A 922,746-nucleotide genomic window follows, 5' to 3' on the forward strand; every position below is an offset into this window, starting at 1 on the left:
GGAAGGTGTACCTGAGGCAGATTGCCGCATCCACATCCGGATTATCCTGCAGGCTTTGTATTCCGGATGGATCCGAGAGTTGGATCGTCGTGGAAGGAATGTGGGAGAAGCTTGGGACGGATGTCGCTTTGAAACTGGCGCAGGATTGTTGGCGTGCCCTCGAACCCGGGGGAAGACTCACCATCGTGACGTTCGATCTGGGCTTGGTAGGACGGCTGATGGATGAATCGGACGAGGAGATGCAAGTGTGGATCCGGGAGTACATCGATAGGCATTTGCCCATGGCGTCGATTTACGCACCCGCGCCTGTCATCAACCACTGGCTGCGTAGTGCGGCGTTCTTCTACGATCAGCGTCTTCTGGAGAGCATGATGGAGTCAGCGGGTTTCTCGAAGCTCGAACGGCATCAGGAGTCCTCCGGCCTGCTGGCTGTATCCGGCTGGAAATAGCCGGGATGTTCAGCCACGGGAACAGGCGGCGCAGAGAGGGGAAATACCGATCCCGGGCAACTTGCGGTGGTGTCACTACGGCGGAGACGGGCCGGATCATCTGAAGCGGTATTGAGCGCCGTTGGCCTGAAAGCCGGACCTGTCCGGGCGGAAACTCCATCGCCCACCACCATTGATTGATCCGGGAGCACGAACTGGCTTGGTTTTCAGGCGGATTTTTACAGTTCGAATCTTGGGTTTTGATGGCGATAATTGAACATTTATCGGTCTATTGGTGTTCGTGTGATTCACCAGAGGGGTTTACGATCAAACCGACCTATTTTTAAAAGTAATTTCTCATTTTTATTACTGGTTTACATCTTTAATGTCTTTGGGATCAAAGTGGTTTGTTGGCTATATTTGATCATTTTTGAGTAGGCGGATCAAGAGGTTCGCCGAGCAATCATGCGCAGAGTTTCCATTCGCAACCTGATGCACACATGAAAACAGAATGTCATTCATCCTCTCATGCTTTGCGTGGTGCATTTCAAGAGGAGAGCGGCTTCTCGCTCATCATCACGCTGATGATGTTGTTGTTGTTGGCGACTCTGGCCCTCGGCCTTCTTTCTCTCTCCACGATCACGCTGCGCCAGTGCGCGTCGGGCACGGCCATGGCCGCCGCCCGCAACAACGCCCGTCTGGCGTTGATGCTGGCCTTGGGCGAGCTTCAGAAGCAGGCCGGATCGGACCAACGGGTGACCGCGACCGCGGACATGGGCGGCACCCTCGAGGGCGAGACCCTCGCCAATGGAACCCCGCCGCAGAACAACTCCTCGCTCATCGGTCTTCCGAAAGGCCTTAGCCTGATCCAGTCCGGCACCCGCTATTGGACCGGGGTCTGGAAGAACAGCACCACTATCAATCCCGAACTCGAGGCCTATACCAAAACCCCGTCGCCCTCCCTGCTGCGCTGGCTGATCAGCGGCAATGAGGGCGTGGTCAATCCGGACTTGCTCATCACCCCGGCCTCGCCGGTGGCTGCCGTGGGAAGCAACGGCCAGGTCTCCGATCCGAAGAACCACAACATCGTCTACGAGCTGGCCTACCAGAACGAGGGCGAGTGGAAGATGCGGGAGAACAGCATCGTGCGCGTGCCGGAGGAGGAGCAGGTGCAGATGATTGTCCTGAAGAGCGATGCGGAATTCTTCCGCCCCAGCAACGGAACCCGTTCAGGTTTCCTCCAAACCGTGGTGCTCGGAAGGCGATCCGTTGAATGAAGATGCGTTCGTCAGGAGCTGGATCAGGGAAGGGATGCCAGCGACCTTTCGGATACAGCGGGGCATGCCGTTTCTTCGATCAAATCACAGCGGACTGCCATCTCATGAGATCCGGAGCGTTCACTTTGGGGCGGTTCGCGGATTGCATGATCCATGCCGGATGTTCCTTGGCTGGGAGGAAAAATGATGAGGTGGATGGCCTGTGATTGCTCAATGGCTAAATGCTTGTGGGTTGTCCGGATTCGGCTGCATAGTCGAAGGGTGAGCCGCGGATCACGTTTTTCTTCACGCAAATGAGTGAGCCTCAAAAATACGTCACCTTGAAAGATCTCGCGGATTTCTGTGGTGTTACCCCCACGACCGTATCCCTTGCTTTGCGGAACCATCCCCGGATTTCCGAGTCGACCAAGGAGAAGGTTCATGAAGCCGCGCTCCGTCTGGGTTATCGGCGCCATCCGATGGTGTCCGCCCTCATGACCACGCTGCACCGGTCGCGCATGACGGCGGAGGCGGTGCCCTTGGCTGCTGTGTATGCGCACGAGGAGAAGCATGTTGGTTCGCATCCTTTTCACCGCGTCATTCTGGAAGGCATGACCAGCAGGGCTGATGAGCTCGGCTTCCGGCTGGACAGCTTTTTCCTAGGAGAGAAAGGAATGACCGCCAAAAGAGTTTCGGAGATTCTCTCCGCCCGCGGCATCCGCGGGATCATTGTTCCGCCTCTTCCGATAGCGGCCGGTCATCTGAGCATCGATTGGAATTTGTTTTCTGCGATCGCAATCGGTTACTCGATGCATCGTCCGCAACTGCACCGGGTGTGTCCGGATCAATATGCCGCCATCCTGCTGGCTCTCAAACAGGTCATTCGATCGGGCTACAGCCGGCCAGGTCTGTTGCTCAACGCCCGCAGCGATGTGAGGACGCGGCGGCTCTGGAGTTCCGGGTTTTATGGCCACGAGTTCCGGAGAGGTGTTCACGAAATGATCCCCGCTCTGGAGTGTGATGAAATCAGGGAGTCGAACCTGATGCTGTGGTTCAACCGTCACCGGCCTGATGTCATCATCAGCTCGGATCTGAAAGTGCTCAGGGCATTGCACCAGGCTGGACTCAATGTGCCGGGAGACGTCGGTCTGGTTTCACTGGCCGGGCCGGACAAGGAGATGAAGATTGCTGGAACCAATCAAAATCCCCATATGCTTGGAGCTGTCGCGGTCGAAAGGCTCTCACAACTCATCTACTACAATGAGATTGGAAGTCCGGAGACGCCGCAGGTCATCTTGATTCCTCCAATCTGGTGCCCGGGGACGTCGATTGAAGCGCGGCGCGGAACAGGACTGGCAGAGGAAGAGCCCGGTTGATCGGGCCTTTCGATCTATCGCACGTTACCGGAACCGTGCATCCATTGGCAGGCAATGTGCGCTCATATCGATCTCTGTGTCATCGGCATCTACCTCGCTTTTCTCGTGGTGGTCGGCCTGACCTTCAGCAGGTTGGTCAGGAACTCCAGCGACTACTTCCGCGCCGGAGCCCAAGGCTCATGGTGGATGATGGGAACCAGCATGTTCGTGAGCGGTATCAGCGCCTATACCTTCGTGGGGAATGCTGCGGGGATCTTCAAAAGTGGCTGGACTCCGATGGTGATTTATCTCGCCAATGTCGGCGGATTTCTGGGCGCGGCACTGCTACTAGGGCCTTGGTACCGGCAGATGCGGGCGATTACCTATGCGGAGGTTATCCGGGAACGGTTCGGGAAATCCGCCGAACAGCTTGTGTCGCATCTCCTTGTCATCAACAATCTTGTGTGGGCGGGGGCCGGCCTTTACACGCTGGCCACGTTTTTAAGGCCATTGACGCCCGGTTGGTCCGAGGCTGCCATCATTGTGGCTGTTGGGAGCGCTGTGGTTATCTACTCCTCCATTGGAGGCAGTTGGGCTTCTGCCGCCAACGATTTCGCTCAAAGCCTGGTGCTGATCTCCGTCACCATCACTATCACGGTACTTTGTTTCCAACGAACCGGTGGAATTGGTGGATTCTTTGCCGCTGTTCATCAGTCGCCCGCGGCAGGTGACTTGTCGTTCATCAAGACGGCCCCGGCCAATCAATCAGATTGGACTTCCGGCTACGGTTTGACCTGGATGGCGGTGACGTTTGTTTTCCAGATTTTCAATCAGTCCAGTTTGTTCCAAGGGGTACGTTACTTCTCGGCGAAGGACGGCAGGGAGGCGAGGAAAGCGGCATGGCTCGCGTGCGTCCTGATGAGCATCGGCCTCGTGGTTTTTTTCGTTCCGCCGATTTTCGCCCGCGTATTTCTGGAACCGCAGGTGTTGGCCATGCATCCGTTGCCGGAGAAGGCGGCAGAGTATGCCTACGCCGTAGCAAGCCGGGAGGTTCTGCCGAAGGGGGCTTCGGCATTGCTCTCCGTGGTTATTTTTGCGGCTGCGATCGGCACATTGGACACCAGTTTGAATCGCACGGCGGGACTTGTCGTCCGCAATTTGTTGCCCGCCCATCGCAAGCTGCTTGGGATGTCACCGGCCCAGGCGGGCAATGAGATGGTCGTGGGAAGGATCGCAACCATCGGCATCGGGATGATGGTGATGGGATTCGCGATGATCTATACCCGGATCGAGGGTTCCTCCATCTTTGATGTGATGCAGCGGATCATCGCACAGTTGATCGGCCCGCAGATAATCCCCCTTATGCTGTTCCTGTTCGTACGCAAGGTCCCCCGATGGGCCATATTTTCCTCGCTGGCGGGTGGTTATCTACCCTCGCTGGTCGTCTGGGTGCTGATGATCACCCGCGGTACGCATGTTTCCTACCCACAGGTTGGTACCATGGTCTTTACCGGTGGTGTGGCGGGCTTTTTGGTTTCCCGTTTGTTCTGGAAGCGGGTGCCCGAAGAGGAGCGGCGACAGACCGCTGCCTTCTATGAGCGGATGAAACGTCCGGTGGATTTCGGGGCGGAAGTGGGAGAAGGAAGCGACCTGATCCAATTCCGGATGGTGGGGCGATCCTCCCTGGTCCTGGCGGCGCTGTTCCTTTTGTTGCTTATCCCGATGGGTGACGGGACGGCTCGTGCGATCGTGCTGGCCATCAGCGGCAGCATCGGAGGTATAGGAGGGGTATTGCTTTGGTGCGGGCGTGTGGCCTCAAAGCGGAAAATTTCCAGGTAGAAATTCCACTGGTGCTTCATGCTTTTCCGTTGAAGGAAGGACACCCCGGACTCCTGCCAATCCAACAACGATGTTGTCGATGCCACCGCCGGTGCCCCGGCGGTGGCATCGTTCGTTACATCATTGCATATTACCCAGGAAAATTCCAATCCGTGCCAACCGGCAGGCATTCAACAGAGAGCCTGCATACCTCCATTCTCATGGAGTGGTCGATTGGAACCGAGGTTGAACCGTTGACGAGAGCGGCCGCGTGTCCACGGGGAACGGATGGCACACAAGACTGTGGAAAACCGGCAACTTGATTCCCGGAGGTTTGTTTAACGGTTTAACCTCCGAATCCAAATGGTGGGTTTTCTGGAAATTGGCAGCAACTACGGTCGAAGACCATGCAGCACACCCTCGCATTTGTAGCCGGTTTTCTGGTCCTCTCAGGAAACATGGCCCCTATATGGGCGGCACCACGGCTTCCTTCCGCGCTCTATGAAGAGTGGCGTGTTTCGCCGTTTCCTTCCGGTGGAAGTGTCTCCATCAACCCTCCCGCGCTGCAGTGGGCTTCCGTGAAACATTGGGAAAAGAAGGATGCTTCCTATACGGTGGAGATCTCCAAAGAATCCTCATTCCCAGCCAATGCGACGATGAAATCGTCCGAGCAGATCTGGTGCTTTTTCAACCCGCACCGGAAGCTGGCTCCCGGCACCTGGTTCTGGCGCTACACCATCAAATCGGGAGGGGCTTCCACCGTAAAAGGACCCTTTACTTTTCAGGTCGGGGAACGGACTCCTGTCTTCGACTCGGCGGACTTCCAGGATTTCGCGGCGAATATTCCGAGGAGGCATCCCTTCGCCGTTACAGAGGGAGTCAGTCTTGCTGCGGTGAGGAAAAACGCCGCTTCCCATCCGCTTGCGGCGACCATCATCGAGCGTGGTAAAAAGATCGCTGCCGCGGCAATCTACTCCGGGCCGGTGAGTGACAGGGATCCGGCGAAAGACCGTGAGGTCTCGGGATTGGCTTCAAAGGAGGCGGGGGCGCTGACTTCGCTTGTGGATGCCTATCTGCTCTGTGGGGATCCCGCCATGAAGGAGGGGATTCTGAAAAGGATTGATGTGGTGAGCGGATGGCCCACGGACGACCTGCTGGGATCGGGAGTGCTGACCTCATTGTCCCGGGCCTACGACGGCATGCATGCGGAGCTTCCGGAGGGAGTCCGGACGAAAATTCTCGCGGTGATCGACCGGCAGTTGAAGTCGAAGCTTTCCGCGTGGCCCGGAAATATCGAAGGGCGGCAGGTGGAGAATCACTTCTGGCAGGCCGAACTCGCCGCCAATTTTTGTGCCGGGGTGGCGACTTTTCATGAACTGGAATCCAGCCGGAAGATGGTGGAATACACTTATGAATTGTTTCTCGCCAGATTTCCCAATCTCGCCACACAGGACGGAGGATGGTCGGAAGGGTTGGGCTATTTCGGGGTTAACAAGACCGCAGTGGTGGACATGGCCCGTCTGATGAAAGCGGTCGGCGGCGTCAACCCTTTCGAGATGCCCTGGTATCAGAATCTCGCTGACTATTTCATCTACTTCGCACCGATTGGAGGGCGCATCGATGGATTCGGTGACATGCATGACCGCGTGGGAAATGGTGGCATCGGCACCTCGATGATCTTTACCGTCGCGAAGGAATCGGGCGAACCCAAGGCGGTTTTCTGGTCGTCCAAGCTCATGAAAGGCAAGCAGGACGTGGAACCCTGGTATCAGATCATCCACGGCATCCGCCCGGATTCGTCAGTGGTGCCCGCTCCTGCGAATCTTCCCGGAATGAAGGTGTTCGAGGGAGTCGGGCTCGCCGCGATGCACACGAACGTGCTCGATGCGCCGCACGATACCGCCGTCTATTTCCGTTCGTCGCCGTTCGGTGCGAAGGGTCACATGCACGCGAACCAGAACGCCTTCAATCTATCGAGGAAGGGCGAGCCCTTGTTCTACTCGACGGGGTACTACACCACGTTCGCCGATCCGCACTCGATGTCGTCCTACCGCCACACCCGCGCGCACAACACGATCCTCATCAATGGTCACGGGCAGGCCTTCGGTCACGAAGGATACGGGTGGATCAAGCGTCAGTTGCAGGGTAGGAAGATCTCCTATGTCTGTGGCGATGCCACCATGGCCTACCGGAAAACCACGGACAGCCAGTTCATCGGAATGATGAAATCCTCGGACATGGATCCGGAAAAGGAAGAGGGCGACGCGAAGCTCAAGCTTTTTGAACGCCACATGGTCTTTGTCCGTCCGGACACGCTGGTGGTGTACGATGTCCTCGATTCAGAGAAGGAGAATGAATGGGCCCTTCTGTTGCATGCTCCCATGGCTCCGACTCTCGATCAAGGCGGGCAGGTGACATTGGATACCGGGAGCAGCCTGGTGCGAGCCGCGGTGGCGGGCTCCGGTCCCTTGAAATACGGTCTAACAGACCAATTCCACTCTCCCCCGGTGGACATCAAGAAGAAGTATGGCAAGATGCCCAATCAGTATCACCTGAACTACACCTCCGCAGGGAAATCGTCCAAGATGCGATTTCTCACGGTGGTGCGGATGGCCGATAGCGGGAAGTCACTGTCTCCGGTCGCCATTCCAGCGAACGGGAATGTCGAAGTGTCCGGTGTCCGGATTGATGCGGAGTTGGACACTTCAAAGGCTCCCTCGCTTTCCATCTCAGGAGAAGGAGCGACTCTCAAGGTCAACGCCTGGCCCGCCGAACTAGACGGTCGAGCTGTCGCTACTCCGACCGGTCATGGGACGCTTCTCTTGGAGAACGGCACCACTACGGTGAGTGAGGATTCACTTCCTCCCGGTCTCTCCACCGCTCCCTGATTGTCATCAGCCCCGCTCATGACGGCTGTGCTGGAGAGAGGGACCTGCCCGCATGGCCCATGAGTGGGGCTGGTTGACGAATAAACCGGCATGATCGCCGGTTTCCCGATCCTCCGGCTTGAAGCGGGGTTTGATCTGAGAATCCAAGCTACTTGTTCAGACCGAATTGTTCCCCAATCCATCCATTTTCCAAACCCATGAAAGATCCGACTCGTTTCCCTTTGAGCCTGAAGTGCTGCGCGTGCGCGGTGTGGGTTTTGTTGTGCGCATCCGTCGCCATCGGACAGGATCACTCTGCGCCAGCGGTTGAGAAGCTGCCCGAGGGGGTGATGCGGGTGGGTCCGGTGGAGCTGAAGATCGATCGGGAAGCCATCACTCCCCTTTGGATTCCGAGACCATTGCCACAGGGAACCATCGATGTAAATCCACCTTGGCTTCACGTTGCCGTCCCCATTCTGGATGGGAATGAGAGCACCAATCCCGAGCGTAGGAGCAAGAGGGAGGCGCAGAAGTGGAACCGGCGCTTTTACTTCAAGCTTTCCCAGGACTCGTCCTTCCAAAGCGGAGTGATGGAGAGTGGTCCGAAGCGATGGTCATTCTACAATCCATACCGTCGCCTGGAGCCGGGGACGTGGTACTGGACGTATGGACTGGCGCGGGCGGAAACACCTGACAAACCGGTATGGAACAAGGAAATTTATTCGTTCCGGATCTCGGGCCGGGAATACACTTACGAGATTCCACCAACGCCGGAAGCGTTTCTGGCTGCGGTCAAAAAGCGGAACGCAGGCCCGATCGTTACGTGTTTCCCGGAGGAGGTCGGGCATCTGCTGCCCACGGAAACGGCACCCTCGCTTGCGGAACAAATCCGGAAGGACTGCGAGCGGGCCTTTGAGACAATGAATGCCAAAGGCTCCGAGGTCGCGAAAGTGTCGGACAAACAACCTCCGGGCGGAGCTAAGGAAAAGCCTTCGCTTCTGGAGAGGAAGCAGGCGAGCGCCCGGGCTTTGGTGGAATCAAGGCGGATCAATTCCCTGCTGCGCGGCTATCTCCTGACTGGTGAGGAGAAATACAAAAACCTCGCCATCCATCTCCTGACAGGCGGGGCCAAGCTGGAGAAACCCGTGCCCGGAGAACTCGTTTTGCACAGGCCCGGTGGTGGGAAGACCTTGGTCAATGAGACCGATATCATCTTATTGGACACCCTTTACAACGAACTGTCCAAAGCCGACCGGATCAAGCACTTCCAGGCCATCTACAACGCGATCTGCGATGATGGAAGCGACAGCCCGGACACGCACGAAAACATCGAGCACATGCTGTATGATAATCATGCCTGGCAGGGCCATCTTCCCGGCTTGTTCAGAAGCGCGATTCTCCTGTGCCGTTACAAGCCGGAACTCGACGATTGGGTGAAGTATGCCTACGAGGTCTATCTATACCGGGCTCCGGCATTCAGCCGTACGGATGGCGGCAGCAGCGAAGGAAACGGCTATCTGGGGGTGCATGATGAGCCGCTCACGGATATTCCCTGGCTGATCTACAAACTGACCGGATACAATGTTCTCAATAACAAGCGCTGGTTCCAGAACTTCGGGAACTACATGACCTTCTCGAATCCGAGCGGCAATCCGGGCATCTCCTTCGAGGACTCGGGCGTGGATGGCGGTTCGGACATGCAGTATTTCAGCGAGTTTCTTGCCCGTGCGTGTCCCGCGAACCTGTCCAACCTGTGGCAATGCAAATCGGTGGGCCGCCGTGAGGAAAAGTACTTCAGCGCCGATTTGAACAAGGGGGCGAAGGCCTGGGACATGCTTTCGATATGGAAGCGCCTTCCCATGCCCGATCTGGGCAAGGCGGTTCCGCCTTCGGAAAAGGCGGCACAGTTTGGCGACATCGGTCTCGTATGCATGCATACCGACCTGGCCAAGGCCGGGGATAATCTGATGCTGAATTTCAGGGCTGGACCGTATGGTTCCGAGGGACACACCCATCCTGCACAAAACGCTTTCACGGTGGCGTATGGCGGCCAGGAGCTATTCTGGCGGACAGGCTACTACAATGGCGGAGGTCTGCACAATATCTACAGCTACAAGTCCTCGCGGTCGCACAACACGATTATGGCGGATGGGCTCGTGCAAGGATTCGACCAGGGGGCCTACGCGTGGATCGCCCGGTTCGCCACGGGAAACCGGATCAGCTACGCATTGGGGGACGCCTCCCACGCTTACAATGGGAAGCATCACAATTTCGACATTCCCTACCAGCCCGATCTCAAAGGAAACAAGGTGGAGGAACGAAGGAACTGGGAGGAGGCTACCGCGGCAAACGGATTCGGCAATCCCGGCGTGACCCGCTTCCGCAGGCATATGGTGATGCTCCGGCCCAGCCATGTCCTGATCTACGACGAGCTGGAGGCAGCAAAACCGGTGACCTGGACCTTCCAACTCCATTCCCGGATGGAGATGAAACAACTGGGCGATTCGTGGTTCAAGACAGCGAACGATCACGCGCTGGGGAGCGCTCAGTTGTTCTGCGCGTCACCGATGAAAGGAGAGCTCACGGACAAGTTCAGAGCCGACGCCGTGGACGAGGAGAACAAGCGCAACGGGCAGAACCCTCCGAACTGGCACGCGACGATGACGACGCGTGACCGGCTGCCTGCGACCAGATTCCTCACGGTGATCGATGTCATCCCCGGCAAGGACCTGGCTGCCTCTCCGGCCCGGTTGGTACCGGAAGGTGCTGGCAGGACACGATGGCAGATCGGCGAGTACTCCGTCACGGCGGAGCTTGATCCAAGCAAGCCTTCTTATCTGGAAGTGCATGACTCCACAGCCACCTGTGCCCTCGTCACCGGCCAAGCCACGCGCGGGATTGAACTCGGCGGCCAACAGCGGAACGCAAAGCTGCCCGGCAGCACGTTGCTGTGGGAGAAGTCGGAAACGGGTGGAGAAGTATTTCAGGAGAAGGTCGACGAACTCCCCGACTGCCTCAAATTTGGGAATCCATTTTGAAAAAATTTTATCAGACATCAATTCACGGACTTATCATCCCAATGAAAAATCATCTTTCCAAGATCGTTTGTGCGATCCTGTCCGCCACAGCCGTTGTGCCGGCGTCCGCCGGGACCACGAAGCCGAACATCCTCGTCATCATGAGCGACGAGCACAATGCCTCGGTGATGGGGTGTGCGGGTGACAAGATCGCACGAACGCCCCATCTGGACGCGCTCGCCGCGAAGGGCGTCCTGTTCAGCGCGCAGTATTGTTCCTCGCCCATCTGCACGCCCTCCCGACAGACCTTCACCACCGGCAAATATACGTCCGGACACAATGTATGGGGGAATACTGCCGGAGTGCCGGAAGGGACTCCTTCGCTTCCGCGAATCCTGAACGCCGGCGGCTATGAAAGCTATTTGGACGGGAAGATGCACTACAAGGGCGGCATGACCCACGGCTTCAGCATCATTCATGAGGAGTCCGGAAAGATCACGCCTCCCGCCGACCCCAAGGACATCAAGGAGTCGGGCGAGGAGAAGGAGAAGCCGCGGCACCGGCTGTCGGCGGGAACATTCCCCGACAATGGGAATGAACTGGGAGGCGAGTTCAAACCGATGGGTGTCGATGACACGATGGACTCGTTCATTGACGTGGCGAGAAGCGACAACGCGGTGAAGTTCCTGAAGGAGCGCAAGGCTGACGCGAAGCCGTTCTTTCTGACCATTGGCTTCATCGCGCCCCACTATCCTTTGGTGGCACCCACCACCTACCTCGATCATTTCAAGGGCAAGGTGCCGCTGCCGGTGATACCGCCGGGCTATCTGGACAGCCTGCCCTTGAACTACAAGCATCTGAGGAACGACCGGAAATTCGAGCGGGTCCCCGACGATGTGGCCAGACTGGGGCTTGAGGCCTACTACGCCCGTGTCGAGTGGCTGGACGGCCAGGTGGGCAAGGTTCTCGATGCGCTCAAGGCATCCCCTTTCGCGGAGAATACGATCGTGATCTATACGTCAGACCACGGCGAAAACATGGGAGAGCACGGACTCTGGTGGAAGAACTGTCTCTACGATTGCGGAGCCCGCGTGCCTCTGATTGTGAGCTGGCCGAAGCGCTGGCAGGGTGGGCAGCAACGCACGGGTGCATGCGGCATGGTGGATCTTGTGCAAACAATCGCCGCACTCGGAGGTGTCAAGACTCCTGATGATTGGAAGGGATCTTCGATGGTGCCATGGCTGGACGATTCCCGGTTCGCCTGGAAGGACCTTGCCGTGAGTGAGTACTACGCGGGCTATATTTCCTCCGGGATTGCCATGATCCGGCAGGGGAAATGGAAGTATGTCTACCACACCCGGGCTGACCAGACCCACGGTCCCGAGCGCGAACTCTACGATATGGAATCCGATCCGAAGGAGATGCACGACCTTGCATCGGATCCGGAGCAGGGATCGAGGATGGAGGCCATGCACAAGGCGTTGGTCAAGGAGATCGGTGAAGATCCGGAGAAAACCGAGGCACGCTGGCGCGCGGGGGATGGGCCACAGGCTGTGGCTCAATCACAGAAGATCAAATAGGCTGACATCGCCGAACCGCCCACCTTCAGACCGAGTGCGACTTCTCCATTCATGAATGCCCCTCCAACGCGTGGATCGGATCACGATCCCGGTGCAGCCGCTCCCCTCGAACGCGGTCTCGGGTTGCTGCAGGCGACATCACTCAATATTGCCAATATGGTAGGCATCGGGCCGTTCATCACCATCCCGCTTTTCCTCGCGACGATGAACGGGCCGCAGGCGATGATCGGGTGGGTGTTGGGTGCCGTGCTGGTGCTGTGCGACGGCTTGGTATGGAGCGAGCTTGGCGCCGCTTTGCCTGGCAGCGGCGGCACCTACCATTTCCTAAAGGAGATTTTCCGACCGTATCGCTGGGGTAGACTGCTGCCATTTCTATTCGTCTGGCAGTTTCTGATCAGTGGCACGCTGGAAATGGCAAGCGGTTACGTCGGGGCGGTGGATTACCTGAAATACGCTTTCCCGGATTGGCAGCACATGTTCGACCGATGGGGGATTCCATGGGGGTGGAGCGGAATCGCCGCGCTGGGGTGCGTGCTTGTTGTCTGGATGCTCAGCCGCCGCACGCGGGTGGTCGGCTGGCTGGCGGTTGGCCTCACGGCGGGAACCCTTCTCACCGTCTTGATCGTGATTGTCGCGGGCCTCACTCATTTCAATCCCAGCCTGCTGAAGTTGCCGCCGGATGCCTTCAATCTGAACCTGGCGTTCCTGCTCGGCCTCGGCGGTGCGATGCGGATCGCCGTTTATGATTTCCTCGGATACTTCAATGTCTGCCATCTGGGTGACGAGGTGCGCACGCCTGGGAAAACCATCCCCCGTGCGGTCATTCTTTCCGTGCTCGTGGTCGCCACGATTTATCTGACGATGAACCTTTCGATCATCGGAGTGGTGCCGTGGCAGGAGGCGATGAAATCACAGAACGTTGCCGCATTGTTCATGGAGCGGCTTTTCGGCCGGCCGGTGGCGGTTGCATTCACAGGTTTGATCGTCTGGACGGCGATCGCCTGCATGTTTGCCATCACGCTGGGCTATTCCCGCATCCCGTATGCCGCCGCGCGTGAGGGGGATTTTTTCCGTGTGTTCGGGAAGGTGCATCCGCGTGACCACTATCCGTGGCTGGCATTGATGGCGATGGGCGCGCTCACCGCGGTCTTCTGCTTCTTCCCTCTCCAGCAGATCATCGATGCCGCGGTGACGGTCCGGATTGTGGTGCAGTTCATGGGGCAGATCATCGCGCTCCACGTGTTGCGGACCACGCGTCCGGATATCCGGTTGCCGTTCCGCATGTGGCTTTATCCGCTGCCGTCCTTCATTGCATTTATCGGCTGGATTTTTCTTTGGGTCAGCTCGGGATGGACGCTGGTTCTCTCAGGCGGCGGGGTAATCGTGTCAGGCTGTGTCGCCTATGTGGCCTGGCGGAAGGCAAGCAATCGAACGACCATGGAACCATGTTGAGACTTACTTTTGTCAGAATATTCCTCGCCATTTCACTCCTGAGTACAGTGGGGGCGGCATGGGGTGTTGGCGCGGAGGAGGCTCCCGCCGGGATCAAGGCGCGGCCGAACATGCTCTTCTTCATCGCCGACAATTGGGCGTTCCCACACGCTGGTATCCTGGGAGACAAGACGGCGGAGACTCCGGCCTTCGACCGGCTGGCACGGGAAGGTGTTCTCTTCACGCATGTTTTCAATGCCTCTCCGATTTGCTCTCCGACACGCGCTTCCATCCTCACCGGGCGTCCGCCCCATCAGTTGGGCGAGGCGGGCAATCTATGGGGAGGGTTTCCCGGGTCGTTGAAAGTCTTTACCCGCATGTTGGAAGACGCGGGCTACGAAGTGGGGTTCTGCGGGAAACCGTGGGCTCCCGGTCGCTACAAGCCATATGGCTGGTCCATGAATCCGGTGGGCAGGGAATACAAGAGCTTCACCGATTTCCTGGCGGTGCGCGATCCGGCAAAGCCGTTCTTCTTCTGGATTGGCAACGTCGATACGGCGCTCCGCGATGCTTTCCAAGGATGGAACTACGATGAGGAATCCGTGAAAGGTATTGATGCGTCGGGCATCGTGGTGCCGCCCCAACTGCCCGACACGCCTGAGATCCGGCGCGACATCCAGGCCTACTACGGCGGAGTGCGTAAAATGGATCGGGCGCTTGCCGGCAGCGTGGGGGCGCTCGATCAGGCGCGGTTGCTCGATGAAACGGTGGTGGTATGCACCAGTGACAACGGCTGGCAGATGCCACGTGGTCTTGCCAATTGTTACGACGCGGGGTCACGTGTGCCACTGGCAGTCCGGTGGGGATCGCATTTGAAGGCCGGTCGGCGTGTGGATGACTTCATCAGCGGGACCGATTTCACCGCCACTTTCCTTGAGCTCGCCGGATTGTCTCCAACCGCGGAGATGACTTCCAGGAGTTTCGTGGATCTCTTGTTGGGGAGACAGGGTGGAAAGGCTCGCGACGCCGCTTTCATCGAGCGTGAACGCCACGCCAACGTGCGGCGTGGCAATCTCAGCTATCCGATGCGGGCCATCCGGACGGAAAGGTTCCTATATATTCGGAATCTCCGCCCCGACCGCTGGCCGGCGGGTGATCCCCAGGTGTATTTCGATGTGGGGGACTATGGTGACGTCGATGCATCCGCGGCCAAGAATTTCCTACAGGCCAACATCGGGAAGCCCGGCTTCCAGCGCTATGACCGCATGATTTTCGAGAAGCGCCCCGAGGAGGAGCTATACGACCTCGTCACCGACCCTGCCCAGGTTGTCAACGTGGCGGGGCAGGAACGGTATGCCGCTGCCCAGCAGGATCTGCGTAACAGGCTCGACCGATGGATGCGCGAGACGTCCGATCCACGGATTGATCCATCCTGTGATCCCTGGGATCACTACCCATATTACGCGCCAGGTGTGCTCAATGGGAAAAAGGCGGCGGAGCCTTATGCACCGCGTTAGAAGCCGTCTTGAATAGCTCAAAGGCATGTGCAGACGGAGATGAAAAGATGGGCCAAGTGGCCTTGATCCCATGAAATCTCAGCCGTTTGCCATCCGCGGTTTCACCCCGTCCGCTCGAATAGACGAAGGATGGGGTGAAACCGGGATTGCGCCATGAGAGGTATCCGAGGTGTAATGGTCAGTCGTATTTGTTGCCGAGGCGGAATACGTCGGGGAGTTTGTCCGAGTCTTCCACGAAGATATCGCCACGGTAGGTGCCTCGCTCCATGAGCAGGGTGCTCCCGCGCAGCGACGCGCTCCGGGTGACACCGTTGAGAGTGATGTTCTGGACATTGGAGCCCGTTACCAGTACCGCCGTTTGGGCAGCATCCCGGGCCTCGAGGTACGGAGCCTTGTTGCCATCAAGCTGGGCTTTCACCGTGTAGCTTCCAAGTGTGACGGTGAACAGGCCATCGGATCCGGTGGCGCCGGTGATTTGGGCAGGGACCGTGGTGGCGCTGCCGGATTTGGAAACCGCGATCACGGACAGGAAACGCATCTTTTCATATTTGCCCGTGGTTTCGATATAGGCGTGATGGTGGCGTTGGTAGCCATTGGGATACTTGTCGTTGAACTCGCTGGGGTGGGCGAAGCGGAAGTGGTTGGTCACGGTGGTGTTGACCGGCGTATTGCAGAACAACTGGAAGTTGCCGATACCGTAGGTTCCGCTACCGATGGTATTGTAGGCGGTGATCCAGCCATCGCCACGCTTGGTCATGTTCTGGTTGGTTCTGGACTGGAGGAGATACATCCACGGGATGGGCTGCCTGGCTTCCAGTTCATCGTAGATGACGAGGTGCGAGGGCCGGAGCATCATGATGTGGCGGCGGACCCGCTCGACTTCCGGATAGCCGTATCCGAGCTCGTTCAGCATGGGGGCTCCGGCGGCGAAGATGTAGGGCCGGTCCCGGGTCGGGTAGGCCATGGTGGCATCCCCCAGGGAGTAAGTGATCTTGTCCCCGTGGACGAAACGTGGCAACCAGCCGTAGCCGCAGGTGCTGTCGAACAACTGGGTGACCTTGTTTGGAAGGATCGCGTTGTGTCCCCAGGTGGACTTGTAGTCGAGCCTGTCGTGGAAGGGATACGGACCGGTATTGTAGTATCCGGTGTGCCAGAATAGATCCTTGCCACCGAAGCCGACATTGAATGCGTTCTGGGCCGGATGGGCATGGTATTGGGCTCCATACGGGGTGGAGCGGAAATTGGCATAGAAGTTGTTGGCGGTCGTCCGGTGGTCGGTGTGCATGGTCACCAGCCCGGTATCGGGGAAGGAGCGTGCGAGTTCTCCCGGAGGCGTTTCAGTGCCGGTGGGCACATAGCGGCCATAGTGTTCGAAGGCGGACAGCAGCGCCATGGCTTGATAGGATCCGGTGCTGCGCTCGAAGACCCAGTCAATGCGGCCGAGATCCCTGCCTCCAACGCCGAAGCGGCGCAGCAGGTCCCACTTCGCGACCGGCGTGTTGGGATTGTGCGCGTGGATGATCTGAACCAGCGTATCCGCGCTGGTACCGCTCGGATCGAAACCGACCCCGTCGGAGAAGGTGCCTCCATGGTTCGAACCGGGCGGATTCGAGAAGTAGATGTAGCCGGGGAAATTCCGGTGCCAGTCGCTGAAGTCGAAAAAGTTGAACGAGTAGTTTGTCAGCTTCGTGTAAAGGGCGAGAATATCCACGAGTGTCCACTCACTTGCGCCGAGGTAGGCATTGCCGTCCATCCACGAGCCGTCGTTCCGGCCGCCCATCGTGCCGCGGTACAGGTAGACATTGTAGCTCCACTTGAATGATTCCACGAGATCCGGGTGATAGCGCATGAGGATCGGCAGGTACACGCATGGATAGTAGATGTAGATCTGATCCCAGTGTTGATCCCAGTAAACGTGCTCGAACTGGTTGAAAAGCTTGGTCGCGATCGGCATGCCGCCGGTAAGGAAGTCCGCCGCGTCCACAACCGGGTTCTTGCAGTAGTCCCTTTTTGCAATTCCAGCAAAGAGGGTGACGGCGGCCGGCGTAAGATCGCTTTCGAACATCTCGAGCGCGTCGCACAGATTGGCGACCACTTCGATGTTGCCTCCGAAATCCGCTGCTGCGGTGGCCACCGTCACTGTCTGAGGCCCGGAGCCCCAGTCGTAGGTCCATTGGCGGGTATCGTACTCCTGTTTGATCGCGTTGAGGATTTCGAGCGCCTTCGTTTTCGGATGGTAGATGGTATTGTTCGCGGACAAGTCGTTTCCGAAGACCGCGTATCCGCGGATCAGCCTTTTGACGAAATAGAACTTGTTGGCGAGATTGCTCCGGACAGCGGATTCGAACGCCGATCTGCTTGTATAGGACGCGGGAGAGAGCGTGACGGCCAGCGGAGGGAGCTTCTCATAGGTGTTGCGCCATACCTCGCGGGAGAACTCGTCCAGCTCCGAGCTGGACATCGTGTTCTTGAGCCTGCCGATTTGATCCGGATTGCAATTTAGAACAGGCATCTGGCGGGTCCGGAGCAGGTTCGCCATCTGGTCGGCATTTGGCGGCATGTTGACGGTTCGTGCCGTGGCAATGATGGTGAAGGTGTGGATGCCCGGATTCCATTGGACCGATCCTGCGGGCCCGGTTCCCCATTGCCAATGCCAGGTGCCCGCGGAGAGGTTCTGCCAGGGATTCCAGAATTGCCAGGCCTGGGGTTGGCTTTGCAACACGCCGGTTTGGAAAGAGGGATCTTGTGACAGGCGGAATGAGAACGGACCGGTGGCACCGGACTGGATATGGAGCCAGGGAGAACGAAGGTCCACATCGCCCTGCGGCATGGCCTCTCCATTGTTAAATTCATAGATCCGTGGAACGGCGATCGACCTTTCCGCCGGGACGGCTTCCTTGCCTCCCGGATTCAGCTCAAGGATGATCCGGAAGAACGCCTGGGGAAGATCAACAGTGATACCGACCGTTTCAAAAATGGAATCGATATTGGTCACCATTGTGGGTTCGATGTCGGACCATGTATTGAGATTCGTGGACATCTGGACCCGGTATTTCAGACCGGCGTTTTCTGCATCATGGCGGCGGAAGAACCGGAACATCTGCTTTGGTCCATTGGGACCCTGGAGGGTGGTGAGTTTCGGGGCACGCAGGATGCGGTCGTCGATGGTCGGGTTTCCTCCAAAGGCGAACTCCGCCAGATTGTCCATCAGATCGGTATCAAGATCGGCCCCCTGGGCGGTGTTGGTGGCTCCGATGATGCCGTAGGAAGCCAAATACGGATAGTAGAGCGGGGAATCCTGGGAGCCCGCGCTTTCCGCCCAAAGAGAGTTGTCCGAAAGGAACAGTTTCACTCCGTTCGAATTCACCCAGGAATATAGAACCGATCCGGAGCCAACGGGGCTTCCACGCTCGCCGAGAGTCCAGGTCACGCGTCCGGAATCGACCAGCCACTTCATATAGGGAACGCCGCCGGAAAGTGAATTGAAGCGTAGGACCCATCCGGAAAGATGAATCGGCCGGGTTCCATCGGTGGTGAAGGGCTGGTCCTGCTGGAGAGTGATGCCAGCGCCTTGGGAATACTGGAACACCTGCTCGAAGGGGGCTCCCCATTGTCCGGCGACCGAGATGGCTCCGGAACCCCACATCGACATCAGATAGTACTTGGAATAGTCATAGCTGTTCGCACCAAATGGATAGAGATCATCGTCCCAGGTATTGCCGTTCGGATCAACCGTCAGACCATCCACCGCAGGCATGTTCAGGAGGCCGGAGCTGCCGGGCCAGAAGTTCACATAGACACTGGTGGTGCGCGCCTGGCAATTGCCGCCCATCAGATGGAGCACGCCGTTGTCTCCCCCGAAATTGCGGATGCTAACCTTGCCGGAACGCTGGAAAATGGACGTCCAGTGATAGGAGGCGGCGCTGATGAGGATCTCTCCGTCGATCGTGAGCTCGGCGTTCGGCCCGTTGACCTGGATGGATGTTGGAGCCGTGGCATTGCGACCGAAATCCAGAGTGGAGGCCTTCCATGAACTCGAATCATTGAGAGTGACGGAAGCGCCTCCCGGACCTCCGAAGCGATCGGCACCGGTGAGTTTGGCATTACCGCTGAGAACGAGATCCTTCGAGTAGAGGTCATCCCGGCCGACGACTTTCGCGATGTCGCCGTTGTTGATCAGGCCAGGCTTCCTGGGCGATCGTGTTGGGAGACCGGAGTTCCAGTTGGTGGCCGTCACGATGCTGCCGTTGCTGGGGCCGGTGGCCCATTGGGTGGTGATTGCCAGCGGCAGTTGCACGTTGATGGTGATCGTCCCGGTGGTGGCGTTTCCTGTTTGGTCTGTTGCCTGAACCAGCAGCCTGTAGGTGGGGATGCCGCTGTAGCTCAGGGTTCCGGCGACCTTGAGACGACCGGTGAGGGGCTCCAGTGAGAAGTCATTGTCAAAGTTGCCGGAGATGATCGAGTAGGAGAAGGATGCTCCTGCCTGTGGAGATGTCGCGGTGATCGTTCCGACGAGTGTGCCGGCAGCGGCAGACTCCGGAAGTGAGAAGGATTGATTCTCCAGATGGAGCGCTACCGGAGGTGGTTGGACGAAGGTAAGCCGGGTTTCCGAACCAGTGGACAGGATCTCGAAATTGTTGGTCTGGGCGGGAGCGCCATCCACGACAATCTTCCCGGTCGTGATCATGGATTCGAAGGTGGCGCGGTAGCCCGGATCCCTGGCGACCAATACTCCGGTCTTTGCCCCGGTGAAATCGATGCGGCTGTTTGTTCCAATGGAGTAGGTGGCTGAATTGATGCGACCGCCAGTCAGCTTGAAATCCAAGGCACCGGTTGATTCATCGGTGAAGCCTCCGACAAGGGCTTCACCCGAGTTCCAATAGACCTTGCAGCCTTCCCGCATCCTCCAGTCGCCGGGCACGGTAAGGGACAACCCGTTTACCCGGATGACACCACGCCACCATGTGTGGCGTTCGGTGGAAAACGACCCGCCGTTGAAAGTGAGATCGGAGCCTGCGACGATGTCGGTATCCCGTGCGGCACCCGTGGTTCCCTCTTTCGCCCAGGTCGTTCCATCGAGGACGATCTGCATGGCGGTTGGCAGGTCACCCCGGATCGTCGCATTGCCAATTTCGCCGCTATTGCCATCGGCAATGCGCGGAATGGTTCCTCCCCAGTTGGTGGCATTGGAAATCAAATTGGTGGAGCCGCCTCCGATCCACTGGATGGTGGCGGCGGACGCTCCCGATAGAGGAAGCGAAAGCAGCAGGAGCGCTGGATGAAGAATGGCGGATAGGGTTTTCATGAGATACGGTTTCAATCATCATTTCACCAGGTCGGACACAAGCGGACGGGGGTGCTGGAACCACTGGATCAGGTTGAGGCGTTAACCATATCCGAAGATCCGGCGGCCTGTCCGGACAGGTGGGACGACAAGCCCGGATGGCGGTGGGCATATTTGGAATTTGCGCCGGACGCGGCAGGATTCCTGATTTGGAACCCGCCACTTGTTTCCGGCCACCGGCCTCCACCTCATCACCCAAGGAGGTGCTTGGTCTGGAAGAGGGCCCGTGGTTCCTGGAGTTCTGAAGGCGCTGCCCGGGCGATGGGGCTGGAGCGCGGAAACAAAACGGATGGCGGCATCCCTGACTGGGACGCCGCCGCAACCATGCGGGAGGATCCGTATCAGGCCATGCGGTCCGTGCGGCGTCGACGCAGGAACAGAAGAAGTGCGCCCACTCCCCCCATGACCGGGAATGAAGGCTCCGGAACGGCTATAATGCCGAAACTCATGTTGAGCCCCCCCACATAACCGGTGCCAGTGGTGCCAGTCATCAGTCCAACGATTCCGGGGGTGAAGGTTGCGGTGCCCGACCCATCGACGATATAGGTGCCGTTCGAGAAGCCGTTGAAAGCAATATCGTAAGATTGGGTTCCTCCCGTAAGCGTCATATTGGAAACGGAGAAACTGATGGATTCCCCGGCGCTGAGAAAGCGGGCCTCGACCGCGCCGTTTTTGCCTTGATCCACAGCCCAGCCTCTTCCAGCGCCTCTGCGGATGAGAATCCCATCCCCGCTGGAAGCGGTGACAGTGAGATCGAATTGGAGGATCAGGTGGACATCGGCTCCGACGGTGATTCCTGAAACCCGGACGCCGTAGGTGCCGGCGTCGAGTGTCGACAACAGACCGCTGTCAGACATTACTGCGATGCTGGACGGGGAAATCGTGCTGAGAGTGCCGTTGTCCGAAACTCCGCTTACGGTTGAAGTTGGAGAGGCGGTCGCCGTGGACGGGGTGACGTTGGTCAACTGGATCGTGGCGCAGTGGGCGGAGCCTTGGGCGATCAGGGTGAGAGCAAGCGGAAGGAGACATGATTTCATGCGGATCACGTGTTGGTTCTTTTGTGGGTTGGGGAACGCTCCACACGAATAGGGGAGCATCCGGATTCAAATCCCCCCGCACACCTGAATGACAGGATATCAGCGGCTCCGCCGGTTTACTCGTTGACCGTTCCAGAGGGCAGAGGATGGGTCTTTGCCTTATTCATCGCGCAGGCTGGTGATTGGATTGTTCAAGCGTCGATCCAATTCTCAGTTGAATCGTAAACCTATCCAAGATCGTCATGCCCGGATGCGGCTGATACTGTTCATCGATGACTGTAACCGGCCATGCCGGGTATCCGGTTTACGATCGCACCGATGTTCCCGATCCGGTTGTTGAGAATCGAGAGGGATTGCGACTTTCTGTTCGTATCGGATGCGATGTTGATTTCAGTCCGAGGTTTCCCCGTTGTATGATTTCACGAATTGTTCCGATGACATCGCTTCTCATGGCACTTTGCCGCATGGGGGCTGAGCCGGTGACCGTTCACTACACCAGCGACTGGGTATCCCTCCACCTTTTTTAGAATGATGATTTTTTCTATCACCGAATGAAACCACATTTGCTCATACGCGGTTTTGGAGCTGCCGCGGTCCTATTGTTTCCAGCCCTGTCATTGGCCGACGAGCCGCAGCAGCAACAGCGCGGAGCAGAACTGCATATCGACCGCACCGCCATCGTAACAGGGTCCCTTGAACGCCCGAATCCGCAAGGTATCGTGGATGACAATCCTCCGTGGTTTCATGTCGTGGTTCCGCTGGTCGATGACTCCAAAAAGACCAATGAGGAAATCCGGAAGGAACGGAAAGAGGAGAAGTGGCACCGGCGCTACTATTTCAAACTTTCCCAGGACAAGGATTTCAAAACGGGTGTGATCGAGAGCGGACCGAAGGGCTGGTCATTCTGGAATCCGATGAGGCAGTTGCCGAAGGGAACCTGGTATTGGACCTACGGTGTTGCGCCATCGTCCTCTCCGGATCAGCCGGTGTGGAATGAAACGATCTTTTCGTTTGTGATCACCGGTGCGGAGCAGACGGTGGAGAAGATGCCTCCGACCGCGGACGAGGTGCTTGCAAAGATCCATGCGTGGAAGGGGCCGATCATTTCGGTCGCTCCCGGAAGCGTCGGAAAACTTCTGCCGAAGGAGCGCTATCCGGAACTGGCAAAGCTGATGGTGAAATCCTGCAACGAGGCTCTCGAGAAGGATCGCAAGATGGATCACCTCGATTTCGGGATGTCCGAGAAAGACGTGCCGGAGCGTTTGAAGGAAAGTGTCACGCGGGCTTTCTTCGCGGTGAGGGCCAGGAAATACTGGGTCACTGCCGAACGGCACACGTCCGCGCTTCTCAGAGGTTATCTGATCACCGGGAACGAAGAGTTCCGGGCACGTGGCGTACGCCGCGCCATCGAGCTGGAGAAGGCCCGCAAGGAAGTGGTGTACCGGATTTCCGGATCCGAGGTGAAGTTGCGGGACATCGCCATCTACGATTCGGTGGCGAGTTTCTTCGTAGATGGCTTTTATGACTCCATTCCGGAGGATGAACGCGAGGGTTTCCTGGACGTGCTCAAGGAGACGATGGTGCTCAAGTCGGGCGAGCGGGACCGCGCGGATGGACCGGGCCTCCATGAGGCGCTGGAACATGCCCACTACGACCAGCACGACTGGCAGTACAAAGTGATGGATCTGCTCAACAGCTCGATCACACTGGCACGCCGCGACTCCGCCTATGACGATTGGTTCCGCTACGGATACGAACTCTGGCTTTACCGCAGCCCTGCCGTCAGCCGTGATGACGGTGCCTGTCGTGAGGGGAACGGCTATTTCGGTGTCCATGAGAACAACCTCGTCCACTGTCCGTGGATACTCTATCAGCTGACCGGGTACAATTTCTTCGACTACAAGCCCTGGTATCGGAACGTGGCGAAGTACATGTCGTTCGCCATGGCTGCGGGTAATCCGGGGCAGGCGTTTTCGGACGGCGGAAACGGTGGCAGCGCGATGTACTATTTTGGCGAGGTGCTGGCACTGATGGAACCGGGCAACCCCTGGAACCTGTGGCGTTACAAGTCGATGGGACGCACGGATCCCGACCAGTTCAACGCCGATCTCTACAAGGGAAACAAAGCATGGGATCTGCTTCAGATCTGGAACCGTTTCCCGGAGCCGGATCTTTCCGCGGTAAAGCCGCCAACTGTGATGGCCGCGGAGTTCCGCGACATGGGGATCGGCGTGATGCACACGGACCTGGGGAATGCCAGGGACAACATGATGGTGAATTTCATCTCCTGTCCCTTTGGTTCCTCGATGCATCTTCATCCATGTCAAAATGCCTTCAACGTGGCCTACGGTGGCGAGCCCTTGTTCTGGCGGACCGGCTACTACAACGGTGGCGGTGACCACAATATCATGAGCTACAAGGCATCCCGGGCTCACAACACGATCATGGCGGACGGTTTCATGCAGGGCTTCGATGTCAGCGAGTACGGCTGGCTGGCCCGCTTCGTGCAAGGCAAGCGGATCAGCTACTGCCTGGGCGATGCTTCCGCCGCTTACGATGGGGTACACCGGTATGTCCAGGACGTGCCGAACCGGAAGTATGGTGTGGGGGATGCAGGTGTGACCCGCTTTCGCCGCCACATTGCGGTTCTGAGACCTCATGCGGTGGTGGTTTACGACGAACTGGAGGCAAAGACGCCGATTCCATGGACATTCATGCTTCATTCGCTGAAGGAAATGAAGGAGGCCGGGGACGCCACTTTGACTGCCGCAAATTCGCATGCTTCTGCGACCGCGAAATTGTTCTGCGCGTCCGATGTGGAAACCAATCTCACGGACCAGTTTGCCGCGGCAGCGACGGATGAGGAGGACAAGCGTGGTGGAATCAATCCGCCGAACTGGCACTGGTCTGTTACGACCAGGAACAAACTGGCCGCGACGCGTTTCCTCACCGTGATCGAACTGGCACCGGGAGCCGGTGCGAAGCCCCCCGGGATCACCCGGAGCGGTCCCCGGGACAAACCGGTCGTAAAAGTAGGCGGTTATGAGATCGTGGCGGATCTGAATCCTGAACGCGAATCGAGCCTGCTGATCCGCAGCTCGGACGGTGAAGCCGTGCTTTCTAGCGGCCAGGCATCGGAACGGGTCATCGTCGCTGGCGATGAACGCAAGGCCAATCTCCGTGGTAGCACCCTGCTCCTGGAGCATGGCAAGGATGGCAAAGTCACCTTCGAGGAGAAGATCGATGAGCTGCCCGATGTGCTGAAATACGGAAACGTCTACTGAACGATCCCTTTCCACATGAATCCATTTTCAATATCCGGGATCAAGCGGCTGTTCGTGGTTCTTCTGCTGATCGGGGGCGTGGCGCGGGGAGGCACCGCCGTCGATGAAGGCCGGAAGTTGATCGGAAGGGTGACTCCGACGATCGCCGGACGGTTCGAACTTGAGGAGATTCCTCCCGATGCCGGATGCGATGTCTTCGAGATCGAGGCTAGGAACGACAAGGTCGTGCTCCGGGGCAACAACGGCATCAGTCTGGCCAGCGCCTACCACCGTTATCTGCAGGACTACTGCAAGTGCCTCTACTCCTTGTGGGGTGACCAGATGCGCTTGCCGGATCCTTTGCCCACGGTTGAAGGGAAAGTCCGGGTGGTGACACAACGGCGGATCCGCCACTTCTTCAACTACTGCACATTCAACTACAGCGGCAGTTGGTGGGACTGGGCCGATTGGGGGAAGATCATCGATTGGATGGCGATGAATGGCATCAACATGCCTCTCCAGATCGTTGGCACCGAGGCGGTCTGGTATCACTCGTTGCGGGAGCTCGGCCTTGATGACACGGAGGCGAGAGCCTGCCTGCCCGCGCCGGTTTATTTCAACTGGCAATGGATGGGGAACCTGGAGGGAACCGGAGGCCCTTTGCCACTTTCGTGGATCGAGAGCCATGAAAAACTCGGCCGCCGCATCATGGAACGCGAGCAGTCCCTGGGGATGACACCGATACTGCATGGCTTCTCCGGAGTGGTTCCCCGTGTTTTCCGCACCAGGTTTCCTGACGCGCGCATCGACATGAAGCCGTCGTGGGGCAGGGGGGCATTCGTTGGAACCGCGACCTTGGATCCCATGGACCCGTTGTTCGGGAAGGTTGCAAGGACGTATTTGAGCGAACTGGTGAAGCGGCTTGGAACCAGCCATCTTTACATCACCGATCCCTTTCATGAGAGTTCTCCTCCGGTCAAGGGAGGGGAGTACCTCCGGAATGTAGCGGGATCGATAGACAAGTGCTTGCTCGATGTTGACCCGAAGGCCATCTGGGTATGCCAGGACTGGAGCTTTTATCCGGACATCATCCGGTCGATTCCGAAGGACCGGCTGATCATCATGTCACTGACCGGAAAGAAGGTTCCGGAGTTCAAGGACTGGGGCTATCGCTACACGTTGGGCCAGCTCAACAGCTTCGGGGGGGAGACCCACTTGCATGGCAGCCTGTTCCAAGAACAGCAGAACGGAGTGGCACAGGTCATGAAAGAGTCCCCGAATTGTGTGGGAAGCGGCAACTGGATGGAAGGTCTGGAGAACTCGCCCTCTTACTATCATTTCATGCTCGATCTCAACTGGGAAGCGGGCCCGGTGGAGCTGGAGCAGAAGCTGGATGCGTATTGTGAACGGCGCTATGGAGGCATCACCGACAATATCCGTGCGATGAACCGGCTGCTGATTGATTCGGTTTACAAATTAGGCGGTCATGGATTCAGCAGCGTGGTAGCGGCGCGGCCCGCGGTCTTTCCCCTCAAATCAACCCCGTGCAAGGAGATCCAGGTTCCGAAGGCTTCCTTTGACAAACATGTCCTCGCGTGGAAGGCGTTGCTGGCGGACCGCTCTGCGGAGGTGAAAGCCGGGGGCATTACTTCCTATGCCATCACGGTGGCCGGGCCGGTGTGGTGGCTGGCCAATACCCAGTTGAGCGGGCTGCGCGCGGACTCCACGGGCAATTCAAAGACGCGAATCCAATACGTGCTGCCCATGGCCAGCATCGGCTCCATGGTGGCCAGCATCATCGGGCGGGCGCGGGCGCTCGGACTACCCATTCAGATGGGCACCGTGGACCCAACCTTCACCATCAGCCAAAAATCATTCTCAGGCGTCACCTTCCTGGCCGCCATTCAAAAGGTGCTGGAGGCGGTGCCGGATGCCGTGTGCTGGATCGACTACGCGGCCCAGCCCTACCCGTCCTTCAATGTTTCCCGCCGCAGCGCCAGCGTGGAGACGGTGGACCTGGTGCTTGGAGAGGATCAAGCCGTAGGCGTGAAGTTGAAGCCACGGCGCAATCTCCGGCCTTCTGGAATCCGGGTGACCACCACCACGCGGAACGTCACCACCGGGAAAATCGAATTCGGGGAGCAGATCGCGGGCACTGGCGCAAGGATCGTGGCGGACTCCGGTCCCGAGCTTTTGCCATTCGAGGTGCCGGACAACCTCCCCAGCGTGACCATTCAGACGAGCGCGATCGTGGGGGGATGGGCGGAGGCCAAAGTTTTGGATTCCGTGATTGCCCAGGCCATCGCCTCCAGCGGCGACATCACCGCCAACCCGATTTCCGGGACTGATTTTCTCTATACCTCCAACTCCTCCGGATCCGGGACCAATGCCGCGACGTTCGCGCCCGCAGCGATCAAGGACACGACATCCGGGGCCGCGGTGGCCTCCGGGGCCTGGCACCGCATCACCAACAATGCCTCGCTTCCGGATTTCATGCTTACGGACTACAATGTGAAATCCACCGGAATTCGTGTGACAGGCACCTATCGGGTGCAGATTGGCGGGACTCCTTGGTCAACCAGTACTCCGGCGGTGCTAAACGCGCTGCGCTACACCGGTCGTATATCCACCATCACCGGATACATTTCCACCACACCCGGCATCGGCCAGACCACCAACTATTACATTTCCGTGGACTACTCGATCGAAGGGGCGATCAACACCGGATATCCCTCCAGCCAGACAGTTTACGAGAAAGCCGCCTACCAGTATCTCACCGCACCGCCTTTGCTGGCGTCCAACATGTTCGATGCCGCCAACTTCATCCCCTACGAGGGAACGGTGGAGATTTCCCGGATGGTCCCGCCACGGCAGTGGCTCGTCACGAAGATCAATGTCCACGGAGCGGAAACGGATTGGAAGACGGCTGGCGCGCTGGTCCAGAGGGCAAAGCTGACACTTCTCACCAATGAGGTGGAATTGACGTGCGGGTCCAATGTGCCGGTGGGCGTCAACGCCGTCACCGGATCCTATACGAAGCCAGGCAGCCAAGACGTGATTTACACGCTATGAACCAGTTTGAAGTCATCATGACCCGCGATGGAGACCTGACCGTGACGGGAGGGTGGATCATCGAGCAACGCACCGGAGGCCGCTACCTGGTGGCTGATCTATCCGTGCAGATCAGCCCCACGGAGCGGTCCTCCTTCATCGGAGGCAGCGGTCGCAATGTGAAGGTGACGAATGCACCCGGCACCAACGTGCCAGCGGGGCATTTCCGCGCCGTGGCCGCCGGTACCTTTGCCGGTCATCTCTTTCCGGATTCCTCGCTCATCTTCAATGGGGATGGCTCCGTGGATCTGCGGGACGATACGGACGTGATCGCGTCCGCCCCCGTCGGCACCACTTCCACCACCACCGTGCCCGTGGGCAGCTTTTCCATGCCATCCACCAGCTACGGAGCGGACACCTACAACGGCAGCGTTGGGTTCACTCTTGATGCACAACCCGAGGCCAATGTGATTCCGGATTTCCGGCCAGCGGATCTCTACGTGATGGCAGGCACTGCTCCGGCGCAATCTTTCTTCCCCACGGATCGCGACCACTACACGGGAATCACGGATGCCACATGGGAAATCGAGGTGCTCGCAGATGGCTCGGCTGAAATCCGTGATGGCATGGATGTGGTGGCGTCGCGCGCGGCGGATGCCGCGATGAAGCATGAAGCATCCGGCCTCTATCCATCCACCAGCTACGGAGCGGACACCTACAATGATGGCGCGGCCTACGAGGTGGTGGTGGAGATCCGGCCCACGCTCCCGCTGGATGGCTACGTGTTCGTGGAAATCACCGAGACAAGCGCAGGCTCAGGAGAGGTGGCAAGCCATCGCGGCCCGCTGTGGGGAACCGCGATTCCAGCATCGGCCGGCGCCACGAACTACGTGCCACTGGCCTACGTGGACACGGACCGCAATGTATTCCCTCTGCACCAAGGACCGATATTCTGGGGATGATCCTGCCCGCCTGCATCTTCACCTACGCCGGAGGCGCGCTCGTGCTGCCATGGACCGTACGTGGCGCGCTCCGTGCGGGATTGGTACCGGTGGTGTGCGAGGACGCCGCCAGCCCGCTCCCCGGCCATGTGCGCGGCTGGTTGATGCATGAGGGCATCGACCTCATCACCACCACCTTCCCGCGCCGTGGCAATCTCAATGGTACCGACTGCGCCGCCGGGATCTGCCGCACGCTGGCGGAGACGGCGCTACGGTACGGGGCCACTCATGTGTTGAAGCTGGATGACGATACCGTGGTGATGGATCGCCGCGTGTTCACCCGGCACCGCCACGCACGCGCCGTGGGGCTGACGTGGCCGGACGGCAGGCCCGGGGCCTACGGCATGGCCTATATGCTCCGGGCCGATGTCGCCGAGGATGCGGCTGCGTGCCTCGATCGTTCACCGCTACGACCTGGCGCGCCGGAGGACATCACGATCTGGGAAGCCGTTTCGCGCAAAGGGCGGGTAGTGGAGCGGCGTTTCCGGCCCCACAAAGGGCCATTCTCCGCGCTTCCGTTTGGAGCCGATGCGGTGGACGGCGCGGCTCGATTCGACGTTCTCAACGTGGGCACCCCACCGCGGCAAGGATGGACGAACCGGGCGGTTCAAATAGCTAGCGAGCTGCAGAGGGTGGCAAACTCTGGATACGCTTCGGTCCGTAGTCGCTGGCCGCCGCTTTAGAGATCACGGAATAATACCTTTCGCGAGCACGGTTCATTCTCTCAAACTGTATTGCATTGGCATCATCGTGAGCCGCTTTGACCTGTTTCAAGTATTCTTCATGGGCCGCCTGCAGCTCCGACGCAAAATTTTGAACGTTACTGACATCGGTCTCGCTGGGAGACGATTTTAGAAACGCCTCTCGGCATTTTTCCACCCTCAGCGCGGATTCCTTTATGCCGCTTTCCGCTTCTGCCAAAAATCTCTCCCTGTCCTCAAGGGCATTGATGTCGCTGGGTCTCTGCTTGCCCTCCTTAAGGTCGGCCAAGTCACGACGGCAGCTTTCCATATATCCGATCGCATCACGCTGCGCTACCAGCGCCACCTTATATTCCGAGCGAGGCGTCTCAATCGAAGCTTCTTCGGTGCTCTTCGGCTTTAGGGATGCGACCTCGGTCTTGTCGCACGAGGCCAGGGCGAGGCAGGCAATCAGGGCGAGCGGCCATTTCATGGGCGACAGGGTTCCACGGGCCGGGATTGGAATCAAGAGCGCGGTTTCCATGGACTAGTCCATCACCAGAGAGCGGCAAGCGCGGGATCGTCCAGCAAGGCAAGGCGGCGGGCGGGGGCCGCTTCGGACGCCTTTTTCACCGCCGCTTTTGCTTCGCCCATCTTTCCCAATGCCAGCAGATGGACGGCGAACTTGTGAAAGAACGTAAAGGCTACCATGCGGTCATTGTCGCTCCCATGGCGCAGCAATTCGGCCAAGACTTCGCCTTCATCCCACGCACCGAGGTGGGGAGCGCACCCGGCCCGGACGCGCCAAACATCAGCCACCATCCGGTCATCCGGATCGAGATCCAGGGCAGCGTCCCACGCTTCCTGATACATTCCCAACAGGGCGTAGCCTTGGACCTCTTCAATCGTCATCGGCATGACTGTAGCAGCTGTGTCCAGCACCGTTCGGAAAATATGGCGACTATACGGCGACACGGGGTATTCTCGCTAAAACAAAAAGGCCTCCGATTTCCCGGAAGCCTTTGATTTTGAGAGTGGTGCTCGAGGGGGGACTCGAACCCCCACAGGTTACCCTACTAGATCCTTAGTCTAGCGCGTCTACCAATTCCGCCACCCGAGCAGAGTGTCGTGCGGCTTGCTTGCCGCGCCGCGGATTTAGGGTGCGGGGCAGGGGTTTGCAAGAGAATCTTTGAAAATAATCCGAGCCTCGCTTGGCGGCCTTCCTGCTTGCTACTGTCCGCCATCACCGGAGCATCATCCCGCCACCCATGGAATCCATTCGCGCTGAATCGGTCGTCAAACAGTTCGGAAACGTGACCGCTCTGGACGGTGTCAGCGTGACCATCGAACCGGGCGAATTGTTCTTCCTGCTGGGGGCCTCGGGTTGCGGAAAAACCACGCTGCTGCGCTGTATCGCGGGCCTGGAAACGCCGACTTCCGGCACGATCCGCTTCGGCGACCGCGATGTGAGCCAGCTTCCGGCGCACAAGCGTGAGGCGGCGATGGTGTTCCAGAGCTACGCCCTGTGGCCACACCTGACGGTGGAGCGGAACATCGCCTTCGGACTGGAGGAACGGCACCTCCCGAAGCCGGAGATCCGCCGCCGGGTGGGGGAGGCTTTGGAAATGGTGAGGCTGGCGGGATATGGGGAGCGGTCGATCGACCAGCTTTCCGGCGGGCAGCAGCAGCGGGTGTCGCTGGCGCGGGCACTGGTGGTGAAGCCGAAGTGCCTGCTGCTGGATGAACCGCTCTCGAATCTGGATGCCCAGCTCCGCGTGGAAATGCGGCGGGAGATCCGCCGGATCGTGAAGGAGAACGGTCTGACGGCGGTTTATGTGACCCATGACCAGGAGGAGGCGCTGGCGCTGGCGGACCGGATGGCGGTGATGGACAAGGGGAGGATCGAGCAGCTCGGGACCCCGGATGAGATCTATCGACACCCCCGCACGGCTCATGTCGCGGCGTTCATCGGAGAGACGAATTTGATCGAGGGCAAGGTGCGGGAGTTTGCCGCCGGAAAGGCCCAGGTGGATACGCCTGCCGGACCATTGGTGGGGCGGGTCAGTGATCCAGGCTGGACGCCGGTGCAGGGGGAGTCAGTGCGGCTTTCGGTGAGGCCGGAGGCGTGGCGGATTGGCGCGGACGATTGGAACCAGATCGAGGGCACTATCGCCGAGCGGACGTATCTGGGGCAGCGGGTCCAATATTGGATCACCACTCCGGCGGGACGGGTGCAGGTGGTGGAGCTGAATCCGCATGAGGTGCGCGAGCCGGGCGGCGGGTCCGTGTGGATCCAGGCTCGTCCCGAGGATGTGGTGGTGCTGAAATCCTGAGCCGCTCCGCATGAAACGCATCGGGATCATCCTCGGGCTGCTGGTGTTCATCGTGGCGCTGCCGATTGTGCTGCGTCGGGACACCCAGCCGGTCTCGCCGGAGCGCGCGGACGACCGGATCTCGATCCTCACGCCGCACAATGAAACGATCCGCCGCGAGTTCGGGCAGGCCTTCACCACCTGGTGGAAGGCGCGGACGGGGCGGACGATCTACGTCGATTGGCGGAATCCGGGCGGCACCTCCGAGATCGCGTTGGTGCTGGACGCGGGCTACAAGGCGGCGAAGGAGACCGGCCGCGAAGGGATCGGCGTGGATGTGTTTTTCGGCGGTGGGCAGCCGGATTTCGCGCGGCAGGCGAAGGAGGGAAGGTTGGTGCCATTGGATGTCTTCAAGCGTCACCCGGAGTGGTTCGGCGAGGGAAAGGCCGTGCCGCCGACGTGGACGGGGGAGAGTTATTTCCCGCCGGATCTTGTATGGGTGGGCGCGTGTCTCTCGCAGTTCGGCATTGCTTGGAATCCGGATGTGATCGCACGGCTGAAGGTGTCTGCGCCAACGCGCTGGGATGATCTGGGCGATCCGCGTCTGGCGGGCGCGGTGGCTCTGGCGGATCCGAGCAAGAGCGGATCGGTGGCGCGTTCGTTCGAACTGCTCGTGCAGGAGCAAATGCAACGGGCGATCAAGGATGCGTCTCTCCCGAAGGATCGCGCGGCGGCCATCGGCTGGGACAACGGGCTGAAGCTGATCCTGCGGATGTCGGCGAACGCACGCTACTTCACCGACAGCGCCTCGAAGATCCCGCGCGATGTGGGACAGGGGGATGCCGCGCTGGGGACGTGCATCGATTTCTACGGTTGGTCTTATCACGATGAGATGCTGCGCCCGGACGGCACCTCGCGGGTGGAATGGAGGGCACCGGAGGGCGGAGCGACCTACAGTGCCGATCCGGTTGGCGTGCTGAAGGGCGCACCGCATCCGGAGATCGCGCAGGCGTTCGTGGAGTTCTGCCTGTCCGTGGAGGGGCAGCGGCTGTGGTTTGGAAAGCCGGGCACGCCGGGAGGACCGGTGGAGCGGGCGCTGAACCGCATTCCGATCCGTGGCGATGTTTACACGCCGGAGTTTCTCGGGAAGGCCACGGTGCGGCTGAATCCGTATCGGGACACCGGAGCCTTTACCTACGATCGCGAATTGACCGGCAAGGCGTTCAACACGCTGCGGCAGTTCGTGAGGATCGCGTGCATCGACTCGCACGATGAAATGCAGCGGGCTTGGAAGGACATGGCGGCGGCGGGATTTCCGGAGGAGGCGATGAAGGTCTTCTTGGATGTCTCCGCGTTTCCATACGCGGAGTTTGGCAAGGGGCATCCGGTGCTCGATGGCGGTGATCCGCTGGCCGCTGCGGACTTCGCGGCGAACCTCGGCGCGCGCTTCCGCGCGAACTACAAACAGGCGGGTGCCATCGCCCGGCAGGCAACCCGAATCACCGCCCGCTGAGATGAAACGCGGACCTGCCATCGCCATCACCTTGGTCACCGTGCTGTTGTTCGTGGTGTTCTTCCTGTATCCCGCCGGCACGGTGGTGTGGCAGGCCTTCGCGCATCCGAAGGATGGTTCGTTCACGCTCGCTTACTTCGGCGCGGTGTTCCGGAATGACATCTACCGCGAGGGACTTTGGAACGCGCTGCTGCTGGGCCTGGCCAGCACCTTCACGACGTTGCTGGTGGCCTTCCCGATGGCCTTGGTCGGGCATCGTTATGATTTCATGGGCAAGCGTGCGCTTGGTGCGCTGGTGCTGGTGCCGATGATCCTGCCGCCGTTCGTCGGCGCGGTGGGTATCAAGCAAATGCTGGGTGTGGATGGTGCGCTCAACGCGCTGCTGATGCACTGCGGGTTGATGGATGTTTCCAAACCGCACGATTGGCTCGCTCACGGACGCTTCGCGGGGATCGTGCTGCTGAACGCGCTGCACCTTTATCCGGTGCTCTACATGAACATCGCCGCCGCGCTGTCGAATCTCGATCCGGCGATGGAGCAGGCGGCGGAAAACCTCGGTTGCCCGCCGTGGCGGCGGTTTTTCCGGATCACGCTGCCGCTGGCGATGCCGGGTGTTTTCGCCGGGGCCTCGGTGGTGTTCATCTGGGCCTTCACGGAGCTGGGGGTGCCGCTGGTGTTCGACTTCGGCCGGGTCGCGCCGGTGCAGATCTTCGATGGCATCAAGGGACTGGACAAGAATCCGATCCCGTATGCCCTGACCGCCATTTTGCTGGTGGTGGCTGCGGGGATCTTCGCGGCTTCGAAGGGCGTGCTCGGGCGTTCACCGCTGGGCACAGCGCCGCGGCCGAAGGGGCGCTCAACTGTCGCGCGGGCCACGGGATGGAAAGCGGTGGCGTGCCCGGCGTTCTTCGTGATCGTGTTCCTCGCCGCGTCGCTGCCGCACTGCGGGGTAGTGCTGTTGTCGCTTTCGGAATCGTGGTATGGCTCGGTGTTGCCGGAGCATCTCACGCTGCGGCATTACATCGAGGCGCTGGGGAATGGCCTGGTGGTGCCCTCGATCCGCAACAGCCTGGCCTATGCCTCCACGGCGACTTTGGTAGCGGCGGTGATCGGACTGGCGGCGGCGTGGGTGGTGGTGCGCTCGAAGCTGAAAGGGCGGAATGTTCTGGATGCGATGCTGATGCTGCCGCTGGCGGTGCCGGGACTGGTGATGGCTTTCGGCTATCTGGCGCTGTCGCAGGAAGGGAAGCCGTTTCATTTCCTCGTCGGCGCGGGAGGGACGCCGTTCTTCCTGCTGGTCGCGGCGTATTCGATACGGCGTATGCCGTACATCCTGCGCGCCGCGGTGGCCGGTCTGCAGCAGAGCAACCCGGCGTTGGAGGAAGCGGCGGCTTCGCTGGGGGCGACGCCCTTGCGGATGCTGCGGAAGGTGGCGATTCCGTTGATTGGCGCGAACCTCGCGGCGGGAGGCATTCTGGCGTTTGCATTCGCGATGCTGGAGGTCAGCGACAGTCTGATCCTGGCGCAGCAATCGCAGCATTATCCGATCACCAAGGCGATCTACACGCTCCTGAGCACGCTCGGAAACGGCACCGAACTGGCGGCCGCGCTCGGCGTGTGGTCGATGGCGTTCCTGTCCGTGGCGGTGATCGGGGCGGCTGTCCTTGGCGGGAAACGGGGAGGGATTTTCAAGCTGTAAGGCGCATCCCTTTTCAAGAGCGACACGGGTTTCCCGGAGTGTCGGAAAAGTCACCCGGCTACGTGCTTTCCGTAGCTCTTGGCGCATGGGGGTATCCAAAAACACCGCGTCTCTCCACTTGCTTTCGCGGGCATTCGGGAGGAGTGTTAGACGCGGTTGAATCCTTACAATCTACCCGCATTGATCCATGCCCAAAGTCCGCTTGTCGGGCACCGTTCTCGGTGAGAACGACCCCACCCGCTCCACCCGCGCCCGTCTCCTCCATCTGCTCTTCAGCCACGGCTGGGACATTTACAATGGCAATGGCGACCAGCGCATCACCCTGTCCAACATCGAGCGCAAGATCATCGAGTCCGATGCCTTCGTCTTCACGCCCGGCGCGACGCTGGAGGACATGTTCAAGGCGATCTCGATCTTCGTCGGCTACCAGACGCTGGACCGCCACCTCGCCGGAAAGCCGACGGTCGTGCTGAACTCCGATTTCTCGTGGGATCCGTTTTTCTCCGTGCTCGACCACCTTCACAAGATGGGCACGATCCAGCAGGACTACCGGGACTACCTGCTCGCCGTGGAAACCAGCGACGACGTCATCAAGACGCTCGATGTGGTCCGCCATCATGGCATCCCGGATGCGGGGCGGGTGAAGATCGGCGAGAGCAATGTGAGCTCGTTCGAGACGCCGCTGCCCTTGAACCACGCCGGAAACATCTGCGTATTCTGTTCCGCCAGCCTCACCGATCCCGCATTCCTCGCGGATGGTGAAGAGCTGGGTCGCCGTCTCGCGGAAGCGCGACTCGGCTGCGTCTCCGGTGCCGGGAAATCCGGTATCATGGGCGCGGTGGTGAAGGGGTCCGTGGACGCCGGTGGCTGGACCGCAGGCTCGAACGTGCCGCACATCATCGAGCTGGAAGGTCTGCCGGAAGGGCTTTCGAGCTTCTGGCTGAAGCCGGACATCTACACGCGCATGGAGGTCATGATCCAGAACTCGGACGGCTTCGTGATCTTCCCGGGTGGTGCGGGCACCGTGCAGGAGCTGTTCGCCTTGATGATCTTCAAGCACCAGAAGAACCCGCTGATGGTGAACAAACCGGTGGTGATCTTCAATCGGCCGAACGCGGCGGGGCTGGGCTTCTTCGATCCGCTGATCGACCTGCTCGACGGCATGTGCCAGCCGGGAGACTTCTCCGTGGCGCATACGTTGGATGATATTGTGCCGGTGTTCGAACGGAAGCTGAAGAAGTCGGCGTGAGCCGGTGGGGACAGAACAGGCCGGGGAGCGCCCCGGCCTGTCGTGTTGATGTTCGCTGTTCGGCGGGTCAATACACCAGCGTGGCAGTGAACGTGTATTCGATTTCGTTGAGTCCGTCCTTCACGTCGGAGGTCTTGGTGACGGACGAACCGTTGAAGTCGGAGAGATTGAAGCGGAAGGTTCCCAGTTCATCCCCGTCATCCAGAAGCTGGATGTCGACATACTGGTTGAATTTCACGCTCCGTCCCGTGTTCCAGGAGTGTTCCGGATCATCGGAATCGGCGGACATCGAGTAGTATTTCGAGGAGGGATAGCGGTAGGTGACATCACCACCATCCGGAGTGAAGAGGAAATACACCTCATCGTGGCCACTCTCGCGGGTGTTCAGGCAGGTGAGGGTGGTGAGGATCAGCATATGGTCCGCGGGCTGCTGCGCCACCGGATAGGTGCCATCCGAATCCAAGGCCCAGACGAGAGTGTAAAACTCCGCTTCATCGCCACCATCTTCCGCGCCCAAGGCGAGATCCACCGCGACGCCCGCGACTTCTTCATCCTGTTCGAAGCTCCAGCCACCGAGGCCAATGGTGTCATCGATCATGATTTCCTGGCCGTTGTAGTAGCCTCCCAGATCCATCGGCTCGTTCGCCCATGCACCGATCTGGATGGCCACGTCGAAACCGATTTCGAGACCTTCCGTGAAGGCTCCCGAAAGATAGAAGGCTCCGCTCTTGAAGGGATTCGGGAACTGCACGGCGTAACCGAATGAGGCGTAGATGCCGATTCCGATGTCGATCTGTCCGGCGAGGCCGAGAGTGATCGCCTTGATGGGGAAATCGATCCCATCGAAATCCGCGGCGGCCTTGGCTGCGAGTTCATCGGTGAAGGGCTTCACCACCTCGCTGGAGTAGAGTGTGCGCAGGCGATTGGTCAGATCGGCTGCGCTGTCGGAATTCTTCAGCGCAGCCAGTTCAGCCTGACCTTCCGGAGTGGCCTGCCACTCCTTGAGACGGACGGCGGCCCGCGAGAGGATGCCGCGGAGTTCGGCCGGGATGGCGGGAGCGGACGCGTCCGCGGACTTGGTGGCGCGGCTTTCCGAAAGATGGTGGCGGATTTTTTCCAGGGACGGCTGGATCTCCGAGCGGAATTTGGGATTCATGGTGTCGAAGTTGGGTGTTCCGGATTAGGAGAGCAGGGTGGCGTTGATGGTGTAGTTGGCGCCGTTGTTGTTGACCATGTTGTAGGACATCGTGGATTTCCCGTTGAAGGCGGCCACAGTGAAGTCACAGTTGATGAGGAAATCGCTGTAGCGGCTGAGATAACTCACGTCCTGGTCCCACAGGGTGACGAGTACTTCGTGGTCGAAGGGTAGTTCGATATCGATGTCCCAGGTATCCCCCTTGGCCATGGAATTGTAACCGGGAACGAGTGGATAGCGGACGGGGATCCCGGCATCCGCCTGCCAGACGATGTAGACCTCATCGTGGCCGGATTCCGAGGTGGAGTTGCATTGGATGCTGTTGATCTGAACGCGATGTGAGGATGAACTGCTCATGTTTGTTCTGATATTCCGTTGGTGGAATCCGGGGTGTCGCCATCAGGTGGTGACATGAAAAGGGATCCCGGATATAGTCCAATCGGGGTTATTGATGGGGTCGTGTGGAGCCGCAAGATCATATGTGTAACAATGTGTTTCCGGTTTTGGCGGATAAGGCGTTTGGGCTCCACTTGTGCCCCTGGGTTCAGTGTGGTGGTTTTGTAACGCGTTGACTGTTAGATTGCGTTCGGGTGATGGGATGATCCGGCCCAAACGGCGGGATGCTCACAGGGCGTCCTGCCGATAATGACAAAGTCCAAATGCCCGGGTCCTTCGGGCCGGGTGGTCTGATCTTTCAACGAAAGACCTGCCTTCCCGGGGTTCCGATCGCGCCTATCGGGGCAAGATCATCGCCAGACCACACGAAGGACAGAGGAACCCGGCCTGAGTGGGGGTGGACAGCGTGAGGGTGAAGGTGCGAGGACCGACGATCTTCTTGCCGTGGGACACCAGGGCTTCAAGTAACGAGCGTCCTTCCCGTTGCCAATAGAGTTGTCCTTTGACCCGACCGGCCTCCATCGGAGTCCCGCAGCCGGGACAGGGCGGCGCGTTATCCGCTGCGGGTGCCGTCGTTTCCGGGGGCTTGTAGGGATCGGGTGTCATCGCCCGGCCATGACCTCCACGGTCACACCCTTCAGATACTCCGTTTCCGGAATGGAAAGCACGACCGGATGATCGGGGCGCTGGCCGTGGTTGGCGAGCAGGCGCAGGGCCTTCTTCGCGTCCACGGAGGCATCGACGATGTTCTCCACGAACAGCTCGCGGCTGGCGTGGTGGGAGCAGCAGAACGAGGCCATGATCCCGCCCTTGTCGAGCAGCTTCAGAGAGCGCAGATGGATCTCCTTATAGCCGCGCATGGCATCCATGAGCGTCTTCTTGTTCCGGGTGAAGCTGGGTGGGTCGAGAATGATCAGGTCGTAGTCCGGCGTGGCGTGCTTGAGGAAATCGAAGACGTTGTGCTCGATCACCTCGATCTCCAGGCCGTTGAGCTCGGCATTGCGGCGGGTGGCATCGCAGGCGCTGGCGGAGATGTCCACGGCGGTGACCTTGGCGGCACCGGCTTTGGCGCAGGCGAGGGCGAAGCCACCCTGATTGGTGAAGCAGTCGAGCACGCGCTTGCCCTTGGCGAACTTTGCGACCTCGGCGTGGGACTGGAGCTGGTCGAGGTAGAGCCCGGTCTTCTGCCCGTCGAAGAGATCGACCTCGAAATCGAGATCGTTCGCCCGGACCGTGAAAGGGCCTGGGTTTTCGCCGTGGATGATCTCGATCAGCGGTTCCATGCCCTCGGCCTTGCGGACGGGGGAGTCGTTGCGGAGCAGGATCGACTTCGGCTCGATCACTGCCACCAGCGCGTCGCGGATCAGGTCCTTCCGCATGTCCATCGCCAGCGTGAGGGTCTGGAGCACGAGGTGGTCGCCATAGCGGTCCACTATCACGCCGGGGAGGCCGTCCGACTCGCTCCAGACCAAGCGGCACAGGCGTTCATCGACCCCGGCGGTCTGGCGGAGCAGGAGGGCCTGGCTGATGCGGCGGGTGAAGAAATCGAGATCGAGATCCTGGCGGCGGCGGGAAAACCGGCGCGCCACGATCTGGGAGGCGGGATTGTAGATCGCGGTGCCCATCGGCCGGTCGCGGAAATCCTTGAGCGTGATCACGTCGCCAGGCTGGGGATCGCCGAAGGTCTTTTTCACCTCGGTGGCGTAGACCCACTCGTGTCCGTGGAAAATGCGGGCGCGGGGTGCGATGATGAGGCCGGGCATGGGGGAGAAAGAGAACAGCCCCGGGCAACGGGAGGCAAGGCTTCTGTGGATTCCAAGGGGGCTCTCCAGAGGGGGAACCACGAATGGGCACGAATAAGCACGAATTTTGGAAAGAGAGGGTCCGGCTCGGAGACCCCATTCGTGAGGATTCGTGAGCATTCGTGGTTTTACTTAGGCGGAGCCATTTTGCGGAAGGAGAACACAAACTTTTCGAATGCATGAAATACCTTTGCATGCGGATTCGTTTGGGTGGTTAGCGATGGGGATCATGTCGTTGTTTGTCCTGCCCCTGAGATCTTCCGTCGGTGAACCAACCCCTGTCTTCCGCCATGAAACCTTGCTGCCCTGGTAATCCGCTTGATCGCTACGCGTCCCGCCGGGAATTCCTCTATGTCGGCCTGCTCGGCGGGCTGGGCATGACGCTTCCGGGCTTTCTGCAACAGGCCCTTGGTGCTCAGAAGGACTACCCGCTCCGCGAGGGGGTGGCCAAGGGCATCATCCACATTTTCCTCCCCGGCGGGATCGCCCATCAGGAGTCGTTCGACCCGAAACCGTTCGCTCCGGCGGAGTATCGCGGGCCGTTCGGCGCGATCGATACCAAGCTGAAGGGCGTCCAGTTCGGCCAGCACATGAAAGACCTGGCCCAGATCGCGGACAAGTTCACCGTGATCCGTTCGATGTCGCACGGTGAGGCCGCCCACGAACGCGGGACGCACAACATGTTCACCGGCTATCGGCCGTCCCCTGCGGTCGAGTATCCGTCGATCGGCTCGATCATTTCCCACGAGATGGGGCCGCAGAACAACCTGCCGCCGTACGTCTGCGTGCCTTCGGTGCCGAACGAGTTCGCGAATTCCGGTTTCCTTTCCTCCGCCTACGGTCCGTTCGCGCTGGGGTCCGATCCCGCGCAGGGCAATTTCCAGGTCCGCGACCTGTCTCTGCCGAAGGGCGTGACCGACGAGCGTTTCGCTCGCCGTCGTTCGCTGCTGGAGACGGTGGACCATCACTTCCGCACGCTGGAGAAATCCGACGCGCTGGACTCGATGGACGCCTTCTACCAGCACGCCTACAAATTGATCTCGTCCCAGCAGGCGCGTGAGGCCTTCAACCTCGCCGCCGAACCGGATGCGCTGAAGGACGAATACGGTCGCACCCAGGCGGGCCAGCGCATGTTGCTCGCGCGTCGCCTGATCGAGGGAGGAGTCCGGTTTGTCTCGCTGACGGCGGGCGGCTGGGACCACCACGACAATCTCAAGGCGGGGATCGAAAAGGAGCTGCCACCGGTGGACAAGGCGCTGGCGACCCTGATCCGCGATCTCGAACGCCGCGGCATGCTGGATTCCACACTGGTGGTGGTGACCTCCGAGTTCGGCCGCACGCCGAAGGTCAATCCGACCGGCGGTCGCGATCACTGGCCGCGCGTCTTCTCCGTGATGATGGCCGGTGGCGGCGTGAACCAAGGCTACGTCCACGGTGCGTCCGATGCATTGGGCGGCGAGCCGGAGCAGGACATGGTGACCGTCTCCGATCTTGCGACCACGATGTACAACCAGATCGGCATCACTGCGGATAAGGAACTGATGTCACCCGGCAACCGGCCCATCGAAATCTGCGATGGCGGCAAGGTCCTCGATTCCATTCTCGCGAAGAAAGCATGACCCGCACGGCTGTCATCGCCCTGGCGCTTGGGCTGATGCCCGCGGCGCTGCACGCCTTTTCTCCGGAGCTCTCCCTGATCGTCCCGCGTGGCGGACAGCAGGGCACGGAGGTGGCGGTGGAGTTCCGTGGCGACCGACTGGAGGAGGTGCAGGAGGCGCTTTTCAACGATGTCGGGATCACGCTGAAGGATCTCCAGGTGAAGGATGCCAAGAGCGTCGTGGCGAAGTTCGTCGTCGCGCCGGATGCACCGCTGGGCGAGCACTCGCTGCGGCTGCGCTCACCAAGCGGGCTTACCGAGCTGCGGACCTTCTGGGTCGGGCAGTTTCCCACCGTGGCCGAGGTCGAGCCGAACAACAGCTTCGACCAGCCGCAGAAGGTGGATCTCAATGTCACCGTCGCGGGGGTGGCGGGCAATGAGGACGAGGACTACTATGTGTGTAGTTTGAAGAAGGGCCAGCGGCTCTCCGTGGAAGTGGAGGGCATGCGGCTGGGGCGGACGATGTTCGATCCCTACGTGGCCATCCTTGATCCGCGGAAATTCGAGGTCGCGTCCTGCGACGATGCGCCGCTGCTGCGCAACGACGCCTTCGCCACGATCATCGCCCCGGAGGATGGAGACTACCGCGTGGTGGTCCGCGAGGCTGCCTATGAAGGCACGGACCAGTGCGACTACCGTTTGCACATCGGTTCGTTCCCGCGGCCCTCGGGCATTTTCCCGCCGGGTGGCAAGCCCGGTGAGACGATCGATTTCCGCCTCATTGGCGATCCGGCCGGGCCGATCGTGAAGAAGGCGACGCTGCCGCAGCAGGGGGAGCGCTTTCCGGTCTTCGCCGGTGTGGATGGCCTGCTGGCCCCATCGGCGAACTGGGTGGTGGTTTCACCACTGGAGCATGTCGAGGAAACCGAGCCGAACGATTCCAACAACGAGGCCACCGTGATGCCCGCGATCCCGTGTGCGGGGCAGGGAATTCTGGAAAAGAAGGACGACACCGATTGCTACAAGTTCCACGCCACGAAGGGGAACAACCTCATCCTGAAAGTCATGGGCCGTGCGCTGCGCTCTCCCATCGATGCCGTCCTGCGCCTGCGTTCCGCAAAGGATGGCAAGCAGCTTGGCGAAAACGACGACCAGGGCGGACCCGATCCGTTGCTGGCGTGGACCTGCCCGGAGGATGGCGACTACATCATCGAGGTTCGCGACAAGCTCGGCCGTGGCGGGCCGGACTACACGTATCGGCTGGAAGTCATCTGGAAGGAAGCCGCCATCGCCGCGGCCATGCCGGTGGTCGAGCGGAACAATTCCCAGAAGTGGAAGACCTTCGTGGTGTCGCGTGGCAACCGCTATGCGGCCTTGATCAATGTCACCCGCGAGAACATCGGCTGCGACATGGTGCTGGAAGCCGCTTCGCTGCCCGCAGGCGTGACGATGAACGCGCCCGGTGTGGCGAAGTCCACCAGCAGCTTTCCGGTGGTGTTCGAAGCAAAGGCCGATGCGCCGGTGGCGGGCGGACTTTATCATCTCGGCGTCCATTCGACCGGTGACGGCCCTGCGCTCAAGGGTGAACTGGCGGATACGATCCACCTCGTGGACATCAACAACCAGGGTGCCTATCACTCGGTGCCGCTCGACCGCATCGCGATGGCGGTGATCAACGAGGCCCCGGTAAAGATCGAGCTCGATCCACCCGCGGTGCCGATCGTCCGCAATGGCATTCTCCAGCTCAAGGTGCGGGCGATCCGCTCCGAAGGTTACAACGACGCGATCACCGTGCGCTTCCTGTGGAACCCGCCGGGCATCGGTTCGCCCACCACAATCACGATTCCCTCGGGCCAGTCCGAGGCGATGTACGAGATCAATGCCAACGGCGATGCTCCGGCGGCGGAGTGGAAGGTCTGCGTGTTGGCGGAGGCTCCCACGCCGAAGGGCACGGTGCTCGTTTCCTCCGCGCTGGTGCCGCTGAAAGTGGTCGAGCCGTATCTGACGATGACGATGGACATGGCGGCGACGGAGCAGGGCAAGCCCGCGCCGATGACCTGCAAGATCGAGGTACAGCATCCCTTCAATGGTGATGCCACCGCCGAGTTGATCGGCCTGCCCGGCGGCGTCACCACCACGGCGGTCACCTTCAACAAGGACAAGACCGAGATCGTCTTCCCGCTCACTGTCGCCGGGGATGCGCCGGTGAACAAACACGGCAACATCTTCTGCCGCGTCAACGTGCCGGAGAATGGAGCAACTATCCTACATCAGGTGGGGCAGGGTGGCACGCTGCGCATCGACAAGCCGAGCCAGCCGGTGGCGCAAGCCGCGCAACCGGAGAAACCGCCCGCAGCAGGTGCGCCTGCCGCTCCGGCAGCCAAACCGCTTTCCCGTCTCGAACAACTCCGCCAGCGCACGCCATGATCCGACCGACTCCCATCGTATGGGCCGCGGGTGCCCTGATCGCTTCCACACTCGTCTCGCAGGCCGCGAACTTCGAGCAGGTGCAGGACATTCTCGAAACCCGCTGCGTGGAATGCCACCAGACCGGCAAGACCAAGGGCAACCTGCTGATGGAAACCCGCGAGGGCTTTCTCAAGGGCGGCGATTCCGGTGCGGCGATCCAGCCGGGCGATGTCTCGAAGTCGGAGCTGCTCAAGCGCATCCATCTTCCCAAGGATGATGAGGACGCGATGCCGCCGGCGAAGTCTGGACCACCACTGACCGAGGAAGAGCAGAAGCTGATCGGACAGTGGGTGACCGACGGTGCTCCATGGCCGGATGGCTTGACGCTGGCCTCGCGCTCGAAGAACGCCTTGCCGCGCTGGGATGCTCCGGCGGACCCGCAGCTTGCTTTCATCGAGGCCTATCCGAAATCGGTGAGCTTGGAGACGGCGGCGGATTTTCATCGGGTGATCGTCATCGCGCGTTTCAAGGATTCCGCCACGCACGACATCACCCGCCAGTCGAAACTGACGCTCGGCGATCCCTCGCTGGCCACGCTGACCGGCACCACGCTGCTGCCGAAGAAGGATGGCACGACGACGTTGAAGATCGAATACCGCGGTCTCTCCACCGAAGTGGCGGTGGCAGTAAAGGATGCGACCAAGCCGCGCCCGGTTTCCTTCCAGCTCGATGTGATGCCCGTGCTCACGGCGGCGGGTTGCAACACCGGCTCGTGCCACGGTTCCGCGCGTGGCCAGGATGGCTTCCACCTTTCGCTGTATGGCTTCGATCCGAAGGGCGACTTCTATCGTCTCACCACCGAGATGGCCGGACGCCGCGTGAATCTGGCGGTGCCGGAGGAATCTCTGATGATCACCAAGGCCATCGGCGCGGTGCCGCACACCGGTGGCAAGTTGTTAGCGAAGGACAGCGCGTCCTACAACACGCTGGTCGAATGGATCCGCAATGGCGCTGAGTATGATGCGGATGGGATTCCGCAGCCGACCGGCATCACGGTGGAGCCCTCGGAAATGGTGCTCAAGGGCGGCGACGTGCGGATTCCGATCACCGTTCGCGCGACTTATTCCGATGGCACCGACCGCGATGTCTCGACGCTGTCCGGCTTCTCGACCTCGAACGACAACTCGGTGACCATCGACAAACACCAGGGCATCGCCGCTTCGAAGAACCGCGGTGAGGCGTTCCTGCTCGCCCGCTTCCACACCTTCAACGAAGGCGCGCAGGCGATCGTGGTGCCTGCGGATCTGCCTTACACGCGGCCGGAGGTCGCGGAGAACAACTACATCGACAAACTGGTCCACGACAAACTGGACAAGCTGCGCATCATTCCCTCCGGCCTGTGCTCGGATGAGGAATTCATCCGCCGCGCCTTCATCGACATCATCGGTGAACTGCCGAGCGTGCCGGAGCGCGAGGCTTTCCTTGCCAGCAATGATGCGAAGAAGCGCGAGGCGCTGGTGGACCAGTTGCTCTCGCGCAAGGAATTCACCGAGATGTGGGTGATGAAGTGGGCGGAGCTGCTGCAGATCCGTACCTTCCAGAAGGGCGGCAGCCAGGTGAGCTACAAGGCGGCGCTCGGCTACTACAACTGGTTGCGCGAGCGCATCGCCTCAAACATGCCGTTCAACGAACTGGTGCGGCAGTTGCTCTCGGCGGAAGGCGGCACCTTTACCAATCCGGCGACGAATTACTACCAGCTCGAGGAAGAGCCGTTGAAGACCAGCGAGAATGTCGCGCAGGTCTTCATGGGCACGCGCATCCAGTGCGCGCAGTGCCACAACCATCCCTTCGACCGCTGGACGATGGAGGACTACTATGGCTTCGCGGCGTTCTTCGCGCAGGTGAAGCGCAAGCCCGCCGAGGACCCGCGCGAGCGCATCATCTTCGATGGCGGCGGCGAGGTGCAGCATCTGGTGACGAAGCAGAACGTTCCGCCGAAGTTCCTCGGTGGCGCGCGTCCGGAGATCAAGAACGAGACCCGTCGCGAAGAGGTGGCGAAGTGGCTGACCTCCACCGACAACCCATGGTTCGCCCGCAACGTATCGAACATCGTGTGGTCGCACTTTCTCGGTGCGGGCATCGTCGAACCGGTGGATGACGTGCGCGTTTCGAACCCGCCATCGAACCCGGCGCTGCTCGATGAACTGACGAAGCACTTCGTCTCCTACAACTACGACTTCCGCAAGCTGGTGCGGGACATCTGCACCTCGCGGACCTACCAGCTCGCGAGCGCGACGAACGAGACGAACGTCACCGACGACCGCAATTTCTCGCACGCCGCGATCCGCCGGGTGCGTGCGGAGGTGCTGCTCGATTGCATCTCACAGGTCACCAACACGCCGAACAAGTTCAAGGGGCTGCCGCTTGGCGCGCGGGCGGTGCAGATCGCGGACGGGAATACGACGAACTACTTCCTCACCACCTTCGGCCGCGCGTCACGCGCCACCGCCTGCTCGTGCGAGGTGAAGATGGAGCCGAACCTGTCGCAGGCGCTGCATCTGCTCAATGGCGACACCACCCAGCAGCGCGTCCGCAATGGCAAGGTGGTGGAGAATTACCTCAAGGACAAGAAGTCGCCCAGCGAGGTCATTACCAATCTCTATCTCTCCACGCTCGGCCGCGCGCCCACCGATCCGGAGTTGAACAACCTGCTCACCGCCACCAAGGAAGCGACCAAGCCGGAGGAAACGCGCGAGGTGTTGGAAGACATCTTCTGGGCGCTGCTGAACTCGAAGGAATTCATTTTCAACCACTGACTTTTCCAACCACGAATGGTCACGAATTTCCACGAATTGAAGAAGAGGATCAGTCACTGGCTGTCGGCTGGAAGCCGGCGCGACAGCGCTACCCATTCGTGCTCATTCGTGTCCATTCGTGGTTTTAAGTTCCTCCTCTTGTTCACGCCGGTGGTGGCCTCTGCGGAAGATAAGATCACCTACGATGACCAGATCTTTCCGTTGTTCCAGCAATCCTGTTTGAACTGTCACAACCCGGACAAGACCAAGGGCGGCCTCGACCTCTCCACCTACTCCGGCGCGATGAAGGGCGGCTCCGGTGGCAAGATCGCGGAACCGGGCGACAAGGGCTCGAAGATCATCGCGGTGTGCCTCCAGATCACCGATCCGAAGATGCCACCGGAGGGCGAGAAGCTCGGACCCAGCCAGATTGATTTGCTGAAAGGCTGGATCGAAGGCGGCCTGTTGGAAAACAAGAACTCGACCGCGAAGAAGGCCACGAAGCCGAAATTCGAGACCGCGCTCAAGTCCGATCCCGCCGCGAAGCCGGAAGGCCCGCCACCGATGCCGGAGCATCTGCGTCTGGAACCAGTGATCACGACCGCGCGTGCCTCCGCGGTGCATGCGATGGCGGTTTCGCCGTGGGCTCCGCTGCTGGCGGTGACGGGGCAGCATCAGGTGCTGCTTCACCACACCGAGACGCGGGAACTGGTGGCGGTGCTGCCGTTTCCGGAAGGCGATCCGGTGTCGCTGGCGTTCACCCCGGATGCGCGCTACCTGATCGTTGGCGGCGGCACACCGGGAAAATCGGGGATGACCGTGACCTTCGATGTGAAGACCGGCGAGCGCGCGCTGACGGTGGCCAAGGAGTTCGACTCGATCCTCGCTGCGGACATCCGTCCCGGGTTCGACGTAGTCGCGACCGGAGGACCCTCGCGCTTGCTGAAGCTTTGGAACACCCAGACCGGGGCGCCGATCGCCTCGATCAAGAAGCACACCGACTGGATCACGGCGCTCGATATTTCTCCGGACGGCATTCTTGTGGCCTCGGGTGACCGCAATGGCGGGGTGTGGGTGTGGGAAGCCGAGAGTGGCAATGAGTTCCACACGCTGCGCGCGCATCAGGCGGCGATCACCGCGGCGGTGTTCCGTGCGGACTCCAACATCCTCGCGACGTCTTCCGAAGATGGCACGGTGCGGTTCTGGGAGATGAACGGCGGCTCCGAGGTGAAGAAGCTCGACGCGCATCCGGGTGGTGTGACCGCGTTTTCCTTCGCGCGTGATGGCTCGTTCGTGACCTCTGGCCGCGACAAGAAGGTGCGGCTGTGGAAGCCGGACTTCAACGCAGCCAAGGAGCTGGCAAAAGATCTGCCCGCGCTGCCGACGGCGGTGGCGCTGACGGCGGATGGCGCGAAGGCCTTCGTGTCCGACTACCAGGGGACGATCCGCGTTTACGCGACCGCCGAGGGCAAGCAGGTGGGTGAGTTCAACGCGGCGCCGCCATCGATCGCGAACCGGCTCGTCGCTCTGAAGACGGAGATCGAGAGCGCATCCTCCGCCATCGGAACGACCGGGGCGAAGGTGGAGGAGGCGAACAAGGCTTTCGAAGGTTCCAAGAAAGCCGTGGCGGATGCCGAGGAAGCAGCCAAACAGGCGAGGATGATCCATGAGGCCGCCAAGAAGGGCGAGGCCGAGACCCGGGCGAAGCTCGATCAGGTCCGTCAGGGACTGGCTTCGCGCCGTGGCGAGATCGAGAAGCTTTCCGCCGATGACAGCGCCACGGTCAAGGAGCTGGAAGCGAAGCGTCAGGCGCTCGCCGTCCTGCCCGAGGACCAGCGGAATCCCCCGGAACTGGCCTCCATGGAGGAAAAGCATCGCGATTTGGAAGCGAAGTTGGCGGATCTGCGCCAGCAAGTGGGCGGACTTGAGGGTGAGGAGAAGACGTTGCCGGGAGCTTTGGAAGGCAGTGTTCGCGCCGCGGCAGCAGCCGGGGAGCGGATCAAGCCTGCGGACGAGACCATTGCCACCCGGAAGAAAGAGATGCCCGCCTTTGAGAAAGGCCTCAACGACGCCCGTGCCGAAGCGGAGGCTGCCAAAGCGCGGGTGCCCGCGCTTCAAGCCGCCGAAAAGCACTGGCAGGCCGCGGCGATCAATACCCGTGCCCTTGATGCCCGCGATACCACCCGCCAGCTCACCCAGAGTGCGACCGATCAGCAGGCGGATTGCCGGGAATTGGTGGAATCCATCGCCAAGCAGGGCGAGGTCCTTGCGGCGAAAAAGGCGGAGCGCGAAGCTTTTTCCGCGAAGCTGAACGAGAAGGCCCTCGCCTCCTATCGCGGGGAAATGCGGGCGACGCTGTCCGCACTGGATGCGACCATAGCCAGTCGCGCCGAGATTTTGGCTGCGGACGAACGAAAACTCCAAGAGCTGCGCGATTCCATGGAGAGGCTGACGGTCAAGCTGTTGGGGGTGTCCTTGGAGGCGGATGACCTGAAAGCCGCATATCTGACGGCGCTGAGGCGATAGGCACTCCCAGTGAGGAATCCCGGACGATCTCCGCCCGGGTGTCGATTTCGCCTTGCCCCCGCGCTGCCAGCAGGTTAGACCGCCCGCCACCAACCATGGGACAGCAATCCAACAAGGTCATCAAGCGCAAGCGCCGTTCGGACTATCTGAAGCGGAAGAAGGAACAGGCGAAGCTCGGAGGCATCGTGAAGAAGAAGTCTTCCACGAAGAAGGCTGCTTCCACGGAAGACAAGCCCGCCGCCAAGAAGGCCGCTCCCGCCAAGAAGGTGGCCGCCAAGAAGGCCCCGGCCAAGAAGGTCGCCAAGAAGGAAGCCGAAGGCGAGGCTCCTGAGACCGGTGAAGCCGGCGAGGAGTAATCCTTTCCGCTCCGGAACCAATTATTTCCGAAACAGGCCGGTTGCCACGTGCATCCGGCCTGTTTCTTTTCCCGGCGTGGAACAGCTGCTGATTGTCGATGGCCACAGCGCGATCTTTGCGATTCCGCGCTTCGCCGGACTGCACCGTGGCCCCACGCGCTACCTTGCCCGGCTGGAGCTGGTGAAATGGCTCCAGCGCTTCGGCGATGCCTCGGAGTGGAAGGTCGTCGTGGTATTTGATGGGAAGCAGGCGGAGCGGGGAATCGAGGGCGGGACGGAGGAGGGTATCCTCATTCTTTATTCCAGGAACGGCGAAACCGCGGACTCGGTGATCGAGCGGCTGGCGGCTCGTTTTGGCGCCCGTGATCAGGTCAAGGTGGCCAGTGACGACCGGATGGTGCTGCTCACGGCCTCCGCCTTCGGTGCGGAGACGATGCGGATCGCCGCGTTGGAAATCCTGGTGGAGGGGTAGGGGGCAAATCGGCGAATTCGCGGGTTGCCGAGGCGGCTCCGGAACGTGAATGTCTCGTCACCATGTCGGAACGCAAGGTCGGTTGGGTCGTCGTCATTCTCGGGCTTGCCCGGGCGATCCTGCATGACCGCACGATGCGGCGGCGTTTTCTCGGCCAACTGGTGATGGTGGCTCTGGGGATGATGGCGGTCGGGCTTTGGCTGATCGGCGGCTGGCTTTCGAAGCACATCCTGTGGTTCACGTTGTGGTGGGGCGGCTGCGCGCTGCTGACCTGCTTTGTGATGCTGTTCGCCCTTTATGACGCTCTCGCCGTGATCCGGGAGGAACGGGAGAAGATCGACCGCGAATGATTTGCTAAAAAAGCAGCCTTTGCGCAGTATCGCCCGGAGATGGATGCGCGTGAGTTTGTTCCCTATGGCCCGTCGCACTGGGTCGCCTTGGCTGCCACGGCGGTGGCTGCGATCGGCATGATCCGGCTGAATCGTTCCGTGAAGGTGGCGGAGCCGGTGAAGCAACGCGCGAACACGATTCTGGCGATCCTGCTGGTGGTCGCCGTATCCCTCGATCCGCTGCTGACCTGGTTGCGCTACCGCCACGATCCGGACGTGGCTTTGGCGGGGACGTTGGTTCGGGAAACGGCTCTGCCGCTTTACCTTTGCGATGTGGTGTCGCTGGTGCTGGCCGTGGCATTGGTCACGCGCCGCCAGCGGTGGACGGAAATGGGATATTTCTGGGGTCTTGCGGGAACCGTGCAGGGGCTGCTGACACCCACGTTGTATTTCAACTGGGACACACCGGAGTATTACGCGTTTTTTGTCCAGCATGGCGGGGTGCCGGTCGCGGCGCTGGCCCTGGTATTCGGTGCCGGGATCAAGCCGCAGCGGGGGGCGTTCAGGCGGGCGGTGCTTTGGAGCTGGGTTTACATGGCGGTGGTGTTCTGCCTGAACGTGCTGCTGGACTCGAACTACGGCTTTCTCAACCACAAGCCCGCCGTCGGCACGCTGTTCGATTACATGGGGCCGGAGCCATGGTATCTGCTGACGCTCCAAGCGGTCGCATTTTCGCTCTACGGGCTGCTGTTGTTGCCATTTGCACGCCGTTCCGAGTCACCGATTGTGGCGGATCCGGCATTGTAAATACAGACATTCGCCTTGCCGGTGCGTCGCTCTGTTAGTCACGATGATCACTGTGACCCCTGAGTTAAAAGACCTGTTCGATTTCCTGCGTTTTCCCAGTGTTTCCACCGATTCGCGGCATGCGGATGATGTCCGTGCCTGCGCCGGATGGCTGATCGAAAAACTCAATGGGATGGGGCTGCAAGCGACGCTCCATGAGACGGCGAAGCACCCGATCGTCGTTGCAAAAAGCAATCATCTGCCTGGTCGCCGGACGGTGTTGATCTACGGTCACTACGATGTCCAGCCGGTCGATCCGCTGCACCTGTGGACCACGCCTCCGTTCGAACCGGACATCCGTGATGGCAAGATCTGGGCACGCGGTTCCGCCGACAACAAGGGCCAGATGCTGGCCCACGTGCTGGGCGTGGAAAAGACGCTGCGCGAGAAGGGAGAGCTGCCGGTGAATCTCACCTTCCTGTTCGAAGGCGAGGAGGAAATTGGAAGCCCGAATCTGTTACCGTTCCTACGTGAGAACGCGGAACTGCTGAAATGCGATGTGATCGCCATTTCGGACACCGGCATGGTCGGTCCGGGAGTGCCCACTTTCACCTACGGCCTGCGCGGTATTTCCTGCTGCGAGGTGACTCTGCATGGCCCGAAGGGCGACCTGCACTCCGGACTTTTCGGAGGAGCGGTGGCGAATCCGGCGGCGGGCATCGCGCGCCTGATTTCCAGCCTCCATGAGCCGAACGGCCGGGTGGCGATCGATGGATTCTATGAAGACGTGCGCCCGCTGGAAGCGTGGGAGCACGAGATGTGGGCGAAGATCCCGGGCGTGACGGACGCGCAGTTCCTGCACTTCACCGGTTCTCCGGCACTCTACGGCGAGCCGGGCTACAGCTCCGCCGAGCGGACCTGGGCGCGCCCGACCGCAGAGGTCAATGGCATCGGCGGCGGCTACCAGGGTGAGGGCTCGAAGACCGTGCTGCCTGCCGAGGCGTTTGCGAAACTGTCCTTCCGGCTTGTGCCGGACCAGGAGCCTGCGGACATCATGGAAAAAGTCCGCCAGCACTTGGAGTGGAACTGCCCACCGGGTCTGACGATGGAGATTTCCGTGGGGCACGATGGCAAACCGTATGCCACGGACCCGAATTCCAGCTTCGGCCAGGCCGCCCAGAACGCGCTGCGCAAGGCCTTTGGTTCCGATCCGGTGCTCATCCGCGAGGGCGGCAGCATCCCGATCGTCCAGTCCTTCCGCAGCGTGCTCGGCGTGGACACCCTCCTGCTCGGCCTCGCGCTGGCGGATTCACAGGTGCACGCGCCGGACGAAAATTTCCCGATCGAAAACTTCGAAGCCGGTATCCGCCTGAGCCAGTTGCTGTTGGAGGAACTCGCTGGTTGATCCCACCCCACAAGCAGTAGCGTAAGACTCCTGCCGGGCTGTCGGGGAGAAAGCTTTTCTCTCGCGTCGGCCCGGTTCTGTGAACATCCGCCAGAAGCACGCAAAGCGGGAGCTTCGCGCTACTTTCGTTCCGATTCGTGAAAATTCGTGGCCATTCGTGGTTTTCCTGATTTTTTCAGGCCGTCCGCCTTTTCCCAAATGTCCGATTCTCCCAAGCTCGACTTCATCCGCGAGATCATCGCCGGCGACCTCGCGTCCGGCAAACATGAGACCACGATCACCCGCTTCCCGCCGGAGCCGAATGGTTACCTCCACATCGGCCACGCGAAGTCGATCTGCCTGAACTTCGGGATCGCCCAGGAGCATCCGGGTGCCCGCTGCCACCTGCGCTTCGATGACACGAATCCGGAGAAGGAAGAAACCGAGTACGTCGAGAGCATCAAGACGGACGTGAAGTGGCTCGGCTTTGAGTGGGGGGACAATCTCTACTACGCGAGCAACTACTTCGATTTCTACTACGAGTCCGCCATTCATCTCATCAAGAACGGCAAGGCCTACGTGGACCACCAGACGTCCGAGGAGATGCGCGCGAACCGTGGCAATCTCACGGTGCCGGGCACGCCCTCGCCGTATCGCGACCGCAGTGTGGAGGAGAACCTCGACCTCTTCGCCCGCATGAAGGCCGGCGAGTTCCAGGAAGGCGAGTGCATCCTGCGCGCGAAGATCGACATGGCTTCGCCGAACCTGAACCTCCGCGACCCGGCCCTCTACCGCATCCTGCACGCGGAGCACCACAACACCGGCGATGCGTGGCACATTTACCCGATGTATGACTTCGCGCATCCGCTGGAGGACGCGCTGGAGCACATCACGCACTCGCTGTGCACGCTGGAGTTCGAGAACCACCGGCCGCTTTACGATTGGTTCATCGACAACTGCCCGGTGCCCTCGAAGCCGCGCCAGATCGAATTCGCGCGCCTCAACCTGACCTACACCGTGATGAGCAAGCGCAAGCTGCTGCAACTGGTGAAGGAGAACCACGTGAGTGGTTGGGACGATCCGCGCATGCCGACGATCTCCGGTATCCGCCGCCGCGGCTACACGCCGGAGGCGGTTCGCAATTTCTGCAAGCGCGTGGGCATCACCAAGTACAACGGCACCACCGATGTGGCGCTGTTGGAGTACGAGGTCCGCGATCATCTCAACAAGGTCGCGCCGCGCCGCATGGCGGTGCTCGAGCCGCTGAAGCTGGTGCTCACCAACTGGCCCGATGGTCACGAGGAGGACGTGGAGGTGGTGAACAATCCGGAGAACCCGGAAGAAGGCACCCGCAGGATCGCTCTCACCCGCGAGGTGTGGATCGAGCGCGAGGACTTCATGGAAGATCCGCCGAAGAAGTTCTTCCGCCTCGGTCCGGAGCGTCATGTCCGCCTGCGCGGCGGTTACATCGTCAAGTGCACCGGTTACGAGAAGGCCGATGACGGCACGATCACCGAGGTGCGTGCGGAGTTCCTGCCCGGCACGATGGGTGCGGACACGCCGGAAGGCGTGGTCTGCAAGGCGGCGATCCACTGGGTCAGCGCCACCCATGGTGTGGATGCGGAGGTTCGCCTCTATGACCGACTCTTCACCGTGGAAGACCCGGATGGCGAGGAAGGCGGCTTCCTTTCCGTGATCAATCCGGATGCGCTGAAGACCGTGGCCGCGAAGGTGGAACCGGCGGCTGCGGATGTGGAGGCGGGCTTCCGCTGCCAGTTCGAACGCACCGGCTACTTTATCGCGGACGCCAAGGATCACGTCCCGGGCACGAAGGTGGTGTACAACCGCACGGTGCCGTTGCGCGATTCGTGGGCGAAGAAGAAGTAGACCAAGTGGCGGGATGAGATCGGCCGTGGATGATGATATTCGCCCGGTTTGAGGATCGCCCTTTCCGGGTTTGTCGGAGTTGTCTGCCGGGCTTGGGTCGGAATGGGGAATCCTCCCTGTTCCGATTGGGGAACAGTCGCGCGAGGCTCCTGCCTTGCGTGCCGGGGAGGAAGCGATGGGGGACATAAAAAACGCTCGGCGGGAAGCACGCGAAGCGGAGTTTCGCGCTACTACGCTGCGCGGTTGGGAAAAAATCGCACCCCGCGTGTCACGTTTCCGCGGGTTGGCTCGTCTGTATTCGTGAAGGCCGCTGAATGCGGAATCTGAATCCTGAAACCAACCGACTACGATCATGCAACCCCGATTGGATTACTCGAAGGCCGATGCGGCCGGATACCAGGCCGTTCTGAAGCTGGAGATGCACGTGCGCAACTCCGGCATCGATCCCACACTGTGGGAACTGGTGAAGCTCCGCGCCTCCCAGATCAACGGCTGCGCCTATTGCATCGACATGCACTCGAAGGAAGCCCGCGCGAAGGGCGAGACTGAGCAGCGCATCTATCTGCTCAACGCCTGGCGCGAATCACCACTCTATACGGATGCAGAGCGCGCCGCACTGGCGTGGACCGAGGCGGTGACGCTGATCTCCGAAACGCATGCGCCGGATGACGTGTATGAGGAACTGGCCCGCCATTTCTCCGGGACGCAGATCACGCAGATCACGATCGCGATCGGCATGATCAATCTCTGGAATCGGCTGGCGATCTCCTTCCGCGCGATCCATCCTGTGGCGCACGCCTGAGATGGCCCGCCCGAGTAATGAGCGATCCCACCGCCACCGCTGTTTGCGTTTTCGAAGAACACCGGCCGTTCCTGCGGTCGCTCGCTTACCGCATGCTCGGCACGCTCAGCGATGCAGAGGATGTGGTGCAGGATGCATGGCTGCGGTGGGCGGACGCCGGGAATGAAACGGTGGAATCGCCGAAGTCCTATCTGGCGAAGATCGTGACGCGGCTATGCCTGGATCACATGAAGTCCGCGCGGGTACGACGTGAGACGTACATCGGTGAGTGGCTGCCGGAACCGCTGCCGGATGACGCGTGGTCCGCGGTGCCCGCCGGGGAGACCGGTGCCGATGTGGGCTACGCGGTGCTGCATGCGATGGAGCGCCTTTCACCGCTGGAGCGCGCGGCGTTCTTGTTGCACGATGTGTTCGGCGAGAGCTTCGCGCAGGTGGCGGATTTTCTGGAGAAGCCGGAGGCGGCGTGTAGACAGCTCGCCTCGCGGGCGCGGACGCACCTGAAGGAAGAGACGCCGCGTTTCCAGGTGGCGGAGGAGGAAGGGCGGCGGCTTTCGATGGCGTTTCTGAACGCGGCGCGCGGCGGGGATCTGGCGGCCTTGAAGAAGCTGCTGAGGCCGGATGCGGTGCTCTACTCGGACGGAGGTCCGGTGCGTGCGGCGCGCAGGCGGATCAACGGACATGACAAGATCGCACGGATGTATGAGAGCCTCACGCGGCGGAAGGCTCTGCCGGACGAGGTGCGGGAGGTGGTGATGAACGGCTTGCCGGGCTACGCGTATTTCTCGGGCGGCAGGGCGACGGACGTGCTGCTTCTCGGCATCGAGGACGGAGTGGTCCGGGCGTTGTACATCGTGCGGAATCCGGAGAAGCTGGAGCGGGTTTCGCTGTCGTAGCCGGAGTCGTGAGACTTCGGACGGGGTGGATATGACCCGACCCAGCGATCCCGGTCTCCTTCCGATGGCGTTTGGAAAATGAACGCCGCCCCTCATGCGGGAATCCACCCAACCTGAAGTCTCACGACTCCAGCCACGTTGCGGAAGCAATCAGCGGCGTGATTCTACGATGTCTGACGTAGATGGTGTTTCGCGGCATTCGGGATGAGGAAGAGGGCGGTGATTTCCATTGCCAGTGCGTCGAGAGTCATCCAGTAGCCGGAGCCGATGTTTTTGAGGGAGGCATCCGGATAGCCGGTGGTAACGAGGACAAGATTGCGCACCAGCCAGATGAGCAAACAGCAGGCGAAGAACCGGGTGAGCCAAAGGAGGGGGCGGGCGCGGGCAAAGAGGCCGGCGAAAAACGGAAGAGCGAGCAGCGAGGGAAGGGCGATGGTCCAGACGGCGAGATCAAGAAGAGGCCAACCGAGATTCCAGCGGCGCAGGATATCGGAATTGAGGGCACGGCCGTAAGCCCAGAGATCTGGAAGATGATGGATGGAAATCCGGTTCGGATAGCCCTCGGGACAGATGTCCGCGGTGACAAGGCGGGGTGGTCTGTGGGGCTCAAGGGTGCGGGGAGAGTCGATGATGTCGTTGGTAGGAAAGGAAAGCCACACATGATGGACATGCGGCATCTGACTGAAGCGGGTGGTAGCTTGGGGGATGAAATAATCGTGGTTCACCACGATATGCTCCCACGGCAGGAATTGCGCGGTGACCAGCAGCAGCGCGCCGAGGATGAGGAGGATTCTCGCGAGACGGAGCTGGCGGGGGAAGGGGGCCATGGCGGAACCGGGGAATTTGAGATCTGAAATCTGAAATCTGAAATCTCAAAGTGGGGTGAGGAATCCGTGGTTCAGGCGTTCGGATCGCCCGGGCGAAGAGGTATGAACAAAAGTTGTGACTGAGATAAGAAATTGATCGTCATTTATGCTGGATCGGTGGAGCCAGATAAGGGATGACCTGCCGCATGCACCCCCCCTATGCATCTCCGATGGAGGATGACAATCGCGAGAAGGAAACGGCGGAGTTGATCAAGACTCTGGCTTTCAAGGGGCTGTCGCTGCCGATGATCCAGGCACGGTTGAAAAAGGAAGGGCTGGACAACCAACTGCCGAATTCGGAGGTGGATCGCATTTTTCATCAGGCACAGACGGGGCGTGGTCTGGTCCGGAGGCCGGGCCGGCTGCTGCCGCGGATCGTGGGCACCGTGGCGGTGCTGGGTGGAATCACCGCGGGATGCATCATCGGGTTCCTGGATATCAAGGTGGTGTGTTCGATCCTGTTCGGGCTGATCCTGATTTTCCGGCCGGAGAATGCGCAGGACGCGATGTGAAGGGGGAGTGTGGGGGATGAGATCCACCTTGGCACAGGGAAAGCGGAGCTTTCCCTGCGATGTAGTCGAAAGCTCTGCTTTCGATCAGGGAGAGGTGAGGTGGAGGGGGAAGCCGGCAAGATGGATATAATCCATCTTGCGCAGAGGGAAAGCGGAGCTTTCCCCTACATTTCAAGCGCGGCTTTCGGATGCCTTCACCACAGGCCGTATTTGCCATACGCCATGATGTAGAGGCACATCAGGAGATTGGCGGTGGCGTGCATCGCCACGCAGGTTCCGAGGCTCTTTGAGCGCACGCAGAGCAGATAGGTGATCGTCCCATAGACAAAGGCCATGATGCGGTCCGGCCCGGAGTGGACGGCGGTGAAAAGCCCGGTGACGACGAGATACGAAATCCAAGCGTGCTTGCCGAAGGGCTGCTTCCACCAATCGCCATCGCGATCCAGCAGCCAGCGCATCATGAATCCGCGCCAGAAAATCTCCTCCGCCAGCGCGACGACGACGACCGCCCGGAAAAACCGCAGCACCACCGCGGGCCACCACGCCACCGGCGAGTGGAAGATACCGGGATCGAAGCCTTCCTTGCGCGCGGCGATGCCGAACCACGACATCCAGCCTTCCGGATCGGACGTCAGACCCATGCGGTCGTAGAGCGTGGTGGGCAGCAGCCAGAAGCCGATCCCCACCGCACCACAGACGATACCCGCCAGCACGCCCTTCGCGGACCAACGGAAGTCATAGTACTTCCACCCGCGCAGCAGCAGGCCGAAGACGACGAGCGCCTGCAGCGGATACATCCACTGCTCTGGCGCGCGCCGCCACCACGGCGCGTCCGGATGCTTCCACCCGATCATGGACGTGACCGCCTGCAACAACAGCAGGAAGCCGAGAAACACGGCCAGCGGCATCACGTGCGCGGTCGTCAGCGCCCGCGCTTCCTGTTCGTTGCGTGGGGCCGTGTTCATGAGCGGGGCGGATCAGAGGGTGCCGACGAAGCGCTCCATCTTGTCCATGGCCTTGCGCAGGTCCTCGATGCCGGTGGCGTAGCAGCAGCGGAGGAAGCCCTCGCCGCTGGTGCCGAAGGCGCTGCCGGGGACGGCGGCCACGTTTTCCGCCTCTAGGAGGCGGGTGGCGAAATCCTTGCTGGAAAGACCGGTCGAGCGGATGTCCGGGAAAACGTAGAAGGCACCGCCCGGCGTGTGGCAGGACAGGCCGATCTCATTGAGCCGCTTCACCAGGAAATCGCGGCGCTGGTGATAGCTGTCCCGCATCATCTGCATGGCTGGCGTGCCGTTTTCCAGCGCTTCCAGTGCGGCGTTCTGGCTCATGATCGGAGCGCAGAGCATCGAGTACTGGTGGATCTTCATCATCGCCTCGATGATCGGCTGCGGCGCGCAGGCATAGCCGAGGCGGAAGCCGGTCATCGCGAAGGCCTTCGAGAAACCGTGCAGGAGAATCGTGCGCTCCTTCATGCCGGGCAGCGAGGCGATGGAGACGTGCTTCACGCCATCGTAGCGCAGCTCGCTGTAGATCTCATCGGTCAGCACGATCAGGTCATGCTCGATGCAGAGCTTGGCGATGCCTTCGAGGTCCTCGTTGGTGGCGACCGAACCGGTGGGGTTGGTCGGGAAATTCAGCATCAGCACGCGGGTACGCGGCGTGATCGCAGCGGCGAGCGCCTCGGGCTTCAGCGAGAAGCCGTTCTCCTTCTGCGTCTCCACGGACACCGCCTTGCCATAGGCCATGACGATGCTGGGGCTGTAGGAAACGTAACACGGCTCGTGAAAGATCACTTCATCGCCCGGATTGAGCAGCGCGCGCAGGGCGAGGTCGATGGCCTCGGACACGCCGACGGTGACGAGTACTTCCTTCGAGGCTTCATACTGCACGTCGAAGAACTCGCCGACGTAACGGGCGATGGCCTTGCGGAGCGATAGCAGGCCGAGGTTCGACGTGTAGGTCGTCTGGCCCTTTTCCAGCGAGTAGATGGCGGCCTCGCGGATGTGCCAGGGGGTGACGAAGTCCGGCTCGCCGACGCCGAGGGAGATGACGCCCTCGCGGCCTTGGACGAGCTCGAAGAAGTCGCGGATGCCCGATCGCGGGATGCCCGCGACGTTGTGCGCGATTTTGGTGGAATAGTCCATGGTGGTGGTGGGATGGATGCAGTGCGGTGGGTTTGGAGATCTGTTATCGCCGGGCAATCGCCGGCTTGAGATCACCCATCGCGACTACCCATTCCTCTCTCACGGAGAGACGGCGAGGCGCTCGGCTCGGGCTTCCTGGTCGAAGAGGAATCCGTTTTCCTTGTACGTCTTCAGTCGGAAGTGTGTGGCCGTGGACAGCACGCCATCCAAGGTGCTGAGCTTTTCGGAAACGAAGCGGGCGACCTCGCGGAGATCGCTGCCCTCGACGACGACCATGAGGTCGTAGCCGCCGCTGGCGAGGTAGCAACTCGTCACCTGGTCGAAGCGCGCGATGCGCATAGCGAGGCGGTCGAAGCCACCGCCGCGTTCCGGCGTGACTTTCACCTCGATGAAGGCGGACACGGCATCACCGTCCGCGCGCTCCGGATCGACCACGGCCTGGTAGCCGAGGATGGTGCCGTCCTTTTCCCAGGCGGCAATGCGGACATTGACCTGTTCCGGGGAAATGGAGAGCAGTTCGGCGAGCTGCTCGTGGGAGTAGCGGGCCTTGTTGCGGAGGAGCTGGAGTAGCGGATCGGTGGACATGCGGAAGACTTCCAATGAGCGGCCGTGCGGATGGCCGCCGCCGTTTTAGCGGAAGCGAGGCATCCGTCACGCCCGATTTTGGGGTCAGGGGGCTGTGTGGGAAAGGTTTGTGACGATCTGTGCAGGGTGGCGGCTCCAGGAGGATCGAGCTTCACCGATTACTCTGAATCTGAGTCCCAGAGGGACGATGCTGCCTGCGCTCTCACGCGGGACCAACCAATCAAAGGTCCATCGGTCTGCCTGCCCGACCATCCATTCGTCATCCATCGGACTCCGCTTGCGTCGCCCCTAACGGGGCTCAATCCCTCCTATCTGTCTGACCGGTGGCTTCCGCCACCGGCTACCTTACGTCGCCCCTCCGGGGCTTGGAGACGATGGCATGGGAGACGCGTGAGAATCAGGTCGGGTTTTTCCCCGCCCACGTTCTCACGAGCGCGGCACGAAAAAGAAAAAGGCCGCCTCGGGTGAGGCGGCCTTGTCTTTGAAAAGATGTGGTCCTCTATCGGATCACTCGCCGAGGCAGATGCCCACGGCGCGGGCGGCCTGGACGAGCTCGCTGTCCGGCTCGACGAGGCGGAGCTTGTTGACCGCTTCCTGGATCGGCACGGAGCCGACGTGGTAGGATTGATAGCTCACCATGCGGCCGAAGTCGCCTTCGGAGGCGAGCTTCACGGCCATGACGCCGAAGCGCATGCCGAGAATGCGGTCGAGCGAGGTCGGGGCACCGCCGCGCTGGAGGTGGCCCAGCGTGCAGGAGCGGGTTTCCTTGCCGGTGAGTTCTTCGAGTCGTTTGGCAACGACCTGGCCGACTCCGCCGAGGCGGACTTCTCCACCGCAGTTCGCGTCGACGCTGACGATGTCACCTTGTGGCAGGCACGCGCCTTCCGCGACGACGACGAGCGTGCTGTGGTAGCCCTGCGCATCGCGGGCCTTGATGTGCTCCGCGACCTTTTCGTAGCTGAAAGGGATCTCCGGCAGGAGGACGACGCTGGCACCACCGGCAATGCCGCCCCATAGGGCGATCCAGCCGGCGTGGCGGCCCATCACTTCCAGCACCATCACGCGCTTGTGGCTGTCCGCGGTGGTCTGGAGGCGGTCGAGGCCATCGACCACGGAATTCACCGCGCTGTCGAAGCCGAAGGTCATCGCCGTGGCGTGGAGGTCGTTGTCGATCGTCTTCGGCACGCCGATGATCGGCCAGCCTTCACGATAGAGCTGGAGGCCGGTGGTCAGCGAGCCATCGCCACCCACGATGACGAGCGCGCTGATCTCGAGCTGTTCCATGGTGCGCTTCGCCTTGGCGACGATCTCGGGAGGCACTTCGGCGATATCGCCCTTGCCGACCTTGGCGGCGAAGTGGCCCTTGTTGGTGGTGCCGAGGATGGTGCCGCCCATCTTGAGGATGCCGACGGTGTCTTTGGGCTTCAGAATCGTGTAATCGCCGGGAGGAAGCAGGCCTTCGAAGCCGTCCCGGAATCCAATCACTTCCCAGCCAAGTTGATCGGCCGCGCCGACCACGCCGTGAATAACCGCGTTCAAGCCGGGACAATCCCCGCCGCTGTTCAGGATACCGATGCGCATGAGTGTGTTAGATTTCGGGTATGGAGCAATGTGTTCCCGGGCGACCCCGGATTTTTTCGTCAGAGCGGATCGTCCGCCTTGAGAAGTTCACGGCGGGGATCCTGGACCGGGGCGCCATTGGCGAGCCACTGGTCATAGATGCCCCAGCCCTGCTGGATGAGGGCGCGGGCGCGGTTGAACCGGTCCGGGTTGTTGAGCACCACGGCAATGACGCGGCGCGGGGTGACGCCCTTGCTGCCGTCCGGCTTCTTGCGGACAAGAGGATCGCGTTCCTGGCAGGCGGAGAGGCAGGGGCCGGCGGCATTGGTGGTGCCGGTCTTCACGCCCAGCATGCCGGGCTCGGTGATGAGTTCGTTGGTGTTCTTGACCGTGAAGGAGCGGTTGCCACCCTGACCGCTGACGGTGACACGGCGTTCCTTCTGGCGGACGATGTAGTTGAAGGCCGCGCGGCGCATCGCGTAGATCGAGAGGCGGGTGATGTCCGCGGCGGTGGAGGTGCCGACGGCCTGCCCCTGAAGTTCAAGACCGTGGGGATTGGTGAAGCGGGTATTGGCGGCCCCGATGGCACGGGAGAGGCGGTTCATTTCACCCACGAAGGCACCCACGGGATCGCCACCGCTGCCACGGCGGGAGAGGATGTCCCGGCCGATGTGGTCCGCCACCGTCTGGGCGGCGAGATTGTCCGAGCCGAGCAGGGCGGAGGTGAGGGCATCGCGCAGGCTGATACGGTCGCCGGGGACGAGGCGCATGGGGTTCGGACCGCCGATCATGGCCACGGAATCCGGTACGGTGACCATGATGGTGGCGATGTCGGATTGATTGGCATTCGCCCAGTCGATGGCGACGGCACCGGTGGCGATCTTGGTGAGGCTAGCGACCGGGCGCTTGGTGGAGGCGTTCGCGGCGACGAGTACCTTGCCGGACCATGCTTCCACAACCATCACGCTCTCAGGCGCTTGAGCGGAGGAGAGGGCTGGGGCCGAGGCCATCAGAACGGGGATCAGGCGGAAAAGGATACGCGTGAGCATGGCTGTCCGGCGCGAAATCTATCGACCGCCGCCCGCGACTCAACCCCAAACGCCGGGGATTGCAGGAGGGACGACAGGTGGGGGCAGGTTTTCCGAAAGGTGCCGCATTTTGTGTGCCAAAGGGGGGAGGCGGAACGGGGAGGGAGCGGGGAAGTGGTCGTTGGAGCGCGGACTCCAGCCAAGGGGCTGTTTCGATTCAGGGACGCATGGCGGTTAATGCCTTGCCAATTGTGCTTGAAGCCTTAGTTTCCTGCGGCAGCAGGACTTTTCCCACGATTCCGGATGCCCGAACCCGGCCCTATGACCCTAGCCATGGCCGCCCCGAGTGGAGCGCCCGCCGGTCGCCGCATCGCTGGATCCGGGAACGTTCTGCCTCACGGGCGGCGGCGCAAGCCGGCCGACACGGATTCCCCAGGCACCGCCACGCTCTCCGGACGCGGTCCCTTCCCGGCACCAAAAAGCCGGTCGATCCCTGTCATGCCGGTCCGCACGCTGGACCCTCCATCACCGCCGGGCTTCACCCGCCCGCCGCGCCGGTCCGCCCGCAACCAAGACCCCGCGACAACACCATGTCCAACGTAACACAAGACTCCCCGAATCCGGGACGCAAGCGTCGCCGCCGCAACCGCGGTGGGCAGAACCGCAACAACAACGAAAATCGTGACAACCGTGAGAACCGCCAGGGCGGACACGGTCACGGCCAAGGAGGCGGCCAGCGCCGCGAAGGTGGACGCCGTGAAGGCGGCCCGCGCCGCGAAGGCGGTGGCAACCGTGAGGGAGGCGGCGGTGGCAACCGCGGCTTCCGCGAGCGCCGCCCCATGCCGCAACCGGCGAAACTGACCTGGTGGCAGAAGTTCCTCAAGATCTTCGGCCTCTACAAGGAACCCGTCCGCCCGACCCGCCAGGACCGTATCCAGGAACGCGAGAAGGACGCTCCCGCAAAGAGCGACCGCCCCGCGCAGCCGGTGAAGTCCAACATCCGCATCGCCCGCCCGCAGGAGCGCAAGGAACAAGGCCCGGTGGAATCCCCGCGCCTCTACCTCGGCAACCTGTCCTACGAGGTGACCGAGAGCGACCTGACCGACCTTTTCAAGGGCATCGGCGGCGTCCGCAACGTCGAGGTCGTCTACAACCGCAACACCCACCGCTCGAAGGGCTACGGCTTCGTGGAAATGCTCCACGTGGACGACGCCAAGCGCGCGATCGAGGTGCTCAACGACCAGTTCTTCATGGGCCGCAAGCTCAGCGTCTCCAGCGCCAAGTCGAAGGGTCAGGATGAGCGCGAGGACAAGGAAGAGCGTGAGGAACGCCAGGAGCGCCGCCCGCGTAACAATCCAGCTCCCGCCCAGTCCGCCGCTGCCGTCGCCGTTCCGGTGGCTGCTGCTGCTGTCGCCGCCGTGGCCGTGGAAGCCGCTGCGGAAGCTCCGGCTCCTGTCGCCGCAGTGGAAGAAGCTGCTGCTCCGGTGGTGGCTGAGGCCGCTTCGGCTCCTGTGGTGGAAGAAGCCGCCCCGGTGATCGCCGCTGTGGTTGAAGAAGCTCCGGCTGCTGTGGAAGTGGCGGAAGCCGCTCCGGTGGAAGCCGCCGCCGAAGGCGAGCAGAAGTCCGAGCAGGCCTGATCCAACGATCCATCAGGATTTTCCCAAGCCCCCGCCCGGTTCGTCTGCGGCGGGGGTTTTGTTTTATTTAAGAAGTGATCAGTCATCAGTGAGCATTGATCAGAGAAGAAAAGGGGTGGGGAAATGGTTCTTCAGCCCCGGAGGGGCGGCGTACGGTAGCCGGTGGCGCAAGGCACCGGTAAGGCGTGATGGAAGGATTGAGTCCCGGAGGGACGACGCAAGCGGAGGCCGATGGATGGCGAATGAATGGTCGGCGGTCAGACCGACGGATCTTTGGATCGTCTGGTCCGGCGTGAGAGCGCAGGCAGCGTCGTCCCTCCGGGACTTCGATATAGGTGCGGCTGTTCCGTTCCGGTGGCTTGCGCCACCGGCTACCCTTCATCGTCCCTCCGGGACTCAGAGGTAATCGTCTGGGACGGTGTCGTTGGGAGCGGACGGTTCCATCCGACCCTGACATCCCGCGGGATATCCCTACTTCCATCCTTTTTCTTTGAATCCGATCCAGTTCGCAGGGCACGGTTCGTGCGCCTTTGAATCCCGAAACCCCAACTCCGATCTACGTCTGCGGTCCCACTGCTTCCGGGAAGACCGCGCTCGCGCTGGAGCTGGCGGCACGGCATGACGGCGAGATCGTGAATGCGGATGCCTTCCAGCTCTATCGAGGGCTGGAGATCCTGTCGGCCGCGCCCTCGGCGGAGGAGCGGGCGATCGTGCCGCACCATCTTTTCAGCGTGCTCGATCCGGCCACACCGAATGATGCGCAGTCGTACGTGGAGCTGGCCGCGCCGGTGATCGCGGAGATTGCAGCGCGCGGCCGGACACCGATCGTGACGGGCGGGTCCGGGCTTTATCTGAAATTCCTCACGCATGGAGCCTCGCCCCTGCCGGCGGGGGATGCGGCGCTGCGGGCGGAACTGGATGCGCTGCCGCTGGAGGAGCTGGCGGCGCGGTTGCAGGCGCTGGACCCGGTGGAGGCGGCGCGGACGAACCTGCTGAACCGCCGCTATGTGGGCCGGGCTTTGGAGATCTGTTTGCTGACAGGGAGGAGGGCATCCGGGTTGCGTGACCAGTGGGAGGGCGCGACGGCGGAGCGCACGGCGGGTTTGCGCGGCTACGTGATCCATCGTAGCAGGCCGGACCTTCACGCGCGGATCGCGGGGCGGACGCGGGCGATGCTTGATGGCGGAGCGCTGGAGGAGGTGGCGGCGCTGGAAGATGTTTCGGCGACGTTTGAAAAGGCGATCGGCTTCCGCGAGGTGCGGGCACTGTTGCGCGGGGAGATCGACCGCGCGACATGCGAGGAACTGGTGAATGCGGCGACGCGGCAGTATGCGAAACGGCAGGAGACGTGGTTCAGGCGTGAGACGTGGCTGGAGCCGTGGGCGGTGCCTCCATCGTAGCCGCGTTCGTGCGAACGCGGCTGCGATGCGTTTGTTACGATGAATGCCGCAGGTGGACGTTCAGCGCAGGGTGCTCTTGCCGCTGACGGGGGCGGCTTCCGCCTGAAGGAGGTCGAGGATGATGATCTCGTTTTTTCCGGCCTTCAGCCACGGGGCGGGGCAGTAGAGGCGTTTCTGCGGTCCGATCTCCCAGAAGCGGCCGAGGTTGTGGCCGTTGACCCAGACGACGCCCTTCTTGTAGGCGGAGAGGTCGATGAAGGTGTCCGCGGCTTTTTCCAAGGTGAAGCCGCCTTTGAAGAACACGCCCTTGTCATCGGCGCCGGGTTTGCCGGGCTTGAGCTTGGCGATGTCGGCATCGGCGAGCGGGATGGCGCGGGCGTGCCAGCCCGTGAGAGCGGCAGCGCCGAGCTTCACGGGGCCGAGGAGGCCCTTGCGGTCGTCCGACATGCGGCGGCCGAAGTTGATGTGGCCCATGGCTTCGGCGAGGATGGTGAGCATCGGTTTTTCCGTGCCGGTGGTGGCGGGGAGGTCGATGGTGGTCTCGGCGAGATTGCGGTCGAGCTTGCCGATGAATTTTCCATCGAGGTAGACGAGGCCGTAGTCGCGGACGCCGGTGGTGCCGAAGTCGAGCTTGCCGCCCCGGTTGTCCGGCAGGGTGGTGGTGTAGAGCATGAGGCCCTGGTGATACTGGCCGAGCTCCTCGAAAGACTTTGGCTGATCGAGCGGGACGGGCTTGCCGGGCATGTTGTCCCGCAGCAGGGCGAAGGGCTCGGTCTTGAACTCCGGAACCTCGATGGCGGGGATGGGCTCGGGGACGGGCGGGAGCTTCAGATCCGGAAGGGCGGCGGCGATGGTGCTACGGATTCCATCGTACTTCGCGGTGGGGCGCCCTTGCTCGGTGAGGATGGCATCGTAGTCGTAGCTGGTGATGTCCGCCTGATACTTGCCCTTGCCGCCGTCATTGGCGCCGGCGGTGAAGCCGAAGTTGGTGCCGCCGTGGAAGACGTAGAAGTTGAAGGACTTCTTGTTATCCATGTACCACTTCATGTCCTTGATCACGCCGTCCACGCCGACGTTCTGCCACTTCTCGCCCCAGTGGGTGAGCCAGCCGGGGTAGGTCTCGCTGCTGAAAACAGGGACGCCGGGGTTGTGTTTTTTCGCGATGTCCCAGTGCTTGTCCTCGGTGCCGGAGTCGAGGCCGACGGCGCAGCCGGGGAGCGTGCCGTTTTTCATCATCTTGTCCGTGGGGCCGTCCGCGGTGTAGAAGGGGACGTCGATGCCGTTTTTCTTCCACTGGTCGTGGAGGAACTCGAGGTATTTACGGTCCTCGCCGTAGCTGCCGAATTCGTTCTCCACTTGCACCATGACGATGGGGCCGCCGTTGGTGACGAGGTAGGGCTTCACCACGGGCACGAGGTGCTCGATGTAGCGCTGGACGGCCTTGAGGTAGTTCTCATCCGCGGAGGAGCGGAGCTGCACCTTCGGATCGCGCATGAGATAGGCGGGGATGCCGCCCAGGTCCCACTCGCCGCAGACGTACGGGCCGGGACGCAGCAGCACCCAGAGGCCTTCCTCCTGGGCGAGCTTGATGAAGGCGGCGATGTCGCGCTCGCCGGTTTTGAAATCGAACTTGCCTTCTTCTTCCTCGAACTGGTTCCAGAAGAGGTAGATGGCCACGGTGTTCATGCCGGAGGCCTTCACCATCCGGAGGCGGTGACGCCAGTATTCCCGGGGGATGCGGCCGGGGTGGAGCTCGCCGCTGCGGATCTGGACCGGCTGGCCATCGAGCAGGAAATCCTCCGTGCCGAGGGCGAAGGTGTGTTTCCCTGGGACGGGGGACGGCTCCGCGGCATGGAGCGCGCCGGAGAGGAGGAGGCCGGTCATCAGGCTGGAAGTGAGAAGACGGGATGAGACAAACATACGCCACCAGTCGAAATGCCCGGAGTGGCGGCGGCAAGCGGGAAAGCGGAGGGAGAAGAACCGACCGGTTTTGGGGGATGTTTCCGGGAGTGGCCGGAGTCGTGAGACTTGCCTCTGGCCATGCCAGTGAGCGGCTTCGCCGGGGCTGGATTCAGTCGCTTCCGCTCCTGCCGCATTCAGGCTGGGTGGATCCACTCCTATTCGGGACGTCGCTTTGGATTGGTCGGGGACGGACTGGATGTGAGGGAGACTCCGCGGCCCTACCCAGCCTGAAGTCCCACGACTTCAGCTACGTGGCAGAGAACTACTAAAAAGATAGTAGATTCCGCAGCTCCGGAAAATGCGCGGCGGTGAAGGCGGTGGTGCCAATGAGTGCGACCACCCCCAGCGACCGGCGCGGGGCGGGGAAATAGAAGGCGATGGCGGCGAGGCGCGCGGCGAATCGTGCCCACGCCAGCCAGAGCGGCGTGTCCGCCTCATGCGGCGGGCGGATGGTGACCCGGCTCCAGCCCTGGCGGACGACGGTTTCCCTGACCGTTTCCGCGAGATGGACGAGATCGAAGGTGCCCACCAGCGCCAGCACGATGAGCGCCGGGGCCAGCAACCGCAGCGCGGCAGCGGTTTCGATGCGGCGGCAGAGGCGCAGCAGGCAGACGAGAACGATCAGCCAGAGGACGCCATCGGTGAGGAAATGCAGCAGGACGGAGAGGTGGGAAAGCATGGGTACGGGCGGAATCTAGCGGGTGCAAGGGGGAGAAGGGACTGTGGATTTCGCAGATGACGCTGATTTTTTGAGATGTTCCCGGTCACGGAGATCCCGCGTCCGGCGGTGTAAAGGCCTCCCGGGATCAAAATCGGCCACGAAGTCGATGTGTAAAATATTTCTAACCGACTTGCTATACGGTATGTATGATGATTTGGTTTCCCGTGGCACTGGTCCCCACCGGACACCCATCCGATTCCAGTGCCGCGATTGTGTCTTGTTGGATTTCTGCTGTCCCATCCCATGAAACCTTCCAGTCATTTGCGTGCCTGGCTGTGCGGCTTGGTCGTCCTTTCGGGCGCGGGCCTGGCGGTCTGGCATTTCACCGGTGAGGCGGACGTTTCCGCTCCGGCGGCGTCCGATGCGGCTCCGGCCTCCCGAATCGTCCGGTCCGCCGGGGAATCCGCGATGCCACCTCCGGGCGAAGCTCCGGCCCGGCCGGCGCACGAACGGGGTCGTGATCATGATCATGGCGGGGATGAAGTGGCGGTTGTGGATGTGGATTGGCGCAAGGGGCCGTTATGGGACGCGCAGGGACCGCGCATGGCTCTGGTCACCGAGCGTACGGTTTCCGCCGCGGCGGTGACGGGCATCAACGGCGTGGCGAAGTGGCAGCCGGGACAGCGGGTGATGCTGGATCTCGGCAACGGCGTGGCTCCGGTTTCCGGCGAGGTGACGATGAACTTGCTCCGCGAGGACGGTATCCGCGCGGTGCGCCTCGATCTGGGCACGGACGCGGAGAGCGGCGAATCAACCGGTGAATTTTTCGGCAGTGTGGACCGCGATGGCGCGTTCACGGGGCACATCCGCTATCGCGGGGACGCGGGCGTTTACCGCCTGAGCGCCGCGGCGGGCGCGGCGGATCTGTTGGTGCGGCGCATGCCGCTGGCGGATCTGCTGTGCAGCTACGATGTGCATCGTAGCGATGGCATGCTCACGCCGGAGGAAGCGCTGGTTCCTGCGGCCGCGGTGCCTCCCACGCAGATCACCACGCCGATCGTGACCGCAGGACAGGCGGTGATTTCCGTGGGTGATGTGGCGATGGCGGAAGGCCAGACGAAGGGGAACGTGATGCAGTTCCCGGTGGTGTGCGGTGTGGCCTCCGGATCCGGCAAGACCGCCGTCACGGTGCAGTGGACGCTGGTGGGCCAGACGGCCACGGCTGGATCGGACTACAAGGCGGCGAGCGGCAAGCTGACGCTGGCGCGCGGCAAGACCACGGGGGTCATTTCCGTGACCACCGTGCCGGATCGGGTGAACGAGGCCGACGAGACTTTCAAGGTGGTGCTGTCCAATCCGGTAAATGCCACGCTCGGCAAGACCGAGGGCACCGGCACGATCCTCAATGACGAGTGGAACTCTACTGTCGCGCCTGCCTCATCTCCCGTCGTGCAGGAGCCGGTGGGGGATGTGGCGAAAGCGAAGCTGGTGTCCAGCGTGGCCTTCACGGTGTCCCCTCCGGTGCAGGAGGCGGTGACGTTTTCATGGAAGGTGGCGGGCGGCACTGCGGAGAACGGCAAGGACTTCGTGAACACCTCCGGTACGATCAAGCTGGCTGCGGGCCAGGGCACCTTCACCGTGCCGGTGACGATCCTCGGCGATGGGTTCAGCGAACCGGACGAGACCTTTTCCATCCAGTTCACGAAGCTGCCCGCGATGATCACCGCGCCGGACGCGCAGGTGAAGATCGGCGGCGCGGCCCCGGTGGTGACCACTCCCACGCCTGTGCCCGCCCTTCAAAGCAAGCCCGGCGCGGCGAAGGTAATCTATCTGGAATTCAATGGCACGACGTTGAGTGGCACGGCCTGGAACAAGACCAGCGCGCCGATCACGACGGCGTCCGTGTACCCGAAGTTCGGCGACAAGGGCTGCCACGACATCTGGATCACGGTGGCGGAGGCCTATCGCGCGTGGGACGTGAACGTGACCACGGACAAGTCGGTTTTCGACAACACGCCGACGGCGAACCGCACATGGTGCCTGTTCACCTCGGAGCCTTCGAAGTTCAATTCGAGCGCGGCGGGGCTCGCCTATATTGCGGTCTTCGGCGAGCCGACCTATCAGCCCGCGCTGGCGTTCACGGCGGGGGATTACACCATCGACTCCTTCGGCACGATCGCGATCCACGAGCTGGGTCACAATCTGGGCCTGAGCCACGATGGCAAGGGTAGCGCGGAATACTATGCAGGCCACTCCGGCGCGCTCCATTCGTGGGGCCCGTGGATGGGCACGCCGTATTACAAGTTCTACCGCCAGTTCACGATCGGCGACTACACCGGCGCGACGAACTCCGAGGACGATCTGGCGATCATCGGCCGCTATCTGCCGGTGACGGCGGACCCGGCGGGCAACACGCTGGCCACGGCGGTGGATCTGCCGGTGCAATCGGCCGGAGACACGCCCGCGGTGTCCGGAACGATCACCTCGCGCGCGGATGTGGACAGCTACAAGCTGGTGGTGGCCGCAGCGGGCACGGTGACGGTCACGCTGGACGCGGACCAGGAAGGCTCCTACTCGCTGGTGCCGGGGATGAAGATTTACGATGCTTCTGGTAATCCCGCGGTGCCCGCGAGCACCGGCTGGACGGACAACGGTGGCGTGGTGACCTGGAAGGGCACCCTGCAACCGGGGACGTACCGCGTGGATGTGGAAGGTGTGGGTGATCCGTCCGATCCCGGCTACAGCGACTACGGCGCGATCGGGGCCTATACGGTGCAGGCGACCGCTCCGTGAATGGTGGCGCGAGGCTGCCGCCTTGCGTGCGAAGAAGGACCTTCGCATGCGTTGGAATCCTGTGCCTTGATCTCCATCCACCGCCCGGACGCTCCGGCGGTGCGCCCTTGCTCTTCTACCTTTCGCGCGCGAGTTTCCGGCTGATGGCGGTGAGGAGGAGGCCGGTGGTGAGGAAGGCGGCGGTCATGCCGAGACCGTTGGCGAGCACCCAACCGGAACCGAGGCGGTCCAGGTCGATGAAGGGATACGGGTAGTGGCCACTATGGCTGCCGTAGATCATCGCCCACAGGAGGTAGAGCGCGGGGTAGCAGAGCCATTTGACCGGGGCGGTCCAGGGCAGGCGGATCTTCGGGACGAAGGCGATCCAGTGCAAGGTGCAGAGGACAGGGGTGGCGTAGTGGAGCAGGACGTCCGCCCACCATTGCAGGCCCTGCGGTTTCCACAGTCCGGCGAGCACGAGGACATAGACGATGCCGACAATGGCAATGTAGACGAGAAGAGCGGTGGCGGTGGACGGGCGGTTGGCGAAGGCCCCGGCACGGCTGCGCGGAGCCAGCGAACCGGCAAGGAAGCCGAGGGCGAGCAGTATGTTCGTGGTGATGGTGAAGTAGCTGAGATACTTCACGATCGCGCCGCCGATGGTCCAGCCACGCGAAGAGGCGAGGTGGGAGGTGACGTGCGCCTGGAGCAGCAGGCCTGTCAAACCGGTGAGCCCGGAGACGAGCATGAAAGCACGGCGGGCGGGAGTGGGCGGGATGATATCGGAGGACATCGCGGCAGAGGATGAGCGGAAAAGCAGGCGGCGCTCAAGGCAGCTTTACCTTGTAGGCGCGGAAGGGCAGGGAGTAGGCGGGCTTGCCACCATTGTAGTTGCTGCCGCGGTTGATCTGGGAGGCGGTCAGATACAGGTAGCCGTCCGAGCCGATGCCGAGGGAATCCGGCCAGATGAGGCGCTCGTCCTGCACCAGTGTCCCGACCTTTCCTTCGGGGGTGACGTAGCGGATTGCCTTTGCCTGCGAGTCGGTGAGGTAGATGTTGCCCTTCTTGTCCGCTACCATGCCGTGGCAGACTCCGGTTTCCGCGACCTTTTCAATCTTCGTGGAAAGTTCCGCATCGCCCAGCGAGGCATCCGCAAGCCAGCGGGTTTCGATGCGGCGGAGCCAGGTCTGGTTGATCGCTCGGAAGTAGAACCAGCGGTCGTCATGGGTGAGGGCGATGCCGTTGACGTTCGAGATGAAGGGGCGGCCGGAGGCGTCCTCCACATATTTGTCCTCGATCTTCAGCTTGAAGCCGGGCGCGGCGAGCATGGCGGGATCATTGCGCAGGACCACGCGGGATTTCTTCGTGGCGAGATCGAGCACGACGATGGCCTTGAGGCCGGGATCGGAGAGGTAGGCGAGGTGGTGGGTGTGATCGATGCAGAGATCATTGAGCGCGCTTTGTTCCTTCGGCAGATCATTGAAGGGATAGATGTCCGCGACCTCGTTGCGGTTGAGATCGATCTTCACGACCTTGAAGCGTCCGGCGGCGCGGGCGGTGGTGCCGTCCTTGCCGAGGATGGAGGCACCGCCGGAGGGCGAGGAATCAAGCAGCCAGAGGTTGTGCCGGTCATCTGCGAAGAGATCCTGTGCGTTGATGAACTGTTTGGTTTCGTCGGTAGGATTGAGGGCGTTCCATTCCGCGTTCGGGAACGGGACCTGCCTGCCGTCCGTGATTTCCAACAGGGCGTTGGCGAAGGGCTGGCGGTGGGGGAAGGAGACGAAGACGCGGTTCGGATCACCGGAGACAGCCATGCCGATGGGCTGGTGATCACCGAAGGCGGCGACTTCGATGAGCTTTTCCTCGTCCGCGCGGAGAAGTGCCGGCACGCAGGCGGCGAGACCTGCGAGGGCGAGGCACCGGGAGAGGAAACGCGGCGATGTCATCATCGCGGAGTGTCGGCGTGATCGCCGCGGGAGGCGATGAGTTTTTCGGGTATGACCGCTCGCGAAATGGTACGTAGTTCCTCCTTCAGGAGGGCGGGGTGTAGCAGCGATGCGTGAGACGCCCTCCTGAAGGAGGAACTACGTACGAAGATGGAAGACCTCACGCCCGCTTGCGGCGGAGGAGTAGGGTGCCGCCCAGCAGCAGGAACGCGGAGGAGGCGGGCTCGGGGATGATGGTGAGATTGACCTGGCCGGTGGTGGCGGTGTCGATGAGCCAGCTTTGTCCGGCATCGAGGGTGGGCATCGTGCCGATGTTGAGACCGTTGTCGGTGAGCGCGCCGGAGTAGTTGAAGAGTCGCCAGGTGGTGCCCTCGGCGAGACCGGTGAAGGTGCCGCCGCTGAGATTGAGGACGCCATCCAGGGTGAGCGAGCCGCCGATGGTGGCGAGGTCGTTGACGCCGCCGCCGATGGCGGTGTTGGCGGGATTGAGATCCCAGTTGAGCTGGGCGGTGGAGAGCAGCGCGAGGGAGTTGGTGAAGGCAAGTGTACCTGTGGCCACGCCGGGAGCGAGGGTGCCGGAGACGGAGGTGTCTCCGCCGATGGTGCCGGTGCCGGCGAGGGTGCCGGAGGAGCCGACGCTGACGGCGGAGCCGGTGGCGAGCGAGCCGGTCACTTCCATCTTGCCACCGCTGATCGTGGTGGTGCCGGTGTAGCTGTTCACGCCGCTGACGGTCCACGTGCCGCTTCCGGTCTTGGTGACATTGGTGGCGCCGCTGATGATGCCGGAGTAGGTGGTGCTGGCATTGAGCGCGCCGACGGTGATGCTGCTGGTGCCGCTGGAGGAGGTGACTCCACCCGCACCGGAGAGGCTGCCGAGATTCACGGCGACGCCGTTGATCTGGAGGCTGTTGTTTGCGGAGACGGACCAGGCGGCTCCGGCGCTGCCGGAATTGGCGGCGGTGAGGCGGACGATGCGGCTGCCGGTGGTGCCATTGATGTTGAAGGTGCCGGTGAAGCCGCTGTTGTTTCCGGAGAGGACGATGGCGTGCGTGGTGCTGCTCGTCATTTCATTCCGGAGATTGTAGGTGCCACTGCCGGTGAAGCTGCCGGAGAAGGTTTTGAGAACGGTGCCGGTGGAGCTGAGGGAGGCGGTGATGGTGCCGCCGGTGCCGGAGGCGGCTCCGGAGAAGCTGTGGCTGGCACCGCCGCTGATGGCGACGTTTCCACCATTGATCTCGATGGGGCTGGCGAAGGTGAGGGTGCCGGTGTTGTTCGTGAGCGTGAGGGTGGCGGAGGAGCCGACCTTGTAGGACACGCTGGCGGCGGAGGTGGTGTTGGTGCTGCTGCCGGCCTGGACGGTGGTGTTTCCGGCCTGGAGGTCGAAGACGCCATTGGTGAGGTTGACCCCCTGGCCGAGGACGAGATTGCCGGTGCCGGACTTGGTGATGGTGCGGGAGCCGAGGTCGAAGTTCCGGATGGTGGTATTGCTGCTGACGAAGGTGAGCGAGCGTCCGGAGGCGACGTTCCAAGTCTGGTTGGCACCGAGCGCGACGAGGCTGTTGGCGGTGAAACTGAAGGTGAGGTTCTGGGTGGCTGCGCTCATGTCGATGCCGCCGGAGCCGATGGTCAGCGAGCCGCTGGTGCCATTGGCGATGGTGACGGCGCCGGTGGGGCTGGCGAGGGTGAGGCCGGTGATGCTGAAGGCGGCATCGAGGGTGGTGGAGAGATTCGCGGTGGAGCTGGAGTTGAAGATGACTCCGTCTCCCGAGGTGGGTTTGGTACCGTCCTGCCAGTTCGCATCGGTGTTCCAACTGGCTGTGCCGCCGATCCAGACATCCGCGTGGGCGGAGAGGCTCAGGAGGATGAGGGAGGTGAAGAGGGAGAAGGGTTTCATGGGGAAGTGATCAGTCAGCAAGGATCCGTGAAGAGGGGGGAATGCCGGAGGCGGATTTCGGGCTTCTCGAAAGGAGCCGCTCCCATTGAGGGGCTTTCCGCCATGGCGGCCGGAGAAAGGAGGCCTTTCTCCGGCTGCCCGGTCTTATTGCATGTACCCGGAAAAAGGGGATCAGGGGGTGTCCGTGATCTTGACGCGGAGGAAGGCCTTTGGATTGCCGGGGGCGATCTGGAAGGTGCGGTATTCCCATCCGGCCGCATCGGAGAGAGCGGGCAGGCCGGTGGTGTCCGGAGCGGTCTCAAAGACGAGGGTGTTCCAGTTCATGAGATCGGTGCTGGCCTGGACGCGGTAGCGGACGCCATCGACAAGCGGGGAAAGGAGGCCATCGGAGTCGCCGACAAAGGCCCCGGCGTTCTTGCGGACGGGAAAGGTGATGGTGGGACCGTCGGGAGTGTTGCGGAGGGCGATCCTGCCATCGGTGGCGCCGGAGAGCGGGTTGCCGTCGAAGGCGAATTCCCCGAGATTGTTGAAGCCGTCGTTGTCCGGGTTGTCGGACTTGGCGGCATTGGTGCCGGTGGTGAGGCCCTTGGTGATGGTCCAACCCTCGTAGGGGACGGGGGCGGTGGTGACGCTGAGGAAGCCGGTGCCGCTGAAAACGGCGGAAGTGTGCGCGGCTCCGGAGCCGGGCGCTCCCCAGGTGCCGGAGAGCTGTTGGACGCCATCGATGAAGAGCTGGTCTACGGTGTCTGTCGTACCATGATCAAGCGCGAGGGTGGCGCCGGTGGTGATTTTCACCTTCGAGGCATCCGCGAGGGTGGCGGTGCCGAGTGAAAGGGTGCCGCCGGTCACGGTGGTGTCCCCGGTGTAGGTGTTCGTGCCGGTGAGGGCGAGGGTGCCATTGCCGGCCTTGGTGAGGCCGCCCGCGCCGGTGATGGCCTGGCCGAGGATGGCGGTGTGGGAGTTGGTATCGATGATGCCGCCGCCGGTGCCGAGCTGGACGAGGTTCTTCACGGCGGTGCCGGTGGGCGCGGCGATGATGTCGGCGAGGTCCGCGGAGAGCTTCAGCGTGCCGCCACCCTGGAGGATGAGGATGCCGTTGTTCGTGCCCGGGGTGGTGGAGGAGGTGGTGGTCTGGAAGGGGGCTCCGGTGGTGAAGGTGCCGCCCGCGAGAGTGAGGGTGGCATTGCTGCTGGCACCGGGATTGAGCAGGATGGGGCTCGCACCGGTGTAGGAGAAGGTGGCTCCCGTATTGAGAGTGACGGTTGCTCCGTAGCCGCCATTGCCCACGAGGGAGAAGGCCCCGGATTGGGTCCAGGCGGTGCCGGTATTGAGGTTCACCACGGAGGCCCGCCCGGCGGTGAAGGTGCCGGAGTGATTGACGGTGGCGGCGGAGTTGAGCGTGGTGGTGGCGGTGGATGGGGCCACCGCATCCACGACCACGGATTTGCCCGAGGGAACGGTGATGGTGCCGCCGGTGAGGTACTCCAGCTTGCCGCCGAGGGTGACATTCACGTTGCCGAGGGTGGTGGCGACATTCGAGACCTGGAGGGTATTGGCCGCGCCGATGGTCCAGGTGGCGGCGGCACCACCGGCATTGGCCGCGGCGATACGGACGCTGCGGTTTCCGGAGGTGCCATCAATGGCGAAGGTGCCGGTGAAGGCGGTGTTGTTCCCGGTGAGGTCGTAGCGGTTGTTGGCGTGGCTGGTGGCGTGGTTCTGGAGGTGGAAGATGCCGCTGCCGGTGACCGCGCCGGAGAGGATCTGGGTGATGCCGCCGGTGGAGGTGGTGAGGTAGCGGACGGTGCCGCCATTTGCGGAGACATCGATGGGACCGCTGAAGCTGCCGACCGCACCGCCATCCATGGTCCAGGTGCCGCCATTGAACTTCACATTGCCGGCCACGGTGATGTTGCCGCTGTTGCGGGAGGTGGCGAAGGTGGCTCCGGTATCGAGCTGGAGGGTGGCGGTGGCCTGGATGCCGGCGGCGACGCTGGAGTTGCCATTCAGGGTGAAACTGCCCGCGGCGATCTCCAGCGTGCCGTTCGAGAGGTTTGCTCCGGCGGAGGCGAGCGTGCCGGTGCCGGACTTGAGGATGTTTTTCCCGCCGAGATTGAAGGTGGTGTTGGTAGGCAGGGTGAAGGTGAGCGCGCGGCCGGTGGCCACGTTCCACGTCTGGTCCGCCCCGGGGGTGGGCGTGCTGGTGAAGGTGAGATTCTGCGTGGCGGCGCTCAGATCGATGCCGCCCGCACCGAGGGTGAGCGAGCCGCCGGTACCGTTGGCGATGCTGACCGTGGCGGTGGGACTGACGACGCTGATGCCGGAGACGCTGAAGGCCGCGCCGAGCGTGGTGGCGAGGTTCGCCGTCGAGCTCGAGTCGAACACGATGGCCTCGCCGGAGGCGGGCTGGGTGCCGTCCTGCCAGTTGGTGTCGACGTTCCAAGCAGTGGAGGTGGTGCCGGTCCACGTGTCCGCGGAGGCGGGGAGGGCGGCGAAGAAGAGCGCGCCGCTGACGATGAGGGGATAGGTTTGGGTATGCATGATGCGCCCTTTTCTATTGCATGAAAATTTCGGGCGGAATATGGAGGGCTGTCTTTATTTCATGCGTTTTTGACTCATGGCTAGAAACCGGCCGACGATTCTCTATGGCACGTACACGTATGATGAGCGGGTCCACCGCGGCATCCTGCGGTTCGGGCGGCAGCACGGATGGAAGGTGCGGCTGCTGCTGCCGCACTCGTGGCAGCATGCGGAAATGCTGGTGGCGGACGGCATCATCTCCATGGTGGAGCCGGAGGACGACGCGGGCAGCGGCATGACCGAGCACCTGATGGCACGGGGGCTGCCGATGGTGGATCTGAGTCTGAACCACCCGGAGGTGCGGGCGCTGCGGCTGCTGCCGGATGCGCGCGGCGGCGGGCGGATGGCAGCAGAGTATCTGGCGGGTTTCCGGTTCGAGCGATGGCTGCACGTGTGCTGGGGCCGGACATGGCACGATGAACTGCGGATCGCGGGCTTTCGCGAGGGTGCGGAATCCGCGGGGATGCCATGGGAACTGTTGGAAATCCGGGACCACAAGGACGACCGGATGGCCGTGATCCGGCGGCGGCTGTTGGAACTGCCGAAGCCGCTGGGGGTGTTCTGCTCCTTCGACCACTACTCGGAGCAGGTGCTGGAAGTGTGCCTGGAGGCAGGACTGGCGGTGCCGCAGGACGTGGCGATCCTGGGTTGCTACAACCACGAGGTACACTCGGTGTTTTCCGAGATCCCGCTATCGAGCATCGATATGGGGCTGGAGGACCGCGGCTATCAGGCGGCGTCGTTGTTGCAGGGGCTGCTGGATGGCGGGCCGGTGCCGGATGAGCCACTGTATTCCCCGGCGAAGGGGGTGATCGAGCGTGCGAGCACGAATTTGGAATCCTCCCGCGATCCGGTGGTGGCGCAGGCGCTGTATTTCATCGAGAGCCGGATGCATCAGCCGCTGGGGGTGGAGGAAGTGGCCGCGGCGGTGGGGGTCTCACGGGCTTCGCTGCAGCGTCGGTTTGAGAAGGCGTGCGGCCGTGGCGTGGGGAAGGAGATCCTGCGGATCAAGATGGACCGCGCGGCGAAGCTGCTGCGGGAGGAGGACGACAGCGCCGCGATGGTGGCCGGTCGGGTGGGATTCCCGGACGCGCTGCATTTCTACCGGGTGTTCAAGAAATACACCGGGCTGACGACGAAGGAATACCGGGCAAGGCATAGGGTGATCGGCCAGTGAGCACCAGCCGGGTGGCGGGAGGTGGTGATATTACTAGGAGTGTAGTAATTTCCCGCCGGGATTCCGGGAGGGAGGGGATTCTGGTGCCCGGAAGTGGAGCGCCGAAATCAGGTCGAACTCCTTTGGACGGATGGCGGATCGGCAAACGGGGCCGATTACAAAAAAAAATCGTTCCGGATGTTTTGTGAGGTGCCGCCACAAAAGGGCGCTCATTCGTGCGAAAAGGGACGGCAGAAGAGAAGCCGGGGAGGATTTCAGGGCGGATCTAACGCGGTGAGAGTCACTTTTTTGGTTTCATGGAACAAATCTATATTTATGTAAATCGTTGATGATTAGAGATTTATTGATGAGTTATTAGGAGGGTGATAGAACATACCCAGCAACTCCCACTGACGGGAGGCACGGCTGGGACTCCCGGCTGAAATCCAAAAAAAACCAAAGAAATGAAAACGAAAGAGATAGCAACAACCCCGCGGATTCACATTTTCGAGTTCGTCGGAGGAATGGTGGAACGACTCACAGACAGGGACCTGGCCGCTCTCGGCTATGACGGTCCCCGTGACCTCCACGTGGTGTTGGTTGAGGAGGCTGGCTTCAAGGTCATCATCATCATCCCCGACACGCCGACGACCAGCTGGTATGGCAAGTACGCCTGAAGGCCGGCTGGCGCGTGGCTCCGCCGGCTTAGGATGAAAGATTCCCTCACAAGAGGGGATCGATCATCCGCAGCGGAACGGTAAGGGCCGCGCAGGCGACCTCGGCCGTCAAGATTGTCCTTGCACACTCGATCACTCCTTTTCCACTGTTTGCTACAACTGCGGAAAGATTGGCTTCTTGAAACTTACCCCATGGATCGAATTTAACTCTGAGTTTGATGGAAGGATTGGTGTCCAGAGCATGCAATGTCACCGGGCGGCTGCACAGGCAGACGACGGGATGCGGCTCTTCCTCCCAATCCTTGATAGTCCGGGCGTTTTCCGTTGCCCCCAGCTTGTGGAGAAACTGGCGCGCGAAGGCCGGATCGGCTCGCACGCTCTGCTCCAAGGTGACCCAGACACGATTGGTGCGGGCGGGAAGGGATGCTGGCAGGACATCCAGCCGGAGATATTCCAAGAGTGGGAATCTCGCATCAATCTCTCCATGCCATTTTCCCGTATCCAGATGTGCCACCCGTCTGACAGATGCGCAAATTCCGGCCTCATCCAGCAGCGATCCTGAAAGGCTGGCGATTCTCATGACAAACCCCCGTCCCCCATCCACAGACCCGGCCCCCCCCTCTTTTTCAACCGGTTCTCCGTAACCGGTGTCCTCGTTTTCCTGGAACCGGAAACGTGCGGGTGGATCCCAGCCGCTTTCTGGAAGTTCCTCACTCATAACGAGCAGCGTCCTCTTCTGCCGCCCGAAGTCAAGATCTCCTCATCGGAAAGGAGAGGCGGACTTTTGATCAAATCCCCCTGAAACCCAACATGTCGAAACATCAAAAAACCGTGAAACGTGTGGAGATCCTGGCCGGTCTCTTGAAAAAAACCCTGGAAGCCGGCGAGGATCTGTTCGTCGATGATCTGTTGAAAGCGTTTGAGACGGTGGAGCGTGAGCCTCCCGACTCCTGGCTCAGGATGATCGCGAATGTCATCAGCTCCTATAATAAAAATTCCAAAGTCCGGAGCATTGCGATCTCGCCGGACAACCGGAGGATCCAATACGTCGAGCCTCCGGTGCCTCAGTTCGAGGAGCGTCTGCACAAGCAGGCGAATGAAAAGCACATGGTCTGCATGGGGCTGCTGCATTGGTTGTTCGACGCCACCGATGTTCGTGCCGGATATGGAGCGACGGAGAAGTCCGTTCCCAAGGCTTTCGAAAAGGGGATGGGAAACTATCCCTTGGAAAAGCCCCTTCAGGCCCGGTTCAACTGGGCGAGGACTGATCCGGCGAAGAGCTTCATCGAGCGCCGCCTGCAGCGGAAACGGAACGCGGCGAGAAACCGCACGGTGCTGTCCTTGATGGTGGACTCGGGGTCCACGACCTATACGTGCATGGAGCGCTTTCTGGCTGCCAGGGAATTCCCCCTGAAGGTGCCGATAAATGCTCTGGACGGTGTGGATACCAGTGACGGCGAGGATTTCGAGGCCGCAGAGGAGGAACCGAAGAAGCTGCGGCATCGGAAGGTGGAGCCCTCGATTCTCACGAACTCGCTGGCGATTTCCGAGCTGATCGGGAAGGATTCGAACCTGCACCGGCGGAGAATGATCCTGCGGGTGATCGGGGGCACGGAGCGCCCGGAACGCAGGAGTCTCTCCGGAGATGTTTCACTGCTGTGGACACGGATGCTGAAGAGTATGGGTGGTGTGGACCTTTCGATCGTTGGAACGACGGGGATTTTGGAAAACCGTCACGGCGATTGGTCGCTCTACATGGATGACCCGATCGAGTGCGAGTTGAAGCGCGAGTTCCTGCACATGGCGGGATTCAAGATCGTGATTTGTGACTCCTTGAAGGTGCTGGAGGGTTCCTGCCTGCACGAGTTCGCTCCGATCCATGAGAACAGCGTGGACCTCATCGTGATTGATGATCCATTCCCCAACGGGTATCGGGGGGCGGACCGGGAGAGGCATGATCGATTCCAATCATTCCTGGAAAGTGCCCGCGAACAGAACGTGGGTGTGATGGCTATCAGCTTGGCCAAGACGCGCAAGCAGGATACCTGAGGGCAGGACCGTGTGGAAAGGGGCGGGTGTTCCCTGCCAGAATCGTGACCAGTCCGGCTACGTGGATGAATCCGTGGCCGGACCGTTTCCGTGCGGACGGGGAATGAGGAAGAGGCCTGCGATCTCGACGGACAGAGCGGCAAGCGTGAGCCAGCAGCCGGAGCCGATGCGGCCGTATTCACCCGGCGCGTAGGTTCCTGTGAAGGCGAGGTGGAGATTCCGGACAAGCCAGATGAGCATGATGCATGCGAGGGCGCGGACGAGCCACAGAGTGGCGCGGGAGTGTCCGAGCGGACCGGTGAGAAATGGCATCGCCAGCAGAGCGAGGAAGGCGACGGGCCAGATGAGTAGAAGCATGGCGGGCCAGGGTGATGATATCAACAGGGCCAAAGGAGGCGGTCTGGCAAGCAGGCTGCGGGCGTATGCATGAAGATCCTCCATTTGATAGATGGGAATCTCCTCGGGCGGCGGCAGGGGGGAGACGGTTCCGGAACGGATGGTCCCGGACCCGATGGAATGTTTCGTGGAAGGCGGGAGTTCGATGGACTGGAGGAACATCCAATGGTGATCAACCTGTTTTGTTATCGTTCTTCCTTGGACGGCGTAAGGGTTGATCCAGAAGTTCAGTGGTACACGCTCCCATGGCAGGCACTGGGCGGCTGCCATGAGGAGGACGGCCAGCCAGAGAAGGAATTTGGCGGTCATGGAGCGGGAGTATACCATCCGGGGGGAGAATGGAGGGTGTGAGGAGGAAGCGCCAGTTTGTAGCGCGGAGCTTCTGCTTTGCGTGCGGCGTGGAGTGGTTTGGGATGGGGGCGGGTTTCGAGAGGGAAAGTTCCGTGAGAAGCATGCGAAGCCGGGGCATCGCGCTGCTACGCTTCGCGATGCCGTATTGAGAATGCCGCAGGCTTTGATTCGCCGGCGGGTTGGTTAGGAAAGGCCGGTCCCACCGGGAGGTAGGGAAATATTTATCCTCCAACTCATGATGAAGATGACGACGAAATGGATGGCGGTGATCGTGGCGGCGTTGGGTGCGGTGGCGTGCTCGAACCAGAACGCGCCGTCGCAACAGCCGGGAGCGGCCGCACCCGCGCGGAATCCGAACAGCCGCAGTGTTTCCGTAACCGGCAGCTTCGTGAAGGATGGCTGGGTGCTGGTGGACATCGCCAACCAGGGCAAGCAGCCGGTGAAGGTGCAGACCGCGCCGCCCGCCGTGATTTACACGGCTTTCAATGGTCGCAAGGAGCGTTGGGTGAATGCCGCCGAGTATCGTCAGGGTCATGCGGCGTCGCCAAGCGCGGGCACGGAGGAGATCGCGCCGGGGCAGGGGAAACGCATCCTGCTCAATCCGCAGACCTACGTTTCCGCCGAAGGCGGAGCTCCGGTGAAGTCCTACAACCCGAAGAGCGGTACGTATGCCGTCGAGATCGAGGTGAACGGCCGGAAATCCGTGCGTCCGGTCCAGGCGAAGCCGTAGGACAAAAAGAACCGAGGGGGTATTACTGGAAGAGCAGTAGTAAAATACCCCGGAATGATGGTGGGATGATATGCCGGGTCCCGGCGGGATATCCCTGCTCTTCAGATGTCCACGCGGGTCTTGTTGGTGATCTTCCAGATCGGACCGTTCTTGTCGTAGGGCGGGCCTTCGCCGGCGGCGGCGGGGGTGCCGTCGAGACGGAAGAGCGGGAGGATCGGCGCGCCGCTGGGGTCCTTCTCATAGGTGGCACCGATTTCCTCGATGAGCAGATAGGCGAAGAAGAAGCCGCCGGGAACCTCGCTGACGAGGATCTCAATGGGGTAGTCGGTACCCTCGCGGGCTTCGAATTCCTGGCCGACTCCGAGACCGCGGAGGTCGGACTTGGCGCGCTGGGACATGGAGCCGTAGCTGTAGATGGGCATGGGCTTCGGCATGGCGAGCTCGCGGCGGGCTCGGTCGAACTCGCGGTCTTCCTTCTCGCCGGTCAACTCGGCTGCCTTGGCGGCCAGCTTGATATTGGCGGTGGGGGATTCGTAGCCGTAGTCGAAGACGTTGCGGTTGTTGAAGCGCACGGTGACCACGTCGTCCCCGGCACCGACGAAGCGGAATCTGCCGGTCTTCGGCGGGCGGACGACACCGCGGTAGATGACCACCCAGCGGGAGCCGGGAACATTGCAGTTGAAGGCCTTGGGTGCGGTGTCCGCAGGCAGGACCGGCATGTAGATCTGGGTTTGGTAGAGCTTTTGCGGAGCCTGGTAGTAGGAGCCTGCGAGGGTGCGTTCGTTCCAGCCGCGGTTGACGAAGTTGTGGAGGATGTCACGGGTCTTGTCCATGATCTGGCCCCAGTCGGTCAGCTCGCCGAGCGGGGTGGTGCGGCCCTTGGCGTCCTGCTTGAGATCGTAGAAGGTGCCGACGAGGGCGTTGGTCTTCGGGTCGATCATGCCGAAGGGGTTCATGCCACCGGCACCGCCGCCCAGGCCGGGGCCATTGCCGCTGCCGAAGCCCTTGCCATGACCGTCACCCTTGCCGCCGCCGGAGCCGCTGCCGCCGAGACCACCGGAGAGGCCGCCGCTGCTCAGGGAGCCTACGGAGGACATGGCGGAGGAAGCGTCCGCTTCGGGAAGGACGAAGTTGCTGCTGGCCCCCTTCGCCGCCATGCGCGGCGCGTTCGGGGTGGACATGGTCGCGCGCTGCTTCTTGTTGTTGATTTCCTTCACCCCTGGCGAACCACCGCCGCCGCCCTTTGGCATGAAATCGGGATCCGGCGTCTTGTCCGGGATGACCTGGAAGATCCAGAACACACCGATGGCGAGCAGGATCGCGTGGACGATGATGGAGACGGAAAGGGAGCCACCGCCGAGCTTCCGCCAGACGGAGTTCTTTTTTTCCTGCTCTACCTTGGAGGGCAGGGGGCCGCCAACTGGCATGTGGGTTGTTGGCACGGAGGCGGGGTGGACGTTCGAGTGCATGTCCTGGGTGGTTGAGTACGGATGGCAATGAGCCGGAATGCCGCGTGACACTGCGCGGGCCTTCCGGCGGCGTTTCATGGGACGCCGACCGGACCGCTGTGGCGTGGGATTCCGTTACATCCCAAGCGAACCACAGTTAGAACAAATCCGCTTGTAGAGTGACGGCGGATTTGTGTGTGATTCCGCCATCAGGTGTCGGAAAAAAGCAGATGAATCTATCTGAAAGGCTATGGAGCGTAGCGACTTGCGAGGTTAATTCCCCCGCTTTTTCCACTCCTTCTTCGCCACCGGCTTCTTCGGCGCGGGCGGCAGGATGTCCTCGGTGATGAAGCGCCCCTTGACTCCATCGAGCAGGCGCTTGATCTCCTTTCCTTCCTCCAGCAGGGCGGTCATGCGCTCCATGGGCAGACGTGGATCGGCGAGCAGGGCCTTGTTCCGGGCATCGCGCTGGAGCAGGACCTTGGCGGCGAGCATGGACATGGTCTCGTAGCTGGCGGTGACAGGGTCCGGATGGGGACGTTCGACGTGGAGGATGGTATTGAGTGCGAGGCGGTCCTCCTCACCGAGATGGGCGAGGAAGGAATTCACGGCGGCGGGGGAGGTGGTGTCCGGGCGGGCGGCGAGGACGCGCTCCAGCAGCGGGATGCCGGCGATGAATTCACCGGCCTCATGGAGCGTTTCGTACTGCTCGCATAGTAGATGCTGGACCTCCGGGGAGGTGAGGGCGAGATGGCAGAGCGCGGCCACGGTGCGGTCCACGGACGTGGGGATGGCCGCGGGATTCAATGCGGCGTGGTCGGTGGGGTGTTCCTGCCGCCTGGGTTTTTTCAGCTCGGCCACGGTGACTTCCTTGATGGAGGAGATGCCCATCTGGAGCCGCGAGGCGAGGTGGTTCATCTGGATCTCGCGCGCGGCGGTATCACTCATCACGGCGAGGAGCTCGGCGCATTCGCGGGCGATGATGGCACGTTGCTCGGCATTCGCCATCGCGCCGCTGGCGGTGGCGCGGTCGATCTTGAAATCGAAGAACGGGCGGGCGTTCGCGATGAGTTCGCGGAAGGCATCCGCGCCATGAGCTTTCAGGAAACTGTCCGGGTCATCGCCCTTCGGCAGTTCCACGACGCGCACGTTGATCCCCTCGATGATAAGCTCCCGGAAAGATTTCGCGGCGGCGTTGAAGCCCGCGTTGTCCGCATCGAAGCAAAGGACGACGGCCTTGGTATAGCGCTTGAGCAGGCGTGCGTGCTGGGAGGTGACGGCGGTGCCCTGTGCGGCGATGGCCTGTTCGATGCCGTGTTCGTGGCAGGAGATGACATCGATCTGGCCCTCGCAGAGCAGCGCGGCCTTTTCGTTGAGAATGGGCTTCTTCGCGCGATCGAGGGCGAAGAGGACGTTGCTTTTCTTGAAGAGCTGCGTCTCCGGGGAGTTGACGTACTTGCCGGAGTTCTTGTCCTCGATGAGCTGGCGTCCGCTGAAGCCGATGACGTCCCCGACTTCATTGCGGATGGGAAACATGAGGCGGTTCCGGAAGCGGACACGGATGCCGGAGCGCGGATCGTTCTCCTCCTTGAGATAGGCCATGCCGGAGCCGACGAGTTCGCGACCGGTGAATTTCCGGTCCCGAGCCCAATCGAGGAACCAGCGGAGGTTGTCCGGCATCCAGCCGATCGCCCAGCGCTCCGCCATGTCCCGGCCGAAGCCACGGGACTTCAGGTAATCGCGGGCATGCTGGGCATCCGGCGAGGTGAGGAGGAGCTCATGGAGGTAGGCGGTGGTTTCCCGCATCACATCGAGCAGCCGTCCGCGCATGCGGCGTGCCTGGTCCGCATGTGGATCGGACTCGACCTCGATCACGGGGATGCCGGCACGGGTGGCAAGCGTCCGAACGGCATCGGTAAAGGGCAGGTTTTGGAACTCGCGGATGAAGGCGATGGCGTCGCCGCCCTTCTGGCAGCCGAAGCAGTAGAAGGACTGGGTGGAGGGCCGGACGTTGAACGAAGGGCTCTTCTCGTTGTGGAAGGGGCAGAGGCCCACGAAATTCGTGCCAGCCCGCCGCAACGGGACGTAGGAATTGATCAGGTCCACGATGTCGGTCGAGTTGAGGACCTGTTGGATGGTTTCCTGTGGGATCTGCGACACGGCGGGCGGGGAGGCGAGTATGACCGGCGGCGGGCGGACGTCCAATCCGGAAGGGGGAATTTTGGTCATGCACCCAACCCGTCGTTAGGGGGAAAACTACGCAGGTGGGACTAACACGATTTGCAGACGAGGGCGGTTCATGGCATCGCTCTTATGTTGGAACAGGAAAAACGCTGTTCCCTCATCCCATGAAAGTCGTACGCAAGAATTCCGCCGGTGAGAGCCGGGAAGTGCTGCTGAAGGAATATTTCGTTACCGCCTCCCTGATCGCGCTGCTGAAGCGCGTCGGAGCCGAAGCCGCCCGTTGTGCAAAGCCGCTTCCGAAGCAGGAGCCCGCCTTGGTGCGCGTGCGACCGTGATCCTTTCCCGGTTGCTGGTTGGTCTCGTCCCGTCCGGTCCCCGATGGCCGGGCGGGACATTTTTTTTGGAGCGGATGGAGGGGGAAGCTCCAGCTTGCCCTCCGTGGAGCCGGACGTCGTTTGATCTCCGAGCCCACCGCCAGCTGGAGCCGGCGGAGACGATTCGAAAGCGGAGCTTTCGACTACATGGCGCCGGGTCGGCCAACGAGCTTGCCGGATGGCGCGGGATTTGCTTTGCTGGAGGCGGATGGAGTATCGAGCGAGGATCCGCGCCGCAGTGGGCTGGCTGGAACTCGGCCTGCCCGACGAGGCGCTCGTCGAGCTCGCGCCGCTGCCGTGGCGCATCCAGATCCGGCGTCCGGTGCTGGAGTTGAGGCTGGCGGCGGAAATGGCGGCACGGGCGTGGAACAAGGCTTCCGAGACGGCGCGGCTGCTGTGCCTGCGTTTCCCAACGGATCCGCGGTTTTTCCTGAATGCGGCGTTCTGCCTGCATGAGACGGGGGACACGCTGGAGGCCTGCCGGTGGCTGCTGCGGGGGCCGAAGGCGCTCTTCGGCGAGGCGGTTTTCCACTACAATCTGGCGTGCTACTTGAACGTGATGGGCCAGCACACCCGGGCCCGCGGCCATCTGGCTACGGCCATCCACCTGGATCCCGGCCTGCGCGAGGAAGCGGAGCAGGATGAGGATTTGGAAGGCTTGGAAGTGGAGTGCTAGATGAGTGCCAAGTGAGCAGAGGAACCGGCGATCAGGAAAGAAGGTTGAGGGGGGATTCGCTTGCGTGGCGGGGCTGGATGTTCCGAAGCTCCGCGCGTGTCCGTTTCTCCCGCCCAACTCGGTCAGGTGCTGTCCGCCTTTGAACGTAATTTCCGCGAACGCAACGAGCTGGGGGCCTCCGTCTCGGTGTGGTGGCAGGGGGAGGAGATTTTCTCGGCGGCGCAGGGCCACATGGACCGGACGAAATCGCGCGAGTGGGCGGAATCGACACTGGTACCGGTGTATTCCGCCACGAAGGGACCGGCGTCCGCGACGCTGCTGATGGCACTGGAGGCAAAGGGAATGGGGCCGGAAACCCTGGTGCGCGAGGTGTGGCCGGCGTTTCCGGTGGCGGAAGCGACCTTCGCCCACCTGCTGTCCCACCAGTGCGGACTGGCGGCGCTGGACCGGCGCGCGAGCGTGTGGGACCACACGGAGGTGGTGGCGGCGGTCGAGGTACAGGAACCGGCGTGGCGGCCGGGCGGCGGGCAGGGCTATCATCCGCGGACCTTCGGTGCGCTGGTGGAGGAACCGGTGCGGCGGTTGACCGGGCGGACGCTGGGGGTGCATTTCCGCGAGGTGCTTGGAGAGCCGCTGGGGCTGGAATTCTGGATCGGCCTGCCGGAAAGCGAGCATCATCGGGTGGCCACGCTGTATCCGGGGAAGGCGGACAAGTCGGATCTGGAGGAGGGTTTTTACAGCGAATTCCACAAGGAGGGATCGCTGGTGCGGCGGGCGTTTTCCTCGCCGCGCGGGCTGCATTCCGTGCAGGAGATGAACGATCCGAAGGCGTGGTCGGCGGGATTTCCGGCGATGGGCGGGATCGGCACTGCGCAGGCGCTGGCGAAGTTTTACCAAGCGGCGATTGGAGCGATTGAAAGCCCGCTTTCACCGTCCGTGCGCGCGGCGTTGGCGGAGACGCGGATTCAGGGAGACGATCGCATCCTGATGCGCGAAACGGTGTTCACCTGCGGCTGCCAGAAAGATCCGCTGGATGAGGCGGGGAACAAGAAGCGGCGGCTCTATGGGACGTCCGCAGGGGCGTTTGGGCACCCGGGAGCGGGTGGCAGCCATGCCTTCGGCGATCCGGAGACGGGGCTGTCGTTCGCGTATGTGATGAACCAGATGGAGCTGAGCGTCTTCCCGGGACCGAAGAGCACGGAGATGATCGAGGGGTTGTTCGGGGAGTGAATATACGATGGTTCCAGTAGGTGCAGGTGGTCGCGGCGCCGCCGATGGGTAAAATCGGCGTAAATTTCCGGATGGAATTTGATGGAGACCGGGAACGGTGCTTGGAATGCGACCGTTATGATGACGTTTTCTCGGATGTTGGCATCACCCATCGCCGCCGTGGCGGTGTGCATCGCACGATGGTTGTCCTTACTTGCGCTGGGGGGAATGGCGTGCGGGGATCCGGTGCTCGTCCAGCCGAAGGCGCTGGTGTGTGTGGACAAACTGGTGGCAAAGGTGGCGCGTGATCCGGTTCTGGATTCGGGCTTCTTCCGGTCGAAGGAATACTCGTATCCATGGTATGTGGTGCAGGGAGAGGACGGCAGGTTGCATAGCGCCCTTGATGAGCCGTTGACGAACGAGGACCGGGCCAGGAAGGAGCACTCGTCCAACTGCACATCCTCCCACATGGGTGCGCATCGGATGGATTTCTGTGATGCCGTGGTGAAAGGAGGAAAGCTGGTGCTGACGATTGATGGCGGCCTGCCCGCATACGCCAGCGATCTGGTGATCACGGTGGACGGAGAGAATTTCAATTGCCGGTTCTCCGCGAGCTATCCCGGTCCGGTGACGGTGCTGGGATGGACGATCACGAAAAAGGAGATGCGGGTGAGAAGTTTGAAAGCCACTCCGGGGAAGCGCTGGTATGCGTGGATATCCGTCGAGCTGGATGAAGAGTGTTTGGAAAACGGCAAGGTGAGCGTGTTGCACCACAAGATCGAAGGCTACCTCAAGCCGGTGGTCAGCAAGGGGAAGTGATGGCCGTGGCTGGTGGAATCCCTTTGCACGATCCATCTCGGATTGGGAAACCCGGAGGGGTGCCCGGGAAAAAACGGGCCGGAAGATTATGAACCAAGAGACACATTTTCTGAGCAGTGCGATCGAACTGGCGTATGCGAATGCCGCGAAAGGTGGTCGTCCGTTCGGGGCGCTTGTGGTGAAGGAGGGGGAAGTCATCGCCACCGGCGTGAACGAGATCCTCACCACCTGCGATCCGACCACCCACGCGGAGATGCAGGCGATCCGCCATGCGAGCCAGAAACTCGGATCGCCCGATCTCCGGGGATGCGCCGTGTATGCCAGCGGCCATCCGTGCCCGATGTGCATGGCGGCGATGCGACTCTGTGGTGTGGGCGAGGTGGCATTTGCCTACTCGAATGAGGATGGAGAGCCGTTCGGATTGTCCACCGCCGCGGTGTATGCGGAATTGGCCAGGCCCTTTTCCCAGCAGTCGATGAAGATCCGCTACGTTCCGGTGCGCCTGGAATCGCGGCTGGATCTTTATGCGGAATGGAAGCGTTTGCAGAGTCCGCGGCTTTAGCGTCGCAGTATGGCAAGGTGACGATCCACGGATTTGTTGGGGGCGTCATCCAATGTGCGTGACTCCGTGTGGCGGAGATTCGCGAGAAGTTCCGCGCCGCGGAGTTTGAGCGAGGTGAGGGCCAGTTCGTGCTCGCGGTCGAAGTAGGAAGTGATCGCCAGCACGCCGCCGGGCTTGAGGGCGGCGAGGGCGTTCTGGAGCAGACGGTCCCACACGGGAGCGTCGTGCCAGTAGTTCTGGTGGCGGATGAAGACCAGGTCGAAGGGTGGCAGCTCGCGCATGCGGTCGGTGCGGGAGGCATCTCCGGCGCGGAACTCGATGCGGGTGTCCGGAGTTTCCGGCTGCCAGCGTTTGGCTGCCTCCGCGATGTCTCCGGGCAGGAGGTCGATGCCGAGATAGTAACCGATGCGGGCGGGTGCGAGCGCGGCGAAGAGGGTGCCGGTTTCGTCGGCACGGCCGCAGGCGAGATTCAGCACGGCGGCGGGAGAGCTGGCGACAGAGCCGGAGAGGGAAAGAGCCTCCCGGAGCTTGACCCGCAGGCGCTCCACATCGGCGGCGATGCCGGGGAAGCGGAAGGGGATGCGGGGCTGCATGCCGTCCGGCTAACCGTTGGCGGGCGGGGGATCAAGCGTGGGTGGTGCCGGAGCATGTCGCAAGCCTGCTGGCAAATTGATGCATGGAATAAAAAACCCGCTGTTTCCTACTGGTCGGTGGTCCGCGGGTTGCTAGACTGGTTGAACATGGTTCCTTTCACCTCTCCGGTCCGCGAAATCGATCCCATCGTCCAGGAAGCCGTCAGTGCGATCGGCAGCCAGTTCGCGATCGGCGGGGAATTCGTCTTTGGCGAGGAAATCCAGAGCGGCCACATCAACTCCACCTATCGGGCGACCTACGAATTGCCGGACGGTTCACGCCAGCGCTATATCCTGCAGCGGATCAATGACAGCGTCTTCAAGGACCCGCATGCGGTGATGCGGAACATTGAATGCGTGACGCGGCACATCAACTGGAAGGTGCTGCGGGTGAAGAAGGACCTGGGCGGCCAGACGCTGAACCTGTATCCGGCGCGCGGCGGCCATTTCTGGGCGGAGGCACAATGTGGCGGGCTGTGGCGCTGTTACAATTTCATCGAGGGCTGCCTGACCTACGATGTGGTGGAAAACACCCGCCAAGCCTATCAGGCGGCGCGGGCCTTCGCGTCCTTCCAGGATCTGGTGTGCGACCTCGCGCCTGCGGAGATTGTGGAGACGATCCCGAATTTCCACGACACGCGGAAACGCTACCAGCGGCTGCTGGAAGTGGCGGTGGCGGATCCCTTGGGGCGGTTGGAGTCCGTTCGTGCGGAGTTCGATTTCATCCGCGCCCGCGGTGACATCACCGGTCGCCTGCTGGATCTGCGCGACTCGGATGCGATTCCAGTGCGCATCACCCACAATGACACCAAGATCAACAATGTGATGATCGACTCGGAAAGCGACGAGGCGGTGTGCGTGATCGACCTGGACACGGTGATGCCGGGGCTTTCGCTGTATGACTTCGGCGACTTGGTGCGTTCCGCAACGAGTCCTGCGGCGGAGGATGAGACGGATTTGTCGAAAGTGCAGATGCAGATGCCGATGTTCGAGGCGCTGACGGAAGGATTCCTGGATGCGGCGGGCGGTTTTCTCAATGAGACCGAGGTGGCCCACATGGTTTTCGCCGGGAAGCTGATGACGCTGGAGGTGGGCATCCGTTTCCTGACGGATCATCTGGAAGGCGACGTGTATTTCAAAACCCACCGCCCGAACCACAACCTCGACCGCTGCCGCACCCAGCTCAAACTGGTGGAGCTCATCGAGGAGCAGGAGGAGGCGATGGAGAAATTCGTCCGCAAGGTGTGGAAGGGGAAGCGGTGAGGGTAGCGCGTGGCTTTTCCTTTGGTGCCAGCCTGCCATGAATTACGGATACGCGGCATGAGCGCGGACGAGCAAAATCCCTACGCCCCACCTTCAAGCGAGCCCTTGCCTCCCCCGGTTGCAGGGAGCGGGCGGTTCCTCCTGGCGTCTCCGTGGATCCGCCTGGGAAGTGCCATCATCGACGGGATCATCAACTTGGCGATTTTCCACGTAATCCGCGTGGCGTTCTCCATGTTCGGAGTATCCCCATCATGGGATCGCACGGGCGAGGGCTCCCGTGAAATCAGCTATGGCATGGCGCTGCTGGGAGTCCTCATCTTCTATGCCGTTCACTGGCATTGGCTCAGTGCCAATGGCCAGACGATCGGCAAGAAGCTCGTTCGCATCCGGATCGCGACGATGACTGGCGAAAAGCCTTCCATGACCGACCTGGTCATCAAGCGGTATGGCTTCATCAGTGTGTTGAACTTCATCCCCTTCGTGGGCGCATGGATCGGCTTGGTGGATAGTCTCTGCATTTTCCGGAAGAATCACCGCTGTCTTCACGATGAGATCGCAGGCACCCAGGTGGTTCGAATCGTGGAGTAACGATTCTGGCCGGGAAGCCGCTGCGGATGATTGCGTTCTCACCCGTTCACCAGACAATCCGCGAGCAGCACCCGTGCCTTCGCATTGTCGCTGGTGGAGAGGATGACCGTGGCCCAGCCCTGGTCGCGGCGGACGAAGCGGATGGCGCTGATGTTGATCTGCGGCTCGCGGAAACGGGCGGCGATGCGGGCGATGGCACCCGGTTGGTCTTCGATGCGGATGACGAGGACTTCCTCGCTCATGGCGTGGTACCCGGCGGCGGTGAGGACGCGCAGAGCTTCGTCATACGGCTCGGCTTCGAGACGGATGACGGCGTGCTCATGATCGTCCGTGCCATCGATCTGGAGGATGTTCACACCGCGTTCTGCGAGCAGGCCGGTGATGTCCGCGAGGATGCCGGGACGGGTGGCGGGAACGAGGATGAGGATCTCTTTCATGGAAGAAGTGATCAGAGAAGAGAGATGGGAAGGGAATCGGGAGAAGACCGAGGATGGAAAGGATTGGGTGGGTCGGCACTGCCCGAACTGTTACCAGTCCGGCTACGAAGAGAGGCGGCGACGTCGGCGACAACCTGGTCGACGGTTTCGCGGGTGACGTGGGGCATGGTGATGAGGTGGGCGATGTGTTCGTGCGGAGCGATCTGCCAACGGCGGATGACTTCATCGCCCGGGCGGGGAAAGACGACGGTGATGGAGTTTTCATGCCGCCAGGCGGGAAGTCCGGCGGCGTGGAAGCGGGCGATGGCATGGTCCGCGACTTCCAGACATCCGGCGACGCGCTTGCGCATTCCGTCCTCGCCCCAGCGCTGGAAGGCACTCCACAAGACTAGCGGGCCGAGCGCGCTGCGGCTGCCGAGGATGGTGGTGTCCATGACGCCGACGTATTCCACGCTGCGGGCGACACGCTCGGTGTGGGAACGGCGGGCGAGGACGACACCACAGGGGACGGGACTGCCGGTGAACTTGTGGCCGGAGACGGCGATGGAGTCGATGCCTGCATCGAAGCCGAAGGGCTGCGGCCGCGCGACCCATGGCAGGATCATGCCGGAGAGGGCCGCATCCGCGTGGATGTAGTGGCGGGTGATGGCGAGTTCCTTGAGGATGGAGCGGATCTTGACGAGGTCATCCACCGCGCCGTGCATGGTGGTGCCGATGTTGGCGAAGAGGATGGGCGGGACATCGCGGTGGAGGCGGAGGGTTTCGCGGAGATCGTCGTAGTCGATCTCGCCGTTGTCCTGGCCGCGGATCATGATGCTGCGCGCACCGAGCACGCGGACGATCTTCGCGGCGGAGTAGTGGGTGTGCTCGGAGAAATAGACGACTCCCTCCGGGAAGAGTTCACGGGCGAGGTAGAGGCCGTAGAGATTGCCCTCGGTGCCGCCGGAGGTGACATAGCCCCAGGTTTGATCGACGGGGGCGCGGAGGTGTTTCTGGAAGACACCGATGACCTCGCGCTCGAAGGGGAAGGAGTTTTCCCGGTAGATGGAATCCGCGAAGGGATCTCCGCAATTATTCAGCGGATAGCGGAGAAAAGGGGCGAGCTCCGGGTAGTCGAAATCCTGACTGCAGGGGTAACCGACGAGCGAAGGTGAGATCTCCGTGATGTGCTGGTAAAAGGCCTCCAGTCGTGTCCGCGCCTCAGGTGGCAGAGGCGGCATGGGCAGAGGGCCGGAAAGGTCATCCATCGACCATGACTATGCACCCGGATGCAGGGAAAGGGAATGCGGAATGATGCGAGACGAAGGCTCGATCTCACAATCCCGCTTCCGCGAGGCGCTCGGCCATTTCGGTTTTCTGGAGTTCGTGGGTGAACTCGAAGAAATCGCCGTCGAGGATGCCGGTGAGGTTGTGCGAGGTGTGGCCGATGCGGTGGTCGGTGACGCGCGATTGCGGGAAATTGTAGGTGCGGATTTTCTCCGAACGGTCGCCGGAGCCGATGAGCGAGCGGCGGTGGGCGGAGTGGGCGTCCTGTTGCTCGCGCAGCTTCATCTCATAGAGCTTGGTGCGGAGGATCTGGAGGCCCTTTTCCTTGTTCTGGATCTGGGAGCGGCCGTCCTCGCAGCGAACCATGATGCCGGTGGGGAGGTGGAAGATCTGCACGGCGGACTCGGTGCGGTTCACGTGCTGGCCACCGGCACCGCCGGCCCGGCAGACCTCGATGCGGAGGTCGTCCGCCTTGATCTCGACATCGACTTCCTCGGCTTCCGGCATGACGGCGACGGTGACGGTGGAGGTGTGGATGCGGCCTTGTGCCTCGGTGGCGGGGACGCGCTGGACGCGGTGGACGCCGGATTCGTACTTGAGGAAGCGGAAGACCTCATCGCCGGTGATCTTGAGGATGACTTCCTTGAAGCCGCCGACTTCGGAGGGACTGCTTTCGAGGTGCTCGGCTTTCCAGCCCCGGAGTTCGGCGTGGCGCTGGTACATGCGCATGAGTTCCGCGGCAAAGAGAGAGGCCTCGTCACCACCGGCACCGGCGCGGATTTCCAGCATGGCATCCCGGTCCTCGTTGGGATCGGCGGGGAGGAGGGCGTATTGGAGGTCCTCGGCGAGCCGGGCGCTTTCCTTTTGGAGGGCGGGGATTTCCTCTGCGGCCATGGCGGAGAGGTCGGGGTCCTCGCTCTTTGCCAGCTCCTCGTTGTCGGCGAGCTGGCGCTGGATGTCCTCGTGGCGCTCCCAGAGGTCGAGGGTCTGGCGGAGCTTGCGGTGCTCGCGGAGGAGTTCGGTGGCGAGCTTCGGATTCGAGAAGAGATCGGGATTGCCTACGGCGGCATCGAGTTCGTCGAAGCGCAGGCGGCGTTTGGCGATGAGAGCGGAGTAATCCATGAAACGGGAAAGGCGGAGCCCGGTGGCGGGGGAAGGATGAACAGCGAATGGACGCGAATCCACGCGAATGTAGCCGAAAGCTCTGCTTTCGATCCCGGGGACGGGGCTGAACGGCAGGGTGGGGTCCATCCACGCGGAGGGAAAGCTGGAGCTTCCCCCTGCATCGACAATTTCCGTGGACGCGCGCGAGGTGCTCCGCATCTATTGTGGGATGGTGGAACGCGATTGGACACGACGCGGTTTTGTATCGGCGACCACGCGGGGCGCGTTGCTCGGGGCGGGGAGTCTCGGGTTTCTATCGCGGCTGCCGCTGGTGTCCGCAGAGGAGGCGAAGGTGGATCCGCGGATGGTGCGGTTCCTGCCGGAGATCGAGCCGCTTGTCCGCCTGCTGGAGGACACGCCGCGCGAGCGCCTGCTGGAAGAGGTGGGCATGAAGATCAAGGGCGGCACGACGCATCGCGAGATCCTCACGGCGTTGTTGCTGGCAGGCATCCGCAATATCCAGCCGCGGCCGGTGGGCTTCAAATTCCATGCGGTGCTGGTGGTGAACTCGGCGCATCTCGCCAGTTTGAATTCGCCGCCGGGCGACCGTTGGCTGCCGCTGTTCTGGGCGTTGGATCAATTCAAGTTCTCGCAGGAAAGAGACAAGCAGGAGGGCGATTGGACGATGGAAGCGGTGAAGGAAGCGGATGTGGCTCCCGCGGATCAGGCGGTGGAGCGTTTCCGCAAGGGGATGGACGCGTGGGATTGGTCGGTCGCGGATGGTGCGGCAGCCGGGGTGGCGCGGAGCGTGAGCACGCAGGCGGCGTTTGATCTGTTCTGCCGCTACGGCGCGCGCGACTACCGGGACATCGGCCACAAGGCGATCTATGTTTCGAACAGCTGGCGGCTGTTGGAGACGATCGGCTGGCAGCACGCGGAGCCGGTGTTGCGTTCGCTGGCGTATGCGATGCTGGAATTCTCCGGCGCGAATCCATCGACGAAGGATGTGCTGGCGGATCGGCCGGGGCGGAAGAATGAAGAGCGGCTCAAAGAGCTGCGTACGACCTGGAACAGCGGCGAGAACCGTGCCGATGCGGTGGGGGAGATGATGAAGGTGCTGCGTGCCGGGACGTGGGATGATGCTTCGGCGAAGGTCGTGGCGCTGATCAATGGTAGCTGTAGCCCGCAGCCGGTGTGGGACGGGATGTTCCAATTCGCGGGCGAGCTGCTGATGCGCTCGCCGGGGATCATCACGCTGCACGCGTCCACGACCACGAACGCCCTGCACTATGCCTTCCAGCATGCTAGGGATGATGCGACGCGGCGCTTCCTGATGCTCCAGAACGCATCGTTCCTCACACTGTTCCGCGATGATGCGGAGGTGAAGGGCGGGGTGGAGATCGATACGTTCGAGGCGTTGCCAGCGGAGCTGAAAGGCGAGGAAGCGGTGGCGGAGATTTTCGTGGGGCTGGCGGAGGACCGCATGACGGCGGCGCGGAGGACGCTGGGGTATCTGGATGCGGGAGGGAATCCGAAGTTGTTCACGGACGCGGCGCAGCGGTTGATCTATCTGAAGGGGACGGACTCGCACGACTATAAGTATAGTAGCGCGGTGATCGAGGACTTCGGCGGGCTGTCGCCGGCGTGCCGGAACCGGTTCCTGGCGGCGAGCACGCATTGGCTGAAGGGATCGTCCATCGCGGACAGTCCGCTGGTGGCGCGGAGCCGGGCGGCGTTGTGAGGGAGGCGGAAGCTGGGCTTTCGGCCGTCAATCCGGTTGCGACTCCACACTGCCTTTCGCCGCCCCTACGGGGCTCAGAGGTTCACTTCTTCGCGCGCTGCTGACGGACCGTTGCCCCTTCCCGTAAAGCGCTCATCACGCACGCGAAGCCAAGCTTCGCGCTACCTATCCTCCGGATGCGTCGTCTTGAAGGCATAGGCCGCGACCACGGCTCCCAGCACCTGCGGCAGGAAGTGCAGCCAGCAGTCGCCGATGCGGAGCTTTCCGATCACGAGCAGCATGGTGCTGACGGCGGGATTGAACGCCCCGCCGGAAATGCTGCCGACCGTGATCGCGCCAACGAGTACCGTGAAGCCGATGGCGAGGCCGTAGTTGGAGTTTCCGGAGGTGGCTTTGGCAGTGGCGGTGCTCAGCACCACCCAGGCGAGGGCGAAGGTGAACAGCAGTTCCGAGATCAGGGTGGGCGTGCTCTTCAGCGCCAGAGGATCGACTCCCTGCCCGGGGACGAGCGCCTTCGCGACGAAGACGGCGGCCACTCCGGCAAGAAGCTGGACGACAATGTAGGAGATGAGGTCCTGCAATGAACTGCGGCCGCGCAGATAGACCGCGAGCGACACCGCCGGATTGTAGTGGGCGCCGGAGACATGGCCGCCTGCGTAGATCATCACCATCAGTACCGAGCCGATGGCAAAGGGGGCGTACGGCGTGCCGGTGCCGAGCACTGCCGCCGTGGCGACGGTGAGTGTCAGAAAAAACGTGCCGATGAATTCAACCAGAAGCTTTTTCATGCATCCCGATGTTAGATCGGCGGGATGATCCGATGCAAGCTCCGGAAATAAAACGACCGCGATCCCAAGGGGAACGCGGTCGTTTTGGAAAGATATGTGCCCTGCGGCTTGCTTACTTGGAAGCGGCGGTGCGGGACTTGCGGATGATGCTGGCCACGGTTTCGGAGGCCTGGGCACCCACGGCGAGCCACTTGTCGGCCTTCTCGAGGTCGAGGTCGTAGTTGGCACCTTCCTTGAGCGGGTCGTAGGTGCCGATCTGCTCGATGTAACGACCGTCACGGCGCTTGCGGCTGTCCACAGCGACGATTTTGTAGTACGGGCGGTCCTTGGTGCCTTGGCGATTGAGTCGGAGAGCTACGGCCATGTCAGTGGGTCGTTCGGAAGATGCCCGGAGACGGGCGGGCGCGGAAATTGCACCGACGCCCCCGGCTTGCCAAGCAGAAACTGCCGGGAAGTGACGTTTTTGTGAATAACTTGCTTCCGCAGGTCCGGATCGTGGGCTGGAATCCGGCCCCATGGAAGTCCGATCCCACGCCGCGCAGGTTCCTTTCACCACCAAGGATGGCTCGACCATCCGCAGCCTGCTGGATCGGGCGAATGCGCCGGTGGAGAACCAGAGTCTGGCGGAGGCAACCATTCCGGCGGGTGGTGCGACCGAGCGGCACTACCACCGCGCCAGCGAGGAATTTTACTACCTGCTGGAAGGGCGGGGGATCATGGAGATCGATGGCGAATCCCGGGAGGTGGCCCCCGGCGATGCGATCCTGATCCCGGCCGGGGCCTGGCACCAGATCACGGCGGTGGAGCCGCTGCGGTTCCTGTGCTGCTGCGCGCCTCCGTACGCGCATGAGGACACGTTTTTCGAGTGAGAGAATGTAGGGGGAAGCTCCAGCTTTCCCGATGGGGGTGGAGGTCGGTTGGCCTGACAGCCGCCGCCAACGGAGCTGACGGATACCATTCGAAAGCGGAGCTTTCGACCACATTACTGGAAAAACGACAGCCCCCGGTCCTTTCGGAACGGGGGCTGTGGGGAGAAAGCCGCTGGAGGCGGGAGCGTTTACTTCAGTTCCTTGATCCGCAGGTTGCGGAAGGAGACGGCATCGCCGTGTTCCTGGAGGCAGAGGTGGCCCTTCGGCTCCTTGTTGAAGGAGGGCCAGTTGGCGAATTTGGACTTGGCGAGCAGTGCCTTGCCCTCGTCCGAGGCCATGTCGATGTCCGCGCTGGTGTTGCCGTTGATGGTGAGGGTGACCTTGGTGCCGACGACCTTGATCGAGCCATCGCTCCACTCGGTGACGGGCTTGGCCCATTCCTTCTTGCCGGGGATGATGTCGTAGAAGTTGCCGGCGATGTTGCCCTTCTTCAGCTCGTGCTCGTAGCCGGTGCCGAGGGAATCGAGGATCTGGTATTCCGGACCGGTTTCGTAGGGCTGGCCCTTGGCCTCGGAAACATGCCACATGATGCCGGAGTTGCCGTTCGCGGCGATCTTGAACTGGAAGCGGAATTCGAAATCCTTGAACTCCTCCTTGCTGATCAGGTTGCCGCTGCCCTTGACGATCGAGATCGCGCCATCGGTGACGGTGGTCTTGTCGGAGGGTTTTTCCTCCTTGTAGTTGCGCCAGCCATCGAGGGTCTTGCCGTCGAAGAGGAGCTTGAAGCCATCTGCCTTCTCCTGGGGTGTGAGCTGGTTCGGCTCAGCAGCCAAGGCGGGCAGGGCGAGGGCGAGGAAAAGAAACGGGATCTTCATGCAATGCGTGTGCGTGGGTTGGGTTGTGTTTGTTAATAGCAAGAACAAGCGCGCGTGACCAAACGGTCCCGCGCGCCTGCGATCTTTCAAAGTTGCACGTGATTTCAACCGAGGACGTCGTCCATGGCATCGATCAGCTCCTGCATGGTCTCGCGGGTCTCGTTGCCCATGTTGGAGATGCGGAAGGTGAGGCCCTTGATCTTGCCGTAGCCGCCGTTGATGACGAAGCCGTGCTTCGACTTCAGGTTCTTGATGAAGCCGGACTGGTCGAAGCCTTCCGGGGTATGGAAGCAGGTGAGCGTGAGCGAGCGGTTGCCCTCGGGAGCGAAGTTCTTGAAGCCGTGCTTCCCGCCCCACTCGGCGATCATTTTGTTGTTCGCCTTGTGACGGGCCACGCGGTTGGCAAAGCCTTCCGACTTGATGTTGGCGAGGATCTGCTGGAGGCCGAAGAGCAGCGAGATGGCCGGGGTGGAGGGCGTGTTGTTCGCCTCGGCGTTCTTCGCGAACTCGAGGAAGTCGAAGTAGTAGCCGCGGTTCGGCTGGGCCTTGGCGCGGGCCATGGCGGCCTCGGAAACGGCGAACACGGCGAGGCCTGGTGGCAGCGCCAGCGCCTTCTGGACACCGGCGAGGGTGACATCGAGGCCCAGTTCATCCGCGTTGATCGGGGTGCCCGAGAGCGAGGACACGGTGTCCACGATCAGCAGCACGTCCTCGAAGGACTTCACGACCTTCGCGATGGCGGGGAGGTCGTTCATCACGCCCGTGGAGGTCTCGTTGTGGATGAGGGTGACGGTGTCGAAGCCGCCTTCCGCGAGCTTGGCGCGGACGGCTTCCGGATCGATGGCCTCGCCCCATTCGACCTGGATCTTGTCCGCCTCGAAGCCGCACTTCTTCGCCACGTCGAACCACTTGTCCGAGAACGCGCCGCAGCAGAGGGTGAGCACCTTCTTGCGGACCAGGTTGCGCAGCGAGGCCTCCATCACGCCCCAGGCGGAGGAGGTGGAGAGGAAGACCGGGCGGGTGGTGCCGATGATCTCCTGCAGGCCGGGCTGGAGCGAGGCATAGAGGGCTTCGAACTCGGAGCCACGGTGGCCGATCATCGGCTGGCTCATGGCGGCGTAGGTTTCCTGCGAAACGTCGATCGGTCCGGGGATGAAGAGTTTGGGCATGGATGAGACGTGGTTGGTAGGTGTGGTTGGTGGCGTAGGAGGAAAAGGGTCAGTCTTCGTAGATCATCTGTTCCATGCGGATGGTCTGGGCGCGTTCGGCGGCCTCGGCGGCGCGGGGGCCTTTGAAGGAAGCGATCTTGCTGGCGATCTTCATGGCGGAGCGCCACTTGCCGGCGTCCTCAAGGAGTTTCAGGGCGCGGAAACCGCAACTCTCGAACCATTTCCATTCGGCAGGCGGACGGTCGTTGGTGCCTTGCAGTACGGCCACGTAACACTCCAGGGCGCTGCCGGCGCGAGTGCCGCCATCCGGGCCGGGGAGGTGTTCGAGGGTCATGCCGCGCTGGTATTGCAGGCGGTTGACGAGAGCGGGCTGGTTTTTTGCTTCGGCAAGAAGTTGATCGTAGATGGCCAGTGCGGAGGCGAGCGAGGCGGGCTTTTCCACGCCCTGTGCGTAGAGGGCGTCTCCCAGCAGCAGTCCGGCCGGGATCCTCAGCGGATCGCCGGGTTTCAGCGAGGCGAACCACGGCTGGAGCTCCGTGATGGCCTCGTCCAGACGGGAGAGGTCGATGAGCAGGCTGGCGTGTTCCAGCCGGGCCAGGGGGCCGAGCGAGTCATTGCGGTCGATGATCTTCGAATACAGCTTGAGGCTTTCCCCGCGGGATTGGTCGGTGGCTCCCAGAGCGGCCGCACGGGCGGCCAGCATCAGTGCGGCTGGTGCGGCGGGGGAGTTGGGAGACGTATTGGCCAGCCGTTCCAGAGTCAGACGGGAGTTGTGATAGTCCTCGTTGCGGAACTGATTGCGGCCGAGGATCAAGGTGGCCTCAGCGACCGCAGGGCTGTCCGGGAAACTACCGAGATAGCCCCGCGCCGCCTGAATGGCCGCCTCCGGGGATTCCGCCTGGTCCGCGATCTCCAGCCGCAGCCAAGCCAGACGCTCCGCCGGGATGCTCTTCAACAACGCGGCGTCCGATTCCAGAATGCCCAACTGCGCTTTGGCAAAGGTAGAGTCCGGCGGGTGCATGCGCAGGGCTGCGGAAGCGGCGGTCAGCCGTGCCTCACCCGCGCGGGGGTGAGCCGGGTGGGTGGAAAGGAACTGCTGAAGTGCCTCGCAGCTCTTGTCCGGTGAAGGTTCTACCAGTGCGCGCTCCAGATCCAACTCGCCGCGGATGCGGGCATCCCGCTCCGGATGCCCGGTCGATGGAATGGCAGGGAGATCGCCGTCCTGCAGGCGGACCAGCGCGGTATTGAGCGCCGCGACATCGCCGGAGCGATCCGGCAGCAACTCGCTGGCCTGGTTGAACAGGGCGGCGGCGGCATCGGGATTTCCCCGATCGTATTCCGCGCGTGCTTCGGCGAATGCGGCTTCGCCCTTCAACTGCGGGGAATTCGCCGTCTTCAACACCGCATCAAAGGCGACGAAAGCTGCCTCCAGGTCTTTCTCCAGCAGACGCCAGCGTCCGACCTGCAGCAGCGCCCTCGGCACCAGGAAATGGCCCGGGTATTCCCAGCGCAGGCGGGTCATGAGGTGGTCCGCCTCATGGGTGGAATCCGGCGTGCCGGTGCGGTAGAGACCAATGGCGCGGGTATAGAGAGAAAAGGCGGCGAGGTCATTGGCGGTGGTCTGCGCGGGCTTCGCGGCCGGGACCGGCCAAGGATCATTGGCACCGGACAGGTCCTTGGCTGGATCACCTTCGATGGGGGTGGGGATCACGCCGCGGAAGGACGGCGCGTTTGGCGGAATCCAGTCCTTCAACCGCTCCATGATCGTGTCGTCCGGTGCGGGCTGGTCTGGCAGCCACTGGAGCAGGCGCTTGAAGATCGGCTCCAGCATGGGCAGGTCCTTTTGTTTCTGGATCTCATCCAGCAGCAGGGTGGCTGCGGCCTCCTTGCCCTCCGAAACAGCGGTGGCATCCGCCAAGCCGATCACAGCGGCGTAGTAGCGCGGGCGGGATTGTTTCTCCGCCTGCTGCTTGAGCGCGGTGAAGGCGGTGACCGCCTCGTCCGCCTTGCCCTCGGCAAGCAACAGGGTGGCATCGAGGAACGAACGCTCGGCCAGATCGGAACCCTCCAGTCCTTTGGCCGGGGGCAGCAGCTTGCGCGCCTCGGTGGTTTTGCCTTGGTCGATCAGCAGCGAGGTCTGGCGCAGCTTCGCCTGCCGCACCATGGAGGGATCGCTGGAACGGGCCAACACCTCCAGCGTGCCGCGTGCGCCATCCTGATCCCCCAGCGACAGCTGGAGGCTCGCGCGGGTGAGCAGCGCCTGGTTGCGGAAGGCGGCCTTGGGATTGTCCATTGCCGGGACCAGACCTTCGACCGCCTCATGGTATCGACCCAGACCGGCGAGGGCCTGCGATTTCCAGAAATAGGTCTCCGGATCATTGGCGAAGGCGGGGTCCGCCAGTTTCTTCAACGCTTGGTCGGAGCGGTCCCCGCGGATCCATGCTTCCAGCCGCTTCGTCTCGATTTGATGGCGGTCGGCGGGAGCAAGATCGGGTGTTTTGAGCGCTTGTTCGAACCGCTGGTCGGCCACGTCCCACAGCTCGGCATCGAGCGCCTCCATGCCCTGCCGCCAGAGAGGTTGGTCACGCAAGGCCGTGGCTCCCAAGGCCGGGAGAGCGGCGAGAATCAGGAAAAGTGACGGGCGGACGGGCATCGGACGGGGCGACCCTAGGCCGAACCCGCGCGGCTGGCCAGCCGAGATGCGGGTCGGCGGGACGCGGGGCATTTCAGGATTCCCGGGCGAGCAACTGGCGCAATTCCGAGGCGGTTACCCCCAACTCGATCGAGGCTTCCTTCAGGTCGCCATTGGCTCGCTCCAGCACGCGGCCCGCCATCTCACGGCTGACCCAATCGATGAGATTCGTCCCGGTGGGGGCGGCATTGAGCAGGCGGTCCATGGACTCCGCCACCGTATTCCGCATGGCGGAGGGGGCGGCGGCCAGCGGGATGTCCGCGGGCAGCAGGATGCTGGAGGAGGAGAGGGCGCAGGCGCGGGCGATGGTGTTCTCCAGTTCGCGGACATTGCCCGGCCAGTTGTGGAGCTGGAGCGCGGCCACGGCCTCCGCGGTAAGGCGGATGCGGGCCATGCCGTTTTTCCGCGTGATCTTCTGGAGGAAGAACTCCGCCAGCAGCGGGATGTCCTCGCGGCGCTCGCGCAGCGGCGGGATGCGCAGCTCCACCACGTTCAAGCGGTAGTAAAGGTCCTCGCGGAAACGTCCGGCGGCGACCTCGGCGACGAGGTCCTTGTGGGTGGCGGCAACCACGCGCACGTCCGTCTTCAGCGTTTCATTCGAGCCGACGCGGGAGAAGGAGCCGTCCTGCAGCACGCGCAGCAGCTTCACCTGGATGGAAAGCGGCATGTCGCCGATCTCATCCAGGAACAGTGTGCCGCCATCGGCCTGCTCGAAGCGGCCCTCGCGCTTCGCGATCGCGCCGGTGAAGGAGCCCTTCTCATGGCCGAAGAGCTCGCTTTCCAGCAGGTTCTCCGGGATCGCGCCGCAATTGATGGTGATGAGCTCCTTGGTGCGGCGCGGGCTGTATTCGTGAATCGCCTTCGCGACCAGCTCCTTGCCGGTGCCGCTTTCGCCGGAAATCAATACAGGCGCGTCCGAGCGGGCGACGCGGCCGACCATCTTGAAAACATCCTGCAGGGCGCGGGAAACGCCGATGATCTTCACGCGGCCATCCACGGTCGGCAGTTCCGCCACCGGCTCCTCCGCGCTGCGGCGGTCTTCCAACGTCTGGAGCGCGGACTCGACCACCGGGCGCAGCTCGAAGGGCAGCGCCTCCTTGCGCAGCACGTCGTGCGCGCCGCGCTGGGTGGCCTCGATCACCTGGCCGGTGGTCGGGAAGCCGGCGGTGAGCACCACCAGCGTGTGGGGGCTGATCTGGCGGATCTGCGTGAGCAGCTCCAGGCCGTCGAAGGGCTCCAGTGCGATCGCCGCGATCACCACGTCCACGGCGGTCTTCTCGACCACCTTGGCGGCGTTCTGGGCGTTGTCACAACGCAGGATGCGCAGGTTGCGTGCGGACAAATGCTTCGTCGCCCAATCCAGGAAATCGTGGTCGGGATCGACGAGCAGAAGGGTTTCCTCCGTGGGGCTATCGGCCATCGTTCGCCGGGGAGTGAAGCAGGCGTGTCGAAGATGACACGCAAAAACGAGGGGATCGTTTGTTGGAGGCAGGGGTGGGGGAATGGAGTGGAAGGCTGGAAACTTATTGGGATCCAAGGAAATCAGGAGAATTTCGGGTAGAATGGGGAGGGTTGAGGGCGCGAATAGTGGATGGCGGGGCGGCTGTTAGAGAGAGAGGCGTCGCGGGCTGGATCGCCGGGTAGGCGAGGCGGAATCACGGCATCCTTTCTACTTCCCCGGCGCGGGGTGTTTGTTAGCGTGCATCCCGCCCCATGCCCGCCCGGAGGAAGACTGTGATCAAAGACTCTTCCACTTGGCTGAACATACAGGCCTAAGTAGAAAGCCATTTGCATGAACCACACTGTCTCAGAGGTTGGCCAAAATTTCAGGCGTGGATGCCCGGCTCTCCAAGCGTTGGTCGTCGGTTTTCAAAGACCACTTTCCGTGGCAACCAATCCGCTGGCTGGAGGGGTGAGATGGTTCAGGTTGGCGATGAAGCGACTTTTTGAAATGATCGATATGGCCTTTCTTTGCTCAGGATTGTCGAGTGGGGTTATTCGGTTGAATTCAAATGCTCCATGAACCTCACTGAATTCCAGAACATCACTCCGCTTGCGAACATTTCTTCGGTTCTAAAGCACGGGATATTGTCGTACACGCAGGCGGCGCGACTTCAGCATGATTCCATTGCCTTACAGGAGGTCCAAGACAAACGGGATGCGAAACAGGTTCCTGGCGGCTTGCGTTTGCATGAGTATGCTAACGTGTATTTCCATGCTCGAAATCCGATGATGTCACGCAGGAGGAATGAAGCGAGTTCGCTTTGTGTGCTGCGAATTTCGACCGACATCCTCAAGATCAGTGGAGCCGTGATCACGGATCAGAACGCAGCGAGCAAATATGTGAGATTTTCGTCACCCGACCGACTACGATTTATGGATCTTGAATACGTGTTTGCCGCGAACTGGAAGCACCCGGAGAACCAGATCGAGGAATGGCGTCATAGCAGCGCGAAGTGTGCTGAAGCATTGATTCCGCATCGAATTCCGCCAGAATACCTCATTGGCGCCTATGTTGTGGATGCCGCTGCCCAGACGCGCTTGGAAGAGATTGGCTTCGGCCTTCCCATCGTCATCGACGCAGATATTTTTTTTCACTGAGCCATGAAGCCGAATTTTCCAAACATCCGAGTTTTGATTGGTGATATGTTTGCTAGCGATATGCGCACGCTCGTGAATACGGTGAACTGTGTGGGCGTGATGGGCAAAGGGATCGCCCAAATTTTCAAGAAGGAGTATCCGACTATGTTCGAGGACTACGCGGAACGCTGCGCCCGCGATGAGGTGCGGCTGGGTGAACCCTACCACTATAAGGATTTGGGTGGGATTTCGATTGTGAATTTTCCCACCAAGGGGCATTGGCGAGCCGCTACGCGCCTCGAAGATGTGGAAGCCGGATTGAACTACTTCCTGAAGCACTTCCGGATATGGGGCGTTGAGTCCATTGCCTTTCCTCCGCTTGGTTGTGGCAATGGTGGACTGGAGTGGGCGACTGTTGGTCCTTTGATGTATTCTAAGCTGAAAGGGATCGGTATTCCTGTTGAAATTTACGCACCTTATGGCACTCCGGCGAGCCAACTGAAGGAGGATTTCCTAGGGGCAGACCAGCAATTGGAGTTTGCGGTCAAAGGTCGGCGCAGGGAGAAATTGCGCCCAGAATGGGCAGCCTTGATGGAGGTGCTTTACGATTTGGAGCACCAGCCTTATGCGAATCCCGTCGGTCGGACGATTTTCCAAAAAATATGCTATATCCTCACCAAGCAAGGGCTTGATACCGGATTTCAATTCGAGCGGAATAGCTACGGCCCGTTCGCCGACGAAGTGAAGGAGGCCATCAACGTGCTAGCCAACAACAATTGGGTGATCGAGCAACAGCTTGGCAAGATGACGGCATTGAAAGTGGGACCGGAATATGCCAAGGCGCGTTTGAAACTTGCCGAAGATCTGAAGCCATTCCGGCGCAAGATCGATAAAACAGTGGACCTGTTCAGCCGGATCAAGAACACGGATCAGGCTGAAGAGGTGGCGACAGTGATTTTCGCGGTGCAAGTGCTCAAGCACGACAGGAAGCCAGACGAAGTTAGTGAAGCCGATCTTTTCGATTACATTCTCGAATGGAAGAAGCTCTGGAGAAAGGATTTAGCCAAACAGCAGAGCTTGGCGGATGCGATCAGAAATCTTGAAATGCTAGGTTGGGTCAAATTGCAATACAGCGATTCTCTCCCTATCTCTGGATAAATCGGGCCGAAAAAATGGCGGCCGGGTGGCCGCCATTTTTGGGTTGTTGGGAATGGAATGTTGAAGCGGGAGCCGTGGCTTACTTCGGAATCTCGTTGAGGGTGTACCACGCCTCGGGGTGCCAGAGGGGTTTGCCTTCGGCGGATTTGAGGGGCTTGGCGGTGAGGTGGTGGACATGGCCCTGGGTGAGGCCTTCCACTTTGATCCGCACCTTGAGCTTGTCCGGGGAGACGGTGGCGGCGGTGATTTTCGGGGTGGTTTGATCGACCTCGGGGCTGCCGTATTTGGATTGGTAGATGTAGGTCCACGCGTCCATGGCATAAGTGGCGGGGTCGCCGGCGGTGACGGGATCGACGGGGCCGGTGAAGGTGAGTTCGAAGCCGTCCGGGCGGGCGCTCATGTCGTGGACTTCGAAGGGCGTTTTGCCGGTCCAGCGGACGCGCTCGAAGGTAAACGGCTTGCTGCCGCGCGAGGCCCAGCCGCGGTTGGTGCCGCCGACGAAGAGCGTGCCGTCCTCGGCCTGGCGCATGGGGACGATGCCGGCCTCGAAGCCTTCCAGGAAATGGAACACCGCGCCCTGGTAAAGGCCGTTGACCTTTTCGAGATTGATGCGCTGGACCTGCGAGTGGGTTTGCTCGCCGATGAGCATCTGCTTCTGCCACGGGCCGAACTTGCCGCTGCTGAGATCGCAGGCGATGCCGCTGGGCGATTGGCCGACCTTGGCGTGCGGGAGGATGACGGCGGGCGGGACGAACTCGGGGAACTTCCTGCGCTCGGTGAGGATGCGCGAGGGGTCGGCGGGTTGCGGCGGGGCGGGGAACTTGTCGCCGTGCCAGTTGTTGCCGCTCGGGTTGCCCTGGAAGGATCCGGGCTTGAGCCACTTCAGGCCGGAGGAGCCGTTCCACGGTCCCTGGTTGTCGGTGTAGAAAGCATCGCCCTCGGCATTGAAGCCGATGCCGCCGGGAGAGCGGATGCCGGAGCAGGTGGGGATCATCTCGCCCTTCGGCGTGACGCGCAGGGCCCAGCCGCGCCAGGGCGACTCCGAGGTGAAGGAGCCGGTGAGGCAGAGCAGGACCCAGATGTTGCCATCCTTGTCCGGGGTGCTGCCGAAGGCGAACTCGTGGTAGTCGCCATTGATGCCCCATTGGTCGCAGATGGTCTCGAAGGTGTCGGCGGTGCCGTCGCCATCGCTGTCCTTGATGCGGGTGACTTCCGGGCGCTGGGTGAGGTAGAGCCAGCCGTCCTTCCAGAACATGCCGAAAGGTTCGTGAAGACCGCTGGCGAACTTGCGCCAGGTGACCTTCGAGAGATCGGCATCGTAGGCTCCGTTGCAGATCCAGATGTCACCGCGGCGGTCGGCGACGGCGACCTGCTTGTCCGGCAGGAGCGCGATGGAGCCGAGCTCCATCACCTCGTTGGTGGGCGTGGGGATTTGTTCGCGGATGTAGTATTCCTCTTGTCCGGCGTGAACCCCGCTGATGAGGAGGGCGAGTGTGAGGAGGGCGGCTTTCATTTCCAGCGGTAGAGGAGGGTGGCGGTTTGGCCGGTGGCCAGGGTGAGGACCAGCTTGCCGTTCTTCGGCTTCGGTGCGGGTGGGCCGGAGGCCACGGAGGCGAGGTTGCCGAGCGCGAATTCCGTGGAAGAAATAGCCTGTACGGGCAGCGTGTCGGTGATGACCACGTCCACGGCACTGCCCTCGCCAGTGAGCGAGAGCGTGCGCACCAGAGTGCGTTCGGTATCAGAGCCACCGGCCTTGTAGGAATCGAGCAGGCGGGATTTGCCGATGCTCATGGAGAAGGTCGGGTTGCCCTTGGGATCGAGCTTGTAGCCGAGGAACTTCGCGCCTTCGGGGAGGGCTTCTCCTTTGGAAAGATTGACGACATGATCGCCTGCGGGAGGCTCGTAGCCTTGGCCGCGTTCGGTCCAGTGGTGGCCGCCGTTCATGAACTCGCCCTGCCAGATCAGTTCCGGTGCGAAGTGATCGGCGCTCCAAGCGAAATTGACGCCGCCGGGCAGGCCGATGCCGATGCCGCGGGCGGTGGTGCCCTTGATGAAGTTGCGGTAGATCGCGGCCTTTTCGGCGACGGGCTCGATCATGATGTCCGGCCACTTCGGCTTGTTCGCAGCCTTGCGGTCGGTGAGCCAGACCCAGTTCTTGTCGCCCTTCTTGCGCCAGCCGATCTGGATTTCCTCCTGGCCTTCGAACTCGAAGAACTCGACGCGCAGCTTGTGCGGGCCCTTGGCGAATTTTCCGGCGGCCTGTTTCTCGCGTCCCTGGATCGGGCCGATGCCATCGACCTCGCCGAGCGGAGTGCCATCGAGCATGAGGCGCATGCCATCATCGGCGGCGAGGTAGAACTCGTAGTCGCCATCCACGGGCAGATCGAGCACGCCTTCCCAGACCATGCCGAAGTGATCCTTTCGACCGGCTTTGGCGATCGAGATGATGCCATTGTGTTCCTCCTCGGTGGCGGCGGCCTTGATGGTATTGAAGTCCGGAAGCTTCTTCCATGTGCCGTCATAGACGTAGGAGATGAGATCCGCGACGGGCGGCTTCACATCCAGCGGATGCTGCTTGAGCAGTTCCGCGGCGGTCCATGGCGTGGTGCGGTTGGCGGTGGCGGCACGCACGGTTTTCACGCGCGAGGTTTCCACGCCGGGCGCCTTGTTGCCCCATGAGGAGCGGACGTAGGTGAGGATGGCGGCGATCTGATCGTCCGGCAGCATCGCGCCCTGCGGCGGCATTTCGAGATTCCAGGTCTTGCCGTTCACCTCGACCTCGCCGTGGAGACCGGCGATGAGGATCTTGATGGAGCGGTCCGGATTTCCGAGCGGCCAGGGCGATCCCGCGAGCGGCGGGAACTGGCCGTTCTGCGCGCCTTCGCCATTCACGCCATGGCAAGCCGCGCAGTAGGTGGTGTAGAGCTGGCCGCCATCCTGCGCCCCTGCAAGGGCGGCGAGACCGGCGGTCGCGGTGAGGATGCCCAGTGCCGGTGGCACGGAGCGGATGGATGGTTTCATGGGATGTGCGCTGAGTAGTAGCCGGTCCTCAGGCCGTGGCCTTCAGGGATGCCAGCCAGGCTCCGTAACGTGGTGCCGTGCCGCGCTCTTTCGGTTGGATGGAAGAATCCGGGTGGGAGAGCGATTCCACTAGATCCGTAGTAGATGTGCCAGAAGCGATGGCTGCACGCATGGCGGCGCCGAGGGCGGCGGAGTTGCTCACGGAAAGCCGGCTGACCGGCACGCCGAAAACATCCGCGAAGATCCGGGCGATGCCTTCATTCCGCGAGGCTCCGCCGGTGAGGCAGAGTTCCGTCGGCTTGAGGTGCATCCATTCGAGCTGGCGCAGCAGGTTGAACGCCTGGCCTTCCAGAAACGCGCGGACGCGCTGCGGGGTGGTCAGGGCGGGTTCGGATTCGATGAGGCCGCCGTGTCGCTTCGGCGTGATCTCATCGGCCACGAAAGGGATGGTGAAGGCGGTGTCCGGGAGTTCGGCGTCACCGGCTGCTTCAAATGCGGACCAATCCGCGCCAAGCTGGTCGCGGAAGGCTTCGCGCGCGAGCGATCCATTGCGGATGCACGCGAGCGTCATGTAGCCGCCGAGAGGATTTCCAAAGACATGGCCGCAGCCCTCGGGATCGGTACGCGGCTCGGTCATGGCGGCGAAGAGTGTGTCGCTGGTGCCGAGGCTCACGACCACGCGGCCCGGCGTGGCGGCACCCATGCCGACCAGCGAGCTGGGATTGTCACCGGAGAAGGGAAGTACGATGCACGTAGGAGCAAACCCGAAGCGCTTCACGAACCACGGCGAGACGGTGCCGCAGGGCTTCGAGGCCGGGCTGACGGGCGGGAGCTTCGAGGCGAGATCGGGCGCGGTGGCGTTGAGAAGATCCGTGTCCCATTCCTCGGCAGCGAGGTTCATGAGATTCATGCCCGCGCCATCGCCGGTATCGATGGGTGCGTCCGCGCCGATGAGCAGGCTGCACAAAAACGAGCTGACGAGATGGATGCGCGCGGTGTCCGCGTAGCCCTGCGGATCACGCTTGGAGAAGGCGCGGATCTGCGGGCCGGTGAAGCGCTCCACGGCCACGGATCCACTGCGCGCGCAGACGATGTCCGCACCGCCGAGCGCGGCGGCGATCTCCGCGCACTCCGCGGAGGTGGAGCCGTCCATCCAGATCGGCGAAGTCGCGCGCGAGTAGATGCCTTCGAGCTGCGGTGTCAGCGGTTGCGCGGGATCGAGTGCGGCGAGGCGATCAGCGAAGCCCGCCTTGAGATAAACACTGCCGTGCTGCTGGCCGGAGCCGGAGATGGCGACCACCTGATGCAGCGGCCAGCCTTCATCCTTCATGCGCTGCACCAGCATATCGAGCGCGGCCACCCACAGGCGCGGGTCGGCATGCACTTGTCCCTCCGGCAGGTTTCCCAGAAAGCCGCGCGGCGAGGCGTACTCCGTGAGTTCTCCGAAGGGGAGACCCAGTTCGTGGGAGACGTGGTTCGTTTCGAGATCCAGCAGGACCGCGGAGAGGCTTTGGGTGGAACTGTCGAAGCCGAGGGCGTAGGGCATGGCAGGGAGCTTTTGTTTAAAAGGAGGCCTCCCCGGCACCGCTCCGACGAGGGAGGCAGGAGGTGGAGCGGACGGGGAGGCACGTGTTGGGAGAAACCGCGAGGCGATCAGCGGACGCCCATCAGCAGTTCCATGGTGAGCTGGTCGAGCTGCTCGTAGGGCAGGCGCTTGTTGGCGAGTTCGTGGCGGTCGAAGCTCGCTTCCGCGATGGACTTCACGCTGGCCTTCGAGCTGCTCTTGAGGAGCTTCGCGATCTTCTCGTCACCGGCGGTGATCTTCTTCACCAGTGCCTGGATGTCCTTGTCGGTGTTCCAGCGCTGGGCCTTGTCGGCGAGGATTTCGTAGGTGCGCATGTTGCCGGAGGCGAACCACTTCAGGTCCTCGAAATCGCTGGCGCGGTAGGCGTGGCAGTCGAAGGAACGCGGCGCGTTGTATTTGTAATCCTCGAGGATCTTCACGAGGTGGAAGCAGTGCTTCAGGTTCGCGGAGCCGAAGCGGAAGTCCTGGTCGTAGCGGCCGAATTCCTGGTCGTTCAGGTCGATGTGGAAGAGCTTCTTCGCATCGAGCGCAGCGGCGATCTGGTGGACGAAGTTGAGGCCGGCCATGTGTTCGTGGGCCACTTCCGGGTTCACGCCGAACATTTCCGGATGCTCCAGCGTCTGGATGAAGGCGAGGTAGGAACCGGTGACGGCGTTGTAGATGTGGCCGCGGGGTTCGTTCGGCTTGGCCTCAAGGGCGAACTTGTAGCCGTAGCCCTTCTCGATGTTATAGGCGGCGAGGAGGTTGAAGGCCTGGCGGGTGTGCTGGATGGCGATGTAGGGATCCTTGTGGGCGTCCGACTCGGCGCCTTCGCGGCCACCCCAGAGCACGAAGATCTTCGCGCCGAACTCCGCACCGAGGTCCATCGCGCGGAAAGTCTTCTGCACGGCGTAGGCGCGCACGGCGGGATCGTGGCTGGTGAAGGCGCCGTCCTTGAACACGGCTTCCGTGAAGAGGTTCACGGTGGCCATCGGCACCTTGAGCTTGTTGCGCTTCAGGGCGGCGGTGAAGTCACGCTTGATCTCGGCGGTCTCGGCGGCGGTGGCGTCGATCGGGATCAGGTCGTTGTCGTGGAAGTTCACGCCGTAGGCACCGGCTTCACCCACGAGATCGCAGATCTGGGCGGGGGAGAGGTCCGGACGGGTCGGAAGACCGAAGGGGTCGCGGCCGACATTGCCGACGGTCCAGAGGCCGAAGGTGAACTTGTACTTGGGATTCGGTTTCCAGGTCATGATGGCGTTTCGGGTATTGGATTGGTGACTGTGAGCAATCTTCATGGCGCGGCCGCGGTTCGGCTCACTACCATTCATTGTTTGGTCATTGAACACTGGAATGGTTCTTGCGCGCAACGTCCCGCTCGTGCCATAAATTTATCCACAGCGAACATCCGATGTCCGACCGTCTGATCAACCTGACCCGCGTGAACCACGGCCGCCACGGCGTGGACACGGTCTTCGGCGAGGCTTTCTATACGCCCGGCGGCATCTGCGGACCACGCATCCAGCAGGACTGGCAGATCGTGATCCTGCTCAGTGGTTCCGGGGTTTCCCATGTGAATGGGGAGGTGCGGGAGTTCGCGCCGGGGCAGGCGACACTGCAGGTGCCGGGCCAGCATGAAACGGTGGTTTACGCGGCAGAGAGCCCGACGCACCACACCTGGGTGGCGGTGAAGCCGGAGGCGGTGCCGGAGGATTTATCCGCCGCGCTCCACGCCGCGCCGAAGGTGATCCAGGTGTCCGATTCGCTCTCGAAGATCATGGATATGGTGATGGCGCAGCCGCGTTACGAGGGGCCGCTCAACACGCGCTGGGTGGATCACATGGGGTTGGCGGCGCTTTTATCCTACTTGTGCGTCACGGAATCCTCGTCCGACCTGCGCCAGCAATCGGTGGTGGAGCTGGCGATCCGGCACATGGAGCAGCATCTGGCGGATGCGGAATGCCTGGCCACCGCGGCGATGGCGGCCTCGGTGACGCCGCAGCATCTGGCGCGGCGTTTTCAATCGGAGATCGGTCTGCCGCCTTCGGAATGGCTGTGGCGGCTGAGGTTGGAGAGGGCGTCGGATTTCCTGCTGCACAGCGGTCTGTCCGTGGGGGAGATCGCGCAGCGGTGCGGGTTCAAAACGATCCAGCATTTCTCGCGGCGGTTCCACGAGCAGTTCGGGAGATCGCCCGCACGGCATCGCAGGGAGGCGTGGAATGCGCCGGTGAAGGGGTGATCTTCGTACGTAGTTCCTCCTTCAGGAGGGCGTCTTGAAGTCCACTGCTCCCAAATGTGGCAAGACCGGAACGCCTCCGGCTGTAAAGGTCTGGTAGCTTGGAATGGAAGGCGATGTTTTCCCCGCCCTCCTGAAGGAGGAACTACGTACGCAGAGAATCACTCCGGGGCCACGTTCCCGTCCTTCAGCCTGAGGATGTCGGACTGGGACAAGGCGGCATCGAAGATATAGACTTCATCGATGTCGCCGCGGAAGAAGCGGCGCTTGTCCTGGGCGAGCGATTTGGCGTTGTTGGTGATGTCCCGGCCGAGCCAGACGCCGTGGGTGGCGGTGTCGATGTCGGTGCTGATCTCGCGCAGGGCCCGGCGGGAGATCGGCTCCAGCTTGCCATCCAGATAGACCAGCACGTGGGTGCCCACGTTCGGCTGCGAGCCGCCGTAGAGGACCGCAGCGACGTGATGCCAGTTGTCATCGCGCAGGTCGCGGGTGCCAACGATCTGGCCCTGATGGGTGCCCACGCGGATGCGGCCGATGGGGCCGTCTTCCACCAGCGGATTGACGGCGATCTGCCAGACGCCGCCGGGATGATCGGGAACGAAATTCCCCCATGAGACGATGGCGAAGCCTTCCTTGGGATTGAAGTCCTTTGGCACCTTCACCCAGAAGGACACGGTGCGGGGAGCGGCGCCGCCGATGCCACGGAAATCGCTTTCCGCATAGGCTTGGTTGCCATCGAAACGCAGCGCCCGTCCGAAGACACCTTCGCTGCCATAGGGTGGGGGGAAGCTGCCGCGCGACAGCAGGCGGAAGTCTTTCGGCCCCGGCGGCATGCCATCGCTGACCGCAGGAGTAGTGGCGTCGGTAATGGTATCCAGCGGCCAGTGGACCTGATTCACGGTCTTGCTGTGGGTGGGCGGCATGGCGGTGTAGAACTCGCCGAGATCCGCGGGGATGCTCTCGCCGCCATGGGCGAAACGCAGTGCCTTGTCACGTGTGAGCAGCACCTTGCCTCCGCCATTGGGGAAGGCTTCCACCTCGCCCTCCAACACGTGGGTTTCGGTGTCACCCTTGTCGCCCACGGAAACGGCGAACTCGGTGCCGAGATCGACCACCGCTCCGCCCGGTGTTTCCATGCGATAGCCGTGTCCCGCGGGTGTGACACGCATGACCACACGTCCCCGGTGGAGGATCGATTTGTCGGCAGCAGCGAATTCGAGATCGGCCGGACCTTCCACGATCATCTTGCCGCGCTTGCCGATCTGGAGCTCGACGAGGCCGGAGTCGAAGGACAGATGCTGGCCGGATTTGAGGTGGCTGCCGGCGTCGAATTCCACGCTTTTGCCCCAGGTGACGGTTTCCACGCGGGCCACGGTGGCGACGGCACGGTGTTTGCCCGCGAGGAACATCCAGCCGGTGAGGCAGAGGGCGACCGCCGCGGCGATCGCGATGCCACGGCGGATACGCCGGAACCGATTGCCCTCGCGGACCTTGTCCTGCACCGCTTCCACGAAATGGTCCTGCTCCGTGGCCTTCACGGCCTTGAGGATGTTTTGCAGGCGGCGCTCCCGCGAGAACTCGTCCTCCATCACGATGCCTAGCATGCCGTGAAGGGCTGTCGCTTCCGCCATCCGTGCGCGCAGAGCGGGATCGATGCGCGCGGCGTCGGTGAGGCGGGCGATTTCCTCCGGGCTGGCGTCGCCCTCGATCATGCGGGCGATGATGTCCTCGTGCTCATTCATATGCCTGAAAGCTCCAGTTTCTTTTTCACGCAGTCCGCCAGCGCCTCGCGCATGCGGTGGAGCTGCATGGTGAGCGCGGAATAGCCGCGCCCTGCCTCATCCGCCAGTTCACGGACGCTCTTGCCCTGCACGTAGCGACCGTCCAGCAGCTCGCGGGCCGGACCATCGATGCGGTGAAGGCATTCGCGCAGGGCATCGAGAGCGGGGCCGCTGCTTTCCACTGCGTGTGAGTCGGCGTCCATGAGCGCCTGGAGTTCCTCGCTACCGCCGATGCAGTCCTCGCGGCGCTTGCGGATGAAGTTCCGCATGTGGTTCATCGCGATGCCACGCAACCAAGCCTCGAAGGGGGCCTCGCCGCGATAATCGCGGATCCGGCGGAAGGCGGTAACGAACACATCCTGAGCGAGATCATCCGCCGCCGCCCAGTCGCGGATGCGCGTCCGCAGGTAGCCGCGCACCCAGCCCTCATGCTGGCGCACCAGTTCGCCGAAGGCATCAAGATCACCTTCGCGGCTGCGATCCAAGGCGGTGGGGTGGGGTTCCTGCGACATGGTTCCTATCGGGAAGTGTCGGGTGGGGCCGAGAGTAACACGGAAAAAATCACCCGCGCGAGAAGGGAAGCGAACGGATGGCCGGTGTTGGTTGGAGAGAGTGACGCCGGAGTGCCGAAAATGCCAATAATCGCGGCGCTTTTGGCATACCCGATTCGGGATATTTCGCTCATGTTTCCTCCGAAGCAACACCCCGGTGCGGGTGTCCGGCTTCGAAGATTTCTTCTGGGTACATGCAATGCAATGAGTGTGGCCGGGCGGTAACGCCCGGCCATATTGCGTACCGGGTGAGTGTCGTGAGAGGAAATATTTTCCCTGAATCGACGCTTTTTGGTGTCATGATGATGGACCCGCCACACCTCCCAGTGCCGGACCGTCGGCATTTCCATCATGTTCTTACGCAATTTACGTCATCCTGCCCTTGGACTCATGCTCGCGGGAGTGCTCCAGGCGGAGCCGGTGAATGTCTCCGGGATTTATCCGGGACTGGCTTGTTTCAACAACGAGGGCGAGTGCGGCACCGGAGCCGTGGTGCCCTGGGCGGACCGCCTGTGGGTGATCACCTACGCGCCGCACGCGCCGAAGGGCTCGTCCGACAAGCTCTATGAAATCACGCCGGATCTCGAACAGATCGTGCATCCGGAAAGCATCGGCGGCACTCCGGCGAACCGGATGATCCACAAGGAGAGCAATCAGCTTTTCATCGGGTCGTACGCCATCGATGCGCAGCGCAACGTGCGGGTGATTCCGTTCAAGGACATGTACGGCCGCATGACCGGGAATGCCCGCCACCTCACCGATCCGGCGAACAAGATCTACTACGCCACCATGGAGGAGGGCATCTATGAGGTGGATGTCCGCAGCCTCGTGGTGACGGAACTGTGGCGCGATGAGCAACAGAAGGGCGGGCGCCATGCCAACCTTCCCGGCTATCACGGCAAGGGCCTCTACTCCGGCCAGGGGCGCCTCATTTACGCGAACAACGGCGACCACGCCGCCGAGGCCACGGTGAATCCGGCGGCTCCCTCCGGTGCGCTGGCCGAGTGGGATGGCAAGGCGGACAAGTGGACGGTGATCCGCCGCAACCAGTTCACGGATGTCACCGGTCCCGGCGGAATCACGGGCAATCCCGATCCGGCGAAGGATCCGGTGTGGACGATCGGCTGGGACTATCGCTCGCTGATCTTCATGTGCCTCGATCACGGCAAGTGGACGTCCTACCGCCTGCCGAAGGGTTCGCATTCCTACGATGGCGCGCACGGTTGGAATACCGAGTGGCCGCGTATCCGCGAGATCGGCGGGAAGGATTTCCTGATGACGATGCACGGGACGTTCTGGAATTTCCCGGCGACGTTCGATTCCACGCACTCCGCGGGCATCAAGCCACTGTCGAACTACCTCAAGGTGATCGGCGACTTCGCACGCTGGAAGGACAAGGTGGTCTTCGGTTGCGATGACACGGCCAAGGCGGAGTTCCTGAACAAGAACAAGGCGAAGGGCGTGATCGCCGCGCCGCAATCGCAGTCGAACCTATGGTTTGTCGATCCGGAGAAGCTCGCGGACATCGGCCCCGTGATCGGTCGTGGCGCGGTGTGGATGAACGAACCGGTGAAGCGCAACGCTCCGTCCGATCCGTATCTGCTCTCCGGTTATGACAAGCGCGGTCTGCACCTGTCCATCGATGCGGGCAAGCCGGGCTTGATTCCCATCATCAACGTGGAAGTGGATGCCGCGGGCAACGGCCAATGGAAGTCCGTGATGAAGATCAAGGCGGACAAGCCCTACCAGTGGCTCGATCTCTCGAAGCTGGAAGGCACCTGGCTGCGCCTGACCTCCGACAGCGATCTGGCGAAGGTGACCGCATTCTTCCAATACGCGAATGAGGACACCCGCAAGGACCTGGGCGATGAGATTTTCGGCGGACTGGCGAAGCCTTCCGAAGTGAACGTGACCGGTGGCGTGGTGCGTGCTCGTGCCGACAATGCCCGCACGCTTTCCCTGGCCGCCGTTTCACCGCAAGGGGATGTGGGTTACTATGAGCTGGACGGGGAATTGAAGCTCAAGCGCGTGGACGATGCGGCGCGCTGGGACCATGCGAAGAAGCAGACTGCGATTCCGACCGGCGCGGTCGAAGTCGATGCCGCCTCGGTTTTGTATGTGGATGAGAAGGGCGCGCGCTGGCGTTTGCCAAAGGGTGATCCGTCCTTCGATCAGGTCGGGCCGTTGGGCGATGCCCGCGTGTGCCGCGAGGTCTCCACGGAGCGCAATCTTTTCAATGCCGGCGGTATCTTCTATGAACAGCCCGCGAACAATGCCGGTGGCTTCGCCAAGGCGCGCGCGGTCGCCACGCACAACCTTCGCATCCACGATTACTGCTCCTATCGTGGCATGTTCATCATGTCCGGTGTGGCTGGTGGACAGGGCATGGACAATCCGCACATCATCCGCTCCGATGATGGCAAGGCCGCGCTGTGGACCGGTGCGATCGACGACGTGTGGAAGCTCGGCAAGCCCCGCGGCAAGGGTGGTCCGTGGAAGGATACCAATGTGAAGGCGGGCGTGCCATCCGATCCGTATCTCATGACGGGCTTCGACAAGAAGACGTTCGTGGTTTCCACGAAGACTCCGGCGACGGTGCGTGCGCAAGTGGATCTCACTGGCACGGGGAACTGGGTGGATTACCTGACATTCAAGGTGGACGGCAGGTTCCAGCACGATTTCCCGGAGGCATTCCAAGCCTATTGGATCCGTTTTGTCAGCGAAAGCGACAACGTCGCGACGGCGCAGTTGGATTACCGTTGAGAGGTGGTTTTTTTGCCAGCCCGGGAGAAGGTGGTGGACCGTGGTTGAGGGGGTGCCCGATCGTTCATAGGCGCACCCTCTCCACCCTTCCACGGAGCAGGACGGAATTCCGGCACATGCTCTAAGGCTCCGAGAGATTTTGTAGCGCAACCGCTTTGAGCTGGGGATCACTGATCCCCTCCGCGTATGAGAGCGCGCTCGAAGGGTTCGTGGCGGCCATGATGGATGCCATTGAGGATGCGACCTCGTTGCGGAAGGTTCCCTCCGGCTGCCGCGACCACCAGTTCCGGAGTTCAGCCGGCGCCGCCTGGGCCCAAACCCGCAGCATGGGCTGAAGACTTGCCGTCCGCAGGTTGGCGTCGGAAACACCCCGCACCCAGTCGGCTGCCGCTTCCGGCTCGATTTGAACCCAGCGCTGGATGATCCCCGGCATGCTCTCCAGGCGCGCTTCGGGGGCCTGCATCTCCATCACGTAGTTCGCCGCATCCGAAGGATGATCCGATGCCACGGCCATCATCATGCGATGCTCGACAGTTGCCCTCAACTCCGGATCGGTCAGGTCGCGCAGCCATTGCAATCCTTCCTTGGGATATGCTCCGGCCCACTGTGCCGAGACGAATGACAAAACATCGCGGCGTGTTTGTCCTCCATCCAGCATCAAGGCCACCTCCATGGCCGGGCCGGGAGCACGGGCCGCCAGTTCCATCGCCATCGTCGGGAGAATCGCTTCCTTGGTTTCTCCTTCGAGGGCGGAAGCCCAGGACATGGCGGCGGCGGGGTCGAGATGCGCCCATTTGGCGGCAAGCATCGCCATTTCCTCGCCTCTTGATCGGAGGAGTTCCGGCGATGCGTCCATCTGCTTCTGCAGGTCCAATACTTGCAGGGCTGCCAGTACAGCTTCCTTCTTCCGGCGATCCAAACGGCTCTCCGGGCGGGGTTTCCCGACAGCCTTGGAGGGGTGGGGCGCACCCGTTCCGGGTGGATCAGCAGATGATGTGGCTGGAATGGTCCGCCGGGCCTTGAGAACGGCTATTGAAGCGGTGGCCAAGCTGAGAAGACCCAGGGCGGAGAAGAGATGTCTCCGGTTCCTCATGGCACGACGGGTCCGCAGCGGAAGGGGTGAAGCTTTAGTGGAGCACACGATCAAGCAGGGTTTTTGTATCGTCTCCAACCGGATACCGCACCGTGTCGCAGTCAGGCGAGTTGGGCATATGTGTTTGTGGTTTAGCCGTTGACTTTTCGCGAGGCCGATTGTCAAGGCGGCGGTCCTGATCGGAATCGCGATTTCAAGTCAAGGCGCCATTGGTCCCGGGGTTTGGTTGAAGGGAAGGCACAAGAAGTTAACGATTCAACCGATGTGCTCAGGTTGAATGTGGGATCGTTTTGAATGTTCGTGCTAGCGAACATGTGATGATTGCTAAAACCAAATCCATGGAAATCGGGGTGATGGATGGAGGTCGTACCGTGCCGGGTCTGTGGGCATCGGTGTCGATGCCTGCGGGAATCCCGCTTTCCACCATCATGCGGTCACTCCTTGTCCTGGGCCTGTCAATGTCCGGCGTGATGGCGCAGACCGAGTCCTTCGTCGGATATGAATCCGGCCACCAAACGGATAACAACCCGTACGTCGGAGTGAAGGAGCCGAGGCCCGAAAGCACGACGGCGAGCCAGAACTACGCCCGTTCGGGCTCCTGGTCCCTGAGGAGCGAATTGAACTATGGGGAAACCACGACCGATGTGGGCATCCGCTCCGAGTGCAACCAGCATGGGATGCCGAGCAGCACCGGGAGCTGGACCTCCATCATCCAGCGAGGGGTGCGGCGCTTCTATGGCTTCTCCGTTCTGTTGGACCCCCAGCCCGGCAACTACGAGTTCGACAATACCAGCGAGGTGATCATGCAGCAGAAGCATCCCGGGGGAGATGCCCTGTTCCAACTCCTGACCGATGACGGCATGTTCAAGTGCTGGACGGAGAATCACGATGGCATCCGCCGCCGGACGAATATCGCGCCCTACCAGCGGGGGATCTGGTACGACTTCGTGTTCGAACACCTCCCGTCCTACATGGGTAGCGGGGAAATGCGGCTTTATTACAAGAAGGCGACCGACACCACCTATATCAAGTGCATGGAGTGGGTTGGGCCCACCCTGTCCATGGACAGGGACTGCTATTGGAAGTGGGGCATGTACAAGGCCAACTGGTCTTCGCCAACCGCGAGCACCAAGCGGGTGATCTATCATGACAATCTCAAGGTCGGTAAGACCTTTGTGGAAGCGGATCCCTCCCTCGTGCTGCCTCCGGGTTGGAGTGGCAAGGACATTGGCTCTCCGACGTTGGGGGGATTCGGGAGGGAGAGCAGCGGCACCTACATCCTCAGCGGATCGGGCAGCGGATTGGATTCGACCAGCGATGGTTTCTTTTTCGCCTCCCAGACACTCAGCGGGGATGGCGAGATCAAAGCCCGGCTGGTGAACATGGGCACCAATGGCAACCCGCTGGCGGGGGTGATGGTGAGGGAAACCTCCGCTACGGGATCGAAGTACTATTTCTGCGGTCGCAACACGGCAGGAACCATGCATTCCAAGTGGCGCGGCAGCACCGGAGGCTCCGTGTCCACGACCGTTGTGGGAACGGATGCGACGCCGGTATGGGTCCGGATCACGCGCGTCGGGGACACGCTGACGGCCTATAAGAGCACGAATGGCACGACATGGTCCACGATCTCCACACACACGGTTGCGATGGCGGGTGAAATCTCCATCGGCCTGGTTTCCACCAGCCGCAATGCGAATGTGACGGCTGAGGCGACCTTCGACAACGTCTCCGTGGTGCCGTGAGGGCCAGGGCACACATGCCCGGATCAAATACGAGGAGACAAACAAGCCCGCCGTTTCCGGCGGGCTTTGAAAGGGGAGCCTGGCTTACGCTCCCGGCAGCTCGATGAATCCTTCGAGCTTCCGGATACGGGTGGGGTGGCGCATTTTGCGGAGGGCCTTGGCCTCGATCTGGCGGATACGCTCGCGGGTGACCTGGAACTGGCGGCCCACTTCCTCAAGCGTGCGGCTGTAGCCGTCCTTGAGGCCGAAGCGCTGCTCGAGCACTTCGCGCTCGCGCTCGGTGAGGGTGTCGAGGACGTCCTTGATCTTCTCCTTGAGCATCGAGAAGCCGGCTTCCTCCATCGGGTTGTCGGCGGTCTTGTCCTCGATGAAGTCACCGAAGGAGGTGTCGTCCGAGTCACCGACGGGGGCCTGCAGCGAGATCGGCTGCTGGGCCATCTTGAGCACGGCGCGGACACGCTCGACGGGAAGGTGGATTTCCTCGGCGATTTCCTCCGGGGAAGGCTCGCGGCCGTATTCCTGGACCAACTGCTTTTGCACGCGCATCAGCTTGTTGATCGTCTCGATCATGTGGACCGGGATGCGGATCGTGCGGGCCTGGTCCGCGATGGAGCGGGTGATGGCTTGGCGGATCCACCAGGTGGCGTAGGTCGAGAACTTGTAGCCGCGGCGGTATTCGAATTTCTCCACCGCTTTCATGAGGCCCATGTTGCCTTCCTGGATCAGGTCGAGGAAGGAGAGGCCGCGGTTGGTGTATTTCTTCGCGATGGAAATGACGAGTCGCAGGTTGGCCTCGACCATCTCGGTCTTCGCCTTGAGCGCTTCCTTCAGCCAGTGGCGGAGGCGCTTGTTGGTCTCATCGAAGTCCTCGGCGGTGTGCCACACCTTCTGCTGGAGCTCGCGGAGCTTGGTCTGGAATTCCTTGTCCTCCGGATCGACCTGGAGCTTGCGGTTGTACTTCCAGAAGAGCTGCTGGTATTCCTCCACAAGCTCGCAGAAGTCCTCGGTGACCTTCTGCTTGAAGTAGAAGCGGGTGTAGAGGCGGTGGAGCGTTTGGAGGTTCTTGGCGAAATCATCGTCCAGCTTCTTCTTGCCGCGCGGGTTCTTGGCGGAGAGCTGGCGGAAGATCTCGTCGTTCTCCTCATGGAGCTGCTTGAGCTGGTCGCACTGCTTCGGCAGGATCTTCATGTAGCGCTCGCGGGACTCGATCTTCTTGTCGAGGATCACGCGGTCGAAGCGTTCCTTGCCCTTGTTGAGTTTGTCGGCGAGTTCCAGGTAGCACTCGGCGGTGAAGCCGAAGAGGTGGAGCTGCTTGGCGACTTCAATTTCGGCGTCTTCGATGCGCTTGGAGATTTCAACTTCCTGCTCGCGGGTCAGCAGCGGGACCTGGCCCATCTGCTTGAGATACATGCGGACCGGGTCATCGAGGATGTCCAGCTTCTGGTCGGCCTTTACATCCTCCTCGTCGTTGTCGCTGTCATCGCGCTTCTTGTCCTTGTAGCGGTCGACCTCGGAGGCGTCGATGATATCGAACTCCATGTTGCGGAGACGCTCCATGATCGCCTCCACATCCTCCGGATCGACGAGGTCGTTCGGGAGGATTTCGTTGATGTCATCGTAGGTGAGGTATTCCTGCTCCTTGGCCAGCTTGATGAGCTCGCGGATCTTTTCCTGGATCTCGGGAGTGTCGATGCGGCGCTTGGAGCTCTCGGACTGCGTGGAGACCGGCTTCTCGGCGGCGGGTGCGTCGGCGGCGCCCTTGGTGGCCTTCGATTCCGGCTTGGCGGAGGACTTGGAAACGGGTTTGGCGGCGGCTTTCGGCTCCGGTTTGGCCGGGGCTTTGGCAGCGGCCTTCGGCTCGGGCTTGGAGGGAGCCTTCGCCGGAGCGGGCTTCTTCACTTCCTTGGTGGGGGCCTTCGCGGGAGCAGCCTTGGCTTTCGGAGCCGCCTTGGGTGCCGGTTTGGCCGGAGCCTTGGGAGCGGCTTTCGGGGCGGGCTTCGCGGGAGCCTTTGGCGCGGCTTTCGGAGCCGCCTTGGGTGCCGGTTTGGCCGGGGCCTTCGGGGCCGCCTTCGGAGCGGGCTTGGCGGGGGCTTTCGGGGCAGGCTTCTTGGCCGCGGGTTTCGACTTCGCGGGCGCCGGCGCTTTGGCTTTCGCTGCGGGCTTCTTGGACGGGGCTGTCTTTTTCGCCATGGTGGAAGGCTGGAAGGCTGGGAAAATGGACCGTTAGGACGGGAAATCAGGGCACAATCCGACTATTATAGCACAACAGGGGGTACCCGCTGCGGGCGCGAATGATGCGTCGCAACCTCAACCCGTCAAGGTTTTGTTTCATAGAACCTTTCGGGCATCTGGTGGAAGCTCTTTCGGTGCCGGAACCATGTGGATTTTTGAATAAACACCGGAACTGGAAACCGGTTGCTTACTCAACCCGGGAAAGCTGCGGAATACCCCGCTGCACGAGTTGCTCGTCCACGGCGGTGGAGGCCGCCTCATCCAGGTAAACGGTGAAGTTTTCCTCGTCGAATTCGATCGAGTGGAGGCCGCCCTTGTTGCCCTTGAAGGCTTCCACCAGCGACTTCATGTCCCGGATGTCCTTCCCGTTCACCTTGCGGACGATGAGATTGCGGAGCGGCTCGTAGCCAATGGTGGCCGGGGTGGCGATGACGCCGCTGAGAAAGACGATGTGATCGGCCTTGTTTTCGTATTTCTCCGGGTTTTCGTAGGCGTCCAGCAGGTTGAGTGGCGCGCGGGAGTGCCAATCCTCGCCGAAGGACTCCAGCAGGGGCTTGGTGAGCTCCTGGAAAATGAGGCCGCCCTTGACGAGATACTGCGGAGCCTTGCCGAAGGTGTAGGCTGGTACGAGGCGCTTCGTATCATCGGACAGGTTCAGGGTGACATCGAGGTGGAGCGGCTTGCCCTCGCGCAGCAGCGAGAGCTTCACCACGTCCCCGGTATTCTTTTCACCACGAACGAGATGGCTCCAGAAGAGGCTGCCGTACACCGGGTGTTCGTAGTAGCCGCGGCGGTCGATCTTGTGATCCTCCACGGCCAGCAGCACGTCGCCTTTCTTGATCCCTGCGGTGGCCGCCGAGCTGTCCTTGCGGACAGAGGTGATGTAGAGGCCGCCCTGGTCGTCCGGGATCTGGAGCCACTTGCGGAACGATGGATCTTCCGTGCGGGCGGTGTTGATGCCGAGGCTGGGGAAGCCGGCGTATTTGCCACTGCCGGCGGACTTGAGGAAACGGGTGAGGATGCTCGTGGAGATCACATCACTGAGCTGGTCCTTCGAATTGTAACTGGCGAGCAGGCCCGTCAGTTCGCCGTGGCGGAGGACCGGCAGGGAAAAGCTGCTGGCCGCGCTCTGCATCGAGGCCTTCACCTGGAACGTCAGAAAGAACTGTCCCTCCAGGAAATTCGAGATGATGTCCACTCCCTGGAGCATGCCGGGTGTGATCAGCGGCATGCCGCTTTCCTCAACCTGGAGAATGTCCAGAGAATCGCCGATCCGCGGCGCATCCCCGATGTGGAGCGGGCGTGTGCCTTTGAAAAACTCCTCGGACTTCGATTCATCCTCCGGCGCGAGCAGGGCGAGATTGGCCTCGTAGTCGACCGCCACCACCTTGGCGGGAACCAACCGGGTGCCATCGGTGGACTCGAACTCCAGATAGGTCGCGTCCGCCACCAGTTCGCTGGTGGTGAGGACCTGGCCCTTGGCAACGATGGGTCCGAGAGCGCGGCGGCGGCCGGGTGGGTTCTTGTCCCATGGCTGGCCGGCGCTCCAGCCCTGCTGGGTGGAGTTGATGCGGACCACGGACTGCTTCAGCTCGGGTGCGGGTTCGACCGGAGCTGTCGGCACGGCCACCGCTGCGGGCGGCTTGGATTCCGCGGCGGCGACGGCGGTCACCTGTTTCGAATCGCAGGCGGTGAGAGCCAGCGAAAGCAGGAGAAGGGCGGAGCGTTTCATGGAAAACGGAAGCGAAAGCGGGTGAAGGATGGAAAGGGGATGCTGCCTCGAGCTCATCTTATTCTTCATCGAGGCGGGACAGGCGCTTGATGCCGTAGCCGAGCTGGATGCGTTTGTTGGCGGCCTCGATTTCCGCGGAGGGAATCACCACGGGGCGATCCGAGCCGAAGAGATCGATGACGAAGAACTCCGGCTTTTGTTCGGGGTTCAGCAATTCGTTGGCGTGCTTGAGGCTCTTCACCTCCACGCCGTTGATTTTGTCCACGGCGAAGCCCGTGAACTCGTCCATCTGGCTGGTGAGAGGATCGCTCTCGATGCGGGTGAGCACGACGATGTCATCGCGCTTCTGGAAGCCGCCCTTCGGCACGTAGTCGGCGAATAGGCGTCGGACGTTGATGTCATCCAGCTTGGTCGAGCGCAGCAGGTTGGTGTCCAGCGGTTGGAAGACGAGACCGGCGAAGACGATGTAGCGAGGCTTCTTCTCATACTGCACGGCATACATGCGGGCCTGTGGCAGCGGCTTGAGGGTGATCTCCACGTCGTTCGGTTTGCCATCGCGGAGGTAGCGCAGGGCGACCTTATCTCCGGAGAACTTGCGCTCGACGACTTCGTTCATGTTCACCTCTTCGCCATCGATGGTGACCATGCCGGCGCTGTCGACTTCCTTGCCATCGATGGCCAGCAGGATGTCGCCGGACTTCAGCACGCCATCACAGGAGCCGGTGGGCGTGACGGTGGAGACGAGCACGCCATTGCCATCGTCCGGCAGATTGAAGGCTTTGCGCATGGCGGGGTTGAACAGCGGGAAATCCGCCACGCCGAGATCGGCATAGGAGTCGTAGCGGCCGTCCTCGATGTCCTTGAGGAAGCGTTTGATGACGGGAGTGGGGATGATGTAGCCGGTGTTGTCCGCCTGGCGGAGACCTTGGAAAGCCACGCCGACGACCTTGCCATCCTGCACCACCGGACCACCGGAGTTGCCGGGATTGATGGCCGCATCGATTTGGACGATCAGGTGCGAGTCCGCCTGTGAGTGGGAGTAGGTGCTGAAGTCGATGCGCGAAACCACGCCGCGGGTGACGGAGAGACGCTCGCCGCCGATGGGGTAGCCGATCACGCGGACCTGCGACTCCAGCGCGGGCACGTCACCGATGGAGAACACCGGCAGTTTTTCGAAATCCGAGAAATCCTCCACGGACAGCAGTGCGAGGTCGCAATCGTGGGCCACGAACTCGACCTTGGCCGCGTATTTCTTCGGGCTGCCGTAGATGTTCAGCAGGATCCGGCGCGAGTTCGAGATGACGTGGGCGTTGGTGAGGATCTTGTTTTTCCCGATGATGAAGCCGGAACCGATGCCGCCGCTGAAGCGACCGGAATTCCAAGGCGTGGAGTAGTCGGGGATTTGTGAGGCCACCTCGATCCGCACGACCGACTTGTATATGCCGGATGGGGCGGATGGGGATTCCTGGGCGGAAGCGAGGGGCAGGGTGAGGGCGAGCGCGAGTAACCAAGACCGCATGACCGGCAAGGCTAGGGGGAAAACCGGTTCCCGCAAGGGAGGAAACGGCGGGACGGTGCTTTCTCAGGAAGCCCGGGGCGCGGGTTTAGCCTTCCCATGCCGCGGATACGGGCTCACGCTGGCGCCGGAACGGCAACAGTCATGAGCAGCAAGAAGAAGGTCAACGAGAGTCCAGACGCGGTTTTGGTAGGAGCGGGAATCATGAGCGCCACGCTGGGTGTTCTGCTCAAAGAACTCCGGCCGGACATGACCCTCGTGATCCTCGAAGGCCTCAGTGAGGTGGCCCAGGAAAGCTCCAGCGCCTGGAACAACGCCGGCACCGGCCACGCCGCGCTCTGCGAGCTGAACTACACGCCGGAGAAAAAGGACGGCTCGATCGACGTCTCGAAGGCGATCCAGATCAACGAGTCCTTCGAGCTTTCCAAGCAACTCTGGGCCTCGCTGGTCCAGCGCGGCACCCTCGGCCGGGCGGGCGGATTCCTGACCCGCGTGCCGCACCTGAGCTTCGTCCACGGCAGGAAGAACGTGGAGTACCTGCGCAAGCGCCATGAGGCGCTGAAGGACCATCCGTTCTTCCGTGAGATGGAGTTCACCGAGGACCCGGCGACGATGGCGGAATGGATGCCGCTGATCATGCAGGACCGCGATCCCAAGGAGCCGGTGGCGGCGACCCGCGTGGAGTCCGGCACCGACGTCGACTTCGGCGCGTTGACCAAGGCGATGATCGAGCACCTCAAGAAGCTGCCCGGTGTGACGGTTCATACCGGTCATCAGGTGGCGAACGTCTATCGCAGCGGGGACGACTGGACCGTGGAGGCGGAGCCGGATTTCGCGCCGCGCTACTCGTTGCGCACCAAATTTGTCTTCCTCGGTGCGGGTGGTGGCGCGCTGCCGCTCCTGCAGATGTCCGGCATTCCGGAAGGGAAGGGCTTCGGCGGCTTCCCGGTCAGCGGCCAGTGGCTGCGCTGCGACAATCCGGAGCTGGTGGACCGCCACTTTGCCAAGGTCTATGGCAAGGCCTCCGTCGGCGCACCGCCGATGTCCGTGCCGCACCTCGATACCCGCATCATCAACGGCAAACGCTCGCTGCTGTTCGGGCCGTATGCCGGATTCACGACGAAGTATCTCAAGAGCGGTTCGTTGCTCGACCTGCCGATGTCGTTCCGCCCGGACAATTTCATCCCGATGGTGGCCGCCGGTCTCGCGAACTTCGATCTCACCAAGTATCTCATCGGCCAGGTGATCCAGTCGCCCGAAGAGCGTCTTGAGGCGCTCAAGGAATTCGTGCCGGATGCGAAGATGGAGGACTGGCATCTCGCGTATGCCGGCCAGCGCGTGCAGATCATCAAGAAGGACAAGAAGAAGGGCGGCATCCTCCAGTTCGGCACCGAGGTGGTGTCCGCAGAGGACGGTTCCATCGCCGCGCTGCTGGGTGCTTCACCCGGAGCCTCCACCGCGGTGGGCATCATGCTCCAGCTCATCGGCAAGTGCTTCCCGGAGGAGATGAAGTCGCAGGAGTGGACGGACAAGCTGAAGGCGCTGATCCCGGCCTACGGTGAATCCATGGCCGGGAATCCGGAGCTCTACCGCCAGACCCGCGCGTGGACCGCGGAGGTGCTGGGGTTGAAGGTGTGATTTCTCCGGTAGCTGGAGTCGTAAGACTTCAGGCTGGGGAGATTTGCGCTTTTGCAGAGGATTTCAGTCTATGGGTAGCTTCCGCATTGGCAAAGGCAGGAGGCGGGTGAACAATGGATATCGTGGGGTGGATGGAAGTCCGCCCCGTCTGAAGTCTTACTACTCCAGCTACTACGAAGAAGGGTTGCGCGACCTTATTTGCTAGTGATGGCCCGCCTTTGTAGAGAAACTGCGAATATGTCCTTGAGGGAAGATCGTCCGGATTATCTCAAGCGTCTGTCGCGTGGTTGGTACAAGGGCAAGTCATGGGTTCACTGGACCATGGCGATGGAAGATCGGGCTATCGGTTGGCTCGATTCACGCATGCACCTGCAGGTGCGCGAACTGCTCGTTCACACCTCAGCCCGGCATCATGTGGTCTGTCCGCTTTACTGCCTGATGCCGGATCACGCGCATTTCCTGTGGGTGGGTTTGGGAGAGGAATGTGATCAGCTCAATGCTGCGAAGTTCTTCCGACAGCGGTGGAATGCTTTGTTGAAAGAGCGAGGCGTTCGCCTTCAAGAGCAGGCCTACGATCACGTGCTCGATGAGAGCGAAAGAAATCCGGATGCCTTCGAGGATATCTGTCTGTATATCGCCCATAATCCGCAACGCGATAGCTTGGTGGGGAGTTGGCAGGACTGGGAGTTTCTCGGATCCGTCGTTGCAGGATTTCCGGATCTCAACCCGAGGGAGATCACCGCGTTCTGGCCGACGTTTTGGAAGATCCACAATCTCGAGACCAGCCGCCGGGCAAGGGATTCTTCGTAGCTGGAGTCGTGAGACTTCAGGCGGGGAAGATTTGCTTATAGGCAAAGGCGTCCGTTTTTCACCTGCTTCCGGAGAGGTTTATCAGACGGGGATCGAGAGCAGACCAAACCCGCGGGATCTAGATGAACCCACCCAGCCCGAAGTCTCACGACTCCGGCTACGTGGAGGAAGAGCTCACCTTAACCCATCCACCCACTTCTCGATATCCCGGATGACTTCATCCTTGTGTGTATCGTACATGAGAAGGTGATACGCATCCGGATAGATCTTTGTCGTTACCGGCACGCTCTTCGGAATGCTGCCGGTGAAGCTCTCGATGGCTTCTTCATCCGTGAAGAAATCCTTCTTCCCGTGCAGTACCAGCACCGGCACGCGGAAGGTGGTGGCACAGGAATCCATGTTCTCGATGTGATGACCGAGCGTGGAAAGCAGGCGCAGCGTGTTCGTCTCCACATGCCACGCATTCGTTTCCGCCTGCTCGGTGTGGCTGGAGGTGTGCGTCATCTGCACGTCCTGGCCGCCGGAGAGCTGCTCCAGTGAGAAGCGGGCCATCGGCGCGATTTCCGCAGCGGTGTTGAGCAGGCCGACCTTCCACCGCGGCACGTCCTTGCGGATCTTCACCACGGGGGATGAGAAAATGAGAGCATCGCACGGCTTGTGATCGGGCGGTGCCTGCTGCCAGGAGTGGGCGGTGATGAGCGCGCCCATGCTCTCGCCCATCCACACGATCTTCGCGCCGGGGTGGAGCTTGCGGATAATGCCGGTGAAGGTGTCCAGATCGTGGTACCAGTTGCCGGGATCATCGATGTCGCCGCGGCGGTCGCGCTTCGGGTCGCTGCCCTGACCGCGGACCTCGTAGGCGTAGAGGGCGGTATTGGGCTGCTTCTTGAGCAGATCCTTGCCGAGATTCTCGTAGTCGATGGAAGCACCGTCGAAGCCGTGGAGGGCGATGATCACCACATCCGGCTGCGCGCCCTTCGCCAGCCACTTGCGGTAGCCGAAGGTTTCGTTCTTCCGCTCGACCAGTGTCGCGTCCTTGTAAGCCACGAGCGTTTCACGATGAGCACATTGCGTCAAAAGCGCGGCTCCGGCCAAGCACAGGACAGGCCGCAGACACGTCTGGGTGCGACGCAGCAGGCCCATATCGATCATGCAAAAAGTATCACCGGTCCCGGCCCGGAGGGCAATAGCGGAACCGCGCGATCGCTCATGAAATGAAGGATTCGCCACAACGGGGACAATGCCGTCCGTCGCCGTATTTGTCGGCAGCCGCCGGTCGGAGAGCGGTCATCCGCGGTTGACTTCCAAGGCTCCGGCCTGTTCCACGGTGATCACATCGCCCGGTTCGATCGCGGTGTTCTTGTCCTCCTGCTTCCGGAAATCGAGGCGGGTGGCCTTGCCTTTGCGCGTGAGCACGATGTTGCGGCCGCCGAACTCATTGCGGTCGCCTGCGGTTTTGAGGGCTTGGAGCAGAGTCATACCTTTGGCGAACGGAACGGGGCCGGGCTTCCGGACCTGCCCACCGATATACACGACGGACTGATCAGGCGTGGCCTCCACGCCGGTTTTCACTTCCGTTTCGATGGCGGGCTTTTCATAGACTCCGGCATCGCGGTAGGCCTTCTCCGCAGCGCGGGCCAGTTGGTCACCGGTCAACCCCCGGGCGGTCACCGGAGTGTCGATCATCGGCAGGCGGATGGTGCCGCTGTCGCCGATCCGGTAGTCGCCATTGACCTTCTGCTGCTCGTCCGCAGGCACGCCGCGGAGGGTGATTTTCACTGTGTCGCCGACCGCCAGTTCCGCGTGGCAGAGTGTGATGGAAAAGGGGAGCGCCAGACCGACGATGAGGGGAAGCATTCGCGTTTTCATGGTGCTGTGGTCTCTAGCAGTCCATTAACTTTGTGTCAAAAAGTTAATGCCGGGCGATGCCTTTGACCGAAATCCGTGCCCGGAACACCGGGTTCGGACAAAACGGCGGAATGCCATTGCGGAGGCCGCGGGATGAGGTGCAGTTTGGACCCGTGCGCTACGAACCGATCGATCCCCAGCTTTTTGTCCGCAATCGTGACCGCCTCCGCTCGCTGTTGAAGCCGAACAGCATTGTGATCGTCCACTCGAACGACATCTACCCGACCAATGCGGACGGTTCGATGTCCTTCAAGCAGAACGCCGATTTGATGTATCTCACCGGCGTGGACCAGGAGGAGACGATTCTGGTGCTGATGCCGGACGCGAAGGACCCGAAGCAGCGCGAGATTCTTCTCGTGAAGGAAACCAGCGAGTTGATCGCGATCTGGGACGGCGACAAGCTCACCAAGGAGCAGGCAAAGGCCGCCACCGGCATCGAGCGCATCGAGTGGACGCATTCCTTTGACTCGCTGCTGCACACGCTGGTGCCTCAGGCGGATCATATCTACCTGCCGACCAATGAGCATCTGCGTGCCTCCGTGATCGTGGAGACCCGCAACGACCGCTTCATCAAGCAGTGCCAGGCCCGTTATCCGCTGCACAGCTACCAGCGCCTCGCGCCGCTGATGCACCGCCTGCGCATCACCAAGGACCCGGTGGAAATCGACATCATCCAGAAGGCCTGCAACATCACCGGGAAGGGCTTCCGCCGCCTGCTCGGCTTCGTGAAGCCGGGTGTGGGCGAATGGGAAGTGGAAGCCGAGCTGCTCCATGAATTCGTCCGCAACAAGTCGCGCGGCTTCGCCTACGGCCCGATCATCGGCAGTGGTAAGAATGCCTGCGTGCTGCACTACATCGAGAACTCCGCCGTCTGTAACGATGGCGAGATGCTCCTCCTCGACGTGGCTGCGGAATACGCCGGCTGGGCGTCCGACCTCACCCGCACGATCCCTGTCAACGGCCGCTTCACCCAGCGCCAGCGCCAGGTTTATGATGCGGTGCTGCGCGTGCTGCGCGGTGCGAATGAGATCCTGCGCCCGGGCAACAACCCGATGGATTACCAGAAGCAGGTCATCGAGATCATGGAAGGCGAGCTCATCGGCCTCGGTCTGATTGATGCGAAGGCCGCGAAGGAGCAGGGCCCGGACAAACCGCTGGTGAAAAAGTATTTCATGCACGGCACCTCCCATCACATGGGATTGGACGTGCATGACGTGGCACCGCCGAACGAGCCGTTCGCCGAAGGCATGGTTTTCACCATCGAGCCGGGTATCTACATCCGCGAGGAAGGCCTCGGCATCCGCCTGGAGAACGACGTGCTCATTGGCAAGGATTCGAACTTCGACCTGATGGGTAACATCCCGATCGAGGCAGAGGAAATCGAAGCGCTGATGAACGTGCGATGAACCGCATCGCGCTGGTCCTCGGTTCCGGACTCGGCCCGCTCGCGGATGCGGTGGCGGTCGAGGAGGCCGTCGGCTTCGCGGACGTGGAGCTGCCGGGTTCATCCGTGCCGGGGCACGCCGGGCGTTTCCTGATCGGGACGCTCGGCTCCGCGCCGGTGATCGTCATGCAGGGCCGCGTCCACCTCTACGAGGGACACGATGCGGCCGCAGTGACGGCGGGTGTCCGCTGGATGGCGGCGCAGGGTGCGGACCGGTTGATCCTGACCAATGCGGCGGGCACCTTGAATCCGGCGTTCGAGCCGGGTTCGTGGATGGTGCTTTCCGATCATCTCAATCTCACCGGCACCTCGCCGCTCCATGGACCGGAATTCATCGACATGAGCACGGCCTACGATCCGGAGTGGCGGGCGGTATTCCGGGCCGCTGCATCGGAAACCGGCACCGTGCTCCATGAGGGCGTCTATGCCGGACTACGGGGACCACAGTATGAAACGCCCGCGGAGATCCGCATGCTGCGGACGATTGGTGCCGATGCGGTCGGCATGAGTACGGTTCTGGAGACGATCCAGGGACGTGCGCTGGGCATGAAGGTGGCGGCGTTTTCGTGTCTCACCAACTGGGCTGCGGGGATCACGCCTGCCGCGCTGGATCACCAGGAGGTGCTCGCCACCGGAAAGTCCGCTGCGGATACGATGGTGCGGCTGCTGCGGAGGGTGATTTCTTTGTAGCCGATGTCGCAAGACTTCGGGCAGGGAAGGCGATCCCGTTCCTTCCGACATCATCGCTCGTCCGGTTTCATGGATGGGGGTATGAATGTGGTGGCATCGTGGCGAATGCGTGGATTCGCCCCGCCCGAAGTCTCACAACTCCGTCTACGATGCGGAGAGGCTGCCTCCTGCTACTCCAACTGATGCATCAGCGCCTTCTGATCCGCAGCGTGGCGCATGGCGGTATCGAGATCGATCGTGCCTTTTCGGACGAAAGCGGAGAGCGAGCGTTCCAAGGTGATCATGCCTTCATCGCTGCCTGTGAGCATGGCGTTGCGCAGGTAGTGTTCATGGCCTTCGCGTATGCCATTGGCGACAGCCGGAGTGACCAGCATCTTTTCCAGAACGGGGATCATCGCACCGCTGCGGGTGGGCACCAGACGCTGCGAGACCACGGCACGCAGCGAGGCGGCAAGCTGTGCGCGTACGTGCGATTGCTGGTGTCCCGGGAAGACATCGATGATCCGGTTCACCGCCGAACTCGCGCTGCCGGAATGAAGTGTACCGAGCACGAGATGGCCCGTCTCCGCAGCCGTCAGCGCGGCGGAAATGGTGTCGAGGTCGCGCAGTTCTCCCAGCAGGATCACATCCGGATTCTCGCGCAATGCGGCGCGCAGACCGCTGCTGAAGCTCTCCACATCCGCGCCCACCTCGCGCTGGTGGATGAGGCACTGGACCTCGCGGTGTTCGAACTCGATGGGGTCCTCGATGGTGATCACATGACGCGGGCGCGAGCGGTTGAGGTGATCGATCAGCGCGGCAAGTGTCGTTGATTTGCCCGAACCGGAGGTGCCGGTGACCAATACCAGTCCGCCATGGAATGAAACCAGATCGAGCAGCGAATCGGGAAGATTCAGCTCCGCGAGCGTGGGAATGCGCTGGCGGATCGGACGCACGGCGGCGGCCACGCCATCGAGGTGGCGGAAGACATTGATGCGGAAACGACGGCTGCCTCCCGGCAATTCCCAGCGTACTGCGAAGTCCGTACTTCCGGCCTTTTCGAAATCGCGTCGTATTTCTTCATCCGGAAGCAGTCGCAGGATTTCCGCGGACTGCGGCGGATAGGCATCGATGCGGGTGATGAGTCCTTTCACCCGGGCTCGCGGAGGCTTTCCCGAGGATAGGAAAATGTCCGATGCTTCCATCGCCACCGCCTTGTCGATGGTGAGGAGCAGATCGGGATCCGGCTGCGTGCCGGAGGTGGTCGTCAACGGCGCGGACTCTTCTGAGGAGGGTGCGGGTTTCGCCATGGCCCGGGCCACGGCTTCCTCGATCACCGGATTTTCCACGGGAGGTGGCGCGTCCAAGGTCTGGACCTCGATCCGGTGCGGATCGGACGAATCAATGAAGTAGCCGAACTCCGAGCCGTCTGTGGCGCGGAAAGTGCCTTCGCGGCGCGGCTTGCCGCCATCGGGAGGGGAGTCACCGCTGATCTCCGAGGACAGCCGTTTGAGGATCTCCTCGCCGAGCGGCGGCATGGATAGCGGGAGCGTTTCGCCGGCTTTCAGCAGGTAAGGTACGGTATCCGAAACGAGCACCAGCCGCTCGGCGCGTTTCTCCACCATGAGCTTGAGGAATGTGTCGATGAGGGCCATGTCGTGCGTCCGTTCCGAACGTTCCTGTTCCCAATGCCCCCGGTGCCGGGATTTGTCTAGGGAATCGAAACCGTTGCAAACTTGGGACTTCCGATTTACAGCGGCCTGCTGTAATGTTCCAACGTGCAAAAGCATCCGGGTCGTTCCGTCCGTCCGATGATCCATCGGAGTATCCGGTTGGCCCTTGGTGCCGTTGCTCTGCTTGCCGCCTCTCCGGTGGGCGCGGCTGTGGTCGATGCGATCACCTTTGATCGGAATCCGGTGATCTACCTGCCGCTCAATGAGACCGCGCGGCGTCTCGGTTGGAAGGTGGAGCGGGACAAGAAAAAGGGAACCGTGAAGCTCAACGGCATATCGATTCCCCCGAAGTCCGGCTCACGCGCGTTCTACGGGGCCGATCTCATTCCGGTGCCGCTGCTGGTGGATGCCGGAGCCGTGATTCTGCCCGGCGAACTGCCCGGTGAACTCCAGGTTTGGTCGTGGACCCGGCACTTCACCGTGACGGTGGCGCCGAAGCGGGTGGAGGTGAGCCTGAAACGCCAGCGGCTGCGCGCGTGGCAGGGCAACCGGCTCGTCCTGCAAACCCACATCAGCTCCGGCCGCAGCGGGCGCTCCACGCCCGCCGGGGAATTCAAGGCCGGACCGGACAAGGAGCGGATGCACTACTCCCGGCTCTTCAACAATGCGCCGATGCCGTGGGCCGTACAGATCAACGGTCATGTGTTCATCCACGGCTTCAGTTCGGTGCCCTCTTATCCAGCATCCCACGGTTGCATCCGCATGCCGCTCAGTGGCAAGAACGCCGCACGCTGCTTTTATGAATGGGTGGACCGCGGCACACCTGTTTCAGTGAGTCGCAGCTAGGCGGAATCAGGCGTTTGGCGCGCCCTTCTCCGAGGTCGCAGGATTCCGCGGGTGCTTACTTCACCGGCGAATAGTCGGTCGGTACCAGCAGGACGGACTTCACCCCATCCGGCAGGACGGTCAGCGAACCTCCACCCGCTTTCTCCGAATCCGCTTTCACCTTTACCCATTCCGGATCGGCGCGGAAGTCCGCCCATGATTTCACCTGGGTGTCGGCGGAGGCGTGCTGGATCAGATAGACCAGCGTGTTGTCCGCACCCGGATCACCGCTGGCCGGGGTGGTGTAGAGGAAGTTGGTGATGCCGTGGCGTTCGAAGAGTTTCACGGTGTGCTCGCGGAAGCGCTTCAACAGCAGAGGCAGATTGTTGGGGGTGGCGGTGTAGGTGCGCAGTTCGAAAAGGTGCGCGGACTCCTTGCCGGTCGGCTTCGGGATACCTTTTGGTTCCGACGAGAAATCGGTGGGAGTGAGCAGGCGGCTTTCGATTTTGCCGACCAGCTTGCCATTCGCCTCGGAGGCGGTCTGGGCGGCCTTCCAGTCCGGGTCCGCGCCGAATTCCTTCCACGCCTTGTCGCGGGATTCCTTGTCAGGGAATGAGAGGAGGTAGATCAGCAGGTTGTCCGGATTGTCCTTCGGTGTCCAGTAGCCGACGTTGGTCATCCCGTGCTTGGTGAAAAGCGCGAGGGTGTGGTCGCGGAAGCGGGCATTGAGCGCGTCCAGTTTGCCGGGTTCGGCGTGGTAGGTGCGCAGTTCGTAAAGGCGGGATGCCGGTTTGGCAGGTTCTTCCGCGGCAGCGATGGAGGCGCCGGTCAGGAGAGCCATGGCGTGGAGGCAGAGGGAACGGAGCATGAGACCATGAATACGCAGTGGTCCGGCGGTGTCTCGCAAAAGATGAATGCCCGCGACATCTTGACTTCCGGAACGACCACCGCGAGGGTGCCGTGATGAAGTTCTTGTGGGTCATCGTGACACCATTGCTGCTGCTGGCCTCCTGCCAGCGGGATTCGAACAAGGCCGCACCGGAAACCTCCCAGCCCGCGAAGCCGTTGCCGGACGCAGCCGTGCCCGCAACCCTGATCGGCCTGCCGCTCAAGGAAGCGGAGGACTTGGCCGATCATGCGAAGATTCCCCACCGGGTGATTTCGATCGATGGCCAGACGCGGCCGGTGACGATGGATTACCGCACCGACCGCCTGAATTTCACGGTCGTAAAGGGCGTGGTGACGGCGGTGAAAAAGGGCTGATCGGTCAGCCATTGCCTGGTCCGGCCTCCTCCTGTGCGAGCGCCGTGCGTGAACCCGGAGGGGGTGGCGTCGGTTCGTCCGGTGGCAGCCGGTCCACGATTTCCTCGCTGAGACCGATGGTTTCCAGCAGCAGATGGCGGCGGGTTTCCGGAGTGGCGGGCTCCCGGGTCACGGTGCCATCCGCACGGAAGGTGATGAGATTGCCGAAAGCCATGCCCACGACTTCCTCGCCCCGGTTGATGCGGATGGTGAGCTCGTGATTGAAGGGACTCCATGGGCGGGTGCGTTCGTGCATGTCCTGGAACTCGGCATCGGTGGCCTCGAAGGTTTCGAGACGGCACTCGAAGCCATCCGTCTTGTGAAGTGGCCGCCATCCAACGTGGAAGCGTCCCTCCTTCATGGCCACCTTCAGGCCCCACGCGGGATGGGGGATGACGGTTTCGATTTCCGGATCGATCAGCAGCGGCTCCCCGCAGAGCATGGCGGAATCAACCAGGTAGCGCCTGCCATCGAAAGTCACGGTCACCGTCCCGTGGTTGGGTGGCAGGACCGGTGCGGCCATCATCGTGCCGATGCCCCGGATTGCCGTGTAGCCGAGGGAGGAAAGGAACGCGTGCAGCGGACCCGCACCCGCCCAGCAGGTGCCGCCGGTACCGTGCGTGAGCCAGGTCTCGAAGTAGTCCACCGGATCGCTGCCGGGCAGAGGCCCGGGATTGCGCTCGCGGATGTGGATCATCTTCCGCACATTGTCGAAAGGGATGTGACGGCCCCATGCGGCGTAAAGCGGAGTCAATCCCGCGAGGCTGATTTCCGGATACTGGTGGAAGCCAAGCTTTTCCAGGACGCGTTCGACGAGAGAGGCGGGAAGGGCTTCGGACATGAGTTCATTCATGCGGATATCCGCAGGCTGGGCGCAATCCTGATCTGAGGATCATCGTAGCCGGAGTCGTGAGACTTCGGGCGGGGTGGGTTCACCCGTATCCCATGAGATCAGTTTTCTTCCGATGACCTTCCACATCGCTGCCGGTAGTTAAGAAGAAACCAGCCCCGTCACTCCTGTGGGAATCCTCCCAGCCTGAAGTCTTACGACTCCAGCTACAAGAAATCACACCACCGTGTGCGCCCAGAAGGTCACGGCATCGCCCAGGCTGGCAATCATCCGCACGTGGCTGTCCTGGGAGATGACGAAACCGATCACCGATGGCTCCACGGAGCACAGCCGGTACACCGCGCGGTGCCGCGTGCCGTCGTTCTGCACGTTCCAACTGCTGACGTGGGTGCCATCGAGATCGTGCGCTTGTCCGACCTGAAAGACGTTCCGGTCCACGCGGATCTCGCCACCGAAGCCGATGACGCACAGCCGCTGGTCAATGACGAGGGCACCATCCACCTGCATCATGTCCGAGAAGAATCGTGCCAGTTCGAAGAAGGCTTCTTCCAGCCGGTCCAGTTCCGGATCGCGGCTGTTGCGGAAGACATGCCACGCGTCCTCTACGGTGGAGTTCTCCGTGCAGAGTTGCCCCACACGGCGGATGATCGCCTGGAGCAGTTTGCGGAAGCGCATGCCCGCCACATCCGGCATGGCGGAGTATTTGCAATCGATCCAGCGGGTGGCGGTCTCGATGCCTTCCTCGCCCGCAGGCAGGAAGACGAGGCTTCCGCCGTGGCCGCTGGTGCGGACAAGATTGATGATCCGCTTCACGAACTGGAGCGAGATCAGGTGCGCGAGTTCGGCATAGGACTCGTCATCCAAGGTGGGCACGAGGCAGCCGGGATCGAACTCGGAGACGAGGCCGCGGCGCAGGTGGGCGAAGCGGTCGCTGAGCAGGCGGGACTGGAAAACATCCATGCGCGGTCCGTGGAATTCGCGTCCGCGCCACTCCGCGATCAGGCCATAGCCCTCGTAGAATAGCAGCCAGCCGGGATCGCGGACGTGGATGATCGGGTAGGGGACATCGTTGCCCAGTGGCTTGCGACCGCCGGCGACGAGGTTCATCCAGCGCGGACCGGTATTGAGGATGCCCCAGATGCGCAGGCCTTTGTCACGGTCCGGCCACACCGCGACCACCGAGTGGAAGAAACTGGCGGCGGGGCTGAGGCGCTTGATTTCATTCGCCGTCAGTTTCGCGGGAACGGTGAAGCGCACGGCGTGGATGCCATCGGGAGGGCCATCGGCATCGGCGAATGCATCGGGTGGTGCGAGCATCACGCGGGTGCGGACGGAGCGGCCTTCCTCCTTCAACAGGCTAGCGGCATAGAGGGTGTCGCAGACATCCTGGATCTCCTTTTCCGAAGGACAGTCGGGATGGCTCTCCAACAGGCCGTGGAACTGGAGGATCAGCCCTTGCAAGGTCGGTTCGGAAAGCGGCGCGGCGGGCATGACACCAGGCTGCTGCGTCTTGCCCGGAAATCAAGGCGGCTTCGTGCATTTCATGGGTTTGCGGTGGACAGGAAACGGCCCCCGGAGAAAGGATGCCGGGCAGTGAGCAGCGGCTTGGAAGAGCAAGGGAATGAACCATCCGGCAAACCGCGGCGCGGATGCTTGGCGCGGCTCGGACGGTTGGCGTTGTATGGGGTGGCGGTCGTCGCCCTGCTGGTGGTGGTCAGCGTGAAGCCAGTGGACCGCGAGCCGTATTTCACGACTCATTATCATGAGGAGACCCGGCGGCATTTCGAAGAAAGCGTGAAGACCTATCGACCGGGAACCGGTGCGCTCAAGGCGGGCTTTGGTAAGGCGCGGCTCTCGCCCGAACTCAGGGCGGCGGAGGATGATCCGGAACAGGGGAAATTCAAATGGCTGCCGATGGCGGGCTACAATTCCCGCGGCGACAAGCCGACCGAGGGCATCCACGATGACCTGTGGGCGAAGGCGGTGGCCATGGAGGTGAGCGGCCGCAGGCTGGTGATGTTGCGGTTGGATGCCCTGATCATCCCGCATGATGTCTCGGACGCGGTGGTGAAGGAGCTTTCCGCCAGGCATGGCCTGAAGCGCGAGGAGATCTACTTCTCCGCCACGCATACCCACAGCGGGATAGGCGGCTGGGGACCGGACCCGATTTCGGAGGCCTTCAGCGGAGGATACAACGCGGGCATCCCGAAGTGGTTCGTGCGGCAGTTGGTCACGGCGGCGGACGATGCGCTCGGGCACATGGAACCGGCCTCGCTGGGCGGCGGGCGCTTTCACGAGCCGGACTACGTGCGGAACCGTCTGGCGAAGACCTGGGGCCGCGTCGATGACGAGTTCAGCTATCTGCTTCTCAAGCAGCAGGGTGGTACCACGGGGGTGATCGGCGTCTACAATGCCCATGCGACCTGCCTGTCCGGCGAGAATATGAAGCTCAGCGCGGATTATCCCGGCTACTGGGAACGTCGTATCGAGGAAAAGACCGGCGGTTTCGCGATGTACATGGCAGGTGCGGTGGGCAGCCATGGGCCGGAATACGGCTACCGGGATTTCGAGGGGGCGCGGAAGATGGGGGAAGCCTTGGCGGATGATCTCCTGAAACGGCTGCCGGAAACAAAGCTGGAATCGGAAACGACGCTGGGTGCCTTCGGGCTCGATCTGGGTCTTCCGGAATCGCAGGTGCGGGTGACGGATACATGGTGTTTGCGGCCGACGGTGACCAGCAGATTGATCCCGGTGGAGCAGCAGACGTATCTGCAGGTGGTGCGCCTCGGCGACGGGCTGTGGTTCTCGACGCCGTGCGATTTCAGTGGCGAACTGGCGCTCGACCTGAAGGCCCCGCTGGAACTGCGCGGCTATCATGCCACCGTGACAAGCTTCAATGGTGACTACATCGGCTATGTGGTCCCGCAGCACTACTTCGACTATACGAAATACGAATCCCGGGCCATGTCGTTCTACGGCCCGTATGTCTCGCCCCACTTCATGGATTGGATGCGGCGGATGGCGGACATGGTGGCGAAGTGAGGAGTTGGAGCTTCATCTGAGGAGAGTCTCCAGAGGAGGCTTTGGCTTGGTTTCCAGTGTTCTCGTTCCAGGGAGACGAACGGATCGACGCCAATACCTCTTCCTTTTTGCGTCTTTTGCGTCTTTTGCGCTTCTTTGCGGCTAAAAAATCCAGTGCCTTCTTCCCCTCCGAATCGTGGCGGGTATCGTCCGCGCATGGCCCGCCCGAAGCCCGCGATCATTTTCATCTTCATCACGCTGTTCCTCGATATTTTCGGGATCGGGGTGATCGTGCCGGTGCTGCCGAAACTGGTGGAGCAGCTCCAGGGCGGAGACGTGCAGGCGGCGGCGCATTCGGTCGGCTGGCTTGGCGCGCTGTATGCGCTGATGCAGTTCCTGTTCTCGCCGGTGCTGGGGAGCCTTTCGGATCGTTTCGGGCGGCGCCCGGTCATTCTGTTTTCACTGCTCGGTTCCGGGATCGACTATCTGGTGCTGGCATGGGCGCCGACCATCGGCTGGCTGTATCTGGCCCGCGCGGTCTCCGGGATCACGGCGGCGAATTTCTCCGCAGCCAGCGCCTACATCGCGGATGTGACGCCACCGGAAAAGCGCGCGGCGGGCTTCGGGATGATCGGTGCGGCTTTCGGGCTGGGATTCATTGCCGGTCCGGCAATCGGAGGTGTCCTCGGGCACTACGGCCTGCGGGTGCCATTCCTGGTGGCGGCGGGGATCACCTTGCTGAACTGGCTGTATGGTGCCTTCGTCCTCCCCGAATCCCTGGCGCCGGAAAACCGCCGGCCGTTTCACTGGGAAAGCGCGCATCCCTTGAAGGCGCTGCACGCCCTGACACGCTGGCCGCTGGTGTCCGCGCTGGCGGGCACACATTTCCTCACGATGCTCGCGGGGAATATCTACCCATGCCTGTGGGTGCTCTACACCGGCCATCGCTATGGCTGGGAAAGCCGCCAGGTGGGGATCTCGCTGGCCTTGGTCGGCGTGCTCGCGGCGATCGTGCAGGGCGGATTGGCATCGCGGATTCTCAAGGTGATCGGCGAGAGGCGTGGAGTCTTCGTGGGCTTGATTGCGATGGCGGTGGCGATGACCTGCTACGGCGCGGCTCCGCTCGGCTGGATGGTTTACGGAATCATTGTCATCGGATCGCTGGCGGGCATCGGGTCTCCGGCCACGCAGTCGATCATTTCCCGGGCCGTGCCTGCGGACGAGCAGGGGGCGGTGCAAGGCGCGCTCAACAGCATCACCAGCGTGTCCGGCATCCTCGCGCCTTTGGTGTGGACCTCCTTGTTCTCCGTGGCGATCGACCCGAAGCATTCCTTCGGCATTCCCGGACTGCCGTTTTTCATGGCCGGGCTGGTATCGCTGGCAGCGGCATTGCTGGCGTGGAGGGCCTTCAGGCGTTCACCGGTGGTGGAAGGGCAAGTATCGTAATGCGAGTGAAAGCGGTGGGAAATACAGGCCGTATCCATGGCGGTTTTGCTGGCGCACTGGATAAAGCGGTTCCGAGGATGGGGCAGGGAAGGAGCGGGTGTCTGGCTCGGCTTGGGGCTTGTCACGGCTGTGTCGTCCGCATTGGACGTGTGGGAGCAGCCACCGATTGATTACTCGAAGGCGGCGGCGAAGGACCCGGCGGGAACGCTTGGTCAGGCGCTGGCGGACGGGTCGCTGAAACTCACCGCCACCACGCCGCTGGAACGGATGAAGGAGGTGCTCGTGCTGCTGAAGATCCCGGTGGAATCGCAGGTGCTGGTATTCTCGAAGACCAGCAAGCAGAACCCGCTGATCGATCCGGGGAATCCGCGGGCGCTGTATTTCTCCGAGAATGCCTACGCCGGATACGTGCCGGGCGGGCAGATGGAGATCATCGCCCATGATTCCGTGCTGGGCCCCGTTTACCGGACCATCGATCTCGGCGGTGAGGTGAAAGTGCCGGTGATGCATCGCCAGACTTCGGATTGCTTGTCGTGTCATGGCACGGCGCGCACGCTGGACGTCCCGGGCGTGATGGTGCGCTCGGTCTTCGCCGATGCGGACGGGCGGCCCTTGTTGGAATTCGGCAGCACGGATGTGAACGCCACGACGCCGCTGGAGCAACGCTGGGGTGGCTACTACGTGACCGGCCGTAGTTCGCTGCCGCATCTGGGGAACCGCTTTTTCCGTCGCGGTGAGACGCCACAGCCGCCCACGGAGGCCGTGCAACTCGATCGGGTGGACCAGTCCCTCGATCCCGTGAAATATCCGCGGGCCACCAGCGACATCGTGGCGCTGCTGGTGCTGGAGCACCAATGCCAGCTCTATAACCTCATGACCTCCGCGTCCTACCGCCATCGGCGGATGAGCTGGATGGCACGGGCTTTCGATCCGAAGGCGGACCCGGACACGGGCACGGCGGGCAAACTGGCGGATGATGACGCTGTAAAAATCGTGGATGCCCTTTTGTTCAAGGATGCCGCACCGATGGGCGATGGCGTGGAAGGAGACGAGGCATTCCAGTCGGTGTTTATGAAACGCTTCCCGGTCACCCGCGAAGGCGATTCGCTGGCGGACTTCCATCTCGGCGCGAAGCTTTTCAAGAACCGCTGCTCTTACATGATCTATTCGGAGGTTTTCGCCTCGTTGCCGGTCCGGGTGAAAACGGCGGTGGTGAAGAGGCTGCGGGGAATACTGGAGGCGGACGGGGAAACGCCTGGCTACGAATACCTGAAAAAGCCCGAGCGCGAGCGCATTGTGGCGATTTTGCGGGAAACGCTTCCCATTTACGGTCAATAGAATACGTGGCTGCCAGGATGCCGGGACGGTTCGGCTTGTTCAAAGCTTGCACAGTGTCCACCGTTGCGGTTCACGATTTGTCCAGCCGGACGGCAGCGGGGTTCCCGCGTCCGGCGTCCGATCCGAACACACGATCCACCACCATGATTATTTCTCCCAAGGTCCGCGGTTTCATCTGCACCACCGCCCATCCGGAAGGTTGCGCCAAGCACGTGGCAGACCAGATCGCCGTGGTCAAATCCCGCGGCCCGATCGCCAACGGCCCGAAGAAGGTGCTCGTGATCGGCTCCTCCACCGGCTACGGCCTGTCCTCCCGCATCGCCGCCGCCTTCGGTTCGGATGCCGCCACCATCGGCGTGTTCTTCGAGCGACCGGGTGAGGAGAGCCGCCCCGCCACCGCCGGCTGGTACAATTCCGCCGCTTTCGAGAAGGAAGCCGCCGCCGCCGGCCTCTACGCCCGCTCCTTCAATGGTGACGCTTTTTCCGATGCGATGAAGGCCGAGGTGATCGCCGCCATCAAGGCCGACCTCGGCCAGGTCGATTGCGTGGTCTACAGCCTCGCCTCGCCGCGCCGCACCGATCCGAAGACTGGTGAAGTGTACTCGTCCGTGCTCAAGCCGATCGGTCAGAGCTACTCGGCGAAGAACCTCAATACCAACACCGGCGTGGTGAACGAGGTGTCCATCGAGCCCGCACAGGGCGATGACATCCCGCAGACCGTGGCAGTGATGGGCGGTGAGGACTGGATGTTCTGGATGGACGCACTGCTTGAGGCCGGTGTGCTGGCCGAAGGCGTGCAGACCGTAGCCTACTCCTACATCGGGCCGGAAGTGACCTGGCCGATCTACAAGCAGGGCACCATTGGCAAGGCCAAGGAAGATCTCGAGCGCGTGCAGCGCGAGCTCGATGCCAAGCTCGCACCGCTCAAGGGCAAGGCCTGGGTGTCCGTGAACAAGGCGTTGGTGACGCAGGCCAGCTCCGCCATCCCGGTGGTGCCGCTCTACATTTCCCTCCTCTACAAGGTGATGAAGGACGAGGGTACGCACGAGGACACCATCGAGCAGATGGATCGCCTGTTCCGCGACCGGATGTACAACGGCAACCCGCAGCCGGACGAAGCCGGTCGCATTCGCGTGGATGACTGGGAAATGGCCCCGGCCGTGCAGTCCCTCGTCGGCGAGCGTTGGAAGGAAGTGAACACCGAGAATCTCGGTGAGCTGGGTGACTTTGCAGGCTACCAGTCGAGCTTCCTTCGTCTCTTCGGCTTCGGCTTGGAAGGCGTGGACTACGCCGCGGATACCAATCCGGCGATTGGCGTGCCGTCGATCAAGTAAGCCGCCTGACAGTTTGATTTCCAAAAGCGCTCCGGTTCATGCCGGGGCGCTTTTTTTGAGATGCTCCGCCGGGATGTGGGGGGAAGCTCCAGCTTTCCCTCTTCGGGAAAGGATGACGTTCGGCCTGTCCGCCACCGCCAACCGGAGCTGGCAGAGACGATTCGAAAGCGGAGCTTTCGACTACATTGGAGCCTCGACCCTGCCTTGCGCGTTCTATCGAGAGGGAGAGCCAGGAGTTTCGATACGCCCTCCTGGTTGGAGGTTCCTATTTCAGAGAAGCGTGCTAGAATGCTTCCGTGAAGGCCGCGCGGGATTACTCACCTCCAATCGATTTCCTGCGTGATCAATGCCCTGTGAGGGCGGCATTGGATGTGTTGAGAGGACGCTGGAAACCGTCGATCCTGTGGGAACTGAAGGATCGGCCGCGGCGTTTTTCGGACATCCAGTGCGCGTTGGAAGGCGCGAGCGCCCAGTCGCTGACGTTGCAGCTGCGGCAACTGGAGGCCGATGAGGTGATCATCCGCACGATCTATCCGGAAATTCCGGTGCGGGTGGAATACCATCTCAGCGAGCACGGACGGACGCTGGCCGGATTGATGGATCAACTGGAGCTGTGGGGACAGGCGCATCTGGCGCGAAAGACCCGGAGCGGTGGAGGGTGACGGGGACGTTTTGCCGTCCACTCACATTTTGTTGAGCAGCTCAACATTTTGGGACGAAGCGCCCGATCCGTGTGGATGGCAAGCTCGAGGCGTATGAAGAAGACACTCCTTGTTCTCGATTCCAGCGCCCGCACCAACCGTTCCATCACCCGAAGCCTGACCGCCCGTCTCACCGAACGCTGGCGCGGCCGATGGCAGTCGGCTGAAGTCATTCATCGCGATCTCGGCCGCAATCCGCCGCAAGCCATCAGTGAAGCCTGGATCGGCGCCGCATTCGGGAAACCGGTGGAGGGACCATCGCCGCTCGCCGAAAGCGACGAATTGATCGATGAGTTGTTCCGAGCGGATGCGATTGCGATCGGGGTGCCGATGTACAACTTCGGCATGCCTGCGGCCTTGAAGGCGTATCTCGACCAGATCGTGCGGGTCGGTCGCACCTTCGACTTCCGGGCTGAAGCAGAGAATCCCTACCTGCCGCTGATCCCCAGCAAGCCGGTGGTGGCGGTGGCCTCGATGGGTGCAGGTGGTTTCGAGCCCGGTGGGGAAATGGCGAACCTGAATTTCCTGGAGCCCCATCTTGCCACGGTCCTGGGCTTCGTCGGGTTGGATCGTTTCAGCGTGGTGCGGGCGCAGTATGAGGAATTCAAGGACGAGCGATGGCGGCTCAGTGTGGCCGCCGCGGAAATGGCCGTGGATGCCTGGGTGGATGGCCTGGAAGTCTGAGGGCTGGAGTCATTTGACGAGGCAGGCCCGCAGGCGATCCGTTAGAAAAAGCTGCTCCGCCTTCACGGCGGTGAGTTGGAGCGCCCGGGTGAAGGACGCGGCGGCGGCTTCTTGGTCGCCGAGGCGTTCCTGGAAATCGCCCAGCACGGCGTGCAGGAGGTAATAGCGCTCCAGTTGTCCGCTTTTCCAGATCGGTTCCAGCGCGGCGATGCCCGCCTCCGCACCATGCACTTCCGCGCTGGCGACGGCGCGGTTGAGCGCGACCACCGGGGAATCGCTGATGGTCAGCCAGCGGTCGTAGTGGGCGAGGATGCCCGGCCAGTGGGTGGAGGCGGCATCGGGCGCGGTGCTGTGGATGGCGGCGATGCCGGCCTGGAGATGGTATTCGGTCACCTCATCGCCGCGGGCGGCGAGAGCGAGGTGGCGCAGGCCGCGGCCGATCATGCCACGATCCCACAGCGAGCGGTCCTGATCCCTCAGAAGCAGGATATTTCCCTGCAAGTCCTCGCGCGCTGGCAGCCGTGCGGCGCTGAGCAACATGAGCGCCAGCAGGGCGTGCATGCGCGGATGCGCGGCGGCGGGATGCTGGATGAGGGCATCGGCGAGGCGGATCGCCTCATGGCAAAGCTCCGCGCGGATCACGCTGTCACCGTTGGACGCACTGTAGCCTTCATTGAAGAGCAGATAGAGGATGCGCAGCACGCCATCGAGCCGCGGAGAGAGCTCCTCACCGGCGGGGATTTCAAACGGAATGCCCGCCTCGGCAATACGCTGGCGGGCGCGGGTGAGGCGCTTGGCGATGGCTGCCTCGGTAGTGAGAAAGGCGCTGGCGATCTCGGCGGGGCTGAAGGCGCAGAGTGTTTTCAACGCGAGCGCTGTTTGCGCATCCTGCGGGATGTCCGGATGACAGCACGCGAACATCAGCCGCAGGCGGCCGTCCTTGATCTCATCCTCGAAGCGCGGCGTCTCCTCACCGGAGTCCGGCCATTGTTCGAGAGAGGCGGTGATTTCGGGGAGCTTGTCGTGGAAGAATTTTTCGCGGCGGATCAAATCGAGTGCGCGGCGTTTCGCCGTCTGCATCAGCCAGGCGGCGGGATTATCCGGGATGCCGTGATACGGCCAGGTTTGCAGCGCACGGACCATCGCCTCCTGCACCACGTCCTCGGCGAGTTGCAGCCGGTGGATGCCGAAGATGCCCGTTAGTGCGGAGACAAGCTTACCCGCCTCATGACGGAAGAGGTGGTCGGTGAGGCGGGGGATTTCTGAGGCGGGCTGGCTCACGGAGGCGGTGGATCAAGGACGCAGCGTGTTTGTGCGGTAGAACGATCTCCCATAGATCTTCCCATCCGTCGTGGTGGACAACCGGACGTAATAGCGGGCTTCGGAACTTCCGGATTGGGCGAATTGGAGATTGTCCGAGAAGGCGAAGTAAAAAGTTCGCCCGACCAATACCCGGGGCGTGTTGGACTTGCTATAGTCAGGCTCGACATGAGCCGTCTCCACGGCATGGACGTAGATGTCCAGTATCCGCTTCGCGTGCAGGATCGTACGGATCTGTGACGAGGACTTTTCCAACCGCGTCTTCAGCGACGGATCTTGCGAGAGTCGCAGCTGCCATAAGTTTGGTTGTGGGGCTGGTTTGGTGGCGCAAGCGGACAATAGGACCGCAACAAGAACGACGGGAACGAACTTCATTTCCGTTTCAGTCAAACGAACCGGAAGCGGCTGGTCAATCCAGCCGCTTCCTTGGAAATATCGACCTACGCCTGTACAGACGCGGCGGCTTCCTCAAGGGCCATGCGCTCGATGGGGCAGGACGGGGCGACCGGGCGGACCTCCACGATGATTCCATGGGGCAGGCCGGGGCATTGTTTCGCGATCTCCACGGCTTCCTCGATGCTCCCGGTACTGACGTAGAAATAGCCGCCGACGGCTTCCTTCGACTCGGCGAAAGGGCCGTCCGCGACGTTCGCGTTTTTACCGGTGATGACGCGGCCCTCGTTTTCCAGCGGGCTGGCGGCGATGAGACGGCCGTCGTTCTTGAGTCCTTCGACCCAGTCGTTCCAGCGGCTCATGACGTTCTGGATCTCATCCATCGAGAGCTCGTTGCACCAGTCGGTGCCACGGAAGAGGATGAGATGGCCGGTGCTATGGGTGGGGATGATCATGGGATGTGGTGGTTGGAGTTTGGAAAAGAAAATCAAGAGACGAGAGTGGTGAAGCCGCCGAAGACCATGCGGTTGCAATCGAAAGGCATGCTCGGGGAATCCATCATGGGCTTCATGCGTGGATCTTCCATCACTGCGGCATTGATGGCATCGCGTCGTTCGCGGGATTCATAGACGATCCATGCGAACACCACGGTCTCATCCGGTTGCGCCCCGGCGGCGGCAGTGAAGGTCGCGGTCTTGTCCTGATCGAGATCGTCGCCGACACATTCACGGTAATCGAGCGCGCCGTGATCGAGCCAGACCTGGCGTGCGAGTTCAGCGAGTTTGCGGTAATCCTCGATGTTCGCTTTCGGAACCGGGATGACGAATCCATCAACGTATTGACTCATGGTGGCAGCGGGTTGGGAATTCAGTAGATTTCGAGATGACGTTGCAGCCGGTCCATCGACTGCGCCCATCCGGTTTGCATGCCGGACAGGTAGGGAAGGGTTTCCGGCGTTGGCGCGCCATTGAGGCGGGCGTGGATCTTGATCCGCACGCCATCACCTTCGCGGGTGAAGGTGATGGTATTGTGGAGTTCGAAGAGCGGCTTGGTTTCCGCATCAAGGGCGGCGCTGAGAAAGGTGAGACGATCCGGTGGAGCGACCTCCTGCACCACGCCGGACATCGGATGGACGGTGCCATCCGGGGCCCGCATGTGGATGAGGATGATGCCTCCGGGTTTCGCTTCGAATTGGCACAGCGGATTCGTGAAGCCTTGCGGGCCCCACCATGCCTTGAGGCGGCCGGGATCCGCCCACGCATCGAAGGCGTCCTCCGCGCTGGCATCAAGGAAACGGGAGATCGCCACCTCGCGCAGCTTCATGTCCGTGAGGCGGCCGTCCAGACGCTCGAAGCATTCGTTCCATCCGCCCTGATGGCCTTCCTGCGATTGCACCGTGGCGAAGACACCCTGCGAGAACTGCATCCGCGTGCGGCCGTCCTCTTCATCCGAGAGCAGCACGGTGACGATGGTTTCCGGGCCGGGGCCGTAGTCTTCCTCCCAGATGTGGGTGAAGACGATCTTCCTGTCTTCGATGAGTTCCTGATAGACGCCGCCGAGCCGATGCTGGGTGCCATCCGGAGCGAGCATGCACGAACGCCACGCACCACCGACACGGAGCTCGCCTTCCGAGAATGGAATGGTGAATCCGTGCGGCGCGCTCCAGTGATCGAGATGTTCCTTCTCCGTCCACGCGCGATAGACCAGCGGGCGCGGGGCATCGAAGACGCGGTCGATGGACAGCACGCGATCGGCTGGAGCGGTGGTGGCGGACGTGCTCATGGCGATGGTCCTTTATTTTTGAATGGCAGCGGGATCCATCCACATGAATTCCCAGATGTGGCCGTCCGGATCCTGGAAACCGTGGCCATACATGAAGCCATGATCCTGCGGCTCCTTGTAGGTGGTGCCGCCCGCGGCGAGCGCCTTCGCGATGGTGGCATCCACCTCCCCGCGGCTGTCACAGGAAAGGCAGATCAGCACCTCGGTGGAGGTTTTGGCATCGCTGATCGGCTTCGGTGTAAACATCGAGAAGTGAGGATGGGTGAGCAGCATCACGTGGATGATGTCGCTCACGATCATGCAGGCCGCGTTGTCATCGGTGAACTGTGGATTGAAGGTGTAGCCGAGCGCGGAGAAGAACTCCTTCGAGCGCGGCAGGTCCTGCACGGGCAGGTTGATGAAGACGAGTTTGCTCATGGTAATGGAATGGGTGGAGATGATCAGTCTTTGCAGGGGCCGGTGACGGTAGGCCGGACTTCGATGACGGCACCGGCATCAAGGGCTGGGAAACGACCGGCGATGGCGATGGCTTCCTCCTTGCTGGCGCAGTCGATGATTTCAAAACCGCCGATGACTTCCTTCGATTCGGAGAAGGGTCCGTCGGTCACGATGACCGAACCGCTTTTCTGCCGGACCACGGTGGTGGTGTCCGGCGCTTGCAGGCCGACGGCATGGACAGCGACGCCCTTGTCGACAAGTTCCTGGTGCCAGACTCCGCAAGCCTCATGGACCTCATTGCGTTGGTCGGTGGTGAGGCTGTTCCAGCGTGCGGGATCGGCGTGGATGATGAGAAGGACGAATTGCATGGGATGGAATGAGATTCAGCGCAGGAGTCCGCAGAAAGCCTTGCGGCCGTCCCAAAGCAGGTAGGCGGCGAAAACGCAGACGGTGATGAGAACGGGGTCGAAGATCATCGCGCCCTTCAGGATGAAAATGTGGAAGGCGAGGATGTTCACGATGATCGGACCGAGCACCAGCAGGCCGAAATTCCGGGTCTTCGGAATGGCGACGAGAAGACCACCGGCCACTTCCAACACCTTCACGAAGGTCATATAACCGGTGGGCATCAGGGCGCCCATGAAGAGTGCGGGTGGCGAACCTTCGGGCGGGGCGGGAGGAGTCGGGCCGAGATGCAGGAGCACCATCAGGCCGAAAGCGACGAACATCAGGCCAAGAAGGCCGCCGACGATGTTAGGGATGTGTTTCATGGATGGAATGGGAGTCGATGATTCTGGTGGATTACTTCTTCTCAACGATCTCCTTGAGATTGCTGAGGCCTTTTTCGAAATCGGCGCCGACGAGCTTGTCCATGTTCATGAGCAGGCCCATCGCTTTCATCGCGAAGTTCTTTTTCCCGATCATGGTCCAGGTCACCCGCGTGCCGTTGGCTTCGGGAGCGAGGGTGAACTCGGCGGTATTGGTGGCGGCGAAGGGCTTGAGGAATTCCAGGCGCATCGACACACGCTTGGCCGGGTCGCTTTCGGTGATGGTCATGCGGCCTTCACCGACCTTGCTGTTGCCCGCCCAAGAGTAGATCGCGCCGGTGCCCGCGGGCGGACCCTCGAAGGTCTGCTTCATCGCCGGGTCCATCTTCGCCCAGGGCGACCAGTCCACCCACTTGTGGTAGTCATTGATCTGTTCGAAAACAGTGGCAGGTGGTGCGGCGACCACCGCGCTGCGGCTGATCCTGCAATCCGGGGACTGGAACGCGGCGACGGCGAGAAACACGATCACGACGGCGGCGAGGGCGATGAGAATCTTTTTGAACATGGGAGTGGTTCTTTAGGGATGGGCTAACAGCAAAGTGGGTGGCGGAAGGGGAATCAAGCTCACACCGCCTTCCCCGACTGCAAGCGACGGAACCGTTGCACGGCGAGGAAGGCCAATGAGAGCAGGCACAGGGCGATCAGCGCGTGGCGGATGATGGACGCCGCTGGAATCGAGAGGCCGATGCCACTGGCCAGCGCGACATAGGCCGCGAAACAGGCCGGGCATTTCGGCATCAGCACCAGCACCGAGCCGGGGAGAGCCCACCGGATGAATCCGAGGACGCTCCGGCCGTGGCACGCGCAGCCCGCTTTCACGCCACGGCCTCCTTTTCCTTTTTGGAACCGGAGCCGCAGCAGCACGAGGTGTCCTCCGCGGACTCGTATTTGTCGTGATGGCGCAGCCAGTTCTGGGCGGGTGGTGGCGAGGTTTCGCAGCGGCCCTTCGGCGTGAGATCCAGGAAGTGGTGGGTTTCGATCAGCACATCCAGACCACGGGCATAGGCGGAGTAGGTATGGAAGACGTTGCCGTCCTCATCCTTGTAAAAGACGCTCACGCCCGGCAGCTCGTCGAAGGGATAGGGCGAGGTGCCATAGTTGTATTCCTTGCAGCCTGCGGCCACCTGCTCGGGCGTGAAGGAGACCTTGTAGTCGTAGTTGAAGTCCGAGCCATGGGACGACACCCACGCGAATTTCCAGCCCATGCGGGCGCGGAATTTCCCGATCTCCCCCAGCGGCGCACGGGAGACGCACATGAAGGTCACGTCCGCTTGCTCGAAGTGCTGCTGAGGTCCCTCCACCTGGTCGGCGAAGTGCGAGCAGCCCACACAGCCTTCCTCCCAGCCGGGAGCGAGCATGAAGTGGTAGATGATGAGCTGACGCTTCGACCCGAAGAGGTCCGCGAGCTTCCGTTTTCCGTCCAGCGTCTCGAAGGTATAATCCTTCTCCACCTTCTCCCATGGCAGGGCACGGCGGGCGGCATTCACTTCATCGCTGAGAGCGGTGAGTTCCTTTTCCCTTTTCAGGAGTTCCTTGCGGGCCTCGATCCATTGGTCGTGCGGCAGTACGGCATGACCGGTGATGGCGTCTTCCACGCCGTGGATTCCCTGGTGTTTCATGGTCGTCGTGGTGGATTGAGGTTTGAAGATTACTTCGCGCGGTGGGCGTGGACGGTGACGCAGGTGCGCCACTCGCCGTCATCGCCCTGGATCGCGCTGGTGAAGAGCTTGTGATCCGGCGTGAGCAGTTCGATGCGCTCGCGGAAGCGCATGGTCTTGCCGGGCTCCATCGGGCAGGAGCCTTCGGTGTGGAAGGTGAGGACCTTGCCATCGTCCGAGACCTCGCCTTCGTAGTTCCAGAGGCGGCTGGTCATGGTGTCCACCCAGGTGGCGATGTACTTCTGCTTCTCCGGCGAGTAGCCGATGGTGAAGATCGCGCCGAAGGGCATCTCGGGAGATTCGCTCTTGGTCTCGCTGATGAGCCAGAAGCCGCCGAGCATGCGGGAGCTGTCGTGGCCGACGGTTTTCATCGGCGGCTGGTCCGGCATGCACTGGAGCTCGGCGGCGGTCTTCCATTCGCCGGCGAGGCGCTCAAGCCAGGCGTGTTCGGCCACGGGCGGCGGCATCTGAGGCATGCCGGTGGCGGGAGCTTCGGGAGTTTGGGTCGTGCTCATGGTGGTGGTGATGTTTGGTGTTTCGGGGTTCGAAGTGAGATCGCGTTTCCGATCTTCACCCTATTGACGAACGGCGGACGCGTCTCAGGACACGCCGGGACATTTTTTCGGAAAATATTTCCGATGTCCTGAAACGATCGTTCGAATTTGTGGCCACGCGCCCATTCGGACACCCTTTTCACAGGAAGGGCATCCGCGCCACTGGAGTTTGACCTCCAGTTTCGCTTTTGGCAGCCGACGAGGGAGATACTCGATCATTGCTTGCTTTTTCTTGCGTTGTGGCTTCGATGATTGCGTAGACATGACCTCGACCGAGCGCAAAAAGGCAACCGTCATAACAAAATATATTTTGGAGTCGTTTGCTGCAAATGACTGGTATGAACTCGGGCAAATTACAGGAAAGCTAGATTTAATTACGGAGCATCCTCGGCTTCTTCGAGCGTTAGGTTTTGGGGATGATGATTATGGACATTGTGTTGCAGAAGTATTGAATAATATTTTATCATCAGATTCTTCGCTGATTGATGAAATAGTTAATCATTTCGATATGGATCTATGGTATCAGCAAAAGGATCCCGCCAAATTTCAAAGAGTATTTTCAGATACCCGATCGATTTCAGCGGATTTTTGGAGGGAGGGTTTTTTGAAATTATTTATAAGTCATCTAACCTCCAATAAAGATAAGATGTCTGTATTGAAATCCGCCTTGGGAAACTGGGGGGTTTCGGCATTTGTTGCTCACGAGGATATCGAGGCTTCCCGAGAGTGGTTGAATGAGGTGGAAATAGGACTTCAAACAATGGAGATATTAGTAGCAGTTGTGGAACCAGGATTCAGAGAATCAGACTGGTGCGCTCAAGAAGTCGGATATGCATTGGGAAGGAATGTAGACATTATTCCGTTGAAAGCTGGGATGGATCCGTTTGGTTTCTTTGGGAAATTTCAAGGAGTTCAGATTAAAGGTAAATTTCCAGAAGAGGTGGCATATGAGATTGTGCGGTTGTTGCTAAAAAAGCCGAAGTATAGAAATAGACTTCTTGAGTGTATGAGTCGTGCTTTTTCTACATTGTCGTCAACACTGAAAATAAAATTAATAGGTGTGCTTGATTCTTGGAGTGTAGTGACCGATGATCAGACTAAATCCCTTTTGGAAACCAGCTCAATGTCTGATTATGAGCGTATTAAGTTGAAGGATCTTGTTGGGAGAGTGGGGGCGTTTAAAGTTCATCAAAACGCAGAGATTTGGGATGATGATGAAATTCCCTTTTAGTGCTGAAATTCAGGTTTGTCTGTGGAATTCCAACGCATGTCCAGCATCGTTGATGTCATGATCGCCATAAAGAAACTCTCCACCGGTGCCTCATAGGAGAAGGGGGGCAGCATCATGCCATGTAGGCGATTTCCGTATTGGGACGTTTTATCGAGGTGTATCCAGCGAGCCGAATACCATCAATACGACGGGGCGCATCAGCTAGATCGGCAAATGCTCAAACCTGATATTTTTCTTTTTCAGAACCCTAACAAACTTCCGTTTTGCACTCTTGCTTTATCGACAGCGACGCATCCGCGCCAAGGTTCCTCACGACGTCCTCCCGCAGCCCGGCGATGAACTTGCCCATGTCCCGCCAGATGGTGCTGTAGAACTCGCGGTCGGTGGCACCCAGCGCCACCAGCGCGCCACGGTGATTGATCCACAGCACTGTTCCGGCGGTCAAGCCACGCAGGCGGAAAAGGGCCTCCCAAAGGCGGCCGTAACGTTTGCCCTTGTGGCGGCCATCACTGGCGAGGCGGGCGCGATGAAAGGCGATGTGCCCGGCTTCGTCGCGGATGATCAGGCGGCACATGCCGCGCAGCGCTTCATCCCCGCCGTGGCGGTGCAGCATCTTGTAGTACACATGGCTTACGATCTCGGTGAGCAGCAAAGCGTAGAGCTCGAAGCCGACCCCGAGCCATTTCCGCAGTCCGCAGAAGAGCCCGAAGCTCCAGTGGTTGTCGATCGGCCTTCCACCGAGCCGTGCGAGCATCACGCCGAGCAACCGGGAATGCTCGACTTCTTCCGCGAACCACAGGTCCACCAGCGTGTGGATGCCGGGATCCGAGGTCAGCAGACTTTCGCGGTTCCATGCGATCAGATAGGCCGGACCGCCGCCATCACCGAGCTGGAATTGTTGGATCGAGCGGGTCAGTTTTGCCAGCCGCTTGCCTTGGAGATCGAGTGGTGCATCCCAATCCGGTTCCGGGCGTTCGATGCCATTGCGGCGGAAGTGGGCGATCCAATAGTCGATGTTCATGATGCCCGGAAGCTTCCATGCGAATGGGAAGCTCCGGCGCGGGCGCGATGAAAAGCGGGTGAAGATTGGCCGAACGTGCGGCGCGATTACTTCCCGTGCCTTGCGCGGATGCGGGCGAGGGCTTCCTGGCCCTCCGGAGTATCGCTCCAAGAGGGAAGCTCCAGGTAGTCGGCGGCCTCGCGGCAGGCGGTGGCCTCGGCCGCATCGCTCATGCGGGTGGCGGCTTGGCGCAGGATGGGAATGGCATCCTGTTCGCCAAGCTGGATCAGGCCGTCACGGGCCGCGAGGCGGATGTCCGGATCGGGATCCTGAAGAAAGGCGGCGATGGTTTTTACCGCTGCCTGTTCATAGGTGGTTACGGCCTCCTCAATGCTCTGCCGTGCCGCGGCGCGTTGTTCCGGAGAGGCGGGCGGTGCCGACTTCGTTCCGATCAGCGGGCCGGCAGCTGGTGCCGTTTCCTTGGCGCGCTCCGTCCTGGATGGCGGAGCAAGGCCTGCCACCGGTAAGGACGGGGCAGGCTCATGACGCAAGGCGAAGATCCCGAGGCCGATACCCAGAACCGCCACTGCGGCGATGGCGGCGCCCCCGCGTTTCATGGAGTCGAGGGAGCAGGGGAGGCGTCCGCGTTTTTGGCTCCCGGCGCGGCAGGTGTGGCATTCGTGTCCGGGAAATAGGTTTCCAAACGCAGGCCGACGCCGTTGGCGGTCTTGTAGGTACCGGTGTAGGTGGTTTTGCCCAGAACCTCCACCACGGCTGGCACCGCTGCTACATCGTCATTTTCAGCGTTGGTGGGACCCGCGTTGGCTGGTTTGGCAGCGACAGGGGCGACGTAGCCGATGGTGCCGATGAGACTGTAGGTTTCCGAGCGGACGATGATCGGATAGGGGGTGTTGGCAATCTTCACGCCGGTGGTCTTCTTCGACTCGGTGCCGGAGAAAGTGCCGCCGCCATTGTTCACGGAAATCGCGCCGTAGGTGAAGCTGTTCACCACATTGCTGGTAGTGGAGCCAGAGCCACCGGAGCCGCCGCTGCCACCTCCGGTGGTGGCGACGGCCTTGTTGGCGCGGCCTTTGACCGCAGGTTGCGTCAACAGATCATCCGGGATGGAGATGGCGGGCTTGCCCGGTTTGAAGGCATAGATGTCACCGGCATCCGCATCATCGGTGAAGCGGGAGAGCGACCAGCCTTTGATGGAACCATCGAGGAGACCGTCCGCGTTCATCGCCGTCAGGATCTCCTGGTTGGTGAAGCGGGCTGCGGCCTTGGCGTCTTCATTGATCGTGGCCTGCAGGGCGACAGGCGCGCGCACGCCGACCTTCACTTCAGGTTCATCCGCGCCAAAGGAAAAAGAGGCAGCGCCGAGCAGTCCGGCGGTCACAAGGGTGATGGATTTCATGAGATGGGAAAATATTTGGAATGGATGGGAGCGAGACCCGTCCTTGCACGTAGGAAACGCCACATCACCGGACATTTATCGGCGGATTTCCATGGAAAAAAACCGGGTGGCCCGAGGACGGCCCGAGAATGGTCATGCAATTTGCGCGGAATGCTCTTTGGGTCCCCGGTCGGTGTTCTGTGGGGCACGCATGAGGCCCTCTCATCGGAAATGAGGGTTGTCCTGCCGTGCGCTCATTTTGAGGTATTGGAACGCCGTTTTGCAATGAGTCCGCAGCATCGCGAAGGCGACGACGATTCACCTTCGGAAAGCCGCCGCAGGGACGGGTTGGCAAACGCCGCGCTCTATCAGCAGGCGACCACATGAAAGCAACCACCACCTCCCTGCTGATGCTGACCGCCGCTCCGGTTTTCGCCGGAACGCCCGCCCCCCAAGTCGATGCACCCGCTTCTTCCGGAAGCTGGCTCGACGATTTCAAGCTCGATGCCGAACTGCGAGCCCGTGCCGAATGGACGGACAACGTCCGCGATTTCAACGACGACCTGAACGCCAGCGATGACGATGGCTGGCTGGCCACCCGCGCCCGTCTCGGCCTCGGCTGGACGCCGGAGAAGTGGCTGAAGATTTATGCCCAGGGGCAGGATGTCCGCGAATTCTTCTCCGGCCGTCCGCATGATACGCTGGGTGGAGCGAATGGTGATGACAGCTTCGACCTCCGCCAGGCTTACATCCAGCTCGGCGATCTCAAGCAGTGGCCGCTCCAGCTCACACTGGGCCGCCAGCCGCTGGACTATGGCTCGAAGCGTATTCTCGCCGACTCCGTGTGGGGCAACTATGGCCGCACCTTCGATGCGGCGAAGCTCACCTGGCAGATCAACAAGGACTGGAGCGTGGATGCCTTCGCCGGAAACGTGGTCACGATCGAGGAAGACCAGTTCAACGACTCCGACCACAATGCCGACCTCATCGGCATTTACGCCACTGGCAAGATCCCGCTCGGACAGACGCTCGATTTTTACGCCATTCACCTCGACAGCGAGCATTCCACGATGGCTCCGGTGAAGGGCGACTTCTGGACGCTCGGTTCGCGTCTCTTCAAGAAGCCCGGCAAGGATTCGCCGTGGGACTGGGAACTGGAGGCCGTGCTCCAGACTGGCAACGTGATGTTCGGGAAGAAGGATCTCGATCTGCTGGCCTTCGGGGGACAGGCCACGCTCGGCTACACTTTCGCCGACTGCACCTGGTCGCCTCGCCTGAGCGCGAACTACAGCTATGCCAGCGGTGACGATGACCGCACGGATGGCGATCAGCACCGCCTCCAGCCGGTGTATCCCTCCACCCACACCATGAACGGCCTGCTGGATTCCATCGGCTGGGCGAACGTTCATGACCCATACTTGGAATTCACCGTGGTGCCAGCGAAGGATTGGAAGATCGGCCTCCAAGGCCATGCTTTCTTCCGTGCGGAAACCGGGGACTTCGTTTACCGCGCGAATGGTTCGACGCCGGTCCGCATGCCTGCCGGTTACAATGGCGAGAGCTTCGTGGGCACGGAACTGGACCTCTACGTGCAGGGTGCTCTCACGAAGAACCTGGAGTTGCTCGCAGGCGTGGGTGCGCTGTTCGCCGGAGACTATCTGGACAGCACTGGCACCGATGATACCGCGAAGACCGCCTACCTCCAACTCACCTACAAGTATTGATGATGCGGGCCGGTTTTAGAACCGGTCCTGTAGCAGACGTAGCTCATCGCGCCGCGGATCCGGCTCCAGGGTGCCTCCATCATCGGAGACATCGGGCGCCCGTTCCGCGGCGCAGACCGTACCGAGCATGCTTGTTTCTAGCCATTCGCCGGTCTCAAGCATGTCTGGGGGTGGCGTGTCCGGCATGGGAGTGTCGATCACCCCATGGTAAGGGATTTCGCTCATGCCTTCTCATACACCGGAGCGGGGAGGCTGTCGCGTGACAGTTTCTTCAGAAATGGTAGCCGGAGTCGTGAGACTTCGGGCTGGGTGGACTTACCCTTGTCGCATCGCTTCCTTTCGGTGAATCGAGAGCAGACTGGATGTGCGGGAAACGACGGGACCCAACCCAGCCTGAAGTCTTACGACTCCAGCTACGTCAGAAGGGCGCTAGGTTCACGCGCGTTGCTGGAACGGGTAATCGACGGTAGGATCGCGATCGGTGGGGCGGGCGGGCATGTTGCCCGGAGTGGAGGCGGACAATTCGCCGATGAGAATGTAGTCCTCCGGCGTTTCCAGCTCTCCGGTTGCCGTGAGGCTTCCCGGTTCGACGGATTCCGTCCAGACACCGCCAGCCACGGCACGGCCCGATCTCACCAGCAGGTCGCGCAATTCCGGCTGGGTCATCTCGGTGCGGGAAATGACGATCAGGCGCGCTTCCTCCATCGCGGGCGGCTGCCAGAGATGAGTGAAAACCTTGTAGTGATACCACGGGTCGTTTCCTCTTTGGTGGGCCATACTGTCATATTCGCCGTACATCGACCGAACGTCAAGGAGCCGCTGGAACCAAGCGTTGGCGGGGCTTGGGTGGAATGCGGTGGCTTCCTGTTGGAGTGTTTCGGCCCGTCCTTGCAATTCGCCCGCGCGCGGTGAAAATCCGGGTCCCGTGACCGCCGCTCCGAAGCCACTTTCCGCCTCCCTCCTGCTCGTCCTGACCGCCACTGGCATGGCTGCGGAGGAGTTCTCCTATGACTCGCTCCGCGCCGAGGCCCGCACGCTGGCCGCCGCGCCCTACGAAGCGCCGAAGGACAATCTGGCCGACTATTGGAAGAATTTGACCTACGACCAGCATCGTGACATCCGCTTCAAGATGGAGTCCGGCCTGTGGTGGGACCAGAAGGTGAATTTCTCCGTGGATTTCTTCCATCCCGGCTGGACCACGAAGCGCACCATCTCCGTGTCCGAGGTGGTGGGGGGCAAATCGAGCCACCTCGATTTCAACCAGAGCCTCTTCAATTACGGCAAGAACGTCATCCCGAAGGGCACGCCCGCGCCGCAGGGCTACGCCGGCTGGCGCGCTCGCACGCACCTGAACTCGGAGGACTACATGGATGAGTTCCTGGTGTTCCAGGGTGCGAGCTACTTCCGCGCGATCCCCCAGAAAACCGTGTATGGTCTTTCCGCCCGTGGCCTCTCGCTGAACAGCGGTCTGCCCGGGGTGCCGGAGGAGTTTCCGGATTTCACCGAATTCCACCTCCAGCGTCCGGGCAAGGAGGACAAGTCGCTCAAAGCTTGGGCGTTGCTCAATGGCCCGAGTGTCGCGGGGGCGTATCAATTCACCGTCACCCCCGGCGTGGAAACCGTGATGGATGTGGAGGCCGAGCTGACGTTCCGCAGACCGGTCCAACAGGTCGGCCTCGCGCCATTCTCCAGCATGTTCTGGTTCGGCGAGGGTACCCAGCCGCGCCCCTATGATCATCGCCCGGAGGTTCACGACAGCGATGGTGTCCTGATGGAACTGGGCAGCGGCAATCTCCACTTCCGCCCCTTGGAACATGCCAATGACCGCTTCCGCCATTGTGTCTTCCGCCTGGAGAAACCGCGCTCGTGGTCGCTGCTGCAGCGTGATCGTTCGTTCTCGTCCTATCAGGATCTGGAGGCCGGTTATCACAACCGCCCGAGCGTGAAGGTGGAGCCGGTGGAGGGCTTCGACCTCGGCAAGCTGCACCTCATCGAGATGCCCACGCATGACGAGACGGATGACAACGTGATCCTGCTGTGGGAACCGGAGCCGGGCTTGGAAGTGGGCAAGGCCTATCGCTTCCATTACCGCCTGCGCTGGATGCGCGATCCCGCGCCGTCCGGGCTTTTCCAAGTGAAGGCCACGCGCCCCGGTGTGCCGGTGAAGCAGCCGGGCCAGATGCTGGTTTCGGTCGATTTCGCCAAGCCGCTTTACCCTGAGAAGAAAGTCGGTGATCCGAAGTGGGACGATGCCACCAAGATCAAGCCGGTGGTCACGCTGAACAAGGAAGGCGTGAAGCTCGTCCACGTCGGCCTCACCGATCTGAGCATGGCGAACGTGGATGATATCGCCGTCGCCGATGGCCGCAATCCGGCGATGCATATGCCGCAGGTGCTGCGCGCGTTCTTCGTGTTCGAGCCCGGACAGGAGAAGGACATCGACATGACCTGCGAGCTCCAGGATGCATCCGGCAAAGTCCTTTCCGAGCGCTGGGTGTATTTGTGGAGCAAGTGAGCGGAACGTATCTTGCGTGGCTGAAGTGGTGACCCTTCAGGCTGGGTGGATTTGGGCTCATCCTGAGATTTCGGACGTCTTGTGACTACCGCATAATCTCCCTTCGGAGGCAGGGGAGCGAAGAGAGTCGCAAGGCGGGGGGATATGCCCCGCCCGAAGTCTGACGACTCCGGCTACGAAGAGATCTCAGAGCACCCGGATGCAGCACGGATAGCGGTACCACTCTCCGCGGTTCGCGGCGATGGCGGCCATGATTTCCGCCACCAGCATGAGAATGGCCACGATGAAAAGCACCGGGAACAGGACGATGCCGATGCCACCAAGAAACATCAGCAGGATCATCAGCGCGCCGCCGCTGAAGAGATAGATCAGCTTTGTGATCTGGAAGTTCAACGCCTCGCGGCCATGGTGGTCGATATAGCGGGACTGGTCTTTTCGCACCAGCCACAGGATCAGCGGGCCGAGGAAACCGGTGAAGATTGGCAGGAGATGGCACAATAATCCCATCGTCCGTTCCTCTTCCGTGGACAATGGATAGGTGGGTGATGGAATCATCATGCCGGGCGGCAATGCCGGAGGCGGCTGCGGCAGCATCGGCGGTGCGGCAGGTGGCTGCACCATCGGCGGCGGCACCGGTGGCATGGAGGTATCGGATTCCATGGGCAAGGACGATAGCCTGCGGAGAAGGGGAGTCGAGAATGCTCTTTATGCGGATGCCTCTGCGTACGTAGTTCCTCCTTCAGGAGGGCTGGGTGGATTCGGTTACGGAAATACGGCGGCCCGGTCCATGGACCTCCGTTTCAGAGATTTCTGAAAGCGGGCGTGGAGGAACCAGACTGCTGCACTGGCGGAGGTAATTTTTCCCCGCCCGCCTGAAGGCGGAACTCCGTACGAAGACTACTTCGCCGCGCCGATGAACTTCACCAGATCCTCGCGGGCCTTTACGCGGTCGGGCGGGTTGAGGTAGAACATGTGGCCGGCATCGTAGTAGGTGAAACTCACGTTCCCGCGCTGCGGTTCCGGCAGCTCGAACATGTGGCGGAAGGTGTGCGCGATGCCATCGGGCGGGCAGGCGAGGTCGGAGTGACCACACATGACCATCACCTTCAGGTGTGGGTTGTCGCGCATGGCCTTGGCGATGCGGCTTCCGAGGTTCGTCGCGCCGCGGCTGGAGTTCCAGTTCCACGGGTTGACCTTGCCGGTGAGGATCTCGTAAGGCTGGTCTTCCTTCCAACCGAGATCGCGGCCGAGGTAGGTCAGCATCGCGGTGGAGAAGGCTCCCTGGGCGAGCGAATAGGAAGGATCGTAGTCCGGTTCCAGCTCCGCCTCGCTGGTGGCACCCCAGGCGACACGCGCGTCGAAACGGCCGATCACCTTGTGCTCCTTGCGCAGCAGCTCGGCTTCGAATTGCGATGGCGAAAGCCGCAGGTCATTGGCGAGCCAGATCGAAGCATCGACACCGCTGTAGGATGTGAGCTTGTCCGCCAGTTTGGCGCGCTCGTCAGAGGAGAGCTCGGTGCCGCGCAGCAGGGCGGTGGCGTATTCACCGAAGGCGAACTTCCGCGCCTCTTCGAACAACGCATTGCGATCGCCCTTGAGCTTGCCGTGGAAATGACCGACCGAGGCATACACCGGCAGGAACACGGGATAGACGATGTCATCGCCCGGGCCGCCGCCGAGCGTGCGCAGATCGAGGACGGAGGAAAGCATCACCACCCCGTTCAGGCTCATTCCATAGCGGGATTGCAGATGGTTCGCGAGACCGGCCGCGCGGATGCCACCGTAGGACTCGCCCAGCAGGAATTTCGGAGAGCTCCAGCGGTCGTGCTCGGTGATCCAGCGGCGGATGAAATCGCCCACGGAATTGACGTCCTCTTCCACGCCGTGGAATTCGTTCGGCTTCACATCCTTTTCGACGCGGCTGTAGCCGGTGGAGACTGGATCAATGAAAACGAGATCGCAGACATCCAGGATGCTCTCCGGATTGTCGATCACCTGGGCGGGCGGCGGCGGAGCCTGGGTGCCATCTCCGGGAATATCGACCCGCTTTGGTCCGAGCATGCCGAGGTGCAGCCAGACCGCGGAGGAGCCGGGGCCGCCATTGAAAGCGAACATCACCGGTCGCTTGGCACGCTCGGCATCGCTCAGACCGGTGCGGGTGTAGGTGACGTGGAAGACCGAGGCGCGGGGTTTGCCCTCGTCTTCCTTCAGCATGATCTTGGCGGTGGTAACCTCGTAGGGGATCGGTTTGCCACCGATGGTCACCGTGGCCGAGCGGGTGACGGGTGGGGAATCCTTGGCGTCCTTGCCCTCTTTCCCTTCCTTGGTTTCCTTCGGAGCCTCCTTGTCTGTCTTCTCTGCCTTTTCCACCTTGTCGGGTTTCTCGGCTTTGGCGGGTTCCTTCTGACCTTCCGCGTTGATGGCGGTCAAGGTCAGGGCGGCGAGAGCGGTCAGAGCGAGGCGGGTGGGTTTCATGGCGGAATCAGGGAATAAGTGGAGACGGAGCGATGCGGGAACGTCTTACAGCGATGCCGGGTGGTGGGACATTCTGAAAAAGTGCGGGTAGCGCGGAGGTCCTCCTTCGCGCCCAAGGAGGACGGCTTTTCGGGTGAAGGCCGTCCCTGTCCAACAGCAGGCCGTTCACAGCCCGCTTGGAGGCCCTTTCTCAATGCATCGGCGCGCCCTTGGCCACGCGCGAGGCTTCGGACTGGAATGCCAGACGATGTCCGGCCAGTCCATCGAGCCCCGGCGGCAAAGCCTGCGGTCCCTTGAACAGACCCTCGAGCGCGTCCACGATCCCGTAGTCGCCGCCACCGTGACCGGCATAGCCTTCATCCGCGGGCTTCACGATCTCCACCGGCTCGATCAGGCCGTGCTCGTGATGGCGCAGCCACAGCTCCGGCGCACCGGCCTCGTGATAGGGATGCCCACCCTTGAGCGCGGCCTTGGTGCCGTAGATCTCGATCGCGCGGGCGTAGTCGAAGGCCGTCATCGTGTGGGTGACGGTGATGCCGTTCTCCAATTCGCAGGCGAGCACCTGATGATCCACCACGTCATTGTCGCAGTGATAGACACAGCGGCCCCATGGCGAGGTGCGCAGGAAATCGAGCACGGTGTCATCGTCCGCCTGTTCCCAGCCATCCATCACCATGCCCAGCCAGCGGCGCTTGTCGGTGAGGTATCGGTGCGAATCGTAGATGCACTCCTTCGCCGCCGGACAACCGTCCGTGCAGCGTGCGGGCGCACCGGCCGGAGCATTCTCCGCACGGAACCAACTACGATCCCCGTAGCTGGAAACGGAGGATACGGCGGAATCGCCGAGCCAGCAGATCAGGTCGGCATCGTGCGAGCACTTCGCCACGATCATCGGCGTGGAGCGGTCGGTGCGGCTCCAGTGGCCGCGTACGAAGGAATGCGCCTGATGATAGGGCTCCACGCCCTCGTGGGTGCGGATGGACATGATGCGGCCGAGGCGACCGCTCTCGATCACCTTCTTCACCGTGGAGTAGAACGGCGTGTAGCGCAGCACGAAGCACAGCGCCACGCGGCGGCCGAGCTCTCTCGCGCGCCGGTCGATGGCTTCGCAGCGCTCCAGCGACTCGGCGGCGGGCTTTTCCAGCAGCACGTCATAGCCCGCCTCCAGCGCCTCCATCACGTGGCCGAAGTGCTGCGAATCCTGCGTGGCGATGACCAGCACATCCGCCAGCTTGCCTGCGGCGAAGAGCGCCTCCGCGGATTGGAATTCCTGCACCTGCCCTGCGGGGGCGAGTGAGGACACGGCCTCGCGGCGGACCGCCACCGGATCGGCGGCGGCGGTGAGACGGTAGCGATCGCCGAACGACGCCGCGATTTTCGCATAGGTGCGGCCGCGCGAACCGCAGCCCAGGACGGCAAGAGACAAAGAATCAGACACGTCCGAGGCCTACCTGCCGGGACAGCCGAAGTCCAGAATCCAGACGCGGAACGGCTTCATGGGCCCTACGGAGGATCAAGGCGGTTAGCGGCTCAGGCGCTGCTGGACGTAGCCTTGGAGATTCTGCGGGAGCTGGTGGGTTTGGAGGTAGTTCTTGGCCGCGGTGGCATCGGTGCGCATCCATGCATCGATGGTGCGGCGGTACATGCCTTCCTGCGCGCCCGGATCGCCGAGCTTGGAAATCTGGCTGATGGCCAGCTCCGGAGCTTTTTCCATCGAGTTCCACACGAACTGTTGGATGTTGCGGTCGGTCACGTCCGCCGGGTGGCTGTTCATGAAGGACAGCGCGGCCTGTGGATCATCTTCGGCCATTGTGTTCACGATGCCGCGCAGCGCGTTGCTGCGGGCCTCTCCGGCGGGAAGGGCCTGGTAGTAGGCGGTGGCGGCCTTGGAATCCTTCTCCATCCAGGTGCTGATCACGTCATCCATGTTGCGCGAGGAAGCTTCGCCGGGATTGGCCAGCAGCCAATCGGCGGTGCCCTTCGGATCGGTCTTCGCGAGTTGGTCGGCCACGCGCTCCATCGCGCCATTGCGCAGTCGCTCGTCCTGGATCGAGGCCACCCATTCACGGGTCGCATCGGTACCTTGGGAAAGGATGTGGGGTAGCACGCCGACCAAGGCTTCACCGCGCTCGGCGCCGTAGGGCATCTCGGCCATGAGGCCGGTTGCACGGGTGGGATCGGTGGAGGCGATGCCGCGGATGATGCCCGCCATGTAGGGATTGGCATCGTCACCGGTGTGATTGGCCTTGGCCCAGGCGATCGCCGCGTCCGGATCATTGGTGGCCCAGGCGGAGAGAATGGCATTGGTGGCATAGCCGCCGCGGGTGTTTTCCTTGGCGTAAGCCAGCGCACCGGTCGGGTCGGCCTTGGCCCAGGCGGTGAGCATCATCGAATATTCGCCGAAACGGCTTTCGGTGATGCCGAGCGAGCGGAAGCGGTCCACGGCATCCTTGAGTTCGGACGGGTCGAGTTGGTCGAGGTAATCGATCAGGGCACGGTTGCGGGCCAGCGGATCCTCGCCGCGCATGATGCTTTCCAGTTTCGCGAGGCGGGCTTCCTTCGTCGCGGGGCGGTTGGCATCGGCGGAGGTGCGGCCACCGTTTTTACCCGTGGTGCGATCCGTCGAGCGAATGCCACCACTGTCCACACCACCGGAAGAGCCGGAGCGCGGGCCGGTCAGGGATTTCACCTCCTCGGAGGCAGCGGTGCTGTCTTTGGAGGTGGAGACACTGGAACGGCCGGCTAGAAAGGCTCCGGCGCCAATGACGACGACGGCGGCGGTGGTGACGAACTTGGGTTTCATGGCGTGGATGGGTGGATAGCGGCGGAGAAGCTCCGGTTTGTCTGCCGGAAATGTGGAGATCCAACAGGCAACGTCGCCCGGAACGGACTTCTTGCAACCATCTGTCAGTCAAACGAGACGAACAGCAAAGAATGGGGGGCGAGCCGCAGATGGACACAGATGAACACGGATGTAAGAGGGGATGATTCGGAAAGAAATTCCTGGGCTCCTCTCTGGCTCGATCTCGTCCCTGTTCATCCTGTTTATCTGTGGTTGGGAAACGAAAAAGCGGACGCCGCCTCCGGGACGTCCGCTTTCCAAAATGCAGTGCGCTGAGATTACGCCTCCTTGGCGACCGTGCCCGGGCGGTTGACGATCACCCGCGCCTCCGGATTGTCCCGGATGTAGGAGAACGCCCAGCCGAGCAGGACCGAGAGCTTGTTGCGGAAGCCGACGAGGAACAGAATGTGGATGAACAGCCACATCAGCCAGGCGATGAAGCCTTTTACCCGCATCTGGCCGGCCTTCACCACGGCGTGGTTTTTGCCGATGATGGCCATGAGGCCCTTGTCCCAGTAACGGAACTTCGCGCGCAGCGAGGCCTTGTCGCCTGCGAAGCTGGTAGTATCGAGACGAGCGTCCTCCTTGAGAACCTTCGCCACGTGGCGGCCCATCTGGGAGGCGGCGGGGGCCACGCCGGGCACCGGCTTGCCGTTCTCGTCGAGTATGGCGACCAAGTCACCAGCCACGAAGATGTCCGGCTTGCCGGGAAGGGAGAGGTCCGGATTCGGAGTCACCCGGCCGCCGCGGTCGGTCGGCACGCCGAGGAGGGCGGCCAGCGGGTTGGCAGCCACACCGGCGGCCCAGATGATGGCCTCGGATTCGAGAACGGTGCCGTCCTCCAGTTCCGCCCGGCCTTTGGTGATGTTCACCACCTTGGTGGAGGTCATGACTTCCACGCCCTCCTTGATCAGTCGCTTTTTGGTATAATCGCTCTGGTCCTTGTCGTAAACGGCGAGGATGCGGTCGGCTCCCTCCAGCAGCAGCACGCGCAGCTTGGAGGTATCGATGCGGCGGAAGTCCTCCTTCAGCGAGCGGTGGATCAGGTCGGCGAAGGCACCGGCCAGCTCGACGCCGGTCGGACCGCCACCGATGATGACCACGGTCATGAGGCGCTTCTTTTCGGCTGGATCGCTGGTCAGCTCGGCTTTCTCCAGATTGGAAAGCACCGTGCGGCGCACCGTTTGTGCTTCCGCGAGGGTCTTGAGGCCCAGCGTGTGCTCCGCCCACTCGTCGCGACCGAAGTAGCCGGTGCGGGCTCCGGCAGCGAGCAGAAGGGTATCGTAGTGGTAAACGGTGCCGGACTTCCCGTTGGCGGTCTTCGCATCGCTGTCGATGGCGGTGATCTCGTCCATCAGCACGGTTACGTTCTTCGCCTTGGTCAGCACCTGACGGATGGAACGGGCGATGTCGGACGCGGCGAGGGAGGCCGTGGCGACTTGATAAAGAAGAGGTTGGAACAAGTGGTGATTGTTCCGGTCCACGAGGGTCACGTCGAACCGGGAGTCATTCGCCAACTTCTGTGCACATTCCAATCCTGCAAATCCGCCCCCGATGATGAGTACCTTCCGGGGGCCCTTGGCGCTGGCGTTTCGCTCGCTCATTTCGCTGTGGAAGGTCGCACAGCATGATCTGAGGAACAAATGCAAGCTTGTGAATTATTTCACAAGCGATGAAATGAGCTCATGAGGGGCGGTTTTTATTTGAATGCAATGACTTGAATTCAGAGTTCGCCGATTTTTCGAAGTTTTTTCGTCATATGGGAGGCTGCAAAGACCGGGTTTGCAAGTTTTTGGGTGAAATGTCCCCGTTTTGAAGGTCCGATTTGTAAAAAGTCGCCGGTCATTGTTCAGGCGAAATCCCCGGGATGTAGCTGAAGTCGTAGGACTTCAGGTTATGGAGAGATGCGAAGCCCCACCAGAGGTTCAGTCCGTCCCCGACCATCTAGGGCAGCGCAGGGGGGGAGGTGAGTTTCGCCACCATTTGAGGTCCTGCGATTCCGGTTGGACTCACGTGGGCAGGCTAATGGAAAGGAACTCGCCCTAGTATGCGGCAGCAAGCCATCGGACTCGGCCTAGCGCAGGTCTTTTCCTGGTATCATCACTGTATCGGGACCGGACTTCAGCACAGCCTGCTGTTGTTGCTCGGGCGTAAAATCCTCGATTGATGCATCGGAAAACAGTGCCTTGTATCTCTTGTCGCCGATGGCGGGGCTGATCAGCACCAAGCGGCGAGGGCCGGTGGATTTCGCGCCGGGGAAGTAGTGCCAATCGCCTTTCATATTGCGCGAGACGCGCAGCAAAGACTTCAGATCGGAAGTGATTCCGGCGGCCTCGAGCTGGTACAGGGTGTTCTTCGCGGTCAGACCTGTGTCCTCCTTGATCTGTCCGGCAAGAGCGTCCGAGGGAAAGCTGCCATAGTCGGATTCAAATTCTTCGAATAGCACCACCATCTGGATCATGTGGGAGGTGATCATGACGGACGTTGCTTTTTCCTGCTGCTTCAGCAGCACCGGCATGGCAAGGGCGACCAGCAGCGCGATGGTGCCGACAATGACGCTGGTGGCGTAGCCCATGACCAGACCGATCATGGACACGGTGCCTCCGCCGAGGGTGCCGCCGGAGCGTTTGATATTTTTCTGGGCGATGTGGCCGGTGATGATGGCGGGGATGCCCGTGAGCGGCCCGGTGAAAAGGCCGCCGATCCCGCAAATGAGGCTGGCGATGGCGGCTTTGCTTGTCCTGGCGGGTAGGGCGGCTGGGATCGGAGTGTTCACGGTGGCGGTGATAGGGCAAAGGAGCTTGGTGGCAAGATTTGTCGGAGACTGGGGACCGGTTGCACCTTTCTTAAAATTCCATTGGCTTTCCGGGCCGTCCTCTGTTCGCTGTCCGACAAACGATGCGCTGCTTCTACTCCCAGGATTTCGAGCTCGCCCTGCCTGCCGGGCACCCGTTTCCGATGGACAAGTTCCGCGTGTCGAAGGACATGCTGCTGGAAGGCGGCATCCTGCGCCCGGAGGAGATCATCGACGTGCGGGTGGCGGATTCCCATCTGCTGAAGCTGGCGCACCAGCCTGACTACATCTCGAAGATCCAGTCCGGTTTGCTCGACCGGAAGGAGCAGCTCCTGCTCGGACTGCCCGCCAGCCCGCAGCTTTATTCGCGCAGCGCCACCGAAGTAGAGGCCACGCGTTTGGCCTGTCATGCCGCGCTCGCGGAGGGCATCGGCGTCTGCCTTGCCGGCGGAACCCATCATGCCTTCAGCGAACACGGCGAGGGCTATTGCGTTTTCAACGATATCGCCATCGCCATCCGCGACATCCAGGACAAGCAGCCGGGCATCCGCATCATGGTGGTGGACACGGATGCGCACCAAGGAAACGGCACCAATGCCATCCTCGGCCATGACCCGCGCGTGTTCACGTATTCGATCCACGTCGGCCGCAATTATCCGACGAAAAAAGTGGATGGATCGATGGACGTGGAAACCGTCCGCTACGTGGAAGGGGAGATGTATCTCAAGCAGCTTTTCACTTCGCTGGCGAACGCGCTCGATGCCTTCTCGCCAGATCTGGTGATCTGGGTGGCGGGTGCGGACAACCATCGCAACGACCGTTTCGGGCAGATGCATCTTTCGGTGAAGGATCTCCAGCGCCGCGATGAAGTGCTGCTGCGTGCGTTTCTGAGGAACCGCATCCCGGTGACCGTGCTCTATGGCGGCGGATACAACCGTCAGCCGGAGTTCACGGCGAAGCTCCATCGCAACACCGTGGCGACCGCGAAGAAGCTGGCGGCGGAGTATCGGGGGCTGTGAGAATGCTTTGAGGGTGGAGTGCCTCTGTTGTAGCTGAAGTCGTGAGACTTCAGGCGGGGTGGATTTCCGTGAGAGTGGTGACGATTATTTTCCAGAGATCGTCGGAAAGAAACTGATATCGCGGAGAGCGGGTGACTCTCCCCAGCCCGAAGTCTCACGACTCCGGCTACAGCAGAGTGCTGCTTCTTGGAAGGCGACTGTTAGGTGAGTCAAAAACGCATGCGATAAGCATTTGATCATCCGCATATCCCGCCGTTCATCACGGCTTAATGATTGCGGTGTTAGGGTGCGTGCAGGATGAAAGCACAACCCCTTGCCCATGTTGCCAGTCTCCTCCGTGCCGCCGCGTGCGGATCCTTGCTCACCACCATCGCCGCTGCCAACGAGGTGCCGGTGGTGGCACTGACCGGTCCCACCGATGGAGTCGCACTCCAAGCCGGGACGTATTGCAAGATCACCGCCAATGCCAGCGACCGGGATGGCTCGATCGTCAAGGTCGAGTTCTCCGTGGATGGCGTGGTGATCGGTGAAGCCACGCGCGCGCCCTATGAAGTCACCTGGAACAATCCGCGCGCCGGTTCACGGGTGGTGTCCGTGCAGGCCACCGACAACGAGGGCGCGGTCAGCCGCTGGGACTATGCCATCGTCAGCAGCCAGGCCCGTGCCACCGATCCGCAATGGACCGAGGGACCGCGCAAGGGCTATCAGATGACACTCTATGGGCAGCCGGGCACCAGCTACCAAGTCCAGTATTCGGAAGACATGCGCACGTGGAAGACCATCCGCACCGTGGATGTGAAGCACGACGCCGGCATCGTGATCACCGATACCAGCGCCGCCAGCAATGACACGCGCCGCTACTACCGATTCCTCGCGATGAAGTGAACGCGATTCAGAGGTTCATCCGTGGTTTGATCCTTTCATTCCGCACTCCGGGATTGATTCAAACCGGAGCCGCCCAAGAGTGGTATTCGATGACGAGGGTGTGGGTAGACGTTTCGGGCGGATACGACTGTCCGGCTTTGATCAAACAACGAGGGGAGACATTGCAGGGCGTCAAACGATAATTCGATGATGATCGAACTTTCTGGCACCGGGTGTGACTCGCTCCTTGCCTCCGTGCGCCGATGGGCTTTGCTGCCGCGGTGAGCTGGACCTTTGAATCGGTGGCGGTGGTGGGATCGGGAGCGATCGGGTTGTACTACGGCGGTCGCCTGGCGCAGTCCGGTGCGGATGTGCGTTTCCTGCTGCGCTCGGATTTCGATGCCGTGTCGCGCGATGGCATCCGCTGTGAAAGCGTGCATGGAGATTTCCACCTGCCGCAGGTCCGGGGTTTCCGCATGCCGGAGGAGATCGGGCCGGTGGACCTGGTGATCGTGTCATGGAAGGCCACGTCAAACGCGCAACTCACCGAAGTGCTGCCTCCGCTGCTGCATGAGAATACACAGGTGCTTACGCTTCAGAACGGCCTGGGGAACTGTGAGACGATCGCGGAGATCGCCGGAGCGGACCATGTGTTGGGCGCATTGTGTTTTGTGTGCCTCAACCGGCTCTCGCCGGGCTTTGTGAGCCACACGGCGGGCGGGAGGATCAGTGTGGGGGAATTCATGCCGGATGACCGTGGGCGCTCGGCGGAGATTGTCCGCCGTTTCAAAGCGGCCAGCATCCCTGCCGAACTAGGGGAGCCGCTGGAAGAAGCTCAATGGAAAAAGCTCGTTTGGAACGTTCCTTTCAATGGTCTCGCGGTTGCTGAAGGAGGAGTGACCACGGATGTATTGCTTCAAACTCCCGGCATCGAAGATGAGATCCGCGTCTTGATGGGGGAGGTCACGGGCACCGCCCGGGCGCTGGGGCTGGATCTTTCCGATGATCTGATCGATTTCAATATCGAGCGCACCCGTCCCATGGGCCCCTATCGTCCCTCCAGCATGATCGATTTCGTGGAGGGCCGGGAGGTGGAGGTCGGCCCGATCTGGGAGGAACCGCTGCGCCGTGGACAGGCTGCGGGAATCGCGATGCCGCATTTGGAACGCCTGCTCACCCGCATCCGGAAAAAGATCGTAGAGCGCGACTCGGCGGTCAGCGCGCGATGATCTTATCTTCGCTGGAAGCTTTCGTTTGAAACTATAAAACCCGCCCGGGGAGCGACCCCAGGCGGGTTTTCTTAGTCCTTTCCAAAGACTCGGGTGCTAAGGCTGGGCGGGAATATAAAGTTCCGAACCCTTGGCGAGGACCGTGCTGGTACTAAGAGTGAGACCGTTGAGATCGTTGAGGCGTTCCGCCGTGGTGCCATGCTGGGAGGCGAAGCTGCCGTAGCTGGTTTCATCCTGGATGATGATCGAGCGGATCGTGGGTGGCTTCGCACCGCCGCCGGTGGTTGGAGCCGGGGTTTTGGAGGCTTCCGCGGTGGCTTCGGGCTTCGGCTGCGGAGCGGCAGGCTTCGGAGCCGGATTGGAGATTGTCTTGGATTCGTTGGAAGCGAGCGTTGGGGCCTCCTTGGCGGGTTTTGATTCCTGCTTGGCGACTTCCGTCTTCGGCTCCTTGTCCTTGGTATCCTTCTTCGCCACGGCCTTGGATTCCTTCTCCTTGGCATCGGCCTTGGAATTGTCCGGGCGGTTGGAAGCCGTAGCACTGGAACCAGGAAGCTTCAGGATCTGGCCGGGATGAATGATTGTCTCGCTCTTGATACCGTTGGCCTTGCCGAGGGCGAGGGTGGAGCAGTTGGTCTTGCGGGCGATCTTCTCAAGGGTGTCACCGGCGCGGACCGTGTAGGTGCCGGATTTGGCGGCAGGTTTTTCGGTCTTCTCGGCGGCGACCGGCTTGGCGGTTTCCTTGGAGTCTTTCAAACGGCTGTTCTCCTGCTCAAGCTGGCGGATCCGCTGATCCAACTCCAAGCGACGTTCGCGCAGGGTTTCCAGTTCCGATTTCGAAAATGCAGCCGGTGCTCCGAGCACCAGTGCGAGAGTGGCATACAGCGTGGTCGCCTTCATGATTCGAAGTTTTTCAAAAAATCGGTAAAGCTCAAGAAGAATTTAAGATTTATTAAAGATCGTAGGTTTCAAGCGATCTGTGTAAAGATGGGAAAGGGAGTGTGGCGGACATAAGGAGGCTTGATTTGTAAAAGCTGGGGCGTGTGAGCGGGTACGGATCGTACGTTTCAATCTGAGTGGTCGCGTTCGTGAGAACGTGGGCGGGGAAGACTCTCTCCTGCCTGAGGCTCCCAGTCTCACATCAAGCCTTCCTCCTCACGCACTCATCCCATTCGGTCCATTCGGGAATGATCGTGAATCTTCCCCGCCCACGTTCTCACGAACGCGGCTACGAAGATGTGGTCCGGGAAAGGTGCCGGACTTGACCGTTCCGTCACCACGCGTCCATCTTCCGCGCCATGCGAATCCTGACCGGGCTCCAACCCAGCGGAAAACTCCATGTCGGCAACTACTTCGGTGCGATGCAGCCGGCGGTGCAGTTGCAGGACAAGGGCGAGGCGTTCTACTTCATCGCCGACTACCATGCGATGACCTCGTCGCAGGATCCGGCGGCGCTGCGTGAAAACGTCCGCGAACTGGCGATCGATTTCCTCGCCTGCGGCCTCGATCCGGAGCGCGCGGTGTTCTTCCGCCAGAGCGCGGTGCCGGAGGTGAACGAGCTGGCGTGGATCCTCTCGACGGTCTGCCCGTTCAGTCTGCTGGAAAAGGGCCACTCGTATAAGGACAAGGTGGCGAACGGCATTGCGCCGAACCATGCGCTGTTCGCCTACCCGGTGCTGATGGCGGCGGACATCCTGCTTTACGATTCCAACCAGGTGCCGGTCGGCAAGGACCAGAAGCAGCACCTGGAGATGACCCGCGATCTGGCGGGGAAGCTCAATGAAACCTATGGGGAGGGGACGGTGGTCGTGCCGGAGCCGATCATCCGCGAGGACACCGCGGTAGTCGTCGGCACGGATGGCCGGAAGATGAGCAAGAGCTACCACAACACGCTCCCGATATTCGGCGAGGAGAAGCCTTCCAAGAAGATCATCATGAAGGACCTCGTCACCGACTCGACTCCGCTGGAGGAGCCGAAGCCGGTGGAGGACTCGACGATTCTCGCGCTTTACAAACTTTTCGCCAGCGAGGCGGACTACAACCAGATGGTGGCGGACCACCTCAGCGGTGGCTTCGGCTACGGCCATTTCAAGACGCGCCTGGCCGATGCCTACTGGGACTTCTTCGCGCCGATGCGTGCGCGCCGTGAGGAAATCATCGCCGATCCGGGCTATGTCGATGCCGTGCTGAAGCGCGGTGCCGAGCGCGCCCGCGAGGAGTCAGCGAAGGTGCTGGCTCGCGTCCGCAAGGCGGTCGGCCTCGTTTGAGAGATCCTTATTGCGGGAGCTTGGCGCTTGGCATGCGCCGGGCGGTCCGCATGATCCGCCCCCGAGACGATGGCCGAAGAAACTCCGGTGCCCCCTGCTGAAGAACCACACGAGCCGCTGCTGCCGGTCCCCGGACTGCGGCAGGATCTGGCCGTGCTGATGAAGGTGCGGCTGAACGTGTTCGTGCTGATCACGGCATTCTTCGGCTACCTGCTGGCTTCGCGGGGGCACGCTTTCGACTGGATGCGCATGTTGAATACGCTGCTGGGCACGGCGGCGGCGGCCTTCGGCTCCGCGGCGTTCAACCAGCTCATGGAGATCGACCTGGATAAGCGGATGCGCCGCACGGCGAATCGTCCGCTGCCTGCGGATCGCATGGACCCGATGGTGGCGTTCGGCGTCGGCTGGGTGCTTTCCGCCTTTGGTATCCTCCACCTCGCCACACTGGTGAATGGTCTTGCGGCCACGCTTACGGCAGCGACCATCGCCATCTACGTTTTCGTTTACACCCCGCTGAAGCGTCTCAGCTCCACCAATACGCTGGTGGGGGCGATTCCCGGAGCCATCCCTCCCGTGATCGGCTGGGTGGGGGCGGGAGGTGCGCTGGATTGGCGGGCGGCCTTCCTGTTCGCGCTGCTGTTCCTATGGCAGCTTCCGCATTTCGTGGCGATCAACTGGATCTGCCGCGAGGAATACGAGCAGGCGGGTTACAAAATGTGGTCGAATGGGGATGTCAGCGGGAAAAAGAGCGCGCTGCTGTCCACCATCTTCGCGTTGATGCTGGCGGCGATCTCTTTGATGCCGTGGGTGATGGGTTTCGCGGGCTGGCTGTGGGGCGTCTTCGGCCCGCTGCTGGCGCTGCTGATGGCGGGGCTGGCGTGGCGCTTCCGGGCGGCCGGGGACCGGGCTTCCGCACGGAAACTGTTCTTTTTCACGTTGATCTACCTGCCTGCGGCACTTGGTTTGCTTGCCATCGCTTGGCGCTAGGTTACGGTCCGCCGCCCGATGCCTGTGGACAACAAGCCTCTCCAGCCCGCCGTTCGTGATCCGAAGGCGCTCCGCCGCACCGCGATCACGCTGGTCGTCATCATGCTGCTAGGCGGGGTGATGGTTCATATCGCCTACCGCAAGTGGTCGAAGAACCACCAGCAGGACAATGAACCGGCGCGTATCTCGCGCATCGTGCCGGGCCGCGAGCTCGACGTGCTGCGGCAGGATGGCACCCGCGGCCGCGTGCCGGATGGCAATGGCAAGGTCTGGGTGGTGGTGGCGGTTTCCTCTGCCGCCCCGGAAACTTCCGCGATCTCCACCGGCGTGATGAAGCGGCTGGCTGAACATTATGCGGCCAATGACGATGTGGTGTTCGTTTCATTGGTGATCGATCCCGGCGCACCGGAGCAGCTCGAGAACCTGTTGAAGGCGGAAAGCGACAAGCTCGGCGCGAAGCTGCCGAAGTGGACGGTGGCTTCCACGGAACCGCAGACACTGCACAAGTTCATCAAGAACGAGTTCAAGCCCTCGCTCTATCCGCATGAGGAAAACGGCAAGTGGGTGTACGATACCTCGATCATCCTGATCGATCGCAACCGCCACATCCGTAATGCGGTCATTCCGCAGAAGCGCGGTGGCGAGCCATATGTGGCCCGTTTCGATTTCGACCAGGCCGCGGAGTGGGACTCCAAAGGCGTGAAAACCGGCACCGACCGGACCAATGTGCAGGAGCTGGAGAGCGTCCTGCAAAACACCATCGAACAGCTCCGGGCGGAGCCGCTGAAAGACTGATGAACTCGAAAGGAAAACTGTTTGCGATCTACGGCACCGTCGCCGTGATCTGCGTGGCGATCATCAGCATCGCCATGTGGCTGCGCCCGGGAGTACAGGGCTCGCCGAATACGCTCGTCGTGAATGCGGGCAAGGCGACCGAGGAGAAGTGGCTGCCGATCGAGAAGGACATCGAAGGCGTCAACCAGCTCGGTGAGAAGGTGAAGCTGTCCGATCTCAAAGGGAAGGTCGTGTTGCTCGCCGAGTTTTTCGCCGTGTGCCCGCACTGCGCCCAGCGCAATGGCGTGGAGATGAAGGCGATCTACGATGCCTTTGGTTCCAATCCGGATTTCCGCATCGTGTGCATCTCGGTGGATCCGGCCAATGACACGCCGGAGAAGCTCGAAGGCTATGCCGCGGCCTACGGTGCCGATGCGAAGAACTGGTGGTTCTTCAATGCCGGGGACGAGAAGAAGGTCCATGAGTATCTGGAGCATGAGCTGAAGTTCATGGGGATCCGCGAGCGCCGCGATCCGGCGGATATCGAATCGAACGGCCGCTTCGCGCATGACCTCGCATTCCAGCTCGTGGACCGCGATTGGCAGATCGTTGGCAAGTGGCCGCTGGCCGATGCGCGCTCCGAGGAATCGATGAAGCGTCAGCCGGAACTCTACGAGGAATTGAAGACTCATCTCTATGGTCGCATCCGCACGGAACTGGCGAAGAAACCGCAGACGGTGGAACGATGAACGACGAGCGCAGGCAGTGGCTGTCCCGCACGCCGAATGAGGCGTTGTCGAAGAAGCTGGGAATCGTGACCTGGGTGCTCACCGCGGTGGTGCTCATCCTGGTGGGGCTGATGCGGCGTCCGGAGTTGCGCATTCCGCTGCCGGACGGGTTTTCGTTTTCCTTCCTGCCGCCGGTGCATGCATTGCTGAATACGCTGGTGGCGTTCAGTTTGATCGGGGCCTTGGTGGCGGTGAAGAAGGGGAGGATCGGGCTGCACCGGTCCTTCATCTTCGCGGCGATGGGGCTCTCGGTTGTGTTCCTGCTGTGTTATGTGGCGTATCATTTCACCACGGAGGAAACGCGCTACGGCGGCACCGGCTGGATGCGCGGGGCGTATTTCTTCCTGCTCATCACCCATATCACGCTGGCGGGCATCAGCCTGCCGTTCATCCTGTTTACTTTCACGGCGGGGTGGACGAACCGTTTCGCCGCGCACCGTCGACTGGCGAAGTGGGTGTTTCCGTTGTGGCTCTACGTCGCCGTCACCGGCCCGATCTGCTGGCTGATGCTCCGGCCGTATTATTGACCGGGAGCGGCTGATCGAAAGCAGCCACTCCCAGTGGGAGCCGGTTAGGAATCAGGCTTGGCGTCTGGGGATTTTCTCCTGATAGTGCCGCCGTCTCCCGAATGAAGATCCTCCGTCACAGCGATCCCGGTTACGCCTCGTTCATCAAGCGCCTCAACCGCCGGGCGATTCCCGATCCGGGAGTGCGGGAACTCGTCGGTGAAATCATCTCCGAGGTCGCCGCGAACGGCGACGGGGCGTTGCTGGCCTACACCAAGCGTTTCGACGGTGCGACGCTGACGGCGAAGGAGCTTTTCGTGAGCGAGGAGGAATTCGCCGCCGCGGAAAAGGCGGTCACTCCGGCCACCCGCCGCGCCATCGCCCGCTCGCTGAAAAACATCAAGGCCTTCGCCAAGCACAGCCTGCGCAAAGACTGGTCCTACAAGAATGCCGAGGGCGCGACCGTCGGTGAACGCTTCACTCCCTTCGACCGCGTGGGCGTTTATGTCCCGGGCGGCAAGGCGCCGCTGGTTTCCACAGCGCTGATGACCGCCGGTTTCGCATTGGCGGCGGGCGTGCCGGAAATCATCGGCGCGACTCCTTGCGGTCCGGATGGCAAGGTGAACCCCGCCGTGCTCTACGCGCTGCGCAAATCCGGTGCCACCGAGGTGATCAAGGTGGGCGGCGCGCAGGCCGTGGCCGCGCTCGCACTGGGCACGAAGAGCATCCGTCCGGTGGATATGATCGTCGGCCCGGGCAACCGTTTCGTGGTCGAGGCGAAACGCCAGCTCGTGGGCGCGGTGGCGATCGACCTGCTGCCGGGACCGAGCGAGGTACTGATCCTTTCCGACAAGACCGGCAATCCGGAATTCATCGCCGCCGACCTGCTGGCCCAGGCGGAGCACGCCGGTGACAGCGTGGTGGGTTTCCTCACCGACTCGAAGGCGCTGCTCGACAAGGTGCTGAAAGCGGTGGACCGCCAGATCCTGACCCTGTCCCGCAACAAGTACATCCGCGATGTGCTGAAGGGCGGCACCTTCGTGCTGCACGTGAAGTCGATGGACGAAGGCATCGCGATCGTGAATGACTTCGCACCGGAGCACCTTTCGCTGATTTGCGCGGATGAGAAGAAACGGCTCGCCCAGGTCCGCACCGCGGGTGCGATCTATGTGGGCAACGATTCGCCGGTGGCGGTCGGCGATTTCCTCGCCGGACCCAGCCACACGCTGCCGACCGGTGGCGCGGGCCGCTCGTTCTCCGGGCTGCGTGCGGACCACTTCCAGCGCCGCACCAGCATCGTGAAGCTCGACAAGGCGGCGGTGCGGAAGTCGCTGGATGTCGTGGAAGAGTTCGCGCGGATCGAGGGGCTCGACGCGCACGGTCGCTCGACCGCCATCCGTCTGGAACACCGCTGAGCCTTCCCTATGTGCGCCCGGCCGGACGAGACCCCGCGCTATTCCGCCCAACGGTTTGCGGCGGGAAAGACGGTCTGTCCGTCCTGTCTGGTGCATCTGCCGCAGGCCGCGGCGGCATGTCCGTCCTGCCGCTTCAGCGGTGAGGACACGATGAAGATGTTCCCGCATCCACTGCCGCCGCTGCAGCCGGTGCTGGATGCCGCGAACCTGTGGTCGGAATCGGAACGTTCGACGATTGTCCGCCGGGTGAAGAAAACCCGCCACCGGTTTCCCCAGATCCACTGGAGCCTGTGTACGCTGGATGCGGCGGCCATCGACAATCCGCGCTTGTTCGGCTTCTGGATGCTCAATGCCAGCCCGCTCGCGGAAGGCGAGACGGCTGACCAGCGCGCGTGGACCGTGCTGATGGTGATCAATGGCGCGACCGGCAAAGCGGCGATCGTTCCCGGCTATGGTGTGGAGCCATGGTTGAGTGATGACCAGTGGCACAAGCTGCTGCTGGAGATGACGGTCGCGTGGGGCAGGGGACGTCGGGGGCTGGCCGTGGTGAAATTTTTCGATGCTGCCGAGCGCTTGCTGCGCCGTGCGTGCAGGCAGGCCCGCAAGAAACTCCGGCATCAGGAAAGATGATGAAACGGGTGGTCATGTTCCTGCTTCTGTTCGTCCTCGGGTGGCATCCCGCGCGGGCGGAAAGTCCGTCTTTCGAATACGGACCACGGCCGGACAATTCGATCTATGATCCCGAGCAATCGCTTTCTCCGGAGATGGCGAAACGTCTCGGCGATGAGTTGATCCACCTGCAGAGCCGCGAGCGCGCGGATGTGATCATCGTCCTGCTGCCAAGCATCGGCGAGCTGCCGCCGGAGCATGTGGCGCGCCGGTTCGATGAAGCGTGGGGCAAGGACGTGCTGCACGCGGTGGTGCTGGATGTGGCCGGTCGCAATGACGGGCCGTGGATTCATGTCGGTGGCGAGGTCACCAACAGCGATCGCAAGGAGGTGATTCCGCGGATGACCAAGGACGCGCTGCGGTTGGCCCGCCAGGAGCCGGACCGGGAATCATGCCTGCGCTCGGCATCCATCCAGACTTCGGACATCCTGCGCTACCTCAAGGGCAAGGTGAAGACCCAGGTGGAGGTCTATCAGAGCGAGCGTTTCCGCGAGCGGCAGCAGAAGGAGCGGGATGCGGAGCAGAGACGCATTCTTCTGGTGTCCGCTGCCGCCGGAGTGGTGCCTTTGGCTGGCGTCTTGTTTGTGATCGGTTCTGTGATCTGGCGTTGCCGGAGCCGGCGTTTTCCGGAGATCATCTGGACCCGGCGTCTGGGAGCTCCGCATGCGGGAGGAAACAACGCCGTCATCGATCTCGGTCCCTCACGCTAATCGTCATGAACCCGCGTTCCATCTTTATCCTCGTTCCCGTCCTGGGCTTGCTGCTGGCTTCCTGCAAGGAGGAGCAGGCGGCACCACCCGCTGTGGTCGCACCGTCCGGGATGGATTTGCCGGTCTTGAAGATCGAACCGGGCGACTACTGGAGCTACCGCGTGCGCATCGAGATTCCGGCTGGAGTCACGGGCGATCAGGCGGCGGCGGTGGATAGCACGCACCAGCGCACGCGTACCTTTCTCGGCAAGACGCCTTTCATCCCCGGTTCACCGGATGTCGATTGCTTCGAGGTGATCGCGCCGAATTCGCCGCCGATGAGGGAGTTCGTGAATATCTTCGAAGATCGTGTGGAACTGCGTGGCGATTGGGCGATGAAGAATGCGGAGAGCCGTCCGATCGTGCTGCCCACACCGGTGGTGTTTTTCAAAGCCGGATTGCAGGCGGGTGACACCCTGCCGATGCCCACAGGCGTGGGAGTGCCCGGCAGTGAGGCGGTACGGCAACGTGTCTGCGCCGTCATCGGCCGCGAGGAATGTGTCGTGCCCGCCGGAAGTTTTCCCTCGGTGCGGATGCTGATGAACGGGCTGGATGGCAAGATCGAGACACGCCGCACGATCTGGTTCTCTCCCGGCACGGGCATCGTGAAGGAAGAGCGCATCCGCTATGCGGAAGGCAAAGTCATCGTGAAGGAAACCCACGAGCTGGCGGAGAAAGGGCACAAGGCGCTCACGGAACGCCCGAAGGCTCCGGGACCGGAGTAGAGCGAACGGTTGTCGGACTGCGGCGGCGGATTCCATCCGCCGCCACTCCTTGGGGGGCTTTCTACGGTCTCGTCACTTTCAGCCGCAGGAATTTCTGCGGCGCACCGGCGGTGGCGATGGTGGCCTTGATCACCCGCGTGGTGCCGTCATCGGAGAGTGTCTGTTCGCTCACCGAGGCGGGAGTCCAACCGGTCACGTCGTTGCTTTGGAGCACCGTGTATGTGAGGTCCGTGGCCGCGAGGTTTTTCCGATAGGTGAGGCTCAAGGTGCCGCCCGTTTTTGAGACGGTGGGAAACAACGCACTGTCCGCGGACTGCGGATTGGAGTTCAACGCGTACTCCATCAGGTTCGTCATGCCATCGCGGTCCGGGTCCGCGTTGTCACCGGCGGTCGCCGGAGTGTTGGCGGCGGCGCCGAACTTTGCGAAGCGCCAGTTGTCCGCAGGCAGGTCCTGGATCGTCACCGTTCCATTCGAAGGACTGGAAACATAGTAGCCGGTGCCATTGCCCGTAGTGAGAATCACCGTTTCCGGTCCTTCCGCGAGGGCGTCCGTCACCGGAACTACGGCAACCGTTGTGGATGAGGCTCCGGCAGGAATGGTCACGGTGGTGGGGATGGCGGTGTAGTCGCTGCCGGGAGTCGCGGTGCCGGAGACGGTCACGTTCACGGTCAGCGCGGCGGTGGTGGCGGCATCGGCACGGGTGACGGTGAAGACACCGTTGACCGGCCCCTGTTCCTTCGCCGTAGGAGTGGTGGCGGTGATGGTGACGGCGGCGGGCGGATCGGACATCTTCGCGATCTCGGCGGCGGAAAGCGAGCGATTGAACAACGACACCTCATCCATCGTGCCCTTGAAGGTGCGGGTGCTGGAACTGGTGTCCTGGCCGATGCAGAGCTTGCCATCGAATTCCTCGATGGAATGGGAGATTCCATTCGTGGCGGAGACGAGACCGGTGCCCGGATTCATGTAGATGGTGGCCTTGGATGGCTCCACGACCAGCGCGACGAAGGTCCAGACGCCATCCGGCGGCGTGAGCCCGGAGTTCCAGTTGTAGGTGCTGCCGGAGTCGTTCCAGGTGTAGCGCAGCTCGTTGCTGTTGCCGAAGGTGAGGCCCGCCACGGTGTTCCCCGCGCGGCTGAAGACAATGCCCGCAAAGGAGCCCTGGGTGCCATTGCGCTTGATCCACGCGCTCATGGTCACCGTGTTCGAGTTCAGGTTGAGCGCGGGCACCTCGACACGGGAGCCGTTGCCATTGAACACGAAGGCATTGTTCGTCGCGGCGAAAGCGGGATAGGCGGTTGGGCGAGGTCCGGCTTGTCCCAGGGTCAGGCTGCCGACCGTGGTGCCGTTGCGGGCACCCACGTAGTCGGTGACGGTGGTGCCGGAGGTTTCATTGAGACGCCAGTAGGCGAGAGGTCCCTGGATCTCCACCGCCCGCTGGTAGCCGGTGCCGGAGGCCTGCACCGTGAGCGTCGCTGCATTGCTGGGTGTGGTGGTGGTGCCATTGGAGACGACCACGCGGTAGTCCGCCGCGTCGCCAGTTTGCGCGGGATCGATGGTGTAGGTGGAGGAGGTCGCACCGGGGATGTCGGTGCCATTGCGCTGCCACTGGTAGCTGAGCGGGCTGCTGCTGGTGATGGTGGCGGAGAAGGTCACGGTCGCACCGGCATAGACGTTGCGTGACTGCGGATGACCGCTGATCTGGAAGCCGCTGCCGACACTGGCGAAGCTGGTGTTGTCGAACTTGAACCAGTGCGGGTTCGGATTGGTGCTCGGGCGGGCCAGCGTGAACAGGCCCACATACATCTTCTGGCTGAAGGCGGTGGCCATGGTGCGCGTGCCGAGCTGGGTCCACGTGGTGCCATCCGTGGAGCCGGAGGCGGTGAAGGTGGTGCCCGCGCGCTGGAGCTTGAGCCAGGTGTAGGTGCTGCCGAGATTGCTGCCGGTGTCATAGCCACCGGGGGTCACATTGTCGCTCGATTGCAGGTAAACGCCGTTGTTTACCTGTTTGTAGAAGGAGACATAGCGGTCGCCCCACTCGATGCCCGGATTGGCGGAGAGATTCTCGCGGAACATCACGCCGCCGCACCATGAACCATCGAAGGCGACGGCGTCGAATTGCGAGCTGTTGCCGGTTCCCGTCGAGGGCTTGCCCGCCACGCGGGTGATGATGGTTTCATCTCCGGTGATCTCCTGCCACGCGAAGTTGAATTGATCGCCGATCATCGACCACGTGCCGTTGTTGTAGGAGCCGGCGGATCGGAAGGAATGGAGGCCGATGGCGGAGAATGTCCACGGCGATTCATCCGGTTGCATGACGGTCACGTCCACCGGAGCGGAATCGAAGCTATAGTTCACGCTGCTGCGCGTGCACATCACGCGCGCCTTCAAATGGTTCGCACCGGTGCCCAGCAGGGCGGTGGTGCTGATTGGCGAGCTGGTTCCATTCTGGCTGGCGTAGATGGTACCGCCACTGAAGTAGCGGGCTGAGGAAAGGGTGTTGCCATTCGGGGTGACGGTGGCCGTCATGGCGGCGGCATCCGCGTTCACGGTGACACCGGGAGCGGGAGAGGTGAGGGTGATGGTGGGTTCCGTGCCTGCGGGGACCCGCGACCAACTGCTCTCGGTCATGGAGGTTCTCGCCACGCCGGGGCCTTCCCAATAGAGCCTGAGTTGGTCGTCGTCGCCGGAGGAGGAAGAGCCCTTGAAGTACTGCACCTCCACGGTGTGCCTGCCCGCCTTCAGCGGTAGCGTGCCGGTGAGTTCGGAGCCGCCGGAGTGCACCCCGTCGTTGCTGATGGTGGTGGCACCGTCGATGATCAGCTTGCTGCCGTCGCAGGAACCGAGGGAAAACATCCACAGGCCGTCGGTGGGGATGTTGACGTAGCCGGTGAACTGGCAGACGTAGGACGTGTGCTTTTTCCGGACGGTGAGGTCGGGGTAATTCACCGATCCCTGGAGAACCGGGGTGCCGAGCGTCGTGAAATCGGGGAGCGTGGTACGGGTGGTCTCGTAGTATTTGTAATTCAGACCCGGGGCGGTGGTGCCTGGGGATGACGCGTTGGCCAGGGTGGGGGTGGTTGCGGTGATTGCGGCCGTAGTATTGGTCTGGTCGAAGATGTCCGTGATGGTGAGCCGCACGGTGGGGGCGGGCAGGCCGGTGGTGGAGATCACGCACTCGCTCACGTCCGGATCGATCTTCGAGACGGTCATCGCCGGGGTGCCGGAGGTGTCCGCGGTGGCGAAGATCTCCACCTTCCAGGCGAACTGCGGCGAACTGGTGTCTGGCACGGTCCATTTCACATGCACTTGGTTCGCGATGGCCTGTGCGGTCACATTGTTCACCACCAGAGCGTCGAAGGTTGGCACCGGCGGCGTGGCCAGCGTGTAGGTCAGTTCTTGTGCGCCCGGCCCCATGTTGCCCGTGTAGGAGGCACCGCTGCACGTTTCGAAGAACCCGACGGTGTCATTCTCCATCAGGCCGGAGGTGCCTTTCTCCGTGGATTGGCGGGTGGAGGGTTTGAAGGTGGTGGCGGCCTGCCAGGTATTCTTCCGATAGTAGATGTTGCGGAACTCGGCGCGGCGCGGATTGGCGTTGCCATGGGAAAAGTCCTCCAGGAAGCCCGACATGGTGCCGTCGAACTTCGTCGCGGCGAAGGGGATGTTCATCGTGGCGATGTGGCTCCACTTGCCGGTCACGCCATCCTTCAGCCATTGGCCGACGCGACCGACGTTAGCGGGATTCCCGGTGGGCCGCCAGACGCGCAGCGCGGAGGGATACCATACGTTGGTGGTCATGCTGCGCACGTTTCCCGCCTCGACCTTGCCGGAGGCGCCTTCCCCTACGGAGGGTACGTCATAGAACGGCGGGTTCCACCACAGCGGTGTGACCGAGTCCCCGGAATTGATGGGGTTGCCGACCGGCCAGAAGCTCCAGATGTAGCCGTTGTTCCGGGTGCCGGTGGTGCCGCTGGGGCTGGAATCGAGCGTGGTGCCGGAGTAGAAGAAGACGCTGTGGCCGGCGTCATCCTGCACGTTGTTGTAGTAACGTGCGTTGTAGGTGCTCTCCGGCCAGTAGGGGTAGCGGACCTCCTGGTAAAGGATGTCCGATCCGGACTGGGTATTGAAATTGTAGTATTCCGCGGTGGATGGCAGGGTGAGGGCGGACCATGCGAGGGCGCCGAGCAAGCCTGCGGCAGTCCGGCTTCCCGACTTCAAGGGGCTGGTAATCATGGGCTTTTGCAAAGAGACGAAACGAGGGGAATCTCGCAGCGTTTTTGCAAATGGGAAGTACGCAATAAGCGAAGGGTGCCTTGGTTCCTGGGAAATCGGACAAGTGACCAGCTAAGGATACGTAACTGCCTCTAAAATCGAACTCAAATGTTTGAATAAAAGAAAGGGCGCGACCCGCTTGCGCAGGCCACGCCCCGTTTGGGGGGAGAAAGTATTTTGCGCCGGATCAGCGGCGGCGGCGGAGCACGATCAGTGCGGAGCCGAGCACACCAAGCATGGCGGAGGCTGGCTCGGGGACCTGGGTCCAACTGATGGCGTAGAGACCCGCACCATCACCGGAACCCTGCAGGTTGATGAGGAACGACTGGCTCTTGAAGAGGTCCGGCTGGACGGTGAAACTCTCACCAGCAGATACGCCAACGAAATCGAAATCCACATTGAGCGGCTGAGCGCCGAGGAAGGTCACCTGGATGGCCTCGCCTTGGTCGAAGCTCAGCGACGGAGCGGCAGAACCGTTGTCGTTCTGATAGGCGTTGTCGACTTGGAGCGTGGAACCATTGGCGGCGTCGAAACGGACATCGCCGTAACCCGGAACGTTGATGATCAGCGGGTTGGGAGGGAGCGTCGTGCCTTCATACCCGACAAAGTCGAGCGTGAAACCCATGGATGAAGCCATGGTGGCACACAGGGACGCGATCGCTAACGCAATCGTGGTTTTCATTGGGTGGGGGGATGGGGGAACTGGTCCGGGGGGCTGGACCGCCGTTAGAACAACCGATTTCAGAAAAGAAATCAACTAAAATGTGTTATCTTTCTGTTGGATGGAAAGATATGCTAATTGGAAAGAAATCCAATTAATCAACAAAGCCGTGGTAAGTAGCACGGAGTCGTGAGACTTCGGGTGGTGGAGATCCGCCATGCTCCGTGCGAGTCCGGTTCGCCCTCAAGTGGCTGGCGGGCAGTGAAGAGAGGAGAGAACCGGGGCGGTAATCTTCGCCCTCTTCTTCCTCACCGACCATTGGGGATTCCTCACCGCTCCACCACGGCGGTGCCGGTCAGCAACTCATGCCACGTCCGCCGTGTCTTGCTGATGGTGGCCCAGACGAGACCGAGAGAGAAGGGGGCCACGGAGACGATCTTGGCGAGGTTCCTGGCGAGAGCCTGGAACAAGCCGGGCCGTTTTCCTTCGAGATTGCGGACCTTCAGGCCCATCAGCTTTTTGCCAAACGTGCCCGCCCATGGCGAAACCTCGGCAAGGGTGCAGTAGAGCAGCCAGACGCCGAAGGTGCACAGCGAGATGATCATCTTCGCCTTGCGTGCGGCAATGAAGGCGGCAGCACCGGACAGGGGATCGTTCGCGGCCAGCGGATTGACCCGGAAAATCTGGATCGAGACAATGATTCCGATCAGCCAGATGGGAATGATGTCGATGATATAAGCGACGAGTCGCTTGATCGGGTGGGCGGTGTTCCAGACGTGATTGCGCATCAAGGGGGATTGCAAAATGCCACCGGAAGCATTCGGGGGGCAAGTTGCAAATCCGCTTGGCTACGGAACCGGATGTCAGTGAACGGCTTTCAATTCATCAACCGTCCACGGAACCATTTTACGAGCGTCAATCTTCGGACGCTGGGACTGGATATCGGACGCTTTCACCGGCTCCTCGCGGAGTCCTCCGAATTGGTAGCGCACGTAGTTGATGACTGAGGCCAGTTCGTCATTGGTATGGGGGAAGTGGCCCGGCATCACGCTGTCGTAGGTGGTGCCCGCCACGCTGACCTTGCCGGTGAGTCCGCCGAGCACGATCCGGGTCATGGTGGCCCGATCACCCTTCACCCACTCGGAACCGGCAAGCGGCGGGAATGTGGCGGTGACTCCCTGGCCTTCCGGCTGGTGGCATTCCACGCAGATCTTCATGTAGAGATCGCGTCCGGCAACGAGATGGTCCGGCAGCTTCGCGGCTTCCTTGGGAGCGGTGGTCGGCTGGTTCATGGCCACGGTGAGCAGGTGCCGTGCGGCCGGGGTGTTCGAGTTTTCGAGCAAGGTCTTGAGACGATCGCGGTCCGGGCCGTTGGCTGCGACGGTGGCGATTTCGATGGCTTCCTGCGGCAGGTCGTAGACGGACTTGGTCAGGCGGTCGATGCGCAGCTCATCAAACCAGGCGCTGCCACTGGCTTTGCCGAAGGCTCCGATGGTGCAGTTGATCTGGCAGTCTCCATCTTTCGGCGAGGTGAACTCGAACGATACCGGCGTCCAGTCACACGTGCCCTCGATAGGCTTGGTGCTCGATTGGCTGCCGTGGAGATTGATGATGGCCCCACGGCCGCCTTCGGTCTTGAGGTCGGTCTTGATGAAGGCGGTGAGCCGGTAGCGGCGTTCCGGCTCCAGTTTCACCGTGATGCCGACCGATGAATCCGTGGGCTCTTTGGAGGTGAGCTTGAGGGCCTTGCCGGTCCTGCCTTCCGGGACGATGGCACTGGTGAAGCGCGGCGTGCCGGAGGGAACCCATTGGAAGGCTCTCCAGCCACCGGAGGGAAGATCTCCCGCGGCTTCTTCAAAGGACCCGTTCGGCAGCAGTGAAGCGGCCACCGGATCGTTCTCGAATTGGAGCTGGGGCAGCAACCCGGCGAGAAAGGGAACGGCATGGCGCCGGGCGGCGAAGCGCCAGGCATCGAGCAACGCGGAATCGGTCTTCGGAGCGTCCATCGGCATGGCCTTCGCGATCGCCGCGCCGATGGCATCGTCGGACGGTGAATCCGCGGCGGCAAGCAGGGTGAAGAGCTGTTCGCGGGGAGACTGCTGCGAGGCGATCAGGCGCGGCAGTTCCTTTGCTACGATGGCATCCGTACCTCCCAGTGCGAGCAGGGCGTGACGGACGACGAGCGGATCGGAATCCGTGAGGCACTTGCGTACGGCCTCCAGGGCGGGACCATCCTTCTTCAGCAGGCCGAGACCTTCCAAGGTGTGGATGATGGCGGTCTGGCAAACGCCCTTCTTCATGGAGAGCCCCCGGAGCAGCTCCGACTCCACGTCCGTCTTGCCGCGCTCCACCAGCAGGCGCTGCGCCATCAGTCGTTCGTCGCGGGATGCTCCGACAAGCGTGTACAGAAGATCCTTCGGGTTGGTCTGGTCCAAGGTCGCCAGCTTCCGTGCTCCTCCATCCGGCACCACGCGCCAGATGCGGCCATGCTGGCGATCGCGTAGCGGAGTCACGTAGGCATTGCCCTTGCCCGGACCGGGGGCGCCCGTTTGGTAGGGGCTGTGCGGCTGGTCGTATTTGCGGGCTGGGTTGTAGAAACGGAAGACGACGTTGTGCTGGATGATGGGATTGTACCAATCGGCGATCCACACCGCGCCATCCGGACCGGGACGGGCCTCGACCGGAGCGGACCATGCATCCGCGCTGGCGTAGAGATTGTTGCCGCGGAAGTCGGTGGCGAAGAGCGAACCGCTGGGCCTGATGCGGCCGAGGCCGACGATGTGGGCGGTGGGTTCGCAGACCAGCGCGTCGTGGTCGTCGAGGTTCATACCCGCCAGCGTGTCGGTATAGAAATCATGGCCCGCGCCCGCGGTGTAGCGGTCGATCTGATCGACCTGGGTGAAGTCCGTGGTGATGGGGAAGATGGTGGTGGAGGTATCCGCACGCGGCGTCTGCGGCGGTTTCATGCCCCAGGCTTCGTAGTAGCGGTTGGGGATCGAGAGGTTCCAGCTCGGATTGTTGTTCGCGGTGGAGCCCATCACATCGCCCGCATTGGTGAAGCCGAGGCCCCAGGTGTTGTTGGTGGTGCTTTGCAGGACTTCCAGATCGGAGAGATCTGACTTGAAGCGGAAGACACCGGAGCCGTTCTTGTGAACCTTGCCATCGGTGGTTTTCACGGCGATGCCGCTGTAGCCCACGGTGGCGTAGATCCAGTTGTCATCGCCGTAGCGGAAATGCGAGGTGCAGGCGTGGGTGTCGGAAATGCCGAGACCGGTGGCCAGCACCCTGCGGGTGTCCGCCTTGTCGTCGCCATTGTCATCCTTGAGAAAGACGATCTCCTCGCCATCGGTGGTGACCACGCCGCCATTGGCGAAGGTGAAGGCGGTGCCGAGCTTCAGTCCTTCCGCGAAGACGGTACGCTTGTCCGCTTTGCCATCGCCATTGGTGTCCTCGAGGATCACGAGGCGGTCCTGGCCCTTGCCTTGGCCGGGCGCGTCATTGGGATAGTCCATGGCCTCCATCACCCAGCAGCGGTTTTTCCAATCCCAGTCGATGGCGATCGGATTGATGACCAGCGGCTCGGCGGCGAAGAGTTCGAGATGGGTGCCAGCGGGGACCTGGGCATGCTTCGCGCTGTCGGTGGGCGAGAGCGGCTTTTGGAGCTGCATCATCGGGACGTCCGGATGAGAACGGTTCGGAATCTCCGGCGTGTAGAGGGTGAGGGCGGGGAGGTTCAGAGCGCGCCAGCCATTGGCGCGGTTGTTGGCCGCCCACAGGATGCCGCGATAGACCAGCTCCTGCCACGCGGGCTGGCTCCAGCAGCGCATGTCGTGGCCGCTGGCGGTGTAGAACACGCGGCCTTTGCCCTGGGTGCGGGTCCACGTCCATGGCTCCGGCTGGGTCTCGCCCTTGTTCATCGGCTCGCGCACCTGGAGGATGCGGCGGTCGTTGGTGGTGTTCTTGTGGACGTAGGTTTCGTCCCAGCAGTTGAGCGCGGGCAGCCCTTTCATGAGCGGGTCGTTCGGCTCGATGGTCTTCGGCGAGAACACCCCGGTCTCGTGGCTGGCGAATTGTCCGCCGACGAGGGAGAACCAGTCCTGCGAGGGATGGAAGCAACCGACCGCGGAATGCAGCGCCACCAGTGCGCCACCATTCTCGACCCACGGACGGATCGCGGGTGGCACCGGTACTTCCTCATGGTTCGCATAGACGATGAGGACGTCGTATTGGTTGAGCTTCGCGGTGGTGATCTGTTTCAGATCCTCCACGAAGGTGAGGTTGAAGCCCCTCGGTCCATAAACCTGCTTCAACACGCGGTAGCAGCCGATCGGCTTGTGATGACCATCATCCCCGAGGAAGAGAATCTCCAGCCGCCTGCCATCCTGTGGAGCGGCGTGGGCCACGGGAATGAGCCCGGCCATCGCGGGCAGGAGCAGTGCCAGAAGGAACCGGAACAAAGGGCGGAGATTCATGAAGATCGTTGGGCGATACGAATTGGAAAAGCCTCTATAAACGATCCAGCGTGCTTCTCATACATCAGGCAGGACTCCCGATAGTCCTATGTGGGTTTTACGAGCCCGAAAGGCTTTCATACATGCCTCTTTGGGGGCAAGGAGGCTTCACCTCCGGTGCTCGGACGGTCGCCAGCCCACCCACTTCTTGAAGGTGTTCGAGAACGTATTCGGGTTCTGGTAGCCGACCTCCCGGGTGATGGACTCCACTTTCATGTCGGTGGTGGAGAGCAGGTCACGGGCGCGCTGCATGCGCAGGAAGGTGACATGCTGCATCGGGCTGCGGCCGAGTTCCTCCTGGCACAGGCGGCGCAGGTGTTCGCGGCAGACACAGGCGCGCGCGGCGAGTTCGTCCACCGTCCAGTTGTGCGCCAGAGATTCCTCGACCTGCCGCCACAGTTTCCACAGCCGCGGGTCGGCCTGGTGCGGCTGGGCGAAGTGGAGGACATGGGAATGGATCAGTTCCACCCACAGATGCACATGCGCGGGCGACTGGCCGCCCTGGCATTCCGCGTGCAGGCCTTGGATAGCCCGGTAGAGAGGCCATGGATCGTAGGCGCCGAGCACAGGGGAAGTGGAGGAAACGATGGGGTTCGATTCACGGGACTCGTGATAGCGCACCCAGCAGATCTTCCATGGTTCGCGGCCGGTGTATTTCATCTGGTTGGTGACGAAAGGCGGCAGCAGGCAGGCCTGTCCGGCCTCGATCCGCCGCCACTGGCCGTCCGCCTTCACCTCGCCCTCGCCGCCGATGCAGGCCATGAGGAAGGTGCCGGACTGGTCGGGACGGGCCAATTCAAAGGGGCCGCTGGCCTCCCACACGCCGACGTGGGCGATGTGGTGCTTGTCCAAGGCCGGGCAAACCGGCGCGTCGTTCAGCCAGGTGCGGTGATCCGATTCATCCGCACGGACCACGTGCATGCGGGTGGGGACGCTGCCGGTCAATGGGTATGGGTTTGCGGCGGACATGGGTTGATCGAATAGACGAACGTGCCAGACCTATTCTTGCACGTGATTCCATCCCGAGTCAAAGGTGCTTTCCAGATAGAACTACTTCACGCCATGCCAAACCCCTGGACCGGAATCGGAAACCCTTACACGCGCGAGGAAGTGCGCGAGCGCCTCACCAAGACTCTTGATGCCGGCAAGGCGATCATCGCCGCCGGTGCGGGGACGGGTATCAGTGCGAAATTTATCGAAAAGGGCGGCGCGGACCTCATCATCGTCTATAACAGCGGTCGTTTCCGCATGATGGGCCACGGCTCCACCGCGGGCATGATGGCCTACGGTGATGCCAATGCGATCGCCATGGAGATCGGTGAATACGAGGTGCTGCCGGTGGTCGAGGAGATCCCGGTGATCTGCGGCGTGCATGCCACCGATCCCCGCCGCCGCATGTGGCACTGGCTTGGCAAGGTGAAGGACATGGGCTTCAGTGGAGTGAACAATTTCCCCACCCACTGCATCGTGGACGGACACTTCCGCCGCGTGTTGGAGGAGACGGGCATGAGCTCGAAGAAGGAGGTGGAAATGGTCGCTCTCGCGCGGCGCATGGATCTCTTCAGCATCGTGTATGTGGACTCTCCGGAAGAAGCCGCGGCGATGGCCCGGGCCGGTGCGGACTCCATCATCGCGCACGTCGGCACCACGGTCGGTGGTTCCATCGGTGTGACCGGTGCGGTGATGTCGTGGGACAACACGCTCAAGCGCACGCAGGCGATCATCGAGGCGGCGCGTGCGGAGCGGGATGACATTTTCTTCCTCTGCCACGGCGGCCCGATCAACACGCCCGACGATGCCGCGCGCGTGCTGGAAGCCACCGATTGCGTGGGTTTCGTCGGTGCCAGTTCGCTGGAGCGCATGGGGGTGGAGGAATCGCTCACCAACCTGACGCGGGATTTCAAGAAGATCGCGGTGCCCGCCGCCGCGAGATTCAACGGCTGAGTCGCGTAACGATCCGAATCATGGAACCCAGCCAACGCCGGTTCGTCCAGAACCACGAAGCCCTTTGCGAAACCAATGCGTGGACGCACAACGAATGGTTGTGCCGTCCGGACGTGGTGGCGGCGGAGAAGCTGCTGATGGTGCGCGCGACGATGCCGCCGCACCATTGCCATCCCTTCCACGTCCATCCGCACCGCGAGGAGATCATCCATGTGGTTTCCGGTCGCGCGGAACAATGGGTGGGGGAGGAGTCCCGCATCCTCGGACCGGGCGAGATCGCGCACATTCCGCCGGGGATTCCGCATGGGACCTTCAATCCGTTCGATGAGACGCTGGTCTTCAACGCGATCCTGTCACCGGCCGTTCTGCCGGACGATCTGGCTGCGGATGAAGACCCACGCGAAGTCGCGGCGGAAGCGCCATGGAATACGATGCGCGATGGACGTCCGGAATGCCGGGTGCTTTGAAGATCCAATGATGAGGTGGCGCGAGGCTCCTTCCTCGCTGATCCGGTGGATGATTCGCGACGATCATCCACCCCGTTTTAGAGCAACGGCATGAGTCGTGAGGCGGGAGTCTCGCGCCACCTCGGGAAGTCTTGTAGCCGGAGTCGTGAGACTTGCCTCCGGCCATGCCAGTGAGCGGCTTCGCCGGGATTGGATTCAGTCGCTACCGCTCCTGCCGCATTCGGGCTGGGTGAACTTGCCCTCATTCCGATGCTCCGCTTTGGGTGGGTCGGGAGCGGACTGGACGTGCAAGCGACTCCGCATGTTCGCACAACCTGAAGTCTTACGACTCCAGCTACGCAGAAATCATCCTGCGATCTTCAGCCACAGCCACATCACCCCGTAGGCGACGCCACCGGCGGCAGGAAGCGTGAGCACCCATGCGCCGAGGATCTTCTTCACGATGCCGCCGTCGATGGCGCTGAAGCGCTTCGTTGCTCCCACGCCCATGATGGCGGTGGTGATGGCATGGGTGGTGGAAACGGTCATGCCCATCTGGCCGGTTACGGCGAGCAGGGTGGCCGCGGTGGTTTCCGCGGCGAAGCCGTGGACTGGTTGCAGCTTCACCATCTTGTGACCCATGGTCTTGATGATGCGCCAGCCACCGGAGGCGGTGCCCGCGGCCATGATGAGCGCGCAGATGATTTTGATCCATGCGGGCACGTCCGGGGAAAGATCACGGACCTTGCCAGCGGCGGCGGCGAGCGGGTCCTTGCCGTCTTTGGAGGCCTTCGTCATTTCTCCTTCGAGAGTCTTGAGCCAATCGGTCGGCTTGCCTGCGACCATCGGGCCGAGGATCGGCACCTTCGGCATGAAGCGGGCGGCCTCCTTTTCAAGAGCCTGTTGGTGCGCCTGCTTCGCGCTCGTCCGCTCGCGTTCAGCGGCGGCGGCATCGCCATCCGCCTGATAGGCGATCGCGGCCAGCGCGTGGAAGGACTCCTTGAATTCGCCGGTCTGGAGCTTGTCCGCCTCGGTTGCGAGGATGGCGGCGACCTGGGGATCTTTCGAGCCCTTGAGGATCGCCTGGATCTGATGCTCGGCCACGGGGGACTTGTCCATTTTGAGGAAACCCATCCACGACGGCAGGTGCTCGAACGAACCCGCCGTGGTGGCGGTGACGAGCGCCAGCGTGATGATGCCCATCGTCTTCTGCGCATCGGCGAGGCCGTGGGCGAAACCCATGTAGCTGGCGCTGAAAATCTGGGCGCGTCCGAAGAAACGGTTCACCCACATCGGTTTCGCGTTTCGGAGGAGCGCGTAGAGGATCGTCATCACGATGAAGCCGCCGACCAGGCCGACCACCGGCGAGGTGAGCATCGGCCAGATCACCTTGTGAAGCACGCCCTCGGAGACGACCTTGCCGTCCTTGATCTTTTCGGCGGACCAGATGATTGCCTTCCAGTTGCCCTGTGAATTGGCGAGCGTGGCACCGCAGAGGCCTCCGACTAGCGCGTGGGTGGAACTGGAGGGCAGACCCAGCCACCAGGTGAGGAGATTCCATGAAATGCCGCCCACCAGCGCGCAAATGATGGTGCCGGTGGTGACGAACTTGGCATCCACCAGACCGGACGACACGGTCTTCGCCACCGCATGGCCGATCAGCGCGCCGAAGAGGTTGGTGAACGCCGCGAGCATGATCGCCTGCCGCGGGGTGAGGACCTTGGTCGAGACGACCGTCGCGATGGAGTTCGCGGTATCGTGGAAACCATTGATGAACTCGAAGGCCAAAGCCACGAGGATCACGACGATGATCAGCGTCATGGCGGGCGCGTCAGGAGTTTTTGTAAGCGATCTGCTTGGCGATGTTGCCGACATCGCGGCAGCGGTCGAAGACCTTCTCCAGCAGGTCGTAGAGATTGGAGACGATCACCACGAGGAGGGTGTCGTGCTTGCCGCTGTAGAGGTCCTTCAGGCACTCCAGCATGAGCTTGTCGGCATCCCCTTCGATCGTCTGCATGCGGTCGTTGAGCTCCTTCATGCGGACGATGTCCATGCCCCTGCGCAGCGCGTGGATCATCTCGATCACCAGGCCGGTGGCTTCATCCAGCATTTCCGCGTGGCGGTGGAAATCGACGGAAGCAGCCTTGTCCGGACAGATCAGATAGCGCTCCACGAATTTCTCGACGGTCTTCGGGATCTTGTAGAGGGCGGTGGAGAGGGCCTCGATGTCCTCGCGCTCCAGGGCCGTCACGAAGGTTTTCACCAGCAGATCGCTGATTTCCTGGGTGATGGCCTTGTCCTTTTTGCGCATGCCGCCGAATTCATCGAGCGAGGGGGCGGGCTGGAGGCGCAGGATGCGGGTCAGACCGCCGATGCTCTGCTGGGCCTGCTCGGCGCTGGCGGTGAGCAGGTCGAAGAAACGGTCTTCTTTGCCGAAAAGGCGTTGGATGGAAATCATGGGACGGGCGGCGATTGTGACGAAATGGTCACACGTGGCAAGCCGCACAAAGAGGAAAGTCTGGCAGATTACCGCCGCCAGCCACCGAGTTATGCCATTCGGGCCTCCCTTTACAACAGGAGGTCCGGCTGCTAACCGGGAGGTCCGGTCCGGATGCGTTCACCATTCATCCCTGATCGATCATGATTCTCACCATGCCAGAAGCCCAGAAAACGACGCCGGTTTCGCCCACCGCGCCGGCCCAGACCCCGGCAGCCGCCGTGCCGGTCGCCCAGCCGTCCGCCGTCACTCCGGCTGCGAAGCCGGACGCCGGACCCACCGTCCCTGCCATTCAGGTCAAGGGGGTGGATTTCTCCTACGGCTCCAACAAGGTGCTGAAGGATGTCACGATCGACATCCCCACCAACGAGGTCGTGGCCTTCATCGGCCCTTCCGGCTGCGGCAAGACGACCCTCCTGCGCTGCTTCAACCGCATGAACGACCTCGTCCCCGGTGCCCGGGTGACCCGGGGCTCGATCATCATCGAGGGCGCGAACATCGCCGATCCCTGCATCGACCCGGTGCAACTCCGCCGCCACGTCGGCATGGTGTTCCAGAAGTCGAACCCCTTTCCGCAGAGCATCTACGACAACGTGGCCTACGGTCCCCGGACCCTGGGCGAGAAGAACAAGAAGAAGCTCGATGAGATCGTGGAGAAATCCCTCCACCGCGCCGCGCTCTGGGACGAGGTGAAGGACCGCCTCGATGACATCGCCACCGGTTTGTCCGGCGGCCAGCAGCAGCGCCTGTGCATCGCCCGTACGATGGCGGTGGACCCGGAAATCATTCTCATGGACGAGCCTTGCTCCGCGCTCGACCCCATCGCCACCGCGCACGTCGAGGATCTGATCCTTGAACTCAAGGAGCACTACACGATCGTGATCGTGACCCACAACATGCAGCAGGCGACCCGCGTCTCGGACCGCACCGCCTTTTTCTACCTCGGCGAGCTCATTGAATACGGTGATACGCGCCAAATGTTCGAGAACCCTTCCATAAAGCGCACCGAGGACTATATTTCCGGCCGGTTCGGTTGATACCTTCCCCACATGCAACAGCACATTCTCAAGGACTTTGATCACGCCATGACCACCCTCCGCGGGGAGGTGCTGACCATGGCCGGACTCGCCCGGTTGAACCTCGAACGCGCCATCCAGGCGTTGCTTGACCGAAATGTCGAGCTCGCGAACGCCGTCATCGCCGATGACAACGAGGTGGACGAACTGGAGCGCCGCGTGGACCAGCTCGGCATGGACGTGCTCGTGCGCTTCCATCCGGTTGCCAGCGACCTGCGGCTGGTAGTGACCGCGATGAAGATCTCGATGAACCTGGAGCGCATCTCCGATCACGCGGTGAGCATTTCCAAGCGCGCCCGCAAGCTGGCCGTGGGTCCGGAACTGCCGGACATCAACCTGATCGAGCCGCTCTACACGCTGGCCGACCACCTGCTGCGTGACGCGATCTCCTCCTTCAGCGATCGCAATGCGAAGCTCGGCGAGTCCCTGCATGCCCGCGACAAGGAGCTGGACCGCCTGCACCGCGATGCCACGGCGACCTTCGGCTCCCGGATCGAGGAAACCGGCCGCAGCGAGGAATATCTGCACCTGATCCTGATCGTCCGCTCGCTGGAGCGGGTGGGGGACATGGCCGCGAACATCGGCGAGAACGCCGTGTTTCTGGATGTCGCCAAGGACATCCGCCACGAAGCCGGCCGCAAGGTCGCGGACGTGGGGTGAGGTTTCCTTGTAGCTGGAGTCGTGAGACTTCAGACGGGGAAGATGCCATTTGATGCCGGAGGTTGCAGCTTGTCTGTGACCTCCGCATTGAATCGCCGCGGGGGGATGGGAAGAGAGAAGGGGGCCGCAGGGTGGAGGGTGGATTCACCCAGCCCGAAGTCTCACGACTCCGGCTACTTGACTGCGACGCACCGCCGCATCGCGAGGCTGTTCCAGACGGAGCCGCCGACGATCAGCAGGATGCCGCCGTTCAGCGCCCAACTCGTGGCGGGAGCGTAGCGGCGGACGAGAAACACCGTGGCGGCACCGGCCACGCTGATGAGCAGCGGGCCGTAGCCGACCTTGTTCGCCTGCTTTCCCAAGGAGATCAGGTGGAAACCAAGCATCGCCACCAACACCGGAAGCAGGGCCTCCATATACGGTGAGCCCGCAAGGCCCGCCAATCCCAGCGCGCTGCAATAGGCAGCCCAGCACATCGGGCACTTCGGAAAGAAAGCCACGAGAATACTCAACACCAGCGTCCCAGCAGTGCGTGCGGACGATCGTGCGGCTGCCGGTACGGCGGTTTTTTCCACCGCCGTGGTGGATTCGCAGGGACAAACCGGCATGGAGCGGGATCCTCTCAGGCTTGGTTCCTGCCTCCGGACAGATAGGCGGCGACGACCTGTTCCAACGTCGCCGCACCTTCGCCGAACTGTTGGAAAAACGAGGCGAGGATATCCGGCGGAGCCGTCAGCGGTGAACCGGCGTTGTATGGCGGATCGGGCGCATACTGGTTCAGCAACTGTGCGTGCATCGCATCCGTGCTGCTGGAGATCGCGGCGATCACCGCGAGCGAGGCATCGAGGCCGGAACTGATGCCGCCACCGGTGATGCGGTTGCGGTCGATCCAATAGCGCGGGTATCCCGAGGCCAGCCGGACTCCGGAAAACAGCGTGAGAGATTGCTGGAACTGCCAGTGCGTGGTGGCGGTGTAGCCGTCCAGCAGGCCGGCGGCCGCGAGCAGGATGGCACCGGTGCATACGGAGCAGATGTAGCCCGCCTTCGGGCCTTCACGTTTCAGCCAGGCGAGTGTTTCCGATGATGCGGAAATCTGTTCGTTGAAACCGGAACCGAAGCCACCGGGCACCCAGGTGGCATCGGTGCCGGACAAGGTGGGAAGCGCGAGGTCGGCCTGGAGTTCGACCCCTTGCAGGCTCTTCATGAGGCCGGGTTCGGCTGCGGCAAGCACCGGGGTGATGCTGGTGGCACCGGCCACGCTGCTGAACATCGCGAGCGGTCCGCAGACATCGAGGATGTCGAAGTCCGGATACAGCGGGATGACAATGCGGTTGATCTTCGCCATGAGGTTGTTTCGGTGGGGAAGGAAGGGCACTCCGCGCAAAGGAGGCGGAGTGCCCCGGCTGGTTCATTCGTTGCTCAACAAAAGCCGCACTTCGACGGATGGATTGCCCATCAGCTTGTTCGGGAAACGATCGCCGACGAAACTCTTGTCCACCGGCTCGACCCAGACGCCGAGCTTGCCACCGGTGACTTCCTCCAGCGGCAGCTCGAAGTCGAAGTGAACCACCGCGTTCTCCACGCAGTTCTCGCACTTCTCGGCTTCGTTCGGCTGGAAGAACGCCTTCGAGGCGATGGTCTTGCCGTCCTTCTGAAGATGCACCGAGAAACTGCCCGGGATCTTCAATCGGTTCAGGCCGAGCACGCGCACGTCGACGAGGTTCGGCTTCACTTCGAATTTCTGCGAGGCGAGGGCGCTGCGCAGGGTCTTGGTTTGGAAAACGGATTCCACGAGCGGCTGGGTCTTGGGTTCTTCGTAGTCCACGTCAAGGCTCGTCACCGAGTTGATGATCGAGAGCGTGGTGAGGTTGAGCGGATCGGTGGAGAAGGGAGCCAGTTTTTCCAGAATCGGCACGGTAAAGATCTGGTAGCTGAGCGGGTCCTTGGCCTTGTCGATGGTGCTGAGCAGGCCGTTGAGATCGGTGGCCTGCATGCTCTTCTGCCATTTCCAGAACAGACGGTCCCAGTTGCAGTGGAAGAAGAAGAAAATCGGATCGAACGCGGCGACGTTCTGGTCGGCCATGGTATTTCCGATGGAAACGTGGCCGCCATCGTGTGCGGCGATGATGGTGTTGTAAGGAGCGCCGGCGAAATAGCCGTGGAAGTCCTCCCAGTCGGTCTTGGTCAGCGCGCGGTTGATGTCATCGGTCACCTCGTACTGGATGAGATTCGCGGCGATGGTCGCGTCATCGAAGCGCTCGGTGACGTAACCTTTTTTGTAACTTCCACCGATGTCCTGTGGCAGCGTGTATTTGTCGAATGGCGGTTGGTTGAGCACATCCGGCAGCGGGGTGGTGATGTCCCAGTAGGGCAGCGTGACATTCTCGCAGCCGGGGATCGAGCGCATGGCATTCTCGAAGCCGAGCAGGTAGGCGCGGTGCCACGGGTTGTAGCCGGGCGCGTGGTGCTGGCAGAAGAAGCGCGGCGGCGAGCCGGTGCCGGGCAGCCAGTGGATGCCCGCCTGCAGGAAGAAGCCGTTCGGATCGGTGGGGTCCTTTGCGATCATGCCCGCGAAGGCTTTCTTCACCAGCGCGAGTTCGTCCGTGGAGAGCGTGGTGATGTCCTTGCGGATGCGCGAGGCTTTCGTCTCGACGCCTTCGGTGAGCAGGCGGAAGCCGCCGACGGTAGGGGCGTTGGTTCCCTTCGGACAATCGTTGGTCATCCAGTTCAGGAAGGTCTCCACCCAGGCGGACGGCCATGGGTTGTTCGGCGGCATGCTGCCGCTGGCGACTTGGCCGTAGATGATACTCGAGTTGTCCTTGACCACATCGTAGATGGAAAGGTCGAGGCCTTGGCTGCGCATGTGGTCGATATCTTCCTGGGTGAAGAGGTGGCGGATATCGGAATACCAGGTGGGATTGGCGATGGGAGCGGATGGATTGGTTGGCATGACGGGCTGTTGGAATAAGAGGAGGTGTGGTGTCTCTGATATGGAGTGCGGCGAGCTATCGCCGCTTTGGGTGCTGGAGAGAATCGACGGGAGTTGAGCGGAACGATGGAATGGATGTCTGAACCAGCGGTGAGGCCGGTTCGCGAGCGCAGCTATTCCTCCCGGCGATGGCCCGCCTCCGCTCAAAGCGGCGATGGCTCGCCGCACTCCATATTCAAATAGTCTTACTCCGGTTCTTCCACCGAGGCGGTGGCCTTGGTGTCGGTGTCGGCCTTGGCGGGCATCTGCTCGAGCAGTCCGGCGATGTTCATGTAGGGGCTGGCCCCGGTGGTGCCCCACGCGACCTTGCCCTTTTCATCGATCACGAAGGTGCCGTGCGCGATCTCCGAGCCACGGGTGCAACCGTAGGCGGCGAATGCCTTGCCATCCGGATCGGCGAGGATCGGGAAGGGCGCGGGCGAACCTTCCAACGCGGTCTTCAACGAGGTGGCATCGTCGGAGGTGATTCCGACCACGCCCACGCCCTTCGCTTTGAACTGCTCGTAGAGCGCGGTGAACTCCGCCACCTGGCGCGAGCAATGTGAGCAGCCGTGGCCTTTGAAGAGGAACACCACGTGGCGCTGCCCGGCGAAGTCGCTCTCGTTGTAAACCTTGCCCGCACCATCCGGCCGGCTGAACGCCGGGGCGCTCACACCGGTCTTCAATCCCGGCGCGTTGTTGGAGGCGACGGGTGCCTTCGGGTCCTTGATGTCCACGAGCTGCATCATGCCTTGGTCCTCGTGATCGAGGATGTGGCAGTGCTGCACGAAGGTGCCGATGAAGTCGGTGTACTTGGTGCGGAACTTCACGGTCCCGTTGTTAGGCACCCAGATGGTGTCACGCCACACCGGGCCGCCGGTGAGCTGTTCCACCTGCTTGCTCTTCGGATCGTTCGGATTCTCCGGTCCCATGATCGACGTGACCTCGAAGGGATTCACGTGGATGTGGAACGGATGGCCGGTGTTGATGCCACCGCCGTTGCGGACTTCCACGGTCCATTCGTCGGTATTGCCCAGCGAGAGTTCCTTGGCCTCGTCCATGTTGAACGACTTGCCATCGATGGTGAAGACCACGCCGCCGGTCGCGGGTAGGATGCCGTAGGTGGCGGTCTGGGGTGCATCGATCTTCGCATTCACCAGCGTGGGCAGGCGGAACTTCGCCATCTCGCCATCGGTCGGCAGTTTCATGCTGACCGGCGTGCCCTCGACCACGATGCGGGCGATGTACTTGAGAGGCTCGCCCTGGCCATCGATGCCGCTGGCGGTGGCCTGGTCCACGAGCACGTATTCGCCGGGTTTGTCCGGAGCCTTCACCAGCACGTCGGAACGGTAGCCGGGCAGGAGCTGGATGACGTCCTTCTGCACCGACTTGCCGAGCGCGAGTCCATCCACGGCGATCTCGTTGAAGGGGATGCCCTTGCTGCCATCGATATTCGTGATCTGGAGGTCGATCTGTTCACGTTGGCCGCTGTCCACCACACGCCAGCGCTCCACCTGGCCGGGGGCCATTCGGATCACGGGAAGCTGCACGCCGTTCACGGTGGTGTAGCGGCCGAGGGTTTCCCAATCGCCGGGGCCGAAGATGTAGCCGGCGAGCTTTTCCTCGATGATGCCTTCCGGGAAATTGAAGGTCACGGTGCCACCATTGCCATCATCCAGCGTGTTCTTGTAGATGTAGGGGATCTGGTTGAGCACCATCACGCGTTCCTTCGCGGCCTTCACCGCCGGGACTTCGTCGAGATCGCCCTCGATGATGAGCGCGCCGGACATACCGCTGGCGACATTGCCCGCCGTGGAGCCGTGGCGATGGGCGTGATACCAGTAGGTGCCGCAGGTGTGATCCTTCGGGATCACGATCTCATAGTCCTGCGTGGCACCGGGTCCGATCTCGATCAGGACGTTGTCGCTGATGCCGTTCGGCGAGACATGGAGGCCGTGGGTGTGGAGGTTGGTGGTGTTGAAATCGTGAAGCGTGTTCATCGAGTCCTTCTGCCACGGCTGCGTGGGAAGGTTGTTCTTCACCGTGATGCGCAGCGTGTCGCCGGGCTTGGCGCGCAGGGTGGGGCCGACGAGATGGCCGTTGTAGGAGCGGAGATAGACCGGATCGCTGCCGATGAAGTTCTTCGCATAGGTGGCCACCAGTTCGGCGGTGAGCACGCCGTTGTGGGAGCGCAGTTCCTCGGGATCGGTATAGCCATTGAGCGTCTGGCGGGCGACGGAGGCGCGCTGCGGGGAGGGCAGGTTCGCTTCCAGCTCGAGCTTCTCCAGTTGCGGGAGGCTCAGATCGTTGGAAAACTTCGGCGTGGCCTTGAGGGGGCCGGGCGTTTCGGTGGCCTGCGTCCGGGCGAGGCGCTGCCATTTGTTGGCGAGCTGCTTCCACGCCTTGTCCACGTCGGCGCGCTCCTTCACGAAGTTACGTCCGGCATCGGCGTCGTCCTTGGGCGGGTTGTTGTCCTGGGCGCTGGCGGACCACACCGGCAGCAGGACGGCGGCGAGGATGAGGTGGTCCCGGAGACGGGGAAGGGGTGTGCGATACATGGATTCAGTGGTTGGGGATGGATGAGGAGATCAACGGAAGACGAACCGGATGGCCGGTCGGGAAAAATGGGATCCGATATGGCCGATTTTGATGTGTCGTTGAGAATGTGGCCGATTTTGATGATATGTTTTAAGTCGTCTATCGGAGGTGATTGGATCTTGTGGTGCGAATAGTTTGGGATGCTTGTTTTGTCGATATAAAATGAGGTATTGGCTTTGGATTGATGTGTTATGGGTGATGCAAGTGATTGATGGTGACGATTTGTTAGATTGTCTGTAAAGTTATGTCCGATTTTGGGTCCTTTCTCCGGAGGCAGGGCGTATGGAGCCGCTCGCCGCATCCGCACCTGTTTCCGCCCGTTCCAGGCCGACAAGCACCGGTGCCTCTCTTGAAGACCGGTTCGCCAACCTGATGAAAGCCGGGGGATCAGCCGCCGCTCTTGCCGCCGCGAAGGCCCTGACCGGCAAGGAATGCGAGAATGCGATCTCCTTCCTTTTCAGCTACGGCACGAACAAGGATCCGGAATTCGTCGCCCGGGAACTGGCTGATTCCGGGTTCCCGACGGTTTGCTGAACCTGTCGGGGGCATCCGGGCGAATGAATGGCAAAATCAGGATTCCAAGAGCTCGTTGGAGGAGACCGGATTTGGGTTCGGAAACCAACAAATCGGAGGGTGTTACCCAAAATAAATCCAATATTTCTCCTAACAAGGGTTGATGTGGCCGATTTTATGCCTATGGTGTAGGTCAAGTCACCGGGATCCCCGACCGATGACCATCCTCCCCGAAAAAGGAAGGCCTGTCTGTTCCAGACCTTTCATTTGATCGGCGGGGTCCGGCTTCCCCCCGGACCCCGCCGATTTTTTCTTTGGGAGCCGGGCCGATGCCGGAGTGGCGGCTGGCTGCGCCGTTAGGCGAAAGGCCGCCTTACGGGAGGACCGGACTCCAAGCTACAGTGTGTGCGGTAGTTTGTGCCTCACGCGGAAAGGCGGATCGCGCCGGATTCCGGATCGAGAAAGTGCGCCCAGCTGGCATCGCCGAAGCCGTTTTCCCGCAGGCCGAAGAGCGGCTTCCAGCGCGGAGCCACCGGCTTGTTCAGCGGATGCATGTCCGCCTCATGGGGGAGCTTGTTCGCCTTCCGCGTGTTGCAGCGGATGCAGGAGGTCACGATGTTCTCCCAAGTGGTGCGTCCGCCTTTCTGACGCGGGATGACGTGGTCGAGGTTGAGCTGGACCTCCGGCAGCGAGCGGGCGCAGTACTGACAGGTGAACTGGTCCCTCAGGAACACGTTCCGGCGGGTGAATTTCACCTCCAGCCGCGGTATTTTCTCATACAATCCCAGCACGAGGATCGCCGGGACCTGCATGGCCAGTCTCACGGTATGGATCAATTCGGTGCTGGTGGAGCGGGCGGAATATTCGATCCAAGAGTCCAGATCGTGGGTCTGGAACTTCTCATCCCCGTCCGTCTGGACGACGCGGGCATGCCCCACGCAGAGCAAGTGGAGGGCCCTGCGGACGCTACAAGTCTGGACCGGCTGCCAGAACCGGTTCAGCACCAACACGGGATGGTCGAGGAGCGAATTCATGCATCCTTTCCGAACAATCGCCCGGAAGCTAACAAAGTCATCCGGCTCGGCAACTGAAAAGGGCGCGGGATGGGCACGGATCAAAATAGCGCATTTCGCAACACTCCGCCTGCGGTTTGTTGGTTGAAATAGGGTCCCGAAATGCCCGTAATCACGCCCCATATGCATTGCTGCTTGACGCGTTCGCTGGTTTGCCTGGCCCTTCTGACTCCCATCGCGATGGCGGAGGAAGCGGATTCCCTGGGTCCCGTGCAGGGGGATTCCACCCTGACCGCCCCGCCCGGGGTGACCTACCACCTCGCGGGGGACGCGAAGACGAACCGCATCCTGTCCCCGACCGCGATCGCCTTCGATGAGGCGGGCGCGCTCTATGTGGCGGAGACCCACCGCTTCCGTTTCGGCGTGGAGGACAACCGCGAGCACCTCTACTGGTATCTGGACGACATCGCTTCCCAGACCAATGCCGACCGCTTGGCAATGCACGAGAAGTGGAAGGGCAAGAAGTCGATCAAGGAGATGACGGAGAAGTCCGAGGAGATCCGCAAACTGGAGGATCTGGATCACGACGGCGTTTATGAAAAGGCGGGCACTTACGCGGACAAGTTCAATGACGTGCTCGATGGCACCGCCGCGGGCGTGATGGCCTATGAGGGCACGGTTTACTTCGCCTGCATCCCGAAGGTGTGGGCGCTGCGCGATACCAAGGGCACCGGCACGGCGGATGTGCGGGATGTGATCCAGGACGGCTTCGGCGTGCGCGTTTCCTTCTCCGGCCATGACATGAACGGCTTCGCGCTGGGGCCGGACGGCCGCATCTACGGTACCGTGGGCGACCGTGGTTTCCACGTCGAAACGAAGGAGGGCCGCAAGTATCCCTCGCCGGACCGTGGCGCGATTTTCCGCTTCGATCCGGACGGCTCGAATTTCGAGGTGATCCATACCGGCCTGCGCAATCCGAAGGAGATCGCCTTCGACGAGCGCGGCAATCCGATCTCCGTGGACAACAATTCCGACCAGGGCGACAAGGCACGCGTCGTCTATATCGTGGAAGGTGCGGATTCCGGTTGGACGATGGAGCACCAGGCGCTGCATTCGTTCCACCGCCAGATCGGGCTGGAGAATCATCCGGACAACCGCTGGATGGTGGAGAAGATGTGGGAGCCGCAGAACGACGCGCAACCGGCCTATATCATCCCGCCGGTGGCGAATCTCACCAATGGTCCCAGCGGTCTCGCCTACTATCCCGGTACCGGCTATCTCCAGAGCGAGGAGGGACGTTTCCTGATCTGCGATTACAAGGCCTCGGCTCCGACCTCCGGCATCTGGTCGTTCAAGGTGGAGCCGTCCGGCGCGGGCATGAAGATGACCAACGCACGCAAGGCGGTGTGGGGCGTGACGGCGACGGATGTGGAATACTCGTGGGATGGCAAGCTCTACGTGGCGGACTTCAAGGGCGGCTGGACCGCGCATGACGATGGCCGGGTGTTGTATCTCGATGCGGGCAAGGACACCGCCAAGGCCAAGGAGGCGGGGGAAACCGCGAAGCTGATCAAGGAAGGCTTCGACCAGCGTTCGTCCGCGGACCTCGCCGCGCTGCTGCATCACCCGGACATGCGGGTGCGGTTGCGCGCACAGTACGCGCTTTCCCGGAAGCCGGACGCGCTCGCGCAATTCAAGAAGGCGACCGCTTCCAGCGATCAGATCGAACGTCTGCACGGTGTGTGGGGGCTCGGTATTCTCGCCCGCCTCGGTGGTGGTGCTCTGCATCCCACCGGCAAGGCTCCCGCTCCGAACGCTGAGCTGCGCAAGGCCGCCTCGACCGAACTTGCGGCGCTGCTCAAGCACGCCGATCCGGAAGTAAAGGCGCAGGCGGTGAAGGCGCTGGAGGAAGGTTCTCTGGATGGGACGAAGCTGCCGCTCGGCGATCTGGTGGTGGATGCCTCGCCGCGTGTGCGGATGTTCGCCGCCATTGCCGCGGGCAAGCTCCATGCCACGCAGGTGATTCAGCAGGTGTTGAAGCTGCTGGAGGAAAACGCGGACAAGGACCCGTATCTCCGCCACGCCGGTGCGTATGCCCTTCAACTGCTGGCGAAGAATCCGGCGGAGCTGGCCGCGCTCAAGTCGAATGCCAGCCCGCACGTGCGCCTCGCAGCGGTAGTCGCGCTGCGCCGGATGAAGGACCCCGCGGTGGCGGCCTTCCTGAAGGATGCCGACCAGGCGGTTGTGGAAGAAGCGATCCGCGCGATTCACGATGAAGGCATTGAGCCGGCACGTCCGGCGGTGGCCGCCTTGCTCGATGATGCCACGCTTGCCGAGCGCAAGCCCTTCATGCAGCGCCGCCTCATTCACAGCGCTTTCCGCGTGGGTGGCGTGGAGAATGCGAAGCGGCTTCTGACCGTGGCCTCCACGCCTGCCCTGCCGGAAGCGGTCCGCCGCGAGGCTCTGCGCCTGATTTCCGTGTGGCCGGAGCCGCCGCTTGTCGATCAATCGCTCGGTCGCATCGCGCCGTTGCCGAAGCGGAACCTTGATGAGATCCGCCCGCTGCTGTCCAGCTCCATGCCCGCGCTGATGAAGGTGGAGGACACGCTGGATGACGCGTTCGATCTGGTGCTGAAGTTCAAGTTCTCCGTCGAGGGGCTCGATGATGCCGCCCTGCGTGCGATCACGCTGAAGGATGGCATCCCCGGCACCGCTCGTGCCGGAGCGCTCGCACTCTATGCCGCCCGCAAGCCCGCCGATCTTTCCGAACACCTGGCGAAGTTGATGGGGCAGGGGAATGACAGCCTCGCGCTGGAGGCGATGAAGTTGCTGGTGGCACAGTTTCCGAAGGAAGCGGTGAAGCCGTTGCTCGCCGCCACCATTGCCAAGAGCGGTCCGCGCGCGCAGGCGGCGTGGAAAAATCTCGCGGGCGTGCAGGACCCGGAAGTGGCGAAGGCGATCATTGATCAGATCGGCACGCTGCGTCAGAACGGCGGTGTTTCACCATCGGCTCTGGAACTGCTGGCCGCCGCACGGGGTCGTTCCGAGCCGGAGGTGAAGAAGACGCTCGCGGACTACGAGGCGGAGTTGAAGGCGAAGGAAGCCACCGATCCGCTGGCTCCATGGATGGCCTCGCTGGAAGGCGGAAATGCCGGGCGCGGCGCGTCCTTGTTCCAGTCCCATCCGGTTGCGGAGTGCCTGCGCTGCCACCGCGCGGAGGTGAATGGCGACCACGGCGGTGAAGCCGGTCCGAACCTCGCGGGCGTGGCCTCGCGCGGAGACCGTATGTATCTGCTCCAGTCGCTCATCGTGCCGTCCGCGAAGGTGGTGGCGGGATACGGCATTGTCAGCATGACCTTTGCGAATGGCGAAAGCTTCGGCGGGACCTTGCTCGCGGAGACTCCGGATTACGTAGACATCGATGCGAATGGCAAGCGCTGGCGCGTGAACCGCAAGGACATCAGGGAGCTCACGCCCGCCGTATCCGCGATGCCGCCGATGAACCTGCTGATGAAGCCGGACGAGATCCGTGACATCGTGGCATGGCTGGCCACCTTGCAGAAGGGCGAGAAGCCGGCGAAGCCGCTGCCCGCGCCGCCGGTGCTCGATCCGGCGACGCTGAAGCATTGATCCGCGGGTAGCGGGCGGCGTTTGCGATTTCTTGATTCTTCCGCTTGCGCCGGGCGGGATGTCCCACCAACATCCCGCCCGCAACGTAACGGCGGCTTGGCGGAATTGGTAGACGCGCTCGACTCAAAATCGAGTTCTTCGGAGTGTGGGTTCGAGTCCCACAGCCGCTACGTTCTTCACTGGATGGTGAAGTGATGCCGGAGGATTTGGAGTTGAGATCCGGCTTTGGTTTTCAGGGCCAAAGGCCCGTCCCATAGCAGCCCAGGCCGCAAGGCCAGGGTATGTGCATGCAGGGGGAATCGAGGGCTGAAAGCCCGATCCATGTTGGGAGGACTGCGATGTTCTCACCTGCGTCCGAAGAATGGATCAGGCCTTCAGCCCTCCAATGAAGAACAAACCATTCCCTGGGCCTTGCAGCCCAGGCTGGTATGAGACGGGCCGTTGGCCCTCAAGATTCGTTCGACAAGCGCGTCTATCGAGATCGAGTGATGCTTTCCTTCAACGCGCGAAACGGGCGAGCTGCTTGCGGATGGGCATGTCCACAAAGCGCATGACGAGATAACCGGCCGCGATCGAGGAGAGATAGACTCCGATCCCCGCAAGGGTCTTCATGCCCGGGGTTGGCTGGGTGTTGTTGAGCCAGGCGTAGAAAACGTAGTGGATCGGATAGTGGGCGAGGTAGAGTGGATAGGAGAGTTCGCCGAGGAAATCGCAGGCTTTTTCGCCGGAGCGGGTGACGGGCTGGCTGCCCGCGCCGATGAGCACGATGACCGGCATCAGGAGGATGATGACGAAGCATTCGTAGAGGCCGTTCACCCATGGCATGGCATCCGGACCGATGCGTGGCATCGGCAGGGCGATGAGGAGGGCGAGCGAGGTGAGGATCATCGCGTGCTTCACGTGGATCGTCCTGCCGAGGCGGAAGAGGAAGAGTCCGGTGATGAAGGGGAACAGCACGCGGACCATGCCCTTCCACACATGCTCTCCGGTGAACATCCATCCGAATCCGATGGTGCCGATCTTGCTGGTGACGATGACGTACGTCAGCAGGCCGGCGAACACGAAGGACAGCACGCCGAGCACGCGGCGGCTGAACCTGCGGAGAAAAAGCGCGTAGGCGATGTTCGCGACGTATTCATAAAACAACGACCATGCCGGACCATTGAGAGGATACGCTTCGCCCACTCCACGCACATCCATGGACTTGACCGATGGAATCAGGAGAGCGCCCAGGAGGGTGGAGAGGAGGAGCATTCCGAAGGAGGTGCGGTCGACCAGCGGGAACAAGCCGCACGCGCCGAAGTAGAAGAAGATCGCGCCGAGGATCGATCCGACGATGACCATCGGATGCAGGCGGATGAGGCGGCGCTTGAAAAACGAACCGGGTGACATGGTGCTCCAGCGGTCATCGTACGCGTAGCCCATCACATAGCCGGAGAGCATGAAGAAGAAGTCCACCGCGAGATAGCCGTGGTTCACGCTGTTCACCGCATCCGAATCGAAGATATGGTAGGCGATCACGATCAAGGCGGCCACACCGCGCAGGCCATCAAGGATCGGCAATCGGGTTTTGGAGGTTTTACCGGTGGCGGGCAGGCTTGGAGCGGCGTGTGAGGTCATGAAGGAACAGGCGGTAAAACGCGAGGAAGGCGGGAAGTTTTGCGGACTCTGCGTGAAAATAGTGGCCGGGCAAGGTCGCGGATGGATAGGGCCCTGCGGAAATCTGCGTACGTAGTTCCTCCTTCAGGAGGGCGGGGGATGGATCGGTTTCATATGAGGGCGGCCAGCCGTGTGCAGAAATACTCTTCGGGATTGACCAGGTTTTACCTCCGCGTGATGGAGGCGATGTTCCAGACGCCCTCCTGAAGGAGGAGCTACGTAAGAAGAGGTGGAAAAGTCCCTTGCAGGAGCGGGCATTCATGGGGGACTCTCGTGCGGACTGCGGCGTGGTTTTGAAAAGCGAGGCCCCGGCAGCCATTCATTTCCCACAGGCATGTCCTCCACCCGCACCATTGGCATCATCGCTGGCAACGGCGTGTATCCCGCCACCTTTGTCGAAGCCGCCCGCCGCAAGTCTCCGGGCGTGCGCCTGGTGGTCGCGGCCTTTGAGAACGAAACCAATCCCGAGCTCCAGAAGTCCGTGGATGCGTGGGAGTGGCTGCGCGTGGGCCAGCTCGGCAAGCTGATCAAGCATTTCAAGCGCGAGGGTGCCACGGAGGCGATCATGGTTGGCCAGATCGCGCCGAAGAATCTCTTCGACCTGCGTCCGGATTTACGGACGCTGCTGGTACTGGCGCGTGTGAAGGAGCGGAATGCGGAGACGTTGTTCGGAGCCATTGCGGATGAATTGGCGAAGGATTGTATCACCCTGCTTCCGGCCACTACTTTCCTGGAGGATCTCCTGCCCGGACCGGGGCATGTCTGCGGACCCGCGCTGAAGAAGCGCCAGCTTGAGGATGCCGCGTTCGGTTTCCGCATGGCGAAGGAAAGCAGCCGTCTCGACATCGGACAGACCGTGGTGGTGCGCCATGGTACGGTGCTTGCCGTGGAAGCCTTCGAGGGGACCAATGCCTGCATCCGCCGCGGTGGCGAACTGGGGCGGGGGAAGGACGTGCTGCTCGCGAAGGTCTCGAAGCCGGATCAGGATTTCCGTTTTGATGTGCCGGTCGTGGGGCCGCAGACGATCGAGACCTGTGTCGCCGCGGGCGTGAAGGCGATCGTGATCGAGGCGGATAAGACGCTGTTGCTGGAACGGGCGACCGTCGAGCGCCTGTGCAAGGAGCACGAGGTGTCGGTACACGCGATGGCGTGAACGGGCCAAATCCTTGAGGTTCCTTGACATTTCAAGGAAATTGGGGACTAGTGGGGGCCAACCCCGATGGCACGGAAACGCAAGACAATCGCACCGAAGGTCACGCGCCTTGAAGCGCGTACCCGGGCGATTGGCGTCGTGAACAAATTCCTCTTCTTCGGAATGTGTCTGGCGGTGGGCTTTGTGGTCGTGGCCGCTGCCATGCCACAGAAGCGCAAGCTGGAGGAGATCGAGGGGCGTGTGGAGGAGGCCCGCCGCCGTCAGGCCGCCGTTACGGCGGAGCGGGATGACGCGCTCGCGCTGTACCGCTCGTTGAAGGAGGATCGCGCGTGCCTGGAGCAGTATGCCCGGGACCGCCTCGACTACTATCGCGAAGGTGAGAAGGTCCTCCGGATCAAGCGCGCGCAGTAAAAGCGAGGTTTAAGGGTTAAACGCGGATCGTGAGACGTCATTTCGTCTTTCGGCCATGCTTCGCGTGTGCTATGAATCCGCATATGGGCAGGATTGCCGACTTGCCATGGCGTTATCCGGTATGCAGCTTGGAAATCCCTTCGGGGGTCAAATGATTCCGGATTTCTCTTCCGCTTGACAATACGGACCGTCATGGAAGAACCCTCCCTGCCGTTTCTCATATGGCTACAAAAAAACCCAGCCACCTTCAGATCTCCGCTTTGTGTGCAGCCCTTGCCGTGATGGCTCCGGGCAGCATGCTTTTTGCCCAGACCCCCGCACCGAATCCCGCTCCAGGCACCGCACTGGACGTGAATCAGCTCAACACGCTCTACGACAAGGCGGCCAAGGCCCTGTCCGGCGAAAAGCCGAACTACGAGGAAGCGATTGCTGCGCTGGAAACCATCGTCAATTCCCAGATCGGCAAGAATCCGGGACCTGCGGCGGGGTTGATCGAGCAGCTTCGCTTCAACCTCGGCATCGCTTACATGTCCCTCGGCAAATACACCGAGGCGGAGAAGGCTTTCGCGGAGTGCTACAAGCAGTTTCCGAAGGGAGAATTCGCCAGCCGCTGCCAGCTCGGAATCGGTCGCGCCCGTATCGCGACCGGCACCGAGGTCAGCAGGGCTGCCGCTGTGGATCCTCTCAAGATCGCTGCTGCCGATCCGAAGTATCGCTCACAGGCCGGTCTCGCGCTTGCGCAGCTCTACACCGATCTCAACAAGAAGGATGAGGCGTTGAAGGTTTTCAGCAGCCTGATGGGTTCCGACATCCGCACGCCGGACCAGACCATTGCAGCGGTGGAGGTGATCGGCCTTCTCGCGGATGCGGACAAGCTCGACGATCTCATCGCCTACCTGGACCGCCTGATCCGCCAGCCGGGTGTCCGCGATACTCTGGCTTGGTACACCAACCAGGTGCTGGTCACCGCGGATGAACTGGCGGCCAAGGGCAAGTATGACGCCGCCCTCGTGATCTATCGCTCCGTGCTTCCGCGTGCGCAGATCCTCCAGATCCAACGTGACGCACTCGAGGTGATGCGCAAGGAGTCCACCCGCCTGCAGGCGCTGGCGACCGCCCAGGAAAAGCTGCCTCCCACCCAGCGCGGCAATACCGCCGAGGTGCTGGGCACGCTCAAGACCGCGATTGATACGACCGACAAGGCGCTCGCCGAAGTCGAGAAGTACACGGACCTGGATGCCATGCTGCTGATGAAGCGCGGCCGCTGCCTCTTCTATCTCAAGCGCAGCGAGGAAGCGCTCGTTTGCTTCCGCACCATCCGCCTGAAATACAAAACGGCCAAGGATATGAAGGCCGCCGCGTACGCGGAGATCGCCCAGCTTGCTGATCTGAAGCGCACCAGTGAGATCATCAAGCTGGTGAAGGAATACCTCGCCAAGTTCCCGGACGCCGACAACGTCGAGGCCATGTTCGGCATCGCCGGACAGCAGATGATGGACGAGAGCGACTGGAAAGGAGCCTATGAGTGGTTCAAGGAAGCCGAGGAGAAGTTTCCGAATTCCAAGGAGCTCGAGCGCTACATTTTCTTCCAGGGTGCCTCGCTCATGAGCGATGGCCAGTTCTCTGAATCGGCGATGACGCACGCTCGCCAGCTTCAGAAGTTCCCGACCGGCACGCTGGCGGAAGACGCACAGTACCGCATCGCGATGTGCTACTTCCTCACAAACGATTACAAGAACACCCTCAAGGCCTGCCAGGCCTACCTGGACAAGTTCCCGGGTGGCAAATACACCGGGGACATCCTCTATCGCCTCTGCTTCATTGATTTCCAGGGCAAGGAGGACAAGGCGGACGAGATCCTCCAGACCCTCGGCACCTATGTGGAGAATCACAAGGACGACGCGGCCGCTCCGTTCATGTACAATCTGATCGGCGACGTCTGGACGCAGAAGAAGATCGGCGTGAAGGAAGCGCCGGACATGGCCCTCCAGTATTACCTGAAGGCTGTCGCCGCCGCTTCCGGCAAGGACTACGCCCAGGACGCCCTGCGCTATGCGATGGGCCAGGCCAGCCAGCTTCTCCGGGACAAGAAGGACTTCAAGCAGCTCGGCGAACTCCACGGCGAGTTCATCAAGAAATACCCGAACAGCCCGCTGGCCATGGAGTCGGTGGTGGAGCTGGTCGGCATCATGATGCGCAACAAGGAGCCGGAAAAGGCCGCCGAATACCTGGGTGAGGTGCTGAAATCCCGCATCGGTGATCCGGCCTCCGAGCAGGCGGAGATGCTCATTGATACCTTGCTGAAGGCCTTGATCCCGCGCATCCGCCAGCCGAAGCCGGAGGAGATCGATGCGATCGAGCAGAAGGTCGTTGATGAACTGAAGAAGATCATCGGCACGAACGAGAATCCGACCACCAACGCCCGCGTCTATTACGCCCGCGCCAATGTCCGCTACAAGTTCAAGGACATCGCGAAGGGGGACCTTTACATCAATGGTATCGCCACCGGCAGCAAGCCGGAGGACCTGAGTCCGCAGCTTCTCTACGTCTGCGGCGGCGTGCTGCTCAAAATGGGTGAACTGGACAAGGCCGAGGAGATGTTCAAGCGCCTCCGTGACCGCTACCAGGCCTCCTTCTTTTCGGACGCCGGCCCAGTCGGTCTTGGCCAGGTCGCGCTCGCCCGCAAGCAGTATGAGGAGGCCCTGAAGCTCTTTGATGACGCGCTTTCGAATCCCAACAGCAGCCGTCTTCTTGAGGCGATGGCTGGCAAGACCCAGGCTCTGATCGAACTCAAGAAACTGGATGATGCGGAGAAGCTCGGCCTTGATGTGATCAAGGACAAGGCTGCACCCAAACCTCTGGTCGCCTATCTCTACCTCGATCTCGCGCGTCTCGCTCGTATCCGGGCCGCCAATGCGGTCGGGCAGCCCAAGGAAGACGCCCTCAATACGGCGAACTTCCGCTACCAGCGCGTGATCACCGGCTACAAGATCGTGCCGGACGCCGTGGGGCAGGCTTACATCGGTTCCTACGAGGTCACCAAGGAACGCGGCAACATCGAGGACGCGAACAAGCTGCTGGAAATGCTGCTTGCGGATCCGAAGCTGGAAAAAACCGAAAGCGCCAAGAAGGCCCGCCAGCTTCTCGGCAAGTAAACCACCCACCTTCCAGCCATTTCATTCCAATGAAACGTTTTACTGCCGCTCTCGCGACCGTTGCTCTGGCCACCGTTGTGACCGCCCGCGCCGCGGAACCCGTCCGCATCATCTTCCAAGGCGGCCGCGCCATTCCGATCGAAGCCCTTGAACTCAAGGGGGCCAATTTTGTGGTGACCGCCGCTCAGGATGGCCTGACCGTGGGCCAGTCGGTCCCATCGAACACCGCCGACCATGTCTTCGGTGACAAGCCGGAGGGGATCAACAAGGGCATCGGTTTCCTTTTGACCGGTGAACCGGTCAAGGCGCTGGGTGCTCTCGAACCGATCGTCACGGCCCACAAGGTGACGGGCCCGGTCCCCGGAAATTTCTGGGTGGAGACCGCGCGGGCCGCCATCCTGGCCTATGCCGACATGGGCAATGCCGCCAAGGCCGAGGATCTCGCCAAGGCTCTTGCCGATGCGACTCCGGAATCCGGACCGGATCCGGTGCTCGGTCTGGCCCGGGCGTTGCTGATGTCCGCCTCCACCAAGCTGGATGCCCGCGTTGCCGCCTTTGACGAGTTCATCAACGACAACTCGCCCACCGACATCGCGGCCTATGCTTCCTACTTCAAGGGGCAGTATCTCCAAAAGGGGAAGCAGGACGCGCGCGCGCTCGAGGCATGGAGCGTTGTCACCTGCCTCTATCCGACCGGTGGCAATATCCTCAATGGTGCGGCCGAGCTTGCGTCCTCGCAATACCTCTTCAACCACAAGCGCCGTGACGAGGCGGTCGTGCTCCTTGAAGCCGCCGCCCGCGACGCCCGCAATTCTCCCGTTGCCGATGAAGCGAAGAAGCGGCTGGAAAGCATGAAGTAAATTGATTTGACTCCTTCCAAGATCCTACCCTCACACGAACCCAAGTAATGAAAAAGACCATCAAGGTTGTGGCGCTTGCCACTCTTCTCCTCAGCCCGTTCACGGCTTTCGCAGCCGAAGGTGGAGCCCCGGCCGCCCACGGTGGTGGCACCAACAAGAGCTTCATCGAGGTGCTCAAGGAGGGCGGCTGGTGCATGTATCCGATCGGCCTTTGCTCCGTGGCGACGGTCTGGCTCATCATCGACGTCTGGCTCCGCACGAACAAGCCGAAGCTTGTCCCCGAGGATGATCTCGCAGTGGCCCAGCAGAGCTTCCGCTCCGGTGACTACGTGGGTGCCTATCAGGCCATGAAGGCCAGCAACAGCCCCTTTGCCTCCGTCGTGCGTGCCGGTCTTTCCTCCGTGGGTTACGGCAAGGACGCCACGGAAGAGGCGATCGTCGCCGCCGTGGACAAGATCAACTCCACTCTCCAGACCCGCATCAACTATCTCTCCGTCATCGGTGTCTGCACCCCGATGATCGGTCTGCTCGGCACGGTGTCCGGTATGCGCGGTGCCTTCGCCACCCTCGGTTCCTCCGGTATCGGTGACCCGAGCACCCTTTCCGCCCACATCGGTGAGGTGCTTATCGCCACGGCGTCCGGCCTCTTCATCGCCATTCCGGCGTTCATGGGCTTCTACTTCCTCAAGAACAAGCTCCAGTCCGGCATCCACGGTCTGGAAGAGGAAGCCGAGCGCCTGTTCCGCAATGCTCCCTATGAGTATCTCCAGAGCGCGGATGTGGGTCAGGAAGAAACCTTCGCCGCCCTGCCGAACTGGATCGAAGCGCCCGCCGGTTGATCCGGATGGGAATCCTTTAAAACCCTTTTTAACGACACGATACCATGGGCGGCGGCGGTGGAGGTGGAGACGGCGAACCGGAGTTCCAGATCGCTCCGATGATCGATGTGTTGCTGGTGCTGCTCATTTTCTTCATGAGCATCACCTCGGCGCAGGTGTTGAAGGTGGACAAGAAGCTCACGCTTCCGGTCTCCCCGCATGCCAAGGCGCTGGATCCGGAGATGTCCAAGCATGACCTGCCGGTCAACGTGCGCTGGATCAACAACAAGGCCACTGTCGTCGTGGACGAGAAGGAATACGACGATCCCTCCGAACTGGTGACGTACATCCAGGCGAAGAAGACCGCGGACCCGAAACTGCGGGTTCTCGTCCGTGGTGACCGCTTCCTTCCGGCCGGTGAACTCCAGAAGGCCATGAACACCCTCGGTGAGGCGGGTATTGTCGATATCGCCTTTGCGGCGTCCAACAAGTAACGGCGATGAAGAAACGCAAACACAAGGCAAGCAGCGACTCGAACCTGGGCTTCCAGATCGCGCCGATGATCGACGTGGTCTTCGTCATCATGCTTTACTTCATGGTGATGGCCGGTGCGGTGCAGAAGGAGAACTCCCATAACACCAAGCTGCCAGGTACCGAAGTGAGCACCGAGGGCGAGGACATTCCGGATGAGGTCTCGATCAACATCGAGGAGGACGGCCAGGTGTCGCTCAATGACGAGCCGGTTGATTCCCCGGGCGAAGCACCGCTGCCGGATCTCCTGGGCAATCTCAACCAGCTCAAGCTGAGCAGCGATGCCGCCAAGGCGAAGATCCTCGTGACGATCTACGCGGCCGACCAAGCCCCTTACCAGCGCATCATCGACGTGCTGGACGTGCTCGGCCAGCTCAAGATCGAGAACGTGACCTTCCAGGCCGGCGCCGCTGAATAAGCACTGGAACGTTTGAAATTTGGAAAGGGCTTCTCCGGATGCGGAGAAGCCCTTTTTTCATCGCCGGACGGATGCCGGACGATTAGGATGGAACGAATGGGGGAGATGTCCTCCGCCATTCATCTCCCATCATGAAACACCATTCCAAACGCCGTTCGGCGAACGAAGCTTCTCCCGGTTTCCAGATTGCGCCGATGATCGATGTGGTCTTCGTGATCATGTTGTTCTTCATGGTCATGGCCGGTGCGCTTCAGAAGGAAGTGCGCCAGTTCACGCGGCTGCCGATGGTAATCCCTGATCCGAAGGATGCTCCTCCGATCGAGCTCTCCATCCGCATAGACGGGGACGGGCAGGTGCTTCTCAATGACGATCCGGTGGATGGACCGGGCGAGGGGAGCCTTCCGCTCCTGGCGGATCAACTGCACCTGATCAAGACCGGCACGGAGGATGTCTCGGTCGCCATCCAGGCGGAGGATGATGTCCGCTATCAGCGGATCATGGATGTGCTGGATGCCGTCGGGCTCGCCAATATCCGGAACGTCACCTTTGTTGCGGGAGCGGAATGAGACGGCGCGTGCGAGGAACGAAGCAACTCCATGGGCCGGGCGCGGGATTGATGCTCGGTTTGTGTGGCATGGCCGCATGGCTCGGCGCGATGCAGTTTGTTGCCGGAACAGCTCCGGTCAATCCGCCTGTTTATGGCCATCTCATCAAGCTGCCCTGTTGCTGCTGTTCAGGGAGAACCGTGCCGGACCGCGTGGCTGAAATCGTGATCCATGCGGACGGGCGCGTGTTTTTGGACAAGATGGAGGCAGGTTCTCTGGACGATCCGTCCTTGCTGTTGCTTTCCGAAGGCCTGCGTGAGATCAGGACCCATGCTCGGAAACCACAAGCCTGGGTCATGATGGAAAACGGGGTGTACTATCAGCAGTTGATGGATGTCCTCGATATTCTGGCGGTCGCGGAGATTCCGGACTACCAATTCTCGATGGAGTAGCATGCGGGCGCCGATCCTGTTTGCTTGGCATCGGACACGCTCCGGCATTCCATGGCCCTCATGCGCGCCGACATCGAACGAATCCTGATCGACGAGGAGATCATCGAGAAACGCCTGGATCGGATGGCGGAGGAAATCGGGCGGGATTTCCCGCAGGGGAACCTGCTGGCCATCATCCTGCTCAAAGGTGCCTTGGTATTCGCCGCGGATCTGCTGCGCCGTGTACCACGCCAGCTCGAGTTGGAATGCCTGAATGTCTCCAGTTACCACGGCGGCCTGGAGAGTTCCGGCACCGTGAAGTTCCTCGACCGCTCCTTCCCGGAGGTGAGAGGACGGCACGTGCTGCTGCTTGATGACATCCTGGATACCGGCCGCACCCTCCATGCCGTCGCCGAGCGTCTCCGCGCGGAGGGCGCGCAGGCCGTGCATACCTGCGTGCTGTTGGCAAAGGATCGTCCACGCGATCAGGAGGTGGCCGCGGATTACACCGGCTTTGTGATCGGGGATGAATTCGTGGTCGGCTATGGCCTCGACTACCGCGGCCGCTATCGGAATCTGCCTTACGTCGGGGTCCTCACCCGTGAGGCCATCGAGCGGGAACCAGGGGCGTGATCCGGTGATCCCACCGGGGAAATGGTGGATGACGGGAGAGGTGACGTGTTTGCAAATTTCCGAAAAAAACAGGAGAATTCGCGAATCCGCCGGGCGCTGGAGTTTGGAATTCCTTGTAGTTGCAAGGAATTCCGGTGGAGGCCGAAAAAGTGCATCCAACTTTTTGATTGCATGACTCTTTTCAACTCTGTTAGGCGACGTGTTGATCGTTGGTTTCCTCTTTTTTGCAAAATCCGGATTGCCGTTTTTCCGCGGCGGACCACCCAGCGGGCTCCAAAACCCAAACCCATTGAGCCCGGGTCCGGCCTGAAAAATTGCATCCACCGATGTTGCGGGCAACTGGGGCGAACGGTCAGGTCCGCGATCAAGCCGTCGGTTTGGGGCGCGGGCCGCTATGCTCCAAAACCCATCAGAACCCATGAAAGCCAGTCGAACCCTTGCGGTTTGCTTGTGTCTTGCGTCCGCCGTCGTCACGACGGCCGTGTGGTGGCCGTCCGGTCGCCAGGATGCATCCTCATCCCGTTCCGCCGCGACGCGGAGCGACAAACGGGAAGCCGCGAAAGCGGATCTTCCATCCGGCACCATCGCCCCGCCTTCGCCCGACAGTGGCAAGGTCACCCCGGAGATGGCGGAGGAATTCGGTGCCTGGGCCCTGGCGAAACCAAGGCAGCCGGACATGCAGCCGATCGAGGCCTTCGCCGGCTGGATCGACCGCTGGAAAGCCGCTTCGCCCGAGGAACGGAAGGCCCTGGTTGCGGAAGGAGCCCGGCTCGCAGCGGCCCGCCGTGAGGAGTTCAAGGCACTGATCGCCACCGATCCACGCCGCGCCTTGGAGGAGGCCGTGCCGCGCGTGGTGCGGCAGGAGCTGCCGAAGTCGATCGTGGACTCGCTGGAGACACCGGTTTCGACCAAGGGCGATTACAACGTTTACATGGGCCGCCCGGCTCCCGGGCTGGACGCTCCGCCGGACGCGCTCACGCTGCGCTATTTCGAGGCGGACGGTGTCAGCTACAAGGCGCGCGTGTTCGGCCAGATGAACACCGTGATGTCGAAGCCAGCCATTCCCCTTGGCGGGGTGTCGGTGGACCGCGAGTTTGCGGTGGCGGAGAGTCCGCTGCGCCAGCTCGAGGTCGGCGAGATCGTTCCCGCCGGCACCACGGTGCAGTCCACCTGCCCGGTGTCCGGAAATACGACGACCGCCGTATCCAGCGGCGAGGCCGTCGCTTCGGACACGCCCACGGTCGAGGTTGGCGGGGAATACATCACGCTGTGCAACGGCTCGCACGTCACGGTGCTGGATGATTCCTACCGCACGGCGATCCAGGCCAGCGGCCCGGGCGGTGCGACGTCGTTCGTGGCGGCGTATCCGGGTGCCTCGGCGAAATCCATCGGGGATTTCCATTGCCTCTACATCCGCGTCACCTATCCGGACCAGATGGTCGCTCCGAACACGGAGAGCACGGCATATGCGGACATGGCGAACAACGCCCGCTACTATCTGGAAAGTTCCTACGGGAAGATGACCCAGACCAGCGTGTTCACCCCGGTGATCGTGATGCCGCACACCATGCGCTGGTATCTCGACAAGGACGGCGAGGTGGACGGCCTGGGCCTGGTACACAGCGACGCGCGCGCCGAGGCGAAGAAACTCGGCTACGATTCCGCGCAGTTCACCTGCACCATCGTCCGCGTGAATGGCGGTCCGCGGCTCGGCGGGACCTCCTGGGGCGGCGGCAACAGCGTGTGGATCACCTGGAACGGCATGGACGTGCTCAATCACGAGTGCGGCCACTCGCTCGGCCGCAACCATGCGAACTACTGGAGCACCACCGATGGCACCGCCTACGGTGATGGTAGTAATTCCGAATACGGAAACAGCTTCGACGTGATGGGCGGCGCCTACGGTTTCAGCGCCCACTACAACGCCTACAGCAAGCGCGCCCTCTCCTGGCTGCCGGACAGCTACGTGAACCTGCCGAAAGGCAATGGCGTCTATCGTATCTACGCCTACGACCAGCCGCGGCTGGAGGAGGGGAAACGCTATGCCCTCGCCGTGGCGAAGGACAGCATCCGCAGCTACAACCTCGAGTTCCATCCCGCGCGCGGAGGTCTGCTCGCGGACACCGCTTTGGTGCTCTACACCGGGATGGGCAGCAATGCCGGGCACCTGCTCGATACCACGCCCGGTTCTCCCGGAGGCAAGGGCGACGGCGGCATTGCCGTGGGCCGCACCTACTCGGACTTCGAGTCCGACCAGCACTTCACCGTGCTGTCGAAAAACGCCACCACGCCGCCTTCGCTGGATATCGCCTACAACCGGGGACCATTTCCCGGCAATCTTCCGCCGACCGTCACCCTCGCCACTTCCGGCACGACCATTTCCGTGGGTGGCAGCGTGACCTTCACCGCCACGGCATCCGATCCGAATGGCGATGCGCTCGCCTACCAGTGGGACTTCAGTGATGGAGTGGGCGGCACCAACAGCGCCAGCATCAGCCGCACTTTCAGCGCGGCGGCCCAGATCACCGCGTTGCTCACCGTATCCGACATGAAAGGCGGCACCGCCCGCCGTTCGGTGGTGGTGAATGTGGGCTCGCATGGCAAGCAGTCCGTCACCGGCACCGTCACCGATGGAGTCAATCCGCTGGCGGGAGTGCTCATCACCGGCAATGGCAAGTACTGCTACACCGATGCGGACGGCACCTACACCCTGGCCGGAGTGGCCACCGGTGCACAGACGCTGGCCGCGAGCCTGCCGGGCTACACCTTCACGCCCTCCACCGCGAATCCTTATACGGTGGTCGCGGGAACGAACACCGTGGACTGGACCGCGACGGCTTCCACCTTTGTCACGCTCACGAAAGTGGCGGATGCGACCGAGGGCGGATCGAGCGGCACCTTCCGCTTCACCCGCACCGGCAGCACCGCCGCGGATCTGGTGGTGCGCGTTTCGCCGGCCGGTGGCACGGCGGTGAAAACCACCGACTACACCTTCTCGCCGGATTACGTGGCGGACGGTTCCTACAAGTCCTTCACCATCCCCGCGGGCTCGGCCACGCTGGATGTCACGGTGGCCGCGGTCAATGACACCTCCGCCGAGGGACCGGAAACCATCACGCTGCAGCTCGCCTCGAACGGCAACTACATCTCGGGCACCGGCAATTCCGTGGTGATGACCGTGGTGGACAATGACACCACGCTGCCGCAGGTCGCCGTGACAGCGCCTGATCCGTATGCAACGGAGGACTCCAGCGGCACGGATACCGGCACGTTCACTTTCACCCGCACCGGTGCCACCACCTCCGCGCTGAACCTCACCGTGGCGTGGAGCGGGGGAGCCACCAATGGCACCGACTACACCACGCTGTCCACGACCGTCACGATTCCCTCCGGGCAGAGCTCGGTGAATGTCACGGTGTCTCCGACCAATGACAGCGCGATCGAAGGACCGGAGACCGTGGTTGCCACCATCAGTGCCAATGCGGCGTACGTGCTGGATACCTCGGCCACCACGTCCACGGTGACGATCACCGATGATGACGTGCCGGTGGTCACCGTGACCGTCCCCGATGCGGATGCTTCGGAAAACGGACCGGACTCCGGGATGTTCCTTATCACCCGCACCGGCAGCACTGCTGCGGATCTGAAGGTTTACTACGGCCTTTCCGGCAGCGCCCTGCAGGGTGTGGACTACGCCCCGCTTTCGGGCGAGGTGGTGATTCCGGCGGGCTCGTCCACTGCGGCGGTGATCGTCAATCCCTACAACGATGCGCACGGGGAGCAGGCGGAGACCGTCACGCTCGCTGTGACCACCTTCGATAATGACTACAGCGTTGGTACCGATTTCCAGGGCACCGTCACCATCACGGATAACAACGATCCGACGCTCATCACCGTACGTTCCAATGGAGCGGGAACCGAAGGTGGCTCGAACACCTCGGTGATTTTCCGTGCGATTGGCAGCGGCACCGGCAATGTCACGGTGAACTACACCGTCTCGGGCACCGCCACCGCGGGCAGCGATTACACCGCGCTTTCAGGTTCGGTATCCGTTCCCGCCAATGGCGCGAACGAAGTCAGCGTGCCCATCAGCATCATTGACGATGGCAGTGCCGAGCCGACCGAGACCGTGGTTGTCACGATCACTCCGAACGCCGCCTACACGGTTTACAACGAAAGCTCCGCCACGGCGCTGATCCGCGACAATGACAGCGGCGGCGAGCGGGTGATGGTTTCGAACTACAATACCTCCGCCGCCGAGGGTGGGAGCACGGGGACGTTCTACTTCTCCCGCGCCGGCACCACCGGTGATCTCACGGTGAACTACACGCTCTCCGGCACCGCCACCAATGGCACCGACTACTCCAGCCTCTCCGGTAGTGTGGTCATCCCGGATGGCGAGCAGGGTGTGAACGTGGTGGTGACCCCCACCGACGACGCCACCGCGGAAGGCACGGAAACGGTGATCGCCACCGTGGCCTCCGGCACCGGTTACAGCGTGGATGTTCCGGCCTCGGCCACCATCGAGATCGCGGACAACGATACCTCATCCGTCACGGTTGGCTTCCAAACGGCGACGATGCAGACCAGCGAACAACCCGGCGGACTGGGGGAATACCGGGACATTCCGGTGGTGCTCTCCGCTTCCTCCGCCAGCGCCATCACGGTGAGCTACATCGCCAGTGGTGGCACCGCTTCCGGGGATGACGTCGATTGGTCTTTCGCCGATGCGGCGAATGGCAATGCGTTCCTGCCGACCGGCACCCTGACCTTCGCGCCGGGCGTTACCACACAGAACATTCGCATCCGCGTGAAGAACGATGGTGTGACGGAAATTCCGGAAACCGCGGTCATCGAGCTGCGCGCTCCCAATGCCGCCTCTCTGGCTGCGAACCTCAACAAGATGACCGTGCTCATCTACGATGACACGGCTCCACCAGTCGTCCTTGAGCAACGTTGGTCCGGTAGCACCGCCTATAACACGAATACCTGGACCGCGGTGCCTTCCTACAGCGGCTTCCTCTACAGCTTCACGCCCGCGCAGAACGTGGCGGACAGCTATTCGCGCCGTCTCACCGGGCAGATTGTCGCTCCGGCCACCGGCACCTACAACTTCTGGATCGCCTCCGATGATGGCAGCCGCCTCTACCTGAGCACGGATTCCACCGCGGCGAACAAGGTCCAGATCGCCTCGCTGTCCAGCTACACCTCCTACCAGAACTGGGATGCGAATGCCTCGCAGAAGTCGGCGAACATCACGCTGACGGCGGGCCAGAGCTATTACATGGAGGTGCAGCACTTGGAAGGCAGCGGCAGCGACCATGTCTCGGTGGCATGGCAGGGGCCGTCCTTCAGCCGCACGCCGATCACGTTCACGCTGCCGGATACCGCGCCGCGGACCGTGCGTCTCGCGCTTGCGTCCAGCACCTGCTTGGAAACCGATGGCTCGGAGCCGATGCTCTTTGCATCGCTCGACCGACCCGCGGGATCCACCGCTGTGACGGTGAACTATGCGTCCTCCGGAACCGCCACCAATGGCAGCGATTACTCGCTCACCGCGGGCACGCTGACGTTCAATGCAGGCGAGCAGACCAAGGCGATTCCGCTGACCTTGCTCACCGATGCGGTGAACGAAGCGCCTGAAACCATCGTGGTCACCTTGTCGAGTCCTTCGGGCGCGACCTTGGCCACACCGTCCTCGCACACGATCACCTTGATCGATGCGAATGCTCCGGTCGTGACCGCGGCTTCATTCAATGCGAACGCCGCGCAACCCGCTTCAACGGTGATTGGCACCGTTACCGCGACTCCGGCGTCCGGCCGCAGCATCGCGAGCTGGTCGATCCAGTCCGGCAATACCGGCAGCGTGTTCGCAATCAATTCCAGCGGTCAGGTGAGCCTCGCGGCTCCGGGATCGTTGACGGTTCCGGGCACGGCCTACACGCTGGTGGTCCGCGCCACCGACAACCTCGGCGCGGCGTCCGATGGCATGGTGACCGTCACCGTGCAACCGGGCAATGGCACGTGGACGAACCTGTCCGGTGGCTCCTGGACGACCTCGGGCAACTGGAGCGGCGGCCTCATTGCCAATGGCACGGGTGGCACGGCGGACTTCAGTACGCTGAACCTCACTGCGGATGCGACGGTCACTCTGGATGGCGCACGGACCCTCGGCAATCTGACGTTCAACGACACGACGGCCAGCAACAACTGGGCGCTCAATGCCGGGTCTGGTGGAGTCCTGACGCTGGATGTCACCAGCGGCACGCCAACCATCACGGTGAGCAACCAGACCGCCACGCTTGGTGTGGTGCTGGCAGGTTCCGAAGGCTGGGCCAAAGCGGGAGCAGGCAAGCTCACGCTCACCGGCACCAATACGGTGACCGGCGGCGTGAATCTGAACGGCTCCGGTCTCGTCACCATCGGCGGCAGCAATGCGGCCAATACGTGGACCGTTCCCAACGGCCAGTACACGGCGGGCGTGCTGCTCAACAGCAATACCGCGATTGCTTCCGGCTCGACATTGAATACCTCGTCCAATACCAGCTTCCCGTCGGGCCTCGGTGTGGCGAACGGCGTGACGGTTGGCGGCGGCTCGACCATCAACTTCAATGGTGCGAGCGGTCGTGCGACCTACAACCTCGGCACCAATTCGGTGTTGGCGGCGAATACGGTGAACGATGGCACCAATCCGCTGCAGATCGTGGTGGGCAGTGGTTCGCTGATCACCGGCAATATCGATCTGGATGGCGGCCAGTTGAACATCCGCAACGACTTCACGGCCATGACCGGCGTGACGAAGAACAACACCGGAGTGTTCACCATCTCCGGAAACATCAGCGGTACCAACGCGTCCGGCATCAACACACCGAACACGTTCACCGGTACCTATGTGCTCACCGGTGCGAACGGCTTCACCGGCACCACGACGGTGTCGGGCTACACGCTGTCGTTCAACTCGGTGAAGAACGTCGGCGGAGGGGCGAGCGCGCTCGGAGCTCCCGCCACCGTGGCGGCGGGCACGATCGGCATTGGCAACTCCACCACCGGCGGCACGATCGTCTATACCGGCAGCGGCAACACCTCGGACCGTGTGATCAATCTGGCGGGTACGACCGGCGGTGCGATCATCGATCAATCCGGCTCCGGTCTGCTGAAGTTCACCGGCGGCGTGACCGCCACCGGTGCGGGTGTGAAGACGCTCACGCTGCGCGGTTCCACCGCCGGGGCGGGCGAGATCGGTGGTGTGATCGCGAACAGCACCAGCACCACCGCGGTGACGAAGACCGGCACGGGTGCATGGACGCTCTCCGGTGCGAACACCTACACCGGTAATACGACCGTTTCAGCGGGTACATTGTTTGTTACCGGCAGTGTGAGCGGGACGACGAGTGTCGCCAGCACCGCGACCCTCGGTGGTACGGGCACCCACAATGGCGCGGTTTCGGTGGCGTCCGGCGGGACGCTTGCTCCGGGTGTCGGCGGCACCGGCACCTTGACGGTGAACAGCACGCTGTCCCTCGCGGGTAGCGCGGCGATGGAGGTGTCCAAATCCGGTGCCACACTGGCCAATGACAAGGTGACGGGCGTGAGCACGCTGACCTGTGGCGGCACGCTGACTGTCACGAGCGTGGGGCCTGACGCGTTGGCGGCGGGCAATACGTTCCAACTCTTCAGCGCCACCGCGTATTCGGGAACGTTCACCACCGTGACCCTGCCGGCACTGACCGGCGGTCTGGTGTGGAACACCTCGAAACTGTATGTGACCGGCACCATCTCGGTGAACACGCCGCCGGTCTTCACCAGTGATCCGATCAACGGTGGCAGTGTCGCTCAATCGGATGCTTACACGGGGACGCTCGCCAGCGTGGCAAGTGATCCGGATGCGGGGGATGTGCTCACCTTCACCAAGGTCAGCGGCCCGGCCTGGCTCAGTGTGGCCTCAAACGGCGCGCTCAGCGGAACGCCCGCGGGAGGTGACGTGGGAACCAACGCCTTCTCGGTGAAGGTGACGGATGCTCTCGGCACCTATGGAACGGCGACGCTGAACATCACCGTGACCTCGTTGCTTCCGGGATACACGGCGGCAGACATCGGAACGACGGGCATCACCGGCAGCAGCAGCTACTCCGGCGGCGTCCACACGATCTCGGGTGGCGGCGCGGATATATGGGGTACGGCGGATGCTTTCCAGTTCGCCTACCGTTCCTACACCGGGGACTTCGACATCCGCGCGCGGGTGACCTCGCAGACCGCCACCCACACGTCATGCAAGGCGGGGGTGATGATCCGCGACAGCCTCGCGGCGAATGCGGTCAACGCGATGATGGAGATCACACCGTCCAATGACGTGGTGTTCCAGTATCGCGCGACCGCCGGTGGCAGCAGCTCGTCCATCCACGGTCCGGCTACGAACACCGCGCCGAACAACTGGGTGCGTCTGGTCCGCATAGGCACGTCCTTCACGGCCTTCTACTCGGTGGATGGCACGGCATGGACTCCGATCGGCACAACCACACTCACCATGGGCAGCACGGTCTATACCGGTCTGGCGGTGAGCAGTCACGTCAGCGGCACGCTCAGCACGGCGACCTTCGACAACTACGCGACCACGGCGGTGGATCTGCCGAGTCCGTGGGTGACGGCGGACATCGGTACCACCGGCCTCACGGGTAGCGCGTTCCGCTTGAATGGTGTGTTCCAGAATACCGGTGCGGGAGTGATCGGCAGCACGGCCGACGGCCTTCGCTTCACCTATCAGGCTCTCACCGCGGATGGTGACATCACGGTGCGCGTGCCCGCGTTTGCGAACAGCGGCTCGTCCTCGCGCCTCGGCGTGATGATCCGTGATACGTTGTCCGCGGACTCCCGCCATGTGTTCCTGGGCACGGATGCTTCTGGGGCCTTCACCTGGTCACGTCGCACGGCGACGGGAGGCAGCATCTCGACCTCGAACAGCGGCACGGCCACCGCGCCGAACGTATGGGTGCGTCTGGTCCGCGGCGGCGATGACATCACCGCATATTCGAGCACCGATGGAAGCACCTGGACCAACATCGGCACGGTGACGATGACCTTGTCCACCAACTGCTACATCGGCCTCGCCAGTGGCAGTGGCACGACCACCACGCTGACGACTGCATCGTTCGACAACATCACGGTCAATCCGTAAGAGTACGACCGCATTCACAAGCGCCCCTTCCGTCAACGGGAGGGGCGCTTTTTCATGAGAGGGAAGATCCTTACGTCCATGGTTTCCGCTCCCAGAATGGACGCGGGTGGAGTTTCCGGCAGGTCGAGTCCATCCAGCCGTGCCGGCTCGACGGACCACTCGTCGCAATCGACCGGGGCAAGCCGGTAGGGAGGATGATGGACACGGCCGGTGAAGAGGGAACCATCCGCCGTGACGGAGTAGAGCAGATAGCGCTCGGCGAGGAAGAACTCCAGCGTGTCCGGGTCCGCCGGGCTGCCAGTATGGCAAATCTCGTAGTTGAATACGGCGTCTTGAGCGCCGTCGGTTTCACGCTGGCAATGGTAGCGGACGCGTCCGTTGCTTTCCTCCGCCGACATGAGCGCGTGTTGATAGGGGAGGTGGAAGAAGCGGCGCGCGACCTCGACCGCAAGCGGCTGGTTGCAATCGAGCGAGAAGAACCAGATGCCTGGCGTGCCATCGTCGTCATGGACGTAGGTGCGTATGTTCAGTTCCAGAAACCATGAGACGCCGGGCACAGGAGGCAGGGCCACGGGGCGGATGCGCTCCATGTAGAAGGGCACGATGCCGAGCCAAGCCACGCCATCATGTGTGTCCACATGCAATCCCGGCGGGAGCTTGGATTGGAGCGTTTCGGCCGGCACCGGCCAGTGGAGGAAGAGCAGCCGGGACCAGCGCTGCCGCATCACCGCGCGTCCTGGCGGCGGCTCACGGACGGCGAGACGATCGGATAGCAGCGGCGTACGCACGGAAGCCACGGTAGCGATGACCGTGGCTCCTTGGGAAGATTGAAGAACGGGCCTAACCTCAGACCGCGGCACCGTAGCCGACGGACTCGAGCAGGGCTTCGAACTTGCGGCCATATTCCACGTAGGAATCGTAGCACTGCTGCCAATCGACCTGCGACTGGTCCTTCACGTGGAAGACGGTGGCGACGTGGGGTTCGATGGCGATGTAGCCGTCATAACCGCGCGCCTTGGCGTCGATGAGGATCTCACGGATCTTCGCCTCGCCTTCGCCGGGCATGGTATAGACCGGCTCCACGCCATCGGCCACCGGGTTGCGGCAGTCCTTGATGTGGATGTGGACGACGTGGTCGCGCACGGCTTTCCAAAAGGCGAGGGGATCCTGCCACGGATAAGGCTGGGCTTTCGATCGGTCGCGCTGGAACACCGGATTACCGGTGTCGAACACGAGCTTGAGGCCCGGAACTTCCTCGATCATGCGCAGGGTGTGCTTCGCGGAGAAGCCGCCCCAGTTCATGCAGTTCTCATGCGCGGCGATGAGGCCGACATCCGAGAAACGGGCGACCACTTCGCGCAGGCGGTGGAAGCGTTCGGTCTCGTGCTGGTCTTCCCCCCACGGCTCCTGGGCGTAGGACATCACGCGCACGATTTCGGTGCCGAGGCGCTTCATGCGCGGAATCGCGCGCTCGATCTCGGCCAGCGTGATGTCGAAATTCCCGCCGATCTTTTTCGACCAGTTTCCAATCAGCGAGCCGAACTCCGGAACGCGGACGCCCGCTTCATCGAGGCGGTCGGCCACACGGGCGAATTCGTCATCGGACAACTCGTGGATGTTGGCCGCTCCGATCATGCGCGCGGAGATGCAGGACCAGCCAAGCTCCTTGGTGGCCTTGATCTGTTTCTCCAGGTCGCGCGAGGCTTCGTCGGCAAATCCGGTCAGTTGCATGGGCGTTTTCTACAGGGAAGGAAAAGGGATCAGAGGGTGATGCGCTTGCCGCCTTCGCGGGCGGATTGGTAGATGGCGCAGATCACGGCCACCGCCTTGCGGGCTTCTCCGGCATTCACGGTTGGCACGCGGCCTTCCTGGATGGCATTGACGGTTTCCTCGAAGTTGCGGATGTGTCCGGTGACATTGATCGCATTTGGATCATTGGCGCCCAGACCGGCCGCGGAAGTGGTCATGAGATTTTCGCGGACGAAATCGTCTCCAGCACCAGTTTCGGCGAAATCCCAGATTTTGAAAGCCTCATCGGCGAGGAACACGGAACCCTTGGTGCCGCAGACCTGCACTTCCGCCGGATGGCCGGTGGAGGACCAGCACGCGGTGGAACCTTCGATCACGCCGAGTGCGCCGCTTTCGAATTCCACCAGGGCGACGGCGGAATCCTCCACCTCGATGCGCTCGTGGGCGAGCAGTTCGGCGCGCGCGGTCACGGCCTTGATCGGACCGGCAATATAAATCAGGGCGTCGATGGTATGGATCGACTGGTTCATCAGCGCGCCGCCGCCATCAAGGGCCCAGGTGCCGCGCCAGCCGGCGGAGTCATAGTACTCCTGGGTGCGCCACCATTTCACATAGCAGGAGGCGGAGGTGATCTTGCCAAAGCGGCCGTTTTCGGCGGCGGCCTTGAAGTGCTCCATCGCGGGATGGAAGCGGCGGTTCAGGACGGCGGCGAGGGTCACGCCTTTCTCCTTCGCCAGATCCATCATCTGGTCGATGCGCTCGGGGGTGATTTCGAGCGGCTTCTCGCAGATCACGTGCTTGCCCGCCTTGAGAGAGGCAAGCGCGGGATCGAGGTGCGCGCCGGACGGGGTGCCGATGGTGACGATCTCCAATTCCGGATCCGCCAGGAATGCATCAATGTCACTGTAGGCTTTCGCGCCGAACTCGGAGGCCAGTTTTTCAGCGCCTTCCGCGCGCAGATCGAATACCGAGTGGAGCTCCCCACCCGTCATTTCCTGGATGGCTTTGGCGTGAAAGCGGCCGATCATGCCGGCACCGATGATTCCAAATTTCATGTAAGATTACTGCAGTGGGGAGGTAGGGATGCTAAGGAATTGCGTGCCAGTCGCAACCCTGTATCGAGGAATCGAACAAAGGTTTTGGAGATTGGCGGCAGGCAACCGTTAAGGTTTGCTTGACGCAATTCTACCCCAGTTTCTTGCTTGCAACAAATGAAATCGTCCGGTGAAGTCCGAACGTTAAGAAAATCATTCATGACCACCTCTCATACGCATTCCCAGGACTCATCCCGCCCGTGGTGGTCTCAATTATCTGGTTATCATTGGTTTGTGTTCGTGGTGGCGTCGCTGGCCTGGTTCTTCGACTGCCTCGACCAACGCCTGTTCTCCCTGGCCCGCATCCCGGCTTTGAAGGAACTGATGCCCGGTACCTCGCAGAGTGGCATTCAGGCGATGGGGAAGGATGTGACGGCGCTCTTCCTCGTGGGATGGGGAATCGGAGGGATGGTCTTCGGTGCGTTGGGTGACCGTTATGGTCGTTCGCGGATGCTGACGGTCACGGTTCTCATCTACTCCCTGTTCACGGGCCTGAGCTTCTTCAGTCACTATTACTGGGACTTTGCCTTGTTCCGTTTCCTCACGGGCGTGGGCGTGGGCGGAGTGTTCGGCCTGGCCGTTGCCCTGATTGCGGAAACCGTGCCGGCGGGTGCGCGTGCGGGTGCGCTGGGTACCTTGCAGGTGCTTTCCACGGTGGGGAATATTTCCGCGAGCTTCATCAAGATGGGAATCGATTCGCTCGAAAAGGGAGGCTCCATCCCGCCGAATCACGGTTGGCGTTACCTGTTCCTTGTGGGTGCGGTGCCCGCGCTGCTGGTGATCTTCATCCAGAAGTATCTCAGGGAGCCGGAGCCATGGCTGAAGCTGAAGGCTGAAGGCCGCCTGCCCGCGGGCAGCATTTTCAGTCCCTATGTGGCTCTGCTGGGTGACAAGAAGTGGCGGAGCAATCTGATCATCGGCGCGGTGATCGCTTCGACCGGTGTGATCGGTCTGTGGGCGATCGGTGAATATGCCGTGGATCTGCAGGACGTGGTGTTCAAGCAGCACTTCCTGTCCCTCGGCGTGGATCCCGCGCAGGTTGCGGGGAAGGTGAGCGACGCGAAGAATCTGGCCTTTCTTCTGAACATGCTGGGTGGCGCGGTCGGCATGTCCGTCTTCACCTGGATGTGCGGCGTGCTTGGCCGCCGCAAATCATTTGTGATTGGCTTTTCCGCCGCGCTGGTAGTGACGGCGCTGGTGTACAAGAACGTGACCACTCCGACCCAGGCGATGTGGATGATGCCGCTGATGGGCGCGGTGCAGCTCGGGCCGCTCGCCGGATTTTCGATCTATCTGCCGGAACTGTTCCCGAGTCGTCTCCGCAGCACGGGGATTTCCTTCTGCTACAATCTGGGCCGCTTTGCCGCTGCGGCGGGCAGCCTGTTCTCGGCACGGTTGGCGACCGATGTGTTCGCCAAGTCGGGAGTTCCGGACAACCTGCGCTACTCGGCGATCACCATGTGCGCGATCTTCATTGTCGGCATCGTGGCGGTGATCTGGGCCCCGGAAACCAAAGGCCAGCCGCTGCCGGAAGACTGACTCCGGTATTCTCCCCAAATTTTCTTCCACAGGATGGCGGCCTTCGGGCCGCCATTCGTTTTGATGATGGAGCGGATGAACCGGGGTGGTCTTCGATAGGATTCACTACAAATGTAGTTGACTCCTCACTACGTTTGTGGTGGAGTTCATGCACTTTCATGAATCCTCCAAAAATAAGCGAATCGGAGTGGAGTGTGATGGAGCTGCTGTGGGAGCGCTCGCCGCTCACGGCCTCCGAGGTGGCGAGGGCTCTGCTGGAAACCACCGGCTGGGCGGAGAACACCGTCCGCACCCTGCTCACGCGCCTGTTGGAAAAAGGCGTGCTCAAGGTCAGCGCGGGCTCCCCGCGCCTTTTTTCTCCCGCCGTGTCCCGCACCGACTGTGTGCAGGCGGAAAGCTCTTCTTTCATGGCGCGCTTCTTCCAAGGCGCGACCCAACCGCTTCTGGTGCATTTCGCCCGCAATGCCCGCCTCTCTCCGGAAGAGATCGCGGAACTGAAGCGGGTGCTCGACGAATCCATTGAATCCCAAAACCCCAACTGATCTCTCATCATGAATACGCTCGATGCCTTGTTCCAATGGCTGCTCGCAGCCAGCCTCCGCGCCTCGGTGGTGGCGGTGGTGGTGCTCAGCCTGCGCGGTCTGCTCCGTCCCTGGTTGTCCGCTTGGTGGCGGCATGCCTTATGGTTGCCGGTGGTGATGGTGCTGATACTGCCGGCGTTCCCGGTGCTGCCATGGAGTCCCTTCCCGGCGGAGAAGACGGCAGCTCCCGTTCCAACGGTGGTGGAGCCTGATTTCGCACCTGCTCCCGCCGTGCCTGAGACGCTTCCTGTCGCCGCATCGCCGGAGCAACCCCGGTTCACCACCATGAACCTGCTTGCGGTGGTGTGGCTCTGTGGTGCGGGCGCGTTCCTCATCGTGGGTGCCACCGGCTATCGGAAAAGCTTGAAGCGCGCGGAGTGGAATGGCGCCGAGCCGGAGCCGAAGCTGATCGTGACCATTCAGATGGCGGCGGCGAAAGTCGGCCTGAAGGGGTTGCCGCGCGTGCTGGTTTCACCGGAGGTGGAGAGCCCCGCGGTGACGGGCCTGCTGCGTCCGCTGCTGCTCCTGCCCGCAGGGTTTCCGCAGGGGCTCTCGGATAATGAAGCCCGCCTGATCCTGCTTCATGAGTTGACTCATTTGAAACGCCGGGACCTTTCCGTCAATTGGCTGCTGTGCCTGCTCCAAGCAGTGCATTGGTTCAATCCGGTCATGTGGTTCTCGTTCTCGCGGCTGCGTGCCGATCGCGAGGCGGCCTGTGATGCGCAGGTGCTGGCCTTGGAGAAGGAGGACCTTCGTGCCGATTACGGCCACGCCTTGCTGAAGCTCCAGACCGCCACGCCACCGTTCGGCCATGGGCTTGCCTTCGTCGGATTCTTCAAACGCGGAATGGATCTGCACACCCGCATTCGTGAGATCTCGCGGTATCGCCGGGTGCATCCTGCATGGAATGCAGCCGCTGCGGTGGTAGTGGGAGTATGCACCTTGTTCGGGATCACGAAAGCAGAGCCGCCCGCTCCTGCGCCGGCCGAAGGCAAAAGTGAAACAACCGCCAAAAAGGATGCGGGTGCATTGCCGGTTCAGCAGGTGGTTGCCAACAGGCTGAGGGAGATCGTGATTCCGGAGGTGGATTTTGCAGACACCACGCTGGAGGAGGCGGTGGCGTATCTGCGGCTGGTGAGCACGGCGGATGACCCGGGAACTGGTACGCCGAAGGGCATCAATTTCGTGATACAGGTGAAGAACGGTGTCCAACTGCCCAGGATGAAATCCTTGCGGTTGAAAAACGTTCCGTTGGCGATCGCGCTCAAATACGTGTGCGATCAAACCCGCATGAGTTATCGGGTGGATGAGGCTGGCAGCGTGATCCTTGCGCCTCAGACCCTTGGCGATGGTGCGGCACCGCCAACGGCCGCCAGCTCTGGTCAAGCCTACCTCAACAACAAGCTGAAAGCCATCGTGATCCCCTCCATCCAATTCGAGGACACCACGCTGGAAGAGGCGATCAACCTTCTCCGCAAGCGCAGCGTTGAGCTCGATGTCAAGGAAACGGACCCTGCCAAAAAGGGCGTCAACTTTGTCATCCGCCAGCGCAAGGGTGAAGAGGCTCCGGGAGCAAACCCCGAGGAAGGTTCTCCGAAAATCAAGGGGCTCCGGCTTCAGAATGTTCCTCTGGGCACGGCGCTCAAATACATCGCCGATCAAACACGCATGACCTGCACGGTGGACGATTATGCCGTGACTCTGGTGCCGAGTGAGATGGCGAAATAGGAATGGCCTGGGTTGTAGCTTGTTCCATCGCCCGTTGCCGCTCACTCCGGCAGCGGGCGTTTTCGCAAGGCCCGCATCTGAAGGAACGCGCCGATGAGAAACAGCAGGAACCAGACGCCGATGGCGGCCTGGAGTTCCGAGCCCTCGCGATCCGCGACCAAGGGATGATCAATGGGCAGGCGGGTGGTGGTTTCAACGGTGCCGGGGATGAGATGGAAGAGGAATGTCAGCGTGTAGGTGACGGTCTCCACATAGGGTGACACCTTGCCGAAGCTCCGCCGCTTCCCGGCTGCCGCTGCGATCGCCAGTGCGATCAAGGTCAGAACGCCCAGCACGTGCGGTTTTCCAAATCCGCCGTGCTGATAGATGCCGAAGCCGGTTGCCGCGGTGACGAAAGTCGTCCAGATATAGACCTTTCCGAGCAGCGTGCTTGGAACGATCCGGCCGGATCGGATGAAGGCGGCGATGCCCGCGATCAGCGCGACGACGCCGATGGCGGTATGAGCGATGCCGAGTGGTGTGAGTGCGAGCATGGCGGCGGGAGTCAGGCTTGGATGAAAGCGAGCGGGTCGGCGTTGAGCTGATCCTTGTGGGTATCGGTGATGCCGTGCGGCGCACCGGGATAGACGATAGGCTGGCCTGAACCCCAGTCCTTGTAGTAGATCGATGTCTCGTCCTTGGTGGTGATGGTGCTCATGAGGGTGGGGCGGAATCATCCGCCGGTCTCATGAAGCAGCAACCGTCGTGCCGGAGACAGGTATTTCTGTTAGAGCATGTCTTCGGGTTTTTACCCAGATGTGCTGGCGGCAGGTGAAGGTTCCATCACAGCAGGCGGATGCTTTGGAATTGCTTTTGCGCGGTGCGGCGGACGGTTTCGATAAACTCGCGCATGAAGGCCTGTGAAGCACCCTCGCGGGTGGTAGCGGCGTGAAGGCTGGCGCGGAGACCGTGTGTGCCGATGGGGCGCTCCGCGACATAGTCGCGGTCGAGGTAGGCCTGCACGGCCCAGCGTGGCAGAGCGGCGATGCCGCGGCGGCTCTTTACAAGCTGGAGGATGGCGACGGTGAGCTCGGTGGTGCGGCGCTCCTTCGGCCCGATGCCCGCGGGTTCCAGCACCTGGCGGAAGAGATCCATGCGGTTGTCCGGGATCGGGTAGGTGATGAGCGTTTCGCGCTCGAAGTCGCGGGCGGTGAGGTGGCTCTTGCGCAGCAGGGGATGATCGTGCGCCAGGAGCGCGGGCATATCATACTCGAACAGCGGATGATGCTCGATGCCCCTGCGGCGCTTCGCGCTGGAAACGATGACGAGGTCGGCGCGGTTTTCATCGAGCAGGCCCACGGGATCGGCATGGAAGCCGGAGACGATGTCCATCTCCACGCCCGGCCAACCCTCGCGCAGCGCATCCATGGCGGGCATCAGCCAGTCGAAGCACGAATGACACTCCACCGCGATGCGCAGGGTGCCGGCCACGCCTTGCTCGAAGCGCGAGAGATCGCGCTCCGCATCGGCGATCTGGCGCTGGACATCGTAGGCGAGGACCAGCAGGCGCTCGCCCGCACGGGTCCATTTCAACGGGCTGGTCTTCCGCTCGAACAGTTCAAGACCATAGTGTTCCTCCAGTGTGCGCACTTGGTGGGAAAGCGCGCTCTGGCTGAGTGAGACGCGTTGCCCGGCACGGGTGAGATTGCCGGTTTCCGCGAGGGCGATGAGGGACTGGAGATGGCGGATTTCGAGCATGGGAGAAGGGAAATGGTGGCCGGTGGCGGGGAGATGGGATCATGAAATGAATGGTGGATCAACATTCAGAACATGCGTTTTGTTCATGATGGGGTGCGGACCATGATCCGCGGCGATGAATGTGAATCTGACCACCCATGTCGGCGGCTATCCGCGGATCGGCCGCAAGCGGGAACTGAAGCAGGCGCTTGAAGCTTTTTGGGCTGGGCGGCTCGATGCGGCCTCGCTGGATGAAGCGGCGCGCTCGCTGCGCCTGCGCCACTGGCAGGAACAGAAGGGCGCAGGCCTCGATTTCGTGGCGGTGAATGATTTCAGCCTCTATGACAACATGCTCGATCTGGCGTGCGTGCTCGGCGTGGTGCCGGAGCGCTTTGGCAAGGCCAATGAGCCGGTGACGCTGGACCGCTACTTCCGCCTCGCCCGTGGCCGCGCGCGCAAGGATGGCCGCCCGGATGTCGCGCCACTGGAACTGACGAAGTGGTTCGATACCAACTACCATTACCTCGTGCCGGAGCTGGCGCAGGATCAGGCGTTCCGCTTTGCGTGGGACAAGCCGGTGCGCGAACTGCGCGAGGCCATCGAAGCCGGGCATCGTGCGAAGGTGGTGCTCATCGGGCCGGTGACGTTCCTCGCATTGTCGAAGACACCGGAAGGCGATCCGTTGGATTTCCTCCGCAAGCTGCTGCCCGCGTATCGCACGTTGTTGGAGGCGCTCGCCCGTGCCGGTGCGGAGTGGATCGAGATTGCCGAGCCGATCCTCGCTTCGCGCAAGGATGGAAAGATTCTCACCGCTCTCCAACAGGCGTGGAATGAGACGGATGGCATTGCGTCCGTGAAGGGGCTGAAGTTCCTGCTGTCCGTGGCCTATGGGCCGATCGGCTCGGCATTGGAGACCGTGGCCGCATTGCCGGTGGATGGCTTGCATGTGGATGCGACGCGCGGTCAGGGGGATCTGCCATGGTTGCTGAAGAACTGGCCGGTGGATCGCGTGCTGTCGCTCGGTGTGGTCGATGGCCGCTCGATCTGGCGTACGAATCCGGAAACGTGGCGCGCGGTGGTGACGACCTTCCGCGAGCAGCGTCCGCAGGAGAACTTGTGGCTCGGTGGCTCGTGCTCGCTGTTGCATCTCCCGCATGATCTGGGCGAGGAAACCACGCTGGATACCGCGCTGCGTTCTTGGCTATCTTTTGCGAAGGAGAAGCTGGCGGAGCTGGTGATCGTCGCCGCGGGCGAGGCACCCGTGGATGCGCTGGCGGCGGCGCGCGCTGCGATCACTTCGCGAAAGCAGCATCCCGGAGTTCACAACACCGTGCTGCGCAATACCGTGGCGGCGCTGGATGACAAGGCGATACGTCGTGACACGCCGGTGGCGGAGCGCGTGACACTGCAACGCGAACGTCTCGGCCTGCCATTGTTCCCGACGACCACCATCGGCTCTTTCCCACAGACGGCGGAGATCCGCGCATTGCGTGCGCGCCTCCGCAAGGGTATCGACGATGAGACCGCCTATCAATCCGGCCTCGATGCCGCATTGCGCGAGGTGATCCGCAATCAGGAGAAGCTCGGTTTGGACGTGCTGGTACACGGCGAGTTCGAGCGTACGGACATGGTGGAGTTTTTCGGGGAGAAATTGGAAGGCGTGGCCGTGACCGCGAATGGCTGGGTGCAGAGCTACGGCTCGCGCTGCGTGAAGCCGCCGGTGATCTGGGGCGAAGTGACCCGCCCGGAGCCGATGACCGTTGAGGCTTCAAGGCACGCGCAATCGCTCACCGGCAAGCCGATGAAGGGCATGCTCACCGGACCGATCACGATCCTTCAGTGGAGTTTCGTGCGCGATGATCTTTCCCGTTCCGCGGTGGCGGCGCAGCTAGCACTGGCGGTGAGGGCGGAGGTAGCCGATCTGGAAGCCGCGGGCATCCGCGTGATCCAGGTGGACGAGCCGGGTTTGCGCGAAGGCTTCCCACTGGATGAGTCCGAGCGCGCGGCCTATCTCGATTGGGCGGTACGGGCCTTCCGCATTGCGACCAGCGGTGTGCGGGACGAAACGCAGATCCACACGCACATGTGCTATGCGGAGTTCACGGACGTGGCCGGTGCCATCGCGGCGCTCGATGCGGACGTGATCACGCTGGAGGCCTCACGCAGCAGGATGAAGGCGCTGGGCGCGGTGATCGAAGGCGGCATACTGTCCGAGGTCGGCCCGGGTGTGTGGGACATCCACTCGCCGCGCGTGCCGGAGGTGGCGGAGATTTCCGATCTGCTGGTCCGCGCGCTGCGGGTGATCCCGGCGGACCGCCTGTGGGTGAATCCGGATTGCGGGCTCAAGACCCGTGGCTGGGAGGAAACCCGGGCTTCGCTGAAAAACCTCGTCGCGGCGGCGAAGGCGCTGCGTGAGGAATACGCGGCGGTGGAGATTTAAGCAGCATACTGAAACCACGGATTGCACGGACTCAATTCGTTCAATCCGTGGTTCATCTCTTCATGCGAAAGGTGGGGATTTTATTTTTTGGCTTGGCAGTTGGAAACCTCCGTTGCGGCGGATAAGACCTCCGCGTGGACGCTTGGTCGATTTCGGTAGAAACAGTGCGCGCCGCCCTTGCTGCGGGCGTGCGTGAGTTCGTGGTGTGCGCCGGGGCGCGGAATGCGGCCCTGCTGGAGGTGCTGGCCCGTGCTGAATCCCAAGGCCGGGTGAAGGTCTGGCGGCACTTCGAGGAGCGCAGTGCGGGATTCTTCGCGCTGGGGCGTACGCTGGACATTGATGCGCCTTGCGCGGTGGTGACGACCAGTGGCACGGCCGCGGCGGAGCTGCTGCCCGCGATGATCGAGGCGCACTATCAATCGCGTCCGCTGGTGGCGGTCACGGCGGATCGTCCGGCGAGATTCCGTGGCACCGGCGCTCCACAGGCGATCGAGCAGCCGGGTATCTTCGGACCGCACGCGGTTTCGTCCTACGAGGAATGGACCGGCCTCGGGCCGCTGCACCTCAATGTGGAACTGGAGGAAGAGTTCAAGCCGGGGGAGGTGAAGTTCCCGGAACCGGCGGAATTCGTGGCCAAGGAGAAGAGTCCATTGGTGGGGGAACTGGCACGGTGGCTGCGCGAGGATGCCTATCGCGGGCTGGTGGTGATGATCGGAGGTCTGGAGCCGTCCGATCACGAGGAGGTGTTCCATTTTTGCAGCGACCTCGGCGTGCCGGTGGTGGTGGAGGGCACGAGCGGTTTGCGTGAGGCTTTGCAGGCACTGGCGCTGCCAAATGCGGACCGGACCCTCAAGGCTCGTCCGCCGGGCAAGGTTCTGCGACTGGGCGATGTGCCGAGCGGACGCTTCTGGCGGGATCTCGAGGATCTGCCGAAAACGGAAGTTTGGTCGGTATGCCGCGGTGGATTCACCGGTCTGGCGCGGGAATCGAAGGTGGTCCGTGGTGGCGTGGCCCGGGTGTTGCGTGCGATCGGCCAGGTCGATGAAATCGGGGATGCTCTCGATTACCTGGTGGACCGCTCGCGGCAGAAGGCGCGGATCGACGAACTGCTGGAGGCGCATCCCGACAGCGAACCCGCGATGGTGCGGACGCTTTCATTGTACGCCTCTTATGGTAGTTCCGTGTATCTCGGGAACAGCCTGCCGGTGCGGGAGTGGAATCTTTTCGCGCAATGGGACAGGCCGGTTTCGGACGTAAGGGCGAACCGCGGGGCGAATGGCATCGATGGCCAGGCGAGCACGTGGCTCGGTTGGACGGCGGGCCGGACCGGCGCGTGGGCGATGCTCGGGGATCTCACCGCCCTCTACGATCTGGCGGCACCGTTCGTGCTCGAGCAATTGGAAACCAAGGGCCGAGTGCTCGCGGTGATCAACAACCACGGCGGCCGGATTTTCGAACGCCTGCCGCGTCTTGCAGACATGAGTCCGCGGGCGGCGGAGTGTTTCACCAATCCGCAGGCGGCGGATCTTTCCGGTTGGGCGAAGCTGTGGGGGATGCGCCACGTCCGGATCACCACCGCGGACGACTTCGATGATCTGGAGCAGGGAGATGAAACCGTGTTGCTGGAAGTGCTGCCGGACGCGGGCCAGACCCGGGCGTTCTGGGCGGCGTGGGACCGGATGTAGGAGCGCCCGATATCCGGTCCCTTTCTCAGCGGCGGACGCAGACGCGGCGGGATGGCACTGCCGGAAGCGACAGGGCGATCAACGCGCAGATTGCGGCGACAAGCATGGGCACCAGCGAGAGCGGACTGTTGGCCAGATCACGGCCGAAATAGAAGTACGCCTGATGCTGCGGAGTGCAGAACAGGAAATTCGGGACCGTCAAAAACAGCGCGACCAGAATGGCCGGGATCGCCCCGGCGATCATGAATGCGGCGGTGCGCTTGGACACCTGGCCGGTGACGAGCATCAGCGGACCGGTCCAAAGGGTGGACTTCAAGAAGTTGAGCACTTTCCGCCACTGATGCCGGCTGGAGCGGCGGCGGAGGTTGGGATGATCAAGGGACATATCGGGTGATCGGGAACGGTCCATCCGTTACACGTGATCGCGTAGTATGCCAAGAAAGTTAGAAGGTTTGGGCCTCCAAACGTTCAAAAAAGATCAAAAAGTTTTTGGTAGGTTCCAAATCGTGCGAAATGCACCTGTTGGAGACAGGTTTCCATTGGTGTTCCAAGGTTCCCGGAAGGTGATCATTCCCAAAAGGAACGGTTCGGAGTTGGCGACGGGGCAGGTCTGGATTACAAAAAAACTCCATGCAAGCACCGCGGATCGATGGGCTTAGAGTTACGGACCTGACTGGTGCCGGCCCATGCGGAAATGTGTACGCCGCTCATGATGAGTCGGATGTCAAGCTGGCGGTGAAGGTGTTTCACGGCATGGCAATCAACCGTGCGCTGCTTCAAAAAACGACGGCACGTCTGGAAGCGGCAGGCTGGCCGTCCGGGGTGATGCAGGTGGTTTCGGCGGATCTCGAATCACGTCCGGCGCTGATCGTGATGCCGTGGATGGCGGATCCGGCGGAGGACGGGCATGGCGTACCCCGTACCCTGCAGAACCGTCTGGCGGATTTCCCCGGCGAGCGATCCTGGCCGATGGTGCTGGATCTGGCGCGGGCGCTGGCGGTCTTCCACAACGTCCAGGTGGCGCACGGCAACCTGAAGCCGAGCAATGTGTTTTTCGATGACGAGGAGAAGCTGTCGATCGCGGATTGGTCGCTGGGAAACATGCCCGGTGTGACCCACGCGGACTATTCGGATGCCTATCTCTATCAATCTCCCGAGCAACTCCGCGATCCGGATGGGTATCTGGATGAGAAGGGCTACCGCTGGGATGTGTTTGCCTTCGGAGTGCTGGCGTACCGCCTCATCACCGGCGCGTTTCCGCGTTGCAACGAAACCTTCCTGCAGGTGGCTCCGCCGCCGGGCGATATCCGCCGTGATTCCGCGATCCATGCCGACCTTCACAAGATCGCACGCAAGCTGGAGGCGGATGCAAATGTGACGTGGCCGGACGAGGCTGCGAATCCGGTGGAAGCGGGCTACCGCGAGTGGATCGTGCGCTGTCTGGCGCTGGATGCGGCACAGCGTCCGGCGACGCTGGCGGAGGTGGTGCGAGGATTCGAGCGGGTGGAGGAGCAGGTGGCCACGGAGACGCATCGCGATCAGTTGCTCGATCAACGCCGCCGCGCGGATCATCGCGCCTGGCGCGCGTTGTTCGCGATGGGCACGGCTGCGGCGCTGGCATTGGTGCTCGGAGGATTGTGGCAGATCTCGCTGGCGCTGCTGCGCAAGGAGAAGGCCGCCCATACCGAGGACGTGCGGGAATTGAAGGCCAAGACGGACAGCGCGGTGACCGCGCGTGACCAGGCGGTGAAAGGAGAGTCGGAAGCCAAGCAGACGCTCGAACATGAACGCGATGTGGCATTGGCGAGGCTGGAGGCTTCGCGTGCGATTGGGGATCATTTGTTCGAGTGGGCGATGGAGAAGGGGCACCGCAGCCTGCCGCCGCTGGATGGCCGGGAGCTGCGGCTGCTGCGCCTGGAGCGTTATTTTGATGATTTCCTCAAGCGGACGGCTGATGTGACCTCGCTGGATGACGAGCGTGCGCGTGTGAAGCTGGAGCTGGCGGAGGTTTCGCTGGCCGCCGGGGATGCGAATGCGGCGCAGACGCGCTTGGGCGATGCCTTGGAGGCGTGGAAGAACCGGCCCACGGATGCGGCGTGGAAGCTGCGGATCGGCACGGACCGGCTGTTGCTTGCGCTGCTGCGGCAGGCGAAGGATGATCCGGGCACTGCGGCGGCGTTTGTGGAGGCACGGCAGATCCTTGGGTCCGTCCCCCAGGGCGAGGTGGATGCGGACCGCTTGCAACAGTTGATGGCGGTGCTGGACTTCCATGAGGCACAGTTGCTCGCGCAGGGCGGGAAGGGGGACGCGAAGGCGCTGGAGCAGCTCATGCGCGCGACGCAGACCTTGAACCGCTTGGTCGATCAGCGGCCGGATGTGGCGGTGCTGCGCTCGGAGCTGGCGAGCTGCTATCTTTCTTCCGCGACCATTCTCGATGGCATGGGCAGCCTGGGGGATGCGCGCGAGGTGAGGAATCTTGCGGCGGCGGAACTGATCAAACTGCTCAAGGAGAAGCCCGGCGATCCGAAGCTGCGGCTGGAACTGGCGGGTTGTTATGGCGCGATGGCGGAGGCGGCGGTGCTTTCCGGAGACGTGGCTTCCGCCGACAGCCTCTCGAAGCAGGCGACGGGATTGCTGGAGGCATTGCTGCGTGAGCAGCCGGACAATACAGAAGCTTTGTCCCGTCTCGGCGCGCAGCGGTGGATTCGTGCGGGACTGTTGCGGGACAGCGGCAAGACCGATGAGGCGATGAACATGGTGGACGATGGCATCCGCATGCTGGAAGGCGCGCGTGCGTCCGATGCGGCCAATGGCACGGTGGCCTACCGGCTGGCGCTGCTGTGGTGGCAGAAGGGCCGCATGGTGGGGGCTGCGGGCAAGACCGATGACGAACTCTTCCTCATCACCAAGGCCCGTGATGCGCTCAATGGGCTGATGGAGCGTACGGAATACGGTCTCATCCGCGGCGACCAGCTCAAGAAATCGGTGGCGTATCTGTTAGGTGATCTTGGTCATGCACAGCAGCTTGCGGGCAAGAACGACGAGGCGAAAAAGACATTCGCGCAGGCGGTGATCGCGTGGGAAACGCTGGTCAAGGCCCAGCCCCGCAGTGAGGAAGCGGAGGAGGCGTTGTCGTGGTGCAGGCAGCGGTTGAAAGAGATGCCGTGAGGATCAATGCGTGGCTCCGCCGGTGATGCGGATATCGCGCTTGTGGCGGATGGCGGCGGCAACGGCGAGGGTGATGCCTTCCAGCAAGGCATCCTGTGACAACGGCGAATTCCAAGGCGCGGGTACGTGGATGAAGCCACCACGCACGTCCGGAGTGGCGGCAAGTTCGTGCATGAGACTGTAGAAGACGTGATTGCAGACGAAGGTGCCGGCGGTGTGGGACACTTCGGCGGGAATGCCGTGTTCCGTTAGGACGGCGGTGATGGCTTTGACCGGCAGCGTGGACCAATAGGAAGAGGGGCCGCCGCGGACGACGGGCTTGTCCACCGGCTGGCGTCCGGCGTTGTCCGGGATGCGGGCGTCATCGAGGTTGATGGCGATGCGTTCCGGTGTGATGGCTTGCCGCCCGCTGGCGAGGCCGAGGCAGACGACCAGCGAGGGCATGTGGCGTTCGATCAGCTTGTGGAGTTGGCGGCGGGATTTCCCGAACTCGCAGGCGAGGATGGCGCTGGTGATTTGATGGCCTTCGATGATGGCTCCATCGAGCTGTGCCGCGATGGCCTGCGAGGGATTCCGGGCATCGCCGCCGAAGGGCTCGAAGCCGGTGAGGAGCACGGTTTTCATCAGTCGGTCAGAAACGATATACGCAGAAATCGAGGATGAGAATATTTACGGCGAGGAGCGTGAGTCCGATGGGGGCCTGCGCCTTGATCACGGCGTGGGGATCGCGGAGTTCCAGCAGCATCGCCGGGACGAGATTGAAATTCGCGGCCATCGGGGTGAGCAGTGTGCCACAGTATCCACTGAGCATGCCGATGGCGGCCATGATCGCCGGATTGCCATGATGCTGCTGCACGATGATCGGCAGGCCGACACCGAGCGTGATCACGGGAAAGGCGGCGAAGGCATTGCCGAGGCAGATCGTGAACAAGGCCATGCCCACGCAATAGACCACGACCGCGACAAACGGGTTGCCGGTGGGGAAGGTGTCCGTCACGAGCCGGGCGATCACCTCGCCCACGCCCGCCTTGGTGAAGATGCCGCCGAGCGCGGCGAGCAGTTGCGGCAGCAGCATCGCCCAGCCGATGGCGTGAAGCAAACGCCCACCCTCATGCAGCGACTCGCGGGGCTTCGCGCGGGTCATGCGCAGGGCGACGATGAGTGCGAGCAGGGAACCCAGACCGAGCGCCGCGAGCGTGGGTTGCTTGGGATCGAAGAGACGCACGCCGCCCAGCGGGATCTTGGAAAGAACCAGCGTGCTGACGACGGCGGTGGCTGGGATGACCAATGCCGGGATGAAGATGCGGTTGCCGAGGCGGAGGGCTTCACTGGCGCGTTGTTCCGCGGGTACCGGAGTTTCCTTGGGAGCTGTGATTTGTCTGGTGGCGGCGAGGGCGACGAGACCGAGCATGATCCAACCGATCGCGAGGGGCGGGAGATGGCCGCCGAAGAGATAGATGGCCGCAAGCGCACCCCAGAACAACGCGGTTCCCACGCGCCGGAGATGCGCGCGATTTTTCACGGTGTTGATGGCGATGCAGGTCAGCAGGATGCCGGCGATGACATAGAGGGTTTGCAGCGAGACGAGGGTCATGCCTCCTCCTTCCCTTGAGTGGCGTTGGTTTCCCGCCGGATGCGGCGGTCGAGCACACGGGTGCGCCACGCCATGATGAAGGATGCGGCGATGGCAGTGGGAATGCCCCATAGTGCCAGCGGCCACACGCCGACCTCGATGTGCTGGGCATCGAAGACGCCCTTCATGAGCAGCACCGCACCAACGGCGATGAAGACATCCTCCCCGAAAAAGTTGCCGATGTTTTCCGCCGCCGCGGCGTGGGCGCGGATGGTATCGCGGGTTTCATCCGGGAGAGGTCCGTGTTGCGCGTGAGCCGCGCCTTCCGCCATGGGTGCGATGATCGGGCGCACGGCTCCCGCATGGCCACCGATGTTCACCCCGAGGGCGATGCTGATCTGGCGAACCAGACTGTAGAGGAAGATCACTCGCCCGGCGGTGGCTCCACGGGCGCGGCGGATCAAGGTCTCCGCACGTTCGCGCAGGCCATGGCGCTCGAGCAGGCCGATGACCGGCGCGATCAGGATCACCGGCAGGGTCATGTAGCGGTTCTCGATGAAAAGCCTGCCGAAGAGTTCGAGCACTTCGTTGAATGTCATGCCGGCTGCCAGTCCGGTGGCGATGCCCGCGGCCATCACCACCAGCAGCGTGTTCAGCCGCAGGGCGAAGCCAATGGCCACCACGGGGATGCCGATGAGCTTGAGCCACATCATGGCGTGAAGCGCTTGATGGGGATGCCCGCTTCCTGGAGCGCATGCCGCAGCGCGTGGGCGAACGCGACGGCGTGGGCTCCATCGCCATGCAGGCAGACGGTGTCGGCGATGCCTTGGCGGATGAGGCGGAGCGTTTGGGCGCAGGCTTCCGCAGTGTCCGTAATCAGGGCGTGGGGATGGGAACGCGGAACGAGATTACCGTCCGGCTGATAGCGGCGGTCGGCGAAGATTTCGCGTGCGGTGGAGAGTCCGCGTGCTTTTCCGGCGCGGATCAATTCGCTGCCAGCGAGGCCGTAGATTACCAATGTGGGATCGGCTTCATAAATGGCGTCCGCAATGGCCGATGCGATCATCGGATCGCGGGCGGCCTGATTGTAGAGGGCGCCGTGGGGTTTGACGTGAGTGAGTCTGGTTGTGGCTTGGACCGCGATGTTCTGAAGCATCCGGATTTGCCCGAGAACGAGCACGCGGAGATCGCTGGAAGAAAGCGTGAGTTCGGTTCTGCCGAAGTTTTCCCGATCCTCATAGCCGGGATGCGCGCCGATGGCGGTTCCATGCGCGAGAGCGAGATCGATGCATCGCTTCATCGTCGCTTCATCCCCCGCATGCGCTCCGCACGCGATGTTCGCGGACGTGACCAGTGGCATCAGCTCCGCATCGTGGGGCGCGCCTTCGCCCAGATCGCAGTTGAGATCGATGTGCATGGAGGATCAGAGCCGGGGCGTGGATAGGTGGCCGATGGCAATGGCGAGATCACGCTCGCGTTCGATCAGCAGGGCATGGGCCACCGCCTGCGGGATTTCGCGGAAGCGGACGGGTTCGCCGGGGCGGAGCTGGGCCAGCTTGCCGATATCGGCGGTGGCCACGGCACCGATCCGCGGATAGCCGCCGAGGGTCTGGCGGTCCGCACCGAGCACGATCGGCTGGCCGGATGAAGGCACCTGGACCACGCCGTGCTGGACGGCGGACGAGATCATGTCGCGCGGTGCTTCAAGATCGAGGGGTGGACCTTCCAGCCGGACTCCCATGCGGTTGCTGTCCTTGCTGACGCCGTAGATGGCGCTGGTGAAACGCTCCTGTGCGGCGGGCGCGAACCATTCCCACTCCGGTCCGCGCACCACCCGAAGCATGCCCTGGCCATTGGGCTTGCCGAGGGATTCCGGAACGAGGCTCCATGCGGCATCCCGGCCTGAGGTGCGGAGCTGGGTCATCATCGCCTGCGCCCATGCGGAAGGTTCACCGGTGGGGAGCTCGTCTCCGGCGGCGAGGGCGCGGCCTTCGTGGCCGCCGATGCGCGCGCCGGTATCGGTGGAACGGCTGCCCATCACCTCCGGGACCGTGATGCCACCGGATGCCGCGAGCCAGGCCATGGCTCCGCGCCGCGCGCCGGTGAAATCGATCACGCTTTCCGTCCGCACCAGCACCGGGCGGTTTTTGGACAGAGGGCGACCGTCCAGGGTGACGGCGAAATCCGCTCCGCACCACGCGACCAACGTTTCACGGTCGAAGTGCAATCGCGGGCCGGCGAGCGCCATTTCGATCACGGCGGCACCGGGTTCATTGCCGGTGAGATGATTCGCCACGCGGACGGCGAACGGGTCCGCCGCACCACCGGCCACCACGCCGAATTTCTGGAATCCCGTGCGGCCGAGATCCTGCACGGTGGAGAGCATGCCGGGGCGAAGTACGTGAATCATGGTAGTTCCTCCCGTGCTTCGAACTCCTTCGCCGGGATGGCGCGGAACTTCACGCGGTCGCCGGGTTGCAGCAGCACCGGCGGTTCATGGTCCGGGCGGAAGAGTTTCAAGGGCGTGCGGCCGATCACATGCCATCCGCCCGGAATGGCCTGCGGGTAGATGCACGACTGGCCGTTGGCGATGGCGATCGATCCGGCGGCGACGGAGAGCCGCGGCGCGGCGCGCCGTGGCAGCGAGAGCGAATCGGGCAGACCATGCAGATACGGAAAGCCGGGTGCGAAGCCGAGCTGGAGCACCAGATATTCCGCGGCGCTGTGGCGGGTGACCACATCGATCACCGAGAGTCCGGTGCGTCGTGCGACCTCCTCCAGGTCCGGGCCATGCTCGCCACCATAGCACACGGGGATCTCCACCACCCGGGAGGATGGAGCGGAGCTTTCCTTGGGCAGACCGGCGAGACGTTCCAGCGCCTCTCCACCAAGCCAGCCGGTGAGGTCATCCGCCGGAGCGCCGTGTTTCAAGAGTGCCAGCGGATCGTAGAAGAGCGTGATCGTGGTGGCGGCCGGCACCACCTCCATGACTCCGGGCAGGGCGGGGGATTGCAACCAGGCCACCACTTCATGAACACGATGCGGCGGCAGCGCGCCGACGGTTTCCGCCAGCTCGAGGATCAGGGCGCTGTCGCCCAGCGGAATGACGCGTGTCTCCATGGAAGAGTGACCGGAAATTACGTAGCGCAAAATCGAAATCGAACAAGCAGCGAGAACGAAATGCGGAGGTGGGGGAGTGGATTGGGGATAAACGAAGGTGGGAATGGACCCATTGGCAGCCAAGGGGTTCCATCTTAGCTTCGTAAATGGGCTTCTCCCTCCGTCGTCTCGTCCAAGTGGCTTTTGGTTCCTGTGTCCTTACTGGTGGCGTGTCCGCCACGCCTCTGACCGCGGGCATGAAGATCGGGATCGATTTCGGTCCCACGCTCACGGCGAACTGGAACAACATCGTGACGCTCAACCAGGGCGTGGCCGCAGGGTCGGTGACCAACCTCGGCGGAACGGTGGTGGATGGTGTTTCCATCGCCACTGCCAACGCCCAGTTCATCAACAACGATGGTACGGACAACTGGGTGGGGCTGGCGGTGAAGGGGGGCAATGTGCCGCCGGAATTCGTGGACAGCGTGGTCACGGACATCGCGGGAAATTCCAGCCTTGGAGACGGCAGTCCGTACAAGATCACCCTCGGCGGCCTGGATCCGGCCTTGGTTTATACGGTGGTTGCCGTAGCCACGGCCACCGGGTCGCCGACGGATACCTTCACGGTCAAAGGGGCGGCCACCTATGGTCCGTCCGCCATCGCGCGGGCGAGCGCCCGGACGGGTCTGTTTCATACGTTCACCAATGTCAGCCCGACCACAGCGGGTGGTCTTGTGATTGAGGTGATGGACAGCAGTGCCGGCTCGAATCCGATCGTGAATGGCATCCTGATCACGGCCTCGGCTACCGGGAATCCGGACTCGGACGGCGACGGGCTTCCGGATGCGTGGGAACAGGAGCATTTCGGAATGCTTTCACAGGGCGCGGCAGGCGACTATGATCAGGATGGCGACAGCAATCTCGCGGAGTATCAGAATGGAACGCTGCCGGAGGACATCGGCTCCCACTCGGCGGTGCTCCAGGCCTGGCAGATCGATTTCCAAGGCGGCACCGGTGGTGCGCTGGGCTCGGCGAACCCGGTGACGTCCACCTTCGACATCGGCTATGGCGCGAAGTGGAATGCCTTCGAGATCGCCGCCACCGATGGGAACGTGTTTGCCAATCCGCCCGCACACAACGCGGCGATCGATCCGCAGTTGCTGAAGCTCCATGATGCGAAGGACGCCACCACCAAGGTGGACATGAAGATCAGTGGAGGCGTGTCCGGGTTCAATGTTGGGCGTGTGCTCGATCTTGGCGGCATCAATGCGGCCTTCGGCGACCACTGGTTTTGGGGGGCGCAGGGACGCACGACCATGAACGTGGGATTCACATTCTCCCATCTGTTACCCGGAACGTATTCGCTCACCGCCTATGCGAATCCGGACCAGCACAATCCACCGCGCGATTTCAGTCTCACGGTGGGTGGAACGACGGTGCCGATCAGTCCGACCTTCGGGACGACGTTCTATGCCAATGCCGGGACGTTTGCCGGAACGGTGCGCAACATCACCGTGGGGGCGGATGGCACGTTGACCGGTAATCTGGGGACGATCGGAGGTGATCCCAGCATCGCCGCGATGGTGCTGCGCCGCGTTTCCGCGCCTGCCACGGCGGTGGCTGGCAACGATGAGGCGGCGGTGGGTGCGGGGGGCAAGGTGAGGATCGCGGTGATAGAGAACGATGCCATCCATGAGCCGTTCGTCTCGATGGAGATCGTTGCGCCACCCGTCTCCGGCACCGCGTTGGTGAAGGCGGACCATTCGATCCTCTATGCGGCGGGTGCTGCCGCGGGAGCGGATTCGTTCACTTATCGTTTCACGGATGCGACGGGTGTTTCGAACACCGCGACGGTTTCGATTCAGGTGTCCGCAGGACGTGTGTCACCGGATTCGGTGACGCTGCCATTGGAGCCGCCGCAGGGGACTTATTCGCTGGAGGATGCGTTTGCGAACCGGGGTGCGTTCAATTTTGGCACGCCGACGTGGATGGCATCCATCCAGGGCAACACGAAGCGTTTCTTCGTCTCCGAGCGGACCGGTGTGATATGGGAAATTCAAGACATGAGCGCGGCCACCGCCACGCGGCGCGTCTTCGTGGATCTCTCGGCGAAACTCGATCTTTATACCGAGATGGGTGTGAAGTCCTTTGCCTTCCATCCGCAGTTCGAATCCGGGAGCCCGTATGTGTACGTGACCTACAACTACGAATCGCCATCTAGCGGCTCCACGGTGGGCTCGGTGCGCCTTTCACGATTCACTGTCATGAGCAATGGTACCGGTGTGGTGGATCCGGCGAGCGAACTGATCCTCTTCGAAGTGGACAGCCGCAGCCAGGATCACAACCTGGACAGCTGCAAGTTCGGGCCGGATGGCTATCTGTATGTGGGATCGGGGGATGAACGGCGTCCGGCGGAAAACTCGCAGACGATCACCAACATGTTCTGGAGTTCGGTGATCCGCATCGACGTGGATCGTCGTGCGGGGAATCTCGAGCCGAACGCCAGTACGAATCCTTCGCTGGTGATTCCCGCGGATGCAGGTGTGGCGCGCTACAAGATTCCCGCGGACAATCCGTATGCGGCTGCCTCAGGGACTGTGAACTACCGGGGGACCTCGTATGCCGCGAATGCGGTGCGTTCGGAAATCTACATCACCGGAGTGCGGAATCCGTGGACCTTCAGCTTCGACACGGTCGATGGCGATCCGGTGCTGTGGTTGGGCGATGTGGGCAGCGATGGAAGCGACAGCCGCGAGGAGGTGAATATCTTCCGCAAGGGCGACAACGGCGGATGGAATTATCTGGAGGGCGACCGCTACAACAGCACTCCACCGGCGGGTGTGGTACTGCGCGCGCCGGAGTATTTCTATGCCCGCGGTTCGGGAGCCTATCAGGGCGCGTCGGTCATCGGGGGCATGATGGTGCATGGCGGCAACTACCCGACGCTCGATGGCAAGTATCTGTTCGGCGATTGGCTGAACGGCCACATTTGGACCTTGGAACGCGGTGCGGCACCGGGCACGCCGACGGTCACGCGCATCGCGGGACTTTCCGGAGTGGTGGGTTTCACCACCGATCCCTCGAATGGCGACATTCTCGTCCTGAGCTGGAACAACCAGGGTGGCGCGTTGTTCGATCAAAGCGGACAGGTGGGGAAGGTGTTCCGCCTGAAATCGCAGATCGTTTCCGGCAGCACTTTTCCGGGCACGCTTTCCGGAACCGGACTGTTCGCGGATCTCGCGGACATGACGCCGAATCCGGGGCTGCATTTCTACGAGCCGAACGTCACCTTCTGGTCCGACAACGCGAGGAAAAGCCGCTGGTTCGCGCTGCCGGGAACCACGGACAAGATGACGTGGTCCGCCGATGGCGCGTTCACATTCCCCACCGGGGCGCTGTGGGTGAAGCATTTCGAATTGGAAACCACCCGCGGCAATCCGGCGACGCGCAAGCGGCTTGAAACCCGCGTGATCGTCAAGAACGCCGGCGGTGTCTATGGTATTTCCTACCGTTGGAATGAAGCCGGGACTGAAGCAACGTTGGTGGGCGATGGTGGGGATACCTTCGATGTGCAGGTCACCGATCCGGCCTTGCCTGCAGGGCAGCAGGCATCCACGCAGCGGTGGCAGATTCCCTCGCGGACCCAGTGCCTGACCTGCCACAATGCGGAATCGGGGCGCGTGCTCGGCTTCGACAGCCGCCAGCTCAATCGCGATGATGTGCCTTTTGATGGAATCTCTGGCAACTATCTCCAGCGATTGTCCGATGCGGGCTATCTCCAGGGACTGGCCGTGCCTCCTGCCTCACTGCCCCGTCATCATGCCGCGAATGACACTTCGGTGGACATCGAGTCCCGCGTGCGATCCTACCTCGCGGTGAATTGTTCCTATTGCCACGCCGACTCCGCCGGACTCGATCTGCGGGCTTCGGCGTCATTGGATGCCACCCATTTGTTGAACCGTCCGGACCAAGGGCAGATCACCATCACCGATCCCGCGGTGAAGCGGATCGTGCCGGGATCGACCGCGCATTCCAGCGTGTTGCAACGCATGATGGGCGCTCCGGGATTCAACCGGATGCCTCCGCTTGCTTCGTCGGTGGTGGACGCGGAGGGCGTGGCGCTGGTGTCCGATTGGATACTGAACACGGCGAACTCGGCGCCGGTGTTTTCGATCGCGGATGGCCAGGTGCTTGTTATCGCGGCGGATGCGTTGCCTGGCACGGTGGTTGCGGATCTTCATGCGGTGGACGCGGATGGGCGGGACAGCGTGACTCACGAAATCACGGGAGGAAATCCGGGCGGCGTGTTCGCGATTGATCCGGTGACGGGTATCCTGTCGGTGGTCGGAGATGTTTCGTCGCTGGGGAGCGGCCTGGTGCAACTCACGATCACGGCCTCGGATCATTTCGCGGGCAATCCGAAGACGGCCACACTAACGGTATTGATCGATTCTTCCGGAGTGAACGATGCACCGCGGTTCACCAGTCCGCTCCACTACTATCTTCCGACGACCTTGGCTGCGGGAGAACGAATCGGCCAGGTCACTGCCAGCGATCCGGAGCGTTCGCCGGTGACACTGGCTGTGACCGGAGGCACGGCCGCCGGGCGCTTCCTGTTGGATCCGGCCATCGGAAAACTTACGCGCGGTACCGGTGCGCTTGCGGTGGGTGACGTGTGGACGCTGGAGGTAACGGCGACCGATGGCAACAATCCGCCTGCGGGCACGGCGGCAACGATCACCTTCCACATCACCGCTCCGGAAACCGTGTCGGATGTTCCGCCTGCAGGAGCGACATTCTGGAACATCGATTTCCAAGGCGACGGATCGAGCACGGCGGCAGGGCAAACCACCACCCCGGCCACCACCACGCGCGGTGGCATGACGTGGAATGCCTTTCAGGTGAAAGCCTATTCCGGTGATCCGAGCGCGATGTCGGTGAATCCATCGATGATGTTGCGCACGCATGATGGCACGCAGACACAGGTGGGCTTTCACATCTTCACGGACAACGATCCGAACACGCCGATCGGCAGCGGTGTGTATGGTTACAGCGGTCGCACCGGAGCAGACAATCTGACCGGGGACTATCTTCTGCTGTTGAACTCAAGCAGCGCGAATGGACCGATCCTCCACCAGTGGGAGATCACCGGACTGACGCCGGGCTGGCAATACGACCTGTTGATTCAAGGCGGTTACGACAACTCGACCGCCCGTGGCATTGCCTTCACCGTGGACAAGGATGGCGATGGAGACCTCGCGGATGAAACGCCGGTGTATGTGCAGGCGAATGCGAATGCCGTGACAAATTCCTGTGTCATCCGTTCCGTGGTGGCGGATGCGAATGGGCGCATTCTCGGACAGTCGTCGCGCACGCCGCCTGCAGGCCAGACGTGGGGTGAGAGCAACTGGGCGGGATTGCAGGTCCGTGCGGCAGGGGGCAGTCCGCCGGTCTTCACCGCCAGCGGGCCATTCAGCATCGTGGAGAATGCCGCGGCCGCATCCGTGGTCGGTGATTTGGCCGCCCGCGATCCGGAAGGGACCGCGGTATCGTTCACGATCAACAGCGGCAACGGCCAGGGTTTGTTCGCTCTCAATGCCACCACCGGTCGTATCACCACCACCGGACCACTCGACTACGAAAACGGGCCGGTGCATGTGTTGGAAGTAGCGGCCACGGATGGTTCCGGCGCGTCGTCCTTTGACACGGTGGTGATTTATACGCTCAATCTTCCCGATACCAATGCGGACTTCGTGACCTCTTGGCTGACCGGAGTCGGCGGAGTTTTCGCGGGTCAGAGTTCCGAGGCGGTGATCGGCTTCAATGCGGACCCGGACCACGATGGAATTCCAAATGCATTCGAGCGTTTGTTCGGTACCAATCCTTCGGCGGCGGATGTCAGGAGCGGCTTGGAAGTTCATTCGCAGTTGTCCGGCGGTTCGCGTTCGTTGTGGCTTGATGCAACAGTGGACGCGGCTGCGTCTGATGAACTGGCATTCCATGCGGAGGTTTCGGACGACTGTGCGCACTGGACCACTCTTGCGGGAGATCCGCTGGTCCTCTCCGATGTGAACGGGAAACGCGTGCTTCGCTTCACCGATGTCACGCCGTGGCCGCGTGAACCGGCGACCCGTTTCATCCGCTTGCGGATGAACGGTGACGATCATCGCTGATGTCCGATTTCGATAAGTCGAAGTGGGCGGGCACCATGGAGTTACACGGTAAGATGGGGCAGGGTTGATGGACATCATGAAACCCTGCTCTCCCCGTTTTCTTTCCACGCGCATCATGCTGGCTGCCAGCGTGCTTTCCTGGCCGCTGGCTGCCACTCATGTCTCGGCCGCCAATGTATGGGATGGGGGCGGAGATGGCAACTGGGGTACCGGAGCAAACTGGGATGATGACAATGTCCCATCTTTCCCGGTGGGGATCACCTTTGGAGGAACCGGCGGGCTCGCCTCCACAAACAACCTGACCGGCATCACCGTCAACGGCATCACCTTTGCATCCGGTGCGGGTGCATTTGTGATCGGTGGCAACTCCTTTTCCCTTGGTGGCAACATCGTCAACAACTCGGCCAGCCTCCAGACAATCAACAATGCGATCGCTCTCACCGCGAACCGCACGGTCAACACCGCGACTGGTGACATCACGCTCGGCGGGGCCATCACCGGTTCCTTCGGACTCATCAAAACCGGGGCGGGGAAGCTGACGCTCTCCGGCACGGGGGGAACCTCGCAACTGGCGGTTGGCGATGGTGCGGCAGGCGGCACCGCGGAGTTGAGCGGTGGCGCATGGACCCAGGCAGGGACCATCACCAACATGGGATTGGTGGTGGGTAACGGAGCCGGAAGCTCCGGCGCGCTCACGATCTCCGGCGGCACGCATACCTTCGGAGGAGACAACTACAGCAATGCCGTCCGCATTGGTACGACCACCGCTGCGGGACAGACTGCCAATGGCAGTCTCACCATCACGGGTGGGTTGGTGAAGGTCGGGACGACCGGTACGCTTGATGCGGCGGTCAACCTCGGCACCCAGATTTCGGGTGGCGGCACCTCCACGGGCACGCTGAATATCTCCGGTGGTGAGATGCAGATCGCCGGCCGCCTCTTGATGGGCGCGAACAATGCGGCGAACACCGCGACTGTCACGCTGTCCGGCACGGGGGTTCTCAACATGACCCGCACCGGTTCCACCTCCGATCGCGGCCAGATCCGCATGGGGGCGGGCGCGAGCACGGTCAACTTCAACGGCGGCACCTACATCGCGTCCGGTCTTTATTCGTCGGATTCGTCCACCACCTCGAACGTCTATTTCAACGGCAGCGAAATCCGTGCGAATGCCAGCGGAGGGAGCTTTGGAAATGGCGGTACGGCCAACTTCCGGATCGAGACAGGAGGCCTGGTTTTCAATACGAACGGCTTCGATACGACGATCGGTACGGCGTTGAAGAACAGCCTCACCACCACCGGGGCGTTCACGAAGAACGGCAACGGCCAACTTTCGCTCACCGCGGCGAACACCTACACCGGCACCACCACCGTCAATGGTGGCACGTTGCGTTTCGCGAATTCCGGCTCACTCGGAGCGAATGCCGCGGTGGTGATGCAAGCTGGAACGACCCTGCGCTTCGATCGCAACGACACCTTTGGCGACGCGACTTCCGTTCCGACCGTGACTGTCACCGCGAACAACGGGGCGACGATCACGAACGGAAACTTTTTCAACAATCTCTCCTCTGTCACCCTCAACGGCTCGTCGCTGGTATCCAACGGTGGAGCGAATGCGAATTACCAGGCATTCAAGCTTTCCGGAACGGTCACCGCCACCGGTTCATCCGGCATCAGTGTTTCGGGATCGCCGGGCAATGCGAACACGCAGATTCATCTGGGAGGAAACGCTGCGAATTCGCAGACCACCTTCAGTGTCACCGGCGTTGCTGACTCTCTCTCGGTTTCCGCAGTGCTGAGAAACGGAGTGACCGGTGGTTCGGGAGCAGTGGTTACCGCGGGCCTGATCAAGACCGGTGCGGGTACGATGACGCTTTCCGGGGTCAATACCTATGGAGGTGCGACTTCCATCAACCAAGGCAAGCTGGCACTCGGTGGCAGCGGTTCCATCGCCGCCTCGACGACCATCAACATCGCTTCGGGTGCGTTCCTGGATGTCTCCGGCACCAGCTCGACCTGGTCGCTGGGTTCCGGACAGACGCTGACGGGCAATGGAACGGTCACCGGCAATGCGACGATCAGCGGCACGGTGGCAGCGGGCAACAGCATCGGAGCCCTGGCCTTCTCCAATACCCTCACATTGCTGGGCACCGTGAACGCGGAGCTGGATGCCAGCCTCGTCACCGCCGACCTCGTGACCGCGGGCAACATCGCCTTCGGCGGAACGCTGAACGCAGCCAATCTGGGCGGCACTCTCGATCAAGGGCAGACCTACAACTTGTTCGACTTTACTTCGGCCAGCGGGGCCTTCGATACGGTCAATCTCCCCACGCTCACCAACGGTCTGAGCTGGGACACCTCGAGCCTCTATACCCAGGGGACCATTTCGATCGTGCCGGAGCCCACCGCCGCATTCGCCCTTCCCATGGGGCTGACCCTGCTCCTCGGCGTCCGCCGCCGTCATTGCATTCTTTGATCGTTCGCATCTCCATCACTATGAAACCCAAGTTCAACCATTCGTTTTGTTTGCGCCTCGCGGCGATTTCCCTGTCCTTCTCCTGCATCACCCATGGCGCCAACCTGTGGGATGGCGGTGGCGCTGATGGAAACTGGAACACCCCTGCCAACTGGGACAATGATACTGTTCCAACTTCTCCTGCGGCATTGACCTTCGATGGCGGTGTCCAACTCACGAACAACAACAACCTCACCGGATTCACAGCGAACGGCCTGACCTTCAACGTGGGTGCGGGATCCTTTGTGATCGGAGGCAATGCGATTTCACTCGGTGGAGACATCGTGAACAATTCGGCGGCACTGCAGACGATCAATGCAGGCCTCACCCTCACCACCGCACGGACAGTGAATGCGGCTTCCGGCAATGTCACGCTGGGTGGTCCGGTGACGGGCACGTTCAGCCTGGCCAAGACGGGCACTGGAAAACTTACGCTTTCGGGCACGGGTGGAACTTCGCAACTGGCGGTCGGCAATAGTGCCGCCGGCGGCACGGCGGAGATCAGCGGTGGCGCATGGACGCAGGTCGGAACGATCACCAGTGTCGGGCTGATTGTGGGCACTGGCAACGGAGCTTCCGGAGCTCTGACCATCTCTGGTGGCACGCACACCTTCGGAGGAGATGCCTACGCCAACGCGGTTCGTATCGGCGTGGCCCAAGGAGCCGCTCAGACACCGACTGGCAGCATCACCGTGAGTGGTGGAACAGTAAAGATCGGCACGACCGGCGCTCTCGATGCCTCCGTGAATCTCGGCACCGCGATGAACACGGGCACCTCGAACGGGGCTCTCGTCATTTCGGGGGGAAGCGTGGAGGTGGGAAGGCGTGTTCTCGTTGCAGCGAATTCCACGACCAACACGGCTGTATTGACTCTTTCCGGATCCGGCACGTTGAACATGGTTCGCACCGGATCGAATGCGGAAGGGGATCTCGGTATGGTGCGCCTCGGAGCCGGAGGCAGCACCATCAATTTCGATGGAGGAACCTACATCGCCACCGGCTTGCACACCTCCACGGCGACCAATACCTCCACGATCAACTTCAACGGCACCGAGATCCGGGCCAATGCCTCGGGTGGCAATTTCGGCAATGGAGGCACCGCCAATTTCCGGGTGCAGGCGGGCGGCCTCATCTTCAACAGCAATGGCTTTGATTCGACGATCGCCAATCCACTGATCAACAGCCTCACCACCACCGGCAATCTCACCAAGAACGGTGCCGGAACCCTGACACTGACCGGTGCGAGCACCTTCACTGGTGCGCTCAACGTGAATGCGGGCACCTTGGCGCTGACCACCGGTACCGTGCCCGCGACAACGGCGGTCAATGTAGCTGCCGCCGCGAAATTCACGACGAACAACTCGACCACACGGACCTTCGGCGCCGTGACCCTTGGCAACGGTACGACTTGGGCCGGGTTGAATGCAGTACCGGTCGGATCGCCACAGGCCACCGTCACCGGCGCACTTGCGTTCGGGACCAGCGCGACCATCGGCATTTCGTCCTGGGGAGGGGTCTCCACGATTGGAACGGTGCAGGATGTGATCCAGGCGGGCTCGATCACAGGCAGCCCGGTGCTGACCGCGGATTTCGGCATCTCCCGTGTCACCGGCACGGCGGCCATCAATGGCAACAAGGTGCAGGTCACACTCACCGGCAGCGGAGCCAATCTGATCTGGAACAACGCGGCCGCGAACAACACGTGGGACCTCAATACCTCGGCGAATTTCCTCAACGGTGCCGCGAATGACGTGTTCAAGACTTTGGACAGCGTGACATTCGACGACTCTTCGGGAGCTGGTGCCAAGACGATCACCTTGAGCGGCACCTTGCAGCCGGCCGCCCTGACGGTGAACAATTCCAACGGCGACTACACCTTCAGTGGCGGTGCGATCAGTGGCGGCGCATCCTTGCTCAAATCGGGCTCTTCGATCCTGACCCTCACCAGCGGGAACAGCTACGCCGGTGGCACCACGATCAACGGTGGCATGCTGGTGAACAACGTGAGTGCCGCTCTCGGAACCGGAAACGTGACGCTGAACAACGCGGGATCGACGTTGAAGTTCAATGCGCACGATACCTTCGGACAGGCGGCCTCCAATCCAACCGTTGTGGTGACGGCCAACAGTGGTTCGATCGTCACCAACGGCAATACCTTCACCACCTTCGGCACGTTGAATTTGAATAGCTCGACTCTGACGTCAAACGGCGGGGCGAACGGCAACTACCAGGCTTTCAAGCTGCGGAACACGGTCAACGTGACCGGCAGTTCGGTCATCGATGTTTCCGCCAGCCCGGGCAATGCGAATACGGCCGTACATCTGGGAGCGGATACGAATGGAAGCCAGACCACCTTCAATGTCATCGGTGCATCCGACACGCTCACGGTTTCGGCGGTGCTGCGCAACGGTGTCACCGGCGGCAGCGGAACGGTGGTAACGGCTGGATTGATCAAGGCGGGCGCGGGCAAGCTCACGCTTTCCGCCACGAATACCTATGGGGGCGATACCACCGTGAATGCGGGAACGCTTTCGCTCGGCACCGCATCGTTGGCGGACACCGCGGATGTGCGCATCGCCTCCGGGGCCACCTTGGATCTCACCCATGCCGCCACGGATACCATCGATGAACTTTACATCGATGGCGTCCAGCAGGTGACAGGCACCTGGGGAGGACTGGCTTCCTCGGCGGTCCACAGGACCGCACGCATCACCGGCACTGGAATCCTCCAGATCACGACCGGACCGGCACCGCTGACCTATGCAACCTGGGCTTCAACACGAGGCCTCACGGCTGGAGTGAATGACGGCATCGCGAATGATCCGGATGGCGACGGGAAGAACAACCTCATCGAGTTCGCCTTCGATGGTCAGCCGTTGTCCGGAGTGGCCGCTACCAATATCATCGCCAAGGTCGGCGTGGTGGGTGGTGAGCACCTGCTTACGATCAGCCTGCCGGTGCGCGACGGCACGCTGTTTGGCAATCTCGGGGGAGGAGAGCTGGTTTCGAACGCGGTGGATGGCGTGATCTATCACATCCAGGGAACGATCGATCTGGTGGATTGGACCATGATCGGCGTCCAGGAGGTTACGGGGCCGGATGCCGGAGCCCTTCAAGCCGCCCTGCCAACTCCGGCTCCCGGCTGGACGAACCGCAGCTTCTGCGTTCCCGGATCGGATCCGACGCAGGGCAACCCGAAGGCCTTCATACGAGCCAAGGTGGAGAGCCCTTGAACTTTTGATTGGGTAGTAATGCAATGAGCAGAGCCGGAGGGGATACCCTCCGGTTCTCGCTTTTCATAGAGTCCGTTATTCCAAGGAATAGACCTTGTGCAATTCGCTCAGGGCAGTCGCGAGCTCCGCATTGGAGAGAGGCCGGTCGAAGATCATGAGGCGGGCGATCTCTCCATCGAAGGACTCGTGTCCCGGGTGCTGGATGGCGTCGCGTTCCTGGCCCACCGCCATCCGCGAGGGATTGGCCGCCGGCTCCACCGGGAAGTCGGCGGATGCCACCACGCCAAGGCGGTCCACAAAGAGTTCCAGCTTCACCGTTCCGGTGCCGCTACCCAGGCGTCCGGCGATGACATGGAACTTGCCCGGTTCGAGTTTCGGGCCGAGGACCTGCGGGTTGTTGGCATCGAAGCGTCCGAAGGTGCGACTGTTGCGGGTGCCGATCCAGAGGGTGTTGTTATCGTTGAAGCAGCCCCAGAGACCCTCGTATTTCTCACCATTGCGGAGATTGCCGAAGAAGGAGTTCACATCCTTGAGGCCGGTGCGCTGCGGATAGGTGGCGATCACTGCCAGCCAGGTGTGCCCGCTGCCGGTGGTGAGTTTGTCGAAGGCGTCCTCATCGAGACAGACGAGTTCCTGCTGCCTGAAGGAGAGGGCGGGTTTGCCACCGAGTGCGGGAAGCGCCGGGAGAAGCGTCGGCCGTCCCGAGCCCGGCTCCTTGCGGCCTTCGTCGCGCTGGACGAACACCTTGGCGGCAGGAGTGCCAGCCAGACTCGCCCATTGCGTCACGCGTTGCTGTGCATCGGCGGTGATACCCTTGGCGGCATCGAGATCGAGATCGAGGATCGGAGCGGCGGGCATTTCAGCCGCTGCCGACAGACACGGGCAGAGCGAGGCGAAAGAGGAGAGAAGGGAGAGGAGTTTCATCCCCGCAGACTACGTGGCGTCGTGGGACGAGTCGTCACAAAGCCCGTCTCCGATATCCGGATGTGGGCGGGAAGACGACGAATCCACGCATCTTCTCAGGCCTTCCGGGTGAAGGCGGCTTCGTATTGAAGCCTGGCGATGGTATTGCCGACGGGGGCCAGGAAGAGGTCCATCTCACCGAGTTGCGGATGGCGGATGTGGTAGATGCCTTCCGCGGCGGGCGAGCCTTTCGGCGCATCGAAGAGGATGGTGAAGGCGGTGTAGGCATTCGCATCGTTGTGGATGCGGGTTTCCGCGCTGACTTCGGAGAGGGTCATGTCCACCGTGCTGCTGCCGGTGAGGGACATGGAAAAACGGCTGTTCAGATGGGGGAGGAACCAGTCGCGTGAGAGGCGGTCCGGGACATTCGGAGCGGAAGCGAACGGGCTTTCCTCAACCGGTGTTTCCGCGGCATTGGACACTCGGGGTGCGGTGGTTTTGTTGCCGCCAGCAGCCGGAGCCGGAACGAACGCCATTTCGGGAGAGGTGAAAATACGCTTGAGGCCCACCGCGGTGGCGCAGGTCCCTGCAGCCAGAACCATCAGCACGTGACGCCGTTTGAAAGCCGGGGTGGGGGAATCGGTGCTTTTCGGAGCGTTCATTTGGCGTTCTGGCTGGAAAAAGACGTTCTTTTATGAAGCATGTGGCGGATTCCGGTCCGATGGACTCGAATCCGCACCGCCGGGTAGCGTGGAAGCCACCGAACGGCAACCGATTTCATACCCAATCCAAGTTTCAAATCCAGATCAAAATCGGACATAACTGTCACAAAACTGTTTTAGATTCCCATTCTGCCGAGATAATAAGTAAATGGTCATCGACAATGATTGACTCTTTTGGTCGATCCGATCTAACAGAACACATCCTGCTTCTACAGGTCCCCTCCAATCATCCACCCCACCATGGCTGAACCCTTCCTTTCAGAGATCCGGCTCATGAGCTTTTCTTACGCGCCCAAAGGTTGGGCGATGTGTAACGGACAGCTCCTGCCGATCAACCAGAACCAGGCGCTTTTCTCGCTGCTCGGCACCACCTATGGCGGCGACGGACGCGTCAATTTCGCGCTGCCGGATCTCCGCGGTCGTGTGCCGATCCACATGGGCCAGGGCTTCACGCTGGGCGAGCGCGGCGGCGAGCAGGCTCACACGATCTCAATCAGCGAGATGCCACAGCATCTTCACTTCCTGCAGGCTTCGAGCGTGGATGGCAACCAGCTGATCCCCGCGGGCAACCTGCTCGCCTCGACCCCGAGCAAGTTCTACTTCAATCCTCCGGATTCGAGCATCGCCACGATGTCGCCCGGAACGGTGTCGAGCATCGGTGGATCCCAGGCTCATATCAACATGCAGCCCTTCCTCACGCTGACCTTCTGTATCGCCCTCCAAGGTATCTTCCCATCCCAAAACTAATCACTCCCCATGGCTCAACCTTATGTAGGTGAAATCCGGATTTTCGCGGGAAATTTCGCCCCGGCAGGATGGGCGTTCTGCGAAGGACAGCTCCTCCCGATTTCCGAAAACGAGACGCTCTTCAACTTGATCGGCACCACCTATGGTGGCGATGGGGAGAGTACTTTCGCCCTTCCTGATCTGCGTGGCCGTGTGCCGCTTCATCAGGGAAGCGGGTTCATCCTTGCCGAGACCGGGGGCGTGGAGGAAGTCACTCTCACCGTCCAGCAGATCCCGGCCCACACCCATCCCGCGCTGTGCGACAATACCGTGGCGAACAGCACCGGAGCGGTGAACGCGATTCCCGCGCCTTCCAGCCTGTTCGACGGATTCCAGACCGAGGCCCCCACCACGCCGATGGCTCCGCAGTCGATCACGCCGGTTGGCGGCAGCCAGCCGCATACGAATTTCCAGCCATATCTCTGCCTGGATTTCATTATTTCGCTGTTCGGCATCTACCCGTCCCCGTCGTGATCTTCCGCACCCATCTTCAATCCTGATCCCTCACTACCATGGCTGATCCTTTTGTGGCGGAAATCCGCATTTTTCCTTTCAACTTCGCTCCGAAAGGGTGGGCGTTCTGTAACGGCCAATTGATGCCGATTTCCCAGAACACCGCCCTTTTCTCGTTGCTCGGCACCACCTATGGCGGTGACGGCAAAAGCACCTTCGCGCTGCCGGATGTGCAGGGCAACGTGCCGATGCATCCCGGCCAGGGCCCGGGCCTCTCCCTTCATGATCTGGGTGAGATGAGTGGCTCCCAATATGTCACGCTGCTCACCTCGGAGATCCCTCTCCACACCCATACGCTGATGTGCCTGGCGGCCCCGGCCGACACCGCATCTCCGGCTTCCGGTTCCTTTGCCCGCGTGGTAGGAGCCAGCCCGTATATCCAGCCGGCGGCGATGGGTAATCTCTCGACGATGGCTCCGCAGGCGCTCGCGCCGGCAGGCGGCAGTCTCCCTCACAACAACATGATGCCGTATTTGACCCTCAATTTCTGCATCGCGCTCCAAGGAGTCTTCCCGCCGCGAGGCTGAGGCTGCTTTATGGAGCAAACGGATATTCAGGTCCCCGTCGAGCTGCGCGAAGTCACCGCGGCCGACGGGGCTTTTCTTTTGGAGGTGTATGCCTCCACCCGGGCGGAGGAGCTGGCGCAGACCGGTTGGCCGGACGAGTTGAAGGCGGAATTCTGCCGGATGCAGTTCGAAGCTCAGGATGCCCACTATCGCACCTACTATCCCAACGCCCGTTTCACGGTGATCGTGCGGGGAGGGGAGCAGATGGGGCGGCTCTACGTGGATCGCTGGGAAAAGGAGATCCGCGTGATGGACATCGCCCTGCTGCCGTCATGCCGCGGAAGAGGGGCGGGAACTTTCCTGTTGAAGGAGTTGCAGACCGAGGCGCGGGATGCGGGGAAGGTCCTGAGCATCCACGTCGAGCGGTTCAATCCGGCGCTGCTGTGGTACCAGCGGCTGGGTTTTCAAGTGGTTGAAGAGAAGAATGTATATCTCCTCCTTAACTGGAATCCTAGTTGAAAACCGCTTCCAATTCCGTGCCTTCGGAGGTGGCGGAGTTTTGAGTGAGAAAGATTTCGAATGTGCCCAGTTCCGGATGCGTGAGTTGGTAGATCCGCTGTGGCACGCGCAAGCCCGGAGAGCCGCGGAAGGAGAGTGAGAAGGGATTGCGTTTTGCATCCGGACGCCGGTGGCCGAGATCGCGAACCGACTCGAGCACCAGCGGATAAACGCGGCCTTCCTCTAGGATTTCAAAGGTTTCTCCCACGTGCGGAAGGAAGAGATTCTGATCGAGTTCGTTCAGCGGGATCACGGTTTTGGTAGTGGCAGGAATGGAGGGAACGCGCAAAGGAATTGCGTGCTTGGGGAATGTTTTTGCGACCGGCGGAGAGGGTGGAATCACGCGATCGTGCGGGGTCCTGTGACGAAATGGTCAGGGGGGGAGGACTGGAGTCGTTATGGCGGAGGTATAAACATTTTTTCCCCAAAGAGATTGCTCCTTGTGTCCGGCTTAGTTAAACATCGCCGCGAACGTGGGCTCCGTCCCACGGTTCTAACATCCCTTCTCCCCAAGAATTCCCTCGTCGCCCGCCATGACCCCGATGCTTCGCCTTCCCCGTGCTGCAGTCCTATCCGCGATCGCAGCCCTTACCGTCCCGGGCTTGGTTGGCACGCTTCACGCGGCTCCCGTGGTTTCCGCCACCAAGGACGATGGCGTGCCCCAGACGACACGGAAGAAGCCCGGTGAAACGATCACCTACACCAACACGATCACCAACAGCGGCGACGCGACGGCAAACGGCGTTTCTTTTTCCGATCCGGATGTCCCCGGTACCACATTGAGCGTTTCTCCGAAGGTGACTCCGATTGCCTTTGATGATGCCTACACGCTCGAAGGCAACACGCCGCTGGCGGTGAACGCCGCGGCGGGTGTGCTGGCGAACGATTCCGACCCGGATGGCACGCAGGCGGGACTTACCGCGGTGGGTCTTGATGTGACGGGCACCCAGGGGGCGGTCGTTCTGAATGCCGATGGTTCGTTCACTTTCACTCCGAATGTCGGCTACTCGGGTACGACCTCTTTCAAGTATCTGGCGCACGATCCGCAGGGACTCGACAGTTTGGTCACCGGCACGGTGACGTTGACGGTGACGGCTCCGATCTGGTGGGTGAACAGCGCGGCTGCGGGAGGTGGTAACGGCACCTACGATCTTCCGTTCCAGACGGTGGCCGCCGCAAGCACCGCGCACCAGGCCAACCAGAAGGTTTTCGTTTATGAAAGCGGAACTGCCTACACTTCCGGAATCACGCTGAAGAACGGTGCGATCCTGATCGGTGAAGGGGACGGGATCACTGTCAATGGCATCACCATTGCCGCGGGCACCGCTCCGACCATCAACAATTCCGGTGGCACGGTAGTCACTCTCGGCACCGGGAACACCATCAAGGGTGTCATTCTCGGAACTTCGAATCTGGCACTCTCCGGAGCTTCTTACGGAACGCTGACCGTTTCCAACACCACGATCAACAACTCCGCCGGTGCGGCGATCTCGCTGAACGGTGGCGGTGGTACGCTGGTCTTCATGAGTGTGACCTCTGGTGGCGGCACCAATGGCGTGTCGCTGACGAGTCTCACCGGTGGCAGCGTGACGATCAACGGCGGTGCGATCTCCGGTGCGTCCGGCGCCGCATTTTCGATTTCCGGTGGTCTTGAAACGACCACCTACAACGGCACGATCACTCAGAACAACGCCGCCGCCGCGGTTTCGGTGATCAACCGCAACAGCGGTTCTCCAGGAGCGGTCAGCTTCGGTGGTGCCATCACCGCGAGTTCCTCAACCGCCACGGCGATCAACCTCACCGGCAACTCCAACGGCACGGTGGCGTTCACCGGCGGTCTGGATCTGACCACCACCAGCGGCGTCGGCTTCAATGCCACCGGTGGCGGCACGGTGTCCGCGACCCAGAACAACTCGACGATCGTCAACAAGATCACAACCCAGACCGGCACCGCTCTGAATGTGGCGAACACCAACATCGGAGCGTCGAATCTCACTTTCCGCAGCATCAATGCCGGCACGGCGGGGAGTGGTCCTGCGAACGGCATCGTGCTGAACGCCACCGGCACCAACGGTGGTCTCACCGTCACGGGGTTGAGCAATGCCCTCGCCAGCGGCGGCACGATCCAGAAGACCACCGGTACCGCGGTCGCATTGACCAGCACCAAGAATCTGAGCCTGGCCTGCATGGACATCAAGACCAGCAGCACCTTCGGCATCCAGGCCGGCACCATCGGTGGCAGTTCCACCACAGGCGGGGTGAACGGCCTCACGCTCGACCGCTGCCGCATCACCGCCAATGGCACGACCAATACCCACGACGGTGTCCAGCTCTACGACCTTTCCGGCGCGGTTACCTTCAACCTCACCAATGTCACCGGTTCACAGGTCAACAACGTGCGGATCACGAACCGCAGCACCGAGACGATCTCGAACCTGACGGTGACGAATTGCGATTTCTCGACCAACAACGCGACCAACGGCAATACGCTTTTCCTATTGGAAATCCACGGCGGCACGCTGACCACCGGCAACATCTCGAATAGCACGTTCTCCGGCAGCAAAGGCACCGGTCTGAATATCACCACCGCCAATGCGGGGACGAGCAGCGGCACCATCAGCAACCTCGTGGTCGGTGGTGCTGTCGGAAGCGGCAACACCTTCTCGAACAGCAACAATCACATCGACATCGACACCAGCCAGGATTCGAACCTGACGGTGAAGGTGCAGAACAACGGTTCGGCCGGTACGCCAATGACCGGAAGCGCCTCGCACGCCATCAACTTCTTCACCGCCCCTGCGACCACCTCCGGCTCGCTCAATGCCCGCGTGGAAGGAAACTACGTCGGCAACGTCGGTTCGGCGGGATCCGGTTCGACGACCGGCAACGGCATCCGCGTCAACATGAACGGCGCCACCAATTCGAAGGTGCTGCTCAACGGCAACATGGTGCGCCAGTGCCCGAACGGCCGCGGTATCGAAGTGATCGGCCGCAATGGCAGCGGCAACCTCGACGTCACCCTGACCAACAACGACTGCAATCCGAACGATACCAGCGGCTTCCCGCTGGCCGGTATTTTCGTCCAGTCCCATGAAACGGCGGTCGGATCTTCGACCCACTTCAAGGTCCGCTCGGATATCCGCGGCAACACGGTGCCCGCGGGAGTTCCCTCCGGAGAACTGGTGGGCGGATACATCGCTCTATTGGAAAGCCAGGCTTCCGGCAATAGCTCGCAGCATGAACTTGTGGGCAGCGGAGCCACCACGAGTGCTTATCTGGCTGCAAACAACACTGGAAGCGCCGCTGCGAACGCGGGTGTTTCCTTCATTGCCGGTCCGATCAATACGCCGCCGCTGTTGTTCGCCCAGGGTGGCGTGGAGCACTCGGTGGAAGCGGATGTTTCCCCGGTCGTCGCCGCTGCGGACACCGCAGCGCCTGTGATCGTGAATACGGTTCGGGCTCCGGTTTCCGCCGCCGCTGCCACGCAGCGGACGAGGACAGTGCTTGAGCAGTCCCAGCTCGACTCGCTGGTTGCCGCCGCGACCAAGCGTTGGGAAGCTTCGGGATTGACCCTCGAGCAGAAGGTGATCCTGAAGGGACTTGCTTTCGAGGCCTCGGATCTGCCGGGCGCCCGTCTTGGTGAAGCCGGTGGCAATCTCATCCGCGTCGGACGCGATCCGGGTGGCGATGGCTGGTTCATCGACCCGTCCCCGATGAGTGACGAAGCCTTCTCTTCCGAAGTGATCGGCACCCGCCGTTACACCGCTCCGGATCATGCCGCAGCGGGCCGCATCGACCTGCTCACCACGCTGATGCATGAAATGGGGCACGCCCTTGGCTTGGAAGACTCCTATGCCGCGGCGGATCGTGACAATCTGATGTATGGCTTCCTCACCAAAGGTGAGCGCCGTCTGCCGGCCGTGGGTCAGGCGATCGGTGCCAAGCCGCACGAGGACGGTGTCTCGCACTTCCTCACTTCTTCGGTTTCCATCGGTGCTCTGCCCGCAGGCAAGAAGGTGGCGGTCATCTACAGCGTCACCGTGGATGCAGGGATTTCGACTTCCTCGATCAGCAGCCAGGGTTCGGTGTCGGGTAGCAATTTCGCGACGGCCAGCACGCAGGACACGGGAGTCGGTTCTCCCGGTTCGGGACCAACGGTTACTTTGATCGGTGTTCCACCGGTGATCACCAGCGCGAATGCCACGACCTTCAAGGTTGGCACGGCCGGCTCGTTCTCCTTCACAGCTACGGGCATCCCGGGTCCGATCACGTTTTCGACTCTCAGCACGCTTCCATCCGGTGTGACCCTTGCCTCGAATGGCACGCTGTCCGGCACCCCGGCGGCGGGTTCAGGCGGCGTTTACACGCTCTCGGTGACTGCTACCAATGCGGTTTCTCCGGACGCGACCCAGACCTTCACCCTCACGGTGAACGAGGCTCCGGTGATCACCAGCGCGAACAGCACGACTTTCACGGCAGGGTCCGCAGGCACCTTCACCGTTACGACCGGCCATATCTATCCGACTGCGGTGACCCTGTCTTCCACCGGCACTCTGCCGAGCGGAGTGACCTTCACCGATAATGGCAATGGCACCGCCACGCTGGCGGGCACTCCCTCTGCGTCCGCAGGTGGCAGCTATCCGCTGAGCATTACGGCGAACAACGGGATCACTCCGAATGGAACACAGTCCTTCACGCTCACGGTCAACCAGGCTCCGGCGATCACTTCCGCGAATGCCACCACCTTCACGGTCGGTTCGGCGGGCAGCTTCACGGTGACTACCACCGGCTTCCCGAATGCCGCCATCAGCAAAACCGGCACCCTGCCGGGCGGCGTGACCCTGACCGACAATGGCAATGGCACCGCGACACTCTCGGGCACTCCGAACGCGGGGACTGGCGGCACCTATTCTCTGACCATTTCCGCCAGCAACGGCGTGGGTTCCACCGCCAACCAGAGCTTCACGCTGACGGTCAACCAAGCTCCGGCCATCACCTCGGCGAATGCTACTGCGTTCTCCGTAGGTAGTGCGGGTTCCTTCACGGTGACCACCACCGGCTTCCCGAGCGGTGCGACGATGGTGATTGGTGGAACCGGGACGCTGCCGTCCGGCGTGACCTTCGTGGACAATGGCAATGGCACCGCGACCTTGTCCGGCACTCCCGCCGCTGCCACGGGCGGCACCTATCCCCTGACCATCACCGCGAACAATGGTGTCGGCACGCAGGCCAGCCAGTCCTTCACGCTCACGGTCAACCAGGCTCCCGCGATCACCTCCGCGGACAACACGGCATTCACCGCCACGATCGCGGGTTCCTTCACGGTGACCACCACCGGTTTCCCGAGCGGCGCGACGATGGTGATCGGTGAAACCGGTTCGCTGCCGTCCGGCGTGACCTTCGTGGACAACCACGACGGCACGGCGACCCTGTCCGGCACGCCGGGCAGCCTCACCGCGGGCACTTATCCGCTGACCATCACGGCGAACAACGGCGTGAGCCCGGCTGCCAGCCAGAGCTTCACATTGCTGGTCAAGCCGCCGGTCGATCACTTCACGGTGTCCGCTCCGGCCAATGCCACCGCAGGCACCGCCGTGAATGTCACGGTGACCGCATTGGATGCTTCCAATGCGCCCGTCCCGAACTACCAGGGCACGGTCCACTTCACCAGCACGGACGTCCAGGCGGGTCTGCCTGCCAACTACACCTTCACCGCCGGTGACAATGGCTCTCACACCTTCAGCGTCACGCTGAAGACCGCTGGCACGCAGACGGTTTCGGTGAATGACACCGTCACCACCTCCGCTGCCGGCACCAGCGGCAACATCACGGTGGGCGCCGGTGCGGATGCGAAGCTGGTCTTCGTCGTGCAGCCGTCCACCACGGTGGCCGGTGTCGCTATCAGCCCGGCGGTGACCGTTCAGGTTCAGGACGCCTATGGTAACAACACTACCGGCACCCCGAATGTGACCGTCGCCCTCGGCAATGCCGGAGTGGCCACGCTTGGCGGCACGTTGACCAATGCGGCTGTCGGTGGCGTTGCGACCTTCAACAACCTGACCGTCGACAAGGTCGGCACCACTTACAATCTCGGTGCGACCTCGGGTGCCCTGACCGGTGCGACCAGCAACAACTTCACGATCACCCCGGCGGCAGCGACCCACTACGCGGTCTCCGCTCCGGGCAGCGCCACGGCCGGCACGGCCTTCAACGTCACGGTGACGGCGCTCGATGCCTTCAACAACACCGCCACCGGCTATGCGGGCACGGTTCACTTCACCAGCAGCGACGCAGCGGCCACGCTTCCGGCGGACGGCACGCTGACCAGCGGTGTGGGCACCTTCAGCGCCACGCTGAAGACCGCGGGCAGCCGCACGATCACGGCGACCGACACGGTCACCGGTTCCATCACCGGCACCAGCAACTCGATCACGGTCGGCGCGGGTGCGGATGCGAAGCTCGTCTTCGTCCAGCAGCCGTCCACCACGGTAGCGGGTGTTTCGATCACTCCGGCAGTGACGGTGCAGATCCAGGATACCTTCGGCAACCCGACCGCCAGCACCTCGAACGTGACGGTGGCTCTTGGCAACGCGGGCAGCGCCACGCTCTCCGGCACGCTGACCAAGGCCGCGGTGGCAGGTGTGGCCACGTTCAACAACCTGAGCGTCGACAAGGTCGGCACCACCTACAATCTGGGTGCCACCTCGGGTGCCCTGACCGGTGCGACCAGCAACAACTTCACGATCACTCCGGCGGCTGCCACCCACTACACGGTGTCCGCTCCGGGCAGCGCGACCGCTGGCACGGCCTTCAACGTGACGGTGACGGCGCTCGATGCCTTCAACAACACCGCCACCGGCTATGCGGGCACGGTTCACTTCACCAGCAGCGACGCAGCGGCCACGCTTCCGGCGGACGGCACGCTGACTAGCGGTGTGGGCACCTTCAGCGCCACGCTGAGAACCGCGGGCAGCCGCACGATCACGGCGACCGACACGGTCACCGGTTCGATCACTGGCACTTCCTCAGGTATCACCGTGACGGCGGGAGCGGATGCGAAGCTCGCCTTCGTCCAGCAGCCCTCCACCACGGTAGCGGGTGTTTCGATCACCCCGGTGGTGACGGTGCAGATCCAGGACACCTTCGGCAACCCGACCGCCAGCACGGCGAACGTCACGGTGGCCCTCGGCAACGCGGGCGGTGCCACGCTTTCCGGCACGCTGACCAAGGCGGCGGTGGCGGGTGTGGCCACGTTCAACAACCTGAGCGTCGACAAGGTCGGGACCACCTACAATTTGGGTGCCACCTCGGGTGCCCTGACCGGTGCGACCAGCAACAACTTCACGATCACTCCGGCGGCTGCCACCCACTACACGGTCTCCGCTCCGGGCAGCGCCACGGCAGGCACGGCCTTCAACGTCACGGTGACGGCTCTCGACCAGTTCAACAATACCGCCACCGGCTATGCGGGCACGGTTCACTTCACCAGCAGCGATGCAGCAGCCACGCTTCCGGCGGATACCACGTTGACCAGCGGTGTGGGCACCTTCAGCGCCACGCTGAGAACCGCGGGCAGCCGCACAATCACGGCGACCGACACGGTCACCGGTTCCATCACCGGCACCTCCGCTTCGATCACAGTCAACCCGGCGGCAGCGACCCACTATGCGGTGTCCGCTCCGGGCAGCGCGACGGCAGGCACGGCCTTCAACGTGACGGTGACGGCTCTTGACCAGTTCAACAACACGGCCACCGGCTACGCGGGCACGGTTCACTTCACCAGCAGCGATGCCCAGGCGGTTCTCCCCGCGAACAGCACACTGACCAGCGGTGTGGGCACCTTCAGCGCCACGCTGAAGACCGCGGGTAGCCGCACGATCACGGCGACCGACACGGTCACCGGCTCCATCACCGGCACGTCCGCTGGCATCACTGTAACGGCGGGCGCGGATGCGAAGCTGGTCTTCGTCCAGCAGCCATCGACCACGGTGGCGGGTGTCTCGATCGCTCCGGCGGTGACGGTGCAGATCCAGGATACCTTCGGCAACCCGACCTCCAGCACCTCGAACGTGACGGTGGCTCTCGGCAACGCGGGTGGTGCCACGCTTTCCGGCACGCTGACCAAGGCGGCGGTCGCGGGCGTGGCCACGTTCAACAACCTGAGCGTGGACAAGGTCGGCACCACCTACAATCTCGGTGCCACCTCGGGTGCCCTGACTGGTGCGACGAGCAACAACTTCACGATCACTCCGGCGGCGGCGACCCACTACACGGTGTCCGCTCCGGCGAATGCCACGGCTGGCACGGCCTTCAACGTGACGGTGACGGCGCTCGACCAATTCAACAACACGGCCACCGGCTACGCGGGCACGGTTCACTTCACCAGTAGCGATGCTCCGGCCACGCTTCCGGCCAACAGCACGTTGACCAATGGTGTTGGCACCTTCAGCGCCACCCTGAAGACCGGCGGTAATCAGACCATCACGGCGACCGATACGGTCACCAGTTCGATCACCGGCACCAGTGGCAACATCAACGTTGATCCTCGTTCCGATCTGGCCGTGACCGTCACGGACTCCCCCGATCCGGTGTTTGCGGGCAACAACATCACCTACACGATCAACGTCGTGAACAACGGTCCAAGCGCGGCGGCGTCCGTCTCGCTGTCAGACACCTTGCCTGCCGGAACGACCTTCGTGTCCTTCACCGCTCCGGGCGGATGGACGCCTTCGACTCCGGCTATCAATGGTACCGGTACGGTGACCGTGACCAAGTCCAGCGTAGCCCCGGCGGAAACCGCGAGCTTCACGCTTGTCGTCAAGGTGGCGGCCTCCGTGTTGAGTGGCACCGTGATCAGCGACACCGCGAGCATCACGACCAGCACCACCGAGCTCAATACCGGCAACAATTCCGCGACCACCACCACCACGGTGACGGCCAACGCCGACCTCGCGGTGACGGTGACGGATGCTCCGGATCCGGTGACCGCAGGACAGAACCTCACCTACACGATCAGCTATGCGAACGCCGGTCCGAGCGACGCCGCCACCGTAACGGTGAGCGATACGCTTCCGGCTGGAACGACCTTCGTGTCCTCCACTTCTCCGGGCGGATGGTCGGCCACGACTCCGGTGGTGGGCAGCGCGGGCACCGTGACCTTCACTTCGGCGAGCATCGCCAGTGGTGGTTCCGGTTTGTTCACCATCGTCGTGAAGGTGGCACCCAGTGTCGCCTCCGGCACGGTGATCTCCAACACCGCGACCATCACTTCGGCCTCCACCGATCCGAATTCCGGCAACAACAGCGCCACCGCGACCACCACCGTTACCCGTTCCGCGGATCTGGCCCTCACCGCCACGGCCACGCCGGACCCGGTGAATGCCACCCAGAACGCGACCTACACGATTGATGTGATCAACAACGGTCCAAGCGATGCGGCCAATGCCCTCGTCACCTTCCCGTTCCCGGCGAATGTGACCTTCGTGTCCGCCTCGACTCCGGCGGGCTGGACGAAGACCTCCACGAACAATGTGGGGGATGCCACCGGCACGGTGACCTACACCGCTACCTCGGTCGCAGCCTCCGCCACCGCGCAATTCGTGGTCGTGCTGAAGGTGAACGCCACCGCGCCGAACAACTCGCACTTGGACAACACCATCACGGTGAGCGCTGTGACGACCGATCCGACTCCCGGCAACAACAGCGCCTCCCCGAGTCCGCTGGTGAAGAGCGGTGCCGATCTGGCCATCAGCGGTAGCGCTTCCACCCCGGCGGTTGCGGGTTCTGACATTACCTACACCTTCACCGCGACCAACAACGGCCCGCTTGATGCGGACAGCGCCGTGGTGACCAGCGTGCTGCCGGTGGGAACGACCTTCGTGTCCGCGGTCACGCCTTCCGGCTGGACCCTTGCTGGTTCCTCCCCGGCGGTGGGATCGAATGGCACGGTAACCTTCACCCGTCCGCTGCTCGCGAACGGTGCCACGGCGGACTTCACGGTCGTCGCCCACATCAATGCGAATGTCGCTTCCGGCACCGCGCTCCATAATGGCATCGCGGCGGCGTCCTCCACGTTGGACATCTTCCCGCTGAACAGCAGCGCGAGCCTCGATTCCACGGTCGTCACCCGCGCTGACCTGGCAGTGACGCTCGTTGGGGCTCCGGATCCGGTGCTGGCCAATGACAATCTCACTTACACCATCACCGTGGCCAACAACGGTCCGAGCGATGCCACGGGTGTGAGTGTCAGCCTGCCACTGGCTTCCTCGACCACGTTCACGTCCGCCACCGGTGCCGGTTGGTCGATTTCTTCTCCTGCGGTTGACAGCACCGGCACGGTGACCTTCTCCGGCGGTGCGATCACCCACGGCTCGTCCGCCATCCTCACGGTGGTGACGACGGTGGCGAGCGGCACTTCGAATGGCAGCACCATCTCTGCCACGGCGACCGCCAGCGGAGGCAGCGATCTCGATCCGAACCTGGGCAACAACAGTGCCACCGAAACGGTGGAGGTGGGCACGGTCGACCCGACCGTCCTCCAGCTTGCCACCACGGGCACGCTCAACCGCCAGACCGGTTTGTTCGAACTGAATGTGAAGGTGACGAATACCACGCCGCATGCGATCAATGGCTTCCGCCTGCATGTGGACTACAGCGCCTATCTGGCGGCCTTCCCGAGCCTGCGCTTGTGGAATGCGACCAGCCTCACGCCGTCCCCCTATGTGGACTATCCGTATCCGGTGGCGATCGATGGCGTGGTGAATGTGAAGCTCGTCTTCTACACCAGCACCCGCACCTTCCCGGTCCAGTTCAGCCCGATCCTCACGGTCGAGAAGCTGCCGACCTCCCAGACCTCCGACACGAATGGTGCGGGCGTCCAGGCTACTGCGAAGAAGCTGCTGGATGGCACGGTGCTGATCGAATTCCCGTCCGTGGTGGGTCACTGGTACCGCGTCCGCTACAGTTCGGACATGGTTCACTGGAACGACTGCCCGGTGCCGCTCCAGGCCGGTGGCAGCAAGACCCAGTGGATCGACAGCGGTGCGCCGTTCACGAACATCTCGCCGGCCGATCCGTCCGTCACCAGCCGCTTCTACATCGTGAACGAAATCCCCGCTCCGTAAGCGGAGACGGTCCTTGTCCTTCCTGATCGTCGAAAACCGACCTCCCGCCCCATCATGAATTCCCGTTTCTCCCTGATGTTCCTCGCCGCCCTTGGGACTGCCTCCGTGGCCCAAGGCGGGGATCTCCGTGATCCCGCCCCGGACGATTCCAAGGCTGCATCGAACATCGTCCAGGCTTCCGAACCGTCGCCATGGCGCTTCGGAGCCAGCTACGCTCCATTCATCGGACTGAAAACGACGTTCTCCGGACTCGGCCGGTTCAACAGCCCTTTCACCCCGCAGCCTCTCGGTGGCGGTCAGAACCGGGACTATGACGACGGCTTCGTCCACGTCGACTCCTCCGGACCGAACAGCGGCGGCACCTGGAACTGGGGTTACGACAATAACAGCCAGTACAACCCGGCGGGCAATGGCTCGATCAATCTCTCGATCAGCAACAGCCAATCCAACGCCAGCGCGGAGGAAAAGGGCGGGGGACAGGGATTCGAGCTTATGGGCTACCGTGATCTCGGTGCCGTGGAGTGGGCCAGTCTCGGCGGCCGCAAGACCACCTGGGGTCTGCGCGGCGGCCTGCAGTACGCCCGCGTGAACATGAGCAATCATGATCTGCTGACGTCCGGCCTCACCACCGTGACGGATTCCTTCGGCCTCGGTGGTCAGATTCCTCCCGGTGCTCCGTATTCGGGTTCGTTCAATGGCCCGGGCACGGTGCTGGATGACAACCCCGTCCGCACCATCACCAATGGCGGCACGGCCCTCGTTTCCGGCACCCGCGATCTGGACACCGATCTGTTCATCGCGAACTTCGGACCTTATTTCGAAATTCCGGTGACGGATCGCTTCAATGTCCTGCTGGAGGCCGGTGTGAGCCTCGCGGTTGCTTCCGGCTCCTACGACTTCTTCTCATCCACTTCCGCCGGTGCCCTTGGCACCCAGCAGAGCGCTGGCAGTGCCTCTGAGACGGACGTTTTGCCGGGCATCTACGTCGGTCTCAGCGGTGTTTACCAGCTCAGCGAACGCTGGGCGCTGCAGGGCTCCGGACGTTACCAGTATATGAAGTCCTTCGAACTGAATGCCGGTGGTTCGAATGCGGAATTGTCGTTCGACTCCGCCTTCGTGCTTTCTCTTGGCGTGCTTTACTCGTTCTGACCGGAGTCGTTCCGACACCCATAGCTTTCACGCAAAACGGGGTTGGCATCCGCCAACCCCGTTTTCGTTTGCGGAGGCAGAGCCGATCCGCTGTTCATGAAAAAGAAAAATAACCGCTGTGCCGTCCAGGCGAGGTGAGCCACGTTCCAGGAGCCCACTAGGTGGGGACGTCCGGATGATGTTGGTCGTCCTGTAAAGGCATGACCGGATTTACCGGAGGAATGTCCCCGTGTTTATAGCATCGGTTCGGGCACGCTTGCCTGAGCGGACGCACACAGCAGTTGCAGGGATGCTACCGCCGACCGGACCGCTGGCAACCGAATTCCTGCGTTTGGACCCCGAAATCGGGGCGGCATTTCCGTGACGGATTGCAACGTGAAAAGTTTGATGAATACGCCTACCCGTGTCATTCGTCAAAGAAGGCACATCGCCAGAAACCCCATGAAACCGAAACGTTTTCTTTCCCTTGCCACGCTCGCCGTCCTGACCGTGACCGGTTGCGACAAGTCTTCCAAAGGCGGCGACCAAGGTCGTGCCGATACGGACCGCCAGCTCCAGGAAGCCCGGGACCGCGAGGCAGACCTTCGCAACCAGCTCGAGATGCAGAAGCTGGATTCCGAACGGGCGGCGCTCGATGCCGAGCGACAGCGCATCGAGGATGCCAAGGCTGATTTGGAGCGCCGCAATCTCGACGCGCAATCCGCCGAAGCCCAGCGCCTGAAACAGCGCGAGGACGATCTGGCCAAGAAGCAATCCGATTTGGATTCCCGCGAGGCGGATCTCGGCAGCCGCGAGCAATTGTTGAGCGATCGTGAGATGGACCTCGCAGGCCGCGAGCCGATTCCGGAACTCGATCCGACGCCGGATCTTCCGAACGAAGCGCCGGTTTCGGACTACAATGTTTTCTACGACCAGCTCGGCTCGAATGGCGATGGCTCGTGGTTCGAAACACCGGACTACGGCTACGTTTATCAGCCCACCGTGGTGGTACAGGACAGCTCATGGCGTCCCTATACCCGTGGCCGCTGGGCATGCAGCAACCGCGGTTGGACGTGGATGTCGGACGAGCCCTTCGGCTGGGCAACCTACCACTATGGTCGCTGGGCGCTGTGCCGTGGCCGCGGCTGGGTGTGGGTTCCCGGTGACGAATGGGCTCCGTCGTGGGTCTGCTGGCGCTCCGGTGATGACTGCATGGGTTGGGCTCCGCTTCCTCCGGAGAGCATGGGTTACCGCCGCCGTGGCTGGGGCACCTCCGTGGAGGTGGACCTGAGCATCGGCGTGGGTTGGTTCACCTTCTGCGCGATGCGGGACTTCGGTGGTCCGTTGCGCTCGCGCTGCTATCCCTACAGCCAGAACCAGCAGTGGTGGAGCCGCAGCCGCAACTGCACCAACATCACTTTCGTCAACAACCAGTTCAACATCGGTGGTCCGAGCTATCGTGACATCAACCGCCGTCTCGGTCGTCCGATGCCGTTTTACGAACTGAACCTCGACCGCTACGATCCCTCCCGCCGCGGCAATTTCAATTCCCAGGTGAACGGCAACCGCCTCAATATTTTCGCCCCTACGGTCAATGCGAATTGGAACGACGGCCTGCGTCCGAACCGCGTGAAGGACAAGTGGAATGATTTGCAGGTGGATCGTCCGGTGGCTCTCAAGCAGGACGTCGCCGAGAAATTCCGCGAGGCGCGTGAAGAACGCCAGCGCAAGGCCCAGGAAGCGATCGAGAAACTCGGTGGCCAGCAGGCGTTGCAGAAAGAGCGTCTCGCCATCCTCGAACAGAACCGCAAGGAAGCCCAGGAAAAGACCAAGGTCGTTTTCCAAGAGCGCCAGAAGGAAATCCAGGAGCGCCAGCAACAGGCGAAGGAGGATTTGCAGAAGCGCCAGCAGGATCTGCGCGACAAGCAGGGCCAGGCCAAGGAGGACATGGACAAGCGCCGTCAGGAAGCCGCCGACCGCCTCAAGGATCAGCAGCAACAGCGGCAGGATGACATGGCGAAACGCCAGCAGGATCTGCGCGACAAGCAGGAGCAGGCCAAGGACGATGCCGAGAAGCGCCGTCAGGAAATGGCGGACCGCTTGAAAGATCAACAGCAGCAGCGCCAGCAGGGCAAGGATGACGGTAAGGATCAGGCCGGCAACATGCAGGAGCGCCTCAAGCAGCAGCAGGAGCAACGTCAGGCGGATCTTGCCAAACGTCAGGAAGAACTGCGCCAGAAGCAGGAGCAGGCCAAGGACGACGCTGAGAAGCGCCGCCAGGAAGCCGCCGACCGTCTGAAGAACCAGCAGCAGGGCCGCAATGATGGTGGCAACGATCAGGCTGGCAACATGCAGGAGCGCCTCAAGCAGCAGCAGGAGCAGCGCCAGGCCGATCTTGCCAAGCGCCAGGAGGAACTCCGCCAGCAACAGGAGCAGGCGAAGGCGGAGGCTGAAAAGCGCCGTCAGGATGCCGCCGACCGAATGAAGGAGCAGCAACAGCAGCGCCAACAGCAGCAGGAGCAGAACGACCGCCAGCAGCAGATGCAGCAACAGCAGGAGCGCCTGAAGCAGCAGCAGGAAGACCGCCAGCGCCAGATGGAGGAACAGCGCCAGCAGCAGCAGGAGAAGCTGAAACAGGCCCAGCAGGAGCGCGCGCAGCAGCAACAGGAACAGGCCCGCCAACAGCAGCAGGAGCAGATGCGTCAGCAGCAACAGGAGCGCGCCCAGCAACAGCAGGAACAAGCCCGCCAGGCCGCCCAGGAGCGCGCGCAGCAGCAACAGGAGCAGATGCGCCAACAGCAGCAGGAACGCCAGCGCCAGATGGAAGAGCAGCGCCAGGCTGCCCAGGAACGCGCCCGCCAGCAGCAGGAGCAAATGCGCCAGCAGCAGGAGCAGGCCCGCCAGGCCGCCCAGGAACGCGCCCAGCAAATGCAGGAGCAGCTCCGCAAGCAGCAGGAAGAACGCCAGAAGCAGCGCAACGGCCAATGATACTCCAGCCGTAGTAGATCAAAAAAGCCCCCGTTCGCGAGAACGGGGGCTTTTTTATTGGAAGGGGATGGATGGCAGGCTGTTCAACCCAGCTTCGCTTTCAGCAGGTCGGTGACCTGCTTCGGGTTCGGCTTGGTGGAAGAGGCTTTCATCACCTGGCCGGTGAGCCAGTTGAGCAGCTTGTCATTGCCTCCCTTGATTTCGGCGACCTTCTCCGGGTTCGCGGCGATGACTTGATCGCAGAGCGTGTCGAGCTCACCCGCGTCGGTGGGCTCGAAGCCGAGTTCCCGGGCGATGGCGGCGGGTTCTTTGTCCGGGCCGTCGAAGAGCACGGTGAAGACTTCCTTGGCTTGGCTGGAAGCCAGCGTGCCGTCCTCCACCAGCGCGAGCAGGTCGTGGATCTTCGCGGAAGGCACCGGGCAATCGGCGATGGCGATGCCGCGCTCGTTGAGCAGGCCGAGCAGGTTGTTGATGATGAAGTTCGCGACCTTTTTGCCCGCGATGGCACCGGCACCATGACCGCTGACGGTCTCGAAGAACACCGAGAGATCCTTGTCCGAGGAAAGCACGGAGGCATCGTAGGCGGTCACGCCATACTCGCTTTCGAATCGCGCGGCCTTTTGATGTGGCAGTTCCGGCACCAGTGGACGGACTTTTTCCAACAGCGGCGCGGTGCGCACCGGCAGCAGATCGGGGCAGGGGAAGTAGCGGTAATCATCCGCGTTCTCCTTGGTACGGAGGACGGTGGTTTCGCCGCGATCATCATCCCAGCGGCGGGTCGACTGGATCTGCGGGATGCCCATGTCGAGTTCCTCGCTCTGGCGCTCGACCTCGAACTGGATGGCGCGGCGGATGGCGGAAACGGAATTGAGGTTCTTCAGCTCGATCTTGGTGCCGAGCGGATCGCTTTCTTTCTCACGCAGTGAGATGTTCACGTCGCAGCGCATCTGCCCCTTCTCCATGTCGGCATCGGAGACGCCGCCCTGGACGAGGATCATTTGTAGCGAGCGGAGGTAGGAGCAGACTTCCTCGCCGGATTCGAGATCAGCCTCGCTGACGATCTCCATCAGCGGCGTGCCAGCGCGGTTGAAGTCGATCACGGAGGTGGTGCCGAGGTGGGTGGACTTCGCCACGTCCTCCTCGAGGTGGATGCGGTTGAGGCGCACCACCTTGCCGGGGTTCTTGATGTTCTTCCGCGCGTCGGTGGGATAGCAGTGATCGTAGAGGGGTACGCCGCCACCAATGCAGAGGGGCTGTTCCATCTGCGTCGTCTGGTAGTTCTTGGGCATGTCCGGATAGAAGTAGTTCTTCCGGTCCCACTTCGAGATTTCCGGGGAACCGCAGCCGAGCAACAGGCCCGTGAGCAGGGTTTTCTCGATCGCCTCGCGGTTCAGCACCGGCAGCGCGCCCGGCAGGCCGAGGCAGACCGGGCAGGTGTTGGTGTTCGGGTCTTCCGCGAACGAGGTGCGGCAGGCGCAGAACATCTTGGTCTGCGTCTTGATCTGGCAGTGGACTTCAAGGCCGATGGTGACGAGGTAGGGCATCTGGGAAAAGGAGTCGGAAATCGTGAATGGGGATCGTGCCGTGAGGAATCAAAGATCGACCTCCTTGAGCGCCTGGCGGACCTTGGGATCGTTCAGTGCCCTGTTCACGGCAGGGTGGTTGAGGAGCGCGCCGTAGTGTTTGTCCTTCGCGAGTGTTTCGAGGCGCTTTTCGTCCACAGCGATCGCCTTCAACACCGGACCTTCCACCACCGGGATGGCCTTGGGCGGCACTTCGTTCCCGGCCTTGGCGGTGATCAGCTTCGCGAGCGTGAGGCGCGGACGGTCCTGGGTGAGCTCGTCGAGCTTCGCCATCCAGTCGGCGGGAATGTTCGCGGTGATCGTCTTCTTGAGGTCTTCGGAGATTTTCGCCCACTCCGGGCGCTTGGTGGCATTGCCACGGTCGGCGAAGGAGCGAAGTTCGCCGAGATTGCCCACGTGGTTCACCAGCATGATGCCAGCGGCGCAGATCAGCGAGGCGGGAACCAGTGACAGCGGGATCGCGAGCAGACGACCGAGGAAGGAGGGCTTCGAGCCCTCGCCTCCACTGAAGGGCTTGGCGATGAAGTTGGTGATCAGCCGCAGGACGATGAAGGTGATGAGTCCGGCGGCGACCGGCCACGCAATGTCCAGCCAGGGAATCGGCTTGCCGGTGTAGCGGATGGCGATTGTAGGCGATTCGCGCCACGCCCACAGGCCGACGTAAACAGCCGCCGCCAACGTGAGCGAGCCGAGCAGGATGCGGAAGATGCCACGGGCCGCCGCCATCACCGCGCAGATGATGAAGATCACCAGCGCCGCTGTTCCCAGGCTGAGCTGGGGCACGCCGCTGTTGCGGATGGAGTCGATGAAGTTCTGGAAATCCATGGCGGGCGGGTGGTCGGAAGACCAGTTCGTTCAGCCGAGATCGGCCGGAGCGGAGGTTTCGTTTGGATCGAAGTCGTCCTCGTGGCTCTTTTCTTCCACGGGAGGGAAGCCATTCTGGGCGCGCTGGCGGAGCAGATGATCCATGAGCACCAGCGTCGCCATGGCCTCCACCATCGGCACGGCGCGCGGCAGCACGCAGGCATCGTGGCGGCCGCGACCCTTCAGTTCGGTATTCTCACCGGACGAGGTCACGGTGTCCTGGGAGGTCATGATCGTGGCGGTGGGCTTGAAGGCCACGCGGAAGACGATGTTCTCGCCATTGGAAATGCCGCCTTGAATGCCACCGGAGCGGTTGCTGGTGGTGCGGATCTTGCCATCGATCATGCGGAAGGGGTCGTTGTGCTCGCGACCGGTGAGCAGGGTGCCCGCAAAGCCGGAGCCGATCTCGAAGCCCTTGGTGGCGGGCAGGGAAAGCATGGCCTTCGCGAGCTCGGCCTCCAGCTTGTCGAAGACCGGCTCGCCGAGACCCGGCGGGCAGCCACGGATCACACATTCCACCACGCCGCCGACGGAATTGCCATCGGCGCGCACTTCCTTGATCCGCTCGATCATCGGCTCGACCATGGCCGGATCGCCCGTGCGCACGATGTTTCCTTCGATCGTTTCAAACGAAACGGTTTCCGGATCAACAGTGGCGTTCAGATCGTGGATCGACTTGACCCAGGCCAGCACCTCGATGCCGGGATGGAGGGCCTTCAGCACTTGGGTGGCCACGGCGGCGGCAGCTACGCGGCCGATGGTTTCGCGGGCCGAGGCCCGGCCACCACCGGAGGGGGCCCGGATGCCGTATTTGGCGTCGTAGGTGTAGTCGGCGTGGGACGGGCGGTATTTCACCGCCATTTCGTCGTAGGAAGAAGGGCGTTGGTCGGTATTGCGGACGACGATGGCGATGGGGGTGCCGAGGGTGACGCCATCATGGGTACCGGAGAGGATTTCCGCGGTGTCTGCTTCCTTTCGGGGGGTGACGATCTCGCTTTGGCCGGGGCGGCGGCGGTCGAGTTCGCGCTGGATATCGGCTTCGGAGAGGGGAATGCGCGGCGGGCAGCCGTCGATGATAACCCCGACGCCGCCGCCGTGCGACTCGCCGAAGGTGTGAAGGCGGAAAAGTTGGCCGAAGCTGGACGACATGCGGGGAGGTTAGGAGCCGGAATCCGGCCCGCCAAGAGCGAATGGTGGTTCCCAGGTAGCCGGAGTCGTAAGACTCCGGGCTGGGGAGATTCGCGAAGTCGGGTGCAGGTGTAGTCGCCTTTGAAGGGCATGGGGGACAGCAGACGCGGTTGATAAGGGAAGAGGGCCTGCGATCCTTTCTTTCTCTTCCCGACTTCCGGCCCTTGGCTCATCGGAGGCCAGTTGGACGTGCGAGGATTAGTGGCAAATCTTTTCCGGCCGGAGTCTCACGATTCCGGCTCCGATCATCATGTGACGGAAACGACACTGGAAAGGTGCTGAGAATGTGACGGCAGGTCTGGTTTCCTGTCACCCGACGGAACGAGTTCTGTCCGTCGTCTCCGCATGAGAATCGACTTTGTCACGGATACCTTCCCACCGGACGTGAATGGCGTTTCGATGACGCTGGGAAGGCTCACCGATGGACTCCGGCGGCGTGGCCACCGGGTGCATGTGATCCGCACGGGGGATGGGAGGCCCGGCGAAACCATCGCCGCCTCTGTCGCCCTGCCGGGCTACAAGGAGGTCCGGGTTGGCCTGCCAGGGCCGTTCAAGCTGCGGAAGCGGTGGATCAAGAAGCGTCCGGACGCGATCTACGTGGCTACGGAGAGCCCGCTGGGTGATTCCGCGGTGAAAGCGGCGAAGACGCTCGGGATTCCGGTGATCACCGGTTTCCACACCAATTTCCACGAATACATGGAGCAATACCGCCTCGGCGGACTCCAACCGGCGGCAAAGTTCTATCTGAAGCGCTTCCACAGCCGCGCCGATTGCACGCTGGCTCCCTCGCCGGAGGTGGTGGAGGCGCTGCGTGCCGAAGGATTCCCGGAGGTGCATTTGCTCGGACGCGGGGTGGATACCGCCCTGTTTCACCCGGAAAAGCGTTCCTTCGACCTCCGCAGGGAGTGGGGTGCGGAGAACGATGCTCCGGTCGTGCTGATCGTCGGCCGGGTGGCTCCGGAGAAAAATCTGGATCTGGCGATGGATGTTTTCCGCCGCATGGAGGCACACCTTCCGGGCACCCGTTGTGTGGTGGTGGGGGATGGCCCGATCCGAGCCCGGCTTCAGGAGGCGCATCCGCAGGTGCATTTCGCCGGCGTGAAGACCGGGGAGGATCTGGCGGTCCATTATGCCTCGGCGGATGTGTTGCTGTTTCCCAGTGAGACGGAGACGTTTGGCAATGTGGTGCTCGAGGGGCTCGCCAGCGGTCTGGTGACGGTGAGCTACGACTATGCCGCGCCGGCTCGTCACGTCCGGCATGGTGAAAATGGTCTGAAGGCAACGAAGGGGGATGCGGATGAGTTCGCGCGGGTGGCTCTGGATGCGCTCGATGTGGTCCGCCACCAGTCGCTCCGTTGCTCCGCGCGGCAGACCGCCGAGGCGCTTGGCTGGGATCAGGTGATCGTGTCCTTTGAGGAGCGGCTTTCGTCACTGGCTGGCCAATCGAAGGACATCCTGCGTCCTCATCTGACCCCGAAGAAGCGGCCGAAGCTGGGCTGCCGCACGGTGTTCCTCTCCGATATCCACCTCGGCACGCCGGACAGCAAGGCGGCGGAAGTGACCCATTTCCTGAAGCATCTGCGTTGCGAGAAACTGGTGCTCAACGGTGACATCATCGATGGCTGGGCGCTCCGCCGCGGCGGCCGCTGGCGCGGGCGGCACAGCCGCTTCATCCGCAAGGTGCTCAAGATGATGGAGAAGGACAAGACCGAGGTGATCTACCTGCGGGGCAACCACGATGACATCCTCGAGCGTTTCCTGCCGCTGGCTTTCGGTCGCCTCAAGGTGATGAAGGAGCACATCCACACCGCGCTCAATGGCAAGCGCTACCTCGTGGTGCATGGTGATGGCTTCGACAGCGTTTCCACCAATCACAAGTGGCTCGCCGTGCTGGGGTCGGTCGGCTATGATGTCTTGCTCAACCTCAACCGCCTCTACAACCGTTGGCGTGCCTGGCGCGGGAAGGAGTACTTCTCCCTCAGCAAGAAGATCAAAGCGAAGGTGAAGAGCGCCGTCAGCTTCGTGGATCGCTACGAACACCAGCTTCAGGAACTCGCGCGTCACAAGAAGTGCGATGGCATCATCTGCGGCCACATCCATACTCCCGAGGACAAGGAAGTCGGGGAGATCCACTATTTGAATTCGGGCGATTGGGTCGAAAGTCTCACCGCGATCATCGAGCATCTCGACGGTCGCATGGAACTGGTGGAATACAGCTCGTTCCTGGCGGGTCTCGGCAGCACGCTGGAGATCGAGGAAGAGAATGTCAGCGAGACCGAGGCGGCGTGAGGCGATGTGGATGGGCCGGAGGTCGGAAGATGCCGTCCCAGACTGAATTGACATTCAAAGCGTGAGGCCGGGTGTCTCTGATGTGGAGTGCGGCGATGCCCCGTCGCACTCCAAATCCAGAGCGCCCTTTGGATGGTTCCCATCCAAGGCAAAATGAATGCTGGTTCAGCCTAGAGCCTCAATTTCCGCAATTCCTCACGCAAACGTTCCACCTCGGTCACGAGATGGAAAACCATCGGCAGCACCTCCAACGGCACGCCTTGCTGATGCCGCAGGTGTTCGATACGGCGGATGTCGTACAACGCGTCGTCATCGAAAACCGGGTCCGCGGTTCCCTCGGTGCGTGCGGCACCCAGCAGCCCGTCCCGGCAATAGCGGCGCAACACATCAGGCTCGACCGATGTGCGCTCGGCGGCTTCTTCCAGCGAATAGTGCGGTGTTTCAGACGGACGTACTTCGATGGAGACGGCGGTGTGGACGAGGACGAAGCGGGTCATGACGGGTTCCTCGGGTTGAAGTTGGATGCGGCGGCGAGTTTTTTCCAGAGTTCCTCTTCCTCCGCCGTGCTGTGGTCGGGCACCTGGATGTGAACGATGGCATAAAGATCGCCACGCTGCTTGTCCTTTCCGGTCATGCCACGGCCTTTCAGGCGCAGGCGGGTGCCGGATTCGGTGCCGGGTGGGACACGCAGCTTGGCGGGGCCGTCCAGCGTGGAAATTTTTACCTCCACGCCGAGCACCGCTTCCCAAGGCGCGAGGTCGAGATCGTAGTCGAGATCCGCGCCATCGACCTGGAACTCCGGATGCCGGGCAAAACGGATGCTGAGATACACATCTCCGGCCGGAGCGCCTCCGGCTCCGGGACCACCTTTGCCAGCCAGGCGGATGCGCTGGCCTTCGCGCAGTCCGGCGGGGATGCGGATGTCGAAGGTGTCCGCCGTGCCATCCGGTCGCCGCAGGGTGATGGAGCGTTGCGATCCATGGAGGGCGTCTTCCAGGGAGACGAGGATGTCCGCCTCAACATCATGGCCGCGTTGTTGGAAGGAGCCTTGCGGACGGGACGAGCGCGGAGATCCGCCGAAGCCGCCCTGCGCGCCGCTGAAGTAGCGCTCGAAGAAGTCGCTGAAACCGGTACCGCCGAATTCAAACGATGCTCCTCCTTCGTTCGGCTCCCACGACCATCCGCCGAAGCCGCCTTCCGAGGGCGGTGGTCCGCCGGTCTGGTTCCAGTTCGCGCCGAGTTCATCGTAGCGTTTGCGCTTTTCCGGATCTCCGAGCACCTCGTAGGCCTCGTTGATCTGTTTGAATTTTTCCTCGGATCCGGCCTTGTCCTTGGCCACGTCCGGGTGATGGGTGCGCGCCAGCTTCCGGAACGCCTTTTTGATTTCCTCCTGGGTCGCGCCGCGGGAGACGCCGAGGGTTTCGTAGTAGTCCTGGAACTTCACTGACATGCAGGGTTGCGGGATGATCTCTTTCCGATCCCGAGCCTAACATGAGCACGTTCCGGCCCGGGGGCAAACGGATTCCTGACGATCCGGGGGCACGGAGAGCTACTCATCCATGTAGCTGTGGGCCTGCCGCTCATCGGCACAAGATCGGGGTCCATCCATGACCCCGCGTTCCCTCCTTTCCACTGCTGTGGTGCTCGCGCTCGGCTTCGCCGCCTCTCCGTTGCTAGCGTCCGCCCAGGAACCCGCTGCGGCACCGATCCTCACGCCACCGCCGCCCGCCGAACCGCGGGTGAACGGCCCGAAGATCTTCGGCGTTCGTCCGGGCGCGCCGTTCCTTTACTCGATCCCGGCGACCGGTGATCGCCCGATGACTTTCGCCGCCACCGGCCTGCCTGCGGGGCTTGCGCTTGATCCTGCCACCGGCCGCATCTCCGGCAGCGTGAAGGCGCGCGGCACTTACGAGGCGAAGCTGCTGGCCCGCAATGCCAAGGGTACTGCGGAGAAGGCCTTCCGCATCGTGGTGGGGGACACCATCGCCCTTACACCACCCATGGGCTGGAACAGTTGGAATTGCTGGGGTTCGAAGATCGACCAACAGAAAACCCTCGCCGCTGCGAAGGCCATCGTGCGCCACGGCCTCGATCGCCACGGCTGGACCTATGTGAACATCGACGATGCATGGCAGGGCAAGCGCGGCGGTCCTTTCAATGGCATCCAGCCGGATCCGAAGAACTTCCCGGACATGAAGAAGCTCTGCGACGAGGTTCACGGCATGGGATTGAAGATCGGCATCTATTCCACGCCATGGGTCACCACGTATGCCCGCCACATCGGCGGCTCCGCGGAGAATCCGGAAGGCGATTGGACGTCGCCGGGCAATGGACCGAAGACCGTGAACAAGAAGATCCTGCCATGGGCCATCGGCAAACACTCCTTCGCCACCCATGATGCGAAGCAATGGGCCGCGTGGGGCATGGACTATCTCAAGTATGATTGGAACCCCATCGAGGTGCCGGAGACTGCTGAGATGGAAAAGGCCCTGCGCGACAGCGGCCGGGATGTGATTCTCAGCCTTTCCAACAGCACGCCCTTCAAGAGCATCCCGGAACTCAGTCGCATCGCCAACTGCTGGCGCACCACCGGCGACATCAAGGATACCTGGGACAGCATGAGCAAGAAGGGCTTCACCCAGGACAAGTGGGCGCCTTTTGCCGCGCCTGGGCATTTCAATGACCCGGACATGCTGGTGGTTGGTCATGTCGGCTGGGGCAAGCCGCACCCGACCAACCTCACGCCGGACGAGCAATACACCCATATCAGCATCTGGTGTCTGCTGTCCGCGCCACTGCTGCTGGGCTGTGACTTGGAAAAGCTCGATGACTTCACTCTGGGGCTGCTCACCAATGACGAAGTGCTCGCCATCAATCAGGATGTGCTATGCAAGCAGGCCGTGAAGGTGGCGGGCACCGATGTGCTGCCGGTTTTCGCCAAGCCGCTCGAAGATGGCTCGAAAGCGGTCGGTCTTTTCAATCTTGGCACCGATGAAGCCGAGGTGGCCGTGACATGGAAGGATCTCGGTCTGAATGGCGGTCAGACCGTTCGTGACCTCTGGCGTCAGAAGGATGTGGGCGCTTTCCCGGACGGCTATCGCGTGAAGATCGCTCCGCACGGAGTCACCCTAGTGCGGGTGATTCCGGCGAAATGAAATTCCAATGCATGCACGGGTTCTTGCTGACGGGCCTCTCCGGAACACCTAGCGTGACTTGATGGTGGTGATCCGGCGGATGGCTGTGGCGGTGTGGTTGGCAGGCGGGATCGCCTGTCCGGCGGCCCGCGCCATTCCACCGGAGGTGCCTTTCTCCTCGCGCGCGTGGGAGACCGATGACGGACTCCCGCATGGAGGGGTGAATGCCGTCCTGCGCCGCGAGGATGGCTTTCTGTGGATTGCGACCCAGGGCGGTCTTGTGCGTTTCGATGGCATGGAGTTCGTGCAGAAGCGGTCGCCGTTGCTTTCCGACGCGCGTTCTTCCCGCGTGATCGACATCATTGAGGAAAACCCGCGCACGATGTTGGCCGCGTGCGATACCTCCGGATTGGTCCGTCTGGAGGAAGGAGGGCTTTCGGTTCATCCGCTCAGCGCCTCGCTTGGTTCCGGGCGGCGGATTCTTTCACTCTTTCATGAGAGCGCGGATGTCTTCTGGGTGCTGTGCTCGGACCGCGAGTTGTGGCGCTGGGACCATGGCTCGGCGGTGCGGTTTCCTCCGACGGAGCATGTCTATACCTCCGCACCTTCTTCTTTCGTAAGGATGACAGATGGCTCGGTCCTGCTGACCCGTGGTGATGGCCTGGAGCGTTTTCAGAAGGGCTTGCTGGCTCCTGTCACGGGTATTCCCGAACGATCGATCATTGTGTCCATCTGCCATGGTGGTGGGGCCTGGGTGGCATCCCCCGACCGTTTGTTGAAACTGGATGGGGATGCGATCTCCGTTTCCGACGCCGCCGTACCCTGGCTGGGTACACCACCGGCAGTCATGCTGGAGGATCACGAACACGCGCTTTGGATCGGGACGAAGTTTCGCGGCCTTTTCCGCCGCGAGGGGGATGTCATCCGGCCGATGGACACCTCGCATGCGCGCATCACCTCGTTGTCCGAGGACGCGGATGGAAACATCTGGGCCGGTACCGCAGGTGGAGGCTTGAACCGCTTCCAGCATGCGCGCTTCCAACTGCTGGGGGAGAAAGAGGGATGGATGTCGGACATCGTCGGCAGCGTGTGCGAGGACGGGAAAGGACGGCTTTGGTTCGGCAACACCAATCTCGGACTGCGTCAGGTTGGCGAGGGCCGGTTTCTCGCGGCACCTCCGGTGGCGGGCTGGCCGCACAAGGCGATGCCCATCCGGACGGATGCGGCGGGCTCGGTTTGGGTTGGCATCAACAACCGTCTTGGTCGTCTGGATCCGGACAGCGGCACGATGGAATCCATCGCCATTCCTTCACTCGGTTCGCTCCATGTCATTTTCACCGACCGCAGGAACCGGGTGTGGGTGGGTGGGGATTTCGGCGGGTTGCTGCGCGTGGAGGACGGATCGAAACAACGCCTGTTCGGAGCGGACGATGGCTTCACCGGCTTGCAGATCCGCTCGATGGAGGAGGATGCCAGAGGGACCTTGTGGATTGGAACCGAACAAGGCGAGATCTTCGAGCATCGCGGTGATGGCTTCATCCGTCATGCCGAGGCGGAGGGATTGCGCGGGAGCGCGGTGCGCAGCATTGTGGCGGATGCGGATGGCACGTTGTGGGTGGGAACCGGCGGAGGGGGGCTGTTCGTGAGGCGGAACGAACGCTTCACTTCCATCGGCGAGGAACAAGGCCTGCCGGATGATGTGATCTCCCAGCTTCTCGATGATGGCGCGGGAGCGCTGTGGTTTGGTGCGAGCCGTGCTCTCTACCGCGTGAAAAAGTCCGAGCTTCTCGATTGCGCGGCGGGTCGCGTGGCAGGCGTTCACCCGGTGCGTTTCGGGGAAGGGGATGATCTTCCCAACTTTTCCGCCGCAGCGAACTATCAGCCTTCATGCTGGCGCACCCGGGCCGGGACGCTGTGCTTCGTTTCGCGGAAAGGCCTCGTCATCGCCGATCCATCCGTGGCTCCGCACGAGGCGCGCGCATTGCAGGTGCATCTCGACAAACTGGTGGCGGATGGCCGGGCGTTGCCACCGGGAGTGGCGAAGGTTCCGTCGTCCGCTCGGAAGATCGAGTTCCAGTTCACCGCGCCGACCTTCACGTCACCTGAAAAAGTCCGCTACCGTTACCGGTTGACTGGACTGGATGCGGAATGGAGCGAACCCACGGCGACCCGGTCGGCAACCTATTCGCCACTCAAGCCGGGGCGCTACCGGTTCGAAGTCGCGGCTTGCGATAGCAATCTCGTGTGGAGTCCGCTGGTCACCTCGCTGCCGATCGAGATCGTGCCCGCGTGGTGGGAGACGTGGTGGGCGCGTGTGCTCGCCGTGGTCGTTTCCGGCGCGCTGCTGGTTGTAGCCGTGCGCTATTGGTCCCACCAGCGTTTGAAAGCACGGCTGCTCCAGCTTGAGTCCGGACGCCGCTTGCAAAACGAGCGGGCGCGCATCGCCCGTGATCTCCACGATGGTCTTGGAGCCGGGTTGACGCAGGTCGGCATGATGGCGGAAGAACTGGCGGAGGAAGGTGGCGGCGTGGAGGAGATGAAATCCTACTCCGCCGGCATCGCCGGGCGCGTCCGTGATCTCGCGCGTGACCTGGATGCGGCGGTGTGGAGCGTGAGCCCGAAGAACGACACTCTTGCCGCGCTCTGCGGTTATATCTGCCAGTATGCCATCGAGTATTTCCGTGAGACGCCGGTGCGTTGCCTCGTCCACGTCGCGCCGGACATTCCGGCGGTCGCACTTTCTCCGGAGGATCGGCACCATCTTTTCCTCATCGCGAAGGAGATCCTGAACAATGTGCTCAAGCACGCGGGAGCCTCGCAGGTGATCCTTTCCATGGGTCCGGAGGAAGCCGATTTCGTCATCGCCTTCGAGGACAATGGTCGCGGCTTTCCCTCCACCACCGCTCCCGACCGCCATGGCTTGGAGAACATCCGCGAGCGGGTGGCGGCTGTTGGCGGCGTGATGGATCTGCGGAGTTCCGGGGAAGGGACCGCCATTCGTATCCGGCTCTCTTCTTTCCCTCTTGCGGAAAAGCCGCTATCTTCCCACTGATTCCATTCCGCCATGCCCATCAGCGTCGCCATCATCGAGGATGATCCCGGCATCCGTGAGATGCTCACCCGCACCATCGAGCGTGCGTCCAGCCTGCGTTTCATCCAGAGCTTCTCCTCCGCGGAGGAAGCCTTGGAGGTGCTTCCTGAGCTCAAGCCGGATGTGGTGATCATGGACATCCAACTCCCCGGGATCAATGGCGTCGAGTGTACGCTGCAACTGAAGAAGATCGTTCCTGCGATCCAGATCCTCGTCTTCACCGTCTTCGGGGATGACGATCTGGTCTTCAAGGCGCTCGAGGCGGGAGCCAGCGGCTATCTGCTCAAACGCACGCCACGCCAGGCCGTCATCGATGCGGTGCGGGATGTCTGGCACGGCGGGGCCCCCATGAGCGGAGAGGTGGCCCGCAAGGTGGTGGAATCCTTCCGGAAGCCTCCGAAGGCCAAGCTCGAGGATGCGGAGCAACTGACACCACGCGAGGAGGAGGTGCTGGCCTTGCTGGCGAAGGGCTACATCACCAAGGAGATCGCCGATCAGATCGGCATCAGCTTCGACACCGTGCGATTCCACCTGAAGCATATCTACCGCAAGCTCCATGTCCGCTCCCGCAGCGAGGCCTTGATCAAGTATCTGAAGTGAGCGAGGGAGGGAGACATGGGAGGGACCGCGCTACTACTCATCCGTGTAGCTGTCGCTTCCGCGCCGGTGGGAGGACGATGCGGCGTCATGCGTCCGTTGATTCTTCTGGCTGTCTCCCTCGTATCCTCCGCCGCAGCGCGTGAGATCCCGGTGTCCTCCGCGACCGATCTGGCCCGGGCCATGCCCAACCTGAAGCCGGGCGATACCGTGGTCCTGGCGGACGGCGAGTGGCGGAACCAGGATCTCGTGCTCCAGGGAAAGGGGACGGAGGCAAGGCCGGTCACCTTCCGTGCGGCACATCCCGGAAAGGCTGTTCTCGTCGGAAACTCCTCGTTGGTGGTGGATGGAAGTTTCCTTGTGGTGGACGGGCTGTGGCTGAAGGAATCCACCACCAGCGGACGGGCCATTTTCCTGCGCGGGGATCACTGCCGTCTGACTTCCTGCGCGGTCACGGGTGGCAATGCCCGCAATTTCCTCGATATGACCGGGACCGATCACCGCATTGATCACTGTTACTTCGCGGACAAAACCACGGAGGCTCCCACGATCCAAGTTCAGGTGGAAGAAAGTCCGAACCGCCATCGCTTCGACCACAATCATTTCGGGCCGCGTCCACCCCTGGGCCGCAATGGCGGCGAGACGATGCGTATCGGCTACAGCGGCCAGTCGATGCGATCCTCCGCCACGCTTGTGGAGGACAATCTGTTCGAGCGTTGCGATGGCGAGATCGAGATCATCTCCAGCAAATCGTGTGACAACATCTATCGCTCGAACACATTCCGCGATTGCGCGGGCATGCTCACCCTGCGTCATGGCAATGGCTGCCGGGTGGAGGGGAACTTTTTTTTCGGCGGAGGCAAGAAGGGATCCGGAGGCATCCGGATCATCGGGGAGAACCATGTGGTGGTGAACAACTACATCGACAATGTGGCGGAGGGTTCTTTTTGGATCACGGCCGGTATTCCGGAGTCGCCGTTGGTGGGATACTTCCAGGCCAGGCATTGCACCATCGCCTTCAATACCGTCGTCGCCAGCCGCGGAGTCTGCATCCAGACCGATGCCGGCATGGGGTCCTCCGGGCGCACATTGCTGCCGGAGGACATCACCATCGCCTACAATCTGCTGAACCTTCCACCCGGAGCAGTGCCCGCGCGCGGCCGCCAGGGCGGCGGTGTCGTATGGACCGGCAATGTTTCGAATATTCCTGCAACGGATTTCACTACGGTGGAGCCCCGTCTGATCCGTAGTCCGGATGGCATGTGGCGTCCGTCCACCGGCAGCCCGGTGGGTGGTGTCGCGAAGGCTCTGCCGGGAATCACCACCGATATCGATGGGCAGCCACGTCCGGAACGCTGTGACGTGGGATGCGATCAGGCATCCGCCGCCAAAACAATCCATCGGCCGCTCTCTGCCGCAGATGTCGGACCCGCTTGGATGGATCGTGGTGCGGCGAGCAGGCCCACGCCGTGAGATGGATCCATTGCGAGTGAGTGGAATGCCGTGGCCGGAGCGCGGGCTTCAGCGTTGCTGGCTTCGGACGCGGTTGATTTGGAGTCCGGCTCATGACGAACCGCGCGGATCATGAGTGCTACTCATTCGTGTAGCTGACGTGCTCTCCACGCCACGTGCAGAGTGGCAGGTATCCGGAGAGAACCCATCGCCCCCTTGCGGGACCGTGCTCCGGCCACTCCCAAACCGAAAGCCCATCATGAGCCCCCGCATCCCGGACCGCCCGATCATCACACGCGCTTCCCTTCTTGCGACAGCCGCCACGCTTTTTCTTGGAAACCTGCCAGCCCGCGCCGCCACCAAAACTTGGGATGGCGGCGGCACCAATGATGCCTGGCTGACAGGCCCCAACTGGAATGCCGACACCGCACCCGCCGCGAACGACATCCTCATCTTCGGCGGCAACATCCGCATTGCCCCGGTCAATGATTTTGCGGTGGGAACCGTTTTCACCGGCCTCTCATTCGCCGCCGGTGCGGGAGCTTTCAATGTGACGGGCAATGGTATCGTTCTCAACCGCTCCACCGTCACGAACAACGCGACGAACGCGGTGACCCTGGGGCTTCCGGTCACTCTTGGTCCCGGCAATACCACGCTGAGCACTCCGGCCACCGGAGGAATGATGACACTCTCGGGTGCCTTCGCGCGTTCCACCGGTTCGACGGTGGTGGTGAACCGCGTGGGCGGAAACATCAACTTCACCGGCTCGGGTCTCGTGAACGATACCACCGGCATCCTCGGTGGCTGGGCCGTGATCGGCAATGACTGGGCGTGTCTCGATGGCGCGGGCAATACGGTGCCCTACAACGGCTATACGAACATCTCCAACGGCGCGATCACTTCCAATGCCAGCTTGAACTACCGTTACACCGCGGACACGGCGAACATCACTGCAGCGGCCGGCACTGCGGTCAATACGATCAGCGCCACCATCGGCACGAACCGCAATCTCACGCTCGCCGGGGTCATGCGGCTCGGTCCGCGCGGTGGCATCTACCGCACCGGTGTTTCCACCGCGAACAGTATCCTGACGGTGACGGGTGGCACGCTCACGGCGAATGGCGGTGGTGAGATCACACTGCTGGACGCCACCACCACGGCCGGCAATTTCACCGCCACCAACAACAACCTGCGCGTGGACTCCGTGATTGCGGATGACGCTGGCAATCCGGTGTCGGTCAATATCATGGGCTACGCGGACATCCGCGGCACGAATACCTATACGGGAGGCACCTTCATCAACCTCGGCCGAGTCCAGGCGGCGGGTAACTCGGTCTTCGGAACCGGTACGGTGAGCGTCTATCAGGGAGGACAGGCTTTCCTGAACAGCGGAGCTGCCTTCGCCAACAACTTCGTCATCACCGGTACCGGCACCACCGAGACCAGTGGTGGACAGACGATGGGCGCGATCCGCATGGGCGGTGGATCTTCGCTCTCCGGCATCATCACGCTGGCGGAAAACGCGCGGATCTCCGGTGCGTCCGGATCGAACAACACGATCACCGGCAAGCTCACCGGTCCGGGACGACTCGAGCTCACCGCCTCCACGGGAAACAACGGCGGCATCACCCTGAACAACGCCGCCAATGATTGGAGCGGCGGTTTGCTCCTCACGGTGGGTGGCGCCACCCGGCAGGTCTATCTGAAGCTCGGCGCGGACGAGCAGATCCCGGACGGACCCGGGAAGGGAAGCGTGACCATCGCGGGCGCTTCGGACATCGCCCGTCTCGATCTCTCCGGCCGCAATGAAACCATCAATGGTCTCAGCAGCGCGGTGAACACGTTCAACCAGTTGAAGAACACTTTGGCCACTCCCTGCACGTTGACGGTGGGTGGAGGCAATGCGAATGGCGATTTCGGCGGCACGCTGGATGATGCCGGTGCCGGAGCGATCAGCCTGGTGAAGATCGGCAGCGGCACGCAGATCCTGCGGGGCACCACCAATCATCAGGGCACGACGACCGTGAACGGAGGACGCCTGGAGTTCGTGGGGGATTTCAATGGTCCCGGGACGATCACGGTGAACAGCGGGGGAGTGCTTGCGACCAATGCGCAGTTGAATCCGGAGGTCACCATCTCGACGGGCGGCTTGCTGGTCAGCAATGCGGCCGCCGGCACCGGGATCACCGTGAAGGGAAACCTCAACCTCGGGGAAGGCTCCGCGATCCAGATCAATACCGCCTCCTTTCCCACCAATCCGGTCAGAGTGCAGCAGTATCTGAACCCCACGGGTGGGGTGGGCAGCGTTTCGATCAACCTGACCGGCGTCACTCCGGCGGTCGGCCAATATCCGCTCATCAGCTACAGTGGGATCGGCGGGATCGCCGGGGTAGGCCTGTCGGCATTCAAACTGGGGACCGTGCCTCCGCGTTTTCACGCGGATTTGTACGATGACACGCTCAACCAGGTGATCGTCATGGATGTCACCTACAGCGGCGATTTCCCGGTGTGGTCCGGCGCGACCAGCAGCGAATGGAGCACCGCTGTTCTGGCTTCTCCGAAGAACTGGGTGCTGAATTCGAACGCAGCGACCATCACCGACTATTTCGACGGAGAGATCGATCTTTTCGACGATACGGCGGTCTCGACCACCCTGAACATCAGCGCGGGTCCGGTGAGCCCCCTGGAGGCACGCTTCAACAATGGTGTGCTCGATTACCTCGTGACGGGCAGCAATGGCATCGCGGGAACCGGGATGCTCACGAAGAATGGCGGCGCCTTGGTGACCCTCGCCACCGACAACAGCTATACAGGACAAACGAAGATCGACGCGGGAACCTTGCGCGTGGGGAATGGAGGTACGACGGGAACCGTAGGAACGGGGGCGGTCGTGAACAACGCCCTGTTGGATTTCCGGCGCAGCGACACCCTCACCGTGGCCAATGTGATCTCCGGCACGGGTCTTCTTACCCAGTCCGGTTCGGGCACGCTCGTTCTCTCCGGAACCAACACCTATACCGGCGGCACGAACATCGACGTGGGTACCTTGCGGGCGACGAACAGCAACTCCGTGGGTGCGCTTCCCGGCGGTGTCGTCACGATTGCGAATGGCGGGGCTTTCGATCTCAGCGGCAACCCCACCGCCAACAATCTCAACTTCGGCCAGAAGTCCTTCGTCATCTCCGGGGCCGGCCCTGCCGGACACGGTGCGCTCGTCAACAGCGGCACGGTGAACCAGCAGAACGCCTTCCAGCGTGTCACACTCGCCGCGGATGCAAGCATCGGGGGAACCGCCCGGTTCGATGTCCGTGCGACCCAGGCCGCCGGAGTAAACCAGGCATCGGTGGATCTCGCGGGCCATACTCTCACGAAGGTGGATGACAACACCGTCTGTCTGGTGGCGACGGATGTCAGCGACGGCAATATTGTCGTCAATGGCGGGATCTTCAGCATGGAGACCACGACCAGCATCCCCGACTACGGCACGGGAAAAACCGTGACCTTCAACACCGGAGCCAGCGCCCAGTTCTATTCGAACACTGCTGCGGTTTCGACCATCACCCGCCCGTTCGTCTTCAACGGCAGCGGCTGCAAGATCGCGAACGCGAGCGCCGTGGCATCGCTCATCGGCAGCCCGATAGAGTTGCGCGGCGACGTGGCCCTCACCACGTTGCCAGGGAATCTTGTTCCAGGAAATCTGACGCTTGGCGGCAATATCACGGAATCGGGCGGAACCTACGGGCTGACGAAGAGCGGAACCTGCACAATCATCCTTTCCGGAGCCAGTTCCTACACCGGCCCCACCACCGTATCGACCGGCACCTTGTTGGTAAATGGATCGCTGGGTAGCACCGCGGTGACCACCGCTGCCGGGACGACCTTCGGTGGTACGGGTCTGGTGACCGGGCCTCTCACGGTGGGAGGCACGCTTGCCCCCGGCAATGCCGCCATTGGCGCGTTGACGGCAGGTGCCGTGACCCTGCAGCCCGGCGCCACACTGGCGATCCAGATCAACTCGGGCACGGTTGCTTCGGACGCTTTGTTCGCCGGGAACATCAATCTCGGCGGTGCCACGCTGGCCGTCACCGATGCGGGTGCCGCAACTCTCGGAGATGGCACGAAGATCGTGATCGCCCAGTACACCGGCACCGTCACGGGCTCTTTCGCCAATCTCGCGGACGGCGGTTCGCTGGTGATCGGGGCGAATACCTTCCGCCTCAACACCCACGATCTGGTGGCCGGCCAAAATTCAATCACCCTGACGGTTTCGGCTCTCGTGTTCAGTCCGGCTTACGATGCGTGGGCCAGTCTCATGGGGCTCACCTCCCTGAACAATGCTCCGGATCTCGATCCGGATCACGATGGGCAATCGAATCTTCTGGAGTTCGCCCTTGCCGGGAATCCTCTCTCCTCCTCCGCAAATGCGGGCATCGCCAGCCGCGTGGTCGAGATCGATCCGGGCAGCGGAGTGGAGCGGGTGCTTACGCTCACCATTCCGGTCCGCGGCGCGGCGGGATTCTCAGGCCCGGGGGATCTGGTTTCCGCGACCGTTGACCGGGTGATCTACACGGTGCAGGGCACCAACGATTTCTCCGATTTCACATCGATGGCGGTGGCGGAGGTCATCCCCGCGGTGACATCGAATCTTCCGAATCTCCCGGCAGGATGGAGCTATCGCACATTCCGGACTCCGGGCAGCGTCACTTCTTCTCCCAAGGTGTTCCTGCGGGCGACGGTGACGGCCGCGCCCTGAAGCGCATATCGTTTTCCATGGGCAGATGCATAGCGAAGCCCGCCGGTCTGCAAGGACCGGCGGGCTTTTTGCTGCTTGGCGAGACATCATGCAGGATGCCCGATGATCCAAGCATCCTGCACGATTTTTGGAAATTCGTTGACCACCGTGCAATTTGACGGATCAGATCGGGCGGAAATACCGATGACTCGTTTCGCGGAAAAATCCCCCCTGCTTCTGATTTGGGCCGTTTGGTTGGGCTTCGCAGCAGTGTTTGCCGCGGATCATTTCACCCCTTTTGGGGTTTCCATCTACATGCTGCACATGGTGCCGCTGGTGCTGTCGTTCTTCCTATGGAAGCCGAACATGCCATTCGGATTGGCGGCACTCGGAACGATGCTGATCGTGGTGGCCTACTTCACCACGCCCGATGGTCCGGGCAGGGAGTTGTCGGAAATCCGCCGGGGTTTTGCCATTGCCACCCTGTGGATGCTCGCCGTGATCGGCCACCAGTTCATCAGGGTCCGGATCGCCTCGCGGCGTGAAATGTGGCTCCAGCGTGGCCAGGCGGAACTGGGCCGGCATCTGGTGGGCGATTTGAGCACCGCGCAACTCGGGGAAAATATTCTGGGCTTTCTCAGTAGTTATTTGGGGGCGGAAGCGGGGGCCATGTTCATTGAGGACCGGGGAAGCTTTCGGAAAAGCGCGGTCCACGCCGCGGCGGTGGAGAGCGTGCCGGAACGGTTTGCGATCGGGGAAGGCTTGCTCGGAAATGTGGTGAAGGAGGGACGGCTGGCCGTGGTTCAGGATATTCCGGAGGGATACATCACCATCGGATCGAGTCTCGGGCATGCATTGCCACGGCGCTTGCTGATGGCTCCGTTTTCATTGGACGGAAAGGTCGATGCGGTGGTTGAACTGGGCTTCTTCGGCCCGATCCATGAGTCGGATCCGGAGTTGTTGCAACGGGTGGAGAGCCAGGTGGCGACAGCCGTGCGTGCCGTGAAATACCGCACGAAGCTCCAGGAACTGCTGGAGGAGACACAGAGGCAGACGGAGGAACTCCAGGCACAGAGCGAGGAGCTGCGGGTTTCCAATGAGGAGATGGAGGAGCAGAGCCGCACGCTTCGCGAATCCCAATCGCGTCTGGAACTCCAGCAGGTGGAGATGGAGCAGACCAATACGCAGCTCGAAGAGCAGACGCGTATCCTGGAGCGCCAGAAGAACGACCTGCTGGCCGCCAAGGTGAATCTGGAGAGCCAGGCGCGCGAGATCGAGCAAGCCAGCCGCTACAAGTCGGACTTCCTGGCCAACATGTCCCATGAACTCCGGACGCCGCTCAATTCCTCGCTGATTCTGGCGAAGCTGCTGGCGGAGAATCCTACGGGCAATCTCACGGCGGAGCAGGTGAAATATGCCCTCACCATCGAATCCTCCGGCAAGGATCTCCTCTCGCTCATCAACGACGTGCTCGATCTCTCAAAAATCGAGGCGGGGCATATGGAGGTCCATGCCGAACCCGTGCGGATCCAGAAACTGATGGCCGGACTGCGCAATACCTTCGCGCCGCTGGCGGACCAGAAGGGATTGGAATTGTCATTCGAGGCCGATCCATCCGCTGGAGAAGGCATTGAGACGGATTCGCAGCGGCTGGAGCAGGTGTTGAAAAACCTCCTGTCGAACGCGATCAAGTTCACCGCGGCCGGCTCGGTCGGGTTGCATGTTTCCGCTGCCGATGGCGATCACGTGGCCATTGCGGTAAGGGATACCGGCATCGGCATCGCGGCCGAAAAGCAACGCATCATCTTCGATCCGTTTTTTCAGGCGGATGGCACCACGTCCCGCAAGTATGGCGGCACGGGACTCGGTCTTTCGATTTCGCGGCACCTCGTCCGCTTGTTGGGCGGAGAGATCCGGCTGCAAAGCGAGCCGGGCAAGGGAAGCCTCTTCACGGTCGTCCTGCCGCGGGTTTTCAATGGTCCGGCCGTCGTGGAGGACTCCATTCCTTCTTTGCCATCGGTCCCGGAGCCGGTGCGCCAGCCGGTGAAAGAGAACGGCAAGGTGGTGCCCCGCATGCCGGATGACCGCGAACAACTTACCGGAGCGGGCCGTGTCATTCTCGCTGTGGAAGACGACGAACGCTTCGCCTCCATCCTTTACGATCTGGCGCACGAGCTTCGTTTCGAATGCATCATCGCCACGACCGCGGAGGAGGCACTGGTGGTGGCGCAGCAGTATGTCCCCAGCGCGATCGTTCTGGACGTGGGTTTGCCGGACAACTCGGGATTGATCGTGCTCGAACGTCTGAAGGCGGATTCGAGAACCCGCCACATTCCCGTGCATGTCGTCTCCGCCGGTGACTACACAAAGGCAGCCATGGCGCTGGGTGCGGTCGGCTACATGCTCAAGCCGGTAAGGCGCGACCAACTCGTAGAGGCGCTCCGTAATCTCGAAATCCGTCTGACCCAGAAAATGCGGCGGGTGCTGGTGGTGGAGGATGACCCGGTGCAGGTGGAGGCCATGCGAGATCTGCTGGGGTCGCGTGACGTGGAAGCCGTATGCGCACGCAGTGCCACGGAGTGTCTGGACTATCTGAGCAATCTGACCTTCGACTGCATGGTGCTCGACCTGAGCCTCCCGGATGCTTCCGGCTTTTCGTTGCTGGAGAAACTCAGCGCGGAGGATGCCTATTCCTTTCCTCCGGTGATCGTTTACACGGGACGCGAACTGGATCCGGATGAAGAGCAGCGTCTGCGGCGGTATTCGAAATCGATCATCATCAAGGGGGCGAAGTCCCCGGAGCGCCTGCTCGATGAGGTCACCTTGTTCCTGCATCAGGTGGTGTCGGACCTGCCTCCCGAAAAGCAGCGCATGATCGAGAGGGCGGGCAACCGCGACGCCGCCTTGGAAGGCCGCTGCATCCTCGTGGCGGAGGACGATGTCCGGAACGTGTTCGCGCTCACCAGCGTGTTGGAAGCGAAGGGTGTCAAACTGCTCGTCGCCCGCAATGGACGTGAGGCAGTCTCCATGCTGGAGAGCAGCCGCGTGAATGGCGGGGCATCCGTCGATCTGGTGCTGATGGATATCATGATGCCGGAGATGGACGGACTCACGGCGATGCGGGAGATCCGCGCGCGGCGGGAATGGTCACGCCTGCCCATCATCGCGCTGACGGCGAAGGCGATGAAGAGCGACCAGGAGCAGTGCCTCCAGGCCGGAGCCAACGACTATCTTTCAAAGCCGCTTGATGTGGAGAAGCTGCTGTCTCTGATCCGTGTCTGGATGCCGCGATGAAAACGCCCGATGCCGAGACCGAGGAAATCGAGATCCAGCTGCTGCTTGAGGCGCTGTATCGGAAATATCACCACGATTTCCGGGATTATTCGCCGGCCTCGATCAAGAGGCGTCTGGTGCAGGCACGGGAGCTCTTCGAGTGTGGGACGTTCTCGCAATTGCAGAACCGCCTGCTGCATGAGCCGGAGGTGGTGGGGCGTCTGCTGCCCACCCTGACCGTCCAGGTCAGCGACATGTTCCGGGATCCCTCGTACTTCCGGGCTCTTCGCGAGAATGTCATTCCCCACCTGAAAACGTATCCCTCGCTGAAGGTATGGATCGCCGGATGCAGCGCCGGGGAGGAACTCTATTCGATGGCCATCCTGTTCCGCGAGGAAGGCCTGGAAAGCAGGACGATCTTCTATGCCACGGACATCAACGGCGAGGCGTTGGAAAAGGCCCGTGCGGGCGTCTATGAATTGGACCGCGTGGCCCAGTTCACCGAGAACCACCGCAGGTCAGGCGGGAAATCCTCGCTGTCCGACTACTACACCACCGGATATGGCTTCGCGAAATTCGATCCATCGCTGAGGCAGCGGGCGGTGTTTTCCGATCACAGTCTGGTTTCGGATGAAGTCTTCGCGGAAACCCAGTTGGTTTCGTGCCGCAATGTTCTGATCTATTTCAACCGCGATCTCCAAGACCGGGCCATCGGCTTGTTCAAGGATGCCCTGGTCCGCAAAGGCTTCCTCGGGATTGGATCGAAAGAGAGCCTGCGGTTTTCCGCCCATGCCGCCGCGTTCATGGAATTCGACCGCGAGCAGCGCATCTATCAGAAAGGAGGTCTGGCGTGAGCGATCCGGTCATTCCGCAAGCAGCGGCCATCGTCATCGGTGCCTCCGCCGGAGCTCTGGATGCATTGTCCGTGATTCTTCCGAGTCTTCCATCAGGTTATCCGTATGCGGTGCTGGTGGTGGTGCATGTTCCTTCGGATCGGAAGAGTCTCATGGCTTCCTTGTTTGAAAGCCGCTGTTCCTTGCGCGTGAAGGAAGCGGAGGACAAGGAACCGGTGGAGCCGGCGACGATCTATTTCGCCCCTCCCGATTACCATCTGTTGGTCGATCCGGATTTCCACCTGTCGCTCTCCAGCGACGAGCCGGTGTTGTATTCCAGACCTTCGATCGATGTGCTGTTCGAATCCGCGGCGGATGCCTATGGCGATGCGCTCACGGGCGTGATCCTGACCGGCGCCAACCACGATGGCGCCAAAGGTCTGCGGGCGGTTTGCGATGCCGGTGGCAGGGCCTTGGTGCAGACGCCTGCAACCGCCGAAGAACAGGCGATGCCCACGGCTGCTTTCAAAGCGTGCCCGGAGGCCCGGGCCATGGACCTGGATGAAATCGCCGCTTTCCTGAATTCCCTCTCCCGCTGAACATGCCCTACCACAAACCCATCAAGTTTCTTTTGGTCGATGACCTCGAAGCCAACCTTGTTGCGCTCGAGGCGCTCTTCATGCGCGAGGGATTGGAGTTGCTCAAAGCCCGATCCGGCAGGGAGGCATTGGAGCTTTTGCTGGTCCATGAGGTCGCCCTGGCCTTCATCGACGTGCAGATGCCGGAGATGAGCGGTTTCGAGCTGGCGGAGATCATGCGAAGCACGGAGCGCACGCGTGGAACTCCGATCATCTTTCTCACCGCGGGCACGGTGAGCCGGCAGTGGCGCATCCGGGGAACCGAGGCGGGCGCCATCGATTTCCTGCCCAAGCCGGTTGATCCCGCCATGCTGCTCAACAAGGCACGCGTTTTCTTCGACTTGGCCTTGCAGCGGCAGGAACTGCAGGAGAGCGAACGGAAGCTGAAGGTCGCCAACGAGAAGCTGGCGCTGGCGGACCGCAGCAAGGATGAGTTCCTGGCGATGCTGGCTCATGAGCTCCGCAATCCGCTCGCCCCGCTGCTGGCGGGGGCGGACCTGCTGCTCGCATCGCCGGGCAACGTTCAGACCGGTGAAAACATCGGCCGGATGATGAAACGGCAGGTTGGCCAGATGGCGCGCCTGATTGATGACCTGCTGGATGTCTCCCGCATCACCAACGGCAAGATCGAGCTGCAGAAGCAAGCGGTGCTGCTATCCGGGATTTTCGAGCAGGCGGTCGAATCGGTCCAGCCGCAGATCAACCGGATGGGGCATCATTTGGAGGTTCATCATTCCGAAACCTCTCTCGGTGTATCGGCCGATCCCTACCGTCTCACCCAGGTGGTTTCCAACCTGCTGTCAAACGCGGCGAAATACACGCCGCCGGGCGGGCGCATCCGTCTGACGGCGGTGAAGTCCGCCGATGGCAAGGTGGCCATCTCCATCAAGGACAACGGGCGCGGCATCCGGCCGGAAGACCAGCGGAGCATTTTCAATTTGTTCGACCAAGGCTCATGCGCGACCGAAGGGGGATTGGGGATCGGGTTGACCTTGGTCAAATGGCTGGTGGAGATGCATGGTGGTGTGGTCTCCGTGAGAAGCGAAGGAGAGGGACGTGGCAGTGAGTTCACGATCGAACTGCCTGCCATCGAGATCGAACCTCCCGCCGTGCCGGAACTGGTGGTGGAGACCGGATCCCAGGAGAAGCTGAGGATTCTCATTGCCGACGATGGTGAGTCCACGGCCGACATTCTTGGGATGTTTTTCCAGATGGAAGGCATGGAGACCCTAGTGGTCTATGATGGGGAGAAGGCAGTGAAAGAGGCTGAGTCCTTTTGTCCCGACATCGCGTGCCTGGATCTCGGCATGCCGTTCGTGGATGGCTTTGCCGCCGCCCGCGAGGTTCGCAAGATCTGCCCGGATGCCTACATCGTCGCTCTCAGCGGATGGGGCAGCGAGGCGGACCGCTTGAAGACCGCTGCGGCGGGGTTTGACGAGCATCTGGTCAAACCGGTCAGCCCGGAGGACCTGCGCAGCCTGCTCACCCGGGTCACGGAGGCGAAGTAAGGGCCGGAAGTCATCGTTCTTTGCCGGCGGATGATGATCTGCTAGAGAGGAATCGATGAAGAAGGGGGAGCCCACGTCCGACCAACTGGCACTGTTCGCGAGGATGAAGTTCATCTTCCTCGGTCTGGTGACGCTGGCGTTCATCGCGTGGGAGGTTCAGGACTTCGCGGCGTCGTTGGCGGCCACGGAGGTGGCAACCCGCGCCCGGTTGCGGACGACCCAGGAACGGGACGATGCCCGGGTGATGCGCGCGTTTGAGGAAACCCGGCGGAGCATGCAAGCGAACGTGGTGATCGAGACAGAGGCTGACCCGCGGCAGGAAACTCGGGATACGTGGCTGACAGTGACGGCTTCCTCGAAGCGGGAGGCGCTTGATGCGCGTGCCGCGCTGGTCACGACGATGCAGGCAGCCTTCGCGCGCGAGGGTCCAGGAGAGCTGTTTGATATCAGCAATGCGCCGTATGCCGATCCGGTGAAGAACGAGGGCTATCGGAACGTGCAAAACATCGTGCGTGGAATCGCCGTGGCAATCCTGTTGGCAGGTGTGGTGATGCTGGCGAGGCAGTGGAAACACTCCGGCCTGCCGAAGTTGGCTCTGGTTGGTATCGCTGCCTCGGCGGGGGGTTGGTGCTGGTGGGCCTGGGCGATGATGCCGCGGGGATCTGGATGGCATTGTTGTTTCTCGGGCCACCGCTTGGGTTGCTCGGGCTGGTATTTTATCTCACCCGTCGTGTCCGGCAGGCGGTGGGGTGGACGGAGGGACGCGCGCGCATCACGCGCTCCGAGGTGAAGGCGGAGCGGCACCGGCACGAGGGCGATACCACCCAAGTAAGGAATGTCCCGTGGATCACATACCAGTTCCAGGCCGGAGATCGAACGATACACGGAGAACGGATCAGCATCGGCATGGGCACCGCGGACAACGTGGATGTGGTGGTGAAGCGCTATGCCGTGGATGCGGAGGTGCCGGTGTTTTATGATCCGGATGACCCGGAGGACTGCGTGTTGGAGCGCACGCCGCCGGTTTCGCCAGGCTGCCTGTGGGGAGGGGCGGTGTTGATCGCGGTGCTCTACATCGGCGGGCTGGTCGCGTTTGGAAAAGGACAGGAGATCGCGCGGTTCTTCAGCCGGGGCATTCCCGGCATGCGGCATCCGCTGGTGGTGTTCCTCTGCGGCGGTGCGGGTCTTTTCTGCCTTGCCGCCGGGCTGTGGATGTGGAGGCACCCGCGCAAGGCCCGGCCATGGACGCGCGTGAAGGGTATCATCATTTCCAGCGTGACCGAGTCTTTCGAGGAAGAGGATAGCACGGACTCCGGGCACCGTGTCCGCACCTACTACCGTGCCGTGATCGAGTACCGGTATCACGCCGATGGACAGGACTACCATGGCAACACCAGTGCGAGCGGTCCGCTCAATATCAAGATCGCTGGCGCCCGTGCGAGCGCCGATGCCGAGGTGGCCCGCCATCCGGTGGGAGCGGAGGTGGACGTGTTTTACAACCCCGCGAACCCATCCCAATCCGGCCTCAACGTGGACACGGACATGATGCTGGATGGCCGCCGCTCGTTGATCGTGGCGGCGGTGTTGCTGGCGATCGCGGTGTATGCGTGGATCGCATGAAGTGGAAACCGGGCAAGGACTCCTCCACCCGCAGGAGGCACCGCCTTGAAATCAAAAAGGCCGGAGCATCCAGCGGATGCTCCGGCCCGGTCATTGGAATGGATCAGCCGGTCAGGGTGTTTCGCTGACCTTCGCGCGGAGGAATGCCTTCGGTGCATCATTGACCGTGCCGGAAGTACGGAAGGTCCGGTAGGTCCAGCCGGTGGACAAGATCGGCAGCGTGTTCTGGATCGCCGTCGCATTCGCATCGGTGAGTTCGATCACGGTGACCGGGGTGCTTCCGAGATCGGTGCTGCCGGAGACTTCGTAGTGGAAACCATCCACCGCATTCGAAACCAGGGTAGGCGAACCGCTGAAGGTGGTGGTCAAGGCATCATCGCGGACGGGAATGGTCAGCGTGAGAACCTTGGCGCCACCGATGGTCACGACCCGCGAAGCGATCTTGCCGGATGAGACTCCGGAGAGCGGAGTGTCATCGAATGCGAATTCCGCCAGATTGTTGAGTCCGTCGTTGTCGGGGTTGGCGTCCTTGGCGTTGTTGGAGGGTCCGAGGCCTTGGAGGGTCGCCCAGGTGCTGTAGCCGGAGGCGCTGGTGGTGACGGTCAGCGTGCCGGTGCCGGCGAGCGCCGCGTCTGTGTTCGGAGCACCGGAGCCGGGGGCGCCCCAGACACCGGCGTTCTTCTGGACGCCGCCGATGAACAGCTTCGCCACGGTATCCGTGCCTCCGAAGCCGAGGGTGACCGTGGCACCCGTGGCGATGCTGAGATTGGCTGTATCCGCCAGCCCCGCTTGGGAGAGCGAGAGCGTGCCCGCGTTCACGGTGGTGTCACCGGTGTAGGTGTTGGCGGCGGTCAGCGTGAGAGTGCCCGCGCCATCCTTCTGCAGGGAGCCGCCGGTGGTGGCGTCTCCAATGACGGCATTCACCGTAGCACTGCGGCCGGTGGGGATGTCGAACGAATGGGTGCCGGTGGCGGCGAGTTTCACGTCCACTGCTCCGAGCGTGAGGTCGGTGATGGCATCATAGGTCGTGATGGTGCCACTGTTCCAATTCAGCGTGCGGCTGGCGGAGCCGGTGCCGGGCTGGACGGTCTGTGCGGCGAGGGTGCCTCCGTTCAGATTGAGGATGGCGGTATTGGTGCCGGTGCCGCTGCCGATGGCGGGCACGAAGGTGATGGTGGAGACCTTGGCGGTGCCGCCGGTGATCTGGAAGGTGCCGCTGGCCACGCCCGTTCCCGAGCCGGTGCGGGCGCCGAGGAGGATGCTGGTGGCGTCCAAGGTGCCGCCGCTCATGCGGAAGGTACCGGTGCTGTTTCTGGTATTACCCGTGACCTGTCCGATGTTCATGGTGCCGATCAGCGCATCCAGGGTGCCGCCGGTGAAATCCGCGAGACCCGTCGCATTCTGATAGGACGAGTTGCCGGCGGTGGCGATATTGACCGTGGCCCGCGAGGTGCCGCCGGTGGTGCCGCGGATTTGCACGGTGGGGCTGGTGAGGCCGCTGGTGAACTTCAGCGTGCCGTTGAGTTTCGAGCTGCCTGCCACCGCCAGCGTGCCGACGTAGAAGGTGGTGGCTTGGTTCATGTTGACCGTGCCGGTGTGGGTGCTGTTGCTGCCGTGGGCCAGCGAGACATCCCGGCCGATGAAGAAGGTGCCGGTGATGAGCTGGGAGTTCGGAGCGAGGTTCACCGTGCCGGATGCGCCGCCCGCGTCCGTATTGCCACCCACCGAGAAACTGCCGGAGGCATTGTCGTAGATGAACATGCCCAGGCCGGTGGTGGTCAGTGTCGCACTATCGCCGGAGGCCGTGCCACCGATGGAGACATTGCTGCCGCTGACGGTCACATTGCCGCTGCCATTGAGTGTGCCGGTGAAGGTGCTGCCGACGCTGAGACCGGAGAAACTCTGTGAAAAGCCGCCGGTATTGAGCGTGGAGGTACCGGTGAACGCCAGCGGAGTGATCGGCAGGAGATTGCCCGCGCCCAGGGCGAGCGTGCCGCCTGCGATGCGGGTGGCACCCGTGTAGCTGCTGGTGCCGGTGAGGGTGAGCGTATTGGTGCCCACCTTGGCGAAGCCGCGGTCACCGGCGATGCCGGTGGCGTAGGTGAATGCGCCGCCGGTGGTATCAATGCCGAAGAAGGTGCCGGTGGCGAAGGGCGCGGTGGTCTGGAAGGTATCGATGTCCGCGGAGGTCCACTGGTTGGTGCCACCGGCACCGACGGCCAGCGTGCCTGCCGAAACGGTGGTGCCACCGGTGTAGGTAACGGGGCGGGAAATGCTCAGCACGCCAGCGCCGGTCTTCGTCAGCGAGCCGGTGGTCCCGGAGGTCTGGGTCATCAACGGACCGAGGGTGGTGATGCCGCTGCTGACGTTGAAGGTGTGGTCGTGCGTACCGGTGCCCGCGAGGACGAGGCGTGCATTGGTGTCGCCGGGAACCGAGTTGGTGTTCGCTCCGGTGAGGCCGCCGTTCAGATTGACGGTAGAGGTGAAGGTGGCATTGCCCTGGCCGACACCGAAGTAGGCATCGCTGAGGGCGAGGGAGCCGAGGGTGAGGCTGGAGTTCGCGCTGTTGGAGGCCAGCGAGAAGAAGTTGGTGTTGGTGACGCCGTTGCTGCCGGTGATGGAGAGCGTGCCGGTGACGGTGACATTGCTGCCGGAGCCCGGGTTGAACTTGGTCGTATTGCCAGTGGTGGTGATGTTGGCCACCGTGTCGGTGAAGGCGGTGGCGATCGCACCGGTGCCGCTGACGGCGATGTTCGAGGTGTCCTTGATCTGATTGGCACGGGACCAGGTGATGGTGGCACCGGTGAGGTCGAGACTTCCGGCAATGGCGTCCGTACCCGCAGCCTTGCTCAGAGTCAGGGAACCGGCCGAGGCGGTGATCTTTCCGCTTTCGGTATTGGCATTGGTGTCGCCCGAGCCGCCGCCGAGGGTGAGGGTACCCGCGCCCGCCTTGGTGAAGCCGGTGGTGCCTGCGATGGATGAGCTGATGGTGGCGGCACCGGCATTGGTCACCGTGTTCGTCGCCGCGCCGAAGGTCAGCGTGTTGCCGGTGACGATGTAGCTGGCGGTGCTGAAGGTGATGCCACCGGTGGTGATCGGCTCCGTGAGGGTAACAGTACCCGCGGTGCCTTGGAAGGTGGCCGTGTCGTTGTTGGCGTTGTTCCAAGCGATATTCGTCACCCCGGCGTCAGCCGTCCAGGTGGTGGTGGAGGTGGTCCAATTGCCCGCGCCGCCGGTGATGGCGGAATCCGAGGCAACGGTATCCCATGTCAGAGAAGTCGCTGCAGAGGCGGTGGACGAAACGAGAACAACAAGGAGCAATGACGGTGCGAGACTGAAGAAGTTTTTGAATTTCATGGATTTCAGATGCAAATAAAGCGCCTGCAACTGTGGTGCATGCAATTATTCTGTCAAGGCATCGCGTGTGATTTTTAGCCCAATCACTGGTGCGGGACAGGGGATGAAACGTCGCGATTTGAGGGGAGGAGCCTGGACCAAGCACGGAAAAAGCCGCACCCCGGTGAGGAGGCGCGGCTTTGGAGGAAGACCGGAGTTACTGGTTGAATACCGTGGTGACCTCGGCGGGAGCCAATGCGCGGCGCCAGATCTTCACTTCGTCGATTTTGCCACTGAACCAATTCGGCCAGATGGTACCGAGTGTGCCATCGGTGGCGACGGCGGTGGGCTTGGTGGCGTTGAGCGAACCGATGGCGGCAAGCGAGCGGATGGCCGTGAGGGTGCCATCGTAGTAGAGTCGTGCTTCGTTGGTGGAGCGGTCATGGACCACACAAAGGTGATGCCATTGGCCGTTGCTGAGCAGCGACGAGGCGCTGTCGAAATCGGCGCGGTCGGTGCCATCGCCCACGTTCCATTGCCAGCGGCCATCCGCACCCGCTCCGATGAACCAGCCGGTGTTCGCGCCGCTGTTCCAATCCTTGTTGGAGAGGATGGCCGGGTCGTCCGCACTGCCTCCGATGGACCGGTTGTCCGCGAAATTGCCGGTGTGATTCACCCACACGGACACCGTGAAGCTGTCCGTGGCGGAGAATTGGAAATCGGTCGGCTGGCCGAGATTCACATATTGATGCGGGCTGGTGGTGTCCGTGAACTGGAGGCATTGCCCCGTCCTGCCGGTGGTGTAGGCGGGCGTGCCGCTCACGGTGCCGTTGTTGCCGTGGCCGGACATGTCCAGTGTGCTTCCTTCGAATGGAAGGTGGAGCACAAGTTGGTCATTGAGGTTCCCCAGCACGGTGGCGCTTCCGGTGCGGGTCTCCGTGGTGCCGAGGAAGCGGATCTCGTAGGCATGAGTGCCCACAGCCGGCGCATCCGTGTAAGTGGTGGTGGCAGCGGACAGCGAGGCGATCAGCGCACCATCGCGGCGGATCTCATAACCGGTCAAACCGGACAACCCGCCCGTGGGCAGCACCCAACTGAGGTTCACGTTTTGGCCGCTCACCGGACTGAAGAAATACGGTGGCAGGCCGAAGTCCGTACTGGCCCAGTTCCACGCGGCATTCACCGGGACTCCCAGATATTTCATCGCAGTGGGTGGGACAGCGGTCTGGCCCGGAGTGGCGGGACTCACGTGAGGCGCATTCACCACGGCACCACTGACAAGCAGCGTGATGTTCCTCTCCTCGCTGGTCTGTCCGCCATGGCTGGTACCGGTGCCGCCGTGATCGGTGGTGAGAATGACGAGCCATTTTTCCTGGGCGATCTGCGGGCGCGCATTGATCGCCGCGAGCACGCTGCCGATGTGCGTGTCCACGGTGTGGATGGCATTCATGTAGTCCGGATTCGTCGGACTAAAGCCTGTGGAGTGGCCCGCACCATCCACCTGGTCGAAGTGCAGGAACAGGACGTCCGGATTCGCGGAACCCAGATGGGCCACCGCCTTGTTCTTCACATCGAGATCGCGGTCCGCATAGGTCGCGCCCGTGGCCTTCACGTGGTAGTTCACCGAACTGGCAACCTTGGAGACGATCGAGTCCTCGATGGAACTCCAGCTCGTGATACTAGAGAGATAGGAGTTCGGTTTGGCGTCCTTGAGCCGCTTGAAGAAGTGCGGATAGTTCGTGGCGACGCTGTTCTTGTAGGCGGTGAACGAATTGTCCACGACCTTGTGCTTGTCCGTCCACACGCCGATGGTGATGGAACACCAGCCTGGTCCGCTGATGGTCGGCTGCTGGGTGGCGGTGCCGAGCACGCCGCCGGCATAGGCGGTGTGGGTGATCACGCCCTGCGCGGTGAGCGAGGCGATGTTGGGCGCGTCCGCGGCCTGCAGGGCATCGTCCCTCATGCCATCGATGCCGATGATGAGGACGCGTTTGCCGCCGAAGTCGTTGGATGCGCCGGGACCGGCGGCGAACAAGGGCAGGATGGTGGCGGCCAGCGCGAGAACGAACGCGCGGCCTGTTTTCTTGGATTGCATGGGTGTTTGTTTTTTGTGGGTTTTCCCGCCTACATGGCGGGTGGTTTCTCCGATCCTCCTCCGCGTGGGTTTGGGTGCGGACTCGGACGGAAATCGGGTGAACGCGGTATGTCAGCGGCGGGAGAGCGGTGCGCGGTCCTCGTGATTTTCCCCGGGCTGGAACGCGGGCGGCGGCGGCGTGAGGTCGTGGCCGCGCTTCCACTCCGCCTCCAGGGTATCGCGCAAAGGACCGGGCGGGACCTCATCGATCCATGTGCGCAGAGTGTCCCGGTCATCGATGCGACCCAGAGCGATCACGGCGACGAGGGCCTGCTGGAGAGCGTCCGGATCTTCCAATGCATCGATGGCCTGCCCCGCGGCGGTGGCGGGATCGGTACGGGCCAGGACGGTGGTTTCAGAAACAGCGGAAGGGCTGATGGAACCAGGGAACTCCTCAAAAGGGTCCGGCGTTTCCGATACGTCATGGTCCGATCCGGCGAGGAGAGGGCTCTTGTGGGTTGACTGAACCGGAGTGCCGCGGTGCGGTCTCGCAATCGCTGGAGGGGAGGAAGTCTGCGTTTTTCCAAGAGCCGGCAACGCATGTCTGCCAAGCCATGCGATCGTCATCACCGCCAGTATCGCGGTCGTGACATACGCCCTTCGGAAAACGCGTCTCCTTTCCATGGTCTGGCATGCTTAGGGCATGCCTGTCATGTCATCACTGGCATTGATGCCATGTTTTCATGCGAAATGACCAAACGGTGGATCGTATGGACACACGCGATCCACATCCACCTAACAGAACGTGGCTCCTTTGTTTTTCGATCCAACGGGATCTCCCTTGCGAAACCAAAAGAGCCGGAGCACCCCGAGGATGTTCCGGCTCTGTTAGTGGGGTCGAGGATCCGATCAGGCGCGCCGCTGCTCGCTCTCGCGGATCATTTCGGAGAGATCGGCGGCGGGGCGGATCTCGAAGGGACCGGCTTTCACGCCGGGGTGCTTTGACATGATCTGGATGGCGTGGTTCAGATCGCGGGCCTCGAGGATGAGGATGCCGCCGATTTGTTCCTTGGTCTCGGCGTAGGGGCCGTCTGAGATGGCGACTTTGCCATCCTGCCAGCGCAGAGTGGCGGCGGTTTGAGGGGGCTGGAGCGCCTCGCCACCGGCGAAGTGGCCGTTTCTCCGCAATTCATCATCGTAGGAGAAGCACTCGTCCACCATCGCATTGCGTTCGGTTTCGGAGAGGTTCTCGAACTTGTTCGGTTCGATGTAGCCAAGGCAGATGTATTTCATGTGGGTCTGGAGGTGATGGTTTGTTGGGTCGGCGGAAGATCTGCCGTTCTGCAAGCTGGTCGACCGGAGTGGCCGTAAATCGACAGCGCTTCTCATTTTTTCTCCGCCAAATCCTGAAGCCGCTTTTCGAGGAAGCGCCGCTCCGGTTCCTGTCGGGCGAGTGACAGGGCGCGCTCGTAGGAATCTCGGGCGTCGGTGTCGCGGCCGAGCCGGCGGCAGAGGTCCGCGCGCGCGGCGTGGGCGAGGTGGTAGTCGGCCAAGGCACCGCGCTCGAACAGGGAATCGATCAAGGTCAGCCCGGCTTCCGGGCCATCACGCATCGCCACGGCGACGGCGCGGTTCAACTCGACCACCGGTGAGGGCTCGGCCTGCGCGAGCAGGTTGTAGAGCGCGACGATCTGGGGCCAATCGGTCGAAGCGGCATCGGCTGCTTCCGAATGCACGGCGGCGATGGCGGCCTGGAGCGTGTAGGGGCCGAAACGCCGTGAACGCAGCGCGCGCTCCACCAGGGCGACGCCTTCCACGATTTGTCCGCGGTTCCACAACGAGCGGTCCTGGTGTTCCAGTAGGATCAGTTCGCCGGTGGCGGTGGTTCTGGCCGCGCGGCGGGATTCCTGCAGCAGCATCAGCGCGAGCAGGCCCGTGACCTCCGGCTCCGGAAGTAGTTCCAACAATAGGCGTCCGAGCCGAATGGCTTCGCCGGAAAGATCGGAGCGGGTCAGCGAGGCACCGGAGGAGGCGTAGTAGCCTTCGTTGAACACCAGATAGATCACCTGCAGCACGCCATTCAGGCGCTCTGGCAGTTCCTCCTGTGAGGGCACCTGATAGGGGAGGTGAGCCTCGCGGATCCGGGCCTTGGCGCGCACGATCCGCTGCGCCAGCGCGGCCGCGGAAATCAGGAAGGCACGGGCGATCTCCTCCGTGGTGAGTCCGCAAACTTCGCGCAGCGTGAGGGCGGTCCGAGCTTCCGGTGGCAGCGCGGGATGGCAACAGGTGAAGATCAGCCGCAGCCGGTCGTCTTCCAGATGCCCGTCGTCGGAATCGGTGGCCGGTCGGGAAGACTCGAGTTCATCGGCGATCTTGTCCTGGGAAGCATCGAAGCGCGCGCGGCGACGCAGCGCATCGATGGCCTTGAAGCGCCCCGTGGACACCAGCCACGCGCGCGGATTGGACGGCACCCCATCCACCGCCCAACGCTCCAATGCCACCGCAAAGGCGTCGTGCATCGCATCCTCCGCCAGATCGAAATCCCCCAGCAACCGGATCAACGTCGCCAGAATCCGCCCGGATTCTTCGCGGTAGAGGGTGTCCAGGGTGGATTGCATGATGGCTAATGGATGCCCCTTGTTCTGGAGGACAGCCTTGGATACGTCACGCACATCCCTCATCATCCGCGCATGTTCTCCCTCCGCTTCAGGCTTCGATTGGCGTGGCAGATTTTTGGATTCTGTCTGCTGCCAGTCCTTCCACTGAGGGGAGAAGATGCCGGTGCGATGTTGGATGACCCCACGGTTTACTTCAAAATCGTGAAGGCCATACAGGATTCAAGGATCGAAGTGCTCAAACCGAAAGTGACGGAGAACACGTCCTATCACCTCAAGTCGGTGGAATATCTCGGCTACGTGACCCGCTTCGGAAAACGCTACTACATCGCGCAGGCTTTTTTCCTGAGGTCCTCTCCACAAGGACGGGAAACTCCACCGCCTCGCGGCCATTCGACTCTTCTCATCCTGGATTCCAAGTGCCGGATCGTCAGCCATGGCTGGGATGGGGAGACGGATCTCCATTTGAGCGGCACGGTTCTGGAATCGGGCGGCAAGCCGGTGCTGGATTTCGAAGACATGGACATCCGCGTAAGGCACTCCGGATGGATCTGGGGTGGGTCACATCTCCCTTATCCGTTTGAAGACAGGATCAGCGACGAGGATTGGGAATCGGGTGCTTTTCGTGAGAAGGACAGGCAGAGAGCGGAGCAGGAGAAGGCCAAGAAACATTGAAGGGGAATGCATTGTGGTTCGTCAGGAACCCATTGACGTCGCTGCTCTCAAAGAGACATGATGGGCGAATGAGCGCGGAATACATCATCCGTTACCATGACGGCTCCGAGGTCGGCCCCTTTGACGAGGCCACCATTCAGAGCATGAAGAACAGCGGGGAGATTTCCAGCTCCTCCGAGGTGATCCAAACGGTCGACCAAGAAGGAGAGGCATGGTTTGATTACCTCACGCAACTCACAGCCTCCGACACCACTTACGACCAACTGAGCACGAAGGATCGGCAGCGGCTGGAACGTTATTTTGCTGCTCTCAACCGGAAGGGGCCAAGCATGTGGGACGGAAGCGATCTAGCCAGCTATCGGATGATTCTCCAAATCGAAGGGCGGAAGCAGATCATGGACGAGCACCACAAGTATGAGATTGCCAGTCTCACACGCTCCATTGCAGGCCACCTTGAGAGGATCGAAGCTCGCCTGAGGAGTGTCCAGTCAACCGTGAATCTTCTCCCCAATCTCCTCATTCAGGCGGGCTCTCGGGACCTGAATATTTCGTCTGTTTCCGTCGGGATCGCTGTGGATCTCGACTGACAGTAACCGGCTCTCGTCGGTCATTTCGCGCTCCGCTGCAAGGCCTGGATGCGGCCCTGATCGACCACCTCGAGCACACGGACAGGCTGCCCGGCCATCGTTTCGCTTGGCAAGGAACGCTCCCTTGTTCTAAGCCCGCCCGCGATGTTTTCCCATGAACCAATCGAGTGGCCGGATAAAGTGGAGGCGCTGGTCGACCGCCTTGAGAACGAATCCGCCGGGCGGTCCCTCACCCGCGAGGAGCGGGCGGTCATGGACGTCTATGAAACCGTCGCCGTCCTGGAAGAGGAAGATGGCCTGCACGGCTTCTGGCAGAGCGACGTGAACCACCAGCGGGTGATCAACTCCTTCGAGCTCATCGGCGCCGCCACCTTGGTCGATCTTCTCAACGCCAGCCGCTGGTGCCAGACCCGCCCGGAAGACCGCCACGATTACAGCGAAACCGAAGAGGAATACCTTTCCACCATTGAGGAAGAACTCTTCGAAGGGATGGACGAACTCGTCGATCTCGTGCTCGATTTCATGGAAGAGGAATTGGGATAGGTTGAGAGGGTTAAGGTGTCCTGGATGGCGCTGAATAGGGCGTATTTCCGGTGTTTTAGCGGTATGGGAAGCGCCCTACGTCTGCGTGAATTGTTAAAATGCGAGGACCGATCCGAATGGCGCTTAGTTAGCGGGCTTCTTCGGTGATTCAAAGCCCTGAGGGCTAACATTTTTGAATGCGCGTTAAGTGCTTGAATGCCTTTTAGTTTAAACAGTTTCTCCGCTTGTTGGCACCATGCGTATCCTGAGTCTAACCGACTCATTTTCAAAGAAATAGATCTTAACTAGGCGCCCTTTAGGAATGGCCCCTTTCATAGACCCCCTTTTCATAAGTCGAGGCGCAAAGGAAGCTCCCAAAGGCGTAGCTTGAAGCCTCGGGCGATGCTGCCGTTTCCTCTGGCATCTCTGGAGTCGCGTCAGCGTGAGAAGGTGTTGGACGTCGCTACGTGGTTGATGCCTAAATCAATGCATGTTGCCGACTCCCTACAGCATCTGGAATCCAGAATGGCCGCCGACGCTGCATGAAGTGTTCCGCGATTTTGGACACGCTGCTTTTACGGCTCAGATGTTGGAGGGCTCGTTGGTTGCGATTCTGCTGGCTTTGGAGATCGCGGGGAAAATTGAAATTAAGAAGCCAAACCCAAAAGCTGAACTCGAGTCTGAAATCTATCTTTCGTCAAAGACCATGGGGAGCCTCTTCGCCGAACTAAAAAAATGTGGAGTGGCAGTAGAAATTACCGAATTGATTCAGGATTCTTTAGAAGCTCGAAACTACCTAATGCACGGGTTTTTCAGCTGGAACGCAGAGAATTTGCAAACAGACGCTGGAAGGAGGTTGGTGCGCGAGGAGCTTCAGCAACTCCGCTTCCGAATTGGCCGAGTCGAAATGGCCTTCAGCCAAATTCGCGAGCAGGTGTTTGAGAAATTTCTCGGGCTGCCCCCCGAAATCCTTAGAGAAATTTATGATCGGCGAAAATCAAAGCAAAATCCTGACTTGGGGCAGTAGTGAACGCATGGCCCATTTAGGTTCACACTACTGTCGTAACTGTCCCGGCCTCGCGCTAGCATTTTTGCTTTCAAAAAATCGGCCTGCGGATTTTGCACGAAAAATCACCAATTACTTTTCTTTGGAAAATGGACAAATCGACTAAAATACTTCTCCCTCGCTCGTCGGAGTCTACAAATTTTGATCCCGGACCTTGGAAAGAAGTTTCGCGATCAAATGGTATTCGAACTGTTGAGGCTGGAGACTTCAGCGCTTTTTTCGAGTTCGTTAATAGGGGCTTCGGAGACACAGATACTGAACATCTCTGGAGAGGGCAAAAAGACTCGTCATGGGAGATACTGTCATCCTTAGGTCGAGCCGGAAAGGACGCCAACCTAATTCTTCACAGATATCGTGATGCAGTAGCCCGATGCAACCACGTCGAATATAAAATCGATGGTGCTGACGAGGCTGCTGAAATGGCTAAGCTTCGGCTTTGGTCGCTGGGGCAACATCATGGATTGACGACGCCATTAATTGATTGGACAACTTATCCATACGTCGCTCTTTTCTTTGCATTTGTTGAACCCGACGATTCAGTAGAGAGCCGATCAGTATTTGCAATAAACTGGGGATCCGTGGGAATTTCAAACTTCTCGATTCAAAGCAAGAAGCCCGACCTATTTAAAGAGCGGCTGAACTCACCTCCATATACAAAAGATTTCCAAGAGGAACTTTTTCGAAAATACGGTAATAATTTTAGAGATGAAGATAGATGGATGATTGAAAAATCCGAAATTTCCCAAACAGCCCGTGAAAAAATCATAAATTGGGAGAGAACGCGCCAAAAAAAGCAGACGCTTGGGCTATACACGCCGAGAACTAATGAGAATCCGAGAATACACAGTCAAGGGGGGCGGCATATTTACACCCCAGACAATATTTCAATTGAGTCTTGGATTAATCAATGCGCATCAGATGATGAGGTGACGATATTTGGTAATATTCTAACTAAAGTCAACATGCCTAATTCTCAACGCCCCGAGGTTTTAAAATGCCTCAACCGAATGAATATCAACTATTTGAATTTGTTTCCCGATCTTGACGGAGCGGCGAGACATTGTAATTTAGATTTAATTGGTAGCCGCATGTTCGGAATTAGAGACTATTGAGGATTTTATTTATTCAACTCACGGCTACTGGAACTGACGTAATAAAATTTGACATCCCATTCCGCAGGTGACGCGTTAAATCAAATTTTGGAGCTAGCAGCTTGGACCATCTGGGCTATGATGCGGTCACCACGCTTGAGGAAGCGCTCGCGGAACCGGAAGGTGAAGTCGTAGATGACTTCTGCCTTTCGGTAGGAGAGGAGCTTGGCGGTAGTTCCCGGCTTTCGGAAAGCTGGGGGAGTTGAGTCTGGGGGCTCATGAAAAATAGGTCCTATAGGACGTATATGCCCTATAGGATCTATGTGGGAAGGGCTCTTTTCGGAGCGGACAGGAATGTCCTTGTTCCCTGGTGGTGGTGGGTCAGGCGGGGACGTAGACCTCGGCACCGGCTTCGGTGAACTCCTTGCTCTTTTCGTCCATGCCGGCCTGGAGGGCTTGTTCTTCGGAGAGACCTTGTTCAGCGGCGTATTTGCGGACGTCCTCGGTGATCTTCATGCTGCAGAAGTGCGGGCCGCACATGGAGCAGAAGTGGGCGGTCTTGGCGCCGTCCTGTGGAAGCGTTTCATCGTGGAACTCGCGGGCGGTGACGGGATCGAGGCCGAGGTTGAACTGGTCTTCCCAACGGAACTCGAAGCGGGCCTTGCTCAGGGCGTTGTCGCGGTATTGGGCACCGGGGTGGCCCTTGGCGAGGTCGGCGGCGTGGGCGGCGAGCTTGTAGGTGATGACGCCGTGTTTGACGTCCTGCTTGTTGGGCAGGCCGAGGTGTTCCTTCGGCGTGACGTAGCAGAGCATGGCGCAGCCGTACCAGCCGATCATGGCGGCACCGATGCCGCTGGTGATGTGGTCGTAGCCGGGGGCGATGTCGGTGGTGAGCGGCCCGAGGGTGTAGAAGGGGGCTTCGTGGCACCATTCGAGCTGCTTGGCCATGTTCTCCTCGATCATGTGCATGGGCACGTGGCCGGGGCCTTCGTTCATGACCTGGCAACCCTTCGCCCAAGCGCGGGTCGTGAGCTCGCCCTGGACCTCGAGTTCGCCGAACTGGGCCTTGTCATTGGCGTCCGCGATGGAGCCGGGACGCAGGCCATCGCCGATGGAGAAGGAGACATCGTAGGCGGCGCAGATGTCGCAGATCTCGTCCCAGTGGGTGTAGAGGAAGTTTTCCTTGTGATGGGCGAGGCACCACTTCGCCATGATCGATCCGCCGCGGGAGACGATGCCGGTCATGCGGCTGGCGGTCATCGGCACGAAGCGCAGCAGCACGCCGGCGTGGATGGTGAAGTAATCGACGCCCTGCTCGGCCTGCTCGATGAGGGTGTCGCGGTAGAGTTCCCAGGTGAGGTCCTCGGCCTTGCCGTTCACCTTTTCCAGCGCCTGGTAGATCGGCACGGTGCCGATGGGTACGGGGGAATTGCGCAGGATCCACTCGCGGGTGGCGTGGATGTTCTTGCCGGTGGAAAGATCCATTACGGTGTCCGCGCCCCACTTGGTGGCCCAGCGCATCTTTTCCACTTCCTCCTCGATGGAGGATGCGACGGCGGAGTTGCCGATGTTGGCGTTGATCTTCACCAGGAAGTTGCGGCCGATGATCATCGGCTCGCACTCGGGGTGGTTGACGTTGAGCGGGATGATGGCGCGACCGGCGGCGACCTCGCTGCGGACGAATTCCGGCGTGATCTCCGCGGGGATGCGCTGCGGGAAGCGACCGAAGATGGACGGCGTGTAGGGGCTGGACGGAAGCTGGGTGGAACCGGCGTGCTGCTTGTCCAGGTGATTGCGGACAATGTCCTCCTTCAGGTCCGCGATCTGGGCGCGGCGCATGTTCTCGCGGATGGCGATGAACTCCATCTCAGGAGTGATGATGCCATTGTCGGCATACCACTTCTGGGTGACGGGCTTGCCGGTGGCACGGAGCGGCTTGCGGCGGTCGGCGGTGAGGCCGGGGAACTCGACGTAGCGGTTGGCGCGCTCGGACTTGGAGGCGTACTCGGCGTGCTTCTCGGTGAGGTAGCCGTTGTCCTGCGGCTGGACCTCGCGGCCGTCGTATTCCTCGACGTCGTTGCGGGCGAGAATCCACTCGCGGCGGAGCGCGGGCAGGCCTTCCTCGGAGGTGCCGGTGAAAGCCGGGTCGCCCCACGGGCCGGAACAGTCATAAACGCGGACCGGGGCGTTCTTCTCGATGCGGCCGTTGAAGGCCTTGGTATCGGAAAGGGCGATCTCGCGCATCGGCACGCGGACGCTAGGGTGGATCGAGCCCTCGAGATAGACGCGGGTGGAGGCGGGGAGCGGGGCGCGGGATTCGTCGTGGTTGGATTCGACGGGGGCCGCTCCGGTGGTTTCTTCGGGGCTGATCATGGTGGGAAGAAGTTGAGAGGTGATGGTTGAGAGCTGAGAGTCAGAAAATAGAAAGGCCGCGCTGTAGGAACAGGCGCGGCCGTGGAGGAGAGGGTCGGATTGGGACGAGCTTCCTACGCGGCGGGCGGACCCGCTTCCAGGTTCGGAGGATTTTCGCCGCGAGCGCCGGCCGTTCTCAGTTCCCCGAGCGTGGGAACTCTCCTGTCGTGAGGCGGCAGTGTGGCGCGGGAGCCGGGGAAGTCAAGATGCTGGTGGCCGGGGCTCTTCCGTGGAGTGCGGCGAGGCATCCTGCCCTTTACCCATATTTCGATGTGGTCACCCTCGACCTCTTTGACCTCGGAGAGGTCGCGGATCGTAGCCGGAGTGTCGCGTAGCGACCTCCGGATTGGCGCATCACTGGAATTTTCCGACCCCGATAGTGGGTCGCAGAGGGGCGGGCAGGCCCGTCACGCCTTCTACCCAGGAGAACGCTCCATGGACTTCCCGCCTCTGCGCACCCCGCTGACGCATGGGTGCGGATTCTTAAAACACCGTTCACCCCGGGTGGCGCTCGCCAAGGCTCGCTGACCCGGGGCTATGTTCCGGGATCCCTGCGGGATCCAATCATACAGGGACCGGAGCTCCAGAAGATGTCGGTAAAGGGCAGGAGGCATCGCCGCTTTTGGTGCCGGAGAGTCATCGACGGGAGAAGAGGGGGATACAGGTAGGGAGCCTGAGCCGGAGAGGAGGTTGGTCTGGAACGGGGGAGTGGGTGGGGTAAATGCAGGTTTTTTCTCCGGCGATGGCTCGCCTCCACTCAAAGCGGCGATGGCTCGCCGCACTCCGAAATTCAGAGCATCCAGTTTGTTCGTGAGCGGCGGGTGGAAACGGGGCTTCAGCGGCAACTTGCAAACGGCGGGGAACGGGTGCATGCTGCCACCCTATGCGCTGGATTTTTCCGGTGGTGGTGATGGTGGCGGGAGCGTTTGCCGCGGAGGAAAAGCCCGCGGCTCCCGAACCGAAGCAGCCGGTGTCGGACAACAAGCAGTTGCCCCGGCATCTGGTGAAGCCGTGGATCGCGGAAGGTTTCGTGGAATACGGCGGCGTTTTCACGGCGCTCAAGGGGGATGAACCCGGGAGCTCGCGACTGGTGTTCACGCCGTTTGTGAGCATTGGCGGGGATGAAATGTTGTCGGTGCTGCGGGTTTCGATCCCGGATCTGATGGCGGAGCCGATCTACACGATGCTGGGGTCTGTGGCGTGTGACCCGAAGACGGGTGCGGTGAAGGGCTTCGGCACCAGCAACAAGTGGCGGATGATTTCTTACATCGATCCGAACACCACCAATCCGGTCTATGGCGTGGAGGTGGACGGGTTGATTTATGCGGACTGGAATCATGCGATTCCTGGCGCGAAGCCGGTGGCTCCGGTGAAGACACCGCAGCAGGCCGGGGCACCACCTCCTTCCGCGACGCCGATCCCGGCTACGCCCACCGAGCCGAAGAAGGCGGTGGCGACGGAGAAGACGCCGAAGGCGGAGTAGTACTTTGCGCTTCCGCCTGCCGTCGCGTTGCCGCAAAACGTCTTCCCGATGCCGAAGATCCGCGTGCTTCCCGATATCCTCGCCAGCCAGGTGGCGGCGGGGGAGGTCGTGGAAAGGCCGGCGTCGGTGGTGAAGGAACTGGTTGAAAACAGCATCGACGCCGGGGCAGGGGAGATCCGCGTGGAAATCGAGCGTGGTGGCTCGGCCCGCATCCGGGTGATCGATGACGGTTGCGGGATGTCGAAGGAGGATGCGTTGCTATCACTCGAACGCCACGCCACCAGCAAGCTGCGCACGTCTGCGGACCTCGCTGCGATTTCCACGCTGGGCTTCCGCGGTGAGGCGGTGCCGAGCATCGCCAGCGTTTCGCGGTTCCGATTGGTCACGCGCGAGCGCGATTCCGTGGCCGGGACCGAGGTGTTGGTGGACGGCGGGCGTCTTCGTGAGGTGAAGGAGGCCGGCTGCGCGCCAGGCACGTCGATCGAGGCCGGTTCTCTGTTTTTCAACATGCCCGCGCGGCGGAAGTTCATGCGCGCGGAATCCACGGAATCCGCCCATGTGGAGCACCAGCTCCGCCTTCATGCTCTGGCTGCACCGAACGTGCGCTTCCGGTTTGAAAAGGATGGCCGCGAGGTTTTCGACCTGCCTCCGGTGGCCCGTGCCTTGGATCGGGTCCGCCATTTGCTGGGCCCGGAATCGGCGTCCGAACTGATCGAACTACCCGTCACCCGCGGCAATGGCGTGTCGATCGATGGCTTCGTGCTGCCCGCGATCCATGCCCGGAAGGGACGAAGGCACCAGTGCGTCTTTCTCAATGGCAGGCCGGTGGAGGACTCGGTGATTTCCCGGGCCTTGGCGGAGGGTTTCCGCGGCGCGGTGGCGGAGGGCATGCACCCGGCGGCGTGGCTGTGGATCGACTTGGAGCCTCATCTGGTCGACGTGAACGTTCATCCGGCGAAGCGCGAGGTGCGCTTCCATCGGCCGCTCGACATCCGCGATGCGATTCTGGAAGCGGTGACCACGGCGCTGCGACCGAAGCCTTCGGCAGCGATTTTCGATGCACCGGCTGTGGCAGTCTCCGGTGCGCCAACCAGCCGTCCCACCTACACCCCGCCGCCCCGGCAGACGGTTTCGCCGCGCGTGTGGACACCGCCTGCCGCCGTGCAGGTCCCGCTACCGGAAGCCGCGCTGATCCCGCCGCGAGTCCCGGAGGAAACCACTCCTCCGGTGCCAGTCTCGAAGGCTCCGCCGTTCCGTCAGCTCGGCCTGCTGCACCAACGATTTGTGCTGATGGAGAGCGAGGATGGGCTGGTGCTGTTCGACCCAAGGGCGGGACGGGAACGCATTTTTTACGAGAAGCTTTTGTCCGGCCGTGAAGAGGGCGTCGAGAGCCAGGGTCTGTTGGTTCCGGAATTGATCGAGCTGGAGCCACGCGATCATGAATTGCTGGTCCGCGAGCGTGAGGCGCTGGCGGCCGCCGGAGTCGAGCTGGAATCCTTCGGCGGGAATACGGTGCAGGTGAGGGGACTGCCCGCTTGTCTCGGCATTACCGATTCACGGGCGTTCGTGGATCTGCTGATCGACGAATTGCTCCACGAATCCACTCCCGGGTCGCGCTTTGCCTTCGAGCGGGTCGCGCGTCTGTTGGCCCGCCGCCAAGCAGCTGGAGTACCGGTGCGGATGATCGAGACGACGGCCTTGCTCGATTCGCTCTTTGATTGCGAATTGCCCTACTGCGCTCCGGACGGCCGGCCGACGCTTACCGAGTTCTCCATCCGCGAGTTGGAACGGCGGTTTGGCTTGGAAAAGGGTCCGTGATGGTTACCTTTCGATCTAACCGGCTATTTCACGATTCTAAAATTTTATTGTAATCGGCTGAAATTTTTGGCTTATGGGGTGCCGTGATTCCGTGGTGCCGGGGCCAAGACACTTGAACGTCTAATCCGTTCAAAAATAATCTGAATAATCTTGTAAGAAGATGCAGATTATTTAGGGTCGCCCTAACACCCGTGATCGCGTAGGTCCGAACTGATGGGTAACCAAGAGCTTACAAAGCGGTTTTTTGCCCTTTCCGCGGCGCTTTTTGCACCGTGGCTTGCAAAAGGCGCGGCCTTGCAAGACCGCTTGGACGCGGCGCACGAGGGGCTTTTGGAGAACCGGCGCGAGGCGATTCCATCGTTGAGCGATCCCTACGGGGTGCCGCCCGCCGCGACCATCGTGGTGGAGGATCCGCGTGAGCATTTCCGCGGTCCGGATGCGTGGCACCGCAATGTGGTGGCCACGGTCTTCTGGGTGGGCGAGCAGCCGTCTCAGAACAATCCCACGCCGAATGTGGCCAGCGCCTGGGACCAGAACTGGCAGGAGAATTTCGGAGGCTACGATCATCCGGACAAGCGCCGTGGGTATCTCCCGGCGGATTTTCACCCGTCCCTCAATCCTTTTTATGTCGCGCTGCCTTACAATGACATTGGCCGCGACGGCCGCCACCGCCCCGAAGCCCAGAGCGTGATTCCATGGTTCTGGGAGGATTATCGCGGCGATGGCATCTCGGTGTGCAAGGACCGCTGGGTCTTCATCCATCATGAGGGCAAGGTGTGCTTTGCCCAATGGGAGGATGTCGGCCCCTTCACCACCGACCATTGGCAATACGTTTTCGGAAAGGAAAGTCCCCGTCCCAACCGGAACTCCAACGCTGGCATCGACCTGAGTCCTGCCGTCCGGGATTACCTCGGACTGCGCAGTGGACAGCAGGTCGAATGGCGTTTCATCCAGGATCGCGATGTGCCTCGCGGGCCCTGGCGCTCCTGGGCGGACGCCCCCCTGAATCCTGTCCGCTGACCAGACCTGACCAGACTCACCCACAACTGCTGTTCAACACCCAACCCTGATCCCCGACGACCGAAACGTTGTTACCTCCTTGAGTTTTCCGAATCCGACCAATGATGGCCTCCCTTGCCGGCCATCGTTGGTGGCCGCGAACCGGGCATCTGTCCCGAGCGGACACGGCTCATCCTTTTCCGGGATTCTCCGTGTTCGTGCCCGGCGCGCGCGCTTCCGCTCCACGACGGTGTGCCCGTTCTGTCTGCGGCGGATTCTGTTTCCCACCCCACCCTTACAGCCATGAAAACCTCCTTCCTCACAGCCCTCGCCGCCGCCCTCCTTGCAGGTGGTCATGCGTTGGCGCAGACCAATGACCCGGCCATCCCGGTCGGCTCGCTGACTGCCTTTCCAACCATCGTCCAGACCGGCACGCATCCGACGCTGACTTGGAACATCACGTATCCGAGCATCGTGCAGGACGTGGTGACCATCACTCCGCCCGGTATCCTCACCCCGAAGCAGGATCTTTACATGGATGTGCGCATTCTCGGCGCATCCGTGGCGACCTCCACCGCCTACTTCCCGGTGGAAGCGCAGGTGAAATATGACACCGGCTCCTGGACCCGCGTCTTCTACGACAAGCAGACGAAGGTGAATCCGAGCACCATCGTTTACACGCGCCAGGTGTTGAAGAACAAGCAGATCAACTTCGCGGGCCGCTACTACTACAACAACGCTTGGTCCACCCTCTACACCACGCTTCAAGGGAATACGGGGCAGATCGTCGCACTGGTGAACGGTGCCACACCGCCCAGTACCTTTCCGGACTACAACCAGCCCACCATCGAGAGCTTCCTGCGCCCCTATCTGGATTCCGCGGGCAAGATCAAGATCGGGCCGATGGACGTCATCTACCTGTTCGAGCTGACCCACACGAATACCAACGACTCCGGCTTCGACCTTCAGGACTTGTGCGTCCTGGTCACCTTCCGCAAGTCATGAAAACCCTCTTTCCCCTTACGATCCTGGCGATCACCCTGTCGGCCCATGGTGAAATGGCCGTGAAGGCGCCCATGGCGGATGCTGTCACCCACGAGCAACTCACCGCGATCTCCAAGAAGGCGAACAGTACGCCGCCTACGGCGCAGATGAAGCCGGTACAGCTCGCGGAAGATCCCTCGGTGGTGAACCGTCCCGGCGATCTGTTTTCACGCTCGGATATCTTTTGCTTCAATGGCTACGCGAGTCTCGTCCCGAAGCAGGCGATCCTCCACATCCCGGACAACTACGCTTCCCGGGTCGGTCTGCAGGATGGGGTGAAGTTCCAGATATGGGCGGATTTCTACGCCGCCAACCGCGGTTGGATCACGACCCAGGAGGTCACCCGGGCCCAAGCCGAGGGACGTGAGCCTCTGTCAGACGATGTGAAGAAGGCGCTCTCGAAATGCACGAGCGTCGTAGTCGCCACCTATCATACCGGACCGATTTCGGTGCTTGCTCCCAAGCCTGTCCAGCCCGCTACGGCCACCGCAACCACCAAACCCCAATGAACACCTTCCGATTTGCTTTTGGCTGCCTGTTGCTGGGCTCCGCGGGTGCGATGGCCCAGACCGGCAGCAGCTTCACCAATTTCATCCGCCAGGTTCAGCTTCCTTCCGGAGTGCAGTGGGATGCATCGGTTGCCGCGAGCGGCAGTCAGCAGTCCTCGCTTGCGATCGATCCCGGTGGCGCGCGCTTCGAGCTTTGGACCGTGCAATCCTTGTCGGGAGCTACTCCCCTCCTGCTCGATAGCAAGTACGTTGGCACCTATGTGCCGATCGCGCAGGTGGCGATCCGTTCCGCCGACCCTTACGTGACTATTCCCCGCACCCGCGTGGACAAGCCGTTTTACGTGGACTACTCGGTTTCCGGCCTGCTTTCGGATCCCTCGGCTCCGGCGGCGGCGAAGAGCGTGAACTTCCTCCGGCACATCCAGAGTTATGGCGCAGGCGGTACGGGCATCGGGATTGATAAAACGCAGGCGACCTTGTTCAACACCTCGTCCATCTCCTCGAATGTCACGGCCACGCTCACCTTTCCGGTGACAGCGCTGGTGGCCACGCCGCAGACGAAGGTGCGCGGTGAGGAGCGTTTCTCGTTCTTCTCGCTGGACGACTACCAGTCTCCGGCTTCCCAGCTCGCCGCCCAGTTCATCCAGATCTGGCCGGTGGCGGATGGCTCGATCTCCGGAGTCACGATGAACCAGAAGATCCGGTTCGCGATGCCGCAGGTGTCGCTGACGATGAACGACGTGTATCCCAGCTCCACCACCTATGCCCAGATCTACCAGGGTCCGGCGGTGTTGGGTACGGTGGGCACCGTAGTTCCCGGGTCCTCGCTGGTGGTCAATGAAACCATTCCGCAGAGCCGGGTGCTCACACTCACCAACTGGGACCGCATCTTCGATGCGGACGGCCAGTGGACCATGGAGCTGGTGACCTCCACTCCCTTCGGCGTCGAGCGTCTCGCCTATGTGACCTTCAACCTTGACCGGACGATCCAGGTCAACGGCAACGTCACCACCATCGACTGATCATCCGGCTTTACCGGCCGTCCGGTGGGACGGCCGGTGACAGCAGCAGTTTCTCGATTTCCTGCCGCAGATTGTCGTTCCGATAAATCACCGAATAGCGGGCGTCCTTCGACTTCCGCAGTTGGTCCTCCACCTCGGTGTAAGCGAGCATCAGGAACAAACCCTTCACCGGCTCCCGATGAAACGATTGCGTCCGCGTGGTGAACTGGTCGGCGGTGGCCCGCTGCTGCTGATCCGCCACCAGCGGCCCGCTGTCGCGGGTGAGCTTCTGCTTGAGTTGCTGGAAGCGGGCCTCCATCGAGTCCGCGGAAGCGGTCGGATCGGAGTAATGGACGGTGATTTCGAACATCCGTCCGCTGAGGAAGCGGCCTTCCACGGCGGAGTCCATGGAGCCGGGAAGGAAACCCTTGCGGGCCTGGATTTTGACCACCCGCAATGCCGGTTGATCTCCTGGAAGCGAAATGGTAACGTCCAGAGAGTGTCGGGAAGCCCAAGAAATCAACTTCTCCGGAGAATCCCCCCATTTCAATCCGTAGGGGGGGGTAAGGAGGGCCTGTGCATGCGTCGTGCCGAAGGTCATGAACCACAGGGCGGCGATGAGCATGAAGGCGCGTTGAAACACGGGCGCATTCTTCCCGTTTCCCGCGCTCCGCGCAAGAGGGGAAGGCGTGGAATGGCTCTTGTGGACGCCACTCTGGCCATCACGGTGCTCGGCATGCTCGGGCTCATTCTCCTGAAGCTTTCGCTCAACGTGCTCATTCCCCGGCAGTGGACGATGCAGCAGACGCTTTCCGATGCCTACCTGACCTACGAGAAGGCGTACGCCCAGCGCGTGCCTTTCGAGACGCTTACCGGCGTCAGTTCGCCGTGGCCGGCCCAGCCCCAGTATTCGACCACCAGCATTGAAATCGGCAGAACCCCGGGTGGCACGCCGGTGACCGGCACGGTGTATCGGACCCGTTCTGCGGATGGATCCAACTATCCCATCGACGGAGGCACCGGAACGACCACCAACAACCCCGCCGCCATGAAGATCTGGAAGGTCCAGAGCGTCCTGACCTACAATATCGGCGGGAATACCTATGTGAAATCCCGAACCGTGGTGCGCGCGCAATGAAAGCCCGGCGTCATCAGCGTGGATTCACGCTCATCGAACTCTCGGTCGCCATCATGATCGGCATGGCCATCGGGGCGATCGTGCTCGCGCTGGCCAACCAGCAGTTCACCTTCCTGCGCATTTACAGCGCGCAGAGCTTCCTGGTGGAGGAGGCGCCGGTCGTCAGCGCCTACATGAACCGGCTGATCGGACAGGCGGACCGCTACCGCCTGCACAATTCCCTTACGGATGCCAAAGCCGGCACCAATGCCGTTCTGAGCAACGCCACCGTGTTGGTCTTGAATTTCCAGCAACCGGATGGCACCGCCCGGGCGGGAATCCTCGCGTTCCAAAACCTCGGCACGGGTGCGGGCAACGCCCTCTACTACTATGTCGTTTCCGCCACGGGTACCACCACCACCCCGGAGTGGATACTGACCAAGCGTCCCTCCGACGTCCGGTTTTCCATTGAGAATGGCATCCTGCGTACACGGATGACCGGACCCAACGGTGAGATCATCACTTATTCCGGAACCATGCAGCAATGAAAACGCGTGTCATCAGACGCCGCACTTCCGGCTACGTTTCCTATGTCATCGTGCTGTCCTTCGGTCTGCTGCTGAGTCTTCTCATGGTGGCGGCCTACCGGAATTCCCAGCGTGCGCAGGACATCCAGAAGGACATCCAGATCCGTACGGACTTCGTCAGCAAGGAGGATGCGATCATCCGCTCGGTGGTGGCGATCGTGCCGAACCGCGCGATGCGCTGCATGATGACCACCTCCGAGTCGAACGCGACCACCAACGCCCAGTTGCTATGGGGAACCATCTTCAATGATGCCCTGGATCAGGCGAACGCGCGCAATGCGATCCCCTCCCTGGTGGCCGGCAACCTGAGCCTGAACACCACCTACAAGGGCAACACCGGTGACTCGACGCTCACGAGCGTGAGCACGATCTTCGACCCGATCGAAGGGGATGACACCTACACGATCAGCGGCTTTTCCGGCACGCGTTATGCCGCGTCCGGACTGAACCACAGTCTGGGCACGGGCTTCCCGGCACCCTTGAACACGACCGACACGGGAGCCGGAACGACCGGCGATATCAGTACCCAGGCCGGAGACATCCTCTATCCCATCATCTCATCAAGGAAGTATTATGGCACTCTCTCCAACGGATACTCGGACGTGGTGGTGACGTCCGCCAGCACGCAGTTCGCGAAGCTCAAGTACCCGCGCATCAACTTCGGCTATGCCAAGCCGGGGGACTGGTTCGTGGCCAAGCGGAACTGGTGGGCCTTTTCGCTGAACATCTATCAGAACGATTACGGCACCCGCATCGACCAGGAGAAGGACTACGTCGTCTCGATCTACGAGATCCCGTCCCAGCTTTCGATTTCCTCGAACGCATTCACCGCCCTCGGCCGCTTCGCTTCGGGGGACGCCTGGCAGAACGTGACCATCCAGGGGCGTGTCTTCGCCGGCAAGGCGCAGGTGGAAGGAGGAGCCAGTCTCGACGCGCTGACCAGCCGCCGCTCCATGACCCTGTCGTCGGACTCGGTGATCGGTGGACAGAGTTTCGGCGGGAACAGTCCGTTCACGCCTGGCCTGCGCGAGCAGTTCGAAATCGATAACAGCACCACCGGCGAGTTCTATCCGGTATCGCTGCCATCCGAGAGCGGTCGTGCCGTGTTCGTGCCCATCAACCGCGGCATCGAGTTCTTCGACCGCTTCGGCCTGAGCGCGGAGTCGAACACCATTTCCAAAACGACATGGAACAACTATTCCGTGGGCGCCCTCCAGTGCTCGATGAAACTGGATGTCATCTCCGTGCAATCAACCACCGGTCCCACCGGCAGCCAGAACCCGACGCAGCTTCGCTTCACTTATAAGAAGAACGGCCTCGATGTGGTGAAAACCCTCAATCCGAGCGACATGCTGTCGGCCGGGGGCACTGCGCCCTTCGATATGACACCGCTGTCCGGCAGCAGGCCTTGCATCCGCGTCTATCCGCAGCTCATTCCGGCCTATGTGCAGACCACGCTGAGCGGTGATTCCGTGACGACTCCCAATGCGACCTACGGCACCATCAATAATTCGCTGGTGGTCAATGTGGACTACACGGTGAGCACCAACATCCGCAAGCCGGCCTATCCGTGCCTGGACAACGACATTGCGGTGGCAATGACCAACTGCACCGACATGACGGCCTTCACCAAGGGCTTCTCGCTGGTGACCAACATGCGTCTCTACATCGGGGATGATTTCAATATCGTCCCTTCCTCCGGCACGACGTATCCGCCCGCGTCCCTCTACGCGCCCGAGCGCCGCTACGGCACGGATGTGGACCCGTGGAAGGTGGAGCTTGGCGGACAGGTGGGCAGTCTTGCCGCGGATGACAAGACCACTCCGATCCGTCCGCTCGACATGAAGACCAGCAGTGGCGCGATGATGGCTGCGGACAAGATCACGGTGAATCTGAAGCCGATCACCGACCCGGCGAACCTGCCACCCATCTACATGATGAATTGGCTGGTGATGATCGAGGAGCGCCGCAAGGAGTTCTTCTGAAGCGGGGTTTCAGTCCGGATAGAGAATGCGTCCGCAGTCCTCGCATTGGGCGATCTCCTTCTCCGACTGCACCTTGATCACCGTGCCGGCGACCAGCTTCATGTGGCAGCCGCCGCAGCGGCCCTCATGCATCGGGGCGATGGCCACACCGCCCTTGGTTTTCAGCAGGCGTTCGTAAAGGGGCAGGATGTTTGCCGGAGCGGCGGCGGCGAGACGGTCGCGTTCGGCTTTCACCTCGGTCTGGGTGGCCAGGAGGTTCTGTTTGCGTTCGGCCACTGAGGCGAGATCCTCATCGACCAAAGCGCGGGTTTTTGCCAGAGCGGCGTTGGCTTCAGCGAGCTTGGCGCGCAGGCCGTCGGCTTCTTCCATCAATTCCAGCTCGCGGGTTTCCAAGCCGTCCAGTTCCTTTTCATAGCGGGCGACTTCGTGTCCGAGGGCCTGGAACTCGTCGTTCTTGCGGGTTTCAAACTGCTGCAGTTTCAACCGCTTGATGGTGGTGCGGCGGGTTTCCGCATCCAGCTCCACCTTTTTCACTTCCAGTTCGCATGCGCGCAGGGCGTCGGTGGCCTTGTCCACGGCGGCCTGGTCCCCGGACAGCTTGCCCTTCGCGCGGGATTCCTCCTGCGGCAGTTTCTCCAGATCCTTGAGGATGCCCTGGAGGCGTTTGTCGCGATCCTGAAGCACCAGCAAGTCACGGATTTCATCAAGCATGTCCGATGCCTAACGACCCACCGCCCCACCGGCAAGCAATGATGCTTGGTATTGCGCTTGGTGTTGCCAACCGGACCTCTTGCGGGAATGTTGGAGTCAAGCATGCTTCCTCCGCACGAACACCCGGACAATTTGCAGATCCGATGCCCCGCCTGCGGCCAGCGGTTCAATGTGGGCGTCGATCTCCGGGACCGCACGGTCGAGTGCGGTTCGTGCGAGCACCGTTTCCGGATCGACGATGATGTCATCATCCGCAGCCGCAAATTCTACCCCGGCGAAAGGCGTGACCCGAGACTGGATATGTTCGCGCGCGTGCCGCACGCGCCCCCCGTCTCCCCGAATATCCAAACGGTGGCTTATGCTCCGGAACCGTCCCATGCATCTTTCGAGCCGCCATCCCCGCTGCGGACGATGGTCGGGATCGCCGCAGTGGTCGGTATGATTTTCATCGGCGTGCTGCTGATGGGCGGCGCGCGTTACGGTGGAATGTTGGACGGAGTGTCCACTTTGAAGCGTCTCGGGTTGGCCGGCTTCGCCGGTGTGGCTGGCGGTGCCCTGCTGGTCTATGCGAATCCTCGTGGCCGCAGGAAAGCGGTGGCGGTGGCGCTGCTTCTCCTCGCGGGGTTGCTGGCGGTTCCTCTCACCTTCACGACCGCCTCGGAGCCCATTGCTTCGAATCGTCCGGTCGTCCCGGCCCAACCGGTGCCGGTGAAGACGGCGCAGGCTCCGGATCGTTCTTCCGAGCTGGCGGATCGGATGGTTCTGGAGCCCTTGATCAAGGAAACCAGCCGTCTCGCCGCGGATGGGGCTCCGGGGCGCGCGGTAGGAGTGTGGCTGCGCAATCTGCGGGACAGCAACAGGTTCCTCGTGCGGGACTACCTGATCAATGCCACCGGCGCGGATGTGCTGCACTCGAATCTCTACACGCGGCCGGACGACGAATGGCTGCTGGTGTTGTCGGGGCCCTCGGTGTCTTTGGAGAGTGCGACCCAGGCGGCCTCAAGGCTGGCCGGGGATGTCGATGCCACCCGCATTCATGAGAAGCTCAACGTGGTGGAGGTCACGGTGAACAACGCCATCTTCGTGGCGGGTCCGTTGGAAAAGCTTCAGGACAAGGGCGATCCGGCTTTCTACGATCTGAACCGCCGCGAACTGGAGAGCATCGATCCGGACCGCATCACCAAGGCGGTGAAGCGCCTCGCCGAGGCGGAGCCGAAAATCTACCGGGAGGACATCACCCGGCTGCTGATCCAGCATGTCCGGGGTGCGGATGCCGCGCTTTTGGGGAATCTGGCGAAGGCGCTCGGGATCTGGGCCACGCCGGAGGATACCAAGTCCGCGGTTGCCTTGGAGGCCGGTCTGCGGCGTCTCCGTGAAACAGGGGTGGTCCCGCCGCATGATCTCGTGGCCTTCCTCGTTTCACGCAAGGCGGTGGCCATCGCCCCGATCGTTGATGAACTCTGGGCGTCTGATCCCACGACGTGGGAGCCGCTATACGGCGATCTCGGTCCTGTCATCGAACCGCTGGTCCTCAAGCACCTTTCCGATGTGAAAATATCGGTGCGCCAATCGGGGCTGCGGCTGCTGGGCAAAACCGGCACCAGCAAGTCCGTGGCGCCGATCTCCGCTCTGGCCAGCGGTGCCGACCCGGAAACCAAGGTCATCATCGATCGCGCGCTCAAAGCGATCCAGGAGCGCCATTGAACCGCTTTTCCGCGGGTAGGCGGCTTTTTCTGAACAAATCCGGCGGGCGGAGGAGTTTCTTTTTTGAAGACTCCCAAACCGGCCTTCAGAAAAATCTGAAAAAAGTTTCGGGAAAGTCTTGACCGGAGTCGAGGGTTTTGCTTATGACGCGCGCGTCGCGACAAAAGCAGGCGGCCCGACTGAGTTATCCCTTGGGTTTTTGGGTTTTTCCCGGGGAGGATCGGTCGGGCCGCTTCATTTTTCAGAGGGCGGCCCGCAGGGGCGAGGGGGGGATCACGCCAGGCGCATGATCCGGGCGGTGTCGAAGTCGTAGGGCGTCAGTTCCACATGCACCTGCTGTCCGGCCTCGAAGGTGGTTTGTTCTTCCAGCAGGGGCTTGGAAAGATGGGCGATCACGATTTTGCCATTGGGCAGGGCCGCATGGTAGAGATTCGGGCCGACTGGCTTTTCGATCGTGGCGATGGTGCGGACTGGCGGGTCGTCGAACATGGGAGTGGAAATGGAAAGATGTGGGCAGGTCAGGAGCGGTCACGCCACATGACCAGATCGGCCAGCGGCATCCGGCCATCGTGGTGCCAGAAAAGGGGCGGCTGCTGGGATTGTCCCAGCGCGCAGGTGCGCGGCGCGGCCAGCGGTTCCATGCGGTCAGCCAAGGCATCCTCGCAGGGATGGATCGCCATGGTGGAAAGATAAGCGGTTTCCGGCCCCAGAGCTTCACGAAGGCGGCCGCCGGAGGGCAGGGGGTGGACGGTGGCGTAACCATTCAGCGGGCCGGGAGCCAGGGTTGGATCGGTCTGATAGACCACCGTCCAACTGGTATCGCCCGGGCTTTCCCACAGGGTGGTGTCCTCGCCATTCGCGGCTTGGAAACGGACCAGTTCACGGGCGTTCGCGATTGCACCGCTTTCCGAGAGCGTGAGGGGAAGGCGTGGCTCTTCCTTCCGGTGGCGTGCCATCGCGCGGGCCAGCCGCTCGGAGAAGGCGCGGGCGGAGATCGGGCCGCCAGCCACATACACCGCCTGCAGCGAGAGGCAGCCGCGTTGCTCGAAGGCGAGGATGTCCCGCGCCGCGAGTTCCGCTGCCCGGTCATCCGGGTCGAACACCACGCCGATGCTCAATTTTGGGCCATGCTCGATGATCGGAATCCCGGGCGGCAGCATGTGGCGGAAGGTCTCCATCGTGGACGCTTGTCCGAACAACACCGCGGCCGTACTGTCCCGCCATGCATCCGGGAAGTCGTGCCGGATCTCGACCAGTGCCGATAGTTCCGGCGGCAGCATCGCCACCCAGGCCTCGAATTCCGGCATGCCCGCGGAGGGTAGCTTTACCCGATTGTGGGCACCCACCAGCAGACCCCGGACGACCGATTGAAACGCCGAGTGCGGGGTATTTCCGCTGATGACATGGAGCAACGGGGAAAGAGGTGCCGCTCTGGCCCGGGTGTCACCGCGTGGAATCCAAGCATCGAGCGCGTCCACGGCCCCGAGCTGGGTTTCCAGCAGGGCGTGGAGGGACGTGGCATCGAAATCCCCGAGCCACGGCACCAGGTGGTCGCGGCTGGCCAACAGGGCCTCGATGCGCTGGCGGGTGGTGGTCATGAAGGATTGAGGAGATCATCGGCGCGGCGCGAGCAGCCGCGGGGCAGGGCGGCGGGGTCGCGGCCGAGCAGGGTGAAGGAGTTTTCCCCCGTGGCGATGGCCAGATCCTGGGTGCGGATGGCCGCGACCGAACCGAGATTGGCCAGATCCACGACCTCCAGATAACCGGGCTCGCCGGGGGAGGCGATCCGGCCTGTTTCCGGATCAATGACGCGGATGCGCGTCCACGGGCTGCCACGGTGGGCGGTCTCGCCATTCCACGCGTAGAAGGGCGAACTGAGTTCGGTCATGCCGTATTCGTTGAGCAGTTTGGATGGCTTGATGGCGAAGCGTTCGGCCACCAGAGCGCGGAAAGCGGCGGGTTCCAGTTCCACCTTCACGCCCTTGTAGCCGCCGGTTTCGAAGATCCATGAGCCCGGCGGGAGTGGCACGGCTTGGCGGGATTCGATCATCCGCAGCAGCCCCAAGGCGGTGGAAAACAGGGTGATGGGCTCACCCTTGGCCACCGCTTCGGCCAGCGGTGCGGGATCGATCCTGCCTGTTGAGTCGATCAACCAGCGATCCCTTGCCAGCGGTGCATGAGCCTGCTGGAGGGTGCCGAACATATGAACCAGCGAGGAATCGGGAGCGTCGGCGGGAGATTGGGATAGGAACCAAGGATTGACAGGAACCGGCAGTCCGATCCGCTCCCAGCCCCGGATGATCGAGGTTTCATACAGCGTGAGATCCTCGAATGCGTGCTCGCCGCGGATGTCCCGGGTGGTGCCGGAAGTGCGGAAGACGGCCTGGACCGCCCCGGCTGGAAAGCACCGGAGCGGGTGGCGGGTGAGCTTGAAGGCATCCGTTGGAACGGCGGGGATTTCCTGCCAGCCGGTTAGGGTTTCCGGAGTGCGGCCGAGGGCGCTGGAGTAGCGGCGGTAGGGCGCGTTCAACTCGAATTGATGGCGGAAAACCTTCAGAGCCATCTCATCGAACGACGGCTCCGCACCGGTTCCATGCATCCAATCCAACAGTTTCTCGCGGAGTTCCATCAGGCCTGCCCATGGGCTTAGGGCCTCCCGTGCCGGATGGAAAGCGATCTGTGAGGATGGCCTGCCACGCGCTGGCTTGACGGGTGCCCCTGCGGATTTCAATGATCGCGGTGTTGCAAGCTGCTGCGGCTTGGCGCACTATCCGCCGCATAACCCCACTTTAATCCCAGCCATGTCTTCCCGCCTTCTCCTCGGTATCGCCGCCCTCAGCGGATCGTTGCTCGTTTCCTGCACGGTTTATCCCGAAGGCCGCACGCCCGGCAAGAAGGGTCCTCATCCGCAGGACAACGTCATGACGCCCGAGCAGCAGGCGCTGCAGAAGCAGCGCGACGAGCTGAAAAAGAAAAAGGAAGAGGAAGAGGCGAAGAAGAAGCAGGAGGAGCTCGCCAACAAGCCCCCGGAAAATCTCAACAAGACGGAGGGTACTGGTGAGACCACCCAGCCGAAGCCGCCGAAGCAGGAGAACAAGAAGGACTACCCCTTCGCCAATCCGGTGCCGGGCAAGGAAGGCTTTGTCTTCAGCCCCTATAACAACAAGATGGTGGACGTCCGCGACATCGCCAGCGGCACCCTTGTTGAGGACCCGACCTACAAGGCCGGCGACAAGAAGTACTTCCGCGTTCCTTGATCGGGCATTAGCGTTTTCGAGCCGGCCGGGTTCGTTCCGCGGACCCGGCCGTTTCATTTTCCAATGAGCATGGATTTCAAGAAGGTCGCGATTCTCGGCGGAGGGTTGCTCGGCGGTTCGCTGGCACTCGCGCTGGCTCAAAAGCATTCCGGGACGGAGGTGACCCTGTGGTCCCGCCGCGAGGAAACCACCATGCGCGCCCGGGAACTGGGGATTTCAGGAGCCACATCGGACCTGCGCACGGCTGTCGCCGGAGCGGATCTGGTGGTGCTGGCCGTGCCCGTGGGGGGGATGCCCGCGCTGGTGCAGGCCGCGCTGGAAGCGGGTCTGAACACCGGAGCGCTTGTGACGGATGTCGGCAGTGTGAAGGGCATCGTTCACTCGACCCTGCCCGCCGTGCTGGCCACTCACGGTGTGGTGTTCATCGGCAGCCATCCGATGGCGGGCTCCGAGCATGGCGGCATCGGTGCCGCCAAGGCGTCTCTTTTCGAATCCGCGGCTTGCATCCTCACCGATGACCAGCACGCGCCCGCCGCTCTTCGCACGAGTTTGGAAGGATTCTGGCAGGCGGTGGGTTGTCGTACCGCGTGGATGATCTCCGCGATTCACGATGAATTGGTTGCGAGGATTTCCCACCTTCCCCACGTGATCGCCGCCGCCGGGGCCACCGTGGCCTTGCGCGATACCGGAGACGGTCGTTTCGCCGGAGGTGGCCTCCGCGATACCACCCGTGTGGCCGGGGGCGATCCGGAGATGTGGACGGAGATCCTGCTGGAGAACCGCGAGGCACTGGCCGCCCCGCTGCGTGAGACCATCGCCAACCTGCGCGAAATGCTTGCCTCGCTGGAAGCGGGCGACCATGAAAGCGTCCACCGTCTGCTGGCCACCGCCAAGGTCCGCCGCGACGCGCTACCCACCCACCGCTAGCTTTTCATCATGTCGGAATTCCGAGTCAAATCGATCGAAACCCTTCACGCCGAGTTCCGGGTGCCGGGGGACAAGAGCATGTCCCACCGCGCTGCAATCCTGGCGGGCCTCTCCAACGGCTCCTGTACGATCACGAACTTCCTTCCCAGCGAGGATTGTCTAAACACGCTCAATGCGATGCAGGCGCTCGGCGCGGAGGTGGAGGTGCTGGAGGAACTGGAAGGCTACGGCCCGGTGGCGATGACCATCGGCGGCCGCTCGATGCAGCTCCAGGCACCGGTCGAGCCGATCGACTGCGGTAACTCCGGCACCGGCATGCGCCTGCTCGCGGGCCTGTTGGCCGCGCAACCGTTCACGTCCGAACTCTTCGGCGACGCCTCGCTTTCGTCCCGTCCCATGGGCCGTATCACCAAGCCGCTCGAGGAAATGGGCGCGAAGATCGAGACGCTGGGTGAGAAGCCCGGCTGCGCTCCGCTCCGCATCCACGGCGGCAAGCTGAATCCGATCCGCTATGAGATGCCGATGGCCAGCGCCCAGGTGAAGAGCGCCGTGCTGCTCGCCGGTCTGTTCACGGAAGGCCGCACCACCGTGACCCAACCCGCGGAAACCCGGGATCATACCGAGCGCATGCTCGAGTCCTTCCGCGTCCGCACGATCCGTGATGGCAATGCGATCACGATCTACGGCGACCAGATGCCGCAGGCCTGCGACTTCGTGGTGCCGGGTGACATTTCCAGCGCGGCCTTCTGGCTTGTCGCGGCTGCGGCGTTGCCAGGCTCGCGCCTCATGATCAAGGACGTGGGCCTGAATCCGACCCGCACGGCCATCATCAACGTGCTTGTCCGCATGGGTGCCCACATCATCGTGGCCGAGCACCAGACCGAAGGCGAAGCCATCGGCAACATCGAGGTCCACGGTGCTGCGCTCAAGGGCACCTCGTTGCTGCCGGAAGAAATTCCGAATCTTATCGACGAGATCCCCGTCATCGCCGTGGCCGCCGCGCTTGCCGAAGGCACCACCATCATCCGCAACGCCCGCGAACTGCGCGTGAAGGAAACCGACCGCATCGCCACCGTGGTGGAGAACCTGCGCCTGATGGGCGGGGATGTGACCGAGTTCGAGGACGGCATGGAAGTCCACGGCGGCAAGCCGTTGATCGGTGCGGATCTCGATTCCTACGGTGACCATCGTATTGCCATGGCCTTCGCCATCGCCGGTTTGTTCGCCTCCGGCGAGACCGTGGTGAAGAACACCGAGTGTGTGAACACGTCCTATCCGGGCTTCCGCAAGCACCTCGATGCGATCCGCCACGAGCGCACGAATCCCGGGGATTTCGAAATGAAAACCCTCGTCCGGGCATGACCTCCATCGCACCGGACTCCGGTAACGTCGCCATCGCCATTGATGGTCCCGCGGCTTCGGGCAAGAGCACGCTCGCCCGCATCCTCGCGGACCAGCTTGGCCTGGTGATGGTCAATTCCGGCGCGATGTACCGGGCGGTGACCTGGAAGGTGCTGCGCGAGGGCGTGGATTCCCATGATGCAGGCGCCGTGATCCGCGTGTTGCGGGAAACGATTCTCGAATGTGGCGATGACGGCCGCTATTCCACCATCAAGGTGGATGGCATCGATCCCGGCGATGAGCTCCGCAGCGAGGCGGTGAATGCGAATGTCTCCGCCGTCTCCGCCGTGCCGGAAGTGCGCGAGGCGCTGGTAGCCTTGCAGCGTGACTATCTGAAGCGTGCCAGTGTGGTCATGGAAGGCCGCGACATCGGCTCGGTGGTGTTTCCGGACACGCCATACAAGATCTACGTCGATGCGGACGAGGAAGTCCGCGCCGCGCGCCGCCGCGATGCGGGCGAACTGGATGCGGTTTCCAAACGGGATGCCGCCGACAGCCGCAGGGCCACCGCGCCGTTGATGGTGGCGGACGGGGCGACGGTGCTCGATACCTCCGATCACACGATTGAATCGGGAGTCGCCGCGGCAATCGAGATTCTCAAGGCCCAGGGCCTACATCTGATTTGAATCGCATGATGCGTTGGATTTACTGGTTCGGCTGGATGACGCTGGGTTCGGCGTTCCGTTCATTGTTCGGCATGCGGGTGATCGGTGCGGAAAAGCTCGTCACCGAAGGTGCCGTGCTGGTGGCATCGAATCATGAGAGCTTTCTTGATCCGCCACTCATCGGGAATCTCTACACCACCGAGATGTGGTATCTCGCCCGCAAGACCTTGTTCCGGGATTTCGGCGCGTGGTTGTATCCACGATGGAACGCGATTCCGGTTGATCAGGATCGTCCGGACATGGGCAGTCTGAAAACGGTGATCAAGTTGCTCAAGGAAGGGAAGCGAGTCCTTGTGTTCCCGGAAGGCGAGCGCACGCTCGATGGCAATCTGGGCGAGGTCCAACCCGGCATCGGATTGATTGCGGTGAAGTCCGGTGCGGTCATCCAGCCGGTGCGCATTCGTGGTGCGCGTGAAGCTCTGCCGCGCGGCTCCGGGAAGATCCGCTTTGCGCGCATCTCGGTGACCGTGGGTGATCCGATCCGGTTGACCGAGGAGGAGATCAAGGCCTCACACGGCAAGGAAGGCTACCAAGTGATTTCGAAGCGGATCATGGACGCCATCGCGGCTCTCTGATCGTAGCCGGGAGTCGTGAGACTTCGGGCTGGACGGACAAACCTTTGCCTTCCGGAATTCCTTGTTCATCGTCTTTCGAAGTGATTCAACGCGGAAGTCTCCAGGCGACTGCGATCTTGGCATTAGTCGGACTCCACCCCACCTGAAGCCTTACGACTCCAGCTACCTTCTCAGTCGATGCCAGGTGGAAGTGTCCGGTGAAACCAGTCCCTCCACCGGTAGATCCTGCAAGCCGCAGGAAACGATCAGATCCTCCAACAGCACCAGCGAAGCCACAGCATCATACAGCGCGTCATGCCATCGCTTCTCCGGCACCAAGGCATCAACGGCAGCAGTAATGCCACGGTTTTCCGCCAGGGCTCCCAGTGAGTGATCCGGCAGCTCGGGCCAGGCGGCGCGGGCAAGCAGCAGCGTATCGATCCACGGTCCGAAGCCATGCCCGGGGAAGGCCCGGAGGAAACGTTTCTCCGTGCCCTTGCCATGAGCGACCACCACCGCTCCCGCGAGATGGTTTTTGAGATCCGGCCATAGCGAAAGCAGGGAAGGGGCATCCATCAGATGCTCGGACCCGATGCCGTGGACCTTCCGCGCCGACCATGTCACCGGTTGATCCGTTTTCAGGTAGGACATGAAGCGTCCGCCGTGTCCCTTTGCTGGCGACCATGCCGCCAGCCCGATTTGTACCGGCGCATCCGTGCGACCGCGTGCGGCTCCGGCGGATTCGAAGTCGATGGAGGTAAAGCGGCAGTCGCGGACAAGCGTCACCCGTGCAGGATGGCGGGATGCGGGATGCGGCTCAAGCCCGGCTGTTGCAGTGCTCGGTTTCCCGGCAGAGGGAGTTGCTGGCGGATGCGGCCTCGGTCCAGTTTACGCGCAATCCGGAGGCCATGGCCCGCGCGTTGAAAGAGGTCGGCGGTACTTGGCGCCGCGGCACGTTGTTTCATCATCGGGCCATGGAGGCGCGGCATGTGTTCTTCGTGCCCAGTGACAGCATCGGGATGAAAACCCATCCGGATCTCGAGCAGCGTATCCGTGCCTTGGAACCAAAGTGGGATGGCAAATTCATCAAGGTCTCAATCCCTTCAGCCGAACTGCTGCACGGGCAGCCCAAGGCGGAGGCTTGGAATGCGAGTGCGGCTCCGGATCCGGACGCATTGATCGACCGTTGGCGCAAATCCTCGATGCTGCTGGTGCCGCAGGAAGCAAGGCTGGTGGTGCTGGCGATGGCGGGTGCACGCGAAAGCGACCCGCAGGCAGCGGTGGTCGGATCGGCTTTGGACAAACTGACTCCGGCCCTCGCCTTCACGGTGACGGATTCGGCGCTGGCTCCTCTGAAGATGGTTCCCAAACCGGAACTGGTGCGGATGATCACGGCGGTCCGGGAGGCTTTGGCGGCGGAGCCGCTGACATGGCGAGGTGTCTGGATCCAGCAGATTGTGGAACGGCGGATCGCGCCAATGGTCGGTTTGATGGGATCCCCCACCTGTTCCTACCGCAGTCTGGAAAGCCTGCATCGTGAGACAGCGGTGATTCTCGCTGCCTTGGATGCTGAATCCGGTGATGGCACGGCGCTGGGAGCGGTGATTCCGGAATATGTCCAACACACCGGGACTCCGTTCGTGGTGCCCGGACCGGAGGACCGGACCCCGGATCGGGTGGCGGAGGCCCTTCGGAGCTTCTGGGGTGCGACCCCGATGGTGAAGTCCCAGTTGATGCGCCTCTGTCGTCTGGCGATGGAGAATGACGGGACGATCAATGAGTGCGAGGAGCTGCTGCTGCGGGCGGTTTCCGTGGTCACGGGCCTGCCTCTGCCTCCCTCGGTTTCGGCCGGAAAAGCTTGATTGCAAAAGGGCCTTGCATGGAATCAAACCCTCGGGGAAGGTCCGGCGCCCGTGGTCTCCGATCGCCGCACACCCCTCTGGCTGTTTCCGAACCTGCTGAGCCTGGATGCTCCGCTCGTCGCGGTTGCTTGGCTGTGGGTGTTCGCCCGCACGTGGCGGGCCGATTACCTGCCGACTTCGGCTTACGTGGTTCTTGGGCTGGTGGTGTGGGCGATCTACGTGTTCGACCGTTTGTTCGATGCCGCGCTCCGTTCCGGTTCGCCGGAGTTGCTGGAGGACCGCCACCGGTTCCACCTGCACCATCGCCGGTGGTTCGCGGTCGCCGGGGTGATGGCGGGGGTTGGGGCTTTGATCACCACGTTGGCTTCGCTGCCGGTGCAGATTCTGAGTTATGCCCTTTTCGGCGGAGTAATGGTGCTGGGCTTCTTTGCCCTGAATATTTTCACGAATCACCGGCTGGGGGATATTCCTTATACCAAGAACATTCTCGCAGGTCTGGCATTCGCCTATGGCACGGCGGTCGCCGCACACGTGTATCTGCCGGCGATGGACGGCAAGACAGGCTTCCGCTGTCTCGATCTGCTGATCACTCCGGAAGTGATCTGTTTCGGCGTGCTGTGCATCGTGAACATCAGCGCCATCGACCTGTGGGAGAAGGCGGACCATTCCGGTGATGAGGAAAAAGTGGCTGCGGCGGATTTCACCATCACCGTCCTGTTGGCGGCCCTCGCGGCGGCCTCGGTGGTCTTCGCCGTCATGGAAAGCAACAGCCACCCGGAGGTGGAGGGCTTCCCGGTCCAGGAGCACCATGTGCGGCCGTTCTACTATTCCATTTTGATCGCGTCCGGCCTGCTGTACATCCTGAACCGCACCCGGCACCGTCTGCCGGACCGGCTGTTGCGGGTGCTGGTGGATGGCGCATTCCTGGTGCCGGTGGTGATTTTCCTCGTTCTGCAGCGGAATCTAACCGCTTGATCCGGGCTTGCGGGAGGCTCCTTGGGCCGGTACGGTCCGCGGCTTTCCGTATGTCGAAGCATCTCGATTTCAAACTTCCGGCGTTTCTCATTCTCGGCGCTCCGGGTTCCGGCAAGGGCACCCAGGGCAAGATCCTCGGCAGCGTGCCGCGTTTCTTCCACTGCGCTTGTGGCGACGTCTTCCGCTCCCTGGACACCCGCACCGCCCTCGGCCAGAAGTTTGTCTATTACTCCAGCCGCGGCGAGCTGGTGCCGGACGAGTTGACCATCGAGTTGTGGCATGCACAGATCCTCAACTGGAGCGAAACCCACATTTACAAGCCGGACATTGACTTCCTCGTGCTCGATGGCATCCCGCGCAACGTCCGCCAGGCCGAGTTCCTCGCCGAGCATGTCGAAGTGCATCAGGTGTTCCATCTTTCCTGCCCGGACCGTGAGGAACTCGCCCGCCGCATGCGCAAGCGGGCGCTCAAGGAAAACCGCCTTGATGACGCCAGCGACCGCGTGATCCAGCAGCGCATCGCGACGTACGAAGCCGAGACCAAGCCGATCCTCGAGTACTATTCCAAGGAGCGGGTGCTCGACATCGATGCCACCCAGCCGCCGGTGAAGGTTCTGCGTGACATCGTGGATCACATCACCAAGCTGCCGGTCTATCAGGCCTCGCTGAAGCGATAGGCTTGATCCCGTGACCATGCGCATCGCCTTTTTCGGAACAGGAGAAATCGCCATCCCGGCCTTCCGTCGCTTGATCGAGGCCGGGCCAGCGCCCGTGCTGTTGGTGACCCAGCCGGACAAACCGGTGGGCCGCCATCACACGCTCACGCCACCAGCGATCAAGACGGTGGCGCTGGAGGCGGGCATTCCCGTGCTCCAGCCGGAAAAGGTGCGCAATGCGATCGAGGAGCTGGCTGCGTATGACATCGACCTGATGGTGGTGATGGCCTACGGACAGATCCTGCCGCTGAAGCTCATCAAGCTGCCGCGGATCGCCTGTATCAACCTCCATGCCTCACTGCTGCCGCGCTATCGCGGTGCCGCGTGCATCCAGGCGGCGATTGACTCAGGGGATGAGGAAACCGGTATTACGGTGATGCATGTGGTGAAGCAGCTCGATGCGGGCGACATCATCCTCGCCAAATCCATTCCGATCCTGCCGGGCGAAACCGGCGGGCATCTCCATGACCGACTCGCCGGTGTGGCGGCGGACGCGATGGCGGATGCGTTGCAACCGCTCGCGGCTGGAACCGCGTCACGGACTCCGCAAGATGAGAATCTTGTTTCCTACATCCCGAAGCTGGAGCGCGAGGATGGACGTTTGGATTTTACGAAGACGGCGAACGAACTGGAGCGTCGCATCCGTGCCTACGATCCGTGGCCGGGCACCTATGTGGTGATCCGTGAGGATGGCAAGGAGCGGCGTTTGAAAATCTTTCCGCCGGTGGAAGTGGTGGAGGGAACGCCGGGTACCGGAGAGATCGATACTTCCAGCGGCTCGCTGCTCATCGGATGCGGAGAGGATGTGTTGAAGCTCCTTGAAGTGCAGCCGGAGGGCGCGCGGCGAATGAATGTGTCGGATTACCTGCGCGGCAGGAAGCCGGAGAGGATCATCCCGGATTGAGATCAGGGAATTTCGAGTATCCGGTATTCTTTCGCAATGGTCGAAGCCACGCTTGAACGCAATGAGTTCGAAGCAGCTTGGATGCGCCGTAGGTCATTTGTGGTCAATTCCAGGATGGCGATGGTTCGTTCCGCCAGATTCTGTTGATAACGGAGATTCCGATCCGCTGTGATGAATAGATCGAATTCCTTTTCCGCCAAGGAAATCAGCTCGCCGTTTTTTGTGCCAGCCCAGCCTTGATCCAAGCTGTATTGCATTCGTGATCCGGCAGAAGGTTTCGCACGGGCCACGGAACACATTCGTCCAACAGTATTCTCATGATGCGAGGGACACGAGAGCGGACTCGGATTGATCAAGAATTCGGCAGGCCATTTCGCGCGTGACGGACGGGAAGCATTCGATGAATTCCGCGAGCGTGTAGTCTTTTTCGGTGTAATCGAAGAGGGTCTTCACGGGAACGCGGGTGCCTGCGAATACGGGAGTTCCGCCGAGGATTTCCGGATCGATGGTGATGGACTCCAGTGATTCCATGCGCCCACTCTAGCGTGAAAACCGCATTTGGTACCCCCCCCGCTGGAAAATGAAAAAGAGGTGCCCCGGTTGGAGCACCTCCTTGGATCAAAAGGGCGGCTCTTCAGAGCGAGAACGTGTCCCCGGCAGGATCCTTGCCGAGAGCGATCTGGACCTCGCCGTTGGCAGCCAGATGGGTCAGGCAGTGATAGACGTCCTCCGGATCGGCGTCGAGCTCGGTGGCGACCTCCGGGGCGGTGCGGGCATCCGCGATGATCTTGCCGCGGACGGCATTGAGCAGTTCCAGGAAGGTGGTGGCGGCTTTCTTGCCGGCTTCCACACCCGGTTGGTGGTAGGCGTTGATGTTCACCAGCGAGGCGTAGAAGGACACCGTGCGCTCGAAGAGACCGATGAGTACGCCGAGCTGGAACGGAGTGACCTCCGGGATGGAGATGGTCACGGACTTGCGGCCGGACTCATACAGCGCCTTGCGGGTGCCGCGCAGGAAGCCCTGCAGGTAATCTGCGGAACTGGTGGACGGCTCGACCTCGATGCCCTCGCCATTGCGACCCTTGCGGACCTCGATGAAGGTGGTGAAGAAATTATGTACGCCGTCGCGGAGCTGCTGCACGTAGGCGTGCTGGTCGGTGGAACCCTTGTTGCCATAGACGGCGATGCCCTGGTTGACCTTCTTGCCGTCGAGGTCGAGTTCCTTGCCCAGCGACTCCATCACGAGCTGCTGGAGATACTTGGAGAATAGTACCAGAGAGTCCTTGTAGGGCAGGACGACCATGTCCTTTTCGCCCTTGCCATTGCCGGCGTGATACCAGGCGAGAGCGAGCTGCATGGCGGCGTTCGTCTTCGCATCGGTCTTGCGGGTTTCCACATCCATCGCGGCGGCACCGGCGAGGAAGGAATCGATGTCGATGCCCTGCAGGGCGGCTGGCACGAGACCCACGGTGGACATCACCGAGGTGCGGCCGCCGACCCAGTCTTCCATCGGGAAGCGGGTGATGAACTTCTGGTCGATGGCATACTTGTCGAGCTTCGAGCCTTCGCCGGTGACGGCGACGGCGTGCGGGCCGAACTGGAGACCGGCGGCCTCGTAGGCGGCCTTGGCTTCGAGCATGCCGTTGCGGGTTTCGGCGGTGCCGCCGGACTTGGAGATTACCAGCACCAGCGTGCGGCCGAGACCCACTTCCTTGAGGTCGGAGATCACGCGGTCCATGCCGGCCGGATCGGTGTTGTCGAAGAAGAAGATCGGCAGCTTGGAGTTGTGGCCGATGGCATCGTTGACGAGCTGCGGACCGAGCGCGGAACCGCCGATGCCGATGAGCAGGATCTGCTTGAAGGTGCCACCGCCGGGAGAGGTGATCTGGCCGGTGTGGACCTTTTCCGCGAAATCCTTGAGCGCGGCAAGCGGCTCGGTGACGGCCTTGCGAAGCTCTTCGGTCGGGGCGAGGCTGGCATTGCGGAGCCAGTAGTGGCCGACCATGCGTTGCTCGTCCGGGTTCACGATCTTCCCGGCTTCGAGAGCGGCGATGTCGGTGAAGGCCTTCGCGATCTTCGGCTGCATTTCAGCTAGGAAGGCGTCGTCGACATCCATGCGGGAGAGGTCGATCGAGAAGCCGAATTGCGGATAGCGGATGACGGATTGGCAGTAGCGGGTCCAGGACATGGTAGGAATGAGGGAAAGGTGTGGTTAGTAGGAGAGGATCGAACGAATCGGATGGGAACCGAGCTTGTCGCGGCCGTGAAGGAACGAGAGCTCGATGAGAAAGGAAACGGACACGATCTCCGCACCCAGTTCCGTGAGGAGCTGGAGGGCGGCGGCAGCGGTGCCACCGGTGGCGAGCAGATCATCCACCAGCATCACGCGTTCACCGGGAATGACGGCGTCCTCGTGGAGTTCCACCACGGACTCGCCGTACTCCAGCGAGTAGGAAGTCTGGCGGGTCTTCCATGGCAGCTTGCCCTTCTTGCGGATCGGGACGAAGCCCACCCCGAGACGGTCCGCCACCGCGGCGGCGAAGATGAAGCCACGGGCATCGATGCCAACGATCTTGTCGATCCGCTGGTCCGCCGCAGGGTTGCACAACAGCGTGATGGCGTCCCGGAACAGCGGGCCGTTGGCGAGGATCGGGGTGATGTCCTTGAACACGATGCCGGGCTTCGGGAAGTCCACGACATCCCGCACGGCGGCGCGGAGGGCATCCGGAGATGGCATGGCCGGAGTGTGGGCGGCACCCGCACGGTGGCCAAGGTTAGAATGCATCCAACGAAAGGGGGAGGGATGAATGGTTTTGGTGACGGCTATGAACGGAGAGAGCTTTTGCTTGCCACGCGAGGCATTGGATGCTTGGTTCCCGCCGATGTTCCAATGGCTCCGCGCCCTGTTGCTGATCGGCCTGTTCGCAGGTCTCGGCCTGCGTGCGTCCGGAGCACAGTTCGGTTGCTGTGAATCCGCCGGGCATGGAACGGAATGTTGTGAGGCAGCCGGCTCGGATAAAGCCGCCTTGACCGAGCACACCAAGGACTGCCCGCCTTATCAGCACGATCATGAACACCACCACCACGGTGCGTGCTGCCATGTGCCTGCCTGGGTGTCGATCGATGTGGGGGAAGCCACGCTTTTCCCGCCGACCGCTTTTTCCTCCAGCCTGCGTGGTGGCAATGAGAGTCCGCCGGATGGCCCGGTGATGCCGCTCGACAAGCCGCCCTTGGTTTGACCCGGAAAACGCTCCGCCTGCCGGAGCGGTGGCCCGTCCGTACCGTGATCGGTGACCGGCCGCTTGTTTTCCCCGTGACGAGTCTTTGAGGACCGTCGCGTCCCATCGCCGGATTTCCGGTATCCTTCCGTCCCGGTTGGGCGGATTTCGTGGATTTATTTCATCAAATCATGAGTTTCAAATATTTGTTGGTGATCGCATTGGCCATGTCGTGGCCGCTGCGATTGGTGGCCGCCGAATCCGGCGGACTCGTAGTCACGCTGGCCTCGGTTGCGGACCGGGTGCGCACGCAGAACCCGGATCTGAATGCTGCGAGGCAGCGGATCGGTGAGGCTCTCGGGCGCATGAAGCAGGCCGGCAGGCGGGAGAATCCGCGTCTTCAAGGCGAGTTGGAACACAACACCCGCAGCAGCGAGGGTAGCGTGAAGATCGGGATCACCCAGAGTTTTCCGGTCACGGACCGGCTGCGCTTTGAGAAGGAAATCTCGGTGAAGGAACTGAAGGCCGCCGAAGCCGAGGTCCGCGATGTCGAGCGCAAGCTGGTCGCCGAGGGCCGCGAAGAACTGGTGAAGATTCTCGCAATCCGCCGCCAGCGCGAATTGTTGCGCGAGCAAGCTGCGGTTTCCGGCAAACTGGCCGATTTCATCGACCAAGCCGCCGAGAAGGGGGAAGGCTCACGTCTTGATGCCGGTCAGGCGAAACTGGAGGCGGCCAAGCTGGCGACCGAGATCCGCCAGCTCGATGCGGCGGAGGCCGCCGCCATCGGCGCGTTGAAGCCACTGCTCGGCATGAGTCCGTCTGCGAAGCTGCTGCCGAGCGGAGACTTGCCGCCGATCCGGATTCCGGAGTCGGGTGCGGGCTCGTCCCGGCGTCCGGACATGCAGGCGGCCAAGGTCGAGGCGGATGCCGCTTCGCTGGAGGTCGATCTGGAACGGTCGAAGAAATACGAGGATGTCGAGGTGGGCGTGTTCGGCAGTGCCGGACGCCGCATCGATGAACCCGGTGGTGCGGAAAGCGAGGGAATGGTCGGCGTCCAGTTCAGCATTCCGCTGCCATTCTGGAACGACAACTCCGGCAATATCGAGGCGGCTCAGGCGAAGCTGAAGCGCAAGCAGCTCGAAGTGACCGCGCTCGACCGCAATATCCGCAACGAAGCCGAGGCCGCGCGCGCCGAGATGGCCGAGTGGGCGAAGCTGGAGCGTGAGGTGCGCACCGAGCTGCTACCGCTCGCCGACCGTCAGGCTGACCTGGCCGAACAAACGTGGCGCAACGGCCAGGGCGAACTCCAGGTCGTCCTCAAGGCTCGCGAACAACGCCTGCAACTCGCGTCGTCCCGTCTCGACGCGCTCCGTGACTTCCACCTCGCGCGCGTGCGCTACGAAGCCGCGATCAACCAACGCTGATCCATGAAACCTTTTCTCATTACCCTTTTATCCGCCTGCACCGTCCTCGCCGCTGATACGCCGCCCGTCATTCTCGATGAGGCCGGTGTGAAGAACCTCGGCATCGAAACGGTGGAGACTTCCGAAACCACCTTCGAGGAAACCGCGTTCGCGCTCGGTCGCATCGAGGAGATCCCAAGCAATCATGCCGTGCTCAGCAGCCGCATCGCCGGTCGCATTCTGGAGATGAAAGTCTTCGAAGGCGATGTGGTCACCGCGGGCCAGCCGCTGGTGAAGGTTGAAAGCCGTCAGCCGGGCGATCCGCCGCCATCGGTCGAACTGAAGTCGCCCATCGCGGGACTCGTCAGTTCCGCGCATGTGCGCCTCGGTGAACCGGTGGAGCCGGAAAAGGAGTTGCTCGACATCTCCGATCTAACAGAAGTGCTCGCCGTAGCGCGCGTGCCCGAACACATCGCGGGCAAGCTCAAGCCCGGCGCCACCCAGGCGCACATCCGGGTGGCCGCGCTCGGTAGTGATCCACTGGATGGCACGCTGCTGCGCTTCGGTACTTCCGCCGACCGTGAAAGCGGCACCATCGACGCGATCTTCCGCGTGCCGAATCCCGGCCTGCGGATGCGTCCCGGGATGCGCACCGAGTTCTCCGTGGTGCTCTCTAAGCGCGAGAATGTCATCAGCGTTCCCCGCGAGGCCCTTCAAGGCGATCCCGCCAGCCGCGTGGTGTATGTGAAGGACTTCGATCTTCCCAACGCCTTCCGCAAGGTGCCGGTGCGCATCGGCCAGATGAACGACCGCTTCGTGGAAATCCTCGGCGGCCTGTTCCCGGGCGATGAGGTGGTGACGACCGGCTCGTATGCGCTTGGTTTCGCCGGTGGTTCCGGGCCTTCGCTGAAGGAGGCGCTCGATGCCGCGCACGGCCACGAACACAACGCGGATGGATCGGAAAAGACCGCCGACCAGAAGAAGACGGAGGCAGGCGGCGGGCATGGTGACGACCATGCTGCGCCCTCGCCGATAATGACGCGCTTCTTCATGGCCACTACCGCGATCCTGTTCGTGCTGCTGGTGATCGTGTCGATGGCGAAGCGTCGTCCGCTGAACCCTGAAACTCCGGAAGCCACCTGAGCCATGCTCGACAAACTCATCCGATTTTCCCTGGCGAACCGGGCGATCATCCTCGGGGTGGCCTTGCTGGTGATGGTGCTCGGTGTTCGCACCGCGACCCAGTTGCCGGTGGAGGTGCTGCCAGACCTGACCAAACCGACCGTGGTCGTGCTGACGGAAGCTCCAGGACTCGCGCCGGAGGAGGTGGAATCCCGCGTCACCCAGCCGATCGAATCCGCGCTTTCCGGTGTGGGCGGCATCACCCGCCTGCGCTCGAATTCCGATGTCTCGCTGTCACTGGTATATGCGGAGTTCTCCTGGGGCACCGATGTCTATCGCGCCCGCACGCTGGTGCAGGAGCGCTTGCAAGGTGTCCGCTCCAGTTTGCCGAAGGATAGCGAACCGTTTCTCACTCCGGTGGCCTCGCTGATGGGAGAGATCCTGTTGGTGGGCGTGCGCTCGACGATTGACGAAGGCCAGGACGGCTATCTCGCGCCGCGTGACGTGCGCACGGTGGCGGACTGGACCATCAAGAAGCGTCTCCAGGGCATCCCCGGTGTGGCCGAGGTGCTGAACATGGGTGGCGGCATCCAGCAGCTCCAGGTCCAGCCGGACCCGGCGAAGATGCAGGCTCATGGCGTGACGCTGGAGGAATTGAAGGCGGCTGCTGAAAAGGCTGCGGGCAATACCACCGGCGGCTTCGTGAACTCCGGCTCGCGGGAAATCCTGATCCGCAATCTCGCGATGACCATCGATCCGAATGCCATCGGTGCGACGGTGATCAAGCGCGTGAGCGACCGCCCGGTGAGCATCCGCGATGTGGCGGATGTCGCGTGGGACATCGAGCCGATGCGTGGCGATGCCAGTATCAACAACACCCGCGGCGTAATCATGAGCATCACGAAGTCACCCGGCTTCGATACGATCACGTTGACCAAGGAGATCGAGAAGGCGCTGGCGGAACTCAAGCCCGCGCTGCCGAAAGGCGTGGAAGCGGAGCCGTTGTTCCGTCAGGCTGACTTCATCGACCACGCGGTGGGCAACCTCAAGGACGCGATCGTCGAGGGTGCGATCATGGTGGCTATCGTGCTGTTCCTGTTCCTGCTGAATTTCCGGACGACCTTCATCACCTTGATGGCGATGCCGATGTCGTTCGCGATCACCCTGCTGATCTTCAAACTGGCGGACATCAGCGTGAACAGCATGACGCTCGGCGGACTCGCCGTGGCGATCGGGATGGTGGTGGATGATGCCATCGTGGATGTGGAGAACGTGTTCCGACGTCTCAAGGAAAACGCGGCTCGAAGCGAACCTCTGCCGCGACTCAGCGTGATCGCAAAAGCTTCGGGAGAGGTGCGGAACAGCATCTTTTACGCGACCGTGCTGATCGTGATGGTGTTCCTGCCGCTGCTTGGATTGAGCGGTGTGGAAGGCCGTTTGTTCTCGCCCATCGCCATCGCCACGATCGTCAGCATGGCTGCGTCCTTCGTGGTCTCGCTGACCACCATTCCGGTGCTGTGCTCGCTGCTGCTGAGGCCGAAGGAAGGCAAGGCGCATGAGGATGGTCATCTCACCCGTGCGATGAAATGGGTGTTACGGAAGACGTTGCTGAAATTCGCACTCGACCAACCGTATATCCTGCTCGCCATCACCGGCGCGCTGATGGCGGGGGCGTTCCTGCTTTACCCGACGATGGGCAAGGACTTCCTGCCTGCGTTCAAGGAAGAGACCGCCCTCGTTTCCACCACCACCGCTCCGGGTACTTCGCTGGAGCAGATGAACCAGGTGGCGGATGTGATCGAGCGGAAGCTCACCGCGATTCCGGAGGTTTCCAAAGTGGGCCGCCGGGTGGGGCGTGCCGAGCGTGGCGACCACGTGGTTCCGGTCTCGACCGCGGAGTTCGACATCGATTTCCGCTCGTCGGAAAGCGGTCGCAGTCGTGGCGAGATCCTGGAGGAAATCCGCAAGACCATCCGCACCGTGCCGGGTACCTTCAGCGTGCTCACAGGACCGCTGGCAGACCGCATCGGGCACATGCTCAGCGGTGTCTCCGCGCCTGTGGCGGTGAAAATCTACGGGCCGGACCTGGATGAACTCCGCCGCATCGGTACGCAGGTGCAGACGATCGCGAAGACGATCCCGGGCTTCGAGGATGCGAAGCTGGATGCGCAGTCCACGATTCCACAGATCCGCATCGAGCCGGATCGCGATCGTGCCTTCGCCTACTCGATCACCCCGGGCGATCTCAACGACCAGCTTGCCACCTATCTCGGTGGCGAACAGGTCGCGGAGCTGCGCGACGGCCAGCGGGCGATCGATCTCGTCGTGCGCCTGCCGGAGAAACTCCGCGACAAGCCGGAGAAACTGGCAACCTTGGCGGTGGAAACCGAAGGTGGCATGCGCGTGCCGCTCGGCCTGGTCGCCCACGTGCAGGAAGCGAAGGGGCCGAACGTGATCCAGCGCGAGAAGAACCAGCGCCGCTTTGTGGTCGCGATCAAGCCGACCGTCCGTGACGTCGGCACTGTGGTGGGGACGCTCCAGCAGAAGGTCGCGGAGCAGGTGAAGTTGCCGGAAGGCTACTTCATGAGCATAGAGGGCGAGTTCGAGGCGCAGCGCGAGGCTTCCCAACGCATCGCCATCCTCTCGGCGGTGGTGCTGGTGGTCATCGTGTTCCTGCTTTTCGGCTACTTCCGCAGCTTCCCGCTGGCGCTCCAGGTGATGCTGAACATCCCGCTCGCGCTGATGGGAGGGCTGGCCTTCACGTGGTACATGATCGACAACATCAGCATCGCCACGCTGGTCGGCTTCATCGCGGTGGGCGGCGTGGCCGCGCGCAACGGGATCATGATGATCTCGCACTACCTCCATCTCATGCGCCATGAGGGCGAGGAGTTCACGCGGCAGATGATCGAGCGCGGTACGCTGGAACGGATGGTGCCGGTCTTCATGACCGCGCTTTCAGCCGGCATCGGCCTGATCCCGCTGGTCATGGCCGCGGATCAACCCGGCAAGGAAATGCTGCATCCAGTGGCGGTCGTCATCACCGGCGGTCTTGTCTCCTCCACCTTGCTCGATATGGCCGTCACACCGGCGGTCTTCTGGCTCTTTGGCCGCAAGGCCGCACGCCGTGCGCTCGCTCTCGATGCGGCCGCGGCCCGTTGAACAAACCTCTCATCGTATAACCCGAATCAAACCAATATCATTATGAAACACATCCTGATCCTCACCGGCCTGATGGCCGGACTCTTCGCCGCACCGCTCCATGCCCACGGCTCTGCCGGCAAGGCTGGTCCGAATGGAGGACGCGTCCTCAAGAACGTGGAACCCCACGCCGAGTTCCTGGTCACGCCGGACAAGAAGGTGCGCATCACCTTCCTCGATGCGGAAGGCAAGGCCACTGTGCAGGAGGGCGCCCAGATCACCGTCACCTCCGGGGATCGTTCCAGCCCGACCAAGCTGACTTTCACCAAGGACGGCAACTCCTACATCTCCGACAAGCCGCTGCCGGAGGGCAAGAACGTGCCGGTGGTGATCCAGATCAAGGCGACCGCCGATGGCAAGTCCGTAACCGAGAAGTTCGGCGCGAATCTTGCCGAGTGCTCCGAGTGCAAGCATCCGGAGTATGCCTGCACCTGCGATCACGCCGAGTAAGGCGGTCCGACGCTGGCCGGCAGCCGTGGGGAAATCCGGCTGCCGGCACTGTCGTCACGAACGGTCGGCCTCGGCCGTCCGGGTTCGTGTTTCTCCTCCCTCTGGGGGCGAACCAGTGACGTGTTGGACAGCGGAGTCATTGTGCCGCAATGGAATTTTCACCACGAGAGGTGGCGGACACCATCCGGTTATAGGGCTATTAGGACACATCAACGAGCCAGCAACCCGCGCCTCGCAAGGTGGCTGGAGATGGCGGCAGCGGTGGCCAGCACATCCTTCGAGGCTTCCTCCGCACGGCAGTAGATGCCGTAGGTGAAGGCCTGGGGAAGAAGGAACTCGAAGGTGCGGACGCTTTCGTAGTGCCGCGCCTCATCGCCGAGACGGGGAATCAGGTCCCCGGGGGCCAGCATCACGCCCAGGCCGGCCTTGCAGGCGGAGGCAGCGGCCTCCTCGGTATCGAAGGCCATGGTGTGGGCGGGCTGGGTGCCGTAGGCCTCATGGCACCAGCGCAGGAAGAATTCGTAGAAGCCCGCCACCACCTTCACGCTCGGCAGCAGCACCGTGGACTTGAGGATCTCCGGGAAGCTGAATTGGTGGGTGTCGAAGGAATGGAAAGTGGGATTCCACGCCACGGTGATGCCGCGTTCCCGCAGCAGCACGGCTTCCTGGATATTGGAATCCAGACCCGCGCGCAGGAACCGGCCGGAGAGCGCGAGATCGAAGCGGTTGGTTTCCAGCGCGGCACCCCAGCGGTCCTGCAGATCGCAGGTCACAACTTTGGTGGACAGGTTCGGCACCCTGCCGGCCGCGAGGTCGGCGATCAGGGTGCGGCCGATGGAGGTGCCATCGCAGGCGAGCAGGACTTCCTTTGTTTCGCGGCGGTTCCAGGTGCGCAGGCCGTCGATGAGTCCGGCATAGCACTGGCAGACCTCATCGGCGCGCGGCATGAAGGCATGGCCGTCGGCGGTGAGTTTCGCTCCGGTGGGTGAACGTTCGAAGAGGACCAGCCCGATCGCGCTTTCCAGCTTGGAGATGGTGAGGCTCACCGCCGGCTGGGAGATGCCCCAGTGCTTCGCGGTTTCGCTGAAGCTGCCGCATCCGGCGAGGTGGCGGAAGACCAGCAGGCTGCGGAGTTCAAATTCCATGGGCGGCGGATTCGAGAAGGGTTTTCAATTCGGAATACGGATGATTCCGGCGGAGGAAGGCACCGTAGCGATGCGAGGGCCAGACGTGGGAGCCCTGGTGGTCGGTGTGGGTATCCGGAGTGAGAAGCAGGGTGCCTGCCGGAATGGTGGCGGGTTTTTCCAGCCAGCTTCTGGCGACGGATGGTGTCAGCAAGGTGCCTCGTCCGGCTCCGGCTTCCTGGAACGCGTCCAACAGGAGTGTCATGGCTTCCGGATCTCCGTTGTCCTCCACCTTCCAGGCGTGTTCGCCGAGCTGGGAGGGCATCGCAAGCTGGACCTCGCCGTCGTGCCCGAGGACTTTCCACGGCACCGCACCGAGATCAACGATGTCGAGCTTGTCGGATGGCGTCATGCCGCAGCCGAGGAAAACGTCACACTCGGCATTGAGCAGGGCCGTACGAAAGCGCCGGTCGTCCAGCATCAGGCAGCAGACACGGAACGAGCAGTGGGTGCGGAAGCGCCGCAGGAAGCCGGTGAACCAGCCGCTTTCGAAAAGCTCCGGCGTTGCGGCCAGGCGCAACACGCGGCCGGTCTGGTGCATGATCGCCACGGCATCCTCCAGTTTCCGCACGCTGCGGGCCAGCGGCCCCATCTGGGCCTGCATCGCATGGGCGAAGGGCGTGGGATTCAGCGTTCCGGCTTCATCGTTTTCAAAGAGAACGCCGCCCAGGACCTGCTCCAACTCCACGCACATCCGCTTGATGTTTCCGCGTGTGCTGTGGAGGTCCAGGGCCGCATTCGCAAAGGAGCGCTCCCGGTAAACGATCCGCAGAACCTCCAACTGGCGGAAGGTGAGGCGGGGGAGAAGTTGATACTGGTCCATGACGGGGGTGCCGCCGGATCAGCGGGCGTTGGTTGGCTATTAGGAAACGTTTCGGAACCAAGTCAACCTGACGTCATTCTCAGGTATGACTTTCTATTTCTAACCCCTTCACGCTGGCCGCGCCACAGGTTCTCGCCCAATCTCCGTGCATGTCCGCTCCATTGCCCGGCCGCACGCCGCACACACCCATCGCCGTGAACATCGAAATGTGGTTCGAGGGCGACTTCGTCTCCCGCATCGAACAGTCCGTCGCACTCGGATTCCCGGCCATCGAACTGTGGACGTGGAAGGACAAGGATTTGCACGCCGGGGCTGCCGTATTGGCGAAGCATGGCATGACCGCCACCCAGTTCACCGCCTGGGGCTTCGGCAAGGAGATCAACGATCCGTCGTTTCCGGTGGAGAAGTTCGTCGCCGAAATCGAAGCATCCTGCGAAGCGGCGAAGATCCTGCCGGGCTGCGACCTGATGACCGTGGTCTGCGGCGACAATGTTCCGGGCCTGACGAAGGAGCAGATGCACGCCGCGGTGGTGGAGAAGCTCAAGGCCGCGGTGCCGGTGCTGGAGAAGTCCGGCAAGACCGTGATCCTGGAACCGATGAACCCCTACAACCATCCTGACCACTGCCTCTACGGCAGCGCGGACGGCATCGCGCTCTGCGAGGCGATCGGCTCGGAGCATGTGAAGCTCAACTGGGATCTCTTCCACATGCAGCGGACCGAGGGCAATCTGATCGACAACCTCCGCAAGGGAGCGAAGTGGATCGGCTACGTCCAGTTCGCCGATAGCCCGGACCGCCATGAGCCCTCGACCGGCGAGGTGAACTACGGTGAGGTCTTCCGGGTGGTGCGGGAGCTCGGCTTGCCGCTGCCGTTGGGTGCCGAGTGCATCCCACAGGACATGGACGCCCGCCGCGCGGCGGAGCGACTCCATGCGGTGGATGCCGCATCCGCCTGAAAGGCGGAAGGGGTGCAACTTTGTCGTGGCAACGAGGTTGCATCTCCATGATCCGAGGGCTCCTATCCGCCGCCGTGGCCGGTTGTTGCGTCTGTCAATCCGTGTTGGCCGACCTGGCTCCGTTGCCTTTGAAGGTGGAGGGCCGCATTGTCGGTACCGGTCTTGATACGGATGGCAAGAAGGGCAAGCAGGTTCAGGAAAAGAAGCTGCGGATCGAACTGACATCACTGAGTCCGAAAGATCCCGGGCCCTTGCAGGTGACTTGCATCTTCTACGCCCGGGACCTGAAGACCGACAAGATGGTGGTGGAGAAGGAGCTGAATCTCGCCACCGCGTTGTCGAAAGGCAGTGTGACGCTTGAAACTCCCATCGAGGATTTCAAATCCAACCAGCAGCACTACGAAGGCGGCGGCACCAAGCCCAATGGCAAGCCGAAGAAGAACGTCAAGAAGGTGGAAGCCAGCGGCCGTGAATACGCGGGGTGGGGGATCCGGGTCTATGGACCGAGCCACGTACTGATCGGCAAGGCCTACAGCGCCGCCTATCTTGATCCGGAGGAAAGCAAGTGACGGAGATTCCTCGCGTTCAAACCGGCTCGCTCACCTCGATCAGGTTTCCGTCCGGATCGCGGAAATAAACCGAGAGGATGGGGCCTCCCGCTCCTGTGCGTGGCACCGGACCTTCGAGGATCGGTACGTTGTGATCCATCAGATCACACACCACGTCCGCGATCGGGCGGTCTGTTAGGAAGCAAAGATCCGCGGAGCCGGGTGTGGGTGCGGCGGCGTGCGGTTCGATGGGTGACGCCGCATCGTGAAGATTGATCTTCTGCCGGCCGAAGTGAAGCGCGGTCCGGCCTGTGCCGAACGTCCGCGCCTCCATGCCCATGACCTGCTCGTAAAAGGCCACCGTGCGCGGGATGTCGCGCACGGTGAGCACGAGGTGATCGAGCGCTTCGATCCGCATCAGCTCTCGAAGTAGGTATAACCGCCGAGCCCCGTGCGGTAGATGTCGAGGATCTCACGGCGTTCCTTCGGCGAGATGCGGCCTTCAACGACCGCTTTCTCCGCGAAGTTGCGGAACTTCGTCACCAGTTCCTTCGGGTCGTATTCCACGTAGGTCAGCACGTCCGCCACGGTATCGCCCTCCACCTCGTGGGTGTAGACCGGCTTGCCGTTCTCCAGATGCACGCCGACGACATTGGTGTCGCCGAGCAGGTTGTGGAGGTCACCAAGGGTTTCCTGATACGCGCCGACGAGGAAGACGGCGACGTAGTAGGGCTCGTCCGGCTTGAAGTCGTGGAGCGGCAGGATCTTGGCGACGTCCTCCTTGTCGATGAAGCGGTCGATCTTGCCATCGCAGTCGCAGGTGATGTCCGCGAGCACCGCGCGGTTCAGCGGACGCTCGTCGAGGCGGTGGATCGGCATCACCGGGAAGATCTGCTCGATCGCCCAGGAGTCGGGCAGCGACTGGAACAAACTGAAGTTGCCGTAGTAGTAGTCGACCAGTGTGGAGGAAAGCTCGCGGAGGTCCTCCGGCACTTCGTCGAGATCGTTGAGGAGCTTCGAGATCTTGGTGAGGATGTGCCAGAACCAGGCTTCGGCCAGGCCTCGCTCGCGCAGGGTGGCGGCACCGTAGAAGAACTGGGCGCGCATCTGGTCGCGGTAGTAGACGGCGTCATTGAAGCACTCCTGGAGGTTCTTCTTGGCGAGCACCTTGTTGACCTCGATCAGGTTGAGGAGGTTCTGCGGCGCGTTTTCCGGAACAGCGGGAGCCTTGTCGGTGGTCTGGGCGCTGGTGACATCGAGGATATTGAAGACGAGCACCGAGTAGTAGGACACCACCGCGCGGCCGGACTCCGAGATCAGGTTCGGGTGGGCCACGCCGGCCTTGTCGCAGATTTGGGCGATGGTTTCCACAACGTCGGCGCAGTATTCCTGCACCGAGTAGTTGCAGGAGGAGTGGAAATTGGTGTGGGAACCGTCGTAGTCGACCGCCATGCCGCCGCCGATGTCGAGTACGCCCATCGGCGCGCCTTCCTTGATCAGGTCGCAGTACATGCGGGTGGCCTCGGTCGCGCCTTCACGGATGGCGGCGATGTTCGGGATCTGGCTGCCCTGATGGTAGTGCAGCATCTTCAGGCAGCCGAGGTAGCCGGAGTCCTTCAGGCGGTCCACGGCCTCGATGACCTGGGCGGCGCTGAGACCGAACACGGACTTGTCGCCGGCGCTTTCACTCCAGTGGCCGGAGCCGCGGGTGGAGAGGCGCACGCGCACGCCGAGGTTCGGCAGAATGCCGAGCTTGCGGGAACGCTCGAGGATCAGGTCCAGCTCGGAGGGCATTTCGAGTACGAGCATCACACGCAGACCCATCTTCTGGGCATTGAGCGCGAGGTCGATGAATTCCTCGTCCTTGTAGCCGTTACAGACCAGATAGGCTTCCGGGTCGTGCATGTGGGCGAGCGCGGCGATCAGTTCGGGCTTCGAGCCGGCTTCGAGACCGTAGTGGAACTGCTTTCCGAATTCGGCGATTTCCTCGATGACCTGGCGCTGCTGGTTGACCTTGATCGGATAGACACCGCGGTAGCTGCCCTTGAAGCCCACGTCCTTGATCGCCTTGCGGAAGGAGCTGTTGATTTCCGCGATGCGGTTGTGCAGCAGGTCGCGGAAGCGGAGGAGGACGGGCAGGTGGGTGCCGCGGTCGCGCAGGCCTTCGATCACCTCATGAAGCGAGATGTCCGCCGTGCCGTTGTCGTCGGTGAGGTTCACCGTCACGTCGCCATGTTTGTTGACGCCGAAGAATCCGTGTCCCCAGTTTTCGATGCCATAGAGTTCGGCGGACTTGGCGGGAGACCAATCCTTGGCAGCCTTGCGCTTGGCGGTTTTCTCGGCGGTGTCGGTCGGAGGAACCATGGCGGGAGGAAAACGCCATTTTCCGGGAAAATAAAGGGGAACTCGCGATGAGGCGGGAATTTCACCGAAGGCTTGTCCCAGCAGGGATTTTCACGGAGAAGGATGCCATGACCGAACGAAAGGCCATCTGTGTCCAAGGGCTGCTGCCATTCCTCCTGCTGATCGCCGCCATCGGGGCCACCGTGGCGACCGGCAAGCATCTGGTGATCCTGCGGGAAGCCCCGTTCCTGATGGTCCTGATCGTCCCCGTGGTGATCCTCTGGCTGAAGGGGCTTTTCATCGTTTCCCCGAACGAGGGCAAGGTGCTGACGTTTTTCGGCAAATACACCGGCACTGTCCGTGAGCCGGGCTTCTGGTTCGCCAATCCCTTCGCCAGCAAGAGCTCCATTTCGCTCAAGGTGAGCAATTTCCAGAGCCCTCAGCTCAAGGTGAACGACGCCCATGGCAATCCGATCGAGATCGCCTGCGTGATCGTCTGGCGGGTGGTGGACACGGCGAAGGCGTTCTTCGACGTGGAGAACTACCAGGCCTTCATCAACATCCAGTGCGAGACCGCGCTGCGCCATCTGGCGAGCCATTTTCCGTATGAGCCGCATCAGGCAGGGGAGCTATCCCTGCGTGGATCCCCGGAGCAGGTGGGGACCACGATGCAGAAGGAACTCCAGGATCGCGTGGGTGCCGCTGGCATCGAAATCATGGAGGCCCAGCTTTCCCATCTCGCCTACAGCCCGGAGATCGCCCAGGCGATGCTGCGCCGCCAGCAGGCCGCCGCCGTGATCGCCGCCCGCCAGCTCATCGTGGATGGCGCGGTCGGGATGGTGGAAGTCGCCCTGCGGAAGCTGGAAAGCGACGGCATCGTCAATCTCGACCAGGCCCAGAAGGCGGTCATGGTGAACAACCTCATGATCTCGCTCGTTTCCGAGTCCCACATGCAGCCGGTGCTGGCGACGGGGAGTGTGAGTTGAAGGAGCGTAAGTTCCCAACTTGCGCCTGGGTGGAGATGATTTCCTCCCGGTGCTTGAACATGCTCCGGGAGGCTGATGACCGAGCATCAGGCATGCGGGTGAGTCCACCCGGCCCGGAGTCTAGCGACTCCGGCTACGATTCTTTCAGGTGTTCAGCACGGATCGGCCGAACGAGCGCCAGCTTGCTGCTGGGTATGCGCGCGGAGGATCGCTTCCAGTTCTTCGATCCGGTTTGCCATGGCGCGCCGCTTGAGAGAGTACCAGAGTAATCCCAAGGTGAAGGACATCCACCCCATCCACGAAACCGCTCGGACGAGCAAGTCGATGTTTTCGGATGAAGGCAGCAGTCGGGAGCCGAAGAGAATGTAGAGAGCGAGCAAGCCTCCGACGATCGCTCCAACGAACATCATCCAAACAGCACCCATGCGCTCCTTCATCAGGAGGATGGTGGCTGTTACTTGGATGGTCGCTGAAACAAGGCCCAAGGCACCCACAAGATAGTTCAGAAGATTCGAGCTCATGATCGTATGCGTTCAGGCCAACCGATCCCGGAAATCCGCGTAGCCGAACTCCCGGATCGTCTCCAAGGTTCCATCGGCCTTTTGCAGCACGATTGCGGGATGCTTCACGCCGTTGAAGGTCGTCGTCTTCACCATCGTGTAGTGCGCCATGTCATCAAAGACGATGACATCGCCGATCGCCAGCGGACGGTGGAATGCGAAATCGCCGGTGACATCCCCCGCCAGACAGGTGGGGCCGCCGATGCGATAGACGAATGCCGCCTGAGGATCGCGCACGCCGGGATCGGCGGACGGTTCATCGGCGGGGTGATAGAACTCGCCTTCAAAGGTGACGGCCGGTTGTGACTCCACCTCCACCGGTGGTTCGTGGCGGTCCACCAGATAGACATCCGGACGATAGGGCATTTCCAACACATCCGGCATGTGCGCGGTGGCGGAGATGTCGAGAATGGCGAGTTTGTGACCGGCGGATTCGAAGACATCCAGCACGGTCGAGCGCAGCACCCCGGTGTGGATCGCAGCAGCCTCACCAGGTTCCAGCCAGACCTCGACGCCGTATCTGGCCTTGGTTTCCTGCACCAGACGGACGAGCAGGGCGCGGTCGTAGAAGGGCTTGGTGATCCAATGGCCTCCGCCCATGTTGAGATACGTGAACTGTTTTGAGCGCAGCAGGTGGCCGAACTTTTCTTCCACCGCGACGAGGGTCTTTTCCAGATCGTCCGAGTTCTGTTCGCAGAGCGTGTGGAAATGCAGGCCGGAGAGTCCGGTCAGGTCCACGCCCTCTAATTGGTCCGCCGTGATGCCGAGGCGCGAGCCCGCCACGCAAGGATCGTAGAGCGGGGTGCTGCCGGTGGAGCACTGTGGATTCACCCGCAGGCCGCAGAGCAGATCACCGCTCTTGAAGCGCGGGTGCGCCATCACGATTTCGCGGAAGCGGAACCACTGCGACAGCGAATTGAAATCGAGGTGATCCGTGAACTCGCACAACTCACGGATGTCATCCTCCGTGTAGCCGGGTGAGTAGGTTACCACATGCTTCCCGAAGTAGTCGCGAGCCAGCAATCCCTCCCACAGGCCGGAGGCGCAGCAGCCATCGAGGTAGGGGCGGATTGCGTCGAAGGCCTTCCAGCAGGAAAAGCCCTTCAATGCGAGCACCAGCTTGCAGCCCGCGGCATCGGCGGTTTCGCGGAGAATGCGCGCATTGCGCTCGAGCGCGGGCAGGGAGATGACGTAGGCGGCGGACACGCGCGCACGTTAGACCCGCTTTAAACCCCGTAAAAGGAAAAGCGCGACTCCCGCGATGAGAGCCGCGCCTTCCAGAAAGAGTGACGATTACGCCACCTGGAACGCCGCCGCCTGCTCTTGTGTCAGCTCGATGAACTGCCACGGCAGGCCGTGTTGATTCAGATCCGCCATGAAGGCATCCGGATCGTACTGCTCCATGTTCCAGACACCCGGCTTGCGCCAGTTGCCTTCCAGCATCTGCTTCGCGCCGATCATCGCCGGGACGCCGGTGGTGTAGGAGATGGCCTGGGAGCCGACTTCGGCGAAGCAGGCCTCGTGGTCGCAGATGTTGTAGATGTAGATCGCCTTCGGCTGGCCGTCCTTCACGCCGGTGATGACGTTGCCGATGCAGGTCTTGCCCTTGGTGGTCTGGCCGAGCTCGCCGGGGTCCGGAAGGACCGCCTTGAGGAACTGAAGCGGGATGATTTCCACGCCCTGGTAAACGACCGGGTCGATGCGGGTCATGCCGACGTTCTGGAGCACTTCGAGGTGCTTGAGGTAGTTCGGCGAGAAGGACATCCAGAACTGGGCGCGCTTGATGGTGGGGATGTGCTTCACGAGGGACTCCAGCTCCTCGTGGTACATGCGGTAGATCTCATAGGTGCCGACACCCTGCGGGCAGGTGAAGGCCTGGTGCTTCGACATCGGGGCGGTTTCGACGAATTCGCCGTCCTCCCAGTGACGGCACTCGGCGGTCACCTCGCGGATGTTGATCTCCGGGTTGAAATTGGTGGCGAAGGCCTTGCCATGGTTGCCGCCGTTCACGTCGATGATGTCCAGGGTGTGGATCTCGTCGAAGTGATGCTTCAGCGCCCAGGCGGTGAAAACGTTGGTCACGCCGGGGTCGAAGCCGGAGCCGAGCAGGGCGGAGCGGCCCGCGGCCAGCCACTTGTCCTGGAGCGCCCACTGCCAGGAGTATTCGAACTTGGCGACGTCCTTCGGCTCGTAGTTGGCAGTGTCCAGGTAGTCCACCCCGGCATCGAGGCAGGCTTCCATGATGGTCAGGTCCTGGTAGGGCAGGGCGACGTTGACGACCAAGGTGGCGCCGGTCTTCCGGATCAGCTCGGCGGTCTGCTTCGGATCATCCGCGTCCACCTGGGCGGTGGCGATGTCCCGGCCGGTGCGCTTTTTCACCTCTGCGGCGATGGCGTCGCACTTCGATTTGGTGCGGGAGGCGAGGGTGATTTCCCCGAAAACCGAGGGAACCATGGCGCATTTGTGGGCGACGACGCTGCCGACGCCCCCGGCGCCGATGAGGAGAACCTTGTTCATGGGATGAGATTTGCGGGCCACAGGGGTGGGAAAATCCGGGCGGCCTTGCAAGGATTTCCCGGGAACTTTCCTGACGCGCATGTAACTTTTACCGGCAACTTTTCCATCGCACGGCGTTTTCATCACTGTAAGGCTGACGCCGCACGGCCCACAGCCCGTCTATTTCAAAGAATGAAAACCACCCGCACACTCCGTTCCGCGGCCCGCCGCGGCTTCACCCTGCTCGAAATGGTCATCGTGCTCGGAATCATCGCCATGATCCTCGGCGGCGCGATCTTCGCGATGAAGGGTATCGGTACCCAGGCCAAGATCACCCAGGTGGACGCCGACATGAAGTCGCTCCAGTCCTCCTTGGAAATGTACAAGATCAACGCTGGCAGTTATCCATCGACGGGTGAGGGTTTCCAAGCCTTGGTGACCCGCCCCGCGAGCGCGAAGCGCTGGGCGAAGAGCCTCGATCAGGTGCCGCTCGATCCCTGGAGAAACCAGTATGGTTACAAGTTCCCGGGCCGCAAGAAGCCGGCGGAATTTGAGATCATCAGCAAGGGGCCGGACGGCGTTGAAGGCACGGAAGATGATATCAGCAACCAAGACTGATCGTTTCGGACGGCCCGTTCGTTCGCCGCGCGATGGCTTCACCTTGCTCGAAATCGTCATGGTGCTGGCCATCGTCGCCATGGTCATCGGCGGTGCGGTGGCCATGATGGTGTACAGCTCTTCGGAGCGCCAACTCCGGCGGGCCTCCGTGGATATCGAAGTGATGGCGAAGCGCGCCCGCACCATCGCCCTGCTCCAGCAGAAGCCGTATGCGATCGTGTTCATGCCGGGGAAAATCCGCCTGATGCCTCTGGCGGAGACCACCGGAGTGGAGGACTCGCTTTCCTCCAGCCGCGGATCAACCCGCTCGTCGCACTCCGCGGAGAAACCATCTGAAGACGACCAGCCGTCCCCATCCGCCGCGGCCCAACAGCCCGTTTACGATGAGATCCCGGTCAATTCCGACATGACCCTGAACGTCCGCCGCTGGGCCAGCGACAAATGGCTGCCCATGGACGAACGGCGTCCCCAGATCTGGCGATTCGATCCGGAAGGCCTTTGCGAGCCCATCAGCGTCCGTCTGGTTTATGAGGAAAGCTGGATCGAAGACACCTTCAATCCCCTGACGGCGTCCATCGCGGACTCCGCTACTGAATTCAAATGAACCCGCGTTCCGGAAAAAACCGTCTTCGCAAGGGATTCCTCATGCTTGAGGTGATCCTGGCGCTGGCTGTTTTTTCGATCGCCGCCACGGGATTCATCGTGGCCATCCGCAAGATGGGAATGGTGGCCCAGCTCGCCCAGAGTGAGATGCGGATCACCCGCATCATGGAGAGCGCCCTGAGCGAGGCGGTTTCGCGGCCGACCATGGAGGAAGGCACCACGTCGCTGAATCTTGTGGAATCCGACACCGAAGTGATCACCAAGATCGAGTCCATGCAGGACCAGCTTCAGAATCAGGACGGTCAGGTCCTGCAGGAAATGTACCTGATCACCGTGACCGCCCATTGGATCGAGAACAACGAACAGCAGGAGCGAACCGCCCGCACCTGGCGGTACTCCCGCATGTATCAACCGTGAATCATCCCGCTCCATACCGCCGTGCCAAGGGCTTCACCATGCTGGAAATGGTGCTGGCACTCATGCTGATGGCCATGGTCATCGGCATGGTTTTCCGTGCTTCCCAAGCGTCGCTGATGCTGGCGAACACGGTGACGGAGTCCCAGAACGAGGAAATGCTGCATCAGGCATTTTTCGATCTCCTGGGCCGGCGTTTTTCCGCCCTGCCGGGTAATACCCGCTTCGACCTCAAGTATGAGGAAGGGAGCCAGATTCTTTCCGACCTTACCCTCCAGAATGTTCCGCTTGGGTTCACCTGGGGAGGACAGGAGCGCATCGCCAAGGCGGTGCAGCTTTCCACCGTGCGCCGCCGGGATGGTTACCTGAATATCGTCCTGCGCTACTATGAGAACGAGATTCTCGAGGGCTCCACCCAGGAGGTGAATGCTTCCACCAGTTCCAACATCGATAACAAGCCGTTCGCGGAAATCGTGCTGCTGGAGGACGTGAACTACTTCGAATGGCAGGTCATGGACGGCCGGACCATGGAGTGGCAGTACGATTGGGACATCCAGGGACGGATGCCGCTGCTGCTTGAGTTGAAGGTGGCCTTCGGGGCCAATGGCCAGGAAATCCGCCACGTGTTCTGGCTCACGCCGAAACAGAATCCGGAAACGCTGATGCGTCAGCTCGGGCAAACTCCAAGACCGACTCCTCCTCAGTAAGTTGAGATGATTTCCCAAATTCCAAAGAGACGCCGCCCGCGCGGTATGGCTCTTCTCGCCGTGATCTGGCTGATCGCGGTGCTTGGGCTGGCGTGCATGGCGGCGCTCCGGGTGGTGAGCTTTGATATGGATGTCGCCGCCGCGAAGATCCATGGCTTCGAGGCGAAACAACTTGCCGAGATGGGCGTCGCGGTTGCTTCCAATCCGGCGGTGAAGCCCAGCGATCCCATCCTCCACCACACGGAGGAGGGGGGGGAGGGCTACGATGTCAAAATCACCTCGGAGGGAGCGCGTTTCAACATCAACGCCATCATCCTGCGGGACGACAAGGCGCTGCTGCGCAAGATGTTCACCGACTGGGGTTTGGAAATGGAAGAAGCCCAGGATGTGAGCGATGCCCTGTCCGACTGGATCGACGGTGATGACGAAGTCGCCCTCAACGGTGCCGAGAAGGACTGGTATCTGGAGCAAGGGCGTATCAATCAGCCTTTCAATCATCCGTTTTACAGTCTTGATGAGGTCCGCTTGGTGCGTGGCATGGACCGGGTGGAAGCGGTGAAGCCGGATTGGCGGAATTGGTTCACGATCTGGAGCGGTGGCGCTCTGGACCTGAACGAAGCATCCGCCGAGCTCATCGCCGCAGCGGCCGAGGTGCCGGTGGAAACCGCTGACCAAGTGGTGGAGCGGGTTCGTGGCTCGGATGGCATCCGCTACACGGATGACGATGTTCCTTTCCAAAACGCCTCCGAGGCGCTTGCCTTGCTGGGCGTTGATAGCAATGGCCGTCCGGACATCGTCCAGCGTTTCACCGTCAATGACTCCACCGTCCGGATCGAGAGCATCGGTCATGGCGAAGGCTCCACCCGCAAGATTTCCTTGATTCTCCGCAACCGCACCGGCCGCCCGGCCATTCTAGAACGATCTGAAGAAGTGATTCCGTGAGCAAACAGTCCGACAACGTGATGCTGGTCCCCGGTGAGTCCGGGTGGGAAATTTGGTCGGGCTCGTCCGCCACAGGGTTCACCTTGCTGTCCGCCACGGGAACCTCCCGGGCGTCGGATATCACCGGGCTGCCGTCGGGTGATCTGACCATGCTTTTCCCGGTGCGCGCGATCACCGCGCTGCCCCTGAAGGTGACTTCCGAGGATCCGTCCCTCATCGGTGACATGGCCGTCATGTATGCCGAGCGGCAGGGCTTGCGTCCCGATCCCATGGCCGGACAATTGACCGACCAGTTCATCGTCAGTCAGGAAGGGGATCAGACCACTTTGCTTTCCGCGGTCCTGCGGCCTCCCGGTGAGGGTGAAATGCCACCGCGTGGGCCCAAGGAATTCGATCTCTCCGCGCGTGCCCTGCCTTACCAAGGGGATTCCCTGGTGGTTTGGAAGGAATTCGACCGCTGGGTGTTTGCGGTCTCGAAGGGCGGGAAGCTGCTTTACTGCCAGGCCACGGCTGTGGACGCGCCGAATCCGGATGAATCGTTCGTCCGGGAGGTGCGTCTCTCGTTGATCCAGTTGTCCCTCCAAGGCTTGGATTGTAATCCGGCACGGGTCGTGGTCTACGCGAATGCCGGTGCGGATGGCGCCGCGCTTTCCAGCCTGTTCGGCCCCGGAGTGATCGTGCAGCCGAAGCCGGCACCGGTGCTTCCGGAGCCCCACAGCAAGTTGCTGCCCGCGGATGTGCGTGCGGCGCGCCGGCAGGCGGTCCGCCGCCAGCAAACCATCGCCGCCGTGGCTTTGATCGCCCTGCTCTATCTCGGCGGTCTCGGCTGGGTCGGCTACAGCTACTGGAAGGACAGCCGCACCATCAAGCGCCTGCGGGCTGCGGCCAGCGAGGTGGGGCCGGAGCGCGAGGCCTACCAGCAGCACATCGCAAAGTGGGACGAACTCGCCCCCGTGGTGGACATCAACAAGTCGCCCGTCGAGCTCATGTACCGGGTGGCGACGGCGATTCCCGGAAACGGCGGCGTTCGTTTGAAGGATGCCGACATCGATGGCACGGAAATCAAGCTGCGGGGCCAGGGACAGCAGCCGGCCCCGATCAAGCAGTTCGATCTGGCTCTCCGGAAAAGCGATCAATTGGCGGGGTTCACCTGGGTGAACCAGGAGCCCACCCAGGACAACAAAGTGGGGTGGACCTTCAATTTCACCGGCAGTGCGCCCGGCGCGACAGGCACAAAACCCTGATTTGTCACCCGATAAACCGACAAATCGTTTCGCGGGCGGGTTTCTTTTTTCGTTCCGACCGGATTGGAACCGCCCGATTTTCCTGATCCACGCTATTTTTCCTCATGTCCTCCAACGAAAAGCGCCTGCTCGCCATTCTCGGCATCGGCGGATTCATTCTGATCAACATTCTGGGCTTTGTGAAAATCAAGCAGTTCCGCGCCCAGCTGGTGGCGGACGAAGCCAAGGCCCGGAGTGAATACAACATGGCCAAGCTGGCCTTGGAGATGCGCGATCAGGTCGCCGGGGAGATGGACTGGCTCTCCCAGTATGAGCCGAAGCCCCAGGAGGAGCAGGATGTGCAATCCGCCCTCCAGCAACTGGTGGAGCGTGAGGCGACTTCCCGCGGGCTGACGATCAAGTCCCAGAAGTTGTTGCCCACGGACACCAATCAGAAACATTACCACCGTGCGAAGGTTGAATTCAAAGTCTCCGGCACGGAAGAGAATCTCTACAAGTGGATCGGCCGGCTCCAGATTCCCAGTGAGTTCCGGGCCGTGACGAAGATCAGGCTGGTGCCTGAAACCTCCGACGATACCCGGATCGAAGCCGTTCTCACCATCGAGCAATGGTTCGTTGCTCCAACCTCGAACATTTGAGGCCATGAAAACATCACGACTTTCCATTTTCCTGATGTCCCTCCTGTGCGTCCCCACCGTCTTCGCGGCAGGACCGGTGGAGAAAAGGTCGGACACCTATTACAGCCGTCTTTGGACCAATTCGCCGTTCACGACGAAGCCGCCTCCACCGGACCAAGGACCTATCCATGATCCTTTCGAGGACTACGCGTTGAGCGCCGTGATGCCGCTTCCCCGGGGAGGTTACATGGTGGTGATCCAGAACAAAAAGAAGCCGGACGACCGCGTTACGATCCTGCCGGACCAACCCTCCGACTTCAAGGTCATGGAGGTGAAAACCGGCGACGGCAAACCGCGCTCCACGACGGTCAAGTTGTCCAGCGGATCGAAGACCGGCACGGTTTCTTTCGATGAGAAGCTTTTGGTCATCAGGCAGGTGGCTCCGAAAAATCCCGGAGCCCCGGGTGGCCCCGGCAACCCGAACAATCCGGGTGGCGTGGCGGTGCCCGGCGCACCCGGTGCTCCAAACGTAGTCAACAATCCTATCCCCAGCGGTAATCCCGGAGCTCCAGTGGCCCCGGGCGTGACCCATTCGGGTGGTGGGCTCCCCGGCGGGCCATCCGCCACGGGTACCGGTACTGCCAATACCGCCAACAGCGGCGGTGTCCGCCCGCCTCGTCCCCGTGTCATCCCCAGCCAAGGCGGGGGTGGTGCGGGCCGCCGCTGAATTTTTCCCACCACTTTCCATCCCCACGTTTTTTGCCTCACATGCACGCCATACGTCGTCTCGTCCCTCTCGGCCTGATCGCGCTTTCCAGCGCGTTTGCCCAGGAAAATCCCGAGCAAGTGCCACCCATCCCGCCGAATGTTCCGGTCCCGGGTAATGCGGCAGGTCCCACTCAGAATCCGGCCGCCCCGGCTCCGGGCGGAAACCGTGCTCCGGGTGCCAACCGGCTTCCTGCTCCGGGAGCCCAGGCGAATCAGGACAACATCCCGCTGGAAGATCGGAAACTGGTCGAGACCATCAACGGTGCGAAGGTTACCGGTGCCGAACTGGCGGACTATTATCACGAATACACGGGACGCCGGGTGGTGGTGTCCGTAGCCGCTTCCCAGGCGGAGTTTTCCTTCATCCTTCAGGCCAGCCCCAAGGATCCGCTGACCTTCAAGAAGGCTGCGGATCTGCTCAAGATGGCTGCGCTGACCGAGGGTTTCGTTTTCGTGCCGGCAGGTGAAGGCGTGGACCGCCTCTTGTTCTCTGGGAATCCCTCGAACAACCCGAAGGGGTTGGTGGGGGTGTTCAACGAGCACGACGTGCTGCCGGAGGAGGATCTGGTCGTCGCCTATGTGATGAATTTCCAGTATCTCAAACCGGAGCAGGCGAAGACGATCTTCGATGGCGTGGTCGGGCAGTCTACGGGAAATTACAGCTCGGTGGTTCCCGTCGCCAACGCCTCCGCCTTGGTCATCACCGACAATATTTCCGTCATTCGCAAGCTGATCCAGCTCAAGGAGGAGATCGACAAACCGTCCGGCGATCTCAAATCCAAGTTCATCAAGGTACAGTATGCGGATGTGACCGAACTGGCCCAGACCCTGAACGAAATCTTCAGTGCCCAGGCTCAGACGCAACGCACCGCAGGCATCCAACAGGCAGTTCCACAGCCGGCTCCCGGCGGTGCTCCAGGGCAGGTTGGCAACCGCACATCTTCCGCTGGTGAGGAGATTCCGCCACAGATCGTGCCGGACGCCCGTACCAATCGTATTTTCATCCGGGCCAGTGCGGTGGATCTGGCGATGGTCGAGCAACTTGTGAAGGACTTCGACACCAAGACGGATGACCGCAATTTCCTTCGTCGCAAGCTTCGCTTCCTGACTGCGGGGGATTTCCTTGGCATCGCCGGAGACGCTCTGACCCGCGCCTTCACCGGCACTGGCTCGGGCGGCAGCGGCGGTGCAGGCGCCGGTTCCACTGGTGCCAATTTCGGCGGCGGCGGTGGTGGCAACCGCTCTTCGGGCGGTGGCACACGCACCAACAACTCGGGTGCAAGCGGTCGCAATTCCATGGGCACCTCGGCTTCCAGTGGCGGTTCCTTTGGTTCCGGCGGCAGCTCGTTTGGCTCGGGCGGCGGCAGTGGTTCGGGTTCCGGCAGTGGCGGTGGTCTTGGTAGCAGTTCGGTGTCCGAGCCGAATGTTTCGACCGCTCCGCAGTCGCTCCTCGTCGGCCGCACCCTGCTGGTCGCGGACAATATCACCAACTCCATCATCGTGCAGGGCCCGCCGGCCAGTGTGGAGGTGATCGAGAAGCTCCTCGACCAGGTGGACGTGAAGGCGGATCAGGTCATGATCTCCACCGTCTTCGGCCAGCTTACGGTCAACGACGACCTCAACTACGGTGTCGATTTCCTGAAGACCTTCGGTAACAAGAAGACGGGTGTCGCGGGTGGCAGCACTCCAGTTGCGGGTGATGATAGTCCTTCCGTGCCGATCAATCCGGCCACACTGCTCACCCCCGCGAACTTCCCGGCGAGCAACGGCCTGAACATCTATGGTACCATCGGCCGATCCTACAGTATCTATCTGAGCGCTCTCCAGGCGACGGGCAACTTTACGGTCCTCTCCCGTCCGAGCATCTACACGGCCAACAACAAGAAGGGCCTGATCTCGTCCGGCCAGCAGATCGCCGTGCCGACCAACACCTACAACAACACCGGCAGCGGTGGCACCACCGGCGGTCTCCAGACCAACATCGAATACAAGGACGTGGTGCTGAAGCTGGAAGTCGTCCCGCTCATCAATTCCGCGGATGAGATCACCCTCCAGATCGCTCTCATCAGCGATGAAGTCGGTGCGAACCAGACCGTGGGCGAGTTGACCGTGCCGACCATCATCACCCGTGAGATGACCACCACGGTGACGGTGCCGAACAACCAGACGGTGGTGCTGGGCGGCCTCATCATCTCCCGCGATCGTGACAGCGTGAGCGGTATTCCGATCCTTAGCAGAATTCCCGGCCTCGGAAAACTCTTCTCCAGCACCTCCAAGGAAAAGGAGAAGTCCGAACTGCTCATCTTCATGCAGCCGTCCATCGTCCGTGCCGACAAGCAGCTCGATGCCGTGCAGACCGACATGGACCGCCGTTACAGCCTCTCTCCGGACCTCCGCAACTTCGGCGATGGCCCGGGCTCGATTCCGCCGCCCGATGGCATCGTGCCGGTGACCGAGAAATATTCGAAGGGCACCAAGAAGGCCGCCACCTCCGACTACGACGCCCCTGCCAAGCGGACCTCCACCAGCGGCACCAAGGCCTTCCGCCGTCCGCGCTGAACCGGAACCGACCTTATCTTTCCACGGCCACCTGGCATCCCGCCGGGTGGCCGTTTTGTATTTCAGGAGGCACGGATTTGATTCGCATTCCGGAGCATCCGGGGCTATGTCTAACAAACCGATGAAACTGCGATTCTGCGGCGCGGCCGGCACGACGACAGGTTCCCAGCATCTGCTGGAAGTGAATGGAAAGCGCATCCTGCTCGATTGCGGATTGTATCAAGGCAGCCGCAAGCATGCCTATGACGTGAACTGTTGCTTCCCCTACTTCGAACCATCATCGATCGATGCGGTCATTCTCTCCCACGCGCACATCGACCATTCAGGCAACCTGCCGAATCTCAGCCGCAAGGGCTTCACCGGAAACATCTACTCCACCGATGGCACCCGCGACCTGTGCCAGATCATGCTCGCGGACTCCGCCCACATCCAGCAGGGGGACATCGAGTGGCTGAACAAGCACCGCCTTCGCGAAGGCCTGCCGCCGGTTGAGCCGCTGTACTCCCAGCAGGATGCCGAGCACTGTCTCCGCCAGTTCGTGACGGTCAGCTACGATCGCCCGATGTATGTTTGCGATGGCGTCAAGGTCACCTTCATCGATGCGGGCCACATTCTCGGCAGCGCCCAGGTGTTGCTGGAGATCGAGGACAAGGCGGACGGACGCCGGAAGCGCTTCCTGTTTTCCGGGGACGTGGGCAGGGGAGGGAATGAAGTGCTGCGTGATCCGGTGCCGGTGCCGGATGTGGACTTCGTGCTCATGGAGAGCACGTATGGTGGTCGTGAGCACGAGGCTCCGCCGGGAGAGAGCGAATACTTCGCGAGGCTCATTCACGAAGCCTTGGAACGCGGCGGGAAGATCCTCATCCCGGCCTTCGCGGTCGAGCGAACCCAGCAGATCCTCTTCATGCTCCACGAGTTGTTCACGGACGGAAGGATCCCGGACATGCCGGTTTACGTGGACAGTCCGCTGGCGGTCAGCGCCACCGAGATCTACCGCCTGCACCCGGAGTGTTTCAACGAGACGGTGTATGAAACCCTCTTCGAGAAGCAGAATCCTTTCGGGTTCGAGAACCTCACTCTGGTCCGCAGTGTGAAGGGTTCGATGGAGCTGAACGAAATCGACGGCCGTGCGATCATCATCGCCGCGTCCGGAATGTGCGAGGCGGGGCGCATTCTCCATCACCTCAAGAACAACATTGGCGATCCCCGCACCACCGTCCTGTTTGTCGGCTACTGCGCGGACCACACGCTGGGCCGCCGCATCCGGGATGGCGAGAAGGAGGTGCCTATTTTGGGAAGCCGCTATCGGGTCCGCGCGAAGATCGAAGCGGTGGATTCCTTTTCCGGTCACGCGGATCATTCGGAGTTGCTCGATTGGTTTGCCCGGACGGGCGGACCAAAGGAAAAAGTCTGGCTGGTGCATGGGGAGCCGGATCATGCCGAGGCCTTGCGCGAAGCCTTGGCCGCCAGGCACTCGGGCACGGTGGAGGTCGCCAGACTGGGGGAGACGGTGGATTTCTGACGCAAAAATGCAGCGAAATGCTTGCCAAGCCGGATTGCGGGCGTTAACCATCCCGCCCGGCCCGAAAGCGCGGTTAGCTCAGTGGTAGAGCACATCGTTCACACCGATGGGGTCGCAGGTTCGAACCCTGCACCGCGCACCATTTCCTGTCCTTGAGGACGGTTGAACGTGGAAGAAGCAGGCTGCTTTGTAATGGTTCGCCTACCGCCACTCTGATAGATGAATGGCCATGGATGATCTTGGGGTCATTCTTATTCTATTGGCTCATCTGGTGGTGCTCGTGTGGATGCAAATCCGTATCGAGCGCGATCTCGGAGAAGCGCTCGGACATCGCCGCGGATGGGGATGGCCGGGATTCGGACGCGGTGCCGTCGGCGCTTTGGCGGCCATCAATCGCGGACGTGCCATTCGTGTGGAAGTGTGTCCGCTTTGCCATCGGAGGAAGGTGGCAGGAGTGGCCCGTTGCTTCTGCGGCGCTCCTTATGTCGATGCCGCGGATCCTGCCATTGTGGTGGAACTCCGCAAGAGATGTGCGGCGGCGCAACAGGCGAGAAGGGAACGCTCGGTAACGAAACGGATGGCGCATGTGATTCCCCGGTCACCGGATGCTCCTTTGGCGACCGCATCGCCGCAGTTGTCATCACGCACTCAATCAAAATGACGATGCGTGTGGAATCTGACACCCAACGATATGCCAGTTCCCGAAGGATTCCCTTTCGGTCAGGTCGGCATGGGATTGGGACTTGCGTCCGGATGGGGGCGTGTCAGAGTCCGCGCGTCGGCCACCCTCCGCGGGAGGGATTCACCGGAGGAGGCCGACCGGGGATCATTCCCGGTGCTCCACCCTTGATGATTCCGCCATCCATTACTGCCGTTTCGGCAAACCCATCAGGTCGGGATATCCAGTGGATCCGGACCGATGACATCGGCCGGGAAACTTGCCCCGGTTCTGTATCAAACGCGACCAGCCGACCTTTTCCGAAGAAGGATTCCCGACCGACCAAGGCCCTGCATGAGCGACGCCGATTCTGATCTATCCACTACCGTCTCGTCCGCGACCGAGCGCGTCCGTCTGGCGCATCGCGCCGGCACCAGCCACGACAATCGTGAACCGCGTGACCTGATGGCGGACCCGGCGTGGACCGAGGAGGATCTCGGCGTGCCGCTGCCGGATTCCGCGCATGCCTGTTCCGTTTGTCTGCCCACGTGGGACGCCGTGGTGGGATACGAGGAAGGCCGTGAAAAGGTGACCCGCCGCATGCGCGCGGGCTATCCACGCTTTTTCAAGCACCCGCAGGTCGAACGCCTTTTCGCATCGGCCAAGTCCGAGATCGCTCTGGAGGACGAGCATGTCGTGGTGCTGCCCACGCGTGGTGCGGTCCAGCGCGCGCAGCGTTGGGTGGAACGCCGTGCGGAAACTGCTGTCCGCATCGCCAGCCTCAGCGGCCTGCAGGCTCTGGTGGTGCCCGCGAAGGCGAAGCAGGATGCGGATCTCTACTGGCGTTTCTCCGGCGAGGTCGTGAGCAGCCGTCAGGCCCAGGATTTCCTGGAGAACAATCTGCGTGAGGGATCGAAATCCCATCTCATCGCCCGCCGCATCGCGAAACTGGCCGGGGCGGAGCCGGAGGATTCATTTATCTTCTCCAGCGGCATGGCGGCCGTGACCGCCGTGCTGCGTGCCCTGCCCGGAGTGAAGGAGGGCAAGAAGACCCTGCAACTAGAGTTCCCGTACGTCGATTGCCTGAAGATCCAGGAACTTTTCGGCAACGGCGTGGTGTATCTCAACGACGCCACCGGCGAATCCTTCGATGAAGCCCTCCAGCGCATCCGCCAGGGTGAGTTCGCGGGCGTCTTCACCGAGGCGCCAAGCAATCCTCTCCTGCACACCGCGGACCTCGCGCGCCTTGCCGCCGCTTGTGCGGAAGGTTCCACTCCATTCATCATCGATGATTCCGCGGGAGGTCCTGCGAACGTCAATGCGCTGCGTTTCGCCGATGTGGTCACCGGCAGCCTGACGAAGTGGCTCTCCGGCATGGGCGATGTGATGGCGGGTGCCGCCACCGTGCGAACGGATTCACCGCACGCGAACGCGTTCCGCGAGTTCCTTGCCATCGAGTCCACCGAGACCGCTCCGCTTTACATCGGTGATGCGGAAGTGCTGCTTTCCAACCTCAAGGGCTACGAGGATCGCATGAAGACGGTCAACGCCAATGGCAGCGAGCTCGCCGCGTGGTTGGCTGCTCATCCCGCCGTGGAAACCGTGTGGCATCCATCGCTGGGGGATACCACGAACTATGACGCCGTGAAGGCAAAAGGCGGTGGTTACGGCGGCCTTCTGTCCTTCGTGCTCAAGAACCAGAAGCGGACGCCGAAGGTTTTCGACAGCCTCAGGGTTTGCAAGGGCCCCAGCTTCGGCACCCTCTTCACGCTGGCCTGCCCCTACACGTTGCTCGCACACTACCATGAGCTGGAGTGGACCGAGGACTGTGGCGTCCCGGCGAACCTGCTGCGTGTCTCCGCCGGCCTCGAGTCGTTCGAGACCATACGCACAGCCTTCGAGGAAGCGCTTGAGCACGCCTGAACTACCAGTGCATGCCGCGCTTTCTTCGCTCTTGATTCCCACCACTGGAATCATGAGTCTTTTCCCAACGGGCCTGTAGCTCAGCGGTTAGAGCAGGGGACTCATAATTGTAAATTGCTGATTTTCAGTAATTTGCGATTCTTTGCAAAGCGTTGTAGTCGCGGGTTTTGCAAAAGACTGGGCTTTGCGAAAATTTGCGAGTGCCTGCCCCGATTGGTGCGATTTTTGGGCCGGATCGTATAATCGTTCGTATAATCGCAGACTCCGTTGGATCAAGGGATACTAGGTCCCCTCGCTCCGGCGCGAATGTCGCAGGGACTTCAGTCGCCTCGTTACGGGAGGAGTCGGGATGGCATGTCTATAGGAAGCAGGCAGCTTCCGCCAAAGTTCGGTTGCCTGACGTGGGGAGGTTGACCGCGGACTGCCCAATAGGAGACACTGCGTGGACCCTGATTAAATGGAAAGCCCTCTGCAAAAGCACAATCCCCTTAAGTTCTGGGAACTGAACGAGACGCATTTCGAGGAGCTATGCCGTGACATTTGGGAGAAGGAGCCTGAGATCCGGCGGGCGGAGCGGCACGGTAAGCCGCGCGGCCAGAAGCAGCGAGGCGTTGACATCCTCGCTCGGAGGACCGACGGGAAGTGGAGTCTCGGCTCATGCAAAAACTACGTTGAATTCGGAGTCGATGACTTTGACGACGCTGTTGAGGAGTTCTGGAAGTATCGACACGCTTGGAAGCGCCGTGGTGCAATAGCGTTTGTCGTATTCATTGGCTGCTCCAAGGGCGACGTGAAGCTTCAAGCCCAGTATCTTAGCCACGTTCAGGATTTCGCGAGTGAAGGCTTGGACCTTGAACTGTGGGACAATCGGGATTTGACTGACGCCTTACGAAGGCATCCGGATGTCGGCCGGAAGCATTTCAATTCAAGAATCCAAGCCGACCTCTATGGCTCGAATGCCGAGCCGGTGGTTTTCAACTCTGCAAAGGGTAGCGGCGACTTAGCTATCTCTGGAGGGTTACAGGAGAAGCTCATTCTCGAATTCACCGCCGCGGTGGAAGACGAGATTCCTGATTTGAGGGCAAAGGCGCGGCGCGGGGAATGGCGGAAGGCGTTGGAGCTCGTCGAGAAGCGTATCCAATCGGCAACGTGGCAAATGCTCAGCGATGAGACCCGCAGCAAGGTGCTAAAGCTATCTGCCGGCTTGCATCTCGACGCCAAGAACGATTTGGCAGGAGCGAAGATCCGTCTGAAACTGGCAAAAGAAGCAGACCCGAAAGGCGACTTCCAAGTATTGGAAGGAGTCATTGCCTTGAGAGAAGACGATACCGAGGCGGCTCTGAGGATCTTGGCCGTTCCTCAGACAACCGATGCCTGGAGCATCAGATTGTCGATCCTCATCAACCTCGGCCGTTCTCAGGAGGTTCTTGACCTCATGAAAGCGCCGACCTTCAGGCCGTCTGGGGGAACCTACCGGGTCGCTGGATTGGCATCTGTAGTGATGGGGGACTTTGAGCAAGCTCGTGAGTTCTCGGCGCTTGCGCTCCAAGCTGATCCCGAGGGGTTTTACATCCGGCTACTGGCAGCAAGCCTCAAGTATCTGGAGGCTGTGCTGCCGAGCTTCAAAGAAGCTCGCTTTCTTGGCTGGCCGATTCCGCCTAAGTGGGAGTTTGTCCTCTCCGACGAGAAATCGATGCGGGCTTTGGAAGAAGCCGAAACTGAATTTACTGCCTTGTTGGGGATCGTTGAGGATGGCCATGACGATCGGAGAGATCTGGAAGCTTGGAGACTTGGCTGTCTGGCCAACCATCCAGCTCGTCAGGAGGATGCGTCTATTTATGCGCGGGCACTGCTAGCGTCCAATCCCTGTCATTTGCCTGCGCTTGCTTGGTGTTTGGACCGTGGGCTGCCTTTCGATCGGGCTCAGTCAGGAAGTGCTCTCGAAGCAATGGTCAGAACCCAGCCAAGCGCAGAGCTAGTTCAAACTCTGGTAAACCTACGGGTGCTGGAAGGTGACTTTAAGGAGGGTGCCGAGCTTCTGGACTTGCATCGGATACTCTTTGAGCAGGACTCCTTCAAATCGGTTTGGCGTCATTTGAGGATTCAAGTGGCGGCGATACTCGGTGAATCGACTGAGGAAGCGGCTCTCATTGAGGATGAGCCCGATCCCATCGCGCGGGCCCAGCTCAAATACCTGGTTGAGCGTGTCAATGGAGCAAAGTCCGGCGTGTGGGCCAATTTTCCAGGGGCTGCATTTTCGCTCTTTGAGGCGACAAACGATCCCAAGTATCTTTTCGAGGCCTGCGAAACCGCGCTAGTTGCGGGAGATGCTGGTTTCGCTGCAGCTCATGCGGAAAGGCTTGTAGAAGAGCTTCGCTCACCCGGAAGCCTGCTCGTTGCTTCACATTCCTTGTTCAGTGCAGGGCAATTCAAGGCGGCCTTGGAGCTGCTTTCCCGCTATAATCACCTGATCGGAGAGGGAGAAATTGGCGATCGCCTTCAGCGGGTAAAGACGATGAGCCTCCTTAATAGGGGCGATCTCCAAAGTGCCATTGGCACAGCGAAGGAGCTTCTTCACAAAAGCGGTACATTCGACTCCAAGTGGATGCTATTCGCAACACAGGTAGAGGCCGCCGATTTTCATGGTGGCGCCGAGACGGCTCGCTCGTTGGTAGGAGATCCCGAGGTCACGAGTGGGCATCTAATCAACATCGCCCACGCCATGTGGATGACCGATCCACCTTTGGCTTCGCAGGCGTATGACAAGGCGATCGAGAAGGGCATTCCTGACCGCTTCTTGGCGATTGCAGCCTCGCTAGGCTACCGGCTGGGGAAGGACAAAGTTGCAAGCCCTCTTCTGCAAAAGATGCTTTCTGAGGCGGGAAAGCCGGGCTCGTCTCTAACTGTCTTGCGGGCGGATGAGGTGCAGAAGATGGACAGAGAGAAGTTCGACACCGCTGACCGCTTTCTGACCGCGTACAAGAATGGTGAAATTCCACTTCATGTGGCGTATTCGGAAGTGGGCTCGGCTGTGATTCAGCGTTGGCTGGGCAACGATAGGGATGTTCGAGATCTGGATGCGCCGTGCGGGCTGATACGAAGTGGTGTTCACTCGGTGCGCAAATACGAGATCGGCGCTGGCGAACTTTTCATGGATGTCAGCGCCCTTATGGTCGCGGATCAAATCGGGGTCCTCGGCCTCGTCGAGTCGACGATGGGCCCGATTCTTGTATCCCAAACTTCAGTCACCACCCTTCGCGAACTCGCTACCGCGCTCGCTTCAAGTCATCCTCGGTTGGATGAAGGCAGTCGGCAAGTTGCTGCTCTTGTTCAGGAACAGCGCGTAGCCATCTTCGAAGCCAGCCAATTTGACGTTCCAAGGTCCGAGAAAGAAAAGATAGATGACGATCGACCTGCTGAGCGTGTTTGGATCTGTATGCGGAATGGCCAGAATGGAACCTTTGCCACTTCACGCCCAGCCAGCGGACTGACTCTTTTCGTGGATAGCTTTGTTCTCTTGGTCCGAGACAAGTCTCCGCGGATTGGCGATTCAGTTGCGACGGGTGTGGAACCGACTGTTCTAGAGGAAGGGCATGCTAGGGCTCCGGCTGATGGAGAACTGATCTACTTGGAAAAGGGGGTAGTAGAATTGCTAGCGACCGAAGGTGTCTTGGCCGAGGCCTCTGTTAGATTTCGACTACGGATCGAGAAGCAAGAGCATCAGAGAATTGTCTCAAAGAATGTGGAGAATGGCCTGAGAGCGAGAAACGCTCAGAAAGCTATTCACCTCTTCGAACACGTTAGCCGGGGTATCGAACAAGGAGTGCTTCGCGTTGTGCAGCGGGATGAAGCAATTTCCGGGACGGCGGCTGAATTCAATGATTCGTGCGGATTGGGACTATACGACATGGGCATTGCTGCGTCCCAGGGATGCAAGTTCGTCTGGTGCGACGACCGTTTCGTTACGTCGTTTGCAAATTACGAGACGGCTTCGGTGGCCGGCGTCTCCGAAATCCTCGATCTATTGCGTAGGAGGCTGGTGCTATCGAAGGAGGAGTATTTTCGGGCGATTCTTCGGCTTCGCGAGCTGGACTTCAGGTATATTCCCACCTCGGAGGAGGAGATTATCTGGGCCTTGAGAACAGCTAAGGTTGAAAAGGGAAGGGTTCGCGAAGGTCCTGAACTGAAAGCGCTGCGGCGAAGCCTTGCAGCATGTACTTTGGACGCTCCTTCACTGAAGCCCCCAGAAGGTGTTTCCGTCGGCGGACCAACGATGGAGTTCCAATGGATTGCCGATAGCTATCAAGCCACGACCGGCGCGATTGCGGAGCTATGGGAGGATGAAAGTATCCCGGATGAGGAACTGCTAGCAAAGAGTGACTACCTGCTCGGGGAATTCGTTTGGCCTCTCCTCGCGCCAATCGAGTTGGCGGACAGGGTTCCGAATAGCCAATTCAGGAAAGATGCGATTGCTTCGGCGGCGGCAAGTCTCTTTGCACGAGGCTTGGGCTTGGATTCTCAGAGAGAGAAACTTGGCTCGCGAGATCACAGAAGAGCGCGGTTCAACGACTGGGTGGCGTCCCGATTGCTTGATCCCATAACCGCTGTGGAGCCTGAGGTGATCCAAGCTGTTGCAAAAATCGAGGCGGGAGCGTTAGAGGGCCAGCAGGTGTCCATGGGAGGTGAGGAAGAGGAGGCTATGAAGAGATTTCTGCTTCGAACGATTCTGGATCTTCCTGATGTAGTGAAGCAGGAGATCCAATTTGGTCAGGAATTCAAAGCATGGCTCAAGTTGCTGCCCGGAACGGTGCACATGACCGTATGGGGAGCGGAGTTTGATGCTGGAGAGTTTTGGAACGCAGTAGCTGAGGCGGCCCGGTCGGGGCAGGGAAGCGTTCAGGAGCAAAATGGCGATCGGATAGCTGTGTTGTCGCGTATCGAAGGTCGCAAGCCCTGGAAGCGATTGAGGTTTGCGCTCGATGGTCGTCCGCCGAGGGGCTCATTTCGTAATGAGGGAATGCCGGTGGCGTTGTTGCCGAGGGATCAGGCCAGGAAGTATTTGGAACGCCGGCCTGATTGGTTCGATGTAGATGCAAAGGAGCGCACGCGAAGGATTCGACGGATCACAGCTGAACGAAATGTTGGCGACCGCGTGGCCAAATTCCTCGATCATCGGGAAAGTTCGCTGGAGGTGCTCTATTCGGAGCTTCGCAAAGCCCTTAAGGGGAGGTCCGCGGTTACTACCGAGGATTGTATTCCCCGGTCGCTGGAAGCCCTCGGCAATCACCTGCGCATTTCACGACGTGAACTTGAGACTGGTCAGGTGGATCTCGATCAATGTGCTGCACGATTGGTCGACGACGTCGGTCTACCAAGGGCTATTCAGAGCTTTATCCAGCTACCGGTTCCGTTGCCCAGAATTCTGATCGAGAGATTCAAGAGCTGTGTCGCAATGAATCGGAAGGCGGTGCTGGTTAGGATCCTACGGACCACGAGAAGTCCTCTGGGGCTTATCCAGGCTGTGAAGCTTTTTGCCATGGCCGGGGAGAAGGAGGAAGAATTGATGGCGAAGGCAGAGGCCTTAGTAGCCCGAGCACTGAAGGAAGAAGCGAGCCTTGCGAGTTGGAAGTTCTTTCACTCCGTCCTCACCTGGGCATTTGCCATGCTGGGTGCGGTCGATCGCTTCCAGGGAGTGGATGATCGACTGAGACTCATTTTCGCATGGTTGCATGCGGGCCGCGTGTCCGATGCGTTCCTCTCGGTTGGGTCTTTGGATCTCAAGAGATGTGAGGGAGCGTTTCTGAACGACGCGCGGTTGTTTGGGCTCGAAATCGGAGGTTGGAACGAACTGGTCTGGGAGGATTGCATGCATCCACGCTTTGCAGGGAGGTGCTCGATTCTGGTGCCTGCCTTGGCGTCGGCTTTGGATGGCTTGAGTCATGCAGCCCAAGAGAGACTCCGGGTTGACGAGATTTTCGGGATCGGGAAGGAGAGGGGTGATGACACGTCGATTACCGACCTCTTCAAGATCACCTCTAACCAGAGGAACCGTTGGAACTCATTTCTTGGCGGCGATGGGTGTCTCGACTTTCGAATTGCGTTGGGGCAACAGTTCTCGCCTGCATTTGGGATTACCGACCCAGCGCAGACTGTTTTCGATGTGCTCGAAAGTTTGGAGACTGATCCGAAGCAGCCGGATGCATGGGCGATTTTCTATATGCTGTTGGGCGACATGCCAATGGGCCCGGAGGTTGAACAGAGACTAAGCGACCTCGTTTTGTCCCAGGACTTCGATGAGATCGTGGAACAGATTCCCGGCCCTGGACTGGGTGCCATAATGTTCGCAGCGAATCGCACACGGCTATGGTCTGATCCGCTGCTTGTTGCAAGGGTAGAGGGAATAGTGGCGAAGTATCAGCGGCGACTCATGGAGGAATCGATCTCCAAACCGCCTCCAGTGGATGCTGTCAACGTGGTATCCTATTTTTTGGGGATGGCGGTTGTTCCTGGAGACGAGTCGGCGACGTATAGCCGGTTCTTCGACTACCTCGCCGCCATGGTCCGTGCGTGGCCCCAGAGCGCGGCAATCTTTGACAATGTCTTTTGGGGCTGGCCGAATAAATGGCCGATCCGCCGTCAGAACGGCTATTGGAATTTCGCCCTGACCAAGCGAGCGGCAAAGTAAGAGCGGCCCGCGGTGAGCTAGGGACGACGGTTCCGGAAGGCAGCAGAGGCAAGAACGAAGAAATCAGCAAGCAGCTCATCGCCGGCCTCTTGCTCGACCGTCTTCCTTAACCGCCTGCGAAAGGTAGTCTTTGCTCACACGTTGGAGGATTCTCCGGGTGCGGGGCCATTTCTTGCAGAGATCAGCGAACCCACGAAATCGCTCTGCAAGTTTTCGTTCTTGGTTTCCCCCCTCGTAAAGATCTTTGCTGTAAGAACGGCGAAGGTTATGAATGCCTATTTCCAAACCGCGATCGACGCGATCTGCCCGAATTTCTTCGAGCACTGTTCTCACTGCTTCGTGGGGAATCGCGGAGTCTTCACCAAGTGGAGATTTGGCGAACAGCTGGCCGATATGCGAGTCACAGACGCGTAGCAACTTTGCTTCGGTAGCAATGCGTCGGGATTCGATCACCCATGCTGAAAGTGCCTTCTCATCGATTTGATTCCCCGAAAGACTTCCGGGGATAAGGGACCAATTATCTAACAGCTGATAGACGTTTCGCGCTGTTAGCCTTTGAATTTCGGACGGTTCTGGGCGCGGCTCTGGAGTTTCGCCACTTGCCAGAAAGGGTGCCTCCCCTTCCTCATCGTCCGCCATTTCGTGCTCGGGAACGTCATCGAGCGGAAAATACAGCTTAGCAAGGGTTTCAACAAAATACGCGGGCTCCGTAGAGAGGCGGCGTTCGAGCGCAACAGGAGAGAACGAGCGCCGGTCCAAAAGCGAGAGAAAGGCGAATTCCCAATTGGCAACTTCCTCTAGACCGAGTTGGTCAACATTGCCCTCAAGTAACTTGATGCTCTCTTGAAGTCTATAGGCATCCATGGTGCCTCGAGCTTCCGATCCTGAAGCAAGAATACCCGATAGCGCGGCCAAGATCGGAGCGGAGATCTTGTTCTTCGTGACAGCATCGCAACTCATAACGAAATGAAGCGCGTCCCACTCTCGGCCGGACTTCACAAGCTTCTCACACCCGTAAGTGGCTTCTTCTTCAGTGAGGTCGCTACTTCCCCAAGCGTACACTTGGGCCCAATACTCTGCTCCCACTGCTTCGCCTCTATTCTCGACCCACGTCCAGCTGGATTGATCTATGGGCGTCGCTAGTGCAAGAAGAGCTTGCTGCTGAGGAGTCCAGCTTTCCGTCGGCAATTGGCGCGCCCACTCTGATCCATTCTGAGAAACCCTTTGTGCTAAATAATTGCGGGCGCCTTTAACCACCTTCGGGTCTTCGTCCGTTAACCATTTGGGAATTACCTCCGTCAAACAAACATCGCCTAGCTCACATGCCATCGCCCAACCCAGTCCAAAAGGGTCCTCCACCGATTTCAACACTTCGACTATGCCCTCAGTCCCCGACTGGTCGAAAAGGTTTCTTAGTGCTGCCATCCGTTGGACGAGAAGCTGCTGCCTCTGCTCCTCGTAGGGCAGAGAATCGTCAGAGTAGTCTAGTGCATCTTCCCCAAAAAGGGGCCCAAGAAGAACAATAGGATCCTTCACCGACAACTCCGTCAAAGTCTGTTTCCACTTCGCAATCTCCTCAGGCGAAAATTGCCATTCGCCTTCCTCAAAGCGGGTTTGATCGGAGATGAACGAATTTAGTTTCTTCCACCACACCTTCCTCTCGTTCGTGGAGGTCCCCTTGTGCAAATGGTCTTGCAGTCTACCGAGAATCTTTTGGTAAAGGGGCCTCGAGATAAAATAAATTGAACCAATAATCTCAAAGAGCGAAAGCCACTTCTCGTCGCTTCCTTCGGCTCCCTCGATGAGCAGATCAACTACCCCAGATGCAAATTCCAGGAGATCGTCTTTCGTTAGATCCTCCTCGATCACAGCAGCCCAATTTCGATAGATGGGTTTTGTGCTCGGCCACATCACCACCCGCCCCGAGCGAGGAACGAGTTTCTTAAGGAGCGTCCACGTTGACGCGGGGAAGCGCTGTTGAAGTGTTCTCAACACGCCAAGCCGAGTTCCTACGTCAGTGATGCTCTGGCTCCTTCGGCAAAAAAAAAGACCTGTCACACTTTCTATCGGTCTGTTTGCCCAGGTGCCTCCGGGATCAAGTTCCGATAGTCTCGTTATAATCGCAGCAACGCGTTCAAAGTTGTCAGGCGCCCAAGCCGCTGCCTCTAAGGCCCAAAGAAGCCCGGAATGATGGGCCCTTCCGTAAATCCCGCTAGTCTCTTGGCGAATCAGCTCGGCAAGCTGAGGGTCAGCGGAATCCAAATCCGACTCTATTGCCGTCAAGAACTCGTCAGGCGCTGCTTCCATCAACAGTCGCAGCTCATTCGAAAGCGAGGCCCAACGCATCCAGCTCGCGCCAGCGGGCAATACCGAGGCTACGACATCCGAGGCCAGTCTCTGATAATCGTAACCTAGGTCTTCACCGAGCTCATTCTGCCTCGAGGCACAAACGGCTAGGATCTGCGCCACACCTTTGCGTAGATGCCCGGAATATTTCCGGGCTTTGCCCTTCAAGGACGCCATCGGACGATCTTCAGGGGCTAACGTGAGGGCTGGGTCATCGTCGGTTAGAATAGCTATTGTTTCAGTTTGGAATCGGCTAAGCAACTTAGGGCTCCACAGCCGGTGGAGAAACTGCCAAGCGTCCAAGGACGATTGGAAACGCCAATATCGAGGATTTTGGCCCCGGCCAGAAATGATGAGTGAGATTGGTGGATCGTCAGACTCTATGCTCCACCTATTCGCTTCTTCGCGAAGGCTGGAGTAGCTTCGGCCCGAGATTGTGACCAAAGCCTCCAAATCATTTTCTCGCTCATCTTCCCATGCTCCAGCCAACAGGAGTGAAGCCAGAATCTCGCTCTTTGCCCACGCTGGCTCTGCAGTAACTTGGTGCTTTGAGCGAATCCTGCGAAGAATGGTGAACATTCCACCTGAGTCGCGGGCAATTCTCTGCGCCTCGATGCGATGAACACCACCGGCTTCAAGCGATTGAACAAGATCTGCCTCTCGGATTCGTTCCAGAATCGGATCCGAACTTCCGGGTGAAGAAGCCCTTACGCCTGCTTGGCGCAATACGGAGTGGCCAGCTAGGATCGCCGCGGAGACGTCTTCTGCCTCAACGCGCAAGAGTGGTGAGACGATCAGAAGCATCGGATTCGGGCTGCCGACCAAGGTTTTCCAAGTCTCCCTATCGTCGACAACTACGGACCTAGCATGAATCGCCGTCTTCTCCAGTATCGGCAGATTCTCACACCATGCGCAGAAAAACGCGACCAATTCATGCGGGGAGTGACACCTGACTGTGAGATCGCTCGCGGATCCCTCGGCCCATTCACGAATACGATCAGCCACACCATTGCGGCTCGCGAGAAGTGTTGCGGGAGACAATTGGATTGTTAGCCCGGCCTGAATTCGATTCCAATACGTTGAAACATCGTTTGCTCCAGAGACAGGGCGTCCCATCTCATTTGCCAGCCAAAAGGCGACAGAAGGCGCCTCACGCAACCACTCCTCCAAGTTGCTCGAATCAAGCGCCACGACCTGTCCAAAGACCCCCTCTTGTAATTTAGCTTTCTCCCAGCCTGTCTTTCCGAGTAACGGCCTCGCAGTTTTTGCTGACTTAGCGGCCTTTTTCGCCCGAGTCTTTTTCGCGGCCTTCTTTGTCGCCTTTTTCTTTGGCTTGGGGTCGTGCCAGTCTACGGCTGAAAGAGCCACGAATGTGGCTTTGCTTAGGTCCTCAGTTTCTCCTTTGGCGATCCGCTCGCGATGTTCCGCAACCCTCTTGTCGTAGTCATCATTGGCCTTCGACTCAGCTTTTGAGGTTCCCAGTTCCCAAAATGCAACTCCCTGCGGGACAAAGGGTGTTGTGGATTGACTGACACTGGTTCCATCGTAACCAGGCCGATGCACTTCCCCCTCAGAAGGGAAATGACATTTCGAGAGATTCCCCCGAGGCACGGTTGCAATGATTAGGCGAGATATCAGCTCTGGGAGGAGCGACTTGGCGCCAGGACTTCCTGACCACTCAGCAATGTGTCGCGCTCGGATCAGAGGTGGATTCATCGATGGGGAGAGTGATGAAAGTTGATGATTGTGGGTCTAGGCTGCCAGAAGTTGCCACTTCCTGAAGGCCAATCCACCGGTTCTGTCAACTACGGAGCCAGGGGACATGGGGGGAGCCTCTCAGCAAACGAGTTTGGGCATTCTCAGGTCAGTCCACGTCCTGGTTCCGGCAACATTAAATCTGATGCCAGCCATTTGAGTCCCGGTGGTCGCGCGTCCTTGACCCTTGGAAGACAGTGTGGTTCTCATCATTGTAAGCCTCACGTTTGCTCACCATGCCTCACCTAAGAATCTTTCTCTCGTCACCGGGCGACGTGGCTAACGAACGTATCGTGGCCAAGGAGGTGATCGACAATCTTCCTTACAATCCGCTTCTTCACCGCTCGATGTCCTTTGAGTTGGTTGCATGGGATATTCCAAGCGCGCCGGGCCTAGATGCCAAGATGGTGCCTCAAGCTTCGCTCGATCGAGACCTGCCTAAGCCTTCCGAATGCGACATCACCATTGGGATCCTCTGGTCTAGAATTGGAACCCCTTTCGAGCTGGACGGAGTAAGCTACGGATCTGGCACCTTGTATGAATTGGAGGATGCCATGCAGGGAGGCGGAGACGTCCTCATCTATCGGCGCACGGAACGAGTGCTCTTAGATCTCGATGATCCAATCCTTCCCGAGAAGCAGGCGCAGTACCGCAAGGTCAAAGAGTTCTTTCAGTCATTCCATGATGCCAGCGGTCACGCGAAATTTTCCTACAATACCTACGACAAGCCATCTGACTTTGCCGACAAGTTGCGGGATCACCTTCTTGCAATCGTAGCACGCCGAATGTCTAAGACGTGGGGCGAAAACGAAAAACTTGCACCGGCTTGGGAAGGTTCTCCCTTCCCCGGACTGCGAGCCTTCACAACCAACGATGCGCCCATTTTCTTCGGGCGAGGACGCGAAACCGACGATCTCTTAAGGTTGGTTGCGGTTTGGCCAGTTCTCATTATCATGGGCGCGAGTGGATCAGGCAAGTCGTCGCTGGTTGGCGCCGGCCTGCTGCCACGGCTCGCGGCGGGCGCGGTGGAAGATAGCTCCCGTTGGCATGTCCCGGCCTTTGACTCGACTATAAGGCAATGGCGGGGCCTGCGGTTCTCGCCGGCAGAAGTAGGAAATGATCCCTTCCTAGGACTCGCTGCCAAGCTCGCGCCTCTGATCGATGACGACCCTGCGACCTTGGCTGACATACTCCGGCACGATGCGAATGCTTTCGGAGAGCGAGTCGCCTCCCTAGCCACAGACGGAAGGAAAGTGGTCGTTTTCGTCGACCAGTTCGAAGAGATCTTCACAAGCGTCAGTGCGGCTAGCCGGCTAGCCTTTGTCGATCTATTGGCCGTCCCAAATCCTTCCATCCGATGGGTCGTCACAGTTCGATCTGATTTCTACCACAAATGTGTCGATATCCCCGAGCTTTCGCGCCTACTTGAGAATGGCCAGTTTCCGCTGTCGACTCCAACGGACACCCTGCTGGATATGATCGCCCGTCCTGCACTACGCGCCTGCATAGATTTTGAGGAGGGTTTGACGTCTAGGGTTCTTGACGACACTGGCCGAGAACCAGGGTCGCTCGCCCTAATGGCCTATGCATTGGACGAACTCTATCTCATAAGCCTGCGCCGTACTGATCGGACCTTGGCGATCACCGACTATGAAAGTCTGGGTGGCGTTCAAGGTGCTATCGGCAAGCGAGCTGAGCAGGCATTTGCGGAACTGACGCTCACCACAATGCAGAAGGAGAAATGCCTGCAGAGGGTCTTCCGCGAGCTCATTGAGATCGATGAGCGCGGCGTGGCTACCAGGCGCCGGGCGCTCATCAGCGAGGTTGGGCGATCCGACAATGAGCGCGCCTTCATCGACTCGTTCGTTGGTGCCCGGCTCCTGACAACTAGCGAGGGCGACCAAGACGGACAAATTGAGGTTGCCCACGAGGCGCTGCTCAAGAGTTGGGCGCGTTTGGCGAAATGGATTGAGTTGATGCAGGGCGATTTCCTTTTGCTCCGGCAGTTGCGCGCTGCCGCGAGCCAATGGGAGGCGAGCGGGAGGAGCCACGACTATTTGTGGAGGGGAGAGAAACCGGAAGTCCAAGCCATGCTGGCGCGGCTCGACCCTCGACTAAGCCAGATTGAAATTGACTTTTCCCAACCCGAATCGACCCATCTAATAACCGAGCTCCAGTTGGACAAGATCGACCACTATCGTCGAGAATTCATCGGCCAACAGTTAGCGATGCTTGGTGATCCGCGGACCGGCGTGGGCTGTAGACTTGGCATTCCCGACCTTGAATGGTGTTGGGTCGATATCGGAGCGGTGCAGCGTGCAGAGTTTCGGGACCACCAAGGGGCCGTCTTTGGCGAGTTCAATCTTCATGGCTTCTTCATGTCGAAGTATCCTATCACCTTCTCGCAGTTCCATGCTTTCGAAGAAGCAGAGAACGGAGCATCGAACGATCAATGGTGGCACGACTTTGAGAACGTAGACCGCGAAGTGTTGGCAACGGGTTCCCAAACAGCATCAAATTTCCCGGCTTCAGGCGTCTCTTGGCACGCAGCCGTAGCCTTTTCCAGATGGCTGACGACTAGCGTGCCTAGGGATACGCTTCCGGAGCGAGCAGACGGATGGTCCATCCGATTACCCCACGAGTGGGAATGGCAATGGGCAGCGATGGGTGAAGCCAACGGTAAGGCATTCCCTTGGGGTGAGTGGGATCCGTCCCGGAGCAACTTGAAAGAAGCTGGCATTGGACGGTTTACCGCAGTCGGGCTGTATCCCGCCGGAGCCGCTAAATGTGGAGCTTTGGATATGGTCGGAAATGTGCGCCAGTGGTGCTTGAACAGTTTCAAATCTACCAACGATATCTCGTGCTCAGGGATTCATCCGCGTGCCCAGAGAGGAGGCTCAATTAATCAGGAGCACCCTTGGGGAACCGCAAATTATCGCTCCAGCAATGGGCCTGTCAAATCCAAGCCCGAAGTTGGTTTTAGAGTGGTGTATGCCCCTCCGCTGGCGCTCTGAAGAGCGGACGTCAGCAGACCGTCGGAGTTCGAGCGGATCCCCCTTGCGCAACTTGAATTCGGACGGAGACCCGTGCCCCGCGATTGAAGGCCCGATTTTCAACCTATGAGCCGTCGAATCATTCTCGATAAGAGCTTCCTCCAAGCAGAGGCTAGGAACTGTAACCGTCTGCGTTTACTCAGGGAGGCTGGTTACACTTTCGTCGTAATCGACACCTTGGCGTATGAATTTAGCACTGGTCGAGGTGCCCAAGAATGGGGCGTGGCACAGCGAAAACTCTTTGAGTTTTCTGACCACGTCGAGATTTGGACGCACATCGGCGAGCTACTCAGAAAGGAAGTGCGCATGGGTGTCCCCACAGCCTCACCAATCGATGATGATCTAACATATCGAATGCGAGAACTTTGGAAGAATGGCAATGTGGCGGTGGCTAGTGAGGGGGATCCTGCAATCCAGAGAAGCAGAGCGGAGCGCGAAGTCGATTCTACCGACGCTATGGCTGATGAGTGCAGGAATTTCTCGGTGTCCTATCCGGAGTATGCTCGCGAGGTGAAGCGTCGCGTCGGCGCTGGAATCGACGTAGGACCACTCTTTGTCGACCTTCTACACAACGAGAAGCTCATCCAAGCTTTCGTAAGAAGGGACCACGGCGACCCAGCAGATCGGGAAGTCTACATTGTAGGGGCCGAATCAGGACTGAATCATGAATGGCTCGCGTATCGGCTTCAACGAAGTCACTTGGCTGCCAAGTTACTATTCATGATGAAATACGAAGTCGGCACTAGGTTGGGGAAAGAGTTCATCAACACAAAGTTGGACTTCGACTACATTGAGGCACTCCATTTTGCAGATGCGATTGCAACAAATGAGACATCGGGAAGCCTCGGACTGGTTTGTGATTGGCTCTATGGTCCTTCGAAGCCCAGAATCTCGACTAATTTTATTGATGGGGTGATGCCTTCTGAGCAGTCGATTCGAGAGCGAGCTTTCTTTCTCTGGGAATGCAGCGGACGTCGGGCGGGGGATGATCTCGCTCATTGGCTGGAGGCCGAACTGCTAGCCAAGCGCTTGGCATGGCCCCAATTGCTTCCGATGTAGCTCCTCGCCCACTATGAGATCGTCGAGGCTCAAATGGTAAGATCTCTGCAGCGTCGGCAATCTGAGGGCCGTCACTCGGCGGCGTGCTCTGCAATCGAAAACTCCCCCGGTCCGTCCTACGGCTGCCAACAGATCAAAGGTCCGCGCAGTGATTCCTTGCTTCGCTGCTGGGTCCGCATTTCGAAAGGTGAGGCCAACCGATTGCGCGGAGCGGAGGCAGACTCAGATCGACAGTGCCCGCCGCCGCTCTGCTAAGATCACGGACATGAAGTCGCCCGATTCCACCGCGAGCCTGATGGCTGTTGCATCTAAGAGAACTACCACGAGGCTTTCGGTGGAACCCCGCAGTAGTTCCTTGGTGACGGTGTCGGCGAATCCGTTCCAAGAGAGCAAGAAGCCGAGGGTGCAGCGGCCTCCGCGGTTCCTCATTTTGTCACGGAAAACCACGAGCTCGTTCTTGCCGACCTTTCCGCTCCAGTTCTTGCACTCGACGAGGATCTCGGTGCCTTCGCGGGCTAATGGCGGTTTTTCGACATTGTTCTCGATCCACAGATCTATCTCCTCCGTTTGAGTGCGGACGTTGGAGGAAATCCCGAATCCGTCCACGGATGCGAACAGCGCTGCAGCAAGTTCTTCCAAGGCTACACCCTTGTCGGCAGCAGACGTGGAGGCATCGACCCGATCGACAAGTTGCCTCCACCCGATGCGGTGTTCTTCGGCCATTGCCGCCGCGCGGATCGAGATGCTGATGTTTGCGTTCGCGTCTAGGGTCTGGGCATCCTCGGTGAATTTGGAGATGATCTCAGCAATTCGTTCCTTCGGGACATGAATCGAGATCGCGGCCTCTAACGATACCATGACCATTTCGGTCTCCTGGTGGCCCATTCCTACCGAAGCGAGTTCGTCGGCCAGCTTCGATTGCAGGCGATCCCAAATGCCTTGCCTATAGTCCTCAGGCCATCGTGCAAGATCCGCCCAAGGATCTTCGAAGAATTCCAAGGAGACAGCTTCCTGTCCTAGGGCTTGGGCCGCGAGACCGACCACAATTGGAAAATAGCCAGCCGATTTCTCAGGGATGAAGACGAAAGGGTGGATCTCGAAAATTGTGATTAGTCTCAGCCGCTCCGCAACCGGTTCGATTGGAAGGACGACCAAGGGTGCTTGAATGGATTCGAGCTGTTGCAGGACGTCCTCACTGACTGCAACAGGCTCATCATCCTCCGGCTTCAAGTCGTCATATTCGATTGTTCCGGCGCCGAATGAGAGAGGTCGAAGGGCCTTGATGATCGCCCTGTCGCGAGCGACCCCATCCTCGATGGCCCGGATTTCGTCGATGTGCTCCGCCGGGAAGAAGGGGATAAAGCCTTCGTCCGATTGGATCATCGCCATCCCTTGGGTAAGATCGGCGAGGGTGATAATTTCGAGGTGGCGCACCATCAGCTCGGAGAGGGCCTTTGATGCCGTTTCGTCATCGCGGACATCGGAGATCGTTAGCTTTCCAGTATTCAATGAAAAGGTTCCCTCCTTGAGGGGATCGCCAACTGTTTCACAATCGACATGGAACTGGAGCTCTACAAACGGATGCTCCCAAGAAATTTCGGGATCGGTCTTGTCTTCGATGCAATCGCGAAGCCTCAGCAAACCCCATTCGAGTAGCATCAGAAGCATCCCCTCGGGCCAGTTCGGGTGTTTGGTCTCGAAAGCCTCAAGAATATCGGGCAAGGTGTCGATGTAGCGCCCGAGACGCTCCACGGGATCTTCTGCTTCGTTCTCTGCCTCATCGGCACCGCTGGCTTCAGGGGTCATGCGATTGTGGGTGCGTTCGATTTGCGGTGGGCTGCCTTGGTACCGGAAGGTCTACCGACTGTCGGTGCCCGATCTTTGTCGAAGTGAAGCGGCCTGCAACTCCAACCGATTTGATCGAGGTTTTTGGGGGGCGAACGCCGGGATCCGGAGGCAGCGATGGTGCACCGAGAAAATGACGCATATTTCCGGTGATTCACCAAGGTTGTCATGAATTGATGGTGTTGTTATGGCAGATGAAGCGATTCCGATGGAGATCGTGGAATGGATGCGGGCCCGCGAATGGGGCGCTCACCACGACGAATGGCATTTCGTCCGGCGCTGGGATTTCTGGCGCGTCTTGGCCGCTCAGGGAAATACCGCTGCCGCCGAGATGGTAGAGTATGCCGAGCAGCAGGGATGGCAGCGTGCCGAGATCCAGGAAGGAGAGGCTGGGAACGGGTTGGAATTCCTCTCGATGCATCGAGCGATGCTCATTTTATTGCTGCGGAACTTCCCACAACACATGCATTTTTTCCGAGGGTGGGCGCGTCCTCCTCTTGACCCCCGAGATGTCGAGGATCCCGTCACGGATGGCAGCGAATTCGATTCGAACCGAGCGGCAGCTCTCCTTCGGATTGAAGCTCCCGGAGAACCCTTTGCTAGCGAGGATGACTTCGGAATGTTCGTTGAGACCAACCTTGATCCGGTTGCGGATGATCCGCTTCACCGTCATGAGGATCCCCGGCGCGGCATCCATAACTATCTCCACAACCGATGGACCGACGAGAATAGCCCGATCAACCTCGGGGATCCCAAGGTCAATCTTGAGAACGCGAGGTTCTGGAAGCTCCACGGTTGGATCGACCACATGTGGTGGCGTTTTCGGCGCGCCAACGGTCTCTCCGACACCGACGCGACCTACAAGGCTATGATCGACCACTACGTCGCGATGATGAATGAGCCCGGGCATCATCATTTGCACGGCGGACATCATGCTGCCCCGCGCCCCGCGGGCTTTGCGCATTCGTTCGTCGAATGATGCGCAGGGCGCCGCAACCGAACAGCGAGGCTGCGAACTCAGCCAGTCGGCATTGGGCTGCCTTTCTCGGGGGATGCGGCACCCCGGAGAGAATGGATTGCGGCACACGCGGTAGACGCGCGAAAGTTCTTCTCTGGGAGGTTAGGGAGGAGCTTCTTCAGTTGAGTCCAACACCTCGTCTACGAAGATTGAACGACCCTTGGTAATGGTCTTTCCTTTTCGGATGAACCAGCCCGACCACAGGAGATGGACCTCGTGCTTTGCACGGGTCATTGCGACGTAGAATAGACGTCTCGATTCCCTGAGGTCAGGCCCGTCATCCGTGGAGTAGGGGATCCGTCCGTTCTCCAATCCAAGCATGATCACGACATCGTATTCCAGGCCTTTTGCGCTGTGGATCGTCGTGAGATTGAGGTGATTCGGTGAGCCGCGCTGGCCGCCAAAGTAGCCAACGGTGTATTTGACGAGCTTGCCTTTAGCTACGGTGAGCTGATAGAGTGCATCGAAGGCCTCGATTTCATCGCTCATGGTCGGTTCCTTGGCGATTCTTTCATACAGGCCCTTTCCTTTGAACAAGGTCAGCCACTCATTCAGCGATCTGCCAGTCTGCCTAGTCTGATGAAGGAATTGGACTAGCTCTCGACGGCACGCAGCGATCTCCGAGTCCCGCACGATGCTTGGAAGGAATCTGAGCCAAGAGCGCAGCAGCGTGGATAGCCTAGGATCTCCTTCCTTCCATCCGCCTGCGCACCAGCTTGCGCACTCCTCCAACCAACTGATCAATGGAGTTCGGGAATAGGGGTTGCCTTGATCGAATCGCACATACTCGATTCCAGCCTCGGCAACGGCATCAGCCACCTCTTGGCCATCATACTGGCTTTGATAGAGTATGCCGATGTCACCGAGCATGCGGCCTTCTTTTCGGGCGAGGGCCTCGGGTATCAAGGTATGGACCGCGAGGGCCACCTGTTCGTCGAAGCCCCCGGGGCATTCATAGCCTTGAACGATCCCCGCGTGATCATCCGCCGAGACAAACTCGCGCTTCTCACCGAGTGCCAGCGTCGATGCTTTAATGATGGTCTTTCCGCATCGATAGTTCAGGCGAAGGCGAACCTCCTGAACCTCTTTTCTGGCCGCGAGTTGCCTCATCAATGAGGGCCTGGCACCGGTAAATCCATAGATTGATTGGTCGGGATCCCCGACCGCAAACAGCCGGATTCCCTCCTTGATGCATAATTCCATCACGATCTCGTGAAGAGGGATTCCCAGATCCTGGTACTCGTCCACGACCAGAATTGGAAACCGTGCTTTGAGTGCCTTGCAGATCCACGGATGGGTCTTGATCAGCTCCAATCCTGCCAAGGTCATTGCGTCGAAGTCGATCACACCCGCCTCCCTTAGAAGCCGTTCGTAATCTAAGGTGATCGCTGCAAACCGAAAGGCCTCGGCCTCCCACTCCGGGCTTTCTCGATCAAGGACGGTGCGTCGAAACTCATCAAACCGAGTCTTGAGAAATGCCGGGTTCTCATTGGCACCGAGAATGTTGGCAACCGCTTGGTCAAACAATCTTCGCTGCTCGCCAGGAGTGGCGACTTTCAGTGGATCCGGCAGGTTGAGGCCCGCGATCCGACCGTAGGGAATGATAATCTCACGTAGGCAGAAGGAGTGAACTGTGCCGACGAAGAGACGCGCCCCTGCTTCAATTCCCAAGCGTTGCAGCCGTGATTTGAGTTCCTTCACGCACTGCGTGCTGTAGGTGAGGCAGGCCAAGCCTCTCGGTTGGCGAACATCCTCAGCGAGCATCCGTGCGACCTTTGCGGTCAGGACTTTTGTCTTGCCGCTGCCGGGGCCGGCGAGAACCACGCAATGGTGCTCCGATTCATAGGCTTCAAACTGCGGTGCATTCGCCCGCATCTCATCGGCAGCTGCCTGGTAGCCCTTATTTTGCGTTTCCTGTGACATGGGCGATACCTTTCAAAATGTAGGGAGGACAACCGAAATGGGGCGACCATTCAATGTGGCTGGCGAGTCTTTGTGCAAACCTGCCTTTTCCAACGTATCCGATGTCGGCGAGAAAGACATCGACGTCCTCCAGCTTCTTGGCAGCTGCCCGATTTTTCGCACGTGTTTTGGCAACCTCGACGGGGCAAAGCTCGCGCATGGTCTTGCTAATGCTCGTCCAGAAGCCGGCACGGAACAGGTCAACCTCGAGGGTGTGATTGTTTAGAAATACGCCTGACTTCTCGGCAAAGAGGAGTGCTTCTGCTTGTTTCTCGGGCAGCTCGAACTCAGCAAGTAGAGCTGGCAGGATTTGGTCGAAGACCCGGGGTATCCCGAGTGTCTTCGATCCGTCAGCTGAAGGATCAAGATCCGTGAGGATCGCCAATGGAATGTTCAGGCCTTGGGGGCCGAAATACTTCGAGTAGGGAACAAAGTTGGTCCCGGCGACAGAGCACACAGTGATTCCCAGTGCATCTAGATCGTAGCCGGCTTTGCTGGCGAGCGCGGGGACGATGAACCTTTCGGCGTCGCCCTCGACGAAGAGGATTCCGCGTGCGAAGAGCGCCTCGGCTCGTGAGACATCGAGATAGCGTTCGATGTCGTCGCGTTCCGACTCAGACAGCGGGATTGAAGAACCCGACACTCCAACGGTGGACTTTCCGTCTCCGCTCTTTCGGAGGAGGATAATGGACGATGCAGGAGCGACGCTGGCAATGTGAGGCGAGTGCGTCGTCAGCAGGTAAGTGACGGGATCAGATTCTTCGACTTCTTCCTCCGAATCATCGTTGGCCTCATCGTCGTCGAGTACCTCGCCCTCCTCCTGGTCCTCCGTATCCTCACCTTCGGAGTCCACTTGCTCATCCTCGTCCTCTTCCTGATCGTCGTCGATCCAAGGCCGGAGGTAGCTCCGATAGACCAGGCGCTGTAGGTGTGGGTGGAGGTGGGCCTCTGGTTCCTCAATGCAGAAGTAGGTGTGATCACGATCGCCCTCGGCAACCAAGGATTCGAGATCCAACGACCGGAGGGCAAGGTAGAGAATATTTGAGGTGCCAAGACTCGCTTCGGAGATATCCCTCGTGCCAGAGTCGAAAAGGAGCCGGAGACTTCGGAGGAGCTTGTCGGGATCGGCAGGCGAGAATCCAAACGCGGTTTCGATCGCCTGTTGCTTGCCGGCCATTTTCTCCAATTTGGCGTTTATCGTCTCGGCAAGAGCCTCGATGGGGTCGAGCTTTGCGATTTTGGTGGTCTCGTCGGAGACTCCTTTGGCGAGTTGCTCGAGTTCTTTGCGATCGATCTTGTCCTTTGCCACCTCGAGTAGAGGTCTGAGAGGGGAACGGCTCCACCGTGCCAGGTCTCCTTCGGCGTCTCGCAGTGCATGGAGAACCTCCATCGGAAGTCGCTTGCGTACTTCGTAGCCGATGCGGTTTTCTGGGCGGTCTCCGCCATAGACCAGGAACTCGAAGTCGCTTTGCTTGCCGGGCGGATGGTCGAGGCCGGGAATCGGACCAAATTCGTAAGTGATGCGCGACACCATAGGGCTTGGCTCGACGAGGTGTTCCGCCAGCACGGCGAGTTGATTCTCGTCGTGCTCGAAATCAGCAATGTCCACCGAGATTCGGATTTTCGCATCCGCGGCGAGTGGGCGAGGAAGACCGTCCCAGAAGTCCTCCTGTTTCAACTGACGAGCATTGTCGGAGAGGGAAGGGTCTAGCAGGAGCCGCAGTGCGAAAACGAAATTGGTTTTTCCGATTTGGTTCTCCCCCAACACGACGATCGAATCTCCAACCGTAACATTGAGGTTCTGGAAGTTTCGGAAATTCTCGATTTGGATCCTGCTGATTCTCATGTGGGAGCGGAAGGTGTATGAATCTGATGCTGGGCAACGCAGGTTCCCGGTCAAGTCGGCAAGACTCATTGACCGATATGGGTGGTAAGTGATCCGGCCGTCATGCCGGGCCGTGCTCGCGAAGGAGGCAATTCGCGTTTGCGCGGGCCGCTAAACCGAATGGCAGGTCACAGCACGCGGTCAGGCTTGTCCGGATAGGCGAGCGTTGGTCCCTGAGTGGCACGCGGAGCGTCTTTCGCCTCGCGGATCACCGACAACCAACTGCGCTCGACGTTGGGATTGGCGAAGGAGGGAGGTTGTCGTTGCTAGGCTGCGGCAGGGACGCGTCAGCAAAGACGAAGGTCCACGATACCTCGAAGCCTCTACTTATTCATTGGCAACAACGGCGGCATCCAGAGCGAGATAGCGCACGGCCGCGGGCATTGATATTGAGCGATGCTCTGGAAGAGAATCTGTTTGAGTGAACCGATCAAAGTGAGTGCAGCAGTTTCATTTGCTGCTGAGTTTTTGGACAAGTTGTGAGGCAATGCGAACGCGATTGTAACCAAGCTCTTCGCAATCCGCTGCCCGACGGAGGAATTCCTTGGCTTGCTTAAAGCGGGAGTCTCCCGCTTGCGTCTCGGCGTAGCGTCGGCCCAAGGAGTAGCAAGCTGCTGCTCGGTCCATCCCCATCCCTTTCTTCGCCGGCTGCTCCGCGAGGGTGATGAGTGCCGATGAAGCTGTGACTGGCACTACTCCCGAACGATAGAAGAGGGCGGGACCTGCTTGTTTAACGAGGTTCCAGTGGCTGCGATCGGAGTCCTTCAAGCGGTCCAAACTAGCAATATTCACCTCAAGGATGTTCGAGATGATCTGTGTCTTCACTCCAGTCCGCATCGCGGCCCGAATCCGATGGATGCCAGGCTTACGGAAGGTGTAACCACCCGATTGTCCGAAAATGCTTACGTCTCGAGCAAATGGCTTGCCTTGCTGAATAGAGATTCCACCGCCCTCAAGTGAGCAGTAGTGGTTGATCGGCCGGTACCGGCGCGTCTCGCCGTCTGGCTCTTCTATCCAGATATTGAAGTCGGGATAGCCGCAATCGACCCGATTCGGGATCTTCACAGGTTGCCTCCGTCCCTTTGCCAAGCTGATTTCAATGTCCAGCTCGACCGGGCGATGTGGAGTGAATTCGGCTGTGGCAATGTCGATTTTGAGTTGCAACCGCGGGTCCGGGCCGGAACCTAAATTTTGCGGGATGTCGTATTCGCCACCGATGCTCCGATCAAATTCCGCCCCAAGGTCTCCATAGCGGGATCCACCGGGACGAATGAAGGGATAGTCGGCGCGGGAGCACTGGCTAAGGAGCAAGCTCTGGTTTGGAGTGAACCTGAACGCTGATGCAGCCTGCCGTCCAAGTGGTCGGTCGGAGCTGGGCATCATGAAATTTGCAGGAGCCCCCTGCGGGTGGCCCATATGTCCCAGATTGAAGACATGACCGAGCTCGTGGATGGTGGTGAATGCGATCTCTTCGCGGATTTGTTGGGCGCTTTGTGGCGGATTCCCGTTTACCGTTCGTGCCTTGATGATGGCGTCCACGAAGACGGCACAGCCTTCGCGAGCGATGCTGGTAAAGCTTGAAGCGGGATCGTCCTCGGTCACGAATCCGCGATCGAACATGATGCCCAGCACTTCGTCGGGAAAGAAGTGATAGGCACGTGCAAAAATGAGCCCAATGCGACTAATTGGGCGGGACGAATTCGGAGCAACGAGCCGCAGAGCGGTATGAAGCCTGGCCGCCGTTACCGTCGCGGGATCAGCGGGAGCTGGGGGGAATTGAAGACGGGGAATCGGCTGTCCAGAGAAGAGCAGCTCAATGGCACCGTTGGAGGCAGCATGGAAGTACTGGCTTGCCCTGGTAAAGAGGTCCCGAAGGAACTCTTCCGGGATTGGATGGGCTGCTTCAAGATACGCGGGGTGACAGGTGATGCGTGCGGGAGGGATTTGCGGTGGCATGGCCTATTCGACGGTCACTTTGAACAAGTAGGGGAGTTCGGCATTGGGCTTTTCGCCCCCGCTGAAGAGGAGGTTCACTTCATAGCTTCCTGCTGCGAAATCAGGCGGGAACCGCAAGCTGTAGTGCCTGTTGTCGGGATTGGTCTTAGTAATGGTGGGTTTCTTTTCGATGCTTTGAAGTTGGTCGTCGGGCTGCTTTACTTGGAACACGCTGCTCACGGCCACGTCAGGGAAAGGAGTATCGAGAACGAGATCCAAGGGCTTTTGGCTCAACCGCCCTTCGACACGCTTGATCAAATCTCCAGAAATACCCACCGAAGGCGGAGCTGAGGGAGGCATTTCCGGCTTGTCCTTCCGTGACTTGGAGGACGAAACGACGAGCTGGTTGCCCAATTTGACGAATTTCGATTCGGTGCCCTTGGCCCCTGTCTTAGCCACGAAGGTCCTATAGGGCACGTTTACCAATCGGATTCTACCCTTTCCATCGTCTTCCAAACGGTAGACGACTGGTGTCATGGCGGTCGGTTTTGGAGCTGCACCTCCGGACTTGGTATTGGCACCCACTAGCTGCCGCAGTTGGGTTCGAGCGAAGTCCCGTTCCGCGATTGCTTGGTCGTAAGCGATCTGCTTTGTCGCGTCCGGTGCGGCATCTAGGGCGATCTTAGCCTTGTCCACAGCCAACTGCTTCTCTGCTAGAGCTTTAGATGCAGCTGCAATTTTGTCGTCCTGTGCCTTCTCTGCGGCTTTCCGCGCCTCGAGTTCTGCTTTGACGATCTCTCCGGCGGCCCCGATGAACTTTTCGGGAACTGTGTCGGTGTATTGTTTGGTCTCGAATTTCTTCAGGACACCAGGTGCGTCCTTTTCGTAGTCGAGCGACATGGTATGCTTGCCAAAGAGCGTCCACGTGTTGACGGCGTATTCGGCGGTCTCGTCCCGTGAGACGAACTTCGTGTATTCAATCGAGCCGTCCTTGCCCGGCTTGCCGATTAGGTAAACCTGAGGAAGGTAGTAGCGCTGGCCCTTGGCATCGGGGTGATCGGCCACCTTTTTGACGGTGGTCACCGAAATGCAGGAAACAGCCGGGGCGAAGGCTGCAATAGCGAGTGTCCTGACTAGGAAGTTTTTCACGGCTCGAACTGGACTAGTGGATAGGTGACCTTTGCGTCGACCAACGCGATTCCCTTGGGAGTGTTCATGATCTTGAACAACCGCGGGCCGGGGACAGACTTGCTTGCTTCTGGAGTTCCATCCTTGGTGTTGGCTCCAACCAGCAGAGGACCGAATGTCTTCACGGCATCGGCGATGGCGGCTGGCACTTTGGATGTGTCTAGAGTGGACGAGGTTCCTGCCAACGCGCCCTCCGAGAGGGTCAAGGTGGTTTCATTGCTCGACATCAATGCCCACGGCCGTGCGCTATGAAGGCGGCTGCGATCTGGAAGAGTCAGGATCTCACTCTTAACACCGCCGTTGTTGTCAGTCGTTACTAATAAATAGGTAGAGGTTTCGACGTATCGCAGACCTTCGTCTTTGCTGTCATCCGTCACTCGGTGGAATGTTGTCCCGGCACATCCTGAGAGCGCCAAGATCAACACGAAATGGAAGGGGAGGTGAAGCTTTTTCAAGTTGTTACATTATCTGTTTTTGGGTATGCCTATTGCAAGTTAAAAGTGAAGTGCTACTCACCTGTGGGGTGGCATTTGGAAGCCCAACGAGAGGTATGGATCTTAGGCGGAGTGAACAATAGAAGGTGGACGCCGGCCGCCTTGATTCTGACTGTTAGGGGCGGCCGATTAGCCGTGATCCGGGATCTCCGGCTCGGTCAACTTTGCTAACAGTTGTAGGGATTCCTGCCAGCCCAAGTAGCAGGCCTCGAGGGGGATCACCGCCGGGATGCCTTCTTGGACAATATTGATTTCCACACCGCAGAAGACCTCGCGCAATTCCACGGTGGTGATCATGGTACCCGGGAGATTCGGATCCTCGAACTGGTCGTCGTAGCGGATTCTCTTGTAAGGGTCGAGTTCCAAGTAGCGGCCCCCGAAGGCGTGGCTGCTGCCCGTATTGAAGTTGGTAAAGGACATCCGGTAGGTGCCGCCGACCTTCGCGTCCATGTGGTGGACTTTGCCAGTGAAGCCGTGCGGCGGCAGCCACTTGGCCATCGCATCGGGATCAAGGAAGGCGCGGTAGACTCGCTCCGGCTTGGCGCGCAGCACCCGGTGAAAGCGGACAGTTCCAGTGGTTGTTTTAGGGTCTTCGGACATGATGGTTTATCAGGATGGTGCTTCACTATTGCGACGAGCGGCTGCAGCGCATTGTGGGCAATCCTGTAAAGGTTGGTGCGGATATTTCAGTGGAGGCGCTCCTTGGCGCAATGGCTCAAGTAGGTAAAAATCAACTTCATCACCTGACCTGAAGAGTTGTTTGAGTGGTCAAACTCTCGCAAGATTTGGGCTTGCACTGTAACCGGGGGAGGATTGTTCGCGGAGCCAACTGAAGGCAGTCACCGATTGAGCTGGAATTGGGGTGCTGAGGCTGTTAGGTAGGTGTAATCAGTCGTAGTTGAATGGAGAAGGCACTTCGGATCTACAGCTGGAAAGGGCTTCTGAGCGAGGAGGTCCAAGCTGGAACGATAAAGAGCAGGCAGGATGCAAGACGTTTGGGGCCTTTCTGCGCTCCCGATAAGTCCGGGATTGTCACCTGGGTCAGAGCTGCGTGGGAGGGAAACCGTAGGACCAAGGTTTCGCACTTCAGGCACTTGCCGGACGGTAGGCAAGACATCGATCTGAAACGACAAGTGACCTCGGATTTTGAGGAGATTGAACGTCAGAAGTCTCGCTCACCGATTCATAACCCGGCTCGGGACGCATTGGCACTGGAACTGAAGAAAATGATTGGCGCCAAGATCTCGTGGGCAATTCCGGGCGGTGAGTTTTCCGATTTCCCCTTGGTTGGTAACCTGATGGAGAGCGTGGAAGAGGTCGAAACCGAGTATGAGGTTCAAACCCCTTTTGGAAGAAGCTATCGCTTCGACATCGCGCTGTTAGGCCCAGCACTGCCGAATTCCAGGATCATTCTAGGCGCAATTGAGCTTGAGAACCAACACGAGTTTGAGAGCTCGAAATGCCTTTTGTGTAAGTGTCTCGGTTTTCCCCTGGTTTCCTTGGACTTGGAGAGTTTGTCCGCCGACGAGCTCACCGGAGAGGTCCTTCTTCGGCGCGTAACGGAAACCACGGTGACATCCGATGATGGTCGTCGCCGGAATTACTTCTATCTCCATACATTTCTCTATCCCGCGTATCTCCAGTATCCACATACGTTGGGGCTCGATCAACGTCATCAGTTCGTGATCTTCGCCTCGGACAAGCGCATCGGTCCGATCATCCGTTATTTGAACAAGCTTCAGGAATTTCTCGGCATAGGAGAGAACGCGATCGTTCTGCAACCGTGTTCTTGGTCGGATGATCCGCGAATCAAGGAGCAGTTTGAGAATGAGGGCTCGATTGCAGGTCACGATTGGCGTTCCTATAGCGAGCAGAGCTATCTTCGCATCACAATGGATCGGCCGCCGGCTTCGGAGCCAAGGATTCGAGTTTTCCATCTGGCCATGGCGAAGCTCTTGAACTCGGATCGTCCAGCCTTGGTCGGCTATAAGGTCGAGCGGGGTAAGCACAATCGATTCCGCGAGGACCCATTTTGGGAAAAGGAGCATTTTCCGGATGGTGAGTTAGCGCGCCGCTGCCGGATTGCCCCCAAACATCTTTCGGAGCCGATAGATTCGATCCTTCGTGCAGTGGAATCCATCGGGCAAAGGCGTTTCCCTGCCTGAGCGTGTGCAGAGGCGAATTGCTCGGATGTTTTCCTTCTCAAGAGGGATGCATTGAGAGTGCGGCAAGGATCTCGTCCAGCTGCTGCTCTTCGTGCATTGCAATTCCCGATGCCTCCATTGCGGGGCGAAGCGCTGGGTCCCATTCCGCGTCGGCTGGCAGGCCGCGAAGCTGCAGTTCACCGGCAGCGGAGCGGAGATAATCATCGGCAGTCATTCTCCAGATGTCCACACCGTGGCGTGACCGCATCGCGTTCGCAATGCGGATACCGGGCCAGTCGAAATCGCCGTGGTAGCGGACTAGAAACCCCGCGGATTTCAGCTGCCGGAGGAGAACGTGGAGGGCGGTCTTTGGTTGGCCATCGGTCGCTATCAAGGGTGGAGTTTTTTCTCCGAGTCGATCGGCTGCTGCTGCGAGGACGTTCTTGTTCTCGAAGACGTAGGCGTAGGGTGTGGACGATTCGAATGTAGGTGGGGTCCTGACGAGTTGGCGAATCGTTAGGAATTGGGGTTCACCGGCATCGGCATGGATGTTTAGCGCTCGACTGGTAGTGTCTGCCCCGCGAGCCCTCAGATTGAGAACGGCCACAGGCGCGCTGAGTTCATCTAGCAATACTCCGACCGATGCCCAGGCATCGCGTCGCCCCTCGCTGTCGTCCCATGCTTCGACATTTCCCATGGAAGCAACGGCGCGGAGCAGCAGGTTTGATACCGTCTTTCCTTGATCTAGTGCGTGGGCGTCGCCAAAGACAGAAGCTGCGAGTTCCGCCAATGTGGTGCCGTGGGCAGGCAACCGCGAAATCACTTTGAAGGACTGTTCAAGGAGCTGGCGGGCGACTGCGGGATCATGCCGGCGAAGCAGGCCAAGCGTCTTCAACTCTGCCAGCCACGTCATTAGCTCGGGCCTTTCACCCGCTGAGCCAATTGCATCCGAAAAGAGATTCTCCCACGCTTCCTCCTCTTTGATACGCTCCGTCCTTTTGTCTTTTACAGGTCCTCCCAAAGCCTCGACTGCATTGGCGAGTGATGCGCAGACACCGGCGTTCCTCAGGTTCAATTCAAGGGACTCAAGCTGAATGGTGATGGAAGTGGCCGTACTTGGTGCCCGCCTTAAAAGTCGATTAAGTGCGTCACGCTCCGAGGGACTGCAGGAGGTAAGCGTAAGCGGTCCGGAGAGCGATCGGCCCGACTCGAGTCTGCGTCGGAGACGCAGTATAAGCCGGTTCAGTTCCGGTCGTCCCAAGGTTTCCTGAATGCGAAGAGGATCGCTACTCATGCTGAGGCACCGGGTGGGAGAGGGGACGGATCTGGAGTTTCGTCGCGAAGCCTTTTGCGACCGTTCCAGACCCAGCGTGAGGCATACACAGCGTCAATTCCAGGCCGCGCGGAAAGTTGGTAAATGGCGATCGAGGGCACGGTCGGATAGCAGGCCCATTCGTTTTCGCTTGTGATTACTACGTCCAGATCGAATGCCGCGATCATGCCAAAGCATTTTTCTCGCATGTCGGCGTCGACCCCGACAAAAGCCTCATCGAGGAGGATGAGGCGCGGAGCGAGGGGGTGGGCGCTACGGTAATGAGCGGCGGCCGCTGCGAGTTGGGGAACCGTGAGTGCCACTGCCTTCTCTCCACCCGACCCGGTGCCATGGGTTCGCTTTGTCAGTCGCTTCCACGCGCCGTCTTGTTTGCGCTCGACGCCGAAGTGGTGCCACTTCCGATAGTCAAATGCGAGGGTGAGGTGATCCTGCCACGTCCCCGTATCGTTGGCGGCACGAACAGCCCGGATCTGTTGCTGGAGGAAGTCTCCCACCGCCTTTCGCTCTGCTGGCGACCACGTCCCGCGTGCTCCAAGCAACAGTTTCCGGGCCTCGGTCAAGGCAGGTGGGCTGTCAGCTGATGGCTCCCACGAAAAGCGCAGGGTCATGCCGGTGTCCATGGGACGCGACTCCAACTCCCTGTTGGCTTCTTCTTTCCAGCGAAGAGCACTGTGCAGAAGATCGTGGAGAGACTCAGCGACTTCATCGATCAGGTAGTTTTCAAGAACCTCCCGCTCCCGCGCATCAAGAAGTTCCTGGCGGTCGCGAATGATGTCGATGAGGGCGTCTCGAAGTTCGTCAATCGTGCAGACTTTGCCCTGGAACGGAATCGATACCACGTAAACATCGTTCAAGAGCGTGCCTTCCGGCATGTAGCCGTGGGACCGAAGGCTGGATTGAAGCGTATCGAAGTGTTGGTGGATATTGGACTGGTTCCTCCTCCAAGCGACGTCGTCGTAGTCCACGTTCGAAAGAAGGGAGTCGATCTGGCGGGCGATCTCAACACCGCGGGAAGAGGACCAAGGGCCAGACGTCAGGCCACCCAGATCGTGGTGAGCGACGCGGAGCTGGCCGGTTTCGGCAAATCCAATGAGAGCCGTGATAGCGACATCACGAGCTTGAGACTTCTCAGTCAGATTTGAATTGGTCTCGACGATTCTTGATTCGGCGATGGCGATTGCGGTGGCTATGCCGTTCTTCTTCTTTTCATGCTCTTCTAGGGCATCTGCAATCTTCCTCTGGTTGAGCTTGGCATCCTCCAACTTGGCCATGATTGCTTCAGCTGACGCTCCGGCGGATTCCTCGAGAGTCTCCAGGTTCGACTGGGCGGCCAGCAGCTCTTGGTGAGCATCGCGCTGCCGGATCTCACTTTGCTCGCTCAGTTGGCGCGCCTTGGCCAAAGAATCCTCGGCCCAGGCCACTTGATCGCTGGTCGATTGCTGCTTGTCGATCGCCGCCCTTCTTTCGGTCAGTGACTGGCGATATTCGCCAAGCATCTCCCGTAATTCGGTCAACCGTTCGACCCAAGCACCGATCGAGAGGTCGGCTGCCTCTTGATTGCGGAGCGCCACGGAATCGAGGTGCAGTTGCCGGTCTTTCTGGAGGCGAGATTCCGTCTCCGCCAGGCGAGACCGCTTGGCCGCGACGGCCCTGTGAGCTGATGCGATGTCCGCAACCCGACCACGGACGGTCCCATCAGTTGGTGCCGCGTCCGCTTCTCCTCGCGCCGCATTTTGACGAGAGACGATTGAGGAGATGTTTTCATCATGCGCGGTGATCCGCGTCTGAGTCTCCAGCATCTGCTCCTCGACCTCTCGAAGTCGTCGCTGGCGTTCTGCTTCGCGCGAGGCATGCCCGATATACTGAGCCGAGGGCTTGCTCCAAGATCCATGCAGGGGGCCAAGTTGCCAACGGCCCTCAGTGGTGACCCATGCCTGGCCAGCGTCTTGATCACAGCCTATCTGCTGGAGCACACCCACAATCACCGCATCAACAACGGGAGTCTTGCGCAACGGATCCGGCTTCAGGAATCGATCCAGAGAGCGACCGACGGGTGCAGGAGAATTCGTTCGGGAAGAGAGGAAACTGTCGTGCTGATGGGGATGAATCACTTCCCCGTCCAGCGTAACCCAGGCATCGAGCAGGCCGGCAGCTTCCATGGCCGCCTCCAGCCCGGCTTTTTGATCATCAGTGATCTCAGGCCGGAAGTCACACAGCGCCCAAAATGGCGCACCGGGACGGTCCTCGCGGGCGTCCGGATTCCGAGTGTGTGGGATCGGCGGCGGCTGCTCCCTCCCATCCCGGAGACGTTGGCATTCGCTTTCCTGTTCAGTCAGATTCCTACGTTCCTCGTCCAATGCTCGCTGGGCATCCCCGTGAAGCCTGCTAAGGCGAGATACGGCCGTTTGTTCGGCCAGTTTTACGGCGCTGGCCAAGGGACTCTCTGCTTCGGCGGTCTCGCTCCATTGGATGAACTCATCCTCAAAGGTGTCGAGGGAAGTTGGTTCGAGTTCTCGGAGGCCAGCCGCCCAGTCGCGGTATGCTTGGAACAATGTAGTTATCGCCACATCACGGGCGTCGATGGCGGCTCTTTCGTGCTCCAGATGCTCTTCCAGTTCGGTGCTCGCCTGGTTGTGGTTGGACTGGGCGATGGTTACCTTTTGCCAAGCCTCAGAAATTGCCTGGTTGCGCCTTTCAATATGGAGGGCTGACTTCAAATGCTGGGCGATATGTTCCTTAAGCCGTGCGTCTCCGGCATCGGGGGCCGAACGGCTCTCGCGGTGATGTCCTGCCAAACCGCATGTTTGCGCGAGTGCTTCGCTGTTGGTTTCGCTGAGAGACAGTTCCTGCTTTGCCCGGCGATCCTGCTCTATTGTCGAGGCGTGACGTTCTCCTTCCTTCGCAAGGGTTGCGGCTCGCGAATCAAGCTCGCGCTCGGCATCTTCGGCCCGGCTTTGTGCCCGGCTTGCGGTTTCGCGCGCTGTCGCCAGCTCCCTTGCGCTTTTCATTTCGGGGCTCTCCTGCAGGGTTTGAAGCCTTGCATCTGCGGAGGCTTTCTCACCTTTGAGCCAATCGATGTGATCACCCGCTGTTTTCAGATGCTCTTCGTTCTCGTGCTTCTCGCCTTGAAGTTCCCGAAGGCGGCGCATGGTGGCTTCATAGGCGGAGTTCGCCTTTCTCACTTCCTCGGCACGCCGCCGGGCAGCAATGCGGATGTAGCGCTGGTATTCGACCAAAAATACTTCCGAACCATCCCTGGCGGCGATCAGATCGCTGAGCTCCTGACGATCGTTTTCGAGTGAGCGGAAGGCGTCTGCAACATCGCCAAGCACTGATTCCGGCAATGGCGGCAGCGATTGGTTGAGTGCATCCGACAAAGTCTTCTCTTCGAGCTTTCTGGTCAATTGGGGTTGGCGAAGCTGGATCAGCAAGCTGAGCAAGGACCCGTAACGACTACCCAGTTGGAAGAAGGCCATGTCCACGGCTTTGCGGTAATCCCGCCTATCTTCCTCGATCTTTCCGCTGCCAAACACCTTGCCTTGATCCGCGATCGAGTCCTCCAGCTTCGTCTTGCTCAGGGGCTGCGAACTCTCATTGAGAAGGAATAGATCCCGTCCAATGCGCTGCCGGGTGATGAACATCCATTGCTGGGCGATTCCCTTCCCCTGTACGGCCCTAAGCCCGCAGCCTATGGTTTGAAAGTGCTCCTGTCCGTTTTCGTCGATCCTACCGAACTCAAGCCAAGTGTATCCTTGCCTATCATCGTATCTACCGCCCATGAGAAGGTTCCACTCCATCCGCTTTGCGGGATCCCCATCGGGCTCGAAGCGCTGTGGAATGATCTCTCCGTCGAGCAGGAAGGGCAATTGGAGGGCGAGCACTCGCGATTTTCCAGTGCCGTTGTTGCCCCTTAGTACCAATCGTCCGTTCTCATATCGGAACTCTTGGTAGTCGTAACGATAGAGGTTGATGAGGCCGCCTCGAACAGGCTGCCAGCGAAGACTGGTCGCATTCGGCAACACGATGGAGGTGTTTGGAGCGGGTGGATTCATTGGGGTGATGATTCTTCCTCGGCGGTCTCTGGCTTCGACAGATTTCCCAAGGCGAAGCGGGCTATTGCCGGCAAAGGCTTGATGGCTTCGGACGTCCGTCTCACGAGCCGGAGGGCGACGAGGCGATCAATGGTGGATTCCATGAGAAGCCTGTCCGCGCCGGGCTCAGTAACGTCCTTGCGCCAGTGTTTGCGGTGTACTTCAATCAGTTGGGCCACGTGCTCCCTCAAGACGGCGACTCCGCATAGTGCGCTCTCATCCCGGCGAAGCATGTTAGCCAGAAACTCGGCGACAAGCAAAGCGAGGTGACCGTCGGTTCCTTCTTCTGGAAGTCCGAGATCGGTCATGTCTCCTCGTTGGTCGAGAAGGGCAATGCCCTCCTTGCGGACTTCGGAGGCCATGCCGGTAGCAGCGTGGATGTGGCGGAGGATGAATACGCGTTGGCTGTCCAGGTAGACGCGCTCGTCCGGCTCCAAGTCCTCGTAGTAAAGGATCGGGTCGTCGAGGAGACGACGCATGAGGCGAACCCGCAAACGACGGTTTCGTCCATCGTCCGTTTCCGGGAGAGGTTCCTCCACAATCGCAGCCAACCTCTCCCGAAAGGCGATGTTCTGAATCATCGAGGGCCCGCGGCGGACTGCTAACATTCCGGATAGCACCGATCGATTGATGTTGTAGAGGGCGTCGCTCCGCTCGTTCTTAAGGAACGCGTCTTCTTCCCCCTGGATCCGGCGGAGGGCGCCGTGTTCGAGGAGAAAGCGAATAATCTGCACCAGGTTTCTCCGCTGATCCACAGACTGGAGGTCGAAGATCATTCCAGCTTGTTCCAGCTCGGGATCCGCTTTGAAGAAGCCTTGGATCTCTTCAGCCAGCCTGCCCAAAGTGATCTGCCTTTCGCTCCGTTCCAAGGTCGCCAATGCAAGACAGAGAAGAACGTAGCGAGAACGGGTGAATGGCGCATCGGTGCGCGAGTCCCGGGCGGGCCGGGTGCCGTCCGAGGAATCCGGCGGAGTTTTCCTCAAGCGGGCGAGGTCGCTTGTTACCTGGAGTTCCCAATTGGCATGGTGTGCGAACCATTCGCGTAATGATTCTGCATGCTTGCGGACCAAGCCAAATTGCTCGGCAAACGCGCCGCCCGCGGAGAGCATCGGATGCTGGAGCAAACAACGAGTCGCGTGTTGACGCTCGGCAAGAGCAAGTTCGCCAAGCTTGTCGTCCAAGGGAATGGCAGGGGAGGGAAGGTCGGCCATAGATCAAGTCGAGTCTTGGGTTATGGTGACGTGATGGTCCAAGCCGGTGAAGTTTCCCCCGGAAGTCACTAGCGTGACGAATTGCCCGTCGTTTGCCGGCTCCAAATGAATTTGGAGGGCTCCGTCGCTAGATGAGGCAGAGACGGAATCCCCGTCGCGCCGCTTTGCGGCTAAAGCCTTGCCTAGCAGGTCAAGCAAGAGCCGGAATTCCTCAGGTTGATCAAGAGCGCCCAATTCGGATAGCCGCATCCTGCGCCCCTGCGCCAAGCGCTTCTGTGCTTTAGCAATTTGTTCGGCTTCCTCCTTCACCAAGCGCGCTAGCAACTCCTTTTCCGCTGACCGATCAACAACGCGCCGTGCCGGCCCCTTCGCCTCATGACGTCCGTATTGGCGGATTCGGGGTGTGATCTCGACGGGGGGCGCTTCCAACCAACTGGTTTGTGAAGATACGGGCTCCTGTTCCCGCAGGTCCAAGGTCTCTGCATCAACCTTCAGGTGGCGTGCTGGAGCTAGGGAGAAGGCAGAGCGCCAAAGGCGGTGCGCGTCTTCCTCCGAGGGTGCTTGCGCAAACCACCGGGCTAGCGTCTGCAAATCCGCAACCCGGTCGCTCCTGGAAAGTCGTCTGTCATTGATCCGAGCCACGGTACCAAGCAATGCTGGAATCGCTGAGCGAGCCCGTGTTCGCAGCATTTCGGCTTGGGATTGGCTATGAGGTCCTCCTAGGAACCAGCCGCGGAATCCCGACCACCTAGCCTGCCAGAGTCGCCGGCACTCCTCCAAGCGTTGTATTCTCTGATGCTCCAATGCGTCAGCGGCGTCGCGAAGCGCGGCGATCTCTATCAGCCGGTCGGACCCTGAATCTTCGATACTGCGGAGGTCCTCTGCAATCTCGTGGGTGGCTATCACCAGTTCGCCGATGAAACGCTCCAAGTGGTCGATGAGGTGCTGCTTGTATTCGAGGAACCTTTCGATCGTCGTACCTTGAAGATCGATGGTTCGCTGTAGTGCTCGCAGGAAAATCTGGGCACGATGCGTCAGCTGTTCGAAGCGGTCGGTCAGATTCCGCAAGGTGAGGATAATTCGCCCTTCATCGAGCTCGGACGCCGAAGTAAGCACGGCAAGTTCGGTCAGTTGCTCGCGGATCTCCTTGAGTGTAGTGGTCTGGAGCTCGCCCGGTTGGACGAGCATCTCGTGGAAAACCCGGAGTGACTCTTCGGCTGCTTCACCTGCGGACGTCAATTGATAGAGAAAGCGAGGCCGATAGAAGTCTTCTGCGGTGGTCACATCGGCGTGGTCGCGGTTCGCTTCCAAATTTCCCCATTCGCACAGTTTCGCCAGCTCTGGCTCGAAATCCTCCTCCGAGTCTGCCGAGGTCTCACCGAGCGCGGATCTAACGTCTCCCGGGCGGAGGTGCAGTACAAACGACGCCTTGGCATTGACGAAGGCCTCCAAGATCCGTCGGTACAGGGCCGACTTCTCTGCCGTGAGATGACAGAATACCTGGAAGTCGTGGGATTGCCCGTCCGAGGATGGCATATACCAAGCTCACCGAAATCCGCCTGGAAGGTCAAAATTTTCCTGATGAGATTGTTAGCCTTGGCCTGGCAGGTGAGGGAGTCTGTCTTTTTCGCGTTTCTCGGGGCGATTGCATGACAGCTCGGAGAGCTGAGCCGAGTTCAATTCCGGTGAGGAGACGGCTTGTTTGGCGCCGACTGCCTTTTGAGTAGTCCGTGTTCTTTCGCTTTCACGCGACGCGATCATGAGCGTTCAATTCGTGTTGCGGAGCGCCTTCAGCGGTTGGCTGGAGATCCGCCGAACTAAACCCGATGAACCCGGAACTTCTCGACTTTCTCAAGAACGTGGGCGCCATCAGCGTTACCACGGTTGCCTTCAATACGGTCCGCCACATGAGCGGGTGGGGGCCGCGATGGTTTGGAGGCCTTCTTGCCGGCGGCACGTCGCTCGGTGCACTCTTTCTCGCGGAGAAGAGCATTGCTCTTCCGCTTGATCGCATCGCCACCGCAGCGACCCTTGGAGGGCTGCTGGTTTACGCTGCAGCGTTTGGAGTGAACACCTACATGGCTGGGAAGCCAGACGGTGAAAACTCGTTCCAAGGGGGAAAGCCGCCTTTCTGGGATCACTGGTAGGTGCTACCGCCGCTGGAAACCCGTGGAACGCATGGAAGTGAATTCGACAAGCACGTCGGACGCGGCATCGCGAATATCACCCTTCTCTTGCTCTGTTGCTCCGCTCCTTAAACCAACCGTGAGATAGTAGTTCTCGTTGTCCTTACTGACCACTCCGATGGTTTCGAGGTGCGGCAGGCGCCTTCTCATTTCGAGAATGCGCTCCTTCGCATTGATGACCTCGTACTTCCCCATGGGAAATTACCTCCTAAGGTAGTTATGGATAATTTTTAGCGGAATGTCAAGAGGGCCGAAATTACTCGACCCAAGTCCTATTGATGAGACTAAGAGACCGTCGCAGGCTACAAGCGAAAGTAATTGGAGTCGAGCGGCGAGTTTGGCCGATCCGGTTGACGCCACCCGCCGAGATCAGGCCCAAGCCCCACAAGATGTTGGGTACCGGCGACTCGCAGAAGATCAGGGCTCCCGAATCCCCATCGTAAGAGAATCTGGAGCTTCCCTCGGGAACCACAGAGAATCCTCCATCGAACCAGAACTTCTTGGTCCGTCGCCGCGAAGGCTTGAAGGTTACCGGGAACGAAAAGTCGGGAGCGAAAACGGAGCCTCGGGTGAAGCCAGTGGTCTTTCCGATCTTGAAGACCGGGGTTCCTTGGTGGAGTTCGAAATCTTCGGGAGGAAGGATGATCTTGGAGCCCTCGAAGGGGTATCCTTGCCCCCTCGGAATCTCGTTCCGACCTGCAAATTCAGCTTGGGTGAAGCGAGCGCTAGCCGCTTCACCGAAGTTCAGATCGACTTCGGAGAGTTCGATTGAGGGGTTGGTGATCGCAACCCGGTTCTGCGTCGAATAGCGGGTCTTGGGTTGCGACACATGCTTCCCTCCGAGGCAGCCCATCAAAGCGCCGAAGACATGCTGGCAACTGAGCAACTCGATGCGCCCGGCGGGGCATCTGACAAAGCCGCCGAGAGATCCCAGCTCTCCTTCGGCGTCGATCTCGCAACCCAGAATCAACGGCCGGCGGTTTGCCAAAAGTGGTTTCGATGAAAACGGGCCACGCCGGAAAGAGTCCGGAATATAGAGATGAAAATTGCGAAGGACCTGGATGATCGTCAATTCGGAGAAGATCCTCGAGATGGCCTCTGCCGCTTTTAGGCTCCGGGGAGTTCCGTTGGGCACCAAGAGGAGCTTATAGTCTTCAGGCGCGGTGGTAGTGATGCCTACCCCAAGAAGGCTGGAATTCCTGGAACTCTGGAGGAACCTGAAGTGCGGATTGAGGACCGAGCAGAGGGATGGGGCGGCTTCTGAAGGCTCGACTAGAAATTCGGAGCCATTGGCGGGAAGCAGGAAAGCATCTGCCGGATTGTCGCTGCTGGTCGTAAGGGCATCGAGGATTTGGTCTCGAAGGTTCGAGATCTCACGCAAATTCATGAGGGGGGAGGAAAGTGAAGGTGGGTAATCTTCAATGGCGGGGCTTTTCCGGGCAATGGCGCAGATGGGTAAAAATCGAGGTCTCGGGGAGATCTGAAGCTCTGTTTGAGTGATCAAACTTGGACGGCATTTTACCCGAAGAGTTATTAGCATTTTCTTGCACGCCGAAGCGGCAACTGTTAGGAGGCGAGTGCTTCGGGAATCTGTCGGCAACGCCTCGCAAGAGGATGATGCAGGCAAGCCGAGCTTTTCCTCCCATGCACAAGAAAGCCCCCCCTCCCGGTCTTGTCGCAAGCCGCATCTGCGGGGCGATTGCGCCAATAAATACTATGAAGATAGTAGATTGGGCCGGATGTGTGCGTTTGGTCGGGAAGAGTGGCGCCAAGCGACGGTTCCGTTCACAGGTCTTTGAATGATTTTCATCCCATGAGAGTTCCCAGTCATTTGCCACTTCCTGTCGGCGGTGGATTCCACCGACCCTACAAGGCGGACCGTCCCGAGACGGGTGAGGATCCGCGTTTGCTTTGCACCTTACCCTATTGCGATCTTATCGAGCTCCTGGCGGAGACAATGTTTCCAGAGAACGTGATGCTCGATTCGGCAGGGGTGGAGGTTCCGATCATGGCCCGCGACATCCGGATTGACCGATACGCGGTATTCCGGGCCGCTTGGGATCAAGAGTTCGGGATCAACCTCCAGCTCGCCCTGCTAGACTTCAGCGAGGGGTGCGGGGAGAACCATCCAGGCCAACATTTCGCGACGCTGGATGCAGCCGCCCGGACAGCCTTTGTGGGCAGCCTCTCCAAAGGCGCGCTGGCGACATGGTCGATTGGCAGGCGGAATTCAAATCCTGTGGATGACCAGAAGCTCCTGTTCGGAGTGCTGCACAAGTTCGTGATCGGCGGTATGTTCGGCGACCCGTGCTACGGCGGGAATTACCGCGGCCTCGGTTGGTTCTACTCAAACTTTACTCCCATTCCCTGACCCCATGAGTTCCGTCCCGTATGATGCAATTGTGATCGGCTCCGGTGCTGCAGGCGCATGCACGGCCTATTCGATGGTGATGAAGGGCATGAAGGTTCTGTGCCTTGAGAAGGGACCTTGGCTGGAGCTGCCGGATTTCTTTGAGGGCGGCCTCTACGGAAAGAGGTTCGCGAGTTTCGGCCGGGGGGATGAACTTCTCTTCAAGGAGAAGGAGATCCTGATGCCCCCGTTGAAGAAGGAGCGGCGCTACATGAGCTACGAGGGCAGCCCGCTGGAGAGGACCGAGTTTGGATGGCAGTCGCAGATGGTTGGCGGAGGAACCGTGCACTACGGCGGTGCTTCCTTCCGGGCTAAACCGGTCGATATGCTGATGAAGAGCACATTCGGTTCGCGAGGGGATCTGAATACCGGGCTTGGAACTGAAGCGTGCGCCGACCTGCGGGACTGGCCGATTTCCTTCGAGGAGTTGGAGCCATGGTATTCGTTTGCCGAGAAGCTGATCGGCATTGCGGGAGCCCCCAACTCGGGACTGCCGCCGTTGCGGTTCAACAAGGCCGCGGCCCTAATTTCGGATGCGTTGAAGAAGAATCCGGCGCTCGGTGCCGAGGTCATACCGACGCCGATGGCGATCAACAGCAGCCGCCATGATGGCCGCAGTCCTTGCCATCATAGCGGCTTGTGTCAGGACTTCGCCTGCCGGTTTGAGGCGAAGTCGGACATGCGCGTCACGACCCTCAGGCACGCACTGAAGACAGGAAACCTCCAGATCCAGCCCGGAACCTTCGTGCGGAAGATCAACCATAGCAATGGACGGGTTGTTTCCGTGGATTGCATTTCCGGAACGTTGGATCCCGTCGAGAAGACGCTTCCGTGTCCACTTCTTGTAGTGGCCTGTGAGTGCATCGAATCGGTGCGCCTGCTCCTCGCCTCAAACGCAGGGAACCAAGACGTGCTGGGAAATTACTTCATGGTCCACACCACCGGGGGCGGCAGGAGCAAGGCTCCCATTCCGACTACGACCTGGGACACCGCGCCCCACACTGCCTACATCGATAGCTTCTACGATGCGAGCGAAGAGGGGCCATCGGGATTCCTCAAGGCGGGAATCCTTCTGGTTTCGAGCGCGTCGGGGCCGGTCTTCGAGGTCGGTTCGAAGAAGCTGTTCGGCGATCAGGCCAAGGTCTTTCTGAATGATGTTTTCCCGTTCAAGATGGATCTCAGCTTCATCGGGGACGGTCTGGCTACACGGCAGAACAGGATTGGAATCCGCCCTGATGAACTTGACCGGTTTGGGATGCCGGCGACAACGATCCACTATGCGCCGCACCCGATGGACATGAACGCGGCGCGCTGGATACGGGACAAGGCCATGGACATCATGGAGGCCGCCGGCGGGATCACCGAGCGAAAAGGCGCGTCGGAAGCCATCAAGCCCTTCCTCAAAAAGGACCCGACCATGAAGCAGCTCTATCACGCCTCGGGCGGGGCTCGTGCGGGCGACGACCCGAACGAGAATGTGCTCGACCGCGACGGGAAAGTTCACGGGCTCGAGAACCTCTACGTAACGGACTCCTCCTATTTCCCTTCAGGACTAGGAGTGAATCCGACACTTACGATTCAAGCCAATGCTTTCCGGATTGGAGATCTGCTAGGGAACTAGCGACGGCGGCGGCTCAAGTGGAGGAGCCTTCCCAAGGGAAGTCAGGCCCCCGACTTTTTCGTTGAGACGAAAAAGTTGCTGGCCGCGTCCCAGCGGCCAGCTCGCAGGGGTCAAGGGAGGGGTTCCCGGCGTTCCCGCAGGAACGAATGCGACGAGGACAACGACGGGATGCCCTTGACGCTGAGAACCGGCCGCTATCGATCCGGGCGGTTGCACACGGCTGCGAAGGCTTTGCGAAGCAGTGGTGTGCAATCCCCGGGACTGTGGAGGCTGCCCGCTGGCGGGGGAGGCAAGACGACGAAGCGAGGGACGAGCGGAGGCGGCTGGCCTTCATCGCGAGCATGGGGCAGGTGGCGCGGAGCAACAGACCAGTCCGCCACCTTGATGAAAGGGCGGGAAAGAGCGGCCTGCCGAAGAGACGGAGATCCGCGCATCAGGGTTTGGGGCGGAGCCCCAGGAGAATGGGGCGCGGCGCACGAAGTAGACGCCGGGGAAAGTCCTTTCCCCGGGATCCGTCTTTGGACCCCTAACACCGCACTCGGAATCCGGAATAGGGTGGGCGGAAACGACAGGCAAAGGGATTGAAAGAACCAGACCGATCGTCCACGCTCCCTACATGTTTCTCCGCCGCCTTGTTCTGGAAAACATCCGCTCCATTGAGTTCCTGGATATCGACTTCACTGCCCCTGATGGGACGGGGAAAACCCGGCAGTGGACTTGCATCCTTGGGGAGAACGGAATCGGCAAGAGCACCATCTTGCGCTCTGCCGCGCTGCTTCTCGCCGGCAGTGAGGCCTTGCCCAAGTTGCTGGACGACCCGAAGCGCTGGCTCCGAATCGGGACGACGCTCGGCCGCATCAGCGCCCAGATCGTGACCCAAGATGGGAAAGTTCGCGAGATCAGCCTGGAGCTGGGCAGGCGGGACAACCTCACTTCGATACTGAAGCGAAACGAGAAGAACCTGAAGGATCTTGATGCAGCGCTCTCGCATTCCTCCCGCAATTATTTCACCGCGGGCTACGGAGTGTCGCGTCGCTTCCCAAGCCCGGATAGCGAGAAGTTCCAGGGGGATTCATCCATGCTCCCGCGTGCGCAAAGCGTGGCAACCCTCTTCCGGGGCGACAGCTCGTTGCGCTCGGTCGAGTCGTGGGCGATGGACTTGCATTACCGGCGAGGCTCGGTGGGCTTGAAAATGATCCGCGAAGCGTTCGATGCTTTGCTGCCCGAGGTTAAATTCTACAAGATCGACAAGGAGCGACGTCAGCTCTTGTTCAGCACGGCTGACGGACGAATTCCCTTAGGTCAGCTTAGTGATGGCTATCAAAGCGTTATTTCGTGGTATGGCGACCTGCTGTTCCGCATCACTGAAGTATTCCGGAACTACAAGAAGCCTCAAGAAGCCCGCGGGCTTCTGCTGCTCGACGAAGTGGATCTTCATCTGCACCCCAAGTGGCAGCGCCGGGTGATCGACCACCTTCGAACCACGCTCCCCAATCTCCAATTCGTCGCGACCACCCACTCGCCACTCACGGCACAGCAGTGCGGCGAGGCAGAGCTCTACGTCGTGAAGCGGGAGGGTAAGGGACCTGTCACTCTCCATCATTACGAAGACGCGCCCAATTTGCTGCGTGTCGACCAAATCCTCGTAAGTCCAGTCTTCGGCCTCGATAGCGGGATGTCGGTTGCGGTGGAGAAACTGCGCGCGAAGAAGTCTTCCGATCTCACTGCCGACGAGAAGGAAGTTCTTCTCAGTGTTCCGCGGCCGCGGGTGGATGCGGAGAGCGAAAAGGAGAAGATCGCATTGCTGAAGGAGGTCCGACAGGAGTTACTGAAGAGCGGGGGAAAACCCCGTGCAACGAAGAAGGCCACGAAAGGTGCCAAGAAAGCCACAAAGGGCTCCAAGGGGGTGGTGATGGTGACCAAGGCCGTCGGTCCAGCTGCCTATCAGGCGCCGAGTGTTCGAGGGGCTGATCGTCCCATGATCAAAGCCGCCTTGAAGGCCAAATGACCGTCTGTTTCCGGCACCCTCCACCCGAGCCCTCCCCATGATACAGATCACTCGCGACCGTAACGCCATCCCCGCTGCTTTCCGTCCGCCGGGTAGCTCGAAGAACGAAACCTCGCTGCTTGGTGCTCGGCTGGATCACCTGATTCGGCTTCAGAGCGATTCCAATGCCGGGCACGGCTACAGTTCCAGTTGGTGGAAGGCAGCAAAGAAGCAACTCATCAAGGAATCTCATGGCAAATGTGCCTACTGCGAATCCGGGGCCACCGCCATCAGTTACGGCGATGTCGAACATTTCCGTCCCAAAGCCTCCTGGTGGTGGCTTACCTGCTCTTGGGAGAACTACCTGTTTTCCTGCCAGCTCTGCAACCAGCAGTACAAGGGGGAGAACTTCCCGATTGCCGGCACCATCACCAAGGCGCCGGTGAAGATCACCACGACCACGACGACCAAGGCGCTCACGGCCCTCGTTGGCAAGCTCGTTCCCGATCCGACGAAGAAGGCGCTTTGTGATGCCGCTTGGAAGAAGCTTTTCACCGCGGAGAAGCCCGGCCTCATCGATCCGAACCACGAGGATCCTGAGACTTATTTTGCCTATGAGGCGGACGACGTTAAGGGCTTGGTCTCAGTGATCCCCCGGAGCAACGGAGCTCAGGTCAAACGTCGCGTTGCCGACTGCATCCAGTATTACGGCCTCAACCGTGAGGAACTTTGCGTATTGCGGTACGACCTCTACGAGACTCTGGCGACCGTCCGTGACTCGCTGGAGGGAATGAAGGCCGCGTCGAAGGCGAAGGTACTGAAAAGACTCGAACGCCATGTGGCATCGAAGAAACAATTTGCCGGCATGTGCCGTTACTTCCTCATCGACGACTGGGGACTGCTTTCCCCGAACTTGCGCGTCTGAACGCTGACACGAGGTGGCAAGAGGCGGGTTTTCTCGTTGTGAATAACTGATGTTCGATTGAACAAAAAAGCTGTTGGACAGTGCTGTGGTCCGGTGCTATGGGGCAGCATGCAAAAGAAGAAAACGAAGTTGGTCGGCCGTGATGCCGAAAGAGGGATCTTTATTTCGGTAGATGAAGCCCGTCGCCGCAAGAAGACCGCAATCGTGCAACGGGTTCCGGTTGGCAAACCTCCGGGCAAGAAGAAGTGACGTTGCGAGTGCAGTCAGCCGTTAGGAGCGGCGGATATCGTCCAGCGGGCGGCGGTCATGAATCCGATACGCCTTGTCGGTGGAGTCTTTGGTTCCCAGGATAGCGGGACATCATGAGCAAGATCCCCGCCGATACCTTGAAGGTTGTCCTCGAACTACGCTCCGAGAACGGATTGCCCGCTACCGAGGAAGCTGTCTACGCCGATTTGGCCAAGTCCAAAGCCAAGTGGGTATTGGAGGAAACCCCGCGCTATCGACAGGCTGGGCGTTCGCCTCTCTACGTTTCCGGAAAGTATCTGTCGGCGTATGGGACAGACCCCGCGACCGGTGAAGCCGATACCAAGACGAAGGAGAAGCCTGCAGCAAAGCGGGAAGCTCGTGCGTCTTCAACCTTTGTAGGGAACGGCAAGGCGGTCGATGAGACTGCCTTCTACAAGGTGCTTCATGGCAAGGGCTTCGCGGTGAAGATCAGCCAGAACCTGCTGAACGGAGAGTTGGAAACCCAGATCCCGCCGGCGATCTCAAAGCTTGAGCTGCAGTTCGGAGTAATCCCGGCGAACGCCTCGGCGATTCATGTGACGCAGACTTCACCCCAAATCCAGGTGGCGATGCCGTTGGACAAGTTCCTGGAGATCGCGGGAATCAAACCTGTCTGAGCAGGGCTGGAGTTGAATTTCCATTAGGGCGGCGAGCAGCGCATCGTGGATGCCAACGCGAGACACCGACGCTCCTTGCTTGTGATGCACGCCAGCCTAGGCGATCACGTCATTTGATCCGATGGTGGAGGTCGCCATGCTACCACCGGATCTCCGGAGGGCCCATAGCGCCCACAATGATGGACGAGCCATATGACTCCACCCACTCCCCATCGATCTTCAGCAATTCGGCCTCGATACCTTTTCTCAGGTTCTCACGAATCTTGAAAAGCCGGGCCTTGAGCGTTCCGGGTTTGCGATTGAGATCCTTTGCATAGTCGCCGAGGGTTTTATCCGTGCCGTAGCGCATCATGACCAGTTCCTGGTCCCGGGCGGGTAGTCGCTTGAGGCAATCTTTCAAAGCAGACAGAGCCGCAGCGTCGGGATCAGGGTAATCCGGGTAAATGGGCAGAGGACATTCAATATCCTCGATGTCCTCATCCAGATCCGCGAAGACGCGTTTGTCGCGGCGCAATTGGCGCAATTGGCTGAGGGCCTCAAATCGGGCAATGGCGAATGACCAAGCATGGAAGTTCGAACCGGCTTCAAAGTTTGTTCGCTTCCTCCACAAGATCAGATTGGTTCGCTGCAAGAGGTCTTCCGCTTGGTGGTAGTTCGTCACCAACGATTTTATGTAGAGGAAGAGGCGCCGCTGGTGCGAGATTAGCAATTCCTCGAACTCCGCTGTCGAGACAGCACGTTCTACGCGGGTGGCGCTCTCAGTCATGGGCCGACAGACAGAGTCCAATTCATCCGTGCTGGCCGCTCGGCCGGCGAGCGGATCCTGCAGACTTGTTGCTCTCTCGGTTGCAAGCGAGAGAGCCAAGTAGGAAACCCATTGGCGTTGGTCCCAACGAACTCACTTCTTCAAAGACCACAGGGTTCTGTTAGGTTCCTCGCTGTCCGGGAAGATCCGGTTCTGGAGACGGCATGTGATCTCGCGGCCATCCTCCGACGCCGAGACTCGAATGAGGTTCGGGGAAACTGGAGCACCGAGGCCGTCGGGGCGCTTCGAATCATGCCGGATGAACGCTGCATCGACCTTGGTCAAATCGGCGGGCATGCCATTGAAGCGGAGATTGGAGAGCTTTATTTCCAATGGCGGCAAGGTGGAGATGTCAGGTGGGGAATAGATTCTTTCGGTGGAGTAGAACTCCAGGAACGCGGCGTTCTTGCCGTTATGAACCAGCTTCTCTCCGGGAAAGCGCAACGCGTTCACAAACACATCCCTGGATGTGGCATGTTCGCGAACGAATGCACCCACCCAGGTATAGGGTTTGCCGTCCACGATCTGAGTGTCCATCCGGCGTAGCGAGAACGTGTATTTCCCGGAGGTCCACGGGTAGGGATGGCGTCCAGAAACGAAGTTTCCCTCGTAGTCCGCAGCTTCAACAAATCCTCCCGAGGTGGCACGGACGTCAGCGAGCGTGAGGCCCTGGCTGTCACCGTTGAACAAGCACAGGAATTCAGCTGCGTGTGCACCTGCGACACTGCAGAACAGGCATTGGAGCGTCTTCCCAAGCACAAGCCGGACGTGGTGCTCATGGACATCCAGCTTCCGAAGATGTCAGGTGTCGAGTGCGTCGCGCAGCTCAAGAAGATTCTTCCGGAGGTTCAGGTAATCATGGTGACAGTCTACGAGGATCCGGACCGCATTTTTGCCGCTCTTCGCAACGGGGCCTCAGGTTACCTCCTCAAGCGATCGACTCCCGAGCAGGTGCTGGCTGCAATTCGGGAAGTCCAAGCGGGCGGAGCGCCGATGAGCACTGAGATTGCCCGCAAGGTCATTCTCCATTTCCGGGAACAATCGACTGTTGCTGACGATGTAGAGCATCTCACCTCCCGGGAGCGTGAGGTTTTGGAACTACTCGCCAATGGATTCGTCAACAAAGAGATCGCGGAACGAACCGGTGTGTCCGTTGATACCGTCAGGTACTATTTGAAGCGTATCTACGTGAAGCTCCACGTTCGGACCAGAACGGAGGCGGCGCTGAAGTATCACAGGCCGAAGTGATTTTGTTCGAGTGTTGCACTTGCGATTCTCCGTTCGTGCGTGGGTTGCTGCCGCAAACATGAATTCCGCGAAGCGGGGGGAGAGAGAAGGCAGCCTTCCTCCGGACCTGAAATCTGATGTTCAGTCGTGCTCTTCCATTTACTGAACACGTCTGCGGAGGCCTTGCGCAGCAGTGGTGTTCAGTAAATGGCTGTCTGTGGCGCAAATTCCTGGCGGGAAGGCAAGACGGCGGAGCGAGGTATGAGCGGAGACGGCTTGCATTCCTGCGAGGGTAAGGTTGCGCGGTGCGGCGCAGTGGGACGGTTTGGCTGGGTAATAGAGCTTACGTTTTAGTACGATACCTCGCAGTGAGAGACCTTACGGATCTGTCCGTGGTCCTGGTAATGGCCGCCGGGGAAAGCTCTTCGCCGGCGGCTATCATAGGGTCTACCTCGCTCGTCGCGGAGCACGTTGCTGCGTGACTTTTTCAGTGAATCCACCTGGTGATTGCTCAGGTGCGAACGGATCCAAGTCATTCGCGCCGACAGATTGCTCCTGCGGTGCAGATTCGTCACGAGAAGGCGATCGTTCCTCATTCGAATGTTCGCGATCCTGGCTTCGAGTGCCGAGGTGGATGAACTCAAAGGCCTTCTGGCTTGCGAGAATCAGTTCGGGAAGCTGGTTTGGAAGGAAGGTATTGGTCTCCTTCCATTCGCCACCCTCCGTCATGTAGGAGCGGACGATGCTAGTCGTGTGAAGGGTGCGTCCATCCCCGCGATCGTTTGCCCAGATCGTGGCCTTGGTTCCGCCCACGCGGATAGTTTGGATTGGTTGTTGGCTCATGCATAGTTCTCCATTGGTTGGTTGATTGAATTGTCGTTGCTAGCAACGCTGCCCATCGCCGCATTGGGGAAGAGGATTCGGCTGCGCGCTTCGTGACGTAGGCGGGCGTTGCGCTCGGCGCGGCGGAAGTAGCGCTTCCGGCTTTCCTGGCTGCGGTTCCTAAGGTGTGCTTTCTTGGTGCAGCGGAAGTCGATGGACTCGGTTTCGCCCTTCAGTACCTTCGTGAAGCGCCGACGAGTCTTCGCGAAATCGATTCCGGCGAGATCGCAAACCGCGGCGAAGTCGCTGGTGATGCCTCCTTTCCCCAACAGCCATTCGCGGGCTTGTGTCTGGTAGGCAGAGTTACCTCCTTTGCCTGATGCGTCGATTAACGCTTGGATGGCGACCGCTAGCCAAAGTGCTCGGCAAAGGTCCTCTTCAGTTTCTTGAATCGGGGCGACTTTGCGCTCCGGCAGTTCTTCGTTGTCGTTCATCTAACCCTCTCATTAGTTAATTTAACTTAATCAATCGAGGGGCGGACTATAGGCGTCCTTGGACGACATACGGAAGGGGTTCAATTCGTGGTTGAGTCACTTTCTCCCGCGAGTGTGACGTCGCCGACACGGAAATTCCGACAAATCCGGCGCAGAGTTCCGAGGGTTCCGAAACTTCATTTGGAAGTAGGATCGATCGGGAAAGTATCAGGCATCAACATCGCTCTGCTCGCTGCAATTCCTGGGAAAACGTTCCCGTTGCGTGCGGCCGGTTGCGGAGATTGGTTTCAACGCCGCCGGTTGAGTAGCGTCCATGGTTTCACTGGCGTCGTTGAGATTGTCTCTGAAGCGCTTCTTCAGACGAAGGGACTGCCAGGATCGGACGAGTTCTTTGAGTGCGAGCGCGATGCTAAAGATGAAGAGGCCAGTTCCGAGGAGGGTGGGGGAGAGAAGCCAAGCGCCGATTGCGGTTAGAAGAGGTTCGACGATGGTATGAACCATGGATTCATACTCATGCCTGCGACCTGCTGGAATCAGGGAGAGCAAGTGCGAATGTCCGGAGAATTGGTCATGCTCCCCGCGACCAGCCACGTTGGCGGTGATGCTTGCACCAAGGTGAACCAGGTAAAGCATGGAGAAGAGAACAAGAAAGCCGGCGAGCGGAAGGTATCGCGGTTGCCATGCCGGTTCATGCCACGCCATCCAGGCGAACAGAGTGGAGGCGAAGATGCTCGCCAAGAACACGCTCTTGGGTCGGAGGTAGGCATATCCAAAGCGGCGGCGCCAAAGGACCAAGATTGGCATCGAGAAGAAATGCAGCACGGGGCTGATCACGGGGATGCCGCCCTTCGGTGCGGGTGCCGATGCTTGCTTGTCTTTCACTAAGTGGACAATTGGTTGAAGCTGTGGCGAAGGAAGTTTCGCGGAACGTCGCCTTTGCCTTCCTCGGCAAGCCAGCGTCGGCCACCTTGGAAAATGATCGAATCCACGATTCCGCGATTCTCGAGGCCACCAGTTCGCAGCTCTGTGAATTCCTGGGGTTGGACGATGAATTCGATGGCGAACGCGCCACCGGCGTTCTGACTGGATCCTTGCCGATCGCCCTGAGCCACCCCGCTGGAAGCCTGGATCTGTTTGGCTCGGCCGATAGAGTCCGCTGCCCAATTGTTGGTTTGAGGGTCGCCGTTAGCGTGGAATATTTTGGTCTGAAGGTTGCCGAGGAACGCTTCGGCGGCCGGTTTTCCTCCTTCGGAGGTGAACGCTGCCTGATAGCCAGGAAGATTCTGGGTAAGGTAGACGGTGCAGGCACGAGAGGAACGCGCGGTGCTCTGGAACAGTGCGTCGTACTGGTTCACGAAGAACTGGCTCTCATCTGCCCAGAGGAAGACCGGCCTGATTGTTTCCTGGGCTATGCCTCGCTTTACCGACGGGGGAATGCGGCGTTCGACGGCACGCTGCCAGACGTATTTGAAGAGGATCTGAGCAAAGATTCCGAGTTCGTGGTATTCCTTCACCGGGAAATCCAGCAGGATGACCCTGCCTTCGAAGCTGTCCTCCGGTGAGAAGTTCTGAGCACCGCAAAACATCTCCCGAAGCATTCCTCGAAGGAAGCAGTCCGCCATGCTGGTGAACATGCTGACGATGCCAGTGCGGGTTTCGATGGCGAGCTGGGCGAACTCTCTCAGCCAGTATTGCCGGGTCATCTCGAAGTCATGCCGCCGGCCGGTCTTGTCGGCCTTTTGTTCTGCAGCGTTCAGGAGCGCGAAGCAGACCGAGTCACGCTGCCATGCCGAGTCGGAGGTTTCGGCCAATGAATTGGGGGCCGATGTGACGATCCTGTAGAGACTGGAGAGATCCACGTCCCCGGTAGCAATGACGGCGAGATCGATCGCGTTACGGAGGAGTTGTTTGAGGGCCCTGTTCCAGTAAGCCTCACCACCGCGGGCGTTTCTGCGGTCAGCAACTTCCATGACGCTCCAGAACAGATTGATCAGGTTCTCGGTGTTGCCGGCTCCCTTGCCTGGTCGCTGGCGCTCGTAGCGTAGAAAGTTGAAGCGATGGGGATTGGATTCCGAGAAAACCAGAAGGTCGGACGATCGGCGGGTGTCTCTGGCAAGTTCTTCCCATGCATGTCGTTCGTCCGTCTTTGCGACTAGAACCAAGCCGCCAAAGTTGGATTCCATAAATGCCCGGGCTATTGCCTTGCCCGACCCGCTGCTTTTCCCGCTGCCGGTAGCCCCGAAAATCTGGGTTCCTTGGAAGGCGTCGTTGACCGTCCAGAAATTCTCGATGCGAGAACCGCGCCCCAGCTCAAGAAGAACCGCAGTGTCGGACGGCCAATCACGGGCTTTTGTGGCTTGCGAAGTCGATGGATTCGTCACGTCCGGAACGAGTATCTGAATTGCTTTCTCGGTATGGGACTCCGATTAAGTTGAGGTATTTTGGGTGACGGGCAGTGCAACGTTTTACATGGCGTGTGAGACGTACTGCCCGCCACCCTGACCTCGGCAGGAAATCCATTCGGCGATTGTCAAAGCATCCCATAGGCATCTAGCCGCAAGAGGCATCGATGTCGCAAGCATCGTGCCGGAAGGCTAAGGAATCCCAATCGAGGAGGTCCACTACCCATGGTGGTAAATCTCGAGGGGATATTCGACCGGAGCCGCGATTGGAAAGTTCGAGCCTCAGTCTCAGCCATTAGGCTTGCCGTCCGAGCGCGTTCGAATATTAGAGGATCCAACGCTAAATTTCCAGAGTTAGAGACGCTTCCTTCCATTTCCTCCCTTGAAGAAGCCGACCAGAAAGCCCACGAGCGTCGTGAAGCGCGAGGTTCTGCGACGCTTCGGAGGGCGATGCGCATTGTGTCTGGCCGAGGCGCTGAGTGGTAATATTTCGGCAGGTCCGCCTCGCACGATGCGTCCTGAAATGGCGCATTTCCAGGCTTGGTCGCGCAACAAATCGAGTGGGGTGGAGAACCTGATTCCGCTTTGCCTCGATCACCACGAGAGGTTCGACAAGCAGAATCAAGGAGAGCGTGTTGCGGCACTTTTGACTGGCATCCTTGAAGGTCGGCTTGAGGTATCCGACTCCACGGTAGAAAGGATGCGCGAGGAGTTCCTGAAGCTTCCTAATGGCAGGAGCTTCGGAGAGCTGCGTCAGGAAATTTGGACGGTGAAGGCCGCGGAACGTCTTGGGCGCTCATTGCTAGTCGAGGAGGCTCAGATTCTTTGCAAAGTGGGGCAGCCGTCTGAAGCGTGGGAATCGCTGAGGATCTTCTTTGGGGTCTTTGCGTCACCGAACAATTACCGGGAGGTTAGTGACGCGCTGGCTGTCGCGGGTGAGGTGGCACTTGCGTATGGAGACGCCAGTTTGGGGATTGCGTTGTTCCGAGAAAGTGAGTCGCACCTTATCACTGCCAGGCAATCCGAGAAAATTGCGCTTACTTCAAGAATTCGGCTTACCAGGGGAATTGCCAATTGTCTCCTGATGAGCACCGCCACGGGAAATAGACTCCTGACGCATTCCGCACTGGAACTCGCAGCAAGGGATGCAAGACAGGCCGCCAAGCGCGATGCCGATTTCGTCGCGAGCGCAGCTAACCTTGAGGCTCTCTGTATCGTGCGCAACGCCTTGGGCGATCGCAAGAGCGGTGCAAAACCACGACCGAAGTCCTACGTGAATCGGTTGGCGTCCTTGGATGCAACGCTTCAGGGGATTGATCCGCTCGGAGCGGCATACCGCGCGGTGAACGTTGGGCAGGTGCTTTTGATCCTCGGGTGCTACCCTGATGCCAGTGATGCCCTAGAAGCGGGAAAGTCGCGCCTTGAGGCGCTTGGGGAAATCGAGAATGCTACCGTTGCAGCTCATCAACAAGTCGAGGCCTTGGTGAAGGGGATGACGGGCAGCCGAGCGAGCCCGGACTTTGGACGGGTACATGCCCTTCTGAAGCGTTGTGTCCGCCTTGCAGGGAACGTCTCAAATGATGATCGCTATTGGAGGAATATGATCGGTAACTTGGAATGGCTAGAGAGATCGCAAAAAGACAGCCGGGGAGAGATCACGCCATGGTCTTTCGACGCGCGAGAGGCTCATTCTCCCTTTCAGCTTGGGGCTTTGCTTCCCAAGCGTTGGCCGGTCCGGACGACCAGGCTTAGAAGTTTGATAGCAAGCCGGGGCGGGGGAGTCCGGATGAGTCCTCTGCCAAACATGCAGGAGCTCGTTGATCTTCGTGGGTTCATGAAGTCACTGGTGGTCGGATCGCGACCCCGAAGCAATGGACATCGATAAAAGGGTTGGGATGAGTCTGTGAATCTGGTAGTATTGAGAATTGGACGGAATATCATGAACGGAGATGGGGTGAAGAGTGGTGTTGAGGGGCAGCGGTTCATCGTCGTTAGAGGCGGTCCGCTGCGAGGCGACGAAGCCTTGAGTGCCGCCAAGTTTCCGATCGCTTCTCTATTTAAAGTGGTCATTGCTTATGCCGCGCTCGAATCGGACAAAATCACTCTGGACGAGGCGGTGAGTTGCCCGGATGCCCTTCCCAAGGCAGGCAAGACTGAATTCACCCTTAGTGAAGCAATGCTCCATTCGAGCAACGACTTCTTCAAATTGTTGTTGAACCGGCTGACCCCAGATGAATTGCGATTGGCGATCGACGAGCTTCGGTTTCCGTCTTTGCCTTCTATCGACCAGAGTATCGAAGAGGAGTGGGCGGATCTCTGGAGAGGTGGCAATATTCAGGCAAGTCCTCAGGAAGTCTTTCTATTCACCCGTGGACTGGGCGAACTTGCGAGGCTGAGCTCCAAGGAGGCCTTCATCAGCTGTTTGCGAAGGTCTGAGGCTGATCTCGCTGGAGGCGTCTATGGAAAAACTGGAACCTGGGGTGGCGCTGCATGGTGCACGGGGTTTTCGCTCGATCCCGTTAGCAACGCGTTGCCAGATGTCGTGACGGTTCTCGTAACCTACACCGTTCCGCATTGGCAGGATGCTCATGCCAGGGCCATGCAGTTGTTCCACGAAGAGTTGAAGAGCAGCCTCGGCTAGCCTCGCGTGCGGTAGCATCTATTTCGGATCAATTGCGACAACGGTTCTTCCACGGAGCGAATGCCTCTACATCCCGAGATTCCAACCTTCACCAGAGCCTTGAACGAAGGCCTGGCAAATTGGCTGACCCAACAGAACGACCTAAGGGAGTCCTTTTCGGAAGGCGATGGAACTCTCGTCAGTGCCGATTTTGGCCAGGACGACCCCAAGACTCGCTTTCAAGTCTACACTTTCCTGGTAGTTCCCTCTCACCAGCTTCGGAGCTGGGCGGCTAGCATTGAGGATTTCAGGTCCAACGTTTACAAGGGTTCCGGTTCGTTCGAATTCAAGAAGGTGGACGATCCGCATCGACTTAAGGTGTTGCCCGATTTTTTGGGCCGATGCGCGATGATAAGGGGTTACACGCTCACCTTGCTCGTGCCACGTGAAATACGTTGGGCCTTTCCTCGGCACGGTAGCAAAAAAGGTGTCCCGGATTCGCTGCTTAGGGATACTGTTGGCCTTGTCGCGAAGCCTCACATCGCAGAGAAAGTTCTCAGGATACTTCACGGCGTCATAGGTGTACTTAGTTCTCTCCCGAAAGTTGGCCGTGCCTTAGTCCTCCACATTGATCGAGACGCCGCGGTCAACGATGTCACCAGATTCATTGAGTTGATGCGGGGGCTTGTGAAGGTGAACTTGGACTCGGACTCGGAAGTGGAGGAGATCGTCCTCGCTCGGGACGAAGGCTCAAAGGGCAGGGATGGCGATCTCTTGTGCATTCCGGACCTCGTTTGCGGCGCTGTCTCCGAGATCCACAATCGAGCAAATGGAGTGCCCCACATTCCGTCTGCAAAGGCGGCGCGAGTGATATCCTGGATGAACGAGGACAATGCCTCACTAAAGCACCTGGTGCTTCAATACCGGCTTGAGATGATCAGCGGAAGTGAGCATGCGCGCTGGCTCCGAATTTGTTACGCCGACACACCTCCAAGCGAAGCTTGAATTCCCGCTGCGGCCGAAATGAGAGTGTTGCTGGAATGCCGCAGCCTCTGCAATTGTGCATAGCTGGGTGCGAATACGGGTACGGTTGTTGAGGTGGACTGGAAAGATCTTGGAAGAACCGAGGCTTAGCCCGGCGGTTCGAGTCCGTCAGGCAGCACCAACAGGTTGTACTCGCAAGACCCATGAGGTCCCGCAAAGTCCCGGCCACGGCCAGGTTCAGTGTTTCACGGGACTTCATGAAGTCTCACTCCATTGCACGCCGTACGCGAAAAATGTGGGTATTAATCTGGGTGCGATTCTGGCATCGTATGTTCCTCAACCAATGTAGGAATGATGAATGCTATTATCGGATGTGAAGATCAAAGCGCTTCGACCAAGGAAGAAGCCTTTTAGGGTTTGCGACGGCGACGGGCTTTATCTGCACGTTACTCCAACAGGAAGGAAGAGCTGGCAGGTGCGCTATCGGTTCGCCGGCAAGGAGCGGATGATCTCGGGAGGTGGCTATCCACGCGTTTCGCTCAAAGAAGCCAGGGATCTTCGGCATCGAACCAAGCAGTTGCTGGATCTCAACATCGATCCATGTAGCGAAAAACAGCGCCAAAAGCTGGAGGCCAAGTTTCGCGACCAGAACAGCTTTCAGCGGGTGGCGGCGGAATGGTTCAATTCCCGCAAGGCAGAATGGACGCCTCGGCACGCTCGCAAGATCTGGCATCGTCTCGAACGATACGTCTTTCCTGATCTCGGAAGGAGAGCGATTGCCGAGATCAAGCCTCTTGAGGTGCTGCGAGTGATCCAGAAAATCGAGACCCGGGACGCGACCGAGCTGAGTCATTGCCAGCTTTCCGTCTGCAACAGGATCTTCCGATATGGGATAGTAACCGGGCGCTTGCACTACAATCCAGCCAGCGATCTGGGACCAGCCCTGCGGCGTCACCGCGTCCGTCATCATCCGTCTCTACGCCCGAACGAACTGGGGGAGTTCTTGCGACAGTTCCAAACCTTGGAATGCAAGGAGGTGCACAAGATCGCGTTTGAGCTGCTTCTCCTCACCGGGCTCAGGACCGGCGAACTGAGGCACAGCAAGTGGGGCGACATCGATTTTGCAAGATGGGAATGGGTACTGCCATCCGAGATCACCAAAATGAAGGAGGAGCATGTAGTGCCGCTTTCCGATCAGGCCGCGGCACTTCTACGTCGCTTGAAGGATCTTACCGGCGATCAGAAGTGGTTGTTCCCGAATCAAGATCCGCGCAAGCATCCGGTGATCAGCGAAAACTTCGCGAACAATATCATTCGGAAGATGGGCTATGAAGGTAAAGTCGTTGGCCACGGATTCCGCTCAATGTTCTCCACGGTCCTCAACGAAGCAGGTTTCAATCGGGATGCAGTCGAGAGGCAGCTTGCTCACAAGGAGCGCAATCGTGTCCGCGCCGCCTATAACCGGGCAGAGTATTGGGAGATCCGAGGGCCGATGATGCAGTGGTGGGCTGACTTCCTCGACAAGGCGATGCGATCAGATCCACGCGCGGGTCGTGGCAGATCGTTGGAAGGCTTCATTATGCCCGCGGTGGTGCCCGGTCGGATTGAGCTAGGGAGCTGTCAGCCGCCATTTGAGTCCGGCAGGGCAGAGCGGCAGCGACTGTCACGCGTCTAGCTTCCTTGTTGCTTTGAAAGGTTGGCGATGCACTCTCGGATCTCGTCGACTCGTCAAGCGGACGAGCGACTTCCGATTTTGACTGGCTTCGGGTATTTGCCGGCGGCAATCCCTCGAAACCAGGTGCTCTTGCTCACAGGGATCACTTTCAAAACTTGAGCGAGCTTTGCGAAGCCTTCCTCCGGAAGGATCTGTTCCTGAACCATCGATTCTCCATTCCTTTTTTGGGAGTCGAAGAATGCAGGAACGAGGTAACATTCGGAAGCAAGGTAGCAGATACCGTCAGCTGCCCACTCTAAATGTGTGCCGCTTTTCCAGCAGTGTTGCAGAATAGCCTCTAGGTGGCCGTGGGGGTCAGCGCGGACATCTCCTCCGCCAGATCCTATTGATTTTGTTGGAAAATCACCCCCATCGTTTAGACGCCCCATCCTCGTGGCCGCCAATCCGAGCGTTGCAGCACCGACACGATTCTCGTTGAATCAGCCTAGGGGCTGCACCCGAGAGAGCGAACGGCTCCAACCGTCTAATCGTTCGAGCCGACCTCGATGTGCACCAGCACCGGGATGCCCCACTCGTCGGGTTTATCGGGCTCATCGTCGCCTCCATCACCCTCATTTCGCGCATGGCCGACAAGCTGGAGAAACGCTCCAATCACACGCGGCTGGTTTGAAGTTCCTCCGACAGTTGTGACCACTCTCTTCATGCTGCTGATCAAATCCCAAATTAGCTCATCCCAATCGTCCTTCGAGGTTGATTGACTCCAGGAAAGGCCCCGGCCACTCGATGCATTGAGGAAATCGTAAATGAACTCGTCTAGACTGGCTGAGGATGGTTTCGGCTTGAGCGCAAGCGTCGAAAGAATCGAAGCCTTGCCAGTGTCGATGGTCAAATATTGCGCTCCCGGGTCTTGCCTCCCAGAAAATGGAAGGAGCCGGGTGACCTTCGTCGAAGCCCCATGAGGCGTGTAATCAAAGCTGGGCCATGTCGTTAGTAGCTCCCATTGCATTTTGTTGGCAGGGGGCCAGCTTCCGCCCGCAATTTTGGCTTGGAAAAGCACGGCGCGCCGTGTTTTCGACGAATTGTCGGTGAGAACGATCAATACGTCTGCCAGCTCGCAGGTAGAACTCGCCCCTGACGACGCGGTGTAGGTCACCAAAGGTTTCTGATGCGTGAACACGACCCCATACGAAGCGCTGGGATTCCATTGCCCTAGGGCAGCCTGCCAATCTGGCTCACCTTTCAAGAAGAGGTTGTAAACCAACTTTGGTTCCGGCCCTGAACCAAGCTTCGCCACGATAATACTATCGCATTCGTTCTTCCAGCAAATGGGGCAGTGACGCCCGCCGTGAGTACCGCCGCAAGGAAACGTAGCCATACGATTATTGCTGCTGTTCTTTTTGAGCCGGTGGATTCTCGGCCGGTCCCACGCGACAAAAAAGAGCTCCGATTGCCACAAGGATAAACACAATCGTAAGAATCCTTACTGCCCACAGGAGCTTCCAGACGAGTTTCTGGTGGGAGTCCATAGCCGAGAGGAGTGCCCCGGCTTTGGTTACACCGCCGCCGCATTTGTCGATTTCACCTCGAAGCTGACCATGCTGGAGTTTGACCGCTTCGAGCGCTTTCTCTTGGCTCAGACTTAGTGCCAGCAAGAGGCAACCCACTACGACAACTGCGACAACAATCATCACATTCTCATAGGTGATCTCAGGCGAGCGTTTCATCTCCTTCAGTGCAAGCACGCCCGCCAATGGCACCCCGACCAATGAGGTCTGAATATTTCCCAAGATTCCGTTGAGCGCAGCGATCATGCCAGCTCGCTTATCCTCGTAACGTTCAATCGCCTTGTTTGCCTCATCAGCAAACACCCGAAACGAGAGCCTGAATTTAAAAAGACACTCGTCAAAATGAGAGATAAGATGAGGCAGTCTTTTTTCTCTCTCTACACCAGACACGATGTCGTATATCGCCTGAGTAAACAATGACACATAAACATCGCGAACCCGTTTGGCCTCTGAAGACAAATCTTCGCCCTTCTCTAGCTTCGAGGCCATTTCTTCTAGATTTGGCATCTCGCGCAAATCGGACGCCTTGTAGAGAAGAGGAATCTCCAAACTCTCTTTTGAAACAAGAATGATCTTTTTTCGGTCAACTACGGCGCTGATTTCCTTCAGCATGGAGCAAAGGGTAGCGATCTGACGATAAAGTGGAACAATTGTATCATCATCGCGAATGTCGAAAACCCGAACGTTTGCAGGCGCCGAGATCGGATGGCGCCTTATCAACTCGTCGACTGTCTCGAAATAGTCCAGAGGTGCCCTACAAACGAAAGTCGCCTCTTTGGTCAAAACAAGATCTGACGGACTGACTATTCGCCCTTCGGTCCTCAGTTCTGGAACGTCCGCACTGAGGACTTTGAAGGCGGCTTTCACCTCCGGGGTAACTAATACCATCCCTTTAAGCAAACGATCGTCCAGGACATAGCCTGATTGATCATCGTGCTTTATGCTGCTCCTTAGCAGCCAGAATGCGTCGAGCGGCGTCATTGTTCCGCTTCCCTAAGTTTTTCGCCAAGATTGGAGAACTTCGAAACGTCGATTACTAGCTCATCTTCTTCCTCATCCCAGTGAATCGAATCATGAAGGAGATTCTTGTCGAAATCCAAGATCAGTTTCTTGTTTTTATAGCGCACTCGAAGCCAGCCCTTCACCGTTTCAGGATCTCCAGTGAACTCAGCACTTATTTCGTGCTCATTGGCATAGTCATGAAAGCCCTCTGGATCCTCAGGATTCACAACACCTGCGATCGTAAGTAGTGGGACTTGTCCTCCCTTGCTATCCTTGATTAGTTGAGCGACATCACGCCGAACTTCATTGATCCGGTCAGCGTCATAGTTTTCATGATTTTCTCTGAAATAGGCATCCATGACGTTAGCCAGATCGAGCGTCTCATCTTTAGGGCTTTTGAAATTTTCAACCCCCAGAAATCGGCGAAAGTATTTAGCGACGTCCTTTAAGCCTCGAACTAGTGAGAGATGCCGCTCGACGCTATTCCCGTAATCTTCCAGATTGATCCTGGCTCCAACGTTGATTGTGGACAAGTCCAAGTGAACTGCCTGCCGCAACTCCAAAGTATCGGGGTCAACGGCGTAACCCTCCTCTTGGCGGATCATGATAATGAGCAATTGCCGAGGGCTAGCTGAATATTCGGCGATAGCCATGTAGCCCCCGGTCGCTAGCGTTGTGCCTTTCATCGTCTTAGCAAGCTCTGTTGCCAGACGTTTCGAAAATTTGATAAAGGGGGTTTTGCCCGCCAAATATCGATCGAGGACGTCTGCAAAGGTGTTGTCCTCCCGACCCACGTCAGCGTAAACACGCCCGCTGCGCTGCTTATCGAACATTGTGGCAGCGCTTTCCACAAACTTCTTAATCAGCTTGCCTTGATTAGTCAACTTTAGAGAAGGGAGGAGGAGCTTTGCCTCTTCATCCTTGGTGTGCACCTCCGGGTCGCGAAATTGATCCTTCTGGATGTAATGAATAACAAAGTGGTGAATCGTCATGCGGGGAGGAAGATACGATGCCGGAGGCTGTTCGCGCGAACGTTAGCACAACTTCCCACCGTGAGAAGCGGAATCTCCACTCTCCTTAGACAGCGGAGCTGTGTAAGGGCAGATGCCTGCATTCTGGAGAGCGGGGGTGGAGAGGTGGCTTTTTTGTCGCCGACCGAGCTTTTGATCTGGGCAAGGGCAGGGCGGTTGTGATGGTCGTGGCCCATGGGAAGGCACACGATCGATCTCTTCATGTGGGGGTACCAAGCGCATTTCAGGGCCAGTCTTCAAATACGTGCTGAGTGGACGTTTGGGAAATTGGATCCAGGCTTTGAGGTGGAAGTTTTTCTTTTGGGGCTGTTGCGTGGGGAAGATAAAACTCTTCACCCAGTCTGTCTCGAACCGGAAGAGTGTGGATTTTCCCCCAGCGACTTTCTGTCAGTGCGTGCTGACGTGGCGTCATATTTAGCTTTGGATGGTGAGCGCAATCTCATTTCGACAACTGAAGCCGGGGATGATGCTATTCGCGGGCGACGGAACTTTCGCGCGGTCAGAGCTGCGGTATTAAAAGCCCTACAGGGCGGATTCGAACGACGGGATCGGAGCTACTTCTTTTCTGGTTTCGCTCCGGTTGATCAATACGATGTGGGAGTGGTTTTATCTCTGAAGCACAAGGATGGGCTTGAGGGCTATCGTCTTCCCAAGTCTCATGCAGATGATCGATTCCGTGTTCCTTTGTCGATAGTTGAGGCAGTCGCTGAGGAGTTCTTGCAAGGATGTTTGGAGTCTCTTCACGTCCCTCAACCAACGTTGGTGACCGACTGGCGTGGGCACAGAGAAGAGGAAATTCTGCGCCAAGCAGCGAATCGGCTCATGGAGCTTCCGAACTTTGCGGCGGGCAGCTTTGAGGGACTCTATGGTCTCTTCTCGGCGTGCAATTTTATTTCCTCACTTACATATGAGGGCGGAGAGTCGGTTGGGTCGATGATCGTTGCACCGGCCGAGCATCCCAATGTCAGATCAACGCTCCAACTTGTTAATCCTGTGAGGCTCCAAAAATACCGTGCGACGCGGAAGTTGTTGGAGATCGCGACACGAGGGGATTCGATCATATCCGATGGCGCACACGTTACCGGTTTTGGCAAGATGGTGGGAAATTATGATCAGGCTCGTAGCGACTTGTTTTTGATTCGGTTCTCCGGGCACCATCAATGGGAATTGCTACATGGAGATCATCTGATGATGCGGGTCAGGCAGGAGTTGCCGCGCCTAGCTGTGCCGCCTATTAATCGAGCGGATTTTTTCTCGCGTTTCAAAGTGCTCATTCCCGATCTATCAAGGGTGAAAGTAGGCTCACTTTTTGATCTTGCTCTATCGGCTTGTAGTCAGCGGAGCGGTACTATCTTGGTTATCACTCCGTCGGCCAAAGATGAAGCTCGTCGGCTGGCCGCTCAAGGTACGATGATTGTTCCTACGGTCGCTAGTTCATCTATGCTGGATAGCGTCACGTCGATTGATGGAGCTGTGCTGCTGGATGTGGACGGTGTTTGCCATGCGATAGGGGTAATCCTTGATGGTCTGGCTGTGGAGAACGGCGATTCCGGACGAGGAGCGCGTTACAATTCCACGCTTCGTTATATTGCTGCCATGCGAGAGAAGGGGATTGCGTGCATAGGAATTGTGGTTTCGGAAGACGGGACGGCTGAGATTATGCCCAGATTGCCTCGGCAGATCAGCCGTGATTTGGTTGTCCAAAAAGAATCCGAAATGGATCAAATGCTAGGCACAAGCTTTGATCTGGAGAAGGGCTTTGGGCTCATTAAGTGGCTTGATGAGAACCGGTTTTACTTGTCAGAGATCGCCTGCGACAAGGCTAATAGGTTTTGCGTTAAACACAACGAAGAGCTGTGGAAGGATCGAGGAATGCAGATTCACCGAGTCGAGTTTAAGCGCGATCCAGAGATGTCGGACGCTTTCTTTGCTGAAACACCTTAAAAGCTGTGGATTGAATCCCGCTCAAGCTGGGGCGGGATTCAATGTCTCTTCAGGACAATTTCTTAAAGACAATGCAGCAATCGTGACGAACCTGGATCCCGTCCAGCGGAAGGCGGCGCTGACGCATCGGGATGATGTCACTCCAGCAGTTCTTCTGCTCGTTCATGATCACAGTTCTGATCTGTCCGAGTCGGCCTTCCATGTTCATGACATCGCGGCAGATCGGAATGTAGCGACCATCGCGATGAAGGTCACCGATCAAGATAGCAAGCCTGCCACCGGGATTGAGCGCTTTGTAGCAGCGAGCGAGGCAGGTCTCGAGGCGTTCGAGGAATTCCTCGTAGGTTGCCGCGCTGCTGAGATCGCCGGGGCGATGGCTATAGCGGATTAGGTTCCAGTAGGGTGGATGAATCCACACGAGGTCGAACTTTCCTGGCAAGTCCTGCTCGGCGAGGTTGAACCCTTGGTTGAGGTCGCCACCCCAGTAAGCGATACCCGCTCCTCCGGTGTTGAAGTCTGCGATGCAATCGCGGGTTGTGCCGGAGCCCATCATTGGATCGGCCACGGATTTGGCGCCGTATCGTAGGACAAGGTCAGCAAAGATGCGGCCATCGCAATTGCCACCGTAGCGGTTGCTACCCCACTGGTTGGCACGTTTCGGGTTGGATACCACCGATGTGGTAATTGGTGAGAGAGGAAGTTTCAGTGTCATTCATGACTCCATTTGTTAGAGGTTGGATTGCCCCGCCTTGCGGCGGGGCAAGGGCGGCCTAGTACTGGCCGGCCGGAGGATTGATTGTCGATCCGGCTGGTTCGCTTTCAGGGGCGGATCCTGAGTTTGCAAAGATCCATACGTAAGCGAGGTCCGCGCATTTGATGACGCGGGGAAGATCGTTTCGACCGAAGGATTGAGTGTCCTTCCAAGTGTTGCCGTCGCGGTATCCGCGGCTGAGGCTCACGCTGTAGCGTATGCCATTCTCGGACTGGTTCTGCCAGATGGTGGCCTTGATTGATCCGAAGCGGACTTCATGGGCTGGTCTATTCTTCGAAGAGTTCTCGTTTGTTTGTGACATGGTGTTTTCCTTTAAAGTTGGTTTCTCCCTCATGGGATTGCAGACTTCGAAGCAGGCCTTCAGGCGGGCCTGTCACCGTTCGCGGTCGCAACGGAGTGAAGATATGCGCCAGCAATTGACTGGCCTGACGGGTCTGCTCTCCTGCACATCCCTCAATCATCAGGGAGAAGCCCTTGGAAAAGCCGTCACGGTAGGGGGCTCTGAGGAGTGCTTCTCCAGCCTTTTGCGAGATGGCAGGTCAAGGTATCTCGGCTTCCGGCTGGCAGAGTGGTTACTGCCGGGGGACGGTGCTGCTGGATCCTCGGGCTTGCGGAAGTCGAGAGTCTAATGCTGTCAGAGTGGTGGCGCCGAGCGCTGATTCTGCCTTCAGGCTTGAACTGGACTCGGAATGTTCTGAGCTAGCGCGATGGGAGCGGCTTCAGACGATGAAAGGTATCTCTGCTACGAGTGCGTGGGCGATCAGTATCTCCGGAACGAGATCCAAGGGCAGGGGAAGATTAGGAAGTGCTTCCACTGCAAGACCCGGCGGAACGCCTGCAATATCAAGCTCGTGGCCACGAAGGTGGAGCGGGTGTTCGAAAGCCATTTTGTCCGGACTGACACGGAACCATCGGCATGGGAGTACACGCTCATTAAGGAGATGGACTACGACTGGGACCGGGAAGGTGAGCCTGTGAGTGCAGTGGTCGCCGAGATTGCCGGCGTGGACGATGAGGTTGCGGATGCAATCGTTGAGGAACTGGAAGACCGCCACAGCGATTTTGATTCGGCCGCGATGGGGGAAGAGTGTGAGTTTGATTCCCAGTCGCACTACGCTCCACGCCTGTTAGACGGCTACAACCGGTACCATCAGAGCTGGAATTCGCTTGAGGAGCGGCTGCGGCACGAATGCAGATTCATCGGACGATCATCACAGGCAATTCTGGATGAAGTTTTTGCCGAGGTTGAGTCGCTGGTGACTCGGGAGGGAGGGCCTGTGGTGAGACTTATTGGTCCTGGAACCACGTTCGGAGAACTGTTTCGCGCTCGGGTTTTCCAGTCCATCATTGGCCTGGAAAAGGGGTTGGCCCGCCCGGATCTTGAAGTCGGTCCACCCCCTTTGGGGCAGGCCTCAGCGGGGCGAATGAACGCCCAAGGTATCTCCGTCTTCTATGGAGCCCTTGATGCGGGGACGGCTTTAGCAGAGGTTCGTCCGCCTGTAGGGGCCAACGTCATAGTCACCAAGTTTCGAGTAACAAGAGATCTACGAGTGTTGGATGTCGCCGCGTTGAAAGAAATCATCACTCGGGAGAGCTACTTCGATCCGCGGCATCAGCAATTGCTGGAGCGCGCGGCATTTCTGGGAATCTTGGCCGGGAAGATGACGGCACCCGTACTGCCGGGAAATGAGGGCTCTCAGTATCTCGTGACGCAGGTTGTTGCCGACTACCTTGCCTCCGAACACGATCTGGACGGGATGATTTACCCCTCGGTTCAGGTGACCAACGGAGTGAATGTGGTTCTCTTTCATCGGGCGTCTAGGGTGGCGGCAATTGACCTTCCGGAGGGAACTGAGATCGAAATTGAACCCGACGGATGGGACGAAGACGGTCCTAGCGACGATTTCCTTGTTGTTGAGAGGGTGCCTGGTGTCGTTCCGCCGCCTGCGAGGCCTGCTCATGAAGGAGCCGACAATTCGTTTCTACTTGGTATGCTGCTCTCGATGGAGTCAGGCGACCTGAGACAAATTAGTCTGGAGATTCTTTTGGACCAAACTGAAGTTCGGAGAGTCAGGTCCGTTGTGTTCCACACTGCCGAGTCCGGGGTTCGTCGAGTAAGGCGAGAAGGAGAAGAGTGACTGTAAGCGTAACCGAACACCGGGCACGGCAGACAAGCTCTTCAAATTGATGATCGGCGGTGTCCTGGTTCGGACACCGCCCTATTTCAAGAGTGCTTGTCGAACTCTGTGCTTATCGGGTGGGAGCTTCTGCTCTCCTTGGCCAGAGCAAGTCCACGCCCACTCCGGCACCCCAAGGGGCAACGCGGCTTCCTTTCCTGATTACCCGAACGGCACGTTGCGCCGCTTGCTTGGTAAAAACCCTTGGGGCGGCTTGCCGCGCCCAGTTCCGAGCCTGCTGCATCTTCGGATGAGGGCGGGAGTAAGGTGGCGTGCTGTGGGCGAACTGCGGTGGCGGCGGGGTAGGGCGGTAGTAGCGCCCCTGTTGTGCGTTGCTGCTACCAGTCAGAACTATTGTGGCGATGAATGCTGATGTGAGGTATCTCATTCTCAATTGGGGGTTAGGACGATGGCAGCTACTCCAGTTAATGCTGAGCGCAAGGGAACCGGCGTGAGAAACCGAATAATTACCTCTTCCGGTAGTACCGCACGCTGGCTTTTGACCGTTAGAAGAGATTTAGCTGCTGGGTCGCCGGCAACTTGCTACAGATCTCGGACCTTACGAATTCCTTCGGGGTCATCGTCGCAAAGGTCTTCAACGGCACAAACATCGAACGATAGCCCGTCTCGGTGACGCCGGGAAGCGGACCGTCGTGCCTGACCTCGAGATGGGCAGACCAATGGCTGATGTGGAATGGGCGGAAGCGGACGCGAAATGTCCAGGGCGGCGCGTTGAATTCGGCGCTGCTCCAGCCTGCGAGGGTAAGCTCTCCATCGGTCTTTGGCGCGACTTCGTCGAAACATGCTGCCATGCAATCAAACCCCAGCTCCCGGAAATGTGTCCAACAGAGCGATTTGAGTTTGGATAGGGGTAGATTCTCTTCTTCAGGCTTTTCGGTGGCGATCGTCACGGCCTCGGGGAAGAGTTCCGCTGCTAGCGCTCGTAGTTCATCTAGGGTCAAGTGAGGCCTCCGTCGGGTTAAAGGTTTAAGAGGAACTGGCCGCGGCCATCGTCCGGGTCGAAGTGTCGCTGTGGGATCTCCATATCGGGCGTGGTTTGGGCAACAGAGCCGGCGAGGTCCTTCAGCCTGCCCAAAGCTTGGCGCTGATCTTCGCCTACTCGGTGCCAGTGCACATTTTTCCATGCACGCGTGACGGTCATGCGGATGGTATCGCCGAGTACTACATGCGCGGGAACGCCCCAGAGGGTGAGGTTGATGTAGCACATGTCGGTGGCAACAGGGTTGATGTCCTGAGCTGTAATCCGCAGTAGATCGACCGAGTCGGGGGCGAAGAGCTGAGCGAGGGCGAGTGCCATTCCGCCGCTTCCGCAAGCTGGCTCATTGACGGAGATTGGGACTCCCTTGCGCTTCACCTCCTCCACATCAACGGTCATCCGTGCGATCAACTGCGAGATCTCAGGTGGTGTGTAGAATTCGCCGCGAGCCTGTTTTGAGGAATGAGCCGCGCATTCGAGATAGAAAGGCCCGAGCAGATCGGTGAATGGGTGCTGCTCCATCTCCTGCACCAGCTTGGCAAATGCGAGTGAGAGATCGCTGAGTTCATCTCGGCTGTACGCCTTCGCGGTATCGAGATATTCCTCCTCGCGACGACCGATGGCTAGCGAGCATGCGGCGATTCGGCAGAAATCGGAAAATACAGTAACGGTTGCACCCTTTGTCCGCGCAATGCTTAGTAATACGGATCGGAAACCTTCATTCGACAAGTAATTGCTCCATTGATTGTCCGACCGTTCTAGTGCCCAGCGAGCACATAGGTTGGAAAATTGTGTGGCGGCACCGTGAAGGTGCCGCCACATTCATGCCCTACCATGAAGCTTGGTAGTATACGTGGCGCCGCCAGTCGTTGGCCTGCAGCCACGCGATGGCCTTGGTCAGGATCTCGATGTCTTCAGCCCTCTGCTCGGCGTCGTTGGTGCTTTCGCCAAAGAAGAAGCCGGTTGTTTTCGGCAGTCTTCCCTCGCGGACGGCTAAGACGAGCTGTGCGAGATCGTCCTCATCCAAGTAGATTGGCCTGCAGTCGTCTTCGCCGTCTGAGAAGTTCTCGACGATGAATCCATGCAGGTCTGGATGCTTCCGCCAATAGCCTAGCTCAAAGTTCTTCGATTTCAGACGATAGCCCCCTTCGCATTGGTTGTTCTCTGGGTTTGTCCAATCGGTGGAGAGGTGTTCCTCCCCGGTTAGATACATATCAAGGCCCATTTGGCCCTCCTTTTAGGTTGGTTTCTCCCTGATGGGATTGCCCTCGCGAAAGCTGACCCCTAGACGCGGAGGTCACCGGAACGGCTGAAACAAAGTGGAGGAACCGCAGGCAGGTTTGACGCCCGCGGCGGGTCAGCTAAGAGCAATGCCGACCATAGGAAGGGAACCAACCGTGGTGGGGTCAAAGGCGGTCGATGCGAGGCATCTCCATCCGGAGAGCGGGGCCGCCCGATTGGGCTTGGCCGGGAATCGCTTGATCGATCCCGGGCAGCCTATCTGGGGCGTCAACGGGATCTTCCAAGGATATAGTCGGTCGCTTTCTGTCCTTCGGAGGCTGCGCGGACAACCCAGCTCTTGGCCTCCTTGGTTCGTAGGGCGTCCGACCAGCCCTTGATGTAGGCGGCCGAGTTTTCAATTTCCTCTTCGATGATGCCGGCATGGGCATTCAGAAATGAAGCGGTCATCTCGGCAACGAGTTCTTCCTCGGCGTAGGTCTTTTGAGCAGTGTCGCCAGCGGCATTAATGCCTCGGTTTTCCAGCAGTGATTTGCGGGCTAGGCGCGATGCGTGGCCGGTCGAGTGCGCCAGTTCGTGGAAGAGGGTGGTATACAGGGCGACTTCGTTTACGAAGTAACGGTTTGCCGGCATGTGAACAGAATCGGTTGATGGCCTGTAGCAGGGGACAGCGCTCCCCTCACTGATTGACGGAGGGTTCGGCATGCCTTCGATGATTGCGCGGGCGCGATTGGTCCTCTCGCTAACAGAGAGCTCTGGAAGTTCCTCCGGTTCAGGAAACGCGATTCCATCGATCTGTGACGCATGGAAGACAGTGTAGGCTTTCAGGTAACCGCGCTTAAGGGATTTGCCTTCCTCGGGCTCGATTTGTTCATTGGCTTTCTCATAGGTGCCGTACTTCACGACAAGGAAGCCGCGCTCACCCTTGCGGACGTGTCCCCCAAGTTCCTTCGCCTGAAGGAAGGTCAGGAAGTATGGCGACGTGAATCTCTGCGATCCTAGGAGCAGGACGTTGATGCCGTTGTATTCCTTCTGGGTGGAGAAGTTCTTTGGGAACCCGGTTTTTGAGAAGTATGGCGACTTCCAGGGGACTACGCCGTTCTCCAGGTGGTCGAGGATTCGGTTGGTGATCTGCTCATATACATTCTGCAATTGCTACTCCATGGTTGTTGGCCATGGAGTTCTAGCGCCCCCTAGGAACATAGGTAGAGTGGCAGCTCTCATCGTGCGGCGGTGGGCCTTCTTTTGCCCGCGAGCGAATGGCTGCTCTGCGTCCGTCGCTTGACTACTCAAACCGGTAAAAACTGGCTGTTTCTGCCCTGTCAATCGTTCAGAGGCTGTGGGACATTTGACTCACTGTTAGGCAATGTGGCACGATTGAACCCATTCGAGCCACAAAGAGGAACATGCAGCCCTACACCATTCACCCTCCATTTTTTCTACTGCGCTCTCTGGAGCGATGCTGGCGGTGCAACGAGGTTGCCCGGGTCTTTGCGTTCGCAGCATCTCGCTGCACGACCTCGGATGAGGAACTGGAGGACTACATTCCTCTCGGCGGTCCGTTCATGCTGTACAACGCGCTCGACCTGCCGGCTGACTTGGTTGAATTCGCCCGCGAGCTTGGAGCGTCGATTCAGAGACGGTATTCCAAGACGGCAGAAACGGAATACTACATGAACCTCTGCCATTGCGGGGCACCCTTTGGGGACTACTTCATGTTTAATGAGCCTGGACACGCGTTTTTCCCGACCAGCGAGGAGGAGGCCGCGATGATCGAGATTTTTCAGCTTCCGCTCCCTCATCCGGTGGGCGTGGACTCCGGATTCACCGAAAGCGATCTCAGTTTGATCTTCGAGTGCGGGATCCGGCGATAGGCGCCTGTCCGCCGCATTGGAGGGATGTGTCACTTCAAGAGTTCTCGGACTCATCGAAGTTCGAGCAGATCGTTTCGTCGCGGCTTCGCTTCAGGTTCGCGGCCTCAGCCAGATCTGTCGGGAAAGCGCAATCGAGGTAGTGAAAGGACTTTGACCGTGGGACGTTCTCAGCGCTGCCAAGAAAGCGGCAGTAGCTAAAGGTCGTGCGATTCGATAGCTTCGCGGAAGTCCAGCGCGTTCCCGAGAAGTGGCAGCTGCTGAAGCTACATCCTCGAAGAACGGACTTTTTGAACGAGGTGTCGTCGAAGGAGCAGCCTTTGAACATCATGCCGTCAAGGGTCGCGCCCTCGAAGTCAAAGCCTGAGAAATCCAGATGGCTCACATCGACCTCCGCGCTAAATTCGAGTCCCGTCACTGCCTTTTTCAGGACGCTAAGCAGCGGTTCAAGATCCGGGGCTGACGAAAGAAAGTTCATCAGATAGCAAAGGCCTTCCACGCGATTGGGCTCGCCCACATTCGCGGCATGGCAGTAGTAAGCTTGGCCAAGGAACTGCAGAAGCGCGATGTTGGCGATTGCGATTTCGATGCGGAGGGGACGGCTTTCCCGTATTGGCTGTCGTCCTGGACCTAGAACGGAGTAGGAGACCCGCGACAATATTGGCTGAGTCGTTTCGTCAGAGGATTTAGCCAAACGCCAGGAATCTTCAGCCAAATCGCGGAGTAAGCTTGGCCACCAGTGCAGCTCTGCAAATTGCTCTACCAAATCCGGTCCTGTATTCTCCGCAAATTCTTCAACTAGGTCCCGGAAGAACCGGACTTCGGCAAGAGTGAGGGGGCGGTCGATCAGCAATTGCTGGTAGTCGGGCGCGAAGGCCCATTCGCCATCGTCCTCCTCTTGGAACATGGCGTGAAGTAGATGGTCGGCGACCAAATACTCCCTCAGGGACTGATGGAGGAATTCCACATAGTTTGGCCTCCCCTCGTGGAACGCATGTCGGACGAAGAGGCGTGGATCCAGGTGGCGTTCTGAAGCTTTCGAATCGTGCTTCAGCTCGTCCAGTAGCAAGGGGACCTCCATCATTCCAGCCTGCGACTTTGGGTGGCTTGAAAGCAGTACGGCGATCCTTCGCAGGATCTCCATTGGAATCTCGAAGTGCTTCCTCATCCGCTCGTTGGCATTCAGCGCCCCGCCAGTGTTGCTTACCCACTGGAAGAACTCCGAATAGATGGATGCTCGGCGAGTGTAGCTTTCGTTGGAAAGACGCTTCGCGCGGTGGAGCTGGGCAATCAATAGGAGAATGACTGGTGTCGTTGCCACTTCGGACAGCCCCAGACGCTCGAGGTCATCGTAGGTTAGGGGGCAGCCCCAGTTCTCGAGCCAAGTCCGGATACGCTGCTTGTCGAAAGGCTTGAGGTTGACCTTGAGGTATGGGCGAAGGTAATCCGCTCTCTCGGATGAATCCATGAAGAGGATGGGCCGAGAGCTGATCACCAGTTTGATGTTAGGCTTGAGAGATGCCGCGTAGAGTTTGTGGAAGCGGCTACGGACCCAATCTGGCCGATCTTGATGGAGGACATTGAGCTCATCAAAGCCATCGCAGAGCACCAGCCACTCCGAGGAACGCCAAGTTTCGTCGTCGAGCGCTGCTGCTTCGGAGACTGCATCGGTGACCAACTCCAGGATGTTGTTGCCCTCCTGAAACGAGTGGCGAAGCGATACGAAAACTGGTATTGGATCTCCTTCCTTCCAAGCAGCGGCAAGCCGTGCTGCCATAATCTTGAGGAGGGTCGATTTTCCGTGGCCAAAGTCCCCCAACAACAGAGTCAGGGCTGAGTCCTTGTCCTGCTTGAGTAGGTGCCTGCGGAGCCAAGTTTCAGTTGAATAGCTGGTTTTTGAATCTTCTGGAGCAGAGTTTCCCCCTTGGATTTCCGCGCATGGTTCAACGAATAGCTTTTCCAATGATGGTTCTTGGGGGCGCTCCGCTGTTCTGACGCGGTCGATCTGGAGTTTGAGGATGTCCTTTACGACCTTTCGTTTTGAAGTCGTCGGCCTGTGGTTTTCACGGATCGAAGCGACGATATCGTCAAACAGCAGAGGCCTCCCGTAGTTGGTGCGGATTAGTGAAAGGGCTCGCCCGCAAAGATCATCAAAGTCCTTCGTTGCACTAAGATTTACCTCCAGTTGCCGGCCGCACAGGTTCTCGATTCGATCTCTCAGGGAGGACGAGGTCCAACCTTCAACAATGAAGCGGCGAAACCAATAGACGCTGCCGTTGTTCCGGCTTTCAAAGTCGAAGAGCATCAGGCCGGGGATTTCTTCCCCAGCGATCAGTTTGACAAACTGGTCGAGATCAACCCCGTCGAAGTCCTCTTTCCAGACTTGCTCCATGTCGGCTCGCCCGGGCATTTCGTCATAATCCCTGAGGATCTCCAGGAACTGGCGGAATCTCTCCAGGGCGGAGTTTAGTTGGCTGCTGGTGATTACACCGAGCAAGGCGTCTTGGTGAACTTCAGCTTGGGCCGCGATGAGGATTTCCCCGCGATGAAGGTGCCGGTGAAGATTCTTCCAATATTCGCAGCACTGATTCTTTGACACGGTTGTGTCCTTGGCTTGCCACAATTCCGTGGTGAAGGTCTCGGAGGCGGGATTCCGAATTTTAATGTCCCACGGCTCTGGCTTTCCTTTGTTGGCTCTCCGACCGTCCTCCACCTGCAGCGTTTGGCCGGTACCCTCGGTGTATAAGGTCAGCGCCCGATAAAGGGCACAGAGGTCCTGGTATACAAATCCCTTGGCAGCGTCTTTTCCTCCCATGGTGGCTTACGAGCGGATCAATTCGAAGGCGGCTGGTTAGCTGCCATTCTTTCCAGTTTCTAACCGGGCTCTCTTTGGCTGGCGAGCATCACCTGCAACCTTTCGCGGTGGCTGCGATGGACGAGGGCTGCGACGAAGGAATTGCGACTGTTGGGGGAGTTCTCTCTCTAGGATCAAGTGCCCGGAGTCAGCAGGGGCACGGAACGATGGAAGGCGCAGGGCTCGCATGTTGCCGGTTGGCAACACTGCTTCAGAATCGGAAGATGATGGATAAGAGAGGTTGCTATTCCTCATAATTTGGGGTATTGTGAGGAATAAAAGCGAAGGTTATTCCTCATGGATTGGAACTGGCAGTTGGCTGAATGGCCGAATTTTAGGTGGGAGGATGGCCACAATAGGGAACAGGAATCTGCGTTTCTGGTGGGATCCGGTGTGCTCATTGGAGCCTTCCAATCCTTGGCCGTTGGAGAGGCGAATTCCTTGCGCGCGGAATTGCTGAGCGACGAGGCCCTCGAAACCTCGCGCATTGAGGGGGAGCTATTGAACAGGGATAGCCTTCAGTCGTCCATCCGCCGGCAGTTTGGTTTGGCGGTGGACTCAAGAAAGGTTGCCCCGGCGGAGCAGGGGGTCTCGGAGGTTATGGTGGACGCGTTTCGTAGCTATGCTGACGACCTTTCAGATGCGAAGCTATTCAAGTGGCATTCGCTCCTCATGAGGGGGCGTGTCGGGCTAAAGGACGTGGGCCGTTACCGGCGCTCAAAAGAGCCGATGCAGATTGTCTCCGGGCCGCTGCATGCTCCCAAGGTCCACTTCGAGGCCCCGGCCGCCTCGGCGATCCCAAAGGAGATGAAGGGCTTTTTAAAGTGGTTCAACGGTTCCCGCGGTGAGTTGCCGGCACTTTGCCGGGCCGCTCTCGCTCACGTCTATTTTGAGTCCATCCATCCGTTCGAGGATGGCAATGGCAGGATTGGAAGAGTGATCTCAGAGATTGCGCTCTCACAGGCGGTTGGTGCGCCTATGGTAATCGCGCTGTCGCAGGTCATCAGCGCGGGGAAGAAGGAGTATTACTCTCAGTTGGAGAAGGCGAACCGGCGCTTGGACGTGGCTGAGTGGGTTGCCTATTTTTCGGCGACGGTTTTGGAGGCGCAACGGCGGGCTCAAAGGAGGATCGAATTCTTGATCGAGAAAGCGAAGCTCTTCGATCGTCTGAGGGGCAAGCTGAACGTGCGCCAGGAGAAGGTCCTAATACGGGTCTTCGCGGAGGGCCCCGACGGTTTCAACGGCGGGTTGAGCGCCAAGAATTACGCGGCGATTGCTAAGGCCTCCACGGCTACGGTCACGCGTGATCTGAACGAATTGTTGGAATTCGGAGCGTTGCGCAAAACCGGCGAGCGCAAGTCTACTCGCTACTGGCTTCTTGTGGAGGGGCAATAGGCTGGTCCGCCTTGGTGGCGGCTGGGGCCTATTCATTTGCCTCAAGGAGGCTAGGTGTTTCGAATTTGCTGACGGGAGACGGGGAAGGATCTAGAGCGTGGGTAGTGCTCCATGAGTAAGGAGGCACTACCTGCAGCGGTAAAATCTGGCTCCTTGCTTCAGCCGCGCCTCAATTGACTTGAGACCTCACAGGGACCCGTTAGGAAGGAATGAGTCGCCCGGGAGATCTAAAGTTCTTAAAATGAGTGAGTATCGCGACAAGGTTATCGAGAAGGCCAGAAATGTAGCGGAGCTTTTCTTGTTCGAGATCGCAAAGGGGACGAGTCAGTACCTCAGTCTCCACAATCTGACCCGGCATGTTCAGCATCAGTATCACGGGCGCTTCCTGATCGAGCTCCTTCAGAATTCTCACGACGCGCTCTACGGTGATTCCCAAGAGGAACAGCGAATCGAGATTGCGATTCGCGAGGTCGGGCCCTTTGGCGCTTTGTATATTGCCAACGACGGCCGGCCGTTTAGCGAGTCAAATTTCGATCGGCTTTCCAATCTGGGGCAGAGTGACAAGAACCCTCAAAGTTCGATCGGTAACAAAGGCATCGGTTTCCGCAGCGTCCTTGAGATCACTGAAGACCCACAGGTGTTTTCGCGGTCCGCAAGAGACGCAAAAGGATTCGATGGCTTCTGCTTTGGATTTTCGCCGACATTCGTCGAGGAGATCTCCAGCCCCTTGTGCGGTCTCCTTGAAGGTGATGATCTGGTCAAGTTTCCTAGGATTGAGAGCTTGTTGGTCGAAGGGGTAGAAGAGGGGATTCTCCGCAAGTTTCGCGAGAGCGTGCATGGAAAGGCGTCGTCCGCAGCAATGACAGCTGACGATTGGCTTCGCCGAGAACTATCGAAGCTTTCTCCCTACCTCCTGCCATTCCCGGTGGATGGCAATATGGGAGATCCATTTGTCAGTGAACTGGAGCAGCGGGGATTCTCAACCGTCGTAAGGCTTCCGTTTAAGAGCAGAGCAGCCTTGGAACTTGCGAAAGAGGGGCTCCAATTTTTCCAGCGGGAGACGATTCTCTTCCTGGAGAAGGTCAACGCGTTGATCCTCGATGACGGGAAAACGAGAAGGGAACTGAAGAGAACCGGGGAACCCATCGAAAATCAGGCCGCGGAGGCGCGCGACATCGCCCTCAGCCAAGAGGATGGAATGGGCGAAACCTTCCGAATGTGGAGCACGACATTGGATCTAAGCGCGGCGCCATCCGCTGTACGCACTGCGCTGGATGACCTACCTGGTGAATGGTCGGCGATGACTTCGGCTAGAATTTCGCTGGCGGTGAATCTTGCCGATGCAAAGCCCGGACGTTTCTCAATTTTCCTTCCGACCAAGCTACCTACCGGTTCGAGCGTTCATATCAACGCGCCGTTCTTTGGCGACATGAGCCGGACTTCGATTGCCTTTGGTGAGGATGAAGAGGAGGCAACTACGGCCGAAGAAGAGTACAATGGATACCTTTTGCGGGAATGTGCACGCCTCGCCATCAAGGTGGCGGCAAGCTCGGCCTCCGAAGGCGAGTCGCTCGGCGCCAAGTGCATCTTCGGGCTGCTTCTGCCCTGCGGAGATGACTTGGAGCGGTTTGATTCGTGGCTCGCCTTGCTCAAGAAAGCCGCTATAGACGAGTTCGGGCTAGCACTTCAGGATCTGGCCGTGTTTCCGGCGGATACGGGATGGGTTTCCCTCAGAGACCTTGCGGTATTGCCGCCAATGCTGGGGAAGACGGTAGTCACCGAGGAAAAGATCCGGCGGTTCGCTACTTTCCCTGCGCTTCACAACGGAGCACTCCCCAGCATGGAGCCTTTGCGGAAGTTCGCTAGCCGACTTCGCGTTGTCTTGGGGCCGTCTAGCGAGCAGATGGCAGAGACTGTAGAAGCATTGGCAGCTGATCTGGCGTCCGATGTTGGATTGGATTGGTGGGGATTCTGGCGCGATCTGACCGAAATGCTGGATGGCAAACTGGGGATGCTGGCCGGCAGGGAAGTTCTAATAGGGACCGATGGTCGGCTCCATTCTGGAGGTGGCGAATCCTCTGCGGTCTTTTTGTCGCCTGACGGCGAGGATGCCGGAAGCGGGCGAAGCCGAATGGAAGCTGTTCCTCGAAATTTGAGGGGGCGATTGGCGTTCCTAGCTGAGTCGATCTCGAATGATAGCCTTTCAAGGCGTCGAGCCGGGAGCAAGGCTACCGCAATCGTAGACAGCCTGATTGAGGCTGGTTTGGTAAGGTCATTTGATCCGGCGGATATACTTGAAACCGTCGTGATCCCGGCGATTCCGGTATTGCCGGCAAAGCTCGACTCAAAGTCCGGTACGCTCTGTCGTGATCTTTTGCGCTGGGGGCTGAGTCTTGTGGAACCAGGTTCCGCTAGGACGCCGATCAAGGGCATCAAAAGGTTACTCGCGAAGCTGCCCGTTCCATGCTCAGCGGGTTGGTTCCCGGCCGGTGAGGCTTCTTTCGGGGCGGGGTGGGGAGGAACGAGTGGAGCAAAAGTAGAGCGCTATCTGGATTTGCTGCCCGGAAATGCCGGGGCTCCTTCGAAGCAGAAGCTCTTGGTACCTCCAGATCATCCCGAATGGAACGGAGCCCCAGTTGCGGCGGAGAGGTTGAAAGCACTTGGGGTTTTCGATGGTTTGCGAGCGGTCACCGTTGCCGAAGTGCGTCCGGGGTGGTCAGGTCCAGGCTGGCCCAGCGGCAGCAAGAGGCTGGCCTTGCATGAGAGTCCTCCGCCGGGGATCTCGAAGCAGTTCTGGGGAGAGTATCGGGACTATGTTTGGCAAAATCACCGGACGTCTTATCAGTCCAAGGCCTACTACCTTGGCCAGTTCTCGTTTGTTCCCGGAGCAGATCTCATTGGGCAGTTCAACGATGAGTGCAGGGCTGCCTTTATGGAGGCCATGGTGGCCAGTATGGCCAATCTCCCGGACAAGTGGTGGGTGCTGGTTGCGGTGAGGTACGGTGGATTGAGTGACATTGTTGAGCTCTGGTCGCCACTTCGCTTTGCTCTCTCAGAATCGCGGTGGCTGCGGACCGATCGCAAAGGTGATGGCAAGTGGTGGAAACCATCCGAGCTTTGGCACGTGTCGTCTTCGGAAATGCGACTGTCGCGAGGTACGCTTCGCTCACACCTGCGCTGCATGCCTCAGTCGACGTTGTATGGTTTCGAACGGGCTAGGAGACCACTCCAGGCGTTAGCCTTTGTTGGTCTCAGGTCTTATGGTGAGAATGAGGCTAGCAAGGATGCCCGATTGTTGGACGATTTGATGGAGTCTTGGACGCAGCATTGCGTTTCTGACCGGAACGCTTTTATAAGCCAGCTGCATTTCGCTTGGGAGTGCTTTGCACCGACCTCGTTTTCCCGCATGCCGAGCAAGCTTCCGGTAGTCCAGGGAGAGATGCTGGCGATGGTCGCCCCATCGCAGGAAGAGCCCTGCTACCTTCCGGATGATTCTCCTGCTGTGGTCGATCTCGTCGCCAGTTTCGGACTTAGGCTTGTCGAGATTCCGGTTAAACGTGCTAAGGCGCTGCGTGATTCCCTGGTGAATCGCTATCCGCAGGCAGTAAAGTGCGTATCGAAGCTCGCGATTACCGCCTGGGTTGACGACGAGAAGTGGCGTAGCAAGGGGAGCTGGGGAAGTGCGGCCAACGACGATGACTTGTCATGGCTACTTCCGGTGGTTTTGACATTGGTTGCTCATCACGGAGAGCAGGGCGCTGGGACGCGGGTCGATTCATTTGAGAAGCTGATGGCTCGCTTGCGGGAGATGCGAGTCGCGCGCTTTTCCACCGTTGAGGTGAGCGTGGACGAGAAGTCGGGAGAGCATATTCGCCGGAACGAGGTGTCCGCTTATTGGCATCAGGGCGAAAATGTCCTCATCGTTTCGGAGCGATGCATTGGCGAGCCAGTTTTGCTTGCCGCAACTATAGCCGGGGTGGTGGGCGACGAAGACATTGAGCATCGGCTCAGGTCTTTCCTTTCAGACCTCTCGGGGAGGCCCGACCACGATTTGATTTGCTTCTCCCTGAGGAAGAACCTCCGCATTCCTGAGGCGGCCTATCTCGAAGTTCGCGATCGATGGTTCGACGATGTGGCGCTATCAATTCAACGAATCTGGCCCCTGATAGAGGCGCTTTCTCCGAATACGGGCTTTGCCTATCTGACGGACGCGGCCTCGCACGAAGAACTTGTCGAATTGATCGACGCCCTTAAGTTCGAGAATTTTGACACGGAGGCAGCACTCAAACAGGCCAAGGATGCGCCCACGGTATTTGAGTTCGCAGCAGGGATAGCGGGACAGCTTGGCGTCACCCTCAGCAGGTGGAATGAGGCACTGGCAACGAGGAAAGAGCCGCCGCTTGTGAACCGAGACGCGAGTACACAGTTCAAGGACCACCTAGCTTCGGCGAAGGCCACGTTGAAGGCGTGGGCCGCCCGCAGAATGATGGCCAGCCGATCAATTGGGAACTTCAAGGATCTAGCGGCTAGGATCGATGGCTTGTCGGCACCTTCTGATGCATCTTACCGCTTTTGGGAGGTGTCATTCAGGGACACAATGGACATTGTCCGGCCAGTCTTTGTAGCGTGGGGCGCAGCCGACGCAGAGCTGGCAGCATTGGATTTGGCACCGGACCATCGCGATCTCATTTCGCGAATGGGCGGCTGTGGCATTGATTCTTCGGTGGATCCAGTAGAGAGCGAGCGAAAGAACAATGTGCTCCTTGATCGTGCATTGGCGGATTTGCAGCGAATCGGTAGCGCTTTTGCTTGGAAGGACGGGGATCGTGACCTGTCGAAGTGGCGAGATTTCTCAAGGCAGGCGCGGGCAGGAATGGGCGATGTTTTCGAGTCTGACGCCTATGGTGAATCATGGACGCCTGAACGTGTCTGGACGCTAGCCAGAACAGGTGCCCAGACACTTGGCGGGGAGTCATGGCGGGGGCTGCTACAGCGAGTGTCGTCGCTGGAGGAACTTCGGGTTTCCTCTGGCCTGACGGCAGCCGATCTCGAAAGGGCCCGTGAGCAGATCGAGCATGCGCGCGTCGCGGAGAAGATCAAACGTGCGAAGGTTTCGATCTGTGGAGAAGAGTTCGACATGTCCGATGACAATGCGAAAGCGCTCATGGACCATATCGAAAGCCGTGTGCCCGCAGCAGCATTGGCAGAAGCAACCCTTGCTGATCTAGCGAAGCCGCATCGGTTGTCGAACCTGCCCGCGCGGTGGAAGAGAGGTGGATCCGGCGGTGGGGGAGGCGGAGGCCGACGTTCACGGCGCCAGGCTCAGGAAGCCAGTGACGACCTGACGGGCTTCTGTGGAGAGATTCACGTCTACCGCTGGTTGGGGGAGGTGTATTCTCGAGCAGTTGTCTCTTCCGACTCGTGGATTTCTTCGTACGCGGGCCGAGTGTTTCCTGAGAACGAAGTCGATGACGGAGCTGGATGCGATTTCCGGTTCACTGCGGACGGGGTAAAGTACCATCTGGAGGTGAAGTCGAGCACGGGTTCCGACGAATCATTCCTCCTAGGAGCGTCGGAGATTGAATTGGCGAAGTATCTGGCCGGTTCGAAGAGGCATGGGATTTTCCGGATCGTCCGCGTTATCGATGCTCTCAGCGAAAGCCCCCGAATTGTGGTTCTCCCCAATCCTTACGAGAAGCGGTTCAGCCAAGCGTCCCGAATTGATGGGGGAAATGTATGGGTGCGCTTCAAGCTTGCCTGATGCCGGCCATGCTCACGGCCTGCCAAGGCTTGGAAGGCCTTGGGGCGGGAGACCCTCATCGCTATCTGCTCAACATGATCGATGAGCGGCGCTGAGGCTTTTGAGCCACACTGGGGGGGGGAATGCGGAGGCTCTTGTTGATCTTTCCGGCCATTGTCACAAATCTTTAATAATCTCGCGCTATAGTTGAGGGATGTGGAGGCATAGTGACAAACAATAGCGAAGTAGAAGCATCGCGATTTGCGCGAAGTGTGGAAGAAATCGAGAAGCTGATTCGGTCTGGTGGACAGCCTGGTTCAGGCTACTCGCTTGCAGCGTTACTCGACCAAGCGCAGACGCGTCTTGATTCGATTCGTGCGGAAGATGACCACGTCACCGCGGATAAGAAGGACAAGGATCAGAAGGAACGCAGTGCCATCGCTCAGATGGTAGAGCGCGAGGCCAAGCTCAATGAAGAGGAGAAGAGGAAGTATGCGGAGTTCCTCGCGAAGGACTACTTCACGAAATCAGACTTCGCCGATTTGTCGCGCTTCTACACCGATGGTGGTGCTTACGATCGACTCTCCGAAGGAGGTAAGGCCGAAATGAACGAGCGCGTTAAGGAAGGTGTGCGGCGTGGGAAATACAATGAGTCCGATTTGCCGGATAACGTGGAGCGAGAGGTGTTCGATGGTGAGAAAGGCCGGAATGGTAGGGCGGCTTCAGATTTGAGAACCTCTTCTATTGAGAGAAGACGCGAGTCCGCGACCCTTGCTTCATCGCCCACGGGCGGCGGTCCAGACGAAATGCCGGGAGACACCAAGCCGCTGGAGTCCAAAATGGAACTGCCTTCTGAACTTGCCGGGCTTTCGAAGCTATCATCTGTCCAAGAGACCAATGCTGTCGTGGTCCCTCAGACAGAACGCGGAAGCGATGGCCGGGAAATCGGCGGCTAGCGCTGGAGCACCTCATCCCAGAGACCCGCCTCAAACTCCAATTGGGATGCTACGATCAGATTCTCGAACATTAGCGTTGTCGCGGTTTTCATGGCCTTCATCTGTTCTGGTGTTGCCTGCTTGGAGATTTCCTTCAACCGCTGATCCAGCAATCCTTTAATTGCATGGGAGAAGGTCAAGGCGTCGCGCTCCGTTGACGGAAGCCTGTCTACCTCGACTCTGTCCTCGGCAAGCTTCAGCCCCTTTACGAGCGCTGTCTGTAGGTCATCTGCATTGGCGGCTGCCGATGTGCCGTTGATGCCGCCTACGGTTCTGCGCTGGTGCGCACTTAGAATCGAAAGGATGGTCGTGCCTTCTTTCGATGCTTCAATATCCTTGTCCAACTCTCGTTGGTCCATCGTTCCACGCCGGACACGGCGGTTGACCGCTTCTTTGCCGATAGCAGTCAGCTTATGGTGACCTTTGCCGTCGGCATAGAATCGTTCCAGCGATACGAAGTCATCCTTCGTAAAGTAGGGCTTGGCGACGAGCCTGCGAAACTCGGCTGATTCCTCGGCTGTGAGATTCGGCTCCAATGATGCGAGTTCGGCTGGTGTCATGCTACCGCTGCCAATGATCGCATAGCGCATCTGCCGGCCCGAGGTCCGAGTGAAGCTCTCCAGTGCGAGCACACGCTCCATCTGATTCCAGCCGGTGATGAGTTTCTCGATGTACTCTTCGGTGAAGTATTCGGGCCTGAATTTCGCGGGCTTTCCTTTGGCCTTTAGCCAGGCTGCCTCGACCCGCTTCGCCTCGGCGTTCGCGTGGCGGAGGTAGTTGGCCGGCGTGCCGTAGTGCTCGAAGCTTCCGGCCATCTGGAGAAAGATCGCTGTCAAGTTGCGTTGCGCGGGTTTGAAGCCGTTCGCCGGATTGAAATGCTCGGCGTAGGGCAGGGCCTCGTCGCCGATCACCGTCGTGGGCATCAACGCCAGGAATGCCGAAGCGAGCGCGAGTCTGATAGGGCGGAAGTAACAGAATTTTAACGAGTTGAGTTCAGAATGCATCAGAACGGGGGAATTCTGATGCAGGGGGAGCCATGAAAAGGGACGCGATGAGCGCCTACGACGCCGAAGGTCGGCGCAAGTATCTAAGCCGCGACGAAGGGAAGAAGTTCCTGAGCCAGGCGGTGTTGCTGCCGCGAGCACGCGCGCTGTTCTGTCTGACGATTTACTACACGGGGTGCCGCATTTCCGAGGCCGTCAATTTGAAGGCAGCTGACATCGATACCGAGCTGAACGTGATCCGGATTCTGTGCCTAAAGAAGCGAGGCAAACGAGAAGTCCGCCGCATCCCCGTGCCGGAGTTTCTTGCTATGGGGCTTGTGGAAATCGGGGGGAGCTCAAAGCAGCAGCGAATCTGGCGGTTTCACCGGACGACTGGCTGGCGAACGATCAAGAAGGTGATGGCCGCAGCGGGCATTTCGGGAATTCACGCCACCACAAAAGGCCTCCGGCATGGATTCGGGGTGCGGGGCGCATTGGAGCAGATTCCGGTGAGTGTGATTCGGGATTGGATGGGCCACGCGGACTCTGAAACGACCGCGATTTACCTCGCGGTGCGTGACGAGGAAGAGCGTGAACTCATGGGTAGGACATGGAAGTAAGCGCCCGGAATCCTTGATTCCACAGGCATTCCTGCTAGTCTGAGTGCAACGAAATTCCCCCGAAGTGTTGCAAGCGGGGAATTTTGGGAGGGCTGTCAAGGGGCGCATTTGGAGATGCCCTAAGAGCGGTTTCTGGCGGTCGCGTAGGGGGCGCGAACGGCGCGAACGGCGCGAATGAGGCGATGCGCCCGTTACAGAAAGTGCCGCGACATGGTCATCATAGCGGAAATCAGGCGGCTGGCACTAGTCGGAGCGCGCCGCGAATTGACACCATTCCCCACCTCGTAATGACCACGCTTGAAGTTCTAGAACCAGTCGCCGAATTCGTTCAACAGGTGGCTGAGGTCCTCGCGCCTTGGTTCGCCGCTTACTTGGTGAAGCTGCTCAGGGCGGCTCGGTCATCTGTTGCTGAAGTTCGGAAGGGCAAGGAAGGCAGCAAATGGCGTGTTCAGTTTAGTTGCCAACTGAAGTTTGACTCGCGTCCGCCATCAAGGGGCGCAAAGCGAGACCCTGAGAAAACTGGCCGCAGAAAACGATCGAGATCCCCCTGAGGGGCGAATTCGTGGCAACCGGTTCAGGTTCCCAAGTATGAAACCTTCCCGTCAGCAGTAATTGCGAAGAACTTTCGCTTCTGAAGAGAGGCCACGAGTTTTTCGATCTCCGCCGCGGTGATTCCCCCGTTAAACTGAAACATGGCTTCAATCGAACGGATAACGCCGTCGCGCCTCTTCGGAGCTAGCTTTCGGAGACGATCAGCGGCGTAGGTCACAAGCTCGGAATGGCTCATGCCCTTGGCTTTCGCTTGTGAGGCATCAGGTTGATCGTTGGTTTGCAGCAGCGCATCGTATTCCTCCTTTGTGACTTCGATGATGAAGTTGCCAGTGGTTGTGGTGCCGATTTTCTTCATTCTGATTTTCTGAGTTAGCAGGAATTGCGGCGCTTTGTGGAGGTTCGAATTGGTCGCCAAGGCCGAATCCATCGCCGAAAGCGCAGGAGGAGAAGCTATCCGCGCGTTGGCCTGTGGCCACTCACGCGCTGTGACTTACCTAGCCGATCAGGTTGTGAAGTTCCCGGAATACGCCGGCCTCGGCCCAGAGTTCACGATTACCCACAACGTACAGCGCAGATTTAGCGCGGGTGATTGCGACATTGAGGAGATTCGGGGTTCCTCCAGCCCAGGATCTCGCCCCTTTTTGCGAAGCCGAAGGAGCTCCCAGCACGAATATCACGGTCGCCGCCTCGCGGCCCTGGACCGTGTGCACCGTGCCGACGTTTTGATAGGGCCAGGCATTCGCGTCATTCGCCCAACCATTGAGGACGCCACTTTGGGCGATCAAACTTCGCAATCGATCTTGGACGATGACGAACGGCGTCACGACGTAGAGGTCAGGTGGTACTCTCATCGAACGAAGTCGGCGCAGGAGCGAGATCACCTCATTTCCTTCCTCTTCTGACCATTTGTCGAAGGCGCTGGCTTCTCGAACATTGATCCAGCAGGAAATTCCCAAGGGCGGAGTGACCGACGGCGGCGGCTTCGCAGTCACCATTAGATTGGCGTAGGCGATCGAGTTCGAAATCTCGAACATTGGGCTGTCGCATCTGCGGTGAACCAGAAGCGGAGATCCGACCTCCCTCCAACCGCTTCCTGCCGGGAATCGCCCGCATTGCGGACTGGCAGCGTCGGCCAAGGTCTGCGCTGAGGCCTCGGGCGCATTGAACTTCAGAGCAGAGATTCCGAACTGACCGCAAATCTCTTCGGTCAATGTATTGGGGAGCGTCACCACGGGTTCGATCTGCAGTGGATCGCCCACGATGACGGAGCGGCGCGCGCGAAGGAGTCCTCCCACTGCAGCCTGTGGAGTCGCTTGACCTCCTTCATCCACCAAGAGCCAGCCGATGGCTCCCGGTTTGACCTGAGCGAACATGCGCTCCATGGAGGCGAAAGTCGTGGAAACCACCGGCACAACGAGGAAGAAGGTGGCCCACAAATCTTCGATGAGCGCGTCCTTCTCGGAGGTGCCGAACGATCTGGTGCCAAAGCTATCCATGAATACCCCTAGGTTCTGGCGAATGGGATCGGCCGCGGCGTCGATGAAGGCGCGGTGGAGATTGACCGCCGCCGCAAACAATTTGTCCCGGAGAACCTGCTCATCCCGACTAAACCAGATCGATGCCGTTTCCCGCGCGTCCCGGGGCCAGGCGAAATACTCGTCGTCTGGCACAACCGCCCCGCCTTCTTTGGCGAGATTCACGCGTCCGAGAAGCTGTTCAAGCTGCGATTGCAACTTCGCGAGCTGCGTCTTGAGGGTCTTCTCCCGTTCGACGGCTTCAGCGGCACTGCGGGAATCCAGTTGGGAACGTTTCTCCGCTTCAAGTAGTTTTCCTTGAGTCAAATCACGGGTTGCCGAGAGCGACCTCTGCGTGGCCTTCCAATCCTTCGCGCTGCCCAGATTGAAGATCAAGGCAAGCCATCCAGGCCGTCTCCCTCGATGCTCAGACAATTGCCGATCAGAAACCTGATGCTCTTCAACCGAATGTAGATGTTCCGCGGCGGATTGCTGCCTTCGGCTTTCAGCTGACCGTGATTCTGCCTCCGCCGAACGACATTGCCGTTGGAGCGCGTCGAGCCGCGCGACGTTGAGGGGAATCTCCGTCAGTGCTTGATGAATCTCTTCCTTCCTCGAGAGGAGAGCCTTCACCGCTTCGCTCGCAGAAAGGAATTCCTTCCGTGCTGCCGCCCATCTTTGGCGTGCTTCCTGTCTTCCTTGGGGAGGGGACTCTGAAAGGACGACTTCCCGAGTTCTGGTCCTGAGAACTCCGGACGCATCCTTCTCGTGAACAACCTGCGGAGTGCCTGCTGCGTGATTGAGGTAGGTAGAAAGTCCTTTCTCTTCGTCCCGCCAAAATCGCTCGCTGAAGTTGAAACGGTTGCTGCTGTTTCCAAGGACGGCCGCGATGACACCCCAGTTCTCGCCTCCCAAGACATGGTTCGCCACTGAGGGAAAGTAGCGTGCTTCAGGAACATGCTGTCCCATCGCGGCCATGGTCGGCAGCTCAGCGCTTACATTTTCGACCGCTCTGTTGTTTGATGATGCGACCACCATCTCCAGGCCTCGAAGAGAGGGATCAAGGCGATGGAAGGTCAGGTTCGCGCCTTTCCGCTGAACAGATTGCGAGGTGGCTTTGAACGCTTGAGCGGGGTCGTCATAGCCAACCATGGCTTCAGCGCGCTCAACGATTCGAGCTGCGACGATGTCGCGCAGAAGCGTGGTCTTTCCGGTGCCGGGAGGTCCATTTACCGCCAGAATACTCCCGCTTTCCGACCTGCCAAACGTGCCGTTGACTGCAGCTTGTTGAAGGACGGCCAATGCGTGCCCTCCGGCGGATGGCCAGCGGCCCGGGGGGGTATTTTGCGGCGCGAGAATTCCCCGTAGAGCTTTCTGGTCGTCCAAGAGGTTCTTCCTGATGGGAGGAACGCTCTGTCCCAGATAGAGCTTCAAAGTTTCCGGAGCCTTGCCCGCAGCAGAGAGGCCGCGAGCTAGTTCAAGATCCCTGAGGAAAAATGAATTCAGAATGCAGGACGGTTCCGATGGGAGTTTGCTCGCAAAGAACTCATAGCGACGGATCGCGAAGTGTGGTTCCCGCGTTTCCTGTCCATCCAGGTTCAACCTGGCCACGAGGAAACGGAACGCGTTGAGGATTGTGGGCAGATCCAGAGGAGGAATCTCACCGGATGGAAGCCTGTGAAACAGCTGGCGGTGAAGGTCACGCCTAATCAGGCGTTCTTGTGCAGGCCAAGCGGCCAATGCAGTCAGGTCTCCCCGCAGTGCCACAGGCACTCCCCATGCAAAGCTTGAAATAACGAGCGAGGACTCCTCTTCAAAAGGTCGTCCTTCCTTGTCGACCATGATGCTTGCGAGTATCGCCGTGTCTGATCTGGAAGGCAGGTCGGGACGCCGATCCGAATAGACTTTCAACAAAGAGGCGACGGCAGGCCCTAAACTGAGAGTTCCCAGAACAACCTCGAAAAGGAGCTTCTTGCCAGGCTTGGATCGGGTGTCGAGGTCCCACGGCATAGGGAGACCGGGAAGCAAGGGGGCGATGTCGGTTTGCTTTCCAGCAGCGAGGTCACTTTCTCGGCGGTATCCCTGAGGTGAAAGCACCTCTAGTGCAGTCCAAGCTTCCAAGATATGGACTGGCTCGTTGGTCACGGGTGGCTTTGGTCTCGATGCGACGGTGACTTTGGCTTGCCCCGGGTCATCTCCTTCGGGCCCCGAACGAGGCCCGCTCGAATCGTGGGCCGAATTCATTTCGCGATCTTGTGCAGGTGCTGTCGTCTGTTGTGCGACAGGTGGGTTCGTAGCGGCTAGCTGGCGTTCCAACGACTTTCGCAACCGGTCGGCTGCCGATGTAGTGCGGAAACCCAATTCGGCCAGAATCTCCCTGAGCAATGGCAAATTGGTCTCGGCCTCTTGAGCGAGTGCTTCCAATTCCCGTGCAGATTTCTTGAGGAGGGGACGGCTTGTCATTTCAGGGCGATTTCCTGGGAGGGTATTGAGGGATGGATGGCTCGCTCATTCAAAGTGTTTCGGTATGATCTGCCTAGCCGTTCTTTCCGGGGGCATGTGCTCCGCCCTGATTATCAGTCACAGATGACCAAGGCGGTAACGAATTATTAATGGGTTTGGTCGCATGATACACTTTGCAAGAGAAGTGTAACACGGGGGAGGAATGGGCGATTCAAGCCACAAAGCATACGACTCCGCGGGAAAGCGGAAGTACCTAACAGAAGCGGAAGGCAGGAGATTCTTGAAAGCGGCCGCCGCGTTGTCCACGCGTGAGCGGCTGCTATGTGAGTCTCTCTATTTTCTTGGCTGCCGTGTCAGCGAAGCGCTTCAGCTCACCCCAACCTGTGTGGATGTGGGGGAATCTGTGATCCTGATCCGATGCTTAAAGAAACGTGGGAAGGAGGTCACCCGACGAGTCTTGGTGCCCAAGCGTCTTGCAAAGGAACTGGTGGATCTCGGTGCCCAGGCCGAAGAGCGCCTTTGGCCGATCTCGCGCATGACAGCTTGGCGGATCGTAAAGAGGGTAATGGCGGTTGCCGGAATCAGTGGCATCCACGCGATGCCCAAGGGGCTTCGGCATGGATTTGGCGTGCGAGCGGCACTCGCCAAACTGCCACTTCATCTTATCCAGCGGTATATGGGACATTCCTACTCTACAACCACAGCCATCTACCTCGACGTAGTGGGAGACGAGGAACGAACCCTCGTTTGTAGGACATGGCGCTGATCGTTTCTGCTGAGCTGCTTACAGTGTGGATTGCGTGTTACACTTCTCTTGCAAAGTGTAACAAGATGGAACCTCAGGTTGATTGACCGTTGAAGTGTACAAGCTTGGCGTGTAGTATGAGGTCCTGTTTGTTCAATTGAGGTTGGGGGTTCTTTGGCGGAAGAGATTTATAGGAGAATTGGAAGGAACATCCGAGAGCGGCGGCTTGCGATGGGGTGGTCCCTGGAAAAGCTGGCCGGGACGCTTGGGGTCTCATACCAGCAGTTGCAAAAGTACGAGACTGGCACAAATCGTTTGCCGTCTCACATGCTGGTGATACTCGCTGCAAGGTTCGGATGCTCTACCGATGAATTGTGCGGGCTGAGTCGAGAGCCGTTGCCCTTGGAGGCTCTGGGGCTAGTTCGGTGCATCGGGCGCACTGCTTCGGCCGAGCTGAAGTGCAAGATACTCGGGCTTATCGATGCCGCAGCGATGCTGGCATCGGAGGCTGAGAGAGTAGCCGCCTCCGATGCAGGACAGATCACCTCGGTGGAGCTGAAAGAACTCCAAGAGATCGGGTGAGAATTATCCCCCGATCCAGAAGTTTATCTCGCGCAAGGCGGTGCTGCCCTCTTTCAGGTAGCCCTTCTGCCACTGATCGTTGTCCTTCAAACCATCCCAGCGTTTGCCTGGGGGCTGGATCGAACTCCGAAAGCGCCAGCGGTATTGATTGTAGATCGCCATGATGTTGGCCGCGTAGGCAGCCGCCAGGCCGGGAGCGCCGCGGATGACGAGGAGGTTCTCGTCATTGGTGCCACTGGCCTTTGGGCCGAGGTTGTGCGAGCCGGTGAAGATGTATGGGTTCTTCCCGAAAGGATCCACGATGACTACCTTGCTGTGGACCATTGCGAAGGCCTGAGGAAGCTTCTTCAGCTCACGACGGAACCAGTTGGTTGCCTTGTCCACTGCTGCCGGTAGGACGACCTCGAAATCGGACTTCTGTTGGTTCTCCGAATCGAAGAGCGTCACCGGATTTGTGGTTGTGCTCGGGTCCTGATTGATCGCGCCGCGGATGTAGAGGCGGTTGCCGACGGCGCCTTTGCGGGCGGTCTCGATGATCTTGTTGAGAAGGGTATCTTTCGGACCCGGATTGAACATTAGAAAGAGAATCGCCTGCTTGGCATTGACGATGATGTCGCGGGCCTCTTCCAAGTCGACCTGGCCAATTGTCGGGGTGAACCACAAATTGAGCGGGGTCTTGCCGATCTTCTTCGAGCGGACGGTACTGTTGCTTTCTTTGAGCTCTTCTGGAGTTTCTCCGCCTGCATCCCGCAATCTCTCCCACTGCTGGAAATATTCCTTGGCCAGCGCGGGGTTATCAATGAGCAGTGAGTTATTCGCCTGCGTGCAGAGGCCCGTCTTGGTCCAGTTCTGGCTTCCGGTCCAAACCCAGCGCGGCTTTCCAGAGTTATCGGTGATGACGAGGAATTTGTTGTGCCCCAAGACTCCGGGTTTCAGAATTCGATCATAGAGGTCGATCTTGCCGGTGAGACGCTCGCGGGCAGGGGCGTTCTGATCGCCGCCCTTTTGTTTGACGCTGCCGTTGGCAAGGACGACGTGCGCGCGCTCACCGAGATTCTCAAGAGCTGCCTCCAACTGCTCGTCGTCGAGTTCGTAGAGCGCCGCGTAGACGTCGCGCCCGTCATTGGCGGCTTCGTCTAGAACTTGGAACAGGCGGGCTCCAAGGGGACCGAAAAGATATTCGCGGAACTTGTCGTTAGGAGTGGAGATTATCTTGGATAGCTTCGTAGCCTTGAGATCTGTATCGGTGATTCCCAGGCGCCGGGAAACCCATTGGGCTGCTACAATTCCGCGGTTGAAATATGCTTCAATGCCAGGGGCAAACTCGCGGGTCAGCTCGATTTCCTCTGTCCACTCACTCGCGTTGGATGAATCGATGCGAAGGGATTCCTTGTTGGGTCCGATCATCGGAAGGACCCGGTAGGCAAGCTTGTCGCCGGGACTGGCCATATAGTCGGTCCACTGGTACTTCTGAATCGGCCAGTTGGTGGATGACCTCCGCTCACCGTCTTTGTGAGCCTGGCCCTCAAAGCCAACCCAAGTGCTGACGACCTCCTCGATGCCGTTCCTTCGCCGCATCAATGCAAATCCGCGGCAATCCTCGATGAAGCCGTCCGGCTTCCAAGCAATGAATACATCGTCGCCATTGTGGTAGACCCTTACTTTCATTTTCGCGTGCGGTTAGGGAGGAAACAAGATGGGGCAGCTCGATTCTCAAAGATCGGCTAACAACGTCAGGAGTCGTACTAAGGCACCGAGTTGCGGAACTCCAGCTTCTTCTTGCAGAGAAGTAAAAGTTACAGATGCGACACGGTGGGAAGTCTATGGTGAGTGGGCTGAATTTTACCGCTACCGGTAGCCATGGGAGCTCCAGGGATTGGGGTGGGGGGATCCGGTGAAGCCTCAAGCGGGAACAACGGATACGGTCGGATCTTGCGTCGGGGCGGGCCGGCGGGGAGAACTCGTATAGGATGCATGCCGACGAGATCCGGAAACCGTGGCTGCTGAACTACACAGCGGTTCAGCGAACCATCGACGACCTTCCTGTGGAGGAGCGTGCAGCGTTCCTTTTGAAGGAGCTGCCACCATTCTGGGTCGAGGTCTATGAGGAGAATACTGGCAGGGAGGTGGAGCTCTACCGGCTTTCCTCCGGAGAGTTCCAATACATCTACGAGGATCACGGTGCACTGGTGGCAAGCGGACGAATCGAAGACGACTCGGTTTCCGAATCTAGGCTTGTTGCAGCGTTTGGGCGCTCCGAGCCTGCGTCGAGTTCAAGGGCAGGGGACGATTCACGCCTTAAAGGGTGGGTTGGTCCTACTGAGAAGTGTTTTGGGAAGGGATTCGACAAGGGACACTTCATGGCACATTCGATTGGAGGTGCAGTCGATAGGGCGGAGTTCAACGTCTTCGTTCAATGCAGGAGGCTCAACCGCGGATGGACCGACGATGGGCGGCGGTACCGAAGCATCGAGAATTACTGCCAGAGCAACCCAGGCGTTTTCTGTTTCAGCCGACCATTCTACACCGATGTGAGTTCGCGTCCCTCTTGGCTCGAGTTTGGTGTCCTGAGAATAGATGGCAGCCTATGGGTAGAGAATTTCGACAATCGTGGTGCAGTAGAGTGAAGGAGAGGCCTCGCTTCGAATCCAACGCCGGCATTAGGTGGGGTCAAGGACGCGGGATGTAAACGCGAGAACGCCGCCCGGCTTTCGCCGGACGGCGTAACCCAATATGCGCTCCAGTCGGGGCAAAACCCAAAGCCCCGATCTGGAAGACCCGCAAGTTTGGACCACTGGCAGCTTAGTTCTAACGCGACCCCTTGGATCGATGAGTCCCCCGGTTGCCTGTCATTGGGCCAAACTTGCTTTTAAGAAATATCGCATCGCTACGACCTTCGCCACTACTCACAACGGTAAAAGGTAGGCAGTCGCTAGGAACGTGAATATCGGCATTTGGCTTGTCCGGCCCGGAAGTTCGGCTAGGAGCAAAAGCGTGGGCCAGAAGGAAAACAATCACTACTCTCCGATCGTTGCCAACAAGGCGTGGTGCGACGAAACAAACCACTTCCTTGCCTACGAAAGGAACATCCATGTGGGTGGGGTGAGTAGTGCGCGCAAGGGCAAGGCACAGTGGGGAAGGGTGAAGAACCTCTACCCGAAGGCGGTTGAGGAAGCTCTAGACCGGGAGCTGGAAACCAAGATTGGAGAGATCTTCGGACGTCTTCTAACACTCGGTAGCCTAGATGCCGGGCAGAGGAGGCTATGGGCGCAATTTCTGCGGTCTCAGTTTGTAAGGACGCCGTCCTTCATCCGCTACGAGGAATTTGCTAGAGAAGCATTGTCGCTTTCGGATCGTCCCGCCTGCGACCGAGTTGGTTGTGAGCATTGCCTGGATCTTCACATGGTTACGGGGAGAGATTGGATGCTGCTGGTCGCTCACGAGGATGACTACTTCGTGCGCACGGATAATCCGGTCTACACCACGGGGTTCCTGGAGGATCCTGACTCAGTCCTCTACTATCCGCTTGGTCCGAAGGTCTGCTTTGTAGCCTGTTCGATGCCCCAGAACTGGGAGCCGCTGGCAGGAGCCGCGGTAGAACGAGCAGTTCCTGCCTATGCGCTGGATAAGGGTGGTGCTTTGGTTCTCAATTTCCACTTTTGCCGTTCGTCCGATCGAACGTTGATCATCCACCCTGCACATCAGGGCCAGATCAGCGAGGCGATGTTTACCGAGATCCTTGGCCTCTACCCGCAGCCTCCTTTTGATTTGCACCACCTTGGAATGGGCGACAAGGAGGCGTTGATGGAGAGCCTCCGCCGGCTGATGTGCGAGGCTGATGGCCGGAACTACTCTAGTTTCGACGCTTCAGAGATGGGGCCACGATATTTCCCGCGTAGGGATGATCAATAGAGTGCATTGAGGTAGAGCTTCAGGAAGAGCCTTGGACGGCTTGCATTTCCGGCCAGTTGCTGAGCGGTGGCCTTCCTCGCGATGGATTTCGTGATGGAGAGGTTCTCGGCAGGACTGTCACAGAACCTCGATCGGATGGGGGCTGGTGGGCGGTGATCCCAGAGTTTTACCGCTGTGAGTAGTGGCGACGCAATTGGACCTGGGCCTAGCGTCATGCTCTTGGGCTATTCCTCCAGTCTCGTTTAGGAGCGAGTGGTCCTTTCCAAAACCACCTAGGTGAAGATAAATGAAAAAACCATATGAAGTGAGTAGGCGCGGACGCTTCCGTTCTAGGAGGCTGGTCATTGCGACGGCATTGCTGGGGCTGGCTGGCACCGCTTTGTTCCTGAATACGTTGTCCAATACGTCCGTTGTGACGGAGAGGGGCAACACGTCCGCTCCCGCCAAACGGGAGCGATCTTCACCTTCCGACACATCGGAAGCACGCGAACTTGAAAGGCTGGTGCGACTTGGAAGCACCGCTGTGAGCGTTTCTGGCGGGGATCCTCAAGGACCTCCAGTCCCGGCCATGGCTCCTGAGCGCGAACTTATCGCCTCCGGTTGGAAGGCCGATCCCGAGCCCGCGGTGGCCCACTTCGCGCAATGGGCGAATAAGTATCTATCGGCACCCGCTTCCAGCCGCTCAGAGCTGGAGGATGAGGGGGTGAAACTTGCTTCAGCAAGACGTGAATTCCTGGCGAGTGTGATCTCGACCGACCCACGTCGCGTTTTGGCGGATGCTGTGCCATTGGCGACTCGCGAGCAGCTTCCTGAAGCGGTGGAGTCTCTGTTGGAGGAGCGGGTGAGCGGCTATGGAGACCTCTATTCAATCTATACCACGCCCGCAATGGACGGAAGCGGCGGAGCGCCCGTTTTCGATCTCGCGGATATCGGCGGGCAGAGCTATGACGCCTTCCGCTACGGAAAGCGCACCTCGACGCAGTACATAAACGGCGCCTCCCTTCATGGCGTGGCGATCGACAAAAAACTCGCGGTGCTTGATAGCCCGCTGCGGACCTTGGAGCCAGGCGAGAAGCTCGAGGCCCGGATTGTAAACGAGTTTTGCCCGGTTTCTGAGGAAACAGTGGCAAAACCTGGCGTGGGAACTGTGGCCGGAGACGAGAAGACGATATTCCAGGTAGGCACAGACCTCTTTGGTACTTGCGAGCCCGCGCACGTGACGAACGTGGAGAGTGTGATTGAAGCCAAGGAAAGGAACTCTGGCAACACGAAGGAGGCTTTGGCAAACCACGACCTGAAGACGGTCTACAGGAAGGGCGTAACGGACGGATCTGGGATCCTCGCATTGGGTGACAGTAATGCCTCTGGATCTACAGGCTATATGGGCAAGGCACCCACGAGCCTGACCTTGGGCGGAAGGAACATCCTGATCATGCGCGTGCAGCCGACTGACAAGCCGTTCCCCGCGGCCCAGACGCCGGCATTTTTCGATGACGTCATGAACCGTGCGGGCGACGGCTTGAATGCACGAATCCGACGTATATCGTATAACAAGAGCTGGATCAATCGCGCCGATGTCACTCCAGTATTGGACCTCCCGCAGAACTCTGCGTACTACACAACGGGTGGATACCAATTCAGCCGATGGAAGGAGGACTCGAAAGCTGCGGCCGCTGCTGCGGGCTTCAACCTAGCAGACTACTCCTTCTTTATAGTCGCCCATGATGGCTATAGCCTCCCCGGATTTGCTCCCGGTTGGGGCGGAAACGGTGCCATCTATTGCAATGGTAATTTCAGCGTCCAGCTCTTCATTCACGAGTATGGGCACCTGTTCAGCCTTAAGCACGCGAATGCGTGGACTAGCACCGATGGCAACCCCATTTCACCTAGCCGCGTACACAGGGAATACGGCGACGCGAACGACCCAATGGGAAATGCTTGGGGAACCAGCGAATTCAACAGCTACAATGCCTACTATAAGAACCTATGCGGCTGGCTTCCAGATTCGTCGGTGCAGACGATTACCCGTAGTGGGACGTATCGTGTCTATCAGGATGATGGTGCCACGTCTGAGAATAGGACTCTAGCGCTGAAGCTTGGACGTGATTACGAGTATAATTACTGGATCTCGATCCGCGGTGAAACGATCCCACAAGTGAATTTCAACAACGGCGTGGCGGTGATGGCGGTGTCTTCATGGACCTCTTCCGACTCTCACCTGCTAGATATGAACGATCCTAGCGATAATCGTGACAATGCGCCGCTGGCCGTCAACCAGTCATGGTATGATTCGGCGGCCGATCTGACGATCAGGACCGTGGCGGTTGGGGGATCGAACCCGAATCGTTACGCCGATGTGCAGATCACGTTTGGACCTCGCCACCAAGGAGGCTATCGTCCCTTGGTCAGCGGTGGAGTGTATCGCCTTAAGAACCGGTTCAACGGAAAATACTTGGACGTCCCTGGTAACAGCTCTGCCAACAACCTTCCGGTCCAAGTGGCGACAGCTTCCGGCACTGCCTCCCAAAACTGGGTGGCGTGGCGCAATGCGGACGGCTCCTACAGTTTCAACCACCAAGGAACGGACAAGTGGTTGGACGTAGCGGGCAACGGAAATGCCGATGGTACGGAGATCACCCAATACACGGGCAATTCCAGCGATGGCCAGAAATGGTGGGTGGGACAGAACGCGGCTGCTCATGTGATCCTGGTCCACAAGGGGGCTGACAAAGTACTGGATATGGATCCCAACGGGGTGAATGACGTTCACCAATGGGGCTATAACGATGGCAACCAGCAGCAGTGGTATCCAGAGCTCGTCGCAATCGTTCCGGGCACCTATCGCGTGATGCCAAGGCATGCACAGTATCAGGCTCTGGACATTGCGGGAGTCTCGACCGCGGATGGGGCGCAAGCACACATCTGGGAATTTGTTGGGGGCGCAAACCAGAAATGGGAGGTAAGCAATCCGGTCGGTGCTTGGTTGCGACTGAGCCCAACGCATGCAGTGTCCAAGGCCCTCGATGTGGATGGCGGCAGCTCCGCAAACGGCACTAAGATCCAGCAATGGGCGTGGTACAACAATACTGCCCAGCATTGGGGAATCAGCCGGATTGATAGCAATTGGCTCCGATTCACCCCGGAGAGTTCTGCGGGAAGCTGCTTGGAAGTGAACGGGAACGATAACCAGTTTGCAAACGGCAGCATCGTTCAGCAGTGGCAATTCAACGGTGGGCTGGATCAGCAGTGGCGGTTCGCTGATGCGAACTGACGGCTACAGTTAAGGAACGCGCTCATCAAGCGGCCCGATGGTTGATTCCGTCGGGCCGCACGTGTGTCCGCTCAGTCGCTTTCGTTGGCGATCCATTGCTTCTGTCCGTGATAGACTCGATTTTCAGAGCACTTGCCGCGCTGGAATTGGAATGAACTTTTCCATGATCGCGACCCGGCATTTGAGCAAGCGTAGAGGGTGTCGTTCACGGCACCTTCAACTAAAGAATCCGATACAACCGCTCCCACAATGGAAATGAACCCCGTTTCGACCAAGCCTTGGCTTCTTGCCGCATGCGCTTCTCTCGCTCTTGCCTTGACCGCTTGTAGCGGTGCCGGAGGCGATAGCATGCTCTATTCGCCCGTTCCGAGCTTCGCCGCCGCCGCTGGAGGCTGGATTGCGGGCTCTCAGGTCAAGGGCCGTCATAAAGACACGGCCGCAGCAGCATCGGCGGTTGCTGCCTATCAGGCCGCGCAGACTGCCCAGCAGAAGAGCATTGAGGCGAAACAGCGAGAAGAGAAGAGGCGAGAAGAGGAATTAAAGAAGGAGGCAGGAGTCCGTTGAGCTGCTTCCCATTGCCCGAATCCACATACAAGATGGACAAGCGCTATTTCATTCGCACGCTCGGCGGAAGTGCCATCGGCTGTATCGCGGGTTGTGTGCCGGTTGCTCCGGCACCGCGCGATTCTTCGCAGAGAGCATGGCAGCAGTATATTCACTACAGCCCTTTCTCGAACCGCACCGGCAATTCGCCTGAAGTCGTCGCGCTGATCTCTCGGAGAACGGGTGCCATACCTTTGGATGGCGTCAGTCCTCCGGTTTCTGGGCACATCCGGGAAGCTGCGGAGTGGACTCGGGATTTTCCAATCTGTCTTGCGCGAGCGAACGCTGCGGCCAAAGCAGCTTATGAAAGCGGCATGGAGTTAGAGGAGCCGGCAGCTTGGGTAGGTGGCGAACTGGGGACTGCGGTGGCTAACGACGGAGAGAACACTGTCAGTTCGAAGCTTAAGCGCGCTTTCGGCAGCACGGTGGGTGAAGCCTTGGCACGATGGAGCGTCAAGGCTTGGTCCCAACACTCGGCCAATGCTGCATTCTACCAGGTGATGAATCCCTTGTTTGTGCGAGGCAGGCAACTTTCCCTCCAGGAACACGCGATCAATCGAAGCTTGAACCTGCCTACAACTGACTACCTCCGTCGGCTGATCGGAGCAGTCTAAAATACTTCGTCGCTGTCATAAATCTGTAACAATCTTGGATTATGATGGCAGTATGGACAATTCGCAGCACACGGGTTTGCTGACCCTTTTCAGCAGCTTCTTCGATTGGCTTTGCCAAGGCACGACCATTGGAGAGCAGGAGTTTGGACGGGCCACTTCGTCTCGGGGGACGGATGTGGCCACGTTCAGATCCGGATTTCTGAACAGGATCGGGAAGGCATTCGGAATTGGCGACAGCTACGGGTTTAGTGACCAGGTGGTCGAGGGGGAGGTCATTGCTAAAGAGGCGGCCAAGAAGATTGGATGCGAAGATGGGATCGTTCCTGAAAAGGATATGGGCAGGTTCCTCGATGCTGAGAAGGAGCTCAAAGCGGAAATGTGGAAGCTCACCCGTCAACTCAGACAGAGGATGGGGGAGGTGACTGGTGCCGGTATCGACGCCAACTATTCGTCAATGCTCCAGTCGGACGCCCGGATGACCGCAATCATCTCCGAAGCGGTAGCGGACGGCGTTCCCGCAACCCTGATTGACAACGTGAAGCAGACGCTTACGAACGACCAGAATCGCGTTATGCAAAGCAACGCGGAGATCCTCAAGAACATGAGCTTTCGTCGGTAGCACCCGGCGCGGCCGGATGGTTGTAGAGCAGCTTCCGAATTAACGGCCGTGATGCCCACCTAGTGCCCTCGATGGCTACCCTATTTGGCCAACAATCTAACCTGGGGTTGCAAGGTGCCGGTCTGGGTGAGCTGCATCACTGACTTCGATTCGATGTTGAAGCTCCAAAGATTCCCCCCGGAAACGAATAGGGCCCCATCGCGTGTACGGGCTACAGGGGAAGAGCGGGGGCCGCCGGCTCTGCCGGAGTCCATCGGGAGATTGGAGACGCGATTCATCTCCCCAGCTTTTGTTACCAGCCAGACGCCGCGGTGATCGGTGTCCACCTCATTGCATGAACAAAGCAGCTCTTGATCGGAGATCCATTGCACTTCGTTGAATTGGAGCTTCAGTCCAAAGTCTTTCTTCTCGTTGAGATCTAGGACCGCAATTCCCTGGCCGCCAATTACGAGGAAGCAATTTCCATCGGGTGACGGTGCTGCAATGTCGCGAATGCCATCATCGGATTGTTGGGGTCCAACGAGACTCTTGGTGGAGTGGTCGTATTGCGCGATCTGGTTGTTGCCAATGTGGAGCACCACCTTGGTGGGCGTCAGCCACAGGAACTTGCGGATGCGCTGGCCGACGTTGAACTTCGTGGTCTCTCCGTTTAGGAGATCGACTACCCCAAGTTCGCGGCCACCCACCGGAACCACGGCAAAGGTACCGAGCGGGCTCATCCCTTGTTCTAGTTGGCCGAGGTTCACTGGAACCTCCTTTACTGAGCCGGACGACAGGCCGACTTGGAGCGTTTTGCCGAGAACAGGAACGAGGAGATCGCCTTCGTGCCAGAGCCAGCGGCCCCGGAATGTCTCCGGTCGAAAGTAGCCCACGTCAGTTACTTTGCGGGGAGTGTCCACGTTGCCCTCGCTCCAGTTGACGCTGCCATGCCAAAGGTCGCCGTCTCGGACATACACCACCTCCGAATAGGTCTGGTTAAACCCCGCTGACCCTGTCGGCTTTTTGTCTGCCTTGAGGATGGGCTTGGCCTTGCCGTCAAACCCGAATGCCCCGACCATTCCGTTGTAGCCGGAAACGATCACAAGTCGCTGTTCAGGCAAGACCTTTGTGATGTTAGGCGGATTGTCGCCGGCACCCTCCAGCCATTCCTTTGCGATGAGTTCTCCAGTCCGATAGTTCACGAGGGCGTTTCCGCAAAGGACTGCATCTTCAATTTCGAATGCGGATGGGGTGTTGGCTTCTGCAACTGGCTTGGTGGCTGCGTTACCACTGCCCCGGTTTAGCCACCAAAGGGCGAACACCAGACTGCTGATGACGACAATACCTCCTGCAATGGCCCACTTGGGCCACCTGGTGATGATCGGCCACCACTTCATTGGACTTCCTCCTCTCCGCCTGAGTCATCCGGTGGCGTAATCCAGATCTCCTTGATGAAACAGGAATTCGCATCGTTGTCCTGAAGCTCGGTGTCAGCCTCTTTGACCCAGGAAACCCGCTTGCCTTTGAGAGCTTGGAAAAGGTCATCCAGGCCACGGCCTTCGACGCTCACGGTAGTTCCCATGAAATTCAGATCAAGGGCGCTGGTCTCCGGGCTATAGTTGAACCATGAGAGTTTGTCGTAGGCAAATGCCGTCTTGATGCCGTCACGGAAGCGGATTTCTAGGAAATGTTCCGAGCCGTCTACGCGGATCAACTGATAGAATCCGGCAGGCGGCTCATCCGGATTCTTCCGGTGTGCGTCGAGTATTGAATCAATCGTGTCGCTCATACGGGAGGTGTGTCTCATCATCTACCCCTGCGGATGGGCGGAGTAGGGGTAGGGGGCTTGGGAGATGGCGGCTTCTGAGTGATCTGCTGCTTGATCTGCTCTTCACGGGTCTTCTTGTTTCCGGACAGCTTGCCCACGGAGGCCTTTGTTTTGCTGAAATCGATCTCTCGCTGGCTGCCGCGCTTCGCCGCATCGCGACCGCGCTGTGTGCGTTCGACGACCTCCTTGAGGTGCTTGTCGCTGGCCTTCATTTCTTTCGCCGTGTCTTGGAGCTCGCTATTCTTGATTCCACGGTTGGCCCTTTTTCCCTCTGGCTTTTTGGGCTTGTCCTCGCGTGGTGAAGTTCGCTTCTTCTCGGGTTCTTTTGGGTCCGGTTTCTTCGAGAGTTCCGCAGGTTGCTCAGGCTGCTTCTCGGCTTTCTCGTTTCGGCGCGGGTCGGGTATGCCTTTTTTGCCGCGCCCCTTGGACTTCCGTGAGTCGGGATGGCCCTTAGCCCGGTTCTTGCCGTCAGGCGAAACGTTCGCCCGACGCATTTCAATGTAGTCGACGAAGGACGAAATTGCCTGCTTCGGATCGATGTTCCGATCGGCCATCACCTTTTGGGCGTGGCTGGCGAACTTCTGTTTCCGATGCTCCCGATTGGCGGCGATCCGTTTGGTCCACTCCACTCCCTTGAGGCTGCCTTTCATAAATATTTCCTCTCCAAGTCCGGTGAATTCCAAAGCGGAAAGTCGACGCGCGGAGTTGCCGACTGCCAATTGCAGGCCCGTTCGATCGTCGGTGTAGATGCGCAAGCGCTCTTTGCCGCGGCTGATGGATACATAGAACTGCTCGCTACTGCCGGCGCGGAAAGACATGGCCGATTGTGCTACGAAAACCTCACGCGAGGTTTTGCCCTGCGAACTGTGGGACGTGTCGTAGCCGTGAGCGACGTGGCCGAAATCCGGACTCAGGACGAGCCCGTTGGCCAGCGTGATACGCCCATCCTTTCCAATGCCTTTGACTGTAGAGAGTTTTCCGTTCTCCAGCCGCCGTCCGTTCAGATCTCTTCCACCATTGGTAATTTTCAGGGGATCGCCTGGGGCGAATTGAACCTCGCCAATCTCATAGACGCGAAATCGGTCCGCCTTCGCTAGATCAAGTGCCACACGTTTCCCATTCGGGGCCTGTGCCCAGACGGTCTTTGCCGGATCGACTCCAAGTACCGGAAGAATGGCACCACGCTTGATCCCTGCCACATTCTGGTGGAACTGAACCATCTGACCGGGTTCGTAATTTTCGGCACGGCCTTTCTCGGCGTCCTCCCATTTCAATTCACGGTACTGGCGGAACCGCTGTTCAGGACCAAGCTTCCCGATTTCCGACAGATGAACGCGGATGGCTTTCACCGCAGCGCGCGCCTCTGCATGGGTTGGTGAGACCAGCAGGGGGGCTATCCCTGTTTCAAGGATGCATTGAGCGTAGTCTCGGGCAAGCCGTTGATAGCGGATTTCTGCATCTGGAACCTCCGTTATTGCGCCAATCTCGTCTAAGCGGGCAAAGGCGGTCTTCAGATCCTTGTCTGCCATGGCCTCCACAGCCTTGCGGTAGCCTTCGGATTCCTGTCGGCGGATCTGGCGTACCGTAGCGACTGGCAAGCCGGCATAGGTTTCCAATAGCCGCATCGAGTCACCGCGGGCGACCGGCGCGTGCTGCCCTGTATCGCCAGAGAGGATCACCCGTGTGGATTGACCAGCGATCTCCATGATCCTTGCCAGGTCGGGAATTCCGATTGTACCCGCCTCGTCGATTAGGATCACGTGACCCCGGGTAGCGAGCTGGAGCTGCTTGTCCACAAGCAATCGGGCCACGGTTTCCGCTCCCTTGAAGCCTTCGTCGCGGAGCACTCCTCGTGAGGCCTGTGCCGATGGCGCAAATGCGAAGAGGCGCCGACCGGATTTCTCAACTTGTTCACGAACCTCGGATAGAAGGGTCGTCTTTCCACTCCCCGCCTTCCCGCGTAGCGCTATGACCTGGTCATGGGATTTCAAAATGTGGCGAACCGCCTCGCGCTGTTCCTTGGAAAGGAAATCCCGGGAGAAACTTAGACGTCCTTTGTGAATCGGTGCGAGCTTGCCGCGTCCATCCCGAACGCGCTGGATCATCAGGGCCTCCTCAACAACCCGGGGAATGGTGGTCACCTTTGGTTCGCCGCCAATTTCGCGTTCGATGAATCCCCTCCGCTTCATCTCGGCTTCGATATCCGCGAGCGTGACGCTGCCGACACCGAATTTCAGAGCTGAGGCGAGGATACGATTCCGGTCGACGACGCTTTCCCGCTGGAACAACTTGGCCTCAGCGAAATCGAGTGCTTCACCGACTGTTGTTCGTGGTGCCGATGGTGGTCGGAGTTGGCGACGATATGCCTGATCGAGCGCAGCCTGTTCAGCTCCGTTCATGCGGGACTTCCACGCCTCTACGAGATCGGACTCACTCAGGCCGTTCTTCTTCCGGTTCCGGGTTTTGGCGCCAAGCTTGTCCTTCTCCTTCGGATCAGTGATCCCAAGCTGCTTCGCTAGCTTCTCGATTTCGTCGGTTCTTCGGGAGAACTTCTTCAGTAGTGATGGGTCATTTAACCAGGCCAATTCCCAGCCTTTCGCCGTCCTTTCAACAGGATAGCCGATCTTCTCCAGCTTTTGGGTTAGGATTGAGTCGTAGAGAGCCTCGTAGAAGAAGCCGTTGTCCTTGATTTCCCGAATCTTTGCCGCCTTGAAGCGGTCCTCCACCAAATCGTGGGTGAGATTGAAGACGTAGGCATGGATGTGGAAATGTGGATCCGGCAGGCCGTCTTCAAGCGGCCTTGTGGTCGTGTGGAGGAATTCGCACCATGCGAAGTTGCCTGTTGCGCGGTCCTCCTGCCTGCGGCCAATACGAACACGCGTTGCTACCTGCTTCTCAATTTCGGCCATGGTTTCGGCCACACTTTCCCGGAATGCTCTTTTGAGTTCTTCGTCGCCGGTGACGGCGAGGAGCAAAGAACAACTCTTCGGCAGGCTGAACACGAAATCCCAGCCAGGCGTCCGGTTCTCCCCGGCGTTCATCCGTGGCGTGAGTTTCTTGTCAGTCAGTGGATGGCGGTTGTGAAGTAGCGCCGTAAATTGTTTCGCGGTTTCTGTGTTGCCCGACGCAAGCCCCAGTTTTTCCAAGGCAAGGCCATGCCATCTGCCTTCGACCTCGTGGCCCAGGCTGTAGTAATCCTCGCGCTTCAGTCCTTCCGTATAGTAGTGGGCGGCGCTGGCGGCGTTGGTACTCTGGATAATTCTAAGCATTTCCTCAGCCTAAACGTAGGGCGGTCACATTGTCATGGTGCCGACGCGAGCAATCTTGTGAGTGCTGCTCGAAGAGGAGGGTGGCTTGTGGCAGCACTTCGTTCATGGAAAGGTCTATTCCAAGTCGATCGCCGCGAGGTCCTTCAGGTGTTTCGGTCCCAGTCGCCCGAAATGAGCTTTCGCCCAAGGGTGATGAAATCCGCACAAGTAGGAGCGGCGGCGTGCAGACCGACGAAGTTGTTCTGCTAGAGCGGAGTCTCCCGTTCGGAGATGGAGACGCGCCATCAGAAGTTCCGCCCTTATCTGATGGGGAAGCCATCCCAACACTGCTGCTCGTGATTGCACCGAGCGAATGTCTTCGAGTGCCTGCCCCTCGTCTCCCGAGCCGATCGCCCATTCTGCTCGAACTAGGCGCGCTGGTGCCTCGAAGTGAAACTGAGCCCTGTCGCTGGCAATTGTAACGGCCTCGTCCAGTTTATGTTTCGCCACCCTCGCAAGTCGTGAGCGTTGCTTTGCGTGAGTCGTTTGGAATGCTGACGTCAACAAGGCGAGGCCGTGGAGGTAGGATTCTGTGTTTCCAAACTCATGCCTCCTTGCGTCGTAAGCCGCCTCGCCTCGCTCCACGGCCTCCAGCAGGATCGACGACGGTTTGGTTGCGGCAAGGTACTCTCCGTGTGCACGTGCGGCCAGTCCGGGCAAGAGCGTGACCTCGCGAGAGGTGCGTTCTCGTGCCTTGGCCACGGTAGCTTCAAGTTCTTGTGTGGCGATGTGCTGAAGACCTTTTCCCAACAGGAACTCGCAAATATGTGCGACCGAGTAGTCTTGCGCTTCCCCTAGACGGAGATCGGAGTCCGTCTCTGCTTGTTTGTCCAAAATGCCATTCTTCGCCTTCGCCAGCAGCCTCAGCCGTCTCAACGTGCCCAATCCATTGCTTCGGAGATTCCCAATCCAGCCGAAGACGCGAAGCTTGTGAACAAGCGCAAAGAGCACCACTCCAACAAACTCGGCATCATTGGACTTTTGGGCCGCCGTGTAGCCAAGATTGATGCAGCGGTCGAGCTGGGCCAGTGCTCCTGAATAGTTGCCTGCAGCGATCTGGCTGATGGCGTTTACATTTGCGAATCCACAGAACCACTTGGGGTCAGATGTGGCCTTTATCTGTCGTGTGGCCGCTTCGATGGCGTTCATTCCTGCTACCATTTCGTGAACGGCTCCGAGGTGGCAGAGCGGATAGATCTCGTAGCGGTGCGCAAATCGTTCGTAGGCGACTTCATTGTAAGCCAGCAACGGGTCGCCCATTTGGCAGCCGTGGACCACTGCGTCGAGCAATCTAAGCAGGGACGGCATGTCGCGAGGCTGAAATTCGAGAACGGAGTCCTTGTAGTGATCGTAGAGAATCCGGTTTATGTCGGACCAGAGCTTGGGCTTCTGTTCTCGAAGCGAGTTCGAGAAGTAGTTTTGGACTAACGGATGTAAGGTCAAATTGAGACCTTCGCCCTGTGCCAGTTTCAGTTGGTTGAGTTTGTCTGCTGCCAACAGCCAGCGTTCACGGGACACTGGAGGGAGGCCCATGCGTAGCTCTGGCAAGCTATCTAGAAGTATTTTGAGTGCCTCCGGATCGGGATCACGTTGGAAAGCGCTACAGAAGCTTAGGAGGGCAAGTTCCGGGGTTCCTGCCAGCATGGTTTCGTGGCGGGAGAACGCGCGAGCCAGGATGCCAGAATGTGCTCCTGCATCACTCGAATGAAGGCGAACCGCGTTTCGACGGTCATTGGTCAGAATATTCAGAACCGACAACATTCCGAGCACAGGGTCCGCCTCCCTGCCCGCGAGCGTAGATAGCAAGTGGGCAAGTAACGGGGACCCTTCTGCCATCTCGATGGCTTTCCTCCTCAAGCTGCCTGAGAGGTGAATCCCGTAGGCATCAAAGATTCCGGCAATCCACTCCGGCTTCATTGGCTGGAGATGGATTGTCGGGATGGCGCGAGTTGGGACTTCAATCGGAACTCGAGTAGTGAGAACGATTCCGGCTCCTGCGATATCGGGAAAGTCCCGAATAAGTGCTTCGAGTTCCGGATAGGCTAGTCTTCCTCCACTGACGTTGGTCGTCCGGGCTGTCATCACCTCGCAGCCATCCAAGACGATCCGGCAGGGACGATTCGTGATCGCCTCTATCCATCGCGCTACGATCTCCCCTCGAGACGCTCCGTCGTTGGTTTCCAATCCTAGGAACTCGTCCAAGGCCCGACGGAAGGGCCACAAGGGGAGATGGTGATGGCCATTCACACCTTGCCTGTAGAAGGGCCAAAAGAAGATTGGGCGCGTTCCGTTCCAGCGTCGTATAAGACTTGTCTTACCTTGGCCGCCCGGGGCCACTACCTGGAATAGGCCGTTGCCGCTGGTTTCCTGTTCTTCCAGCAAGGTTAGTTCATCCTCGCGGCCGACAAAAACTGTTTCGCGGCATTGCCAAGGCGAAATCTGCAATTCCTCGGCCAAGGTTCTTTCGATGCCCGATAGTTCGATGAAGCCTGCCTCATACTGTCCAATCCAGACCGAGACCTCGGCAGGGGTCACCCGATAGGTTTCGGATGAAGCGTGGATTCCTGCAAATCGATTCTCGGACTGGGGATTGTCGAATCGAATCAGTCTCGCAATCGAAGTGCTACAGTTGCTGCCATCGCCGAAGAACGCGACCACCCAAGGCACAGCGTCTCGTTTGTATAGCTGTGACGCCGTGCTTCTCGCAAGAGTCATGGCGTGTGGTTCGTGGCCTAGCAGCAAATCGCCGGCCGAGGCTCCGAGCTTCAAGCGCAAGGTGCAAAGCAGCACTACCTTCCAGGCTTTTCCTTCGCGGATTCTTGCCCCTCCCGCGAGGGTGGAATTAGGTCCTATTGCCGATGCAACGGTCGCCCCGTTGGCATGTAGATGCCAGCGTTCGAAGCGGAAGCCGTCGGGAGATTGGGAGAATCGGATGTCGAGCATGTTGGCGGATAGAGGCGTCAGATCGGCGGCTTGGATTGAGATGGGACTGGGGATGGGGAATGTGAAAGGGAGGGGAGGCGGCAACTCCGGCTATCGGGGCATCGATCTTCGGTCACTACGCAGCCAATTAGGTCTCCGCTGGCGCTTCACGGATGCCGCCTGCGAGGGCCTAGACCTTTGTCCGTGGCAGGCGCCGTGGACCACTACTCAGGGCGGTAAAAAGCCTGATGAGCGGTTGAGTTCGCTTCTCGTGGGAGCCGTTGGCCGTTAGATGCATCCCGGTGACAGAGAAACGGGCGTTCACACCGGCTGAATTTGCTGCCTTATTTGGGCGGGAGAAGACTTGGACCTACCGCTTATTGTATGCGGGGAAGATCAATGGTATCAGCGACTATGGCCGAATGATGATCCCAGCGTCGGAAGCGGCGAGGATCGAGTCGGAAGGGAAGCGCTACCTGGGCAAGAGGAGCGCGGCTAAGAAGGCCGTGCCCGAAAAATTGGCGCGGAAGCAAGGGAGGCCTCTGGCTAAAGGTGCAGTCGATTGGTCTGCATGGGTGGAGAGCCGTCGGAACAAGATGGGACGGGCCAAGGGTATTGGCGGCAATGCAAAGACGACTCAGCCGACTGCAAAGAAGAAGGGTTCTCGGTCCGCCTAGGCGGCGAACGACACCTTCTTGGCGGCAGCTCGACTATGTTCGTTGCGGAGGTGGCCGTAAGTTTTCATTGCGAGCGCCCCGCCATCCAAATGCCCAAGCCACTTCGACACGGTTGGAACATCCACACCTGACTCAATGCAGATTGTGGCGAAGTAATGGCGAAGGTCGTGATGGGTAATACGCTTCATTCCGACCTTCTTCGCTGCGTGGTCCATCGACTTCTGGGCTTCGTTCACCCGGAAGAGAGGAGCTTTGAGCTCCTCGGCTCCGCGGCGTGCCTTGATCTTGGCAATGAGTTCTTTCATTGCCGCGTTGATGGGGACACGCCGGATCTGGCTGTTCTTGGTGCCTTCATCCGGATCGCCGCGGACAATGATCTCCTCGCGGACTTCGTCAATATCGGCAAGGCTGATGCAGGCCGCCTCGCCTTTACGGACGCCCGTATAGGCTAGGCCTTCGACAAAGTCTCCGGCATCTTGGGAGAAGCGACCTCCAGCACCGCGAATTGCTCCGATCCACTTCGCAAAGAGCTCTTTGGTCGGGAGCTTTGAAGCCAGATCCTTGGATCTCGGCTTCAACCGCTTCACCTGCAGGGCGGGATTGGTGGCTCGAGCCCCGTGCTTCATGCTTACTTCGAAAAACTGGCGAAGTAAGGAGACGGCGTTGTTGTAGCGGGTGGCTGACGTGGACTTCGCAAATCTGCCAGCCCAATCCTGACACATCGCGGGAGTGATCTTGCGTGCCTCCATGTCGTCCATGCCGGGCCACGACCGCGATAGGGAGGTGGCAACCTGCCTCCAGTAGTGTCGGGTGCCTGACTTGAGGCTCGCGTCGTTCTCTATCTCTTTCAGCCGAATGGTCTTAGCTTCGCCAATGGTCATGCGAGGAGAGACCAATTCGTTGCCGTGCATCTCCTCGCGGGCGGTTTCGCTGTTGAGGGCCTTTTCCAACTCCGCCTTGGCCACGGAGAGGAGATCGGTTTTGAGGCTGCGCCATGTGGGCTTGCCACCGACTTTCATACGCGCATAGAACGTGCCCGACGAATGACGGTAGAGCTGCTGCACTTTGGTGGGCGTCCAAGTCTTGGGCTTCGGCTTCATGGCGGTGGAAGGGCTTTGCCAAGCCTTCGTATAAAAGCAGTGTATAATGGCTCGTCTTTGGGTCAAGTTTCGCCGCTCATTGTTACTGATTTTCAGCAAGTTTTGGGCCTGTAGCTCAGCGGTTAGAGCAGGGGACTCATAATCCTTTGGTCGTGGGTTCGAACCCCACCGGGCCCACTTGACCGCCAATTAGTTGAGGCGTTTCAGGATTTTTTGGACGTGTCGGTAGGGCAATGACAGGTCATTTCGGCAATCGCATTTTTTGAGTCGCGATCGCTGGTCCTGCACCCAAAGTCCCTGATTGGAGCCGAGGTTGGGAAGGGATAGGTCGTAGGTTCGAGCCCTACCGGGTGTGATAGATGTTTCGTGAGAGGATTGGCAGCGGATGGAGAGGTATTGGACGTCTTGGCCGGTTTCGTCTCCTTTTTGGAAACCGCGCTCGATTACCGTGGGGAGAGGCTCGGAATTCTACAGGCGTGAGTTGGACCACTGAATCAAGATGTGCAGGCGGAAATCACTTGCTATTAAAGGATTGCGACGAGATTTATCTCTGCGGGAGCCTCGGTCGCATGTCATCTGGGGAGTTCGCCAGAGCAGAGGGCCAACGAAGCGAGATCGGGAGATCCTGAGTCCTGCTGCCCCCATTCTTTGGAGGATTTGGAGGGCCGTCATAACAGGAAATCCCCAGGTTTCCAGCCGTCCCATTTTCGGGGAGGACGTCACTATCCCCGTCTCGAAAAAGCGAGCTCAGGTGAGATTTATCTTGTCATTCATCATGGTTCCAACATGAGATGTTATTGAGTTTGATATGAATTAAAAAGACTGATTTTTCTCGAACCTATGAAATCGATGCAATTTGATTACGCTTCATCAGCTCTGTTGGCCTTGGCGATCATGACAGGATCTATGGGGACGGTTCTGGCAGCTCCGACCGTGGAACGTTATGAACGCGATGGTTCGGGAAATCTTGTCTCCATTTCGAACGGACGATCGGAGGCCAGACTGGAATACGATCGCTCCAACAAAATCGTCTCACGGACGGAGGACTCCGGTGTCACCACCTTTGAATACAATGCCGCAGGCCTTGTTGTCAGGGAATTGAGAAATGGCAGCCTTTTCCGCGAGTACACATACGGCATGTTGGACAAAGTCGTGAAAATCTCGGAAGGGGATGAATCGACTGAATTCTATTACAACGCTGCGGGAATGCTGATCGGGAAGCAGAAGCGCGGAGGAGCGGAGAGCTGGGCGTGGGATGGCTATGGCCTGCTGATGCGAGGTTCGGTCGTGTTTTCCAATGAAGATCATATATCCGGAGGGATTCCGGCTCTGGCATCGGATGCCCAGCAGCCTCTTCTCAGTGATTACCTCGGAACGTCTTTCGAAGCGGAATCCTCATTTGGAAAAGGAATCACCGGCGTTGGGCAGCGTTTTACCGGAAAACCCTTTGATGCCGATTTGGGTGCGGTTGTGTTTCCGTTCCGGAATTTCAGATCGGATCTTTGCCGTTGGAGTGGCCCTGATCCCTTGGGATATCCGGATGGCGGCAACACCTACGCCTACGCCTCCTGCCCGACTTCTTCCATGGACCCGACGGGACTTCTGGATATGGCGACCAAGGTCGACACCGGCACGACGCAGGTCGTCAGCCATGCCAGCGGCCTCTCTTGGAATACCAAGATCTGGACGGTCAAAACCGATGACCACTCGTACACCGCGACATTGTATCAGAATCTCGAAAGCGCCACGAAGCCCCAGGCGAACTACAACTGCCACGGGTATGTGTTCGGAGGTTCGGGCTACTGGATCGACAATCCGGATGTGGCCGGAATCCTGACTGGAGACAAATGGGTTCTTGTCGCCGAGGCGGATATTAAGGCGAGCAAAAGCCCTTACATCGGTGTATATAATGGCAATGAACACAGCGTCAAGGTCACCAAATGGGTCGATGCGTCGGTTCAGGAAGTGACAGGCAAAGGGGGGGTGACTCCCGCTCCCGTCACGACCACACCAGCTGCCGGATGGACGACCGGAGCTTCACTCAAGTATTACGAAAAATGATCAGAATGAAGCCATCCGTAGCATCCACCTTGATTTTCTCGATTCTGGCGATTGGGGTGGTCGGAGGTTTGATTTGGAACTTGAGGAAGGGCGGGAATAAGCCAAATGGGAATGAGGTTCTCTCACCTCGTTCAGACGCGGCTTCATCCGTCGTCAGATCGGTGGATACTTTGGCATCCTCTTCTGTCAATAGTTCCAAAACGGATGGCTCTTCCTCGTCAACTTCCCAAGCCTTGCAGACCCCTGTAGGAAACCCGGGAGTGGGCGGACGTTCTTCGGGTGCTGTTTTTGAAGGGAAAAATGGAGGAATGACTCTTGGCATTTCCCAAGCTGGAACTTTCAGAGTCTCGATCCCGGCACAATCCTCCTCTTTTTTCAAGCGGACGGCTGATTCGCCTCTAAGCCCTATCGAAGGCTTTGGGGTGCCCACCGGGGCTTACATCAAGATCCGCAACAAGGCGGGAGAAATCCTTACGAACAACCCCATGATCGATGGAGGATGGTATACCCCGTTGATTCATTCTTCGAAAATCACCGTGATAGATCCCCGGCAGAAGCCCGATCTCATTGCGGTTTCTGCCGATTCGGGTGAAATTCCCGTTTCGAGGCTCTTGGAATTCCTGGAGAGAACCCAACCTGATTTACCGCCATTGTCGGAACTTGAATTCAAGATTCTGGTGAAGAGTGAAGCCTTGCGGCTCTACAAAGCCGATGGATCTTCAGTGACCGCAGCGGACCTCAAGGATATCGAATCCGGATGGCTCAATGGACGGTATCTGGAGAAGAAACCATGAAACCTTCGTTCGTGTCACTGGCGCTCGTTGCAGGAGGCTTTGTAGCCGGTTGCCTGATGACCTACCACCTTGTTGGTCCAAAGAGCGGATATGCGGTGAATGGAGCGCCTTTGGTTCCGCAATTTCAGCAGTCCTCTTCCTTCCCTTCAGCCGCATCGGAAAGTGCTCCCGGATCTTCAAGGCCTCGGAGTGGTGGAACTGTATCGAGGCCGGGTGCTTCCGCCACAAAGCCCGCACCTGCCACGGACGAGTTGTTGGACGCTCTGTTCAAGAATCGTCCGATTCAGCCCTTGTCCGGGGGTTATGCGTTGAATGATTCGATCTGCGATTTTCTTTCAATCACCGCCCCCGACCGGATAACGTTGGATGAGGCTCTTCATGCTGCTTTGCAGGATCTACAGGCCTTGCAGTTGGAAAACATTCATTTGGTTGAGTCGGGGGATAAGGAAACGCGATTTGTCATCAACTCGTTTCCCGAAGAAGGGAAGCGACGAAAAGAGCAACTCCTGAAGCAGATTCAGGAGACGTTGGGATCGGAGCGCTCCGCCTTGTTCATGAGAATCGCTGACCGGGAACTGGGAAATTCCTTTTTGAATTTCGGGGCATCAGACGCGAAAATTTCGATCTCCACCCTCGGATCATTGGAAAGGCCAAGCTACCAAACCCACTTGGTTGTGGGGGGGGAGGCTCGTCTGTTTGAAACGGACGCGGTCCCCGACCTTCTGAAGGGCATCATCACTACGGACTGAACGAGAGGTGGGGCCCTTCTACGGTTTGACTCGATTCACATCGAGCGGCCTGCATCGTCTCCTCACTGTGAAGCGCCTCACTTTGGCGTATCTCTCTTGAGCAGATTATAAGCTTGCCCTGAGCTGGGATAAGGAAAAGGAGAGGTTCCAAGCTGATGGAAGGAACGGACCTAATGAGAAATCGCGATCTGGCAAGACGCAGATCGTTGTGATCCTCATGATCGGGATGAAGGCGGTGAGGGTGTGTCGACCACGGGGCGGAAGATTTCATCGTTGTCCGGCAGCATGGAGGAGGCCAGGCCCTGGAACCATTCCTTGAGCGAGGGGTCATTGACATTTCCTCCCAGAATCCGCGCGGTGAGGATGCTGGATGCCGCGGCCTCGCCGAGGGAGCGATAGGCTTCGAACTGGGCTTCATCGTAGATCTGGTCACCGGTGGTTTCGTGAGGGAAGGACGGGTGATCCCGCTTGTAGTCCATCACATACCCTTTGGCGTATCCCACCATGGCGAGCTTGATGTACAGAAGCCATCCCCATTCGGCATCATGCGACTTGCGTTTCGTCCGTTCCGCTTCCGTGCGGGGAGGGCTGTAGTCGATCTTTACCATGACGGCATAGGACCGGCTGTAGCCGTTGGCCTGGAGTTCGAGATCAGCGATGTCGTAGTGCATGGTAATGCCGAGATCGACCGCGGCATAGCGTTCGAGACGCATCAGATCCCGGCAACCCATGTCGGGCTCACAGCCGCCATCGACACAGACGATGAACTTGCAACGACGGCGGAGGAGTTCGTAGGCGGCAAGGTTCTCGATGTGTCCCCCGTCGGAAAGATTGAGGTAGGATTGTTTTTCATCCATCCGCACGGAGAACATTTCACGCAGCAGCCAGAAAGGACCGGGCCTGGGAGATTTCCCGGCCTTTTCAGATCCCCCAATGGGATTCCTGAGCCAGTAGCCGAGGCGGACGTTTGCAAGGGTCATCGCCATCCGGTAGGTGGGCTTGGTTTGCCAACACATGTTGGAGGAGGCGGCGGCTCCGGAGATGGCCATGGCGGTTCCAAGATCCAACAGCGGATCGGCCTGCTCGAGGGCCTTGGTGGGGTAGTAACCGGAAACGGGACTGCCACAATGGTGCTGGCTGAAAACGAAGAAATCTCCGAGGCGGCCACGCAGTTCGCGTTCCTTGCTGGTGGGCAGGTTCAATGTCGCGTTGATGAGATGATAGGGAGTCGCGCAGGTGGAGGATAATTCCGAGAGCAGGACGAGCTCGCTGGCCGAGATTTCAGGCGGGGAACCGGGCGCGATTTGATTCCGGAGCAGGAAGCACTCGCAGAGTTTCTTGCGATAGTAGTGATGGGGGGAGTAGGTGTTCACATCGACGCCCCACCCTGCCCATGCAATCAGCACCGTGGTGGCGCTGGTGAAGCCCCATATCCAGCCGGTGGCGTGCGGACCGGATATCATGAGGGAAGTGATCATCCAATAGAGCCACAGATAGAGCAGGGGAAAGGCGACGATGGCGGAGAGTCTGAGGGCAAGGCCTTTCCAGCCGGAGAGCTTGAGCTTGGAGGCGAGGGTGCTGAGTCCGGCGAATCCGGTGATGCCGAAGACCAGGAGAACCGGTTCGAGCCGACTCTTGAATGATTTTGCATCGTTCAGCCAGTGATCGGAATTGATCCATTCATAGAAATGGAATCCGAGAGGGATGCTCCAGAGGATGAGGGCGACTGCCGTACAGCTGAAGAAGGCAACGACCCATCCCTCCCAATTCGGCAGACGTCCTGATTTCACCAACCGCGTTTTGATGACCGGGAAGATCAGCAGGGCAATCAGTAGGAGAGAGGCCGGAACCAGTAGAAGCCAGGTAGAACCCGTGCCCAAGTCGGGCATCCAACTGGTTCCGATCGGCTGTTGTCCTCCGCCCCAGAATCCGAGGTGATAGAGCACCAGTGTCAGAAGGGCGGCGAGCAGGGGAATGGGCAGTAGGATTAGCAGATTGAAGAGAGCTCCTGCGAGAACGATGCCGATGCCTACTCCTCGTTCCGCAGGACTGCCATCCAGGAGGTAGGTGCTGTGGTTTCTCAGATGTCGTATGGCACGTGTCTCCGGTGGGTTGGCGGTGGTTGCATCCGTGGATGGAGGCGTGGTTGATGGCAGTGACGTTGCGGGATGCGGTGGGTGGACGGTGGTTTCATCCTTGGATGAAGGCCGGTCGAAAAGAGCTTCCACCCGTTTGGCATAGTTGTCATCGGCGGGCTGGTTGTTGGCTGGGGCACTGGTTCCCAGATAGCTGCCCAGGAAAGCCCCGAAGTAGCCTCCCCCCGAAACGGTGGAGAGGTAGTCGAACTGGCCCAGCAGGCCGCGTTTGGCCAATACTTGGACGATGCCGAGAGCGAAGGTGGCGGACCTGATGCCTCCTCCGGAGAGAGCGAGCCCGCAGGCATCCATGATGGACGGTGTCTCTTCGTGGATGGGATGGCCGGGAGATTGCCTCGCCATGCGGAGCTTATGGATGGCTTTGGCTTCCGCGTCGTTGATAGCTTCTCTTGGCAGGCTTTTTTGGCTGGGATCTCCGGGAGACTCCCGCAGGAGAAACGGAATGCGGATGCCGGCTTTGATCGGCTTGCCCAAGGGCACCGGCTTGGGAATCATCCGTTGGCGCAGGGCCTCGAGATCTTGTGGCCAGGTCGCGCCCTCAGCCGGGGGCTGTCCTGTAGCCAGGCACTTCAATTCCTGAGCGTATAGAGTCAATTTTCCGCGAAGATCCTCCAGTTCCGTCCGGAAGTTCTTGCGTGTCCATTCGTCCGCGAACTCAAGGCGAGGTTCCCCCTTTTCATCGCGGACCGCATCTGAAGCGATCATCCAGCGATGCCACCGTGACGTGTAGCGGCGGACGGTTTCATTGATGATCTCCAGCGCCAGTTTCTCAAACCCGGTGGCGAGTGGATAGTGAGTCAATAGATCCCGGGTCGTGGCAAAGAGACTGACGATGCTCTTGACCGCGGTTTCCTCATCTCCGGAACATTGGTGGAGGGATTGAACGGCAATACGGGTTTCAAGCTGTACCCACAGGGCATGGGCGGCTTCTTTTTCCTGGGAAGCCTTGTCCAGAGTGGAGGTGGGAGAGGGGGGCATGAGGTCTTGCGTGAAGGAATGTCAGGAAGGAAACCGGGGGGGGATCAGAGCTTCCGACGGAGGTAGCGCTCCGCATTCAGGTGGAAGTAATCAGCGTAGTGGATTCTGAGGCTGTCATGGAGGAACGCTTCCTGGGTGGCTTTCAGAACGGCGGCGGGCGCGCCCGGATCAGGCAGTGGCCAATCCGATCCATAGAGAAGTTTCTTCCCGAACGGGTGGGGCGTCTTTTCCGATTGGGTAAACAGGGTGGCCAGTTGATTCACGAAATACGCCCGGCGGTTGGCATCGAGGAGCTCTTCACCACTCGTGACTTCACAGTAAACATTCGGATATTGGCAGCACAGTTCATAGACCATGCGACCCCAATCGGAATGCTTGCCGCAACCGAACCAATAATCACCTCCACCGGCATGGGCGAGACAGAGCCGCAGACGGCATGGAGAACCATCCGGTTCCGGGTGGCTTTCGAGAAATTGCTTCCAGTAGAGAGGATTGGCATTGGCGACGCCATAGCCCTTGCGGGCTTCGAACTCGCCGTATCCGGAATGCGTGAACACGGGGACATCCCGTGAGATGCACCAGAGCAGCAACTCCTCGAGTTCCTTGTCCAAGGCCGCGCCACCGGTGGTGCCGCCAATGTGACCGTACCGGGCGGTCCACTGGTTGGCCGGATGGCGGGTGAAAAGCGGGGTCGGTTTCTTTTCGATCTGGTTTCCGGAAGCACGGTAGCCGGAAGGAGGATAGACTTTCACTCCGGCGGCTCCGTGTTTGGTGATGGCGTCCTTGACCAGTTTCAATGCATCCCCCGGGCGACCGCCCTGCCAGTAATCCCGGTAGGGATTGTAGGCGACGAAATACGTGGCACCACTGGTCCGCAACTGGGTGAATGTCCGGGTGCGTTGGATCTGCTGGTTGCGGAAATCGAGCAATTCCTTGGAATCCGGAGTCTGGTCATACACCGGTGCCAGATCCATCATGTGCGAGACGATGCGGATCTTGCCCGCGGAGGGTGCGCCCGCGTGGAGCTGGCGATAGAGGTCCACAAGCCGGGCATCGTCCTGCGTGAGGACCCAGAGGAAATGCAGGGTTGCCTTGATGCCCGAGTCGACGTCCGGATTTTCTCCACGCCTTTGCAGATGATCCTCCATGCCCATCATCCTGGCGGTGGCTTTGACAGCCTGTTTCTCGGCGAAGGTAAGAGTGGGCACCATGGCATCGACCCGTTGCAACTGCTCTCCGGGATTCAGTTGGGGATTCCACGCTCCATGGGCGACGGCTTTGTCCAGAATGCTGGTGAAAACCCCGCACGCGAGGCTCTTGCGAATTCCCGCGGCTTGTTGTGGATGAAGATTGGTGCGCTTGATGCCTGGGGAGCCGGGAATCGGAGAGAGTGCCGCACGCGATGCGATATCCTCTGCGATGATCTTGGCGCAATAGTCTGAAATCAACCATGTCCAGGGGGCGGCGGCGTCACGCTTGCCCAGGATGATGCCGCGTAGCGGAAGATAGCGCGCATTGAAGGTATGAACGTGAACGTCCACCACCGGCGTGCTCCGGGCCAGGGAGGAGTTGGTGGCGGAGATGCCCCGCAATTCCCCGGCGATTTTCAGTGTTTGCGGAGTAGGGGCTATGCAGGAGTCCTGTCTGCATGAAGAGAGGGTGGACATCAGGACCGTGCCGGTAAGTGCGCTGGTGAGCGATCGGGCGGAAGAGATGAGGCGGTTGTTTTTGGGGGAAGGTTTCATGCTTTTGGAGATGTTGGTGGAACAGGATGAAGGAATTGGGAGGGGCTGTCCCCGCATCACGCCAGCCATGATGTCATGGGTTTTGCCTATTCAGGAATCCGCCGGGCCAGCGTGGGGAAGGGGAGGATGTGCGCACGGTTGGCTCGCGAATTGCCTTAAATAACAGATCAATGAGTCGTCTTATCATCAAGACAAAATCATTATTTGCTGGGAGAGGTCGTGAGTTTTGCGTGTTGGATCGGATGCATGTTGGAATATGTTTGCCAAGCGCGGTCATGTTGATCATGTTCGGGTTAAAATTGTCGGTGTGGATGCCACGTAAGGTTGTGTTCAATATATCTAACAAAACCTGACAATATTATGAGAGTTGCCGTCATCGAAAATGCGTTTGCCATGAAGCGCTTGCGGCTCCGGATTGCTTCGGTTTGGGGGCTTTCGGCTTTGGTTTTGAGCACTTTGCTGGTTCTCCCGATCAGCTCCCCGGCGGCGACACCACCTGGCGGCGCAGCCGGGGAAGCGCCCGAGCAAGCCATGCCTCCGGTGGATCCCCGGAACTATCCGGCAGGGACGGATCCCACCGCGCAACTTGACGAGCTGACTGCCGGCCGGACATTGCGGGGGACACCAATCACGAAGAGGACGGCGGAGGATTTCAAGGCGGAGTCCAGGGATGTTTTCTGGCAGATGGATCAGGTGGCGTCCGGACCCCGGGGGACATTGCAGCCGTTGGACTTCGATGCCGATGGCAACGGGCGTGTCTCCTCGGACGGCATCCCCGGAAAGGCTGAGATCGATGCGATCCGCGGCCGCAACACATGGATACTATGGGGGGCGGGAAATGAGACCTTCTGGGGATGGTTGCAGGAGCAGGGATACGGTTTGAACGATTTCCTGATCCTGATGGACGGGCGCCGGAGGGATACCCGCTTTCACGATGCGGGTTTGATCAATCAACCGGGGTTCAGGAAGAACGACGGGCACAGGGAGAAGCGGGTGCTGGGATTGTATCTGGATGTTCCGGATCCCGGTGGCACGAAGCTGACGGTGCCGGTACTCGATCCCCATACGCGCCAGGTCGTGGGAAGCAAGGCCATCGGCGCATACTCCACCGACTATCCCGGAGTGGAGACACGTCTGCCCTTTGAACCGGGTCAGGACAAACAGGCACAGGCGATGCTGAAGGAGGTGGAGGAGTGGTTGGCGAGCGCGGATGACGGCGTGAACCCGCTGGTTTATGGTTATCCCAGCGGCATCGTGGGACTGCGGCTGATGCTCAATCCCGATTTTTTTGGCAACACGGTGGAGGCGAAGGAGGCCCGGGAGTATTGGGATCGCCGCGTCATCACCCAGCAGCCTTCGGATTACTACGAGGATTCGACCGTGCATGCGGATCCCCGTTTGGTCCGTCCGTTCCGCCCGAGCATGTCGTGCGGGTTTTGCCATGTTGGACCGCATCCATTGAATCCGCCCGCGGATCCGGAGAATCCGGGTTGGGAGAATCTATCCTCCATCGTGGGAAACCAATATTGGAGGCCGCAAGAGGCCTTCGGCAACCTGTTGGACAAGGGGGCGTTCAAGGACAAAAGCCACTTTCTCTATCACTTCCTCAAAAGCCAGCCTCCGGGGACGATCGATACCTCGTTGGTCAGCACGGATCACATCAACAATCCGAATACCATCAATGCCATCTTCGACGTTCCGGCACGTTTCGCGAGAGCGGCGGCGAACACGACGGAGCGCCAGAGTGCGGCGAATCTCCTGATACCGAGCATCGAGGATGTGCCGGGGGCCGACCGGCGCCATTTCCCGCGGGTGCTGTTGGATGGATCCGACAGTTGTGGTGGATTCGCGGCCTTCATCCGCGTGCCTCTCAACATCGGCACCTACTCCGAGGAATGGGCGAAGTGTCACAATCCGATCGTGGGCTACCGTCCGCAAATGCCGTTCCGCGTTTCTTCATCCCAAAGGAATTCGGTGTTCTGGCAGGTGAACGAACGATACCGCGTTCCGTATCTGGCTGCGTTTTTCACCTTCAAGACGTCTGCCCGCTCCTTGAAAGGGGGAGGCATGCTGCCGGCGCAAAACGCCACCGCGGCCATGAAGTTGTACGATGCGAAGGCGACGGTGGGTGCCGGGGCAGCGGCTTCTCCGGATGACGGCAAGGCGGGAGCGCAGGACGTGGGGCGGCGTGAGCTTGAAAAGAACAGCGATCTCGACCGGTTGAGGGGACGGCGGGTTTTCCTGAAGAACTGCGCGATCTGCCATTCCAGCAAGCAGCCCGGGGATTTCAGGTTGTCCTTCGAAACCACGGAACCGGAGGGCGGATGGAAAGGATATACGGTCGGCGCGCAGGCTCCGGCCCACTACAAGCTGCCGATGTCGTTCCAGTCCTGGAGCGACTTCAAGGCGAGTCCGGCGTATGCGGACTACGTAAGGCGGATCACCGAGATAGCTTCACGGGGGATGACGGCCGATCAAGTCCGTGCGGGTTTCAAGCTAGGGGTCGAGGATGATCCGTTTCTGGTGGATAATTTCATGTCCTCCGAGATCCGGATTCCGATCACCCTGGTAGGCACGAATTCCGCGCGGGCGGTTGCCACCAATGCGATGGCAGGCCATGTGTGGGACAATTTTTCATCGGAGGATTACAAGCATCTTCCGGCTGTTGGGAAAGTGACCGTCTTCGATCCTTGCAATGAAGCGCACGGCTTTCGTTCCTACGCGCCTCCCTCCGGAGGTCCCGGCTACTACCGGCCGCCCACGTTGCTGAGCTTGTGGAGCACCGCTCCCTATCTGCACAACAATACCGTGGGAGGTTTCTATCCAACTCGGGACCCGGCCAAGGTCTCCAATCCCACAACGGTGGAAGCCCGCTTGGACGCCTTCGGAGATGGCATCCGGAAGATTCTCTGGAAGGACAAGCGGCCGCTGGAATCAGTGGTGGAGGGTGTGACGTTCGAACCACGGCCGGGAGACCTCCGGGGCAGGGCGAAATCCGCGGCGGCTGATCCGGGATATATCTATCGGTTGCCAACGGAGTCCTATATCGTTTTCCAAGCCCCCTTTATCCGACCATTGGTCGAGGGAGTTACGGGACCCGTCTGGTTTGGTGTTGTGAGCATATGGCTGTGGGTTCTGCTGCTTGCGGTATGGGTGGTGGCGTTCTTTTATGGCAAGTCGAGGCATGTGGGAGTGCTGTTGATCGTGATGGCGCTCATGTCGGCGGCGTTCTTGTTGCTGACAGGGATCGGCCAGATGACGGGCACCGCGGTGGGGGCCTTGGTGGTGGCTGCGACTGGTTTGCTCGAAATGCCGGCCTGGGTGTTGTGGTGTGCGGTGGGGGTGCTGGCCTTGTTGGGTGTTGTATTCCTCTATTTCCGCCCGAACGCGCGGGTGCTGGCCATTTTCTTCATCGTGGTAATGGTGGCGGCACTGGTCGGAGTGGTGGTGCTCCAGATCCGGAAAGGTGGAGCAGGCGCTTCCCATGGCTGGTTGGTGGGCGCGGCCATGCTGCTTCTGGTGGTCTTCGCCACCAGTCTCTTCCTGATCCGGAAACGGGATGATCGTGCGGTGAAGGCGGTCTTCGCGGCGCTCGCCTGCCTGACCGCGCTGATCGCGGTGGTGCTGAACGGCTACATTGCCGGGCGCTTCGGACCCATCCGGGTGGGCCCGATTCCCGAGGGCACTCCGGTGAACTTGTTGATGAACCTGGACCCGGAAAAAGGGCCTGCCACGGCCAGAGGAGTCGTGGCGATGGTGCGGGCGAGCCAGGAGATTCGGAAAAGAAATCTGAAAGGTGACGAGGCTTGTATGCTCTTCGAGAGACTGGCGGGAGAACCCCTGATGGAGGCAAGCAGGTGCCCGGACTTCGTCCTCGATCGTGGTCACTTGTTCGGGGAGGTGCTCGATCCCGATCCCTTGAAGAACAATCAGGCCAAGGAGGATCTCATTTCATTTCTCAAGACTCTCTGAATCCCCCCAGCAATCTCACAGCCATGAATCAGGAGACCGATCAGGAGATGGATGTCGCCAAGGCGGGAGAGCCCGGTGAGTCGCCGTTCGACTACATCATCGTCGGATCGGGTGCGGGAGGCGGTCCGCTTGCTGCCCGGCTGGCATTGGGCGGAAAGCAGGTGCTGGTATTGGAGTCGGGAGGCGATCCGCACACCGCAAGCGGATCTCCGATCTTTCCCCGGAGCTGGCCGGGTGAAGTTCATTCCGTGCCCGGCTATCATGGGGCCGCCACGGAAGATCCGGACATGGCGTGGATGTTCTCGGTGCGCCACTACGAGGATGACGCGACCCAGCAAAAGGATCATAAGTATAACAAAGCCACCGATCCCAATGGCAAACCCGGAACTCCGGTTCCGGATCGATTTCTAGATCCGGAAGAGGGGCGTGCGCGAGAAGCGGATCCGGTCAAACGCGGCATTTTCTATCCGCGGAGTGCGGGCATCGGAGGGTGTACGGGGCATCACGCGATGATCATGATCGCTCCGAACGACCGGGACTGGAATGCGATCGCCGACCTGACCGGGGATGATTCGTGGCGTGCCGGCCAGATGCAGGGCTACTTTGCGAAGCTGGAGCATTGTCTGTATGTCTCCACTTATCACAAGGCGCTCCGGAAACTCCTCGGGCTGATATACGTGGCGTGGCAGAAGGTGGCGTTTGTCATCGATCCGCGTACGGCGCTCGATGAAGGCGGCCACGGAAAGAGCGGATGGTTGCCAACCAGTTTCATTGACCCGGATTTGGTCGAAGGCATCGCCAAGAAGGACAAGGAGTTCTTCAACATCCTGGCTCGCACGGCGATCAGTGTGCTGCACGGCAGCAATCCGCTGTTGATGATGTTGAAGAAGGCGTTGTTCCAGGCCCGGGTGATCCAGTACCTGGACCCCAATGACCGGAATACCCGCCGGACGAAACCGGAGGGCGTGTTCCTGATCCCGGTGGGCATCGCTCCGCCGCCGGAAGAGGCTTGGCCGACGAGCATGGGCAAGGGGTCTCCGCAGCGGATAGGCGTCCGTGAGTTTTTGATGCGGACACAGGACGAACTCAACAGGAGAGCGGCGCAAGGGGAGGCATGTGGCAGATTGGTGATCGTCCCGGAAGTTCACGTCAAGCGGGTGATCTTTGATAGCTCGTTTGCGGGCGGGCCTCCGCGGGCGATCGGGGTGGAGGCGGTGAAGGGCAAATATTTGTACAAGGCGAGTCCGCTTTTCTCCAATCCTCCCGCTGGAAGTGAGGTGAGCTATTTTACAAAAGCGGGAGGAGAGGTGGTGCTGTCAGGAGGGGCTTTCAACACTCCGCAGCTGCTGATGTTGAGCGGCGTGGGTTGTGTGGAGGATCTCCAGAAATTCGGAATCGAAGGACCCCGCGATCGGGACGGGAAGGCGGTGGCTGAAATCGTGGACCTTCAGGGGGTGGGACGCAACCTGCAGGACCGGTATGAGGTGAGCATCGTCAGCGAGATGGCGCGTGATTTCGAAACGCTCCGCACCGTTAGCTTTTGTCCAGGCGATGACAACGATCATGCGGCGAAGCTCTGGCGTGAGGGCAAGGGCGGACTGTACGGCACCAATGGCGGAGCTTTGGCGGTCATGCGCAGATCTTCCGTGCTCGGAGAGGATCAGCCGGAACCGGACACATTCACCTTCGGTGCTCCGGCGGCGTTCCGCGGCTACTATTGGAACTGGTCCCGCGAGCTATTGCGGCGGGACATCGGCGGTTCAGGGGACGAGCGCAAGTTGTGGACCTGGGTGATCCTGAAGGCCTACACGGACAACAACGGTGGCACGGTGAGGCTGTGCTCCAACAGCTCCTTCGATGCGCCGGAGATTTGTTTCCATTCCTTTCTGGAAGGTCCTTCGGAACAGGGGGCAATGAACGACACGAAGGCGCTGGTGGATACGGTCAGATTCTTCCGCCAGATCAATGCGCGCAATCCGGAACAATTCATCAACGAGATCCAGCCTGGCAGTCGGATTCAGGATGACAGTCCAGAGATGGATGAGTGGGTGAGGACCCAGGCATGGGGACATCATGCCTGCGGAACATGCCGGATAGGTTCGGACCCCTGGCGCCGCGATACCGGAGCCCTGATTGACAAGGGCGCCGTACTCGACAGCAAGTTCCGCGTCCATGGTGTGGAGAACTTGAGAGTGGTGGATGCTTCGGTGTTTCCGAGCATTCCCGGCTACTTCATTCTGGCACCCCTGCTGATGGTCAGTGAAAAGGCGGCTGATACGCTGCTGCGCGACGATCTTGAGACGATCTACCCGCAAGCCCTGCGGGAAGCGGAGTGGAAGGCCATTCGGAAAAGGAGGACGAAAGCCCGGGCCGGAGACCGGGCTGCAGCGGCGAAGTCCGGCGGGGCGTGGGAAGATCGGCCGAAAGACATCGTGGGCATGGCGTTGTCCGGAGGAGGTATCCGGAGCGCCACGTTTTCCCTGGGAATCCTGCAGGCCATGGCGAAGCGGGACGGCCTGCGCCATGTGGACATGATCTCAACGGTGTCCGGTGGAGGTTATGTCGGAGGATTCATCGGCCGCCTCTTCACCCGACCGATGGTGACCGCTGCCGCTGATCCCGCGGGCAGGGTGCAGGATATCCTCAAGACGCCGTCAGGTCCGATGGCATGGCTGAGAAATCATGCCAACTATATCGCGGGGTCCGGCATGGAGGATCTGAAGATGAACCTCGGAGTCTATTTCAGGAATGTGCTGACGGTTCATCTGGTGATCGGCTCGCTGATCTTCGCCTTGTTCAGTGTGCTGCGGATTGTGGCGGATGAATTGCCGTTTCCCACCGCCGGGCTTTCACTGGCGGGCCTGCCGGTTTCGGGTTGGTGGTGGCTGGCAGCGGGCATATTGGAGCTTGCGGTGTTGCCGCTTCTGCTGGGTTACTGGCTTGCTCCGAAAAGCGGCGCGTCGCGGCCTTATCCCTTTTTCGCACTGCTGTGCTGGCTGACTCTTTTGATAGGAGTGGTGGTGGTGGCCTTGTTGCCTGGAAAGCTGCTGGCGGCCACCCATCTGGCGGTGATTCTGGTGCTCGCCTGGGTTTGGCAGGAAGCCGTGCGGCGTGAAGCCGGAAGCGATCCCTGCAAGCAAGGGGTGATTGTGAGGAACCGCCTTTCACGCGCGCTCGGTGAAGCGCTGTTGATGCTGGTAGTTGTGGCCGGATGGGTGGTGGTGGATACTTTCGCCCGATCCGCCGCGGGAACCCAGGGAATACCCGGCACCTTGGCCATTGTCAGTGCTTCCCTCGTTCCGTTCCTGCCGGTGTTGCGAGCCGTGTTTTCCAAAGTGTTCAAACAACTCGATGGACGGAACAAAAAGGAAGGAACCGGCATGCTCGCCTTCATCGGGGGCTTCATTGGTTATCCCATTGCCATCGGGTTGCTTTTCATCATCGACGTGGCGTGCCACTGGATGTTCGACCACCACTATTCATGGGGACTGAGCGTGACCGCGATCGCAGCGGTCTTTTCGTTCCTGGTTGGCCGGGCGTTTGATTTCCTGAACCTGTCCACCCTGCAGGCGCCTTACGCGGCACGGTTGACACGGACATTTCTAGGCGCGTCCAATCAGAAGCGCGTCTTTGGATCGGAGAATGACGGCGGGGGCGATGTGCAGCTGGCTCATCCGGGGGACGACCTGCCATTCCACCAGTATCATCCGGAGCTTCAAGGCGGACCACTGCATCTGGTGAATGTATGCGTGAATGAAACCGTGGATGCGGTGTCGGAGCGGGAGGTCCGCGAGCGCCAGGGCATATCCATGTGCGTGGGCCCCCACGGGGTATCGACGGGCCGCCGCTTCCACAGCCTGTGGACGAAGCCTGGGAATATATCCAGATGGCAGAAGCTGCGCCTGCGTTTGGAGGGACTGGACGGAAGAGGAGATGACCTGACCGCCCTAAAGCCTGTCATTCCTCCGGAGAACCCGAATGCATTCCATGTGTTGGGCAATCGCAATGGCACGGTCGCTCCGGTGGAATCCCTCACGCTCGGTAACTGGCTGGGTATTTCCGGGGCGGCTTTCAGCACGGGGATCGGACGCGGCACGCGCCGTGGGATGTCCCTCCTCATGGGCATCGTGAACGCCCGGCTGGGCTACTGGTGGGACAGCGGCATCGGTGCTGGAGAGCGACCTGGTCGCTACCCGCGGTCGCTGTGGCGAAGGCTGAAGGACCTGCCGGGATTTTTGTTCCGGGTTCAGTCGTTGCTGCTTGCCGAATGGCAGGGAATCTTCGGGGGGCCCTCCAAGCGTCTGTGGCAGTTGAGCGATGGCGGCCATTTCGACAATACCGGCCTCTATGAACTGATCAGGCGTCGTGTCCCATTCATGATGTTTACCGATGGCGCTTGTGATCCGGACTATCGCCATGAGGATCTGGCCCGGCTCGCCCGTCAGGCCAGACAGGACTTCAATGCCTCCATCGAATGGATGGAACCCGGCGGCACGGCAGGGAACCGGAATTGGAACGACTTTTTCGGGACGTTGCCTCCTCCCAGCCTGGTTGAGCGATGGGCGGATCCTGCACGTCTTGGATCCTTGAAGGAAATCGGGGCGGCTGGAGCATGCCACGGCGCATTGGCACGGGTGACTTTCGGTCCGGATCCCTCGCCTTATGCCCACGCCCATGGCAACCTGGAGATCCCCTTTGATGAAGAGGTCCGGCCGGGGAAAGAGGAACGATATGGAGAAGCCGAGTGCTGGATACTTCTCCTCAAGTCAAGTTTGACGGGGAAGGAATCCCAGGACGTGACGAGTTATGCCGCGTTCCATCCCGCGTTTCCTCAAGACACGACGGTCGATCAGTTCTTCGATGACGAGCAATGGGAAAGCTACCGCGCCCTGGGCGAGTCGATCGGAGAATCACTGCTCCGTTAGAACGGTGCTGAATTGAAAGCGATGATGCGGATTGAGTGGAATTTCCGACGTGACAGTTAGGTGTGGGATGAATTGCGTGAATAACTTGAAACCTGAAAACATGCTTTTCTCCTCTGAATATCATTTTACGATTTCCGAATGAAGCCGCCCCCCCAAGGCCTGTCTCCGGTCCGGATCTATGTGTTGTGGCATCCTGAATTCGATGCCCAGGCGGATGCTGCGGGATCGAACCAGTCATCCGAGTCCGGAAAAAGCGCTCCCCGGGGGCTGACCATTGCGAGGAGGTTGTATCACTGGTTCCGGCTGGAAAACATGGAGGGCATCCCGGTCTATTTCCGAAGTGCGGCGGGTGAGCAACCGGATGGCAGCCCTCTGAAAAGCCCGCCTCCGATTTCGGAGGATTGCCGGATCAACTACATCATTCCGCTGATTGACGCGAACATGGTCGCTTCGCCGGAATGGCGGCGGTATGTGGCCGAACTGGCCGCGAAGCATGGAGCATCAGGGGGATGCACCACCAGGGTGTTCCCGGTGGCGGTCGATCCGGTGGCCTACAACATGCCGGAGTCGATGAGAAAACTGAACTTCATCCGGCATGACATGCGCCAGCCTTCGGAAGTGGCGGACATGAAATTGATTGCGAAGCTCACTGAGGTTCTTTGCCGCGATATGAGATTTTATCTCCAGCAGCAGAGCGCCGGTGGCCGGATGCAGCAGGTGCCGGGCAAGCTCAAGATCTTCCTCAGCCACGCCAAGGCGGACGATACGAGGGAAGCGGTGAAGCTGAAAGAATTCATCCAAGGAGAAACCCAGTGTGAGGCCTTCTTCGACGAGACGGACATCGCCTCCGGCTACGACTACGAAGAAGTTCTGAAGAAGGCGATCACGGAGGATTCGGCGGGGCTGATCGTCGTCCAGGGAGATCACTACGCGGATCGTCCGTGGTGCCGGAAAGAGATCCGGGACTTCCTCCAGCCGGTACCCGATCCCCTTGTGAAGAGGCGGAGAAACCGCATGTTCATCATTCCACCGGTGGTGGTCGTGCAGACGATGCAGGGGAAGCAGATCGCGCGGACCATTCCCGAACTCGGCCACGCTCCATGTGTGCGTTGGCAGGACGATTCGCCCCGCTTCGTGGTGACGACGCTGTTGCGCGAGATCCTGTTGGGCATGTTCTATCGTCTGATCGGCATTGGATTGGCGAACCGGGGAGGAGGTGCGGAGTGCGTCGTCATCAACCGCACTCCCGATCCTGTCATGGTCAACCGCCTCATCTCGTTTCCCCAAAAGAAATCTCCGGCCGATCATGGTGGTGCCACAATTGAGAAGATCATCCATCCCGGTTACGGTCTCAGTCTGATGGAGCGCCAGGGGCTGGAGATGGCGTTTCCCAAGGTCAAGTTTTACTCCTATTCGGAACTTTCCATAGTCTCACCCGCGGGCGGTGGTTGTCTGGAAGACGTGGGCAGTCTCGATGGCAAGGTGTTTTCCGTTTCCGTGGGGGATGCGTCCGACGCCCTCGTCAATGGCATGGGGGACGAGCACAATCAGGAGCTGCTGCTGCGCCTTTTGCGCCCGCTTCTGCGAAAACGCTCGTCCGTTCTCTATGGTGGTGCCGTGCCCTGTGCGCACGTTTCTTCCGAGCCTTGGAAGGAACGGGTCAACTTCACGGGGGTGATTCTTCATCTTCTTCTTTCGGAACGCTCTGCAGACAAGAGCGGCAAGGGGCCGGGCACCCGCCTCTTCAATCTCAGCGCCGGGCTATCCAGCCGGGCGATTACCCGGCAGGTGATCGCCCAGTGGACGGATGTATGTTCATTCATACCTGTCGATGAGAAGACGGCCGGGCTCGAACCGATCCCACCGGTGCCCAAACCCGACAGTCGTATGGGATCCGAAGAACTGACATTGGGTGAAAAGAGGAAGATCAAAAAGGAGGACCTCGCCAGGATGGAAAAATACCAGCGTATCAAGCTGGCAACGAACGCGGCCTGCCTGACCGTGATGAGGCGGACAGCCTGCATGTCCATGCCATGCGTGCTGCCGGACAAGCCCGTTGGCAGGTCGCAGAATCTGAAGGTCAAAACCTTCGCACACCTGTTTCTGGGAGGAAAAATCCTGGGATACTCCGGAATCATTCCCGGCGTTTTCGAGGAGATGCTCCATGCCTTCGAAGCCGGGAAGCCGGTTTTCGTGATCGGTGAAAGCCGCGGTGCCAGCGGCCTGGTGGCTCGTTGGCTGGCATATCCTCCGAAAAGCCGTCCTCCTGAACTGACCGTGGATTACTATCTGAAGGAGACTTCCCCCGGGGATGAAAGCTGCAATGAGCGTTTCAAGATCATCCGCGAAGGGCTGCAAGCCATGACCTATCCGGGAAAATTGACGCCCGATGAAGCTTTGGACCGCCTCTGGAGTTTCATCCGGAACGCCAACTCACAGAAGAAGGTGGCCGAACTCCTGCGCAACGGACTCAACGGATCGCAGAATCACCGGTTGCTCACCAGCGGATCCTCGAAGGAAATCTGTCCGCTGGTGTGGACGGGTATCAACGAACTCACCAAATCTTCCGGCAATTCCAATGCGGTTGCGAGAAAGACCGTACCTCGCAAGCGGAGTCCGGGTGGAAGATGATCAACCATCCGATGTGCTGAATCCCTTGGAAAGAGCCGCTTTCAATCATTCCCACCATGGCATCCCCATACGCAATTTTCACCAGCTACTCCACGGTCGATGGCCAGGCTTTGAAGGGAGCCCCATTCCAGAAATTCTGCCGGACTTTGAAGGATCTGGTGACCGTGAAGACGGACGCGGCAAGGACCAATTGGTCCTTCGTGGATCAATACGGCATCAAGAATGGTGATGACTGGAAGGACGTGCTTGTGGAAGCCGTTCGTACTTCCGAGGTGCTCGTCTGTCTGATCTCGCCCCGCTATCTGGGAAGTGTCTGGTGCGGAAGAGAACTCGAGGTTTTCGTCAGGCGCATGGGAAAACGGGCAGAAGAATTGCCGCCGCCCGCCGCCAATAATTTCATATTTCCCATCTGGTGGGAGAAGCCTCGCGACCGCGAGACGCTTCCGAAGAAACTCGGGCGCTTCAATCCATACGATCAAGGCTATCCGCGCAGCTATTCCGAAAAGGGTCTCCGTCAACTGATCGCGCTGAACCAGAGAAAGGACGTGCAGACCATTCTGGAAACACTGTCCGAACTCATTGCCGACAGCCTGAACAAGAACAGCCCGCTCTGCCATTGCGATGAGATCGCGGACTTCCTGAATTTTCCCAGTGCTTTCGCGGACCAGATAACATCCCCCCTGCCTTTTCAGATCGCTTTTCTGGAAACCGCGGGGGGCGGCATCGCGGGACTGGATGGCACCCTGGAAACCATTGCGGCAAGGCTCAAGACGGTCAGCAGATCCATCCAGCCTGCAGCGGACATAGCCGCAAGCCTGGCCCTCGCCGGACAGCAGAAGCAACTCATCGTGTTGGTGGCCGATGCCGCTGCGGACGCCACCGATCCGCTGTTGTCGGAAATCAACTCCCATCCGGTTGGCCACCTGGCGGTGGCGGTGGTTTACTCCGGTGCCGAGACCGCCGGATGCTCCACGGCGGAAGCCTGGGTCCGGCGTTTCGGGGAAGGCAGCTTCAAGGAGGCGGCCCGTACGGGGCATGTCATTTTCGCCGGTCCACGCGATTTCGAGAGCGCGCTCGAGGGATTGGTCACGCGCGTGCGCCAGCAGATGATCCAAAGCGACCAAGCCATCACGAGGGCCGCTGATCCTCTGCTCTCCGCCGAGGCTTCGGCCGCTGGCATCCCAACTGAAATCAAACCGATCCTCGATGGCCCCAAAGCCGACAACCAGCCATGAACACCGATTCCGTCATCCAGCGGACCGGAGTGTCCGCTTCCCCGTCAACATGCCAGATTCTCACCTTCTATTCCTATAAAGGCGGTACCGGGCGCTCCATGGCGGTGGCAAATGTCTCATGGATTCTGGCCAGCCAGGGAAAGCGTGTATTGGTCATCGATTGGGATCTGGAAGCTCCAGGACTGCATCGCTATTTTGCTCCGTTTCTGGATGATCCGGAACTTGCCGAGACATCCGGGCTGATTGACTTCTTCGCTGCGTTTGTGGAGGGCAGCCGCCACCAGGCCTTCAAGACAGCTTCTGCACCGCCTGTTGTTTCCGAAGAGGAGAAGGGCGGGGAAGCCGGGCCGGAGGCTGATGGAGGCCCCCGGTGGTTCGACGAGTACGCGGATCTCCTCGATTATGCGGTTTCGCTCGACTACGAGTTTCCGGGTGAAGGAACATTGGACTTTGTGCCAGCTGGCCGGCAGGGGCCGTCCTACGGAGCCTTGGTGGCGACTTTCCAATGGAATGACTTCTACGAGAAATTGGGCGGAGGCGTTTTCCTGGAATCGGTGAAACGCAGGTTGCGCGAGTCATATGACTACATCATCATAGACAGTCGCACGGGCCTGAGTGACACGTCGGGCATTTGTACGGTCCAGATGCCGGATGACCTGGTGGTCTTCTTCACCCTGAATCTGCAGAGCATGCGTGGTGCCGCGGCCACCGCCGAGTCCGCCTTGAGGTCCCGGCAGCGGCCGTCGGGTGAGCCGGGGTTGCGGGTGTGGCCGGTGCCGAGCCGGATCGACCTGACCGAGAAGGACCGTCTCGAAACGGTCCGGCAAATGGCCAGGGAATCCTTCTCACGCTGCCTTTGGCATCTCACCCGGGAGGAACGGAACGAATACTGGGTCCGCAGTGAAATCCTCTACATTCCCTACTACGCCTATTTGGAAACCCTGGCCGTGGCTGCGGATCGTTCGGGGCAGACCGCCTCGTTGCTCGGCTGCATGGAGCAACTCACGGCATGGATCAGTCGTGGAGTGGTGAAGTGCCTGGCCCCGCTTGATTCCCTGCAGCGCATGCGGTTGTTGGAAAGGTTCACCGGCACGCTGGACGGATGGTCTTTGAAACCCAAGACGACGGGGGCGTGCATCTTTCTGAGTTACGCCAAGGGTGATTTCCAAGATCCGGCGCTCGCTCCGGTATTCAAGCGGCTCCGGACATCCCTTCCCGAGTGCCGGTTGTTTTGGGACGAGGATACTCTGCTTGGCTCGGACATCACGTCCCTCCTCGCATCGGAACTGGCGCAGGCTGACATCCTCGTGGTGTTTTTTGGACAAGGGGCCATTTCTTCGAGGGGGGTGGCGCACGAGGTGAAATCCGCCATTGCCGATGGAAAAATCATCGTGCCGGTATTGCTGGCCGATCAGATCGCCTGGTGGGATCTTCCCACGGAACTTTCTTCCTTCCGCGGAGTGGACCTCAAGGCGGCGGATCTCGACGAAGGAATTGCCAAATTGGCCACGGGACTCAAGCAGGTGGCGATGCGGGTGCGACCGAAGGTAGTCGATCCCGAAGATCCCCAGAAGGGACGCTGGGGGACGCAATCCCGCCGCGATGGGTACGAGATCCAGGCTCATGTGAAGGAGATCACTCCCGAATGGTTTGGTGTGGAGTTGTTCGTAAGATCCTCCGGTGATCGCCCGCTGAATGGAACCGTGGAGTTCCACCTCCACGATTCCTTCAATCCGAACATCGAACGGGTTCCGGTCCGGTTCGGAGAAGCCAGGTTGTCGCTTCGGGCTTATGGGGCGTTTACCGTGGGCGCCATGGTCAATGACGAGACCATCCTGGAACTGGATCTTTCCGAACTGCCGCAGGCTCCGGAAGTCTTCCGCAATCGTTGAATGCCCGGTGGCGGCGAGGTCTCCCGGGTGGAGGAAATTCAGTGAACCACTTCCTCCGATGCGATGGTTTTCACGATTTCATAGGACCTCAGACGATCGGCGTGATGGTAAAACTGCGAGTTCAGGATGAACTCGTCCGCACCGGTGGCGGCGAGGACTTCTTCCAGTTTCCGCTTCACGGTTTGCGGCCCTCCGATGATGGCCGCTCCGAAGAACGAGGCAACAGCGGCTTTCTCGGACTCGTCCCACAAACCATCCATCGTGTCCACCGGCGGTGGCACGCGGATCGGCTCATGGCGGATCAGACCGAGCACGCTTTGTTGTGCGGAGGTGGCGAGACGGTGGGCCTCTTCATCGGTGTCCGCGGCGATGACCGGTAGGCCGACCATGACATGGGGCTTCGGCCAGTCTGCCGAGGGATGGTAGTAGGTGCGATAGAGATGCAGAGCCTCCTGCATCTGGCGCGGTGCGAAATGGGCGGCGAAGGCGAAGGGCAAGCCCATCGCGGCGGCGAGCTGCGCGCTGAAGGTGCTGGAGCCGAGCAACCACACCGGCACATGCGTGCCTGCGCCGGGGATGGCTTTCACCTTTTGTCCGGGCTGCGCATCACCAAGCAGCGCGCGCAGTTGCTGGACATGCTCGGGAAAAGAGTCCGCCGTGGTGGGATCCCGTCCAAGCGCATGCGCGGTTGCGCGATCCGAACCGGGTGCGCGGCCAAGGCCAAGATCAATACGATCGGGATAAAGGGTGGCGAGGGTGCCGAATTGCTCCGCGATCACCAGCGGTGGGTGGTTCGGCAGCATGATGCCGCCGGAACCGACGCGGATGGTGTGCGTGCCCTGCGCTACGTGACCGATAAGCACGGAGGTGGCGGCGCTGGCCACGCCCGGGATGCCATGATGCTCCGCCAGCCAGAACCGCTTGTAGCCCCATTGCTCGGCATGCTGCGCGAGGTCGAGCGAGTTCCGGAAACTGTCCGCGATCGTTCCGCCCTCGCAGATGGGCGAGAGGTCGAGCACGGAGAGGGGCGTTTCAGCGAGCGTGGCCATGACAGGGATCAGGACAGGGCGGGGTAGTCGATGTAACCTTCCGGACCCGGTGCGTAGAAGGTCTCCGGGTGCTGGGCATTCAGAGGCGCATGGAGCTCGAAGCGGCGCGGCAGATCGGGATTGGCGATGAACTCTCGTCCGAAGGAAACGGCATCCGCGAGGCCGCTGGAGATCGCGTCTTCGGCGGTTTCGCGGGTGAGTTGCTGGTTGGCGATGTAGGCGCCGTCGAAGGCCTCGCGGATGGCGGGACCGACGGGGCGTTCGACATTCAGACCTTCACGGATGAAGAGGAATGCGAGGCCACGGGCTGCGGCTTCACGGGCGACATAGCTGAAGGTGGCGACGGGATCTTCATCGTGCATGTCATGGGAATCACCCTGCGGTGCAAGGTGCAGGCCCACGCGGTCGGCACCCCAAACGGCAACCGCCGCATCGACAGCCTCCAGCATGAAGCGGGCGCGGTTTTCCACCGAACCGCCGTATTCGTCCGTGCGGTGGTTGGTGCCGCTCTGGAGGAACTGGTCGGGCAGGTAACCGTTGGCCCCGTGGATCTCGACACCATCGAAGCCTGCGGCCTTCGCGTTCTCCGCGGCGCAGTGGTAGTCCGCTATGGTGGCTTGAATTTCCTCCAACGTCAGCGCGCGCGGCGTGACGAAGGGCTTCATCGGACGGATCAGGCTGACATGGCCGGAAGGAGCGATGGCGCTGGGGGCGACCGGCAGTTCGCCATCAAGATAAACCGGATCGGAAATGCGGCCGACGTGCCAGAGCTGGAGGACGATCTTGCCGCCCGCTTCATGGACGGCATCGGTGACGAGCTTCCAGCCTTCGACCTGCTCCTGGGACCAGATGCCCGGCGTGTCAGGATAGCCGACACCGAGCGGATTGATGGAGGTGGCTTCCGAAATGATGAGTCCGGCGCTGGCGCGCTGGCGATAATACTCGGCCATCATCGCGTTCGGCACCCGGCCCTCGCTGGCGCGGCAGCGGGTGAGGGGCGCCATGATCAGGCGGTTCGCGAGATCCCAGGCTCCGATGCGGACGGGACGGAGAAGTTCGGCGGCGGATTCGATGGGAGCGGTCATGATTGTTCGGTTTCCGTCGAACTATTCGCGCCAGTTTTTTCCCGCGTCAAACGATAATTCGATCATTGTCGAACTTTGTTTCGGTGCTACGTTCCCGCGTCCGCATGAAGGAATACAGCCATCCGCCACTCGAGGAAGTGACGCTGCCGGCGGTGATGCAAGCGCTCTCCGACCCTTGCCGCATCGCCATCGTGCGGACGTTGCTGGAAGGGGGAGAGCTCGCGTGCAATGGCGTGCCGCTCGACATTTCCAAAGCGACGCGCTCGCACCACTTCGCGATCCTGCGGGACGCGGGGCTGGTGGCGACCCGGGTGGAGGGCACCCGCTGCATGAGCTCCGTGCGGAAGGAAGAGTTCGAGGAGAGGTTTCCCGGATTGCTGGAGTTGGTGTTGCAGCACGAGAAGTAGCGCAAGTTTTCAACTTGCGGAGGAGGGGGACGCTTGAAGTTCCTGGAGGGATTGGGTGATTCCCCATCGTGGCGCGTTCCAAGCCTCACAAGTTGGGAGCTTGTGCTACTACTACTGTTTATCTCGTAGTTGCCGCCAGTGGTCGAGGCGTTCCTTGATGCGCTTTTCCAGACCTTCTTCCCCCGGTGTGTAGTAGGTGCGGCCTTCCGGCAAATATGCCTGGGGAATGTAGGCTCCCTGGTAGTCGTGGGAGTAGAGATACTTTAGTGCTTCCTCGCTCTCGCCTGAAGCGGCGGCGAGTTTCTTGCGCGTCTTCGTGCGCAGGTGCGGCGGTACGGCGAGAGTGCGGCCTTGTTCAATATCCGCCATGGCCTTGCCGAGGGCTTCGTAGGAGCGGTTCGATTTCGGCGCGGTGGCGAGATAGACGGTGGCGTGGGCGAGGGGGATACGGCCCTCCGGCATTCCGACGAATTCAAAAGCCTGCAGGGCATCCACGGCCACGCGCAGCGCGCCGGAGTCGGCGAGGCCGATGTCCTCACTGGCGGAGATTACCAGACGGCGGGCGATGAAACGCGGGTCTTCCCCGGCGTGCAGCATCTTGGCCAGCCAGTAGAGCGCGGCGTCGGGATCGGAGCCGCGGATGGATTTGATAAAGGCGGAGATGGTGTCGTAGTGGGCGTCCCCATCCGCATCATAGACGATGGCCTTCTTCTGGATCGACTCTTCCGCCACCGCGAGATTGAGACGAATCACGCCATCCTCATCCGGCGGAGTGGTGAGCGCGGCGAGTTCGAGGGCAGTGAGTGCCTTGCGGACATCGCCATCGGATTTCTCGGAGAGATGGCGCAGGGCCTCGGGATCGGCGAGGATGTTCTGCCCGCCGAAGCCGTATTCTTCATCGCTCATCGCGCGTTCCAGCACCGTGACGACTTCCTCGGTGGAAACGACTTCGAGTTGGAAGACCTGCGAGCGGGAGACCAGCGGCGAGTTGACGTAGAAGTACGGATTGTGCGTGGTCGCGCCGATGAACCGCACCGTGCCGCGCTCGATGTGCGGAAGCAGCACATCCTGCTGGGCTTTGTTGAAACGGTGGATTTCGTCGATGAAGAGGATCGTGGTTTCACCGCGGAGGTCCCGCCAGGTGCGGGCCTGCTCGATCTTCGCACGGATCTCGGCGACGTTTGATTCGACGCCATTGAGTGCCTCGAAGCGCGAGCCGGTGCTGCGTGCAATGACGTGGGCGAGCGTGGTCTTCCCGGTACCGGGCGGTCCGTAGAAAATCAGCGAGGTGAAGCGGTCCGACTCGATGGCACGTCGCAGCAGCTTGCCCGGCGCGAGAATGTGCTGTTGCCCGGCGATTTCCGCGAGCGTGCGCGGACGCATGCGCGAAGCGAGTGGTTCGCCGGGATTCGGTTTGTCGGCGGCGGCAGCGGGAGTGGTGAAGAGGTCGGACACGGATCAGGGAAGGACGGCGAACACGCCCGTGGCGGCTTTGACGGAGATCTTCTGGTTGCGGGCGTAGGCGGCTCCAGCGGCGGCCCGCAGATCGGCGGCGGGTTTGCCCTTCGCCCACAGCGGCAGGGTGTCCCGCAGCAGAAACCCTCCAGGATACATCAACTGGGTGGTGAGCAACACCGGTTTTGCGCCGAGCCCGGTGAGCCGTTTCTTGAAGTAAGGTTCGCTCTGGCAGCACAGGACCATCGCGTCCACCGGCTTGGCCGCCTTTTGGGTGGGTGGATCGATGGGGCGATCCATGAGGACATTGTGGCCGACGAAGGCGCAGAGATCGAAATTCCCGGCCACCAGCGCGCTTTCGAACGCCATCAAGCAGAAGCCGATGTCCGACCCGCGCCAGCCTTCCACAGTGACTTCAAGCGTGCCCGCGGTGTCCGTGAATACCCGGCGATCCAGGATGCGGGAATCGGCCGGGGTTTCCTTTCTCACCTGCTTCCACGCGGCGCTGGCCTTGAGGCAGGCCGGGACACTCTCGCTGCATCCCCAGTAGAGGTTGTCGTCGGGTTTGTTGCCGTCGCCGATTTTCGCGGACACCGGGATGATGCCCTGGGTGGCATTGTCGCATAGCGCCACGAACACGGCGACCCGCTTCGGTGCGCCGAAAACGGTCGCGGCAGAGAGCGCGAGGACGAGCAATGTGCGGAACATGCCCCAACTTGCACCTTGCAAGCGCGCCGTGGAATCCCGAAATGGGGGCGCGCCACCTCTTCCCAGCATGCCTGATCTCAAGTCCCTCCTCGAAAACAACCGCGCCTGGGCCGAGGCCCAGGTGGCCGCCGATCCGGAATTCTTCAAGCGCCTCGCTGCCCAGCAGAGCCCGGAATACCTGTGGATCGGCTGCTCCGACAGCCGCGTGCCCGCCAACCAGATCACCGGTCTCGCGCCCGGCGAGGTGTTCGTGCATCGCAATGTCGCCAACGTGGTGGCGGAGACCGATTTCAACGTCCTCGCGGTGATGCAGTATGCCGTGGATGTCCTGAAGGTGAAGCACATCATCGTTTGCGGCCACTATGGCTGCGGCGGCGTGCGTGCCGCGCTGGAAAATTTCCGCCATGGCATGATCGACAACTGGCTCGCGGGCATCCGCTTGATCGCCCGCCTGAATCGTGAGGAGCTGGATGCCATGCCGCATGAGGAAGCCGTGGACCGCCTTTGCGAACTGAACGTTCTCATCCAGGCCAAGCACGTCGCGCGAACGACGATTTTGGAAGACGCGTGGGATCGCGGTCAGGAGATCAAGATCCACAGTTGGATCTATCGCCTTGATACGGGTCTGATCAGCCGCCTCGCCGATCCGATCAGCGCGAAGATCGACGTTTGAACCCGCTTCACTCGAAGCGCGTGGCCAGATAGTCCGCGATCGCCTTGGCGATCGCGGGGAAGGCTTCCCTGCGCTTCGCCAGCAGATTGGTGTCCACATCCTTGCGGTCGATGAACTCGATCTCCAGGAAGCACTTCGGGACGTTGTTGAGTTCCGGGTGCCTGGCGAGCTGGTAAAAGAAATTCGATCCCGCACCACCGTGGAGGTGGCTGTCCGGGATCACCGCCAGCGGAGTGGAGCGGGGGACGAATTTCACCACCGCGCCGTGGGCTGCTTGGATCAGTTCCTTGGCGAATGCCTCGTCAGCCGCGTAATTCGGATTTGTGGCCTTGGCGGCGACCACGGCGGTGGTACCCAGCGCGGCGTGATTGTCCGAGGCGTTGAAGTGGATGCTGAAGATCGCCACGGGTTTGGCAGCCGCACAGAACGCGGCGCGCCTGGCGAAGTCCGGATTCTCGTCTTTGGTGCGTGTAAGCACCGGCTTCAAAGCCGTATGCGGACGTGCTGAAAGTTGCTTCGCCACTTCCAGCGAAAGCTCCAGAGTGAGATCTTTTTCTAACAGTTTTGAAGGTGAAGTCGCGTTGTTCGAAGACGACAAGGTCCGCTCCTTCTGGGAACCGGCATCGGTGCTCCCACCATGGCCCGGATCAATGACGATGACCTTTTCGGCCGCACTGACGGTAAGTGTGGCAAGGATGGCCAGCAAGGCGGCCAGTCTCATTTCTTGCCTTCGCTGAAGAAGTTCTTCATGGCCCGTTGTTCGGAGGGATCGAGCGATTCCTTCCATACGCGATCACCACCGGCACCGGTGGAATCGGTCGCGCCACCGCCGGTCACCTTGCTGCCGGATTTGTCCACGTCGTGCTCGCCATCCTGAAGCTGGAGGAGATCGCCGGGAGTGGCGCGGGAAAGGTCCTTGTTCTCAAGGCCGGTGAGATCGCCGGTCTGGCGCTTTTCATGCTCCTTGCCGAAGAGGTTGTTCGAATGGCCGGGACCGCGGGAAACCCCGCCTTTGCCGACTCCTTCACCCTCTCCGTTTTCGCCTTCACCTTCGCCACCGCCGTTTCCCTGGCCCTGTCCGTTTCCTTGTCCGTCACCTTCTCCGGACAAAAGCTGGTCGGCCCAATCGTCGCCTTGGCCTTGGCCACCCTGGCCCTGCATGTCCTTCATGCCATTGGCCGCCTTTTGGAGATTTTCCTTCAACTGCTGCATCTGCTCCTTGGTCAATCCGCCGAGGTTCTTCGGATCGAAGTTCTGGAGTTGCTTGAGCAATTCCGGGTTCGGCTTCATCGCACCGTTTTTCAAACCTTGCAGCGCCTGATCGAATTCATTGGCGAGGCGGGCCTGCTCCGCCTGGCCTCCAGCGGCCGCGGTTTTTTGGAGGTCATTCATCGCCTTTTCGGCACGACCCAGCTCGCGCTCGACACGGGAGATCTCCGACTGATGGGCCTTCTTCAGCGAGTCGGTGGCTTCAAGCGAGGAGTGGCTGAACCAGTCCTCCTCCTTCTGGGCGCGCAGTTCATCGAGACGTTTGCGCATGTCCTCCAGATAGGTCTCATCGACCATCTTTTCATCGGCGAGTTTGTTGAGATCGGACTCGATCTTGCTCCATGCCTGCGGAGCCTCGGTCGGATGCTTGGCGGCTTCCGGTTTGGAAACCGGGATGAGCAGGCCGGCGGCGAGCAACAGCAGGGTTCCGAGGATGGGAACCAGCAGGCGCGGCCAATTCCACTCGATGCCCGCATCCACGGCTGCCGGTGGGTTCGGCCAAGGGGCAACACCGGCACGGGCGGCGGAGAGGGCATTGCGCAGACGCATGGCGGCCTCCAGGCGCACGAGGGATTGATCGGACGTTTCAAAGCTGGTGCGGCTCATCAGCCACGCGACCAGACCGATGATGGCCAAGCCGCCCACGATGCCACCCGCCAGCCAGCCGAGCGGCGTTTCCGGATGCTCCCGCCGCACCAGCAGCAGGCCGCAGGCCCCGGCGATGGCGGCGATCACCAGCGGCGCGGCGAGTCGGTCCAGCCACCAGCCGAAGTTGACCCGGCGCGAGGTTTTGTCGGCCAGATTCAGCCAATGAGTCTGGTTCGCATCGGAGGAGGTCGCCATGACAGGGATCAGTCTAAATGCCCCTGCGTGCGAGGCGACTCCGAAAACGTGAATTTCCGATGAAGAAAAAAGCCCGCCGGTTGCCAGGCAACCGACGGGCTGGAAGAGGAAACCGGTGTGTCAGGCGAGCAGGGAAGCCGCGCCGCGGTCGAGGAAATAGGTCGTATTGCCGTGCTCCTGGAGGAAGGAGGCGCTGATTTGATCGGTGATCGGGCCTTCGATGGCGGCCTTCACGATCGAGGCCTTCTTGTCGCCCCAGGCCAGCAGGGCGATGCGCTTGGCACTCAGGATGGTGGCGCAGCCCATGGTGATGGCGTAGGTGGGGACGTTGTCGAGGCCACCGAAGGCCGGAGCGGCGTCCGCGCGGGTCACCGGATCGAGGTGGACGCGGCGGGTGATGGAGTTCTTCTCCGAGCCGGGCTCGTTGAAACCGATATGACCGGTTCGACCGATGCCGAGAAGCTGGAAATCGAGGCCGCCGGCTTCGCGGATGGCATCCTCATAGGCAGCGCAGTGGGCCGCCACTTCGGAGTCGGCGACGGTGCCGGAGGGCAGGTTGACGTTGTCCGGAGCGATGTCGAGGTGGTCGAACAGGTTCCGGTGCATGAAGGTCCAGTAGCTTTCCGGGTGATCGCGCTCGAGGCCGAGATATTCGTCGAGGTTGAACGTGATGACGTTGCCGAAAGAGAGGCCTTCCTCCTGATGCAGGCGGATCAGCTCGCGGTAGAAGGGAAGCGGCGTGTTGCCGGTGGCGAGACCCAGCACGGCATTGCGGCCTTCGGCGGCACGGGAACGGATCAATTCCGCCACTTCGGCGGCCAGCTCGCGGGCGGCATCGTCAGAAGAATCAAATACCCTAAAAGAAACAGAATTCACAGAAGTCACGACGCCAAAATGCCAACTTATTCGCGCATTGTCAACGCGTTGGGCGGCTGTCGCCGGGAGTCCTCCGGAAAAGCAGAAACACCCCGACTAGGAAGGAAATCGCGAAAAAGCCGCTGATTCCCCATGAGGCGACGGGGCTCCCGCCGGGGATGATCGAGGTGCCGTACTGAATGAGGCGCACGGTAGAATAAAGACCGAAGGCGGAAGTGAGAGCCCCGAGTCCACCGATCAGACGCAGGACGGAGGTGCGGTTCATGACGGCGGGCTGATGGCTCAATAGCTCGGGATGCTCGGCAGGGTGTTGCTGTAGCCCGATTTGTAGTTCTGCATCTGGTTCTTGTAGGCCTGCTCCTGGACCGCGCGCTGGTTGGCCTCGCGGGCGGCGTTCTGCTGGGCATACCACGCCGAGTCATCACTGCGCCGCACCGGCTGGTAGGTGCCATCGCGGGGACCGTTGAAGAAATAGTCCACGTCCTCTTGAGCGCAACTGGAGAGGAATACAGCGCAGGCGAAAGCAGCGGAAAGTTTGATCAAAGCCATGAGGGTCGGGAGGAAATTGACTGACGACGACTACTAGGATGTCAGCCATCCTGTTTCAAGCTGGTGTGTGCGGTTGGGAAGACGCTTGGAAAAAGCGTTTCGCATTTGCATTTCAGCGAAGCGAACTTCACACCAAATCGGCAGATTTGTCGTGCCAACCTACTGGAAACCCAGGCTCAGCATCTTCGAGATAAGCTCGAAACAGCGCCACAACCTGATCACACGTGAATAACTCGGCATCAGACCGCGCCATACGAGCCGAAAACTGATACCACTTGGGTTTCGGGCTTGGGGAGGGTTGTTTGTCGATCAAATAGGCGGCAAAATGCCGAACTGGATTGGAAACGCGTTTTTCAACAAAGAAGCCGCCCTTGTCTGCTGCGGCCTGGATGTAGTCATCATCACCGGAGGCCATGATGACGAACGACGAATCTCCGCCAAGATGCACCTTGATCATCTCCAGATCATAAGTTTCTTGCACCTCGATGACGGCGCCACTCTCAAATTCCAGTTTCATCCGCGGCTTTCACGATTCCCGGCGTTTCGTTCCCTGCCGTTTTTCCCCGTTGCCGGACAAACGCCATGGCACCGGTTTGGCCAGCTCCTCATGACGACGATGGGTGTGCCGCTAGGTTCGGACAAGCCTGTAAAGCCTGAAGGGTTCAGGCTGTTCTGCTATACGGCGCATTGGCCATGAGTGTTGTGAGATGAGAATGTCCCTGCTCCTTGATTATTCCGCTGGCACGTGCGGCTCGAAGGTCATCGAGCGTTCGTGCTCGCGGGCTTTCGCGGCCTTGCGGGCTTGATTGAAGAAATGGGCCTGGGCGCGGAAGGCGCGTTGTCCCTGGGCTTTGGCGATGCGTTGGGAGGTGCCATCCGGCATCAGCTTCGAGGCCTGGACGTTGTCCTGGAAGAAGGTTTCCAGGATGCGGACCAGACGGCGTTGCAGCGCGGGCTCCTCGATGGGAATCATCAATTCCACGCGGCGTTCGAGATTGCGGCCCATCCAGTCGGCGGAGGCGATGAAGACTTCCGGCGTGCCGCCCTGGTGGAAGTAGAACAGGCGGGCGTGCTCGAGGAAGCGGTCGATCACGGAGACGACTTCGATGTTCTTCGACCAGCGGGCGTCGCCGGGCTTCAGGCAGCAGATGCCGCGGATGTTCAACTTCACTTCCACGCCGGCCTGGGAGGCACGGTAGAGGGCGAGGATGATGTCCGGGTCCTGGAGCGAGTTGACCTTGGCAAGGATGCGCGCGGGCAGACCCTGCTTGGCGCGCTCGGTCTCACCGGCGATGAGTTCCAGCAGCTTCGGCTTCATCGCGGTGGGCGCGGGCACGAGGCGCTGGAAGCGCAGGAGCTTCGAACGGCCGGTGACCGCGTTGAAGAACAGCGAGGCATCGTGACCGAACTCCGGCTTGCAGGTCAGGTAGGAGATGTCGGTGTAGAGCTTGGCCGTGGACTCGTTGTAGTTGCCGGTGCCGAGATGGGCGTAGCGGCGGAGATGACCACCCTCGCGGCGCACGATCAGGCAGATCTTCGCGTGGGTCTTGAGACCCTTCACGCCATAGACGATCTGAGCGCCGGCGCGCTGGAGTTCATCGGCGCGGTGGAGGTTGCGGGCTTCATCGAAGCGGGCCTTGAGTTCCACCAGCGCGGTGACGTGCTTGCCGTTTTCCGCGGCGAGGATCAGCGCGTCGATGATGCGGGACTGGCGGGCGGTGCGGTAGAGCACCTGCTTGATCGCGATTACATCCGGATCGACGGCGGCTTCCTCGATGAGGCGCAGCACGGGCTCGAACGATTCGTACGGGTGATGTAGTAGCACGTCGCCCGCGGCGATGGTTTCGAACATCGAGTCTCCCGGCACGATGGCCGCGGAGGTTTGCGGCGGCCACTCCTCGTCCCGCAGTTGGTCGAAGCCCGGCAGGAACGCGAGATCCATCAGCGAGGACAGGCCGATCGGGCCATTCGCGCGCACAAGTTCGGGAGTTCCGGAGCGGGTGATCTCCCTCACCACACGACCGAGATCGCGCGGGGCGTTCTTCGGCATTTCCAGACGCACCGTATCGGAAAAACGGCGGGCGGTGAGGACTTCCTCCATCTCGCCGGCGAGGTCGATGGCATCCTCTTCCTGCACGGCGATGTCGCCATTGCGAGTCACGCGGAAACAGGTGGTGGCGGAGACTTTCTCGCCGGGGAAAAGGTCGTCCGCGTGCCATGCCACCACGTCCTCGATCCAGACGAAGGCGTGGGTGTCCTCGGATGACTTCACCGGCACGCGGCGGGTGATGGTTTCCGGAATCGGGATGACGGCATAACGCGTCGCGCCCGTATCGGGCTCGACCAGACGGCAGGCGACGATCAGTTGCAGCGCGGGCACCAGCAGTGGTTCCGCAGCACCGTCCGCATTCAACGCGACCGCCAGCGGCGTGAGCAGGGGAAACACGCTGTCCTCGAAGACGGCGGCCACCTGGTCCATCTGGGTGCCGGTGAGGTGGTCCATCTTCAGCGGACGGATGCCGCTCTTCGCCATCTCAGGCAGCAGGCTCTCGTTCAGCAGTTCATATTGGTCATCGACCATGCGGCCGACGCGGCGGTGGATCGCCTGGAGTTGTTGCTGCGGCGTCATGCCGCTGGGATCGGGAGCCTTGCGGCCGCTGCGCTGCATGAGGATCAGCCCGCCCACGCGGACCTGGAAGAACTCGTCCATGTTCGAGGCGGTGATCGCCAGGAACTTCACGCGCTCCAGCAGAGGGAGGTCGGAGCGCAGCGCCTCATTGAGCACGCGCTGGTTGAACTCGAGCCAGGACAGTTCGCGGTTGAGATAGGGTGCAGGCATGGAGAGAGGTGTTAGAGGTCGTCGTCGATCACGATTTCGAGGCCGAAGACCTGTTGGAAAAGATCGCCTTTGGATTGCATGGCCAGCCGCTCCACGGCGGCGTCCTCCAGGCTGGGGAGGCGCAGGTGCAACTTGTCGCCCTCGCGGCGGAACAGGATCTCGCTCACGCGCTGGTCGTGGGTGCGCTCCAGCGCGTCCGCCGCGCGCAGCAGGGCGGCGAGTTTGGCCACGCGGATGCGGTCGTCCGTCGAGAGCGCGTGATAGTGTGGATGGGTCGGGCTGGGGCCGGAGTGGCGGTGGTAGCGCGATACCAGTGCGACGATGGTGACGTCCAGACGGTCGAGTCCGAAGATCTCGGAATTGAGGATGATGTATTCCGAGTGCTTGTGATGCGCGCGCGGGCTCACGTAGGTGCCCACTTCATGAAGGATGGCCGCCACTTGCAGTAGCAGGGCATCGTGGCTGGTGAGCTGGTGAAGGTCCGCCATTTCCGCGAAGAAGCGGCTGCAGAGACGCCCGACGTGCTCTCCATGGCGCGGATCGGATTGGTAGCGCTCGGCGAGGATGCGGGCGGAGCGGAGCACTTCATCGGCGAAGGAGCCGGTGAGGTCGCGGGAAATGAGGATGTCGTGGAGCAGTCCCTGCTCGTATTCGCTGGCAGGGATGTGCAGCTCGGAGAGGCCGAGCTGCTCGGCGATGGCGAGGTTGATTTCCAGCGAGGGCACCAGCGCGTCGGCGGTCTGGTAGTCGACCTGGAAGCGTTTCACCAATTCCACATCGCTGAGGATGGCGGCACCGGCCACAAACTGGCGCAACGTTTTCACCGGGCACGCCTGGCCGGGCTTGCCGAGGTGGCGGGTGATGGACTGGATTTCGTAGCCGATGACCACCAGCGCCTGGATCTGGACGTCCGAGTAATCGAAGCGGATCTGGGTGAGATTGCCGGAGGCGTGCTCGCGGATCACGCGCAGCAGGGCGGGGCCTTCCGCGTGGGAACCCTCCACTGCCTCACGGGTGCGGTGGGTGCCGAGGCGGTAGCTGGTGTAGCGGACGATGGCTCCCCCTTGGAAAAGCAGGGCGCGGGTATTGCCCGGACCGACGTGGACCACCAGCGTGGTCTGATCCTTCATCGCCGGGATGTCCTTCAGGCGGCGGCGGGTCTTCAGATAGATCAGGCGGGTCATTTCCCCGTCGTCGATCGTGGAGACATCCAGTCCGCAGGCGATGCGGATGCGGTTGAGCACCGCTTCCTGGTTGGTGGCCTCGCTGAGGATGTTGGTGGCCAGGGTGCGGGTGATGCCGTGGGGATCGAGGCCGAGCTCGGCCAACGATTTCTGATAGCCCTTGATGATTGAGACGATCCGCTCGATGGTGCTCTGACTCAACGAGCCGCGACGGAAGATGTCGCGCGCGATGGGGGCCGGCTGTTCGAGAAAATCCACCGGCAGGATCGTCTGGCCGTCCTGTTCGCAGACCATCACGGAAACCGAACTCGCCCCGATGTGCAGGGCCGTGGAAATCACGGCGGGTTCATGGGCGGGGCGTTGCGGCTTCCGTGCTTTCGGCATCGATCCAGCAGAGCGCCGAGGCGGGGTTCTTTCAACCCGGAATATGTGACAAGGCCGTGTTTACAGTCCGGACTTGTCAGAAAGCGGACCTAACCGGATAAAGGCTCCATGCCATCCAAAGGGATTGATCGCTATCTGGTGAAGCCGGGCTCGAAATTCGAGATGGCTTCCGTGGATACGTCCGAAAAGACATTGTGGGAAGATCTCACCAAGGACGACCACGAGGCCACCTACGACATGCTGCGCGATGAATTGCAGCACCTCCAGAAGGTCCTCTACGCCCAGCAGAAGCACCGCGTGCTGGTGGTGATCCAGGCGATGGACACGGGCGGCAAGGATGGCTGCATCAAGCACGTCTTTTCACGGATCGACCCGCAGGGCATCAATGTCCACTCGTTCAAGAAGCCGAGCGAGGAGGAACTGGCGCATGATTTCCTGTGGCGCGTGCATCCGCATGTGCCCCGCAACGGCCAGCTCGTCATTTTCAACCGCAGCCACTACGAGGACATCCTCGCCGTGCGGGTGAAAAAGCTGTTTCCGGATGAAGTCTGGAAGCGCCGCTACCGCCACGTCGTCGAGTTCGAGCGGATGCTGGCGGAGGAAGGGACCACGATCATCAAGATCTTCCTCCACATCAGCAAGGACGAGCAGAAGAAGCGCCTCGAAGCCCGCCTCGAAAATCCTGCGAAGCATTGGAAATTCAATCCCGATGACCTCCAGGATCGCGCCCGCTGGGGTGACTTCATGCACGCGTATGAGGACCTGATCGGCAAAACCTCCACCGAGTGCGCGCCGTGGTATGTGATTCCGGCCGACCGCAAGTGGTATCGCAACCTCTGTGTGGCGAACCTGATGGTGGAAAAACTGCGCTCGCTGAAGATGGAGTTCCCGCATCCCACCTGGGATCCGGCGACCGTGCGGGTGGAGGATTGAGAGGCTTCCCTGAGGAAAATCACCCGCGGTATTCCTCGTCGCTGACGTGCTCCAGCCAGTCAACCGCCTTGCCGTCCAATAATTCCTGGATGGCGATGTGGGTCATCGCGGTGGTGGGGGAGGCTCCATGCCAGTGTCTTTCACCGGGTGGAAACCAAACCACATCGCCGGGCCGGATTTCTTCGATGGAGCCTCCTTCGCGTTGTACCCGGCCACAGCCGGAAACGACGATCAGGGTTTGGCCCAATGGATGGGTGTGCCAGGCGGTGCGCGCGCCGGGTTCGAAGGTGACACAGGCTCCGGCCGTGCGCGCGGTGTCCTGCGGTTGGAACAGCGGATCGATCCGGACCGTGCCGGTGAACCAATCGGCCGGGCCTTGGACGGATGGCTGTGAGCCGTTTCGTTGGATGTTCATGAGGGTTGTTCAGTCCTGGGAGGTGGAAACCATCACATCCATGCGGCCGAAGGTCCGCATGGCCGCGTTTACGAGATCCTGGACCTGATCGCGGCGGGTCACGTCCATGGCCATGGTGATGACCTGTCCTCCGCTGCTTTCCAGTTCTCCGGCCAGTGATTCCAGCCGGGTGATGGATTCCGCTCCAAGCACGAGGTGCGCCCCCTGCGCGGCCAGGAGGCGGGCGGTGGCTTCGCCGAGGCTGCTGCCGGCTCCGGGGATCACGACGACTTTTCCTTTGATGGGATTGCTCATGAAAGTGGGCGATGTGGGGTTTGGAGGGAATGTCCGGAGAATTCCCGCTTGTGTGGCCGTTGTCGCGATTCAGCGGAAAACCATGCCGGTCCGGTGGCGCGCGCGCCATTCGCCCGGCGTGGTGCCTTCCCATTCCTGGAAGGCACGGAAGAACGAGTTCGAATCCTCGTAGCCGAGAAGAAACGCGGTTTCGTTCAACTCAATGGTACTACGGGTCAAGTAGTGGTGCGCGAGCTCGCGGCGGGTGTCCTCCACGAGCCGTTGGAAGGTGGCCTCGGCATCGGTGAGACGCCGCTGCAGGGTGCGCGGGCTCATGCCGAGTTCCTGCGCCACGTCTTGCAAGGTGGGGCGCTTGCCGGCGAGCGAGCGCTTGAGCGTCCGTTTCACCTGCTCGCTCACGTCGCTTCCGGCATCGCGCTGTTGCAACTCGTTTTCCAACTGCGCGCCGATGGCTTCCAACAGGTCCGCATTGTGGGTGAGGAACGGCCGTGACAGATCGCTGGTGCGGAACACGATGGCATTGCGGGGCGCCTTGAAACGCACCCGGCATCCGAAGTGACTTTCCAACAGTTCGCGCTGGTGGAGCGGGCGGGTGAGTTCGAGACGCACCGGTGCGATCTGCCCATCCGTGCCACGATGGCCGATGGACAGGATCCACGCCAGGACCAGATCCACCAGCACGTCCGGCTCCGATTCCTCGGCCTGGAGGTAGGTGAAGTCCACGGAAGCCTCCGGGCCATCGATCACGACCCGGATTTCCTCCGGGCAGGTGAGCTGCTTGTAGCGGGCGACGCGTTGCAAGGAGTCGCCGAAATTGCGGCTGCACACCGCCGCGATCGCCGTGGGCTGGTAGCGTTCGAAACGAGGCTCCGAGCCGAGCTTGAGACCGATCGCGGGATCGGTGCTCAGTTCGCCGATGGAACGCCACAGCGCGAACAACTCGGACGTCGTGGCATGGATCTTCTCCTGCTGGAAGAAGCCCGGAGGCAGTCCGGCCAAACGCAACAGAGAGGGCAGCGACAGGCCGTGCTCCACCAGACGTTCGGCCAGCAGGCCGGGGATGCGGAAGCGGTTGTTCATGACTTGAGGGACGCCATGTCGATGACGAACCGGTAGCGCACGTCCTGCTTGAGCAGGCGGTCCCAAGCTTCATTCACCTGCTGGATCCGGATCAATTCGATATCCGAGACGATCTGGTGCTCGGCGCAGAAATCGAGCATCTCCTGGGTTTCAGCGATGCCACCGATGGCGGAGCCGGAGAAGCTGCGGCGTGGCAGCAGCAGGTTGAAGGCGGCCACCGGCAGCGGTTCCTCCGGAGCGCCCACCAGCGTGAGATTTCCATCGAGCTTCAGCAAGGTGAGATACTCGTTGATATCGTGCTGGGCGGAGACCGCATCGAGGATGAAGTCGAAGCTGCCGCGGTGCTTGGCCAACGCTCCGGGTTCGCGGGTAACCACCACTTCGTGGGCACCGAGGCGCAGGCCGTCCTCCACCTTGCCGGGCGAGGTGGTGAAGAGCACCACATGGGCACCAAAGGCGCGGGCGAATTTCACCCCCATGTGGCCCAGGCCGCCGAGACCGACGATGCCGACTTTCTGACCAGGGCCGACCTTCCAATGGCGCAGCGGCGAGTAGGTGGTGATGCCCGCGCACAACAGCGGTGCGGTGGCGGCGAGATCGAGGCTGGCGGGCACCTTCAGCACAAAGCCCTCCGTCACCACGATGCTGGTGGAGTAGCCGCCGAAGGTAGGTCCCCCGAGTTGCTTGTCCTCGCCATTGTAGGTGAAGGTGGGGAAGGCGAGGCAGTATTGCTCGAAGCCCGCCTGGCAGTTCTCACAGCTTCCGCAGGAATCGATCATGCATCCCACTGCGGCGAGATCGCCGGGCTGGAACTTGGTGACCTCCGGGCCGGTGCGGGTGACGCGGCCGACGATCTCGTGGCCGGGCACGCACGGATAGATGGTGTTGTGCCATTCATCACGGGCCTGATGGAGGTCCGAGTGGCAGACACCGCAATAAAGGATCTCGATCTCGACATCGAGGGCACCGGGTTCGCGGCGGGAGATGTCGAAGGGGGCGAGGGCCGAGGCCGCGTCCTGGGCGGCATACGCGTGGACTTTCGTGGTAGCCATGGTCACCACCATAGCGCGAAGTTTGGATTCGTCATTGGTGGAACGCGCCAATCCACATGCGAAACGCGCCACGATTGGCGCGGAGTTTCTTTCCTGTCTTGCGGGGAGCGGGGATGGTCCGCATTTTCGGCGGGTGTCCGCTGACGACGATTTTCTCGACCAACTCGCCTCGCCGCGTTTCTGCGAGCGGTTGTTCGCCCACCTGCCGGACGTGGTTTTCTGTTTGAAGGACCGCCAGCGCCGCTATCGGGCGGCGAACATGGCCTTCGCCCAACGGCTGGGGATTGATCACCCGCGGAAGCTGCTGGGCCGGGTGGCGGACGAATTTTTCGCCCCCCACCTCGCCGCCGCCTACCGCGAGCAGGACATGCAGGTGCTGGAGTCCGGGCGCGAGCTCAGCGACCGGCTGGAGTTGGTGACCAATCGCGATGGATCGCTCGGCTGGTATCTGGCCACCAAGGTGCCGCTTCACGACGCGAAAGGAGAAGTCATCGGCCTGGCTTCGATTTCCCGGGATCTCGGCGCGCCCAGCGAGGCCGATACCGAGTATGCCGGGGTCGCGCGCACTGTGGCCTTCATTCAGGCCAACCTGGACGAGAGCCTGCGCCCGGACGATCTGGCGGCGAAGGCGAAGCTTTCCCCGGACCAGTTGGATCGGCGGATGCGGAAGGTTTTCCAGCTCACCACCGCCCAGTTCATCCGCAAGGCCCGGATCGGTGCGGCGGCCGAGTTGCTCACCACGACCTCCACACCGGTGGCGGAGATCGCGCTGGCCTGCGGCTATGGCGACCAGACGGCGTTCACCCGCCAGTTTCGCGCCACCGTGGGGATGCCGCCAGCCACTTACCGGGAACATGCCCGCCGCCATGTCTGAGCCACGGCGCATCGCTCTTTTCGGAGGGACTTTCGATCCGGTTCATCTCGGGCATATCCATCTGGCGGAAAGGGCCAGGGAGGCAGCCGGGCTGGATGAAGTGCGGTTTCTGCCCTGCCGGATCTCGCCTCACAAGACGGGCTCCGAGGCCGCTCCGGGTCGTGATCGGCTGGAGATGCTGCGGCTCGCAACCCGGGAACTGCCATGGGCGGCCGTGGACGAATACGAACTCAACGGGCCGGAACCTTCGTTTTCCTATCTTACGGCGGAAGCAATGGCCGCACGGGAGCCGGAGGCGTGCTGGTTCTGGTTGATGGGCGGAGATCAATGGGAGGCCCTGCCACGCTGGCGTCATCCGGAACGTCTGGCCGCGGTCGTTACCTTTCTGGTCCTGGCGCGTGGAACTGATATTCCACGGGGGCGGCCCGGTTTCCGGATGAAGGTGGTCACCGGTGATCACCCGGCGTCTTCCACTCTGATCCGGCATTCGGCGGAAGGGGGAAAGCTCCGGGAGGAATGGCTGCAGCCGGCTGTGGCTGACTATATTTCCAAGCATGACCTCTATCGTCACTGAACCTCGGCTTGCGCCGACGAAAACCACCACCTAGCATTCCGCCGGTTTTCCCCAAATGAAAAAACATTTTCTGCCACTGACCCTGTTGCTTGGCGCTGCGGTCACCGCCATCGCCGAAGAAAAGCCCGCGGCGGACAAGCCGGTGACGGAGAAGGCCACCGAGAAAAAGGACACGCCCCAGTATACTCCGAATCAGCAGGCGTTCCTCAATCTCCCGGAGGAAAAGCGCACCGAGTATGCGAAGCACCTGCAGGAAGCCTATCGTGTTTTCCAGGAAAAGCGCGTGTTCGAGACCCTCGATGAACTGGCGAAAGCCCGAGCCATCTTCAAGGATGATCCCGATGCGTTGAATCTCTTCGGGTCCTGCCAAGTCGAGTTCCGGGCGTTCGACAAAGCGATGGAAGCCTACATTGCGGCCGACAAGCTTTCTCCGGATAATCCAAATATTCGCTTCAACATCGGCGAAGTGTATTTCGTGACCAAGAAGTGGAAGGAGTGCCTCGACACCTTTGAGAAGGTTCTCAAGCTGGTCGCGGAGAAGAATATCAAATTGGACCCCGGCCTCCTCCGGCTCATGGAGTTCAAAGTCCTTCTGTGCAAGATCAAGCTGGGCAAAAAGGAGGAAGCCGAAATTCTTGCCGAGAAGTACGACTATCTGGACGATTCTCCTTACTACTATTTCGCCCACGCGGCGATGGCCTACGAGAAGAAGGATGAAATCAATGCGGAGGAATGGCTTGCGAGAGCCAACCGCATCTTCAACAACCCCGCCACCTTGTCTCCCTGGCAGGACACCATGGTGGAATTCGGGTATATCAAGAGCTTCTACGGCGAGGATTCAGCCGCGCCTGCTGCCGCCAAGTAAAAGCTTGGCAGAACCGGGTTTCCCAAAGGGGTGGTTGCCAATGGCGGCCGCCCCTTTTTTGATCCGCCGTTCCTCCATCGGCTGGAAAAAGCAAGGGCGCGAACCCGGGACCAGCCTCCGGTTTCACGCCCTTGCAGAGTACATTCCCCCCAAAGTGTGGACGGCCCGCTTTCCCGGTTGCTCCCCCCGGATCACTCGGGACGGGCCAGTCCGCTCTTGGAATGACGATCCCGGAAGGAGCCGAAGCAATCTCCGTTGACCGTGATCCCACCATGTACCGTCTGGTATCCGGACAAAAGAATGGATGGGTTGCCTTTTCGGACAAATAGGCCCTTTTCCGGCCTTCAGGCTTCAAGCTTGCGAACTGCACCCTGCCGGAGTGGAATCCACCCCTGATGAGCCCCCGCTTTCCTTTGATTTTCATCGCCCTTCTTGTTGGACGATTGGCCGATGCTCATGAGGCGGATGTCTTCAATGCGGTGAACCTGGAAACCGGCTCGGGTGGATTGTCCTCCGGTGGCACCTCCGCCCCGGCCTCGCTCGGCACTTTCAATATCGTCATCCAACCGGGCTCGACGCTGGCTTCGAACGGCAGCGCCCTTGCCGCCTTCCAACGCGCTGCGACCTCATGGGCTGCCTATATTTCGGATCCGGTTACGATCGTGATCGATGCCGATGTCCACTCCTTTGGCGCAGGACAGGAAAACATCATCGGAGGAGCTTCGTCCCAACTGCTGATCGGCGGATATTCGGGAATCCGCGATACCCTGGTGGCGGATGATACCGCCGGAGGTGGTGGTTCGATCTCCTCCGCGCTGCCGACCACTTCCTGGGGGATGAACATGCAATCGCTGGCAGGCATTTCCTTCAGTGGCAATGTCCTTCTGACCAAGGCCAATGCAAAAGCCTTGGGATTTTCCGCTTCGATGCTCGATGCCATCGTGGGCACCACCACCGACGCCACGATCAATTTCAACAGCGACTTCGCATTCGACTACGATCGGTCGGACGGCATTTCGTTTGGAACGATCGATTTCGAAAGCGTGGCACTGCATGAGATCGGACACGCGCTGGGCTTCATCTCGCAGGTGGATGTGGCGGACATGGTTTCGGGATACGCGGATGGAGTGCCTTACATCACCACGGAGCAGGGCAATGTCCCGCTGACCCAGCTCGATCTCAGCACCTTGGATCTTTTCAGGCTCGCCGCAGGGAGCGCGTTGGCCTCGGAAACGGATTTCACGGACGCGGTGCGCCAGCTCACTCCCGGTGAAGAGGCTGTGTTTTTCGATGGCGTCTCGCTGTGGTCGTTTTCCACCGGAGTCGCATTGGGTGATGGTCGTCAGGGCAGCCATTGGAAGGATGACGGTCTGACGGGTACCCTCATCGGTGCCATGGACCCTACGATCGGTTACGGACAGTCCTTCGCCCTTACGGATGCCGATCTGAGAGCACTGGATCTCATCGGCTACGATGTGGCGTCTTTGGCGAGTGTGCCGGAACCGGGTATCTGGATCATGGGGGCGCTGGGTGCGTTCGTGAGCATGCGCCGCCGCCGTGGATGAGGAATTGCCAGACGCCGGACCTGCTCGTTCCCACCGATGGGAGCGGTGGCTGGGGGTAGGCATGCTGACGCTGGCTGTGGCAGGGGCGGGTGCCTGGGCCTGGGGGGCATTCAAGGTGAAGCGGTCTCCGCAGCCCGCGCCGGTAGCTGCCAATCCGGTTGCTGTTCCGGATCTGGCTTCCGCGCGCCAGATACTTACCGGCTATTTTGAGGCGACGGAGGACGAGGGAAGAATCCGCTGTCTCCATGATTCCCGCCGTGTTGGTGCGCTGTGGCTGGACTACCATCACCGCCGGAACAAGCCGGTGCCCTTGTTAGTGCGCTTGGACCAAGGGCGTCTCGCCAGGCTGGGGGACAAGACCGTGGCCATGTTCCAAACGGAACTCGACCCCGGCGGGAGCCGCCCGATCGCCCTGATTTGGGACGACGGGCGCTTCGGCATCGATTGGGAAAGCTCGGTGGTCTATGGTTCCATGGACTGGATCGAGTGGGTGGAGACGAAACCCGCTTCGACCCAACTGCTGCGAGTCTATCTGAGCAGGAGCCGGGTGGACGGTCTGTCCGTTGCGGAACGAGAGGCCGGTTGGAGCGAAGTCGTGGCCGAACATCCCGACGGCTTGCAGCCTCTGCCGGTGCGGATTCCGCCGGGAGTCCTGTTTCCCGTCGATTTTCACGGGCGCCAGCGCGTGCCCGCCGCTGCGGAATTGCGCTTCTCCCGGAGCAACGCGGAACTGGTGAAATTCCTACACGAAGGCTGGAGTCGCTGAGGCTGGCTCATTTCGGGTCCTTCCACCAGTCCGGTGGTCGTTCCCATGGCGGCGGACTCGGGGGAGGCTCCGGGTTTTCCTTGTCGGCTTGAGTCTTCTTTTCCGCCGCTTCCAGTTCCTGCAGGAGCTCGTCCACCTGGGAATCGCGTCGTCGCGCTTGCCGCCGCATCGATAGAAAGAGTGCCAGCAGCACCCCGAAGCTGGCCGCGATCACCGCCAGCATGGCGAATGCGAAACCATCCGCGGCGGTGAGGTGGTCCCAGCCCATCGGAGGACGCTCAGTCGATGATCCGGCGCATCGGGATCATGTTCGAGTACTCGAAGCCGTGCTTCTGGAAGAAATGCTGGGACTCCGCACTGATCCGGTCGGTGAGGAGGGTGATGCGCTTGAAATCCTTCTGCCGGGCAAACTCGATCACGTATTCCACCAGCAGCGCGCCGTAGCCCAGGCCGCGGTGGTCCGGATGGACGATCACGTCCTCCATGAGAATGACGAAGCCACCGCGCGCGGTGGAGATGGTGAACAGCAGGTTCACCATGCCGATGATCCGGTGGTCCGTCCGCAGCACGAAGATGCGCCCGCGGTTCGGTTGCTCCAGGATCAGTTGCAAGCCGCGTTCCTGGGTCCCGCGGTCCGGAGAAAAGTCTCCGGAATGCGCGAAGAGCTCCATCACCAGTTCGGTGAGAGCGGGCAGGTCGTCGATCGTCGCAGGCTCGACACGCGGCTGGTTGGTATCCGGCGTCCGGGTCTCAGGTTCCTGCATCACGGGGTCCATGGCCGGACGCTGCCACACCCGGGGGCCCGGGACACGCGCAAATTTCCGGGGGGAGGACGGAAAAAATTCACATTTCCGTGATAATTGGTGGATTGACATCCGTTTCCCGGGACATAGAGTGCGCGCCCGCCCTGCCAGCAGGGAGGATTTTCCTTTCACCGCGACCTGCCATGAGCTTCCGCACCTATCAGCCCTCCAAGCGTACCCGCCGCCGCCAATTCGGATTCCGTGCCCGCATGGCCACCAAGGCCGGTCGCGACATCCTTCGCCGCCGCCGCCAGAAGGGCCGCAAGCGCCTCCTGCCGAAGGGCGTTGAGATTCCGTACAAGCGCCACACGGTGCAGCACGGTTCCTGAGTGCCCCGCGCCGCGGGCCGGGATCGGGGAAACCCCGTGAACCCGCCATGCGACTTCCGCGCAAGCACAGCATGACCCGCCGCGACGAGTTCGCGCGGGTCCGGACCACCGGTCAGGCGAAAGCCGGCCGGTTTGTCGTTTTAAGCACCTTGGAGGATTCCACGCTCGATGGAATCCGCACCGGCTTCATCACGACCCGCAAGTCCGGCAAGGCTCACGACCGTAATCTGCTGCGGCGTCGTTTCCGCGCGATGGTGCGTTTGTTCGCGCCATCCTTCGTGGAACCGAAGCGCTTTCTCGTCACCATCGCCCGGCCCGGAGCCGCCGCCGCGACCTATGCGGAACTGGAGGCGGACTGGGTGCGCCAGGCGAAACGTCTCGGGCTTTTCGGTCCCAACCCGCCCCGTCCGTGATCAATCGTGCCGCCAGCTGGGTGATGCGGAAAGGGGTGCGCTTCTATCAGAAGTTCCTCAATCCCGTGCTCAAGGCCGTGGCCGGTCCGATGTCCGGCTGCCGCTACACACCGACCTGCTCGAACTATTTCTTGCAAGCTGTCGAAGCCCACGGACCGTGGCGCGGCGCGTGGCTCGGTATTTGCCGGATTTTCCGCTGTCATCCCTGGGGGGGCTGCGGTTATGACCCCGTCCCGCCGCCAAGGAATTCCAATCCCTCCGACCCGGCTCCCTGAGGCATCACGCCCGCACTTTTCCTTCCCATGTACGATCGCAAGACCTGGATCATCCTTACCGCCTGCTGTGTGCTGTTGGCGGCCAATCTCTACTTCCAACCGAAGCCGCCTCCGGCGGAAACGCAGAACCAGGCTGCGGGCCAGAACTCCGCGGCGCCAGGCACGCCCGGCCTCGCCGTGCAGCCCGCGCCTTCTCCGGAGGCTGAGGAACAGACCCTCACCATCGAGACCGACAAGGCGGTCTTCACCTTCAGCACCTATGGTGGTGGCCTGAAGTTCGTGGATCTGAAGGAGCAGTTCGCGGTCGGCAGCAAGACCGAGCGCATCCGCCTCAACCGCAATGCCCCGGCTCCGATGGCCGCGCTAGCGGGCTCCGATCAGGTTTCCGGCAATGTGGTCTATCACTTCGTCGAGCAGGAATCGCTGCCGGGCAAGAAGGTCGTCTTCAGCACGAACTATCCGAATGGCCTGGTGGCGAAGAAGGTTTTCTCGATCATCGAGAACGGCCAGCCGGGCTCACCTTATCTGATCGACTTCAACCTCCAGCTCCAGAACACCTCGGGACAGCCGGTATCGCTCGCCGACTACAGCCTGTTCCTCGGTGAAGCGGCTCCCGTACACGCGCACGAACCGTTCCCGGCTTCGTATTTCTGGCTCAACGATGGCGACATCAAGACGGATGACACCGGCAAGTTCAAGGGTGGCTGGTTCAGCGGAGCTCCGAAATCCGTGGTGATGGAAGACGCTCCCAAGCTGGAATACGCCGGAGTGGCCGACCAGTTCTTCACCACTCTGATCCGGCCGAAGGACGTGCAGGCCTCCAAGCTGTGGCTCCGCTCCAAAGACGTGAAGATCGGAGACAAGGAGCTCAAGTCCATCTATGGCGGCTTCAGTCTGCCCGCCGTCTCCATGGCTTCCAATGAAACCAAGGCTTTCGGCTACACCATCTTCGCCGGGCCGCGCCACAACGCCATGTTGCGCCAGATGGGCGGAAACTGGAGCGACATCATGCCCTACAGCGTCTTCGGCTGGGTGGCGAACCCGCTCAACCGCCTGCTCAACTGGTTCCACTACGCCTTTCGTAATACCGGTCCGCAGTGGGCATGGGGTCTGGCGATCATCGCGCTGACCCTCACCGTGCGCACCGCGATCTGGCCGCTCTATGCGAAATCGACCCGCTCGATGAAGCGCATGAGCAAGCTCCAGCCGGAGATGGCGAAGCTGAAGGAGAAGTATGCGGACGATCCGAACCGCATGAACCAGGAGATGATGAAGCTGTACCGCACGTACGGCGTCAATCCGCTGGGCGGCTGTCTGCCGATGCTGATCCAGATTCCGATTTTCTATGGCTTCTTCCGCGTCCTCCAGTATGCGGTGGAACTTCGCGGCCAGGGCTTCCTGTGGGTGCATGACCTTTCCCAGCCGGACACCCAGTGGATGATCCCGATCTTCGGAGGCATTCCTCTCAATCCGCTGCCGATCGTGATGGGTCTTACCAGCTTCATCCAGATCGCGATGACGCCGAAGACGGGTGACAAGACCCAGCAGCGGATGATGATGATGATGCCGTTCATCTTCTTTTTCTTCTGCTACAACTTCGCTTCCGCACTCGCGCTCTACTGGACGACGACGAACCTGTTCTCGATCATGCAGACGTGGATCACCAACAAGATGCCCGAACCCGAGCTGAAGGAAAAGAAGGCCGTTCCCGGCAAGAAGACCTTCATGGAGCGCATGGTGGAGAAGCAGCAGGAGATGGAACGCATCCAGCGCGCGCGCCAGCAGGGGATCGACCCGGGCAGCGAGCCACCCAAGAAGAAGCGTCCGCCGCGCACCGGTGGTTGAGATTTCCAATGAAAACGGCGGAGGTGATTCTCCGCCGTTTCTGTTTGTCCGGGTCGTTTGCTGACGCTCCAGTTCGACCCCTTTTCATCCGTGTATGAGGGAGTAGTGACTCCTTCCACAAGTCTCGGATGGATCACCACTGATTTACTGATGAAGAACGAGAATTTCTCTGCAATCTGTGTAATCAGAGTAACCCTTCCAATCTGCGGTTCTCCGCGCCGCTGTCCGGAGAAATCGCTTTCATTCCGGGGTGGGTGACTACTTCGGCAGATGCTCGGAGCAGTATTCCTGGCCATCGCTGCCGATGCGGAATTCAAGCTCGGGCTTGTGATGCTCGGTCCGCTGGCACACGGAGCATTGGTGGAATGCATCCTCTTCCGGCAACTGCCGCCGTTTGAAATCACGGGCGCGCTGCGCGGACCTCGCCACGCGGGCCTGTCCTTTCAGGGCGGGGATGCCAGCCCACAGCAGGTAGTTCGACACCGCGAACAGATAGAGAGGAAATGCGACGAAATTCTGGAGAGCGGTTAGAAACAAGGCGACCCCCAACACGATGGCGATGATCCGCACCTCCACCGGGAATATGAACATGAGGCGGAATTCGAATTTCGGGAACAAGGTGGCGAAGGCGAAAAAGGCGGTGAGATACAAGGTGATGGTGCTGCCGACCAGCGGTGTGCCGTGGATGAAATTGGCCGCGATCAGGGAGAGGATTCCGGTGTAGTAGAAGATCGAGGTGCTGAAACTGCCCCATGCTTCCTCCAGGCTGTCGCTGATCAGGAAGGTGATCACTAGCAGGAAGAACGCGAACACCGCCGCCATGGGAGTGAATCCGGTCTGGGCGGATGAGGCGAAAAGAAAGGTGACGGCTCTCCAAGCCTCTCCCGCGAAGATTTTCGACCGGTCGAACTCCAACAATGCACCGAGATCCGGCCGCACGAATTGCAGCGCGAATGCAAGCGCGTGGAGAATCGCGTAGAAGCGGAGGAAATGCGGGAATGCCATCCACCCGCACTTGCGTTCAATTTTCGAAAGCCATCCCATACGGCGGGAAGGATTGCCGGTTCCGGCCGGTTGACAAGAGCGGGGTGGGGGAGCAGTCTCCCGCGCGTGTCCGATTTGTTGAAACGTAGTCCCTTGGAAGCCGCCCACATTGAGCTGGGTGGGAAGCTCGTGCCCTTTGCCGGCTGGAACATGCCGGTGCAGTACACCGCGATCCTTGATGAGCACTCCGCCGTCCGCACCAAGGCCGGGGTGTTCGATATCTCCCACATGGGCCAGTTCCTGGTTTCGGGAGAAGGTTCGCTGGAGTGGCTGAACAAGATGCTCGCCAACAACGTGGCCAAGCTCGGCATCGGCGAAGGCCAGTATACCTTTCTTCTGAACGGCCACGGCGGCGTGATCGATGACCTCATCATCTACCGCACCGGTGAAAACGATTTCTTCCTGGTGGTGAATGCCTCGATGATCGAAGAGGATTTCGCGTGGTTTGCGAAGCATCAGCCGGAGTCCATCGAACTGCGCAACGAGAGCGAACTGTGGGCTGGCATGGCCGTGCAGGGACCGGAATCTTCCGCTGTCTTTGCCGTGGTCTGCCCTGGCGAAACCCTGCCGCCACGCAACGGCATTTCCAAGACCTCCACCGGCTCGATCGTCTGCCGTACCGGCTACACCGGTGAGGACGGCTTCGAGTTCTTCAGCCCGGCGGAAGAAGGTGGCGAGTGGCTCAAGAAGTTCGTCGCCGCCGGAGCGAAGCCCTGCGGCCTCGGCTGCCGCGACAGCCTGCGCCTGGAGATGTGCTATCCGCTCAATGGAAACGACCTCGCTCCGGACCGCACGCCGATCGAGGCGGGCCTTGGATTCTTCGTGGACCTGGACAAGGGCGACTTCATCGGTCGAGAGACCCTCGCGAAGCAGAAGGCGGAAGGCCCGGCCGTGAAGCTGGTGGCCCTCCAATACACCGACAAGGGCGCGCCGCCGCGTGCACACTACGCCGTGTTCTCACCGGAAGGTGAAGCCCTCGGCGAACTCTCCAGCGGGGTGCATTCTCCCAGCCTCGGAACCGGCATCGGACTTGCTTATTTGCCCTCCGCGTGGACTAAGATCGGGACGGAAGTCCGCATCGACGTCCGGGGGCGCCAGTTCCCCGCGAAAGTCGTGAAGAAACCGTTTTACAAGCCCGCCGCGAAAGCCTGACATCACCCCGTTCCTGCTTTGTTTATGAACGTTCCATCAGACCTCCGTTTCAATACCTCCCACGAATGGGTCCGCCTTGAGGGCGACATCGCCACCGTGGGTATCTCCGACCACGCCCAGGAAGAGCTGACCGACGTCGTGTTCGTCGAGCTTCCCGCCGTGGGCCGCGCTGTCGATGCCGGCGACCCGACCGCCGTGGTCGAGTCCGTGAAGGCAGCCAGCGACATCTACGCCCCGATCGGCGGCGAGGTGGTTGAGGTGAATCCGGAAGTCGAGGCCAACCCGGCCCTCGTGAACACCGATCCCTATGGCGCGGGCTGGATCTTCAAGCTCCGCGTGAAGAACACCGCCGACGTCGAGTCCCTCCTGACTCCGGAAGGTTACATCGCCCAGATCAGCTGATCCCAAGGTCCTCCGAACATTCCCTGCTTTTGCGAAGGCGCTCCGCTTCTCCGGCGCGCCTTCGCCCTTTCCATTTTACCCTTTTGCACCATGTCCGCTCGTCTTGACTTCCTCAGCCGCCACCTCGGTCCCGTCGGCACCGAACGCGATGAAATGCTCGCCACCGTTGGCTTTGCTTCTCTCGAAGCCCTCACCGACGCCGCTGTTCCGGCAGGCATCCGCCTGACCGCTCCGCTGGATCTTCCGCCCGCGCGTTCCGAGCAGGAGGCGCTTGCCTGGCTGAAGTCCATCTTCTCGAAGAACAAGGTCCTCAAGTCCTTCATCGGCCAGGGCTACTACGGCACCCACGTGCCGAACGTGATCGGCCGCAACATCCTGGAGAATCCGGGCTGGTACACCGCCTACACGCCGTATCAGGCGGAGATCGCACAGGGGCGCCTGGAGGCGCTGCTGAACTTCCAGACGATGATCACCGATCTCACCGCGCTGGACGTTTCCAATGCCTCGCTGCTGGATGAAGGCACCGCTGCCGCCGAGGCGATGAGCCTGGCACTGTCCGCCAAGCCGAAGGGACGCGCGATGTTCGTGTCGGACCGCTGCCATCCGCAGACGATCGACGTGGTGCAGACCCGCGCCGAGCCGCTGGGCATCGAGATCATCGTCGGCGATTGGGAGAAGTTCGATCCGGCCTCCGTGCCGAACCTTTTCGCCGTGCTGGTCCAGTATCCGGACACTCGTGGCCGGATCGATGACTTCACCGGTTTCTTCGAAACCGCGAAGGCTGCTGGAGCGGTGACCATCGTGGCTGCGGACATTCTCGCTCTTACCGTGCTCAAGGCGCCGGGTGAATTCGGCGCGGACATCTGCGTCGGTTGCAGCCAGCGCTTCGGCGTGCCGATGGGTTTCGGTGGTCCGCACGCGGGCTTCATGGCCTGCAAGGACGAGCTGAAGCGCAAGATGCCGGGCCGCTTGATCGGCGTGTCCATCGATTCCCGTGGCAAGCCCGGCTACCGCCTCTCGCTCCAGACCCGGGAGCAGCACATCCGCCGCGACAAGGCGACCTCCAACATCTGCACCGCCCAGGTGCTCCTCGCGGTGATGGCTTCCATGTATGCCGTGTATCACGGTCCGGAAGGCCTCAAGCACATCGCCCGCACCGTCCACAGCCGCACCGTCCAACTCAAGAAGTTGCTGGAAAACGTCGGCATCGAGACCGAGTCCGGCGCGTTCTTTGACACGCTGGTGGTGAAGGTCCCGGGCAAGGCCTCCGAGGTCCACGAAGGTGCCCGCCGCGCCGGTGTCAACTTGCGTGAGATCGATGCCGACCACGTCGGCGTGTCATTCGATGAAACCACCACGGAAGGAGACGTGCTCGTCGTCCTCTCCGCTTTCGGTGGAGCAGGGGAGCTGCCGATTGTCAGCGGTCCTGCCTGGCCGTCCGGTCTTTCCCGCACGTCCGATTTTCTCACGCAGGCCGCCTTCAACCGCTTCCACTCGGAGACAGAGATGCTGCGCTACATGAAGCGTCTCGAGTCCCGCGACCTCGCTCTGAACGAGTCGATGATCGCGCTGGGCTCCTGCACGATGAAGCTGAACGCCACCGCGGAGATGATGCCGCTGAGCTGGCCGGAGGTTTCCTCGATCCACCCCTTCGTCCCGGCCGATCAGAGCCAAGGCTATCGCGAGATGCTCGTGACGCTCGAGGGTTGGCTCGCGAACATCACCGGCTTTGCCGCCGTGTCGCTCCAGCCGAACGCTGGCTCGCAGGGTGAATACGCCGGTCTGCTGGCGATCCGCCGCTACCACCTCGCCAATGGCGATGCCCACCGCAACGTCTGCCTCATTCCCGTTTCCGCGCACGGTACCAACCCGGCGTCCGCCGTGATGGTCGGCATGAAGGTCGTGGGCGTGAAGTGCGATGAGAAGGGTAACATCGACATGCCCGACCTCGCCGCCCGCATTGAGGAGCACAAGGACAACCTTGCCGCGCTGATGGTGACCTACCCGTCCACCCACGGCGTGTTCGAGGAAACGATCGTTTCCATCTGCGAGCAGATCCACGCCGCCGGTGGCCAGGTTTACATGGACGGCGCGAACATGAACGCCCAGGTCGGTCTGACCAGCCCGGGCCGGATCGGTGCGGACGTCTGCCATCTGAACCTCCACAAGACCTTCTGCATCCCGCACGGCGGTGGTGGTCCGGGTGTCGGCCCGATTGGCGTGGCTCCGCAGCTCGTCCCGTATCTACCGGGACACGGCGAGCTGCCGGGTACCAGCGGCACCGTCTGCTCCGCTCCATGGGGCAGCGCTTCGATCAACACCATCTCATGGATGTACATCGCCATGATGGGCGCGGCAGGCCTCACCCAGGCCACCGGCACCGCCATCCTGAATGCGAACTACACCGCCAAGCGCCTCGCGCCGTTCTTCCCGATTCTCTACACCGCGCCGAACGGCCTGGTGGCCCACGAGTGCATCATCGACGTCCGTCCGCTCAGCGACAAGAGCGGTATCACCGTCGAGGATGTGGCGAAGCGCCTCATGGACTACGGTTTCCACGCTCCGACCATGAGTTGGCCGGTGGGTGGCACGCTCATGATCGAGCCGACCGAGTCCGAGGCCCGGGTGGAGATCGACCGCTTCTGCGACTCCATGATCGCCATCCACGGCGAGATCATGGCGGTGATCAATGGTGAGTCCGATGCCTCCGACAACCCGCTCAAGAACGCTCCGCATACCGCGGACATGGTCTGCGGCGACAAGTGGGAGCACTCCTACACCCGCGAGCAGGCGGCTTATCCGCTGCCGGTGCTCCGCAATCACAAGTTCTGGCCGTTCGTGGGCCGCGTGGACAACGTCCATGGCGATCGCAACCTGGTCTGCACCTGTGACACGGTGGAGGCCTACGCCGCCGCGAGCGCCTGACCGCCACACCCGCTCCTGATTCAACGACCACGGATCAAGCCGGTACAGCCGGTCGGATCCGTGGTCTTTTTTGTTCCCTCGGTCCGGCAAAGTGTCTTCCCTCGGTCCGCCTTCCCGCAAGCCCCCATGAGCTTTATTTCCTCACCCGTCGATTGGACCACCTGGACCCCCGTCATTCCGGCGACCCTGATGTTCATCGTGAAGGATGGCCGGATTCTCCTCATTGAGAAGAAACGCGGACTGGGGGCGGGGAAGATCAATGGTCCCGGCGGCAAGATCGATGCCGGCGAAACCCCGCTGGAATCGGTGATGCGGGAGACCCAGGAGGAACTGTGTGTTTTACCCATCAATCCACGTAAACTCGGCGAGCTGTGGTTCTCGATGGGCGACATACCCGACATTCTATGTCATGTTTACCGGGCTGACGATTTTACCGGGACGCCCACCGAAACGGAGGAGGCGGTTCCGCTCTGGTATTCTCTGCAATCCATTCCGTATCAACGGATGTGGGAAGATGATATTCACTGGTTGCCTTTACTCCTCGAAGACAAGACATTCCTAGGGAAGTTTGTCTTTGAGGGAGATTCCATGCAATGGAGCCACGTTGAAACCGGCGTGGCATGGTGATGGCCTCACATCCCGGAACGACAAAGCCGCCTGCCCCGGAAAGGGCGGCGGCCGTGCCTGCTGGAAAGAGTAGGGATCTACCCGGTTAGAGAGACTTCTTGAGGGCCTCGAACTGGGCCTGAAGCTTGCCGAGTTCCTTCTCGGTCTTCTCGATTTGCGAGGCCAGGTTGGCCAGCTTTGCAAGCTTGGAACTGATGCCGCCCTTCGCACCGCCGTTGCCCTTGGCAACAGGGCCGGAACCGATTCCCGACTTCAGCCAGCTCGAGATGGTGAGCTGGGAAATCTTGTATTTCTTGGCGGCGGCACTCTGGCCGCCACGGCCCTTTTCGGCGTTCACCTTGTCGACGAACGCGAGGATCTCGCTCTTCTCCTTGTCAGTGTAACGCTTGCCCTTGGCTGCGTTGACGTTGGTGTTGGTGCTCATGACCCTTCAACCAGACACCCCCGGGGCCTGCATGACAAGTCAAATCTCGATTTTTAGGCCGAAATGTTATCAGTGAAATTACGAGCGAAAAAGAAACCGTTAGATCAGATTCTATCAGTCGCAAAATCGGACATTTTTTCGATCCAGAGATCAGACCCATTCATTACCAGTGGTCTGCGAACTACGCCGCCGAACCCGATGAACAGATCGACGTCCGGTTTGGTCTCCAAATCGGACACGCCATCGCCCATCATGACGACCTTGTTAGGGCGGAGCGCGGCCTTCCATTCCCGGATGATCTCATTTTTACCACCATTGCGGGTCGTTGGATAATCACTGCCGTATCCTGCATAGCGACCTTCAGGATCGAGGTGGAGGGGGACCGCCTCAACGTGATCGATGCCCAATTCCCGTGCCAGCGGCTCGATCAGGGGGGCGAAGCCACCCGAGAGGATGATCAGAGTCCAGCCATCCGCCTTGAGGCGCTCCACCAGTTCGCGCACCCCGGGAGTGATGGTTTCGATATAGAGGCTGGCCACGGCTTCACAGGTTTCGAGGTCCGGCTGGATGATCTCCATGCGGCGCGGGAAGACATCGGTAAGAGGAATCTCACCATTCATGGCGGCATGGGTCAGGGCCACGACGTCCTGATACACTTTCTCGCCACGGACGCGGGCGAGTTCGTCGATGCCCTCGATGGTGGAGAGGGTGGAGTCGCAGTCGAAGAAGAACAATTTGCCGCGATGGTTGGAGGGCGGCGTGATTGTCATCGGAACACCGGGTTCTACGAGGTCGAAAAGCTCGATGACATCGGCGTTTCCCATGCGGATGCAACCGTGGCTGTTCGGCTGGCCCAGCAGATCCTCGCGGTTGGTGCCGTGGATGTAGATGTAACGGTCGTAGGAATTCGCGTTCTCCGGATCGAGGCCGGAGATCCGCAGGATGCGGGTGAGGATCAGATCGTCACAGGTGGGCGGGCTGTCTGTGGTCCACACGCCTTGCGGTTCGCGTGCCTTGAAGATGGTGCCGGTCGGCGCATCGGCTCCAATCTTATCGGTAATCTTGAAGTTACCGGTCGGGGTGCGGAAGCTGCCGGGTTGGAATCCCACGCCTTTGGTGGCGGTGGAAATGATATAGGTGCGGACAATATCCGTGCCCCGAAAGACACGCATTTGCTGGTCATCGACGGAAACCTCAAGTCGCAGATCAGTGCTCATGGTGGAGATAGGACAAGGAGGGCGTTGTGGCCGCCCATGCTGTGGGAGAGTTTGAAGACCGTACCGTCGGCGTCCAGTGCCGTATCTGGAGCGATGAAGTCAGGCGGGGTGGCCAGGCCGCGGGGATTGGGCGGAAGTTTTTTCTGCTGGAGAAAAGCGGCGAGGATGGCGGTTTCCAACAGCCCGCTGGCCCCGATGGTGTGGCCGGTGAAGGGCTTCAGGAAATGAAGGGTGGGAAGATGAGTGCTTTCAAAGGCACGTATCAGTGCGGCGGGCTCGGCGACTGCATGGACTGCCGTGCCGGTGGCGTGGGGACAGAGCGCGGCGGGGTCTCCGTGGCGCCCGCGGGCGGCGATGAGTAGATCGCCGCTGCCGCCGCCGTCCTTCGGGATGCCGATGGGATCGCAGGCATCCGAGTTGGCCGTGTAGTCCAGGATCCATGGCGTCCCGGAGCGGGTGGCGTCGATGGCAATCGCGGCGGCTCCTTCTCCCGGAATGAAACCGGCGGAGGAGGGATGGTAAGGGTCCACCTGTGGAGCCGAGGCCAGCAGCCCGGAGGCGGCATAGCTGTCCAACAGCAGGGGGACCAGAGGCAGATCCACGGCCACAGCCAGCGCACGCGGGACCACTCCGCTGCGGACCAGCAAGGTGGCGATGCCGAGGGCGTCAAGGCCTGCCGAGCAACCGCTGGCCAGCACATGATAAGGGCCGTGAATGCCGAGCTCGATGGTGATGGCGGCGGCGGGTTCGCTGTGGATGGTGTTGCTCGCCGCCATGAGTTTGAAGGGGCGGCGACCGGGCCACGGAGAGAGCCATCCGGCGGCATTGCCCCGGCTGGTGCCAACGACCACGGCGGCGGGGCGGCAATCTTCCGGAGTCCATCCGGCGGCGGCGATGGCTTGGCGGGCGACATGGAGTGCAGCCATCGAGGCGGGACTCCACTTGCGGTGGGTCAGGAGTTCCCGTTGCTCGATCCAACCGGCGGGAGTGGCGGCATGGGGACTGCCCGCTCCGAGAAGACCGGACAGCGGACGGAATGCCGGTGAATTCCGCGAGATCGCATCGAGATGAGCCGCCGGGCCGTCGCCCAGCGTGGAAAGCATCCCGAGTCCGGTGATGGAAAGCGGTCGTTCGATGCGCCCGGCGTAAACGCTGGGCGGCATCGTGTCAATTGGACCATGGTAGCGCGAGGCTCCTGCCTTGCGTGCGGGGAAGAGCCCTTTCTTCCAACGACCATCCCTTTTCCGCAAATGCCCTCTCAGCAGCAACCGCAATGGCTGCCGGTTTCGCAGGCCGGGGACAGAGGCTGCTCGGGATCGGCTTCCGGAGCGGTCAGCGCCGGATTCGGAGCGAGGGTGCCGAGGCCCAGCTTGGAAAGCAGCGCACGGTCCTTTTCCACCGCCGGGTTCTTCGCAGTGAGGAGCTTGTCTCCGTAGAAGATCGAGTTGGCACCGGCAAAGAAGCACAAGGCCTGGGCTTCGTCGGAGAGACGGGTGCGACCCGCGGACAGGCGGACCTTTGCCTTCGGAATGGCGATGCGGGTGACGGCGATCATGCGGGCCAGGTCGAGCGGATCGACCTGCGGATTCTCCGCGAGCGGAGTGCCGGGCATTGGCATCAGCGAATTGATCGGCACGCTCTCGGGCTGCGGATTGAAGCTGGAAATGACCTCCAGCATTTTCAGACGGTCGTCGATGGTTTCACCGAGGCCGAGGATGCCTCCGCAACACACCGACATGCCGGCCTTCTGCACGTTCGAGATCGTGCGCAGGCGGTCCTCGTAGGTATGGGTGGTGACGATGTTCGGGTAATGCTCCGGCGAGGTGTCGAGATTGTGGTTGTAGGCGGTGACGCCGGCTTCCTTCAGGGCCACGGCTTCGTCGGGACCGAGTTCGCCGAGGGTCACGCAGACCTCCATGCCGAGCGAGGAGACATCGCGGACGATGTCGAGCACCTGTTCGAAACGCTGCGTGCCACCGCGGACACCGCGCCAGGCGGCACCCATGCAGAAGCGGGTGGAGCCGGTTTCACGGGCGGCGCGGGCGCGCTCCATGATGGTGTCCTTGCTCATCAGGCGCTCGATTTCGATGCCCGAGTTGTAACGGGCGGACTGGGCGCAGTAGGAACAGTCCTCCGAGCAGCCGCCGGTCTTGATGGAAAGCAGGGTGCAAAGCTGGACCTCCGATTCCGGCCAGTTCGCCTCATGAACGGCGCGGCTCTGCTTGAGCAGTTCGAAAAACGGGAGGGAGTGGAGACGCTTGAGCTCGGAGAATGTCATGACGGGAAATCAATCGAAGGTCGGAAAACAGGAGCGAGCAGGGGATCAACGGATCCAGCCGCCGGAGGCGACAGGCAACGTGCCTTGGCCGACCTGATCGTAATTGGTGGCACCGCGTGCGCCTTCCAGCGCCGTGCCGGTGGCGGCCTTCCACTTGTCGCTCATGCTTTCCGCGGTGTGGCAGCCCCAGCTCTTGCAATAGGCGTTCTTGGCGAAGACCGAGGAGCGCAGCCGACCCAGGTCGTTCTGGTGCAGCCACGAGGTGCTGGCGGCCATGACCTCATTGCCGTAGTCGAACATGAAGCAATAGCGGTTCGAGTGGCCGAAGTAGTCGAAGGTCTGGATCGAGCCGCTGGGGCGGTTGTTGATCGCGCGGATCACATCACCGCCGCTGTTGACCCAGATCAGCGTGGCACGCCGGGCGGCGGCGAGTTCGGTGAGCCAGGTGGTGTAGGGCTTGCCGTCTTCCCGGCCACGCGCGGCGTAGGCGGGTTGATAGACGATCCAGACGAGAGGGGCATCCTTGCCGTAGGCGGTGCGGATCTCCGCCATGCGCAGGGTGGAGGCTCGCACGAAATTCGCCCACCAGCGGTCGTGCTGGTCTTCCGGTGTGCGCAGGTTCTCCCAGCGCCGAAGCGTTGGTCCGCCGGTGAGAATGACGTGATCCGCCGAGGTGACGGCGGTGAGGGTCAGAAACGCGGCGGCGAGAAAGCGCGGAAGACGTGCCATGGCGGGAGGATGCGGTGGTATTTCGGAAAATCGAAGCAAGAAATCGGCCGTTAGAGCACGGCGGCGATCTTTTCGAGGCCCTCCAGCATGCGGGCGCGGGGGCAGCCGAAATTGAAGCGGATCCAACCCGGCCACTGGAAGAACGCGCCATCCGAGAGGAACAGCCCGGCATTCTTTTCGAAAAACAGCGCCGGGTTGTCGTGGCCGAGCGCGCGGGCATCGATCCACGCCAGATAGGTGGCCTCGCCGGGGTGGATGATCAGGCCGGGGCAGCGGTCGCGGATGAAATCGACCAGCGTGTCGCGGTTCTGGCGCAGGTAGGCGATGAGTTGTTGGCGCCACGGCTCGCCATGGCGGTAGGCGGCCTCGGCGGCGTGGTACGAAAGGGCGCTGATCTCCGTGAGGGTGTGGCCCTTGGCGGCGTTGAAGCGGCGGCGCACGGAATCGTCCGGGATCACGGCGAAGGCGTAGCCGAGGCCCGCGATGTTCCAGGTTTTGCTCGGGGCGAGCAGGGTGATCGTGCGCTTCTGGAATTCCTCCGGAAACGTCAGGGCGGAAATATGCGGTGTGGCGGCCTCATCCAGCACGAGGTCGCAGTGGATCTCGTCCGAGACCAGGATCAGGTCGTTTTCCTCGCAGAAGATCGCGAGTTTCTCCAACTCGTAACGGCTGAAGACGCGGCCCAGCGGGTTCTGCGGATTGCAGAGCAGGAAGACCTTGGTCTGCGGCGTGACGGCGCGCTCCATCGCCGCCCAGTCGAAGGTCCAGCGGCCATCCTCGAAGGTGTGATCCACGGTGATCAGTTCCGCGCCCGCGTCCTTGTGGACATTGAGGAAGGGCGGATAGACCGGCGTGCAGGTCATCACGGCCTCGCCGCGCTGGCAGAAGGCGCGTGTGGCGAGGGAAAGCGCGGGCACCAGACCGCCGAGGTGGACGACATGGGCCAGCGGAGTCTTCACCCCGATCCGGCGCTCCAGGTATTCGAGCACGGCTTCATTCAGGCCTTCATGTGCCTGCGCGTAGCCGAAGATGCCGTGGTCGACGCGGCGATGGATGCCTTCCAGAATTTCCGGGGCGGAGGCGAAATCCATGTCCGCGACCCAGAACGGGTCGAGCTCCGGACGGCGGTCGAACTTGATGCAGCCCGTTCCCTTGCGGTTGATCGGCGTGTCGAAATCGAATGTCACGCCGGGGGATGTAGCCCGCCGGGGGCCGCGGGCAAATGATTTTGCGAAAGGTTTTTTCAGGAGAGGTCCCGATACATGCGTGCGGTGCCAAGGGTGATTGGGTTTGACGGAGTCCAACAATTCGGCTTTCGTGGCGCTGTTCCGTCTGGTGATCCACGTGTTGAACGTGGCACTGGGATGGAAAACGACCGACTGACCGGAATACCGGAGGGAGGCCGCGGTTCAAGAACTCGCGCAACCCCATCCCTCATTTGCCCATTTATTCCGTGAAGTCCATTTCCGCCCGGTCCCTCGCAGCGAGGTCATGGGGCTGTTGTTGCCGCTTCTGACGGCTGCCCGGACGGCTTTCGTCCGCCGGGTTTTCGCGTCCGTCCGTTTCTCCTCCGCGCGGCCGTGTGCCCGCATGTCTCCATCCCATTGATTGCATCTCTCCATGAGTCCACAGCCCCAATCCTCCGCTCCCTTGAGCCTGAGCGCCCAATCCGCCCGCAACCTCGCCACCGCGACCGTCACCCCGCCGCAGTGGGATGAGATCACGCCGCGGTGGCTGCTGAAGCTGCTGCCGTACGTCGATGTCGACGGCGGCGTCTATCGTGTGAACCGAGTGAAGCAGAAGGAGGGCGCGCCGACGCTCGACCTGCTCACCGTCGATGACGGCGAACCGAAACTCCCCGCGACCTTTGTCGACTACGAGGAAGATCCGCGCGAGCACCATCTTAGTACGATCCAGACCGTACTTCACACCCACACCCGGATCACCGATCTCTACAGCAATGCCATCGACCAGCTCCGCGAGCAGGTGCGCCTGACGGTGGAAGCCGTAAAGGAGCGCGAGGAATGGGAGCTGCTGAACCATCCGCAGTTCGGCCTGCTCCATGAAGTGGCTCCGGAACAGGTGATCAAGACCCGCAGCGGTCCGCCGACGCCGGATGACCTGGATGAACTGCTGGCGAAGGTATGGAAGAAGCCCGCTTTCTTCCTCGCCAATCCGAAGGCCATCGCGGCATTCGGCCGGGAGGCCACCCGCCGTGGCGTGCCGCCGCCAACCGTGACCCTCTTCGGCTCGCCGTTCATCACCTGGCGCGGCATCCCGCTCATCCCGACCAGCAAGATTGCGGTCGATGATTCCGGAAAGACCAGCTTCCTGCTGGTACGCGTCGGTGAGAACCAGCGCGGTGTCGTTGGTCTCCAGAAGGCTGGTGTCACCGGTGAGATCGAACCCGGACTCTCCGTGCGCTACATGGGAACCGACGAGCGGTCGCTGGCCTCACATCTGGTGACGCGCTACTTCTCCGTGGCCGTGCTGGGCGAGGATGCCATCGCGCGTCTGGACGATGTCTTCATCGGGAACTACCATGAGTATGTCTATCCCAAGGCTTGAGCTGCCCGGCTCCGGCAGTCCCGTGCCGGGAGATCCTTTCGGTACGGAACTGATCGGTCGTCTGGCCAATGAGTTTTTCCGCGAAGACTTCCAATCTCCGGTACAGGCTCCGGACTTGCCGTTGGTTTCCCGTGAGACCGTGGCGGAGAAACCGGAAGCCGGTTTGTCCGGTGGGTTTCCAACAGCAGCGTCGTCAGCCACGCCGCCTGTGCATCCCACCGTGGTGGGGGCGGCACCCGGGGATGTGGATGACTACGCGGACTCCGGCGGCCACGAGAGCGGCTCGGCGGATTCGTATGAGTTTGGCGAGCCGCGTTCGTATGCGGACGGCCTGCATGGTCACGTGGCGGAGTCGCGTGGCCGGGATCTGCCCGCGGACCGGAATTGGCGGCCGGAGCCGGAACCGCCCGCGTCTGTTCCCGGTGCGAATGAAACGCAGTACTATTTCCTTCAGGGAGTACGGGATCTATCCGCGCCAATGACGGAAGAGGCCGTTGCATCAGGAGTCGCCGGGTTGAGTCCTTTCGATGTCAGCGCGATCCGGAAGGATTTCCCGGCGCTGCATCAGCGGGTCAATGGTCGACCTTTGGTGTGGCTGGACAATGCCGCCACCACGCACAAGCCGCATGCGGTGATCGATGCGACCTCGTCATTCTATTCGCGGGACAACTCGAACATCCACCGTGCGGCGCACCAGCTCGCGGAACGTTCGACGGCGCTTTTCGAGGCGGGGCGTGAGAAAGTACAGCGTTTTCTGGGAGCCGCGGACAAGCACGAGATCGTGTTCCTGCGAGGCACCACGGAAGCGATCAACCTGATCGCGAACAGCTACGGTCGCCAGAACATCGGAGAGGGTGACGAGATCATCCTCACGACACTCGAGCACCACGCGAACATCGTGCCGTGGCAACTGCTCGCGCAGCAAACGGGCGCGGTGATCCGGGTGGTGCCGATCAATGATCGCGGGGAATTGATTCTCGAAGAGTTCGTCCGCTTGCTGAATCCGCGGACGAAGATCGTCTCCATCACCCACGTTTCGAACGCGTTGGGAACGGTGAATCCGGTGGAGCAGATCATTCAGCTCGCGCACGCTCATGGCGTGCCGGTGGTGGTGGATGGCGCGCAATCGACGCCGCACATCCCGATCAACGTCACGGCGTTGGATGCGGATTTCTTCGTCTTCTCCGCGCACAAGATCTTCGGTCCCACCGGCATCGGCGCGCTGTATGCGAAGCGGCACCTGCTGGAAGCCATGCCTCCATGGCAGGGCGGGGGACACATGATCAAGGATGTGACCTTCGAGCGAACGATCTACCAGAGCGTGCCGGAGAAATTCGAAGCAGGCACTCCGGATATTGCGGGTGTGGTGGGTCTTGGTGCGGCCGTCGATTACCTGATGGCCTTGGGGATTCCCGCGCTGGCGGCGTATGAGCACTCGTTGCTCGAATATGCCATGGAGGCGCTCGCCACCGTAACTGGATTGAAGCCGATCGGCACCGCAGCCAACAAAGCCAGCGTGCTGTCGTTCGTGATCCCGGGAATTCCAAACGACAAGATCGCCCAACATCTGGACCAACATGGCATCGCGGTGCGGGCGGGCCATCATTGCGCGCTGCCCGCGCAACGTCACTTCGGTCTGGAGACTACGGTCCGGCCGTCGCTGGCATTCTATAACACGCACGATGAGGTCGATCTCCTTGTCGAGGTCCTGAAGAAACTCCCCAAGCGCTGACTCTCATGTCCTCCATTTCCCCCACCGGCCTCAAGCGTCTGCTGGACGATCAACCGGATGCACTCGTGCTCGATGTGCGGACGCCTGTGGAGTACGCGCAGATCCACGTGCGTGAAGCTCGCTTGGAACCTCTGGAAAAATTCGAATCCGTGGATTCCATCGAGCGTCTTGAATTGCCGAAGGACAAGCCGGTTTACCTTCTGTGCCGGTCCGGCACCCGTGCGGCGAAAGCGGCGGAAGCCCTTCGCAAAGCAGGCTACGATCAGCCGGTGGTCGTGGAAGGCGGCACTCTCGGCTGGATCCAGGCCGGACTTCCGGTCGAACGGAGCGAGAAGAACATCATCAGCCTGGAGCGGCAGGTCCGCATCGGTGCCGGTGCATTGGTCTTGTTGGGAGTGATCCTGTCCTTCGCCATCCACCCGGCGTTTATTGCCCTGTCCGCATTCGTTGGCGGCGGATTGGTATTCGCTGGCATCACCGACTGGTGTGGCATGGGACTGCTGCTCGCCAAGGCCCCGTGGAATCAACACCACGAACCATGAAGAGGGACAGCCACAGCCAAACTGAAGCACGGGTGGAACCGGACGAACAGACCCTGGCAATCCTCGATCACTCGTTCGATCCCTACGTGGTGAGTCTGCTTGCTTCCTACGAGAAGATGGGCGGACTGAACATCACGGACTCGCTCAACACGCCCTCGAAGCGGGCGGTGGGCGAGATCTGCCGTGATCTGCTGCAGATCCTGTTTCCCGGCTTTCACGACAATGACTCGGTCGCGGTCGGTTCGCTGGAAATGGTGACGCGCGCGCGGCTCACCAGTGTGATCGAACGGCTCGCGGATCAGGTGCGGAAGAGCGTGCGCATCGGCAATCCGAACGTGCCGACCGGTCGCACGCCGCCGATCATGCAGCGGTTTTGCAAGGCCCTCTCGGTGGTGCGCGAACTGTTGCGGACGGACATCGAGGCCGCGTATGCCGCCGATCCTGCGGCATCCGGTTACGATGAGATCATCCTCGCATATCCGTATATCGAGGCCATCGCGATCCAGCGTTTGGCCCATCGGCTCTACCGGCTCGGTGCGCCGATCATCCCAAGGATGATGACGGAGTGGGCGCACTCGCGCACCGGCATCGACATTCATCCGGGCGCGCGCATTGGTCTGGGCTTTTTCATCGACCACGGCACCGGTGTGGTGATCGGGGAGACCTGCGTGATCGGAAACCACGTGAAGCTCTATCACGGCGTGACGCTGGGCGCGCGCAGCTTTGCGAAGGATGATGCCGGGAATGTCGTGCGCGGCACGCGCCGACATCCGCATGTGGAGGATAACGTGACCATTTTCCCGAATTCCACGATCCTCGGTGGCGACACCCGCATTGGCGCGAACTCGACGATCGGAGCGAACGTCTTCCTCATGAAAAGCGTGCCGCCGAACACGCTGGTGATCTACGAAGAGAAGCAGTTGAGCTTTTACGACAAACTTGCGAAAAAGGTCCGTAGCAACGGCCTCGATTTTTCCATCTGATCATGAGTTCCTTTCCCTATCACGGCGTGGATGGCCACGTCGGCAATACTCCGCTCATCCGGCTGCGGAGGCTCTCGGAGCTGACCGGCTGCGAGATTCTCGGCAAGGCGGAGTTCATGAATCCGGGAGGCTCGGTGAAGGATCGTGCGGCGCTCGGCATCATCCTGGATGCCGAGGAAAAGAGCCTGCTCAAACCGGGCATGACGATTGTGGAAGGAACGGCGGGCAATACCGGCATTGGGCTCACCGTGATCGGTGCGGCGCGCGGTTGTCGCACGGTCATCATCATCCCCGAGACACAAGCGCCCGAGAAGATCACACTGCTGCGCACGCTGGGTGCGGATGTGCGGACGGTCCCGGCGAAGCCCTACAGTGATCCGGACAACTACAATCACATTGCCCGCCGCTTGGCCGAGGAGAACGGCTGGTTCTGGGCGAACCAGTTCGACAACACTGCGAATCGTCTCGGCCACTATCAAACGACCGGCCCGGAGATATGGAACCAGACGGACGGGCAGGTGACGGCGTTTTGTGCGTCGATCGGAACGGGCGGCACGCTGGGTGGAACGGCCCTGTATTTGAAGGAACGGAATCCTGCCATCACCACCATTTGTGCCGATCCCTATGGCGCGGCGATGTGGTCATGGTTCACGAACGGACACACTGATGAGGACGATGGCGACTCGGTGGCGGAAGGCATCGGCCAAAGCCGTGTTACTGCCAATGTCGCGGACATCCCGGTGGACAAGGCCTTCCGCGTGGATGACCAGACCGCGCTTGCGATTCTGATGCAGTTGCTGAGGGAAGAGGGGGTGTTCCTCGGTCTCTCCAGCGGGATCAATATCGGTGGGGCGGTCAGGCAGGCGCTGGAAGGCGGGCCGGGCCAGACCATTGTCACGATCCTCTGCGACAGCGGCCACAAGTACCAGTCCAAGCTCTACAATCGATTATGGCTGGCGGAGCAGGGACTGAACCCGGAGAAGCCGCTCGAATCGCTATTCTAACAGGGAAGCTCTCAGGCTCCTTCTCCGGCAGAAGGCTCGAGGGCCTTCAAGCGGCGGTCGATCAGGAAGGGGCCGAAGGGCAGCAGCGCGGCGATGAAGGTCATGGCCGCCTGGCGTGCGGTCAGAAGCTTGTCCCCCCAGGCTTGGAAGATCGCCAGCAAGAGGAGAATGAACAGCAGACCGTGGCACCAGCCGCCGTATTTCACGAATTGCGGCATGTGTGCGGCGTATTTCAGCGGCATCGCCACGCCGAGAAGGAACAGGAATGAAACGCCCTCGGCCATGCCGATGAGGCGCAGACGACCGATGGGACCGCTGAAACCGGAAGAATTCATGTCCGAAGAACGAAGCGAGGGCCGTGCGTTTGTCGAAGAAAATTCGGAAAAAGGATCGATACCCGGGTTCAATCCTTTTTGAGCTCCGCCAGTTTTTGCTCCAAGTCCGCGATGCGTTTTCCTTGGAGGCTCAAGGCCCGAGCCGCATTGAATCCGATGGTAAACAAAATGACAAACGCCATCCCGACCGGAACGCCATAGTCCGGATAGGGACGCGGGTTGACGTCATTCAAGTGGAAGAGCACGACCATTGCAAATGCGATGGCGGTTAGCGTCCCACCATAGATCGAGAAGATGAGAACTTTTCCGGAAAGGTCGCTCGAAGTCATGATCGCCTCCTAACGAAAACGGCAACCCCGCACAAGGGCTGCCGCTTTGACAAATCAGGGATTGCCGGAGCCTCAGCGCGTCTTCGAATCGTCCTCGATCCACTTCCACAGTGAATCGAGACCGGATGCGACCTTGGCCTTGGCTTCTGCGAGATCGCCGCCCGGGGCGGCCTTGCCGAAGAGGTAGAACTTGATCTTCGGCTCGGTGCCGGAGGGGCGCACGGCGAAGCTTCGGCCGTCTTCCAGATCGACGAAGATCATCTTTTCCTTCGGCAGCGCGTCGCCTTCCTGATCGAATAGATCGTGGGTGGCGAAGTCGCGGACCTTGGCGACCTTCACACCGTCCGCGGTCTGCGGAGGATTGGTGGAGTAGGAAGTGGCGAGAGCCTGGATCTTTGCCGCGCCATCGGCACCTTCCATGACGAGCGACTTGCCGCGCTCGAGGTGGTAACCGTACTGGGTGTAGATTTCATCGAGCAGTGCGACGATCGATTTGCCCACGGACTTCGCATAAGCGGCGACTTCGGCGAACATCACAGCCGCGCCGTTCGCGTCCTTGTCGCGCACGGAATCGGAGCCGAGGTAGCCGTAGCTTTCCTCGCCGCCGAAGATGAAAAAGCGCGAGTATTCCAAACGCAGCGCGCGCGTTTCCGCTTCCGAGAGGGAACGGTAGTCGCCGCCCTTTTTGTCCGCCGGGATGGCTTCCTCATACTTGCGGAGTTTTTCGGCGATGTATTTGAAACCGGTGAGGGTATCGACCAAGCCGATGCCGAAGCCGGTGGCGATCTCCGCCTGGAGTTCGGTGGTGACGTAGGTTTTGATGAGCACCGCGCGGTTGCGGGTGGTGTCGTTCAGCCAGCCGAGGTCGAAGGCGGTCTTCACGCGATACCACGCCATCAGTGAGCCGATCTGGTTGCCGGTCAGAAGCTGCATCTTGCCCGCATCATCGCGCACGGCCACGCCCATGCGGTCGCAGTCCGGGTCGGTGGCGATCACGATGGAGGCGTGCTCTTTCTCCGCGAGATCGATGGCCATTTTCAACGCCGAGGCGTTTTCCGGATTCGGCGAATCGACGGTCGGGAAACGCCCGTCCTGAATGTCCTGCTCCGGCACGGTGACGAGATCGAAGCCGAGGTCCTTCAGCATCGGCTCGATGATATGGCCACCAGTGCCGTGGAGGTTCGAGTAGACGACCTTGGTGGCTGTACCCTGCAGAAGTTGGGGCTGCATCAGCAGCGTCTTGAGGCGGGCGTGATAGAGCGCGTCGAACTCCGCGCCGAGGATGGTGAGCTTGCCGCGCTCGGATTCCGGCAGGGCGTCGTAACGCTCGCTGGCGATGGCGTTCACCTCGGTGATGATCGCGGTGGCGTGCGGTTCCACGATCTGGGCGCCGTCGTTGAAGTAGGCTTTGAAGCCGTTGTCGGTGGAAGGGTTGTGGCTGGCGGTCAGCACCACGCCGGCATCGGCGCGCAGCTCGCGGATGGCGAAGGACAGCTCCGGGGTGGAGCGGGGGCCCTCGAAGAGATAAGCGTCACAGCCGAAGTCGTTCGACACCTTCGCGCAGAACTCGGCGAAATCGCGGGAGAAGTGGCGGGTGTCGTGGGCGAAGACCAGCACCGGCTTGCGGTCCGCACCGGCGAAGCGCTTGGCGTAGGTGATCAGTCCGCGGACGGCGCGGCCGACGTTGAAGAAGTTCATCGTGGCGGTGCCGGTGCAGGGATATTCCGGGCGGTCGTTCGGGCCGCCCTTGCCCTGCTCGGCGGTGGTCACCACCTTGCCGATGGTCCGGCCGCGCAGGCCGCCGGTACCGAAGGCGAGGGTTTTGAAAAAGCGGTCGTTGAGTTCCGTCCACTCGCCCTTTTCCACCAGTTCCGTCACGGAGCGCAGGGCCACGTTCCCGGTAGCCCCGGCAAGGAGGGCTTCGATGTTGGTTTTGGCGGAGGCGAGAAGGTCGCCAGCAGCCACGGCCGATTCCAATTGTGCGGTGAGAGCGCTCATTCGCGCCCAGCATAGGACCGGCTCCGCTCAAATGGCAATGCCCGTGACAGAGGTAGGTCACCCGCTCCGGGAGTGAAATCCAACGGCGGAAGAAGACCCGCGATCGCGTGGCCGGAAACCGGGTGTCATGATTGACAAGATATCGGTTCCCGGATTGCTTAAGACATCCGAATGAAGGCTCTCCGCAAACTCACATATCCTGTGCTCGCCGCCGCTGGTTTTGTCTTGGCCGGGCAGACCGAGGCTGCGCTTGTTCTGGTGATCGACGTCAGCAACCCCGCCGCAGTGACCATCACGTCGACCTCGGCCAATTCCCAAACGAACTCGTCCCTGAACATCGGCTCGGACGGCATCACCATCCAGAATTTCTTCACCAGTGCGGCGAACTACGCCAGTTCCACGGCAGTGGTCGGCAACCTCGCTCCGACGGGGAGTGGATTCACCTACGCCCAATTGGGTACGTTCAACTTCGAGGCGAACAACGGCAATTTCACGGCTGGCAACGACCTGAGCATTTATGCCACAGGAGCTACGACGGCTGGATCGCAGGTGTTTTCCACCAGCACGCGGGCGTTCAATGGTGTTGCGATAGTCGATTTTTCCTCCACGCCAGGCGCGCTCCCGACAGCCGGGACCACCGGCAACGTCTACAGCGGCTATTTCCAGAGCGGAACCACCGGGCATGGACTGCTCATCGGGACTTTCCAAGTGGTTCCCGAGCCATCCCCGTTGCTGATTTGCGCTCTTGGATTGACCGTCGCCTGCGGAAAGCGCCGCCGCTGATTCGGGCGCGCTATTTCAGGCTGGATTGGGCGGGCGGTGGCATGCATGCAGGGCCGCCCATGCGAGACCTCCTCCACGCCGCCCTGAAGCGCCGCGCGCCGCTGCTCACTCCGGACACCGATGCGGTCCGGCTGGTGGATGCGGAGGGGGATGGGTTCCCGGATGTCTATCTGGAGACCTTCGCGGACCGCTGGCTGGTGTCCACGGCCCATGGCGGATTCCCGCGCGGGTTCGAGCGTCCGGACAAGGCGGTGTATTGGAAGCGCCTCGACCAGCATCAGAAGGAGGCGCCGGTTCACATGTCCGGTCCGTCCGTGGATGAGCCGTTCCTGATCCGGGAAAACGGGGCGGCCTTCGAGATCTCGTTCCAGTCCGGCTATTCGCAGGGGATCTTCCTCGACCAGCGCGACAATCGTGCCGAGGTCCGCCGCCGGATGCAGCCAGGCTTGCGCCTGCTGAATACCTTCGCCTACACCGGTGCCTTCTCGGTGGCTGCGGCGCTCGGTGGTGCGGAGACGACCACGCTGGATCTGTCCCAGCCGTACCTCGATTGGGCGAAGCGGAACTTCACTCACAACGGCCTTGATCCCGCAGGGCATCATTTCTGCAAGGGCGATACCTTCCACTGGTTGAAGCGCTTCGCGAAACAGGGCCGTCAGTTCGATGCCATCGTGCTCGATCCGCCGACATTCTCGCGTGACGAGAAAGGCAAGGTCTTCCGGGTGGAAACGGATTACGGCGAGCTGGCGAGCCTCGCCATGGCCTGCCTCGCGCCGGGTGGTTGGCTGCTGTGCTGTACCAACTGCCGCAAGCTGGATGACTTCGGCTTCGACCGGCAGATCCTCGCCGCTTCACCAAAGCGCCTGAAACTCCGCCACTCTCCGATGCCCGCGGACTTCATCGGTGATCCGTACTTGAAGTCGGTGTGGGTGGAGGGGTGAGGGCCCAAGATTGAAAAGTGGGATTGCTGATGAACGATCTGATCGCTGCCGCTGACTCCGTCTATTCCTTCATCAATCGCACGGCTGAGGAGGTGGCGGAGGGGTATCGTTGGAAGACGGTCGATTACACCGACCAATTCCAGTATCACTTCAATGTCTTCAACGGGGTGGGAGGAATCCCTCTTTTTTTACGGGACTATTACCTGCTCACAGGCAACACGCGGGCGCTGGAACTAGCCGAGGGGGCGGTGGCATGGGGCATTTCGGATAGCCCCGAAGTTTGCAACCATCAGCGTGGAGTCCAGTTGGGTAAAACAGGAATCGCCTCCGTGTGCCTTCACCTGGATGGCCTGTCGGGATCAGGGATACTGCATCCGTTCTGCGAATCCAATGCGGCTCATCTCCTCAGCGAGCCGGTGGGGCCCATCACGGACCTGCTCAGCGGTGAATCGTCCAATGGGTGGTTTCTTCTCAAATTGTGGAGAAGAACCGGCGCGGCCGTGTATCTCGAAGGAGCCAGCCGCTGCGCGCGCTGGATTTCGGAACAATTGATTCGCGATGAGCTTGGGACGTATTGCCTCGTGAATCCGGACGGCTCCTGGGGGCGTATTCCCTATGCAGGCCTGAGTCACGGCATCGCGGGTGTGGCTCATTTCTTCGCGTTGCTTTTCCAAGCGACCGGCGACGGGACGTGGAAGATGCTCGCTCACGAGTTGTTGGAAACTCTGGTTCGTCACGCGATCCCCGATCACGGTGGATTGAACTGGAGTATCAAGCTGGGGGAAAAGGAATTGGTCCGGTGTCAGCACAGCCACGGGGCATCCGGGATCGGTGTGGTGTTCGCAAAGGCTTCGGCGGCTATCGGGGACTTCGACTTGTTGGAAATCGCGGCCAAGGCGGGAGAGGCGGCATACCAATACGGGGATTTCCGCAACAATCCAACGCTATGCACGGGATTGGCCGGCAGTGGCGAATTGTTCGTGGAACTCTTCAAGTTTACCGGGGATGAAATGTGGTGGGATCGTGCCAAGGAGTTCTCGCGGTTGGCCATAGGTTACAAGGCCTCGTTGCCGGAGGGGGACTGCTGGCCCACCGATACCGCGGGTCTTTATTCCGCGGACTACGCTTATGGCGCTTCCGGCACCGGGCATTTTTTCCTGCGAACCCTGCGTCCGCTGGAGTTTGAGATGCCGCTGCTTTGACGTCGGCGTGGGTGGAGGCGTGATGCGAAGGAGTTGAGCCTTTAGGCGAGGAAGGTCTTGAGGGGGAGGCGGAAGCTCTGGAGATTTTAACCGTAAGAAGGCGCAGAGTTCGCAAAAAGGAAGAGTTCCGTTCGCAAGGTTCGTAGTTCCTCCTTCAGGAGGGCGTCTTGAGGTTCGCTGCTCCTTCCGGTGACAAGATCGAACGGCTTCGATCGCGACATCACACGGGCTGCGCGGGTTTTGCCGCAGTGAAGGGAACCGACGTTCTCCCCGCCCTCCTGAAGGAGGAACTACGTGCAAAGAAAACGGCCGGGCGTCCGTGAGGAGTCCCGGCCGTTGGCGAGAAGCGCATGTTACGCGAAGTAAGCCACGCCCGCCTTGAACAGCGGCTGGTGCTTGTCGCCCGGGATGTTGCGGGCGACTTCGATGCCGCGGCGCTCGGTGTGGCCCATCTTGCCGAAGACCCGGCCGCAGGGGCTGGTGATGCCTTCGATGGCATACATGGAACCGTTCGGAGTGACGGTGATGTCCATCGACGGATTGCCGTGCTCGTCGCAGTACTGCGTGGCGATCTGGCCGTTCTTCGCTAGTGCGGCGATCACTTCAGGGGTGGCGAGGAACTTGCCCTCGCCGTGCGAGACCGGAATGGTGTGGAGATCGCCGACCTGCGTGTTCGCCAGCCACGGCGACAGCGTGCTGCTGATGCGGGTGTGGACGTAGCAGGAGATGTGGCGGCCGATGTCGTTGAAGGTGAGCGTCGGCGCATCCGCCTCCAGATCGCGGATCTCGCCGTAGGGGACGAGGCCGGTCTTGATGATCGCTTGGAAGCCGTTGCAGACGCCGAGGATCAGGCCGTCGCGGTTCTTGATGAGATCCATCACCGCATCCGCCACGCGCGGATTGCGCAGCACGGTGGCGATGAACTTGCCGGAACCATCGGGCTCGTCACCGGCGCTGAAGCCGCCCGGGAACATGAGGATGTTCGACTCGCGGATCTTGTCGGCGAAGGCCTTCAACGACTCCTCGACGTGTCGTGAGGTGAGGTTGCGGAAGACGAGGATCTCCGAATCACCGCCGGCCTGGTTGAAGGCGCGGGCGGAGTCGTATTCGCTGTTGGTGCCGGGGAAGGCAGGGATGAACACCTTCGGCTTCGCGGCGGAGTGCACCGAGTGGACGGCGGCCGGACGCGCGGCGGAGAAGAAGGTTTCCACCTCCGGATGGGCCGGTTCACGGGCGGTGGTGTAGATCGGCTCCAGCGTGCCGGTCCAGGCGGACAGCAGTTCATCGAGCGGATAGGACTCACCCGGCAGGGCGAGTGCGGCGGCCTCGGTGGTGCGGCCGATTTCCTGGGCTTCCAGTTCGGCAGGCAGCGGCTCGCGGTGCTCGATGAGGAAGGAAATGAAGCGCTCGCGCAACACGTCCTCCACGGTGCCTGCGAAACCGATGCGGTTGCCGAAAGCCATCTTCGCCAGCGCGACCGCCAGACCGGCGTGGCCCGGGGCGTGGAGCGAGAGGATCTTGCCATCCGCGTTCAGCGTGTGGAGCAACTCGGCGACCGCCTTGAGCTTCTCGAAGTCCGGCAGGTTGTCGGCATCGCGCGGGATTTCTACGAGGGATACCGTAGATCCGATCTCCTTGAACTCAGGCGACAGCGCGCGGCTGGCCTTGCCCGGCGCGAGCGCGAAGGACACCAGCGTCGGTGGAACGTCGAGCTCGTTGAAGGAACCGGACATCGAGTCCTTTCCGCCGATCGCGGCCAGACGCAGCTTGTTCTGCGCGTGGAAGGCACCGAGCAGCGCGGCGAAAGGCAGGCCCCAGCGGGTGGCGTCGTTGCCGAGCTTCGGGAAGTACTCCTGAAGCGTCAGGCGGATATCGGACAGGCGCGCACCCGCGGCCACCGCCTTGCAGACGGATTCGGTCACGGCATAGACCGCGCCATGGAAGGGCGACCACGAGGAGAGGTGGGGATTGAAGCCCCAGCTCATGAAGGTGGCGGTATCGCTCTCGCCATGGATCAGCGGCAGCTTCGCGGCCATAGCGTCCGGCGGGGTGAGCTGGTGCTTGCCGCCGAACGGCCATAGCACGGTGGCCGCGCCGACGGACGAGTCGAAGCGCTCGCCGAGGCCCTTCTGCGAGCAGGCATTGAGGTCGGCCAGTGCGTCCTGGATTGTGGTGAAACGCGGCACGGCGTCATCGAACACACCCTGCGGCGCGTTCACATGTACCTTCGCGCTTTGCTGGACGCCGTTGGTATCGAGGAAAGCGCGGGACAGATCGACGATGGTCTTGCCGCGCCAGGTCATGCGCAGGCGACCGTGATCGCCGACGATGGCGACCTGCACGCACTCGAGGTTCTCCTTGTCCGCCTCGGCGATGAAGTAGGCGACTTCGGACGGATCGACGCAGACGGCCATGCGCTCCTGCGATTCGGAAATCGCGAGTTCGGTGCCATCGAGGCCGTCATACTTCTTCGGCACGGCATCGAGATTGATGTCGAGCGACGGCGCGATTTCACCGATCGCCACGGAGACACCACCGGCACCGAAGTCGTTGCAGATCTTGATCTTCTTCGTAAGCTCGGCGTTGCGGAACAGGCGCTGGATCTTCCGCTCGGTTGGGGCATCGCCCTTCTGGACCTCGGCGGAATTTTCCAGCGCCGTGTCGGTGTGCTCCTTCGAGGAACCGGTGGCACCGCCCACACCATCGCGTCCGGTGCGGCCGCCGATGAGGAGGATGGCATCGCCCGGAGCAGGGGAACCGCGGAAGACCTGCGAGCGTGGAGCGGCGGAAACGACGGCGCCGATTTCCATGCGCTTCGCCACGTAGCCGGGATGGTAAACCTCCGCCACCTGGCCGGTTGCGAGGCCGATCTGGTTGCCGTAGGATGAGTAGCCGTGCGCGGCCACTTGGCAGATCTTCTTCTGCGGCAGTTTGCCCGGCAGCGTGTCGGCGAAAGGGGTGAGCGGATCGGCAGCGCCGGTCACGCGCATGGCCTGGTAGACGAACGAGCGGCCGGAGAGAGGATCGCGGATCGCGCCGCCGAGGCAGGTCGCGGCACCGCCGAAGGGCTCGATCTCGGTCGGGTGGTTGTGGGTCTCGTTCTTGAACATCACCAGCCACTCCTCTTCCACGCCGTCGATCTCGACGGGCACGACGATGGAGGCGGCATTGACTTCCTCGGAGACTTCCAGGTTGTCCAGTTCACCGGACTTCCGCAGTTCCTTCATCCCCATCAGCGCGATGTCCATCAGCGTGACGGCACGGGTGGAGGCGGGTCCGTAGACTTTTTCGCGGCTGGCGAAGTAGCTCTGCCACGCACGCTCGACCACGGACGCGCCTTCATCGAAGGTCGCTTCATCGATGCGGGTGAGGAAGGTGGTGTGGCGGCAGTGGTCGGACCAGTAGGTGTCCAACATCTTGATCTCCGTCAGGCTCGGGTCGCGCTTCTCTTCGTCGCGGAAATAGGTCTGGCAGAAGGCGATGTCCGCCTCGGACATGGCGAGGCCGAGCTCCTTGCGGAAGGCGGCGAGCTCTTCGGCGGTTTTCGAGGTGAAGCTGGTGAGCACCGCCACATCGGCCGGGACGTTGATCTTCGGCTGGAGCGTTTCCGGAGTTTCCAGCGAGGCCTCGTGGGAGTCGACGGCATTGATGACGAAGCTCTTGATCTTGGCCAGATCGTCATCGGCGATGTCGCCCTGCAGCACGATCACCTTGGCGGAGGCCACCAGCGGGCGTTCGCCGCCGGTCAGGATCTGCACGCACTGGGCGGCGGAGTCGGCGCGCTGGTCGAACTGGCCGGGAAGGAACTCCACGGCGAAAGCGGTCTCGTCGTCCGCCAGAGCGAGGGCGGGGGAGACCACGTCCACCTGTGGTTCGGACAGGATTTGGCGGGCGGCGGTGGCAAATTCTGAGTCCGTGAGCCCATCGATGTCGTAGCGCTGGATGACGCGGATGCTTTCAAGCTCATCCAGGGAGAGCGATTCACGCAGGTCGTGCAACAGGGTGCGGGCCTCGGCGTTGAATTCGGTCTTCTTTTCGACAAAAATGCGGTTCATGGGGCAGGAAAAGGCCGCACGGCCTTTGAAGGCGTCGTATGCTAGAAACCTGAACCCGGAGGGCAAGGGGAATGAGAAGTAGCGTAAGTTTTCAACTTGCGCCTGGGTGCAGTGGACCTGCGGCAAAACTCCCAACCCTCCCCGGAAATCCACCGCAAGCACTGACAAGTTGAAAACTTGTCCTACCTCTCCTTCGGATCCGCGTAGTGGTGATCGCCTGGGATGTCCTGCCCGGCCCAGATTCGCTTTTGCGTCCATGGCTCCGCAGGCGCGGTCCAGAAGGGATCGTTCGCGGGCAGACCGAGGTGGAGCAGCCCGGCGGTGCACATGTAGAGACTGCCGGTGGAGACGTAGCCGTCCCGGATGCCGGGCTGATAGCCGACCGCCCCGGCACGCAGCCAACCCTTGGCATCGAAGGTGCCGGGAGCTTCCAAGGTCCGGCGGATTACGGCGGTGAGGGCACCACGGGCGGCGGCGGGAGAGACTTCCTTGGGAAGCTCGTGGCGCAGCGCCATCAGGGACAGGACCTGGAAGGCCCCGAAACGATAGGAGCTGGAGCGGCCGATCACCGGATAGGTACCCTCCGGGGAAACCATCCGCTCCTGCACCTCCGCGTAGCGTTGGGCACGACCGATGGTGGCGGGCAGCAGCTTGGCGTTCGGATCGCTCTTCTCCTTGCAGACCTCCAGCACGGCGATCAGCGCAGGCTGAATGACGTAGCTGTTGTAATAGTCCCAGTGGAACTGCGGTCCATCGCCGTAGGTGCCGTCGCCCAGATACCACTGCTGGTGTTTCTCCAGCGCATAGGTGATCGGGCGCATCTCGCATTCGCCGGTGAAGTGCCAGATCGCCGCCTCGACCGATGCCGAGAACAGCAGCCAGTTGCTCTCGCCGGGTTTGATCTTCCGCGTCTCCTTGAGCGCGGCGATCACATTGGCCTGTTGGGCGGGGGTGAGCGGCTTCCAGAGCTGGTCCGGCGCGCGCAGCAGCGCGAGGGCCAGGAAGGCGGTGTCCACCAGCGGTTGGCTGGGTGTGGTGAAATCGAGGTGATCGGGCGAGGCGGAATCAGTGGCATTGATCAGCGCCTTCCGGGACATGGCGATGTAATCCGCGCGAAGTTTACCCTCCGGCGTGTTGTCCGGCCCCAGGGCCAGCCACGGCGCGATGCCGACCATCGTCCGCCCGAAAGCCTCCAGATGAGTGAACTTCCGCCGGTCCTCCTCGCCGGGGCCGAGCGGCAGGGCTTTTTTCAACTCACCGGCCGCCAGCGCGGACAGGACCGGCCTGGCGATACGGTCCAGAGCCTTCACCGTGTAAATCCGGTCCTGCGGGCCGGTTTGCTGGGCGCGGAGAGGGGTGATCAGGGGGAAAAACAGGAGGAAGAGGAGCGGACGACGCATCTTGAGGATTCATACCATCGGAGAGGGACTTCTTACGCGGAAAAAGCGGTTTTGGGGCTCATTTGGTTAAGAAAATCTAAGGATCTATGTATTTCCTGTGCATTCTCCTTGACCCGAGGCTCTGCGCTGGCTACTTCCGCGCCCCCACGAACGACCCACGTCCTTCATTATGGCCAACGCTCAAGTCATTCTCCGCGAAAAAATCGAAGGCCTCGGCAGCGAAGCCGATGTCGTCAAGGTGCGTGCCGGTTACGCCCGCAACTTCCTCGTTCCCCAAGGCAAGGCCTACGAAGCGAACAAGTCGAATCTCCGCCACGTGGAGAACCTGAAGGCCGCCCGCGCCCAGCGCGAAGCCGCCGAGCTGGGCGAAGCGCAGGAGCTCGCCAACAAGATCTCCAAGGTGAAGCCGAAGTTCACCCTTTCCACCGGTCAAGGCGGCAAGGCGTTCGGTTCCGTCACCAACATCGACATCCACAAGGAACTCGAAGCCGCAGGCATCAAGATCGACCGCCACGCGATCGAGCTCGAGAAGCCGGTCAAGAAGTCCGGCAAGACCGAGGTGACCGTCCGCGTGCACCCGCAGGTCACCGCCACCCTCACCATCACGGTCGAGGCCGGCGAAGAGGAAGAAGCTGCCGAAGCTTGATTCCCTGCCGATCCTGAATTTCGAAAGACCCCGTCTGCGCGAGCAGCCGGGGTTTTTCATTGGCCCCGAATATCCGGTTTGCCTCGCCAAAAAGCGCGTTCTCGGCCAGTTTGGAGGCATGAAACGGGCTCTATCCCTGCTCGCGGTGCTCGTGGTGGCAGCTCCGGCTTTCGCCACCACCATCAACATGGTGCCGGTTTACCAACCGTTGAGTCTCCATGGAACGGACAGCGACGGGGTGATTTCCGACATCGGCGAAGCGCTGCAGGCCACCGTCATGTCTACGCCAATGGTGCTGACCGGCTCGTTCCCGGAGACGTTGGTGGAGTTCATCAGCCAGCCCCATAAGGTCCCCACCAACAATCCCAACTACAAGACGCCGGAGGCGAACCTGATGGTGCTGTGCCACCTCGGCATCGCCGCGGAAATGTCCGAGGGTGGAGGGACGCTGCGGGTGCGGCTGGACGTTTCAAAACTGAGCATTCCCTCCGACATCGACCTGACCAGCCGCCAGGTCCTGAAACTGACCTTGGTGGCAATCCGGAAGACGCTGGAGGAGTATCAGAAGCTCCAGACTTCGGTGCTGGACGTCGCTATCCAGATCGAGGGCGCGGAGGGCGGGAAGGAGCCGCTGCGCGATCTCTCGGCGAAGATCCAGCTCGCGGCGGGGGTGGACAACTGAGCCGGACGGATTTCCCCCTCATTTCACTTTTCAAAGGGTGGGGCGATTGGCTTTGATCGGCGAGACCTAACCGCATGAGCGCAACCAGCCAATCTCCCGTCCAATTCAAGCGTGCCATTCTGAAATTGAGCGGTGAGGCCCTGCGCGAACCGGGCTCCACGGACAACATCTCGCCGGAGATCGTCGCCCGCATCGCCGCGGAGATCCGTGATGCGGTGAAGGGTGGCCTCCAGCTCGGCGTGGTGGTCGGTGGCGGCAACTTCTGGCGCGGTGCCTCCGCGTCCGCCCGTGGCATGGACCGCGCGACCGCGGACTACGTGGGCATGCTCGCCACCGTGATGAACGCGCTGGCCGTGCAGAGCGCGCTGGAGCACGAGGGCGTCCGCTGCATCGTCCAGTCCGCCATTGAGATGCAGAACGTGGCCGAGCCCTTCATCCGCCGCAAGGCCGAGCGCCATCTGGAGGAGGGCTTCGTGGTCATCTTCGCCGCCGGCACGGGCAATCCCTTCTTCTCCACCGATACCACCGCCGCCCTGCGCGCCAGCGAGATGCGCGCCGATGTGATTTTCAAGGCGACCATGGTGGACGGCGTCTACGATTCCGATCCGAAGAAGAATCCGGACGCGAAGCGCTACGAAACCGTCTCGTTCCAGGAGTGCCTGTCCAAGCAGCTCAAGGTGATGGATGCCACCGCCTTCAGCCTGTGCATGGACAACCACATCCCGATCATCGTCTTCGACATGGCACCGAATGGCAACGTGACCCGCGCTTTGAATGGCGAGCGCATCGGCACCGTGGTCAACGGCGGCTGAACTTTTTCCGATTCTCTTTTTCACAACACCGTTTCCCCATTCCCATGAGCGCTGAAGACACCTTGCTTGAAACCGACGATGCCATGCAGAAGGCCGTCGAGTATCTCCTCCACGAATTCTCCGCCGTCCGCACCGGCAAGGCCACCCCTGCCCTGATCGAGAACATCGACGTGTTCGTACGCGCCTACAACAGCGTGATGAAGCTCAAGGGCCTCGCCATCATCACCACGCCGGATGCCCGCATGCTGGAAGTGAAGGCTTTCGATCCCTCCACCACGCAGGACATCGAGCGCGCGATCCGCGAGTCCAAGCTGGGCCTCAATCCCGCCGCCGCCGGTTCCTCGCTGCGCATCCCGATCCCGGAACTGTCCGAGGAACGCCGCCGCGACATGGTGAAGCTGGTGAAGCAGCTCGCCGAGGAAGCCAAGGTCCGCATCCGTGCCGCGCGCAAGGAAGGCATCGACTCCGGCAAGAAACTCAAGGCGAGCAACCTCCTCACCGAGGATGGCCAGAAGGATCTCGAAGAGGAGATCCAGGAATACACCAACAAGTACGTGAAGGAGATCGACTCCCACACCGCCCACAAGGAAGCGGAGCTGATGAAAGTCTGATCTGAATTTTCCCAAGGCGGCGTTCCTGCGGGAGCGCCGCCTTTTTGTTTTCGATGGAGATCACTTCACGGATAGCTCCCACGTTCCAGGAGGCAATCCGATCACCGAGCGGTTCTTGTCCTGGCGCAGCACTCGGGACGGCGTTTTGTTCGCGGAGCCGGTGGCGACGGGTTGACCCGCGAAGGGACACGTAAACTCGGCGACCGTGCCTGCGGGCACTACCAGCTTCGCTTTCCAATCCGCCGCCGTGGTGCCGGAGACTTCGAGCAGGATCGGGCCCTTGGGCGTGGGCAGCTTCACCTTCGCATTTTTCAATCTGGAGGTTTGCGGTTTCACGCTGAACCGTTTGAATCCCGGCTCGATGGGTTCGATGCCCATCAGCTTTCGCGGAATGATGTTGGCCGGAGCCGTGGCCCACGCGTGGTTCCAATCGAGGTTCGGCTTCAGGCTCGGATCCCAGGCTTCCATGGTGATGGTGGCACCGACCTTTTCGCTCATGTTCCGCCAGGACCGCATCTTATCCGAGGTCATCATCGAGAGCGCGGTTTCCGATTCGCCTGCATCGAAGAGTGCCTCCAGCAGGAACTGCGCGCCATAGACGCTGCACACCATGCCGCGTGACTTGAGAAACGCGGCCACCTTCGGAACGCGGTCCGCGGGCACAAGGCCGAGAGCGAGGGGAAAGAAATTCGCGTGGGAAGAAGCATGTCCGCTGCGGTCCTGCGTCGCGGGATCGAGCCCATCCATATAGCAGCCCTTCGCCTCATCCCAGAGCGATTCGTTCACAGCCTTATAGGTCACCTCCGCCATGCCTTTGAAACGGGCGGCATCCTCTCGCTTGCCGAGATGCTCGGCAATGATCGCCAGCAGCACGACCGCGCGGTAATGGAAGGCGGTGACCACGGTCTTCACCTCCGGGTTCATGTCGTAGCCATCGCGTTCGACCGTGGGCCAATCGACGATGTCACGGATGTCGCCCTTATTCCATCCACGGAACAAGCCTTCGGGTGTTCTTTGCCGTGTCATCGCCCGGCCGACCAGTTCGTTGTAATGCTTCTTCAGCGAGGTGTCGTCACCGGACCAAAGGTAGTCGTGCCAGGCGAGGATCACGGATTGCAGCCGCCACTCGGTGGGCCAGGTGGGTTTTTCCAGGAGATACTCATGCGTGAGCCGGCCGGTATCGTAGCGCGCATCCAGGCAATAGTGGGAGAGCTGGTTGATCAGCGCATCCGCCTCGTAGGGCTTGCGCTCGCGATCGCCATCCACATACAGACCCAGGAAGCTGGTGGCCTTCACGCTGTGCTTGCAGAGATTCCAGACGGCATTGAGATGGGTGTCCGAGGATGAGAATGCGGCGGCATTCTCATCGAAGGGGATCTGCACCGAGACGCGCTGGATCTGCTCCGCCTTGAACGATGGAGGCATGCCTTCCAACTCGACGTAACGGAATGGCATGATTTGCTGTGCGCCTTTCGGAAGCTCCAGCCAGCCTTCCTTCATCCAGTCCGGTGGAGCCCATTTCAATGAGGGCGATGCGGCGGTATTGGATGAAAGCGCCAGCTCCTGTGTCTGATAGCGGATGGATGGTCCCGGCTTGCGCTGGATCGATCGGGGGGCGGCGAGTTGCTCACCCAGGTGAACGCGCGCCTTCGTTCCGGTGGGGACATTGCCCGGTGTGATGCGGATGTTGCCGAAGGTTTCCTTGCCGAAGTCCACGAAGAACCGTCCACCGCCAAGGTCCTCCACCTTCAGCGGCTTGTCTGTTACCTCGATCACCGGACTGCGCTCCAGGGCGAAGATGGATGATGAAAGCACGAAGGAAATGAGCAGGGAGCGGTGCATGGAACGGGGTTTTCCTACTCTAAAAGGACTATGCCCTGACATGCATCCAAAACCGGAGCGATGGCGCAAAATTTGGGATGTGAAATCGCGCTGAGCATCGTTCGGCAGGTGACGGGCGATCCGCGGTATGTCAGGCTGCACGAATGCACCGCTCTCCATCGGTCTCCGCCAGCAGTCATCATTACCTCCCGATTCCGGACGAGCTGCTCCACAGCGGCATGTACGTGACCAGCGTGGGATGCTCGACCGTGGCTCCCGGAGAGGCGTATCCCGTGAGCAGGCATCCTTCCCTGTATCATTTCTCCTGGGACGAGGGCCGTACGCTGCCGGAATTCTCGTTGCTTTTCGTTGCCAAAGGCGCGGGAGTGCTGGAGACACACGAGGCCGGGCGCATGCCCTTGCGGGCTGGAAACGTGCTGCTGGTGTTCCCTGGTGTCTGGCACCGCTACCGGCCGGATGCCTCCACGGGATGGTTCGAGAAGTGGGTGCATTTCAATGGAGCCTTCGCCCACACGCTGGTGGAGCAGAAGCTCATCACACCCGAGAATCCCGTGCTTGAACCCGCGGATCCCGATGCTGTCGGAAGAAGCTTGGATCGCTTGCTGGGAGCGGTGGACAAGGAACCTGCCGTGAATTCGTTAAGGCTTTCATTGCTCGCGATGGGGGCGCTCGGTCTGGCATTGGGAACGGACTCCGCACCGCTGCCGACCACCTCACGGCGGAGAAAAAGCAAGGGTGGCGATCCGATGGTCGAGGCGGCCATCGACTATGTGTGGACACGCAGTCACAAGGTGCTCTCGGTGCCGGATGTGGCGGCGGAACTGGGAGTCACCCGCCGCACGCTTGAACGCCGGATGATGGCGGCCACGGGACACAGTGTGCTGGATGAGATCATCCGTTGCCGGTTTTCCCGGGCGGAACGATTGCTCCGCGAGACGGAACTGCCGGTGCGCACCGTGGTGGATCTGGCTGGATTCGGCAGCACGGAAAACATCCGCCAGGTATTCGTGAAGCGGGTTGGCATGTCTCCCGCAGCTTATCGCGCAAGATACCGGCAGAGACCGGAAGAAGATGGCGAGGAAGGATGAGCCGGGGTTGCGGATGTCGCAATCCGGGCGATGGGTGGAATCGACTTCATGTTCCTGCGTGTGATTTAGTTGCGGAACCGTGGTTCATCTCCGGCCGCGGTGGCCCTCCGCACAAACCCATTCCATGAATCCTCTGATCGGTGTCGTTTACCACTGGCTCGGCGGCCTTGCGTCCGCGAGTTTCTACATCCCTTACCGGGGCGTGAAGAGCTGGTCGTGGGAGACCTACTGGCTGGTGGGGGGCTTCTTCAGCTGGATCATCGCGCCGATGGGGCTGGCCTCGCTCCTGGTTCCGGACTTGTGGTCTGTGATCGCCGCGGCTCCTTCCAAGGTCCTGTGGCTGGCGTATTTCTTCGGACTGATGTGGGGCATCGGCGGCCTGACCTTCGGCCTGACCATGCGCTATCTCGGCATCGCACTGGGCATGGCGGTGGCACTCGGATTCTGCGCGGCCTTCGGCACGCTGGTGCCGCCGATGTTCGAGGATGGCAAGTTCGCGGAACTGCTGGCCCACGCCTCCGGACGCACTATTCTCGCCGGGGTGGCGGCCTGTCTCGCGGGCATCGGAGTCAGCGGCATGGCAGGTATGTCGAAGGAGAGAGAACTGTCTCCCGAACAAAAGGCGGCCACGGTGAAGGAGTTCAATTTCGGCAAGGGCATGCTCGTCGCCACCTTCTCCGGCATCATGAGCTCCTGCTTCGCCTTCGGCCTGGCCGCAGGCAAACCGATCGGCGAACTGGCCAAGGCCTCGCTGCTCACGCATGGTGGGAGTGATCTCTGGCAGAATCTCCCGGTGCTGGTGGTGGTTCTATGGGGCGGCTTCACCACCAACTTCATCTGGTGCGTGATCCTGAACCTGAAGAACCGCTCCGGTGCGGAATACTTGAACCTGCGCCGAACCGCAGTGGCCGAGGTGAGCGCCGCCGAAGGCGTGATGCTCTCGAATGCGGCGGAGGAAACGTCCGTTCGTGATTCCTCGGCGGCCTCCCACGGTGGCCAGGCCGGTCCATCAACCCACACCGGTCCCGCACCGCTGCTGCGGAACTACTTCTTCTCCGCCATTGCCGGGGTGACATGGTACTTGCAGTTCTTCTTCTACAGCATGGGTGAGACGAAGATGGGCAAGTACGGCTTCTCCAGTTGGACGCTGCACATGGCCAGCATCATCATCTTCAGTACGCTGTGGGGCATCATGCTCAAGGAGTGGAAGGGGACGAGCAAGCGGACCCATCTGCTCATCGGCCTGGGTCTCGCAGTGCTGGTCGGCTCCACCATGATCGTCGGCTGGGGCAATTACCTCGGTGCCCAATCGGCGGGCCACTGACCTTCTTCCTCTTCTCCATCATGTCCTCCTCGCTCTATTCCATCGCCCGGGAAGCATACGCCGCGTTTGGCGTCGATACCGAAGCTTCACTCGCCGCTCTTGCCCGCATCCCGATTTCGCTGCATTGCTGGCAGGGAGATGATGTGGGTGGCTTCGAAGGCGATGGGCTTACCGGTGGCGGCATCCAGGCCACGGGCAACTATCCAGGCAAGGCACGCACGATTGACGAGCTCCGCCAGGATCTCGCCAAGGCGCTCTCGCTGATCCCCGGTTCACATCGTCTCAATCTCCACGCGTCTTATGCGGACTTCAGCGGTGGCAAGGTGGACCGCGATGCCTTGGAGGTGGCTCATTTTCAGAGCTGGATCGATTGGTGCAAGACTCACGGCCTGGGATTGGATTTCAATCCGACCTGCTTCGCCCATCCGTTGGCAAACGATGGCGCCACGCTCAGCCATCAAGACCCGGCGATCCGCGCTTTCTGGATCGAGCACGCCCGCCGCTGCCGCGTGATCGGTGCCGAGATGGGTCGCCAGCTCGAGACCTCCAGTGTGGTCAATGTCTGGATTCCGGATGGCACGAAGGATCTGCCTGCGGATCGGAAGGCTCCGCGGGAGCGCCTGCACGCGGCGCTCGATGAAGTGTTCTCCACCCGTCATGATCATCTCCTTGATGCGGTGGAACCGAAGCTTTTCGGCATTGGCTCCGAAAGCTACGTGGTGGGTTCGCACGAATTCTACCTCGGCTATGCCGTGAAAAACCAGATCCTGATGTGTCTCGATGCCGGCCATTTCCATCCCACCGAGAGCGTGGCGGACAAGATCTCATCGGTGCTGGAGTATGTGCCGGAAATCCTGCTGCACGTGAGCCGTGGCGTGCGCTGGGACAGCGACCATGTGGTGATCCTGGATGATCCGACCAAGGCGATCATGGAAGAAGTGGTGCGCGGTGGCTTCACGGCTCGCACGCACATCGGCCTCGACTTCTTCGATGCCAGCATCAATCGGGTAGCCGCATGGGTGATCGGAACGCGCAGCACCTTGAAGGCGCTGCTGATGGCCCTGCTCGAGCCTTCCGCGCAGCTCCGCGAACTGGAAGCGGCGGGCGACAATACCTCACGGCTGGCGTTGCTTGAGGAAATCAGGACGCTGCCGTTCGGAGCGGTGTGGGAGGAATTCTGCACCCGCCAGAGCACGCCGACTGGTTTCTCATGGATGGGTGAGGTGAAGCAGTATGAGTCGGATGTGACTTCCGCCAGACGCTAGCGGAAGAGTGCCGGGCGGAGGATCGGCTTGCCAGCATCGGCATCCCAATAGCCGAACCCTGCCTTCCAGTCCCACATCGTCCACGGCAGGTGCCGGTGCTCTGCAGCGATGCGGAAGTCGCGGATGTAGCGTTCGCGGCTGGCCGGATCGGCCTCTTTGAAACAACCGAATTCACCGATGTGGATGGGTCTGCCGAAATAGGTGGACCAAGCCACGGCATCATCCAGTAACAGTTCGAAGGCGGCCGCGGTGCAGGGATTGTCGCTGCCTTTCCGGGTATTGTAGGCCTCGATCCATGCCGCGAGCCCGGCATTGTCCCGGAGCGTCTCCGGAAGGCTGACCGGCACCGGCGGCGGGCCGGGGTACGATATTCCCCGTAGATCCTGGAAACCCACCCATGAAGCCCGCTGGTGGGTGAACTGGAATGGCTCGTAACTGTGGATGCTGGCGATGATGTTGTTGTCGCCATCCGGCAGAACGAGCCGGTCGAGCCCTCTCACACCGGCCCACTGCGGCGGGTCGACGAGGAGAGTGCGGGAAGGGTTGCTCTTGCGGATCGCGGTGATGGCCTGGGCGTGCGCTCTGGTGAGCATCTCGTCATCAAGCGCGCCGTTCGGTTCGTTGAGCAACTCCAGATAAAGCCGGGGCGGCCAGTCCTTGAAGTGTCTTGCGACGATCTCCCAACCGGTGGCGAACGCGGCCAGATTTTTGTCCGGTTCCTTGCAAAGGCTTTCGAAATGATGCCAGTTCAGGATGACGGTCAACTTGCGTTCGAGCGCATGCTTGAGGATTGGTTCCAGTTCGGCGAGAAAGGCGGGATCGATGCGGTCATTGCCAAAGTGATAGTGCCACGCTACGGGAACCCGGATATGATCGAAACCTTCGTCCGCGATATGGTCGATGTCCTCGATGGTGTATTTGACTCCCCAGGAGCCTGGCGGGGCTTCCCACCCGTTGCCGAGATTCACTCCGCGTTTGAGGAGAGCGCAGGCCCGGTGGGCCGGGGTGTCCCGCGGCAGGCGGGCGGGTGGCTTGAAACCGGGAACGGTGGCGGCCCGGGCATGGAGCTTCAAAGTCACGGTGACACCGGATTTGACCGGCAACTGGCAAACGAGGGGACGGCCATGCCAGGAGGCAGCGAGGCTTTTGCCACTGAGGGGTTCACCTGAAGAGAGCGGCCACTTGCCGGTGGCGGGGTAGGGACGCCAGGGAGAATCCCAGCCCGCTGGTTTGCCTCCAGTCGTGACCTCAAAGTCACCATTGGGAATGGTGGTGCCGGTGGCGGAGAGGTCATCCCAGAGGACTTCCTGCTGGCGCAGGATACCGGGCCGGGCTTCCGCCCAAGGACCGTTCAGGTCCAATTCGACGACCCCATCGTGGGCAGGGATGAAGCTGATGGAGCATTCACTCCAGCCCCACCAGCGGATGGGAAAACGGATATCGCTGAGGCGTTCGCGTTTCTCCGGGCTGTTTTCGTAGATGCCCGGACTGGCTTCGCCAATGGATACCCGAACATCCTTCAATGGCTTGCCTTCCGCAGGGGCACGTAGGAAGAGGCGCGCTTCGGCTGGCGTGTGGGGAACGAATTCCTCATCGGCCGCTGCGGTTAGGACCAGGGCAAGAGGGAGCAGCCGGCGAATCATCCGGAATCTACGCGACCGGGCGGAGGATCGATCATGAATGTCGGAGATTCGAGGTGCAACGGAGATGGAGTTTACGCCCGCAGATCCCTTGCGTTCACCTTGAATGAATGGAGCTTGTCACCGCGCATGTTGATCCACGTCGCCTCCAATGTCTTGGAATCCGCGGCGAAGGTCATGAATACATTCGGCTCCGGCTTGCTCCACACGCGGGCGGAGTGGGGGACATCCAGCGAGGGGATGATGGAGTCGTGCATTGGTGATACCACGCATTCGTGCAAGGCATAGCCCAGGCGCTCCTTGCCATAGTTGTGATGGCGGCTGACGTGGATGTCGCCCGACACCAGCACCACGCCGGAGATTTTCTCGTCCTTGATGAATGAATAGATGGCCTCGCGCTCGGAGGAATAGGTTTCCCAGTGATCCTTCTCCTTGCCGCCCTTCGGGTACCACACCATGCCGGTGCAAAGGATCTTGAAGGGGGCTGTGGAGGCCTTGAGCGTCCGCTTCAGCCATTCCCACTGCGTCTTGCCGATGCAGGTGCGTTGCGCGGGATCGGCCCATGAGGCCTCGGTCTGCGAGAACCAGCGGTCATCGATCAGCCATACCTCCACCGGGCCACGGCGGAAGCTGGTATAGATGCCCTTGCCCTCCTCACCATAGGAGGCGAGGGAATTGTACTCAAGGAACACCTGCCGGATGTTCTCCTTGCGCGGCATCAGGCCATCGGAGTCGTTCTTGCCGAAGTCGTGGTCGTCCCATGTGTTCCAGAACGGAATCCGTTTTGCCAGGAGACCCAGCGAAGGCAGATGTCCCCAGAGCATGCGGCGTGCGGCGCGGTTTTTCTGGAGATCATTCGAGTCGATATAGGGCGTGTCCCCGAGCAGGCAGAAGCCGTCCGGGCGCTGGTCGCCGACTTGTTTCCACAGATTGTCGAACGAGGTGTTCGAGACGCAGGAGCCCATCGCGAGGACCACCTTTTGTTCAGCGGTGGAAGGCTTGGCGGTGCGGGCGCGGAAATCCGCATCGGCGAAAAGCGGCTGGCCGTTTTCTCCTAGAAACTCGCCGATGAAGGAGGTGTCCGGTTTGAGATTCTCCAGGCGGAAGTGGGTGCAGAGATCATTGGCGGGATCGGCGGTAGCCTCCTGGCGCGTGACAAGTTTTCCGGTGCCATCCTTCAGTACCAGCGTCACCTTGCCCGGCTGTTTCGGCCGGACGAAGCAGCAGATCCGGCTTTCGTCGATATGGCCCAGCACCGGACCTACGGTTTCGGGCAGGGGCGCTCCCGGCTCATTGATGGCGGCTTCGGCCTGCTGTGGCAGCAAGGCGGGGAGCGAAAGCATGCCGAGCGACGTTTTGAGGAACCGGCGGCGGTTGGTGGATGCGGAGTCGTCGTTCATGGACGGGATGAAATGTTTCCGGAAAGAAACTTTATTGTTTCTTTTGAGCCCGTCAACGCCATCCATCGCGCCGCCCTTTCACGGGATTCCACGGGAGAGAGGGATGCACTCCCGGGTGAAGATCATCATGAAAATACGTAAAAATGGTCGCAATGGGCTTACATCGAGCGACCAAGAAAAACGCAGAGGATGCGGGCGTCTTTTTTTGATGAATTGAAAACCCGGTGAGGAATATCCGCGTCGAAATAGGCACTGTCACCGGTGCTCATCGCGTGAACCTCGCCATTGAATTCGAATTCCACCGAGCCCTCCAAGACGGTGAGGAATTCCTCGCCTTCATGGGGCATCGCTTCCTGGCGGCCCCCACCGGCGGGAATGGTCAGTTCGAACGGATCCATGCTGCGGTCCGGCCGGCCGTGGGCGAGCGACTGATACAGGATGTCCGACTGATCGTTGTTGCGCTCGACGACCTTGCGCTCGTGCTTGTGGATGATGCTGAGATTCGGTTTTTCATCGAGACCGTCCACGAGTTCCGAGAGCCGGATGCCCAGGGCATCGCAAAGCCGCGCCAAGGTGGGCAGGGATGGTGTGACACGGAAATTCTCGACTTTCGAGAGGAGGCCCTTGCCCAGTCCGGAAAGCTCGGAAAGGCGTTCCAATGTGAATCCGCGGCTTAGCCGGGCTGCCCGGATGCGCGATGCCAGTTCAACCAGGTTCATGCACGAGTGGCCGCTATCTCTCAATGATCCCGGAAGAACTGTCAAGGCATGGCGGGAAGCCTGCCGCATCCGTCCATGCCAGGCCGAAAGACCTGCTACCCAATGATGGGCGCCTTGGGTTTCTTTTGGGAAAATAAAATCCTTGTTAAATGGGTGTCAATTTCGACAAATTCAGCATTGTTGTTGCCGTTTGGGAAACATGAAAGCACGGTCCGCGGCAATTCATTCCATGTCCGACCCCAATCCAGCCAAAAGCGTGCCGCCGTATCCCTATGCCGTTGGGGCAACAGCGGCCGATGGAATCGTCACTCTGGATGAAGGCCTGTTCCGACGTGCCCGTTTCCGCACCTTGGTGGCGGTGATGTTCTGCTATCTGTTCTATTACACCGGTCGTCAGACTTTCGGTTTCGCCATTCCGGGGATGATGAAGGAGCTGGGGCTGGACAAGATCCAACTCGGCTGGTGCGGAGCGGCGATGCTGTGGTGCTACGCCATCGGCCAAGCCATCAACGGGCAGCTTGCGGACCGTTTCGGCGGCAAGCGGATGATGGCTCTCGGGGCGTGCTTTTCATTCCTGATGAACGTGGTCCTGAGCTTCGCCCACAGTCTACCGACCATCCTGATTCCGTGGGCGATCAATGGCCTGGCGCAGTCGATGGGCTGGGCACCCGGCAGCCGGATTCTATCGAACTGGTTTGATCGTGAGCAGCGCGGCCGTGCATTCGGCTGGTATCTTTTCGCGGCGGGTTGCTCATCGGTGCTGACCTTCGGGTTGGCCGCCGCGGTGCTGCCACTGGGATGGCGCTGGATTTTCCGCATTCCGGTGTGCCTGCTGTTGCTGGGCTCGATCGTCTTCTGGCTGGTGGCCAAGGAGCGCCCGTCCGACATCGGACACGCCGATCTGCCTGCGGAAACCGAAGGAGACGGAGAGGCCCTTTCCAATGAAGCGGAACTGACGGTTTGGGAACGCTATCGCAAGGGGCTGACCTCGCTGCCGTTCCTTTTCGGCTGTTTCTCCATCGGGTTTCAGAATCTCGCGCGTTACGGACTGCTGGTGTGGGTGCCGGTACATCTGCTTGGCGAGAACTGGGACAAGTCCTCCACCAAGTGGGTGGCGATGGCTTTGCCATTTGGCATGGCGCTCGGCGCGATGACTGCCGGCTGGATGTCGGATCGCGTGTTCAAGGGGCGGCGTTCCACCGCCATCATCCTTTTCCTCATGATCGCGGCGGTGCTGGCGGGGGTGACCAGCCAGGTGCCACGGGAATCGGTGCTCTCGATGCCGCTGTTGTTCCTGCTCGGTTTTTTCGTCTATGGTCCCCAGTCCGGTTATTGGGCGCTTTGCCCGGATCTGCTTGGCAGGCGCTTTGCCGGTACGGGCATCGGGATCATGAACTTCTTCGCCTACCTTTTCGCCGGGTTGGGGGAACCGCTGATCGGCGGGCTGATCCAGCATGCCGGATCGACTTCGATCGCGTTCACCGTGGTGGCGACAGCCTGCGCCGCGGGTTCACTTCTGATGCTTCTTGTCCGCCGTTAATCGTATGAATACCGAAAGATCGAACGGAAAGGCACTGGCCGCCGTTTTCAAAGGTCATGGGCTCCCGCTGGAGCTCCTGGAGTTTCCTGTTCCCAAGCCCGGCCCGGGGGAAATCCTGGTGGATATCAGTTGCGGCACCATCTGCGGCAGCGACGTGCATACCTGGCACGGCCGCCGCAACGAACCGACTCCCTGCGTGCTCGGACATGAGATCGTGGGCCGCATCGTTTCATTCGGGAAAGGCGCTCCGCGCACCGATCTGCGTGGTGAGGCATTGCGTGAAGGAGACCGGGTGACTTGGACGCTCGCTGCATCCTGTGGCGAGTGCTTTTTCTGTCGCAAGGGTCTGCCGCAGAAATGCGAGCATCTCTTCAAGTACGGTCACACGGCGATCGCGCCGGGTCGCGAATTCAGCGGTGGTTTTGCCGAATGCTGCATCCTCACCGCTGGCACCGGCGTGCTGCGTTTGCCGGATGAACTGGCCGACACGCTGGCCGCGCCTGCAAATTGTGCGGTTGCCACCGTGGCCGCGGCTTTCCGTCTGGCGGGATTGGTCGAGGACTCCGTGGTGGTGGTGATTGGCTGTGGCGTGCTGGGCCTCAACGCGTGCTCGATGGCGGCTGCCGCGGGTGCTTCGCAGGTGATCGGGTGTGATTTGTTTCCCGCACGTGAAGTGGCGGCGAAGGGATTTGGCGCGACCTTGTTCGCCACGCCTTCCGGGGTCCGTGATCTTGCGCGCGAGGTCACCAACGGCCGCGGTGCCGACTTCGTTTTCGAGTTCTCCGGTGCGAATCAAGCCGTGGCGACCGCGATCTCCACGCTGCGCACAGGCGGCACCGCTGTCATCGCGGGTACGACCATGCCGGATACACCGGTGGCACTCGATCCGAATGATCTGGTGCGCCGCATGCTCACTTTGAAAGGTCTGCACAACTACGCGCCATCCGATCTGGTGACGGCGGTGGACTTCCTCGCCGCGCAGGGCAAGCGCTTCGCCTACGAATCCTTCGCAGGAGGCAACTTCAGGCTGGAGGACATCAACGAGGCCTTCGCGAAGGCTTCGGACAGTGCCGGGCTGCGGGTGGCTGTTTGTCCGTAGCCCGATGATCGGGCCGGTTACTTCCCGGCCTTGAAATCGCGCACCCATCCGGCGAGCAGCGCGTCATCCTCATGTGCGGCCCACACGTGGCGGAGGAAATCGGCGGGTGGGATGTTGCCGTGGTCGCGGAGGAACTTCCGGTCGCCGCCGCAGCCGAACATGATGTCCGGATCGAGTTCGCCACGCAGTTTGGCACGGGCCTTGGCGAGAATGCGCGGGAGGTAAGGCATGCCCTCGAGCACGTCGCCGAAGGTGGGAAGCTCGTCGCGGGTGAGCACTTCATTGCTGGTGACGTGCTCCTGCATCACGATGAAGTAATCGCGGCGCACGGCTGCGACGAGCAGGGCGGTTGAGGCGCTGGGTTCGCCTTCATCACAGAAGTCTTCCACGAAATCGAAGAACTCGCGCGTCTTGTAGCCGATGCTGGCCAGAAAGGCGACATCTCCGCCATCGAAGTAGGTCGTGAAATCGGTATTGCCGCCCTTGTAAAGGGCGGTGCAGCGGTCGAAAAGCTCCAGGAAACGGTCGTTCCAAGTCATGCGCGGAAGGATGGTGGCGGGGCTGCAAAGTGCAAGCCTTGGTCCGGGCATTTCTGGAAACGAATCCGCCCTGCGGAAGGGCGGATTCGTTGAAAGGAGGCATCAACCTTCCGCTTCCTTCTTCGTTTCGCCGGGGGCGACGGCGTCGATGGCGGCGAGGATCTCGCTGTCGAGTGGCGGAGCCTCCAGGCAGGCCAGCGTGTCATCGAGCTGCTGCACCGTGCGTGCGCCGATGATGGCGGAGGTGACCGCCGGATCACGCAGCACCCACTGCATCGCGAGGTGGTGCAGCGGCATGCCGGCGGCCGCGGCCAGATCTCCGAGCGCGCGGATCTTGTCCTGCTGTGCCTCGACCTGTTCCGGACGGAGGAAACCTTCCTGACGCGCGGCCCGCGAACCTTCCGGAATGCCATCGAGATACTTTGGTGTGAGCATGCCCTGCGCGAGCGGGCTGAAGACCACGCAACCGATGCCTTCATCGAGCAACCAGTCGAGGATACCCTCGGTATCCGGCCAGCGGTTGAGGATCGAATACGGCGGCTGGTACACGAGGCAGCGGATACCCATGTCCTTGAGGATCTTCACCGCCTTCTTGAGGCGCTTCAGCGGATACTTGGAGAGGCCCGCATAGAGCGCCTTGCCGGAGTTCACGGCGGTGGCGAGCGCGGACATGGTCTCTTCCAAACGCGTCTCCGGATCGGGGCGATGCGAATAGAAGATATCCACGTAGTCGACGCGCAGGCGCTTGAGCGATTGATCGAGCGAGGAGAGCAGGTGCTTGCGAGAGCCAAAGTCTCCATACGGACCATCCCACATCAGGTGGCCTGCTTTCGTGGAGATCACGAGTTCATCGCGATGGCAGACGAAGTCCTCGATCAGGATGCGTCCGACGTTTTCTTCCGCGGAGCCCGCGGGTGGTCCGTAGTTGTTCGCGAGATCGAAGTGGGTGATGCCGCGGTCGAACGCGCGGTGCATGATCCGCCGTGCTTCCTGAAGGTCGTCCACGTGCCCGAAATTGTGCCAGAAGCCGAGCGAGACCGCCGGGAACATCAGGCCGGAATCCCCGCAGCGCCGGTAGGGCATGCGGCCATCATATCGATTCGGGTCGAACATGGCCGGAGGGTGGGGGAATAGGCCCGTGCTGCCAAGTTCCAAGCACCTGCCCGTGGCGCATTGTCACACGTCAGTCGATGAACCTGGCGCATATCGTGAGGTCTTGCGACGGCGGTTGGCGCATCCATGCAGGATACCATGCGGGACCGCCCATCCCTTGCAACTGTTAGTGCCACAAGGCATAGCGCGATCGGGGTAAACGCAGGTTCATTTCGGATAATGAATGACGCTCATTGAAAACAAAATTCACCCCGTGTCGCATTCATACACGGCTCGGGCCGTTCGATACAAGCGGGTTGTGGAGACTGACCCTATTCTCGGAACAGCATCAAAACCCCGTCGACCCCCTCCACATGAAACAAACCTTCGCCTTTCTGGTGTTCCTCACCGGTGCCTGCTCTTCCAACCTGATGGCGGCCACCGCCACTTGGACCGGTGCCTACACCGGAGTGAATTGGAATGCCGACAACGGCACTTCCTCGAACTGGACCGGCGGTGCCGGACTCTTCGGCAAACCGGCTGCCAATGACGCGCTGATTTTCTCCGGGACGACCGGCCTTGCGAACAACAACGACCTCGCCGCCGGTACGATCTTCACCTCCACGACCTTCGATGCCACGGCGGGCGCGTTCGTCATCGGTGGCAACTCCATTGTCCTCGGCGGTGATGTCACCAACAACTCGACGAATGCCCAGACCATCAATCTCCCGCTGACCTACACGGCGGTCCGCACCTTCAATGCCGCCAGCGGAGACATCACCTTGGGCGGGGTTCTCTCCGGTGGCGCGGCTTCCGGCATCACAAAGACCGGAGCCAACAAGCTGACCCTCGCCGGATCGGGCACGATCGGCAACGCAGGCGCGCCTTTCCCTCTCAACCTCCGTAACGGCACCCTGCGCCTGAATGGCGGTGCCTACACGATCACCGGTGAGGCCGCGATCGGTGACGCATCCGCCGGCAACGGAGCCGCCGGCAACAACGTGAACCTCACCATCGACCAGGGTTCGCTGGCGGTGAGCTCCTGGTTTTCCATCGCGCGCGGCAATGGCGTGGGTGCCGTCTCCTCCGACGTGGTCCTGAACAACGCCGCATCGATCACCACCGCCAACCTGGGTGGTGGCTACAATGCCGCCAGCGCCTTGAACCTGCCCAAAGGCAGCCTGACCCTGAACAATACCTCCACGTTCACGGTTTCCAACAACGGTGTGAACTTCAACTTCGGTGAGTCGGCCGGATCGAATCTGAGTGTGACTCTCAACGGCAGCTCGACCTTCACTCACAACGCCGGCACCGCCACCCGCTCCCGCTTCGGTATGACAGGCAAGGCGTCCTTCAAGGTCGCCAGCCCGACAGCCACCGCCAATTTCCATGCCGTCCAGCTCGGAACAGCGGGTGGCTCGGGCGCTCTGATCAACAAGGGGAATCTCAACCTCGCCGCTGCGGCCAACATCGGCACGGACATCCTCGCCGTCGGCCAGAGCGCGAACGGCTACGGCTACTTCTGCAATGACAACGGTGCCGCGACCAACCCGACCGTGACGGCTCAGGAAGTCGGCTTCGGCGGTGTTGCGAGCAGTGGCACCGGCACCGGGGTGGTGGACATCAAGAGCGGCACGTTCATCACGAACAGCTGGTTCGCCATGAACCGCAACCAAACGGCGAATTCTTCCAGTGATGCCCAGCTCAATATCACCGGCGGCACCCTCAAGCTCGCGAACAGCGCGACCAACAACTTCGTGAACTGGGCGGGCGGCACCGGCACGCAGACCGGCGTCATCAATGTCACCGGTTCCGGTGTGCTCGGTTCGAACGGCACAAGCACCGACCTTAGCCTCCAGAGCGCGGATTCCGCCAACAGCATCGGTATCGTGAGCATCGCATCCGGCGGCACGGTTCAGGTGAACTCGCTGAACGCGGAGAAGTACTTCGTGGCTGATGGCGTGAATGTCACGGCCGGCAGTTCCTACGTGAACTTCAACAATGGCACGCTGAGATCGAACGCTGCCTCCACCAAGCTCCTCGCAGCCACTCTCACTGGCGTTTACATCCATTCCGGCGGCGCGACCTTCGATACCAACGGCGTGAACTCCACCACCGCGAAGGGTTTGCAGGCACCGACCGGAAACGGCATCACTTCGATTGCCGTTGCCACCGCGGGTTCCGGCTACATCGGACGTCCGAATGTCAAGATCACCGGCGGCGGTGGTGTGGGTGCGACCGCCATGGCCACCTACGATGAGGCCACCGGCACGATCACCGGCATCACCATCACCAGCCCCGGAAGCGGTTACACCAGCACGCCCACCGTTACTCTGGTGGGTGGCGGTGCCGCCACTGCGGCCACCGTGGGCACGGTCAGCACGGGTGCTGTGACCAGCGGCGGTATTTCCAAGATCGGCACCGGCATCTTGTCGCTTGGTGGCACCAGCACCTACACGGGGGCCACCTCGGTGACGGGCGGCACGCTTGATATTGCCGGGACGATCGGCTCCGGCGGCGGCACGGCCATCACCAGCTCCACCGGACTCACCGAGGCGGCTACCGGCGTGATCGCTGGTGCTTCCAGTGTTTCGATCACTGGCGGGACATCCACACTCGGCGGCGTCAATACCTACACCGGCAGTACCAGCGTCGCGGCCGCAAGCAGCCTCGCACTGACCGGCACGCTTGGTTCGGGCACCGGCACGGCTGTCAGCACGGCTGGCACCTTCACCGAGTCCGCGGCGGGCGTGATCGCGGGGTCCTCCTCGCTTTCCGTGTCCGGTGGCTCCGCCTCCCTGGCGGGTGCCAACACCTACACCGGATCCACCAGCGTCACCGGGGGTACGCTGACTCTCACCGGCACCGGCAATATCAACAGCACCTCCGGGCTCACCGTCAACGGAAGCGGTGCGAAGCTGGTGCAGACCAGCAGCACGACCCTCTCCTCTCCGGTCAATCTGGGCACCGGAACGGTCGACGGAACCGGTCTGGTTGACACCATCAATGTGGGCCATGCCACCGGTGGTGTGGTTGCCAACGGCAATGGCAGCTTCTCCCCCCTTTCGGTCAACAATCTGACCTTCAATGGCACGGGTGCGATGAATGTGGCGATCAACTCCGCATCGCCGGGACTTGTCGTGGGAGCCCTCACGACGAACGCCGCCGGTCCGGTGACCCTCAATGTCAGCAATCCGATCTGGAGCAACGGCCAGACCTATGACGTGGTGTCCTACACCTCCCTTGGTGGAGCGGGTTATTCCGCATTCACCCTTGGCACGGTTTCCGGTCTTGGCGCGCGTCAGACCGCGAATATCCAGAACAGCGGCGCAAGCCTGCAGGTGGTGATCACCGGTGACAACCCCACCTGGACAGGTGCCTTGAGCAATGAATGGAGCACCGCGGTCCTCGCATCGCCGAAGAACTGGAAATCCGTCAATCTCGGAACCTCCACCGACTTCCTCGCCAATGATGCGGTCATTTTCGGGGACGCCGCGACCGGCTCCACCTCGGTGAATATTGCCGGTGGAAATGTCGTTCCCAGCAGCACGACCTTCAACAATACCAACTTCGCCTACACCATTGGCAGCACCGGCGGCTTCGGCATCGCCGGAACCGGCATCCTCATCAAAAGCGGGATCAACCAGCTCACGCTGAACTCCGCCAACACCTACTCCGGTGGCACCCAGTTCAATGACGGCCAGCTCAACATCAACAATGCCTCCGCCATCGGCACCGGCCCGTTGACCTTGACCGGCAGCTATCTGGACAACACCAGCGGCAGCCCGGTCACGCTTTCCACCAACAACGCCCAGGCGTGGAACAGCAACGCCCTCAACTTCATCGGATCGAATTCGCTGAACCTGGGCACCGGCAATGTGACCATGAGCGTTTCCCCGGTGATCACGACGGACGGCTCCGCCACTCTGACCGTCGGCGGCTCGATCAGCGGTGCCTTCGGGATCAGCAAGACCGGCGCGGGCACTCTGGCGCTGGGTGGTGCGGCCAGCACCTTTACCGGTGGTGTCACCTTCAGCTCGGGCACGCTCGCCATCAATGGTGCGGCGGCCCTCGGCACGGGTGCTTTCAATATCGATGGTGGTGCCGTGCTGGACAACACCAGCGCCGGAGCGGTGACGCTCACCACGACCAATAACGGCACTTGGAACAACGACATCACCTTCACCGGCACGCAGAGCCTGAATCTCGGCGCGGGTGCCATCACGCTCGGTGGCACCGGTGACCGCACGTTCAACGTGGTGGCGAACGCTTTCACGGTGGGCTCCTTCACCAGCACCCAGGGCCTCGTCAAGACCGGCGCGGGCACGCTCGGCCTGGGTGCAGCCGGCATCACCAATCTCGGCGGCACGCTGACCGTACAAGCTGGCAAGATTCAGACCGGTATCAACGATCTGAAAGCCACCGGTCTTGCCGGCAGTGGCACCATCGAGAACGGCAGTGGCGTGGTGCGCTGGCTGTATATTACAAATCCCGTGGACAATACCTTCACGGGTGTTCTTCAGGATGGTGCTGGTGTCGGCAAGCTGGGACTCCTGAAAGCGGGAGCCGGCAAACTGACGCTCACCGGCAATAGCTCAATGGGAGATCAGGTTACCGTCAACGGTGGTTTGTTGAACGTCACGGGAAGCCTTTCACTTTCCAAAACGGTTGTTCCCACCGCTCTTGCCGCAGGCGGTGGCATCCGGGTGGGAACAGGGGCCACCCTGGGGTCCGCAGGAGAGGTTTGGCTTTCCAACGTCGAGAATACTTACGGCTCTCTCAATATCGATGGAGGCACGGTCAATGTCGGCAGCTGGCTTGCCTTCGGACGCGGTGGTGGCAATGGGTTGCTTACCCACAATGGTGGCACGCTCAACATCTCCACCAACAACCTCACGCTGGGCTCGTTCGGCGGTGCTGCCACTGGAACGATCGATACTCTCCACGGGGTTGCGACTTTCCGGGGAAGCAGCGTGACCGATCTCTCCGCGACCGCGGCCAATCAAGGCAACATTTACGTCGGTGAGAACACCACGGGCGTGATGACGATGATGGAGTCCGCATCGGTGACCGCTCATGGTCCGAATGGCGTGATCATCGCCAAGCAGAATACCACGAATTCCGCAGGCGTGTTCAATCTGCTCGGAGGAGTTCTCACCACCACTTCGATCACTGGCGGCACCGGCACCAGCACCGCGAACTTCAATGGTGGCACGGTGAAAGCATTCGCTGATTCGGCGACCTTCATTGCCACCTTGGGCAATGCATTCGTCCGCTCCGGTGGCCTCACGGTTGATCTCAATGGCAAGACCTTGACCGCTCCCCAAGCCCTGTTGGCACCTCCGGGATCGGGTATCTCCGCGTCCGGTCTGGTGGTCAGCGGTTCGGGTTATTTCGAAGCCCCGATTGTCCAAATCACTGGCGGAGACGGCATCGGCGCGACGGCCATCGCCTCGATCGATTCGAGCGGCAATCTGACCGGCATCACCGTCACCAATCCGGGCCGCAACTACACCGTGCCACCGACCTTCACCCTCATCGGTGGTGGTGGCACCGGCTCGGTGACCGGCACTCCGGCCCTGGTGGCGAACACCAGTGGTGCGGTGACGGTGAAGGGGGCGGGCTCGCTTACCCTGGGTGGCGCAAACAGCTATACCGGTCTGACCAGCGTGGGTGACAGCGCCACCACCAATATCAGCACACTGGGCATCACCAACGATTCCGGCCTGGGCTCCACCGATGCGGGAACCATCGTGCATGGCGTGGCTCCGGGAGCTGGCACCATCGGCACCAGCCTCCTGCTCGGTACGGTCACCATCCCGGCTGGAGAAGGCATCACGCTGGATACAGGTGCGGCGGGCCAGCGCTCATCGATCCGCGTGGCCGGCACCGCCGATTCCGCGGTGATCAACGGCAACATCACCCTTGCCGGCAGCGGCCGCGCCCAGCTCTATTCCGAAGGCACCGGTGCCAGCAGCCTGGTGATCAACGGCAACATCAGCGGCACCGTCGGGGATTCCTTCGCCGTGCGCGGTGGCGCGGCCGCCACCGCCACCGGCACCATCAACGGCACGGTCAGCATTGGCACCGTGCCATTCCAGAAGACGGACGCCAGTGTCTGGACGATCAACTCCACCGGCAACAGCTGGGGTGCGACCACGATCTCCGTGGGTACGCTGAAGCTGGGTGTGAACGATGCCCTGCCGACCACCACCGGCATCACCATCGGTCAGAACGGCCAGAGCGCGATCTTCGATCTGAACGGAAAGAACCAGACCATCACCGGTCTGGCGGGTGTCGCCGGCTCCACCGCGATCTCCGTGACCAGCGCCACCGCAGCCACGCTGACGATGAACAACACTCTGGCACAGACCTTCGGCACCAATGGCGGCATCATCAGCGGTGCCATCAAGCTGGTGAAGACCGGTGCGGGCACCTTCAACCTCAGCGGCATCCATACCTACACTGGTGACACCACGGTGTCCGCGGGCAAGCTCAGCCTGACCAATGCCTACCTCGCGGATACGGCCGATGTGCGTCTCGCGACCGGAGCCACGCTTGATCTGACCTTTGCGGGTACGGATACGATCGACGAGCTCTACATCGACGGCGTGGCGCAGGCTGGTGGCACCTGGGGTGCGATCGGTTCAGGTGCGACCCATGAAACCGGGCTCATCACCGGCACCGGCAAGCTCCAGGTCACTACCGCTGGAGGCAGTGCGTTCGATACCTGGGCTTCCTCCAAGGGGTTGACTACCGGCAACAATGGCAAGGCGGATAATCCGGATGGCGATGGTCTCAACAACCTCGGTGAGTTCGCCCTCGATGGCAATCCGCTCTCAGGCGTGCGCGCTGGTAAGGTGGTGGTGAAGGTCGCTCCGGTCAGCAGCGTGAACTACCTCACCCTGACTCTTCCGGTCCGTGGCAGCGGCACGACCTTCTCCGGTTCCACCGAGAAGGTATCGGCCCTTGTCGATGGCATCATCTACCACGTGCAGGGTTCCGATGACTTGACCAACTTCACCGCCACCGTGGTGGAGGTGACAGGCACGGATGCCACCAACATCCAGAGCGACCTGCCGGTTCTGTCCAGTGGTTGGTTCTATCGCACCTTCCGCTCGCAGAATCCGGTGAGCTCGACTTCCAAGACCTTCCTCCGCGCGAAGATCACGGAATAATCCTTCGTCCTGCAGAAACCTCGGCGAACCAACGCCCCGGCTGGACCTTCCGGCCGGGGCGTTTGGTTTGAGTAGCTGGAGTCGTAAGACTTCAGGCGGTGTGGACATGCGCGGTTCCCCGCACTTCCAGTTCATTCTCGATTTCCGGAGTGGATCCACCCACTCCAAAGTCCACGACTTCGGCTACAAATTCACACCTTTTCCAGTGCCTGGAGCCGCTGGAGCAGCGGCGGATGTGAATAGTCGAGCCACACCCGAAGCGGGTGAGGGGACGGGTGTGAAAGCTGGTCGGCGGAGAGCTTCTTCAGGGCTTCTGAAAGTGGCTTTGCATCACCGGTGGAGTTTGCGGCGAAGGCATCGGCCTCGAATTCGTGGCGGCGGGACCATGCATTCGCGAGGACTCCGAGCACACGGCTCACCGGTTCGAACAACAGGGTGAACAGGAGGATGCCCACGTGCGGCGAAATTTGCGCGACACCGAAGGCATCGAACAACTGCCGGGAGAAAGCGCCGTGTGGATCGGTGGCCAGACCGAGGAGGAAGAACAACGCCGCCGATTGAAGCACGCCCACGAACAACCGCTGGCGGATGTGTCCGAGACGGAAGTGCCCGATCTCATGCGCCAGCACGCCGAGCAATTCATCCTCGCCGTGCTTCTCCATCAGTGTGTCGAACAGCGCGATTTTCTTGCGCTTGCCAAAGCCGGTGAAGAACGCGTTTGCCTTGGTGGATCGTTTCGATCCATCCATGACGAAGACGCCGGACAAGGGGAATCCGCAACGCTCGCCCAGTTCTTCGATGCGGCGCTTCAAACCGCCTTCCGGCATCGGGCTGAATTTGTTGAACAGAGGGAGAATCAACGATGGTGCCAGCCACGTGAGCAAAAGCTGGAATACCGTGAAAACCGCCCATGCCCACAGCCACGCGTGGGGCACCTGGAGGAAGATCCACAGAAGCGCCGCCGCGATCGGCACGCCCAGCACGGCGAGCATCAGCAGTCCTTTGATCTGATCTCCCCAGAAGGTTGCCTGCGTCGAGCGGTTGAAACCGAATTTTTCCTCGATGACGAAGGTATCGTACCAGGAGAATGGCAGCCCGAGCAACTGGATGCCCAGGGCGCAGCAGGCAAAGAATACGAGACCGCTTGCGACCGGGCCATCATGTGCCAGCGCGCGGCTGGTTTCATCCAGCCACTGGAATCCACCGAGCATCCAGAACGCGATCGGCAGGGCCAGCATGACGCTGGAACGGATGATTTGGAAAACCGCGTTCGTCCGCAGATAGGCCCGCGAGCGATCCAGGCTTTCCGCCGTCAGAATATCCGCAAGGGCAGGTGGAACGGTTTCCGGAAATGCCTTCAGGTTCAGCAGCGCCGCCGCGAAGTCGAGATTCCACAGGGCGAACATCGAGATCAGGATCACGACCGCCAGAATGTTCCATTCCATCATCTGGGCGCAGCATGCACCCGCTTGGCAGCCGGGCAAGTGCTGGAATTCCATCCCATGAAAGCGGGAATACGCGGGTGCGTGGTGATTTGTGTGATTCGTGGGTTAATTGTTTTATTTTGAGTGGTTTGCGTGGTTTTGAATTGGCGTTGCGGCGGATGCGGGGCGTCGCTACATTGCGGCGATGCCTTTCAGCTCCCTGTCGTCTCAACTTCGCGGACTTGCCGCCCTGTGCGTGGTCGCGACGTCATTTGCCGCGCAGGAGCCTCCGCCGGTGGCATCCAATGCACTTCCTTCGGCGGCGAAGGGCGCGAACGATGGCTCGATCAGCACCCGCAAGGATGCCCGCACGATCACCCTGCGGATTCCCGCGCCGCGCGGCCAGATCGTGGACCGTGAGGGCGAGCCGCTGGCACAGAATGTGATGGCGTATCAGGTGGCGCTTCAATTCAAGCAACTGGAAGCCGCCGACCGCGATTTCGTGGTCAACTGGGGCCGCACGCGCATCGCGCATGCGGCGGCGGTCGTGAAGAACCTCGCCATTCCCACGGATGACGAACTCTACGATCATTACCGCCACCGCCGCTGGCTGCCGCTGATCCTTTCCGAGCAGATCTCCGCCAAGGACGCGAAGGGGCTCGAATCGAAGCTCGGCTCGGACATGATCCTGCATCCGGTCTATCGCCGGTTTTATCCGGAGGAAGGGCTGGCAGCGCACGTCATCGGCTTCACCGGCAGCGTGGGCAAGCTGCCCACCGGTCCGATCAATTTCAACGAACCGCTGTGGGAGGAAGTGGAAGGCCGCTCGGGCCTTGAGAAGATCTACGACAAACAACTCGTCGGCGAGCCGGGCACGAAAAAGCTGCTGTTCGATGAAAGCGGCGAGAAGCTTTTCGATGAGCAGCCGACCCGCCCGCGCACCGGCGGCACGGTGGTGACGACGATCAATGCCCGCTGGCAGAAGCTGGCGGAGAAGGTGCTGAAATCCGGCTGCAAACGCGGTGCCTTCGTGGTGATCGATGCAGTGACCGGAGAGGTATTGGTGATGGCTTCAAAGCCCACCTTCAATCTCAACACCATCGATACCGACTACAAGGCACTGGAAGCCGATCCCTCCCGGCCGATGGTGGCGTTGTCCTACCAGGGCACCTATCCGCCCGCCTCGACCTTCAAGCCCATCGTGGCGCTGGCCGCGCTCAACAATGGCACCGTTTCGGAAGACACGGAGATCTATTGTCCCGCCGCCATCGAAATCGGCAACCATGTCTTCAACAACTGGAGCAAGGCTCCCGAAGGCTCGATCGACGTGAAGCGTGCGATCGCCCGCTCGTGCAACCCGTGGTTCTATCAGGTGGGCATCAAGGTCGGTCCCGGGAATTTCCTGAGCCTCGCCCGCCGTCTCGGTTATGGTGAAAAGACCGGCTTGCCCTTGCTCGGTGAGAACAGTGGTCTGGTGCCGAACAACGAGTGGTTCCTGCAGCATGAAAAGCGCCGCATCCTTGATGGCGACACCGCGAACCTTTCCATCGGCCAAGGCGTTCTGCTCGCCTCTCCGCTGCAAGTAGCCCAGGCCATGGCCGGAATCGCCAATGGCGGTGCGGTGCCGAAGCTCCAACTCGTCCGCCAGGTGCAGGACAGCCGCGGCCGTGTGACCGAGGCGAACCGTCCCGAACGCCGCGCCTGGCTGGGAGTCGATCCGGTGGCGGTGGAAGTGGTTCGGAAAGGCATGCGCGATGTGGTGAATGCGGGTTATGGCACCGGCAAGGCGGCACAACTCAGCTTCACCGAGATGTGTGGCAAGACCGGCACGGCCCAGTGGGGTCCGGCCTCGAAGGAGCAGCGCCTCGCGTGGTTCGCCGGGTTCTTTCCTTTCGACAACCCGCGCTACTCGTTCGCCGTCCTGTATGAGGGCCGCCCGGGTGAAACCGTGTCCGGTGGCCGCATGGCCGCGCCGATGGTGAAGGCTTTCTTCGAGCCCTTGAAGGAAGAGATCAAGGAGACCATCGCGCCGCCGCCGAAGGCCGTGCTGATCGTGGAAGATGGAGATTCACCCAAGGGGGATGGCAAGCATCAGGAAACGATACTCAAGGCGATACCCGTGGAGTCGGGGGATGGGACGGTCGTCAATCCACCCGAACCGGAAGATATGCCCGCTCCCAAGGCCGTGCCGGTGGATCCGAAGGATCTGCCCGTGGAAACGGAAGACGGCCCGTGAGGTGCCGTGGTGTTATTCCACCGGCAGGCCGTCCTCGGTTTTGACGGCCTGCCCTTTGAAGAGCTTCCCGGCCTGCCCGGCGAGCCGGAGATAGCGGTCACCCGGCACGTCCGGCTCGCTGACGAAGAGGCTCGTTCCCGTTGGTGGATCGTTGCGGACCTTGAAGATCGCCGTGCCTTCGTCCAGTTCATCGAACATGGCCACGTAGAGCGCCTTCGCTCCGGCGTCACGATATTGCATGGCTTGGAACCAGAAGAACCGGCCTCCATTTCGCGGGATCTGGTTGACCGGCACGTCCTTGCCGCGGCCTGCCATGAGATTGTGCCAGCTGAAGCCGGGAAAGGCGACGGGCAGGTAGTCGAGCTGGTGATCGCGGCACCAGACGAGATCATCCTTCGCGGTGGTGGTGATGTAGCGCGCGGCATCCTCCGGCTTGCCATAGCGGCCCACCGTCCACGGACTGACCACGTCCGCCATGGCGATGATCTCGTGCAGCGCGGGGTCGGTGATGGCATCCCGCTGGAGCGTGCGCCAGTAGGTGGGCACGCCGAGCATGACGGTGCATCCGGCGTCCTTCTTGAAGAAAGTCACCAGCGCGCGCCATTCATCGAGCATCGCCGGACGGTCGTTGAAGCCCAGGCCCCACAGGGCGACCAAGGGCTTGCTACGATGTTTCAAGTAGCCGGTATCCGAAGCATCCGCGATCTGGAATTGCTTGCGCAGGTATTGCCAATCGTCGCTCACGAGACGGGCCTCGCCGGGTTTGATGCCGCTCAGGTCGTACATCAGCACCCAGTTCCGGGATGTATCCGCGGCGGCCTTGCGGCAATGCACCAGCACGTCATCGAGTGCGCGGCGGTATTTCGGGTCCTTCGTCGTGACGGCGAAACGTTGGAGAAAAACTCCGTCGATGCCATAAGCGCGCATCCATTCGAAGTGCTTCGCGATCACGGCCGGGTTGGTGGAGGAAAACACTTCGGCCACGCTGCCGTCCGGATGGCGGAAATCGGTTTTCACGCGGGCTGTCTCCGGCAGTTCACGGACGTCCGGCCACAACTCGATGCCACAGGAACCGGGCGCGAAGGCTTTGCCGCCGTAGTGGCTCCACCCCGTGCCATAACCATCCTCCGGAGTGCGGAACCAGCCTTGGTAGCCGCACATCACTTTGCCCGTGAGATCGTCCGCTGCGGCGGAAAGCAGCAGGCAGGCGGTGGAGAGGAATATTCGCAGGATCATGGCAGGAGCGGGAAACCCCACGTCTAGTAAGGGGCAAAATATCCCGGTCTTTCCATCATCCGCGAGGGATTTGAGGCCGCTTTGATGGTGATGCTCGCTGTTTCGAAGACTTTTTTGTAACCTCCGGCCGCTTTTCCGCGGATGGCGTGTAGAACGATGAAACGGATCAAGAACATGACTTGCGTGCTGGTGGCGGCGATGGCCCCGCTGGCCATGGCGGCGGACGAACCCGCGCCGAAGCCCGTATGGGAGGTGCAAGCCCGCCTCAGCGGCGGGAAGAATCCGAAGATCGCCGGATGGTTCAAGGAGGTTTTCGGCCAGGCCAAGCTGACGGCGATCAAGACCGGCGGTGCCACGGTTCAGATCCGGGGCTTCCGAGGTGCCGAAGAGTCGAAACCAGAGTGGTCCGCTGAAATCCGGGGTCTGGAAGGAGAGCAGGAGCTCTTTGGCGAATTGGAGAAGGAAGGGGCGAAACGCGATGGGGATCGGATGATCTACAAGGCGGAGGGAGAAGAGGTGGTGTTCTGGCAGGCAGGCCCGGGAGTGGTGAAGCTGGTTTCGCCTGCGGGGATTCCATTCCGCGAGAGCGCGATGACACCTCTGCCGGAAGACACCTGGCTGGCTGGCTCGGTGGATTTCACCTTGTTGCCCAAGGAGCTTGTGGATTCATCCCTGCTGAAGATGACAAAGGGGCTCAGCTTCAGTGCTTCCAGTCCGGGTGTGGGTGCGTCTTTGAACCTCACGGTGAAACTGGCGGATGCGGACCTGGCGGATCAGTTGGCCACGTTGGCCAAGGAGCTCTATGCCGAGGTGGTCAAAAAAGAGGAGGACGAGCCGGAGGTGTCTCATCCGGCGCTGGAAATGGAAAGCCGCGATGGCGAGATCAGTTTCACGGTCAAGCTGGATGACACCCAGCTCCAGCAACTGGTCGATGAAGTGAAAGTCGGCCTGAAGGATGCCACCTCCGACGAAGGGGATGAAGAGAAAGGTGGAATTCACGTCGAGAAATCCTTCAGCTTCTGAGCAACCTCACCAAGCGACGATTCCAATCCCTCCGTGGCAGCCGATTTGGACAACGCCCTGGCCCTGCGATGGAAAGGCGGTGACGTGACCGCCTACAATGAACTGGTGCAGCGCCACATCGGCAGCCTCCGTGGATATCTCTATTCCCGCTGTGGCAGGGACGCGGATGCCAGCGATCTTTGCCAGGAAGTCTTTATCGAAGTCTGCCTGAAGATCGCCAATTTCGATCCCGCCTACTCGTTCACCGCCTGGCTCTACACCATCGCGAGGAACAAGGTGGCCGATCTGTTCCGGAAGCAAAAGCCGCTGGAATTGTTCGTGCCGGAGCAACACAGCGCCGAGGACGATTCCCATCCCGCGAGAATCCACGAGGAACGGGATGCAGCCATCCACGCATGGGAGAAGATTTTCGAAATCCTGCCCGAAGCCCAGGCCACCGCGTTGTGGCTGAGAGCCCAGGGGCAGATGAGCGTCGAACAAATTGCTTCGACGATGGATCAAACCACCGCGAATGTAAAAGTCCTGCTGTTCCGCGCCCGCCAGCGCCTCGCCCGTGACTGGGAAAACCTCATCGCCAAATCCTGATTTTATGAGCACCCCGAATTCCCATTGCGAAGAAATCCAGATGATGATCTCCGAGGCTCTCGATGAGCAGCGGAATCTGCCGGAGATCGTGGCCTCTCACCTCTGCGGATGCACGGAATGCTCGGCATTCCTCGATTTTTGGACGAAAGGTGCCGGTGCTGGTCTGGCGGCTCCCATGCCGCCCACGGATCTGCGGCTGCGGGAAAAGATCCTTTCATTGCCGCGCACCGCCCGCAATGTCCCTGCGGAAGACAAGGGCCGGTTCCACCACTATCGCGGTATCTTCTCCGCAGTGGCCGCTGCGGTTGTGTTCATGGGCACGGCGTACCTTTTGCTGGATGTCATTCCGATCAAGGAGCGGACGCGGGCAGTGGACAAGCCGGGCAATTCGCTGGCGAGCCGGGTGGCCCAACACCAGATCAGGGCATTGCGGACCGACCTCCGGAAAGGGGCGAGCGCGCTGCGTGGGCCGGTTTCCGGCATCAACCGCCTGCTGGATTGAATGACTCCTCCCGATTCCCGATTGACGGGGCGGGAAACCGCCTGAAACGGCAATTTTTCCTCTTCCCTCTAGGCCGATTTCCCGCCAGAGAAGGGACGGCTGCGGCGTACGTCGCAGTTCCCTCAGAACATCCCACTATTCGACCATGGATATCCAGATCGCCACTCTCGCCGACTTCGCCGCCGACTACAACGGCAAGCTCGTGATTTCCGGCACCTTCGACACCCTTGTGGCGCGCGCCGTACCGGTGGTTCACCCGCAGTGCTCGCTGGCCTTGCGCTTTTGCTTCACTCCGGAGGACATCGGCCGTCACAAGCTTTCGATCAACATCATCAACGAGGACGGTGAGTCCCTCGACCCGAACAACATGCCGATCGAGCCGGAATTCGAAGTCCAGCTCCCGAAGGGCACCCCGTTCCTGACCCGCAACATCATCATGAACCTGCAGGGGCTGAAGTTCGACGCCGCCGGCATCTACTCCATCGATCTCGGCATCGATGGCGAGATCCTGATGCGCGTGCCGCTCCGCATCCTCCAGGTGGACCAGGCCGGCCAGCCGGTGGTTGCCTGACAACCTGCGGTGGTATTTCGCGGGCATGGCGCTAACATGTGCGCCATGCCGCAATCCCGCCGCTTTTCTTGTGCCCTCGTCACCGGTGCTTCCGCCGGTCTTGGCGAGGAATTCGTCCTTCAGCTTGCGCCGCGTGTCGATTCGTTCGTGCTCGTGGCGCGGCGGGAGGATCGCCTGAACGACCTTTCCGCCACCCTCCGCGCCCGCCATCCGGGCAAACTGATGGAAGTGATTGCGGCGGATCTTTCCCGGCCCGAGGATGTGGCCCGGATTCTGGAGCATCTGCCGGAGCGTGGTCTGGTGCCGGACCTGCTGGTGAACAATGCCGGCCTCGGCGACTACGGTGAGTTCGCGGATTCCGATTGGGCCCGTGTGGAGGCGATGCTGCGGGTCAATATCGAGGCCCTTACCCGCCTGACCCACGGTCTGTTGCCGGGCATGATCCGTCGTGGCGGTGGAGCGGTGGTGAACATCAGCTCGCTGGCCAGCACGCTGCCAATTCCGGACATCGCCGTGTACTCCGCCACCAAAGCCTATGTGACGAGCTTTTCCGAGGCGCTGAGAGTCGAACTGCGGGACTACAACATCCCCGTGCTGGCCGTATGCCCGGGACCGGTGAAGACCGAGTTCGGCGAAGTGGCCCGGCGTTCCGAGGAGGACTCCATCCCGATGAACGCGGCGTTCTACGTGAGCAAGGAACAGGTGGTCGCTGAATCGCTGGCCGCCTTGGATGCGGATCGTCCGCGGCTCTATCCCGGCCTCAAGGTCGCGATCGCCGCAGCGGTCATCACCGCGCTGCCGATGTTCGCCATCCGCCTGATCATCAGCCGCCGCCCGCGGCGCTGAATTTCCGGTGGAAATCTCCCGGAGCCGTGGGACTGTGGTCAGGTATCATCAACTTTCCCGGTTCCGGCCAACCGCCGCCCGGAGCCATCCGAAGGACTGCGGCGGAATTCCAACCACCCACGAGCCATGGGCGACAAGAATCCAAAAGCCAAACGCAAGATGATGGCCCAGAAGCAGCACAAGGTTGAAGAAACCAAACGTGAACACGAACGGACCGCCGAGGAACGGCGTCATGCCTGGGAACACCGGCATGAACACGAACTCGGTCCCGACTTCGGTCACGCCTGATCCCTTCTGAGTTCATCAATGCGTTGTCGCCGCCCGCTCCGGCCGCTTTTACCAGCACGGAACGGGCGGCTTTTTTCTGGGTCAATGCAATGGCAAACCCTTCGATACATCCGCTCCACAGCAGCGGCCACGGTTCCAAGTGCGGAAGGCCCATGGGAAAAACAACAGCGCGGCCACCACGAAACACGGCACCTGCCAGGCCAGCAGCCATGGGAGTGGCTCGCCGGGATGCGAGACGCGGGCATGGGCGAGAGCGGTGGAAAAGGCCAGACTGCACACTCCGTAACCGAGATTGAAGACCAGTCCCTTGACCGATAGCACCGTGGCGCGTTGTGAGGAATCCGCCACGGCATGAAGGGCGCGGCTGATGGTGAAACCGAGATAGCCCATGCAAGGCACCAGCAGCATGGCGGGAACTAGTCCTCCCAGTCCTGGCCAGGCAGGGGCCAAGGCTGCCAATGTGAGAGCGACGAAAATAGTCACCAGCATGAGATTTCCGGGTGTATCAAACTTTCGATTCAAACGTTTTGCGATTGCGGGAACGAAGAGTGTGAGACCGCCGGTGACAGCTCCGATGATGCCGAACGACCACTCCGGAATCTGGATGAGCCGGAAGTATTCGCTCTGGAGGGTCGCCATGTTCCGCACCACGCCATCCACCAGCACGCCGCCCAACACGATCACCAGCGGGCGTGGAGTGGTGAAGACCCAGCGGGCGGCGTCGATGGTGACCCGGAATGCTTTCCGGAGGGTGGGACCGGTTTCCCCGTGAGGGTGGGGTGGTTCGGTCATCCGCAGGGTGATCCACACGCAGGCGAGAGCTTGGATGAGCACCAGAGCCAGAGGCAGGCGGTGGGCGACGGCGACTGGAATGTGGAGTGCCGCCGGTAACAGGCTGTTGAGGAAAGAAGGATCGTAGAGCAGGCCGCCGACGATCATGGCGGCGATGATTCCCGCGGAACGCCAGCGCATCGCGGCCGCCAGCACCCGGTCCCATGCCTCGGCGCGGTTTTCGGGGGGGAGGGAATCGTAAGCGAGGGCCTCGTCGGCACCGCTGGCGGCTGCCTCCGAGGTGCCGGAGAGAACGCGGTTGGCGAGACACAGCAGGAACAACAACGTGCCGCCGTCTTTGGGGGCGATCAGCAGGCAGACCATCTCCGCCACCATGAGAAGGGAGGAAAACACCAGCAGGCGTTTCCGACCGAGGGTGTCCGCAAGCGCGCCGGACGGCACTTCAAAAAGGAAGATCGCCGCGGCCCACACCAGATTGAGAAGGACGAATCGTTCCAACGAGAGGCCGAGATCGGTGAATAGCACCGCTAGGACGGGATAGTAGGCCCGGGAATTGTAGAGCACCGTGAAGAGGATGAACCGGCGTGGATTTGCCTTCAATCGGCTCCGGGTGGGGTCGTCCATGAAAGGATCATCACTCCGTCCTATGGAAATCACGAACGCTTTCGGGATATGGGGGTATTGCGGTTTCCGGGCGGCTGTGCGCAGTCTGCCGCGTGGAGAGGGAGTTCGAAGACCAGAAGCGGGTGATGAATCTTTCGCTGCGGGTGGCGGTACTGCTGCTCGGCACGAAAGTGACGGCCGCGGCATTGACCGGATCGTCCGCCATCTATTCGGACGCGGCGGAGTCGGTGGTGCATTTGCTGGCGGTGGGTTTCGCGGTGTGGGCACTGAGGCTGTCCCACAAACCGGCTGACGAGACGCACCACTTCGGGCACGACAAGGTTTCCTTTCTTTCGGCGGGATTCGAGGGAGCGATGATTTCCGCCGCGGCGCTGCTGATCCTCTATGAAGCGGTACGGCAGGTGGTGTTCGGATTCGAAATATCGAACATCGCCGTCGGTGCCTCGCTCACCGGAGTCGCGGCGGCGATCAATCTCGCACTGGGGCTGATGTTGGTCCGAGTTGGAAAGAAGCGAGGCTCTCCTTTGATTCGGGCCAATGGCATCCACGTGCTCACGGACGTGTGGTCGAGCGTGGCGGTGCTGGTGGCGCTGTTGTTGATCGTGCTGACGAAATGGAAGTGGTGGGACCCCATCGCGGCCAGCCTTGCGGCCTTCAATATCCTGTGGACCGGTTTCAAACTGATCCGTGAAAGCCTCGGCGGTCTGTTGGATGAAGCCGATCCGAAGGTGGAGAAGGAGATCCGCGACTTGCTCACGCGTGAGACGGTGGCGCGTGGCATGACCTTCCACAACCTGCGCCACCGCCACTCCGGACGCACCCACTGGGTGGAGTTCCATCTTCTCACGGATGACGATCTGACCGTGGGCAAAGCGCATGATCTCGCTACTGAGATTGAAGCCGCGGTTGCCGCCATGCTGCATCCGGATGGCCGGGTGATTTCCCATCTTGAGCCGCGTTCCGTGGGCCACCACGACGAGGCATGGGAGGGAAGGTGAGGATTCTCTGTGATTCGGAGGATTACTCGGATTCAGGGGATTTTCAGATGGAGCATTTGTCCATCTGATCCGTGAGATCCTTGGTTTCGGAAGCTGACATCAATGAAACGGCCTCACCGTTTCCGATGAGGCCGTTTGAAGATAGGGATGGGATGTCCTTGGTCCCGATTAGTTGTAGGTCTTCAGCCAAGCGATGACATCGGCGACGTCCTGGGCGGTGAGGCCGAGCTGGTCGGCGGACAGCATCAGCGAGCGATCCATGTGCTTGGTGGAGGCGATGCGGTTCTTTGGGACGGTCTGGGTGACACCACCGGTGGAGGTGATGACCGTCGGGTCGCCGGTGGTGGTCACAAGGCCATCGATCCACTTGCCATCCTTGAGCTGAATGGCGGTGCCTTCGAAGCCGTGAGCGATGTCCGCGGACGGATCAACGATCGAACGGGCGGCCATGTTCGCGCCTTGGCGGGCGACCCAACCCTTGAGATCCGGAGCGTAGTGCGGGCCGGCGTCTCCGATCTGGTGGCACATCACGCAGCGCATGGCGGTGGCCTTGCCCTTGGTGGCATCGCCGGTGAGCTTCAGCACGTCGTCGGGGGTGAAGTTCAGCTTCTCCGGCTTGGCTGGCACCGTGACCTCGGTGAGCTCGATCTTGTCCGGATCATAAATGCCGCGCTTTTTCAGATCATCCTTGAGGTTGAACTTGGCCCATGCGCCGGTGCCCCGGACGAGAAGCCACTTCATGGCGTCGGCCTTGCTCGGGGATTTGTCATCGGCAAGCGTGAGCAGGGCATCGGCCGCAGAGCGGTCATCGATGAAGGACAGCGACTCAACGGCCAGTGCGCGTTGTTCCTTGGTCAGGGCGGTGGAGGAAGCTCGCTCCTTCAGGGCGGTCACGGCCTGTGAGGGCCACAAGCGCCAGGTGAGCTTGGCGAAGTTGTCGCTCCACTTCAGCGGCTGGGTCTGGCCGAGCGCATCGCGCATGCCGGTCCAGACGGCGTTCTCCTGTTCCGCGGCGGCAAGGCCGATCGACTCAAGGTAGTTCTTGTCCTTGCCATCCCAGCCTTTCGCCACCTGGACAAGGATCGGGGTGATCTTTTCGGCGGGCAGGTCGCGGAGTGAAAGCGCCACATCGCGGCGGATGGCGGGCGATGAGTCGCCCGCGAGCTTCTTGGAGTAGGGAATGATGTCCTTGGCGGTGCGGCGCAGGGCGCGGAAGGCCACCAGGCGCATGCGGGTGTCGGAGGATTCCAACAGTTTCTCGCAAGCGGCAACGCCTTGCGGACCGAGATGGGGCAGCAGCCACACGCCACGGGCGGCGATCCACGGATCGGAGTCCTTGGTCACGGCCAGCACGGCGTCGAAGGCTGCGGCTCCCTTCTTCTGGAGGCTGTCGAAGCCGGTCCAGCGGATATTGTTCGCCGGGCTCTTCAGCGCGGCGATGCTGCCGGGGATGGTGGAGAGGTCGACCGGCTGAATCTTCGGTTTGTAGCCTTTCGGAGCGATGCGGTAGATCGTTCCGGAGCAGGAATCGTCCATATCACCATGACCACCCACGCGCGGGTCATACCAGTCGGTGACGTAGAGCACGCCATCCGGGCCGACGACCACGTCGGACGGGCGGAAGAGAACCTTGTCATCACCCTGCTTCTTCACGCCACCGGTGTAGTCCGCACCGGAGAATTCACCGGTGGTATTGGAGGTCATGAAGTCGGTGCGGTCGAGCTTGTAGCCCGCGCCCACCGGTTCCGGCTGGTAGCCGAAGATCACGTTGCGGGCGGCTTCGCAGCTCAGCAGCGTGCCCGCATATTTCTTACCGAGCACTCCATTCTCGTAGAACGCGACGCCGGTGGGGGAGCCACCGCCGTAGAGATCGCCGATGTCGAAGGTGCCGGGATCGTCCTGGCGCCAGTGGGTGCGGCCCCAGTCGGAAACCGGCATCACGGTGGAGACGGTCGGATTCTTCGAGTAGGATGCGCGCTTCACGCTGTTGTAGCTGCGGCCTTCACGGGTGAAGTAACCGGCGGAGCCATACTCGAGGATGTAGGAGGTGCGGCAGGCTGGCGGATCGTCGTTGTCGTTCTGGAAGATTTCGCCGAGCGAGTTTTCGCAGTTCTCGTAGCTGTTGCGGTAGCCGTGGCCGACGATCTCGACATTGGTGCCGTCCGGATTCATGCGGGCGGTGAAGCCGGGCGTCCAGACGTGACCGTCGTCACTCTTCTTGCCGAGTTCCTTCTGGGTGTCCACGGGCCATTCGCCGCCGCCATTCTTGTAGTAGTCACCGGCCATGCGGAAGGTCTTGCCGGACTTGTCGGTGAAGACCGCGCCGCAGTTGCCGTTGTTGATGTACCATTTGCCGTCCGGACCGGCGGTCACGGAGTGGAGGGAGTGGTCGTGGTTGACCGCGTTGAAACCGGTGAGCAGCACCTCGCGCTTGTCCACGGCGGGGTCGAACTTCAGGTCCCGGTTCACGTCGGTATAGACGATGATGTCCGGGGGCTGGGAAACGACGATCTTGTTGTCGAATACCGCGATGCCGAGCGGGGCGATCAGGCCTTTTTCCTGGACGAAAGTGTGGGAGGTGTCCGCCTTGCCGTCGCCATTGGTGTCCTCCAGCACCACCACGCGGTCGCCGTCCGGACGCCGGCCGTTGTGCCTGCGGTAGTTCACGCCCTCGGTCACCCACAGGCGGCCTTTGGCGTCCACGTCCACGTTGGTGGGGTTGAAAAGCTGGGGCGTGGAGGCCCATACGGTGACTTCCAGGTCGTCCGGGACCTTGAATCGCACCGCGGGCACGCTTTCGGCCGGCTTGGAGGGCTGCCAATCCTCGGCCGCGAGGAATGGGGTGGTAATGGCAATAGTACAGAGAACAACTCGGATCATGCGGTCCAACCATACGGACGTTTTTCTATAATCTTAGCCAGAATATTCCGCTGGATGGGGCTATTCGGGACCAAGTTGTGCTTCCTGATCAGGAGAAGTCGCAGGAAGGTGTTCCGGAGTCCGATGAAACTACCTTCTCCCTACGATTGTTTGGCCGGATGCCTGTGGTTGCCCCGGATTCTGGCGAAAGCGCGGCGGCTGGCGGCGGGGACGCTGCCGGATGATTACGCGGCGAGATTCGGTCACCCGACCGGAGTGGACGGCCAGTTCCTGGGGTGGTTTGGCCTGACGAAGGAAGAGATCGTTGCTGCGGCGACTGGTTCGGATGATGAGGCGGCGGTGTGGTTCAACGGACGTTTCAGCAAGGAGGAGATCGACGGGTGGAACCATACCGCGCGGAATCTCGGACGACCGGGCTTTCCGATGGAGGAGCGCCTGCCGATCGCGAAAGCCACTTCCTACGCTCATCTCGATACCACCGGCATCGACAACGTGTTCGACGTGCTGGTGCTGGATGAGAGTGAAGATTGATTCCATGCCCCGGGAAAAATGGCGAGTGCTTGCCGAGCCATGGGGGGGTGGTTAGACACTCATCATGCGCACGCCCATCCGTGAGATCCTGAAATCCACCGCTCCCTATGATGAAATCCATGCCGCCGGTTGGGTGCGGACGCGGCGGGATTCGAAGGCGTTTTCATTCCTCGAACTGAACGACGGTTCCTGCCTGGGAAATCTCCAGGTGATCGCGGATGCGGGTATTCCCGGTTCGGAGGATCTGCTGAAAATGAGCACCGGAGCGTCCGTGCAGGTGGTTGGCAAGCTGGTGGCATCCCAGGGCGGGGGACAGGCGTGGGAAGTACAGGCGACCTCGATCCGTCTGCTCGGCAGCGCGCCGGACGATTTCCCGCTGCAGAAGAAGGGGCACACCACAGAGTTCCTGCGCTCGATCGCGCATCTGCGTCCTCGGACGAACCTTTATGGTGCAATGTTCCGCCTGCGCAGCCGGATGAGTTACGCGGTTCACACGTTCTTCCAGGAGCGCGGTTTCCACTACATCCACACGCCGATCATCACCGCCAGCGATTGCGAGGGCGCGGGCGAGATGTTCCGCGTGACCACGCTTGATCCCACGCAGGCGGGTGCGAAGTCGTTTGCCGATGACTTCTTTGGCAAGGCCGCGCATCTCACTGTATCCGGCCAGCTCGAGGGCGAGACCTTCGCTTGTGCGCTGGGGAACATTTACACCTTCGGGCCAACCTTCCGTGCCGAGAACTCGAACACCTCGCGCCATGCGGCGGAGTTCTGGATGATCGAGCCGGAGATGGCCTTCTGCGATCTCCAAGGGGACATGGATCTGGCGGAGGCGATGGTGAAGTATCTGGTGAAGGAGGCGCTGGAAAAGCAGGATGGCGACCTCTCCATCTTCGGGAAGTTCGTGGACAAGGGCCTGCGCGAGCGACTGGAGTTCGTTGCGGAGAATGCGTTCGAGCGGCTTCCATATACCGAGGCGGTGGAGATCCTGAAGAAGTCGGGCAAGACCTTCGACTACCCCGTCGAATACGGGCTCAACCTCCAGAGCGAGCACGAGCGCTGGCTCACCGAAGAGCACTTCAAGAAGCCGGTAACCGTCTTCAATTACCCGAAGGAGATCAAACCCTTCTACATGCGTCTCAACGACGACGACAAGACGGTGACGGCGATGGATCTGCTGGTGCCCGGTATCGGTGAGATCGTCGGCGGCAGCCAGCGAGAGGAACGTCTGGACGTGCTGCTCGGAAACATGGCGCACCATGGCCTCTCGATGGAGGACTACGGTTGGTACGCCGACCTTCGTAAGTACGGCACCGTGCCGCACGCGGGCTTCGGCATGGGCTTCGAGCGTCTGCTGATGTTCGTCACCGGCATGGGCAACATCCGCGACGTGATCCCCTTCGCCCGCACGCCGGGGCATTGTGAGTTTTGAAGGGGGTGGGATTTTGGCCGCAAAGAGGCGCAAAAGGAAGAGAATCTTCGGCCGGTGATTTTCCTCATCCCTGCGGAGTACAAAAGAGCAGGTGAGCGGTTCTCCTGAATCGTGGCGATCAAATGACGGGTATGAAAAAGGCATGGCGAGATGATCGCCATGCCCTTCATGCAGCCGGTTGCCGGTTGAAGGATCAACCTTCCAGCGCTTTCAGGATCTGCTTGCGCAATTCGACCGGATCCACTTCACCGGATTGGCGCCACACGATCTTGCCACCAGGGGAGACGAGGATGGAGTGGGGGAGGGCACCGGTCCATTCGGAGTCGATGGCTTCGGCGCATTTGTCGGGGTTGCCGCCGGTCCAGTGGTAGTTGCCGGTGGTGCGGCCTTCTTCCTGCAGCGCCTTTTCGTTTTCCTTCACGACCGCGGCATGGCGTCCGGTGAGGAACTTCTCGACCTTGGAGCGGTCTTCCTTGGGGTCGAAGCTCACGGAGATGAATTCGAAACCGCGCGTTTCAAAGCGGCGTGCGGTGTCCACGAGAGTCGGGAATTCCGCCACGCAGGGACCACAGGTGGTGGACCAGAAATTGATCAGGCGCAGGTTCTTCGATGTATTCGCGCGGAGCTTTTTGGCGATCTCCGCATCGAGATCCGCGACGGTCACAGGGCGCTTTTCCCACGCGGCCTGATCGGCGGCGACGGCGTCCTTCTTGGTGAGCCACTTGGTCGAGCAACCGAGCGAGCGCGTCACCGGCTCCTTTACTTCCTGACCGGCCAGCAAGGAATTGATGGCATCGACCACATAGCTCTTTTCCACCGGTGCCTTCGAGCGACCAGCATCATCCATCCGGCCGGTGTAGCGCAGCTTGCGCTCGGCATCGAAGACGAAGACGTGCGGCGTCGATTGCGCACCGCAGGCGATGGCGAAGGACTGGGAGGCACCGTCATAGAGATACGGCAGGGTCCAACCGTGGTCTTTGGCGAAAGGAACCATCTCCGCCTGTGAGTCCCCATAGGGCGAGTAGCCCAGTTCATCCGGACGCAGGCCGATCTCGTTGTTGGAATTGATCGCCACGACTGATACGCCCTTGTCCTTGTAGTCCTGATGGAGTTTCTCGATGCGGCCACCGGCGGCCACCGCATCCGGGCAGTGGTTGCAGGTGAAGATGATGGCGAGCACCTTCGACGAGGAGTATTCGGAAAGCGCGTGCGTTTTGCCATCGATGCCGGGCAGGGAGAAATCCGGAGCCGGAGAGCCGATGGGCAGGACCTTGGGCGCATCCGCGGCGGAAAGGCTCAGCGTGGCCGCGACCCACAGACAGGAGACAGGACGAAGGAGGTTCATGCGGCATCCAGCCAAACGCGCCGGAGCGGGAGGGGCAAATCGAAATCACAAAAACACGCGGCAGTTGTTTTTCGTGAAAGAATCCGCGGTGTCGCGGCGGTTCGCTGCAAGGAAGCGAGTGGTGGTCCCGACAGGAATCGAACCTGTACCTACGGCTTCGGAGGCCATCGTCCTATCCGTTGGACTACGGGACCATCTCCATCGCACCGGCGCTTGCGGTGCGGGCGGAAGTGTTAGCGGCGGTCCCCCGGCTTGGCAAGGAGAAGTCACGGACAATCGCGGCCGCTGGATCAGTGGCTGGCGGCGGGTTTCAGCGAGGCCGTGATTCGGCGCTCGATGTCATCCACGACCGGTGCGGCGCGGGTCATGAGCGGGTGGGCGAGAACGGAGACCTCGACGTTTTCCGCCCGTTTCCAGACACAACTGTCATGCGGCAGAATGACCAGATCATAGGGGCTGCGGTAGGAGACGATCGGCATCCTGCCGAGGCGATCCTGGCTTTGATCGAGGTTTTTGAGAAACTCGCTGCCGGGCAGCAGTTCGTTGGAACCCTTGCCACCGTAGAATCTCGCGGTCTGGGTGCCGTGGTGGGGCGTGGCAACGGTGTAGAGCGCATCGCAACGGGCGGCACCACCGAGTTCCTGGAGATAGTAGCGGGCGACGAGACCGCCCATGCTGAAGCCTACGATGGAAATGCGCTCTTTGGGGCCGTACTGCCGGTCGATGCCCGCCTTGAGTTGTTCGGCCAGCTTCTCCATGCCTTCATGGGCATCAGCCGGTTTCAACGAGGGTGCGTAGCAGGCGATGCCCTTTTCCTCCAGGCGGTGCCGCAGCAGTCCGAAGCTGAGGTTGCCATTCTGGAAAATGCCGTGAACGAAAACGACGCGGGCGCGCCCGTCCTTGAGCGTGCCGGTTTCCGTCGCGGGCAGGCTCGGCACGCAGGACGGCAGCAGCAGTCCTGAAACGAGCGCGAGGAGGGAAAGCAGCCGCTTCATGGGGAAATCAGCCCGGGGGCCAATCGAGGTTGCGTCCGGCGAGAATGTGGACATGGAGATGCGGCACGGCTTCACCGGCGTCCGGGCCGTTGTTGATGACCACGCGGAAACCGGAATCGGCGAAGCCCTCGCGGCGGGCGATTTCCCCGGCGGTCAGCAGCAGATGGCCGAGCACGGCCTGGTCCTCCGCAGTCGCCAGACCCACACGCGGGATCGGCTTGCGCGGGACCAGCAGGAGATGGACCGGAGCCTGGGGCGAGATGTCGCGGAAGCAGACGCAGAGGTCGTCTTCATGGACAATGTTCGCGGGGATCTCCTTGTCGCAGATTTTCTCGAAGAGAGTCTTGTCGGACATCGGTGGCAGTCTTGCACCGGATGTGGCGGGAGGCAAGACGGGCGCCGCGTGCAAAATAAAACGCCCGCAGGGAATTCCTGCGGGCGCTTCTTCGACATGGAGCGGAGATCAGTTTTGCTCGATCGCGCGGTCGGTGGCGGCATCGATGATCGCGAAACGCTCGCGGTGCAGCGACGGGTCCGAACGGAAGATCAGGCGGCCGGAGTGCTGGCGCTCGATGTCGACGAGCAGGTGGCTGTCTTCGGTCTTGAAGCGGTTGAGCACATCGGCATTCACGACCACGACGATGTCGCCGAGTGATTCGCGGTGCTTCTGGATCACCGAATTCAGCTTGCGCTGGATTTCCACGGACATGGTCATGGTGGTTTTCACGCGGCCGCGGCCCTGGCAATAGGGGCAGGGCTCGAACATGGTCTCGCGCAGCGACTCATTGAGGCGCTGGCGGGTCATTTCCATGAGGCCGATCGGGGAGATCTGGAGGACCTGGGTCTTGGCCTTGTCCTTCTTGAGTCGATCCTTCATCGCCTTGTAAACGGCCTGTTGATCCTTGCGGTGGCGCATGTCGATGAAGTCCACCACGACCAGACCGCCGATATTGCGGAGGCGGAGCTGGCGGGCGACCTCGACGGCGGCCTCGACGTTGGTTTCAAGGATCATCTTGTCCACGTCCTTCGAGCCGCGGTTGCGGCCGGTATTGACGTCAATGGAGATGAGCGCCTCGGTTTCATCGATCACGATGTAGCCTCCGCAGGGCAGCCAGACCTGGCGGGAGAATGCCTCGTCGATCTGCTTCTGGATGCCGACCTTTTCAAAGATCGGAGTGGGAGCGGAGGACAGGTGATGGATGCGGCGCTTGGCGCGGCGGGAAATCTTGCCGGCGATCTCGCGGATCTTCTCGGTGGTGGCGAGGTCATCGCAGAGAACCTGCTCCACCTCGTCGGTGAGGAAGTCGCGGGCGGTGCTCTCGATCAGGCCGGGCTCCTGATAGGTGCAGACCGGCGCCGGGTGGCTGTCGCGCTTCGTTTCCACCTCGCCCCATTGCTCGAGCAGCATCGCAAGGTCGCGCACGAAGTGGCGGGCGCGGGTGCCCTGGGCGACCGTGCGCATGATGATGCCCATGCCTTCCGGTACGGACAGCTTCTGCACGATCTTGCGGAGGCGCTGGCGCTCCTTCGGGTCCTCGATCTTGCGGGAGATGCCGAACTGCTCCGTGTAGGGCATGAGCACCAGGTAGCGGCCGGCCAGCGAGATGTTCGTGGTGACGCGCGGCCCCTTGGTGCCGATCGGCCCCTTGGACACCTGGATCATGATTTCGGAGCCGACCGGGTAGATGTCCGGAATGTCCTTCGAGGTGATTTTCTTCTGCTGCTTCTTCGGCCGGCCTTCGCGCTCGATCTCTTCAAGACCGGCATCGAGGGCGGCAGGGATGGCGTCCCAGAAGTGAAGGAAGGCATTCTTGTCCTGGCCGATGTCCACGAACATGGCCTTGAGACCGGGTTCGATGTTCTTGACGCGGCCTTTGAAGATGCTGCCGACGATGTTCTGGTCGCCTTCGCGCTCGACGGTGTATTCCTCGAGAACGCCGTTTTCAAGAAGGGCTACCCGGCGCTCGAGGCGCTCGATGTTGATGATAAGACTGTTTCCCTGCGTCGGGTCGGGCTTGCCGATTCCTAGCAATCGTTTGATGCGTTGGATCATTTGGGTGTGGATGGAAAGGAGTTTCATTGGATGAGGCCTGGGCAGGTCATCGGACCGGGACGGCCTTGGGGATGGTGCCTTCTTCATCGACGCCGGGGTCGATGGTGGGAACAGCGGCGGGAGTGGTTTTTTCGGGTTCGGGCGGAGCGCCGGCGTCATCACCCATGACTTCATCACCGGTATCTTCACCAGCGGTGTCATTCGGATCGGCGGCAGGCAGGTCCTCCAGGGCGGCGATGCTCTCGATCGGCTTCATGTGACCGCCGTATTCCTTCTGAACCTGGAGGGGCAGCTTCACGCCGCGGTCCTTGTTGATGAGTCCGCGGATGAGGTGCTGGACCAGGGGACCCGCGGTATGACCACCGGACCCACCATCCTGCACCATCACGCAGACCGCGTACTTCGGCTTTTCGAACGGGGCGAAGGCCACCGTCCAGCAGTCGTGGGTTTTGAGGATGAGGTTGACCTGGGCGGTGCCGGTCTTCGCCCCGATCTGGATGTCCGGGAGCTTCACGGCGCTGGCGGTGCCGCCTTCGTTCACGGCCATCCACATGCCCTTGCGGATGGTGACGAGATCGGATTCCTTCACGCCCTGCTTGAGCAGGTCGACTTCGATCTTCGGCTTGTCGGCCACGAGGGTGGTGCCATCGGCCGCGACCACCTTCTTCACGATACGAGGTTGATAGTACTTCCCGCCATTGGCGATGGAGGTGACCATCGAGCAAAGCTGGAGCGGAGTGGCGAGCACGCTCTGGCCGATGGAGAAAAGGGCGATGTCATGTTCGGTTACGGGAGCGCCGGGATGCTTGGCACGCCATTCGCGGTTGCCCATGATCACGCCGCCCGCCTCGTTGGGCAGGGGGATGCCGGTGGGTTTGCCGAAGCCGAGCATGGTGAAGCCGTCCGTCATGCCCTTGCTGCCGACGACGCCGGCCAGCTTGTTGAAATACGGGTTGCAGGAGTTCTTGATCGCCACCGGCAGTGTCTCCGAACCGTGCGAGCCGTGGCTCTTGTTCCAGATCCAACATCCCACCTTGGCATTGCCGTAGGAGACGAATCCATCGCAGCTGAACGTGCGGTTGGCATAGCCCTTGATGGCTCCGCTGAGAGCCGTGCCGAGCTTGAAGGTGGAGCCGGGCACGAAGTTGGAGATGCAGCGGTTCAAGAGCGGCTCGGCCTCGTTGCCGGACTTCCTCGCTTTGCTGAAGTCATAGGCCTTCCATTGTTCCGGGTTGATCTTCGGGACGAAATTGTTGGGGTCGAAATCGGGGACCGAGGCCATGGCCAGTACCTCGCCGGTCTCCACATCCATCACCACGGCGGCGGCACGGCCGGCGTGGCGCAGGGTTTCCTCCGCGAGGTATTGGACACGCGCGTCCAGTGTCAGCGCGACCTTGGCGCCGGCACCGGGGCGGACGTAGCCGACCATCCCGCGGATGGCGCCCTTCTCGTCCTTGAGCATCTCGCGCGTCCCTTCAAGACCACGGAGATAGTCGTCCATCGTCTTCTCGATGCCCGCAATGCCCTTGGCATCTCCGATGTAATGGTCGTACTTGCGGTCCGCTCCTTCCGGGATGTCCGCCTTTTCCCAGCTTTTCATGTAGCCGAGGACATGGGATCCCAGTGTACCGTAGGGATACTTGCGCTGGGAGTTGAGGCCCAGATAGACGCCGGGCAGTTCGAGGTTGTGCTCGGCGAACTTCGCAAACTCCTCGTAGGAAAGGTCCGCGCGATAGGTGAAGGGCACCAACCCGTGGTGGGTGACGTAGTGGGTGCGCAGCGCGGTGGCGTTGAAGTTCCGTGCCAGCCCCAGGTTCTGGAGCGGTGGGATCACGGTTTCCAGTACGATGCCGACGATGTCGCGCTCGGTCTTCTCACGCTGCATGCCGTGCTCCAGCACGATGCGTTTGACCTCCGGGCGGTCCGTGTGCTGGCGGCGGTAGGCGGCGTCGATCTCCGCGAGATTGAAGGTTACCTCGTAGTCGCGGATGTTGGTGGCGAGAACGATGCCGTTGCGGTCGGTGATGTCGCCGCGGGTACCGGGTTCGCGGATGGTCACCTTGCTGTCGCCGGGGACCATGCCGAGGTATTTGTCGCGCCGCAGGATCTGGAAGTCGTGCAAACGCATCAACAGCGCTCCGAAGCCGGCCAGAATGCCAGCGGTCAGGAGATAGAGCCGGAAACGATAGCGGGGTTCCATGGCTGGTCAGGTATAGCGTTTGCGGTTGCGGCGCTTGATGCCATCGAAGCGGATCGTGTGCTGGCACCAGTTTGCGATGTGGAACAACAGCCAGAATACCAGAGGGGAGAATAGCATCGTCAACAGCGCGCTGAAACACATCTGCATGACGGTGGCGTGGCTCATCATGAAGCCACCGCGGATGAAGGTGATGAGCGCGTATTCGGCCGCCAGATACAGGAAGATGGCGATGCCGGAGAGCAGGGCGGAGAACTGCCACTTGCCCTGGCGGAAAAGCGGCTGGATGCCCTGCATCAGGAAACCCATGGCGCCGAAGAGAACGATCGAGTAGCCGAAGTGCAGCGCCTCGACCGGGTGGCTGTAGATTTCCGGATCTCCGCCCGCAGGGCCGAGCGTGCATTGTGCATCCCAGAGGAAGCCGCCGAGGAAGGCGAGCAGCAGCATGGTTGGTGTGCCCACCGTGACCGCCGCGCAGAGGAACACGAGCTGCACCAGCAGGATGCGGGCATTGTGCAGGCCGGTCAGCGCGGGCAGGAACTGCTGCACCACGAAGGCCGCCAGAACCAGGAGGATGGTGATGAGGGTGTAGCGGATCACTGTTGTTTGTCGCCTTTGAGCAGTACGACAAAGACTGTTTCCAGATCCGCGAAGTTCACCGAGGGACGGACGAGAGCTTCGGAATCCAGAGAGCCTTTTTCGACGGACTCGACGGTTCCCAAAAGGACATTGGCCGGGAACAAACCGCCCCGGCCGGTGGTGAAGACGCGCTGGCCCTTTCTGACCGTCGCGTCCTTTGACAAAAAGCGTAATCGCAGCAAGGGCGTGCCTTCGAATTGTCCGCGCTGGCCGCTGAGAATGCCAACCTCCGGGGTGCCTTCCACCTTGGCGGAGACCTGGCACTTCTCATCCGTCAGCAGGACCACGCTGGCGCGGTCCTTGCGCACGAGATCCACCTTGCCCACCAGTCCTTCATAGGAGAGGACGGGCAGTTGCGCGCCGACTTTGGCGTCCTCGCCGCGGTCGATCTCCACGGTTTGCCACCAGGTGGTGGGCTGGCGGCGCACGATGCTGGCGGCCACCACGTCAAAGCGGGTGTTCGCGGTGAACTTCACCGCCTCGCGCAGGCTGGCGTTCTCCTTCTCAAGTTCGCGGAAGCGGCTTTCGACGATCTCCAGGCGGCCGACCTTTTTCTCAGCTTCCTGCAGGCGGATTTCGAGTTCCTTGGAGTGCTGTGTTTCCTGCGTCATGGCACGCGCCTTGGTTTCCAAGGTGGAGCCGGACTTGAGGAACGGCGAAATGGCCGCGTAGTAGCGGCTCTGGATCTCACGCACGGCGTATTCATTCCGGGTGAGAGCCCACACGGCCCCTCCCAGGAACAGCAACAGCGCGATCAGGTTTTGCGGCTTCATGGCCAGATCAGCCTGCCGGCTGGATTCAACGATCCGTGTTGGTCACCCGCTTCAGGAACGAGAGCTCCTGCAGCGCCTTGCCCGTGCCTTCCGCCACCGCGCTGAGGGGATCCTCGGCGATGTGGACCGGCAGTCCGGTTTCCTCGCGGAGCAGGCGGTCCAGCCCTTTGAGCAGGGCTCCGCCACCCGCGAGCACGATGCCGCGGTCCACGAGGTCCGCCGCCAGTTCCGGGGGGCAGCGCTCCAGGGTGGTGCGGACGGCGTCCACGATGGTGTTGAGCGGATCGGACATGGCCTCGCGGATTTCCTGCGAGGTGATGGTGATGGTTTTCGGCAGACCGGCGACGAGGTCGCGGCCCTTGACCTCCATGGTCATTTCCTTTGGAAGGGGAGCGGCGGAGCCGAGGCGGATCTTGATTTCCTCGGCGGTGCGCTCGCCGATCATCAGGTTGTAGGCCCGCTTCATGTATTGGATGATGGCTTCATCCAGTTCGTCACCCGCGGTGCGGACGGAGCGGGCATACACGATGCCGGAGAGGGAGATGAGCGCCACTTCCGTGGTGCCACCGCCGATGTCCACGATCATGTTGCCGGAGGCATCCTGCACCGGCAGGCCCACGCCGATCGCGGCGGCCATCGGTTCCTCGATCAGATAAACCTCGCGGGCACCCGCCTGCTCGGCGGATTCGCGGACGGCGCGGCGTTCCACCTCGGTGATGCCGGAAGGGATGGCGATGAGCACGCGCGGATTGGAACGGCGGCGCGGGTTCACCTTGCGGATGAAGTGGCGGAGCATCGCTTCCGTCACTTCGAAGTCGGCGATCACGCCGTCCTTGAGCGGGCGGATCGCCACGATGTTGCCCGGCGTGCGGCCGAGCATGCGCTTGGCATCGTCGCCAACGGCGAGCACCTCATTGGTGCCAGCCTTCACGGCGACTACCGACGGCTCGCGGAGGACGATGCCGTGGTCCTTGACGTTGACGAGGGTGTTCGCGGTGCCGAGGTCGATGCCGATGTCGTTGGAAAACCAGTTTCCGAAAAACTTTTTGAACATGGATGAGTGGGAAAATCTTCGTGGTGCCTGAATCGAGCGGGTCCGGGCGGCACGACCTGGGTCCCGGATGGCGTGACCCGGTGACAACCAAGGAGTTGACGGAACCCCGTCGAAAGAGGCGGAAGTGTTGACCCCGGCCCGTAACAGGTCAAGCGGGAACGGTGTTCCACGCTTGTATTCTCAATGTTCCACGTTCTAGCAGTCAGGACGCCGCCACCGCCGCGGACTTGGCCGCACGGCGTGCCAGGAACTCGTCCGCCAGCGCGCCATAGGCATTGGCACCGGGGCCGACGGGATCGTGCTCGAAGATCGACTTTCCATGGCTGGGAGCCTCCCCGATGCGGATGGTGCGCGGGATGACGGACTGATAGACCTGCTCCGGGAAGAACTTCACAACTTCCTCCACGACCTGGCGGGAGAGCAGGGTGCGGCCATCGTACATCGTCATCACGATGCCTTCGAGAGTCAGCTCGTCATTGGCTCCGGAGCCGCGGATCTGCTCCAGCACATGGACGATTTTGGCCAAGCCTTCGAGGCCGAACCATTCGCACTGGAGAGGGATCACGATCTCATCCGATGCCGCGAGCGCGGAAGTCATCAGGACTCCCAGCGAGGGCGGGGTATCGAGGATGCAATACTCGAACAAGTCGTTCGGTTTCAATCCCTGGAGAATGTTGCGCAGGCGTGTGAGATGGTCGTCCGCGCGGGCCAGCTCGATTTCCACACCCGCAAGGTCCATTTCGGATGGAACAAGAGAGAGATTCTCGCGACCGGTGGGCAGAAGCTGTTCATAAACAGTGCGCTCGCCGATAAGCACGGGATACATGCTGCCACCTTCCGGGACCTCGATGCCGAGACCGCTGGTGCAGTTCGCCTGTGGATCGAGATCGACCAAAAGCACGCGCTGGCCGCGCAACGCGAGCGCGGCGGAGAGATTCAGGGCGGTGGTGGTCTTTCCGACCCCGCCTTTCTGGTTGGCGATCGCGACGACTTTCATGAGGCACACCGGAGGACCGGATGAAACCGCAGTCTTTCCATCCACCCGGGTGCTGGCAACCAAAACCACGTCCTGAAGCTCTGGAATACCGTGATTTCAAAGAGGCTGGTCGGTTCGTGGACAGCGCGTTGAAGGATAACTGGTTGAGCCGCCGTAGATAACCCTCTCAACGCTGCTATTATTTGCATGAAACAAAATACTCTTGCTCGCTGCCTGCCTTATGCCGGAACGGGGCTCGTCGCGCTGGTCGCCGGGGTGATCATTGGCCGGGTGGCTCCAGCCAATCGTGATGGCGCGGCCGACAAGGAGGATGCGGTGCCATCCCTGCTCGCGCATCGATCCGAGCGGTCGGCGGAGGGTCCGGCGAATGGCAGCACGGTGGCCGGGCGTGGATCTAACAGAAGCGACCGATCCGCGGATAAGGAACTCGGTCCGATTCTGGAGGCTTCCAGCAGCCTCGAGCGCACCCAGCGTTTGCTCGCGTTTCTGGAAAGATTGCCCGCCGACCAGTTCGAGGGCGTGTACGATGAGTTCCGTAATAACCCGCTTGCGCGCGTCCGTGAGTCGGAGCTTTCGCTGGTGCTCCAGGCATGGGCGGATCGGGATCCGCATGCCGCGCTCGGCTTTCTTCAAACGAAGGGCGCGCAGGATTGGGAGCGCGAGACGGCGGTTTCCACCTGGGCGGGGAAGGACCCGCAGGCGGCCTTTGAATGGGCGCAGATCACACCCGACACCGGGCGCGTGAACAACTGGGTGCTCGGGGCCATGCGCGGCATCGCAACCACCAATCCGGATCTGGCGCGCGACTATCTGGCGGGCCTGGAAGGCGAGACCCGTGATCGTTCGCTCAATGCCCTCCAGCCATACGTCACCCAGTATGGATTCGACTATGCGAAGAACTGGATCGCGGGGGTGCAGGATCCCGACTTCCGTAATTCCGTGGCCCGCAACATGGCGCGCGATCTGGCCAATCTCGATATGGACCAGGCCACTACATGGGCGGCTTCGTTGGCGGATGCGGACACCCGCCGCTCGGTCGCGGGAACCCTTTCCGATGCCTGGGCACGCACGGATGTGAACGCGGCGAAAGCGTGGGTTGATTCGCTGCCTCCTGAAATGAAGGTCCGGGGAGTGGAAGGGGTCTCCCGCTACTATGCCCAGTCCGATCCGGTGGCGGCGGCGAGTTGGTTGACCAGCATGGGCAATGGTCCGGAGGTGGACCGGGCCAAGAGTATCTATGTGGAGGAGACCTTCCGAGGTTCTCCGCAAACCTCTCTGGATTTTGTTTCAAAGGTGGCGGACAAGGGCAGCCGCGATCGCCTCTACTGGCGCTTCACCACCGAGTGGGCGCGCCGCGATCCCGCTTCCGCCCGCCAGTGGGTGAACGCGAATGCCAGCCGTATTCCACAGGACTTGGTAAACCGGCTGAACCGCTAGGCAGCGCCGCAGGAGGCGGATGCGAGGCTGAATCGACATTCATGTTGCTTTGGATGGGAAGCATCCAAAGGGCGCTCTGGATTTGGAGTGCGGCGAGGCATCGCCGCTTTGAGCGGAGGCGGGACATCGCCGGAAAGAGGCTTCGTGTCCAGGGAGCGGCTCCCGCATTCCAGAATCATCTCCCCACGGGTTCAGGCATTCCCCGCACAATAGTGCCGCAGTTCCCGTCGATTTCTCTCCCGTGCCGAAAGCGGCGATGTCTCGCCGCACTCCACATCAGAGACACCCGGCCTCACGCTTTAAATGTCGATTCAACCTAGAGGCCCAATTCTCCTCGAGGCCCCCATCATGCCTGTTTGGGGCTAGGTGGGCTGATCGGATACAAAGCTGAAGGCACGGGCTTTCAGCCTCATCCTTTTGAGGTATCCGGATGTTTTGATTTTGGTCAAAATCGGGCATTTTTGTTCGATGAACGGTCATATGTCCAAATTTTTGACGGGTGGAATCCAATCAAAAACAGGTGTTCGAAGAAATGTACTTGCATGCATCAAAATTGGATGAATCAAATACGGAGCATCCTATTGCCCAAAAACCATGAAACCCCGTCATACCTTTTCTCTCCCCGCCCTCCTTGTCCTCAGCCTTTCCGCGTTGTCCGCGGGTCTGGCAACCGCCACCGATATCGTGTGGGACGTCAATCTCTCGGCAGGGCCGTGGGATTGGAATACAGGAGCGAATTGGGTGGGGGGAACCGCCCCATCCACCAGTGCCGATCGTGCGGATCTGCGGAAGGACTGGACCGCTGCCGCCACCATCAATCTCAGCGCGCCCACCACGGTGAATGGCGTGCTATTCGATGACACCGGTTCCACCGGCGATGTGGGAGTGACCCTCGGAAACGGTGGTGTCGATGCGAACACATTGACGCTGGATGGCACCACTCCGGCGGTCAATGTCAGCGGCTCCCTCACCGTGGGAGCCGTGTTGGCTGGAACGACGAACTGGTCGAAGACCGGGACCGGCACGCTGGTCCTCACGAATGCGAATGCCAGCTATACCGTTCCCGTCGTGACGGTGGCGGCAGGCACGCTGCAGATCGGCAGTCTCACGGCCTCCGGTACTGTTGCGACGCTGCTTGGTTCGGGCGTGACGATCCAGAGTGGCGCGGTGATGAACTATCCGCTCATCCATGCTTCCACGACCCAGACGGGAAACTATACCGGAACGACCCCGATCAGTGTGGAGAGCGGCGGCACGATCCGGGTGCAGGCCGGCACCGGCTCCTCCATCTACAACATCGCCGCGCCGGTCACGGTGGCGGGCGGGTCCGGCAGTACGATCACGATCGACAACAATGGCGGCGGCTTCGATGTGGACGCCCATTTCACCGGCCAGTTCTCCGGCAGCGGAACCATCAACTATATTTGTAGTACCGGATCGGGATCATCGGTTGTCAACCGCACGCTGACGCTGGACAACGGGGGGACGAACTACAGCGGCAACTGGTTCGTGGACTACACGGGCTCGACCACCGATGACTTCGCGGAATTGGCATCCGGAGCGGCAGGTGCTCTCGGCACGGGTTCGGTGGTGTTGGACGACAGGGCCATTCTCTCGCTGACGGCAGCGGGCGGCCTCAACAGCCTGGCGGGAGTCACGATCCAGAAAAGCACTTCCACCCTGAATGTTTCGTCCCTCGCCTGGGCCAATCCGGCGGCGGTGCTGACGCTGAACGCGGGCTCGGTCAACGTGGGCACCGCGGCTTCCAGCATCGGCACGCTCACGGTGAACGCGAGCGCCAGCACCACGGGCAGCACCGGTTCGTTGTCCTTCGCCACGGCGAATCTCAACGCGGGAACCCTGAGCGGCACCGGTATTCTGGCTCCTGCGGCAGGTGGCACGATCACGAATGCGACCGCCACGGCGGTGCCCACGGTGAGCGCACCCGTGGATTTTTCCAGCAACGCCACGGTGGCCGTGTCAAACACGACGGGTGACATCAATCCGGACTTGATCCTGGCCTCGGTGACGGGATCGGCGGGTTTCACCAAGACGGGTGCGGGAACCCTGCGCCTCTCGGGCACAGTGACCGATAGTGCGATCACGGTGGCCACGGGCACGCTCGACTATGTGGCCACCACTCCGGGGAACGGAACGGTTACGATCGCGGATGGAGCCACGCTTTCCGGCGAGGCGGTCACGGGTGGTCCACTGGTGCTCGGTGGAACCACCGGAGCGACGGTCTATGCCGACATCTCCACTCCGGGGGCCTATACCTGTTCCAATCTCACGATCAACGGTGCGGAGAAGGTCGTGCTGAACGGCATCCCGGTGCCGGGTACTCCCTATACGGTGCTCGCGTACAGTGGCTCGATCGGAGGCAGCGGCTCGCTGTCGGCGACGTACCGCAATGCGACCTTCGACTATGGCACCGGCGCGAACAGCGTGGTCACGCTGACGGCGGGTGCGGCGGCGGCGCTGACCTGGACGAACTCTTCCGCCAATTCGCTATGGGACACGGCGACCTCGCTGAACTGGAACAGCGGGGCGGGCGCGGATCTTTTCTACAATGCGGACGTGGTGACCTTCAACGACTCGCCGGGAAGCAACCAGGCGGTGACCATCGCGGACCTCGTTTCACCGGGGGGCATCACGCTCTCGAACTCGACCATCGATTACTCCTTCAGCGGTGGCCCGATCGTGGGCGCCACCACACTGTCGAAGACAGGGACTGGCACCGTTTCGCTGCTTTCGCCGAATTCTTATACCGGTGCCACGACACTGGGTGCCGGCAGGCTGCGGGTGGTGAACGGAGCGGTGGGTTCCGGAACCCTTTCGCTGGCGGGTGGCACGCTTTCCAGCACCGGCACCGGCGCGGTGACATTGGCCGCGCCACTCAGCCTGGATGGGAATGTAACATTGGGCCATGCGACGGACAATGGTGCGCTGACTTTCACCGGGGCGGGTGTGCTGACTGGCGATCGCACGCTGACGACGGCTTCCACGACGACGCTTGGCGGCGTGCTCAGCGGGGCCTTCGGACTCACCAAGGAGGGGGCGGGTTCTCTGACACTCACGGGCACGAGCACCTACACCGGAGCCACCACGATCAATACCGGCACGCTCCAGGTGGGGGTGGGTGGTACCACCGGCGCGCTTGCAGGCCCGGTGAGCGCCGCGAGTGGTGCGACGCTGCGGTTCTTCCGCGGGGATGCGCCGATCTTTGCCAATGTGATTTCCGGTGCGGGCACGGTGACCTTCGGAGGGATCAGTTCCTCGGGGCTTTCCTCCTACAACATGACCGGTGCGAACACCATGTCCGGCACGGTGATCGCGGAGACGGGAGCACGCGCGTCGTTCGGAGCGACGGGCCGTCTCGGTACGGCGGCGGTGCAGGTGCAACCGGGTGGACAGATCTATTTGAGCGCGGGCACCTATCCGAATAACTTCAGCATTGCCGGCAATGGCTGGACCGAAGGCGCGGGACAGCTTGGCGCGATCCGGGTGAATGCCACGGTCACGGGATCGGTGACGCTGGCTGCTGCCGCGCGCCTGGCGACCTACAATGGCAGCGGCACCATTTCGGGGGCGCTGATCGGCACGGCTCCGCTTGAGGTCAACTCCACATCGAGCAATTTCACGGGCACGCTGACCTACTCGGGCAATGGCTCCGGCTTTACCGGCACGACGACGTTGTCCCAGGGCGGCCTGGCCCTGACCGGCTCTCTCGGTGGAGCGTTGAATGTTTCGACCGTGGGCGCGCCGGGAGCCGCCACGTTGAGCGGTGAGGGCACCATTGGCGGCACGCTGACAATGGGTGCAGGTTCGCTGGGTTCGAACCTGACCATCAATCCCACGACAAGCGGAGCCATCACCGCCACCGGAGCGCTGACGGTGAACAACACCGTGAACGTCTCGCTCTCGACCACTCCGGCTACGGCAGGCACCGTAGCGGTCCTCAAGCACGGCGGCACCACGGCGACTCCGGCGAATTTCACGCTGGCCGGAGCCGCCAACTTCCGCCCGTATTCCTTCGACACGACCACCGATCCGACGACGGTGAACCTCATCCTTTCCGGTTCCACTCTGACGTGGAAGGGCAACCTCTCCGCGGTGTGGGATATCAACACCACCGCGAACTGGTTGAACCCTACACCGGCGGCCGATACCTTCCATACCCTGGACAGCGTGGTCTTCGACAACAATGCCACCAGCTTCGCTCCGACACTGGCGGTGACGGTGAACCCGGGCAGCGTCACATTCAACAATACCACGGCCTACACCCTGACCGGTGCGGGCATCATCGCGGGAGGCGGCACGCTGACGAAGACCGGCACCGGCTCTGCCACGATCAGCACTCCGAACACCTACACCGGCGGCACCACCGTCAGCCAGGGAACTCTGATCAGCACCATCACCAACACGGTGAACGGTATCAGCACCGGTCCGGTTTCCGTCGCCACCGGTGCGACCCTCCAATACGTTGCCTCCAATACGACGAATACCGGCAACGCGATCGGCAACACCATCACCGGCACCGGAACCGTCAGTGTGAACTTCGCCGCGGGCACCACCGCGCGGAACACCTCGATGCCGAATGTCACGGGCTTCAATGGAACGATTGTGCTGACCAATGCGGGATCCAACGCGGACAAGTGGAATTGCTCCGGTGGCGTCAACGCACCGAATGCCTCGGTGATCGTGGGTAGCGGCAGCCAGTTGTTCGTCAATACCAATCCCAGCGCCTTCTCCTCCGTCAGCATCATCGGTACCGGTAACAGTGAAACCCGCGGCGCGCTGCGGATTGGCAACGCGCTCAACTCCGCTGTCACGGTGGGAGGGGACGCGGCGATCGGATCGGAAGGCGGGACGATCAATGGCAATGTCAGCAGCGGTGCGGCGGGGACGCAGAACCTCACCATCGGCACCACCAATTCCACCGGCGGCCTGACGGTCAACGGCATCATCGGCGGCGGGCTGGGCAATCTCGCGATCGTCAAGAGCACGGTCGGTACCACCACCTTCAACGGGGCGAATACCTACACCGGAGGCACCACGATCAACGCCGGTGGCGGCTCGCTGGTCATCACCCAGCCCACCGGCCTGGGCACCGGCACCGTGAGGAACCTCAACACCAGCACCACCACCGGCACGCTGAGGCTTCAACTGACCGGGACCAACACGGTGACCAATGCCTTCACGTTCAGTTCGGCTACCGCGCTTTCGGATGCAGCTGGCGGCGGACTTCCCCAGATCCAGAACGTATCCGGAAACACCACGTTGACCGGCTCGCTGACGTTGACCGCTGGAGGCGGCAATGGCATCAACCTCCAGTCGGATCTGGGTGCCGATCTTGTGGTCACGGGGCCTGTCACCCTGACCACGACAAGCACGGGCCGCATCCTCGCTCTGGGAGGTGCGGGGACGGGAACCATCTCGGGAATCATCTCGAATGGCGCCGGCGCGCAGGGCATCAGGAAAGTGGGCACCGGCACCTGGACGCTATCCGGGGCGAATACCTTCGGTGAATCGGTCTTTGTCAACAACGGCTTGTTGGTGGCGGGCTCGAATGCGGCGTTTGGCTCTGCTGCCAGCGGCGTGATCGTGAACGCCGGAGCGGTTGACTTGAATGGCAAGGGGATCGGCGCGGAATCCCTCACTTTGAATGGCAGCGGGATTTCCTCGGGCGGTGCGCTGGTCAATTCGAATACCAGTACAACGGCAACGGGTAGTGGCACGGTAGCGCTGGCCTCCGCGGTTTCCATCGGTGGCGCGGGCAATACCACGCTCAGTGGAGTGATCAGTGGCACCGGCGCGCTGACGAAGGTGGGTGCGGGCATCCTGACGGTGACGGGCACGAACACCTACACCGGTGCGACGACGGTCAGCGCGGGAACTTTGGCGGGCACGGGCTCCGCAACCTCCGCGTTGGGCGTGGGCAGCGGCGGCACGGTGGCTCCGGGCTCGGGTATCGGCACGTTCAAGGTCGCGGGAGCGACCCTCGCGACGGGGGCGACGCTGGCGTTGCAGATTGATAGCACGGCCATCACTTCGGACCGGTTGGACTCGACCGGCGGCGATCTCACGATCACCGGTGCGAACCTGACCTTCGCTGATCTCGGCAGCGGCACGCTCCCGCTGGGCACCAAGCTGACGCTGGCGGACTACACGGGACACACCCTGACCGGCACCTTCAATGGATTGGCGGAAGGGGCGACGGTGACGGTGGGAACGAATACGTTCGCATTGAGCTATGTTGATGGCTCGACCATCACGCTGACCGTGCAGGCTCCGGTCGGCTACAGTAGCTGGGCGGCGGTCAATGCCGGTGGTCAGGCGGCGAATCTGGACTATGACAACGATGGTGTGCGGAACGGGGTGGAATACCTGATGGGTCAGACCGGCTCTTCATTCACCACGAACCCGCAGATCGTTTCCGGAACGATCACGTGGCCGAAGGATCCGGGTGCGGTGGCTTCGTGGGTGGTGCAAACCTCGACGGACCTCGTGACATGGACGACAGCGCCCAGCGGCGTGTCCGACCTGGGGAATGCGATCCAGTACGTGGTGCCCATGGGGAGCGGGCCGTTTTTCGTGCGCCTACACGTGACGGTGCCGTGAGAGATTTGCCCCGATAGATCCGACTCATCGAACGAAGCCGGCTTTGGGATTGGCGGTTCAGCGACCGCTCGATCCGGAGGCCGGCTTCAATCGGTTCCCGAGGGGCTCAAAACAAACGGCAGCCATCCGAGGGATGACTGCCGGAATCAAAAAGGATGCCAATCCTGGTGGACGGCGATAGGGCGGGTCAGCGTCGGCGCTTCTTGCCGCCACCACCGCTCATTTTGCGGCGCACCGGCTTCGGCGGGGAATCGTCCAGCAGCGCGGTGTAGATGTAGTCGAAGCCTTCGAGCTTCTTGCGGTCGATCTTGCGGTCGATGAAGACTTCGACCGACTTCGCGAAATCGAGTTCATCCGCGGTGAGCAGGGTGAAGGCATCGCCCTCCGCTTCCGCACGGCCGGTGCGGCCGATACGGTGGACGTAGTCTTCGGCATTTTCCGGAACGCGATAGTTGATGACATGGGAGACTCCGGAGATGTCGATGCCGCGTGCGGCCACATCGGTGGCGACGAGCACTTCGTATTTGCCTTCCTTGAAGCCCTGCAGGGCCTTCATGCGGTCGGCCTGGGCGATGTCCGAATGCATCGCGGCAACCTTGTCGTGACCCTGGGTCTTGAGAAGCGAGGTGAGCTGGTCCGCTTCCTTGCGGGTGCGGGTGAAGATCATCACCGAGTGATAGTCGGTCTTGTCCAGCAGGGCGATCAGCAGTTCATCGCGCTGATCCATGGCGACCGGATAGAAAGCGTGGGTCACGGTGGAGGCCACGGCGCGGCGGGCGATTTCCACTTCCACCGGATCCTTGAGGCACCACTGGGCGAAGGTCTGGATCGCCGGGGGCATGGTGGCGGAGAAGAACAGTGTCTGGCGTTCGTCCCACGGACAGAGATTCACGATCTTGCGCACCTGTGGCAGGAAACCCATGTCGAGCATCCGGTCCACCTCATCGAGGATGAGTACCTTGAGTTCGCCGAAGCGCATGGTGGCGCGGTAGAAATGGTCGACGAGGCGGCCCGGGGTTGCGACCACGATGTCGGCACCCTTTGCCAATTCTTCCTGCTGCTGGCCGTAGCCGACGCCACCGTAGAGCAACGCGACTTTCAAGCCGGTGTGCTTGCCATACTTGATGAACTGCTCGGAGACCTGGTGGGCGAGTTCGCGGGTGGGCTCGAGGACCAGGATCTGCGGCTTGCCGATCGGAGTGAGCTTGCTCAAGGACGGCAGCGCGAAGGCTGCGGTCTTGCCGGTGCCGGTCTGGGATGCGCCGATCACGTCCTTCCCTGCCAGAACCAACGGAATGGCTTGCGCCTGGATCGGGGTAGGGGAGGTGTAGCCGGATTCCTCAATGGCTTTCAGGACGGCTTCCGAGAGCCCGAGTGTGTCAAATCCCATGCGCGGCGTTCCTAGTGTCAGGGGGTCAATGGGTCAAGAGAAGACAGGCACGAATCTCCCGGCGTTTTCCGGGATCACGCGGCGTGGGCCGGGGCTTGGATGAGAAGGCAGTCCTCCAGGAAAGGTTGCAGGTCCTTCATCAGCGGCGGGCCGCCGGGAACAAGCCGGTCGCGGAAATGATCCTCAATACGCTTCAATGAAAATTCCAGATCCGCGATGATCAGTTCATTGCTACGGCCGCGGACGATGGCCACCAGCACGGCGAAACGGCCCGCACGGGAGACGGCGCTGCGGTGCTCGGGAAGCTCGAAGTCCGGGCGTACGCGGCCGTCCGCATCGCGGAGTTGGAGGGCCAGCCGCTGGACGGTGCCTTCCACGCGTTTGGCCGAGGCATGGCGTCCCGGTTGGTTGCTGGCGAATGAAACCAGAGCGAGGGAATGGACATCCAGAAGGAACACTTCTTCCACCTGAAAGCGGTGGGTTTTCTCGAACACGATGTCCTCGTAGGTGCGGCTGGTGAAGAGTGCCTGGAGACGCCATAGCAGGCGGTAGAGCGTACCGGGAGCTTGGAACGGACGCTGGGTCGGCGTGTATTCGGCCAGCGCGCGGCGGATGGTCGAGCGCAGCATCGGTTCCAGATAAGTATCGATGCCGTTTTCTCGGGCATAGACCGCGCTGCGGACGGCCTGCTCGATGATCGGGCCGAAGGCCTCGCGCAGATCATCGTCGTTGAAATCACGGGCGGCTTCTTCCTGCCCTTCCTTCGCCAGCGGTTCGATTCTCGTGACCAGCGTCTCATGCGGCTGGGGCGCGTGATCGGCATCGACCGGAGCAGGAGTGAAAATCCGCGGCACGGATACCTGGGGCGTGGCATCGGCGGAGGGTACTTCCGGAAGCACGGCAAGCGGTGCCGGCCAGGACGCCGGGAACTCATGTCCGGCATTGGCGGGGAGTCCGGGCAGGGGCGGACGTTCCGTGGGCACGGAGGCAAACGGCTCGAATGGCACGGGCGGGCTGCTCCACAGCGGGGAAGGCCCTCCGTGGGAAACGGGCGCGGGTGTCGGAGCGGGCAGGGGGCGGAGTGCGGCGGACATCAAGGCAGTGGGGGGAGGTTGCCAGGAAGGGATCCGGATTCCGCGGCCTCCGCCAGAGAGCGGGCGGCCTTGGCGATCAGGGCGAAGCGGCGTTCCAGCTCGTTGCGCTCATGCTGCGGCGGCTGGTGGGCGGAAAGTTCGGAAGTGACCCACTCGCGGACCTTGGCGAGTTCATCACGGAGTTGGGCGGACAGTTGCCGGTCCCGGGCTTCGGCTTGCTGGTGGGCGGAATGCTGCCAATCGGTGAGCCATTGGCCGAGCTTCGATTCAAGCTGGGCGGTGCCGCCGAAGGCCTGCCGTGCGGCGAGGGTTTGCTGGATGTGATCGGCCAGGCGGCGGATTTCCTCCTGATGCCGGATCTCGCGGCTCTCGTTTTCCAACCGCAGGTTGTCGGACAACCGTTGGAAATGATGCTGGAGTGCCTCCACGCGGGCTTCGATGGCTCCGATCCGGGTTTCCGAAGCGCCGCCATCCGTATGATGAGGCTGCCTTTCGAGGATCGCCACACGCTGCTCCAAACGGTTCAAATGGCGGCCCACGATGATTTCGCGGATCCGCTCGACCGTCTGCGAGGGATTGGGTGTCTGGGTGTTTGAGAGCATGTCGACTCGCCGTGGGGGAGGCCCCGGGGGTGAAGCCGGAGCACGGGAGGAGATGATGGACCGGGAAACCTAACCTCAGCACGCGGCGCATGTAAACAAGTTCGCTGAAAGTTCGTACATCCGGATCTTACGGAGTGCCAAACAGTTGCCCCGGAAATCCCCGATCTTCCGCTTGCGCGCCCGCAATGAGTGAAAGACTTTTGCCCCGGAACCTGTTAATGGAGGCCGGATGTCCGACGACGATGATGACAAACAACGCGACGAAATGTTCGCGCAGGCATACGCCAAAACGCGCAAGAGCCTGATCGCCCGGCTGGACAACTGGGAGGACCAGAAGACCTGGGATGAGTTCTACCAGACCTACTGGCGCCTCATTTACGCGGTGGCCATCAAGTCCGGCCTGAGAGCGGACGAGGCCTCGGACTGCGTGCAGGAAACCATTCTCTCCATCGCAAAGCAGAGCAAACGCAACCTCTACGATCCGGAGCAGGGTTCCTTTAAAACCTGGCTCATGAACATGACGCGCTGGCGCATCAACGATCAGTTCCGCAAGCGCAAGAAGGACACCGCGATGAGCGGCGGGGATTGGGAGGATGACCGCAAGACCGCGGTGATCGACCGTTTCGAGGACCCGAAGGGTGATCTGCTCGCCCGTCTCTGGGACGTGGAATGGAAAAAGAACGTGGCCGATGCCGCTCTGGCACGGGTGAAGGCCCAGGTATCTCCGAAGCAGTATCAGATCTTCCACTACTATGTGGTGAAACAGTGGGACGCGAAAAAGGTGCAGGACCACCTGAATGTCAGTATGGCGCAAGTCTATCTCGCCAAGCACCGGGTGGGTTCGGTATTGAAGAAAGAGTTGGCCCGCCTGGAAGAAGATGCCGAATAGAACCCGCCCCGACCCGATCATTCCCGACCACGAGGTCCTGCGGAAGATCGGGGGGGGAGCGTACGGCGAGGTTTGGCTGGCGCGCGGCGTGACCGGTGCCTTGCGGGCGGTGAAGATCGTCTGGCGCGAGGATTTCGAGGACGCCCGCGGCTTCGAGCGGGAGTTTGAGGGCATCCTCAAGTTCGAGCCGATCTCCCGCGATCATCCGGGGTTGGTCAATATCCTCCACGTCGGACGCAGTCCGGACGGGACCTCGTTCTATTACTACGTGATGGAACTGGGGGATGACGTCCGCTCCGGCGCGGACATCAACCCGGTGGAATACGAACCGCGGACGCTGCGGGCGGATTCCAAGATTTCCGCTGGCACCCGCATGGAAACGGGGCTTTGCATCGATGTCGGCCTGCGATTGTCGGAGGCCCTCGACCACCTGCATGAGCGGGGTCTGGCACACCGGGACGTGAAGCCGGCCAATGTGATCTTCGTCAATGGAAAGGCGAAGCTGGCGGACATCGGTCTGGTGGCCACCCGCGACCAGCGCACCTTCGTGGGTACGGAAGGATTCGTACCACCGGAGGGCCCGGGTTCCGCGCAGGCGGATGTGTACAGCCTCGGCAAGGTTTTGTATGAGATCGCCACCGGCAAGGATCGTCTCGATTTCCCGGAACTCCCGGACGAACTGCCACCGGTCGAGGAACGCAAGCGCTGGCTGGAGCTCAACAAGGTGATTTGCGATACCTGCGATCCGCACATCTCCCGCCGCAAGATCCGTACGGCTGCGGAATTGGCGGAGGCACTGCGGCGGTTGCAGCGCGGAAAACGGCGGAGGCGTTCCGGCATGGCGGCGTGGATGACCTCGCTGGTGCTCGGCGGCTTCGTGGTTTTCGGAGGCTGGGAGGTTGTCAAGGATGCTCCATGGGTGAAGGACCTGATGGTGAAGGAGCCTCTTGTCGAAGAACGGAAATCACCAAAGCCGCCCCGCATGGGCCAGATCCGCATCGTCAGTTTCCCGGAAGGAGCGGACGTTCTGGGCATTGGCGATGAACCGCTTGGTGTCACGCCCTTGGACCTGAAGGTGCCGGTGGGCACCGAGGTGGAATACAAGGTGATCATGAACCACTACGCCGTCCTGCCGATCCGGGAAACCGTGCCGGAATCTGCGGTCGGCAGCCCGCTTCTGCTGGGCGGTCCTTTGAAGAGTTTCACACCGCCGGGAATCGGCGAGCCATGGGAAAACCGCTCGGTCCGCTACATTCCGGAAAAGCAGGGCCACGTTTCCTCCACCTATGTGGGTGAGGCGGCGTGGATCGAGTTCGCCAACAAGACGAAACTCCAGAACAGCCAGACCAAGTTCCTCAAGGCTTCCGAAAACGGCAAGACGAGCAAGGTGGCCGCGGTTTCCCGCAAGGATGCGGAAGCCTTCTGCGACTGGTTGCGTGATGACGCCATCCAGGGCGGACGCCTGAGTGACAAGTACGAGATGATCCCGCGGTTCGAGGCCGAGTTCAACGACCCATCCGATCCGGCGGGAACCGAAGCCGCACGGGCCGCCGGATTGCATCCGTTCCGGGTGTTCGTGCGCCTGATTCCCTATGGCCGCATCACCGTGGGCACCAACCCTTCAGGAGCCACGGTGTTGCTCAACGGACGCTTCGTGGGCAACACGACCGTCCCGCTGGAGATCGAGCGGATCAAGCCGGGGCCCTTCACTCTCAGCATCACTTTGGAAGGATACAAGCCGGTCACCTTCGATGAGAAGTCCTCACCTCCGGCGCTGATGGAGCCGGAGGGCTTCCTGCCCTTCAATGTGAATCTTCAGGAGAACAAGGGCGTGAGATTTGACAGGCCTTGGAAGAACAGCCTCGGCATGCAGTTCGTACCGGTCACCAAGGACCTCATGGTTTCCGCCTACGAGACACGAATCTCCGAGTACGACGAGTTCCGCAAGGCGGAGCCGAGAAAGGCGGGCGGAAAGGTCGTCACCAAGGAGGACATGAAGAGTCATCCGGTGAGCGATGTGACCCGGAACAACGCCAGGGATTTCTGCGTGTGGCTCACCCAGCGGGATCGCAATGACCAGTTGATTTCCGCGATGCACGAGTACCGCCTGCCCACCGACTGGGAATGGAGCCTGATCGCGGGCCTCAATGAACCGGCCAACCATACGCCGGAATGGCGTGACGTGCATGCGCCGCACATTTTTCCCTGGGGACCGGATTGGCCGCCGCCGGAGAAATTCGCCAATCTCGCCGATGTTTCCGCGGATGGCGCCCGGGGCATGCAGCCGAGCCGGGCGATTCCCGGATACAAGGATGGCTTCGAACGCTCCGCTCCGGTTGGGTCGTTTCCTCCGTCCTACGTCACCTTCAATGACAAACGCTACGAGATCTACGATCTCTGCGGGAATGTCTATGAGTGGGTATCGGACGATCTGAAGCCGGTGGCGCAATCCCAGAAACCCGGAGCACCGGCCCACACTCCGTATGGCGTGCTCAGGGGCGGGTCATGGAGCACGTTCCAACCGGCCAACCTCTACACCGGATACCGCAATGCCGTGCCTCCGACCGTGAGTGACGATATCTACGGCTTCCGTGTGGTGCTTGCCAAAATCCCCTTCACCGAAGAGAACTCCAGCGAATCCGAGACCGATCCCGACCATGGTTGAAATCCGCATCGATTACGAAGGCGACCTGCACTGCAACGCGCTTCACGTGCCCTCCGGCAACCGCATTGCCACCGATGCTCCGGTGGACAACAACGGCCGCGGCGAAGCATTCTCGCCCACCGATCTCGTCGCCACCGCACTTGGTGCCTGCATGGCCACCGTCATCGGCATCGTCGCAAAGCGGAAGGAAATCCCGGTGGAGGGAATGAAGGTGGTGGTGCGCAAGCACATGTCCGAAGATCTGCCCCGCCGCATCGCGAAGCTGGAGGTGGACATGACCATTCCTCTTTCCGCCGATCATCCCGAGCGCAAGGTGCTGGAAAGCGCCGCCCGCGGCTGCCCGGTCCATCACAGCCTGCACCCGGACATCGAGGTGGTGATGAACTGGACGTGGCAGGGATGATGCCCTCTCTGAAGCCATCCGCTTGAACGGATGGCTTGGAATGATATGATGACGGAGGCTTCTCAAGGACGCTCTTCCGCATCCATCAGATCGAAGAAGGTCTGGATATCCTCGCGGTCTTCGAAGCCGGCTTCCTGTTTCGCTTCCACCAGGCCGGCTTCGTCGTTCCAACCGCGCTTGCGCATGAAGGCGTTCCAGACATCGATCTGTTCCTGGTCCGGCTTGCGGCCGTGATCGAAGCACCAGTCGAGGATCTCCTCATCGGTGCCGCCCTGCAGCGTGCGCTGCTGGAGATCATCGAAGTCGATGCCAAGCAAGCGGCATACCCGGTCATCGAAGGTGCGTTTCCCGGCGATCGGGCCGATGTGGTAGCCATCGGGAAGGCGGCTTTCGGCGGTGAGCCGGATCTTGTCGAGAATGCGGCCGAACACGGAAATGCCGCCGACCATGTCGCGCGGACTGCGGATGGGGAATGCCATGGGAGAAGATTCGCTGCTGACCGGCGGAGGTCAACAGCCGGACCGGGGCTTTTTGTAACGAGGTCGTGACGGCCGTTGATCAGCTCGCGTCCATCACATCCCCGACCACCTCCTCCGGAACGATGTCCGCGCGGAGATAGGAACTCATCGCCGAGCGCACCATCGCGACCGCGCTTTCGCGTTCATCATGAATGACGATGACATCCAGCGCGCGCAGCGTTTCCACTTCCTCGGGGAACTTGGCGCGACCGAAGATCACAATGCCCGGATTGCGCTCGCGCACGAGGGGCAGGGCGATGCGGGTGGCGGTAGTGTTTGGAAACGTGAACGCCACCAGACGCGCCCGCCCGATGCCCGCGAGATCGAGGGCTTCCGGATGGGTGGCGTCCGCGAAGAGGACGAGCTGACCCTTTTTCTTCAGGTCGCGGACCGTGTCGGAATTCAATTCCACGACCAGCGTGGCCACGCCGCAGCGCTTGAGGGCTTCATTGAGGGAGCGCCCCACCGGACCGTAGCCGATGATGACGGCATGGTCGCCGATCTCCTTGATGGCCTTGGATGGAGCGAGGGACTCGGGAAGGGGCTTCTTGGATTTGAGCCAGCCGAGCAGTTCCAGCTTGCGGCCTACCGGACCGCTCAACCGCATCAAACCCGGGACGAGACCCATGGTCACGGCGCTGCAGATCAGCAGGAGCTGCACCGTAGCTGGGTCGAAGGCGCGCAGGTAGGATGCCTTCTGCATCAGCACCAGCGAGAATTCACCGGTGCTCGCCAGCGAGGCCGCAGCCAGCAGGGCGGGGCGGGGCGGGAGCTTCAGCACCCGTGATGCGGCGAAGGCCACACCACCTTTCAAGGCAAGGATGGTTATGCAGCCGCCGAGCACGCGCGGCCAATCCGCGGCGATCACCCGCAGGTCGATCTGGAGGCCCACCGAGATGAAGAACAGCGCCAGAAAGAGATCCTTGAAGGGCAGGATGTCCGCCATGATGCGGTGGCTGTAGATTGATTCACTGACCACCAGTCCTGCGGCGAAGGCACCCAGGGCAAGCGACAGATCGAGCGCGCCGCCTGCCATCGCGACGCCGCAACACAGGGCCACCACGGTGAGAGTGAACAGCTCGCGGCTGCGTGTCCGCGCCACCGCATGCAGCAGCGGTGTGATACCGTAACGGCCCAGCAACAAGGCGCCGCCTAGGAAAAGGACGCCCTTGCCCATCGCCACCAGGACTCCACCGGCCACCGAGCCGTCACTCTTCCCGTAGAGCGACGGCAGGATCAGGATGAAGACAATCACGAGCAGGTCCTGGAACAAGGCGATGGCCAGTGCCACGCGCGCGCCGGGGTTGTTCGGCTGTCCGAGATCCTGGAAGGACTTCATCGCCACCGCTGTCGAACTGAGGGAAACGGCGACCGCCAGCACGATCGCCTCCGCCGTGGGAAATCCGAGCCATTTCGCGATCCCGCCTGCGATCGCACCGGTGAGACCGACCTGCAATCCACCACCTATCAGCGCCTTGCGCCATAGATGGCCCAGTTCGCCCAGTGAGAATTCGATGCCCAGCGTGAACATCAACAGGATCACACCGATCTCCGCCAGATGCGAAATCACCGCGTCGCTTTCCTCACGACCGCCGACGAATGGCAGCAGACCGCAATTCGCGATCACGACACCGCACAGCAGATAGCCGACGAGCAGGCTTTGGCGGAACTTGATGAGAACCAGCGACACCAGCACCGCCAGGATCAACACCAGGCTCAGCAAGGCGAACAACGGGGAGACGTTTGTCGCCCCGCTCGCGACCAACCACATGAAACTCATCGTGGCAGTTCTCTCCATCCGGTGGCGATCCGGCAAAGACAAAATCCCGCAATCGACCGCGAATCCAACACAAGCCGCCGTCAGCCAATCGCTGCGAAAGGTGGCATGCTCATGCCATGATGATGCCTGTGTTACCCCGGTTGTTTCCGGCTCCGCTCCGGAAGAAGCTGCGGATCGGTTTCCAACTGGCTCTGTGGCTCGGGGTGCTGTGGGCGGAGTTGTTTCTCATCGCCGTGGTGAGATCCCATTTGTCCCATCCGCAGACTGGCAGGATCGTGATGGGTGCCGATCACGCGATGGCGGAATAGGAAACAGTGGGTTTGCTCTTGCATAAAAGTTGCTAAAGCGGGCATGATGTGCCCGTGGAACGGCTCCGGAAATTCCGTCTGCTGAAGGCTGCCATTGTTGGCATCCTGCTATTCCAATTTGCCCTGATGGTGATGATGTCGGGGTCAGCCCGGCTGCACCACGATCTGCACTGTGATGCCGGTCATCCGGACCACCAGTGCGAGGTGACCTTGTTTACGAGCGGCACGCTTGATGATGTGCCGCCGCCAGCCGTGATTCCGGCTCCGGTAATGGCTGCGCATCTGCCCGAGGTCCTGCCGCCCGTCTGCCGGGTGGCGGTGATTCCCGGCCATTTGATCGGCGGCATTCTCGCCCAGGCCCCTCCGCGCGCGCCCTAACCTCGGGGATCCATTCCCCCGACGTTTCTGAAGCGACAGCACGACGCCCATGGCGGCGCGTGTCCGCCTGTCCGCGAATACCCTTTTTCAAAGGCGCCGCCATGCCTGCGTTCCAACAACATGAAACTCTTTTCCCGTTCCATTCTTACCAGCATCAGCTTCCTCGCTACGATCACCCCGGTGCTTTGCGCCGAAGATACCACCTCCTCCAACAAGAAGAAGTCGGACGAAGCACTCGGCACGCTCGATGATGTGCTCGTCAGCGGCAACCGTCTCGGGCAGACCCTCTTCGAACAGGTGCAACCTGCATCCGTGCTCAAGGGGGACGCCTTGCAGTTCAAGCTCCAGCCGACCCTCGGTGAAACGCTGAACAACGAACCGGGTGTCAGCTCGACTTCTTTCGGGCCCGGAGCCAGTCGTCCGATCATCCGCGGTCTCGGCGATGACCGCGTGCGGATCCTCCAGAACGGCACATCGGTGCTTGATGTCTCGAATGTGAGCCCGGACCACGCGGTGGCTTCCGATCCGCTCACGATCAAATCCGTGGAGGTGCTTCGTGGGCCCGCATCGCTGCTCTACGGACCGAATACTGTCGGCGGGGTGGTCAATGTGATCGATGATCGCATTCCCACCGAAAAGTTCTCCGGCACGTGGCCGCAGGGAAAATTCGACTTCGGCGCGAGTTCGGCGGATGAACTGCTGTCATCGTCCGGTGCGGTGACGTGGGGTGCGGGACCGATCGTGTTCCATCTCGATGGCTTCGACCGCCAGACCGATGACATCCACATTCCCGGCTTCGCCCGTTCCGAGCGCGAGAGGCTCCTGAATCCTCTGCCCCCCGGCACGCCGGAGCCTTACGGCATCCTGCCGAACAGCGCCACGGACTCGAAGGGCGCAGGCTTGGGAAGCGCGTATGTGTGGGACGATGGCTATGTCGGCCTTTCCTATTCCGGCATCGATTCCACCTACGGCACCGTGGCCGAGCCGGACGTCACCATCGGCCTGCGCCAACGCCGCTGGGACTTCCGTGGTGCGTTCTATCATCCGGCATCCTGGATCAAGGAGATCAATTACAAGTTCGGCTACTCCGACTACACCCACACCGAGTTCGAAGGCAGTGCACCCGGCACGCAGTTCGTCATCGAGGGATTCGATGCCCGTGCCGAACTGCTGCATGAGAAGCTCCACGGCTTCGAGGGAGCGTTCGGAGTGGAGGTTCAGAAGAGCGATTTCTCCGCACTCGGGGACGAGGCCTTCCTGCCACACGTCGAGAACTGGACCAGTTCCGCGTTCGTCTTTGAAGAGTATGCTCTCAATGACAAGGTGCGTCTGCAATTCTCCACCCGCTACGACCACCAGACCAATGACACCGAGGCGGATCCGAAGTTCGGCCCGGGTCTGAATCGCACTTTTGATGCGTTCAGTGGTTCGGCGGGCATCGTTTACAACCCCGTCGAGAATTACGCAATCACCGCCTCGCTCGCCTACACGCAGCGTCCGCCGACCTATGTGGAGTTGTTCGCGAACGGTCCTCATGTCGCCACCGGCACTATTGAGGTCGGCAATCCGAATCTTGGTACCGAAAACTCGTGGGCGCTCGATGTGTCCGTGAAGAAAAACGCGGGCTTTGTCACCGGCAGCGTCAGCGGCTTCTACTATCGATTCAACAACTACATCAGCCTCCAACCGACGGGTGTGATCGATCCGGTGGAACTGCTGCCGATCTTCAACTACCAAGCCATCAATGCGGACATCTATGGCGCGGAAGCGGAAGCGGTCTTCCACCTGCTCGCTCCAGCCGAAGCCAGCGATACGAAAGTCATGGCGGATCCCAAGGCGCAGATCCCCGCTGCCTTCAATCCGGACACGCAGAAGCTCGATTTGATCCTGCGTGCGGACTTCGTCCATGCCGAGGACCGCCGCACCGGCGAGGATCTGCCGCAGATGCCGCCGCTTCGCGGAACCGCGGCCCTTGATTACCGTATCGGCAAGTTCAGCGCGCGGGTGGAGGGAATCGCGGCCGCCGATCAGAACCGCACCGCCAACAACGAACTGCCGACCGACGGCTACTTCCTCGTCAATGCCAGTCTCGGCTACGACTTGGATCTCGGTGGTGTGAAGACCACGCTCTATGTGAAGGGCTCGAACCTTACCGATGCCGAAGTCCGCCAGAGCACCTCGGTGCTGAAGGATATTTCGCCCATGGCCGGGCGTGGCGTGATGGTGGGACTGCGCGGGGAGTTCTGATCGGACGCTAGGTTCACAAGCTGGTCCGTCGCGGCGGACCAGCTTTTTTGGTCAGCTTCGGAGGCGGGAAGGTATGGAACGGCGCAATCGTTGTTTGTGCATCGTTTCCTTCCTCCCATGAATTCCTCCAAGCTGTTTTCGCTGTCCGCCCTTTCCCTGTTGATGCTGGCCTCCGCGGATGGCGCGTTGGTGGCGTATTGGAATCTGAATGAAAGCAGCGGCAATGTCGCCGATTCCTCGGGCAACGGCCTCACGGGAACGGCATCGGCAGGTGGTTTGACGTATTCGCAAGGTTCGGTGACCGCCGGAACCTATGGCGCGCTGACGGTGGATTCCACGACAGCGGCGGCATTCGGGTCCTCGGTGGCTTTCACGCGCGCCAGCAGCGGTTCCTTCACGGTGCCTGGAACTGCCGGTGGTGTGCTGGAAAGTTTGGCGGAAGCTGGCCCGAGCACGGGGAGTTTCACTGTGATGGCATGGATCAATACCAGCGGACTGCCTGCGTCTACCACCTATCGGGTGTTCGGAACAGGCCCGAACGGCGGCTGGGGACTTGGTGTGGCGAATGTTGACCGGCTGAAATTCACCACGTTCGGAAACACCGACTATCTCTCGACCGGCACCGCGGGCTTCAACGGAAACTGGCATCACATCGCGGTGACGTGGAACAACGGCACGGTGACGAGCTATGTGGATGGGAATGTTTTCGCGCTCGGCAGTGCTGCGACCACTTTCACGGATGAAGCCGGAACGATCTTCCGGATCGGCAGCAATTCGAACAACACGGACTTCTTCAACGGTCGGATTGACGAACTCAAGATCTACAATACCGCGATGAACGTGAACCAGATCCGCCTGGAAGCGGTTGCCGTGCCGGAACCTTCCGTGGCTCTGATCGGCAGCCTCGGTCTGCTGGCGTTGGTTCGTCGTCGTTGTTGATTTCCATTTTTGATGTCAGGATTGCCGGAATCCGGGTATGAACCGGCATGATGGAGCCCGTTTCGGAGCCTGATGAAGCCCCGCCTCTCGACGAGGTGGGCTTCACGCGTGCGATCGAGGCTCTGCGCCCGGCTTTGCGAGGCTACGTGCTTTCCATTTTTCCACATCCCCACCTCTGCGAGGACATCGTCCAGGAAACCATGCTTTTCGCATGGGAAAGGCGGGGGGAGTTCAAGCCGGACACCAACCTGAAGGCCTGGATATTCAAGACAGCCTATTTCAAGACCCTCGCCCAGCGGCGTGATGCCCAGCGGGACAAGCTGGTGACCTTCTCCGAGGATGTCCTCCAGAAAATCGCCGGTGCCGCCGAGGAGCGGGCGTCTGAAAACGACCGCCGCCTCTCCGCCTTGCAGGGCTGTCTCTCCACGCTGAAGCCGCAGGACTTCGCGCTGCTGAAACTCAAATATCTCGATCGGGGTTCACTGACCGCGCAGGCTCGCGAACAGAATATGGCCCCGAATCGCCTGCAAAAGGCCCTCTCCCGGCTGCGGCTGGCGCTGCGCCACTGCATCGAGGAAAAACTCGCCGCTTTCCAATGACATCCGCACCACCCAGCCCGGAACTCCGCCGGCTAGTCGATCGCCTGATGGACGGCGAGACGCTCTCACGTACGGAAATGGCGGGGTTGGAGGAGATGTTGGATTCTCCTGACGCACTCGCCTACTATCTTTCGGTGACATCGCAGGAAGGCATGATGCCGGAAGCGATCGCAGGAGCCGAACCGCCGGTGGAAGGGGACAAGGTCGTCCGCTTTCCATTCAGGATCATCTTCCAGGCTGCTGCGGCGTGTGCCATCTTCGTGATTGGTTGGCAACTCGGCCACCATCGTCCGGCACCAAAGCTCGAGACATCCCACTCACCGGCCGCCCGGATCACCGGCCTCATGGGCGTGGAATGGAAATCGGGTGAAGAACCCGATCTGGTGGGTCATGGAGGCGTGGCCAAACGGCTGGCATTCCAATCCGGACTGGTGGAGGTCACCTACGGAAGTGGCGTCCGGGTGACCTTGGAAGGGCCGGCGGATTTCACCATCAATGACGAGACTTCCGGAAAACTCGATGCTGGCAAGCTGGTGGCATCCGTGCCCAAGGGGGCCGAGGGTTTCCGCGTGGACTATGCGAAGGGCAATGTCGTGGATCTCGGGACCGAGTTCGCGATGGATGCGCGTGACGACGGTTCGCTCGAACTGGGTGTGCTGGATGGCAAGGTGGATCTCAATGTTCCGGGCGACACGCCGCGCCGCCTGCTGGTGAACCAAGCGGTAATCCATGGCAATGACGCTCAGGAACCGGTGCAGGCGATTCCGCTGGACCGCGAGAAATTCGTGCGCCGCCTGCCGGCCCGGGATTTCCGCTGGAGCATGGATTCGTTTGAGCCGAAGCAACTGGAGTTCGATGTCACCCACTTGATCTGGAAGGGATCGAGCTATCGGGCCATCTTCAAGTGGATCAACGGCAAGGATGCCATCATGGTTCATGATGTCGGCCTCTTCTGCGATGGCGAGTTGGTCGCGAAGGATTTCCACACCGGCAGCACGGGAGGGCTGCAGAAGGTGGACGCGAATGTTTACAAGCTCGACCTGAAGCCTTCCGATTTCCGACGCGGACGCTGGACCATTCGGGCGTCCATCGATCCATACGCACGCTCGAAGGAGATCACGGGGCCGGTGCACAGCGAAGGTATCCTCCAGTTCGAGGAAGGAATGGCCACGTCCGCGGGACCATCGGATTTCATCGGTAGCTGGTCTTACTACCATGCGGGCAAACATTATGTCCGCAGCTTCCAACCGGATGGAACGGTCATGTTCTCCGTGGATAATGTCCCGGGAGATTCATTCAAGGGCTCCCATTGGTCCGTGACGGATGGCGTGCTTGACGTCGATGTTCCGGGACAGATCGGGATCGTGGAACAGCACGTGCTGAGGGATGCGAAGACACTTATTTTCATCACCAATCCGTATGACAACGCGGTGAAGTTGAAGGATGGAGAGACGGTGTCTCCGATGCAAAGATAGGAGGTGGGTAACTCCGGTATTTCGGTCAGCTTTTGACCGGCATGGGTATCAGGCAGCGGAAGGGGATCGAGTGATTCGTCTTCTTCCAGTTCTGCATTCCCATGAACCCCCAAAAAACCTCCATCCTTCCCTATCTTGCGATAGGTCTTCTATGTACCCAAACAGCCCGCTCCACTCTTGTGGCCGGGTGGCAGATGAATGAGGCCAGTGGCACCATCGCGGATATCTCAGGCAATGGGCTCACCGGCACTCCATCCGCAGGAGGCCTGACTTACGCCCAACCGTCGGTGCCAGCAGGCGCCTATGGTGCCATCACGGTGACTGCGGCGAACGCTACCGCACTCGGGACATCGATCAATTTCACACGAGCCAGCAGTGGTGGCTTCACGGTGAATGGAACGGCGGGTGGAGTATTGGAGAAACTCGCCGAGGCTGGTCCGAGCACGGGGAAATTCACCGCGATGGCATGGATCAATTCCTCGGGCCTGCCTGCCTCCACGACCTATCGTGTTTTCGGTACAGGCCCGTCCGGCGGCTGGGGATTGGGCCTCGGTAATGTGGACCGGGTCAAGTTCACCACGTTCGGGAACACCGACTATCTTTCGACCGGCACCTATCCGTTCAATGGCAACTGGCATCACCTCGCGGTGACATGGAACAATGGCGTGGTGACCACCTATGTGGATGGCAATGTAGCGGCGCTCGGCAGCGCGGCGACAACATTCACCGATGAAATGACGACGGCTTTCCGCATCGGTGGCAATGCCAACGGGACGGATTACTTCAATGGGCGCATCGATGAATTGAAGATCTATGACACGGCGATGACCGCCTCGGAAATTATCGCGGCGGCCGTGCCTGCGACGGTGGGTGACCCGGCGATATCGGGACCGACCAATGTCTCCGGCAATAGCAATGGCACCTCCACCAGTCTGGTCATCCCGATCCAGAATACAGGAGCGACCCAGACATTGACCTTCAGCTCGGCCACTCTGTCCGGCGCCGATGCCGCGAGCTTCTCAGTGGCGGACATCACGCCATCGATCGCGCCTGGCGGCATGGGTTCCGCGACACTCGTTTTCACGCCTTCCGGTACCCGTACCTATGTGGCTAATCTGAACCTGGCCAGCAATGATCCGGTCACGCCCACACTGGTCATCGGGGTATCGGTCACCGTCATGGATCCCACGGCGGTGGTGCCAGCGTCTCTCGATTTCGGAAGCCTGCTTTATACACCCGGTGCCCAGCAACTCGGGTTGACCATTCACAATTCCGGCGGTTCGGCCAATCTCCAGGTGGTGTCCGCAGTTGTGCAGGGATCCAATCCCAGCCGCTTTTCCGTTGCCTCTCTTCCGGCACCGATCGCTGCGGGAGCGGATGGCTCGCTGATCGTGGCTTTCGATCCCGGCACGGAAGGTGGAAATTTCTTCGACCGCCTTGTCGTGACCACCAACGATCCGGTGAACCCCGTCCGCACCGTCGACCTCTCCGCCAGTGTCGCGTTTACGGCGGACACAGGCACTCTCCAGCTTGCCAACGGGAACTTCAACGCGAACACGTGGTATTCCGAAAACAGCACTGCTCCCAACGGTTGGACCAATTCGACAAACACGGACGGACTCTATGGCCAGAGTGGCCCCGCCACTCCGAATCTCACCAGCAACGCCGCTCATTTCAAGGCCGCGGGTGGTATGTTCATCCAGCAACCGCTGGCCAATACGAATCCGGGGCTGAGAGCGTCCGCGCTTCAAACCGTGACGCTTGGGATGGATGTGGGCTATCGCAATGATGCGGCTACATCCGGCGATATCGTGGTCCGTGTCTCTCTGGTGGATCTCACCACCAATCAAGAGGTGGCGGGACGCAATATCCGTATCGCCGATACAGGAGTGAAAGCGGGAACCGCCTCCAACCAGCTCACTTCGGTTTCGATGCTGCTTACCTATGATTCGTCGTCGTTCCCGAATGATCCGCTGGCCATTCGCATCCGGCAGTCGCTTCCCGCGTTGCCGACGGCGGACACCTACAAGGCAACGGCCATCGTGGACAATGTCACGCTTCACTTCACGGGTAACTATGCTCCCACCGCCTACGACACATGGACGGTTGGAGCCGGCCTCACACCCGGCGCCAATGATGCTCCAGGAACCGATGCCGACAAGGATGGCCGCAGCAATTTCCACGAATTCGCCTTCGGCGGGAATCCTCTTTCGACAGGTTCCAGTGGTGAAGCCAAGGCTCTCACGGTGGATACCGATGGGGATGCTTTCCAAGAGCTGATCCTTACCGTCGCCGTACGGGCGGGAGCTGAATTCAGCGGCACACCCTCGATGACCGCCTCCACCGATGGAGTGACCTACACCATCGAGGGTACCACCGATCTGACCCTTTTCACCGAGCCGGTGACGGGTCCTCTCGCCACTCCGGTGATTCCGGAAGGTTGGCCGGCTTCTCCGCCGTCCGGCTATGCCTACAGGTCCTTCAGGCTGGTCAATTCCCCCGGACTGTCCGGAAAAGGATTCATCCGGGCCCGGGCCTCCCAGTCGCCTTGATTTCATTGGGTACATGCAATAGAGAGGCCGTCCGGGGGCACTCCCCGGGCGGTCTTTGTGTAAAAAACAGTGGCATTCCGCGGCCCTCTCGTTTGGCATCGCTCCCGTGATTCATCCCACCGCGGTCATTTCCCCGGATGCCAGACTCGGCGCGAACGTACGTGTAGGCCCCTATTGCGTCATCGGCGCGAATGTTGAAATCGGCGACGATTGCGTGCTGCATTCCCATGTCGTTATCCACGGCACCTCGAAAATCGGCAAGGCCAACGAGTTCTTTCCTTTCGCCGCCGTGGGCGGGAAATCCCAGGATCTCAAGTATGAGGGGGAGCCGACCTACCTGATCGTTGGCGACCGCAACGTGTTCCGCGAGAACTGCACCGTCCACCGTGGCACGCACGCCCATACACCAACGCGGATCGGCAATGACAACCTGTTCCTGAGTTACTCTCATGTGGCTCACGACTGCCAGCTCGGCAGCCACATCATCCTTTCCAACAACGGCACCCTCGGCGGGCACGTGACGGTGGACGATCACGCCATCGTTTCCGGGGTCACCGCTGTGCACCAGTTCTGCCGCATCGGCCAGCACTCGATCACCGGTGGTTGCTCGAAGATCGTGCAGGACATCCCGCCGTTCATGATCGTGGACGGCAACCCGGCCTCCACCCGCGGCCTCAATCTCGTGGGCCTCCAGCGCCGCGGTTTTTCGGAGGAATCCATCCGTGCCCTCAAGAGCGCCTACAAGAAGCTGTTTCTGAAAAAGGACGCGAACTTCTCGATCGCACTCAGCTCGCTCAAGGCCACCCATGCCGCCTCCGATCCCCAGGTGGCGCACCTCATCGAGTTCATCGAAAGCTCGCAACGCGGAGTGAGCCGCTGAGACGATGGATGCTGCGGAACGACTCGCTCGCCAGCTCCGCTTCATCATCGAGGCGGACAAACTCAAGGAAGTCTTCCGCCAGAGTTTATGCTCGCAGAGCCGCAGGCAGGAGAACGATGCCGAGCATTCCTGGCATCTGGCGCTGCTGGTCATCACGCTGGCGGAGCATTCGAACGTTCCGGACATCGATGTCGCGCGCGTGCTCAAGATGGTGATCCTCCATGACCTGGTGGAGATCGATGCGGGCGATACCTTCGCCTACGATGCCGCAGGAGCAGCGGATCAGAAGGAGCGAGAAGCCCGCGCGGCGGATCGGATCTTCGGGCTGCTGCCGGACGATCAAGCCGTGGAATTTCGAGCCATCTGGGAGGAGTTCGAGACTCGGGAAACCCCGGAGGCCAAATTCGCTTCAGCGGTGGACCGTCTCCAGCCGATGCTCCTGAATATTTTAACAGATGGCACTTCGTGGAAGAAATACGGCATCACGCATGACCGTGTCGTCGCGCGAAACCGCACCATCGAAGAAGGCTCGGAGAAGCTATGGCGCTGTATGTCCGCGCTATTGGACGAGGCGGTCGCAAAAGGGGATCTGAAGAAGTAGCACAAGTTTTCAACTTGAGAGTGGGTGTGGTCCGCCAATGTGGTAGAGCCGCGACCGTGCTCGCAAAATCATTCGCTGCTCTTTCCTGATGCCGGGCTTATCCCACTCACGGGCAGGAGTATCGGGAAGTAATTCACAAATCATATCCAACTGCGATTCAGAAAGTTGCAACATCGAATTAGCTGGAAGCACATGGCCTGCCATATCTTCAAGGTTTCGGGATAGGTTCTATAGTTTTTTTCCTTTCCCTTTGCTTTTGCCGTGGCTGGTTTCCGAGAGGATTGCGGCCAGATCTGAGCCTCGTTGAAATTTTTTAGGAATTCTCAGTAGCAGTAGAATTGAAATTCCATCTGCGCATCCAGTATGCTCCATGCACGAAGCGCGCTATTGACAGCAATGTTTGCTCCGCAAATTACCGCAATGCCCCTCCATACTCCACACTTGCGCATACTTTCCCGGCACGTTTTGGCATTGTTATTTTGGTTGTTCGCGTTCCTCGGGCGGGGCCAGGCCGTTGAGCAGCTTCTCCTCGCGCATTACATGCCCTGGTATGCGAGCAAGCCCGTGAGCGGGGGGTGGGGCTGGCATTGGACGATGAATCACTTCGACCCGGATCGCGTCCTCGGGGATGGAAGACGTGAAGCCGCGTCGCATGATTATCCGCTGATTGGCCTTTACGATTCGGCTGACGATTGCGTGCTTGAGTGCCACGTTCTGCTGATGAAGCTGGCGGGGCTGCACGGAGTGATCATCGATTGGTATGGCACGTCCGGGCTCAACGACTACGCGATGCTCCATCGAAACACCGAAAAGCTCATCCCGTGGCTCAGAAAAGCAGGGCTGCGCTTTGCCATCTGCTACGAAGACAGCACGTTGAAAAAGCTCGATGCCGCCGCCGCGGTGAAGCAAGGCACCGCCGATTTGCAATGGGTGGAGAAACATTGGTTTGGCGACGAGGCGTATGTTAATTACAAGCACCGGCCCGTGCTGCTCGTCTTCGGCCCGCAGTATCTCGATCGGAAGGCATGGAGCGAGATGCGAAAGATGTGGCGCAGCATGCCGCTCCTCTTCGGCTTGCCGCACTTGGCGAAAAATCACGGCCTCGACGGCATTTTTGCCTGGCCGCCGGTGCGGGGCGGCAAGACGCTGTCACCTGCGGAATGGCGCGGGGAGCTCGAACCGCTCTATACCGGCGGCGAGCCGTTCATCGCCGGCGCGTTCCCCGGTTTCCACGACATCTATAAACAGGCCGGTGTGCGCGACGACAGCTACGGCACGATCGAGCACCGCGATGGCGCGACTTTCGCCGAAACGCTCGATCTCGCGCTGCGAAGCAAATCGCCACTGATCCAAGTCGCAACGTGGAATGACTACGGCGAAGGCACGGTGATCGAACCGACGAGCAATCACGGCTATCGCTACCTCGAACTTTTGCAACGGCGCGTGAAACCTCAGGGATACGGCGTCGCCGACCTGCGCCTGCCCGTGATGCTTTACCAACTCCGCAAGCGCGGCACAAGCGACGCGGAGCTTGCCGCTGCGCTGGATCAGGCCGCCGCGTTGCTCTTCGCCTCGAAGTGCGCCGAAGCTGCGGCGGTGCTCGCAAAGGTCAGCACCACGCTCGACCAGCAAGTTCGATGATCGCACACTTCGTTATCCGCGAAAAACCCGGAATTGCCAGGGTGACCGCCGTTGAGTTTTTGGTCCATCCGGAGTGAGAACATCCAGATGCTTGGCTACGTCCGGTGACTTCGAAATTCAAGCTCCCTCTTTCCTGTCGTAAGCGTTACCCAGACCACCTTCCGTAATTTCTGTGGGTCTTTCCTAGATGTTCGGTCCCACGAAGAGGTGGCACAAAGAAAGGGAAGATGCCAACCTCCGAGCAATTATGGGACAACTACTTCACGGCAGCGCCAGAACGATGGCGGCAGTGCGTCGTGCGATCCAGCATAGTCAAGAAAGCCTGAGATCTCTCTCCGGGACTGAACACCTAGAGCCGATCAAGCCGGGAGCTTTGGGGGTCGAAGCCCAGCCACTCCACCAGCTTTCGCCGAGCCCTATCGTAGACGGGTATCTTCTCCAGCTTCCAGAGGGAGATTGAGTTCTTCTCATAGCCAATGAGCGCCCCAAGGGCGCTATGGGTAAACTTCATGGCGGCTCTCTTTTGCCGGACATGCTCGATGAGGGTTACCGGGGAGCTGTTGGCTGTGGATCTATCCATTCGCCGCATAGGCTTGCGCGGAGTCCTCATTTTCAGAGAAATGCGTTGCTCGGTGCGCATTGCACAAATTCCCAACACTGCTCACAAGCAGGAATGCTTGTGCTACTACGCCGGCACGCGGCTCAGGAACTCCACCACCGCTTCCCGGCAGACATCCGGATTCGTTGCCAGCAGCAGATGTGGCGACTCGATCCACACCGAATCCGCTTCCGGGAAATGCCGCTCCAATCTCGACTGTGATTCCCAGGAAAGAACCTCATCGTGGTGCGCTTGAACCAGCAGCACCGGCAGCGATTCGAACGATGGACAATCGCTTTCCTGTAACGCGAGAATCACTTCCGCTCGTGCGCTGAGAGTCGCCGATGGCACGCTGCGGATCGCCGCACCCAACGACTCCACCAACTCATGAGTGGCTTCCGGTCCCGCGAGATACTTCTTCAGAAAAATAGCAGGCGGCGGCAGCAGGAACAACGGTCGCAACGGCACAAGGGCCAAACCTGCCGGAGCAGGAGACGCACAGAATCCACCGGCGATCACCAGCGCCTCAACCCGCCCACGCTCCCGCTTCGCGAGCTTCATTGCGATCGGACCGGAGAACGATTCCCCGATCAACACCAGCGGTCCTTCCGGCAATTGCGGCGCGAGTGCCGTCACCAACGACTCATAATCCTGCGCTCCTTCCTTCGGGATCGGCAGGACCGTCACCGGATGGCCATGCCAATCGCCGCCCGCGAATTCCCGGCTCAGGACGTCAGTGCCATCCAAGCCGGGAAAAATGACGACGTGTGGAAGAACGGAGTTCAATGCGCTGCCTGACTATAAACTTCGACTTCCGAGAGGAAAGCAAAGTTTGGATCAAACCCGTCTTGCTGCGGGTAATGATCCTCGATGGTGGCGCGGACAAAGCGGGCCGGAGTGGCGGCAAAGCGTGCTGTGGAAGCACCGGCGGTCTTCGCGGCGAAGGCATTGCGACCCACTTCCGTGAAGTTCTTGCCATCGGTGCTGACGGACACGGCCACCGTCTTGGTCGCGCCGATGTTCGGCACACCGTAGCGGATCGCTTGCACCGGACGCTGCACGCCGAGGTCGATCGTCACCGTCTTCGGGAACTGCGGTGTCTCATTGGTGGCGTAGCAGGTGCCTGCGGTGTTGCCCCAGGTGCCGTCGGTCAGACCCGCGTTCCAGCCCTTGTTGTTCGCGTCGCTGGATTGATACGGGCGTCCGACGGAGACCAGTTCGCCGAGGGTCGGATCGACCGGCCAGTGGCTGTTGAAACCACCCGCTGGCAGCTTCTCCTTGTTCATTAGGTTCGGTTCGGCGATCTGCGACCAAGCGAAGCGGACCTGGAAGGGCGTGGCGACCTTGTCGCTGTGCACCAGCACCGACTTGCCATCCGGAGCGATCTTGGCCTCAGCCTGCACGAAATTGCCATCGTCACCGGCGACCTCAAACCAGTCCGGATCCTTGCCATCGCGGGTGATCAGACCGGAACCGGTTTCGCTGAAGGTCACACGGATGTTGCCGCCCTCGATCTTGTAGCCCGAGTAGAGCGGACCGGAACGGACCACGCCCTTCTTGCCATACACATCAGCGAGCGCCCACTGGAGCAGGCGGTAGGCGACATCCGATTTGTTGGTGGGGTGGATGTCCTTCGGGTTGCCGACGTCATTGGTGACGGCCATCCCGGTGTGCGGCACTTTGGCCAGCACCGCCTGCTGGGCGGACCAAAGCTGGGGCAGGCTGAAAGTACGATCCGCACCGTAGCCATAGGGTGCGATCTGGACGAAGAGAAACGGCGCGTCCTTGTTGTCGAACTGCTTCCGCCAGCCATCGATCAGTGCCTGCATCTTGGTGGTGTAGGCCATCGCGTCGCCATTGTTCGACTCGCCTTGATACCAAAGGAAGCCGCGCAGGGCGTAGGGGACCAGTGGATGGATCATCGCCTGGTAAGTACCGGTTTCACCGCCGGAGCCGACATTGAGCAGGGCGGGGGCCTTCGGCGCTTCCGGGGCGGTTTTGCCTGCGTCCATCGCCTGCTCTGCGGTGGTCGTCCAGTCGCGCAGGGTTTTCAGGTAGCCGCGGAATGCCTGGTCATACTCCGGATAGCCGGGCAGGGAGGCACGGCGGCGTTTGACCTGTTCGGCGTATTCCGGGATCCCGGCGAGGCCTTCCTCCGCCCACCAGGGCTCGATTCGGGAGCCGCCCCAGTTGCTCTCGATCAGGCCGACGGGGACCTTGATGTCCTCGCTGAGCCCGCGACCGAAGAAATAGGCGACGGCGGAAAAGCCTTTCACTGTCTCCGGGGTGGCCGGAGACCAGCGTCCGGGCACCTTGTCCTGGCGGTTGGGGGATACGATGTGGGGAACCTGGAACAGGCGCAGCGTGGCCGTCGTCGGAGTGGCGGCGAGCTGCTGATCCTCCGGCCGGGTCTGGCCGACCCGGAATTCCATGTTCGATTGACCGCTGGCCAGCCAAACCTCACCGACCAGCACATCTTTCACCTCCACAGGCGGAGCTCCGGCTTCAGTCACCGTGAGGGTCCGCCCCTCCGCGCTGGCGGCTTGGACCGGGAGGGTGAGTTTCCAACGACCGTTTTTATCCGCGGTGGCCGTCGCCTTCTGTCCGGCGAATTCCGCCGTCACCTGTGAGTTCGGGGTGGCCAGTCCCCAGACCGGCAGGGGACGGTCGCGCTGGAGCACGGCTCCGTTTTGGAAAAGAGGGGCCAATTCCACCGCTGCTCCGCAGGGCAGCACCGTCAGCAACAAGGCGGTCACGCCAAGAAATCTGGGCATCATGGCGGAATACTACGCAACGGGACTCGACGAACCATTCGTGAAAATCAACTCTCCGCGCGCAATAAAAAGGTTTGCATCGCGCCCGATGCAGACCCAGAGTCCCGTCGAAAACTTATAATCTAAGGCAACAAACTAAGGATTATGCTCCCCGAGCACGCCCCATTTACTCCCGACCAGCGCCGTGCCCTTGAGGCCGTTCTTTCCGGCCTCGATCCTGTCCAGCGCGGGTGGCTCAGCGGTTTCCTCGCCGCCACCGGCGTTTCCGCCGCTTCGGCTACGGTCGCGCCTGCCGCCGCCACGAAACTGACCGTGCTCTATGGAACCGAGTCCGGTAACTCGGAAGTGCTCGCGGACCGCACCGCCAAGGAAGCCAAGAAGCGCGGCTTCCAAGCGGCGGTAAAGAACATGTCCGATATCGCCGCCGCCGATCTGGCCAAGGCCGGGAACCTGCTGGTGATCGTCAGCACCTGGGGTGACGGCGAACCGCCGGAAAGCGCCACCACATTCTACAAGGAGTTCATGGGAGCCTCGCTGGCGCTGAAGGACGTGTCTTTCTCCGTCTGCGCGCTGGGTGACACCAGCTACGACAAGTTCTGCCAGACCGGTAAGGATTTCGACACCAAGCTCGAAGCCCTCGGTGCCAAGCGCGTGACTCCCCGCACCGACTGCGATGTCGACTACGAGGAAAATTACGCCGCGTGGCTGAACACCGCTCTTTCCGCCTTCGCCCCATCCGCCCCAGCTCCAGCGGCTGCCGCAGCCGCTCCCGCCGCTCCCGGCGCGCTGGTGGAATACGGCAAGAAGAACCCGTTCCCGTCCGAAGTGGCCGAAAGCCTCATTCTGAACGGCGAGGGTTCCGCCAAGGAAACGCTCCACATCGAGCTCTCGCTCGATGGCTCCGGTCTCGTCTATGAGCCGGGTGACGCGCTCGCCGTTCTGCCGGTCAATGCTCCGGACGTGGTGCAAGCCGTGCTCCAGGCTGCCAAGCTCACCGGCACCGAATCGGTGGAGGTGAAGGGCGAGGGGAGCAAGCTGCTCGCCGATGCTCTGCGCGAAGACTACGACATCACCGCCGTTTCCCGTGCGGTGCTGACGAAGCTCCAGGCCGCCACCGGTTCCACCGAACTGGCCGCGCTGCTGGCCGACGATGCCAAGGAAAAGCTCAAGGATTGGAACTACGGTCGTGAGATCGTGGATGCCCTCGAGACCTTTGCTCCGAGCGGCCTGTCCGCCGCCGCGCTCACCGGCATCTTCCGCAAGCTGCCGCCGCGTCTCTACTCGATCGCCTCCAGCCCGCTCGCCCATCCGGGTGAAGTGCACCTCACCGTTGCCGCGGTGCGTTACCAAGCCCACGGCAAGGCTCGCAAGGGTGTGTGTTCCACCTACCTCACGGATCTCGTGAAGAAGGGCGACAACGTCCGCGTCTTCGTCCAGCCGAACAAGCACTTCCGCCTCCCGGACTCCGGCGAGACCCCGGTGATCATGGTCGGCCCGGGCACGGGCGTCGCACCGTTCCGCGCCTTCGTCGAACACCGCTCCTCGCTGGGCCACCCGGGCAAGAACTGGCTGTTCTTCGGCGACCAGCGCTACACCTACGACTTCCTCTATCAGCTCGAGTGGCAGGACCATCTCAAGTCCGGAGCCCTCTCGAAGCTCGACGTCGCCTTCTCCCGCGACCAACCCGAGAAGATCTACGTGCAGCAGAAGATGCTGGAGCACTCCAAGGAGATCTTCGCCTGGCTCGAGGAAGGCGCCCACTTCTACGTCTGCGGTGATGCCTCGCGCATGGCCCACGACGTCCACGAAGCCCTGCTCACCATCGTCGAGAAACAGGGCCGCAAGTCCCGCGAGGATGCGGAAGCCTACCTCGAAGACCTCAAGAAGACGAAGCGCTACCAGCGCGATGTCTATTGATCCTCCTCTCTTCCTTTCTCCCTTTCCCAACCTTCGCCACCACAACCAATGAGCGAAAAGAAACTCTCCGCAAACGAAGGCATCAAGACCCGCAGCCACTACCTCCGTGGCACCATCGCAGAAGGCATCGCCGATCTCTCGACCGGCTCGCTTTCCGAGGATGACCAGCAGTTGCTCAAGTTCCACGGCTCCTACCAGCAGGACGACCGCGACCTGCGCCCGAACCGCCGCAAGCACCGTCTTGAGAAGGCCTACTCCTTCATGATCCGCATCCGCCTGCCCGGAGGTGTCGCCACCCCGGCCCAGTGGCTGGCCACGGATGACATGGCGGAGCATTACGCCAATGGCACCATCAAGCTCACCACCCGCCAGGCCTTCCAGCTTCACGGCATCATCAAGAGCAACCTGAAGCGCACCATCCAGGCGATGGACAAGGCGGCCATGGACTCGATCGCGGCCTGCGGTGACGTGAACCGCAACGTGATGGTGAATCCGAATCCGTATCTGTCCTTCGTTCATGCCGAGACGCTGAAGAAGGCTCACGAGGTTTCGAACCACCTCACGCCGAAGACCCGCGCCTATCATGAGATCTGGCTGGATGGCGAAAAGGTCCAGTCCACGGAGGAGGAGATCGAGCCGATCTATGGCAAGACCTACCTGCCGCGGAAGTTCAAGATCACCTTCGCCGTGCCGCCGTCCAATGACGTGGACATCTACGCGAACGACCTCTCGTTCATCGCCATCGTCGAGCATGACAAGCTTGTCGGCTACAACGTGGCGGTCGGTGGTGGCATGGGCATGACCCACGGCAACGAGGAGACCTTCCCGCGCCTCGCCGATGTCATCGGCTTCTGCACGCCGGATCAGGTGGTGGACGTGGCCGAGAAGGTCGTGCTGGTGCAGCGTGATTACGGCGACCGCACCGACCGCAAGCACTCGCGCCTGAAGTATACGATCCAGGACCGCGGAGTGGAGTGGTTCAAGACCGAGCTCGACAAGTATCTCGGCTATCACCTCGCGCCCGCACGTTCGTTCGTGTTCGAAGACAATGGCGACCGCTACGGCTGGATCGAGGATGCCAATGGCAACTTCCACCTCACGCTTTACATCTCCGGCGGCCGCGTGCTCGACACGCCCAGCTATCCGATGCGCACGGGCCTCCGCGAGATCGCGAAGATCCATGACGGCGACTTCCGCCTCACCGCGAACCAGAACCTCGTCATCGCCAACATTTCGCCCGCGAACCGTCCGGAGATCGAGAAGCTGCTGGAGCAGTATGGCATCAAGGACAGCCACCTGAAGAGCGCGCTGCGTCTCAACTCGCTGGCCTGCGTCGCGCTGCCGACCTGCGGCCTGTCGCTGGCGGAAGCGGAACGCTATCTGCCGGATGTCATCACCAAGCTTGAGGAAAGCCTTGAGGAAAACGGCCTCCGCCATGATGCGATCACCATCCGCATGACCGGCTGTCCGAACGGCTGCGCCCGACCCTACATCGCCGAGATCGGCTTTGTTGGTCGCTCGCCCGGGAAATACAACGTGTATCTCGGCGGCGGCCATGCCGGCCAGCGCCTGTCGAAGCTCTATCGCCCGGAATTCCCCGGCGATGAGATCCCGCAGCTCCTGGCTCCCATCTTCAAGCACTACGCGCAGGAACGCCTCGATGGCGAACGCTTCGGCGACTTCGTCATCCGCACCGGCTACGTGGCGGAAACAAAACAAGGTGCCGACTTCCACGCGAATGTCGGTGTCCCCGCATGACACAACTTTCGACATCCATCTCTGAAGCGGACGCGCTCTCCGCTGAACTGGCAGCCCTGAAGGCGGGTGACCGCCTGAAGCTGCTGCATGAGCGTTATGGCTCCCGGCTCGTCGCCACCACCAGCTTCGGCATTCAGGCGGTGGTGATGCTCCACTTGATCCATGAGAACGCGCCGGAGATCCCGGTCGTGTTCATCGATACCGGCTATCTCTTCCCGGAGACCTACCAGTACATCGACGAGGTCACGAAGCGGTTCCCGAAGCTCGACCTGCGCGTCTATCAGCCTGCCATCACCGCCGCCCGCATGGAGGCGCTTTATGGTAAGTTGTGGGAGCAAGGAAGGGAAGGCAACGATCGCTACGGCATCATCACCAAGGTGGAGCCGATGGACCGCGCGCTGAAGGAGATCGGCGGCGATGTCTGGCTCAGCGGCGTGCGCCGCAGCCAGTCCAGCACCCGTGCCAACCGCTCCTTCGCCGAGCAGCAGAAGAAGACCCTCAAGATCTATCCGATCCTCGACTGGGCGGACGCGCAGGTGAACATCTACATGAACCAGCACGCCCTCCCACCGCACCCTCTGGCGGAGAAAGGCTACGTCACCATGGGTGACTGGCACTCCACCAATCCGGTTGCCGAAGGACAGGATGCCGAGTCCACCCGTTTCAACGGAGAAAAGTACGAGTGCGGATTGCATCTCGACTCCGGCGTCTCCGACTTCCAGATTTGATCCAACGGTTCACTTCCTTCCGGTCCGGATACGGAACGCGGAAACGTCCCGCAGGATCTTCCGATATAGATACGAAAACCGAAACCTGATTCATCCCCATGGCCCTCGCCGAAAACATGGTTGCCACCGTCGGCAACACCCCGCTGATCCGTCTCAATCATCTGACCAAGGACGTCGACGCCGAAATCTTCGTCAAAGCCGAGTTCTTCAACCCGCTCTTCAGCGTGAAGGACCGCATCGGCAAGGCGATGATCGAAGCCGCCGAGCGTGACGGCCTGCTCAAGCCGGGCGGCCTCATCATCGAGCCGACCTCCGGCAACACCGGCATCGCCCTCGCCTTCGTCGCCCGTGCCAAGGGTTACCGCGTGATCCTGACCATGCCGGAGAGCATGTCGATCGAGCGCCGCGTGCTGCTCCGCCTGCTCGGTGCTGAGATCGTCCTGACTCCGCGCGCCCGCGGCATGGCCGGTGCCATCGCCATGGCGAAGAAGCTCATTGATGAAACCCCGGGTGCCTTCGGCCCCGGCCAGTTCGACAACCCGGCCAACGTCCAAGTCCACCGTGAAACCACGGCCGAGGAAATCTGGCGCGATACCGAAGGCAACATCGACATCTTCGTCGCCGGTGTCGGCACGGGTGGTACGTTCTCCGGTGTCTCCGAGGTCATCAAGTCCCGCCGCGAGCTGACGGCGATCGCCGTCGAGCCTGTCGGCAGCCCGGTCATCACCCAGTTCCGCAAGGGCGAGGAACTCAAGCCGGGTCCGCATATGATCCAAGGCCTTGCCGCAGGGTTCATCCCGAAGAATCTCAATGTCGATCTCGTGGACGATACCATCCTCGTGACCAACGAGGATGCCATCGCCACCGCGCAGGCGCTTGCGCAGACCGAAGGCATCCCAGCCGGTATCTCCACCGGCGCCAACGTCTGGGCCGCCATTCAGGTCGCGAAGCGTCCGGAGTCCAAAGGCAAGCGCATCGTCACCGTGGCCCCGTCCTCCACCGAGCGCTATCTCTCCACGCCGCTGGCCGAGAAGATCCGCGAGGAAGTCACCAATCTCCCGGTGCAGGAGATCTGATGGCGGCGGCGGTTTCCAACCGCCAAGCCTCTGTTCTAACAAAAGGCGCGGGTCTCACGATCCGCGCCTTTTTGTGAATGTAGAGGGAAGCTCCAGCTTTCCCTCTTCGCGGAGTGGACGTTGCCTAGCCTAACAGCCTTCGCCAGCTGGAACTGGCGGATACAATTCGAAAGCGGAGCGTTCGACTACGTTGAAGGCCTCTCCGATGTTTCCGGCACTTGCTGCAAAGGCTCAACGCTCGCGACCAATTTTCGGGCCGATAGCTGATCGGCTTTGCCTGCGTATGGTGTCGGTCCCATGAGAGTCTCGCGCATTCCTTTCGCCTTTCTGATTGTGGGCTTGGCTCTTTCCGGTGCCTTGCACGCCGAGCCAGCCATATCGCCTTCGCCACCGGAAGCGGAGTCAAAGGTGGCAGGGGATTTCGAATTTGAACTCCTGCATGGCGACAAGCCGATCCGGGTATTCGGATATCGGCCCGCCGGGTGGAAGGAGGGGCCGCTGCTGGTATTGTTTCATGGAGCCAATCGTGATGCCGCGGGATACCGGAAATCCGGCCGGGTATTGGCGGACAAACTGGGCATGCTGCTGGTCGTGCTGGAGTTCGATCGCATGCGGTTCGATCCCGAGGCGTATCAGGAAGGCGGCGTGTTCCTGAAGAAAAAGCAGCAGCCTGCGGAAGCACGCACCTTTGCCTGCCTGCCGTCTTTGCTTGCGGAGATGAATCGCCGCGAGGGCAGGGAACTGTCGTACTACCTTGCGGGACACTCTGCGGGGGCGCAGTTCATTTGCCGGATGGCCGCGCTTTATCCCAATCATGCCAAGCGGATGGTGGCCGTGAATCCGGGATCGCTGGTGTTTCCGAACCGGGACGGGATTTATCCGCACGGCTTCGGCGGCTTGTTGGGAGACGAGAGTTCGGACGAAGCCATCAAACGCTACCTTGCCGTCCCTTTGACTCTCTACCTGGGCACCGGTGATGTAGCTCTCAAATATCTGGATACCGGCAAGGCGGCGATGAAACAGGGAGCAACCCGGATCGAGCGCGGCCGCAATGCCTACGCGGCAGCCAGAAAGCTCGCGGAGGAAAAAGGCTGGCCGTTTCATTGGACCTTGGTCGAAGCGGAAGGGCTGGAGCACGGCTGTGGTCCCATGTGGTCGCATCCGCGCTGTCAGGAGGCATTTTTGGGGAATTGAGTGCTTCCGAAGGCCTTGCGGGGGAGGTCGGTCGGCGCTACAACGCGGCATCATGTCCCTGCTGCTCGGCGTCAATATCGACCACGTGGCCACCCTTCGTCAGGCCCGCTACGCCCTTTTGCCCGATTCTCCGAATGCGGAGCCTTCTCCGTTGGAAGCTGCCTACGATGCCATCGGCGGCGGCGCGGATTCCATCACCGTCCACGTCCGCAGCGACCGCCGCCACATGCAGGACCGCGATGCCCGTGAGATCCGTGCGGAGATCGGAGTGCCCCTCAATTTTGAAATGGGCATCACCGAGGAGATGATCGCCCTGGCCCTCGAACTCCGCCCGGAATTCGCCTGTCTTGTTCCGGAAACCCGTGAAGAAGTAACCACGGAAGGAGGGTTGGACGTCGTCGGCCGCCGCCGGGAAACGGGTGACTGCATCCGCCGTCTTCAAGCTGCGGGCATACGCGTGAGCTTGTTCATCGATCCCGATCTCGACCAGGTGAAGGCTTCCGCCGAGCTCGGTGCCGAGATGGTCGAACTTCACACCGGTTGCTTCGCCAATGCGGACGCGGATGCGGTGGATGCCGAGGTTCAGCGCTTGGCGGAGGCTGCCAGTCTCGGCAACTCGCTGGGCCTTCAGATCAATGCCGGGCACGGCATCAACTACGGCAACCTGTTCCGTTTGTTCGAGGTGCCGCATCTGGTGGAGCTGAACATCGGACACAGCATCGTTTCACGGGCCTTGAAGGTGGGCATGGCGGAAGCCGTGCGTCAGATGAAGCAACTCATGTCGACCTACCGGGGCGGATCATGCGATTGATCGGCATCGGTATCGACGTGGTCGAGGTCCAGCGTATCGCGGAGGCCTTGGAGCGCCATGGCGAGGCCTTTGGAGAGCGGATCTTCACGGCGGAGGAACGGCGCTATTGCAGCTCCCAGAAACGTCCGGCGCTGCACTATGCGGCCCGTTTTGCAGCCAAGGAGGCGGTGGCGAAGGCCTTTGGCACTGGTATTGGCAAGGATCTCGGCTGGCTGGATATGGAAATCATCCGCCGTGAGTCCGGCGAACCTGCCATCGTGCTCAGCGGCACCGGCAAGGCCTACGCGGAGGCGAACGGGATCACGGAAGTGAAGATCAGCCTCACCCACGCCCGTGACTACGCTGCGGCGAACGCGGTGGCGCTGGGGGCGTAGGCATTTATCGGCGGCGGCGCAGGAAAGGCAGCACGCCGAGAGCGCACAAAGCGAGTGAGGAGGTTTCCGGCACGGTGTCCAACGTCACATTGTCGATTCGGAAATTGTAGAGGTTGGTGCCGGACATGGCCTGACTGCCACGTCCGCCGAAGATCACGATGCCCAGATCGCCTCCAGGAACGATAGCGCCGGTGGTGAATGTCAGGCTCAGGCGTTGTGTGGTGCCGGAGATCAGGGACAGATCCGCGAGGCTCGGGTTGCTCAGGGAATCCATATAGAGGGTGCCGGTCGAGCTGGTGGATCCGCCGGTGGAAACGCCGATGCCGAAGCCGACGCTGCTGAAAGAGCCAATCGAGAGCAGGGAGCCGGCATCAACGTCCACGCCAAGCGTGTAGCTGGTATTGGCAACCAAGGGCGTGCCTGTGAGGACCTGCCAGAGATCTGCCTCCGGCATTTCAGACCCCGCCAAGCTGCCTGGGGCGGAAGGCTGGGCGAAATTGATTGCTGCCATCCCGGTGGCGGATCCGCTGTTGACCACGATCGCCGGGCGGAAACCGGAGACGATGCTGTTGGTCACGTTTGCGCGGCCATACCATCCCGAGGTTCCGATCTGGGACGGTCCCATGGCGGTGGTGGTGCCGACAGCCGAGTAGGTTCCGGCCAGCTGACCACCCGTGCCTTGGTCAAAGTTTGGATTGGTTACCGTCAAGGTGGCGGCGGACGTGGCGAGAGGGATTCCGATCAGAATCCCCGTGGCATGGAGGAGGGCCTTTGCTCGAAAGGCCGGAGTGGGGGAGAACCAGCAATTCATGGGTGGTTCTGCTTATCGTATTGGTGCCTCCCATTCAACGATATGCGCGAGGGGATACCTGCTTTTGTCTAATCGGAAAATGATAAGCTTTCGGTAAAAGAAGAGCGCCGGGCCTTGCGGACCGGCGCTCATGATGCTCAACCGAATTAAAACAGAAACAGAGATGGATCAGAAGAAGGTGCGGAACCCGAAGAGGTAGGTCACCGCATCGGCGGTGCCATCGCCCGCGTTGGTGTTCAGCGTCTCATACTGGACACCGGCCTGGAATTTCAGGTTGTCGCCGCAGACGAGCCAGTTGAGGCCGCCGTAAACGGATTGGAGTTCGTCACCACGGCCGCTGTTGACGGCACCACCATCGGCGGCGCGGAAGTAACGGCTGTTGCTGCGGATGCCCTGAGCCTGCTCGGAGGCGGCATACATGTACTGGCCGACGAGCTGGAGCTTGGCCGGGATGATCCAGTAGTAGGGGGTCACAACCACGCCGCCGAAGGTGCCGCGGCGGTCATACTGGCCGGCGGTCTTGTGCTGGTCGATGTTGCCGTTGTCGCCGTAGAAGCCTTCCACATTGACGCCGGCGTTGGCGGCGAAGGTGTACTCCGCGGAGAGGGTGGTGGCCCACTTGTAGGGAAGCAGGTTGTCGTCCATGCCCGCGATGGCGTTGGTGGACTTGTTGGCGCCGTTGTAAAGGAACTCGAAGCCGAAGCGAAGATCTTCGGTAGCGGAGTAGATCACTTCGGCGTTGTACATCAACTCATCACCCCAGCCGCCGATGAACTCGTTGTTGCCACGGTTGCCGATGGAGTCGCCCACGTTCAGGTCGACGTTGCGGCCGTCCGAACTGTAGATGCCGACGGTGGCGTTCCAAGGGCCCTTCACGGCGTTGACGGCGAACCCGGTCGGACGGGCGCTGTCATAGAGCTTGTTGGAGATGGCGGATCGCTCGACGGTGAGGATCTCGTTGGAGGAGGTGCGGGCCTCGAGGCCACCGTGCCACTTGAAGCGGCCGTAGATGAGGTCGAGCTTGTCGAGTTGGTCGATCGAGAAAGCCTTTTTGGCGTCGAAGGAGATGGTGGCTTCGTCGAAGTCGGAGTATCCCCACTCCAGGTCGCGGTGGCCGGGGAGGACGCTGCCGTTGAAGCGCTGGTCTTCCACGAAGTTGGCGACGGCCTTGAGGGTGAAGTAGTTGAGGAAGCCAATCTTTGTGCCGAGGCGGAAGCGGCGGACATCGGTGTAGGCTTCGTTCCAGTCCTTGCCGTTGGTGCCGGAGCCATCCACGTAGGCGGCATTGTAGTGAAAACGGCCGAAGAAATTGACCTCGCTGAGGTAGGGGTTGCCAGCGTCCTTGTAAACCGTTCCGGGCTTGTTGGCGAGCCAGGAGCAGAAATTGAAGTCGGAGAACATGGAGTCTCCGCTGGAGGCGGGGGCCGTCTGGGCGGGCGGCTCGCCTGCGAAGGCGGCGGAAGAGAGGCCGCAAAGCAGGGCGGCGGTCTTCAGGGTCTTGGAATGGTGTTTCATGGATGGTCGGTCTGTCACGACGGGATGAAGCGCCGGGACGGGCGGAGTTCACGCGACGAACCCGTCACATGGGGAGTGTTGGTTTGTGACGATGCTGTCACATGGCCCGGATCCCCACGGGAAACCTCTTGGAGGTTGCTCCTGCAAGGAATCCGGAGAAAGTCGCCCCTGCATGTCGGATGAACCGGGGTTTCCAAAGTGACGACTTTGTCACACGGCATCCATCGACGTTTCGACCTCCAAACGGGCATCCATCCGACGTGCGCCGCCTGCGGCGTGCGAAATCCACACACCTAGTCATGAGAACCACCATCCGCACCACCATCGGCCTCCTCGCCGGCGTCATCCTCTCCGCCACTGCTGGCGCGCAGACCATCAGCCTGAAGGGCTCCGACACCCTCGGTGCCAAGCTCGTTCCGCAGTGGGCCGAAAGCTTCAAGTCCAAGCACTCCGGCGTGAAGTTCGAAATCGCCGCCGAAGGTTCCTCCACGGCTTTCCCGGCGCTCGCCAACGGCACCGCCCACATCGGCATGTCCTCCCGCAAGGCCAAGCCGGATGAAATCACCGCCGCCCGCGCGAAGGGCATCAAGCTGAATGAAGTGGAAGCCTGCCACGACATGATCGTGGTGATCACCAACAAGGCGAATCCGATCAAGGCCCTCACCAAGGATCAGGTCGCCAAGATCTTCACCGGCCAGGTGAAGGACTGGAGCGAAGTCGGCGGAACCCCCGGCCCGATCTCCATCTACACCCGTAACACCTCCTCCGGCACCTACAAGGACTGGCAGACGCTCGCCATGGGCGGCCGCAACTATCCTGCCAGCTCCCAGAAGATGGCTGGCAACGAGCAGATCGCCCAGGAAGTCGCCAAGAACAAGAACGGCATCGGTTATGTCGGCCTCGCCTACTCGAAGGCTTCCGGCGTGAACGACGTCACCATCGAAGGTGTGCAGCCGGTTGCCGCCAACGCGACCAAGTATGCCTACTCCCGCGTGTGCTACCTCTACGTCCCGGAAAACGCCGATGCCCTGACCAAGGAGTTCATCGAGTTCGCCAAGGGCAAAGAAGGCCAGAGCATCGCCACCCGCGTCGGTTTCGTTCCGGCTCATTGATCGGCTCGGAGCACCCGCTCCCGTCCATTTCCAAATCCCGGCGGAGACTGATCCGCCGGGATTGCCTTTTCCTCTTCCGTTAGCCACGTTTGCCCGCCCATACCGAGCATGTCGGAGCCCAAGCCAAGTCCAGTCCCCGCCGGTCATCCCTTCCGTTTCAAGGGCCGCAGTACCGAAGGTCTGATCAAGGCGTTTTTCGGCGGTAACGCCGCGCTGACGATCATCATTCTGATTCTCATCATCGTTTTCCTCCTGCGCGAGGGCATCGGGTTCTTCCCGAAGTACCGCCAGGAGCTCCAGGTCTATCGCCATTCGGGCCTCGAATTCGTCGATATCGCCCGCAAGGACCTGACCGCGCAGGAGCAGATGGTTTCGCTCCTGAACCGCGCTTACTACGCGCAGATCAATGCCGCCTGCCGCAAGGAGATGCTCCGCTCGCAGGAGGCTACCGCGATCTCGAACTACGTTGGCGAGGCGATCACGCCCGCGCGCGACGCACTCCTGCGCATCAATGCCCCCGCCGACACCGAACCCGCCCCTGAAGGTGAGGGCACCGGTGAAAAGGCACCTGCCAAGCCCGCCCCGCCTGCGGAACTGCTGGCGAAACTCTCCGCCAAGTATCAGTCCCAGCTTCAGGACGCCTTGGCTGGCAAGGCAGGTGAAGGCCTGCCGAAGACCCCGCACCTGACCTCCGCGGAGGTAGCCGGACTACTGGAGCAGCTCAGGAACCGCGATCCTCTGTCGAAGGATGATCCGCAGTTCGTCGCGGATCTTCAGGCCGCCGTCGCCTCCAAGCAGGCTGAGGCCGCCGGTCCCTATGTGGCTTTCCGTGAAAGTATCAACGCCTTCCAGGATTCCTCGTCCGCGATGGACGGTCTGGTTTCCGAAATCTCCGAAACGGTGAAAGCCACCCGCGAGGCGGCCACGCTGAACGAGATTGAAACCGAGAAGCGGGACACGCTGCTGGCTGCCGCCGCCAAGGCGAAGGACCCGGCCGCACGCGCCCAACTCGAAAACGAGGCTACCGCGGCCGTGACCACTCCGCCGGTGGACTTCAAGAGCTCGCTGGAGCCGGTGATGGCGCGCATGCCGGAATTCAAGGAGGCGAACGCGGCGATGAGCAATGGACTGAACGAAGTCCTGCAGAAACTGCCGCAGTTGTCCGACGACAAGGCCGCCCGCTATCTCTCGGCCTTTCGCAAGGCTGCTCCGGAACTCGCCAGAGAAACCGCCGATACCATGCCCAAGCTCCAGGCTTGGAACGGTGATGAAAAGGTCGGTATGGGCAGTACGATCTGGGGGTTCGTCACCGGTCGTGACTGGATTACAGGTGGCGGTTGGCAGGACTTTTACGGCATCGTGCCGCTGTTCGCGGGTTCGCTGATGATTTCCTTGATCGCTCTCGCTCTCGCCATCCCGCTCGGTGTCGGCGCGGCGATCTACACCAACCAGCTTGCTGGTCCGCGCCAGCAGAAATTCGTGAAGCCGACCATCGAGTTCCTCCAGGCGATTCCCTCTGTGGTGCTTGGCTTCGTCGGCATCGCGGTGCTTGGCACCTGGCTTCAGGAAACCTCGATGCATGACTCGCTGTCATGGATCCCGGGATTCCCGATCCAGCAGCGTCTGAACATGTTCACCGCCGGATGCCTTTTGGGCCTGATGGCGATCCCGACGATCTTCACGCTCTCCGAGGATGCGATCAACAACGTGCCATCGGCCTTCTCCGAAGCGTCCGATGCGCTCGGTGCCTCCAAGCTGCAAACCATCTTCCGCGTCACTGTTCCGGCGGCGATCTCCGGCATCCTCGCAGCGGTGCTGCTGGGCCTCGGCCGCGTGATCGGTGAGACGATGGTGGTGCTGCTGGTGGCGGGCAACCGCATCCAGATCCCGGATTTCACCGAAGGACTCGGCACCTTCTTCCAACCGGCGCACACACTCACCGGCATCATCGCCCAGGAACTCGGCGAGGTGCCCTTCGGCAGCGTCCACTACCGCGCCCTCTTCGTCGTGGGCATCCTGCTTTTCCTGATCGTCCTGCTGATCAACTGGAGCGCCCAGCGCCTCCTGAAGCGCTTCCGCATCGGCCACCACTGATCCTTCGATGAAAAATCCCGAACAACTCATCCGCCGCGGCGTCCACCGCAACGGTATCGCCGAAGGACTCGTGAAGTCGTTCCTCGGCGGGATCACCTGGGCGATCATCGCGATCGCGCTGCTGATCTTCGGCCGCATGATTGTCGATGGCGCACCGGTCTTTTTCAAGAAAGAGGCTCCTTTCGTCGATATCGCGTTCCTGACCCACAAGACCGAGACGCTGCACGTCTTCGATGACGCGGAGGGCAACCGCCACCAGCTTCCGGCCTCCGAATTCCACCGCTGGACCGCCGAGAAGGGAGAAAGCGCGGTCTTCAACGAGCAGACCTTCGCCTACTCCGGTGGCGGTATCGCCGGTCCGATCGTCGGCACGGCATTGCTGACATTGCTGAGCGTGGCGCTCGCGCTGTTTTTCGGCGTGTGTGCGGCGATCTATCTTAGTGAATATGCGAAGCAGGGCCGTTTCATCAGTTGGGTGCGCCTTGCGATCCTGAACCTCGCGGGTGTTCCTTCCATCGTCTTCGGCCTGTTCGGCTTCGCGGTGTTCGTGTTGGCCGCGCCGATCTTCACGGATACTCCATCCGAGCGCACGCTGTTGGCGATCCCGCTGGGCTTCACCCACATCAGCTTCGAAGGCTGGGGTTCCTCGCTCATCGCCGGTGCTGCGACTCTGGCGTGCATGATCCTGCCGGTCATCATCACCGCCTCCGAGGAATCTCTCAAGGCGGTGCCACAGGGTTTTCGCGAGGCCTCGCTGGCCATCGGCGCGACCCGTTGGCACACCATCCGCAAGTGCGTGCTGCCCTACGCGCTGCCGGGCATCCTGACTTCCTCGGTACTCTCGCTCGCGCGTGCCGCCGGTGAAACCGCTCCGATCATGTTCACCGCGGCGGTGGCAGCGAAGGATGACCTCCCCTGGGAAGGCATCAAGAGTCCGCTCGCGGTATTTTCCGGACAGGTTCAGGCACTGCCGTATCACATCTACACCCTGGCCGCGCGTATCCCCACCTCGGAATACACGGAGCGCGCGCAGTTCGGCTCGGTGTTCGTGTTCCTCCTCATGATCTTCCTGTTCTCGGCGGTTTCCGTCGTGCTTCGCAACCGCGTCCGTTCGAAACTCAAATGGTAAGCGATCTTTCTCCAGACCAGACCGCAGCGGTTCCCGCCATCGAGATCGAGAATCTCCGCTTCAGCTACGGCACGAAGCAGGTTCTCCACGACATCAATCTCTCGATTCCGGCCGGCCAGATCACCGCCTTCATCGGACCCTCCGGCTGCGGCAAGTCCACGCTGCTGCGCTGCCTGAACCGCATCAACGACCGCATCCCGTCCGCGGCAATCACCGGTGGCGCCATCCGCGTCGGCGGCATTGACATCTCCCGTACGGATCTCGACCTCCAGATGCTGCGCCGCAAGGTGGGTATGGTGTTCCAGAAGTGGAATCCGTTCCCGAAATCGATCTACGATAACATCGCCTACGGCCTCCGCATCCATGGCGAGAAGAGCCGCAGCACGATCGATGATACCGTGGAGCACTGCCTCAGGGTGGTGGCGCTGTGGGACGATGTGAAGGATCGCCTCAAACAGAGCGCTTTCGGTCTCTCCGGCGGCCAGCAGCAGCGCCTGTGCATCGCCCGCACCATCGCGGTGAAGCCGGACATCATCCTCATGGACGAGCCCTGCTCGGCACTCGACCCGCTTTCCACCCTCAAGGTGGAGGAACTGCTGCTGGAGATGAAGAAGGACTACACGATCGTGATCGTGACGCACAACCTGGCCCAGGCCAGCCGTTGCTCGGACAAGACCGCGTTTTTCTACCTCGGCGAACTGATCGAGTATGGCGAAACCAGCCAGATATTCCAAACGCCAAAGGTGCCGCGCACCGAGTCCTACATCAGCGGCGGTTTCGGTTGATCTTATTTGGATCGCTGGGAGATGCGGTATTCCGAGGGTCTCCAGCCGATCCACTTCTTGAAGGTGTTCGAGAAACTGAAGGAGCTCTCGAATCCCACGGCGTGCGCGATCGTCTCGACCTTGTCATCGGTCGCGCACAGCAGCAGGCGGGCGCGTTGCAGACGCAGGAAAGTCAGGTGTTGCATCGGGCTGCGCCCGATTTCCTTGCGGCAGATCCGGCGCAGATGTTCCTCGCTCACGCAGGCGATGGCACTCAGTTCTCCGAGCGTCCAGGGCCTTCCCAGGTCAGCCTCCACGCGCTGCCACAGCCGCCATAGCCGGCTGTCCGGCTGATGAGGCTGGGCGAAGCGGATGACGTGATGATGGACCAGTTCGCTCCAGTGGTGGAGTGCCGCCAGGCTGCGTTCGCCGGAGGCTTCGGCATGAAGTCCCTCCACCGCTGCTTTCAATGTTCGCGGATCCTGCGAGCCGGTGAGAGGTGAGACGGAGGAGACGATGGGAGCCGCCTCCCGCGATTCGCGATAGCGCACCCAGGCGAAGTGCCAGGGTTTGCCCGCCACGCATTTCAGCGAGTTCATCACAAAGGGCGGCAGCAGGCATGTCTGACCGGCCTTGATGCGCTTCCATCCACCGTCCGCGAGGACCTCGCCTTCGCCCTCGAAGCACGACAGCAGGAAGGTGCCGGATTGTTCAAAGCGGGTGACTTGGAAAGGAGGCTCCGCCAGCATGATGCCGGCATGGGAGATGTGGTGTTGCGTCAGCAGATCACAGACCGCCCCTTTCTGAAGCCAGCCGCGCATGTCGCTCGGATCGGCGCGGACCACGACATAGCGCGTCTTGCCACCGAGGATCTGGATGTCGCGGGGAGTGCCCTCGGTGTTTGGATCGGCGGACGCCATGGGGTCAGGAGAGGAGAAAACGGGATTCCGGGAGAGGTAATAACACGCCGGTTGGCTCTCAAGGTCAAAAAGTTGATTTCCAATATCCAAATGTGCGGTGTTGATGACGGTTTCATGCTAGAAACCGTGTGGTTGACTGCGAATCTGTCAGTCACCACCCAGCCTCCCATTATCATGCCCAATCCCTGGACCGGAACCGGAAATCCCTACACTCGCACCGAGGTGCTTGAACGCCTTCACGACACCCTCTCCAAAGGGCAGCCCATCATTGCCGCTGGAGCGGGCACCGGCATCAGCGCGAAGTTCATCGAGAAAGGGGGCGCGGATCTCATCATCGTCTATAACAGCGGCCGCTTCCGCATGGCGGGGCACGGTTCCACCGCGGGCCTGATGGCCTATGGCGACGCGAATGCCGTGGCCATGGAAATCGGCGAGTACGAGGTGCTGCCTGTGGTCGAGGAGATCCCGGTGATCTGCGGCGTGCATGCCACCGATCCGCGCCGCCGCATGTGGCACTGGCTCGGCAAGGTGAAGGACATGGGTTTCAGCGGCGTGAACAATTTCCCGACCCACAGCATCGTCGACGGCAAGTTCCGCCAGATTCTCGAGGAAACGGGGATGAGCGTGAAGAAGGAGTTCGAAATGGTCGCCCTCGCACGGCGGATGGATCTTTTCAGCATCGTCTATGTCGATTCACAGGAGGAGGCGAAATCGATGGCGGAGGCCGGCGCGGATGTGATCATCGCACACGTGGGCACCACCATTGGCGGCTCGATCGGGGTGGTCGATGCGACGATCTCGCTGGATGATGCGGCGAAGCGAACCCAGGCCATCATCGATGCGGCAAAGAGCGTCCGCAATGATCTGATTTTCCTGAGCCACGGCGGCCCGATCAACACTCCGGCCGATGCCGCCTATATCAACGAGCACACGGATTGCGTGGGCTTTGTCGGCGCATCGAGCCTCGAGCGCATGGCAGTCGAGTATTCGCTGACCGCGCTGACGCGTGAGTTCAAGGCCATTCCGGTGAAACGGACCCACTGATCATTTCCCATGGCCACCATCGCTGTTCTCGGCACGCTGGATTCGAAGGGGGAGGAGCATGCCTATGTCGCGGAGCTGATCCGCGCGCGCGGGCATGAAACCCTGCTGATCGATGTGGGCACCGGTGCTCCGCCGGTGGTGAAGCCGGACTTCACCCGTGAGGAGGTGGCGGCAGCGGCAGGCGTCGATCTTTCCGGTCCATTGGCCCGTCATGACCGTGGCGAGTGTGTGGTGGCGATGTCGAAAGCCGCTCCGGTCCTGTTGGAGAAGCTTGCCCGCGAAGGCCGCATCCAGGGAGTGGTGTCGCTGGGCGGAGGAGGGGGAACCGCGCTTGCCACCGCCGCCATGCGGGCTTTGCCGCTGGGCTTTCCGAAGCTGATGGTCTCCACGTTGGCGAGCGGCAATACCGCCCATTACCTCGGCACGAAGGATATCGCGATGATGCCAGCGATCGTGGATGTGGCGGGATTGAACCGCGTCTCGCGCATGGTCTTCGCCCGTGCGGCGGGAGCGATCTGCGGCATGGTCGAGGCCAGGATAGGGGAAGGGAGTTCGAAGCCATTGGTGGTCGCCAGCATGTTCGGCAATACCACCGATGGCGTGAACGAAGCGAAGCGCATCATCGAGGAAGCGGGCTACGAGGTGCTGGTCTTCCACGCCACCGGCACCGGCGGCAAGGCGATGGAGTCGCTTATTGCCAGCGGCATGGTATCCGGCGTGCTGGACATCACCACCACCGAGTGGGCGGACGAGTTGATCGGGGCGACGCTCAGCGCGGGACCGGAGCGCTTGGACGCCACCGCCATCGCCAGGGTGCCATCCATCGTCGTGCCGGGCTGTCTGGACATGGCGAACTTCGGAGAACCAGCGACCGTGCCCGAACGCTACGCGGGCCGCAATTTCTATATCCACAATCCGCAGGTCACCTTGATGCGGACGTCTCCGGCGGAATGTGCCGAACTCGGCCGCATCCTCGCGGAGAAGGTGAACCGCTATGAAGCCCCGACCACGATCCTGCTGCCGAAGAAGGGCGTGAGCGTGATCAGTGCGGAAGGGGGGGCGTTTTACGATCCGGCGGCGGATGAGGCCCTGTTCTCGGCGATCCGTGAGAAATCCCGGAAACCCGTGCTGGAACTCGAAGAAACGGTGAACAGCCCGGTTTTCGCCCGAGCTTGTGCCGAAAAGCTGCTGGAATTGATGGGTGCGGCCCGCCAAGGTGGATTCTGAATATGTTCCGGGTGATCGATCCCATGGGATCGATCGTAGTGTTACGCGTATCCTCGCAGCTCACACGACGTTTCCCATGGTCAGACACTACGGCATGTTCCAATTCCATCCGGAGATCACTCCGGTCCAGATCGATGAATGCTTCTCGGAAATGAGAGGCATGGTCGGAAAAATCCCCGGCCTCCTGAGCATGGAGCACGGTCCCTATGAGAGCAGCGAGGGACTCAATGACGGCTTCACCCACGGCTTTGTGATGACCTTCTCGTCCCAGGAAGCGCGGGATGCGTATCTACCCCATGAGGAGCATGAGCGGGTGAAGGAGATCGTCGTGCCGCGGCTGGCGCGCGTCATCGTATTCGACTTCGAAGTTCCATGAGCCATCCGATGAAAACCATCCACGTTTTAGCATTCGGTCTTTCTCTTGCCGGTGCCGCCCATGCGGCACCCGTGTCCATCTTCGATGGGAAAACCCTCCAGGGATGGGAAATGCCGAAGGGCGAGGAGAAGTGGTGGCGCGTCCAGGATGGTGCGATCACCGGAGGATCGCTGGAGGAAAAGACCACGACCAACCTCTTCCTCTCCACGGCGAAGGAATACGGCAACTTTGAGATGAAGTTTAGAATCCGCCTGATCAAAGGCGAGGGCTTCATCAACTCCGGCATGCAGGTGCGCAGCATCCGTGAGCCGGGACAGTCCCGTATGCGGGGCTATCAGGTGGATGCGGGGATCGGCTATTGGGGTGATCTCTATGATGAAGCCCGCCGCGATGTGAAGCTGTCAGCCGCACTCGATCCGCAGGCCCTCAAGGCCGCGGTGAAGGATTGGGAGTGGAACGACTACCGCATCGTCTGCGAGGGACGCCGCATCCGTTCTTGGATCAACGGGGTTCCGGCTCTGGATTACACCGAGCGGGAGGGGAAAATTCCGCTCGATGGGTTGATCGGCATCCAGGTCCACTCGGGAGGCAAATGTCTGGTGCAATGCAAGGACTTCACTCTCGATGAACTGCCGGACACTCCCGGCGTTCCTACGTGGAAGGCCACCCAGGTCGATCCACCCGCACCCGTGGCGGCAGGCTCTTCCGCGCTTTCCGCTGCGGACCAACTCAAGAAGTTTCATCTACCGGAAGGCTTCACCGCTGAACTGGTGGCTTCGGAAGAACAGGGAGTGGGCAAGCCGATCACGGTGGCCTGGGACGGCCGCGGGCGCATGTGGACCATGACCGCCTTCGAGTATCCGGTGGATGGCAACGAGAACAAGGCGAGCGCCGATGCCCTCTATGCCAAAGCGGGCAAGGACAAGGTGCTGGTGTTCGATGATCCTTCCGCGCCGCTGCCGCTGACTCCCCGGGTATTTACGGATGGTCTGGCCATCCCGTTGGGGCTGATGCCCGATCTCGATGGCAATGGTGCGCTCGTGCATCACGGCAGCCAGATCCGTCACTATGTGGACAGCAACGGCGATGGAAAGGCGGACAAGTTCGATGTGGTGCTGGATGGCTTCGGCGTCCAGGATTCTCACCTCATGCCGCACCAGTTCGAGCGTGCTCCGGGTGGCTGGGTCTATGTGGCGCAGGGACTTTTCAATGCCTCCAAGGTGCGTCGCCCGGATGGCAAGCCGTTCCCGGATGGATCACTGGAAAAAAGTTTCAATGCCTGCAAGCTCGGACGCTTCCGTGCGGATGGCTCGGACTTCGAAGCCGTGACCGCGGGTCCGAACAACATCTGGGGCCTTGTCCAGACGCGTTCCGGTGAAACCTTTGTCCAGGAAGCGAATGACATGGGCATGCCGCTTTCCGAATTCGAACCGGGAGCTCACTACCGCGGGGGTTCACGCGAGAAACTGAAAGCCTACGCGCCTTATATCCCGGAATCCACGCCGGGTGTGCAAATGGGCGGCACCGGCCTGAGCGGCCTCGCGGTGGCTGGTGATGAGGGCAGCCGCTTCGCCACTCTATACGGCGGGCAGGATGTGGTGTATGTGGCGAATCCGATCACGAATCGCATCCAGGTGGTATCGATGAACCGGGATGGAGCGGACCGTCATCCGGAGTACTACAAACGCCGTGATTTCCTTGTGTCGGATGATCCGTGGTTCCGCCCGGTCTCGGTGAAGTTCGGTCCGGATGGATTCCTCTACATCACGGACTGGTACAACAAGATCATCTCCCACAACGAGGTGCCGCGGAATCATCCCGATCGCGACAAGACCCGCGGGCGGATCTGGCGCATCCGCCCGACCGATGCAAAGCCGGTGAAACCGGTGAACGTGGCCGAGATGAATGCGGACCAGCTTGTGGCCCAGCTCGGTGGCCCGGGGGCATTGGATGCGGCCATGGCGTGGCAGCGGCTGGTGGAGACGAAACCGGCGGCGGTGAAGGAAAAGCTCATCGCGCTGGCTGTTGATCCCAAGGCGAAGCTGGCTCGCCGTCTTGATGCGCTCCATGCGCTGGATGCATATGGAGTGCCAGCGGTGGAGGTCTTCAAGAAGCTGGCCATTGATCCGCAGGCATCCATTCGACACGAAGCCCTGCGCATCGCGGGGGAGAAAGGGTTGGCTGCCAACGACTTTGTGACGGTGTTCGCCAACGCCGCAACCGACCCGAACTACCGCGTGCGTGCCGCGCTGGCAAATGCGGTCCGTCACCACCCGGACGTGACGCCCGCCATGGTGGCATTGGTCGCTCGTCTCGGCCGTGAACCGCTCGGTGGACCCGTATGGGATGCCTATGACCGGCAGTTCGAGCGCTACCTCGCGCGTTGGGTGATGGAATTGCATCCGGAAGAAACCCGCAGGATGCTAGCCTCCGGGAATGGACTCGCACCGGAGGCCCGCCTGCTGGCGATCCTCTCGCTGCCACCTGCCCAAGCGGCCCCGCTGCTGGTGGCGGAACTTTCCAATATCAAGCGTCCGCTGGATGCCGAGGAGCTCGCTTTGCTGGGCAGCCAGATTGATCAACCGGAGGTGGTGTCAGCCTTGGATCGGTTGCTGGCTGATCCCGCGAAGCGCGCTCCCTTGCTTCAAGGTCTCACTCGTCTGGAACCAGCGATGCTGACCAAGCCCGCGCTTGCCACGGTGGTGACGAAAGCCTGCCGTGCGATTTTGCAAGCGCAGCCGAAACCGGAGGACCGCGCGCTGGTGCTGCAACTGGCGCGGCTGCTGCGCCTGAGGGATCTGGAGCCGGAGATCGCTTCGTGGTTGGATCGCGACAAGCCATCCGCCGAGTTGGTGGCCATTCTTTCCGCACTGCGTGAGACGGGTTCCACCCGTGCCGATGCGTTTGCTGGATTCCTCGATCACGCTGATGAGGCGGTTCGCCGTGCGGCGGTGGGAGCTCTCAGTGGTGCGGATGACCCCAAGGCCGTAACTTTGCTCGCGGAGAAATGGAGTGGTCTGCCCGGTGCCTTGCGGACCATCGCCATCGATGGCCTTACCTCCACCAAGGCAAAGGCCGCCGCATTCGCTGAAGCCGCGGCAGCGGGCAAGTTTGGCGAACTCGATGGCAGCGCGTTCGAGCGTTTGATCCTCGTTATGGGCGATCAGGAGCCATCGGTGGCCAAGCTGCTGGCCAAGTCCGGTACCCAGCTTGCACGCGTGATTCATCTCAATGGGAACGCCGGACAGATTGATCGGACGGTGGATCTCGAAGGACCGTTCACCGTGGAGACCTGGATCAGACTCGCTCCCGGGATCGACAACAGGGATGGATTGCTCGGGGCTCTCAATGGCCCGGGCATGAATTTCCATGATGCCCGTTTGCGTGTTTTCGCGGGCAGTGATGTAGCGATCGCCAATCGCCGGGTGGAACCGAATCTCTGGACCCACTGCGCGGTGACCCGGGATACCGAAGGTCGCGTGAAGATCTACCTCGATGGCGAGCTGGATCAGGACAAGGGCAAACCTCTCACAGAGCCGCTCAAGGGGCTGCGTATCGGCGGCACCACGACTACGGCAACCAGTGGCGCGGACTACTATGAATTCCGAATCTGGAATACGGCCCGCTCGGCCGATGAGATCCGCGCCAATTACCAGACCGACATGGCTGGCATGAAATCCCCGGGGCTGGTGCTCCGCCTGTCCGGAGATGATCCCGGAAAACTGGTTCCACCCGCGGTGGTGCAACTCACCCGTGATTTTCCCGTGCTGATGACCGCGCAACAGGCGGCTGAAAAGGCGGCGAAGTTCGGGAAATACAAGGACATCGTTTCGCGAAAAGGAGATCCCGTGGCGGGCAGAGCGACCTTCCAGAACACCTGCATGATCTGCCATCAGGCCCGCGGGGAAGGAACACAGATCGGGCCGGATCTCAGCGGCATCGGGGCGATGGGATTGGAAGGGGTGCTGCGCAATGTCCTCGATCCGAACGCCCAACTTGAGAGCGGATACTATCGCCACGATCTCACGCTGACGGACGGCACGGTCATCAGCGGCTTCCTGGTTCAGGATACTGCGGACGCGGTCACCATCCGCCCCATTGGCGCCGAGCCGCGGGTGGTGGAGCGGAAGAAGATCGCGTCCCACGTGATCTCCAAACGCTCACTGATGCCGGAGGGATTGCTCGATGGGATGGATGAACAGAAGGCCGCGGACCTATTCAACTACCTGATGACATTGAAGTGAGCGGGCGATTTCACGGAGCTGCGTCCAGCTTGGAGGGATACCAAGGGCTGGGCGCATGCTGTTCCTTCAGGAAACGGTCGATCCGCCCAACCACTTCGGGCTGTTTCGGTGCGAGATCGTTGCTGCAGGCCCGATCCGTCTCCAGATCATAAAGCTGGAGCGCCGCACCGGACCCCTCGCGGAAAGCGAACCATTTGCCGGTCCGGGCGGCCTGGGTGCCTTTGGCATTCGCGCCGTCCTCCCAGTAGAGGATGCGATCATCGGAGGTGACTCCCTGCAGGTAAGGCATCAGATTGATGCCGTCCGTCTTGCTGTCCAACTTCGTTCCGGCCATCGCGGCAAAGGTTGGGAGCAAGTCGTAGTTCTCCGTCGGCTGTTCGCAGATGCCGGGGCCGATCCGTCCGGGGGCATTGATGAAGGAGGACACCCGCAGTCCACGCTCGTAGTGGGTGTATTTCACTCCGCGGCCCGGACCGAAATTGTGGAAAACGGGATCATCGCCGCGCTTGTCCTTGTCGAGGTGGGTCGCGAGGTAGCCGGGTTCACATCCGTTGTCCGAGGCGAACCAGATCACGGTGTTGCCACGCTTTCCGGACTTCTCCAACGCGGCTACGAGTTCGCCCACATCGTCATCCAGCGTCTTCATCATCGCTGCCCAGACCTTATGCTTGATGTCCCATGGCTTGTCTTTGAACTCACCAAGGTTCTTCACGACGGTCGGTCCGTGCGGAATCTGGGTGGCATAGTAGAGGAAGAACGGCCGTGGATCCGGTTGATTGATGAATCGCAACGCGGCCTCCTGGATGATGTCCTGCGAGTAACGTGCCTGGTCAGGCTGTTTCACTCCAAGCCCTGTGAGATCAAGCGCTCCATCCGCCATGTACTGCGGCCAGAAATCCTTCGGCACCTGGGGTAGCGAGCGGTCGCTGTCATAGCGATAGAGCCGCTTCATATCAAAACCGGCGTTTCCCGGAATCGGCTCGCGAACACGGTCACGCGTGAGGAATGGCGGAAAGAAATCGTGGGCTTGTTCGTGGGTTTCGAAACCATAAAAGGAGTCGAAACCGAGGTTCAACGGATGGCCTTCATCGTTGTTGGAGCCAAGTCCCCACTTGCCTACGACGCCGGTGCGATAGCCGGTGTCATGCAGCACTTTGGCAATCGTGGTGTCCTCTTTGAGCAGGATGGCCGGTTGGCCTTTGAGGCGGGTGCCGAGAGCTCTGACCCGCGCATGGCCGGTGTGCAATCCCGTCAGGAGGGTTGCTCTGGAAGGCGCGCAGACCGGGGCTCCGGCATAGGCGTTGCTGAGGATGCAGCCTTCGCGGGCGAGTTTGTCCAGATGCGGTGTGGCGTATTCTTTCTGGCCGAAAACCCCGAGATCCTGTTGGGCCATGTCGTCCGCGAGCAGGATGATGATGTTCGGCGGTGCGGCTTTCAGGCATGGGAGAGCGAACAACAGGAGCAATGCGAAACGTTTCATGGGGAACGTGAAGCGAACGCGTCCCGGGTGGACAATGTTTCATTCCGCCCGTTTTCTATTCCTCATCGCTCTTCTCTTCCTTGTCCGCCTTGGGACCGTCCCTGCCCAGCGGTGTGGGGAGCTTGGCGTCGGTTTTTTTCCACCACCCGACGATATCGCTCATCAACTCGTCGCGCTTGGCGTGGTTCTCTCCGGCGAGGTCGTGATGCTCGCCGGGATCATCCTTGAGGTTGTAGAGCTCGACCGCGTGGTTGGTGGCGATCTTTTCCTGCCCGCCATCGAGCAACCACTCTTCATGATAGCACAGCAGCTTCCAGTCACCCTTGCGGATGGTGGTGACGGGGCGGGTGCGGAAAATCTTGTCTCGTCCGCGCGGCACCGGATTATCCAGGTAGCCGGGGAAATGCCAGAAGATGGATTCGCGGGGCAGGGTGGCGGCTCCCTTGAGGAGGGGCAGCAGGCTTGTTCCATCAAGGTTTTCCGCAGGTGTGCCGCCCCCGGCGCTGACGAAGGTAGGATAGAGATCCTCATTGATGACCGGGACATCGCATTTCGATCCTGGTTGGACCGTGCCGGGCCAGCGTACGACGAAGGGCTCTCGGATGCCCGCTTCGTAATAGGCTCCCTTGGCACCGCGCAATGGCTCATTGGGTGATTGAGGAGTGCCGCCATTGTCGCTGGTGAAGATCACCAGCGTGTTCTTGTCCAGACCGAGATCCGAAAGCTTCTTGAGCAGGACGCCCACGCTGTCATCGAGATCGTAAGTGCAGGCGGCATAGAGCGGTTTCGCATCCGCCTTCATCGTCTGGGCTTTCTTTCGGAACTTTTCCAATGTCTCCGGCCGGGCCTGCTGTGCCGAGTGGATGGCGTGATGTGCCACATAAGCGAAGAACGGCCGCTCCTTGTTCTTCTCGATGAACTCGCAGGCTTCGCGGGTGATCGAGTAGGCTCGCTTCGGATCGGCGGGGTTGTTTTCCTTGTCCGGCGGGGGAATCAAGGTGGGATCACTGGTGTCGAAGCCCTGCTGGAGCGGGCCGGTGCCGTCTTTGGCGGAACCGAGGTGCCATTTGCCGAAGTGGCCGGTGGCGTAGCCCCGCGCCTTCAGGGCCTCCGCCATCGTTACGATGGACGGGCGGAGATCGCTGGTATTCGGGACCGGATCCATGCGAAACTCCTTCTTCGGTCCACGTGAAGTACTGCCTACAGCGTAGATGCCATGGCGCGGTGTGTATTGGCCGGACATCAGGCAGCCGCGGCTGGGGGCGCAGTTTGCCGCACCGGCATAGGCGGCGGTGAATGCCATGCCATCCTTCGCCAGCCGGTCGATGTTCGGCGTTTCGAAAAAGCCGTTGGAATTGTTGTAACCCGCATCATGCCAACCCATGTCATCCGCGAAGATGAGCACGATGTTCGGTTTCGACGGTTCCGCCGCCGCAGCGGATGCGATGGCGGTGAGAAGAAGGAGCAGACGCTTCATGGACATGGGATCGGTAGTGGAAGGATATGATCTGCAGCCCGGAAGTATTGTCGGAAATCCTTATGGGGTCCGCTATTCCGCAGGTTGATAGCGGTAGTGCGGCTCGAAGGGCTTCTTCGTGGCGGCCGCTTTTTTCAGATCCCCCATGAGAACCTCCACGGCTTTGGAAAGTTGCGGGTCTTTTCCGGCAGCCTGATCCGCAGGAGTCTCATCAATCGGGTAGTCGGGCGCGGCGCCATTGAGTTCCATATCCTGGTCCCCGTCCGGAATGAACCAGCCACGGAAGGGCAGGCGCAAGCTGCCCGCGTCCAGGATCGGGACCGTTCCGGTGGAAATCACGCCGCCCGCAGTGGCGGTTCCCACCAAGGGGCCGCGCTTCAGCGTCTTGATCGCATGGGAGAAGACTTCCGCATTCGAGAACGATTGCTGGTTGCAGATCACCGCGACCGGCTTGTTCCAGGACGCATACACCATGCGATCCTGCGGATAACCCGGATCACCGTCGCGTCCGATGGTGGTGGCGTGGTGCGGCTGGCACAGGATGGTGAGCAGGTGATCCGTGGTGAAGCCGCCGGGGTTGTCACGCACATCGATGATCAGTCCATCCTTGCCATGGCCGGCTGCGTGGATCTGGCGCTCGAATTCCTCGAACTCGTCCCACTGCATCTTTGAAATATGGATATAGCCCAGCTTGCCTCCGGAGTCTTCCTCCACACGGCGGCGCCGCTCCTTGACGATCGCATCGCCCGCGAGCTGGCGGACACGTGTCCACGGGATCGCCTTCAGCGTTACATCGCGCTGCTTGCCATCGGTTCCTTGGATCGTCAGCACCACCTCGCGGTCCATGCGGCCGTTCATGAAGCGGGTGTCCGGTATGGAGGCGTCCACCGGCTGGCCGTTCACCGATAGCACGGTTTCACCGGGCTTCACCGGAGGCACGCAAAGGGTTGCCGGAGAATCCGGAATCACGGAACCGGTTTTCAACGGACCGCTGCCATTGCCATGATCGAAGCGGATGCCGACGTGGCGGGTGGTGTGGAATTCCGCGGTGTCATCCGCCCAGGGCTTCGGCCACGGAGTGGAGAGGAACGACAGGTGGGAGGCATTCAGCTCGCCAAGCAGCATCGCCACCACTCGGTCGAATGCGCGCGAGTCCGTGGCGGTCGCCGCCGTGTCCTCATACTTCACGCGCATCGCCTCCCAGTCGCGGCCGTTCATCCGGGCGTCATAGAACCAATCACGGAGCGTGCGCCAGATCTGGCGGAAGTAGATGCGCTGGCGGTCGGCGCGGTTCGACTCGAATCGAGTATCGATCGCGTAGGTGGTGAGCTTGCTTTTGCGCAGCACCGCGGGGGCATTGTCCACGATCCAGAACAGGCCGTCCTTGTCATCGGTGCGGATTGGACTGCCACGGTTGGAATCGAACGTCTCCGGCTTCGTTCCATCTCCGACCTCGATGCGGTGCAGTCCCTTCACCTTGGTGTCGGCATTCAAATAGAAGACCGCTTTGGAATCATGGGACCAGATGATCTGGGTCGGCTCCACGCTGCCGGTGTCGAGCTTGTGAATGCGCTCGCTGAGTTCGTCGAAATCGATCCGCACTTGCTCCGGCGTCTTCGGCGCGGGCTTTTTCGCGGGCGCGTCTTTCTTCGGCGTCTCGGGAGTTTGCTCCGGTTCGGCGGGTTCCTCCGCAGGAGCTGCGGACTTGTAGAGCGGATCGTCTTTCATGGCGGACTCCGCTTCCTTGGCCTTCTTGTCACGAGGGGATTTCGCCTCATCTTCAAGGCGGAGATTCACGTAGAAGAGGCCGGTCTTGTTTCCCAATCGGCGGCCGGTGAATGCGATCCCACGACCATCCGGCGACCATTTCGGCGAGCCCTCGTTGTCGGGGTGGCGCGAGAGATTGTAGGCGGGCTTCGATCCATCGACCGGAATGACGAAGACATCGCGGTTGAAATTCGCATCCTCCGCATCGAAGGCCAGCCAGCGGCTGTCCGGTGCCCAGTCGAAGCTGCCGGTGGTGCCTTCCTTGTAGAGCACCCGTTCGCCGCCGCCATCCGCATTGGCGATGCAGAGCATGCTGCGGCCGGCCAGGTAGGCGATGGATTTGCCATCCGGAGACAGGGCCAGCTTGGTTTTCGGTTCCTTGCCCTTGGTCACCTGCTGCTCTTCCAGACCGGAAGCGCGCCACCAGTAGTCCGCGGATTTCTTCCGCTTCATGCGGAAATAGTTCGAATCCAGTCCATCGTCCTTGCGGAAATACAACCAGCCGCCGTCTTTCGAGAAGGTCGGATCGCTTTCCCATGCGGCGGTTTCGGTCAGGCGGTGAGGTTCCTTCAGCACGGTGTCCATCGCCCACAACTCACCTTCGGCGGAAAATGCGATCTCCAGACCGCTCGGTGAAAAGTCCGCATCCGTGGTGCCCGCGACCTTCCGTGTCTCATGATCAAGATCCGGCATGTCCTCGATGGCATGGACGGGGAGGGCCTGCGGCTCGCCACCCTGGGACCAGCGCCACAGCTCGAAGCCGCGGCGGAAGACGAAGGTCTTCCCATCCTGAGAGACGGCGGGGAACATCACGCCATCCTCCTTGAAGCGGGTGAGTTGCTCATCCTTGCCGCTTTTGAAATCGTGCGACCACAGGTTGAACGTGCCGTCGTTTTCGGCGACGTGGAAGAAGCCGGAGCCATCCGGCCGCCACAACGGATAACGATCCTCGATCTCCGACTTCGCCTGCTTTCCGATCGCCCCGCTGCCGAAGTCGTAACTCCAGATCGAGGTGGCGCGGGAACCATGGTAGCCTTTGCGATACGGTGAATCTCCATCGACGGTGAACAACAGCGTCTTCCCATCCGGTGAAACGCGCGCCCATTGCGCGGGCACGTCGAAGAGCACCTTTTCCGGCGCATCCTTGGTGAGATCGACCGCGATCAGGCGCTCGGGCTTCACGTCATCGAGGTCGCGCGGACCACGCACAATGGCGGTCTTCCCATCCGGAGTGATCGTTTCCAGGATGGCTCCTTCCGAATGAAAGGTGAGCTGGGTCGCGGGGCCGCCCTCGGTGGGCATGGAGAACAGCTTCAGACCACCGGCGCGACCGCTTGAAAAGTACAGCACCTTCCCATCCGGGGAGAAGCAAGGATAGGCATCCCGGGCCGGATGACGGGTGAGCCGCTTGGCCATTCCGCCGCTGGAGGCGACGGACCAGAGATCGTCCTGCCATTCGAAAACCACGGTTGAACCATCCGGTGAGAGGGCCGGGGTACTCGTCATGGTGATGGCCACCGCCCCGGGAGGAAGGGGGGCTGCGGCGGATGTCAGAGGGGTCGCAGCCGCGGAAAGTCCCCACACTATCGAAGAAGCACGAAATCTCATATGAGCCGCCGTCGATACTGGCCAACGGGGCGGGGCTTTTCAATCGTTCAGGTGATCCATGTGGCCGAGACGGCAAACCAACGGACGGGGCAAGGCCCGAAACGAAAAATCCGACCGGAGAACGGAGGTTCCCGCGGCCGGAAATTCGATCCATCACGATCCGGTCAAGGTGCCTTGCCGTGCATGGAGCGATTGAGCGCCGAGATGACGAGCAGCACCAGGAAGACCACGAACAGGACCTTCGCAATGGTGGCGGCCATGCCGGCCAAGGCGCCGAAACCGAGGAATGCGGCCACCAGTGCCAGGATCAGGAATGTGAGAGCCCAACTTAACATAACATCTCTTTTCTACCGCCGGAGTGGATGACGGCCGACCGGGATCCGGCGGGTCCCAGCCGGTCCGTGAGTGAATCAAGCGTCGTCAACCATGAGTTCGAAGGCGCGTATCGCCAGATCGACCTCTGAAATTGCGTCCGCGATCAGCGGGGCATGGTCGGCAGTGAGATTGCCGCTTTCCGCAACCGAATGAAGCGTGCGGGAAAGTTCCTTTTCACCGCGCAGGCATTCTTCAACAACCGTGGAAGAGTCATGATCGGAGAGTTTGTCGCGCATGCGGATCCACCAGCGGTGGACGCCCGCCTCGGCGCTGCCGCTGGTGTCCGGCTGGCGGCCGTCGGCATGAAGAAGTTCCGCCACACGACCGGCGATACGGTCGCGGCGTTCGGCGATGTGATGGAATGTACGGGTGAGACCCTCGTCCGTTACGGTTTCGGCGGCCTGCTTGTAGCCGTCACGAGAATCGACGTAGCGGGTCAGTATCTCCTGCAGCGCGTCCGCTTCCTGAAGAATGGTGGTGGGGTTCATATCCACCACTATCGCAGTCACGGTGCCAAAGAGGTTGATTCAGCTGCAAGTGATCTAAAATCAATCGGATGTGATTTGATCTCATTCTGTGGAAGAAGGATGCCAAAATGCAGGATGCACGTTTCACCGTGGCGAAACGTGCATCGCTGAAATCGTCATGTGATGAGTTACTTCACCTTCACACGGATCACCGTTGATAGACCAGGCAGCAGATTGGCGAGAGAATCCTGAATCGATGCGGCATCGAAGGTGATCTTCACCGGCACGCGCTGGACGACCTTGGTGAAATTGCCGGTGGCGTTGTCCGGTGGAAGCAATGCGAACTGTGCTCCGGTGGAAGGAGAGATGCTGTCGATACGGCCCTTGAAGGTCTTGCCGTCCAAGGCATCGACGCTGATGTCGACTTCCTGGCCGGGCTTCATTCCCTTGAGCTGGGTCTCCTTGAAATTGGCAACCACCCACACGTCATTCTCGACGAGGGCGAACACCGGCTGTCCGGCTTGGACACGGTTGCCGGTTTCGATGTTCTTGTTGCCCACGTAGCCATCGGCGGGAGCAATGATCTTGCTGTAGTCGTATTGACGCTGGGCATCGCGCAGGGCGGCTACCTGGGCTTCGGTGTTCGCCTTCGCCGCCTGGATCTCCGCGGCTGCGGCTTCCACCGCGGCCTCGCTGGTTTTCTTCTTCGCTTCCGCAGCAGCGAGTGAGGCTTTCGCCCCATCAAGGGTGGCGGTGGTGGACGCGACGATGCCGCGGGTGGTGTCGAGTTCCGCCTCCGAAACGGCGCGGGTGTCACCGCGCGAGAGGTTGCGATTGCGGTTGTAGTTGATGTTCGCGAGTTCGAGCTGGGCTTCGATCTGCTTCACCTGGGCATCGGCGCTGGCAATTTGGGCGTCGGCTTGCATGGACTCGGCTTTTGCCTGATCGAGTGCGGCCTTGGCTTGTGCTTCACGGGCGATCGACTGGGCTTTCGCCGCCTCGATCTTCTGGCGCATGATGTCGAACTCGAGCGGATCGATTTCAGCGAGGAGTTGTCCGGCCTTCACCTGATCATTCTCATTGGCGAGGACTTTGGTGACAGGGCCACCCACACCGGGGCTGATGCGGTGGATGTGGCCGGTGATGTAGGCATCTTCGGTCTTTTCGTAGGCGATCGTCTCGTGGACGAAGTGGACGAGCCACGCGGCGCCACCGGCGAGGATGCCGAGGGTGACGAGACGGGAAAGAATGCTGCGCTTCTTTTTCGCGGGCGCGGCTCCGGGAGAGGCAGCTCCCTGGGGAAGATCATCTGGCAGGATGCCGGATTCCCCGCAGGTTTCTTCGGTCGGAGTGGCAGGTTGTTCGGACATGGTGGGCGGGATTCGGTAAAGGGTTCAGTGGGCGGCCGCAGCGGCATCGCTCGCGTTCTTGTTCGGCTTGCCGCCGAGGAAGAACAGGAGTGGCAGCGTGAAGATGAAAAGGGCGGCGACGTAGGTGAAGATGTCTTCGTAGGACTGGAGGATGGCCTGGCCGGAGACGATGCGATCAAGCAGGCCCATCGCTTGATCGTGGGCGACCTGCTTGCTTCCGGAGTGGGCGGTGAACGCATTGGTCAGCAGATCGATCCGTTCGCCGACTTGCGGCCGATAGTCGGAGATGCGCTCGACGAGCACCGAGCGGTGCAAAGCCTCGCGGCGTGCGAGCAGGGTCGTGATCAGCGCGATGCCGATGCTGCTGCCGAGCTGGCGGGTGAGACTGTAGAAGCCGGAACCGGCGGCGATGTCCTTTTTGTCCAGCGGACCGAGTGTCGCGATGCTCAGCGGCATGAACATCATCACGCTGCCGAAGCCGCGGGCGATGAGCGGCCAGAAAAGCTGCTTGGTGCCGGTGTCCGGATTGATGTCCATCAGCAGGAACCCGGTGAGACTGGTGAGCAACGCGCCGAAGAAGATCATCGTGCGCGGCGAGACCTTGTTGCCGATCTTGCCGTAGGCCATCATCATCGCCGCGGAGGCAAAGGCACCTGGCACGAGGATCATGCCACTCTGGAGCGCGGTGTAGTGCAGGTAGTCCTGCACGAAGATCGGGACGGCGAACATGATGCCGTAGAGGCCCATGCCGAGCACTGCGGAGTAGAGGCTGCCGCCGATCATCGAGCGGTAGCGCAGCACGCGCAGATCGACAGCCGGATGTTCGGTGGTGAGCTCCCGCCAGATGAAGAGGATGATGCCGATCACGCTGGCAATGGCGACGGTGCAGATGAACCGCGACTCAAACCAATCGTCCTGCTGGCCTTCCTCCAGGAAAAGCTGGAAGCAGGCGAGGCCCACCGCGAGCAGCCCGATGCCGCTCCAGTCCACCTTGCCAGTGCGGTTGATCTCCTCCGGGCGGTCGGAGGGCATGAAGGTGGTACACATCAGAACCGCGAGGACACCGAGCGGCAGATTGATGAAGAAGATCCAGCGCCAGCCCATGTTATCGGTAAGCCAGCCGCCGAGCACGGGGCCGATGGCTGGACCGACGATCACGCCGAGGCCGAAGATGGCCTGGGCCAAGGGACGCTCCCTGGCGGAAAAAGTTTCGAACACGATCGACTGCGCCTTCGCCAGCAAGCCACCACCGGCAAGTCCTTGCAGCACGCGGGCGAAGATCAGCATGCCCAGGCTGTTGGAGATGCCGCACAGCAAGGAGGCCAAGGTGAAGCCGATCAGCGAGAAGACAAAGTAATTGCGGCGCCCGAACCGATAGCCGAGCCATGCGGACAGGGGGATGATGACCACGTTCGCACAGGCATAGCTGGTGGAGATCCAGCCCGCTTCGGAAAGCGTCGCACCGAGATTGCCGCGGATGTCGGGCAGCGCGACATTGGTGATCACGGTATCGATCACCTCAAGGATCGCGCCCAATGATGCTGCGAGGGCGATCACCCACTTGAGCAGACCTTTTTCAAGCAGGCGTGCCGCGATCGGACTGAGCTGCTCCGGATCGGAGCCGTAAAGGGTGGCGGTGGCCGCGCTCATTTGCGGGAGGAAGAAATGCCGCGGACGATGAGATCGACGCAGGCGCGGACGTATTGGTCCTGCTTGTATTCCAGCTTGAAGGGGCAGTCGGACCGCAGGACATGGGTGAAGATCATGCCCACGAGCTGGTCGACGACGATGGCGGGATTGACATCGGCAATTACTTCACCGCGGGCCTGTGCATCGCGGAGCCGTTTGGTGAGTTGGTCCCGGCGAGGCCGGAAGATTGCGCGGAGGACCTTCATTTCATGCTCCTCGAATTTCTGGATCTCTCCGACCAGCACCCGCATCAGCGAGACGTTCTGCTTGAGACTGGAATAGTCGGCCTCGGCGAAGGCGGCGATCACCTCGCGCAAGGATGCGCGCTCAGGCAGCGAGTCGAACTTTTCGGCGAGAGGGTTGGTCTTCCGTTCGAAAGCTTTTTCGAGGACGGCGGCGAGGAGGTTCTGCTTGGTCTGGAAATTGCGGAACAAGGTCACCTCGTTCACTCCGGCGGTCCGGGCGATCTCGCGGGTGGTGGCGCTGCTCAGCCCATCGCGGGCGAATACGATCGCCGCAGCCTCCACCAGCTTCTCGGAAGCGGTGACTTTTGGACGGGATGGAACGGGAGTCCGGGCTGGCATAATGAATGCAAGTGGTTGCTTGCATTGATGCGCCCGGAGGGGACCCACCTCAAGCGAAAATCCGGAGAGGCACGGGGGATTCCTACGTAGGCCGCAGGTGTCCTATGCTTCCGTCTCAAAAACGAAACGTCCGCACCGGTGCGAGGCACCGATGCGGACGTTGAGGTTCCATGATAAAAATGACGGGCTTATTCCTGAAGCAGGATACGGAAGAAGCAGCGTTCGTTGATGGAACGATCGAAGTCCACGAGTTCCTCATGCGAGGAAGAGGAGGGCACCACCGTCCGGACCGGTTGCCAGGTCTGGAGATCGACGCTACGCTGCACGGTGTAGTTCTTGCCGGGTTGGGCGCTGAAGCGGAGTCGCATCTGGTTGCCCTCGATGCTCGATTGCTCCAACTTCAAGGGTGTCGGTGCGACGACGGTGAAGTTGTAGCGGTTCGAGACCTCCGTGTAGGAATCGTTGGTGTACATCGCCACGAAGTAGTTGCCGGGCGCGAGGTTCGGCAGATGGAAGGTGGCGCTGCCGTTGGTCTTGCCATCGAAGTAGAGATAGGCGGTCAGCACGTCCACGCCGGGAGTTTCACCCTGCTTGAAGATACCGAGGTAGTCCTTGGGAATACCTGGGCCGTTGGAGAAGTTGACCGTGAAATCCTGTCCGCTCGGCACCTGGTTGGAGGCCATGGAGACGCTGGAGATCTGGCTGCCGACGGAGAAGGCCACGCGCTGGCTGATTTCGAAGTAGCCGTCGTTCACCAGATAGACCGCGTAGTAGTAGCCCTTCGGAAGATTGGCGAAGGATTTCGTGCCGGAGGCGGCCGGCGTATATTGGTAGGCGGTGGAGGTGACGCCACCCACCCCCGGGGTCTGGCCCACCTTGTAAATACCGATCCAATCCTTGGTGCTGCCGGGGGCATTGGCGAAGGTGACGTTCACGGTTTCTCCTTCCGCATACGCGGTCTTGTCCGTGGTTAGTGTCGGAGTGCTGCCGACATAGAAAGGGACGCGGGGAGCGACTTCGGTGTAGCCATCATTGGCGAAGAAAGCGGCGAACCACTCCTGGCCGGCGGCGAGGTCGGTGGTGAAATTGAGCGTGCCGCTTTTCCCGGAGACATACTGCCAGCTCGTAGAGGCGACCGGTCCGGGGCTCTGACCTTTCTTGTAGATGCCGATCCAGTCCTTCGCATTGCCCGGGCCGTTTTCATAGACCACCGAGAAGTTTTCGGTGTAGGCATACACCTTTTTGGCGAGGGTGATCTTGGGATCCGCCACCACGCTGCCGGTGACCTCGAAGGTCTTCGATGCGGACCAAGGCGACCACGCGGCATTGCTGTCGCGATGGCGTACGCGTGTGTAATAGGAGCCATTTGGCAGCGAGTTCGCGGCAAGCGGGAACTGGAGCAGGTTGATGCCGGCGTTGATGTCCACCGGTTCATAGAGTGGAGCGCCGGTGTCACCGTAGAGGTTTTCAAAGTCGCGGATCTTGTCCACCTTCAGGCTGGTGAACGCGGCATCGCTGGCGACCTGAAACCAGGTGCTGTTCAAGGTTTCCGCGGTGCTGGTGGCGAAGGCGGAGCATTGGAGACTCAGGGGCAGGGTGACCGGAGCGGAAAAGGTATTGGTGAGGGACGGTTGCGATGGCAGGGCGAGACCGAGCTGGCGGTGGAAGGAGTCCACCATGCGGCTGTCGTAGTTCCAGCGGGTGGCAGCCGGGAGGCGCACGTTGGCCTCGGAATAGCAGGTTACGTCCATGCGGCGGGCCGCGAGGTCGAAGTCCATGAGCTGCCAGGCCCAGTTGGCGATGGTCTTCTGGACATCATCCATGTCCAGTTCGGTGGACTGTCCCCAGTACTGGTCCCAGGCGGTGCCACCCGAGATGATGTGGTAGATCGGCCACTCGCGCGTCTGGCCGCGGGCGTAGAGGTGGTGGTGCGCGCCGATGTTCATCACGTGCTTTTCCGTCTCGGCGAAAATCGGCATGATGTCCGAGCGGAACCATCCGGAGATGTCGCCCACATACTGCTCGGCCTGGTAAGGGCGATGGCAGACGCTGATGCACAGGTCGGTGGTGGAGTCGGTCTTGAGAACGTCCACGAGCGAACGCACCCAGCCCTTCTGCTCCGCGCCAGTGTGTTCGCTGCTGGTGTGGACGAAGGCGATGTTGGCGAGCTGGTAAGAGTAGTACTTCTCGCCGCCGGGGCTGGTGACGCCGCCGTAGTTGATGTCATCGTATCGGAAGATCCGGCCGTAGAGGTTCATGCCGGTATCGTAGTAGGTCTCATGGTTTCCGATCGTGGTCATGATCGGGATGTTCGGCGAGATCAGGCCGCACTGCTTGAAGTGCAGGTTGCGGTAGTGGTCGAGAGTGCCTACGTCCACCTGGTCGCCCGGCATGAGGATGAAGTCGATGACCTCCTCGATCGGCTTGTTGTAGAGGGACTCGATCTTTGCCTTCGCGCAGGCGATCAGCTTCTCGTAGCGGTTCTCAGCGATGATCTGGTTGTCACCCATCACCAGCACGCGCATGCGGCCGGTCTTCGTGCCAGCGGGTGGCGGCGTGCGGAAGCGGAAGACCTCTGAAACCGTCGAGCCGTTGCTCACACGGTAGTAGTAGTAGCTGTTCGGCGAAAGGCCGGTGATACGGCCCGCGTGGTAGTTGTAGCCGGAGCCGAGCACGTCGAGATCCGCAGCCACGGAATTGACCAGGGCACCGGGAGACGAGCCCCATTCGATCAGGCCCGAGGGAGCATTGTCACTGAACCAGGACACCCACATGGAATCGGGGCGCGGAGTTTGAAGATACGGGCGGATGCCGGAGGGGATGCCGGTGTATCCGGAGGGGAACGCAAGGCCGCGGGTGGCGAGGCCGAACGTGCCGAGGGCGGAAAGGCGGAGGAATTGGGCGCGATTCATGAGTGGCTGGAGATTGAGGGAGGAGAGTTGAAAACCGGATGGCGGAAACAGCCGGGCAAGCGGGCATTTTCGTCCGCCACAAGGCGCGGATTGTCACCATCTGTCACTGGACTGATCCGTCAGTTTGGAGCGACGGAGAGCCGGAAAAACTGCTGTTGCGATCCGGGAGGTGGCGTAACTTTCACCGACATTTCCTCGCCATCGCCACCGGCGGATGAAGGGGCGTCGTCACTACACCAATCATCCGCTGGAACCCAGTTGGTGAGATCGATGGAACGCAGCAGGCGATAGCGCATGCCACCCGCGAGATAGTCGCAGCCCGTGCCGGTCCCGCCCTTGCGGCGCAGGTAGCTGACACGCAACCCATCGGACTCGCGGCGGGTGCGGCAGAGACGCGAGGCATCGGCAAATCCAGCGGGCATGCCGGAGGCGTAGTCGAGGATATTGCTGATGCCATTGCCATCATCATCTCCATTCAAGCCCTGGGGCGGGGCTCCGCCGAAGCGCTGGTTCTCCCAGTAGTCCGGCAGTCCGTTGCCGTCCGCATCCACTTGCTTGACGCTGAATTCCGTGAGCACGGCCGCGTGGTCGGACGGCCAGGTGTTGCCGGCGATCGCGGTGATGTCGCTGTAGTAGTTGTTGAAGGTGTTCTCCACCGCCGTGTGATAGACGGAGGAGCTGAGAGTCGTGAGACGGTTGCCCTTGGCGAAGACGAAGTCGATGCGGTCCTGTGGTTCATCGCCCGTATAGATGGGTGCCCAGGTATTGCCCGGGTCCGTGACGGGATTCGGATGCATCTGGCGGAAGGTGTCCACCAGTCCGGCATTGGTCAGGGAGAGCGTGGCGGGCCACGCGATGGTCTTGCCGTAGTGTTGGGATGCAGCCGCCGCGGTCCAGTCCTGGTGTGAGGGGCAATTGAAGTCACCGCACACGACCACCGGTGTCTGATCCGCGGCGCCGAGCTGGCTTTGCATGGCGGCCACCAAAGCGGTGGCTTGTTCGTCGCGATTGGACGCAAGCTCCTCGGTCATGGTCGTCGCATTCGTGGAGCCGGAGCGCGCGGCCTCGTACGGACCGTAGTGGAGATAGTCGAGGTGGGTGGAATACACGATCACCTCCTGCAGTGGATTGGCGCACATCGTGATGCGCGCTCCAACCGCGACGCTGGCGGAGTAGGTGTCCGTGATCGGATACCGGCTGATCACGCCGACATCGCCACCGCCGGGAATGCGGGTATAGAACCAGCCGATCTCCGCGGCCACGGCCTGTGGCTGGAACTGGTTCGAACCAGTGACATTGTCCGTGCTCTCCACGGTGCAGACGACATCGGCTCCCGAGAGCAGGATGCTGTCGATGCCCTTGCGCACGCCATTGGTCACCTTGCCCCAGCCGTGGAAAAGGTTGTAGGAAAGCACCTTCAATTTGTCGATGTGGGCAGTGCCCGGTGCGAAGACCTGCACGGTGAAAGTCGCGGTCGCATTGTTGCCGGGAATGTCGGTGGCTTTCACCGTGAAGGTATTCGTGCCCACATCGCCAACGGCGGGAGTGCCGCCGAGCGTGCCATCCGCCGCGATGGTGAGCCACGTCGGCCCGGACACTTTGGCAAATGTCAGCGTATCACTGGTATCCGTGTCCTTGGCATAGCCGCGCACGCAGCCGGTGTAGGCGGTGCCGGTCAGCGCGTAGCGCAGTGGGAAGTTGTTCACCACCCACTGCGGGACCGCGGGGCCGCCACCGGCGGTGATCGTGAAGGGGATACCTGGGGCGATGTCCGTGTAACCGTCATTGGCAAAGAACCGAGCAACATAGGAACCGGCGGGCAGCGTCGGGCTGCTGAAGGTCACGCTGCCGTTCTGTACCACCGCGGCCGGAGCGGTGGTGCTGCCATTGAGGTATCGCCATGTCAGCGAGTAGTCGGTGCCCGGTGTTTGATTGGAGCGGTAGATCGCGATCCAGTCCTTCACCATCATCGTATTGCCGGTGGCACGGCCGAAGGTGGCGGTGATGTTTTCACCAGCGAGGTAGCTGGACTTGTTCAGGCTGAACGTCGGCGGAGCGGGCAGCACCGTGAAGGAGACAGCCGGGGCGAGCTCGGTGTAGCCGTCGTTCGACAGGAAGCGCGCGACGTAGTTGCCAGCGGCCAGTCCCGGATTGGTGAAGGTGATGCTGCCACTCTGCACCGCCGCTCCCGGAGCGGTCTTGGTGCCATTGAGATAAAACCAGCGCAGCGAGGGGCTGCTGCCACTGGGGACCTGGGTGGGGGTGTAGATGCCAATCCAATCCTTCGCCGCCTGCGTGTCTCCGGAGACGCGGGTCCAGGTGGCGGTGATATTGTCACTGGATGCGTAGGTGGTCTTGTCCACGCCGAAGGTGACGGCGTGGGACAGGGCGGGGAGGAGCCAGACCGCGGAGAAGAGACTCAGGACGAGCCGACGCAATAGGAAAACCTGCATGCTCCGTATTGTGACAAGGGTGTCACAATCGAGGAGGGGGCGAAAGCGCCACAGGCGCGGGCATTTTCAGCAGACTCCACCGGCGTAGCCGAATGCCTCGATGAACGGATCCAGATGGTGCATGTGGCGAGCCAGCCAAGGCTCGTAAAGCTTCCAACGTCCGATGGAATCGGCATGGAAGGATTCCCCCGCAATGAGATCCGGAGACCACGGCAGACCGAGGAAGGAGGTGACCTCGCGGATCGTCTGCTCCGGTTGCACGATCAGATCCTCATATCGGACCCGCAACGTGGGATGGGGAAGGATGGCTTCCAAATGCAGCCAGTGCCGCATCGTGTCCGCATAGAAGCGGCAGGTTTCACCGAGATCGACCGAGGCCGCGCTGTCCGGAGCCATCGGCACCAGCGTAAGGAAATAGGAGATCACCGCATCGCGTGGATCACGCAGGGGCATCAACACCCGGCTTTCCGGGAACAGACGGAGCGGCAATGGCAGGTCCGCGGTATGGAAGGGCTCGCGATCGAGGAGAACGCGGCCTTCCAGTGATTCGCCCAGCAAAGCCTCTGTGCAACGGATGTAGCGCTCGCGATCCGAGACCAGCAGGGTGGGCGAGAGGTTGTTCAGGGTCTCGAAAGCGTCATCCATCGATGCGGCCTGATGCACCAGCGGACGGGTGAACTGCGAAAACAGGATGCCGGATTCATCCGTGCCGAGGCAGCGCGGGTGTTTCGTCAGGATATGCTCCACAAGAGTGGCGCCACTGCGCGGGAACCCGCCCATGAGAGCCACCGGATGATGGCTTGCGTCCTCTGGCAAACCAGTCTGCCAACGTTTCCAATCCTCGTCCGTGATGCGGCAGGTGAGCGCCCATTGGCGCTCGCGGATGCGGCGGGATTGATCAAGCGCGGGCAGCGCCTGTGGATACAGGCTCGCCTTCGCCTTGTTCAATTCGCGCATCACCGCCTGGGGTTCACCCATACGGTCGAAGATCGCGGCGAGCTCGTAGCGGAGCCGCCAATCCTCATCTCCGGGATGTTGCTGGAGCTGATTGACCAGTCTCGTGCGGGCGGCGTGAAGATCGCCCGCATCCACATCGAGGTGGGCGATCAGGCGCGTGGCCTCGGCGTGGGTGGGATCGATGGCGAGCGCGCGCAACGCCATCTCGCGGGCCTCCTGGCCATGATGGGCCCGCTCATGGACGCTCGCCAGCATACCGAGGAGGTCGGCATTGTCCGGATGGCTGGCCAAAGCCACATCCAGCAATCGTGCGGCACGGTCGAAGTGGCCGATGGAAAATTCCGCCCGGGCCGCCCACAACAGCGGAGTGGGGTCCTCCATCGGCAGGCTGGCCAGACGCTCGTGCAGACGGCCCGCAGCGGTGAAGTCATAGGTCATCCAAAGCAGCGCTGCAAAATCCTGCAGCAGGGATGGATCGTTCGGCCGGTGGGTCAGGGCGGCCTGATACAGCACCCGTGCGTGGTCGAGATCGCCTTCCTCTTCCGCCCGCTTCGCACGGGTGTAAAGGTCCTGATCCTGAACTCCGGAGGAAGGTGCCATTGCATTTAGCATGACATGAGGGGTGGTCCTTGGGAAAGGTGAAATGTTAGAGAAGGCTGAGATTTTTTGTTAGATGCCACCTTTGGGCAAAATCGACGGAGGCGGTGTCATTAACGTCGGATGCCATTTTTGGTATTCATCCCGCAGCCTGTTGCGACATGATGGGGAAGCGCATGAAGCAACCTCATCCAGCCCGCCGGAGCGTCGGTTTCCGTCATCCGGTGTGGTCCTGCTACGCTCCGCAGATTCTCGGCGGGATCGTGGATTTCATGCGGGAGCACGAGCTGTGGCGGCTGGCCACGGAAAACGATCTCTTCGGCGAGATGGAGGCGGTGAAGCTCGACCATGACTGGCATGGGGACGGACTGATCCTCTTCCGCGCCACGGAAGAGGAGTTGGCGGCATTCCGCCAACGCGGGCAGGCGGTGGTGCTCACCAGCACCGAGGGGCCGGATCTCGGCTTTCCGCGGGTGGTGACGGACAATGCCATGATCGGCAGATTGGCTGCGGAGCACCTGATCGAATGTTCGGTGGGCCACTTCGCCTTTCTGGCCCGCGGGGAAACCTACTACCGAGAGGAACAATTCGCGCCGGGCCACAGGCGCTATTCACGGGAGCGGCTCGGCGGCTTCCGCACGAAACTCGCGGAATATGGCGCCGAGCCGGTGGTCCATTATCTGAAGGGTCGGCCATTGTGGAAGGCCCAGACCTGGCGCGAGATCGAGACGGAAGTCATGGCGTTTCTCGATACATTGCCATCGCCCTGCGGACTGTTCGTGGCGGACGATCCGCTGGGTGCGGTGGCGCTGCGGGCGGCGGATCGGCTCGGGCGCAAGGTGCCGGCGGATCTTGCGGTGATCGGCTTCGGGGATGATGCGGTCTGCTGCTATGCCACCTGGCCGGCGTTGAGCAGCATCGCCTATCCCGGCCGCGAGGTGGGACGAAAGGCCGCCGAACTGCTGTGGCGACAGATGAATGGCGAGACCTCATTGAGCGGGCGAATCGAGATTCCTGTGGGCAAGGTGATCGCGCGCGAGTCCAGCGACACACTTGCGATCGCCGATCCCGATGTCCGCGACCTGGTCCGTCACATCCGTCTCACCGCTCCTCACGATTCCCTGCGTGTCTCGGAACTGGCGGAGCGCAGCAACCTGTCCATGACGACGATCAAGGCGCGTTTTTCCTCCCTTCTCGGACATGGACCGAAGCAGGAGATCCAGCGCGTGCGCCTGCGCCATCTCCAGCATCTTCTCAGTCATACCGAGCTCAGTCTCGCGGTTATCGCGCGCGACATGAACTTCGGCTCCGCCCACGAACTCAGCCGTTTTTTCCTCATCGAAACCGGAATGCGCCCAACCGAATACCGCGAATCCCTTGGCAACCACTCCACCGCCTCGAAACCGGCGGCCGTGCAGGCCGTGGTCTTCGACATGGACGGCACCTTGTTCGACACGGAGAAGCTATACTACGAGGCTTATCGTAGAGCGTTGGAAAACCAGGGCGGAATCCTGGAAAAGGAAGTTTATTTCCAGCACCACGCGGGCACCACCAACGCTGCGATCGAGGCGAAATTCGCGGAACACTTCGGGCCGGATTTCGACCTCGCCCGGTTCCGCGCGGATTGGCATGAGGCTTGGAAATCGCTGGTGGGGCGGAAGGCCTTGAAACCTTTGCCTGGTATCCAGGAAGCCCTGGAGCTTCTCACCGAGGCAGGTGTCCCGCTGGCGATCGCCAGTTCGAGCGACCGGGTTGACATCGATCTTTGCCTTCAGGCCTCGGGGCTCGCGCCGTGGTTCCGGGTGATCGCGTCAGGGGATGAAGTGGAGGAGAGCAAACCGGCTCCGGAAATTTACCAACTCGCCTGTCGGCGCCTCGGCGTGGAACCCTCCGACTGCCTCGCCATCGAGGATACCCAGCACGGGGTGGACGCGGCCCTCTCAGCCGGCATGCGTGTCATCAAGGTGGGAGAGGTGCCGGATCAATCGCGGGAGGGGCTCCTCTTCGCCGGAAGTCTCGACCGGATTGAGCGGAGCCAGTGGGCGGAGTTGTTGGCGGGAAGTCCCGAACTCCGCCCACGCGCGTCGTGAGTCCTCAGAGTTCCTTGATGCGGATGTCCCGCCAGCGGACGTGGGTGGCCTTTCCGGCGTGGACCTGGAGTGCGAAGAAGCCTTCCGAAATTGCCTCGGGAGCCGTGTCGGTATAGTCCACGGTCTTTTCGCCATTCAGCCAGATCTGGATGTGCTTGCCCTCGCAGAGCACGCGGATGCTGTTCCACTCACCGACCTTGTAGCGCTTGGTGTTGGCGGCGGTGAAGGCCTCCGCTTCCTCCTTGTTCGCCTTGTTCGGCACGAGCCAGCCGCGGGGCATGGCCTCGCAATAGAGGCCGGCGGTCCAGCAGCGCGGGCTGGGGTCATGTTCGCACTGGTAGCCGTAAACGCGACCGTCTTCCTTGTCGGTCTTCTGGAGACCGCGGATCATCACTCCGGAGTTGCCCTCGGCATCATCGAACTTCATGTCGAAGCGCAGGTCGAAGTTCTTGTAGGTCTTCTCAGTGCGCAGGAAGGTATTGGCCTTCACGTTGTCGCCGATGCCGAGCAATTCCGGTCCGGCGGCCTTGTATTCGCCGTTGCCATTGACCTTTTTCCAGCCGGTGAGATCCTTGCCGTTGTAGAGAGGGGTGAAGCCCGGTTCGATGGCCGCGGCAGGCAAGGCCAAGGCGAGAAGCGTCAGAAGTAGTTTCATGGAGGTGGTTTGGATTTTCGGATGTGGCCAAGTATACGTCCTTCAAACGCGAAAGTTGCACGCCATATTTGTTTTTCTGCGCAAGAATTGGGAAACATTCGCTTATGTCACAAGCCCCCCGTTCATCAGGAACCTGGGAGCAGATTTTTCAATGCGGCGACCACTTCCTGATCGTGGGCAGCGGAAATGCTTACCCGCAATCGTGCGGTGCCGCGCGGCACCGTGGGGTAGCGGATCGCAGGCACCATGAAGCCTTCCGCTTCCAAACGCGAGGCGGCTTCGAGCGTGGCTTCATTGGAACCCAGCACAAAGGGAATGATGGCGGAGCCTGCTGCAGGGGAAAGCACCCGGATGTTGGCCCGCAGGCGTTCACGCAGTGTTTCGCCATCACTGGAGCGGATCAATGCCAGTGACTCACGGGTGGCATGGGCGAGTGAGGGTGGGGGAGCGGTCGAGTAGATGAACGCGCGTGCGCGGTTCACCAACAGATCGATCCACGACCGCGAAGCGGCGACGTAGCCACCGGATAGTCCCGCTGCCTTGCTGAAGGTTCCCATCTGGAACGTGACCCGCTCCTGCAATCCGTATTGTGCGGCCAGTCCCATGCCGGAGGGGCCGATTACTCCGAACGCGTGGGCTTCATCGAGCCATAGCAGCGCCTCTGCTTCCTCCACCGCTTCAACGATTTCCAGCAGCGGGCACAGATCCCCATCCATGCTGAAGACGGACTCGGTCACGACGAGGATTCGTCCGGAGGCATCCTTTGCCCGCACGGTGGCGAGCAACTTGCGAAGCTTCGGAACATCATTGTGGGGAAACACCCGCAGCGTGGCGCCGGAGAGTTTCGCCGCATCGATCAAGGAGGCGTGGCACAGCTTGTCGAGGATCACGGTGTCTCCGCTCCCCACGATCGCGGGCAGGCAGCCGATGGCGGTGGCGAAGCCGGAGGAAAACACCAGTGATGCCTCCGCGTTCTTCGCAGCGGCCAAGTCCTCTTCCAAGGCTGCATGCGGGGCAAGGGTGCCCGCCACCAAGCGGGAGGCGGCGGAGCCGGCCCCGTATCGTTTCACGCCCTCGATGAACGACTCCGCCAAACGCGGATGTCCCGCGAGGCCGAGGTAATCGTTCGATGCGAAATTGTGCAGGGCGCGGCCATCGCGCATGACCTGCGGACCCGCAGGGGAATCCAAGGGGCGCAGCACGCGCAGCAATCCCGCTGCCGAGAGCGCTTCGAGTTCGGCGGCGGGATCGGTGGCCATGGGTGGATGGCCTTGGTTCAACGCTCCAGCGACCAGCGGAGCAGTTTCTCGGAGTCCTTCCAGATGAACGGAGTGGTGGACTTCAATACCACGACGATGGTCGAGCGGCCGTTGAGAGAGCCGGTGCAAACGAGGCAGCGGCCGGCTGCATCGGTGGTCCCGGTCTTCATGCCATTGCAGTAAGGCACGGACTTGAGGATGCGGTTGGTGTTTTCCAACAGCCTGGTGCGACCATCGGCGAACTGGAATTCGAAAGCCTTGGTCGCCACGTAGGAGCGCAAGAGAGGGCTGCGGTAGGCGTAGCGGGCGGCGATGGCCATATCGCGCGCGGTGGAATACTGAGCGGTACTCGGCAGGCCATTCGGATTCACGAAGTGGGAATTCCGCATGCCCAGGCTTGCAGCCTTGCGGTTCATCAAATCGGAGAAACCCTCCACGCTGCCGCCCACGTCGCGGGCAAGGGCGCGGGCCACGTCGTTGCAGCTCTTCACCATGAGCGCCTTCAGCAGATCGCGGCGGGAGTAGGAATCGCCCGGCTTCATGTCGAGGCGGGTCGGCTCGCAGGCCACGTCGATCTTTTCGATGACGACCTGCTTGTCCATGTTGCCGGCATCGAGCACGCACAAGGCGGTGATGATCTTCTGGGTGCTGGCAACCTGGCGCGGGCTGTCCGCGTTCTTCGCGTAAAGCACGCGGCCGGAATCGGCATCGATCACGATGGCGCTCTCAGCGGCGATCGCCGGGGGGGCGGTCGGAGGAACGGAACCGAAGCTGTGGGGCTGCTCGACAATGACTGCCGGAGCCTGCGGGGAGTTGGCGGTATTCCGGGAGGTGGAGCGGAGAGGGGGCGCGACGGCGCAGGCCGTCGGGAGAACGGAAAGCAAGAGCGCGGCGGAGCGGACGAGAAGCGGGCGCGGCATGGGGGGGATGTGCATGATTGGGCGCGCCGCTTCAAGGTTCAATCCGGAGTCTTTCCGCTTGCCGAATTAATTCCGGCATGGTTTGTTCCAGTGAACACTGTTCACAACGCCATGTCGCAGGGACTCACATCACGCCAACGGGAAATCGTCGAGTATCTCAAGGACGCCCAGCGCCAGACCGGCGTGATGCCGTCCACCCGTGAGATCCAGCACTTCTTTGGCTTCTCCAGCCAGACCGCTGCCATGAGCCATCTGCGCGCGCTGGAAAAGAAGGGAATCATCCAGCGTCTGCCCGGCAAGGCCCGTGCGGTGGTTTTTCCGGAGGATCTCGATCGCGAGGAAATCGTGGACATTCCGATTTACGGGGAAATCGCCGCCGGCATGTCCCAGGACGCGGAACCGGAACGCCGCGGCTGCGTTTCCATCGACATCACCTCGCTCGGCATTCCGCGCAATGCCCGGACCTTCGCGCTGAAGGTGAGAGGGGATTCGATGATCGATGCGCACATCTGCAGCGGGGATACGGTGATCCTGGAATTCCGCGAGCCACGGAACAACGACATCGTCGCCGCGCTGATCGATGGCGAGACGACGCTCAAACGTTACATCACCGACAAGGGCCGCCCGTTCCTGCGCGCGGAGAATGTGGATTTCCCGGATCTGATTCCGGCCCGCGAACTGATCATCCAGGGAGTGCTCGTTGCGTTGCTGCGTCAGGCGGCCTGATAGGAGCCTGCGTGTAGCTGAAGTCGTGAGACTTCAGGCTGGGCAGATTCACCCTGATCCTGAAGCGTTGGTTTGGGTAGATCGAAGGCGGACTGGAATTACACGAAACTGCGTATCTCCGCTCAGCCCGAAGTCTTACGACTCCGGCTACGTGGAAGAACAAAGCCCGTCCTCCGGTTGGAGAACGGGCTTTTGGTTTTCGAACTACTACGTCCGACTTATTTCAGCGTGGCTTCCGTGTAAGGGCGGCCGACCTGGTCCTTGGTGGCGGCGCGGACCTTGGTGAACACCTCCGGCTTCACCTGCGCGGCGGTGTTCGTCCACTCGTGGCGGACGTAGGTGGCCACGTCGGCGAGCTTGGCATCGGTCATCGCGGGATTCGGATACAGCGCCGGCATTTCTCCAGCCGGAGTATAGGTCTCGCCGTTCACTGTCACCGGACCGCTGAGTCCGTGAAGCAGGATCTTGGCAAGGCGCTCCGGGCTGCCGGTGACATACTCGGACTTGTCGAGCGGCGGTCCGAGATTCGGCAGACCCTGGCCATCCGGACCGTGGCAGCCGAAGCAGGCGGCTTCACCCACATACATCGCCTTGCCGCGATTGAAGGACTCCAGATGCTCGCCGGTCAGTCCGGCACCGGAGACGGCCACAACCGGTCCCTTCAGGCCTTGATCCACCCATGCCAGGAACGTGGTGTCGGTGATCTTGCCTGCCGTGGCTTTCTTGAAGTCTTCAAGACGCCCCTTGAGACCCGAGTAGGCTGCGGCTTTCACCAGCGACTCCTTGCCGTCCTTCGAGACGAGGTCCGCCAATTTGGCGAAGGCTTCCGGAGTGCCCACGGGCCCCAATGCGCGGGCGAGATAGATCTTCACCTCGTCATTGGCGGGCTGGAGTTTCACGATCCGGTCGGCCAGTTTCCTGAACTCGGCGTCCGGCAGTTTGGTCGAAACCCACAGCGCCGAGCAGACCACCTTCGGATCCTTCGATCCCAGGGCGCTTGCCACCGGAGCGGCGGTGAGCTTGCCGAGACCTTCCAAGGTCCACAGCGCGTTGATCGATCCGATCGGGAAGCCTTCGATGCTTGCAAGCTTCTCCAGCAAGGGCACCACCGAGGCATCGCCGCGTTCGATCAGGAGCCGCTGCGCCATGTCACGGTGCCAGCCGTTCTTGTGGACGAGCATTTTCACCAGCGCCTCGCCATCGAGCTTGGTGAGATCCGTGGCGGTTTCGAGCGGACCGCTTTTGTAGCGGACGCGGTAGATGCGCCCCAGCCCATCTGCGGGCTTGTCCAGCAAACGGCTGGAGTATTGCTCACGCAGGTAGGTGGTCATGTAGGTCTTGTGCTGCAGAAGGCCGTGGTGCATGTCGAGCATCCATACGGTGCCATCCGGCGCGTTGTAGAGGTTGACCGGGCGGAAGCGCTCGTCGGTGGAGGCCAGCCACTCGGTCTTGCCGAAAGGATGGCTGCCGCTGAGTCTGCCATTCGAGTCCGTGATCTGGATAGCCTTCACAAGGTTGGCGGAAGGCTCCGGAGACAAGCCGCGGCCATACCACTCCGCCGGGAAATTGGTGCCGCGGTAGATCACGGGACCGGAGGCGGCGGTGGCGTTGATGAGCTTGAAGGTTTTCGGGTCGAGCGTTTCCTCGTTGTAGCCGTTCGATTTCGCGATGTAGCCGCGGTTTACGCCCGGGGTGACACGGATCGGCCAGGTGGCGTTCGGTCCGAGCTGGGTGAAGTCCTTCACCTTGAGGTTTACGCCCGGATTGCCGAGCAGCAGGTTCGGCGCGACCAGATTGCCCCACAGGAAGGTGGAGTTGTCGTTGTAGTAGAGGCGGCCGTAATCGTCGTGGGAGATGCCCCATTGGCCGCGGTTTTCGGTGGTCTCTACGACCCACTTGCCATCGATACGGCGGACACGCTTGTCCGATTTGGCGTTGTAGAGCCAGTTGTCGAGGTTGCGGACGAGGCCGTTCGACTTGTGCTCGGGGTTGCCACCCTTGCCACCGGCGATCCAGTCCTTGGCCACTTCCTCGGGTTCACCCACGGATTTGAGACCGTCACGCTTCACCCACAGCAGCCGGTAGTTGTCCACGAAGAGGACGCCGTCCGGGAACACCGCCACCGCGCGGGGCAGCAGCACCTTCTCCAGGAAGACGGTGCGCTTGTCCGCCTTGCCATCATGATTGGTGTCTTCCAGCACCACGATTCGGCCCATCGGCACATCCTCACCCTTGCCATCCAGATCCGGCATGTAGCCGATCATTTCGCAGATCCAAGCGCGACCGGCGGGATCGAAATCCACGGCCACCGGCTCGACGATCATCGGCTCGCTGGCAAAGGGCTCGATCACGAAGCCCGGCGCGACCTGAAAGGCCTTCAGAGCCTCCTGGACCGGCAGGACCGGAGCTTTCGGCACCTGATCGAGGGGAATGATGGGCGACATGTTGTCGTGTCCCTTGCGGTTGCCTTGTTGGGCGAAGGCAAGAACGGGAACACAGAGGGCGGTGAGAACCAATCGGTTGGTCATGGACGTGCGGAAACGATGAAACGTGGAATACGCGGCAGCTATACGCCTGCACCGGGCAATCCTTTCCATAAGTTGCATGAAATTGTCAAATCCGGAACCTGCCGTTCTTGATTATGCCGGATCAGCCGCGGAAGAAACGGCAAAAGTTCTCCGTGGTCCGCACTGCGATTCCGGGGCTATCCAGCCCCATGGCCGCAGCGAATCCTCTCGCGATGGCCGACAGATTAGCCGGGTGGTTGGCCCCTTCCAACGGGTGGGTAATGAAGGCATCCGGGGGCAGCATGTCCGGGGCGTCCGTCTCGATCAGGATGCGATCAGGAGGGAGTTGTCGGAATGTCTCCACCACTTCCGCCTTCCGTGCTTGGAGAAAATAACCGGAGAACGAGAAGTAGGCACCCAGCGGAATCAATCGTCGTGCGGTTTCGATTGAGCCATTGAACGAATGCATCAAAAAGCGTCGTGGAGGCTGCATCCGCCCGAACGATTCGAACAACGGCTGCCACGCCTTCAGGCAGTGGATCACCACCGGTCTGTCGAATTCGCGGGCAAGCCGCAACTGGGCTTCGAATACCGGCGACTGTACTGCGATGTCCGGTTCCTTCACCCAGCGGTCCAGACCACACTCGCCGATGGCCGCTCCGGGTGAACGGTCCAGCAGCGCGTGCAGACGGTCCTCCCATCCCGGTGCCGCCAGATGGGCCTTCCATGGATGGACGCCGTAGGCTGGAAGCACGAAGTCCGGATGCTCCATAGCCAGGGCTTCAACCAGCGGCCAGTCATCCTCGCATGTCGCGTTGACCATGCAGGCGTCGATGCCGCTCGCACGCATCTCCGCGATCACCGGCGCCGGATCACCGAGACGCGGATCATGCAGATGATTGTGGGCATCGATGAACATCGTGGATGATGAGCAGTCTGGACTCCTTTCCCGTGGAATCCAACGCCCATGACAAAAAAGAAGCCGGAACCTTCCGGGTTCCGGCTTCCGCTTCAAAAGCGAATGAGGAGTTCAGTCCTCAACCTCAACAATGAGGTTGATCTCCACGGCCACATTCAGTGGCAGCGCGCTGACACCGAGGGCGGTGCGGGAGTGTTTGCCGCGGTCGCCGAAGATTTCGACAAGAAGCTCGGACGCGCCATTCACCACCTTCGGATGATCATAGAAGTCCGGAGCGGAGCTGACGAAACCATTGAGAGTGACGATGCGCTTCACCTTGTCCAGCGAACCGATCTCATCACGGATGATGGCGATGCGGTTGAGGATGATGATGCGTGCGCCTTCATAGGCTTCCTCGATGGAAACCTGCCCCGGCACCTGGCCGATGATCTTGCGGTCGCCATCAATGGGCAGACCACCGGAGAGGAACAGGAGATTGCCGGTGCGGACGCAGTTCACATACGCGGCGATGGGGGCGGGGACGGACGGCAGCTTGAGGCCGAGGGACTCGATCTTGGCGAGGGTGTTGTCAGACATGGTTACGGAAAATCAGTTGGGCTTGGGCTTCGGCTTCAACGGTTTGACGACGACAGGTTTCTCCGTCTTCTCCTTGTCGGTTTTCTCCGGCGGAGCGACCGGGAAGTCATCGCTGATCAGGGCGACAAGCTGCTTGCCGCCGATGCTGAGCGAGCCGGTGCCATTGTCTCCTTTCACCAGACCACGGGTGAGATACTGGTGGGGCACGGACGCATTCTTGAGATAGGTGATGGTGGGGCCGCTGACGATGCGTTCACTGGCATTGAAGGCCACGGGCTGGCCGGTGGCGCTGAACGAGATCTCCCAGGACTTCGCCTTGTCCGCATCGCCATGGAGCATCCAGTTGTAGCGGCGTGCGAATTCCGGGATGATGCCCTTCGAGGGCACGGTCACCTTGAAGTGTACCGGTGTGGACGCGACGAAGGCATTGAAGGTGAGTCCGGGGTTGGAGCGCCGCTCGATGAAGAACCGGGCGGCATCCACGCCGGTGAAGTTCTGGCCGTTGAAATTGCCGTGGGCGTTCTTCGCTCCGCCGATCGCCTTGTTCCAATCGTCGTAACGGTCGGAGATTTTCAACACGATCTCGAGGTGGACATGGGCACGGGTGCGGTCGATGCCCGCGCCGGTGAATCCCATCTTGCCGAGCGGGCCGCCGCATTTCACCGGATCACCCGGCTTGCAGGTGATCTCGGAAAGGTGGGCGTAGATGGAGTAAACGGCGGTGTTGTCCCAGTTGTGCTCCACCACGACATACTTGCCGTAGTTGCTGGCGCCGGCCACCGGGCTGACATAGGCCACGGTGCCGTCCGAGATGCTGTTCACGATGTCGAGCGGGTTGCCCGCCTTGTCGCGCTCCATCGGGCAGATGTCGATGCCCTCGTGGAACTTGCACATCACGACCTCGCCATTGATGCGGGCCGGATTCCGGACGAAGCCGTAGCCGCCGCCTTCCCAGGCCTTCGTCTTCTGGCCTTCGAAGTCGCGGTCGATGTACATGTAGAATTTGTCCAACTGTCCCTTGTAGAGAAAGTCGTTCGCCGTGGGCAGGCGGATGTCTTCGCCGCCCGCGTTCAAGAGGGCGGAAGACAGGAAGAGGGCGGAGACGATGCGGCGGAGGAACATGGCCGTCATTGCTTCTTGTCCTTATCCTTGTCTTTGCCCTTGCCGCTGCGCGGCACGAGCTTGTCCAGTTCCTGGATCTCCAGAGCATTCGTGCCCTTCCAGATGACCAGCTTGCCATCGGTGATCTGCTTGTCGATCAAGGCGGCATCCACCGGGCGGCCGTTGATCATCGCGAGAAGGTAACGGTCCGGATTGGTGGCGGTGATCGCGGCGAGGCGGGTGGCGGCGTTACCCTTCAGGGTGATGAGGAGGCCGTAGCTGCCATCGTTCGCCTGGAATGCGGCGAAGTCCTGGATGTCGCGCACGGTGAAGTCCGACAGGCGGCGGAAGATCCGCTGGCGTCCGCCCACGGGCGCCTGGAAGATCATCTTGGGATTGTCGTTGTTATCGGCCTCGATGTGGAAGGTCACGGTGACCTTGTCCTCCTTCTTCCCGCCGGCCAGAGCCGGGACGCACAGGAAGCCGAAGGTGGCCGAAAGGGTCAGGGCGAACAATCTGCGGTTCATACGTGTGGCGGGGATTGGAGCGGGGAAACCATCCGCCCGGAAGCAAAAAGACAGCCTCCGCTTCCGTGGCCAGCCACGAAAAAGCCGGAACCCCTCGCGGAGTTCCGGCTTTGGAAAATCAAACCGTGCGGACGGTTCAGCCGATGATGTCGTTCACCAGCTTCTCCAGCTTCACGATGTCCGCGGCGAAGCCACGGATGCCCTGGGCCGTTTTTTCGGTGGCCATGGCGTCTTCATTGAAGGAGTAGCGGAAGCTCTTCTCATCGAAGGAAACCTTCTTGAGATCGGCGGAAGCGGCGGCCTCTGCGGTCAGGCGGCGCTCGATCGGCTCGGTGGAAGCCTGGAGTTCGCCGAGCAAGCCCGGGCTGATGGTGAGGAGGTCGCAGCCGGCGAGGGAAAGGATCTCACCCTTGTTGCGGAAGGAGGCACCCATGATCTCGGTCTTGTAGCCGAACTTCTTGTAGTAGGTGTAGATCTGCTTCACCGAGATCACGCCCGGGTCCGCGTCGCCTTCGTAGGTCTGGCCGGTGGAGGCCTTGAACCAGTCGAGGATGCGGCCGACGAAGGGTGAGATGAGCTGCACGCCCGCCTCGGCGCAGGCCACGGCCTGGGCGAAGGAGAACAACAGGGTCAGGTTGCAGTGGATGCCTTCCTTTTCGAGGATTTCGGCAGCCTTGATGCCTTCCCAGGTGGAGGCGATCTTGATGAGCACGCGGTCCTTGGAGATGCCTTCCTTGGCGTAGGCGGCGATCAGTTCGCGGGCCTTCGCGACGGTGGCTTCGGTATCGAAGGACAAGCGGGCATCCACCTCGGTGGAAACGCGGCCCGGCACGATCTTGAGGATCTCAAGGCCGAAGAGGATGAGGATGCGGTCGAGCACGGCCTCGGTGAGCGCTTCACCGGTGAGGGAACCGCCCTTCAGTTCGGAAACGGCCTGCTCCACAAGGTGGCGGTATTCCGGCTTGGCGGCAGCCTGGAGGATGAGCGACGGATTCGTCGTGGCATCGCGCGGCTGGTAAGCCTTCATCGATTCGAAATCGCCGGTGTCGGCGACGACGGTGGTGAACTCCTTGAGTTGATCCAGTTGAGTAGCGCTCATGGCGGGGCCGAAGTAGGGGCAAACGCCGGGTCTGGCGAGCCCAAAAGGAGTTGCACGCGATTCGTTGCACTCATGGCTGCCAGCAGTCCGCCATGTGGATTCCCCGATCGCGCCCCTGATCGTGCGGACAGCTTCATAAACCAGCCGGTCCGGGGAATGGACAAACGCAAAAACGCGGCCTAGCTTTGCGGAATGGATTGTAAAAATACCCGGACTGAAAAACCCACCTTCCGTTCCAAGGGCTTCACATTGGTCGAGTTGCTTGTCGTGATTGCGATCATCGTGGTGCTGGCCACCGTTTCCACGGGCATTGCCGGACGAGCCATTCAGAAGGCGAAGCAAACCCAGGCGCTCTCCCAATTCCGCGATGTTTCCGTGGGAATCCAAGGTTTCATCGGGGATTACTCACGTCCTCCGCTGCCGGAGGCCGCGCGCACCGAGGGAATCGACACCGTTTATGGAGGCCCATCCTCAGAGGAGAAAACCAACTTCGTGATGGGGGCTCTGATGCCGAATGACACCACCCATTTCGTGGACATCCAGGATAAGATCAAGAGCGTGAATCCGCGCGGCGAAGTTTATGCGAATATCGCCCTCTCCCCGAAGAAGATGATGGGAATGGGTGAGGATGGCATCCTCTACGATCCCTGGGGCAAGGAGATCCTCATCGCGGTGAATGCTCCGCCCTATCAGGATGAGACCGCCACGGGTGCCGGTGGCGTCAAGGACCGCTTCCTCGATACCAGCAATCTCGCCGTGTACATTGATGCCAAGCCGCGCGACCAGGACTATGTGCTGTGGACCTACGGCAAGGATGGCAAGAAGGGCAAGCCCGCCTCCAAGCCCGATGCCATCGTCGGCCTTGCGGGTTCGGATGATGTGGTTTCGTTCCGATAAATCTTCCGGCGCTTGCCCTGCCGCCATCGGGTAGCCTAGCAAGAGCCCATGCAGAACATACGAGCCGGAGTAGCCGGTGCCGGAGCCATGGGGCGCAATCACGCCCGGGTCTATTCGCAACTGTCCGACGTCGATCTGACTGTCGTTTATGATGCGGATGCGGCCCGGGCCGAGGCGATCGCCAGTGAATTCGGCGCCACTCCGGTTTCCAGTCTGGAGGAACTCGCGGAGCGCTGCGATGTGGCCAGTGTGGCGGTGCCCACCGTGGCCCATCGTGAGGTCGGCTGCCGCTTGATGGATCTCGGAGTCCACGTGCTGATGGAAAAGCCCATCGCTCCCACGGTGGAGGATGCGCGGGTATTGGTGGAGACGTCACAGCGCACCGGCAAGGTGCTGCAGATCGGGCACATCGAGCGTTTCAACCCGGTGATGCAGGAGCTGGAAAAGAAGCTCACGCATCCGCGCTTCATCGAGGCGCACCGGCTTTCACCCTTTCCGAACCGCAGCATCGACATCGGCGTGGTGCTGGACCTGATGATCCACGATCTGGAGATCATCCTCCATCTCGTGAATTCCCCGATCGCCACCATCGACGCGGTGGGGGTTTCCGTTCTCACGCCGAACGAGGACATCGCCAACGCACGCATCCGCTTTGAAAACGGCTGCGTGGCGAATGTCACCGCCAGCCGCATCAGCCCGGACAAGATGCGCAAGATCCGCGTCTTCCAAGAGGACTGCTATCTCTCGCTCGACTACCAGGAGCAGTCCGGCCAGGTCCACTGGAGGGACGGCATGCAGATTCAGCGTGGCACGGTGGAAGTGGAGCCCGGTGAACCGCTCAAGCTGGAGCTGGATGCCTTCGTACGCAGCGCGGCCGCGGGCGTCACTCCGAAGGTCAGCGGCCAGCAGGGCACGGCGGCGCTCGGTGTGGCGCTGGAGATCACACGGATCATCCGCGAAGGCTTCGCTCGCTGAACGGGCGGGGGAGTGGAGGCGGAAAACTCCGCCTCCGGCGCCTTGGTGCGGCGGCGGTTACTTGCCCGCCGCTTTCTCGTCCTTCTTGGCCTCCGCGGTTTTGGCTTCCGCAGGCACGAATTTCAGCGCGATGCCATTGATGCAGTAGCGCTGGTCGGTGGGGGTGTTGAAGCCCTCGCCCTTGAAGACATGGCCGAGGTGGCCGCCGCATTTGGCGCAGAGCACCTCCGTACGGGCCATGCCGCCGGAGAAATCATCGCGGGTCACCACGTTCTTCGCCTTGGAGGGATCGTAGAAGCTCGGCCACCCGCAATGGGAATCGAACTTCTCGTTCGAAGTGAAAAGTTCCGCGCCGCAACCGGCACAGTAGTAGGTGCCGCCGCCTTGTTTCTTGAACTGATCGTAGATCTCACCGTTCGGGCGCTCGGTGCCTGCCTGGCGGAGGACGCGGTATTGCTCAGGGGTGAGGATCTTCTTCCATTCGGCATCGGTCTTCTCGACCTTGCCGGTGGGTTGGGCTGGGACTTCCTTGGAGGTTTCCATGGCGGTTTTCCGGTTTTCCTCGGCCTTGCACGCCCCCAGCATCAAGGGCAGGGCGAGCGCGGACAGCCAGCGGGAGTGGAACATGGTGGGGATCATACGCGTATCCATGGGAGACGCAACCCGGCGGAAAATTCCCGTCATGCGGCCGGGGCTTCGGCCAGCTTCGGAATCGCGGCGAGCAGACGCTTCGTGTAGTCGTTCTGCGGGTGGTGGAAAACTTCCTCCGCGCTGCCGGATTCCACGATTTTGCCCTTGTACATCACGGCGATCCGGTCCGCCAGATAGTGGACCACACCGAGGTCGTGGGAGATGAAGATGAGAGTGAGGCCGAGATCCTTCTGGAGCTTTTTGAGAAGATTCAGGATCTGGGACTGGATCGAGACGTCCAGAGCGGACACCGGTTCGTCCGCGATCACCAGCTTCGGCTCCGGGGCGAGAGCCCGGGCGATGGCGATGCGCTGGCGCTGCCCGCCGGAGAACTCGTGCGGATACTTGCGCATGGTCCCGGCATCGAGGCCGCAGGTGGCCATGAGCGCTTCGACCCGCTCGACCAGCGCCTGCTTGGCAAGCTTCGGATGGCGTTGTCTCACCGCCTCCGCCAGCGTGGAGAACACCGTCATGCGTGGGTTCAGCGAGGCGTAAGGGTCCTGGAAGACCATTTGGAAATCGAGCCGGCGTTTCCGGATCTCATGATGGGGCAGCTTGGAAAGGTCCTCGCCGTTCAGGACCACGGAACCGGAGGTCGGCGGCGTGAGCTGCATCAGCGTGCGGGACAGGGTGGACTTGCCGCAGCCGGATTCGCCGACGAGGCCGAGGATCTCGCCTTTCTCAATCGACAGGCTGACACCGTCCACCGCGCGGATGGTTTCGGTGCCCGAGGAGAACAGCCCTCCGGCGCGCTTGGTGAACTGCTTGTAGAGGTCTCGGATTTCCAGATAAGCCACGGACCGGATGATGCACGCCGGGTGCCGTGTGGAAATGAAAAGGTGAAGAAGTTCACATTCCGGTAATTCGTCGTCCCGTGGCCTTCGTAAATCAAGGAGGGCGCCGGGAGTCGGACGCGAGCAGCCCGATGGTCTATGGGCAACAAATTTGCCCGATTGGTTCATTTTCCAGAGACAAAGTTGCCTCTCCGGCGGTTTTAATGGGAGAAGATTGCCAGCCGAATGACCCAGCTCCTGCTCGAACCCGCCCGCCGCACCGGATGTGACGACCTCAAGGCCGTCTCGGATGTCCTCGAAGGGGCCACCCAGCGCCAACGTTCTCCCATTCCGGACCTGCTCGATGCCGGCATTGTCGATGAGGAGAAATATCTCCGGGAACTGTCCGGGGAACTGGGCTTGGAATGGCTGGACAACATTCCCGCTCCGGACGCACCGCTGCCGCTGCGCGAGGCCTGCGGCCCGCGGATCGCCTTGAAGCACCGCTTGCTCCCGATCGCCATCGAAGGGGAGGGGCCTGCCGCCGTTCTGAAACTGGCCACTTTTGATCCTTTCGACCTCGTCGCCCGCCAGGCCGCGGCGCAGGAACTGCCAATGCGGGTGGAATGGACGATGGCCTCCCGCCGCCGCATCCACGAGGCCCTCCGCCGTCTTTACGGGGTGGGCGCGGACACCTTCGAGCAGATCCTCGAAGGCCGCGAGATGGACTTCGACAATCTCGAAGCCACCGACGAGGCCAACGTCATCGACAAGGACGACGACGAGGAGGCCAGCGTGGTCAAGTTCGTGAACCAGATCATCCGCGAAGCCCTCGATCAGCACGCGACTGATATTCACGTGGAGCCCCTCGCGGACAACCTCCGCATCCGCTACCGCCTCGACGGCCGCCTGTTGGAAGTCACGGTGCCGGAGAACATCAAGGCGCTCCAGAGCTCGGTGATCGCGCGTCTGAAGATCATGTCCCGCCTGGACATTGCGGAGCGCCGCCTGCCACAGGACGGACGTATCAATCTCCAGTTCGAAGGCCAGACCATCGACGTCCGCGTCGCCACCGTGCCGACCGTGGAAGGCGAGAGCGTTTCGCTGCGTTTGCTCAACCAGCAGAAGTTTAACCTTGAGAAGCTGGGCATGGAGCCCTTCGTGCGGCAGAAGATCGAATCGCTGCTGCACCTGCCGAACGGCATCATCCTGATCACCGGTCCCACCGGTTCGGGTAAATCGACCAGCCTTTACTCCTTCCTCAGTGAAGTGAACCACCCGGAGCGCCGCATCGTGACGGTGGAAGACCCGGTGGAAAACAAACTGCCGGGCGTGATGCAGATCGCGGTGAAGTCGGAAATCGGCCTCACTTTCGCCTCGGCCCTGCGTTCCATTCTCCGTGCCGACCCGAACATCGTGATGATCGGGGAAATCCGAGACCTTGAGACGGCGGAAATCGCGATCCGCGCCTCGCTCACGGGTCACCTGGTGTTCTCCACCCTCCACACGAATGACGCGCTCGGCGGCATCAGCCGTCTTGTGGACATGGGGGTGGAGCCGTTCCTCGTCTCCGCCGCCGTCCGGGCCTTCCTCGCCCAGCGCCTCGTCCGCCGCCTCTGCCCGCACTGCAAGGTGCCGCGCGAGGTGACGATGGAAGACCGCCGTGATCTCGGCATCCCGATGAATCTCGAAGGCCAGGCCTATGCTGCCAAGGGGTGCGACCGCTGCCGCAACAGCGGCTTCTCCGGCCGACTCGCCATCTACGAGGTGGCCATCCTCACCCACGCCATGCAGGAACTGGTGGCACACAGTGCCCCGGCCAACCAGATCCGCGCCCAGGCCGTGAAGGATGGCTATATCCCGATGCGCGGCTATGGCTGGCACAAGGTGATGCAAGGCCTCACCACCATGGAGGAAGTCATCTCGGTGACCTCCACTGATGTCGCTCACTAAGCTTCTCGCTCCGCTTTTCCGCTGAATCTCTCCTGAAACTGGTCCTGCCGTGCCCGTCTTCGCCTTCAAAGCCCTGAACTCCGCCGGTGCAGTCACCACCGGGGAAATCGATGCCAGCGACCGACCGGATGCCATGCGCTTGCTCGACAAGCGCGGTCTCCAACCGGTCAGCCTCCGGGAGAATGCCGCGGCCACGGTGCCGTCCGCCTCCAAGAACAAGGCCAAGGCGGAGACGAATTACGACAAGGCCGCGTCCAAGCCCGCCAAGGCGGCGAAGGAAGAGGCGATCCCCGAAGGTCCGCAGAAGATGAAGCGGGCCGAGGTGGTGATGTTCACCGAAGAGTTGTCCGACATGCTCGGAGCCGGCCTCCAGCTTGAGCCCGCGCTCAAATCGATGGAGAGCCGTCAGGAACTCGGCAACCTCAAGAACGTGGCCTACCGCATCCGCCAGGAAGTCCGCGATGGCATGAACTTCTCTTCGGCGCTCAAGCGGGCCAGCCCCAGCTTCGGTCCGCTGTATTGCTCGCTCGCTGCCGCGGGCGAGGCTTCCGGCGCGCTCGATACCATTCTCAAGCGCCAAGCCCACTACCTGAAGACGCTCCAGGAACTCCAGAGCAAGCTCATCCTTGCGATGATCTATCCGGCGTTCCTCGTGCTCGCGGGCATCGGCGTGTCGATCGTATTCGTCACCACGCTCATCCCGCAGCTCACCGAGCTCATCAAGAGCACGCCGGGCGGCAAGCTGCCACTGCCGATCCAGTGGATGACCGCCATTAGCAATCACCTTGGGGAATACTGGTATGTCTATGCGATCCTGCTGGTCGCCGCCGCATTGTTCTTCAAGGCATGGAAGGACAATGACGCGAACAAGCCGACCTGGGATCGCACGAAGTTGAAGATGCCACTCGTCGGGCCGGTCATCGCCAGCCGGTTCTACGTGCAGTTCCTGGAAACCATGGCAAACCTTGTGGGCAACGGCCTGCCGCTGCTCCGCGCGCTCGAACTGTCCCGCGACGCCACCCAGAACCTCTCGCTCCGCGGGGAATTGGACCGGGTGATCGATCAGGTCGGCGATGGCCGTGCCTTCTCCCGCGCCCTCATCCGCACCGGTGCCTTTCCGGCGTTGTTCGTGGACATGATCTCCGTGGGCGAGCAGACCGGCAAACTCGATCTATCCCTTCGTCGTGCCGCCGAGCGTTACGACAAGGAGTTGAACAAGGATCTCCAGCGCATCATGGCGCTGATCATGCCGACGATCCTCATCATCATGGCAGGTCTCATCGGCACCATGGCCTACCTGATGATCACCGCGATCTTCCAGACGATCTCGAACATCGGGGCGCACTGATCTCACGGGGAAACCGGGTCCGGATCACACCGGGCCCACACCTTCGCCTGATCGGCGGGAAGGGGATTCCGTCAGATCCTGAACCACCCCGTGATGCTCATCCGTGTCTTGTTCGCGGGCAGCACCTCATGCCAGAAGTCCCCGGCGCGGAAAAGCACCAGTGTTCCCATGCGTGGCTCGACCAATTCGAACGCGCCATCCTTGTCGTCGGGCGTGGTCCAGATTTTCAACTCGCCGCCATCGCCGGGTTGCCAGCCATCGTTCAGATAGAGGATGGCGGTGATGATCCGTGCCTGCGTGTTCTCGTGGCGGTCGAGATGAGCCTTGTAGAATCCTCCTGCCGGATAGATCGCGAAGTGGCCTTCATACTCGCGCAGTCCGAGAAAGAGTCCGCGGTTCATCGCCACGCGGAGTTCTTCAATGATGTCCAGCCACGCCGTTTGTGCGCGTCCGGCCTGCTCGCGATCCAGCCACAGCACATGATCGCGCCGGACATCCTCGCGGATCGCGAGACCGGTGCCGCGGCCGACTCCGGCGCGTTGGAATTCGCCCTCGTCCCAGCGCACCGCGCATTCGGTGGCCACGGTCCGGGCCATCGTGTCCGGGAGAAAGTCCGGCACGCTGATCCAGCCGGGACCGGCGAGGGCATCGAGAAGCGGATCGAAGTTCACGGCCCCTTATTGGCGGCCGGAGAGGTATTCGACAAGATCGCGGATTTGCTTTCCGGTAAGGCGCTGGTCGGAAGACGGCATCGGGCTGACCGGCGCGGTGCGTGCGACGATATCGGAAACGTTCACGACCTCCTCGCTGCCATCCGGTTTTTTCAGTGTGAGGGAGGATGACGTTTCCATCCGCAGGCTGCCGGTTACGACGCTGCCATTCCTGCGGGTCACAGTGATCGTCGCATAGGCACGTTCGAGATGTTCTCCCGGCAGCACCAGCGATTCGAGGATGAACAAGCGCCCCGCTGCTCCGATGTGATCGAGCTTTGGCACCAGGCCCTCGGCTTCCGCTTTGCCCTGGTGGCAGTCCATGCAGCGGGCGGTCAGATAGTTCTCAAAAATGTCCCGACCCCGCGTGGCATCGCCTCCGGACAAACCGCCGGCGAAAGGAGCCAGTTTTCCAAGTCTTGTCCGGAGGTGGGCCTGGAATTCGGCCAGGCTTTTCGCCAGTTTCACGTCCGGAATACTGTCCAAGGTCTTCTCTGCCGAATCCATCAGCTCCAGAGTCGCTTCCGTCGGCCACCGGTCGTGGGCGGCCGCATCAAGACAGGAGATGAGGATCGGAATGACTTCATCCGAGTAAGTTTGCATGAGCAAGGCCAGGGCTTGGCGGAGTTCCGCGATGCTGGAGGAGGAACTCAGGATCTTCCCGCTGAACTCCGCCACCTGATCCGGGTCCATATGAATGGCGAGTCTGGCCGCGGCAAAACGGATCTCGGTGTTTCCATCGCGCAGCAAACGTTCCAATACGTCCTTGAAAGCGGCACGGCGATTGCGGGCCAGTAGTTCCATTGCGAGTATCCGCTGGTTTACCGGCATGTTCGCGTCGGTGGCTTCCACTAAAGCCCGGGGGATACTTCCTGCAGGTTCGATTTTCATCGCTGTCGCCGTCTCGCGCGCTGCGGCAGCGAGAGCGGGGGACCGGCCGTAGATCAAGGAGCCGAGCAACCCGGCGAGATCGCGGTCGATCGGTTTGCCCTTGCCGATCTCCCGAGGCCGACCATCCAGCGGATCCACTTTCAGCGCGATATTCCATGTGGCCAGGAGCTTCAGGGCCTCCACCCGCAGGCCTTCGCTCTGATTGGGATTGCCGATGAATTTCACCAACAGGTCTCCGGAGAAGTGATCGGGGGACAAGCGGGCTGCCGCCAAAGCCCGGCGTGTGGCACCCGGGGTCAGATCCTTTGCGTCATTGAACAACAGCCACGCAAGCTTGGCCGCGGACGATTCGCGGTCGGGACCATTGGGCGGGAGCTTCGCCTGATACATCGCTCGGATTGTCTCCGCCCGCACACCGGGGTCCGGCTCCTGACGCAGTGCCGACAACCGCTCCGGAGCACGATCCGCGACTGAAGCCACGGCCGCCAGCCGCACCGCGGCCGAAGGATGTTCCCGGGCGATCCTCAAAACATCTGCCAGCCAGTAGCCGCGCAGAGCGATGACGCCCGCATGCTGTAACCACGGATCCCGGTTGTCGTTCTCTGCCAGCATGGTCAGCAGGGGCTCGAGTGCATCCGGAGAGTGCGTCTTTCCAAGAGCCATGGCCGCGTGGTAGCGCACACGCAGCGAAGGATCCTGGAGGATGGGGATGAGGTCTTCCGCCACGCCTGCATTCATCCCGCCCGCCCATCGTACGGCCTGGAGGCGGACTTCCGGTTGTTTCGAATGGATCAGTTCGAGGAACAACGGCCGGTCGAAAACACGGCGGCAGGAAAGCGCCCACAGGACATGGGCAAGGGGAAGGGGACGGTCCTTGAGCTCGATGGCGGCTTGCAACAGCCTGGCGGTCGTTTCCGGTCTCGCAACCAATTCCCATTGGGCATCCGCACGAACGATTTCATCGTCATGCGCCAGCCTTGCGAGCAACTCTTCCACGGATGCCTGAGCCGCGGGGCTTTTCGGAATGGACACCTTTGACCGGGTTGTCTTCCCGAAAGACTGCCACCTGAACATGCCCCGATTGTCAGGAGCATGGGTGGGAGATCCCAAGAGCAGAAGCCCTCCATCCGATGCGGACAAGGCATAACTCGCCGCAATCCCCGTCTCCAAGGTCATCTCGTCATCCACCCGGAAACCCGCGCCACTTTCCACGATCCGGAGCCGTATGGGCTCGGCCGCGGGGATCGGGACAACCAGAAGTCCTCCCCCCGGCATGGCCACCAGTCCTGATGCCGGTTTTCCGGAATATCCGGTGGTTGATGGCATTACCGTTGCGGGATGCTCCGGGCCGCGGGTGAGAATCTCGTCCCGCCATGGATTCCAGCCCTTTTTACGATCTCCATAGTAGCTTCTCCACCCGTAGTCCGCTTTCTCCGCGATGTAGAGCAGCCGTCCATACTCCACGGGCCCGGGAACCTGATCGATGCCGAACAGATTGCCGAACTCGTCAAAGGCAAGCTGGCGCACATCCCGCAAACCGTGGGCGTATATTTCCAGTGCGCTCCCGTCCGGATTGCAGCGTATCACGCAACCCGCATCCGGCAGGGTGAGTGGATAGCCCTCACGTGCGGTGGCATCCACTCCGGCATCGCCAACCGCCCAATAAAACCGTCCGTCCGGTCCCCGCACCGCACCGGTGAGGCCATGTTCCCATCGCGTGGGATCGGTCCCGAGCCCTTTCAAAAGCACCCTGCTCTGGTCGGCCTTGCCATTGCCATCCGTGTCACGGAGTTCCCACGCTTCCGGAGACGCCTCCAGCAAGACGGTCCCTCGCCACGCCATCAGTCCGCCTGGTGCGCGAGGGGACGGGAATTGCTGCGAAAAAATTTCCGGCCTGTTCGTCGCGGCCATGCGGAAAACGCGTGCCGGTTGCTTCGGCGCTCCACCGTCCAAGGCATATACGCTGCCATCCGTATCCCTGCTTGCCGCGAGGGGATTCACCATTTCGGGGCCTATCCTGACGATGCGCTTGTTCTCCGGCACGCCTCCTGCCGCGATCACCAGTATTATCAGAAAACCCGGAACTGCCGAGGCGGTCTTCATGGTGTGAGCCGGAGGGCAATCCCTCCAATCAACTCACATCCAACCGCATATTCGCCCGAAAGGCAAGAATGTGCTCACCCGGCCGCGACCGTCTCAATCCCGCCGCGTCAACTCCACGAAGACATCCTCCAGTGTCGCCTCCTTGCGGAACAGCGAACGCATCGGCCACGCATACTGCGCCACGAGATTGCTGATTCGTTCGCGGGCATCCGTGCCAGAGTCCACCAGCACCTCATAATGCGTCCATCGGTCGTCACGCGGCTCTGCGGTCACGCGCTTGACATTGTCCAGTCGCGAGAGGGCGGCGGTGACGATCTGGGGATCGGCGGCGACCTCCAGATGCACCTTGCCGGCGGCGCGCATCCCGGCCACGAGGTTTTTCGGGGTGTCCTGGGCCTTGATCTTGCCGCTGTCGATGATGATGACCCGGTTGCAGGTCATCTCCACCTCGTGAAGGATGTGGGTGGAAACCAGCACGGTATGGCGATCGGCAAGCGTCCGGATCAATTCGCGGATCTGCCGGATCTGATTGGGATCCAAGCCATTGGTGGGTTCATCCAAAATCAACAGTTCGGGCTGGTGGACGAGGGCATCGGCGAGGCCCACGCGCTGGCGGTAGCCCTTGGAGCAGACGCGGATCATTTTCTTCTTCACCGCTTCCAGCCCACAGGTCTCGATCACCTCGGAGACCCGGCGGCGGGCGTCACGACCGGACAGGCCTTTCAGCTCCGCCCGGAAGCGCAGGTATTCGCGCACCCGCATGTCGTCGTAGAGGGGGACATTCTCCGGCATGTAGCCGATCTTGCGACGGGCGGCGATGGATTCGCGAAAAATGTCGTGATTCGCCACTTTTGCACTTCCGGACGTCGGCGGCAGATAACCGGTAAGCATCCGCAGGGTAGTCGTTTTACCCGCTCCATTCGGCCCGAGGAACCCCACGATTTCCCCTTTGGCGACGGAGAATGTGATGCCGCGGACGGCCTCGTGGCGCGGGAAACGTTTGGTCAGGTTGGAGACTTCGATCATCGTCAGCGGGCGGTGCGGACTTCTTTCAAACTCGTTGCAAAATTCAGTCCTGTGCGGTTGACGCAACCCGGACGCCCCCTTAACTAAGCGCTGCGCGCGGCGGGCCAAGCGAGAAAATCACGCTTTCCTTCCGGCATTCCCAATACAGCCCATGAACTCATCGGTTTCGGCCCGCCTCAACGCGGATTTGCTCGAGGAAAAATACGCCCAGTGGATCGAAGACCCGCGCTCGGTTGAGCCGACCTGGTCCGCATTCTTCGAAGGATTTGAACTCGGCACCGCCCAATCGCGGAAGGCCGAAGTCGCCGGAACCGCAGGCACCGCCACGGTGGCCGAGCCGGGTGCCGATCTCGCGTTCTATGGCAAGGTGGTAAGCCTCGTTTATAACTACCGCACGCTTGGTCACACCCAGGCCCGCATCAACCCGCTGGAAGACACCCAGGAGCGCAACCCACGCCTGCGTCTCGACCAGTTCGGCTTCACCGAAGCCGATCTCGACCGCGAGGCCTCCACGCAATTCCTCCTCCATGGCGAGAAGATGAAGCTGCGCGACATGGTCGCCGCTCTGGAGAACATCTATTCGGGCTTTATCGGCTTCGAGTTCATGCACATCAACAACACGACCATCCGTCATTGGGTGCGTGAGAAGATCGAACAACACGCCCGCCGCGAATCGGATCCGGCGGAGCGCAAGATCAACTCGCTGCGCTGGCTGCTCGAGGCTGAGTCGTTCGAAAATTTCCTCGGCAAGAAGTTCCTCGGTGAGAAGCGTTTCTCGCTCGAAGGTGGCGAAGGCGCGATGGTGTTGCTCAATGCCATCCTGGAGAAGTGCCCGTCCGCAGGTGTGCAGGAGATCGAGATGGGCATGGCCCACCGCGGTCGCCTCAACGTGCTGGCGAACTTCGTCCGCAAGTCGCTCACCACGATCCTCTATGAGTTCACGCCGAACTACATCCCGGACCTCGTGGCCGGTGATGGCGACGTGAAGTACCACCTCGGCTACGAGAGCATCCGCGAACTGGCCGATGGCAAGGTGCGCGTGAATCTCGCCGCCAACCCATCCCACCTCGAAGCCGTCAACCCGGTGGTCGAGGGCAAAGCCCGCGCCCGCCAGCGCGTGCTCGGCGATGATGGCGTGGCCACCGATCGCAAGCGAGTCCTGCCGGTGCTCTTGCACGGTGATGCCGCCTTCGCCGGTCAGGGCTCCGTCGCGGAAGTGCTGAACCTCTCCCAGCTCCCGGGCTACCGTACCGGTGGCACCATCCACCTCATCATCAACAACCAGGTCGGCTTCACCACGCTGCCGGCCGATGCCCGTTCCTCCGCCTACGCGACGGATGTGGCGAAGATGATCGAGGCTCCGATTCTCCACGTGAACGGCGAAGAGCCGATGGAGCTCTATTGGGCCGCCCAGTTCGCCCTTGAGTTCCGCCAGAAGTTCGGTCGCGACATCGTGATCGACATGTACTGCTACCGCCGCCAGGGCCACAACGAGAACGACCAGGCCGCCTTCACCCAGCCGCATATTGCGAAGAAGATCGAAGCCCGCAAGACCTTCGGCCAGATCTACAAGGCGCAGCTCGTCGAAACCGGCGTCCTCACCCAGCCGGAAGCCGATGCGCTTGAGCAGGCCATCTGGGATAAGTTCGAGGAGAGCTACCAGAAGATGGTGAAGGCCACCGAAGCCGGTGACCGCACCGTGTTCGGTGGATCCACCGCCGTCGAGCAGCCGCCATATACGCACGCCCCGGTTGCCACGGGCATCGCAAAGGACCGCTTGCAGCACATCGGCAAGGTGCTCACCACTATCCCGGATGGTTTCCATCTCAACCCGACGCTGGCCAAGCGCTTCATCCCGCGCCGCATCGAGGCCATGCACAACGGCGGTCCGATCGACTGGGCCTTCGCCGAGTCGCTGGCCTTCGGCTCGCTGCTCATGGAGCAGACTCCCGTGCGTCTCTCCGGTCAGGACTGCCGCCGTGGCACCTTCTCGCAGCGCCACGCGGTGTTCTACGATTACGAGACCCGCGAGCGTCACATCGCCCTTGAGCACCTCTCGGCGGATCAATCGAAGTTCTGCGTTTACAACTCGTTCCTGTCCGAGTTCGCCGTGCTCGGTTTCGATTACGGCTACTCGCTCAGCTACCCGCAGATGTTGACGCTTTGGGAAGCCCAGTTCGGTGACTTCTCGAACGGCGCGCAGGTCATCATCGACCAGTTCATCTCCTCCGCCGAGTCGAAGTGGCAGACGCCGAGCGACCTTGTGATGCTGCTGCCGCACGCTTACGAAGGCCAAGGACCGGAGCATTCCAGCGCCCGCTTGGAACGCTTCCTGCAACTGTGCGCGGAAGACAACCTGATCGTCGGCAACTTCACCACGCCGGCCCAGTACTTCCACGCGCTGCGCCGCCAGAAGCGCCGCGAGTTCCGCAAGCCGCTGATCCTGATGACGCCGAAGAGCCTGCTCACCCGCGCCGAAGCCGTTTCCAACGAAGCGGACTTCCTTGAGGGTTCCTGCTTCCAGGAAATCCTGCCCGATCCGAAGGAATTCGCCGATCCGCAGTCGGTCACCCGCGTGGTCTTCTGCTCCGGCAAGGTTTACTACGATCTCGCCGCGTGGCGCGAAGAGAAGGGCATCGACAATGCCGCCATCCTCCGCGTCGAGCAGCTCTATCCATTCCACCAGGACATGGTGGTGGCCCTGCTCAGCCAGTATCCGAATGCCACCTCCTTCGTGTGGTGCCAGGAGGAGCCACAGAACATGGGTGCCTACACCTACATCGCACCACTGTTGGAAGACGTTCTCGGCAAGAAGCCTATTTATGCCGGTCGCGACCGTGCTTCCAGCCCGGCCGCCGGTTCGAAGGCGATGCACTACCGCGAGCAAAAGGCGCTTCTCGAAGAGGCCTTCACTCTCTAACAAATTCCCAGACCTCCAAGGCTTCCGACTTTTCCCGCAACCATGTCCCTCGACATCAAAGTTCCCGCCGCCGGCGAATCCATCACTTCCGCCAACGTCGCGCGCTGGCACAAGAAAAACGGCGAGACCGTCCACAAGGGCGAAGTCCTCGTCACACTTGAGACCGACAAGGTTTCCAATGAACTCGAAGCCGACGGCGACGGCACCCTTCAAATCCTCATCGGTGAAGGCGAGGAAGTATCCATCGGCACCGTGATCGGGCGCATCGAGGAAGGTGCCGCTGCTCCTGCCTCCGCTGCCGCGCCGGTGTCTGCTCCGGCTGCTCCTGCCAACACTCCGGCTCCCGCCGCTGCCGCGGCACCAGCTTCCGGTGGCACGGTCGAAATCAAGGTTCCCGCCGCCGGTGAATCCATCACCTCCGCCAATGTCGCCGCTTGGCGCAAGAAGGACGGCGATCAGGTCACCAAGGGTGAAGTGCTCGTCACGCTTGAGACCGACAAGGTTTCCAACGAACTGGAAGCGGAGGCTTCCGGCAAGCTGAAGATCCTGGTGCCGGAAGGCGAGGAAGTCGCCATCGGTGCCGTCATCGCCACCATCGAGGTAGGTGCCGCTCCGGCTCCTGCCGCCGCGACTCCCGCACCTGCACCGGTTTCGACCCCAGCTCCTGCGCTCTCTTCCGTGGCAGCTCCGGCCCCGGCTCCAGGTGCCTCCACCGGTGTCACCGCTCCGCGTCTCAAGCCGGATCTTTCCGTCGTCAGCACCCCGGTCGAAAAGGCCCCCGCGCCGACCGCTTCCGAAGACGGCCGCACCACCCGCAGGAAGATGAGCATGCTGCGCCGCAAGATCGCGACGCACCTCGTCAATGCCCAGCAGACCGCTGCCATCCTCACCACCTTCAACGAGGTGGATATGAGCGCCATCATGGACCTCCGCAAGCAGGTGCAGGATGACTTCATGAAGAAGCACGGTGTGAAGCTCGGCTTCATGTCCTTCTTCATCAAGGCCGTCACCCAGGCGCTCAAGGATGTGCCGCAGATCAACGGCCGCATCGAAGGCACCGACATCATCGAGAACCACTTCTACGACATCGGCGTCGCCATCGGCACCGAAAAGGGCCTCATCGTCCCGGTCATCCGCGATGCCGACAAGAAGAGCTTCGCCGAGATCGAGCAGGACATCCTCGACTACGCCAAGAAGGGCAAGGAAGGGAAGATCGCCATCGAGGATCTCCAGGGCGGTGTGTTCACCATCTCGAACGGCGGCACCTACGGTTCGCTGCTCTCCACGCCGATCCTCAACCCGCCGCAGAGCGGCATCCTCGGCATGCACACCATCCAGCAGCGCCCCGTCGCCGTGAATGGCCAGGTCGTCATCCGCCCGATGATGTATCTCGCCATGAGCTACGACCACCGCCTCGTCGATGGCAAGGAAGCCGTGACCTTCCTGATCCGCATCAAGGAATGCCTCGAAACCCCGACCCGTCTCCTGCTGGAGATGTGATCGTGGCGGCGCGGTCCGAACCAAGCGCCAAGCCTCTTCCACCAAAAGCCCGGTCCGTCCACGGCCCGGGCTTTTTCATTCAATGGAAAGGACCACTCTTACCTCTTCTCTTCAATCAGCGTAATCTGTGTAATCTGTGGTCATCCTTACCCAACACGAAAGAGCCGGAGCAAAGGGGGCGGCTATTCCAGTCTTTCGGAAAGGAACCACAAATTACGCTGATTACCCAGATTGGAATAAGTTGGAGAAGGATGGTTGGAGTGATGTTTCACTTCGGCGCCTCCGTCCTTTCCTCACTCGATCTTTCCGCCAACACTGCGCCGCTCCCACATGCCTGATTGGTCTGAACAAGCCCTGAAATCCGCTGCGAGCTGGAAAGCCTTCAAGGAAGGCAAATCCCTCCTCGATGCCGGCATGGTTGCCCAATCGAAATCCACCCCGGACGGTTGGACGGGCAGCGTGCGCCAAGGTTCGAAGCTCATCCGCCTCGGCGTGAAGGTCCCAAAGCCGGGTGACTTCCAGGTCAAGTGCTCATGCCCGGAGAACCAAGCGTCCGGAGCCGTCTGCGCTCACGCCGTCGCCACCGGACTAGCCTTGCTCGGTGCTGCCTCACCAGCACCCACCACCAAACCAGCATCCTTCTCTCCGGCTCCCAAGTCCGGCCCGCTCGTTCCGCTTATCGTCCGTCTGGCTCCCAACTGGTCGGAAACTTTCACCCGCGGCAGACTCACCGTCACGCTGGCACCCGATCCGGCCGCCGCCGCCGATCCCGTCGATGCCTTCCTGACCGCCTGGGTCACCCGCCAAGGCATTCCTGCGATCAAAGGCCCGCTGCCTCTGTCCTTGGATGGCGATCGCCTCGCCGGATTTCTGGAAGCCGCTTTCGATCACCCGCGCATCTTCGCGGGCAAGGAACCGCTCGCCATCACCAGCGACGCCACGTTGCCTCTCGGCCTGCCGGTCAGGGAAGGGGACCTCGTCACTCTTTGCGCCTCTACCGCACCCTCCATCCTTGGCCCTCACGCCTGGTTGGCCACCTCTGAGTCCATTTCCCGGATCGGCCCCCGTGCGATCCCGGACGACCTGCTTCTAGCCTTCACCACCTGGACCGCTGGCAAGCCCGCCCGCATCCCGCTGAAGCAACTCCTGCGCCGCGCTCCGATCTGGGAGGACTGGCTGGCGCTCCCGGAGGATTCCTGGCTCGGCGACCTGCGGATGGTTCCTGCCACTCCCGCTTTTCATCTCACGTTGGAAGGCTCGCTCACCCGGCTGGAAGCTCGCCTCGGCATTCGCTATCCTGGCACCCAGCCATTCGTCCCGGGTGTGGCTGATGATCCATATTTCCCGCGCGCCGGGGAAGGGGGGCAGTGGGAGGTTCGGCACCTGCAGGCGGAGGCCGAGGCCATCGCGACTCTCACCAGCCTCGGGTTCGCCGGAGACGAACCGGGACGTTTCTCACTCACGGGCGAACCCTCCATCCTTCGCTTCTTCGCCCATGGCCTCCCCGGACTGCCTGCCGATTGGACAGTCGAGCAAACGCCGCGCCTCCAGTCGGCTTCGACCACCGTCGAGGTGGTGCGGCCGCGCTTCGAGGTGCTCGGTTCCGGTGAGGACTGGCTGGCTTTCGACTACGGTTTCGAGACCTCTTCCGGCCAGCTCATCTCCCGCGCCGAGGTGCTCCAATGGTTGAGATCCGGCCGCGGCACCCGCCAAGCGAATGGTCGCAAACAAGTGTTGGATGAAGAATCCATCTTGATGCTGGAGCCGCTGCTTTCAGAGCTTGATGTCCGGCAGGAACACGGCCATTTCGTCGGCCCCAAGGTCATTGCGGAGCTTGTATCGGAATTTCGTAAAAATAGGAGTAATTCAAAAATATCAAGTGATATTGATATTTTAGAAAGTCCTCTTCCCGCCACTTTGGATCCCTCGGTTCCTGGCATGCTCCGGCCTTACCAACGGAAGGGTATCGCTTGGCTGGCGGACCGACTCCAACGCTTCGGTGGAGCTCTTCTCGCGGACGACATGGGCCTCGGTAAAACTCTCCAGACGATCGTCGTTTTCGAACAACTGTTTGCGGAGCCTAATCAAGTGGAAGGTCCGGCACTGGTAATCGCCCCAACCTCGCTGCTCGGGAACTGGCGTGCCGAATTCCAGCGCTTTGCGCCGGACCGGACCATCCGCATCCTGCACGGTAGCAACCGGGACACCGAGCGTGGGAAGGTCACACCACAGGATGTGGTTGTCACAAGTTATGGAACATTGGCCCGCGATCTGGCTTGGCACCTCCAGAGGGAATACAAGGGGATCGCGGTGGACGAAGCCAGCCTGATGCGGAACCCGGATACCGATCACGCCAAAGCCATCGCCAAGCTTCGCGGTCGTCATCGGATCGCACTATCCGGCACCCCGGTCGAAAACGGTGTTCGCGACCTGTGGTCGATCTTTCGCTTCATCCAGCCCGGCTGGCTGGGCAGCCGCGAGCAATTCAAGGAGCACTACGAGCTGCCGCTGCAGGCCGCGCCGGTGCCGAAAGCTCCCATGGAGCGCCTGCGCTTGAAAACCACGCCGTTCATCCTGCGCCGGACCAAAGAGCAAGTGGCGTCCGATCTGCCGTCCAAGCTGATTATCGACGACTACTGCGAGCTCTCCGCCGACCAGCGCCAGATTTATCGCGACCTCATCGGCGAGGGCGGCAAGCGGGTGGACGAGAACCGCGAAAAAGCCGGGACTGGCGCGGCCCGCCTCCAGATGCTCACCGCCTTGCTGCGCCTCCGCCAAACCTGTTGCGACCTCGGGCTGCTCAAAAACGAGCGTCTGGACAAGCTGCCGATCGAGCGGCGGTCCGCGAAGCTGGAGCGCCTGCTGGAGCGCGTAGAAGAAGCCACCTCCGGAAATCACAGAATTCTGGTATTCAGCCAATTCCAAACACAATTACAGAAAATCCGGGAGCAGCTTCAAGCGCGCCAAATTGATGCTCTATTGCTCGATGGCCAGACTCGGAACCGTCAGGAGCTGGTGGATCGCTTTCAGAAGCCGGACGGACCGCCGGTCTTCCTGATCAGTCTGAAGGCGGGCGGATACGGCCTCAACCTGACCGCAGCCGATACCGTGATTCACTTCGATCCTTGGTGGAATCCCGCTGCCGAGGCCCAGGCCACCGACCGCGCCCACCGCATCGGCCAAACGCGCCCGGTGACCGTTTACCGGCTGCTCACGCGTGGAACCGTGGAGGAAAAGGTCGTCCGCCTCCAAGACACCAAACGCGAGCTGGCCCAAGCCGCCTTCGATGAATCCGGCCTCGGCGAAGCCACTGGCTGGAGTGACAAGGAACTCACCGACCTGCTCAAAGGCTGACCCGCACCGTAGCCGAGTCCATGAGAACGTGGCGCGTCCAACCCAAGCCTTTCCCAGTCGTATCCCAGCACAACCGGACCACTCCAGCCCGGATTTCCGGGATGAAATAAAACTTGTTACAATGTATGTAATGCGGATTGAAGTGTCGGCTGTGTTTGAGGCTGCCAATTCCAAACCCATGCCATTTTCAAACTCGCGGGATCGGCGGATTGATCTATCCTGCGACCACCTCAAAAGAAAACGATGCGCACGATCCCTCTTTTCGTGATGGCGTTGGTGCTGGCCTCCGCCGACCGGTCTCCCGGTCAGGTGGCTTCGCAGGAACTGGCGGCCCTGAAGGCTGGCAATCAGAAAGACATCAAGGCGCTGCGCGAGCTCTATCGCACCAAGCTGGCGGCCTTGCTCAAGGCGGAAACCGACAAGGGCGATCTGGTTGGAGCGGCGGCGGTCCGCTCGGAACTCGCCAAATTCGATCCCAGCGTATCTGCCTCCTCCACGGGACCGATCGGGCCGACGGCCGCGCTGGCGAAGAGACTGCTGGAGTCCCCCACCCGTTGGCTCAACGGAGATGCCTTGGTTGAGTTCAGGCCCGATGGCGTCTGGATCGAGACTTTCAAAGGCAAGGTGACCGAGGGTCGCTGGACCCGTGAGCCGGATTCGGAATTGATCCGCATCCGCGCCAACGATGGCAGCAAGACCTTCATCTACCGGATGGGTGAAGACGGCAGCGCGGTGTTCGGTCCGGCTGGTGGCCGCTTCAAGCGTCAGAGCGATACGGTTGCCACTACTCCTCCCTCCGGTCCGGTCCCAGCTCCCTCCGGGGGTAAATCGGGCGGCGATGATTTCAATCCTTTCGGCGCCACCAAATGAAATCCTTCCTTCCCGTATGGCTGGCGGCGCTCCCGATGATTGTCGGTGTCGCCATGGCCCAACAGCCCGGTGAACCGAAGGCTTTGACCGATCTGCGCAGTGTCTATGAAGCGCAGTCGAAGGCGATCATGGACAAGTATCGTGCCGCCTTGGCCGAGCTGGAGAAATCACAGGTCCGCCAAAGCAAGACTCTGGAAGTGCTTGCGACCCGCAAGGAGATCAATGCCGCGGGCACCGATACATCCCGCGGATCTTCTTCCCCTGACCTCTCGTTGTCGCCGCTGGCGGGAAAGAAATTCGCGAACCGCACCCAGGGCACTTCCATTATCGAGCTGCACGCGGACGGAACCTGGATCGAGCATTGGTCAAACCACTCAGATCAACACGGGAAGTGGAGCTTTCGCGCGGACAATCCGCGCATCATCCACGTGGACAAGGAGGGCGGTGGCGGAATCAACTATCGCATCGGTGATGACAACCGCTTCTTCTACCGCATGGGCGATGGGTTCCTCTACATGCCGGAGCCCTGACGCAATCGCAGGGTTTTTCTTTCTTGAGAGCCTGGATGACAAAAATCACGCTCTTCGCTGCATTTGGCGACTTGTGCCTTTTCCAACCCCCGTCCCCTCCTGCTGATGAAAACCAAACTCTCCCTCCTTTTCCAACTCGTCCTGACCTCCGGTGTGTTTGCTGCCGGAGCCGTGGTTGATCTGCCGCGCGGCACTATCGAAGGTGCTGACTTCGCGAAGGCGCAGGAACTCGCTACCACGGAGAAGAAGAACATCGCCTACATCTACACCGACAAGGCCACCACCTGCCCCCTCTGTGAAGGTGCCTCCAACGAGTTCATCAAGAGCGTACGAAGCAAGTCGGTGTTCGTGTATCTGGATTCGAAAGCCGCCAGCACGTACTGGGGCAAACTGCCGGCTCCGGTGCGTGACACCATCGCCAAGTCCAAGATCATCCCGATCATGGTGGTGACCTCCGCTGATGGCAAAACGGTCCTTTCCTCCATCAACTACGAAACCTACGCCAAGGACACCAAGGCCTCGCTGCGGGATTTCAAGAAGCCTCTGAAGGACTGATTCCCGAATCCATATTTCCAAGTGAACGACCCTGCCGGGAACCCCGGCGGGGTTTTTCATTCAGCCTGATATTCTGTCAACCTACGTGAATACGAAGGCTCCCGTCGGCGGGTTTCTTTGAAATTGGCCCGGCTTTGGCTAAGAATGAATTGTGCGGAAGAGTCTGCGATTCCTGACCGTGGTGGTTTTTCTCAGCGCGGCGGCTTTTTTCCTGTGGGGGCTCGGCCGGTCCCTGCTGCTACAGGACTTTAACACGGGGATCGGTTACAGTGTCGGGCACGGTGTCGGCCTGATCAGTATCGTGTTGATGGTCATCCTGCTGTGGGGGCCTTCCAGATCGGGTCCGCCTCCGAATGGTCGCAGCAACTCCTGAAATGGTCGCAAGTTGTTGCAGACCAGTGTTATAATTTTCCGCTCGCCACCCTTCCGACTCTCTTTACATTTGGGGTTGTGAGTTTCAAGAGGTTCTTGGCCGTGCTGATAGGACTGCTGATTCTAGGTCTTGTTGCTTGCGTGGTTTATTTTGCGAGAGGTTCCTTCTTATTCTCGGAGTGGTTCTGATGAAGGGGTGCAAAATGAGCCGCGAGAGTGGCGATATGCACCCATCCTTGTCATTTCTTGGATGACAACCGGCTGGCAAACAAGCCATCCGAGCCATCTTCCGATGGGGATACGGTGAGGGATTCCTCCACCTGCCAGCGCGGGTCGCGCTCCCGCAGGAGGGCGATCTGGCCCTCGTTCTCGGAAGGTAGAATGGAACAGGTCGCATAGACGAAACGCCCCCCCAGGCGGAGCATTTCCGGATAGTGATCGAGCAGCCTGCGCTGGAGTCGGCGGGTTTTCTCCAAGGAAGGCGCGGTGAGACGCCACTTCAGGTCCGGCTGGCGGCGCAGGGTGCCCAGGCCCGAGCAAGGCGCATCGATCAGCACCCGATCCGCCCAGCCGCTCAAATCGCGGAGCGTTTCCGGTTCCCATACCTGGGTGCGGACGATCGAAACGCCAGCGCGCCCGGCGCGGCGGGAGAGCTCCTGGAGCTTCCTCCCGTTCACATCCAAAGCGATGACTTCCCCACGGTTCTCCATCAAGGCGGCGGCGTGGAGAGTTTTACCGCCGGCACCGGCACAGGCGTCGATCACGCGCATGCCGGGTTCGAGATCGAGCACGGGAGTGATGCGTTGCGATCCGGAATCCTGGATTTCGATGCGGCCGGTGGACAGCAAGGGCTTGCCGATCCGCCCGCGGGTGATCTGAAGGGCGGTGGAGATGTCCGGCAGAGGCTGGGACTCAATCCCCTCCCCAGCCAGCCATTTGGCGGCCTCGTCGCGGCTGTTGAGCAAGGTGTTCACGCGCAGCACGATCGGCGCACGTTGGTTGAGTGCGGCCAGTTCGGCATCCCAGCGCGGACCCAGTTCAGCGGAGCCGAGTTCATCGAGCCACTCCGGCACCGATTCCCGGATCGCCCGTGGCTGGGTGTGGAGTTCCAGTTCACGCTGGCTCATCTCCGTGACAGTCGCGCCGCGCCATGCCCACCACCCGGGCAGTTCGAATCCCATGCGCCGCCACTGCACCGCACATAGAGCGGGGAGACCGCTGCCATCCGCCACGAACTCGAGCGCGCGCTTCCAGCGGGTGGCCTCGAACACGGTCTCCGCCACGAAGGAGCGGTCGCGTTTTCCCCAGCGCGGATTTGCGTGAAAAACGGTCTCCAGCACCCGGTCGAGCACCTGTCCCTGCTCCAGCACGGACTCCAGCACCGCCACGCATCCTTCCGCCAATACCCGGTGCAACTTCACGTGCGCAGCCTCCCCTTTCCACTCTTGACTATTCAATGAAGAAGTTTCCACCCATCCTCGCGGCGTGCCGACCGTCACTCTCAAATACCTCTCCTTCCACCCGTCCATCTGGCCCCGCATGATCGGGGAGGTTTCGCGCGATGCGATGCCCGGCTCGCTGGTGGAGGTCTTCGGCACGCAGGGCACCACCTTCGGCTGGGGCCTGTGGAATCCCAAGGCGCGCATGCCGCTGCGGATGGTCAGCCACCGCCCGGAACCGATCGATGAATCGTTCTTCCTCGATGCCATCCGGAATGCCGCCGCGCTGCGGAAGGAGATCTTCCACCTTGATGATGAGACGGACTCCTACCGCTGCATTCATGCGGATGCGGATTTCCTTCCGGGTTTGGTCGCGGACAAGTTCGCCGATGTGATGTCGCTCGAGGTCACCACGCTGGCCGCCTGGCAGCGCCTCGATGAATGGCTGCCGGTGATCCATGAGAGCTTCGGCACGAAGCGCACCGTGATCCGCGTGGACGCGCAGCTCGCACAGGTGGAAGGTATCCCTTCCCTCACCCACCCGGCCTCGGAAAACATCCGCACGGTGAAGATCAAGGAACACGGCGTCACCTTCGAAGTGGATTTCCAGGAAGGCCACAAGACCGGCTTCTTCTGTGACCAGCGCGACAATCGCAAGCGCTTCGGCGAACTGGCGAAAGGCCGCGATGTGCTCGATCTCTGCTGCTACACCGGCGGTTTCTCCGTGAATGCCGCGCTCGCCGGCGCGAAGGAAGTCACCGCGGTGGATCTGGACGAAACCGCGATCGCCATGGCCAAGCGCAACGCCAACCTCAATGGCGCGCGCGTGAAGTTCACCCATGCCGATGCCTTCACCTGGATCCGCACCATGATCGAGAACGGCCGCCAGTGGGACCTTGTCATCGCGGATCCTCCGAAGTTCATCTTCGGTCCCGAGGACGAAACGGGCTTCGGCAAATACAATGATCTCAACAAGCTCGCCGTGCAACTGGTGAAGCCCGGGGGCATCTTCGTGACCTGTTCGTGTTCGGGCCAGCTCCATGCGGATGCATTCGAGAAGATCGTCATCGGTGTCTCACACCGCCAGAGCAAGCGTCTCCAGATCATCGGTCGCACGGGTGCCGGACCGGATCATCCGGAGCTTTCGAATTATCCGGAATCGCGGTACCTGAAGGTGCTGTGGAACCGGGTGATGTGAAGTAGCGCGAGTTTCCAACTTGCGAATGGGAGGAGATCGCTGGTGGGGAATGCCTGAGCGATTTCAAACCCGGTTCCGGCAGCATCCGGGCATGGCGGCAAGGGATGCCTGGACGCATCTTCCGCGGCGATTCCTCCCCACGCACAAGCAAGAATGTTTGTGCTACTACCTGCTCTCCCGTCCGTGCGGCGCGTTGAAATCGAGGATCGGTCCCAGCGGCACGATGCCGGTGGGATTGATGTCGTCGTGGGTGATGTAGTAATGCCGCTTGATGTGATCGAGGTTCACCGTGTCCGCGATTCCGGGCTGCTGGTAGAGATCGCGCAGGTAGCCATCGAGGTTCGGGTAGTCGATGATGCGGCGGAGGTTGCACTTGAAGTGGCCGTGATAGACCGCATCGAAGCGGATGAGAGTGCAGAACAACCGCCAGTCGCTCTCCGTGATACGATCACCGAAGAGGTAGCGGCGTGATGTGAGGCGATCATCGAGTGTGTCGAGTGCGGCGAACAGCTTCTTCACCGCGCGTTCGTAGGCAGGCTGGCGGGTGGCGAAGCCCGCGCGATAGACGCCGTTGTTCACATGGTCGTAGAGGAACTTGCTCAACTCCGCCTGGTCCTCCTCAACGTCGCCCGGGAAGAGGTCCGGAGCATCGGAGGCGGCGAAGGCTTTCTGGAACATCAGGCAGATGTCGTCCTCCGAGTTGTTGACGATCCGCCGTTCCTGTTTGTCCCATAGGACCGGCACGGTCACGCGACCGTGAAACGCGGGGTTGCTGGCCCGATAGGCCTCGCTGAGAAACTGAAAGCCGTTCAGCTCATCAGGGCCATGGCCATTTCCCGGGCGAAAGGCCCAGCCGCGCTCATCGCGTACGGGATCGACAATCCCAACGCTGACGCTATCCTCCAAGCCCAGCCACTTTCGGGTGATCAACGTCCGGTGCGCCCATGGGCAGGCAAGCGAGACGTAGAGATGGTAGCGGCCGGACTCCGCTCTGTCCTGAATGATCTCGCGGAAGGAGTCCTCCTGGCGCTCGAATTCTCCGTCCTCACCATTCTCTTCCGGAAACTGGCCCTGGGTCATGTCCGAACATGACGCAGGATCACCATCGGGAAAGTGCAAAGCACTCAGCGGGCAGACGAGCCGATCGTGAAGATGGCCCCTTCCGGGATCTCCCGTTTCCTGCTGCCTTCGATCAGATAGCCATCCTGGGTGACGGTCCGGCCGCTGCCGAGCGAAGTGGACATTTCCATACGACGGGTCGCACCGTCCCGCATCACCATCATCTGGCCATCGATCATCACCACGCGGGATGCGTGATCGGGCACGCGGCCACCATCCGGACCAAGCACCGTACAGTCCGGGAGTTTCTGACGCGAACCGGATTGCGAAATCAGGGTGCCATCAAGACTGACACGGCTGCCGTTGGTAAGCGTGGTTTCCGCTGTCATCGGGATCGCACGTCCCTGACGGACGATCACCACACGATCATCCATTTTCATCAAACGATCGGTGGTCGTGATGCGTGACGTGGACGAAAGACCGCCACTTCGCGTCGGCTGGATGCTATCGAATGGGCGAGCCATCACATTCGCAGTCAGAAGCGGAAGGATGGCGAGAGCGATGGAGGTGGTTTTCATGCGTGCAAGGGGGTTGAAGGATTCACCTTCTCCCTCGCACGGGGTGTTCCAGCGTCTTTCTCAAAGAGATGGAATCACGTGAGAAAGCATCGCTGTTGATTTGTATTCAGTTGGTTCCGGTGTCGACGGGCAAGTTCCATCAGCCGTGGCATGAAGCCGACGCAAAATGCATCCTTCGCCCTAACAAGTGCGATTTGCAAAGATCCATGGGATGGAGGCTGCGGTCGGGTTATTCATCGGAGCCATCGCTGGAAGGGACAGGAATATCCCTTCTCCCTGTTTACTCGGTGACGAGGGTGCCGGCAGGGGTGGGCTGTTGTTTGCCCATGCCGTTCCGGCGGTCGTGTTCCAAGGTGTTCTGGATCGCCCAACCAATGGCACCCAGCAGGATCAGCAGACCCTCCACGCCATACCACAGCCAGATCAGTCCACGGCCTGAAGTGAAGCCGTAGCTATGGAGGCCGGTATTGAAGAAATTCACGTGCCACCAGGAGAACATCACGACGCAGGAACCGAACATGCAGGCGAGATGGAAGGCCCATTCCTTGAGATAGCCGCCGAGGCGGGCATGGAGGATGGCGAGATTCCACAGCACGATCAGCAGCGCGCCGTTTTCCTTCGGGTCCCAGCCCCAGAAACGGCCCCATGAGTCATTCGCCCACACGCCTCCGAGCACGGTGCCGACCAGCGACAGGAACAGCGTGAAGCAAACGCAACCGTAGGCGGCGCGGGTCAAGGTGCGGCGAAGCGTGCGATCCCCGTAGTCGAGACCCGTGCCGCGCATGAAGACGTAGATGTGGGAGAGAAGTGCTGTCAGCAGGCCGGCGCAGTAACCCATGGTAATGGTGATCACGTGGATCGTGAGCCAGTAGTTCGAGCGCAGCACGGCCACCAGCGGGTCCATGTGGTCCTTCGCATCCCCCACTTCATAGAGGCGGGAGAGGACGATCAGCGCGGTGCCGATCACCGGAGCCAGACCGAGCGCGAAACGTTTGCGCGTGAGCAGCTCCACCAGCAAGGAGAGGATCACGATGGCGGCGGCGATGCAGATGGTGGTGTCGTAAAGATTTCCGATCGGCGGGCGCTCCATGATGATGCAGCGCTGGGTGATGGCGATGACACAATAGACCGCGCCAGTGGCGGTTACGATCCCGGTGGCCCATGCGAAGATCCGGCCGGTGACATTCCATCCAGCCGCCCACATGCCGAAGGCCAGCAGCGTGCCGAGCAGGAAATACACCATCGCATAGAGGAACCAATCGGCGCGGTAGTAGGACGCCTCCAAAGCGATCGCCCGGTATTCACCACGGGCTTTGGCCAGCCCTGCGGTGAGATCGCGGAACTTGGCGAGATGGTCGCGGAATTCCGCGTCCCCTGCCCTTGCTGAGACGGCGATGTTCTCCAGCTTCTGCACCCGATCAATGGCCCGTTTCGGATCGGCGGACTGCTGGGTCATCACCGTCATGATTTCATTGCCCACACCGGTCCATTCACGGTCATCGGCTTTATCCGGCGGGAAAAGCAGCAAGGTGTTCTTCGAGTAGTTGGCCATGTCGATGACCTGCTCGAGCAGGGCCTTCACATGCTCCGGGATTTCCTTGTGCTGGGCCTGGGCATCGTTGAGTGCCTGCCGAACCGCGGGAGCGGCCGCCATCACCACGCTCATCGCCGCAGCCTTGGGGCCGTTCGGATTGTCCATCTGGACTCCGCGGGTGAAGGCGAAGTAGCTCAGCAGACCTTCCAGCTTCTTGACGTTGGTCGCGAGATCGATGGTCTGCTGCTGTTCGGGTTCACGCTTGGGAGCCTCGATCACTTCGTAGGTCTTCGCCAGTTCATCCAGTTTGGCGCGGCCCGCCTGGAGATCGCGGAAGCTGTAGCGGTCGCGCTTCGCACCGGTTTCGAGCCCCAGGGCTTTCACCACCGCCGAGTTGTCGATGCGGAACATCGGCAGGTCCACGGCGATCTCGGGACGGAAAAGGCAATCCAGAAGCCATGCGGTGGGTTTCAGCGTGATTACCTTGTGCGGTGCTTTGCCATCCTTGTCCGCCTTCGCGTTCGGGCTGGTATCCGGCACGTCGATCTTCATCGAGCGATCGCCATGGATCTGATAGAGCGCGAAACCGGCGTAGGTGGAGAGAGGCTTGATACGGCCACCGTCCTGCACCGGGATGGATTCTGCGATCTTCAGCGTGTCCTCGGACCAAGGTGTGTAGGCCTCGATGTGGCGTGGCTTCGGCTGCTGGCTCTTGTCGTAGAGATAGATGCTGCTGAAGAGCAAGGCACCCGCGAGCAGGAATCCGAGGGCCACCCAGCGGACGACCACGTTGCGATTGGCGGGAGGAGGATTCATGCCTTTTTGATGCTGGCGTGGATGAAAACGAACAGTTTCAGGAGGAACTGGACGGCAAGGCCGATGGTCACGATGGCGATGCTGATCTTCGGCCACTGGTCGGAGGGATTCTGCACCACTTCCAGGACGGAATACATCTTCGCCGGATTTTGTTCACCCTGCGGCCCGTAGCTGGCCTGATAGAGCGTGAGCCCCTTGTTGCGCATCGGCTCGTTCATCTGGATGGTGGCGTTCACTTCATGGCCATCATCGATGCGGGTCACCTCGCTGACGAAGCTCTCCGGCTTCATCGTGTTCGGCGCGAAGGTGGCGGTGAACTTGTTCAAGCGCACCTGATACGGCATCGGCCAGTAGCGCTTGTGGATGTCGATGAGGAAGACGCGGTCGCCGGACTTCACGGTATGGCCGTGGAAACTGGCGGCGGCGAGAATGAAGGGCTCGCCTGCAGTGCCATCACGATTCATCACGCGGGCATAGCAACCGGCGGTATTCGCCTCGGCCTGCTTCTCGTCCTCCTTGCGGACAAGATAGTATCCATCGGTGATCAGTTCCTGATGCTCGGGAGCGCGCTCGACCGCAGCCACCGGCTGGCAATTGGAGAGCCAGCCGTTGATCTGAAGGTCGAAGGGGAAATCCGGCAGCTTGAAGTCACGCGGCGTTGACCCGGTGGTGTCCATGCCGTTGGACTTGCGGACGAACCATTTCCATGAGCCGATCGTTTGCGGCTGGAGGTCATCGAGGTATTGTCCGCGGATCACGTGGATGTTGGTCGGCTTGCCGTCCTTGATCTCGGACACTTCCACCACGAATTCGGTGTAGTCCTGCGCCACGTTGCTGGTCTGTCCTTGCTGGAGCACCATGTTGCCGCGCACCTCCTTCCATTGGGCCACACCACCGGCCACGATCAGGAGCAGGATGCCGGAATGGGAAATGAGATTGCCCCAGTGGCGCCAACCCTTGCGGGCACGGATCACCCCGCCGAGAAACAAGTTCACGAACAGCAGCAGGCAGATCCAGTAGCCGCCGGGTAGCGGGAACTTCAACTGAACGCCATTGACGTTCATGATCTTCAATTCCGGCGTGAAGAAGAAGGAGGACGAGTCGAAATATTTCTTCAGCGTGGGAAGCAGCCCCCGCTCCACCTGTTCCAGCGTGGCCAGCCAGGTCAGCAGCCCGAGCAGCAACAGCAGGATGGTCGCCAGCCCGAATCCGGACAGGATGTTGAAAATCCGCACTGGCAGGGATTCGCGGCGTTTTGGGGTGGTGGAAGCGGCTTCCATGGGAAAATCAGCGGTCGAGCCTACGGTTCGCGGAGGGCGGATCATTCACCGGTCAGGACCAGCGACTTGCAGAAGGCCTCCAAAGTGGCCTTTTCCGCGTCCACCTCATCCTTCTGGCCGGTCATCTTGACGGTGATGATGCGGCCGTTCACGTCCGCAATCACCCCGGCCAGCGCGTAGCCCGGACGGGCCTCGGCACCAGCCATGCCGCCGGAATAGGTGCCTTCCGCCTCCACCCACACGCCAGCGGTGCCGACGATGTTCACGCGGCGGCGCTCGTCGAGAGTCTCGGAAGTCAGCTTTGGCGCATTGAACTGACCGAGCCACCGGTTCGCATTGTCCAGCACCGAACCGGTGGAAATACCAACGGCCACCTCGCCCAGCCCGCTTTCACCGAAGCGGTAGTTCAGGAGGCGGAACTCGGTGGACGGAAGCTGGAGCCAGCTTTGCGGCGTCGCTCCCTTGACCGGGCTCGGGCGCTGGTTGCGGAAGCGCTCATCGCTGGTGGCGAAGATCTTCGGCTTGGCATCGAGCGATGTTTCAGCGCGGGTTTCGGTCACCGTGACCTCCGCCGGCGGCTTGCGGCAGGCGGAAAGTGAAATCACGGCCACACATCCGAGAAACGCCGGGGTCTTCATCGCCGCGGGGGATAGTCGCGCGCGCCACTGCGTGCAAGGGGAAACAGATTCCGAAAGGCGCTCAATTGCTCTTGCTGTGAGTTGAAAAAGCCGCATATGACGTTGGAATGTTGCGTTTGGCCTTTGCCGGGTTGATCTTGGGAATTGTTGTTTTTTCCCAGACTCTGAATGCCGACGAGTCTATTGAACCGAGGGACTATTTCTACGTCATTCCCTCCGCGGCCAATCGCCACTATCTGGTGAGCAGCCTGCTTTCCTGGAGTGGAGAAGAGGACCAGGGGATGTCACGCTTGCAGGTCTTCGAATCCGCCAGCGGAAAGCTGAAATGGGAAGTGAAAGGGCTGTGGGCACGTTCGGACGAGGTCTTTTTGTCCGATGATGGTGAACATTTGATGACCCTGCGCTATTGGCAGATCGGAAAGCCCGGGACCGTGGACCTGAAAGTCCCCGTGCTGTCTTTTTATCACCGCGGCAAACTGCTGAAAAAGTGGAGTTCGGAGGATCTCAAAATCCCTCGTTCCGCTTTTCGAGCCAGCACTTCCCACAGTGGTTTTTGGCCATCGGATCGTCCGGCGGCACTTCGGTGGGATTTCAGACCAGGAGATCCCACGTACAACAACTATCTGCGGACTGCACAGAACCCATTTCTGGAAGGAACCACCTTCTCTCTGCGGACGCATGGTGGGGAGATCCTGAAATTCGACATCGGCACCGGTGAGCTCTCGTCCCGGTCACAGCTTCCTCCCCCAGCGGGGCCTCCGGACCCATTCGAGTCAAAATAAGCGGGGAACCCGTTCATTGCGGGAGCGCTTCTTTCCCACGCTTGCCCGCGGCCGGTTCCCTCCGTAAAAGCCCGCGTGGAGCCGATCCGATATTTCAACCGACACAGCGGGGCGATGGAGACCGAGCAGGTCTATGGCGAGGGATTCCTGCGCTGGGCCTACGGCACGCCGCTCGGACGGTTGTCGCTGGAGGCGTTCGTGAAGAGGCCGTTTTTCTCGAAATTCTACGGCTGGCGGATGGATCGTGCGGCGTCCGCATCCAAGGTTGCTCCATTCATCCGCGACTATGGCATGAAGGTGGAGGAGTTCGCCGATGAGCCTGCTTCTTTCCGTTCCTTCAACGAGTTTTTCTACCGCAGGCTGAAACCGGAGGCGCGTCCGATCGACGCCGCGCCGGTGGTGTTCCCGGCGGATGGCCGGCATCTCGGGTTCGAACGCGCCACCGCGATGGAGGGCGTCTTTGTGAAGGGACAGCGCTTCGATCTGGAGAAATTGCTTGGTTCTCGCGAACTGGCGGCGCGTTACGCGGACGGTCCGCTGGTGCTCTCACGGCTTTGTCCGGTGGATTACCATCGCTTCCACTTCCCCTGCTCCGGCACGCCTTCGGTCACGGAAACCATCAATGGACCGCTCTACTCCGTGTCCCCCCTCGCGCTGCGTCAGAACCTCGCCTATTTATGGGAGAACAAGCGGACGATCACCCGGCTTGAGACTCCGGATCTCGGTACCGTGCTGCTGCTGGAAATCGGCGCGACCTGCGTGGGTTCCATCATTCAGACCTTCACCCCGGGTCAACCGGTGGAAAAGGGCGCCGAAAAAGGCTGCTTCGCTTTCGGGGGGTCGTCCACCATCACGATTTTCGAGCCAGGCCGCGTGAAACTGGCGGCGGATTTGTTAGAAAACTCCGCCCGGCAGGTGGAAACCTACGCGCGCATGGGCACGATGCTGGCCTCGAAGCTCTGAGCCGGACGCTATTCCTGCCAACACCATTCAGATTCAGCATCCCGTGCCCTCCTCCACCATACATCATCTCAAGACGCTCCATGAACACGCCAACGAGGCGCTGAAGCCCGCCCTCCAGCGGCAGCTTTCTCCGGCGGAGCGGATCGCGCTCTACAAGCGGTTCATGAAGATCGAGGAACACCGGATTTTCCTGAAGCACCGGGCTGGCGCCGGTGGATTGGAGATCGCCCGCAATCGGGCGGAGTTGATCGATGTGGTGCTCTCCGCGGTGCTGCGGATGACGCTGGAGGATGCGGGTGACAAGCACGTGCTCGCGCTGGTGGCCACCGGTGGTTACGGTCGCGGCACGCTCAATCCACGCTCGGACATCGATCTGTTGTTTCTCGTGCCGCGGGCCTCGAACCGTCTCCCGAGGCCTTTGGAGGAAGCCGTTCAGAAGATCCTCTATCTGCTCTGGGATGTCGGCTTCAAGGTCGGGCACGCCTGCCGTTCCATCGCCGAATGCGTGGAAGAAGCGAAGGCGGATCAGGAAAACAAAACCGCGCTGATGGATGCCCGTTTCATCGCGGGGGATGAGAAACTCTACAAGGAGTTCGAGAAGCGTTTCGACAAGGACTGCATCAAGAAGGGCCAGGGTGCGTTCTTCGAACTGCGTCGCCAGGATCTCCGCACCCGTCACGACCGCTATTCCCGCACCGTCTTCCTCCAGGAGCCGAACGTGAAGGAAAGCTGCGGCGGCCAGCGCGACTACCACAATATCCACTGGGTCACCCGGGTGAAGCGCGGCACCTTCGATCTCAAGAAGCTCGTGGAGGACCGCCTGCTCACCGCGACCGCATTTCAGGAGATCGAGGATGCCTATGACTTCCTCCACCGGGTCCGTAACGAGCTCCACTACGCCACCGGCAAGGGCACCGACCAACTCACGCTCCAGCTCCAGGGCGTGGTGTCCACGAACTTCAACTACCCGCAGCGCAGCATTCTCCGCCGCACTGAGGAGTTCATGCGCGACTACTACAGGCATACGAGGAATCTCTTCCAGCACACCACCTCGCTGATGGAGATCTTCCAGATCGAGGCCGAGGATCAATCGGACACCGGAGGACTGCGATCCTTCCTCACTTTCCGGAAAAAGCAGCGCGAGGAGTTCGATGGATTCATCGCCCGAGATGGTCGTGCGTATGCGGCGAACCCGGACATCTTCAAGGAAGACCCGAACCGCTTGATGCGCATGTTCCAGCACACGCAGGTGCGCGGCCTCCGCCTCGGCCCGCCGTTGCGGAAACTGGTGAAGGAACACTGGGGCGACATCGACCGTCCCTTCCGCTACTCGAAGGCGAATCGCGAGACCTTCCAAGCCATCCTCGAACGCAAGGGCGATGTGGCCCGCACGCTGCGCCAGATGCACCGCGTGGGTTTCCTCGGTCGCTATCTGCCGGAGTTCGGCGCGCTCGATTGCCTGGTGCAGCACGAGTTCTTCCACCGCTATACCGCGGACGAGCACACGCTGCGGTGTATCGAACAGCTCGATACCCTCACCGGCACCGATGAGAATCCGAAGCTCACGCTCTACCGCCGCCTCTTCCATGAGATCGAGGACCCCTATGGTCTCTATCTCGCGGTGATTCTTCACGATACCGGCCGTGCCGAGAACGTCCGCGAACACATCGATGGCTCAGCCATGCTGGCATCCCGCCTGTGCAACCGTCTCCAGATCCATGGCACGCGCCGCACGCTGATCATGTTCCTGGTGGACAACCACCTCACCTTCTGGCGCACGGCCACCACCCGCAATATCGAGGACCCGGATGTGATCGCCGAATTTGCCTCGATCGTGAAAACCCCCGCTCTGCTCGATGCGCTGTTCCTGTTCACCTACGCGGATTCAAACGGCACCTCGCCGGATGCGTGGACCGGCTGGAAGGAAACGCTGATGCGGCAGCTCCATTCGACCACCCGCCGCTTCCTCACGGAAGGCCGCGAGAAATACGAGGAAGCGCTTGATCGCGAACGCCTCGAACTGCGCGATGGCGTGGTGGCCTTGATGCGTGAGGACTACTATCCGGACATCTACCGTCACTTCGAGCTGATGCCCCCCGCCGTGTTCCGCTTCCGCCAGCCCGCGGAAATCGTCACGCAGGTCCGCACCATCCGCCACTTCCTGCAGCGCGAATCCGAAACCGGCGATCCATTCTCGACCTGCATCAAGTGGATCGACCATCAGGACAAGGGCTACACGGAACTGGTGCTCGCCAGCCGCGACAAGCCGCTGCTCCTGGAAAAAATCTGCTGCGCGCTCGCTTCGGAGCAGATCAATATTCTTTCCGCCGACTTTTTCACCCGCGGTGATGGCGTGGTCGTGAACCTGCTGCGCGTCTGCACCACCAACTTCGAGACCGTTTCCGATCTCAACGTCCGCAAGCGCATCCTCGCCGTGTTCGAGGAAATTCTGCGCGCCGAGTCCTACAAGCCGGAGCAATATCTGAAACGGAAGATGAACTTCCTCAAACCGCGCACGGACAGTGGCATCCAGGTGCCGGTGCGCGCCTATGTCAGCAACGACCTGCATCCCTCCTGCACCACGGTGGAGATCCAGGCGCTCGACCGCATCGGCCTGTTGCACGATCTTTTCCATGCCATCAACTCCCACGGCCTGAACACCGCCCACGCCCGCATTCTCACCGAAAAGGGTGTGGCGATGGACACCCTGTATCTCACCACGGCGGATGGCCATCAGGTCCACGACCACGCCATCCTGCGTAGCTTGGAGAAGGATCTCTCGGATCTCGTATCCCGGGGTGAGGCGACGTGATGCATTGATTCAGTCGATGGTTTATCAAAAACTATCGATTGCCCAACAACTCAATTTTCCGGCTACGGTTCACCCTCCTCCATGGTGAAAATCGTCCGCCGAATCTTGGGTGTCCTTACCGGCCTGCTTTTGCTGACGCTGGTTCTGGCCGTTGTTTTCCAAGACCGCATCATCTACATTCCCCATCCCTACGCCGCCGGGGCCGTGGAAAAGTGGGCGAGCCAGACAGGAGCAAAGGTTCTCGATTTCCAAACAACGGATGGTCCGCAGCATGCCTACCTGCTTTCCCGTTCCTCCTCGCCCCGGCACTTGTGGGTCGTGTGCGGCGGCAGCGGCAGCGTGTCGCTGGATTGGTCGGATTGGCTCCGGGATCGTGGTCCACAGGACGATGCGTGGCTGTTCGTGGATATTCCCGGCTACGGAGCAAACGCCGGTTCCCCAAGCCCCGAGGCAATCGCACGTAGTGTGAAGACCAGCGTGCCGCTCGCGGTCGAAGCCCTGCATTGGACAACTGATGAAGCCGGGCATCGCTTGCGTTTCTTCGGCCACAGCATCGGGGCCGCTGTCTGCCTGATCGCGGCCCGTGAAAACGACATCCGCCAGGGCGTGCTGCTCACGCCCTTCACCAGCACCATGGAAATGGCCTCGGCTTGGACCGGATTACCGCTCGGTCCTTTGCTCCGCCATCGTTTTGACAATCGTGAGCGCCTTCTCGAAATCGAGGCAAAAGGCGGCGGCCACGTGATCCTCCTTCACGGTACGCGCGACGAAACCATCCCTGTCTCCATGTCCCGCGATCTGGCGAAGCGTGCTCCGCATACCGTGAAACTCATCGAGATCCCGGACGGACGGCACAACAATCTCCCCGAATTCGCGCCGCAGGAAATCGAAAAAGCACTTCGCGAAGCCGCGGGCGACCGGTAACTTCCAACTCTCTCATGCCCCGCCTTCTCATCAAAGCCATGAAACTTTCCGTCATCGGTACCTTTGGCGGCATCGTGCTCTGCCTGCTTTGTCTGAGCGGTTGCCAAAGCAAGTTCATCTACTTCCCGCGCCCCTATCCCGCCAATGAGGTGGATCGGTGGAGCAAGCGGCCCAGCCATCAGGTCGTCGATTACAGCACCAGCGACGGTCCGCAGAAGGCCTACCTGCTCAAGTGGAGCCAGAATCCAGAGCATCTTTGGATCGTCTGCGGAGGGAATGGCACCGTTGCTCTCGATTGGTCGGACTGGATCAGCAGCCATGGTTCTCGGAAGGACGCCTGGCTTCTCATCGACATGCCCGGCTACGGGGCCAATGCGGGAGCACCCGGTCCGTGGTCGATCCGGAGGTCGCTCAAGGCGGTTGTTCCGGCCGCCATGGATTCGTTGCATTGGTCGCTGCCTGCGGATCGGGGGCGGCTGCGGTTCTTCGGCCACAGCCTGGGAAGTGCCGTCTGCCTGATGGCGGCGAAGGAATACGACATCCGCCAAGGCGTGCTGATGTCCCCCTTCACCAGCACCATGGACATGACGAAGGAGCTGATCGGGGTGCCACTTGGTTTCATTCTCTGGCACCGCTATGACAATTTGGCGCGCCTGAGGGAAATCGAAAAGGCCGGCTCCGGTCGGGTGGTCATTGTCCACGGCGTCGACGACGAGATCATCCCCGTCCGGATGGCCCGGGAATTGGCTGCGGCCGCGCCGAACACCACCCGCGTGGTCGAAGTGCGTGGCGGGCATCACAACGACCTGCCGGAGGTCGCTCCGGAAGCCATTGAAAACGCCCTGAAATCCGCCTGTGAGGGGCCCTGAGGCGTTAGAGGACCCGCGCGACTTCCCCCTTGCGGAGCGGCCCGGGGTTTCCTAGGGTCCGCGACTCATGATCCACCGGGCAGCTTCTTTTTTGCGCCTCCCCCCGCTGTTGGCAGCCGCGCTTCTCGTGCTTCTGCCGGGCGGCGGCTTGTGTGCGGAGATCCCCGTGGATCCTCCGAAACCCACTCCGGCGCGCACTTTCGATCCCTCGGATCTCTATTTCCAGGGCTATCTCACCACCCGTGACGCGGAGACACTGGAGGCTCAGGGCGATCTCATCGGCGCCGATGAGAAGCTCAAGCGGGCCAAGGAGATGTTCGATGCGGTGAAGATGTATTACCCGAATTGGAAGCCGGACATGGTCAAGGACCGTGCCGCCATGACGGATGACTCCATTGCCAAGATCCGCCCGAAGGCCAACGAGCTCCGGCTGAAGAAGCAGAAGATCGTCGCTGAACTGGAAGGTGGCGTGAAAACCTCCGGTGAAATCGTAGAGCCCGGCCAGAATGCCAAGCCGCTGGGCACCGTGGAGGCACCCAAGCCGCTTTCTCCTGATTCGGCCAAGGCGAAACCGGAGCCCAACAACACCGCACCGAAACCGCTTCAGCCCTCACCGAATCCGGCACCCCCTCTCAAACCCCTGCCTGCCTCTCCCATCCGGCCGGTCGATCCAGCCCAGACACAGAAGCTCGCCGATCTGGAAACGGAAGTCATCCGCCTCCAGAAGCAGCTCAAGGACGCCCAGCAGCGGAACCCGGACATCAGCTCCACCGCCCGCGCGGAATCCCGGGCGCGCGATCTGGAACTCCAGCGCGACCAGGTCCAGCGTGAACTTGACCGGGCCCAGGCCGAACTCCGCGACATGCGCGCCCGTCTCGCCGCAGCGCCGGTGGAGGGCGACTATCAGTCGATTTCGCGAAAGGCCGAGCAATTGGAGCAGGAGCGCAGTACCCTGAACCGGGCGCTGACCCAGAGCCGCAGCCAGCTTGCCGACGAACAGGTCAAAAACCAGACCCTTCAAGCCGATGTGACCGCCCTGAAACAAAAACGGGCCGATCTGGAGCGCGACGCCAAACGCCAGCAGGACGCTGCCAGTTCCATCGTGGGAGGACTAAAGGAACAGATCAAGACTCTGGAGAACACAGTCAAACAGAAGGACTCCGAAATTGCCGCCGCCAACAAGCGCATCGACGGGCTCGCGAAGCAGCTGGACGAGAGCCAGAAGGCGTATGCGGATCTCCAGGTCGAACGCGACTCGCTGCTCCGTGAGAAGGAGCAGATGTCCGCGCTCCTGAAACTGAATGAATCCGGCCGCATCCAGGATCTCATCGGACAGAACGTGGCTCTCGCGAAACAGCTCAAGGAAGCCGAGGAGCGGGTGAAGAAGCTCAGCGATGCCAGTGCTGACGACCAGAAGCTCTACATCGAGGCGCTCAACGACCTCGCGATCGCGAAGTCCCAGATCGGTCGGTTGCAGATCGAGCGGAAAGAGCAGGACAAGCGCATTCAGGATCTGGCGACCCGGCTTAAGAACGAGGAAGAAGCGCTCGCCTCCGGTGCTGCCGACAGTGAGGAGGTGCGGACCCTGCGCCAGATCATCAACAAGCAGCTTCAGGCGCAGAAACGCCGCGTCCAAGCCCGTGAAGAATTGGAGAACGCCGCCAAAGCCTTTGCCGCCAGCAATCCGGACTATGCAAAGGCGATCGATCTCATGACCAACAACGATGTGGTCGTCCTGACTCCGGAAGAGCAGAAGATTCTTTCCGACAGGAAGGCGGACATGAACATTTCCTCCGGTTTGTCCTACGCCAGACCCATCGGAGAAGTGGCCATCGACAAACGTGCCCTCAAGGCTCAGGGCGACGTTTATGATACGCTCGCGAAGAAGGCATATGGCTCCGGCCGGCTGCTCTTCGCGAAAGAGTTGTATCAAACCTCCATCGAAGAGAATCCCGGGGACACGGGAGCCCTGTGCAAGCTAGGCTTCCTCCAGATGAAGACCGAGGATTACCCTTCCTCCTCGGACACGTTCCGTCGCGCGACCGAACTCGATCCGACCAATCCCTATGCCCATCGGATGCTGGGTTACTCACAGCTCATGCTGGGAGACGTGACCGGCGCCGAACAGGCGTTGCTCAAGGCCATCGAGGTGTCTCCGGATGACGCCATGGGCCACGTGATTCTGGGGAGCATCTACATGAAGCAAGGCCGCGCCGCCGAGTCCGAGTCCGAAAGCCGCGCCGCCATGATGGCGGACCCGTCCATGTGGCAGCCCTACTACAATCTGGCTGTATTCTGCGGCAAGAGCGACAAGCGCAAGGAGGAAGGCAAGCGCCACTACATGAAGGCTTTGGAGCTTGGTGCTCCGCCGGATTTCCAACTTGAGAAGAAACTCGGGCTCGGAACTTCGACTCCGTAAAAAGGACGCCCCCTATCCAAGAGGGAATGTCCGCATCCGGAATGTCAGGACATTCTCCACCTCATCGGGTGCGTCGACCTGCTTCCAAGATAGCCGCGTCTGCAATTCGGGACGTTTCCCGTAGCCCCGTTTTGTCCAAAAGGGGTCGTTCGGACGATAGTCTGGCGGGCATAGCGGATGATCCGCGGGTCTTTCGACCGCGCAGAATGAAGTGATCTCGTAGCCGAGTGCCGCCGCATGGGCTTCGCGTTCATCGAAAAACCGGTGGCCGATCCCACGTCCCCGATATTCCCGGGCCAGAACCGATTCACCGAGGTAGAAAACCTTTTCAATCGGAATCCCCGCTTCCATGAACGGGCGTTGGAAACTTGCATCGGCTTCCGCCAGAGGCAATCCGGTGGACACCCCGACGACCTTGGCCCCGTCCAGAGCCAATACGATCACCCCTCCCAGAGAGGAGGCATAGGACTCCAGATATTCAGACTCGTATTCGTCTGAACCATCATAAAGGTAGGGGAATTCCCGGAAAACCTGGATTCTCAAGGTCGCCAGATCCCCCAGATATGGCCGGATCGCCTCTCCTGTCAGCCGCCGCACTTCGATCATGGGCCCAGACAAGCGCGCCCCGGCCCGTGGCTCCAGCCTGGAAATCACCTCAAAAACGGCCATTACTTTCTTCACGAATCCGAAAGACTGTGCTGAAATCAGGCGATGCATGGACTGTCGCCCTGGTTGATGTCGGAGGAGACGGGAGAACCGTTCACCCACTGCATCCGCTGTCGTCTGCCACTGTTGGAGATTGATGCCCGGTGGCTGGTCATCAAGGACTACCGGCAGGAGGAATGCATGCTGGAGTATGCGATCTGCGAACCGTGCCGGAATGACATTTCCGCTGGCTTTTCCGAAGATTCGAAAGCGGCGGTGAGGGAATTTCTCGCCACGCACATCGATTGGAATGCCCGCATCGAGGATTTCATGATGGATGGCACGATGGAAGGTCGCCTGTCCCACTGCATTGGCTGCCGGACACCGAGGGAGCACATGGCAGGCTATGGGATCTCGGCACTGTTCGATGCCTCCGGGGATCTGATCGAGGGGCCTCTCCCCCTGTTGCTCTGCGATGTTTGCACGCGGAATCTGTCCAACCGCCTTTCACCCGAGGACCTGGCCACTTGGAGGAACTTCATTGCCACCCACTTTGAAGGTCCGCCCGGTTCCGCGGAGTGGCCGGGGTATCCGGGCCTGCTGTGAAGGACCCGGTGGCAGATTCGAGGACACTCAGTCCTCCATCGGCGGAAAGCGATCCTCACCGATCATCTGCCCCTCGAGATCGAAATAAAGTTTCAGGAATCCGGCCCGCGCCTGGAGCCCCTCCGGAGTGATGAGGGGATCGAGCGCGATTCCCGCCTCGAAATGATCGCCGAATGCGAAGCCCTCGAACTCCTCCCGGACAAACGCCCGCGATACCAGCAGCGGTGCCGGACGCCGGGGCACCGTCATCACCTCCAGCCCGTCGAATTCCATTTTCCAGCCACAATGGTCCAGCAGGTCCAGAGCGGCGGCCATCACCACCGTCACCGGCAGCCGGGCGTCGAGTTCCTCCAGCAAGGGCATGACTGTTTGTAATGAAGCCGTCCCGACTGTCAACCGGCGGCGCAGGTTCCGGAAAACGCGCCCTCGACAGCGTCTGCGGGTGGGCCTAGCTTCCGCGCCATTCCCAAAATCGAATCAGAATCATGATCCGCACCCTGATCCCCGGCGCTCTGGCCATCGGCCTCGCCACCGCCGCCCCTGCTGCTGAAACGCCGTCCGCAGCGGCAGCTCCGGCCGCACCCGCCACCAAACAGGCTGCCAAACCCGAAGCGCCCCCGGCCGATCCGGCTGCCGTGAAGTCGGATTCCTCCTATGCCCTTGGTTTCCGCACCGGCTCCAGCTTCTCCCAGGAATACGGCCGTTTCGGCATCGGTGCCGCCGACCTTGATACCGAGAACTTCGTGAAGGGCTTCACGGCTGCTCTCAAGGGCGGCAAGCCCGATCTCAGCGAGGACAAGCTCCAGGCCGCCATGAAGGCGCTGGGCGACCAGCTCCAGAAGCGCGAACAGGATCTCGCCACCAAGAACCTCGATGATGGCAAGAAGTTCCTCGAACAGAACGGCAAGCGCGAAGGCGTGATCACCACCAAGAGCGGCCTCCAATACGAAGTGCTCGGCAAGGGCGGCGACAAAAAGTATCAGGCGCCGAAGGACGGCAAGGAGGACAACAAGGAATTCCACGTCCACTACAAGGGCACGCTCATCGACGGCACCCAGTTCGACGCATCTCCGGAAGGTGAAACGGTTCCCATGACCCTCCAGGTCATCGATGGCTTCAAGGAAGCTCTCACCACCATGCCGGTCGGCGCGAAGTGGAAGCTCTTCATCCCCGGGGCTCTTGCCTACGGCGAACAGCGCCGCAGTCTGGAAATCGGACCGAACCAGCTTCTCATTTTCGAACTCGAGCTGGTGGATATCAAGGATGCTCCTCCGGCTCCGGAAGGCGGACTTCCAGGTTTCCTGCAGGGTGCTCCCGGTGGTGGCGAGTGATCTTGTCTTTCCCGCATTTTCAAGGAAGGCTGCCGGAAATCCGGCAGCCTTTTTTATTATCATGAAACTCACCTATCTTGGTCACTCGTCCGTCCTCATCGAAACGGCCGGCCATCGCCTGTTGTTCGATCCCTTCATCACACCGAATCCCCTGGCCTCCGGCGTGGATATCACCTCGCTGCATCCGGACCACGTGCTGCTCACCCACGCCCACGGCGACCATGTGGCGGACGCGGAAAAGATCCTCAAATACTCCGGAGCCACGCTGATCTCGAACTATGAGATCGTGACGTGGTACGGCAATCGTGGTATCAACCATGGCCACCCCCTCAATCATGGCGGCGGCTTCAATTTCCCATTCGGCCGCGCGAAGTTCGTCAATGCCGTCCACTCCTCGATGTTTCCGGATGGTTCCTACGGCGGGAATGCCGGTGGCTTCGTGATCGAAACCGCGGACGGCACCTTCTACGTCTCCGGAGATACGGCGCTGACCTATGACATGAAGCTGCTGGCGGACCGCTACAAACTGGACTTCGCCGTGCTCCCGATCGGTGACAATTTCACCATGGGGCCGGACGATGCCGCCATTGCCGCGGAGTGGGTCGGGGCGAAGCGTGTCATCGGAGTCCACTACGACACCTTCCCGCCCATCATCATCGACAAGGACGCGGCCCGCAAAACCTTCGCCGACCGTGGTGTGGAACTGTTGCTGCCTGCCATCGGCGAAACGATCGAACTGTGATCCCGGAAACCACCCGTGCCCATGTCGTCTGCGGTCCTCCGGCCTGCGGCAAGACCACCTACGCCCGGCGACTGGCGGATCGCCTGGGTGCGGTCCTGCTGGATAGCGACGAGGTGGCGGAGCGTCTCGTGCGCGCCGGGTTGGCTTTGGCCGGACTCGATCCGAATGACCGGGATTCGCCCGCCTACAAGGCAGCCTACCGGGACGCGGTGTATGAAACACTATTCGATCTCGCCCGGTCCAATCTTCCAAGGGTGCCGGTCGTAGTCGCCGGTCCGTTCACCTCGGAGGGAAGCAACCCGGATTGGCCGGATCAACTGAAGGAACGCCTCGGAACCGCGTCCACGATCCACTTCGTCTGGTGCCCGTCGGACAAACGTCGCGAGCGCATTCTTGCCCGCGGAGAGAGCCGCGACCTCCCGAAGCTGGCGACGTGGGATGCTTATGTCGCCAGCTGCCGGGATGAGCGGCCGGTGTTTCCGCATGTCTTCGTCGAAACAAGCTGATCGGGTGGACTAGCGTCTCCCGGCCACTGCGGGATTTTCCCTCCCCCGCCCTTGTTTGATCTGCTACCCATCCGTCATGTCCGACTCCATCTCCGGTCTCACCGCCCGCATCCAGTCCTTCGTGGATGCCCGGGAGTGGCGCCGTTATCACAACCCGAAAGACCTCACGGTGGCGATCACCGCCGAGGCCGGGGAATTGCTCCAACACTTCGTGTGGCAGCAGGACGAACAGATCGAGAATCGTGTGGAAGCACGGCGCGAGGAAATCGCCTCGGAGATTGCGGACGTGGCGATCCTGCTTTTCGAACTCGCCGACAATCTCGGGCTGAAGCTCGGCGATGTGATGGAACAGAAGATCGAGCGCAACGAGGCCCGCTATCCGGTCGACAAGGCTCGCGGCAACAACCTGAAGTATTCCGAGCTGTGAGTGATCTGCCGCCTTCCGGCGAACCTCCCCGGCCGCCTCGCCGGAAGCGTTACTCCGGTAAGAATCCGCGTCGGTTCGAGGACAAATACAAGGAGCGTGATCCGGAGAAATATCCGGAGACCATCGCGAAGGTCCTGGCCTCCGGCAAAACCCCGGCGGGTTCACACGTGCCGATTCTCGTGGAGGAATCCTTGGAAGCCTTGCGACTTTCACCGGGCATGACCGGTGTGGATGCGACTCTCGGTCACGGAGGGCACTCGCTGGCCATTCTTGGGAAGATCGCGCCGGGCGGAAAATTATTCGGCCTTGATGTCGATCCAATCGAGCAGCCGAAAACCGAGACACTCATTCGTGCTGCCGGCTACGACCCAAACACGTTTGAAGCCGTGCGCTCGAACTACGCGGGCATCGTGAAGGTGCTTTCCAGTCGTGAAATCGCAGCGGTTGATTTCATCTACGCCGATCTCGGTTGTTCCTCGATGCAGTTTGATGATCCGAGCCGCGGTTTCTCGTTCAAGACCGATGGACCGCTGGACATGCGCATGAATCCGGAGCGCGGTCTTTCCGCCGCCGAGTGGCTGGAACGCGTGAAGCCGGACAAGCTCGCCTTCGCGTTGGCCGATCACTCCGATGAGCCTCGCGCGGAGCGATTGGCCGAGGCGCTCGCGGGCAAGCGTTTTTCCGGCACCCAGGCTTTTGCCGCAGCCATCCGCTCCAATCTTCCGGGACTCGATGATGAGGTGGTGGATCTGACCATCCGGCGCGTGTTCCAAGCGGTGCGGATCGCGGTAAACGAAGAATTCACAGCCCTCGATGCCTTCCTCCGTGCGCTGCCCGGCTGTTTGAAACCCGGCGGACGGGTGGCGGTTCTGACGTTCCATTCCGGTGAGGACCGGCGGGTGAAGAAAGCTTTCCAGGCAGGTTTGCGGGATGGCTTTTACTCGGAGATCAGCGAGGGCGTCATTACCGCCAGTCCGGAGGAACGCAGGAACAATCCGCGGAGCGCGCCCGCAAAGCTGCGCTGGGCGGAGAAATAGACGAATGCGGTGGCCCGGTGGCGCTGTCCGAGGTAAGATCCCCGGGTTAAGCCGCACATGAAAACGTGGTTCCTCCTGCCGCTGTTTTTTTGCACCACGCTCGCCATCGCCTCCGAAGACGATCCGGATGCCGATGCTTCCGAGCCGCCCGTGAAAAACACGGAAAAGGCACCGCTGAAATCCACGGATCCCTCCAAACGCCAGTGCCGCGGTGTCCATCTCGGATATGAGGCTCCCGCTGCCCGTGCCGCCTACATCGAGGTCACTCCCGAGAAATCATCTCCCGGCACCTACTTCTGCGCGCTGGGGTTCAATCGCGGGTATCTGGGCATCCAGGACTTTGGTGACGGGAGAAAAATCGCGATCTTCTCGGTGTGGGGAGCGAGTGATCCAACCGATTCCAAGAACCCTCCTCCTGCGGATGAACAACCGGTAACGCTCGTTCAAAAGGGTGACAATGTGCTGGAAGGCCGCTTGGGCGGCTACGGTATGGCAGGTCAGGCGCGGTTGGTCTTCCGATGGGAAATTGGCAAACCCACCCGCTTCTTCCTGCAGGCCAAAACCACGGAGGACGGCACCGATTTCACCGCCCATGTCTTCGATCCACTCCAGCTCAAGTGGCGCCTGGTGGGGATATTCCGCTCGCACGACAACGCGGGAAATGTGGAGGGGCTTTATTCGTTCATTGAGGACTTCCGGCGCAACTTCGAATCGGCGAAGGTCGTTCACAAGGCGGAGTATTCAAACGGATGGGTGCTGACGACGGACAACAAATGGCAACCGCTGCTGGAGGCCAGGTTCACCGCGGATGCCACGTCCGTCACCAACGTGGATGCCGGCCCCGTGCAGGACGGGTTCTTTCTCCAGACCGGCGGCGATACGGAGAACAAAACCGGCAGGCTTTGGCAGACGCTCACCCGCGAAGCGAAGAGCGAGCGTCCGGTGGATGTCGATGAACTATTGGGCAAATGACGATGGTGGCGATGTGGCTTGTATCCCCTTGCCCGTCCGAATCGCCGTGGCATGGTGAAGCGCATGAGCACCCGCGTCCTATGCCTGCTGGCCGATGGCTTCGAGGAACTTGAAACCATTGCTCCGGTGGATGTTCTGCGGCGTGCCGGGGTGGCGGTCACACTTGCCTCGCTGGGGGAGCTTCCGGTGACCGGTCGCAATGACATCCATCTGACAGCGGACGTCCGATTGTCGGATGAGTTGCCGGATGCTTACGATCTGCTGTTGCTGCCGGGTGGACCGGGTGTCGCCAAACTGCGGGAAGATGGTAGGCCGGCTGCTCTCGCCCGTATTTTTCACGAATCCGGCAAGCGCGTGGCGGCGATCTGTGCGGCGCCGCTCGTGCTGAAGGACGCCGGCATTCTCAGCGGCAGGCGTTTCACTGCTCACGACAGCACGTTGCGGGATCTGCCCGATGCAATCGTGAACGAACGGGTGGTGATCGAGGGAAATCTCATCACTTCCCGTGGTGCAGGCACGGCGGTGGATTTCGGTCTGGCTCTCGTCGCGGAACTCTGCGGACAGGAGCGTGCGGACGAGGTGGCGTCCTCCATCCACGCATATCTATGACCGGATGCCCGGCAAGGTGCCGGCCCTGACGACCCGGGTCTTCGGGATCGTGTCGTGCCAGCCGCATTTCGACACCCTGAAGAAAGAGAACGCATCGAACGGAATGAAACGGCACAACGAGCGGGCGAATGCCTGTCCGTAGGACGGTGCTTCCCCGTTCAGCGTCACGACCTTGGTGCCGGTGAAGAACTTGCCCGCCGAACGACCAAATGCTCCTTCCATCACCGTGTAGTAGGCGATGGTTACGGCATAGCTCGCGGCCAGGATTCCCCATGTGCTGCCGCCGGTTTCCCAATGCAGCCCGAGGCCCGGAATCAGCCGCAACCCTTGGAACAAAATCCGGTGTACGATGGTATCCAGAATGAGGTTGGCGAATCGAATCCCCAACGACAAAGGAACGAATTCGTCAGGAGCATCTCCGAGGAGCTCCGGCAATCCGGGAGCAGCGGGAGGACGGTAGGGATCGACAGGCTCCGAGGGCGACATGGGTTTTACCTATGATTCACTCAAGCTTCCGACCCGGCGCATTCCGGCCATACCCGGATGTTAGAACGGAAACTTCCCGCCCAGTCCCTTGAGCATGTCGCCGAGGCCGCCCATGCCTCCGCCACCCATTCCGCCGAGTTGCTTCATCATCCCTTTCATTTTTCCCGGGGACTTCATCATCTTCCGCATCTCGCCGAACTGTTTGAGCAGCGTGTTCACCTCGGGCAGCGTTGTTCCCGAGCCAGCCGCGATGCGCGCGCGGCGCGTGCCCTTGATGATCTCCGGGCGGCGGCGCTCGTCCGGAGTCATGGACAGCACGATGGCCTCGGTGCGCTTCAGCTTGCCGGTGTCGAAGGCGTTCGAGGGAAGCTGCTTCTTGATCTTGTTGAAGCCGGGCATCAGACCGAGCAGGCCTTCGAGCGGTCCCAGCTTCTGGATCATCTTCATCTGGTCGAGGAAGTCGGTGAAATCGAACTTGCCCTCCTGCATGCGCTGCATCGAGCGCATGGCGTCTTCCTCGTTCAACTTGCCGGCGACCTGCTCGACCATGCCGACGATGTCGCCCATGCCCAGGATGCGGTCGGCCATACGGCTCGGGTGGAATTCGAAAAGCTGGTCCAGCTTCTCCCCTTCCCCGGCAAACTTGATCGGCTTTCCGGTCACGGCGCGCATCGAGAGCGCGGCACCACCGCGGGCGTCACCATCGAGCTTGGTCAGGATGATGCCGGTGATGCCCACCGCTTCATCGAAATGCTTCGCCACGGATACGGCCTGCTGGCCGGTGGCGGCATCCGCCACGAGCAGGGTTTCCTTCGGCTGGAGGAAGGCGTGCAGGCGTTTGAGTTCCTCCACGAGACGTTCGTCGATTTCCTGGCGGCCCGCGGTGTCGAAAAGGATCACCGTGCCATGTTCGCGTTCGGCCCATGCCAGCGCATCCTTCGCCACCTTTACCACGTCCTTCTCGGAGGCATCCGGCGTATAGACCGGCACGTCGATCTGCTTGGCCAGCGTCGCGAGCTGATCGATGGCTGCGGGCCGATACAAGTCGCAGGCCACCAGCAGCGGCCGGCGGCCTTCTTTCTTGAGGCGGGCTGCGAGCTTTGCGGAAGTGGTGGTCTTGCCCGCGCCGTTCAGACCGCAGATGAGGATGCGGGCCGGCGGATTGAGATCGAGCGGTGCCTGGTCGGCGCCGAGCAGGGCTTCCAGTTCATCGTGGAAGATTTTGACGATCTGCTCGCCCGGTTTGATCGACTTCAGCACCTCCGCGCCCATCGCCTTTTCCTTCACATTGGCGATGAAATCCTTCGCCACGCCGAACTCCACGTCCGCCTCAAGCAGGGCGATGCGGATCTCGCGGAGCGCGTCCGCGATGTTCTTTTCGGAAATGTGACCGACGCCGCGGAGTTTGCGGAAGGTCTTGTCGAGATTGTCGGAAAGGGATGAGAACATGGTTGGGAAAAGTTGTCAGGGTTGGGAGGGCACCATGGCGGGACTCACTGTTGGGAATCGTCCGGGAGGTAGGCGGCATCGCGGTCGATCTGGAAGGACCAGCGCAATGGTGTTTCGGGAGCCTTGCCCTTGGTGTCCTTCCACGTGACGGTGACCTGGCAGCCGGGTTGGCGGAGCTTGCGGTTCACCCGCCATGACACCCGCTTGGCCTTGGGATCGAACTGGGCGGGCACTTCACCGAAACCGGCCACCTTCATCACCACCGAGGCGGGATCGAGATCCGCGATCGTGGCCAGATCCGCGGTGATGAGCGGCAGGCGGTTGTTGATCACCGCGCCTGCTTCCGGTGAAACCGGCACGGGAGTGGTCTGAGCGACACCCGGAGCATTCCCCGGAGCCCCGGCGACCGCGCCGCCTTCGCGGAAGGACGAGGCGAGTTCGAAAATCTTGTCATTGTTCCCGAAGATCATGTAGCGCGGCACCGTCATTGCCGGAGTCGACCGCTTCACCTTGCCGGGAATCACCGTGAAGAGGTTGTCGTAGCCGAACTCGTCGGCCAGCTTGAACATCTCGTCGGTGTGATAGCCTCCCGGGTAGGCGTAGCTTGCGACCTTGCAGTTGAACTTGCTTTCGAGGAAACGCTTGGACTCCCCCAGTTCCTTGCGGAGGAATGCATCGTAATCATCCGGTCCTTTCTTGGCATGGGACTTCACCGTCGATGGGAACGGGTGGCTGACGGAGTGGCTGCCGATCGCCGCGCCGTTCTTCTGCATTTCCTCGATCATCGCCGAGGACATCGACTTGCCGCCCACGTCGATGTATTCCTTGTACAAATACAGGACGAATGGGTAGTTGAACTCCTTCAGGATCGGATAGGCGTCGGTATAGACCGACTTCCAGCCGTCATCCAGGGTGATGAGCATGCAGCGTTCCGGCAGCGTCTTCTGGCCTCTCCGCCACGCGAGGTAATCGTCCAGCGAGATCACCGTGATCCCGAGCTGGCGGATGGTTTCCATCTGCTTCCGGAACTTCGAGGTCCGGATGCGCATGGCAGTCTCCGGCTGGGTCTCGGAAAGCTCGTGATAGCCCAGCACGGCCACGCGGGTGGCGTCATCCTGGATCACCGGCGGCTCCGCGGGAGGAGCGGGTGGTGCCGCTGGCGCGGGGGCCGGTTCCTGCGCATGGAGCAGCGTGGCGGCGGAGAAAAGGGCGATGAAAAAGCGGCGGAACATTCCGGCGCGGAAAGTAGGGCCGGAACCCCACATTGGAAAGGGCAGAAACGCCCCGCGATTTCGCTTCACACGTGCCGACTGGCTTGACCCTGCGGCGGCCTCCCCGTACGTACACCCCATGAATCCGCTCTACGAAGGCAAGGCGAAGCGTCTCTGGGCCACCGAGGACCCGAACGTCCTCCGCATGGAGTTCAAAAACGATGCCACGGCCTTCAACGGCGAGAAAAAGGCCCAGTTCGAGAACAAGGGCCGCCTCAACAACGCGATCAGCACCTTGATCTACGGATTCCTTGAAAAAGAAGGAGTTCCGACCCATTTCGTGCGCCAGATCGACGACACCAATGTGGAAGTCCGCAAGGTGGACATCCTGATGGTGGAGGTGATCATCCGCAATATTTCCGCCGGCAGCTTCTGCAAGCGCACCGGCATCGAGGAAGGCCGCGCGTTCTCCCAGCCGATCATCGAGTTCTGTATCAAGAGCGACGAACTCGGCGACCCGCTGGTGAACGATGACTACATCCGCGAGCTCAGCCTCGCTACGGCGGACGAACTCGCCTTCCTTCGCCAGTCCGCGCTGAAGGTGAACACCATCCTCACCGACTTCTTCGCCAAATGCGGTTTGAAGCTCGTGGACTTCAAGCTCGAGTTCGGCCGTCTCGCCACCGATCCGAAGACCATCGTGCTGGCCGATGAGATCAGCCCGGACGGCTGCCGTCTGTGGGACCTGAAGACCGGCGAAAAAATGGACAAGGACCGCTTCCGCCGCGACCTCGGCAATGTCATGGAGGCCTATGCCGAAGTGCTGGAGCGCGTGAAGGAAGCCACCGCCTGAGAATTCCGGCGGTTCACCCTCATCCCGCGATGACTTCCGAACCGCCCCTCCCCATGCCCCCGGACGGTCTCACGTTCGGGGAAGTAAGCCTTTATTTTGATCGGCTGGTGCCTGCGGATCTGGTCCAGGGTTTCGCGCCCTATTACCACTTCCGCATTCTCAATCCGGATGGATGGGATGCCGGGCACGTGAATCTTCGGGTCGGAGACACCGATCACATCAATCTCTATGCCGGGCACATTGGCTACTCCGTTCATGAGCTTTATCGGGGGTTCGGCTATGCCCGGCAGGGCTGCCTCGCGGCCGCGCCCTTCATCCGGACGATCTATCCATCCGTGATCATCACCACGGACCCGGACAATGCAGCCTCCCTGCGCACGATTGAGAAGCTGGGCGCGGTGTTTCTGGAGGAAATCCCGGTGCCACCGCACGATCCCCAGTATCGTGGCGGCTCGCGCCGCAAGCGCCGCTTCCGCTGGGTGCCGTAGCCGGAACGGAAGACGACCGGACATTGCTGTCCGGCCGTCCATCGTTGCATGTTACCCCGGAAATCAAATGCCCGGCTTGATCTGGCCGGAGACCAGTTTCCACACAGGGCCGCTCGGATCGAATGGCGGTGATGCCGCCGTATCCACCGGCACCGGAGGCAGATCTCCGTCCAATCGGAAAAGCGGCAGGATCGGTGCTCCCGTTGGGGCTTTCCCATATGTCGCGCCGATCTCTTCGATGAAAAGGCTGGCACCGAAGACACCACCGGGAATCTCGCTGATGAGGATCTCAAGCGGATAGGAACTCCCCTGTCTGGCCTCGAACTCGGTGCCGAGCATGCACCCGCCCATCATGGAAGTGTAGCCGGTTGCCGTGGGATATTCATAGAAGGCCACCGGCAGCTTGAAGGCGCGGCGGAGCTCTTTTTCGAGTTCCTTGTTCTCGACTTTTCCCGCGAGAACCTTGGCGGTCTCCCCCCATACCGGACGGCCGAGATTGGCGGAGTAGTATCCGGCATCCAGCACCGACTTCCCGTCAAAGCGCACGGTGATCAGATCATCCGCCGCCCCCACGAACCGGTATCTGCCCGACTTGGGTGGCGTCACCACCCCGCGATAGAGTACGATCCAGCGACTGGGCTGCACCTCATTCTCGCAGCGGAATGCCTTGGGGGCTTCCCCGGCCGACATGTTCGGAATATAGATGCGGGTCTGATAGAGTTTCTGCGGAGCCTGGTAGAATTTCGCGAACTCCCGTTCATTCCATCCGCGTTTCACGAAATCATTGATGACCTTGAGAAACTCGGGTTCCGTCAGTTGGTTGGATTCCCGCTTGGTCGTTTGCTTCGTATCATAGAGGACACCCGTAAACGCATTGGCGTTCGGGTCGATCATGCCGAACGGGCTCATCTTCCCCGCACCACCGCCGAGTCCCGGACCCATGCCGCTGCCGAAGCCCTTGCCCTGGCCATCGCCACGACCACCACCGGAACCGCTGCCGCCGAGTCCGCCGGACAATCCGCCGCTGCTCAGCGAACCCACCGAGGACATTGCGGAAGCCGCATCCGGCTCCGGAAGCGTGAAACTGCTGCTCGCACCCTTCGCCGCCATGCGCGGAGTGTTCGGCGTGGACATGGTCGCACGCTGTTTCTTGTTGCTGATCTCCTTCACGCCCGGAGAGCCGCCACCGCCACCCTTCGGCATGAAATCGGGATCCGGCACCTTGTCCGGGATCACTTGGAAAATCCACACCAGCCCGATCGAGAGCAGGATGGCGTGAACGATGAGGGAGATCGAAAGCGATCCACCACCCAGTTTCTTCCAAAAAGACGGCTTGTTCTCCCGGGTGGGCGTCGCGGGCAGGTCCGGAGAGTGGTTTGCCGGTTGCATGAGCGGGCGGGGGTGAAGATCAGGCCAGGAGGCGCATGCGCGAGATACGCCCCTCCTTGTTCCACTCCGACACCAGTAGATCGCCGTTGGGTTCCCAATGGATGCCGTGGGGGGTGTAGAACACGCCTTCGCGGAAATCGCTACGAGGAACACCGTAGTTGTCCCATTGCTTGCGGTTGGGATTGTCCCCGGCGAAGGCGACCGGCGTGCCGGTCTTGTCGAGGATGGTCACGCGGCCGAGGATTTCCGAAACTGCGGCGAACTCGCCATGGAACGAAACCTGGCAGGGGCGGCGGAGGTGCTGGGAATGATGTGCCACGAACTTCCCATCGAGATCGAAGTGGCTGAGTCGCAGGTTCTCACGGTCCATGACCAGCAGCAATGGCTGGCCGAAACGGGTATCAAGTGAGATGCCATGGCAATTCCGGCATTGACCGTCCTCTCTGCCGTTGCCGGCGAAGGATTTCTTCCAGGTCTGATCCGCTCCGAACACGTGGATGCGTGAACTGCCATACCCATCGCAGACATACACGGTGCCATCCGGACCTCTCACCACCGCCGTCGGCTTCCAATCGTCCGCGGACTTCGCGCCACCCGCGTCTGGAGCGCCCATCGTCCAGACCGGCGTTCCGTCCAGCTTGAGCTTTACCGCGCGTTTGCCCACCAGCCACGCGGCGTAAATGAACTCCTCGCCATTTTCCTCCACGATCTGGAGCTGGTGGATGCCCGCGAATTCTTTTGCGATGGTGTGCGAGAATTTCCCATCCGCTCCATAAACCAGAACCGAAGCCGGGCCATCGGTGCTGGCATAGATCCGGCCCGCCTTGTCACGGGCGATGCCGCCATGGGTCGGGCCGGAAGCCACACCACCGGTCGTGGCACCCCATCCCGGCAGCGTCTCGAAAACAAAATCCCCGTTGCCTGTCCGGGCCGGTTGGATGGCCGGTGGTTCTGGCGCAGCCGCAGTCCGTTGTAGCGAGGAAGCGGCCAGTCCGGCACCTGCCAAGGCAAGAAAATCACGACGCGGGAAAGCACTCATGGAAAATAAAAAGATTGGGAAGTTCTAGCATCCCGCGATGCGGCCTCACGTTGAAAAGATTGCAACTTCAGGTCAGTAGTGGCACTTTCCGGGATGTGATTCCCGTTCCCGCTTGTCGTTGGGAAGCCAGTGTTGCACTTCCCGGATGAGGCTTCCTATGTCACGGTTTTCCCATGAATCCCCCCCGAGTTCCCCAACCCAGAATTGAACTGCTGCCGACTCCGGAAGGAACAGGGGCGCTCGGTGAGATCTTCGAAGCCGCCATCCTCCACGACATGAAGTATGCAGGTCGCGGCGAGCGGAACCGCTACTTCATCGCCCGCGCCGCGATTCTGGTTTTGGACGTTCAGGGAGAGGCGGAATATTCGGATGAAACCGGTCGGGCGTGTCCGTTGGTGCCCGGAGACTGCATCCTGCTCGATCCGCGCCTCCGCCATTATTACGGCCCCGTCACGGGCTCCCATTGGACGGAGATGTATGTGTGTTTCCGCGGTCCGATTTTCGACACATTGGAATTGGCCGGAAACCTGATGTCCGAACCGGTCCGCCATCTTGCTCCGGTTGCGGATTGGCAGACACGTCTGCGGAACGTGCTTCCGGGCGGTCCCGGATCGGATTCACCGGATGCGTGCATCGGGCGTTTGATCGCATTCCTGACGGAAGCCTTCCCTCCGTTGCGCCAGACCCTTCCTGTGGGAGACGCATGGATCACCCAAGCCAAACGGATGCTGGCCACGGAGAATGTCACGGTGGCGGAGGTCTCCGAAAAGCTCTCCGGAGTCGTTGGAATGGCAGCGGAGACGCTGCGCAAACGCTTCCGGCACGTGGTGGGAACCTCGATGAAAGCCTGGCAAATGGAGGCCAAGGTCGTTGCCGCCCGCAGCCTCCTGGCCCGTGGCAGTATGACCCAGAAGGAAATCGCCGCGGCTCTCGGCTTCGCCCACCCGCAGCATTTCTCGCGCTGCCTTCGCAAGGCCACCGGCAGCACCCCGGGAATGATCGCCCGGAAGCCTCCCGGAAATTCGTTGGAATAAATCGACCGGTTCCGATATCTTCCGGTTGGTGTTTCCAAGAGCGGTCATTGGTCTGTTCCTCGCGCTGGTCTTCCAGCTCGCGCAGATCGCGCCGTGTCTGGCCGCCTCCTGCACATCAGGTCCCGAGACGGCGCAATGTGGCTGCTGTGACAAAAAGCAGGATGCCTGCCCGTGCGCTTCGAACAAAACCGAGCGCGAGCGATCCACCCCGATCGCGCCTCCCGCGCCGGAGGTGAAGGCCCATCTCGCCCTGCCATCGGTCGATCCCGTCGCTCCGCAGGCGACTCTTGCCGAAGCCGCTGCTCCGCGTGGCAGCCCGGACTCCCCGGGCGAACGCACCGCCGGCTATGCTGGTGTGACGTTGGCGGTCGCGTTCTGCAGTTTCCTCATTTGAGCTGGATGCCTGCCCAGGCGTACTGCGCCCCGACATCCCGTTGACCCGCTGTTTCGGGTCCGGAGAGGGCGCGGTTGGATTCCTCATCCACTGACTCGAATGCATCCATGAAAACCATTTTCGCCATTGTTCTCACAGCGGCCATCGCCGTTCCAATCACCTGGCACTTCGCCCACCGCGAACCCACTCCAACATCATCTGCCGCGACCACTTCCGAACGCAAGGTGCTCTACTACCAGAGCACCATGCATCCGTGGATCAAATCGGACAAGCCCGGACGCTGCACGATCTGCGGCATGGAGCTGACCCCTGTCTATGAAGGACGGGCGGATGCCGCCACGCGTCCGGATCTCGTGATGCTCGATCCAGCCAATGTGCGTGTGCTCCGTGTGGAATCCACCGCGGTGAAAATGCAGCCGCTCGTACGGACGCTCGCCGTTTCCGGAACCGTTGATGACGACGCCACACGCCATCGCATTGTCTCCGCCTATGTGGACGGTCGAATCGAGAAGCTTCACGTGAATCACATCGGAGCGGAGATCACCGCAGGCCAGCCGATGATTTCCTTCTATAGCCAGATGTTGCTCGTTGCAGAAGGCGAGTATCGCCTTCTGGAACTCCAGCGCCGCGAATCCGCCATGACCCGTCTCCGCCAGATGGGTCTGAGCACGGAGCAGATCCAGGCGCTGCCCTCGAAGTCCCCGTCCACCATCACTTCGGATCTCAATGCCCCCATGACTGGTACGGTGGTGGCCCAGAAGGTCTATGAGGGCCAGTACGTGAAGCAGGGCGATCCGCTCTTCGAGATCGCCGATTTCTCGACCATGTGGTTCATGTTCGATGCCTATGAGTCCGATCTGCCATGGCTGCGGGCGGGCCAGGTCGTGGAAGTGCATGCACGCTCGCTTCCGGGCAAAACCATCGAGGGGAAGATCGCTTTCATCGATCCGAACTTCGACGAAGTCACGCGCGCTACCAAAATCCGAGTGGAACTGCCAAATCCGCTGGTGGACGGCAAACGCCTGCTCGCCCACAAGGTTTCCGCCGATGGCGAAGTCCGCATTTTCACCCCGGATGTGCTGGCGATTCCACGGTCCGCCGTTCTGCGGACGGGCCCGCGGGCCGTCGTCTATGTCGATCAAGGTGGCGGAGCCTACCAGCAGCGGGTGATCCAGACGGGACGCAGCGGTGATCAACTGGTGGAAGTCATCTCAGGCTTGAAAGCGGGAGACAAGGTCGTCACGCAAGGCAATCTCCTCATCGATGGCCAGGCCGAGATCAACCATGGCGCCGAAACCGAACCGATGCCGGAATCAAAAGCGCTGACTTCCGGGGAGATCACGGCGGCGAAGGACTTCCTCGCTCTCTCCGACGCACTGGCCTCGGCTCTGGGCCGTGACGATTTGGAAGGCTTCAACAAAGAGGCAGCCACCGCCATGGACACCACCGCGCGCTTCATCGCCGCGATGAAATCCCGCCCGAATCCCTCCCCCGCCCTCGTCGATCTCGAACAAAACCAGCATCTCCACAGTGCCGCCACCTTGAAGGATGCGCGCATGCGCTTCCACGCCTTCATCACTGCCGCGGAGGTCGTGTTGCAGCCGCTTCGACATGCCGATGGCACGCCACCTTTCCATGTTTGGGAATGCCCGATGGTCCACGAAGCCATCCCCGGCAGCGCGGCGAAAGGACGCTGGATTCAAACCGGCGACCGACCGGGCAACAATCCCTTCTTCGGCAGTGCCATGCCGGATTGCGGCGAGGAAATCCAACCCTGAGGCAACATCATGATTCATCGCATCATCGAGTGGAGCCTTCGCAACCGCTTCCTCGTTCTCTGCGGCACTCTCGTGCTGATCGCTTTCGGCATCCGTGCGCTGGTCACCACCCCCGTGGACGCCATTCCGGACCTCACCGAAAACCAGGTGCTCGTCTATGCCGATTGGGCGGGGCGCAGTCCGGAAGAAGTCGAGGACCAGGTAACGTATCCACTCTCCACCGGCCTCCAGGGTCTGGCGGGGGTGAAGGAAGTGCGTGCCACCTCCATGTTCGGCTTCTCGCTGGTGTCCGTGATCTTCGATGAGAAGACCGATACCTACTTCGCCCGCAGCCGGGTGTTGGAACGCCTGAACTTCCTCCAAAGCACCCTGCCTTCCGGCGTCACCGCACAGCTCGGCCCGGACGCCACCGGCCTCGGCTGGGTCTATCAATACTATCTCGACGTCGATCCGGCGAAGGCACCCTCGGGCGGCTATGATCTGGCGAAGCTCCGCTCGCTGCAGGACTGGCATATCCGTTACCAGCTCGCCTCGGTACAGGGCGTCGCGGAGGTCGCCTCCATCGGTGGTTATGTGAAGCAATATCAAGTGGAGGTGTCCTCCGCGCGCATGCGCTCCGCCGGGGTCAGCCTCAATGAAGTGATGATGGCCATTCAGAACGCCAACCTCAACGTCGGCGGCAAGGTGATGGAGGAGAACGGCGCGGAGTTCGTGCTGCGTGGCGTGGGACTGATCAGGAACACGGAGGACATCGGTCTCGTGGCGGTAAAGCAGGAGAAGGGCACCCCGGTTTACCTCAAGGACATCGCCACCATTCAGATCGGCGGCGACTTCCGCCGTGGTGCGCTCGACATCGGCGGTCACGAAGCGGTCGGCGGCACGGTGGTCATGCGCACCGGTGAGAATGCCCGCGAGGTGATCACACGGGTGAAGGACAAGGTGGCCGAGCTCGAGAAAACGCTGCCACCCGGAGTGACGATCAAGCCCTTCTACGACCGAAGCACGCTCATCGACCGCACCATCGACACCCTGAAGCACGCGCTCATCGAGGAGATCATCCTCGTGACCCTCGCGCATATTCTTTTCCTCTGGCACTTCCGCAGCATCCTCATCGTCACGCTGCCGTTGCCGGTCTCGATCCTCGTTTCCTTCCTGCTGATGAAGGAGACCGGCATCAGCAGCAACATCATGTCCCTCACCGGCATCGCCATCGCCATCGGCGTGCTGGTGGACGCTGCCATCGTGGTGACGGAGAACGTGCTGCGTCATGCCGAAATCGCCGAGAGGGAGAAAGGATCCCCGCTTGATGCCAGGGAACGATTGCAGGTCACGCTTGATGCCTGCCGCCAGGTCGGGCGGCCGATTTTCTTCGCGATGGCCATCATCATCCTCGCTTTCGTGCCGGTGTTCGCGCTCGCGGGCCAGGAGGGGAAATTGTTCCATCCGCTGGCGTGGACGAAGACCTTCGCGATGATCGGCTCCACGTTGCTGGCGGTGACATTCGTGCCGGTGTTGTGCAGCATCTTTGTGCGCGGCCCCTTCCACAGCGAGGACAACAACATCGTGATGCGCCTCTTGCTGAAGCTCTATGATCCAGTGTTGCGCTGGGCCTTGGGTCATCGCCGCACGGTGATCGCCGGAGCCTTGCTATTGCTTGCCGCCGCCGTGCTCACGGCATTCGGTTTGCCGCGACCGTGGTTGAGGACTCTCGATGAACGTGGTTATCCACGGGTGGCGACGTGGTTTGCCGGATTCGGCCGCGAGTTCATGCCGCCGCTCAATGAAGGCAGCCTGCTCTACATGCCGGTGCTGCTTCCCAAGACCAGCGCCACCGAGATCCAGCGGGTGATGGCGTGGCAGGACAAGGTGCTCGCCGCCGTGCCGGAGATCGAAACCGTCGCGGGCAAGATGGGCCGCTTCGAAACCGCCACCGATCCCGCACCCACTGAGATGCTGGAGACCACAATCACGCTGAAACCCGAATACATCCCCGACGGACGCTGGGGCGTTAAGCGCAATCCGGCATGGCGCGAAGGCATGACCGTCGAGAAGCTCAAGGCCGAGCTCACCGAAACGATGAAGCAGGTGCCCGGCTATGTGCCTGCATTCCTGCAACCGATTGAGAACCGAATCCTCATGCTCTACACCGGCATCCGTGCGCAGGTGGGCGTGAAGATCTTCGGCGACAACCTGGCGGACGTGCAACGGAAGGCCTTCGAAATCGAGAAGATCGTTCGCGACATCCCGGGCGCGACGGGCGTTTCCCCCTCCCGCGTCCAAGGTAAACCGTATCTCAACATCGAAGTCGATCGCCGTGCGATGGCCCGGTATGGGCTCAGTGCGAAGGATGTGCTCGATGCCGTGGAGGTTGGCTTGGGTGGAAAGAACGTCACCGTGACCATCGAAGGCCGTGAACGTTATCCCGTGCAGGTCCGTTTGGAACGTGGAGAGCGCGATGACATCGAGAACATCGGACGCATCCCTGTCTCCCTTCCCGCAGGCATGGGCACTGCTCCCGCACCTGCCGCACCGGGCGGAGGAGGCATGAGCTCCATGGGAGGAGCGGCGGCACCAGCCACCACCACTGCATCGCCGGAGCCCGCTGCCATTGGCACCATTCCCCTGGCCATGGTAGCCAGGATCACCCGTGAAACCGGCGCCAACGAGATCGCCAGCGAGAACGGCAAGCTGCGCTCATATGTCCAGGCGAATGTCGAAGGGCGTGACCTGGGCGGTTTCGTAGCGGAAGTTGAACAGCGCCTGAAGCAGATGAACTGGGAGGGCATGACCTGGTCTTTGACGGGAGAATACGAAAACCAGAAACGCTTCGCCGATACCATGCTGCTTGTGGTTCCAGCAGTGCTGGGAGTGATTTTCGTGCTGCTGTTCATCGTCTATCGCAGTTTCGCGGAGGCCGCGCATGTCATGCTCGCCGTGCCTTTCGCTCTCAGCGGCGGCGTATTCCTCCAGAAACTGCTCGGCTACAATTTCAATGGAGCGGTGTGGGTCGGTTACATCGCCCTGTTTGGCACCGCCGTGCAGACCGGCGTGGTGATGGTGGTCTATCTGGAGGAGTCCGTGCGCAAGCGCATGGCCGAACTGGGCGATGCCTTCACCCGCTCCGATCTGGTGCAGGCCGTCATCGATGGCGCGAGACTGCGTCTGCGTCCGAAGGTGATGACCGTCGCAACCATCGTCGCCAGCCTCCTGCCGATCATGTGGAGCCACCGTCAGGGCTCGGAAGTCATGCAACCCCTTGCCACGCCGGTGATCGGCGGAATGATCTCCAGTCTGCTCCACATCCTCATCGTCACGCCCGTGATCTTCCTGTGGCTGCATGGCCGAAAACATCCCCAGACCCAGGGGTGAAGTCGCAAAATCGGACGCAAGATATGCCAAAACTTTGTATTTATGCGTGATTGTGTTACTTGACAAAAATTATATCAATACGCGATCCGAAATATCATTGCGCACAGGATGCCGTTGCTTCAGATGGGATCATTCCGCCTGCTTCTAACAGAACAGGCGGAACCCGCTCTCACCCTGAAATTTCAAGCAACTCATGTCCGACACTACTTCCTGTCAGGATTCCGTCATCGTCCGGGCCGCCATCCATCCCGCCATCGGCGTCGCGCGCGTCGGTGATGCCGAAACCGCCTATTACATCGGCCCCGAAGTCACCGATCCCCTCCCCGGAGCGAACAGCGGCCATCACCGCACCACCACGGGCGAACTGAAACGCCAGGCCGCCCTTTTCCGGATCTACGGCTACAACGCGGCTGGCGAAGTGGTCCGCGAACTCACCGCCGATGATGCGGACATCCAATGGACCGCGCACGTGGCGAACCGCAAGGCCGATTGGTTCCGCTTCATCACCGCGATGGACATTCCGGAAACGCATGATCTGACGGTGCCGCGCCGCAATGCCGCGGTCAAAGGTGCCGACCGTGAAAAGCTCGTGATCGATCCCGGTCCGCGCACCATCACCGGCCGGAATGTTTCCGGCGGCGCGGAACACCGCTTCGACACGGGTACGTTCACGGGCGTGGTCGTTCCTCTCGGTGAATTGCAGACTGATGAACAGGGCCGACTGCTGTTCCTCGGTGGCCATGGCGTATCCGCCTCTCCGAGCGGTGCCCCGCCATTCAATCCCGCTGATCCCGATACCTTCAACAATGCCGACGATTGGTATGATGACATGTCGGATGGTCCGGTGGACGCCACGGTTTCCATTTCGGGCCGTTCCATTCCGGTCGAGGGCGCATGGGTGCTCTGCGCCCCGCCGAACTACGCTCCGGACGTAATCGGCTGGCGCACGCTTTATGACCTGCTGGTGGATACCTATATTGATGCCGGCACGCTGCCCTTGCCCGGCACGACTTCCTTCACCCGCGACATCCTGCCATTGCTGCAACGCCTTTCGAATCTGCAATGGGTGAACAAGGGCTTTGCCGCGATGTATGGCAGGGGGCGGCCGATGGACTTCGAGGATCGCGAGTTCATCCGCACGCTTTCGTTGAGCGGGCAGGACGGCGAGCCGTATGAGGAACTGCGCCGCACGATCTTCAACACCTTCCGCCCCTTCGACAACGAGGTGAACGAGCCGCGCCTTTGGCCGTGGATCTATGGCGATGACTTCGGCGGCGAGTTGTTCTCCCCTTCCCCGAATACCATGCTGGCGCTGCCGCAGCTCCAGCAGCTTCATCTCCAGCGCTGGGTCAACGGGGTCTTCGATGACGATTGGCACCCGGCCCATACGCCGCCGCGCACGCTCGCGGAGGTGCCGCTCGCCGAACAACCGGCGATGCTGGACAAAGCCGCACTGCATTACTGCCTCGCGGATGCCTTCCATCCCGGCTGCGAAACCACCTGGCCGATGCGTCACTCCACGCTCTACGGTTCGCCATTCCGCATCCGTCGTCGCCAGACAGCGGAGCCTGCTGGAGAATATGGTAGCACGCTCGATCAGCAGGAGGCTCTTTCCCTCACCGGTCCGCTTTACGCGCAAGGCCCCGGTGACATCACCCGCTGGATGGGGCTGCCGTGGCAGGGCGATACCGCCTACTGCCGCTCAGGCTATGATCCGCAGTATGATCCCTTCCTGCCCACCTTCTGGGCGGCCCGTGTGCCGAACTGGGTGCTCACGCAGGAAGACTATGAGATCGTGATGAACGAGTCGTTGCCTCGCCCGCAGCGCATCGCCGCTTACAACCGCCGCGCCTACTGGTTCCGTTCCATCGACCAGGCTCCGGACATCCCAGCCCGCATGGAGAAGATGGTCGCAGAGTTCGGTGCACAAGGCATCGTCGAGGCCCAACCCGGCATTGTGGACGATCCGGATTTCCCCGCCATCATCTACGTGGAGAATCTCAGCGAGAGCCGGAAGCAGCAGTTCGCCGCCGCCACGGAGAGCCTCCAGATGCTGCGCGCAGCCGCCCCGGCCAACTCGTGGCAGGAGAAGCTGCACACGGCCGGTTGGGACAGCGAGGAGCACCTTCGCGAAGCAGTCAACCTGCGCGCACGACGGAAGTCCTGATCGATCACCATGTGGGACGTCATCATCGCAGGAGCGGGACCCGCCGGTCTGGTATCAGCCACGGTCTTGGCACGCAGCGGGCGCAGGGTTCTGCTTCTCGATCCCCAGGCATCGGGTCGTCATAAAATCGGGGAATCCGTCCCCGGCGCGATGGCCCGCTTGCTTGCAAAGCTGGGGTTGCCCGGATTCGAAAGTCCCGGCAGCCCGCATCGTCGGATTGGCGGGATCATATCGCTGTGGGCCGGAGAACTGCGGACAGAGGACCATCTGACGACGCCGGAGGGCGGAGGATGGCGGTTGGATCGGGGAGCCTTTGAAAAGGAACTCTCCGAATCCGCAGCTCTCGCGGGCACGATCCGGATGCCCGCCCGCGTCGCCCGGATCAACCGCCGCAACCAAAGCTGGCAGATCGAAACCGAAGGTGGGGATCGGCTGGACGCCGGGTTCCTGATCGATGCCACCGGACGGAACGCGGCGATTGCCCGTCGACAGGGTGCCAGGCAGATCCACGGGCCTCCGCTGGTGGCGGTCTGGAGCATGGGTCGAGCCACCCGCGATGTCGTTTCGAATCGGACTTTCATCGAATCGACTGCCGATGGCTGGTGGTATGCCGCCTACCTGCCGGATCGCCGGCCGCTTGCGATCTTTCATGCATCTCCGGCCTTGGCCACGGAGTTGAGGGATCATCCGAAACAGTGGTTGGAACGCTTGCGGAAGACGGAACACATCGCCACCCACATGGATCCGGATGCATTCTACAGGACCGCATTGAAATCGAACGACGCGAGATCGAGTCATCTCGATCAACCGTGCGGACCCGGCTGGGCGGCGTGTGGAGATGCGGCCTTGTCCTTCGACCCGCTTTCATCCCAAGGGATCTTCAATGCCATGGCCTCCGCGGACATGATCTCAACCGCCATCCTCCAAGGAACATCCATGGAGGACTACAGCGGGAGTCTCGATGAGATCAGGGCGATCTACCACAAACGAAGAAATCTGCTCTACGATTCCGCGGGCCGATACTTCGCCTCGTCGTTCTGGACGGCCTTTGAGACCTCATCGCCGATCGTGCGGGAGACCTAAGCTCCCTTCACTCCAAGCGTTGCCACTTCGAAATCCACCCGCGCGGGACCACCTTTCCCGCCGGGGATCTCGCGCCGGACGATTTTGGTGCCGAGAAGTTGTTCCATCATCCGCAATTCCATCTGGATCGCTGTCGGGTATTTCTCAAACACCGGCAGCAGCGGGTGATGGTACTCCTCGATGCGAAATCCGCGTTCGGGATCATACTTGCAGCGGCCGAAACAACCTTCCTTTTCCCGCAGACCGGCGAGAAGCGTCGCTTTCTCCACCAACGATTTCGCCTTGGTGAGCTTCGGTCGCCATTTTTCAAGCTGTTGTTGGAAGTGCTGGAACAGCAACCGGTCCGGCGCGGTTTCCCCGAACAAGGCCCGGATCGCCTCCAACAGATCGAGCGTGAGCGTCACCCCGGCCTGCGGAAACAGCGAATCCGCCTTCGGAGTGAGCCGGTAGAAGATTTCCGGTCGCCCCACCTGGGTCCGCGGCACCCGCCAGCGTTCCAGGTAGCCGAGGTCCTTGAGATCCTGACAGTGCTGCTTGACAGTCATGTAGGCGATCTCCAGCCGCCTCCCCAACTCACTGACAGGCAATCCACCGGACAGCTTCAATTCCTCGATGACGGCGACCCACTGGGGTTTGACGAGATCTCGGAAGCCGGGCAGAAACATGGTGTCCGCCCATGATTTGTTGGACGGGAGACGGATGCCAACGCAAAATGTCCGTTGCGCACACCAAAAGCGGGTCCATGGTTTGACAACTTTCGAACTAATACTAGCTTTCGTCCAAGCCGATGGCCAACCGCCCAACCGATTTTGACCCCGCCTTCCGGTCGCATGCACCGGGATACTGGCCGGAGGATGCGATGGAGCACTGGAACGACCACAAGTGGCAGCTCCGCAACCGCATCGATTCCCTCTCTGATCTGGAGAGCCGCATCAACCTCACTGACGAGGAACGCGCCGGCGTCCTCCTCGCCGGCACCAAGCTGGCGATGGCGATCACGCCGCATTTCTTCAACCTGATCGACAAGGACGATCCGGATTGCCCGATCCGTCGCCAGGTCATCCCACGCATTGACGAAGGATGGACCGCACCGGAGGAAATGGCGGACCCCTGCGGCGAGGACAGCCACATGCCGGTGCCCGGCCTCGTCCACCGCTACCCGGACCGCGTGCTGTTCCTCGTGACCGACCGCTGCGCGTCCTATTGCCGCTACTGCACCCGCTCCCGCGTGGTGTCCGGCGTGGGTGAGCAGCATCTGGAAACGCAGATGGAGCGGGCCTTCCAGTATCTGGAGCGCACTCCGCAGGTGCGGGACGTGCTGCTGTCCGGCGGCGATCCGCTGCTGTTCAGCGATGACAAGCTGGACAAGATTCTCACCCGCCTGCGCTCGATCCCGCACATCCAGTTCGTGCGCATCGGCTCGCGCATCCCGATCTTCCTTCCGCAGCGCATCACGCCGGAGCTGTGCGCGATGTTGAAGAAGCACCACCCGCTCTTCATCTCTGTTCACACGAACCATCCGCGTGAGCTGACGACGGAAGTCCGTGATGCACTCGGTCGACTCGCCGACGCCGGTATTCCGCTGGGCAATCAGAGTGTGTTGCTGCGCGGCATCAATGATTCGGTGGAAGTGCAGAAAGCGCTCGTTCACAAGCTGCTGATGTGCCGGGTGCGACCCTACTACCTCTACCAGTGCGACCTCATCACGGGCTCCTCGCACCTGCGCACCAGTGTGACGAAGGGCTTGGAGATCATCGAGGGCCTGCGTGGCCATACCACCGGCTACGCCGTGCCACAGTTCGTGATCGATGGCCCCGGCGGCGGCGGCAAGATCCCGCTCAACCCGGAATACGTGGTCACCCGCGAACCGGGCCGCGTGATCCTGCGCAACTACGAGGGCGGCATTTTCGAATACGCCGAGCCCACGCCGATTCCTGCGGATGCTCTCGCGGCGCTGCATGAGAAGGCGTTGGAGACGGCGTGAGGCCCTCGCTCTTCCAAAGCAGCGTCCCCTTTCCCACTGCACCCGTCCGCGGTTCCTGCCATCCTGCGCGCAAATGAAAACGCGCATGGCCGGATTGCGGACGGAGCAATCCAGCACGGTGATGAAACTGGCGCTGCTGAAGCGGAAGCTTGCGCGCCTCGATCGGGAATGGATCCACTTTCGTGAGGCTGCCCTCATCCGCGACGCACACGGGGGCAAGGAACCTTCGGCCTTCCGCTGCGTGATGCGGGCCGGGGCTATGACCCTGCTCGGCCTCTTGGTCGCCGGGGTGCCTTGGTTCGCGGTCGCCTATGTCGCCAAGGCGGCGTTGGTTGCTGTCACCGGCATTGGAATGACGATCCTTTGTCTCGGCTGGCATCATTTCGCCGAGGGGCTCTCCCGGGTTTCGCGTTTCAACCGCCAGCGTCGCCGTTACCAGACCCGTCGCCGTGAGATCGTGGCCCTGATCCGCCACGAGCAATCCCGCTAAAAAAGCGAACGGGTTTGCCGCATTCCGCGCATGTTTTGCGTCAAACGGTCAAGACACGGGTGCGATCTTATAGATGATGAGCATCCAATCCGTTCGTGACCGGCTGAGCCGGGTGAAGAAGCAGAAGATCGACGACAAGGCCTTGGCCACCGAGGCGGTGGAACTCGCCGCCGATCTTCTCGACTCGGCCAGGAACGAACAGCGGATCTCGGAACGCCGCCAGGCCGCCCAGATGGCCCGCATGATGGTGGATCCCGCGGGCAAGGCCTTCACGCTGGCGATGGCGGATCAGGTCTTCCGTCCCCCCACGCACTCCCGCTCCGCGGCGCAGTTCCGCCACCTCGTCGAGGGTTACGGCGTGCCCCATTACCTTTCCATGCCGGAGCGTGTGGCCATGAAGGCCGGTGCGACTTTCTCGGCGGTGGCTCCGGATATCGTGATGCCCGCCGTCACCAGCGCCATGCGTTCCCAGAGTGCTTCGGTGATTCTTCCCGCGGAGGATGACAAGTTGAAGCCCCTGCTCGCCCGCCGCAAGCAAGCCGGCATGCGAATGAATCTGAACCAGCTCGGTGAAGCCATCCTCGGCGAAGGCGAGGCAGCCCATCGCATCGAAGCCGTCATCGCCCGCCTCAAGTCGCCGGATTGCGACTACCTCTCGGTGAAGATCTCCGCGATCTTCTCCCAGATCCATCTCGTCGGCGAGCAGGAGACGCTCGCGCGCATCACGGAGCGCCTGCGCGAACTCTACCGCGTGGCCATCCAGAACCCGATCAACGGCAAGCCGAAGTTCGTGAACCTGGACATGGAGGAATACCGCGACCTCCACCTCACCTGTGATGCCTTCCGCACCGTGCTCGATGAACCGGAGTTCATGAAGCTGGAAGCGGGCATCGTGCTCCAGGCCTACCTGCCGGATTCCTGGCCGGTGCAGAAGGATCTCATCGCCTGGGCGAAAGATCGCGTCGCACGCGGTGGCGCGGGCATCAAGATCCGCATCGTGAAGGGCGCGAACCTCGCCATGGAAAGTGTGGAGGCCGAGTTGCACGATTGGCCGCTCGCTCCTTACGACACCAAGGAAGAGGTGGACGCAAATTTCAAGCGCATGGTCCACGAGGCCTGCAAGCCGGAGACCGCGAAGTATGTCCGCCATGGCGTGGCCAGCCACAACCTTTTCGACATCGCCTACACCCTGCTGCTGCGCGCCCGCGAAGGCACCGAGGACAAGGTCGAGTTCGAGATGCTCGAAGGCATGGCCAACCATCAGGCCCGTGCCGTGCACGAGGTTGCCGGTGGCCTGCTCCTCTACGCGCCGGTGGTGAGCCGTGAGGATTTCCACAGCGCCATCGCCTACCTCGTTCGCCGTCTGGACGAGAACACCTCCGAGGAAAACTTCCTCCACGACCTCTTCGACATCGCTCCCGGCAATGCCGCCTGGAAGCGCCAGGAAGAGCGTTTCCTCCGCGCCTGCGCCCGCAAGGACACCGTGCTCGCCGGACCGAAGCGTCATCAGGACCGCGCTACCGAGCACACTGTGGCTCTGCCGGTGGATGTGCCGTTCCACAATGCCGATGACACCGACTACTCGCTTCCCCAGAACCGCCAGTGGATTCGCAAGACCATTGATGCAGCCCGTGGGGTTGCTATCGCAGACATTCCCTTGGTGATTGCTGGCAAGGAAGAAGCCGGTGCTTCTCAAACCATCGGCCGCGATCCCTCCCGTCCCGGCGTGGATGCCTACCGCCATGCGTTGGCGGGCCCCGAGCAAGTCGAACGCGCGTTGCAAGCCGCCGTTTCCGCACGCACCTCCTGGCAGGCCCTCGGTTATGAAGGCCGTGCCGAACTCCTTCGCAAGGTCGCGGCGGAAGTCGCCAATGCCCGCGGCGAGGCAACCGCCACCATGATGCTCGATGGAGGCAAGGCCGTCACCGAGTCCGATGGCGAGATCTCGGAAGCCATCGATTTCGCCAACTACTACGCGCGTGGTTTTTCCGCCGCCGGTTTCGACGATGGCGCGGAGTTCGAGCCCTTCGGCACCGTGCTGGTCACACCGCCGTGGAACTTCCCCTTCGCGATCCCGCTCGGCAGCGTGCTGGCGGCCCTGATCGGCGGCAACACCGTCATCTTCAAACCCGCTCCGGAAACCGTGCTCACCGGTTGGGTGATGATCAACTGCCTGTGGCGCGCCGGGATTCCGAAAGACGTGCTCCAGTTCGTCCCTTGTCCGGACAATGAGATCGGCAGGTCGCTCGTCACCGATGACCGTATCGGTGCGGTCATCCTCACCGGTGCCTATGAAACGGCACGCATGTTCCTCGACTGGAAACCGTCGCTGCGCCTTTTCGCGGAAACCAGCGGCAAAAACTCGCTGGTCGTCACCGCCGCCGCCGACCCGGATCAGGCCGTGAAGGATCTGGTGAAGAGTGCCTTTGGCCACGCTGGTCAGAAGTGCTCCGCGGCCTCGCTCGGCATCATCGAGGCCGAGGTGTATGACAACCCTGGTTTCCGCAAGCAGCTCAAGGACGCCGCCAGCTCGCTGCGGGTCGCCGGTTCATGGAACCTCGATTCCATCGTCACCCCTGTCATCCGCGAGCCGGGCGCGGAGCTCGAGCGCGCGCTTACCTCGCTGGAGCCTGGTGAGGAATGGTTGCTGGAACCAAAGATGGTCGATGGCAATCCGTGCCTGTGGTCGCCCGGTATCAAGCTCGGGGTCGATCCGCAGGGCTGGTACCGCCGCACCGAGTGCTTCGGCCCGGTGCTCGGCCTGATCCGCGCCAATGACGTGAAGCACGCCATCCGTATCCAGAATGATTCCAATTTCGCGCTTACGGGTGGCATCAGCTCGCTGGACGATCGCGAAATCGACCTGTGGCGCGAAAAGGTCGAGGTCGGCAACGCCTACATCAACCGTCCGATTACGGGAGCCATCGTACAACGCCAGCCGTTCGGTGGTTGGAAGCGATCCTGCTTCGGCCCCGGCTCGAAGGCTGGCGGCCCGAACTACTGCCAGCTCTTCGGCACCTGGACGAATGCCGGGCTCCCACAGCAGACGGCCAAACCCGGTCCATCCGCCGCCGCTCTTTTGGAGAGGCTCGTCGCCGCATTGCCGGACCATGCAACAGAACTCACCGCAGCCGCGGGCAGCGATGCCCTATGGAATGCCCGCGAGTTCTCCAAGGAGCACGATCCAAGCGGCCTGCGCTTCGAATCGAACGTCTTCCGCTACCGCAAATTCCAGCGCGCCCTGATCCGTATCGGTAAAAATACTTCCGATCCCGAGCTTGCCCGCCTGTTGCTGGTCGCAGCCGCGATGAATGTGCCTGTTAGTATTTCCACGGAGATTCCCCGCACGTGGCTTGGAGGTCTTGGCTTCGAGATCATCGTGGAATCCGAAGCAGCTTTGGCCGCAAGATTGCCTTCCATTTCCGATCAATTCGGAGTGCTGCGCGCGCCCAATGCTACGGCCAGCTTGAAATCCGCAGCCATCGCCGCCGGCCTCCGCTGGGCGGATGGAAACGTTCTTTACAATGCCCGGTTGGAATGGCCGGCGTGGCTTCGTGAGCAAGCTGTTTCTGAAACGCGCCATCGCTACGGAAACCTCTTGCCGAAGCCGTCGGAATTGTAGAATTGAACTCCGCTCCTGCCGCGCATCGCCATCGGGAAATCCGGGGGGAGAACTCGATGGTCGCGCGGTAGGGGCACTTGGTTTGTTGAAGGTGACAAACCTGAACGGGTTCAAGCCCCGGAAGCATGCTCCCCTTCCGTATCCTTCGGTTTCCAACGAAGGAAATAGACCATCGCCATGGCCGTCAGCGGGATTCCGCCCAGTGCCATCAGGATGCTGAAACTCTTGAAAAAGTACAGCCAGCTGTCCTTGGAAGCGAAAAGGTCCCGGTAGAGCTGGACGACCACGGAACCACTGTATCCCAAGGCATCGGCCACGTAGATGGCGAACACTGCCGTGCCTTGGAAACGTGTCGCTGCAATGGTGCGGTCGAACAGCACGCTCCCGAAAGGCACATACGCCAGATAGGCTCCGAGCCCCGTGGCGATCATCCACATTTCGCCACCGAGTTTTCCCGCCGTATAGAGCCACGTGGATCCCCCCAGCAGCGCCAGGCCGCCGATCATCAGGCCATACACCCAGCGCAAGGCCGTGCGGTTGTCCTTCACCAGATAGATCAACGCCAGAGCGGCCATCACGCCAAAGGCCACCGGTCGCTCGGTCCTTGAAAAGGCGGCCGGATCATGGATTCCCATCTCGGCGAACAACTCGCTTTGATAGTTGTCCCGGAAATCACGATAGGCGGTCAGGAACAGATACGCGATGCACAGCATCACCAGTCCCGGAAGGAACTTCATCAGAAAGGAATGGCGGCCGGCATGATCGAGGCGGTCGCGCGGCGAGCGCTCCCTTACATCTTCCGCGCCCGGGGGATGCAGCAGCGAAAGCATCCACACCGAGAGCAACAGCAAGGGGACGAACAATGCTCCGGTCACAAAAGGCATCCAGAACTCCCCCACTCCTTCCCTCATCAGCCATTGGCCCAAGCGTTTCACCTCACCGCTGGCGAGAATATATGAACACGACAAGGCCGCGAGGAGCAGTTCGGAAACCTTCCGCCCCTCCAACTGCCGCACGATCAGGCCCCATACCGTCCCCAACGGAATGCCATTGATGAAGATGGCCAGGATCTTGAACGGCAGCGGCACCACGGCGAAGACCAGCAGTGCCAGCCAGGCGACGCCGATCATTCCCAACACCGCTCGTCCGAGCGCCTTGCGGCGGATTTCCGAGCAGAACTTCATCCCCCAGAATTTCGCGACGCCGTAGCCCATGAGTTGGGCGATCACGAAAACGGTCTTCGGCGTCAGGTTCGACCCCAGCCAATCCCAGCCGAAGGAAACATCGGTATAGCCCGCCGCGCTGAACGGCCGCCGGAATGCATACATGCAGAAATACGCGGTGAACGCCGCCAAAGCCGCATGAACCGTCAGCCAAAAGGATGATTCATCCAATTTCCGCTGCCAACGCTCCACGAGTCCTTTGATTCCCACAACCTCCACTAACCCGCCAAACGGTCCGCGGGCAAGAATCCTGTCGTGAATATCCAGCCATTGACCACGGCGGACTCCCGGTTACTCTGCCGCCCCGCATTCGACCCATGGCCGGCTTCTTCAAATCCCTCTACAACAAGATCACCAATCGTGCGGAAATCGATTGGGATGACCTGGAAGCCGATCTGATCGGTGCCGACCTCGGCGTACGGCTGGCGGGAGGGATCATCGATGAATTGAAGGATCTCGGCCGCCAGGTCTCCGCAGAGGACGTGGTGGAGGTCACCCGCCGCCAGATTTCCTCGAAGCTCCCGCCGAATGCTCCGCCTTTCCTGCTGCGTCCGGATGGCAAGCCCTTCGTGATTCTCGTCGTCGGCGTCAATGGCACCGGCAAGACCACCTCCACCGCCAAGCTGGGCCACTGGCTCCAGAAAAAGGGGCACTCGGTGGTGATGGCCGCTGCGGATACCTTCCGCGCCGCCGCGGTCGAGCAACTCCAGCGCTGGGGCGACCGCCTCAACCTGCCGGTGGTGAAGGGCGCGCCCAATGCCGATCCCTCCTCGGTCTGCTACAATGCCCACCAGAAGGCGATCACCGATGGCGCGCGCTTCCTGCTCTGCGACACCGCCGGCCGCCTCCACACCCGCCACAATCTGATGGAGGAACTCACGAAAATCCGCCGTACGATCGCCAAACAGGACGAGACGGCGCCACATCTCACATTGCTGGTGGTGGATGCCACCACCGGCTCCAATGCACTCCAGCAGGCGAAGGAATTCCACAAGGCCAGTCCGCTCGATGGATTGGTGGTCACGAAACTTGATGGTTCCGGAAAAGGCGGAGTTGCCGTGGCGATCTACGAACAACTCGGCATCGCCCCGCGCTTCATCGGCACGGGTGAGGAACCCGATGCCTTCTCACCATTCGAGAAGGACAAGTTCGTGGCGGAGATTCTCTGACGGGGATTGTTCAATCCTGCGCTTTTGCCGCCCGCCATTTGGTCGGGGAAGTGCCGGTGATTCTGGTGAAGGTACGATTGAACTGCGAGATCGACTGGAAGCCCACATCGAAGGCCACCGAGGAAACCCGCGAATCCACCTTGAGCAGCTCCTTCTTGGCCCGCTCGATCCGGCGACGGCTGATATAGTCCGTCATCGTAAGGCCGGTCACCTCCCGGAAGATCCGGCAGAAATGCGATTCGCTGAAACCCGCCACGCGGGCGACCGAACTCAGGGTGATCGGTTCGTGCAGGCGCGTTTCAATGAACTCCCGGGCCTTCGCCACCGATGACGGTTCCTCGCTCTGGCCCTGCACTGCCAGCAGATCCGCCTGTTGGCCGAGTTGGAGGGCAAAGCTCTGGAGCAGGAAGATCATGCTGGAGTAGCGCACGGGCTCCACCGCCCGGGTTTGGAAGAACGTCGAACGCAGCAGTTCGATCGTTCCGGTATCCAGACCATTGCGACCGATCTTTTCCAACAAACCTCCGAAGTCCTGCTCCGTGGGTTGCTGGGAAAACACCTGGCCGGTCTTCAGATATCCCAGGATACAGTCCTGAAAGCGGACCGGAATGGCAGACGACACCAATCCGGCAAAACAATGGCAGGAGGTCGGCCCGTTCACCTCCGCCTCCTCAAGCAACCTGCGGTTCGTCTCGATGCAAGCGAAGCAGGAGTTTTTGCAGAGGTTGAGCGCCTCGCACAGCTCCGCTGTTCCCGGTGTTCCAATTTCGACGCAGCGGTCCTCCAGATCCGTCCCGGAAAATTGCAGCGGCAGTCCGGTCGCGTTCCGGAAAGCCTCCTGATAGACCCGGAAAATCTCCGACTCCCTCAGGCGTTGCAGGAGCATGGATTCCAATGATGGACTCGGATGGTTCATTGGGGGGGAGCCGGTTATTCCGCGCTGAAACGGAAGCGCCAGTCCGGCTGACGATTGGATTGGGAAATGTTCCGGATTCCGAAGCGGCTTGTCACGTCCACACTGGGTGCGGGAGTTGGGTTTTTGGTCCGATCCCAGTCGATGAAACCATCCGCGATTCGCGCAGGCAGCAGGCTGTTCGGCACCGCGGAGGCGGAAAGATACAAATCCGCATGACGTTCATCTCCCATGGCAACTTGAAAAACATCCGACTCACTGGCTGAGGCGGTGGCGGGCACGGTTCCTTGCAGCACCACATACCCCCTGCGCAGGATCGCGGTGCAGACGGCGGCAAGCTCGCTGCGTGGATGCTGGCGGTTCGGGATGGCGAGCAGATGACGCTGACAGGGATCGGCGGCAATTTGCTCCAAGAGATCCGGAAGAAAGGAAATCCAGCGTCCCTCGTAGGCCGGATTCCGTTCATTCAACTCACAGGCCACCGCCCACGCCAATACCTCGGGATCACGGTGAACCGGCTCGATGACGATCGACCGCGCCACCTCAGGAGAGGAGAAGAACAGCCATTGATGGAAGTCGTTGAGGGACCGAGCGAGCATGAACGCACCTTGGGGGAAGTGGAGCATGATAGATTTCACGGAATCGCGCTCCGCATGAATTGCTCAACTCTGCGCGGATTCCGTGGTCTATGGGTGCCCATCATCGGGGGTGAGGCCCAGAACGATATCAAATCGGGCGGCCAGTTCCCCCGTCTTGGAACCCTCCAACGGCTTGAACGGCACGATCACGGTCTTGAGCGCCTGCGGGTCCCGGATGGACTGGATCACGCCGTCTTTCTCCTGTCCCGGCTCACCGGCGGGATAGCACTGGGTGGTGAGCACCCGTTTGCCTTTCAGGGACACCGCCACGTGAATGTGCCGGGTGCGGCCTGGATACTGGCCGGGTTTGATGGTGCGGAAGTAATACTCACCCTTCGTGCCCGTGAGAAAGCGTCCGTAGCCTTGGAAATTCTTGTCACGGTTCTCGGGGTGGTCGGCCTTGGTGTGAAGATAGATGCCGTGGTTGTCCGCAGACCATATCTCGACAAGAGCATTTCGCACCGGCTGGCCTTTCAAATCCATGACCACGCCGGTCAGGTGCGTGACTTCTCCCACGGCGGGCGTCAGCGAGGCATTCAGGATGAGCAGGTCGTTGTCGGTATCGAGCGGCAGCCGGTCCGGATAAAACGGCCCCTCGGTCTGGGGTGCGGTGAGCATCAGTGCCTCGGCGAAAGCGCCCGGCACAGTGAAAAACGCGGCGGAACCGGCCAAGGCCGTCTTGAGGAAATTCCGGCGATGGCAGAGCGGACAGTCCGAAACACGCATGGGGTATTCCTGCCATGAATTCCCAATGGAATCAAGGAGCGGAGGAGCCCGGTTGATCTTGTCAGATTCACGCTCCGGTCCGAAACTCCGCCACCGATGAGACTGCTCGCCGTTCTGTTTCTGCTCACCGCCCTGACCGGTTGCAAACCGACCCACACTGCTTCTGCAACGACCAAGGAAGCGGCTTCTCTGCTGGAGGCGCGCGGAGATTTCACCACCCGTCTCAAGCGTCGCGACCACGCGAACGATGCCGTGCCGCAGCCGCCCGAGGACATGTTCAGGATCGTTCGGTATACCTCACCTGCAGGGGAATTGTCCGCCTATGTGACCCCGCCAAAGGAAGACAACGCAAAGCATCCGGCTATCATCTGGTTGTTCGGCGGCTTTTCAAACGGCATCGGGGAGACTGCCTGGGAAGACGCTCCGACGGAAAACGACCAGTCCGCCCGGGCATTCCGCGAGGCAGGCATCGTGATGATGTATCCATCCCTGCGTGGCGGAAACAAGAATCCCGGCGTCCGTGAAGGCTTCTACGGCGAGGTCAACGACGTGCTCGCCGCCCGGGATTTCCTTTCGCGGCAGCCGAACGTCGATCCCGAGCGCATCTACCTTGGTGGTCACAGCACCGGCGGCACGCTCGCGCTGCTGGTAGCGGCTTCCAGCGACCGCTTCCGCGCGGTGTTCTCGTTCGGTCCCGTGGACGAGGTCGTCAATTACGGACAGGAAGTGCTGCCATTCGATATCACGGACACGAAGGAAGCGGACTTCCGTGCGCCGATCAAGTGGCTCGATTCGATCCACAATCCGACCTTCGTGTTCGAAGGTGGTGACAAGCAGGGCAATATCGGCTCGTTGCGTGTTCTGGCGAAAGCGAACCGCAATCCGGTGATTCATATCGAGCCGGTGCCCGGCACCAATCACTTCAGTGTCCTCGCTCCGGTCACCCGCGTGCTGGCAAGGAAGATCGTGGAAGACAACGGTCCCACCTCCATCATCAAGATCGATGCGAAGGATCTGCAGGTGGCGGTGAAACCCTGAGATTCACCACTCGATCCCCACGCCTGCCTCGGGGATCAAGACCTTGTCGCTGATTCCCAAGCGATCGGCTTCGGCCAGCAGACGTTCCACCGGCTCATTGAGCGGTTCATTGCCGAGCGGAAAGGTGCCGTAGTGCATCGGAATGATGACCTTGGCCCCGAGATCGGCGAAGGCACGAACGGCCTCCTCCGGGTTGAGGTGAACATCGCGACCACTAGGGGCATCGTAGGCGCCGATGGGCATGAGGGCCACGTCGATGGGGTGGCGACGGCCAATTTCCGCGAAGCCTTCGAAATACGCGCTGTCACCGCAGTGGAAGACGCTCTTCCCCCCGGTCCGCACGATGTAGCCGCCGTAGTCGCGGTGCGTGTCGTGCAGGAACCGCGCGCCCCAGTGATGGCTGGGCGTGTGGATGATTTCCAGCGTGTCGAAGCACAGTTCGTCCCATACCTTCACCTCGTGGACGGCCGGAAATCCGAGCCTCTTCACCAATGAGCCGCTGCCGCGTGGCACCACGATGCCATTGCGAGCCTGCAGGGTCTTCAGGCTCGGCTTGTGGAGGTGGTCGAAGTGAGCGTGGGTCACAAGCACCAGATCCACTTCCGGCACATCGCCGATACGCAGGCCCGGCTTGATCTGGCGCTTCACCGGTCCGTGCCAGCCCGCCCAATTCGGATCGACCATCACCGAATGGCCGGCAAACTGGAGAAAGAACGATGCGTGACCGATCCAGGTGATACGCACCCGTCCGTCCTCCGGTGGAGCCACCACGGGTTCAAGCATTTCCCCCGCCGCCTTCTTGAACATTCCGGGCACGATGCGGTGCCTGAAAAAGCGATAGTTCCGCTGCGGCCACCCCTTCTGCGGCAACAGGCCGGAGTAGGAAGCGCGCTTGTTCGGTATGGGGCCGGGATCCTTCAAACTGCCCCGATCTTACGCACGATTCCCACCAATTTCGCGGGAAAAATGGGGCTCACAGACCATAAGCGACGGCGATTTTTTCCGCCCACACCTTGGCCCTTGCTTCAAACGATTGATCGTCACCGGCATACAGGATTCCACGCGAAACGTTGATGGTGTCCGGAGCATTGCGGCCGGCGTTCGCGAGCGCCGCCAGATCCCCGCCTTGCGCTCCGAGACCGGGCACCAGCAGCGGTGCGTCCGGCACTCTTTCAAAGACTCCGGAGGCATTCGTAAGACCGACCACGTAGCCGACATCGGTCTTGCGGCCTTCGGTGGCGGCCCGGTCACCGAGAGCGGTAACGAGCTCGAACACGGAGCGGCCGTCCGCCAGCGTCTGGCGCTGGAAATCCGCCGAACCGGGGTTCGATGTCACCGCCAGCAGGTAGATCCCCTTGCCCTCCCAATCGAGGAAAGGTTCGATGGAGTCATAGCCGAGGAAGGGATTGAGCGTGACGGCATCGACATTCCAGCGGCTGAAGTAGCCTTGCGCGTAGTATTTCTGGGTTTCGCCGATATCGCTGCGTTTCGCATCCAGAATCACAGGAACCTCCTTGGGCATTTCCAGCAGCAGTTCCTCCAGCACCTGCACCCCGGCGATGCCGAGGGCTTCGAAATAGGCCATGTTCGGCTTGAACGCGGCGGCGTGCTGCCAGGTTTCTCCGATCACACGGCGCAGAAATTCCTTCGCCTCCGCGGCTCCGCCATCACCGGGTCGGGGATCGAGTCCGACACAAAGGCGGGATCCGGTGGCGGCGATGCGGTTCTGGAGGCGTTCGGCGTAGCGCATGGCCGGACGTTGGGTGGCTCCGGCGGCGGGGACAATGCTGAAAAGCCCCGGAATGGCCTCAAACATTTGCAGGGGATTTCCCCCTGCCAGTCCGGCATTCCTGCCACCATACGAATGCGATGACGGCGAAATAGGCGGCGAATTCCGCGAACTTCCCACCGTAGCTCATCGGCGCATCGGAACCCCGGCAACCGCAGGCGATGTTCAGCCCCTCGCGCCACGCATGGCCGACCGCGATGGCAAACACCGTGGTCATCCCAGCCACCAGTAGCAGGGCTCCCTTGCGCAGGAATCCGAGCACCAGACACAGCCCGGCGACGATCTCGAACCAAGGCAGCGTGTAGGCAATCACGGCCTCCCACGGCACCGGCACCATCCGGTAATTCCCCACCGCCCGGGTGAATTCCGCAAGTCCGGTGCCAAATACCTTTTCCCCACCGGAATAGACGAACCAGGCGCCGAGCAATACACGGAGAATCAGGGCGAGGATCGGCAACGGACGGTTCGGCGGCATGCTTGGGACGGACTAAAGGCGGGAACAGGCCAATGGGCAAGTCCCGCACCCTACTCCTTGCCCTCGCGTCGATGGCGGCTAGGCTTTTCCACATCGCCCTGTGGCACCCGCCAGCTCATGAAATCCCGCGTCCTCACGGTCTTCTGCCTCGTCCTCAGCCTCTGCGCCGCACAAGGCAAGACCTCCACCCGTTCGAAGAAGGCGCCCGCCCCGGCTCCGAAGTCCAAGGTCGCCCCGGCACCGAAGGAACAGCCCGCGATCCTCGGCACGACCTTTGAGGTGAACGGATGGCCGCTGAAAGCCGCGCTGGTGGCGGACAAGACCGAGATCATGGCGGGTGAGCCGTTGTTCCTCACCTATCAGCTACAGAACGCCGGTCGCGTGCCGCTCACGCTCCGCCGCACACCGGAGGCCACCTGCCTCGGCGAGCGACCGCTTTCGATCAGCGTGACCGTCGCTGATGCCAATGGCCAGGTCATTCCCCTTCCCGATCATCCCGCGCCGCGCACGGAAAAAAGCGTGGCCACCGAGCAATCGTTCCTGCCACGGGACAAATACAGCGCCCGTTTGTTGCTGGGTGAATGGGCGACCTTGGAAACGCCGGGCACTTACACCGTCACCGCAACCCGTACGGCCAGCCTCAACGAGAAGGACAAGGAATGGATCGAGGGCACCCTCCACTCCACGAGCTCCGATGTGGTGACGACCGTCTCCACGAAGATCCGGGTAGCGGCGGTGGATCCGAAACAATTCGCGGCAAAAATCGACGCTCTCGGTGCAAAGATGCTGGAGGGCAAGGATGAGGAGGCCATGCCCGCCGCCCAGCAGCTCGCGGCGTATCAGGATGACCGCGCGGTTCCATTCCTGATCCGTGCCGCGGAAGGCAAGGAAGGATGGCTTCAATGGAATGCGATCCAGGCATTGGGACGCCACCCCATCGAGTCCGCCGTTGAAGCATTGGGCAGGAAACTCAATCTGGGTGGCACGGATCTCGGCTACGGCAAGCCGGAGGACGCCGAGCGCATCGCCGCCACCATCCGTGAGGATGCCGCGCACGCGCTGCTGATGAACCGCCATCCCAAGGCTGCGGAATTGCTGGCGGCACGGCGCAACGATCCATCATCCGATGTCCGTCTGGTGGTGGTGCAATCGCTGGCCCGTTCGAAGAACGACGCCGCTACGGCCGTTTTGCTCCGTGGCATCTCCACCCAGGATCCGGATGATGCCGTGAGACAGGCGGCCATCGCCGCGCTGAAGTGAGTCACGTGATCATGCCGTGACAAGATTGTGTCTTTCCCATTCCAAGGCGGACCGCTAACAACACGGTCATGCCTTCCGACGTCGTCACGCTGCTGCAGGAACTGGTCCGCATCCCGTCCGTGAATCCGGACAACACGCCGGGCACCGATCGCACGGGTGAAGCGGATGTCGCGAACTTTCTGGCGGATTGGTTGAAGGGCATCGGCGCCCATGTGTCGCTCGATCCCGTGCAGCCGGGACGCCCGAACCTTATCGCGCGTTTCGCCCCGCAGGATGGCCGCCCTCGCATTTTTTTCGGACCTCATCTCGATACGGTGGGTGTGAACGGCATGGTGATCGATCCCTTTGGCGGAGAGATCCGCGATGGCCGCGTGTGGGGTCGTGGTTCCTCGGATACAAAAGGACCGATGGCGGCGATGTTGTGGGCGTTGTACGAGTGCCGTGACCAACTCGCGGATGCTCCGGTGGCGGTCGATTTCGTGGCCTTCATGGCCGAGGAATCCGGCCAATGGGGATCGAAGGATTTCGTGAAGAAACACGGCGGCGAGTATGATTTCGCATTCGTGGGTGAACCGACCTCGATGCAGATCGTGAATGTCACCAAGGGTTCGCTGTGGACCACTCTGCGGGCCACAGGCAAGGCGGCGCACAGTTCGCAACCGGAGCGCGGCAGCAATGCGGTCATGACACTCGCGCGTTCACTGGATGTGTTGGATCGCAACCTGCCGACAAAGCTCGCGACCTACACGCATCCGGTGCTCGGACACAGCACCATGAACGTCGGTGTGATCCGCGGCGGGTCGCGGCCGAATGTGGTTCCTGATCTCGCGGAAGCGGAGATCGACATCCGCATCACCCCCGCGCTGGCAAACTCCGGCGGTGCGTTGCAATTACTGACCGATTCGATCGCCTCGCTCAACCTGCCATTGGAAATCGTGAAACCTCACGAAAACACGCCGATGGATACCGATGCGGATCATCCGATGATCCAGGCGATGATGGCCATCGACCCGAAGATCGGACTCGCCGGCGCACCTTGGTTTTCAGACGCGGCCCATCTTTCCCACGGCGGCATTCCCAGCGTGTGCATCGGTCCGGGCTCCATCGATCAGGCTCACACGATCGATGAGTTTATCAACATCGCTGAGCTTGAGGAAGGTGCGGCGATTTTCACACGCTTCGTGAAGAGCTTGCTCTGATCTCACACCTTCGCATCGAGCCACTTCCCGCGGAAGTGCAACCAGGTGAATGCGATCGCCTGGACGAAGAGATCGAGCCCCAGCACCACCCACACGCCGATCAAAGAGATGCCGCCGTGGTGGAAGAACCACCACAACACGCCGACGCGGAAGAAAAACATGCTGCCGAATGACCAGCGCATCACCGTGGTCGTGGCCCCCGCACCGCGCATCGAGGTTTTCAGAATGATGCAGGTGGCGAAGAACGGCTGACCGCAGGCGGAGACGATCAACAGCGGCGCGGCGAGGTGCATGTGCAATTCGCTGCCCGGCGCCATGATGCCGATCAACTGCGAGCGGAAGATGACGAAGATCAGGCCGATGAAGGTCATCAATCCCACGGCGCCCATCCAGCAAAGACGCACCGCCTTCACCGCCATCGGCTTCGATCCCGCGCCGAGATATTGTCCCGCCAAAGCCGCGGCGGCCGTGGCGATGGCGAAACCGGGCATGAAGCTCATCGATTCCACCCGGATCGCCAGCATGTGTGCGCCCAAGGCTCCCTCGATGGCGAGGTTGGCGATGACATGGATGCCGTAGGCGTGGATCAGCCACATCACCAGGATCTCCAGTGACTGTGGCGCGCCTATGCGGATGATCCGCTTCATCGTTTCCCAATGCGGGGTGAGCCCGAAGCGCGACCACTTCAGCCCGGCGCTGCGGCCATGGCCGAGCATGAGGAAGGAAGTCAGGAACCCGCAGATCCATCCGGTCACGGTGCCGGTGGCGATGCCTTCGATGCCATGACCACCGATCGGCGCGGGGCCGAATACCAGCATCCAGCTCACCAGCATGTTCACCGCGTTCACGATCACCATCGCGAGGAAGGGCGTGCGCGTGTCGCCGGTGGCACGAAGAGCCGCGTTGATCGCGAACATCGCACCGCTGATCGGTCCGGACCACGCCAGCACGCGCAGGAATTTCTCCGCCTGCACGCCCGCCTCCGGACTCAGGCCGATCTGCCGGATGAGCAGTGGAATGCCGAGCTGGAGAATCGTCAGCGAGCCGATGCCGGCCAGCACTCCGAGCCAGAGTCCCTGCCCCAGCCCGCGATTCGCCAGCGGTTCATCGCGGGCTCCAGTGGCGCGGGCGACGAGCGCCATCACTCCGGTGGCCACCGCTCCCTGGAGAATATTGAAAAACCAGCCGACGTAGCCACCGAGTCCCATGGCATCCAGAATGGCCACGCGATGCGCGCCCTCGGCCATGCGCCCGGAGATCAGCAAATCGGTCAGGCCCACGAAAAACGCGAGCACGTTCTCCAAAAGCGGCCATACCGCCAGCGTCACCACCTGCCGGGTGAGCGACAGACCTCCCAGTTTTCCAGCGAGTTCCACCTCTCCGACCGCCCGACTGCTGGCTTCGATACTCAATCCGGGTTTGGCCATGCGTGTTCCGCGAGCAAGAGGCCGTCATTTCCCATTTCCAACAAAAAAACCGGCGTTCTGCGTGGATTCCGTCATTGGCGCGGAGACTGCCTTGTTGTATCATGCGTCCGTGGAGTCGAAGCCCTCTTCATCGGATCAACCCATTGCCTTGCAAGGCCAGCTCCTGCTCGCGGACCCCTCTTTGCGGGATGGTGTTTTCGATCATTCCGTCGTTCTGCTCGCCGAGCATTCGTCGAAGACCGGGGCCTTCGGTCTGGTTTTGAATCATCCGACCGGCCATGTTGTCGGCGATCTCCTGAAAGACGAAGCCTTCGCCCCTTTGCGCAAGGTGGCCGTCCACCAGGGCGGCCCCGTCTCCTGCGAACACCTCACGTTTTCCGCGTTCTGGTGGAACCATGAGAAAAAGCAGCTCCGCTGGGCGATCCGGATTTCGGCAGAGGATGCCATCGCGCACAGCCACCGTCCGGGGACATTGATCCGTGCTTTCATCGGCTACTCCGGCTGGAACCCCGGCCAGCTCGAAACCGAACTGCGCCGGAACTCCTGGATCACCACCCAGCCTGACAACGCCCTGCTGGGACAGAACCACGACCGCGAACTCTGGACCGAAATTCTCCGGCACCTCTCGCCCTACCACCGCATCCTTGCAGAAGCTCCGCCGGATCCATTCCTCAACTGAATTCCGGAAACAAAAAGCCCATCCCTCAATATGGAAGGATGGGCTTCTTCTTGAGAGTCTGGCGGCCGGAGCCCTTTACGGCTTCGCGCCGGCATCCCGGGCACCAAGCGGGCGGATCCAGATATTCCGGAATTCCACCGGGTCGCCGTGGAACTGGAGCTCCACCGGACCGGTGGCCGGATGTTTGTCCGGGTAAGCCGCCAGCTTGCGGTATTGGGTCGGTCCGATGAAGGACTCGCCGTTCTGGGTGATGATGCCATTGTGCATCACCGTGGCCTTGGCCGGACGGGTCACCTTGCCATCGGTGTAAACCGGCGGCTCGAAGGCGATGTCGTAGCTCTGCCACTCACCCTGCGGCAGCGTGGCATTCGCCAGCGGCGGCAGTTGGCCGTAGAAGGCCGTGGCCTGGCCGTCCGGATAGGTCTTGTTGCCGTTGCTCTGGAGGATCTGGATCTCGTAGAGGCCCATCAGGAAGACGCCGCTGTTGCCGCCTCCCTGGCCTTCCACCTTGCGACCCGCCGGAATACGCCACTCGAGGTGGAGCTGCACCGCGCCGAAGCTGTCCTTGGTCCGGAGATTGCCCGGAGGACCGCCGACGAGACTGCCGTTCTGGATTTTCCAAGCGGCCGGTTTGTCACCATTGAGCCAGGCATCCGCATTGGTGCCATCGAAGAGGATCTTGGCATCGGACGGCGCCTTTTGGAGCACCGCCGCGGCCGGAGTCACGACCGGCGGCTGCGGGCGCGTGCCATCGTGGACCACATAGGGCACTCCCGGGAGTTGCGGGGTATTCGGCTTTTCGCCGAATCCCTCGCCCGCCGCCACTCCGCACGCTGCTGCCAGCGCGCCCGTCAGGAACCATCCTGTGGATTTCATGCGTCACAGGAACGCCTGGAAACCGCCGATCTTTCAAGCCGGGAGTTCATATCAAGTGTTGCGGGACCCGCCGGGATCATGGATGTTTCCGGCGCCTTCCTTGCCATGCCAGCTCAAACCCTCCAGACCGGTCGCAGCGACCGCTTCCCGTTCGAACTCGTCAAACCGGAACTCGAGCGGGTGGAGTCTGCGATCCGTGATCAGGTGCGGGCCTTCGACCCGGCCGTGGAGCCCTATGTGGCCTACGTCTGCAATACCTCAGGGAAGCGCATCCGCCCCGCTCTGGCGGTGCTCGTGGGTGGTGCCTTGGGCAAGGTCGATGACGGCCATCTCAAGCTGGGCGTGATCATGGAACTGATCCACATGGCCACGCTGGTGCATGATGACATCATCGATGGCGCGACCACCCGCCGGATGGTTCCCACCGCCAATGCGAAATGGGGCGCGGGTCTTTCCGTCCTGCTCGGCGACGCCCTGTTCTCGCACGCCTTGAGCCTGGCCACCGATTTCAACAGCATCGACATCTGCCGCAAGGTCGGCCAGTCCTCGCGCGAGGTCTGCCAGGGTGAAATCATCCAGACCCAGCGCCGTTTCGACCTCACGCTGACCAAGGCCGACTACTTCCGGATCATCGAGATGAAGACCGGTGCGCTGTTCGCTTCCTCGGCTGGCATTGCGGCCAGCCTCTCGGGCGCGGACGAGGAAACCGAAGCACGTTTCTATGACTACGGAATGAAGCTCGGTACCGCCTACCAGATCTACGACGACTGTCTCGATCTCGTCGGTTCCGAGGAAGAGGTTGGCAAGACTCTCCGTACCGATCTCGCCAAGGGCAAGCTGACGCTGCCAATCCTGAACCTGCTGGAAACCGCCAGCGAAGCCCAGCGCAGCAAACTCAACAAGCGGATCATCGATCAGGAACCGCTCGATCTGCCGGTGCTGGTCGGCATCGCCGAATACGAAGGCGCGATCGAAAGCGCCATCGACACCGCGGTTGGATTGCTGGCTTCCTGCCGTGAGGACCTCGAGATCCTCGCTCCATCCGACTACAAGGACGCTCTGGTGCAGATCACCTGGTTCCTCCAGGTGCTGCTGGAGAAGTGCCGCCGCTGAAGTAGCACAAGTTTTCAACTTGTGAGTGAAAGCGGTTCCTTGTGTGGGAACGGCTGCGAGTGGTCCTGCATGCTGCGCATGTTTGCGTGGCGACGATCACTTGTGGAGGTGGATCATCCGCAATGATCAATGACTCATCCACCACGGCCGGTCCGTAGCCGGAAACCTTTTGTTAGAGCTCCTTCCGCTTTCCGTCCGCGTGCCCATTTTTCTAAAAATCTCCCTACAGAATCCCCGATCATCGCGGCCCCATCACTAAATAAGCTAGTGTTTTCGCGTTGACGCCACCATATATCGTCAACACACTCTCGGACATTCGTTGCCGTCCCCCTCTGCCTGCCTTCCTTATGCGGTGCATCCAATGTGGCTCACTCAAAGACAAGGTGCTCGACTCCCGCGCATCGAAGGACGGTACGACCATACGCCGCCGCCGCGAATGCCTGAACTGCAGCTACCGCTACACCACCTACGAGCAGATCGAGCGCACCGATCTGCGCGTGGTGAAGCGCGACGGCGCGCGCGAATCCTTGAACCGGGAAAAGATCCTCAGCGGTCTGGTGAAGGCCTGCGAAAAGCGGCCGGTGCCGATGGACCGGCTCGACCGTGCCGTGGAGGAGATCCTTGCCGAACTGCACAAGGACCACCTCGCCGAAGTCCCCTCCTCCGCCATCGGCGCGAAGGTGATGGACAAGCTCCACCAGATCGATCCCGTCGCTTACGTACGCTACGTCTCGGTTTACCGCCAGTTCGAGAACGTCAACGAGTTCATCCAGGAAATCCAATCTCTCTCGATGCGAGCCGCCCGCGACCCCTTGCAGCGCCGCCTCTTCAAAGACTGAGCCTCACCCAGCAACCAGCCACCCTGCTGTTCCACCCAACCCTAACCCCGCTGTCCCGCCACCTTTCTGATCGTTAACCAGTGATCTCACTCATCGGCAACCGCCCCGCGTTGCAAGTCGGCCGCTATCAGGTGATCGACTACGATACCGCGTGGCTTGGTGACGCCCTGCGCCGTGCGGCGTTGGCGGCGGAGCGGGAGGATTTTCCCTTTGTGGAGGACATCCGTTCGGGAATCGCGCAGTACTTGGAGACGAAGTGCCCGCTGCGGTTGCTGCCGCTGGCCGAGCTCTTTTCCAAGATGCGGAAGATGCTGGAGACGATCGGCTGCGAGACGATCGCAGAGAAACTCGAGCCGCTGGCACCGCCATTGACGGTGTCATTGCTTCCTGCGGCCAAGGAAGCCGGCAATGGATTCGAGTTGGCGTTCTTCGAGCGGGTTCGGGCGGAACTGGATGAACTCCGCCGTGAGGGTGCGGAAGAGATCCGCTTCACTCATCTCAAGGAGTGCGCCCTGCTGATCCGTGGCGTGGAGAAGTGGGACAAGCACTGCGCCCAGCTTGAGGAAGAGATCGTTGGGTTCCTCCGTGCCTGCGACCGGGATCAGGATGACTTCGACCGCAGGCTGCGGTTGAAGGTCGAGAGTGATCGCTAGGTAGCACAAGCATTCCTGCTTGTGAGTGTGAGGAGTCCGTTGGCTCAGGGAGCCGAAGCAATCTCCCGATTCCGATTCATCCCTTCTCCCACGGATCGGGATACTCCGGATCGATGGCATTCATCTCACCTTTGTCTTTGGGATGGCGTTCAGGAAGGAACCCATACATCCACCGGATCGCTGCCAACATTGCGAGAGTTGAAAGTGCCTGCAAGCCCAGCAGCCACCATGTTCCGTTCCTGACGAGATAGAAGAGCCATACGAACAACGGCAGAACAATCCACGCCGCAATCCGGAGTTGGAGGCGGCTTTGTCTCACGATGCCTACCGCCATCCCAATACCGAAGAGCAGGCCGATGATGGGTTGGAAACGATCCTCGGCTATTCGCATCAGTACATTCCAAAGCACCATGGCCACCCCGCAGGTGATCCACGCGGCTTTGAATCCCGGACGATGAGAGTCCATGGGGAGAGGAAATAACTTTTCCGTGAACCCTTCAAGCACCCTCACTGCAAGGATCGTGCGTTCATAACGACAAACGGATCGCCAGGGCGCATTTGAAGCTCCCTCCGCGATCCGTTGCGCGCACTCACAAGCAGGAATGCTTGTGCTACTGCTTTACTCCCATTCGATCGATGCCGGTGGCTTGGTCGAGATGTCGTAGAGCACTCGGTTTACGCCCTTCACCTCGTTGAGGATGCGGTTGCTGGTTTCACGCAGCAGTGCGCTGGGAAGCTCCACCCAGTCGGCGGTCATGGCGTCCTCGGACACCACGGCGCGCAGGGTGATCGCCCACTCGTAGGAGCGTTCGTCGCCTTTCACGCCCACGGTCTTTACCGGAACGAGACCGGCATAGGCCTGCCAGACCTTGTCATACCAGCCGTATTCCTTGAGGCGGGAGATGAAGATGGCATCGCACTCGCGGATGATCTCCAGACGATCCTCGGTGATGATGCCCGGGCAGCGCACCGCGAGTCCTGGTCCCGGGAACGGGTGGCGCATCAGGATGTCCTGCGGGATGCCGAGCGAGGTTCCGAGCGCGCGAACCTCGTCCTTGAAGAGTTCCGCCAGCGGCTCCAGCACCTTGCCCTGCTCCTGGAGTTCCAGAATGCGGTCAACACGGTTGTGGTGGGTCTTGATCTTGGAGGCCTTCGACTTGGCGTTCGAGGCGCTCTCGATCACATCGGGATAGAGCGTGCCCTGGGCAAGCATCTCGGCATTGCCGACCGCGTCCCAAAACACATCGACAAACAGCTCGCCGATGATCTTGCGCTTCTTCTCCGGGTCATCGACTCCGGACAGCGCGGTGAGGAACCGCTCGGAGGCATCGACCGTTTCGATCTCCACGCCCATGCGGTGGAAGTTGTTGCGAACCTCATCGCCCTCGTTCTTCCGCATCAGGCCTTGGTCCACGAAGATCGCGCGGACGTTCACGCCGGCTTCGTTGAGCAGCACGGCGAGTACGGTGCTGTCCACGCCGCCGGAAACACCGCAGACGACCTGCTTGCTGCCGACGGTGGTGCGGATGTTCTCAATCAGCTCACGCTTGAAATCTTCGATGTGGAACGGTGCGAGTTCGCCGCACTGGAGCAGGAAGTTGTGGAGGATGCGGATGCCCTGATGGCTGTGGGTCACTTCCGGGTGGAACTGGATGCCATAGAAGCTATTGCCCCACTTTAACGAGACGGGCGTCCCGTGCTGGTTGGTGGCGATCACCTTGGCGCAATCCGGCAGGATCTTCACCGTGTCCGAGTGGCTCATCCACACCTGCGAGTTCTGGGAGACTCCCTCGTAGAGCGCCTCATCCGTCACGGTCGTGAGCGCGGCCGGACCGTATTCGCGGCGGTTGCTGGAGGCTACACTGCCACCGAACTTGATGTTCAGAAGCTGCATGCCGTAGCACACGCCGAGCACCGGCACGCCGAAGCCTTTGAGGGCCTCGAAATCGATATCCGGGGCATCCAGCTCGCTGGTGCTGCGCGGACCGCCCGAAAGAATGATCGCACCGGGCTTGCCGATGTTCGGGAAATCCTCGGTGGCGTAGAGCTTGGCGAAGTAGCCGAGCTCCCGCACGCGGCGGACGATGAGCTGGGTGTATTGCGAGCCGAAATCGAGAACGGCGACGTGGTTGATCTCCTGCATTGGAATCGGAAAACGGAAGGGTTTGGAAAACGGGTTTCAGCTCAGCGGCTGGTAGTTGGTCGGCTCCTCGGTCATGACGATGTCATGGACGTGGCTTTCGCGAAGGCCGCCGCTGGTGATCTGGACGAACTGAGCGCGGTCGCGGAGTTCCTGCAATGATGAGGCTCCCACATAGCCCATGCCGGACTTGAGGCCGCCCATGAGCTGGAACACCACATCGGACAGCGGACCCTTGTAGGGAACGCGGCCTTCGACTCCTTCGGCGACGAGCTTGCCGGAGCTGTTCTGTGCGTAGCGATCACCGGAGCCTTTTTTCATGGCACCGAGCGAGCCCATGCCGCGGTAGGTTTTGAACCTACGGCCCTGATAGTAGACGCTCTGGCCGGGGCTTTCGCGGGTGCCCGCGAGCAGCGAACCGAGCATCACCAGGTCGGCACCGGCGGCGAGCGCCTTCACCACGTCACCGGAGTAGCGGATACCGCCGTCGGCGATAACCTTCACGCCGTGCTCGCGGCAGTAGTCGGCCACGTTGCGTATGGCGGTGAACTGCGGCATGCCTACCCCGGCGATGACGCGGGTGGTGCAGATCGAACCCGGGCCGACGCCCACCTTGATGGCGCTGGCACCGGCGGCGACGAGATCCTTCGCGCCTTGGAGGGTGACCACGTTGCCCGCCACGACCGGGCGGTCGGACAGCGAGCGGAGCTTGCCGATCACGTCCATCACGCGGGAGGTGTGGCCGGTGGCGGCATCGATGAAGAGTGCATCCGCACCCGCGTCGATGAGCGCCTGGCCGCGATCCACGCAATCCGGGCCCACACCCACGGCGGCACCGCAGCGGAGGCGGCCGGCCGGATCCTTGGCGGCATTCGTGAAAGTAATACGCTTCTCGATGTCCGAGCCGGTGATGAGGCCGACGAGCTTGCCACTGCCATCGACCAGCGGAAGTTTCTCGATGCGGTTCTGATAGAGAATGCGGCGTGCTTCCTCGAGGCTGGTCGTGGCGGGGGCGGTGATGAGCTTGTCGTGCTTCGTCATCACATCGGCCACGCGGGCGTCCACGGTATCGAGGTAGCGGACGTCACGGCCGGTGACCATGCCTTCCAAGCGGCCTTCGGCATCCACAACCGGGAAGCCGGAGAAACCATGCTCGGCCATGATCGCGCGGACCTCGTCCACGCTCTGTTCCTTGCGCACGGTGTAGGGCTTGAGGATCACGGCGTTCTCGGAACGCTTCACGCGGGACACCATGGTCGCCTGCTCGTCGATCGGGCAGGCACGGTGGATCACGCCGATGCCGCCCTCGCGAGCCAAGGCGATCGCCAGTTCCGATTCGGACACCGTGTCCATCGCAGCCGAGACGACCGGAATGTGCAGCGGGATGCCCGCCGTCACGTGGGTGGAAAGATCAGCTTCTCCGGGGAGCACCTCGCTCAACGCCGGGACCAGAAGCACATCATCAAAAGAAAGTCCGAGAGAAATCTCCGCCATGGCGGAGTCAATAGACCAGCCCCCCCGATATCAAGCCCGATTTCGCGGGAAGGTACCCCGAGGTGGCGGTTTCCAACCGCCAGGACTCTTATTTTCAAAACCATCAGAGGCATGGCGGTTGGAAACCGCCGCCCCGGCCCAAACAAAAAACGGCGGATGACCCGGGTCATCCGCCGTTTCTGAAAATCTTGTTAGAGGGCCTTTCAGCTCCGCGCGAAGTCCATCGGCGACGGAATAGCCACCACCGCCATGCCAGCGCATTGGGCGGCCATGATACCGGCTGGAGCGTCTTCAAGAGCGAGGCACTTGAGCGGCGATACGCCGAGGAGCTTGGCGGCGTGGAGGTAGATATCGGGAGCAGGCTTGCCGATCTTCACTTCATCCGCGGTGACGACTTCATCGAACCAATCGGAAACACCGACAGCCTGAAGTGTTTTTTCGATCACCATGCGGGTGCCACCGGTGGCGATCGCCATCGGGATGTGGCGGGCCAGCAGGCTGCGGGCGAAATCCGCCACTTCCTCAATAAGGGTCAGCGTGGAGAGTTTCTTCAGGAAAGCCTCGCGCTTCGCGAGAGCCACGGACACCGGATCCAGCTTGAGGCCGTATTCGTTGTTGAGTTCGACGACGATGTCCTTCGTAGGACGACCGCCCATCGCATAGAACACATCCTCTTTCAGAACGCCTTTGGCATTGTGGAGGGCCATGGCTTCACACCAGGCCTCGAAATGCGCGGGCATCGAGTCGACGAGGGTTCCATCACAATCAAAAATGACGGCATCGTAGCCGTTTTCCGGTAAGTCAAGGGGGCCCACTTGCGCCATGCGGGGCCGGAAATACCCGGCCCCACGGGAAAAACAAGACCTGATAGAATAAATTTGCGTAGTTTTCCGTAATACCCGGATTACAAAACTACCTGCTGGCCTTCATAACGCCCTGCGGACAAGGTTTTTGGCCCTTCTTGACCGCCTTGTATCGAGACGTCGCCCGCGAAGGCCACTCCGGCCTCGAACGTTACGCGGCCTTGGATGTCCAAGCTCCGGGATTCCAGCAAGCTGGGCACCGCGCCGAGTTCTTCGAGTTGATCCACCAGCTTGTAGGAATCACCCAGTGAGACCACCGGTGGCACGCCATCGCGTTGTGCCGCAAGCCGGACCTGTCCATCCTCCAACACCTCGTAGGCGTCCGAACGGAGGGAGAACAAATCCCCCGTCGTCTTCACCGGCGCGAAGCGGCTGCGCGGCACCTCGATGGCCGTGGAGCCCTCAAAGCACTCGATGGCAGCCCCCATGGCCACTTCCAACTGGAGCACGGCCGGGGAATTCTTGTCGCGCGGATCGACTGTCTTGCGGTTGCGGATCATGGGCAGCGGCAGCACGCCGTCATCCGCCGCGAGCTGTTCCTTGAGCAGGTCAAGGCGCAGCCACAGGCTGTTGGTGTTGAAATACTGGTGGCGGTCGATGTTCTGGAATGCCTCCAGATCCGCATCCGGGCACTGGGCGACCTCACGCAGCAACAAACGGCCATCACTCTTGCGCTTCGCCAGATGGCCACCCTTGCGGTCGGCGGCGGTGCGCCGCGTGACTTCCATGAGGAATGGCGCGCCGCTTTCGGCGAAGTAACGCAGCAGCGATGGGTCGAGAACCGCGCCGAGATTGTCCGAGTTCGACACGAAGGCGTACTTCACGCCTTCCGCCAGCAGGCGATCCAGCCAGCCGCTGCCCACCAGCGCCGGGAAAAGATCGCCGTGGCCCGGCGGGCACCATTCCAGATCGGCATCCGTGGACCATTCGACCGGTTGCAGGGAGCCCGCGTCGATCTTCGGGATCTGGTTCTGGAGCAGTTCCACCTCGGAGGCTTCCGCAAAACCATCGGCCTTGTAGCGCTGGAGGTGCTCCAGAGTGCCCTCGCTGGTGTTGAAGCTGTTCATCAGCAGCAGGCGCACGCGGGCACCGGTGCTCTCGCGCAGCGATTGCACCTGGCGGACCATCAGGTCGAGGAAAGTCACACCATCGCGCACCGGCAGCAGGCTTTTCGGGCCTTGCAGGCCCATGCTGGTGCCAAGGCCGCCGTTGAGCTTGATGACCACGGCCTGGCCTAACAGAGAGGCATCCGCCGGAGCGCCTTCGGCCACGTTGGAGAAGTCCGGCAGGTTCTCTGCGGGACCAATGTCGGATTCCGGGATCAAGCCGGTTTCATTGCGGCAAAGCGCCTCGTAGTTGCGGCGAAATGCACGGATCGCGGCGTCGCCCATGCCGGCGGCGCGCATTTTCTGGTCGAAAGCTTCAAAGGATGCCATGAGTGGATAGTTGGGGTGACCCAACGGTGCCGCGCCGGATTCCGACCGTCACGCCCGAAAATCAGGGCGTTATAAAAAGCGCAATCCCTTGCCGTATAAGCAAAAACACGAGCATGGCACGAAATTTGCTGCACTTTTCCCAACTGGTGCTTCAATGGCCCTGTCGCCGCGGCGCAGACCATGTCCCAAGCCTCGCTCCACCAATCCCTCTCCCAGCAGCAGACGCTTGCGCCCCAGATGCGCAAGAGCCTCGAGATCCTGCAGGCGAGCACGCTGGAGTTGACCCAACTGGTGAGGCAGTCCTTGGAGACGAATCCGGTTTTGGAGGACATCACCGAAGTGGACTCCCTGGATGCCGAGAGTCCCGATCCGGAAGAGGCGGACTCCCTCGACTATCTCAACGAGACCGACGATGACTGGCGCGATCGCTCGATCATGGAGGCGCGTTCGTCACCATGGACAAGCGAGGATGAGGAGCGCCGCCAACGCCTTTACGATTCCATTGTCGCGCCGGAGACCCTCCAGCAGCACCTCTCCCATCAGCTCGACCTTTCCATGGTCGATCCGGAAGTGCGCGAGGCGGGGCGTGCGGTGATCGCGAATCTCGATGAACGCGGGTTCCTGGACCTCCCCGCCAAGGAATTGGGAGCGAGAATGAATCTGAAACCGGCGGCGCTGCAGGCGGCGCTGGTGCTGATCCAGTCGTTCGATCCGCCCGGTGTCGGTGCGGAGAACATCCATCAGTCCCTGCTGATCCAGCTCGAACGGGCCGGCGAAAGCGGCTCCATCGAATACAAGATCGTCCGCGATCATTTGGAGGATCTCGCCCGCAAGCGCTATCCGCAGATCGCACGCGCGCTGGGAACGAACGTGGAACGCATCACCGAAGCCGCTTCCCGCATCGGCCGTCTGACGCCGAATCCGGGTGGCGAGTTCGACCCCACCGGCAATCCCTACATTCTGCCGGATGTGGTGATCGAGCGTGACGACGACGGCGAATGGTCGGCGCGCCTGACGAATGAGTATCTGCCGAATCTGCGGATCAACGATTTCTACAAGGATCTCATCGGCCGCAGCAAGACGGACGGCAAGACCCGTCAGTTCCTGCGCGACCAGATCCGCGACGGCCGCAGCCTGATCCGCTCGATCTCCCTGCGTCAGGAAACCATCCTCGCGATCGCCTACAAGCTCATCGAGCACCAGCCTGCCTTCCTCGCCAAAGGTCCGCGTCACCTGCGGCCCCTGACCATGAACGACATCGCGGACGAGCTCTCCCTGCACGCCACGACCGTTTCCCGCGCCGTCGCCGGCAAGTATGTGCTGACTCCGCACGGGCTGATGGAAATGCGCGCCTTCTTCGCCACCGGGTATCAAACCGAAGGCGGGGAAGAAGTTTCGAATGCCGGAGTCCGCGAGGCGATCCAACAGATTATCGCCCAGGAAAACGCCTCCAAGCCCCTCTCGGATGACGCGCTGGCCAAGCAGCTCAAGACCCAGGGCATCAATGTCGCGCGCCGCACGGTGGCGAAGTATCGCGAGCAGTTGAACATCCTGCCCTCGCACCTGCGGAAGTCGTTCTAGACCCGGGAAGCAGGGACAATCTTGCGGCACGGGTTGCTAAAACCGTTGCGCCCGCGCGCGCTTGGAGGAGAATCGCGGCGCGCCATGACTCCCGACTTCATCCGTGAGGCCCTCAAGCAGGTCCGCTATCCCGGCTTCTCCCGCGACATCGTTTCCTTCGGCCTCGTCAAAGAAATCCAGGTCCAGGAGGACGGAGTCCATGTCCGGATCGAAGTCCAGACCCGTGATCCCGATATTCCGGAAAAGATCTTCAAGGACACCCACGCGATCCTCGATGAACTGCCGGACATCGGTGCGGTGAAAGTGGAGATCGAGATCAAGGACCCTCCCGGCCAGAACACCGCCAGCGCCACCGGCAAGTCCTCCATTCCCGGCGTGAAGCGCATCATCGCGGTGGCCTCCGGCAAGGGCGGTGTCGGCAAATCCACCGTCGCGGCGAACCTCGCCGTGGCGCTTTCCAAGACCGGCGCACGCGTCGGCCTGTGCGACTGCGACCTCTACGGGCCTTCCGTCGCCATCATGTTCGGCACCACCGAGCGTCCGATGGCGAACGAGCAGGAGGAGATCATCCCGATCGAGGCCCACGGACTCCAGCTCATGTCGATGGGCTTCCTGTTGGAGGATCGCTCTCCCGTCATCGTCCGTGGTCCGATGGCCACGCGCTACACCCAGCAGTTCCTCCGTCAGGTGGCATGGGATCATCTCGACTATCTCATCCTCGACCTGCCGCCCGGCACCGGCGACATCCAGCTCACCATCGTCCAGACCGTGGCAGTGGATGGCGCGGTGATCGTCACCACGCCGCAGGAAGTCGCGCTCGCGGACGCGCGGAAGGCTGTCTCCATGTTCGCCAAGGTGAACGTGCCGATCCTCGGCTTGGTGGAAAACATGGCGTGGTTCGATTGCGATCACGGCCAGCGTTACTTCCTCTTCGGTGAAGGCGGCGGTGTACGCGAAGCCCAGAAGCTCAATGTCCCTCTGCTCGGTCAGATCCCGATCAATCCGGAAACCGGCAAGCGCGGGGATCAGGGAGCCCCTGTGGCATTGTTACCACCATCGGAGCATCCGGTGTCCGCAGCTTTCCACCAGATCGCAGCAAGTCTGCGTGAGCGGGTGAAGGCGTAGTCCGCATGGCTGATCACAATCCGCTCTCGCTTGGTTCCTCCACCGCGGTGGCAGGAACCGCCCGCGTCGCGGACCATTCCTCGATCAGCCGGAAAGTCACCGCCAACAAGGTAGGACCGAGGAACACCCCGACCAGTCCGAAGGCGAAGGCGCCTCCGATCACACCGCAGAAGATCAGCACGAAGGGCGTCTTGCTTTCGTGGCTGATCAGGTAGGGCTTCACGATGTTGTCCACGCCGCTGATGCCGAGCGTGCCCCACAGCGCCATGAAGATCCCCCACCCCGGCCGACCTTGGGCAAACAGCCAGACGGTCGCGGGAATCCACACCATCGGCGGACCGATCGGCAGTGCGGAGAGGAAGAAAGTCAGCACGGAAAGAAGTACCGCTCCGGGAACCCCGGCGATGGCAAAGCCCACCCCGGCCACCACCGCCTGCACGAGGGCCGTCCCCAGGATGCCATAGACGACGCCGCGCACCGTGCCGCCTGCCACATGCAGGAGATGTTGGCCGCGCTTGCCCGCGATCCGGTGCATGCCGGTGGAAAGGCGTTCCGAAAGCGCGCGCCCGTCCTTCAACAGGAAGAAGGCGAGGAAGACACTCAGCAGCACTTCGATCACCCCCTTGCCCACCACACGGCCGGTGGCGAAGAGCGCCACCTGGAGCCATGCGGAGGCCTGGCCGAGTTGGCTGAACATGCGCTCCACCAGTCGCGAGGACTCCTTGCCTGCCGCAGTCGTGACGATGCCGGTTTGGGTGGCGGGACCGGCGGGAAGCACCGGCACCGCCGGAGGCTCATGCAGGGTCATTTCCTCGCCATCGGCATTGGGTTCGGCGATTTTCGGACGCGGCGGCTTTTCCTTGGCCGCTTCATCGAAGCTGTGGATCCACCGTTTCCTGTCTTCGGCGAAATCCCGCCAATAGGCCGTCATCTCATCCCCGACCAGCGGCGTCTTGATCATCCATTCCGGCGGCTCGTCCGGCGCGGACTCGAACCATCTGCGGGTGGCGGTCCCGAGCGCCTTGGCATCATCCGCGATGCTGAAGCCTATCAACACGAAGGGACCCACGGTGACCAGCGTGAGGGTCAGGGTCACGAAAATGGCGGCGAAGATCCGCGAGCCACGGAACCACTTGGTGAAGCGCTGCTGGAGGGGCCACAATGAGTAGGCCAGCACGATCGCCCACATCAGCGCCGAGAGGAACGGGCGGAGAACGAAAAAACAGCCGAACAGCAACAACATCAGGCCGATCGTTCCCAACAGCGGTTCGATCCTGCGCTCCCCCCGTCTGGCCTCTTCGTCGCTCATCCTCTTCTCCACTCTAACCGTACTGCCGGGGATCGCCAGCACGTTCTCGGGGAAGACATGGGTATTTCAAGGCCTGCCGCATGCGATTTCATTGGCAATCGCCAGTGAACGGGTTGAAATGTCCGGAATCCCGATGGCCCGACAGCCTCCCAAGTTCACCCGCCACGTCTGGTCCCAGCTCTGGCGGTTGTCGAAACCGTTCTTCTTCGGGAAGACCTGGCGGCGCGCTTGGTTCCTGCTTGCAGCCCTGCTCAGCCTCTCCCTGCTGGTGACCTATGTGGGTATCAAGGCCAACATGGCCAACGGGAACTTCGTCAACGCCCTCCAGATCCGGGACGACAAAGGCTATTCGTATTGGCTGAAATTCTATCTCGCCACCTTCGCCCTCTCGGTGCCGCTGGCGGCCTTTTACCGCTACTGCGAGGAGCGCCTCGGACTGAGCTGGCGCGATGTCCTCGCCCGCACCCTGATGCAGCGGTATTTCCACAACCGCGCTTATTTCCATCTCGGCTCCAGCGAAGCCATCGACAACCCCGACCAACGTATCTCGGAGGACGCGAAGAACTTCACCATCACCACGCTTTCGTTCCTGCTCATCATCATGAACTCGGTGATCCAGATCGTGGGCTATACCGGAGTGCTGATGGCGATCTCACCGAGGCTGGTCGCCGCGTTGTTTGGCTATGCGTTTTTCGGCACCGCGGGGGCCTATCTGATCGGCAAGCGGTTGATCGGATTGAACTACATGCAGTACGAGCGTGAGGCGAATTTCCGCTACGGGCTCGTCCGGGTGCGGGACAATGCGGAGTCCATCGCCTTCTACCGCGGCGAACGACGTGAACTGAATGACCTGCGGGCACGGCTCGGGGCGGTGGTCGGAAACATGATGGTCCTCATCCGTTGGAACCGGAACCTCGCGTTCTTCACCACCGGCTACAACTCGCTGGCCCTGATCCTGCCGGTGCTTTTCGTGGCCCCGCTTTATCTGCAGGGAAAGGTGGGATTGGGGGAAATCACCAAGGCGACCGGGGCCTTCGCCGTGGTGCTGGCGGCGGTCTCGATGGTGATCACCCAGTTCGAGCGCCTGAGCGCCTTCGCGGCCGGTGTCACCCGTCTGGGCGACTTGTGGGACTATCTCGACGAACGTGATGCGGAAGACGACCTGGATCAGGAGGGTGAGAATATCGACATCTGCGAGGAAGAGCGCACGATCGTGCTGGAAGATCTCACGGTGAAGACCCCGCAGGGGCAGCGGGTGCTGCTGAAGGATCTCACCTTCCGGCTTCCTCCCGGTGGCAGCCTGCTGATCATGGGTGAGAGCGGCTCGGGGAAGAGTTCCCTGCTGCGCACCATCGCCGGACTCTGGAGTTGTGGAGAAGGCTTCATCGGCCGGCCACCGTACCGCAACATGATGTTTCTCCCGCAGCGCCCCTACATGATCCCGGGCAGCCTGCGGAACCTGCTGGAATATCCGGGAGCCAAGCAAAAGCCTGACGACAACAAACTGCGGGAGGTGCTCAAGATCGTGAATCTCCGCAACCTCGCGGGCCGCGTGGAGAATGATTTCGACCGTGAGGCGGACTGGTCCAACATGCTTTCCCTGGGTGAGCAGCAGCGCGTTTCCTTCGCCCGCCTGCTGTTGCGGAAGCCCGCCATCGCCTTCCTGGATGAATCCACCAGCGCGCTCGACGAGCCGAACGAAGAGCGGGCGTATCACTACCTGCGCGAGCATCGCTACACCTACGTCAGCGTCGGCCACCGCTCCACCTTGCTCCAGCATCACGACTGGCTGATGAAGATCGGCAAGGACGCGACCTGGGAGATTCACAAGATCTCGGAGATGGAGGAGCAGCTTCCCGATGCCGCGAGACAAGCGGGGCCCGGCCTCTGAGCAACAGGTGGCCGAGCCATTGTGTGCTCTGAATATGACGGAATGGTTGCGAAGAAAACCGTGCGCATCCGTCCGTTAGGGATGGACCTTCAAGGTTCATTCCACCCCCATGAAGCCCCGAACGTTCCTATCCCCCCTCGCGATTGTTTTCGCCGCCACCACCTTCTCCGTCAACGCCCAGTTGCTGCTGACGGAAATCCAGTCGGACGGACTCTCCGACTATTGGGAACTCACCAACACCGGTGCTTCCGCGGTCGACCTGAGCAACTGGAAGTGGGACGACGACAGCCAAAACCCGAATGACGCGGCCGCGGTGACCATCCCGAGCGGCACCAGCATTGCCGCCGGGGAATCGATCATCTTCACATCCGCCGCCAACGCGAATACTTTCCGTACCCAGTGGGGTCTTTCCAATTCGGTGCAGGTCATCACCGGCGGCCCGGGCTTCGGCCAGGACGACGGCGTGGCGTTGTTCAATGCTTCCAACGTGAAGCAGTTCTATTTCACTTACGCTTCCGGCGGCTTCACCCGTCCGGACGGTAGTTCCTCCACCGGTGGCCATGCCGGGATCTCGGCGGGCGGCACTGCCGCCAAGGCCTTGGTTTGGAATCCGGCCTCTGGCACTTCCTCGCCACGCTACACCTACGCTACCGGCACCACGCTGGGAACGTTCACGGCCCCCGGCGGTTCCACCAACATCGGCTCTCCGGGTTTCAGCGGTTACACCACCGGCGGCGGCCCGCAGATCACGCTGTCCCTCAGCGCCACCAGCACCACCTTCTCTGAAAGCGCGTCAAATCCCGCGTCCACCGGCACGGTCACCCGTGCGCTGGCCACACCGGATGCGCTGGTCGTCAATCTGACCAGCAGCGACACCACGGAAGCCACCGTGCCTGCGACGGTGACCATCCCCGCCAATCAGACTTCGGTCACCTTTCCGATCACCGCGGTCAACGACACCTTCCCCGATGGCGGCAAGACGGCGATCATCACCGCCACCGCAACCGATGCGACGAGCCCGACCCTGAGCCTCACGGTGCAGGACGATGGTGACACGCTCGACACCGCCTTCCTGCTCACCGAGATCCAGTCGAACCAGTCCGCCAACAAGCCCTCCGGCGCGGATGACTACTGGGAACTCACCAACACCAGCGCGGTCTCCCGCGATATCAGCGGCTACAGTTGGCACGACAACGGTCGCTCCGGTGCTGCGGCCCAAGCCTACAAGTTGCCATCCGGCACCACCATCGCCGCAGGCGAATCGGTGGTCTTCACCTCCATGGCTCCCGCCGCCTTCCGTGCCTGGTGGGGCATCCCGAACACCGTTCAGGTATTCCAGTCCATCGGCGCTCCCGGCCTTGGCAAGGACGACGGCATCTCGTTCTTCGATCCGGGTCAGAACGAATTGTTCTTCTTCAGCTACGCCGCCGCGGGCTTCACCAAGGCAGACGGCAATCCGTCCGTGGGTGGTCATGCAGGAGCGTCCGCTGGTGGCTCCGCCGACTCGCAGGCGCTCGTGTGGGTGCCCACCTCCGGCACCGCCAGTCCGCGCTACACGTTTGCAACCGGATCGAACTACGCGACCTTCAGCGCGGTTTCCCCTGCCACCGATCTTGGCTCGCCGGGTTCGCAGGGTGTGGTGACAGAGAACGTCGCCATCGCCGATGCCTCCATCACCGAAGGCAACAGCGGCACCAGCACCGTCTCGCTGAATGTCACCCGCTCCAGTACCTCCACCGCTTTCACGGTGAACTACGCGGTGACCGGCGGCACCGCCACCACGGGCAACGACTACGCCACGCTGGCGTCTGGCACACTGACCTTCACCAACGGCGGCGCGGCCACCCAGCCGATCCAGATCCAGGTCAATGGCGATACCACTCCGGAACCGGACGAAACCATCATCGTGACGCTTTCCAACGTCGTCAACACGACGGGCACCACGGTGCTGGCGAACTCGGTTGGCACCGCCACGATCATCAACGATGATCAGATCCTTCCGGCCATCACCACCCAGCCGGTCGGCACCACCGTCGCAAGCGGCTCCACCACCACCCTCACGGTGGCTGCCAGCGGTTTCCCTGCTCCGACGTTCCAGTGGTATATCGGCAACAGCGGCGATACCAGCCAGCCGATTTCCGGAGCCACCAGCGCGACGCTGGTGACGCCGGCCATCAATGCCAACACCCGCTTCTGGGCGCGTGCCACGAATTCCGCCGGTTCCGCGGACAGTTCCGCCGCTCTGGTCACCATCGTTTCCGGTGTGACGTCCATCGATCTCTCCAGCTATGTCCGCGTGGCCCGCTATGCGCTGCCGGAGCCGATCCTCACAGCGCTTCCCGCTGGCACGCCATCCTCCAATTATCTCTGCCAGGAAGCCTCCGGCGTGACCTACAACTGGGACACCGACACCTTGTTCATCGTCGGTGACGGCGGCCGCTCGGTCACCCAGGTTTCGAAGACCGGCGTGTTGATCGACACGATGACACTCGCACTCGGCGGCAGCCCGCAGGGCACCGAGTTCTACGATACGGAAGGCATCACCTACCTCGGCAATGGTGAGTTCGCCTTCACGGAAGAACGCGATCGCCAGATCGTGAAGTTCACCTACGCGGCCGGCACCACGCTCACGCGTTCGGCGACCAAGACGGTGAAGCTCGGCACCTTCGTCAACAACACCGGCCTCGAAGGCTTCTCCTGGGATCCGCAGACCGGCGGCTTCATCATCGTGAAGGAGATCAGCCCGATGGGCATCTTCCAGACCGGCATCGACTTCAATGCGGGCACGGCCACCAACGGCTCGCCGACCACGATCAACTCCACCGACCTCTTCGATCCGAATCTGCTCGGTATGTCCGACTTCGCGGATGTGTTCGCGCTTTCGAATCTGCCGTCCGTGACCGGGCACCCGCAAGCAGGCAATCTGCTCGTCCTGAGCCAGGAGTCGGCGCGCATCGTGAACACCGACCGCTCGGGCAACATCACCAGTTCGCTCCAGATCGTCGCCGATTCCGGCGACACGCTCTCGGTGGCGGACATGCAGCATGAAGGCCTGACCATGGACCGCGCGGGCAATCTTTACGTGGTCAATGAAAACGGTGGCGGCAACATCGACCATCCGCAACTCTGGGTCTATGCTCCTTCCTCCGCGCCGAACCAGGCTCCAACCGCCGTGGCGGTGAGCAATCCGGTGAATACGATCGCGGAGAACACCACCACTGCTTCCGCCATCAAGGTCGGTGACATCGTGGTGACGGACGATGGCAAGGGCACCAACGTCCTTACGCTTGTCGGCACGGATGCGGCGTTCTTCGAGATCACCAATTCCAGCCTCTATCTCAAGGCAGGCACCGTTCTCGATTTCGAAACCAAGAGCAGCTACAACGTCACGGTCCAGGTGGACGACGCGACACTCGGCAACACGCCGGATGCCAGCACCACCTTCACCCTGACGGTCACGGATGTGGTGAATGAAGGCTCGGGTTCGTCCTCCGTTTTCATCTCGGAAGTCAATCCGACCGGCAGCAGCAACGGTACCTACAATGCCGACTGGTTCGAGGTGACCAACGCCGGCACCACCGATCTCGACATCACCGGTTGGAAGATGGATGACAACTCCAACGGAACCAACACCTCCGACCGGGTCGCGCTCCGCGGCGTCACCACCATTCCCGCAGGCAAATCGGCGATCTTCTTCGAAGGAGCCGCCGATGGTTCCACGGATGCCACCATCCTCGCCAACTTCTGCACCGCTTGGTTCGGCACTTCCACGCCTCCGGCGGGTGTCCTCATCGGTGCCTATGGCGGTGGCAGCGTCGGACTCAGTTCCGGCGGCGATGCGGTGAATCTCTTCGATGCCGCTGGCAACCGCGTGACCGGAGTCGCCTTTGGCGCGGCCACCACCAACGTGACCTTCGATAACAAGGCAGGTCTTGGCAGCGCCACGCTTCCGCTGCCGATGGTCACCACCAAGAGCACCAACGGTGTGAATGGCGCCTTTGTCTCCTCCAATGGTGCGGAGACCGGTTCCCCGGCCGCCACCGGCCGGGTCTTCATCTCGGAAGTCAATCCGACCGGTAGCAGCAACGGCACCTACAACGCCGACTGGTTTGAGATCACCAATGCCACCGCTGTTCCACTCAATCTCACCGGCTGGAAGATGGATGACAACTCCAACGGAACCAACACCTCCGACCGGGTCGCACTCCGCGGCGTCACCACCATTCCCGCAGGCAAATCGGCGATCTTCTTCGAAGGAGCCGCCGATGGTTCCACGGATGCCACCATCCTCGCCAACTTCTGCACCGCTTGGTTCGGCACTTCCACGCCTCCGGCGGGTGTCCTCATCGGTGCCTATGGCGGTGGCAGCGTCGGACTCAGTTCCGGCGGCGATGCGGTGAATCTCTTCGACGCTGCAGGCAACCGAGTGACCGGTGTCGCCTTTGGCGCGGCCACCACCAACGTCACCTTCGACAACAAGGCAGGTATCGGCAGCGCCACGCTTCCGCTGCCGATGATCACGATCAAGAGCGCCAACGGCGTGAATGGCGCCTTTGTCTCCTCCAATGGTGCGGAGACTGGCTCCCCCGGCATTACCGGACGCGTGGTGGTGACTGAGGTCGCCCCTTGGTCCAGCAGCACCTCTGTGGGTGCCGATTGGTTCGAAGTGATGAACACCTCCGCGGTGACCGTCGATCTCACCGGCTGGAAGATGGATGACAACACGGAATCTCCCGTGGCTGCGGTCGCGCTCAATGGAGTGACCACCTTGGAGCCCGGCGAACGTGCGGTCTTCCTGGAAACCTCCACGCCCTCCACCACCATTCCGGCCTTCCTCACCAACTGGTTCGGTGCGAATCCGCCTGCCAGCCTCAAAGTCGGCAGCTACGCCGGTGACGGCGTGGGCCTGAGCACGGGTGGCGATGCGGTGAACCTTTACAACAGCAATGGTGTCCGCCAGTCCGGTGTCTCCTTCGGTGCCGCTCCCAGCAACCCTCTCGCCACCTTTGAGAACGCGACGGGCACGCCCTTCGTTGCCCTCTCCCAGCTCAGCGTGCCGGGCATCAATGGTGCCTTCGTTGCGAAGAACTCCGCCGACCAGATCGGTTCTCCGGGGGCGGTCGCCAGCAGCGGGCCGCTCGACTTCAACCTGTGGCTCAGCGCCAACAACCTGAGCTCCACCGGTTTCGGTTCCGACAGCAACGGCAATGGGTTCAAGGACGGTGTGGAGTTCTTCTTCAACGTGAAGAAGCCCGGCGACATCAAGAATCTGCCGAAGCTCACCAGCTTGGGCGGAGACAAACTGTTGTCGTTCACGACCCTCAACGGAATCTCTGGTGTGACCGGTGTGCTTGAACATTCCGACGACCTCGGCGTGGCCGACGCGTGGACTTCCGCTGCCGCCGGAACCGACTACGAAGTGGTGACCACCACCAGCGCCAACGGCCAGACCACGACCACGCTGCGCCTGCTGGGCAACGCTTCCAGCAAGTTCTGGCGCTATCGTGTGACCCAATAAACCGCCTTCATCGGTTGGTGCCAACGGCCTTCCCGGAATCCGGGAGGGCCGTTTTGATTTTCACTGGAAACCCGGAACGATATAGCCTTCCGGCGATCCTGCTCATCCACCATGCGCCATTTCACCTGCCTCCTGTTCCTCTGCCTCCTTCCTCTCTCCGTTCATGCGGAGGATGCAGGCGGCGATCATGCCTACTCGAAAACCATCACCATCACGCCTCTGATGAAGACCAAGGTGGATGCGGATGGCAAACCGATTGTCTGGCCGGAAGCGCCTGCCGAAGTCTCCGCGGTGCGCGTGGAGATCCCTCCCGGCGCGGAAACCGGCTGGCACAAGCATCCCGTGCCCTGCTTCGCCTACGTATTGGAAGGAGAACTCACCGTTCGTCTCGAATCCGGCACCACCAAATTGCTCAAAGCAGGCGACGCTTTCGCGGAAGCGGTCAACGTGATGCACAACGGCACCAACACCGGCAAGGTGCCTGTGAAGCTGGTGATGTTCGCCGCCGGCCAGGCGGACAAGCCATATGCGGAGAAGCAGGCGACGGACACCAAGCCGCGCTGAAGAGAACAGTCCGCCTCAGAGGCATACGGGGTGACTCAAAGGCGGACTGAAAATGCGAGGATGTTCTTATACGCCCTCAGCCCGAAGTCTTACGACTCCGGCTACAAAGAAAGGTTTCATGCCTTCACGCGCTCCAGCTTGATCGGGTAGGTCTTGCCCGAGTTCCACTGGGCCACGTAGATGCTCTGCTGGTCATCGATCAGGATGCCGTGCGGATACGTGAACAGCTTCGAGTCCGAGGTGATCGTGGCGAGCTTTTCACCATCGTATTGCGGCGGTGCGGCGGCGAGATTGGAGATCACCTTGCGGGATGGATCGAGCACGCAGAGCAGGCCGTTTTTGTGGCCGGTGCTCCGCAGGCACGGAATGACGGTGTGGTCGCCGTAGGGGACGATGAAGTTCGGCTCGGCGCCGGTCAGTTCCAGGATGTCCACCAATTCGCCATCGAGCGTGTAACGCTTGAGCTTCGATTCGGCGCGGGAGGTGATCCACAGCAGGTTTTTCGGATCGCGGGTGTCAACCCAGGCACCGTGCGAGCAGGCGAGATTCGCACCATTGGGGTCATTGCCGCCGAAGCACTTCACCCATTCGCCGCTCTTGTCATAGCGGTGGCACCAGCTTTTGCCGTAGCCATCCACCACGAAGAAGCCTCCATCCGGAGCCAGCGCGACGTGGGTCGGCTTGTATTCAGCCGCGGACTTGTATTTGCCGCTCTTCTCCGGATAATCCCAAGTGCGCAACACCTTGCCATCGAGCGTGGTCTTGTAAACCTGATGGCGGTCGTGGTCGGTCAGATACAACACTTCCTCGCCGTTCTCCACCGCCAGCGTCATGCCATGGGCGCCAGGATATTCCGTACCCCATTTGCCAAGAAGCTTTCCGGCACGGTCATAGATGACCATGTTGTTCTTGGTGTGGTTGGTGAAAAGGAAGATGCGGCCGTCCTTGGTCTGCACCATCGCGTGGCAATCCTTCACCGGCGTTTCCGCATCCAGCACACCCCAACCCGGAACAGCCTTCCACTGGTAGTTTCCCTGCCCCACCACCAGCGCGCCGGTGGACGGGTCCTGGGACTGGGCAAAGCCCCGGGTGCTCAAGGCCGCAATGGCGGCCGACATCGAAATCAGGAATTCGCGGCGATCAAAGTTCATCGTATGAAGGACAGACGAACCTTACGCCGTGGCAAAGGAAATACTTTCCACTAAATGCGTCGTCGCGCCGGGGGTTTTTCCCGGCGCGACGGCATCCGCGCATCAGCGCAGGAAGGCTTCGTGAAGACCGCCATCCACGGTGATAATCTGGCCGGTGGTCTTGCTCAGGCGCTCGGTGACGAGCAGGAAGTAAGCTTCGGCCTGGTCTCCCGGAGTGATCGGGGCCTTGGTCAGGGTGCGGTCCGCATAGAACTGCGCCAGCTTGTTGACCAACGATTGCGTCTCCTCGTCATCGGAATACGGAATATCGTATTTCGCGAGGCTGCCGATCACGCGGTCGCGCGGGAACATGGCGGAGCCTTGGACGACCGTGGCCGGAGCCACGCCGTTCACGCGCACCAGAGGAGCCAGTTCCATGGCCAATTCGCGGACGAGATGGTTCGCCGCCGCCTTGCTGGTGTCGTAGGCGAGGCTGCCTTTTTTCGCCACCGCGGCATTCGCGCTGGTGGTCAGGACGAGTGCGCCGCGCAGGCCCTGCTCCTTCCAAGTCTTGTAAGCCTCATCCGCCACGAAGTAGCTGCCGGTGACGTTGATATTGAACGTAAGCGCCCACTTCTCGTCCGGGATGTGGCCGGTGGTGTCGCTCGGCACGAAGATACCGGCGGTCACTTCGATGGCATCGAAGCCACCGTAGGCCAGGGCCACCTGATCCAGCATCTCGCGGATGCTGGCGCGGTCGGTGATGTTCGCACGCAGGCCGACGGCAGGACCACAGCCGGAAATGCCGCTGCCCGCCACGCCGATACCCACGCCATACTTGTCGGTGATCTCCTTGGCGGTGGCTTCCGCGGCCTCATGGTTGAGATCCACGCAAACGATGTGCGCGCCTTCCTTCACCAGACGATGGGCCGTTTCCTTGCCGATGCCGCTGCCGGCACCGATGACGATGTGGATCTGGCGGGCCAGCTCCTTCTCGGCTGGCATGCGCTGGAGCTTCGCTTCCTCCAACAGCCAGTATTCGATGTCGAAGGCTTCCTGCTGCGGCAGGGCGATGTATTCGTCGATCGCCTCGGCACCGCGCATCACTTCCACCGCGCAGTTGTAGAACTCCGCGGTCACACGCGACTCGGACTTGTCCTTGCCCCACGCGATCATGCCGATGCCCGGGATGAGGATCACCGTCGGGTTCGGATCGCGCATCGCCGGAGAGTTGGCATGCTTGCAGTTCTCGTAGTAGGTCGCGTAGTCCTTGCGATATTGGTCGAGTCCCGCTTCGAGCAGCGCCTTGAGCCTGGCGGCGTCTTCCGTCTGGGGATTCCACGCGACGTAGAGCGGCTTGATCTTCGTCCGCAGGAAATGGTCCGGGCAGGAGGTGCCAAGCTCGGCCAGACGCGGAGCATCGGCGGAGTTCACGAAGCGGAGGATCTTCTCGTCGTGTTGGACGGTGCCGATGAAACGCTTCTGCACGGACACCTTGCCGCGCAGCCATGGCAGGATCGCGGCGAGAGTCGCATCGCGTTCGATCGCGGGCAGCGGCTGGTATTTCGCACCTCCGAAGGCCGTGGCATCCCCACCGTTCGCCTGATACTTCCCTTCGATGTAGTTGGCGGCCTTCTCGATGAAATCGAGCGTGCGGATGTAGCAGGCCTTGTCATCGTCATCCCATGAGATGAAGCCGTGCTGACCCATCATGATCGCTTTGACACTGGGATCCTTCTTTTCGATTTCCTGCATCGCCAGACCCAGCTCGAAACCGGGCCGCATCCACGGCACGTAAGACATCTCGCTGCCGAAAATCTCCTCGGTCAACTCCTCGCAGCGGCTGCTCGCGGCGATGGCAATGATCGCATTCGGGTGCATGTGGTCCACATGCTTGCCGGTGAGGAAGCTGTGGAGCGGCGTGTCGATCGAGGACGCGCGCGGGTTGAGATTGAAAGTCGTGTGGGTGAACATGCCGACCATCGAGTCCTCGGCCGGAGTCTTCAGTCCGTTGTCCGGGAGCGCGGCGTAGATACGCTGGAGACCGAGCAGCTTGTCCTGATACAGGGACGAGAAGTTCTCGCGCTTGCTGGTGCGCAGGTCGCCGCCGGAACCCTTCACCCACAGCACTTCCACTTCCTTGCCTGTGAGCGGATCCTTCTCGATCACCTTGGACGAGGTATTGCCGCCGCCCGTGTTGGTGATGCGCTGGTCACTGCCGAGAAGGTTCGAACGATAGACCAGCCGGTCCACGGGATCGAGCTTCGCGGCATGGGAATCGTCCCATTTGTAGCTCACGTGATGATATTCTTCTGGTTTGACCATGGTAGGTAGGTTTGAGAAGGAATGATGCCTCGCGCTTGAAGTGCAGCATTAAAACCGCTAGATCAACAGAAAATCCCACAATTTCCCACATGCTGCCCGTAGAGCGCCAAAATCGCATCCTCAAACTGGCCCGGACCAACGGCACGGTACGCACCATCGATCTGGCCAAGGACTTCGACGTGGCCGAAGAAACGATCCGCCGCGACCTCGACTTCCTGAGCCGCCGGGGACACCTGAAGCGGACGCATGGCGGCGCGATGGATAATTCCGCCCCGCTTGCAGAACTTCCTTATTCTGAAAGAGAAAGCCGCCAACTCGATGAGAAAACCGCCATCGCCAAGGAAGCGATCCGGCTCATTTTACCTGGGGAAACCATTCTCATTGATGCCAGCTCGACCGCCCTGCAACTGGTCTCCCACATCCCCGTCGGCCTGCCGCTGCGGGTGGTGAGCCACTCGATTGCGGTGATGGAACGCCTGTCGGGTCATGAAAGCGTGGAGTTGGTCCAGCTAGGCGGCGTCTACGAGCCCCGGGGTCGCCGCTACAGCGGTATGCTCACGGAGCTTTCTCTCCGCGCCCTGCGGATCGACCGTTTCTTTTTCTCCGCCAGCGGCCTCGACCCGCTCCGCGGACTCAGCGAGCCGAATTCCGAACAGGCCCGCCTGAAACGGTTGATGATCGAGCATGCCACTTGGAACTGCGCCTTGATCGACCACACGAAAATGGGTGGCCAGGATGATTTCTTTTTCGCCCAGCTCCATGACGTCAACACCGTCGTCACCGACGGGAAAGCCCGCGGCTATGCCAAGGCGAACTTCAAGAGCGTGCCTTTCGACCTGAAATTCAGCCGTTGAGGTTCTTCCTCTTTCTGTGGAACCCACATCCGATTTGGGGAAATTTGACCGAAAATGTGATTTTTCTTCCGTTTTTCCCCGTTTATCCATGAATCGCTCTCACCATGACTGAACCCGAGCTGATTCACGGAGAACCCAGTTGGCGGCTGTCCAACGATGTGGTGGACCTCGCGGTCACCCGCCAGGCCGGCCACCTGGCTCCGGTGACGTTCCGGCTGGGCGATCGCACGGTATCCCCCTACTCGCTGTCTCCATGGAAGCCGGATGAGGTTGAGGAGGATCTGCCTTATCTACTCCGGGTGCTGCGCGGGGATTTTTTCTGTATCCCCTTCGCCGGTTCGAAGGAACTGCCGCCCCATGGCGACTCCGCCAACCAGGAGTGGGACCTCCTCCTGGCGTCACCCGATCGCCTCAAGCTTTCCATCCCCGGCGGTGTGGAGGGAGCCACGGTGGAAAAGATCATCCAAGTTCGCGATGGAGAAACGGCGGTCTATCAGGACCACCGCCTGAACGGCTGGGATGGCGAATACAACTACGGCAATCATCCGATCCTCGATCTCTCCAGTCTGCCGGAGGGCGCCGGTCGTGTGACCGTATCCCCTTTCCGGTGGGCCTCCGTTTTCGATGGCGTGTTCGCGAACCCCGAGCAGGAGGAATACGGCCTGTTGGCCTCCGGCCAGACTTTCACCGATCTCCGCACCGTGCCCTTGGCTGCGGGTGGCACCACCGATCTGACGCATTATCCCGTCCGTGCCGGTTCCGAGGATCTGGTGATGATGGCGAACGAGCCGGCCACCGATGCACAACCGTTCGCGTGGTCGGCGGTCGTGCTGGATGGCTATGTGTGGTTCAGCCTGAAGAACCCCGCCGACTTTCCCGCCACGCTTTTCTGGCTTTCCAATGGCGGACGCCACCGCTCGCCATGGAAAGCCCGCCACCTCGGCCGCATCGGCATCGAGGAAGTCTGCTCCTATTTCTGCTACGGTCTCGAAGAGGCAAGAGAGAACCGTCTCGCGGATCCGGGCATCCCCACCACCCGCCGCTTCCATCCGGACGAGACGGTTTCGCTTCGTACGGTACAAGCCGTAGCTGCGGTTCCCTCCGGCTTCGGTGCCGTCGCCACCATCACTCCTGATGGCCCCTCTCAGGTGGCCATCCGCGACGAACACGGAACGACCGTCACCGCCAAGGTCGACTGGTCCTACGTTCTCTAACAGACATCTCAACAATCGCATCTCATCTCATCCCATGACCCAACCCCGTACCACGAAAGACCTGACCACGCGTTCGGGCAACGTCCGTGCCGCCGTTGAAGCGCATCTCGAAGAAACCGGCGGCCTGCTGCGCCTCGCTCCCTGCTGGGTGCCGCGTTCGTTCCTCCAGCCGGGCAAGCGCCTGAAGCTGCATCCGGACGACCTCTACGCCTTCGGCTTGAACCGCGGCGGCATCGACGAACGCTGGTTCGCCTCCACCACCGAAGCCGCCAATGACAACCGCACCGAAGACGAGGGCCTGTCCTACGTGGTCGTGGGTAACGAGCGCTTCACGCTGAAGGAAGCCGTCGCCGAATGCGGCGCCGCCCTCATCGGCGAGGCGATCTGGAACAAGTATGGCAAGTGGCCGGTGTATTCGAAGTTCTTCGACAACATGGGGCCGATCCCGCACCACATGCACCAGGACGCCGCCCAGGCCGCGCTCGTGGGACAGGAAGGCAAGCCGGAGTCCTACTACTTCCCGCCGCAGCACAACAACGTCGGCAACAACTTCCCCTACACCTTCATGGGCTTCGAGCCCGGCACCACGAAGGAACAGGTGCGCGAGTGCATCGCCAACTGGAACAAGGGTGACAATGGCATCCTCGATCTCTCGAAGGCCTACCGCCTGAAGCCCGGTACCGGCTGGCTGATCGATCCGTGCATCCTCCACGCCCCGGGTTCGCTCTGCACCTATGAGCCGCAGTGGGGTTCCGATGTCTTCGGCATGTATCAGTCCCTTGTTGAGGGCCGCGAAGTGCCGTGGGATCTTCTCGTAAAGGACATGCCTGCGGACAAACATCAGGACATCGACTTCATCGTCGACCAGCTTCACTGGGAGAAGAACGTCGACCCGAACTTCAAGGACAACCACTACCTCGAGCCGGTCGTCGCCGAGGAAAGCGAAGGCCACGTCGACAAGTGGATCGTCTACGGCAAGGTGGACAACTTCCAGTACTTCACCGCGAAGGAACTCACCCTCAAGCCCGGCGCGAAGGTCACCGTGAAGGACAATGGCGCCTACGGCCTGATCGTCGTCGCCGGTGAAGGCCATGCCAACAAGCTGCGCCTGAACTGCCCGAAGCTGATCCGCTTCCACGATCTCACGCAGGACGAATTCTTCGCCACCGAAGCCGCCGCGAAGGCCGGTGTGGTGTTCGAGAACACCTCGGAAACCGAGGACCTCGTCTGCCTGCGCTACTTCGGCCCGGAAGTGAATCCGGATGCCCCGGCGCTGGGTGCCTATAAGAAATAATCCAACACCGCGGATGGACGCGAATCCGCATGAACGAAGAAGCTATTAGAGCCCTTCTGATTTCGTGTTCATTCGTGTCATTCGTGGTTCAACCCCTTTGATCTCCTTTACCCCATGAAACTTCACAATGCGATGTGGCCCGGCCTGGTTGGCAAAGAACCCGGCACCGATCACCCACCGATCTCCCTCGATCACATGCTCGAGCTGACCGCGGCATCCTCCGTGAACGGCCGCAGGTTCGATGGCATCGACCTCTTCCTCTTCCACCCGCACATCGATCCGGATGCATCCGAGGCCGAACTGCGTGCGATGGCGGACAAGATCGCTTCCCGCAATCTTTCCGTCGGCTCGCTGGTGGCTCCCGTCTGGCCCGGCACGGTTGGCGGCTGCGCCTTCGGCACCGATGAGGATCGCAAGAACTTCGTGCTGGCAGTCGAAAAGGCCTGCCGTATCGCGAAGATCCTCAACGAGCACGGTGTCCGCAAATCCGGCATCATCCGCATCGACTCCGCGGGTGGTCCGGAGGCTTTCCTTCAGGACACCGTCGGCAATACCAAGAAGCTCGCTGAAACTTTCCGCGAAGCTGGCAAGGTCGCCGAACAGCACGGCGAGCGCCTCGCCGCCGAAGGTGAGATCTGCTGGGGCGGCATGCACTCGTGGAAGGCGATGGTAAACACGTTGGAAGCGACCAACCTGCCCGGCATCGTCGGCTTCCAGGCGGACCTCGCCCACACCTATCTCTATCTCCTCGGCTACAATGCCCCGGAGGCAGCCTTGCTCGCCGCCGACTACACCGAGGAGGAATTCTGGAACGCCTACGCCCAGATGACCGACGTGCTGCGCCCGTGGACGATCGACTTCCACGTCGCCCAGAACGACGGCTCCGTACACGGCACCGGTTCCCACGACAAGACCGGCCGCCACTGCCCGGCGGATGATCCGAACGGCAAGCTCGATATCGCCCGCGCCTCCACCTACTGGCTCAAGGGCGCGGCCGACCGCGGCATCCAGCACATCTGTTGGGATGGCTGCATGTTCCCGAATGCCACCCTCGAAAACCCATCCACCTGGGACACCATCCTCGCCACCATGATCCAGGTGGACGAAGCCCTCTAACCTCCTTCACAACATGTCCAAAAAGGAAATCCGCATCGGCCTCATCGGCTATGGCTTCATGGGCCGCACCCATTCGAATGCCTACTCGCAGCTCACACACTTCTTCGATACCCAGCATGTTCCCGTCCGCCAGGCCGTCTGCGGTCGCGATGAGGAGAAGGTGAAAGCCTTCGCCGAGAAGTGGGGCTACGCCTCCTATGAAACCGACTGGCGCGAGCTGGTGAAGCGTGAAGACATCGACGCGATCGACATCTGCACGCCGAACGACTCCCACGCCGAAATCGCACTGGAGTGCATCAAGCATGGCAAGATGATCCTCTGCGAAAAGCCTCTCGCCCTCAATGGCGAGCAAGGCGAGCAGATGGTGAAGGCGGTGGAGGCTTCCGGCCTGCCGAACCTTGTCTGGTACAACTACCGCTTCCTTCCGGCCGTCACGCTGGCGAAGAACATCGTCGATGCCGGTGAACTCGGCCGCGTTTTCCACTACCGCGCGAACTTCCTGCAGGACTGGACCATCTCCCAGGATCTGCCGCAGGGCGGTGCCGGGCTGTGGCGTCTCGATGCCGCTGCCGCAGGCTCCGGTGTGACCGGTGACCTGCTCGCCCACTGCATCGACACTGCCCGTTGGATCAACGGTGACATCGTGCAGGTGTCCGCCATGACCGAGACCTTCATCAAGGAACGCGTCCACACCGCCACCGGTGAGAAGCAGGCCGTCACCATCGATGATGCCTGCGCTTTTCTGGCCCGCTTCGAGAACGGTTCGCTGGCGATCTTCGAGTCCACCCGCTACGCCCGTGGTCACAAGGCGCTCTATACCTTCGAGATCAACGGCGAGAAGAAGTCGCTGGCCTGGGATCTCCACGATCTCAACCGCCTCTCTTACTTCGACCACGGTGTTCCGGGCGACCGCCGGAGCTGGGGCAGCATCCACTGCTCGGATGGAGATCATCCCTACGCGGGCAACTGGTGGGTGCCGGGCCTCTGCCTCGGCTACGAACACTCGTTCATCCACGAGCTGTATGAGTTCTTCAGGTCGCTCGATGATCCTTCCGCCAAGAAGGCTTATCCGGACTTCCGCCACGCCCTCGGCACGCAGTATGTCTGCGATGCCGTCCTCGAGTCCGCAAAGACCGGACAGTGGGTGGACGTGAAGAAGGCTTGATCGGTTTCCCCTCTCAAACGAGAGCCACCGGTTCGCTCCAGATCGAGTATCGGACGACCGGTGGCCTCAAGTCCGCGTCTTTTTTGCGGACGGTTGAAGCTTCCAAACGAAAGCACGACCGGAACCCTTGCGGCGGACAAGCCCGATGTCCTCCTCCAGCATGCGCGTCCATTCCGGACACGGCCGCTCATAGGGCAATGCCAGGCTCTCACGGAGCTCAAGCCAGGTGGCACCATCCGCACGCGCTTGCAAATGCCGCTGGATGGCTGTTTTGAATTCAGAATAGCGCACGGCAAACTCCTGTTGGGATGGTTCAGGGTATGCCAACCACACGCTCGTCGCCAATCATCAAATATCTCCGTGCGTCGGCCCGGCGAACCCCGGCGGACACCGCCACGTTTCCAACAAGTTCCGCCGTTAGCACAACCTTAGCTCATCAACATCGCCGCCGCGAGTACCGTGGCGACGGCCACCAGGCCGGAGATGTGCGTGAAACCGTAGCCGCTCTTCCCTCTCGTCGGGGTATCCGGTACGGGATCGTCATGGACATAGGCTCGTGTGTTCATGGCTGGTTGGTTCGGGATGAATCCCTTCCCTAGCTCCGCACATGCCAGTGGCATTGCTCCGCCAATATCTCGCTCATCATGTGTGCATTGTGAGCATTTGCACTCATCTCCAACAAGCCGGTGAAAGGCCTCTTCCGATGCATTCCTAAATGTGGAAGTGCATTTTGCCCTGCTTGGGGAAGGCCGTGCAAATTTTTCGAGCATCCTATCCGGGATGTGACAGGATACGGGAAAGTCCCGGATGAACGAGCCTTCCCTCCGCGCTGTTAGATCCCGTCCTCCTCAGCGGCGGAAATCCTCTGCCGATGCCTTGTCCGGCATCTGGGCAGTCAGCTTGAGCGCGTTCGTCATCGGTATCGCGTGGTTCGGTCGTGAGATCATCGTGCCACTCGCCTTGGCCGCTTTGCTGACTTTCCTCTTGATTCCACTGGTAGATCGCCTGCAACGCTGGATCGGCCGGGTGGCGGCGGTGATCCTGACGATGCTGCTGATTCTAGGCGGCACCATCGCCGCGGGTTGGTCGATCTCTCACCAAGCCGTGGATCTCGCGAACCGGCTGCCGGACTACAAGGAGAACCTCCGTGCCAAACTGCAATCGATCCAGATGCCCAGCGGTGCCGGCTTCAAACGTCTTTCCGATACCTTCGAGGATCTGAAGAAGGATCTCCCCGCCGGTCTCGGTGCAAAGCCTGATGAGAAAGCCAAACCCGCCACCCCTGCCGCCGAAACGCCGCTGCCGGTGAAGGTGATGGATGACGGCAAAGGGCATTCCCTCGAGCTCATCCAATCGCTTGCCTCCCCCGTGCTTGGCCCGCTCGGCACCGCGTCCCTCGTCCTGCTGCTGGTGACATTCATGCTCTTGAAACATGAGGACCTGCGCTCGCGCTTCATCCGGTTGATGGGCCAGGGCCGCATCAGCTCCACCACCCGGGCTCTCGATGACGCGGGCATGCGCATCCGCCGCTACCTGCTGATGCAGCTGGTGGTGAATCTCATCTATGGCCTCGCCCTGTGCGTCGGCCTCTATTTCATCGGCGTGCCGAATGCCTTGCTGTGGGGTGCGCTGGCGGCAGGGCTGCGGTTTATTCCTTATATTGGTCCGTGGATCGCCGCCTCGTTTCCGATGCTGTTGTCGCTGGCCGTCTCACCATCGTGGCTGACTCCGGCGCTGACACTCGGATTGTTCATCGCCATCGAACTGGTGACGAACAACGTGCTTGAACCATGGCTCTATGGATCAAGCACCGGAGTTTCCTCCATGGCCTTGATCGTGGCAGCGGTGTTCTGGACGTGGCTGTGGGGACCAGTGGGGCTGGTGCTGTCCACTCCCCTCACCGTCTGCCTGGTGGTGATGGGCCGTCACATACCACAGCTATCGTTTCTCAGCGTCCTGCTCAGTGAGGAAGACGCGCTCACACCCGCGGAGGATTTCTACCACCGTCTGCTGCGCCGCGGCGAACACGACGAGAGCGACCAGATCGAATCCTACCTCAAGGAGAACTCCATCAACGATCTCTATGACGCGGTGCTGATCCCCGTGATGATCGCAGCCGAGGAAGACTACGCCCGCGGCATGGTCGATGAGGAACAGCGCGAATGGGTGATCCGTGCTTTGCGATCCATCGTAGAGGATCTGGATCACAGCGAGCCCACGCCATCCTCCGAGGGCTCATCGCAGCCGGTCTGCCGCGTTTACTGCCTGCCCGCCCGCGCCGAGCGTGATGAACTGGTCGGCGCGATGCTGGCCAACGCTCTGCATCACGAGGGCTTCGATGCCCGCCACGCGGTCGGACGCAGGATGGCGAAGGAACTGGTGACCCAGTTCAGCGAAGATCCCACGGACATCGTTTTCATTTCCGCGGTGGAACCCACCACCGCCAACCACGCCCGTGCGCTCTGCGAAAAAATCCGCTCCAGCGTGCCCGATCAGAGGATCGTCATCGGGCTGTGGGGCAGGCAGGGCGACATCGAGGAAACCACCGAGGATCTCAAGCTCTCCGGCGCGGATGAAGTTTTCGCCAGCATCGCCGAGGCCGTGGCCTTCTGCGAAGGCTTCGCCCTGCAATGGGCCGATGATGTGATGGAGGCTCCCCGTCCCGACAATGAGGATGAACGCCAGCACAGCTTGGAACAACTCGACCTTCTTTCCCCGGAGCCAATGCCGGCACTCGACCGCCTTACGGCAAAGCTGGCCCGCGTTTTCGAAGTGCCCGTGGCCAGCGTCACGCTCGTGGACAAGCACCGCCAGTTCTTCCGTGCCAACAGTGGCCTGCCACCCAGCCTTCGCGAGACCCCGCGCGATCTCTCCGTCTGTGGCCACGTGGTCTATCAGGACGAGCTGTTGGTCGTGGAGGATCTTCTGCGTGACAGACGCTTCGCCAACAACCTGTTCCTAAAACAACACGGCATCCGCTTCTATGCCGGGGCACCGATCCATGCCAGTGACGGCCAACCCATCGGCTCGCTCTGCCTGATGGACACCAGGCCGCGCCGTTTTTCCAAACGGGAACGCCGGCTTCTCTCCGAGCACGCGGAAGAACTCTCGCGTGAAATCGGCCTATTGCCGGAGGAGGACTAGGTTGAATCGACATTTAAAGCGTGAGGCCGGGTGTCTCTGATGCCTCGCCGCATTCCAAATCCAAAGCGCCCTTTGGATGCTTCTCATCCAAAGCAAAATGAATGTCGACTCAACCTAGCCCTCGGCCAGTTCGGCCTCCAGCCATTGCTCGAAGGCAGCGTGGTCCTTCAGATCATATTGCCAGGACCTCAAACCTGCTTTGCGACCGGCGGCGATGTTCGCCGGCAGGTCGTCGATGTAGCGGGTTTGCTCCGGCACCAATCCGTGAGCCTCGATGGCATGCTGATAGATCACCGGGTCGGCCTTGATCGCTCCGACCTCGAAAGAAAGCACGGCACCATGGAACCGCGAGAAGCGCGGAAAGGCTTCGGTGATCCACGGCCAATGGATCGAGTTGATGTTTGAGAACAGGATCAAGCGATGCCCTTCCTCAGCCAGCCGCTCCACCACCTGCCACATCGGTGCGTTGGGCACGAAGATGCTTCTCCACACGCTGCGGAACTCATCCGGGGTCGCTTCGGACTCCAGTCGTTCCAGCGACCAGTCAATGAACTCATCCTCCGGAATCTTTCCGGCCTCGAAGTCATCCTTGCGCTCCAGCAACCGCTCCAAGCGTCCGCGGCGATCTTCGCAATCCACGGGCAGTAACTTTTCCAAAGATCTCTCGTATTCGAAGTCGAGCAACACCCGGCCAATATCGAACAGGAAGGTCATGAGCCGCTCTTCGTTTTTCCCGCCAGCGTATCGAGAATGAAACGAGCCGCGTGCAACGCTCCCGCATTCCGTCCATGACGGGCCAGCGCCTGCTTCATCTGTCGCCAGCGCGCTCCACCATCCGACAAGAGGTCCGCGGTCGTCGAACCCACCAAAGCAGGCGTGGACGCCAAGCCACCGCCACCGATCGATTCGAGAAGACGGAGATTCCCCTCTTCCTGCCCCGGCACCAGATGATGGATGATCATCGGACAACGCGCGGCGATCGCCTCATGAACGGTGGCACCGCCGGCCTTGCCCACGATCAGATGATGGGTGTTCAACAACTGCGGCACGCGCCGGGTCCAACCGATGATCCGCACCCGGCCCTTGTAGGTGTCCTTGATCTCCTTCGCCCGGCTCCACAGCAGTCGCACGTTGCGACCCAGCACGATGGTCAGCTTCACCTTCGGCGAGATGTCCAGCAGCGCGCGGCTGATGCGGCGGACGTAAGGCAGCTTCGCGGTCGGGAAATAGAGGATGCGGAAGGCCTCGCAGGAGTCGTTGCATTCCACCGGCTCCAGTTCGGAAAAGGCCGGGTTCACCGGAAAGCCGGTGTCGATGATGCGGGTGGCATCCAAGCCGCTGCGGATCATCGCCTCCCGTGTCGCCGGATCAGTCACCAACCAGTAGTCGGTGGGCGCTTTCAGCCAGGCCGCGTTGATCTCGATGGAATCCGTCACCACCGTAAAGACCGGCACCTTCTTCCCGCTCTTGGAGAAAATGCGCTCAAGGAAATAAGGATAAAGCGGATACGTGGCCACCACGGCATCGGCTTGGAATTCCTCCACCAGCTTGGCAAGGTGGTTCTCCGGCTTGCGCATCAGCGGCAGCCGCTGGCGGCGGAAGTCCTGGCGGTCGGTGGATCGGTAGATCCGCGCCCACAGCCGGGGGCTGTAGGTCGTCACAAAGCGGTAGCCGCGGGCCAGCAGATCGGTGGAGAAAGGAGCGCCCAGCTTGCACGGGTCCGCCACGCGGGTGACCGCCCCTTGGGCATCCAAGGCCAGCCCCAGATTGCGGGCGGCGCTGTTGTGGCCTTCGCCGAAGGCGGCGGTGATGATGAGGATTCGGGGCGGCATTCGGGGCTCGTGCCCGGTTTTTAAAGTCATCCGGACGTTGCGTCGATGGGCATTTCCGGCTTTTGTGGTTTTGCACATGGCGCGTGATCCGGAACAGGTGCGGTTGAAGGTGGTCGATGACATGACCGCCAAACCGGGAGAAGTGGTGCGGTTGAAACCCTCGGGCACGGATTTCCCCCGTGCCGAGCCCCCATCGTCCCAGCCTCCCGGCCGGGTCCTGCTCCATTCCGCCTCTCCCGCTGCAACTCCCCTGCCCGTTCCTGAAAAGCTGGAGGTGCCGCGAACCAGCGAACGCCGCACCCACGATCCCGGCATCGATTCCCTGATCGAGGACACCACCGTGGTGGCAAAACCACTCGAGGAAACCTGGAACGACCGGGAACGGGCGCGGCGTCCGACGCCGTGGGGGTGGTTCGCGCTGTTCGGCCTGATTTGCGGAGGCGCGGTGGTCTGGTCGCTGGTGCACCTGAGCTCCAACAGCACCAAGCCGGAAACCGCACGCGATGAGTCCGTGGCACGTTTGGAACAGGATGCCCGCGAAAACGCGGCGGCGGAGGTCCGTGTGGATCGGATCACCGATACCGCCCGCTCCTTCGTGGCGGCGGCTTCGATTGACCAAATGCTGCCTCTCGTGCGCCAACCGGAGCGGGTCCGCCCACTGATGGAAGGCTGGTATGCCAGACATCCGCTCACACGGGGACGCTTCAAATCACTGAGCACCTTCCGCCCCATTACCCTCGGCGATCGGGCATCGTTCTGGCAGGTTGGATGCCTGCTGGCGGATGAAACGACGCGCGAGCTGATCATTGAGGAACTGCCGGACGGGAAGATGGCTGTCGATTGGGAAACCAGCGTGATTTACCAGCCGATGGACTGGAACGACTACACCCGCGACCGGCCGACCGGCTCGTTCGATTTCCGGGTGATATTGCAATCGGACGTCTTTTTCAGCCACGAGTTCTCGGATTCGACGCGCTGGAGCAACTTCAGGCTCTCCACCTTGGGTGGCGAAGACCCGCTCTATGGCTACTGCCAGCGGGACTCCGAAACCGAACGCTATCTTCAGAATCTCATTTCCCGGAACCGGGGCAGGCCGGTGGCGCTGGTGATCCGCATTTCCACCCCTCCGGATCTCAAATCACCCCGGGGCGTGGTCATTGAAAAGGTCATGTCGGAACATTGGGTCTATCTGACACCACCTGACGCTTGATGCCCGGGCGCGATGCTGCAAGCGTTCCGCCCCGATGTCCCGGATTTCCGATCCCGCATTCCCGCGGTCCGCCGCCGCTCCCCGCAAGCTCCTCTGGCCTACGGTGTTGGGAACCGTGCTGTTCCTCGCCCTCCAATATGCCAGTGCGATCTGGCGGCTGGCGCACAGCTCGAAGGAGATGGACAACAAGTTCAGCGCCCTCGCCCGCACGCACTACCTCAAGTTCCTGATCGGGCAGAACATCGAGGTCCTGCTGGCCTACCTCCTCCTCGGCATCGCCGCCGTCACGCTGGTGCTGCCGGTGATCTCCACGTGGAGCAAGCGGCTGAAAAAACCGCGCCGCATCACGGCGGTGCTGACCGCATTCTTCTGCGTGGCGGTCATCCACGGCTATTTCATGCTGCGTTTGACAAAGACGCGGCCCTATTTCCTCAACGATGCGGAGTTCGGTGCCTGGTACTACCGCGTCCTCGATTGGCCCGCATCGGTGCAGCCTGCTTTCTCCTTCATCCTGTTCAAGCTTCTACCGTTGCTCTTCGTCGGCTGGGTGGCGTGGTGGTATATCCGCCGCAGCAGCCGCACCGCGCGTTTGATCGGAGTGGTGGTGATCGCGGTCACGGCCACGCCGTTTGTGATCGCCGCCCTTCCCGCAAAGGCGGCGGCTCCTGTGGCGAAATCCCACGACCGGCCTTGGAACGTGCTCATCATCGCATCGGATTCGCTCCGTGGTGACAAGCTCGGTTGCGATGGATACCGGCCCGCCCGCAGCGATGGCCCGGCGGCGGATGGAGTCTCTCCGCACATCGATGCCCTCGCGGCGAAATCGATCCGCTTCTCGCGCTGCTACACGCCCATCGCTTCCACCATGGAGTCCTCGGTGACGTTCATGGCATCGCAATTCCCGCATACCCACGGCATCCGCCAGATGTATCCGAACCAGGAGACCGTCCGGAAGATGGAGGCCACCGTCACCCCCATGGCCACGGTGATGGCGAAGGAGGGCTATGACACCGCCGCCATCGGCGACTGGTGTGCGGGCTACTACCAGGTGGTCCCCCTTGGTTTCAATGACATCTCGGTGTCGAACTTCGACAGCTTCAAAATCTATATGAGCCAGGCGGTGGTGATGGCGCACTTCGTCATCCCGCTCTACTTCGACAACTCGCTCGGCTATCATCTCTTTCCGCAGATCGGGTCATTCGCGCAATTCGTGACTCCGGACGTGGTGACGGATCGCGTGGAAAAGAAACTCGACCAACAGGCGGCCACCGGCAGGCCCTTTTTCTGGCACGTCTTCTACTCATGCAACCATCTGCCGTATCGCTCGGCGGAACCCTACAACCGGATGTTCTCGGATCCCGCCTACCGCGGTGAGAACTCGCATGGCGTGGCGTTCGACATCAACAAGTTCATCGGCGGCACCGACCTTGAATCGAAATGGAAGGCGCTGCCTCCCGCCGAGGTCACTCAGATCCGCTCGCTCTATGACGGCTGCACCCGTCAGTTCGATCATTGTGTCGAGCGCATTCTTGCCTCGCTCAAGCGAAATGGTCTCGATGACCATACGATCGTGGTGATCACCGCCGACCATGGCGATGATCTCTATGAACCGGGCGTGACTCTCGGTCACGGTCTCACTTTCAACGGCGGAGGACAGGCGAACCACATCCCGATGATCGTCCACGTGCCTGGCGTGAAACCCAAGGTCATCCCCGAAACCATCCGCACCGTCGATGTCATGCCCACCTTGGCGGATCTCACCGGAGCGGAAAAACCCGCTTCATGGGAAGGCCGCAGCGTGGCCGGTTGGATCAAGGGCGCGGAAACGCCGGAGACCATCCCCTTTTTCGGAGAAACCGGCTTTCCGTTCATCCAGTTCACCGTCCCCGGCATCGAGCGGCCGAAGCTGCCGACCATGGATGAACTCACGACCATCGATGAGAATTACAACTATCAGTTCGTGCTGAAGGACGAGTATCTTGACCGGCTGGTGGCGGCGAAACAGCGATGCTTGATCACGAAGTCCTGGAAGCTCGTCTGCACGCCCACCAGCCAGGGCACCCGCCACTACGCCCTCTACCGGTTGGCCACCGGTGATTCCGGCGGCATCGACCGCGCGGGCGAGCATCCTGAAATCCTCGCAGCGATGCGCGCCGCCCTCGACCGCTGGATGGACCAGCACCAGCAATCGACGATCCACGAGATTTTCCCGCAGGGAGAGCCGGAGTGAGAGCGTCACTTCCGGAACTCGATCCGGCCCGCATTGCCGCTTGTCTTTCAGCCCCGGCGGGGGCAGTTTCGCCGCCGCTTTCCCATTCATGAAACGCTTCTTCCTGCCCCTCACCGCCGCCCTGCTGTGCCATGCCTCCGCCGCTGAGGTGCCGAAAGTGTTTGCGGGCTTGTTCGAGAAGGACGTCCCGGTCCGTGGTCAGATCGGTGTCGTGCTTCCGCCGGAAGAGATCAACCAGTACGTCACCAAGGTCGAACAAGCCGCCAAGAAGGACCCGACTTGGTTCCGTGAATTTTCCACCAAGTCCAAGCCGGGTGCCCCCCTGCCCTACGACGAGAAACTCGGCCTGACCAAGGAGGAATATGACAAGTATCTCCAACTCTGGGCGAAGCGTGAATTCAAGCCTCAGGCCGATGTGATTCTCACCCTGCGCCAATCCACGACCTCCACCGGAGAGAAATGGAGCATCCTCGGCATGGGCGGCGGCGAGAACGGAGCGCAAACGATTTCCACCCTCGGCTATTTTCCGAAAGAAGATCTTTTCCGCTCGCCCAATGGCAACATGAAGCGTCTCGAGGACATCAATGCGGATGCTGAGAGCATCCTGGGTGCATGGACCGGCCATGAATGGAAGTTCGAGGAAACCACCACCCTTGCCCGCACCAAGGAGAACTTCGCCATCGGCCAGTTTGCGGACAAGAAATACGGCCTCATCGTTTACCGTGTGCAGGAAATCTCCACGGAAGGCTCCCGCCTCCAGGACAAAAGCCTCGTGATCCGCTTCCCGCTCGGCAAGGCCGGACAGGTCCAGGAGAATGCACAGCGCCCGGCAGGTGCTTCCGGCAAGCCGGCACCGGCCCCGGCTCCCTCACCGAAGAAGAAGTAAATCATGTCCACGGCGGATCGCTCGGGAAGCAAGCGCCCGTGGTTCCGCCGTCGTCGGATTCTCGCGGTGGCTTTGCTTGCCGCCGCGCCATGGTTGTGCCTGTTGGCGGGCAATCTCTGGCTGGCCTCTCCTTGGGGAAAATCCTGGCTCGCCAGGAAAATTTCCGCGAAGACAGGACTAACCGCACACCTTGAGTCCGCCACTGCCACGCCGTGGACCGGCATTTGCCTGAAGGGCCTCGTCCTCGATCAACCGGAATCTCACCGTAGTCGGATTCAGGAACCACTGTTGAAAGTTGAGTCCATCCGCGCCTGGCCCAGATGGGAATCGTGGCTCCGGCGGCAATGGGAACTGCAATCTCTGGAGATCGATTCCCCGCGGGCCGTGCTGCCGGTGCGATGGCTGTCCCATCTCGTGCCTATCCAGCAATCGGAACCCCCGACGCTGGCCGCGGCCGCATCACCTCAAGCTCCGGCCATTGCCATTCGCCCGGCCAGTTCCCAGCCTCCGGTGGGACCGTTGCCGGTGATTCCTGAGAGTTCGGAACTACCTCCGATTCCGCCTCTCACGGTCAGCCTGCCCCCACCTCCACCGGGAGCGGCGATAGCAGGTGAAAGCCCCACGGTGTGGGTTACGGTGCGGAACGGCTCGTTCGCACTCATGGCGGAGGGAATTCCCGAACCTTTGATGGAACTGGACGGACTGGACACCGCAGTGCCCGTGGCAGGCGGTCCGGCCGATTCGTCCATGCGGGTGAGCCGCCTCCGCTCCGCAGGTGCCGGTCTCGCCACGCAGGTTTGTGTCCCGCTTCGGTGGCAGTCTCCGATTCTTTTCCTGGGTCCTGCCGACAGTCAATTCGCCGGCTTGGATTGGAAGTTCGGTGGCAAGGTCGGGCTGGTCCCCGGCCTGCCTGTCGAGTTCGAATCGGAAATCCCCCTCCAGACGGATCGGAAATGGACGTTTCCCACACAGGGGGAATGCAGCGTCCGCGAGTATCGTTCGACCGCGCGCTTCGGAGGCTTCCTGAGCCATCCCTTCTCATGGAAAGGAGCGACCCAAGTGGAAGCGTCCGGCATCTCCCTCAGCCTGCCGGGGCAGCCCGCATGCCATTTCGACCGGGGAGGAGCCACCCTCCTCATGGCCAATGGCATCGTGTCCTGCCCCGAGCTGCGCTTGATCGGGGACAACCTGTCCTTACTCGGCAATGCGACGGTCATCCCGGATGGACGTGCGGCCGGTGTGCTTCGCATCGTGGCGGAACCATCATTCGCCATGTCTCTGACCACTCATTTCCAGCGTTCCGGAAAACGCATCGCCTTCGGTCAACTCGGCACTCCGGATCGCCTCGCCTCCGATATTCTGATCGCAGGCAACGGCGAAGGCACGCTCATCCAGCTCGGCCAGGGCGGCGATACTTTGAATGCACAGGACGCGGTGCAAATGATCCGGAACAGCAGCCGGAGGTGAAGCTCGCATTGTCAGAAGCAGCCTGGGATGCCACGAATCGGCCGTGCGCATCATCGCAGGCAAAGCGGGCCGTCTGGCCATCAAGGTTCCATCGGCGGTAGCCCGGCCCACCACCGACTTCGTTCGCCAGGCGATCTTTTCGATCCTCGGCGAAAAAGTGGATGGGGCCCGTGTGCTCGATCTCTTCGCCGGATCAGGGGCCATCGGCTTGGAGGCCCTCAGCCGCGGAGCGGTTTCCTGTGTGTTTGTGGATGAACACCGCCAGGCGGTTTCCGTGATCGGCGAAAATCTTGCCAAGGCGAAGCTGGACGGCGGCCGCGTAGTGAAATCGGAGGTCGGTTCATTCCTACGCTCCGACTCCTGCCAATACGACCTCATCTTTGCCGATCCTCCTTACTACAAGAACTATGGTGACCGCGACCACGTGAAGGAGTTGCTCGCCCACCCGGCTCTTCCCGGCCGGTTGGCCGCGGATGGCTGGCTCGTCGTTGAAATCTCTGCCTCTCAGAAATCTCCGCTGGCGGAGGGATGGGAACTCAAGGACCGGCGGGAATACGGCGGATGCGCCATCCTGCTTTACGCCGTCCGTGCAGCCGCCTAGCGTCCCGCGCGATGTACGGATTTTTTGGAATGGCACTTTACCGGCTGTTGTTGCCGGTGCTGTTCGTGGCCGCGTTCCCGGGGTGGCTCGTGAAGATGGCCCGCCGCGGCGGCTTCGGCAGCGGCCTGCGGGAGCGCCTTTCCATCTATCGCGCACCCATCGACTACGAACCATGCGGCGCGGTGCATCTCCATGCGGTAAGCGTGGGCGAAACGCTGCTGGCCTTGAAACTGTTGCGCGAGTGGCGCCGTGCCGTGCCGGATCAGAAATTCGTCCTAGCCACCGGCACCGCCACCGGACACGCCGTCGCGAACGAAGCTGGCATGGAGGACGTCCGTATCGTCTATGCACCGCTCGATTTCCGCTGGATGGTGCGCCGCTATCTGAAGCGTTTCGAACCTGCACAAATCGTGCTCGTCGAAGGTGAGGCATGGCCGCATCTGCTGCTGCTGTCCAAACGCGCGGGTATTCCGGTGCGACTGGTCAATGCCCGCATGTCACCGCGTTCGCAGCGACGCTATCGGAAATTCGCGGAGTGGATCCGGCCGGTTTTCTCGCAGCTCGATCGCGTGGGCGTTCAGGAATCCGCGGATGCCGCCATCTGGCAGGATCTGGGTGTTCCGGCCGCGAATGTCCGGGTCATGGGCAGCTTGAAGTTCGATCCGGGTACCGGCGCACATCCCGCGAAGCGCGAAGAGTTCACCGCGATGTTGGCGGATTTCGGAGCATCCCGCCCGATAGTTCTCGCCGCCAGCACACACGCGGGAGAGGAGGCCATGATCGCCACCGCCATTCGCGGGGCCGCTCCTGGAGCGCTTCCTGTCATCGTGCCGCGCCATGCTGAACGCCGTGCGGAAGTGAAAGCACAACTCATCGCCGCGGGCTTCGAAGTGGTGCTGCGTTCCCAATTCTCCGCGCCTGTGGACGCTTCGGCAGCCTGTCTGGTGGTGGATTCCACCGGCGAACTCCGCGACTGGACGGCTCATGCGGACGTGGTCGTCATCGGCAAAAGTTTCCTCGGCACGGGTGGGCAGAATCCGTGCGAGGGCGTGCTTGCGGGCAGGCCGGTGGTTTTCGGCCCGCACATGGAGAACTTCGAACCACTGGCTACCGATCTCACCCGTTCAGGTGGTTGTCTGCGGGTATCAGACGGGAACAGCCTCCCGGACACCTTGCGTCGGGCCTTGCATCCGGATACCTCCCTCCGGGATGGAGTGGTGGCGGCCCGCTCGGTGCTGCTGCGGCATGAAGGCTCCACGGCGCGCACCGTGGAGTTGCTCCGAAGCTGAAAACCAGCCATTTTCAGCCCGAAATCCCCCCGCTGATTGCTTGAACGCGGGGTTTGTCATTTCCAAAGAACCCGTTAACGTCACCGCCCGTGAGCGACCCAGAATCCAATCCTCTCCGCAATCTCCTGTCCGGCATCGACCTCGGTCCGGCATGGGCACGCGGCGACGCGCCTGCCAAACAGCCCCGTGAACGCTCCGGCACAGACGCGCCAAGACGTGACAACCGCGACCGCGGACCGCGTGAGGACAGGGACGGTGAGCGCCGTGGCGGCGGTGGTGGCCGCCGCTTCGAAGGCAATCGCGACGACCGCCGTGGTGGTGGCGGGCAGCGGGGCAACTACGAGGATCGTCGTAGCGGGCCGCCGCGCCTCGAGGAAGCCGTTCCAGCCGCCGGAGTCCGCGTGCAACTCCACCCGGACACACCGGCCGTTCACCTGATCGCGAAAGAAGTCCACCACGTCGCCCGCGTCTATTCGCTTTTCGATATCGCCCAGATCCTGCTGGCGCAACGCGACCGTTGCCGCGCGGTGTTCGAGGTTTCCGAATCGAAGCCCGCGCTGTTCCTCGGCAAGCACGATGGCTCGCTGTGGCAGACCAAGGAGGAAGCCGTCCGCCATTTCTGGCAGACGGAAGCCCGTGGCGCGCTCTTTGATGAAGAGACCGTGGAAGTCGATCCACCGGCCGGCAATTTCCAAAGCGTGGCCCGCTGTGGACTCAGCGGGGAATGGCTCGGACCGCCGAACTTCCACTCCTACCAGACCAACCTGCGCCGCCTTCATCGCGAGCGCTTCGCCCATCTTCCCTTCGAAGTGTATTCTTCCAAGGTGCGCACCGAACGCGGCGAGGAAGCCGTGAATGCATGGCTGGAAACGATGAAGAAACGCGTGCGCTGGCGGCTCAAGGGCAGCGATGAGGAAACGCCATGGATCGAAGATTCCGCCGAGGCCGAACGCCAGTTCGCCACGAAGCATTTCGAGGAAGCCTTCAGCGAAATCCGCAAGGCCGAGATCTCCGCGGGCATTCCCGCCAAGCACCTTTCGCCGTCCCTGCTCGCCTCATTGAAAGTCGCGGGTTCGCATGCCCGCAAGCATCCCGCCGTGCTGATCCCGGCGGTCTGCCGCATGCTGGAAGCCGAACACCTTCCCGTCTTCAAGCGCGAAGGCAAGCTCTTCACCGGTCCGGCCCGTCCGCATCCTCTCTCGAGCGATGCTGTGCTGGCCGAACGTCCGGCGGCCATCGTCAACTGGCTGCAAGGCAAGAAGGATCCGAAACTCGCCGACCTCTGGAAGGCCGTGCTTCCGGAAGGTGTCGAGGAAGCGCCGCAGGAATGGTTGTCCGACCTCTTCTGGCTGCTGACCCAGGGACATGTGCTGCTCTACTCGAACGACCGCATGGTCATGCCGGAGCGCCGTCAGGCAGCTCCCGCACCGGCTGCCGCATCCACGGAAGAAGCGCCCTCCGCCGCCAAGAAAAAGCGCAAGCGCAAGCCCAAGAAGCGGAAGCCGAAGAAGCGTACCGGTGTCGAACGCCGCAAATTGAAACTCAACCCAATGGTCCTGCGCATCGCAAAGTCGCTTCCGGATCATCCGTTCCGCCACCAGCTCCGCAATCGCACGCTGCGCCGCACCCAGGTGCTGGCGGCACGCGACGAAGAGTGATGGCGTGACATGACATTGCAGAGTGCGGAGCGCGACATCTGGGTGCCTGTTGGATGACGGAATTTTGGTTCGAAGGAGTGAAACTCCTTGCCAGCCAGAAAGTCCCGGAGAACTCTCGGCGCCCATGCTGAACATCCCGAACGACACTCTGGAGAAAATCCTCGAGTTGCGCACCCAGAACGGTCTCGAGGCCACCCCTGAGGCTCTCGAAGCATCTCTGGAAGCCGCCAAATGCAAATGGACTCTGGAAGACACTCCGCGCTACCGCCGTGCCGGTGACGCGCCGATCTATATCTCCGGCAAGTATCTGACCCAGGCGGGCGTTTGCCCGGCCACGGGTGAGAAAGACGCTGGCAGCGGCATCAAACGCCCGGCTCCGAAAGCTGCAGTGAACGGTTCGTCCGCTCCTGCATCATCCGCTCCCAGCCAGGAAACGTTCTATCGCGTTCTTCACGGCAAGGGCTTCAATGTCCGCATCACCAAAGACCTTCTGACCGGCGAGATCCGCGAGGAAGTGCCGCGTGAGATTTCCGAGCTCAATCTCCAGTTCAGCTCCCTTCCGGCCCGTGCCGAAGGCATCCACGTGACGCAGACGACCCCGCAGATCCAAGTCGCGATGAGCCTCGACAAGTTCCTCGAGCTCGCCCGCATCAAGCCCTGACGCTTTTTTCCCGGAGACGTCCGCCGGCCGAGGCCGGAGGATGTCTCCGGAGAAGTTCGGGACTTCCCTCTCATCCCCTCCCCGTGCCAGATTGGTTCCCGATCATGGAACCCGGCACCCATAAACAGCGCGGATTCGACAACGCGGTCGCGACCTTTCTCCGCACCGTCCAGAACCATCATGTCTCACTGAGCCAGATGGCGGACCAGAAGGCGAACGTGCTCATCGGCGCATCGTTCGTGGTCCTCTCGATCCTTTTCCACGAGGTTTCACAGCGGGGTTTCAACCTGATCCTGGGGTTGCTTTCCGCCACCTGTTTCACGGCGTGCTTTTTCGCCGCGCTGGCCATCTTCCCCCGCTCCGGGAAAGGGAACAGCCATCCGAACCGGCTGTTCTTCGGCACCTTCGCCCAAGGAACGAGCGAGGAGTTCCACCAATCGATCAACGCCATCCTCTCATCGGATCAGGAAACGATCCATGCCATGGCGGAGGACATCTATCAGCTCGGCTGCGTCCTCCATCACCACAAGTACCGCTACCTGCGATACGCCTACCGCACGTTCCTCTGCGGACTTTCCATTACCGCCGCAACCGCCGTGGTGATGTATTTGTGACGGTCGTTCTCAGCGCGCCTCCACGTATTTCTCGTAGCGGGAACTCTGGATGCCATCCATCGCATTCATATCGCGGAAGTGCGTGTAGCCCACGAACGTTTCATTCATGATCGACTTCACGAGGTTCCGGTGGTTGCGGGGACCATTCTCAATGGCGATGGTGTGAACATGGCCGTTCTGAAGGGAGATCGCCTGATCATCGCTCATGCGGGTGGCGATCATCGACCACTTCATATCGAAAACGTGGATTCCTCCCGGCAGCGTGAGCTTGGTGAAGGAGCCCGGGGAAAGCCGGGCAACCTCCCGGCCATCCACTGTCAGGCTGCCACTGAACGGACCCACTGTTTCCGGCAGATGCACGAAAACAGTCGCCCGGTCCGAAGGCAACTTGCCCGTGATGCGGGCCACGTCCGCCATCGAGTGGAGTTCACGCTGGGGAGCGCAACCCACCGACAGAACGCCGGCCAACAACACGGGCAGCAACAGAAAACGCATGCGTGGCAGCAGCTTAGTGGCAGCCGCAGCCACCGTTGCCACCGCAGCAGCCATCTTCAGCTTCGGCGAAGTCTTCGGCCTCCGGCACGCGGCCGAGTTCGAGAGTCATACCGATGTATTTGCCGATGGTCTGCTGGATCGACTCCAGTTCGCGCTGGGCTTCCAGGAAACCGCGGGCGATCTCATTCTTGAAGAGGGCATCGCGGGCGGCTTCGAACTCGCGGATCTCCGCGGCACCGAGTTCCACTCCGGCATGCTGCTTGTGATGCAGTTCCTCTCCGCGCTCGTGCACGCTCTGGTATTGGAGACGGGCGGCATCGTCATCGAGGAAGCGCTCGACCCGGCCCTGGAGCTCCTTGAAGCGCGGCTCGGCCACGATCTGGGCGCACAGGTCCTTGGTCTTGGAGATGACGGAGGAGTCTTCGGAAAGAATCGACATGCGCTCCCTCTACCCCTGCTTTTCCCCGCTGGCAACCCCCATCCCTGCCCCCACAGGTGAATTTTCGCGCATCTTTTTCCGTGAAAAGGAGCGGCCACGGCACTTTTCACCGGGGATTCATCAAAGTGCCATCGGCCTTTCACCCGTGGCCCCGAGGGTCCCGTCATCCATGATCAAGTTCATCCGACGCGCCGCCATCACCTCCACCCTTCTGTTGCTGGTGGCTTTCGGTGGATTGGCGGTCTGGGGTTCCGACCGGCTGCTGCATCCGAACCGGCGCCCCTTGCAGGACTACCACCGGGAAATTCTCAGCCAGCCTTCCGAGTTCGGCCTGCGCGTCCAACCTTACACCGGTCCGTCCGGCACTCCCTGCCTGTTGGTCACTCCTTCACCGGATCCCGGCACGGCGAACAAGGGGCGGATCGTTCGCGAGGAGCTGATGAAACGCGGCGTCACCCCCGGTCGATGGGGTGATACCCGTGGCACGATCGTCCTGCTCCACGGCTATTGCGGCCGGAAGGAAGACAACCTGCCCATCGCCGAGCGCTTCTGCGCCGCCGGATTCCGCTGCATCCTGCCGGATTTGCCAGGACATGGAGACAACCCCTCGCCCACCGCCACCTTTGGCAAACATGAAACCGCGCTGGCCGGCGACCTCGTCGCTGATGCCGCGCAACGGTTTTCATTCCCGGCTGCTCCTGCCGCGTTGTTCGGCATTTCCCAAGGCGGAGCCATCGCCTTGCAGGCTGCCGGAAAATGCGATGGCCATTGGTCGGCGGTGGCCACGGTGGCGGCCTTCTCGTCTTTGAGCCAACCGGTAGAGCGGGCGGCGACAGCCATTCCGAAACTGGCCGTCATCGCTCCGTTCGCCTCGGAGGCCTGCTCCTGCGGCGTGTATTTCAGGGAAGGTTTCACTCCAGCCGACATCCGGCCGGTCGATGCCGCCACCCGCATCACCATCCCCGCGTTCATCGTCCACGGGGACCAGGATACCTTTATCCCGATCTCCGCCGGACGGGCCATCTATGATGCCATCCCGGGCAACCGCAAAACATTCCGGGAGGTTCGTGGCGGCGGCCATGGCAACGTGCTTTCCACCGGCTCCCATGCGTTGTATGCGGATCTCTGCCGCTTCTACATCACCTCCATGTTAGGGGATGGTAAAACCTCCCGGGCGGGCATTAAGGGAAGGTAAACTTCCTAGATCCATGCACCACCTCGTGGCGAAATGCATGGTGTGAAAACCCACGCGCTTCTCATCACCCTGCTTCCTTCTCTGGCTGCCGCCGATCCCCTGCCCGCAGGTTCCTCGGTCTCACTTCAGCCCGGCGGTGGCAATTCCATCGGACGACTCGATCTCACCGATACCGGTAACCGGGTGTGGACGCTGCAACGCTCTTCCGACCTCACAAACTGGTCGGATGCCAGCACCTTGAAGGTCCGCAACAGTCTCTTGAGAATCGCTCTCGCAAAGCAAAACGGCACCCCTCGGTTATACTACCGCCTGCACTACAACTCCGATTCGCAAGTGGCCGCCAATGATGTCGCCGATGCTCTGCAACTGCCTGCCACCCTCGCCAACTATGCGAATCCCACATTGCCCGCCCATCTGCTGACCCAGCAGATCCGCGCCCAGAACAACACCCCTTTCGACAATGCCACGACCAATCCCGGGGCCACGCTCGGCCGGGTGCTGTTCTACGACAAGCGGCTCTCGGCGAACAACACCGTCTCGTGCTCGTCCTGCCATCAACCGGCCCATGGCTTCTCGGATCCCGCCCGCTTCAGCACCGGTTTCGCCGGCGGCCTGACGGGTCGGAATTCAATGGGACTGACCAGCAACCGGTATTATCTGCGCGGCAAGTACTTCTGGGACGAGCGTGCCGCCACGCTGGAGGATCAGGTGCTGATGCCGATCCAAAATACCACGGAAATGGGCCTTACGCTCGACCAACTGGTCACGAAGGTGTCTGCCGAACCCTACTACGCCACACTGTTCACCTCCGCCTTCGGAGATCCGGCTGTAAACTCGACCCGCATTTCGAAAGCACTGGCGCAGTTCGTCCGATCCATTGTCTCGGGCAATACCAAGTATGACCAGGGCGTGCCGGTGAACTTCACCAATTTCACCGCGGAGGAAAACCAAGGCCGCGCCATCTTCAATGGTCCGGCGGGAGGTTGCTCGGCCTGCCATGGCAGCGACAACTTCGTTCCCGGCAACAACATCTTCAACAATGGACTGGAGAATCCCTATGTGGACAAGGGCCTTGGCTCCGTCACCGGACTGACCAGCGATGAAGGCTTCTTCAAGGTGCCTTCGCTGCGCAACATCGAGCTCACCGCGCCCTACATGCACGATGGCCGGTTCGCCACCTTGGAGCAGGTCGTCGAGTTCTACAACTCAGGCGTGGTGAATCATCCGAATCTCTCGCCCCAACTGCGGGTGCCACCCGGCAACCCCGGCATGGGCAATCCCCGCCGACTCAATCTGAATCCCGGACAGAAAGCCGCCCTCGTCGCATTCTTGAAAACGCTGACCGACACATCGGTCACGACCGATCCGAAATTCTCGGATCCATTCCGCTACGATGCTCCGTAAGGAGTAGCCCGCGCTACTCGGCCACCACAAACATCGCCCCGAACATGTTGCTCTCGGTCGGAGCGGTGGGATTCACCTCCATCTGTGAAATGTCTCCATCGAGGAACAGCGCCCGCCCGCAACCGAGCTTCAGAAACAGTCCGGCGAAGTCCCAGAAGTTTACGGTCTGTCCGGGTGAGGTGATCGCAAAAACCACCTTGCCGTTTCCATCGATCCCCACGCCGTTGCGATGAAGGCGATTGGTCGAACCTTCCTTGAACGCGGAATGGCGCTTGCCATCGATCAGGAGCATCGGCCCGGCTTGGATCGCCATGCAGTCTTTTGAAGGCAATGGCGGCAGGGCTTCATCCATGGTCGTCATGCGGATGAAGGATGGCGCGGCTGAACCTATGGACCATGAGAATACTCCACCGGGGTGCAGGTAGAAGTTCCCCTCTCCTTTCCGCTTGTTCAGCGGAAGCCATTCGCGGCCTGCTTCCACATACAGTCCGGAAGGCACGCCGCCCGGCTCGAAGATGCCCGCGTTCATGATGAACTTCACCTTCCTCCCGCGTGCGCCGCAAGCCGCCTGCACCTTGTCGAAGGTGCGGTAGGGCGTTCCCTTGTCATCCTTCCAGACGAGTTGCAGCGAGGCATGCTCCAGCCGCACCACGCGGAATCGCACCCCCGCATGGGACACGGATTCCTCTTTGATCTCCACGGCGGACACGTGCGATGCCACGATCCATGACGTGAGGGTCGCCATCAGCGGGCGTATCATCGCGCAAGCTTGCCATGACGCCCCGCCACCGCAAGCGGGCTCGTGCGCTTCACGGCTTTTTCACCGGGGCATCCGCCGCAGTTGCCTTGAACAACGGGAAGGTCGCTCCCGGTTTGAAGTAGCCCGGTGCATCGAGACTGAAGGAACGTCCCTCGCCGACCTGGTAGTTGCCATACACGATCGGCACCACGGTCACGCAAAGGATCTTCTCCATCTTTCCCTGCTCATCCTGGGCATCCACCTTCGAGACATGCAGCACGACGGCGCAGTTCTGTGCCTTCGTCACCGTCAGCATGTCGTCCGGCTTGAACCAGGAGAATGCCGCGCGGTCGGCGGTCGGGAACAGATATTCGATGATGACCGGATAGGGAGCCGTCGGAGTGAACTCATCCGGCTTCACCATCGCGCGGCCCCGCACCACGAATCCGGGGCTGAAAAAATCATTCTCCTTCAGCGGACGCACGGTCTCCACCCTGTAGGAGCCTTCCACATATGACAGCAGCAGGGGCTTCTGGAAATTGGTGAGATAGTTCCGCAGCAGCGCCGGATTGAGGCGGGCGAGCAGCGTGTCATCGAAGCCGTTGAACTTCTTGTAGAGGTCCTTCGGCGTGTATGAGTTCGCGGTGGGCGCATCCAGATCCTTATACTGTTTCAGTTCCGGCAGGCGCTTGAGTTTCCGCAGGATTTCATAGTTCCGCGGGCTCTCCGGATGCTGGAAGATGTGCAGGCAAACCACCCAGCTCACCACGGCGAAGCATGCCGCCACGACGTTCGCGAGCAGCCACCAGAAATACGCCGGACGGCTGGGAGGGGGTTCTTCGACAACGCGGGGCACGGCGATCAGGATCCGCAGGCTTCACCGTCCGCCACGGCGTTGGCACCCGGCGGTTCATCCGCCGTTTCGAAAGAAGTTCCGCAGCCACAGGAGCGGGCGGCATTCGGATTATGGATCTTGAATCCGGAGTCGGAAAGCGCGTCCGAGAAATCGATTTCGCAACCGCGCAGGCGATCCACGCTGTCGCCAGCCACGATCACACGGGCACCATGGGCTTCAACGGTCACATCGCCGGCTTCGGCGGTTCCAAAACCCATTTCATACTGCCATCCCGCGCATCCTCCCCGCCGGACGGCGAGCCGCAGTCCGGTTTCCGGAGACGCGCCCCTGCTCTCCAGCATGCTACGCAGCTCGGCGGCCGCCCGTTCAGTCAATGTGATCATTGCTCTCAAGGGAGTGATACGGGCGCGGGCGCTGGGTGCCAGCGGAAAGTTTCCGCGCGATGGTGATTTGCAAGCCGCCTCCGCCGGATGATTCCCCGCAGCGGCTAAGACCTCATCCGCATGCGCTCCATCGCCATGGCGAAGGCCGTCCGGCAGATTTGAAGCTCCATTGAGATCCGGCTCCGCTCCGACTCATCAGCCGTGACGGCGAGCGCTTCCTTGAGGAAGTCCACCCGCTTCATGAGGTCCACCTCGGGAGGAACGAAGCCATGCCCCTTGAGCATCGCGTGGGTCGAGCGCCATTCCTCCGGTGTCGCGAAATAGGAATCGAGATCAAGAAGCCCCCCTTCGGGCGGTGGACGGAGTTCTCCGGATGCGATCGCCTCATCGATCCGCGCCTCGGCGATTTTCTCGAACATCGACATCGCCGCCACCCTATCGGGAGCCTCTCTGAAATGCACTCGTTTTGAATGGGTAATCCCTTGCTTTCCATTCATTCCTAACAGAATCCGCAGATAGTTAGGATTTCTTGATTATTCGACAACATGTATTTATTTCAAAATCAACGCGTTAGAGAGCCGGAATTTGAAGATTTTTTGAACAGAGGACAGCCGCGAGGGTCAGATATTTAAGAAGATCATGAATCTCTCTAACTTTTACTTTCCCCCCCCAGCGCCGACGTGCCGGTACCGGATAGACCCGGCACGTCGGCTGCGCATCGAGGAATACCAGGGGTCGGTGGGGTTGGAAGACCTGCGTGCGACGGCGGCGGCGGTGGCGGAAGATCCCGGATGGTCTCCGGATCTCCATGGCTTGGTTGATTTCAGCAAAGCGAAGCTGGACCTGACCGCGAATGACGTATTGCGGCTGGCGCTGCTGATGCGCCGAGACGGCTATCGCACGAACGGCTGGCTCGCCTTCGCCGTGGGAGATACCGCGGCCTATGGGTTGGTGCGGATGCTCAGCCATTGGTCGCGGACCACGGACCGCAGCCGCATTTTCTCCGGACGCGAGGAAGCGGAACGCTGGCTCAATGGCCATGTGGGGCACGTGCCTCCCGGTTTCGGCAGCGGCTTCAATGCCGTTTACGAAACACCAATCCGTAACGCGGGCTGAAGAGATAGGCGGCTACGAAGAGCAGCCCCAGCAACATCACGATCGCCGGTCCGGGCGAGATCCCCCACTTCGCGGAAATCATCACTGCCGCGGCCGACCCCACCGCGCCGATCAATCCGCCGCCCCAGAAGAGCGCGGAGGTGCGATCCGTCATCAGCGATACCGTCGCGGCGGGAGCCACCAGCAGGCCCACGGAAAGCACGCAGCCGACCGCCTGGAGCGAGGATACGAGGGACAGCACCAGCAGGCCTGAAAGGAAGTAGTGGATGAAGCGCACCGGCACCCCCTGCGCCGCAGCCACATGCGGCTCGAACAAGGTCAGCAGGATGGGACGCATCAGCAGGCTGGTCGTGAGCAGGACCAGCGCGCCGGAGACGAAGGAGATCGCGAGGTCGTTGTTGCCCACCGCGAGGATGTTTCCAAACAACCAGTCCTCAAGCTGGCGGCGGGTCTTGAGCAACGGCAGGATGGCGACCCCGGCGGCGAAGGAGGCGGTGTAAAGTACGGCGAGTGCCGTACCTTGCTCGATGCGGTTGCCGCGCGCCACCGCCACCGATCCGAGACCGACGAGCAGCGCTGCGAAGAGCGCGCCTGCGAAGGCATTCCACTGCGTCAGCGCGCCAGTGACGAGAATCGCCAGCGCGATGCCGGGCAACATCGTATGCGAAAGCGCGCTCACGGACAGCGCGCTGCGGCGCAGGATCACGAAACCGCTGAACCAGCCGTTGGCGAAGCCGATGAAGGCCGCCGCGGCCAAGGCGCGCTGGAAGAAGGGATTGGAAAGGATTTCCACGATCGGATATGAGTCAGACGGCGGCCTTCTGACCCGCGAAGGTGCGGGTGACAAGGTCCACGGTGAGGGTTTCGGTCACGGGGCCGAAGGCCAGCTCGCGCGTGTTGAGGACCAGCACTTCATCGAAGAGCTTGTAGGCGCTGTCGATGTCGTGATGGGAGGCGATGATCAGGCGTCCCTCATGCGAGAGCTTGCCGAGCAGTTCGGCCAGCAGCCGCGAGGCATTGCGATCGAGGCCCGTGAACGGTTCATCAAGCAGCAGCACGTGGGCTTCCTGGGCAATGGCCCGGGCAAGGAACGCACGCTGTTGCTGGCCGCCCGATAGCTCGCGGATCTGGCGATGCTGGAGCTCGGTGAGCGCGAGAGATTCCAACGCATGATCCACCGCCTCATGGTCCGCCGCGCTGAATTTCCGCCACCAGCCGGTTTGGGAAAAACGGCCCATTTCAACGAGTCCGCGCACGGTGATCGGAAACGACCAATCGACGTCCTCACGCTGCGGGAGATAAGCGAACTCGCGCGACCACTTCCGGACTTCGGTTCCACGCCAGCGGATCGTCCCGGAGCTCCGTGGCACCAGCCCGGCGATGGCCTTCAGCAGAGTGCTCTTCCCTGCTCCGTTCGGGCCGATCAGCGCCACGCGGTTGCCACAGGAGGTCGCGAAGGAAATGCGATCCAGCGCCAACACGCGCCGGTAGTGGACGGTCAGATCCTTGACTGCCAGCTCATGGTGCTCGGCGTGATGCGCGCAGCAATCGTGATGGGATTCGTTCATTCGGCGGGAAGTTCCCATACGTCATCAAGATCGCCCGCAGTCTCGAAGTAGCGGACGAGCGTGGGCTTGCCGGAAGGCTCCAGTGAAAGCTTCGCGAAATGGTTCATTCCGGCAGGCGGTGCGGATGCCCACTGGACGTGGATGAAGATCGCGGGATCGGATTCATCCAGGGCGACCATCCCGACCAATGGCTCGGATGCGTTTCCATGGAAAAGAGTCAGGCCTGCGCGGTTCCTGAGGTCGACGCTTGCAGCCGGAGAAGAGAGCTTCAGGGCGAATCCCGTTCGGGAAATCCGGGCCGCCTCATGTGCTCCAGTCGGTTCATTCGGAAGGTCCGCATCCGCCGTATCAGCGAAGTGCAGCATGCCCCAGCCAACCAGCAGGAGTCCGCCGGCCAGCAGCAGGGTCCGGAACAAGGGCGAGCCGCGCACGAGCGCAGCCTCGCGCACGAAATTTGTTCCTGCAAGCTAATTGCGATATTGAAAGCGCCGCTCAATAACCGCGCTTCTGGATCAAAGCGCGGAGTTGGACCTGGAACTCGGCGATGTCCTCCGGAGTCGGGCGGTATCCCGGCTTGTCGGGGTCGAGCCCCGGGCGTCCGCTTTGATCGATCAGCCAGGTCCCCGCTTCACCGTCACTGAAAGTCACCCGGCCGCTGACCAATGCACCGGGGAGTACGAGTTCATCGATGGTCACCTCGACCGTGCCGGTGGGAACAGGTGCGGCGAGATCCTCCTCCGGCTTCTTTTCCTCCACCTTCGCCTCTTCCTGGAGCTCCAGGCCGAGATCGAGCACGAGGAAGCGGGTATCCATGTAGGTGATGCCGAGACCGAAATCCTCCTTCAGACGCCGCTGCAGATCCGCCATCGTCGCCCCTTCCGCCGCCCATTTCACCAGGGCGTCCTTCTGCTCGCCAGTCAGTTTGCTCGCGCTGAACATGATGCCCGGGTTCTGACGGTTCGAACGCCATTCTCCAAGCACCAAGCTCGGTGAATTTCACAAACCCGTCGCGTCACGGCGGGCCTCCACCGCGAGCCGGAAAGCCTGTTTCTCTCCATGTCGCTTCACCGAGAAGCGGATGCTGTGCCGGGTGCCGGGGGAAGGGCTCCAGGATGCCTGCCAGAAAAAATACACCGCACCGCTGGGAACCTGGATCGCAATGCGCGAGACGCCCACCACTCCGGACGAGTTGCGGGCGGAAGTGCGGCACACCCGGGCCTGCGCGATCTCACGCGCGAATCTCTCCAACAGCTCGTCCCGCCATGCACAGGCCAGTTCAAAAGCAGCCTGTGGACCTCCTGCCGCACGATCCGCGAAGTAACGCGCGAACTTCACACCGCCCCGCTGAAGCCGCACCTGCCACCCGTAGGTGCCGGTTTTCGGCTGATCGAGGCGGACGATGCCGCGGCTATCGCGCGAGGGTTCCATGGAAAGACACATGAAACCCTTGAGGCACAACGGCCAGCTGTCAACCGATCAACGATCAGTTGCCACGGCGGCGGTTGCCACCTGGATTGCCGCCAGGGCCGCCACCACCGAAACGGTTTCCTCCGAAGCCGCCGCGATTACCTTCCTGGAGGCGCTGCTTGGCTTCGTCGCTGATAGCCGTGGATTGGGCGATGTACTCCTTGGCAGCTTCCGGGTCGGAGCGCATCCACTGCTCCGCAGCGGTTGCAACGGCGCGCTGGCGGGCGCGCTCATCCGTGATGGACTCGGCGAGCGTCATGACGGACTGGGGATTCTCGGAGCGGTTTGACCAGATGTAGGTCCCCACCGCTTCATCGCGGGTTTCACCTGCCGGTTGCTTGCTGATGAAAGCGACGGCTGCGGAATCGTCCTGACTCGACCAGTTCCGCATCAGATCACGCATGGCATTGCGGGAGACATCCTCGCTGCCCTGGGAAAGCAGCCAGGTGGCCGCTGCCTGTGGATCCTGGCGGGACCACGCGTCCACCGTGTCGGAAATCGCGCGGCGCTTCGAGTCTTCGTCCGTGATGGATGCGATCTTCTGGGACGCCGCCTGCGGATCGGAACCGGCAAGACTGCCGATGGCTTCAGCAAGTGCGGCCTGCTGTTGGTCGGCGGGCAAGGTCTTGATCCACGCTTCGGCCGCGTTGAAATCCTTCGCACCCCACTGGCTGGCGATGGAGGCATAGGCCTCCTTCTGTGCCTCGCCGTCCAATCCAGTGGCCATGCTGACGGCCTTCTCCGGATCCGTGGAGGCCAGTTCGCGCACCACGGAGGTGGTGGCCTGGGTCTTGTCACGACCTTGGAGGGACTGCGCCCATGCCATGGCAGCCTGCGGATCGTTCTTGGCCCACTCCGAGGCGATCACGGAAGCACCACTGCCACCCCGGCCGCCCATACCCATGCCCATCATCTGGAATTCACGCGGATTTTCGGCGTAGTACTTGGCGGCGTTCTCAGGATCCACGCTGGCCCAGCTTTGGAGAATGGTGGGCTTCACGAACATGCCGCCCATGCCCATTTTGTCCGAGTAGGCCATGGCTGCTTTGGGATCCGTTTCTGCCCAGCGGCCGAAAAGAAGGATCGATGCCATGATGCGCTCGTTCATGGGCAGGTTTTCCAGCTTCGCCGCTTCAGCTTCGAGCTGGTCCGGGGAAAGATTCTGGTAGTAGTCGAGCAGCGCCTGGATGCGGCCGTTCTGGCCCGGGGTCTTGCGGATATCCGCCAAGGATTTCGAAGACTTCGAATTGCGGACAGTATCGGAGGAGGACGAACCGCTCCGATTGCTGCCACGGGAGGCGGAAAGAGCCAGCGAGTCCTGATTTGAATCGGACTGGGCGGAACTACCGCTCTTGCCGGCAAAGAAACCACCGGCACCTCCGACGAGGAGGGCGGCCGCGGGAAGGATCCAAGGATTTTTCATGAGAGAGGGAGTGGACGACGGTTGAACCCGGAAGGTATGGGAAAGTTTCGGCAATTTTTCACTTCTCTCCACCGTTTTCCTTCGTTTGAGGCTTCCAATCTGGATCGGGCATTTTGCGCTCCCCCATTCGTTCGATGGTGGCGAAGAAGGCACCGAAGATGGCATCCTTGGCCCCCTGCCCCTCGAACCAAACCTCCAGGTCGGCATCCCCTTCGTTCAGATCGACCCCGAGGGAAAGCGCGGTGGCACCTTCCAGCAGCGGCGTCTTCACCTCGTATTTGCCTGCCCGGGCATGGGCCATGCCCCCATGAAGCTTGCCCAGGCTTTCCCGCTCCGCCGGATCGGCACCCGGAGGCAATTTCGAAACCGAAACCTTGTAGTGCCCGGTGCGGTTGGCGTGGACCTTCCAAACTCCCGAAACGGAAGGCAGCGATGAAGATCGGGCAGGATCCGCCAATTCACGGAGCAAGCCACGCAGCGATGCCTGATCCGGATAGCGGACCGGACCCAGCGCGGTCGTAGATTCCCGGCTGGGCCACCAGTCACCCCAGGTGACGGGAGTAACAGGCTGGCGTTCATCGCCGACGATGATACGGGCAGGTGCCGTAAACGCCGGACGGATCGACTGCCACCAGATGCCGTAGTCGGTCATCATCCGCATCGCGATGTCCGGCTGGGTTTCAAAGACGTTTTCCCGGTGTTCGGGAGGCAGAGAGACATCGAGCAAATCGAGGCCGGAAAGCCGCCACTTGCCGGAACGAACCGCATAGCCATCGGACTTGTAGCGGTCCACGACCTGATCGGCAGGCCAGCCTCCCGGATGGAAAAAGAAAGATCGTTCCACCGGCTCGGTCCGTGGCTCCTTGCCAAGGCCGGAAATGTCGATGCCATCTCCTTTCCAATCCCGGAACAATGATACTCCGCACAAGGCCGCCGCAGTTGGCATCCCGTCGAAGACCGCCACCGGAGTCTCCACCACCCGCCCTGCGGCCACATGCCCCGGCCAGCGGAAGACCAAAGGCGCCAGAGCATCCGGTGTCTCCTTGGATTCACGGGCAATCGTGCCGAGTGCGATCACCAGGGTGTTCGCGCCGACTCCGGAGCGATCCAAATCTTCCAACAGGGCCTTCGCGCTCCCTTCGCTGCCCTTTGGCAGATTGAGCATCAGGAAAAAGCGCTCCTTGGCTGCCACCCGGGTTTCGATCCACCTCCGCGTCTCTGTTTCAAGGACGGCAGCACGCTTGCCATCCCGCTGGCTCCAACCCTTGAGATCACGGAGCCATGGATGATCGGGGTTGTTGCCCCAGTAGTCCCCGGAGCGTCCGTCCGCATCCACCAGCACCTCCTGAAACCCACGGTCTTCCGGCCGGAAGGGAATTGCTTCCCCGAAAGGCCACGTGCCAAAAAACGCCGTCTGCCACCCCGCCGCCTTGAAGGCATCCGAGACGAGCGGCACTGCCGGACGAATGAAATTCCGCCCGCCAACCGTGTCCACGATTCCAGCCCGGAGCTCATGGCAGCCGGTCAGCCATGAGGCCAGGGTTTTGGGCGACTGGCTCGACCCGAAGCAGTTGCGGAAACTGGTGCCGGATGCGCGGAGAGGTTCGAGAAGCCTGGCATTCTCCTTCGAGCCGAAATCACCGGTCAAAATCACGACATTCGGACGCGGCTCATCCGCAGCCGCAAGCATTAGAAGCGCGGCATTTGCGATTGCGACCAAGCGGCGGACGGAGAGCATGTGGGTCATCTGCCCTTCATGAACGCCACCCGCAAGCCCTTCCGCGTGCTCTTTGTGTGCATGGGGAACATTTGCCGCTCGCCCGCCGCGGAGATTGTCTTCCGCCACCACGTCGTCCGCGCCGGACTCTCGGACACGATCACCACCGATTCCGCCGGCACCATCGGCTTCCATTCCGGCAAGGGTCCGGACCCGCGGATGTCCGCCACACTGGCATCGCGAGGCTACGAGATTTTCGGCAAGTCCCGCCAGATCACCGCGGAGGACCTCGATGCATTCGATCTGGTGCTGGTGATGGACCGCGAGAATCTGGAGAATGTCCGCTCGTTGGATCGCTCGGGGGATCGCCACGACAAGATCCGCCTGTTCATGGAATATGGCACCCGCCACGGCGTGACCGAGGTGCCGGACCCCTATTATGGAGGACAGCCGGGATTCGAACATGTCGCGGATCTGGTTGAAGATGCCTCGAAAGGTCTTCTACGGTCTCTCTCGTAGCCGCCACCTCCTGCATGATCCGATTTTCGTTTGCCGCCGCGAGCCTCTGCCTCGCGATCGTCCTAGGTTCCTGTAGCGGCTTCGTGACCCGCAAGCAAGCCGTCGAAACCGCTTGGCGCTACTCCGTGGTCGAGTGGACGCCGCAGGTCTCCAACTCTCATCACGGACCGGATGCCAAGGGCATTGAAGTCCATACGCCCGACACCGGTCTGGCATCGCATGGCTTGAACAACGGGTGGTGGAAACCCGGCGAACCCGCCCGTGGCATGCCCTACAAGTGGGGAGGCTTCGACACGCCGGAGTCGTTCAAGGCGGCTCTCGCGAGAGGACGCTATGCCGGGGACATCTCGACCGATGAGAAGCAGAAACGCGGCGACCACGCCGTGAGCCGGCAGACCACCGGTATCGATTGCTCGGGATTGGTTTCCCGCTGCTGGAACCTGCCACGTCCGTTTTCCACCAAGGAGCTGCCCTTCATCTGCCGGAAGCTGAATTCGTGGGATGATCTGAAACCCGGAGACATCCTGCTCAATTATCGCCACGTGATGCTCTTCGCCGGCTGGGAAACTCCAGGCAAAACGATCCTCGCCTACGAGGCCGGGCCGTATCCGGTATGGCGCGTGAATGCCGCTGCCATGCGCAAGGACAAGTTGGTGAAGAACGGCTACGCGCCGTGGAGATATCCCGGCATCGTGGATTGAGGCTACGAACCGCGCATCTTCGTCCGTAGTTCATCCTTCAGGAGGGCTTCTTAAACTCCGTATCTAACTCATACAATAAGAGCAGAGTCGCGGCCTCGAGGCGCAGGTTTAGGTCCGATGCCTTACGCGTTTGGCAACCGTGAGGGGATTCGATCCGCTCCCCGCCCCTCCTGAAGGAGGAACTACATACCAAGAGAGTTGGACACTTTGGCCGGATCGAAGCGTCGCTCCGTGCGACATCTTGTATCAATTTGAAGGCATTCAAGCCGATGCCAAATCATGGAATAACCAATCTAAAATGTTGGATTCAAACAGGTTATCAAGTCTACACCCGGAGCTGGCAGGCTAACTGCAACAGAGGTTTCCGAACATCTGAAACCTCATGAACAGACCTTCATATTGCAGCAATCGCACCTATGACCGCCGCGGCCGAGCCTTTGGTGGTCCTTCTTCCTTCCGCGAATCCATCGAGGAAACTCCGGAAGCGTTTTCCCTGAAGCTCGACCTCCCCGGCGTCCGTAAGGACGAGCTGAAGCTTGAGATCAAAGACCGCGTCCTGACCCTCACCGTGACGCCGACCGAGGAGCGCGCGTTCGTCACCGCCTCGAGCCGCGCCTGGCGTGTCGGACCGGACATTGACGCGGAGAACCTCACCGCCCGCCTCGAGAACGGCATTCTCGAACTCACCCTGCCGAAGCGCCAACCCGCTGCTCCGGAAACCCGCAACATCGACATCCAATGAGCACCACCCTTACCGAAACTCCGCGCCCAACCACGATCCGCCCCGCCTTCAGCACCCGCGAGGACGATGCCGGATTCCATGTCAGCGTGGCCCTCCCCGGCGTCCGCAAGGAAGACCTCAAGCTTTCCTTCCGCGATGGCCTCCTCGACCTTGAAGCGCCCCGCCCCGGCGATGGTGCCACGGTTTACCGCCTGACCAGCCGTCTCGAGCGCCGCCTCGATGGCGAGCGGATCGAAGCGAAACACGACAACGGCGTGCTCGAAATCCTGATCCCGCTCCGCCAGGAGGCCCTGCCGAAGTCGATCCAGATTTCATGATGATGTGATGTGATGCGAATGGGAGGAAGGTCGTGGAGGACCGGAGAGACGGATATGCCGGTGTGATCACCGGAAGCCGTTGATCCCGTGTCGTCCACGGTCCTTCCTTTGTACGGAATATCCCAAGGCCTGTTGGAATCAACGACTTGGCCTTGCAGGGACAAGGGAAGCGCCCCATGATAGGGCCATGCAGGTCATCACGGAGAAATTGCGCGGCTTCCTTCAGTATGTTGCCGTGCAGTTCATTGAGCATCCGGCCCAGGCCCAGCTCAAGGTTACGGAACTGGCACCGAAGAAGCTGCGCTTCAAGCTGGTGCTGACCCAGACTGACGTGGCCCTGCTGATCGGTCGGAACGGTTTCACCGCCTCCGCGATCCGCAGCGTGATGAAAGCCGCGGCCGACCGCGAGGGCGTCCACGCCAGCCTGCAGATCCACTCCCATGAGGAGGAGGCGGAGATGATGGCCCGGGATGGTGGGCATTGAGTCCGGTGATGGCATGACGGTTGCTCAACAAGACTCCACCGTTCATGTCCATCCACGTCGCCCTCCACCACCGTACGAGCTACCAATATGACCGGTGGGTCGGGCATGGCCCGCACGTCATCCGCCTGAAACCCGCACCGCACTGCCGGACGCGGGTTCTTTCCTACAGCCTCAAGGTCGGTCCCTGCGAGGTCTTCACCAACTGGCAGCAGGATCCCCAATCGAACCATCTCGCCCGCATCGTCTTTCCGGACAAGACCGACCGCCTCGACATCGAGGTGAACCTGGTGGTCGAGATGGCGGTTTCGAACCCCTTCGATTTCTTCCTCGAACCGGCGGCGGAAAAAATTCCGTTCACCTACGATCAATCGCTGAACCACGAACTCGCGCCGTTCCTTCTGTTGGAGAAACCCGGCGTGCGGCTGGCGGCACGGATCGAGCGTTATCGCGGCCCGGCGCGGCCCACGATGGATCTGTTGGTGGAGATCAACCGCGATCTCCAACAGGATATCGCCTACACCATCCGCATGGAGCCGGGTGTGCAGGCGCCGGAGGAAACCCTGACGAAACGTTCGGGTTCCTGCCGGGACTCGGCCTGGCTGCTGGTGCAGATGCTGCGGCACCTCGGCCTCGCGGCACGCTTCGTCTCCGGCTACCTGATCCAGCTGAAACCGGACCCGGATCCACGTGCCTTGGTTCCGGATGGTGCGGAGCAGGATTTCACGGACCTGCATGCCTGGACGGAGGTCTATCTGCCGGGCGCGGGCTGGATCGGTCTCGATCCCACCTCCGGCCTGCTCGCCGGTGAGGGCCATCTTCCCCTCGCCTGCTCTCCCGATCCTTCCAGCGCCGCACCGGTCACCGGAGCACTGGACAAGTGCGAATCGGAAATGGAGCACGTGATGGAAGTGCGCCGCGTGTATGAAACACCGCGCACCACCATGCCCTACACGGACGCCCAATGGCAGGACATCCTGCGGCTGGGCAAGGATGTGGATCGAGATCTCAAGGACATGGACGTGCGCCTGACCATGGGCGGCGAGCCAACCTTCGTCTCGATGGATGATCCCGAAGGCGGGGAGTGGAACACCGCCGCGCTCGGCGAAACCAAGCGGCTCCTTTCCGGCGATCTCATCAAGCGGCTGCGCAAGCGCTTCGCCCCCGGCGGCGTGCTGTTCTACGGCCAGGGCAAGTGGTATCCCGGTGAATCGCTGCCACGCTGGGCGCTGGCCTGCTATTGGCGCAAGGACGGCGTGCCCGCATGGGAGGACGACCGACTGATCGCGGATGAACGCATCGACTACGGCCATAGTAGCAAGGAAGCGAAACATTTCGGCAACGCCCTCGCCGGCGCCCTCGGCGTCAATCCGAAGCACCTGATACCCGCGCGCGAGGACGTCTTCCACCTGCTGCTGCGCGAGCGGCGGTTGCCCGTGAACGTCGATCCGCTGGAATCCAATCTCGATGATCCCGAGGAGCGCGCGCGTCTCGCCCGGATCTTCTCCCAAGGACCCGCGACAGTGGTCGGCTACGCGCTGCCGCTTCAGCGCGCCAGAGACAATCGTCTGCCACGCTGGCGCAGCGGCCCGTGGTTCCTGCGCGATGAAACGCTCTACCTCCTGCCCGGCGATTCGCCGATGGGCTATCGTCTGCCGCTCGATTCCCTGCCATGGGTCTCGGAGGAGGACTATCCATGGATCCGCCATCGCGATCCCATGGAGCCCCTCGGCCCCCTGCCCCGGCGCGAACGCGTGATGCAGGTGCCAGGCGTGCCGCCGGAGGAAAAGGAACCGAAGCGCCCGGCGATGCAGGAGTCCGCATCGGACACCATCCGGACCGCCATCTGCTTCGAAGCTCGCAACGGTCGTCTCCACCTGTTCCTGCCACCCTTGGAACACGTGGAGGATTTCCTGAAGCTGGTGGAAGTCATCGAACAAACCGCCGCGAGTCTCAACATGCCGGTCGTGCTGGAAGGGACGCCGCCGCCTTTCGACCCACGCATTCAGAACTTCAAGGTCACACCTGATCCCGGCGTGATCGAGGTGAACCTCCACCCTGCCGCAAGCTGGGAGGAGCTGGTGTCCAATTCGGAAATCCTCCATGAAGAAGCACGCCTCACGCGGTTGGTGCCTGAAAAGTTCATGCAGGACGGACGCCACAGCGGTACCGGCGGCGGCCACCACATCATCCTCGGCGGCGATACTCCGGCGGACAGCCCGATCCTCCGTCGCCCGGATCTGCTGCGGAGCTTCCTCACCTATTGGAACCACCATCCTTCGCTTTCCTATCTATTCTCCGGCCTGTTCGTCGGCCCTACCTCGCAGGCGCCGCGCACCGATGAAGCCCGCCACGACCTGGTCCACGAGCTGGAGATTGCCTTCGGCACGCTCAAGTCCCAGGACACACCACCGCCCTGGCTGGTGGACCGCGTGTTCCGGAACCTCCTCACCGACCTCACGGGGAATACCCACCGCACCGAGTTCTGCATCGACAAACTGTTCAGCCCGGACAGCTCCAGTGGTCGGCTCGGCCTGTTGGAGATGCGGGCCTTTGAAATGCCCCCGCATCACCAGATGAGCATGGCCCAGCAGCTTGTGCTGCGGGCGCTCACGGCACGGTTCTGGAAACATCCCTACGAGAAGCCGCTGGTGCGCTGGGGCAGCACGCTTCATGACCGCTGGATGCTCCCGCACTTCGTGGAGGCGGATTTCAACGACGTCATCGCCGATCTCAACCGCGAGGGCTATCCGGTGGACCGCGAGTGGTTCAAGCCGCAGGTCGAGTTCCGTTTCCCGAAGGTCGGTGACTTCGTCGCCGGTGGTGTGGAGATCGAACTGCGCTCGGCCATCGAGCCATGGCACGTGCTCGGCGAGGAAGGCACAGCCGGAGGCACCGCCCGTCATGTGGATAGTTCCTTGGAGCGCCTGCAGGTGAAAGCCCGCGGCCTGACCGGCGAACGCCATCGACTGGCCTGCAATGGCTGGACCATTCCGCTGCACCCCACCGGCACCCGCGGCGAGTTCGTGGCGGGCATCCGCTACCGCGCCTGGCAGCCGCCGCATTGCCTCCATCCCACGATCCGGGTCCACACCCCCCTGGTGTTCGACCTGATCGACGGATGGAACGATCTGTCGCTCGGCGGCTGCACCTTCCATGTCGCCCACCCCGGTGGCCGGAACTACAACACCTTCCCTGTGAACGCCTACGAAGCCGAGGCCCGTCGCAAGGCCCGCTTCTTCCGCGAGGGACATACCGGTGGCCGGATCCGTCTCCAACAGATCCCATCAAGCCCGGACTTCCCCTTCACCCTCGATTTGAGGATGATCCCGGCGGACCCGTGAGGCGGGTTACCTCCGCATGTCGCATCCAGGCCCATATCTCTTTCCCGTCGCGTCGCTCTCGGGCCACGCCCCCAGCGGCGCGTGGGATGAAATGACCGGCACCACCGGCAAGGTGCGTCCGCTGTGGAGTGGTCTCGCACGGGCCATGGAACACTGGACTGCAGAGGAACGTGCCACGCTTTCCGAGTCCGCGGATCATCTGCTCGAGGACCTCGGCGCCACCTACAACATCTACAGCGATGCCGGCGGCAGCGGCCGCCCGTGGCGTATCGATCCGCTGCCTCTGCTGATCGATGCGCAGGAGTGGAACAAGGTTGCTACGGGACTCGGCCAGCGCATGCGTTTGTTGGAAATGGTGCTGACCGATCTCTATGGTCCGCAGAAGTTGCTCGAGGAAGGCCTGGTGCCGCCGGACCTGGTTCACGCCAACCCGCATTTCCTCACCAACCTGCGCGGCATCGTGCCGGTGGGCGGGCGCTATCTTGCGACCGTCGGCTTCGATCTCATCCGCGGCGATGACGGACGCTGGCGCATCCTCCGCGATCATACGCGGCTCCCGGGCGGACTCGGCCAGACGCTGGAAAACCGCAGCGTGACGACCAATGTTCTGCAGGCGGAGTTTGAAACCAGCCGCGTGGCGGGCATCACGCCGTTCTTCGAACTGGAGCGCGAGATGCTGCTCTCCATGTCTCATGAGCGCACGCAGGTGCCGCACATGGTCCTGCTCACTCCCGGATTCCGGCATCCATCGTACTTCGAGCACGCCTACAAGGCCCGCGTGCTCGGCATCCCTCTTGTTGAACCAGCCGACCTCACCGTGCGGGAGAGGCGTCTTTTCCTCAAGACGCTCTCCGGCCTGCGCCGTGTGGACGTGCTGGTGTGCCGTCTCGATGATGACTCTGTCGATCCGCTCGAGTTCTGGACCATGGGCGGTGGCGGCGTGCCCGGACTCGCGGAAGTCTGGCGCTCCGGCAACGTGGCTCTGGCCAATGCGCCCGGCACCGGCTTCGCCGCAACCATGGCGCTCATGCCCTTCCTGCCAGGCATCTGCCGCAAGTGGCTCGGCGAGGATCTCAAGCTGCCGTTCGTCGAAACGTGGTGGCTCGGCCAGACGCCGATCCGCGAAAAGGTGCTCGCCGATCTCCAGCGCTACATCATCTTCCCCGCCTTCGGCCCCGGTCAACCGGTGCGCTGCTCCAGCCTGGGAAGCAACGGCCGCAAGCTGTGGCTGGCGACTTTGGAAAGCCGTCCGCACGACTTCGTGGTGCAGCGTGACATCACGCCGAGTCTCGCACCGGTTCTCGACAAGGGTTCGTTCCATTCCCAGCCGGTGATCTGGCGCTCGTTCTGCCTCCAATCCACGGATGGCCCTGTCACCCTGCGCGGCGGTCTCGGCATCGTCGCGAAGGATGGCATCCTCCTCAATGAATACTCCGGAGCGGAACTGACTGCGAAGGACGTGTGGGTGCCGGATGAAACGTCCGTCACCTCCGAAGGCCCTGCAATCCGCTTGGAAGGCCATCAGATCGCCCGTGATCCCACCGGGGCGGAAGTCCCCAGCCGCATGGCGGAGCACCTGTTCTGGGTGGGGCGCTATGCCGAGCGCATCGAGCTCGCCACCCGCCTGCTGCGCACCACGGTGAAGCGTCTCGGTGGTGAACTCACCGCCTCACGGCGCGCCCAACGCGATGCCTGCTTCGCCCTGCTGCGCGGTTTGGAAATCCTGCCGCCGGAGGCCACCACGCTGCCACCCCAGCCTCTGCCCGTGCTGGCACGCCTGGTTCACAATCCCTCCGCCCCGCACGGCCTGCCCTCGTTGATCCGTCCGCTGCTGTGGAATGCGGCTTCGGCGCGCGACCGCTTGTCCGATGACACCTGGCGCTTGTTCAACCGGCTCGAGGACCTGCTGCACTCCGATAATTCTCATCCGACCGCCAGCGCCCTGGTGCAGACGCTGGACAATCTGGTGCTGCATCTCGCCGCCTTCGCCGGCATGCAGGCGGAGAACATGACCCGCGGCCACGGCTGGCGCTTTTTGGAAATCGGCCGCCGCATCGAGCGTTCGCTCGGTGTGCTGTCGTTGCTCGCTTCCGCACCCGATACCGGCTCTCCGGAATGCCCGGTGCTGGAGCCCTTGTTGGAAACCTGCGACAGCACGATGACCTATCGGCGCCGTCATTTCTCACGACCGCGCTGGGACTCGGTGGCCGAGCTTTTGTTCTCCGATCCCAGCAACCCGCGGGCTGCCGCGGCCCAAGCGAGGATTCTTTCCACGCAATGTGAAACACTGCCCGGTGATCCCCAGATGGGATTGCTGCCGCGCATCCGTGAACACGTCGCCGCACTGGTGCAAGCGACATCGCCCTCACCGGACGGCATTCCGGACGCCTCGGGATTCGTGAAGCGTGCATCGGCATTCGAGGAACTCTCGGATCTGCTCACGCAGCATTATTTCAGTCACTCCGTCCGCCGCGTTTATTAAGCCGATGCACTACCGGATCATCCATCGCACGCGCTATGTTTACGAAGGTGCTGTCACCGTCTCGCACCATCTGGCGCACCTTGCCCCGAGACCGTTGCCGACCCAGCGCTGTCCGTGGCATGATCTCCAGATCATCCCGCAACCGGTGGGGCGGTCCGTGCGGTCCGATGCGTTCGGAAATGTCACGACCTACTTTGAGATCGAAGGCAGCCACACCGTGCTGGAGGTGGTCGCGTGCAGCCTTGTGGAGGTGAAGCCATCCAAACTGCCGGATCTGGACAAGACCCCGTCATGGGAATCGATCCGCGATGCCTGCCAGGCACAGTCACTCACCCCTGCCTCAGCGGCAGGCGAGTTCCGTTTCAGTTCGCCGATGGTCCCGGTGGCCAGGGATTTCGCCGAGTATGCGAAGAACGATTTCACGCCCGGCAAGCCGATCCTGGCCGCGGTTCGTGACCTGACGAAGCGCATCCACCGCGAGTTCAAGTTCGATACCCGCGCCACCGATGTTGCCACCCCGGTGCACAAGGTGCTCGAACGCAAGGCCGGGGTTTGCCAGGACTTCGCTCATCTCATGCTGGCCTGTTTGCGCTCGCTGGCGTTGCCCGCGCGTTACGTGAGCGGCTATCTGGAAACCGATCCACCGCCGGGACGTGAGCGGCTGATCGGTGCGGATGCCTCGCATGCCTGGGTGTCCGTATTCTGTGGCGATGACCATGGCTGGATCGATGCCGATCCGACCAATGGCATTTTCCCGGAGCAACGCCACATCACCGTGGCCTGGGGACGGGACTTTGCCGATGTCAGCCCCTTGCGCGGCGTGACGCTCGGTGCGGGCGACCAGCGGTTGTTTGTCGGCGTGGACGTGCTGCCGGTGGACGAATGAGGCGCTTCCTGCTTCACTCGGTCGTTCATGCGTGTCCTTGCCATCGATCCCGCCATCCGCAACACCGGCTATGCCGTGCTGGAGGGCGATTCACGCCAGCCCCGGCTGCTGGCCTATGATGTGATCTCGATCCCGGATCGACTGCCGCAATCCGCCGCACTGGCCGCCGTGCGCACGCATCTCGGGCATCTCATCGAGCAATTCTCGCCGGATGAAGTGGCGGTCGAAGGCATCATCTACGTGCAGTCTCACAAGACCGCCATCAGCATGGGGGCCGCGCGTGCCGCGGCGTTGATCGCGGCGGCCGACCGCGGGTTGTCGGTGTATGAGTACGCGCCGAAACGCGTGAAGCAGGCGGTGGTTGGGAAAGGCACGGCGGACAAACAGCAGGTGGCCTTCATGGTGCGCGCCTTGCTCGGACTGAGTGAAACTCCGCCGCACGATGCCGCGGATGCGATCGCCATCGCGCTCGCGCATTTGCAGTCGTCCGATCCGCTGAAGGCAAAGTTGCTCGAACGGCGGTTGGTGTAAGGTAGCGCGAGGCTCCCGCCATGCGTGCTGGGAAGACGCCGATTCATTCGAAGAGCGTCGGTGAGATATCGAGCTGCCATAAGCATGCAAGGCGGGAGCCTCGCGCTACTACTTCTCCTCGCCAACACAGCTGCTTTGACGTTCGATGGGAGCACTTCCCCATGAAAGTCGTCATCCTCACAGGCGCGGGCATTTCCGCGGAGTCCGGAGTGAAAACCTTCCGCGACAACCATGGCCTATGGGAAGGCCACCGGGTCGAAGACGTCGCCACCCCTGAGGCATTCGGACGCAATTCGGCGTTGGTCCACGACTTCTATAACCAGCGCCGCCGCCAGCTTTCAGAAGTTATACCGAATGCCGCGCATCAAGCACTGGTCGAACTGGAAAAATATCTCGGTAATGATTTCCTGCTCATCACCCAGAACGTGGACGATCTCCACGAGCGCGCAGGCAGCGAACGAGTGTTGCACATGCACGGCGAGCTCCTGAAGAAACGCTGCGTCTGGTGTGAAGTGGTCACGCCTTGTGAAACGACGACCTCGCTCGACAGCACCGACCTTTGTGAAGCCTGCGGTCGCGACCTCGGTATGCGCCCGGACATCGTCTGGTTCGGTGAAATGCCGTATTACCTCGACCGGATCGAAATCGCTCTCCGCGATGCCGAGGTGTTCATCGCCATTGGCACCTCGGCGGTCGTCTACCCGGCAGCCCAGTTTTTCGCGATGGCCTCGATGCACGGCGCGAAGACCATCGAGGTCAATCTGGCCGCCACCGCCCGCTCGAATGAATTCGACCAACGTCTGTTCGGCCCGGCGACGGAAACCGTCCCCAAACTGGTGGCGGAACTCATCGCCGCGAGATAGCCCCTTGCCAGCACCGGGGAACCGCGCTTCCTTCGGCGGGGCATGAAGGTCGTCGATCTCGGGAACAACGTGGACTACGAGGAGGGACTGCGCCTTCAGGACGAGGCCGTGGCCGCCGTGCTCGACGACTCCGGGCCAGAAGTCCTTTTCCTTCTGGAACATGCACCCGTTTACACGATCGGGCGTCTACGCGATCAATCGTCGCTGCGTTCCCGCGAAACATTGCCCCACCCCGTTTTCGAGATCAGCCGCGGCGGCCAGGCGACGTTCCATGGTCCGGGTCAGCTCGTCGGTTATCCGGTGCTCGATCTGCGGACCCGCGACCGCGACCTCCACGCGCACTTGCGGCGGCTGGAGGATGCGATCATCCACACCTGCCGCCACTTCGATGTTCCCGCGGATCGCCGCGAAGGACTCACCGGAGTGTGGGTGGAGAACCGCAAGCTCGCCTCCATCGGTGTCGGCGTGCGCAAGTGGATCTCCATGCACGGCTTCGCGCTCAACGTGACCAACGAAAGCCTGCCACCGTTCTTCGCGATCACCCCCTGCGGACTCGATGGCGTCAGCATGACCAGCATCGAGCAGGAATGCGGACGATTGGTGACGGTGAAGGAGGTTGCGGAAGTGATCGCTGCCGAGTTGTTGAGGTAGGGGCATCTCGCCGAGATGCCCCTGGGATGTAGCTGAAGTGGTGACACTTCAGGCAGGGTGAACGCCCGCGGTCCCCGAGATATCCAGTCCATCTCCGATGCGTTCCGAGAGGACTGGATCTGCAGGGATAATCGGAGATCTTCCCAGCCCGAAGTCTTACGACTCCGGCTACGCATCAATGCCGGGCATCTCCTGTTCCTGGATGTATTCCTGCTTCAGGCCGAGCGATTCCGGCGCGTGCAGCACCAGCATCTTGCGGCGCGAATCCGCGGGCACGGTTTTCTTCGTCGCCTTGGAAACGACAATCATGAGGATGATCGCCAATGGCACGGCCCAGATCGCTGGCTGCTCGCAAAGGATTCGGAGCAGCGGATGAGCGGCCCAAAATTGATTGAGCGGTGCGAATCCCGCGAAAAGCTTGCCCATTGGTCCCTTGTCGAGCGCCAGCGTGCTGACATTCACCATGGCAGCGGAAAGCAGCGCCAGCAGCCCACCCGTGAACATGCCGGTGGCCGCGCCCTTCATCGTCATGTCACGCCACCACACGCTCACGAACAACAGCGGGAAATAGCTGGCGGCGGCGATGGCGAACGCCTGACCAACCATGAAATTGATTTCCAGCGGCTCCACGAAACAACCGAGCAACACCGCCACCGTTCCGACGATCACCGCGCAAAGCTTGAACATGTTCAACCGCTGCCCCGGCGTGGAGTTCGGCTTGAGGATGCGGCCATAAACATCATGTGCCAGCGCGCCGGTCATCGAGACCAGCAAACCGCTGAACGTGCTCATGAACGCGGCGAAGGCACCCGCACAGGTGATGCCACTGAGAATCGAACCGAGCGTGCCATACTTCGCTCTCAGCAGCACGGGCAGCTCCAAGACGATCTTGTCCGTGCCTTTTGCTCCGGCACCCGCATAAAGTTCAGGCAGAAGATTGCGTCCGATCACGCCGAATACCGGCGGGAAGACATAGAAGACACCAATGAGAATCATCACCCACATCGTGGTCCGCTTCGCCGCGACACCATCCGGGTTCGTGTAGAAACGCACGAGGATGTGCGGCAAACCGGCCGTGCCGCATACCAGCGCGATGATGAGCGAGTAGGTGTAGAGCAGCGAATACGGCTTCTGGTATTTCGCGAGGAAATCGGCGCGCTGCTCCTGGGGCAAAGCTTCTGCGGCATTTTTCACGGCCTTGGTGGTCAGCGGACCAAAGGGCGCGATCCATGATTTATCCGCCGGAGCCTTTTCCGTCAGCGGCTTGCGCTCCACGGTTTGCACAATCGGAGCGGCCTCCTTCGCGGTGGTATTCGCACCGAGGTTGCTGCCATAGGAACCATACACCGCCATCAGCACGAAGATCGGCACGGAGATGGCGAACATCTTCATCCAGTATTGCATCGCCTGGATGAGCGTGATGCCCTTCATGCCACCGAGAGCGACGTTGAAGGTGATCACCGCACCCACCACCACCACGCCCACCCAGTAGGGCAGGCCCGGGAAGATGTAGGCCAGCGTGGTGCCAGCGCCCTTCATCTGCGGCATGGTGTAGAAAAAGCCGATGAACAGCACGAAGATCACCGCGATCTTCCGGAACAGCGGTGAATCGAAACGCCCTTCCGCAAAGTCCGGGATTGTATAGGCCCCGAACCGCCGCAGCGGCCCCGCGATGAACAACAACAGGAAGAGATACCCGCAGGCGTAGCACACCGGATACCACAACGCGTCATAGCCGGAGGACATCACCATGCCGGCGATGCCCATGAAGGAGGCGGCGCTCAGGTATTCGCCGGAAATCGCGGCGGAGTTCCATCCGACCGAAACCGAACGACCGGCAACGAAAAAGTCCGAAGCAGTCTTCGATTTGCCCGCGGAACGGAACCCCATGTAGAGGGTCACCACCACGGTCGCCAGCGAGAAGACGAGAATCCAGGGATCAACGTTCATGATTGGCTCAGGCTTCGCGGTTGTGCTTCAGGGCGTCCTCCGCTTCCTGCTTCTCCAGCGAGAGCGAGCGGCGGATGAAGGTATAGCTGATCACCCACACGAACGGGAAAAACAGGATGCCCAGGATCAGCCAACTCAGCGTGAACCCTCCCACGCGGGTCGCCATCAGGTCCGGCGCGAAGTAATTGAACAGCGGCAGCGCGAGCAGGCCGCCCCCGAAGGTGGCCGCACAGGCGACCGAGAGCCGGAGCTGCCGCCGCATGAGCTGGCGGAGGAATTCCTCGCTATGAATGAAATCGTTGTGGTCAGGCATGATCTACCATCCTCCTAACGGGGCGATTCCACGGTGAAAAGGAGTTTCCGCTCTTGGCGTCCGTCCCCTCCCCGCCCATGGTCGCCCCTCACGCATGACGACCCTTTTGGAGACCCTCGACGGTGGCACCCGCTATCTGGAGAAACGCGGCATCGAGGACGCCCGGCGCAACATGCAGATGCTCATCGCCCACCAGCTAGGCTGCACCCGCATGGACCTCTACCTGCGGTTCGACCAGCCGATGGAGGAAAAGGATCTCGTCCCGCTCCGGGAAGCCCTGAAAAAGCGTGGAGAGGGTGTCCCGCTCCAACACTTGTTGGGCACCGTCTGGTTTCACAAAAACGAGTTCAAAACCGACACCCGGGCTCTGATCCCCCGCCCGGAAACCGAGGAACTGGTGGAGATGGTGCTGAAACTGCCCGATCTGCCGGAAGCGGCCCGGGCGCTGGACATGGGCTGCGGTTCCGGGGTGCTAGGCCTCTCGCTGGCCTCTGCGAAACCCGCTTGGACCGTGGTTTTGGCGGACGTTTCCCCGGAGGCATTGGCGCTCACGCGGGAAAACGCCGCCTCCATCGACCTTGCCAATGTGGAGCTGACGGAAAGCGACCTCTTCGCCACCGTGGACGGCCCTTTCGACCTCATTGTCGCGAATCTCCCCTACGTCCCGGAAACCGACCGACCCACACTGACCCGCGAGGTGATGCACGATCCGGACCTGGCCCTTTTCGGCGGTCCGGACGGCTTGGATGTGATCAGGCGTTTTGCACCACAAGCCTTTGAAAAACTGACACCCGGAGGACACATCGCACTTGAAATCGGGCATGATCAGGCTTCACACGTCGCCCGTCTTCTCCAAGATGCGGGTTTCACCGCTGTCGAAGTGAAGTCCGACCTGTCCGGCGTCGCCCGGTTCCCTTTCGCCCGTAAATCCTGATTTCCTCTTTCTCCCTCAGATGGACAAACTGCTCGTTCATGGCGGCACCACCCTGCGTGGTGCGGTCAATATCTCCGGCTCGAAGAACGCCTCGCTCCCGATCCTTGCCGCCGCCCTGCTCACGGACGAAGACTGCATCATCCGCCGTGTCCCGGACGTGTCCGACACGAACTACATGGTGCAGATCCTCAATGCCCTGGGTGCGGACGTGGAACGCTCCTCCGGCACCGTGCGCGCAACCTGCGCGGACATTTCCGACACCGCCCCCTATGAACTGGTGCGCCGCATGCGCGCCTCCATCTGCGTGATGGGCCCTCTGCTGGCCCGCAAGCGTCGCGCTGTGGTTTCCCTACCCGGTGGTTGCGTCATCGGTGACCGCCCGGTGGACCTCCACCTCCGCGGCCTCGAGGCGCTGGGTGCCAAGGTCGAGTTCGAAGGTGGAAATATCATCCTCACCGCTCCGGATGGCCTCCGCGGCGCGGAAATCAACCTCAGTGGCCCGCTCGGACCGACCGTGCTGGGCACCGACAACGTGATGATGGCCGCCACCCTGGCGGAAGGCATCACCGTGATCGAGTCCGCCGCCGCCGAGCCTGAAGTCCTGGATCTCGCCAATTTCCTCAACGCCATGGGCGCGAAGATCGAAGGTGCGGGTACCAGCCGCATCGTGATCGAGGGGGTGGAAAGGCTCCACGGCGTCGAGCACACCGTCATTCCGGACCGCATCGAGGCGGGCACCTTCATGGCCGCCGCCGCGCTCGCTGGCGATGGCGTGACGCTGCGCCGCGTTTGCCGCGAGCACCTGAAGTCGATTACCGCCGCCATCGAGGCGTCCGGCCATACGGTCGAATTCAATGCCGCCGGAGATGCCTGCACCATCCGCCGCGGTGAAAACCTCACCGGCTGCAATCTCGTCACAGCCCCCTACCCCGGCTACCCGACGGACATGCAGGCGCAAATGACCGCTCTGCTGGCCACCACGCCAGGCATCAGCGTGATCAAGGACACCATTTTCCCGCAGCGCTTCATGCACTGCGCCGAACTCAAACGCATGGGAGCAGACATCAAGGTGGACAATGGCACCGCCATCGTCCGCGGCGTGGAAAAGCTCTCCGCCGCTCCGGTGATGGCTTCCGACCTGCGCGCCTCCGCCGCCCTGGTGCTGGCCGCTCTTACCGCCACCGGCACCACCGCCATCAACCGCCTCTATCACATCGATCGCGGCTACGAGCACATCGATGAGAAATTGCTCATGCTTGGCGCCGCCGTGGAGCGCGTGAAGGAATAGTCATTCCGATCCATAAAAAAGCCCGAATGACAAACGTCATCCGGGCTTTTTTGTTGGAGTGATCGGATGCCTGACAGCAGACCACCCGCTCCCGGCTGGGTGGATCCGCTGCCAGCATCAATCCATTACGGAGTCACCGTGATGCTGTCGAATGTCGAAGCGTTCAGCCCGGTGGTGTTGCCGCTGCCCACGGCCAGGCCGATGTAGCAGTTGCCCGCCATCGTCACCGTCACCGTACCCACATTCGTCCAGCTCGTGCCGTTCGTGCTGCTGTAGGCCGTGATGTCATTGCCCACCCGTGTCAGGCGCACCCACACGTTCGGGGCCGTCGCCGTGCCGCTGTTCGAGGTCGTCGTGCTGCCCGCCGTCGCCGTGCGGCGCGTCCAGGTGAAGGCACCCGAACCGTCCGTGCCGAGGAACACGTGGCGGGCATCGACAGCCAGCGTGTCACGGATCATCACCCCGATCCGCGAGCTGGTGCCGGTGTTGGCGAACGTCGGGATGCGCACCGTGATGTCGCCATCCGCGGTCAGCGCCTGATACGTGTAGCGGAAGCCGTCCGCCGTTCCTCCCACCACGCCCGCGCCGTTCAGCGTATGGACGTTGTTGAAGAACTCGGAGCGTCCCGCCACGCCGGTGGTGCCGATGTCACCGGTCACCCATGGCGAGGGATACGGCGTGACCGTCACATTGTCGAAGGTCGCCGTGCTGGCCACCCCGCTCGTGCCGGCATCGACTGCCAGACCCACACGGATCGTGCCGCCCATCGTCACCGTTTCCTGGCCGACCTGCGTCCACGTCGTGCCGTTGGACGACACGTAGGCGGTGAACAGCGAGCCGCAGCGCGTCACCCGCACCCAGTTGTTCGGGTAGGCGTTGAGCCCCGGTCCGGCGATGTGGCTGCTGCTCGCACCGGTCGTCGCGCGATACTGGTTGGCGAAGCCGTTGGACGGTGTCACCACCATCATCGAGTGCGACGAACCGGCAGCGGTCGTATCACGCATCATCACACCGGCCTTCGCCCAGCCCGCGGTATTCGTCTGCGAGGTCACCCGCGCACGGATCTCGCCGTCACCCGTCATCGCGGTGGAGGCGTATTGGAACGTGTCCGCCGTGCCCCAGATGTCCGGACCGCCGCCACTGATGGTGTAGAGGCCGGAGCCCGAGGTGTAGCCACTGGAACCGGCCACCGTGGTATTGCCGATGTCACCCGCCGTCCAACCGGACGGCAGAGCCCCATAGACCGTGATGCTCATCGTCGCCGTGGCGCTCTGGCCATCCGGATCGGTGACGCTCACCGAGTAGCTGCCGGCGCCCGCATCGCCCGCCGCCGGAGTGCCGGACAGCGCGCCATTCGAGGCGATCGTCAGCCAGGACGGACCGGACACCTTGGCGAAGGTCAGCACGTCGGTATCCGCATCGGTGGCCTTGCCCACCAGGCTGCCGGAGTAGGCGCTGCCCACCGTGGCATTGCCCATCGTGAACGAGCTGGCGGTGAACGCCGGCGCGCGGTTGGCGATCAGGCCGTCATGGAGGCCGTTGAGTTCACTGGCGCTCAGCGCGCGGGTGTAGAGGCGGACTTCATCGAGCAGGCCCTTGAAGCGACGGTTGTTGTCACGCTGGTCCCAGCCGATCGACATCGTGATGGTGGACACCAGGCTCTTGGCGGTGCCGGAGGCGGTGGCCAGCGGATTGCCGTCCACATAAACGGTGCCGGTGGTGCCGCTGCGGGTGGCCGCCACGTGGTGCCACTGGTTGTCGTTCACCAGGCCGTAGGTGGCCGGCGTGACGATGTCGAACTGGTAGCCGTTGTTGTAGATGTAGAACTCGACGGTGCCGTTGGACAACACCTGGAGTCCGTATTCGCCGTTGTAGCCGGAGCCCGTCGCGTCGCGCTGCTGGATGATCACGCCCGTGCCGGAACCCGGAGCGATCTTCACCCAGGCTCCGACGGTGAAGTCACCGGTGCCGGAGAGCGATGGAGCCGCACCCAGCGTGATGCCGTCATCGGTGCCGTCGAGGTTCAGCGCGTTTCCTACGATACCTGTCGTGGAAGCCGGGCTGCCCGCGATGGTGCCGTCCTGCACGCGGCCGGTGGCGTCATCGGCGTTGGTGCCGGAGGTTTCGTCGAGCTTCCACCAGCCGCGGAGGTTGGTGTAGATCGAGCCCGGGACGGACGCCACGTCGAATGGCGCGGTGCCCACGGTGAACTCCAGGCCGGTCGGCGAGCCGTCGCCATCCGGATCGGCGGCGAGGTCGGGGATGATCACGTTGATGGTCAGCGTGGTTTCGGCATAGGCCCCCGTTCCATCGGTGGCGCGCACCGTGAAGACGTTGGCGGTGCCGCCATCGGCGAGTCCCGGCGTGCCGGTGAGCGTGCCGTTGGAAGCGACCACCAGCCAGGACGGGCCGGACACCTTCGAGTAGGCGAGCGTGTCACCCGCGTCCACATCGCTGGCCGAGCCCGCAATGCTGCTGCCGGTGTAGGGCATGCCGGAGGTGGCGTCCGGAGCGGTCAGGGTGGTGGCGAAGGTCGGCGCGTCGTTGGTGTTGGCCACCGTGATGTTCAATGCCGTGGTGGCATTCGCGCCCGCCGCATCCGTCACCTTCACGGTGAAGGCGTTCGCACCGACGTTGCTGTTGTCCGGCGTGCCGGAAAGCGCGCCATCGGAAGCCACGCTCAACCAGGCCGGACCGGACACCTTCGAGTAGGTGAGCGTGTCACCCGCATCGACATCCGCGCCATAGCTGGCGATGGAACCGGAGTAGGCGCTGTCTTCCGTGGCACCGGCACCCGTGATCGGATTGGCGGTGAAGGTCGGAGCGTCGTTGGTGTTGGTCACCGTGATATTCAGCGTGGTGGTGGCATTCGCCCCCGCGGCATCGGTCACCTTCACGGTGAAGGCATTTGCCCCCACGTCGCCATTGAGCGGCGTGCCACTGAGTGCACCGTCGGAAGCGACCGACAACCACGACGGGCCGGATACCTTCGAGTAGGTGAGCGTGTCCCCCGCATCGATGTCCGCACCATACGAAGCGATGGAGCCGGAATACGCACTGTCCTCCGTGGCACCGCTGCCCGTGATGGGATTGGCCGTGAAGGTCGGAGCATCGTTGACCGGAGTCACCGTCACTGAAACGGTGGCCGTGGCGGTGCCATCGCTGGAGTCCGTGATGGTGTAGGTGAAGCTGTCGCTGCCATTGTAGTCCGCAGCCGGAGTGTAGGTCACGTTGCTGCCGGAGATCGCCACGGTGCCGTGGGCACCCTGGGTCACGGAGAGCAGCGAGATCGTGTCGCCATCCGGATCGCTGTCATTCGCCATCACGGCGAAGGTGCCCATGGCATCCTCCGCGGTGGTGAAGCTGTCGTTCACCGCCAGCGGCACGCCGCCGACGAAGAGCGTGCCATTCACGCCAAGGTTCGTCGTATCCCACACCAGACCGGCGGGAAGCGTGGGCAGCGTGATGCTGCTGAAGCTGCCGGAGTAGGTGGAGGCGGCGAAGAGCTGGAAGCTGTTACCCACCACCAGTGCGTCCGGTCCCACATTCGTGACCACCAGCAAACCGCCATAGGTGACCGTGCTGACCCCCGCAACCTTGTCATTACTGAGGGTCACGCCGGACTTGCCAAGGGTCACCTGGGTGGTGCCAGCGAGCGAGAGGGTGTTGTTCACCGTCAACGTGCCAGCGGGGGCGAACGTCGCACCACTCTGCACCGTGGTAGCGCCGCCCACCGTGCCGGAACCGCCGAGCGTGGCACCCGTCTGCACGGTCACCGCACCGGTGGAAACCGCGCCATTCACCACCAGCGAACCACCGCTGACGGTGGTCGTGCCGGTGTAGGTGTTCGTGCCGCCCAAAGTGAGCGTCCCGCTGTTGCTCTTGGTGAGCGAACCATTGCCGCTGATGACGCCCGAGAAGGTCTGGGCACCGGCAGAACGGTCATACTTGAGCTTGCCGCTGCTACCCAAGACCACGCTGCCACCGTAGGAACCTCCCGCAAAGGTGGAGGAACCTCCGAGGATCAGCGTGCCGGTATTCACCGTCAGCTTGTTGCGGTTGTTGTTCGTGAACGACGGGCTGGCACCGGTCAACAGCACCGAACCGGTGCCATTGAAGTAGATGCCGAAACCATCAATCCCGACGTTGAGCAGGTTGCCATCCACGATGAGGTCGCCGGTGGAAGTGGCGGAACCGGCGGTGGTGGAGAAGTTCACCCCGTAGGAGCCACCTCCGATGTTGATGGTCGAGGCGATCACCGAACCGCTGGCCGCAGTGTTGGTCTGGATCATCGTGCCATTGATGTCAAAGCCGCCGATCTGCGCCGTGCCGGCACCCGCGGTGCGGACGGTGGTCGGTGCGGTGGCCAGCGTGATCTTCGCCTGGGCATTGTGATAGACGCCGGTATTCAGGTAGAGACCGGTGGTCGCCGAGGTTCCCGCGCCGTTCACCGTGATACCGCAGCCGGGATAGGTGCCGCTGGCACCTGCATTGAGCTGCACGGTGCCGGTGGTGCCGATGGTGAGGCTGCTGGATCCTGCATTGAGCTGGTTGCTGTTGCCGATCACCAGCGTGCCTGCGTTGACAGCAGTCGCACCGGTGTAGGTGTTCGCGCCATTCAGCACCAGTGTTCCGGACCCGGCCTTGGTGAGCCCCTTCGTGCCTGCAACCACCGCACCGATGGTGGCGGTCTGGTTGTTCACCGTCACCGACGGGGAACCACTGGCCACATCGAGCGTGAGCGGTCCACCGGTGCCGGTATTGACGATCCAGTTGTTCGAAGGCGTGGTATCGCCGAAGGTCAGGTTGCCGATCGTCCGAGCTCCATCCACCGTCACAGTGGCATCGGAGGTGAGGTTGAGCGTGCTGAAGTCCGCGGTCTTGCCAGTGCCATTGGCGAACACTCCCCCGCTCCAGTTGCCGGTCGTCGGCCACGAACCGGAACCTGCCAGCGTCCACACCCCGTCATTGTTGATCAGGGTAACGGTGACATTGAGTGTGGTGGTAGCGTTCGCACCGGAGGCGTCGGTCACTTTCACGGAGAAAGTGTTGAGCCCGCCGTCGGTGGCCGTGGGTGTTCCGGACAGATCGCCATTGGAGGAGACCGAGAGCCAGGACGGGCCGGATACCTTCGTGTAGGTGAGCGTGTCACCCACATCGATGTCCGAACCATAGGAGGCGATCGAGCCGGTGTAGGCCGCCGCTTCCGTCGCACCCGCTCCGGTGATCGGATTGGTGGTGAAGACCGGAGCGTCGTTCGTATTCGTCACCGCGATGTTCAGCGTCGCAGAGACGTTCGCACCGGCAGCGTCGGTTACTTTCACCGTGAAGCTGTTCGCACCCACGTCGCTATTGCCCGGGGTGCCGGACAGCGCGCCATTGGAAGCCACACTGAGCCAGGACGGACCGCTCACCTTGGAATAAGTGAGGGTATCACCCGCATCGATGTCCGAACCATACGAAGCGATGGAACCGGAGTAGGTGCTGTCCTCGGTGGCACCGCCGCCCGTGATCGGGTTCGCGGTGAAGGTCGGAGCGTCGTTCGTATTCGTCACGGCGATGTTGAGCGTCGCGGAGACGTTCGCACCAGCGGCGTCGGTCACCTTCACCGTGAAGGCATTCGCACCCACGTCGCTATTGCCCGGGGTGCCGGACAGCGCGCCATTGGAAGCGACGCTGAGCCAGGACGGGCCGCTCACCTTGGAGTAAGTGAGAGTGTCACCCACATCGATGTCCGAACCATACGAAGCGATGGAACCGGAATAGGCGCTGTCTTCCGTGGCACCGCCACCCGTGATCGGGTTCGCGGTGAAGGTCGGCGCGTCGTTCACGTTGGCCACGGCGATATTGAGCGTCGTAGTGGCGTTCGCACCCGCGGCGTCGGTTACTTTCACCGTGAAGCTGTTCGCCCCCACGTCACCATTGAGCGGCGTGCCGGAGAGCGCACCGTTCGAAGCGATCGACAGCCAGGACGGACCGGACACCTTCGAGTAGGTGAGCGTATCGCCCGGGTTGATATCGGCCCCATACGAAGCGATGGAACCGGAGTAAGCGCTGTCCTCCGTGGCACCGCCACCCGTGATCGGGTTCGCCGTGAAGGTCGGAGCCGCGTTCGGCACCGTGAACGACGAGGCAACCGAAGTCACCGAGCCCACGCTGTAGATCGCCTTCGCGGTAAAGTTGTGGCTGCCCACCGTGGCGTTGTTCGTCCAGGTGATGGAATACGGGGCGCTGCCATCGGAACCGACCAGCGCACCATCCACATAGAACTCCACGGAGGTTACCGGCACGCCGGTGGCCACCACATTCGCGGACACGGTCACATTGGTGCCGGAGGCAATGCTGCTGCCCGCCAGGGGTGCGCCGACATTAATGCTCGGCACCACCGGTGCGGCGGGGAACTGCGGATCGACCACGCTGGACGGGATGGCGGCGCGGCTGATGCCCGGACCCTGCCATGCCACCGAAACGTGATCACCACCGCCACCTTCCTGATGCTGCACTTCCAGGTAATACGCCTTGCCAGCGGTCAGCGTGATGGCGGCGGACTGCTGCGAAGGGTTCGAGTCCCATGACTGGTATCCCGTGTAGCTGGTCACCGTCGCGATCTGCGACTTGTTTGCCGCGGTCTCGTCCGTGCTCAGGTAGAGGCGCGAGGCATCGTCCGAAGCGATCCAGAAGGTGTAATCGCCGGTGGTCGCAGGCCGGATGCAGCCGGTGAGCTTGCGGGAATAGTTGTCCCCGACATCCTGGATCGACGTGAAGGTCGTCAGCGTCCCGGTGTAGCTGGGCGTGCCGGTCCAGACGCCGGTATCGTAAGCGGAGGAGCCGGCAAAACGCGTCTCGTTCACACCGATGAAGGTGGGGAACGGCGGGGCGACCGCGCCGATTGGAATGGCGGCGCGGCCGAAGCCCGGGCCCTGCCAGGCGACGGAGACGTGATCACCGCCCCCGCCCTCCTGATGCTGCACTTCCAGGTAATACACCCTGCCAGCGGTCAGGGTGAAGGTGGCGGACTTCTGCGATGTCTGCGCATCCCACGATTGGAAGCCGGTGTAGCCGCTGACAGTGGCGATCTGCGACTTGTTCGCCGCAGTCTCGTCCGTGCTCAGATAGAGGCGCGAGGCATCGTCCGAAGCGATCCAGAAGGTGTAATCACCGGTGGTGGGCGGCTGGATGTAGCCGATGATCTGGCGCGAATAGCTGTCCGCCACGTTCTGAGGCGTGGTGAATGCCTCCAGCGTTCCGGTGTAGCTGGGCGTGCCGGTCCAGGTGTTGGTGTTGTAGGCCGTGGCACCGGCGAAGCGCTTCTCGCTCACCCCGGTGTAGGACGGCGGATTGCACACCACCTTGAACGAACCGTCACCGGTGGCACCCGCATTGTCGATGGCGCGGACGACCAGATGGCGCAAACCGGGATTTGGCAGTGAGCCGGGAACCTGCAGCGTGACCTGGCCGCTGGCATTGATCGCGAACGCGCCGCTCTCATTGCCCGCGACAATCGTCCAACCGCTGATGGTGCGGCCGGAGGCCGGAGTGGCGGTGGCCGTTCCCACCACCGTGCCAACACTCATGGCGGAGGAGGCATTCACCTGGATGGTGTTCACCACCGGAGCGCTCGCATCGAGCAGCGTGATGACCGTCGAGGACGGCGCGGAAAGCGTGGCGCCGGAGGGGCTGGACAGCGATACGACGATGCCTTCCGGAGACTCGCCGATCGCATCCGTGAGGATGGCCAGCGGCACGGCCTTCATCTGCTCACCATTGTTAAAAGTGAGTGTGCCCGCGGTCAGCGTATAATCGCTGCCATTGGTCGCCGTGCCGGTCGAGTCGTAGTTCACCGTGACCGGCGTGGAGCCCGCCGGACGGTCGAGCAGCACCTGGAGCATTGGTTCGGAGCCATCGCCTTCCGTGCGGGTGGTCGCAGCGGTCAGCATGCGGACGGTGCGCGGTGCGGTATCGGCGATTGGAGAAACAATCGGCGTGCGGGTGAAGCCCGGGCCCTCCCAGGCCACGGACACGTGGTCACCGCCGCCGCCTTCCTGGTGTTGCACCTCCATGTAGTAGCTCTGGCCCGCGGTCAGTGTCTTGGTCACCGATTTCTGCGAGGCGTTCGCATCCCAGTCTTGGAAGCCCGTCCAACCGCTGACAGTGGCGATCTGCACCTTGTTCGCGGCGGTGGCGTCCGTGCTCAGATAGAGGCGCGAGGCATCATCCGAAGCGATCCAGAAGGTGTAGTTGCCGGTTGTCGGCGCGGTGATCAGACCGGTGAGGCGCCGCGAATAGCTGTCCGCGACATCCTGTGCCGTGGTGAACGATTCCAACAGGCCGGTGTAGTCCGGGGTGACCGAGTTCCAGGTGTTGTTGGTATAAACCGAGCCGGTGTTCCAGCGTTCCTCGGTCACGAGAGCCGGGATCTGATCATCGAAGATCAGCACGTTCTCCGTGCTCTTGCCTGCGGTGATGCCCGCATTGGTCGCGGCGGTCAGTTGCAGCACGGCGGTCTCGCCACCTTCCACATAGCCGTCGTTCTTCACACGGATGCGGACGTTCTTCGACGTGACTCCGGGAGCAAAGGTCAGCGTGGCATAGGGGATCACCGCATTGCCGCTGGCAGCATCCACAAAGGCCCAGTCCACGTCATCCCCCATCGCATCGCCACCACCCGCGATCACTCGCACGGTGACGGTGTTGGTGGAGGAAGCGGAAAGCACGACCGGCAGATCACGGTATTCACCGAGCGCTCCAGGCTGCTCGCTGGTGGAGATCGCCGTCTGCTGGAAACCCACCGTCACCGGCAACGTGTCGTTGTCGGTGATCTCGAATGTCGCGGAAGCGGGGAAGTCCACGCTGTAGCCTGTGCCGGAGGCAACCGTCACCGTGACGGTCTCGATTCCCTCCGCGATGGCATCATCGACAGGCGTCACCGGCACGCTCACGCCGGACGCGCCGTCCGGAATCACACAGGTGCCGCTGAGATTCGCGTAGTCGGTGCCATTGGTCGCCGTGCCGGAAACCGTGTAGTTCACCGTCAGGTCGCCCGTGGTGCCCACCGCGCGGGAGAAGTAGAAGTTCGCCGCCGTCGGACCAGCCTCCGTGGGAGTCTGGTTCCAGGTGGAGACCATCACCCGCTCGCCGCCGCTGTCATTGTCGCGGATCAGCGCCGTGGCCGAGGGATCGTTGTAGACCTTGTAACCGCTGCCCGGAGTGATCGTGACCACGATGGTCTCGGTCGGCTCGGCGAGCGTATCATTGGTGATCGGAATCGTGACAGTCGTGTCGTTGGAACCATTCACTGGAACGCTCACCGTGCCTGAAAGCGCGGTGTAGTCGCTGCCCGCGGTGGCGGTGCCGCCCACGGTGTAGTTCACCGTGACATTGCCGCTGCCGGTGCCGATCGTGTGGAAGATGAGGGTCGCATTCGAGCCGCCTTCGGTGCCGACCGTGCCGGCGCGGACCGTGACCAGCACCGGATCGTTGTTGTCCGTGATCGTGACGGTGCCCTGGTAGGCGGAGCCGATGCTGTAGGCGTTGTTGAAGGTGCTCAGCGACAGCACGACCGTCTCGGCGGGCTCACCGATGTCATCGTCATACGGTGTGATCACCACCGGCGCGCTGGTCGCTCCGGCAGGAATCGTCCCCTGGCCGGTGAGAGCCATGTAGTCGGTGCCGTAGGATGCGGTGCCGGTCAGACCGTAGTAAACGGTCAACGGAGCGGCGGTGCTGCCGGTGCGGGTCAGCAGGAAGGTGCCGGTGTCCTGGCCGCCTTCCGAGGCGTTCGGGTCGGGCACGCTCACGGTCACCACCGGCGTGTCGTCATCGGTGATGATGACGCTGGCGGTGGTGGCGCCGGCATCACGCAGGTACGCGGCATTGGTAGAGATGGTCGCAACCACATCCTCCGGCGCTTCGATCGCGCTGTCATTGATGGGCGAAACGACCACGTCCGCCGAGCTTTGTCCGGCGGGGATGGTCACCGTGGTCGGCAGCGTGGTGTAGTCGGTGCCATTGGTGGCGGCTCCGCTCCAGGCGACGGTCAGGTTCAGCGCCGCGGCGGTCGAGCCGGTGCGGGTGAAGGTGAACTTGCCGGTGTCGGTGCTGCCGGGGCCTTCCGTCGCATAGGGATCGGGCGCGGTGACGGCCACCAGCGGCAGCGTGGTGTCGTTGTCATTGAGCGTCATCACTACCGAGTTCGAGCTGCCGGAGACATAACCGGCGGACGAAGCGAGCTGCAGGGTGATCGTTTCCGGACCTTCCGCGGCAGTGTCGTTCACCGCAGCGACGGCGACATCGAGCGTGGCGGAGCCAGCGGGAATCGTGAAGGACTTGAAGGAACCGGACGCGACATAGGCGGGCGTGAAGGTGTAGTCCGTGGTCATCGTGGCGGTGCCGCCGACAGGCGAAACCAGCACGACGAGATCCGCGGAGGTGTCCCCGGTGCGGGTCAGGCGGAAGTTGCCATTGGAGCCGCCTTCGGTCGCATCGGCCGTCTTGGTCAGTGTCACCAGCGTCGGCGCGGTACTGGTCCAGTTCACCGTGTTCGTTCCGGCGACCACCGTGTAGGGATTGGCGGTGGAAGGCGTGAAGGTGTAGCCGGGCAGCGAAGCCGTCAGCGTGGTGGAGCCGGTCGAAAGCCCCGGCAGCGAATAGGTGCCGTCCGCATTGGTGAAGGCATACTTGCTGCCATTGCCGACCATCACCCCCGCGAGCGGGTTGGCGCCATCGGTGATGGTGCCCGTGATCTGCTGCTTGCCGTGCGAGCCGACATTGATCACCACCGAACGGCGGACCGTGCCACCCTTCATGTCGGAGACGGTGAGCATCGCATTCACCTGCGCCGCGGCGTTGAACGTGCGGGTGAACACCGCGTTGTTCGTGCCGTAGACGCCGTCATCGAACTGCCAGTAGTAGGCAAGCGGGTCGCCATTGGCATCGGATGCGGTGGCCGTGAAGGTCACGCTTCCACCTACTGCAATCGTCGTAACAGAGGCGCCGAGCGTCGCGGTCGGCGCGATATTGCCCGGGAAAGGTCCGCGGTTGTAGACGACATCCAGCGAGGGCGGTGTGGTCGCGTTTTCCGCCACCACCGTGAAGTGCTGGTCGGACTCCCAGTCCGAATAGGTGCGGCCTTCCCCGATGCCGGCATCGCTCTTGCCGCTGGGCGTACCCTGCGTGGTGTCGATGATGTGGCCGGCATTGCTGCCCATGCCATTGTAGAGCACCAGCGCCTGGTCCGCGAGCAAACCGCCGCGGGCCGGATGGTACTCGATGTTGTAGCCGCGGATGCTGTCCTTCGGGACGTTGATGGCGTAGCGTTTGCCCTCCTCCAGTTGCGGCTGGTCGTAGGCATAGATGCGGTAGAGACCGTTGCCCTTCGGCGAATGGTAGTAGTTCGGCTGGAGCCAGCCGAGCTGGCGCTTGCTGATGGTGTTGTAGTGCGCGCTGAAGCCACCACTGCCCCCCATCACGTCATACGGGTTGCCGTATTCCCCATTCGAACCAGTACCGTAGCCGGTGCCGTCGGTGTTATCCCATGAGTTCGCGTGATTGAGACCGAGCGAGTGGCCGCACTCGTGGTTGAGCACATCCATGCCATCCCACGAAACCCACACGCTGCTGCCACCACCCCACGACGTGCCACCCAGGCGCGGGCCACCATTGACACGGACGATGATGCAGTCGAACTGCCCCGGATCATAGCCGAGCGCTTTGGCCGCGGCGCGGGAATCGTTATGGACAAGCCCGAGGCCGTTCACCTCGCTGTCCTTGTCGATATACCACTTCTGCGTATGCGGCAGCGTGATGAGCGGCGTGAACGTCGTGGTTTGGACCATCTTGCCATACGACGACTCGATGTAGTAGCGCGCGTTGTTGCGCATGTCATTGTACGCGCTCTCCTCCGTGTTCGGCGGGCTGGTCTGCTCCTGGTAGATCGCCCGGATGTAGAGGCACTTGAAGGCACCGATCGAACGCGACGATGTGCCCGGGAAATTGTCCATGAAGAACCCTCCGCCACCGGAGCCGCTGGCCTGCACGTAGGTGCGGTAGTTGTCCTCCAGCACCGCCACGTGCGAGCCGTTGCACAGCGTGATGATGTTTTCGCCGATCTGCACCGTAGGCGATTCCTGCGTCACCGCCTCACCCGTCGAAACGGATTCGGTGGTCTTTCCGGACACCGGACAGGTCGACTGCACCGTGCTCCCTTCCGGGATCTTTTCCCCCACGTCCAGCGCGCGCACCGCATTCGGAGCCACCGCGAACTCCCGGCCATCCGCGTAACCTTGCAGCGGCGTGTTCGGCAACGAGGTGAGATACTTCAACTCGTCCGGCACGTGCGCCTTGTAGCTCACGCCGTTCGCCTCGAAGTAACGCATCGTCAGCGCCTCGACCGGGATATCCATTCCCGGAGCCGGACGACCACCGTAAACATTGTAGGTGCCGGTCGCGGAAACCGGGGTTTCCAACTGGCTGGTGATCTCTTCCGGCAGATCCTGCCGCTGCACGCGGGTCACCGCACGATCCACCGCCTGGCGGGGATCGAAGGAGATCAGCGCCTTGTATTCCGGACGGCGGTCGCCTGCGAGACGCGCGCCCTCCTTGGCCAGCGCCTCGCGCTCTTCCGGCGTGGCCTTCTTCCACTGGGCCATCCAGCCGTCGAAGGCATCGAGCTTGGCGAAGTCCGGCTCACGCGGCTTTTCATAGGCCCAGGTTCCGAAGTCCCCCTGGCCGTTCGCGGCCGGGGCATTCGCCTCGGTGACAGCGGTCGCACCATCATCTCCCGTGCCGGACTCGGTCGCGGGAGTTTGCGGATTACCCGGCTGGCCGGCGGAGGAATGAACGGCTTCCGCTCCACCCCGGGCATGGGATTTCACGGTGGAAGATGTCGACGTGGCGTCTGGATGAGGCCTCAGGATGACGGCCGTGCCGGCGGCCAACAGCGCGCCGACGCAGATCACAGAGGATCGGCGGGATTTCATGGGCTTTGATGCGAAGGATGGAATGAACAAAAAAAACCGCGGATCAGGGTGTCCCGTCCGCGGATCAGCTACTCACTCATGCAAGAGACCATCTGTCGCTCCTTCGTCTCCCGATCCGATCCAGTCCGGAGCCTTCACGACTTCGAAGCAAAGCGGATCACCAGCCCCCGCACAAATCCACCATTTGTCAAACAACACCCCTGCAAGGGTTGGCTGAAGGTGGATCGGGTTACACACGGGAGTGGGACAACGTTGGGTTTTCAGATGCAACAACCGGAACAAAATTGGGGTTTTGAGAATCCGGTCGCAAAACGGGAATCAAATTTCCGGAAATGGACAACCTCTGGAGATTTCCATTTCACTCATCCGATTGACGGTTTCGTTGCAAATCGTCAATCGCAAAACGCTTCTCCAATTCCCCAAAAGCCGCCAACCCTCGCAGTTGTTGGGTTTGTCGGGTAGAATAATTCAGGTGATCTGGATTTTCCGGGGTCAAATCGTGGATCATCCGATCGAAAGGAAGCGAAAAGCCAATAGAAATCATCGCATTCGTCTAATTTTAAATTACTTGCGACGAACACCCCAATTCAAGCCCTCTACTTTCCTCATTTTGGGTATTTTCATTTCCGCAAGAAAATTGGGCATAATTACCAAACATTTTCTAAATTTCCGCGCTGGGAATTTCTCCAAAAATCACCATCCGATCACAGATCGCGCCACCACCGGGCCGCCGCAAATCGTGGATCGAACGCTTTCCCGCCGCAGGTGAAATGGGTCAAACCCCACCTGTAGAGGGAGCGCCGTCCTCTCTTGGTTTCACTTCTCCCGAATCTTTCCATTCGCTGGCATTCAAGCCCGGCACGGACGAATCGGAACTGAATCCAGAATTCTGTTAGGAAAACGCGGGTAACAACAACCGCCGCCAACCACTTGCGCAAGCCATCGTGTCACCGGATGCACGTTGATCCGACCCGGGTGCAATACGACCGGCATCAAAGCAAAGCACGCCCGGCTGGATTCGAACCAGCGACCATCCGCTTAGAAGGCGGATGCTCTATCCAACTGAGCTACGGGCGCGTGACGCCGGAGGCTATCAGCCGGTTCCGGACGAGTCAAACCACGGGATTTGGTTCTCGTCACGAATAGCGTTTTCGGTCAAGAACCGCGCCATGAATCCTCCGCCTCCGATGCCACCATCCCCGCAGATGATGCGGGACGCGGAACATCTGCGCATGTTGGCCATCTTCCACTATGTGATGGCGGGGCTTTCGGTGTTCGGGATGTTGCTGGGCGGACTCTACGTCGCAATCCCACTCATCCTGCCCAAGGCGTTTGCCAAGATGCCCCCGGCCTCGGGATCCACCTCGGCACCTCCCGGATTTCCCAAGGAAGTCATGTGGATCCTGACACTCGAAGGGCTGGTCATCGGGATCATTTCGCTTGTAGCCGTCATCGGCTTCTATCTGTGCGGCCGATATCTCTCAGCCCGGCGCAATCGCACCTTCTGCTTCGTCATCTCCGGCCTTGCCTGCATGTGCGCCCCCTTCGGCACCGTGCTCGGCATTTTCACGATTCTCGTCTTGAGCCGTCCCACCGTAGCCGCATTGTTCGCTAGGGAAACCGAAGGCTTGGCGGTGCCTCCGACGTAGTCGGAATGCGGCGCGTCATTCGTTCCCGGAGCGGATCACATAACGCTTGCCCTCGACCATGACGTCCGGAGGCACCCGGTCCGCCTCAAAGCGATCGTAGCCTTCCTTGAGGTTCTTCCAAAAATCCTCCCAAGGATCTCCCACCGCCGCGGCCATGCGTGCGGAAGTCATGCGGAATGGGAAGCAATGGACGCGGAAGAACGGTTGGCCGCGATCCAACGCGGCGGCGCAGAGCGTGTAGATCTCTTCGATCGCCGGATCCGTCATGGCGAAGCAGCCGATCGAAACCTCGTTGCCATGCACCATCAGGAACGTGCCGGTCCGGTCGTGCGCGAGATCATAGGCATTCGGATAACCGATGTTGAAAGCGAGATGAAACTGGGAATCCGGCTTCATCCGCTCCGGTGGGACGAAATAGAAGCCTTCCGGTGCCTGGGCATCCCCCTCCTGGAGCTTCGGCCCCAGCACACCGGACATGGCCGCCACCGGCCAACTACGGAACAAATCGTACTTCCGGGTATCCCGGCGGCGCACCCACAACTCCAGCGTGCGCTCCTCCTTGAAAACGCGGATGAACACGGGATCGCCAAGGTGAAGCCCCTTTGCCGCGAGTGCCTTCTTCAGTTCCGGCTGAACCCTGGCGGCTGCCGCTGAGGCGCGCTCCGGGCCGGGAAGATCGGAAGCAACGGAGCCTGCGGCGGAAGAGGGTTCGGGAGAGATCATGGGAATGGATGCTGGCGGGGAGGGCGTCTGCCCGTCCTGTTGGGCGCGGGCTTCCTTCGGGCGGCAGCCCGCGATTCCCAGGACCGCCAGGAGGATCACGCCACGGCACATGCTTGTGGGGAACCGATGCACTCTTCCATGGCTTCGCGCAAGATCTCGGAATCTCCCGCCTCGATCTCAATCAGCAGCGGATGGGATGGGAGACCACAGTTGCGCGTCGCGATCACAGGCACCCCGGCGGCCAAAGCCCGCAGCGCCAGCCGTGGTTCATGCTCGATCCACGCCGGCAGCACCACTGCGGTGCAGGCGGGGATTTCGGAAACATCTCCGGAACGATGGCGGATTCCTTCGAGAGGATTGTTCGAGCCTTCCCGCGCCTTGCCAAGCACGAGCAACTCGCCACCCAATCCTTGCATGGCCTCCGCCAGTTCGTAGATGCCCTTGCGTCCGAGCGCGGAAGCCGGAAAGAACCACTTCGGTTCTTCTTGCGGCAACACCCGCGGCCTGGCCTCCGGCATCTTCCAATCCAACAACAGGGCACGGCTGCCAAAGCGCGCGGCAATGGCCCGATGAGGCGTAATCAAACGCGCAGCCGCAACGAGCGCTTCGTTCTCCGCATGCACGAGTTCCGGATCGGCCCGGAAATCCGCCAGTGTATCGGACTGCTGGTGCTGCTCCGCCGCAGCATCGAGACGATATTGCAGCTCTTCCATCGGCCAGCGGTTCACCAGCACGTCAAACGTGCGCCCGCCGAGATACCCGGCCTTCCACAAGTGCGGCAGCAGTGTTTGCGAAACAATCAGATGCCGCGCCTGCGGATCGATGCGGCGGCCGAGTGTTTCCGCGAGCTGCCGCTGGGCATCGAGCAGGAACTTCTGCCGCACCGCGCCCTGCCCCGGCAGTTTCCGCTGCCGCCAGGAACGCAGCAGGGTTTCAAAGGTCGCATGATACGCGGTGGCATCCGCTGGCGGGCTCCACGCATAGTTCGGTTTGTGCCATCGCTGACCGTCCAGCGGTGTGTACCACCGGTCACCGGGCTTGGAATGCCTGCGGCACCAGTCATCGAACTCGGGCCACAAGCCATCAAGCACGAAGGCCGTATGACCAGCGGCGGGGGCATGGTTTTTGGTAGCCGAAGGATGGCGGAAGCACGAGGTCACCCCACAGGTCAGACAATCCCCATCCGCCGCGGCACGCACCGGCACTCCAAGCGAAACCGCAGCCGCGTGATCCTCACGACAGCGCGAGGGCGTCACGGCACGGATCACCACCAGCAGGTCGGTGGCGGTCAGCCGCGCCTCCAGACGCCAGGCAAAGGGAGCACGGAACCGCAGGTCCACGTAGTTCCAGAATACCGTGGCATCCCGCTCCGGAGGCAATGGAGTTCCCGGCAATGTCCGGGAATGTTCATGGCGCTCCACCACTTCCACGCCCGCTTCCAATGCTGCGGCGTGCAGCAGGCCGGAGAGCTGGCACAAGCCTCCACCGAGATTCGGCACCATGCAACCGGAGCGGAGTTCGCGGCCGGTCGTGAATCCACGGGAGCGGGTCGTGCGGCCCAGTTGTTTCCAAAAACTGAAAACCTCCCCCGCAGGAACCTCCGTGCCATGAAGTCTGCGGCAAGCGGCGCGGAGGTTCTGCACCTTGCCTGCGGTGAGCGGAAATTCCTCTGGAGTGAGCTGTGTCCACAGTGCTGCCTTCGCATGTCCGATCTGGGGAGCCCCCCGCCATAGCGTGCCATGGGAATGGCGGCTCACCGGCTGGTTCCGCTCCTGCCACCAGCGGCGGGCGATGAAAGCACGGCTCTTGAGAAAAAACAGGGCGGACTCGACGCGGCCCGGAGCCTGATGCTCCGCTTCGGGTGTAGGTTGCATGCGACGGCCCCACAAGAGGGCCGGGGGCTATTACGTATCCGATCGGGCGGTTTTGTCTCTAAGAAAGCGCGTGGAAACGACGGGCCGTTTTGGAAGGGGCTACTTCACAAACGCCCCGATCTTTTTGATGGCGATCTCACTGCGCGGGCTCGGATGCAGGAATCCCATCACCGGCAGATCTCCATTCGCCTGGCGTGGCAGCAACAGTTCCTTCTCGTCGAGATTCACGAAATCGCGGTCGGTGAGCTTCATGCCGGTGGTGAAGGAATTGCCGCTGGCCTCGCACTTCGCCGCGTCGAATTTGATAATCTCATTGCGCGATCCGAAGCTGAGATTGTTGACCAGCTTGTGGCCATAGCCGTCCACCTCCGTCATGTTGTCCGCGAGACGGCAGAGCATGTTGTAATTGGCTCCGTTCCGGTAGGCGGAGTTGTTGGTCCAGTCGCTGCCTCCGGGTTGGTGGTTGGCATAGAAGCCGGAGGCCTTGTTGCCCACCGCCACGCAGTAGCGGATGATGTTGCGCGGGATTGGGCTGGGAAGTTCCGCCGCCGGAGTCATGCCGAATCCGCCGGCCTTGAAGCCATTGCCATCGGCGCGCTTCTTCATGTCCTTCGAGTAGCCGTTGTTGAAGGCCCAGCAGTTCTCAAACGCCACCACCTCGCGGGCATTGATGCAGTCGAAACCGTCATCACTGTTGAACCACGCGCGGCAGCCGCGGAACACATTGCCGGTCGACCCTTTCGGTGGATGGCAGCCGAAGCCATCGCTGTTCCCCCCCTTCCCTCCTTCCGAGGTGAAGTCCCAGTTGTTCCAGGCATCGCAGTTGAGGAAAAGATTGTCGGAGCCTCTCACGCTGTAGATCCCGATCGCCTGGCCGTCATGCATGCTGAGGCGCTCGTAAATGTTATGGCTGCCGTTGTTCTCAAAGCAGATCGACTGCGTGTGCCCCAGGATGGTCACCTGTACGCCCGTGACATCGAGGCCGATGAAGTGCAGCCAAGAACCCGTAACGGAAAACGCGCTCACCCGCATGCCCGCCGGTTTCACGTCGGAGCAATCGAAGACCGGCTTTTCATTCTGATAGGCCCGATAGGTGATCGGCTTTCCCTGGACGCCACTCTTGTTCAGATAGGTGATCGAGGCGAAGGGGCCACGGCGGTTGGAGATGTCCGCCTCCTTCATGCGGTAGGTGCCGCCCCGGATCTGAACCACATCCCCGGGGTCGGCGGACTTTTGCGCCCGCTGGACGGTGGCGAACGGCTTGGCCTGCGTTCCGGCGGCCGCATCATCGCCATCCGGGGCCACATACCACTCCGCAGCATGGAGGACGGACAAACCCGCGAGAGAAAGAATAAGGCCGGCGGCGACTGGATTCAATTTCATGCAATTTAAGGCGAATGCTCTCCGATTACACCCCGAAAATCGCTCCTCTATCCTACTTTCCGATACCACATTTGAACTAAAAGCCGGTTTTTGCCAGCACCGGTTGCCCTCCGGCCCGCCTCATGTTAGGCCCGGCCGATGGAAGCGGCGATCGGCATCATCGGAGGCAGCGGCCTCTACGAACTGGACGGATTCGAGAAGGCGGAGGAACGCGTGATCACCACCCCCTTCGGAGAGCCATCGGACGCTTTGGTCGGAGGTACGTTCGCCGGTCGTCAGGTGTGGTTCCTCCCCCGCCATGGCCGCGGCCACCGCATCCTGCCGCACGAGATCAACCATCGCGCCAACCTCTGGGCACTGCGCAGCCTCGGTGTCCGTTGGGTGATCTGTGTCACCGCCGTTGGCAGTCTGAAGGAACAATACCATCCGCGCGACGTGGTGCTGCCGGACCAATACTTCGACCGCACCAGCCGCCGCGAGCATCACACATTTTTCGGTCGCGGCATTGCAGCGCACATCGCCTTCGCCGAGCCGGTGAGCTGCGGACTGCGCGGGATTCTCCGGGAGTCCGCCACGGAAACCGGCTGCCGGGTCCACGACCGGGGCACCTACGTGAATATGGACGGCCCCGCCTTCTCCACCCGGGCCGAAAGCGAGGTGAACCGGAAGCTCGGTTTCGACGTGATCGGCATGACCAATCTGCCGGAGGCCAAGCTGGCCCGCGAGGCGGAGATCGCCCTGGCCACCCTGGCGATGGTCACGGACTACGACTGCTGGAAGACCGATGAAGAGGCTGTCACCGCCGAAAGCGTGATTGCCCATCTCCACGCCAATGTCGCGGCGGCCAAGCGGGTGCTGGCGGCCGCCATTCCCCGGATTCCGCAGATGGCGGATTGGCCGGAACACTCCGCGCTGGAAGGTGCCATCATGACCGCGCGGCACCTTTGGCCGCAGCAGACCGCCACCGATCTTGCCCCCTTGCTCGGCCGGTTCCTGTGACGTCCGGTTTCCAAAACCGGGCGTGACATTGCCGGACCCTGCGGGGATAGTTCCGCTCCAGAACATGCGCTCCGAGTTCCACCGCCACATGAAACGGCTCTCTCTTTCCCTGTCCCTCGTCCTCCTCAGCGTCAGCCTCGGAAGCTGCACCGTGGACAAGGCCGCCGATGCAGGCCGCTACCCGAACGGTCCAGCCGCCCCGGTCAAGACCACCCGTAATGCCGCCTATCAGACCCCGCCGGTCCAAGGCCCCGTCCGCCGCAATCCGGACATGAACCTGTCCTCGAATTTCCCGAAGGGCACCACCCTGAGCTATTCGCGCGTGAATGCTCCGGGAAAATACATCGCCATCACCTTCGATGACGGCCCGCACATCACCAACACCCCGCGCCTGCTGGACATGCTCCGCGCCCGCAACATCAAGGCCACCTTTTTCTGCGTGGGCCAGTGCGTAAGCGAGTATCCGCAGGTCGCCCGCCAGATCGTCGCGGAAGGCCACGAAATCGCCAACCACAGCTGGAGCCATCCGCTGCTCACGAAGCTCAGCGACGCCCAGTATCACGACCAGATCACCCGCACCCACGAGGCCATCATCCGGGCCACCGGCGTGACGCCGCACCTGCTGCGCCCCCCCTACGGCGCGCTCACCCAGCGCCAGCGCGAGTGGGCCTATTCGGAATACGGTTATCCGACCATCCTCTGGTCCGTGGACCCCTTCGACTGGAAGCGCCCCGGCTCCGCCGCTGTCACCGCCCGCATCCTTTCCGCCACCACACCGGGCGGCATCATCCTCGCCCACGACATCCACAGCCAGACCGTGGACGCCATGCCCGCCACGCTCGATACCCTGCTGGCACGCGGCTACAAGTTCGTGACCGTCTCGCAACTGCTGGCCATGCAGCAGCCTTCCGCCGCCGCGGCCCCGGCCCCCGCTCCGGCCCAATAACGAGCGGGCCGCTCCCTGTTCCACCCTCCCCCTCCTCCATCACGCACCATGTTCGGCGAGCGCTACTTCGCGACGCGCGAACGATTGGTGGAAGTGATGCGGGGGATCGTGGCACTCGCCAGGGACACCCAGGCGGAGATCAATCCCGAACTGGGTGCGGATACCGTCCAAACCGGACTGGCCTCGCCCTTCCTCTTCGTCGTCTGCGGAGAGGTCAATGCGGGGAAGTCAACGCTGATCAACGGCCTCTTCGGCAGCGACCTGTGCAAGGTCAACATCCTGCCGGAAACCGACCGCGTGCTGTGGTACCGCCATGGTGAGCTGGCCCGGGATGTCGAGATCACGCCGACACTGGAGGAACGCTACCGGCCCGTCGAGTTCCTGAAGGACTTCAACCTGGTGGACACGCCCGGAACGAATTCCGTGATGCGCGGCCACCAGAGCATCACGGAGCGTTTCCTGCCCGTGGCGGACCTGCTGCTGTTCGTGTTCCCGGTTTCCAATCCATGGGGCGCGGCCACCTGGGACTTCCTCACGAAGCTCGGCCCGGAGGCGCTCGACCGCGTCGCCTTCGTCATCCAGCAGATCGACCAGCGCGATCCGGCGGACATTCCGGTGATCCTTGGTCACATGAAGGACCTGTCGATGAAGCGCATCGGCCATGTCCCGCCGATGTTCGCCGTCTCCGGAAAGCTGGCGGTGGAGGCGAAAAAGACCAATCCCTTCGGGCGGCAGGCATGGCAAAGCTGTGGCTTTCCCGAGTTGGAGGACTTCATTTCCCGCAATGTCTGCCAATCGCCGCAACGCCGGAAACTCCTCGACACCTGGCGTCGCCACGCCTCCGAAGGTCTGGTGCAGATCGAGAACCGCATTGAGGAAACAACCCGCAATGTCGAGCGCTGTGCCCGCTTTCTCGCCGAAATCGAGCGAGAGATCGACGGGCTGCGCGAACAGTTCGTGGTCCGGCTGCCGCGCCATCTCTCCGGGGTGGCCGAGGTCTTCCAACAGGAAGCGGTCTGGGTGACCAAGAAACTCGGGGTGCGCCTGAGTCCATGGAACACCCTCATCCGCCTCTTCACCGGCGATCGCTCCGGATCGGAGACAGAAAACCTTTTCATTGAGCGACTGCAAACGGCGGTCGAACACGTCGCCCAACAGGATGCGGCCGAAACCGTAAAGGCCTGCGAGCAGCATTGGGAAGGGTTGAAGGAACGGGTGCATGCCGAGATGGGCATCACCTTGCGGGACGATGACGCGGTCCAAAGCCGCCTGCAAAAGGCTTCGTCGAAATTCGTCCGGCGGCTCGGTCGCGCGGCACGGCTGGGCATCGGCAATCTCAAGGTCCGGCATGGCCTCGACCAATCGGTCCGCGAGCGGGTCACCTCGTTGAAAGTCTTCGCCACGCTCACGCTCCTGGCGCTCACCGGAGCCGGAATCTGCGGATTCCTCAAGATTCCATGGGCCCCGTGGGGCTGCCTCGCGGGCGCACTGGTCTGTTCCGGGATTTTCCTGGCCTACGCCACCGCCAGCCGGCGCGAGATCCTCCTGGCTTTCCGCGAACGCCTGCTGGACGCGTGCGGGGCCTTCGCCAATGCCCTGCGCGGAGATTATGAGGAAGCCCTGCGAGTGTTTTTCCAAGAGTATGCAGGCTGCCTCGAGGAAGTGCGCCGCCACGTCGCGAACGACAAGCTCGCCCTTGAACCGCGGCTGCAACGTTGGAACGGATTGTTCCTGTCGCTGAAGGCGATCGAACAGGACCTGTAGCCGTGGCAGCAGTTTCCAACCGCCTCATTGGATTTGAAGAAAAGAGGCCTGGCGGTTGGAAACCGCCGCCACGACACCTAACAAAAAAACCGCGGCCTGCCTGAGCAGACCACGGTTTCTCGCATCAAAAGGGATCCGTCGGATCACTTGCCTTCCGGCGGAGCGGGCGGCGGGCCGTCCGGACGACCGCCTTGGCCTCCCGGGCCGCCGGGGCCACGGCCACCGCGACCACCTTCGCCGCCCGGACCTCCCGGACCACGGCCAAAGATGCCAACCTCGCCAGCTTCAATGGCAGCCTTGCGTTCCTCGTCGCTAAGCTTGCCGTCCTTATCCTTGTCGTAGGTGGCGAGAATACGCTTCTGCTCTTCCGCGCGGGCGGTCTTGCGTTCCTCGTCGCTGAGCTTGCCGTCCTTGTCGGCGTCATACTTTTCAAGGAGAGCCTTCTCGTGCGCTTCGCGCTTGGCTTTCTGATCTTCCTGGAAGGCCTTGCGCTCCTCATCGCTGAGTTTGCCATCGCCGTCCTTGTCATACTTCTTGAGAAGCTCGGGCGGAAGCTGGCGCGGGCCGCCGCGCTCGGGGCGTGGTCCCTTGTCACCGCCGGGGGCGGGAGCGTCCTGGGCCATGGCAACCGCACCGGCGCCGAGGAGGGCGGCCATCGCGAACAAAGATGTCTTCATTTTCATCGTGGTTTCGTTTTTTGGATTCTCGAAGCGGCGGGCGGAGCCGTTCACCATCTGGAACCCGGGGCCCGGTGAAAGGTTGCGCCGGAAAATCGTAATGAGTTGCCACCTACCCCTCCGGGCGGTTTGGATGCCCCGGCAAATGGCAGACTCCACGCCAACACCGGCATCCTCGAAAGGCCGCACCTTCGTGCGCCGCACCGCCAGCACCCTCGGCCTGTGGGCCGTGGTCGGCGCGGCATTCGCCAGCCAGCGGGCCTGGGCCTACTTCGCCCTGATTGCGGTGCTCGCGATCCTCTCCACCATCGAGTATTTCAGCATGGTCCGCGCCGCCGGAGTGAAGTGCTTCCCGCGCTTCGGCATCCTGCTTGCAACGGTCTATTCCCTGGCCCTCGGCTGGTTTTTCATCTTCCACCACCCGGCCGGTTCATTCGGCGGACGCGAGCTGCCGGACGGGTTGGACACGCTGGCCATTTTCATCGCCACCGCAGGAGCCTTCACCCTCCAACTCCGCTATTCCATCAAGGGCATCGAGGCACTTCAGGCCGTGGCCTTGAACGTGCTCGGCTTCGTCTATGTCGCGGTGTTGTTCCACTTCTCCGCCCGGCTGGTGTTCGTGGTCCCGGGTGACAGCCAGGTGCCCGGCGCGGTGCTCCTGCTGTGGGTGATCGCCGTGACGAAATTCACCGATATGGGTGCCTATCTCACCGGCACGATGATCGGCCGCCACAAGATGATCCCCCACGTCAGCCCGGGAAAAACCTGGGAGGGTTTCGCGGGTGCCCTGTTCTTCGCCCAGCTCGCCGGTTGCGGTCTCCATGCCCTCTGCCCGCAGGATCTCGCCATCCTCGGCGGCTGGCCGCATGTCATCGCGCTCGGATTCATCCTGGCGCTGCTGGCCGTTGTGGGTGATCTGGCGGAAAGCGTGCTGAAGCGCAGCCTGAACGCCAAGGACTCCGGTCACATGCTGCCGGGCATCGGAGGGGCTCTCGACCTCATCGACAGCATCTGCTTCACCGCTCCGGCTCTGTATTTCTATCTGAAATGGGTGCTCCATTGACCTGCATGTCCTCTCCCCGCAAACGCGTCGTCCTCCTCGGCTCCACCGGTTCGATCGGCACCTCCACTCTCAAGGTCGCACGGGAACTCCCGGAACGGATCGAAATCGTCGCCCTCGCCGCGGCAACGAACGTTTCCAAACTTGCCGAACAGGCGCTGGAAACCGGTGTCAAGGACGTGGCCCTTCACGATGCCTCCAAGGCTGATGAACTCCGGGCCCTCCTGCCGTCCGATGTCCGCATCCATACCGGCGATGAAGGTCTGATCGCGCTCGCCACACTCTCCGGGGCGGATATCGTGCTCATCGCCATCGTCGGCACCGCCGGTCTTCATCCCGCGCTCGCCGCCATCGAGGCGGGCAAGGATCTCGCCGTGGCCAGCAAGGAGATCCTCGTGATGGCCGGCGAGACGATCACGGAAGCCGCCACCAAGGCAGGTGTCCGCCTGCTGCCGGTCGATAGCGAGCACAACGCCATCTTCCAGTGCCTCGACGGTCATCGCGGCGGCGAAAAGGAAGTGTCCCGCCTGATTCTAACAGCTTCGGGTGGTCCCTTCCGCACCTGGCCCTCCGAGCAACTCGCATCGGTCACACCTGCCCAGGCTCTCAAACATCCCACATGGGACATGGGGCCGAAGATCACCATCGACTCCGCAACGCTCTTCAACAAAGGCTTGGAAATGATCGAGGCCCGCTGGCTCTTCGGCATCGGGATGGAACGCATCGATGTGGTGGTTCATCCACAGAGCATCATCCACTCGATGGTGGAGTTCGTGGATGGTTCCGTGCTGGCGCAGCTCAGCCGCACCGACATGTGCTTCCCCATCCAATACGCGCTGACCTGGCCGGACCGGGTGCGCGGGGGCTTGAAACCAATCGATTTTCCCGCACTGGCAAAGCTCGAATTCGAGGCACCACGCGATGACGACTTCCCCGCCCTGACGCTCGCACGCCGCGCCGGACTCACCGGTGGCACCTTGCCCGCCGTTTACAACGCCGCCAATGAGGTGGCCGTGGATGCCTTCCGCGCCGGACGTCTCTCCTTCCCCGGCATTTGGGAAACCGTCCGCCGTGTGATGGACGATCACGCGGTGAACCATCACGCCACGCTCGATGCCGTCATTGCCGCCGACCGCTGGGCCCGTGAAGCCGCAGCCGAAGCTATCAGCGCCGTCGGCGCAGCATGAGGCCCGCGCCGATCAAGGCGAGACCGGTCGTGGCGGGCTCTGGAATCCCGGTGATGGTCAGGATGTCGTTCCGATAGAACGACAGATCCGCGATGTAAGTCGCATTTCCCAGAGCCGCCGTATTCCCCGGCTGTCCGCTGAAGGTGCCCACGGCATTGAACATTCCCGTTAGTTCCCAGTTGGAACCGTTCTTGTAAAAGATCGCTCCGCCGGAATCCCCCACCGCCGCCTGCGCCTCATGGGTCGTCCCCGGATCATTGAACACCGTCACCATCGAACGCACGGTGCCGAATCCGGCATCCGCATTCACCCCCACGCTGTCGATCGCATTCGTCCCCCAGCGGATGGACTGGGAGCCCAGTTCCTTGAAACCAGCCTCATTCGCTCCGGTGGAATCCGGAAGCTCCGTCCACGTCCACGGATCGGTGCCGGTGTTCACGTTCCAAAAAGTCGGCCCCGCCGCCCGGTCGCGGCCGTTGCCGATCATCACCACCGGGCTACCCACGGTGGGCGTTGAGGCGGAAATATTGAGAGTGGCCAGTCCGGGATCGGTGGCGAGACGGAACAGCACGATGTCCGTGTCCACCGTCATGCCACCCGTGCCATGATTGTTCAGGCGGTTGAAAGTTCCCGATTGAGTGGAGTAGTTGGTGCCACCGAAGTTCACCGTGGCGGGCAGGGAGCCCGCAACGTGCGCCGCGGTCATCACCCAACCATTGCCGAGGTAAACCGCCGAGGCCCCGTTCAAGGTCCCGATGTTGGCGAAGCCGGGGTCGTCCGGCGGCGCGGTAATGTTTCCGGAGCCATCACCGCTGGCGATGACCACCGCGGAGGAGGTCACCGGCAGAAATCCGGCAAGAGCGATCAACAAGCGCAAAACGGGTGTTCTCATAGGGGAAAGGCAGCGTCTTGCATAAGAATCCGCCGGAGGCCGCTCAAGATTTTTCCAACGGTTGACGGAAATGTTCCCATCCGCTCCCATCCGCCCATGCCGCAGCCGCGCTCCGGGTCCAATATCTCCTCATCCTTCCGCTGGATCTCCGGCTATCTGATGCGCCACAAGGCCGTTTTCCTGCCGTCCGTGGCCGCCCTGCTGATCACCGCCGTCCTTTCGCTGGCGTTCCCTTGGTTTCTCAAGGACCTGATCGGCGACCCCGCGGACGCTCTGCGCAAGGGCGTCGATCCCACCACCATCGTGGACAAGATCAACCACACGCTGAAATGGCTGATGCTCGCCCTCGGCGTCCAGGCGTTCATCGGCTTCTGGCGCGTGCAGGGGTTCATCCGTTCCGGAGAATCCGCGCTCAACGACCTGCGCCGCGACATCTTCCGCCATCTGGTCCGCCTTCCCCTCTCCTACTTCCAGGAACAACGCGCCGGTGCCCTCAGCAACCGAGTCTCAAACGATCTCGGCGTGGTCCGCGATACCCTTCTGAACACCGTGCCACAGTTCGCACGGCAGACCGTGATCCTCATCGGCGGTCTGGTCGTGGTGTTCTATTCCTCGTGGAAACTATCGGTGGTGATGCTCGCGAGCCTGCCCATCGTGATCCTCGCTGTCGCCCTTTTTGGCCGCAAGGTGCGCCAGTACTCCCGCGATGCCCAGGACTCGCTCGCCGATGCCGGCACCGTGATCGAAGAAACCGTGCAGGGCATCGCCGATGTGAAGGCGTTCACCAATGAAGACTTCGAAAGCCGCCGCTATGATCGCGCTCTGGACCGCTTCCTCGATGTCACGCTGCGCGGCGCGAAAATCCGGGCGGCGTTCCTTTCGTTCATTATTTTCGTGCTCTTCGGCACCATCGCCGGAGTCGCATGGTACGGTGCCCAGTTGCTGGCTCAGGGACAGATCGATTCGCGCGGATTCACTTCGTTCATCCTGTTTTCGATCTTCGTCGGTGCATCGCTCGGTTCCTTTCCGGAAATCATCTCCCAATTCCAACTCACGGCCGGTGCCACCGACCGCCTCCGCGAACTCACCGGTACCGCCGCGGAGCGTGTGGACGGTTCCAGCATGGACCGGATGGAAGGCGCCGTGGCATTCCACCACGTTTCATTCCGCTACCCTTCGCGCCCGGATGTGAAGGTGCTCGATGACCTGAGCTTCTCAATCGAGTCCGGACAGCGCGTCGCGTTCGTCGGTCCGTCCGGCGCTGGCAAGTCCACCGTGTTCTCCCTGCTGCTGGGTCTCAACAATCCGGAATCCGGCCAAGTGCTCTTCGACGGCCGGGATTCCTCCACCATCTCGCTGGAGTCCCTGCGCGGCAATCTGGCCATCGTGCCGCAGGAAGTGCTGCTGTTCGGCGGCTCGATCCGTGAGAACATCGAATACGGCCGACCGGGTGCGACTCTCGAAGAAATCCACGAAGCCGCCCGCCAGGCCAACGCCCACGACTTCATTGCCAAGCTTCCCGAAGGCTATGATACCATCGTCGGTCCGCGTGGCACCAAGCTCTCCGGTGGCCAACGCCAGCGTCTCGCCATTGCCCGCGCCATCCTCGCCGATCCGAAGATCCTCCTTCTCGATGAAGCGACCTCCGCTCTCGATGCCGAGAGCGAACGCCTCGTCAATGAAGCGCTGGAACGCCTCATGAGCGGCCGCACCAGTCTCGTCATCGCGCATCGTCTTTCCACCGTCCGCCACGCCGACCGCATCCTCGTCGTGAACCACGGCAAGATCGTCGAAAGCGGCACCCACGACGAACTCATCGCTCATGGCGGCACTTACAAGCTCCTGGCGGAGACACAACTGGCCTGAATTCACGTGGCTGAAGTCGTGAGACTTCAGGTTGGTTGACCCCGCGCAGCCCCCCACACATCCAGTCCACTCTCGCTCACACCATAGCGGAGCATCGGACATCAGGGGGGATCTTCCCCGCCCGAAGTCTCACGACTCCGGCTGCCTCCCACCAGCAATCCCACCGTCGCCACGACGGCTGTTCCCAACAGCACCCACGGGAACAACCACCCGGCGAGGTTGAAAAAGGTCCTGTCATCCCGCAGCCAGATGCTTCCGCGCAGCACGCCCTCATCCATCAGCGGCAGACTGCTCACGCGCCTTCCACGCGGGTCGATGAACTGGGTCGTCCCTGAACTGGAAGCCACCGCGAACCAGCGGGCGTTTTCCGCGGCACGATGGCGGAACAACTCCGCGTGCTGGAGATGTTCGCGCTCCGACCAGCCTTTCACATCCATGCTCGGCACCGTGAATGCCATCGCTCCATTCGCGACCATCCGCCGCGCCACTTCCGTATAGTCGCAATCGAAACAGATCGGAGTACCAAGCGCGCCGTACTTCGTCTTCACTGGAACCGCCTGCTTGCCCGGCTCGCCGTCGTTCATGAAGGGCACCGGCCGGTTCTTGGCATGCGTCCCGAGCTGACCGCTGGCATCAAACATCCGGGCAACGTTGTAATGCTTCGCCTGCGGCAGTTCCTGAACCGATCCGAACACCACCAAGGCGTTGTGGGAGGAAGCCAGTTTGAGCGTTCCATCCCAATCGGCGTCCCCCGGCTTGATGTCATACGGCACCGCATACTCCGGCCACACGATCACCCCATCCCGGAAACCCGATTTGACGGTCATGTCCCGGTAGGCTTCAAAGCCCACGTTCTCCCCTTGCACCGCCAGCACCGGCACTTCCTTCCCCGGTTCATAGGCAGAGTATGGAAAACGCGCCATCAGCAGGGCCAGGATCGCCATGCCGGCAAAACGGCACTTCTTCCGGCCGAACACCAGCCAGGTCGCCACGAAGACGACCACGAAGCCAGCGCCATATACGCCGACAATCGGAGACAGCCAGGTGGGCCCCAGCGCCAGTCCCGGAGTCATCCATGGGAAGCGCAGCCAGAACCACTCGCAGCGATAGTATTCGATCCCGCTCCAGACCACCGCGGCATAGCCCGCCAACCACCACGCCCGCGGCCATCTCACGCTCGCCCATCCGGTGAGGCCGCCCGCCAATCCCGTGAACAGTGCGAGCAGGAACCAAAGTCCGGCCGCCGCCGTGCCGAAGATATTCCAGAACCAGGACAATGAGATGCCATAGAGCAACGCCCCGTGTACCACTCCGAGCCGGAAGCCGTTCTTGAATCCGGCACCCCGGAAAGCCAGAAACAGCAGCGGCCAGATCACGAACACCAGCAACGACCAGCCGAAAGGCGGAAACGCGAAAACCGCGAGAATCCCGGAAACGATGGCCAACAGAAAGCGCGAAGCGAGATTCATGGATGACGGAACATAACCCGTCCCCGCCTCGCTCCGCCAATTCTTTTCAACCGCTACGCCAAACCAGGCAATGGTGCCGAGGCGTCTCCGAAGGAATCGACCCTCGCACCCGCCTTCTCCAGCATGCCCATCCACAGTGCGCACAACGGAGTGCCCGCCGGGCTGACCACATGGCGACCGGTCTTGAGTCCGCCATTGGCCTTGCCCGCCACCACGATCGGCACGTTCTTCGGATCATGGGCATTGCCATCACGGATTGGTGAACCGAAGGCCACCATCGAGTGATCGAGCAAGGTGCCATCGCCTTCCTTGATCGCGCTCATGCGGTCCAGCATGGAGGCGTATTGCTCGACGTGCCAGCGGTTGATCCGTTCGTATTCGTCCAACTTGCCCGCATCGCCGCTGTGATGGGAAATCTCGTGATGTCCGCCATGGACCCCATCGAGGAACGAGAAGTTCCGGTTGGTCACGTCATTGCCGAACATGAAGGAAGACACACGCGTGGTGTCCGACCACAAGGCAAGCACCATCAACTCGGTCATGATGCGGCAGTGCTCGGTGTGATCGAAGCGCGGCCGGGAGTTCATCTCTTCCTCGCGCGAGGCCTTGCCCATCGCGGCGGTGATCCGTTGGTCGAGCGCGTCCAGATTCTTGAAGAAATCCAGCGAAAGGTTCTCACGTGCGGCCAACACGCGGGCCTCCTGTTCGATCCGGCGCTCCACCTCGCGCACGGACTCCAGGTATTGGTCGAGCTTCTGCTTGTCCTCGCTGCCGAGCCTGCCTTGCAGGCGCTTCGCGTCGGCATTCACCAGATCGAGCACCGAACGGTCATCCGAGGCTTGCTTCTCCGCACCGGAAGAACGTTCACGGAAGAGGCGGTCGAAGGCCACGCGTGGATTGATCTCGCACGGCAGCGGCACATTCGAGGTTTTCCACGAGATGTGGGAGGCATAGAGGCGGGTGTAATTGACATTGGTATCGATGCCGTGGGCCACCGGCTCGGTGCCAAGTTCCAGCGATGGCAGCCGCGTGCCTTTCCCAATGCGGCTGGCGGCGAGCTGATCCATCGAGATGCCATTGGCGTTGATGTCGGAGCCGGTGGTCTTCGTGATCGTCGTGCCGGTGAGCCATCCACCGGTTTTCACATAGTGTCCATCTCCGGTGAAGGATGCCTTGTTTTGAAGGCCTGTGAGGACGAGCAGATCCTCGCGATGCCGTTGCAACGGCGCGAGTACCGGCGAAAGCTCGAAAGCCGCGCCCTCGCCCTGCGGGGTCCAACGATCCGCGCGCACGCCATTCGGCATGTAGAGCAGCGCCATCCGCACCGGGAACGAAGCCGCCGCACCCTGTGCCAGCAATGGCCGCATGGCATCGAGAAACGGCAGCGCCAAAGTCGCCCCAGCACCACGGAGGAAACTGCGGCGGGGCATCAGCCAGCGCTGGGATTGGATATGGGCCATGGTTCGCGATTCGGGTGGGTCAGCGCGTGGCGGACCGGTTGAGAAATGGGGGCGATTGTACTATACCGAGGATGAGCGTCTGCATTTTCAATCCATCGCCACGGAGCTGCCGGACCAGATCGACCACCACGGGTTCATCATAGTATTCGAGTGGTCGGCCAAGGCCATAGGCGAGCATCTTGCGTGCGAGATTGCGGAGAAAGAGATCGTTGTCGGAAAGCAGGTAGCTCTTCAGTCCGGCCGGTGAATCAAAGGTCGCACCACCCGGCAGCGTGGACTTCGAGTCGATCGGCTTGCCGTTCACATCCACCGTGCGCCAACGGCCGAGAAGATCGAAGTTCTCCAGACCGAAACCGAGCGGATCGATCTTCGCATGACAGGCGGCGCAGGAAGCACGCGAGCGATGCTTCTCCAGCCGCTCCCTCATCGAGACACCATTTTTCGAATGGTCGTCCGGTGGCAGCACGCCCGCATCCGGCGGCGGTGGTGGCGGCGGTGTGCCCAGCAGCGTATCGAGAATCCATTTCCCGCGCTTCACCGGACTGGTGCGCAGCGGCAGTGAAGTCACGGTCATCACCGAGGCCTGGCCGATGATACCACCGCGATTCGGATCCGTGAGCGCCACCCGCCGCATGTTCCCGCCCTTCACGTCCGGGATACCATAGTGCTTCGCCAGCTCTTCGTTGAGGAAGGTGTAGTCGGAGGAAATCAGATCGGTGGCCGGTCGGTTCTCGCGGATGATGTTGGCGACAAACTCGACGGATTCCCGATACATCGATTTCCGCAGCGACTGCGTGAACTCCGGGAACTTCTTCAAATCCGGCTCGGAGAACTCCAACAGTTCATCATACCCCAGCCACTCGCCGCCGAAGAACCGCGACAACGACTCCGCCCGCGGGTCCTGGAGCATCCTCTTCACCTGCTCCGCGAGCACGGCGGGCTGTGCCAGTTTCCCCTCGCCCGCCAGACGGAATAGTTCCGCATCCGGCATTGAAGCCCACAGGAAATACGACAGCCGCGTCGCAAGTTCATAGCCGCTGACCTGCCATTCCTTTTTGCCCGCCTGATCCTGCTCCACCCGGAACAGGAACACCGGATGCATCAGCAACGACTGCAACGGCGCTTTCATTGCCTCTTCAAAAGACATGCCCGCCGCGAGCCGCTTCGAGAAGAGCGCCATCAACGGTTCCAGTTCCGCAGCCGATGCCGGACGACGGAATGCCAGCGCCGACTGGATCTGAAATACCTCCTTCGCCGCCTGCTGCGGCGGCTTCTCCGGGGACGGCTTCACCGTCACCATGCGATTGAGCAGTTCCGGCTTCGCATACACGGCATCAATCACCCTTCGCGACGCCGCCAGATACTTCTCCATCAGCGATGGCTGGATGAACAGCGCATCACCCACGTTGTCGAATCCCTCACCACCCGCTCCATCCGCAGGAAATTCACTGCCCGCATCGAAGTCCACACCCAGCCAATCCCGCACGGTGCGGTTGTATTCGTTGCGGTTCAACCGCCGCACGGTGGGGCGACCCGGATTGCGGGGAAACTTCCCCTCTTCCAGCTTCGCCAGCGTGCCCCGGATCTCCGCCACCAGCGCCTTGCGTTCGTCATCGCCGGGGATTTCGTCCGCATCGTCCTCCGGCGGCATCTTCCGGTTCTCCACTTGCTCGGCGATGGTCTTGAGAAAGCGGTGGTATTTGAAGGCCTCTTCGGTGGACGTGAGCTGGTTCACCTCGATCCCGCCCTTCTGCTTCCGTTCGCCGTGGCACTCGTAGCAATATTTGGACAACAGCGGCTTCGCGCGATCGGCGAATTCATCCGCCATCGCGATTCCCATGGCCATCACGGCCAAGCCGATTCCATACGTACGCAACATCTCCCGGTCTGCCGTGGGTAAGCAACCGGCCTGCCGGTTCTTTCACTCCAGCGAAGGAACGTGCGTGATGCCTCACCTCAAAACTCCCCCTTGAAGGAGCAACGCGCGGTCGGCGTCTCGTAGATCACGATTTCCGCCAGTCCCGGAAGATCCGGCTCCAGCTTCTTCCAGAACCATCCGGCCAACCGCTCGATGGTCGGGCTTTCCAAACCCTCGATGTCATTCAGATAGCCGTGATCCAGCAACTCCATGAGAGGCTTCATGGCTTTTGAAATGTGCTTGTGGTCGTAGACCCAGCCGATCGTTTCATCCACCTCGCCCTCGATCGAGATTTCCACCTTGAAGCTGTGGCCGTGCATGCGGCGGCACTTGTGGCCCTCCGGCAGACTCGGCAGCGTGTGGGCGGCTTCGAAACGGAACAGCTTGGTCAAACGGGCGCGCATCGGGAGCCATCCTAGCGTGCCGCGCCCCCCTTCCAAGCGCCAATCCCGGGCTGCTCGCGCGCTGCTGGCGAAATAGGATCCATTTCTGCGAAGGAATCAGTTACACCCCGGGCGCTTCGTGACATTTTGTCAAAAAGCCTCCTTGATGCACCCTGAAGATCCACAAGAAGCCCCCGACTTCGAACCGGTCGAGCCGCCGCCAAATTCCGTCTGGCGGAAGCTCGGAGGAGGATCGCTTTCCATTTCCATCGTCGTCCACGCCATCTTGCTCTCCATCGGCGTGGTGTGGATCTTCCAAGTCGTTCCCGAGAAACCACCCGCTGACATCGATTTCATCCCACGGGGCGGCGGAGGTGGCACTCCCGGTGTGAAAAGTGAGATCGCCCAACACAAGCGCGCCACGATGATGTCCGCTACTCCCCTGCGGATGGCTGCCAAAGGCGCGTCCAGCAGCTTCGTACTGCCGGAAATCGATCCGGCTTCTTCGATGGCCTCGGTGGGTTCCCTCACGCCGGGAGGCCTTTCCGGAGGGATCGGCGGCAGCGGTTCCGGAGGCGGCCGGGGTGATGGACATGGCCGCGGCATGGGATCGGGCAATGGAATGGGCGCGGGAATCGGCATGGCTCCTCCCGCGGCCCTGTTTTTCAACCAGAAGGTAGAGGCCCAGCGCGTCGCCTATGTGATCGACTACTCGGCCTCCATGACCGGCAAGCGTGAGAAACTCATGCGCAAGGAGCTTGCCGCATCAGTCAGCGGACTCTCGCCGCTGTCGAAGTTCCAACTCATCTTTTTCTCAGGTCCCGCCTGGGTGGCCGGGGATGCCGTCGTAGGCGACAACCAGAGTGGCAAGGTCGAGGTCCAGTCTCCAAAGGGCGAAAAGTTCAAGTGGGAGGCGGAGAAAAGCTGGACCGGTGAATGGAAAACCCTCGGCCGACGCCAGCGCCCGGAATGGGCGGATGCCACCAATGAAATGAAAGAAACGGCGGCCCGCCGCATCCAGGAAACCAAGCTCAGCTACGGCACCTGTTGGGCGCCTTCATTGGAAATGGCGCTGGCGATGGAGCCGCCTCCGGACGTGATCTTCTTCATGACGGACGGTGTGGCGGAAAACACCGAGATGCGGACGATCATCGCCAAGGCCAAGACCAAGGGCACCGTGATCAATACCATCGCCATGATGGAACCGGCTGCGGGCGAGGATATGAAGAAGCTCGCCCACGGCACCGGCGGAAAATTCACCATCGTTGAAGAGAATGGTCAGGCGAAAGTGGAACCATAGTTCCGGCCCCATCCCGAAATTACGACATCCCGCACTTTGCATGTAACAAACCGGACCCTCCCGGTAATACGGAATGAAACCCGTCTTTGTTCGCATGCAGTCTCCTTCCGACGATCCGTTACCCGAATTTACCCCCTCTCCCGCTCCCGCCCGCCAGTCCGTATGGAAAAAACTCGGCGGCGGCTCTCTCTCGATCTCGATCATCGTTCACGCGATCCTGCTTTCCATCGGCGTGATCTGGATCTTCCAGGTGATGCCGGCCCAAAAGGCTGCGGACATCGATTTTCTTCCAAAAGGCGGTGGTGGCGGTTCTCCGGGGGTGAAAGAAGTCAGCAACCGCAAGCAGCGCGCCACCATGACAGCGGCGAACATGCCCCGCATGGCGGCCAAGGGAGCCTCAAGCAGTTTCGTCCTTCCGGAGCCCGAGGCCACGTCCGCCATGACCTCGCTGGGCGCGCTCTCGTCCGGCAGTCTTTCCGGAGGGCTCGGCGGCTCCGGTTCCGGCGGCGGCCGGGGCGATGGGAATGGCACGGGTTTCGGCAGTGGCAGTGGCGCGGGTCTCGGTGGCGGCGCGGGAGGGATGAAGCCCTTCGCCGGAGTCATGTTCGGCAATCCGGTGAAAGCCCGCACCATCGGCGTGGTATTGGATGTTTCCGGTTCCATGACCCCACATCTGTCGAAAGTCATCAAGGAACTCGACCGTGTGGCGGAGGGCAGCCCGCTGATTCTCCACGTCGGCTGTGGAATCGGCCCCGGCCGGCCGGAAGGCCGCAGCTATTCGACCACGGACATCGAGCAGAAGCGCTTCGAACGCTATTGGCGACTGAACCACAACGGCAAGAACATCACCATCTCCAAGGGCAGTTCGAAGGAAAAAATCGACTTCTCCACCCCGATTCCCGAAGAACCTCTTTTCCGCCAGCTCGCCACCCGTGGCAATACCTACTATGTGGAGTTCGACGGGGTGCAATACACATCGAGCGCACTCCTGGCGAAGGAACTGAAGGACGTGGAAGCCGTCTATTGGTTCGCGGACTTCCAGGACAAGATCGACGAAAAGGAAGCGGAAGACGTGGCCCGCCGGTTGAAGGCGAAGAAACAGAAGCTCTATATCCACGCTTCGGTGGAGGGGAAATACTTCTCCCAAGCTCGGGATCTGCTGGTGAATCCCACCGGCGGGGCTGTGATCTCGACCAAATAAGCCGCCGGGCAGCACGTGACCCGCTTGTTGCGGAATAGCCAGAACGATTGGGGATTTTGCTCGTCACACGCAGCCCACAACGTCGCATGGTGAGGAGAACCCATTCTCGTCCATGCATACCCTCGATGTCCCTGCTGTTTCCGCAGATAGCCCCTCGCCATTACCCGCTCCGACTCCGGCCGCGCGCCAATCGTTCTGGAAGAAGCTCGGAGGCGGGTCGCTTTCCATTTCCATCGTCGTCCATGCGATCCTCCTTTCCATCGGTGTCATCTGGATCTTCCAGGTGATGCCGGAGCAAAAGCCTGCGGACATCGATTTTCTGCCGAAAGGTGGTGGCGGCGGTTCTCCCGGAGTCAAGGAGATCAGCAACCGCAAGCAGCGTGCCACCATGACCCCCGCCAACGCCCCGCGAATGGCGGCAAAGGGAGCATCCAGCGGTTTCGTCCTGCCGGAACCGGAGCCTGCGTCCGCCATGACTTCGCTCGGCTCGCTTTCCTCCAGGTCTCTGTCCGGAGGATTGGGTGGCAGCGGTTCCGGAGGTGGCCGGGGTGATGGAAATGGCACGGGCTTCGGCAGCGGCAGTGGCGCGGGTCTCGGTGGCGGTGCTGGAGGCATGAAGCCCTTTGCCGGAGTCATGTTCGGCAACCCGGTGAAAGCCCGTACCATTGGCGTGGTGCTGGACGTTTCCGGCTCCATGAGCTCCCACCTCCCGAAGGTCATCAAGGAACTCGACCGGGTGGCGGAAGGCAGCCCGTTGGTACTCTACGTCGGCTGCGGCATCGGGCCGGGCCGGGCGGTCACCCGCACCTACTCCACCATGGATATCGAGGAAAAACGGTTCGAACGCTTCTGGCGGCTCAACCGCAATGGCAAGTATATGACATTGGAACAGGGCAGTGCCAAGGAGAAGGTGGACTTCACCACACCGCTCCCAAATGAATCGCTCTTCCGGCAGTTGGCAGCCCGGGGAAACACGTCCTATGTGGACTACCAAGGCGACGAGTTTGCTTGGACCGCTCTCCTTGCAAAAGAACTTCGCGACGTGGAGGCAGTCTATTGGTTCGCCGATTTCCAGGATCCGGTGGACGAGAAGGAGGCCAAAGACGTCATGTACCGCCTGAAGGCCAAGCGCCAGAAACTCTACATCCACGCCTCCGTGGAGGGGAAATATTTCACCCAGGTCCGCGATCTGATCGTCACCCCCACCGGTGGTGCCGTGATCTCCACAAAATGAGCGCCTTGCCGCGCCTCGGAGACCCATATACAGCGCGTTGCACGCGAATTGCCGCATTCTCTTGCATCGTCCGGGCGCGGTACCTACTTTCCGCGCGCCGCGCACGACATGAAAGCCATTCTTGCTCTTGAAGACGGCCGGACCTTCGAAGGGGAAGCCTTCGGAGCCACCGGCACCACCACCGGGGAGATTTGTTTCAACACCTCGATGACTGGCTATCAGGAGGTTGTCACGGACCCCTCCTATCGTGGCCAGATCGTGGCGATGACCTACCCGCAGATCGGGAACTACGGCATCACCACCGAGGACAACGAGTCCGCCCAGCCGCACGTCCGCGGATTCGTCATCGGCGAGCTCTGCAACGTGCCCTCCAACTGGCGCTCGACCCAAAATCTCGACACCTATTTCAAGGAGCACGGCATCCTCGGCATCGAGGACATCGACACCCGGTCCCTGACCAAGCACCTGCGCTCGCTGGGTGCCATGCGCGCCTGCCTCACCACCGAGCTGGATGCCGCCGCTGCCATCGAAGCCGCGAAGAACTCTCCCTCCATGGAAGGCTCCGACTTCGTGAAGGAAGTCTCCACCGAGAAGGACTACGCCTGGGACCAGGAATCCCGCAACTGGATCATCCCGAACGCCTCCACCGGCGAGCCCGGTCCGTATCAGGAACTGCCACCGGCCCGCCACCGCATCGTGGCCTATGACTTCGGCATCAAGTACAACATCCTCCGCCGCCTGCGCCAGGCTGGCTTCGAGGTGGATGTGGTGAACTCCCGCGCCACCGCCGAGGAAGTGCTCGCCAAGAATCCGGACGGCATCTTCCTCTCGAACGGTCCCGGAGATCCGGCCGCGCTCGATTACATCCATGAGGAACTCAAGAAGCTCATCGGCAAGAAGCCGATCTTCGGCATCTGCCTCGGCAACCAGCTCCTCGCCCACGCCTTCGGCGGCACCACCTTCAAGCTGAAGTTCGGCCACCGCGGCGGCAACCAGCCGGTGAAGGACCTCCGCACCGGCAAGGTGACCATTACCTCGCAGAATCACGGCTTCGCCGTCGATCCGGACTCGCTGCCGGACAATGTCGAGGTGACCCACATCAATCTCAACGACGGCACCGTCGAGGGCATGCGCCACAAGGAGCATCCCGTCTTCTCCGTCCAGTATCATCCGGAAGCCGCCCCCGGCCCGAACGACGCCACCTACTTCTTCGAGGAGTTCGCGGCGATGATTGATGCAACCAAGTAAAGAAACCGCGGCTGGGTGCGGATCTTCCCTTCATGGGTGATCCGTGGCCATTCGCCTCACTTCGCGTTCATTCGCGGTTAGAAACATGAACACAATCGTCACAGGTCTCCAATGGGGAGACGAAGGCAAGGGCAAGATCGTTGACTATCTCACCGAGGAGGCCGATGTGGTCGTCCGCGGCCAAGGCGGCAACAACGCCGGCCATACGGTCATCGCCAAGGGGACGAAGTACATTCTCAACCTGCTGCCCTCCGGCATCCTGTGGGATGACAAGCTCAACGTGATCGGCAACGGCGTGGTCGTCGATCCCGTCGGCCTCGTCGCCGAGATCGGCCGCATCGAAGCGCAGGGCGTTTCGATCACTCCGGACAAGCTCCTCATTTCCGACCGCGCCCATGTCGTGCTCCCCTTCCACAAGGAACTCGATGCCGCCCGCGAACTCGCGCTCGGCGACCAGAAGATCGGCACCACCAAGCGCGGCATCGGTCCGACCTATGCGGACAAGATCAACCGCTGTGGCCTCCGCATGGCGGACCTCCTCAACAAGGAGTTCACCACCGCGCAGATCGCCCGCCGCCTCGTCGACGCCAATGAAGTGCTCGCGAAGCACGATCTGCCGACCTTCACCGCCGAGCAGGTGATCGCCGAGGTTTACGAAGCCTTCGAGCGCCTCCGCCCGCACGTCACCAACACCATCCCGGCCCTTCACAAGGCCTGGAAGGATGACAAGGTCCTCCTCTTCGAGGGTGCTCAGGGCACCTTGCTCGACATCGACTTCGGTACCTATCCGTTCGTCACTTCTTCGAACACCACCGCCGGCGGCTCCTGCACCGGCACCGGCATGCCGCCGACCGCCATCGACCGCGTGATCGGCGTGTGCAAAGCCTACACCACCCGCGTCGGCTCCGGTCCCTTCCCGACCGGTGATGAAGGACTGTCCCAGTATCTCCACGATCTCGGCCGTGAGTTCGGTGCCGTCACCGGCCGCCCGCGCGGCTGCGGCTGGCTCGATACCGTGCTGCTCCGCTTCGCCTGCATGGTCAATGGCGTGACGGACCTCGCGGTGACAAACGTCGATGGACTGGACGCTTACGACACCCTCCAGATCTGCACCCACTACGATGTGGATGGCGAGCGCCACGATCTGCCGCCCGCCTGCCGCGCCGCTTGGGACAAGGCCGTGCCCGTCTATGAAACCCTGCCGGGTTGGAAGACGGACACCACCGGCTGCACCGAATACGACCAGCTTCCGGACAACGCGAAAGCCTACCTCAAGCGCTTCGCCGAACTCTGCGGCGCTCCAGTCAGCTTCGTGGGTGTCGGCCCCGACCGGGACCAGACCCTGGTGGCCTGAGATCAACCGATTCCCGAGAGGGGGAAGTTCCGCGCGGACTTCCTCCTTTTTCGTGTCCGCTCCGCGTGGCTGGGATTTCACCGGAATTTCATCCTTCTCCCGTCCCTTTCCAGCTATCCTGTCATTCGTGCCTGCTTCCGAAAGTTCCACTGTGCAATCCGCCTCTTCCATGGTTCAACCGGGCCGCGCTCCCATGGCTGCCTCGTCCGACAATCCCCGCCACATCGCCATCATCATGGATGGCAATGGCCGTTGGGCGAAGGAACGCGGTCTGCCACGCCGGGAAGGACATCGCGCGGGAGCCGAGTCGGTCCGTGAGGTCGTGGACGCCTGCAAGGAACTCGGCGTCGAATACCTCACGCTCTACGCTTTCTCCTCGGAGAACTGGAATCGCCCGGAAGCCGAGGTGAAAGCCCTGATGGCCCTGCTCGACCGCTTCCTCGATGAACGCGCCAAGGATCTGATGCGCCAGGATGTGCGACTGCAAGCCATCGGCCAGATCGAACGCCTGCCCGCCTCCACCCGCAAGCGGCTCGACAAACTGATCTCCAAGACCGCGGACAACAAATCCGTCACGCTCGTCCTCGCACTCTCCTACGGCTCCCGGGAGGAGATCGTCTCGGCCGCACGTTCGCTGGCCGCCGATGCTGCCGCCGGAAAAATCCGGCCGGAGGAGATCGATTGCTCCGTGTTCGCCTCCCGCTTGAACACGGCGGGCATTCCCGACCCCGACCTGCTCGTCCGCACCTCCGGCGAGCTCCGTGTTTCCAACTTCCTGCTGTGGCAGATCAGCTACTCGGAGATCGTGATCGTGAAGAAATTCTGGCCGGAGTTCCGCCAGGGCGATCTCTTCGAGGCGGTGGACGAATACCGCCGCCGCCACCGCCGCTTCGGCGCGCTCTGAAAAAGTAGCACAAGCATTCCTGCTTGTGAGTCCTCGCGGTAAACCGCTTGGAATCCCGACCTCTTTTCCCAAGAGCGCACGACCAGCCTTCCTGATAGACGTTCCTCCGTGCCCTTGCTAACCACGGGCACCCCCGATGGATACCGAAGCCAACGTGCGCCGCTACTGGGCGTTCATCAGCTACAGCCACACCGACAAGGCGTGGGCGGATTGGCTTCACAAATCCCTGGAACGTTACCCGTTGCCCAAGGATCTGGTTGGTCGCAAGACCCCGTCGGAAGACCCCGCACCGAAACGCTTCGTGCCCGTGTTCCGGGATCGCGAGGAACTGCCCACGGCCACCGATCTCGGTGCGGTCATCGCCAAGGCGCTGAAGCACGCCCGCTTCCTCGTCGTCATCTGTTCCCCACGCAGCGCGAAGTCGCAATGGGTCGAGCAGGAGATCATTTCCTACAAGCGACTCTATGGCGAAAACCGCGTCCTGTGCCTGATTGTCGAAGGTGAACCATGGGCCAGCGATGGCAAACCCGGCAGCTCTCCGGATCAGGAATGCTTTCCCAAAGCCGTGCGCTATCGCCTGGGTGCGAATGGCAATCTATCGGACCAACGCACCGAACCCATCGCCGCGGATGCGCGCGAAACCGGTGATGGCAAGCAGAACGCCTTCATCAAACTCATGGCCGGGCTCCTCGGCGTGGGATTCGATGATCTCCGCCGCCGCGATCAGGAATACCAGCGCCGCCGCGTGCGGATCTTCCGCGCACTAACAGGTCTCTTCGCCCTGCTCTTCCTGGCCGCCATCTCCGCCGCCACCTATGCGGCGATCCAGAAGCACAAGGTCCAGCAGACCCTCAGCCAGGCCGATCTCCAGCTCGCCCTGGTCGCACGGGACAAGGACGAGGTTTCCCAAAGCGCGGCCTATCTCGCGCGCTCGCTGCGATCCGATCCGGCCAATCGCGAGGCCGCCGTCGCCGCATGGTCATTGCTCGCCCATCGTCAACACCATGCACCAGTCGGTCCCGCTCTGCGTCATCCCAATGCCGTCGTGGCGGCCGTCGGCTCTGCTGATGAAAAGTGGATCGCCACCGGCAGCGGCAGCGAGGTCTATCTCTGGTCGCGACCGGATCACAAGCTGGTCACGAAGCAATCGCCCGATGGCTCACCCGTGACCGCCTTCTCGTTGGACACGGATAGGAAGGGCTTCGTCGTCTCCACCCGTTCGGGAAAGATCCATCACCTGTCCTTCGATTCACTCAAGCCATTTTCCGAACCGATCGCCACCGGTTCCGTGCCCGCGATCCAGGTGACATGGAGTCCGAAGGGCGATCAACTGGCCGTGGCTCTCGCGGGCGATGACGCCGGCAGCAATGGCGGCACCTTGGTGCGGTTCGCTGCGGATGGTCGCGAACTTGAGCGCATCCCCGCCACACATTTGGTTCCGAAGGTGATCGCTTGGTCGCCGGATGGTACGCGTCTCGCTGTCGCCGGAGATTCACCCAATGTGCTGCTCGCCACCATCGGTGAAAAGTCGTCCGCCACCCAGACACTCAAGTCCAAGCTGGCCGTAACCGGGCTGCACTTCATCACAGCCGATCAACTGACGACCATCGATGTCTTCACCGGTCTGCAAACATGGGATCTGGTGAAGGGCATCCCATCGGAAGCCAAGCAACTCGCGCCCAGCGTATCCGGTGCGGCCTTTTCTCCGGATGGCCGTTCGTTCCTCGGCACGCGCCGTGGCCCGGCCGCCTACGTGTACGATAGTAGCACGGGAAAGATCGCGACCGAACCCATCTCTCCCGGCTTCACGATTTCAAACGCCCGCTGGCTGGACAACCGGCATGTCCTCCTGACCTCGGAAAACGGACTCGCCCAGGTCCGGCGCATCCGGAATGCGATTCCCGCCGCCGCAGCGGTCTGCGTGCCGGACGGCTATCCGGAAGCCGTCGCCTTGCATGCCGATGGATTCACACTGGCGGTCGCCTACACGGAGGACTCGCTTGTTCGGTTCTATGATACCCGCACGATGACAGCGACCGGCCATCCGGTGCGTTTTCCATCCAAAGTGTTGTCGCTGGGCTTCTCCGACGATGGAAAGACACTCGCTGTCTTGGGATGGGACGGTCATCTCCATACCACCCGATGGGAACACGCGTTGAAGATTGAAACCGGCAAGGATCTCATCGCACCGCCCACGACTTCATCCTACAGCAAGGCGACGCTTGGCCAGTTCGCGCCGAAAGGCAATGTGCTCGCCATTCCCGATGGCCGGGAACTGATCTTCGCCGACCTCCTCACCGGCACCATCAAGACACGCAAGCAATTCGACCGCAAGGTGGCCTCCCTTGCCTGGACGGATGATGGATCGACTCTGCTGGTCGCCCGCGAGGATCAACTGCTCTCGTTCCAGCGCCCCGATGGTTCCCCCGCCCCCAACCGGCCGGTGATCCGTCTCAATGCCCCGGCTATCGAACTGGCGGATGGCGGAGAGCGCGTGGCCGTGCTGTCGAATGCGGACCGCATCGATTGTTTCGACAGTCACAGCGGGGCTCCCAGCGGCACCAGTTTCCAAGCTGGCGCCAATATCACCGGGCTGAAGTGGGATGCCGCTCATGAATGGGTCATCGCGGGTGACATGGATGGCCGCGCCAGCCTGTGGGATCCCACCGCCGGCCAGGCCCTCGGCCACCTGCCGCGATCCGGCAACATCTGGCACGGCGGTGTGACCTTGCCGGGACGTTCCGCCGAACTGCTGCGCTTGGATGAATCCATGACGGTCGTACCACTGCTTCCACCCGGTCGCGTTCCGGATTGGCTGCCATCCTTCCTGGAAGGATTCTGTGGCAACCGCCTCGCGGAGAAGAAGGACGACACGTTGATCGACGTGGACGCGTGGCGTTCCTCCGATGCTGCACCTTCGCCCGGCGAGAAAGGACCTTGGGTAGACCTCTACTATTGGCTGATGAATGATGCAGCCGATCGCCCTGCCGCACCAGGCTCGACCTTCAACGAATCGCAAACGCGCGACAATCTCATGCTGCAGGAGAAATCCGAGCAACTCATCCGCCTGCAGAAGACCATCCAGGAGGAATGGAACTCGAATGAAACGCCGCGCATGCAGAAGGCCGCGGATCTTCTCGACAACGCCATCGCACTCCTGCCGGGCAATACCGCCAATCACAAGGTGAAGGTGCTGATGGCCACCACCGTCGGAAACGCCGGACTCATCCGGAATGCGAACCTTGGTCTCGCCGCCGCCAGCGATGCCACGCTCATCGAGATCCTCGATGCGAAAGCGGAAGCCGCGAAGCAATGCCTTGCCATGACTCCGCCGCAAACGGACCAAGCCCGTGCGTTGATCGATGAGATCTTGAAGGAGAATCCGGAGCACGCCGCCACGCTCGAACTGCGGAAGCAGCTGAAGTAATCGACATAGCAACGGCCAACGTCCCGGCGGAGTCTGGATGACGGGACACCGCTCGCCCGGTGACGCCGATGAGGAGGCGAAATACCTTCACGAACTCTCATAAAAAAGAGCACCGGCTTGTTCGACATCGAGCATCAGAATGACTCCCGCTTCCGTGTGTTTTGAGACTTCCCCGGACCGGACGAAACCATACCTTTCGTAAAATCGAAGTGCCCGCAGGTTGTCCGGCATGACCTCGGCGCGAATCGTCCGGTAGCCGTTGGCCTGTGCCCAGTTCACCGCGAAGGAGAGGAGCTTCCGCGACAGTCCGCGTGAGCGCTGCTCCGGAGACACCCACATTTGGATAAGCTCCGTCGTGTGTTCGAATCGCTCATCGCGATACAACGCGGCCAGTCCCACCGGCCGTTCGTCGGTCGCAAGGAACGTCGCCCTATCGGAACCTCGGGCGCTTTGATCCGCCTGTGCATGCCAGCTATCGTCCGACCGGAGCATGGCGTCCACGAGCGTGGAGGAAAATGCCTCCGGCGAATCGCGCAGCGAGGCCAGACGAACCTCCTTGTAGAGCAGGCCTTCTCCAAGATTGATCCTTCGAAACGTAATCATCTTTCGGGTCGAATGTTCCAAGTGGACACGAAGCGCGGCCAACTTTGTGCAAACCTGCATTCCCGGGCAATCCGCAAACCGCAGCCGTGCCACGTCCGCCCCGGAAAAAATGAGGGGCGCGGTATCGGGCTCACTCGAGTCCGAACCGCGCCCCCCTCCCTCTCCTGTCGGAAAAATCAGGCGTCCAATCGCAGCGCCGCTTTCTGCGCGGCGGTCTTCCCTTCGTTCTTGCCGACGTTGTCGGCGCTGGTGAGACGCATGCCCACCGGCTTCGACACGCCGAACTCTTCCATCGTCACGCCATACATCACGTCCGCGCGGGCCATGGTGCGCTTCGAGTGGGTCACGATGATGAACTGGCTGTTGTCAATGAAGCGGTCCAGCACCTTGACGAAGCGGTTGATATTCGACTCGTCCAGCGGCGCGTCCAGCTCGTCGAGCACGCAGAACGGACTCGGCTTGATCATATAAATCGAGAACAGCAGCGCCACGGCGGTCATCGAGCGCTCGCCACCGGACAGCAGCGAGATCGACTGGAGCTTCTTGCCCGGCGGCTTGGCGATGACCTCGATGCCGGACTCAAGCGGATCATTTTCATCGATGAGCATGAGGTCGGCCTTGCCCTGCTCGCCGAAGAGTTCCTTGAACATGTCGCGGAAGTTGATGCGCACCTGGGCAAAGGTTTCGGAGAAGCGGCGCTTGGTTTCCTCGTTGATGCGCTCGATCACCTCCATGAGTTCGTTCTTCGAACGCATCAGGTCTTCGTGCTGGTTGCGGAGGAAGGTGTTCCGCTCTTCGAGTTCCTCGTATTCCTCGATGGCATCGAGGTTCACGGGCCCCATCGAATCAAGACGGCGCTTGAGATCACCGACGACCGATTCGACGAACGACCAATCAGGCTCGCCGGTCATCTCACCGGGGATCTCAATTTTCTCTCCGACAGCGGCATTGACCACCATCGTCTCCATTTCGTCCTCATCGCCATCCTCGGAGCTAACCACCGTCTGGCGACCGCCGCGGGCCTGCTGCGATTTCTGAGAAGCGATGCAGGAAAGCAGCGCATGGGCATCCGGTTCGAACGAGAGAAGCTCGACCTGATGGCGCTCGAGAATCGTCTGGACGAGACTTTCCAAGCGCAGCTCCAGCTTGGTCGCGGCGACTTCCTCGCGCCCCTTCTGCTCGGTGATGCGCGAGTGCTGGCGGCGCAGGTCGCCGAGCACGGACTCGGCCTGTTCGATGGCTTCCAACAGGCCGGTGCGGCTGGCAGAGCGCGAATCGATCTCTACCTGGAGATCCTCCGCTTCATAGCGGTGGGTCTCGCTTTGTTCGGCAAGTGCCGCGCTTTCGGCGGTGGCGGCCTCGATGCGTTGCTCGAAGGAAGAGATCTCCGACTCACGGCGCATGCTCACCTCGCGCAATTCGGCGAGGCGGGCTTCCATCGGACGCTGTTGTTCCTCGGCGGCCTGCTTGGCGCGACGCTCAACGGCGAGTGAGGTGCGGAGTTCGTTGAGGCCTTCGGCAAACTCGGCTTCGCGGCGTGCAGCCGAATCGGCCTCGGTCTGAAGACGGCGCTGGTCGCTATCGAGGCCTTCAAGGCGCTCACGTGCGGAAGCGAGTTCGTTCTCCAGCGACTCGCGGGCCTCGGCGGCGGCGCGTTCGCGCTGGTCGAGTTCACCACGTTCCCAGCGGACGTTCTCCAGCTTGGTCTCGTAGTTTTCCACCTCGCGGGTGGCGAGCGTAAGCTGGCCTTGCAGGGTGGAAACCTCCACCTTCTGGCGCTGCAGTCGCTCGCGGGAGACTTCCACCTCCTCCTGCGTTTCGGTCAGTCGGTGTTCGAGTTCTTCCACGCGGGCGCGGGCTTCTTCCTCAGAGCGTGTGAGCTCGGCGACTTCGGTTTCGAGCGAACGAACCTCATTCTGACGCTCCAGCACGGAGGCCGAGCCATCACCGGCGGCACCGCCGCGGATCACACCTTCGGCACCGAGCAGCTCACCATTCAACGTGGCGAACGTGGTGCCCGGCAGTGAGCCGCGCAGCTTTACGGCGGTCGCGAGATCCGGAACAATGAGCACGTGATCGAGCAGGCGTTCCAGCACGGCGGTCACGCGGCTGTCCGACTTCACGCGATCCAAAGCCCAGGCCACCGCACCTTCCGGCAGCGATTGCATCTGGGTGCCAGATGCATGGCCGATGAACTCCGTCGGCAGCACCGCAGCCACGCCGAGCTTCTTCTCGGCAAGGCGGCCGATGATCTCTTCCGCCAGCTTGGCCTCGGTGACGAGCACGGCTTGGAGATGACCGCCGAGCGCGGCTTCGATCGCACGGGCGCAACTGTTGTCCGCCTCGATCAGACCAGCGAGCACGCCGAGCAGACCCGGCTTGAAATGATCCGGTTGGTCCAGACCACCCAGCACGCTGCGTGTGCCCTTTTCAAAGCCTTCGCCGCTGGCCACGAGCTGGCGCACCACATCGAGACGCGATGAACGCTGGGCCAGCACCTTGTGCACCTCCGCGGCGGCGGTGCGTGCGGCATCGAGATCGCCACGGGTGTGTTGGAACGTGCGCTCCGCCTTCTGGAACGCTTCCTCGAACTCGGTGATGCGCGCGGCGTTCTCCGAGACTTCATCCTGGAAACGCATCTGCTCGGCGCGGAACTCCTCCAATTCCAGCATCAGGCGCTCTTCTTCTTCGCCGAGCTGACGGGCACGTTCACGGGTGCCTTCGAGCTGCGACAGCGCGGCCTCGATGCGGGCCTGATGCGACGCCACCAGCGCCTGCGTGCGGTTCGCCTCGCCGCGGGCCTCACGCAGGTTGTTCTCGATCGACTCACGTTCGGCTTTCGAAAAACGGCTGCGCTCCTCGTGTTCGGCGAGCTGGTTTTCCTGCTCGATGATGCGGCGGGTCAGCGACTCCAGCTCTTCATTGGCGGAAATGAATTCGAACTCCTGGCGGGCAAGCTTCTCGCGGGTGTCCTCGATGTCCTCATGGTTCTGGCGGATGCGGCTCTCCAGCTCGGCCTTGCGCTCTTCGTTAAAGGCGATGCGGCCTTCGGCGGCGGACAAGGCATTGCGATGCTCATTGAGCTGCTGGCGGAGTTCGGCCAACTCGCCTTCGAACGCACGGGCGGCGGCGCGGGCTTCGCTAACGGTCTCTTCCTTCGCCGGAAGCTGCTGCTCGATCTCGGCCTCACGCACCTCAAGGCCTCGCACAGAGGTCTTCAGCTCTCCGAGTTCCGCGGTGATTTCCACGAACTTCTTGTGCCCGAGATGGGTATCGAGAATGCGGACATCACCGGCGAGTGCCTGGTAACGGCGTGCCTTCGCCACCTGGCGCTTGAGCGAGTTCATGCGGCGGTCCTGCTCCGCGAGCACGTCGGACACACGCAGCAGATTGGCTTCGGTGTATTCCAGCTTGCGAAGCGCTTCCTTTTTCTCGCGCTTGTACTTGGTGATGCCCGCGGCCTCTTCGAACACCATGCGGCGCTCTTCCGGCTTCGAGGAAAGGATCTGGTCGATCTGGCCCTGCGCCATGATCGAGTAGGCGGTGCGGCCGATGCCCGTGTCCATGAGCATGTCATGGATGTCCTTCAGGCGGCACAGCGTGTTGTTGATGCGATACTCGGAGCGACCGTCACGATACACGCGGCGGGTGATCGAGACCTCATTGTAGTCCACCTTCAGGGCCTCTTCGCAGTCGGCCATGGTCAGGGTCACCTCGGCCATGCCCAGCGGCTTGCGGCGCTCGGTGCCATTGAAGATGACGTCCGCCATTTCACCGCCGCGCAGCGCCTTGGCGGAGGTTTCCCCCAGCACCCAGCGGATCGCGTCCACCACGTTCGATTTGCCACAGCCGTTTGGACCGACAATGCCGGTCACGCCGCGGTCGAACTCGATCAGGGTCTTGTCGGCGAACGACTTGAAGCCGTGGATTTCGAGAGTCTTTAGATACATCCGGACAGGAGGGTTGGAGGTTGCCCCGAGAGGGATGGGGTGAGGTCAGAATAACCGCCTTTTCCACCCCTGCAATCCAACAGCCGAAAACCACACTGCATCTTGTGTTGTTTTCCTGACAAAATACCCACCTGTTGAGAATTGTGAAATTAAGGATTTCCGTAATAAATCGCACATTCCACCGGAAAAGCAAAACCCCATCCGCCGCGGAGAGCGACGAATGGGGCGGAAATCGGGAATTCAATGACGCTCAAACCAGTTCCGGCACGTCGATCCAGCGGCCTTCGTGGTGGGACTTCCAGCTCAGTTCGGCAAGCTGGACGCCCTTGGCGCCATCGAGCAGCGACCAGCGGAACGGCTCATCGGCGACAACGTGCTTGAGGAACAGCTCCCACTGGATCTTGAAGGCGTTTTCGAAATTCACCTGGTCCGGCACTTCGGTCCAGCGGTCGTAGTAGTTGATCGGGCTGTCGATGTCCGGGTTCCACACCGGGCGCGGCGTGACGCTCTGGTGCTGGACCCAGCACTTGCGGAGGCCGACGATGGCGGAGCCTTCGGTGCCGTCCACCTGCATGGTGAAGAGGTCATCGCGGCGGACACGGACGTTCCATGAGGAATTGAACTGGCAGGTGATGCCGGTTTCGGTCTCGAAGATGGCGTAGGCGGAATCGTCCGCGGTGCAGTCGAAGGCCTTGCCGCTTTCGTCGTAACGCACCGGGATGTGGGTGGCGGCCTTGCAGAAGACACGGTTCACATTGCCGAAAAGATTGTCGATCACGTAGCGCCAGTGGCAGTGCATGTCGATGATCATGCCGCCGCCGTCTTCCTCGCGGTAGTTCCAGCTCGGACGTTGGATCGGCTGGCCTTCGTGCTCGCCGGTGAAGACCCAGTAGCCGAACTCACCGCGGACGGAAAGGATCTTGCCGAAGAAACCCTGCTCCTTGAGAAGCTGGAATTTCCGCAGGCCGGGCAGCCACAGCTTGTCCTGCACCACGCCATTCTTCACTCCGGCGGCCTCGGCCACACGGGCGATGCGGACGGCTTCATCGAGCGAAACCGCGGTCGGCTTCTCGCAGTAAATGTGCTTGCCCGCGGCGATGGCCTTCTCAAGGAAGCCGACACGATAGGGCGTGCCGGAGGCATCGAAGAAAATTTCATTGTAGGAATCCGCCAGCACGGCATCGAGGTCCGTGGACCAACGCTCGACGTTGTATTTCTTTGCAAGACCCTGGAGCTTGTCGGCATTGCGGCCGGTGAGAATCGGGTCCGGGATCACGCGGGTGTCACCACAAACCACGCCGCCCTGGTCACGGATGGCGAGGATCGAGCGCACGAGGTGCTGGTTGGTGCCCATGCGTCCGGTGACGCCGTTCAGAATGATGCCGATGGTGCGGGTGTTCATGAGTGGTGGGTATATTTGAAAATTGGCAGCAATTTTTGAGAGCGGATGATTTGGCGGAGAGTCACATGGTTTTCATAGGTCCGCGCAGGAGGCGGCGATCTTGTCGAGGAAGACGTGCTGGTTCTCGGCCCAGTATTTGCGGGAGAAAATCTCGACCTCGGTGAGGCCGTTGAAACCGGCGGCCTTCACCATTTTCGCGATGCGGGCGGAGGCATTCACGCCCTCACCGGGCAGGCCGCGATCAAGGAGGACATGATCGAAGTCCGGCTTGAACTCGCAGACGTGGAAAGCGAACAGCCGCCCCTTGTCCGCGCAAGTTTGGATCTGCTGTTCCAGATCACGCTCCCACCAGATGTGGAAAACATCCGCCGCCACGCCGACGAGCGGATGATCGAGCTGGTCGCACAGCCAGTTCGCATCGCGCATGGAGGCCACGGCACACCGATCACCGGCATACATCGGATGCAGCGGCTCGATGGCCAGCTTGATCCCGGCGGCCTCGGCGGCTGGCAGGATGGCGGCGATACCCTCGGCGATCTGTTCGAAATTCTCGACCGGCCCCTGCCCCACCGTCGCGCCACTGACCAACACGATCATGGGCAGACCCAGTGCCTCGCATTCCCTGATCACCGCGAGATTGTCATCAATCCCGCGTTGGCGCGCACCAGCATCCAATCCCGTGAAGAAACCGCCGCGGACGTACGACACCCCTCGTAGCCCGCTGTCCGCGATCTTCCTGCGGACGCGGCCGAGATCCTCGCCCGCAACCGTTTCCCGCCAGACAGACAGCCCGCCGAATCCCCGCCGTGAGTAGTGTTCGACGCATTCGTCGATGGACCACGGCTTGTTGGTGAAGGTATGGATCGCGAGCTGGTCTGGAGTCATCAGGAGGTGGGAAAGGTCGATTGCCCCGGCAGCAGCAATCCGGTGATGCGGATGCACTGCGGCATGGGCGTGGATTCAATGATGCGGTTGGCGAGTTCGCGTCCCGCCTGGAAGGCGAACTCATGCACCGGCATCTTCACGGTGGTGAGGAGCGGACGGGCGAGGCCGCGGACCGGCGAGTCATCGAAGCCGGTCACCTGGCACTGTTCCGGCACGGAGATGCCCGCGCGGGCCAGCTCGGCGAGCACGGCGGTGGCGACGAGGTCGTTCACGCAGAACAGCACGTTGAACTGCGCCGCCAGCTTCTTCACCGAGGCGGTGTCGATGGATTTGAAGTTCTCGAAGTAGGCGACCTGCTTCTCGTGATCCGGAGCGAGGCCGCGGGCGGCGAGCGCCTTGGTCCAACCTTCGAGGCGTTCGCGAAAGACCACGTTGGCGCTCTCGATGCCGATGAAGGCGGCCTTGATCTCCTTGCCCTTGGCACCGGTGATCACGTGTTCGACCAGATCCCCCATGCCGCTGGCATAGTCGGAGGTCACGCACGGCACCCCGGTGAGATTGCGGTTCAGCACCACCACGGGAATCGAGCGCTTCTTGAGCGTGGCCAGCACCGAGGCATCCGGCTCGTGGAAGGCGAAGATGAAAGCGTCCGTGTCCCCGCCCTTCTTGTGCGGGAAGGGATCGTAGTTCTCACCGCCGGTGTCGCAGATCAGGTTGCAGCTCGAGGGAGCGAGGCCCTCGCGCAGACCAATGATGAGCTGTTCGAAATCATAGAACAGCGCGCGCTCCGGATTGTCGTGATGCGGCAGCACCAGGCGCACGCTGAGGATCGCCCGGCCACGGTGGCGGCGGACGGTACGACGCTCGAAGCCAAGCTCGCGCGCCACCTTCTCCACCCGTTCCCTCACGTCATCACTGACGAGCCGCGACCCCTTCAGGGCGCGTGAAACGGTGGAAGCGGAAACGCCGGCTTCGGCTGCGATGTCGTAAATGGTGGCCATGTTTAGAACGAGTACCCGAGACGCGAGGCACAGTCCATAATGATCCCTGCCTCCCACTCGGGACGGCGCGGGCACTGCGGGTGCGGCTCGGAAGACGGGATCCGGCCTATCAGATGCTGGAAAACCGCGCAACTGTGCTTGTAGGCCGGGACGGGCGCCCGGAAGCCCACATTGCCAAGGTATTGCAGCGCGTCATTGAGCGCGAAGTAGCGGTCGTCGCCCGCTTCCCAGTAAGCATCGCGTTCGGCGAACTTCTCCGGACAGAACGCCGCGAGGCCGAGCAGGTAATCCGAGCCGTATTCGACCATGTCGATGCCGAGGTCGTTGCCGGTGAAGATCATGAACTCCGGGCGGATCTCGTCGCGGATCTCCAGACGGCGCAGCTCCATGCCGCGATCCAGGGAGGAATGTTTCATGCCCTTCAGCTCCGGAATCTGGATCAGTCCACGGACCGTCTCCTCGTCATAAATCATGCCATTCGGCGCGAACATCCGGCCAAGTTCGAAGCCGAAGACCGAATCGTAGCCCTTGCAGACCTTCGCGTAGAGATCAACGATCCCGGATGGCGACCAATCGTGGAAACGCGTGGTCTGGAACAGGATCGGCGTGCCCCCGAAGGACACGATCTCATCCATCTGGCGGCGGTAGAGATCGACGAGATCCCCTTCCAAGCCCTCCACGAAGACTCCGGCCACGAAGTCGCGGCGGCCCTGGATGACGCCCTTCGTCCAGCCGAGCACCATGGTGCGCTCTTCCGCGGTGAGATAGTTCGCATAGCCGGTGTCCATGTTCACCGCACAGCCGAGGCCGGCATCGGTGGTGCGGGCGACGGCTTGCTCGAAAGCCTCACGGGCGATGGTGCCATCCGCATTGAACGGAAGCAGGCAGGCGGCGTAACCGGTGATCTTGCGGCGGAGCCGGCGGGCGGCGTGGCGGGATTCAATGGACATGGAGAATGGGAGGCGGTTTTGTTGCGTGCAATTAATGCGTGTGCTTGAGAGTAGTTACGGGGAAGACGGATGTGGATGTCAAGGATGAACCAATCGTGACTGGGAAAGACGGTTCGGCAAATGCTTGCCGAGCGTATTCTCACTTGGGCGCAACCTCCTCGTAAGTGGCGGCACCGCTCGCCACGCGGTAGTCGGTACCGTAGATGGTCTTGGAGAGCGCGTCGGGTTTGTCAGCTTCGAAGGCCGCGCGCTTGCGATCCTTGTCGAGATGCCACTCCGGATGATAGATGCCGCTCTTGAGGTAGGGCGTGTATTCCACGCCGATGTCGCCATAGACATTCGGGCCGGTTTTTTCATAGACCACCTTGCCATCCTTCCAAATCCGGATGAGGCCGTCTTCCTTGGGCGACCATTTGGCATGGAGCACCCATGAAACCCACGTTCCGGGCTGGATCGGATCCGCCAGTTTGTCGTTGGAGCGGGTGGGGTTTTCCAAAGCCGTGCCGAAACTGCGACGGATATACCAAGAGTCCCCGCCCACGGAGATTTCGAGGTTGGGAAAGGTGGCCTTTCCTTTTCCCGGGATGGCATGCCACTGCATCACGATGTCATTGCCCTTCGAGTGTCGCTCGATCACCCAGTCCTTCGGAATGAGGATGCGTCCCGCATACCAGCGTTCCTGAAAGCCCTGTTCGTGAGGGAGGGAGATTTCCGCACGGAAGGAATCCGGCGCACGCGGGACGAAGAAGCGTACGGCTTTTTTCCCCGCCAAGCCGGGAGCATCCACCACATCGAGCCGGGCCGGGGTATTCGCGGCAAGATTGTAGCGATCATCCTCGGAAATGCCCCAGCGCGTGACGGAGCCGGATTGAAAGTCATCTTGAAACAGAATCTTCTGATCGAGCTTGAAAACATCCTTGGCCTTCGGCGCGGCGTAGAGCGGGAGGCAGATACAGGGCAGGGTCAGAACAAGCCGTTTGATCACAGATTTCACAGATTTACGGGATTAAATATGAGCAAGAATCGTCATCCACACTACGAAGCCAATTCCAGCTTTCGTTCATCGCGCGTACCCGGGAGTTAAATCTCAATCTGCGGCGAGACTTTCCTTCAACGACCTGTCAGCGCGATAAGTTGCTCCAGTTTCACGGAAGCCGCATCCAACTCCGCTGAAGCGAGATCGCCTTTCGGCGCCCATGGCAAACGAAGCCGCCAGTTGTCGCCACCCACCGTTCCAGGACGATTGAAGCGCTCGGTCATGGCGGTGAGATCCGTGATCATGATCGCGGCATAGCGGGAAGTGGAGGCAAAGAGGCTCTTGATGAGCCGCCACTGGATGGCATCCGAATACGGTGCCCACACCTCACCAATACGCGGGATGCCAGAGAATTCCGACATGCGGGTGAGATACCCCGTGGCCGCGGCGACGTCATCCGGGTCGCTGCCAGGCGCCATGACATCTCGGCGGAGCGACTCCCACATGCCTGCCAGCGTATCGTGATCGTGGGTGGCATAGGTGGCGAAACTGCACTCAGGCAGCTTTTCCTTCGGCACTACATGCCCGTCTTCATCGAAGTCCCAATGCGGGATCCGGAACCCAGCGATGCCGAGCGAGGCAAGATGCGGGCGCACGTATTCCGGCACACAGCCGAGGTCCTCTCCCACCACCTCCCCCGCCCCAGCGGCCTCAAGCACCATGCGCAAGCGCAGATCCCCATCCATTCGGTTGGCGGCCTGGTTCTCCGGGGTATCATCGGGACGCGGTGCCCAACCGGGCAACGGGCCGCCGGTTTTCAGTTCCGCCTCTTCTTCCGTGAGATCTAGGAACTCGGCATTCCGCTGCGGACGCCAGGGGAAGGAATAGATGCGATAGAAACCGAGGACGTGATCGATGCGGAAGATATGGAAGATGGAGGTGAGTTTCGCCACCCGCTGCCGCCACCACGGGAAACCCTCATCCGCCATCTTGTCCCAGTGATAGAGAGGGATGCCCCAGTTCTGGCCCCACTTGCGGATGAAACGATCGTGCTTGAACACCCTCTCCGGCGGAGCACCACCACACCAGCAGAGATCAAAGTCCTCCTGGCCGAAAAACACGTCCGCAGAATACCAGCTCACGCCGATGGGAATATCCCCCATCAGTTTCACCCCGCGGGCATCCGCATGAGCACGGACGGCCCGCCATTGGCGGAAACACAGCCACTGGACCCACTTGAAAAACGAGAGGCGCTCGACCACGGCGTCGTGATCCGCATCAAAAGCCCCAGCCAAGGTGGCAAGCGCCCGTTTTGGATCATTGCAGTCTTCCGGCCACAGGTCCCACGTCTCGGTGCCGTGGTTCCGTTCCATCAGCCAGCGGAAATTCGCGTATGGTAGCAGCCAGCCAGCCTCAACCGCGGAAAAGTCTCCGAATTCCTCCCAGTCGTCCTGTTCCTGGAAGCGGACCCATGCTTTTTCCAACAGCGCGCGTTTGGCCCTGCGGACGACACGATAGTCGACCAGCGGGGCCTCCGCAGCCTCTCCCATTTCCGCACGAACGGCGGCCACCTCCTGCGGGCTGATCCACGGACAATCCTCTGGCTCGAAACTGAGATAGGCGGGTTCCAAGGCCACGGAGGAGATGGCGTTGTAGGGACTGTCATCGGCCCCGGTTTCCTGGATCGGCAGGAGTTGGAGAAAGCCCACGCCGTGATCGGCGGCCCAGTCGATCCATTCCCGTAGGGCGCGGGTATCGCCGATGCCGAGATCACGCGGGCGACGGGGGGAAAACGCAGGCAGCAGGATGCCGGCCGAGCGCCGGAGAGCGGTGGTCATGGTCGTCGGGGAGTTTCGGGCAAGAGCGGAAACTGGCAAGTCGTTAGGAAGAGAGCACGCCCCGGGCCGGAAAGAGCAAGATGGCGCATACGGAGGCTTGGCGGGCGGCTTCGGGCGCTCCATGTTCCGCGGCGTGACCCTGTTCCGTCTCATCGGCCGCCTGATACTCGATCTGATCGAGTATCTCGGGGAGATTGCCATGCTCGTCGCCGAGACCTTTGTCTCGCTGACTCGCGGCAAAATCCGGCCGCGGCTGGTGCTGCATCAGATCGTGGAAACAGGCTACCGTTCGCAGCCGGTGGTGATCGTCACCGGAGCCTTCACCGGTGCGGTACTGGCGGCGCAAGCGATGTTCCAGTTCAAGCCCTTGGGCATGGAAACCGGTGGTGGCGCGCTGGTGAGCGTGGCCATGCTCCGCGAACTCGGGCCGTCCGTGACGGCGCTCATGCTGGCGGGCCGTGTCGGCGCGGCGATGGCCGCGGAAATCGGCACGATGAAGGTGACGGAACAGGTGGATGCCTTGCGCTCCATGGACGTGCATCCGATCGACTATCTGGTGACGCCGCGCCTGCTGGCGATGGTGATGGCCATGCCGCTGCTGATCGCAGAGTCGGCTGGCTTCGGCATCATCGCTTCGGTGATCGTGGGTGTGGGTCCGTTCGGCGTGAATCCCGCTTACTGGCTGCATCAGATGGGCCGCTACACGGACATCACGGACATCCTGATCGCCCTGACCAAGGGCTCGGTCTTCGGCCTGCTGATCGTCATCATCTCCTGCCATCAAGGCCTGAAGGCCAACCAAGGTGCCGTGGGTGTCGGCCGCGGCACCACACGGGCGATGGTGTATTCCGCGCTGGCGATCCTCATCGTGAACTTCTTCCTGACGCTGTTCCTGAACATCATCTTCCCGGCCGGTGCGGCGATGAAGTGAGAGCAGAAGAGCTCTCCAATCTTCAGGAGCAAAGGCCCGTCCCATACCAGCCCAGGCCGCAAGGCCTGGGTGGTAGTTTGACCTACGGTTGGAGGGCTGAAAGCCCGATCCATTCTTCGGACGCAGTTGAGAGCTTCGAAGTCCACCCACCATGGATCGGGCTTTCAGCCCTCGATTCACTTCATATGCATACCTAGGCCTTGCGGCCCAGGCTGGTATGGGACGGGCCGTTGGCCCTTAAAAGAGAGACACGGAACATGCAGGCTAAAGCCTACCTCCCCCGGATCTGCTGGCGGAACGCTCCCGGCGGCATGCCGGTGAAGCGGTGGAAATGCCGCGTGAAAGCGCTCTGGTCGCAAAAACCGGTCGCCAGAGCGATCTCGGAAAGCGGCTGATCCCCCGTGGCCAGCAAATGGAGCGCCTCATCGATGCGAGCCTTCATCACCAACTGCTTCGGCGTGAGGTGGAAAAGCCGCTCCGTCCACTGGGCGAACTGGCTCGGCGAAAGCCCGCTGGCATCCGCCAGTTCCGTCAGCGACGGCGGTTCCGCGATCCGCTGCTGGATGAGCTGGAGCGCCTTGGACAGCTCCGGGAAACCGCGGTTCTTGGCGCCACGCGACGAAGTCTCCACATCGCGGGAAATCCCCAGCAAACCGGTGGCCTGGGTGGAGCCGGGCGCGAAGACGGGATACTTGCTGGTCAGACACCAGCCACGGCGGCGGCCCGGATAGAAATGCAGCTCAAGCTGGTCGATCAGCGGCTTGCCGAGGCGGATGACGCGCTCGTCCTGGCGCTCATAGAACGGCGCCAGCGTCTCCGGGAAAAGATCCGACGGGCGCTTGCCAAGAAGCGGTCCTTTTTCAAACAGACCGCACCGATCCACCAGCGTCCGGTTTACCCAAAGGTAACGGCCCTCGCGGTCCTTGATGAAAAACACCAGTCCGGACAGGTCATCAAGGAGGCGCTCCAAGGGCAGCGGCACCACGCCGCCCGGACCGGAAAAGGTCGCGGACAGCATTCCGACCCATGGGGCATTTTCCACACCCTTGTTTGGAGCTGAACTCATTTTCTTCCGGTAAGTTGGGCCTATTTTACCTGAAACCTCGTAGTCAACCTTTCACCCCAGACGTAGTGCCTTGAGCGCGATGAACATCGGGAATTCCTTGGCCGCCCGGTGCTCACCCCGGCTGCGTGGTCCGGGCTGGGAGCGGCGATGGCTGTAAAGCTCTTCGCATGCCACCACACCCAGCCCACCCTGCCCCAGCGCGCTCAGGAGATCGGACAACGGACGGTGATGAAACATCGTCAGCTCCCCGGATTTCCGGCCCGGATGGGTGGTGATCGGGATATCGAGCTGGGAGCCGTAGCGGTCGAGACGGCGGTACTGGATCTTGTGCTCGGCGTCCCAGCCCCAGTGGGACTGGCGCGGGATGCGGAAACACGGGTGCATGAACACCATCACCGCCCGGCCGCCGGGTTTGAGGGACTGGGCGACATTCCGGAACATCGCCACCGGATCGGGCACGTCATGGACGGCCATCAGGCAGGTCGCGGCATCGTGCGAACCATCGGCCCAGGCTCCGGGCTTGCAGGCGTCCGCGGTGAGGAGTTTCACCCGAGGATTGTTGCCATGGCGGCTCTTGGCAGCCTCGATGAGCTTCGGGCTGGCATCGACTCCGGTGAAACGGGCGATGCCGGTTTCCAGCAAAGGCCGGACGAGGACACCCTGGCCGCAGCAGACGTCGATCACCGACTCGCCTTCCTTGGGATCGAGCAGCTTCAAGGTCGCGGGCAGGATGACGTGCTTGTGATAGTCCGAGCCATCCTCGCCGACGAGCTTGTCATACCACGCGGCCACAGGATCCCAGCCCTTGTCCTTTGGAGGTGGGGGCGGGCCTTGACGGCGAAAGGGGCGGCGGGGCGGTCCGGGCATGGGGAAAACGTAAGGAGTAGGTAGTGAATGGTAAATGGCGGAAGAGACTTTGTCTCTCCCTCCCAATCGCTTCAGAACGCGCGGCGGCCTTCCAAGGCGCGCATCAGGGTAAGCTCGTCGGCATGATCCAGACCGCCACCCGCAGGCAGGCCTTGGGCGATGCGGGTGATGCGGCAGTCTTTCCCGCGAAGCAAATCGGCGAGGTAGTTCGAAGTCGCCTCACCCTCGACATCCGCCCCGAGTGCGAGGATCACCTCAATGTCCCGCGCGGCATCAATGCGGCTGATGAGCGCGGGAATTCGCAAGTCCTCCGGAGAAACGCGGTCGAGCGGCGAAAGCTTCCCCCCGAGACAGTGGTAGCGGCCCTTGAAGGCCCCGGAACGCTCCAGCGGCAGCACATCGGTGGCCTGCTCGACCACACAGAGCACCGCAGCATCGCGTTTCGGATCATCGCAGATGCCGCAGGATTCACGGGTGGCGAAGAAGCCGCAGACCTCGCAGGAGATCACGGTTTCCTTGGCAGCGTGGAGGGCCTCCGCAAGGGCCAGCGGCTCGGCCCGGGGATGCTGAAGCAGCCAGATCGCGATGCGCTCGGCGCTACGCGGCCCCACACCCGGCAGGCGCTTCAGCTCGCCGACCAAGGCTCCCACCGCTTCTGGATATTCCGCGCGGGCCATGAGGATTATTTGGCGTGGCCGCGCTTCAGGCGACGGCCAGCATCGCCACCCTCGCACGGCATGTGGTGACGGGATGCGTAAATTTTCGCACACAGGCCGCTCCAGACCACCGCCACAAGGGACGGGGTGACCGGCCACCATTTCGCGGACACCGCCAGCACCGGCCAAACCGCCGCGACCACGGCGATGGCCGCGATCCAGACCACGGTGCGCCGCCAATGGGTGGGCGTTTCAAGAATTGCCATCGGCAGACCGAAAGCAACGACGAGGGCAACCAACCAGCCGAGCCACGCGGAGAGCATCACGGGAGCGCCTTCGATCCCGGCGGCCTTGATCCATCCCAGCATCGCTGTATCCGCGCGATCCAACAAACCAACGGACTGGAATCCCACGGCCAGCACCAGCGTCATCACGCCAATGGACGCCGCCGGAACGGCGACCGTGCCACGGGGAAGCTTTTCGACGGGATCGGAGTGGTGGGTCATGGGGTGCGTCGGGCCGCGAACCTAGGAGAGCGTCCGCGATTCCACAAGCGTTCAAGCGAGCACCGCGGAAAGCTTCGCCAGATGCTCCTTCGGAGAGACTTTTTCCAGCACCTGCTCGATCCGGCCATCCGTCCCGATCACGAACGTGGTCCGCTCCGTGCCCATGAAGGTCTTGCCATACATCGACTTCTCCACCCACACGCCGTAGGCCTCCACGATGGCCTTGTCCGGATCGGAGATCAGAGGATACGGCAGCGAGTGCTTGCGGATGAATTTGCCGTGGCTCTTCACGTCATCGATGCTGACGCCATAGATCCGGGCACGGTCCTTGAGGTCCGCCCAGCCATCGCGCAGTTCACAGGCCTGGGTCGTGCAGCCGGGAGTATCATCCTTCGGGTAAAACACCAGTACCACACTCCGGCCACGGAGTGCTGACAGCGTGATGGTTTCGCCTTCGCCAATCCCCTCTCCCACGACCGGAGCGGTGAAGTCCGGTGCTGTTTCTCCGACCTGCGGTTTCATGCGCTACGATCTCGGCGCGGAGACGGATCATGGCAATGAGTAAATCCGCAATGGTTAGATCCCTTTGTGAAGAAGCGAAGCAGCCACCAAGCTCCGCTTGGCAGGCTGTGGGCGGATGTTTTCTGTCAAAGCGATGTCCCAACAGGAGAAAGTCACTCCTCCCCGCACGCAAGGCAGGAGCCTCGCGCTACCATGATTCACTCTTTTCAATTTTCTTTCCGCCCGATCCGCGCTTCAATATCGGAGCATGACCCTCGCCAGCAAGATCACCCTCGGGAGGCTCTGCCTCGTCCCGGTGTTCGCGGTGCTGGCAGTGCGTTACGGCCACACGGTGGCCGCCGGGCAACCGGTCGAGTCACTGCGCTGGTGGGCGTTGGCCACCTTCATTATCGCCGCATCGAGCGATGGGATCGACGGCTGGATCGCGCGACGATTCAACCAGCGCTCGCGCTTCGGAGAGATCATCGACCCCATCGCGGACAAGTCGCTGCTGCTCACCGGCATCATCACCCTGAGCGTGGTGGACTGGGGACCGGATGGCTGGCGCATCCCGTGGTGGTTCTGCGCGCTGGCGATCCTGCGGGACCTCATCATCCTCGGCGGGATCACGATCCTGTTTTTTACAAGGAAGATGCGCCACATCGGCCCGCGCTGGATCGGAAAAGTGTGCACGGTGTCACAAATGTTCGTGCTCGGCTGGATCATGCTGAAATGGGTGCCCTTCAGCCCGCTCTATCCGTGCCTGGTGGCGGCGTTTTTCACCGCATGGTCGGGCTATGACTATCTGATGAAGGGTATTCGCCAATTACGGCAACCGGCCTTGGACAAGGAGGCATTCCGGGAACTGGCGGCGAAACCGACACACGTGAGGTGAGAGGCACGGGGTGTTCCCCCTCGACGGCGGCGAAATCGGCCAGCAAACTGCTGGCACCTCTCCCATGCCCCGCAAAACGAAGCTTATCTGCACCCTCGGCCCCGCCACGGAGGCGGAGGAAATCATCGGCCAGCTCATCGACCTCGGCACCAACGTCTTCCGGCTCAACATGAGCCACGCGAAACACGAGTGGGCCCGCGAGATGGCCGCCCGGGTCCGCCGCCAGTCCGACAAGCGGGGCATCCACGTGCCGGTCCTCTTCGACCTCACCGGCCCCTCGATCCGCACCGGCGATCTGCCGGAGCCACTTGAGCTCAAGGAGGGTGACCTGGTCGAATTCCGTGTCGAAGGCACCGAGCCGAGCATTCCCTACAGCACCACCGTCAACTACGGCGGCCTGATGGCCGATGTCAGCGAGGGCAAGACGCTGGTAGTGGACAATGGAACGATGCTAATGCTGATCCGCTCGAAGCAGGACGACCGCATCGTCTGCGAGGTGAAGACTCCCGGCAAACTCGGTTCCCGCCGCCACATCAATCTCCCCGGCACCCGCCTCAATCTCCCTGCCCTCACCGACAAGGACCGCGTCGATCTCGCGCTGGCTGTCGAGTGCGATGCCGACTACATCGCAGGCTCCTTCGTCCGCGATGCCGCGCACGTCCGCGAGCTTCGCGAAGCGATGGAGGCCCTGGAAGGCAACGCTCAGATCGTTGCCAAAGTCGAGGACCAGGAAGCCGTCCGCAACATCGATGCCATCATCCACGCCGCGGACGTCATCATGGTCGCGCGCGGCGACCTCGGCATCGAGGTCGAGTTTGAAGAACTGCCGATCCTCCAACGCCGCATCGTTCGCCGCTGCCACGAACTGGGCACCCGTGTAATCGTGGCCACCCAGTTGCTGGAGTCGATGATCGTCAATCCGACCCCGACCCGCGCGGAGGTGACGGATGTGATGAACGCTGCTTACGAAGAAGCGGACTCGCTGATGCTTTCCGGTGAAACCTCCGTGGGCCGTTACCCGGACCGCTGCGTGGAAGCCATCGTCCGCATCGCCAACCGCATCGAGCGCTCCGGCGGCCTGGGTTTCGGTGCCCAGGTGCTGCTGCGCGACGAGCGCCAGAAGAGCGCCCGCGCCGCGGTGACGCTGGCCGATTCGCTGCCGGATGCCCTGCTGGTGGTGCTCACCCGCCGCGGTGTGCTGGCGAACCAGACGGCGATGCTGCGTCCGCGCACCTCCGGTTTCTTCGCCTTCACGCCGAAGGAGAAAGTCTGCCGCCAGCTCGGCCTCACCCGTGGTGTGCAGGCCTTCAAGCTGGCCTTCGCCGCCACCATCGAGGAAACCATCCAGCGGGCCACGGAGCATCTCCGCTCACTGGATCTCGTCCGTCCCGGCACTCCCTTGGTGATTGTGTCGGACATTCTTTCCGATCATTTTGCGGCGAACTCCATTCTGCTGCACCACGCTTGATCGAACTGCTCCACGGCGACTGCCTCGATGTCCTGCCCACCCTTCCGGATGGCGGCTTCGATGCAGTCGTCACCTCGCCGCCCTACAATCTGGGCATCGGCTACCGCACCTTCGAGGACACCGCCCCGCGCGCGGAGTTCCTCGGCTGGTGCGTGCGGTGGGCCTTGGAGTTGAAGCGCGTGCTCGCGGATGATGGATCGTTTTTCCTGAATGTGGGGGCCGCACCGAAAAATCCGCTGATGCCGCACCAGCTCCTGCTGGCTCTGACGGATGGCCCAGAGCCGCTGTTCACGCTCCAGAACACCTTCCACTGGGTGAAGTCGATCACGGTGGAAACCCGCAAGGGCGAGCAGATCAGCGCGGGCCATTTCAAGCCCATCAACTCGAAGCGGTTCGTGAACGACTGCCATGAGTATGTCTTCCATCTCACCAAGCGCGGTGACATTCCGGTGGACCGCCGCGCCGCGGGCGTGCCCTATCAGGACAAGTCGAACATCGCGCGCTGGGGGCATACCGGCGGGCAGGACCTGCGCTGCCGGGGGAACACCTGGTTCATTCCCTACGACACGATCCAGTCACGCGACAGCGATCGGCCCCATCCAGCGACCTTTCCGGTGGCGTTAGTGGAGCAATGCGTGAGGCTCCATGGCAAAGGCGGTGAAACGCGGTTGATCGATCCATTTCTCGGCATCGGCAGCTCGGCGGTGGCCTCCATACGCATGAAGCTGGAGCGGTTCACCGGCATCGAGTTGGATGATGAGTATCTGGCGTTCGCGAGAGAGCGATGCGCGGAAGAAGAAGTTCCCTCTGCGTAGCCGATGTCGTGAGACTTCGGACTGGGAGGATTCCCGCCTTCGCCAAGACGAACTTCTCCCACCAGCATCCATCCGGAGCGCCGCAGGCGTAGTAGCGCGAAGCTACGCTTCGCGTTTGTGATGGGCGCTTGTTTCTTTTGCCATCTCTATTCCCAAAACATTTGTTAGAAACACGCGAAGCGGAGCTTCGCGCTACTACGGCTTCGCCGCGAGCAACCGAAGGCCTCACTTCCCCAGCACCACGTACGGCTTCACCGGTTGTGAAACGCCTTTCACATGCACTTCCGGACGCGGCTCCATCTGGAACTCTCCATCGACCGCATCGTGCACTTCCTTGCTGACGATTACCTCGCCACCGCCGGTCAACGTTTGCAAACGCGCAGCCACCACGACCACATGTCCCAGCGCCGTGAAATTGATCTGTCGCTCGGCATTGCCCACCAATCCGACAACAGCCTCCCCGGCGTGAACCGAGATCCCCACACGCAGGGACTTCTCCCCTTCCGCCTTCAGCTCACGTGAGAGTTCCAGCGCGGCATCGCGCATGGCGAGTGCCGCGTCCACCGCTCCGGCCACCGAGCCCTGGCGTTCGAGGCGGAACATCGCCATCAATCCATCACCGGTGTACTTGTCGAGCAGGCCACCGCGGGCATGCAGCGCGTCCGTCATGACGCCGAGATAGGCATTCACCACCCGCATCACCTCCTCCGGCGGATGATTCTCGGCGAAGCGTGAGAAACCACGAACATCGGCGAAGAGGATGACCACGTTCTCGCGGTCACCGCCGAGGCCAAGGCGCGACTGCTGCGAATCGAGAAGCTCGCGGGCGATCGAGGGATCGACAAAGCGGTGCAACAGCATGCGGTTCCGCTCCTTCGCGGCCCGCTCCAAACTGAAACTGAGCTGCGTCACCAACAAGAACGATGCCAGCGCGGAGATCGCGGGAAACACCGGGTCCAACCACACATCCGCCACCGCGAACATCACCAGTCCCAATCCCAGGATCAACCCGATCACCACCAGCAGACGCCAGCCCGCCTTGAGCGGTTCGCGCCGCATCGCCAGACGACCGATCGCCAATGCACACGCAAACGCGAAGAAATCCTCCGCATGCCCCGCAGGCGGGTGGAGGAAATGGCTGCCAGACAAGGTCCGGGTGGCCTGGGCGAGAAGCTCGGTGGATTCCAAGGAACCCAATGGCCCCGGCACCACGCTGCTCCGCAAGGGAGGCAGGAAGACGATCTTGTCCTTGAAGTACTCCTCCGGCGGCACCCATTTGCCACTGGTCATGGCATTGCCTGGGGAAAACTGCCATTCGCCCCGCAGCACTTCACTGTAGCTCACGTGGGCGAAATCCCGTCCCTCATGACTGCCTGTGAGATCAACCAACAAATCACCCTCACGGTTCATCAATGGGAAAACCTTCCCGTCAAACTCGGCATGCCCATCCGGTCTTACCACCGGGGGCATGGGCCGGTCATGTCCCGCTTGCGCCGCGTGAAGCAGCAGAGGAGCGGGCGGCAGTTCATCCTGCGGCCATCGGAACTGGATGGCGGGCAGCGCGACGGTCTTGAACGGCTTGAGTCGCGAACTCGCGACATCGCGGGCCGCACCCGCCAGCCGCCTGAATGCGGGTTGGCGTCCGGCGGAAGGAGGTGGCTCCAGCAGCACTACGTTGCCTGCCGCACGCATGGCGGTTTCCAACGTGGTCAGATCGCGTTCGGAGCGGCTCAATTCCGATTCCTGCGGGCCGGGGAGAAAGAGTTCGTTCTCCTGATTGATCTCCTGCGATACCCGCTCAGCGGGAACCGGAAGCACCACACGACGAGCCCGCAGCTCGGCGAGGCGCAGGATCATCGCCGCTTGGATCGATGACTCCGATTCCCGCGTGGTCGCCGCCCGGAGCTGGGAGGAATCCCATTCCAACAAGACAATCTGGCCGGGTTTCGGCATCTCGCGCAGGCCCGTGGCATTGACCACCTGGATGCCGGAAAGCAGCGCGGAACCTTGGAGCGGTTGGAATACCTTCAATGACACCAAGGCCCACGCCAGCAGGAATCCGGCGGTAGCGAACACTTCCGCCCGGAGGTCCAGCGTCCGCCCCGCGATCTGCCAGCGCAGTCGTTTCGCCAGCCAGAGATCGAAGCGTCCGATCAAAGCCACCCGGGTTCCCCGTCCGATCAGGGGCCGCAGGCACAGGAGCCACCACGGAATCCCACCATAGATCAGGCGCCGGCCTTCCATCCCGGGAATCAAATCGATGAGATACACGCCGATGAGCAGGAGCCAGATCCAGCGTACACCGGAGCGGACCGCGCCCACACGGTCCATCTCCACCCCCGTGCTCATCACCCCTCCTCCGGCCCCGATCACTCCCAACAGGATGCCGGCACTCAACAGGATCGGGAAAATTCCCAGCAGGGTGATCAAATACGACGGGCCGGCTGGCAGCCAGTTGGCATTGTTCCCACCGAACAATTCCGCACCCGGGATGGCTTCGGAAAACGCCATCAGCAAGGTGGGCCAGAACGCCCATCGCACGATGGTGCCACGTGCGGTGAAGACCGTCCGCAGGAAGCCCACGGCCCACACCAGCATGGTCGCCGCGAGCACGGCATTCGCGAGCAGCCAGCCATTGACCACCATGGGATTTCCCCTGCTGTTCCAGAGGAAAAGGATCAGCAGCACCGTCGCCCCCCACAACCAGCAGGCCCCTTTCCAATCGATCGCGGAAAAGGGCTTGGGAGCGGGTGATTTGCGATCGGACATGCTGTTGGAACCACGATGATCAAGCCCCGGCTGGCAGCCATCGGCAAGCTTTCAGCGACACCCGGCAGGTATTTCGTCCCTTCAAGCGTCCAGTTTCGTCACCTCGACCGTCACCTCCATGTGGCAGTGCCCGTGGCCGTGATAGGTGCCCTTGACCGGAGCCACGTCATCGTAGTCCCGGCCGACGGCGATCTTCACATAACGCGCGTCCGCGAGCGTGCCATTGGTGGGATCGAATCCGATCCAACCCGCTCCCGGCAGATACACCTCGCACCAGGCATGGGATGCCTGGGCTCCCACCAACCGATCGCGTGGACCGTTGTAGAGATAGCCCGAGGCATAACGCGCGCCGATGCCAACCGAGCGGCACAAGCCGATCATCACATGCGCGTAGTCCTGGCAAACCCCGCGGCGCAATTCAAAGGCCTCCGCCATGTGGGTATGCACGTGGGTACTACCCGCATCGTACACAAAGGCCTCATGGATCCAATGCAGGATGGCCAGGGCCTGCGCGAAAATGGATGGGTGGCCGCGGGTGAGGTCCACCGCCTGGCGCCAGACCTCCGGAGTCTTCGAGATCAGGTGGCTCTCCTGGAGAAACGGCCAGATGCGCTCGCGGATCGAACTGTCCTTGCAGTCCTCCAGCGTCGCTTCCCGGGCTTCCGTGGTGATATCCAGCGGAAGGTTCCGCACCTTGATGCGGCTCTCGATCTCCAGCTTCGCATGCGGCTGCGGTAGTTCGAAATGATGGGTGATGTTCTGGAACAAGTCGGTGAACCGCCGCACCCGCGTGGCGGGCAGCACCTTCACCAGACCGCCGAGCGTCTGTTGGAATGGAAACGTGCGCGGTTCCAAATGCAGCGTGTTGACACTGTCCGTCACCGGACCGCCGTAGTAGAAGACCGTGCGGTGGGTGACGGCCAGTTTCATGCCGCAGGCCAGGGTCTCCGGCGTGGGAGCCTGGGCCGGATCGTCCACGCTCACTGCTGCTGTTGCTGTTGTTGTTCCAACTGCCATGCCAGCACCGTGGACGTCGGAGTGAACGACTCGACGGGCCGCGATTGCACGCGTTCCGGCATCAGCACATAGGTTTCGAAAATTTCGGCACCGATGGTATTGAAACGCTCCTGGAGGTGATCGAGATATTCATGGAGGCCCATGTCGAAGACCTCTCCGGCGGAGGCGAAGCTGAGATCGGAAAACAGCTTCCCGGCCTCCCGCTCCGCTTCGCACGAATAGGTGCCACGAGGCGTGTTGGAAATGCGGTGCAGGCTCTGGTCGATGCGGTTCAGGCAGAAACGCACGGAACGCGGGAAATCGTGGGAGAAAATCAGGAACTTCACCACGTTCTCCGGGGTGATCTCGCCTTGGTATTCCTCGCGGAAGGCGCCCATCGCTCCGCAGGAGCGGAGAATGGCGCTCCAATGGAGTACTCCCGGCGAACCGGTTTCGGTGGCGTCCACTCCGGATGGCAGATAGTTCGCAATGTCCAGGAAGCGGGTCGTCTTGTCCGCGCGCTCCAGATAACGTCCCAGATCCATGAACTCCCATGCTTCGGTGCGGGCGGTGGTCGATGCGGCGATGCCGTGGAAAGCCAGCGCCGCGCGACGGATCTGCGAATAGAACTTGGTGGGGTCGTGCTGCGCGACGAACGCGGCCTCGTCGGACTGGAGGTAGAGGTGGACGGAATTCAACTCCTCCCACAGTTCGTCCGAGAGCTGGTCGCGCACGGTGCGGGCGTTTTCGCGGGCCAGCGCGATGCACGAAACGATGCTGTTGGGATTGCGGCGGTCATCTGTTAGAAAGCGGACCACCTCGGCGCTGCCGGCTTTTTCGTAGAGCTTGTCGAAAGTCTCCTCGTCCCCGGTGCTGAGGATGATCGGCCGCCAGAAGGCGCGCAGGCGTTCGCTGTCGAGGCTTTCGAAATCGAGAAGGAGCTGCTGGTTGACGTCGATGAGGCGCGCGAGGTTGTCGGCGCGTTCGACGTTGCGAACCATCCAGTAGAGCGTGTTTGCGACTCGGGAGAGCATGGGAAAATCAGTGGCGGAGGACCCAGGTGTCTTTGCTGCCTCCACCTTGCGAGGAGTTGACCACCAGCGAGCCTTTGGTCAAGGCCACACGGGTCAGTCCGCCGGGGACGATCTTGATGTCACGTCCGTAGATGATGTACGGCCGCAGGTCGAGGTGGCGCCCTTCCATCGCGCCCTCGCACCACGTGGGGCTGCGGGAAAGCGAAACCACCGGCTGGGCGATGTAGTTCCGCGGATCGGCGATGATGCGTTCGCGGAAAGCCGCGATCTCCTCCTTGGTCGCCTGTGGTCCCATCAGCATGCCGTAGCCGCCGGACTCGTTCGCCGCCTTCACCACCAGCTCCGGGAGGTGGTCGAGGATGTATTTCAGATCCTCCTCCTCGGACGCGAGGTAGGTCGGGACATTCGGAAGGATCGGTTCCTGGCCGAGGTAGTACTCGATGATCTTCGGGACGAAGTAGTAGATCACCTTGTCATCCGCCACGCCCGTGCCGACCGCATTGGCGAGCGAGACGTTGCCGGCCCGGTAGGCCGCCATCAGGCCCGGCACGCCGAGCACCGAGTCCTTCCGGAAAACCGTGGGATCGAGGAAATCGTCATCAATGCGGCGGTAGATCGTATCCACCCGGACGAGGCCGCGGGTGGTGCGCATGTAGACGATGTTGTCGATCACAACAAGGTCGCGGCCCTCGACGATCTCAATGCCCATCTCGCGGGCGAGATAGCAGTGCTCGAAGTAGGCGCTGTTGTAGCAGCCGGGGGTGAGCAACACGCACACCGGATCATCGGTCCGGCGCGGCGCGATGTGGTGGAGCATGTCCAGCAGGTCGCGAGGATAGGAACTCACCGAGCGCACGCCGAGGCTGTCGAAAAGCCCCGGGAAGGCGCGCTTCAAGGCATTCCGGTTTTCCAGGAGGTAGGAAGCCCCGGAAGGGCAGCGGCCATTGTCCTCGAGCACGTAGTAGACTCCATCGTGGCCGCGGATCAGGTCGCTGCCGCAAATGTGGATGTAAATGTCTCCAGGGACGTTCACTCCGCGGAATTCCGGGCGGTAGTGCTTCGCGTTCTCGATGTAGTGGCGCGGGATCACCCCATCCCGGAGGATGTTCTGTTCGTGATAGATGTCGTGGAGGAACAGGTTCAGCGCCAGCAGCCGCTGCGTCAGTCCGGACTCCAGATGCTCCCACTCGTCCGCAGGGATCACCCGCGGCACGGGATCGAACGGAAAGATCCGCTCGGTGCCACGGTTGTCATGATAGACGTTGAAGGTGATGCCCTGGCGCAGGAAATAGAGCTCGCAGGTCGCCTTGCGGGACAGGAAATCGCGTTCGGAAAGGCCGTTGAACCGCTCGTAAAGGGGGGCGCAATGATCCCGGACGGATCCGGGGGCGGAGAACATTTCGTCGTAGAATTTTTCGGGTTCGTAGCCCTCGAACATAAGAAAAGGGGTTTCATCCGCCCAAATAGCAGCCCGTGGGCCAAGTTTCAACATCCGTCGATCAACACCCCGAATGCGGATACCCCAAACGCATTCGGCGGGGTCATGAAGCAGGCAATTTCAGCGAATTATTGCGACTCATTCGCAATACCTATTTTGTGTTTTTTGGGCTTCATGGAAAGCCTCCGGCAATGCCATGGATGCCCGGTCCGCGCGCGCATACGTTCGGTCGCCATTACAATTTTCAAAGCACCGAGTCTCCCCTTGTCACGGAGGAGGCAGCTACCTATCAAACCCGTCGTCCGCTTACTTCGTCTTCCCGCCACCCATGAACGTCCTCTCCCGCAGCTTGTGTTCATTCTGGAGCTCTTCGATCGGCAAGAAGCTCATCGTCGCCATCACCGGCCTGGTTCTGGTCCTTTTCCTCGCGGGGCACCTGGCGGGCAACCTGGTGGTCTTTCTGGGACGCGGGCCGTTCAATGATTACGCGCAATTCCTGCACCATTTCCTCCACGGTGCGGGCGTGTGGATCGCCCGCATCGGGTTGCTGGTCTGCCTGGTGCTGCACGTCTGGGCCACGATCCTGCTGACGAAGGAAAACAAGGCCGCCCGTGAACCCTATGCCTATGAGGCGACCGTGCAGGCCTCGAAGTCCTCGCGGATCATGATCTGGAGCGGTCTCACGATCCTCGCCTTCGTGGTCTATCACCTGATGCATTTCACCGCCCACATCGGCAACAGCTACGGTACCTATGTCGATGCCGACTACCTCGCCAAGCACGGCGAGGTCCGCATGGATGCCTGGAAAATGGTGATCGACGGCTTCTCGGTCTGGTATGTCGTCCTCTTCTACCTCATCGCGATGACGATGCTGTGCTCGCACCTTTCCCACGGTGTGGCCTCCATCTTCCAGACGCTGGGCCTGCGCTCGCGCAAGTCGAAGGGCCTCATCTGCGCGATCAGCAAGGGCTACGCCGCGCTGATCTGGTTCGGCTTCATCTCCATCCCGCTCGCGATCCTCATCTTCCGCTTCGGTCGCTGAATCATCCCCGCAACCCATACTTTCCACCGACATGATTCTCGACGCCAAGATCCCGTCCGGCCCGCTCGACCAGAAGTGGTCCAAGCACAAGATCGACTCGAAGCTGATCAATCCGGCCAACAAGCGGAAATACACCATCCTCGTCGTCGGCTCCGGTCTCGCCGGTGGTGCCGCCGCCGCCACGCTCGCCGAGCTGGGCTATCAGGTGAAGTGCTTCTGCTACCAGGACAGCCCGCGCCGCGCCCACTCGATCGCCGCGCAGGGTGGCATCAATGCCGCGAAGAACTATCGCAACGACGGCGACTCCACCTTCCGCCTGTTCTACGATACGCTGAAGGGCGGCGACTTCCGCTCCCGTGAAGCGAACGTCTATCGCCTCGCCGAAGTTTCCTCGAACATCATCGACCAGTGCGTCGCGCAGGGCGTTCCCTTCGCCCGCGAATACGGCGGCCTGCTCGACAACCGCTCCTTCGGTGGCGCACAGGTGTCCCGCACCTTCTACGCCCGCGGCCAGACCGGACAGCAGCTCCTCATCGGCTGCTATCAGGCGCTCGAGAAAGAGATCCACAAGGGCGGCATCAAGATGTTCCCGCGCACCGAGATGCTGGATCTCGTGCTCGTCGATGGACAGGCCAAGGGCATCGTCGTCCGCGACCTGAAGACCGGCAAGATTTCCTCCCACGCGGGCGATGCCGTGCTGATGGCCACCGGCGGCTACGGCAACGTGTTCTTCCTCTCGACCAACGCGATGGGTTGCAACGTGACCGCAGCCTGGCGCGCGGCCAAGAAGGGCGCTCTCTTCGCGAACCCCTGCTACACCCAGATCCACCCCACCTGCATCCCGGTCAGCGGCGACTACCAGTCGAAGCTCACGCTGATGTCCGAGTCGCTCCGCAACGACGGCCGCATCTGGGTGCCGAAGTCGCAGGACGTGGCCGAGAAGATCCGCCGCAAGCAGCTCAACCCCGCCGAGGTGCCGGACGACCAGCGCGACTACTACCTCGAGCGCAAGTATCCCTCCTTCGGCAACCTTTCGCCGCGCGACATTTCCTCGCGTGCCGCCAAGGAAGCCTGCGATGACGGCCGCGGCGTGGCCTCCACCGGCCTCGGTGTGTATCTCGATTTCCGCGATGCCATCCAGCGTCTCGGCGAGGACACCATCCGCTCGCGCTACGGCAATCTCTTCCAGATGTATGAGAAGATCGCCGGCGAGGATCCCTACAAGCGCCCGATGATGATCTATCCTGCGGTGCACTACACCATGGGCGGCCTGTGGGTGGACTACAACCTGATGTCGAACATCCCCGGCCTGCACGTGCTGGGTGAGGCGAACTTCTCCGACCACGGCGCGAACCGCCTCGGTGCCTCCGCACTCATGCAAGGACTGGCCGACGGTTACTTCGTGGCCCCGACCACCGTGGCGAACTACCTCGCCACGCAGAAGCCCGGCTCGGTCACCACCGACCATCCGGAGTTCAAGAAGGCCGAGGCCGAAATTGTCGAAAAGACCAACCGCCTGGTGAACATCAAC

Annotated in this window: 711 protein-coding genes, 6 tRNA genes, 1 other RNA gene and 2 pseudogenes (2 of these 720 running past the window's edge); 386 read left to right on the forward strand and 334 right to left on the reverse strand. The window is 61.2% G+C overall.

Features of this window, described 5'->3' with window-relative positions:
• From KBB96_RS03320 to KBB96_RS03360, 9 genes are all read left to right on the forward strand, one after another.
• A protein-coding gene (locus KBB96_RS03320; protein WP_211632230.1) for a glycosyltransferase family protein crosses the window boundary here: on the forward strand, positions 1 to 449 show its 3' portion. 1,393 nt of this gene lie to the left of the window's left edge; the window shows 449 of its 1,842 coding nt (coding positions 1,394-1,842); its start codon lies beyond the left edge, outside the window; its stop codon occupies positions 447 to 449.
• Between the two features lie 479 nt (positions 450 to 928).
• Positions 929 to 1,705, forward strand: a complete 777-nt coding sequence (locus KBB96_RS03325) for a hypothetical protein (RefSeq protein WP_211632232.1) — start codon at positions 929 to 931, stop codon at positions 1,703 to 1,705.
• A 293-nt stretch (positions 1,706 to 1,998) separates the two neighbouring features.
• A complete protein-coding gene (locus tag KBB96_RS03330; RefSeq protein ID WP_211632234.1) occupies positions 1,999 to 3,060 on the forward strand; it encodes a LacI family DNA-binding transcriptional regulator in 1,062 nt (353 codons plus the stop codon).
• Between the two features lie 54 nt (positions 3,061 to 3,114).
• Positions 3,115 to 4,878 (forward strand): sodium:solute symporter family protein, encoded by a 1,764-nt coding sequence (locus KBB96_RS03335; RefSeq protein WP_211632236.1) that lies wholly within the window; start codon positions 3,115 to 3,117, stop codon positions 4,876 to 4,878.
• 386 nt (positions 4,879 to 5,264) lie between these two features.
• A complete protein-coding gene (locus KBB96_RS03340) occupies positions 5,265 to 7,745 on the forward strand; it encodes a DUF4962 domain-containing protein (RefSeq protein ID WP_211632238.1) in 2,481 nt (826 codons plus the stop codon).
• Between the two features lie 197 nt (positions 7,746 to 7,942).
• On the forward strand, positions 7,943 to 10,762 hold the full coding sequence (locus tag KBB96_RS03345) for a DUF4962 domain-containing protein (RefSeq protein WP_211632240.1): 2,820 nt from the start codon (positions 7,943 to 7,945) through the stop codon (positions 10,760 to 10,762).
• 41 nt (positions 10,763 to 10,803) lie between these two features.
• Entirely contained in the window at positions 10,804 to 12,321 is a 1,518-nt protein-coding gene (locus KBB96_RS03350; protein WP_211632243.1) for a sulfatase family protein, read from the forward strand.
• Positions 12,322 to 12,372: 51 nt separating this feature from the next.
• Positions 12,373 to 13,773 (forward strand): APC family permease, encoded by a 1,401-nt coding sequence (locus KBB96_RS03355; protein ID WP_211632245.1) that lies wholly within the window; start codon positions 12,373 to 12,375, stop codon positions 13,771 to 13,773.
• Positions 13,767 to 15,269: a sulfatase family protein gene (locus KBB96_RS03360; RefSeq protein ID WP_211632248.1), complete on the forward strand. Its 1,503-nt coding sequence runs from the start codon at positions 13,767 to 13,769 to the stop codon at positions 15,267 to 15,269. Before KBB96_RS03355 ends, KBB96_RS03360 begins: the two co-directional genes overlap by 7 nt.
• A gap of 178 nt (positions 15,270 to 15,447) precedes the next feature.
• On the opposite strand, the gene KBB96_RS03365 is transcribed toward KBB96_RS03360, so the two are convergent.
• Both KBB96_RS03365 and KBB96_RS03370 read right to left on the reverse strand, forming a co-directional pair.
• Positions 15,448 to 20,574 (reverse strand): DUF4962 domain-containing protein, encoded by a 5,127-nt coding sequence (locus tag KBB96_RS03365; protein ID WP_211632251.1) that lies wholly within the window; start codon positions 20,572 to 20,574, stop codon positions 15,448 to 15,450.
• Positions 20,575 to 20,954: 380 nt separating this feature from the next.
• Complete coding sequence (locus tag KBB96_RS03370) at positions 20,955 to 21,650, reverse strand: hypothetical protein (RefSeq protein WP_211632254.1); 696 nt, start codon at positions 21,648 to 21,650, stop codon at positions 20,955 to 20,957.
• 551 nt (positions 21,651 to 22,201) lie between these two features.
• Between KBB96_RS03370 and KBB96_RS03375 the strand changes: the two genes are divergently transcribed.
• The 4 genes from KBB96_RS03375 to KBB96_RS03390 are packed head-to-tail and all read left to right on the forward strand — an operon-like array spanning position 22,202 to position 29,648.
• Entirely contained in the window at positions 22,202 to 24,934 is a 2,733-nt protein-coding gene (locus KBB96_RS03375) for a DUF4962 domain-containing protein (RefSeq protein ID WP_211632257.1), read from the forward strand.
• A gap of 15 nt (positions 24,935 to 24,949) precedes the next feature.
• A complete protein-coding gene (locus KBB96_RS03380; protein ID WP_211632260.1) occupies positions 24,950 to 27,985 on the forward strand; it encodes an alpha-N-acetylglucosaminidase in 3,036 nt (1,011 codons plus the stop codon).
• Complete coding sequence (locus tag KBB96_RS03385) at positions 27,982 to 28,926, forward strand: hypothetical protein (protein WP_211632263.1); 945 nt, start codon at positions 27,982 to 27,984, stop codon at positions 28,924 to 28,926. Before KBB96_RS03380 ends, KBB96_RS03385 begins: the two co-directional genes overlap by 4 nt.
• Positions 28,923 to 29,648: a hypothetical protein gene (locus KBB96_RS03390; RefSeq protein ID WP_211632266.1), complete on the forward strand. Its 726-nt coding sequence runs from the start codon at positions 28,923 to 28,925 to the stop codon at positions 29,646 to 29,648. Before KBB96_RS03385 ends, KBB96_RS03390 begins: the two co-directional genes overlap by 4 nt.
• On the opposite strand, the gene KBB96_RS03395 is transcribed toward KBB96_RS03390, so the two are convergent.
• From KBB96_RS03395 to KBB96_RS03405, 3 genes are all read right to left on the reverse strand, one after another.
• On the reverse strand, positions 29,581 to 30,189 hold the full coding sequence (locus KBB96_RS03395) for a hypothetical protein (RefSeq protein ID WP_211632269.1): 609 nt from the start codon (positions 30,187 to 30,189) through the stop codon (positions 29,581 to 29,583). The two genes, KBB96_RS03390 and KBB96_RS03395, sit on opposite strands and share 68 nt — an antisense overlap.
• Before the next feature lie 11 nt (positions 30,190 to 30,200).
• The gene (locus KBB96_RS03400) at positions 30,201 to 30,563 is read right to left on the reverse strand and encodes a hypothetical protein (RefSeq protein WP_211632272.1); all 363 of its coding nucleotides are present in this window, start codon (positions 30,561 to 30,563) and stop codon (positions 30,201 to 30,203) included.
• A gap of 117 nt (positions 30,564 to 30,680) precedes the next feature.
• A tRNA-Leu gene (locus KBB96_RS03405) sits at positions 30,681 to 30,765 on the reverse strand.
• Between the two features lie 148 nt (positions 30,766 to 30,913).
• Between KBB96_RS03405 and KBB96_RS03410 the strand changes: the two genes are divergently transcribed.
• The 4 genes from KBB96_RS03410 (at position 30,914) to KBB96_RS03425 (ending at position 36,418) form a co-directional block, all read left to right on the forward strand.
• Complete coding sequence (locus tag KBB96_RS03410) at positions 30,914 to 31,978, forward strand: ABC transporter ATP-binding protein (protein WP_211632275.1); 1,065 nt, start codon at positions 30,914 to 30,916, stop codon at positions 31,976 to 31,978.
• A gap of 10 nt (positions 31,979 to 31,988) precedes the next feature.
• Entirely contained in the window at positions 31,989 to 33,470 is a 1,482-nt protein-coding gene (locus KBB96_RS03415) for an ABC transporter substrate-binding protein (RefSeq protein WP_211632278.1), read from the forward strand.
• 1 nt (position 33,471) lies between these two features.
• Positions 33,472 to 35,169, forward strand: a complete 1,698-nt coding sequence (locus tag KBB96_RS03420) for an ABC transporter permease (protein WP_211632280.1) — start codon at positions 33,472 to 33,474, stop codon at positions 35,167 to 35,169.
• 187 nt (positions 35,170 to 35,356) lie between these two features.
• Positions 35,357 to 36,418, forward strand: a complete 1,062-nt coding sequence (locus KBB96_RS03425) for an LOG family protein (RefSeq protein WP_211632282.1) — start codon at positions 35,357 to 35,359, stop codon at positions 36,416 to 36,418.
• Between the two features lie 67 nt (positions 36,419 to 36,485).
• Here the strand turns inward: KBB96_RS03425 and KBB96_RS03430 are convergent, their stop codons facing one another.
• From KBB96_RS03430 to KBB96_RS03440, 3 genes are all read right to left on the reverse strand, one after another.
• Positions 36,486 to 37,574 carry a hypothetical protein gene (locus tag KBB96_RS03430; protein WP_211632284.1) on the reverse strand — a complete coding sequence of 363 codons (1,089 nt, stop codon included), beginning with the start codon at positions 37,572 to 37,574 and terminating at the stop codon, positions 36,486 to 36,488.
• Positions 37,575 to 37,598: 24 nt separating this feature from the next.
• Complete coding sequence (locus KBB96_RS03435) at positions 37,599 to 37,970, reverse strand: hypothetical protein (RefSeq protein ID WP_211632286.1); 372 nt, start codon at positions 37,968 to 37,970, stop codon at positions 37,599 to 37,601.
• Positions 37,971 to 38,611: 641 nt separating this feature from the next.
• Entirely contained in the window at positions 38,612 to 39,772 is a 1,161-nt protein-coding gene (locus tag KBB96_RS03440; protein ID WP_211632288.1) for a class I SAM-dependent rRNA methyltransferase, read from the reverse strand.
• A 329-nt stretch (positions 39,773 to 40,101) separates the two neighbouring features.
• On the opposite strand from KBB96_RS03440, the gene KBB96_RS03445 reads away from it, so the two are divergent.
• From KBB96_RS03445 to sigJ, 12 genes are all read left to right on the forward strand, one after another.
• Entirely contained in the window at positions 40,102 to 41,430 is a 1,329-nt protein-coding gene (locus KBB96_RS03445; RefSeq protein ID WP_211632291.1) for a DUF1501 domain-containing protein, read from the forward strand.
• Positions 41,427 to 43,835 (forward strand): PPC domain-containing protein, encoded by a 2,409-nt coding sequence (locus tag KBB96_RS03450; protein ID WP_211632293.1) that lies wholly within the window; start codon positions 41,427 to 41,429, stop codon positions 43,833 to 43,835. The genes KBB96_RS03445 and KBB96_RS03450 overlap by 4 nt, the downstream gene beginning before the upstream one ends.
• On the forward strand, positions 43,832 to 46,633 hold the full coding sequence (locus KBB96_RS03455) for a PSD1 and planctomycete cytochrome C domain-containing protein (RefSeq protein ID WP_211632296.1): 2,802 nt from the start codon (positions 43,832 to 43,834) through the stop codon (positions 46,631 to 46,633). Before KBB96_RS03450 ends, KBB96_RS03455 begins: the two co-directional genes overlap by 4 nt.
• Before the next feature lie 108 nt (positions 46,634 to 46,741).
• The gene (locus KBB96_RS03460; RefSeq protein WP_211632299.1) at positions 46,742 to 49,138 is read left to right on the forward strand and encodes a c-type cytochrome domain-containing protein; all 2,397 of its coding nucleotides are present in this window, start codon (positions 46,742 to 46,744) and stop codon (positions 49,136 to 49,138) included.
• A 95-nt stretch (positions 49,139 to 49,233) separates the two neighbouring features.
• Positions 49,234 to 49,494 carry a hypothetical protein gene (locus KBB96_RS03465; RefSeq protein WP_211632302.1) on the forward strand — a complete coding sequence of 87 codons (261 nt, stop codon included), beginning with the start codon at positions 49,234 to 49,236 and terminating at the stop codon, positions 49,492 to 49,494.
• A 76-nt stretch (positions 49,495 to 49,570) separates the two neighbouring features.
• Positions 49,571 to 49,966, forward strand: a complete 396-nt coding sequence (locus KBB96_RS03470; protein ID WP_211632304.1) for an NYN domain-containing protein — start codon at positions 49,571 to 49,573, stop codon at positions 49,964 to 49,966.
• A 62-nt stretch (positions 49,967 to 50,028) separates the two neighbouring features.
• On the forward strand, positions 50,029 to 50,316 hold the full coding sequence (locus tag KBB96_RS03475) for a hypothetical protein (RefSeq protein WP_211632307.1): 288 nt from the start codon (positions 50,029 to 50,031) through the stop codon (positions 50,314 to 50,316).
• Between the two features lie 39 nt (positions 50,317 to 50,355).
• Positions 50,356 to 51,102 (forward strand): YwaF family protein, encoded by a 747-nt coding sequence (locus KBB96_RS03480; RefSeq protein WP_211632309.1) that lies wholly within the window; start codon positions 50,356 to 50,358, stop codon positions 51,100 to 51,102.
• Positions 51,103 to 51,145: 43 nt separating this feature from the next.
• Positions 51,146 to 52,486 carry a dipeptidase gene (locus KBB96_RS03485; protein WP_226373635.1) on the forward strand — a complete coding sequence of 447 codons (1,341 nt, stop codon included), beginning with the start codon at positions 51,146 to 51,148 and terminating at the stop codon, positions 52,484 to 52,486.
• Between the two features lie 198 nt (positions 52,487 to 52,684).
• On the forward strand, positions 52,685 to 54,352 hold the full coding sequence (locus KBB96_RS03490; RefSeq protein ID WP_211632312.1) for a glutamine--tRNA ligase/YqeY domain fusion protein: 1,668 nt from the start codon (positions 52,685 to 52,687) through the stop codon (positions 54,350 to 54,352).
• A 352-nt stretch (positions 54,353 to 54,704) separates the two neighbouring features.
• A complete protein-coding gene (locus KBB96_RS03495) occupies positions 54,705 to 55,154 on the forward strand; it encodes a carboxymuconolactone decarboxylase family protein (protein ID WP_211632316.1) in 450 nt (149 codons plus the stop codon).
• A gap of 17 nt (positions 55,155 to 55,171) precedes the next feature.
• Positions 55,172 to 56,047, forward strand: a complete 876-nt coding sequence (gene sigJ / locus KBB96_RS03500) for an RNA polymerase sigma factor SigJ (RefSeq protein WP_211632320.1) — start codon at positions 55,172 to 55,174, stop codon at positions 56,045 to 56,047.
• A 164-nt stretch (positions 56,048 to 56,211) separates the two neighbouring features.
• Here sigJ and KBB96_RS03505 read toward each other — a convergent pair whose 3' ends face one another.
• Positions 56,212 to 56,874: a hypothetical protein gene (locus tag KBB96_RS03505; RefSeq protein ID WP_211632323.1), complete on the reverse strand. Its 663-nt coding sequence runs from the start codon at positions 56,872 to 56,874 to the stop codon at positions 56,212 to 56,214.
• Positions 56,875 to 57,059: 185 nt separating this feature from the next.
• On the opposite strand from KBB96_RS03505, the gene KBB96_RS03510 reads away from it, so the two are divergent.
• A complete protein-coding gene (locus tag KBB96_RS03510; RefSeq protein WP_211632326.1) occupies positions 57,060 to 57,425 on the forward strand; it encodes a hypothetical protein in 366 nt (121 codons plus the stop codon).
• A gap of 194 nt (positions 57,426 to 57,619) precedes the next feature.
• On the opposite strand, the gene KBB96_RS03515 is transcribed toward KBB96_RS03510, so the two are convergent.
• From KBB96_RS03515 to KBB96_RS03535, 5 genes are all read right to left on the reverse strand, one after another.
• The gene (locus KBB96_RS03515; RefSeq protein WP_211632329.1) at positions 57,620 to 58,390 is read right to left on the reverse strand and encodes a CAAX prenyl protease-related protein; all 771 of its coding nucleotides are present in this window, start codon (positions 58,388 to 58,390) and stop codon (positions 57,620 to 57,622) included.
• 12 nt (positions 58,391 to 58,402) lie between these two features.
• Positions 58,403 to 59,569, reverse strand: a complete 1,167-nt coding sequence (locus tag KBB96_RS03520; RefSeq protein WP_211632333.1) for an aminotransferase class I/II-fold pyridoxal phosphate-dependent enzyme — start codon at positions 59,567 to 59,569, stop codon at positions 58,403 to 58,405.
• Between the two features lie 99 nt (positions 59,570 to 59,668).
• On the reverse strand, positions 59,669 to 60,154 hold the full coding sequence (locus tag KBB96_RS03525) for an Lrp/AsnC family transcriptional regulator (RefSeq protein ID WP_211632335.1): 486 nt from the start codon (positions 60,152 to 60,154) through the stop codon (positions 59,669 to 59,671).
• A 507-nt stretch (positions 60,155 to 60,661) separates the two neighbouring features.
• Positions 60,662 to 61,735, reverse strand: a complete 1,074-nt coding sequence (locus KBB96_RS03530; protein WP_211632337.1) for a 6-phosphofructokinase — start codon at positions 61,733 to 61,735, stop codon at positions 60,662 to 60,664.
• A 59-nt stretch (positions 61,736 to 61,794) separates the two neighbouring features.
• On the reverse strand, positions 61,795 to 62,763 hold the full coding sequence (locus KBB96_RS03535; RefSeq protein WP_211632339.1) for a D-alanyl-D-alanine carboxypeptidase family protein: 969 nt from the start codon (positions 62,761 to 62,763) through the stop codon (positions 61,795 to 61,797).
• Positions 62,764 to 63,332: 569 nt separating this feature from the next.
• On the opposite strand from KBB96_RS03535, the gene KBB96_RS03540 reads away from it, so the two are divergent.
• Complete coding sequence (locus tag KBB96_RS03540) at positions 63,333 to 64,379, forward strand: RNA recognition motif domain-containing protein (protein ID WP_226373636.1); 1,047 nt, start codon at positions 63,333 to 63,335, stop codon at positions 64,377 to 64,379.
• Positions 64,380 to 64,909: 530 nt separating this feature from the next.
• Complete coding sequence (gene miaA / locus KBB96_RS03545; protein WP_211632341.1) at positions 64,910 to 65,779, forward strand: tRNA (adenosine(37)-N6)-dimethylallyltransferase MiaA; 870 nt, start codon at positions 64,910 to 64,912, stop codon at positions 65,777 to 65,779.
• Between the two features lie 60 nt (positions 65,780 to 65,839).
• On the opposite strand, the gene KBB96_RS03550 is transcribed toward miaA, so the two are convergent.
• Positions 65,840 to 67,699, reverse strand: a complete 1,860-nt coding sequence (locus tag KBB96_RS03550; protein WP_211632343.1) for a glycoside hydrolase family 35 protein — start codon at positions 67,697 to 67,699, stop codon at positions 65,840 to 65,842.
• Positions 67,700 to 68,006: 307 nt separating this feature from the next.
• Positions 68,007 to 68,420 (reverse strand): hypothetical protein, encoded by a 414-nt coding sequence (locus KBB96_RS03555; protein WP_211632346.1) that lies wholly within the window; start codon positions 68,418 to 68,420, stop codon positions 68,007 to 68,009.
• Positions 68,421 to 68,705: 285 nt separating this feature from the next.
• Here KBB96_RS03555 and KBB96_RS03560 point away from each other — a divergent pair, with 285 nt between their 5' ends.
• Positions 68,706 to 71,195 (forward strand): Calx-beta domain-containing protein, encoded by a 2,490-nt coding sequence (locus tag KBB96_RS03560; protein ID WP_211632350.1) that lies wholly within the window; start codon positions 68,706 to 68,708, stop codon positions 71,193 to 71,195.
• Positions 71,196 to 71,310: 115 nt separating this feature from the next.
• Here KBB96_RS03560 and KBB96_RS03565 read toward each other — a convergent pair whose 3' ends face one another.
• From KBB96_RS03565 to KBB96_RS21160, 4 genes are all read right to left on the reverse strand, one after another.
• Positions 71,311 to 71,967, reverse strand: coding sequence for a Pr6Pr family membrane protein (locus KBB96_RS03565; protein ID WP_211632352.1), 657 nt, complete (start codon positions 71,965 to 71,967; stop codon positions 71,311 to 71,313).
• A gap of 34 nt (positions 71,968 to 72,001) precedes the next feature.
• On the reverse strand, positions 72,002 to 73,123 hold the full coding sequence (locus KBB96_RS03570; protein ID WP_211632354.1) for an SMP-30/gluconolactonase/LRE family protein: 1,122 nt from the start codon (positions 73,121 to 73,123) through the stop codon (positions 72,002 to 72,004).
• Between the two features lie 157 nt (positions 73,124 to 73,280).
• A complete protein-coding gene (locus KBB96_RS21155; RefSeq protein WP_211632356.1) occupies positions 73,281 to 75,014 on the reverse strand; it encodes a beta strand repeat-containing protein in 1,734 nt (577 codons plus the stop codon).
• Between the two features lie 171 nt (positions 75,015 to 75,185).
• Positions 75,186 to 77,552: a beta strand repeat-containing protein gene (locus KBB96_RS21160; RefSeq protein WP_211632358.1), complete on the reverse strand. Its 2,367-nt coding sequence runs from the start codon at positions 77,550 to 77,552 to the stop codon at positions 75,186 to 75,188.
• A 76-nt stretch (positions 77,553 to 77,628) separates the two neighbouring features.
• Between KBB96_RS21160 and KBB96_RS03585 the strand changes: the two genes are divergently transcribed.
• Entirely contained in the window at positions 77,629 to 78,768 is a 1,140-nt protein-coding gene (locus KBB96_RS03585) for a substrate-binding domain-containing protein (RefSeq protein ID WP_211632360.1), read from the forward strand.
• A 443-nt stretch (positions 78,769 to 79,211) separates the two neighbouring features.
• Positions 79,212 to 79,424: a hypothetical protein gene (locus KBB96_RS03590; RefSeq protein ID WP_211632364.1), complete on the forward strand. Its 213-nt coding sequence runs from the start codon at positions 79,212 to 79,214 to the stop codon at positions 79,422 to 79,424.
• 46 nt (positions 79,425 to 79,470) lie between these two features.
• Here KBB96_RS03590 and KBB96_RS03595 read toward each other — a convergent pair whose 3' ends face one another.
• On the reverse strand, positions 79,471 to 80,142 hold the full coding sequence (locus tag KBB96_RS03595) for a hypothetical protein (RefSeq protein WP_211632367.1): 672 nt from the start codon (positions 80,140 to 80,142) through the stop codon (positions 79,471 to 79,473).
• A gap of 92 nt (positions 80,143 to 80,234) precedes the next feature.
• Here KBB96_RS03595 and KBB96_RS03600 point away from each other — a divergent pair, with 92 nt between their 5' ends.
• Positions 80,235 to 81,473 (forward strand): DeoR/GlpR family DNA-binding transcription regulator, encoded by a 1,239-nt coding sequence (locus KBB96_RS03600; RefSeq protein ID WP_211632368.1) that lies wholly within the window; start codon positions 80,235 to 80,237, stop codon positions 81,471 to 81,473.
• Positions 81,474 to 81,530: 57 nt separating this feature from the next.
• Here the strand turns inward: KBB96_RS03600 and KBB96_RS03605 are convergent, their stop codons facing one another.
• Positions 81,531 to 81,830 (reverse strand): hypothetical protein, encoded by a 300-nt coding sequence (locus KBB96_RS03605; RefSeq protein WP_211632371.1) that lies wholly within the window; start codon positions 81,828 to 81,830, stop codon positions 81,531 to 81,533.
• Between the two features lie 625 nt (positions 81,831 to 82,455).
• Between KBB96_RS03605 and KBB96_RS03610 the strand changes: the two genes are divergently transcribed.
• Positions 82,456 to 82,950 (forward strand): hypothetical protein, encoded by a 495-nt coding sequence (locus tag KBB96_RS03610; protein ID WP_211632373.1) that lies wholly within the window; start codon positions 82,456 to 82,458, stop codon positions 82,948 to 82,950.
• Between the two features lie 101 nt (positions 82,951 to 83,051).
• Here the strand turns inward: KBB96_RS03610 and KBB96_RS03615 are convergent, their stop codons facing one another.
• Together KBB96_RS03615 and dnaG are read right to left on the reverse strand one after the other, a co-directional pair.
• A complete protein-coding gene (locus tag KBB96_RS03615) occupies positions 83,052 to 84,419 on the reverse strand; it encodes a PA14 domain-containing protein (RefSeq protein ID WP_211632375.1) in 1,368 nt (455 codons plus the stop codon).
• A gap of 252 nt (positions 84,420 to 84,671) precedes the next feature.
• Positions 84,672 to 86,627: a DNA primase gene (dnaG, locus tag KBB96_RS03620; RefSeq protein WP_211632377.1), complete on the reverse strand. Its 1,956-nt coding sequence runs from the start codon at positions 86,625 to 86,627 to the stop codon at positions 84,672 to 84,674.
• 119 nt (positions 86,628 to 86,746) lie between these two features.
• Here dnaG and KBB96_RS03625 point away from each other — a divergent pair, with 119 nt between their 5' ends.
• The 5 genes from KBB96_RS03625 (at position 86,747) to KBB96_RS03645 (ending at position 90,222) form a co-directional block, all read left to right on the forward strand.
• Positions 86,747 to 86,917, forward strand: coding sequence for a hypothetical protein (locus tag KBB96_RS03625; protein ID WP_211632379.1), 171 nt, complete (start codon positions 86,747 to 86,749; stop codon positions 86,915 to 86,917).
• A 247-nt stretch (positions 86,918 to 87,164) separates the two neighbouring features.
• The gene (locus tag KBB96_RS03630) at positions 87,165 to 87,632 is read left to right on the forward strand and encodes a TPR end-of-group domain-containing protein (protein ID WP_211632382.1); all 468 of its coding nucleotides are present in this window, start codon (positions 87,165 to 87,167) and stop codon (positions 87,630 to 87,632) included.
• A gap of 96 nt (positions 87,633 to 87,728) precedes the next feature.
• Positions 87,729 to 88,862, forward strand: a complete 1,134-nt coding sequence (locus KBB96_RS03635; RefSeq protein WP_211632385.1) for a serine hydrolase domain-containing protein — start codon at positions 87,729 to 87,731, stop codon at positions 88,860 to 88,862.
• 135 nt (positions 88,863 to 88,997) lie between these two features.
• Positions 88,998 to 89,660: a hypothetical protein gene (locus KBB96_RS03640; RefSeq protein WP_211632388.1), complete on the forward strand. Its 663-nt coding sequence runs from the start codon at positions 88,998 to 89,000 to the stop codon at positions 89,658 to 89,660.
• Between the two features lie 88 nt (positions 89,661 to 89,748).
• Positions 89,749 to 90,222 carry a nucleoside deaminase gene (locus KBB96_RS03645; protein WP_211632390.1) on the forward strand — a complete coding sequence of 158 codons (474 nt, stop codon included), beginning with the start codon at positions 89,749 to 89,751 and terminating at the stop codon, positions 90,220 to 90,222.
• Here the strand turns inward: KBB96_RS03645 and KBB96_RS03650 are convergent.
• Positions 90,219 to 90,815, reverse strand: a complete 597-nt coding sequence (locus KBB96_RS03650; protein WP_211632393.1) for a class I SAM-dependent methyltransferase — start codon at positions 90,813 to 90,815, stop codon at positions 90,219 to 90,221. The two genes, KBB96_RS03645 and KBB96_RS03650, sit on opposite strands and share 4 nt — an antisense overlap.
• Positions 90,816 to 90,962: 147 nt before the next feature.
• Between KBB96_RS03650 and KBB96_RS03655 the strand changes: the two genes are divergently transcribed.
• Together KBB96_RS03655 and KBB96_RS03660 are read left to right on the forward strand one after the other, a co-directional pair.
• On the forward strand, positions 90,963 to 92,117 hold the full coding sequence (locus tag KBB96_RS03655; RefSeq protein WP_211632397.1) for a phosphotransferase enzyme family protein: 1,155 nt from the start codon (positions 90,963 to 90,965) through the stop codon (positions 92,115 to 92,117).
• A 57-nt stretch (positions 92,118 to 92,174) separates the two neighbouring features.
• Positions 92,175 to 92,705 (forward strand): RDD family protein, encoded by a 531-nt coding sequence (locus KBB96_RS03660; protein WP_211632398.1) that lies wholly within the window; start codon positions 92,175 to 92,177, stop codon positions 92,703 to 92,705.
• Positions 92,706 to 92,743: 38 nt separating this feature from the next.
• Here the strand turns inward: KBB96_RS03660 and KBB96_RS03665 are convergent, their stop codons facing one another.
• From KBB96_RS03665 to prfA, 3 genes are all read right to left on the reverse strand, one after another.
• A complete protein-coding gene (locus KBB96_RS03665) occupies positions 92,744 to 93,142 on the reverse strand; it encodes an ACT domain-containing protein (RefSeq protein WP_211632400.1) in 399 nt (132 codons plus the stop codon).
• An 11-nt stretch (positions 93,143 to 93,153) separates the two neighbouring features.
• Entirely contained in the window at positions 93,154 to 94,362 is a 1,209-nt protein-coding gene (locus KBB96_RS03670; RefSeq protein WP_226373637.1) for a histidine decarboxylase, read from the reverse strand.
• A 94-nt stretch (positions 94,363 to 94,456) separates the two neighbouring features.
• Positions 94,457 to 95,530, reverse strand: a complete 1,074-nt coding sequence (gene prfA / locus KBB96_RS03675) for a peptide chain release factor 1 (RefSeq protein ID WP_211632404.1) — start codon at positions 95,528 to 95,530, stop codon at positions 94,457 to 94,459.
• A 175-nt stretch (positions 95,531 to 95,705) separates the two neighbouring features.
• Between prfA and KBB96_RS03680 the strand changes: the two genes are divergently transcribed.
• On the forward strand, positions 95,706 to 97,253 hold the full coding sequence (locus KBB96_RS03680) for a hypothetical protein (protein WP_226373638.1): 1,548 nt from the start codon (positions 95,706 to 95,708) through the stop codon (positions 97,251 to 97,253).
• Positions 97,254 to 97,414: 161 nt separating this feature from the next.
• Here the strand turns inward: KBB96_RS03680 and KBB96_RS03685 are convergent, their stop codons facing one another.
• Positions 97,415 to 98,041 (reverse strand): MIP/aquaporin family protein, encoded by a 627-nt coding sequence (locus tag KBB96_RS03685; protein ID WP_211632406.1) that lies wholly within the window; start codon positions 98,039 to 98,041, stop codon positions 97,415 to 97,417.
• A gap of 112 nt (positions 98,042 to 98,153) precedes the next feature.
• Positions 98,154 to 98,405, reverse strand: coding sequence for a 30S ribosomal protein S16 (gene rpsP, locus KBB96_RS03690; RefSeq protein WP_211632408.1), 252 nt, complete (start codon positions 98,403 to 98,405; stop codon positions 98,154 to 98,156).
• Between the two features lie 151 nt (positions 98,406 to 98,556).
• On the opposite strand from rpsP, the gene KBB96_RS03695 reads away from it, so the two are divergent.
• Positions 98,557 to 98,910, forward strand: coding sequence for a cupin domain-containing protein (locus KBB96_RS03695; RefSeq protein ID WP_211632410.1), 354 nt, complete (start codon positions 98,557 to 98,559; stop codon positions 98,908 to 98,910).
• Positions 98,911 to 99,098: 188 nt separating this feature from the next.
• On the opposite strand, the gene KBB96_RS03700 is transcribed toward KBB96_RS03695, so the two are convergent.
• From KBB96_RS03700 to KBB96_RS03715, 4 genes are all read right to left on the reverse strand, one after another.
• Positions 99,099 to 99,785, reverse strand: coding sequence for a 3-keto-disaccharide hydrolase (locus tag KBB96_RS03700; protein ID WP_211632413.1), 687 nt, complete (start codon positions 99,783 to 99,785; stop codon positions 99,099 to 99,101).
• Between the two features lie 104 nt (positions 99,786 to 99,889).
• Positions 99,890 to 100,954 (reverse strand): pyridoxal-phosphate-dependent aminotransferase family protein, encoded by a 1,065-nt coding sequence (locus tag KBB96_RS03705; RefSeq protein ID WP_211632415.1) that lies wholly within the window; start codon positions 100,952 to 100,954, stop codon positions 99,890 to 99,892.
• A gap of 49 nt (positions 100,955 to 101,003) precedes the next feature.
• Positions 101,004 to 103,607 carry a tetratricopeptide repeat protein gene (locus KBB96_RS03710; protein WP_211632417.1) on the reverse strand — a complete coding sequence of 868 codons (2,604 nt, stop codon included), beginning with the start codon at positions 103,605 to 103,607 and terminating at the stop codon, positions 101,004 to 101,006.
• A gap of 73 nt (positions 103,608 to 103,680) precedes the next feature.
• Entirely contained in the window at positions 103,681 to 105,066 is a 1,386-nt protein-coding gene (locus KBB96_RS03715) for a sigma-54-dependent transcriptional regulator (protein WP_211632419.1), read from the reverse strand.
• Positions 105,067 to 105,665: 599 nt separating this feature from the next.
• On the opposite strand from KBB96_RS03715, the gene KBB96_RS03720 reads away from it, so the two are divergent.
• The gene (locus tag KBB96_RS03720; RefSeq protein ID WP_211632421.1) at positions 105,666 to 106,247 is read left to right on the forward strand and encodes a DUF4433 domain-containing protein; all 582 of its coding nucleotides are present in this window, start codon (positions 105,666 to 105,668) and stop codon (positions 106,245 to 106,247) included.
• A 3-nt stretch (positions 106,248 to 106,250) separates the two neighbouring features.
• Positions 106,251 to 107,384: a type II toxin-antitoxin system antitoxin DNA ADP-ribosyl glycohydrolase DarG gene (gene darG, locus KBB96_RS03725; RefSeq protein ID WP_211632423.1), complete on the forward strand. Its 1,134-nt coding sequence runs from the start codon at positions 106,251 to 106,253 to the stop codon at positions 107,382 to 107,384.
• Between the two features lie 79 nt (positions 107,385 to 107,463).
• On the opposite strand, the gene KBB96_RS03730 is transcribed toward darG, so the two are convergent.
• From KBB96_RS03730 to xylA, 4 genes are all read right to left on the reverse strand, one after another.
• The gene (locus KBB96_RS03730) at positions 107,464 to 108,897 is read right to left on the reverse strand and encodes a DUF7133 domain-containing protein (protein WP_211632425.1); all 1,434 of its coding nucleotides are present in this window, start codon (positions 108,895 to 108,897) and stop codon (positions 107,464 to 107,466) included.
• Complete coding sequence (locus tag KBB96_RS03735; RefSeq protein ID WP_211632427.1) at positions 108,894 to 110,405, reverse strand: PA14 domain-containing protein; 1,512 nt, start codon at positions 110,403 to 110,405, stop codon at positions 108,894 to 108,896. The genes KBB96_RS03730 and KBB96_RS03735 overlap by 4 nt, the downstream gene beginning before the upstream one ends.
• Before the next feature lie 28 nt (positions 110,406 to 110,433).
• Positions 110,434 to 111,951, reverse strand: coding sequence for a xylulokinase (locus KBB96_RS03740; RefSeq protein ID WP_211632429.1), 1,518 nt, complete (start codon positions 111,949 to 111,951; stop codon positions 110,434 to 110,436).
• A gap of 107 nt (positions 111,952 to 112,058) precedes the next feature.
• Positions 112,059 to 113,222, reverse strand: a complete 1,164-nt coding sequence (gene xylA, locus KBB96_RS03745; RefSeq protein WP_211632431.1) for a xylose isomerase — start codon at positions 113,220 to 113,222, stop codon at positions 112,059 to 112,061.
• A 158-nt stretch (positions 113,223 to 113,380) separates the two neighbouring features.
• Between xylA and KBB96_RS03750 the strand changes: the two genes are divergently transcribed.
• A complete protein-coding gene (locus tag KBB96_RS03750) occupies positions 113,381 to 114,208 on the forward strand; it encodes an AraC family transcriptional regulator (protein WP_211632433.1) in 828 nt (275 codons plus the stop codon).
• A gap of 158 nt (positions 114,209 to 114,366) precedes the next feature.
• Here KBB96_RS03750 and KBB96_RS03755 read toward each other — a convergent pair whose 3' ends face one another.
• Together KBB96_RS03755 and KBB96_RS03760 are read right to left on the reverse strand one after the other, a co-directional pair.
• Complete coding sequence (locus tag KBB96_RS03755) at positions 114,367 to 115,947, reverse strand: LamG-like jellyroll fold domain-containing protein (protein WP_211632435.1); 1,581 nt, start codon at positions 115,945 to 115,947, stop codon at positions 114,367 to 114,369.
• On the reverse strand, positions 115,944 to 116,498 hold the full coding sequence (locus KBB96_RS03760) for a sigma-70 family RNA polymerase sigma factor (protein ID WP_211632438.1): 555 nt from the start codon (positions 116,496 to 116,498) through the stop codon (positions 115,944 to 115,946). The genes KBB96_RS03755 and KBB96_RS03760 overlap by 4 nt, the downstream gene beginning before the upstream one ends.
• A 429-nt stretch (positions 116,499 to 116,927) precedes the next feature.
• Between KBB96_RS03760 and KBB96_RS03765 the strand changes: the two genes are divergently transcribed.
• Complete coding sequence (locus KBB96_RS03765) at positions 116,928 to 119,300, forward strand: hypothetical protein (RefSeq protein WP_226373639.1); 2,373 nt, start codon at positions 116,928 to 116,930, stop codon at positions 119,298 to 119,300.
• A 121-nt stretch (positions 119,301 to 119,421) separates the two neighbouring features.
• On the opposite strand, the gene KBB96_RS03770 is transcribed toward KBB96_RS03765, so the two are convergent.
• Entirely contained in the window at positions 119,422 to 120,114 is a 693-nt protein-coding gene (locus tag KBB96_RS03770; protein WP_211632440.1) for a hypothetical protein, read from the reverse strand.
• A gap of 596 nt (positions 120,115 to 120,710) precedes the next feature.
• On the opposite strand from KBB96_RS03770, the gene KBB96_RS03775 reads away from it, so the two are divergent.
• A complete protein-coding gene (locus KBB96_RS03775; RefSeq protein ID WP_211632443.1) occupies positions 120,711 to 122,138 on the forward strand; it encodes a heparin lyase I family protein in 1,428 nt (475 codons plus the stop codon).
• An 84-nt stretch (positions 122,139 to 122,222) separates the two neighbouring features.
• Here KBB96_RS03775 and rpoD read toward each other — a convergent pair whose 3' ends face one another.
• The 3 genes from rpoD to KBB96_RS03790 all read right to left on the reverse strand — a co-directional run bounded on the left by rpoD (position 122,223) and on the right by KBB96_RS03790 (position 127,621).
• Positions 122,223 to 124,328, reverse strand: a complete 2,106-nt coding sequence (gene rpoD / locus KBB96_RS21165) for an RNA polymerase sigma factor RpoD (RefSeq protein ID WP_211632446.1) — start codon at positions 124,326 to 124,328, stop codon at positions 122,223 to 122,225.
• Between the two features lie 229 nt (positions 124,329 to 124,557).
• Positions 124,558 to 126,102, reverse strand: a complete 1,545-nt coding sequence (locus KBB96_RS03785; protein WP_211632449.1) for a PDZ domain-containing protein — start codon at positions 126,100 to 126,102, stop codon at positions 124,558 to 124,560.
• A gap of 58 nt (positions 126,103 to 126,160) precedes the next feature.
• Positions 126,161 to 127,621, reverse strand: coding sequence for a S1C family serine protease (locus tag KBB96_RS03790; protein WP_211632450.1), 1,461 nt, complete (start codon positions 127,619 to 127,621; stop codon positions 126,161 to 126,163).
• Positions 127,622 to 127,762: 141 nt separating this feature from the next.
• Between KBB96_RS03790 and mqo the strand changes: the two genes are divergently transcribed.
• Both mqo and KBB96_RS03800 read left to right on the forward strand, forming a co-directional pair.
• Positions 127,763 to 129,256, forward strand: coding sequence for a malate dehydrogenase (quinone) (mqo, locus tag KBB96_RS03795; RefSeq protein ID WP_211632454.1), 1,494 nt, complete (start codon positions 127,763 to 127,765; stop codon positions 129,254 to 129,256).
• A 207-nt stretch (positions 129,257 to 129,463) separates the two neighbouring features.
• Complete coding sequence (locus tag KBB96_RS03800) at positions 129,464 to 130,066, forward strand: hypothetical protein (protein WP_211632456.1); 603 nt, start codon at positions 129,464 to 129,466, stop codon at positions 130,064 to 130,066.
• A 174-nt stretch (positions 130,067 to 130,240) separates the two neighbouring features.
• Here the strand turns inward: KBB96_RS03800 and KBB96_RS03805 are convergent, their stop codons facing one another.
• Both KBB96_RS03805 and KBB96_RS03810 read right to left on the reverse strand, forming a co-directional pair.
• Complete coding sequence (locus KBB96_RS03805) at positions 130,241 to 131,218, reverse strand: alpha/beta fold hydrolase (protein ID WP_211632457.1); 978 nt, start codon at positions 131,216 to 131,218, stop codon at positions 130,241 to 130,243.
• Positions 131,219 to 131,353: 135 nt separating this feature from the next.
• Positions 131,354 to 131,923: a polysaccharide biosynthesis/export family protein gene (locus KBB96_RS03810; RefSeq protein WP_211632465.1), complete on the reverse strand. Its 570-nt coding sequence runs from the start codon at positions 131,921 to 131,923 to the stop codon at positions 131,354 to 131,356.
• A gap of 164 nt (positions 131,924 to 132,087) precedes the next feature.
• Between KBB96_RS03810 and KBB96_RS03815 the strand changes: the two genes are divergently transcribed.
• Positions 132,088 to 133,380: an aminopeptidase P N-terminal domain-containing protein gene (locus KBB96_RS03815; RefSeq protein WP_211632468.1), complete on the forward strand. Its 1,293-nt coding sequence runs from the start codon at positions 132,088 to 132,090 to the stop codon at positions 133,378 to 133,380.
• Positions 133,377 to 134,108: a purine-nucleoside phosphorylase gene (locus KBB96_RS03820; RefSeq protein WP_211632470.1), complete on the forward strand. Its 732-nt coding sequence runs from the start codon at positions 133,377 to 133,379 to the stop codon at positions 134,106 to 134,108. The genes KBB96_RS03815 and KBB96_RS03820 overlap by 4 nt, the downstream gene beginning before the upstream one ends.
• A 170-nt stretch (positions 134,109 to 134,278) precedes the next feature.
• Here KBB96_RS03820 and KBB96_RS03825 read toward each other — a convergent pair whose 3' ends face one another.
• On the reverse strand, positions 134,279 to 135,742 hold the full coding sequence (locus tag KBB96_RS03825; RefSeq protein ID WP_211632473.1) for a type IV pilus twitching motility protein PilT: 1,464 nt from the start codon (positions 135,740 to 135,742) through the stop codon (positions 134,279 to 134,281).
• Positions 135,743 to 135,898: 156 nt separating this feature from the next.
• Between KBB96_RS03825 and KBB96_RS03830 the strand changes: the two genes are divergently transcribed.
• The gene (locus KBB96_RS03830) at positions 135,899 to 136,606 is read left to right on the forward strand and encodes a L,D-transpeptidase (protein ID WP_211632475.1); all 708 of its coding nucleotides are present in this window, start codon (positions 135,899 to 135,901) and stop codon (positions 136,604 to 136,606) included.
• A 55-nt stretch (positions 136,607 to 136,661) separates the two neighbouring features.
• On the opposite strand, the gene KBB96_RS03835 is transcribed toward KBB96_RS03830, so the two are convergent.
• Positions 136,662 to 137,453, reverse strand: coding sequence for an NIPSNAP family protein (locus tag KBB96_RS03835; RefSeq protein WP_211632477.1), 792 nt, complete (start codon positions 137,451 to 137,453; stop codon positions 136,662 to 136,664).
• A 92-nt stretch (positions 137,454 to 137,545) separates the two neighbouring features.
• Between KBB96_RS03835 and KBB96_RS03840 the strand changes: the two genes are divergently transcribed.
• Complete coding sequence (locus KBB96_RS03840) at positions 137,546 to 137,848, forward strand: hypothetical protein (protein ID WP_211632478.1); 303 nt, start codon at positions 137,546 to 137,548, stop codon at positions 137,846 to 137,848.
• Between the two features lie 4 nt (positions 137,849 to 137,852).
• Here KBB96_RS03840 and KBB96_RS03845 read toward each other — a convergent pair whose 3' ends face one another.
• A complete protein-coding gene (locus tag KBB96_RS03845; protein ID WP_211632480.1) occupies positions 137,853 to 138,728 on the reverse strand; it encodes an arylamine N-acetyltransferase family protein in 876 nt (291 codons plus the stop codon).
• A gap of 225 nt (positions 138,729 to 138,953) precedes the next feature.
• Positions 138,954 to 140,228, reverse strand: coding sequence for a putative sensor domain DACNV-containing protein (locus KBB96_RS03850; protein ID WP_211632482.1), 1,275 nt, complete (start codon positions 140,226 to 140,228; stop codon positions 138,954 to 138,956).
• A 162-nt stretch (positions 140,229 to 140,390) separates the two neighbouring features.
• Between KBB96_RS03850 and KBB96_RS03855 the strand changes: the two genes are divergently transcribed.
• The 6 genes from KBB96_RS03855 (at position 140,391) to KBB96_RS03880 (ending at position 147,261) form a co-directional block, all read left to right on the forward strand.
• On the forward strand, positions 140,391 to 141,779 hold the full coding sequence (locus KBB96_RS03855) for a neutral/alkaline non-lysosomal ceramidase N-terminal domain-containing protein (protein ID WP_211632484.1): 1,389 nt from the start codon (positions 140,391 to 140,393) through the stop codon (positions 141,777 to 141,779).
• Between the two features lie 195 nt (positions 141,780 to 141,974).
• Positions 141,975 to 143,204 carry a TCR/Tet family MFS transporter gene (locus tag KBB96_RS03860; RefSeq protein WP_211632486.1) on the forward strand — a complete coding sequence of 410 codons (1,230 nt, stop codon included), beginning with the start codon at positions 141,975 to 141,977 and terminating at the stop codon, positions 143,202 to 143,204.
• 129 nt (positions 143,205 to 143,333) lie between these two features.
• Positions 143,334 to 144,542 carry a hypothetical protein gene (locus tag KBB96_RS03865; protein ID WP_211632489.1) on the forward strand — a complete coding sequence of 403 codons (1,209 nt, stop codon included), beginning with the start codon at positions 143,334 to 143,336 and terminating at the stop codon, positions 144,540 to 144,542.
• Between the two features lie 143 nt (positions 144,543 to 144,685).
• Complete coding sequence (gene fabV, locus KBB96_RS03870; protein WP_211632492.1) at positions 144,686 to 145,876, forward strand: enoyl-ACP reductase FabV; 1,191 nt, start codon at positions 144,686 to 144,688, stop codon at positions 145,874 to 145,876.
• Between the two features lie 353 nt (positions 145,877 to 146,229).
• Positions 146,230 to 146,538 (forward strand): winged helix-turn-helix transcriptional regulator, encoded by a 309-nt coding sequence (locus KBB96_RS03875; protein WP_211632494.1) that lies wholly within the window; start codon positions 146,230 to 146,232, stop codon positions 146,536 to 146,538.
• Positions 146,539 to 146,631: 93 nt separating this feature from the next.
• Positions 146,632 to 147,261 carry an FMN-dependent NADH-azoreductase gene (locus KBB96_RS03880; protein ID WP_211632497.1) on the forward strand — a complete coding sequence of 210 codons (630 nt, stop codon included), beginning with the start codon at positions 146,632 to 146,634 and terminating at the stop codon, positions 147,259 to 147,261.
• Between the two features lie 9 nt (positions 147,262 to 147,270).
• Here KBB96_RS03880 and KBB96_RS03885 read toward each other — a convergent pair whose 3' ends face one another.
• The 12 genes from KBB96_RS03885 to KBB96_RS03940 form a co-directional block, all read right to left on the reverse strand.
• Entirely contained in the window at positions 147,271 to 148,542 is a 1,272-nt protein-coding gene (locus KBB96_RS03885; RefSeq protein WP_211632500.1) for an RNA polymerase sigma factor, read from the reverse strand.
• Between the two features lie 12 nt (positions 148,543 to 148,554).
• Entirely contained in the window at positions 148,555 to 148,836 is a 282-nt protein-coding gene (locus tag KBB96_RS03890; RefSeq protein WP_211632503.1) for a hypothetical protein, read from the reverse strand.
• Positions 148,837 to 149,021: 185 nt separating this feature from the next.
• Positions 149,022 to 149,429, reverse strand: coding sequence for a YciI family protein (locus KBB96_RS03895; protein ID WP_211632506.1), 408 nt, complete (start codon positions 149,427 to 149,429; stop codon positions 149,022 to 149,024).
• A 32-nt stretch (positions 149,430 to 149,461) separates the two neighbouring features.
• Positions 149,462 to 149,821 carry a DUF1428 domain-containing protein gene (locus KBB96_RS03900; RefSeq protein WP_211632508.1) on the reverse strand — a complete coding sequence of 120 codons (360 nt, stop codon included), beginning with the start codon at positions 149,819 to 149,821 and terminating at the stop codon, positions 149,462 to 149,464.
• 20 nt (positions 149,822 to 149,841) lie between these two features.
• A complete protein-coding gene (locus tag KBB96_RS03905; protein WP_211632511.1) occupies positions 149,842 to 150,756 on the reverse strand; it encodes an SRPBCC family protein in 915 nt (304 codons plus the stop codon).
• 12 nt (positions 150,757 to 150,768) lie between these two features.
• Positions 150,769 to 151,173, reverse strand: coding sequence for a VOC family protein (locus KBB96_RS03910; RefSeq protein ID WP_211632514.1), 405 nt, complete (start codon positions 151,171 to 151,173; stop codon positions 150,769 to 150,771).
• 23 nt (positions 151,174 to 151,196) lie between these two features.
• Complete coding sequence (locus KBB96_RS03915; RefSeq protein WP_211632517.1) at positions 151,197 to 151,562, reverse strand: YciI family protein; 366 nt, start codon at positions 151,560 to 151,562, stop codon at positions 151,197 to 151,199.
• A gap of 15 nt (positions 151,563 to 151,577) precedes the next feature.
• Positions 151,578 to 151,964: a hypothetical protein gene (locus tag KBB96_RS03920; RefSeq protein ID WP_211632519.1), complete on the reverse strand. Its 387-nt coding sequence runs from the start codon at positions 151,962 to 151,964 to the stop codon at positions 151,578 to 151,580.
• A gap of 31 nt (positions 151,965 to 151,995) precedes the next feature.
• Positions 151,996 to 152,526, reverse strand: coding sequence for an SRPBCC family protein (locus KBB96_RS03925; protein WP_211632521.1), 531 nt, complete (start codon positions 152,524 to 152,526; stop codon positions 151,996 to 151,998).
• 59 nt (positions 152,527 to 152,585) lie between these two features.
• Positions 152,586 to 152,840 (reverse strand): hypothetical protein, encoded by a 255-nt coding sequence (locus KBB96_RS03930; RefSeq protein WP_211632523.1) that lies wholly within the window; start codon positions 152,838 to 152,840, stop codon positions 152,586 to 152,588.
• Complete coding sequence (locus KBB96_RS03935; RefSeq protein WP_211632526.1) at positions 152,837 to 153,640, reverse strand: DUF899 domain-containing protein; 804 nt, start codon at positions 153,638 to 153,640, stop codon at positions 152,837 to 152,839. Before KBB96_RS03935 ends, KBB96_RS03930 begins: the two co-directional genes overlap by 4 nt.
• Before the next feature lie 29 nt (positions 153,641 to 153,669).
• Positions 153,670 to 154,194, reverse strand: coding sequence for a DUF1579 domain-containing protein (locus KBB96_RS03940; protein ID WP_211632528.1), 525 nt, complete (start codon positions 154,192 to 154,194; stop codon positions 153,670 to 153,672).
• A 301-nt stretch (positions 154,195 to 154,495) separates the two neighbouring features.
• On the opposite strand from KBB96_RS03940, the gene KBB96_RS03945 reads away from it, so the two are divergent.
• Positions 154,496 to 155,464 carry a TIR domain-containing protein gene (locus KBB96_RS03945; RefSeq protein ID WP_211632530.1) on the forward strand — a complete coding sequence of 323 codons (969 nt, stop codon included), beginning with the start codon at positions 154,496 to 154,498 and terminating at the stop codon, positions 155,462 to 155,464.
• A 247-nt stretch (positions 155,465 to 155,711) separates the two neighbouring features.
• Here KBB96_RS03945 and KBB96_RS03950 read toward each other — a convergent pair whose 3' ends face one another.
• From KBB96_RS03950 to KBB96_RS03960, 3 genes are all read right to left on the reverse strand, one after another.
• Positions 155,712 to 156,485 carry a ferritin-like domain-containing protein gene (locus KBB96_RS03950; protein WP_211632531.1) on the reverse strand — a complete coding sequence of 258 codons (774 nt, stop codon included), beginning with the start codon at positions 156,483 to 156,485 and terminating at the stop codon, positions 155,712 to 155,714.
• An 86-nt stretch (positions 156,486 to 156,571) separates the two neighbouring features.
• A complete protein-coding gene (locus tag KBB96_RS03955; protein WP_211632533.1) occupies positions 156,572 to 157,081 on the reverse strand; it encodes a HEAT repeat domain-containing protein in 510 nt (169 codons plus the stop codon).
• A complete protein-coding gene (locus tag KBB96_RS03960; protein ID WP_211632535.1) occupies positions 157,078 to 157,881 on the reverse strand; it encodes a hypothetical protein in 804 nt (267 codons plus the stop codon). Before KBB96_RS03960 ends, KBB96_RS03955 begins: the two co-directional genes overlap by 4 nt.
• 362 nt (positions 157,882 to 158,243) lie before the next feature.
• Between KBB96_RS03960 and KBB96_RS03965 the strand changes: the two genes are divergently transcribed.
• A complete protein-coding gene (locus KBB96_RS03965; protein ID WP_211632538.1) occupies positions 158,244 to 159,584 on the forward strand; it encodes an alginate export family protein in 1,341 nt (446 codons plus the stop codon).
• Between the two features lie 435 nt (positions 159,585 to 160,019).
• Here KBB96_RS03965 and KBB96_RS03970 read toward each other — a convergent pair whose 3' ends face one another.
• Positions 160,020 to 160,361: a hypothetical protein gene (locus tag KBB96_RS03970; protein ID WP_211632540.1), complete on the reverse strand. Its 342-nt coding sequence runs from the start codon at positions 160,359 to 160,361 to the stop codon at positions 160,020 to 160,022.
• Between the two features lie 148 nt (positions 160,362 to 160,509).
• On the opposite strand from KBB96_RS03970, the gene KBB96_RS03975 reads away from it, so the two are divergent.
• Entirely contained in the window at positions 160,510 to 162,099 is a 1,590-nt protein-coding gene (locus KBB96_RS03975) for an OpgD/OpgG family glucan biosynthesis protein (RefSeq protein WP_211632543.1), read from the forward strand.
• 186 nt (positions 162,100 to 162,285) lie between these two features.
• On the opposite strand, the gene KBB96_RS03980 is transcribed toward KBB96_RS03975, so the two are convergent.
• The 6 genes from KBB96_RS03980 to KBB96_RS04005 form a co-directional block, all read right to left on the reverse strand.
• Positions 162,286 to 162,759 (reverse strand): DUF4870 domain-containing protein, encoded by a 474-nt coding sequence (locus KBB96_RS03980; protein ID WP_211632545.1) that lies wholly within the window; start codon positions 162,757 to 162,759, stop codon positions 162,286 to 162,288.
• Between the two features lie 237 nt (positions 162,760 to 162,996).
• Positions 162,997 to 164,574: a S10 family peptidase gene (locus KBB96_RS03985; RefSeq protein ID WP_211632547.1), complete on the reverse strand. Its 1,578-nt coding sequence runs from the start codon at positions 164,572 to 164,574 to the stop codon at positions 162,997 to 162,999.
• Between the two features lie 190 nt (positions 164,575 to 164,764).
• Complete coding sequence (locus KBB96_RS03990; protein ID WP_211632549.1) at positions 164,765 to 166,012, reverse strand: Gfo/Idh/MocA family protein; 1,248 nt, start codon at positions 166,010 to 166,012, stop codon at positions 164,765 to 164,767.
• An 84-nt stretch (positions 166,013 to 166,096) separates the two neighbouring features.
• Positions 166,097 to 167,377: a hypothetical protein gene (locus KBB96_RS03995; protein WP_211632551.1), complete on the reverse strand. Its 1,281-nt coding sequence runs from the start codon at positions 167,375 to 167,377 to the stop codon at positions 166,097 to 166,099.
• 317 nt (positions 167,378 to 167,694) lie between these two features.
• Complete coding sequence (locus tag KBB96_RS04000) at positions 167,695 to 169,020, reverse strand: NAD(P)/FAD-dependent oxidoreductase (RefSeq protein WP_211632555.1); 1,326 nt, start codon at positions 169,018 to 169,020, stop codon at positions 167,695 to 167,697.
• Positions 169,021 to 169,490: 470 nt separating this feature from the next.
• Entirely contained in the window at positions 169,491 to 170,192 is a 702-nt protein-coding gene (locus tag KBB96_RS04005; RefSeq protein ID WP_211632557.1) for a DUF4190 domain-containing protein, read from the reverse strand.
• 122 nt (positions 170,193 to 170,314) lie between these two features.
• Here KBB96_RS04005 and KBB96_RS04010 point away from each other — a divergent pair, with 122 nt between their 5' ends.
• The 3 genes from KBB96_RS04010 (at position 170,315) to KBB96_RS04020 (ending at position 173,322) form a co-directional block, all read left to right on the forward strand.
• Entirely contained in the window at positions 170,315 to 171,229 is a 915-nt protein-coding gene (locus KBB96_RS04010) for a histone deacetylase family protein (RefSeq protein ID WP_211632558.1), read from the forward strand.
• 297 nt (positions 171,230 to 171,526) lie between these two features.
• Positions 171,527 to 172,114: an Ig-like domain-containing protein gene (locus KBB96_RS04015; RefSeq protein WP_211632560.1), complete on the forward strand. Its 588-nt coding sequence runs from the start codon at positions 171,527 to 171,529 to the stop codon at positions 172,112 to 172,114.
• Between the two features lie 242 nt (positions 172,115 to 172,356).
• Complete coding sequence (locus KBB96_RS04020; RefSeq protein ID WP_211632562.1) at positions 172,357 to 173,322, forward strand: 2-dehydropantoate 2-reductase; 966 nt, start codon at positions 172,357 to 172,359, stop codon at positions 173,320 to 173,322.
• Between the two features lie 96 nt (positions 173,323 to 173,418).
• Here the strand turns inward: KBB96_RS04020 and KBB96_RS04025 are convergent, their stop codons facing one another.
• Positions 173,419 to 174,219 carry a LysM peptidoglycan-binding domain-containing protein gene (locus tag KBB96_RS04025; RefSeq protein WP_211632564.1) on the reverse strand — a complete coding sequence of 267 codons (801 nt, stop codon included), beginning with the start codon at positions 174,217 to 174,219 and terminating at the stop codon, positions 173,419 to 173,421.
• A gap of 398 nt (positions 174,220 to 174,617) precedes the next feature.
• Here KBB96_RS04025 and trpS point away from each other — a divergent pair, with 398 nt between their 5' ends.
• The 9 genes from trpS (at position 174,618) to KBB96_RS04070 (ending at position 182,199) form a co-directional block, all read left to right on the forward strand.
• A complete protein-coding gene (gene trpS / locus KBB96_RS04030; protein ID WP_211632566.1) occupies positions 174,618 to 175,586 on the forward strand; it encodes a tryptophan--tRNA ligase in 969 nt (322 codons plus the stop codon).
• A 69-nt stretch (positions 175,587 to 175,655) separates the two neighbouring features.
• A complete protein-coding gene (cyoE, locus tag KBB96_RS04035; RefSeq protein ID WP_211632568.1) occupies positions 175,656 to 176,573 on the forward strand; it encodes a heme o synthase in 918 nt (305 codons plus the stop codon).
• Between the two features lie 18 nt (positions 176,574 to 176,591).
• Complete coding sequence (locus tag KBB96_RS04040; protein ID WP_211632571.1) at positions 176,592 to 177,368, forward strand: hypothetical protein; 777 nt, start codon at positions 176,592 to 176,594, stop codon at positions 177,366 to 177,368.
• Positions 177,368 to 178,096, forward strand: a complete 729-nt coding sequence (locus tag KBB96_RS04045) for an SCO family protein (RefSeq protein ID WP_211632574.1) — start codon at positions 177,368 to 177,370, stop codon at positions 178,094 to 178,096. The genes KBB96_RS04040 and KBB96_RS04045 overlap by 1 nt, the downstream gene beginning before the upstream one ends.
• Positions 178,093 to 178,662, forward strand: a complete 570-nt coding sequence (locus KBB96_RS04050; RefSeq protein WP_211632576.1) for a DUF420 domain-containing protein — start codon at positions 178,093 to 178,095, stop codon at positions 178,660 to 178,662. The genes KBB96_RS04045 and KBB96_RS04050 overlap by 4 nt, the downstream gene beginning before the upstream one ends.
• A 101-nt stretch (positions 178,663 to 178,763) precedes the next feature.
• A complete protein-coding gene (gene hisD, locus KBB96_RS04055) occupies positions 178,764 to 180,056 on the forward strand; it encodes a histidinol dehydrogenase (protein WP_211632578.1) in 1,293 nt (430 codons plus the stop codon).
• A gap of 9 nt (positions 180,057 to 180,065) precedes the next feature.
• Positions 180,066 to 180,686 carry a TPM domain-containing protein gene (locus KBB96_RS04060; RefSeq protein WP_211632581.1) on the forward strand — a complete coding sequence of 207 codons (621 nt, stop codon included), beginning with the start codon at positions 180,066 to 180,068 and terminating at the stop codon, positions 180,684 to 180,686.
• Between the two features lie 14 nt (positions 180,687 to 180,700).
• Positions 180,701 to 181,435, forward strand: a complete 735-nt coding sequence (locus tag KBB96_RS04065) for a TPM domain-containing protein (protein WP_211632584.1) — start codon at positions 180,701 to 180,703, stop codon at positions 181,433 to 181,435.
• A gap of 5 nt (positions 181,436 to 181,440) precedes the next feature.
• Positions 181,441 to 182,199, forward strand: a complete 759-nt coding sequence (locus tag KBB96_RS04070) for a hypothetical protein (RefSeq protein WP_211632586.1) — start codon at positions 181,441 to 181,443, stop codon at positions 182,197 to 182,199.
• A 61-nt stretch (positions 182,200 to 182,260) separates the two neighbouring features.
• On the opposite strand, the gene KBB96_RS04075 is transcribed toward KBB96_RS04070, so the two are convergent.
• The 5 genes from KBB96_RS04075 to KBB96_RS04095 form a co-directional block, all read right to left on the reverse strand.
• Positions 182,261 to 186,433, reverse strand: a complete 4,173-nt coding sequence (locus tag KBB96_RS04075; RefSeq protein WP_211632588.1) for a LamG-like jellyroll fold domain-containing protein — start codon at positions 186,431 to 186,433, stop codon at positions 182,261 to 182,263.
• Positions 186,434 to 186,659: 226 nt separating this feature from the next.
• The gene (locus KBB96_RS04080; RefSeq protein WP_211632590.1) at positions 186,660 to 187,154 is read right to left on the reverse strand and encodes a PEP-CTERM sorting domain-containing protein; all 495 of its coding nucleotides are present in this window, start codon (positions 187,152 to 187,154) and stop codon (positions 186,660 to 186,662) included.
• Between the two features lie 308 nt (positions 187,155 to 187,462).
• A complete protein-coding gene (locus tag KBB96_RS04085) occupies positions 187,463 to 187,921 on the reverse strand; it encodes an RDD family protein (protein ID WP_211632591.1) in 459 nt (152 codons plus the stop codon).
• 75 nt (positions 187,922 to 187,996) lie between these two features.
• A complete protein-coding gene (locus KBB96_RS04090) occupies positions 187,997 to 191,605 on the reverse strand; it encodes a PVC-type heme-binding CxxCH protein (protein ID WP_211632593.1) in 3,609 nt (1,202 codons plus the stop codon).
• Positions 191,606 to 191,752: 147 nt separating this feature from the next.
• The gene (locus KBB96_RS04095) at positions 191,753 to 192,613 is read right to left on the reverse strand and encodes an AraC family transcriptional regulator (RefSeq protein ID WP_211632595.1); all 861 of its coding nucleotides are present in this window, start codon (positions 192,611 to 192,613) and stop codon (positions 191,753 to 191,755) included.
• Positions 192,614 to 192,706: 93 nt separating this feature from the next.
• Between KBB96_RS04095 and KBB96_RS04100 the strand changes: the two genes are divergently transcribed.
• Positions 192,707 to 193,588 carry a phosphoenolpyruvate hydrolase family protein gene (locus tag KBB96_RS04100; protein ID WP_211632597.1) on the forward strand — a complete coding sequence of 294 codons (882 nt, stop codon included), beginning with the start codon at positions 192,707 to 192,709 and terminating at the stop codon, positions 193,586 to 193,588.
• 20 nt (positions 193,589 to 193,608) lie between these two features.
• Positions 193,609 to 194,055 carry a cupin domain-containing protein gene (locus KBB96_RS04105; protein ID WP_211632600.1) on the forward strand — a complete coding sequence of 149 codons (447 nt, stop codon included), beginning with the start codon at positions 193,609 to 193,611 and terminating at the stop codon, positions 194,053 to 194,055.
• 345 nt (positions 194,056 to 194,400) lie between these two features.
• On the opposite strand, the gene KBB96_RS04110 is transcribed toward KBB96_RS04105, so the two are convergent.
• Positions 194,401 to 195,855 (reverse strand): inorganic phosphate transporter, encoded by a 1,455-nt coding sequence (locus KBB96_RS04110; protein ID WP_211632602.1) that lies wholly within the window; start codon positions 195,853 to 195,855, stop codon positions 194,401 to 194,403.
• A gap of 10 nt (positions 195,856 to 195,865) precedes the next feature.
• A complete protein-coding gene (locus KBB96_RS04115; protein ID WP_211632605.1) occupies positions 195,866 to 196,492 on the reverse strand; it encodes a DUF47 domain-containing protein in 627 nt (208 codons plus the stop codon).
• 194 nt (positions 196,493 to 196,686) lie between these two features.
• Here KBB96_RS04115 and pstB (KBB96_RS04120) point away from each other — a divergent pair, with 194 nt between their 5' ends.
• Positions 196,687 to 197,568 (forward strand): phosphate ABC transporter ATP-binding protein PstB, encoded by an 882-nt coding sequence (pstB, locus tag KBB96_RS04120; protein ID WP_211632607.1) that lies wholly within the window; start codon positions 196,687 to 196,689, stop codon positions 197,566 to 197,568.
• A gap of 12 nt (positions 197,569 to 197,580) precedes the next feature.
• A complete protein-coding gene (gene phoU, locus KBB96_RS04125; RefSeq protein WP_211632609.1) occupies positions 197,581 to 198,267 on the forward strand; it encodes a phosphate signaling complex protein PhoU in 687 nt (228 codons plus the stop codon).
• A 173-nt stretch (positions 198,268 to 198,440) separates the two neighbouring features.
• Here phoU and KBB96_RS04130 read toward each other — a convergent pair whose 3' ends face one another.
• The 4 genes from KBB96_RS04130 to KBB96_RS04145 form a co-directional block, all read right to left on the reverse strand.
• The gene (locus KBB96_RS04130; RefSeq protein ID WP_211632611.1) at positions 198,441 to 198,875 is read right to left on the reverse strand and encodes a hypothetical protein; all 435 of its coding nucleotides are present in this window, start codon (positions 198,873 to 198,875) and stop codon (positions 198,441 to 198,443) included.
• Between the two features lie 14 nt (positions 198,876 to 198,889).
• Positions 198,890 to 199,612: a DJ-1/PfpI family protein gene (locus KBB96_RS04135; protein WP_211632613.1), complete on the reverse strand. Its 723-nt coding sequence runs from the start codon at positions 199,610 to 199,612 to the stop codon at positions 198,890 to 198,892.
• Positions 199,613 to 199,675: 63 nt separating this feature from the next.
• The gene (locus KBB96_RS04140; RefSeq protein WP_211632615.1) at positions 199,676 to 201,217 is read right to left on the reverse strand and encodes a tyrosinase family protein; all 1,542 of its coding nucleotides are present in this window, start codon (positions 201,215 to 201,217) and stop codon (positions 199,676 to 199,678) included.
• A gap of 224 nt (positions 201,218 to 201,441) precedes the next feature.
• Positions 201,442 to 203,793 carry a redoxin domain-containing protein gene (locus KBB96_RS04145; protein WP_211632618.1) on the reverse strand — a complete coding sequence of 784 codons (2,352 nt, stop codon included), beginning with the start codon at positions 203,791 to 203,793 and terminating at the stop codon, positions 201,442 to 201,444.
• 322 nt (positions 203,794 to 204,115) lie between these two features.
• Here KBB96_RS04145 and KBB96_RS04150 point away from each other — a divergent pair, with 322 nt between their 5' ends.
• A complete protein-coding gene (locus KBB96_RS04150) occupies positions 204,116 to 204,367 on the forward strand; it encodes a hypothetical protein (RefSeq protein ID WP_211632620.1) in 252 nt (83 codons plus the stop codon).
• A gap of 401 nt (positions 204,368 to 204,768) precedes the next feature.
• Here the strand turns inward: KBB96_RS04150 and KBB96_RS04155 are convergent, their stop codons facing one another.
• On the reverse strand, positions 204,769 to 205,380 hold the full coding sequence (locus KBB96_RS04155) for an HNH endonuclease (protein WP_211632622.1): 612 nt from the start codon (positions 205,378 to 205,380) through the stop codon (positions 204,769 to 204,771).
• A gap of 174 nt (positions 205,381 to 205,554) precedes the next feature.
• On the opposite strand from KBB96_RS04155, the gene KBB96_RS04160 reads away from it, so the two are divergent.
• Positions 205,555 to 208,989, forward strand: a complete 3,435-nt coding sequence (locus KBB96_RS04160) for a DUF7133 domain-containing protein (RefSeq protein ID WP_211632624.1) — start codon at positions 205,555 to 205,557, stop codon at positions 208,987 to 208,989.
• 90 nt (positions 208,990 to 209,079) lie between these two features.
• Positions 209,080 to 209,159: transfer RNA gene (locus tag KBB96_RS04165), tRNA-Leu, on the forward strand.
• Positions 209,160 to 209,487: 328 nt separating this feature from the next.
• Here KBB96_RS04165 and KBB96_RS04170 read toward each other — a convergent pair.
• The gene (locus tag KBB96_RS04170; RefSeq protein WP_211632626.1) at positions 209,488 to 210,609 is read right to left on the reverse strand and encodes an acyltransferase family protein; all 1,122 of its coding nucleotides are present in this window, start codon (positions 210,607 to 210,609) and stop codon (positions 209,488 to 209,490) included.
• Between the two features lie 373 nt (positions 210,610 to 210,982).
• Between KBB96_RS04170 and KBB96_RS04175 the strand changes: the two genes are divergently transcribed.
• The 11 genes from KBB96_RS04175 (at position 210,983) to KBB96_RS04225 (ending at position 228,775) form a co-directional block, all read left to right on the forward strand.
• Positions 210,983 to 211,801, forward strand: a complete 819-nt coding sequence (locus tag KBB96_RS04175; RefSeq protein WP_211632630.1) for an LpxI family protein — start codon at positions 210,983 to 210,985, stop codon at positions 211,799 to 211,801.
• 138 nt (positions 211,802 to 211,939) lie between these two features.
• Entirely contained in the window at positions 211,940 to 212,212 is a 273-nt protein-coding gene (locus tag KBB96_RS04180) for a septum formation initiator family protein (RefSeq protein WP_211632633.1), read from the forward strand.
• 296 nt (positions 212,213 to 212,508) lie between these two features.
• Positions 212,509 to 215,367 carry a tetratricopeptide repeat protein gene (locus KBB96_RS04185; RefSeq protein WP_211632636.1) on the forward strand — a complete coding sequence of 953 codons (2,859 nt, stop codon included), beginning with the start codon at positions 212,509 to 212,511 and terminating at the stop codon, positions 215,365 to 215,367.
• Positions 215,368 to 215,396: 29 nt separating this feature from the next.
• Positions 215,397 to 216,227: a tetratricopeptide repeat protein gene (locus KBB96_RS04190; RefSeq protein WP_211632639.1), complete on the forward strand. Its 831-nt coding sequence runs from the start codon at positions 215,397 to 215,399 to the stop codon at positions 216,225 to 216,227.
• A gap of 47 nt (positions 216,228 to 216,274) precedes the next feature.
• Positions 216,275 to 217,066, forward strand: coding sequence for a MotA/TolQ/ExbB proton channel family protein (locus tag KBB96_RS04195; protein ID WP_211632641.1), 792 nt, complete (start codon positions 216,275 to 216,277; stop codon positions 217,064 to 217,066).
• Between the two features lie 44 nt (positions 217,067 to 217,110).
• A complete protein-coding gene (locus KBB96_RS04200; RefSeq protein ID WP_211632643.1) occupies positions 217,111 to 217,539 on the forward strand; it encodes an ExbD/TolR family protein in 429 nt (142 codons plus the stop codon).
• A gap of 5 nt (positions 217,540 to 217,544) precedes the next feature.
• On the forward strand, positions 217,545 to 217,994 hold the full coding sequence (locus KBB96_RS04205) for an ExbD/TolR family protein (protein ID WP_211632645.1): 450 nt from the start codon (positions 217,545 to 217,547) through the stop codon (positions 217,992 to 217,994).
• Between the two features lie 131 nt (positions 217,995 to 218,125).
• Positions 218,126 to 218,560, forward strand: a complete 435-nt coding sequence (locus tag KBB96_RS04210; protein ID WP_211632647.1) for an ExbD/TolR family protein — start codon at positions 218,126 to 218,128, stop codon at positions 218,558 to 218,560.
• 68 nt (positions 218,561 to 218,628) lie between these two features.
• Entirely contained in the window at positions 218,629 to 218,991 is a 363-nt protein-coding gene (locus tag KBB96_RS04215) for a biopolymer transporter ExbD (protein WP_211632649.1), read from the forward strand.
• Between the two features lie 60 nt (positions 218,992 to 219,051).
• Positions 219,052 to 219,603, forward strand: coding sequence for a hypoxanthine phosphoribosyltransferase (hpt, locus tag KBB96_RS04220; RefSeq protein ID WP_211632652.1), 552 nt, complete (start codon positions 219,052 to 219,054; stop codon positions 219,601 to 219,603).
• Positions 219,604 to 220,021: 418 nt separating this feature from the next.
• Complete coding sequence (locus KBB96_RS04225) at positions 220,022 to 228,775, forward strand: Calx-beta domain-containing protein (RefSeq protein ID WP_211632655.1); 8,754 nt, start codon at positions 220,022 to 220,024, stop codon at positions 228,773 to 228,775.
• Positions 228,776 to 228,807: 32 nt separating this feature from the next.
• Here the strand turns inward: KBB96_RS04225 and KBB96_RS04230 are convergent, their stop codons facing one another.
• From KBB96_RS04230 to KBB96_RS04240, 3 genes are read right to left on the reverse strand one after another with little or no spacing between them, the layout of a single operon-like run.
• Complete coding sequence (locus KBB96_RS04230; protein WP_211632658.1) at positions 228,808 to 229,572, reverse strand: YqjF family protein; 765 nt, start codon at positions 229,570 to 229,572, stop codon at positions 228,808 to 228,810.
• Between the two features lie 49 nt (positions 229,573 to 229,621).
• Positions 229,622 to 230,506, reverse strand: a complete 885-nt coding sequence (locus KBB96_RS04235; protein ID WP_211632661.1) for a sugar phosphate isomerase/epimerase family protein — start codon at positions 230,504 to 230,506, stop codon at positions 229,622 to 229,624.
• Between the two features lie 29 nt (positions 230,507 to 230,535).
• Entirely contained in the window at positions 230,536 to 231,579 is a 1,044-nt protein-coding gene (locus KBB96_RS04240; RefSeq protein WP_211632663.1) for a Gfo/Idh/MocA family protein, read from the reverse strand.
• Between the two features lie 198 nt (positions 231,580 to 231,777).
• Here KBB96_RS04240 and KBB96_RS04245 point away from each other — a divergent pair, with 198 nt between their 5' ends.
• The 3 genes from KBB96_RS04245 (at position 231,778) to KBB96_RS04255 (ending at position 235,466) form a co-directional block, all read left to right on the forward strand.
• Positions 231,778 to 233,157 (forward strand): MFS transporter, encoded by a 1,380-nt coding sequence (locus KBB96_RS04245; protein ID WP_211632665.1) that lies wholly within the window; start codon positions 231,778 to 231,780, stop codon positions 233,155 to 233,157.
• Positions 233,158 to 233,315: 158 nt separating this feature from the next.
• Entirely contained in the window at positions 233,316 to 233,699 is a 384-nt protein-coding gene (locus tag KBB96_RS04250) for a BlaI/MecI/CopY family transcriptional regulator (protein ID WP_211632668.1), read from the forward strand.
• Between the two features lie 9 nt (positions 233,700 to 233,708).
• On the forward strand, positions 233,709 to 235,466 hold the full coding sequence (locus tag KBB96_RS04255; RefSeq protein WP_211632670.1) for a M56 family metallopeptidase: 1,758 nt from the start codon (positions 233,709 to 233,711) through the stop codon (positions 235,464 to 235,466).
• A gap of 41 nt (positions 235,467 to 235,507) precedes the next feature.
• Here the strand turns inward: KBB96_RS04255 and KBB96_RS04260 are convergent, their stop codons facing one another.
• From KBB96_RS04260 to KBB96_RS04270, 3 genes and pseudogenes are all read right to left on the reverse strand, one after another.
• A complete protein-coding gene (locus KBB96_RS04260) occupies positions 235,508 to 235,999 on the reverse strand; it encodes a hypothetical protein (RefSeq protein WP_211632672.1) in 492 nt (163 codons plus the stop codon).
• Positions 236,000 to 236,010: 11 nt separating this feature from the next.
• Positions 236,011 to 236,097, reverse strand: a pseudogene (locus tag KBB96_RS21295) (alpha/beta fold hydrolase); the annotation flags it as partial.
• 191 nt (positions 236,098 to 236,288) lie between these two features.
• Positions 236,289 to 237,203, reverse strand: a complete 915-nt coding sequence (locus KBB96_RS04270) for a LysR family transcriptional regulator (protein ID WP_211632676.1) — start codon at positions 237,201 to 237,203, stop codon at positions 236,289 to 236,291.
• Between the two features lie 115 nt (positions 237,204 to 237,318).
• Here KBB96_RS04270 and metE point away from each other — a divergent pair, with 115 nt between their 5' ends.
• Both metE and KBB96_RS04280 read left to right on the forward strand, forming a co-directional pair.
• Positions 237,319 to 239,622 carry a 5-methyltetrahydropteroyltriglutamate--homocysteine S-methyltransferase gene (metE, locus tag KBB96_RS04275; protein ID WP_211632678.1) on the forward strand — a complete coding sequence of 768 codons (2,304 nt, stop codon included), beginning with the start codon at positions 237,319 to 237,321 and terminating at the stop codon, positions 239,620 to 239,622.
• A gap of 164 nt (positions 239,623 to 239,786) precedes the next feature.
• Complete coding sequence (locus tag KBB96_RS04280; protein WP_211632680.1) at positions 239,787 to 241,307, forward strand: thiamine pyrophosphate-binding protein; 1,521 nt, start codon at positions 239,787 to 239,789, stop codon at positions 241,305 to 241,307.
• 25 nt (positions 241,308 to 241,332) lie between these two features.
• Here KBB96_RS04280 and KBB96_RS04285 read toward each other — a convergent pair whose 3' ends face one another.
• The gene (locus tag KBB96_RS04285) at positions 241,333 to 241,623 is read right to left on the reverse strand and encodes a hypothetical protein (protein WP_211632682.1); all 291 of its coding nucleotides are present in this window, start codon (positions 241,621 to 241,623) and stop codon (positions 241,333 to 241,335) included.
• A 314-nt stretch (positions 241,624 to 241,937) separates the two neighbouring features.
• Here KBB96_RS04285 and KBB96_RS04290 point away from each other — a divergent pair, with 314 nt between their 5' ends.
• On the forward strand, positions 241,938 to 244,475 hold the full coding sequence (locus tag KBB96_RS04290) for a protein kinase domain-containing protein (RefSeq protein ID WP_226373640.1): 2,538 nt from the start codon (positions 241,938 to 241,940) through the stop codon (positions 244,473 to 244,475).
• Positions 244,476 to 244,478: 3 nt separating this feature from the next.
• Here the strand turns inward: KBB96_RS04290 and pcp are convergent, their stop codons facing one another.
• From pcp to pxpB, 6 genes are read right to left on the reverse strand one after another with little or no spacing between them, the layout of a single operon-like run.
• The gene (gene pcp / locus KBB96_RS04295; protein WP_211632688.1) at positions 244,479 to 245,099 is read right to left on the reverse strand and encodes a pyroglutamyl-peptidase I; all 621 of its coding nucleotides are present in this window, start codon (positions 245,097 to 245,099) and stop codon (positions 244,479 to 244,481) included.
• Positions 245,100 to 245,106: 7 nt separating this feature from the next.
• Entirely contained in the window at positions 245,107 to 246,069 is a 963-nt protein-coding gene (locus tag KBB96_RS04300) for a DUF979 domain-containing protein (RefSeq protein ID WP_211632691.1), read from the reverse strand.
• Positions 246,066 to 246,761: a DUF969 domain-containing protein gene (locus tag KBB96_RS04305; RefSeq protein WP_211632694.1), complete on the reverse strand. Its 696-nt coding sequence runs from the start codon at positions 246,759 to 246,761 to the stop codon at positions 246,066 to 246,068. The genes KBB96_RS04300 and KBB96_RS04305 overlap by 4 nt, the downstream gene beginning before the upstream one ends.
• On the reverse strand, positions 246,758 to 247,465 hold the full coding sequence (locus tag KBB96_RS04310) for a 5-oxoprolinase subunit PxpA (RefSeq protein ID WP_211632697.1): 708 nt from the start codon (positions 247,463 to 247,465) through the stop codon (positions 246,758 to 246,760). Before KBB96_RS04310 ends, KBB96_RS04305 begins: the two co-directional genes overlap by 4 nt.
• Before the next feature lie 6 nt (positions 247,466 to 247,471).
• Positions 247,472 to 248,458: a 5-oxoprolinase subunit C family protein gene (locus KBB96_RS04315; RefSeq protein WP_211632700.1), complete on the reverse strand. Its 987-nt coding sequence runs from the start codon at positions 248,456 to 248,458 to the stop codon at positions 247,472 to 247,474.
• A complete protein-coding gene (gene pxpB / locus KBB96_RS04320) occupies positions 248,455 to 249,168 on the reverse strand; it encodes a 5-oxoprolinase subunit PxpB (protein ID WP_211632703.1) in 714 nt (237 codons plus the stop codon). The genes KBB96_RS04315 and pxpB overlap by 4 nt, the downstream gene beginning before the upstream one ends.
• Positions 249,169 to 249,314: 146 nt before the next feature.
• Here pxpB and KBB96_RS04325 point away from each other — a divergent pair, with 146 nt between their 5' ends.
• From KBB96_RS04325 to KBB96_RS04335, 3 genes are all read left to right on the forward strand, one after another.
• Positions 249,315 to 255,320: a cadherin domain-containing protein gene (locus KBB96_RS04325; protein ID WP_211632705.1), complete on the forward strand. Its 6,006-nt coding sequence runs from the start codon at positions 249,315 to 249,317 to the stop codon at positions 255,318 to 255,320.
• A gap of 76 nt (positions 255,321 to 255,396) precedes the next feature.
• Positions 255,397 to 257,796: a beta strand repeat-containing protein gene (locus KBB96_RS04330; RefSeq protein WP_211632707.1), complete on the forward strand. Its 2,400-nt coding sequence runs from the start codon at positions 255,397 to 255,399 to the stop codon at positions 257,794 to 257,796.
• 20 nt (positions 257,797 to 257,816) lie between these two features.
• The gene (locus tag KBB96_RS04335; protein ID WP_211632710.1) at positions 257,817 to 261,068 is read left to right on the forward strand and encodes a beta strand repeat-containing protein; all 3,252 of its coding nucleotides are present in this window, start codon (positions 257,817 to 257,819) and stop codon (positions 261,066 to 261,068) included.
• A 75-nt stretch (positions 261,069 to 261,143) separates the two neighbouring features.
• On the opposite strand, the gene KBB96_RS04340 is transcribed toward KBB96_RS04335, so the two are convergent.
• Together KBB96_RS04340 and KBB96_RS04345 are read right to left on the reverse strand one after the other, a co-directional pair.
• The gene (locus tag KBB96_RS04340) at positions 261,144 to 261,992 is read right to left on the reverse strand and encodes a LamG domain-containing protein (protein ID WP_211632713.1); all 849 of its coding nucleotides are present in this window, start codon (positions 261,990 to 261,992) and stop codon (positions 261,144 to 261,146) included.
• A 95-nt stretch (positions 261,993 to 262,087) separates the two neighbouring features.
• The gene (locus KBB96_RS04345; protein WP_211632716.1) at positions 262,088 to 262,633 is read right to left on the reverse strand and encodes a DUF6916 family protein; all 546 of its coding nucleotides are present in this window, start codon (positions 262,631 to 262,633) and stop codon (positions 262,088 to 262,090) included.
• A gap of 300 nt (positions 262,634 to 262,933) precedes the next feature.
• Here KBB96_RS04345 and KBB96_RS04350 point away from each other — a divergent pair, with 300 nt between their 5' ends.
• From KBB96_RS04350 to KBB96_RS04365, 4 genes are all read left to right on the forward strand, one after another.
• Positions 262,934 to 263,440 (forward strand): phage tail protein, encoded by a 507-nt coding sequence (locus KBB96_RS04350; protein WP_211632719.1) that lies wholly within the window; start codon positions 262,934 to 262,936, stop codon positions 263,438 to 263,440.
• A gap of 9 nt (positions 263,441 to 263,449) precedes the next feature.
• Positions 263,450 to 263,953, forward strand: coding sequence for a phage tail protein (locus tag KBB96_RS04355; RefSeq protein ID WP_211632721.1), 504 nt, complete (start codon positions 263,450 to 263,452; stop codon positions 263,951 to 263,953).
• Positions 263,954 to 263,991: 38 nt separating this feature from the next.
• Positions 263,992 to 264,519, forward strand: coding sequence for a phage tail protein (locus KBB96_RS04360; protein WP_211632723.1), 528 nt, complete (start codon positions 263,992 to 263,994; stop codon positions 264,517 to 264,519).
• 84 nt (positions 264,520 to 264,603) lie between these two features.
• The gene (locus KBB96_RS04365) at positions 264,604 to 265,017 is read left to right on the forward strand and encodes a GNAT family N-acetyltransferase (RefSeq protein WP_211632725.1); all 414 of its coding nucleotides are present in this window, start codon (positions 264,604 to 264,606) and stop codon (positions 265,015 to 265,017) included.
• Here KBB96_RS04365 and KBB96_RS04370 read toward each other — a convergent pair.
• Positions 265,010 to 265,309 (reverse strand): DUF6916 family protein, encoded by a 300-nt coding sequence (locus tag KBB96_RS04370; RefSeq protein ID WP_211632727.1) that lies wholly within the window; start codon positions 265,307 to 265,309, stop codon positions 265,010 to 265,012. The genes KBB96_RS04365 and KBB96_RS04370 overlap by 8 nt on opposite strands.
• A 280-nt stretch (positions 265,310 to 265,589) precedes the next feature.
• Between KBB96_RS04370 and KBB96_RS04375 the strand changes: the two genes are divergently transcribed.
• On the forward strand, positions 265,590 to 276,179 hold the full coding sequence (locus tag KBB96_RS04375) for a putative Ig domain-containing protein (protein WP_211632729.1): 10,590 nt from the start codon (positions 265,590 to 265,592) through the stop codon (positions 276,177 to 276,179).
• A gap of 54 nt (positions 276,180 to 276,233) precedes the next feature.
• Positions 276,234 to 277,328 carry a TonB-dependent receptor gene (locus tag KBB96_RS04380; RefSeq protein ID WP_211632732.1) on the forward strand — a complete coding sequence of 365 codons (1,095 nt, stop codon included), beginning with the start codon at positions 276,234 to 276,236 and terminating at the stop codon, positions 277,326 to 277,328.
• A 106-nt stretch (positions 277,329 to 277,434) separates the two neighbouring features.
• Here KBB96_RS04380 and ssrS read toward each other — a convergent pair.
• Positions 277,435 to 277,615, reverse strand: a non-coding RNA gene (ssrS, locus tag KBB96_RS21300) — 6S RNA.
• A gap of 154 nt (positions 277,616 to 277,769) precedes the next feature.
• Here ssrS and KBB96_RS04385 point away from each other — a divergent pair.
• Complete coding sequence (locus tag KBB96_RS04385; protein WP_211632735.1) at positions 277,770 to 280,295, forward strand: DUF6600 domain-containing protein; 2,526 nt, start codon at positions 277,770 to 277,772, stop codon at positions 280,293 to 280,295.
• An 83-nt stretch (positions 280,296 to 280,378) separates the two neighbouring features.
• On the opposite strand, the gene gatB is transcribed toward KBB96_RS04385, so the two are convergent.
• The 3 genes and pseudogenes from gatB to aroC form a co-directional block, all read right to left on the reverse strand.
• Entirely contained in the window at positions 280,379 to 281,839 is a 1,461-nt protein-coding gene (gene gatB, locus KBB96_RS04390; RefSeq protein WP_211632738.1) for an Asp-tRNA(Asn)/Glu-tRNA(Gln) amidotransferase subunit GatB, read from the reverse strand.
• A gap of 48 nt (positions 281,840 to 281,887) precedes the next feature.
• The gene (locus KBB96_RS04395; RefSeq protein WP_211632740.1) at positions 281,888 to 282,703 is read right to left on the reverse strand and encodes a CvpA family protein; all 816 of its coding nucleotides are present in this window, start codon (positions 282,701 to 282,703) and stop codon (positions 281,888 to 281,890) included.
• A gap of 114 nt (positions 282,704 to 282,817) precedes the next feature.
• Positions 282,818 to 283,891, reverse strand: a pseudogene (gene aroC, locus KBB96_RS04400) (chorismate synthase); the annotation flags it as partial.
• A 384-nt stretch (positions 283,892 to 284,275) separates the two neighbouring features.
• Between aroC and KBB96_RS04405 the strand changes: the two are divergent.
• The gene (locus KBB96_RS04405; RefSeq protein ID WP_211632744.1) at positions 284,276 to 286,219 is read left to right on the forward strand and encodes a glycosyltransferase; all 1,944 of its coding nucleotides are present in this window, start codon (positions 284,276 to 284,278) and stop codon (positions 286,217 to 286,219) included.
• A 170-nt stretch (positions 286,220 to 286,389) separates the two neighbouring features.
• Here KBB96_RS04405 and KBB96_RS04410 read toward each other — a convergent pair whose 3' ends face one another.
• Both KBB96_RS04410 and KBB96_RS04415 read right to left on the reverse strand, forming a co-directional pair.
• Positions 286,390 to 286,716 carry a MerR family transcriptional regulator gene (locus KBB96_RS04410; RefSeq protein ID WP_211632746.1) on the reverse strand — a complete coding sequence of 109 codons (327 nt, stop codon included), beginning with the start codon at positions 286,714 to 286,716 and terminating at the stop codon, positions 286,390 to 286,392.
• Positions 286,713 to 287,669 carry a J domain-containing protein gene (locus KBB96_RS04415; protein ID WP_211632748.1) on the reverse strand — a complete coding sequence of 319 codons (957 nt, stop codon included), beginning with the start codon at positions 287,667 to 287,669 and terminating at the stop codon, positions 286,713 to 286,715. The genes KBB96_RS04410 and KBB96_RS04415 overlap by 4 nt, the downstream gene beginning before the upstream one ends.
• Before the next feature lie 157 nt (positions 287,670 to 287,826).
• Between KBB96_RS04415 and KBB96_RS04420 the strand changes: the two genes are divergently transcribed.
• The 11 genes from KBB96_RS04420 to KBB96_RS04465 all read left to right on the forward strand — a co-directional run bounded on the left by KBB96_RS04420 (position 287,827) and on the right by KBB96_RS04465 (position 307,097).
• Positions 287,827 to 289,374, forward strand: coding sequence for a putative Ig domain-containing protein (locus KBB96_RS04420; protein WP_211632750.1), 1,548 nt, complete (start codon positions 287,827 to 287,829; stop codon positions 289,372 to 289,374).
• Between the two features lie 61 nt (positions 289,375 to 289,435).
• Positions 289,436 to 292,405: a sensor histidine kinase gene (locus tag KBB96_RS04425; RefSeq protein WP_226373692.1), complete on the forward strand. Its 2,970-nt coding sequence runs from the start codon at positions 289,436 to 289,438 to the stop codon at positions 292,403 to 292,405.
• Between the two features lie 12 nt (positions 292,406 to 292,417).
• Positions 292,418 to 293,044, forward strand: a complete 627-nt coding sequence (locus tag KBB96_RS04430; RefSeq protein WP_211632754.1) for a response regulator — start codon at positions 292,418 to 292,420, stop codon at positions 293,042 to 293,044.
• Positions 293,045 to 293,131: 87 nt separating this feature from the next.
• The gene (locus tag KBB96_RS04435; protein ID WP_211632756.1) at positions 293,132 to 294,514 is read left to right on the forward strand and encodes a polysaccharide lyase 6 family protein; all 1,383 of its coding nucleotides are present in this window, start codon (positions 293,132 to 293,134) and stop codon (positions 294,512 to 294,514) included.
• Positions 294,515 to 294,752: 238 nt separating this feature from the next.
• On the forward strand, positions 294,753 to 299,246 hold the full coding sequence (locus KBB96_RS04440; protein WP_211632758.1) for a beta strand repeat-containing protein: 4,494 nt from the start codon (positions 294,753 to 294,755) through the stop codon (positions 299,244 to 299,246).
• Between the two features lie 294 nt (positions 299,247 to 299,540).
• The gene (locus tag KBB96_RS04445; RefSeq protein WP_211632760.1) at positions 299,541 to 302,519 is read left to right on the forward strand and encodes a response regulator; all 2,979 of its coding nucleotides are present in this window, start codon (positions 299,541 to 299,543) and stop codon (positions 302,517 to 302,519) included.
• Positions 302,516 to 303,352, forward strand: a complete 837-nt coding sequence (locus tag KBB96_RS04450) for a CheR family methyltransferase (protein WP_211632762.1) — start codon at positions 302,516 to 302,518, stop codon at positions 303,350 to 303,352. Before KBB96_RS04445 ends, KBB96_RS04450 begins: the two co-directional genes overlap by 4 nt.
• Positions 303,349 to 303,930, forward strand: a complete 582-nt coding sequence (locus tag KBB96_RS04455; RefSeq protein ID WP_211632764.1) for a chemotaxis protein CheB — start codon at positions 303,349 to 303,351, stop codon at positions 303,928 to 303,930. Before KBB96_RS04450 ends, KBB96_RS04455 begins: the two co-directional genes overlap by 4 nt.
• Positions 303,931 to 303,932: 2 nt before the next feature.
• Positions 303,933 to 305,477 (forward strand): ATP-binding response regulator, encoded by a 1,545-nt coding sequence (locus KBB96_RS04460; protein ID WP_211632766.1) that lies wholly within the window; start codon positions 303,933 to 303,935, stop codon positions 305,475 to 305,477.
• Positions 305,478 to 305,580: 103 nt separating this feature from the next.
• Positions 305,581 to 306,267, forward strand: a complete 687-nt coding sequence (locus KBB96_RS20950) for a hypothetical protein (protein ID WP_226373641.1) — start codon at positions 305,581 to 305,583, stop codon at positions 306,265 to 306,267.
• Positions 306,150 to 307,097 carry a DUF3592 domain-containing protein gene (locus tag KBB96_RS04465; RefSeq protein WP_264176996.1) on the forward strand — a complete coding sequence of 316 codons (948 nt, stop codon included), beginning with the start codon at positions 306,150 to 306,152 and terminating at the stop codon, positions 307,095 to 307,097. Before KBB96_RS20950 ends, KBB96_RS04465 begins: the two co-directional genes overlap by 118 nt.
• A 111-nt stretch (positions 307,098 to 307,208) precedes the next feature.
• Here KBB96_RS04465 and KBB96_RS04470 read toward each other — a convergent pair whose 3' ends face one another.
• From KBB96_RS04470 to KBB96_RS04490, 5 genes are all read right to left on the reverse strand, one after another.
• Positions 307,209 to 310,454, reverse strand: a complete 3,246-nt coding sequence (locus KBB96_RS04470; RefSeq protein WP_211632771.1) for a beta strand repeat-containing protein — start codon at positions 310,452 to 310,454, stop codon at positions 307,209 to 307,211.
• A 196-nt stretch (positions 310,455 to 310,650) separates the two neighbouring features.
• Positions 310,651 to 312,528, reverse strand: a complete 1,878-nt coding sequence (locus KBB96_RS04475) for a LamG-like jellyroll fold domain-containing protein (RefSeq protein WP_211632773.1) — start codon at positions 312,526 to 312,528, stop codon at positions 310,651 to 310,653.
• A gap of 111 nt (positions 312,529 to 312,639) precedes the next feature.
• Entirely contained in the window at positions 312,640 to 313,191 is a 552-nt protein-coding gene (locus KBB96_RS04480) for a hypothetical protein (RefSeq protein ID WP_211632775.1), read from the reverse strand.
• 225 nt (positions 313,192 to 313,416) lie between these two features.
• On the reverse strand, positions 313,417 to 313,800 hold the full coding sequence (locus KBB96_RS04485) for a YciI family protein (protein WP_211632777.1): 384 nt from the start codon (positions 313,798 to 313,800) through the stop codon (positions 313,417 to 313,419).
• A gap of 92 nt (positions 313,801 to 313,892) precedes the next feature.
• Positions 313,893 to 315,125: an RNA polymerase sigma factor gene (locus tag KBB96_RS04490; RefSeq protein ID WP_226373642.1), complete on the reverse strand. Its 1,233-nt coding sequence runs from the start codon at positions 315,123 to 315,125 to the stop codon at positions 313,893 to 313,895.
• A gap of 72 nt (positions 315,126 to 315,197) precedes the next feature.
• Between KBB96_RS04490 and KBB96_RS04495 the strand changes: the two genes are divergently transcribed.
• The 5 genes from KBB96_RS04495 (at position 315,198) to KBB96_RS04515 (ending at position 319,084) form a co-directional block, all read left to right on the forward strand.
• Positions 315,198 to 315,797 (forward strand): hypothetical protein, encoded by a 600-nt coding sequence (locus tag KBB96_RS04495; protein ID WP_211632779.1) that lies wholly within the window; start codon positions 315,198 to 315,200, stop codon positions 315,795 to 315,797.
• Between the two features lie 68 nt (positions 315,798 to 315,865).
• On the forward strand, positions 315,866 to 316,384 hold the full coding sequence (locus tag KBB96_RS04500) for a hypothetical protein (RefSeq protein ID WP_211632782.1): 519 nt from the start codon (positions 315,866 to 315,868) through the stop codon (positions 316,382 to 316,384).
• 144 nt (positions 316,385 to 316,528) lie between these two features.
• Complete coding sequence (locus tag KBB96_RS04505; RefSeq protein ID WP_211632785.1) at positions 316,529 to 316,927, forward strand: DMP19 family protein; 399 nt, start codon at positions 316,529 to 316,531, stop codon at positions 316,925 to 316,927.
• A 469-nt stretch (positions 316,928 to 317,396) separates the two neighbouring features.
• Positions 317,397 to 317,933, forward strand: a complete 537-nt coding sequence (locus KBB96_RS04510; protein ID WP_211632788.1) for a hypothetical protein — start codon at positions 317,397 to 317,399, stop codon at positions 317,931 to 317,933.
• Between the two features lie 128 nt (positions 317,934 to 318,061).
• On the forward strand, positions 318,062 to 319,084 hold the full coding sequence (locus tag KBB96_RS04515; RefSeq protein WP_211632791.1) for an FRG domain-containing protein: 1,023 nt from the start codon (positions 318,062 to 318,064) through the stop codon (positions 319,082 to 319,084).
• A gap of 360 nt (positions 319,085 to 319,444) precedes the next feature.
• Here KBB96_RS04515 and thiC read toward each other — a convergent pair whose 3' ends face one another.
• The gene (gene thiC, locus KBB96_RS04520) at positions 319,445 to 321,436 is read right to left on the reverse strand and encodes a phosphomethylpyrimidine synthase ThiC (protein WP_211632794.1); all 1,992 of its coding nucleotides are present in this window, start codon (positions 321,434 to 321,436) and stop codon (positions 319,445 to 319,447) included.
• Positions 321,437 to 322,358: 922 nt separating this feature from the next.
• Between thiC and KBB96_RS04525 the strand changes: the two genes are divergently transcribed.
• The 6 genes from KBB96_RS04525 (at position 322,359) to KBB96_RS04550 (ending at position 328,350) form a co-directional block, all read left to right on the forward strand.
• A complete protein-coding gene (locus tag KBB96_RS04525; RefSeq protein WP_211632796.1) occupies positions 322,359 to 322,958 on the forward strand; it encodes a hypothetical protein in 600 nt (199 codons plus the stop codon).
• A 48-nt stretch (positions 322,959 to 323,006) separates the two neighbouring features.
• A complete protein-coding gene (mutL, locus tag KBB96_RS04530) occupies positions 323,007 to 324,776 on the forward strand; it encodes a DNA mismatch repair endonuclease MutL (protein ID WP_211632798.1) in 1,770 nt (589 codons plus the stop codon).
• Positions 324,777 to 325,070: 294 nt separating this feature from the next.
• On the forward strand, positions 325,071 to 325,796 hold the full coding sequence (locus KBB96_RS04535; protein WP_211632800.1) for a hypothetical protein: 726 nt from the start codon (positions 325,071 to 325,073) through the stop codon (positions 325,794 to 325,796).
• Positions 325,797 to 326,078: 282 nt separating this feature from the next.
• Positions 326,079 to 326,780, forward strand: a complete 702-nt coding sequence (locus tag KBB96_RS04540) for a hypothetical protein (RefSeq protein WP_211632802.1) — start codon at positions 326,079 to 326,081, stop codon at positions 326,778 to 326,780.
• Positions 326,777 to 327,328, forward strand: coding sequence for a hypothetical protein (locus tag KBB96_RS04545; RefSeq protein WP_211632804.1), 552 nt, complete (start codon positions 326,777 to 326,779; stop codon positions 327,326 to 327,328). The genes KBB96_RS04540 and KBB96_RS04545 overlap by 4 nt, the downstream gene beginning before the upstream one ends.
• Positions 327,325 to 328,350 (forward strand): hypothetical protein, encoded by a 1,026-nt coding sequence (locus KBB96_RS04550; RefSeq protein WP_211632806.1) that lies wholly within the window; start codon positions 327,325 to 327,327, stop codon positions 328,348 to 328,350. Before KBB96_RS04545 ends, KBB96_RS04550 begins: the two co-directional genes overlap by 4 nt.
• A gap of 10 nt (positions 328,351 to 328,360) precedes the next feature.
• Here KBB96_RS04550 and KBB96_RS04555 read toward each other — a convergent pair whose 3' ends face one another.
• The gene (locus tag KBB96_RS04555) at positions 328,361 to 328,972 is read right to left on the reverse strand and encodes a hypothetical protein (RefSeq protein ID WP_211632809.1); all 612 of its coding nucleotides are present in this window, start codon (positions 328,970 to 328,972) and stop codon (positions 328,361 to 328,363) included.
• A 51-nt stretch (positions 328,973 to 329,023) separates the two neighbouring features.
• Between KBB96_RS04555 and KBB96_RS04560 the strand changes: the two genes are divergently transcribed.
• Genes KBB96_RS04560 through KBB96_RS04570 form a run of 3 tightly spaced genes read left to right on the forward strand, consistent with a single transcriptional unit; the run spans position 329,024 to position 332,018 of the window.
• Entirely contained in the window at positions 329,024 to 329,467 is a 444-nt protein-coding gene (locus KBB96_RS04560) for a hypothetical protein (RefSeq protein WP_211632811.1), read from the forward strand.
• Positions 329,464 to 329,994 (forward strand): PilW family protein, encoded by a 531-nt coding sequence (locus KBB96_RS04565; RefSeq protein ID WP_211632813.1) that lies wholly within the window; start codon positions 329,464 to 329,466, stop codon positions 329,992 to 329,994. The genes KBB96_RS04560 and KBB96_RS04565 overlap by 4 nt, the downstream gene beginning before the upstream one ends.
• Positions 329,991 to 332,018 carry a hypothetical protein gene (locus tag KBB96_RS04570; RefSeq protein WP_211632815.1) on the forward strand — a complete coding sequence of 676 codons (2,028 nt, stop codon included), beginning with the start codon at positions 329,991 to 329,993 and terminating at the stop codon, positions 332,016 to 332,018. Before KBB96_RS04565 ends, KBB96_RS04570 begins: the two co-directional genes overlap by 4 nt.
• A gap of 9 nt (positions 332,019 to 332,027) precedes the next feature.
• Here KBB96_RS04570 and KBB96_RS04575 read toward each other — a convergent pair whose 3' ends face one another.
• Positions 332,028 to 332,729 carry a zinc ribbon domain-containing protein gene (locus tag KBB96_RS04575; protein ID WP_211632817.1) on the reverse strand — a complete coding sequence of 234 codons (702 nt, stop codon included), beginning with the start codon at positions 332,727 to 332,729 and terminating at the stop codon, positions 332,028 to 332,030.
• 102 nt (positions 332,730 to 332,831) lie between these two features.
• Between KBB96_RS04575 and KBB96_RS04580 the strand changes: the two genes are divergently transcribed.
• On the forward strand, positions 332,832 to 334,433 hold the full coding sequence (locus tag KBB96_RS04580; protein WP_211632819.1) for a zinc ribbon domain-containing protein: 1,602 nt from the start codon (positions 332,832 to 332,834) through the stop codon (positions 334,431 to 334,433).
• Between the two features lie 273 nt (positions 334,434 to 334,706).
• Here the strand turns inward: KBB96_RS04580 and KBB96_RS04585 are convergent, their stop codons facing one another.
• The 3 genes from KBB96_RS04585 to KBB96_RS04595 are packed head-to-tail and all read right to left on the reverse strand — an operon-like array spanning position 334,707 to position 337,062.
• The gene (locus KBB96_RS04585; protein WP_211632821.1) at positions 334,707 to 334,922 is read right to left on the reverse strand and encodes a S1 domain-containing protein; all 216 of its coding nucleotides are present in this window, start codon (positions 334,920 to 334,922) and stop codon (positions 334,707 to 334,709) included.
• Between the two features lie 29 nt (positions 334,923 to 334,951).
• Complete coding sequence (locus KBB96_RS04590) at positions 334,952 to 336,031, reverse strand: acyl-CoA reductase (RefSeq protein ID WP_211632823.1); 1,080 nt, start codon at positions 336,029 to 336,031, stop codon at positions 334,952 to 334,954.
• Complete coding sequence (locus tag KBB96_RS04595) at positions 336,028 to 337,062, reverse strand: LuxE/PaaK family acyltransferase (protein WP_211632826.1); 1,035 nt, start codon at positions 337,060 to 337,062, stop codon at positions 336,028 to 336,030. The genes KBB96_RS04590 and KBB96_RS04595 overlap by 4 nt, the downstream gene beginning before the upstream one ends.
• 172 nt (positions 337,063 to 337,234) lie before the next feature.
• Between KBB96_RS04595 and KBB96_RS04600 the strand changes: the two genes are divergently transcribed.
• The 5 genes from KBB96_RS04600 to KBB96_RS04620 all read left to right on the forward strand — a co-directional run bounded on the left by KBB96_RS04600 (position 337,235) and on the right by KBB96_RS04620 (position 341,258).
• Positions 337,235 to 337,690, forward strand: coding sequence for a hypothetical protein (locus KBB96_RS04600; RefSeq protein ID WP_211632828.1), 456 nt, complete (start codon positions 337,235 to 337,237; stop codon positions 337,688 to 337,690).
• Positions 337,691 to 337,753: 63 nt separating this feature from the next.
• Positions 337,754 to 338,617, forward strand: a complete 864-nt coding sequence (locus tag KBB96_RS04605; protein WP_211632831.1) for a prephenate dehydrogenase — start codon at positions 337,754 to 337,756, stop codon at positions 338,615 to 338,617.
• A 9-nt stretch (positions 338,618 to 338,626) separates the two neighbouring features.
• Positions 338,627 to 339,979, forward strand: a complete 1,353-nt coding sequence (aroA, locus tag KBB96_RS04610; RefSeq protein WP_211632833.1) for a 3-phosphoshikimate 1-carboxyvinyltransferase — start codon at positions 338,627 to 338,629, stop codon at positions 339,977 to 339,979.
• Complete coding sequence (gene cmk, locus KBB96_RS04615) at positions 339,976 to 340,644, forward strand: (d)CMP kinase (RefSeq protein WP_211632835.1); 669 nt, start codon at positions 339,976 to 339,978, stop codon at positions 340,642 to 340,644. Before aroA ends, cmk begins: the two co-directional genes overlap by 4 nt.
• 5 nt (positions 340,645 to 340,649) lie before the next feature.
• Positions 340,650 to 341,258, forward strand: coding sequence for a lysophospholipid acyltransferase family protein (locus KBB96_RS04620; protein WP_226373643.1), 609 nt, complete (start codon positions 340,650 to 340,652; stop codon positions 341,256 to 341,258).
• A gap of 162 nt (positions 341,259 to 341,420) precedes the next feature.
• Here the strand turns inward: KBB96_RS04620 and KBB96_RS04625 are convergent, their stop codons facing one another.
• Positions 341,421 to 342,023 (reverse strand): 3'-5' exonuclease, encoded by a 603-nt coding sequence (locus KBB96_RS04625; protein ID WP_211632837.1) that lies wholly within the window; start codon positions 342,021 to 342,023, stop codon positions 341,421 to 341,423.
• A gap of 17 nt (positions 342,024 to 342,040) precedes the next feature.
• Here KBB96_RS04625 and KBB96_RS04630 point away from each other — a divergent pair, with 17 nt between their 5' ends.
• Genes KBB96_RS04630 through fmt form a run of 4 tightly spaced genes read left to right on the forward strand, consistent with a single transcriptional unit; the run spans position 342,041 to position 345,694 of the window.
• Positions 342,041 to 343,099, forward strand: coding sequence for a M48 family metalloprotease (locus tag KBB96_RS04630; RefSeq protein ID WP_226373694.1), 1,059 nt, complete (start codon positions 342,041 to 342,043; stop codon positions 343,097 to 343,099).
• 51 nt (positions 343,100 to 343,150) lie between these two features.
• Complete coding sequence (locus tag KBB96_RS04635; RefSeq protein ID WP_211632841.1) at positions 343,151 to 344,074, forward strand: hypothetical protein; 924 nt, start codon at positions 343,151 to 343,153, stop codon at positions 344,072 to 344,074.
• A 50-nt stretch (positions 344,075 to 344,124) separates the two neighbouring features.
• Entirely contained in the window at positions 344,125 to 344,751 is a 627-nt protein-coding gene (locus KBB96_RS04640; protein ID WP_211632844.1) for an adenylate kinase family protein, read from the forward strand.
• A gap of 16 nt (positions 344,752 to 344,767) precedes the next feature.
• Positions 344,768 to 345,694: a methionyl-tRNA formyltransferase gene (gene fmt / locus KBB96_RS04645; RefSeq protein WP_211632847.1), complete on the forward strand. Its 927-nt coding sequence runs from the start codon at positions 344,768 to 344,770 to the stop codon at positions 345,692 to 345,694.
• Positions 345,695 to 345,696: 2 nt separating this feature from the next.
• Here fmt and KBB96_RS04650 read toward each other — a convergent pair whose 3' ends face one another.
• From KBB96_RS04650 to KBB96_RS04665, 4 genes are all read right to left on the reverse strand, one after another.
• Positions 345,697 to 345,951: a hypothetical protein gene (locus tag KBB96_RS04650; RefSeq protein ID WP_211632850.1), complete on the reverse strand. Its 255-nt coding sequence runs from the start codon at positions 345,949 to 345,951 to the stop codon at positions 345,697 to 345,699.
• Between the two features lie 58 nt (positions 345,952 to 346,009).
• A complete protein-coding gene (locus KBB96_RS04655; RefSeq protein WP_211632853.1) occupies positions 346,010 to 346,225 on the reverse strand; it encodes a DUF433 domain-containing protein in 216 nt (71 codons plus the stop codon).
• A 103-nt stretch (positions 346,226 to 346,328) separates the two neighbouring features.
• Positions 346,329 to 347,882 carry a glucose-6-phosphate isomerase gene (locus KBB96_RS04660; protein WP_211632855.1) on the reverse strand — a complete coding sequence of 518 codons (1,554 nt, stop codon included), beginning with the start codon at positions 347,880 to 347,882 and terminating at the stop codon, positions 346,329 to 346,331.
• Between the two features lie 24 nt (positions 347,883 to 347,906).
• Positions 347,907 to 348,431, reverse strand: coding sequence for an adenine phosphoribosyltransferase (locus KBB96_RS04665; protein ID WP_211634618.1), 525 nt, complete (start codon positions 348,429 to 348,431; stop codon positions 347,907 to 347,909).
• A gap of 145 nt (positions 348,432 to 348,576) precedes the next feature.
• Between KBB96_RS04665 and KBB96_RS04670 the strand changes: the two genes are divergently transcribed.
• The 5 genes from KBB96_RS04670 to KBB96_RS04690 all read left to right on the forward strand — a co-directional run bounded on the left by KBB96_RS04670 (position 348,577) and on the right by KBB96_RS04690 (position 355,088).
• The gene (locus tag KBB96_RS04670) at positions 348,577 to 348,933 is read left to right on the forward strand and encodes a hypothetical protein (RefSeq protein ID WP_211632858.1); all 357 of its coding nucleotides are present in this window, start codon (positions 348,577 to 348,579) and stop codon (positions 348,931 to 348,933) included.
• Between the two features lie 170 nt (positions 348,934 to 349,103).
• Positions 349,104 to 350,336, forward strand: coding sequence for a TolC family protein (locus KBB96_RS04675; RefSeq protein WP_211632861.1), 1,233 nt, complete (start codon positions 349,104 to 349,106; stop codon positions 350,334 to 350,336).
• 3 nt (positions 350,337 to 350,339) lie between these two features.
• A complete protein-coding gene (locus KBB96_RS04680) occupies positions 350,340 to 351,458 on the forward strand; it encodes an efflux RND transporter periplasmic adaptor subunit (RefSeq protein ID WP_211632864.1) in 1,119 nt (372 codons plus the stop codon).
• 3 nt (positions 351,459 to 351,461) lie between these two features.
• Positions 351,462 to 354,599 carry an efflux RND transporter permease subunit gene (locus KBB96_RS04685; protein WP_211632867.1) on the forward strand — a complete coding sequence of 1,046 codons (3,138 nt, stop codon included), beginning with the start codon at positions 351,462 to 351,464 and terminating at the stop codon, positions 354,597 to 354,599.
• Between the two features lie 42 nt (positions 354,600 to 354,641).
• The gene (locus KBB96_RS04690; RefSeq protein ID WP_211632871.1) at positions 354,642 to 355,088 is read left to right on the forward strand and encodes a hypothetical protein; all 447 of its coding nucleotides are present in this window, start codon (positions 354,642 to 354,644) and stop codon (positions 355,086 to 355,088) included.
• Between the two features lie 209 nt (positions 355,089 to 355,297).
• Here the strand turns inward: KBB96_RS04690 and KBB96_RS04695 are convergent, their stop codons facing one another.
• Positions 355,298 to 356,233, reverse strand: coding sequence for a LysR family transcriptional regulator (locus KBB96_RS04695; protein ID WP_211632872.1), 936 nt, complete (start codon positions 356,231 to 356,233; stop codon positions 355,298 to 355,300).
• Positions 356,223 to 357,095, reverse strand: a complete 873-nt coding sequence (locus KBB96_RS04700) for a LysR family transcriptional regulator (protein WP_211632874.1) — start codon at positions 357,093 to 357,095, stop codon at positions 356,223 to 356,225. The genes KBB96_RS04695 and KBB96_RS04700 overlap by 11 nt, the downstream gene beginning before the upstream one ends.
• Before the next feature lie 149 nt (positions 357,096 to 357,244).
• On the opposite strand from KBB96_RS04700, the gene KBB96_RS04705 reads away from it, so the two are divergent.
• Together KBB96_RS04705 and KBB96_RS04710 are read left to right on the forward strand one after the other, a co-directional pair.
• On the forward strand, positions 357,245 to 358,051 hold the full coding sequence (locus tag KBB96_RS04705; RefSeq protein WP_211632877.1) for a TIM barrel protein: 807 nt from the start codon (positions 357,245 to 357,247) through the stop codon (positions 358,049 to 358,051).
• A gap of 47 nt (positions 358,052 to 358,098) precedes the next feature.
• Positions 358,099 to 358,620 (forward strand): hypothetical protein, encoded by a 522-nt coding sequence (locus KBB96_RS04710; protein ID WP_211632879.1) that lies wholly within the window; start codon positions 358,099 to 358,101, stop codon positions 358,618 to 358,620.
• Between the two features lie 16 nt (positions 358,621 to 358,636).
• On the opposite strand, the gene KBB96_RS04715 is transcribed toward KBB96_RS04710, so the two are convergent.
• The gene (locus KBB96_RS04715; protein WP_345779484.1) at positions 358,637 to 359,020 is read right to left on the reverse strand and encodes a VOC family protein; all 384 of its coding nucleotides are present in this window, start codon (positions 359,018 to 359,020) and stop codon (positions 358,637 to 358,639) included.
• On the reverse strand, positions 359,017 to 360,963 hold the full coding sequence (gene speA, locus KBB96_RS04720; protein ID WP_211632884.1) for a biosynthetic arginine decarboxylase: 1,947 nt from the start codon (positions 360,961 to 360,963) through the stop codon (positions 359,017 to 359,019). The genes KBB96_RS04715 and speA overlap by 4 nt, the downstream gene beginning before the upstream one ends.
• 107 nt (positions 360,964 to 361,070) lie before the next feature.
• Between speA and KBB96_RS04725 the strand changes: the two genes are divergently transcribed.
• Entirely contained in the window at positions 361,071 to 361,928 is an 858-nt protein-coding gene (locus tag KBB96_RS04725; RefSeq protein ID WP_211632886.1) for an SPFH domain-containing protein, read from the forward strand.
• 152 nt (positions 361,929 to 362,080) lie between these two features.
• On the opposite strand, the gene KBB96_RS04730 is transcribed toward KBB96_RS04725, so the two are convergent.
• From KBB96_RS04730 to KBB96_RS04740, 3 genes are all read right to left on the reverse strand, one after another.
• Positions 362,081 to 362,449 carry a hypothetical protein gene (locus KBB96_RS04730; RefSeq protein ID WP_211632888.1) on the reverse strand — a complete coding sequence of 123 codons (369 nt, stop codon included), beginning with the start codon at positions 362,447 to 362,449 and terminating at the stop codon, positions 362,081 to 362,083.
• Between the two features lie 12 nt (positions 362,450 to 362,461).
• On the reverse strand, positions 362,462 to 363,694 hold the full coding sequence (nspC, locus tag KBB96_RS04735) for a carboxynorspermidine decarboxylase (RefSeq protein WP_211632889.1): 1,233 nt from the start codon (positions 363,692 to 363,694) through the stop codon (positions 362,462 to 362,464).
• Between the two features lie 87 nt (positions 363,695 to 363,781).
• Positions 363,782 to 365,005, reverse strand: coding sequence for a saccharopine dehydrogenase family protein (locus KBB96_RS04740; RefSeq protein WP_211632891.1), 1,224 nt, complete (start codon positions 365,003 to 365,005; stop codon positions 363,782 to 363,784).
• 171 nt (positions 365,006 to 365,176) lie between these two features.
• Here KBB96_RS04740 and gspG point away from each other — a divergent pair, with 171 nt between their 5' ends.
• The 14 genes from gspG to KBB96_RS04810 all read left to right on the forward strand — a co-directional run bounded on the left by gspG (position 365,177) and on the right by KBB96_RS04810 (position 384,244).
• Positions 365,177 to 365,602, forward strand: a complete 426-nt coding sequence (gene gspG / locus KBB96_RS04745) for a type II secretion system major pseudopilin GspG (protein ID WP_211632894.1) — start codon at positions 365,177 to 365,179, stop codon at positions 365,600 to 365,602.
• A complete protein-coding gene (locus tag KBB96_RS04750) occupies positions 365,580 to 366,206 on the forward strand; it encodes a pilus assembly FimT family protein (RefSeq protein ID WP_226373644.1) in 627 nt (208 codons plus the stop codon). Before gspG ends, KBB96_RS04750 begins: the two co-directional genes overlap by 23 nt.
• Positions 366,207 to 366,247: 41 nt before the next feature.
• Positions 366,248 to 366,622 (forward strand): hypothetical protein, encoded by a 375-nt coding sequence (locus KBB96_RS04755; protein ID WP_211632899.1) that lies wholly within the window; start codon positions 366,248 to 366,250, stop codon positions 366,620 to 366,622.
• On the forward strand, positions 366,619 to 367,326 hold the full coding sequence (locus KBB96_RS04760) for a PulJ/GspJ family protein (RefSeq protein ID WP_211632901.1): 708 nt from the start codon (positions 366,619 to 366,621) through the stop codon (positions 367,324 to 367,326). Before KBB96_RS04755 ends, KBB96_RS04760 begins: the two co-directional genes overlap by 4 nt.
• A gap of 45 nt (positions 367,327 to 367,371) precedes the next feature.
• Positions 367,372 to 368,268 carry a type II secretion system minor pseudopilin gene (locus tag KBB96_RS04765; RefSeq protein WP_211632903.1) on the forward strand — a complete coding sequence of 299 codons (897 nt, stop codon included), beginning with the start codon at positions 367,372 to 367,374 and terminating at the stop codon, positions 368,266 to 368,268.
• The gene (locus KBB96_RS04770) at positions 368,265 to 369,512 is read left to right on the forward strand and encodes a hypothetical protein (protein ID WP_211632905.1); all 1,248 of its coding nucleotides are present in this window, start codon (positions 368,265 to 368,267) and stop codon (positions 369,510 to 369,512) included. Before KBB96_RS04765 ends, KBB96_RS04770 begins: the two co-directional genes overlap by 4 nt.
• A gap of 104 nt (positions 369,513 to 369,616) precedes the next feature.
• Positions 369,617 to 370,150: a hypothetical protein gene (locus tag KBB96_RS04775; protein ID WP_211632907.1), complete on the forward strand. Its 534-nt coding sequence runs from the start codon at positions 369,617 to 369,619 to the stop codon at positions 370,148 to 370,150.
• A 4-nt stretch (positions 370,151 to 370,154) separates the two neighbouring features.
• The gene (locus KBB96_RS04780; RefSeq protein WP_211632909.1) at positions 370,155 to 370,856 is read left to right on the forward strand and encodes a hypothetical protein; all 702 of its coding nucleotides are present in this window, start codon (positions 370,155 to 370,157) and stop codon (positions 370,854 to 370,856) included.
• A gap of 41 nt (positions 370,857 to 370,897) precedes the next feature.
• Positions 370,898 to 373,456 carry a secretin N-terminal domain-containing protein gene (locus KBB96_RS04785; RefSeq protein ID WP_211632912.1) on the forward strand — a complete coding sequence of 853 codons (2,559 nt, stop codon included), beginning with the start codon at positions 370,898 to 370,900 and terminating at the stop codon, positions 373,454 to 373,456.
• Between the two features lie 121 nt (positions 373,457 to 373,577).
• Positions 373,578 to 374,978, forward strand: coding sequence for an MBL fold metallo-hydrolase RNA specificity domain-containing protein (locus tag KBB96_RS04790; protein WP_211632915.1), 1,401 nt, complete (start codon positions 373,578 to 373,580; stop codon positions 374,976 to 374,978).
• Positions 374,979 to 375,045: 67 nt separating this feature from the next.
• A tRNA-Val gene (locus KBB96_RS04795) sits at positions 375,046 to 375,120 on the forward strand.
• Positions 375,121 to 375,207: 87 nt separating this feature from the next.
• Positions 375,208 to 375,639 (forward strand): hypothetical protein, encoded by a 432-nt coding sequence (locus KBB96_RS04800; RefSeq protein ID WP_211632918.1) that lies wholly within the window; start codon positions 375,208 to 375,210, stop codon positions 375,637 to 375,639.
• Between the two features lie 351 nt (positions 375,640 to 375,990).
• Positions 375,991 to 377,559, forward strand: coding sequence for a PLP-dependent transferase (locus KBB96_RS04805; protein ID WP_211632921.1), 1,569 nt, complete (start codon positions 375,991 to 375,993; stop codon positions 377,557 to 377,559).
• Positions 377,560 to 378,016: 457 nt separating this feature from the next.
• Positions 378,017 to 384,244 carry a tetratricopeptide repeat protein gene (locus KBB96_RS04810; RefSeq protein ID WP_211632924.1) on the forward strand — a complete coding sequence of 2,076 codons (6,228 nt, stop codon included), beginning with the start codon at positions 378,017 to 378,019 and terminating at the stop codon, positions 384,242 to 384,244.
• Positions 384,245 to 384,319: 75 nt separating this feature from the next.
• On the opposite strand, the gene KBB96_RS04815 is transcribed toward KBB96_RS04810, so the two are convergent.
• Positions 384,320 to 388,153, reverse strand: coding sequence for a hypothetical protein (locus tag KBB96_RS04815; RefSeq protein ID WP_211632926.1), 3,834 nt, complete (start codon positions 388,151 to 388,153; stop codon positions 384,320 to 384,322).
• A gap of 467 nt (positions 388,154 to 388,620) precedes the next feature.
• Here KBB96_RS04815 and KBB96_RS04820 point away from each other — a divergent pair, with 467 nt between their 5' ends.
• A complete protein-coding gene (locus tag KBB96_RS04820) occupies positions 388,621 to 391,359 on the forward strand; it encodes an nSTAND1 domain-containing NTPase (RefSeq protein WP_211632928.1) in 2,739 nt (912 codons plus the stop codon).
• Between the two features lie 105 nt (positions 391,360 to 391,464).
• Positions 391,465 to 392,457, forward strand: a complete 993-nt coding sequence (locus KBB96_RS04825; protein ID WP_211632931.1) for a DUF2934 domain-containing protein — start codon at positions 391,465 to 391,467, stop codon at positions 392,455 to 392,457.
• A 222-nt stretch (positions 392,458 to 392,679) separates the two neighbouring features.
• Here the strand turns inward: KBB96_RS04825 and KBB96_RS04830 are convergent, their stop codons facing one another.
• Positions 392,680 to 394,263, reverse strand: a complete 1,584-nt coding sequence (locus tag KBB96_RS04830) for a restriction endonuclease (protein WP_211632933.1) — start codon at positions 394,261 to 394,263, stop codon at positions 392,680 to 392,682.
• Between the two features lie 226 nt (positions 394,264 to 394,489).
• On the opposite strand from KBB96_RS04830, the gene KBB96_RS04835 reads away from it, so the two are divergent.
• Complete coding sequence (locus KBB96_RS04835; RefSeq protein WP_211632935.1) at positions 394,490 to 395,281, forward strand: hypothetical protein; 792 nt, start codon at positions 394,490 to 394,492, stop codon at positions 395,279 to 395,281.
• 141 nt (positions 395,282 to 395,422) lie between these two features.
• On the opposite strand, the gene KBB96_RS04840 is transcribed toward KBB96_RS04835, so the two are convergent.
• From KBB96_RS04840 to KBB96_RS04865, 6 genes are all read right to left on the reverse strand, one after another.
• The gene (locus KBB96_RS04840) at positions 395,423 to 397,243 is read right to left on the reverse strand and encodes an ATP-dependent helicase (protein WP_211632937.1); all 1,821 of its coding nucleotides are present in this window, start codon (positions 397,241 to 397,243) and stop codon (positions 395,423 to 395,425) included.
• Positions 397,221 to 399,128, reverse strand: a complete 1,908-nt coding sequence (locus KBB96_RS04845) for an ATP-dependent nuclease (RefSeq protein WP_211632940.1) — start codon at positions 399,126 to 399,128, stop codon at positions 397,221 to 397,223. The genes KBB96_RS04840 and KBB96_RS04845 overlap by 23 nt, the downstream gene beginning before the upstream one ends.
• Positions 399,129 to 399,617: 489 nt before the next feature.
• Complete coding sequence (locus KBB96_RS04850; protein WP_211632943.1) at positions 399,618 to 401,123, reverse strand: zinc metalloprotease; 1,506 nt, start codon at positions 401,121 to 401,123, stop codon at positions 399,618 to 399,620.
• Between the two features lie 3 nt (positions 401,124 to 401,126).
• Positions 401,127 to 402,251: an ATP synthase subunit B family protein gene (locus KBB96_RS04855; protein ID WP_211632946.1), complete on the reverse strand. Its 1,125-nt coding sequence runs from the start codon at positions 402,249 to 402,251 to the stop codon at positions 401,127 to 401,129.
• Positions 402,248 to 402,745, reverse strand: a complete 498-nt coding sequence (locus tag KBB96_RS04860) for a hypothetical protein (protein WP_211632948.1) — start codon at positions 402,743 to 402,745, stop codon at positions 402,248 to 402,250. The genes KBB96_RS04855 and KBB96_RS04860 overlap by 4 nt, the downstream gene beginning before the upstream one ends.
• A gap of 168 nt (positions 402,746 to 402,913) precedes the next feature.
• Positions 402,914 to 403,384, reverse strand: coding sequence for an SRPBCC family protein (locus tag KBB96_RS04865; RefSeq protein ID WP_211632950.1), 471 nt, complete (start codon positions 403,382 to 403,384; stop codon positions 402,914 to 402,916).
• Between the two features lie 533 nt (positions 403,385 to 403,917).
• On the opposite strand from KBB96_RS04865, the gene KBB96_RS04870 reads away from it, so the two are divergent.
• Positions 403,918 to 404,949 (forward strand): hypothetical protein, encoded by a 1,032-nt coding sequence (locus tag KBB96_RS04870; protein ID WP_211632952.1) that lies wholly within the window; start codon positions 403,918 to 403,920, stop codon positions 404,947 to 404,949.
• Positions 404,950 to 404,986: 37 nt separating this feature from the next.
• On the opposite strand, the gene KBB96_RS04875 is transcribed toward KBB96_RS04870, so the two are convergent.
• Genes KBB96_RS04875 through KBB96_RS04890 form a run of 4 tightly spaced genes read right to left on the reverse strand, consistent with a single transcriptional unit; the run spans position 404,987 to position 413,099 of the window.
• Positions 404,987 to 406,222, reverse strand: a complete 1,236-nt coding sequence (locus tag KBB96_RS04875) for a TIGR02679 family protein (RefSeq protein WP_211632955.1) — start codon at positions 406,220 to 406,222, stop codon at positions 404,987 to 404,989.
• The gene (locus KBB96_RS04880; RefSeq protein WP_211632958.1) at positions 406,219 to 410,313 is read right to left on the reverse strand and encodes a TIGR02680 family protein; all 4,095 of its coding nucleotides are present in this window, start codon (positions 410,311 to 410,313) and stop codon (positions 406,219 to 406,221) included. Before KBB96_RS04880 ends, KBB96_RS04875 begins: the two co-directional genes overlap by 4 nt.
• A complete protein-coding gene (locus KBB96_RS04885; protein WP_211632962.1) occupies positions 410,310 to 411,533 on the reverse strand; it encodes a TIGR02678 family protein in 1,224 nt (407 codons plus the stop codon). The genes KBB96_RS04880 and KBB96_RS04885 overlap by 4 nt, the downstream gene beginning before the upstream one ends.
• A 33-nt stretch (positions 411,534 to 411,566) precedes the next feature.
• Positions 411,567 to 413,099, reverse strand: coding sequence for a TIGR02677 family protein (locus tag KBB96_RS04890; protein ID WP_211632965.1), 1,533 nt, complete (start codon positions 413,097 to 413,099; stop codon positions 411,567 to 411,569).
• A 290-nt stretch (positions 413,100 to 413,389) separates the two neighbouring features.
• On the opposite strand from KBB96_RS04890, the gene KBB96_RS04895 reads away from it, so the two are divergent.
• Positions 413,390 to 413,710 carry a hypothetical protein gene (locus tag KBB96_RS04895; protein WP_211632967.1) on the forward strand — a complete coding sequence of 107 codons (321 nt, stop codon included), beginning with the start codon at positions 413,390 to 413,392 and terminating at the stop codon, positions 413,708 to 413,710.
• Between the two features lie 3 nt (positions 413,711 to 413,713).
• Here KBB96_RS04895 and KBB96_RS04900 read toward each other — a convergent pair whose 3' ends face one another.
• Both KBB96_RS04900 and KBB96_RS04905 read right to left on the reverse strand, forming a co-directional pair.
• Positions 413,714 to 413,944, reverse strand: a complete 231-nt coding sequence (locus KBB96_RS04900; RefSeq protein WP_211632969.1) for a hypothetical protein — start codon at positions 413,942 to 413,944, stop codon at positions 413,714 to 413,716.
• A gap of 61 nt (positions 413,945 to 414,005) precedes the next feature.
• A complete protein-coding gene (locus tag KBB96_RS04905; protein WP_211632971.1) occupies positions 414,006 to 415,136 on the reverse strand; it encodes a hypothetical protein in 1,131 nt (376 codons plus the stop codon).
• Positions 415,137 to 415,724: 588 nt separating this feature from the next.
• Here KBB96_RS04905 and KBB96_RS04910 point away from each other — a divergent pair.
• From KBB96_RS04910 to KBB96_RS04935, 6 genes are all read left to right on the forward strand, one after another.
• A complete protein-coding gene (locus KBB96_RS04910) occupies positions 415,725 to 416,120 on the forward strand; it encodes a gluconate 2-dehydrogenase subunit 3 family protein (protein WP_226373695.1) in 396 nt (131 codons plus the stop codon).
• Between the two features lie 4 nt (positions 416,121 to 416,124).
• Positions 416,125 to 417,780 (forward strand): GMC oxidoreductase, encoded by a 1,656-nt coding sequence (locus KBB96_RS04915; RefSeq protein ID WP_211632975.1) that lies wholly within the window; start codon positions 416,125 to 416,127, stop codon positions 417,778 to 417,780.
• Positions 417,781 to 418,396: 616 nt separating this feature from the next.
• Positions 418,397 to 419,788 carry an AAA family ATPase gene (locus KBB96_RS04920; protein WP_211632978.1) on the forward strand — a complete coding sequence of 464 codons (1,392 nt, stop codon included), beginning with the start codon at positions 418,397 to 418,399 and terminating at the stop codon, positions 419,786 to 419,788.
• Between the two features lie 37 nt (positions 419,789 to 419,825).
• Positions 419,826 to 420,692: an HNH endonuclease family protein gene (locus KBB96_RS04925; protein WP_211632980.1), complete on the forward strand. Its 867-nt coding sequence runs from the start codon at positions 419,826 to 419,828 to the stop codon at positions 420,690 to 420,692.
• A 108-nt stretch (positions 420,693 to 420,800) separates the two neighbouring features.
• Entirely contained in the window at positions 420,801 to 420,941 is a 141-nt protein-coding gene (locus tag KBB96_RS04930) for a hypothetical protein (RefSeq protein WP_211632983.1), read from the forward strand.
• 113 nt (positions 420,942 to 421,054) lie between these two features.
• Complete coding sequence (locus tag KBB96_RS04935) at positions 421,055 to 421,597, forward strand: hypothetical protein (RefSeq protein WP_211632985.1); 543 nt, start codon at positions 421,055 to 421,057, stop codon at positions 421,595 to 421,597.
• Positions 421,598 to 421,736: 139 nt separating this feature from the next.
• Here KBB96_RS04935 and KBB96_RS04940 read toward each other — a convergent pair whose 3' ends face one another.
• Together KBB96_RS04940 and KBB96_RS04945 are read right to left on the reverse strand one after the other, a co-directional pair.
• Positions 421,737 to 422,363 carry a sigma-70 family RNA polymerase sigma factor gene (locus KBB96_RS04940; RefSeq protein WP_211632988.1) on the reverse strand — a complete coding sequence of 209 codons (627 nt, stop codon included), beginning with the start codon at positions 422,361 to 422,363 and terminating at the stop codon, positions 421,737 to 421,739.
• Between the two features lie 132 nt (positions 422,364 to 422,495).
• A complete protein-coding gene (locus KBB96_RS04945) occupies positions 422,496 to 423,092 on the reverse strand; it encodes a hypothetical protein (protein WP_211634697.1) in 597 nt (198 codons plus the stop codon).
• Positions 423,093 to 423,110: 18 nt separating this feature from the next.
• Here KBB96_RS04945 and KBB96_RS04950 point away from each other — a divergent pair, with 18 nt between their 5' ends.
• Positions 423,111 to 423,650 carry a response regulator gene (locus tag KBB96_RS04950; RefSeq protein WP_264176988.1) on the forward strand — a complete coding sequence of 180 codons (540 nt, stop codon included), beginning with the start codon at positions 423,111 to 423,113 and terminating at the stop codon, positions 423,648 to 423,650.
• 426 nt (positions 423,651 to 424,076) lie between these two features.
• Here KBB96_RS04950 and KBB96_RS04955 read toward each other — a convergent pair whose 3' ends face one another.
• From KBB96_RS04955 to KBB96_RS04970, 4 genes are all read right to left on the reverse strand, one after another.
• Entirely contained in the window at positions 424,077 to 424,472 is a 396-nt protein-coding gene (locus tag KBB96_RS04955; RefSeq protein WP_211632993.1) for a hypothetical protein, read from the reverse strand.
• On the reverse strand, positions 424,469 to 424,945 hold the full coding sequence (locus KBB96_RS04960; protein WP_211632996.1) for a hypothetical protein: 477 nt from the start codon (positions 424,943 to 424,945) through the stop codon (positions 424,469 to 424,471). The genes KBB96_RS04955 and KBB96_RS04960 overlap by 4 nt, the downstream gene beginning before the upstream one ends.
• 207 nt (positions 424,946 to 425,152) lie before the next feature.
• Positions 425,153 to 425,827 carry a hypothetical protein gene (locus tag KBB96_RS04965; RefSeq protein ID WP_211632999.1) on the reverse strand — a complete coding sequence of 225 codons (675 nt, stop codon included), beginning with the start codon at positions 425,825 to 425,827 and terminating at the stop codon, positions 425,153 to 425,155.
• The gene (locus KBB96_RS04970) at positions 425,827 to 427,326 is read right to left on the reverse strand and encodes a type IV secretory system conjugative DNA transfer family protein (protein ID WP_211633003.1); all 1,500 of its coding nucleotides are present in this window, start codon (positions 427,324 to 427,326) and stop codon (positions 425,827 to 425,829) included. The genes KBB96_RS04965 and KBB96_RS04970 overlap by 1 nt, the downstream gene beginning before the upstream one ends.
• Positions 427,327 to 427,729: 403 nt before the next feature.
• Here KBB96_RS04970 and KBB96_RS04975 point away from each other — a divergent pair, with 403 nt between their 5' ends.
• From KBB96_RS04975 to KBB96_RS04990, 4 genes are all read left to right on the forward strand, one after another.
• Positions 427,730 to 429,232, forward strand: coding sequence for an HNH endonuclease (locus KBB96_RS04975; RefSeq protein ID WP_211633006.1), 1,503 nt, complete (start codon positions 427,730 to 427,732; stop codon positions 429,230 to 429,232).
• Positions 429,233 to 429,286: 54 nt separating this feature from the next.
• Positions 429,287 to 429,988 (forward strand): penicillin-binding transpeptidase domain-containing protein, encoded by a 702-nt coding sequence (locus KBB96_RS04980; RefSeq protein WP_211633009.1) that lies wholly within the window; start codon positions 429,287 to 429,289, stop codon positions 429,986 to 429,988.
• Between the two features lie 99 nt (positions 429,989 to 430,087).
• Entirely contained in the window at positions 430,088 to 430,972 is an 885-nt protein-coding gene (locus tag KBB96_RS04985) for a hypothetical protein (protein WP_211633012.1), read from the forward strand.
• A gap of 352 nt (positions 430,973 to 431,324) precedes the next feature.
• Positions 431,325 to 432,626 carry a tyrosine-type recombinase/integrase gene (locus tag KBB96_RS04990; protein WP_211633013.1) on the forward strand — a complete coding sequence of 434 codons (1,302 nt, stop codon included), beginning with the start codon at positions 431,325 to 431,327 and terminating at the stop codon, positions 432,624 to 432,626.
• 53 nt (positions 432,627 to 432,679) lie between these two features.
• Here the strand turns inward: KBB96_RS04990 and KBB96_RS21245 are convergent, their stop codons facing one another.
• The 4 genes from KBB96_RS21245 to KBB96_RS05010 all read right to left on the reverse strand — a co-directional run bounded on the left by KBB96_RS21245 (position 432,680) and on the right by KBB96_RS05010 (position 436,185).
• Positions 432,680 to 433,054 (reverse strand): helix-turn-helix transcriptional regulator, encoded by a 375-nt coding sequence (locus KBB96_RS21245; RefSeq protein ID WP_345779480.1) that lies wholly within the window; start codon positions 433,052 to 433,054, stop codon positions 432,680 to 432,682.
• 95 nt (positions 433,055 to 433,149) lie between these two features.
• The gene (locus tag KBB96_RS05000) at positions 433,150 to 433,920 is read right to left on the reverse strand and encodes a hypothetical protein (protein ID WP_211633018.1); all 771 of its coding nucleotides are present in this window, start codon (positions 433,918 to 433,920) and stop codon (positions 433,150 to 433,152) included.
• 85 nt (positions 433,921 to 434,005) lie between these two features.
• The gene (locus KBB96_RS05005; protein ID WP_211633021.1) at positions 434,006 to 435,172 is read right to left on the reverse strand and encodes a hypothetical protein; all 1,167 of its coding nucleotides are present in this window, start codon (positions 435,170 to 435,172) and stop codon (positions 434,006 to 434,008) included.
• Positions 435,169 to 436,185 (reverse strand): nucleoid-associated protein, encoded by a 1,017-nt coding sequence (locus tag KBB96_RS05010; RefSeq protein ID WP_211633024.1) that lies wholly within the window; start codon positions 436,183 to 436,185, stop codon positions 435,169 to 435,171. The genes KBB96_RS05005 and KBB96_RS05010 overlap by 4 nt, the downstream gene beginning before the upstream one ends.
• 240 nt (positions 436,186 to 436,425) lie before the next feature.
• Here KBB96_RS05010 and KBB96_RS05015 point away from each other — a divergent pair, with 240 nt between their 5' ends.
• The gene (locus KBB96_RS05015) at positions 436,426 to 438,168 is read left to right on the forward strand and encodes a hypothetical protein (RefSeq protein WP_345779481.1); all 1,743 of its coding nucleotides are present in this window, start codon (positions 436,426 to 436,428) and stop codon (positions 438,166 to 438,168) included.
• Between the two features lie 49 nt (positions 438,169 to 438,217).
• Here KBB96_RS05015 and KBB96_RS05020 read toward each other — a convergent pair whose 3' ends face one another.
• Positions 438,218 to 438,880 carry a DNA methyltransferase gene (locus KBB96_RS05020; RefSeq protein ID WP_211633027.1) on the reverse strand — a complete coding sequence of 221 codons (663 nt, stop codon included), beginning with the start codon at positions 438,878 to 438,880 and terminating at the stop codon, positions 438,218 to 438,220.
• Between the two features lie 812 nt (positions 438,881 to 439,692).
• Between KBB96_RS05020 and KBB96_RS05025 the strand changes: the two genes are divergently transcribed.
• Entirely contained in the window at positions 439,693 to 441,078 is a 1,386-nt protein-coding gene (locus KBB96_RS05025) for an RES family NAD+ phosphorylase (protein WP_211633030.1), read from the forward strand.
• A gap of 545 nt (positions 441,079 to 441,623) precedes the next feature.
• Here the strand turns inward: KBB96_RS05025 and KBB96_RS05030 are convergent.
• The 4 genes from KBB96_RS05030 to KBB96_RS05045 form a co-directional block, all read right to left on the reverse strand.
• Positions 441,624 to 442,028: a hypothetical protein gene (locus KBB96_RS05030; RefSeq protein ID WP_211633032.1), complete on the reverse strand. Its 405-nt coding sequence runs from the start codon at positions 442,026 to 442,028 to the stop codon at positions 441,624 to 441,626.
• 68 nt (positions 442,029 to 442,096) lie between these two features.
• On the reverse strand, positions 442,097 to 442,843 hold the full coding sequence (locus tag KBB96_RS05035; protein ID WP_211633035.1) for an N-6 DNA methylase: 747 nt from the start codon (positions 442,841 to 442,843) through the stop codon (positions 442,097 to 442,099).
• A 100-nt stretch (positions 442,844 to 442,943) separates the two neighbouring features.
• Positions 442,944 to 443,339, reverse strand: coding sequence for a hypothetical protein (locus KBB96_RS05040; RefSeq protein WP_211633038.1), 396 nt, complete (start codon positions 443,337 to 443,339; stop codon positions 442,944 to 442,946).
• Positions 443,340 to 443,623: 284 nt separating this feature from the next.
• Positions 443,624 to 444,505 (reverse strand): ArdC family protein, encoded by an 882-nt coding sequence (locus tag KBB96_RS05045; protein WP_211633039.1) that lies wholly within the window; start codon positions 444,503 to 444,505, stop codon positions 443,624 to 443,626.
• 254 nt (positions 444,506 to 444,759) lie between these two features.
• On the opposite strand from KBB96_RS05045, the gene KBB96_RS05050 reads away from it, so the two are divergent.
• Positions 444,760 to 445,227, forward strand: coding sequence for a hypothetical protein (locus KBB96_RS05050; protein ID WP_211633041.1), 468 nt, complete (start codon positions 444,760 to 444,762; stop codon positions 445,225 to 445,227).
• A gap of 34 nt (positions 445,228 to 445,261) precedes the next feature.
• On the opposite strand, the gene KBB96_RS05055 is transcribed toward KBB96_RS05050, so the two are convergent.
• Positions 445,262 to 448,039, reverse strand: coding sequence for an NACHT domain-containing protein (locus tag KBB96_RS05055; protein ID WP_211633043.1), 2,778 nt, complete (start codon positions 448,037 to 448,039; stop codon positions 445,262 to 445,264).
• A gap of 336 nt (positions 448,040 to 448,375) precedes the next feature.
• Here KBB96_RS05055 and KBB96_RS05060 point away from each other — a divergent pair, with 336 nt between their 5' ends.
• The 3 genes from KBB96_RS05060 to KBB96_RS05070 all read left to right on the forward strand — a co-directional run bounded on the left by KBB96_RS05060 (position 448,376) and on the right by KBB96_RS05070 (position 456,169).
• Positions 448,376 to 449,473, forward strand: coding sequence for a Fic family protein (locus KBB96_RS05060; protein ID WP_211633045.1), 1,098 nt, complete (start codon positions 448,376 to 448,378; stop codon positions 449,471 to 449,473).
• A 241-nt stretch (positions 449,474 to 449,714) separates the two neighbouring features.
• Entirely contained in the window at positions 449,715 to 455,234 is a 5,520-nt protein-coding gene (locus KBB96_RS05065; protein WP_211633046.1) for a sacsin N-terminal ATP-binding-like domain-containing protein, read from the forward strand.
• A gap of 251 nt (positions 455,235 to 455,485) precedes the next feature.
• Positions 455,486 to 456,169, forward strand: a complete 684-nt coding sequence (locus KBB96_RS05070) for a hypothetical protein (protein WP_211633048.1) — start codon at positions 455,486 to 455,488, stop codon at positions 456,167 to 456,169.
• Here KBB96_RS05070 and KBB96_RS05075 read toward each other — a convergent pair.
• The gene (locus KBB96_RS05075) at positions 456,166 to 457,212 is read right to left on the reverse strand and encodes a hypothetical protein (protein ID WP_211633051.1); all 1,047 of its coding nucleotides are present in this window, start codon (positions 457,210 to 457,212) and stop codon (positions 456,166 to 456,168) included. The genes KBB96_RS05070 and KBB96_RS05075 overlap by 4 nt on opposite strands.
• Positions 457,213 to 457,244: 32 nt before the next feature.
• Here KBB96_RS05075 and KBB96_RS05080 point away from each other — a divergent pair, with 32 nt between their 5' ends.
• Entirely contained in the window at positions 457,245 to 457,811 is a 567-nt protein-coding gene (locus KBB96_RS05080; protein WP_211633053.1) for a tyrosine-type recombinase/integrase, read from the forward strand.
• 574 nt (positions 457,812 to 458,385) lie between these two features.
• Here the strand turns inward: KBB96_RS05080 and KBB96_RS05085 are convergent.
• Together KBB96_RS05085 and KBB96_RS05090 are read right to left on the reverse strand one after the other, a co-directional pair.
• Complete coding sequence (locus KBB96_RS05085) at positions 458,386 to 458,718, reverse strand: hypothetical protein (RefSeq protein ID WP_211633055.1); 333 nt, start codon at positions 458,716 to 458,718, stop codon at positions 458,386 to 458,388.
• Positions 458,719 to 458,857: 139 nt separating this feature from the next.
• Positions 458,858 to 462,340, reverse strand: a complete 3,483-nt coding sequence (locus KBB96_RS05090; protein ID WP_211633058.1) for an AAA domain-containing protein — start codon at positions 462,338 to 462,340, stop codon at positions 458,858 to 458,860.
• A 202-nt stretch (positions 462,341 to 462,542) separates the two neighbouring features.
• On the opposite strand from KBB96_RS05090, the gene KBB96_RS21250 reads away from it, so the two are divergent.
• Together KBB96_RS21250 and KBB96_RS05100 are read left to right on the forward strand one after the other, a co-directional pair.
• Positions 462,543 to 463,106 carry a tyrosine-type recombinase/integrase gene (locus KBB96_RS21250; RefSeq protein ID WP_226373646.1) on the forward strand — a complete coding sequence of 188 codons (564 nt, stop codon included), beginning with the start codon at positions 462,543 to 462,545 and terminating at the stop codon, positions 463,104 to 463,106.
• Between the two features lie 153 nt (positions 463,107 to 463,259).
• Positions 463,260 to 463,667, forward strand: a complete 408-nt coding sequence (locus KBB96_RS05100; protein WP_211633063.1) for a helix-turn-helix domain-containing protein — start codon at positions 463,260 to 463,262, stop codon at positions 463,665 to 463,667.
• A gap of 3 nt (positions 463,668 to 463,670) precedes the next feature.
• Here KBB96_RS05100 and KBB96_RS05105 read toward each other — a convergent pair whose 3' ends face one another.
• Positions 463,671 to 465,335, reverse strand: coding sequence for a phospholipase D-like domain-containing protein (locus KBB96_RS05105; protein WP_211633066.1), 1,665 nt, complete (start codon positions 465,333 to 465,335; stop codon positions 463,671 to 463,673).
• Between the two features lie 302 nt (positions 465,336 to 465,637).
• Here KBB96_RS05105 and KBB96_RS05110 point away from each other — a divergent pair, with 302 nt between their 5' ends.
• The 6 genes from KBB96_RS05110 (at position 465,638) to KBB96_RS05135 (ending at position 472,686) form a co-directional block, all read left to right on the forward strand.
• On the forward strand, positions 465,638 to 466,294 hold the full coding sequence (locus KBB96_RS05110) for a hypothetical protein (RefSeq protein ID WP_211633068.1): 657 nt from the start codon (positions 465,638 to 465,640) through the stop codon (positions 466,292 to 466,294).
• A 313-nt stretch (positions 466,295 to 466,607) separates the two neighbouring features.
• Positions 466,608 to 467,579 (forward strand): DUF4238 domain-containing protein, encoded by a 972-nt coding sequence (locus KBB96_RS05115; RefSeq protein ID WP_211633070.1) that lies wholly within the window; start codon positions 466,608 to 466,610, stop codon positions 467,577 to 467,579.
• Between the two features lie 568 nt (positions 467,580 to 468,147).
• Positions 468,148 to 470,850, forward strand: coding sequence for an RICIN domain-containing protein (locus tag KBB96_RS05120; RefSeq protein ID WP_211633072.1), 2,703 nt, complete (start codon positions 468,148 to 468,150; stop codon positions 470,848 to 470,850).
• Positions 470,851 to 471,198: 348 nt separating this feature from the next.
• Positions 471,199 to 471,414, forward strand: a complete 216-nt coding sequence (locus KBB96_RS05125; protein ID WP_211633073.1) for a hypothetical protein — start codon at positions 471,199 to 471,201, stop codon at positions 471,412 to 471,414.
• Positions 471,415 to 471,446: 32 nt separating this feature from the next.
• Positions 471,447 to 472,067: a hypothetical protein gene (locus KBB96_RS05130; RefSeq protein WP_211633075.1), complete on the forward strand. Its 621-nt coding sequence runs from the start codon at positions 471,447 to 471,449 to the stop codon at positions 472,065 to 472,067.
• Positions 472,068 to 472,119: 52 nt separating this feature from the next.
• On the forward strand, positions 472,120 to 472,686 hold the full coding sequence (locus KBB96_RS05135) for a hypothetical protein (RefSeq protein WP_211633078.1): 567 nt from the start codon (positions 472,120 to 472,122) through the stop codon (positions 472,684 to 472,686).
• Positions 472,687 to 472,766: 80 nt separating this feature from the next.
• Here KBB96_RS05135 and KBB96_RS05140 read toward each other — a convergent pair whose 3' ends face one another.
• From KBB96_RS05140 to KBB96_RS05160, 5 genes are all read right to left on the reverse strand, one after another.
• A complete protein-coding gene (locus KBB96_RS05140; protein ID WP_211633081.1) occupies positions 472,767 to 474,062 on the reverse strand; it encodes a hypothetical protein in 1,296 nt (431 codons plus the stop codon).
• Positions 474,059 to 474,454, reverse strand: a complete 396-nt coding sequence (locus tag KBB96_RS05145) for a hypothetical protein (RefSeq protein WP_211633083.1) — start codon at positions 474,452 to 474,454, stop codon at positions 474,059 to 474,061. The genes KBB96_RS05140 and KBB96_RS05145 overlap by 4 nt, the downstream gene beginning before the upstream one ends.
• 17 nt (positions 474,455 to 474,471) lie before the next feature.
• Positions 474,472 to 477,762, reverse strand: coding sequence for a MobF family relaxase (gene mobF / locus KBB96_RS05150; protein ID WP_211633086.1), 3,291 nt, complete (start codon positions 477,760 to 477,762; stop codon positions 474,472 to 474,474).
• 114 nt (positions 477,763 to 477,876) lie between these two features.
• On the reverse strand, positions 477,877 to 480,744 hold the full coding sequence (locus KBB96_RS05155; protein ID WP_211633088.1) for a hypothetical protein: 2,868 nt from the start codon (positions 480,742 to 480,744) through the stop codon (positions 477,877 to 477,879).
• 652 nt (positions 480,745 to 481,396) lie between these two features.
• Positions 481,397 to 482,500, reverse strand: coding sequence for a tyrosine-type recombinase/integrase (locus tag KBB96_RS05160; RefSeq protein ID WP_211633091.1), 1,104 nt, complete (start codon positions 482,498 to 482,500; stop codon positions 481,397 to 481,399).
• A gap of 104 nt (positions 482,501 to 482,604) precedes the next feature.
• Between KBB96_RS05160 and KBB96_RS05165 the strand changes: the two genes are divergently transcribed.
• The 4 genes from KBB96_RS05165 (at position 482,605) to KBB96_RS05180 (ending at position 486,104) form a co-directional block, all read left to right on the forward strand.
• Positions 482,605 to 482,677: transfer RNA gene (locus KBB96_RS05165), tRNA-Ile, on the forward strand.
• A gap of 663 nt (positions 482,678 to 483,340) precedes the next feature.
• The gene (locus tag KBB96_RS05170) at positions 483,341 to 484,561 is read left to right on the forward strand and encodes an RHS repeat domain-containing protein (RefSeq protein WP_211633094.1); all 1,221 of its coding nucleotides are present in this window, start codon (positions 483,341 to 483,343) and stop codon (positions 484,559 to 484,561) included.
• Positions 484,562 to 484,566: 5 nt separating this feature from the next.
• The gene (locus KBB96_RS05175; protein WP_211633097.1) at positions 484,567 to 485,355 is read left to right on the forward strand and encodes a hypothetical protein; all 789 of its coding nucleotides are present in this window, start codon (positions 484,567 to 484,569) and stop codon (positions 485,353 to 485,355) included.
• Positions 485,352 to 486,104, forward strand: coding sequence for a hypothetical protein (locus tag KBB96_RS05180; RefSeq protein WP_211633100.1), 753 nt, complete (start codon positions 485,352 to 485,354; stop codon positions 486,102 to 486,104). The genes KBB96_RS05175 and KBB96_RS05180 overlap by 4 nt, the downstream gene beginning before the upstream one ends.
• Positions 486,105 to 486,319: 215 nt before the next feature.
• Here KBB96_RS05180 and KBB96_RS05185 read toward each other — a convergent pair whose 3' ends face one another.
• Positions 486,320 to 489,238, reverse strand: a complete 2,919-nt coding sequence (locus tag KBB96_RS05185) for a patatin-like phospholipase domain-containing protein (RefSeq protein WP_211633102.1) — start codon at positions 489,236 to 489,238, stop codon at positions 486,320 to 486,322.
• A 44-nt stretch (positions 489,239 to 489,282) separates the two neighbouring features.
• Positions 489,283 to 490,983, reverse strand: a complete 1,701-nt coding sequence (locus KBB96_RS05190) for an amidohydrolase family protein (protein WP_211633104.1) — start codon at positions 490,981 to 490,983, stop codon at positions 489,283 to 489,285.
• A 684-nt stretch (positions 490,984 to 491,667) separates the two neighbouring features.
• Here KBB96_RS05190 and KBB96_RS05195 point away from each other — a divergent pair.
• The 5 genes from KBB96_RS05195 (at position 491,668) to KBB96_RS05215 (ending at position 505,638) form a co-directional block, all read left to right on the forward strand.
• A complete protein-coding gene (locus KBB96_RS05195; RefSeq protein ID WP_211633106.1) occupies positions 491,668 to 494,955 on the forward strand; it encodes an MFS transporter in 3,288 nt (1,095 codons plus the stop codon).
• Positions 494,956 to 494,978: 23 nt separating this feature from the next.
• Complete coding sequence (locus KBB96_RS05200) at positions 494,979 to 499,880, forward strand: GMC family oxidoreductase (protein WP_211633108.1); 4,902 nt, start codon at positions 494,979 to 494,981, stop codon at positions 499,878 to 499,880.
• Positions 499,881 to 500,018: 138 nt separating this feature from the next.
• Complete coding sequence (locus KBB96_RS05205; protein ID WP_211633110.1) at positions 500,019 to 502,511, forward strand: TIR domain-containing protein; 2,493 nt, start codon at positions 500,019 to 500,021, stop codon at positions 502,509 to 502,511.
• A 56-nt stretch (positions 502,512 to 502,567) separates the two neighbouring features.
• Positions 502,568 to 503,746, forward strand: coding sequence for a toll/interleukin-1 receptor domain-containing protein (locus KBB96_RS05210; RefSeq protein ID WP_211633113.1), 1,179 nt, complete (start codon positions 502,568 to 502,570; stop codon positions 503,744 to 503,746).
• Positions 503,743 to 505,638 (forward strand): KGGVGR-motif variant AAA ATPase, encoded by a 1,896-nt coding sequence (locus KBB96_RS05215; protein ID WP_211633116.1) that lies wholly within the window; start codon positions 503,743 to 503,745, stop codon positions 505,636 to 505,638. The genes KBB96_RS05210 and KBB96_RS05215 overlap by 4 nt, the downstream gene beginning before the upstream one ends.
• A gap of 38 nt (positions 505,639 to 505,676) precedes the next feature.
• On the opposite strand, the gene KBB96_RS05220 is transcribed toward KBB96_RS05215, so the two are convergent.
• Together KBB96_RS05220 and KBB96_RS05225 are read right to left on the reverse strand one after the other, a co-directional pair.
• Positions 505,677 to 506,687 (reverse strand): LLM class flavin-dependent oxidoreductase, encoded by a 1,011-nt coding sequence (locus KBB96_RS05220; RefSeq protein ID WP_211633119.1) that lies wholly within the window; start codon positions 506,685 to 506,687, stop codon positions 505,677 to 505,679.
• A gap of 8 nt (positions 506,688 to 506,695) precedes the next feature.
• A complete protein-coding gene (locus KBB96_RS05225; RefSeq protein WP_211633122.1) occupies positions 506,696 to 507,772 on the reverse strand; it encodes an alkene reductase in 1,077 nt (358 codons plus the stop codon).
• 83 nt (positions 507,773 to 507,855) lie between these two features.
• Between KBB96_RS05225 and KBB96_RS05230 the strand changes: the two genes are divergently transcribed.
• Positions 507,856 to 508,179: an ArsR/SmtB family transcription factor gene (locus KBB96_RS05230; protein WP_211633123.1), complete on the forward strand. Its 324-nt coding sequence runs from the start codon at positions 507,856 to 507,858 to the stop codon at positions 508,177 to 508,179.
• A gap of 111 nt (positions 508,180 to 508,290) precedes the next feature.
• Here KBB96_RS05230 and KBB96_RS05235 read toward each other — a convergent pair whose 3' ends face one another.
• Positions 508,291 to 509,634: a replication-associated recombination protein A gene (locus KBB96_RS05235; protein ID WP_226373647.1), complete on the reverse strand. Its 1,344-nt coding sequence runs from the start codon at positions 509,632 to 509,634 to the stop codon at positions 508,291 to 508,293.
• Between the two features lie 3 nt (positions 509,635 to 509,637).
• Positions 509,638 to 510,342, reverse strand: a complete 705-nt coding sequence (locus KBB96_RS05240; protein WP_211633125.1) for a hypothetical protein — start codon at positions 510,340 to 510,342, stop codon at positions 509,638 to 509,640.
• A gap of 67 nt (positions 510,343 to 510,409) precedes the next feature.
• On the opposite strand from KBB96_RS05240, the gene can reads away from it, so the two are divergent.
• Positions 510,410 to 511,015 (forward strand): carbonate dehydratase, encoded by a 606-nt coding sequence (gene can / locus KBB96_RS05245; RefSeq protein ID WP_211633127.1) that lies wholly within the window; start codon positions 510,410 to 510,412, stop codon positions 511,013 to 511,015.
• A gap of 7 nt (positions 511,016 to 511,022) precedes the next feature.
• Here the strand turns inward: can and KBB96_RS05250 are convergent, their stop codons facing one another.
• From KBB96_RS05250 to KBB96_RS05285, 8 genes are all read right to left on the reverse strand, one after another.
• Positions 511,023 to 511,736, reverse strand: a complete 714-nt coding sequence (locus KBB96_RS05250) for an N-acetylmuramoyl-L-alanine amidase (RefSeq protein ID WP_211633128.1) — start codon at positions 511,734 to 511,736, stop codon at positions 511,023 to 511,025.
• Complete coding sequence (locus KBB96_RS05255; RefSeq protein WP_211633130.1) at positions 511,733 to 513,127, reverse strand: hypothetical protein; 1,395 nt, start codon at positions 513,125 to 513,127, stop codon at positions 511,733 to 511,735. Before KBB96_RS05255 ends, KBB96_RS05250 begins: the two co-directional genes overlap by 4 nt.
• Positions 513,128 to 513,247: 120 nt before the next feature.
• Positions 513,248 to 514,003 carry a glucosamine-6-phosphate deaminase gene (gene nagB / locus KBB96_RS05260; RefSeq protein WP_211633133.1) on the reverse strand — a complete coding sequence of 252 codons (756 nt, stop codon included), beginning with the start codon at positions 514,001 to 514,003 and terminating at the stop codon, positions 513,248 to 513,250.
• A gap of 40 nt (positions 514,004 to 514,043) precedes the next feature.
• Complete coding sequence (locus KBB96_RS05265; RefSeq protein WP_211633135.1) at positions 514,044 to 514,268, reverse strand: hypothetical protein; 225 nt, start codon at positions 514,266 to 514,268, stop codon at positions 514,044 to 514,046.
• Between the two features lie 17 nt (positions 514,269 to 514,285).
• Positions 514,286 to 514,552: a hypothetical protein gene (locus KBB96_RS05270; protein ID WP_211633137.1), complete on the reverse strand. Its 267-nt coding sequence runs from the start codon at positions 514,550 to 514,552 to the stop codon at positions 514,286 to 514,288.
• Positions 514,553 to 514,679: 127 nt separating this feature from the next.
• Positions 514,680 to 515,069: a hypothetical protein gene (locus KBB96_RS05275; RefSeq protein ID WP_211633139.1), complete on the reverse strand. Its 390-nt coding sequence runs from the start codon at positions 515,067 to 515,069 to the stop codon at positions 514,680 to 514,682.
• Positions 515,070 to 515,282: 213 nt separating this feature from the next.
• Positions 515,283 to 517,391: a polyphosphate kinase 1 gene (gene ppk1 / locus KBB96_RS05280; protein WP_211633141.1), complete on the reverse strand. Its 2,109-nt coding sequence runs from the start codon at positions 517,389 to 517,391 to the stop codon at positions 515,283 to 515,285.
• 11 nt (positions 517,392 to 517,402) lie between these two features.
• Positions 517,403 to 518,914 carry a Ppx/GppA phosphatase family protein gene (locus KBB96_RS05285; RefSeq protein ID WP_211633143.1) on the reverse strand — a complete coding sequence of 504 codons (1,512 nt, stop codon included), beginning with the start codon at positions 518,912 to 518,914 and terminating at the stop codon, positions 517,403 to 517,405.
• A 153-nt stretch (positions 518,915 to 519,067) separates the two neighbouring features.
• Between KBB96_RS05285 and KBB96_RS05290 the strand changes: the two genes are divergently transcribed.
• Positions 519,068 to 519,892: a polyphosphate kinase 2 family protein gene (locus KBB96_RS05290; protein ID WP_211633145.1), complete on the forward strand. Its 825-nt coding sequence runs from the start codon at positions 519,068 to 519,070 to the stop codon at positions 519,890 to 519,892.
• A gap of 19 nt (positions 519,893 to 519,911) precedes the next feature.
• On the opposite strand, the gene KBB96_RS05295 is transcribed toward KBB96_RS05290, so the two are convergent.
• From KBB96_RS05295 to KBB96_RS05310, 4 genes are all read right to left on the reverse strand, one after another.
• Entirely contained in the window at positions 519,912 to 520,307 is a 396-nt protein-coding gene (locus tag KBB96_RS05295; RefSeq protein WP_211633147.1) for a (R)-mandelonitrile lyase, read from the reverse strand.
• Positions 520,308 to 520,316: 9 nt separating this feature from the next.
• Positions 520,317 to 520,601, reverse strand: a complete 285-nt coding sequence (locus KBB96_RS05300; RefSeq protein WP_211633150.1) for an SDR family oxidoreductase — start codon at positions 520,599 to 520,601, stop codon at positions 520,317 to 520,319.
• A 69-nt stretch (positions 520,602 to 520,670) separates the two neighbouring features.
• Entirely contained in the window at positions 520,671 to 521,681 is a 1,011-nt protein-coding gene (locus KBB96_RS05305) for an AraC family transcriptional regulator (RefSeq protein ID WP_211633153.1), read from the reverse strand.
• On the reverse strand, positions 521,678 to 522,733 hold the full coding sequence (locus KBB96_RS05310; protein WP_211633156.1) for an NAD(P)-dependent alcohol dehydrogenase: 1,056 nt from the start codon (positions 522,731 to 522,733) through the stop codon (positions 521,678 to 521,680). The genes KBB96_RS05305 and KBB96_RS05310 overlap by 4 nt, the downstream gene beginning before the upstream one ends.
• Before the next feature lie 133 nt (positions 522,734 to 522,866).
• Between KBB96_RS05310 and KBB96_RS05315 the strand changes: the two genes are divergently transcribed.
• The 5 genes from KBB96_RS05315 (at position 522,867) to KBB96_RS05335 (ending at position 527,377) form a co-directional block, all read left to right on the forward strand.
• Positions 522,867 to 523,607: an AraC family transcriptional regulator gene (locus KBB96_RS05315; RefSeq protein WP_211633158.1), complete on the forward strand. Its 741-nt coding sequence runs from the start codon at positions 522,867 to 522,869 to the stop codon at positions 523,605 to 523,607.
• Entirely contained in the window at positions 523,600 to 524,181 is a 582-nt protein-coding gene (nadD, locus tag KBB96_RS05320) for a nicotinate (nicotinamide) nucleotide adenylyltransferase (protein WP_211633159.1), read from the forward strand. The genes KBB96_RS05315 and nadD overlap by 8 nt, the downstream gene beginning before the upstream one ends.
• Positions 524,182 to 524,236: 55 nt before the next feature.
• A complete protein-coding gene (locus tag KBB96_RS05325; RefSeq protein ID WP_211633161.1) occupies positions 524,237 to 525,046 on the forward strand; it encodes a tetratricopeptide repeat protein in 810 nt (269 codons plus the stop codon).
• Between the two features lie 395 nt (positions 525,047 to 525,441).
• Positions 525,442 to 526,611: an NF038122 family metalloprotease gene (locus tag KBB96_RS05330; protein ID WP_211633163.1), complete on the forward strand. Its 1,170-nt coding sequence runs from the start codon at positions 525,442 to 525,444 to the stop codon at positions 526,609 to 526,611.
• Positions 526,612 to 526,672: 61 nt separating this feature from the next.
• Entirely contained in the window at positions 526,673 to 527,377 is a 705-nt protein-coding gene (locus tag KBB96_RS05335; protein ID WP_211633165.1) for a hypothetical protein, read from the forward strand.
• Positions 527,378 to 527,384: 7 nt separating this feature from the next.
• Here the strand turns inward: KBB96_RS05335 and KBB96_RS05340 are convergent, their stop codons facing one another.
• Both KBB96_RS05340 and KBB96_RS05345 read right to left on the reverse strand, forming a co-directional pair.
• On the reverse strand, positions 527,385 to 527,645 hold the full coding sequence (locus KBB96_RS05340; protein WP_211633168.1) for a hypothetical protein: 261 nt from the start codon (positions 527,643 to 527,645) through the stop codon (positions 527,385 to 527,387).
• A gap of 10 nt (positions 527,646 to 527,655) precedes the next feature.
• Positions 527,656 to 528,141, reverse strand: coding sequence for a GNAT family N-acetyltransferase (locus KBB96_RS05345; protein WP_226373697.1), 486 nt, complete (start codon positions 528,139 to 528,141; stop codon positions 527,656 to 527,658).
• 182 nt (positions 528,142 to 528,323) lie between these two features.
• On the opposite strand from KBB96_RS05345, the gene rpmH reads away from it, so the two are divergent.
• The 4 genes from rpmH to yidC are packed head-to-tail and all read left to right on the forward strand — an operon-like array spanning position 528,324 to position 531,042.
• A complete protein-coding gene (gene rpmH / locus KBB96_RS05350; protein WP_211633174.1) occupies positions 528,324 to 528,509 on the forward strand; it encodes a 50S ribosomal protein L34 in 186 nt (61 codons plus the stop codon).
• A 47-nt stretch (positions 528,510 to 528,556) separates the two neighbouring features.
• The gene (gene rnpA, locus KBB96_RS05355) at positions 528,557 to 528,922 is read left to right on the forward strand and encodes a ribonuclease P protein component (RefSeq protein ID WP_211633175.1); all 366 of its coding nucleotides are present in this window, start codon (positions 528,557 to 528,559) and stop codon (positions 528,920 to 528,922) included.
• Entirely contained in the window at positions 528,919 to 529,197 is a 279-nt protein-coding gene (yidD, locus tag KBB96_RS05360; RefSeq protein ID WP_226373648.1) for a membrane protein insertion efficiency factor YidD, read from the forward strand. The genes rnpA and yidD overlap by 4 nt, the downstream gene beginning before the upstream one ends.
• Positions 529,198 to 529,224: 27 nt before the next feature.
• On the forward strand, positions 529,225 to 531,042 hold the full coding sequence (gene yidC, locus KBB96_RS05365) for a membrane protein insertase YidC (RefSeq protein WP_211633177.1): 1,818 nt from the start codon (positions 529,225 to 529,227) through the stop codon (positions 531,040 to 531,042).
• A 258-nt stretch (positions 531,043 to 531,300) separates the two neighbouring features.
• On the opposite strand, the gene KBB96_RS05370 is transcribed toward yidC, so the two are convergent.
• Entirely contained in the window at positions 531,301 to 532,047 is a 747-nt protein-coding gene (locus KBB96_RS05370; RefSeq protein ID WP_211633179.1) for a hypothetical protein, read from the reverse strand.
• Between the two features lie 105 nt (positions 532,048 to 532,152).
• Here KBB96_RS05370 and gcvT point away from each other — a divergent pair, with 105 nt between their 5' ends.
• The 4 genes from gcvT (at position 532,153) to KBB96_RS05390 (ending at position 537,192) form a co-directional block, all read left to right on the forward strand.
• On the forward strand, positions 532,153 to 533,238 hold the full coding sequence (gene gcvT, locus KBB96_RS05375) for a glycine cleavage system aminomethyltransferase GcvT (protein WP_211633181.1): 1,086 nt from the start codon (positions 532,153 to 532,155) through the stop codon (positions 533,236 to 533,238).
• Positions 533,239 to 533,262: 24 nt separating this feature from the next.
• Complete coding sequence (gene gcvH, locus KBB96_RS05380; RefSeq protein ID WP_211633183.1) at positions 533,263 to 533,640, forward strand: glycine cleavage system protein GcvH; 378 nt, start codon at positions 533,263 to 533,265, stop codon at positions 533,638 to 533,640.
• Between the two features lie 90 nt (positions 533,641 to 533,730).
• A complete protein-coding gene (gcvP, locus tag KBB96_RS05385; RefSeq protein ID WP_211633186.1) occupies positions 533,731 to 536,565 on the forward strand; it encodes an aminomethyl-transferring glycine dehydrogenase in 2,835 nt (944 codons plus the stop codon).
• Positions 536,566 to 536,691: 126 nt separating this feature from the next.
• Positions 536,692 to 537,192 carry an 8-oxo-dGTP diphosphatase gene (locus KBB96_RS05390; protein WP_211633189.1) on the forward strand — a complete coding sequence of 167 codons (501 nt, stop codon included), beginning with the start codon at positions 536,692 to 536,694 and terminating at the stop codon, positions 537,190 to 537,192.
• Positions 537,193 to 537,277: 85 nt separating this feature from the next.
• Here the strand turns inward: KBB96_RS05390 and KBB96_RS05395 are convergent, their stop codons facing one another.
• The 6 genes from KBB96_RS05395 to KBB96_RS05425 all read right to left on the reverse strand — a co-directional run bounded on the left by KBB96_RS05395 (position 537,278) and on the right by KBB96_RS05425 (position 543,027).
• Complete coding sequence (locus tag KBB96_RS05395; protein WP_211633192.1) at positions 537,278 to 537,616, reverse strand: hypothetical protein; 339 nt, start codon at positions 537,614 to 537,616, stop codon at positions 537,278 to 537,280.
• Positions 537,617 to 537,720: 104 nt separating this feature from the next.
• Complete coding sequence (locus KBB96_RS20955; RefSeq protein WP_226373649.1) at positions 537,721 to 538,833, reverse strand: HAD-IB family phosphatase; 1,113 nt, start codon at positions 538,831 to 538,833, stop codon at positions 537,721 to 537,723.
• Entirely contained in the window at positions 538,830 to 539,996 is a 1,167-nt protein-coding gene (locus KBB96_RS05410) for a beta-ketoacyl synthase N-terminal-like domain-containing protein (RefSeq protein ID WP_211633194.1), read from the reverse strand. Before KBB96_RS05410 ends, KBB96_RS20955 begins: the two co-directional genes overlap by 4 nt.
• 95 nt (positions 539,997 to 540,091) lie before the next feature.
• Positions 540,092 to 541,111: a biotin synthase BioB gene (bioB, locus tag KBB96_RS05415; RefSeq protein ID WP_211633196.1), complete on the reverse strand. Its 1,020-nt coding sequence runs from the start codon at positions 541,109 to 541,111 to the stop codon at positions 540,092 to 540,094.
• A 45-nt stretch (positions 541,112 to 541,156) separates the two neighbouring features.
• Positions 541,157 to 541,840 (reverse strand): hypothetical protein, encoded by a 684-nt coding sequence (locus KBB96_RS05420; RefSeq protein ID WP_211633198.1) that lies wholly within the window; start codon positions 541,838 to 541,840, stop codon positions 541,157 to 541,159.
• Between the two features lie 50 nt (positions 541,841 to 541,890).
• Positions 541,891 to 543,027 carry a MalY/PatB family protein gene (locus KBB96_RS05425; RefSeq protein WP_211633200.1) on the reverse strand — a complete coding sequence of 379 codons (1,137 nt, stop codon included), beginning with the start codon at positions 543,025 to 543,027 and terminating at the stop codon, positions 541,891 to 541,893.
• A gap of 433 nt (positions 543,028 to 543,460) precedes the next feature.
• Between KBB96_RS05425 and KBB96_RS05430 the strand changes: the two genes are divergently transcribed.
• Genes KBB96_RS05430 through KBB96_RS05450 form a run of 5 tightly spaced genes read left to right on the forward strand, consistent with a single transcriptional unit; the run spans position 543,461 to position 548,669 of the window.
• Positions 543,461 to 544,408: a family 2A encapsulin nanocompartment shell protein gene (locus KBB96_RS05430; protein WP_211633202.1), complete on the forward strand. Its 948-nt coding sequence runs from the start codon at positions 543,461 to 543,463 to the stop codon at positions 544,406 to 544,408.
• Entirely contained in the window at positions 544,389 to 546,140 is a 1,752-nt protein-coding gene (locus tag KBB96_RS05435) for a cysteine desulfurase (RefSeq protein ID WP_211633204.1), read from the forward strand. Before KBB96_RS05430 ends, KBB96_RS05435 begins: the two co-directional genes overlap by 20 nt.
• A 5-nt stretch (positions 546,141 to 546,145) precedes the next feature.
• On the forward strand, positions 546,146 to 546,682 hold the full coding sequence (locus tag KBB96_RS05440; protein WP_211633206.1) for a rhodanese-like domain-containing protein: 537 nt from the start codon (positions 546,146 to 546,148) through the stop codon (positions 546,680 to 546,682).
• A gap of 32 nt (positions 546,683 to 546,714) precedes the next feature.
• On the forward strand, positions 546,715 to 547,665 hold the full coding sequence (gene epsC, locus KBB96_RS05445; RefSeq protein WP_226373650.1) for a serine O-acetyltransferase EpsC: 951 nt from the start codon (positions 546,715 to 546,717) through the stop codon (positions 547,663 to 547,665).
• Between the two features lie 2 nt (positions 547,666 to 547,667).
• Entirely contained in the window at positions 547,668 to 548,669 is a 1,002-nt protein-coding gene (locus KBB96_RS05450; protein ID WP_211633210.1) for a cysteine synthase A, read from the forward strand.
• A gap of 11 nt (positions 548,670 to 548,680) precedes the next feature.
• On the opposite strand, the gene KBB96_RS05455 is transcribed toward KBB96_RS05450, so the two are convergent.
• The 3 genes from KBB96_RS05455 to KBB96_RS05465 all read right to left on the reverse strand — a co-directional run bounded on the left by KBB96_RS05455 (position 548,681) and on the right by KBB96_RS05465 (position 551,331).
• Complete coding sequence (locus KBB96_RS05455) at positions 548,681 to 549,004, reverse strand: DUF3817 domain-containing protein (RefSeq protein ID WP_211633213.1); 324 nt, start codon at positions 549,002 to 549,004, stop codon at positions 548,681 to 548,683.
• A 68-nt stretch (positions 549,005 to 549,072) separates the two neighbouring features.
• Entirely contained in the window at positions 549,073 to 549,333 is a 261-nt protein-coding gene (locus KBB96_RS05460) for a Z-ring associated ZapG family protein (protein ID WP_211633215.1), read from the reverse strand.
• Between the two features lie 72 nt (positions 549,334 to 549,405).
• Positions 549,406 to 551,331, reverse strand: coding sequence for a phospho-sugar mutase (locus KBB96_RS05465; protein ID WP_211633217.1), 1,926 nt, complete (start codon positions 551,329 to 551,331; stop codon positions 549,406 to 549,408).
• A 171-nt stretch (positions 551,332 to 551,502) separates the two neighbouring features.
• Between KBB96_RS05465 and KBB96_RS05470 the strand changes: the two genes are divergently transcribed.
• From KBB96_RS05470 to KBB96_RS05480, 3 genes are read left to right on the forward strand one after another with little or no spacing between them, the layout of a single operon-like run.
• Positions 551,503 to 552,114, forward strand: coding sequence for a hypothetical protein (locus KBB96_RS05470; RefSeq protein ID WP_211633220.1), 612 nt, complete (start codon positions 551,503 to 551,505; stop codon positions 552,112 to 552,114).
• Positions 552,115 to 552,173: 59 nt separating this feature from the next.
• The gene (locus KBB96_RS05475; RefSeq protein WP_211633223.1) at positions 552,174 to 553,055 is read left to right on the forward strand and encodes a class I SAM-dependent rRNA methyltransferase; all 882 of its coding nucleotides are present in this window, start codon (positions 552,174 to 552,176) and stop codon (positions 553,053 to 553,055) included.
• 29 nt (positions 553,056 to 553,084) lie between these two features.
• A complete protein-coding gene (locus KBB96_RS05480; protein WP_211633225.1) occupies positions 553,085 to 554,257 on the forward strand; it encodes a lanthionine synthetase LanC family protein in 1,173 nt (390 codons plus the stop codon).
• Positions 554,258 to 554,610: 353 nt separating this feature from the next.
• Here the strand turns inward: KBB96_RS05480 and KBB96_RS05485 are convergent, their stop codons facing one another.
• Complete coding sequence (locus tag KBB96_RS05485) at positions 554,611 to 558,312, reverse strand: phosphoribosylformylglycinamidine synthase (RefSeq protein ID WP_211633228.1); 3,702 nt, start codon at positions 558,310 to 558,312, stop codon at positions 554,611 to 554,613.
• A gap of 182 nt (positions 558,313 to 558,494) precedes the next feature.
• Positions 558,495 to 559,712, reverse strand: a complete 1,218-nt coding sequence (locus tag KBB96_RS05490; RefSeq protein WP_211633231.1) for a DUF2264 domain-containing protein — start codon at positions 559,710 to 559,712, stop codon at positions 558,495 to 558,497.
• A 169-nt stretch (positions 559,713 to 559,881) separates the two neighbouring features.
• Between KBB96_RS05490 and rplI the strand changes: the two genes are divergently transcribed.
• The 4 genes from rplI (at position 559,882) to frr (ending at position 562,463) form a co-directional block, all read left to right on the forward strand.
• Positions 559,882 to 560,358, forward strand: a complete 477-nt coding sequence (rplI, locus tag KBB96_RS05495) for a 50S ribosomal protein L9 (protein WP_211633233.1) — start codon at positions 559,882 to 559,884, stop codon at positions 560,356 to 560,358.
• Between the two features lie 118 nt (positions 560,359 to 560,476).
• On the forward strand, positions 560,477 to 561,040 hold the full coding sequence (locus KBB96_RS05500) for a hypothetical protein (RefSeq protein WP_211633237.1): 564 nt from the start codon (positions 560,477 to 560,479) through the stop codon (positions 561,038 to 561,040).
• 74 nt (positions 561,041 to 561,114) lie between these two features.
• Positions 561,115 to 561,852 carry a UMP kinase gene (pyrH, locus tag KBB96_RS05505; RefSeq protein ID WP_211633240.1) on the forward strand — a complete coding sequence of 246 codons (738 nt, stop codon included), beginning with the start codon at positions 561,115 to 561,117 and terminating at the stop codon, positions 561,850 to 561,852.
• A gap of 44 nt (positions 561,853 to 561,896) precedes the next feature.
• Positions 561,897 to 562,463: a ribosome recycling factor gene (frr, locus tag KBB96_RS05510; protein ID WP_211633242.1), complete on the forward strand. Its 567-nt coding sequence runs from the start codon at positions 561,897 to 561,899 to the stop codon at positions 562,461 to 562,463.
• 60 nt (positions 562,464 to 562,523) lie between these two features.
• Here the strand turns inward: frr and KBB96_RS05515 are convergent, their stop codons facing one another.
• Entirely contained in the window at positions 562,524 to 564,305 is a 1,782-nt protein-coding gene (locus tag KBB96_RS05515) for a family 78 glycoside hydrolase catalytic domain (protein WP_211633245.1), read from the reverse strand.
• A gap of 143 nt (positions 564,306 to 564,448) precedes the next feature.
• Here KBB96_RS05515 and KBB96_RS05520 point away from each other — a divergent pair, with 143 nt between their 5' ends.
• The 3 genes from KBB96_RS05520 (at position 564,449) to KBB96_RS05530 (ending at position 567,982) form a co-directional block, all read left to right on the forward strand.
• Positions 564,449 to 565,393 carry an AraC family transcriptional regulator gene (locus KBB96_RS05520; protein ID WP_211633248.1) on the forward strand — a complete coding sequence of 315 codons (945 nt, stop codon included), beginning with the start codon at positions 564,449 to 564,451 and terminating at the stop codon, positions 565,391 to 565,393.
• A 124-nt stretch (positions 565,394 to 565,517) separates the two neighbouring features.
• A complete protein-coding gene (gene rhaT, locus KBB96_RS05525) occupies positions 565,518 to 566,717 on the forward strand; it encodes an L-rhamnose/proton symporter RhaT (RefSeq protein WP_211633251.1) in 1,200 nt (399 codons plus the stop codon).
• 20 nt (positions 566,718 to 566,737) lie between these two features.
• Positions 566,738 to 567,982 carry an L-rhamnose isomerase gene (locus KBB96_RS05530; RefSeq protein WP_211633254.1) on the forward strand — a complete coding sequence of 415 codons (1,245 nt, stop codon included), beginning with the start codon at positions 566,738 to 566,740 and terminating at the stop codon, positions 567,980 to 567,982.
• Here KBB96_RS05530 and KBB96_RS05535 read toward each other — a convergent pair.
• The 3 genes from KBB96_RS05535 to KBB96_RS05545 form a co-directional block, all read right to left on the reverse strand.
• Entirely contained in the window at positions 567,979 to 569,625 is a 1,647-nt protein-coding gene (locus tag KBB96_RS05535) for a glycoside hydrolase family 5 protein (RefSeq protein ID WP_211633257.1), read from the reverse strand. The two genes, KBB96_RS05530 and KBB96_RS05535, sit on opposite strands and share 4 nt — an antisense overlap.
• A 71-nt stretch (positions 569,626 to 569,696) precedes the next feature.
• Positions 569,697 to 571,022 (reverse strand): alkaline phosphatase D family protein, encoded by a 1,326-nt coding sequence (locus KBB96_RS05540; protein WP_211633259.1) that lies wholly within the window; start codon positions 571,020 to 571,022, stop codon positions 569,697 to 569,699.
• 158 nt (positions 571,023 to 571,180) lie between these two features.
• Positions 571,181 to 571,741, reverse strand: a complete 561-nt coding sequence (locus KBB96_RS05545) for a cupin domain-containing protein (protein ID WP_211633260.1) — start codon at positions 571,739 to 571,741, stop codon at positions 571,181 to 571,183.
• Positions 571,742 to 571,970: 229 nt separating this feature from the next.
• Here KBB96_RS05545 and KBB96_RS05550 point away from each other — a divergent pair, with 229 nt between their 5' ends.
• Together KBB96_RS05550 and KBB96_RS05555 are read left to right on the forward strand one after the other, a co-directional pair.
• Complete coding sequence (locus tag KBB96_RS05550) at positions 571,971 to 573,281, forward strand: MFS transporter (protein WP_211633262.1); 1,311 nt, start codon at positions 571,971 to 571,973, stop codon at positions 573,279 to 573,281.
• 4 nt (positions 573,282 to 573,285) lie between these two features.
• Entirely contained in the window at positions 573,286 to 574,380 is a 1,095-nt protein-coding gene (locus KBB96_RS05555) for a zinc-binding dehydrogenase (RefSeq protein WP_211633265.1), read from the forward strand.
• A gap of 17 nt (positions 574,381 to 574,397) precedes the next feature.
• Here KBB96_RS05555 and KBB96_RS05560 read toward each other — a convergent pair whose 3' ends face one another.
• Both KBB96_RS05560 and KBB96_RS05565 read right to left on the reverse strand, forming a co-directional pair.
• Complete coding sequence (locus KBB96_RS05560) at positions 574,398 to 574,919, reverse strand: DUF5069 domain-containing protein (protein WP_211633267.1); 522 nt, start codon at positions 574,917 to 574,919, stop codon at positions 574,398 to 574,400.
• A gap of 102 nt (positions 574,920 to 575,021) precedes the next feature.
• Positions 575,022 to 576,032 carry an aldo/keto reductase gene (locus KBB96_RS05565; protein WP_226373651.1) on the reverse strand — a complete coding sequence of 337 codons (1,011 nt, stop codon included), beginning with the start codon at positions 576,030 to 576,032 and terminating at the stop codon, positions 575,022 to 575,024.
• A 353-nt stretch (positions 576,033 to 576,385) separates the two neighbouring features.
• On the opposite strand from KBB96_RS05565, the gene KBB96_RS05570 reads away from it, so the two are divergent.
• A complete protein-coding gene (locus KBB96_RS05570; RefSeq protein ID WP_211633269.1) occupies positions 576,386 to 583,189 on the forward strand; it encodes an autotransporter-associated beta strand repeat-containing protein in 6,804 nt (2,267 codons plus the stop codon).
• Between the two features lie 191 nt (positions 583,190 to 583,380).
• On the opposite strand, the gene KBB96_RS05575 is transcribed toward KBB96_RS05570, so the two are convergent.
• Positions 583,381 to 584,637 carry a M48 family metallopeptidase gene (locus KBB96_RS05575; protein ID WP_226373652.1) on the reverse strand — a complete coding sequence of 419 codons (1,257 nt, stop codon included), beginning with the start codon at positions 584,635 to 584,637 and terminating at the stop codon, positions 583,381 to 583,383.
• Between the two features lie 181 nt (positions 584,638 to 584,818).
• On the opposite strand from KBB96_RS05575, the gene KBB96_RS05580 reads away from it, so the two are divergent.
• On the forward strand, positions 584,819 to 586,849 hold the full coding sequence (locus tag KBB96_RS05580; RefSeq protein WP_211633276.1) for a peptidoglycan D,D-transpeptidase FtsI family protein: 2,031 nt from the start codon (positions 584,819 to 584,821) through the stop codon (positions 586,847 to 586,849).
• 12 nt (positions 586,850 to 586,861) lie between these two features.
• Here the strand turns inward: KBB96_RS05580 and KBB96_RS05585 are convergent, their stop codons facing one another.
• Complete coding sequence (locus KBB96_RS05585; protein ID WP_211633278.1) at positions 586,862 to 588,085, reverse strand: glycoside hydrolase family 99 protein; 1,224 nt, start codon at positions 588,083 to 588,085, stop codon at positions 586,862 to 586,864.
• A 156-nt stretch (positions 588,086 to 588,241) separates the two neighbouring features.
• Here KBB96_RS05585 and KBB96_RS05590 point away from each other — a divergent pair, with 156 nt between their 5' ends.
• The 6 genes from KBB96_RS05590 to KBB96_RS05615 all read left to right on the forward strand — a co-directional run bounded on the left by KBB96_RS05590 (position 588,242) and on the right by KBB96_RS05615 (position 591,900).
• Positions 588,242 to 589,108 carry a hypothetical protein gene (locus tag KBB96_RS05590; RefSeq protein WP_211633281.1) on the forward strand — a complete coding sequence of 289 codons (867 nt, stop codon included), beginning with the start codon at positions 588,242 to 588,244 and terminating at the stop codon, positions 589,106 to 589,108.
• 33 nt (positions 589,109 to 589,141) lie between these two features.
• Positions 589,142 to 589,693 (forward strand): RNA polymerase sigma factor, encoded by a 552-nt coding sequence (locus KBB96_RS05595; protein ID WP_211633283.1) that lies wholly within the window; start codon positions 589,142 to 589,144, stop codon positions 589,691 to 589,693.
• Positions 589,694 to 589,697: 4 nt separating this feature from the next.
• Positions 589,698 to 590,195 carry a hypothetical protein gene (locus KBB96_RS05600; protein WP_211633286.1) on the forward strand — a complete coding sequence of 166 codons (498 nt, stop codon included), beginning with the start codon at positions 589,698 to 589,700 and terminating at the stop codon, positions 590,193 to 590,195.
• A gap of 145 nt (positions 590,196 to 590,340) precedes the next feature.
• A complete protein-coding gene (locus KBB96_RS05605; RefSeq protein ID WP_211633289.1) occupies positions 590,341 to 590,766 on the forward strand; it encodes a DUF6941 family protein in 426 nt (141 codons plus the stop codon).
• 45 nt (positions 590,767 to 590,811) lie between these two features.
• Positions 590,812 to 591,612, forward strand: coding sequence for an SDR family NAD(P)-dependent oxidoreductase (locus KBB96_RS05610; RefSeq protein ID WP_211633291.1), 801 nt, complete (start codon positions 590,812 to 590,814; stop codon positions 591,610 to 591,612).
• A gap of 126 nt (positions 591,613 to 591,738) precedes the next feature.
• Positions 591,739 to 591,900, forward strand: a complete 162-nt coding sequence (locus KBB96_RS05615; RefSeq protein ID WP_211633293.1) for a hypothetical protein — start codon at positions 591,739 to 591,741, stop codon at positions 591,898 to 591,900.
• A gap of 81 nt (positions 591,901 to 591,981) precedes the next feature.
• On the opposite strand, the gene KBB96_RS05620 is transcribed toward KBB96_RS05615, so the two are convergent.
• A complete protein-coding gene (locus KBB96_RS05620; protein ID WP_211633295.1) occupies positions 591,982 to 593,316 on the reverse strand; it encodes an MFS transporter in 1,335 nt (444 codons plus the stop codon).
• A 125-nt stretch (positions 593,317 to 593,441) separates the two neighbouring features.
• On the opposite strand from KBB96_RS05620, the gene KBB96_RS05625 reads away from it, so the two are divergent.
• On the forward strand, positions 593,442 to 594,314 hold the full coding sequence (locus KBB96_RS05625; protein WP_211633297.1) for a cation diffusion facilitator family transporter: 873 nt from the start codon (positions 593,442 to 593,444) through the stop codon (positions 594,312 to 594,314).
• Between the two features lie 168 nt (positions 594,315 to 594,482).
• On the opposite strand, the gene KBB96_RS05630 is transcribed toward KBB96_RS05625, so the two are convergent.
• The gene (locus tag KBB96_RS05630; RefSeq protein ID WP_211633299.1) at positions 594,483 to 597,194 is read right to left on the reverse strand and encodes a PVC-type heme-binding CxxCH protein; all 2,712 of its coding nucleotides are present in this window, start codon (positions 597,192 to 597,194) and stop codon (positions 594,483 to 594,485) included.
• 123 nt (positions 597,195 to 597,317) lie between these two features.
• Here KBB96_RS05630 and KBB96_RS05635 point away from each other — a divergent pair, with 123 nt between their 5' ends.
• A complete protein-coding gene (locus KBB96_RS05635) occupies positions 597,318 to 597,725 on the forward strand; it encodes a DUF5069 domain-containing protein (RefSeq protein WP_211633302.1) in 408 nt (135 codons plus the stop codon).
• A 64-nt stretch (positions 597,726 to 597,789) separates the two neighbouring features.
• Positions 597,790 to 599,157, forward strand: coding sequence for an asparagine--tRNA ligase (gene asnS / locus KBB96_RS05640; RefSeq protein WP_211633305.1), 1,368 nt, complete (start codon positions 597,790 to 597,792; stop codon positions 599,155 to 599,157).
• A gap of 193 nt (positions 599,158 to 599,350) precedes the next feature.
• Here the strand turns inward: asnS and KBB96_RS05645 are convergent, their stop codons facing one another.
• The 10 genes from KBB96_RS05645 to KBB96_RS05690 form a co-directional block, all read right to left on the reverse strand.
• Positions 599,351 to 600,502 (reverse strand): redoxin family protein, encoded by a 1,152-nt coding sequence (locus KBB96_RS05645; RefSeq protein ID WP_211633307.1) that lies wholly within the window; start codon positions 600,500 to 600,502, stop codon positions 599,351 to 599,353.
• Between the two features lie 119 nt (positions 600,503 to 600,621).
• Positions 600,622 to 600,696: transfer RNA gene (locus KBB96_RS05650), tRNA-Arg, on the reverse strand.
• Between the two features lie 96 nt (positions 600,697 to 600,792).
• Complete coding sequence (locus KBB96_RS05655) at positions 600,793 to 601,497, reverse strand: esterase/lipase family protein (protein ID WP_211633309.1); 705 nt, start codon at positions 601,495 to 601,497, stop codon at positions 600,793 to 600,795.
• A gap of 7 nt (positions 601,498 to 601,504) precedes the next feature.
• Entirely contained in the window at positions 601,505 to 601,852 is a 348-nt protein-coding gene (locus KBB96_RS05660) for a histidine triad nucleotide-binding protein (RefSeq protein WP_211633311.1), read from the reverse strand.
• Between the two features lie 108 nt (positions 601,853 to 601,960).
• A complete protein-coding gene (locus KBB96_RS05665) occupies positions 601,961 to 603,550 on the reverse strand; it encodes an Rne/Rng family ribonuclease (RefSeq protein WP_211633313.1) in 1,590 nt (529 codons plus the stop codon).
• Positions 603,551 to 603,596: 46 nt separating this feature from the next.
• Positions 603,597 to 605,750 (reverse strand): peptidoglycan D,D-transpeptidase FtsI family protein, encoded by a 2,154-nt coding sequence (locus KBB96_RS05670; protein WP_211633315.1) that lies wholly within the window; start codon positions 605,748 to 605,750, stop codon positions 603,597 to 603,599.
• A 6-nt stretch (positions 605,751 to 605,756) separates the two neighbouring features.
• A complete protein-coding gene (locus tag KBB96_RS05675; protein WP_211633317.1) occupies positions 605,757 to 606,347 on the reverse strand; it encodes a hypothetical protein in 591 nt (196 codons plus the stop codon).
• Positions 606,344 to 607,159, reverse strand: a complete 816-nt coding sequence (gene mreC, locus KBB96_RS05680; protein ID WP_211633319.1) for a rod shape-determining protein MreC — start codon at positions 607,157 to 607,159, stop codon at positions 606,344 to 606,346. Before mreC ends, KBB96_RS05675 begins: the two co-directional genes overlap by 4 nt.
• A gap of 25 nt (positions 607,160 to 607,184) precedes the next feature.
• Entirely contained in the window at positions 607,185 to 608,213 is a 1,029-nt protein-coding gene (locus KBB96_RS05685; protein ID WP_211633321.1) for a rod shape-determining protein, read from the reverse strand.
• Positions 608,214 to 608,415: 202 nt separating this feature from the next.
• Entirely contained in the window at positions 608,416 to 609,210 is a 795-nt protein-coding gene (locus KBB96_RS05690) for a ParA family protein (protein ID WP_211633323.1), read from the reverse strand.
• 186 nt (positions 609,211 to 609,396) lie between these two features.
• Here KBB96_RS05690 and KBB96_RS05695 point away from each other — a divergent pair, with 186 nt between their 5' ends.
• Positions 609,397 to 610,647, forward strand: coding sequence for a hypothetical protein (locus KBB96_RS05695; RefSeq protein ID WP_211633325.1), 1,251 nt, complete (start codon positions 609,397 to 609,399; stop codon positions 610,645 to 610,647).
• Between the two features lie 594 nt (positions 610,648 to 611,241).
• The gene (locus tag KBB96_RS05700) at positions 611,242 to 617,268 is read left to right on the forward strand and encodes a beta strand repeat-containing protein (protein WP_211633327.1); all 6,027 of its coding nucleotides are present in this window, start codon (positions 611,242 to 611,244) and stop codon (positions 617,266 to 617,268) included.
• 187 nt (positions 617,269 to 617,455) lie between these two features.
• On the opposite strand, the gene KBB96_RS05705 is transcribed toward KBB96_RS05700, so the two are convergent.
• The 3 genes from KBB96_RS05705 to KBB96_RS05715 all read right to left on the reverse strand — a co-directional run bounded on the left by KBB96_RS05705 (position 617,456) and on the right by KBB96_RS05715 (position 620,354).
• On the reverse strand, positions 617,456 to 618,658 hold the full coding sequence (locus tag KBB96_RS05705) for a DEAD/DEAH box helicase (protein ID WP_211633329.1): 1,203 nt from the start codon (positions 618,656 to 618,658) through the stop codon (positions 617,456 to 617,458).
• Positions 618,659 to 618,732: 74 nt separating this feature from the next.
• A complete protein-coding gene (locus tag KBB96_RS05710) occupies positions 618,733 to 619,752 on the reverse strand; it encodes a hypothetical protein (protein WP_211633331.1) in 1,020 nt (339 codons plus the stop codon).
• A complete protein-coding gene (locus KBB96_RS05715) occupies positions 619,752 to 620,354 on the reverse strand; it encodes a hypothetical protein (protein WP_211633333.1) in 603 nt (200 codons plus the stop codon). The genes KBB96_RS05710 and KBB96_RS05715 overlap by 1 nt, the downstream gene beginning before the upstream one ends.
• A gap of 229 nt (positions 620,355 to 620,583) precedes the next feature.
• Here KBB96_RS05715 and KBB96_RS05720 point away from each other — a divergent pair, with 229 nt between their 5' ends.
• From KBB96_RS05720 to KBB96_RS05730, 3 genes are read left to right on the forward strand one after another with little or no spacing between them, the layout of a single operon-like run.
• On the forward strand, positions 620,584 to 621,243 hold the full coding sequence (locus KBB96_RS05720; RefSeq protein WP_211633334.1) for an RNA polymerase sigma factor: 660 nt from the start codon (positions 620,584 to 620,586) through the stop codon (positions 621,241 to 621,243).
• The gene (locus tag KBB96_RS05725) at positions 621,233 to 623,908 is read left to right on the forward strand and encodes a protein kinase domain-containing protein (protein WP_211633336.1); all 2,676 of its coding nucleotides are present in this window, start codon (positions 621,233 to 621,235) and stop codon (positions 623,906 to 623,908) included. The genes KBB96_RS05720 and KBB96_RS05725 overlap by 11 nt, the downstream gene beginning before the upstream one ends.
• Positions 623,901 to 624,311, forward strand: coding sequence for an OsmC family protein (locus KBB96_RS05730; RefSeq protein ID WP_211633339.1), 411 nt, complete (start codon positions 623,901 to 623,903; stop codon positions 624,309 to 624,311). The genes KBB96_RS05725 and KBB96_RS05730 overlap by 8 nt, the downstream gene beginning before the upstream one ends.
• A gap of 62 nt (positions 624,312 to 624,373) precedes the next feature.
• On the opposite strand, the gene KBB96_RS05735 is transcribed toward KBB96_RS05730, so the two are convergent.
• Positions 624,374 to 624,790 carry a DUF5069 domain-containing protein gene (locus KBB96_RS05735; protein WP_211633341.1) on the reverse strand — a complete coding sequence of 139 codons (417 nt, stop codon included), beginning with the start codon at positions 624,788 to 624,790 and terminating at the stop codon, positions 624,374 to 624,376.
• 79 nt (positions 624,791 to 624,869) lie between these two features.
• Complete coding sequence (locus KBB96_RS05740; RefSeq protein ID WP_211633344.1) at positions 624,870 to 626,600, reverse strand: cation:proton antiporter; 1,731 nt, start codon at positions 626,598 to 626,600, stop codon at positions 624,870 to 624,872.
• Positions 626,601 to 626,725: 125 nt separating this feature from the next.
• On the opposite strand from KBB96_RS05740, the gene KBB96_RS05745 reads away from it, so the two are divergent.
• The 10 genes from KBB96_RS05745 (at position 626,726) to KBB96_RS05790 (ending at position 638,229) form a co-directional block, all read left to right on the forward strand.
• Positions 626,726 to 626,917: a hypothetical protein gene (locus KBB96_RS05745; protein ID WP_211633347.1), complete on the forward strand. Its 192-nt coding sequence runs from the start codon at positions 626,726 to 626,728 to the stop codon at positions 626,915 to 626,917.
• Between the two features lie 54 nt (positions 626,918 to 626,971).
• Positions 626,972 to 627,295: a hypothetical protein gene (locus KBB96_RS05750; protein WP_211633349.1), complete on the forward strand. Its 324-nt coding sequence runs from the start codon at positions 626,972 to 626,974 to the stop codon at positions 627,293 to 627,295.
• Between the two features lie 120 nt (positions 627,296 to 627,415).
• Entirely contained in the window at positions 627,416 to 629,542 is a 2,127-nt protein-coding gene (locus KBB96_RS05755) for a TonB-dependent receptor (protein WP_211633352.1), read from the forward strand.
• A 117-nt stretch (positions 629,543 to 629,659) separates the two neighbouring features.
• Positions 629,660 to 630,481, forward strand: a complete 822-nt coding sequence (locus KBB96_RS05760; protein ID WP_211633355.1) for a LamG domain-containing protein — start codon at positions 629,660 to 629,662, stop codon at positions 630,479 to 630,481.
• A 47-nt stretch (positions 630,482 to 630,528) separates the two neighbouring features.
• A complete protein-coding gene (locus KBB96_RS05765) occupies positions 630,529 to 631,080 on the forward strand; it encodes a sigma-70 family RNA polymerase sigma factor (RefSeq protein ID WP_211633358.1) in 552 nt (183 codons plus the stop codon).
• Complete coding sequence (locus KBB96_RS05770) at positions 631,077 to 632,555, forward strand: FecR domain-containing protein (protein ID WP_211633360.1); 1,479 nt, start codon at positions 631,077 to 631,079, stop codon at positions 632,553 to 632,555. The genes KBB96_RS05765 and KBB96_RS05770 overlap by 4 nt, the downstream gene beginning before the upstream one ends.
• Positions 632,556 to 632,749: 194 nt before the next feature.
• Positions 632,750 to 635,107, forward strand: a complete 2,358-nt coding sequence (locus KBB96_RS05775; RefSeq protein WP_211633362.1) for a LamG-like jellyroll fold domain-containing protein — start codon at positions 632,750 to 632,752, stop codon at positions 635,105 to 635,107.
• Between the two features lie 106 nt (positions 635,108 to 635,213).
• On the forward strand, positions 635,214 to 635,987 hold the full coding sequence (gene lpxA, locus KBB96_RS05780; protein ID WP_211633365.1) for an acyl-ACP--UDP-N-acetylglucosamine O-acyltransferase: 774 nt from the start codon (positions 635,214 to 635,216) through the stop codon (positions 635,985 to 635,987).
• A 4-nt stretch (positions 635,988 to 635,991) separates the two neighbouring features.
• The gene (locus KBB96_RS05785) at positions 635,992 to 636,588 is read left to right on the forward strand and encodes an HD domain-containing protein (protein WP_211633368.1); all 597 of its coding nucleotides are present in this window, start codon (positions 635,992 to 635,994) and stop codon (positions 636,586 to 636,588) included.
• A gap of 483 nt (positions 636,589 to 637,071) precedes the next feature.
• Positions 637,072 to 638,229, forward strand: coding sequence for a glycoside hydrolase family 99 protein (locus KBB96_RS05790; protein ID WP_211633371.1), 1,158 nt, complete (start codon positions 637,072 to 637,074; stop codon positions 638,227 to 638,229).
• A gap of 685 nt (positions 638,230 to 638,914) precedes the next feature.
• Here KBB96_RS05790 and KBB96_RS05795 read toward each other — a convergent pair.
• On the reverse strand, positions 638,915 to 639,574 hold the full coding sequence (locus KBB96_RS05795; RefSeq protein ID WP_211633374.1) for an alpha/beta fold hydrolase: 660 nt from the start codon (positions 639,572 to 639,574) through the stop codon (positions 638,915 to 638,917).
• Between the two features lie 35 nt (positions 639,575 to 639,609).
• Positions 639,610 to 641,604 (reverse strand): sialate O-acetylesterase, encoded by a 1,995-nt coding sequence (locus tag KBB96_RS05800; protein ID WP_211633377.1) that lies wholly within the window; start codon positions 641,602 to 641,604, stop codon positions 639,610 to 639,612.
• A 141-nt stretch (positions 641,605 to 641,745) separates the two neighbouring features.
• Here KBB96_RS05800 and KBB96_RS05805 point away from each other — a divergent pair, with 141 nt between their 5' ends.
• From KBB96_RS05805 to acpS, 7 genes are all read left to right on the forward strand, one after another.
• The gene (locus KBB96_RS05805; RefSeq protein ID WP_211633380.1) at positions 641,746 to 643,518 is read left to right on the forward strand and encodes an assimilatory sulfite reductase (NADPH) flavoprotein subunit; all 1,773 of its coding nucleotides are present in this window, start codon (positions 641,746 to 641,748) and stop codon (positions 643,516 to 643,518) included.
• Positions 643,519 to 643,566: 48 nt separating this feature from the next.
• Entirely contained in the window at positions 643,567 to 645,276 is a 1,710-nt protein-coding gene (locus tag KBB96_RS05810) for an NADPH-dependent assimilatory sulfite reductase hemoprotein subunit (protein ID WP_211633383.1), read from the forward strand.
• Entirely contained in the window at positions 645,273 to 646,004 is a 732-nt protein-coding gene (locus KBB96_RS05815) for a phosphoadenylyl-sulfate reductase (protein WP_211633385.1), read from the forward strand. The genes KBB96_RS05810 and KBB96_RS05815 overlap by 4 nt, the downstream gene beginning before the upstream one ends.
• 98 nt (positions 646,005 to 646,102) lie before the next feature.
• Positions 646,103 to 647,080 (forward strand): cysteine synthase A, encoded by a 978-nt coding sequence (gene cysK, locus KBB96_RS05820; RefSeq protein ID WP_211633388.1) that lies wholly within the window; start codon positions 646,103 to 646,105, stop codon positions 647,078 to 647,080.
• A 297-nt stretch (positions 647,081 to 647,377) separates the two neighbouring features.
• Positions 647,378 to 648,274 carry an alpha/beta hydrolase family protein gene (locus tag KBB96_RS05825; RefSeq protein WP_211633391.1) on the forward strand — a complete coding sequence of 299 codons (897 nt, stop codon included), beginning with the start codon at positions 647,378 to 647,380 and terminating at the stop codon, positions 648,272 to 648,274.
• A 49-nt stretch (positions 648,275 to 648,323) separates the two neighbouring features.
• Positions 648,324 to 649,085, forward strand: coding sequence for a pyridoxine 5'-phosphate synthase (locus KBB96_RS05830; RefSeq protein ID WP_345779486.1), 762 nt, complete (start codon positions 648,324 to 648,326; stop codon positions 649,083 to 649,085).
• Positions 649,076 to 649,459 carry a holo-ACP synthase gene (acpS, locus tag KBB96_RS05835; protein WP_211633397.1) on the forward strand — a complete coding sequence of 128 codons (384 nt, stop codon included), beginning with the start codon at positions 649,076 to 649,078 and terminating at the stop codon, positions 649,457 to 649,459. Before KBB96_RS05830 ends, acpS begins: the two co-directional genes overlap by 10 nt.
• A gap of 4 nt (positions 649,460 to 649,463) precedes the next feature.
• Here the strand turns inward: acpS and KBB96_RS05840 are convergent, their stop codons facing one another.
• Both KBB96_RS05840 and KBB96_RS05845 read right to left on the reverse strand, forming a co-directional pair.
• On the reverse strand, positions 649,464 to 650,270 hold the full coding sequence (locus tag KBB96_RS05840; protein ID WP_211633399.1) for a hypothetical protein: 807 nt from the start codon (positions 650,268 to 650,270) through the stop codon (positions 649,464 to 649,466).
• A 168-nt stretch (positions 650,271 to 650,438) separates the two neighbouring features.
• A complete protein-coding gene (locus tag KBB96_RS05845) occupies positions 650,439 to 651,785 on the reverse strand; it encodes a porin (protein WP_211633401.1) in 1,347 nt (448 codons plus the stop codon).
• A gap of 299 nt (positions 651,786 to 652,084) precedes the next feature.
• Between KBB96_RS05845 and KBB96_RS05850 the strand changes: the two genes are divergently transcribed.
• The 4 genes from KBB96_RS05850 (at position 652,085) to pstB (KBB96_RS05865) (ending at position 656,905) form a co-directional block, all read left to right on the forward strand.
• Positions 652,085 to 652,897 carry a phosphate ABC transporter substrate-binding protein gene (locus tag KBB96_RS05850; protein WP_211633403.1) on the forward strand — a complete coding sequence of 271 codons (813 nt, stop codon included), beginning with the start codon at positions 652,085 to 652,087 and terminating at the stop codon, positions 652,895 to 652,897.
• A 108-nt stretch (positions 652,898 to 653,005) separates the two neighbouring features.
• Entirely contained in the window at positions 653,006 to 654,991 is a 1,986-nt protein-coding gene (gene pstC / locus KBB96_RS05855; RefSeq protein WP_211633405.1) for a phosphate ABC transporter permease subunit PstC, read from the forward strand.
• Between the two features lie 7 nt (positions 654,992 to 654,998).
• Entirely contained in the window at positions 654,999 to 656,120 is a 1,122-nt protein-coding gene (gene pstA / locus KBB96_RS05860; protein WP_211633407.1) for a phosphate ABC transporter permease PstA, read from the forward strand.
• On the forward strand, positions 656,114 to 656,905 hold the full coding sequence (gene pstB, locus KBB96_RS05865; protein WP_211633409.1) for a phosphate ABC transporter ATP-binding protein PstB: 792 nt from the start codon (positions 656,114 to 656,116) through the stop codon (positions 656,903 to 656,905). Before pstA ends, pstB (KBB96_RS05865) begins: the two co-directional genes overlap by 7 nt.
• Positions 656,906 to 656,907: 2 nt before the next feature.
• On the opposite strand, the gene KBB96_RS05870 is transcribed toward pstB (KBB96_RS05865), so the two are convergent.
• Complete coding sequence (locus KBB96_RS05870) at positions 656,908 to 657,804, reverse strand: helix-turn-helix transcriptional regulator (RefSeq protein WP_211633411.1); 897 nt, start codon at positions 657,802 to 657,804, stop codon at positions 656,908 to 656,910.
• A gap of 174 nt (positions 657,805 to 657,978) precedes the next feature.
• Between KBB96_RS05870 and KBB96_RS05875 the strand changes: the two genes are divergently transcribed.
• The 4 genes from KBB96_RS05875 (at position 657,979) to KBB96_RS05890 (ending at position 664,695) form a co-directional block, all read left to right on the forward strand.
• On the forward strand, positions 657,979 to 658,848 hold the full coding sequence (locus KBB96_RS05875) for a phosphoenolpyruvate hydrolase family protein (RefSeq protein WP_211633414.1): 870 nt from the start codon (positions 657,979 to 657,981) through the stop codon (positions 658,846 to 658,848).
• Positions 658,849 to 658,857: 9 nt separating this feature from the next.
• Positions 658,858 to 660,075, forward strand: a complete 1,218-nt coding sequence (locus tag KBB96_RS05880; RefSeq protein ID WP_211633417.1) for a Tm-1-like ATP-binding domain-containing protein — start codon at positions 658,858 to 658,860, stop codon at positions 660,073 to 660,075.
• 76 nt (positions 660,076 to 660,151) lie between these two features.
• The gene (locus tag KBB96_RS05885) at positions 660,152 to 660,451 is read left to right on the forward strand and encodes a Dabb family protein (RefSeq protein WP_264176990.1); all 300 of its coding nucleotides are present in this window, start codon (positions 660,152 to 660,154) and stop codon (positions 660,449 to 660,451) included.
• Between the two features lie 8 nt (positions 660,452 to 660,459).
• Positions 660,460 to 664,695, forward strand: coding sequence for a PVC-type heme-binding CxxCH protein (locus KBB96_RS05890; protein WP_211633422.1), 4,236 nt, complete (start codon positions 660,460 to 660,462; stop codon positions 664,693 to 664,695).
• Positions 664,696 to 664,705: 10 nt separating this feature from the next.
• Here the strand turns inward: KBB96_RS05890 and KBB96_RS05895 are convergent, their stop codons facing one another.
• The 11 genes from KBB96_RS05895 to KBB96_RS05945 form a co-directional block, all read right to left on the reverse strand.
• Positions 664,706 to 666,175: a sulfatase-like hydrolase/transferase gene (locus KBB96_RS05895; protein ID WP_211633424.1), complete on the reverse strand. Its 1,470-nt coding sequence runs from the start codon at positions 666,173 to 666,175 to the stop codon at positions 664,706 to 664,708.
• 55 nt (positions 666,176 to 666,230) lie between these two features.
• The gene (locus tag KBB96_RS05900; protein ID WP_211633426.1) at positions 666,231 to 667,652 is read right to left on the reverse strand and encodes a sulfatase; all 1,422 of its coding nucleotides are present in this window, start codon (positions 667,650 to 667,652) and stop codon (positions 666,231 to 666,233) included.
• 72 nt (positions 667,653 to 667,724) lie between these two features.
• Positions 667,725 to 670,925, reverse strand: a complete 3,201-nt coding sequence (locus KBB96_RS05905; protein ID WP_211633428.1) for a S41 family peptidase — start codon at positions 670,923 to 670,925, stop codon at positions 667,725 to 667,727.
• A gap of 266 nt (positions 670,926 to 671,191) precedes the next feature.
• Positions 671,192 to 671,362, reverse strand: coding sequence for a DUF1328 domain-containing protein (locus KBB96_RS05910; RefSeq protein WP_211633430.1), 171 nt, complete (start codon positions 671,360 to 671,362; stop codon positions 671,192 to 671,194).
• Positions 671,363 to 671,437: 75 nt separating this feature from the next.
• Positions 671,438 to 671,890, reverse strand: coding sequence for a PA2169 family four-helix-bundle protein (locus tag KBB96_RS05915; RefSeq protein WP_211633433.1), 453 nt, complete (start codon positions 671,888 to 671,890; stop codon positions 671,438 to 671,440).
• Positions 671,891 to 672,057: 167 nt separating this feature from the next.
• Positions 672,058 to 673,239: an HlyD family secretion protein gene (locus KBB96_RS05920; protein WP_211633435.1), complete on the reverse strand. Its 1,182-nt coding sequence runs from the start codon at positions 673,237 to 673,239 to the stop codon at positions 672,058 to 672,060.
• A 24-nt stretch (positions 673,240 to 673,263) separates the two neighbouring features.
• Positions 673,264 to 674,889, reverse strand: coding sequence for a DHA2 family efflux MFS transporter permease subunit (locus KBB96_RS05925; protein ID WP_226373653.1), 1,626 nt, complete (start codon positions 674,887 to 674,889; stop codon positions 673,264 to 673,266).
• On the reverse strand, positions 674,886 to 675,512 hold the full coding sequence (locus KBB96_RS05930) for a TetR/AcrR family transcriptional regulator (protein ID WP_211633438.1): 627 nt from the start codon (positions 675,510 to 675,512) through the stop codon (positions 674,886 to 674,888). The genes KBB96_RS05925 and KBB96_RS05930 overlap by 4 nt, the downstream gene beginning before the upstream one ends.
• Before the next feature lie 188 nt (positions 675,513 to 675,700).
• Entirely contained in the window at positions 675,701 to 678,424 is a 2,724-nt protein-coding gene (locus tag KBB96_RS05935) for a fibronectin type III domain-containing protein (RefSeq protein ID WP_211633440.1), read from the reverse strand.
• Positions 678,425 to 678,543: 119 nt separating this feature from the next.
• Complete coding sequence (locus KBB96_RS05940; RefSeq protein ID WP_211633442.1) at positions 678,544 to 680,877, reverse strand: endonuclease/exonuclease/phosphatase family protein; 2,334 nt, start codon at positions 680,875 to 680,877, stop codon at positions 678,544 to 678,546.
• 66 nt (positions 680,878 to 680,943) lie between these two features.
• Positions 680,944 to 682,434, reverse strand: a complete 1,491-nt coding sequence (locus tag KBB96_RS05945) for a tetratricopeptide repeat-containing sulfotransferase family protein (protein WP_211633444.1) — start codon at positions 682,432 to 682,434, stop codon at positions 680,944 to 680,946.
• A gap of 173 nt (positions 682,435 to 682,607) precedes the next feature.
• Between KBB96_RS05945 and KBB96_RS05950 the strand changes: the two genes are divergently transcribed.
• Positions 682,608 to 684,521 carry an HAD-IA family hydrolase gene (locus KBB96_RS05950; protein WP_211633450.1) on the forward strand — a complete coding sequence of 638 codons (1,914 nt, stop codon included), beginning with the start codon at positions 682,608 to 682,610 and terminating at the stop codon, positions 684,519 to 684,521.
• A 4-nt stretch (positions 684,522 to 684,525) separates the two neighbouring features.
• Here the strand turns inward: KBB96_RS05950 and KBB96_RS05955 are convergent, their stop codons facing one another.
• The 3 genes from KBB96_RS05955 to KBB96_RS05965 form a co-directional block, all read right to left on the reverse strand.
• On the reverse strand, positions 684,526 to 685,176 hold the full coding sequence (locus KBB96_RS05955; RefSeq protein WP_211633453.1) for a 3-keto-disaccharide hydrolase: 651 nt from the start codon (positions 685,174 to 685,176) through the stop codon (positions 684,526 to 684,528).
• Positions 685,177 to 685,301: 125 nt separating this feature from the next.
• The gene (locus KBB96_RS05960) at positions 685,302 to 686,435 is read right to left on the reverse strand and encodes an aminotransferase class I/II-fold pyridoxal phosphate-dependent enzyme (protein ID WP_211633455.1); all 1,134 of its coding nucleotides are present in this window, start codon (positions 686,433 to 686,435) and stop codon (positions 685,302 to 685,304) included.
• Between the two features lie 17 nt (positions 686,436 to 686,452).
• Positions 686,453 to 687,355 (reverse strand): D-alanyl-D-alanine carboxypeptidase family protein, encoded by a 903-nt coding sequence (locus KBB96_RS05965; RefSeq protein ID WP_211633458.1) that lies wholly within the window; start codon positions 687,353 to 687,355, stop codon positions 686,453 to 686,455.
• 111 nt (positions 687,356 to 687,466) lie between these two features.
• Between KBB96_RS05965 and lexA the strand changes: the two genes are divergently transcribed.
• Positions 687,467 to 688,081 (forward strand): transcriptional repressor LexA, encoded by a 615-nt coding sequence (gene lexA / locus KBB96_RS05970; RefSeq protein ID WP_211633460.1) that lies wholly within the window; start codon positions 687,467 to 687,469, stop codon positions 688,079 to 688,081.
• Positions 688,082 to 688,299: 218 nt separating this feature from the next.
• On the opposite strand, the gene KBB96_RS05975 is transcribed toward lexA, so the two are convergent.
• The 6 genes from KBB96_RS05975 to tal form a co-directional block, all read right to left on the reverse strand.
• Positions 688,300 to 690,609, reverse strand: a complete 2,310-nt coding sequence (locus KBB96_RS05975; protein WP_211633463.1) for a DUF7133 domain-containing protein — start codon at positions 690,607 to 690,609, stop codon at positions 688,300 to 688,302.
• 121 nt (positions 690,610 to 690,730) lie between these two features.
• Entirely contained in the window at positions 690,731 to 691,507 is a 777-nt protein-coding gene (locus KBB96_RS05980; protein WP_211633465.1) for a TatD family hydrolase, read from the reverse strand.
• 111 nt (positions 691,508 to 691,618) lie between these two features.
• On the reverse strand, positions 691,619 to 692,083 hold the full coding sequence (locus KBB96_RS05985) for a RidA family protein (RefSeq protein ID WP_211633467.1): 465 nt from the start codon (positions 692,081 to 692,083) through the stop codon (positions 691,619 to 691,621).
• A 12-nt stretch (positions 692,084 to 692,095) separates the two neighbouring features.
• Positions 692,096 to 693,205, reverse strand: coding sequence for a M23 family metallopeptidase (locus KBB96_RS05990; protein WP_211633469.1), 1,110 nt, complete (start codon positions 693,203 to 693,205; stop codon positions 692,096 to 692,098).
• A gap of 5 nt (positions 693,206 to 693,210) precedes the next feature.
• Positions 693,211 to 693,711, reverse strand: coding sequence for a hypothetical protein (locus KBB96_RS05995; RefSeq protein ID WP_211633472.1), 501 nt, complete (start codon positions 693,709 to 693,711; stop codon positions 693,211 to 693,213).
• A 136-nt stretch (positions 693,712 to 693,847) separates the two neighbouring features.
• Positions 693,848 to 694,810 carry a transaldolase gene (gene tal / locus KBB96_RS06000; protein ID WP_211633474.1) on the reverse strand — a complete coding sequence of 321 codons (963 nt, stop codon included), beginning with the start codon at positions 694,808 to 694,810 and terminating at the stop codon, positions 693,848 to 693,850.
• A gap of 192 nt (positions 694,811 to 695,002) precedes the next feature.
• On the opposite strand from tal, the gene KBB96_RS06005 reads away from it, so the two are divergent.
• Complete coding sequence (locus KBB96_RS06005) at positions 695,003 to 695,707, forward strand: type II secretion system protein (protein ID WP_211633477.1); 705 nt, start codon at positions 695,003 to 695,005, stop codon at positions 695,705 to 695,707.
• 48 nt (positions 695,708 to 695,755) lie between these two features.
• Entirely contained in the window at positions 695,756 to 696,682 is a 927-nt protein-coding gene (locus KBB96_RS06010) for a Gfo/Idh/MocA family protein (protein ID WP_211633479.1), read from the forward strand.
• 57 nt (positions 696,683 to 696,739) lie between these two features.
• Here the strand turns inward: KBB96_RS06010 and msrB are convergent, their stop codons facing one another.
• A complete protein-coding gene (gene msrB, locus KBB96_RS06015) occupies positions 696,740 to 697,309 on the reverse strand; it encodes a peptide-methionine (R)-S-oxide reductase MsrB (protein ID WP_211633481.1) in 570 nt (189 codons plus the stop codon).
• Positions 697,310 to 697,362: 53 nt separating this feature from the next.
• Positions 697,363 to 698,169 (reverse strand): ATP-binding cassette domain-containing protein, encoded by an 807-nt coding sequence (locus KBB96_RS06020; RefSeq protein WP_226373654.1) that lies wholly within the window; start codon positions 698,167 to 698,169, stop codon positions 697,363 to 697,365.
• A 222-nt stretch (positions 698,170 to 698,391) separates the two neighbouring features.
• Between KBB96_RS06020 and KBB96_RS06025 the strand changes: the two genes are divergently transcribed.
• On the forward strand, positions 698,392 to 700,098 hold the full coding sequence (locus KBB96_RS06025) for a GspE/PulE family protein (RefSeq protein WP_211633485.1): 1,707 nt from the start codon (positions 698,392 to 698,394) through the stop codon (positions 700,096 to 700,098).
• 49 nt (positions 700,099 to 700,147) lie between these two features.
• A complete protein-coding gene (locus tag KBB96_RS06030) occupies positions 700,148 to 701,446 on the forward strand; it encodes a type II secretion system F family protein (RefSeq protein WP_211633487.1) in 1,299 nt (432 codons plus the stop codon).
• Positions 701,447 to 701,517: 71 nt separating this feature from the next.
• Here the strand turns inward: KBB96_RS06030 and KBB96_RS06035 are convergent, their stop codons facing one another.
• The 3 genes from KBB96_RS06035 to KBB96_RS06045 form a co-directional block, all read right to left on the reverse strand.
• The gene (locus KBB96_RS06035) at positions 701,518 to 702,117 is read right to left on the reverse strand and encodes a 2OG-Fe(II) oxygenase (protein WP_211633490.1); all 600 of its coding nucleotides are present in this window, start codon (positions 702,115 to 702,117) and stop codon (positions 701,518 to 701,520) included.
• 6 nt (positions 702,118 to 702,123) lie between these two features.
• Positions 702,124 to 705,150 carry a HEAT repeat domain-containing protein gene (locus KBB96_RS06040; RefSeq protein WP_211633492.1) on the reverse strand — a complete coding sequence of 1,009 codons (3,027 nt, stop codon included), beginning with the start codon at positions 705,148 to 705,150 and terminating at the stop codon, positions 702,124 to 702,126.
• Positions 705,151 to 705,243: 93 nt separating this feature from the next.
• A complete protein-coding gene (locus tag KBB96_RS06045; RefSeq protein WP_211633494.1) occupies positions 705,244 to 706,176 on the reverse strand; it encodes an ABC transporter ATP-binding protein in 933 nt (310 codons plus the stop codon).
• Positions 706,177 to 706,327: 151 nt separating this feature from the next.
• Here KBB96_RS06045 and KBB96_RS06050 point away from each other — a divergent pair, with 151 nt between their 5' ends.
• From KBB96_RS06050 to KBB96_RS06075, 6 genes are all read left to right on the forward strand, one after another.
• Positions 706,328 to 709,096 carry a 2-oxoglutarate dehydrogenase E1 component gene (locus KBB96_RS06050; protein ID WP_211633497.1) on the forward strand — a complete coding sequence of 923 codons (2,769 nt, stop codon included), beginning with the start codon at positions 706,328 to 706,330 and terminating at the stop codon, positions 709,094 to 709,096.
• A 42-nt stretch (positions 709,097 to 709,138) separates the two neighbouring features.
• A complete protein-coding gene (gene sucB / locus KBB96_RS06055; protein WP_211633499.1) occupies positions 709,139 to 710,596 on the forward strand; it encodes a dihydrolipoyllysine-residue succinyltransferase in 1,458 nt (485 codons plus the stop codon).
• A 330-nt stretch (positions 710,597 to 710,926) separates the two neighbouring features.
• Positions 710,927 to 713,950 carry an SNF2-related protein gene (locus tag KBB96_RS06060; RefSeq protein WP_211633501.1) on the forward strand — a complete coding sequence of 1,008 codons (3,024 nt, stop codon included), beginning with the start codon at positions 710,927 to 710,929 and terminating at the stop codon, positions 713,948 to 713,950.
• A gap of 243 nt (positions 713,951 to 714,193) precedes the next feature.
• Positions 714,194 to 714,820: a hypothetical protein gene (locus KBB96_RS06065; protein WP_211633503.1), complete on the forward strand. Its 627-nt coding sequence runs from the start codon at positions 714,194 to 714,196 to the stop codon at positions 714,818 to 714,820.
• Positions 714,817 to 715,350, forward strand: coding sequence for a hypothetical protein (locus tag KBB96_RS06070; RefSeq protein WP_211633505.1), 534 nt, complete (start codon positions 714,817 to 714,819; stop codon positions 715,348 to 715,350). The genes KBB96_RS06065 and KBB96_RS06070 overlap by 4 nt, the downstream gene beginning before the upstream one ends.
• Before the next feature lie 105 nt (positions 715,351 to 715,455).
• A complete protein-coding gene (locus tag KBB96_RS06075; RefSeq protein WP_211633507.1) occupies positions 715,456 to 715,905 on the forward strand; it encodes a hypothetical protein in 450 nt (149 codons plus the stop codon).
• Between the two features lie 611 nt (positions 715,906 to 716,516).
• Here KBB96_RS06075 and KBB96_RS06080 read toward each other — a convergent pair.
• A complete protein-coding gene (locus KBB96_RS06080) occupies positions 716,517 to 717,698 on the reverse strand; it encodes an RsmB/NOP family class I SAM-dependent RNA methyltransferase (protein ID WP_211633509.1) in 1,182 nt (393 codons plus the stop codon).
• A gap of 64 nt (positions 717,699 to 717,762) precedes the next feature.
• Between KBB96_RS06080 and KBB96_RS06085 the strand changes: the two genes are divergently transcribed.
• Entirely contained in the window at positions 717,763 to 718,914 is a 1,152-nt protein-coding gene (locus KBB96_RS06085; RefSeq protein ID WP_211633513.1) for a class I SAM-dependent rRNA methyltransferase, read from the forward strand.
• A 165-nt stretch (positions 718,915 to 719,079) separates the two neighbouring features.
• Here KBB96_RS06085 and KBB96_RS06090 read toward each other — a convergent pair whose 3' ends face one another.
• The 5 genes from KBB96_RS06090 to KBB96_RS06110 all read right to left on the reverse strand — a co-directional run bounded on the left by KBB96_RS06090 (position 719,080) and on the right by KBB96_RS06110 (position 724,786).
• Positions 719,080 to 719,994: a glutathione S-transferase family protein gene (locus tag KBB96_RS06090; protein ID WP_211633516.1), complete on the reverse strand. Its 915-nt coding sequence runs from the start codon at positions 719,992 to 719,994 to the stop codon at positions 719,080 to 719,082.
• Positions 719,995 to 720,038: 44 nt separating this feature from the next.
• A complete protein-coding gene (locus KBB96_RS06095) occupies positions 720,039 to 720,551 on the reverse strand; it encodes a DUF6799 domain-containing protein (protein WP_211633519.1) in 513 nt (170 codons plus the stop codon).
• A 280-nt stretch (positions 720,552 to 720,831) separates the two neighbouring features.
• On the reverse strand, positions 720,832 to 722,901 hold the full coding sequence (locus KBB96_RS06100) for a cytochrome c biogenesis protein (protein WP_211633522.1): 2,070 nt from the start codon (positions 722,899 to 722,901) through the stop codon (positions 720,832 to 720,834).
• Positions 722,898 to 724,181: a cytochrome c biogenesis ResB family protein gene (locus KBB96_RS06105; protein ID WP_211633525.1), complete on the reverse strand. Its 1,284-nt coding sequence runs from the start codon at positions 724,179 to 724,181 to the stop codon at positions 722,898 to 722,900. Before KBB96_RS06105 ends, KBB96_RS06100 begins: the two co-directional genes overlap by 4 nt.
• A 41-nt stretch (positions 724,182 to 724,222) precedes the next feature.
• Positions 724,223 to 724,786 carry a hypothetical protein gene (locus tag KBB96_RS06110; RefSeq protein ID WP_211633527.1) on the reverse strand — a complete coding sequence of 188 codons (564 nt, stop codon included), beginning with the start codon at positions 724,784 to 724,786 and terminating at the stop codon, positions 724,223 to 724,225.
• 140 nt (positions 724,787 to 724,926) lie between these two features.
• On the opposite strand from KBB96_RS06110, the gene KBB96_RS06115 reads away from it, so the two are divergent.
• From KBB96_RS06115 to KBB96_RS06140, 6 genes are all read left to right on the forward strand, one after another.
• Positions 724,927 to 725,601, forward strand: coding sequence for a hypothetical protein (locus tag KBB96_RS06115; protein WP_211633530.1), 675 nt, complete (start codon positions 724,927 to 724,929; stop codon positions 725,599 to 725,601).
• 75 nt (positions 725,602 to 725,676) lie between these two features.
• Positions 725,677 to 726,564, forward strand: coding sequence for a phosphatidylserine decarboxylase (locus tag KBB96_RS06120; RefSeq protein WP_211633533.1), 888 nt, complete (start codon positions 725,677 to 725,679; stop codon positions 726,562 to 726,564).
• Positions 726,565 to 726,607: 43 nt separating this feature from the next.
• Entirely contained in the window at positions 726,608 to 729,376 is a 2,769-nt protein-coding gene (gene glnD, locus KBB96_RS06125) for a [protein-PII] uridylyltransferase (RefSeq protein WP_211633535.1), read from the forward strand.
• A gap of 105 nt (positions 729,377 to 729,481) precedes the next feature.
• Positions 729,482 to 730,300 (forward strand): alpha/beta hydrolase, encoded by an 819-nt coding sequence (locus tag KBB96_RS06130; protein ID WP_211633537.1) that lies wholly within the window; start codon positions 729,482 to 729,484, stop codon positions 730,298 to 730,300.
• Between the two features lie 14 nt (positions 730,301 to 730,314).
• Positions 730,315 to 731,169 carry an alpha/beta hydrolase gene (locus KBB96_RS06135; RefSeq protein ID WP_211633539.1) on the forward strand — a complete coding sequence of 285 codons (855 nt, stop codon included), beginning with the start codon at positions 730,315 to 730,317 and terminating at the stop codon, positions 731,167 to 731,169.
• 166 nt (positions 731,170 to 731,335) lie between these two features.
• Entirely contained in the window at positions 731,336 to 733,588 is a 2,253-nt protein-coding gene (locus tag KBB96_RS06140) for a tetratricopeptide repeat protein (RefSeq protein ID WP_211633541.1), read from the forward strand.
• A gap of 12 nt (positions 733,589 to 733,600) precedes the next feature.
• Here the strand turns inward: KBB96_RS06140 and KBB96_RS06145 are convergent, their stop codons facing one another.
• Positions 733,601 to 734,305 (reverse strand): GNAT family N-acetyltransferase, encoded by a 705-nt coding sequence (locus tag KBB96_RS06145; RefSeq protein WP_211633544.1) that lies wholly within the window; start codon positions 734,303 to 734,305, stop codon positions 733,601 to 733,603.
• An 18-nt stretch (positions 734,306 to 734,323) separates the two neighbouring features.
• Here KBB96_RS06145 and KBB96_RS06150 point away from each other — a divergent pair, with 18 nt between their 5' ends.
• Complete coding sequence (locus KBB96_RS06150) at positions 734,324 to 734,839, forward strand: hypothetical protein (protein WP_211633546.1); 516 nt, start codon at positions 734,324 to 734,326, stop codon at positions 734,837 to 734,839.
• 27 nt (positions 734,840 to 734,866) lie between these two features.
• Here KBB96_RS06150 and KBB96_RS06155 read toward each other — a convergent pair whose 3' ends face one another.
• A complete protein-coding gene (locus KBB96_RS06155) occupies positions 734,867 to 735,202 on the reverse strand; it encodes a hypothetical protein (RefSeq protein WP_211633548.1) in 336 nt (111 codons plus the stop codon).
• A gap of 122 nt (positions 735,203 to 735,324) precedes the next feature.
• On the opposite strand from KBB96_RS06155, the gene KBB96_RS06160 reads away from it, so the two are divergent.
• The 7 genes from KBB96_RS06160 to KBB96_RS06190 all read left to right on the forward strand — a co-directional run bounded on the left by KBB96_RS06160 (position 735,325) and on the right by KBB96_RS06190 (position 740,463).
• Entirely contained in the window at positions 735,325 to 736,170 is an 846-nt protein-coding gene (locus KBB96_RS06160; protein ID WP_211633552.1) for an FKBP-type peptidyl-prolyl cis-trans isomerase N-terminal domain-containing protein, read from the forward strand.
• 61 nt (positions 736,171 to 736,231) lie between these two features.
• A complete protein-coding gene (locus tag KBB96_RS06165) occupies positions 736,232 to 736,912 on the forward strand; it encodes a metal-dependent hydrolase (RefSeq protein ID WP_211633555.1) in 681 nt (226 codons plus the stop codon).
• Complete coding sequence (locus KBB96_RS06170) at positions 736,909 to 737,418, forward strand: P-loop nucleotide/nucleoside kinase family protein (protein ID WP_211633558.1); 510 nt, start codon at positions 736,909 to 736,911, stop codon at positions 737,416 to 737,418. The genes KBB96_RS06165 and KBB96_RS06170 overlap by 4 nt, the downstream gene beginning before the upstream one ends.
• 76 nt (positions 737,419 to 737,494) lie before the next feature.
• The gene (locus KBB96_RS06175) at positions 737,495 to 737,845 is read left to right on the forward strand and encodes a nucleotide pyrophosphohydrolase (protein ID WP_211633561.1); all 351 of its coding nucleotides are present in this window, start codon (positions 737,495 to 737,497) and stop codon (positions 737,843 to 737,845) included.
• A complete protein-coding gene (rsmH, locus tag KBB96_RS06180; protein WP_226373655.1) occupies positions 737,842 to 738,882 on the forward strand; it encodes a 16S rRNA (cytosine(1402)-N(4))-methyltransferase RsmH in 1,041 nt (346 codons plus the stop codon). The genes KBB96_RS06175 and rsmH overlap by 4 nt, the downstream gene beginning before the upstream one ends.
• Positions 738,883 to 738,939: 57 nt before the next feature.
• Positions 738,940 to 739,854, forward strand: a complete 915-nt coding sequence (locus KBB96_RS06185; protein WP_211633564.1) for a DUF3472 domain-containing protein — start codon at positions 738,940 to 738,942, stop codon at positions 739,852 to 739,854.
• Between the two features lie 63 nt (positions 739,855 to 739,917).
• Positions 739,918 to 740,463: a DJ-1 family glyoxalase III gene (locus KBB96_RS06190; protein ID WP_211633566.1), complete on the forward strand. Its 546-nt coding sequence runs from the start codon at positions 739,918 to 739,920 to the stop codon at positions 740,461 to 740,463.
• Here KBB96_RS06190 and KBB96_RS06195 read toward each other — a convergent pair.
• Genes KBB96_RS06195 through KBB96_RS06205 form a run of 3 tightly spaced genes read right to left on the reverse strand, consistent with a single transcriptional unit; the run spans position 740,458 to position 743,630 of the window.
• The gene (locus KBB96_RS06195; protein ID WP_211633568.1) at positions 740,458 to 740,949 is read right to left on the reverse strand and encodes an RDD family protein; all 492 of its coding nucleotides are present in this window, start codon (positions 740,947 to 740,949) and stop codon (positions 740,458 to 740,460) included. The two genes, KBB96_RS06190 and KBB96_RS06195, sit on opposite strands and share 6 nt — an antisense overlap.
• 60 nt (positions 740,950 to 741,009) lie before the next feature.
• Positions 741,010 to 742,398 (reverse strand): signal recognition particle protein, encoded by a 1,389-nt coding sequence (gene ffh / locus KBB96_RS06200; RefSeq protein WP_211633570.1) that lies wholly within the window; start codon positions 742,396 to 742,398, stop codon positions 741,010 to 741,012.
• Positions 742,399 to 742,442: 44 nt separating this feature from the next.
• Entirely contained in the window at positions 742,443 to 743,630 is a 1,188-nt protein-coding gene (locus KBB96_RS06205; RefSeq protein ID WP_211633572.1) for a polysaccharide deacetylase family protein, read from the reverse strand.
• Positions 743,631 to 743,748: 118 nt separating this feature from the next.
• Between KBB96_RS06205 and purC the strand changes: the two genes are divergently transcribed.
• Complete coding sequence (gene purC, locus KBB96_RS06210; RefSeq protein ID WP_211633574.1) at positions 743,749 to 744,462, forward strand: phosphoribosylaminoimidazolesuccinocarboxamide synthase; 714 nt, start codon at positions 743,749 to 743,751, stop codon at positions 744,460 to 744,462.
• A 53-nt stretch (positions 744,463 to 744,515) separates the two neighbouring features.
• A complete protein-coding gene (locus KBB96_RS06215; protein WP_226373656.1) occupies positions 744,516 to 744,950 on the forward strand; it encodes a GNAT family N-acetyltransferase in 435 nt (144 codons plus the stop codon).
• A gap of 63 nt (positions 744,951 to 745,013) precedes the next feature.
• Here KBB96_RS06215 and KBB96_RS06220 read toward each other — a convergent pair whose 3' ends face one another.
• Together KBB96_RS06220 and KBB96_RS06225 are read right to left on the reverse strand one after the other, a co-directional pair.
• A complete protein-coding gene (locus KBB96_RS06220; protein WP_211633577.1) occupies positions 745,014 to 746,339 on the reverse strand; it encodes a PA14 domain-containing protein in 1,326 nt (441 codons plus the stop codon).
• Between the two features lie 19 nt (positions 746,340 to 746,358).
• Positions 746,359 to 747,378 carry an NHL repeat-containing protein gene (locus KBB96_RS06225; RefSeq protein WP_211633580.1) on the reverse strand — a complete coding sequence of 340 codons (1,020 nt, stop codon included), beginning with the start codon at positions 747,376 to 747,378 and terminating at the stop codon, positions 746,359 to 746,361.
• 173 nt (positions 747,379 to 747,551) lie between these two features.
• Between KBB96_RS06225 and KBB96_RS06230 the strand changes: the two genes are divergently transcribed.
• The 6 genes from KBB96_RS06230 (at position 747,552) to KBB96_RS06255 (ending at position 757,203) form a co-directional block, all read left to right on the forward strand.
• A complete protein-coding gene (locus KBB96_RS06230) occupies positions 747,552 to 748,412 on the forward strand; it encodes a helix-turn-helix domain-containing protein (protein ID WP_211633582.1) in 861 nt (286 codons plus the stop codon).
• Between the two features lie 28 nt (positions 748,413 to 748,440).
• Positions 748,441 to 748,806: a hypothetical protein gene (locus KBB96_RS06235; protein ID WP_211633585.1), complete on the forward strand. Its 366-nt coding sequence runs from the start codon at positions 748,441 to 748,443 to the stop codon at positions 748,804 to 748,806.
• Positions 748,807 to 748,913: 107 nt separating this feature from the next.
• Positions 748,914 to 750,584 carry an efflux RND transporter periplasmic adaptor subunit gene (locus tag KBB96_RS06240; RefSeq protein WP_211633588.1) on the forward strand — a complete coding sequence of 557 codons (1,671 nt, stop codon included), beginning with the start codon at positions 748,914 to 748,916 and terminating at the stop codon, positions 750,582 to 750,584.
• Between the two features lie 9 nt (positions 750,585 to 750,593).
• Positions 750,594 to 753,953: an efflux RND transporter permease subunit gene (locus KBB96_RS06245; RefSeq protein WP_211633590.1), complete on the forward strand. Its 3,360-nt coding sequence runs from the start codon at positions 750,594 to 750,596 to the stop codon at positions 753,951 to 753,953.
• Between the two features lie 193 nt (positions 753,954 to 754,146).
• Complete coding sequence (locus KBB96_RS06250) at positions 754,147 to 756,120, forward strand: LodA/GoxA family CTQ-dependent oxidase (RefSeq protein ID WP_211633593.1); 1,974 nt, start codon at positions 754,147 to 754,149, stop codon at positions 756,118 to 756,120.
• 9 nt (positions 756,121 to 756,129) lie between these two features.
• Positions 756,130 to 757,203 carry an FAD-dependent oxidoreductase gene (locus KBB96_RS06255; protein WP_211633596.1) on the forward strand — a complete coding sequence of 358 codons (1,074 nt, stop codon included), beginning with the start codon at positions 756,130 to 756,132 and terminating at the stop codon, positions 757,201 to 757,203.
• Here KBB96_RS06255 and KBB96_RS06260 read toward each other — a convergent pair.
• A complete protein-coding gene (locus tag KBB96_RS06260; protein ID WP_211633599.1) occupies positions 757,200 to 757,868 on the reverse strand; it encodes a helix-turn-helix transcriptional regulator in 669 nt (222 codons plus the stop codon). The two genes, KBB96_RS06255 and KBB96_RS06260, sit on opposite strands and share 4 nt — an antisense overlap.
• A gap of 122 nt (positions 757,869 to 757,990) precedes the next feature.
• Between KBB96_RS06260 and KBB96_RS06265 the strand changes: the two genes are divergently transcribed.
• The 3 genes from KBB96_RS06265 (at position 757,991) to KBB96_RS06275 (ending at position 763,299) form a co-directional block, all read left to right on the forward strand.
• Positions 757,991 to 759,187 carry a KamA family radical SAM protein gene (locus tag KBB96_RS06265; protein ID WP_211633602.1) on the forward strand — a complete coding sequence of 399 codons (1,197 nt, stop codon included), beginning with the start codon at positions 757,991 to 757,993 and terminating at the stop codon, positions 759,185 to 759,187.
• Between the two features lie 73 nt (positions 759,188 to 759,260).
• On the forward strand, positions 759,261 to 759,677 hold the full coding sequence (locus KBB96_RS06270) for a hypothetical protein (protein WP_211633604.1): 417 nt from the start codon (positions 759,261 to 759,263) through the stop codon (positions 759,675 to 759,677).
• 73 nt (positions 759,678 to 759,750) lie between these two features.
• Complete coding sequence (locus KBB96_RS06275; RefSeq protein ID WP_211633606.1) at positions 759,751 to 763,299, forward strand: proline dehydrogenase family protein; 3,549 nt, start codon at positions 759,751 to 759,753, stop codon at positions 763,297 to 763,299.
• Positions 763,300 to 763,409: 110 nt separating this feature from the next.
• Here KBB96_RS06275 and KBB96_RS06280 read toward each other — a convergent pair whose 3' ends face one another.
• Entirely contained in the window at positions 763,410 to 764,627 is a 1,218-nt protein-coding gene (locus KBB96_RS06280; protein WP_211633608.1) for a DUF5690 family protein, read from the reverse strand.
• 212 nt (positions 764,628 to 764,839) lie between these two features.
• Between KBB96_RS06280 and ftsY the strand changes: the two genes are divergently transcribed.
• On the forward strand, positions 764,840 to 765,691 hold the full coding sequence (gene ftsY / locus KBB96_RS06285; RefSeq protein ID WP_211633610.1) for a signal recognition particle-docking protein FtsY: 852 nt from the start codon (positions 764,840 to 764,842) through the stop codon (positions 765,689 to 765,691).
• Positions 765,692 to 765,701: 10 nt separating this feature from the next.
• Here ftsY and KBB96_RS06290 read toward each other — a convergent pair whose 3' ends face one another.
• The 3 genes from KBB96_RS06290 to KBB96_RS06300 all read right to left on the reverse strand — a co-directional run bounded on the left by KBB96_RS06290 (position 765,702) and on the right by KBB96_RS06300 (position 767,968).
• Positions 765,702 to 766,577, reverse strand: a complete 876-nt coding sequence (locus KBB96_RS06290) for a helix-turn-helix domain-containing protein (protein ID WP_211633613.1) — start codon at positions 766,575 to 766,577, stop codon at positions 765,702 to 765,704.
• A 44-nt stretch (positions 766,578 to 766,621) separates the two neighbouring features.
• Entirely contained in the window at positions 766,622 to 767,203 is a 582-nt protein-coding gene (locus tag KBB96_RS06295) for a hypothetical protein (protein WP_211633616.1), read from the reverse strand.
• Positions 767,204 to 767,290: 87 nt separating this feature from the next.
• The gene (locus KBB96_RS06300) at positions 767,291 to 767,968 is read right to left on the reverse strand and encodes a dioxygenase family protein (RefSeq protein ID WP_211633619.1); all 678 of its coding nucleotides are present in this window, start codon (positions 767,966 to 767,968) and stop codon (positions 767,291 to 767,293) included.
• A 96-nt stretch (positions 767,969 to 768,064) separates the two neighbouring features.
• On the opposite strand from KBB96_RS06300, the gene KBB96_RS06305 reads away from it, so the two are divergent.
• Positions 768,065 to 769,006, forward strand: a complete 942-nt coding sequence (locus tag KBB96_RS06305; protein WP_211633622.1) for an alpha/beta hydrolase family protein — start codon at positions 768,065 to 768,067, stop codon at positions 769,004 to 769,006.
• Positions 769,007 to 769,009: 3 nt separating this feature from the next.
• Here the strand turns inward: KBB96_RS06305 and KBB96_RS06310 are convergent, their stop codons facing one another.
• Genes KBB96_RS06310 through KBB96_RS06320 form a run of 3 tightly spaced genes read right to left on the reverse strand, consistent with a single transcriptional unit; the run spans position 769,010 to position 771,270 of the window.
• The gene (locus KBB96_RS06310; RefSeq protein ID WP_211633625.1) at positions 769,010 to 769,927 is read right to left on the reverse strand and encodes an MBL fold metallo-hydrolase; all 918 of its coding nucleotides are present in this window, start codon (positions 769,925 to 769,927) and stop codon (positions 769,010 to 769,012) included.
• 52 nt (positions 769,928 to 769,979) lie between these two features.
• Entirely contained in the window at positions 769,980 to 770,822 is an 843-nt protein-coding gene (pyrF, locus tag KBB96_RS06315; protein WP_226373657.1) for an orotidine-5'-phosphate decarboxylase, read from the reverse strand.
• Positions 770,815 to 771,270, reverse strand: coding sequence for a DoxX family protein (locus KBB96_RS06320; protein WP_211633628.1), 456 nt, complete (start codon positions 771,268 to 771,270; stop codon positions 770,815 to 770,817). Before KBB96_RS06320 ends, pyrF begins: the two co-directional genes overlap by 8 nt.
• Before the next feature lie 117 nt (positions 771,271 to 771,387).
• Between KBB96_RS06320 and KBB96_RS06325 the strand changes: the two genes are divergently transcribed.
• The gene (locus KBB96_RS06325; protein ID WP_211633631.1) at positions 771,388 to 772,530 is read left to right on the forward strand and encodes a HEAT repeat domain-containing protein; all 1,143 of its coding nucleotides are present in this window, start codon (positions 771,388 to 771,390) and stop codon (positions 772,528 to 772,530) included.
• Between the two features lie 68 nt (positions 772,531 to 772,598).
• Positions 772,599 to 773,729, forward strand: coding sequence for a M20 family metallopeptidase (locus KBB96_RS06330; protein ID WP_211633634.1), 1,131 nt, complete (start codon positions 772,599 to 772,601; stop codon positions 773,727 to 773,729).
• Positions 773,730 to 773,731: 2 nt separating this feature from the next.
• Here the strand turns inward: KBB96_RS06330 and KBB96_RS06335 are convergent, their stop codons facing one another.
• Complete coding sequence (locus KBB96_RS06335; RefSeq protein WP_211633637.1) at positions 773,732 to 775,156, reverse strand: MATE family efflux transporter; 1,425 nt, start codon at positions 775,154 to 775,156, stop codon at positions 773,732 to 773,734.
• Positions 775,157 to 775,217: 61 nt separating this feature from the next.
• On the opposite strand from KBB96_RS06335, the gene KBB96_RS06340 reads away from it, so the two are divergent.
• A complete protein-coding gene (locus KBB96_RS06340; RefSeq protein WP_211633640.1) occupies positions 775,218 to 775,835 on the forward strand; it encodes a YqgE/AlgH family protein in 618 nt (205 codons plus the stop codon).
• A gap of 75 nt (positions 775,836 to 775,910) precedes the next feature.
• Here the strand turns inward: KBB96_RS06340 and KBB96_RS06345 are convergent, their stop codons facing one another.
• Positions 775,911 to 776,711 carry a 3-keto-disaccharide hydrolase gene (locus KBB96_RS06345; RefSeq protein ID WP_211633642.1) on the reverse strand — a complete coding sequence of 267 codons (801 nt, stop codon included), beginning with the start codon at positions 776,709 to 776,711 and terminating at the stop codon, positions 775,911 to 775,913.
• 105 nt (positions 776,712 to 776,816) lie between these two features.
• Here KBB96_RS06345 and KBB96_RS06350 point away from each other — a divergent pair, with 105 nt between their 5' ends.
• From KBB96_RS06350 to KBB96_RS06360, 3 genes are all read left to right on the forward strand, one after another.
• Positions 776,817 to 777,824, forward strand: coding sequence for a polyprenyl synthetase family protein (locus KBB96_RS06350; RefSeq protein WP_211633646.1), 1,008 nt, complete (start codon positions 776,817 to 776,819; stop codon positions 777,822 to 777,824).
• Positions 777,825 to 778,171: 347 nt separating this feature from the next.
• Positions 778,172 to 778,663 carry a transcriptional regulator NrdR gene (gene nrdR, locus KBB96_RS06355; protein ID WP_211633648.1) on the forward strand — a complete coding sequence of 164 codons (492 nt, stop codon included), beginning with the start codon at positions 778,172 to 778,174 and terminating at the stop codon, positions 778,661 to 778,663.
• 80 nt (positions 778,664 to 778,743) lie between these two features.
• Entirely contained in the window at positions 778,744 to 779,316 is a 573-nt protein-coding gene (locus KBB96_RS06360) for a hypothetical protein (protein WP_211633650.1), read from the forward strand.
• Between the two features lie 76 nt (positions 779,317 to 779,392).
• Here KBB96_RS06360 and KBB96_RS06365 read toward each other — a convergent pair whose 3' ends face one another.
• The 5 genes from KBB96_RS06365 to KBB96_RS06385 form a co-directional block, all read right to left on the reverse strand.
• Entirely contained in the window at positions 779,393 to 779,782 is a 390-nt protein-coding gene (locus KBB96_RS06365; RefSeq protein ID WP_211633652.1) for a hypothetical protein, read from the reverse strand.
• A gap of 153 nt (positions 779,783 to 779,935) precedes the next feature.
• Positions 779,936 to 781,450 carry a glutamine-hydrolyzing GMP synthase gene (guaA, locus tag KBB96_RS06370; protein ID WP_345779487.1) on the reverse strand — a complete coding sequence of 505 codons (1,515 nt, stop codon included), beginning with the start codon at positions 781,448 to 781,450 and terminating at the stop codon, positions 779,936 to 779,938.
• A gap of 45 nt (positions 781,451 to 781,495) precedes the next feature.
• Complete coding sequence (gene guaB, locus KBB96_RS06375; protein ID WP_211633660.1) at positions 781,496 to 782,950, reverse strand: IMP dehydrogenase; 1,455 nt, start codon at positions 782,948 to 782,950, stop codon at positions 781,496 to 781,498.
• 203 nt (positions 782,951 to 783,153) lie between these two features.
• Positions 783,154 to 783,774 carry an HAD family hydrolase gene (locus tag KBB96_RS06380; RefSeq protein WP_211633663.1) on the reverse strand — a complete coding sequence of 207 codons (621 nt, stop codon included), beginning with the start codon at positions 783,772 to 783,774 and terminating at the stop codon, positions 783,154 to 783,156.
• 80 nt (positions 783,775 to 783,854) lie between these two features.
• Entirely contained in the window at positions 783,855 to 785,249 is a 1,395-nt protein-coding gene (locus tag KBB96_RS06385) for a UTP--glucose-1-phosphate uridylyltransferase (protein ID WP_211633666.1), read from the reverse strand.
• A 180-nt stretch (positions 785,250 to 785,429) separates the two neighbouring features.
• Here KBB96_RS06385 and rpoN point away from each other — a divergent pair, with 180 nt between their 5' ends.
• Both rpoN and KBB96_RS06395 read left to right on the forward strand, forming a co-directional pair.
• A complete protein-coding gene (rpoN, locus tag KBB96_RS06390) occupies positions 785,430 to 786,830 on the forward strand; it encodes an RNA polymerase factor sigma-54 (protein ID WP_211633669.1) in 1,401 nt (466 codons plus the stop codon).
• An 84-nt stretch (positions 786,831 to 786,914) separates the two neighbouring features.
• A complete protein-coding gene (locus KBB96_RS06395) occupies positions 786,915 to 787,955 on the forward strand; it encodes an Mrp/NBP35 family ATP-binding protein (RefSeq protein WP_211633672.1) in 1,041 nt (346 codons plus the stop codon).
• A gap of 13 nt (positions 787,956 to 787,968) precedes the next feature.
• Here KBB96_RS06395 and KBB96_RS06400 read toward each other — a convergent pair whose 3' ends face one another.
• The gene (locus tag KBB96_RS06400) at positions 787,969 to 789,264 is read right to left on the reverse strand and encodes an AI-2E family transporter (RefSeq protein WP_211633675.1); all 1,296 of its coding nucleotides are present in this window, start codon (positions 789,262 to 789,264) and stop codon (positions 787,969 to 787,971) included.
• Between the two features lie 133 nt (positions 789,265 to 789,397).
• Here KBB96_RS06400 and KBB96_RS06405 point away from each other — a divergent pair, with 133 nt between their 5' ends.
• From KBB96_RS06405 to KBB96_RS06415, 3 genes are all read left to right on the forward strand, one after another.
• Complete coding sequence (locus KBB96_RS06405; protein WP_211633677.1) at positions 789,398 to 791,155, forward strand: ABC transporter ATP-binding protein/permease; 1,758 nt, start codon at positions 789,398 to 789,400, stop codon at positions 791,153 to 791,155.
• Positions 791,156 to 791,264: 109 nt separating this feature from the next.
• Positions 791,265 to 796,673: a lamin tail domain-containing protein gene (locus tag KBB96_RS06410; RefSeq protein WP_211633680.1), complete on the forward strand. Its 5,409-nt coding sequence runs from the start codon at positions 791,265 to 791,267 to the stop codon at positions 796,671 to 796,673.
• Between the two features lie 111 nt (positions 796,674 to 796,784).
• Positions 796,785 to 797,237, forward strand: coding sequence for a cupin domain-containing protein (locus KBB96_RS06415; protein ID WP_211633682.1), 453 nt, complete (start codon positions 796,785 to 796,787; stop codon positions 797,235 to 797,237).
• 116 nt (positions 797,238 to 797,353) lie between these two features.
• Here KBB96_RS06415 and KBB96_RS06420 read toward each other — a convergent pair whose 3' ends face one another.
• On the reverse strand, positions 797,354 to 798,388 hold the full coding sequence (locus tag KBB96_RS06420) for an NHL repeat-containing protein (RefSeq protein ID WP_211633685.1): 1,035 nt from the start codon (positions 798,386 to 798,388) through the stop codon (positions 797,354 to 797,356).
• Positions 798,389 to 798,490: 102 nt separating this feature from the next.
• Positions 798,491 to 800,692: a bifunctional rhamnulose-1-phosphate aldolase/short-chain dehydrogenase gene (locus tag KBB96_RS06425; RefSeq protein WP_211633687.1), complete on the reverse strand. Its 2,202-nt coding sequence runs from the start codon at positions 800,690 to 800,692 to the stop codon at positions 798,491 to 798,493.
• Positions 800,693 to 800,781: 89 nt separating this feature from the next.
• On the opposite strand from KBB96_RS06425, the gene KBB96_RS06430 reads away from it, so the two are divergent.
• The 5 genes from KBB96_RS06430 (at position 800,782) to KBB96_RS06450 (ending at position 806,335) form a co-directional block, all read left to right on the forward strand.
• On the forward strand, positions 800,782 to 801,546 hold the full coding sequence (locus tag KBB96_RS06430) for a DeoR/GlpR family DNA-binding transcription regulator (protein ID WP_211633689.1): 765 nt from the start codon (positions 800,782 to 800,784) through the stop codon (positions 801,544 to 801,546).
• 104 nt (positions 801,547 to 801,650) lie between these two features.
• Complete coding sequence (locus tag KBB96_RS06435; RefSeq protein ID WP_211633691.1) at positions 801,651 to 802,760, forward strand: hypothetical protein; 1,110 nt, start codon at positions 801,651 to 801,653, stop codon at positions 802,758 to 802,760.
• 34 nt (positions 802,761 to 802,794) lie between these two features.
• Positions 802,795 to 804,054, forward strand: coding sequence for a cupin domain-containing protein (locus KBB96_RS06440; RefSeq protein WP_211633693.1), 1,260 nt, complete (start codon positions 802,795 to 802,797; stop codon positions 804,052 to 804,054).
• Positions 804,055 to 804,168: 114 nt separating this feature from the next.
• On the forward strand, positions 804,169 to 805,170 hold the full coding sequence (locus KBB96_RS06445; protein ID WP_226373658.1) for a sugar phosphate isomerase/epimerase family protein: 1,002 nt from the start codon (positions 804,169 to 804,171) through the stop codon (positions 805,168 to 805,170).
• A 13-nt stretch (positions 805,171 to 805,183) separates the two neighbouring features.
• The gene (locus KBB96_RS06450; protein WP_211633696.1) at positions 805,184 to 806,335 is read left to right on the forward strand and encodes a Gfo/Idh/MocA family protein; all 1,152 of its coding nucleotides are present in this window, start codon (positions 805,184 to 805,186) and stop codon (positions 806,333 to 806,335) included.
• A gap of 428 nt (positions 806,336 to 806,763) precedes the next feature.
• Here the strand turns inward: KBB96_RS06450 and KBB96_RS06455 are convergent, their stop codons facing one another.
• Complete coding sequence (locus KBB96_RS06455; RefSeq protein ID WP_211633698.1) at positions 806,764 to 806,901, reverse strand: hypothetical protein; 138 nt, start codon at positions 806,899 to 806,901, stop codon at positions 806,764 to 806,766.
• A gap of 310 nt (positions 806,902 to 807,211) precedes the next feature.
• Between KBB96_RS06455 and KBB96_RS06460 the strand changes: the two genes are divergently transcribed.
• The gene (locus KBB96_RS06460) at positions 807,212 to 809,479 is read left to right on the forward strand and encodes an AI-2E family transporter (RefSeq protein WP_211633701.1); all 2,268 of its coding nucleotides are present in this window, start codon (positions 807,212 to 807,214) and stop codon (positions 809,477 to 809,479) included.
• A 114-nt stretch (positions 809,480 to 809,593) separates the two neighbouring features.
• Here the strand turns inward: KBB96_RS06460 and KBB96_RS06465 are convergent, their stop codons facing one another.
• Both KBB96_RS06465 and KBB96_RS06470 read right to left on the reverse strand, forming a co-directional pair.
• The gene (locus KBB96_RS06465; protein WP_211633703.1) at positions 809,594 to 810,193 is read right to left on the reverse strand and encodes an HAD family hydrolase; all 600 of its coding nucleotides are present in this window, start codon (positions 810,191 to 810,193) and stop codon (positions 809,594 to 809,596) included.
• Entirely contained in the window at positions 810,190 to 811,311 is a 1,122-nt protein-coding gene (locus KBB96_RS06470) for an MGDG synthase family glycosyltransferase (RefSeq protein ID WP_211633706.1), read from the reverse strand. The genes KBB96_RS06465 and KBB96_RS06470 overlap by 4 nt, the downstream gene beginning before the upstream one ends.
• 76 nt (positions 811,312 to 811,387) lie before the next feature.
• On the opposite strand from KBB96_RS06470, the gene KBB96_RS06475 reads away from it, so the two are divergent.
• From KBB96_RS06475 to KBB96_RS06515, 9 genes are all read left to right on the forward strand, one after another.
• Positions 811,388 to 812,521, forward strand: coding sequence for a hypothetical protein (locus KBB96_RS06475; protein ID WP_211633709.1), 1,134 nt, complete (start codon positions 811,388 to 811,390; stop codon positions 812,519 to 812,521).
• Positions 812,522 to 812,555: 34 nt separating this feature from the next.
• Positions 812,556 to 814,751, forward strand: coding sequence for a sulfatase family protein (locus KBB96_RS06480; protein WP_211633712.1), 2,196 nt, complete (start codon positions 812,556 to 812,558; stop codon positions 814,749 to 814,751).
• An 88-nt stretch (positions 814,752 to 814,839) separates the two neighbouring features.
• Positions 814,840 to 815,637, forward strand: coding sequence for a hypothetical protein (locus KBB96_RS06485; RefSeq protein WP_211633715.1), 798 nt, complete (start codon positions 814,840 to 814,842; stop codon positions 815,635 to 815,637).
• A gap of 3 nt (positions 815,638 to 815,640) precedes the next feature.
• A complete protein-coding gene (locus KBB96_RS06490) occupies positions 815,641 to 817,104 on the forward strand; it encodes a hypothetical protein (protein ID WP_211633718.1) in 1,464 nt (487 codons plus the stop codon).
• A gap of 43 nt (positions 817,105 to 817,147) precedes the next feature.
• Complete coding sequence (gene rsmD, locus KBB96_RS06495) at positions 817,148 to 817,705, forward strand: 16S rRNA (guanine(966)-N(2))-methyltransferase RsmD (RefSeq protein ID WP_211633721.1); 558 nt, start codon at positions 817,148 to 817,150, stop codon at positions 817,703 to 817,705.
• A gap of 29 nt (positions 817,706 to 817,734) precedes the next feature.
• On the forward strand, positions 817,735 to 818,994 hold the full coding sequence (locus KBB96_RS06500; RefSeq protein ID WP_211633723.1) for a 3-deoxy-D-manno-octulosonic acid transferase: 1,260 nt from the start codon (positions 817,735 to 817,737) through the stop codon (positions 818,992 to 818,994).
• An 89-nt stretch (positions 818,995 to 819,083) separates the two neighbouring features.
• Positions 819,084 to 820,652: a hypothetical protein gene (locus KBB96_RS06505; protein WP_211633726.1), complete on the forward strand. Its 1,569-nt coding sequence runs from the start codon at positions 819,084 to 819,086 to the stop codon at positions 820,650 to 820,652.
• Positions 820,653 to 820,776: 124 nt separating this feature from the next.
• Positions 820,777 to 821,313: a hypothetical protein gene (locus KBB96_RS06510; protein ID WP_211633729.1), complete on the forward strand. Its 537-nt coding sequence runs from the start codon at positions 820,777 to 820,779 to the stop codon at positions 821,311 to 821,313.
• Between the two features lie 83 nt (positions 821,314 to 821,396).
• Positions 821,397 to 821,927 carry a Pycsar system effector family protein gene (locus KBB96_RS06515; RefSeq protein ID WP_211633731.1) on the forward strand — a complete coding sequence of 177 codons (531 nt, stop codon included), beginning with the start codon at positions 821,397 to 821,399 and terminating at the stop codon, positions 821,925 to 821,927.
• 9 nt (positions 821,928 to 821,936) lie between these two features.
• Here the strand turns inward: KBB96_RS06515 and KBB96_RS06520 are convergent, their stop codons facing one another.
• Together KBB96_RS06520 and KBB96_RS06525 are read right to left on the reverse strand one after the other, a co-directional pair.
• Entirely contained in the window at positions 821,937 to 822,422 is a 486-nt protein-coding gene (locus tag KBB96_RS06520) for a hypothetical protein (protein ID WP_211633733.1), read from the reverse strand.
• Between the two features lie 13 nt (positions 822,423 to 822,435).
• A complete protein-coding gene (locus KBB96_RS06525; protein ID WP_211633735.1) occupies positions 822,436 to 822,861 on the reverse strand; it encodes a YlbF/YmcA family competence regulator in 426 nt (141 codons plus the stop codon).
• 169 nt (positions 822,862 to 823,030) lie between these two features.
• Here KBB96_RS06525 and KBB96_RS06530 point away from each other — a divergent pair, with 169 nt between their 5' ends.
• Positions 823,031 to 824,056, forward strand: coding sequence for an alpha/beta hydrolase (locus tag KBB96_RS06530; protein WP_211633737.1), 1,026 nt, complete (start codon positions 823,031 to 823,033; stop codon positions 824,054 to 824,056).
• Between the two features lie 42 nt (positions 824,057 to 824,098).
• The gene (locus KBB96_RS06535; RefSeq protein ID WP_226373659.1) at positions 824,099 to 825,460 is read left to right on the forward strand and encodes a cytochrome-c peroxidase; all 1,362 of its coding nucleotides are present in this window, start codon (positions 824,099 to 824,101) and stop codon (positions 825,458 to 825,460) included.
• Between the two features lie 13 nt (positions 825,461 to 825,473).
• Here KBB96_RS06535 and KBB96_RS06540 read toward each other — a convergent pair whose 3' ends face one another.
• The 4 genes from KBB96_RS06540 to KBB96_RS06555 form a co-directional block, all read right to left on the reverse strand.
• Complete coding sequence (locus KBB96_RS06540; RefSeq protein WP_211633743.1) at positions 825,474 to 826,220, reverse strand: phosphodiester glycosidase family protein; 747 nt, start codon at positions 826,218 to 826,220, stop codon at positions 825,474 to 825,476.
• 49 nt (positions 826,221 to 826,269) lie between these two features.
• Positions 826,270 to 827,055 carry a hypothetical protein gene (locus tag KBB96_RS06545; RefSeq protein ID WP_211633745.1) on the reverse strand — a complete coding sequence of 262 codons (786 nt, stop codon included), beginning with the start codon at positions 827,053 to 827,055 and terminating at the stop codon, positions 826,270 to 826,272.
• A gap of 5 nt (positions 827,056 to 827,060) precedes the next feature.
• Positions 827,061 to 827,438, reverse strand: coding sequence for a HesB/IscA family protein (locus tag KBB96_RS06550; protein ID WP_211633748.1), 378 nt, complete (start codon positions 827,436 to 827,438; stop codon positions 827,061 to 827,063).
• Positions 827,439 to 827,542: 104 nt separating this feature from the next.
• Entirely contained in the window at positions 827,543 to 827,899 is a 357-nt protein-coding gene (locus KBB96_RS06555) for a DnaJ family domain-containing protein (protein ID WP_211633752.1), read from the reverse strand.
• A 277-nt stretch (positions 827,900 to 828,176) separates the two neighbouring features.
• On the opposite strand from KBB96_RS06555, the gene KBB96_RS06560 reads away from it, so the two are divergent.
• The gene (locus tag KBB96_RS06560; RefSeq protein WP_211633755.1) at positions 828,177 to 828,554 is read left to right on the forward strand and encodes a hypothetical protein; all 378 of its coding nucleotides are present in this window, start codon (positions 828,177 to 828,179) and stop codon (positions 828,552 to 828,554) included.
• On the opposite strand, the gene KBB96_RS06565 is transcribed toward KBB96_RS06560, so the two are convergent.
• The 7 genes from KBB96_RS06565 to KBB96_RS06595 are packed head-to-tail and all read right to left on the reverse strand — an operon-like array spanning position 828,514 to position 834,750.
• On the reverse strand, positions 828,514 to 829,347 hold the full coding sequence (locus tag KBB96_RS06565; RefSeq protein ID WP_226373660.1) for a metal ABC transporter permease: 834 nt from the start codon (positions 829,345 to 829,347) through the stop codon (positions 828,514 to 828,516). The two genes, KBB96_RS06560 and KBB96_RS06565, sit on opposite strands and share 41 nt — an antisense overlap.
• A gap of 13 nt (positions 829,348 to 829,360) precedes the next feature.
• The gene (locus KBB96_RS06570; RefSeq protein ID WP_226373661.1) at positions 829,361 to 830,122 is read right to left on the reverse strand and encodes a metal ABC transporter ATP-binding protein; all 762 of its coding nucleotides are present in this window, start codon (positions 830,120 to 830,122) and stop codon (positions 829,361 to 829,363) included.
• Positions 830,119 to 830,571, reverse strand: coding sequence for a hypothetical protein (locus KBB96_RS06575; protein WP_211633761.1), 453 nt, complete (start codon positions 830,569 to 830,571; stop codon positions 830,119 to 830,121). Before KBB96_RS06575 ends, KBB96_RS06570 begins: the two co-directional genes overlap by 4 nt.
• A gap of 43 nt (positions 830,572 to 830,614) precedes the next feature.
• The gene (locus tag KBB96_RS06580; RefSeq protein ID WP_211633763.1) at positions 830,615 to 831,061 is read right to left on the reverse strand and encodes a hypothetical protein; all 447 of its coding nucleotides are present in this window, start codon (positions 831,059 to 831,061) and stop codon (positions 830,615 to 830,617) included.
• Positions 831,062 to 831,118: 57 nt separating this feature from the next.
• Positions 831,119 to 831,550 (reverse strand): AP2 domain-containing protein, encoded by a 432-nt coding sequence (locus KBB96_RS06585; protein ID WP_211633765.1) that lies wholly within the window; start codon positions 831,548 to 831,550, stop codon positions 831,119 to 831,121.
• Positions 831,551 to 831,605: 55 nt separating this feature from the next.
• Positions 831,606 to 833,012, reverse strand: a complete 1,407-nt coding sequence (locus KBB96_RS06590; RefSeq protein ID WP_211633767.1) for a hypothetical protein — start codon at positions 833,010 to 833,012, stop codon at positions 831,606 to 831,608.
• Positions 833,013 to 833,070: 58 nt separating this feature from the next.
• The gene (locus KBB96_RS06595; RefSeq protein ID WP_211633769.1) at positions 833,071 to 834,750 is read right to left on the reverse strand and encodes an alkaline phosphatase family protein; all 1,680 of its coding nucleotides are present in this window, start codon (positions 834,748 to 834,750) and stop codon (positions 833,071 to 833,073) included.
• A gap of 18 nt (positions 834,751 to 834,768) precedes the next feature.
• Here KBB96_RS06595 and KBB96_RS06600 point away from each other — a divergent pair, with 18 nt between their 5' ends.
• The 11 genes from KBB96_RS06600 to lipB all read left to right on the forward strand — a co-directional run bounded on the left by KBB96_RS06600 (position 834,769) and on the right by lipB (position 846,246).
• The gene (locus tag KBB96_RS06600; RefSeq protein WP_211633771.1) at positions 834,769 to 835,248 is read left to right on the forward strand and encodes a low molecular weight protein-tyrosine-phosphatase; all 480 of its coding nucleotides are present in this window, start codon (positions 834,769 to 834,771) and stop codon (positions 835,246 to 835,248) included.
• A 14-nt stretch (positions 835,249 to 835,262) separates the two neighbouring features.
• Complete coding sequence (locus KBB96_RS06605) at positions 835,263 to 835,949, forward strand: NlpC/P60 family protein (protein WP_211633773.1); 687 nt, start codon at positions 835,263 to 835,265, stop codon at positions 835,947 to 835,949.
• Between the two features lie 382 nt (positions 835,950 to 836,331).
• Positions 836,332 to 836,691 (forward strand): Hsp20/alpha crystallin family protein, encoded by a 360-nt coding sequence (locus KBB96_RS06610; RefSeq protein WP_211633775.1) that lies wholly within the window; start codon positions 836,332 to 836,334, stop codon positions 836,689 to 836,691.
• A complete protein-coding gene (locus KBB96_RS06615) occupies positions 836,688 to 837,008 on the forward strand; it encodes an Hsp20/alpha crystallin family protein (RefSeq protein ID WP_211633777.1) in 321 nt (106 codons plus the stop codon). Before KBB96_RS06610 ends, KBB96_RS06615 begins: the two co-directional genes overlap by 4 nt.
• Before the next feature lie 187 nt (positions 837,009 to 837,195).
• On the forward strand, positions 837,196 to 837,492 hold the full coding sequence (locus tag KBB96_RS06620; RefSeq protein ID WP_211633779.1) for a KH domain-containing protein: 297 nt from the start codon (positions 837,196 to 837,198) through the stop codon (positions 837,490 to 837,492).
• Between the two features lie 44 nt (positions 837,493 to 837,536).
• Entirely contained in the window at positions 837,537 to 840,833 is a 3,297-nt protein-coding gene (locus KBB96_RS06625; RefSeq protein WP_211633781.1) for a transglutaminase family protein, read from the forward strand.
• Between the two features lie 16 nt (positions 840,834 to 840,849).
• Positions 840,850 to 843,315 (forward strand): circularly permuted type 2 ATP-grasp protein, encoded by a 2,466-nt coding sequence (locus KBB96_RS06630; RefSeq protein WP_211633782.1) that lies wholly within the window; start codon positions 840,850 to 840,852, stop codon positions 843,313 to 843,315.
• A gap of 4 nt (positions 843,316 to 843,319) precedes the next feature.
• On the forward strand, positions 843,320 to 844,201 hold the full coding sequence (locus KBB96_RS06635; protein ID WP_211633784.1) for a transglutaminase family protein: 882 nt from the start codon (positions 843,320 to 843,322) through the stop codon (positions 844,199 to 844,201).
• Positions 844,202 to 844,228: 27 nt separating this feature from the next.
• Positions 844,229 to 844,732, forward strand: a complete 504-nt coding sequence (gene ruvC / locus KBB96_RS06640) for a crossover junction endodeoxyribonuclease RuvC (RefSeq protein WP_211633786.1) — start codon at positions 844,229 to 844,231, stop codon at positions 844,730 to 844,732.
• A 161-nt stretch (positions 844,733 to 844,893) separates the two neighbouring features.
• A complete protein-coding gene (locus KBB96_RS06645; protein WP_211633788.1) occupies positions 844,894 to 845,595 on the forward strand; it encodes an NAD-dependent deacylase in 702 nt (233 codons plus the stop codon).
• Positions 845,596 to 845,637: 42 nt separating this feature from the next.
• Positions 845,638 to 846,246: a lipoyl(octanoyl) transferase LipB gene (lipB, locus tag KBB96_RS06650; protein WP_211633790.1), complete on the forward strand. Its 609-nt coding sequence runs from the start codon at positions 845,638 to 845,640 to the stop codon at positions 846,244 to 846,246.
• A 168-nt stretch (positions 846,247 to 846,414) separates the two neighbouring features.
• Here the strand turns inward: lipB and KBB96_RS06655 are convergent, their stop codons facing one another.
• Entirely contained in the window at positions 846,415 to 848,196 is a 1,782-nt protein-coding gene (locus KBB96_RS06655; RefSeq protein WP_211633791.1) for a solute symporter family protein, read from the reverse strand.
• 7 nt (positions 848,197 to 848,203) lie between these two features.
• On the reverse strand, positions 848,204 to 848,509 hold the full coding sequence (locus KBB96_RS06660; RefSeq protein WP_211633792.1) for a DUF485 domain-containing protein: 306 nt from the start codon (positions 848,507 to 848,509) through the stop codon (positions 848,204 to 848,206).
• 94 nt (positions 848,510 to 848,603) lie between these two features.
• On the opposite strand from KBB96_RS06660, the gene prmC reads away from it, so the two are divergent.
• Both prmC and murA read left to right on the forward strand, forming a co-directional pair.
• Positions 848,604 to 849,443, forward strand: coding sequence for a peptide chain release factor N(5)-glutamine methyltransferase (gene prmC, locus KBB96_RS06665; protein WP_211633793.1), 840 nt, complete (start codon positions 848,604 to 848,606; stop codon positions 849,441 to 849,443).
• 19 nt (positions 849,444 to 849,462) lie between these two features.
• A complete protein-coding gene (gene murA / locus KBB96_RS06670; RefSeq protein ID WP_211633794.1) occupies positions 849,463 to 850,731 on the forward strand; it encodes a UDP-N-acetylglucosamine 1-carboxyvinyltransferase in 1,269 nt (422 codons plus the stop codon).
• 125 nt (positions 850,732 to 850,856) lie between these two features.
• Here the strand turns inward: murA and KBB96_RS06675 are convergent, their stop codons facing one another.
• Both KBB96_RS06675 and KBB96_RS06680 read right to left on the reverse strand, forming a co-directional pair.
• The gene (locus KBB96_RS06675; RefSeq protein ID WP_211633795.1) at positions 850,857 to 863,708 is read right to left on the reverse strand and encodes a putative Ig domain-containing protein; all 12,852 of its coding nucleotides are present in this window, start codon (positions 863,706 to 863,708) and stop codon (positions 850,857 to 850,859) included.
• A gap of 1,003 nt (positions 863,709 to 864,711) precedes the next feature.
• A tRNA-Arg gene (locus KBB96_RS06680) sits at positions 864,712 to 864,785 on the reverse strand.
• Positions 864,786 to 864,877: 92 nt separating this feature from the next.
• Here KBB96_RS06680 and KBB96_RS06685 point away from each other — a divergent pair.
• On the forward strand, positions 864,878 to 865,357 hold the full coding sequence (locus KBB96_RS06685) for a hypothetical protein (protein ID WP_211633797.1): 480 nt from the start codon (positions 864,878 to 864,880) through the stop codon (positions 865,355 to 865,357).
• Between the two features lie 15 nt (positions 865,358 to 865,372).
• Here KBB96_RS06685 and KBB96_RS06690 read toward each other — a convergent pair whose 3' ends face one another.
• The 3 genes from KBB96_RS06690 to KBB96_RS06700 form a co-directional block, all read right to left on the reverse strand.
• On the reverse strand, positions 865,373 to 866,080 hold the full coding sequence (locus KBB96_RS06690) for a L,D-transpeptidase family protein (protein ID WP_226373662.1): 708 nt from the start codon (positions 866,078 to 866,080) through the stop codon (positions 865,373 to 865,375).
• A gap of 95 nt (positions 866,081 to 866,175) precedes the next feature.
• Positions 866,176 to 867,954, reverse strand: coding sequence for a VanW family protein (locus KBB96_RS06695; protein WP_211633798.1), 1,779 nt, complete (start codon positions 867,952 to 867,954; stop codon positions 866,176 to 866,178).
• 99 nt (positions 867,955 to 868,053) lie between these two features.
• On the reverse strand, positions 868,054 to 869,337 hold the full coding sequence (locus KBB96_RS06700; RefSeq protein WP_211633799.1) for a right-handed parallel beta-helix repeat-containing protein: 1,284 nt from the start codon (positions 869,335 to 869,337) through the stop codon (positions 868,054 to 868,056).
• A 138-nt stretch (positions 869,338 to 869,475) separates the two neighbouring features.
• Between KBB96_RS06700 and mtnP the strand changes: the two genes are divergently transcribed.
• The 3 genes from mtnP (at position 869,476) to KBB96_RS06715 (ending at position 873,046) form a co-directional block, all read left to right on the forward strand.
• The gene (gene mtnP / locus KBB96_RS06705) at positions 869,476 to 870,336 is read left to right on the forward strand and encodes an S-methyl-5'-thioadenosine phosphorylase (protein ID WP_211633800.1); all 861 of its coding nucleotides are present in this window, start codon (positions 869,476 to 869,478) and stop codon (positions 870,334 to 870,336) included.
• An 88-nt stretch (positions 870,337 to 870,424) separates the two neighbouring features.
• Positions 870,425 to 871,282 (forward strand): polysaccharide deacetylase family protein, encoded by an 858-nt coding sequence (locus tag KBB96_RS06710; RefSeq protein WP_211633801.1) that lies wholly within the window; start codon positions 870,425 to 870,427, stop codon positions 871,280 to 871,282.
• Between the two features lie 48 nt (positions 871,283 to 871,330).
• Positions 871,331 to 873,046: a dynamin family protein gene (locus tag KBB96_RS06715; protein WP_211633802.1), complete on the forward strand. Its 1,716-nt coding sequence runs from the start codon at positions 871,331 to 871,333 to the stop codon at positions 873,044 to 873,046.
• 143 nt (positions 873,047 to 873,189) lie between these two features.
• Here the strand turns inward: KBB96_RS06715 and KBB96_RS06720 are convergent, their stop codons facing one another.
• Positions 873,190 to 873,723, reverse strand: coding sequence for an EF-hand domain-containing protein (locus KBB96_RS06720; protein ID WP_211633805.1), 534 nt, complete (start codon positions 873,721 to 873,723; stop codon positions 873,190 to 873,192).
• A gap of 145 nt (positions 873,724 to 873,868) precedes the next feature.
• Here KBB96_RS06720 and KBB96_RS06725 point away from each other — a divergent pair, with 145 nt between their 5' ends.
• Both KBB96_RS06725 and KBB96_RS06730 read left to right on the forward strand, forming a co-directional pair.
• A complete protein-coding gene (locus tag KBB96_RS06725) occupies positions 873,869 to 874,786 on the forward strand; it encodes a phosphatidate cytidylyltransferase (protein ID WP_211633807.1) in 918 nt (305 codons plus the stop codon).
• Between the two features lie 5 nt (positions 874,787 to 874,791).
• Positions 874,792 to 875,970: a 1-deoxy-D-xylulose-5-phosphate reductoisomerase gene (locus KBB96_RS06730; RefSeq protein WP_211633809.1), complete on the forward strand. Its 1,179-nt coding sequence runs from the start codon at positions 874,792 to 874,794 to the stop codon at positions 875,968 to 875,970.
• Here KBB96_RS06730 and KBB96_RS06735 read toward each other — a convergent pair.
• Positions 875,948 to 876,862, reverse strand: a complete 915-nt coding sequence (locus KBB96_RS06735; RefSeq protein WP_211633811.1) for a trypsin-like serine protease — start codon at positions 876,860 to 876,862, stop codon at positions 875,948 to 875,950. The two genes, KBB96_RS06730 and KBB96_RS06735, sit on opposite strands and share 23 nt — an antisense overlap.
• A 96-nt stretch (positions 876,863 to 876,958) precedes the next feature.
• Here KBB96_RS06735 and KBB96_RS06740 point away from each other — a divergent pair, with 96 nt between their 5' ends.
• Positions 876,959 to 878,728 carry an ABC transporter ATP-binding protein gene (locus tag KBB96_RS06740; RefSeq protein WP_211633813.1) on the forward strand — a complete coding sequence of 590 codons (1,770 nt, stop codon included), beginning with the start codon at positions 876,959 to 876,961 and terminating at the stop codon, positions 878,726 to 878,728.
• A 101-nt stretch (positions 878,729 to 878,829) separates the two neighbouring features.
• Here the strand turns inward: KBB96_RS06740 and KBB96_RS06745 are convergent, their stop codons facing one another.
• The 4 genes from KBB96_RS06745 to queD form a co-directional block, all read right to left on the reverse strand.
• The gene (locus KBB96_RS06745) at positions 878,830 to 880,197 is read right to left on the reverse strand and encodes an apolipoprotein N-acyltransferase (protein WP_211633815.1); all 1,368 of its coding nucleotides are present in this window, start codon (positions 880,195 to 880,197) and stop codon (positions 878,830 to 878,832) included.
• A 53-nt stretch (positions 880,198 to 880,250) separates the two neighbouring features.
• Positions 880,251 to 881,657, reverse strand: a complete 1,407-nt coding sequence (locus KBB96_RS06750) for a DUF1552 domain-containing protein (RefSeq protein ID WP_211633816.1) — start codon at positions 881,655 to 881,657, stop codon at positions 880,251 to 880,253.
• A 19-nt stretch (positions 881,658 to 881,676) separates the two neighbouring features.
• Positions 881,677 to 883,536 (reverse strand): DUF1592 domain-containing protein, encoded by a 1,860-nt coding sequence (locus tag KBB96_RS06755; protein WP_211633818.1) that lies wholly within the window; start codon positions 883,534 to 883,536, stop codon positions 881,677 to 881,679.
• Between the two features lie 77 nt (positions 883,537 to 883,613).
• Positions 883,614 to 883,979 carry a 6-carboxytetrahydropterin synthase QueD gene (queD, locus tag KBB96_RS06760; RefSeq protein ID WP_211633820.1) on the reverse strand — a complete coding sequence of 122 codons (366 nt, stop codon included), beginning with the start codon at positions 883,977 to 883,979 and terminating at the stop codon, positions 883,614 to 883,616.
• A gap of 145 nt (positions 883,980 to 884,124) precedes the next feature.
• Between queD and KBB96_RS06765 the strand changes: the two genes are divergently transcribed.
• From KBB96_RS06765 to KBB96_RS06795, 7 genes are all read left to right on the forward strand, one after another.
• The gene (locus KBB96_RS06765) at positions 884,125 to 885,258 is read left to right on the forward strand and encodes a vWA domain-containing protein (protein ID WP_211633822.1); all 1,134 of its coding nucleotides are present in this window, start codon (positions 884,125 to 884,127) and stop codon (positions 885,256 to 885,258) included.
• A 94-nt stretch (positions 885,259 to 885,352) separates the two neighbouring features.
• The gene (locus tag KBB96_RS06770; RefSeq protein ID WP_211633824.1) at positions 885,353 to 886,459 is read left to right on the forward strand and encodes a hypothetical protein; all 1,107 of its coding nucleotides are present in this window, start codon (positions 885,353 to 885,355) and stop codon (positions 886,457 to 886,459) included.
• A gap of 112 nt (positions 886,460 to 886,571) precedes the next feature.
• Entirely contained in the window at positions 886,572 to 887,693 is a 1,122-nt protein-coding gene (locus KBB96_RS06775) for a hypothetical protein (RefSeq protein ID WP_211633826.1), read from the forward strand.
• Between the two features lie 108 nt (positions 887,694 to 887,801).
• Positions 887,802 to 888,941: a glutamine-hydrolyzing carbamoyl-phosphate synthase small subunit gene (carA, locus tag KBB96_RS06780; RefSeq protein WP_211633827.1), complete on the forward strand. Its 1,140-nt coding sequence runs from the start codon at positions 887,802 to 887,804 to the stop codon at positions 888,939 to 888,941.
• A gap of 85 nt (positions 888,942 to 889,026) precedes the next feature.
• The gene (locus KBB96_RS06785) at positions 889,027 to 890,295 is read left to right on the forward strand and encodes an adenylosuccinate synthase (protein WP_211633829.1); all 1,269 of its coding nucleotides are present in this window, start codon (positions 889,027 to 889,029) and stop codon (positions 890,293 to 890,295) included.
• A gap of 193 nt (positions 890,296 to 890,488) precedes the next feature.
• The gene (uppS, locus tag KBB96_RS06790; protein ID WP_211633830.1) at positions 890,489 to 891,199 is read left to right on the forward strand and encodes an undecaprenyl pyrophosphate synthase; all 711 of its coding nucleotides are present in this window, start codon (positions 890,489 to 890,491) and stop codon (positions 891,197 to 891,199) included.
• 136 nt (positions 891,200 to 891,335) lie between these two features.
• Positions 891,336 to 894,626: a toll/interleukin-1 receptor domain-containing protein gene (locus tag KBB96_RS06795; protein WP_211633831.1), complete on the forward strand. Its 3,291-nt coding sequence runs from the start codon at positions 891,336 to 891,338 to the stop codon at positions 894,624 to 894,626.
• 87 nt (positions 894,627 to 894,713) lie between these two features.
• Here the strand turns inward: KBB96_RS06795 and KBB96_RS06800 are convergent, their stop codons facing one another.
• The 8 genes from KBB96_RS06800 to KBB96_RS06835 form a co-directional block, all read right to left on the reverse strand.
• Positions 894,714 to 895,250 carry a GNAT family N-acetyltransferase gene (locus tag KBB96_RS06800; RefSeq protein ID WP_211633832.1) on the reverse strand — a complete coding sequence of 179 codons (537 nt, stop codon included), beginning with the start codon at positions 895,248 to 895,250 and terminating at the stop codon, positions 894,714 to 894,716.
• 155 nt (positions 895,251 to 895,405) lie between these two features.
• The gene (gene smc / locus KBB96_RS06805) at positions 895,406 to 899,179 is read right to left on the reverse strand and encodes a chromosome segregation protein SMC (RefSeq protein WP_211633833.1); all 3,774 of its coding nucleotides are present in this window, start codon (positions 899,177 to 899,179) and stop codon (positions 895,406 to 895,408) included.
• A 250-nt stretch (positions 899,180 to 899,429) separates the two neighbouring features.
• Entirely contained in the window at positions 899,430 to 900,581 is a 1,152-nt protein-coding gene (locus tag KBB96_RS06810) for a Gfo/Idh/MocA family protein (RefSeq protein ID WP_211633834.1), read from the reverse strand.
• Positions 900,582 to 900,653: 72 nt separating this feature from the next.
• Entirely contained in the window at positions 900,654 to 901,466 is an 813-nt protein-coding gene (locus KBB96_RS06815) for a sugar phosphate isomerase/epimerase family protein (RefSeq protein WP_211633835.1), read from the reverse strand.
• A complete protein-coding gene (locus KBB96_RS06820) occupies positions 901,466 to 902,467 on the reverse strand; it encodes a LacI family DNA-binding transcriptional regulator (protein WP_211633837.1) in 1,002 nt (333 codons plus the stop codon). The genes KBB96_RS06815 and KBB96_RS06820 overlap by 1 nt, the downstream gene beginning before the upstream one ends.
• 2 nt (positions 902,468 to 902,469) lie before the next feature.
• Positions 902,470 to 903,417: a dihydrodipicolinate synthase family protein gene (locus KBB96_RS06825; protein ID WP_211633838.1), complete on the reverse strand. Its 948-nt coding sequence runs from the start codon at positions 903,415 to 903,417 to the stop codon at positions 902,470 to 902,472.
• A gap of 139 nt (positions 903,418 to 903,556) precedes the next feature.
• The gene (locus tag KBB96_RS06830) at positions 903,557 to 904,411 is read right to left on the reverse strand and encodes a polysaccharide lyase family 20 protein (RefSeq protein WP_211633840.1); all 855 of its coding nucleotides are present in this window, start codon (positions 904,409 to 904,411) and stop codon (positions 903,557 to 903,559) included.
• 116 nt (positions 904,412 to 904,527) lie between these two features.
• On the reverse strand, positions 904,528 to 906,231 hold the full coding sequence (locus tag KBB96_RS06835; protein WP_211633841.1) for a 4-alpha-glucanotransferase: 1,704 nt from the start codon (positions 906,229 to 906,231) through the stop codon (positions 904,528 to 904,530).
• Positions 906,232 to 906,352: 121 nt separating this feature from the next.
• Between KBB96_RS06835 and KBB96_RS06840 the strand changes: the two genes are divergently transcribed.
• Positions 906,353 to 907,162 carry an MlaE family ABC transporter permease gene (locus KBB96_RS06840; protein ID WP_211633842.1) on the forward strand — a complete coding sequence of 270 codons (810 nt, stop codon included), beginning with the start codon at positions 906,353 to 906,355 and terminating at the stop codon, positions 907,160 to 907,162.
• Between the two features lie 271 nt (positions 907,163 to 907,433).
• On the opposite strand, the gene KBB96_RS06845 is transcribed toward KBB96_RS06840, so the two are convergent.
• The 5 genes from KBB96_RS06845 to KBB96_RS06865 all read right to left on the reverse strand — a co-directional run bounded on the left by KBB96_RS06845 (position 907,434) and on the right by KBB96_RS06865 (position 910,779).
• Positions 907,434 to 908,180, reverse strand: a complete 747-nt coding sequence (locus KBB96_RS06845) for an AraC family transcriptional regulator (protein WP_211633843.1) — start codon at positions 908,178 to 908,180, stop codon at positions 907,434 to 907,436.
• A gap of 99 nt (positions 908,181 to 908,279) precedes the next feature.
• Positions 908,280 to 909,095 (reverse strand): class I SAM-dependent methyltransferase, encoded by an 816-nt coding sequence (locus tag KBB96_RS06850; protein WP_211633844.1) that lies wholly within the window; start codon positions 909,093 to 909,095, stop codon positions 908,280 to 908,282.
• A gap of 71 nt (positions 909,096 to 909,166) precedes the next feature.
• Positions 909,167 to 909,772, reverse strand: a complete 606-nt coding sequence (gene recR / locus KBB96_RS06855) for a recombination mediator RecR (RefSeq protein ID WP_211633845.1) — start codon at positions 909,770 to 909,772, stop codon at positions 909,167 to 909,169.
• A 5-nt stretch (positions 909,773 to 909,777) separates the two neighbouring features.
• Entirely contained in the window at positions 909,778 to 910,257 is a 480-nt protein-coding gene (locus KBB96_RS06860) for a hypothetical protein (RefSeq protein WP_211633846.1), read from the reverse strand.
• A gap of 51 nt (positions 910,258 to 910,308) precedes the next feature.
• Positions 910,309 to 910,779, reverse strand: coding sequence for a peroxiredoxin (locus tag KBB96_RS06865; protein ID WP_211633848.1), 471 nt, complete (start codon positions 910,777 to 910,779; stop codon positions 910,309 to 910,311).
• A 247-nt stretch (positions 910,780 to 911,026) separates the two neighbouring features.
• Between KBB96_RS06865 and KBB96_RS06870 the strand changes: the two genes are divergently transcribed.
• The 3 genes from KBB96_RS06870 to KBB96_RS06880 all read left to right on the forward strand — a co-directional run bounded on the left by KBB96_RS06870 (position 911,027) and on the right by KBB96_RS06880 (position 913,936).
• A complete protein-coding gene (locus KBB96_RS06870; protein WP_211633850.1) occupies positions 911,027 to 911,653 on the forward strand; it encodes a CDP-alcohol phosphatidyltransferase family protein in 627 nt (208 codons plus the stop codon).
• A 64-nt stretch (positions 911,654 to 911,717) separates the two neighbouring features.
• Positions 911,718 to 913,121 (forward strand): pyruvate kinase, encoded by a 1,404-nt coding sequence (pyk, locus tag KBB96_RS06875; RefSeq protein ID WP_211633851.1) that lies wholly within the window; start codon positions 911,718 to 911,720, stop codon positions 913,119 to 913,121.
• Positions 913,118 to 913,936, forward strand: coding sequence for a DNA-methyltransferase (locus KBB96_RS06880; RefSeq protein ID WP_211633852.1), 819 nt, complete (start codon positions 913,118 to 913,120; stop codon positions 913,934 to 913,936). Before pyk ends, KBB96_RS06880 begins: the two co-directional genes overlap by 4 nt.
• 225 nt (positions 913,937 to 914,161) lie before the next feature.
• Here the strand turns inward: KBB96_RS06880 and KBB96_RS06885 are convergent, their stop codons facing one another.
• The 4 genes from KBB96_RS06885 to KBB96_RS06900 form a co-directional block, all read right to left on the reverse strand.
• Positions 914,162 to 916,705, reverse strand: a complete 2,544-nt coding sequence (locus KBB96_RS06885; protein WP_211633853.1) for an adenylate/guanylate cyclase domain-containing protein — start codon at positions 916,703 to 916,705, stop codon at positions 914,162 to 914,164.
• A gap of 81 nt (positions 916,706 to 916,786) precedes the next feature.
• Positions 916,787 to 917,683 (reverse strand): transglutaminase family protein, encoded by an 897-nt coding sequence (locus tag KBB96_RS06890; protein ID WP_211633854.1) that lies wholly within the window; start codon positions 917,681 to 917,683, stop codon positions 916,787 to 916,789.
• A gap of 2 nt (positions 917,684 to 917,685) precedes the next feature.
• Positions 917,686 to 918,735, reverse strand: coding sequence for an alpha-E domain-containing protein (locus KBB96_RS06895; protein ID WP_211633855.1), 1,050 nt, complete (start codon positions 918,733 to 918,735; stop codon positions 917,686 to 917,688).
• A gap of 7 nt (positions 918,736 to 918,742) precedes the next feature.
• Positions 918,743 to 920,173 carry a circularly permuted type 2 ATP-grasp protein gene (locus KBB96_RS06900; protein WP_226373663.1) on the reverse strand — a complete coding sequence of 477 codons (1,431 nt, stop codon included), beginning with the start codon at positions 920,171 to 920,173 and terminating at the stop codon, positions 918,743 to 918,745.
• A gap of 328 nt (positions 920,174 to 920,501) precedes the next feature.
• Between KBB96_RS06900 and KBB96_RS06905 the strand changes: the two genes are divergently transcribed.
• Complete coding sequence (locus tag KBB96_RS06905) at positions 920,502 to 921,215, forward strand: succinate dehydrogenase cytochrome b subunit (protein ID WP_211633859.1); 714 nt, start codon at positions 920,502 to 920,504, stop codon at positions 921,213 to 921,215.
• Between the two features lie 31 nt (positions 921,216 to 921,246).
• Positions 921,247 to 922,746, forward strand: partial view of a fumarate reductase/succinate dehydrogenase flavoprotein subunit gene (locus KBB96_RS06910; protein ID WP_211633860.1) — the 5' portion only. 471 nt of this gene lie beyond the right edge of the window; the window shows 1,500 of its 1,971 coding nt (coding positions 1-1,500); the start codon lies at positions 921,247 to 921,249; the stop codon falls past the right edge of the window.

The organism is Luteolibacter ambystomatis (assembly GCF_018137965.1).
Taxonomy (GTDB): domain Bacteria; phylum Verrucomicrobiota; class Verrucomicrobiia; order Verrucomicrobiales; family Akkermansiaceae; genus Luteolibacter; species Luteolibacter ambystomatis.

Coding starts and splice junctions, on each gene's coding strand:
- KBB96_RS04475 (WP_211632773.1), bottom strand. CDS start 312,528: ATGCAATCCAAGAAAACAGGCCGCGCGTTCGTTCTCGCGCTGGCCGCC.
- KBB96_RS06865 (WP_211633848.1), bottom strand. CDS start 910,779: ATGAAACCGCAGGTCGGAGAAACAGCACCGGACTTCACCGCTCCGGTC.
- KBB96_RS04420 (WP_211632750.1), top strand. CDS start 287,827: ATGACCCCGCGTTCCCTCCTTTCCACTGCTGTGGTGCTCGCGCTCGGC.
- KBB96_RS05215 (WP_211633116.1), top strand. CDS start 503,743: ATGAACACCGATTCCGTCATCCAGCGGACCGGAGTGTCCGCTTCCCCG.
- KBB96_RS05335 (WP_211633165.1), top strand. CDS start 526,673: ATGCTGACGCTGGCTGTGGCAGGGGCGGGTGCCTGGGCCTGGGGGGCA.
- recR (WP_211633845.1), bottom strand. CDS start 909,772: ATGGCCCGCGCGGAATATCCAGAAGCGGTGGGAGCCTTGGTCGGCGAG.
- KBB96_RS05785 (WP_211633368.1), top strand. CDS start 635,992: ATGGATGCTGCGGAACGACTCGCTCGCCAGCTCCGCTTCATCATCGAG.
- KBB96_RS06770 (WP_211633824.1), top strand. CDS start 885,353: ATGCAGTCTCCTTCCGACGATCCGTTACCCGAATTTACCCCCTCTCCC.
- KBB96_RS06420 (WP_211633685.1), bottom strand. CDS start 798,388: ATGAACTTTGATCGCCGCGAATTCCTGATTTCGATGTCGGCCGCCATT.
- KBB96_RS03515 (WP_211632329.1), bottom strand. CDS start 58,390: ATGAACACGGCCCCACGCAACGAACAGGAAGCGCGGGCGCTGACGACC.
- KBB96_RS03790 (WP_211632450.1), bottom strand. CDS start 127,621: ATGCGGTCTTGGTTACTCGCGCTCGCCCTCACCCTGCCCCTCGCTTCC.
- KBB96_RS06045 (WP_211633494.1), bottom strand. CDS start 706,176: ATGATCGAAGTCTCCAACCTGACCAAACGTTTCCCGCGCCACGAGGCC.
- KBB96_RS03495 (WP_211632316.1), top strand. CDS start 54,705: ATGCAACCCCGATTGGATTACTCGAAGGCCGATGCGGCCGGATACCAG.
- KBB96_RS05895 (WP_211633424.1), bottom strand. CDS start 666,175: ATGAAACGTTTCGCATTGCTCCTGTTGTTCGCTCTCCCATGCCTGAAA.
- KBB96_RS05125 (WP_211633073.1), top strand. CDS start 471,199: ATGCTCTATTCGCCCGTTCCGAGCTTCGCCGCCGCCGCTGGAGGCTGG.
- KBB96_RS05870 (WP_211633411.1), bottom strand. CDS start 657,804: ATGGCGTCCGCCGATCCAAACACCGAGGGCACTCCCCGCGACATCCAG.
- KBB96_RS05120 (WP_211633072.1), top strand. CDS start 468,148: ATGGCTCCTGAGCGCGAACTTATCGCCTCCGGTTGGAAGGCCGATCCC.
- KBB96_RS05635 (WP_211633302.1), top strand. CDS start 597,318: ATGAAACTACCTTCTCCCTACGATTGTTTGGCCGGATGCCTGTGGTTG.
- KBB96_RS05110 (WP_211633068.1), top strand. CDS start 465,638: ATGCATGCCGACGAGATCCGGAAACCGTGGCTGCTGAACTACACAGCG.
- KBB96_RS04460 (WP_211632766.1), top strand. CDS start 303,933: ATGCCCTACCACAAACCCATCAAGTTTCTTTTGGTCGATGACCTCGAA.
- KBB96_RS04750 (WP_226373644.1), top strand. CDS start 365,580: ATGATATCAGCAACCAAGACTGATCGTTTCGGACGGCCCGTTCGTTCG.
- KBB96_RS06485 (WP_211633715.1), top strand. CDS start 814,840: ATGAAACGCTTCTTCCTGCCCCTCACCGCCGCCCTGCTGTGCCATGCC.
- KBB96_RS03755 (WP_211632435.1), bottom strand. CDS start 115,947: ATGAATGAGCACGAGGACATCATCGCCCGCATGATCGAGGGCGACGCC.
- KBB96_RS05990 (WP_211633469.1), bottom strand. CDS start 693,205: ATGTTCCTCCGCCGCATCGTCTCCGCCCTCTTCCTGTCTTCCGCCCTC.
- KBB96_RS06160 (WP_211633552.1), top strand. CDS start 735,325: ATGATCCGCACCCTGATCCCCGGCGCTCTGGCCATCGGCCTCGCCACC.
- KBB96_RS05770 (WP_211633360.1), top strand. CDS start 631,077: ATGACATCCGCACCACCCAGCCCGGAACTCCGCCGGCTAGTCGATCGC.
- KBB96_RS04630 (WP_226373694.1), top strand. CDS start 342,041: ATGCGGGATGCGGCTCAAGCCCGGCTGTTGCAGTGCTCGGTTTCCCGG.
- speA (WP_211632884.1), bottom strand. CDS start 360,963: ATGGTTCCTCCGACCGACACCGCCGAGAAAACCGCCAAGCGCAAGGCT.
- trpS (WP_211632566.1), top strand. CDS start 174,618: ATGCGAATCCTGACCGGGCTCCAACCCAGCGGAAAACTCCATGTCGGC.
- KBB96_RS06660 (WP_211633792.1), bottom strand. CDS start 848,509: ATGCCTGACCACAACGATTTCATTCATAGCGAGGAATTCCTCCGCCAG.
- prfA (WP_211632404.1), bottom strand. CDS start 95,530: ATGGATTACTCCGCTCTCATCGCCAAACGCCGCCTGCGCTTCGACGAA.
- KBB96_RS06230 (WP_211633582.1), top strand. CDS start 747,552: ATGAATCCCCCCCGAGTTCCCCAACCCAGAATTGAACTGCTGCCGACT.
- KBB96_RS06450 (WP_211633696.1), top strand. CDS start 805,184: ATGTCCAAAAAGGAAATCCGCATCGGCCTCATCGGCTATGGCTTCATG.
- KBB96_RS03605 (WP_211632371.1), bottom strand. CDS start 81,830: ATGCTTCTACTCATCTGGCCCGTCGCCTTCCTCGCTCTGCTGGCGATG.
- KBB96_RS05630 (WP_211633299.1), bottom strand. CDS start 597,194: ATGATCCGAGTTGTTCTCTGTACTATTGCCATTACCACCCCATTCCTC.
- msrB (WP_211633481.1), bottom strand. CDS start 697,309: ATGTTCCACTCCCGCTGGCTGTCCGCGCTCGCCCTGCCCTTGATGCTG.
- KBB96_RS04570 (WP_211632815.1), top strand. CDS start 329,991: ATGAAAACGCGTGTCATCAGACGCCGCACTTCCGGCTACGTTTCCTAT.
- pstB (WP_211632607.1), top strand. CDS start 196,687: ATGCCAGAAGCCCAGAAAACGACGCCGGTTTCGCCCACCGCGCCGGCC.
- KBB96_RS05055 (WP_211633043.1), bottom strand. CDS start 448,039: ATGGGAGGAAAAGACGCTGCCAAGGGATTTGTATACCAGGACCTCTGT.
- KBB96_RS03445 (WP_211632291.1), top strand. CDS start 40,102: ATGAAACCTTGCTGCCCTGGTAATCCGCTTGATCGCTACGCGTCCCGC.
- KBB96_RS04705 (WP_211632877.1), top strand. CDS start 357,245: ATGTCCGCTCCATTGCCCGGCCGCACGCCGCACACACCCATCGCCGTG.
- KBB96_RS05195 (WP_211633106.1), top strand. CDS start 491,668: ATGGATCAGGTGGCGTCCGGACCCCGGGGGACATTGCAGCCGTTGGAC.
- KBB96_RS06685 (WP_211633797.1), top strand. CDS start 864,878: ATGAATCCTCCGCCTCCGATGCCACCATCCCCGCAGATGATGCGGGAC.
- KBB96_RS06820 (WP_211633837.1), bottom strand. CDS start 902,467: ATGGCCACCATTTACGACATCGCAGCCGAAGCCGGCGTTTCCGCTTCC.
- KBB96_RS06265 (WP_211633602.1), top strand. CDS start 757,991: ATGGCCAACCGCCCAACCGATTTTGACCCCGCCTTCCGGTCGCATGCA.
- metE (WP_211632678.1), top strand. CDS start 237,319: ATGAATGTGAATCTGACCACCCATGTCGGCGGCTATCCGCGGATCGGC.
- KBB96_RS04740 (WP_211632891.1), bottom strand. CDS start 365,005: ATGAACAAGGTTCTCCTCATCGGCGCCGGGGGCGTCGGCAGCGTCGTC.
- KBB96_RS05040 (WP_211633038.1), bottom strand. CDS start 443,339: ATGGGCCTTGATATGTATCTAACCGGGGAGGAACACCTCTCCACCGAT.
- KBB96_RS06720 (WP_211633805.1), bottom strand. CDS start 873,723: ATGAAGACATCTTTGTTCGCGATGGCCGCCCTCCTCGGCGCCGGTGCG.
- KBB96_RS04830 (WP_211632933.1), bottom strand. CDS start 394,263: ATGACCCCTGAAGCCAGCGGTGCCGATGAGGCAGAGAACGAAGCAGAA.
- KBB96_RS05085 (WP_211633055.1), bottom strand. CDS start 458,718: ATGAAGAAAATCGGCACCACAACCACTGGCAACTTCATCATCGAAGTC.
- KBB96_RS04485 (WP_211632777.1), bottom strand. CDS start 313,800: ATGAAATACATCTGCCTTGGCTACATCGAACCGAACAAGTTCGAGAAC.
- KBB96_RS06410 (WP_211633680.1), top strand. CDS start 791,265: ATGAAGCCCCGAACGTTCCTATCCCCCCTCGCGATTGTTTTCGCCGCC.
- KBB96_RS06590 (WP_211633767.1), bottom strand. CDS start 833,012: ATGAAAAATCCTTGGATCCTTCCCGCGGCCGCCCTCCTCGTCGGAGGT.
- KBB96_RS05015 (WP_345779481.1), top strand. CDS start 436,426: ATGTGGGGGTACCAAGCGCATTTCAGGGCCAGTCTTCAAATACGTGCT.
- KBB96_RS03645 (WP_211632390.1), top strand. CDS start 89,749: ATGAACCAAGAGACACATTTTCTGAGCAGTGCGATCGAACTGGCGTAT.
- KBB96_RS06885 (WP_211633853.1), bottom strand. CDS start 916,705: ATGTCCGATCGCAAATCACCCGCTCCCAAGCCCTTTTCCGCGATCGAT.
- KBB96_RS03945 (WP_211632530.1), top strand. CDS start 154,496: ATGACCTCGACCGAGCGCAAAAAGGCAACCGTCATAACAAAATATATT.
- KBB96_RS06625 (WP_211633781.1), top strand. CDS start 837,537: ATGTCCATCCACGTCGCCCTCCACCACCGTACGAGCTACCAATATGAC.
- KBB96_RS20955 (WP_226373649.1), bottom strand. CDS start 538,833: ATGAGCACTGATCTGCGACTTGAGGTTTCCGTCGATGACCAGCAAATG.
- KBB96_RS03720 (WP_211632421.1), top strand. CDS start 105,666: ATGAACCTCACTGAATTCCAGAACATCACTCCGCTTGCGAACATTTCT.
- KBB96_RS04585 (WP_211632821.1), bottom strand. CDS start 334,922: ATGTTCGACGACCCGCCAGTCCGCACCATCGCCACGATCGAAAAGCCA.
- xylA (WP_211632431.1), bottom strand. CDS start 113,222: ATGACCTGGAAACCGAATCCCAAGTACAAGTTCACCTTCGGCCTCTGG.
- KBB96_RS04925 (WP_211632980.1), top strand. CDS start 419,826: ATGATACAGATCACTCGCGACCGTAACGCCATCCCCGCTGCTTTCCGT.
- KBB96_RS05915 (WP_211633433.1), bottom strand. CDS start 671,890: ATGAACCCCACCACCATTCTTCAGGAAGCGGACGCGCTGCAGGAGATA.
- KBB96_RS06260 (WP_211633599.1), bottom strand. CDS start 757,868: ATGTTTCTGCCCGGCTTCCGAGATCTCGTCAAACCCCAGTGGGTCGCC.
- KBB96_RS04690 (WP_211632871.1), top strand. CDS start 354,642: ATGAAACACATCCTGATCCTCACCGGCCTGATGGCCGGACTCTTCGCC.
- KBB96_RS04060 (WP_211632581.1), top strand. CDS start 180,066: ATGTGCGCCCGGCCGGACGAGACCCCGCGCTATTCCGCCCAACGGTTT.
- murA (WP_211633794.1), top strand. CDS start 849,463: ATGGACAAACTGCTCGTTCATGGCGGCACCACCCTGCGTGGTGCGGTC.
- guaB (WP_211633660.1), bottom strand. CDS start 782,950: ATGGCGGAGATTTCTCTCGGACTTTCTTTTGATGATGTGCTTCTGGTC.
- KBB96_RS04150 (WP_211632620.1), top strand. CDS start 204,116: ATGGAGCCGCTCGCCGCATCCGCACCTGTTTCCGCCCGTTCCAGGCCG.
- KBB96_RS04170 (WP_211632626.1), bottom strand. CDS start 210,609: ATGACCTCACACGCCGCTCCAAGCCTGCCCGCCACCGGTAAAACCTCC.
- KBB96_RS06305 (WP_211633622.1), top strand. CDS start 768,065: ATGAGACTGCTCGCCGTTCTGTTTCTGCTCACCGCCCTGACCGGTTGC.
- KBB96_RS04240 (WP_211632663.1), bottom strand. CDS start 231,579: ATGAAATTTGGAATCATCGGTGCCGGCATGATCGGCCGCTTTCACGCC.
- KBB96_RS05265 (WP_211633135.1), bottom strand. CDS start 514,268: ATGAACCGCACCTCCGTCCTGCGTCTGATCGGTGGACTCGGGGCTCTC.
- hpt (WP_211632652.1), top strand. CDS start 219,052: ATGCGCGCCGACATCGAACGAATCCTGATCGACGAGGAGATCATCGAG.
- KBB96_RS04660 (WP_211632855.1), bottom strand. CDS start 347,882: ATGTCCTGGACCCGCTACTGCCAATCCGTCATCCGCTATCCGCAATTC.
- KBB96_RS05665 (WP_211633313.1), bottom strand. CDS start 603,550: ATGATCCAACGCATCAAACGATTGCTAGGAATCGGCAAGCCCGACCCG.
- KBB96_RS06250 (WP_211633593.1), top strand. CDS start 754,147: ATGTCCGACACTACTTCCTGTCAGGATTCCGTCATCGTCCGGGCCGCC.
- KBB96_RS03915 (WP_211632517.1), bottom strand. CDS start 151,562: ATGCAATTCGTCCTTCTCATCATCCACGCCGATCCCGCACGCTGGAAC.
- ftsY (WP_211633610.1), top strand. CDS start 764,840: ATGGCCGGCTTCTTCAAATCCCTCTACAACAAGATCACCAATCGTGCG.
- KBB96_RS03525 (WP_211632335.1), bottom strand. CDS start 60,154: ATGTCCACCGATCCGCTACTCCAGCTCCTCCGCAACAAGGCCCGCTAC.
- KBB96_RS05840 (WP_211633399.1), bottom strand. CDS start 650,270: ATGAATTGCTGGTTCTCCCCCACTCCGGCCTTTCGAGCAAAGGCCCTC.
- KBB96_RS05600 (WP_211633286.1), top strand. CDS start 589,698: ATGAGCACCCCGAATTCCCATTGCGAAGAAATCCAGATGATGATCTCC.
- KBB96_RS05615 (WP_211633293.1), top strand. CDS start 591,739: ATGGGCGACAAGAATCCAAAAGCCAAACGCAAGATGATGGCCCAGAAG.
- KBB96_RS04340 (WP_211632713.1), bottom strand. CDS start 261,992: ATGAAACTCCTCTCCCTTCTCTCCTCTTTCGCCTCGCTCTGCCCGTGT.
- KBB96_RS04880 (WP_211632958.1), bottom strand. CDS start 410,313: ATGAATCCACCCGCTCCAAACACCTCCATCGTGTTGCCGAATGCGACC.
- mreC (WP_211633319.1), bottom strand. CDS start 607,159: ATGAAGCCGCAAAACCTGATCGCGCTGTTGCTGTTCCTGGGAGGGGCC.
- KBB96_RS04525 (WP_211632796.1), top strand. CDS start 322,359: ATGCGCTGGATTTTTCCGGTGGTGGTGATGGTGGCGGGAGCGTTTGCC.
- KBB96_RS03665 (WP_211632400.1), bottom strand. CDS start 93,142: ATGAAAGAGATCCTCATCCTCGTTCCCGCCACCCGTCCCGGCATCCTC.
- KBB96_RS06645 (WP_211633788.1), top strand. CDS start 844,894: ATGAAAGTCGTCATCCTCACAGGCGCGGGCATTTCCGCGGAGTCCGGA.
- KBB96_RS03380 (WP_211632260.1), top strand. CDS start 24,950: ATGAATCCATTTTCAATATCCGGGATCAAGCGGCTGTTCGTGGTTCTT.
- KBB96_RS06695 (WP_211633798.1), bottom strand. CDS start 867,954: ATGCAACCTACACCCGAAGCGGAGCATCAGGCTCCGGGCCGCGTCGAG.
- tal (WP_211633474.1), bottom strand. CDS start 694,810: ATGAGCGCTACTCAACTGGATCAACTCAAGGAGTTCACCACCGTCGTC.
- KBB96_RS05850 (WP_211633403.1), top strand. CDS start 652,085: ATGAGAACCACCATCCGCACCACCATCGGCCTCCTCGCCGGCGTCATC.
- KBB96_RS03655 (WP_211632397.1), top strand. CDS start 90,963: ATGGTTCCTTTCACCTCTCCGGTCCGCGAAATCGATCCCATCGTCCAG.
- KBB96_RS06605 (WP_211633773.1), top strand. CDS start 835,263: ATGATCCGATTTTCGTTTGCCGCCGCGAGCCTCTGCCTCGCGATCGTC.
- KBB96_RS06135 (WP_211633539.1), top strand. CDS start 730,315: ATGCCCCGCCTTCTCATCAAAGCCATGAAACTTTCCGTCATCGGTACC.
- KBB96_RS04470 (WP_211632771.1), bottom strand. CDS start 310,454: ATGAAATTCAAAAACTTCTTCAGTCTCGCACCGTCATTGCTCCTTGTT.
- KBB96_RS06105 (WP_211633525.1), bottom strand. CDS start 724,181: ATGGAAGCCGCTTCCACCACCCCAAAACGCCGCGAATCCCTGCCAGTG.
- uppS (WP_211633830.1), top strand. CDS start 890,489: ATGGCTGCCTCGTCCGACAATCCCCGCCACATCGCCATCATCATGGAT.
- gspG (WP_211632894.1), top strand. CDS start 365,177: ATGAAAACCACCCGCACACTCCGTTCCGCGGCCCGCCGCGGCTTCACC.
- KBB96_RS03835 (WP_211632477.1), bottom strand. CDS start 137,453: ATGCTCCGTTCCCTCTGCCTCCACGCCATGGCTCTCCTGACCGGCGCC.
- KBB96_RS20950 (WP_226373641.1), top strand. CDS start 305,581: ATGAAGTTCATCTTCCTCGGTCTGGTGACGCTGGCGTTCATCGCGTGG.
- KBB96_RS04025 (WP_211632564.1), bottom strand. CDS start 174,219: ATGAAGGCGACCACGCTGTATGCCACTCTCGCACTGGTGCTCGGAGCA.
- KBB96_RS06540 (WP_211633743.1), bottom strand. CDS start 826,220: ATGATACGCCCGCTGATGGCGACCCTCACGTCATGGATCGTGGCATCG.
- KBB96_RS04385 (WP_211632735.1), top strand. CDS start 277,770: ATGAAACCGAAACGTTTTCTTTCCCTTGCCACGCTCGCCGTCCTGACC.
- KBB96_RS04890 (WP_211632965.1), bottom strand. CDS start 413,099: ATGCCATCCTCGGACGGGCAATCCCACGACTTCCAGGTATTCTGTCAT.
- KBB96_RS04325 (WP_211632705.1), top strand. CDS start 249,315: ATGGGCTTCTCCCTCCGTCGTCTCGTCCAAGTGGCTTTTGGTTCCTGT.
- rpoD (WP_211632446.1), bottom strand. CDS start 124,328: ATGGCGAAAAAGACAGCCCCGTCCAAGAAGCCCGCAGCGAAAGCCAAA.
- KBB96_RS04175 (WP_211632630.1), top strand. CDS start 210,983: ATGTCCTCCACCCGCACCATTGGCATCATCGCTGGCAACGGCGTGTAT.
- KBB96_RS03455 (WP_211632296.1), top strand. CDS start 43,832: ATGATCCGACCGACTCCCATCGTATGGGCCGCGGGTGCCCTGATCGCT.
- KBB96_RS03710 (WP_211632417.1), bottom strand. CDS start 103,607: ATGCCCGTCCGCCCGTCACTTTTCCTGATTCTCGCCGCTCTCCCGGCC.
- KBB96_RS03805 (WP_211632457.1), bottom strand. CDS start 131,218: ATGATCGATATGGGCCTGCTGCGTCGCACCCAGACGTGTCTGCGGCCT.
- KBB96_RS05725 (WP_211633336.1), top strand. CDS start 621,233: ATGCCGAATAGAACCCGCCCCGACCCGATCATTCCCGACCACGAGGTC.
- KBB96_RS05145 (WP_211633083.1), bottom strand. CDS start 474,454: ATGAGCGACACGATTGATTCAATACTCGACGCACACCGGAAGAATCCG.
- KBB96_RS04290 (WP_226373640.1), top strand. CDS start 241,938: ATGCAAGCACCGCGGATCGATGGGCTTAGAGTTACGGACCTGACTGGT.
- pstC (WP_211633405.1), top strand. CDS start 653,006: ATGTCGGAGCCCAAGCCAAGTCCAGTCCCCGCCGGTCATCCCTTCCGT.
- KBB96_RS04100 (WP_211632597.1), top strand. CDS start 192,707: ATGCCAAACCCCTGGACCGGAATCGGAAACCCTTACACGCGCGAGGAA.
- KBB96_RS04655 (WP_211632853.1), bottom strand. CDS start 346,225: ATGGAATCACTGGAGTCCATCACCATCGATCCGGAAATCCTCGGCGGA.
- KBB96_RS05950 (WP_211633450.1), top strand. CDS start 682,608: ATGAAGCAACCTCATCCAGCCCGCCGGAGCGTCGGTTTCCGTCATCCG.
- KBB96_RS03895 (WP_211632506.1), bottom strand. CDS start 149,429: ATGATCATCCCCACCCATAGCACCGGCCATCTCATCCTCTTCCGTGGC.
- KBB96_RS03615 (WP_211632375.1), bottom strand. CDS start 84,419: ATGCACTCGAACGTCCACCCCGCCTCCGTGCCAACAACCCACATGCCA.
- KBB96_RS05800 (WP_211633377.1), bottom strand. CDS start 641,604: ATGATGCCCAGATTTCTTGGCGTGACCGCCTTGTTGCTGACGGTGCTG.
- KBB96_RS05810 (WP_211633383.1), top strand. CDS start 643,567: ATGAGCGAAAAGAAACTCTCCGCAAACGAAGGCATCAAGACCCGCAGC.
- KBB96_RS05805 (WP_211633380.1), top strand. CDS start 641,746: ATGCTCCCCGAGCACGCCCCATTTACTCCCGACCAGCGCCGTGCCCTT.
- KBB96_RS03600 (WP_211632368.1), top strand. CDS start 80,235: ATGTCGAAACATCAAAAAACCGTGAAACGTGTGGAGATCCTGGCCGGT.
- gatB (WP_211632738.1), bottom strand. CDS start 281,839: ATGCCCTACCTCGTCACCATCGGCCTTGAAGTCCACTGCCAGATCAAG.
- pyk (WP_211633851.1), top strand. CDS start 911,718: ATGCCCCGCAAAACGAAGCTTATCTGCACCCTCGGCCCCGCCACGGAG.
- acpS (WP_211633397.1), top strand. CDS start 649,076: ATGCGATTGATCGGCATCGGTATCGACGTGGTCGAGGTCCAGCGTATC.
- KBB96_RS05170 (WP_211633094.1), top strand. CDS start 483,341: ATGAAATCGATGCAATTTGATTACGCTTCATCAGCTCTGTTGGCCTTG.
- KBB96_RS03490 (WP_211632312.1), top strand. CDS start 52,685: ATGTCCGATTCTCCCAAGCTCGACTTCATCCGCGAGATCATCGCCGGC.
- KBB96_RS05290 (WP_211633145.1), top strand. CDS start 519,068: ATGCCATCCAAAGGGATTGATCGCTATCTGGTGAAGCCGGGCTCGAAA.
- KBB96_RS04960 (WP_211632996.1), bottom strand. CDS start 424,945: ATGAACGACAACGAAGAACTGCCGGAGCGCAAAGTCGCCCCGATTCAA.
- KBB96_RS03650 (WP_211632393.1), bottom strand. CDS start 90,815: ATGCAGCCCCGCATCCCCTTCCGCTTCCCCGGCATCGCCGCCGATGTG.
- KBB96_RS04805 (WP_211632921.1), top strand. CDS start 375,991: ATGAGCGACGCCGATTCTGATCTATCCACTACCGTCTCGTCCGCGACC.
- KBB96_RS05985 (WP_211633467.1), bottom strand. CDS start 692,083: ATGTCTGACAACACCCTCGCCAAGATCGAGTCCCTCGGCCTCAAGCTG.
- KBB96_RS06905 (WP_211633859.1), top strand. CDS start 920,502: ATGAACGTCCTCTCCCGCAGCTTGTGTTCATTCTGGAGCTCTTCGATC.
- KBB96_RS06690 (WP_226373662.1), bottom strand. CDS start 866,080: ATGATCTCTCCCGAACCCTCTTCCGCCGCAGGCTCCGTTGCTTCCGAT.
- KBB96_RS05575 (WP_226373652.1), bottom strand. CDS start 584,637: ATGATGGAATGGAACATTCTGGCGGTCGTGATCCTGATCTCGATGTTC.
- KBB96_RS06675 (WP_211633795.1), bottom strand. CDS start 863,708: ATGAAATCCCGCCGATCCTCTGTGATCTGCGTCGGCGCGCTGTTGGCC.
- KBB96_RS03925 (WP_211632521.1), bottom strand. CDS start 152,526: ATGTTCAAAAAGATTCTCATCGCCCTCGCCGCCGTCGTGATCGTGTTT.
- KBB96_RS05845 (WP_211633401.1), bottom strand. CDS start 651,785: ATGAAACACCATTCCAAGACCCTGAAGACCGCCGCCCTGCTTTGCGGC.
- KBB96_RS03540 (WP_226373636.1), top strand. CDS start 63,333: ATGTCCAACGTAACACAAGACTCCCCGAATCCGGGACGCAAGCGTCGC.
- KBB96_RS04840 (WP_211632937.1), bottom strand. CDS start 397,243: ATGTCACAGGAAACGCAAAATAAGGGCTACCAGGCAGCTGCCGATGAG.
- KBB96_RS06570 (WP_226373661.1), bottom strand. CDS start 830,122: ATGAACGAATCCCATCACGATTGCTGCGCGCATCACGCCGAGCACCAT.
- KBB96_RS06445 (WP_226373658.1), top strand. CDS start 804,169: ATGAAACTTCACAATGCGATGTGGCCCGGCCTGGTTGGCAAAGAACCC.
- KBB96_RS03425 (WP_211632282.1), top strand. CDS start 35,357: ATGCCCAAAGTCCGCTTGTCGGGCACCGTTCTCGGTGAGAACGACCCC.
- KBB96_RS06730 (WP_211633809.1), top strand. CDS start 874,792: ATGTCCTCTCCCCGCAAACGCGTCGTCCTCCTCGGCTCCACCGGTTCG.
- hisD (WP_211632578.1), top strand. CDS start 178,764: ATGAAGATCCTCCGTCACAGCGATCCCGGTTACGCCTCGTTCATCAAG.
- KBB96_RS04935 (WP_211632985.1), top strand. CDS start 421,055: ATGAGCAAGATCCCCGCCGATACCTTGAAGGTTGTCCTCGAACTACGC.
- KBB96_RS03845 (WP_211632480.1), bottom strand. CDS start 138,728: ATGTCCGAAGCCCTTCCCGCCTCTCTCGTCGAACGCGTCCTGGAAAAG.
- KBB96_RS04560 (WP_211632811.1), top strand. CDS start 329,024: ATGGCTCTTGTGGACGCCACTCTGGCCATCACGGTGCTCGGCATGCTC.
- KBB96_RS03555 (WP_211632346.1), bottom strand. CDS start 68,420: ATGCTTTCCCACCTCTCCGTCCTGCTGCATTTCCTCACCGATGGCGTC.
- KBB96_RS04405 (WP_211632744.1), top strand. CDS start 284,276: ATGAGAATCGACTTTGTCACGGATACCTTCCCACCGGACGTGAATGGC.
- KBB96_RS04335 (WP_211632710.1), top strand. CDS start 257,817: ATGAAACCCAAGTTCAACCATTCGTTTTGTTTGCGCCTCGCGGCGATT.
- KBB96_RS06225 (WP_211633580.1), bottom strand. CDS start 747,378: ATGAGTGCTTTCCCGCGTCGTGATTTTCTTGCCTTGGCAGGTGCCGGA.
- KBB96_RS04395 (WP_211632740.1), bottom strand. CDS start 282,703: ATGGATTTCCAGAACTTCATCGACTCCATCCGCAACAGCGGCGTGCCC.
- KBB96_RS03565 (WP_211632352.1), bottom strand. CDS start 71,967: ATGTCCTCCGATATCATCCCGCCCACTCCCGCCCGCCGTGCTTTCATG.
- KBB96_RS05175 (WP_211633097.1), top strand. CDS start 484,567: ATGAAGCCATCCGTAGCATCCACCTTGATTTTCTCGATTCTGGCGATT.
- KBB96_RS05690 (WP_211633323.1), bottom strand. CDS start 609,210: ATGAAAGTCGTCGCGATCGCCAACCAGAAAGGCGGGGTCGGAAAGACC.
- ruvC (WP_211633786.1), top strand. CDS start 844,229: ATGCGTGTCCTTGCCATCGATCCCGCCATCCGCAACACCGGCTATGCC.
- KBB96_RS05555 (WP_211633265.1), top strand. CDS start 573,286: ATGAATACCGAAAGATCGAACGGAAAGGCACTGGCCGCCGTTTTCAAA.
- cmk (WP_211632835.1), top strand. CDS start 339,976: ATGACCTCCATCGCACCGGACTCCGGTAACGTCGCCATCGCCATTGAT.
- KBB96_RS05240 (WP_211633125.1), bottom strand. CDS start 510,342: ATGTTCCGCACATTGCTCGTCCTCGCGCTCTCTGCCGCGACCGTTTTC.
- KBB96_RS04940 (WP_211632988.1), bottom strand. CDS start 422,363: ATGACTGAGAGCGCCACCCGCGTAGAACGTGCTGTCTCGACAGCGGAG.
- KBB96_RS03695 (WP_211632410.1), top strand. CDS start 98,557: ATGGAAGTCCGATCCCACGCCGCGCAGGTTCCTTTCACCACCAAGGAT.
- phoU (WP_211632609.1), top strand. CDS start 197,581: ATGCAACAGCACATTCTCAAGGACTTTGATCACGCCATGACCACCCTC.
- KBB96_RS03965 (WP_211632538.1), top strand. CDS start 158,244: ATGAAAGCAACCACCACCTCCCTGCTGATGCTGACCGCCGCTCCGGTT.
- yidC (WP_211633177.1), top strand. CDS start 529,225: ATGTACGATCGCAAGACCTGGATCATCCTTACCGCCTGCTGTGTGCTG.
- rpoN (WP_211633669.1), top strand. CDS start 785,430: ATGTCCCAAGCCTCGCTCCACCAATCCCTCTCCCAGCAGCAGACGCTT.
- KBB96_RS05440 (WP_211633206.1), top strand. CDS start 546,146: ATGTCCTCCATTTCCCCCACCGGCCTCAAGCGTCTGCTGGACGATCAA.
- KBB96_RS06520 (WP_211633733.1), bottom strand. CDS start 822,422: ATGCGTTTTCTGTTGCTGCCCGTGTTGTTGGCCGGCGTTCTGTCGGTG.
- KBB96_RS04910 (WP_226373695.1), top strand. CDS start 415,725: ATGCTCGATTCGGCAGGGGTGGAGGTTCCGATCATGGCCCGCGACATC.
- KBB96_RS06380 (WP_211633663.1), bottom strand. CDS start 783,774: ATGGCGCAAGTGGGCCCCCTTGACTTACCGGAAAACGGCTACGATGCC.
- KBB96_RS05185 (WP_211633102.1), bottom strand. CDS start 489,238: ATGCCCCCCTCTCCCACCTCCACTCTGGACAAGGCTTCCCAGGAAAAA.
- KBB96_RS06330 (WP_211633634.1), top strand. CDS start 772,599: ATGCCTTCCGACGTCGTCACGCTGCTGCAGGAACTGGTCCGCATCCCG.
- KBB96_RS05955 (WP_211633453.1), bottom strand. CDS start 685,176: ATGAAACTACTTCTGACGCTTCTCGCCTTGGCCTTGCCTGCCGCGGCC.
- cysK (WP_211633388.1), top strand. CDS start 646,103: ATGGCCCTCGCCGAAAACATGGTTGCCACCGTCGGCAACACCCCGCTG.
- KBB96_RS04425 (WP_226373692.1), top strand. CDS start 289,436: ATGGTGGTGATCCGGCGGATGGCTGTGGCGGTGTGGTTGGCAGGCGGG.
- KBB96_RS04895 (WP_211632967.1), top strand. CDS start 413,390: ATGAACCCGGAACTTCTCGACTTTCTCAAGAACGTGGGCGCCATCAGC.
- KBB96_RS05660 (WP_211633311.1), bottom strand. CDS start 601,852: ATGTCCGACAAGACTCTCTTCGAGAAAATCTGCGACAAGGAGATCCCC.
- gcvH (WP_211633183.1), top strand. CDS start 533,263: ATGAACGTTCCATCAGACCTCCGTTTCAATACCTCCCACGAATGGGTC.
- KBB96_RS04955 (WP_211632993.1), bottom strand. CDS start 424,472: ATGAGCCAACAACCAATCCAAACTATCCGCGTGGGCGGAACCAAGGCC.
- frr (WP_211633242.1), top strand. CDS start 561,897: ATGAGCGCTGAAGACACCTTGCTTGAAACCGACGATGCCATGCAGAAG.
- KBB96_RS04185 (WP_211632636.1), top strand. CDS start 212,509: ATGCTTTTTGCCCAGACCCCCGCACCGAATCCCGCTCCAGGCACCGCA.
- KBB96_RS04595 (WP_211632826.1), bottom strand. CDS start 337,062: ATGGAACTCCGCGAGAAACTGTTGGATTGGATGCATGGAACCGGTGCG.
- KBB96_RS03330 (WP_211632234.1), top strand. CDS start 1,999: ATGAGTGAGCCTCAAAAATACGTCACCTTGAAAGATCTCGCGGATTTC.
- KBB96_RS05190 (WP_211633104.1), bottom strand. CDS start 490,983: ATGAAACCTTCCCCCAAAAACAACCGCCTCATCTCTTCCGCCCGATCG.
- KBB96_RS06455 (WP_211633698.1), bottom strand. CDS start 806,901: ATGAACACACGAGCCTATGTCCATGACGATCCCGTACCGGATACCCCG.
- KBB96_RS03480 (WP_211632309.1), top strand. CDS start 50,356: ATGGATGCGCGTGAGTTTGTTCCCTATGGCCCGTCGCACTGGGTCGCC.
- KBB96_RS06405 (WP_211633677.1), top strand. CDS start 789,398: ATGGCCCGACAGCCTCCCAAGTTCACCCGCCACGTCTGGTCCCAGCTC.
- mutL (WP_211632798.1), top strand. CDS start 323,007: ATGCCGAAGATCCGCGTGCTTCCCGATATCCTCGCCAGCCAGGTGGCG.
- KBB96_RS05715 (WP_211633333.1), bottom strand. CDS start 620,354: ATGCTCTCAAACACCCAGACACCCAATCCCTCGCAGACGGTCGAGCGG.
- KBB96_RS05300 (WP_211633150.1), bottom strand. CDS start 520,601: ATGAGCAATCCCATCAAAGGAAAAGTCGTCGTGATCCCCGGAGCCGGC.
- KBB96_RS04050 (WP_211632576.1), top strand. CDS start 178,093: ATGAACGACGAGCGCAGGCAGTGGCTGTCCCGCACGCCGAATGAGGCG.
- KBB96_RS06065 (WP_211633503.1), top strand. CDS start 714,194: ATGCGCACGATCCCTCTTTTCGTGATGGCGTTGGTGCTGGCCTCCGCC.
- KBB96_RS06815 (WP_211633835.1), bottom strand. CDS start 901,466: ATGACTCCAGACCAGCTCGCGATCCATACCTTCACCAACAAGCCGTGG.
- KBB96_RS04835 (WP_211632935.1), top strand. CDS start 394,490: ATGGCAGATGAAGCGATTCCGATGGAGATCGTGGAATGGATGCGGGCC.
- KBB96_RS04345 (WP_211632716.1), bottom strand. CDS start 262,633: ATGAACGCTCCGAAAAGCACCGATTCCCCCACCCCGGCTTTCAAACGG.
- KBB96_RS04640 (WP_211632844.1), top strand. CDS start 344,125: ATGTCGAAGCATCTCGATTTCAAACTTCCGGCGTTTCTCATTCTCGGC.
- KBB96_RS03420 (WP_211632280.1), top strand. CDS start 33,472: ATGAAACGCGGACCTGCCATCGCCATCACCTTGGTCACCGTGCTGTTG.
- KBB96_RS04445 (WP_211632760.1), top strand. CDS start 299,541: ATGCTGCACATGGTGCCGCTGGTGCTGTCGTTCTTCCTATGGAAGCCG.
- KBB96_RS03810 (WP_211632465.1), bottom strand. CDS start 131,923: ATGCTTCCCCTCATCGTCGGTCTGGCGCTCCCCTTTTCCATCACACTC.
- KBB96_RS06595 (WP_211633769.1), bottom strand. CDS start 834,750: ATGCTCTCCGTCCGCCGCTTGGTCGCAATCGCAAATGCCGCGCTTCTA.
- KBB96_RS06835 (WP_211633841.1), bottom strand. CDS start 906,231: ATGACCACCGCTCTCCGGCGCTCGGCCGGCATCCTGCTGCCTGCGTTT.
- KBB96_RS04200 (WP_211632643.1), top strand. CDS start 217,111: ATGGGCGGCGGCGGTGGAGGTGGAGACGGCGAACCGGAGTTCCAGATC.
- KBB96_RS06775 (WP_211633826.1), top strand. CDS start 886,572: ATGCATACCCTCGATGTCCCTGCTGTTTCCGCAGATAGCCCCTCGCCA.
- KBB96_RS06145 (WP_211633544.1), bottom strand. CDS start 734,305: ATGCATCGCCTGATTTCAGCACAGTCTTTCGGATTCGTGAAGAAAGTA.
- KBB96_RS06240 (WP_211633588.1), top strand. CDS start 748,914: ATGAAAACCATTTTCGCCATTGTTCTCACAGCGGCCATCGCCGTTCCA.
- KBB96_RS05500 (WP_211633237.1), top strand. CDS start 560,477: ATGAAACGGGCTCTATCCCTGCTCGCGGTGCTCGTGGTGGCAGCTCCG.
- KBB96_RS03785 (WP_211632449.1), bottom strand. CDS start 126,102: ATGAAACGCTCCGCCCTTCTCCTGCTTTCGCTGGCTCTCACCGCCTGC.
- KBB96_RS05060 (WP_211633045.1), top strand. CDS start 448,376: ATGGATTGGAACTGGCAGTTGGCTGAATGGCCGAATTTTAGGTGGGAG.
- KBB96_RS03415 (WP_211632278.1), top strand. CDS start 31,989: ATGAAACGCATCGGGATCATCCTCGGGCTGCTGGTGTTCATCGTGGCG.
- KBB96_RS04775 (WP_211632907.1), top strand. CDS start 369,617: ATGTCCTCCAACGAAAAGCGCCTGCTCGCCATTCTCGGCATCGGCGGA.
- KBB96_RS05430 (WP_211633202.1), top strand. CDS start 543,461: ATGAGTCCACAGCCCCAATCCTCCGCTCCCTTGAGCCTGAGCGCCCAA.
- KBB96_RS03505 (WP_211632323.1), bottom strand. CDS start 56,874: ATGGCCCCCTTCCCCCGCCAGCTCCGTCTCGCGAGAATCCTCCTCATC.
- KBB96_RS04075 (WP_211632588.1), bottom strand. CDS start 186,433: ATGATTACCAGCCCCTTGAAGTCGGGAAGCCGGACTGCCGCAGGCTTG.
- KBB96_RS05965 (WP_211633458.1), bottom strand. CDS start 687,355: ATGCCGCGCCCGCTTCTCGTCCGCTCCGCCGCGCTCTTGCTTTCCGTT.
- thiC (WP_211632794.1), bottom strand. CDS start 321,436: ATGATCAGCCCCGAAGAAACCACCGGAGCGGCCCCCGTCGAATCCAAC.
- KBB96_RS04605 (WP_211632831.1), top strand. CDS start 337,754: ATGAGCATGGATTTCAAGAAGGTCGCGATTCTCGGCGGAGGGTTGCTC.
- KBB96_RS06400 (WP_211633675.1), bottom strand. CDS start 789,264: ATGAGCGACGAAGAGGCCAGACGGGGGGAGCGCAGGATCGAACCGCTG.
- KBB96_RS04550 (WP_211632806.1), top strand. CDS start 327,325: ATGAACACCTTCCGATTTGCTTTTGGCTGCCTGTTGCTGGGCTCCGCG.
- fabV (WP_211632492.1), top strand. CDS start 144,686: ATGATTATTTCTCCCAAGGTCCGCGGTTTCATCTGCACCACCGCCCAT.
- KBB96_RS05765 (WP_211633358.1), top strand. CDS start 630,529: ATGATGGAGCCCGTTTCGGAGCCTGATGAAGCCCCGCCTCTCGACGAG.
- KBB96_RS05545 (WP_211633260.1), bottom strand. CDS start 571,741: ATGAACCTGGTTGAACTGGCATCGCGCATCCGGGCAGCCCGGCTAAGC.
- KBB96_RS06095 (WP_211633519.1), bottom strand. CDS start 720,551: ATGAAAACCACCTCCATCGCTCTCGCCATCCTTCCGCTTCTGACTGCG.
- KBB96_RS03440 (WP_211632288.1), bottom strand. CDS start 39,772: ATGCCCGGCCTCATCATCGCACCCCGCGCCCGCATTTTCCACGGACAC.
- KBB96_RS06525 (WP_211633735.1), bottom strand. CDS start 822,861: ATGTCGATTCTTTCCGAAGACTCCTCCGTCATCTCCAAGACCAAGGAC.
- KBB96_RS06900 (WP_226373663.1), bottom strand. CDS start 920,173: ATGTTCGAGGGCTACGAACCCGAAAAATTCTACGACGAAATGTTCTCC.
- KBB96_RS03905 (WP_211632511.1), bottom strand. CDS start 150,756: ATGAGCACGTCCGCCACCACCGCTCCAGCCGATCGCGTGCTGTCCATC.
- KBB96_RS04545 (WP_211632804.1), top strand. CDS start 326,777: ATGAAAACCCTCTTTCCCCTTACGATCCTGGCGATCACCCTGTCGGCC.
- aroA (WP_211632833.1), top strand. CDS start 338,627: ATGTCGGAATTCCGAGTCAAATCGATCGAAACCCTTCACGCCGAGTTC.
- KBB96_RS06115 (WP_211633530.1), top strand. CDS start 724,927: ATGTTGCGTTTGGCCTTTGCCGGGTTGATCTTGGGAATTGTTGTTTTT.
- KBB96_RS03510 (WP_211632326.1), top strand. CDS start 57,060: ATGCACCCCCCCTATGCATCTCCGATGGAGGATGACAATCGCGAGAAG.
- KBB96_RS04505 (WP_211632785.1), top strand. CDS start 316,529: ATGTTTTCCCATGAACCAATCGAGTGGCCGGATAAAGTGGAGGCGCTG.
- KBB96_RS05330 (WP_211633163.1), top strand. CDS start 525,442: ATGAGCCCCCGCTTTCCTTTGATTTTCATCGCCCTTCTTGTTGGACGA.
- KBB96_RS06090 (WP_211633516.1), bottom strand. CDS start 719,994: ATGACCCAGGGCCAGTTTCCGGAAGAGAATGGTGAGGACGGAGAATTC.
- KBB96_RS03435 (WP_211632286.1), bottom strand. CDS start 37,970: ATGAGCAGTTCATCCTCACATCGCGTTCAGATCAACAGCATCCAATGC.
- KBB96_RS03560 (WP_211632350.1), top strand. CDS start 68,706: ATGAAACCTTCCAGTCATTTGCGTGCCTGGCTGTGCGGCTTGGTCGTC.
- nrdR (WP_211633648.1), top strand. CDS start 778,172: ATGCGGTGCATCCAATGTGGCTCACTCAAAGACAAGGTGCTCGACTCC.
- KBB96_RS04765 (WP_211632903.1), top strand. CDS start 367,372: ATGGCTCTTCTCGCCGTGATCTGGCTGATCGCGGTGCTTGGGCTGGCG.
- KBB96_RS05205 (WP_211633110.1), top strand. CDS start 500,019: ATGAAGCCGCCCCCCCAAGGCCTGTCTCCGGTCCGGATCTATGTGTTG.
- KBB96_RS06740 (WP_211633813.1), top strand. CDS start 876,959: ATGCCGCAGCCGCGCTCCGGGTCCAATATCTCCTCATCCTTCCGCTGG.
- ppk1 (WP_211633141.1), bottom strand. CDS start 517,391: ATGCCTGCACCCTATCTCAACCGCGAACTGTCCTGGCTCGAGTTCAAC.
- KBB96_RS05730 (WP_211633339.1), top strand. CDS start 623,901: ATGGTTGAAATCCGCATCGATTACGAAGGCGACCTGCACTGCAACGCG.
- KBB96_RS05710 (WP_211633331.1), bottom strand. CDS start 619,752: ATGTCCGCCGCACTCCGCCCCCTGCCCGCTCCGACACCCGCGCCCGTT.
- KBB96_RS05255 (WP_211633130.1), bottom strand. CDS start 513,127: ATGGCGACCTCCTCCGATGCGAACCAGACTCATTGGCTGAATCTGGCC.
- KBB96_RS05695 (WP_211633325.1), top strand. CDS start 609,397: ATGAAACAAAATACTCTTGCTCGCTGCCTGCCTTATGCCGGAACGGGG.
- KBB96_RS03770 (WP_211632440.1), bottom strand. CDS start 120,114: ATGGCGATGCTTGCCGCCAAATGGGCGCATCTCGACCCCGCCGCCGCC.
- KBB96_RS04800 (WP_211632918.1), top strand. CDS start 375,208: ATGGATGATCTTGGGGTCATTCTTATTCTATTGGCTCATCTGGTGGTG.
- pyrF (WP_226373657.1), bottom strand. CDS start 770,822: ATGTTTGAGGCCATTCCGGGGCTTTTCAGCATTGTCCCCGCCGCCGGA.
- KBB96_RS03670 (WP_226373637.1), bottom strand. CDS start 94,362: ATGCCGCCTCTGCCACCTGAGGCGCGGACACGACTGGAGGCCTTTTAC.
- KBB96_RS06050 (WP_211633497.1), top strand. CDS start 706,328: ATGAACTCATCGGTTTCGGCCCGCCTCAACGCGGATTTGCTCGAGGAA.
- KBB96_RS05610 (WP_211633291.1), top strand. CDS start 590,812: ATGCCGCAATCCCGCCGCTTTTCTTGTGCCCTCGTCACCGGTGCTTCC.
- rpsP (WP_211632408.1), bottom strand. CDS start 98,405: ATGGCCGTAGCTCTCCGACTCAATCGCCAAGGCACCAAGGACCGCCCG.
- KBB96_RS03820 (WP_211632470.1), top strand. CDS start 133,377: ATGAACCGCATCGCGCTGGTCCTCGGTTCCGGACTCGGCCCGCTCGCG.
- KBB96_RS04215 (WP_211632649.1), top strand. CDS start 218,629: ATGGCCGCATGGCTCGGCGCGATGCAGTTTGTTGCCGGAACAGCTCCG.
- KBB96_RS06600 (WP_211633771.1), top strand. CDS start 834,769: ATGAACGCCACCCGCAAGCCCTTCCGCGTGCTCTTTGTGTGCATGGGG.
- KBB96_RS05250 (WP_211633128.1), bottom strand. CDS start 511,736: ATGAGACTGGCCGCCTTGCTGGCCATCCTTGCCACACTTACCGTCAGT.
- KBB96_RS06335 (WP_211633637.1), bottom strand. CDS start 775,156: ATGGCCAAACCCGGATTGAGTATCGAAGCCAGCAGTCGGGCGGTCGGA.
- mqo (WP_211632454.1), top strand. CDS start 127,763: ATGAGCAGCAAGAAGAAGGTCAACGAGAGTCCAGACGCGGTTTTGGTA.
- KBB96_RS06255 (WP_211633596.1), top strand. CDS start 756,130: ATGTGGGACGTCATCATCGCAGGAGCGGGACCCGCCGGTCTGGTATCA.
- KBB96_RS04575 (WP_211632817.1), bottom strand. CDS start 332,729: ATGCTTGATGAAATCCGTGACTTGCTGGTGCTTCAGGATCGCGACAAA.
- KBB96_RS05940 (WP_211633442.1), bottom strand. CDS start 680,877: ATGCAGGTTTTCCTATTGCGTCGGCTCGTCCTGAGTCTCTTCTCCGCG.
- rnpA (WP_211633175.1), top strand. CDS start 528,557: ATGCGACTTCCGCGCAAGCACAGCATGACCCGCCGCGACGAGTTCGCG.
- KBB96_RS03800 (WP_211632456.1), top strand. CDS start 129,464: ATGGCCCGCCTTTGTAGAGAAACTGCGAATATGTCCTTGAGGGAAGAT.
- KBB96_RS05945 (WP_211633444.1), bottom strand. CDS start 682,434: ATGGCACCTTCCTCCGGAGTTCAGGATCAGGACCTTTACACCCGTGCG.
- rplI (WP_211633233.1), top strand. CDS start 559,882: ATGGCCAACGCTCAAGTCATTCTCCGCGAAAAAATCGAAGGCCTCGGC.
- queD (WP_211633820.1), bottom strand. CDS start 883,979: ATGCGCGCCCGTTTGACCAAGCTGTTCCGTTTCGAAGCCGCCCACACG.
- KBB96_RS04065 (WP_211632584.1), top strand. CDS start 180,701: ATGTTCCTGCTTCTGTTCGTCCTCGGGTGGCATCCCGCGCGGGCGGAA.
- dnaG (WP_211632377.1), bottom strand. CDS start 86,627: ATGACCAAAATTCCCCCTTCCGGATTGGACGTCCGCCCGCCGCCGGTC.
- mobF (WP_211633086.1), bottom strand. CDS start 477,762: ATGCTTAGAATTATCCAGAGTACCAACGCCGCCAGCGCCGCCCACTAC.
- KBB96_RS04700 (WP_211632874.1), bottom strand. CDS start 357,095: ATGGACCAGTATCAACTTCTCCCCCGCCTCACCTTCCGCCAGTTGGAG.
- KBB96_RS03715 (WP_211632419.1), bottom strand. CDS start 105,066: ATGGCCGATAGCCCCACGGAGGAAACCCTTCTGCTCGTCGATCCCGAC.
- KBB96_RS06840 (WP_211633842.1), top strand. CDS start 906,353: ATGTTCCGCGGCGTGACCCTGTTCCGTCTCATCGGCCGCCTGATACTC.
- KBB96_RS03910 (WP_211632514.1), bottom strand. CDS start 151,173: ATGAGCAAACTCGTCTTCATCAACCTGCCCGTGCAGGACCTGCCGCGC.
- KBB96_RS05080 (WP_211633053.1), top strand. CDS start 457,245: ATGAAAAGGGACGCGATGAGCGCCTACGACGCCGAAGGTCGGCGCAAG.
- KBB96_RS04315 (WP_211632700.1), bottom strand. CDS start 248,458: ATGATTCACGTACTTCGCCCCGGCATGCTCTCCACCGTGCAGGATCTC.
- KBB96_RS06785 (WP_211633829.1), top strand. CDS start 889,027: ATGAACACAATCGTCACAGGTCTCCAATGGGGAGACGAAGGCAAGGGC.
- KBB96_RS03730 (WP_211632425.1), bottom strand. CDS start 108,897: ATGAAAGCCGCCCTCCTCACACTCGCCCTCCTCATCAGCGGGGTTCAC.
- KBB96_RS06895 (WP_211633855.1), bottom strand. CDS start 918,735: ATGCTCTCCCGAGTCGCAAACACGCTCTACTGGATGGTTCGCAACGTC.
- KBB96_RS06480 (WP_211633712.1), top strand. CDS start 812,556: ATGTCCCGGATTTCCGATCCCGCATTCCCGCGGTCCGCCGCCGCTCCC.
- KBB96_RS06040 (WP_211633492.1), bottom strand. CDS start 705,150: ATGAAGACCGCCTCGGCAGTTCCGGGTTTTCTGATAATACTGGTGATC.
- KBB96_RS04540 (WP_211632802.1), top strand. CDS start 326,079: ATGAAAACCTCCTTCCTCACAGCCCTCGCCGCCGCCCTCCTTGCAGGT.
- KBB96_RS05580 (WP_211633276.1), top strand. CDS start 584,819: ATGCCTTTCAGCTCCCTGTCGTCTCAACTTCGCGGACTTGCCGCCCTG.
- KBB96_RS04930 (WP_211632983.1), top strand. CDS start 420,801: ATGCAAAAGAAGAAAACGAAGTTGGTCGGCCGTGATGCCGAAAGAGGG.
- KBB96_RS05465 (WP_211633217.1), bottom strand. CDS start 551,331: ATGAGCGCTCTCACCGCACAATTGGAATCGGCCGTGGCTGCTGGCGAC.
- cyoE (WP_211632568.1), top strand. CDS start 175,656: ATGGCCGAAGAAACTCCGGTGCCCCCTGCTGAAGAACCACACGAGCCG.
- KBB96_RS05655 (WP_211633309.1), bottom strand. CDS start 601,497: ATGAAGCGGCTGCTTTCCCTCCTCGCGCTCGTTTCAGGACTGCTGCTG.
- KBB96_RS04730 (WP_211632888.1), bottom strand. CDS start 362,449: ATGAGCTCGAATCTTCTGAACTATCTTGTGGGTGCCTTGGGCCTTGTT.
- KBB96_RS03610 (WP_211632373.1), top strand. CDS start 82,456: ATGATGAAGATGACGACGAAATGGATGGCGGTGATCGTGGCGGCGTTG.
- KBB96_RS05075 (WP_211633051.1), bottom strand. CDS start 457,212: ATGCATTCTGAACTCAACTCGTTAAAATTCTGTTACTTCCGCCCTATC.
- KBB96_RS04500 (WP_211632782.1), top strand. CDS start 315,866: ATGAGCGCGGAATACATCATCCGTTACCATGACGGCTCCGAGGTCGGC.
- KBB96_RS04920 (WP_211632978.1), top strand. CDS start 418,397: ATGTTTCTCCGCCGCCTTGTTCTGGAAAACATCCGCTCCATTGAGTTC.
- KBB96_RS05010 (WP_211633024.1), bottom strand. CDS start 436,185: ATGACGATTCACCACTTTGTTATTCATTACATCCAGAAGGATCAATTT.
- KBB96_RS06365 (WP_211633652.1), bottom strand. CDS start 779,782: ATGGACTCTCATCGTCCGGGATTCAAAGCCGCGTGGATCACCTGCGGG.
- KBB96_RS06870 (WP_211633850.1), top strand. CDS start 911,027: ATGACCCTCGCCAGCAAGATCACCCTCGGGAGGCTCTGCCTCGTCCCG.
- KBB96_RS04270 (WP_211632676.1), bottom strand. CDS start 237,203: ATGCTCGAAATCCGCCATCTCCAGTCCCTCATCGCCCTCGCGGAAACC.
- KBB96_RS03585 (WP_211632360.1), top strand. CDS start 77,629: ATGGCTAGAAACCGGCCGACGATTCTCTATGGCACGTACACGTATGAT.
- KBB96_RS06350 (WP_211633646.1), top strand. CDS start 776,817: ATGCCAGCTCAAACCCTCCAGACCGGTCGCAGCGACCGCTTCCCGTTC.
- KBB96_RS03985 (WP_211632547.1), bottom strand. CDS start 164,574: ATGAAACCCACCCGCCTCGCTCTGACCGCTCTCGCCGCCCTGACCTTG.
- can (WP_211633127.1), top strand. CDS start 510,410: ATGCCTGATCTCAAGTCCCTCCTCGAAAACAACCGCGCCTGGGCCGAG.
- KBB96_RS06300 (WP_211633619.1), bottom strand. CDS start 767,968: ATGCGTGTTTCGGACTGTCCGCTCTGCCATCGCCGGAATTTCCTCAAG.
- KBB96_RS05740 (WP_211633344.1), bottom strand. CDS start 626,600: ATGTGGTTGGTCGCGAGCGGGGCGACAAACGTCTCCCCGTTGTTCGCC.
- purC (WP_211633574.1), top strand. CDS start 743,749: ATGAATCCGCTCTACGAAGGCAAGGCGAAGCGTCTCTGGGCCACCGAG.
- KBB96_RS05590 (WP_211633281.1), top strand. CDS start 588,242: ATGAAACGGATCAAGAACATGACTTGCGTGCTGGTGGCGGCGATGGCC.
- KBB96_RS04250 (WP_211632668.1), top strand. CDS start 233,316: ATGAATCCTCCAAAAATAAGCGAATCGGAGTGGAGTGTGATGGAGCTG.
- KBB96_RS04590 (WP_211632823.1), bottom strand. CDS start 336,031: ATGACCACCACCCGCCAGCGCATCGAGGCCCTGTTGGCCAGCCGCGAC.
- KBB96_RS04710 (WP_211632879.1), top strand. CDS start 358,099: ATGATCCGAGGGCTCCTATCCGCCGCCGTGGCCGGTTGTTGCGTCTGT.
- KBB96_RS05560 (WP_211633267.1), bottom strand. CDS start 574,919: ATGACTTGGAACGACCGTTTCCTGGAGCTTTTCGACCGCTGCACCGCC.
- KBB96_RS21245 (WP_345779480.1), bottom strand. CDS start 433,054: ATGGGGCGTCTAAACGATGGGGGTGATTTTCCAACAAAATCAATAGGA.
- KBB96_RS06215 (WP_226373656.1), top strand. CDS start 744,516: ATGCCCCCGGACGGTCTCACGTTCGGGGAAGTAAGCCTTTATTTTGAT.
- KBB96_RS05325 (WP_211633161.1), top strand. CDS start 524,237: ATGAAAAAACATTTTCTGCCACTGACCCTGTTGCTTGGCGCTGCGGTC.
- KBB96_RS03960 (WP_211632535.1), bottom strand. CDS start 157,881: ATGAAATCCATCACCCTTGTGACCGCCGGACTGCTCGGCGCTGCCTCT.
- KBB96_RS03940 (WP_211632528.1), bottom strand. CDS start 154,194: ATGAGCACGACCCAAACTCCCGAAGCTCCCGCCACCGGCATGCCTCAG.
- KBB96_RS05295 (WP_211633147.1), bottom strand. CDS start 520,307: ATGAACATCCAACGAAACGGCTCACAGCCATCCGTCCAAGGCCCGGCC.
- KBB96_RS06530 (WP_211633737.1), top strand. CDS start 823,031: ATGATCAAGTTCATCCGACGCGCCGCCATCACCTCCACCCTTCTGTTG.
- KBB96_RS04980 (WP_211633009.1), top strand. CDS start 429,287: ATGAACGGAGATGGGGTGAAGAGTGGTGTTGAGGGGCAGCGGTTCATC.
- KBB96_RS06635 (WP_211633784.1), top strand. CDS start 843,320: ATGCACTACCGGATCATCCATCGCACGCGCTATGTTTACGAAGGTGCT.
- KBB96_RS06010 (WP_211633479.1), top strand. CDS start 695,756: ATGCAGAACATACGAGCCGGAGTAGCCGGTGCCGGAGCCATGGGGCGC.
- KBB96_RS04300 (WP_211632691.1), bottom strand. CDS start 246,069: ATGACCCTCGTCTCGCTGCAAACCCTCTATGTCATCGCCGGCATCCTG.
- KBB96_RS05410 (WP_211633194.1), bottom strand. CDS start 539,996: ATGCCGCCCAGCGTTTACGCCGGGCGCATCGAACGACCGCTTTCCATC.
- KBB96_RS03625 (WP_211632379.1), top strand. CDS start 86,747: ATGAAAGTCGTACGCAAGAATTCCGCCGGTGAGAGCCGGGAAGTGCTG.
- KBB96_RS06850 (WP_211633844.1), bottom strand. CDS start 909,095: ATGCCCGGACCGCCCCGCCGCCCCTTTCGCCGTCAAGGCCCGCCCCCA.
- KBB96_RS04255 (WP_211632670.1), top strand. CDS start 233,709: ATGAATACGCTCGATGCCTTGTTCCAATGGCTGCTCGCAGCCAGCCTC.
- KBB96_RS04045 (WP_211632574.1), top strand. CDS start 177,368: ATGAACTCGAAAGGAAAACTGTTTGCGATCTACGGCACCGTCGCCGTG.
- KBB96_RS03520 (WP_211632333.1), bottom strand. CDS start 59,569: ATGGACTATTCCACCAAAATCGCGCACAACGTCGCGGGCATCCCGCGA.
- KBB96_RS03765 (WP_226373639.1), top strand. CDS start 116,928: ATGCTCGCGGGAGTGCTCCAGGCGGAGCCGGTGAATGTCTCCGGGATT.
- KBB96_RS05645 (WP_211633307.1), bottom strand. CDS start 600,502: ATGAACCTCCTTCGTCCTGTCTCCTGTCTGTGGGTCGCGGCCACGCTG.
- KBB96_RS06290 (WP_211633613.1), bottom strand. CDS start 766,577: ATGCTCCTGCAACGCCTGAGGGAGTCGGAGATTTTCCGGGTCTATCAG.
- KBB96_RS04140 (WP_211632615.1), bottom strand. CDS start 201,217: ATGCCAACCAATCCATCCGCTCCCATCGCCAATCCCACCTGGTATTCC.
- KBB96_RS06190 (WP_211633566.1), top strand. CDS start 739,918: ATGAGCACCCGCGTCCTATGCCTGCTGGCCGATGGCTTCGAGGAACTT.
- KBB96_RS04415 (WP_211632748.1), bottom strand. CDS start 287,669: ATGTCAGTGAAGTTCCAGGACTACTACGAAACCCTCGGCGTCTCCCGC.
- KBB96_RS21250 (WP_226373646.1), top strand. CDS start 462,543: ATGGGCGATTCAAGCCACAAAGCATACGACTCCGCGGGAAAGCGGAAG.
- KBB96_RS05625 (WP_211633297.1), top strand. CDS start 593,442: ATGAATCTTTCGCTGCGGGTGGCGGTACTGCTGCTCGGCACGAAAGTG.
- KBB96_RS05565 (WP_226373651.1), bottom strand. CDS start 576,032: ATGTTCGACCCGAATCGATATGATGGCCGCATGCCCTACCGGCGCTGC.
- KBB96_RS05210 (WP_211633113.1), top strand. CDS start 502,568: ATGGCATCCCCATACGCAATTTTCACCAGCTACTCCACGGTCGATGGC.
- lexA (WP_211633460.1), top strand. CDS start 687,467: ATGTCGCAGGGACTCACATCACGCCAACGGGAAATCGTCGAGTATCTC.
- KBB96_RS06100 (WP_211633522.1), bottom strand. CDS start 722,901: ATGAATCCTCCTCCCGCCAATCGCAACGTGGTCGTCCGCTGGGTGGCC.
- KBB96_RS03950 (WP_211632531.1), bottom strand. CDS start 156,485: ATGAACATCGACTATTGGATCGCCCACTTCCGCCGCAATGGCATCGAA.
- KBB96_RS04020 (WP_211632562.1), top strand. CDS start 172,357: ATGGGCTTTGCTGCCGCGGTGAGCTGGACCTTTGAATCGGTGGCGGTG.
- KBB96_RS04620 (WP_226373643.1), top strand. CDS start 340,650: ATGATGCGTTGGATTTACTGGTTCGGCTGGATGACGCTGGGTTCGGCG.
- KBB96_RS06435 (WP_211633691.1), top strand. CDS start 801,651: ATGACTGAACCCGAGCTGATTCACGGAGAACCCAGTTGGCGGCTGTCC.
- KBB96_RS05455 (WP_211633213.1), bottom strand. CDS start 549,004: ATGAATTCTTCCGGTTTCAGCGGTCCCATCGGTCGTCTGCGCCTCATC.
- KBB96_RS04865 (WP_211632950.1), bottom strand. CDS start 403,384: ATGTCCGAAGACCCTAAAACAACCACTGGAACTGTCCGCTTTCACCGG.
- KBB96_RS03630 (WP_211632382.1), top strand. CDS start 87,165: ATGGAGTATCGAGCGAGGATCCGCGCCGCAGTGGGCTGGCTGGAACTC.
- KBB96_RS06620 (WP_211633779.1), top strand. CDS start 837,196: ATGCAGGTCATCACGGAGAAATTGCGCGGCTTCCTTCAGTATGTTGCC.
- KBB96_RS03360 (WP_211632248.1), top strand. CDS start 13,767: ATGTTGAGACTTACTTTTGTCAGAATATTCCTCGCCATTTCACTCCTG.
- KBB96_RS05530 (WP_211633254.1), top strand. CDS start 566,738: ATGTCCTCCTCGCTCTATTCCATCGCCCGGGAAGCATACGCCGCGTTT.
- KBB96_RS05420 (WP_211633198.1), bottom strand. CDS start 541,840: ATGGCACGTCTTCCGCGCTTTCTCGCCGCCGCGTTTCTGACCCTCACC.
- KBB96_RS05890 (WP_211633422.1), top strand. CDS start 660,460: ATGAAAACCATCCACGTTTTAGCATTCGGTCTTTCTCTTGCCGGTGCC.
- KBB96_RS05475 (WP_211633223.1), top strand. CDS start 552,174: ATGCGAGACCTCCTCCACGCCGCCCTGAAGCGCCGCGCGCCGCTGCTC.
- KBB96_RS06385 (WP_211633666.1), bottom strand. CDS start 785,249: ATGGCATCCTTTGAAGCTTTCGACCAGAAAATGCGCGCCGCCGGCATG.
- KBB96_RS05980 (WP_211633465.1), bottom strand. CDS start 691,507: ATGTTCATCGATGCCCACAATCATCTGCATGATCCGCGTCTCGGTGAT.
- KBB96_RS06655 (WP_211633791.1), bottom strand. CDS start 848,196: ATGAACGTTGATCCCTGGATTCTCGTCTTCTCGCTGGCGACCGTGGTG.
- KBB96_RS05755 (WP_211633352.1), top strand. CDS start 627,416: ATGAAACTCTTTTCCCGTTCCATTCTTACCAGCATCAGCTTCCTCGCT.
- KBB96_RS03900 (WP_211632508.1), bottom strand. CDS start 149,821: ATGAGTCAATACGTTGATGGATTCGTCATCCCGGTTCCGAAAGCGAAC.
- KBB96_RS06070 (WP_211633505.1), top strand. CDS start 714,817: ATGAAATCCTTCCTTCCCGTATGGCTGGCGGCGCTCCCGATGATTGTC.
- prmC (WP_211633793.1), top strand. CDS start 848,604: ATGACGACCCTTTTGGAGACCCTCGACGGTGGCACCCGCTATCTGGAG.
- pstA (WP_211633407.1), top strand. CDS start 654,999: ATGAAAAATCCCGAACAACTCATCCGCCGCGGCGTCCACCGCAACGGT.
- KBB96_RS05090 (WP_211633058.1), bottom strand. CDS start 462,340: ATGACAAGCCGTCCCCTCCTCAAGAAATCTGCACGGGAATTGGAAGCA.
- KBB96_RS05340 (WP_211633168.1), bottom strand. CDS start 527,645: ATGGGCTGGGACCACCTCACCGCCGCGGATGGTTTCGCATTCGCCATG.
- KBB96_RS04430 (WP_211632754.1), top strand. CDS start 292,418: ATGCCCATCAGCGTCGCCATCATCGAGGATGATCCCGGCATCCGTGAG.
- KBB96_RS04900 (WP_211632969.1), bottom strand. CDS start 413,944: ATGGGGAAGTACGAGGTCATCAATGCGAAGGAGCGCATTCTCGAAATG.
- KBB96_RS06700 (WP_211633799.1), bottom strand. CDS start 869,337: ATGAAATTGAATCCAGTCGCCGCCGGCCTTATTCTTTCTCTCGCGGGT.
- KBB96_RS04305 (WP_211632694.1), bottom strand. CDS start 246,761: ATGATGTGGCTCAAGCTCATCGGCATCCCCGTGGTGGCCATTGGCTTC.
- KBB96_RS06710 (WP_211633801.1), top strand. CDS start 870,425: ATGAAACGGCTCTCTCTTTCCCTGTCCCTCGTCCTCCTCAGCGTCAGC.
- KBB96_RS03550 (WP_211632343.1), bottom strand. CDS start 67,699: ATGTTTGTCTCATCCCGTCTTCTCACTTCCAGCCTGATGACCGGCCTC.
- KBB96_RS03390 (WP_211632266.1), top strand. CDS start 28,923: ATGATCCTGCCCGCCTGCATCTTCACCTACGCCGGAGGCGCGCTCGTG.
- KBB96_RS04785 (WP_211632912.1), top strand. CDS start 370,898: ATGCACGCCATACGTCGTCTCGTCCCTCTCGGCCTGATCGCGCTTTCC.
- KBB96_RS05200 (WP_211633108.1), top strand. CDS start 494,979: ATGAATCAGGAGACCGATCAGGAGATGGATGTCGCCAAGGCGGGAGAG.
- KBB96_RS03760 (WP_211632438.1), bottom strand. CDS start 116,498: ATGTCGCAGGAACCCCACCCCACCGCCTTGGATCGCAGCCGCGAAGGT.
- KBB96_RS06440 (WP_211633693.1), top strand. CDS start 802,795: ATGACCCAACCCCGTACCACGAAAGACCTGACCACGCGTTCGGGCAAC.
- KBB96_RS06765 (WP_211633822.1), top strand. CDS start 884,125: ATGCACCCTGAAGATCCACAAGAAGCCCCCGACTTCGAACCGGTCGAG.
- KBB96_RS03700 (WP_211632413.1), bottom strand. CDS start 99,785: ATGAAGATCCCGTTTCTTTTCCTCGCCCTCGCCCTGCCCGCCTTGGCT.
- KBB96_RS06750 (WP_211633816.1), bottom strand. CDS start 881,657: ATGGCCCATATCCAATCCCAGCGCTGGCTGATGCCCCGCCGCAGTTTC.
- KBB96_RS05370 (WP_211633179.1), bottom strand. CDS start 532,047: ATGGCATTCCCGCATTTCCTCCGCTTCTACGCGATTCTCCACGCGCTT.
- KBB96_RS05960 (WP_211633455.1), bottom strand. CDS start 686,435: ATGGCCACCGATCCCGCCGCCGAACTCGAAGCGCTCTCGGCAGCGGGA.
- KBB96_RS05910 (WP_211633430.1), bottom strand. CDS start 671,362: ATGTTAAGTTGGGCTCTCACATTCCTGATCCTGGCACTGGTGGCCGCA.
- KBB96_RS04510 (WP_211632788.1), top strand. CDS start 317,397: ATGTTGCCGACTCCCTACAGCATCTGGAATCCAGAATGGCCGCCGACG.
- KBB96_RS06005 (WP_211633477.1), top strand. CDS start 695,003: ATGGATTGTAAAAATACCCGGACTGAAAAACCCACCTTCCGTTCCAAG.
- KBB96_RS05490 (WP_211633231.1), bottom strand. CDS start 559,712: ATGCGTCGTCCGCTCCTCTTCCTCCTGTTTTTCCCCCTGATCACCCCT.
- fmt (WP_211632847.1), top strand. CDS start 344,768: ATGCGCATCGCCTTTTTCGGAACAGGAGAAATCGCCATCCCGGCCTTC.
- sucB (WP_211633499.1), top strand. CDS start 709,139: ATGTCCCTCGACATCAAAGTTCCCGCCGCCGGCGAATCCATCACTTCC.
- KBB96_RS05480 (WP_211633225.1), top strand. CDS start 553,085: ATGAACGATCTGATCGCTGCCGCTGACTCCGTCTATTCCTTCATCAAT.
- pstB (WP_211633409.1), top strand. CDS start 656,114: ATGGTAAGCGATCTTTCTCCAGACCAGACCGCAGCGGTTCCCGCCATC.
- KBB96_RS04435 (WP_211632756.1), top strand. CDS start 293,132: ATGCGTCCGTTGATTCTTCTGGCTGTCTCCCTCGTATCCTCCGCCGCA.
- KBB96_RS06490 (WP_211633718.1), top strand. CDS start 815,641: ATGTCCACGGCGGATCGCTCGGGAAGCAAGCGCCCGTGGTTCCGCCGT.
- KBB96_RS03935 (WP_211632526.1), bottom strand. CDS start 153,640: ATGAAACACCAGGGAATCCACGGCGTGGAAGACGCCATCACCGGTCAT.
- KBB96_RS04085 (WP_211632591.1), bottom strand. CDS start 187,921: ATGCGCAATCACGTCTGGAACACCGCCCACCCGATCAAGCGACTCGTC.
- KBB96_RS06500 (WP_211633723.1), top strand. CDS start 817,735: ATGGCACTTTACCGGCTGTTGTTGCCGGTGCTGTTCGTGGCCGCGTTC.
- KBB96_RS05065 (WP_211633046.1), top strand. CDS start 449,715: ATGAGTGAGTATCGCGACAAGGTTATCGAGAAGGCCAGAAATGTAGCG.
- KBB96_RS04040 (WP_211632571.1), top strand. CDS start 176,592: ATGCCTGTGGACAACAAGCCTCTCCAGCCCGCCGTTCGTGATCCGAAG.
- KBB96_RS04790 (WP_211632915.1), top strand. CDS start 373,578: ATGAAACTGCGATTCTGCGGCGCGGCCGGCACGACGACAGGTTCCCAG.
- KBB96_RS05925 (WP_226373653.1), bottom strand. CDS start 674,889: ATGAGCGCGGCCACCGCCACCCTTTACGGCTCCGATCCGGAGCAGCTC.
- KBB96_RS05520 (WP_211633248.1), top strand. CDS start 564,449: ATGCACCGCTCTCCATCGGTCTCCGCCAGCAGTCATCATTACCTCCCG.
- ffh (WP_211633570.1), bottom strand. CDS start 742,398: ATGTTCTCATCCCTTTCCGACAATCTCGACAAGACCTTCCGCAAACTC.
- pyrH (WP_211633240.1), top strand. CDS start 561,115: ATGAGCGCAACCAGCCAATCTCCCGTCCAATTCAAGCGTGCCATTCTG.
- KBB96_RS05735 (WP_211633341.1), bottom strand. CDS start 624,790: ATGGCATTCCCCATCCGCAGTCCGCGCGACATGGTCGGCGGCATTTCC.
- KBB96_RS05275 (WP_211633139.1), bottom strand. CDS start 515,069: ATGAAACTGGAATTTGAGAGTGGCGCCGTCATCGAGGTGCAAGAAACT.
- KBB96_RS04190 (WP_211632639.1), top strand. CDS start 215,397: ATGAAACGTTTTACTGCCGCTCTCGCGACCGTTGCTCTGGCCACCGTT.
- KBB96_RS04115 (WP_211632605.1), bottom strand. CDS start 196,492: ATGATTTCCATCCAACGCCTTTTCGGCAAAGAAGACCGTTTCTTCGAC.
- KBB96_RS06275 (WP_211633606.1), top strand. CDS start 759,751: ATGATGAGCATCCAATCCGTTCGTGACCGGCTGAGCCGGGTGAAGAAG.
- KBB96_RS06810 (WP_211633834.1), bottom strand. CDS start 900,581: ATGAACACCCGCACCATCGGCATCATTCTGAACGGCGTCACCGGACGC.
- KBB96_RS06745 (WP_211633815.1), bottom strand. CDS start 880,197: ATGAATCTCGCTTCGCGCTTTCTGTTGGCCATCGTTTCCGGGATTCTC.
- KBB96_RS05180 (WP_211633100.1), top strand. CDS start 485,352: ATGAAACCTTCGTTCGTGTCACTGGCGCTCGTTGCAGGAGGCTTTGTA.
- KBB96_RS05570 (WP_211633269.1), top strand. CDS start 576,386: ATGAAACAAACCTTCGCCTTTCTGGTGTTCCTCACCGGTGCCTGCTCT.
- KBB96_RS04235 (WP_211632661.1), bottom strand. CDS start 230,506: ATGCAACTGACCGGATTTGCCGACGAAGCCTCGCGCGACCTGGAGAAA.
- pxpB (WP_211632703.1), bottom strand. CDS start 249,168: ATGGAGACACGCGTCATTCCGCTGGGCGACAGCGCCCTGATCCTCGAG.
- KBB96_RS04330 (WP_211632707.1), top strand. CDS start 255,397: ATGAAACCCTGCTCTCCCCGTTTTCTTTCCACGCGCATCATGCTGGCT.
- KBB96_RS04665 (WP_211634618.1), bottom strand. CDS start 348,431: ATGCCATCTCCGGATGCCCTCCGCGCCGCCGTGCGGGATGTCGTGGAC.
- KBB96_RS05470 (WP_211633220.1), top strand. CDS start 551,503: ATGAAGGCTCTCCGCAAACTCACATATCCTGTGCTCGCCGCCGCTGGT.
- KBB96_RS04565 (WP_211632813.1), top strand. CDS start 329,464: ATGAAAGCCCGGCGTCATCAGCGTGGATTCACGCTCATCGAACTCTCG.
- KBB96_RS03825 (WP_211632473.1), bottom strand. CDS start 135,742: ATGGCCCTCATCGACACATTCCTCAAGCTCATGGTGGAGAAACGCGCC.
- KBB96_RS05550 (WP_211633262.1), top strand. CDS start 571,971: ATGTCCGACCCCAATCCAGCCAAAAGCGTGCCGCCGTATCCCTATGCC.
- KBB96_RS04210 (WP_211632647.1), top strand. CDS start 218,126: ATGAAACACCATTCCAAACGCCGTTCGGCGAACGAAGCTTCTCCCGGT.
- KBB96_RS05605 (WP_211633289.1), top strand. CDS start 590,341: ATGGATATCCAGATCGCCACTCTCGCCGACTTCGCCGCCGACTACAAC.
- KBB96_RS06060 (WP_211633501.1), top strand. CDS start 710,927: ATGCCTGATTGGTCTGAACAAGCCCTGAAATCCGCTGCGAGCTGGAAA.
- KBB96_RS06150 (WP_211633546.1), top strand. CDS start 734,324: ATGTCGGAGGAGACGGGAGAACCGTTCACCCACTGCATCCGCTGTCGT.
- KBB96_RS05390 (WP_211633189.1), top strand. CDS start 536,692: ATGAGCTTTATTTCCTCACCCGTCGATTGGACCACCTGGACCCCCGTC.
- KBB96_RS05020 (WP_211633027.1), bottom strand. CDS start 438,880: ATGACACTGAAACTTCCTCTCTCACCAATTACCACATCGGTGGTATCC.
- KBB96_RS05005 (WP_211633021.1), bottom strand. CDS start 435,172: ATGACGCCGCTCGACGCATTCTGGCTGCTAAGGAGCAGCATAAAGCAC.
- KBB96_RS05305 (WP_211633153.1), bottom strand. CDS start 521,681: ATGAACAACCGCTTCCGCATCCCCGGCCTGCTGGCCGAACGTCTGGTG.
- KBB96_RS06295 (WP_211633616.1), bottom strand. CDS start 767,203: ATGCTCGCTCGGTCCCTCAACGACTTCCATCAATGGCTGTTCTTCTCC.
- KBB96_RS04670 (WP_211632858.1), top strand. CDS start 348,577: ATGTTCCAATGGCTCCGCGCCCTGTTGCTGATCGGCCTGTTCGCAGGT.
- KBB96_RS03735 (WP_211632427.1), bottom strand. CDS start 110,405: ATGAAACCATCCATCCGCTCCGTGCCACCGGCACTGGGCATCCTCACC.
- KBB96_RS04090 (WP_211632593.1), bottom strand. CDS start 191,605: ATGAATCTCCGCCCTTTGTTCCGGTTCCTTCTGGCACTGCTCCTGCCC.
- KBB96_RS04310 (WP_211632697.1), bottom strand. CDS start 247,465: ATGCACATCGATCTCAACTGCGATCTGGGCGAAGGCGCGCCCCACGAT.
- KBB96_RS04725 (WP_211632886.1), top strand. CDS start 361,071: ATGACCGAACGAAAGGCCATCTGTGTCCAAGGGCTGCTGCCATTCCTC.
- KBB96_RS05130 (WP_211633075.1), top strand. CDS start 471,447: ATGGACAAGCGCTATTTCATTCGCACGCTCGGCGGAAGTGCCATCGGC.
- KBB96_RS04600 (WP_211632828.1), top strand. CDS start 337,235: ATGTCTTCCCGCCTTCTCCTCGGTATCGCCGCCCTCAGCGGATCGTTG.
- KBB96_RS05270 (WP_211633137.1), bottom strand. CDS start 514,552: ATGGCTTTGATCAAACTTTCCGCTGCTTTCGCCTGCGCTGTATTCCTC.
- KBB96_RS05485 (WP_211633228.1), bottom strand. CDS start 558,312: ATGAACCGCATTTTTGTCGAAAAGAAGACCGAATTCAACGCCGAGGCC.
- KBB96_RS03530 (WP_211632337.1), bottom strand. CDS start 61,735: ATGCGCATCGGTATCCTGAACAGCGGCGGGGATTGTCCCGGCTTGAAC.
- KBB96_RS05540 (WP_211633259.1), bottom strand. CDS start 571,022: ATGAACGACGACTCCGCATCCACCAACCGCCGCCGGTTCCTCAAAACG.
- KBB96_RS05140 (WP_211633081.1), bottom strand. CDS start 474,062: ATGAAGTGGTGGCCGATCATCACCAGGTGGCCCAAGTGGGCCATTGCA.
- KBB96_RS03640 (WP_211632388.1), top strand. CDS start 88,998: ATGTTGGCATCACCCATCGCCGCCGTGGCGGTGTGCATCGCACGATGG.
- KBB96_RS06630 (WP_211633782.1), top strand. CDS start 840,850: ATGTCGCATCCAGGCCCATATCTCTTTCCCGTCGCGTCGCTCTCGGGC.
- KBB96_RS05515 (WP_211633245.1), bottom strand. CDS start 564,305: ATGCACCGCTCCCTGCTCATTTCCTTCGTGCTTTCATCATCCATCTTC.
- KBB96_RS06470 (WP_211633706.1), bottom strand. CDS start 811,311: ATGCCGCCCCGAATCCTCATCATCACCGCCGCCTTCGGCGAAGGCCAC.
- KBB96_RS04495 (WP_211632779.1), top strand. CDS start 315,198: ATGTTCTCCCTCCGCTTCAGGCTTCGATTGGCGTGGCAGATTTTTGGA.
- KBB96_RS05885 (WP_264176990.1), top strand. CDS start 660,152: ATGGTCAGACACTACGGCATGTTCCAATTCCATCCGGAGATCACTCCG.
- KBB96_RS05875 (WP_211633414.1), top strand. CDS start 657,979: ATGCCCAATCCCTGGACCGGAACCGGAAATCCCTACACTCGCACCGAG.
- KBB96_RS05105 (WP_211633066.1), bottom strand. CDS start 465,335: ATGAAAGTAAGGGTCTACCACAATGGCGACGATGTATTCATTGCTTGG.
- KBB96_RS06860 (WP_211633846.1), bottom strand. CDS start 910,257: ATGACCCACCACTCCGATCCCGTCGAAAAGCTTCCCCGTGGCACGGTC.
- KBB96_RS03830 (WP_211632475.1), top strand. CDS start 135,899: ATGATCCATCGGAGTATCCGGTTGGCCCTTGGTGCCGTTGCTCTGCTT.
- KBB96_RS04245 (WP_211632665.1), top strand. CDS start 231,778: ATGACCACCTCTCATACGCATTCCCAGGACTCATCCCGCCCGTGGTGG.
- KBB96_RS03740 (WP_211632429.1), bottom strand. CDS start 111,951: ATGCCCTACGCCCTCGGCTTCGACAGTTCCACCCAAAGCCTCTCCGCG.
- KBB96_RS03570 (WP_211632354.1), bottom strand. CDS start 73,123: ATGATGACATCGCCGCGTTTCCTCTCCCGGTGCCTCGCCCTCGCAGGT.
- KBB96_RS03660 (WP_211632398.1), top strand. CDS start 92,175: ATGAGCGCGGACGAGCAAAATCCCTACGCCCCACCTTCAAGCGAGCCC.
- KBB96_RS06075 (WP_211633507.1), top strand. CDS start 715,456: ATGAAAACCAAACTCTCCCTCCTTTTCCAACTCGTCCTGACCTCCGGT.
- KBB96_RS06415 (WP_211633682.1), top strand. CDS start 796,785: ATGCGCCATTTCACCTGCCTCCTGTTCCTCTGCCTCCTTCCTCTCTCC.
- KBB96_RS06425 (WP_211633687.1), bottom strand. CDS start 800,692: ATGGTCAAACCAGAAGAATATCATCACGTGAGCTACAAATGGGACGAT.
- KBB96_RS06825 (WP_211633838.1), bottom strand. CDS start 903,417: ATGTCCATTGAATCCCGCCACGCCGCCCGCCGGCTCCGCCGCAAGATC.
- KBB96_RS03335 (WP_211632236.1), top strand. CDS start 3,115: ATGTGCGCTCATATCGATCTCTGTGTCATCGGCATCTACCTCGCTTTT.
- KBB96_RS04480 (WP_211632775.1), bottom strand. CDS start 313,191: ATGGAAAGGAGACGCGTTTTCCGAAGGGCGTATGTCACGACCGCGATA.
- KBB96_RS05685 (WP_211633321.1), bottom strand. CDS start 608,213: ATGTTCAAAAAGTTTTTCGGAAACTGGTTTTCCAACGACATCGGCATC.
- KBB96_RS06475 (WP_211633709.1), top strand. CDS start 811,388: ATGGCGCGTGATCCGGAACAGGTGCGGTTGAAGGTGGTCGATGACATG.
- KBB96_RS05225 (WP_211633122.1), bottom strand. CDS start 507,772: ATGACCGCTCCCATCGAATCCGCCGCCGAACTTCTCCGTCCCGTCCGC.
- KBB96_RS04225 (WP_211632655.1), top strand. CDS start 220,022: ATGAAAGCCAGTCGAACCCTTGCGGTTTGCTTGTGTCTTGCGTCCGCC.
- KBB96_RS05920 (WP_211633435.1), bottom strand. CDS start 673,239: ATGTCCGAACAACCTGCCACTCCGACCGAAGAAACCTGCGGGGAATCC.
- KBB96_RS06195 (WP_211633568.1), bottom strand. CDS start 740,949: ATGTCGCCCTCGGAGCCTGTCGATCCCTACCGTCCTCCCGCTGCTCCC.
- KBB96_RS04145 (WP_211632618.1), bottom strand. CDS start 203,793: ATGTATCGCACACCCCTTCCCCGTCTCCGGGACCACCTCATCCTCGCC.
- KBB96_RS03920 (WP_211632519.1), bottom strand. CDS start 151,964: ATGAAACACATCCCTAACATCGTCGGCGGCCTTCTTGGCCTGATGTTC.
- KBB96_RS03980 (WP_211632545.1), bottom strand. CDS start 162,759: ATGGAATCCGATACCTCCATGCCACCGGTGCCGCCGCCGATGGTGCAG.
- lipB (WP_211633790.1), top strand. CDS start 845,638: ATGAAGGTCGTCGATCTCGGGAACAACGTGGACTACGAGGAGGGACTG.
- KBB96_RS06795 (WP_211633831.1), top strand. CDS start 891,336: ATGGATACCGAAGCCAACGTGCGCCGCTACTGGGCGTTCATCAGCTAC.
- KBB96_RS05535 (WP_211633257.1), bottom strand. CDS start 569,625: ATGATTCGCCGGCTGCTCCCTCTTGCCCTGGTCCTAACCGCAGCGGCC.
- KBB96_RS05345 (WP_226373697.1), bottom strand. CDS start 528,141: ATGCAGGAACCTGAGACCCGGACGCCGGATACCAACCAGCCGCGTGTC.
- KBB96_RS05135 (WP_211633078.1), top strand. CDS start 472,120: ATGGACAATTCGCAGCACACGGGTTTGCTGACCCTTTTCAGCAGCTTC.
- KBB96_RS04450 (WP_211632762.1), top strand. CDS start 302,516: ATGAAAACGCCCGATGCCGAGACCGAGGAAATCGAGATCCAGCTGCTG.
- KBB96_RS06245 (WP_211633590.1), top strand. CDS start 750,594: ATGATTCATCGCATCATCGAGTGGAGCCTTCGCAACCGCTTCCTCGTT.
- KBB96_RS06345 (WP_211633642.1), bottom strand. CDS start 776,711: ATGAAATCCACAGGATGGTTCCTGACGGGCGCGCTGGCAGCAGCGTGC.
- KBB96_RS04350 (WP_211632719.1), top strand. CDS start 262,934: ATGGCTGAACCCTTCCTTTCAGAGATCCGGCTCATGAGCTTTTCTTAC.
- KBB96_RS05435 (WP_211633204.1), top strand. CDS start 544,389: ATGTCTATCCCAAGGCTTGAGCTGCCCGGCTCCGGCAGTCCCGTGCCG.
- KBB96_RS05395 (WP_211633192.1), bottom strand. CDS start 537,616: ATGAGCACCAACACCAACGTCAACGCAGCCAAGGGCAAGCGTTACACT.
- KBB96_RS05995 (WP_211633472.1), bottom strand. CDS start 693,711: ATGAACCGCAGATTGTTCGCCCTGACCCTTTCGGCCACCTTCGGCTTC.
- nadD (WP_211633159.1), top strand. CDS start 523,600: ATGTCTGAGCCACGGCGCATCGCTCTTTTCGGAGGGACTTTCGATCCG.
- KBB96_RS06165 (WP_211633555.1), top strand. CDS start 736,232: ATGAAACTCACCTATCTTGGTCACTCGTCCGTCCTCATCGAAACGGCC.
- KBB96_RS04580 (WP_211632819.1), top strand. CDS start 332,832: ATGCTTCCTCCGCACGAACACCCGGACAATTTGCAGATCCGATGCCCC.
- KBB96_RS04915 (WP_211632975.1), top strand. CDS start 416,125: ATGAGTTCCGTCCCGTATGATGCAATTGTGATCGGCTCCGGTGCTGCA.
- KBB96_RS04010 (WP_211632558.1), top strand. CDS start 170,315: ATGCGCTGCTTCTACTCCCAGGATTTCGAGCTCGCCCTGCCTGCCGGG.
- KBB96_RS03465 (WP_211632302.1), top strand. CDS start 49,234: ATGGGACAGCAATCCAACAAGGTCATCAAGCGCAAGCGCCGTTCGGAC.
- KBB96_RS06395 (WP_211633672.1), top strand. CDS start 786,915: ATGACTCCCGACTTCATCCGTGAGGCCCTCAAGCAGGTCCGCTATCCC.
- KBB96_RS05935 (WP_211633440.1), bottom strand. CDS start 678,424: ATGAATCGCGCCCAATTCCTCCGCCTTTCCGCCCTCGGCACGTTCGGC.
- KBB96_RS04195 (WP_211632641.1), top strand. CDS start 216,275: ATGAAAAAGACCATCAAGGTTGTGGCGCTTGCCACTCTTCTCCTCAGC.
- KBB96_RS05670 (WP_211633315.1), bottom strand. CDS start 605,750: ATGGAACCCCGCTATCGTTTCCGGCTCTATCTCCTGACCGCTGGCATT.
- KBB96_RS05460 (WP_211633215.1), bottom strand. CDS start 549,333: ATGACTTCGAGCGACCTTTCCGGAAAAGTTCTCATCTTCTCGATCTAT.
- KBB96_RS03995 (WP_211632551.1), bottom strand. CDS start 167,377: ATGAAACCCAAGTTCGTCACCACCGCCGCCGTCGTCGTCATTGGCGCC.
- KBB96_RS06175 (WP_211633561.1), top strand. CDS start 737,495: ATGTCCGACTCCATCTCCGGTCTCACCGCCCGCATCCAGTCCTTCGTG.
- darG (WP_211632423.1), top strand. CDS start 106,251: ATGAAGCCGAATTTTCCAAACATCCGAGTTTTGATTGGTGATATGTTT.
- KBB96_RS05775 (WP_211633362.1), top strand. CDS start 632,750: ATGAATGAGGCCAGTGGCACCATCGCGGATATCTCAGGCAATGGGCTC.
- KBB96_RS05155 (WP_211633088.1), bottom strand. CDS start 480,744: ATGCTCGACATCCGATTCTCCCAATCTCCCGACGGCTTCCGCTTCGAA.
- KBB96_RS05050 (WP_211633041.1), top strand. CDS start 444,760: ATGCAGCCCTACACCATTCACCCTCCATTTTTTCTACTGCGCTCTCTG.
- KBB96_RS03350 (WP_211632243.1), top strand. CDS start 10,804: ATGAAAAATCATCTTTCCAAGATCGTTTGTGCGATCCTGTCCGCCACA.
- KBB96_RS05975 (WP_211633463.1), bottom strand. CDS start 690,609: ATGACCAACCGATTGGTTCTCACCGCCCTCTGTGTTCCCGTTCTTGCC.
- KBB96_RS03685 (WP_211632406.1), bottom strand. CDS start 98,041: ATGAAAAAGCTTCTGGTTGAATTCATCGGCACGTTTTTTCTGACACTC.
- KBB96_RS06715 (WP_211633802.1), top strand. CDS start 871,331: ATGTTCGGCGAGCGCTACTTCGCGACGCGCGAACGATTGGTGGAAGTG.
- KBB96_RS03970 (WP_211632540.1), bottom strand. CDS start 160,361: ATGGCCCACCAAAGAGGAAACGACCCGTGGTATCACTACAAGGTTTTC.
- KBB96_RS03395 (WP_211632269.1), bottom strand. CDS start 30,189: ATGGAAACCGCGCTCTTGATTCCAATCCCGGCCCGTGGAACCCTGTCG.
- KBB96_RS04205 (WP_211632645.1), top strand. CDS start 217,545: ATGAAGAAACGCAAACACAAGGCAAGCAGCGACTCGAACCTGGGCTTC.
- KBB96_RS05815 (WP_211633385.1), top strand. CDS start 645,273: ATGACACAACTTTCGACATCCATCTCTGAAGCGGACGCGCTCTCCGCT.
- KBB96_RS06155 (WP_211633548.1), bottom strand. CDS start 735,202: ATGCCCTTGCTGGAGGAACTCGACGCCCGGCTGCCGGTGACGGTGGTG.
- KBB96_RS03590 (WP_211632364.1), top strand. CDS start 79,212: ATGAAAACGAAAGAGATAGCAACAACCCCGCGGATTCACATTTTCGAG.
- KBB96_RS05720 (WP_211633334.1), top strand. CDS start 620,584: ATGTCCGACGACGATGATGACAAACAACGCGACGAAATGTTCGCGCAG.
- KBB96_RS03880 (WP_211632497.1), top strand. CDS start 146,632: ATGAAGAAGACACTCCTTGTTCTCGATTCCAGCGCCCGCACCAACCGT.
- KBB96_RS03535 (WP_211632339.1), bottom strand. CDS start 62,763: ATGCTCACGCGTATCCTTTTCCGCCTGATCCCCGTTCTGATGGCCTCG.
- KBB96_RS06280 (WP_211633608.1), bottom strand. CDS start 764,627: ATGTATGCATTCCGGCGGCCGTTCAGCGCGGCGGGCTATACCGATGTT.
- KBB96_RS03410 (WP_211632275.1), top strand. CDS start 30,914: ATGGAATCCATTCGCGCTGAATCGGTCGTCAAACAGTTCGGAAACGTG.
- KBB96_RS04375 (WP_211632729.1), top strand. CDS start 265,590: ATGACCCCGATGCTTCGCCTTCCCCGTGCTGCAGTCCTATCCGCGATC.
- KBB96_RS04650 (WP_211632850.1), bottom strand. CDS start 345,951: ATGCAATACAGCTTGGATCAAGGCTGGGCTGGCACAAAAAACGGCGAG.
- KBB96_RS06585 (WP_211633765.1), bottom strand. CDS start 831,550: ATGGAACCCTCGCGCGATAGCCGCGGCATCGTCCGCCTCGATCAGCCG.
- KBB96_RS06610 (WP_211633775.1), top strand. CDS start 836,332: ATGAACAGACCTTCATATTGCAGCAATCGCACCTATGACCGCCGCGGC.
- KBB96_RS04260 (WP_211632672.1), bottom strand. CDS start 235,999: ATGCTCGCACTCACACCACTCGGCATCGCTCATACCGCCATCGGCGTC.
- KBB96_RS03955 (WP_211632533.1), bottom strand. CDS start 157,081: ATGAAACGCGGGGGCGCCGCCATCGCCGCAGTGGCGGTTCTGGGTATC.
- KBB96_RS04015 (WP_211632560.1), top strand. CDS start 171,527: ATGAAAGCACAACCCCTTGCCCATGTTGCCAGTCTCCTCCGTGCCGCC.
- KBB96_RS05160 (WP_211633091.1), bottom strand. CDS start 482,500: ATGAAGCCGAAGCCCAAGACTTGGACGCCCACCAAAGTGCAGCAGCTC.
- KBB96_RS06580 (WP_211633763.1), bottom strand. CDS start 831,061: ATGTTCAGCGCGAGCAAACTGACTGGCGAGCAGAAGGACGCCCTGGTG.
- KBB96_RS04680 (WP_211632864.1), top strand. CDS start 350,340: ATGAAACCTTTTCTCATTACCCTTTTATCCGCCTGCACCGTCCTCGCC.
- KBB96_RS04130 (WP_211632611.1), bottom strand. CDS start 198,875: ATGCCGGTTTGTCCCTGCGAATCCACCACGGCGGTGGAAAAAACCGCC.
- KBB96_RS03850 (WP_211632482.1), bottom strand. CDS start 140,228: ATGCCCGCCGCGCCGCTTTCCGAACCGACCTTGCAAGGGCTGATCCTC.
- rpmH (WP_211633174.1), top strand. CDS start 528,324: ATGAGCTTCCGCACCTATCAGCCCTCCAAGCGTACCCGCCGCCGCCAA.
- KBB96_RS04905 (WP_211632971.1), bottom strand. CDS start 415,136: ATGAATTTGCGTGAGATCTCGAACCTTCGAGACCAAATCCTCGATGCC.
- pcp (WP_211632688.1), bottom strand. CDS start 245,099: ATGAAAACCGTGCTCCTCACCGGCTTCGAGCCCTTCGGCGGCGATGCC.
- KBB96_RS05905 (WP_211633428.1), bottom strand. CDS start 670,925: ATGACGAGTACCCCGGCCCTCTCACCGGATGGTTCAACCGTGGTTTTC.
- KBB96_RS04135 (WP_211632613.1), bottom strand. CDS start 199,612: ATGGCGAAGATCAACCGCATTGTCATCCCGCTGTATCCGGACTTCGAC.
- KBB96_RS05880 (WP_211633417.1), top strand. CDS start 658,858: ATGGCCACCATCGCTGTTCTCGGCACGCTGGATTCGAAGGGGGAGGAG.
- KBB96_RS05745 (WP_211633347.1), top strand. CDS start 626,726: ATGATGATGCCTGTGTTACCCCGGTTGTTTCCGGCTCCGCTCCGGAAG.
- KBB96_RS05220 (WP_211633119.1), bottom strand. CDS start 506,687: ATGGCCACGCTCGCTGAAACGCCCCTCTCCGTGCTCGACCTCTCGCCC.
- gcvP (WP_211633186.1), top strand. CDS start 533,731: ATGTCCGCTCGTCTTGACTTCCTCAGCCGCCACCTCGGTCCCGTCGGC.
- KBB96_RS04355 (WP_211632721.1), top strand. CDS start 263,450: ATGGCTCAACCTTATGTAGGTGAAATCCGGATTTTCGCGGGAAATTTC.
- KBB96_RS03860 (WP_211632486.1), top strand. CDS start 141,975: ATGGCCCGCCCGAAGCCCGCGATCATTTTCATCTTCATCACGCTGTTC.
- KBB96_RS03485 (WP_226373635.1), top strand. CDS start 51,146: ATGATCACTGTGACCCCTGAGTTAAAAGACCTGTTCGATTTCCTGCGT.
- KBB96_RS06270 (WP_211633604.1), top strand. CDS start 759,261: ATGAAAACGCGCATGGCCGGATTGCGGACGGAGCAATCCAGCACGGTG.
- KBB96_RS04780 (WP_211632909.1), top strand. CDS start 370,155: ATGAAAACATCACGACTTTCCATTTTCCTGATGTCCCTCCTGTGCGTC.
- KBB96_RS03595 (WP_211632367.1), bottom strand. CDS start 80,142: ATGAGTGAGGAACTTCCAGAAAGCGGCTGGGATCCACCCGCACGTTTC.
- KBB96_RS05705 (WP_211633329.1), bottom strand. CDS start 618,658: ATGGGATTTGACACACTCGGGCTCTCGGAAGCCGTCCTGAAAGCCATT.
- KBB96_RS06615 (WP_211633777.1), top strand. CDS start 836,688: ATGAGCACCACCCTTACCGAAACTCCGCGCCCAACCACGATCCGCCCC.
- KBB96_RS06185 (WP_211633564.1), top strand. CDS start 738,940: ATGAAAACGTGGTTCCTCCTGCCGCTGTTTTTTTGCACCACGCTCGCC.
- KBB96_RS03750 (WP_211632433.1), top strand. CDS start 113,381: ATGTCCGACCGTCTGATCAACCTGACCCGCGTGAACCACGGCCGCCAC.
- KBB96_RS06465 (WP_211633703.1), bottom strand. CDS start 810,193: ATGACCTTCCTGTTCGATATTGGCCGGGTGTTGCTCGACTTCGAATAC.
- KBB96_RS03385 (WP_211632263.1), top strand. CDS start 27,982: ATGAACCAGTTTGAAGTCATCATGACCCGCGATGGAGACCTGACCGTG.
- carA (WP_211633827.1), top strand. CDS start 887,802: ATGAAAGCCATTCTTGCTCTTGAAGACGGCCGGACCTTCGAAGGGGAA.
- KBB96_RS04380 (WP_211632732.1), top strand. CDS start 276,234: ATGAATTCCCGTTTCTCCCTGATGTTCCTCGCCGCCCTTGGGACTGCC.
- KBB96_RS04410 (WP_211632746.1), bottom strand. CDS start 286,716: ATGACCCGCTTCGTCCTCGTCCACACCGCCGTCTCCATCGAAGTACGT.
- KBB96_RS04110 (WP_211632602.1), bottom strand. CDS start 195,855: ATGACGCTGATCATCGTCGTGATCCTCGTGGCTTTGGCCTTCGAGTTC.
- KBB96_RS06325 (WP_211633631.1), top strand. CDS start 771,388: ATGAAATCCCGCGTCCTCACGGTCTTCTGCCTCGTCCTCAGCCTCTGC.
- KBB96_RS06430 (WP_211633689.1), top strand. CDS start 800,782: ATGCTGCCCGTAGAGCGCCAAAATCGCATCCTCAAACTGGCCCGGACC.
- KBB96_RS04080 (WP_211632590.1), bottom strand. CDS start 187,154: ATGAAAACCACGATTGCGTTAGCGATCGCGTCCCTGTGTGCCACCATG.
- KBB96_RS04360 (WP_211632723.1), top strand. CDS start 263,992: ATGGCTGATCCTTTTGTGGCGGAAATCCGCATTTTTCCTTTCAACTTC.
- KBB96_RS04000 (WP_211632555.1), bottom strand. CDS start 169,020: ATGAGCGAGCGAAACGCCAGCGCCAAGGGCCCCCGGAAGGTACTCATC.
- KBB96_RS03375 (WP_211632257.1), top strand. CDS start 22,202: ATGAAACCACATTTGCTCATACGCGGTTTTGGAGCTGCCGCGGTCCTA.
- KBB96_RS04755 (WP_211632899.1), top strand. CDS start 366,248: ATGCTTGAGGTGATCCTGGCGCTGGCTGTTTTTTCGATCGCCGCCACG.
- KBB96_RS03340 (WP_211632238.1), top strand. CDS start 5,265: ATGCAGCACACCCTCGCATTTGTAGCCGGTTTTCTGGTCCTCTCAGGA.
- KBB96_RS04695 (WP_211632872.1), bottom strand. CDS start 356,233: ATGGAATTTGAACTCCGCAGCCTGCTGGTCTTCCGCCACCTCGCCGGA.
- KBB96_RS03775 (WP_211632443.1), top strand. CDS start 120,711: ATGATTGCTAAAACCAAATCCATGGAAATCGGGGTGATGGATGGAGGT.
- bioB (WP_211633196.1), bottom strand. CDS start 541,111: ATGACATTCTCCGAGCTCAAGCGTCTCCACTCCCTCCCGTTTTTCGAA.
- KBB96_RS04850 (WP_211632943.1), bottom strand. CDS start 401,123: ATGCCACCGCAAATCCCTCCCGCACGCATCACCTGTCACCCCGCGTAT.
- KBB96_RS03365 (WP_211632251.1), bottom strand. CDS start 20,574: ATGAAAACCCTATCCGCCATTCTTCATCCAGCGCTCCTGCTGCTTTCG.
- KBB96_RS21155 (WP_211632356.1), bottom strand. CDS start 75,014: ATGAAACCCTTCTCCCTCTTCACCTCCCTCATCCTCCTGAGCCTCTCC.
- KBB96_RS04875 (WP_211632955.1), bottom strand. CDS start 406,222: ATGAGTAGCGATCCTCTTCGCATTCAGGAAACCTTGGGACGACCGGAA.
- rhaT (WP_211633251.1), top strand. CDS start 565,518: ATGAATCCTCTGATCGGTGTCGTTTACCACTGGCTCGGCGGCCTTGCG.
- KBB96_RS03475 (WP_211632307.1), top strand. CDS start 50,029: ATGTCGGAACGCAAGGTCGGTTGGGTCGTCGTCATTCTCGGGCTTGCC.
- KBB96_RS05825 (WP_211633391.1), top strand. CDS start 647,378: ATGAGAGTCTCGCGCATTCCTTTCGCCTTTCTGATTGTGGGCTTGGCT.
- KBB96_RS05900 (WP_211633426.1), bottom strand. CDS start 667,652: ATGAAGCGTCTGCTCCTTCTTCTCACCGCCATCGCATCCGCTGCGGCG.
- KBB96_RS04105 (WP_211632600.1), top strand. CDS start 193,609: ATGGAACCCAGCCAACGCCGGTTCGTCCAGAACCACGAAGCCCTTTGC.
- KBB96_RS04440 (WP_211632758.1), top strand. CDS start 294,753: ATGAGCCCCCGCATCCCGGACCGCCCGATCATCACACGCGCTTCCCTT.
- KBB96_RS03325 (WP_211632232.1), top strand. CDS start 929: ATGAAAACAGAATGTCATTCATCCTCTCATGCTTTGCGTGGTGCATTT.
- KBB96_RS06845 (WP_211633843.1), bottom strand. CDS start 908,180: ATGCTGTCCGCGACCTTTTCCGGTCCGGGCGGCGTGGTGCCGCTGCCC.
- KBB96_RS05310 (WP_211633156.1), bottom strand. CDS start 522,733: ATGGCTACCACGAAAGTCCACGCGTATGCCGCCCAGGACGCGGCCTCG.
- KBB96_RS06320 (WP_211633628.1), bottom strand. CDS start 771,270: ATGCCGCCGAACCGTCCGTTGCCGATCCTCGCCCTGATTCTCCGTGTA.
- KBB96_RS04825 (WP_211632931.1), top strand. CDS start 391,465: ATGAGCCGTCGAATCATTCTCGATAAGAGCTTCCTCCAAGCAGAGGCT.
- KBB96_RS21160 (WP_211632358.1), bottom strand. CDS start 77,552: ATGCATACCCAAACCTATCCCCTCATCGTCAGCGGCGCGCTCTTCTTC.
- KBB96_RS05930 (WP_211633438.1), bottom strand. CDS start 675,512: ATGCCAGCCCGGACTCCCGTTCCATCCCGTCCAAAAGTCACCGCTTCC.
- KBB96_RS04675 (WP_211632861.1), top strand. CDS start 349,104: ATGAGTTTCAAATATTTGTTGGTGATCGCATTGGCCATGTCGTGGCCG.
- sigJ (WP_211632320.1), top strand. CDS start 55,172: ATGAGCGATCCCACCGCCACCGCTGTTTGCGTTTTCGAAGAACACCGG.
- KBB96_RS06220 (WP_211633577.1), bottom strand. CDS start 746,339: ATGCAACCGGCAAACCACTCTCCGGACCTGCCCGCGACGCCCACCCGG.
- KBB96_RS06510 (WP_211633729.1), top strand. CDS start 820,777: ATGCTGAACATCCCGAACGACACTCTGGAGAAAATCCTCGAGTTGCGC.
- KBB96_RS04810 (WP_211632924.1), top strand. CDS start 378,017: ATGGAAAGCCCTCTGCAAAAGCACAATCCCCTTAAGTTCTGGGAACTG.
- KBB96_RS05760 (WP_211633355.1), top strand. CDS start 629,660: ATGAATTCCTCCAAGCTGTTTTCGCTGTCCGCCCTTTCCCTGTTGATG.
- KBB96_RS06725 (WP_211633807.1), top strand. CDS start 873,869: ATGGCAGACTCCACGCCAACACCGGCATCCTCGAAAGGCCGCACCTTC.
- KBB96_RS04095 (WP_211632595.1), bottom strand. CDS start 192,613: ATGTCCGCCGCAAACCCATACCCATTGACCGGCAGCGTCCCCACCCGC.
- KBB96_RS04155 (WP_211632622.1), bottom strand. CDS start 205,380: ATGAATTCGCTCCTCGACCATCCCGTGTTGGTGCTGAACCGGTTCTGG.
- KBB96_RS03400 (WP_211632272.1), bottom strand. CDS start 30,563: ATGCCGATGACGATTGAAGAGGTCCAAGGCTACGCCCTGTTGGGAATG.
- KBB96_RS06735 (WP_211633811.1), bottom strand. CDS start 876,862: ATGAGAACACCCGTTTTGCGCTTGTTGATCGCTCTTGCCGGATTTCTG.
- mtnP (WP_211633800.1), top strand. CDS start 869,476: ATGGAAGCGGCGATCGGCATCATCGGAGGCAGCGGCCTCTACGAACTG.
- KBB96_RS03430 (WP_211632284.1), bottom strand. CDS start 37,574: ATGAATCCCAAATTCCGCTCGGAGATCCAGCCGTCCCTGGAAAAAATC.
- KBB96_RS03345 (WP_211632240.1), top strand. CDS start 7,943: ATGAAAGATCCGACTCGTTTCCCTTTGAGCCTGAAGTGCTGCGCGTGC.
- KBB96_RS04070 (WP_211632586.1), top strand. CDS start 181,441: ATGAACCCGCGTTCCATCTTTATCCTCGTTCCCGTCCTGGGCTTGCTG.
- KBB96_RS06755 (WP_211633818.1), bottom strand. CDS start 883,536: ATGTTGCGTACGTATGGAATCGGCTTGGCCGTGATGGCCATGGGAATC.
- KBB96_RS05700 (WP_211633327.1), top strand. CDS start 611,242: ATGAAACCCCGTCATACCTTTTCTCTCCCCGCCCTCCTTGTCCTCAGC.
- KBB96_RS03355 (WP_211632245.1), top strand. CDS start 12,373: ATGAATGCCCCTCCAACGCGTGGATCGGATCACGATCCCGGTGCAGCC.
- KBB96_RS03705 (WP_211632415.1), bottom strand. CDS start 100,954: ATGCCCAAACTCTTCATCCCCGGACCGATCGACGTTTCGCAGGAAACC.
- KBB96_RS05450 (WP_211633210.1), top strand. CDS start 547,668: ATGAGTTCCTTTCCCTATCACGGCGTGGATGGCCACGTCGGCAATACT.
- KBB96_RS04845 (WP_211632940.1), bottom strand. CDS start 399,128: ATGAGAATCAGCAGGATCCAAATCGAGAATTTCCGAAACTTCCAGAAC.
- KBB96_RS04685 (WP_211632867.1), top strand. CDS start 351,462: ATGCTCGACAAACTCATCCGATTTTCCCTGGCGAACCGGGCGATCATC.
- KBB96_RS04515 (WP_211632791.1), top strand. CDS start 318,062: ATGGACAAATCGACTAAAATACTTCTCCCTCGCTCGTCGGAGTCTACA.
- smc (WP_211633833.1), bottom strand. CDS start 899,179: ATGTATCTAAAGACTCTCGAAATCCACGGCTTCAAGTCGTTCGCCGAC.
- KBB96_RS06025 (WP_211633485.1), top strand. CDS start 698,392: ATGACCCAGCTCCTGCTCGAACCCGCCCGCCGCACCGGATGTGACGAC.
- KBB96_RS06550 (WP_211633748.1), bottom strand. CDS start 827,438: ATGATCACATTGACTGAACGGGCGGCCGCCGAGCTGCGTAGCATGCTG.
- KBB96_RS05585 (WP_211633278.1), bottom strand. CDS start 588,085: ATGATCCTGCGAATATTCCTCTCCACCGCCTGCCTGCTGCTTTCCGCC.
- KBB96_RS06205 (WP_211633572.1), bottom strand. CDS start 743,630: ATGTTCCGCCGCTTTTTCATCGCCCTTTTCTCCGCCGCCACGCTGCTC.
- KBB96_RS03450 (WP_211632293.1), top strand. CDS start 41,427: ATGACCCGCACGGCTGTCATCGCCCTGGCGCTTGGGCTGATGCCCGCG.
- KBB96_RS05620 (WP_211633295.1), bottom strand. CDS start 593,316: ATGGACGACCCCACCCGGAGCCGATTGAAGGCAAATCCACGCCGGTTC.
- KBB96_RS04490 (WP_226373642.1), bottom strand. CDS start 315,125: ATGCAATCCACCCTGGACACCCTCTACCGCGAAGAATCCGGGCGGATT.
- KBB96_RS03370 (WP_211632254.1), bottom strand. CDS start 21,650: ATGAAATCATGTCTCCTTCCGCTTGCTCTCACCCTGATCGCCCAAGGC.
- asnS (WP_211633305.1), top strand. CDS start 597,790: ATGCGCACGCCCATCCGTGAGATCCTGAAATCCACCGCTCCCTATGAT.